Below are 922,746 nucleotides of genomic sequence, written 5' to 3' on the forward strand. Positions count from 1 at the left end.
ATGAGCAACCTACAAAATCCCCCCGCCTTGAATTCAGTCAGCCCCTTGGGTTTTTGGGATAGCGCCCTTGGTGCCCTGTCCCGCGAGCTGTCGCCTCAGCAATTCAAAACCTGGATACAGCCCTTAACGCTTATCTCTTTTGAAGAGAGTGAACATTCACTAACATTGGGTGCACCAAACCGATTTAAGTTAGACTGGATTAAGAAAACTTTTGCGGACCGCTTTCAAGAGCTTGCCTCCCAATACTTTGGCAACCCAATTAATGTCAGTTTTGTACTTGCCGTAGAGGGCTCAGCAAGCACCCCAGTAAAGATTGCCGCCAAAGAAGTAGAGGCCTCTGAGGTCAGGGTAGCCGTAGAGATTGCCCCCACCGTTTCTGTGGAAGAGCAGTCTTTCGAGATTGAGGATCACTCAAAACTAAATCCAAACCTCACCTTTGAAACCTTTGTAACCGGTAAGGCAAACCAACTAGCAAGGGCCGCATCGATTCAGGTTGCCCACAACCCGGGGACATCCTACAACCCCATGTTTTTATACGGTGGGGTTGGTTTAGGAAAAACCCATTTAATCCATGCGATTGGCAACCACCTTTTAAAAGAAAAGCCAAATGCCCGAATTCGCTATATTCATGCGGAGCAATATGTTTCAGATGTGGTTAGGGCTTATCAACAAAAAGCCTTCGACCGCTTTAAGCGCTACTACCACTCGCTAGACCTTCTTTTGATTGATGATATTCAGTTCTTTAGCGGAAAATCGAGGACCCAAGAAGAATTTTTCTATGCTTTTGAAGCCCTGTTGAGCAACAAATCCCAGGTCATCATTACGAGCGACACCTATCCCAAAGAGATGGCAGGAATTGACGATCGCCTGATTTCTCGTTTTGACTCTGGCCTAACGGTCGCAATCGAACCCCCTGAGCTAGAGATGCGGGTAGCTATTTTGATGAAGAAGGCTGTGAGCGAGGGCATCCCCATGAGTGAGGATGTTGCTTTCTTTGTAGCAAAACACCTACGCTCAAATGTTCGTGAGTTAGAGGGGGCTTTACGTAAGATTTTGGCTTTTGTTCGCTTCCACGGTCGCGAGGTAACCATAGAGGTTGCGAGAACCGCCCTTAAGGACCTTCTCTCAATCCAGAACCGTCAAATTTCTGTCGAAAATATTCAAAAGGCTGTTGCTGATTTTTACAGCATCAAGGTCGCTGATATGTATTCGAAAAAGCGTCCGGCCAACATTGCGCGCCCACGCCAAATCGCCATGTTTATGGCAAAAGAGTTGACCCAAAAAAGCCTCCCTGAGATCGGTGAGCTCTTTGGTGGAAGAGACCACACTACCGTTCTACACGCCGTTCGAAAGGTTGGTGACGAACGGGCGCATGATAGCCAACTGAACCACGAAATTCACGTTATCGAGCAAACCTTGAAAGCATAATTTTTTGCCTGTGGATAAGCTTGTGGGTAACCATGGGGATATGTTTGGGGATTGGTTGTGGATAAATTGTGAAGAGTCCACACTTCATGCAAAAATAGGGTGTTGGTAAAAAGTTATCCCATTTTTATGCAGTCTTTATACAGAAGTTTTCCACAGATTTTTAGACGTTTAATGTGTTGTTTTGTTTGAGGTTTTTGACTTATCCACGGAAAAACGAAGCCTTATTACTATTACTACTAAGATATATACAAGGATTTAAAAGCAATGCAACTTGTTAACACCTCTCGCGATAATTTATTGAAACCACTACAAGTGGTTAGTGGGATTGTTGAGCGTAGACATACACTTCCCATTTTGGCTAACCTCTTATTTAAAAAGAGTGGTGAGAAGGTATCTTTTGTTTCTACTGATATCGAAATTCAAATTACCACTAACGCAAATTTTGGCGTTGGCTCAGAGGATGTAACGACAACCGTGGCAGCAAGAAAGTTGTTGGATATTTTGCGCGCTTTACCAGAAGGGCCGGTATCGCTCAATCTTAAAGACAATCGCATGGTAGTACAGAGTGGCAAAAGCCGCTTTTCGCTGCAAACCCTATCTGCTACAGAGTTTCCTGTAATGCAAAGTGTTGGTGAGGTGACGGCAGCCTGGAAGATGTCACAAAAGAGTTTCCGCCAACTTATTAGTCAAGTTCATTTCTCAATGGCGCAGCAAGATATCCGTTATTACCTAAATGGTATGTTGTTGGTGATTGAGGGTAAAGAGGTTGTCGCTGTTGCAACTGACGGTCATCGCTTGGCGTTTTCCCAAGTGGAGCTTGCTGAAGCTCCGTCTGGTTCAGGTCAAAGACAAGAAATTATTATTCCTCGCAAAACCATTCTAGAGTGCCAACACCTTCTTGAAGATTCTGATGAGCCTTTAGAAATCAGCTTAACCGCAAACCAGGTGAAGTTCGCCTTTGGGGACATTGAGCTTATTTCTAAACTGGTTGAAGGTAAGTTTCCAGATTTCCAAAGGGTAATTCCCAAGGGACATAAAAACTCTTTAACAGTTAATCGCGATGTACTGCAAGCTGCACTTCAACGCGCTGCGATTTTGACCACAGACAAATTTAAAGGGGTTCGTTTTTCCTTATCACCAAATCGCATTACCGTTCAATCAACCAATGCTGAGCAAGAAGAGGCGCAGGAAGAAATTGAGACCGAATATGGCGGCGATGCAGTAGAGATTGGTTTTAATGTGAGTTATTTACTAGACGTCTTAGCAAATCTAAAGAATGAAAAAATTCAAATTAGTTTGGGAGATGCAAACAGCAGTGCTGTGATTACATTACCTGGATCAGAGAACTTTAAGTACGTTGTAATGCCAATGCGCATTTAATTTAGAAGAACATGACTGAAGAAAAAAAAGTAGTAGAGCAGTACGGCGCCGCATCGATTCAAATCTTAGAGGGTCTAGAAGCTGTTCGTAAACGTCCTGGTATGTACATTGGAGACACCTCTGATGGCACAGGATTGCACCACCTTGTTTTTGAGGTTTTAGATAATTCAATCGACGAAGCATTAGCGGGATACTGCTCCGAGATTACGGTTGTTATACAAACCGATAATTCCATCTCAATTGTGGATAACGGCCGGGGTGTGCCAACTGGCATCAAGTACGACGACAAGCATGAGCCAAAGAGAAGTGCGGCTGAAATTGTGATGACTGAGTTACATGCTGGTGGTAAGTTTGATCAAAACAGTTATAAGGTTTCTGGTGGTTTACACGGAGTGGGTGTAAGCTGCGTCAATGCACTCTCAAAGTGGTTAAAACTCACGATTCGTCGCGACGGCAAAGCACATTACATGGAGTTTGCTCGTGGCGTTATTCAGAATCGGAACATCCAACAGGAAAATGGCGTTGCTACCTCACCCATTACCGTTACAGGCGACACCGAACTTTCAGGTACTGAAGTTCATTTCTTAGCCGACGAAGAGATTTTTGGAAATGTTGAGTTTCATTACGAAATTCTAGTAAAGCGTATTCGTGAACTCTCGTTCTTGAATAACGGGGTACATATTAAGTTGATTGACCAGCGTACTGGCCAGGAAGAAGACTTTGCATTTTCTGGTGGCGTCAAAGGTTTTGTTGAATACATCAACCAAACCAAAAACGTTCTACACCCTAATATTTTTTATGCCGAAGGCGTTCGCCCTTCCGACCTCGGCGGTCAAATTACTGCTGAAGTTTCAATGCAATGGAATGACAGCTTTAGCGAACAAGTGCTTTGTTTTACCAACAACATTCCCCAGCGGGATGGCGGCACCCACTTAACTGGTTTGCGTGCTGCGATGACGCGAGTCATTAACAAATACATTGATGAAAACGAAGTAGCCAAAAAAGCAAAAGTAGAAATTTCTGGCGATGATATGCGCGAAGGCCTTGCCTGCGTCTTGTCGGTGAAAGTGCCAGAGCCAAAATTTTCCAGCCAAACAAAAGACAAGCTGGTTTCAAGCGAAGTTCGGGGGCCGGTAGAAGAAATTGTTGCTGAGGCCTTAAGCGCTTACCTGCAGGAGCGACCAGCCGACGCAAAAATTCTTTGTGGAAAAATTGTCGACGCTGCTCGTGCCCGTGAAGCTGCGCGTAAAGCGCGCGACATGACAAGACGCAAGGGCGCATTAGATGGTTTGGGTTTGCCTGGTAAGTTGGCAGACTGTCAAGAAAAAGACCCAGCAAAGTCCGAGTTATTTATTGTTGAGGGCGACTCCGCGGGTGGCTCTGCCAAACAGGGGCGAGATCGTCGCTTCCAGGCAATTCTTCCTTTAAAGGGAAAAATTCTGAACGTTGAAAAAGCCCGCTTTGACAAAATGTTGGCAAGCCAAGAGGTTGTAACACTCATTACGGTATTGGGCACTGGTATTGGTGTTGAAGAATATAAAGCCGACAAACTTCGTTATCACCGCATCATCATCATGACCGATGCGGACGTAGATGGAAGCCACATTCGTACGCTGCTCTTAACATTCTTCTACAGGCAGATGCCAGAGTTGATTGAGCGTGGCCACATTTATATTGCTCAGCCACCACTCTATAAGGTGAAGTTTGGTAAGAGCGAGCAATACATTAAAGATGATGCAGAGCTCAATCAATTGTTGCTAAAGATTGCCCTAGAAACCGCCTCTCTCCAGACCCCGACGGGAGAGTTGATCGAGGGCGAATCATTGAACGAGTTGGCCAAGCACTACCAAGTCATTCAGTCGATAGTCGATCGTTTGTCTCGCACCATTGATGAAGATGCGTTGCGAGCCATTGCTTCTGGTACCCAATTGAATTTGGACACCGAGAAATCAGCGAATGAATCTGCGGATCGATTAAGGTTGGCTCTTGCTGATTCGCTCAATCCACTGGCTCTGCCACCAGAAATTATTGTGCAAAAAGAAGATCGCACTGAGCGTTTTCGTTTGTTGTTATCACGCCGTATTCATGGCAACCTCAAGCTATCCACAATTAATTCTGACTTTGTTCATGGCGATGACTATCAGAGCCTTGCAAATGCAGCAGCTGTTTTGTCGGGCAGGGTTTTGCCTGGCACACGGGTGCGCCGCGGAGATCCAGATAAGAATCAAAAAGAGCAAACCATTAATGACTTTAGGGGCGCTTTTTCTTGGTTGTTGTCCGAGGCAGGGCGTGTCTTAAGCCGCCAGCGATATAAAGGTCTTGGTGAGATGAATCCATCCCAACTATGGGAGACCACCATGGATGCGAGCTCTCGCACTTTGTTACAAGTAAAAATCGAAGATGCAATTGCTGCGGATCAAGTCTTTACAACGCTGATGGGCGACGAAGTGGAGCCCCGTCGCGCATTTATTGAAAAGAACGCACTTATTGCTCGTAACCTAGACGTTTAAATATGGCATCTAAAAAATTAAAACCACCAAAGGTGGATCGGTCATTTATTGTTGTGAAGTCTTCACCGATCCATGGCAAAGGCGTTTTTGTAGTTAAGCCTATTAAAAAGGGCCAGGTAATCATTGAGTACAAAGGGGAGCGCATTAGCTGGAAGCTTGCCGAGAAGCGCCATCCACACGACCCCAAAGACCCAAACCATACCTTTTATTTTTCCCTAGATGATGGTCGCGTGATTGATGCTAAGTATGGCGGTAATGCTGCGCGTTGGATTAATCACTCTTGTAAACCTAGTTGCGAAACGCGCGAAGATATCTACGATGGTAAGCCACGCGTTTTCATTTATGCCAAGCGAGCCCTTAAGGTTGGTGAAGAACTTTTTTATGACTACTCCCTGGACATTGAGGGTCGCGTCACTAAGCAGATGAAAAAAGATTACGAATGTCGTTGTGGGGCTAAAAAGTGCCGCGGCACAATGCTTGCGCAAGATAAAAAATAAACCACGCACTTTTTATGTTGTACATCACCATTCAAGAGCTTGAGGCGGCCATTAATTATTGGCGCAATCAATCTCCAGCGGTGGGGGATGAGTTGCGTTTATGTCCCGAAGCGGCCGCCCTTGCCAAACCATATGCCCTCATGATTGTTCAGGGCTCGCAACGGATGCCGCTGGATGTTTTGGATGAGCTTGCAAGAACTGCCATCCAAACATTTAATAAGCTTACCCAAAGCTAAGCTATAAACCCCTAAAGTTTAGGGTTATCGCTATATAAAGCAAGCCCGTCTTGGGGTATCCTCAATACCTTGCCCCAGCAAAGGGTAGAGGACAATAGATTGCAAGAAACAATATTAGAGACAATTGGCCTGGGGAAATCCTTTAAGGGGTTTTCTGCTGTTACTGATGTTAACTTAAAGGTGTCAAGGGGGAGTATTCATGCCCTCATAGGACCCAATGGGGCGGGCAAAACCACATGCTTCAATTTGCTAACTAAATTCTTAGAACCCAGTAGCGGTCAAATCTTATTTAATGGTTTAGATATTACAAATGAGGCCCCGGCCTTAATTGCGCGACGGGGAATTATTCGCTCCTTTCAAATTTCAGCTGTTTTCCCCCATTTAAGCGTTTTAGAAAACGTTCGTGTTGCGCTGCAGCGAGGGTTGGGTACCGAGTTTCATTTTTGGAAATCAGGCCACTCTCTCAATATTCTGAACGATCGCGCCCTAGAGTTGCTCCATGAAGTTGGGTTGGAGGGGTTTGCCCACGAGCAAACTTTGAACCTGGCTTATGGACGTAAGCGAGCGCTAGAAATTGCAACCACTCTAGCCATGGAGCCAGAATTAATGCTCTTAGATGAGCCTACTCAAGGGATGGGGCACGAGGACGTAGAGCGCGTCACAGAGTTGATTGATCGCGTTGCTAAGGGACGCACCATCTTGATGGTTGAGCACAATATGAAAGTTGTTGCTTCGATTGCTGATCGGATTACTGTGCTCCAGCGCGGGGCTGTTTTGGCAGAAGGCCCTTATCAAGAGGTTTCGAAAAACCCGCTAGTGATTGAGGCCTATATGGGCAGCCACGGGGGCGATAATTTATGAGCGGTATGGCGCTAGAGGTTAAAAATTTAGAGTCCTGGTATGGGGAGTCTCATATTTTGCATGGTGTAAATTTTGCGGTGCGCGATGGTGAGGTTGTCACGCTTTTAGGAAGAAACGGTGCGGGCAGAAGCACCATTCTTAAAACGATTCTAGGCATGACCAGTAAGCGTAAGGGCGTTATCAATGTCTTTGGAGTCGAGACCGTTGATCTTCCAACCTATCAAATTGCTCGTCTAGGCATTGGCTATTGTCCAGAAGAGAGGGGTATTTTCGGTAGCCTAGACGCGCAAGAGAACCTACTCCTTCCCCCAAAGGTTTCTTCTGGTGGCATGGAGCTAGAAGAAATTTACGAGATGTTCCCAAATCTTTATGAAAGAAGAAATAGTCCGGGCACCAGACTTTCTGGTGGTGAGCAGCAAATGTTGGCAATGGCTCGAATTTTAAGAACTGGCGCCAAACTTTTGTTGTTAGATGAGATCACCGAAGGTCTCGCGCCTGTGATTGTCGAAAAACTTGGTGAGGTGGTATCTAAATTAAGAAATAAGGGCTTTACGATTGTCTTGGTAGAGCAAAACTTTAGATTTGCGGCGGAACTTGCAGACAGACATTATGTGGTTGAAAGTGGTTTGATAGTAGAGGTGGTTGAGCGTGCAGACTTAAAGGCCAAGGCCGAAGTCTTAAACGGTTATTTAGGCGTTTAGTCGGGTGTTTACTTTTAAAGGAAAAACAATGAAGCGGACTTTAATTTCTATGGCAGTGGCAGCCCTAGCTGCAGTTTCTAGTGGTGCGAATGCGGCGGATCCATCCGCTGTAAAAATTGGTTTTATTACTGATATCTCTGGTTTGTACTCAGATATTGATGGTCAGGGTGGCTTGGAGGCGATCAAGATGGCTATTGCCGACTTTGGCGGCAGTGTTTTGGGTAAAAAAATTGAAGTGGTTTCAGCGGACCACCAAAACAAAGCAGATATTGCTGCATCTAAAACTAGAGAATGGATTGACCAAGACGGCGTTACCGTTGTCTTTGGTGGAACTAACTCCGGAACTGCGTTAGCAACTTCAAAAGTGGCCGCAGAAAAAAAACGGATTTACATCAATAACGGCGCTGGCACTTCCGCATTAACCAATGAACAGTGCACCCCATACACCATTCACTACACCTATGACACGGTTGCTTTGGCAAACGGCTCAGCTAAAGGGATGATGGACAAAGGCTTAAAGACTTGGTATTTTTTGACTGCTGACTACGCTTTTGGTTATGCCCTTGAGAAAGATGCAACCAACGTGATTAATGCCAGCGGTGGAAAGGTTTTGGGAACATCAAAGCACCCACTCAATGCGAGCGATTTTTCATCTTATCTATTGCAGGCACAGGCTTCAAAAGCTCAGGTTTTGGGCTTAGCTAATGCGGGTGGTGACACCATTAATTCCGTTAAGGCCGCCAATGAGTTCGGCATTACCAAAACCATGAAGATTGCTGGTTTATTAGTATTTATTACTGATGTGCACGCAATTGGCATCCAAAATGCACAAGGCTTGCTAGCTACCGAGGCCTGGTATTGGGATCAGAACGACCAGACTCGTAAGTTTGCAAAACGTTTCTTTGAAAAAATGAAACGCATGCCAACGATGGTTCAGGCAGGCAACTATTCATCTACGATGACTTATTTGAATGCTGTTAAAGCGGCCGGTACCAGTGATTCGGACAAAGTGATGCAGCAAATGCGCAAGGTCAAAATTAACGATATGTTCACGAAAAACGGTTATATCCGCAAAGACGGAACCATGGTTCACGACATGTACCTTTATGAAGTAAAGACCCCAAGCGAAGTCAAAAGTCCATGGGATTACTACAAGTTAGTTGCTACCGTGCCTGGGGAAAAAGCTTTTGCTCCAGAGGCTTATTCTCAGTGCGCTAATAAGTAATCTTGGAAATCTTCGGCCTTTCTATTTCCGCTCTGTTAAGCCAGCTCCTTTTGGGGCTGGTTAACGGCAGCTTCTATGCAATCCTCAGTTTGGGATTGGCGGTAATCTTTGGCCTGTTAAATGTGATTAATTTTTCACATGGCGCCATGTTTATGTTGGGCGCCATTGTGACGTGGATGGCTGGGCAATATTTTGGAATTAACTATTGGGTGATGCTCATACTGGCCCCAATCATTGTTGGCTTGATTGGCATTGTGATTGAGCGTTTATTGCTAAGGCATTTGTATAAGCTAGATCATTTGTACGGATTGCTGTTGACCTTTGGTTTAACGCTTTTTATCGAGGGCGTGCTGCGCTCCATATATGGCGCTTCGGGTTTGTCTTATAGCGCTCCCGATGCCTTGCGCGGAGCCACCGATTTAGGTTTTATGGTTTTGCCAAACTATCGTGCATGGGTGGTGCTTGCTTCCCTTACCGTATGTTTTGCCACGTGGTATGTGATAGAAAAAACCAGTATTGGCGCTTATTTACGCGCTGGCACAGAAAACCCAAAACTAGTTCAGGCATTTGGAGTGAATTTTCCTCTGATGACAACATTGACTTATGGGTTTGGGGTGGCACTTGCGGCATTTTCAGGCGTGCTCGCTGCGCCGATTATTCAGGTTTCTCCGCTGATGGGGTCTAACCTCATCATTGTTGTGTTTGCTGTGGTGGTGATTGGCGGCATGGGTTCTATCATGGGGTCAATTGTTACTGGCCTAGGATTGGGTTTGGTTGAGGGCTTGACCAAGGTGTTTTATCCAGAAGCTTCAAGCACTGTGGTATTTGCGATCATGGTGATTGTTTTGCTCTTTAGGCCGGCAGGCCTGTTTGGGCGTGAAAAATGAAATCACTTAAGCTCTGGCTTTTTCTGGCAATACTTGCTGTCGCAATAGCGGCACCATTTTTTGCTTACCCTATTTTCCTAATGAAGATTTTATGTTTTGCTCTTTTTGCGGCAGCATTTAATTTATTGTTGGGCTATACAGGCCTTCTATCTTTTGGCCATGCCGCATTTTTCGGTGGCGCCGGATACTGTGCGGGATATTTGATGCGAGAAATGGGCGTTGGCCCGGCAGGCGGAATCTTGCTTGGGGTTTTGTTTGCTGCGGCCTTGGGTGCGCTGATTGGCGGCCTTGCAATTAGAAGACAGGGCATTTACTTTTCTATGATTACTTTGGCCTTGGCGCAAATGTTTTACTTTATTTGCCTGCAAGCCCCAGCTTCTGGGGGTGAGGATGGCTTTCAGGGCATCCCGAGAGGCGAGCTGTTTGGCCTAATCAACTTACAAAATGACTTAAATCTTTATTACTTTGTTTTGGCTACAACACTTGTTGGGTTCTTATTCATTTCAAGAATCATTTCCTCCCCGTTTGGACAGATCCTAAAAGCAATTAAAGAAAACGAGCCGCGTGCAATATCTCTAGGCTATAACGTTAATCGTTTTAAGTTTTTAGTATTTATTTTGTCTGCTGCACTAGCTGGTTTGGCTGGGGCCGTTCAAGCATTGGTATTAGGCTTCGAGACACTGACAGATGTGCACTGGTCAATGTCCGGCTTGGTTATTTTGATGACCTTGGTTGGTGGTGTTGGCACCTTGGTAGGCCCATTTGTTGGGGCGCTGGTAATTGTTCTGCTTGAACATAGAGTGGGTGAGATTGGAAACTTCTTAGCTCAAATTACGGGTGTCGCTTGGTTTAACTCTTTGGGCGAGTCCGTGACCATTGTTACGGGCCTGATATTTGTTTTCTGTGTAATGGCTTTTCGCCGCGGCTTGGTTGGTATCTTTACTGAAAAGTAATAGCTTTACTGTTGTGTACAAGCCCAACCGAGATCAGCAAGTGCTCCCGCTTTTGCCCCGTTTTCAATGGCATCACTTGCATTGGCATTGCCATCCATTGCGCGCTTGGTAATGCCGTGCAAAATTGCCGAAATTCGAAATAAGTTGTAGGCCATCAAAAAAGGCCAGTGTTCTGAAATCGATCTTCCCACTTGTTTTTCATACATAGCGATATATTCAGACTCACTAGGAATTCCTAGTCCAAGTAAGTCGAGACCTTGTATTCCGCGCCATAGGCTTGGCGGGATTCTCCAGGCCATGCATTGGTAAGCAAAGTCAGCCAACGGGTTGCCAAGCGTAGAAAGCTCCCAATCCAAAACGCCAATGATGCGTAAATCCGTTTTGTGAAAGATGAGATTGTCCATGCGAAAGTCGCCATGGATGAGCGAGGTTTCGTCTCCAGCAGGAATGTGCTCGGGCAACCAGTCCATCAATTTATTAAGAGAATCAGGTATGGCAATACTGGCTTCGCGCACTTGCCGAGACCAGCGCGCAATTTGTCTTGCAAAATAGTTGCCAGGCTTACCAAAAGTTTCTAATCCAAGCGACGCATAATCTAGGCGATGTATAGCAGAGATGGTGCGATTCATTTCTTCATAAATCTTACGACGATCATTTGCTGATATGTCTGGCAAAGACTGATCAACGAATACCCTTCCATCAAGATATTCCATGATGAAAAAGGCGGTTCCAATAATGCTCTCATCTTCACAATAAGCTAGCATTTGGGGAATCGGTACGTCTGTACCTGCCAGCGCTTTCATCACGCGATGCTCTCGATCAACCGCATGCGCTGATGGTAATAAAACCCCATTCGGTTTTTTTCTAAGCACGTAATGAGAACTGCCGTTAGTAATTTTGAATGTCGGGTTCGATTGGCCACCAGTTAGCTGGCTAAGCTCAATGCGGCCTCTAATAAACCCTAATGAATTTAAGTACTGCTCAAGCGACTCTTGAAAAGAGGGGGTTTGCATAAGCAATTTGTATTTATAAGCCGTTAATCAGGTGGCCGCTATCTACCGCAATAGTTGCACCGGTCATTGCAGTGCTAGCGTCAGAGGCTAAGAGCAATAATGGCCCATTCAAGTCTTCTAAATTATTAAAGCGCCGTGAAGGGATGCGTGCCAGAGTTTTTTGTCCAGCTTCACTTAGTAGAAATTCGCGATTGAGGTCAGTAATCACATAGCCTGGTAACAAGGCATTGACGCGGATTTGATGACGCGCTAACTCAAGAGCCATTACTTTTGTGAGCTGCACCACGCCCGCTTTTGAGATGACATAAGGGGCTACCCCGCCAATGACTCGCTCCCCCAAGATAGAGGCAATATTGACAATATTTCCAGGCTTATTGGCTTCCGCTAGTCGCCGCGCCGCTTCGGTAGCAACCAACCAACAGCCCTTCAGATTCGTATCGATTACCCGATCCCAGTCTTCCTCAGTTTGGTCAAGTAATTTGCGATGGATGCTCATGCCAGCGTTGTTGATAACGATCGTCGGCAATGACCACTGCGCAAGCTCATCAAAACACTGCGTCACACTTTTGTTGTTCGTGACATCAAGCTCAAATGCTTTTGCTTGGCCGCCCAATTGAGTAATTTCATCGACTACAGATTGAAGTTGGTCTATACGTCGAGATGCGATTGCTACCTTTGCGCCAGCCTTGGCAAGCAGTAGCGCGCAATGCTTGCCGATACCACTCGACGCGCCCGTTACAAGCGCTGTTTTATTATCCAATCGAAACAGCTGATTGATATCCATCACTTAGTTTCTTTATTTCCAATAATTTTGCGAGCCATGCTCCAACGATGAACTTCACTTGGGCCATCATAGATTCGGAAGCCACGCATATCTTTAAAAATTTTCATCAGCGCGGTTTCACCGGTGACACCTTGGCCACCCAACATTTGTACGCAACGATCTACCACTCGCCACTCGGCCTCAGAGCAAATGACTTTTGCGCGACTAGACTCAAAATTGCAGCGTTGCCCTTGATCCAAAAGCCAGGCAGTATGCCAAATATTTAGTCGAGAGGTTTGCAGATCCATATCGTTATCTGCCAACATAAATCCAACGCCCTCATGCTCGCCTAAAATTTTCCCAAAGGCTTCTCTTTTCTTTGCGTAGGCAATTGCAATGTCTTGCGCACGTTGCGCTTGACCAAGCCAACGCATGCAATGGGTTAGTCGCGCAGGTGCTAAACGTACTTGAGCATTTTTAAAGCCCTTACCAAGCTCACCCAATATTTGTTTGGAAGAGACGCGTAAATTTGTGAACCGAAGAACGCTATGTCCGCCAGCAAAGCAGCTATCCATCGCATCCATATTTCGAACAAGCTCAATACCTGGCACATTCATGTCTGATAAAAACATGGTGGCAGAGCCATCTTCCCCGCGGGCCATGATGATGACAAAGTCTGCTCCATCGGCTCCAGTAATAAACCACTTTAGACCGTTAATAAGATAATCTTCACCATCTTTAGTGGCTGTGGTCATGAGCATTGAAGGATCTGAGCCAGCCCCGGGAGCAGGTTCTGTCATGGCAAAACATGAGCGAATTTTTCCTGCAACTAAAGGGCGAAGCCAACGCTCTTTTTGTTCTGGACTAGCAATTTCTTCTAGTAAATGAATGTTGCCTTCATCGGGCGCGTGGATATTCATCGCAGTCGGCCCTAATGAAGAGTAGCCCGCCTCTTCAAAAACGATGGCTTTTTCTATATGACTTAATCCTAAGCCACCCATTTCAATCGAAGCGTGTGGCGTTAATAAACCCGCTTTTCGAGCAAGCTCGATTAATTCCTTACGTAACTCTTCGGAGGGACCATGTTCATTTTGGCGCGGATCTTTTTCGAACGGAACCACTTGATCGCGAATAAATGAGCGCGTCCGATCCCGCAACCCTTCTAGTTTGGGCGTTAAAGAGAAGTCCATTGTTAGATTGTAATAGCAGGCAAAACTGAAATTACACTTAAAACTTCCTATGACTAAAATACATTTTGAATAAGGCTGCCACGTAAGACCTTATGATTATTTTTTTTAATTGAGCCCTTTATCGAATTTTCAATTTTCATTTGGCCCTTGCTATTGGCGATGGCTTTTTTTGCTGGCTTAGTTGATGCAGTGGCTGGCGGCGGAGGCTTAATTCAGGTCCCCGCTTTATTTGCTGCTTACCCTAACGAACATCCTGCAACATTACTTTCTACTAATAAAGTTTCTGCTGTTGGCGGCACTTTAAATGCTGCACGAAAATATTTACATCATGTATCTCTGCCCTGGGCGGTTGTATTGCCTGCAATCGTGGCGGGTTTTTTGGGCTCGCTTTTGGGTGCCAGCGCAGTTAGCAGCTTTCCAGCAGAGCCTTTGCGTAAAGCGCTGCCCTTTGTTTTGCTGTTTCTTTTGCTCTACACCTGGTTTCAGCCATCGCTTGGTGAGGCCCATGCTCCCAAAGGCGAAAGTCGTTTTCAGCAATTTAAAGCAGCTGCGCTTGGACTAACGATTGGGTTTTACGATGGCTTCTTTGGCCCTGGCACCGGCAGCTTTTTGCTTTTTGGTTTTGTGCGGTTCTTTGCTTTTGACTTTTTGCATGCCTCAGCTGCAACAAAACTGGTGAATGTCGCCACTAATTTAGCCGCGATCTTAATGCTAGCCAGTCTTGGGCAAATTAACTGGCCTCTTGGTTTGGCCATGATGATTGCCAACATTGCGGGCAGTCAATTTGGAAGTCGCCTGGCAATTCAGCACGGCAGCTCATTTGTTAGAAAAGCTTTTTTGGTCATTGTGACGGCTTTGATTCTGAAGTCAGCCTGGAATGCATATTTTATCAATTAAATCAACGACTTATAAATTGCCCCATTGATTTTCCAAGATTTTATGATCTTTTGTTTCACGTGAAACAAACAAAATGCTATGATCATCGCCCTATCTGAGGCAAATCATGCGTTATTCCAAAAGTTTCGATGTCATTGTTGTAGGCGGTGGGCACGCTGGGACTGAGGCAGCCCTTGCATCGGCGCGCATGGGCTGCGACACCCTATTAATTACCCACAGTATTGAAAATCTGGGGGCAATGAGCTGCAATCCTTCGATTGGAGGAATTGGTAAGGGCCACTTAGTTAAGGAAATTGATGCCATGGGTGGTGCCATGGCTGCCGCAACTGACGATGCAGGAATCCAGTTCCGGATTCTCAATTCAAGCAAGGGCCCCGCGGTTCGTGCGACTCGTGCTCAAGGCGATCGAATCCTCTATAAAGCTGCTATCCGACGAAGGCTCGAAAACCAACCCAACTTAAGCCTATTTCAGGCTGCGGTAGATGATCTTATAGTTCAGGGCGACGAGGTTCAAGGTGTGTTGACCCAAATGGGTCTCGAGTTTATGGCCAAAAAAGTAGTTCTTACCGCAGGAACCTTTTTGGATGGCAAGATCCATGTTGGCTTGAATAACTATGCCGGTGGTCGTGCAGGTGATCCTGCGGCCGTTTCCCTCTCTGCCCGCCTGAAAGAGCTAAAGCTTCCCCAGGGTAGACTAAAGACTGGCACTCCACCACGCATTGATGGCAGAACTATTGACTTCTCAGTCATGCTTGAGCAGCCTGGCGACTTGGATCCGCTCCCCGTTTTTTCCTATTTAGGGCGCCCAGAACAGCATCCTAGGCAGGTTCCCTGTTGGATTTCTCATACAAATGAGAAAACGCATGACATTATTCGGGGTGGTTTGGATCGCTCGCCAATGTATACGGGCGTGATTGAGGGCGTTGGTCCACGCTACTGCCCTTCGATTGAGGACAAAATTCATCGTTTTGCCTCTAAAAATAGCCATCAGATCTTTTTGGAGCCTGAGGGACTAACAACCAATGAGTTTTATCCCAATGGGATTTCGACTAGTCTCCCCTTTGATATTCAATGGGAATTGGTCCGCAGCATTCGCGGCTTAGAGTCTGCAGTCATTGTGCGCCCGGGGTATGCCATTGAGTATGACTTCTTTGATCCACGCCAATTGCGCCATAGCCTAGAGACTAGGGTTATTGGGGGTTTGTATTTTGCTGGGCAGATCAATGGCACAACGGGTTATGAAGAGGCTGCCGCCCAAGGCATGTTGGCAGGTATTAATGCTGGATTGGCCTCCCAAGGCAAAGAACCTTGGCTTCCAAAGCGGAGCGAATCCTATATTGGTGTCCTCCTAGATGACTTAATCACCCGCGGGGTCCAAGAGCCCTACCGTATGTTTACTAGTCGTGCCGAGTACCGCTTGAGCTTGCGCGAAGACAATGCAGATATGCGTTTAACTGGGATTGGTCGTGAACTTGGCTTGGTTGATGACTATCGTTGGGAAGTATTTTGCAGAAAACAAGAGGCTGTTTCACGTGAAACATCTCGTTTGCAAGATATTTGGGTGGGGCCAAAACATGAAGCCGCCCCCCTGGTTTCTCAGTTGCTGGGTCAAGACTTATCCCATGAATGTAATTTAACCGAGCTTTTAAGGCGCCCCGGCATTACTTATCAAGCCATTACTAGCTTGGGAGACGGCATGTGGTCGCCAGGTGTTTTGGATGAAGATCTCGGTTTAGCTGCTCAAATTAGTGACCAGGTCGAGATTTCCATTAAATACCAGGGCTACATTGATCGTCAGGCACTTGAAATTACCCGTCAGGAGCTCAACGAGACCTTCCCCCTCCCAGAGTCGCTTGATTATTCGCAAGTTCTGGGCCTGTCTAAAGAGGTTCAGCAAAAGCTGAATTTGCATAAGCCAGCAACACTGGGTCAAGCAGGAAGAATCTCAGGAGTAACTCCAGCAGCACTTTCTTTGCTTTTGGTACACCTTAAAAAAGGTTTGGGCCGAACCCAAGAGGCTGCATGACCGAAGATTTGCTTGCGCTGGGCATTGAAGAATTGGGCCTCAATTTAAGTGATGCCAACATTGCAGACTTAGAGGTTTTTTTGCAAGAAATGAGCCGCTGGAATCAGGTGCATAACCTCACGGCAATTGAAGATCAAAAAGATTCAGTGCGCCTCCATCTGATTGATTCTATTTCTGTTTTACCTCTATTGAGGCAATTTCTAAAGACATCCACGCCTAAAATTGCCGACCTCGGCTCGGGCGGCGGCTTGCCAGCCATTCCCATTGCCATTGTCCAGCCTGAGTGGCGCTTGAGTCTGATTGAGGCAATCCGTAAAAAGACGGCTTTTTTGCAACATATACGAGGAAAGCTAAAGCTCAAAAACATCGAAGTATTAAGCGAAAGAGTTGAAAATGTTGCGATGCAACAACCTGGTCAATTTGATGCCGTTATTTCACGTGCGTTTACCAATCTAGCGCGCTTTTTGGAGCTCTCCTTGCCACTTCTCAAGCCGGATGGCCTCGTATTTGCCATGAAAGCCAAGCGGGCGGACGAGGAAATAGCTGAAGTAAGCAAAGACGATTGGCGTTTATTGGCCGATCAAGCCCTGTTTATTCCTAATCTGCCGGTAGAGCGCCGCTTGTTGGTGTTCACCCCCGTGAGAAAATCGAATTCTTCCCTATAAGCAAACTCTAAAGCACCCATGGCAAAAATATTCTGTATTGCAAATCAAAAAGGTGGCGTTGGTAAGACCACTACTGCGGTTAATTTAGCTGCGGGATTAGTTGGGCTTGGACAGCGAGTATTGCTGGTGGACTTAGATCCACAAGGGAATGCCACGATGGGCTCTGGGGTTGAAAAAGCAGATTTGAACAACAGTGTTTATCAAGTTTTAATTGGCTTGGCTGCAGTAAAAGATTGTGCGCAACCTTGCGAAAGTTCTGGCTACGATGTGTTACCTGCAAATCGTGATTTAGCAGGAGCGGAAATTGAATTGGTAGATATGGATGCGCGCGAATCACGTTTAAAAGATGCGCTTGCGCAAGTAGCTACTGACTATGACTTCATCTTGATTGATTGCCCGCCTGCTTTGTCATTGTTAACGCTCAATGGGTTGTGTGCTGCGAATGGCGTCATCGTACCAATGCAGTGTGAGTACTTTGCGCTAGAAGGCTTGTCGGATTTGGTAAACACCATTAAACAAGTGCATGCCAATTTAAATCCTGACCTGGTAATTATTGGTTTATTGCGAGTGATGTTTGATGCACGCATGACCTTGCAACAGCAAGTATCTGATCAGTTGATAGAACACTTTGGAGATAAGGTCTTTAAGGCGATTATTCCTCGTAATGTCAGGCTTGCCGAGGCACCATCTTATGGCCTTCCGGGCGTTGCGTTTGACAAGACATCGCGCGGTGCAAAAGCATATTTAGAGTTTGGCGCCGAGATGGTTGAGCGCATCAAACAAATGTAATTTTTTAATAAGATAGAACATCATGGTTGCCATTAAGAAAAAAGGTTTGGGCAGGGGTCTAGAGGCCTTGCTCGGTGAGAAAGCTGCGCAAGCGAACTCTTCCGCAGAAATAAACCGTTTGCCCTTAACTGCATTGCAAGCGGGTAAATACCAGCCACGTCAAAAAATGGAAACGGGCGCACTTCAAGAATTGGCGGAGAGCATTCGAGAACAAGGCGTGATGCAACCGCTCTTGGTGAGAATGGTAAGCGCTGGTAAGTACGAAATTATTGCTGGTGAAAGACGCTTTCGTGCCGCCACCCTTGCCGGCTTAAAAGAAGTTCCTGTTTTGGTTTCTGATGCTGATGATCAAGCCGCAGCCGCAATGGCTTTGGTAGAGAATATGCAACGTGAGGACTTAAACCCTCTAGAGGAGTCACAGGGTTTGGCGCGTTTGATCGAAGAATTTGGTTTTACGCATGAACAGGCTGCAAAAGCAGTGGGCAAGTCCCGTAGCGCCATTAGTAATTTATTGCGCTTAGCGCAGCTGGCCAAGCCTGTACAAGCAATGCTGTTGGCGGGTGATATTGATATGGGCCATGCCCGTGCGCTGTTGCCGCTTCCTGGTGCTAGCCAGGTTGCACTGGCACAGAAGATTGCCGCTCAAGGCCTTTCTGTGCGCGAAGCGGAAAGAATGGCTGCGGCGCTGGTAATTGCAGGCGGACAAATTGGGGACAAAAAAACAAAGACTAAGGCTGGTGAAGTTGTGCCGACTCGTGATCCTGACATGCGCCGCTTAACCCAAGAAATCGCTGATTTAATTGGGTTAAATGCTGAATTTAAGTTCAAAGGCAAAGGCGGAGAGCTCAGAATTCGCTTTAGCCAGTTTGATGAGCTTGATTCCCTATTAAAAAAGCTGGGTATTGCGGCTGACTAGCTGCTCATTGGCAAAAGACTTTTGTGAATAACAAATCGCTCAATACCAAACGTGAATGGGATGAAATTGAGGAAGATTCCTTTAAAACCCTTAGCAAAGAAGAAATGGATGCCTTGCGAGCATCAAAGCCACGTAATTTTTCTTCAATCAATTCATGGTGGGTTGTTTTAAGTCAGGTAGCGGTTACTCTGGTGATTGCTGGAGCGTGCTTTGTTTTTTCCAGTCAAGCTGATAAAAGCGTTTATACTTACTCGGCTTTAGTAGGCGGTTTGATTGGATTTTTGCCTTCCGCGATGTTTTTGATGCGAATAGAGGCGGCAAAGAAGAGTGTCAAACGCAGCCCCGGCGGCTTTTTGGCGGCAGTGGTTTCTGGCGAATTTATCAAAATCCTAGCAACTATCGTTTTGTTCATAGGCTTTGCCCTAAAGCAGCCTGATTTGAAATGGATCCCGTTGCTTGTTACTTATTTGGCTACCCTCAAGTGTTACTTGTTGGCGTGGTTTTGGAAGTAACAAGAAGCAAATAAACAAGGACAAGTAAGAGATGTCTAGTGAAGTTAACGCAGCAGCAGAAGTAGGCCACCACGCGGCTACAGAAGCGCTTACACCAACTGCCTACATTGCGGAACATCTGCAAAATCTCAACAATATTGGGGGGCCACAGGCATCCATTATTGACTTCAGCGTTATTCATTTCGATACCATGTTTTGGACCACCCTCATGGGCTTGGTCGCAGTCCTACTGCTGGTGATCGCTGCTCGCAAAGCTTCGCCAGGTGTCCCGGGCCGCTTTCAATGTTTGGTTGAAATGCTGGTTGAAATGGTCGAGACTCAATCCAAAGGGATTGTTCACGGTGACAGATCTTATATTGCCCCATTGGCCCTGTTTGTTTTTTGCTGGATCATTCTCTTAAATACTTTGGATTTAGTTCCGGTAGATTGGGTTGTTGGCGTCAATCACTTTATTGAAGGTTTTGGTGTGCACGTGCCGCACCATAAGATTGTTCCAACCACGGATCTAAATGCCACCCTCGGAATGTCTTTCTCAGTGTTGCTGTTGGTTTTCTTTTACAGCTTCAAGGTAAAAGGCGTTGGCGGATTTCTGCATGAGCTCATTTCTGCCCCTTTTGGCGCTAAGTGGTATTTGGCCCCATTTAATCTCATCCTCAACATCATTGAATATATTGCTAAAGGTGTTTCTTTAGGAATGCGACTTTTTGGCAATATGTATGCTGGCGAGTTGATATTTTTGTTGATCGCCCTTTTGGGAAGTATGTGGACCTTCAATTTAGATCTCTACATGCTCGGCTTTGTTGGCAACGTACTTGCTGGCTCTGCTTGGGCAATTTTCCATATTTTGGTGATTTTGTTGCAAGCCTTTATTTTCATGATGTTGACCTTGGTTTACATCGGCCAAGCACATAGTCACCATTAACCTTTTTATTTTTAACCTCACCTTCAATACTTAGGAGTAAACATGCAAGCATTCTTAGCCAACATTCAAGGACTAACCGCTATCGGTATTGGCCTCATCATCGGCCTCGGCGCTTTAGGAGCCTGTTTGGGCATTGGCCTAATGGGTGGTAAGTTCATTGAGGGCGCTGCCCGTCAACCAGAACTCATCAACGAATTGCAAACCAAAATGTTCCTTTTGGCTGGTTTGATCGACGCTGCGTTCTTGATCGGCGTTGGTGTTGCAATGTTGTTTGCTTTCGCAAACCCACTGCTCGCAGTTATTAAGTAATTGTTTTGGCGTGGATGACCAACGGGTCATCCAACCGTTCTCAACAATACTGAAAGGAATATCGTGAATCTGAACGCGACCCTATTCGCGCAAATGATCGTCTTTTTTGTCTTATGGTGGGTGGTTGCACGTTTTGTGTGGCCTCCATTGGTTAAGGCATTAGACGAGCGTTCGACCAAAATTGCAGATGGCTTGGCTGCGGCCGAGCGCGGCAAAGAAGAATTAGCACTCGCAAATAATGCGGCCGAGCAAGAGCTTTCTAAAGCACGTCAAGAAGGTATTCAGCGTGTGGCTGAAGCAGAAAAACGTGCTCAAATGTCAGCCGAAGAAATTCGTGCGAACGCACAAGCTGAAGCTGCGCGCATCATTTCGCAAGCAAAAGAAGATGCTGATCAACAAGTAACTCGTGCTCGTGAAGTATTGCGTGCGGAGGTGGCTTTGTTAGCCGTTAAAGGCGCTGAGCAGATTTTGCGTCGCGAAGTGGATGCAAAAGCCCACGGCGCATTGCTTGATCAACTTAAGGCAGAGCTTTGATATGGCTGAGTTAGCCACCATTGCACGTCCTTATGCTGAGGCACTTTTTCAAAGTGCTCAGTCTGCTGAACTTGCTTCGATGCTCGAGCAGTTGAATGAATTGGCTCAGCTCGCTGTGCTGCCGGAAGTCGCTGGTTTGTCTAATAATCCAAAAGTTTCTGCTGATGATTTGACTAAGCTTCTTTCCGGTATGGTCAAGACAAAGTTAGATGGCAAAGTTTCTAGCTTTTTAAGCCTTGTGAATCAAAGCCATCGTCTCGCAGCCATCCCTGAAATTGCAAGCCAATTTGAGTCGATGAAAAATAAAAGCGAAGGTGCAGCAGAAGTAATGATTACCAGCGCATTCCCTCTAGAGGGAAGTGCACTAAATGATTTGTTGTCAAGTTTGAAGAAGCGCTTTGGGGGTAAAGATTTGCGCCCAACTATTCAGGTTGATCCAGCATTGATTGGCGGTGTTCGCATTCAAGTTGGCGATGAAGTAATGGATAGTTCTGTAAAGGCACGGTTAGCTCAAATGCAAGCAAGTCTTGGCGCATAAGTTATCCCGATTAAGAACATACGAAATAAGACCCAGGAGTAAGTAATGCAACTCAACCCTTCCGAGATCAGCGAGCTGATCAAAAGCCGAATTAGCGAAATGGGCGTTGACACCCAGTCTCGCAATGAAGGTACTGTCATTTCAGTGACCGACGGTATTTGCCGCGTTCATGGCTTGTCAGGTGTTATGCAAGGCGAAATGTTGGAGTTCCCTAACAACACTATCGGCCTCGCCTTGAACCTTGAGCGTGATTCTGTTGGTGCTGTAGTGTTGGGTGAATACACCCACATTAAAGAAGGCGACCCCGTTAAATGTACGGGCCGCATTTTAGAAGTTCCCGTTGGCCCAGAGTTGCTCGGGCGCGTTGTTAACGCACTTGGTCAACCCATTGATGGTAAAGGCCCAATTAATACCAAGTTAACTGACTTTATTGAAAAAGTTGCTCCTGGCGTGATCGCACGTCAATCTGTTAGCCAGCCAGTACAAACGGGTTTGAAAGCGATTGACGCGATGGTTCCTATTGGCCGTGGTCAACGTGAGTTGATCATTGGCGACCGTCAAACTGGTAAGACAGCGGTTGCAGTTGACGCGATCATTAATCAAAAGGGCAAAGGCGTTTATTGCGTTTACGTTGCGATTGGTCAAAAGGCTTCTACTATTGCTAACGTGGTTCGCAAGCTCACAGAATTGGGCGCGATGGATTACACCGTAGTGGTTGCAGCGAGTGCTTCTGAGTCTGCAGCGATGCAATACCTCTCTGCATACGCAGGTTGCACCATGGGTGAATATTTCCGCGATCGTGGCGAAGATGCTTTGATTGTTTACGATGACTTGACCAAGCAAGCGGTTGCTTATCGTCAAATCTCCTTGTTGCTACGTCGCCCACCAGGTCGCGAAGCCTATCCTGGTGACGTGTTCTACCTCCACTCACGCTTGCTCGAGCGCGCTGCTCGTGTAAACGCTGAGTATGTTGAGAAGTTCACCAACGGCGCAGTAAAAGGTAAAACCGGTTCTTTGACTGCATTGCCAATTATTGAAACTCAAGCTGGTGACGTTTCTGCATTCGTTCCAACCAACGTGATTTCCATTACTGACGGTCAGATCTTCTTGGAAACTGACTTGTTCAACGCTGGTGTGCGTCCTGCGATTAACGCCGGTATTTCGGTTTCCCGCGTTGGTGGTGCAGCACAAACTAAAGTCATTAAGAAATTGTCTGGCGGTATTCGTACCGACTTAGCGCAATACCGTGAATTGGCAGCGTTTGCTCAGTTCGCCTCAGATCTTGACGAAGCAACCCGCAAGCAGCTCGAGCGCGGTCGTCGTGTTACTGAATTGTGTAAGCAGGCTCAATATAAGCCGCTTCAAGTTTGGGAAATGGCTGCTTCACTCTATGCCGTGAACAATGGTTTCTTTGACGATATCGAAGTGAAGAATGTATTGCCGTTTGAAAAGGGCTTACAAGACCATTTGAAATCTAAATATGCAGATTTAGTTGGCCGCATCGAAGAAACTAAAGATTTGAGCAAAGAAGACGAAGCCGCTTTGCGTGCTGCGATTGAGGATTACAAGCGTTCAGCAGCCTTCTAAGGACGCATAGAGATCATGGCCGGCACAAAAGAGATACGATCAAAGATCAAGAGCGTGCAAAACACGCGCAAGATCACGAAGGCAATGGAAATGGTCGCCGCATCCAAGATGCGTCGCGCCCAGGAGCGCATGCGTAATGCGCGCCCATATGCTGAAAAAATTCGTGAAATTGTGGCCAATCTTTCTAAAGCAAATCCTGAGTACCGCCCTGCTTACATGGCGACTCGTGAAGTAAAGAAGGTTGGCACGATCTTGGTTACAACAGACAAAGGTTTATGCGGTGGTTTGAATACCAACGTACTGCGTTTGATTGCTAACCAAGTTCGCGAGTTGCAAGATAAAAATGTTGGTATTGAGTACACCGCGATTGGTTCAAAAGGCCTGCAATTTTTGAATCGTTCAAAAGCGAAACTCATTTCTCAAACAATCCAAATTGGTGACACACCGCATTTAGATGTTTTGATTGGCGCAATTACTGCCCAGTTAGAGGCGTTTGAGAGAGGTGAGATTGATGCGGTCTATTTGGCATATACCCGCTTTGTAAATGCAATGAAACAAGAGCCTGTTTTAGAGAAGCTTTTGCCTTTAGAGCCAGCTGCTTTGACTCCTGAAGATAAAGCAGGCCCCTCTTGGGATTACATCTATGAGCCTGACGCTGAGTCCATCTTAAATGGCCTGTTGAAGCGTTACGTTGAAGCAATGATTTACCAAGCCGTTGCTGAAAACATGGCTTCTGAGCAATCTGCACGCATGGTCTCAATGAAGGCCGCTTCAGATAATGCGAAGAACGTGATTGGCGAATTGCAATTGGATTACAACAAAACACGACAAGCTGCCATTACCAAAGAGTTGTCAGAAATTGTTGGTGGAGCGGCTGCTGTTTAAGCGGTCAGCGTTTAGGAATACGAAAGAATTTAGGAATTAAGAGCGGAGAAAGCGATGAGTAACGGAAATATCGTGCAATGTATCGGTCCAGTGGTGGACATTCAGTTCCCACGCGACAAAATGCCAAACATTTATGATGCGTTGACATTAGTTGAAAGCGGTGAAAAATCATTTGCTGAAAAAGGTTTGACCTTTGAAGTTCAGCAACAAATCGGTGACGGCGTAGTTCGCGCGATTGCCATGGGTGCAAGCGATGGCTTGCGTCGTGGCATGGAAGTGAAATCTACTGGTAAGCCAATTTCTGTTCCAGTTGGCCCAGCAACACTTGGCCGCATTATGGATGTATTGGGTCGCCCAATTGATGATGCAGGCCCAATTGCTACTGAAGAGCGTCGTGCTATTCACCAGCCAGCACCAAAGTTTGATGAACTCTCCCCTTCCGTTGACCTGCTCGAAACCGGCATCAAGGTGATCGACTTGGTTTGCCCATTCGCTAAAGGCGGTAAGGTTGGCTTGTTCGGCGGTGCGGGTGTTGGTAAGACCGTCAACATGATGGAATTGATTAACAACATTGCTAAACAACACTCAGGTTTGTCAGTATTTGCTGGTGTTGGTGAGCGTACTCGTGAAGGTAATGACTTCTATCACGAGATGAAAGAATCTAACGTTATCGATAAAGTAGCGATGGTGTTTGGTCAGATGAATGAGCCTCCAGGTAACCGTTTGCGCGTTGCGTTGACAGGTTTGACCATGGCTGAAGCATTCCGTGACGAAGGCCGTGATATTTTGTTCTTCGTTGACAACATCTACCGTTACACATTGGCTGGTACTGAAGTTTCTGCTTTGCTTGGTCGTATGCCTTCTGCTGTGGGTTACCAGCCTACATTGGCTGAAGAGATGGGTAAATTGCAAGAGCGTATTACCTCTACGAAGACAGGTTCTGTTACTTCCATTCAGGCTGTTTACGTTCCTGCGGATGACTTGACTGATCCGTCACCAGCGACAACCTTCTTGCACTTAGACTCTACTGTTGTGTTGTCACGTGATATTGCGGCTTTGGGTATTTATCCAGCGGTTGACCCACTTGACTCTACCAGCCGTCAGCTCGACCCACAAGTGGTTGGTCAAGAGCACTATGAAGTAGCTCGCTCGGTTCAGATGACATTACAACGCTACAAAGAGTTGCGTGACATTATTGCGATTTTGGGTATGGACGAATTGTCTCCCGAAGACAAGTTGGCCGTGGCTCGTGCTCGTAAGATTCAACGTTTCTTGTCCCAGCCTTTCCACGTTGCTGAGGTGTTCACTGGTTCACCAGGTAAATACGTTCCATTGAAAGAAACCATCCGTGGCTTCAAGATGATCGTCAGTGGTGAGTTGGATCACTTGCCAGAGCAAGCGTTCTACATGGTGGGTTCAATTGATGAAGCCATCGAGAAAGCCAAGAAGCTTTAATCGATTTCATCCAGGGAAATTATGTCAACCATACGCGTCGATGTAGTAAGTGCTGAGCACTCTATTTTTAGCGGGGAAGCCAAATTTGTTGCGCTTCCTGGCGAAACTGGTGAGCTCGGCATTTTGCACGGCCACACTCCTTTGATCACACGTATTCGTCCAGGTTCAGTTCGTATTGAAAAAGCCGATGGTGACGAAGAGTTCATTTTCGTGGCGGGTGGCTATTTAGAGGTTCAGCCAGACCACGTGACCGTATTAGCAGATACTGCTATTCGAGGTCATGATCTTGATGAAGCCAAAGCGCTCGAAGCTAAGAAGCGTGCTGAAGAAGCCATGCAAAACCGTGGCACCGATTTTGATTTGGCTTTGGCTCAGTCCGAGTTCGCTATGGCCGCTGCACAGTTGGCTGCTATCGCCCGCTTCCGTCGTAAAAAGTAAGCGCTGGTTATCCCCTTGCTGTTAAACGACCGTTTTTTAAAAGCCTGCTTGGGTGAAGCGGTTGATCAAACACCGCTTTGGCTCATGCGCCAAGCTGGGCGATACCTTCCTGAATACAACGCTACACGGGCTAAGGCGGGAAGTTTTTTAGGGCTTGCAAAAAATCCTGCATACGCGACTGAGGTAACACTTCAGCCCTTAGATCGCTATCCATTAGATGCAGCCATTTTATTCTCTGATATTTTGACTGTCCCAGATGCTATGGGATTGGGATTGAAATTTACTGCTGGTGAGGGCCCGAGCTTTGATCACCCGCTTCGCACTGAAGAAGCGGTTAAGAAATTACGCGTAGCAGATATGGGTGAGCTCAAGTACGTATTTGATGCCGTCTCTGAGATCCGTAAAGCTTTGATCCAGAATGGCAAACAACGTGTTCCTTTGATTGGCTTCTCAGGAAGCCCATGGACATTAGCTTGCTACATGATTGATGGTTCAAGTTCAGATGATTTCCGTCATGCCAAGACGATGATGTTTAGTCGCCCTGATTTGTTGCAGCATGTTCTAGATATCAATGCACAATCGGTTGCCGCTTATCTCACTGAGCAATTAAAAGCGGGTGCACAGGCGTTGATGATTTTTGATACTTGGGGTGGAATGCTGCCAGATGGTTGGTATCAAAAAATGTCTTTGGCCTCGATGCAAAAAGTGATTGCATTGTTGCCGCGTGAGCATGAAGGTAGAAAAATTCCAGTGATCATGTTTACAAAAGGCGGCGGTATCTGGTTAAACGATATGGCACAAGTTGGCGCCGATGTTATTGCCATTGACTGGACCATGTCTCTCAGTCGCGCACGTAAACAGTTGCTGTCTTTAAATAAGCCTTTGGCATTACAAGGTAATCTGGATCCTCTGATTTTGTTCTCAGAGCCTGAGCAGATCGCTCAGCAGGCAAGTGCATTACTAGATGATTTGGCGAGTGCTCCAACTCTCAAGCCAGGCCTCCATCCATTGGATGGACATGTATTTAATCTGGGTCACGGGATCTCTCAATTTACCCCGCCAGAAAGCGTAACTGCTTTAACAGAAACCGTTATTCAGCACTCCAGGGCTCTTAGATCAAAGCAATAATCCATAGTATTTGCTAACTTTCAGTATTTTTAGGCAAAAGTTATGCACAATTTTGGTCATAATTCAAAATTCAGTGAGATTCCGATTAAAGATGAACTTTAACTTTCGGAAGTTATTATAAGTTATTGATTTATATGATTATCTGGCTATTGGGCTGAAAATGAGTGCTAGCACAGATTGCTGGTAAATTAGCTTATAAATCATCATTCTTGGATGATATCCACAGACTTATCCACAAGCAAAATAGAAAAAAGAAGTAAATGCCCTTACCCATTGTGGTTCAAGTAGTTGTCGATAAGCCCTTGGCCCAGGGTTTTGATTATTTGTGGAATAAAGAGGTGCTGGGGGCCGACCCAGAGATTGGCCATATTGTTGAGGTTCCTTTTGGGCGCTCAACTTTGGTTGGCGTGGTGATAAAAGTTAGTACTCACTCTGATTTTGATAAATTAAAGGGTGTAACTAAGCTATCCCCATTGCCGCTGCTAGATCCAGCCGCACTCAGACTAATGAATTTTGCTAGCCACTATTACATTCATGGACTCGGGGAAACCATCATTCCAGCAGTTCCACAGATGTGGAAAAAGCCAGCAGATTGGGAAAAAATACCTGCAAAGTTAATGCTAGGCGAAACAAAGAAAAAGAAAAAAGAAGAGCCCAAACCAAGCGAGGGTTACATCAGTGAAGCGCAGTTAAATGAAGCTCAAGAGTTAGCCTTAAAAGATTTGCGAGCCAGTGCCATTGTGCAAGAATTTAAAGTGGCCCTACTTCAAGGTCAAACTGGTAGCGGAAAGACCGCTGTGTTTTTAAATTGGCTAAAAACCATTCTTCAGAATGACAATTCTCAAGCATTAATTTTGGTTCCAGAGATTAACTTAACGCCACAGTTAGAGCGCAGGGTGCGCGCTTATTTTCCGGATAAGAAAATGGTAGTGCTCCATAGTGGCGTGAGCGAAAAAAAACGTGGCATTGCTTGGTATGAAGCGCTTACTGGAAAAGCGCAAATCATTTTGGGTACAAGATTGGCGGTATTAACTCCATTACCGAATCTACGTGCAATTGTGGTTGATGAAGAGCATGACCCATCTTTTAAGCAACAAGATGGAATTCGTTACTCGGCTAGAGATTTGGCCGTTTGGCGTGCACACGATTTAAAGATTCCGATATTGCTTTCTTCAGCTACGCCCTCACTTGAAACTTGGATGGCAGCTAAATCAGGACGCTATCAGTATCTGCGCTTAGACCAACGAGCACAGGGCGCGAGCCTACCAAAAGTGCATTTAATTAATACGCGAGATCCACAGAATCAGTTTAGCCCTGGAGATATTGATAGGCCCACAGCAAAAATTTCATTGAGTAAGCCCTTGGTAAATGCAATGAATAAAAATTTGCAAGATAAAAAGCAAAGCCTAGTATTGATTAATCGAAGAGGCTATGCACCGGTGTTGAGCTGTAGCGCGTGCTCATGGTTATCGAAGTGTCAGCAGTGCAGTTCATATATGGTGATGCATAAGGCAGGTGCTTTAGGTCGTAAGCCAGTGTTAAGTTGCCACCACTGTGGCTTGGTTAAGCCCATTCCTAGTCATTGTCCTGATTGTGGTAATGCCGATTTAAAAACGCTGGGCCAAGGTACCCAAAAGTTAGAGGATGCTATTGAAGAGGTCTGGCCTAAGGCAAGAGTTCTTCGGGTGGATACAGACTCTAGTCGCAAGAGCAAAGGTGCGGAGGAGCTGTTTCAAGAAATTCATGATGGGAATGTAGACATCGTAGTTGGCACTCAAATGATTGCTAAAGGACATGACTACCAAAACATTGGCATGGTTGCAGTGCTAGATGCGGATAGCCGTTTGTTCTCCCAAGATTTTCGAGCAGCAGAAAGACTATTTGCACAGCTCGTTCAGGTGGCGGGCAGAGCTGGAAGGGCTAACAAAGATGGAGAGCAGAGTGGTGATATTTATATCGAAACCCAATTTCCGGAAGCGGCAGTATTTCAGTATTTGTTATGGCATGATATTGATGGATTTCTATCTCACATTGCTAGCGAGCGAGATGAGGCTAAATTACCGCCCTTCTCTTATCAGGGCTTGGTCCACGCTGAAGCCAGGAGTTTGGATAAGGCAATTGGGTTTTTGAGTTCTATAAAAGCACGCTTAAGAGATCAGGGCCTGATTACACAGGGTCTCCGGGTCTACGACCCCGTTCCCAAAAGCATTATGCGGGTCGCTGGAAATGAGCGTGCTCAGCTGGTCATCGAGTCCGATGATCGTAGGCAACTGCAGGATGTTCTAGAGGCAATCGATCGCGATTTGCGAGATAGCTCTCAAGGACGCATTAGCAAACTTGAGCGCATTCGTTGGTTGATTGAGCGTGACCCAATCTCAATCTAATATTTACGCTCCAGGGCCTGAGCTGTATTTTTCTAAACTCATGAGTTGATTGAATTCTGAAATAAGACTGTCGTCTGAGCTCGCTTTGATTTTGAATAACCAAACTGCATACGGTTTTTCATTGACAAGCTCGGGAAAGGCTTCGACTTCCGCATTGAGCTCAACAATTTCACCGCTCACTGGCGCATGAATATCGCTCGCTGCTTTGACAGACTCGATTACCGCAATGGCTTCGCCCTGCTTGACTAGTTGACCAATCTTAGGCGCTTGAAAGAACATTACATCTCCCAAGGCTTCTTGAGCATGATTGCTAATCCCAACCCACACTAGGCCATCACTTTCCATATCGGCCCACTCATGAGTTTCTGCAAATTTAAATCTATCTTGGCTGTTCATGTTTTATCCTTTGAGAATATTTTATGCGTAGTCCCATAAACTAGCTTTGATTGAAAAATTCACATATGCCAATTAAATTAGGAATTGTCCCAGTTACTCCGTTTGAGCAAAACTGCTCGATTCTGATCTGTCAGGAGACTGGGGATGCTGCCGTGGTTGATCCAGGTGGTGATATTGAAAAGATTCTTGATGGTGTTCAACAAATGGGCGGCAATGTAAAAAAGATTTTGTTGACCCATGGACATTTAGATCACTGCGCCTGTGCTAAAGATTTGGCTGATCAGTTGGGCGTTCCCATTGAAGGCCCCCAGGAGGATGAACGTTTTTGGATTGAGCAGTTGCCTGAGCAGACTGTGCGTTTTGGTTTTGGTCATGCAAAAGTATTTGAGCCAAATCGTTGGCTCAATGATGGCGATCATGTTCAAGTTGGCAATGTTAATTTAGAAGTATTGCATTGCCCTGGACATACGCCGGGCCACGTTGTCTTTTTTGACAAAGAAGATCGTCTAGCCATCGTGGGTGATGTTCTGTTTGCAGGTTCAATTGGCAGAACAGATTTTCCGCGCGGCAATCATGCCGACTTGATCAGCGCAATTAAAACAAAACTTTTGCCGCTTGGGGATGATGTGCAGTTTGTACCCGGACATGGGCCCATGTCTACATTTGGACAAGAACGCAAAACTAACCCCTATGTTGGGGATGGCACTTAAAACAGTAAAACGAAAAAATTAGGCTTTTGCTGAACCGGTACGGTGGGTACGGTTATAGAGGCAGCTAGCGCAAATCCAGCGTTGCTTACGATTGCTAGTCGGAATCCATGTGCCACCCTCAAGTCGTTTTTCGCGACTGCAAGAAGAGCAAAACTTGAGGCTCTGGGAAGAATCTTGGGTAACTGCTGGAGTCGAGGTAGTCATGGGCAATCCGGGTAAGGCAAATCTTTGTACAGAGATCTATTTTACCCGTTTTGTCCTGCTGGTATTGGGGTTAAGACAACCCGGACAGAATCGGCTGTCTTGTTACCGTCAAAATCCAGCCAAGCCTTGTTTTCAAAGTCGTAGAGCTTGCACTTGCGAGCGGTATCAAAATACCAGCCCCAAGAGAACTTTTGAACAAAAATACGCTCTGGAAGGATGGTTTCAAGGGTTTTTTGGGCCTCTGTGAGGCGATAGAGGGGCACGCTCATGTCTACGTGATGGGCAGTGTGCTCCATGATATGGTGCATTAAAGCACCCCAAATCCAGTTAAAAGTCAGGTGAACTGTAGTTGACACAAAAGGCTGGGCGCGGAGCCATTCAGATTTTTTGTCATACCAAGAGACTGAAGGGTGGGTGTGGTGAACATAGACCACAAATCCAATCATGCCATTCCAGAATAAGAATGGCACTGCAAAACCAGTCACTAAACCCACCAAAATGGATTGATCGGTAGCGATTGCGCCGGCAATGAGACAGCCAATCCAGACTATTCCGAAGGCGCTTACGAGCAAATTATCTTTAAGGAAAATGGGGCGATCGCCAGGTTTGTTCTGTGCATTGGGGAAGTATTCACGTCTCCACCAAATTTCAATAAGGCAGTAGAAAACAGGACCCCAACCACTGCGATACAGGCGCTCTAGAGCTTTCCGTCCAGGGGACAGTGCGTCATATTCTGCTTTTGATAACGGTGCCCAAACAAAGTCAAAACCCTTCAAATTGGTTTGGCCGTGGTGCACTACGTTATGGCCAACATCCCAAAGGCTATATGGAGTCAGGGATGGCAAGAATGCAATGCGACCCAACACCTTATTGAGCTCACGACTCGGTGTGAAGCTTTGATGGCATGCATCGTGACCCAAAATAAAAATGCGACCGGTTACAAAACCAGCAACCACCCCAAAAATGATTTTGAGCAGAACGTTCTCAACGAAAATCGTCCCAGCGATACAGCTGAGCCATAAAAAAGCATCGATCATGAGCAACATGATCGCGCGCCCAGTTTCACCTTGTGCCATTGGAATTAACCAACTCCGAATAATCTTTCGGTGTGGCAAGGGCGCCTCAGGATGCAAAGGATTTGTCAGAGAGGGCTCTGAAAGGGCTGAATTTAGATGTTTAGACACGATAAGAATCAATAATTTAGACCCAAATGATAGCGGTTTTCATAGTTTTGCGCATGATATAGGTCAAATACCCCTTCTGTTTTGGCGCGCCCGGCAGGAATCGAACCTGCGACCCTTGGCTTCGGAGGCCAATACTCTATCCACTGAGCTACGGGCGCCAGGAAAACTGGCTACCCCGCTATTGTAAGTGCCTCTATCCTTGCTCTCTAGTTATAATCACCGCAAATCAACCCTACAACGCATTAAAAGATAAATTCTTATGAGCAACGAGCACGGAAACCTTATTAAGTCCCCAAAACAACTCATCATCGTGGTGTTTGCAAGCTTTTTTGTGCCCTTGATTATTATTTTGTTGTTGATGGTATTTGTGAACAACGGTAAGCGCGGCGATTCTTCTAGCACCTCCGAAGCGCTTATTAAGCCGGTGGCCCAGTTGAATGTGCAAGAGGCCAGCAGCACACCGGCCCCTAATGCCAAATAAAATTTTTTAGTATTCGAGAAAGCTGGCTATATGCCAGCTTTTTTATTGCCCTGAATTGCTATCTTTCGCGTCAAGTGCAATTTGATAGGCATCTTTTTTTGTTAAGCCCAACACTTGTGAAAGTACTGCTGCGATCTCTTTGCTGCCAAGATATGGGTTTAATGCGTTTGCCCAACGCATTAGAGAGGCATGCTCTGGAGCCTCGTCAGCATTGGCGTGGCGCCCTGCAATCAGAATGATGAATTCTCCTTTAAGGCTCTCAGCATTTTCAATCCAAGATTCAATTTCTTGGGCCTGAATGGAAACAAGTTGCTCAAATTTTTTAGTGAGCTCACGGCAAATAAAAACTTGGCGCTCTTTTTCTAATGACCCGGCAAGAAACAGAAGGGTTTCACGAATATTGTGCGGTGACTCAAAGAAGATGCTCGTTTTTTTACTGCTGCAAATATCGTGCAAAAGCGCATCGCGCTCTTTAGTTTTATGTGGCCAAAAACCCAAGAATTGAAATTGACCATCGGAGTTGAGCATGACAGACCCCGATGCAGATATGGCGCAGGATACCGAACTGGCACCAGGAATCGGAATGACACGAAAGCCCGCTTTTTGCACTTCGTCTACAAGTCGAGCGCCAGGATCTGAAACCCCGGGAGTCCCAGCATCCGAAATATAAGCCCAGCGCTCATCGTTGGCTAGGTGTTGAATCACTGTTTGGGCGCCGCCAAGCTCATTGTGCGCATGTAAGGCCAAACATTTTTTATGAATGCCAAATTGCTGCAGTAGTGCGGCACTATGTCTAGTGTCTTCACAAGCGATGCCATCTACTGAATTTAGGACGTGAAGTGCGCGTAAGGTAATGTCACCTAAATTGCCAATCGGCGTAGCAATCATATACAAGGCCCCAGCAGGTAAATCCTGTTGCTTTAAAAAATCCAATGAGCCTAGTTCCATAGGGATATTGTCTGCTGAAGGTTAATCAATAAGCAAGAGAATACGTTGCTTTTGAGTTAAGCTGATTGCATCAGAATTTAGGCTTGCTTTGGCGCATAATATTGCTATGGATAAAGACACTATTGAACGTTTGCGCAAGCGCGCCTCTCAACATTTTTTAGACAGCATTGCGGTAAAGCAAGAGGCTGAAAAAATTCTTCCAGAGTCTGTGGCACATGGTGTGCAGGCGATGGTCGATTGTTTGAAGGCTGGCGGTAAAGTGATGGCTTGTGGCAATGGTGGCTCGGCAGCAGATGCACAACACTTTGCCGCTGAGTTGATGGGTCGATTTGAAAGAGAGCGCCAAGAGTTGGCTGCAGTTGCACTGACAACGGATACCTCGATCCTGACTGCGATTGGCAATGATTACAGCTATGACGAAGTCTTCAGCAAGCAAGTGCGTGGCCTTGGAAAAAAAGGCGACATTCTCTTGGGAATTTCGACGTCTGGTAACTCTAAGAACGTAATTAAAGCAATCGAAGCTGCAAAAAAAATTGGGATCAAAATTATTGCGCTTACTGGCAATGGCGGTGGAAAGATTGCGGCACTACTGGATAAGGATGATATTCATTTATGTGCGCCCTCAACTCGTACTGCGAGAATTCAAGAAACTCACTTAGTTTTACTGCATAGCCTGTGTGATGGCGTTGATCATATTTTGCTCGATTAATTTTTTTAAACACGCTAAAGAAATGCATATGCAAATTCAATCTTTCAGAAAATTAGTCATTGCTGTAGTAATGACATCTCAATTATCTGCATGCGGAGTTTTGGCTGTAGGTGGCGTTGCTGCGGGTGCAAGCGTCATGGCTGATCGTCGTACTCCAGGAGTGCAAGCAATTGATAATGGTATTGAGTTGGAGGCGAATGCTGCGCTTGGCAAAAAGTTTGGTGATAACGCACACATTAACGTGGCCTCATTCAATCAAAAAGTATTGCTGACAGGCGAAGTAAAAGATGCTGGTATCAAAAGCGAAGCAGGCGCATATGTAAAGGCGATGAAGAACGCGCGCACCGTTTTTAATGAATTGATCATTGGCTCTAACAGCACATATACAGCACGTGCTAACGATTCTTATCTTGAGTCGAAAATAAAAACCCAGATGATCTTTACAGATCAATTGCCATCAAACTCTATGTCGATTATTGCCGAGGGATCAAGCGTCTATCTGATGGGCATCTTGACACAGAACGAAGCTGACTTAGCAAAAAAAGTAGCTAGCAATACAAATGGTGTGAAAGATGTTTATGTTTACTTTGACTTAATTTCTGTAGAAGAAAAAAATCGTCTAGAAAAGCAAGGCAAGGCCGATCAAACAACGCCAAACAGCCCACCAAAATTCCAGTAATTTTTTTGGGTTAGTGATGTCCGCAATGCGAGCAATTGTAAAAATAGTTTTTATATTTACAGCGCTTGCTTATTTCATTCCCCATGTGCATGCAGACAGCGAGGATCAAAAAGCATTTACGCTTGCAAAGCAAAATGCTTGCTTAGGTTGTCATGCTCTTGACAGAAAAATAGTGGGACCAAGCTTCCAATCCGTTGCGCAAAAATATAAAAGCAATCCCAATGCGCAAGCATTTTTGAAAAATAAAATCGCTAAAGGTGGTTCAGGCTCTTGGGGGGTTGTGCCTATGCCCGCGAATTCAAAGTTAAATGAAGCGGATTTATCTTTACTGGTTAGCTGGATATTGCGGGGTACACCGAGTCAAAATTGATGTGAGAATTCAGCGCGCATCAATCTGTTTAGCTTAGCGTGCGTGACGAGGTCTTCCTAAGAACCACCACCAAGCTTGATTCGCCAACTTCAAGTTTTCTTTTAGGGCGTAATCAAAGTCCGCCCACTGTTCATTAGCGGCCTCCTCAACAATCGTCCCAGAGTTTGCCGGTGGCAGTTTGAGATACGCATCAGCATCACCGTAGGCATATTCAACTGTCATGCCAGCTTTTTGAGCTAGATGCATCATTGCTTTGTTGTTAGCTAGGCAGTGAACATAAAGCGTTTGAATATTGCTATTGCGTGAGTGCACTGCAGAGCGTTGCAGCAGAGCGGTTCCAAGCCCCTGCGCCCTTCCCTCTGGCAATACGGATACGCCAAATTCAGCGGCGTGAGCTTGCCCTTTGATTTCAGGCAAATACGCTAGATGCGCCATGCCAATGAGCCTTAAATCATGGTCAAAGACGCCAAAAACAGCATCTCGCTTGAAATTAAGGCTCTCAACATAGTGATGAATAACTTCATCAGGGGTCTGGGTGCCAAAACGTAAGCGACGATCTTCAGCGCCCAACTGCAATAGATGGTTCAGAATTTCTGACCTGTGGCCTGCATGAAGCTCTCGAACTGGCACGGCCTTCCCTGCCATATAAGGCTGGGTAGATAAGTGATCGTTTGCTAAGTTATTATTGTGCATAGCAACATTTTAGCAGAAAAGCAGGAAAAATTAAGGGTTTTCCCTAGGGTGTGGACTATCTGCAAATAAGTATCAAAAATCTAGGTTTAGCGCCCTTCCTTTTTACGCAAAAGCTCTAAAAAGAGGAAATATCTAAAAAAAGTTGAAAAATTTTTCAAAATTTATCCCATTGATTTCATTGGTTTTATTTGAAAAGTCAGAAAAATCTTCGTCTTTTATAGGTAAAAGAGTGGGAAAGGTGTTGACAACCCTATTCGGGTATGTCATAGTCTCGCTTCTTCGCTGAATGTTTTTGAAAAACGATTCAGCCCTCTTTAAAAATTAGTCAACCGATAATTGTGGGTACTAGGCGAAAGCATCCAGTCCTTCGGGACAGATGTAAACAAATAGTACTCATAGACAGTAAAAAGATTTGGTTTTATTACCAAGTCAATTTCTTGAATGAGTGCGACGATCCGCAAGGATCACAGGAATTGAACTGAAGAGTTTGATCCTGGCTCAGATTGAACGCTGGCGGCATGCCTTACACATGCAAGTCGAACGGCAGCACGGGTGCTTGCACCTGGTGGCGAGTGGCGAACGGGTGAGTAATACATCGGAACGTACCTTATCGTGGGGGATAACGCAGCGAAAGCTGTGCTAATACCGCATACGCCCTGAGGGGGAAAGCGGGGGATCGAAAGACCTCGCGCGATTAGAGCGGCCGATGCCTGATTAGCTTGTTGGTGGGGTAAAAGCCCACCAAGGCGACGATCAGTAGCTGGTCTGAGAGGACGATCAGCCACACTGGGACTGAGACACGGCCCAGACTCCTACGGGAGGCAGCAGTGGGGAATTTTGGACAATGGGGGCAACCCTGATCCAGCAATGCCGCGTGAGTGAAGAAGGCCTTCGGGTTGTAAAGCTCTTTTGTCAGGGAAGAAACACCGGCTCTAACACAGTCCGGGAATGACGGTACCTGAAGAATAAGCACCGGCTAACTACGTGCCAGCAGCCGCGGTAATACGTAGGGTGCGAGCGTTAATCGGAATTACTGGGCGTAAAGCGTGCGCAGGCGGTTATACAAGACAGGCGTGAAATCCCCGGGCTTAACCTGGGAATGGCGCCTGTGACTGTATAGCTAGAGTGTGTCAGAGGGGGGTAGAATTCCACGTGTAGCAGTGAAATGCGTAGATATGTGGAGGAATACCAATGGCGAAGGCAGCCCCCTGGGATAACACTGACGCTCATGCACGAAAGCGTGGGGAGCAAACAGGATTAGATACCCTGGTAGTCCACGCCCTAAACGATGCTGACTAGTTGTTCGGGATTTACATCCTGAGTAACGTAGCTAACGCGTGAAGTCAGCCGCCTGGGGAGTACGGTCGCAAGATTAAAACTCAAAGGAATTGACGGGGACCCGCACAAGCGGTGGATGATGTGGATTAATTCGATGCAACGCGAAAAACCTTACCTACCCTTGACATGTCACTAACGAAGTAGAGATACATTAGGTGCTCGTAAGAGAAAGTGAACACAGGTGCTGCATGGCTGTCGTCAGCTCGTGTCGTGAGATGTTGGGTTAAGTCCCGCAACGAGCGCAACCCTTGTCTTTAGTTGCTACGCAAGAGCACTCTAAAGAGACTGCCGGTGACAAACCGGAGGAAGGTGGGGATGACGTCAAGTCCTCATGGCCCTTATGGGTAGGGCTTCACACGTCATACAATGGTGCATACAGAGGGTTGCCAACCCGCGAGGGGGAGCTAATCTCAGAAAATGCATCGTAGTCCGGATCGTAGTCTGCAACTCGACTACGTGAAGCTGGAATCGCTAGTAATCGCGGATCAGAATGTCGCGGTGAATACGTTCCCGGGTCTTGTACACACCGCCCGTCATACCATGGGAGTGGGTTTTGCCAGAAGCCGTTAGCCTAACCGCAAGGGGGGCGACTGCCACGGCAGGGTTCATGACTGGGGTAAAGTCGTAACAAGGTAGCCGTATCGGAAGGTGCGGCTGGATCACCTCCTTTCTAGAGAAAAGATGCTGGAGCTATAGTGCCCACACTTATCGGTTGACAATAAAAGCCACGGGTCTGTAGCTCAGCTGGTTAGAGCACTGTGTTGATAACGCAGGGGTCGTAGGTTCAAGTCCTACCAGACCCACCAATCAGCGTTGATATGGACTTAGTGGACGTTGGGGGATTAGCTCAGCTGGGAGAGCACCTGCTTTGCAAGCAGGGGGTCGTCGGTTCGATCCCGTCATCCTCCACCAACATCTAAATGTCAAAACTAAGCGAATACTGAATCGTTTAGTTTTGCCATTTATGGCTGTTCTTTAAAAATTTGAGTAAGCAAAGTGTCAAATGTTTCTTTGAGAGGACATTTGACAATGTAATAAGGGTAAAGATTGAATCATCAATCAGTAATATCAAACGAGTTTTACAAAGTTCTTAACAAGTACTTACAGTTTGGATTACGGCAAACATGTCAGAAGTAGAAGTAAAACCTGTAACAGGTACTAGCAATGGTGCTCGTTATAGGATCAAGTGAATAAGTGCACATGATGGATGCCTTGGCGATTACAGGCGACGAAAGACGTTATAACCTGCGATAAGCCCCGGGGAGCTGGTAAATAAGCTTTGATCCGGGGATTTCTGAATGGGGAAACCCACCACTTTTGTGGTATCCATACCTGAATACATAGGGTATGAGAAGCGAACCTTGTGAACTGAAACATCTAAGTAGCAAGAGGAAAAGACATCAACCGAGATTCCCAAAGTAGTGGCGAGCGAAATGGGAAGAGCCTTCTAGTGATAGCTCAGTAATTAACAGAATGGAATGGAAAGTCCAACAATAAAGGGTGATAGTCCCGTATGTGAAAATTATTGAGTGGTACTAGGCTAGAGACAAGTAGGGCGGGACACGAGAAATCCTGTCTGAATATGGGGGGACCATCCTCCAAGGCTAAATACTCGTAATCGACCGATAGTGAACAAGTACCGTGAGGGAAAGGCGAAAAGAACCCCGGGAGGGGAGTGAAATAGATCCTGAAATTGTGTGCATACAAACAGTAGGAGCCTCGTAAGGGGTGACTGCGTACCTTTTGTATAATGGGTCAGCGACTTACATTCAGTAGCAAGCTTAACCGAATAGGGAAGGCGTAGCGAAAGCGAGTCCGAATAGGGCGCTAGTTGCTGGGTGTAGACCCGAAACCAGTTGATCTATCCATGGCCAGGTTGAAGGTGCGGTAACACGTACTGGAGGACCGAACCCACTAACGTTGAAAAGTTAGGGGATGAGCTGTGGATAGGGGTGAAAGGCTAAACAAAACTGGAAATAGCTGGTTCTCTCCGAAAACTATTTAGGTAGTGCCTCGTGTATCACTGTAGGGGGTAGAGCACTGTCATGGTAGTGGGGTCCATTGCGGATTACTGCGCCATAGCAAACTCCGAATACCTACAAGTGCAAGCACGGGAGACAGACATCGGGTGCTAACGTCCGGTGTCAAGAGGGAAACAACCCAGACCGCCAGCTAAGGTCCCTAATATATGCTAAGTGGGAAACGAAGTGGGAAGGCTAAAACAGTCAGGAGGTTGGCTTAGAAGCAGCCATCCTTTAAAGAAAGCGTAATAGCTCACTGATCGAGTCGTCCTGCGCGGAAGATGTAACGGGGCTAAGCATATAACCGAAGCTGCGGATCACAGCAATGTGATGGTAGGAGAGCGTTCTGTAAGCCTGTGAAGGTGTCTTGTAAAGGATGCTGGAGGTATCAGAAGTGCGAATGCTGACATGAGTAGCGATAAAGGGGGTGAAAAGCCCCCTCGCCGTAAGCCCAAGGTTTCCTGTTCAACGTTCATCGGAACAGGGTGAGTCGGCCCCTAAGGCGAGGCAGAGATGCGTAGCTGATGGGAACAAGGTTAATATTCCTTGACCATTGTTAGATGCGATGGGGGGACGGATCGCGGAAAGTTGTCCGGGTGTTGGATGTCCCGGTTCTTGCGTTGGAGATGGCTATTAGGTAAATCCGGTAGCGTAATTCAAGGGCGTGAGACGAGCGAATTTATTCGCGAAGCAATTGGAAGTGGTTCCAAGAAAAGCCTCTAAGCTTCAGTCTAACAAGACCGTACCGCAAACCGACACAGGTGGGCGAGATGAGTATTCTAAGGCGCTTGAGAGAACTCAGGAGAAGGAACTCGGCAAATTTGCACCGTAACTTCGGGATAAGGTGCGCCCTTGTAGTTTGACCGTGAACAACGGAAGGACGAAAGGGTTGCAATAAAAAGGTGGCTGCGACTGTTTAATAAAAACACAGCACTCTGCAAACACGAAAGTGGACGTATAGGGTGTGACGCCTGCCCGGTGCTGGAAGATTAAATGATGGGGTGCAAGCTCTTGATTGAAGTCCCAGTAAACGGCGGCCGTAACTATAACGGTCCTAAGGTAGCGAAATTCCTTGTCGGGTAAGTTCCGACCTGCACGAATGGCGTAACGATGGCCACACTGTCTCCTCCTGAGACTCAGCGAAGTTGAAATGTTTGTGATGATGCAATCTACCCGTGGCTAGACGGAAAGACCCCATGAACCTTTACTGTAGCTTTGCATTGGACTTTGAATCGGTCTGTGTAGGATAGGTGGGAGGCGTTGATAACAGGATGCTAGTTCTGTTGGAGCCAACCTTGAAATACCACCCTGATTTATTTGAGGTTCTAACCTTGGCCCGTTATCCGGGTCGGGAACAGTGCATGGTAGGCAGTTTGACTGGGGCGGTCTCCTCCCAAAGTGTAACGGAGGAGTACGAAGGTACGCTTGGTACGGTCGGACATCGTACCTAAAGTGCAATGGCAAAAGCGTGCTTAACTGCGAGACCGACAAGTCGAGCAGGTGCGAAAGCAGGTCATAGTGATCCGGTGGTTCTGTATGGAAGGGCCATCGCTCAACGGATAAAAGGTACTCTGGGGATAACAGGCTGATACCGCCCAAGAGTTCATATCGACGGCGGTGTTTGGCACCTCGATGTCGGCTCATCTCATCCTGGGGCTGTAGCCGGTCCCAAGGGTATGGCTGTTCGCCATTTAAAGAGGTACGTGAGCTGGGTTTAAAACGTCGTGAGACAGTTTGGTCCCTATCTGCCATGGGCGTTGGAGATTTGACGGGGGCTGCTCCTAGTACGAGAGGACCGGAGTGGACATTCCGCTGGTGTACCTGTTGTTTCGCCAGAAGCATCGCAGGGTAGCTATGAATGGAAGAGATAACCGCTGAAAGCATCTAAGCGGGAAACTTGCCTGAAGATGAGATCTCCCGTAGGTTTAACCTACATAAAGGGTCGTTGAAGACCACAACGTTGATAGGTCGGGTGTGGAAGTGCAGTAATGCATTAAGCTAACCGATACTAATTGCCCGTTAGGCTTGATCCTATAACCAGCACTATTGTGTTGGATGTTTGCCAGATTTAATCTGCATCCTTATTACATGCTTACTCAAATAGAGTTGTTGATTTATCAGCAGCTCAACCCTCTACGCCCGGTGACCATAGCGAATTGGAACCACTCCTTCCCATCCCGAACAGGACAGTGAAACGATTCTACGCCGATGATAGTGCGGATTACCCGTGTGAAAGTAGGTAACTGCCGGGCACCAATGCGACGCCCAGACCCCTTTAGGTCTGGGCGTTTTTACTTGTGCAAAGCGTTAGAGAGATTGACAGATACTCCGTTTGGAGTCAGAATATTGGGTTCGCGGAGGGGTGTCCGAGCGGCTAAAGGAGGCAGACTGTAAATCTGTTGGCTATGCCTACGTAGGTTCGAATCCTACCCCCTCCACCAGATGTGCGGGATTAGTTTAATGGTAAAACAGCAGATTTCCAATCTTCGGTCAAGAGTTCGATTCTCTTATCCCGCTCCAGATTTGTTGTATTAGATTTCGCCCATGTGGCTCAGTGGTAGAGCACTCCCTTGGTAAGGGAGAGGTCGGCAGTTCGATCCTGCCCATGGGCACCATGTTTGATTTATTAATTGTGTATTTGGTGTTTGGTTTAAGAGTTAACTAAAGGCAGAACAAAAATGGCAAAAGAAAAATTCGAGCGGACAAAACCGCACGTAAACGTAGGCACTATCGGTCACGTTGACCACGGTAAAACGACCTTGACAGCAGCAATTGCAACCGTGCTCTCAAAAGCATTTGGTGGCGAAGCAAAAGCTTACGATCAGATCGATGCTGCTCCTGAAGAAAAAGCCCGTGGTATTACGATTAATACTGCGCACGTTGAGTATGAGACAGCTAATCGTCACTACGCTCACGTTGACTGCCCAGGACATGCTGACTACGTTAAGAACATGATTACAGGCGCTGCTCAGATGGACGGCGCTATTTTAGTTTGCTCTGCAGCTGATGGCCCAATGCCACAAACGCGTGAGCACATCCTCTTGGCACGCCAAGTGGGCGTTCCTTACATCGTGGTGTTCTTAAACAAGTGCGACATGGTTGATGATGCTGAATTGTTAGAACTCGTAGAAATGGAAGTGCGTGAACTTCTGTCTAAATATGACTTCCCAGGCGATGACACACCGATCATCCAAGGTTCAGCTAAGTTAGCCTTAGAAGGCGACGAAGGCCCATTGGGTAAAGAAGCCATCATGAAATTGGCTGAAGCCCTTGATACTTACATCCCAACTCCAGAGCGTGCCATTGACGGCGCCTTCTTGATGCCAGTAGAAGACGTGTTCTCTATCTCCGGTCGCGGTACTGTAGTGACTGGTCGTATTGAGCGCGGTATCGTTAAAGTTGGCGAAGAGATTGAAATCGTTGGTATCAAACCAACTCTCAAAACTACTTGTACTGGTGTTGAAATGTTCCGCAAATTGCTCGACCAAGGTCAAGCAGGCGATAACGTGGGTATCTTGTTACGCGGTACAAAACGTGAAGAAGTTGAGCGCGGCCAAGTATTGGCTAAGCCAGGTTCAATCACCCCACATACTCACTTTACAGCCGAGGTTTACATCTTGGGTAAAGATGAAGGTGGCCGTCATACACCATTCTTTAATAACTATCGTCCTCAGTTTTACTTCCGCACAACGGACGTAACTGGTTCTATTGAGTTGCCAAAAGACAAAGAAATGGTCATGCCTGGTGATAACGTCACGATTACCGTCAAACTCATCGCCCCTATCGCGATGGAAGAAGGTTTACGTTTTGCGATCCGTGAAGGTGGCCGTACTGTTGGCGCTGGTGTAGTTGCAAAGATTTTGGCTTAAGTAGTTTTGGTAATGAGTTTTTATAAAGGGGTGTAGCTCAATTGGCAGAGCGTTGGTCTCCAAAACCAAAGGTTGGGGGTTCGATGCCCTCCGCCCCTGCCACGATTTGAACTGAAAGTAATATGTCTCAACAAACTGCAAGTCATTCTGAAGAAAAGAGCAGCTGGGTCTCTGGACTCGCTGCTTTAATCGTCGTTGCTGCGTTAGTGCTTTACTACACGCTCATCGACCAATCTTTATTGGTGCGCTTGGGTGTATTGTTCGGTGGCATTGCAGCTGCGGTTTTGATTGTGGCGATTTCACCCGATGGGCGTCGTTTTATCGCCTATGCAAAAGATTCTTGGTACGAAGTAAAAAAGGTTGTTTGGCCGACTCGTAAAGAGACTACCCAAATGACTCTAGTCGTATTTGGCTTTGTTCTGATCATGTCCTTGTTTTTATGGATTGCAGACAAATTGATTGAATGGCTAGTTTTTTCAGTCCTTTTAGGCTGGAAGTGAGTAAAACATGATTGATTCTGAAGTAGCTGCAAATCCACAAGCTACCGGCAATATGCGCTGGTACGTAATCCACGCTTATTCTGGAATGGAAAAGAGCGTTAAAAAAGGCCTTGAGGAGCGTATTGCACGTTCTGGCATGCCTGAGAAATTTGGCCGTATTTTGGTCCCATCCGAAGAGGTGGTAGAGATCAAATCTGGCACAAAATCAGTCACTGAGCGCCGTTTCTTCCCAGGTTATGTCCTGATTGAGATGGAAATGACCGATGAAAGCTGGCATTTGGTGAAAAATACCCCAAAAGTGACCGGTTTCGTGGGAGGTGTTCGTAACCGTCCAAGCCCGATTTCTACTGCTGAAGTCACCAAAATCATGGATCAGATGCAGGCTGGCGTGGATAAACCGAAGCCCAAGACCCTGTTTGAGGTCGGTGAGATGGTTCGCGTGAAAGAAGGCCCATTTACAGACTTCAACGGAAACGTTGAGGAAGTGAACTATGAGAAGTCAAGATTACGCGTTTCTGTTACAATCTTCGGTCGCGGTACCCCAGTTGAGCTGGAGTTTGGCCAAGTAGAAAAGATGTAAAAACAAGGACTTAGTCCGGTTTTGTAAGTGAAGTAGTTGTTTTAAGTGGTTATTTGGTTTTAGAAATTAACCGAGGAGCGGAGCTAGAAAGCCAAAAACTAGCAAAGCGTTTACTCAACGGCGGTCTTTCCTAATGAGGTTAGGCGCGCTTTAAGGAGCACACATGGCAAAGAAGATTATTGGCTTTATCAAACTGCAGATCCCTGCAGGTAAAGCAAATCCATCACCACCCGTAGGTCCAGCATTGGGTCAACGCGGCCTGAATATTATGGAATTTTGTAAGGCGTTTAATGCTCAAACTCAGAGCATGGAACCTGGCCTGCCAATTCCAGTCGTGATTACAGCATTCGCTGATAAGAGCTTCACATTCATCATGAAGACTCCTCCAGCAACCATCATGATCAAGAAGGCTGCGAAGATCGAAAAAGGATCACCACGTCCTCATACCGACAAGGTAGGAAAAATTACCCGTGCTCAAGCGGAAGAAATCGCTAAAGCAAAAATGCCAGATTTGACAGCAGCCGATATGGACGCAGCTGTTAGAACAATCGCTGGTAGCGCCCGTTCCATGGGCATCACTGTGGAAGGTCTCTAATCATGACTAAATTATCTAAACGCGTAAAAGCAATTCAATCCAAGGTTGATCGCAACAAGTTCTATTCATTGGAAGATGCATTGAGCCTCGTTAAAGAGTGCGCAACTGCTAAGTTCGATGAGTCTATCGACGTTGCTGTTCAGTTGGGTATTGATGCTAAGAAATCTGACCAAGTTGTGCGTGGCGCAGTAGTGCTCCCAGCTGGTACAGGCAAGCACGTTCGTGTTGCTGTTTTTGCACAAGGCGAGAAGGCCGAACAGGCTAAAGCCGCTGGCGCAGAAATCGTTGGCATGGAAGAACTTGCTGAACAAATTAAAGGCGGCAAAATTGATTTTGACGTTTTGATCGCATCACCAGACACAATGAAAATTGTTGGTACCTTGGGTCAAGTATTGGGCCCACGTGGTTTGATGCCAAATCCAAAAGTGGGAACTGTGACTCCTGACGTAGCTACTGCAGTGAAGAATGCAAAAGCGGGTCAAGTGCAATTCCGTGTGGACAAAGCCGGTATCGTGCACGCAAGCATTGGTCGTCGTTCATTCGAGCCAACTGCACTAAAGTCCAATTTGCTTGCATTGCTTGAGGCTTTGAATAAAGCAAAGCCGCCTGCATCTAAGGGAATTTATTTAAAGAAGGTTGCCGTAAGCAGCACCATGGGTGCAGGCGTACGTGTTGACCAAGCATCGTTACAAGCAGCTCAATAAGTAGCTTGTAACAAAAAAGAACTTTGGGTCGGCTCCTGCTCTTTGAGTGAGAGTCGAACATCAAAGACCGTTGGTGAATTAGTTGCTAATACAGAGTTAATTCTTAATCGTTACGAGAGTAATAGCCAACGCAGATGGCGACCCTGAAAAGATTTTCACAAGAGTCTTTGTGAACAAATGATCAGACGCTGGTGTGTAACCCCAACTGGAAACAGTTGGTTTTTATGGAGTTAAACCGTGCCTTTGAATGTACAAGACAAAAAAGCGATTGTTGCTGATGTCGGCGCTCAATTGGCTGGAGCCCAAACTGTCGTGCTCGCTGAATACCGTGGTATTCCAGTAGAGCAGTTGACAAAGCTACGTGCTAGCGCACGTGACCAAGGTGTCTATCTTCGCGTTTTGAAGAACACATTGGCACGCCGTGCTGCACAAGGCACACAGTTTGAGCCTCTTGCTGATTCGATGGTTGGCCCCTTGATTTACGGCATCTCTGCTGATCCGATTGCTTCGGCAAAAGTATTGCAGGGCTTTGCTAAGACTCAAGATTTGCTAGTCATTAAAGCTGGCTTATACAACGGCAAGTTGTTAGATGTTGCGGGTGTAAAAGCTCTCGCAACAATTCCAAGCCGCGACGAGTTGTTATCTCAGTTGTTAGGTGTGATGTTGGCACCTGTTTCTGCGATGGCTCGCGTATTGGGCGCAGTAGCAGCACAAAAGGCAGCTGGAGCACCTGCTCCTGTAGCCGAAGCTCCAGCACCTGTAGCAGAAGCAGCAGCCCCAGCAGCAGTCGTTGCTGAAGCCGCAGCTCCTGAAGCAGCCGCTGAGCCTGTAGCCGCAGCCCCAGAAGCTGGAACAGAAGCAAAAGAAACCCCTGCCGCTGAATAAGCGACAGATTAACTATTTAAGTATTAGGAGCTAAAAATGGCGATTACTAAAGAAGAAATCATTGATGCAGTAGGTAGCATGTCCGTTATGGATTTGAACGATTTGGTTAAAGCGTTCGAAGAGAAGTTTGGTGTTTCAGCTGCAGCGATGGCTGTTGCTGGTCCTGCTGGTGCAGGCGGTGGCGGTGCTGCTGCTGAAGAGCAAACAGAATTCACTGTGAACTTGCTCGAAGCTGGCGCAAACAAGGTTTCAGTAATTAAGGCAGTTCGCGAAATTACTGGTCTTGGCTTAAAAGAAGCTAAGGACTTGGTTGACGGTGCACCGAAGCCAATCAAAGAAGGCGTTGACAAGAAAACTGCTGAAGAAGCTAAGAAGAAGCTTGAAGAAGCTGGCGCTAAAGCAGAACTCAAGTAATACAAACTTCGCTAGCGCTTCTCAAAAAGGAGCGTTAGCTATGTTGGGTTTGACCATTAGTGGTCAAACCCGATTTCATTTCTGATTGAAATCGGGTTTGCCTTCTGATACGACTGCAGAATGCAAGTTTGGTCGGACACTAAATCGAACGGTTTAGTGTTGTCCGCCAGTGATTGGTAGTGGCCAATCGCCAAATCTTTGTACAGTCGCTGAATTCGGAGATGAAATGAACTATAGCTTCACCGAACGCAAGCGAGTCCGTAAAAGCTTTGCTAAGCGAGTAAATAACCACCAGGTTCCGTACCTGATCGCAACGCAGCTGGAATCCTACGCTAAATTTTTACAGGCTGAAAAGCCAGCCATGTCTCGCCTTACAGAGGGACTTCAAGCTGCCTTTACTTCAGCATTCCCAATTGTGTCTAACAACGGCTACGCACGGATGGAATACGTGTCTTACCAGTTATCACAGCCTCCATTTGACGTTAAAGAATGTCAACAGCGTGGTTACACATACCACTCTGCCTTACGCGCAAAAGTTCGCTTGATTATTTATGATCGCGAAGCGCCTACTAAGGTGAAAGAGGTAAAAGAGAGCGAAGTCTACATGGGTGAAATTCCACTCATGACAGAAAACGGCTCTTTTGTAATCAACGGTACTGAGCGTGTGATCGTTTCTCAGTTACACCGTTCTCCAGGCGTGTTCTTTGAGCACGATAAGGGCAAAACCCATAGTTCCGGTAAGTTGCTGTTCTCAGCACGCATCATTCCTTACCGTGGTTCATGGCTCGATTTCGAGTTTGATCCAAAAGATATTCTCTATTTCCGCGTTGACCGTCGTCGTAAGATGCCTGTCACCATTTTGCTCAAAGCAATTGGTTTAAACAACGAACAGATTCTTGCAAACTTCTTCAACTTTGATCATTTTGCATTGACCGCTAATGGCGCTTCAATGGAATTTGTTCCAGAGCGTTTGCGTGGCCAGTTGGCTAACTTTGATGTGCTCGATAAGAATGGCGTTGTTGTCATTCAAAAAGACAAGCGCATCAATGCAAAGCATATTCGCGAACTTGAAGCTGCTAAGACAAAAACAATTGCTGTACCAGATGACTATTTAGTTGGTCGTGTAGTTGCACGTAATATCGTTGATCCAGATTCTGGTGAAATCTTGGCGTACGCTAATGATGAAATCACTGAAGAGTTATTGGCTACATTGCGCGATGCTGGCATCAAGCAATTGGAAACCATTTACACCAATGATTTAGATTCTGGTGCGTATATTTCTCAGACACTGCGTACCGATGAAATTGCTGATCAAACAGCAGCACGTATTGCCATCTACCGCATGATGCGTCCTGGTGAGCCTCCAACAGAAGATGCTGTTGAAGCTTTGTTCCAGCGCTTGTTCTATAGCGAAGATACTTACGACTTATCTCGTGTTGGCCGTATGAAGGTCAATAGCCGTTTGAACCGCCCAGAAATGGAAGGTCCAATGGTTCTGTCGAATGAAGATATTCTCGACACGATTAAGTCCCTCGTAGATTTGCGTAACGGCAAAGGCGAAGTAGACGATATCGATCACTTAGGTAATCGTCGTGTACGTTGCGTTGGCGAATTGGCAGAAAACCAATTCCGTGCTGGTTTGTCACGTGTTGAGCGTGCGGTTAAAGAACGTCTCGGCCAAGCCGAAACAGAAAATCTCATGCCGCATGACTTGATTAATAGCAAGCCAATTTCTTCTGCGATTCGTGAGTTCTTCGGTTCTTCACAGTTATCCCAGTTTATGGATCAAACCAACCCACTTTCAGAGATCACGCACAAGCGTCGTATTTCTGCATTGGGACCTGGTGGTTTGACACGCGAGCGCGCAGGTTTCGAAGTGCGCGACGTGCATCCAACTCACTACGGACGTGTTTGCCCAATTGAAACTCCAGAAGGACCAAACATTGGTCTGATCAACTCACTCGCGCTATTTGCACGTTTGAATGAGCATGGTTTTTTAGAGACTCCGTACCGTAAGGTTTCCAATAGCAAGGTAAGCGATGAAGTGGTGTACCTCTCTGCGATTGAAGAAGCGAAGTATGTGATTGCTCAGGCCAATGCCACGATCGACAAAAACGGCAAGTTAGCTGACGAATTGGTTTCTGCTCGTCAAGCTGGTGAGACCATGATGGTTAGCCCAGAGCGTATCGATTTCATCGACGTTGCTCCTAGCCAGATCGTTTCTGCTGCAGCCTCACTCGTTCCATTCTTAGAGCACGATGATGCGAACCGTGCGTTGATGGGTGCGAACATGCAGCGTCAAGCAGTTCCTTGCTTGCGTCCAGATAAGCCATTGGTTGGTACAGGTTTAGAGCGTATTGTTGCAGTTGACTCCGGCACTGTTGTACTGGCTAACCGCGGCGGTATCGTAGATTACGTTGATGCAAACCGTGTGGTGATTCGTGTAAACGATGATGAAACTGCAGCTGGTGAAGTAGGTGTGGATATTTATAACCTCATCAAGTACACCCGTTCAAACCAAAATACCAACATCAATCAACGTCCAATCGTAAAAGTTGGCGATCGTGTAGCCCGTGGCGACGTCGTTGCTGACGGTGCATCTACCGATTTAGGTGAATTGGCTTTGGGTCAAAACATGACTGTGGCATTTATGCCATGGAATGGTTACAACTTCGAAGATTCAATCTTGATCTCTGAGAAGGTTGTTGCTGATGACCGCTACACCTCTATTCATATTGAAGAGTTGTCAGTGGTTGCGCGTGATACTAAGTTGGGTTCAGAAGAAATTACTCGCGATATTTCCAACTTGGCTGAGTCACAACTCTCTCGTTTGGATGAGAGCGGTATTGTGTACATCGGTGCTGAAGTTGAAGCTGGTGACGTATTAGTTGGTAAGGTAACTCCAAAGGGCGAGACAACTCTCACTCCTGAAGAAAAGTTACTGCGTGCGATCTTCGGTGAAAAAGCATCTGACGTGAAAGATACTTCTTTGCGCGTTCCATCAGGAATGATTGGTACCGTCATTGACGTTCAAGTCTTCACCCGTGAAGGTATTGAGCGCGATGCCCGTGCCCAGTCCATCATTCAAGAAGAACTACAGCGCTATCGTTTGGACTTAAACGACCAGTTGCGTATTGTTGAAGGCGATGCCTTCATGCGTTTAGAAAAGCTGTTGGTTGGCAAAGTTGCTAATGGCGGCCCTAAGAAATTAGCTAAAGGTACCAAGATCGACAAGGATTACCTTGCTGATTTGGACAAATACCATTGGTTTGATGTTCGTCCAGCAGATGATGAAGTTGCCTCACAAGTCGAAGCAATCAAATCTTCTATCGAAGCGAAGCGTAAACAGTTTGATGAAGCTTTTGAAGAGAAGCGCACCAAGCTTACCCAGGGTGATGATTTACAGCCTGGCGTAACCAAGATGGTTAAGGTGTACTTAGCTGTTAAGCGTCGCTTGCAGCCTGGTGACAAGATGGCCGGTCGTCACGGTAACAAGGGCGTGGTTTCTAAAATTGCTCCAGCAGAAGATATGCCATTTATGGCTGACGGACGCCCCGTAGACATCGTCTTGAACCCATTGGGTGTTCCTTCCCGTATGAACGTTGGTCAGATCTTGGAAACCCACTTAGGTTGGGCAGCTCAAGGTATTGGTAAGCGTATCGACGAGATGGTTCGTGAGCACGCTAAGCAAACTGAATTACGCAAGTTCTTCAAGCAGCTTTATAACGAAACCGGTCGTATTGAAGACATCGACAATTTCACTGATGAGCAGATCACTGTTTTGGCAGAGAATCTCCGCCAAGGCTTGCCATTTGCAACACCAGTGTTTGACGGCGCCACTGAAACAGAAATCGGACGTATGCTCGAGTTGGCTTATCCAGAAGAGGTTGCTAAATCTTTGAAGATGACGCCTTCACGTCAGCAAATGATTTTGTGCGACGGCCGCACTGGCGATCAGTTTGAGCGTCCAGTGACTGTTGGTGTCATGCATGTCTTGAAACTACACCATTTGGTCGACGACAAGATGCACGCACGTTCAACCGGACCTTACTCATTAGTAACGCAACAGCCATTGGGCGGTAAAGCCCAGTTTGGTGGTCAGCGCTTTGGTGAGATGGAAGTTTGGGCCCTCGAAGCATACGGTGCTTCATATGTCTTGCAGGAAATGCTGACAGTGAAGTCCGATGACGTCGCAGGCCGTACCAAGGTTTACGAAAACATCGTCAAGGGCGAGCACACGATTGATGCTGGCATGCCCGAATCCTTCAACGTACTGGTAAAAGAAATCCGTTCGTTGGGTATTGACATTGACATGGAGCGCAACTGATATGAAAGCATTGCTCGATTTATTTAAGCAAACGCAGGGCGAAGAGCAGTTTGATGTCATCAAAATTGGTCTTGCATCTCCTGAGAAAATTCGCTCATGGTCTTTTGGTGAAGTACGCAAACCAGAAACCATCAACTACCGGACTTTTAAGCCCGAGCGTGATGGTTTGTTCTGCGCCAAGATTTTTGGACCGACCAAAGACTACGAGTGCTTATGCGGTAAGTACAAGCGCTTAAAGTTCCGTGGCGTTATCTGCGAGAAGTGCGGTGTTGAAGTAACCCTCGCTAAGGTACGTCGTGAGCGCATGGGCCACATTGAGTTGGCAGCCCCTGTAGCGCACATTTGGTTCTTGAAGTCCTTGCCATCCCGTTTGGGTATGGTTCTCGATATGACCTTGCGTGATATCGAGCGCGTTCTCTACTTTGAAGCATATGTAGTGGTTGATCCTGGCATGACTCCTGAAGGCGCAATGAAGCGTGGTCAGATAATGTCTGAAGATGAATACATTGCGAAAACTGAAGAGTATGGTGACGGTGCATTTACCGCCATTATGGGCGCTGAAGGTATTCGCGATCTCTTGCGTTCGATTGATATCGATCGTGAAGTAGAGACCATTCGCGCTGATTTGAAAGCTACTGGTAGCGATGCCAAGATCAAGAAATACGCTAAGCGCTTAAAAGTGCTTGAGGCGTTCCAGACTTCAGGTATCAAGCCTGACTGGATGATCATGGAAGTATTGCCAGTATTGCCGCCTGAATTGCGCCCATTGGTGCCATTGGATGGCGGTCGCTTTGCTACTTCCGATTTGAACGACCTCTATCGTCGTGTGATCAACCGTAACAACCGTTTGAAGCGTTTGTTAGAGTTGCGCGCACCAGAGATCATCGTTCGTAACGAAAAACGCATGTTGCAAGAAGCGGTTGACTCATTGCTTGACAACGGTCGTCGCGGTAAGGCTATGACAGGCGCTAACAAGCGTCCTCTCAAGTCCTTGGCTGAGATGATTAAAGGTAAGAGCGGTCGTTTCCGTCAAAACTTGTTGGGTAAACGCGTTGACTACTCTGGTCGTTCAGTCATCGTAGTTGGCCCTACATTGAAATTGCATCAGTGCGGCTTACCAAAATTGATGGCCTTGGAATTGTTCAAGCCATTCATTTTCAACAAGCTTGAGACTTTAGGAATTGCAACCACCATTAAGGCTGCGAAGAAAGAAGTTGAGAGCCAGACACCAATCGTTTGGGACATTCTCGAAGAAGTCATTCGTGAACATCCAATCATGTTGAACCGTGCGCCTACATTGCACCGTCTCGGTATTCAGGCTTTCGAGCCAATGCTGATTGAAGGTAAAGCGATCCAATTGCACCCATTGGTCTGCGCGGCATTTAACGCGGACTTTGACGGTGACCAAATGGCGGTTCACGTTCCTTTGTCGCTCGAAGCGCAAATGGAAGCGCGTACATTGATGTTGGCTTCGAACAACGTATTATTCCCAGCAAACGGCGAACCATCCATCGTTCCTTCACAGGACGTGGTGTTGGGTCTGTACTACGCTACCCGTGACAAGATCAACGGTAAGGGCGAAGGCATGGTTTTCGCCAACATTACTGAAGTAGTGCGCGCATACGAAGCCGGCCAGGTTGAATTGGCATCTCGTGTTGCTGTGCGTATTACTGAGTTTGAGATTGTGGATAAAAAGGCAGAGGGCGATGCCCGTTTTGCTGAAAAAACCAAGATCTATCAAACTTCAGTTGGCCGTGCAATCTTGTCTGAGATTTTGCCTAAAGGGATGTCCTTCGAGGAAATCAACAAGCCTTTGAAGAAAAAAGAAATCTCACGTTTGATCAACACTTCATTCCGTAAGTGCGGCTTGCGTGAAACTGTGATTTTTGCTGACCGTCTCTTGCAGTCTGGTTTTCGCTTGGCGACCAATGCTGGTATCTCGGTTGCGATCGACGATATGCTGATCCCAACCTCCAAAGAGCGCATCATCACTGAAGCTTCTGCCAAGGTTAAGGAATATGACAAGCAGTTCATGTCAGGTCTCGTAACCAATCAAGAGCGTTATAACAACGTGGTTGACATTTGGGGCGCTGCAGGCGACCAAGTTGGCAAAGCGATGATGGATGAGTTGTCACACGTTGACGTAATCGACCGTAACGGCAAAACTGTGCGTCAAGAATCCTTTAACTCTATCTATATGATGGCGGATTCTGGTGCGCGTGGATCTGCAGCGCAAATTCGTCAGTTAGCTGGTATGCGTGGTTTGATGGCGAAGCCCGATGGCTCCATTATTGAAACCCCAATTACTGCAAACTTCCGCGAAGGTTTGAACGTATTGCAGTACTTCATCTCAACCCACGGTGCTCGTAAAGGCCTGGCTGATACTGCATTGAAGACAGCGAACTCTGGTTACTTGACCCGTCGTTTGTGCGACGTTACTCAAGACCTCGTAGTGATCGAGGATGATTGCGGCGCAACTTCTGGCGTTACTATGAAGGCCCTTGTTGAAGGTGGCGAAATTATCGAAGCATTGCGTGACCGTATTTTGGGTCGTGTCTGCATCGGTGACATTGTTCATCCTGATACACAAGAAGTCATCGTTCCTAACGACACCTTGCTCGATGAAGATCATGTCGATCAGATCGTGGCATTGGGCATCGACGAAGTTAAAGTTCGCACAGTATTGTCTTGCTTAACTCGCTTTGGCTTGTGCGCTAAGTGCTACGGACGTGATCTCGGTCGCGGTGGTTTGGTGAACGTTGGTGAAGCAGTTGGTGTGATCGCTGCTCAGTCTATCGGTGAGCCTGGCACACAGTTGACTATGCGTACCTTCCACATTGGTGGTGCAGCGTCACGCGCCTTGGTTGCAAGTAATATTGAAGCCAAATCAAATGGTGCTTTGAAGTTCTCAGGCACGATGCGTGTTGTGAAGAACGCGAAGGGTGAGCAGATTGTGATTTCACGTTCTGGCGAAGCCTTGATCGTTGATGAAAATGGTCGTGAGCGCGAGCGTCATAAAGTGCCTTACGGTGCAACTCTCTTGTTAAAAGAAGATGCAGCAGTGAAGGCTGGCGCAAGCTTAGCAACCTGGGATCCGTTAACACGCCCGATTATTTCTGAGTACGCTGGTATCGCTCGCTTCGATAATGTCGAAGAGGGTGTCACTGTTGCTAAGCAGGTTGACGAAGTGACTGGTCTTTCCACTTTGGTGGTGATTGACGGTAAGCGTCGTTCAGCTGCAAGCAAAGGCGTTCGCCCAATGATCAACTTAGTTGATGAGAAGGGTAACGAAGTCATGATCGCCGGTACTGATCACCCAGTAAACATTGGTCTCCAAGTGGGCGCTTTGATTACTGTTAAGGATGGTCAAAAAGTCGAAGTTGGTGAAGTATTGGCGCGTATTCCAATCGAATCACAGAAGACTCGCGATATTACCGGTGGTTTGCCACGCGTTGCAGAATTGTTCGAAGCACGTTCACCGAAAGATGCAGCGGTATTGGCGAAAGTTACTGGAACAGTTTCCTTCGGTAAAGAAACCAAAGGTAAACAGCGTTTGGTCATTACCGATATGGATGGTGAAGCTAATGAATTCTTGATTCCTAAAGAGAAACAAGTTCTCGTTCACGACGGTCAAGTTGTGAACAAGGGTGAGATGATTGTGGAAGGTCCTGCTGATCCCCATGACATCTTGACTCTCAAAGGTATCGAAGAGTTGGCAATCTACATCGTTGACGAAGTTCAAGACGTTTATCGTCTCCAGGGCGTGAAGATCAATGACAAGCACATTGAAGTGATCGTGCGTCAGATGTTGCGTCGCGTTCAGGTAACTGATCCAGGCGATACATCCTTCATTACTGGTGAGCAAGTTGAGCGTTCTAAGTTATATGACGCAAACGATGCTGTGATTGCTCAAGGTAAGCACCCAGCTCAGTTCGACAACGTATTGCTTGGTATTACTAAGGCATCCTTGTCGACCGATAGCTTCATTTCAGCGGCTTCTTTCCAAGAAACCACCCGTGTATTGACCGAAGCCGCCATTATGGGCAAGACCGATACACTCCGTGGCCTCAAGGAAAACGTCATTATTGGTCGTCTGATCCCTGCTGGTACCGGCTTGTCTTATCGTCGTGCACGCAAGGTCAGAGAGCAATTCGAGCGCGATCGCGCTCAAATGATTGCCGCCGAAGAGGAAGCATTGGCTAACGCCCCTGTTGAAATCGAGGCTGAAGTCATTGCTCCTGCTGGGGAGGCTGATCCGAGCTAATTTGGTAATTCTGGCCAGAAATGGCCAGTTTTTTCCCTTTAGGTTGACGGAAAAGGCTGGCCAAGCTAGAATGCTGAGTTCTACTGATTCAGAAGAAGGTCTTTTTGACCTAGAAATTCTCTAAGTCATTGATTTTCTTGAAGAAAGCAACAAAGAAGTACTAACCGAGCTATTTTATGCCAACAATTAATCAATTATTACGCAAGCCAAGAACAAGGCTTACCGTTAAAAGCAAGAGCCCTGCGCTGCAAAACAGCCCGCAGCGCCGTGGTGTTTGTACACGTGTGTACACCACTACTCCTAAAAAGCCTAACTCTGCGCTCCGTAAAGTAGCTAAAGTTCGCTTAACCAATGGTTTTGAAGTGATTTCATACATTGGCGGTGAAGGCCATAACCTCCAGGAACACTCAGTAGTGTTGATTCGTGGCGGTCGTGTAAAGGACTTACCAGGTGTGCGTTACCACATCGTTCGCGGTTCTTTGGACTTACAAGGCGTTAAAGATCGTAAACAAGCCCGCTCTAAATACGGTGCTAAGCGCGCTAAGAAAGCTGCTTAATTTTTAAGAATTAAGCAGTAGCAGTTTTTGTAGTAAGTCGTTGTTTGTCAGACTCAAAAGACAAGTAAGTGGTTGTTCCGTCTAGGAATTTTTCTTAGATAGTAGGACAACCGGAGCGGGTGATCCAGGTGGGCCACCCCTAACTGAACTGAAGGAGTAGTTATGCCACGTCGTCGTGAAGTTCCCAAAAGGGAAATTTTGCCGGATCCAAAATTCGGCAATGTAGAAGTAGCTAAATTCATGAACGTCCTGATGTTGGACGGCAAGAAATCGGTTGCAGAGCGTATCGTTTACGGTGCCTTTGATCACATCGAGAAAAAAGCAAATAAAGAACCACTCGAAATTTTTTCAACAGCCATGGGTAACGTTAAGCCAATGGTTGAGGTAAAGAGCCGTCGTGTTGGCGGTGCTAACTATCAAGTTCCTGTTGAAGTTCGTCCATCACGCCGTTCCGCTTTGGCAATGCGTTGGTTGCGCGAAGCCGCTAAAAAGCGCGGTGAAAAATCCATGGCTCAACGTTTGGCCAACGAATTATTAGAAGCTGCTGAAGGTCGTGGCGGCGCAATGAAGAAGCGTGAAGAAGTTCACCGTATGGCAGAAGCTAATAAAGCTTTCTCACATTTCCGCTTCTAATCCAATAGTTAAGAAAAGGCACCAACAGTGGCACGTAAAACCCCCATCGACAAATACCGCAATATTGGTATTTCTGCGCACATTGACGCAGGTAAGACAACAACTACAGAACGCGTTTTGTTCTACACCGGTGTTAACCACAAAATCGGTGAAGTGCATGATGGCGCAGCTACCATGGACTGGATGGAGCAAGAGCAAGAGCGTGGTATCACGATTACTTCTGCTGCTACCACCACTTTCTGGAAGGGTATGGCAGGAACAATGCCTGAGCACCGTATCAACATTATTGATACTCCAGGGCACGTAGACTTCACGATTGAAGTTGAGCGCTCAATGCGCGTTTTGGATGGTGCCTGCATGGTTTACTGTGCGGTAGGTGGAGTACAGCCACAATCTGAAACTGTTTGGCGTCAAGCAAACAAGTATCAAGTTCCACGTTTGGCATTCGTTAACAAGATGGACCGCACTGGTGCGAACTTCTTCAAGGTCTATGACCAAATGAAGACTCGTCTCAAGGCAAACCCAATCTTGATCCAGATTCCAATCGGCGCAGAAGAAAACTTTAAAGGCGTTGTGGACTTAGTAAAGATGAAGGCCATCTATTGGGATGAGGCTTCACAAGGTACCAAATTCACCTACGAAGAAATCCCTGCTGAATTACAAGCTTCTGCTGAAGAGTGGCGCGAGAAGATGCTCGAAGCTGCTGCTGAAAGCTCAGAAGAGTTGATGGAAAAGTATCTCGGTGGCGAAGGCTTGACCGAAGAAGAAATTAAAGGCGCATTACGTCAACGCACTATCGCCAATGAAATCGTTCCAATGTTGTGCGGAACTGCTTTCAAAAACAAAGGTGTTCAGGCGATGTTGGACGCAGTAGTTGAGTTGTTGCCATCCCCATTAGATGTGCCACCAGTTCCTTGCGAATTGGAAGACGGTACACCTGCAACTCGTGAAGCCTCTGATAGCGCCAAGTTTTCTGCATTGGCATTTAAGATCATGACTGACCCATTTGTTGGCCAGCTCATTTTCTTCCGCGTTTACTCAGGCGTCATGAAGTCTGGTGACACGATCTACAACCCAATCAAGGGCAAGAAAGAGCGTGTTGGCCGTTTGTTGCAGATGCATGCAAACCAACGTGAAGAAATTAAAGAAGTGTACGCAGGCGATATTGCTGCAGCAGTTGGTCTAAAAGACGCGACAACTGGTGAAACATTATGTGATCCAGATAGCATTGTGATTTTGGAGCGTATGGTATTCCCAGAGCCAGTGATCTCACAAGCGGTTGAGCCAAAGACAAAAGCTGACCAAGAAAAAATGGGTCTTGCTTTGAATCGCTTGGCACAAGAAGATCCTTCTTTCCGCGTGAAGACTGATGAAGAGTCAGGCCAAACCATTATTTCCGGTATGGGCGAGCTCCACTTGGAAATTTTGGTTGATCGTATGAAGCGTGAATTCAGCGTTGAAGCAACTGTTGGTAAGCCACAAGTTGCATACCGCGAAACCATTCGTAAGGTTTGCGAAGAGATCGAAGGTAAATTTGTTAAGCAGTCTGGTGGTCGTGGTCAATACGGTCACGTGGTTTTGAAGTTAGAGCCACAAGCCCCAGGCAAAGGTTTTGAATTCGTTGACGCTATTAAGGGTGGTGTAGTTCCACGTGAATACATTCCTGCAGTTGAAAAAGGCATTATCGAGACATTGAACTCCGGCATTTTGGCTGGCTATCCAGTAGTAGATATCAAAGCGACATTGTTCTTTGGTTCATACCACGACGTTGACTCCAACGAAAACGCATTTAAGATGGCAGGCTCAATGGCGTTCAAAGATGGAATGCGTAAAGCATCTCCAGTATTGCTTGAACCAATGATGGCTGTTGAAGTTGAAACACCAGAAGATTTCATGGGTAACGTAATGGGTGACCTCTCATCCCGTCGCGGTATTTTGCAAGGTATGGATGACATTCCAGGCGGCGGCAAGATCGTTCGTGCTGAAGTGCCTTTGGCAGAGATGTTTGGTTACTCAACTGGCTTGCGCTCGTTGACCCAAGGTCGCGCTACCTACACCATGGAATTTAAGCATTATTCCGAAGCACCGAAGAACGTTGCTGAAGCAGTTATGGCTGCTAAAGCGAAGTAATTTATCCACATTCATTTTGAATATTGACTAGCTAAAGAAGGCAGAACAAAAATGGCAAAAGAAAAATTCGAGCGGACAAAACCGCACGTAAACGTAGGCACTATCGGTCACGTTGACCACGGTAAAACGACCTTGACAGCAGCAATTGCAACCGTGCTCTCAAAAGCATTTGGTGGCGAAGCAAAAGCTTACGATCAGATCGATGCTGCTCCTGAAGAAAAAGCCCGTGGTATTACGATTAATACTGCGCACGTTGAGTATGAGACAGCTAATCGTCACTACGCTCACGTTGACTGCCCAGGACATGCTGACTACGTTAAGAACATGATTACAGGCGCTGCTCAGATGGACGGCGCTATTTTAGTTTGCTCTGCAGCTGATGGCCCAATGCCACAAACGCGTGAGCACATCCTCTTGGCACGCCAAGTGGGCGTTCCTTACATCGTGGTGTTCTTAAACAAGTGCGACATGGTTGATGATGCTGAATTGTTAGAACTCGTAGAAATGGAAGTGCGTGAACTTCTGTCTAAATATGACTTCCCAGGCGATGACACACCGATCATCCAAGGTTCAGCTAAGTTAGCCTTAGAAGGCGACGAAGGCCCATTGGGTAAAGAAGCCATCATGAAATTGGCTGAAGCCCTTGATACTTACATCCCAACTCCAGAGCGTGCCATTGACGGCGCCTTCTTGATGCCAGTAGAAGACGTGTTCTCTATCTCCGGTCGCGGTACTGTAGTGACTGGTCGTATTGAGCGCGGTATCGTTAAAGTTGGCGAAGAGATTGAAATCGTTGGTATCAAACCAACTCTCAAAACTACTTGTACTGGTGTTGAAATGTTCCGCAAATTGCTCGACCAAGGTCAAGCAGGCGATAACGTGGGTATCTTGTTACGCGGTACAAAACGTGAAGAAGTTGAGCGCGGCCAAGTATTGGCTAAGCCAGGTTCAATCACCCCACATACTCACTTTACAGCCGAGGTTTACATCTTGGGTAAAGATGAAGGTGGCCGTCATACACCATTCTTTAATAACTATCGTCCTCAGTTTTACTTCCGCACAACGGACGTAACTGGTTCTATTGAGTTGCCAAAAGACAAAGAAATGGTCATGCCTGGTGATAACGTCACGATTACCGTCAAACTCATCGCCCCTATCGCGATGGAAGAAGGTTTACGTTTTGCGATCCGTGAAGGTGGCCGTACTGTTGGCGCTGGTGTGGTTGCAAAGATTTTGGCTTAAGGAAGTAGCAGTAAATAATATTTAGCGGTTTGCTAACCGGTGACATCAGTGCTGCTGATGTCACCGTGCTCTTTAGATGTATAACGTGGCAGCACCACACCGCTCTTTGGAATTAATATGCAAAACCAAAAAATTCGTATTCGCCTTAAAGCATTTGATTACCGTTTGATCGACCAGTCTGCAGCTGAAATAGTTGACACAGCTAAGCGTACTGGTGCAGTTGTTAAGGGTCCAGTTCCTTTGCCAACTCGTATTGAGCGTTTTGATATCTTGCGTTCACCACACGTTAACAAGACATCTCGTGATCAATTAGAGATCCGTACCCATCTCCGTTTAATGGATATCGTTGATCCTACAGAGAAAACGGTAGATGCTTTGATGAAATTAGACCTTCCAGCAGGTGTGGACGTCGAAATTAAGTTGCAGTAATTTGTAGTTTCCGGTCTTTTTGCTTGTCAAGATCGGCATTTCAGGATAGAATCTAAGGCTTCGCTCAATTATTTGGGTGAATTTTAGGTTGTATCAGCATTAAAAATGTTGTAAGTTATTGATTTAGAAGTACTTTTACTTGTAAATCACTTAAATTAATTTTGCCGACCAATCGTAGTCGGCGTGGAGCATGAATATGAGCTTAGGCTTAATCGGCCGCAAGGTCGGCATGACCCGTCTATTTACGGACGAAGGGGATTCAATTCCTGTGACCGTAATCGACGTGAGCGACAACAGAATCGCTCAAATCAAGACCCAGGCAACTGATGGCTATGATGCTATCCAGTTGGCACATGGCACACGTAGAGCTACTCGCGTTACCAAAGCAATGGCTGGTCACTTCGCTAAAGCAGGGGTGATGGCTGGTAATGGTCTCAATGAATTCCAATTAGACGCAGCAAAAATTGCAGAAATGACACCAGGACAAGTAATTCCTGCTGACGCTGCATTTACGGCTGGTCAAAAAGTGGACGTGCAAGGCGTATCGATCGGTAAAGGTTATGCCGGTACCATCAAGCGTTATCACTTTGCTTCTGGTCGCGCATCCCACGGTAACTCACGTTCACATAACGTACCAGGTTCAATCGGTATGGCGCAAGATCCAGGTCGTGTTTTCCCAGGTAAGCGCATGACTGGCCACCTTGGTGATGTTACCCGTACCGTACAAAATTTAGTTATCGCACGCATTGATGCAGAACGTAATCTCATCATGGTTAAAGGCGCTATTCCAGGTGCCCCAGGCGGTAAAGTGATTGTTACTCCAGCGGTGAAGACACCGTTGAAGAAGAAATAAGGAGGGCGAATATGGAACTTAAGCTTCTCCAAGACAACGGTACTTTAGGTGCAGGCGTACAAGCTTCACCAGAAGTATTCGAACGCGAATATAACGAAGCATTGGTACACCAAGTTGTAGTGGCTTATCAAGCAAATGCACGTAGTGGTAACCGTGCACAAAAAGACCGTGAGCAAGTTAAGCACACCACCAAGAAACCTTGGCGTCAAAAAGGTACTGGTCGTGCACGTGCTGGTATGAGCTCTTCCCCGCTGTGGCGTGGAGGTGGTCGTATATTCCCGAATTCTCCAGAAGAGAATTTCAGCCAAAAAGTAAATAAGAAAATGTACCGCGCTGGTATGAGATCTATCTTGTCTCAGTTAGCTCGCGAAGGTCGTTTGAATGTCGTTGATCAATTTAATCTTGATGCTCCAAAGACTAAAGTTTTGGCTGACAAAGTTAAGGCAATGGGCTTGGATTCAGTCTTGATCATTGTTGATCAGGTTAGCGAGAATTTGTACTTGGCATCACGTAACTTGCATAAAGTTGCCGTGGTTGAGCCACAGCACGCTGATCCATTAGCTTTGGTTCAATACAAAAAAGTATTGGTCAGCAAAGCAGCGATCGCAAAAATTGAGGAGTTGCTGAAATGAGCCAAGTCCGTAAAAACGATCACAACCTGATGAAGGTTCTGCTTGGTCCTGTCATCTCTGAGAAAGCCACTATGGTTGCAGAGAAAAACGAACAAGTAGTTTTCCAAGTAGCTCGCGATGCAAACAAGAGCGATGTAAAACAAGCAGTTGAATTGCTTTTCAAAGTGCAAGTTGACTCAGTTCAAATCGTAAATCAAAAAGGTAAGCCTAAGCGCTATGGCCGTTTTGAAGGTCGTCGTGACCACACTAAGAAGGCCTATGTGAATTTGAAGCCAGGTCAAGAAATTAACTTTGAAGCGGAGGCGAATTAATCATGCCTTTGATGAAGACAAAACCGACCTCACCAGGTCGTCGTTCAATGGTCAAGGTGGTCAATCCTGACCTGCACAAAGGTAAGCCTTTTGCAGCGTTGGTAGAGCCACAATTCCAAAAAGCGGGTCGTAACAATAATGGTCATATCACTACCCGTCATAAAGGTGGTGGTCATAAGCATCACTATCGTGTTGTTGATTTCAAACGCAATGACAAAGACGGTATTCCAGCAAAAGTAGAACGCTTGGAATACGATCCAAACCGCAGTGCAAATATTGCATTGATCGTGTTTGCTGATGGCGAGCGTCGCTATATTCCTGCCGTTAAAGGCATGACTGTTGGTCAAGCAATCATGAATGGCTCTGAGGCACCAATCAAATCTGGTAATAATTTGCCAATTCGCAACATTCCAGTTGGTAGCACTATTCACTGTGTTGAAATCCTCCCAGGCAAAGGTGCTCAAGTAGCGCGCTCTGCTGGTGGTTCAGCAGTATTGCTGGCTCGTGAAGGCGTATACGCTCAAGTGCGTTTGCGCTCCGGTGAAGTTCGCCGTGTTCTGATTGAGTGCCGTGCCACTATTGGTGAAGTTGGTAACGAAGAGCACAGCTTGCGTCAAATTGGTAAAGCAGGTGCAAATCGCTGGCGTGGTATTCGCCCAACCGTTCGCGGTGTGGCAATGAACCCAGTAGATCACCCACACGGTGGTGGTGAAGGTAGAACTGGCGAAGGCCGTGTACCTGTATCTCCATGGGGCACTCCAACCAAAGGTTATCGCACACGTCGCAATAAGCGCACAACTTCGATGATCGTTCAACGTCGTCAAAAACGTTAAGCGATAAGGATAAATAGATATGACACGTTCAGCTAAAAAAGGCCCATTCTGCGACGCCAGCTTAGTAAAAAAAGTTGAAGTTGCACAAGCCAACAAAGACAAAAAGCCGATCAAAACTTGGTCTCGCCGTTCAACAATTCTTCCAGACTTTATCGGTCTGACAATTGCTGTTCATAACGGTCGTCAACACGTTCCGGTTTATGTATCAGAAAACATGGTGGGTCATAAGTTAGGCGAATTTGCCTTGACCCGTACTTTCAAAGGTCACGCTGCTGACAAGAAAGTTGTGAAGAAGTAAGGGGATGATGATGGAAGTTAAAGCTATTCACAAGGGCGCCCGCATTTCTGCGCAAAAGACACGTTTGGTCGCAGACCAAATTCGTGGTTTGCCAATTGCACGCGCATTGAACATTTTGAATTTCAGCCCCAAAAAAGCTGCCTTCATTGTGAAGAAAGTAGTTGAATCAGCGATTGCAAATGCTGAACACAATAAAGGTGCCGACATTGATGAGCTCAAGGTATCGGCGGTAATCGTTGATAAAGGAACTTCCTTGAAGCGCTTCACTGCACGTGCTAAGGGTCGTGGCAATCAAATCGAAAAACAAACTTGTCACATTAGCGTGACCTTGAGTAACTAAGGAAAGATATGGGCCAAAAGATTAATCCCACCGGATTCCGACTCGCGGTAACGAAGAATTGGACATCACGTTGGTATGCAAATAACACTGACTTCGCAAAGATGCTGAAAGAGGACGTAGATGTCCGCAGCTATTTGAAGAAGAAGTTGAAGAATGCATCCGTTAGTAAAGTGGTAATCGAGCGTCCTGCTAAGAACGCCCGCATCACTATCTATAGCTCACGTCCAGGTGTTGTGATTGGTAAAAAAGGCGAAGATATTGAAGTTCTCCGTCGTGAATTACAAAAACGTATGGGTGTTCCAGTTCACGTGAACATTGAAGAAATTCGTAAGCCTGAAGTAGATGCACAATTGATTGCTGACTCTATTACTCAGCAGTTAGAAAAGCGCATAATGTTCCGTCGCGCTATGAAGCGTGCAATGCAAAGCGCAATGCGTCTTGGCGCACAAGGCATCAAGATCATGTCGTCTGGTCGTTTGAACGGTGCAGAAATTGCTCGTCGCGAATGGTACCGTGAAGGTCGTGTTCCACTTCATACATTGAAGGCTGATATTGATTACGCAACATCAGAAGCTGAAACAACCTACGGCATCATCGGTGTAAAAGTTTGGGTATACAAAGGCGATACATTGGGTCGCGGTGCAGAAGCTCAAGTGGCTGCTCCATCTGCTGAACCAGCTGCCGAAGAAAAGAAAACTCGTCGTGCTCCAAGCAAAACAGCTGCTCGTAAACCAGCTGCAGGTGCTGACAAGCCATTAGTTGCTGCTAAACCAGCAGTAAAGCGTGTGCGTAAGGTTGAAGCACCTGCCGCAGATACGCAGAAGTCAGGAGAGTAAGCATGCTACAACCAAAGCGTCGTAAGTATCGTAAGGAACAAAAAGGCCGTAACACTGGCGTGGCAACACGCGGTAGTTCTGTAGCCTTTGGTGACTTTGGCTTGAAGGCCGTTGGCCGTGGCCGTCTGACTGCTCGTCAAATCGAGTCAGCACGTCGCGCAATGACCCGCCACATTAAACGTGGTGGTCGTATCTGGATTCGTATTTTCCCAGATAAGCCAATTTCACAAAAACCTGCTGAAGTACGTATGGGTAACGGTAAAGGTAATCCAGAGTACTACGTAGCTGAAATTCAACCAGGCAAAGTGCTTTACGAAATGGATGGTGTGGATGAGACTTTGGCGCGCGAAGCTTTCAAGCTTGCTGCCGCTAAGTTGCCTTTGCAGACGACTTTCGTGATTCGCCACTTAGGTTGATCGGGATAGAGATTATGAAAAATAAAGAATTAGCAACCAAAGATCTGACTGGCTTGAACGCAGAATTGACAGAGCTCTTAAAGACTAACTTTAAGCTCCGTATGCAAAAAGGCACTCAGCAACTCACCAATACCAGCCAATTGGGTAAAACGAAGCGCGACATTGCTCGTGTGAAGACTTTTATTGCCCAAAAGACTGCGCAGAAATAAGGAAAAAGGGATATGACTGAATTATCTAAACCCTTACGCCGCACCCTCGTGGGCCGCGTTGTTAGCGACAAAATGCAAAAAACTGTGACCGTGTTGGTTGAGCGTCAAGTAAAGCATCCCGTGATTGGTAAGTATGTTGGCCAGTCCAAAAAGTACCACGCTCATGACGAAACTAGCACCTACAAGATGGGTGATACGGTTGAAATTGCTGAATCTAAGCCAATTTCACGCACCAAATCTTGGGTTGTAACCCGTTTGGTTGAGGCTTCAAAGGGTATTTAAGGTATTTTTAAGGGATTTTGGCGAAGTTTCTTACCAAATCCCTGTTTTACGTAGTAGAATAGAAGGCTTCTCTGGTTTTATTGGAGAAGCAGTGTTTTTCATTAATTCCGGGTTTTAATTTTCGTTAAAGCCCATAGACGGAACCAAGACTGTTTGCCTTTGGCCAATAAGTTGGGGATTAGAAATGATACAAACCGAAAGTAGATTGCAGGTCGCCGATAACACTGGCGCCAGTGAAGTTTTGTGCATCAAGGTATTGGGCGGCTCTAAGCGTCGTTACGCCAGTATTGGTGATGTCATTAAGGTGACTGTTAAGTCAGCCGCTCCACGTGGCCGTGTAAAAAAAGGTGATATTTATAACGCTGTTGTAGTGAGAACAGCTAAGGGTGTTCGCCGTCCAGACGGTTCATTGATTAAGTTCGATGCAAACGCTGCGGTATTGCTCAACGCTAAGTTAGAGCCAATTGGCACACGTATCTTTGGACCAGTTACACGCGAATTGCGTACTGAAAAGTTCATGAAGATCGTTTCTCTCGCCCCCGAAGTGATTTAAGAGGCTGATATGAAAAAGATTCGTAAAGGTGATTCCGTAGTTCTGTTGACTGGCCGTGATAAAGGCAAGCAAGGAACTGTTACAGCCATTCTCGATGAGAAGTTAGTCATCGAAGGCGTGAATATTTATAAAAAGAGCGTTAAGCCAAACCCAGCTGCTGGTGTAACCGGCGGCATGATTGACAAGACTATGCCTGTTCACATTTCTAATGTGGCTTTGGTTGACGGTAACGGCAAACCATCACGTGTTGGTATCAAACTCGTTGACGGTAAAAAACAGCGTTTCCTCAAAACCACTGGCGCGACATTAAGCGCATAAGGGGCACGGAGAAATTATGAGCACACGTTTTCAAGAACACTATCAACAAAAAGTTGTTGCTGATTTGATTACCAAGTTTGGTTACAAGTCTGTAATGGAAGTTCCACGTATCACCAAAGTGACCCTGAATATGGGCTTGGGCGATGCAGTGAACGACAAGAAAATTATCGAAAATGCAGTTGGCGATTTAACTAAAGTTGCAGGCCAAAAGCCAGTGGTGACTAAAGCTAAAAAAGCGATTGCTGGTTTCAAAATTCGTCAAGGCTACCCAATTGGTGCCATGGTGACATTGCGTGGTCAACGCATGTACGAATTCTTGGATCGTTTCGTGACTGTTGCATTACCACGCGTACGTGACTTCCGCGGCATTTCCGGCAAAGCATTTGACGGTCGTGGTAACTACAACATCGGCGTTAAAGAACAAATCATCTTCCCTGAAATCGAATACGACAAGATTGATGCCCTGCGTGGTCTCAATATCAGTATTACGACGACTGCTAAAACCGACGAAGAAGCAAAAGCTTTGTTGGCAGCATTCAAATTCCCTTTCCGCAATTAAGAGGCTAATGTGGCAAAACTATCCCTGATTGAGCGCGAGAATAAGCGCGCAAAAACTGTAGAGAAGTACGCTGTTAAGCGTGCTGAACTCAAAGCGATCATTGCTGATCAATCGCGCAGCGATGAAGAGCGCTATGAAGCTCGCTTGAAGCTACAGGCACTTCCACGTAATGCAAGCCCGATTCGTCAAAGAAATCGTTGTTCATTAACCGGTCGCCCACGTGGCACATTCCGTAAGTTCGGTTTGGCTCGTAGCAAGATTCGTGAAATCGCCTTCCGTGGCGAAATCCCCGGTTTAACCAAGGCCAGCTGGTAAGCGGCGAAAGAATTAGGAGAACTCATGAGTATCAGCGATCCAATCGCCGACATGTTGACCCGGATCCGCAATGCGCAAGCAGTGCAGAAGCCTTTGGTCGCAATGCCGTCGTCAAAAGTTAAAGTAGCTATTGCAAAAGTTTTGCAAGATGAAGGCTATATCGAAAGTTTCGAAATCAAAGGTGAAGCAGCTAAGCCTGTGCTCCACATTGATCTCAAATACTATGCAGGCCGTCCTGTCATCGAGCGTATTGACCGTGTATCTACACCAAGTCTACGTATCTATAAGGGACGTCATGACATTCCAGAAGTAATGAATGGCTTGGGCATTGCAATTATTTCAACCCCTCAAGGCGTAATGACAGACCGTAAAGCACGTGCAACAGGCGTGGGCGGCGAAGTTATTTGCTACGTAGCTTAAGGAGCGAAATATGTCCCGCGTAGGTAAATCACCAATTACAGTTCCTAAGGGCGCTGAAATCAGCATCAACGGTGCAAACATTACTGTTAATGGTCCTTTGGGCACATTGACACACAACTTGCATCCTGCTGTTGGTTTGAAACAAGCAGATGGCGTATTGACAGTAGTTGTCAACAACGACTCACCAGAAGCTGGTGCACAGTCAGGTACGGCACGTGCTTTGGTCAATAACATGGTTGTTGGCGTTACTGCTGGCTTTGAGCGCAAGCTCAGCTTGGTAGGTGTTGGTTATCGTGCCCAAGCCCAAGGCGAAACATTGAAGTTGCAACTTGGTTTCTCACACGACATTATTTACAACCTGCCAAAGGGCGTAAAAGCTGAGACTCCATCGCAAACTGAAATCATTATTAAAGGCTCCAACAAGCAGCAAGTTGGCCAGGTCGCAGCGGAAGTTCGCGCATACCGTTCACCAGAGCCATACAAAGGCAAAGGTGTTCGCTACGTGGATGAGGTTGTGCATCTGAAAGAAACTAAGAAGAAGTAAGCGAGATTAGAAAATGAATAAAGACGAATCCAGACAAAGACGTGCTCGGCAGACTCGTATTCGCATTGCCGAAGCAATGGCAAATCGCTTAACAGTCATCCGTAGCAATACTCATATTTCTGCTCAGGTATATAGCCCATGCGGAACCAAAGTTGTGGCAGCTGCTTCAACAATGGAAAAAGAATTGCGCCAAGCGATCAAAAACGGCGGCAACGCTGATGCAGCGAAACAAATCGGCAAGTTAGTTGCTGAGCGTGCTGTTAAGGCAGGCATTGTTGATGTTGCTTTTGATCGTTCTGGTCATCGTTACCACGGCCGTATTAAGGCCTTAGCTGAAGCTGCGCGTGAAGCCGGCCTGAAGTTCTAATAGGGTTTAGGAAAAAAACATGGCAAAAATGCAAACTAAGATGCAAAACGAAGAGCGTGATGATGGTCTTCGCGAGAAGATGATCGCTGTTAATCGTGTAACTAAAGTGGTTAAGGGTGGTCGTATTCTTGGCTTCGCCGCACTCACTGTAGTTGGCGATGGCGATGGCCGCATCGGCATGGGTAAAGGCAAATCAAAAGAAGTTCCAGTGGCTGTTCAAAAAGCAATGGATGAAGCTCGTCGCAAGATGATCAAAGTTTCCTTACGTAAAGGTACTTTGCAGCATACCGTTACTGGTCAACATGGCGCCTCACGCGTTTTGATTTCTCCTGCTAAAGACGGTACTGGAATTATTGCTGGCGGCCCAATGCGCGCAATTTTCGACGTAATGGGTGTAACCAACGTGGTTGCTAAGTCCCTGGGCTCTACAAACCCGTATAACTTGGTTCGCGCAACGATTGATGGTTTGAGCAAGATGAGTACTCCTGCTGAGATTGCTGCTAAGCGCGGTAAGTCAGTTGAAGAGATTCTCGGCTAAGACCAAAAGATTAGGACTCTACAAATGACAAAATCAAACTCCAAAGTCAAACTGCAATTAGTGCGCAGCTTGATCGGTACTCGTGAAAGCCACCGTGCAACTGTGCGTGGCTTAGGTCTTGGTCGTATTAATTCAGTTTCTGAATTGGAAGATACGCCAGCTGTTCGCGGCATGATTAATAAAGTTTCTTATCTAGTTAAAGTCGTTGGCTGATAACTAGCAAGTAAATAGGCGAAGAATATGGAACTCAATACACTCAAGCCCGCAGAGGGCTCCAAGAAAAACCGTCGTCGCGTAGGTCGCGGCATTGGTTCTGGTCTTGGTAAAACTGCTGGCCGTGGTCACAAAGGTCAAAAATCTCGTTCCGGCGGATTCCACAAGGTTGGATTCGAAGGTGGCCAGATGCCTATGTATCGTCGTTTGCCAAAACGCGGTTTCGTGTCTTTGACACGTCGTCATGTTGGCCAAATTACTTTGAGCGACTTAGCAAAAATCAACTTGCCAGAAGTGGACTTGTTGACACTGAAGGCTCATGGCTTTGCTGGCGAACAAATTAATGCAGTGAAGGTAATTAAGACTGGTGAAATCAAGATTGCTGTAACCCTTAAGGGCATTACAGCAACTGCTGGCGCAAAAGCAGCTATTGAAGCGGCTGGCGGCAAATTGGTTGAAGCAGCGTAATAGGTCTTTTTACTCAAAATGGCATTAGCACCTACCAATAACCCAGGCACTGCAACAGCAGGAGGCAAGTTTGGCGAATTACGTCAACGCTTGATTTTCTTGGTGTTGGCTTTGCTCGTGTTCCGTTTGGGTGCTCATATTCCAGTTCCAGGTATTGATCCAGACCAACTCGCACAGTTATTTGCTGGCCAAAAAGACGGTATCTTGGGAATGTTTAACTTGTTCTCAGGCGGTGCGTTATCTCGCTTTACTGTATTTGCCCTGGGAATCATGCCTTATATTTCTGCATCGATCATCATGCAGTTAATGACTATTGTTGTGCCATCATTAGAGTCTTTGAAAAAAGAAGGCCAAGCTGGTCAGCGCAAGATTACTCAGTACACCCGTTATGGCACTGTGCTTTTAGCAACCTTCCAGGCATTAGGAATCTCTGTTGCTTTGCAAGCTCAGCCAGGACTGGTAGTTAATCCAGGTTTGATGTTTGAAATCAATACTGTAGTGACTCTAGTAACTGGCACGATGTTCTTGATGTGGCTTGGCGAACAAATTACTGAGCGTGGTTTGGGTAACGGTATTTCCATCATTATTTTTGGCGGCATCGTCTCTGGTTTGCCAAACGCTTTAGCTAGCTTATTAGAGCTAGTTCGTACTGGCTCGATGAATATTATTTCTGCATTACTCATCGTTGTCATTTGCGTAGCAGTGACTTATTTTGTGGTATTCGTAGAGCGCGGTCAGCGTCGTATCTTAGTGAACTACGCTAAGCGCCAGGTTGGCAATAAGGTTTACGGTGGCCAATCTTCTTACTTCCCATTGAAGTTAAACATGGCAGGCGTTATTCCTCCAATTTTTGCGTCTTCAATTATTTTGTTCCCTGCAACGATTGCTGGCTGGTTTACTTCAGGTGAGCCAACCAATATGTTTAGCAGAATCATTAAAGACTTGGCAGCAACATTAGCTCCTGGCCAGCCTGTGTACACAATTTTGTATGCTGCTGCGATCATCTTCTTCTGTTTCTTCTACACCGCATTAGTATTTAACAGTCGTGAGACAGCAGATAACTTGAAGAAGAGCGGTGCATTTGTTCCGGGTATTCGTCCAGGCGATCAAACAGCACGATATATCGATAAGATCCTGGTGCGCTTAACTTTGGCTGGTGCAATTTACATGGTTTTGGTTTGTTTATTACCAGAATTTTTAGTGTTGAAGTACAACGTGCCGTTCTATTTTGGCGGTACTTCATTGTTGATTATTGTGGTTGTTGCAATGGATTTCATGGCTCAAGTTCAGTCATACGTGATGCAACAGCAGTACGGCTCTTTGATGAAAAAAGCCAACTTTAAGATGGGCGCTTAACTGAATGTCTAAAGACGATGTTATTCAGATGGCGGGAGAGATTATTGAGAATTTGCCGAACGCGATGTTTCGCGTGAAGCTAGAAAACGGACATGTGGTTCTAGGGCACATTTCTGGAAAGATGCGGATGCACTACATTCGTATTTTGCCGGGAGATAAGGTAACGGTGGAGATGACTCCTTACGACCTGACGCGCGCCAGAATCATTTTCCGAGCGAAGTAAAGATTAAGTAGTACCTATTTTTAAGAGGTGAGTTATGAAAGTTTTAGCATCCGTTAAGTGTATTTGCAGAAATTGCAAGATCATTAAGCGCAAACGCGTTGTGCGCGTGATCTGTTCTTCAGACGCACGTCATAAGCAGCGTCAAGGCTGATCTGGTTAATTAAGAGGAAATCTCATGGCACGTATCGCTGGGGTAAACATCCCAAATCATCAACATACTGTTATCGGTTTAACAGCAATTTTTGGCATTGGCACAACTCGTGCTCACAAAATTTGCCAAACCACAGGTGTTGCAATCGATAAAAAAGTTAAAGATCTTACTGACGCTGACTTGGAAAAGTTGCGTGATGAAGTAGGTAAGTTCATCACCGAAGGTGACCTTCGTCGTGAAGTAACTATGAGCATCAAGCGTTTGATGGACTTAGGTTGCTACCGTGGCGTGCGTCATCGTAAGGGCTTGCCTGTTCGTGGACAACGTACTAAGACCAATGCGCGTACCCGTAAGGGCCCTCGTAAGTCCGGCATCGCACTGAAGAAATAATCAAGAAAGTTTATTGACATGGCAAAACAACAATCCGCTTCCGCCGCTTCACAGCGCACTCGTAAGAAGGTTAAAAAGAACGTTGCTGACGGTATTGCACACGTTCATGCTTCTTTTAATAACACCATTATTACGATCACTGATCGTCAAGGAAATGCGCTTTCATGGGCAACTTCTGGCGGCCAAGGCTTCAAAGGCTCACGTAAGTCAACACCTTTTGCTGCTCAAGTAGCGGCTGAAGTTGCTGGTAAAGCTGCCGTTGAATGCGGTATCAAGAACTTGGAAGTTCAGATCAAAGGCCCAGGCCCAGGTCGTGAATCAGCAGTTCGTGCATTGAACTCATTGGGGATCAAGATCACTGAGATTCAAGACGTCACTCCAGTTCCTCACAACGGTTGCCGTCCTCCTAAGCGTCGTCGTATCTAAGCTAGGAAGTTGGCAGTACAAGTTTAGTAGTTTTTTATTAAAGCCCACCGTTCATCTGATTTAAAGGGTGAACTCACCGCCGGTCGCAAGACTGCGGCAAAGAAAGGAAAGCATCGTGGCACGTTACTTAGGGCCTAAGGCCAAATTAGCACGTCGGGAAGGTACCGACTTATTTTTAAAGAGCGCACGTCGCGCCCTGTCAGACAAGTGCAAGTTAGATACTAAGCCTGGTCAACATGGTCGTACATCTGGCTCAAGAACATCAGACTACGGTAATCAGTTGCGTGAAAAGCAAAAGGTTAAGCGTATCTATGGCGTATTAGAGCGTCAATTTCGTCGTTACTTCGCAGAAGCTGAGCGTCGTAAGGGCAATACTGGCGAAACATTGCTCCAATTGCTAGAGTCACGTCTCGACAACGTGGTGTATCGCATGGGCTTTGGTTCAACACGTGCTGAAGCACGTCAGTTAGTTTCTCATGGCGCCATCATGCTCAATGGCAGCGCAGTGAATATTCCATCCATCCAAGTTAAGCCTGGTGACGTGGTTGCTATTCGTGAAAAAGCGAAGAAGCAAGCGCGTATTACAGAATCACTCAATTTGGTTCAGCAAATGTCTGCAGTTACCTGGGTTTCAGTTGATGCGGCTAAGCTGGAAGGAACATTTAAGCAAGTGCCCGACCGCGAAGATATTAGCGGTGAAATTAATGAAAGTTTGATCGTCGAATTGTATTCACGCTAATTAGGCACTATCAAGGAAAAAATATGCAAACAAATTTGCTCAAGCCAAAAATTATTTCTGTTGAAGCGCTTTCCGCCAACCAAGCTAAGGTTGTTATGGAGCCGTTCGAGCGTGGCTATGGCCACACACTCGGAAATGCATTACGTCGCGTACTCTTGTCCTCGATGGTTGGTTATGCACCAACTGAAGTAGCTATTGCAGGTGTAGTTCATGAATATTCCACATTGGATGGCGTGCAAGAAGACGTTGTAAACCTCTTGCTCAACCTCAAGGGAATCGTATTTAAGTTGCAATCCCGTGACGAAGTCACTATCAATTTGCGTAAAGAAGGTCCAGGCGTTGTTACTGCAAAAGATATCGATTTGCCACATGATGTAGAAATTATCAATCCTGATCACGTGATCGCTCACTTGTCTGCTGGTGGCAAGTTAGATATGCAGATTAAGGTTGAAAAAGGTCGTGGTTATGTTCCTGGTAACGTGCGTCAATACAACGACGAGACTACTAAGATCATTGGCCGTATCGTATTGGATGCCTCATTTAGTCCAGTAAGCCGCGTTAGCTATGCTGTTGAATCTGCTCGTGTTGAGCAACGTACCGACCTCGATCGTCTCGTAATGACTATCGAAACAAACGGTGTATTGTCTCCTGAAGAAGCAATTCGTCAAGCGGCTAGCATCTTGGTGGATCAGTTAGTTGTATTCGCAGCTCTTGAGAGCAGTGAAGTGTCTGGTGATCTTGCACCAAGTCGCTCTTCAATGGTTGATCCAATGTTGATGCGTCCAGTTGATGATCTCGAACTCACAGTTCGCTCTGCAAACTGCTTGAAGGCTGAGAACATTTACTACATCGGTGACTTGATTCAACGTACAGAGAATGAATTGTTGAAGACGCCTAATTTGGGTCGTAAGTCTTTGAATGAAATCAAAGATGTATTGGCTGCTCGTGGCTTAAGTCTTGGCATGAAACTCGAAAGCTGGCCTCCAGCTAACCTCGAGAAATAATTAGAAAGGAAGCATCATGCGTCACGGAAACGGCTTACGCAAACTAAATAGAACATCTTCACATCGTCTGGCGATGTTGCGCAATATGTCCAATTCTCTTTTGGAGCATGAAGTGATTAAAACCACTTTGCCAAAAGCAAAAGAATTGCGCATGGTTGTTGAGCCTTTGATTACCTTGGGTAAAAAAGACAACTTAGCAAACCGTCGCTTGGCATTTAATCGCACTCGTGATCGCGATATCGTGGCTAAACTCTTCACAGAGCTCGGCCCACGTTACGCAACACGTCCAGGTGGCTATCTTCGTATTTTGAAGTTTGGCTTCCGTCATGGCGACAATGCGCCTATGGCATTGGTTGAGTTGGTTGACCGTCCAGAAGTTGAAGAAACAGCAGTTGTAGCTGAAGAGGCTTAAGTCTCTTAGATGCGCAAAAAGCCAGGCTTCGGTCTGGCTTTTTTCATTGATAGGTTTATAAATAAGGTATGCCTCAAAACCCCTCAGTTACCGCCCCTGTTAATCCCAATCAGCTTCTGGTGGTGGTCACAAGCCTGCCTAATATGGAGATTGCCAAAATCTTAGCTCGCGCTTTAGTGGAGCAAAAGATTGCTGCGTGCGTGCAACTGATTGATGGCGTCCATTCTATTTACCGCTGGGAAGGGAAGGTTTGTGAAGAACAAGAAATTCTTCTATCAGCGAAAACTATCAGTAGTAAATGGTCAGAGATCTCAAGCTTTATTCGAGCTCAACATCCTTATGACCTTCCCGAAATTCTGGCTTTTTCACCAGCACAATATGCACAGCAATACGGTGAGTGGGTAGAAGCTGAGGTAAATTCGAAGATATGAGAATGCAATCCTTTCTGAGAATAGTTATCACAGCACTTTCGCTGTTAATGACACCAGTTTTTGCTGCAACTGATTTTTTGCCACCAGAAAAAGCATTTCGGGTCGAGGCTACTTGGTTGGAAAACTCCAAGCAAGTTGAGATTGAGTTTATGCCTGCTAAGGGCTATTACCTCTATCAAGAATCACTCCAATTTCAAGTGGGAACTGAGCTCGGAAAGCTATATACAACAAGGCCTGCATTGCCAAAGGGTATAGAAAAGTTTGATGAAACTTTTCAGAAAAAACTGCAAGTGTATAAGCAGCCTTTTATCGTTCTATTAGATGTCAATCCAGCCCTTGGTAGGCCTATTCATATTGCGCTAAGTCTGCAAGGTTGTGCAGAGGCTGGTATTTGCTATCCACCGATGACCCTAAAATTTCTATTAGCAGGCCCTGGTGTTAGAGCAGCGCCAATACCTGAAGTGCTTGATGGGGCCCAGGCTGCTGTTAACACCCAAGCTGATTTGAGCTTGACTGATTTATGGCGCGAACGAGACGACGTTAATGCGATTACCCGTTTTTTAGAGGGCACATCAACTGGCTATTTATTTCTTGCTTTCTTTGTTTTAGGGCTCGCTTTAGCTTTTACGCCCTGTGTTTTGCCAATGCTGCCAATTCTCTCTAGTGTCATCTTCGGAACGCAGGGCGGTAAGGCGATCTCTAAGGGCCGTGCGAGCCTACTTGCACTTGCATATGTCTTGGGTATGGCCTTGGTGTATTCCTTGGCTGGGGTCCTCATGGCAGCCCTTGGCGGTAGTGTACAAAGGGCATTACAAAGTCCACTTGCACTAGCTGCCTTCGCAATCTTGCTACTAGCTTTGTCGGGTAGTCTGTTCGGCCTCTATGATCTACGATTGCCTCAGTCATGGCATCACCATATTGATCGTTTAGCTGGGCGCCAAAAGGGAGGTAGCGTTTTAGGTGCCTTTATCTTAGGTGGCATTTCTACTTTGGTTGCCAGCCCATGTATTACAGCGCCATTAGCAGGTGTTTTAGCGTTTATCGCCCAGACAGGTTCTATGAGTCTAGGCGCAGGATTGCTATTTGTGATGGCCTTAGGCATGGGCTTGCCACTCCTCTTTATTGCAATTGAGGCGCGTATTTTGATTCCCTCGACTGGTATCTGGATGGTCTGGTTACAGCGTACCTTGGGTGTCTTGTTGGTAGCTACCGCAGCGTGGATTGCCTCTCCTTTAATTCAGAAAAATGAACCTATTGGAGCTGTAAAAACAATCAATGGCCAACGCATCCATCAGGTAGGAGAGCTATCTTTTGTGGTGGTTCATTCACCAGCAGAATTAGATGCACAGCTTGCGAAAGCGCAGCAAGAAAAAAAATGGGTCTTGTTAGATTTCTATGCAGACTGGTGTATTAGTTGCAAAGAAATGGAAGTGAACACCTTTACAAATCCAGAGGTCAGTAAAGAATTGAAGCAGTTGGTGTTATTGCAAGCCGATGTTACTGCTAACAGCCCAGAAAATCAGGCGCTACTAAAACGTTTTGGATTATTTGGTCCCCCGGGGATTTTGATCTTTAACCCAAACTCAGAAGAACTAAAAGAGCAACGTGTGATTGGCTATATGCCGCCTCAGCGTTTCATTGAGCGTTTGCAAAAGTTGCTGCGGAACTAATCACGATGATCAAAATACACTCGTTTTATATTGCCTCTCAGGCCGGTGAGCCCATGATTAAAAGGGATACCGCGAGACTTAGTCCTAGCGAGGGAATTGAGGGCGATAGATACGCACTTGGTATCGGCGCATTCTCTGGCTCTGTTCCAGCAAAAATCAGGGATGTTTCTCTGATTGCGCTTTCAGGAATTGAGGCTGCTAACGAAGAGTTGGCGGCGGGCGGATTAAAGACCTATCTTCCGAGTGAAACAAGAAGAAATATCGTGATTGAGAGTGTGAGCGCAGAAGATCTCAATCAGTTAGTCGGAAGAGAATTTTTTCTGGGCTCAATTCGACTAAAAGCTACAGAATTATGTATCCCCTGTGAGCGCCCGGCGAGCTTAAGCAAGAAGTCTGATTTTATTTCTGCATTTAAAAACAGGGGTGGTATTAGAGCCCAAATTTTAGACTCTGGCCAAATCAGAATTGGCGATCAATTCAAAGAAGCTTCACCTACCTGATTTCATGAGTCTTGCTGCTTCCAGCGCAAAGTAAGTCAGCACACCATCGGCACCAGCACGTTTAAATGCAAGTAAAGATTCCATCATGACAGCATCGTGATCTAGCCAACCATTTTGTGCAGCAGCTTTGAGCATCGCGTATTCACCGCTCACTTGATAGGCATAAGTGGGGTAATCAAACTCTTCTCTCACGCGACGCACGATATCTAAATAAGGCATCCCAGGCTTGACCATGACCATATCTGCACCTTCGCTAATATCTAGTGCAACCTCCCGCAAAGCCTCGTCACCATTGGCGCAATCCATTTGATAGGTTTTCTTATCAGCCTTACCAAGATTCTTGGCGGAACCTACTGCATCTCTAAATGGGCCATAAAAGGCGGATGCATATTTGGCTGAGTACGCCATGATGCGCGTATGAATTAAATTCTTTTGCTCAAGTGCTTCCCGAATTTTTCCAATACGACCATCCATCATGTCTGATGGTGCAACGATATCGACACCAGCTTCTACTTGTGCAACTGCCTGCTTTACTAAGATCGCTGCAGTCTCATCATTCAGAATACGGCCTTGCTCATCGAGAACGCCATCTTGACCATGGCTTGTATACGGATCAAGCGCAACGTCCGTCATGATGCCTAAATTCGGGAAACGTTTTTTGAGTTCACGAACTGCATTAGGGATGAGGCCATTTGGATTGAATGCTTCTTTACCATCAGGTGTTTTTAACGAAGCATCTATTACTGGAAAAAGTGCTAGCACTGGAATACCCAGATCAACACACTCTTGCGCAACAGGCAATAACAAATCTAATGAAACACGATTGATGCCGGGCATGGAAGCAACAGCCTCAGATTTGCCTTGGCCTTCTAGTAAGAAAGCTGGATAGATCAAGTCGTTCGCAGACACGCTATTTTCTTGCATGAGTCGACGTGACCAATCATCGCGACGCATACGACGAGGGCGATGTTCTGGAAAGTTAAGTAAAGAGCTAGCTTGTGATTTCATCTTCATGGGTTTCTGCTTCAAATAGCCATTTAATAATTAAATTATCTGCCTCTTCAAGACCAATACGCTTGGTGCTTGAGAACAATTGTGCCGTAAGTTGCTTGGAGTCACCAGTGCCCTCTGGAAGCGCAGGGTCGTATTGTTGGAGTTGTTTGCGGACGGCTTCCAGAGCATGTTTACATTCGCTTTTATTGAGTTTGTCGCACTTACTGAGCAAGATATGAATCGGTTTGCCTGTTGGAACAAACCATTGAATCATTTGCTCATCAAGATCGGTAATGCTGCGCCGTGCATCGACAATCAGGACCATACCAACTAATTGCTCGCGCTCTTGTAAATAGTCACTGAGAAGGGCGTTCCAGTGGTATTTGGTCTCATGATTCACGGCGGCATAGCCATAGCCTGGTAAGTCTACTAAGTAGGCTAAAAGGTCGTCTTTTGAGAAAAGACCAAAATAGTTGATGTGTTGGGTCCGACCAGGGGTCTTACTGGCAAAAGCAAGCCTTTTTTGATTACAAAGGACGTTAATTGCGCTCGATTTACCCGCATTTGAGCGACCAGCAAAGGCTACCTCACGCAGGGGTGTGGCAGGCAGGCAATGGGTGTCATTGACTGTGGTGGCGAATCGGGCTTGAAAGAGTTTAGACATGTCCTGAAGCTATTGTAAAATCACGCCAAATAATGAAATATCTCATGGTGTTGGGTAAAAAGGTTGTAAATGTAGGGCCCAAACACTTTTAGGAATTTTTGCCAAGGTAAACATAATGCGTCAAACCTCCCAAATCTCCAAATTCACTAGCTTGCGTGCTGGTTTTGTAGCCCTTTCCATTTTCGCCCTAGTTGGCGCTTCTGGCGTGGCAATTGCAGCTGATGCTGCACCTATGGCTCCAGCTACTGAAGCTAAGGCTGCGGTTCCAGGCAAGCCAAAAACTGATCCAGCTGTTGGTGAGGCTTTATATTCAAACGGCGATGCAACGCGTGGCGTTACTGCCTGTATCACTTGCCATGGCCCTAAAGGCCAAAGCGCAGTCGGTGCATGGCCAAAACTCTCTGCTCAGCATGCTGCCTATACAGCCAAGCAGTTGAAGAATTTTAAAGAAGGTAGTCGTGCTAACCCAATCATGATGGGTATGGCTGCCACTTTGACCGAACAAGATATGCAAAATATTGCTGCCTATTTAGCTAAGCAATCGATTTCACAAGGTGTTGCACAGAACAAAGACACGATTGAGTTAGGTCAAAGTATTTATCGTGGCGGTATTGCAGCAAAAGGTGTTCCTGCTTGTGCAGCATGCCACAGCCCAACGGGTGCTGGTATTCCTGCGCAGTATCCGCTCTTGGGTGGCCAGTGGGCTGAATACACCAATGCACAGTTGCTCGCTTTCCGCGAAGGTGTTCGTAAAAATAGCAGCCAGATGACAACGATTGCTACTAAGTTGTCTGATCAAGAAATGAAAGCGGTTGCTGACTACATGGCTGGTTTGCACTAAGTTATTTTCCAAGCTTTAAATAAAAACCCCGCTCATGTAGCGGGGTTTTTATTTGTCCAACACTTTTAAAGCAGTAGTAATTTTTCTCGTGAATTATTTTGGTAAAACACTTTCGCTTGCAAACAAGTCCATCGTTTTTTCACGAGCACGAATTACATAAGCATTCTTTCCATCAACCATAATCTCTGCTGGTTTGGGGCGCGTATTGTAGTTCGAGGCCATCACAAATCCATAAGCACCAGCAGAAAGAATAGCCAGAAGATCACCCTCTTCAACGGCAAGGTGGCGATCTCTTCCAAGCCAATCACCTGATTCGCATACGGGACCCACGATGTCATAAGTGAGTCCCTTGGCTTCTTTAGCTTGTACTGGAACGATGCCATGGTGAGCCTCATACAGGGCAGGGCGCATGAGTTCAGTCATGGCTGCGTCAACGATGCAAAAGTTTTTCTCAGCACCGGGCTTGAGGTATTCAACGGTAGTCAAAAGCACGCCAGCATTGCCTACTAGGGATCTGCCAGGCTCAAGGACAACATCTAAATGCCCAAACCCGCGTTCTGCTACTCGATTTAATAAGGTATTAGTGAAGTCGGTGATATCAGGAGGCGTTTCATCACTATAGGAAATTCCGAGGCCACCACCGAGATCAAGATGATGAATAACGATGCCTTCTTTTTTCAGTTGCGCTACCAGATCCAATACTTTATCAAGCGCATCTAGGTAAGGCGCAGTCGTGGTGATTTGAGAGCCAATATGACAATCAATTCCAACGACATCAATTTGAGAGAGCTGTGCCGCTTCACGATAAGTTTTTAATACTTCGTGATACGCGATGCCAAACTTATTTCCTTTTAAACCGGTAGAGATATAGGGATGTGTTTGCGCATCGACATCAGGATTGACGCGTAAGGAAATCGGGGCACGTAACTTAAGTTCGGTTGCAACGTGATTAATTTTGTGAAGTTCAGCAATCGATTCTACATTGATGCATTTGACACCAGCTTTGAGTGCAGTTGCAATTTCAGAAGCGGATTTACCAACGCCAGCAAATACCAAGCTCTTAGGGTCTGCGCCAATCGCTAATGCACGAGCTAATTCGCCTCCACTAACCAAATCAAAACCGGCACCAAGTTGTTTAAAGCAATCAATGACGGCTAAATTACTGTTGGCCTTCATGGCGTAGTGAACGCGTGCGCGACGATTACCTTTGTTATCCATGCAAGCTTTGTCGTACGCTTGGTATGCCTCAGTCAGTGCTTTTTTACTGTAAACGTAAAGTGGGGTACCAAATTCTTTTGCTAAATCTGCCAGCGCAATGTCTTCGGCATACCAATTACCACTACGTTCAGTAAATCCAGATAATTTAGGAAGAGGAATTACTTTGCTTGTCATTGCTGGACCGATGATGAAGTGGCGGGTGGCGGGTATAGTTTGCCCTTAGGCTCAGGCTCAGAAGGGGCTGTAGGAGCAGGCGGCACATTTGGTATGAACAGGGGACCTCTAACCCCACATCCCACAAGGGATATTAGGAGGCTAATACCAAGGGCTCTGTTAAGAATCGCTATCATGAATGTCTCTAAAACGAATGATTGAATATAGCATGCAGGACTCTGTTATGAATCCAAATAATTCAGGTGTGGAAACCATTGATGACAAGCAGTTTTACCAGTTGGGCAGCAATCTATTGCAGTCGATCGAAGTGGCGTTAGAGTCTGCCGATGATGAGTTGGATCTCGATCTGGATGTGGAGCGCCAAGGAGGCAATGTCATCAATATTCGGTTTCGGGATAAAAGCGTGATTGTGGTCAATACCCAAGCCCCGCTCCATGAAATTTGGGTAGCTGCGAAATCAGGCGGATATCACTATCGCTGGGCAGGAACCATGTCGCAGCCCCTATGGCTGGACACTAAGACTGGCAAAGAGCTTTTGAGCGATCTTTCAGAATTTGCTAGCACCCAAGCGGGGCAGCCAGTCAAGATTCAACTAATTAAGGTTTAAGCAGCCCCAGTTGCTATTAAGGTATCAATAACCTGTGCATCTGGCACGCTTTTAATTTGCGCCTTGCCAATTTTTTCTAGAACTACGTAGCGGATTTGCCCTCCCTCCGTTTTTTTATCAACTTGCATGAGTTCCATATAACGCTCAGCACCAAATTTTGGCGGAGCGATTGGAAGATTCATTGACTGAATAATGTTGGTTAGACGTTCAGCCTCTGCCTTGGTAATGAAATTGAGTCGGCAAGATAAGTCTGCACCAAGCACCATGCCACATCCAACCGCTTCACCATGTAACCATTCACCGTAACCCATGCCTGCCTCAATCGCATGACCAAAGGTATGCCCAAAGTTCAAGGTAGCACGAATGCCACATTCTCTCTCGTCAGCAGAAACCACTGCAGATTTAATTTCACAAGAACGCAGGACTGCATGACCCATTGCAGCGGTATCACAGTCTAGTAATGATTTTGCATTTGCTTCAATCCAATCTAAAAATTGAGAATCCGCAATCGCACCATGTTTCACTACTTCAGCAAGTCCTGCAGATAGTTCTCGTGGTGGCAGTGTCTTCAAAGTATTCAGGTCAGCAATGACGGCAACCGGCTGATGAAAGGCGCCAATCATGTTTTTACCTAAAGGATGATTGATGCCCGTTTTGCCGCCAACGGAAGAATCTACTTGAGCTAAAAGAGTGGTGGGTACTTGAATAAAGCGAATACCACGCATGAAGCTAGCAGCTGCGAAGCCAGTCATATCTCCAATCACGCCACCACCCAAAGCTACTAACATGGTTTGACGATCGGCGCCGAATTTTAGAAGGTCATCAAAAATCAATTGGAGATTTTTCCAATCTTTGTATGACTCACCATCTGGCAGGGTGATAGTTCTTACTGGCTTACCAAAAGTTTCTAAAGTTTTGGTAAGGCGCTGGGCATATAGGGGGGCCACTGTTGTATTAGTGACGATGTAAATCGAGCTTGATTTTTCGCAGGCGCTAAATAACTGGGGCTGATCAATTAAGTCAGTGCCAATGTAAATTGGATAGCTGCGATTACCAAGATCAACTTCAAGTGTTTTCATCATAAATTTCAAGTGGAAAGTTCAAGTTGCATGATTAAGGTGTTCACCAGCTGATTGACGCTGGGCTTACCAGTTTCAATGACATGATCAGCAATCTCGCGATATAAAGGATCACGAATGACGTATAAATTTTCTAGAATTTTTTTTGCATCCCCGTTGAGAAGCAGGGGGCGACCTTCCCCACTCTTAGTACGATGCCATAATTCAATCGGATTAGCATGTAGATAAATGACAGTGCCTTGTTCACTCAGGGCCTTGCGATTCTCTGGCAGCAATACAGCGCCACCACCAGTAGCAAGCACGATATTTTTTTCATTCGTGACCTCACGGATGGCTTGAGCTTCGCGCTTGCGAAAGCCTTCTTCACCTTCCATCTCAAAGATGACGGGAATTTTTACACCACAACGCTCTTCAATAACATGATCAGCATCTAAAAATCGACGCCCTAATTTTTTTGCTAGAACTTTACCAACGGTCGACTTTCCGGCGCCCATGAGGCCGATTAGAAAGATATTGTTCGTTATAGAGTTCACCCTATGATTTTATTAGGGTTTATCTAGAACGGTAGGGGTTAGGAAGACTAGGAGTTCAGTTTTATCTTTTAATTTGGATTTATGGCGAAATAAATGGCCAATCAGGGGAATATCTCCCAATAGAGGCACCTTGACCTCATCCTCTCTCTCAGTTGTCTGAAAGATCCCGCCAATAATCGCGGTGCCACCATTCTCAACGGTGACTTCGGAACTGAGGCTTTTGGTATCGATGGCATAACCCTGCTCTGTTTTCATACCAATAGTGTCTTTATTAATCCCTACCAACATAGAAATTTTTCCATCAGGGTGGATTTTGGGTAAAACCTCTAAACGCAAGTTGGCTTTTCTGAACTGCAGCTTGCTACCATTTTGTGAGGTGGTTTGGTATGGCAGTTCGGTTCCTTGCTCAATTGTGGCCTTCACCTGATCTCCGGTCATGATGCGCGGATTAGAGAGAATCTTGCCCTGACCTTCTGACTCGAGTGCTGAGAGCTCTATCTGTAAAAGGCGGCTAGCGTTCTTAGAAACTAAGGTTGCCGCCACTGCTGCGGGGTTAAAGCCATTTAAGCCGGTGCCAGCCAAATCAAAGCTACTACTAATTTTGTTATCTGGAATTCCGCCCAGAGAATTTACTTGGTAACCCAGTTTGGCGCCAAGCTCACGGGCAAAGCGCTCATCCGCTTCTACAATGCGAGCCTCAATCAAGATCTGTTGTGGACTATTGATGTGATCCCCGCCAAAAGGAAGTGCAGCATCTTCGCGGCGATATTTCTGAAATGCAGCAATTTCCGCATGTGGACCAATCCAGTAGATGTCACCATTTCTGACTAAGCGCAAACCTCGGCTAGCCAAAATGGAGTGGAGGGCAGTTTGCCAAGGCGTGTTGTGAAGATCGACCGTGATCTTGCCTTTAATGGATTCGCTTAATAAAAAATTGGTGCTGCCAAGTTTTGCAAGAATTTGTAAAAGCTCAACCACATCAATATCAGTAAATTGCAAACTGATAGGCACTTCCAGCTCCTTATTTTGCACAAGCGTTCCAGATGCGGGGGTGCTTAAAACAATCGTCAATAGGACTAGGCATAGGATGTGGTTTTTGAGTGGAAAGATCATTCAGTTTTGGCGGGTTTGAGAGTAAAAGATTTACCTTGAGAATGGGTAAGGATGGCAAGCTCTTTATCGAGCTGGCTAAGCCTCCAATCACCCAGTGCGAGTGATCCTTTTTCAAGCATGACCGTTCCTTTCCCATTATGGAAAAAGGCTCGCTGGGATGAGCCAATTTGGCTAAGTCCTAAGTAACGCCAACGGCGAAGTTCAGCCTCGAAAGGAATTGTTTGAGGTTTAGGTTTTGTGGTTATTGAAGGCTTATTGTGGTTTAATGAGTGAATACTTACTTCTAATAAATCAATTGCATCATATAGCTCATCCTCAATTACTAGAATTTCTTCACGTACATTAGCCAATTCTTTTTTGAGTTCTGAAATCTGGTTTTGTGCCATTGCTAGATTCGATTCCTCAGAGGCTTGCGAAGAACCGTAGGCAGTAAATAAGACAATCCCTAGACCAATTAGGCCGACAACCACTGCAATTAATATGCCAATTTTCTTGAGATCAGCTACAGCTGGAATCTGACTTGGGACCTGTGCTTTTGGCTGGGTTTTGGGGCTACCAGATTTACGGATTCCATGGGGGTCTGGGATTGCAGGATCATCCCCAAGTTCAGTCAAAATTTCATCAAAGGACTGCGGGGATATTTGGCGTGAAGGCATGCCCATATTCTGAGAATGTGGGAGACAAAAAACTATCAGCCTTTATTGAACTAGTGGTCGGAAAATGAGGGTTTTGGAGCTTTCGGTGGAATTGCCTAGGCACCCTATAATTTAAGCTTATGGCGCTTCCCCCAAAAGACAAGCCGACGTTTAATCAACGTCCTATTCGTCAGCCCGACAGACGTCCACGTCAGCCTCGAGTCGATCCAGGCGCGCCACGCAAATCTTCTGGTAGCCCCCTTGTTAAAGCACTGCTCATTATTGGTGTAGCTGCTGCATTCGTGGTGACGCTGATATTGGGATACGCCTTTCTGATAGCCAAACCCAATTTGCCAAAAATTTCTGCATTAACGGATTACAACCCCAAAACACCTTTGCGTATATATACGGCTGATAAGGTATTAATCGGTGAGTTTGGTGAAGAACGCCGCAAAGTCATTCCGCTGAGTGAAATTCCAGCGAGCATGAAAAACGCTGTATTGGCTATTGAGGATGATCGCTTCTACTCTCATGGTGGCGTAGATTATGTGGGAATCATTCGGGCAGCAGCAACCAATTTGCGAGGCAACCTTTCACAGGGTGCCTCGACTATTACGATGCAGGTTGCTCGCAATTTCTTCTTGAGTAATGAGAAAACCTTTAGCAGGAAAATTTATGAAGTCTTGTTAGCCTGGGAAATTGAATCTCAGTTAACTAAGGATAAGATCCTTGAAATCTATATGAACCAAATTTTCTTGGGCCAGCGGGCATATGGATTTTCTAGTGCAGCACAGATTTATTTCGGCAAGGACTTAAAAGATATCTCGATTGCAGAATCGGCGATGTTGGCCGGATTACCTAAAGCCCCTTCGGCATACAACCCAGTGACTAATTACAGGCGCGCAAAGATTCGTCAAGAATATATTTTGCAGCGCATGCGCGATCTTGGCTACATCAGTACTGAGCAATACCAAAAAGCAATGGCCGAGGAGTTGCGCATCCGTGGACTAGGTAATGAGTTTGCAGTGCGCGCAGATTTCCCTGCCGAGATGGTCCGCCAATTGCTGTTTAGTCAATACGGCGAAGCAATCTATTCTCAAGGGATCGATGTATACACCACCATCTTGAAGGCCGACCAAGACGCCGCTTATAAAGCAGTGCGTCGTGGAATATTCGAGTATGACCTGCGCCACGCATACCGTGGTCCAGAAGGCTTTATTGATTTACCTCAAGAGCAGGTGAAACGTCAGCGCGCTATCGACGAAGCCTTGTTAGCCTATCCTCAGTTGGATGACTTGCAGTCCGGTGTTGTGTTGGATGTAAAGCCAAAGGAAATGCAGGTGATGATTTCTACTGGCGACACTATCACGCTCAAGGGCGATAGCATGAAGTTAGCCACAGCTTCTTTGACTGACAGTACTCAGCCCAAAAAGCGTTTACGTCCAGGCGCAGTGGTGAGATTGCTATCGGACGGTAGTGTATGGAAACTGGCGCAATTGCCACAGGTTGAAGCTGCCTTTGTATCCATGAATGCAAATACGGGCGCGATTCTCTCCTTGGTAGGAGGGTTTGATTTCCGTCGCAATCAATTTAATCACGTGACCCAGGCCTTACGTCAGCCAGGCTCTTCATTCAAGCCCTTTATTTATGCTGCAGCAATTGAAAAAGGTTTTACGCCAAGCACGATGGTCAATGACGCACCTTTATCCATAGGCAGCTTAGAGACCGGCAGCCAAGCGTGGGAGCCAAAAAACTACGATGGTAAATATGACGGCATGATGCGTTTGCGGAATGCTTTAGCAAAATCGAAGAACTTGGTATCTGTCCGTATTATTCGTGCGATTGGTCCTTCATATGCTCAGGAATTTATTCAACGATTTGGTTTTGAGCCGGAGAAGCATCCACCTTATCTGACCATGGCTTTGGGTGCGGGATCAGTAACACCTTTGCAAATGGCTTCCGCATATAGTGTGTTTGCAAATGGCGGTTATCGGGTAGATCCATTCTTGATCGATAAGATGGTAGATGCGAAAGGCACTATTTTGTTTGAAGCTAAACCAACACGCGTAGGCGATGGTGCTCCTCGTGTTTTAGATGCTCGTACTGCCTTTGTGATGGATAGTATGCTGCAAGAAGTGACCAAGACAGGCACTGCTGCATCGGCCCGCGTCAAGCTTGGGCGTAACGATATTGCTGGTAAGACGGGCACGACTAATGAATCCCATGATGCCTGGTTTGCAGGTTACAACCCTCAAGTTGTTGCCATTGCTTGGATTGGTTTCGATAAGCCAGCTAGTTTGGGTGATCGTGAAACTGGTGGCGGCCTTGCTTTACCAATGTGGATTGCTTATATGACGACCGCTTTGAGAGATTCTCCACAAGAATCACGTCCTGTTCCAGAGGGTGTAACGCAAGCGGATGGCGATTGGTTTATTCCTGAGTTCTCTCGCAGTGGTGGAGTACGCGAACTACAGTAGTTCGTCATCACCATGGCTCGGCAAGCACGCACTGTCATACCTGGCCAAGCAATGCATGTGATGGTGCGTGGCAATAATCGCGAAACACTATTCTTTAGCGATGATGATCGACGGATTTATTTGGAATGGCTGCGTCAAGCAGCAAAACAGTTTGCTTGTGCTGTTCATGCGTTTGCATTAATGCCAAATCATGTGCATTTATTAATGACCCCCCAAAATGACGATTCATTGTCAAAGACAATGCAGTCTTTAGGTCGTCGCTATGCCCAGTACTTTAATCAACAGCATCATCGCTCTGGAACAATTTGGGAAGGGAGGTATCGTTCATCTCTCATTGACCCCAATTATTTTTTGCGTTGCCAGCGCTATATTGAGTTGAATCCAGTAAGGGCTGGATATGAATCTAATCCTCAGGATTCAGTCTGGACTAGCTTTACCACTCATATTGGGGGAAATGCAGAACCGTGGCTGGTCGACCATCAGCATTTTTGGAAGTTGGGCAATACCCCCTTTGAGAGACAAATGAAGTGGGCCGAGTTTGTCAAAGAGGGCGCCCCTCACTGGGAAGACCAACAAATCACCGAATCTTTGGTCCGTTCAAAGCCTTGGATAAGCGATATTTATGCCAAAAAGCTATTTAAAGATGCTCCTGAGTTAGTTCAGATCCGAACTCGAGGGCGCCCAAAGAAAATAAACCCTTTAAATACAAAAGGATAGGGTTTATTGAGTAGTATTTGAAGTGCTGCTTACCTCGAGTCTGTCCCTAATTAAAAAACAGATTATGGTTCCGCCTGAAAATAAATGGGACAGAGTCATTTTATTTCTATTGCATCGGTATGGGTATTCCCCTATATTTGATCCTCCAAAAGTTATTAGGCCTTTGTCGCCCTCGGAAATACTATGACCAAACAACTCAATTCAGTTCTTCGTCCTATTGCTCAAGGTTTATATGACCCACGCAATGAGCATGATGCTTGCGGCGTAGGTTTTGTTGCCCACATCAAGGGTAAGAAATCACACGAGATTGTTTCTCAGGGCCTGCAGATTTTGGAGAATTTAGATCACCGGGGCGCAGTTGGTGCTGACCCACTGATGGGTGACGGTGCAGGAATTTTGATTCAGATCCCAGATACTTTGTATCGCGAGGAGATGGCCAAGCAAGGAGTCGCATTACCTCCATACGGCGAGTATGGCGTTGGCATGATTTTCTTGCCAAAAGAAAATGCATCACGTTTAGCTTGCGAGCAAGAGTTAGAGCGCACTGTGCGTTTAGAAGGTCAGGTTATTTTAGGTTGGAGAGATGTGCCGGTAGATGTGAAGTTGCCGATGTCTCCAACGGTGCAAATGACAGAGCCATTCATTCGTCAAATTTTTATCGGTCGCGGGCGCGACATCATGACAACGGATGCACTGGAGCGCAAGTTATATGTGATTCGTAAAACAGCAAGTCATGCTATTCAAGATTTGCATTTGAAGCATGGCAAAGAATATTTCGTAGCATCGATGTCTGCACGGACGATTGTGTACAAAGGTTTGTTATTAGCAAATCAAGTAGGTGCGTACTATCAAGATTTACAGGATCAGCGGACTGTATCTGCTTTAGCACTAGTACATCAACGCTTCTCTACCAACACCTTCCCAGCTTGGGAGTTGGCTCACCCATACCGCATGATTGCGCACAATGGTGAGATCAACACAGTTAAGGGTAACGTGAATTGGGTTAATGCACGTGAAGGTGCAATCAGCTCCCCAGTGCTCGGTGATGACTTAAAAAAACTCTGGCCACTCATTTATCCAGGTCAGTCTGATACTGCCTGCTTTGATAACTGCTTAGAGTTATTGGTAATGTCTGGCTATCCATTGGCACAAGCCATGATGATGATGATTCCTGAGGCATGGGAACAACATACCTTGATGGATGACAACCGCCGCGCATTTTATGAATACCACGCAGCCATGATGGAGCCATGGGATGGCCCTGCTGCAATGGCATTTACTGATGGTCGTCAAATTGGTGCAACCTTGGATCGCAATGGTTTGCGCCCAGCACGTTATTACGTAACGGATGATGACTTGGTCATCATGGCTTCTGAGGCTGGCGTGTTAGCAATTCCTGAAAGCAAGATTGTTCAAAAATGGCGTCTGCAACCAGGCAAGATGTTCATGATCGATATGGAACAAGGTCGCATCATTGATGACATTGAACTTAAGAATGCTGTCTCTAAAGCCAAGCCCTACAAGAGCTGGATTGATGCAGTGCGCGTGAAGTTGGATGAAGTGGATGCCAGCAAAGCAGACTTAATCGATGAGAAGACAACCATTCGTCCGGCAGCAAAATTACTCGATCGCCAACAAGCGTTTGGTTACACCCAAGAAGATATCAAATACCTAATGGCTCCAATGGCCATGAATGGTGAAGAGGCGATTGGTTCAATGGGTAATGACAGTCCGTTGGCTGTTCTCTCAAACAAGAACAAGCCTCTCTATAACTACTTCAAACAATTGTTTGCGCAGGTAACCAATCCGCCGATTGATCCAATCCGCGAAAACATGGTGATGTCTTTGGTTTCTTTCATTGGGCCTAAGCCTAATTTGTTAGATACCAACAATATCAACCCTCCAATGCGTTTAGAGGTGAGTCAGCCGATTTTGGATTTTGATGACATCACTAAGATTCGTCACATTGGTCACTACACCAATGGTAAATTCCGTTCTTACGAGTTAGACATTTGCTATCCAGCAGTATGGGGTAAAGCCGGTATCGAAGCGCGCTTAGCATCTTTGTGTGCGGAAGCTGCTGACGCTGTTCGTTCTGGCTACAACATCTTGATCGTCAGCGATCGTCAAGTGGATGAGAAGCACGTTGCTATTCCTGCATTGTTGGCGACTTCAGCAATTCACCAGCACTTGGTTCAAAAAGGTTTACGTACCAGCGTTGGTCTCGTAGTAGAGACCGGCAGTGCGCGCGAGACACACCACTTTGCGCTCTTGGCAGGCTATGGTGCGGAAGCTATTCATCCATACCTCGCACTGGAAACTTTGGCTGAGATGGCTAAAGGCTTGTCAGGAGATTTATCTGCTGAAAAAGCCGTGAAAAACTTCGTGAAAGCAGTTGGTAAGGGCTTGCAAAAAGTCATGTCCAAAATGGGCATCTCTACCTACATGTCTTATACCGGCTCACAGATTTTCGAAGCAATCGGCCTAAACCACGACATCATCGATCAGTACTTTAAAGGCACTCCATCTAATGTTGGTGGTATCGGCGTATTTGAAGTGGCTGAAGAAGCCTTGCGCATGCACGGTGCTGCATTTGGTAATGATCCAGTATTGACCAATATGTTAGATGCTGGTGGTGAATATGCATTCCGTATTCGTGGTGAGGACCATATGTGGACGCCTGACACGATTGCGAAGTTGCAACACTCTACTCGCACTGGAGCGGAGAAGGGCTACCAGACTTATAAAGAGTACGCCAACATTATTAATGACCAAACTAAGCGTCAGATGACTTTGCGTGGTTTGTTTGAGTTCAAGCTTGATCCAAGTAAAGCTATTCCATTGGATGAAGTTGAGTCTGCAAAAGAAATTGTTAAACGTTTTGCAACAGGTGCGATGTCTTTGGGTTCGATCTCTACTGAAGCACACGCTACTCTAGCGATTGCGATGAATCGTATTGGCGGTAAATCCAATACGGGAGAAGGTGGCGAAGATCCCAATCGTTATGTAAATGAACTCAAAGGTATCCCAATCAAGAAGGGCGAAACCCTCTCTAGCATCTTAGGCAGTGACGTCGTTGAAGCTAATATTCCATTGCTTGATGGCGACTCATTACGCTCTAAGATTAAACAAGTAGCTTCTGGTCGTTTTGGCGTCACTACTGAGTATCTCCGTTCGGCTGATCAAATTCAGATCAAGATGGCGCAAGGTGCAAAGCCAGGTGAGGGCGGTCAATTACCAGGCGGAAAAGTATCTGACTACATTGGTAAGTTGCGTTTCTCTGTACCGGGCGTTGGTTTGATTTCTCCTCCTCCACACCATGACATTTATTCAATTGAAGATATCGCCCAGTTGATTCACGATTTGAAAAACGTCAATCCAAAAGCCGACGTTTCAGTCAAGCTGGTTTCTGAAGTAGGTGTTGGTACGGTTGCTGCTGGCGTTGCTAAGGCCAAAGCAGATCACGTTGTGATTGCTGGTCATGATGGCGGTACTGGCGCTTCACCGCTTTCCTCAATCAAGCATGCTGGTTCACCATGGGAACTTGGTTTGGCTGAAACTCAGCAAACCTTGGTTCTAAATGGTTTGCGTAGCCGTATTCGTGTTCAGGCTGACGGCCAAATGAAGACGGGTCGCGATGTGGTAATCGGCGCTTTATTGGGAGCAGATGAGTTCGGTTTTGCAACAGCTCCATTGGTGGTTGAGGGTTGCATCATGATGCGTAAGTGTCATTTGAATACCTGCCCAGTAGGCGTTGCTACTCAAGACCCAGAACTCCGTAAGAAGTTTTCTGGTAAACCTGAGCATGTTGTGAACTTCTTCTTCTTTATCGCAGAAGAAGCGCGCGAGATCATGGCGCAATTGGGTATTCGTAAGTTCGATGACTTGATTGGTCGCGTTGATTTGTTAGATACCCGTAAAGGCATTGAGAACTGGAAGGTACATGGTCTGGACTTCAGCAAGATTTTTGCTGAACCTCAAGTGGCTGCAGACGTTCCACGTTATCAAGTGCTCACTCAAGATCATGGTTTAGCAAGTGCACTTGACAATATTTTGATTGAGAAGAGCGAGCCTGCCTTAGAGCGTGGCGATAAAGTCTCTTTCATTGTTCCAGTCAAGAACGTGAACCGCACAGTAGGCGCAATGCTCTCTGGTGAAGTAGCGCAGCGCTATGGTCATGCAGGTTTGCCTGATGACACTATCCACATTCAATTAAATGGCACTGCTGGTCAAAGCTTCGCAGCCTTCTTGGCACGCGGCATCACTTTAGATTTAGTTGGCGATGGAAATGACTACGTGGGTAAAGGTTTGTCCGGCGGTCGCGTCATTGTTCGTGCTCCACATGAGTTCCGTGGCGATACGGCGAAGAACATCATTGTTGGCAACACTGTTCTGTACGGTGCAATCGCTGGTGAAGCATTCTTTAATGGCGTTGCTGGTGAACGTTTCGCAGTTCGTAACTCTGGTGCTACTACAGTTGTTGAAGGTACTGGCGATCATGGTTGTGAGTACATGACTGGTGGAACCGTAGTCGTGTTGGGTACAACAGGTCGTAATTTTGCTGCCGGCATGAGCGGCGGTATTGCTTATGTCTATGATGAAGATGGTTTATTCGATAAGCGTTGTAATACCAGCATGGCGACTCTAGAAAAAATCCTGCCTTCTGCCGAACAGAACGCCAAGATGCCGAAGTCTGAGTGGCATGCTCCTGTCGATGTTAAAGATGGTGGCGAGCGCTTAACAGACGAACAAATCTTGAAGAGCCTGATTGAGCGTCATTTCCGCTATACCGGTTCAGAGCGCGCTAAAGCAATCTTGGCTGATTGGGAAAATGCCCGCGGTCGTTTTATGAAGGTTCTCCCCACTGAGTACAAGCGTGCTTTAGGTGAGTTGTGGGAAAAGGCTCAGAAGAAAACGGTCGCTGCTTAAGTAGCTTAAGTAAACAGATAGACGGATATTAAGAAAAGATACTAAGGATTAGATATGGGTAAGGTCACTGGATTTATGGAGTTTGAGCGCGTCGATGAGACATACGAAGCGCCCACTAAACGCCTCCACCACTATAAAGAATTCGTTGTAGCGTTAACTGACGAAGAAGCCAAAGTTCAGGGCGCGCGTTGTATGGACTGTGGTATTCCGTTCTGTAATAACGGCTGCCCAGTGAATAACATCATTCCAGACTTCAATGACTTGGTGTTTCATAACGATTGGAAGAATGCCTTAGATGTTTTGCAGTCTACTAATAACTTCCCAGAATTTACGGGTCGTATTTGTCCGGCACCTTGCGAAGCTGCTTGTACATTAGGCATTAATCGTGCACCCGTTGGCATTAAGTCCATTGAGCACGCCATTATTGATAAGGGCTGGGAAAGCGGCTGGGTAAAGCCACAGCCCTCTAAAACGAAGACTGGCAAGAAGGTAGCGATTGTTGGTGGTGGTCCTGCAGGTATGGCAGCCGCCCAACAATTAGCGCGCGTTGGTCATGACGTGACCGTGTTTGAGAAGAACGATCGCGTTGGTGGTTTATTGCGCTATGGTATTCCAGATTTCAAAATGGAGAAGTGGCTTATTGATCGTCGTGTAGAGCAGATGCAGGCCGAAGGCGTGAAATTTGAAACAGGCGTTTTTGTTGGTAAAGAAGCTATGGGTGCAGAAGTAAAAAATTACTCTACCAAGACTGTTTCGCCTGAGCAGTTAATGAAAGATTTTGATGCAGTAGTCATTACTGGTGGTGCTGAGCAACCACGTGATCTGCCAGTACCGGGTCGTGAATTGGCTGGTGTGCACTATGCATTGGATTTCTTGATTCCCCAAAACAAAGAAAATGCAGGCGACTTTAAGAACGAAATTCGTGCAACCGATAAACACGTTGTCGTGATTGGTGGCGGTGATACGGGTTCTGATTGCGTGGGGACATCGAACCGTCATGGCGCGACCAAGATCACTCAGTTTGAGCTGCTTCCTCAGCCGCCAGAAGAAGAGAACAAGCCATTGGTATGGCCTTATTGGCCAACCAAGTTGCGCACATCTTCTTCACACGAAGAAGGTTGTGATCGTGATTGGTCAGTGGGAACCAAACGTTTTGAAGGTAAAAACGGTAAGGTAGAAAAATTGATCGGTGTTCGTTTGGAATGGAAAGACGGCAAGATGACCGAAGTTCCCAATACTGAATTTGAGATCAAGGCAGATTTGGTACTTTTAGCTATGGGTTTTGTATCACCAGTTCAGCAAGTACTCAATGCATTTGGCGTTGACAAAGATGCTCGTGGCAATGCTAAAGCTACGGTAGATGGTCAAAATGCCTATCAAACTAACGTTTCTAAGGTTTTTGCTGCGGGGGATATGCGCCGTGGTCAATCCTTAGTAGTTTGGGCAATTCGTGAAGGTCGCCAATGCGCCCAAGCAGTAGACCAGTACTTAATGGGGTCATCTGTTTTACCCCGATAATATTGGGGATATGAATAGTCCTCAGCCAAGCTCATTGGATGTCAAAAAATCTCTAGGTGAAGTTGTCGTCTCCATTAAAGACGTCAACTTTTCCTATGCCCCTGGCGAGCGACAAATTTTGTCAGGGCTCAATATGGAGTTCCGTCGTGGCCAGGTAGTTGCCGTAATGGGCGGATCTGGCTGTGGCAAGACGACGATTCTGCGTTTAATTGGTGGTCAATTCACCGCCCAATCTGGACAGGTCTTATTCGAAGGTCAGGATATTGGCAAGATGAGTAGCAAGGAATTAATGGCTGCCCGTCGTCGCATGGGAATGCTTTTTCAATTCGGCGCTTTGTTCACTGATCTGAGTGTTTTTGAAAACGTCGCGTTTCCATTACGTGAACATACCGATTTAAGTGAAGAGCTTTTGCGCTCACTCGTACTCATGAAATTAAATGCAGTGGGTTTGCGTGGCGCACGCGATTTAATGCCCTCGCAAATTTCGGGTGGTATGGCAAGACGAGTGGCTCTGGCTAGAGCAATTGCATTAGATCCTCCGCTCATCATGTACGACGAGCCCTTTGCAGGCTTGGATCCCATTTCTTTGGGCATTACAGCCAGACTCATTCGCGACCTGAATAATGCCCTAGGGGCCACGAGCCTATTGGTCACGCACGATGTTGAAGAAACCTTTGAGATTGCAGATTATGTGTATTTCATTGCGAATGGCAGCATTGGTGCACAAGGTACGCCTGAGGAATTAAGTCGCTCCACAGATCCTTTTGTCAGACAGTTTTTAGACGCCGCGCCTGATGGTCCGGTGCCATTTCATTACCCGGGCCAAAGCTTGGAAGAAGATTTTGGAGTGAGGGCTTGATGACTGCAATCCTCAATCTTTTTGGTGACCTCGGATTTTTTATTCGTCGTAACTTAATTAGTCTTGGACTAGCTACGCGCATGTTTGCTGCAGTCATTTGGCGCTCAGGTTTTTTATTGAAAAGACCACGCTTAGTTGTGGATCAAATTTTATTTGTTGGCAATCACTCATTTGTGATCATTGCAGTCTCCGGTTTGTTTGTTGGGTTTGTTTTGGGTCTCCAGGGTTACTACACCTTAAACCGCTATGGTTCAGAACAAGCTTTAGGTTTATTGGTTGCCTTGTCCCTTACGCGTGAGTTGGGCCCAGTCATTACAGCCTTATTGTTTGCGGGGCGTGCCGGCACTTCTTTAACTGCAGAAATTGGGTTAATGAAAGCCGGTGAACAGTTAAGTGCCATGGAGATGATGGCAGTAGACCCATTGGGTCGTGTGATTGCCCCGCGTCTGTGGGCTGGCATTATTTCTATGCCGATCTTGGCAACGATTTTTACGGCTGTGGGCGTGATGGGTGGTTATTTTGTTGGCGTCCCTTTAATTGGGGTCGATTCCGGGGCGTTTTGGTCACAAATGCAGGGTGGGGTGGATCTCTTTTCCGATATTGGAAATGGCTTGATTAAAAGCTTGGTATTTGGTGTGGCGGTGACTTTCATAGCCCTGTATCAAGGCTATGAGGCAAAACCAACGCCTGAAGGTGTTTCACAGGCAACCACACGTACCGTGGTGATTTCTTCTTTGTCGGTTTTAGCGTTGGATTTCTTGCTCACCGCAATGATGTTCTCAAATTAGAAAGAATAAACTAGGGTTCTTATGAGAAAAAGTGCAATTGATATCTGGGTAGGAATTTTTGTTGCCATTGGTTTGTTGGCAGCATTATTTCTTGCATTAAAAGTTGGCAATATGAATGCTGTTTCATTTGCGCCGACATACAAAATTTCTGCGCGCTTTGACAACATCGGTGGACTCAAACCACGTGCGCCTGTCAAGAGTGCTGGTGTCGTAGTGGGGCGCATCGCCAATATTTCATTTGATGACAAAACCTATCAAGCAACTGTTGTGATGACGATAGAAGACTCTTATAAGTTTCCCAAAGATTCATCGGCAAAGATTTTGACCTCAGGTCTATTGGGTGAGCAGTACATTGGGCTAGAAGCTGGCGGGTCAGACGATATGTTGACTAATGGTGAAAAGATTTCACAAACCCAATCAGCGATTGTTTTAGAAAATCTGATTAGTCAGTTCCTCTACAACAAGGCTGCTGATAGCGGTCAAGAGAAGAGCACAGCAAAATAATGTTGTCAGTAGTCAAGTTCATCAGCAAGCTTAGGCAATGCATTTTGCTTTGCATGGCTGCTGCATTGGTGGGCTGCGCCTCTATTCCTGCGGGTGTAGAGCCTTCTCCCCATGATCCATGGGAGCCTTTCAATCGCTCTGTCTTTGAATTTAATGAAGGCCTAGATGCTTATTTATTAAAGCCGGTAGTTGCTGGTTATCGTTTTGTATTGCCTGAGTTTGTTCGCGACGGTATCTATAACTTCTTTAGTAACTACGGCGATATCTATAACATTTTCTATAACTTATTACAGGGTAAGCCTGGTTATGCTTTCAATGATTTCATGCGTGTCGCTGTGAATACAACGATGGGTCTTGGGGGCTTTATAGATTTAGCTACTCCAGGTGGCCTTGAGAAGCATAAAGAAGACTGGGGTCAAACCTTTGGTGTATGGGGTGTGCCTGCTGGTCCTTATGTTGTTCTGCCTTTCTTTGGTCCAAGTAACGTACGCGATACCTTCGGTACAGTCGCTGATCTAGAGTCTGATTACCTATTTAAGTATGTAAAAGATGTGGGTCTACGTAATAGCATCACTGGTTTGCGTGTAGTAAATGCACGTAATACCTATTATGAAGCTGGCGATCTTTTGGATGGAGCTGCTATTGACAAGTACAGCTTCATGCGAGATGCCTATATTCAAAGGCGTCAATATCAGATTAATGAGGGGCGTGATGACGAAGAGCCTCAGATGCCGGTTTACGAAAACCCTTACCAGTAAGCACAGCGCTCAAGGGTTGGTGTAAAGGGCTAAAATGAGCCCTCAATGAGTTCAATGTTTTAGTTAAATCTAACGAGTTGGAATATATGAAAAGTTGCAATATGTTTTCCAGATGCTTAGCAATCGGCTTGCTGTTGATTTCTGGCCCTCTCTTTGCGCAAGTGCCTGATCAGGCAACCCCTCCAGATGCCTTAATCAAGATGGTGGTGACCGATGTCATGGCTTCAGTCAAGGCTGATGCAGAAATTCAAAAAGGCAATATTCCGAAGATTGTAGATTTGGTTGAAAAGAAAATTGTTCCCTACACAGATATGCGCCGCACTACCGAAATGGCGATGGGCTCTAACTGGAAAAAAGCGACTCCCGAGCAACAGGCGCAACTTACTTCTGAATTTAAGAATCTGCTGATCCGCACTTACTCTGGTGCACTCAGTCAATTGCGCGATCAGACTGTGCAATTTAAAGCGTTGCGTGCTGCACCAGATGACAAAGAGGTCGTTGTTAAAACTGTAGTGCTTGGTCGTGGCGATCCAGTACCTTTAGATTACCGTTTAGAAAAAACGGATAAGGGCTGGAAAGTTTACGACATGAACATTATGGGCGTTTGGTTGGTGGAAGCCTATCGTAATCAGTTTACAAACCAGATTAGCCAAAATGGCGTTGAAGGTCTTGTGAAATTCTTGCAAGATCGTAACAAGCAGCTCGCAACTGCAAAGCCAGCGAATTAATTTAAGCCCCCAAACTATGCCCTTTCTTTTGCCTCAGACGGTTACACAAGAAAATGCTCTGCAGTTGCAAAAAGAGGGCTTATTAAATAGTGCAACGTTGACAAACGTTGATTGCTCAGCCCTGACAGATTTTGATTCAACGGTTTTGACAGTCTTATTGGCATGGCAAAAAAAGTTACAAGCTGATGGACAGTCTTTAATAGTTGAGCGTCCTCCTGAAAAGCTCAAAGTATTAGCCAATGTCTATGGTGTCTCTGCATTGCTAGGTTTGTAGCAGCATGCATTCAGCGATCTCGATTCAACATATTTCAAAGCAATATGGCGCCCTTCAAGCGCTAGATGATGTTTCTTTGGAAATTGAGCCTGGAGAGTTTTTTGGACTGCTCGGACCCAATGGTGCGGGTAAGACCACGCTGATTTCGATTCTTGCTGGTCTGGTAAGGGCTGATGAAGGGCATGCTGCCATCTTGGGGGCAGATGTTCAGAGTTCATTTCGTGAAGCGCGTCGCATGCTCGGCGTTGTGCCACAAGAATTAGTCTTTGACCCATTCTTTACTGTTCGCGAGACTTTGCGTTTTCAGTCAGGCTATTTTGGTATCCGCAATAACGATGCCTGGATCGATGAAATCATGGCAAATTTAGATCTCACAGGAAAAGCCGATAGCAATATGCGTGCTTTGTCTGGTGGTATGAAACGTCGCGTATTGGTTGCCCAAGCCTTGGTCCATCGACCACCCGTCATTATTTTGGATGAGCCTACTGCTGGCGTTGATGTCGAGCTACGTCAATCCTTGTGGCAATTTATTAGCAGACTCAATCAGGATGGTCACACGATTGTATTAACCACCCATTACTTGGAAGAAGCCGAGGCTTTGTGTCAGCGTATTGCGATGCTCAAGCAGGGCAAGATTGTTGCCTTAGATACAACTGCAAATTTACTTACCCGCTATGGTTCAGTGAAAAAAGATGGTGAAGGTAAAACTGATCTTGAAGATGTATTTGTCAACATCATGTCAGGAGGTGCATTGTGAGTAAAGCCTCAAATCAGGCTCTCAATAAACCCGCCCTCCAATATGGTAGTGGCTTTCCGACTTTGTTGTTTAAAGAGGTGAAGCGTTTCTATAAGGTGGCTTTTCAGACGGTGGCCGCGCCAGTCTTAACCGCAGTTCTCTATCTCATGATTTTTGGTCATGTATTAGAAGGTAGGGAAGTCTATGGACGCTTGAATTACACCGCTTTCTTAATTCCAGGTTTGGTCATGATGAGCGTATTGCAAAATGCCTTCGCAAATACTTCTTCATCTCTGATTCAATCAAAGGTTACCGGCAACTTGGTATTTGTATTGCTTGCCCCTTTGAGTCACTTTGAATTTTATGCAGCGTATATTTTGGCCGCTGTATTTCGTGGAATTGTTGTTGGCTTAGGTGTATTTTTAATTACGCTCTGGTTTGGATTGCCCTCCTTAGAACATCCGCTATGGATTTTGGCGTTTGCCTTTCTAGGTGCTGCCATTCTTGGTAGCTTAGGCTTGATAGCAGGCATTTGGGCAGATAAATACGATCAACTGGCTGCTTTTCAAAACTTTATCATCATGCCTGCCACAATGTTATCGGGGGTTTTCTATTCGATTCATTCTCTGCCTCCCGCTTGGCAGGTTGTATCCCATTTCAATCCATTCTTTTATATGATTGATGGTTTTCGCTTTGGATTCTTTGGCGTCTCTGATGTTTCCCCATGGAGTAGCTTAGCCATCGTTCTGTGTTTCTTTGCGGTAGTTTCAGCCGTTGCTTTGCGCTTATTGCAAAAGGGTTATAAGCTGCGCCATTAATGATTTGCACTATATCGATTTTGAGGAGAGAAGCATGTTTCCAACCCCCGAGCAGATTGAGGGCTATATCAAACAAGGCATTAACTGTACCCACGTTCAGGTTGAGGGTGACGGCCAACATTTTTTTGCAACGATTGTTAGTCCTGAGTTTGAAGGTAAGCGTCTCGTACAGCGTCATCAATTGGTTTATGGTGCGATGGGCGATCGCATGAAAGCTGAAGTACATGCTTTATCAATGAAGGTATTTACACCAGAAGAGTTTGCTCAGAATTCAGCTGCCTAGTAGAAAACCCAGAACAGCAACAAGATTTAAATCACATATACAAGTTTTTACTGGAAGCGTTTCATGGATAAATTACGAATGGTAGGCGGGACCCCCCTCAAGGGTGAGGTCAAGATCGCTGGTGCTAAAAATGCCGCTTTACCCATTTTGTGTGCTTGTCTATTAACCGATGAACCGGTGGCCTTACGTAATGTGCCAGATCTTCAAGATGTTCGTACCATGCTTAAACTCTTGCAAGAGATTGGTGTGGTGGTGAGCTTTCCTGATGCAGAAAATCGTAACCATGTAGTATTGAATGCTGCAGCCATCAAGAGCTCAGAAGCTACCTATGAGATGGTAAAAACCATGCGCGCTTCTATCTTGGTGCTAGGCCCGCTTCTTACCAGAATGCATAGCGCCAAGGTTTCTTTGCCAGGCGGTTGTGCAATTGGTGCCCGCCCTGTGGATCAGCATATCAAAGGCTTAAAGGCCATGGGTGCAAGCATCAGAATTAAGAGTGGTTACATTCAGGCTAAAACAAATCCGCCAACTGATCGCCTAAAAGGCGCTTCAATTTTGACAGACATGATTACTGTCACTGGTACAGAAAATTTATTGATGGCGGCAACTTTAGCTTCAGGTACAACCATTTTAGAAAATGCTGCACGCGAACCAGAGGTTGGTGATTTAGCTGAACTATTAGTGAAGATGGGCGCGAAGATTTCAGGAATTGGTAGTGATCGTTTAGTGATTGAGGGTGTCGAGAAATTACACGGCGCTGAACACTCTGTGATTCCGGATAGGATTGAAGCTGGCACCTTCCTTTGTGCAGTCGCTGCCGCTGGTGGCGAGGTACTAGTCAAGCACTGTCGTCCCGATACGCTCGATGCAGTGATGGTGAAATTGAAAGAGGCTGGCTTACAAATGGAGGTGGGCCCTGATTGGGTTAAAGCTTCGATGCGGGCTCGTCCAAAAGCAGTGAGTTTCCGTACTTCTGAGTACCCCGCATTTCCAACTGATATGCAGGCCCAACTCATGGCGGTCAATGCAGTAGCCAGTGGCAGTTCAACTATTACCGAGACTATTTTTGAGAACCGCTTTATGCATGTTCAGGAACTCAATCGTCTAGGTGCTGATATTGCAATTGAAGGCAACACCGCGATTGCTCAGGGTGTAGAAAAGCTTTCTGGTGCCATTGTTATGGCGACTGACCTACGCGCCTCTGCCAGCCTAGTGATTGCGGGGCTTGCAGCCCAAGGCGAAACCCAGGTAGACCGAATTTACCATTTAGATCGTGGATATGACCGTATGGAGCAAAAGTTGACCCTCTTGGGTGCCAACATTGAACGCGTGAAGTAACTCAGCGGCATAACTGAGTGATAATTAAGTCATGAAATTGACTTTAGCCCTCTCTAAAGGGCGTATCTTCGAAGAGACTGCTGAGATCCTGTCTAAGGTTGGCATTGTGCCAAAAGAGGATCCTGAGAAGTCTCGCAAACTTATTATTGAGACATCTAACCCTGATGTGCGTTTGATTATTGTGCGTGCTTCAGATGTGCCGACTTACGTGCAATTTGGTGGCGCTGATTTTGGTGTCGCAGGTTTAGATGTCTTGATGGAAAAAGGTACAGATGGTTTATATGTGCCTTTTGATTTAAATATTGCCAAGTGCCGTATGTCAGTTGCAGTTCGTGAAGGCTTTGACTACGCAGCAGCAGTAAAGCAAGGCTCTCGTTTAAAAGTGGCAACGAAGTATGTCAATTGCGCGCGTGATCACTTTGCTAATAAAGGTGTTCATATTGATACGATTCATCTTTACGGCTCGATGGAGCTTGCTCCCTTAGTAGGCTTAGCTGATGCTATTGTGGACTTAGTCTCGACAGGCAATACGCTTAAAGCCAACGGCCTGGTTGAAGTTGAGTCAATTGCTGATATCAGTGCACGTTTAGTGGTGAATCAAGCTTCGTACAAACGAAAGCGCACTCAGCTACAACCTATTTTTGATTTGTTGAAATAAGCTTAAAACACATTCAATGTCTTCACAGATCAAGGTTAAGCGTCTCAATAGTAAAGATGCGGGTTTCAAAGAAACACTGCTCTCTAGTCTTTCCTTGCCCATGGCTGATGATGAGGCAATTGATGCTGCTGCTGTCAAAATCTTGTCAGCCGTTAAAGAGCAGGGTGATGAAGCAGTTCTTAGCTTTACTAAGCAATTTGATCACTTAAATGTTTCTCATGTTTCTGAATTAGAAATTCCTCGTAAAGATTTGGAGCAAGCCTACAACTCTTTATCTGTCGAGCAAAAGAATGCTCTGGACATTGCTGCTAAACGAGTGCGTGCGTATCACGAGAAACAAAAGATTGAAGCAGGCTGCCACTCTTGGGAATATGAAGAAGCTGATGGCACCCGTCTTGGTCAGAAAGTAACGGCCTTAGATCGTGTTGGTATTTATGTACCTGGTGGCAAAGCCGCGTATCCATCATCTGTTTTAATGAATGCGATTCCTGCAAAAGTAGCAGGTGTTACCGAAGTCATCATGGTGGTACCAACTCCTGATGGCGCGCGCAACCCTTTGGTGTTGGCTGCAGCTTATTTGGCTGGCGTAGATCGCGTCTTCACCATTGGTGGTGCTCAAGCAGTTGGTGCTTTAGCCTTTGGTACAAAGAGTATTCCATCCGTAGACAAGATTGTTGGTCCAGGCAATGCCTATGTTGCTGCTGCTAAGCGCAGAGTATTTGGTACGGTTGGCATCGATATGATTGCTGGGCCTTCAGAGATTTTGGTTATATGCGATGGCTCTAGTAATCCCGATTGGGTTGCAATGGATTTGTTTTCTCAAGCAGAGCATGATGAGCAAGCGCAATCCATTTTGCTATCCCCTGATGCAGCATTTATTGAGCAAGTGCAGGCAAGCATCAATAAATTACTTCCTGAGATGCCAAGAGCAAAAGTGATTGAGACTTCTTTAGCCAATCGCGCTCTTCTGATTCAGGTTAAAGATATGAATGAGGCTTGCGATATTGCCAATGAAATCGCTGCTGAGCACTTAGAGATTTGTGCTGTAGATCCGCGTAAGTGGGCTGAACAGATTCGTCATGCTGGCGCCATCTTCATGGGTAATTACACTAGCGAGTCACTTGGCGATTACTGTGCTGGTCCTAACCATGTCTTGCCTACTGCGCGCACTGCCCGCTTCTCGTCACCATTGGGTGTGTATGACTTCATTAAGCGCTCAAGCATGATTGAGGTTAGTGAGGCGGGCGCACAAACCTTGGGTGCTGTAGCTAGCACCCTGGCCCACGGCGAGGGCTTGCAAGCTCACGCACGTGCGGCTGAGATGCGTCTGAAGAAATAAACGAAGTTAAGAAAGTATTTCTTTTAAAGCGGCGATGAGTTCGCCGCTTTGTTCGTCTGTACCAATCGTAATGCGCAAGAATTCTTCAATACGCGCAGATTGGAAATGACGCACGATGATGCCGCGATCTCTCAAGGCTTGATACATTGTTGCGCCAGAATGTTTTGGGTGACGAGTAAAAATAAAGTTTGCGGTTGATGGCAAGGTATCAAAACCCAAAGCATTTAATTGCTCAACTAACTTAGTACGTGTCTGAATCACTTTGGCACTGGTAGTTTCTAAGTGCGCTTGATCCTCAATGGCTACAATAGCACCTGCTTGAGCAAGGCGCCCTAATGGATAAGAGTTAAAACTATTTTTTACTCGCTCTAAGCCTTCAATCAAGGTGGGGTGACCAAGAGCAAAGCCAACTCGTAGGCCAGCAAGCGCTCTGGATTTAGAAAGCGTATGCACTACTAAAAGATTTTCAGGACACTGATTACCGCGCAAGAGGGGAATGCAGGACTCTGTTCCGTAATCTACGTAGGCTTCATCAATTACTACTACAGAGTCTTTATTCTTCGCGAGTAGTTTTTCAATCTCTGACCTTGCAATAGATCTGCCAGTGGGGGCATTGGGATTGGGGAAAATAACGCCACCATTGGGTTTGCTGAAATCGCTAGTATTGATTTCAAAATCGTTTCCTAGTGGAATCGTTTGATATTCGATGCCAAAGAGCTTGCAGTAAACCGGATAGAAGCTATAAGTAATATCTGGAAAATGTACTGGTTTGTTTTGCTTCAATAAACCCGCAAAAACGTGGGCTAAAACCTCATCCGAACCATTGCCTAAAAACACTTGCTTTGGATTTAAGCCATGCAATTTGGCAATAGCTTGTTTTAGGGCCACACCTTCTGGGTCTGGGTAGAGGCGCAAGTCATCGTTCGTTTGACTATTGATCGCTGCCAACGCTTTTGGTGATGGGCCATAAGGACTCTCGTTCGTATTGAGCTTTACCAGCCGCTGCATTTGCGGTTGCTCCCCAGGAACATAGGGGGTCAAAGTTTGAACAACGGGGCTCCAAAAACGGCTCATGAGGGTACTCAGGTCAAAAATCAGAAAGAAAGTGAAGCAATTTCAGCATTTATATATCTTCTAGGAATGATATTATGAGGCTTCAATCAACACTTCGCCTCGCGGCGCAATGAAGCATGCGGCAAGCCGACGTTACCCGAAACACTTCGGAAACCAAAATTCAAATTTCCATCAATTTAGATGGTACTGGGAAGGCCGAACTAGCTTCAGGCGTCCCTTTCTTAGACCATATGCTCGATCAGATTGCTCGTCACGGCATGATTGACTTGAAAGTAGTCGCACAGGGCGATACCCATATTGATGATCATCACACCGTTGAGGATGTAGGGATTACATTGGGCCAAGCTTTTGCAAAGGCAGTGGGCGATAAAGCAGGTATTACCCGTTATGGCCACTCTTATGTTCCTTTAGATGAAACCCTTTCACGCGTAGTGGTCGATTTTTCTGGGCGCCCAGGCCTAGAATTCAATGTCCCATTTACCCGTGCGCGGGTTGGTGATTTTGACGTTGATCTGAGCATCGAGTTCTTCCGCGGTTTTGTAAACCATGCGGGAGTGACTTTGCACATTGATAATTTGCGCGGTATCAACGCGCACCACCAGATTGAGACGGTCTTCAAAGCCTTTGGGCGTGCGCTTCGGATGGCTTTAGCAATTGATCCACGCGCCTCTGGTTCGGTTCCCTCAACCAAAGGTAGTCTCTAATCTAGATACTTCTAGTTGCCCGTTAGATAACAGCAAAGATAGGCTAAATTTTGGCGCAAACTATTGCGATCGTTGATTACGGAATGGGTAACCTTCGTTCCGTATATCAGGCATGCCATCATGTAGCGCCTGATGACAAAGTATTGATTGCTGGCAAGCCAGAAGAAATTCGTACTGCCGATCGCGTGGTGTTGCCTGGTCAAGGCGCCATGCCTGATTGTATGAAACATCTTGAGGAGTCTGGTCTCCTCGAAGCATTGCTAGAGGCCGCCAAAAACAAGCCATTGTTAGGGGTTTGTGTAGGTGAGCAAATGCTCTTTGATAAAAGTGCAGAAGTTCGGACTAATGAGCAATGGACGCCTTGTTTGGGGCTCATTTCCGGGGAAGTACGTCGCTTTGATTTAAAAGGTAAAAAGCAAGCCGACGGCTCAGCTTACAAAGTGCCCCACATGGGCTGGAATCAAGTCCGTCAAGACCGTCAGCATCCGATTTGGGAGGGAATCCCAGATTTAACAAGTTTTTATTTTGTGCATAGCTACTATGTTGTGCCGCAACGTAAAGAAGATTCTGCTGGATCTACTGAATACGGCGATTGGTTTACATCTGCGGTTGCAAGAGATAATATTTTTGCAACGCAATTTCATCCGGAAAAAAGTGCAGAATACGGATTAAAGCTTTATCAAAATTTTCTTTCTTGGCAACCTTGATTAATTTATTAACGTTTCACTATGCTGCTCATCCCTGCAATTGATCTTAAAGACGGCCACTGCGTTCGACTAGAACAAGGTGATATGGACAAAGCCACGGTATTTTCTGAAGATCCAGGGGCTATGGCTGCGCATTGGATTAGCAAAGGCGCGCGACGGTTGCACTTAGTTGATCTGAATGGCGCGTTTGCTGGCAAGCTTAAAAACGAGTCAGCGATTAAATCGATTCTCAAAGCTGTTGGAGATGAAATTCCGGTTCAACTTGGTGGTGGTATTCGGGATCTGGAAACAATTGAACGTTTATTGGACGATGGTATTAGCACGGTGATTATTGGTACCGCTGCAGTAAAAAATCCCGGTTTTGTGCAGGATGCCTGCACAGCATTTCCTGGACAGGTGATGGTAGGGCTTGACGCTCGCGATGGCAAAGTAGCCACTGATGGTTGGAGCAAGATTACCGGCCATGAAGTCATTGATCTTGCTAAGAAGTTTGAAGATTGGGGTGTAGAAGCCATTATCTATACCGACATTGGTCGCGATGGCATGCTCCAAGGCGTTAACATTGAGGCCACGATGAAGCTGGCTCAAGCAATCCGTATTCCAGTGATTGCCAGTGGTGGCCTCTCTAACAACAAAGATATTGAAGCGCTCTGTAAAGCCGAAGAAGAGGGTGTGATGGGCGTGATTGCTGGGCGCTCTATTTATGCTGGTGATCTTGATCTGGCAGCTGCTCAAAAATATGCTGATGAGTTAACACTCAAATACAAAAAGAACATTATCTAGTGTTAACCAAAAGAATTATTCCTTGTTTGGATGTCACAGCAGGGCGCGTTGTTAAAGGGGTGAACTTTGTTGGTTTGCGTGATGCAGGAGATCCTGTTGAAATCGCCAAACGTTACGACACACAAGGCGCTGATGAGTTAACTTTTTTAGACATTACTGCGACGTCCGATGGGCGTGATCTCATTTTGCACATCATTGAAGATGTCGCATCACAAGTATTTATTCCGCTTACTGTTGGTGGTGGTGTGCGTGCAGTTGCTGATGTGCGTCGCTTACTTAATGCTGGTGCTGATAAAGTGAGCATCAATTCTTCCGCCATCACTAATCCAGATTTAGTTTCAGATGCGGCAGCCTATTACGGCTCTCAATGCATCGTTGTTGCAATTGATGCCAAACAAACTGAGGCAGGAAATTGGGAAGTGTTTACCCATGGCGGTAGAACTGCGACTGGAATCGATGTGGTGGCATGGGCTATTGAAGTTGCCAAACGCGGCGCTGGAGAAATTCTCCTGACGAGTATGAACCGCGATGGTAGTAAAGATGGCTTTGACTTAGCCCTTACTGCTGCAGTAAGCGATGCGGTCTCCGTTCCAGTAATTGCTTCCGGCGGCGTGGGTAATTTGCAGCATTTGGTCGATGGTATTACCCAAGGTCATGCAGACGCTGTCTTGGCTGCAAGTATTTTTCACTATGGTGAGTACACCGTCGGTCAGGCAAAAGAATATATGGCCGCTCAAGGAATTCCGGTGCGTATTTAGTCGAATTTCAGAATTCACCACTTTCACGGTAAAGTTTAGGTATGAACAAGCCTAAGAGCACATTTACCCCAATTGAATCTATTCAAGCAGGGCCCTGGCTCGATGCCGTCGCTTGGAATGAGCAAGGCTTGGTTCCAGTGATTGCGCAAGAGTTTGGTAGTAAAGATATCCTGATGATGGCCTGGATGAATCGCGATGCCTTGTTGGCTACTTTGCGTTTAGGCGAGGCGGTCTACTGGACGCGCTCACGTCAAAAACTTTGGCACAAGGGCGAGGAATCTGGCCATACCCAGAGGGTGAAAGAAATTCGCTTGGATTGTGATGGAGACACGATTTTGCTCATTGTTGAGCAAAAAGACAGAATTGCTTGTCATACCGGTGAGCACAGCTGTTTTTTCCAGCAGTGGGACTCAGGTAATTTGACTTGGGTGGACGAGTCCAAGCCAAAATAAAAGTCTTTCATAAAAGACATAAAATGAAGCTATGAGTAGCTCGGTAAATAAACCTTCTAATTTAGATTCTGCATTAGCCCATTTGGCTGATGTGGTGGATCAACGTCGGGATGCGTTTAAGGCTGGCAATGCTGACCCAAAAACCTCTTATACCGCCCTGCTTTTTTCAAAGGGTGATGACGGCATCCTCAAAAAGATTGGCGAGGAAGCAACCGAGGCTGTCATGGCTGCTAAAGATGCGCGTAGTTCAAATATGGCAGCTGAGCAGCAAATGCTCTTGGTTGGGGAGATGGCGGATCTTTGGTTTCACTGTTTAATTGCGCTGTCCCAGTTCAATTTGCGCCCTGAAGACGTGATTGCTGAGCTTGATCGTCGCCTGGGTACCTCAGGAATTGAAGAAAAAGCCGCCAGAAAAGCAGCAAACAAAGAATGAGGAAGAATAGGAAAAGATGAGCCACGATCCTAATTGCCTGTTTTGTAAGATTTCTCAGGGCTTGATTCCGTCCCAAAAGGTGTATGAGGATGAAGAGATCTATGCTTTTAAGGATATTAATCCTGCTGCTCCAGTGCATTTTTTAATGATTCCGAAGAAACATATCCCTATGTTGGAGCTGGCAGAAGGCATCGATGCCCCTTTGCTAGGTAGAATGATGGAATTGGCGCCTCGTCTTGCCAAAGAGCAGGGTTGCCGACCTGGAAGGGACGGCGGCTTTAGATTGATGGTCAATAACGGGGCAGATGGTGGGCAGGAGGTTTATCACTTGCACTTGCATGTGATGGGCGGTCCGCGTCCCTGGAAAAAGTAAGATAAAGAAGAAGTTTAGGAATTCCAAGGAGATTAGAGATGGGTTCATTTAGCATTTGGCATTGGTTAATTGTTTTGGTCATCGTGATGTTGGTATTCGGTACCAAGAAATTGCGCAATATCGGTCAAGATTTGGGCGGTGCTGTTAAGGGATTTAAGGACGGCATGAAGCCATCTGATGAGCCTAAGGAGCAAATCCAGCAAGCCGCTGCATCAACAGAAAAAACTGTGGATGTGCAGGCTAAAGACCTCAATAAATAATTTAAATCATTTGTTCATAGCGCAAAGAGAAATTCGTGCGGTCCTCATTTAGCTCCCTAAGATGATTGATTTAGGGGTTTCAAAACTTGCGCTGATTGCAGTTGTAGCTCTGGTGGTGGTTGGTCCAGAGCGCTTGCCAAAAGTAGCTCGTATGGCTGGTAATTTATTTGGTCGTGCGCAACGTTATATGGCAGACCTTAAATCCGAAGTAAATCGGCAGATGGAAGTTGAGGAATTCAAAAAGTTCCGCGAAGAAAGTGCATCTGCCTTAAAAGAAGTTGAAAACAGTATTAGTTCGGTAGCAAGCGAAGCAAACGCAAATCTCACAGATCAGGCTGATATTTTTGAAACCAATTTTGAGAAGTTACCTCTTGATGAAAGAGCTGTTTTAGATAAGACCAAGCGGCAGGGGCGCAATAGCTGGGGGGTTAGGCGTGCAGCAAGACCTATTTGGTTTAAACGTTCAGCTGGCGTACGTACTCGTGTGCAATCTGGTGCCGCAAGAATGAAGCGCTTTCATCATAGTGCTGGCAAATAAAAATTAGATTGGCATGACAGAAAATCACTCTACCGAAGATTCAGGCTTGCAAGAATCTTTTCTATCGCATTTATTTGAACTGCGTGATCGCGTCATCAAGTCTGCATTAGCTATTATCGTGGTGTTTGTTTGCTTGGTTTATTGGGCGCCAGATATTTTTCACCTGTTTTCGCAACCGCTGCTAGATTCATTGCCTGCGGGCGGAAAGATGATTGTGACGGATGTAACGGGTTCTTTCTTTGTGCCCATGAAGGTCACGATGTTGGTAGCTTTCATCATTGCCTTACCGATAGTGATTTATCAACTATGGGCTTTTATTGCTCCTGGCCTATATCAACATGAGCGCAAGTTGGTTATTCCATTGGTCGTGAGTAGCTACAGTCTATTTATCTTTGGTATGGCATTTGCCTATTTCTTAGTATTTCCGACTGTGTTTAATTTTATGGCTAGCTATAACGCACCATTAGGCGCAGAGATGTCTACTGATATTGATAAGTACCTTGGTTTTGCTATGAACACTTTCTTAGCGTTTGGTATTACCTTCGAAGTTCCTGTAGTAGTGGTTGTTTTAGTTCGTATGGGCATAGTCTCTTTAGCAAAATTAAAAGAGATACGCCCCTACGTGATTGTTGGTGCTTTTGTTATCTCTGCAGTAGTGACTCCGCCTGATGTTCTTTCTCAGTTATTGCTGGCAGTGCCTATGACTCTGCTCTATGAATTAGGTTTATTAGTAGCACGTCTTTATGTGCCAAAGCCTTCTCAGGAAGGTGAGAACAACGCAGCTGGTTAAGCTAGTTCAGTGTCAGTCTGACTTTTCAGATTTTTAGAAAACGTTGAGATTAACCAGTCAGTCACCCGATCAAAACGATAACGTCTCTGGCGTAAATTGCCTTCAATATTTATATCAGTACTAGCAAAAACTTTTCCAGCGGCTAGTAGAGCACGTCGTTGCTGAATCGTTTCAATTTGAATCAATCTTGGCAATATTTTAGGAAGTTCCCAACGAATATCTACTACCACACAATGTTCATGTTGGAGCTGACCTACTTCACAGAGTAATAGCTCTGCTTTGCTAAAATTAAACTGATTTGCGATGATGATACGGTGACAAAGTAGTAGCCAGTCAATATCTAATTTATGTTCTGCATGATGATTGATAGCATGATCTGCGCATTGGGCTAGCTCGAACCAATCATTTTTTTGGGGGTGAGGGCGGCTGACTAATATTTTACTGAGCAATTCTTTTGCTTCAGGAACGTCTTGCTGACTTGCTTGCCAAACCCAATAGGATGCTTGTAGCCCAAGAACTTTTTCTTCGATTTTTTCACGCTTGCGCCAGAGGTTTGCACCTTTTCGTAATTGTGCTTGTGGATGCCCAAGATCAGCTGCACGATCAAAGCAGCGATCGCTTTCCGCGGCGCTATATCCAGAAAATTGGGGGCGACGATAAATTTCACCGAGCGTATACCAGGCATTACGATCACCATCTTTTGCTGCAAGTTGAAGCCAATACGCCGCTTTTTTAAGAGATGCATTTGACTTACTATTTTTGTCACCCTCGAACTTTGCAAGATGTAAGCCCAAAGTTAATTTGGCAACTGTATGTCCTAATTCAGCAGACCGCACTAATGAGTCTTGATTTTGATTCTCCACCCAATCACTCCAAAGTGATAAGAGCACCTCATTATTTGGCTGCAGTTTGATGAGCAATTCTTTGGCTTGTTTTTCAAACTCTGAGCTTCCATTTGCTAGTTCATGTAAATATTGCCGAGCAATTTTTTGAAGTCCATTGAATTCAAGACTCTCTAATTTTTCGCTCAAAGATGTCGAGTTATTTTTCTTTAGCCAATCCACAAGCTGTAATTGAACTTCTTGATTACTTGGATTAATAAATAAGTCTGCTAGTTGCCATTTGGCTGCAAAAGTTAAGCTTGACTCGCTGTTGGCTTCGGCCAGTTGCCAAAAGGATTTCCAGCCAAAATGAAAGGATGGGGAATTGAAGGTTTTCGCTAGCGGGATCTTCGCTATTTGATCCGATAAATCAAGAATTTCGTGTTTCCCGGTGCTCTTTGTTTCAAGACCTTGATTTTTAATGGTTAAATAAGCTTTCTCTAGCCAAACCAAGGCATTAGCTGGCTGAATTGGAGTTTTCAAGGCGCCAGTGAGATAGGCGTCAGCGAGTTTTTGTTGTGAAAACACATCACCTGATCGTGCCGAACTGAGCAATTTTAAGAATTCGTGGCTTGCCATATGACAATTTTGTCATCTCGGTCACTTAAAAGATATAGACGCAAGACTTTGTTGTTGAGATACAACGAAGAAAAACCAAAAACGCTCTTTTGACAAGCAAAAAGTGGTTTTAAATACCCTGAGATCAGGTTTAGCAAACCCAAAGTCGGAAAATTGAAAGGTCCCATCCTTATTTGGGCATAACTTTCAATTTATGGAGATTTAAAGAATGAAAAAATCGCTATTAGCAGTTGCAGCAATTGGCGCATTTGCGTCAGCAGCTCAAGCTCAGTCATCTGTGACTGTTTACGGTATCATCGACGCAGGCTTTGTATCAAGCAGCTCAACAGCTGCGGGTCCTGGTGCTGCAATTAACAACAGCGCCACAGCAGCTACTGCTGCTGGCTCCCAAGGCAATATTGTTTCTAAGACTCAAACTAGTGGTTTTGCTGGCGGCGGTGAAAGCACCGGTCGTCTCGGGTTCAAGGGTAATGAAGATTTAGGTGGCGGTAACTCTGCATTCTTTACAGTTGAAATGGCACTATCCCCAGACTCATCCACTAACATTTCCTCGATTAATGCAACCTCAAATCGTCAATCATTTGTTGGTTTAAGTAAAAAAGGACTTGGTCAAGCATCTATTGGTATGCAATACACCCCTGTTCATGAAGCTGTTGCAGCTACCGATGCTGGTGGTACCAATAACGTAAATGGTAACGTTATTTATGATCGTACAGGCGGTTATGGCTCACAACAAATCGTGGCGGGTGGCGGTGTTTCAGGTCAGGCCGGATCCGGTATGTCTACAAATACTTCCTATACCGTTCGTAGCTCAAACGCCTTAGTTTTAAAATCAGAAAATATTGCAGGCTTTAATTTAAAAGGCTTGTTGGTAGCTTCTGGAAAAGACTCAAGTCAGGCTACAGTTACTACATCAACCAAAGCTTACGGTGTAGGTGTTGACTATAATTGGAAAAATTTGTTAGTTACAGCAAACTATCAATCATTCCTATCTCAAGGCGTACCAAGTGGATACGATGTTCCAGCTACATTTACAGCTGGTTACAACGGCGGTGTTTCTACCCCAGGCACCAATGCGCGTGACACACAACAGTACTATGCAGCAACTTATGACTTTGGTATTTTAAAGGCATATGCTCAGTACGTTGCTCGTAAGGTTGTTTACACAAACAATAACGATATTTATACTAATAGAACTGCTCAGCAGATCGGTGTACGTTCTAGCTTGACGCCTACCATTACTGCTTGGGCTTCTGCTGGTACTGGTAGCATGAATAACACTGGTTCTAATGGACCTAAGGCAAGTTTCAATGGTTGGCAAATTGGTTCTGATTACTATCTAAGCAAGCGTACTAATTTGTATGCTATTTACGGACAAACTGCTACAAGCAATGCCGCATCTGGTCTCTACTCAGCTAGCTCTGCTGCAGCTGCGTCAAGCGCTCTTTACTCTGCACAGACTAGCTACAACGCTTCAAGCTATGCAATTGGTGTTCGCCACACTTTCTAATTTAACGCTACCTCAGTTAGTGCAATGAGCTAGTATTAAATTTGAAATCATTGGTAACAAAAAACCCACCGTAGAAATGCGGTGGGTTTTTTTTGCGCAAAAATTATTACCTTCTAAGTTTGCTACAAAATTGATTTAATTTAATCGGCCGTTATAAATCATAGACCCAGCACTACATATTTTCAATTTCTAATAATATCTGGCGACTCGGGATGTTTATCTTAAACAAAAAATTCTGTAGTGGAATTTACTGTTAGCAGAAATTATTAATGTAAGTAGCATTAACTTTTATATTGTTATGGGAACAATTACTTCCTTAGGCTATCTCTTATTTCTCTCAGAAGCTCGATATCCTCCGGTGTTGGAAGGGCAGGAGGTGCATCCATCGTGCGAATTTTGTTCACCACTTTTACCATTTGGAAAATAAAAAAAGCCAATAATAGGAAATTAATTGAAATGGTAATGAAATTCCCATAAGCAAAAATAGGCACTCCAGCCTTTTTAAGGGCATCAAAGGTTCTTGGCACGCCCTCTGGAGCATGTCCTAAAACGATGAAGAGGTTAGTGAAGTCAATATGGCCTCCTAAAAGGGTTGAAATGACTGGCATGACAATGTCATTTACCAGGGAGTCCACAATTTTCCCAAAAGCGCCACCAATAATGACCCCCACCGCCAAATCGATCACATTACCCTTGACCGCAAAGTCCCGAAATTCCTGAAAAACACTCATAAATGCTTCCTTTTTTGGCTGAATAGTAATTAAGCTGAAATTAACCCCATAACTTTCTTGCTTACCCCACTTTTTACTTTAAAATAGTTGGTTTAAGCAATTTCCACCGTTAAATACCCTTTCTAGGAATTTTGTAAATGAGTGACAAGCCCAGCATGGACAAGGATCGTCGCAATTGGCTGATCGCCACAACCGCAGTAGGTGGCGCCGGCGCAGTAGCAGCCCTTTACCCTTTTGTAGACAGTTTTGAGCCTTCCGAGCGTGCTAAGGCTGCTGGAGCCGCTGTTGAGATCGATATTGCCGGTATGAAGCCTGATGAAATGCGCATGGTTGAGTGGCGCGGCAAGCCAGTATGGGTTGTTCGTCGCACCCCTGAGCAGGTCGCTGAATTATCAAAAATTGATGGCGAGTTAGCTGATCCAGATTCATTGCGTGACCCAGCTCAATTTACGCCTGCTTACGCCCAAAACCAATGGCGCTCAATCAAGCCTGAGTATTTGGTAGTGGTAGGTATCTGTACTCACCTAGGCTGCTCTCCAACGCCTAAATTTGAAGCAGGTGCACAGCCTTCTTTACCGAATACTTGGCCAGGTGGTTTCCTTTGCCCTTGCCATGGCTCGACCTTTGACATGGCAGGCCGTGTCTATAAAAACAAACCAGCCCCAGACAACCTTGAGGTTCCGCCTCATATGTACTTGAGCGATACCAAGATTCTGGTCGGCGATGATAAGAAGGCCTAAGGAGAAATAAATGGCATTTCAAGAAAAACAAGTTCCGGCAGATGCATCTTCAGCTCAAAAGTTAATGGCATGGGTGGATTCGCGTTTGCCTGTTACTGACGCATTTAAACGTCACATGAGTGAGTATTACGCTCCGAAGAATCTGAATTTTTTCTACATCTTTGGAGCTCTAGCCATTGTTGTTTTGGCTATTCAGATTATTACCGGCATTTTTTTGGTAATGAATTACAAGCCAGATGCTGCAAAGGCATTTGAGTCTGTTGAGTACATCATGCGCGAAGTGCCATGGGGCTGGTTGATTCGCTATATGCATTCCACTGGTGCTTCAATGTTCTTCGTAGTGGTTTATTTGCATATGTTCCGCGGCTTGATCTACGGTTCATATCGCAAGCCACGTGAGCTTATTTGGATTTTCGGTTGTGCGATTTTCTTGTGCTTGATGGGCGAAGCTTTCTTTGGCTACTTGCTCCCGTGGGGACAAATGTCATATTGGGGTGCTCAAGTAATCGTTAACTTGTTCTCTGCGATTCCACTTATTGGCCCAGACCTCTCGTTATGGTTGCGGGGCGATTATGTTGTGGGTGACGCTACCCTTAATCGTTTCTTTGCATTCCATGTGATTGCGATTCCTTTGGTATTGATTGGCTTGGTTGCTGCTCATATTCTTGCGCTACATGAAGTAGGCTCCAATAATCCAGATGGCGTAGAAATTAAAAATACGCTGGATGTGAATGGACACCCTGTTGATGGTATTCCATTCCATCCTTTTTATAGCGTACATGATGTAATGTATTTGGGTGGCTTCTTGATGGTGTTTGCTTGCATCGTATTTTTTGCTCCGGAAATGGGTGGATATTTCTTAGAGGCGAATAACTTCATACCAGCAAATCCATTTGTGACCCCAACGCATATTGCACCAGTGTGGTATTTCACACCTTTTTACTCAATGTTGCGCGCAACAACCTCTAACTTCTTATTGCCTTTATGGATCTTCTTAGCCGTTATTCTTGGAATGTTTGCTATGAGCGCCAAAGATATCAAAATCAAAGGTATTTGCGCTGCTATTGCAGTGGTTTTGGCTGCTGGTTTCTACGCGCTTGACGCAAAATTTTGGGGTGTAGTGATCATGGGCGGCTCAGTCGTGATTATGTTTTTCTTGCCATGGTTAGATCATTCCCCTGTGAAGTCGATTCGGTATCGTCCACAGTTTCATAAATACATCTATGGCGTTTTTGTTGTGACCTTTGTGATCTTGGGTTATTTAGGTATTCAGCCACCATCACCTATCTTTGAAAAGATATCTCAGATCTGCACGATTTATTACCTAGGTTTTTTCTTGGCAATGCCCTTCTGGAGCAAGCTTGGCACATTTAAGCCAGTTCCAGACCGCGTTACTTTTGAGTCCCATTAATTCACGCTTGAGATATCAGCTAAGAGAAATTAGGAACTAGTATGAAACGAATTCTGCAAACTTTGATGGGCATCTGCCAAGTAACAGTATTGGTTACCGCCCTTGGCTTTAGTCTTAACGCCAATGCAAATGAAGGCGGCTTCCCATTGGATACCGCCCCTAACCGTGTCAGCAGCAATGCCTCTTTGCAAAATGGTGCGAAGATATTTGTGAACTATTGCTTGAACTGCCATGCAGCTGCGAGCATGCGTTACAACCGATTGCGCGATATTGGCTTGACCGATCAACAAATTAAAGACAACTTGATTTTGACTGATGCAAAGGTTGGCGATTTAATGACTATTGCAATGACGCCAAAAGAAGGTAAGGCTTATTTTGGCAAGACGCCGCCAGATCTCTCTGTTGAGGCTCGTGCGCGTGGTACTGATTGGCTTTATACCTACTTCCGCACTTTCTACAAAGATGACACTACTCAAACCGGTTGGAATAATATGGTATATCCAAACGTAGGTATGCCGCATGTGCTCTGGCAGTTGCAAGGTGAGCGTGCTGCTAAGTTTGAGGAACGTAAAGATCCTCATGACGAGAGCAGAATGGAAAAAGTATTCATTGGCTTTGAGCAGTTAACTCCAGGGACGATGAAGCCGCAAGAGTATGACGATAATATTGCTGATTTGGTTGCGTTTATGTCTTGGATGGCTGAACCAGTACAGTTAGAGCGTAAGCGTCTTGGCGTCGTGGTTCTATTGTTCTTGGCAATCTTTACACTCTTGGCTTGGCGTTTGAATAAAGCCTACTGGAAAGATATTCACTAATTTGAAAGTATGAAGTCCTCTATTGAACTTCATGAATAAAATGAATTTAAAGCCGCAGCTTGTTGTGCGTTTGTTGTATTGAAGTAGAAATTTGAGGAAATAAATTTATGATGGTGTTGTACTCGGGTACTAATTGCCCATTCTCGCAACGCTGCCGTTTGGTGCTTTTTGAAAAAGGCATGGATTTTGAAATCCGCGATGTCGACTTATTTAATAAACCAGAAGATATCTCGGTGATGAACCCTTATGGCCAAGTACCAATCTTGGTTGAGCGCGATTTAATTCTTTATGAATCTAACATCATCAATGAGTATATTGATGAGCGCTTCCCGCACCCACAATTGATGCCGCCTGATCCGGTGGCACGTGCACGTGCACGCCTCTTCCTCTTTAATTTTGAGAAGGAGTTATTTGTGCATGTGGCAGCCCTTGAAAATGAAAAAGGTAAGGCGGCAGAAAAGACCCATGAAAAAGCGCGTTTAGCTATTCGTGATCGTCTAACTCAGTTGGCACCTATTTTTGTCAAGAATAAGTATATGTTGGGCGATGAGTTTTCTATGTTAGATGTAGCTATTGCACCATTATTGTGGCGTCTTGAGCACTACGGCATTGATCTTTCTCGTAATGCTGCAGCCCTATTGAAATATGCTGAGCGTATTTTCAGCAGACCAGCTTATATCGAGGCGTTAACTCCCTCTGAGAAGGTAATGCGCCGCTAAGTCATTCTGGCGGTTCATTTTGGTCAGAATGCCTAACGTTCCAAGTAATAAGCCCTACCTAATCCGTGCTCTACATCAGTGGTGCACGGATTTTGGTTTTACGCCTTTCATAGCAGTATTCGTCGATGAAAGGGTTGGGGTGCCAATAGAGTTTGTGAAGAATGACGAGATCGTTTTAAACCTATCCTTGGAGGCTTGCCATCAACTCCAAATGGAAAATGATTGGATCAGTTTTCAGGCTCGATTTGGGGGTGTTCCCAGGAAAATCATGGTTCCAGTGACCCATGTGCTTGCAATTTATGCACGTGAAAATGGTCAAGGTATGTCATTTCCTTTTGATCCGTCGCAGATTCGAGATTTACATCTGGCGGATGCAAGTGAAAACGTCCCTGAAAAGCCAAAAATGGTGAGACCTTCTTTAAAGATTGTGAAATAGGCTAAAATATTACCGATGCCCCTTTAGCTCATCTGGTAGAGCAACTGATTTGTAATCAGTAGGTGGTCTGTTCGAGTCGGACAAGGGGCACCAAAATTTAAAACCCATTCAGTTAATTTTCTGAATGGGTTTTTCTTTATCCAATCCTAATGATTTAGGTTTATTTGTTTTGTTTCTGGAAGGTATAGAAATGAAATTATTCCTGCCCCTATTAGAAATGATATTGGATACCAAAGACCTGCGAGGCTATTTCCCCACACTTGATTTAACCAAGTAACAATGAGTGGAAGCAGACCTCCGATCCAGCCGGCAGCCAAGTTATGCGGAAGTGTTGCCGCACTATTGCGATTTTTTGCTGGGAATAACTCTGCAAGTATTGCCGTTTGCGGGCCAACTACCAGTCCAAGAGCTATTGAGAGGATTGTCAGTATGACCCCGATTCCAACGAGAGAGCCATTAGTAGGCATTTCACTGTAAAGACTGCCAAGATACTGAAGTAGTTGAAATGCAGGATGTACAAAAATAGCACCAAGAGCTATGCCGCTCAATACAACAGGCTTTCGACCAATTCGATCTGATAACCATCCCGCAAAAATCGTAAACGGAAAAAGTGTGAGCGTTGCAAAGATACTGAATTGATCAATTAATGCTGGATTCAGCTTTACAGATGTTTTCAAAAATATCGCTGTGTACACCTGTACGCAAAAGAATAGTATTGCTCCACTTGAGGAGATACAAAAAAATAATAAGAACATTCTATTGCGTATTTCTGGATTTCTGAAATTATTAATTAGTTGAGATTCATTTTTTGTAGCCTGCTTGGTAAGCTCCAAAAATATAGGCGTTTCTTCTAATGATTTACGAATATAGATGGCAATAATCAGCAGTGGTATCGAAATCCAAAACGGTACCCGCCAGCCCCATGACTGAAATTCTTCTGGTGAAAGCAATTGCTGAAGGAAGGCAATTTGCATCGTCGATACTAAGATCCCCAATGGCCCCATGAGTTGTAAAAAACTTGTTTTGAACCCTCGGTTTTCGTTGCCCGCATGTTCTGTGAGATAGACCGCACTACCGCCAATCTCTCCTCCAGCAGATAGGCCTTGCATGAGGCGTAAGCCAACCAAAAGAATCGGTGCCCAAATGCCAATTTGGCTATAGGTTGGCAAAAAGCCGACGCTAACAGTTGCTAAGCCCATTAAAGCGATAGTAATCATGAAGACCGGTTTACGGCCTATGCGATCTCCTAAAGAACCAAATAAGGCCGATCCAATAGGCCTCACTACCATCCCAACTCCAAAAGTTGCAAGGCTGGCTAAAAGGCCCGTATTGGGGTCATTGGAGGGAAAAAATAAAGGGCCGAGAACAACAGCTAGGGTTGCAAAGGTGAGAAAGTCGTACCACTCTAAAAAAGTCCCAAAACAAGCGGCAATGGCCACCTTTCTGTAATGCTGTGAAGCTCTTACTTCTTCTATCTTTTTTAGATTGTTCAATTTATTCAGAATCTGATGAAGATTCAATTAGGGGGGCAGATAGATTTTTGCTGGGTTTAACGCCCAGTTCACGCACTCTCTCTGCAGAGCGAATCAAATTACCTTTGCCAGTCTTTAGTTTATTAAAGGCATCGTGGTAGCTAGTTTGAGCCTGGTCCAATCGCTGACCGAGTTTCTCGAGATCTTCTACAAATCCTACAAACTTGTCGTAGAGACTACCGCATTGTTTTGCAATCTCTAAAGCGTTGCGGTTTTGGTGATCCTGTCTCCAGAGATGGGCAACTGTTCGCAGAGTAGCCATCAAAGTGCTTGGACATACCAATACAATATTTTTAGCAAGCGCTTCTTGATATAAATTTGGAGCAGTTTTTAGTGCCAATAAAAATGCAGGTTCAATCGGAACAAACATGAGCACAAAATCTACAGATCCTGCGCCATAGAGAGAGCTATAGTTCTTTCCAGACAACCCTTGGATATGCTGCCGTAACGATTGAATATGAGCAGCTAGCTCTTGCTCTGCAGTATCTGCATCCGTGGTTTCTGCATGGCGGGCATAAGCCGTAATGGACACTTTGCTATCGACTACCAAGCTCCTACCTTCTGGTAGCTTAATTACTACGTCGGGCTGCAGGCGAGAGCCATCGCTTTGCGTATGACTGTCCTGGACTACATACTCTTCGCCTTTACGAAGGCCAGATGACTCAAGAATGGATTCGAGTACGAGTTCACCCCAGTTGCCTTGAACTTTGGAGTCACCCTTTAGGGCTTGAGTCAAAGAGCGAGTCTCATCTGACATGCGTAAATTTAGATTTGCTAGGCGTTCAATTTCACTTTTGAGTGCAAAGCGTTCACGGGCTTCATTCCCATAGGAGGCATTAACTTGCTCTTTGAATTCCGTGAGCTTGGTTTGCAATGGTTTTAAAAGAGTATCAAGGCTAGCTGCGTTTTGTTCTGTGAAACGTTTGGATTTGTCTTCCAGAATTTCATTAGCCATATTTTTGAATTGGCTAGTTAGTGCTTCTTTAGCTTCATTGAGCGACTCAATCCGTCCAAGTCCTTGTTTGCGTTCTGAATCAAGTTCTGCTTCAAGCCGAATGGCATTTTGCAATGCTTGATCCCGTTCATTTCTGAGGCTGAGCGCTATAGCAATTTCTGTTTTGGCTTGAAGTTCAACTCTAGCAAGACTGGAGCGCAAATTCAGTGCATAAACCAAAAGGCCTGCGCACAATCCGAGTGGCAGGCCAAATAGTAGAAGGGAACTTAGATCAAAGGTCACCAGGAAAAGCGAAATTAAGCTTTAACTAATTTTTGCAGTTCACCAGACTCGAACATCTCTGACATGATGTCTGAGCCACCGATGAATTCACCATTGATATAGAGCTGAGGGATTGTTGGCCAATTGGCAAATTGCTTAATGCCTTCGCGAATTCCGGAATCTTCCAATACATTGACAGTATGGAGTGTTTCAACGCCACTAGCGCGAAGAATATTGATGGCGTTGCCAGAGAAGCCGCACTGCGGAAATTGAGCGGTACCCTTCATAAATAAAACAACGGGATGGCTAGTAACGATTTCTTTGATTTGAGCTTGAGTATCCATAAATTCTTTCTATAAAAACGATAACGATAGTTTGACGGCTGCTATGGGTTTGATTTTAAGACTTAATGCAAAAAAGGGTGATTTAAGGTCTCATTTTCGTGCTGATACTGCCCGGTTATGACCAGCCAAATCTTGATGGGTTTGAATATCGCGCAATCCTGCATCTTTCATCAGGTTGGCCACCGCCTCTGACTGATCAAAGCCGTGCTCCACGGCAATCAGACCCATGGGTTTTAAGTGGTTTGAAGCCCCATGAATGATTGCTTCAAGGCAGGTGAGCCCATTGGCATGGTCGGTTAATGCGGAAATGGGTTCAAAACGCAGATCACCTTGAGTGAGATGGGGATCCTCGTTAGCGATGTAGGGAGGATTGCTTAAGATGACGTCAAACAAGGTGTTATCTACCAGGGCTACATACCAGCTCCCTTGGGCAAATTGCACCCGAGATTCAAGATCTAAGTGCTTTGCATTGGCTTTAGCGATTACGAGGGCTTCAGGAGATTGATCTGTTGCGGTAACGATGGCGTCTGGGGCTGCATGAGCAATTGCTAATGCAATCGCGCCAGAACCCGTTCCCAGATCAAGCAACTTAGGGGTGGAAACCCCATTTTCAATTCGCCCAATCTCACGAAGTCCAATGTCTACTAGTAGCTCAGTTTCTGGTCGTGGTATCAATACCCCTGATGCAATCTGTAGTTCAATATTGTGGAAGCCTCGTTTACCGATGAGGTAGGCAATAGGTTCACCCTGTAGCCGCCTCAATTCAAGTGCTTTCCAGTCCTCAAGGGCATTGGCATTCAACTCCATATCATCACGTGATAGCAGGGCAGAGCGCGGAAGTTGGTAGTACCTATCCAGCACATTTGCCATCAGAATGCGCGCTTCATTTAGGGGAAGAGACGAAGCGCCCAACAAGGAGCGCAGACTGAAATCTTGACTCATGAAAGTTTTGCTAGCGCTTAATTGTCACCAAGAGCGGCAAGTAATTCTGCTTGATGCTCAGATGCAAGGGCATTGCAAAGATCATTAATATCGCCATCCATCATGGCATCAATTTTGTAGAGCGTGAGATTAATGCGGTGATCGGTAATACGACCTTGTGGAAAGTTGTAAGTCCGAATGCGGTCACTACGATCGCCTGAGCCAATCAAGGATTTCCTAGTTTGTGCTTCGAGCTGATGCTTCTCACGCTCGCGTGCATCCATAATGCGTGAAACTAATACTTTCATTGCCTGTTCACGGTTGCGGTGTTGGCTACGATCGTCCTGACATTCGACTACGGTGCCTGTTGGTAGGTGAGTAATACGAACAGCAGAATCCGTCTTATTAATGTGCTGACCACCAGCACCAGAAGCACGGAAGGTATCGATGCGTAATTCCGCAGGATTAATTTTGACGGCCTCTAGTTCATCAGCTTCTGGCATGACTGCAACCGTGCAAGCTGATGTATGAATACGTCCTTGGGTCTCTGTTTGGGGTACGCGTTGTACGCGATGACCGCCCGACTCAAATTTCAGACGCGAGTATACAGATTGACCTACCAAGCGCAGGACAACCTCTTTATATCCCCCTAAATCGGATTCAGCCGCATTGACTACTTCCACTTTCCAGCCTTGGCGTTCTGCAAAGCGGGTATACATCCGCAAAAGATCGCCAGCAAACAGAGCACTTTCATCGCCGCCAGTCCCCGCACGAATCTCTAAGAACACATTGCGCTCATCATTTTCGTCTTTGGGTAACAAGAGCTTTTGCAGTGCTGCCTCAAGCTCTTCCATCGTTGCTTGAGCTTGTTTCTGCTCTTCGTCCGCAAAGTCCTTCATATCGGGATCTTTGCGCATCTCTTCTGCAGCTTGCGCGTCCGCCTCAGCCTGTTTGTAAAGGCCAAATTGCTCAACGACAGTTGCAATATCCGAATGCTCACGCGTGAGCTTCCGATAAGCATCCATATCTTTGGTTGCTTCTTCAGAAGTTAAAAGGGAGTTGAGTTCGGCTAAGCGCGTGTCTAGATGATCTAGCTTAGCCCGCATGCTGGGCTTCATCTAATGGTCTTCTGGTTTGGAATGTGAGGCGAATAGTTTTGGTAACAATTTAATCAAAGCATCACGCTCAGCGCCGTTTGAGTGCTGCAAAGCATAGAGTGAGCCATGCAAGAATTTATTGGTAAGACCTTGTGCCATTGCATTAAGGACTTCTTGTGGATCATCACCACGTATTAAGCGTTTCATGGCACGCTCTAACTCAAGTTGTCTTAAACGCTCGCCTTGCTGCTGAATATCTTGAATTATAGGAACGGCATTACGGCCTTGCATCCAATGCATAAAGTTACCAACACGATCTTCAATGATCGCCTCTGCTTGGCTCACAGCCGCTTGGCGCAAACTTGCTCCTGTTTGAATCATGACACCTAAGTCATCAACTGTATAAAGATACACATCACCCAGCCTAGAAATTTCTGGCTCAAAGTCACGCGGCACTGCTAAATCAATCATCACCATAGGCTTTTGGCGGCGCTGCTTGAGAGCGCTTTCTACCATCCCCAAGCCAATGATAGGCAAAGATGAAGCAGTGCTTGAAACAATAATGTCGAACTCATGTAAGCGGCTAGGGAGTTCAGAAAGCTTGAAGGATTCAGCTTGGATATTTTGTTCAGCAATAGAGTCTGCTAATTCTTGTCCACGTTCGATAGTGCGATTGGCAATGGCTACATTTTTTGGTTTACGAGCAACAAAGTGAGTTGCGCATAATGTGATCATTTCACCAGCGCCAATGAATAAAACTTTTTGATTAGATATTTTTTCAAAGATCCGCTCTGAAAGTCGCACTGATGCAGCAGCCATAGAAATCGAGTGCGCGCCAATTTCAGTAGAGCCGCGAACTTCCTTGGCAACAGCAAACGTTTTTTGAAATAACTGATTGAGGTAAGTGCCCAAAACACCAGCATCATTTGCAGTACGGACAGCATCTTTCATCTGACCCAAAATTTGGGTTTCACCAATCACCATCGAATCTAAACCACAGGCTACTCTAAAAGCATGACGCACGGCATCGGATTGGGGAAGAGAGTAGATGTGCGGTTCAAGACTGCTTGGGGCAAGCTGCTGAGTTTTGGCTAGCCAATCAAACGTCGCTTCGTGAAGAATATCGGCGGCATGAGGATCATTGGCGGCGCAATAGACCTCGGTGCGGTTGCAAGTTGATAGGATGGTGGCTTCGGGCAGGCCGGATTGATTCGCCCCAAGCAAATGTTGGCGAAGATCGTGCAACGCTTCTTGAAGAAATTCAGGATCAAAGGCGACCTTTTCCCGAATGGCGACCGGCGCTGTGTGATGATTGATGCCGAGTGTCAACAACTTCATAATGGTGATTATAGATTTGATGACGTCATTATTGGGGGTAAGGATGGGGTTTTTGGCTTTTCTGCTAATTGGGGGTTTAACTGGGGCTTCTTCCTGGATTTTTTACCCTGGTCGATCCAGAGGCCCAAACACTTTAGGCTTCCTCATGGCTGCATTGATGGGCTTTATTGCAGCGGCAGCAAGCTCTTACTTGGGTCAATACACCGGCTTTTTTCAATCCGGCCAAATGCTAGAGTGGCTTGTGGCTATCTTGTCCTCTTGCGCCATCGGGTGCATCTATACCGCTTTCGCTAAATAGATCGACTTGCTCCCCTTTTCTTGGGGCTTTCGCAGAGCTATGAATCCATTCAATAGGAGCAAGCTTATTTGCTAGTAGCCATTCATTGGTTTTGATGAAGTGATTGCAACTACCAGCACCACCCGGATCTAAAAACGGCTTATCGGTTTTATAGACACCTAGCCCTGAAGGATGTGAGGATTGCAAAATCAACTGATCTTTTCCTGCTTCAATGAGGGGTAACTTAGATTGAGCATGCCCTCCCCAAAGCATCCAGACTAAGCATGGCTTTTCTAGAGCAAGCGATGAAATTAAGCGATCAATTAGATCTTGCCATCCGAGCTTAGTATGACTACCGGCTTTACCTAATTTAACGCTGAGTGCCGTGTTGAGCAGCAGCACTCCTTGCTTGCTCCAAGCGTGTAAGTCACCATTAGGGAGGCAACCAAAGCCCTCAAGTGTTAGTGCCTTGCTAATATTGCGCAGCGAACTCGGAAACGCACGAGAATTTGTTGGAATGCTCTCGGGAATTGAAAATGCAAGCCCTTGAGCAAGCCCGGGTGAGTGATAGGGATCTTGTCCAATAATCACCACTTTTACTGAATTTAATGGGGTTAACTTGAGCGCATTAAAAAAATTCTGTGGCTCAGGGCAGACACTTGCAAAATCAGCATCTAAGACTGCTTGAATATTTTTTTCTAAATTACTCCAAGCCGGTGAATCGAAATAGTCACCCAATAATTTACGCCAGTCCTGCGGGATATGATCTTTAGAAAAAGAGGACATTAGTTTTGTTTGGAGCTAGTGTTCGCCGAAATCAGATCATATTGTGCCGGGAGCTGAGTAGGTTCTAGAACCAAGATACGTTCATGCTCGAGATCGTCGCGATAAAACGATATGCTGATGGTCTCGTTTTCTGAAAGACCCTGGAGTACCTTATCCCAGCGTATATTCGTGATGCGTTGACCATTGATGCTTGCTACTAAGTCACCTGCTGCTAAGCCTGCTGCTTGTGCTGCACCACCATCAAACACATGAGTGACTTTAAGCCAGCCATTGACATCAGTGTGGCGCATACCTAGCTGCAACTTTATTTTCTCCAGCTTAGTTTGTATTTTCGGTTTCACTGACACTAGCTTTGAAGTAATCCATGTTTGAATTGGAATATCTTCGACACCAAAAATATAGCGAGACTTGATGTCGCTCCATATTTTTCTAAAGTTACTTCCTAGTAGCTCGCTTATCAATTCATCTAAACCATCTTCAGAGATACCATCCAGCGTGACGCCATGTCTTTGCCAAATCAGGCGCATGAGATCATCCAAAGATTTTTTATTCTTGGAGAATGCACGAATTTGTAAATCCAAGCCTAGGGCTAGCAAAGCCCCTTTACCGTAATAGCTCACAACTGCGTTAGGAGTGTTCTCATCTGCTTGGTAGTACTTGGTCCAAGCATCAAATGAGCTATCAGCCAAGCTTTGCTTCAATCTGCCTGGCCCACGTAAGACGCTGTTCCAATTATCAGAAACCAGCTTCAAATACGTGCTTAGATCAATACGTTTACTACGGAATAGTTGCAGATCATCATAGTAGCTAGTAAAGCCTTCAAATAACCAAAGAAGGCAAGTGTGATTTCTATCTCCTAGTGCGTAGGGTTGGAAAGCCTTCGGCTGAATACGCTTTACTAACCATGCATGGAAATACTCATGACTACATAAGCCTAAGAATTCACGATAACTTACTTCGTCTAAGGGAATATTCTTCTGCGGGATTTGATCTCGACGACACAATAGTGCAGTGCTATTACGATGCTCAAGACCACCATAAGCATTTAAAACAGCATTGACTATAAATAAGTAGTTAGTGAATGGCGCCTTTTTTGTTTTTGGCTCAAAAAGATTGATAGTGCAAGAGCAAATTGCTTGCAAGTCACTTGCTAGTCGTACTACATCAATTGGATGTATACATCCTTGAATCGCCATGCTATGAGACGTATTGTTTGATTTCCAGTGCACCATCTGAAACTCGCCCATAGCCACTGGGTGATCAATCAGATCATCATAGTTTTGGGCAAGATAAAACCCAAAACCACGCTCATCAGTTTTTGCAGATCGCAAAGTGGTTTGCACAGTCCAGTGATCAGCAAATCCACCTTCAGGCGACACGATTGCTAAAGAGCAGGGAATATTTTCTTGCCCTTTGACTGTCAGGCAGAGACTGGTTGCGTTGAAGAATGCACGTTCTGTATCAAGGTAAGCTGCTCGAACAGAGTTATCGAAAGCATAAACTGTTGTCAGGATATCTACGGCACCAACCGCTGTTGGTAAAAGCCATTGATTGTTATCAATACGCTCCAGAGCAATTTTTTTCTTAGTGGATTCTGCGCTAAACGCCTCGATGGTTTCAATATGTTTTGAAAAGTCCCGAATCAAATAGCTACCCGGTATCCATGCAGGCATTTGCAGAATTTGACCTTTGGGATCAGGGTGAGCAATATGAAGCTTTACTTGAAAACGATGGCCATGAGGGTCTGCAGGCCAGACAGTGTATTGAATTGCGGGCAGATCGGTTTTATTCATTATTCTTTAATTCGTTATTTCAGAGACGCAAATTTCTTTTCAATATCGGCAATCTGAACTGCGCCAGGGAAGCGGCTGCCATCGGTAAAGAAGAGCGTAGGGGTGCCGGTGATGCCATAGGTTTTGGCAAAGGTCAGATTTTTATCTAGTGGATTACTGCAGTCCGTTTTCCCGCTAGGTGCAATACCATTGACCATCCAATCAATATAAGCTTTATTAGGATCGGCTGAGCACCATATCTGCTTGGATTTTTGTGCGGAGTCTGCCGAGAGAATCGGAATGAGATAAGTATAAATAGTGACATTATCTAATTGCTGCAACGATTTCTCGAGGCGCTTGCAATAGCCACAATTTGGATCTGAAAAAATAGCTAATTGGCGAGTGCCATTGCCCCGTACTACCTTGAAGGCATTGGCTTGATTCAGATCAGTCCATTTAATTCGGTTTAAGTCAGTCTGTCTTTGCTCCGTAATGTTTTTACCAGTAGCGAGCTCAATGATTTCACCTTGGATCAGGTATTTTCCTGAGCTGTCAGTGTAGAAAATATCATTGCCCACTAGCACCTCATATAGCCCGGGTACTGGGGCAGGCGTAACGCTGCGTACCTTAGCATTTGCACCTAGTTTTTTCTGGATATCTGCTTTGATTTGCTGATCAACTTGGGCTTGAACTGATCCAGAAAAAATCATGCTGGTGCACATGAATGCAAGCATGGATAAAGCTACAGATAAAAATTTATTCAAAATCAATTTCTCCTAATGCGCGCTCAATGAGGCGCTGTTTAATGAAGTGACTTTTATTCACCAAGCCTAGCCCCCAATTACGTAACTGCTTTTCAGTGCTGCTGCTACCAGAGAACAATTTTTTCAACTTATCGGTAACCCATAAAAGTGCGCTAGTGTCGCCTTGTCGCTGACGTTCATAGCGACGTAATAAGTTCAGATCGCTTAGTGAGCGAAAAGATTCCCGTTTGCTAAAGATATTGAGTAGAACGGCTACATCTCTCAATCCCAAATTGAGGCCTTGGCCTGCTAGCGGGTGCATAACATGAGCCGCATCGCCAATCAATACCACTTTTGGATTTGTCTCTGGGCCAATAAAGCGCGTAGCCCGAATCTTTCTTAGTGGATACGCGGCAGGAGCGGAGTTAAGGGTGAGCTCGCCCAATTGTTTGGTAATCGCACCATTTGCAATGGATGAGAATCGCTCAAGCCACTCAGGGGGACTCAGTTGCAAGAGTTCTGCAGCGAGCTCAGGTGAAGTAGACCACACCATAGATACTTGTTTATTGGGCAAGGGGAGCATGGCGACAATATCACCACCTGGTAGGAACCACTGAAAAGCAGTTTCTAGGTGGGGATAAGTACAAGTCCAATTGGCTACAACAGCACTTTGTGAATAACTTTCTTCGCTAGCACTGATACCAATCTCAGATCGAATCGGTGAGTTCGCGCCATCAGCAGCGATCACGAGCGATGCGCGAATAATGCCGCCATTTTTTAAATGTAGTGAACTTCCCTCTGCATCAACTTCAATTTTTTCTACAGTATCTGAAATCCGCTCTAATTTATTTTGAAAACGCGATGCTTGATCTAGTGTGTGCTCGATCAAATTCGATTCACCGATCCATGCGAGTTGTGGTGTACCAGCTTCAAATGCAGAAAGATGAAGCTGATCATTTTTTTCGCCGCGATCACCGTATATCCGCATATCGCGGACCACTTGAAGGCGACTATGGTCTAGCGCATCCCAAATCTGTAAATGGGCCAGGAGCTTTTGGGTGCTCGGTGAAAAGGCATAAATTCGTTGACCCCATTGACCTCCTTGAGGGTTAGGGACGGTTTGCCCTAAATCAGGGGCAATTTCTAGGGTCTGAAGCCCAAGTTGAGCCATGCCAAGGGCACAAGCCTTGCCAGTAATGCCTCCACCGACCACAACAACATCAACAGAGCGAATTTGTGGGGAATGGGAAGGCATCTTAGATAAATGATTTGAGTGAGCTTCTGACATAACTCGATGATATCGAAACCAGCCCCTTTACAATAAAGCCATGTCTTTAAAATGTGGCATCGTCGGCCTGCCTAATGTCGGCAAATCTACCCTCTTTAATGCGCTTACCAAGGCTGGGATCGCAGCGGAAAACTATCCTTTCTGCACGATTGAGCCTAATGTAGGCGTAGTTGAGGTTCCTGACCCCCGTCTGGCTGCTTTGGCTGAGATCGTGAAGCCTGAGCGCATTCTGCCTGCCGCAGTGGAGTTTGTTGATATTGCAGGATTAGTGGCGGGTGCCTCAAAAGGCGAAGGTCTTGGCAATCAATTTTTGGCTAATATTCGGGAAACTGACGCTATTACCCATGTGGTGCGCTGTTTTGAAGATCCTAACGTGATCCACGTCGCAGGCAAGATTGATCCGATTGCTGATATTGGTGTCATTGACACCGAGCTAGCACTCTCTGATTTGGCGACAGTGGAAAAGACACTCAATCGTTCTACTAAAGCTGCAAAGTCAGGTAACGACAAAGAGGCTGCTGCTTTGGTGTCGGTCCTAACAAAAGTTCAAGCGCATCTAGACTCTGCTTTACCGGTACGCAGTATGAATTTATCTGATGACGAAAAACTTTTAATTAAGCCCCTGTGCTTGATTACCGCCAAGCCTGCGATGTATGTAGCCAACGTAAAAGAAGATGGCTTTGAAAATAATCCACATCTTGAGGCTGTCAAGCAACATGCTTCTAAAGAAAAAGCCCCGGTTGTGGCTGTATGTGCAGCGATTGAGGCTGAAATTGCCGATTTAGATGATGCAGATAAAACGGAGTTCTTGGCTGATTTAGGGATGGAAGAGCCAGGCTTAGATCGCGTCATCCGTGCGGGTTATTCATTGTTGGGTCTACATACTTATTTCACGGCAGGTGTTAAAGAAGTACGCGCTTGGACTATTCACCAAGGCGATACTGCTCCACAAGCCGCTGGTGTGATCCATACCGATTTTGAGCGCGGGTTTATTCGGGCGCAAACCATCGCTTATGATGACTTTATACAATTTAAGGGTGAGTCAGGCGCTAAAGAAGCCGGCAAGATGCGCGCTGAAGGGAAAGAGTATGTTGTAAAAGATGGCGATGTCTTGAACTTCTTGTTCAATGTATAAATCTTGACGCATTACTCGTTTGAGCTCTAAATAAAAAAGCCCTTCTTGAAGGGCTTTTTAACAATGAAATTCAAAAGCAGCCTAGGAAAATAGTTCGCTGAGGGCGGCGCCAGGATCGGGTGAGCGCATAAATGCTTCGCCAACCAAGAATGCATTTATATGATTGGCACGCATGAGTTGAACATCTGCGCGACTCAATATTCCCGATTCAGTGACTAATACTTTATTGCTTGGAATAGAGGATAGGAGCGAGAGAGTAGTTTGAAGCGTTACTTCAAATGTTTTAAGGTTGCGATTATTGATTCCCAGCAATGGTGTTTTGAGTTCCAGCGCTTGATCAAGTTCAGCAGCGTTATGCACCTCTACTAAGACATCAAGACCCAATTCATGAGCGCAAGCTTCAAGCTCTTTCATTTGGTTTAACTCAAGACAGGCCACAATCAGCAAAATAGCATCCGCACCAATCGCCCGCGCTTCATAAATTTGGTAGGGATCAATCGTGAAATCTTTCCGCAATACTGGAATACTACAAGCATCACGCGCTTGCTGAAGATAGTCATTACAGCCTTGAAAGTAATCGACATCCGTTAAGACGGATAAGCAGGCTGCACCATTTTTTTCATAGGACTGAGCAATGTCGGCTGGAATAAAGTTCTCACGCAAAATACCCTTGCTTGGGCTCGCTTTCTTGATTTCGGTGATCACACCAGCTTTACCTATTGCGATTTTCTGCTCAATGGAACGTATAAAGCCTCTAGGCTTTAACGCTGGATCTTGATTGTTTGCCTGCGCTTGATCGCGTTGATTTGCGAGCGAGAGTTGTTTTAAGTTTTGTGCAATCTCTATCTTTTTAGTTGCAACAATTTTTTCGAGAATATCGCTCATGAACCGTGATTTATTTAGATTGAGTTGCTGCAATGAAGGCATCTAATTTTTGCCGGGCAGCGCCTGATGTAATGGCAGCTTTAGCTTTTGCAATACCGCTGGCAATATCAGGGGCAACGCCAGCTACATACAGTGTGGCGCCTGCATTAAGGCAGACAATATCACTTGCTGCACCAGGCTTATTGTGGATGACATCAAGCACAATGTTCTTGGATTCTTCAGCATTAGCAACCTTGAAACTACTAGTGAGAGCGGTATTTAATCCAAAGTCTTTTGGATGAATTTCATATTCACGCACAAGCCCGTCTTTAAGCTCGCCTACAAGAGTAGGGCCTTCAAGTGAAATTTCATCAAGGCCATCACGACCATACACTACTAAAGCATGTTCCATGCCGAGTGCCTCTAATACGCGCGCCTGAATGCCAACGAGATCTGCATGGAATACACCCATCAAAATACGTTTAGCATCTGCTGGATTAGTTAATGGTCCCAGGATATTAAAAATAGTGCGCACACCCAATTGCTTACGAATCGGTACAACATTTTTCATGGCAGGGTGATGATTCGGTGCAAACATGAAACCAGCGCCAACTTGAGAGATACACGCTGCCACTTGCTCTGCGGAAAGCGCCAGATTGACGCCAAGCGCCTCTAATACGTCGGCGCTACCAGACTTACTGCTTACGCTGCGATTGCCATGTTTAGCAATTTTTGCACCTGCTGCCGCTGCAACAAACATCGCTGCAGTAGAAATATTGAATGTATGGGCTCCATCGCCACCAGTACCCACAACATCAACTAAATGAGAGCGGTCATCCACATGAACCGCAGTAGCAAACTCACGCATCACTTGTGCGGCGGCTGCGATTTCACCAACGGTTTCTTTTTTAGTACGTAGAGCAACTAAGAGACCAGCTACAAGCTCAGGCGACATTTCGCCACTCATGATGAGGCGCATCATTGCCGTCATTTCATCATGGAAGAGTTCGCGATGTTCGATGCAACGTTGGAGGGCTTCTTGTGGAGTAATTGGCATGACGCTTTTATATGTTTGCTGAGTTACTTGTTTTCTAGAAAATTCTTGAGCAGGGCATGACCATGCTCAGAAAGAATTGATTCTGGATGAAACTGGACGCCTTCAACTGCCAATTTTTTGTGACGCACACCCATGATCTCTCCATCAGAGGAGGTGGCAGTAACTTCCAAGCATGCTGGCAAAGAGCTTTTTTCAATTGCCAAAGAGTGATAGCGAGTGACCTTGAATGGGTTTGGTAGGTTTTTAAATACACCAACGCCAGTGTGATGAATGCTATCCGTCTTGCCGTGCATTACTTTCTGAGCGCGAATTACCTTGCCCCCAAAAGCTTCACCAATCGCTTGATGACCTAAGCACACACCCAAGATAGGAATCTTTCCAGCATATTGTTTGATAGTCTCTACAGAGATACCAGCTTCTGCTGGGCTGCATGGTCCTGGAGAAATGCAAATGCGTGCAGGATTGAGTTTTGCAATCGCTTCAACGGTAATTTCATCATTTCGAAATACTTTGACCTCTTCACCTAGCTCAGCAAAGTACTGCACGAGGTTGTAGGTAAATGAATCATAGTTATCAATCATTAGGAGCATCGAGTCCTCCTTGTACTAAATCGGCTGCTGTCAATACTGCGCGTGCCTTAGCTTCAGTTTCTTTCCATTCAGCTGTGGGGTCTGAGTCAGCTACGACACCAGCGCCAGCTTGCGAGTGCAGCATCCCATCACGAATGACTCCAGTGCGAATCGCAATTGCTACATCCATATCACCGGAGAAAGAGAGGTAGCCTACTGCGCCACCATAAACACCCCGCTTCACAATTTCCATTTCATCAATGATTTCCATTGCCCGAATTTTTGGGGCGCCTGATAAGGTGCCTGCAGGGAAAGTGGCACGCAAAACATCCATATTGCTCATATTGTCTAAAAGATCACCCTCAACCGAGCTCACAATATGTTGCACGTGAGAGTACTTTTCAATAGACATAGAGTCAGTCACCTTGACCGAGCCTGTTTTAGCAATACGACCGACGTCATTGCGAGCAAGATCAATCAGCATGACGTGCTCAGCAATTTCTTTTGGATCTGCCAATAGCTCTTTGGCTAGGCGCTCATCTTCTTCTGGGTTGGCGCCACGGGGACGTGTTCCAGCTAGCGGCCGAATCGTCACAATTTTTTCTGCTGCACGTTTTTCTTGGCGTACTAAGATTTCTGGGGAAGAGCCGACGATCTGCATATCGCCAAAATCATAGAAATACATATAGGGCGATGGGTTCAATGAGCGCAATGCTCTGTAGAGGGCAAGCGGTGAATCGGTAAAGGGTTTGCTAATGCGCTGACCAATGACAACCTGCATGCAATCGCCAGCCAAAATATATTCCTTGGTTCTGCGAACGGCATCTTCGAAATCTACCGCTTTGAATTTACGAATCAGATCAGTTTTACTGCTTGCCAAAGAAGGAGGCATGTTGACTTGCTTGCTCAGACAGGCCAGTAATTCTCTCAAGCGAGCCTGTGCTTTTTCAAAGCCATCAGTCAAGCTTGGATCAGCATAGACGATGAGATAAATTTTTCCCGCGACGTTATCAATGACAGCCAACTCTTCAGTGAGCATGAGTTGAATATCAGGAACACCCAGCTCATCTGGTAGCGAATGTTTGGCAAGACGTGATTCGATATAACGAACTGTGTCATATCCAAAGTAGCCAGCTAGACCTCCGCAAAAGCGCGGTAGCCCCGCCTCTACTGAAACCTTAAATCTTTTGAAATAAGCATCTACAAAATCTAGTGGATTATCTGTATTAGTCTCAACTACTTTGCCATCGGTAAGCACTTCGTTAACGGGCTTAGATGGGGTGCCTACTGTACGAATAACAGTCCTGGCAGGCAGGCCAATAAAGGAGAAGCGACCAAAACGCTCGCCACCTAAAACTGATTCCAAAAGGTAGGTATTTTTTTTGCCAAAAGCTTGGCTCAACTTGACGTAGAGCGATAGCGGCGTTTCTAAATCCGCCAAAACCTCTTTCACCAGAGGAATGCGATTGAAACCCTGCTTTGCTAGGGCATTGAATTCCTCGCGCAGCATTAGGCTTTTCCTGACTTTCCTAACTCTGCACGCATTGCGTCAATGACTTGGGCGTAATTCTCTTGACCAAAAATGGCTGAGCCTGCAACAAAAGTATCTGCACCTGCTTGTGCAACTTGTGCAATGTTATCGACCTTAATCCCACCATCTACTTCAAGACGAATGTGACGACCTGTCTCCGCTTCGTAGCGATCTAAACGGGAACGCACTTGAGCAATCTTTTGAAGAGTGCCTGGAATAAATGATTGACCACCAAAGCCAGGATTGACTGACATGAGTAGTACGAGATCTAGCAGGTCTAAGGTGTGATCCATATGATCAAGTGGTGTTGCGGGATTGAAAACTAGCCCTGCTTGACAGCCTTGATCACGAATTAAATTCAATGTGCGATTCACATGAGGGCTTGCCTCTGGATGAAAGCTAATCAAATTGGCGCCAGCTTTTGCAAAATCAGGAACGATGCGATCAACCGGTTCAATCATTAAGTGAACATCGATAAGCGCAGACTTGCCATTTTTATTTGCATAGGGTCGAATGGCCTCACATACTAAGGGGCCAATAGTCAGATTGGGTACGTAGTGGTTATCCATCACATCAAAGTGAATCCAGTCAGCTCCGGCCCCTAAAACATCTTGTACTTCCTTACCAAGGCAGGCAAAGTCGGCCGATAAAATGGAGGGGGCAATCAGAAATTGACGATCAGATGGTGTTTTTTGGCTTTCCATCCCTAGATTCTAGCTTGCAGTTGGCCTTGGGATGGAGCAGAATTCGAGCATGAATCCCCATGAAATAAGCATTACTGTTAAGACCCAGTACCTTCCAGACCAATCTGACCCAGATAATCGCCAATTTGCCTTTGCCTATACGGTCATCATCCGCAATACGGGATCAGCCAGTATTCAGTTGATTGCCCGCCATTGGTTCATTACAGACGGGGACAACGACGTCCAAGAGGTGCGCGGTCTGGGGGTTGTTGGTCAGCAACCTTTATTGCGCTCCGGTGAGCATTTTGAGTACACCAGTTGGGCTACCCTGCCAACGCCCGCCGGAACGATGCGGGGCGAGTATTTTTGCGTAACCGAGGATGCGCAGTTTTTTCAGGCGCCCATCCCAGAATTTGCACTGGTAATGCCCCGCACCCTCCACTAAGCAAGGGACCTTATTTTCTGGAGGCTTACTTTTTGCCTTTGCCAGTCCAAAGGACGATGAATAATAAAAGTCCTAAGGCAATAGCACCCTCAAGGACAAACAGTAGCATTGGGTATTCATCGAGTAAATTGGCAATCATGATTTCTAAAGTTAAATTGTTCCAGACAAGTGTATTCGCTATTGTTCTTGCCAGCTTGCTGGTTGCTTGTTCAACGCCTCCTACTCGAAGTACCGGATATCGATCCAGTGGGTCGGGTGTTGCACCATCCACCTATAGCTCATCCATTGCTAGTTTTAGCGCCGTCTCTTGGCAAGCCTTACCGGGTTGGCAGGAAGATGATATGGCGCTTGCATGGCCAGCTTGGCTCAAGAGCTGCGAGGCCTTGCGCAGACGCAGTGGCGAAATCAACTGGCGCCAAGTCTGTAATCAAACTAACGGTGTCTCGAGCAGCGATGGCCAAGCGATTCGTCGCTATTTTGAAAATTATTTTCAGGCTTATGAAATTCGCAATAGCTTTGGAAGCGAGACAGGCTTGATCACAGGTTATTACGAGCCAGTCATGAATGGTTCGCAAACGAGAACCGGTATGTACAGCGTGCCGCTCTATGCCTACCCCAATGCTTGGAAAAAATCTAAGCCAGGACCATCGCGAGCAGAGTTAATGAGCTCAGGAATGCTGAAGGGATCTGAAATTGCATGGGTGCAAGATCTTGTTGCGGCTGCGTTTATGCAAATACAAGGCTCTGGAAAAATTCGCCTTGAGGATGGTCGCGTTCTGCGTTTAGGTTACGCGGGTACTAATGACCAACCCTTTAAATCTTTTGCACAATGGTTGCTTGATCGCAAAGAAATTACACGCAGCGAGGCAACGATGCAGGGAATTTCGCAATGGGCCAAGCGTAATCCAGAGCGTGTGAATGAAATGCTCAACGCTAATCCTCGGTTTGTCTTTTTCAAAGAGCTGCCAGGCAATGTAGAGGCTGATTTGGGCCCCAATGGTGCGCTAGGAGTACCTTTAACGAGTGAGCGGAGTGTTGCGATCGATCTTCAGGCAATGCCTTTAGGCGCGCCTGTATTCTTGGCCACCACCAAACCCTTAAGTAGCCAGCCCCTGCAAAAGCTGGTAATGGCGCAGGATACTGGCAAGGCAATTGTGGGCGGCGTCAGAGCTGATTACTATTGGGGATCGGGTGAGGCTGCCGGAGAAATGGCGGGGCGCATGAAACAAAATGGCAAGATGTGGTTATTGTTGCCGCGTTAATGAATGTCACATTAGAAAGAAAACTATGAGCTACAAAACTATTTTGACTGAGGTAGATGGCAAGGTTGCCACCATTACTTTGAATCGTCCTGAGGTACTCAATGCACTCAACGATCAACTAATGGATGAGCTTGGCGCTGCATTATTGAGTTTTGACGCGGATGACAATATTGCTTGCATCATCGTTACAGGCAGTGAAAAAGCTTTTGCTGCTGGCGCTGATATTGCATCAATGGCAAAGCGTAACTTGCAAGATGTCTATCGTCACAATTTTATTTCGCGTAACTGGGAGCATATGCAAAAAGTACGCAAGCCTGTAATTGCTGCGGTATCAGGCTATGCACTAGGTGGTGGTTGTGAACTGGCCATGATGTGCGACACCATCATGGCGGCCGATAACGCTAAGTTTGCTCAGCCAGAAATTAAATTAGGCATCATCCCAGGCGCTGGTGGTACACAACGTTTGCCACGTGCGATATCTAAAGCGAAGGCGATGGATCTTGCGTTGACAGGTCGCATGATGGATGCAGCAGAAGCTGAACGTTCAGGCTTGGTATCCCGCGTCTTTCCCAAAGCGGATTTATTAAAAGAGGTGAAAGCAATTGCTAAAGACATTGCTGATATGCCCTTATTGACCACAATGATGGTGAAAGAGGCGGTGAATACCGCTTACGAAACTACACTGTCACAAGGCATTCATTTTGAACGCCGTTTGTTCCATACCTGCTTTGGAACAAATGATCAAAAAGAAGGCATGGCAGCATTTATTGAAAAACGCCCTGCCAAATTTACGAATTCTTAACGATTCAATTGCTTAATTTTTTTCTAGGAAGCGTTGAGCTAGTTTGACCCAATAGCTCACACCTACTGGTATCAAAGCGTCATTGAAGTCATATGAAGGATTATGAAGATGGCACGGTCCCATGCCATGTCCTACTGAGCGATGATCACCATCGCCATTGCCTAAAAAAACGTAGCAACCAGGCTTATCTAGCAACATAAAAGCAAAATCCTCTGCACCCATGGTTGGGTCAATCGAGGTATTTACATTTTGCTTACCAACTAACTCGCTCATCACCTCGCTGGCAAATACGACTTCCTTTTCATGATTGATTAATGGCGGATAGTTTCTTGAGAACTGAGTTTCCGCCTGACAATCAAATGCAGCTGCGACCTGATGGGTGATATCTCGCAAGCGTTGCTCAATTAAATCTAAGACCTCAAGCGTAAAGGTGCGGACAGTACCACCAATGAACGCACTATCTGGAATGACATTGCTGGTCTCGCCTGCATGAAATTGTGTGACTGAAAGCACGGCTGCGTCTACAGGTCGTTTATTACGGGTAATGATGCTCTGTAGGGCCAGCACTACTTGTGCACCCGTAAGCACGGGATCGGCGCTGTTGTGCGGCAAGGCGGCATGACCACCTTTGCCAGTAATAGTAATTTCAAAAGCATTACTCGATGCCATCATTGGGCCAGCAGTCACGCCAAAATGACCTTCAGCCAAACCGGGCCAATTGTGCAATCCAAATACAGCATCACACGGAAACTGCTCAAACAAGCCATCTTTAATCATTTCGCGAGCACCAGCACCACCCTCTTCGGCCGGCTGAAAAATAAAAATCACCGCACCTTTAAAGTCGCGATGATTCGATAAATATTGTGCTGCGCCCAAGAGCATGGCAGTGTGACCATCATGACCGCAGGCATGCATCTTTCCAGGATTACGAGAGGTGTGCGCGAAGTTGTTGTGTTCCTGGAGTGGGAGTGCATCCATGTCTGCACGCAAACCAATCATCTTGCCTGCGCCTAAATCTCCATCCAGTCGTCCAACCACCCCGGTTTTGCCCATGCCACGAAAGACAGTAATGCCCCAGCTTGATAAAGCTTCTGCAACAAGATCAGCTGTGCGGTTTTCTTCGAAACGCAATTCAGGATGAGCATGAATATTGCGACGAATATCTTGGATTGCTTCTGTGGATGCTACGATTTCAGGAAGTAAATGCATGCCTTTATCTTATCTGAAAGTGGCTCTAGGCGCACCCTAGCTGGGCTTAATGGGGCGATTACAGATAGCTATGAATGTATTTATGCATTGGGTAGTTGAATGTGCTGTGCAGCAAATTCGAGCGCTTCTACAGAGTAGGGGCTGTTATCAGGCTTTTGAATTGCAGCGGGCAATTGAGGGATCAGCCCTAAAAAAGGAGCATCTATCTTAGATTGCAGCGATTCGATGTTTTCAGTGAGTAAATGCATTTTTTGAGAAAGGGTATTCGCAACCCAGCCAGCAATTTTTAAGTGGCGCACCTTGATTGCTTCTATGGTGAGTAAAGCATGATTCATGCAGCCTAATTGCATGCCTACAACCAGAATAACCGGTAAATTGATTCGCTCTGCGAAGTTTCCCAAATCTTCATGATCATTTAGTGGGGTTAAAAAACCACCAGCCCCCTCCACCACTACAAAGTCGCTTTGCTTCTGAATCTCACTGTAAGCTTTCATCATTGTGTCAAGCTCAAGCTGAATATTTTTAGATTTGGCAACTAAGTGGGGTGCTGCTGGAGTATCTAAAACATAAGGACATAGAGTTAGTTGACCTGGGGCTAAATTCGAAGCGATACGTAAAGTCTCTACATCTTCATTGAGCCATTGACCTTCATTGCTTTGATAGGTACCAGCAACCACAGGCTTAAAGCCAAGAACATGTTTACCTTGCTTACGCAATTTGAGAATTATGGCGCCGCTGACTAGCGTTTTGCCAACTTCAGTATCCGTGCCGGTAATAAAGAGCCCAGGATGTTGATTCATCAGAGATTCTTTTCAATCACTTGTTGTTCGATTGACTGTAGTGTGTTGATCAGAGCGCGCAGATCATCTTCGCTATGGTTTGCAGAAAACGTAATACGCAAGCGTGCACTGCCTACGGGAACGGTGGGCGGCCTAATTGCCGGAATCCAATAGCCTGCATCATCCAATAACTGAGCCGCTAATAAAGCATTGGCATTGCTACCAAGAATCAGTGGCTGAATGGGTGTGCTTGAAGAAATCTTTTTCCATGCTGAGAAATGCATTTCTTTTTGCCAGATATCAATCAGTTTATCTAAGTGAGCGCGGCGTTGTTTGCCTTCATCTGTTTCAATGATCTCTAGGCTTTTGAGAAGTGCATGGGCAATCGCATGGGGCGTAGCTGTGCTGTAGATATATGGACGACCCTTTTGAATCAGCCATTCGATAAAAGAGTCTTGTGCGCAGATAAAAGCACCACTGACGCCAGCAGCCTTGCCTAGTGTGCCGATATAGATGATGCGATCCGAGCAAATATTCTTTTGCTCCAAAATACCATGACCCTGTTTGCCTAGCACTCCAAATCCATGAGCATCATCTACCATCAAGAGGGCATCGTATTGCTCAGCAATAGCTAGCAGTTCTTTGATAGGCGAGAGATCACCATCCATGCTGAACACGCCATCAGTCACAATCAATTTAAAAGGCCTGGCATCCTTTTTGATTGCTTCAATTAAAGAGTCTAGTTGTGTGTGATCAAACAGCGTCACTACAGCGTTGGTTTGTGCGCTCGCTAAGCGAACACCATCAATCAAAGAAGCATGATTGAGTTTTGCTGAATAAATACTGGCATTACCCGGAGAAGCAAGCCTTACCAAGCCAGTAATAGCCGTGAGGTTTGCAAGATAGCCGGTACTAAAAAATAATGTACGCGGCTTAGGAATGTGGTGGCTCTGAAATGCAGCCAGTCTTTTTTCTAGTAGCTCATGGGCAATGCTATGGCCACTGATGAGGTGGGAGGCACCACTTCCTACGCCGTATTTTTGAGCGCCCTCAGACCATGCATTGGCAATCTCAGGGTGGTTTGCAAGACCAAGATAGTCATTACTACAAAAGGCTTTCAGTTCTCGTTCTTCTATCAATACTTTGGAATCACAAGGGGATGAAGTAATACGCAGCTTGCGCTTAAGTAATTGCAGATCTAAATCTGCAATTTGCTCTTCTGCTAATTTGAGCGCATTAAAAGATTTAGACATTTACAGCCTGATTGAGTGCACGTTGTACTGACTGACCCATTTGCTCAGTTTCTTGTGCAGACAAAATATAGGGAGGCATTACATAAACGGTATTACCAATTGGTCTTATCAAAATACCTTCATTCAAACTCTTTGCAAACATCTCGCGAGGAAAAGCATTGGCATTTATGAGTTTAGATGCTTTGACATCAAACGCCAAGATCATCCCTTGTTGGCGCCAATGCTCAATGCGGGTATCTGATTTAGCCCAAGCAAATGCATTGGCTAAATCTTGTGAGCGAATGATATTTTTTTCAAGAACTTGTTCTGTTTCAAAGAGCTCGAGACTGGCTAGCGCTGCTGCGCAAGCCAGTGGGTTACCAGTGTAAGAATGCGAATGTAAGAATCCATGCTTGGTTTGATCGTTGTAAAAGGCGCGATAAATTTTATCGGTAGTCATACAAAGCGACAGGGGTAAATACCCTCCGCTAATTCCTTTGGAGAGCGTTAAAAAGTCCGGCCAAATTCCAGCATGTTCGCAGGCAAAGAACTTTCCGCTGCGACCGCATCCTACCGCGATCTCGTCCGCAATTAGGTGGACTTGATAGCGTTCACATAAATCTTTAATTAGCCGTAGATATTCGGGGGAATACATCGCCATTTGGCCAGCACATTGCACGAGCGGTTCAATAATGATTGCGGCAATCTGTTCATGCTCTTTTGCAAATAATTGCTCGAGCTCATTCGCTGCCTGTCTTGCAACATCCTCTGCGCTTTCACCATTTTTTGCTTTACGCACATCAGGTGAGCTTACTGTGTAGACATCCTGCAAAAGCGATCCGTAAGCCTCTCGGAAAATCGCAACATCGGTAACCGCAAGTGCACCAAGCGTTTCTCCGTGATAGCCATTTTCAAGACAAACAAACTTTTTCTTTTGTGGTTTGCCATTGAGTTGCCAAAAGTGGTGACTCATCTTTAATGCAATCTCCACTGCGGAAGCGCCATCAGATGCGTAGAAGACGTGACCTAAATTCCCTTTGGTCAGTACTGCTAGTTTTTCAGATAACTCTATTACTGGAGGATGCGTGAAGCCGGCAAGCATGACATGCTCAATCTTTTCTAGTTGTCTAGTGATGGCTTGATTGATGTGAGGGTTCGAGTGTCCAAAGAGATTGGTCCACCATGAGCTGATGCAATCGAGTAGCGCATTTCCATGTTCGTCATAAAGCCATGCTCCCTTGCCTTTAGTGATCGCCACCAGCGGAAAAGATTCATGGTGTTTCATCTGGGTGCAGGGATGCCAAACAGCAGCTAGGCTGCGATCTACTAAGCTGGTTTGATTTAAATCAGAAATAACCTTCATGTTTGATATTTGACCACTAGTTTTCCTAATTCAGGCTTGTATCTGTTATGTTTATGCCTTGGATTGACCTATTTTTTGGAATTTACCGATGCAGTACGCTCAAACCGTAGAAAAACCCCTGACCCAAGTCAAATCGAAAGCTGATTTGCGAAAAGAGCTTGATGTATCTGGTAAGTGGTCGGTTGCTCAGGTTGAGGCCCTATTTGCCTTGTCTTTCAATGAGTTGATGCTTAAGGCCCAAGAGACCCATAAAGCTTATTTCCCTGAGGGTGATGTGGAGTTAGCCACTTTGCTGTCGATTAAGACTGGTGGCTGCCCAGAGGATTGTGCATATTGCCCCCAAGCTGCTCGCTATGACACTGATGTGAAGGCTGAAAAGCTTATGGGTCTAGAGGAGGTTTTAGAGGCGGCTAAGGCGGCTAAGGCGGCTGGTTCGAACCGTTTCTGTATGGGCGCTGCTTGGCGCGAACCCAAAGATCGTGACATTGAAAAAGTGACCGCCATGATTAAGGGGGTTAAGGCTTTGGGTCTTGAGACTTGCGCCACCTTAGGCATGTTGGAGGCTGAGCAAGCCCAGGCCCTGTCAGATGCGGGCTTAGATTTTTATAACCACAATCTTGATACGAGTGAAGATTTTTATCGCTCCGTGATTTCTACCCGCGACTATCAAGATCGCTTAGATACGATTTCTCATGTTCGTTCAGCAGGCATGTCTGTTTGTTGTGGCGGCATTGTGGGGATGGGCGAATCCCGTGAACAGCGTGCCGCATTTTTGACCCGTTTAGCTAACTTGAGCCCCTATCCCGAGTCGGTGCCAATCAATCATTTGGTGCCAGTTGCAGGTACACCATTAGCGGATCAAAAGCCTTTAGATCCCCTTGAATTTGTCAGAACAATTGCAGTTGCCCGCATCACGATGCCTCAGGCACGCGTGCGTTTATCTGCTGGTCGACAAGAGCTTAGCAGGGCTGTTCAGGCTATGTGTTTCTTGGCCGGCGCCAATTCCATTTTCTATGGTGAGCAACTACTCACTACCGCTAATCCTGAGGCTGAGCAAGACCGCGCGCTTTTGGCTGAGCTGGGCCTCAAGACCAAGCAAAGCTGTAAAGCCGAGGTTTTAGTTTAAGTTTATGGCCATGACCTCGCCCATTGATAAGCTGATTATTGAATTTGATACCGCCTTGCGATCTGTCTTTGGTGGGGCAAATGCTGGGCGACCAACACCAGGGTCAGCAGTGACTCCAAGCCATTCTTTGGATGCAGCGGAACGTAAACATGCTGCCGGTCTCATGCGCGTCAATCACGTTGGCGAGGTGTGCGCGCAGGCGCTATATCAATCACAAAAATTAGTTGCCAGAAATCCGCAAATTCAAGAGATGTTCAATCATTCCGCTCAAGAAGAAATGGACCACTTGGCATGGTGCGAGACTCGCCTGCAAGAGCTTGGCTCGCATACCAGTTATCTCAATCCATTATGGTACGCAGGATCCTTTGCAATCGGCTTGGCAGCTGGCTTAGCGGGCGATCAATGGAGTCTAGGTTTTGTGGTTGAAACAGAAAAGCAAGTTGAAAATCATCTTCAGAGTCATCTTGAAAAATTACCACCAGAAGATCACCGCTCACGCGCGATTGTTGATCAAATGCGGATCGATGAAATTGAGCATGGACAAGCTGCCTTGCATGCTGGGGGAGTAAGCTTGCCTGAGCCAGTTCAGAAAATAATGCAGGCCGTATCTAAAGTGATGACTACAACCGCTTACAAAATTTAAGTTGCCTGATAGCGGCACTGAAGTGCTTGAAAATATTTTTTTTGATTTATTTTTTACAGATACTGTTTATAAAAACAGTATATTTATCCATTATCTAGCTCTATAGCTAAGATGTATTCTTAAGTATATTTTCCAAGCCATTGTTTCAAGTAGCTATTTTATTATCACCATTTTATGAACATACGACGCTAAGTGTTTGTAAACACTAGAGAAATTCCCAAAAAATAGCCAAAAACACTTGACCCCCCTATTGCAATCCTCTAAAGTGGGAGGAAGTGTGAAAAAGTGGGGTAAATGGTGTTTCAAGGTGCGTCAGCTCTCAATTTGGATGCAAAAGGTCGGATGTCGATTCCGGCAAAGCATCGTGATGCCCTAATGGTGCAGGGTGACGGCCGTGTCACGCTCACAAAACACCCCGATGGCTGCCTTCTTTTGTTTCCAAGACCAGAGTGGGAGAGCTTCAGGGCTAGGGTAGCGCAACTGCCCATGGATGCGCATTGGTGGCGCAGAATTTTTCTTGGCAATGCTGCTGAGATTGATCTTGATAGCGCAGGTCGTGTTTTGGTCAGTCCAGAATTGCGTGCTGCTGCAGGAATCGAAAAAGAAGTGATCTTGCTCGGTATGGGCAGTCACTTGGAATTGTGGGACGCAGCTACATACGCCGCAAAAGAACAGGCTGCGATTGCGCAAGGTATGCCTGAAGCGCTCAAGCAATTTAATTTTTGATGACAGGGTGCTATGAACATAACTCATCGCCCAGTGTTACTGGCCGAGGCGGTGACGGCGCTAGTCAATGGTCCGCTCATTCAGAATCAAAGTTCAACACAAAATATGCTAGTCATCGATGGAACGTTTGGGCGCGGCGGTCATACGCAGGCACTGCTCAATCAATTACCAGCCTCAGCTCGCATGATCTCGTTCGACAAGGATTTGGATGCGATTGCTGTAGCACAACAAATCAACGATCCACGCTTAAGGATCGTGCACGACAGTTTTGCGCAGATGGATCAGTACGCAGCACCAGAATCGGTCGATGGAATTTTGTTAGATCTGGGGATCAGTTCGCCGCAAGTGGACGAAGCGCACCGGGGATTTTCTTTTCGGCGCGAAGGTCCGCTCGATATGCGGATGAACACCAATCAAGGCTTGACGGCTGCAGAGTGGTTAGAGCAAGCACCGCAGGAGGAAATCACGCACGTGATTAAGACTTACGGGGAAGAGCGTTTTGCATTTCAAATCGCAAAGGCGATTGTGGCTAAGCGAGAAGAGGGCCTGTCGCCGCAAACGACTACGCAATTAGCAAGTCTCGTTGCAGGTGTTGTGCGTACCCGCGAGGCTGGACAAGATCCTGCCACTAGAACTTTTCAGGCCTTACGTATCTTTATCAATCGTGAGCTGGAAGATTTGGAGTTAGGCCTAAAGGCGGCTCTGAAATTATTGAAGCCAGGCGCAAGGCTTGCAGTGATTAGTTTTCACTCATTAGAAGATCGCATTGTTAAACAATTTTTACAGGCCCATGCAAAAGTAGAAATACCTCGTGGGTTACCGGTGCGTGAAAAAGATTTACCCCAAAGTGTGATTGAGATTATTGGACGCATAAAGCCCAGTGATGAAGAGGTCGCAGAAAATTCGCGCGCTCGCTCAGCCATTATGCGAGTAGCAGAAAAGCGATTGGGGGTAGTCACATGAATCGCGCAACCTTGACCTTATTAGCTTTGTTATTGCTTTGCGCATTATCTTTGGTCGCCGCGCAGCAACGGGCTCGTCAATTATTTATCGCCCAAGAACGTGCTCAAATTGAAGAGCGTAAGTTGAATCAAGAGTGGTTGCGTTTGGAATACGAGCAGCGCAATCTTTCAAAATCCGCGCGTATACGAAGCGTAGCGCGTAATCAATTGCATATGGCACCGATTTCTCCTGAACGTACTTTGTACATCAAGGAGGCCCCATGAGAACGGTTGGATTTTCAACGACGCCAAACTTAGTATTGCGTCTGCCTATGTGGCGGTCGCGCTTGATGCTATTTCTTTTGTTTTTTGTCTTCATGTTGTTGTTGCTTCGCGCGTTCTGGATTCAAGGTCCAGGTAATGCCTTTTATGAGGCAAAGGGCGTGAGAGGTACACAGCGTGAGTTAGAGTTGCCAGCTAGTCGCGGAAAAATCTTGGATCGCAATGGGCAGGTGATTGCAACTAGCCTTGAAGCAAAATCGGTGATTGCATACAACGATACTGTGCCAGATGACTTAGCTGCGGATAAGGTAAAAAAACTGGCTGGCTTATTGCAAATTAGCGAAGCTGAATTGCGTAAAAAGCTAAAAGACGATCGCAAGCAAGTCTTCTTAAAGCGTCAAGTCGATCCAGAAATTGCGCTACAGATTAAGCAACTAGAAATTCCAGGCATTGGTCTGAATAATGAATATCGACGCTTTTATCCTGAAGGCGAGGCGATGGCTCACGTTGTGGGATTTACTAACGTTGAGGATAAGGGTCAAGAAGGAATGGAGCTCTCTAGAGAAAGAGAGCTTGCGGCTCATCCCGGTCAAAGACGTGTAGTAATAGATCGCCTAGGACGTGTAGTAGAGGACATCGCTATTGAGCAGTTGCCACAGAATGGTAAAGATTTGCAATTATCGATCGATAGCAAAATTCAATATCTTGCTTATAACGCGGTAAAGAGTGCAGTAGAGCAACATCATGCAAAAGCGGGTGGTGCCGTTGTTCTAGATACGCAGACCGGTGAAATCCTGGCTTTGGCAAATTACCCAAGCTACAACCCAAATGATCGTCGTAATTTAAGTGGCGAGCAACTGCGTAATCGGGTGCTGACAGATACTTTTGAGCCTGGCTCAACAATGAAACCTTTGACGATTTCTATTGCTTTAGAAAAGGGGGTAGTTAAACCAAATACCAATATGGTGATTGGTGCAAAGTATCTGGTTGGACCTAAGCCAATTACAGATTCACACCCTTTTGCTAACTTAACTGTTTCCCAAGTAATTCAGAAGTCGAGCAATATTGGCACTGCAAAGATCGCATTGAATAATCTCTCCGCAGAAGAGATGTGGGATTTTTATACATCAGTAGGTTTAGGGCAAGCGCCAAAAATTGGTTTCCCAGGCGCTGTTGCTGGCACAGTGCATCCCTTTAAAAAATGGGTGCCCACTGACCAGGCACGTATCGCCTTTGGATACGGCATTTCTGCTTCGCTCTTTCAAGTTGCGCGTGCTTATACGATATTTGCGCGCGATGGTGAGTTGATTCCACTAACCATCGAGCGTAGTCCGGGCGTGAAAAATGGTACGCAAGTGCTTTCAGCAAAAACTGCCATTGAAATGCGGGAAATGATGGAAACGGTAACTGAGACTGGCGGCACAGCTGTCAAGGCGCAGACTGAAGGTTATCGGGTTGGCGGCAAAACAGGCACAGCGCATAAGCTTGTTGGCAAGGGGTACGGAAATTCTTATCGTGCTTACTTTGCTGGACTTGCCCCTATTAGCGCACCGAGGATTGTTGTGGCGGTCATGATTGATGAGCCTACTGGTGGTAGCCACTACGGTGGAGATGTGGCAGCCCCGGTTTTTTCTACGATTGTTGGTGAAACATTGAGGGCTTTAAATGTTGCGCCTGATACGAGACCAAATTTAATGGCATTAGATGATAAGAGCTCTACAGAGGTTCGTACTGCTAATGTACAGACACAGCATGTGGTTCTGAAAAGATGACGGTGGCATTGAATATGAAACCCAATCATTTGATTGACCACTTGCACACCCTAGCAAATTCTTCAGCAAAGGTGAGCGCGGATAGTCGTCAGATTGAATCTGGCGATATCTTTTTTGCATACCCTGTTGGCCACGGAAACGCCTTGCGTGATGGGTGCCAATTTATTGATACTGCTTTACAAAAAGGCGCAGCAGCAGTCGTATTTGATTCTGTTGGCGCTGATGCTGATTATTTAGATCATCCCCAATGTATTGCGATTGAAAATCTTGCAGAGAAAGTAGGTAAGTTTTGCGCCCAATGGTATGGCGAGCCAAGCAAGCAATTACAAGTGATCGGTGTTACGGGTACTAACGGTAAGACCAGTATTACTCAGTGGTTAGCTAACGCATTGGATCAACCGAATCACCGTACAGCAGTATTGGGCACCTTGGGAACAGGTTTTCCAGGTTTGCTGGAGAAGACTGGATACACAACCCCAGACGCGCCAAAGCTACAGACTCAGTTAAAGCAGTTATTAGATGCTGGTGCTAAACAAGTGGCAATGGAAGTGTCATCTCATGCATTGCAACAGGAGCGCGTCGCAGGAACTACATTTCATTGCGCAGTATTTACCAACTTAAGCCAAGATCATCTCGACTACCACGGAAGTATGGCTAACTATGCTGAAGCAAAAGCAAAGTTATTTAGTCAGCCTGGTTTAGAGCATGCCGTCGTAAATTTAGATGATCCTTTTGGTCGTGAGCTGGCGATGAATCTGTTGGCTAGGGATGAACCGAGAGTTTGGGCTTACGCTTTAAATTCATCAGCTTTCAAAGGCTTTGAAAAATTTGGCGATCGTCTACAACGTATTTATGCAGTAGATAGTGTCTTAAATGGCTTTGGATATGATTCTGTTTTCACATACGAAGGTGTGGGTAAAAATTCTCTCCATATTCCTCTGCTTGGCGAGTTTAATTTAAGCAATGCGCTGGCAGTGTGGACAACGCTATTGACGCAAGGCCTCACTCGGGATGAAGCAAGTAAATGTGTCGGTCAATTGCAGCCAGTCATCGGCCGCATGGAGCTCATCTCATTAGGTAAGAGTCAAAAGTCTGAAGGTCCTTTGGCAGTTGTGGATTACGCACATACGCCGGATGCTTTGCAGAAGACTTTGCAGGCATTGCTCCCGATTGCTCAGCAACGCGGTGGCAAGTTATGGTGTGTATTTGGTTGCGGTGGTGATCGCGATAGTGGCAAACGTTCTCAAATGGGTACCGTTGTTGCTAACATTGCCGATCAAATCATCATTACCAGTGATAATCCGCGCTCTGAAGATCCTGAGGCGATCATGGAGATGATTCGTCAAGGAATTCACTCGTCTAGTGCAAATGTGCAGGTGATTGCAGATCGTGCAGTAGCAATCATGGCCGCTATTCGACACGCAGATATAAAGGATGTGGTGCTGGTTGCCGGCAAAGGTCATGAGACTTCGCAAGAGATTAAAGGCAAGCGTTTTGATTTTTCTGATCAAGAGCATATTCGTCTGGCTGCCGGAGGTCTAGTCTGATGATGACGACATTAGCCCAAGTACACACTATGTTGCCAGGAAGTAGATTGCTGAATGTTTCTGACGAGGCTGCAAGAGTTATTGCGCTATCGAGGGTTGGCACAGATAGCCGTCAAATTGATGCTGGTGAGCTATTTATTGCTTTGTCAGGCGAGCGGTTTGATGCCCATGATTTTTTAGTCGATGTTGCAAAGTCTGGTGCTGGAGCTGCACTAGTGAGTAGCGCAGAGAAGTGCCCAGGAAATTTACCGGCAGTTTGTGTTGCGGATACACGCATTAGTTTGGGTGATTTAGCGAAAGCTTGGCGCGCAAATCATGAGATTCCATTGGCTTTGGTTACCGGTAGCAATGGTAAGACTACGGTTAAAGAGATGATTGCCTCTATATTTAAAGTGGCAGCCGGCGAGACTCATACTTTAGTCACGAAAGGTAATCTCAATAATGAGATTGGCTTGCCCTTGACCTTGTTGAAGCTGCGTTCGACAGATCGCCTTGCAGTAGTGGAGTTGGGTATGAATCATCCCGGCGAAACGGCACAACTAGCGGCGATTGCTCAAGCGAATATTGCCCTCATTAATAATGCCCAACGCGAGCATCAAGAATTTATGACAACGGTTGCTGCGGTTGCTGAGGAGCATGCCGATGTGATCCGCGCTTTACCTAAAGATGGTATTGCTGTGTTTCCTGCAGACTCCGAGTTCACTTCGGTATGGCGTGTAGCTGCGGGCGCAAGAAAGGTGATTGATTTCGCTTTGTTGTCTGCTCAAGCAGGCACGAATGCTTCAGTAAGAGGTCGTTTATTAAACAATGGTCTCGTAGAAGTGATTACCGATATGGGATCAGTTGAAATTCAGCTGAATACTCTTGGTAGCCACAATGTACGTAATGCTTTGGCTGCAAGTGCTGTAGCTTTGGCTGCTGGACTTGGCCTTGAAAAAATCAAGCAAGGCCTGGAAGCTTTTGCGCCCGTGAATGGACGCATGCAGCCTAAAAAGATTCATCCAAATTACACATTGATTGATGATAGCTACAACGCTAATCCAGATTCAGTGCGGGCTGCCATTGATGCGTTGAAGCAGTCTGGAAATATTGCTTGGTTGATTCTGGGTGATATGGGAGAGGTTGGTCATCAGGGCCCTGAGTTTCATCTTGAAGTAGGTGCTTATGCGGCTGAGCAGGGAGTTACTCAGTTATTTGCTCTTGGTGAGCAATGCCAGTTTGCGATTCAAGGTTTTGATGGCGTCGTAAAAACCAATCCAGCATCAAAAGCCATACATTTTTCCAATATAGATAGTTTGATTGCTCAATTAAGAGATGCATTGCATGCACAGAACGCAGGTAGTAATCAGCATCTCAATATTTTGGTTAAGGGTTCCCGTTTTATGCGCATGGAACGTGTAGTGCAAGCCTTGTTAGAGGAGGCTAAGACATGTTCATAATTTTGGCGCAATGGTTACAAGAGGATTTCGGCTTCTTCCGAGTAATTAATTACATCACCTTTAGAGCGGTAATGGCGACCGTTACTGCATTGTTAATTGGCTTGGCTGCGGGTCCCTGGGTGATTCGAAAGTTAACTGCATTGAAGATGGGGCAGGCCGTCCGTACGGATGGTCCAGAAACCCATTTAGTGAAATCGGGAACGCCAACGATGGGTGGCGTATTAATTCTCATTGGTATTTTTGTCTCTTGCATGCTCTGGGCTGATCTCAGTAATCGCTTTATATGGATTGTGATGATCGTGACTTTTGGTTTTGGGGCTGTGGGCTGGGTGGATGACTATCGCAAGGTCGCACGCAAAGATCCTAAGGGCATGGCATCAAGAGAAAAGTTTTTCTGGCAAACCTTGATTGGTTTGTTTGCAGCGATTTACCTAGCGTTCTCAGTGTCTGAAGTGAATAACCTCAAGGTATTGCAATTGTTTTATGAGTGGCTCAAAAGTGGCTTTGCTTTAGATCTCCCAGCCAAAACGAATTTGCTAATACCTTTTATGAAAGAAGTGAGCTATCCCTTGGGCATGATGGGCTTCATCATCTTAAGTTATCTCGTCATTGTCGGCAGTAGTAATGCCGTCAATTTGACTGATGGCCTTGATGGCTTAGTAATCATGCCAGTGATCTTGGTAGGCGCTGCATTGGGTGCTTTTGCCTATGTGATGGGTAATGCTATCTACGCTAAATATTTATTGTTTCCGTATATCCCAGGTGCTGGTGAGTTATTGATCTTTTGTGGCGCCATGGGTGGAGCAGGTCTAGCTTTCCTTTGGTACAACGCACATCCAGCGCAAGTATTTATGGGTGATGTGGGTGCCTTAGCTCTCGGTGGCGCGCTTGGAACAATTGCAGTGATTGTGCGTCAAGAAATTGTTCTCTTTGTGATGGGCGGCATTTTTGTGGCTGAAACGCTTTCAGTGATGCTGCAAGTCTTTTGGTTCAAGCTGACTAAAAAACATTTTGGTGAGGGTCGTCGTATCTTCCGGATGGCGCCTTTACATCACCATTTTGAATTAGGCGGTTGGAAAGAAACACAAGTGGTGGTTCGTTTTTGGATTATCACGATCCTCTTGGTATTAATTGGTTTATCAAGTTTGAAATTACGGTGAACCACAGAGTAAATATGCTGACTATAGAAAATACTTTCGCTAATCCCACGGCCGTAGCTGATGCTAGCTACGTAGCCCCACATCGCTTTTTGATTTTGGGTCTCGGTGAGTCTGGCGTTGCCATGGCAATGTGGTGCTTGCGTAATGGTGCAGTAGTGCACTTAGTTGATACACGCGATCGTTCCCAGTTATCTGAGCGTCAGCTAGCATGGCTTGCCGAGCTTGAGTTGGCCGGATTACAAGCCTCTCAGTTTGGTCCTCTTAGCGATGAACTGCTGACGGATATTGATGTGATTGGTATTAGCCCCGGACTTTCGCCCTTACAAGAGCCAACAGAATCATTCTTGGTCAAAGCACGTAAAGCAAGAGTAGATGTTTGGAGTGAAATTGAATTTTTTGCTCGCGCAATCGCTGCCATATCACGCATAGCAGTGGATAAGCAATCTAGCTATATAGCTTCAGTGTTGGCTATTACGGGCACCAATGGCAAAACAACTACAACTGCGTTAACCGGCCGGCTCTGTGAGCGCGCTGGTATGAGAGTAGCGGTTGCTGGCAATATCAGTCCTGCAGCACTCGATAAGCTCATGACATGTTTGAATGGTGCTGATCAGATTGAGGATTTGCCAGACGTTTGGGTATTGGAGCTTTCAAGCTTTCAATTGGTTTACACCTATTCTTTAAATGCTACTGCGGCAACCGTTCTGAATATCACCCAAGATCATTTAGATTGGCACGGGGATATGGGCGCCTATGCAGAGGCTAAAGCCAGAATATTTGGCTCTGACACGATATGTATCTTGAATCGCGATGATCCAGCAGTGATGGGTTTGTTGACTGATGAGCAAAAAGTAGAAAAAGCGCTTGTCACTTTTGGTTCGAACCGCCCTGACGAACAGAGTGCATTTGGGATTGAGCACGATTTGCGCGCTGGTGGCATTGATTGGTTGGTATGGGCTGAGGTCGATGAAGATCTTGATCCCAAACCGAAGCGTCGTCGCAAGTCCGCGGCGATTCAAGAGGATGAGCCATTGCGTTTGAGGCGTTTGATTCCTGCAGATGCATTGCGCATTCGGGGTCGTCATAATGCTTTGAATGCGCTTGCTGCTCTAGCATTAGCACGCGCAGCTAATTTGCCGATGAATGTATTGCTCCATGGTTTGCGCGATTACCATGGCGAGCCGCACCGTGTACAAAGTATCGCAATTGTGAATGATGTTGAGTATGTGGATGATAGTAAGGGCACTAACGTTGGCGCTACAGTCGCCGCTTTAAATGGCTTGGGTAGTAACGAAGCCGGCAAAAGAATTTGGCTCATTGCAGGGGGTGATGGCAAGGGTCAAGACTTTAGTCCATTGCGCGAACCTGCATTACGTTTTGTTAAGGGCGTTTTCTTAATTGGTAAAGATGGCGAAAAGATTGCCCAAGCAATCGGTGGCGATGTTTCTTTTACCAATACTGGTAATTTAGCAGCGGCCGTGCAAGCGGCTGCAGCAAAGGCGGTCTCAGGTGATTTGATTTTGCTATCGCCAGCATGTGCGAGCCTCGATCAGTTCCGAGACTATAAGGAGCGCGCACAGGTATTTGCATCAGAGGTTGAAGAATTGGGAATGCGTTTTGAAGGGGTTCAGGTATGAACTTTAGAGAAAAACTATCCCCTGAAAACCGTCTTGGCTTAGATCGCTTTTGGAATTTTTCTAGGGGCGGTATTGATAATTTCCGAACTGGCTTAAGAGACGCAGTCTCTGGCGTAGAGCAAACTCGTTCACGCATGATGGAATATGACCAATTATTGGTGTGGGCAGTGTTATCGCTCATGCTGATTGGTTTAGTCATGGTTTATTCGGCATCAATTACTTTGGCTGATGGTCCTAAATATGCCAACTACAGTAGTAACTATTTTTTGATTCGCCATTTGATCTCATTAGCTATTGCTGTTGTTGTTGGTATTACAGTTTTTAAGATACCGACCAAGGTTTGGGATCGCTATTCACCGGTCATTTTTGGTTTTACCGTTCTATTGCTGATTTTGGTTTTGATTCCTGGCATCGGTAAGGGGGTGAATGGTGCAAGGCGCTGGATATCCTTGGGCGTGATGAATTTCCAACCATCCGAATTAATGAAATTTGCTGCGGTGATCTTTGCTGCAAGTTATACGGTTCAGCGACAAGAGTATCTACATTCTTTTTCTAAAGGAATGCTGCCAATGGGTATTGCAGTTGCGCTGGTTGGCGGACTCTTAATGAAGGAGCCAGATATGGGCGCCTTTGTAGTGGTTGCCATCATTGCATTCGGTATTTTGTTTTTAGGTGGTATCAACGCAAAATTATTTGGTGGTTTGATTCTGGTCGGCTTAATGAGTGGTGCAGCCATGATTGCACTCTCACCATTCCGGCGTGGTCGTATGTTGGCATTTATGGATCCATGGCAAGTGGATAACGCTGCTAATAAGGGCTATCAATTGACGCATTCGCTGATGGCTTTTGGTCGAGGTGAATGGTTTGGTACTGGTCTAGGCGGAAGCGTGGAAAAACTTCACTATCTTCCGGAAGCGCATACCGACTTCATCATGGCGGTGATTGGTGAAGAACTCGGCTTTGTTGGTGTTGTCGTAATGATTTTCTTGTTCTACTGGATTGTGCGTAGAGCCTTCATCATTGGCCGTACTGCTTTGCAATTAGATCGAAGCTTTGCAGGCTTAGCAGCAAAAGGAGTAGCCATCTGGATTGGTTGGCAGGCATTTATCAATATGGGTGTGAACTTGGGTTTGCTCCCTACAAAAGGCTTAACTCTGCCATTAGTGAGTTATGGCGGATCTGGAATTTTGATGAATGCAGTCGCGATTGCGATGCTATTGCGAATTGATTATGAGAATCGCATTCTGATGCGCGGAGGGAAGCTGTGACCAAACCCTCAATATTAGTCATGGCTGGCGGTACTGGTGGGCATATCTTCCCAGGCCTTGCTGTGGCTGAATATTTGCGGATATGTGGTTGGAATGTGTCGTGGTTGGGCAATCAAAGTGGCATGGAGTATCGGCTTGTGAAGTCTTGTGACTTTCCGTTTGAAGCAGTTGAGTTTGGCGGTTTGCGTGGTAAGGGCTTGAGGGCCAAGCTCATGTTGCCGATCAATTTGATACGAGCATGCTTTCAGAGTTGGAAGATCATGCGCCGTTTAAAGCCAAGCGTTGTTTTGGGGATGGGTGGATACATTACTTTCCCAGGTGGCTTGGTGACAAAATTCTTGAAGCGCCCATTAGTGCTACATGAATCAAACTCTGTAGCGGGAAGCGCTAATCGTGCGCTGACAAAAATTGCCATGCGTACCTTAACAGGCTTTCCTAACACTATGGAAAAAGCAGAGTGGGTTGGTAATCCTATTCGTGAAGAATTTGACCATATACAAAAACCAGATCTACGTTATCAGCAACGCCAAGGCCCTTTATCTATTTTAGTTGTTGGGGGTAGTTTGGGGGCAGCAGCGCTAAATGAAAATATTCCAGCTGCTTTAGCGTTGATTCCAAAAGATGCTCGACCAACAGTGATCCACCAGGCGGGAGATAAGCATTTAGTCGATTTACAAAAACGTTATGCGGAGTGTGGCGTTGAGGCTGATATTCGTCCGTTCATTGACGATATGCCAACTGCGTACGCGCAGGCGGATTTAGTGATTTGTCGATCTGGTGCAATGACAGTTTCAGAGTTGGCAGCATGCGGTGTAGCTTCTTGCTTGATTCCCTTCCCCTATGCGATTGATGATCATCAAACCGCTAATGCCAAATTTTTATCAGATGCTAATGCAGCAGTCCTGTTACCTCAGCAATATCTCAATCCTCAGGATTTGGCTTTGATGATTCAAAACTTCAATCGTGATGATCTTCAAGAAATGGCCATGCGTGCTCATGCATTGGCTAAGCCACATGCAACTCAGCGCGTAGCTGAAGTGTGTGCTGATTGTGCGGGGGTGGGCGTATGAAACATATCGTTCAACAAATTCATTTCATTGGTATTGGCGGCGCCGGTATGAGCGGTATCGCCGAAGTACTTTTGAATTTAGGCTATCAAGTCTCGGGCTCTGATTTAGCCGAGAGCGTTACAACGAAGCGCTTAAAAGACTTGGGCGCGGTGATTCATATTGGACATGATCCAAAAAATGTAGGTACTGCAGAAGCGGTGGTTATTTCTACGGCAGTGGCTGGGAATAATCCTGAGGTATTGGCTGCACGCGCAGCAAAAATTCCTGTGATCCAGCGTGCTGTGATGTTGGGTGAGTTAATGCGTTTGAAGCAAGGCATTGCGATTGCTGGCACGCATGGCAAGACAACAACAACAAGTTTAGTAGCCTCCGTACTGGCTGAGGGCGGCCTGGATCCAACCTTTGTGATTGGTGGCAAGCTGAATTCTGCTGGTGCCAATGCCCGTTTAGGCCAGGGTGATTTCATTGTCGTTGAAGCGGATGAATCCGATGCTTCGTTCTTGCAACTATTCCCCGCAATGGAAGTGGTGACCAATATTGATGCTGATCATATGGACACCTATCAGCACGATATGGCGAGATTGAAACAAGCTTTCGTGCAATTTATCCAGCGGATGCCTTTTTATGGTGTAGCTGTTTTATGTATTGATGATGCAAATGTACGCGACATCATTCCTTTTGTTTCGCAGCCTGTATTACGCTATGGCCTCTCAGAAGATGCAGACATTCGTGCAAGCAATATTCGTGCTGATGGCACCAGCATGCACTTTACGGTTGAGCGTCGTACTGTTCGGCGTCATGGCAACAAACCTGGACCACTCAATGTGACGCTGAATTTGCCTGGCTTGCATAACGTGCGAAATGCGCTTGCGGCAATTGGTATTGCTACTGAATTGGGTGTTGGCGATGAAGCGATCACAAAAGCACTGTCTGAATTTGGCGGTGTTGGTCGACGTTTCCAGCGTTATGGCGAGCTTCCACTTGCCTCTGGAGGTAGTTTTACTTTGATCGATGACTATGGTCATCACCCGGTAGAGATGGCTGCTACTTTAGCCGCAGCACGTGGCGCATTTCCAGGTCGTCGCTTAGTTCTCGCATTCCAGCCACATCGCTTTACAAGAACACGGGATTGTTTTGGTGAATTTGTACAAGTACTCCGAAATTTTGATGCTTTGGTATTAACTGAGGTTTATCCCGCTGGAGAGGCGAAGATTCCAGGCGCAGATGGTAAGAGTTTGATGAAAGCTACTTTAGCTGAAGAGAAAAATTCGAAAGCACCACTCAATTCTTCCGCAGTAGTATTTGCATCCAATGTTGCTGAGATGCCAGAAAAATTAAGTCACGTTTTAAAAGATGGGGATGTATTAATTACGATGGGCGCGGGTTCAATTTCTGCTTTGTCTCACACCTTGTCGGAGGCAAAAAATGTCTGAGCATATTCTCAGCGCATGGGGTGGCCGAGTTAAATCAAGGCTAGCAAGCTTAGATGTGAAGTCTCTCGGTCGAGTAGGGGTTTTGCTTGGCGGGCGCTCTGGTGAGCGTGAAATTTCTTTGTTGTCTGGCAATGGTGTGCTGCAAGCCCTTCTATCTAAGGGAGTTGACGCCCATGGCTTTGATCCAGGATTGCGTAATCCGACAGAATTAGTTTCTGAGAAATTTGATCGTATTTTTATTTCCTTGCATGGTCGATATGGTGAGGATGGAACTATTCAAGGCTTGCTAGATCTACTTGATTTACCTTATACCGGTAGTGGTGTCTTGGCATCAGCCTTAGCAATTGACAAGATTGTCACTAAGCAAGTGTGGATTGGTAATGGGCTCGCTACTCCTGAATTTGAAGAGTTAACCGCCAATAGTGACTGGAATGCAGTAGTGAAGCATCTTGGTTTACCTTTGATTGTGAAGCCTGCTCATGAAGGTTCTTCGCTCGGTTTAACTAAGGTGAAATCCGTCGATGAATTACCGGCTGCTTATCAATTGGCTGCAGGACTGGACAAGAAGGTCATTGCAGAAACATGCATCATTGGTGATGAGTTGACTTGCCCCTTAGTTGGTCAGGGTAGCAATACCGAAGCCTTGCCAGTAATCAAAATTATTCCGCCGCAAGCCAATTACGATTTCCATAACAAATATTTTTCAGATGAAACGCAGTATCTATGCCCCACTGGACTTGCCTCAGAAGTAAACGAGCGAGTTCAAGCGCTGGCTTTAGCTGCCTATAAAGCACTCGGTTGCCGTACCTGGGGTCGCGCCGATGTGATGTTAGATCAAAAAACCGGCAAACCTTATTTGCTTGAAATGAATACCTCTCCGGGCATGACTTCCCATTCTTTGGTGCCAATGGCTGCAAAAGCTGCCGGCATTGAGTATGCAGATTTAGTTCTTTGGTTACTCAGTCAAACCTTAGAACAAAAAGAAGGTGCCCTTGCATGAGTAATTTCATGGACCGGTTCGGTGAAATTTTCGGCATGTTGATGTCACCACTCTGGAATCATCCAGATCGGATGCAAAAGCTCAGTCGTTTCTTAATGAGTTGCTTCGTATTAATGATGGTGCTAGGGGCCTTGGTGTGGCTTAGTCAGCGCCCCGTATTTGCGCTAAAGCAAATTCAGATTGAACCAGTTGCTGGTCAAACACTAAAACACATTAATAAAGCCATTGTGAAGCGGCAGGTTTATGAAACTGTGCAGGGAAACTTCTTTAGTGTGCGTCTTGAGGAAGTAAAGCGCGGCTTTGAAAGTATGCCGTGGGTACGCCATGCCAATGTGCGCCGAGTTTGGCCTAACGGTTTGATTGTGAGTATTGAAGAACAGAAACCATTTGGTACATGGGGCGGTTCCGATAGTCATGTGCTAATTAACAATCATGGAGAAATTTTTGCTGGTCGCGTTTCTGAGATTAGTGATGACATTCGATTGGTCGATTTCTATGGTCCGGATGATGCGAGTAAGGAAGTGATGAGTCTCTATGAGCGATCCAATAACTGGTTTAAACCTTGGGGTGCTGAGGTTGTCAGTCTTGCCTTGACTGAGCGCTATGCCTGGCATATCAAGCTATCCAACGGCATGAGAGTCGAATTTGGGCGCGACGAAGAGAATTCAGACAAAACATTAACGGAAGAGCGTATTGCGCGTCTTTTTAAGTATTGGCCACAAGTGCAAGAAAAGTGGGCCAATCGAATTGATGCCGTGGATTTACGTTATCCCAATGGTTTTGCAGTTCATCTAGCATCTGCAAGTGTGAAAAAGAATGATGTTGATGGCAAGAAAAGCGAGTTGAAGCAATGAAGGAATGGGAATGAGTAAAGACAATCGCGACCTATTGGTTGGTTTAGATATTGGAACCTCCAAGGTGGTTGCCTTAGTTGCTGAATTGGCACCCGATGGCAAATTTAATGTGGTGGGTGTTGGTCAAACTTCTTCAAAAGGGTTGAAGAAGGGCGTTGTCGTCAACATTGAAGCTACTGTTCAATCGATTCAGAAGGCTTTAGAAGAAGCCGAGATCATGGCTGATCGTCAAATCGTTCAGGCCTTTACGGGTATCGCAGGTAACCATATTGTGAGTTTCAACTCGAGCGGTATGGTGGCTATCCGCGATAAAGAAGTTACCGCAGGTGATGTGGAGCGCGTTCTAGAGACAGCCAAAGCAATCAACATTCCAACGGATCAACAAATTTTGCACATTCTTGTTCAAGAATTCATTATCGATGGACAGGAAGATGTTCGTGAGCCGATTGGGATGAGCGGCCTTCGCTTAGAAGTCAAAGTACATATTGTCACGGGTGCGGTAAGCGCCGCGCAAAATATTGTGAAGTGTGTGCGTCGCTGCGGTCTTGAAGTCAATGATCTCATTTTGCAGCCTTTGGCCTCGAGCCTTGCAGTCTTAACTGAAGATGAAAAAGAGCTTGGTGTTGTCTTGGTAGATATTGGTGGCGGCACAACTGATATTGCAATCTATTGCCAAGGATCGATTCGTCATACAGCGGTAATTCCTATTGCTGGTGATCAAATTACCAATGACATCGCGATGGCATTACGTACGCCAACAATTGATGCCGAAGATTTAAAGATTGCTCACGGTATTGCACGTCAAGAAATGGCCGATCCAACCGCCATGATCGATGTCCCTGGTATGGGTGATCGTGACCCACGGCCAATGTCCAAGCAAGCTTTAGCTGCGGTGATCGAGCCACGGGTTGAAGAATTATTTACTTTGGTTAGAGGAGTTGTGCGTGATTCTGGCTATGAAGACATGGTTTCTTCTGGAATTGTTTTGACTGGCGGTACTTCATTGATGCCAGGAATGGTTGAGCTAGCCGAGCAAGTGTTCTTAAGACCGGCTCGTATTGGCACTCCAGAATATCGCGGTCATTTGCATGAGGTCTTACGTAGTCCGAGATTTGCTACCAGCATCGGTTTATTAATGGAAGGTCAGGTGCAGTTATTGCGTGGCCGCCGTTTTTCTCAATCAGGGGCGTTGCAAGGTGTGATGTCGCGCATGAAGGAATGGTTTGCAGGAAATTTTTAAGTTTTTCGTCGTCGTCAATGTAGTCCGTTTTTTACCTAGGAGGGTATATGGAATTTGAAATGTTAGATCAAGAAACAGCCGGTAAAACCATTATTAAAGTGGTTGGAGTCGGTGGGGCTGGTGGTAATGCAGTCCAGCACATGATCCGTCGCGGTGTCAATGGCGTAGAGTTCATTTGCATGAACACCGATGCTGGCGCATTACAGCGCTCTGAGGCATCTGTGAATTTGCAACTGGGCTCTAGCGGATTGGGTGCGGGCGCTAAACCAGAAATTGGTGCAGCTTCTGCAGAAGAAGCTCGTGCACGCATTGCTGATGTATTGCAAGGTGCACATATGGTATTTATCACTGCTGGTATGGGTGGCGGCACTGGAACAGGTGCGGCACCTATCGTTGCTCAAGTGGCAAAAGAAATGGGCATTCTGACCGTTGGTGTGATTAGTAAGCCATTTGATTTTGAGGGCGTCAAGCGCTTGAAAGTAGCAGAGAATGGGGCAACCGAACTTGAGTCCTATGTGGATTCATTAATTGTGGTGCTCAATGAAAAGCTCTTTGAAGTGATGGGTGAAGACGCTGAGTTTGATAAGGCCTTTGCTTGTGCCGATGATGTATTGCACAACGCTGTTTCTGGTATTGCAGAAATCATCAATGTTCAAGGCTTAATTAACGTTGACTTTGAAGACGTGAAGACTGTTATGGGCGAGCAAGGTAAAGCAATGATGGGAACCGCAACGGTTTCAGGTATGGATCGTGCCCGCTTGGCTGCTGAAGCTGCTGTTGCTTCTCCACTGCTTGAGGGGGTTGATTTATCTGGTGCTCGCGGCGTTTTGGTCAACATTACTGCCAATCGTTCATTGAAGCTGTCTGAAACACGTGAAGTCATGGCTGCTATTCGTGGTTATGCTGCTGATGATGCAACTGTGATCTTCGGAACGGTATATGACGAGAGCTTAGGCGATGCATTGCGTGTCACGGTAGTTGCTACTGGCTTGAATAATCCACAAGCCCGCCAAAATCACCAACCAGAAGTGGTATGGAGACAAGCGACTGGTACGCATGATGCAATGCCAACGATGGCAGATCTCAATAGCTTTGCTCCTGCTAGTGCATCAGCAGCGATGAGCAAGGTTAGCCTAGATTCTGCTTTGAGTACTAGCGCGGGTATGGCTTTGACAGGTTCTGGTAGTGCGCCTGCAACAGCTGCGCAACCAGCAAGCAGCGGTGTTGATTACAGTCAGTATGATTTGCCACGAGTATTTCGTAGCTCTCGTGAGGCAAGCGCTGCACCGACTTTAGGTGCCGATAGCTCCCCTCAAGCAAAGACCTTGCTTGATAAAGGGGCTGATTACTATGAAATCCCTGCTTTTTTACGTAAGCAAGCAGATTAATTGACTGCTTAATACAATAGGTCATTGCGAAATGCCAGCGCGGCGCCCCTCCGGACGACGAATCCCGCGCTTGCGTTGGCATGCTTACTAACAATTACCTATTGGAGACATCATGATTGCTGTTGGACAAAAATTACCAAATGCTTCTCTTTATGAATTTTTTAACGAAGAGACTGAAGGCTGTGCGTTAGGGCCTAATGCTTTTGAAGTTGAAAAGCTGATGGCTGGCAAAAAGATTGTGATCTTTGCATTGCCTGGCGCCTTTACGCCGACCTGCTCTGCAAAGCATGTCCCTGGATATGTTGAGCACTACGATGCGATTAAAGCAAAGGGTGTGGATGAGATTTGGTGTATTTCTGTGAATGACCCATTTGTGATGGGCGCATGGGGCCGTGACCAAAAGGTAGGTAAAAAAATTCGCATGTTGGGTGACGGCAGTGCTGAGTTCACCAAAAAGGTAGGCTTGGAGCTGGATTTGACTGCCCGTGGTTTTGGTGTGCGTTCTGATCGCTATGCCATGATTGTGGAAGATGGCGTAGTAAAAACTTTGGAGCGCGAAGCGCCAGGTAAATTTGAAGTCAGTGATGCCGCTTCTATTCTGAAAAAACTGTAATTCAATTTATTAACTAACCTCCCCTGAATTTAGAGACGTCATCATGATGAAGCAAAGAACGATTGCCACTCCGGTTAAAACCGTGGGAATTGGTTTGCATTCTGGCAGCAAGGTGACGATCTCTATTAAACCTGCGCCAGTTGATTCAGGGATTCAGTTTGTCCGTGTTGATACTCCAGAGCAGTCGGTAGTACCCGCAACTGCTTTGGCTGTATGCGATACACGGCTTGCGTCTGTGATCCAAAAAGATGGTGTGAGAGTTTCTACAGTAGAGCACTTGCTCTCGGCTTGTGCTGGCTTAGGTTTGGATAATCTCTTGATTGAGCTTGATGGTGAAGAAGTCCCCATCATGGATGGAAGTGCTGCTTCATTTCTATTTTTGATTGAATCTGCTGGTATTGTTGAGCAAGCGGCTGCTCGTCAATTTGTAGTCATTAAAAAACCAGTTGAAGTACGTGATGGCGACAAACTTGCTCGCCTTGAACCTTTTTTCGGGTTTAAGTTGGATTTCACAATCGACTTTAAACATCCCGCTGTTGATAAAACGGGTCAGCGATTTATTGTCGATTTTGCAGAGCATGCATATCGTAGTGAAATTGGACGGGCACGCACGTTTGGTTTTGCTCACGAAGTAGAGGCTTTAAGAGAAATGGGCCTAGCACGAGGCGGTAGCTTAGATAATGCGATTGTTTTGGATGAGCACCGTATTTTGAATAACGAAGAACTTCGTTATGAGGATGAGTTTGTGCGCCACAAAATTTTGGATGCGATTGGCGACCTCTACTTAGTAGGTCATCCCATTGTGGGAGCTTATGTGGCTGAAAAATCAGGTCATGCACTCAATAACGCTTTATTACGTAAGCTCTTAGAAGATCCCAGTTCTTATGAAATTAGTAGCTTTGCTGAAAATAAGGCCCCTGAGGCTTTCTCTCAAGAAAGCCAACCTTTATTCTTTTGAGTGTTGAATTACTTCGGCTTATGCTGCAGTAATCGCTCTACCGTCTTCCGCAGTTCAGAGTCTGGAGCAAGCTTTTCTAGTAACTCTTCCCATGATTTTTTAGCAATGGCATTAAAACCTTGGGGTTTGCGATGCTGCTGATCGTTAGCGCGAGGTTTTACTTCCCACCCTGCGGGCGCTGGCTTCATTTTGACTTTAATAGCGCTGCATTTCAGCCCTAATTTTGATAACTCATTGATTAAGCTAGGTAAATTTTGTTGCAAACGACTGGCGATGCTGGCACTACTGACCAGTAAAAAGAGTTCATCTTGGCTTCCAGAGTGCCACCCAGCATCAATTTTGGGGCTGAGATGGCCCAAACCCAGTTTATCCAGCGCTATTCCTAAGGCGGACTTGATTCTGGCTAGATCTTCGGTCTTAGCCAGTATTCCCCCAAGACCATTGGATTTGCGTAGGTAATCAAGCCAGTCATAGGCCTTGTGCTTGCGGGATGGTTTAGGGGCAGAGTTCATAAAAAATGGGGTTACGGGTGATAAACTCAAGGTCTTCATTTTCTTCAATATCCCATGGTAATCGGTCTTCTTAAAACCCTGGTCGGCAGTCGTAACGACCGCCTCTTAAAACAGTATCGCAAAGTCGTTGCCAAGGTTGGCGCTTTCGAGCCAAGCCTGCAATCTTTGGATGATGTTGCGCTTGCCGCTAAAACTGCTGAATTTAAGTCTCGACTGGCTGCTGGCGAGTCTTTAGATGACATTGCGCCTGAAGCATTCGCAGTAGTGCGTGAAGCTAGCGTACGCGTTATGAAAATGCGTCACTTTGATGCTCAGCTCATGGGTGGACTGGCACTTCACCAAGGCAAGATTGCTGAGATGGGTACGGGTGAGGGTAAAACTTTAACTGCCACACTCCCAGTGTATTTGAATGCTTTGACCGGTAAAGGTGTTCATGTTGTTACGGTGAACGATTATTTGGCGCAACGTGACGCTGAATGGATGGCGAAGTTGTATAACTTCTTGGGTATGAAGGTGGGTGTCAATTTATCGCAGATGGATCACAACACCAAGCAAGAAGCATACGCAGCCGACATTACTTATGGTACCAACAATGAATTCGGTTTCGATTACTTGCGCGACAACATGGTCCAAGATTTGGATCAGCGTGTGCAACGTGGCTTAGCTTATGCGATCGTTGACGAAGTTGACTCGATTTTGATTGATGAGGCTCGCACGCCATTAATCATCTCTGGTCAAGCGGATGATCACACTGATCTCTATATCAAAATGAATGTGCTGCCTTCTCATTTAGAGCGTCAGATTGGTGAAGAGAAAGCGGATGGTACTGGTGTTGAAAAGCCAGGTGACTATTGGGTAGATGAAAAATCTCAGCAGGTCTATTTAACTGAGCAGGGCCACGATAAAGCTGAGCAAGTATTGGTTCAGATTGGCGCTTTAAATGATGGCGACTCTCTCTATGCGCCACAGAACATCACCTTGATGCACCATGTATATGCAGCCTTACGTGCACATACTTTGTACAACCGAGACCAACACTATGTTGTGCAAAACAAAGAAGTCATCATTGTTGATGAATTTACTGGTCGATTAATGCAAGGCCGTCGTTGGTCTGATGGTTTGCATCAGGCAGTCGAGGCTAAAGAAGGTGTGCCGATTCAGAATGAGAATCAAACCTTAGCAACGATTACTTTCCAGAACTATTTCCGGATGTATGGCAAGTTGGCTGGTATGACTGGTACTGCTGATACTGAAGCATATGAGTTCAAGGAAATTTACAACCTTGAAACCGTAGTCATTCCACCCAATCGTATTAGCCAAAGAAAAGACAAACAAGATCAAATCTATAAGTCTTCTCGCGAACGTTATGACGCTGTTATCAAAGATATTGAAGATTGCTATGAGCGTGGTCAACCAGTATTGGTTGGCACAACCTCGATTGAAAACTCAGAATTAATCTCTGGCTTATTAGACAAGCGTAAGTTGCCGCATCAAGTCTTGAATGCAAAACAACATGCCCGTGAAGCAGAAATCATTGCGCAGGCAGGTCGTCCGAAGATGATTACGATTGCCACTAATATGGCTGGTCGTGGTACCGATATCGTGCTTGGTGGTAATGTGGGCAAGCAGTCCACCTTGATTGAAGCTGATGAGGCTTTATCAGATCCAGAAAAAGCGAGCAAGATTAAGCAGCTTCAAGATGAATGGCAAAGCATTCATGATCAAGTGTTAGCTGCAGGTGGTTTGCATATTATCGGTACTGAGCGCCATGAGAGTCGTCGTATCGACAATCAATTAAGAGGTCGCTCTGGTCGACAAGGTGATCCAGGCTCTTCACGTTTTTTTCTGTCTTTAGATGATCCATTGCTGCGTATCTTTGCTGGTGACCGCTTAAGGTCTGTCATGGAGCGCTTGAAAATGCCTGACGGCGAGCCGATTGAAGCGGGTATGGTGACGCGTTCTATTGAGTCTGCGCAACGTAAGGTCGAGGGCCGTAACTTTGATATTCGTAAGCAGTTGCTCGAGTATGACGATGTTGCTAATGATCAGCGCAAAGAAACCTATCGCCTCAGAAATGAAGTACTTGAGAGCCAGGATATTGGAGAGCTGATTGCTAATTTGCGCGAGGATGTATTGCGTTCCGTTTGCTCTTTCTATGTTCCCCTAGAGTCTATGGAAGAGCAGTGGGATTTGCTTGGACTGGAGAATGCCCTAGCTAATGAGTGGGGTCTGACGGTTGATTTGCAGAAATGGGTTGAGGGCGCGGAAAGTGTCGATGACGCAGAGATCGTGGAACGTGTATTAGCTGCTGCTAAAGAGTCTTATGATGCGAAGGTTGATCTCTCTGGACGTGAATCTTTTGCTGGCTTTGAGCGCTCTGTACTGCTCTATAGCGTAGATACCCATTGGCGTGAGCACTTGGCTGCTTTAGATCATTTGCGCCAAGGAATTCACTTGCGGGGCTATGCCCAAAAAGATCCAAAACAAGAGTATCGCCGCGAAGCCTTTGAGCTATATGGCGAACTCTTGAGTACTATTAAGAATGATGTTGTTAAGAGCATCACGACGGTACAAATTCGTAGTGCGAGTGAATTAGATCGCGCAGCAGAATCGATGAATGAAGATTTAGCTAAGTTAAAAGATCTTCAGTACCAGCATGCAGATGCCGATATGGAAGTTGCTGGCTCTACTGGTGATCGCGGCGCTGCAATTGATATTCAACCAGCGCCAGTCCGTACTGGTCCGAAGATTGGTCGAAACGATCCTTGTTCTTGTGGTAGTGGCAAGAAGTACAAGAACTGCTGTGGTGCATTAACTTAACCATCGCCCTGAATGCGTTAATCATCAAATGGCTCGGCTAATGCAGAGCCTTTTTTTTGGCTATTTTTATTTCAATGCCGAAATTGGAGATAAATTGATATCTCCCCCTGTTTTTGATACGCCTCATCTACAATTATCAGACTATGACAGTTAATTTACCTCTCCCCCAAAAAGCCGATCTGAAGCCTGTTAAAGGTTTTGAGATGGGTATCGCTGAAGCTGGAATTAAGAAGGCCAATCGTAAAGATTTATTGGTGATGACTCTTGCTCCTGGCTCACAAGTCGCTGGTGTTTTTACCTTGAATCGTTTTTGCGCCGCCCCTGTTCAAGTTTGCCGCGAGCATCTGGCGCAAGAGGGTCGAAATGGCGAAATTCGGGCCTTAGTTGTCAACACTGGTAATGCAAACGCCGGCACAGGTGAGCAGGGTATGAAACATGCTTTAGAAACATGCGCTGCTTTAGCCAAGGATCTCAAGATCAATCCAGAGCAGATCTTGCCATTTTCAACAGGGGTGATTCTGGAGTCTTTACCGATTCAGAAAATCATTACTGCGCTTCCCAAGGCAGTAGCTAATTTGGGTGAGGACAACTGGTTTGATGCGGCCCAAGCAATCATGACTACAGATACTCAGCCAAAGGCAAGTTCAGTCACGGTTCAAACGCCAGCTGGTCAAGTTGTGTTGACGGGTATTTGTAAGGGCGCAGGAATGATTCATCCCAATATGGCAACCATGTTGGGATTTATCGCCACTGACGCTGGTTTTGCCCCTGGCTTATTGAGCGAACTCACTCGCGAGGTTGCTGATCTTTCGTTTAACGCTATCACGATTGATGGTGATACCTCGACTAATGATTCCTTCATCATCATGGCGACTGATCAATCGTCAGTACACATCAAGTCGACCAGCGACCCCAGTTACACCATCGTGCGCGAGGCTTTAATTACCCTAGCTAGAAAATTAGCGCAGATGATTGTGCGTGATGGCGAAGGTGCCACTAAGTTCATGACAATTGAAGTGGTTGGTGGCAAGACTGCTGAAGAATGCCGTCTAGTAGCAAAAGCAGTAGCTCATTCACCATTGGTTAAAACCGCATTCTTCGCGAGTGATCCTAATTTGGGTCGTATTCTTGCGGCTATTGGTTACGCAGGCATAAAAGACTTAGACGTTAATCATGTCCAAATGTGGCTGGGTGATGTTTGGGTTACTAAAGATGGCGGGCGCAATCCAAGTTATCAAGAGGCAGATGGTCAAAGAGTAATGCAGGCTCCAGAAATTACAGTCAAGATTGACCTAGGGCGCGGAACTGCTACTCAAACGATGTGGACCTGTGACTTGTCGCATGACTATGTTTCGATTAATGCGGACTATCGCTCTTAAAGATATCAATCATATGAATGAAAAATTAGACCGTCTTTTAGATCATCTCGAAACCTTTTTACCAAAACCATTAACTGATGAACAGTGGAAATCTTCCACTGCATTTAGATGGCGTCGTAGAGACAGTATCTTTGGCAGTATTGGATTTTTACAGCCAGTCAAGCATGTGTCTGATATTACCTTTGAAGACCTTCAAAACATTGATCGTCAAAGAGATGCGATTCGGGATAACACTAAAAATTTCATCCAGAAAAAACCGGCTAATAATATTCTGCTTACTGGCGCCCGAGGAACGGGTAAGTCTTCCTTGATTAAAGCCAGCTTGCACGAGTTTGCAAGCCAAGGCCTGCGTCTGGTAGAGGTGGAAAAAGAGCATCTTGCTGACTTGGCCGATATCACGGAGCTTCTGGCTGATCGTCCCGAGCGCTTCATTATTTTCTGCGACGATCTCTCCTTTGAAGACGGTGAGTCAGGCTATAAGGCTATGAAATCTGCTCTTGATGGCTCCGTATCGGCTCAAGTCGATAATATTTTGATCTATGCCACCTCTAATCGTCGTCATTTATTGCCGGAGTATATGAAGGATAACGAAGGTTATGTACACGGCGATGATGGCGAAATTCATCCAGGTGAGGTAGTGGAAGAAAAGATTTCTTTATCAGAGCGCTTTGGTTTGTGGCTCTCGTTTTATCCGCCTAAGCAAGATGAGTATTTAGCAATTGTGGCTCACTGGTTGGCACATTTTGGTCTGAGTGCTGAGCAAATTGCGGCTGCTCGTGCAGAGGCGCTCGTTTGGGCTTTAGAGCGCGGTTCTCGTTCTGGCCGCGTGGCTTGGCAGTTTGCAAAACATTGGGCTGGATCACACGCCTAAGATGGATTGATTCTGGTGAGTGAAATTAATCGACCCGTTACTGAAGTAGCCGCTGGAATATTGCTGGATCAATCCGGTCGCTATCTATTGGGACAAAGACCAGAAGGCAAGCCCTATGCAGGTTATTGGGAAGTACCTGGCGGCAAGATTGAAAAAGGCGAATCTGTTTTCGAGGCGCTGAAACGTGAGCTACAAGAAGAGCTTGGTATAGACATTCATGCGAGTGAAGAATTAACTATCCTCGAGTATGACTATCCGCATGCTTATGTACGCTTACATGTGAGTATTATTCGAGAATGGATAGGTACTCCAAAAGGCTGCGAAGGCCAGTCCCTGTCCTGGCAATTATTAAGCTCAGAAAAGCCTAGTGTGGAACCGCTATTACCAGCCGCTTGGCCAATGCTGGACAGGCTGAAAGCCCTTTTGACCTAGAAGTGGCAGAGCGTCAGCTTGAATGACACATCCTTATTTGCAGGCTGTGATTTTTTATCACGATCTGTTTGCATAAAGCGCACGGATAGTAAATATTTATTGGCGCTAATCTCGGAGAAGAGCGTGTCATCTTCTACCGCAACTCGCATCAGCTGATAAATTTTCCCAGAAGGTGCCTGCTGGAATGAGCCGTTATGAGCCAAGACATCTTTTACTTCACCTGACTGACGTAGTAAGCGTAAAAATAATTGACAGGCATCTTGCCATGGTAACAAGGGGTGTGCAAAATTTTCTAGTAGCTTGCGACGCTCATTCGATGGACTATTTTTCCAAGCATGATAGCTAGGCAAATCAATCGGACTTGTACCGCCGGGAATATTTAAGCGTGTACGAATACTATTGAGCCACTCGCTCTCAGAAATTGCTAAGTTTGGTCTGCCGGTTGATTGATTAATCTTGCTAGCAACAGAATCTATTTCTGCTAGTGTTTGAGAAAGAGTTTCTTGATCTACTTTTTGTGAGGTCTTTAGTCCATTGAGGGCATATTTTTGACGCTCAAATTCTTTTAGTAGTAGTGATTTGATATCGCCACGTGCACCAATATCTCCCAGGTCAAACAACATGGCGATTGCATTGTGATGAAGTTCGGGGTCATCGGAGCGTACGAAATGATTGAAGCGGGCGAACAAGTACTCCAGTCGAAGCATGCTTCGAACTAATTCATTGAAGGGGTATTCGTAGACAATCACAAGCCCATATTCTATGACGAACTGAGCTGTTCTTACTTAATCTGTAGGATTTTTTCGTGCAAATGGTTTACTTCAGCTTTCAACTTCTCAAAGCTAGCTTGATTCTCAATAACGATATCCGCACTAGCAAGACGATCTTTTCTGACTGCTTGAGCCTGCAAAATTTTTTCCACCTCTGCCCGGGGTAAATTGCTGCGCTGCATCACTCTGGTAATTTGGACTTCTTCAGGGCAGTCCACCACTACTAAGCGGTCAATGAGCCCTTGCCAAGAGCCTGATTCAAGCAGGAGAGGAACGACAAAGACTAAGTAGGGCACACCTTCAGCAGCCAATCGCTTGGCTTGCTTGATAGTCTCTAGGCGGATGAGGGGGTGGGTAATCGCCTCTAAGTTCTTTCTCGCCTCAGGCTTAGCAAATACTAGGGCGCGCATCTTGTCCCTCTTTAATGCCCCGTCTGCATCGAGATAGTCGGCACCGAATTGTTCCTTTATAGCTTCTATTGCCACTCCCTTTGGCGAGGTGATCTGATGGGCTATGAGATCCGTATCTACAATCCCCGCTCCTAAGCTGCCCAGTAAATCGCTGACTGCAGTTTTGCCTGAGCCAATGCCTCCGGTTAGACCGATCAGGGGAATGCGCCCCTTGAGTCCGCTTAAATCGGATTGTTCAGAAACCATGTTTGGAGGATCTGTGGCCATAACAACTCAATGATGCCAGCAACAGCCAGGAATGGTCCAAAAGGAAATGCTGAGCGAATAGATTGCTTTTGGTATCGAAGCCAGATGAGCCCCCCAAGCAGGCCGCTGATGGATGCCACTAATAAAATTCCTGGTAAAGCACTGAGGCCAAACCATGCTCCAAGTGCAGCTAGTAGTTTTGCATCGCCCATGCCGACCCCATTTTGCTTTTTAGCCCATCTATAAATGAAGTTGAGCCCCCATAAAAATGCATATCCAAGGAATGCACCTGCAATCGCATTTGGAAAGCTGGTCAATCCTAAATTTGGTAAGTAATTAAAGACTAAGCCAGCGGCAATGATGGGAATAGTCATGGCATCAGGTAGGCGAAAAGTTCGCATATCAATATAGGCTAGATATACCAAAGCCAAGATCAGCAAGGTGCGAACTAAATCCATCATCGTTAAAGCATGCATTAAACGATTTGCCCTAAATTAAATATTGGTAGATACAGAATAATGACTAGTCCACCAATGATGATGCCAACTAGCATGATGAGCAAGGGCTCTAGAGTCTGGCTAAGACTATTGAGGCTGCCGCTGAGTTGAGAGCCTAAAGTGTTGGCGCGCTTCCTTAGCATCTGTGCAAGAAAGCCACTTTCTGCTGCAATATGAAGCAATTGCAAAGTCTCAGTATCGAAAAAAGAATGTTTTGGATCAGCCTTTTTCAAGGACGCACCTAAGGGCCAGCCTCGGGTCAGGTGTTTAAAAACTTCTGCACTGAGGTCATGACTTAGCCAGTGATTAGAGGATTGCGCGGTGACGCGTAGCGCATCAGGAAGTGGTAAACCTGACTCTAGAAGATGGCCCAGGGTTCGACACCAGTAAGTCAGGGCGGCCAAACGAAGCAATTTACCCAGTAGCGGTATCCGAAAACTCCATTGATCACACATTTTTTGTAAGTAAATAGATTTTATCCAAGCAAGTAAGCAGATGAGAGTGCTAGTAAGAAGGCAGGCACAGATTTCTATAAAGAAATGATTCATGATGGACGATATTTGAATGAGTGCTTTGGTCGGCGGTGGTAATTCTGCTTGAAAGTGACCAAAGACATCTTTAAATACTGGCACCACCCAAATCATCATGACGATGACCAACAGAAGCGAGCTGCTTAAGGTAATGATGGGGTAGCTTAGTGCTTGTTGTACTTTGCGCCTTAATTCAATTTGAGCTTCTAGTTGTTGGCAAATAGTCTTGAGTGCAAGCTCAATATCTCCTGTACGTTCACTCACACGGATCAGATTAATGAACTCCATCGAAAACAGATTGTGTTGTGCCATGAGACTTTGGGAAAAACTGTTACCTTTCTTTAAATGAGCCTGTATATCCTTTAGCCAATGCTGCCATTCCTTAGGCGCTGAAGACTGAATGAGTTCAATGGCATTCAAGAGGGCTAGCCCAGCATTAAACAAGGTCAGTAATTGCTGAGCGAAATCTAATTGCGATTGCTTGTTTAGTGCCATGTACATACCTCAGTATCTAAGGTAGCTTGATCAATGTTGCCCTTTTTGACATGATGTAATCCAGCTTCAGCCATATTGAGGTAGGGCAAGGATGGGTCAAATAATTGCTGACGATCTAGAACCTCATGTACTCCGATGCGACCAAAGTAACCAATGCCCTTACAAACTCTACAAACTTCGGAGACATTGCCAGCAGTGCAGTTTTTACATTCACGGCAGAGTGTTCGAACTAAACGCTGAGAGCTGACACTTTGCAAACAAGATTCAAGCGATTCTTGATCTATCCCGAGACTTTTGAGTCTAGTGAGTGCAGCTCTGGCATCGCGCGTGTGTAAGGTGCTTAAAACAAGATGTCCTGTTTGTGCAGCCTGAATTGCAAGTGCCGCAGTAGCCCCATCCCGAATCTCTCCAATCATGATGACATCAGGATCTTGTCTGAGGAGTGCTTTGATAATGACTGGAAAATCAAGGCCTGCGCGTGGGTGATACGCCACTTGATTAACGCCAGGAAGACGAATTTCGATGGGATCTTCAATCGAACAAAGGTTGCGATGGCTTTGATTGAGTGCGTGTAGGCAGCTATAAAGCGTACGCGTTTTGCCGCTGCCTGTCGGGCCCGTTACTAGTATTAAGCCGTTAGGTCTTGCAATCGCTTTTTGAAAAATATGCAGTTGCTCAGGTAGTAAACCCGTTTGCTCTAGGGAAAGCTCTTCAAGCCGATTGGGAAGGATGCGAATAACCGCTTTTTCACCATGAAGGGTTGGAAGTATTGAGACGCGACAATCAATGATAGGTTTTGAAAAATCTAAGCCAATGCAGAGACGACCATCTTGAGGAATGCGTTTTTCTGCAATATCTAAACGCGCCAATATCTTGATACGCGTAATGAGACGCTCATGCAGTTCGGCAGGGTATTGTGACTGAGCTTGGAGTAAGCCATCCACTCGAATGCGAACTTGAGTTCCTAGGGCGCACGCTTCAATGTGAATGTCACTAGCCCTAGCGTGAAGTGCATTTGCTGCGATTTCATACCAGGTGCGAATAATGAGTGAGTCATCTTGAGAAAGGTTCAATCTTGATCTTGATTGAGGGTAGGGCGATAGAGTTTGACAGTTTTCACTCCTTGATCATCAAACTGTACGATTTCCATGACAATGCCAGCAATTTTGATGCTGACATCATGGTCAGGAATCGCTTCAAGATTTTCTAAAATCAGCCCATTTAAAGTTCGTGGCCCATCGAGCGGTAGATTCAAATTCAAAAGACGATTGAGGTCTCGCAAGGACGCTCCGCCACTAGCTAGATAGGTACCGTCTGAAAGCCAGTGCGGATCGGTCGAGAGGCTGGAGAATGAGGTTGTAAATTCGCCAATAAGCTCCTCCACAATATCCTCAAAGGTAACTAGACCAAGAACCTCGCCATACTCATTCACTACTAGACTTAAGCGTTGCTGGTTGTCTTGGAAAAATTGCATCTGCTGTAATACCGGTGTACCGCTCGGTATGAAGTAAGGCTCATTAACCAAGGATCTAAAGTCCTCATGCTTTAGGTCTGAATCACCCAACAAAGACAAGGCTTTCTTAACCGATAGGATGCCTACAATTCTTTCGGAGTCGCCATCGCAAACAGGTAATTTGTTGTGATAACAAGTTTCTAATTGCTGAACTACTTCATCAATGGGTCTAGCAAGATCCAAAATTTCTATTTTTGACCTTGGTATCATGACATCATCTACTGTGATGTTCTCTAGGTTAAATAGGTTGAGCAAAATATTGCGATGGTGATTAGAAACAAAGCGATTGGACTCCAAAACCAAGCTACGCAACTCTTCTTTGCTCATCGTTCTACTATCTGAGGATGATTGCAGGCCAGAAACCTTCATCAAACCAGAAACAAAACTGTTAATCAGCCAAAGCAAGGGCTTTAATAAGAAAGTCAGCGGCAGAATGAGCCAGCCGACATTGGAGGCAATCTTTTCGGGGAAGGCGGCGCCAATGACCTTGGGAGTAATTTCGCTAAAGATGATGATCAGTAATGCAACTACCAGAGTGGCAATTGATAGAACCAGTCCACTATCACCAAATAGATGGAGAGCAATACCAGTTACCAGAATAGGGAGGATGGTATTGATGAGATTGTTGGATATCAGTAGGACTGATAAAAGGGAATCAATTCGCTTGAGAAGTCTTTCTGCTAGAGCGGCGCCTGTATTACCGCTATTAGCCATGGCGCGTAAGCGATGGCGGTTCGATGACAACATACTAGTTTCGGCCATCGAAAAGAAGCCAGAAAGCGCGAGCAAAAATAGGACTAAGGCAGCCTGGCTATAAAGGGGCCAATCGTCAAAAAAATTGTCCATGGTGTTTGCCTGCAAAAATTAAGGATGATTCAATATAGCAAAGTAGGCTTTCACAAGCCATATTCACAAGCTATGGCTAGGGTAGAAAGGCTTGTAATCTGCCTTACCGAATTATGTGAGAATTATCCCCATGCCCTCCTCTAAAAAATCACCTCTATCAGAAAGTGCGCGTTACTGCGTCATCGACGCCCCTTTTGGAAAATTGGGGATTTTGACTGAATTAGTCGATGGTAGTCTCATGCTATCGAAGATCGACTACCTGCCAGCTAAAGCCGCTTTATCAAAACCTCAGAATGAGCTGGCTAAGGAGGTGGCTCAGCAATGCACGGCCTACTTTAAGGACCCACAGTTCCAATTTGATTTACCTATGAAGCCTATGGGCACAGTTCACCAGCAAAGGGTATGGCAACAGATTCGGGAGATACCAGCTGGAGAGGCAAAAACTTATGGTGAGGTAGCTAGCGTTATCAAGAGTGGTCCCCGTGCGGTGGGCACTGCATGTGGCGCTAACCCTTTTCCTTTGATCACACCCTGTCATCGCGTCGTTTCCGCGCAAGGCATTGGCGGATTTATGAAAGAAAATTCACCAGGTCTTTATCGCCAAATAAAAATATGGCTTTTAAAGCACGAGGGAGTGCTTTAAGTTTTAAAGGGCTTTTCTAAGTGGGCTTGATGCATTATGAAAAAAGAGCTTCATGAGGGCATCGCTACCAACAGCTACTTTGGTAAAAGCATAAAAAGCCATTACTGTTTTTCTAGAAAGCTTTACTTCATCTTTGTGATCAAATTGTTTACGAGCAGCTATTTTGGAGAGTGTCATCACTGCTAAGCCAAAAGCTAAAAAACAAAAGCGCCTTACCCCAGCCTCTTCTTTCGGAATCAGAAGAATGTAACTCATCGAATCTTGAAGTTTTTGATACGCAATCTTGAGCAGCTCAACTTGAGTCATATTGCCTGGCTTCCATGAGACGCCTCGTGCATTGTCCTCGGGCGAGTCTTTGAGAATGTTAGTCATTTGCAGAGCTTGACCAAAAGCAACCGAGAGGGCCTCATGTCCCTGAATATTTATTGCAAACTTAGCAGAGTGATTACTAAAGATGCTTGTCAGGAGTTCGCCAACAACTCCAGCGACCACATAGCAATATTTCTCAAACTCTTGCAGATCCCTTAAACCTGATTCAGTTTGCTTCCCATGAAAATGCGACATGCCTTCAGACATGATGGAAATGCAGTGACTCACTGCCACTTGATCTGCACTAGAGCAAGTATGCAAAATTCTGAGGACGGTTGGGGTATGCGTAATTAAATCAAGCTCATCTTGATTGTCATAGCCCTTTAACTCTTGGAGACAGGGATCGACAAATAACTGTACCGGTAATTTATCCAGAACAGCATCGAGAAATAATTTAGATAATGTTTGCTTAGTCTCTGGGCTGAGGTCTGCGGCATCTTCAATCGTATCGACAATGCGGCAAAGCAGGTAGGTATTGCCAACGACCTTTTCCATCTCTGGTGGTAGCAAGGGGATAGTGAGCGCAAAGGTTCGCGATACCGAGCCCAAAATGGCTTTTTGGTAGGCTAGATCAATATCTAGATTCTCGATAGGGTTAGATTTAGGTGATTGCACCCGTCAATTATGTCAGACGAACTTGCCCTGAATTGGGACTTATTTCCTTAGTAACAAAAGTGACATAGCCATATAATTTCACCAAATTCTGCAAGGAGAAATCAGGCGTGCTGATTTGGTTCGTCATCATTTACTGGGTTATATCGGTTGGCATCGGCCTATGGGCTGCATTGCGCGTAAAAAATACTGCGGACTTTGCAGCAGCAGGTCATAGCCTTCCAATGCCAATTGTGACGGCCACTGTTTTTGCTACCTGGTTTGGGTCCGAGACAGTTTTAGGCATTCCTGCCACCTTTTTGAAAGAAGGTTTGGGAGGCGTTGTCTCTGATCCATTTGGCTCCTCTCTTTGTTTGATTTTAGTTGGCCTCTTTTTTGCGCGACATCTCTACAACCGTCGCATGCTCACCATTGGTGATTTCTTTCGGGAAAAATATGGTCGCACTGTAGAGGTCTTGGTAACCCTTTGTATCGTTGTTTCGTATTTGGGTTGGGTTGCTGCTCAGATTAAAGCCTTGGGTTTAGTTTTTAACGTGGTGTCTGAGGGCAGCATTTCTCAAACAGGTGGCATGATGATTGGCGCTGCCAGCGTTTTGATCTACACCCTCTTCGGCGGCATGTGGTCAGTAGCCATTACCGACTTTATTCAGATGATCATTATTGTGATTGGTATGCTGTACATCGGCGGCGAGATGACAGCGCAAACAGGTGGTTTTAGGGTAGTCATTGAACATGCTGCTGCAGCGGGGCAATTTAGTAATTTCTGGCCGGAGATGAATTTGGCATCCATTCTCGGGTTTGTTGCAGCGCTTTGCACCATGATGCTAGGCTCCATTCCACAGCAAGATGTTTTCCAGCGTATTACCTCGAGTAAGAACGTCAACATTGCCGTCAATGCTGCCATTCTCGGTGGCGTGCTTTACTTTATTTTTGCTTTTGTACCGATGTACTTGGCCTATTCGGCGACCTTGATTAATCCTGATTTGGTAAAAGAATACTTAGATACCGATCCACAAATGATTTTGCCAAAACTGATTCTGAATCATGTCCCCATCGTTGCACAGGTGATGTTCTTTGGCGCTTTACTCTCGGCAATTAAGAGTTGCGCCAGTGCAACTCTATTGGCACCTTCAGTGACCTTTGCAGAAAATATTGTGAGAGGCTTTTTCAAGCATCTATCCGATCAAGACTTACTAAAAATCATGCGAATCACAGTGTTGTGTTTTGCCGTAATAGTCACTTTCTTTGCAGTGAATTCTGAGTTGTCTATTTTTAAGATGGTGGAGAGCGCTTACAAGGTGACTCTAGTGGCAGCTTTTGTGCCCCTTGCCTTCGGGGTCTATTGGTCTAAGGCTAATTCTTTGGGTGGTCTATTGGCCGTGGTTGGCGGCCTGACTATTTGGATTAGCTGTGAAATCTTGGCCCCTAACGCCATCATGCCGCCTCAGTTGGCGGGCTTACTGGCCAGTATTGCTGGCATGATTTTGGGTAGTCTAGTACCCAAAGACCTTTTAAAGGCAGTTTAGCTTCAGTAGTGCCTAAAAATTAGGCACTCAAATGTGTTGTAGCCCAAAATGTTCTCCTCTAATATGACAGTAATACTAAATTTTCTATTCTTCTTGGGTTCCTATGAAAATCTGTGTGATCGGGGGAGGTGGCGCCATTGGCGGTTACCTAGCTGTCATGTTGGCGCGATCGGGTAATGATGTAACGGTTGTTGCGCGCGGTGCAACTTTAGCGGCAATTAAAGAGCGCGGCTTGGCATTAATTATGGATGACCAACCCGAGCCTTTAGTGGCAGAAGTAAAAGCAGTAGAAAAAATTAGAGATGCTGAAACACCAGATGTTGTGATCTTGGCAGTGAAGGCCCATCAAGTTGAGCCGATTATTGATGACTTAGCTGCGATCATGGGACCAGAAACGATTTTGATCCCGATGCAAAACGGAATCCCTTGGTGGTATTTCCAAAAACTGGGTGGCGAATTTCAAGACCATTCTGTTGAAACAGTCGATGCTGGCGGTCAAGCAAAGAAGGCCATTAATCCAAACAACATCATTGGTTGTGTTGTGTATCCAGCAACTTTTACTCAAGCTCCGGGTGTGATTCGTCACGTAGAAGGCAATCGTTTCCCATTGGGCGAGCTGGATGGTAAGGTAACTGAACGTATTCAGAAGATGTCTGAGATGATGGGTGCAGCTAGCTTTAAGTCGCCCATTTTGGAGGATATCCGTTCCGAAATTTGGCTCAAGCTGTGGGGCAATATGACATTCAATCCAATCAGCTCATTGACTCACGGCACTTTGGAAGGCATTTGCCAATATCCATTAACCAAAGAATTAGCGCGCAGCATGATGGCTGAAGCACAAACGATTGCTGAAAAACTCGGTGTTACTTTCCGCGTGGATATCGAGCGTCGCATTGCGGGTGCTGAGAAGGTGGGCAAGCATAAGACTTCTATGCTGCAGGACTTAGAGGCTGGTCGTAGTTTAGAAATCGATGCACTCTTGGGCTCAGTAATTGAGTTAGGCAAGATTACTCAGATACCTACACCTTGTTTGAACACGGTATTTGCTTTAACGAAATATTTGGATGAAAACGTGCAGGCCTCTAAAGGTAGCTTGGCATTGCCATCGGTATCAGGTTACTAAAAACTTTTAGTTCTTTCAGTCAAGACAAAAACCCTTGCTACTTAACATAGCAAGGGTTTTTGTCTTGAAGAGGGTCAACTATTCGAAGCGATTATCGAGTCGACCCACACCATCAATGATGATGCTGACATTGCTACCAGGTTTCATGGAGCCAACGCCTACTGAAGTGCCGCATGCAATGATGTCACCTGCCTCTAAAGGCACATCTTGGGAAATTAGGCTTACTAATTTGGCTGGTGGGAAGATCATGTCTGATATTGGGTAATTCTGACGCTCTTGATCATTGAGAATAGTTTTGATGGTTAATTTGCTTGGGTCAACATCGGTAGTGATGTAAGGGCCAAAGACACCAAAAGTGTTGAAGCTCTTGGAGCGGGTCCACTGTGCATAACCAGGATCACGATTCAGAATCTCAATGGCAGTGACATCGTTAATACAGGTGTAACCAAAAATCGCTTTTGCTGCCTCAGCCTCATCTGCTTCATGGATGCGCTTACCAATCACGATACCAAGTTCTCCCTCATAAACTACTTTTCCTGAATAGGACTTGGGACTGCGAATCACTTGATTGGTAGCCAGAAAGGAATTATTGCCTTTGAGGAAATACAGCGGCTCGGCGGGTACGGCGTGCTCCAGCTTAGTTACGAGCGCATGAAAGTTATCCACCATGGCAACCATCTTGGATGGGGTGCATGGGATGTCAATGGTGACATCGGCCAATTTCACGGTTTCGCCAGTCGGTTTTGGGTTTTGAAACAAGTCGCCTGAGTACACCGCGATTTGGTCACCCTGTACTTGTCCTAAACCACTTTTTCCTTGATGTTGAAATTTGAGCCATTGAGCCATAATGAGTTCCTATGAATTAAATATTTGATAGTCAATATCTTACAGGGGTGAGTTGATGTCTAAGACTTCTGAGCTCGTTTTTGCACCGGAATTAGATCAGCCCGTTCGTTACATGGAACGCACCCGTAGCTATTATTTGGGTTTGGGATACGAGAATCCCTATGTGTGGGCTCACTATATTGATGCGCCATTTACGCCGCTCAAGAAACCCCTCAATCAATCTATTTTGGGTTTAATTACTACCGCAGTACCCTTTGATGCTAGCAAAGGGAATCAAGGTCCTGGTGCCCCTTATAACGCGGCAGCAAAGTTTTATCAGCCCTATCAACATTCAATAGATGGCGATATCGATTTAAGAATTGCGCATGTCGGTATTGATCGTAAAAATGCCAATATGGAAGATATGCCTTGTTGGTTTCCATTGTCAGCAGCTCAGCAGGCTGTAAAGGCGGGCAGGATCCAAGAACTTTCTCCCCATTTTTATGGTTTACCTACTAATCGCAGTCAACGTCATACTTTCGAGATAGACGCCCCAATCATTTTGGACATGTTGCGTGCAGATCATGTTGAGGTCGCTGTTTTGATTCCGAATTGTCCTGTCTGCCATCAGAGCCAAAGTTTATTGGCGAGATACCTTGAGGCAGCAGGTATTTCAACAGTAGTGATGGGCGCAGCAAAAGATATTGTTGAGTATTGTGGCGTTCCCAGATTTTTGTTTAGCGATTTCCCATTAGGAAATGCCGCTGCAAAACCCAAGGATCCCGAGTCTCAGATTCTCAATTTTGAATTAGCACTGCGCCTATTGGAGTCTGCTCCTGCAGCTCGAACCACGATGCAATCACCCCTCGTTTGGTCGGTGGATCCTAGTTGGAAATTGGACTATTCCAATCTGGAAAAGTTATCTAAGCAAGAAGTTGAAAGATTGCGTGATGAAGCTGAACAGGCGCGCATTACAGCGCGTGAACTCAGAATGCAAAGCGTTGGAAATTAAGCGTTTTTAGGTCTGGCGCGAGAGCGAATATTCGCAGAGGGCTTGCAGTGCAGATGTCGCCTCGTTCGCTGGAAAATCCTGAATGCATTCCAAAGCCAAATCCGCTTCACGCTTTGCTGCGGCTTGGGTGTAATCAAGCGCACCAGAACTTTGCACTGCGTTCAGAATTTGTGCAAATACATCATCAGGTAAATCTTGGTTTTGCTCCACCGCTGCGCGGACCAATAAACGTTCTTCATTGCTGCCATTTTCTAGCAGATAGATGAGCGGTAAAGTGGGCTTACCTTCGCGCAAATCATCGCCAGCGTTTTTCCCCATCTGTGAGGAATTGGCTGTGTAATCTAAAAGATCATCCATCAACTGGAATGCAGTGCCAATGTGACGACCAAATGCTGCTGCTTGTTCACGTTGAACGTCTGTGGCATTTGCCAAAATGGCGCCAAGCTCAGTAGAAGCCTCAAACAATTTGGCAGTTTTGTAGCGAATGACTTGTAGGTAGCTCGCTTCGTCAACTTCAGGGTCATTCATATTCAGGAGTTGCAGCACCTCTCCTTCAGCAATCGTATTGGTTGCGTCTGACAGAATTTGCATCACCCGCAGATCGTTTGGCTTGACCATCATCTGAAAGGCTCTGGAATATAAAAAATCGCCCACTAATACGCTAGCGGCGTTGCCAAAAGCGGTATTTGCTGTCTCACGACCCCTTCTCAGCGTGGATTCATCGACTACATCGTCATGTAAGAGGGTGGCAGTATGGATGAATTCAACTACAGCAGCCATTTCTTGGGTATGAGGAAATACTTTGCCATTGCTCAGAGCCTTGGCAACCAACATCAAGAGCGCAGGCCGCACGCGTTTGCCGCCAGCCTGAATGATATAAGCCGAAATTTGGTCAATTAAGGCTACTTTTGAGGCTAAACGCTCACGAATCACCCCATCTAAGCCCTTGAATTCTAAGGAAATAGGGGCCAGGATTTGGCTTAACTCATTGATTTTGACAGTGCTGGTCATGCAAGATATAATAATCGGCTTAGCTTATCCAGGGTGGATTAGCTTAAATGTTAGATATTAATTGAGGTTTCAAACCATGTACGCGGTCATAAAAACCGGTGGCAAACAGTATAAAGTTGCCGCAGGCGAAAAATTGAAAATAGAACAGATACCAGCGGAAATCGGCAGCGAAATCACTCTTGACCAAGTCCTCGCCGTTGGCGAAGGCGCTTCACTGAAGTTAGGTGATCCAATGGTTAATGGTGCAGCTGTGATGGCCACTGTCGTCTCCCAAGGACGTCACGATAAAGTGACAATCTTTAAGATGCGCCGTCGCAAGCATTATCAAAAGCACCAAGGCCATCGTCAGAATTTCACTGAAATTTTGATCAATACGATTAAAGCCTAATTCAGGGTAGGAGAAAGATATGGCACAGAAAAAAGGCGGCGGCTCAACACGAAATGGTCGCGACTCGGAATCGAAACGCTTAGGCGTTAAGGTATTTGGCGGCGAGCATATTAATGCTGGCAGCATCATTATTCGTCAACGTGGCACACGTGTTCATCCAGGTGCTAACGTTGGTATTGGTAAAGATCACACTTTGTTCGCCTTAATTGACGGTCAAGTGGAATTCGGCGTTAAGGGTGCTTTGAAGAAGGCCCAAGTTTCAGTTTTGCCTCGTTCATAAGGCGCCTGACTGAGACTCGTTTGATTCAGATTCATTCCGAATTTAACTCTTAGGAACAGGCCTCGCTAAGCGAGGCCTTTTTTATTCATGAAATTTATAGACGAAGCACGTATTGAAGTCATAGCTGGCCAGGGTGGCGCCGGGAGTGCTTCCATGCGCCGCGAAAAGTTTATTGAATTTGGCGGACCCGATGGCGGTGATGGTGGTAAGGGCGGGAGCGTTTGGGCAACGGCTGATCGAAATATCAATACCTTGATTGATTACCGCTACGCTAAAACACATACTGCAAAAAATGGTGAGCCAGGCCGAGGCGCTGATTGCTATGGTCGTGCAGGTGATGATGTTGAATTGCGCATGCCAGTAGGCACCATCATTTCTGACTATGAAACCGGTGAGCCGATTGCAGACTTAACAACTCACGGTGAGCGTTTGTGTTTGGCACAAGGTGGTGTTGGTGGTTGGGGCAATATTCACTTTAAGAGCAGTACGAATAGAGCGCCACGTCAAAAGACCAATGGCAAGCCTGGTGAACGTCGCAAACTCAAACTCGAATTAAAAGTATTGGCTGATGTGGGTTTGTTGGGCATGCCAAATGCTGGTAAGTCTACTTTGATTACCGCCGTATCCAATGCGCGCCCAAAAATTGCGGACTATCCATTCACAACGCTTCATCCTAATTTGGGTGTAGTGCGTGTCGGTAATGAGCGGAGCTTTGTGATCGCAGATATTCCTGGGTTAATTGAGGGTGCGGCAGAGGGTGCAGGCCTAGGCCATCGTTTCTTACGTCACTTGCAACGTACTGGAGTTCTCTTGCACCTAGTTGATCTAGCCCCATTTGATGAGAATGAAGATCCAGTAGCGGATGCCAAGGCGATCGTAAATGAATTACGTAAATACGATGAGGCTTTGGTTGAAAAGCCACGCTGGTTGGTCTTAAACAAGGTCGACATGATTCCTGAAGAGGATCGTCAAAAAGTTGTTGCTGACTTTGTCAAAAAATTTAAGTGGAAAGGTCCTATATTTGAGATTTCTGCTTTAACTGGGCTAGGTTGCGACAAGCTTTGTTATTCCTTGCAAGATTATTTGGATTCTGTACGTCGTGATCGTGATGATGCTGAGGGGCGCGCAGCAGACCCACGCTATCAAGATCAAGCGCAAGACAAAGATAAAACACCAGATTAAAAGTTAATTGAGCATCTTCATTTGCTATGAACCTTAAACAAACTAAACGTATCGTTGTCAAAGTTGGCTCTAGCCTAGTCACAAATAATGGTGAGGGCTTAGATCATGCTGCTATTGGCATGTGGGCAGAACAAATTGCGGGTTTGCTAGAGGCTGGTCATGAGGTTTTAATGGTGAGCTCGGGCGCGATTGCTGAAGGTATGCAGCGTTTGGGTTGGCCTAAGCGTCCACAAGAAATTCATCAATTACAGGCTGCTGCTGCCGTTGGTCAAATGGGTTTAGTGCAGGTATACGAGAGCTGTTTTGCACGCTTTAATTTGCGTAGTGCCCAGGTTTTACTAACCAACGCAGACTTAGCCCATACTGAACGTAATGCCAATGCAAAAGGTACCCTAGACACCTTGTTGAAATTAGGTGTAGTGCCTATCATCAATGAGAATGACACCGTCGTTACTGACGAAATTAAATTTGGTGATAACGATAGTCTCGCTGCCTTGGTGACAAACCTAGTACATGCAGACCTCTTAGTGATTCTCACTGATCAGGGTGGTTTATTTACCGCTGATCCTCGTCAAAATCCGGATGCAACCCTCTTGATCGATGCGATTGCTGGCGATCCTGCCTTAGAAAAAATGGCTGGCGGGGCGGCAAGTGAGCTGAGTAAAGGTGGCATGCTGACTAAAGTATTAGCGGCAAAAATTGCAGTCCAAACTGGCGCATCTACGGTGATTGCTTCAGGTCGTGAGCCAGAGGTGTTAACACGCCTTCTAGCTGGCGAGAAAATTGGTACTTGCCTAAGCCCTAAATAAACTGCATTGCCACTTTATTGAATACCAAATGAGTTGGTTGGCTTGGTGCCCCCTGTGAATCCATTGGGATTTAGAGATTGAAGAATAGTCTTGATATTCTTTTCTTGCGAGTTGAAATTGCAAAATGCACCTTGCGCTAAAGCCGCTTGGTAGCGATTGGGAACATTGTTTTGGATCCCCCTCCAACTAGAAAGCGGATTTTCTCTCCAAGCATTATTTTCCAAGTTGCCATATAGGCGCCATTGGAATGAATCACAACGGATGCCCTCATATTGTGCTTGTTGACCACCGCTGGGATTTGTCATCACAACAATGTAGCGAGTTACGCCATCGGCACCAATCAAAATCGAGTCGGTGTCGACCGCAAATTTAAAAATAGTGTGTTGTGACACGTAAAAAGGGAGCAGAGTTGATGGATTGGGCGGGTTCAGGGGCATTTTGGTCGCACCTTCTTTAAACACCATCGGCGCGAAAGGATCAAGACCGCTTTGCATGGGATCACCAGCACAGGCCAGTAAAGTTAAGGCAGCACAAATACAAGAGACATATTGGCTAAGGGTGCGAAAGAAAGAACTCATTATTTTTGCTTATCCGATTTAGTAGACTCTTGATGAATCTCGTCGCCCTTGGAGTAAAAAGATTGCAGAATATCTAAAGGCGTTCCCCAGGCTAATTGTTGCATGCGGACCCCTTTAGCAAGATAGCGGGCAAGCTCAGATAAAGCCAGTTGATAAACTTCGCGTTTAAAACCAATAACAGCATCCAGCTGAATCCAAAATGGAACCCAGCGCCAAGCATCAAATTCAGGATGTTCCGTAGCTCTTAATTGAATATCGCTATCTAAGCCGACTAGACGAAGTAGAAACCAGATTTGTTTTTGACCACGGTAGGCGGCACGGTGAACGCGGGTGGCATGTTGACGACGTAAATATTCCTCAGGGACGTCGTAACGAAGCCAGTCCCTGGTTCGTCCAATAATCTGGACATGTTCCGGTAGTAAGCCAACCTCTTCATGCAATTCGCGGTACATTGCCTGTTCAGGACTCTCGCCATGCGCTATTCCGCCCTGCGGGAACTGCCACGAATGCTGCCCAACGCGTTTTCCCCAGAAAACCTCGTTACGGCTGTTAAGGAGGACAATGCCGACATTGGGTCTATACCCTTCACGGTCAAGCATGATCGTGCCCCAAATCCTTTAAAATCAATGATTTGATTATATCCATACATGAAAGCATCACAATCATTTCTCGCCACGCTAAAAGAAGCCCCCTCTGACGCTGAGGTGGTTTCGCATAAGCTCATGGTGCGAGCAGGTTTAATTCGTAAGCTGAGTGCCGGTATTTATAACTACTTGCCGCTGGGATTAAAAGTGATCCGCAAGGTTGAAAATATCATTCGCGAAGAAATGAATCGTGCTGGCGCAATTGAATTGCTATTGCCAATAATTCAGCCTGCTGAATTATGGCAAGAGACTGGTCGATGGGAAAAGATGGGGCCTGAGTTACTCCGTATTAAAGATCGTCACGATCGTGATTTTTTAATTCAGCCAACCTCGGAAGAAGTTATTACCGATTTAGCTCGCAACGAGATCAAGAGTTACAAGCAGTTACCAGTTAACTTCTATCAAATACAAACGAAGTTCCGTGATGAGCGTCGCCCACGTTTTGGAATCATGCGTGGTCGTGAGTTCAGTATGAAAGACGCTTACTCATTTGATCGAGATGCTGAAGGTTTAAAGAAGTCCTATCAAATCATGTTTGATGCTTATACCCGTATCTTCAAGCGGATGGGACTCAAGTTCCGTGCGGTGACAGCAGATAACGGCGCGATTGGTGGCTCCGGTAGTCAAGAGTTTCATGTGATTGCTGATACCGGTGAAGATGCGATTGTCTATTGTCTGAGTTCAGATTACGCAGCCAACCTAGAGGCGGCAGAATCCCTTGCATTGATTGCTCAACGTGCTGCTGCAAGTACTGCATTGAATAAGGTTCCAACACCGAATAAGAGTACTTGTGCTGATGTTGCCCAGTTTCTTAAGCTTCCATTAGAAAAGACGGTCAAGACTTTATTGTTTGCTGCTGATCAAGAAAAAGGTCCAGCCAAACTCTTTATGTTGTTAGTACGTGGGGACCATGAGCTTAATGAAGTGAAGGCAAGCAAGATTCCAGGGATGGCCGAATCTCGCTTTGCTACTGAAGCAGAAATTAAACAAGCTTGTAATGCACCTGCCGGCTACTTGGGTCCGGTTGGCGTGAGTGCTGATGTCATAGTGGTGGCGGATCGTACGGTTGCCAATATGGCTGACTTTGTGTGTGGTGCAAACGACGCTGGCCACCATTTAACTGGCGTGAACTGGGGCCGTGATTTACCAGAGCCACTCGTCTTAGATCTTCGTAATGCGGTCATTGGCGATCCTTCGCCTGACGGTAAAGGTGTTGTTGATATCTGCCGCGGCATTGAAGTCGGTCACGTTTTCCAGTTGGGCACTCGTTATTCCGAAGCTATGGGTTGTACATACTTGGATCAACAAGGTAAAGCACAGCCGATGGTGATGGGTTGTTACGGTATCGGCGTTACTCGATTACTTGGCGCCGCAATTGAACAAGGTCACGATGAGCGCGGCATTATTTGGCCGATCTCGATGGCGCCATTTGAAGTCGTGATTTGCCCAATGGGTTACGAGAAATCTGAACAAGTAAAAGTAGCATGCGATCAGTTGCATGATGAATTACTTGGGGCTGGGATAGATGTGATTTTGGATGATCGTAATGAGCGTCCGGGTGCAATGTTTGCTGACTGGGAATTGATTGGCGCGCCATTCCGCGTTGTTATTGGTGATCGTGGCTTGGCAGATTCTCAAGTGGAATTCAAAGGGCGTACTGATGCGGAATCACAAAATATCCCGCTAGCGCAAATCAAAGAGAAAGTAATTACTGCGGTTCAAGCGTCAAAGAGTTCAGTTAATTCACTTTAGTTAGCGATTTATTTTTTGAAGAGATCGCCAATACCCTTGGCGGCGCCTTTAGCGGCCATCGTTGCCATGGTGCGCGCCATCTTCCCGCCTTTGAATTGCTTCATCATGGTTTGCATTTGCTCAAACTGAGTAAGTAGACGGTTTACTTCTTGCACCTCTACGCCAGCACCTGCAGCAATACGCCGTTTGCGACTCGCTTTGAGTAACTCAGGTTTACTGCGCTCACGCGGAGTCATACTGTCGATGATTCCGCGCATCCGCTTGGTTTGTTTATCGGCATTACTCAGATTGGTTTTGGTTGCCGCTTGAGCTACTTGGCTTGGGAGTTTATCCATCAAGCTAGCCATACCACCCATCTTTTGCATTTGCAGAAGTTGATCGCGAAAATCCTCGAGATCAAAACCGCCCTTAGAAATCTTGCTAGCTAATTTTTCTGCTTTAGCAACATCCACGTGTTGCTGGGCTTGTTCAACCAAGGCTAGGATGTCGCCCATACCAAGGATGCGGTTAGCCATCCGCTCAGCATCAAAGGCTTCAAGGCCATCCATCTTTTCTGCCACCCCAATAAATTTGAGTGGCACACCAGTCACCTGGCGAACAGAGAGAGCTGCACCGCCGCGTGAGTCACCATCTAACTTAGTGAGGATAACGCCGGTAAGTGGGAGCGCTTCATGGAATGCTTTAGCAGTATTGACGGCATCTTGACCAAGCATGGCATCCACCACAAATAAGGTCTCGATCGGATGTAAGCTCGCATGCAAAGTTTTGATTTCTTGCATGAGTGCCTCATCAATGCCCAGGCGACCTGCCGTATCAACAATGAGTACGTCAAAATAATGACGGCGTGCCCAATCGAGTGCAGCAGTTGCAATGTCATTTGGTTTTTGATTGATATTGCTGGAGAAAAATTCTGCACCAACTTGTTTGGTAACCGTTTCTAACTGTTCGATAGCAGCAGGGCGGTATACGTCGCAAGAAACGGTGAGAACTTTCTTTTTCTTTTTTTCTTGGAGCCATTTGGCTAGCTTACCGACGGAGGTAGTCTTACCAGCACCCTGCAAGCCTGCCATCAGAATCACGGCGGGCGGTTGAGTGGCTAAATTGAGTTCACCACTTTGCTGAACATCGCCCCTCATGACTTGGGCCAGCTCGCGCTGAACTACGCCAACGAGCGCCTGACCAGGGCTGAGGCTTCCAACCACTTCCTCACCAAGGGCTTTAAATTTAATTTGTTCCAGGAGAGATTTGACAACGGGGAGGGCTACGTCGGCTTCTAATAAGGCCAAACGGATCTCCCGCAGCATTTCTGCAGTGTTTTCTTCCGTTAGGCGGGCTTGACCCCGCATGGTTTTAACAACGCGAGATAGGCGGTCGGTAAGGTTTTGTAGCATTTATCGATTAGACTTTGATGATGAACATTTTAGATTACTTAAGTCTCGACGCCCTTATCCCCCTGTGCTATTTGATTCTGTTGATCTTTTTGGGCTTAAGGTCCAAGAAAAGAGAGAGCCAATCCTCTCAGTCATCTTTACTGGTTAGAGCGCTGATATTTGCATTACTGGTAGTGCATGGTATTCAGATTCATGAATCCGTTTTCACGCCAGAAGGCTTTATATTTGGCTTTGCCCAAGATTTATCCCTGACTGCCTGGGTAGGCTTGGCATTTTATTGGTTCCAATCTTGGTTTTTACCAATCGCCAGTTTGCTCTGGATGTCGGTTTTATTTGCTTTATTTTGTTCCTTGCTGCCACTCTTTTTCCCAGGTACCTTGATTTCTCCAGAGGCTGTTTCAGATCCTTGGTTTAAGGCGCACTTTATTGTGGCAACTGTTTCTGTGGGCTTATTAAGTTTGGCGGCAATGCAAGCAATGTTAATGAGTGCCTATGACCGCGCCTTACATCAACAGCTTGGGATTCTGCCCAATAGCCGCGTTGCTTTTTGGCTGGATGATCTACCACCTTTGATGACTATTGAAAGTCTCTTATTTAACCTGTTATATGTTGGTTTTGGTCTGCTGACGCTCACCGTATTTTCGGGCCTATTATTTTCTCAAGCATTGTTTGGTAAACCCTTTGTTTGGGACCACAAAACAATTTTTGCCGTAGTGTCTTGGCTTCTATTTGCTGGATTAATTATTGCCCGTTGGAGAGTTGGGCTCAGAGGTAGACTCGCCATTCGTTTGGTCTTGAGTGCCTATGTTGCCCTATTACTCGCTTATGTTGGTAGCCGTTTTGTATTGGAAGTGATTCTTCAGCGAGCATGATCCTTGTTTAAGTGGCTTCTTTTATTTGCTGGCGCATATCTTTTTTATCTCTGGATAAAGGGTAAAAAGCAAATCAAGGCAAATCAGGCAGCTGCAGCGAACCCTAAGCCAGATAAAGCTCACAAGACCTTTGAGCCCGAGATCATGGTGCCTTGTCAGCATTGCAAAGTACACCTTCCAAAATCTGAAGCAATCGCTCATGAGCAACGTTTTTATTGCTCTCATGAGCATCTTAATTCACTGGATATAGAAGGGTGGATTGGTTCTGCTCAATGGCGTACTTCACCGCATCAAGATGTGAGACCAGATAGCACCCAACCAGATCTTGTGGTCATGCATCACATTAGTTTGCCGCCGGGACAATTTAAATCCCAAGACTGTAGCTCTTACATCGTGGATTTTTTCCAAAATAAGCTTGATCCAAATGCGCATCCTTATTTTGCGGAAATTGCCGAGCAAAAAGTGTCTAGTCACTTTCTGATTACCCGCTCTGGTGAGTTGATTCAGTTTGTTTCAACCCAAAACAAGGCTTGGCATGCTGGGGTCTCCTCATTTTTGGGTAGGGAAAAGTGCAATAGCTTTTCTATTGGCATTGAGTTGGAGGGCGATGGGGATACGCCCTTTGAAGAAGTTCAGTACAAAACTTTGGCAAGCCTAATAAAAAAATTAGAAGTAAGTTATCCCCATCTTCAATTTGCAGGACACAGCGATATCGCGCCCGATAGAAAAACCGATCCTGGAATCTTTTTTGATTGGAAAAAGTTCCAAAATGAGACAGGTGTCTCTACCAAAAACCTTCCTTATGGGATTGCTTCTCGCTAGTCTGTTTTAAGTATGTAAGCGTACGCTTACTTTTTTAGCCTTTGCCTAAAAGGGCTAAAAATCATGCACCAAATTGCCCCCAAGATCATTAGATTCCTTAGTAAAAATACTTATGAATTTTTGTTAGAAAAAGCTTACCAAAGGGTAAATATTTCCCTATACTTAGTACCCAATGCCCTTCGAGACACTAGATGTAGTGTTTGAATCCAGCAATACGCCATTGTTTTTTAACGATATTTTGTCCAAATAACTATATAGAGACGTAGGAATAACATGACATACGCAAATCCACCGACGGCAGGTCAAACACCTGGAGCAAATAACCCAGGAATGAGTCCTGTGGGGGCGATTAATCAGACCCCTTCTGCTAGCTTTGTAGCTGGCGGTGTTGGTGGAGCCCAAGCTACCCAGTTGTCTGACTACAAAATTATTCGCCGTAATGGCTCAGTGGTAGCTTTTGAGCCATCTAAGATTGCGATTGCGGTAACTAAGGCATTTTTGGCGGTTAATGGTGGTCAGGGTGCGGCATCAGCACGCGTGCGCGAGCAAGTTGAGCAATTAACTCATGCCGTAGTGCGCGCTCTATTGCGTAGCCGTCCTAATGGCGGTACTTTCCACATTGAAGATATTCAAGACCAAGTTGAATTGGCTTTGATGCGTAGTGGTGAGCACAACGTTGCCCGTGCCTATGTTCTTTATCGCGAGAAGCGCAATCAAGAGCGTGCTGCTCAACAAGAAATCAATCAAGAAACGCAAGCGGCTCATCAAGCTGGTGAGTCCGGTATCAAGGTGACTGATAACGGCGTTGAGAAGTATCTCGACATGGCAGCTTTGCGCACGGTGATTGAAGCTGCATGTGAAGGCCTGGGTAATCACATTGATGCAAGCCCAATCATTACTGAAACTATTAAGAACTTGTACGATGGCGTGCCGATGGCGCAAGTTTATGACTCCGCTATTTTGGCTTCACGTACCTTGATCGAAAAAGATCCTGCATATAGTCAAGTAACTGCACGCATCCTGATGCACGTGATCCGTAAGGAAATTTTTGGTAAGGAAGTATTGCAAGGCGATACCCAAGCTGAATACAGCACTTACTTTGCCAAGTACATCAATGAAGGTATCTCTGCAGAATTGTTAGACCCACGCATGCGTGATTTTGATTTGCCAAAATTGGCTACTGCATTGAACGCGAGCCGTGATTTGCAGTTCAACTACCTTGGTCTCCAGACTTTGTATGACCGCTATTTCTTGCACATTGAAGATCGTCGTATTGAAATGCCACAGGCTTTCTTTATGCGTGTTGCAATGGGCTTGGCAATGAATGAGTTGGATCGCGAGCGTCGTGCAATTGAGTTCTATGAAATCCTCTCTACTTTTGATTTCATGTCCAGCACACCAACTTTGTTTAATTCAGCAACAACTCGTCCACAGCTCTCTAGCTGCTATTTGACAACTGTTGAAGATGATCTTGATGGCATCTACGAAGCGTTGAAAGAAAATGCCTTGTTATCTAAGTTTGCTGGTGGCTTGGGTAATGATTGGACTAACGTCCGCGCCTTAGGAAGCCATATCAAAGGTACTAACGGTAAATCGCAAGGCGTTGTGCCATTCCTCAAAGTGGTGAATGACACTGCAGTTGCTGTGAACCAAGGCGGTAAGCGTAAAGGTGCAGTTTGCGCCTACTTAGAAACATGGCACTTGGATATTGAAGAGTTCTTAGAATTGCGTAAGAACACTGGTGATGACCGTCGTCGTACCCACGACATGAATACTTCTAACTGGATTCCTGACTTGTTCATGAAGCGTGTCATGGAAAACGGTGACTGGACTTTGTTCTCGCCTTCTAATACTCCAGATTTGCATGATAAGTTTGGCAAGGCGTTTGAAGAGGCTTATGTTGCCTATGAGCAAAAAGCAGATCGTGGTGAGTTAAAGCCATTCCGCAGAATTCCGGCGCAACAATTGTGGCGCAAGATGCTTGGTATGTTGTTTGAAACTGGTCACCCATGGATCACTTTCAAAGATCCTTGCAACATCCGTAGCCCACAGCAACATATTGGCGTGGTTCACTCATCTAACCTGTGTACTGAAATTACTCTCAATACCAATGAGGATGAGATTGCAGTTTGTAACTTGGGTTCTGTGAACTTAACTGCGCACATGACTACCGATGCAAGCGGTAAATTGGTCTTAGATCACGAGAAGCTCCAGAAAACTGTGCGCACTGCAATGCGCATGCTCGATAACGTGATCGATATTAACTACTACGCGGTTGCTAAGGCGCGTAATTCCAATCTGAAGCACCGTCCGGTTGGCATGGGCATTATGGGTTTCCAGGATTGCTTGCATATGCAACGTATTCCTTACGCTAGCGATGCAGCAGTGAAGTTTGCTGATTCCTCTATGGAAGCAGTGTGCTACTACGCTTATCAAGCTTCTTGTGAGTTGGCTGAAGAGCGCGGTGTTTATAGCACCTATAAAGGCTCTTTATGGGATCGTGGCATCCTCCCACAAGATTCAGTGGCCTTATTGGCAGCTGAGCGCGGTGGTTATGTAGAAGTGGATAACTCATCCACTATGGATTGGAGCGGTTTGCGTGCCCGTATCAAACAACACGGTATGCGTAACTCCAATTGCGTGGCTATTGCGCCTACGGCAACGATCTCCAACATCATTGGTGTTTCTGCTTGTATCGAGCCAACCTTCCAGAACTTGTTTGTGAAGTCCAACTTATCTGGTGAGTTTACGGTGGTAAACGAGTACTTGGTGCGGGATTTGAAGGATCGCGGTCTTTGGGATGAAGTGATGATTGCCGACTTGAAGTACTTTGATGGCACTTTATCGAAGATCGATCGTATTCCACAAGATTTGCGTGATCTGTATGCGACCGCCTTTGAAGTCGAGCCAAGTTGGTTGGTTGAGGCGGCTTCCCGTCGTCAAAAATGGATTGACCAGGCTCAGTCATTGAATATCTACATGGGCGGTGCATCTGGTAAGAAATTGGACGATACCTATAAGCTGGCTTGGTTGCGTGGTCTAAAGACCACTTATTACCTCCGCACGATGGCCGCAACCCACGTCGAGAAATCAACCGTGGCTAGTGGTCAATTGAACTCAGTATCGAGTGGTGGTGGCGTAAATGGAACTGATGCGACAGCTGCTGCAAATGCAACTGGTGCAGTAGAGGCTGATGGCCCAGTTTGCACAATGCGCCCAGGCGATGCTGGCTTTGAAGAATGTGAAGCATGCCAATAAGCCATTTGCTGATTGGTCAGGAATAGAAGAATTTAGGAGAAAGTTATGTTGAATTGGGAAGAGGAAGTTGCTCCAGCACTAGCAAAAGCTGGTCTTGCACCGCAGCCGGTTGCAGTGGAGCCACAACGCCCACAGCCAGATCAAGTAGCAATGGCAGCGCCTCAAGTAAGTACGCCTGCACCAGCCGTCTCATTGGCTGGAGGTGCAGCCTTGCGTGTTAATGCTGCTGATAAGCGTGTGATTAATGCTAAGACTGACGTTAATCAGCTGGTGCCATTTAAGTACAAATGGGCTTGGGAGAAATACTTAGCTGGTTGTGCAAATCACTGGATGCCACAAGAGATCAACATGAACCGCGATATCGCGCTTTGGAAAGATCCGAATGGCCTGACAGAAGATGAGCGTCGCATTATTAAGCGCAATCTGGGTTTCTTTACAACTGCCGATTCTTTAGCGGCCAATAATATTGTTTTGGGTACCTATCGCCACATTACTGCTCCAGAATGTCGCCAATACTTATTGCGTCAGGCTTTTGAAGAAGCAATTCATACCCATGCATACCAATATATTGTGGAATCTTTAGGTTTAGATCAGTCCGAAATCTTCAACGCGTATCACGAGATTGACTCGATTCGCGCTAAAGATGAGTTCTTAATTCCGTTTATTGATGTCTTAACTGATCCAAATTTTAAGACTGGCACATTAGAAAACGATCAAAAGTTACTCCGATCACTCATTGTTTTTGCTTGCGTAATGGAAGGTTTGTTCTTTTATGTTGGTTTTACGCAAATACTTGCAATGGGTCGTCAAAACAAAATGACGGGTGCTGCTGAGCAGTATCAATACATCCTTCGTGATGAGTCTATGCACTGCAATTTTGGTATTGATTTGATTAACCAAATCAAGCTGGAGAACCCGCAGTTATGGACTTCTGCGTTCAAAGACGAGATCAAATCCATCTTCGAAAAAGCAGTCGAATTAGAGTACCGTTATGCCGAAGATACGATGCCTCGTGGAGTGCTCGGATTGAACGCTCCGATGTTCAAAGGGTACCTAAGATACATTTGTAATCGCAGATGTTTGCAAATAGGACTTGACGCGATGTTCCCAAATGAAGAGAATCCATTTCCATGGATGTCAGAAATGATTGATCTGAAAAAAGAACGAAACTTTTTTGAGACACGCGTTATTGAGTATCAAACCGGTGGTGCGCTGAGTTGGGAGTAGTTGGCAGTAAGTAAGCGCACAACTGGCTAAATAGGAGATTAGACGGTTGGATAGTTTAAGAAGTCAGCAGAAACAGACTCAAATCCGCAAACCCTTACTCAAGGGTGCCAGAGCTATTCTCTCCATTTTTTCCAGCACATTTAAGAAGCCGTTGTCCCTTGGGGCCACGGCTTTTTTTCCAGGATTCATTAGCGTGCAGCACTTAGCATCAAGCCGCGCGCCGATGAATGGCTCGCTCGCCAATTCCAAAAGGTTGCAAAACCAGGCGGAAATGAGTGGTCGGGTCTTCTTAATCGGTAGTTTGAACTAATCCTCACGTGAAGGAGTATGACTATGGCAATCGCCAAGAAAAAACCTGCTGCAAAGAAACCAGCTGCTAAGAAAAAAGTAGCTGCTAAGAAACCAGCTGCTAAAAAAGTAGCTAAAAAGAAGCCAGCCGCTAAAAAGCGTCCAGCCGCTAAAAAGAAGCCAGCCGCTAAAAAGCGTCCAGCTGCTAAAAAAGCTGCCGCAAAGAAGAAGCCAGCTGCTAAGAAGCGTCCAGCTGCAAAAAAGCGCGTAGCAAAAAAAAAGTAAGTAAGCCTGCTGCGAAGAAAGCGGGCTCTGCTGTAAAAAAGCCCGTGGCTAAGAAAGCTGCACCAGCGACTAGTGCGTTGAATCCTGCTGCTGCTTGGCCCTTCCCAACTGGCACACGTCCTTAATCAGACGGGTGTTATTAGAAGGGGTCTCTCACGAGACCCCTTTTTTATTGGCTTATAGGCTTTGATTATTTTGAATCAAGGTTAAAAGCTAAAGCCAAACGCTGTTTTAAATTGGTCTGCGATCTCTGCTTTGCTGAGTTGATGATTTTGTGGTCCTTGATGGGTAATCTTGATCGAACCCATTAGGCTGGCCAGGCGACCAGTGGTTTCCCAATCCATTTCATTCTCAAGACCAAACAAGAGTCCGCCACGAAATGCGTCGCCGCATCCAGTGGGGTCGACTACTTTTCCTGCCGGTACTGGAGGAATCGAGATACATTTGCCTTCGGTATAAATATCAGCACCTTCTGCACCCTTGGTCACGATCAGTGCTTTGACACGCTCAGCAACCTTTGACAAGCTCAAGCCAGTTCGCTGCGAAAGCATTTCGCCTTCATAGTCGTTAACCGCTAAATAGCTGGTGATATCAACTAGCTCTAAGAGCTCTGGCCCGTTAAACATTGGCAATCCTTGACCGGGATCGAAGACAAACGGAATATTGGCTTCTGCTAATTGATGGCAGTGTTCCCACATTCCTTGGCGACCATCAGGCGCAACGATGCCGAATTTAGCTGCCCCTTTGGAGTTTTTGCTTCTTTCGGTGATTACTGCAGAAACTAGATTAAGGTGCGACTCGTCCATCGCGCCTGGATGGAATGCCGTGATTTGGTTATTGGCTTGATCAGTGGTGATCATTGCTTGTGCCGTAAATGCATTTTCAATTTGGCGAATATGGCTCGCATCAATATTAAGTTGCTTTAAGCGGCTCATGTAGGGCGCTGCATCGCCACCAACAGTTGCCATGATGATGGGATCTCCTCCCAAAAGGCTGAGGTTGTAGGCAATATTGCCTGCACAACCACCAAATTCTCGGCGCATGGTTGGTACTAAGAAGGCCACATTCAAGATGTGGATCTGCTCAGGGAGAATTTGATCGGCAAATTTGCCTTCAAAATTCATGATGGTGTCGTAAGCGATAGAGCCACAGATCAAGCTAGCCATAAATTACTTTCTGTAATGGGTAAGGTAATAAAAAATGAATAAAAGGAGATTATTCAGGATAAAGAATACGTACTCGATACCCAGCAGTATTCGGCGGCAGAACAATCGGCAGTTCTGCTTGAATCATTTCTCCAGCAGGTGCACCAATTTTCAAATAATCAGGATGAGATTCTTGCCAAGATAGTGGTAACCATTCATTTGGGCTGAACCGAATTGATTTCAACTCAGATTCTTCTGCATCAGTGAGAGAAATTTCTAAATTTGGCAACAAAATTGGAATTGCCAGTCGATTTTGTATTTCAATTTGTAATATTGATTGATTTAGGGCGTTTTTAAGGCCCTCTCCCGCGTTTTCTGGGGTTAGTGCGGCAGAAGTTATTTTCCATGCAGCAAAATCGCTTACAGGGCGATTAAAGCACTTCAGTGCGCTACACAATTTCTCATCAATCTGCTGCAATATCGAAAATGCGCCAACTGAAAATGAATTTGATGAGCCATCTACTCTTGGTGCTAGTACAGGTAGCAGAGAATTCCTAGATAAATGCTCGCCAAAAATGAGGAGCAAAGTCAAAAGGCAAACTAAAAGGATTCGCTGAAGACTTTTTTTTTGACTAGGCACTGCAAAAGGAGCTACAGCATCGGGAATGGATTTAGTACTTTGTTTGTCTTGCTCGAGGATTCCATGCAAGCATACCCAGCCTTCACTTTCCTTCCAAATGGCAAGTTTGAGCCATTGACTATAGGTCGCAATTACCTCATCCGCTTGTCGCGCCAGTACGCCAGACAAAATGATGTGTCCGCCGGCACGCATTTTATTGACTAGAGCAGGGGCAAGCACTTGCAAGGGATTGGCCAAGATGTTGGCCATCACGATATCGTATTTCGTTTCTGCCGCTAGCTCTGGTGCGTCTTCGGTTGGTAAAACAAAGCGAATAACCGTATTGTTAATTTCTGCATTACTGCGCGCTGCAATCATGGATTGGGGATCTATGTCCGTACCAACGACTGGATTGCAACCCAGTTTTGCGGCTGCAATCGCCAAAATCCCAGATCCACAACCATAATCAAGCAAACTCTGGTTCTTTAAATTGGAGTGCTCCTCAAGCCAAAGTAAGCACAGGTGTGTTGTAGGGTGGCTACCAGTTCCGAAGGCAAGTCCAGGATCTACTGCTAAACAAATTGCGTTAGGATCAGTTGGAGCTTCATGCCATGAGGGTACAACCCAGATACGTTTTCCAATTTGGATCGGTGTAAATTGGCTTTGTGTCAGTCGGACCCAATCTTGCTCTTCAACGGTTTTTTCTTGGGGCGGTGCTAATTCAAAGCCTGCTTCATTTAGAGTGGCGAGCAGTTCGGGAATGAATTCTGCTCTGTCTGAGTGATCAATCTCAGGGTTAAAAAGAGCGGTAACGGCAGATCTATCCCATGCTTGGACTTTGGGCGATAGGCCGGGCTCTCCGTAAAGAGGGTTCTCATCGTTCCCCCCTGCGGCATCATCTTCTACGGTGACAGAGAGTGCTCCTAGTTCGAGTAAGGCATCGCCTAAGGGCTCGGCAGTTTCAGCGGCTACCGTGAATACCAGTTCACGATAAGACATGGAGTGCTCGCATGAATTTGGAGTGAATTAGGATTTACCGCGACTTGCAGCTTGCTCTTCTAAGCGATGCTCTAAGTAGTGAATGCTGGTGCCACCTTCCATGAAGTTGGGATCAAGCATCAGTTCGCGGTGAAGCGGAACATTAGTAGTAATCCCATCAATCACCATCTCAGACAAGGCAATTTGCATGCGGCGAATCGCTTGCTCGCGAGTATTGCCGTAAGAAATTAACTTACCAATCATGGAATCGTAATTTGAGGGGACTACATAGCCACTATAGGCATGAGAATCTACGCGAATACCAGGACCGCCAGGCATATGGAATGAACCAATTTTTCCTGGGCTCGGCGTGAACTTAAATGGGTCTTCTGCATTCAGACGGCATTCAATTGCATGGCCGCGGAACACAATATCTTTTTGGCGATAAGCCAATTTGAGACCAGCGGCAATTCGAATTTGTTCTTGAACGATATCTACACCAGTGATCATTTCTGTGACTGGATGTTCAACCTGAACGCGAGTATTCATCTCAATAAAGAAAAATTCACCGTTTTCATAGAGGAACTCAAATGTTCCAGCACCGCGATAGCCAATTTTTCTACAAGCTTCAGCACAACGCTCACCAATTTTGGCAATCAAGCGACGATCAATACCAGGAGCTGGTGCTTCTTCAATCACTTTTTGATGGCGACGTTGCATTGAGCAATCACGTTCACCCAACCAAATAGCATTGCCATGGGTATCGGCCAGAATTTGAATTTCAACATGGCGAGGTTTTTCTAAAAACTTCTCCATATAGACTTCTGGATTACCGAATGCGCGCCCAGCTTCCTCGCGAGTCATATTGACAGCATTGATTAGCGCAGCTTCAGTATGGACAACACGCATACCGCGTCCACCACCTCCACCAGCAGCCTTAATGATGACTGGGTAACCCACTTTTTTAGCGGTAGCAATAATTTCTTTTGGATCATCTGGTAACGCACCTTCAGAACCAGGTACGCAGGGTACACCGGCTTTAATCATGGCACGCTTAGCCGAAACTTTGTCGCCCATCAAGCGAATTGAGGCAGCAGTGGGACCAATAAAGGCAAAGCCAGATTTTTCAACACGCTCTGCAAAATCGGCATTTTCAGAGAGGAAGCCATATCCAGGGTGAATCGCTTCGGCATCAGTCACCTCTGCTGCAGAAATGATCGCAGGCATATTGAGATAACTTAGTGGCGAAGGCGCAGGCCCAATGCAGACCGCCTCATCAGCAAGCTTCACATACTTGGCTTCTTTATCTGCAGTGGAATACACCACCACCGTTTTAATTCCCAACTCGCGGCATGCGCGTTGGATACGGAGAGCAATTTCTCCCCGATTGGCAATCAGAATCTTATCGAACATGTAGGCTCTGAGTTAGGTAATAAAGATTGGAAAGAAAGGCAGAGAAATTAAGCAATGACAAATAAGGGCTGATCAAACTCGACGCCCTGACCATTCTCACAAAGAATTTCTTTAATGACCCCCGCTTGTTCTGATTCGATTTCGTTAAGCAATTTCATCGCTTCAATGATGCACAGTGTTTGACCAACTTTAACAGTGTCACCAACGTTGACGAAGTTAGGCGATTCTGGATTTGGGGCGCGATAGAAAGTGCCCACCATGGGTGAGCGTGCAATAAACCCAGCTTCAGCTGCAGGCGCATCTAGAACGGGTGATGCAGCAGCTGCAGCAGCAGGCGCTGCTTGCATCGTGTGTGTCGGAGCGGGATTGGTATAAACCACGTGTCCAGTAGGAACTGCAGAGCCGGCATTCACAATGCGAACACGGTCTTCACCTTCGTTGACCTCTAATTCGGAAATGCCTGATTCAGAAACTAAGTCGATCAAGGTTTTGAGTTTTCTTAGATCCATATGAGTGAGTCCTCTCTTGAAATTCTTTAATTAGCTTATTTTTGTATGCGGGCGATCGCAGCTTGCAGGGCTAATTCGTAGCCAATAGCTCCAAGACCACAAATCACACCGGTAGCGATATCTGATAGATAAGAGTGTTTGCGGAACTCTTCTCTTTGGTGAATGTTTGATAGATGCACTTCGGTAAACGGAATGGCTACACCAGCTAAAACGTCACGTAAGGCAACGCTGGTATGGGTAAATGCACCAGGATTAATGATGATGAAATCCACACCATCTTGTTTAGCCTTCTGAATGCGGTCAATTAACTCGCCTTCATGATTACTTTGGTAGGTACTTAAATCGACAGACTCGGCTTTTGCGAGATCTCCGAGCTTTTGGTGGATATCTTCTAGGGTAGTTTTCCCATAAACCTCAGGCTCACGGGTTCCCAATAGATTGAGGTTGGGGCCTTGAATAACCAGAATTGATGCTTTTTTAGACATAGATCCCTATTTTTAGAGGCAGTTAGGTGTCAATGGTTTAATTTGGCTTTAGGCCACTAATCTGTAAGTAGAGCAACTTGATGCATTACCTGCTAAGGATGCGAGTATACCCTCTAGGGTCTTGAAAATGCCCAAAAATGCCTTTAGGAAGCAAATTTTTTACTGCTTTTCAGAGTAAATATAAAAATGATGGGTGTAATTGCTTAATATTTAAGCAATTTTCAATAGAATTCTTAGGGTTAAAAGTCTTTAAAAATCTTTATAACTCTGAATTAATGACTTTTCTGAGCTCTTCTTCGCTTATCTTCCCTAATTTACTATAAATAGACTTACCTTTTGAATTGATGATGACTGTAAAGGGTAGGGCGCCTTGGGTATTGCCCATTTGTTTGGAGAGATTGCTGCCCTCTAACCCACCAATCACAATGGAATAAGAAACTGGGGTTTTTTCAAGAAATTCGCGTATGTTAGAGGGTGAATCAATACCGATACCGACAATTAATACATTTTTAGTGGCATATTCTTGGGCAATTTTGTCTAAAGCAGGCATTTCTTCTACGCAAGGGGGGCACCAGGAGGCCCAAAAGTTCACAACGAGTACTTTTCCTCGCCAATTTTCAGAATTTGCCGATTTACCATCGGGTGTTTGCCAAGGGTTGCCAAAGAAAGCTTTGATAGATGGGTCGCTCGCCAAGCCTGTTTGCGAAATCCACTGAGATGAAAAGATTCCAGCAAGGAGCGCCAGAAGACTAATTCCGCCAATCATGATCCACTGTCTTCGATTCATTACAACTCCTTCGCTAAAATTCGCTAATGCATATTCATATCTTGGGCATTTGCGGTACCTTTATGGGCGGCATTGCCGCAATCGCTCGGCAAGCCGGACATCGTGTAACGGGTTGTGATGCCAACGTGTATCCACCAATGAGCACACAGCTTGAAGCTCAAGGTATTGAGCTCATTGAGGGATTCTCGCCAGATCAATTATTGCAGTTTGAGACCATGCCCGATTTATTTGTGATTGGTAATGTCGTTTCTCGTGGCAATCCCTTAATGGAAGCCATTCTGAATCAAGGGCTGCCCTATATCTCTGGGCCTCAATGGCTAGGGGAACAAGTTTTATATGGCCGACATGTTTTAGCGGTAGCCGGTACGCATGGCAAGACGACTACATCAGCCATGCTTACTTGGATTTTGGAATTTAATGGCTACAAGCCTGGTTATTTAATTGGTGGAGTGCCACTGAATTTCACAGTATCTGCACGCTTGGGTGAAAGTCAATATTTTGTAATAGAGGCCGATGAATATGACACTGCCTTTTTCGATAAGCGCAGTAAGTTTGTCCATTACAGACCACGCACTGCTTTATTAAATAACTTAGAGTTTGATCATGCAGATATTTTTGCGGATCTTGTTGCTATCGAAACTCAGTTTCATCACTTAGTGCGCACAGTGCCTAGTGATGGCTTATTGGTAGTCAATGGCGAGGAACCTGCGCTAGAGCGGGTTGTCACCCGCGGTGCTTGGTCGCCTGTAGAGCGTTTTGGACAGGATGCCGCTAACCAGTGGTCATTGATTTCACAAGAGGGTGATGGCTTTATTGTGCGTCAGTTAGACAAAGAGGTGGCCACCGTGCAATGGGCTCCTGATTCGGGCGTGATGGGCAGACACAACCAACTCAACGCGCTTGCTGCAATTGCATCTGCCAATCACATTGGTATTTCACCAGCAGATTCTGCACGTGCCTTGGTGGCATTTAAAAACGTGAAGCGTCGTCTTGAAACGATTGGTGTTGCAAACGACATTACGGTGTATGACGACTTTGCGCATCATCCAACGGCGATCACCACCACGGTTGATGGTTTACGTCGTCGAGTGGGTAAGGCCCGCATCTTGGCGGTATTGGAGCCACGCTCGAATACGATGAAACTGGGTGTAATGAAGGCGCAACTACCTGATAGCTTGCAGCAGGCTGATAAGGTCTTTGCTTATGGAGCCACTAGTGGCAAGGAATCTTTGGGCTGGGATTTGGCAGAAGTCCTAGCCTCACTGAATACAAAAGAGGCTGGTAAAGCCCATGCCTTCGATGACCTTAGTGCATTAGTGAATGCAGTTGCCAAAGAAGCTAAACCAGGCGATCACATTCTAGTGATGAGTAATGGCGGCTTTGGTGGGGTGCATCAAAAAATATTAGAAGCCATATCTGTTTAATGTAACTTACCGCAACCTAATAAATAAATACTGAAAGCAAAATATGGGCAATCGATTAGAAGATAAGGTCGCCATTGTTACAGGCGCAGCAAAAGGGATTGGATTTGCAACGGCTCAGCGCTTTGCAGAAGTGGGTGCAAGAGTGATCGTTGCTGATATTAATCTTGCGGCAGTAAAGAGTGCTGCAGCCCAAATTCCTCATGCTGAGGCCTATGTAATGGATGTGACTGATCGTGCCAGCATTCAGGCGGTAGTTGATCAAGTCATCCAAAAACATGGCCGCATTGATATTTTGATTAATAACGCTGGTATTACACAAGATGCACGTTTGATTAAGATGACTGAGGCGCAATTTGATGCCGTGATTGATGTCAACCTCAAGGGCGTATTCAACTGCACCCAATTGGTAGTGCCACACATGCTGGAAGCTGGTACTGGCGCGATTGTGAATGCTTCTAGCGTGGTCGGTTTGTATGGGAACTTTGGTCAAACTAATTATTCAGCGACAAAGTTTGGTGTGATTGGCTTTACCAAGACTTGGGCTCGTGAGCTTGGTCCTAAAGGCATTCGAGTCAATGCAGTTTGTCCTGGATTTATTGCGACAGAAATGGTTAAAGCCATGCCAGAAAATATTCTGCAAGATATTGAGCGTCGCAGTTGGCTGGGTCGCTTGGGCACTCCTGAAGAAATGGCCAACGTATATCTATTCCTTGCCAGCGATGAAGCGAGTTACGTTAATGGAGTTGCATTAGAAGCTAGCGGCGGGATTTCCCTCTAAGCATGAATCTCTTATATGAAGAGGGTGGCGATATCAAAATTGCTACCGTACAGCCTGCAACAGGAACAGGCGATTCTGAATCCTGGCAGGCGACCAGTCTTTCTGGCAAGAAGATCAAACTCAAAGCGAAAGAGGTTTGGTTGCGCTTTGAAAAGCCTGAGGCACAAGCTGCGATGGATGAAGCGCTCGTTTTATCTAAAGATATTGACTTGCAATTACTCTGGGATTGCGCGCCTGAAGAAGAGTTTGGTCTGGTAGATGTTTCTCTTGAATATTTTGGCTCGCAAGCAACGATCCCTCAGCAAGTAGCATTAGCGATTGCCTTACAAGATGCCCCAGTATTTTTCCGTCGCAAAGGGCGAGGGCGCTTTCAAAGAGCGCCCCTTGAGCAATTGCAAGCAGGCTTGGCTGCACTGGAGCGCAAGCAAAAAGAGTTAGAGCAACAATCTGTTTGGCAACAAGATTTAGTCGCAGGCATATTCCCTGACACCTTGAAGTCTTCAGCTAAGCAACTACTGTTCTCCCCAGATAAGAATTCTTCAGCTTATAAGGCCCTCATAGCCGCATGCACAGAAACAGGTGAATCCCCGGCGCAGTTGATGATTCGTTGTGCTGCAATTGAATCTCCATTGGCCTATCACCAGGGAATGTTTTTAAAGGCGCATTTTCCAAATGGTGCCGCTCATCATGTCAATATCGGAGTTGATCAAGCAGCCTATGATGCGGCGATTGCAGAACTGCCTTTGGCCGAAGTAAATGCTTTCTCGATTGATGACTCAGGAACTACTGAGATTGATGATGCGCTTTCGGTAACAGAACTTGTAGAGGGTGGTCATCGCATTGGCATTCATATTGCAGCACCAGGTTTGGCGATTAGTAAAGATGATCCATTGGACCAAGTGGCTCGCAATCGTATGTCTACCGTTTATTTTCCGGGCAACAAAATTACGATGTTGCCTGATTCGGTCATTGAGCAATTCTCCCTGGATGCGGGTGCTCCTAGACCCGCGCTATCCATCTATGTAGATCTTGATGCGGATGGAATAGTAAACCGAGATACCCTGCAAATGCGGGCAGAGATGGTGCCGATGACTGCTAATCTTCGTCTAGAAGATGTGGAGCATTTGGTGAGCGAAGAGAGTTTGGTAGATGAAGGCTTTAGTTATCCCTATCGAAAAGAGTTAGCTATCTTGTGGCGTGCCGCAAAACTCTTGCATGCTGGTCGACAAGAAAAAAGAATTGCCAATGGTCTACGTGCTGAACAGTTGGGTGTGATTGATCCCAATGCTTTGGCAAGAGATTTTCATTTTCAAATTCAAGATGTGGATGGAGTTCAACGTGTAGAAATTATTCCGCGTCAGCGTGGTTCGATTCTCGATACGATCGTTGCAGAGTGGATGATCTTTTGTAATAGCGCATCTGGTCAATTGCTAGCGGATCATGGTTTGCCGGGTTTGTTCCGAACCCAAAAGGGTTGGGGACCATTGCGTACTCGTATGCAAACTACCCCGGGGCCTCATGAAGGCTTGGGGCTTGACTACTACGCATGGTGCACCTCACCGCTACGTCGCTACTCCGATCTAGTCAATCAGTGGCAGTTAATCGCCTTAGCAAAACATGGGGTGACTGCGAAGATGATGGCACCATTTCCACCACGAGATGCGACTCTGATGGGAATCGCTGCAGACTTTGAATCTTGTTATCAAGCTTATGGCGAATTTCAAGATCGCCTAGAAAAGTATTGGTGCTTGCGTTGGATTGCGCAGGATGGAGATTCCAAAAACGTTTATGTACGTCACTTAAAAGAGGGGATGTCTAGGGTAGAACTAGTACCTCTACACTTACCTATCCCAGAGTTGGCAAGTCACCCCCGCATGACTCGTGCAGAAGTCGCGGTAGCTGATGTCGACTTGTTGCAATTGAGTGCCGCCGTGAGAGTACTAGAGATTGAAGCCAAAGCAGAGCCAGAAGTAAAGACTGTAGAAGAATTGACCGATGCATTGCCCGAGGATGCAGAAGAAGATGCCAGCCCAGATTAATCCTATTCAGATTCCTCGCTCAGAAAAATTTAATCGAGCCGTGATCTTTTTTCAGAATACCTGGCGACGCTATCCTTTTCGACTCGCACTATGCGTATCACTTATTATTCATGCACTGTTTCTATCGTTTCGTTGGGGTATTGGTGAAATTCAAAATCGCCGACTGAATACGCCTTTGAGTGTTGTCCTCGTGAATGCCAGTAACAAGACGCCCCCAAAGCAGGCGAACAAATTGGCCCAGGCAGATCTACAGGGCGGAGGTAATTCTGAAAATCAAGATGCCACAGCACTACATCGAGCCAGACTGGGAGCAGAGGCGCGTCTTGAAGTTTTAGAGAAACAGCAAAAACAGATGCTGGCCAAGTTAGATGAGCAGCGAGCTAAATCTGGTGGACGCAAAAGTGGGGACGATCAAAAGATTGCTCCCCAACTGAATTCTCTAGAGGCAGAGTTGGCGAAGCAGTTGCAAGCGGATGGACGTGAGCCTCGCCGCAAGGTGCTCACCGGCGCCAATACTAGGGCAGTGACTTTTGCCCATTACTTTGATGCTATGCGCCAAAAGATTGAGGCTTACGGTAGTACATTTTTTCCGCGTGCCAATGGTCGACCGCTATACGGCAGCTTGATTATCGTTGTGAGTATCGATTCTCAAGGCCGAATTACTACCAATGCGCAAGGTAAAGATGGGGTGTCAATAGGGCGAAGCTCAGGTAATCCTGAATTGGATCGACAGGCCCTAGCCATTGTTCGTGCATCAGCCCCATTTGGCCCATTCCCTTCAGAAATGCGTAATCAAATTGATGTGCTCGATTGGATCTCCACCTTTGACTTTACTCGCGATGGGAATGATCTTCTGGAACTCAAACGTTAGTGCAGCACCCCTTGTTATTAAAATCGCAAATTCGCTTATTCTGTAGCCATCATGAGTTCAAACGCTTCCGTTGATTTGCATACCGACCCAAGTCTTCACCCGGGTCTAGATGTCTATGCGGTAGCGGGCAATCCAATAGGCCATAGTCAGTCGCCCGCCATTCACCAGCGCTTTGCAGAGCAAGCTAAACAAGTCATGCACTATGGCCGTTTACAGCCGGAGCGAGATGGTTTTGCTCAAGCCGCTAAAACATTCTTTTCTGCAGGTGGAAAAGGTATGAATGTCACCGTACCATTTAAGTTAGATGCCCAAGCCTTTGCTGATCAATTAACTGGTCGAGCCCAGTTGGCTGGTGCAGTCAATACGCTGTGGACTCAGGATGGCAAGATTTATGGTGACAATACTGATGGCGCTGGCTTGGTGCGCGACCTATTGGCGCAGGGTATCGCCGTCCAGGAGTCGCGTATTTTGCTTTTAGGTGCTGGTGGAGCAGCACGTGGAGTGATTGGACCTTTATTGGAGCATTCACCTAAATGCTTAGTGATTGCTAATCGCTCAAGCATAAAGGCTGATGAATTGATCAAGTTATTTGCCAATGTAGCTGCTGCGAAAGAGGTTGCCTTAGAGGCTCGCACATTAGCTCAATTAGAGAGTTCTGAAAAAACACCCTATCCATTTGACTTGGTGATTAATGCAACTGCTGCAGGACTAGCAGATGAGTCTCCTTTGAGCATTGCTGCTGTAGCAAACATCTTTACGCCAAGCTCATTTGCTTACGACATGGTCTACGGCAAAACAACGGCCTTTATGAGGCAAGCTTTACAGCGTGGGGCACGCATTAGCGATGGCCTTGGTATGTTGGTGGAGCAAGCTGCAGATGCATTCTTGTTATGGCGGGGGACCGATCTAGCAACACAAATTGATCCGCGAGCAGTGCTCGCTCAATTGCGTAGTTGATCAAATTTACTTGCAGTTAATTTCTCACTCATGCGCTGGATTGCTTACCTAGTCAAATGTCTCTTGGCAGGTTTTGTAGCCATGCAGGTATATTATGCCGTTCAGATCGGCCTATGGATTAGTGTAGATCCCAGCAGCACAGCCTTTCAGAGAGCGGAGCGCTGGCGCTTGTGTTCCTGGCATTGGACTTGTTCCGTGCAATCAAAGTGGACGCCTTACGATAAGATTTCAAACAATCTCAAACGTGCGGTTTTGGTTAGCGAAGACGACATCTTTTTTCAACACAAAGGGGTTCGTGTTGAAGACATGCAAAAAGCATGGCAAAAAAATCAACAGCAAAATCAGCAAAAACCTCAGGCGGGGGCTAAATCTAAAGCTGTGCTGCGTGGTGGGTCAACCATTACTCAGCAGCTTGCAAAAAATTTATTCCTATCTTCCGAGCAAAATTATTTTCGTAAAGGGCAAGAGCTCATCATTACCGGACTCTTAGAGCTTACGCTGTCTAAGCAGAGATTGTTTGAGATCTACCTTAATTCAGTAGAGTGGGGTGAAGGCATTTTTGGCATTGGGGCTGCTTCTGAGCACTATTACGCAACTACGCCAGCAGGACTAGATCTAGATCAGGCTGCGGCTCTGGCTTCCGCTTTGCCAGCACCCAAGTGTTTTGATAAAGAGCAATATTGCCGCAAGGCCAGGATCCACTTTCCAACCAGACAAGAATTTATTTTGGAGAATATGGGGCGTGTCGCTTTAGCGCCGATAGCTCAGCCCAAGAGTTCGTCTAAGACTGCTAAGTAGCCGCTCTTAACGCATCACGCGTGGACTGTGCCACGTTTCGTGCAGCCTGCGCAAAATCATTTCCGGAGCTTGCATACAGAATAGCTCTTGAAGAATTAATGATCATACCGGTTCCAGGTTTGCCTGGAATACTGCCCGCTTTAACGGTGGCTTCAATATCTCCACCTTGGGCTCCGATGCCGGGGATGAGTAAAGGTATCTCCCCAACAATTGCTCGTACCTTTGCGATCTCTTCTGGGAAGGTTGCGCCCACAACAAGACCAATTTGACCCGAGCGATTCCAATGAGTGGCTGCAAGTTTGGCTACATGGAGATACAAAGGCTCCCCATTTGGGGAAACATTTAAGAACTGTAAATCTGAGCCACCTGGATTAGAAGTGCGACACAGGACAATGACACCTTTACCAGCATGTTTTAGATAGGACTCAATCGTGTCAAAGCCCATATAGGGATTGACGGTGACGGCATCCGCACCATAGCGCTCAAAGGCCTCCAGAGCGTAGTGGTCTGCGGTACTGCCAATATCACCACGCTTGGAATCGAGGATGACAGGGATGTGGGGGTATTTGTCTTTGAGGTGACGTACCAGTTTTTCTAGTTGGGCTTCAGCGCGTTGTGAGGCAAAGTAGGCAAACTGAGGCTTGAAGGCACAGACCAAATCTGCAGTGGCATCAGCGATATCGCGACAGAACTCAAAGATCCCCGCAGGTTTCCCTTGCAGGGATGGGGGTAAGCGCTTGGGGTCTGGGTCAAAACCAACACACAGCATGCTGCCTTGGGAAGCCCATGCAGACTGGAGTTGCTGGTGAAAGGTATTTGAGCGAGGGTTCATTGGATTTAGCTTATTTTAGTGAAACAGTCATGATCTATAGGATAAACTAGCGCACATTCCTTAGGAGTTCACCATGATCAACTTGTTCGTCCTGCAAAATGGCCGCCTCTCTCAAGAGCAAGTGGAAGATCGCAATGAATTATTGCAATACGCTAATCCTATCTGGATTGACGTAGTTGATCCAGAGGAAGAAGAGCTCGTTTGGATTAAAGAGGCTTTTGGTGTGCTTTTGCCTGAGTTAGATGACTTGGGCGACTTAGAAGCCTCTGCTCGTTATTTTGAAGCGGATGACGGTCATCTCCATATCCGCACCGATTTTTTATTGGATGAAGAAGAGACTTCTCGCAACGTGCGTGTGGCGTTTGTGCTGACTAAGCAAGTGCTTTTCTCGATTCATGATGAAGATTTACCAGTATTTCGCTTAGTCCGTTTGCGTGCGCGTTTGCGCCCCGGCTCAGTCAGCAATGCAAAAGATGTCTTGCTTGACCTCTACTCCACGGATGCCGAGTATTCAGCCGACGCTTTGGAAGAGGTTTATGAAAACCTTGAGCAAGCAGGTAAGCGAGTGCTGTCTGATAGCATTAACGATGCCGATGCTGCAGAGGTTTTAGAGACGATTGCAAAGGAAGAGGATACCAACGGACGCATTCGTCGTAACGTGATGGATACCCGTAGAGCCCTGTCTTTCTTAATGCGCAGCAAGTTACTATCGGATGAGCAACAAGAGGAAGCGCGCCAAATTTTGCGTGATATTGACTCACTTGAAAACCATACAGCATTCCTATTCGACAAGATCAACTTCTTGATGGATGCGACAGTCGGTTTTATTAATTTGAATCAATCCAAAATTATCAAGATCTTCTCGGTGGTCTCCGTCGCTTTAATGCCACCTACTTTGCTGGCGAGTATTTGGGGTATGAACTACAAGCACATGCCTGAATTGGATGCAACTTGGGGTTATCCAATGGCAATCGGTTTGATGATTATTTCAGCGATTATTCCGCTGGGCTACTTCCATAGCAAAGGCTGGATGAAGTAATTTAATTCTCGAGTAGCTTAGCCAATTCGCTCAGTACGTAATTGCAAGATTGCTCCCGAATCGCTTGGCGGTCTCCAGCAAAGTGCATCGTTTTTGTAAGCACTCTATTTTCACCAGCTTCATTTTGAATTGACCAGCCAAAGCATACTGTTCCCACAGGTTTGCCTGCTGAGCCACCGCTGGGACCTGCAATACCGGTAATTGAGATGGCGGCATTGACATCTGCATTCAGCTGAGCGCCTTTAGCCATCGCTTTAGCAACTTCCTCGCTCACTGCTCCAAAGCTTTGAATAAGCTCTACTGGCACTCCCAAGGATTCTTCTTTGGCTTGGTTGCTGTATGTGATGTAGCCCCGCTCAAACCATTCGCTTGAGCCCGCTAATTCAGTGAGAGTGGCGCAGACCAAGCCCCCAGTACAGGACTCTGCAACCGTCATTTTCCAATTTCTCGAGCGCAAAATTTCTGCCAAGGTTTGGACGGTATCGAGTGAATGCATATTTAAATCCAACCCATTTGAGTGCTGACTACTTGCAAGAGAGTAATCACCAAGAGTGTGAAGAAAGCTGCCGCAAGATCATCCACCATGATGCCAAACCCACGCCACAGTAGTTGCAGGAAGTTTGAAGAGGTATCGGTATTCTCGAGCGTTTTAAAGTGGCGATCAATCATGCCGATAGGACCCGGTTTAGCAGCATCGAAATATCTAAAGAGAGCGAACGCAAGGATCTGTATCCAAATACTGGTCGGTGTAATGAATAACAGCACTAACCAAAAAGCCATCATTTCATCCCAAACAATACCGCCAAAATCTTTCTTACCTAACTCCTCGCTGACGTAGCCACAGATCCAACAGCCCAACAAAATACCACCACCAGTGATCCACAGGAAATGTTCTGTGGTGAGGAAATGCTCGGCAATCAAAAAGCTTGCCCAGGCCCAGAGAGTGCCTGCAGTGCCAGGCGCTATCCGGCTTAGACCGCTACCAAAGCCAAAGGCTAGAGTGCGACTTGGGCTCTGAAGCATCCACTTGAAACCAGGCTTCACAACTGATGGATTCTGATCAGTCATTTTGCAAAGTGGTCAAAAGAGCGGAGTAGTGCAGCGGTATCCGCATCACTAAGTAACTTACCATCAGTGCCCTGGATGCGAATCTGTGTACTACTATTTTTCATGCACGTAATGCGGCCAATACATGTGAGGGGAAGTTTGAGTTCTTTGCTGATATTGAGAATCACGTCACGTTTGCTACTAGGTGCAGTAAAGCAAAGTTCATAATCATCACCACCGCTGGCAGCAAATTGGTTTTGTATTGCTTTACTTTGTTTTTGCAATGTTGCTGATGTGGGAAGTTGCTCCAAAATAATTTCTGCATCAAGCTGTGATTGTTTCAGGATGTGCTTTAGATCACCGAGCAAGCCATCCGATACATCTAAGGCGGCACTTGCCACTTCTCTTAGTGCCATACCAAGCCCAACTCTGGGTGTGGGTTGATGCATGCGATGGTCAATTGCTTTTAAGTCGCTTTCCGAGAGCGTGATTTCATGACGCAGTGCAGCAAGAGTGAGTCTTGCATCGCCAACAGTTCCTGAAACCCAAATCTCATCCTCAATCTTTGCCCCTGATCTACGAATGGCTTTTCCAGTGGGAATGCTGCCAAATGCAGTAATCGAAATGGTGAGGGGGCCAGCAGTAGTGTCGCCACCGATGAGGGGGCAAGAAAATTGATTTGCGAACGCAAATAAGCCCTTAGAGAATGCTTCCAGCCATTTTGTATCAACCTCAGGCAAGGCAATGGCCAATGTAAACCCCAGTGGCTTAGCACCCATTGCGGCAAGGTCAGAAAGATTGACTGCTAAGGCTTTGCCGCCTAATTTCTCAGGGTCAGCATCGGCAAAAAAATGTCTACCCGCAACCAACATATCGCTGGTAATAGCAATTTCTTCGCCTGGCAGGGGTTTGATGAGTGCGCAATCATCCCCAATGCCCAAGCTGAGGGTCGTATTTGAAGCGTTTGAGGCACTACCCGTTTTAAAAAAACGTTCAATGAGATCGAATTCGCCCATTGGGCCGGATTGAGAATGCATACCTCATTTTATGACCCTTGGCAGTGCAACGCGAGAGAGGAATAGAATTAAAGCCTTAATAAGCATTAGACAAAATGAGTTAGCGAGTTAGTTGATGAGCATAGAAAATAGTAAAGAGCAACAAATTGCAGCTTTAAGAGAAGCTGCCCTTCAATACCATGAGTTTCCAGTTCCTGGAAAGATTGAGATTGCTCCAACTAAGCAGCTGACTAATCAACGCGATTTAGCGCTTGCCTATACTCCTGGCGTTGCAGCCCCTTGCGAAGAAATTGTGAAGGACCCAGCCAATGCTTTTAAGTACACCGCCCGTGGAAATTTGGTTGGCGTGATTACAAACGGTACTGCTGTTTTAGGTTTGGGAAATATCGGACCATTGGCAAGTAAGCCAGTGATGGAAGGTAAAGCCATTCTCTTTAAGAAATTTGCTGGCATTGATGTTTTCGATATAGAAGTCAATGAAAATGATCCAGAAAAATTAGTCGAAATTATTGCGGCACTTGAGCCTACTTTTGGTGGCATCAATTTAGAAGATATCAAAGCTCCAGATTGCTTTATTGTCGAGCGCAAGCTGCAAGCTCGTATGAAAATTCCAGTGTTTCATGATGATCAGCACGGTACTGCGATCGTAGTTGCAGCCGCGATTATCAATGGTTTGAAGGTGGTTGGAAAAGACGTTAGTAATGTGAAGTTAGTTACCTCTGGTGCTGGCGCAGCTGCATTGGCTTGCTTAGACCTGTTGGTGGACCTTGGCATTCCTCGTAAAAATATTTGGGTAACTGACCTTGCTGGTGTTGCTTACAAAGGCCGTAAAGAATTGATGGATCCTGAAAAGGAGCCTTTCTGCCAAGAGACTGATTTGCGTACTCTCGATCAAGTGATTGCTGGCGCAGATATTTTCTTAGGTCTATCTGCTGGTGGTGTATTAAAGCAAGACATGGTGAAGAAGATGGCCGACAAGCCATTGATTTACGCCTTAGCAAATCCAACCCCAGAAATCTTGCCTGAAGAAGTAAAAGCAGTTCGTCCCGATGCGGTGATGGCAACGGGCCGTACTGACTATCCAAATCAAGTCAATAACGTTTTGTGCTTCCCATTTATTTTCCGTGGCGCACTCGATGTTGGCGCTACTACCATTACTCGCGGTATGGAAGTAGCGGCCGTAAAAGCCGTTGCAGAGCTTGCCCAAGCTGAGCAAAGCGAAGTGGTGGCATCGGTTTACGGAATCGAGAATCTTTCTTTTGGTCCTGAGTATTTGATTCCAAAACCATTTGATCCGCGCTTAATTACCGTCATCGCTCCCGCTGTGGCTAAGGCTGCGATGGATGACGGTGTTGCTTTGCGTCCGATTAAAGATTTTGATGCGTATCGCAATCAGCTACAACAGTTTGTGTATCACTCCGGTACTTTGATGAAACCGCTCTTTAGTATTGCGAAGAGAGTTCCAGCAAATCAAAAACGCATTGTCTTTGCCGAAGGTGAGGATGAGCGCGTATTGCGTGCCGTACAAATTATCATCGACGAGCACTTAGCTACCCCAATTCTGATTGGTCGCCCCGAGGTGATTGAGCATCGTATTGAGAAGTTCGGCCTGCGGATGAAGACGGGCGATGATTTTGAGATTGTGAATCCAGAGCGTGATTCACGCTTTCGTGACTTCTGGCAAACCTATCTTGGTTTGACTGAGCGTAAGGGAGTGACAGAGTCATTTGCTAAATTAGAAATGCGCCGCCGTCATACTTTAATTGGCTCCATGATGATTACTAAGGGAATGGCTGACGGCATGATTTGTGGAACGATTGGTAATGCAGCTACTCATCTGAAGTATGTTGATGAAGTAGTTGGTCGTGAGCCAGGTGCAAACGTCTATGGCGCAATGTCTGGATTAATTCTTCCAGGTCGCCAAGTATTCTTAGTAGATACCCATATCAATTTAGATCCAACTGCCGAAGAATTGGCAGAATTGACTTTGATGGCCGCTAGCGAAATGCGTAAGTTGGGCTTAATTCCTAAAGTGGCATTACTCTCACACTCAAACTTTGGATCTAGTAATGCGCCATCTGCAATCAAAATGCGCGAAGTCTTGGCTTTAATTCAAAAGGCAGAGCCCACCTTAGAGGTTGATGGTGAGATGCATGGAGATAGCGCTTTAGATGAAACCATTCGCGCTGGTACAGTGACTTCATCGCCATTAAAGGGCGATGCCAACTTGTTAGTTCTGCCAAATATTGACGCCGCCAACATTTCTTACAACTTGTTAAAAACAGCTGCAGGTAATGGCATTGCTATCGGCCCTCTGTTGCTTGGGGTTGCTAAACCAATTCATATTTTGACGCCAGCAGCGACGGTTCGTAGGATTGTGAATGTGACTACTTTGGCTGTGGTTGAGGCTGCCAGTAACGCAAGAGGCATCTCCTAAGCGCTCATCATTTATTTAAGTTAGCAATTACTTACATAAATTAATCCTATATTAATCAATAACTTATATAAAAAGCACTGTATTTGGGCTTGATTTGATGACGTGTTAAGGGTAACCTACTACCCATCATGAATAATCGCTCTGAAAATACCAATCTAGCAAGCTTCGAAGAACATGGCCGTGCTGAAAGTTGGGATAGCAATGATCGACTCGAGACCGAATCGTCTGCTGCCAATATTTATGCCCAAGGCGGTTTATCTCGTTTACAAACCTATGCAGCAAATCAAGTTTCGGGGAAAAAAGTGACAGCTTCTTGGCGTGCCGCTTTGGCCGTTCGTGATGCCGGACCACCGGCCATGTTGCGCAGTGTGCGCACTAATATCGTGCAATCTATTCGTGCTTTCCGTACACCAGATTTACAGGAAGCCGCTACAGAGCTCGGTCAACATTTCATTTATGCCAATTGCGTCAATGCAATGACAAAGGGTGAGGTTCTTGAAGCAATTGCCATTGCTTACACCTTTACTAAGCAACAAGCAAAAAACTTTGACCCTCTATTGGATGCGTTGACCACAACTACAGATAAGGCAGGTCAACAGCCCGGATTTGTAGTGGTGCTCGAAGGTTTACCTTGCACTCAAAAGTTTGATAAAGAAGCACGCGAGACTCTGTTAGATGTCTTCCGCGATGCCGTAGATTATTGGGCTGAGCGTCGCACACCATATCGGGTTTTCTACTCTTTTGCTTAATCGCTAAAAGATCGCAAACCAATGAATCGCCTCTATTTGAGGCGATTTTGCATTTCAGGATTCCAAATACTGTGTACCGCTGTAATGGCTACAAGGCCTGCGGTTTCAGTGCGCAATACGCGCTCTCCTAAAGAAACAATTTGGTATCCCGCGGCTTGAGCTTGCGCTTCCTCTTCTGGTGAGTGACCACCCTCTGGTCCGATCATGAGAACAATATCTTGGGGCTCCTTTTCTATTAAAACGGAGTAGAGGCTTTTGCTAGCATCGGGACTCAGGAGAAGTTTGAGTGCAGGCTTTGAACTTGCTTTGAGGTAAGTTGCAAAATTTTGGATAGGCTCAATGTGCGCTAATACTGTTCTGTCGCATTGCTCGCAAGCAGCTTGAATAATCCCATTCCAATGAGTTAAACGCTTTTGGGCGCGATCCTGGTCACTTGAGCGGGTCAGTTTGAGAATGGAGCGTTCACACTGTAATGGCGCGATGATTTGGGCACCTGTTTCTATGGCTTTTTCAACAATCCAATCCATTTTGTCACCGCCTGCCAAGCCTTGGGCTAAAGTAATTGCATATGGGGCCTCACGGTGGGTATCAGTGCGGATATCGCTCAGTTGGGCTAAACCGCTTTTTCCACTGAAGGAAAGGAGCTCTGCCTTAGCGATTTGCCCTTTTCCATCAAATATGGGAAATGATTCCCCAACCTGAACGCGCCGAACTCGTAAATGGTGGCAAACCTCAGAGGTGAGGAGGGTGGGCTTTTGGGATTCCCATGGTCCGGGAAGATAAAATTGAGGCATTACTGAAATATAGCCAATTTATTTTCCTCGAGACCACTTTTACGATGTCAAACCTTCAAATTCGTATGGCCAATGCCATTCGCGCCCTATCCATGGATGCAGTTCAACAGGCAAACTCAGGGCACCCTGGTATGCCGATGGGAATGGCAGATATTGCTGTTGGATTATGGAATGAACATTTAAAACACAATCCGACTGATCCCCACTGGATCGATCGCGATCGTTTTGTTTTATCTAATGGTCATGGATCGATGTTGTTGTATTCACTGTTGCATCTCTCTGGATATGACTTACCCATTGAAGAGTTAAAAAATTTCCGTCAATTGCATAGTAAAACCCCAGGACATCCTGAGTATGGAATTACAGCCGGGGTAGAAACTACTACAGGTCCATTGGGCCAAGGTATTTCAAATGCGGTTGGCATGGCGCTTGCTGAAAAGTTACTGGCTGAAGAATTTAATCGTCCCGGTCACAACATCATCGATCACTACACTTATGTATTTTTAGGTGACGGTTGCTTGATGGAGGGTATCAGCCATGAAGTTTGTTCATTGGCTGGCACATTAAAGCTAAACAAGTTGATAGCACTTTGGGATGACAACGGTATCTCGATTGACGGCAAGGTGGTTTCTTGGTTTAACGAAGATACGCCAAAACGTTTCGAAGCTTATGGCTGGAATGTCATTCGTGATGTCGATGGTCATGATGCGGAAGCAGTTTCGAAGGCGATTGCTCAGGCTAAAAAGAGTGCTAAGCCAACCCTGATCTGCTGCAAGACAGCGATCGGCAAGGGTTCTCCTAATATGGCTGGTAGCGATAAAGTGCATGGTTCGCCACTAGGCGCTGCTGAAATCGCTGAGACTCGCGTGGCCTTGAATTGGCCCTATCCACCATTTGAAATTCCAAAAGATATTTATGCTGCTTGGGATTTTAAAAAGCGTGGCCAAACTGCTGAACACGAATGGAATAAAGAATTCCAAAAATACAAAATCCAATTTCCAGAACTTGCCTCTGAATTACAGCGCCGTATGCAAGGTGATTTATCAAAAGACTTTTCAGCCACACTCAATGCGTATTTAAAAACTTGCCAATCTAAAGCAGAAACGATTGCTACTCGTAAAGCGAGTCAAAATGCGATTGAAGCTTTAGCACCCGCTTTGCCAGAATTTATGGGTGGCTCTGCAGACTTAACCGGTTCAAACTTAACTAATTGGTCTGCATGCAAACCTGTACGTGGCGATCAATGGGGTAATCACATTAACTATGGTGTGCGTGAGTTTGGTATGAGCGCCATCATGAACGGGATTGCCTTGCATGGCGGTTACATTCCATTCGGGGGTACCTTTTTAACCTTCTCCGATTACAGTCGTAATGCTATTCGCATGGCTGCTTTGATGAAGTTACGTAGCATCTTTGTCTTCACTCATGACTCAATTGGTCTAGGAGAAGATGGCCCAACCCATCAATCTGTGGAGCACGTTGCTAGCCTACGTCTGATTCCAAACTTGATGGTTTGGCGTCCCTGTGACACTACCGAGAGCGCTGTTGCCTGGGGCGCGGCGGTTGAGCGTCAGAATGGTCCGAGCGCTTTGATCTTTAGTCGTCAAAACTGCCCATTTGTTGCTCGTAACAGCCAGCAGATTAAAGACATTGCACGTGGTGGCTATGTATTGCGTGATCCTCAATCTGGAAAGATCGATGCAGTCATTATTGCTACTGGTTCTGAAATTGCACTTGCATTGCAAACAGCCGAACATTTAGAAAAAGAGAGTGCTGGAAAAATCGGTATTCGAGTGGTTTCGATGCCTTCGACCACGGTATTTGATCAGCAAGATGCCACCTATAAATCTAAAGTATTGCCGGCCTATATCCCACGCATCGCTGTTGAGGCAGGCGTAACGGATTTCTGGTGGAAGTATGGTTGCGCAGCCGTGCATGGTGTCGATACCTTTGGTGAGTCAGCACCCGCCGCTCAGCTGTATGAATATTTTGGTTTAACGGTCGATCAAATTGCAAAGACTGTTAAGCAATGCATCTCGAAGAAATCAAATAAATCAAATAAATAAAAGTTAGCGCAATAAATTTAATATTAGTAAGGGGAAATAAATGACAATTCGTGTCGCAATTAATGGTTACGGGCGTATTGGCCGCATGGTACTCCGCGCCTTGTATGAAGATCAGGTAAACGGCAAGCCACGTCGTGATATCAAGATCGTTGCGATTAATGCGATGGGCGATATTGCAATCAACGCCCACCTCACTCAACACGACTCTGCCCATGGTCGTTTCCCTGCCGAGGTATCTGTAGATGGCGATTGCATGGTAGTGAATGGTGATCGTATCAAGATGTTCTGTACACGCAATCCTGCTGAAACCCCATGGGGCGAGTTGGGCGTAGATTTAGTTTTAGAGTGCACTGGTAAGTTCACCTCTAAAGAAAAGGCGATGATTCATATTCAGCAGGGCGCTAAGAAAGTATTGATTTCTGCGCCTGGCGAAAAAGATGTCGATGCCACCATTGTGTTCGGTGTGAACCAAAATGTATTAAAGCCAAATGACGTGGTTGTTTCTAATGCAAGTTGTACTACCAACTGTTTGGCGCCATTAGTTAAGCCATTGTTAGAAAAAATTGGTATTGAGTCTGGCTTGATGACAACGATTCATGCATTTACGAATGATCAGGTGTTGACCGATGTGTATCACAAGGATATGCGTCGTGCGCGCTCTGCTGTGAGTAGCATGATTCCAACGAAGACTGGCGCAGCAAAAGCAGTCGGCTTAGTTTTGCCCGCTTTAGCCGGTCGCTTTGATGGTTTTGCGATGCGTGTGCCAGTGATCAATGTCTCAGTGGTTGACCTCACGTTTGCCGCTAGCCGTGCAACGAGCGTAGATGAAGTAAATTCTATTTTGAAGGCTGCTAGCGAGGGCGAGCTCAAAGGCATCTTGGGCTTTAATACCTTGCCTTTGGTTTCCATCGACTTTAACCATGATCCACGCCCAAGTATTTATGACGCCTCTCAAACCCGTGTTTCTGCTGATGGCAAGCTAGTCAAAGTTTTGGCTTGGTACGACAACGAATGGGGTTATTCAGTACAAATGCTCAACGCAGCTGAGGCATTAATGGCGGTAAAGTGATTAAAAGTCATTAAATGTAGTTAAAAGAGCTTAAAAAACAAAAAAAGACCTCAAATTGAGGTCTTTTTTCATATCCGCAGCCCTGAGAATCAACTCAAAACCTCAGAAAAGTGCTTATTTTTGCTTATTTCGGCAGTTTTTCTTCTGGCAATGTCCGTACATTGCTAAAGAGTGTTCTTGAAGCTTAAAACCGAGGTTCTTGGCAATATCCCGTTGCCGCTTTTCAATGGCCTCATCCACAAACTCTTCTACATGCCCGCAGTCTAGGCAAACCAAGTGGTCATGGTGGTTACCTTCATTAAGTTCGTAGATGGCCCTGCTATCACCCTTGCTAGACTCAAAATGGCTGCGGAGCAAAAGCCCTGCCTGCTCAAACTGGGTAAGCACTCGATATACCGTGGCTAAACCGATTTCCTGATCTTCTTTAGTGAGGGCCATAAAGATGTCCTCAGCACTAAAGTGGGTGCCGCCATTTTGATGAAAAAAATCGAGAATTTTCATGCGTGGGCCAGTGGCTTTGAGGCCAATATCACGCAAATTTTCAGGAGTAGGGTTTTGGTTCGTATTCATGGCTTTGGGAGCTAAAATCAATGTCTTAATGATACGGCCAGCCATGCAAAATTGCCTTGAACTTTTTAGTCGTTTTTTTAACCCGTTTCTGAAGAGGTATTTTGCCTCTTCAAGAGGGGGTGTATTGGCTCTTGCCTTGTTTGGCTTGCTGGGTATTGCGGGGTGTACTACCGCGGTAGATGAAACCCAGCGCGCCTGGATGAACAAAATCTTCAGACCTTATGTTCCCGACATTGTTCAGGGTAACTTTATTTCCAGCGAGCAATATGCCAAATTGCAGTTGGGTATGACGCGTGAGCAGGTGCGTCAAATTTTAGGCACTCCATTATTGGCAAGTTACTTCCATGCCAATCGCTGGGACTATGTTTTTGAATTTAAACGCTCAGGTCAGCGTGTTGGCAAAGAGCGGCATGTCACCGTATTTTTTGATGGCGATAAAGTGGTGAAGTTTGAAGGTGATGCTTTGCCAACAGATGTGGAGTTGGTGGCTGAGATTGATAACTACGCTAAGACGAAACGTTCGTTTTGGGATGTAATGACGGGTTCAAATAAGCCCCCAGTAACACCGCCTTTGCAACAACCAGAATTATTGGTGCCAAGTCCAACCGATAACTTGCCTAAGGGGGCTGCTATACCACCAGTCCCCGCTGCAAGCACAGGCTCTTTCTGGGACTATTTTACTTTTTCAAAGTCGTCAGATGGCAAAGCATCCCAGCCGGAAACTTTAGGCCCTGGCGCAATGAATACTCCGCCAGCGGCTGAGAAAAAGCAGTAGAAATGATTGATACATTGATGCCAGGTAAATAATCCTGGACGTCTCTAGAAACTTTTAATAAGAAGCGAAGAAATACATGATGAAGATTGCAATTGCTGGAGCAACCGGTCGTATGGGCAAGATGCTGATTGAGACTGTTCTTAATGCATCTGATGCGCAACTTGTAGGTGCTCTTGAGCATTCAGCTTGCTCTCAATTGGGAGAAGATGCGGGCGCTTTCCTGGGTAAAAAGACGGGTGTGCTCATTTCTGCTGATGTGCCTAAGGTATTAGCGAATGCTGATTTTCTGATTGATTTCACAAGGCCAGACGGCACTATGGCGCACTTGGCTGTGGCAGAAAAAACGGGCACCAAGATGATTATTGGTACAACGGGATTGAGTGCGGATCAAATTGCAAATCTTAAAAAAGCTTCTGCAAAGTTAGCTATTGTGTTTGCGCCCAATATGAGTGTTGGTGTGAATGCCACATTCAAGTTACTGGAGATCGCAGCCAAGATGCTCAATCAAGGTTACGACATTGAAATCATCGAAGCCCATCATCGTCACAAAGTAGATGCGCCCTCCGGCACTGCTTTGAAGATGGGTGAGGTTATTGCAGATGCACTTGGTGAAAAGCTAGATGATCTGGCTGTGTATGCACGCGAAGGCCATACTGGCGAGCGCAAAGAGGGGTCAATTGGCTTTGCAACGATTCGTGGTGGCGATATTGTGGGAGACCATACTGTGCTGTTCGCTGGCGATGGCGAACGTATTGAGATTAGCCACAAGTCTTCAAGCCGTCAGTCTTATGCCCAAGGATCTTTGCGGGCCGCGCGTTTCTTGCAGAACCAAACTTCAGGTCTTTATGACATGCAAGACGTGCTTGGCTTACGCAAATAACTACATTAATAAAAAACCAAAAAATAAGATAGAAAAGAGTTGTTTTGAATGAGTAAGGATTACGACTACCGCAGCATTGAAGCAGCAGCACAAGCTGATTGGGAAAGTGCGCAAGTCTACCAAGTAACAGAAAATACTCTCGGTATAGACGGCAAGAAGAAGCCGAAGTATTACGCTTGCTCCATGTTGCCTTATCCATCCGGCAAGTTACATATGGGTCATGTGCGCAACTACACCATTAATGATGTGATGGCGCGTCAACTCCGCATGCAAGGCTATAACGTCTTGATGCCGATGGGCTGGGATGCTTTTGGTATGCCTGCAGAAAATGCAGCCATCCAGAATAAAGTGCCGCCAGCGAAGTGGACCTACGACAACATTGCCTATATGAAAAAGCAAATGGCGGCGATGGGCTTAGCAATTGATTGGTCTCGTGAGCTTGCCACTTGTAGTCCTGATTATTACCGCTGGAATCAATGGCTCTTTTTGAAGATGCTGGAAAAAGGGATTGCGTATCGCAAGACTCAAGTAGTCAACTGGGATCCGATCGATCAAACTGTTCTAGCAAACGAGCAAGTGATTGATGGTCGTGGTTGGCGTTCAGGCGCCTTAGTTGAAAAGCGTGAGATTCCAGGCTACTACTTCAATATCACTGCTTACGCAGAGCAATTGCTGACTGGCTTAGATGGTTTGGGTTGGCCTGAGCGTGTCAAAACCATGCAGCAGAATTGGATTGGCAAAAGTCGCGGCGTGCGCTTTGCTTTTAAGCATGAGGTCGCTGATGTCCATGGCAACTTTATTCAGGATGGCTTGCTATACGTGTTTACTACTCGGGCTGACACCATCATGGGCGTTACTTTCTGCGCCGTGGCAGCTGAACATCCGTTAGCCACTAAAGCTGCCGCTAATAATCCTGCCTTAGCCGCATTTATAGAGAAGTGCAAGACTGGTAGCGTGATTGAAGCCGACCTAGCTACTCAAGAAAAAGAGGGTATGTTTACCGGTTTATATGTCACGCATCCATTGACGAATGAGCCAGTGCCCGTTTGGGTAGGTAACTATGTCTTGATGTCTTATGGTGATGGCGCCGTGATGGGTGTTCCGGCACATGATGAGCGTGATTTTGCTTTTGCCCTCAAATACGACCTGCCAATCAAACAAGTGATCGCCCTCAAAGGCGAATCACCCATGTTTAATGCAACGCGTTGGGAAGATTGGTATGCCCAAAAAGAAGATGTGATTTGCTTTAATAGCGACAAATATGATGGACTCTCGCATGAAGAAGCAGTCAGTGCCGTTGCCAAAGATTTAGAGAAGATGGGTATCGGAGAGATCAAGACTACTTATCGATTGCGTGATTGGGGTATTTCACGTCAGCGTTATTGGGGCACTCCCATTCCGATTATTCATTGTGGTGATGAGAGTCACCCTGGTTGTGGAGCAGTACCTGTTCCAGAGGCTGATTTGCCAGTGGTGTTGCCAGAAGATTGTGTGCCCGATGGCAGTGGTAATCCTTTAAATAAGCGTGCAGACTTTTTGAATGTGAAATGTCCCAAGTGTGGCAAGCCTGCAAGACGTGAGACTGACACGATGGATACCTTTGTGGATTCGTCTTGGTATTTCATGCGCTATACCGGTCCTGACGCGAAGATGATGGTAGATGGGCGTAATGAATACTGGATGCCAATGGATCAATATATTGGCGGCATCGAGCATGCGATCCTGCATTTACTGTATGCGCGCTTTTGGACCAAGGTCATGCGTGATCTGAACTTGATCACTTTTGATGAGCCTTTCCAAAATCTGTTGACGCAAGGCATGGTACTCAATGAGACCTATTACTCAGAAGAGGCTTCTGGTAAAAAGACTTGGCTTAATCCCTTGGACGTAGAGTTAGAGCTCGATGAAAAAGGTCGTCCTCAAGGCGCGAAGCTAAAGGGCGATACCTCAGGCACACCGGTCATGATTGGTGGCGTTGAGAAGATGTCTAAGAGCAAGAACAATGGCGTTGATCCGCAGGCTTTGATTGATCAATACGGTGCAGATACTGCACGCTTATTTGTGATGTTTGCAGCGCCACCAGAGCAACAGTTGGAGTGGTCGGGTGCTGGGGTTGAAGGCGCTTCCCGATTCTTACGACGTGTTTGGATCTATTCAAGTAGTCAAGCTAACTGGATTCGTGATGCGCAGGACGCTATACCGAGCAATCTTAATGATGCTGAGAAAGAATTGCGTCGTGAAGTCCATTCGATTTTGAAGCAGGCGAATTTTGACTACCAGCGTCGCCAGTACAACACAGTGGTATCTGCAGCCATGAAGATGCTCAATGTACTTGAACCCATTAAATTGGATCAAGCTGCCACTATTAGTGCACCGGTTTTACGGGAGTGCCTTAGCATCTTATTGCGAGTGCTTTACCCAGTGGTGCCACATTTAACGCATGTACTTTGGAAAGATATGGCTTATGCCAAGACCTTTGGCCCTCTTTTGGATGCCCCATGGCCTGCTGTAGATGAATCTGCCCTGGTTCAAACCGAGATGACTTTGATGCTTCAAATTAATGGTAAGTTGCGAGGAGATATTAGGGTGCCAGCAGAGGCCACCAAAGAGCAAATTGAATCTTTGGCTTTACAAACTGATTCAGCGGTTAAAGCGCTAAACGGCGGAGCCCCTAAAAAGGTGATCGTCGTGCCTGGCCGTTTAGTAAATATCGTTGCATAGCTGTATAGAGGCTAATGAGAGAAACTAAGGATATGAGCACAAATCGACTGCGACGTGCAATGCTTGGATTAATCGTCAGTGCGCCAATCGGGGGCTTGCTGGCTTGTGGCTATCGCTTACGCGGCATGGTGGACTTACCATTTCAGGCAATTGCCATTACTGGCAATCCATCACCACCCTTACGTACCGATATTCAAACCTCTATTTTGACGGGTACAGACGTCAAGGTTGCGATTAATCCAAAAGATGCAGACTTAATTTTAGAGATTACGAACGACATTAGTGGTCGCGAGATATTGGCTTATAACTCTGCTGGTCAAGTTTCTGCATATCGCTTAAATATTCGAGTGGGCTTTAGAGCTTACGATCTTGCTGGCGCAGAGATTATTCCTGATAGCGAAATCTATATGACGCGTGATATGGACTTCTCAAATACGACTGTGTTGGCGACCGATGTTCAACAGCAACAATTCTTATCCTTAATGCGTAAAGACTTGGCAGTGCAGATCTTGCGCCGTGTTTCTGCGGCTGCAAAAGCCCCACGCAGTAGAACTTTCTAAGGGTATGTAAAGCTCGCATGGTCAAAGTTGACGCCTTGCAAGTGCACCTTAAATCCTTAGGTTCAGGGGGTGCGATGCTCCCTCTCTATATTTTTAGTGGCGACGAACCACTCCTGATGATGGAAGCAATGGATCAATTACGTCTAGCTGCTAAGAAACTGAGCTTTACCGAGCGTGAAGTGATGCTGCAGGAGCGAGGGTTTGATTGGAGTGCGCTCATGAGCGCCGGTCAAACGATGTCTTTGTTTGGAGATAAGCGTTGGGTGGAGCTACGCATTCCTACTGGTAAGCCGGGGCGTGATGGTGCTGATGCTTTAAAACAATTTGCCGCGCAAATAGAGTCACAGCCAAATTCTCCAGATGGCCCGGACACAGTGGTATGCATTGTCCTGCCTAGATTAGATGGCAAGACGAAGACTTCGGCTTGGTTTAGCGCTTTAGATGATGCTGGGATGGCTATTCAGATTGACTCTTTAGATCGCAGTCACTTGCCAAGATGGATTGCAGGTCGACTGAAGATGCAAAATCAAGAAGTGGAGAGTGGTACTGAAGGTCAACGTGCTCTGGAGTTTATTGCCGACCAGGTTGAGGGTAACCTCATTGCCGCTCACCAAGAGATTCTGAAGCTAGGACTCCTTTATCCCATAGGCGTCTTAACTGAAGAGCAAATTCGGTCTGCCATTCTAAAAGTAGCTCGCTATAACGTTTTTGAGTTAACTGAGGCAATGCTTGCGGGTGATTTACCGAGACTAAACCGCATGTTAGATGGTCTAAAAGGCGAGGGCGAGCCCTTAGTATTGATTCTGTGGAGCGTGACCGAAGAGCTTAGGCTACTATCTAAATTGAAGGTAGCTAGTGATGTTGGAGGGTCTGTGCAACAGTTGATGCGGGCAAATCGGATCTGGGGTAACAAAGAGCGTTTATACCCAGCTGCGCTCAGAAGAGTTCAGCCGCTGAAATTGCGCAGGGCAATGCAGGTTGCTGCAGGCCTAGATCGTCAGGTTAAAGGCCTTTCTGCAGCTGAATTGCCTGCAGACCCTTGGGATGGCCTACGTTTGGTTGGAAACTTATTACGGTAATTTAAAGAACATAGTCAATGAGTAAAGAGATTCAAGAAATGATGCAGGACATTGGAAAGCGAGCACGCAGTGCGTCGCGTGCCATGGCTCGTGCATCGAGTGAGCAGAAGAACCAAGCTTTATTGCATATCGCAAAGTTAGTGCGTCAAAAGACAAGTGAGATTCAAAAAGTAAATCAGATTGATGTTGAGCGTTCTCAGAAAAATGGTCAAGATACTGCTTTTATCGATCGCTTAACAATGACTCCTAGGACCATCGAGACAATGGCTTTAGGTTTGGAGCAAATTATTTCCCTAGAGGACCCAATAGGAAAAATGACTGCCTTGAAAAAGCAGGCCTCTGGTATCGAGCTTGCTCAGATGCGCGTACCACTTGGTGTCATTGGTATCATTTATGAGTCACGTCCCAATGTGACGATTGACGCGGCAGCACTGTGCTTAAAGTCTGGTAATGCAGTGATATTGCGTGGAGGATCTGAGGCAATTGATTCCAACACCGTGTTGGCCCAAATCATTCAAGAAGGTCTTGCTGCTGCGGGCCTGCCTAAAGATGCTGTCCAAGTGGTTACGACCACGGATCGTAGTGCTGTCGGTGAAATGATCACGATGACCCAATATATTGATGTCATTGTTCCTCGTGGTGGCAAGAGTCTGATTGCTCGGCTGATGGCAGAAGCACGTGTCCCAATGATTAAGCACTTGGATGGTATTTGTCATACCTATATTGATGCTGAGGCTGATCTCGCGATGGCAGTCAGAGTTTGCGATAACGCCAAGACACAGCGCTATGCACCTTGCAATGCGATGGAGACGCTTTTAGTAAATAAGGCTATTGCCCCCAAGGTCTTGCCTGAGCTTTGCAAAATTTATCAAGATAAAGGTGTTGAGTTGCGCGTGGATACTTTGACGCGCTCAACTCTAGAGGCTAGTGGCTTTAAAAACTTAGTGGATGCTACAGAAGAAGATTGGCACACAGAGTATCTCGCTCCTATTTTATCGATTAAGACCGTGGCCGATATCGATGAGGCCATGAATCATATCGAGCGCTATGGTAGTAAACATACCGACGCGATCATCACGAATAATAAGATGCAAGCCGATCGTTTTTTGCGTGAAGTCGATAGTGCTAGCGTGATGGTGAATGCTAGCACCCGTTTTGCCGATGGCTTTGAGTATGGCTTAGGTGCTGAAATTGGTATTTCGAATGACAAGCTCCATGCCCGCGGCCCTGTTGGTCTAGATGGCTTAACCTCCCTTAAATATGTCGTCATGGGTCATGGCGAAATTCGTACTTAACTTCATCGCATCTAATACACCATGACGAACGCTTACCTCTGGATAAAAACCTTACACATTGTGTTGACCACTTCATGGTTTGCAGGCTTGTTTTATCTCCCGAGAATTTATGTGAACTTGGCTGATGAAAAAAATCCCGAGACTTATGCGCGTCTCTTGGGAATGGCTAATCGCCTCTTTCGCTTTATGACCATATTGGCAGTGCCAGCGGTATTACTAGGCTTAACACTTTGGCTTGTTTTTGAAGTTGGTGCTGGCGATATATGGATGCACGCTAAATTATTTTTTGTAATCCTGGTGATTGGTTATCACCATGTCTGCCTCAGCTTATTAAAGAAGTTTCGTGCTGGTCTAAATACCAAGTCTGGAGTGTGGTATCGCTGGTTTAATGAAGTCCCAGTCATCTTGCTATTGGTAATTGTGGCTTTAGTCATTTTTAAACCATAAGTTCAAAAACTATTCCAAATTTCTTTTTCCACCCTTTTTCTATTTAAGACTGTTAGCCCCATGAGATTTTTTGTTGTTTGCCCAGGCGGTTTAGAAGTACCGCTTGCACAGGAGCTTTCAGAAATTTCCCAGCGCCCAGATTCCAAAGCATTGGGTGCATGGGTGATTGATCCAACCCCGACCAGTCCTACCGGCGGAATTGGTCTTGCGGGTCCACTTTCTGCAGCAATGGCATTGAATCTTCATTCCAGAATTGCTAGCCGAGTTTTACTGCAGATGGCGCAAGCGCCCTATCGACAGGAAGATGACTTGTATAAGTTAGCCAGTGGTTTGGCTTGGGAAGATTGGTTTACCAGTAAGCAAACTTTACGGGTAGATGTAACAGCGCATCGTTCGCCATTAAAGAGTTTAAATTTTGCGACTCTGAAAATTAAAGATGCGATTGTGGACCGCTTGCGCGATGTCACAGGTGACCGACCAAGTATTGATACGGCCTTTCCAGATATTCGGGTGCAGGCGCATTTAACGGCAACTCAAGTCACCATTTATTTAGATACCTCAGGGGAGGCACTCTTTAAACGAGGTTGGCGAGATGAAAAGGGCGATGCTCCTTTAAAAGAAAATTTGGCCGCAGGGATCCTGTCTATTACAGGCTGGAAGCCTGGGCAGACTTTATTTGATCCGATGTGCGGTAGTGGCACCTTCTTGATTGAGGCAGCACAAATAGCCTTGGCCATTCCTCCAGGCGGGATTCGTGCGGGGATGTATGGTGACGATGTCAAGGCTAGCAGGCTGACGTATCGTCCATTGGTCAACTCAGCACATGGTTTTGGTTTTCAGAGGTTAAAGCCCTTTAATGAGTCGGCAGAACAAAAGCGCTGGATTACTTTAAAAGACTCATCTCTAAACGAGATATTGGAGAGGCGTAAGCAACACCCTCATGCTGAATCTCTTGGCATTAGTGGTAGCGATATTAATGAGAAGTTAGTTTCTATGTTTCGGGGAAATTGGCAAAGAGCTCAGTTACCAGATCAACCCGTTGTCCGTCAAATCGATGCGATGGCAAGTAAGCCGCCAACCAATACCAAAGGAGGCGTCATGCTACTGAACCCTCCTTATGGAGAACGTTTGGTAATCAAAGGGGGCAGAGGTCAGGAAAGAGCTGTGCCCGATGCTAGTTATGAAACTGCAGAACCTGAAAATCGTTTTGAACTCAATCTAGAAACGGGGCGTCAAAGTGCTAAACGCTCAAGCCGTGAGTCTCTCAAGAAACTTCAGGCTCAGGAGGAACAAGACCCCAAGTTTGTAGAGTTCTTGCGTCAGTTTGGGCAACACCTCAAAGATGCATTTAGTGGCTGGAATGTCTTTGTATTGACGGCGGATATGGCTTTGCCTGGGCAGTTACGCATTAAAGAGTCAAAACGAACACCTTTATTTAATGGTCCTCTAGAATGTCGGTTATTCAAGTTTGAGATACATGCAAAGCGTCCGGCGACCAAAAATATAGACGATGATTTAGAGGATTGATGCGCTTTAAAATAGAAGCTATTCCACTAAATGCGTGATTACTGCGGAGACTAGGTAAATGGAATTCAAAACGTATATGTGCCTAATTTGTGGATGGGTCTATGACGAGGCTGCTGGTTTGCCTGATGAGGGTATTGCGCCGGGAACACTCTGGAAAGATGTGCCAATGAATTGGACTTGTCCAGAGTGTGGAGCGCGCAAAGACGATTTTGAAATGATGGCAATTTAATTGGCTGATAACAGCTAAAAATAGATAAAAGCGATTGAGATAAACATGAGTCAAAACGACGTTTTATTTGAACGGGCACAGAAGACAATTCCAGGTGGAGTGAACTCGCCAGTGCGGGCATTTCGTCAAGTTGGGGGTACTCCACGTTTTGTAACCAAAGCCAAAGGCCCCTATTTTTGGGATGCTGACAATAAGCGTTATATCGATTTAATTATGTCCTGGGGTCCCATGATTGTCGGTCATTCGAATCCAGAAGTGGTTGAGGCTGTTCAAAAAGCTGCTGAAACGAGTTTTAGTTACGGCGCCCCTACCGAAGGTGAGATTGAGCTAGCAGAGCGTATTTGTGCTGTGATGCCTAGCATTGAGCAAGTGCGTATGGTCTCTAGCGGTACAGAAGCAACGATGAGCGCTTTACGTCTAGCTCGTGGCTACACAGGTCGTGATCTCATCATTAAGTTTGAAGGTTGCTATCACGGACATGCGGATAGCTTATTAGTGAAGGCTGGCTCAGGCCTGTTGACCTTCGCAGACTCAACCCAGAATGCGCCATCTTCTGGTGGTGTACCTCAAGATTTAGTCAAGCACACATTGGTTTTGCCATACAACGATGTTGAAGCGATCGAAGCGGTATTTAAAAAGCAGGGCGATCAAATTGCTGCAGTCATCATCGAGCCGATTGCTGGCAATATGAATTTGATTCAGCCTTCAAAAGCATTTTTGACTGCGATTCGGAATCTCACGAGCAAGCATGGTAGTGTTTTAATTTATGACGAAGTGATGACCGGCTTTAGAGTGGCTCTTGGAGGTGCTCAGTCACTACAAGGTATTGTTCCCGACTTAACTTGTCTTGGAAAAGTCATGGGTGGTGGTATGCCAATGGCAGCCTTTGGCGGCAAAAAAGAAATCATGTCTAAGTTAGCCCCTTTAGGAAGTGTGTACCAGGCTGGCACTTTGTCTGGTAATCCAGTTGCTGTGGCAGCTGGCTTAAAGACTCTGGAGATTATTTCGAGAGAAGGTTTCTATGAGTGTCTGACTGGTCAAACTCAAAAACTCATGGCTGGTTTAAAGCATGCTGCAGATAAAGCGAATATTCCATTTGCGGTCGATAGCGTTGGTGGTATGTTCGGCTTCTATTTTACCAACGCCGTTCCAACCTCTTATGAGGCTGTCACGAAAACTGATATTGAAGCTTTTAAGAAGTTTTTTCACTTGATGTTAGATGAAGGTGTTTATCTAGCGCCATCAGCATATGAGGCAGGCTTCACATCGATCGCACATGACAATGAAGTGCTGAATGCAATTATTACTGCGGCGAAGAAATCATTTCAGAATTTAGGTAGTTAACTTTATTAATCGCTAGCCCTTCATGACACTGCATAAATACATTCCATCAATTGATGGTTTGCGGGCGCTGGCGGTTTTGGCAGTCATTCTTTTCCACGGTTTTCCTCAGGTATTTCCAGGAGGGTTTATAGGAGTTGACGTTTTTTTTGTTATCTCTGGGTATCTCATTACTCAAATCATTGTTACTCAGGCAGCATCTAAGCAATTTTCTTTTGTTGAATTTTATTCACGACGTATCAGAAGAATATTCCCCACTTTAATTTTGGTTTTTATTGTTGTTTATGGGCTGGGATGGTTCGTCATGTTGCCTAGTGAATTCATGCAACTGGGCAAGCATATTCTAGCGGGCGCTAGTTTTGTTTCTAATTGGGTTTATTGGCTTGAGGCAGGATATTTTGATGAATTAGCTGAACTGAAGCCTTTATTAAACCTTTGGTCTTTGGGGGTAGAGGAGCAATTTTATATTTTTTGGCCCTGCATTATTTTGCTTCTGATGAGAATGAAATTTAGTTTGCGAAATATGCTAATTGGACTCATCGTCTTATCATTTTTAGTAAATATTTTATTTGTGCGGGCCTATCCATCGGCCACATTTTATTTGCCATTTGCCCGTACTTGGGAGTTGGGTTTGGGCGGCCTGATTGCTATCTATTACTCAAGCACACGAGTTAAAAGATTCAATAATCTCATCGCCATGCTAGGTCTAGCGGGAATACTAGCGCCAATCTTTTATTTATCCCCGCAATCTGTTTTTCCGGGGTGGTTAGTTCTTCCAGCTGTTTTGGGTACTGCTTTACTCTTGGCAGTCGCCCAAAGCGATATATTGCCTATGAAGTTTTTTTCAACAAGTTGGGTGGTTGCATTAGGCCTCATTAGTTACCCTTTGTATTTGTGGCATTGGCCTGTTTTGAGTTTTGGCCGCTTAATGAAGGGAGCATCTTTATCTGCTATCGAGACTATTTTTTTATTATTCATCAGTTTGATTTTGGCACACATCAGTTATATGCTAATCGAAAAGAGAATTCGATATCTAGGTAAAAAAATAGTCATCGCCCTTTGTTTGCTGATGGTGGGTATTGGGTTTCAGGGCTGGAACACCTATCACAGAGAAGGTTTGGAACATCGCCTTGCAAAAAATATTCAAATCCCAATTGATCAAAAGCAAGATTTTGTGAAGTGGGAAAGAAAGGGGATGCTGCCTACTGGCCATTGTGAGCCTGGTTTTATATATCCAGAGGCGCATGTATGTGCTCAAAGTAATGGATCCCAAGATGCCGATATTATCGTTATCGGAGATAGTCATGCATTTAGCGCCTATTGGGGCATAGCCAAAGCCTATGGTGATCAGCATGTGGTTAGGTTAGTCGGACAGGGGGCCTGCCTTCCATTCTTGGATGCTGGTCAGTTTGGTCAATATCCAAATTGTAAAGAAAATATCAATAAACAGATTAGCTGGATTACTAGCAATCCTTCAGTTAAGACGGTCTTTATTTTTCATAGGAATCGCGAGATCTCGAGTGATGCAGAACGGGAAAGCTTCGAGCTGGCTGCCAATAAAACATTCGATACCCTATTGCGAGCCAAGAAGCGGGTGGTTTATGCATATGCGTTACCGGAGTTAAACTTTGAGCCCCGTCTTTGTGTTGGGGAGCTACCCCTCGGCAGAAAAAATCCTCTGAATAGCTGCGCCTACCCTATTGATAGAGAGTTGGATAAGCAATCAGGATATCGCTCCAGCATTATCGAGAGTTTGAAGAAATATCCGGGAGTAAATACTTATGATCCCGCCAATTTTTTATGCCCCAATGGGATATGTAATGCCGTGATGAATGGCAAGGTCTTATTTACTGACTCTAATCACTTATCGGAGTCCGGATCAAATATGCAGGGTGCTGCAATTCAAAAGCAATATCCGCTGAATTAATTTTCTTCTTTCCTTACATCCTTAGTGGGTGGTCATAGCCATTCACTTGAATAATTTTCGACTTCTTCATATCTTTATTGCCATCAGAAATTTCCATGGCGGTGAGTTTTCCACCCCATACACACCCTGTATCTAAGCCAACAACATTCTGTTCGCGCAACAACCCTAGGGTTGACCAGTGGCCAAAGTAAATCACAGTATCTTGAGTTTTTCGTTTGGATACTTTGAACCAGGGAATATAGCCTTTTGGCCCATCCTCTAAACCATCTTTGCTGTCAAACTCCATCTGACCGCTAGGAGTGCAAAAGCGCATTCTGGTTAGTGCATTGGTAATCACTCGTAATCGTTCATCACCTTTGAGAGAGCTGCTCCATTTGTTTGGAGTATTTCCATACATACTCCCCAGGAACTCCTTGTAGGATTTACTCCGCAAGGCCCTTTCAACTTCCTGCGCACGTTCAATGGTCTGTTGTAGATCCCACTGCGGAAGAACCCCAGCATGTACGGTAAGTACTTGCCCATTACTCAGTGCCATAGGGCGTTTGCGTAACCAGTTAATAAGCTCTCTTCGGTCTGGAGCCTGGAGGATTAGTTCGACTGTATCAAGGCCTTTGGTTTTTCGAATCCCCGCATCAATCGCGAGGAGATGAAGATCATGGTTCCCGAGAATACATTCGGCACGACCGGATTCTTGTAATGATTTGAGTTGACGTAACGCACCTAATGAGTCTGGGCCGCGATTGACTAGATCTCCCAAAAAAATCATTTTTGATTCTTTAGGAAGTTTTTTGACCAGGGCTTTTAGTGAGGGCGCGCATCCTTGGACGTCACCAACAGCATAGATTTTGCTCATGACCTATCTTAAAGCGGATTAATCAGTTATTAACTGCCTTAGCTGACTTTTTTAACAACGCTATAGCGAACTAAGGTTTTCTTGCGAGCCTCATCATGATCCACTGCAGGTAAAGGGTAATTTCGCCCTAGGGCGATACCAGCAACTTCAAGCTCGATATGACCTGCTTTCCATGGCGCATGAATTGATTTCTTGGAGAGTTTTTCTAACTGGGGTAAGTAACGGCGAATGAACTTGCCCTCTGGATCAAACTTTTCTGATTGAGTAATCGGGTTAAAGATTCGGAAATAGGGCTGTGCATCACAGCCTGAGGAGGATGCCCACTGCCAACCACCGTTATTAGATGAGAGCTCAAAGTCGTTCAGATGCTCTGCAAAATAAGCTTCACCCCAACGCCAATCTATCCCTAAATCTTTAGTTAGAAAGCTTGCCACCACCATGCGTAAACGATTGTGCATATAACCACTTTGATTAAGCTGATGCATTGCCGCATCCACTAAGGGATATCCAGTTTTACCTTCGCACCATGCCTTAAATAATTTCTTGGCATGAGCGCCGCTTTCCCAAGCGATATTGTCATAGTCTGGTTTGAATGAAGCGCCGCTGGCTAAGCGTGGATGATTGGCAAGAATCATGAAATAAAAATCCCGCCAGATCAGTTCACTTAACCAAATAGTGGCACCCATACTTCCCGTTAGCATGCGACGATGAGCCTCTCGAACCAAGCCTCGAATAGAAAGCATGCCAAAGCGAAGATGGGTAGATAGATAGCTCACGCCCTTGATAGCTGGGAAGTCTCTACCAATTTGGTATTGATCAATTCGGGATAGAAAGTCTTCTAAAAAGGCTTGGCCACCCTCTGATCCAGGGGGTAGATAGCTTTCAATGCCGGTTGGACAAAAGCCCATGGACTCTAGCGAAGGAAAGGGCAAGTCTATTTTTTTAGGAATAGGGACAATTTGCCCTGACTTGGGATTGCATTCATAGGCAGCCAGGCCCTTTTCTTGAAGTGTTTTTAGCCAATTGTTTTTATAGGGTGTAAAGATGGAAAAAACAGTATTGGAATTAGTGAGAATTTCTTTTTTCTCAAAAATCACTTGATCTTTATAGCTTTCAAACTGAATACATAATTTTTCCAATGAAGTTTTAACTTGTTCATCTCTGGCGATCGCAGAGGGCTCATAGTCATGATTGGTAAAAACAGCTTCAACACCAAGTTCTTTGGCGATTTGGGGGATGTATTCAGTTGGCTTGCCAAAGCGAACAATAAGACCACCACCTTGTTTTTTAAGCTCATCGTCTATCTGTTTTAAACCTTGCCAAATGAAATCGACCCTACGATCGTGTTTTAAACCCTTGGCATCGAGTTCGCCCTGTATTAAAGGCTTCAGGATCTCGGTATCAAATATGAAAGTTAGCCAGACTTGCTTGCTTTCTTCAAGGGCGTGATGAAGTGCTGCATTGTCATACAGGCGGAGATCGCGGCGGAGCCAAACAAGAGCTTTTTGCATAGCCCCTATATTAGGGCCAATTGCGGGATTTTGTTTGGGGAGGGCCTAGTTAAAAGGATTAAGATCATGATTAATGATGGATACGATCTTTTTTATTCTTTCGAAGGTGTTGCAGTTCTGTATAGAGCCGCTCAATTGGCTTATTGTTTTTGTTCTTCTGGGTTTGCTATTTCTTTCGCTCAGAAAGCTCAATTTGTGCAAGCGCTTTCTGCTGCTGGCTCTATTGGATCTTCTGATAGTGGGGTGGGCACCTACTTCAGAGTTAGGATTAAGCGCTCTCGAAGATGTGATTCCAAAAACGTCACTAGTAAATATTTCTGAAAATGATATTGGCGGAATTATTATTCTGGGCGGTGCTATAGAAGGCGGGGAAATCGCACTATATCGTGGTGAGATATCTATTGGTTCTGCTGCCGAGCGCGTAACAAAGGCTTTTGAGTTGATCCGAAAATATCCTGATCTTCCTTTTATTTTTAGTGGCTACTCGGGGCGCATTAATCCAAAAGGGGTGTCAGAATCCGATGCATTTAAGCGGTTAGTTGCTGAGCAAGGTCTAAGCGAGAAGATGGCTCATTATGAAAATCAGTCACGCAATACCTATGAGAACGTCCTCTACATGAAGCCCATGATTGAAGAGTTTGGCTTAAAGAATGAGGCCGGAGTTCCAAAACCTTGGTTGCTGATTACTTCAGCTAGTCACATGTATCGATCAGTCAAGATATTTGAAAAACAAGGCATCGTTGTCTACCCGTTGCCGGTAGATTATCAAACTGGAAATAGTATTCACTGGGCCTCTTTTGATCTGAGTGAGGGCGCTGACAATTGGGGTAACTTACTACATGAGGTAGTTGGCGTAATTGCTTACTGGATTACCGGAAAAATCTAGATATTCGGTAAAATAGCCATATGACTTCGGCCAACAAAGCCTCCCATGATTCAGACCCAGGATCTTTGATCTCCTATTCAGCCGATCATTTAGCAAATCAGTTCCTTATCTCTATGCCAGGCATGGTAGACCCTAATTTTGCAAACTCTGTTATCTATTTGTTTGAGCATAATGAAAGAGGAGCGATGGGGTTGGTTGTTAATAAGCCCACTGAAGTTGATTTAGCAACCTTGTTTGACAAGATTGAGCTCAAACTGGAAATCGCGCCTTTGCTGGAGCAGTCTGTATATTTCGGGGGGCCAGTTCAGGTAGAGCGCGGTTTTGTTCTACATGAGTCCAATCCTCATCTTTCTTATAGCTCCTCATTGATTATTCCGGGTGGTCTCACGATGACCACCTCTAAGGATGTGCTTGAGGCAGTAGCAATCGGCAACGGACCTAGAAAGTTTTTAATGACCCTAGGCTATGCTGGTTGGGGTGCTGGGCAGCTCGAAGAAGAAATTACCTTAAATGGTTGGATGAATGTTCCCTTATCACGCGAGCAAATGATGGAAATTATCTTCAATACACCATCAAGCCAGCGATATGAAAAAACAATGAATCATCTTGGGTTTGATTTGTCTTCACTTTCTGGTGAAGCGGGGCATGCCTAATATGAGTGCAATTACTGTAATGGCGTTTGATTACGGTACACGTCGTGTTGGTGTGGCAGTAGGAAATTCAGTAACTCAAGTAGGTCAAGCATTAAAAACAATTACTGCGCCTAATATTGATGCGCTCTTTGAGGAGATTCAGGGCCTGATAAGAGAATGGCAGCCACAGCAGTTGGTGGTAGGTCGCCCAGTCTATCCCGACGGAGTAGAGCATGAAATGACTGCGAAAGCGACCCGTTTTGGGAATCAGTTGCATGGAAGGCTGAATTTACCAGTGTCCTGGGTCGATGAGCGCTATACATCCGCTATTTTGGAGGGTGACTCACAGATGCGGGACAATCTAGATGCGCACTCTGCATCTTTGATTTTGGAGCAGTATTTCGCAGAACGGCCACTGGCTTAAATTGATTGAAATTGAGAAGTTTTGAAAAACGAATGAACGCTGAACTGTTATACAAAAAACTACTTGAAGCTCTGCGTACAAGGTCACAGCAAGGGCCTTATGAGCTCGCTGGCTTAGCTATGGGGGGCGCTTGGATTGCAGAGCGCTTAGCTAAAGATTTAGGATTGCCTCATTTTGGCGTGATTAATGTCGCCTTTCATCGCGATGATTATGCTGAGAAAGGGATGACTGCTTTACGGACTGCGAGCACAATGACAACGCATTTGCCCTTTGATGTAAGCGGCGCCAATATTATTTTGATAGATGATGTATTGCTGACCGGTAGGACAGTGCGCGCAGCATTGAACGAGCTGTTCGATTTTGGTCGTCCTGCACAAGTTGAGCTAATGGTTCTTGCAGATCGTGGTAATCGTGAGCTTCCAGTTTGCGCGAACTTTGTGGGCGAGCAAGTACAAGTTCCTGAAAATCAAATTTTGGTTTTAGAAAAAGACGCTGCTGGTAAATTTAGCTTTGAGCTTGAGGAGCGGGAATAATGGGTTCTGGAGGTAACTTAGTGAATCAATTTAATGCCGCTGGAGAGCTAACGCATCTGTTGACTTTAGAGGGTTTACCAAAAGAGCAAATCCTTCATATTTTAGATACTGCGAAGCAATTTGTTAGCGTGACTGACCCTGCTAGGGAGGTTAAGAAAGTTCCGTTATTGCGTGGCAAAAGTGTTTTTAACCTCTTCTTTGAAAATTCTACGCGTACCAGAACGACGTTTGAAATTGCTGCAAAGCGGTTGTCAGCTGATGTTATTAATTTAGACATCTCTACATCATCCACTGCGAAGGGTGAGAGCCTTCTCGATACGATTGATAATTTAGTTGCAATGCAGGCCGATATTTTTGTAGTACGTCATAGCGTATCAAGGGCACCAATCGAGATTGCTAATCATGTGCCCACGCATGTGCACGTTGTTAATGCAGGTGATGGCAGTCATCAACATCCGACCCAAGGCTTGTTGGACATGTATACGATGCGTCACTTTAAGCAGAACTTCAAAGGATTAAAGGTGGCGATTGTTGGTGACATCGTCCATAGCCGCGTTGCTAAATCGAATATTCATGCGCTGACGACTTTGGGTTGCGAAGATATACGTGTGATTGGCCCCGAGAGCTTGTTACCGAGAGATTTAGATATGCTTGGTGTTAAGGTCTTTCACAGCATGGAAGAAGGCCTGAAGGATGTTGATGTGGTGATGACTTTGCGTATTCAAAAAGAGCGCATGGAGGCTGGACAGGTTCCAGAGGGTGAAGCCTTCTTTAAGCAGTATGGTTTAACGTCTTCACGCTTAGCGCTTGCTAAGGCTGATGCGATCGTCATGCACCCTGGCCCCATGAATCGTGGAGTCGAGATTGATTCTATTGTGGCCGATGGGCCTCAATCCGTCATTTTGAATCAAGTGACATTTGGTATCGCAGTGCGGATGGCTGTTATGTCTATCGTTGCTGGTAATTAAAAAGGTCAAGTGGGATCACTAGTGAGCGTTGATATTCCTGCGGTGATTAAAAAAAAGCGTTGGTTGATTTTGTCGCATGGTTTTAATATGGATGGCCGTGCTTCAAGCTTAACTATTACAGACAAAATTCCTTATTTTTTGCATGCAGGTATTGAGCCAGTTGTATTCAGTGCTATCACTGGAATAAAAGATCAGCGATTTCCTCATTATCAATATTTAGCTTGGGGCCCTGCAGCATTTCGATTCGATTTTCGACATTGGATTGCTAACAAATATAGACGTGGATTCTTTTATAAACTCACAACGAGAACAGTTTCGATTTTATTAGCCCCTTTAATTGGGTTAGAAAAATTTATCCTGGGTTATTCAAGTCAATGGTCTTGGGCTTTTCCTGCTTTTATTCACGGTTTAAGTTTGGCCCGACAAGGCAAGATTGACCTAATTTATTCCACTGGAGGGGCATGGTCGGCGCATTTAGCAGGTCTATGGTTAAAAAAGGTAACAGGATTGCCATTAATTGTAGAGGTTCATGATCCGCTAGTGATTAGAAAAAATCCAAACGATCAAGGATTTGAGCAGCCTAAAAATCGCGATGCCCGATTTCGACATTATTTGGAAAAACAACTTATACGTTTTTCCGATAAGGTGTGGTGGTTTACTGATGGTGCTTTACATTATGCAAAGGTAAGAAATCCCAACCTTAACACCCCAAATAATGCTCATGGTTTTGTGGTGACCCCAGGGGCGCATTCACCTATTGGTCTTAACTCAAAAAATCAGCATCAGTACAGTGATAAATTAAATTTATGTCACTTTGGATCTTTAGCAAAAGATCGCTCTTTATCAACCATTCTTAGGGCTCTTATTCCCTTGTTTAAAAAATATCCTCACGCACGTGATTCAATGAGAGTCCATGCATATGGAGCACCTTTGGACCCCCTTACGATTGAAGCCATTGAGAAATTCGGTTTTAATGATGTGCTTTTATCTCATGGGCGTCTAGAGATTGATCCTATTACTGGAAAGTCAGGTCGTCAGCGTGTAGCTGAGAGGATGCGGGAAGCGGAGGTATTAATTTTACTTCACGGCAACGATGAATGGTGTGCCGAATATATCCCTTCAAAGCTCTATGACTACTTGTGGGCCGGAAGGCCAATATGGGGGATCACTCATCGCAATCCACAGCTTGATCAAATGCTTTTAGATCGTGGCGCATATTTAAGCTCTGAAGGTGATTCGGAGGGGATTTCTATAGCGCTAGAGAGAATTTGGTTAGACTGGCAGTTAAAGAAATTAATTGAGCCAATCTGGAAACCTATTGGCGTAGAGCAGGCAGCATATAAAATAATTACTGAAGCGCAAAAAATAAATTAGGAATTTTTTGAAAGATATAGTCCTTTACTGCAAGTCTTACCGCCGAGATTTTCTTCGGCTAAAGCGCCTATTGGAGTCTATCGAACAATTTAATCATGATCATATTTCTTTCTTTATATCTACGCCTCAAGACCAGCATCAAGATTTAATTACTATCCTTGGTGAAAATGGGAATTATCATTGGGTATCTGACGAGTCGATTGTGGCCGCTAACCCAAGAGCGCCAAAAGGTATTGAAAAAACACGCTCGGGTAGCTTGTCTCAACAGGCGATTAAATCAGAGTTTTGGAGGCTGGAGGTCTCCGAGAACTATGTTTGTATAGACTCTGATTGTGTTTTTATAAAACCATTTTATCGCTCAGATTTTTTAGCGCCAGATGGCAATCCCTATACAGTTATTTATCAAAATAAAGAATTCTTCCAGCTTGCAGGTAATCGCAACTACTCTAAGGTGCCCCAAAATCTGCGTCGCGAAGGTGATGCAGTAAAAGCTTTATTTAATAGAAACGGACCGAATTACTATTGCCCTTGCCCACCTTTTATCTGGTCCTCAAAGGTTTGGAGGTCGCTTGATGAAAGTTATTTGATACCCCATAATTTAACTTTTTGGGATGTTTCAAATGATGAGCATCCAGAAACTCTTCTATATCTAGAGGCCTTATTAAACTTCAACGCCATACCTCTTTATCCATTGGAGCAGTTGTTTAGAATTTATTATTATGATTGGCACTTCTTTTTGTTGCGAAGGCTTGGAGAATCGATAGAAAAAGTGCGTCATAATTATTTGGGCGTAATCTATCAATCAAATTGGGAGTCTAATTTAGATTATGGTGTTCCAAATAAATCATTTGCGTCGCGATTGGTTAGAGGTATTAAACGGTTTTCGAAGTACCTCAGTAGCTTTTTATAGATAATGATGAAAGAGAGCATTCCTATTCAGGTATTTGTGATCTCTTTGGAGCGCTCCTTAGATAGGAGGCAAAGAGTCCAAGAGCAGCTTGCAAAAACTGGCATTCATTGGACCTTTTTAAATGCTGTTGACGGATATGCATTGTCAAAGATGCCTCCTTCATACAATAAGGATAAGGTAAAGAGACTTCAAGGTTATGAACTTACTCCGGGCGAGGTTGGATGCTATCTTTCGCATATCAAGGCTTGGCAAGCTTGCGTAGATAATCAAAAGACGACCCTAGTATTTGAAGATGACTTCCTTTTGGAGGCTGGGTTTGATTCTGTGCTGAGTGATTTATTAGCAATTCACAAAGCATGGGACTTAGTGAGGTTATCTGGAATTTATGAGACTGAAAACTGCTTGCTGGAAAGTCGCAAAATATATGACTTAGTTCAGAATTTTGGGGATCCATGTGGAACTGCATCTTATATTTTGAACCCTCAGGCTGCATGCATTCTCCTAAAAAACTCTCCTGATATTTATGAACCCGTTGACCATTATTTAGAACATTTTAAAAAACATGGGCTGAGGTGTTTGGCCGTTAAGCCCTATCCTATCTTACTTGCGCATACGAGATCGACTATTACCGATAGGCCGGGTAGGCAGCCAGTGCAGGGCTGGAAAAAAAAGATGAGATCATTCCATCGGTATATCGATAGAATGATTAATCAATCCCCCTGGTTTCCTAAGACTTAGGTCAGCTGAGTGCATCCCCGATAATATTGCTTACAAATTGTTTTAGGGGGTCTATATTTAATCTATTGGTTATTAATGGCTGCTCTGCATAGCTATCAAGAATTTTTTTCGTGTTCAGAATTTCTTCTAGTTCATTAAAATACTGATAAGACATTGGCGCGAGATTAATAAAGGCTCTGGGATTAAAGTCCACCTTTATATTTTCATCGGCCCAAGTAATGGGTAAGCAGCCTGCCATAAAAGCCTCCGGAATTTTTTCTGTGTAATATCCAGGATGCATACCATTTTCAGGGCATAGGTTGAAGGCAACTTTTTGTAGCTCATCGTATTTGATGATGCCACTCTCCAAATGATTTTTAACATTTGGATTAAAAGAGCGCCCATATTCAACAACCTCAATTTGTTTTTTGACTATCTCTAGCAAGGTGCGTCTAGGTTCTTTAAGATGGGATGCAAAAATTGCCGCTTTTTTAGGTCTAGAGAGATAGCCGCTCCCGAGTGGTTGGAGGAGTCTATCTAGGCTAAGGAGGCGTCCATAGCGGGGATTTAGATTTCCCACTACCCCCTCTTTAGACCAATCAACCATTTCCATCCAATAGGGCATTCGGAAATGGTTTGAGCTTGCTACAGCAAGATCAAATGAAATTGCATAATCATACTTGCAAGAATCATGCCTTACATTTTCCCCTGTGATAAATAGCCTGAGAGGGCTATGCCGGGATGACTGCGCATTGCCGCCATCATTTTTTGCATTCGTCAGAATAGCTCTTAGGGGTTTTGGAATCCAGTTAAAAGATTTCTTTTCACTTAAAAAAGGACCAACTATCACTAGGTCGCTGTGATTGGTTTTTGACTGGATTGGTTTATATCCCAGGCTTTTGATGATGGCTGGTAATAGCGATGTTTGAAAGTCTGAAGCTACTCCAAGAGTGGCTATTTTGATGGGTTTGAGCTTAGACATGATTTACATGATAATCCCACTAGAGGATAAATAAATATGATTTTGGTAACAGGCGGAGCGGGATTTATTGGTGCAAATTTTGTATTAGATTGGTTAGCCAATCCTGATGCTGATCGTATTTTAAATATTGACAAACTGACTTATGCGGGGAATTTGGCAACTTTGGCCCCTCTTGAGAGCGATTCCCGACATATCTTTGTTCACGGTGATATTGGTGACCAAGACTTGGTAAGGAGGTTGCTGCAGGAATATAAGCCTCGGGCAATCATCAATTTTGCTGCAGAGAGTCATGTAGATCGCTCCATTTATGGCCCTGCAGAATTTATCCAAACCAATATAGTAGGTACCTTTAATTTGCTGGAGTGCGCCCGTCAGTATTGGAGCACTCTTCAGGACTTAGAAAAAGAGCAGTTTCGTTTTCACCATGTCTCTACTGATGAAGTTTATGGATCATTATCTGCTTCTGATCGGGCATTTAGAGAGACTAATCCCTATGAACCTAATAGCCCATATTCTGCCTCTAAGGCAGCATCCGATCATTTAGTGCGCGCTTGGTTCCATACGTACGGACTCCCTGTTGTTATAACCAATTGCTCGAATAACTATGGGCCGTACCATTTTCCAGAGAAGTTAATCCCCTTAGTCATATTGAATGCATTAGATGGAAAACCGCTACCAGTATATGGTGATGGCCAACAAATTCGAGACTGGCTCTATGTTGGCGATCACTGCTTTGCGATTCGTGAAGTGTTGGCTAATGGTCGCCCAGGTGAAACCTATAACATTGGCGGCTGGAATGAGAAAGCCAATCTTGAAGTAGTAAATACCATCTGCAAAATTTTGGATGAGCTAAAACCTCGTGCCGATCAAAAATCATATGCAGAGCAGATTACTTTTGTTAAAGATCGACCTGGGCATGATCGTCGATATGCTATCGATGCAAGTAAGATTGAAAAAGAATTAGGTTGGCGTCCCGCCGAAACCTTTGATACCGGTATTCGTAAGACAGTTCAGTGGTACCTAGATAACCCAGCTTGGGTGCAAGGAGTTGTCACCGGCTCTTATCGCGATTGGCTCGAGAAGCAATACTTTAATTAATGATAATTCGCTGATGAATATTCTTGTTTTTGGAAAAGATGGTCAGTTAGGAAGGGCTTTCAAAGAGCAACTCAAGCATTCATCATTTCAATTGGCAAACAATATTCGCTTTGTCGGTCGAGATGAGTGCGACCTGAGTAACCCAAGTCAGGTTACCGATCTATTAAATACCTTTCAGCCTGAGCTGATTCTCAGCGCTGCTGCCTATACTGCTGTAGATAAGGCAGAATCCGAATCAGAAAAGGCATTTTCGATTAATGCAACCGCTCCTGGATTGATGGCTAGGTATGCCGCACAACATGGCGCAGCATTACTGCATTTTTCTACTGATTATGTATTTGATGGCTCAAAGCAGGACGCATATACAGAGAATGACAAAGTCAATCCTTTAGGTGTGTATGGAAAATCCAAGGAAGCAGGCGAGCATGCAATCTCTACTGCTTTTGCCAATAGTCGAGCTGGACAATACGCGATTCTAAGAACTAGTTGGGTTTATGGTGATGGCAGTAATTTCATTAAAACCATTTTGCGCTTAGCAAAAGAGCGCCCAGCCCTTCGGGTGATCAATGATCAGTATGGCGTACCTACTAGTGCAGCTTGGCTGGCAGAAGTTGGGATTCATTTGGTGCTCGATGATGGTCAGCTAAGGCCATTTGCCTCGGGTATTTATCATGCGGTTCCTGGGGGAGAAACCAATTGGTATGGCTTAGCCTGTTTAGCTGTGCAAACTGCCTTAGATGCAGGCCAACATCTGCAAGCTTCCCCCGCTGCCATTTCGCCCATTCCAGCATCGGAGTACCTCTTGCCAGCCCCAAGGCCAATGAATTCTCGCTTATCTACGAATAAGCTGAAAATTGAAGTGGAGCGCTTAGGTCTTGTGTCAAAATTACCCCATTGGAATACGCTATGGGATGAGCAAGTTTGTGCTTACGTCAAGCAGTTGGGTGAAAATTGACGTTTTGCTTCATCCTGTTAAATAGGGATCAGGATGGCAAATAGCCTTACAAAAAATCGCAAGGGAATTATCTTGGCTGGTGAGTCAGGCACTCGCTTATATCCTGTCGCCCAAGCAGTTTCAAAGCAGCTCATGCCAGTGTATGACAAGCCGATGGTGTATTGCCCATTGACCACTTTAATGTTGGCGGGTATTCGAGATATTCTGCTGATTTCTACCCCACATGACACGCCACGCTTTACAGAATTGCTGGGCGATGGATCTCAGTGGGGCTTAAATATTGAGTATTGTGTACAGCCTTCACCAGATGGATTAGCTCAAGCATTCACGCTGGGTAAAAACTTTATCAATCATCATCCAAGTGCATTAGTGCTTGGCGATAATATTTTTTATGGCCATGAATTGGTAGCTAATCTGGAGAGTGCAGATGAATACGAAAGCGGCGCAACTGTATTTGCTTATCATGTGACTGATCCCGAGCGCTATGGCGTCGTGGAATTTGATAAAAACCATAAGGCGATTTCGATTGAAGAAAAGCCACTGCAACCAAGAAGTAATTATGCTGTCACGGGCCTCTACTTTTACGACAATCAAGTCTGCGATATTGCAAGCTCTATTAAACCAAGTGCACGTGGTGAGCTAGAAATTACCAATGTCAATCGTATTTACTTAGAAAAAGACCAATTGAGTGTGGAAATCATGGGCCGTGGCTTTGCCTGGCTTGATACTGGAACGCATGACTCCTTGCCCGATGCTGCGGGTTTTATTGCCACCCTACAAAAACGCCAAGGATTGATGGTAGCTTGTCCAGAGGAAATTGCCTTCCGCCAAGGTTGGATTGGGGTAGAGGTTGTGCAAAAGGTCGCAACTCAACTGAGCAAGAATAGCTATGGGCAGTACTTAACAAAAATTTTGCATGAGATGAAGAGTGGCGCGCAACCGATTTCTTTGTCATCCAAAAAGGTTGGCTAATGGTAGGCACAAGTCAGCAGGTCAAGATTTTGGTGACACCAACTGTAATCGCGGATGTTTTGATTATTGAGCCAAAAGTTTTTGGTGATGAACGTGGCTGGTTTACGGAATCATTTAATGCCCAAGAGTTTTCACAGGCAACGGGTTTAAATGTCAACTTTGTACAAGACAATCATTCTTTTTCTCGTCAATCTACTTTGCGTGGCATGCATTACCAGCTAGAGAAAGCCCAAGGAAAGCTGGTACGAGTTGTATCGGGCGCTGTTTATGATGTTGCCGTAGATCTTAGAAAAAGTTCACCGACTTACTGCAAATGGACTGGCTTAGAATTGAGCGCAGAAAATCACAAGCAACTCTGGATTCCCCCTGGTTTTGCCCATGGATTTCTGGTGCTCACTCCAATAGCCGAGTTCATGTACAAAACAACAGACTACTATCACCCTCAAAGTGAAGTGTGCTTAGCGTGGGATGACTCTTCAGTTGCAATTCAGTGGCCTTTGGCGTCAGGCGTAATGCCTAATCTCAATACTAAAGATTTAGCTGGCTTATCTTGGGAACAAGCTCCGAAGTTTTAATGGTTAATCCAAGCGTATCCCCCAAAATATTATTGGTAAAGCTCTCCTCTTTAGGGGATGTGCTTCATAACTTACCAATTGTTTGGGATATTCGGGCGCGCTTACCCAATGCTCAAATTGATTGGGTGGTTGAGGAGGGGTATGTTCACCTCTTAACGCCCTTACTTAACCGAGATGGCTTTAGGGGCATTGATCGCATCATTTCATTTGGCTTGCGTCGTTGGAAAAAAGCATTATTTAGTTGGCAATCTTGGAGGGAATTTTTTGCCTTCAAGGGGGAGCTCCAAAAAGTGAGCTATGACATCATCATTGAAACACAGGGGCTTCTAAAGTCCGCACTTGTCTGTTATCTCGCCAAGAAGAATCCAAATGCTGTGGTTGCAGGACTTGCAAATGCTACTGAATTTTCTGGATATGAATCAATTTCTGGTATGTTTTACAGCCAGTCAGTTCAGGTTCCCTTGAGGTGTCATGCCGTAGATCGTTCGCGTTTTGTAGCGTGCTCAGCTCTCGATTGGCCATTGATCGATAGATCTGAAAAGGCGCAGTTTTATCCTGCAAGTTTTATAGAGGCATTTTCTGACATGGCTGCAATTGGTTTGCATAAGCCTTATGTTTTATTTTTCCATTCCACTGCCCGAGAGGCTAAGCGTTGGGGTAACACGCATTGGATTGAATTAGGCAAAACGCTTGCAGCGCTCGGCTATCAAATTGTACTTCCCTGGGGCAGTGCCGCTGAGAGAGTAATTAGCCAAGAATTAGCACTACAAATTCCAGGATCAATAGTGCCGAATTCTTTCTCTATTGAGGATGCATTTTCGTTGATTGCTAATTCAGCATTGGTAGTTGGTGTTGATACTGGCCTGACCCATTTATCTGCAGTATTGAATAAACCTACAGTTGAGATTTATTGCGATTCACCAAGATGGAAGACAGAGGGTTACTGGTCAGACAAGATTCAGAATGTTGGTGACATGCAAGCTCCACCAACCGTTTACGAGGTCTCAAAAGCTTGTTTGGAACTTCTCAGCGGAGCAAAGAATTAATTGCAATTAAGTCTTCATCGCTTAATGCAGCAGCTTGGGCTTTCAGTTTGATTGCATTGAGAATAGTACTGTAACGAGCCTGCTGTAATTGAGACCTAGTAGTAATTAAAGTATCTAGCGCAATTAAGACATCAATATTAATTAAAGTGCCCACTTGGAATCCTAACTTACTAGATTCGAGTGCGGAGTTGGAAGATCGTTCGGCCGCCTCATAAGCTTTAACGCTGGCAAGACCACCATAGAAACCTACGAAAGCTGCACGCGTATTTTGCGCCGCAGTACGACGAGCGTTATCGTAGTTAGCTTTTGCTGTATCCACTAATGCAGCATTTTGACGAATAACAGAGCTATTAAAGCCGCCAGACACCAAAGGTATTGTCATTTGCAGAGCAACGGTATTGTTGTAAACATTGGTATTGGCGGGTGTATAGCTATTTGGTGTACCGTTTGAAGTGTTGTAACCACTGGTACCAACAAAGTTAAGCGAAGGATAGTTCAATGCCTGAGAGGCGCGATAGGTACTCTCAGCAAGACTAACTGTTAGCTGGCCCGCAAGGACATTAAAGTTTGCTGCTTCCGCTTGATTAATCCAGTCATCTAAGGTTTGTCCTGGTGGTAACTGTGGATTCACGCTTTCAGCAATCGGAATCCCTTTGACATCTTTATTTTTTGAGCGTGGATCTTTCAGCACGCCATCGATTTTTGCTTCCTTAATTAATGGGCGAAGAGGGCCAACCGGCCTTCCTACGAGCTGCTCTAGAACCCCGCGCTTTACCACCAAATCTGCTTGAGCGGCAATTTCTTGAGAATTGGCTAAATCTAGTGCAGCTTGCGCAGTATTAACATCGACAATGGTTGCTAACCCGGCATCAAATTTTGCCTGTGCAATTTCTAGTTGCTGCTTAATGAGACCTTTTTTGTTGCGATATAGCTCAACATTATCTTGACTAGTCAGAGCATCAAAATAGGCTTGGGAGACACGAATAATCAAGTCTTGTTGCGCTAAATAAAAGCGCATATCTGCAATCTTGGTATTTAAATCACCCTGTTTAAAAGCTTCCAGTGCACCCATGTTAAAAACGGGTTGCGTTAAGGTAACTGTGTAGCTCTTTTGGTCAAAGACGCGTGAATTACCAGGGCCAGTAGCCACCACGGTGGTTCCTTGACCATGTTGGTAATAGCGCGTTCCGCTAGGGGTTGCATTTGCTTGTGGAAGCAATAAAGAGAGGCCCTGCCAGTAAAGCTCTTTGCTTGCTTGGTAATTGAAGCGAGCCGCATTTAATACTGGATCGCTAAATGCCGCCTCTTGGTATAGCTGAATCAAATCAGTTAATTGCCCTTTTTGATTGTTGCTATTAGTGCTATTAACGCTTGATGGTGCAGAAGTGCTAGGTAGGGCAGTTTTACTTGGAAATGGTGCAATTTGAGGCGGCTGCTCTAAGCCTAATAACGTTGATGCGTTGATTGGAGTCGGCAAAGCGGGACTTGCCGCACCATTGGGGCTTTGTGCAAAGGTCAAAGAGTTCCAAGAACTTAGGCCGAGCGCCTGGCTCAGGACTAGGCCAAAGATGGTCAGTCGAGAAAGGCGAAAGCGTGCTGGGTTCATCAAATTCATCTACTTTTAAGGTGCATGAAGTTTAAGGCTAAATGGCTTCAGGCGGGTATTTAGATCCCATTTTGCCAAATAAGCTTGAATTATTCATATCCCTATAAAATTTGTCCCATGGATCTTATATTGTTACTGAAAGCAGTCATTCTGGGGGCGGTGGAAGGATTGACCGAGTTTTTGCCTATCTCTAGTACCGGCCACCTTATCTTGGTCGGAGATTTGCTTGATTTCAATGACGAACAGGGTAAAGCCTTTGAGGTCATTATTCAATTTGGCGCTATTTTGGCGGTCTGCTGGGAATTTCGAGAAAAGCTTCTTAAGGTTGCATTTTCTTTAAGTGGTAGCGCTAACTCCCGTCGTTTTGTTTTAAACCTTTTGATTGCTTCAGCTCCAGCGATGGGTTTAGCTTTTGTATTTGGCAAACACATTAAAGCAGTTTTTTTTTCGCCAATCCCAGTTGCCAGTGCTTTTATTGTTGGCGCATTGATTATTTTCTGGGTAGAGCGTCGTCAGGAAAAAACCAGCAATACCAATAGTCAAATATATACAGTCGATGATCTCTCCTACTTCAATGCTTTGAAAGTTGGCATAGCTCAATGTGCTGCATTGATTCCAGGTACATCTCGTTCTGGCGCTACGATTATTGGAGGAATGTTATTTGGCTTGCCACGAGCTGTAGCTACAGAGTTTTCTTTTTTCTTAGCTATTCCTGTTATTGGGGGTGCAACCGCGTATGAGCTGTTAAAACTTTGGAAAAATCCTGTCGCCATCTCTGGAGAATTTAGTCTTGCTATTGCCATTGGTTTTGTGGCTGCATTTATTTCTGCTTTTATTTGTGTGCGCTGGTTAATTCATTATGTCGCGCATCATAATTTCATTCCATTCGCTTGGTATCGGATCATATTCGGATTATTGGTCTTGGTGACTTCCTATAGTGGTTTAATTGCCTGGTCACAGTAATCACTGAAAGAATTTAGAAAGCTCAATATGGATGTATCAATAGACGCAATCACGAATAATATTCAACTGGCTTTAGCCCCAGTATTTTTGTTGACTGCCGTAGCTACTCTGATTAATGCCATCTCTGGTCGTTTAGCGAGAACGGTTGATCGTATGCGCACAATTCAGAATGCGTTATATGAGGGTAAATTCAAGGATCAAGAGTCTTTAAAGCATATGGAAGTTGAGGCTAATGAGGCTAAGATTCGTGGACGCCTCTGTGCCGCCGCTATCTTTTTTGATGTATTAAGTGGTGTTTTTATCTCTCTTACCGTTCTTGAGTTATTTTTCTTTCAGGCAGGCGCTGCCCGTTCCCTGCAGACAAGCTATGTGATTTGGACCTTCGTGCTGGGTCTGATATCCTTCATGACATCATTATTGATTGTTCTAGCCGAAGTGGTTTATGCCTATAGATCCGCCGGCTGGAGAGCCCCTAGAAATTATTAAAATATCTTATTCAATATAAAAATATGAACAAAATTCTGATTACTGGTGGCGCGGGTTTCTTGGGCTCGCATCTCACCGAGAAATTACTCAAAGAGGGTAATGATGTATTGGTGGTGGATAACTACTTCACTGGCACAAAAGAGAACTTAGCGCACTTATTACCTAATTCGAAGTTAGAGCTCATGCGTCATGATGTGACATTCCCGCTTTATGTAGAAACCAATCAAATTTATAACCTCGCCTGTCCAGCATCTCCAGTACATTATCAATACGATCCAGTGCAGACCACTAAGACAAGCGTACATGGCGCCATTAATATGCTCGGCCTTGCTAAAAGAACTCGGGCACGTATTTTGCAGGCCTCCACTAGCGAGGTCTATGGCGATCCAGAGGTACATCCTCAGCCAGAGGGGTATTGGGGAAAAGTAAATCCAATTGGCATTCGCTCTTGCTATGATGAAGGCAAGCGTTGCGCTGAAACCCTCTTCTTTGATTACAACCGTCAACACAATCTAGATATCAAAGTTGTACGTATCTTTAATACCTATGGTCCGCGGATGCATCCTAACGATGGTCGTGTTGTGAGTAACTTCATAGTGCAAGCCTTGCAAGGCAAAGACATCACTATTTATGGAGATGGTCAACAAACTCGCAGTTTTTGTTACGTTGATGATCTCATCGATGCCATGGTCAAAATGATGAACTCTGAACAAGGGTTTACTGGTCCAGTGAATATTGGCAACCCTGGCGAGTTCACTATGCTCCAGTTGGCTGAAACCATCCTTAGACTCTCCGGCAGTAAATCAAAGATTGTTTATCAACCCTTGCCTCAAGATGATCCTAAGCAACGTCAACCGAATATTGAATTAGCTAAAGCGAAGTTAGGATGGCAGCCAAAAGTAAATCTAGAAGATGGTCTTAAAGAGACGATTGCCTACTTTAAGAAGGTTGTCGCTTAAGTTGATCGAGCAAGTAGCAAAAAAACAAGAAAAACGATTTGAGCGCATTCGCTCATTTGTTTTAAGGGCAGGAAGAACTACTGCAGGACAACAGCGTGCAATCGATGATCTAGGTCCACGCTTTTTGATCCCATATCAAGAAAAGAAGCTTGATATGGGTAGTGCGTTTGAGGGATCTGTAAAACCCAAGATTCTAGAAATTGGTTTTGGTATGGGCGAGACCACTGCTAAGATCGCTGCCTTAAGAAGTGAGGATGACTTTTTGGCAATTGAGGTACACCCTCCGGGAGTTGGCGCCTTATTGAAGCTGATTGGAGAAAATAATCTCACCAATCTGCGCCTGATTCACCACGATGCTGTTGAAGTTCTAGAGAATATGATTGCCCTAAATTCTTTGGATGGTATTCATATTTACTTTGCTGATCCATGGCATAAGAAGCGTCATCATAAGCGTCGCCTGATTCAAGCTGAATTCGTTAGATTGCTGGTATCTCGTTTAAAGGTTGGTGGATATTTGCATTTGGCAACAGATTGGCATAACTATGCAGAGCAAATGATCTTGGTACTCAATGCCCAACCAAGTCTTCAAAATACCTCTAGTCAGCAGATCAAGATCGAAACCTTTGGCGCAGAAGATCTCCCTAAGCCAGAAGAGGTTGGAAAAGAGTTAAATGAATTTAAACCCACTGCTAAGCAATTAAGTGCGCCGCATCAGGGTTATGTTGAGCGTCCAAGCTATCGCCCAGTAACGAAATTTGAAAACCGTGGCATCAAGCTGGGCCACGGGGTGTGGGACTTGGTTTATAAAAAGAAATAAAGCCCTAGGTGTTATAGACCAACGCAGACGTATTTCATTTCCAGGTATTCATCCATTCCATAGACGCTGCCTTCGCGACCAAGTCCGGATTGCTTCACACCACCAAATGGGGCAACTTCATTAGAAATGATTCCGGTGTTGACCCCAACCATTCCATATTCCAGGGCTTCTGCAACTTTCCAGATGCGCCCAATGTCGCGGCTATAAAAATAGGAAGCCAGGCCAAATTGACTATTGTTGGCTAATGCAATCACTTCTTCGTCTGTTCCAAAAGGAATAATCGGGGCAACAGGGCCAAAGGTTTCTTCATAGGTAATCAACATCTGATTATTGACATTGGATAGGATGGTGGGCTCATAGAAGTTCTTTGAAGCAATACTTCTCTTGCCTCCTGTAACAAGTTTGGCACCTTTACTAATAGCATCAGCTACATGCTTTTCGACTTTCTCTAAGGCCGCTGCTTCAATCAGTGGTCCTTGAGTAATGCCTGGCTCCATACCGTTACCCACTTTGATCGCTGTAATCGCTTTGGCAAATTTTTCAACGAATTGATCTTGAACTTTTTTGTGGACATAAAAGCGATTAGCGCAAACACAGGTTTGACCAGAATTTCTAAACTTAGAGGAAATGGCGCCAATGACTGCAGCATCAATATCGGCATCTTCAAACACAATGAAGGGAGCATGACCACCTAGTTCTAAGGCTATTTTTTTAACCGTTGGAGCGCATTGCTCCATCAGAATACGTCCAACTTCTGTAGAACCTGTAAAGGAGAGGTGGCGCACTGTTGGAGAAGCGCACAGTGTTTTACCAATCGCAATGGATTGATTGGCATCGGCGGTAATGATGTTGATGACACCGTCCGGGATTCCGGCGCGCACTGCTAGTTCTGCCAAAGCTAAAGCTGATAAGGGCGTAAGCTCTGCTGGTTTGATCACAATCGTACATCCCGCTGCTAAAGCAGGCGCAATCTTGCGTGTAATCATCGCAATCGGAAAATTCCAAGGGGTGATAGCTACACATACGCCGATAGGCTGCTTAAGCACCATCATACGTTTATCGCCCCAAGTGGTTGTAGGAATAGAGCCTTCAACACGTTTTGCTTCTTCAGCAAACCACTCAACAAAAGAAGCGCCATAGACTACTTCGCCAGAAGCCTCTGCTAAAGGTTTGCCTTGCTCCAATGTCATGAGGATGGCGAGATCTTTTGTATTTTCAATAATGAGATCGAACCACTTGCGCATGATTTGGGCGCGCTCTTTGCCAATCTTATTGCGCCAAGCAGGAAGTACTTGCTCGGCTGCCTTGATAGCCAGTTCTGCATCCTTGCTACCCAGGTTGCTTACCGATGCGATTAATTCGTCGGTAGCTGGATTGGTGACTGCAAATGTTTCTTTAGAGTCAATCCATTTGCCATTAATAAAGGCCTGCTCTTTAAATAGGCTAGGATCTTTGAGAAGGCTGCGAATATCAATTTTTTGCATGATGAACTTTTCCGATCAAAAGGGGTACGCACTATTCAGAATGATTTTATCCCTAGAAGTAAAAAAGCCCCATAAGCCTTAGCTTGTGGGGCTGATATCGCCAACTAACTCAATGAACTGATTTATTCCCCTTGGGTTTCAGCTACCCGTAGTTTTTGAGCTAAGAGGTCTAGGACGCCATTGACATATTTGTGGCCATCAGTACCGCCAAATGTTTTAGCAAGTTCTACGGCCTCATTAATGGCGACTTTGTAAGGCACAGATAGGTCGACAGATAATTCGTAGGTGCCAATTAAAAGAGCGGCATGCTCTACTGGCGATAGCTCATTGATGGGTCTATCAAGCGCAGGCGTAATGATGGCCTCAAGTTCGTCAGTGCGCTCTAATACGCCTTGAAAAATACCATTAAATAAATCAAGTTGACAACGCTTAAAAGCAGGATCTTCAGACAATTGCTTTGAGATTGCTGCACCATTAGGGAGGCTACCTGCACGACGCACAACTAAGCTTTGATACACGCCTTGGAGGGCATATTCACGAGCGCGACGACGTGGCGTCAGGGAGCGTTTTGGGGCTGCAGACTTGGTATCGCCATCTTTAGCAAAACTTGCTTGAGAAGGGTTAAGAGTCGATTTGTTCATATGAATCATTACTCTTCACCAGCATTCATTTCGATATCAATATCAGGAGTCAACGCTAAAGCAAGGTTAGCCATTTCTACAACTGCCTTAGCGCAATCTGTGCCTTTCACATGCACGCGCACCTTTGCTTGTTCATCGGTATCGCAGGTGAGTACTCCGTTAGCAATTGGTAAACCAGAGTCAATGGAGATGCGCGTAATTCCAGAAGCAGATTCATTGGAGACCAGTTCAAAGTGATAGGTTTCACCACGAATCACCGCGCCTAATGCTACCAGCCCATCAAACTCACCTGTTTCAGCAAGCTTTTGAAGGGCAAATGGAATTTCGAGGGCACCTGGTACGGTAACTAACTTAATATCTGATTGGGAAACGCCCAAGGAAATTAATTCACTAATGCAAGCATTTGTGAGGGCAACACAATGATCTTCATTGAAGCGTGCTTGCACAATACCAATGCGTAAATCTTGGCCATTGAGATCTGCTTCTAAAACGCCTACAAAGTCATTATTTGAATCGGTCATGATCATATTCCAATAGGATAAATACAGATTACTTGGGCTGATACGGGGTATAGCCAGTAACCTCTAGCTTATAGCCCGAAAGACTGGGTACAGGATTTGGGTTTGCTAATAAGCGCATTTTACCGACACCAATATCTTTCAAAATCTGAGCACCGATTCCGTAACTTCTGAAATCTGTTTTACGAGACAAAGGTTTTTTCACTTCATCTGTTGATTGATTCAATTTTTGAAACTGCGCCAACCAATCTTCGTTGTTGGGTGCGGCAATACCAGCAGCATTCAAAAGAACAGCAACTCCGCTAGGAGCGGCGGCTATGTGCTGCAGGGCTTGCGCTAGCGGCCAAGAGTGATTGCTGACCTTAGCATCTAGAAAATCGAGAACGGTGACGGGTTCATGGACACGTACAAGAGTTTCTAGTCCTTCGGATGGCTTACCGTGAACAAGTGCAATATGAATGCAAGAGCTTGGTGTGTCGCGATAAATGATGCCTTCAAACTTGCCCCATGGGGTAATAAATCCGCGAACGCCTTCGCGCACCACAATGCTTTCATGTTGGCTGCGATACTGAATGAGATCAGCGATGCTGCCAATCTTCAGTTGATGTTCTTTTGCGAATTCTAGTAAGTCTGGCAAACGTGCCATGCTGCCATCATCTTTCATGATTTCGCAAATCACAGATGTTGGTGAGCAACCGGCCATTGCAGCAAGATCGCAGCCAGCTTCAGTATGGCCAGAGCGAATCAGTACGCCACCTGGTTGGGCCATTAAGGGAAAAATATGACCAGGCTGAACCAAGTCACTAGGTTTAGCATGAGGTGCAACCGCAGTCTTAATTGTGAGGGCGCGATCTGCAGCAGAAATACCAGTTGTAACGCCACTTGCAGCTTCAATCGAGACTGTGAAATTGGTGCCCATTGAAGTACCGTTATCACGCACCATCAGAGGTAAATTTAGTTGCTGGCAGCGTTCGCGGGTCAAGGTCAGGCAAATGAGTCCACGACCATGTTTGGCCATGAAATTCACCGCTTCAGCACTGACGTGATCCGCTGCTAAGACCAAATCACCTTCATTCTCACGATCTTCTTCATCAACGAGAATGACCATCCGGCCAGCACGTATCTCAGCGATGATGTCTTCTGTAGAGGCAAGGGTGTTTGGCATAGCTCTCTATTTTAAGCTGAGCAGGCGCCTGTCCTTATCCTCTAGCAGTAATCTTCCACTTTTCTGACAGGAAGAGCCTCTGAACGCCATTTCGGTGCTATTCGAAGCCCTAGAAAATGGTGTATGCGCTCAGAATCACCGAATGGATTCATCCTGCTAGAAGTTTTGGTAGCAATGAGCCTCATTTTGGGGGTTTGGATGACTTCCATTGGCGCTTATCAGGGTTTGGCTCTTCGGCTCAATCAGCAAGAAAGCAAGCGTTCACAACTGAGGCAGGATTTAGACGTGTATGAGCTCGCTGAGCAAGTGAGAGCCAATAGCAGTCAAACTAAATCTCCCAGTATCCCTAACACTTCTTCTAAGGGCTTGAAGAATGAATCTTCTCGAGTGTCTAGTCGGAATCGCTCTTTGCGTCCTGTTGCTAAATCCTCTTTTGAAAACGAGCGCTGATCTGTTCGTCAAACAAATCGAGTATGAAAAAACGCACGCCTTGACTTCAGAAGCGGAGCGCGCCTTAGAATTAATTGGCCGCGCAATTCGAATGGCTGGTTACCAAAATATTCAATCCATCCATCAAAAAATTGATCAGAAAAATTCAAATTTAGCAATTGAAATTCAGAAAAGAAGTGGTTACCAGGGATCAGATTCTTTAGTCATCAGGCATCAGTTATCTGATGGTGTTGATTTTGATTGCATTGGGAATGTTTTAACGAGTGATCGAACAAAAAATAACTTAGCTCTTCAAGGTTTTCTAGTGGATAGACAGGCTAGCTTGCCTAAGGGCGCAAAGACTAATGGCGGCTCGCTCCTGTGCCAGTCATTGGATCGTCAAGGACGTATTCAAAATACAACTTTGATGAATGGCATCAATTCCTTTAGGGTTGAGGAGTTAGGAAGCCATTCAAGTCTGGGGCAGCGGGCTTTTAAGATCAAGCTTCAAATGACTGATGGCGCTTCAATTCAGAAGGATTTTGAGCGCATCTTCACCACCAGAAATCTTCCATGATTTTGGCTTGGGTTATTTCATTATTACTTTTATGTTCGTCTTTGATTGTGTATCTAGAGCGATTGACAGTCTTACGTATGATTCAGGTGCAGACTATCGAGCATGCGCATGAAAGATTTATAACAGCAGAAAAATTAGTTTTAGAGTGTGAAAACAATATCACTAACTTATCTGCATTAACTGAAAATAATTGCTTTATTCAACCTGCAGGAAAAAACCAATGGTTAATTTCTAGTAAAGAGAAGCCAACTATCCAAGTGCACGTTTTGGCGAATGAAAAATCAGGTGTGGTGACACGACTAAATTGGCGTCAAGTATTTGAATAAAGATCATCACCTTGAATCAGGAGCAAGCTTGCTGGAGTTAATGGCGGTAGTTTTAATCCTTGCCATCTCCGCAACAATCACGATGCCACTGTTACAGGAGCAAATTGCTATTCGTGAAATTGAATCAGTGGCCAGAAGATTTATTGCGCATGCCCAATTTGCTCGTCAGCAAGCCTTACATCTCGGTGAGCCTGTAAAAATAGAGCCTATTTCGAATAGATCTTGGGAGGACGGGTGGAGTATTAATAGTGGCTGCTTTGGTAGGAGTCCCAAATCCAGTTGCGTCGATAAAACATGGATCTTGCATGGCAAGACTGATCCTATTTTTTTTAAGGGTGGGGCTAGGCACTTTATTGATCCACATACAGGCAAGATGGGGATTCTTTTTAATGCTGCCGGAGCCGCCAAGACGGCTCAAGGTGGATTTGTTGCTAATCGTATGATCTTGGGTCATCAGAGGGTTTCTGGCTTGGAGCGCCAGCTGATACTGGGTAGTGGTGGTCGATGGCGTATCTGTGACCCAACTAGGGATGCAAAGCGCTGCCATTGAATGGTTTAATAGACCCATGTATACCGCTGTTGATTACCAATGGATGGGCGAGGCTTTAGCCGAGGCTCAAAAAGCACTTTATTTGGCTAACCCCAATCCGCGGGTGGGCTGTGTCATTGTTAAGGATGGGCAAGTCATTGGTCGTGGATTTACCCAACGCGTTGGTGGTCCGCATGCAGAGGTTCAAGCAATCTCGGATGCCAGAGCAAATGGGAGGGATCCTATGGGATCCACGGTCTATGTCACTTTAGAGCCATGTAGCCACACTGGACGCACGCCACCATGTGTTAATACTTTGATTGCCGCAAAGCCAGCCAAAGTAATTGCTGCAATGGGCGATCCAAACCCATTGGTCGCAGGAAATGGTTTGAAAAGGCTGACAGCGGCTGGTATTGAAGTGCAATGTGGATTGATGGAATCGGAAGCCAAAGTCTTAAATCGTGGATTCATATCCAGGATGACTCGTCGTCTGCCATGGGTACGTTTAAAGATTGCCGCAAGTCTGGATGGAAAAACGGCCCTACCTGGTGGTGAGAGTCAATGGATTACTGGGCCGCTCGCAAGGGCTGATGGCCACCACTGGCGTGCGCAAGCTTGTGCCATTGTTACAGGCGTTGGCACAGTTAAAGAGGATGATCCCGCTCTGAATGTGCGTGATGTTGAAACCCAACGTCAGCCATGGCGAATTATTGTTGACTCTAAATTGGAAACACCGCCTCAAGCTAAGATTCTGAATAAGGCAGATCAGTCTGGTGTCATCATTGTTTGTGCAAATCTAGATACACCAGAGGCACAAGAGAAGGCAAAAGCATTTAATGCAAGAAGGATTGAGGTAATTGCTATACCTAATGCTCATGGAAAAGTGGATTTACCAAAGCTATTTGCTTTTCTTGCGCAAGAGCGTGAGATGAATGAAATACATGTGGAGTCAGGTTTTAAGCTCAATGGCTCCATGCTCAGAGAAAACTGTGTAGATGAGCTCTTGCTCTACTACTCACCGTTCTTGATGGGTGAAGGTATTGGTATGGCAAATATCCCTGCTTTATCCTCATTGAAATCACGGCAAGATTGGCACATCATTGATCAGAGTTTAATTGGCTCTGATCTCAGGCTCAGGTTAATCAAGTCTTAATCAAGATTTCAATCAGAAGAACTAAAATCACCCATATGTTTACAGGAATCATTACTGCCGTTGGTCAAATCAAAAGTGCTCAATCTAAGGGCGATGGTCTTCATCTAATCGTTGAAGTTCCATCTGGCTATTTGGATGATGTAGCGCTAGGCGATAGTATTGCTATTCAGGGTGCATGTATGACTGCAACCCAGTTTAATGGCAATTCTTTTGCTTTGGATATCTCTCGAGAGTCCTTAAATAAAACGGTTGGCTTAGATAAAGTAGGCCCAGTTAATTTGGAAAAGGCACTCCGACTTAATGATCGTCTTGGCGGTCACCTGGTTAGTGGTCACGTTGATGGTGTTGGCAAAGTCGCATACTTTAAGCAAGTCGCTCAAGATGCATACGGGTCTTGGTTATTGCGAATTGAGACTCCAAAAGAATTAGCCCCATTCTTAGCTTACAAGGGCTCTATCGTTGTTAATGGCGTATCACTTACTGTAAATAAAACGGAAGATAGTGCCAATGCTTGTGTTGTTGATATCAACTTGATTCCACATACCTTACAAAGTACAACGCTTGGAAACTTAAAGCAAGGCGATGCAGTGAATTTGGAGATTGATCTGATTGCGCGTTATGTTGCGCGTATGCTTGAGGCCCAATTTAAATAGGCTTAAACAAGCCTATTTAGTTTTGCGATAGCGCGTTGGGTCGACAACATTAGCCTGCTTAAAGCCCTCTTGTCTTAGGCGACAAGACTCACATTCACCACAGGCTTCGCCCAAATCATTAGCTTGATAACAGGATACGGTTTGTGAGTAATCTACACCAAGAGTGCTTCCTAGTTGAATAATTTCTGCTTTAGTGAGTTTGATGATGGGCGCATGAACTCGAAAGCGATTTTCATTATTGATTGCCTCTACACCAGCCTTAGTCGCTAGGTTGGCCATCATTTCGAAAGAGGCAACGTATTCAGGGCGGCAATCGGGGTAACCTGAGTAGTCGACTGAATTTGCCCCATAGAAGACATCCAAGCCACCAAGTGATTCTGCCCAGCCTAATGCCAGAGATAGCAAAATCGTATTGCGTGCTGGTACATAGGTAATGGGGATTTCTAAATCTTTGCCTGGAGTTGTTGGTATGGCAATGGATGAGTCAGTTAGGGCTGAACCACCAAAACGGGTTAAATCTAGATTTACTACTTCATGACGAGCAACGCCAATTTGCTTGGCAATATATTTTGCTGCAGCTAATTCAGAAGAGTGACGCTGACCATATCCTACTGATAGAGCATAGGGTGAGTATCCTAAGTCCTTGGCTAATGCGAGCACTGTAGTGGAGTCTAGGCCACCAGAAAATAAGATCACTGCAGGGGCGCCAGACTTGCGTGGCGCGAGACTCTCAAATGCCGCAGACAAATTAGACATGAAGCTTAGGCATTGGGTTATTTAGTAGCAGCGAGCAGTTGCTGCGCATCCTTGGCTGCATCGGTATCAGGATACTTTGCAATAATCTCGCTAAAGGTTTTCTTGGCTGCTGCTTTGTTGCCACTCTCTAATTGAGAGTTGCCCAATGTCACCATTGCAGCGGGAACACGCGGATGGTTGGGATATCGTTTAATCAGACTTTGAAGTTGGCTAATAGCACCCGCGTAGTTTTTATTTGCGTATTTGCTATTGCCACTCCAGTACAGCACAAGAGGAAGGAAAGGGCTTTGAGGATATTTAGCGCTAAATGCAGAAAATCCTTCATCTGCTTTTTTAAGATTGCCTGCCTGGAATGCTTTTAGAGCATCGTCATACGCTTTTTTCTCACCAGGTTGCACTGTGCCACTCACACCTTCAATTGTGACTGTACGTGGCTCAAAATTACCTAAGCGGGTATCTAAATCTTGGTAGTAAGTTTTTTGGCTAGATGAAATGTCATCACCTTGCTTTTCAAGCACTTCCACTTTGCCGCGTAGTTCTGCATTCTCAGCCTTGAGCTTATCAATTTGACTTTGAAGTTCAAGTTGCGTCGTAGCTAGAGATTTACGTAGGTCCAGAATTGCTTTACGAGCCTCATCATCTGAGAATAGGGCCCAAACGTTATTAGAAGCACCTAAACAAACTAGCGCGGCACTTAAACAAAACGCTCGTAAGAGCGTTTTTTTAAAAGCATGCAAAGAGTGAATCATTTAGTTCGTAATGTAAATAATGTCAGCACGACGGTTTTCTGCCCAGGCTGCTTCTGTATCGCCTTCAGCTTTCGGCTTCTCTTTACCAAAACTAACGGCTTCCATTTGATTATCAGATACGCCCATTAAATTGAGTGATTTACGAACAGCATCAGAACGACGTTGACCTAATGCTAGGTTGTATTCAGCGGTGCCGCGATCATCTGTATTGCCTTGAATAATGATCTTTTGATTTGGATTAGCTTTTAAGTATCCAGCGTGTGCAGACAACATCTTCTGATATTTAGTCTGAACGGTGAACTCGTCAAAGCCAAAGTAAACACTTTTATCAAAAAGCGGACTCTTAGGATCATTCCAAGGTTGCGAGCCAAAGTTACCACTGCCGCTACCGTTGGCACTATCAACATCATCTAATTTCACGCTCGAGCAAGCTGCCATCAAAAATGCAGTTGCACCAATCAGGGCAAATGTGGCTGCACGGCGTGCGATAGAAACTTTCATGATTTTCCTTTTCCTACAAACTTGGTAATGAATTTGATGCGTAATTCAGTTGGCACATAGCCTTTAGTTAATATTATGCTCCCAAGAGCATCAAAAGTGCCTATTTCACCCTGAAAAAGGGTGTTTTAGTCCATAAAAGGACCCCAGGAAGGCTGACGTACATCAGACCCCGGGATACTTAAAACTTGCTTAGAATTGCCGTCTACTGAGACGGCTGCAAGGACACGTTTGCCATTGACCTTGGTTGAGTAAAGGACATGGCGACCGTTGGCTGCAAATGATGGAGATTCATCGCTCGTGCCATCAGTTAATGCTTGGGCATCCCCTGTAGCAAGGTTCAGAATATAGAGTCGATAGGCTCCACCAATATTAGCGATGTAAGCTAAATATTTTCCGTCAGGAGATATTCTGGGTGAAGTCACAAAGCCTTGCTTAAAGGTAACGCGTTTGGCGCCTTCTACTTGTTCGCCATCTGCGCTTATTCGATAGATCTGGGGATTGCCACCTCGGTCGCTAGTGAAATAAATATAACGACCATCCGTTGAGTACTGCGGCTCAGTATCAATCGTGCTGCCACGAGTTAAGCGATGAAGTCCAGTGCCGTCGGCATTGATGCCATAGATTTGGGTATTACCATCCTTAGAAAGTGAGATAGCCAATTTTCTGCCGTCAGGCGACCAAGCTGGGGCGCTGTTATTTCCTTTTTGATTTGAAAGTGAAATACGTCGACCAGTAGCAAGTTCATGAACATATATCACTGGCTTGCGATCTTCAAAAGAAACATAGGCGACTTTCTTGCCATCGGGTGACCATGATGGAGAAATAATCGGTTCGCTACTATTCATGGCATTGCGAATATTTTGGCCATCTGCATCAGAGATGACTAAGCGATAGCGCTTACCATCTTTGATGACATAAGACAGGCGAGTAGAAAAGACGCCACGTTCGCCCAAGAGTTTGAAAATAATATCGTCTGCAATTTTGTGCGCTACGGCGCGTAAATTATCTGCGCTAGAGTTCAGATTCAAGCCGCCAAGACTTTGTGACTTGCGAATATCAAATAGCCTATAGCGAATCTCAAATTGTTCGTTACCAGTCTGTGTGACTGAACCAACTACTAGGGCATCAGCACCACGCGCTGCCCAAGATTTATAGTTTGGTGTATCGTCAGCACTTTCTGCAGCATTGCCGTTCTCGGTATTTTTAAAGTAACCACTCCGTGCCAAGTCTTGGCGAATAATTTCAGTAACGCTAGTAGGTAATTTGTTTTCATCTTTAAAGCGCATCACGGCAATAGGGTAAAGCGATTGTCCAACGCCAGTGATTTCAATATTCATTTGCGCAAATGCTGGGCTCGTCAAAGTCATCAGTAAGGCAGTTACTGCAATACACAAAGATTGCAATTTCAAAATCATTTTTTTCATCAACTGCAACATGCTTTAGTCCTTGGGTTTAAAGGTCAACTTGACTTCGCGTTGTGGAATTTTGCCATTGTCATCTTTCGGCAGACTTTCTGCGCGAGAAAGTGCCAAGAGCACGGCGCGATCCCAGCTAGGATTGCCGCTGGAAGTTAAAACACTCGTACTGAGAATGGCCCCATCTGGAGCAAGGTTCACCTGAATGACGGCTGCAGGATTACCGCTGACTGATTCGGGGTTAAAGACGATGAGCGGCTTTACTTTCTTAATGACCTTATCTGTCCAGCCTGGGGGAGCGCTGCCACCGCCACCAACACCGCTTCCGACCTTGCCACCACTACCCCCTTCAGCGCCAGCGGCAGCTCGTAGCCTTGCTAATTGATCAGCGCGAACTTTTTCTGCAGCAGCATTGGCTTTAGTTTCGGCAGGCGAGGGAGCTTTAGGTGCTTCTGCTTTTTTAGGCGGCTCTTCTTTCTTCGGTGGAGGAGGCTTCACCACTTTTGGTATTTCTTTAACTGCCTCTTTTTTAGGAGGCTCTTTTTCTACTTCCTTTTTCTTGACTGCAATATCAGCAGCCTCTTCTTTCATGACTGTTTTGAGCTCAGTTTCAGGCTTAGTTACTACTTGAGGTGCGGAGTCCCATAACTCGACTTCAACCCCAGAAGGGGTGGAGTTGTTCCAACTAATGCCGATGACTAAAAAAGCAAGCAAGCCTAGATGCGCAATTAAAGAAAACGTAAATGCACGCTTAGTGCTTTCCTCTTTAGTAAAGCGTCCCCGCTTAAATGAAGAATGGGGTGATTGAAAAGTAGATGCGCTATTCATGAAGAAATAGAAGTTAGATCTGCGTCTTACTGACTCTTGACTGCTAGACCAACACGCTTGACACCATTTTCTTTGAGCTTAGACATAACATTCATCACGGTCTCATATTTGATGGACTTATCTGCAGCCAGAACTACTGGTTGCTCAGCAGATTTCTCAGCTTGCGCTCTTGCAAATGCACCAAGCTCAAATGGGTTCAGTGTCTGAACAGGCTCACCATCTTTGCGAACGATGACATTTTCGCTGGCATCAATCGTCAGAAAGACAGGTGGTAATGATTGCACTTTAGCGCCACCCACGGTTGGTAGGTTGACTACACCTGGATTTACCATGGGTGCGGTGACCATAAAGATCACCAGCAAGACCAACATCACATCAATGTAAGGAACGACATTAATATCGGACATTGCCCGACGTTTTGATTTACGCAAAGAAGATCCGGCCATAGTTAATTAGCGACCTGCAGTTTGTCGTTGCAAGATATTCGTGAACTCTTCGATGAAAGTTTCAAAGCGAATTGCAAGGCGATCTACATCAGTCGCTGCGCGGTTGTATGCAACTACCGCAGGAATCGCTGCGAATAAGCCAATAGCAGTTGCGACGAGCGCTTCAGCAATGCCAGGAGCTACTGCAGCTAAGGTCGCGTTCTGTACATTCGCTAAACCACGGAATGCATGCATGATTCCCCACACAGTTCCAAAAAGACCAATGTAAGGAGAGACGGAGCCAACAGATGCTAAAAATGGCAAGTTGGCCTCTAAGGTATCCATTTCGCGCTGGTAAGTAGCCTTCATCGCGCGACGGGCGGCATCGATTTCACGAACTTTCATGAACTCTTGCATCCCAGCCTCAAAGATATGTTCTAGGACCGCGTCACTGCGAGTATTGCGCTGTGATGCCTCTAAAAGAGTTTTGAGATCACCGCCGGACCAAAAATCACGTTCAAAGCGTTCGGTATCTCGTCTTACCCCTCGCAAAACAGCCGTTTTCTTGAAAATAATGGTCCAAGAGGCAATAGACATCCCCAGCAATAACAACATTACCAACTGTACTAATAGGCTGGCATTGAGGACGAGGGATAGGAATGAGAGGTCTTGTGTGGTGGTCATGATGGATTTTGTATGATGTAGGTTGATTTTACTAAGTTAATTCACTCAACAATCCAACTTCTCCAGGATTATTACCATGTTTGACCGCCAGAACACTTTAGCCAAAACCGACCCCCAGTTGTGGGAAGCCATCCAGAACGAAAATAAGCGTCAAGAAGACCATATCGAGCTCATTGCCTCTGAAAACTACGCCTCACCCGCAGTCATGGCAGCTCAGGGTTCCCAACTGACGAATAAATATGCTGAGGGATATCCAGGCAAGCGTTATTACGGTGGCTGTGAATTTGTCGACGTTGCTGAGCAGTTAGCAATCGATCGTGTCAAAGTTCTGTATGGTGCTGAAGCTGCTAACGTTCAACCCCATTGCGGTGCATCTGCTAATCAAGCGGTTTTTTTGGCTTTCTTAAAGCCAGGCGACACTTTTATGGGGATGAGTCTGGCTGAGGGTGGTCACTTAACTCATGGTATGGCCCTGAATATGAGCGGCAAGTGGTTCAACCCTATTTCCTATGGTCTCGATAAAAACGAAGCGATTGACTATGAGCAAATGGAGCGTTTGGCACGCGAGCACAAACCTAAATTGATTATTGCTGGTGCATCTGCCTACTCACTTGTAATCGATTGGGAACGCATTGGTAAATTAGCAAAAGAGGTTGGCGCGATTTTTATGGTGGACATGGCACATTACTCTGGTCTGATTGCTGCTGGTGTTTATCCAAACCCAGTACCCCATGCTGACATCGTGACTTCCACAACGCACAAGAGTTTACGTGGCCCGCGTGGCGGTATCATCTTAATGAAGGCTGAGCACGAGAAAGCCATTAACTCTGCTGTCTTCCCAGGCCTTCAAGGAGGCCCTTTGATGCACGTGATCGCTGCTAAGGCGGTTGCATTCAAAGAGGCACAAGAGCCAATCTTTATAGATTATCAAAAGCAAGTGATAGCCAATGCCAGAGCATTGGCTGAAACATTAATCTCTCGTGGGCTTCGCATTGTTTCTGGTGGTACGGATTCTCATGTGATGTTGGTTGATTTACGTGCGAAGAAAATGACTGGTAAGGAAGCGGAGCGTGTTTTGGGTGAAGCCCATATCACCTGCAATAAGAATGGCATTCCGAATGATCCAGAAAAACCCATGGTGACCAGTGGCATCCGTTTAGGTTCGCCAGCGATGACAACACGTGGCTTTAAAGAAGCTGAAGCCAGACAGGTAGGTAATTTCATTGCAGATGTTTTAGATAACCCAACCGACCCAGAAAATATCGCCAAGGTTCGCGCACAAGTTTCTGAGTTAACGAAGCGCTTTCCAGTATACGGTTAAGCAAGCTAACACTAAAGAAAAGAGTTCACATTGCGCTGCCCCTTTTGTCATAACGACGATACCCAAGTTCTAGATACTCGGGTATCTGATGAGGGCGATACGATTCGCCGCCGCCGCCGTTGTGCCAAATGCGATAAGCGCTTTACAACTTACGAACGGGTAGAGCTAGCCTTACCCGCAATTGTGAAAAAGAATGGTAGCCGAGTTGAGTACAGTCATGACAAGCTAGTAAGCTCAATTAAGCTGGCCTTACGTAAGCGCCCAGTATCCTCAGATTCAGTTGACGAATCGATTGCGCGTATTGAAGAAAAGCTACTCAGCCTGGGTGAAAAAGAAATCCCTAGCGAGCGCGTCGGTGAGCTTGTAATGCGTGAGCTGAAGCGTCTTGATAAAGTGGCCTATATTCGCTTTGCCTCTGTCTATCGAAGCTTTGCCGATATCGAGTCTTTTGAAAGCGCCCTGAAAGAATTGAAGTAAAGATCTATAAGTCTTCTAGACTTCTTTTATTTCAAATAAATAGGGCTGAACTGCAGTCCTATTTATTAAGCAGAATCACTTACTTCAATGCTAAAAAGATTGAAGCAGTAATATCGTCTACATTGCCAGTACCACTTACTTTTCTATAAGCCGGCGCTTTGACTTTGTCTGTTGAGCTAGCTTGCGCAGCCCATGAAGAGTAGTAATCAACCAATGGACGGGTTTGGTCGTCATAAACCTGCAAGCGTTTGCGAACCGTTTCTTCTTTATCGTCATCGCGCTGTATCAGTGCATCACCAGTCACATCATCCTTACCTGCAACTTTTGGCGGGTTGAATTTGATGTGATACGTGCGACCAGAAGCAGGATGGACACGACGACCGCTCATGCGATCAATGATGGCATTAAATGGAACATCGATTTCTAAAACGTAATCGATTGGAACACCAGCATCTTTCATGGCTTGCGCTTGAGGAATAGTTCTTGGGAAGCCATCAAATAAATAGCCTTTACTGCAATCTGGCTGGGTCAGGCGATCTTTCACCAAGCCAATGATGATGTCGTCAGAAACTAAGCCGCCGGCATCCATAATTTTTTTAGCAGCAACCCCAAGCTCTGTGCCGGCTTTTACGGCAGCGCGCAACATATCGCCAGTAGAGATTTGTGGAATTGCAAATTTTTCACATATAAACTGAGCTTGGGTGCCTTTTCCGGCACCAGGTGCACCGAGCAGAATTAAGCGCATTGTTTTCCCCTTAGAGTATCTTTAATTGTCCCGTATTTTGTCGGGATCTTTTGTATCTAATGCTTAGGATTATCCCCGAGAAGCAGCAATCTACTTGCGAATTCTCATACCTTAGCTAGGAGGACTCTTACTCGCTCTAGATCTTCAGGGGTATCCACGCCTGCTGGTGGGGCCTCAGTGGCAGTATGAACCGCAATTCGATAGCCATTCCAGAGGGCGCGAAGCTGCTCTAATGCCTCTGCTTGCTCTGGGGGCGCTGGCTCAAGGCGCGTATAGGCTTGTAAAAAATCAGCTCGGTAGGCGTAGATGCCCAAATGACGCAAATGTTTAGTTGTTCCCGCTAACTGCGAATCTCGAACAAAGGGAATGGCTGCTCTTGAAAAGTAGAGTGCTTCCCCAGTGCGATTGAGAACCACTTTAACGACATTTGGATTTTGAATTTCAGCAACATCATGAATTGGAACAGCAACAGTGCAGATCGCACATTCCGTATGATCAGCCAATTTTTGCGCAACTTGATTAATGAGCTCTGGCGGTATGAGAGGTTCATCACCTTGAACATTGACTACCAATGCATCACTAGGAAGTTTGAGTAATTGCACTACCTCTGCAAGACGATCAGTCCCGGTTGGGTGGTCTGAGCTAGTCAATAAACATTCGATATGATGCTCATTGCATGCCGCCTGAATTTCAGTTGAATCAGTCGCTACTACTACGCTATGCGCCAAAGATTTTTTGGCCTGCTCCGCAACTCGTACCACCATAGGTTTTCCGCCAATATCGGCAAGTGGTTTACGCGGTAAGCGAGTAGAGCCTAACCTTGCAGGTATGACGACTAAAAAATCTGGAGTTTTAGAGTCACTCATGCTGATTTAATTAGAGAACTTCGTCAGCGTTTAAGCTGCGTGCTTCTTCAACCAACATCACTGGCACATCATCACGAATCGGATAGGCTAGGCAATCCGCTTTGCATATCAGCTCATGTTTATCGATATCCAAATGCAGTTGGCTTTTGCACAAAGGGCAAACCAAGATATTGAGTAAGCGTTTATCCATAATAATTTAAATGAGGGGTATAAAAAAAGAGTGTAGCGCTTAATGCACTTACTGCGCTTATAAAGTATATCGACGAGGATCTGGTCTTTGCAAAATGGATTGCAACCAGTCCACAAGATTGTCGGGCAGGTGGAGCGACAGCGGTACAACCCAAATACGCTCATCCTGGATAGCCGCACATTTAACCGCATCCTTCTCTGTAATCAGAATGCATTCTGTTTTGATGGCACTGAAAAAGTCTGGACTGAAGGTGGCATGGTCTGGCAGTGGAATGCATTTCCCGGTGAAGCCATGCTTTACTAAGTCATCAAAAAATCGCTGTGGGTTACCAAGGCCTGCAAGTGCCGTAATATTCTTTGATAAGAATTGTTCAGCAATTTGCTCAAGCGACTGGGTATTCGAGACATTAATGAGTTGATAGGCTGTGCCCAGGCGACTGGCCAAATTGAAACATCGACGACCCAAAAAGTATTCATCAAGGATGCCACTTTTTTGATTCTTGGGAGTGCCAGTAAATAAAGTAGCATCACGCTCACGGGTAGCTGGTTCACGTAGTGGACCAGCGGGAAGTAGAAAGCGATTGCCTTCACCTCGATCATCACGTACTACGAGCTCTATATCGCGACCACCTTCACGTGCAGGCCAACGAATCAAGCCGCGATGCTGTAAACCATCATCACTAATAATGATATTTACATCAGGGGAGTGCTTTAGCATTGCTTTGATGCTTTGCTGGCGCTTGGGAAAAACCCAGATCGGAAATTGGTCGCCAGTACGGTTTGCAATCAAGACTGGTTCATCACCAACTACAGCAGGATCAGAGTCACTCTTCACTTGCAGTGGCATTGTCTGTACAGATGAGCCATAACCTCGACTAATGATTCCAGGCTTCCAGCCGAGTTGAGATAGTTGCTGCGCTAATGCAATCACGATGGGGGTTTTGCCAGTGCCCCCAATCCGAATATTGCCAACAATGATGATGGGGACTGGAGCAGGTTCAGCCCTGCCAATATCTAAGTCATGAATTAACTTACGAATGCGTAAGATTCCGCCATATAGCCAAGAGAGTGGCCACAGCATAAGACTAGTTGGACCGCGCCTCTCCCAAAACTTGGGGGCATTACGAAAAATAGATAACGCCATCGCTAATTTCTTCTACTTACTTCTTTGTCTGACTACTAAAAACAATATTGCTCAGATTGGCGTCACGCGCTGCTTCTAGGGCCGTCATGACAGATTGATGAGGCGCTTTAGCATCTGCATCGATATTAATTTGCAGATTATTGTTAGCTTGCTTATTGGATTCAGTGCTTAACTGCGTCAAGACATTGCTTAATTGAGATGGGTCTGTCAATTTGCCATTGATTGCAAAGCGGCCATCACGGCTGACTGCCATATGAATTTGTTTGCTCTCCACTTGAGTTTCATTGCCGCTTGCAGTTGGTAAAGTAATCGCCAACTCTTGATAACGCGTGAAGGTGGTAGAGATCATGAGAAAGATCAGGACCACCAGTAGCACATCGATAAAGGGAATCAGATTAATTTCTGGCTCAGTAGAAACTGATATCGTTCCTAGGGAAAATTGCTTTCCTGATTTTGAATAGGTGTCTAACCAACTCATTACGCAGATTCTGTTGGATACAGTTTTTTAAATAATTGGCGTGTGAACTCTTCGCATTCACGCTGACGTTGATTTGCGATTGCACGCAATGTTCGCCAGGCTGCCAGTGCAGGTATCGCAATCAATAAACCAAATGCAGTGTTATAGAGCGCCACGGAGATTCCATGTGCAAGCTGTTGGGGGCTGCCAGCACCATTGATAGCGCCTTGACTACCAAAGATTTCAATCATGCCCACTACGGTGCCAAATAAGCCTAATAAAGGGGCTATGGTGGCGATTGTTGCCAATGCTCCTAAATAGCGGTCAAACTTTAACCAAGTGGCCTGTGCAACCGCTTGCAGTTCTTCTAAGGCTGATTGAGTGTTACTACCGGCAGATTTCTCGCGCAAAACGCAGGCAAGCAATGGGCTTGCTGGGGATAGCTGGGCTAACTGAGTGATTTGCTCACTCGCCAGTGTTTTTTGGCTAACTACCTGATTGGCAAGGGTAAAAGCAGTTTCTAAGCACCCTTTTGGGAAAATATGAACCTGGCGCAGATACCAGCTCCGTTCTATAAGAATGGCTAGGCCAATAATAGAAATGATTAAAAGAGGCCAAATAGGCCAGCCAGCGGATAGTAAGATGGAGTACATATTACCAGTACTTTAGCTGAATTAATAAGCCCCTTTCAGAAAGCTTGCCTGTGGATAACTCTGTGCAAAACTTTTTTGTAGGGCTGCTCTAAGTCCTTGATTGATCGTCGGCTGGGTGTAGTTCTCCTAAAAGTACTATGAGAAGTCGGGATAAATTCAGCATATAAATCATATGCTTATCATTAAAATGTTGTATTTATGAGACGTTTTGGGTCAGTAATTACTTACTTATGCGCATTAAACAAGAGCCAGTGGGCTTCTGTGGATATTTATTACCGTCTAGGCTAGATAGCTTGGGGAGCGAAGAGAAAAAATGTCGGAAATAGCAAGGGAAATTCTGTCTGTCGGCGATCTAAACCGCGCCATTGCTCAATCTTTAGAGGATCGTTTCGATACCGTTTGGGTTAGCGGGGAGATTTCGAACTTTAAGGCCTATGACAGTGGGCACTGGTATTTTTCATTAAAGGATGAAGAAGGTCAAATTCGCTGCGTGATGTTCCATGGCCGCAATGGCCAAGTTGGATTTATGCCGCAATCGGGAGATTTGGTGGAAGTCACCGCCAGTTTAGGCATGTATGTTCCTAGAGGCGATATTCAGCTGACGATCCAAACTTTACGGCGCGCTGGGATGGGCGGTTTGTATGAGGCATTTTTAAAGCTCAAAGCCAAACTCGCAAAAGAAGGTTTATTTGATGAGGATCGCAAACGAGAGATCCCAACACACCCAAGAGCCATTGGCATTATTACTTCGCCACAAGCAGCCGCATTAAAGGATGTTCTAAGCACCTTGGCAAGACGCGCGCCGCATATTCCGATTGTCATTTACCCAACCCTGGTGCAAGGCTCGGATGCGCCTGCAGGAATCATTGCTGCACTCAAGGCTGCAGAGAAAGAACAGGCAGTAGATGTAATCTTATTAGTGCGCGGCGGAGGTAGCATTGAAGACCTCTGGGCGTTTAATGATGAACAGTTAGCGTATGCAATAGCGGGCTCCTCCATTCCAGTAGTGAGTGGTGTTGGGCATGAAACGGATTTCACGATCGCAGACTTTGTAGCTGCCCTACGTGCACCAACCCCGACCGGAGCTGCAGAGCTAGCAGCTCCACGCAAAGATCAAATGCTGCAAGAGCTCGATGCCATTAGGCAAGCCTTGTTACAGCGCATCAATCAACGGGTAGAGCGTGAGGCACAAACACTGGATCAATTAGCATTAAGATTAAGTCACGCCTTACCAAATCCAGATAGGATGCGAGAGCAAATGACAGGTTGGCAACAGCGCCTGCATCAAGCCTGGGCTGTGCGCATGGAAAACTGGAAACGTAATCAAATGCACTATCAATCCCAGTTAGAAATGCTGAATCCGCAAAGAACTTTAGAGCGTGGTTATGCCGTTATCCTGAATGTCAATGAAGATCTTCACGTAGCCCGCAAGCCAGGAGATCTCCACACTGCAACCGAATATGAAATACGTTTAGCCGAGGGCACAGCAGCAGTACAGTTTGAAAAAGTATCTTCTCTGAAAGATTAAATAGAACTCATACAAGAATTAAAGGATATTGGGCTCAATATCGAGACTCACACCAAACTCTTTTTGAACTTTATCTTGAATGCATTTTGCAAGCCTCAAAATATCTTGCGCTATGCCATTGCCATGATTCACTAGTACCAAGGCTTGCTTTTCATACACGCCCGCATTGCCCATGCGCTGCCCTTTAAAGCCACATTGATCAATGAGCCAGCCAGCAGCTAATTTGCGCTTACCCGTAGCATCAGGATAGGAAACTAAGCCTGGATGTTTCTGACGCAAAGTCTCGTATTGCTCGCTAGGAACAATCGGGTTTTGAAAGAAGCTACCAGCGTTGCCGATGACTTTTGGGTCTGGGAGCTTTAGGGTACGGATCTTGCAAACAGCTAAGAAGATTTCTTCTGGGCTTGGTGAAGATTGTCCAGAAAATTGCTTTGCCAAATCGGCATAATGAATACGTGCTTGCCATTGCCTAGGGATTCTAAAAACGACCTTTGTCACAATAAAGCGTTGCGGATTTTGTTTGAAGTAGCTATCGCGATAAGCAAAGTGACATGCTTCTTTCGTAAGAGTGACAAAGTCTTTGGTTTTGACATCAAAGACTTCCACAGAATTAATGTACTCGCCAATCTCAACACCATAAGCACCAATATTCTGAATGGGAGCGGCGCCAACTGTGCCGGGAATAAGGGCTAAGTTTTCTAGCCCTGGCAAACCTTCTTCTAAGGTCCAGGCAACGAATTCATGCCAGTTCACTCCGCCGCCAACGGCTATTAAAGTTGAGCTGGCATCAGCAGTAGTTATCTGCTGACCGGTGATATTCATGAGTAAGGTTGCGCCAGGTAGAACCTTGGGTAGGATGACGTTACTACCCCCGCCGAGCACTCGCCAAGTCAATTGCTTCTCGGCAATTTCATTCATTACCCCTGGAATTTGATCTGCAGCGGTAATTTCGTAGGCCAGTTCTGCGCAGGCATCAAACCCAAAGGTATTCCGATCCTTAAGACTGAGGTTTAGAGTCAATTTTGGACTGGCGGACGTATTTTGGTCAGAGTTCATGACACAATCTTATTCGAATGTTTGCTAAGTGCGCAGATAATTAAATATCTTACGTAATTGAATAAATAGGGAGTAAAAAATGCCTTCATTTGACGTGGTTTGCGAACCAGACATGGTTGAGCTGAAAAATGCGATTGAGCAATCCAATAAAGAGATTAGCAATCGCTTTGACTTTAAGGGTTCTGATAGTCGCGTAGAGCAAAAAGATGAAACTCTCATCTTATTTGGTGATGATGACTTTAAATTGGGTCAAGTACGGGATGTGCTCTTTGGCAAGATGGCTAAGCGCAATGTAGATGTGCGTTATCTGAAAGATGATAAAAAAGAGACTATTGGTAGCGATAAGCGTAAGCAAACCATGAAGATTCAAAAAGGCATCATTTCAGAGCTTGCTAAAAAAGTAGTCCGCATTATTAAAGATAGCAAAATCAAAGTGCAAGCGAGTATTCAGGGTGATGCGGTTCGTGTTACTGGTGCAAAGCGAGATGATCTGCAAGCAACAATGGCTCTACTTAAAAAAGACGTGACCGAAGCGCCATTGGGCTTTAATAATTTCCGTGACTAACGCTAGGCTGGCGAGCCTCTAAAGACCATTTGCTAGTTAAGTTAATGTATATTATGATAATATACATTCAATGATAGATCTTCATCAAATAGCGGGGTTTCAGTGGGATGCAGGAAATGCCTATAAGAGCCAAGATAAGCATGGAGTTACTCAGGTTGAAGCTGAAGAAATATTTTTTAATCAGCCTTTATTAATTTTGGGTGATGAAAAGCATAGCGAGGAAGAGCGGCGATATCTTGCACTTGGAGTCACTGGCGCAAAAGTGTCGTTATCTGTAGTGTTTACTTTGCGTAAAAAGGGAACCTTAATTAGAGTGGTTTCTGCAAGACCAATGAGCAAAAAAGAAAGGGCGTTTTATGAAAAAGCCTAATAAGATTATTCCTAAATTCAAGAACGAAAAAGAAGAGCGTGCTTTTTGGGAAAAAAATGATGCCTCAGATTATTTTGATCTGTCCAAGGCAACAAAAGTGACGATGCCAAATCTTAAGCCTTCAACGGCCTCAATTTCTTTGCGCCTATCCCAGAGCGTTCTAGAGAATATTAAATTACAGGCAAATAAGTTGGATGTGCCTTATCAGTCCCTGATGAAAGTTTGGCTAGCTGAAAAGTTGGAAGAGGCTACTAAGTAATCGGGAGATGCCCCTTTCTTTTTGCCAAAAAATCTCATCTACTATGACCCCTAAAGGTCAAATACACCCAGCAAGCGAAGAGGCGATCGAGCGCTTTTGTGATGCTTGCTGGCTAGAGGATGGTCTGGCAAAGAACAGTCTGTCTGCTTATAGAAGGGATTTGTTGCTATTAGCGCAATGGCTGTATCAGCAATCTGGCGCTGATTTATACTCGGTTCAAGAAAAAGATCTCACTGCCTACATAGCGCATCGTAGAGCAGACAAGGCAACTACCGCCAATCGACGACTTACGGTTTTCAAACGTTTTTATCGTCACGCCTTACGCATCAACTTAGTCAAGAGCGATCCATGTATTGGATTGCGCGCAGCTAAGCAGGCCTTACGCTTTCCAAAGACCTTAAGTGAAGCTCAGGTCACCGCTCTACTTGGTGCTCCGGATGTTGAAACTCCCTTAGGTTTACGTGATCGTACGATGCTTGAGTTAATGTATGCCAGTGGCCTGCGTGTTTCAGAGATTGTTTCTCTGAAAACGGTAGCCCTAGGCTTAAATGAGGGCGTAGTGCGAGTCGTTAACGGCAAAGGGGGCAAAGAGCGCTTGGTGCCATTTGGCGGTGAAGCAGGACAGTGGTTGAGGCGATATCTTGCTGATGCCCGCACGCTGCTTCTAGAAGGGAAAACAACGGATGCAGTATTTGTGGGGCGCCATACTGGCTCAGGTCTCACAAGACAGGCTTTCTGGGCACTCATTAAACGTTACGCCACATTAGCTAATATTCCCGTAGCGCTATCTCCCCATACTCTTCGGCATGCTTTTGCAACCCATTTACTAAATCATGGTGCTGATTTAAGGGTAGTTCAGTTGCTCTTGGGCCATGCAGACATATCTACCACGCAGATCTACACTCACGTCGCCAGAGAGCGGCTTAAATCAATTCATCAACAGCATCATCCACGTGGCACATGAATGGAATGCTAAAAGTGTTTAAGATGACGATATGATTTTCACTCTAGATATTTTGCTGATTCCACTTGCCTATCTGATTGGCTCGATTTCATTTGCAGTAGTGGTGAGTCAGTGCATGAACTTGCCTGATCCTCACTCCTATGGCTCAGGTAATCCTGGGGCAACAAATGTGCTGCGTACAGGGAATAAATTGGCCGCAGCGCTCACTTTTTTGGGTGATGCTCTCAAGGGTTATTTTGCAGTCATGCTTGCTCGAGTTTTATTAGGGGATCAGTCTCTCACTGCATCACTTAGTTCTTGGGTTTTATGTGGTGTAGTGCTCGCCGTATTTTTAGGCCACTTGTTCCCGGTATTTCATGGTTTTAAGGGAGGCAAGGGCGTTGCCACTGCATGCGGTATTTTGTTTGGTGTGAATGATATTCTTGGTCTTGCCACCCTAAGCACTTGGATTATTGTGGCAGTGTTTTTGCGTTATTCCTCTTTGGCTGCTCTGGCTGCCGCAGTATTTGGCCCCATCTATTTTGTTTTTCTGTTTGGCTTTCAGCCCATGGGGATTGCACTCTTAGCTGTTTGTTCGTTATTGATTTGGCGTCATCGTAGCAATATTCAGAATTTACTCAATGGCACTGAAAGTCGTCTTGGTTCTAAAAAGACTAAAAGCTAAAACCGCCCATTAGATAAGAAAAATCACTATGACAATCGCTTACGCCTGTGTTCTATTTATGGGCTTGCTTCCTTATATTGCTGCGGGCATTGCCAAGAAAGGCTTTGAGGAGTACGACAACAGCATGCCAAGACAATGGTTGGCTAAACAAACTGGTTTTAGAGCAAGGGCAAATGCCGCCCAAGTAAATCTTTTTGAGTCTTTACCATTCTTTTTTGCGGCAGTTATCATCGCCCATATTGAAAATGTAGCTCAGTCAAAAATTGATTTTCTTGCTATTGGTTTTCTCATTACTCGTATTGCTTACCTCATTTGTTATATCGCTAATTGGCCTACCGCTAGATCAATTGTTTGGTTGCTTGGTCTGATTTGCGTTATTGCTATCTTTTGCCAAATCTAAATAGAACGCTACCACTATGACAGCTAAAAAAATATTCAACGCAGCACCGACTAAGACGACTACAAAGAAATCTCTACCCCCTAAAGTTTCAGTAAAGAAAGTCATAAACAAAAAAGAGGATGCTGGGCTACCTCTCTCTGTAGTCATTCGACGCCGTATCGAGGCGCAGAAGGCGCGCTTTCATGCTAATGACAATATTGCTGCTTTTATTAAACCTGGTGAATTAGATGCGCTGGTTGATGAGGTGTCTGAAAAGATGCAAGCCGTTCTAGAAAGCTTGGTTATTGATACTCGGAATGACCACAACACCAGAAACACTAGCCGTCGAGTGGCGAAGATGTATGTGCAAGAAGTTTTTAATGGCCGCTATGTTGATCAACCGACTTTGACCAAGTTTCCTAATGTGAGTCGCCTTAATGAACTCATGATTATTGGGCCGATAACAGTTCGCAGTGCATGCTCACACCACCTTTGCCCAATCATGGGTCGCATTTGGATTGGAGTTTTACCAAGTAAAGAATCGGCATTAATTGGCTTGTCTAAGTACTCAAGGTTAACTGAGTGGGTTATGTGTAGGCCACAAATTCAGGAAGAGGCGGTTGTCGAGTTGGCAGATATTCTTGAGAGAAAGATTAAGCCAATTGGCGTTGCGGTTGTCATGGAAGCAGATCACTTTTGCATGCAATGGCGTGGTGTCAAAGATCGCGACTCCAAGATGATTAACAGCGTGATGCGCGGCTCTTTTTTAAAAGACTCCAATCTACGTCGTGAGTTTTTGGCACTGATTGATCGGAAATAATGTATTAAAAATGTGGAAAACTTTTCTGCCCTCGCTCGCAGTTTTGCTTTGTTTGCTCTCTTGCGCAGTAATACCTGAAACAAATCAAGATCCTGCAAAGAATAATCGGACAACTTTTCAAAAGGATTGGAGAGAGTGCAAGGAAGATTATCCTGAGCTTGGATCTGGGGTTCACGTCAAACAATGGCAAGGCTGTATGAACTTAAAAGGCTGGCTGTAATCTCAGTCCCAGCCCCTTTATTTGGTGAGAACAATTCTCATCTATATTTGTTTATAAATCAGTAACTTACACCTTATCTAGCAAGCTCAATTTATCTCCATTATGATCCCAACAGTTTTATAGATTCTTATCGCTGATCGTTTTACTTTTGGAGAACCCATGAAAAATAGTCGTCGCCAATTTATGATTTTGTCTGCTGCTGGTGCTTGTACATTGGCATTGAACGGTACTGTTCAAGCTCAAGCAATGGTAGCAGAAACCGATCCACAAGCCGCTGCTTTGGGTTACAAAGCCGATGCCTCTAAAGTAGATAAAGCAAAGTTTGCGAAATATGCTGCGGGTCAACAGTGCAGTAGCTGTGCTTTATTTCAAGGTAAGGCTGATGCAGCTGCTGGTGCTTGCTCGTTGTTTGCAGGTAAGCAAGTTGCTGGTAAGGGTTGGTGCTCTGCTTATGCTAAAAAGGCTTAAATTAAGTTCTTTACCTCAGGTTTGATGGTTACCTATAGAAAGCTACTTTGAAAAAGCCGCTTTGTTCAATGAACTTAGCGGCTTTTTTATTGGCTTAAAGCCCCTTTTCATTTATTCTGCAATGCATTTAAGATTATTCAAAAAGTTTGTTTGAGCGCTTCCACTAATCACCTTCTGCATCCTAAATATCGTCCCGATATTGATGGCTTGCGAGCTATTGCAGTATTAAGTGTTCTTATTTTTCATGCGTTTCCTGAATGGCTCTCAGGCGGGTTTGTGGGCGTAGATATCTTTTTTGTAATTTCTGGTTATTTAATTTCTACCATCATTTTTGAGAATCTTGCTCAGCAGCGTTTTAGTTACAAAGAGTTTTACGTCAGACGGATTAATCGAATTTTCCCAGCACTTTTTTTCGTGCTCATTGCTTCTTATGCATTTGGTTGGCTCAATTTATTAGCCGATGATTTTGCTCAGCTAGGAAAGCATATTGCTGGTGGGGCTGGGTTTGTATCTAATTTAGTGCTGTGGAATGAGAGCGGTTATTTTGATAAGGCTGCCGAAGTAAAGCCTTTACTGCATTTGTGGTCACTTGGAATTGAAGAGCAGTTCTATATTTTTTGGCCCTTGTTCATTTGCTGGATCAGTCGTTGGCCCAAAAAAGTATTGCCAGCAATATTGCTGATAACAGTTGTGTCCTTCGTACTCAACGTCACATTTATCAGCTCAAATCCTGTCGCTACTTTTTACTCCCCAATCACACGTTTTTGGGAGCTTCTCTTCGGTTCCTTGCTAGCGTATTGGACTTTGCATTCCCAGGCGGTCAATCGTGTCACTAGTGCGCAAAAAAATATTGCCTCAGTACTGGGGCTTGGCCTAATCATTCTTGGAATCTTCGCTTTAAATCAAAAAAGTCTCTTTCCAGGTTGGTGGGCTCTTTTGCCAACCATTGGCGCAATCCTACTCATTGCCGCTGGACCAGGGGCATGGTGCAATCGCCATATTTTGAGTTTGCGGGTAATGGTGTGGATTGGCCTAATTAGTTTTCCACTTTATCTCTGGCATTGGCCTTTATTAGCTTTAGCGCGTGTTCAGGAAGGCGGAACCTTGCCATTGTTCAATCGTGCTATTTTGGTGTTGGTAGCGATTGCGCTCTCATGGCTCACTTATCAGTTTGTTGAAAAGCCCATCCGCTTTAATACAAGATTTCGTACGCAGAAAAATGTCGCTTTAGTCATTTTGATGATTCTGGTAGGTTACTTGGGCTATAACTGTTTTGATCGCAAGGGTATTGAGTTTCGCCACAAGTTTTTTATCAAACAGATTTCAAGCTATACTTTCGATAAGGTGGCAGAGCAAAGACAGCGCACATGCTTCTTAATGGACAAGGGTGACGATGTCACCAATTTTTCTAAAGTATGCATTCATGACGATAGACCCTTTAAATTGGTTTTATGGGGTGATTCACATGGGGGCTCTATTTATCCAGGGTTTAGTGAATTAGAGCGACAAAATGTTAAAGTGGGTGTGACCCAATTTACTGCCGCTGGTTGTGGGGGTTTACTGCCGACTGATGAGCAAGGCTCCTTCTGCCAGAATGCAAATGAATTAGCACTTAAAGAGATATTTCGGATAAAACCAAATTTAGTGGTAATTTACAAAGCATGGCATCCCCATTACCTCCCTTTATTAAAGGCCACCCTTGAGAAACTACATGCTGCTAATATTGCTGTTTTAGTGATTGGACCGACCCCAAGATGGACTGATGATTTGCCCAGAATGGTCTACAGGTACTGGAAGAATCATAAAGAGTTACCACCCAAATATAGTTTTGAGGGCGTAGCACAAAATTTATTGGTCATGAAAATCAATGATCTTAATGGGTTGCGTAAGGCATTTAAAGAGCAAGGCTTGCTGTTTCCAAAAGCTCTAGAACAATTTAATCTGAAAAATGGCATTAAGGAGTCGGAAAAAGCTTTTCAAAGTCTCAATCAAGCCAAGTTTGGATATTATTATTCAGCTAGCGCCCAAATGTGTAATGAAGATGGCTGCTTTATTCCAATGAAGGTCTTAGACGCAGATTTAAAGAAGCTGGTTATAGCGCATGGCGGTGATTATTATTCTGCATACGACCGTCTTTGTAATGAACGCGGTTGTCTAAATAGAATGCCTGGAGCGGAAAATGCACTGACTACGCTTGATGAGGATCACATCACTCCAGCGGCTGCTAGATATATCGTTAAGGGCTTAAATCATGATTTCCTTAACGCCCTTGTGAAGTAGCGCTAACTCGCAAGTAGAAACCTAGTCAATATGAAAAAAATAATGGGACATTACTTAAGACGGCCAACTTTTATTTTGCAGGAGATCAGCCATTAGCATTTTGGCATGATGGATTTCGGACAATTTTTGGAGCTTTTATTGCTTTATGGTTTGTGCTTATGATTGCCAATATCTAGGTAGGCTTGGGGGTGCGGACGAGTGTCTGATGACTCCTTATTGGTAATGCCTGAGGGGGCGATGTTGTCAATTTTGGGAATGTTTATCTTGGGTTGCATGCGTCTCCCTGCGGCTGCAGTTGCCCTTATGGTTGTTTTGGATCAGGTTTTTATTTTTAATTTATGACATTTTCCCAGTATTGGTAGATTCGTTTTTGCTGATTTTAGTTGGGGCTGCCTATAGTAATTTAACCGGAAAAAGCTATCCAAACCGCCCAAAATAGCATCAAAAGCTGATATATGATTATTTAATTTTTGAGGCTGCTACAGAGATAATTCAGTGCTTAATCTCGTAGTTATGGTGTTTGCCAACATTTTCTTTGCGAATAGACTTGGAGGACTCAGTTACTGAGTTGCTAAGTTTGGGGGTATACACGCCATTCATGTTTTCTACTGCACTTTTTAGTAGTTTAAGACCTCAATATAGGCGCTAAATCAGGCCATGACCAATTTTAATAAATACTCAGATGGGGCGTAAGGTTATAAAATTACTATTTACGGGACTTCATGAAACGGACCCCGCAACATATTTCATCAAATACGAAAACTAGCACTTGAATATTCTTTTAACTGGTGGAACGGGGTATATCGGTAGCCATACTGCAGTGGTGCTGGCTAATGCAGGCCATTCTGTCGTCCTGCTGGATAATTTTTGCAATAGTAATCAAAGTGTATCTGCACGCATTAATCAGATTACCAACCAAACCCTTGTTTGTATCGAAGGGGATGTTCGTGATACAGATCTTTTAATCAATACCCTGAAAAAATTTAAGACTGAGGCAGTAGTTCATTTTGCAGGTCTAAAGGCGGTTGGTGAATCAGCCCAAGAGCCACTGAGTTACTTTGACAATAATGTGGCTGGATCTATTAGTTTGCTCGAAGCGATGAAAAAGACAAATGTCAGGACTATTGTGTTTAGCAGTAGTGCTACGGTATATGGAAAGCCCCAATACTTGCCTTACGATGAGGTGCACCCCTTAAACCCAATCAATCCCTACGGTAGAACCAAACTACAAGTCGAGGAGATTTTGCAAGATGTGGCTAAAAGTGACTACTCCTGGAGAATCGCCTTGCTAAGATACTTTAATCCAGTGGGGGCCCATGTTTCAGGAATGATTGGCGAGGATCCTCGAGGAACACCTAATAACCTCATGCCTTACATCATGCGCGTTGCCGCTGGAGCGTTACCTCATTTAAACATTTTTGGCGATGACTATGACACACGTGATGGCACAGGTGAGCGTGATTATATTCATGTAATGGATTTAGCGGAGGGTCATCTTGCAGCACTCAATTACCTGACTCAACATTCTGGTTGTGAGATTTTTAATTTGGGCACCGGAATCCCTGTGAGCGTTCTGGAGTTAATTCACGAATTTGAGGTAGCATCTCAAGGTACGATTCCCACTGAGGTTGTTGCAAGAAGGGCGGGGGATTTACCCATTTACTTTGCCAGCGCAAATAAGGCGAAATCTTTAATGGATTGGTCTGCTAAACGAGATTTAACTGACATCTGTAAAAGTAGCTGGAATTGGCAGAAATTTAGAGGATCTCTTGATGACTAGAATAGTCCCTGTGATTTTATGTGGCGGCTCTGGAACGCGGCTTTGGCCCTTATCAAGAGCGGGATTTCCGAAGCAGTTTTTATCATTGTCAGGATGTGATTCTCAGGCAAGCCTATTTCAAGAGTCCTTGCTGCGAGCAAATAAGATTGCGCAGGCTAAGTTTGATGGTGTTTCAAGCCCAGCAATAGTGGTGATTAACGAAGAGCATCGTTTTTTGGCGCTTGATCAGCTTCAAGGGTTGACTGATGTAAAAGTAAACTTATTGCTAGAGCCTTCTGGTAGAAATACTGCTCCGGCACTCACTGCTGCGGCACTCTTTGCTTTGGTGGACGAGGAAGATCCTATATTGGTAGTCAATCCTGCTGATCAGTTTGTTGAAAACGACCCTGCTTTTATAGACGCAATTCAAGCTTGTATTGAAGCAGTAAAGGTAGATCAAGAGAGCAAGACAATTGCAATTCTAGGAATCAAACCTATCCGCCCAGAAACGGGTTTTGGTTACATTAAATGCGGTAAAAGTCTTCGTGATGGCCAGGCATTTATTGTCAACGAGTTTGTTGAAAAACCAGACTTTACAACAGCACAAACGTATCTAGCTAGCGGCAATTACTATTGGAATGCTGGCATTTTCGTTTTAAGAGCTAGCACTTGGTTAAAAGCTTTGAATGAATTTAGACCAGACATCTTAACTGCAGCCAAGAAAGCTATGAGCGAGATCACACAAGAGAAATCTGGTGACAGTACTTTTATTAGGCCTCATAAAGAGGGGTTTAATGCAATACCAAGCGAATCCATTGACTATGCAGTCATTGAAAAGTGCCCAGACTCCAAGTTTCAAGTTGACATGATTGAGCTTGAGGCAGGATGGAGTGATTTAGGTGCTTGGGATGCTGTATGGCAGGCCGGTAAAAAAGACCAACACAATAACGTTAGCGTGGGCGATACGCTATTAAGCGATGTTAGTGATTCTTTAGTTTATGCCAGTAATCGTTTAGTGAGCGCAGTTGGAGTACAAAATCTGGTGATTGTAGAAACTGCAGATGCGGTATTGGTTGCGGACAGATCGAAGAGTCAAGATGTTAAAAATATCGTCGCCCAATTAGATCAACAAAAGCGGGAAGAAAAAAATCTTCATCGAAAAGTGGCGAGGCCCTGGGGTTGGTATGACAGTATTGACCAAGGAGAGCGCTTTAAGGTCAAGCGGATTCAGGTAAAGCCGGGTGCTAGCTTATCTCTTCAAATGCACCACCATCGCGCTGAGCATTGGATTATCGTTAAAGGTGTCGCGCAGATTACTAATGGCAAGGAAGTTATTACTCTTAAAGAAAATGAGAGCACCTATATCCCCAAAGGGCGGGTTCATCGCTTGGAAAACTTAGGGTCTGAGCCCTTGGAGATTATTGAGGTCCAGTCTGGCGATTACCTTGGCGAGGACGATATTGTCCGCTTTGAGGATGTATACGGCCGCTCCGGCACTTAATTCGGGCGTTGTCCAATATACTGTTATTAATTCATTACTAGAAAATACCTCTTTATGGACGCTGGAAAAAAAGTAGCGCTGATTACTGGAATTACCGGTCAAGACGGTTCGTATTTGGCAGAGTTTTTGCTTGAAAAGGGCTATGTAGTCCATGGTATTAAGCGGCGCGCCTCATCATTTAATACTGAGCGCGTTGATCATTTATATCAAGACCCTCATATTGATCATCGTAATTTTGTATTGCATTACGGAGATTTAACTGATTCGAGCAATTTGACAAGAATCATTCAGCAAACACAACCAGATGAAATCTATAATCTCGGCGCTCAAAGCCATGTGGCGGTTTCTTTTGAGGCTCCCGAATATACGGCCGATGTGGATGCAATCGGTACCTTGCGCATCTTAGAGGCTATCCGCATCTTAGGGTTTGAGAAAAAGACCCGTTTTTACCAAGCATCTACTTCAGAGCTGTATGGTCTTGTGCAAGAGATTCCACAAAAGGAAACCACCCCTTTTTATCCGCGCAGCCCTTATGCTGTTGCTAAGCTATACGCCTACTGGATTACAATTAACTATCGTGAGGCTTATGGAATCTACGCCTGCAATGGGATATTGTTTAATCATGAGTCCAAGCGCCGTGGCGAGACATTTGTCACGCGCAAGGTCACTCGTGGACTTGCGAATATTGCTCAAGGGTTAGAGGCGTGCTTATATATGGGCAATATCGATGCATTGAGAGATTGGGGTCATGCAAAGGACTATGTGCGGATGCAGTGGCTTATGTTGCAGCAAGATAAGCCTGATGATTTTGTAATTGCCACTGGAGTGCAATATACCGTTCGAGAATTTATTGCTAAAAGTGCGCAGCAGTTAGGCATCACGCTTCGTTTTGAGGGTAAGGCAGAGCAAGAGATTGCCATTGTTGAGGCTATTGGTGGCGATAAGGCGCCGGGTATTAAGATCGGAGACGTGATCGTTCGTATTGATCCACTTTACTACCGCCCAACAGAGGTAGAAACCTTGCTTGGAGATCCTACAAAAGCCAAGGAAAAATTAGGTTGGACGCCGCAAATTACTCTAGATGAGATGATTGCGGAGATGGTTCAAAATGATTTTACGCAAGCTTGCCAACATGCCTTATTAAGAAAGCATGGTTACGAAACATCTATTGGCAAGGAGAATTAATTTAATCGCCATGGACAAGAATCTAAAGCAAAAAATTTATGTAGCTGGTCACAGAGGCATGGCGGGTTCTGCAATTGTTCGCGGCCTGAAAGAACGCGGCTATCAGAACATCATTACCCGATCTAGATCTGAGTTAGATCTCACCAATCAGGCAGCAGTCGCTAATTTTTTTGCCACCGAGAAGCCTGATCAAGTTTATGTTGCCGCTGCTAAAGTGGGTGGAATTTATGCCAATAGCACTTTTCCAGCGGAATTCATTTACCAGAACCTCATTATTGAAGCCAATGTGATCCATCAGGCATTTGTTTCAGGCGTCAAAAAACTCCTTTTTTTAGGGTCTAGTTGTATCTATCCAAAATTAGCTGAGCAGCCCATGAGCGAAGAGGCATTATTGTCTAGCAGACTTGAAGAGACAAATGAACCTTATGCGGTTTCTAAAATAGCTGGATTAAAGTTGTGTGAGAGTTATAGCAGGCAGTATGGCAAAGAGTACGGTGTGGATTACCGCTCAATCATGCCAACAAACTTATATGGCCCAGGGGATAACTACCATCCTTTAAATAGTCATGTGATCCCCGCATTAATTCGTAGAGTCCACGAGGCAAAAGTAAATGGAGACCTTAATGTAACAATTTGGGGAACTGGAACTCCTAGACGTGAGTTTATGTACGTTAACGATATGGCTGGCGCTAGTATTTTTGTGATGGAGTTAGAAAAAGATATTTATGAAAAATACACTACTACTACCCGTAATTTTTTAAACGTTGGCTATGGTAGCGATGTAACAATTAAAGAATTGGTTGATATTATTGTTAAGGTTATTGGGTATCAAGGGGGGATTGTCTTTGATGGCTCTAAGCCTGATGGTGCGCCTCGCAAGTTTATGAATTCGCAAAGGTTGTTTGGCTTAGGTTGGAAGCCAAATACTGACTTGGAAGAGGGCATCAAAAATGCTTATTCAGATTTTGTTGTAAATATAGACCAAAAAGAATCTAAGTGAAGGCGCTTTGCGTCTTTGTATTTACTAAATTAAATTGAATAAGTGAGGTGTGCTGTGTTTTGGAAACTACAAGAAAATGTCTTAACTGACCATGATTTGAATGACTTAACGGATTTTATAAAAACCACCAAGCGCTTTACGCAATTTACTAATGTTGCCAAGTTTGAAGCAGCTTATGCGCAATGGCAGGGTTGTCAGTACTGTGTTTACGTGAATTCTGGTAGCTCCGCTAACCTCATCATGATTGCTGCAGCAAGTGAGATGTATCACTGGGCTGCTGATGCAGAAGTCATTGTGCCAGCGGTAACTTGGCCAACTACCATCACTCCAGTAATGCAGTCAAAGTACAAACCAGTGTTTGTGGATGCGAATTTAAGTGATCTTTCGTTTGATTATGACAAGCTAGCCGCTGCGATCACAGATAAGACTCGGGCTATTTTTGTAGCTCATCTATTAGGATTTCCAGCTGATATCAAAAAAATGCAACAAATTATTGGTGATCGCAATATCGTGCTTCTCGAGGACTGTTGCGAATCTCAGGGCGCCACTATTGATGGTAAAAAAGTGGGTAACTTTGGGTTGGCAGGGTCATTTAGTTTTTATTGGGGTCATCATATGACTACAGTAGAAGGTGGCATGATCTGTACCAACGATGAAGAGTTTTATAAACTGCTTTTACTCAAACGTTCTCATGGCTTAGCGCGTGAATTGCCAGAACGTTTTCATGCTGATATTAAGAAAAAGTACCCAGAAATTGACTTTAATTTCCTCTTTTTGTCCGACGGGTTTAATGTCCGCAATACAGAATTGCATGCTGTACTAGGCTTGTCGCAGTTACCAAAAATGAATGGTTACATTGACATTCGTAATAAGAACTATCGTAGCTATTTAGATATTTGCAAGAACTACGAGGATCAGTTGCATGTAATAAAACCAATGCCGGGCTACTCCTCTTTTGTTTTGCCATTCTTCTTTAAAGATGTCAAGAAAAAGCCGTTATTTCAAGAGTGCATGATGAAGGAGGGTATTGAGTCTCGACCGCTCATTAGTGGTAATTTGCTCAGACAACCGTTTCTAAATCAATACTACGATCCTACCAATTTTAAGAATGCTGATTTCATTCATGAAAATGCTTTCTATATTGGTAATAACCAATTTGTTGATGATTCAAGGATGGAGCGCTTAGCGCAGTTAATGAAAGCTTTTTTGGTAAAGGCTAAGCGCCCATTAGATTAGTCTTAAGGCAACCGGTACACTTTTAAGCTATCTTTTTTTGCATTAGCACTTAGAGGCTAGGTTGCCTCTGGCCGAAATATTCCTTAATTATCTTAATGATTTGTATGAGTCCAATAAAAAATTTAAAGCAAATTCGAGAAAAAATTGTGCTTATTTCCACTCAGGCAAAGGAGGGGCATATTCCCAGTGCTTTGTCGATCTTAGACCTGCTGTGGTGTTTGTATGATTCGGTGCTTAAGCTGCGACCTTTTGATCACAATCGCGATGTTTTTATCATGAGTAAAGGGCACGCTTCAATTGGACTTTATTCTGTTTTGGCGCATAAGGGTCTTATTGAAGATGGCGCACTTTCGGATTTTGCAAGTTTTGGCTCGATTTTAGGTGGTCACCCAGACCGCAATAAAGTTCCCTTTGTGGAAGCCTCGACCGGATCCCTTGGGCACGGTATGCCTATCGCTGTAGGAGTTGCACTCTCGAAGAAGATTAGCCATCTAAGCGGTTCTGCCTATGTGCTCGTTGGTGACGGTGAATGCAATGAAGGCAGCATTTGGGAATCAAGTCTCTTGGCAGCAGAGCATGAGCTTAACAACCTATGCTGCATAGTGGATCACAATCACACTACTGATCGTGCCTTATCGATTGATTCAGTAGCTGATAAATTTAGTGCGTTTGGCTGGGAGACGATAGAGGTAGATGGTCACGACCATCAACAAATCCTTGCCGCCTTTACTCATTTCTCTAGTCGCAGTAGTTCAAAGCCGTTTTGTATAGTCGCTAATACAATTAAAGGATACGGCATTAAAACTATGGAAAATAATCCAGAGTGGCATCATAAAACCCCCAATGAGCAAGAGCTTGCTTTGTTATTGGGAGAGATTCATGCCTAAGATGAATATGCGCGCTCAATTTGTCAAAACGATGACGGATCTGATTACCGAAGATCCTCAAGCGGTATTGTTACTAGGCGATATTGGGGTTCATGGCTTTAGACATCTCCTTCAAAACCATGCAGATAGGGCTTATAACATTGGCATCTTAGAGCAGGCAACCATTGGCCTAGCTGCAGGAATGGCGATGAATGATTTGATCCCAGTTTTTCATACGATTGCACCATTTATTGTGGAAAGAGCCTATGAGCAGCTAAAAGTCGATTTTGGCTATCAAAATCTCAATGGTAGTTTTGTCAGTGTTGGGGCTTCTTATGACTACGCAGGCTTGGGGTGCACACATCATTGCCCCGCAGATATTGGCGTCTTGAAGTTGATTCCTAATATGTCAATTATTTGTCCGGGTACTGCCACTGAGTTTGATGTCTTATTTAAAGAAGGCTTTAGAAAAGGCGGACCCAAGTATTTCCGCTTAAGTGAGGTGCAAAACGAGCAAAGCCATGATGTCAGGCTCGGTCAAGCGAATGTAGTTCAGGAGGGTAATGCTGGTCTTGTCATTGCTGTAGGCCCAATGCTATCCAAAGTGATGCAAGCTTGCGCTGGTTTAGATGTCAGCATTGTTTACTACACCAGCATTGCCCCTTTTGATGGCGAAGTTTTGAAGCATCTTCCAAACCCTACAGGGCGAATAGTGGTTTGTGAGCCTTATTACTCTGAAGGCGGCCTTGCTGTGAATATTCTGCAAGTGCTTGAGGGTGAAAAAATTGCAATCAAGACGATCGGAGTACCTACCGTATTTTCTACCAACTATGGAACCGCAAAAGAGCACGATACACATCATGGTCTAGATGCTGAGTCTATGAGAAAAACCATTCACCAATTTTTAGGTTAGATTTATTATGAGCGACCAATCCGTTTTTGTTCAGAGTGATGCTAAAAAAATCAATGAGGCCATAGACCTAGCACCGTTTGATAAAGCTTCGATTGTGATTACTGGGGCTTCGGGTTTAGTGGGTCAATACATGTTGGCCGGGCTTTCAAATGCGCAAGCTAAAGGTATAGAGCCTAAGCAAATCTATCTTTTTGTTAGAAATGAGCCATCAGATTGTTTGCGTGAGATTGCAAAAAATCTCAATGTGACATGGTGTAAAGGTGATATTTGTGATCCTAGCCTAATAGCAGAGTTGCCAAATGACCTAGACTATATTATTCATGCTGCAGGTTATGGGCAACCCCAAAAGTTTCTCGAAAATGAAATTTCGACGATCACAATGAATACTGCAGTAACCAATTCTTTATTGAAGAAATTAGCCAAAGACGGTAGTTTTATCTTCATTAGTACTAGTGAGATCTATAGCGGGTCTAAAGAAACGCCCTATAAAGAGTCGATAGTTGGTCAAACGAATACAGATCATCCGCGCGCTTGTTATATTGAAGGTAAGCGCTGCGGCGAAGCAATAGTCAATGCCTATCACAAGCAAGGATTTGATGCTAAATCTATACGTTTAGCCCTTGCTTACGGACCAGGGGTCCGGCTTGACGATCGTAGGGTAATGAATGAAGTGATCAAAAAAGGCTTAATTGATCAAAAAATTGCATTGATGGATAGCGGCGTTTCCTTGCGTACCTATATTTATATTACTGATGCTGTTGAATTTATGTTCAAAATTTTACTCAAAGGTAAAAGCAATATCTATAACCTTTCAGGAAAATCTAGAACGAGTATTGCACAGATGGCTCAGCTTATTAGTGAATGTATTTCTGTACCCTTATCAATTCCACAGTCTAGTGCTGGATTGGCTGGCGCTCCTGAGGATGTTTCCTTGTCGCTTGACCGTTTGCTCGGGGATTTTCCTAAAGACAACTTTGTATCTTTTGATGTGGGTTTAAAGGCGGTGATTGAATGGTATCGCCTGCTTTTGAGAGATTGATACCTTGCCATGCTTGCAATTAATTTTGGTAATTGAATATGTTCTTAGCCGATAAAAATTTCAATTTAAAATATTTTATTACCAGAGAGGGCTCCCGGTGGAAAGGGAAGTTTAGTGACTGGCAGTTGGATCGATATAAGAAAGCGCTAAACAAGCGTTATGAGTTAGAGCAAATCCCGCTTGCTAACAGTCCAAAAGTCTATATCCATAAATATGATTATCACTGGCTTTATTTAGCATCCATTCGTAAATCTTTTGAATACAAATTAGTGAGCAGTCCAGAAGAGGCAGATGCAATCATCTTTCAGACAAATGTCGACGAAAGCTTAAATCTTGAAAATAAGGATATTTATATCTTTTATGGAGAGCCAGAGATATATACCAAGGTTCACTTTAGTAAGCTAAGTAAGGATTTTTTTGAAAAGAATCGGGTAACCATCATAAGTCACCACCCTGACCCTGCTTATTTTTTAACGCCTACAGGTCCATTTAAATTTATTCGAACAATACTTTTTGATCCTTTTTTGCATTCAGCAACGATTGAGGATCTAGAAAAAATTGATGGATCAGATAGAAAAAAATCAATTTTTACGATTACATCAGCTTTATCCGGAATAGCTGGGAATGATAATAAAAAAAGAGGTATCGAGAAGATTATAGAAAAAGGAATAAAGCTTGATCTGTATGGTCGTATTTCTAGAGCAGCTGTGTCTATTAAAAACTATAAAGGGACTTGTACTTATAAATATAAGCTGATGAAAAAATATAAGTACAACTTGATTTTAGAAAATTCCCCAGAAGAAGAGTGGTGGGTTAGTGAAAAGATTTATGACGCCTTAATTTGTGGCTGTATGCCGATTTATTATGGAAGCGATAAGGTGTTTAAGATCTTGCCTTCAGACTGGTTTTATTTCTTGCCAAGCTTTGAGGATGATGAGTTAGATAAATTGCAAAAGTTTATTAATTCTGATGCCTACGTAACTATATCTAATAACAGAAGGGAGATTGCTGAGTATGTTGATCGTAATTTCTCTTTCTTTTCCGCAATTGAAACAGCTGTTAACCACAAGCCTTTTCAATTCCTTATTGAGAATTAAGAGTGATCAATTAAATGATGACAATAGTATTTTAGGATTCTAACCAAAAGTATTTCTGATTCGATTTATAGGAAGGATTGGCCTTCCCATAAACAAACTCTTTAGGCTGTAAAAATTGATATACCCCATTTGAATGCCCCCGAAAGAGCATCATCCAAAGCTCACCATTGCCTGAAGTGGTAATAATGTACTTGCATTGAGACAGCATGAAAATGCAACTATAAAAATCAATATAGTCTTTATTGCCAGACCAGCCCTCCCAGGCAGCAGTTTCAACTACAAAACAGCAATCGCCAAGAGAGCGATAGATGAAATTACGAAATTCTTGGTCATCGGTTTGAATCGCAAATCGTATCGATGGATGCTTTGCTTGAATGAATAGAGCTTTTTCTAAAATTTGATCAAAACTTGGCTGAACTGTCTCAGCCTCTTTATCGGTGCCTCGGTAACGAATGACGCAAGTATTTTCATAATCAATCTTAGAGGACGCTTCAAGTTGCTCTACAGTATTGGTGATCAGTTTACTGGGACTAAAGTATTTTTTAATGAACGGGGCTATGGTCGCAAAGCAAATATTATGATAATTAGAGAATTGCTGCTCATCAGAAGACTGAGTTATTTTAATGGGTTGTCCATCCCACTGAATTGTTACATCTTCTCGTTGCGCAAATAAATCCTTGCTAATATTTTCATTTATATTTTCTTTGTAGTAGGAAAATTGAGTTGAGCTATCAACTATCTTAGGCGTAGTATGGTGTTGATTAAAGAAAGCCAAAATACTTTCAAGTCGCACGGTACAGCAAGAAAATATCCCCACGCCAGCATCTATTTTAAGCGTCCCCATACTTTGCAAAAACTTTATATATATAGTGCGGATATTCCTAATATTCAGAAGTTTGGCGAGAATAGGCTTGATAACCTGATCGTTAAAAATTGGTATCGTCACTTTAAAAAAAACGGGTTTAGCCCTATCCCATTTTTCAAAGCTAACATATTTATATGGCGCAAGCTTTTGCACTGCGGTTGATGAGTTTAATAGACTGACATCTCCTATTAGCGAATTACCTAGACGCTGCCAAGGATCTTGTAAAAAGTTAATTTCATCACGGTGATTCTTTGCAATAAAGCTTCCTAAGGATTCATACTCACTAAACGCATTGTTTTGCGAGAAATTAATCGAGTTTATGATTGCCTCTATCCAGGATTTGTCAAAACGTAGTTCAATGGTAGTTTTAAATTCTTGAAACCATTGTGACTTAATTGGAAAATTTTGGGAAATAAAGGAATGTGGCAATTGTTTTTGGATCCCTAACAACCTATCTATTGTTTCAAAATAAGGGGGGTGATTTTCAGTTCCAATAAAATATTGCAACATTCCAGAGTGATCTATGAAATTGATTGGTTCCAGTGGGATTGTGTCACCATCCCATAAAACTGCTATTTTATTATCTTCAAGTTGATTGAGTATCTCCAGTTTAATGAATTGCTGCAAATACCAACGAGAATTCGAGTGCTCATTTTTTGGGAGATATCTAAAAAGCGATTCTTCAAAATATTTTGAATACTGGGATTCAGGCAGGATTTGAAATCTCTGGCTAGTAATTTTTTTAAACAACTCTAATTCAGTATCAGGAACGATCAGGGTATAACGTTTTGCAGGAATGAATTTAATAATAGCTTTGTTCGCAGAAGACCATGTTTTAGCATCTTGCTTGCAGCATAAAGATATGATTTCATCAATCTTCATTGGTTAAATGCTCCTTAGTTTAAGTCTCACAATTATAAAGTGTGCGAATACTAAGAATAGGGTAATTGTTATATTTGATATCATCAGTCTAAATAAATGGCTACTTATTAAAGCGGATTAAAGAGATTTATAAAAAGACTGCATTAGAGCTTTAATGCCACTTTCTTTATTAGTAGAGTGGGTAGTATGGCCTTTGCGCGGCACAATTGCTGCTCGAAATATTGCTTTAGTAATGGGGGGCGATCAGCAATGGCTAGGAGTTTAATGAATTGCTGAAGGTACCAGCGATATTGGTTAGGATTTGCTCATGCAACTGACGCGAGAATCCTCTTGTCATATTAGCTGGAGTAGCTTAATTCAGATTAAATAATAAATTTTTATCAGAAATTTTTAGAAAAACCCAATATCAGAATCGGGAACAATCGCAGTGCATTTATGAGCTAAATCTTTTTCAACAAACTTTTTTTCTTGTAATTTGCCAAGTATGAATATCTTGCAAGCAGCATAGCGATATAATCTCACCTAACATCATAAGTTACCTTATCGATATTCACAATTGTAAAGGTTTAAATGCATCAACCAATTGAAATTCCCGAAAATAGGAACAAAGATTTTTGGTTGAAGGGGCTTTGCCTCAGACTTGTAAGGTCAATATACTCTCTGAAGACATTGGAATTGCTGATGATCTTGGGATTTTTGGTGGCATGGATTGTTTGGCCGCTTCGAGGAACTATTGCCGCACGCAACTTTGCATTGGTTGTTGGTGCAATTTCATCTATTTCATGGATTTTAATTTTTCAAGCAAAATTTAAAATTCAAGATTTGATCCCAATTATTTTATTAATGTTTGTGCCAATATGGCTGCTTGTACTGTATATCGATTTTCCTCGCGCACCAGCGTTGCAGTGGGATGATTTGTCTGGCACTTGGCTAAGGGTAGTGATAGGGTCTTTTTTTGCTATCGGACTAGGCAAGCTATATATTCATCGACCTCAATATCGCCGATATTTTTGGTGGGTTTTATTTATTTGGCCAATAATTGTATTTATGATTTTTCTGATGCAAGGTATTTTTACTGACTCATGGTCTGGCGAAACTTTTTATATTCACATTTTTAAAAGTAAAGTGGCGGGACTTTATTTTTTAGCCTGGTCCTTAATTTTTTGTTTTTCCACTTTTCATTACCATTCGTTAACTTTAAACAAATTTAGTATCAAAAAATCGATATATGTATTGGTTTTATTTTTACTATGCATTGTAGATTTTGTTTTATTGCAATCATTAAATGGCTTCATAGCAATAATAGCGTGCTTTAGTATGACAATAATTTTTTTGATAAGGGATAAACCGAAATTAAAGTTTATGGGTTTTTTTATAAAGACAATCTTATTTATAGTCGCCATTATTTATTTTATAACAGCTACTGTTCTTTATAATACAAAAGGTGGATCAGGAAAATTAATTAATTTGAAGGCTGATATCCGATTTATTCTGAGTGAGGATGCGACTGGGGCTTGGAAATGGGACAAGTCTTATGACGGTGCATATCCCCCGATAAACCCAGTTACAGGCAATAATGTTAATGGAAGTACTTATGAGAGGGTGACCTGGTTTCAAGAGGGGATTAAAATTTTAATAGATAATCCCCTTGGATTGGGTTATACAGGCCAAGCGTTTGCAGGCTACATGTCAGAAAGGTATCCAGGCTCTAGAGCAACTAAAACTCATAGTGGTTGGCTTGATTTTGGATTAGGTGTGGGTTTCCCGGGTTTATTTGCAATATGGTTGGCTTTGGGAGTGATATTTTTTCAAAGCCGACATTCTTTTTATGTTGATCCGCACTTACAGTTGACACAAGCTTTCATTTTTTGGGCGATTTTAATAATGAATCTTCTTTGGTTGATTGCTGAGTTCAGCGACCGAGAGTACATAGAACATTTCTTTTTTGTAGTAACTTTTTTTAGCATTGTTAGCGCATCTTATAAGGTAGATCGTTAGATTAAGGGCACAACCTATACGGAGCGAGGGATGTTGATAAATACAGTTTCAATCATTTTTGTGCATAGTGGTGAACGCCCCCCCCCACATTGTATGGCGACATCAGTAGCAGTTGCTTGTGAGATTGCTCCGAAATGCAATGTGCTGGTACTAGTTAATGAAAGCAACCTTTTTCCTCTTAGGAGTCAGCTTCAATCCCAATATAAATATGGGCTAGAGAATTTGCAAATAATTACTATTGAGTCATTGAGTGAGAAAAATTTATCCACCAATTTTACAAAGGATGCTAAAGCAGATAGGGACTTTAGGGGTGGTTTTTGGCTTCATACTGCCAATCGGTTCATGTTGATTGCAGATCTGATGGATTCGTTATGCCTTGAAAATTGCCTGCATCTTGAAAACGATAATATTCTCTATTTTGATCCAAGTCATAAATTGGAGGTTTTCAGGTCGCATGCATCATTCGCGATTCCTTTTGATCGATCTAGAGCTATTCCGGGAATAGTTTGGTATAAAAACTCTCAAATTGCACAGGATTTGGCTAAATATATACGGCAGAGATCTGAAATGCATGATTTTGATGTACTACGCCAGTTTTGTGATTCTGGCTTATATGACGCTAAGCCGTTACCAACAATGCCGCCAGCTTATGCGAAGGCTAGAGGATTTTCTGTTGCAGATTATTGCGCTGGGTATGAGCATTTTGGCGGTATTTTTGATGCCGCTGCTATTGGGCAATATATTGGTGGTGTTGACCCCAGAAACATACCGGGCGACTCTCGTTTTTTTATCAACGAAACATCTGACCTTGATATTAGTCAATGCGACTTAATATGGAGTTATCAGAATGGGCATCGAAATTTGTATTTTCAGATGGATTTTGAGAGAGTTAAAGTTCTATCCGTTCATGCCCACAGCAAGGATACTTTGGGTGCTTCGCCATTTAACTTCTTTAGCATTGAAAATGAGGGTGAAGTAATAACGGGTGAGCGTATTCAAGAGTGCGCTGAGATAACTATTGCATCTAAAGAAGCGATAAATTTTCATGGCTTAGATAATATTCGAAGTAATGAAATTCTTCAAATTCCAAAAAAAGAGTCTGGAAATTTTTTCAGGAAAAAACTAGTTGATACTCCGCCGGATGAAAAATGGTTTGATAATTTAAAAAATGTAAAAACTATTTTTGTCTACACTCACTTGTTAGATTATTTTAGAAAGTATGTTTTGCCTAGGCTTGAGTCACCCTTTAACCTTATTACTCATAATTCAGATGACGGGATTACATTCAGCCATATAGATATCCTGAACCATCATTTATTGGTTAAATGGTTTGGGCAGAATTGTGAAATTTCGCACAAAAAACTTATACCTCTTCCCATCGGAGTTACAAATCGTCAGTGGGGGGCGCAAAAAATTGTGCAATTATTGAAAGTTTCACGCGAATATGAAAAATCAAAATTAGCATATGCAAATTTTCGTAGCGATACCCACCCTAATCGTGGCGTATTATTAGATATAATCTCAGACATAAGCTGGGTAACAAAAAGCCAAGATCTTGGATATACCGACTATCTTGCAGAATTAGCCCAGCATCAGTTTTGCCTATGTCCTCGCGGTAATGGTATTGATACCCATCGGTTTTGGGAGGCTCAGTATTTAAATACGATCCCAATCATCGTGAAATCAGATTGGACTGCTGCATATTCTGGTTTACCTGTACTGGTGTTAGATGACTGGACTCAACTGATTGGAATTGATTTGAGGAAAGAGTTTATTAAAATTTCAACTACATTTTTAAATCTTGATTCCTTAAGCTTATATTATTATAATATTTAATAGTAAAATTTCTAACATAGAATATGTAAAAAATAAGAAAGAATTTCTTAATCAAGAAGATGAAAAATATATCAGGGGATGATGGGGTTGGTTTGATGCATTTGAAAGTTCTATTTATTAAAATAAGATTAACCTTTAAAACCCTCTTCATTTCTAGCTCTGCCGGAATTTTAATTGCACTAGTATTTATTTATTTTTCTCCTAAAAAATATGAGGCAACAGCTAACATTGAGATGGCTCAATTTGCTGAATACAAATATGGCTCTAATGGCACATCCTCAAGTATTGATGTTGAAAGCCCAGGCTTGCTTATTTCTCGTCTCTCATTGCCTACGGCTTATGATGAGCCAACTCTTCTATCATGCGGTCTCCCTAAGATAGGAGGAGTAGAGTTCGGCGGTATGCCTGACATTAAAGTAACTCCATTGAGAGGGACATCTAATGTTGTTCAGTTAAGGGCCTATGGTGTCACGCCAGGTTCTGCTAAGGATTGTGCGGGTGCTATTGTCGAATCTATTAGCGCTTATCAAAATAGAAAAATATTTTCCTATATAGAATCATTAAAAGTGAATCTTAGAGAAATTGAGGCTCAGTTAGTTGAGACCAAAAAATTCATTCAGAAGGTCGATGCAGTGGGCGGGGGAGTTAGTGCCGCATATCTCTCTACTCGAGATGAGGCCTTATTGTTGCATGGTGAGGCGGGCAAGTTAAAAAACATCATAAATCAAGCCAGCCAAAGCAATGCAAGGCTCATTTCACCTATTTATATCAACCATAAGCCAGTATCGATGCGGCCTATCACCATATTTTTTTGGGGTTTATTCGGGGGCATGTTGTTTGGGATTATTTTTCTATATCTCAGAGATGGAATTGCGAAATTAATTAAGGAAATTTAGATGCAAAGTATTACTCTAATTTATGGAACCCTTCAGGATCTTGCGTGAATATTCTTCTTACCGGAGGTGCCGGGTATATAGGTAGTCATGTTGCAATTACTCTATTGGAATATGGTCATCGACCAGTCATTTTTGATAATTTTGTAAATAGTACTAGCAATGTAATTGCTCGCATCGAGCTTATCGTTAATAAAACCATAGATTGCATTGAGGGCGATATTCGCGATATGCCTGCATTGATTAAGGTAATCAAAGAAAATAAAATTGATGCTGTTATACACCTTGCTGGATTAAAGTCGGTGTCTGAGTCAAATGAAAAGCCTCTGGACTATTTTTCTGTAAATGTGGGCGGTACAATTAGTCTGCTTCAGGCAATGAAGAAAACGGGGGTTCGACATTTGGTTTTTAGTTCAAGTGCAACTGTATATGGTGAGCCGCGTTATTTACCAATTGATGAGAGCCACCCAACAAACCCTACCAATGTCTATGGTGAGACAAAACTTCAGACTGAATTAATCTTGAGGAACTTGAGTGAATCTGATGCTTCGTGGAAGTTTGGATGCTTGCGGTATTTCAATCCTGTTGGAGCCCATCATTCAGGCCTGATTGGGGAGGCTCCATTGGGGCGACCAAACAATCTTATGCCAATAATCGCAAGTGTAGCTGCAGGCGAGAGAGGAGAATTAAAGATATTTGGTGGGGACTATGGAACTAAAGATGGAACAGGCATACGTGACTATGTGCACGTTATGGATTTAGCAAGAGGTCATTTAGCATCAATAAATTACTTGGCCAAAGTAGGGTCTCATCTTGTAAATTTAGGTACAGGAATGGGATATAGTGTTCTGGAGGTTGTGGGCGCCTATCAACAGATAAGCTGCAAAACAATTCCATACAGCGTTGAAAAAAGAAGGTCTGGCGATGTTGCAGCAGTTTATGCAAACACTAAGTTAGCAGAAAGCCTTTTAGGGTGGAGGGCGACTCAGAATTTATATGAAATGTGCGCTACAAGTTGGGCCTGGAAAAGCCAGCAGAGCAAAATATAGAACCATTCTCGTGTCATAATTTTTTGGCAAGTTTTAATCTTGAAAAATTACTGAAATGAAAAATCAAATTAAGCCAAAAAGAAGTTTCATTCAATATTTCTCGCTTTTCCAAAAATATCTTGGCACTAGGATGTATCTAGTTTTATTCTTATCCATGCTTTCAGCTGCGACAGAGTCAGTGGGAATTGCAATGTTTATACCGCTGCTGCAGATGATTGATGGAACAGTGCCAAATGGAGAAGGGTGGACTACTTCTTTAATAATGCGCCTAGTCGCAAATATTCAAAATTATTTTGGCGCCTTTTTAGGGCTTAATTTAGCCACAACTTTAGTTTTAATCATTGTGGGTGCCTTTATTTTTAAGGGAATTTTTTCATTCTTATCCGAATATTTATGCGCAATATTAAAGGGTCGCCTCTTGGGGTATTTCAAGAGCGAGTTGTATTCTGGTTTCGAGAAAATGAAATATGAGTACTACGCAAATACTGGGACTGGACACTTCATAAATGTAATTAACGAGCAAGCAAGTAAAGCAATCATTCCCTTTGGGATCTTCATGGATTTGGGTGGCAAAATCGTAACAGCATTGATATATATGACGCTTGCCTTTGTGCTGTCCTGGAAAATGGGTTTAATGGCGGTTGCAATAGGTGTATTTTTATTGGTGATCTTCAAATCCTTGAACGCATATGTGAGAAATATTTCATCGCTTACTGTAAATGAATCAGGTGTTATCTCAAAACTTTTAATACAATCTTTGCAGAGCTTTAAATACCTTACATCGACCGGTCAGGGGCATAAAGTTAAGGAGGCTGTATTTATTTCTATAAATAGATTGGCTGACTTCGAAATTAAAAGAGGTGTCAGCGCTGCCTTTACTCAAACAGTTCGCGAGCCTTTGGCTGTGGTTGCAATTATGTCGGTGGTATTAGTACAAGTATCAATTTATAATGAACCGATTGCTCCCATTCTTATTTCGTTATTGCTTTTTTATCGGAGTTTAAATACGATTCTAAATCTTCAGTCAAGTTATCAAAAGGGATTGGAGTCGACAGGATCTCTAATGGCTGTATCTCAAGAGTTAAGAGGCTTAAGCAAGAATGAGCAGATTCAAGGCTCCAAATTATTGGGATCAGCATTTAGTGGTATCGAATTTAGACATGTGTATTACACCTATCCCGATAGTGCGGAATCTGCATTAGATGACGTTAACATTCATATTAAGTTGAATGAATCAATCGCGATAGTAGGGTCTTCAGGTTCTGGAAAAACTACATTAGTAGATTTAATTACGTTATTACTATCCCCGACAAAAGGTGAGATTCTGATAAACGGAATTTTAAGTTCGGAAATGAATTTCGATCTCTGGAGGGGGCAGATTGGATATGTCTCTCAGGATGCAATCCTCTTTGATGACACCATTGCAAATAATATTTGCATGTGGTCAGGAAATTCTCAGATTAATGATGTGCTTTTGGGGGAGATTAAAAAAGCTGCAATCCAGGCTCACATACACAGCTTGATAGAATCTCTGCCTCTTGGATATCAAACTCAAATTGGAGAGAGAGGGATTAAACTATCCGGAGGACAGAGACAACGTTTATTTATCGCGAGAGAGTTATTTAGAAAGCCTAGGCTTTTGCTATTGGATGAAGCAACTAGCGCGCTTGATAGCGAGACGGAAAAATATATTCAAGAGAGTATTGAAGCGCTAAAGGGATTGATTACGGTTATTGTTATTGCGCATCGCCTTTCTACTATTAAGAATGTAGATAATATTTATGTATTAGAAAGCGGAAAAATTACTGAAAGTGGTAGTTATGATTTACTTGTAAATTCAAAAAATTCAAAATTTAGCAGGATGATCTCAGCGCAATCCTTGTAGTTTGATAAAACTGACTGCAATATTATTTATCGCATTAGAAAAGATAGAAGTATTTTATGAGTAGACTAAGATTTCCGATTGAAATGCTCGGGCAAAGTGGTTTTAGAATTGAATTAAATGATCTCACTTTATATGTAGATCCTTATCTATCTAATTCCGTGTACGAGCAAGACTCAAATGAGTTTGTCCGCATGAAGGGAATTGCTCGGACGCCGGACGAGGTGGTTGATGCCGATTATGTTCTTATTACACATGAACATTTAGACCATTGCGATCCCAATACTGTACTTGGAATAGCGAAGGCATCTCCGGAGGCAATTTTTTGGGGGCCTAGAAAAGTGCTGATGCAACTAACTTCGTGGGGAATTGATGCTGATAGACTGATGTGTCCAGAAGAACATTGGAAAGTTTTAGATGGAGATTTGAAAATATGTGCAATCCCTTCTGCGCATCCCGAGATAGAAAGAGATGATGACAATAAGTTAACCGGCCTTGGATACATCATAGATTGTTGCTCTAAATTAATTTATATAGCTGGAGATACATTAGTTCATGAGGAAATTATTGATGTATTGAGATTGCAGCCAAAAATTGATGTAGCCTTTTTACCAGTAAATGAGGACAACTACTATCGTCGCAAGAAGGGTATTGTTGGCAATATGTCTGTTCGCGAAGCATTTCAATTTGCTTCCGATCTTGGTATTAGAGCAGTCGTGCCAGTGCATTGGGATATGTTTGAAATTAATTCAACATATCTGGAGGAAATTAAATTAATTTATGAATATGGGAATTATAAATTTGAATTGTTGGTGGATCCTAAAGAGCTAAATCTCAGTGGAATAAATACTTCAATCATCATTCGTACGTTAAATGAAGAGCGATATTTGTCGGACTTATTGGCCACAATAAAAAAACAGAGTTGCTTTGATGAAACCGTAGAAATTATTGTTGTTGACTCAGGATCAACCGATAAAACTCTATCAATTGCAGAACACCATAATTGCAAAATTTTAAGAATCCCTAAAAAAACATTCACTTTTGGAAATTCATTAAATAAAGGATGTGAACAAGCGGCCGGAAAAAATTTGGTATTTATTAGCGGACATTGCGTTCCTGCTGATAAGCATTGGTTAAAAAAATTATGTGCACCATTAGGAAAAAACGAATTTAAATATGTATATGGTCGCCAAATCGGCGGTAATGAGAGTTATTTTAGTGAAAAAAGAATTTTCGAAAAGATGTTCCCCCCTATTGATGGGGCGATAGTCGATGGGCTTTTTTGCAATAATGCAAACGCAGCAATGTTAAAGTCGGAATGGTTAAAGCATGGCTTTGATGCAGAAATTACTGGCCTCGAAGATTTAGATATGGCAAACAAAATTAAGGCAAGTATTGGTAGAGTTGGTTATATATCTCAAGCTATTGTGTACCATTATCATAAGGAGTCTTGGAAACAGGTAGCAAGGCGATTTGAGAGAGAGGCTTACGCACTACAGAAAATTAAAATTAATATTCATTTAAGGCTTGTGGATGCAATATATTATTTTCTTGTAAGTGTATTTAGTGATTATGTTGCATATTTGGAAGCAAAAGACATGAATAAAAATTTTTTATCCGATGCAGTAAGTATTGTTAAATATAGATTGCATCAGTATGTAGGCAGTTGGAAAGGAAGCAATAGGAATCGCAGGCCAACTCAGGAAGAGAAGGAGTTATTTTTTTATCCCCTGTCTAATGAGAAACAATGTTAATAGTGAATAAACCAAATATTGTTGCGCTACTTCCTATGAAGCTGAATAGCACTAGAGTACCTTCAAAAAACTTTAAAAATTTATGCGGCAAACCTCTGTGTGAGTGGATAGTAAACTCATTGATCACTAGCAATAGATTTAAAAATATTGTAATAAATACCGATGCACGTGAGGCTCTTAAGAATACGGTAATATACCCCGATAAAAGAATTCTAATTAGAGATCGCCCCAAGGAAATTTGTGGAGATGAGGTGTCAATGAATTTAGTAATTGAAGATGATTTGAAGAGCATTGATGCTGATATTTATTTTATGACGCACACAACAAATCCACTCTTGAAGCCTGAAACAATTGTCGCTGCTATCGATACGTATATTGAAGCTAATAGAACATCAAATATTGATTCACTCTTTTCAGTGAATAAATATCAGGCAAGATTTTATGACTGTAATGCTAAGCCCCTAAATCATAATTTGATGAATTTGATACCGACTCAAAATCTTGAGCCTTGGTATGAGGAGAATTCAAATTTTTATATATTTACAAAACAAAGTTTTGAGGAATCAGGTGGTAGGATCGGTTTAAGACCAATGATGTTTGAGATGGATAAATCCGAATCTATCGATATAGATACGCAAGAGGATTGGAATCTTGCTGCTCGCTTGATGGAGCATCATCTTGACACATAGATTAAAAGTGCTTGTAACGTGCCCCCCGATGCTTAAAGAGATGGATGCGCTTCGAAAATATTTCCATGAAAAAAATATCACCATAACGGAACCTGATGTTACTCAAACGCTCACCGAAAGTGAACTCATTAAAATTCTACCATCTCATGATGGATGGATAATTGGCGATGATCCTGCAACAAAAAATGTTTTGACTGCAGGAAAATCCGGAAGGCTTCAAGCTGCAGTGAAATGGGGGGTTGGCGTTGATAACGTTGATTTTAAAGCGTGCGCTGATTTAAATATCCCAATAACCAATATTCCAAATGTTTTTGGATCTGAGGTTTCTGATATTGCAATCGGATATGTTATCGCATTGGCTAGGCAGACCTTTCAGATTGATAGGGGGGTACGAAATGGAGAGTGGCCAAAAATTCAAGGGATTTCACTGGCAGGGAAAACAGCCGCGGTTGTTGGTTATGGGGATATTGGCAGGGCTGTAGTGAGGAAATTAAGAGCGCTGGATTTAAATGTAATTGTTTATGATCCTGGTATTGAGCGCTCTTCAGTAGTGAGTGGCGTTAGTATTTCATCTTGGCCATCTAGGCTTGAAGAGGTTGATTTTTTACTCTTAACATGCTCATTAAATAGTTCTAGCTTCCATATGGTCAACGAGGAAGTGTTCTCGCTCATTAAAAAAGGGGTGAGAATTGTGAATGTTAGTCGTGGGGCATTAATTAATGAAGTTCATCTTGTTAAGGCATTAAAATCAGAAATAGTGCATTCTGTTGCTTTGGATGTATTTGAGGTTGAACCTTTACCGATTAAATCCATGTTAAGAGAGCATCCTGCATGTATTTTTGGCTCTCATAATGCATCAAATACTAAGGATGCAGTGCTACGCGTTAGTCATATCGCCATTGAAAAACTATTCCATTTTCTAAAAGTTAAGTAATGACAAAAACAGCCATTGTCACTGGGGCTAACGGGGGAATCGGGTCATATATTTCTAATGCCCTCACTGTAAGCGGGTGGAGGGTTATCGGCATTGATAAAGTGTTTGATAAGGGCTTCTTCAGCGAAGATAATTTTCTCATGGATTTGGAGAAGTTTGGCGAAGACGATTGCTTCCATGACATTCAACTCAAGCGGTTAAAAGAGTGTCTAAAAGATGATAAATTAGACTTGCTCATAAATAATGCGGCGGTTCAGTTGGTCAAGCCTTTAGAGCAAATTAGCAGATTGGATTTCCAGAAAGTGCTCAATATAAATTTGGTGAGTGCTTTTCTTCTATCAAGAGACCTAGTCCCTTGCCTTGAAAAAGCAAGGGGGAGCATCATCAATATCACGAGCATTCATGCAAATTTAACAAAACCATATTTTTCAACATATGCCATCAGTAAAGCCGCATTAACTGGCTTAACAAAAGCTCTTGCAGTTGAGCTGGGTAGTCGTGTTCGCGTAAATGCAATTTGTCCTGCAGCGATTGATACCGAAATGCTTCGATCAGGTTTTGTTGGTAACGAGCAGAATCTTCTGAGGCTCGGAAAATTTCACCCAAGCGGAGAAATTGGATCAGTTGATAATGTTTTTGAAGCAATACAATACCTTGCCGGATCTAAAAATAATTTCTTAAACGGGGTAATACTTAATATTGATGGCGGTATTTCCTCGAGGCTCCATGATCCTCAATAAAAAAAATCACTGACAATTGCAATATAGAAAAGATATAGATGGCTTGAGGGCAGTCGCCATTATGGCGGTACTCCTTTTCCATTATTTTCCGCATCGAATACCTGGGGGGTTTTTAGGGGTCGATATTTTTTTTGTGATTTCTGGTTATTTGATATCAAAAATAACATTGACAGAGGTTGCTTGTGGAAATTTTCAACTAACTATTTTTTATTATAAAAGAATACGAAGGATTTTTCCCGCCCTAATACTAGTGCTTATATTTTGTTTGGTATTGGGTTATTTGGCATTATTTCCAAGTGAATATCTTAGTCTTGGTAAGTATATTGCTGCAGGAGCAAGTTTTACTACAAATATAATTTTATGGGAAGAATTAGGATATTTCGATATAAACGCCCAATATAAACCGTTATTAAACTTATGGAGCTTAAGTGTTGAAGAGCAGTTTTATATTATCTGGCCACTGATACTCCTTTTTTATAAGACAAAAAAATTAGAAACAATAACGGTAATAATTTTAATTTTCTCTTTTATTGCCTATATTTTAGTTTTAAATTCTGATCCTGCAGCAGCTTTTTATATTCCCATAACAAGATTTTGGGAAATATTATGCGGTGTTGTGCTGGCTAATCTCGAGCTATTAAATAGTAATAAATTAAATAGGCCAATGCTTAGAGATTTCGTTTCTACTGCTGGATTGCTCCTGATCTCATTAAGTCTTTTTGGTATAAAAAATGAAGGTTTAACTGGTGGATGGGTAGGGAATGTATTGGTGATAGTTGGCACAGCAATTTTAATATTATCTGGACCTTTAGCCCTTATAAATAAATGGTTTTTACAGATCAAGCCACTTTGTTTTATTGGCCTAATTAGTTATCCACTATATTTATGGCATTGGCCTCTACTTGTGTATTTAAAAATAATTGAAGGAGTTGAGTTATCAAGATATATTAAGATTGGCTGTATTTTATTATCTTTAGGACTGGCAGTTTTAACCTATATTTTTATAGAAAAGCCATTGAGGAATATTAAGTATAGTAAAAAGGCGCTATATCTATATTTATTATTAATGATTTTAATAGGATTTTCTGGGTTATATGTATTTTATAATAAGGGGTTACCTTTACGCTCTTATACTTTCGGATTAGCTCAAAATCTGCATTTAGAAAAGCCTATTACCAGCAGAATATCTGACGGGTCATGCAAAACATTGACCGATCTAAAATTTAATAAAGACAATGTTTGCCTAGTTAAAACTACACAACCAAATTTAGCAATTATTGGGGATAGTCATGCAATGGCCTTGAATAGTGCCATTTTTATGAGAGATAAAAATTATCAAAATTCCATATTAATGGCGGGCCATGGTTGCGGCCTATTTTTGGGTTATAAAAATGTTACTGTTGATGGTAGTTTTCAAAGAAAAGGTTGCGATAGTCTGGCCGAAGAAATTATAGATTCAATTGATAAATTGAAATCTATAAAAGAGGTTGTTATTTTGTTTCGAGGGTATGGTCTGGAGGATGAATCGAGTGAATCATATGGATATAAGCTTATTCCATCTGCTGGATATCAAGCGCTCAATGCGCAAGAAATGTATATTAATGGATTTAAAAATTTTCTTATGCGGATTTCAAAGCTAGATAGGTCAATTACAGTAGTAATTGATTATCCTTGGATGCAAAGCGATCCTGAGCAATGCCTAACAAGACCTTTTACGATATTAGGGATTAAAAATGAATTTTGTAGACGACCAAAAAGCAATGTCGATTCATTTCAAAGGTTGCACAGAGAATCAATTAACTTAATTAAGGAATCTATGCAAAACATTAAAGTGTATGACCCAATTAATTTATTTTGCGATCAAATTTATTGCTACGGAATAGGCAATGAAAAGCTCTTATATTGGGATAGGGATCATCTTACTTTATATTCTAGCGGGCTTGTAGTGGATGATCTTTTTAGTCGAGTATTGAGTAAATAGATTGATGTTATAAATTAAAAATTGAGTTATGAGAAAAATGACTATAAATCTTATAAAATTTGCATTTGATAATTCGTTTCAAACTACTGATAGAAGAATTGGAAAGTTAAAGTCTTTTTCCAATAAGATCATTTTTGTTAATGGTTTTAATGGGTCTGGTAAAACATTATTTTCTCCGATCGTCTCCTCAATAGACGGTGTGGAGCAGTTTACTTTTCCCTATGAAATTGAATGGATGTCGGCTTTATTGTATGGCGGGGAAATTACTGAAAATGCATATTCTGAGTTTATCAAAATATATCTTGATCAGCTTGTTTATAACCAAATGATGTCTCGCTCATCAAATTTTAGACCTAGTGATCTATCCTCCATTTTTAAGTACAAAAATCCATTTATTTATATAAAACGTTTGTTTTTAACTGGCGATAACTCAGTAGTTCCAAGAATTTATAAATCAAAGCCAATTACCTCTTTAACAACATGTCATTTAATGCCATTTTATCCACAGTTAGATAGCATTCTTGGCGACAGATTGCTTTTTATTGAAACTATTCGTGATCCTCTTTTTATGTTCCAGCAGCTTTTGATTCTTAAAAAATCAGTTATAAATGAATTGCCCGAAAAAGATTTTACTTTTTCAGTTTTTCAAGGTGAAACACGGTCTACGTATTTAGATTTTTATAGCTCATATGACTTATTTGAAAAAATAAATAAATCGTCTCCAGAAGAGGCCGTTATAGATTATTTGGAAAGGATGCAGAATTTTTATTTAGAATTAGAGGGTAATTTAAATCATGAATTTAAATCTACTCTAATAATCATTCCGTTTGAAAAGTTTGTAACTAGTCCTGATATTTGGATCGATAAGATATTGGATTTTACTGGCTCCAAAAGATCAAAAGCATTAATTATAGAAATGAAAAGGCAGTCTGTGCCTAGAAAACTATTGACATCAGGAAGAAATCTAAAAATATATAAGAGATTTGGTTGGATTGATTCCGCCGCACAATGCGGCACCTTAGAGGTCGAAAGGGATATGTATAAAAATAAGATAAAAGAGCTTATTGATGATGATAATTTGTATCGTCGCCTTATGCTTTTATCCTCAACGTATAATTCTTGGGTCGAAAATAAATTTTGATTCTTAGTCAACTTAATTTATCCATTTGCAAATAATGCAATCATAGCCACGATAACCTTTATTGGAATCTAACGTGAAATTTAATACAGAAATTAAAATTGGCGATAAGCTTGTAACCAATAAATCACCCACATTTATTATTGCTGAAGCTGGCGTAAATCATGGGGGTGACCTCGATCTCGCAAAGAAATTAATTCTTTTGGCAGCAAAAGCTGGAGCTGATGCCGTTAAGTTTCAAACATTTCGTGCTGATTCTTTGATATTAAAAGATGTTGAGAAAGCGCCTTATCAAAAAATCAGTACTGGGGGTATTTATAGAACTCAGCATGACATGCTAAAAATTTTGGAGGTGACGCCAAGCCAAAATATTGTTTTAAAGAATTTTTGCAAAGATAATGGAATATTATTCTTAACCACTCCTTTTGAGGAGGAGAGTTTAGATTCTTTGGATGAATTAAATTTACCGGCCTATAAAATAGCATCAACAGATTTAACCAATCTTCCTTTTCTGGAACTAGTTGCAAAAAAGGGGAAACCTATTTTGCTATCAACCGGAATGTCATATATGAGTGAGATTGAGTCGGCGCTGGAGTGTATTTACCCTTATAACAGGGATGTTATTGTGCTCCATTGCACAGCAAATTACCCTATATCGAATGATGAGGTAAATTTGAATGTAATCAATTCCCTCAAAAAGAATTTTGAGATTTTGGTTGGATTTTCTGATCATACTGTTGGTGTTGGTGCTGCTCCATATGCGATACCGATGGGTGCTAAAGTGTTGGAAAAACACTTTACCCTCGGTAAGGATATGCTCGGCCCTGATCACAAAGCTTCGTTATCTCCCGATGAATTGATAGAGCTTGTTCAGGTTGTTAAAAAAGTAGATAAATACATTGGCAAAAGTATAAAAAACCCAACATTATCTGAAACATTGACGCGAAAATCATTGCAGAAATGTTTGGTTGCAAAGGTGGTCATAAGCGCAGGAGAGCCATTTACTGCTACAAATATTACTGCTAAAAGAACGGGTGGCGTCGGTATATCCCCGCTATATTTCCATGATATTTGCGGGAAATTATCGCCACGATCATTCAAGGTTGATGAGATTCTTGAGTTGTGAAAATAATTTACTGCGCTTATGGTAGAGCTGGATTAGAGTGCTTATATGCACTCCTAAATAATTTCAATATTAATTCGTCCAATATAATTGTTTTCACTCATGATAGGGCGGAAAATAATGAGTTTTTAAGGCATCTGAAATCTCTTCGTATAGATTTTTATTTAGATTCAGTAAATAATTATTATGAACAACTTTCTATATTTAATGCAGATATTCTAATATCTGCTTATTACAGAAATCTGATTGGCAATAATATTATTGAATTGGTGAAGGGGAGCGCTATAAATCTTCACCCTTCAATCTTGCCAAAATATAGAGGGGCATTGTCTAGTGTTTGGGCAATTTTAAATGGTGAGAAATTCACTGGAATTACAATTCACTATATGACTGATAAATTCGATGAGGGAAAAATAATATATCAGGAAAAAATTCCAATAAATAAATTTGACACTGCCTTTTCTCTTTATAACAAATTGGTTACATTATTCGCACATCGTATTCCAAGGGTAGTGAATATTCTGTTAAGTGGCGCTCCAGGCGATACCCAACTTGGGGATGCTAGCTATTACTCAAGAGAACTTCCATTTAATGGGATATTACATTTTTCTGAAGTAACATATAGTGAATCTGAGAGATTTGTTAGAGCGTTAGATTTCCCTCCATTTGAAGGCGCTAAGTTTATTAGTGGTAATGGCGATATAATTAAAGTCTCAAATATTGATGATCTAGATCAATATCGACCACAAATGAAAAAATAATATGATTTATGTCTCAAGTTCATGTGTGCAGGCCTCGAAAATAGGGGATTCAGTTAAGGTATTAGCTGATTTAGGCTTTAAAAATATTGAACTATCAGGCGGGACTAGGTTCTACCCTGAATATGAGAGTGACTTAGATCTGCTAAAAAATGAGTATGACCTTAATTTTCGATGTCATAACTATTTTCCGCCGCCTAGATTACCATTTGTTCTAAATTTGGCTTCGCTTGACGAAGAGGTGAGAGCCGCATCAGTTTCAAACATTATTGAAGCGATTAGGCTGTCAAGGAAATATGCCGATAACAAAATTGGTCTTCATTCAGGCTTCTATATAGATATAAAAAATAATGAGATCGGAAAAAAAATAGGCATAAGAAGTACTTATGACAAGAAAGATGCCGACAATATTTTTTATCAGGAATTCTCCGCAATAGCTGAATCTGCAATGGATATTGAATTCTATTTAGAAAATAATGTTGTATCTTCGGCTAATTATAAAACCTATAACCAACAAAATGTTTTCATGTTGACTTCAAAGGATGATCACATGGAAATGAGTAAGCATATTAATTTTAAATGTTTGTTCGATGTTGCTCATTTGAAAGTAAGTTGTAAAACACTTTCTCTAAATTATAAAGAGCAATTTAATTATTTTATAAATATAAGTGACTACGTTCATATTAGCGATAATAATTCTTTAGCCGATCAAAACAGTGCATTGGCTCCCAATGGTGAAATTGTTAGTTTATTGCGGAGCGTAGATTTAACTGCCAAAGACTTTACCTTAGAAATTTATAGTGGCATTGCAGATGTTAAGCAAGCATTTTTAATTCTTGAGGGCCTTATCCATGCTTGAAAGCATGATTTGTCGGCCAAGCAATACTTTGCTCGAGGTGATGCACGAAATTAACAATAATTGTCGATCAGTTGCGTTTATCGAGTGCCCCGTTAATGGGTTGGTTGGTGTGGTTACTGACGGTGATATTCGCCGAGCGATATTATCTGGCACACCGTTGACTCAACAAATATCAACAGTTATGAATCTAAATTATGTGTTTGCTAAATCAGGCGCAACTCTTACTGAATTAGTTGGATATATAACTAATGATGTGAAAATAGTTCCGATAGTTAATCCTGAGAATTTCGTAGTAAATTTTTATAGCTCTGATCAAAGTGTCAGCTACCCAGTTTCAACACCAAATTTGAGCGGTAAAGAACTCACATACCTTACGGATGCATTTTTAAGTACATGGATATCTAGTCAGGGTGAGTATTTAGATCAATTTGAGGAGAGATTTGCGAATTATTGCGAATGTGCTCATGGTGTAGCTGTATCAAATGGAACTGCAGCACTTCATCTTGCTTTAATGGCACTTGACATCAAGGAGGGTGATGAAGTGCTAATTCCAAACTTGACATTCGCAGCCACAGCGAATGCTGTTATACACGCAAATGCAACACCTGTGATTGTTGATATTGAAAAGGAAAGTTGGTGTATAAGTCCCGAAGCTTTGGAGGCGGCGATAACAAAAAGGACCAAAGCAATAATACCGGTGCATCTTTATGGTCAACCATGTGATATGGCAAAAATTATGCACATAGCAAAAAAATATAACTTGCGAGTTATAGAGGATTGTGCAGAGGCTCATGGTGCAATTTATGAAGGGCAGAAAGTTGGAAGCTTCGGAGATATTGGTTGCTTTTCATTCTATGGAAACAAAGTAATTACCACTGGAGAGGGTGGTATGTGTGTTACGAATAGCAAAGAATTAAGCGCAAGAATGATCTTACTAAAAAATCATGGCATGTCTACCAAGAAAAAATACTGGCATGATGTAGTTGGCTATAACTATAGAATGACCAACCTTCAGGCCGCGCTTGGAGTTGCACAACTTGAGCGTATAGATAAAATATTGCAATCAAGACGTCGATACGAGAATGACTATCGCAAGGTTTTAGCTGATGAGGATATTCAGTTTCAAAAGGATTATCCTGAAAGGAAGAGAATCACATGGCTTGCAAGTTTATTACTTGGCAGCGGCCATAACAGAGAAAAACTTATTGATAAATTGAGATTATTAGGGGTAGATGCAAGACCATTTTTTATTCCGCTCAGTGAAATGCCTTTGTATAAAAAATATGCACAGTCACAATCTTACTCAAACTCTATTGAAATCGGTCGCTTGGGAATTAATCTGCCCACAAATGAAAGTCTTAAAAGTTCTTCTGAAATTCAAAAAATATTAAAACAAGCATTTAATGAGAGAAATGATTAAAAAAAATACAATTGAAAAGTACGGCCTTCCTGCAAAAGTTAGATTTTGCAAAAAATGTGTAGTATCCAATCAAAGGCCACGAATTTTATTTGATGATTTTGGGGTTTGTTCTGCATGTAGGTTTGCAGAGTACAAGCAGAGTTCTATAAATTGGAAAAAAAGAGAAGAAGAGTTACAGAGATTGTGTGATTTTCATAGAAGTAAAAATGGATCATATGATGTAGTTGTGCCTGGAAGTGGCGGCAAAGACAGTAATTATGTTGCCCATATGCTTAAAAATAAATATGGTATGAATCCGATAAGCGTAACCTGGGCGCCACATATTTATACTGATATCGGCAGAAAAAATCTTTCTGCATTTATTGATTCTGGTTTTGATAATATTTTAATTACGCCCAGTGGAGTTACTCACAAACTTTTAACGAAGGCAGCATTTATCGAAATGGGAGACCCTTTTCAACCTTTTATTTTTGGGCAATATTCCGCCCCTTTTAGAGTCGCCATTCAAAACCAGATCAAGCTTGTATTTTATGGTGAAGATGGCGAGGTTGAATATGGCGGGGCAATGAAACATGCTGATAGAGCAAGCCTTAGCTATGAGGATTTTGTTGCTAATAGATTTTCTAGTGTATTTCCAGAATCATTTAAAAAATATGGAATTTCAGATATTGAATTGCAAAAATATGGGCTGTTTGAAGCTGATTTGAAGAAAATTAAGGATTTAGGGATTCAGCAGCATTTTTTTAGCTACTATCACAAGTGGGTCCCTCAAGATAATTTTTATTATTCCGTAGAGCATACTGGGTTTGAACCAAACCCAATCAGGAATGAAGGAACATTCTCTAAATATGCCAGTCTTGACGATAAGCTCGATGGATTTCATTTCTATCTAGCTTATATAAAGTTTGGACATGGGCGTTGTTTGTCTGATGCGGCACATGAGATACGGGATGGTCACATAACCAGGGAAGAGGCAGTAATGCTGGTTAAAAAGTTTGATGGAGAGTTCCCTCAAAAATATTTTAGTGAATTTTTGGAGTACTGCGATATTACTGAAGAACAGTTCCATGAGGTTATTGAGAGTTGGCGTTCAGAACATCTATGGATTAAGAAGGACGGCGATTGGAGGCTACGGAATCCTGTTTGGGAGGATGTAAATAGGGATGACTAAAAAAAAAGTCCGGATAATTTCTAGATTGGATATAAAAGGCTCAAATCTCATTAAAGGAGTTCAACTCGAGGGATTAAGAGTTGTGGGTAACCCTCAAGATTATGCAGTTAAGTACTATAAGGAGGGTGTAGATGAGCTAATCCTAATGGATTCCGTTGCGAGCTTGTATGGTAGAAATCAGCTGGCTGAGATAACAAAGGCAATTGCTAAGTCAATTTTTGTTCCTATAACAATCGGCGGCGGCATTAGATCGGTTGAGGATGCCCTTGATGTAATGAATTCTGGTGGAGACAAGGTTGCAGTCAATACTGCAGCAACTAAAAATCCAGGTTTAATTACAGATATTTCTAGAAAGCTTGGATCGCAAGCAATGGTTTTATCAATAGAGGCGAAACGTCGAGTAAGTGGTGGATGGGAGGTCTATATTGATAATGGTCGTGAATCAACTGGATTGGATGTGATTGATTGGGCGATCTTAGGTGAAAAATTAGGCGCAGGAGAAATTTTAATTACTTCTGTTGATAATGAAGGTACTCGCAAAGGATTCGATATTCAGTTGGCTAAATCTGTAACTGAAAAAGTCGGAATTCCTGTAATTATTAGTGGTGGCATGGGAGAGGCGAAGCATATTCTTGATGTGGTTGAGTATGCCGGTGTGGATGGTATTGCCATCGCTGATGCATTGCACTTTAATCGTACGAGCTTGTCTAAGGTTAGGGAGTCTATGGTTAAAGGTGGTATCAATGTGAGGATTTATGGCTAAGAAACAAATATCAATTATTAATCTTGGCATTGGTAATCTTTTTAGCTTGGTTAACGCATTCCAAGAGGTTGGAGCTTCAGCTTCTTTAGCTTCGAATCTGACTGAAATTTCATCATCAAATAAAATCGTCCTTCCTGGCGTTGGCGCCTATGGAGCTGCAATGGAGAAGCTGGTTGAAAGCGGTATAGCTGACCTTATCAAGAAAAAGATTGGAGATGGGGTTCCTGTTCTTGGAATTTGCCTTGGAATGCAGTTATTGTTTGATGCCAGTGAGGAGTTTGGTATACACCAGGGGCTTGGAATTATTCGCGGAAAAGTCACTCCGTTGAAAATAAACAATGAAGATCTGAAATTTTTGAAAATTCCCCACATGGGTTGGTCTGACTTACATCTGAAAAATACTCTCAGTCAGAAAAATATTTTATTAAATGAGATATCAAAAAAAGATACTTTTTATTTTGCACATTCGTACCATGTAATTTTAGAAGATCCTTCTCATTGCCTGGCAACTGTTGATTATGGAAAAAATCAATTGGTTGCAGCTGTAAATGAGAAAAATATTTACGGGTGTCAGTTTCATCCGGAAAAAAGTGGGGTATCTGGCCTAAAAATTCTCAAAAATTTTAGTAACTTATGAAAGTGTTAGCAATTATTCCGGCAAGAGGTGGATCAAAGAGATTGCCTTTAAAGAATATTAAATTACTATTGGGTAAGCCGCTTATCTGTTGGACTTTGGATGCTGTTAAAAATATTACTGAGATTTGTGATGTTTTGGTGTCGACGGATGATGATGAAATTTCAGCTATATCTAGAAGGTCTGGTGCACTGGTTCCATGGGTTCGTCCAGAATATCTATCTACCGATGAAGCAAGCTCAGTAGATGTGGTAATTCATGCTTTAGACTGGTATGAGGAAAATGTTCAAAGCGTTGATTGCGTTCTATTATTGCAGCCAACCTCTCCATTTAGAACATCAACATGTATCAGAAATGGGTTAAAACTATTTGAGAGGGAAAGAAATCCTGTTATTGCAGTTTCAAGATCGGATTGCCACCCAAGTTGGAATTTTAAAATTAAGTCTAGATATTTGGATCCATACTGCGATGTGAATGGTATTAATATTCGATCACAAGATTTGGAGCCTGCATATGTTGTTAATGGGTGTCTTTATCTAATTTCACCAAATTTATTGCGTTCGCAAAAGTCCTTTTTTAATCAAAATACATTGCCTCTAATTATAGAAAGTAGTGTTGAAGCTGTAGATATAGATACTATCGAGGATTGGCAATATGCTGAATATGTGGCAAAAAATTTATTGTAGAAAATTAATGGAATTTTATTCATGCCTAAATTGACAATTGCAGGTCGCCACATTGGCAGAAATTATCCACCACTAGTTATCGCTGAAATTGGAATAAATCATAATGGCAGTTTGAGCGAAGCTTACAAGTTGGTTGATGCTGCCTATGAGGCCGGTGTTGAGGTTCTTAAGCATCAAACCCATGTCGTTGAAGATGAAATGAGTTCAGCGGCAAAAAAAATAATTCCTGGAAATTCTGATAAGTCGATCTATGAAATTATGAGCAGCTGCGCTCTTAATGAGGAGGACGAAAATCTTCTAAAAAAATATGTCGAAAGTAAAGGGATGATTTTTATTAGCACCCCATTTTCACGCGCCGCGGCAGAGAGATTGGGGCGTATGGATGTGGCTGCGATAAAAATTGGCTCTGGTGAGTGCAATAATTATCCCTTGGTTAAAGTTATCGCAGATATGGGCAAGCCAGTAATTATGAGTACTGGAATGAATAACATTGAAGATATTGCAAAATCCGTAAAAATTTTAGAGGATGCCAATATTCAATATGCCTTATTACACACTACTAATTTATATCCTACGCCCCCTGAATTTGTTCGTTTAGGTGCGATGACTGAGTTGCAAGAGGCTTTTCCTTCATCTGTTGTGGGACTTTCTGATCACACGACAAATAATTTAGCATGTTTTGGAGCTGTTGCCCTAGGGGCATCCATTTTAGAAAGGCATTTTACAGATAGTATGGATAGAGTGGGGCCTGATATTGTTTGCTCTATGGATATAAATGCCTGCAAAGAGTTAATAAGTGGTGTCAATATATTAGCCTTAGAACGCGGTGGGAGTAAGCGAGCATTGAAGGAGGAGCAGGTAACTATTGATTTTGCATTTGCCACAGTTGTTGCAATAAAGAAAATTGAAATTGGTGAATTGTTCACGGATAAAAATCTATGGGTCAAAAGACCTGGTACTGGGCCGATAAAAGCTGAACATTATGAAAAAATTATAGGCGCTAGGGCAAAGAGATTAATTGAATCTGATGAGCATATAGATTGGAATGATATCGAATGGTGAAAAATGAAAATCAATATAACTGGAGCGAGTGGGTTCATTGGAAAACATTTGGTAAGCGAGTTGTCTATCGAGCATAAGGGTATTGTTCCTATATCGAGAAGCTACCATGCTGGGTATGCAGTAGTTGAGAACTACTTCGACACCCCACCTGGTGATCTGCTAGTACATCTAGCAGAGGATCCAGACAGAAATCGTGTAAATCAATTGGGTCAAGGGTATATTCAATTCTCAAGCGCGGTAATCAAAAATCTTGTTGAGAAGTTTGGTAAAAATCTTATTTATATTTCATCCGGTATTGTGTACGGAGATGCGGGGCATATACCATATGAGGTGGAATCAAATTTGTACTCTAAAGATATCTATACTCAGTCTAAGATTTTAAACGAATCAATTTGCCTGGAAGCAGGCGGCACTGTTTTGAGATTATCAAATATTTATGGTGAAGGAATGTCAAAAAATAACGTGTTCTCTCATATTATTGACCAAGTTAAATCCAAGGATAGAATCTCATTGCAAGACCCTGTACCAATAAGAGATTTTTTATACGTTAAAGATGTATGTCAAATTCTAGATATGGTTATTAAAAATAGAAAAAGTGGTGTATTTAACGTTGGTTCTGGCATTGGCGTATCAATCTTGGAACTTGCAAGAAAAATTTCAAGAATTTCAGGTGAAAATAAATATGATATCAACTTTAATTTTCGTGATCAGGACAGGTGGTCCTTTAATGTTTTAGATATCAAAGAAACTAGCAAGTCGTTCGGCTGGATCCCAAAATACACTTTGGATGATGGTATCCAAAATTTACTATTGCTATATAAATGAACAGAAAAAAAATTGCAGTTTTTACTGGAAATAGGGCTGAATATGGGCTACAAACACCCATCTTAAGCGCATTAAAAATGCGTATCGATATGGATTATTGTTTAATAGTATCTGGAGCTCACTTAGATCCCAACTATGGTTCCACTTTAGATGAAATTCAGAATGATGGATTTATAGTTGGAGCGGAGGTTCACATCGCCTCAGAGCCTGATTCAAGAGTGTCGACGGCTAAAGCAATTGCGTCAGGAATAGTTGCGATAGCTGATGCACTTGAAAGGCTTTCTCCAAGTATGCTGATTGTCTACGCGGATAGGTTTGAAAGCTTTGCTGCTGTAATTGCCGCAACACAAATGGGAATTCCTACAGTTCATGTGGAGGGCGGTGATTTAACAGAGGGCGGTGCGCTTGATGATACGGTGCGTCATGCAATGAGTAAGTTGGCCCACATTCACTTTACAACCAATTCTCAAGCAACTAATCGCTTGTTGGCCATGGGTGAGGAGTCCTGGAGAGTTATGCAGGTTGGATTGCCAACCCTCGATCTTGTTGCAAATAAAGATTATTCTAGTGTTGAGGAGATTAAGGAAAAGCTAAAATTAAACTTTGAAAAACCCATCATACTATTTACACAGCATTCTGTTACGACTCAGTTTCAGGAGGTATTGAGTCAGTTAACACCTTCATTGGATGCCCTTAAGATATTAGCCAAAAAAGGGTTTCAAGTAATAATTACATACCCAAATAATGATGCTGGAGGACAGGCAATTGCCGATCAATTAGTTAAGCTCCAGCACGAAAACTTTGAAAATATTCAAGTTCATAAATCTTTAGGAAGGCGGCTATATCACGGCGTTTTGTCGTTAGCATTGGATGATTTTTGTAAAATTGTTTGTGTTGGAAACTCATCATCCGGGATTAAAGAGGCTCAAGCGTTTCACTGCCCTGCCGTAAATATTGGATCTAGGCAGGATGGGCGTTTGAGAGGGGTAAATGTTATAGATGTGGATTACTGTACCGAAGGTATTGTTAGGGCAATTGAGAATTGCATTGATAATAAAGTTTTTCGCGAAAAATGCCGAAAGTCTGATAATCCTTACTATTTTGGAGATGCTGGAAGCAAGATAGCAGAATTTTTAGCTAATCTATCCTTGGATGACAGGCTTTTAAGAAAAAAAATGACTATTGTTTAGAGTGGAATTGAGAGGGTTTTGATATGGTTTTAACTCGCGACTGGAAAAGCACTTTAGTGAAGAGCGATAGGACAATTGAGGATGCAGTACGATCTTTGGATTCCTCAAAGCTTAAGATTGTTCTTGTTGTTGACGAGCAAAATATATTGCTTGGCACCATTACTGATGGCGATATACGTCGTGGACTTCTAAAGGGTTGCCGTCTTGATAATTTAGTGCACAGTATTATGAAGAGTAGCCCATCAGTTGTGCAGCGCTCGATGCCTATACACCTTATTCTAGAGAAGATGGCGATCGAAAAGATATTGCAAATTCCGTTGGTGAATGAGGAAGGAAAAGTTCAGGGACTCTTCGTGCGGAATCAAGATGCTATAGATGTTGTTAAGCGCCCCAATTCAATGGTGATTATGGCAGGTGGCTTTGGAAGGCGTTTGATGCCTCATACAGAAAATTGCCCAAAGCCAATGCTAACTGTAAATGGAAAGCCAATACTTGAACATATTTTGATAAAAGCAAAGCAGGAGGGATTTTTACATTTCTATATTTCGGTGCATTATTTAAGTCATATCATAGAGCGGTACTTTGGCGATGGTGAGAGCTTTGGAGTAAAAATACAATATTTGAGAGAGTCATCCCCTCTTGGAACTGCAGGAGCTTTGGGTTTGATTGAGGGGGGAATACAAGCTGATCTGGTTATAACTAATGGGGATATTTTGGCCGATATTTCATATGGACGCATCGTTGATTTTCACTCAGAGCATAAATCAGATGCAACAATGGCTATCCGCACTTATGAGCTAACGAGCCCATATGGGGTTGTTAAAAGTAATGATATGAGAATTATTGATATTGAGGAAAAGCCAACATTTAGGTTGGATATTAATGCTGGTGTCTATGTCCTTAGCCCCGGAGTGTTTAAGTCCATTAAGAAAAATCATGCCATGGATATGCCAACATTTTTTCAAGAGATGATTCAAGAGTCCATGAAGGTATTGGCTTACCCACTGCATGAGGAATGGATGGATATCGGCAGAAGCGATGATTTAATTATTGCAAATAAAAAATATGAACTCAATGATAGCTAATTCGTGCGTTGCGTGAATCCCGCTATATGGCGAATGCCATTGTCTTTAAATAAAAATACCAGCGCCTTATTGAAGATTATTTTTAATAGGCTGTAAAACCAACTCATTAAGTCAGAATCCGGTTTAAGTTTGTACATCGCAGGGCAATAGTTAAAATCAATAGCTGAAAAACCACTTTTGAGCAGTGCAATATTTAAAGACATTGGTGTAAAAAAATGTAGATGCGATGGTGTTTCATAAGCATTTGTCAGTAATTCAAAAGACCTACCGACGGGGGTCGAAATAAATAAATATCCTTTTGGCTCCATTGCTTTGCTTAACTCTGAGAGTGCATTTATAGGGTCTGGGATGTGTTCGATAACCTCAATCATGAATGCAAGATCAAGTTTATTTTGAATGGTTGATAGATTTGCTACTTGAATTAAATTATTTTTACTGTATAAGTCTTGAAAAATTGGATTTGGCTCAAAACAGTATATTTTGATTATTTCACTAAAGGTATTTTTAATATACCTAGACATATGAGCATATCCTGACCCATAATCCAAGAGAGAAGGTTTATTTTTTGTGAAAGAGATTTTTTCTTGAAATAGTTTTACAAGTTGAGAATTTCTATAAGAGAAAGTTTCAAATGTTTTATCGGCGACTTCAATAATATTCTCAGGTCGGATGCAAATGCCCTGGTCATGATTAAATGGCTTTGTATGAAAATGACCGCATAATTTATTTGAGCACTTATATATGTTGCGCTTATGCTTTGAAGTAAATATGAAGCTAGCCGTTGAATTACAAATAGGGCATGGATAGAATTTTTGCATTTTGTTATAAAAGCGCCTTAGTTAATAAAAAATGGATTGACTATATAATATATAAAATTTATAAATAAAGTTAATCTTGGGAGTTACATGTCAACGTTAATTTCAGACTTTATGGGTGATGAGCTGTTGGTAAATCTAGCTGAATCTTTGGTAAAAAAAGATTCAGCTAGATTTTCACATTTAATTTCACATAAGGTGCCGAGGGATTCATCAATATTGGTTAGCTTGGAATTCATAGATGCAACAAGTTTGTATGAAATACATGCTTTAAAGAGGTTAATAGGTGATAAATCATCACCATTTGTACCATTAGAGTATTTAGATAATTACGGTTCTAAATTGCCGTTAATAATGCTTGCTTTGGACAGAACCTTACCATTGGCAAAATCTAGCCATGAACTCCAAGGGTTTATTTGGGTATTGCTTGGATATTTCCATTCTCTATTTAATGAAAATAAAGAAATCGACTCTATTATATTTGACAACACCCCACATTTACCCTGGGAGCTTTGCCTATTTTTTGTTGCAAAGAGTTTAGGAAAAAAAGTCTTGTTTTTGCGCAGGACTGGATTGGGCGGTTATATTTATATAGACGAAGATTTTAGACCTGGAATGGGGAATTGGTCTTTCAGTTATAAAAATGTCAATAATTCATTGGATCAATCGCTGAATTGTATTGAAACTCTGAGAGGCCTCTCTTTTACTAAATCTCAAAAAAATGGCGCTTGGCCGATAGATGTAAGGCAGAAAGAGACCGTATTTATAAGCATACTTTCCCTCCTAAGGCGGTTTGGATTTCAATCCCTAATTACAAATTTACGAGTGCTAATAAAGCCTGTTCCTAATAATGCAAGTTATGCAACATTAAGAACTAGTCAAAATACTGTACTTGCAGGACTAGGGCAGATTAGTAGGTGGCAGTATTTAAAAATTCACTTCAAATATCAGGGGATTATAAAAAAACTTAGAAAGTTTTATTTTAATATTGCGGATAGGGTGGACGACATTAAAAAACATCCCTACATTTATGTGGCGCTTCATTACCAGCCTGAAAGAACAACTATGCCGGAGGGGGGGTGGTTCGAAAATCAACTGCTGATGATTGATGCGCTATCAAGAGCGTTGCCGAACAACCTAAGGATAGTTGTCAAGGAGCATCCAAGACAGTTTAACTATGATTTACGATCTATGAATGCGCGGTCCATAGATGATTATATGAAGTTAAGTAAATATCATAATGTTCTTGTAGCCCCCATTACAATGAGTCAGCAAGAGTTGGTGGATGGATGTCTTGTGACTGTAACGGTAGCTGGTTCGGTAGGATGGGAAGGCTTGCTTCTTGGAAAACCTTCAATTGTATTTTCAGATATTTGGCATGCTAGCTGTGAGTCATGCCGTTATATACAATCAGATTCCCAAATTGAAGCTGCAATTATCGATTTAATGGGGAAATCATGTGAAGAAGTTTTGGATGATGTATGTAGTTTTGTAAATAAAATTTCTAATTATTTAGTAAATGGAGCATTGAATTCCAATCACCTCAGGATATTTTTTGGTGTAGAGGATCGAAAACTATCCGAAGAAAATATAGTATCAGCAATTCTTCAAAGACTTAATTAAATATTTTTTTTTGGACGTAGCATAATGAATGTATTAGTTTACTCACATGTTCCACTGTGGATATCGCATCATGCAGAGGCTGTTGAAATTGCGCTTCGAGAGTCTTCAAATGGCAACAATGTAATTTTTCTGAGCTGCACTGGTCAGTTGAGTTTTTGTCCGGCAAATTTAGATAAAAAGAAACTGTTGTGTCAAGCTTGCAGATTGCAAACAAATAAAACTATCAAGCTATTAAAGGGCAAGGGAATAAATGAATTTATTAATTTAGGTGATTTTATAAAAAAAGGTGATTGGAATTTTTCCACACACGAGGCCCTAAAAGCAGAAGAGTACAAGGGAGCTCTAATAGGAAATCTAGTTTACTCGTCTATAGCAACTTACTATGAAGATAGTTATTTTTCAGTGGTAGGCAATAACAATTTTATTAATCAATTGATGAGCGATGCTGTTAATTTATATGATCAGACGGAGCAGATAATTGAGAAAAAAAATATAGAGAGCTTATATTATTGGAATGGAAGAAGGCATTGTGAAGGGGTAATGGGATATGCCGCTAGAAATAAAAAAATTAACTTCAGCTCTTTTATTTCTGGCGGAGCTTTGGATGGAATTTTAATACGTAATAACTGCTATACAGTTCACGACCTAGAGGATTCAAAAAAGAATATTGAAGAAATCAAAATACATCTGATAAAAGACTCGCCTAAGTACATTGAGAGCATTAATAAAGCTAGCGCTTATTATGGAAGGGCGTGCGGCCTACCAGGAGTTAAGGGAGCGCATAATTATTTGGGTTTCTATGACTTTAGCTCAAAATTTAAAATATCAGAATCTCTATATCGAGATTTAAAAAACCGAAAAATAGTATCAATATTTGTCGGGACTTATTCTGAATTTTCTGGGCTGAAGGGCTATGATTGCAGCGGATATTTTTTTGAAGATTTTTACATAGGCGTCTCCCAGGTTCTAAAAATATTATCAAAGTTTGATGACGTGGTTGCTGTTGTACGTTGGCACCCTAATTCAAGACGATTAACCGGTATCGAAAAGACCAAGCTTGAAAACTTAGTGGCTCAGGCAGATGGAGATAAGGTCAGGCATGTTTTACCATTGGATAGAGCTGATTCATATGATTTAATAAGAAAAAGTGAGAAAGTGATTGCTATTGGTAGCACAATTGCAATGGAGGCTGTAGCTATGGGTAAGCCTGTTATATTCCTGGCCCACAATGTGTTTGAAGATTTGGATTGTATATATGTACCAAAGGATATAAGTGAATTAACTAATTTAATATCCCAACAATTAACTGTTAGGAATCAATGGTTGTGCTTGGTATTTTCAATGTACTACATAACCTTTGGAAATGACATCTTTAGAGAGGTAAGGCAACCAAGAAGGGGATCTTTTAGGGTTAACGGTAAAAATATAAGAAGTAAGCTGACTTTAATTTTGCAGTATTTTCAGAAATTATTTTAAATAAATGTTTAATAAAATTGATGCAATAAAAGGAGTTATTAATAATTTTAATAGCAACCCTTATGTAAAAAAAAATAAAACCAAAGTATTGTTAAGGATTTTTTTATGGCAGATTAAATCAAGACTTAAAAATAATATTACCGTGACATGGATTAATAACTTGAAAATTAACATATCCCAAGGCGACACGGGATTCACCGGCAATATATATTACGGCCTTCAAGATTATGATGACATGCTATTTGCAATACGTTTCCTTGGGAATAATGACTTATTCATAGATGTTGGTGCTAATTGTGGGAGTTACTCTATTTTAGCCTCTATGGTTAGCGAAGCAGAAGTAATAGCATTTGAGCCAAACACTGCAACTTTCCTTAAGCTCAAAAAAAATATCGAATTAAATTATTCTGGAGAAAAAATTCAACTCCGGAAAATAGGTATAAGCAATAAAATTGGCCGGGAGAGCATAACCATAAATGGCGGACCAAAAAACTTTATAGTTGACCGTTTAAGTAAAGAAAATACAGAATTGATAGCGGTTAGCACCCTTAACGCCGAGTTGCAAAATTTACAACCTACGTTCCTAAAAATTGATGTAGAAGGGCATGAAATTCAAGTATTAGAGGGTGCTACAGAAATACTGAAGAATAAAGGGGTCTCAGTGGTCATTGTAGAGGCCAATGGTATGACGGAAAGATATGGATACTCTGACAACTACATCTCCAATTTTGTAAAGAATTTTGGTTTCACACAATGCGTATATGACAAGGATAATAATAAGGTAAGGGAATCCTCTAAAATTATTCCAGGAAATACAATCTTTATAAGGAGTATTGAATTCGTAAATACAAAATTGCAAAATGGTCAAAATAAAAAAATCGACTTCTTTACTATAAAAATATAGTAAATGTTAAAAAAAATAAATCACACCAAAGCCGCTAAAAATATAACCTTTATTGATATATTTGCTTGTAATTTTCCTATTATTAAATTTCAGGATAAGCGGAATTGGATGGGGAAATTAAAATTAAATATACACTTGTTTGAGCTAATTTCTTTGATTGACTATCTTTTCTTTAAAATAAAGGAAAGAGCATCAAAATCTAGATCTTTTTTTACTAAAAAAAATACTGATTATGGAATAAATAAATTTATAATTGAAGATATTCTACTTTCAGAATTAACAGATGGGGTTAATGTTGGAATCGAAATGATTCTATACGCAATAACTAATAATATAAGTGAATTATTTGTTGAAGTAATAATTTCTGAATCAGCAATAAAAAGAAAAATATTTTTAAGATTAAGTATATATTCAACAATATATGAGACAAAAATTAATCTGTATAAAAGTGTTTATAAAAAAATAGATCATGAATATATATTGGATTATGACGAATCAAACTCCAGAGATGATGTTCTAGGAAATAAAAGTATTTTTATAGCACCACGAATTAAAGCCCAAATAAGATACTTGCTCCTACAGGCTAAGTTTTTTTCTATAAAATTACTAAAGCGTATGATGGGAAATGGTAAATATATTTGGGAAATAGGATACTTTGATATACGAAATTTAAATAAAATAAACTATATTAAAAATCCTCCCAATTCTTTTCTAGCCGATCCATTTCCCGTGGTATTTAATGAAAAACTATATATTTTCTGTGAAAAATATGATGGAATTAAAAAAAGGGGTGAGATAGTAGTTATCTTATGTAATGGAACAAATTATATTCATACCATAATATCGGAATCATTTCATTTATCCTTCCCGTTTGTATTTAAATACGATGGCGTATTTTATATGTGCCCGGAATCATCTCAAATAACTGAGATTAGAATATATAAGTGTGCGGAATTCCCAAATATATGGAATTATCATAAAACAATTATAAAAAATATTAACGCAGTAGATCCTATAATATTTGAGCATGATAATCTATGGTGGTTATTTGCATCTGAGGCTGATACTGTACAACACGATCAGTACATTAATTTGGTAATTTACTATAGCGAATCACCTTTTTCTACTGATTGGGTTAGACATCCCATGTCTCCAGTTATATCCTCAACAATAGGTGGGAGAAATGCTGGTTTCTATAAATTAAATAAAAAAATGATTAGAGTCGGACAAGTTCAAGGATCAAAAACATATGGTCAAAAAGTTAAATATTATGAAATTTTAGAATTAACAAAGTATTTAGTGGATATAAAGGAGGTGGATGGTTATGATTTAATTGATAAGCTTAACTTCTCAGCGATGCATACTATTAATATAGAATCAAACATATTAACTTTCGATTTTTGTAAGTAATGCTTAAAATAATTCAACTTGAAAACCCGAAATATAGAGAGGAATTTTATTCCCATTGCCAGTCCATAATCGAATTACCCATTCAGATTTATTATTCGGAAGCTAGAAATAAGTCAATTATATTTAATGCTAATAATAGTGCATTTGAATATCAAAGATGTATTGGAAACACGATAGAATTTTTTGGAATGTATTGGCAGGTAAATGTAGGTAGAATTCCTATAAAAAGGGGTGATGTAATCATAGTTGATGGAAACCCCAGAATACTATCAAATTTTTATATTTTAGCTAAGAGTTTTTTTCTTGGTGCTAAAACTGTATGGTGGGGCCACTATTGGAGCTCGACATCAAAGCATTATCGTGCTACCTTTAGATTTTTAATTATGCTTTTTTATGATTATATTTTATTTTATACAAAAAATGAAAAAATAAAATACTCAAATATTTTTTTTAAAAAAAATAATAAAAATGTATATTATTTAAATAATGGCATGAATTATAGTGCTATTAATAGTAAAGCATGTAAATATAACCCTGTTAATAGAAAATATGACATTTTATTTTTAGGAAGATGCACAGAAAAATCAGATTTAGATTTATTACTTCAATCTTTGAAGATAAATAAGATGTATAGATTTAAATTAGCTGTTTTGGGCTACTCAGATGATGCTGAGGAGAAATTAATTCTCAATAAAATAAATAAAATGAATCTTGGTAGTTGTGTTGATTTATATCCACTTTCAATAAATGAGGATGATATTTCAAAAGTAGCTAATCAATGTAAAATATTTTGCTACCCGGGCAGCGTGGGGTTAAGTTTAATACACTCATACTGTTATGGGCTCCCGTCTGTAATTCATTCAAATAGAGAATTTCAGATGCCAGAGTCTGATGCATTTATCAATGGGATTACAGGTTTATATTTTGAATATGGAAATGTAGATTCGTTAGCTAAAATACTATCAAATATTTTATTGGAGGATAATGATAGATTAAATATTATGTCTAATAATTGTTTAAGTATAGTCAAAAATGATTATAATTTTAAAAATATGGGGATAAGGCTAAAGGAATTATATGAAAATATAATAACCATAAAATGAAAAGAATCGGAATTATTGCAATTAATATTGGTGGTGGAGGTACACTCGTAAATCTTCAATCATTATTAAATGAGTTTATAAGGCATGATATTCCAAATCAGTATTTTATATGGGCAGAATCAAAAATATTATCAAAAATACCTGACGGAAAGTGCATCGTCAAAATACCAGTTGATAGTTATAAATACTTATGGCTTTTTTGGGGGATAAACAAAAGTATTGATGCGAATAAAATTGATTTGATTTTAGTGCCTGGAGGATTCTTCCTAAGAAAGAAAGTAGCAACTATTGTATATAGTCAAAACTTACTCCCTTTTACTAATTCTGTAATAATAAAATATTTCCCGTCATTAAATTTTTTTAGACTCTTATTATTAAAATTTTTATATATATATTCTTTTTCAAGGGCAAATAGCATTGTATACCTTAGTGAAAATTCTAAATCTATTATTTCTAAGCAATATTTCATAAAGAATGTAAATAATACTGTCATCCCAAATGGGGTTAATGAGATATTTATTCGACGTAATAAGTCAGGAAAAATATTAAAAAATGGGCCAAACTTAGTTGTTAATATCCTATACCTGTCAAGGATTGATGAATATAAAAATCATATCCCACTATTTAACGCAGTAATGATATTAAGAGCGCGGGGATATATAGATTTACGGTTTAGTTGTGTTGGGCCTGCATATAAAAAATCAAAAACTAAACTCCTACGTTATATGGATAATAAATCTAGCGATTGGCCTAGTTGGTTTTTCATTAAAGACGAGATTCCTTATGAAGATGTTGCGCAGATTACTTCCATTTCTGATTTAGGCATTTTTCTTTCCGAGTGTGAAAGTATGCCAATCTCGATGATAGAAATGATGGCTAGAGGATTACCGATGGTTTGTTCAAATGTAGAGCCCATGAGATCAATTGCTGGCGAAAGTGCTCTTTTTGTAAATCCTAGAGATGAACTATCAATTGCTAATGCAATTGAGCGATTAATACTGGACGACAACTTTAGACTAAAATTAAGCTTTAATGCGAAGATTTTGGGTGGCAGGTACAAGTGGTCAGATCATGCTGACAGGATCCTTGATTTATCTAATCAAGTGCTTCGTTTAGATAATTAGGTTATGGATTATCTAAATTTTAAAAATATAAAGCTATTATTGACAATTATAGTTTCTAGTTTCTTAATCTATTTACAGGAATATTTTATTGACTTTTCTTTTTATTTATATTACATAGAGTTGATTATTTTAACATTATATATATATAAATTTGGAATAATAGATTATAGAGTTGGGTTATTCATATTTATAGTTCTGTATTCAGTACCGATAATTTATGATTTAAGATTTAATTCCTGTCAAATTATCGACGAATTGGGTAATGGAGAAAAAATTTGCAATAAGATAAGTGAAAATTTTTTTTATATTATTAATTATTTAAATGCAATACAGCTAGCACTTATTTCCTGCTTGATAAATATATCGAGCTATATTAAATTTGATAGCAATAAAAAATATCATTTAAAAATCATAGATATATCTCTTTTAATAGTATTTTCATTTTTATTCAACAACCTTAATTGGGAATTAATCAATGAATCATACAATCTTGAGGGGATATCAAATTTAGTCATTGTGTTTTATATCTTATCAATACGGATGAATGACTGCATAAAAAAGTATAATAAGATATTAATCATTGCAATATATATTTTTTTATGTATATGTTTTATGAAAATTGGTTCACGACAGTTTATATTATGGGCATTAATTTATTTTTTTATATGTTATAAATTAAGAGATGGTCAACACTTTCCTGGTATAAAAATGAATGAAGTTATTCTTGGGTTGCCAATATTATTTATCTTGTCAATTTTATCTACCCTTGTGGTTATATATAGGGATAAAGGTAATTTATATCATATTTCAATTGAAGGTAAATATGGTATTTTTGAATACTATGATTTATTTGTGAGATTATTTTATGCCGAAACTACATATACTTTTTATAATTTAACTTTAGTTATTGATTATTTAAAATATAACAACAGCATAGGTGCTTATGGATTATTATCAGATATATTTATGATGTTAATCCCAAATTCATTTATTAGTGATAAGTATAGCTACATTAATTCATATAATATCGCTAATATTAATGAATTAACTCCATATGGAACTTGGTTTGTTCCTGGAGAATTTGCACTATATTTTGGATCCCCTTTTTTTGTATATCTCACTTTCTATCTATATTTATATTTAATAAATTATTTTGTTAGAATATCAATTTATAAGAAATCTATATCATCTGTCACGTCGTATGCATTAATGTATGTATTCGCATCGATTTATATTGTTAGAGGTTCATTTATTGGGGGTTTTAAAATTTATATAAGCTTAATTATTCTTGTAATAATTTTAAATTTTATAGAGAAAAAATTTAATCACCATTATTTTGGAATTCCTAACAATTGAAAATTTCTATAATTACAGCTGTTTATAATCGAGATTCTACTATTTTAAATTGCATTGAAAGTGTAAAATCTCAGACTTATAAAGATATTGAGCATATATTTATAGATGGAAATTCTTTAGATAATACTTTGAGTATTGTTAAGAAAAATGCACATCAAGATAGCAAGATTTTATCTGAATATGATGATGGTATTTATGATGCCATTAATAAAGGAATTCTATTATCTGATGGAGAAATAATAGGTTTATTACACTCAGATGATTTATTTTTTAATAATAATATTTTATCTGATGTGGCAAAAATATTTGAAGATCATGAGATTGATGCGGTTTTCGGAGATGCTCAATACTTTAAGGGTAAGCCTAGTAATGTTGTAAGGTACTTTAGTTCCCGTCGATTCAATGGGAAAAATATTGATTTCGGTTGGATGCCAGCACATTCAACTATTTTTTTTAGAAGGTGTGTATTTGAAAAATATGGCCTTTATAAAACTAATTATAAAATTGCGGCTGATGTTGAATTCATTGCTAGAACTTTTGTAAAGAAAAAAATTAAATATATATATTTAGAGCGTGTCTTAGTTCTCATGCGTGTGGGAGGAATAAGTACTTCAGGCTTAGTTAGTACAATAATATTAAACTATGAATTTTTGAAGGCATTAAGGGAAAATTCTATTCCAACAAATCTTTTAAAAATTTTATCTAGGTACCCAAAGAAGTTACTTGAATTTTTGTAAATGAAAACAAACAAACAAATAATTGCTGTAACGGGAGCGTCTGGCTTTGTGGGCTCCTATTTGTGCAAGCAATTAAGATCCAAAAGTTATTTGACAATAGGTTTAGTGCGCTCACAAAAAATCAATTTAGATGATATTGTGGTCGGAGATATCTCGTTTAAGAGCAATTGGGAAGATGAACTTTCTGGTGTGGACACTCTCGTGCATTGTGCTTCACGAGTTCATGTGCAGGCTAAATGTTCAGCTGATACTTTTGAGAAATATTTTCTTCAAAATGTTGTTGCTACATACTATCTTGCTAAAAACTCACTCCAATTAGGTGTCAAGCGATTCATTTATATTAGTTCAATTAAAGCAAGGAATATTGAGTGGAATATTTCAGATGAAGAGATTAAAAGAATTATCTTGTCAATCGATTCTGGAGATTTTAATAATCTTTTTGAATTAAATTCAGAAGCACTAAATCTTAGTAAATTAAAAAATAATGAGTATTATGATTATACAAAAAGACTATCTGAAAAATTTATTATTTATATTGCAAAATATTCAAAGAATTTTGATGTTGTAATTGTAAGACCCCCGTTAATATATGGCGAAGGTGTGGGTGGTAACTTTCTTAGATTGATTAAATTAATTAAAACAATAAAAATTCTCCCATTCGGGTTAGTAAAAAATAGAAGATCAATGATTTCTTTGGATAATTTCGTTGATTTTTTAATTCATTGTATTAATTTTCAGAATTTATCAAATCAAATTTTTGAAATTTCAGACATTGAGGCACTTTCAACGCCTGATTTAATAAGAAGATTATCAATTTCCTTAGGGGTAAAAGTAATTTTAATTCCAGTACCAATTTGGATATTAATTTTTCTATCGAAGCTTGCTGGGAGTAGTTATGCAATTTCGCGGTTAATAGATTCATTGGAGGTGGATAATTCAAAAGCGTTAAATTTAACAGGCTGGACTCCAAAATATTCCGTGGACGATGGGCTAAGAGCCGCAGCGTTATCAAGTAAATCACTGTAATTTTCCCCTAAAATTTATTATGTCTAAATGAATACTATGAATCATTTATCTATTGTAGGCCGAGATTTAGAATTATTTTCCCGTGATATTCTGAATAGCGATCAATTCTTACGTGAAACAATTGGTGGTTCTAGAGTTTTAGTAATAGGGGGTGCGGGCTCTATAGGCAGGTCAGTTGTTCATGAAGTATTTAGTCGCAACCCAAAGGCATTGCATGTAGTTGACCTTAGTGAAAATAATTTAGTTGAGGTCGTGCGGAGCCTAAGAAGTGAAATTGGTTATATCGCAGGAGACTTTCGTACTTTTGCCTTGGATTGCTCTAGTCCCGAGTTCTCTGCATTTGTAAGGCACCATGGAACCTATGATTATGTTTTTAATTTATCGGCATTAAAGCATGTACGCAGTGAAAGAGATCCATTTACATTAATGAGAATGATCAATGTAAATATTTTCAGTACTATAAATGCCCTTAGATTAGTCAAGAGTCGCAGTCTTAAAAATTATTTTTGCGTTTCGACTGATAAGGCTGCGAATCCAGTAAATATGATGGGGGCGAGTAAACGGATTATGGAATTATTTTTGATGCAAGAAAGCCTTAAATCTAATGTCACAACTGCTCGATTTGCAAATGTTGCTTTTTCGGATGGGTCATTGTTGCATGGATTCGTTCAAAGATTTACGAATCAACAGCCAATAGCAGCCCCAGTCGATATTAGTAGGTACTTTGTAACGCCAAAGGAGTCTGGTCAACTCTGTCTTATGGCGGGACTTATGGGTGAGAATCGCAATATTTTCTTCCCTAAAATGAGTATTGATTTACATTTACACACTTTATCTAGCGTAGCTACACGCTTTATTAATGATTTGGGCTTTGAAGTTTATGAGTGCAATTCCGAGCAGGAGGCCCGTAACAGATCGTCCGAGTTAATTGCAGCTGGTAAGTGGCCTTGCTATTTTTTTAAATCAGATACTACCGGGGAAAAGGCTGCTGAAGAATTTTTTATGGGGCATGAAAAACTTGATTTTGATAGATTTAGTGATATAGGGATCATTAGTAATCAGCCGGAATTTGATGCTGATAAATTAGAGGCCTTTGAAAATGGAATTAAGCGAATATATAAGGAAGGCATTTGGAAAAAATCTCAAATCGTTGATATTTTTAAGGAGTTACTTGAAGAATTTGACTATCAAGACCTAGAAAAAAATTTAGATCAAAAAATGTAAAAATAAACCAATAAAAAAATGTACAAAAAAATAATTATAAATAAAAGGTTATTTTATATAGCATGGATGGTAATTTATGGATTTAAATATTACGCCAAGAAAATAAAGCTAATTTTTATAAAATCACTTACTTCGAAAGAAGTGCATTCTTTTACATATAGCCTGACACCTCTAAATAAATTATATTTATTGAATTCAGTCAGCATTATTACAGGACTTTCTTATGTTGAAGTAAAAAAATATTTCGTTGAGCTAGAATCAAACGCTGAGATTAAGGATTATCTAAAAATAATCTCACCAAATTCCCATTCAGCCTTTAGTGTACGAATTATTAACTATCTTCTGATTCGCGCAAAAAAACCTAAAATTTCTATTGAAAATGGTATTGGGGAAGGCATAAATACATTAATAATGTGTGAGGCTATAAAAAAAAATTTAAGCGAAGGTTTTTCTGGGAGATATATTGGTATTGATTTAAATATAGATGCCAGTTAAAAATTAAAAGGGTTTTATACCTCTGATAATTTTGAATTTATATGTTCCGATGCTCTTAACTATCTGATTTCTACGGTAGAGGAGGTGGATTTTTATTTTTCAGATGGCTGCAGATCCTATGCGTATGAGGTTATGGAGTTTGATTGTTTAAAGCCTAAGCTGAGTAAAACCCCATTAGTTGTAACAAATAAAGGCAGATTTTCAGCTGCGTTGCAGGAGCTGGCAGTAGGTTGGGATAAAAAATATTTGTATTTTGCAGAGGAGGTTGAAGATCACTGGTATCCAGGGGTGCATTTCGGTATTATGTTTTAGTACATTAAGGTAAAAAATAATTAAATCAGACTATCCAACAAATTAATATTTTAAATGAAGCGTTTTTTTGATTTCTTGCTCAGTCTGACTGCTATTGTTCTGTTGGCGCCAATATTTGTTGCAATATCTTTTTTAATCAAAATAACTTCTAGTGGACCAATTCTGTTTTGGTCAAATCGTGTTGGAAAAAATAATGATATTTTTCTAATGCCTAAGTTTCGAAGTATGAAAACAAATTCACCTGTTATGCCAACGCATCTGATCTATGACGCCCAAAGTTACTTAACCCCAGTAGGATCTTTTTTGCGAAAATTTAGTCTTGATGAATTGCCACAACTTTGGAGCATTTTGATGGGAGATATGAGTTTTGTTGGACCCCGTCCTGCACTTTACAATCAAGATGATTTGATAGCATTGAGAAATAAATATGGTGTTCAAAAATTATTACCAGGGTTAACTGGCTGGGCGCAGATAAACGGCCGTGATATGCTGACAGTTGCGGACAAGGTTGAATATGAGGTTGAATATCTTCGCAGGCGATCATTTTGGTTTGATCTAAAGATAATCTATCTGACAATTGCATTAGTTTTTCTTCGGTCGGACATATCCCATTAATCATCTATGTAGATTATTGGGTGCTTATTAAGTGATCAATATTTTCTGCATTTCATAACTTCAAAGAGATTAAATTGAAACGGCTTAATATTAAACTACTGGTGAAATTGCCTCGCCCTATAAAGCAGTCTATTGTCATTTTTATTGATCTGTTTATTTGTCTGTTAAGCATTTGGTTTGCAATTGGGCTCCGGCTCGAGGAGTGGCAAACTCCTGTTGGCAATCAGTGGTGGGCATTTATTTTAGCCCCCGCATTTTTTATCCCCATTTTTTTTGCCTTCGGTTTCTATCGCACTATTTTTAGATATTTTGGCTTCGCTATTTTTAATTCAATCTTTAAGCCTTTTGTACTTTATTGCATATTATTTATAGTGGTTTTTTCGATAGTTGGAGTAAACGGAGTGCCCCGTTTTGTAGGCCTTATCCATCCCATTTTATTTTTTATCGGCATACTCTCTGTTAGGTATTTAATTCGAGCGTGCTTGAATAATTTTTTTGTGGGTGGCATAAAATTTGCAGATGCCCATCCGTCCGCATTAATTTATGGCGCGGGTTCAGTCGGTCGTCAACTGGCTGAAGGATTGAGAGTGGCTGGTGAGATGAATGTTAATGGTTTTGTTGATGACGACGTTTATTTGCAGGGAAATATGATTAATGGGGTACATGTTTATGCGCCTTCTGAGTTGCGAAATCTAATTATTACATTAGGCATAACAGACGTACTTTTGGCGATGCCAGAAATGCCTAATGATAGGAAGAAAGAAATCATTGAAACTCTTTGCGATTGCGGAGTACGTGTCCGCAAGGTATCTGGATTGGTCGACATGATATCTGGCAAGCTTAATAATTCACAGTTGAATGACCTAGATATGAATGAATTGTTGGGCCGGGAGGTGCTTCACCCAAATAATGAAGTATTGGAAAAAAATATTTTTAATAAAGTTGTAATGGTTACAGGGGCCGGTGGATCTATAGGCTCCGAACTATGTCGCCAAATTATTCGGCTATCGCCAAGTGCATTAATCTTGGTTGATATTAATGAATATGGGCTGTACTCAATTTTTGAAGAATTAAAAGAGTTGGTTGCAAATTCCCATCAAAAAAATGTTGATAGTAGTCGCGAAGATGATTTGATTCCATCAAATATGAATAATTCCATAAGGATTGAGCCATATTTAGCTTCTGTTCGTGATAGAAGGGCCATGTTAAAAATTTTCTCAGTACATCGTCCTGACACTATATTTCATGCGGCTGCATATAAACATGTTCCTTTAGTTGAACAAAATTATGCCGAAGGAATTAGAAATAATGTATTGGGCACCCTCATTTGCGCTCAATTGAGTTTGGATTTTGGGGTCTCTAATTTTATTTTAATTAGTACTGATAAGGCTGTTAGACCCACCAATATCATGGGTGCAAGCAAGCGCTTGGCTGAGTTAGTTGTTCAGTCCATTTCAAAAAACCCCACCCATTCTGGTGTTGCTCCAATATTTTCAATGGTTAGATTTGGTAATGTACTTGGATCATCTGGCTCCGTAGTGCCGCTTTTTAGATCTCAGATTAAGGCTGGCGGACCAATTACTTTGACACATCTTGATGTAACTCGTTACTTTATGACCATAGCTGAGGCTGCCCAGTTGGTAATTCAGTCAAGCACTATGGCGTCAGGTGGTGATGTTTTTCTACTTGATATGGGCATGCCAGTTAGAATTTATGATTTGGCCTTAAGGATGATTTACCTTTCAGGTCTGATGGTTAAGGATGAATTAAATCCTAATGGTGATATTGAAATTAAGGTTACAGGGTTGAGGCCTGGCGAGAAACTTTATGAAGAGCTTCTGATTGGTTATAACCCTGAGAAAACTAGTCATCCAAAAATCATGAAGGCTCATGAAGAATTTATTTCATGGGATATTCTTAAGGGTGAACTTGATGGCCTAATGGATCTTTTGGAGAGGGATGAGGTCTCATTAATTCACCCTGTATTAATGAGGCTTGTGGCGGGCTACATACCAGGCAATAAACCAGTTAGTTAAATGTTTTGCTTGCTACAGTTTTTTCAGTGCATTGCCTAAATTAATGCTTGCTATGTTTAAGGATTTATAACTATCTGAAAACGTCAGATATTAATTCACATGCCCATAAAACATTGGCGGTTGATCACTTCTCTTTGTCATGTTAACTTTCTCAGTGAGTAATATTTTTAATATAAAGATTGACTTAATACTCTAAGCTATTTCTAGGTTGTTGTATTGTTTGGTGAGGTGTAAATCGATTTTACAATTTATATTTTACGAACAAAGAAACTGCTGCTGCAAACTACGAATTGATATCTCTGGCATTAGCACTCATATTCTTCATAATTTATAAGACCTAATACTGTAGTTGATTACGGCACCAAGCTCAAAAACAAAAACTCAAAGAAGATAATGAGATGCACCACCCCTTGCAATAAGGTGGTCCTGCCAATTGCCAATGTTAGCGCCCCAATAAAGAATGAGAGATACATTAAGGTCATATTGAGACTGCTGATCCCGAGGCTTAATGGTAGGTTAAAGAATATGGCAATTGCAGCCACTGTTGGGATAGTGAGCCCAATACTGGCTAGCGCTGATCCTAATGCGAGGTTTAAGCTGCTCTGCAATCGATTTGCCCTAGCTGCTCTGACTGCAGCATAGCCCTCTGGCATTAATACCAGCATTGCAATCGCGATACCCACCACTGTTTTAGGGGCGCCTGCTGCTTTGACTCCGGCTTCAATTGCTGGATTTAGCGCTTCTGCCAAACCTACAACTATTGCAAGTGAGATCAGAAGTAGTGCTGCGCTAATACTAGTTTTTAGATTACTGGGTTTGTCTGCATGAGTGGCGCTATTCACCTTTTGGTCTTCTGTCTTGGGAAGGTAGTAGTCGCGATGACTGACTGTTTGAAAAAATAAGAATGCACCGTAAAGGGCAAAAGAGGCTATCCCTGCAAAAGCAAGTTGACTCTTAGTGAAACTGGGTCCTGGCGTGCTTATCGTGACTATAGGCATAACCAAAATGAATGTAGCCAAAGCAGTGAGCACTGCTAATGCAGAATTGGTGCCCTCATTGCGGAAAGTCATCTCGTAATGCTTAAAGCCCCCCATAAAGATGCAAAGTCCGATAACTCCATTAATTACGATCATCACGGCTGCAAAGACGGCGTCACGAGCAATAAATTCAGAGCCTTCGTGACCAGCAAGCATCATGGCAATGATCAGGGAAACTTCAATAATGGTGACGCTAATCGATAGTACTAAGGTTCCATATGGCTCACCTGTTTTATGGGCAATTACCTCTGCATGGTGAACTGCCGATAAGACTGCTCCAATGAGGGTGATGCCCATCAATACGATGAACCAAGTTTGACTAAGAAGATGTGCCATTTAAGAAAATTAGTGTGTAGGTAAGAGGCTTAAATTCAGGGTAAGCTTTGATAATTAATACTCGTAGTTTAAAAGGTTTGTATGAATACGAAAGCAATCGTCTTATTTGGTCACGGAGCCCGTGATGCGCGTTGGCGCGAGCCCTTTGATCGTCTGGCATCGCTCTGGAAGGCGCAGAGGCCTCAAGTTCCTATGGAGTTAGCCTTTTTAGAGCTCATGCATCCAAATCTCGAGGAGGCGATTACTACTCAGGTATCTGCTGGTGCCACAGAGGTAGTTGTGGTGCCAGTCTTTTTTGGTCAAGGTGGCCATTTGCGCAACGACTTCCCAGTACTGCTGAATGCTTGCCGGGAAAAATTTCCACAGATTGCCCTAACCGCAACGCCTGCTGTCGGGGAAGATGACGCTGTCTTGCAAGCCATCATCGAATTTAGCGCTAGAGCTCTGTAAATCTGCAGTTTGATTGATGGAGTGTTTTTCTCTTAAGGCCTCCCCAACCATAATGAGCGCAGGTGATGCGCTATCAAACCAGTCATTTGCTTTACCATCCGCTAATTGACCAAGACTGCTTGACCAGTGGCGTTCATTTTGGGTGCTCACGGCTTCTAGAATGTGAACGGGTGTTTCACTTGTGTGTGGGGAGTTGTTTTCGATTAACTGTTTAGCAATATTGCTAGCATCCTTGCGACCCATGTAATACACCAAGGTATCAGCTTGTGGATTTTGAATTGGCTGCTGTTGACCCCCGTTACAACCGAGATTTTCAGTGCCTTGCGCCAGGGTAACAAAAGCAACGCTTCGAGATAGCCCGCGTAAGGTAAGTGATTTCTGAATAGTTGCTGCGCCAGCCAGAGCAGCGGTAATGCCTGGCACAACCTCAACTTCAATCTGATGCTTTTTGAGTGCTTGGATTTCTTCATCAGCGCGACCAAACATCATTGGGTCACCGCCCTTTAAGCGAACAATGACTTGATATTTTTGTGCTGCATCAATAAGGCGCTTGTTAATAAAATGTTGTACTGAAGAGAGTTTTCCACAGCGCTTACCAACAGGCTCTTTAATGGCTTGAGGGCAGAGTTCTAGCATTGCTGTATCAACCAAGGCATCATGAAAAACAATATCTGCCTTTGCCAATAGATTAGCTCCGCGTACAGTAATGAGATCAGCTGCTCCTGGGCCGGCACCAACCAAAAAGACTTTCCCGGGTTTGTTCGTATTACTCATGATATTTTCTCTGATCGTGACCTAGATAGTTGCTTGACTGCTGCGGGTATCGCGCCAGCTGTTTTGTGTGGTCACACTAAAGAGATCAAACTGCTTGAGTCCGATATCGAGATTCTGATCAGGGCGTAATTCAAAAGCATCAAAACCGACTCGAGCGCCTTGTAATAGCTGATCAATTAAGACGTCCCCAATCGCCCGAATCTCACCTTGCCATTGAAAGCGATCTCTGAGAAGGGCTGCAGTGCTAAAACTTCTACCATCTCTAAAAAGAGGGAAGTGTGCCCCAACTACTGCCCAGAGTTTTTTGCCTTCCTCGATGATGTCCGCATGCTTGAGGATGTCGTCATCAGCCGCAAACCAGACACCAATCTCACCCTTTTTAGAGCGTGTGAGGATGTCGACATTCTGATGGTGAGTAATCCACCAATGAAAAGGCACTAGAACCTTATGAAGTCCATGATCTAAATTCGGTATACCACCTTCATCACGCTCGCCTTCCCATACCTGCCATTCATTGGTAATGAGAGTGGGCTTACCGTCTTTAGGAAAATAAATAATCTGTTGGTTCATGGCTCTTCCCTGACTAGACGATTACGCTTTTATTAGATTCTTTGGAGTGCTTGTCATTTTTATTGAATGCGTTCTTGTATGCAGCCTCTTTAAAGGGCGCTACACCAAGGCGACGATAAGTCTCGATAAATGATTCATCACTGGTGCGTTGCTCGACATAGGTATTAATTAGGTTTGTTATGACCCTAGGGATTTGATTGGCGTAGAAAGCAGGGCCAATCACTTTGCCAATAGAGGCATGATTACCTTGCTCTCCGCCTAAAGTGACTTGATACCACTCTTCACCATCTTTATCCACGCCCAACACACCAATATTGCCTACGTGGTGATGACCACAGGAGTTAATACATCCTGAAATATTTAAGCTGATATCACCTAAATCAAATAAGTAATCCAAATCATCAAAGCGCTCCTGAATTGCTTTGGCGATTGGGAGTGACTTCGCATTAGCTAATGAGCAGAAATCGCCACCAGGACAAGCGATGATGTCAGTGAGCAATCCAATATTGGGGAGTGCTACATGCTGTTGCTTAGCAGCCTGCCAAAGCTCTAGTAGTTTGGACTGCTCTACATCGGCCAATACTAAGTTTTGTTCATGGGTAACCCGTAGCTCACCAAAGCTGTATTGGTCCGCTAGATCTGCAATGGCATTCATCTGCGCGCTTGTGGCATCGCCAGGAGCAGCGGTTCCATGAGGTTTGAGCGAAAGAATGACTGAAGCATAGCCGGGCACTTGATGTGGCTTGACGTTGCGCTCTAGCCAGCGAGCAAAGGCAGTTCTCTCAGTCTCGGGCACGGTGGCTAGAATAGCTTCATTACTTACCACTGTTAATTTCTGATACGCAGGTTTAGTGAAGTGCTTAGCAACGCGCTCCCACTCAGACTGTGTGAAATTATCTTTACTTTCTTTTGATTCATTGTGAAGATGTGCCCACTCAGCTTCAACTTGTCGAGCAAACTCTTCAGGACTTAAAGCCTTAACCAAGATCTTGATGCGAGCCTTGTAAAGATTGTCTCTACGCCCAAAGCGGTTATAGACCCGCAAGAGGGCGGTGAGGTAGCTCGGCAATAGCTGCCAAGGCAAATCTGTTTTGATCAGTGAACCTAAAATTGGTGTGCGGCCCATACCGCCACCTGCATAGATGTCCGCTATGAGTTCATCTCGTGTATTTTTCTTGAGTTCAATACCAACATCATGGCAAAGCAAAATGGTGCGATCTTCTTTTGCGCCATTAATGGCAAACTTAAATTTGCGGGGAAGATGAGCAAACTCAGGATGTAGTGTTGACCACTGGCGCAGTAATTCACATACAGGTCGTGGATCAACATATTCATCACCTGCTACACCGGCAAACGCATCACTTGTAATGTTGCGAATACAGTTACCGGAAGTCTGAATGGCATGCATCTCCACCTTGGCCAGCTCGGCCAAAATATCGGGAGTGTCTTCTAGTTTGACCCAGTTGTACTGAATGTTTTGACGAGTCGTGAAGTGACCGTAACCGCGGTCGTACTTTTGCGCAATGAGTGCCATGGTGCGCAATTGTTTTGAATTAAATAGACCGTAAGGAATTGCCACACGCAACATATACGCATGGCGTTGGTGATAGAGACCATTCTGCAGTCTTAGAGGGCGAAACTCTTCTTCAGCAAGACTGCCATCAAGACGCCTAGCTACCTGGTCTCTAAATTGTGCAACCCGTTGATCTACAAGGGTTTGGTCAATATGGTCGTATTTATACATAGCCCACGATTGTCAGGGTTATTCTGTATTCCGCCAAATACTTAAAAATTGATCTTATATAACTTAGAGATATATAAGATGGCAATAGACCCTGAACCCTAAAAGTCTGCTTCAATATGGCTAAACCTAAAAAAAGAGCGCACAAGCTAGGCCCCAAATTATCAAATACGGAGACAGCATGAAAAAATTCCTGCAAATCGGCTTGGCCGCCGCCTTCGGCTTTAGCTTATTCACTAGTAGCGCATTATTTGCCGCAGATACCTCAAAAGCACCTTTGCCCCTCAGTAGCACTCCTGGCCAAGGATTTACCCAGGAAGGTCTCAAAAGAATTGATGCGTTCTTTGCCGATCAAATTGCTGCAAATAATATGCCTGGTGCCGTATTGGCGGTTGCCAAGAATGGCAAGTTAGTCATTTTTAAACCTTATGGATATTTGGATAAAGCCAACAACAAACCCATGACAACGGATGCCATCTTTAATTTGGCATCGATGACCAAGGTGATGGCTGCTGTAGGCGGACTCACTTTTTATGAAGAAGGGAAGTTGCCACTCAATGCACCGATCACCAATTGGCTCCCGCAATTTAAAGATATGAAAGTAGGCAAGATTGATGCTGATGGAAATCTCACTACCGTGCCAGCAAAAAATCCCATCACGATTCAAGACTTAATGCGCCATACCAATGGCCTTACCTATGGTGGTCGAGGTGCAACACCGGTACATCAGTTTTATCCAGCAGGTTCAGCGCCCGCAGCTGTTCAATACAATGCTCAAGAATTTATTGATAAGTTAGCCAGTGCACCATTGCTCTATGAGCCAGGCACTGCATGGGATTATGGTTTTGGCTTGGATGTACTCGGCATCATTGAAGAAAAGATTGCCGGCAAACCTTTGGGCACAGTCATGCAAGAACGTATTTGGAATAAAGTCGGAATGCCGAATACCACTTTTAACTTGGCTGAAAAAGAACGTGCTCGTTTAGCGCAACCCTTGCCGATTGACCCGCTTACTGGTAAGCCACAAAAGGTGGATATTCATACGCAGAAGGTCAAGTTTGATTGTGGTGGCTCTTGTGCCTATTCTACTGCGGGTGACTACATTCGTTTTGGTCAAATGCTGCTCAATGGCGGCAGTCTTGAAGGTAAGAAAGTATTAGGTCCGCAGACAGTGGCATTTATGACATCAAACCACTTAAATAAAGATATTAAAAATAATGTCGGTGGTACTGAGCCAGGTCGCGTAGGTTATGGCTTCGGTTTGGGTGTAGCAGTTCGCACCGATAGAGGCTTGTCAGCAATCAATGGCAACGTTGGTGACTTTACCTGGAATGGCGCATACGGAACCATCTTTTGGGTAGACCCTAAAGAACAAATGGTAGTGGTCATGATGGGTGTAGCACCAGGCGAAATACGTAAGGTACATCGTGAGCAATTGAATGCAGTGATTTATGGCGCGTTGGAGAAGTAATGAAAAGTTATAAGAACAGCTAAACCTGGCCACTCCAATTGAGTGGATATTCCCTTCTTTAAAATTAGCGCAAGCACTAAAAATGCTTGCGCTAATTTTTTTATCCAACACATTTATTTCTGGAGATCGATATGACATAACTTTTTAACAAGAATTTGAGGAATTTGTTATGTCACGAACAGTTAGACGTAAAAATCAGCGGTATGAATATGTATGGGTTTTAAAAGATTGGGACTTATTTCTTAAAGGAGGCACAAGTATTCGTCATGATCAACACTCGCCTGCTGGAAGAAAAGCAATTGCTATCTTTCACTCCGACAAAGAAATCACTATGGGAAGTGGGGCGCCGCGATGGTATCGCAAGATATTTGATCGGCGTCGGCGCACCAGAAACGACAGAGTGATGCGGCAATGGCTCGGAAACCATGATTTTGATCCCGTCTTTGAAGCTAGCCACAAACATGAGGCCAATTGGTCTTGGTGGTGATTTGATCGTTTTTTAATTATAAAAAGGGGTCGCTTGAGAGAAGATTTTGATTGTTTTGGGCTATGAGGGCTTGCTTACGCTGCGTAACCATTTATCAATAACTTGATGGTTTAATTCATGTTTTTCAAACATGCTAATAATTTTGATGTGGGATTCCTTCGGAGTTGCATATATTCGAAAGCCATTTAAGCGCAAAAAAGTATCCATTGCGGCAAACGCAAGCCTTTTGTTTCCATCTACAAATGGATGGTTGATGGCGAGGCTTTCGAATAGGGCTGCTGCTTGGCTAATGACATCGTTATAGTAGCCAGATTGAGCTCGATAAAGCGCTGCTTCTAGAGCGTTTCTATCTCTAACTCCAGTCGATCCGCCAAATCTATTAATTAAGACCTCATGCATCAACATGAGGTCTTCGAGCGAGGGGTAAATCACTACTTGGCCAGCTCTTTATAAAGCTCTTCAAACTCCTGCAAGCTTTGTGCAAAGTGAGACATTACCTTTCGGCTATTGATTGCAATCCCTTTTTTGCTGAGATAGTCGCGGAATGCTTCATCCAAAACTGCATGAAATTTCCGACCCTCTGCGTCAGCAATCTGATGAAGAACATTTAAAATCTCAGGGTTGGCCTGAGAGGAAAATTTGCTTAAATTTAAAGTGCCCATGGGCTTTCTCCACTTTTTCAGTATTATTCTTGAAAATTCTTGAAAAATCAAGAAATAATAAGGCCACTAGAAATAGCGTGGTTTACAACCCATGTTCCCGGTAGTGCCTGTATAGATTAGCGATAGATGCAAATCCTAAGGTCACAATCAGTACTGCAAATAAATATTCAGTGGTGAGGTAGTTAAAGACCTTGAGTTGGATGAGGATCGCAACTGCCATAAAAACACCAATCGATCCAAAGGCTACCAGTTTGAAATTGGGTATAAATGCACCCAATGTAATCGCAATAAATACCAAGTAGAGCTCTGAAACCAATTGGTCTGCAGTAACAAAAATAGAATTGGTTAATTCTGGGTTAGTAAATTTTCCCAAAACGGCAATGGTCAAAATGCTAGCTAAGATCGCAAAGTTCAACTTTGCTTTGGATAGAATGGCTTTCAGTTGATCGTTCATATTGCTCAGGCTAATGGAGCGCCATTGCCATTAAAGACCAGGCTAATGCCAAGCCATAAGAGGATGAAGGCAACAAGTACGGTGAAGCCAATTTTCTTGAGGAAATATTCCAGGCTATCCATGTAGGCTTCATCATTGCGACCAAACCATTGATCAAAGCGCTTCCACACTAGGCGACCTACCGCTAGGGGTAACAACATCGCAACAATGCCTAAGATGACGGTAAGAGTGGTATCCATTTAATACTTCTTTCTACTGTATTTGCTCTGTTTTGCTGGCTTATTTACAAATTGATTGCCGGAAAGTCATACAGGATACAGGGGTTATCGACCAGGATCGATTTTCTTAAGTTTGGGTCTGTAACCAAATCGCCAAATAGGTCACACAGATCAGCATTGTGAGGCATTTGCCTCTTCACCATTACATGGGGCCAATCGCTACCCCAGACCAGTCGCTTAGGATTTGCGTCCATCACTGCATCATTAAAAGGGCGCATATCGGCATAAGGAAGATTGCCATCACAAATGCGATAAGGGCCTGTCATTTTGACCCAAGCCTGTTGGTTTTTAAGTAACTCTAATAAGCCCTGAAATCCTGGATCCTGAATTCCATGTTTTGTGTGGCTATATCCAAAGTGACCAAATACTAAATCTACCGGAAAGTTTTCAAAAACCTGAGCTAAGTCTGGATATTCATTCACATGCATGAGCAACTCAAGATGCCAGCCAAAGGGCTTGATGCGTTCTGCTAAAGCTTTTAGGTTTTGTATTGGTAAACCAGTGGACTTATCAGCCACATCAACAATATTGCAACGAACTCCCCGAACACCAGCTGCATGCAGTTGTTCTAACTCTTGATCGCCAATTTCATTTACGTTGTTTGAAACAACGGCCACACCACGAAACTTTTCGGGCTGCGCCTTGAGCGCTGCTAACATCGCGCGATTATCAGAGCCATACACGCTCGGTTGCACTAGCACTGCTCGATCTATACCAAGCATCTGAAGTAAAGATTGGTAGCTCTCTAGAGTGGCATCTGGCGGCGTATAGATGCGCTCTTGCGCATAGGGAAATTGAGTTGCGGGGCCACAGATGTGGGCATGACAATCAACCGCTCCAGCCGGAAACGTAATCTTCGGCGATCGTATTTCTGGGTCGGGGGCTTGGCACAGAGGCGCTGAAGGATGATTGGTCAATTGCTTTACCGCTTTTTTACTGCGTTACTTTATTGCGGTTCGATATTCGCATCTTTGGCAATCTTTTGATACTTCGCCATTTCTTCACGAACAAATTTGCCAAATTCAGTTGGGCTCATCGGTGTTGCTTTAATGCCTTTGGTTTCATAAGCAGTTTTCACTTCAGGATCTTGCATCGATTGATTGATGTCGGTATTAATCTTTTTAACTACTACAGCTGGAGTGCCCGCAGGTGCCCAAACACCAAACCAAAGACCAATTTCAAAATTCGGATAACCCTGTTCTGTAATGCTGGCAATTTCAGGAACTGCCGCATTACGAGTTTTGCTAGTGACTCCTAATGCGCGTAACTTGCCGCCTTTGAGTTGCCCAATCGCCGTATCAAGCGGTGCCATATAAAAAGCAGTGCGGCCTGACATCGTGTCAGAGATCGCTTCTGGCGATCCTTTGTAGGGAACATGGATTAATTTAATGCCCATCATTTGATTGAAATACTCAGCGGCCAAGTGAGTGGAGCTGCCAACACCTGCAGAGGCAAAGGTAATCTCACCAGGTTTGGATTTTGCAGCGATCACTAAATCTCGAATCGTTTGATAAGGACCATCTGCAGCAGTGATCATGACGTAAGGGGTTTGCCCAAGAATGGCCACATCAATCAAACTCTTGAGTGGGTCATAAGGTAATTTTTTATAGATAGCTGGGTTGGCTGCATAGGATGCTGATTGAACGAGTAGGGAGTAACCATCTGGATCGGCATTGACAACAACTCCTGTCCCGATCAATCCGCCGGCGCCAGGGCGGTTTTCAATAATGACGGGTTGCTTCCAACTTTCCGTCAGGCTTTTAGCAACCAGTCGTCCAGCAATGTCAGCCCCAGAGCCGGTAGTCAAAGGCACGATCATCTTGACAGTGCGATTGGGGTAGCTTTGGGCATTGGCTATGGCTGCTGATACGGAAAGGCTCAGCATCAGAGTGAGCTTGCCGAGCATGTGGGTGCGCTTGCCCTGAATTAGTGATGTCAACATCGTGTCTCCTATGACTTTTATTGCGTCGTTTTTATAGTGGCGTCTAAATACCTTCTAGGGTATTTCATTGGATAATCTAACACGGTCTCATAAATAGATAAATAGAGGCCGGTAGATCCAAAAAAGGCGGAGACAGATGACCCAATTGCAAGATACCAAAACCGTTAACGTTAATGGCGTTGATATTGCCTATCGATTTGATGGTCCCCAAGATGGCCGAGTACTGTTAGTGGCTAATAGTTTGATGGCCAACGGCAGTATGTGGAATTGGAACGTACCTGCTTTTGCTGGCCGTTACCGTGTGCTGCGTTACGACAAAAGAGGGCATGGCAAGTCTGGAGTTACGCCTGGCCCATACAGCATTGCGCAATTAGCTGATGATGCTATTGGTTTATTGGATGCACTGAAAATTGAGAAGGTGCATTTCATGGGCCTATCGATTGGCGGGATGATTGGGCAGCAATTAGGCGCGCGTTATCCAGAGCGCATTCTTTCACTTTCACTTTGTAATACCGCCAGTGAAATGCCACCCCGCAGTTTGTGGGAAGACCGTTTTCAAACCGCCCGCTCACAAGGTCTTGCTAGCTTGGTAGATGGCACGATTGGTCGCTGGTTCACAGCGCCATTTGTAGAGCGCGCTCCACACGATATTGAAAAAGTACGCCAGATGATTTTGGCTACTAATGTGGAAGGTTATATCGGCTGCGGTAGTGCTGTGCGCGATATGGCACAAAGCACGATGTTGCTCAAGATCAAGGCGCCAACCCTGGTTCTATCTGGTCGCCATGACCCTGCTTGTACCGTAGATCAAGGTATTGTGCTTAATCGCCTGATTGATGGATCGCAGATAGTTATTATTGAAGACGCAGCCCATTTATCGAACATTGAGCAGCCTGCTCGATTTAATCAAGCGGTGCGAGAGTTCATTGATTCGGTAGACAACCATCTTTAAGTTTTGAAGATGCTAAAGATATATTTCTTATTTTGCAGTGATCACTAAAAGGTTCCTCATGACCGACTTATCAGTAGAACAAATGAAAGTACTCCGTGCCAATGCATTAGGTGCAGCAGCAAAAGTTCCGGGGGTACTCATTGGTCTAGGCATTTTGTTCCTCATTCTCGGCATGATTGGCATTGCCGGTCAAACCCTCTTCTCTCTGGTTTCAGTCAATGTGCTGGGTATCTTCTTATTTGCAGGCGGCATTCTTCAGGGTGCTCATGCATTTAAATCTGCTGGCTGGAAAAGTGTTGGCGTGCAGCTGATTTTTACTATTTTGTATATTGGCGCAGCAATTTATGTATGGGCATTCCCAATTCCTGCCCTTGAAGCGATTACCTTGTGGTTAGCCGCAATCTTTTTTATTACTGGTTTATTGCGTTTAGTTTCTGCGTTCCAGCATCGTCATTTTGCTGAGTGGTTCTGGCTTGCCTTATCTGCAGCCATTTCTATCTTGATGGGCGTACTCATCATGAATAGCTTCCCATCATCAAGCTTATGGTTACCTGGCCTATTAATCGCTATTGAATTGCTACTACAAGGCTGGACATTATTGTTCTTAGGTTTTGCGGCCAAATCATTAACGAAGCAATAAACACTGAATCATTCCATATAAAGAGCAAAGTCATGGCAATGAAAAAAACAGACCTGTACAAGAGCTTAGCCTTGACTACTGCTCAGCGTATGAAGAATGCTGCCAAAACTCCCAAGCCTGGAGCTGCCGATGCAGTAGCAAAAACCAAAAAAGAGCTAGCAGAGGCAAACCCGATGCTGGCTTCTTTGATGGGCAAGAGTAAGCCAAAGAAAAAATAAATCAAAAGAAAAATGCCAGTAGTAAGCCCTTAATAATGGTTATGTGTAAGCAACTGCAATCTAGCGCGAATGTTCTAGCTCTCTTATTAGTTTTGCAATCTGCTCAATCTTGGGCGCAAATTGCACCACCCCCAAATTACGATCAAAAGCTCAACGACATGGTGGTGAATGCCACTCGTTCAGGAACACCCCTAGATGAAATGTCACTCAATACGACGATTCTAACGAAAGAAGTATTGGAATCTTCTCCTGATCAAACTATTGATCAAGTACTCAAGAATGTGCCAGGCGTATTTTTAAATGATGTGCCTTACTACCAAAAAGATCCCACTGGTCAAAGCATTAACGTCCGTGGTTTGGGTTATGGCCGCACCCTAGTATTAATCGATGGCTTACCAGCAAATGACGCCTTCTACGGAACAGTACAGTGGAACTTGGTGCCGATGTCTTCGATTGAGTCGGTGGAGTTTGTGCGCGGTGGTGTTTCTAGTTTGTATGGCAACTACGGCATGGGTGGTGTGATCAATATCAACACCAAAACACCTAAAAATAGTTCTCAAGAAGTTTCTGCCAGCATAGGATCATTTGCAACAGGTAACGTGGCCGCCTCAAAAGATCTGGTCATGTCAGATGTAATGCAGATGCGCTTTTCTGCAGATTACTTTTCTAGCGAAGGCTTTCAGAACTACGCTACGATTTCTCCAGGATCGCCGAGTAATATTAAAAATGGCATGGGAACGGATGCCGTTAAGAATTCGAATGTCCGCCTACAAAATTACTTCAAACCCACTGCTGATACCAATGCATTCTTAAGAATGGGTTACAGCACGATGGCGGACTTAAGTAACAACTACGCCATCGCACCCAATTTAATTCAGACGGCTGATGTGGCGGGCGGTTCCACTACAAATCTAGATGTAGATAAAAAAGTGCAGGTTAATGTTTATTATCAAAATACAAATTTCTATAAACAAACTGCCAATAATTTGACCGCTTCACCATATAAGCCTTATATCAATGCCAATTACACCGATCCCTATTCCACTCTTGGCGCATCAGCGCAATATACACATGACTTAAAAGCCGCCGGCATTGATCAATATATTGTTGGTATCGATGCCAGAAATATTTCTGCATCGAACTTAACAAATAATCTTGGTACGACTGGCGCAGTAAGCTCAGTAAGTTACGCGCAGGGACAGCAAAACTTTTATGGACTTCTTGGTCAAGTTAAATCTCGGGCTAGCGCAATTCCACTAGAAACCTCCCTGGGTGTGCGGGTTGATGCATGGAATAGTCAAACACCCACTTCATATAACGCTGGCGCCAATGGTTCAAGTCCTATCTATCAAGGCATTCCAAATCAGAGCAAAACACAGTTGAGTCCAACTCTAGGTCTGCTATATAAAGCAACCCAAAATTGGGACTTGCGTAGTGCTGCCTATCAAGCTTTTCATGCGCCGAGTATGAACAATACTTTGCGTAGTTATGGAAACTCTGTCAGTGGATATTCTCTGGCTAATCCGAATTTAACGCCCGAGACAATGACGGGTTATGAAGTGGGGACAGATTACCGCTGGAAAAATGGTTTTGCGCAGCTTACTGCTTTTAATAATTACATTCAGAATGCGATCGCCAGCTACAAAATTACTACTGCAAATTGGGCTTATGCAAACAGTCTGTGTAGTGCCGCTGGACTTTCGGGATGCTCTGCTACCAGTACAAGCTCAGGCTATACCAATGTCAGCTACTACACCAATCAACAAAATCTATTGAGTCGCGGTCTTGAGTTGCAATACCATCACGATCTCAATCCGAATTGGGCTGTAGATGGTGGCTACTCCTACACCCGAACTGTATTAACGTGGACTGCCACGACTGACGCGATTAATTCACAGGTGGGCGGTGTACCGATGAATATTGCAAATGCAGCCATTACTTATTACCCTGTGCCGCAGGCAAGCCTGACAACCACCGTGCGTTATGTTGGCAACTCCTGGATGGCAACAGGATCCCTGCCAGTGCCTGCCTATGCCGTGGTTGGCTTAAAGGCGAATTATCAAGTCACCCCCCAGGCCTCAGTATTTGCCTCAGCAGTGAACTTACTGAATCGACAGTATGTCACCTTCAATATTGCATCGCAGGCCTCTTCGTATCAGGCTGGCATGCCGCAAGCTATCACCGTTGGGGCTAGGATGATCTTCTAGAAAATTGATGCAGTGCAGTAGTATTGAATTTAGTGTGAACATATTGAAAATGCTTTAGGATTTAACGAAACTGAGTTCGAAGTAAATGAGAGTAAGTGCAATAAAAAACAAAAATTAGGAGATGTATCTGTGAAATTAAAAACTATTAATTCTTTAATGTTTGCTGCCGGCATTGTAGTTGCTACTTTGGCAAGTGCACAAGCTCCTGCTCCGGCACCAGCTGCAGCGCCTGCAATTCCGCCAACATGGGCGCAAGGTAGAACACCAGATGGTATGAATCCATCCTTGGCGCCAAATCCTCCTGGTATTTCTGCAATGTCTGCAGATGAAATTCCCGTCAGCAAGCTAAAAGTGCCAGCTGGCTTCAAGATTGAGTTGTGGGCATCCGGTATGCCAAACGGTCGCTCTATGACCGAGTCTCCAAATGGCACCGTTTTTGTAGGCACCCGCTTTACAGGAAATGTCTATGCTGTAGTAACTAAAGATGGCAAGCGCGAAGTGAAAACCATCGCCAAGGGTTTGCATCGTCCAAACGGTGTAGCGTTCACCAATGGTTCACTTTACGTTGCTGAACTCTCGCGCATCATTCGTTACGACAATATTGAGCAGAACTTAGATAATCCACCTGTACCAGTAGTAGTGTTTGATGCGCTTCCGAAAGATGAGCCGCATGGTTGGAAGTTCATGAAGCTCAGTCCTGATGGACAGTATTTGTATTTTCAAATCGGTACACCAGCAAATATTGTTGTGCCACCATCAACTCATGCAACGATCGTTCGCTTGAACCTAAAAACCAATATTTTAGAAACAGTTGCAACCGGTGTTCGTAACAGTGTTGGTATGGATTTCCAACCAGGCTCTAAAGAACTTTGGTTTACCAACAATGCTCGTGATTGGGTTGCTGAAGACAAGCCAAATGACACCTTAAATCGCTTAGTTCGCCCTAAGGGAATGAACTTCGGCTACCCTCATTGTCATCAGGGTGACTTCTTAGATCCTGAGTTTGGTAAAGGACGTTCATGCGATGAGTTTGATAAGCCTGTCTATAACTTAGGCGCACACGTAGCTGCTTTGGGTATGCGTTTTTATAACGGCAAGCAATTTCCAGCAGAATACAAAGGCAATATCTTTATTGCTGAACACGGCTCTTGGAATAAAACTCAGCGTGTTGGTTATCAAGTGGTGCGAGTAGTGCTTGATTCTAAAAATAAGGTTGTCAAAGCTGAGCCATTCGTAACCGGCTGGTTGGATGGTGATAAATATTGGGGGCGTCCAGTTGACGTTCAGATGCTCAAAGACGGTTCCATGTTGGTATCCGATGATGAAACTGGTGCAATCTTCCGCGTATCATACGGTAAATGAAATTGATCTCTAGCACTAGGGCCATCCTCGGGGTGGCCTTTTTTACTTCTTTAGTCTGCTCATTTAATATATATGCTGCGCCACCAGATGCAGCAGCAGGTAAAGCAAAAGCACAAACATGCTTTGCTTGTCATGGAGAAAATGGCATTAGTATTTCACCAGAGATACCAAATCTTGCGGCACAACCAGCGCTATCCATTACCTATCAGTTGATTCAGTTCAGAGGCCAACAGCGCAAAGGTGGAGCAATGGAGGCTCTAGCGATGCCCTTAAGCGATCAAGATATGCGTGATATTGCGGTCTACTATGCCGCTTTACCGCCGCCGCTGGCTAAATCAGGTAATGCAGAAAAAATTGCTAAAGGTCAGCAGATCTCCAGTGCCCAGTATTGCAATTCGTGTCATGGTCCACAGTTACAAGGACAAAAGCATATTGCGCGTTTGGCTGGGCAATCATCTGAGTATGTGATGACTCAACTTAAAAATATTCGTACTGGTAGTCGGGTGGACATGGATGGCACAATGGGGAGCGCAGCGCGAGGTTTGAGCGATGATGATATCGACGCTTTGGCTGCTTACGCTGCTTCGCTGAACTAGCATCTAATGATCCTTCGAACTCTTTAGCAATTTGCTTCTTTGCAGTCAAAAAACCATTTTCTCCTCGTTGATTTTTTAAAGACTTTTGCAGCTTTAATCATCATCATTCACCATCTGTCGAGTTACGGACAGATCGCAGAGGATGCACGCACAGTGTTGCCAGAACTAATGACTTGGTTGTTTGAATACGGACGCTATGCAGTACAGATCTTTTTGGTCATGGGCGGATACTTGGCCGCCCAATCCCTGACGCGCACCAGTAACTTAAAAAATCTCCAAACTGTTTTAAGGATTATTTTTAATCGCTATCTGCGCTTGTTTGCACCGTACGTTGTTGCGCTGATCATCACCATAGCTTGTGCGTGGGTGGCGCGTTTTTGGGTACAAGATGAATTCGTGGGTGAATCAGAAACGCTGAGTCAGTTTTTAGCGCATCTATTTTTTCTGCAGGGCATCTTAGGGCTTGATTCTATTTCTGCTGGCGTTTGGTATGTGGCGATTGATTGGCAGTTATACGCAATTCTGGCAATCGTATTGGGAATGTTTCCTACCTTTCGTTCGGTAGTGTGGTTTTTAGCCGTACTGTGTGCTCTATCGCTGCTGTATTTCAATAGAAATGCTGACTACGAAAATTATTTCATCTACTTTATTGGCTCTTATGGTTTAGGTGTTTTGGCTCAGCTTTGTAAAAATTATCCCGATCGATTAATCAATCGCTTTGCTAGAGTAGTGATGTGGGCTATTGGTGTGGCAATCATAGTTGCCAGTTTTCAAGAGTTTTGGCTACGAAATATTCTGGCTTATGTAGTCGCTTTAGTTTTGATCCTCTGGGGGGATTGGGCCTATATTGACCAATGGCGAGATCAAAAACATTTGCGTCCGCATAAATTAGTGAATGCCATTTTATGGAGTAGCAGAAGATCGTATTGCGCCTTCTTAATACACTTCGCTTTTATCTTGTTGGCTAATACGCTCTATATCGGTTGGGGTATGAGCCGGCAACATGATGGAGTCATGGCAATAGTTCTGATGTTCTTCTCCTTAGTAGCAAGTTGGCAAGCTGCGAATTATCTCTACCGATGGGTAGAGATGCCTGCGCGAAGAATTAAATTTTAAAGTCCCATTTCTTTTAAGACACGAAAGATTTCTCGATAAGCCTTAGGAGGCTTATTTTGCTCTTTCTCTCTTCGCGCATTGCGAATAAGGGTGCGCATATTCTGAATATCCATATCGGGATATTGCTCAATCATTTTGGTAAAATTTTCATCATGGGCGATAAGCCGATCACGATAGCCCTCTAAGAAGTGAAGCTTTGCAGTCTCTGCTTTACTGACGCCCTGAATGGCATCTAAACGTTTTTGAATCGCTTCGAGTTCTTCTTCATCTAAAAAGCGCATGAGCTTGCCAAGATACTGCTTATGGCGACGAATCGCTTCAAAACTCTTAATCTTGTTAGTTTCTGCAATCGCTGTTTTGATGGCGTCATCTAAGGGAATGGTTTTGAGGGCATCGCTACTCAAAGCTGCCAATACCTCTGCCAATTTCTGGCGTTCAGTCATTTGGCGCTTTAACTCGGACTTGCTTGGGCCTTCATCTTCCTCAGCAAGCTTGGGAGTGCGATTTTTCTCATTAATGTGCATCTAAGTATTTTAGACGGGTATTTGATCCGAATTATTCTTTACTGATCTTTTGTTTGAAAAGTCGCAGACTATCACTAGAAAACAACTGACTGCGACCAATGACGGTTGATGGCTGTAATCTACCAGCCTGGACATATCTACGCAAAGTGGGAAGCGAAATTTCTAAAAATTCTGCAGCCTCTTCTGCCGAAAAGGTAGCATTTCTCAGATGTCCAAATACTTGTTCGTGCGTGTAATCGGTCTCCTTAAAGGCATTTATTGCAATTAAAGAGAAAAATTTAATACGTTCTTTTGCTGACATTTTTTGCACTTGAGCAAATAGATCCTCAGCAGTCATCGTTGGAGTCATTCATTGACCTCGCTTTCTTTATTCAAGTGCCTTTGAGTTGTCATTTGAGACGAATTGATCGTTTTAGTTGATTGTAGAAATTTTCATGAGGTCCAATTTGACAGAACTCAATCCAGGTTATGAAATTTCCATTTGCAAAATGGTTAAATTGATATGCCATTAAATATTCCTGTTTATTAAAGCGAAACTTATAAACAAATATTCCCTGTAGGTCACCAAGTTTTTGCTGACCTATCCTGGGGTTGTTACAAACTTCAATAACCTTATCTTCTATCGCTAACTGCAAAGGCTTTGAAGCCCTTTTGACAAATTGAGCAAAGGCTCTTTTATAGCAAGTTCTCATGATCTAATAATAGATCGTAATTGATTCTATAACAAATCAACAAAAATGCCAAGAAATACCTGATTTTTTTATTGGTCAATAATAGAAGCAACTATGTTTTATGCAGCGGATACATGACTCAAGCAAACGCTTACGACTACATCATTATTGGGGCAGGCAGTGCCGGTTGTATGTTGGCTAAGCGTTTAACTGAGAACCCGCAAAAGAGGGTTTTATTAATTGAGGCCGGTAAGAGTGATAACTACATTTGGATTCATATTCCGGTGGGCTATCTTTACTGCATTGATAATCCAAAAACAGATTGGCGTTTTAAGACGGTTGCCGAAAAAGGTCTCAATGGCCGCTCCTTGTTATATCCCCGCGGTCGTGTACTTGGTGGATGTTCATCGATTAACGGCATGATCTACATGCGCGGTCAAGCAAGTGACTATGAGTCTTGGGTACAAGCCACAGGCGATGAAGCTTGGTCTTGGGAGAATGTACTCAAGCGCTATAAAGTATTTGAGGATTACCACAGTGATGCCAATCAATGGCACGGCAAAGGTGGCGAGTGGACCGTATCGAAGCAACGCTTGCGTTGGCCCATCATGGACCGATTTAAAGATGCGGCAATAGAGGCTGGCATTCCAGCATCAGATGACTTTAATCGTGGCGATAACTTTGGTGTAGGCTACTTTGATGTGAGCCAGCGTAAGGGTTGGAGGCTCAATACATCAAAAGCTTTTTTAAAAGATGCTGTCAAGCGTAGTAATCTGACGGTACTCACCGAAGCCATGGTAACCAAACTCAAGATCGATCCATTGACTAAACAATGTTACGGGGTTGAGTACCGCTGGAACGGTGTGGTCACTGAATCATTGATCAATCCAGACGGCGAAGTGATTTTGAGTGCTGGCTCTATTGGTAGCGTGCAAATTTTAGAACGTTCTGGTATTGGCGCTGCAGCGCATTTAAATCAGTTGGGTATCCCGGTGATTGCAGACTTACCGGGGGTTGGTGAAAACCTGCAAGATCATTTGCAATTGCGGATGATTTATAAAGTGAACGGCATCAAAACTCTCAACACCCAAGCGAATTCATTATTTGGCAAGATGATGATTGGATTGGAGTATCTCTTAAAGCGCTCGGGACCGATGTCGATGGCGCCTTCACAGCTGGGGGCATTTGCTTATAGCTCTTCAGCTCAAAAGAGTGCTAACGTGGAATATCATGTGCAACCTTTGTCGCTTGAACGTTTTGGTGAAGACTTGCATTCCTTCAATGCGTTCACTGCCAGTGTATGTAACTTGCGTCCCACTTCACGGGGTAGCGTACACATCACCTCTGTTGATCCTGAAGCGCCTCCAGCAATTCAACCGAACTACTTATCTACTGAAGAAGATCGTAAGGTGGCAGTAGAGTCATTGCGTTTAACTCGGAAGATTGTGGAAAGTCCTGCACTCAAACCTTTTACGCCAGAAGAATATAAGCCGGGTATTCAATATCAAAGTGACGAAGAGTTGGTAAAAGCAGCAGGAGATATTGGTACGACGATTTTTCATCCAGTGGGCACTTGCAAGATGGGGCGGCCCGATGATCCGATGGCCGTTCTAGACTCACAATTGCGAGTAAGGGAGATTCATCATTTGAGGGTAGTAGATGCTTCTGCCATGCCCACCATTACTTCGGGTAATACGGCTGCACCAACCATGATGATTGCAGAGCGCGTAGCGGAATTGCTGACGCGTGAGTAATTCATTGAAGCCATCTCTTAATTACCAATTGCCTGTTAGCCATTTGTTACTGGCATTAGCCATTGTGGCCGTATGGGGAACCAACTTTGTAGTGATCAAAATTTCTTTAGAGAGTTTTCCGCCTTTTTTGTTTGCCGCCTTGCGTTTTGTATTTGCCTTTTTGCCAGCAGTGTTCTTCTTGCCTAGACCAAAGGTCTCATGGGTCAATCTCTGTATTTACGGTCTTGCAGTAGGGGTAGGGCAGTTCGGGATTTTATATTTTGCGATTGATGGCAATATTTCACCTGGCCTGGCTTCTTTGGTCGTTCAGACGCAGGTATTTTTCACGATTGGTTTTGCGATGCTGTTTGCTAAAGAACAGTTAAAACTCTATCAGGCGGTTGCAGTAGCCATTGCTATGACCGGTTTAGGAATTATTGCGGTCCATACAGATGCCACTACCACCTTTCTGGGTTTAGCCTTAGTGGTATTTGCAGGTTTTTCTTGGGGTGTAGCCAATACTGCTAGTCGCCGTGCCGGTGCTATCAACATGCTTTCTTATGTAGTGTGGGCTAGTGCTTTTGCAATTCCACCATTGCTGCTGATCTCTTGGATTTTTGAAGGAGGTTGGGGTTCGATGTATGTCTCACTCACTTCAGCGCCAACAGGTGCCTGGCTTGGTGTTCTGTGGCAGTCTTGGGGAAATACGCTCTTTGGCTATGGCGCTTGGGCCTGGCTACTCTCCAAACATCCTGCAGCAGCAGTGGCACCTGCACCCTTATTGGTACCCATTTTTGGTATGGGCTCCGCAGCATTTTTCTTGAGTGAGTCTTTGCCCCTATGGAAAATTTTGGCAGCGGGTATTGTCATCTTGGGCTTGATGGTCAATTTGTTTTGGCCCTACTGGAAAACTCAAAGATGATTAGAAGTCTGAGATGAGCAAGAAGGCTTCACGCTTTATTGCTGCACAACCTCATACATCAATACAAATCATAGTAAATGCAGACCTTTCAGCGTGAGGCTGACTGCTACACCAAAAACCATGACTGCAAAGACTTGCTGCAACTTCGGCCCACTGAGCTTTTTGCTGATTGCTAGACCAATAAGTAGGCCGCCGAGGGCGCCGATAGAAAAGGGTGCAGCCACAATGAAATTAAAGCTACCCGTTGCCGCAGAGAAGATGACGCTTCCACCAGAAATTAAAGCTTGTACGCCCAATGAAGTAACGATGATCGATTGAGCTGATAAATTGGTATAGCGTTTTAAGGCTGGAATGATGATGAAGCCACCGCCCACTCCAAGCAGTCCCGATAAGAGACCTGCCAAGCCGCCGGTAAGAGCAAGTGCCTTAGCGCAGGGAACATTCCAAGACAACTTTCCAACTGATGGATTCATCAAACAAGGGGGTGGCTGCCTTGGAGGTTCTGGGATACCTAAAGCAGTATTGCGAGCTTGTCTATATTGGTTAAACGCGGAGTAAAAGAGTGCGCTGCTAAAAATAAGTAGTAGCGGACCATTTGGGATGTGGCTTGCCAACCAAAATCCAGCAGGAGCCAATATCACTCCAAAGATAGCCATGAAGATGGCGGCTTTATAGCGTAGAAGATTATTTTTTAGCCCCAGTAAAGCGCCCACGCTGGCAGCAAGGGCAATTGCCGAGAGGGATATGGGGCTGGCATCTACCATATTCAGATGAAGGGCAAATACTAATAGTGGGACAGAGAGAATGCCGCCACCCGCGCCAGTCAGCCCCATGAGAACTCCCACAATAATTCCGAGGGCTGGGCCGATGAGCAATGAGTTATCCATTGCTATGGATTTTATAGGGCGAATCAATCTAGAAGTAAGGTGTTAATGTTGCTAACTCCTCGCTTGCTTGTTCAAGCCCATGGGAATGTGTATTAAGAAAACGGCAAAAAACAGAAGACCAAGCCCCCAATGAGTACTGACTACCGTTTCCCGAATGGCTTCTGGGCCGTAATACAGAAGTAAGCCAGTAATCATTAATGCGCTTAAGAAGCTCAGTTGACCTAAGCCGCTCCACCATTTTCTTTTAGACTTCAGGCCGGCCTTGAGGTGAAAGGGTAGAACAGACCCTAGCGCAAGGATTGTCAGCATAGCCGCTACCCCATGAATCACTAAAATATTGTGTGATCCCAAAATGGATCGTTGAATCTGAAATTCGTGACCTATTAAGTAAATACCGCCGCTTAAAGAGCAACTGAAGATCCCAAGTATTACAAACCATTTCTGCCATTCTGGCATTTTTCCTAAACGACTCATATGACAATCCGAATGGCTTGTGCCGAGAATTTAGCAAAGCAAGGATGATTGGTTTGTTTTGATAAAGCGAGCACTTTAGTGAGGGCATCGGCATAAACGCATTCCTTTGCGAGGATGGAATAGGAGTCTGAAGAATGAATATAAATATCAGATTCTTCTGTTGCCAGGGGATTGATGAGATGACTTTCATGCCCATCTCTTTTTGCAAAATACAGACTACTAGTAGCTAGCGCAGCGTTTTGCAGAGAGCCGATTTGAAGCAGCTCTGAAAGATTTTTTGGATTGCGAATCTGAACGGGTTTAGGGGTATCACCAAATACTCTCAAGTCACCTCCTGCATTGACGATGCCAGAGCGAATCCCTTCGGAGATCAGAATCTTGACTGCCATATCAACTGCAAAGCCTTTGGCAATGCCACCAAGATCTAAACATACGGGACGAGAGGAGGTGATGAGCTCAGGCGTCAAAAAACAGATGTCTTCAATGCCACCAAGATTGTGATTGGTGATGTCAATATGACGGGGTAAAAGACCAGCCGCAACCAAGCGATGCCCAATACCGCAGTTAAATAGACCACGTGACTGACGATGTACCTGTTTTGCAATGCTTAGTACTTGTGAGGTCCAGGGATGAATATCTACCGCCCGGAGATGGGCATAACGATTGAGGTAATTGAGTTCGCTATCGGGCTGATGAAAGCCCATTAAGCCCTGAATCTTTTCGATGGCGGCAAAGGCATGATCTACAGCAGCCTGATCGGTATCTTGATCAATAGTAATTTCGACAAAGGTTCCTAAAAGCGGTTTGCAGCGAGTCTTCATGACATCATTGAGTGCTTATTGAGATTTGACTGGCATGTTCTTGAGGGTCAAGTCATAGAGCACAGTGATCCGTTTCACACCATCGGTGAGGTGCTTGCAAGAAAGGGTTGCGCCCCCAATATTTTGAATATCTTGATTCAGTTTGATGGGGTCCTTGATAGTTTTACCAACAAATTGTTTGCGCCACTGTGCCTCAGCTACTTCGTAGCCATAAGATTCCACATACTCTAGGACTTCAATGCCCAAAACACTCCCCTTTGTATTTAAGGCGACGGCGTAGGTAATCATTTCATGCTTACCTACGACCTCATCAATCACAAACCATCCGCCATCGGATGACCTCCATATACGATCACCTTGAAAGGGATGGCGGATGCTAGAAGCCGCTCGCATCTTTTCTTGTAAATCATCAGTAATGATGATGGGTGATTTACTGAGTACCTTATTCGGGAAAAGTATTTGCTGGGCTTGTTCGCTAGAGACGTAAATCTTTGCTTGCGCAAAGATTGGTGCAACTAATATGGATAGCCCTACTACAGCATATGGATTTGGTTTCCAATTCATGATCTTATTTTTTATTAGTTCAGCGGAAAGCCAACTTTGAGAATGTATTCATTGACTGAGTGGCTATCCCACACGCGGGCATTGGAGCATTCCGCCTCGCCGCCACCCATGCAGGTTCCGCCTGCCAATTGAGAGCGCCATGCACCTGTAACCCACCAGTCTTTTGCGGCGTAGTGCAAATTCGGGCCAACAAAGGTTGCGCGCTGCACTTGATTACGTAAATTGAGTTCTGAGTAGTCATTGTGAAAGCGTGCTTCAACGCCAGCTGACCACTTTGGGGCAAATCGATAGCTAGCGCCAACCAAGATATCTAACATTGACTCAGGAACGTTGCCATTTTCAATAAACTTCAAACGCTCGTTGGCAACAACGACGTTACTAGCCAAAATTAAGCGGTCGTCAATGAAGTTCGATTGCAGTAATAACCTAGCTTCGATCTCATCTTTATTTCTTCCCCAGGTGGGTTCTAAATAAAGACCAACACCAACGGGCGAAGTCACTGGATTTGTAATACGGTAAATAGCTTCTAAAGAGCCACCTTCGATACCACTCTTTCTATATGCAGTCGATGGGTCATGTGAAGAAGGGACTCCATAACCTCCGGTACAAGTAGGCGCATCGCCGCACGCTTCTGGATTGGTGTAGTTTTGATTGGCATTCGTGTAGTACGAATTGATATAGCCAGCAACTTGTAAGTCGTTGGTCAGGCCGTACTCAAGTTCTGTTCTAGCAGTCCATGCATCGTAAGTGCCTGCGGCTTGCGTTTGGTTGAGTTGTAGGCGCTGCTCAAATTCCCACTTACCTTTGGGCTGAAGGTCTAGGGTATAGATCCAGCCAAAGGCTCCTTCACCAGCATGGGCTAATGAGAGGTGCAAAGTAGCGGCGAGGACGAGGCTAAAGGCAATCAGTTTTTGAATGGTCAGTTTCATGGTTTTCTGAGAGAGGGTTGATAAAAGTAAATGAGAATGGTTCTCAATATAACATCAAATGAGAATGATTCTCAAATAAGAAAAAGCCCATCTTTAAATAAATGTTGAGATTTGTGGGGGAATTTACTTTCCCTTGTAAGATTTCTTTTCAATGGATGCACAAGCACTAGAAAAACTCGTACTCATGAAGATGCCCTTTGGTAAGCATGCAGGGCGTGCACTAGCAGACTTGCCAGGAAACTATTTGGCTTGGTTTGCGCGCGAGGGATTTCCTAAAGGGGAATTAGGTGAGTTACTAGAGCTAATGCATACATTGGATCACAACGGATTACGTGGACTGCTAGCTCCTATTCAGCGCGCACATGGCTTGCAAGCCAAATCAAAACTACTTTGAGTGAACGATCGCAGTTACCCGATGACGTTCGTAGCTCACGTTGGGTGAGTCTGGCGGACTGCTTTGCGTGAGCTGAGTTCTTAATGATGTTTTTAAGTCGATTTGTCTGGCAATGCTATTCGCTAACTCAGCATTGCGATCATATTGAATCTGAACGCTGGCTACTTTTCCATCTTGAATACGGGCAATCAGGGCGTTGACCTTATCAGCTGAATACTCATCGAAAAAGATTGGATACCATCCTCCCATCAAATCGTGATGAGGCTTGGCAGTTGGGGGTTTGACGGTTGGCGCGATTGCTTGCTTGGTCTGGGAAGCACCTACTTTGATGGGCAATTGAAAATCAATTCCTATTTTGGTCACCAATTCAGCATAAGAAATAGGCGGGGACATTTGGGCTTCATTACTGTTCTCGATCCAGTAAGCCCAAGCCTCATTTTTATCAGGGTCATAAACTAACTTAAATAAATGACTCGGAATGGTGACATGGCTTCTGCCTATGCTGCCTTGATTTCCAGTGGAGCCGGTAAAGACATAAATATCTCCAGTAGCTCTTTTGGCATAAAGTCTAGTTGGTTCCTCAACATTTTTGGCCCAAATGCCTTGATTGTTCTGTCTGGCCTGCGGCATCATATTTGCCAATGAGAATGACTGAGCCATCGCTCTTTCATTGCTCATATCTCCAGCGGGGGCGTTGTGACCGCGATCGTAACCACTGCCGCGGTAGTCTGAGAGCAAAGCCCGCTCTGCAAAAGGAAGCCTGGCCTCTTCATAAAACTGGTTGCTTCTGCGGGGGTGTGGGGCTAGCAGTTGGTCGCGATGAAGTTTTTCTATCGTATAAATCGGCTTTTTATCCTGAGGAGAGTAAAAAACTGCAAAGCTATCAAAGCAAAGGTCTCGTCCCATTTGGTTAGTAATTGGAACCTGTTGAGCTGGAAAGAGGTTCTTGCATTCATCGAAAAGGGCAAAAGCCCTCAAAGGACTCAGCAATAAAAACAGCAAAACTAGGGGCGCGAGGAGCTTGCGGGAGAATTTCATCATCTGTAAGTGTAGGGGCTGGGCGATCCTATTTAAATACATTCTGACTTGAGTTAGCTTTTGAGCTAGTCAGAAATTGATCCTTACTGGACTCAGGTTGGGAGCTCAAGAACTCAAAGTCTTGAAAAATAGTGTCTTGCAGCATTAGTCAGCCTGATACTACCGGTAGAAATTTTGAGCGACTGAAATACTAGATGTATGGTTTTTGCAGGCAATTTTTCATTCCGAATAGTAAAAAAGTCTAGATTTAGGTAATTTTTTATAAAATGAAATTAGTGCTTCTTAACTTCCATAAGTCATTGATTTAAATAGACTTAATATGATTTATTTGGTGCATATACGGGAACTCCCGTAATTCAAGACCTAAAAGTTATTGAAATAGCTTTCTTTATTCTTGACTTGATATAAGAACCTTTTTAGGATGACCCATGTTTTTTAAATATTGCGTTGCAGCAAAATTCTTTATAAAGTTTTGAACTGCTCGCGACAAGGTGAATGATTAAATATTTATCCAAAAATTTGATTGAGATGCTCGATAGGCAACCAGCCTTTTTGAGTGCTAAGGCGCTGCTAGCCCAGGCGATGGCTCCAGTCTATCGAGTCGTTAACGGCCTATTGGCTCTGAGCGTCTTCATGGTAGTAGGTCTTTGGCTATCAGGTAATGGGACGAATGCGGGTGCCTTCGATCTCGCCCGTATCTTGGTGCCAGATGAGGCGCGCCATATCGTGTGGAGCAATGGCTTTAGCATGCTCGATCAATATAAGAGTGCTAATGAGAGCTCTGCTTCCGTTGCCTCTGAAACAAATATTGCGAGTGTCATTTACCCAAAATCAATCCCTGGCGGCTCTGGCTTTCCAAGCGCCAAACAACAAACCATTGCTTTGTTAGCGCCCTCTGTCGCGAAGATTCAAGTGAAGTCGATCTCTCATTTGGCTGATCGCATTCCAACATCCAAGATCGACCCTCAAGCCTTGGATAGCAATTTGATGGGTTCGATTCAGAATCAGCGTGCAGTTGCAGATTTCTTTGAAAAGAAATACAGCCTCGATCGCGCGAAGATTGAAGAATATGTTTCTAATACGATCTTGATTGCCAAGGAAGTGAACATTGATCCCGTATTGTTATTGGCGGTGATCTCTGTAGAGTCCAACTTCAATCCCAATATCAAGAGTCATGCAGGCGCAGAAGGATTGATGCAGGTAATGACTTCAGTGCACCGTGAGAAATATGCCTTATTTGGTGGCACGCAAGAAGCGGTCAAGCCAGAGGTCAATATTCGTGTTGGCGCTTATATCTTGAAGTACCTCATTGCCACCGCAGGTTCTTTGCGTAATGGTCTGAAGTTCTATGTTGGCGCGGCCAATATTGAAGATGATGGTGGCTATACAGATAAAGTGATGGCAGAACGTAATCGCTTGATTAGCTTATGCCAAACCCGCTCGATAAATCGCTTAAGCTTGAATGGTAAAGACGTACGCTCTTAATTTAAAGAGTTCACGAAGCTGAATAATTAAAAAAGCCACCCTCGGGTGGCTTTTATTTTGGCTAAGTAGCTAAGAGCAGTGCTTAGTTCACACCGTGTAATTCCACATCAAAGACCAGAGTCGCATTAGGAGGGATGACGCCGCCAGCACCCCTGGCCCCATAACCCATTTCAGAAGGGATAATTAAAGTGCGCTTGCCGCCAATCTTCATACCCGCAACGCCTTGGTCCCAACCCTTAATGACATGGCCTGCACCCAAGGGAAAACTAAAGAGCTGACCGCGATCCAGAGAGCTGTCAAATTTCTGGCCTTTATGGTCAGGGGCATTTTCGTCATAGAGCCAGCCGGTGTAATGCACATCAACGTCATTGCCAGTAGCAGCCTCTTTGCCGTCACCAACAACGGTATCGATTTTTTTGAGTTCGGTCATGATTTTTCCTATTGGGTACAAAATGACTGGCTAGTATATTCTGAGCTCTAGATTCTTACTGTAAGCGCAATGAAAACGGAATGACATGAGCAACTACTGGCCCAATTCTGCATATCAAACCCTGCTAACCAGCCCTGATGGGCAGTTATTGGTAACAGACGATTTTTTACGCACCTATTTACAAAGACCTGAACTCAGCCTAGTTCCAGAATCTTGTGCTGCCGAGCAAGCGCTACATCAGCGCCTTACTGAAAATCCTCGCATAGAAATTACCGAGCAAGAGATTGCGGCGATGGCTGATGAGGATATTCAGGAAAACTATCGAGTTTGGCTCCGCTACCGAACACGTCTATTAGCAGCAAGCTCCTTAGAAGGTTTCTATATGAGTTTATTTAAGGGAGATGGAGTTGATGTGCCTCCCTTATTTGTCATGCAACTAGCCCAAATTTTTGTGCGCCATATCTTGGGAGATGATGCGCATCCGCTGGAAGTACGCATGGGCGAGATCTTCTTTAGGACTCAAAAAATCACTGTTTTGGAGGACAGCATTGTCATGGCCGCCGACGAAGAGGTGGTTACTCGTAATGCGCAAGCGGGCGAGTCCGGCAACATCATGGACTTACTGAAAGGTAAATCCATGCTCACGAAGTCTGCTGATCTTGATGTTTTGTATGAAGACAATGCTGCCGAATATTGGACGCGTAATGAGGACTTTGATTTTGCCGTTCAACTCAATTTTGGGCATGAGCCAATTAATCATTTTTGTCGCGTACTAGAAAAGTGGATTAAACATTTTCTGGGGGTGTCAGTACGCATTACCCCAATGCAGCAAATTAGTGATCCTAAGTGGTCCTGGCATGTGGGTTTAGATGCGGCAGCAACTGACATCTTGAATAAACTTTATAACAAAGAATTGTTAGAGGCAGATGAACTTGAGAAAGTAATTTGTCTATTTCGTCTTGACTTTATTGACGAGACTGCGGTGACTAAGGTGCAGCAAGGGAAGCCCGTCTATCTTGCTATTGCCATGAATGATCAGCAGCAATTAAAGCTAAAGCCACAAAACTTATTATTTAATTTGCCTCTAGCGAGAGCGTCTTAAGCGATTTGCTGCTTCTTATTCTGGGCTGATAGCCAAAGCAGTGCCAGCGCAGTAAAGATCACAGGAATCAGAGAGCCGAGGTTCAAAATACTCCACCCTTGTGAGGTAATTAAGGCACCAGAACCAAAGGAAGTGAAGGCCATCGTGCCAAATACAAAGAAGTTAATCGCTGCTTGCGCTTTATCACGCTCATCGGGTTTGTAGGCAGTCATCGCCAAAGAGGTTGAGCCTGTGAATAAAAAGTTCCAGCCAACGCCTAATAAAAAGAGGGCAATCAAAAATTGACGAAGGTCTGTACCGGTGAGTGCAATCAGAATGCAGATGAAGTTGAGTACGACTCCGATACTCATAATCTTGAGGGCACCAAAACGTTGTATTAAGGTGCCAGTAAAAAATCCTGGAGCAAACATACCAATGACATGCCACTCCAATACTAGGGCTGTATCGGAAAAAGGCAGGCCACAAATTTGCATCGCTAAGGGTGTGGCCGCCATCAGCAGATTCATTACCCCGTAACCAAGTGCTGCCCCAATTACAGCAACCATAAACACGGGTTGCTTGAGGATGGCCTTTAGGGGGCGTCCATCCGCCAGAGAGTGCTCGGTTTTGAATTCGGTAGGGAAGTGGATGAATTGCATTACGACGATCCCCATTAGGCCGGCAATCGAAAGCGTGAGGTAGGCGCCCAAGAATGCAGTGTCAAAAAGATTGCGGGTCCAGGAGGCTAGGTTCGGCCCAATGACGGCTCCTAAGATTCCGCCTGCCAATACCCAAGACACGGCTTTGTCACGTTGACTCGCTACGGTGAGTTCTGCTGCAGCAAAACGGTAGAGTTGGCCATTGGCGCTGTAATAGCCGGCAATAAACGTGCCTGTTACCAAAAGCCAAAAGTTTCGGCTCAGAGCTGCATAGGCGCATAACAGGGCGGATAGCACTGCTACGAGCAGCCCCAACTGAAAAGAGATCTTTCTGCCAAAGTGGTTTTGAGATTTGGCCACGATTGAAGTGGAAAAGGCGGCCCCAACAACATAGCCCATGACTGGCAGCGTAGCCATCCAACTCACTGGGGCCAGACTGAGACCAACTAAGCCATTGATGGCGATGAAGGTAACGTTATTGGTCAGAAATAGACCCTGGCAAACAATCAGTAGCACCAAGTTTTTATTCAGTAAAGGGTGCTTGCTCATCATGGCTTGCAGTTTACGAGGAATTTTCCGCTTTAGTTATTTTGGTGGATTTCCTTAAATTAGCGCTGATTTGCGACTTTGGGGTGCAAAACCCCCATTTTTACCAATCTCAATGATTTAAAATAGAAGGCTCGGCATATCAGTAAGCCTGCTAAAAGCGGGCGGACAGAATGCGGACTCTAGGAGTGGTGGGGTCAAAATCTGACCCTGTCTATTGATCAATAGTAAGGAAACATCCATGGCTTCAGGCAAATCAAAGATTATTTACACGCTGACAGATGAGGCACCATTTTTGGCGACCTGCGCATTTCTGCCGATCATCCGTACCTTTACAGCGCCAGCTGGAGTGGAGGTAGTAGAAAGCGATATTTCAGTGGCTGGACGTATCTTGGCTGAATTTTCTGATTGTTTAGCTCCTGAGCAACGGGTTCCTGATAATTTGGCTGAGCTGGGCAAGATGACCTTAATGCCTGACGCCAACATTATTAAGCTACCCAATATCAGTGCTTCTGTTCCTCAGCTGCTCGCTGCCATTAAAGAATTACAAGATAAGGGATACAAGATCCCTCATTTTCCTGAAGATCCTAAGACCGATGAAGAGAAGGCTATCCGCGCTCGTTACTCAAAGTGTTTAGGGAGCTCTGTCAATCCAGTCTTGCGCGAAGGAAACTCAGATCGTCGCGCACCGAATGCAGTCAAACGGTATGCCCGTAAAAATCCTCACTCGATGGGTGATTGGAGCCAAGCTTCCCGCACGCACGTATCACACATGCATGGTGGTGATTTCTATGCTGGTGAAAAGTCGATGACGATGACTAAGGCCTGCGATGTAAAAATGGACTTGGTGACGAAGAGCGGCAAAACGATTGTGCTCAAACCAAAAGTCTCCTTATTGGCTGGCGAAATTATCGACAGCATGTATATGAGCAAAAAAGCCTTGTGCGATTTCTATGAAAAAGAAATCGAAGATGCGTATAAGACAGGCATGATGCTGTCCCTGCACGTCAAGGCTACCATGATGAAAGTTTCTCATCCGATCGTCTTTGGTCACGCCGTCAAAATTTTCTATAAAGATGCGTTTGCTAAACATGGCAAGCTATTTGATGAGCTAGGCGTCAACGTTAATAACGGCATGAGCAGCTTGTACGAGAAGATCAAGACCTTGCCAGAATCTAAGCGTGAAGAAATTATTCAAGATATTCATGCGTGTCATGAGCATCGCCCAGCATTGGCGATGGTAGATTCTGCCAAAGGTATTACCAACTTACACTCTCCAAGCGACGTGATCGTGGATGCTTCTATGCCTGCCATGATTCGGGTGGGCGGCAAGATGTGGGGCGCGGATGGTCGCTTGCATGACACTAAAGCAGTAATTCCAGAAAGTACTTTTGCCCGCATCTATCAAGAGATCATCAATTTCTGTAAGACACATGGTAACTTTGATCCAACCACTATGGGCACTGTACCTAACGTTGGCTTGATGGCTCAGCAGGCTGAGGAATATGGTTCGCATGACAAGACTTTTGAGATCTTAGAAGCAGGCGTAGCTCGTATCGTTGCGGACGACGGTACTGTATTGCTTGAGCAACATGTGGAAGCTGGTGATATCTGGCGTATGTGCCAATGTAAAGATGCTCCGATTCGTGACTGGGTCAAATTGGCAGTCAATCGTGCACGCCTCTCTAATACTCCAGCAGTATTTTGGTTAGACGAGTACCGCCCCCACGAAGCAGAGTTGATTAAGAAGGTAAAGACTTATCTCAAGGATTACGATCTCGAGGGTATCGATATCCAGATCATGTCTCAGACTCGCGCAATGCGTTACACCTTAGAGCGTGTGATACGTGGTAAAGACACTATTTCTGTTACCGGTAACATCTTGCGTGACTACCTCACCGACTTGTTCCCCATTATGGAATTGGGCACTAGCGCAAAAATGCTATCCATTGTGCCTTTGATGGCTGGTGGCGGCTTATTTGAAACTGGTGCTGGTGGTTCTGCTCCTAAGCATGTGCAACAACTCGTAGAAGAAAACCACTTACGTTGGGATTCGTTAGGTGAATTTTTAGCCTTGGGTGTGTCACTCGAAGATATTGGTGATAAGACTGGTAACGCTAAAGTGAAAATCTTAGCGCGCACTCTGGATGATGCGACTGGCAAATTATTGGATAACAATAAGTCACCTTCACCACGCACTGGTGAGTTAGATAACCGCGGTAGCCAGTTCTACTTGGCGTTGTATTGGGCTGAGGCTTTGGCTGCACAAACGGAAGATAAAGAGCTACAAGCTTACTTCGCGCCCTTAGCCAAATCTTTGGCTGAAAACGAGAAGAAAATTACTGACGAATTAAAGGCAGTTCAAGGTAAGCCTGCTGATATCGGTGGTTACTATGTAGTTGATCCTGAAAAATGCACGGCCGTGATGCGCCCCAGCGCAACATTCAACGCAGCCTTGCAGGCTATGAAAGCCTAATTCAATTGAGGTTTCAGCAGAAAAGGCAAACCTTCGGGTTTGCTTTTTTGTTTTGAGCAAGCATCGCTGCATCAAGCAATAAATTATTTTCAGGAGCAAAATAGACTCAATACTTTGATGGGGTTCGCCATGCGTTTTCTTGATAAAACCATTCTTTCTAGTGACATCACGCCTCAAGCGGTTTTTGAAAACCGTCGTGCCCTGATTAAAGCGGCAGCTGCAGGTAGTTTTGGCGCTGCTCTAGCCCCCTGGTTTTCAAGACAAGCCCTGGCCGCCACTCCCGATAAATTAACTGCTACCCTCAATTCAGCCTACAGCGTTAAAGAGGAATCGACGCCTTATAAATACGTGACGAGCTACAACAACTTTTATGAGTTTGGTACCGATAAGGCTGATCCTGTTGCTTATGCCAGTAGCTTACAAACGCGGCCCTGGACGATCTCGATTGAAGGCTTAGTAAAAAAACCGCTAACGCTCGATATTGATGCCTTATTAAAGCTCGCTCCAATGGAAGAGCGGATCTATCGCATGCGTTGCGTTGAAGGTTGGTCTATGGTGATTCCTTGGGATGGGTATTCGCTAGCCAAACTCATTAATAAAGTAGAGCCTCTGGGCTCTGCTAAGTATGTTGAATTTATTTCCTTAGCTGATCGCAAGCAAATGCCAGGACTGAGTAGCAATATTATTAGCTGGCCTTATCGTGAAGGCTTGCGGATGGATGAAGCTATGAATCCACTTACTCTCCTCACTTTCGGCCTGTATGGTGAGGTATTGCCAAAGCAAAACGGTGCGCCTGTGCGTATTGTGGTGCCTTGGAAATATGGTTTCAAGAGCGCCAAATCGATTGTTAAAATGCGGTTTACTGAAGAGATGCCAAAAACCAGTTGGAATCAATTTGATGCTCGTGAGTATGGCTTTTATTCCAACGTCAATCCACAAGTTGATCACCCACGCTGGAGTCAAGCCACAGAGCGTCGTATTGGCGATGCTAAGGGGATGTTTGCTCCTAAGATCAAGACCCAGATGTTTAATGGGTATGCTGATGAGGTCGCCAGCATGTACGCTGGCATGGATTTAAAGAAGTACTATTAACTGATAAATCAGCTTTACTCAGAAAAAATTAAGTTCTTCTGCCAGGCTCTGGCAATGGCACCATCACTGCTTGACCTGGAGCACTACAACCTTGATCACAACAGCGTCCAGGCTGTTTGTTTTTAGTAATCGCCCGCTCATCATTACTCGTCAGTACTCCGCGGTCTAATAAACGTTCGACTAATTCCACTTTATTGCCAATGGGATATTGGCGATAGATTTCTTTCTTCATTGCAGCAGGTGATCCACCACCATGCAAGCTGATAACGGAGTACCAGCCACCTTGATAGGATGCCGTTAAATCTTCAATAAAGCGTGCCACTTCAATGCGCTTATCGTAAGGAACTGCTGGGTTAGCACGCAAGACTTCTGCCAAGGTAGCAGCAGTCGCTGGATTGTGATCTTCATCGGGTCCGGGTAGTGCTACGATTAATCCACCCGACACCTCATGAGCTAAGCGATGCATATCGTAAATTTGCGTAGCCAATAGCAGTTTGCCGATGTTGGAGAACACGGGCTCAGGCATAAAGGATTTGCTATGTGGATCTTGAGTACCGTACACACTGGCAGCAACTCCACAAGCATAAAACCCTTCGGTAATTTTGATGAGCTCAACCATTGGGTCACGCAAATTGGATTTTGTTTCTGGATCAAAACCATTGGCTTCGCACATCAAGGCACCAGCACCAATTAAAAGATCTCCAAAGCCTGCTCTCGCAGCAATACAGCTGTGACGATGATGGGTGGCATAGCTATAAGTTAAGACGCTAGAGTGCTCCCATTCACCTGCATAAAATACCCGCTCCCACGGGACAAATACTTTATCGAAAATCACGACACCAGTAGATTGCCCATATTTACTTGAGAACAATGGTTTGCCATGCTCCACTTTATCGCCTGGGCGACCTGCAGGGCGGGCAACGATGGTAATACCTTTCGCGTCTACCGGCACTGCGCAGCAGATGGCAAAGGCTGCATCCTCTTTGCTCATATTGCGACCTGGCATGACTAAAAACTCATGCATATAAGGCGCACCAGTCACAATGGCTTTTGTTCCAGAAATCACTACACCTTTGGCATCTTGAGAAACGACGTGAACATAAGTATCTGGGTTTGCTTGTTCGTGAGGTCTGCGAGATCTGTCGCCTTTGGCATCAGTCATCGCAATGCCAAGAGATAAATCGTTTTGCTGAACATGTGAAAGGTATTCTGCAAATTTTGCGCGATGCTCATTACTTCCGCGAGCATCATCGATATGCGCTGACACTTGGCCAATTGCATTTAATGCATCATGCGCTAAATAGCGTTGAGCACAACCAGTTTCTTGGCACAGTACGCGTATCGCTTCTAATTTGTTCAGCAGATCACCAGAGGATTGATTGATATGCAACATTCGTGGTACTTGCACGCCATTTTGATCTGCCAGCATTAAGGGTGCTAAAGCAGGATCATGCACCATATCGTAGGTCACCCCCAAAGCTTGTACGCCTGGCCTTAAAGAGGGCTCATCAGCAACCGACTCAATCAGGCGACCGTCTACATATACTGTGGGCTTTAAGCTGCGCAAAGACTCCTGATAGTCGTTGCTGGTCATGAATTTGGTATTGCTTTGGCTCATAGGGGTCCTGGTGCTAGATATTGGCAACAGCTCAAATCATACACAATAATTGAACACTGTTCAATTATTAATACAGTCGTATAATTAATTTATGAACCAAACGATTTCTTCCCCGCGAGATCTTCGTCAGCAGGCGCTGGCGGATGCCAAGCGTAAGCATATTCTGAGTGCTGCTACAGCAGTGTTTATTGAGTTTGGTTTAGAAGCAGTCAGTATGCGCGAGATTGCTAAACGTGCTGGTTATACAGCGGGAGCTATTTACAGCTACTTTGCCAACAAAGAAGAGATTTATGGCGCTTTACTTGCTGAATCACTCGAGCGCCTAAATGCGTTTGTCGGTGAAGCGGCGCAGAGAGTATTAAGTCAACCGGGTACTGCCTTTGATGAGCTGCGTCATAGCGCTTTAGCGTTCTACCAGTTTTATCGAGATAACCCGCGTGACTTGGATTTAGGTTTTTATCTCTTCCAAGGCCTAAAGCCCCGTGGATTAGGTAATGAGTGGGATCAAGCACTCAATATGCGCCTCAGAGATGCCATGCGCCCCCAAGAGATTGCTCTGAATAAATTGGGTTGTAATGCCAAAGAGACCGACACTGAATTGACTGCGATGTTTGCACACATTGTTGGCGTGCTATTACTCAATCATACAGGTCGCATTCGGATGTTTGGAAAGGGTGCTGATCAATTAATGGCACACTATTTAGATCATTTAGCACTGCGCTTGCCCAAGAAAAAATTACTCTAAATTCATTCAAATCATGATTCATCAAGCCATGAGTATTCTCATTTTAGTTGACTATCAAACACGCTTAATGCCCAGTATTCATGATGGAGAAAAGGCTATTGCTTCAGCAATATTTTTAGCAAACGTAGCACAAGCTTTAGATATCCCAATTTTAGGAACCGAGCAAAATCCAGAGGGATTAGGACCAAATGATGAGCGTATTCAACAGTTCTGCAGCCAGACTCTAGTCAAATATTCTTTCAATGCTGCAGCAGATGGTTTGGTGGATTACATGAAGTCGGTAAGTCCACAAATTACTCAGGTTGTATTGGCTGGATGTGAGGCCCACGTTTGCTTGATGCAAACTGCTTTAGGTCTGCTCGAGGCGGGGTATGAGGTGGCGGTAGTGGTTGAGGCCTGTGGCAGCAGATTGGCGCAAGATAAATTGCTCGCACTCGATCGTTTAGTTCAGCAGGGAGTGATCTTGCTGGGGGCTGAAATGCTGGCATTCGAATGGCTGAAGACTTCTGACCATCCTCAATTTAAAAATATTTTGCAGTTGATAAAAAAGAGATCCTAATTAGGTGAATAATTCATCTATTCATCATTTAAGAGAAATATGATTTAAATAAAAGAGGAAATATGGAACATACCGTTTTAGTAACCGGCGCAACCGCTGGATTTGGAGAAGCAACTGCTCGACGTTTTTTGGCTCACGGCCATAAAGTCATTGCAGTCGGTAGAAGAGCGGAGCGTCTAGAGGCGCTCAAAGCATCTTTGCCAGCAGAGCAGCAGAAAAAATTATTGACTCTTGTAGTTGATGTCTGTGATAGCGCTAAAGTAGACGCATTGCCAAAAACTTTGCCTGCTGACTTTACGAATGTCACTGTACTCGTTAATAATGCCGGTCTTGCTTTAGGCTTAGAGCCTGCTTATAAAACCAGCATTTCTGATTGGGATCAAATGATTGATACCAATGTCAAAGGTTTAGTTCATATGACCCATGCGTTTTTGACAGGTATGGTTGAGCGTAAATGTGGCCACATCATTAATGTTGGCTCGGTTGCAGGTCTTTATCCTTATCCTGGAAGCAATGTGTATGGAGCTACCAAAGCATTTGTAAAGCAATTTAGTTTGAACTTACGTGCAGACTTACTTGGTACGCGCTTACGAGTCACTTGTGTTGAGCCAGGCCTTAGCTCTGGAACTGAATATTCCAATGTTCGTTTTAAAGGCGATGATGCTAAGGCAGCAAAAGTCTATGAGAATGTGCAAGCTTTGAGCTCAGACGATATTGCTGAAGCGATTTATTGGGCTGCTTTATTGCCTCCCCATATGAACATCAATGCAGTAGAAATTATGCCAATTCAGCAGTCTTTTGGAGGGACCACGATTCACCGCGGAGAGCTCTAAGCTCTAAGACTTTTTGTCTTGGTCTTGCCAGCGGTAAAACTGGGGATAAATGCGCATTACAACGGGGCCATTGAAATCCCAGGACTTGCAGGTGCCTAGATAGAGGGGCGGCTTATTTTCATCGGGATCAAATAGAGCCCTTGGGATCGATTGAAAAGCAGCAGTCGCCAAACTATTGAGTAGTTCGCGTAAATGGGTACAACCTGCAATGCCACCCAAGTGTGTTTGGATCGTTTTGCGCCAACCCTTGCCCAAGCGCTCACCAATCAGTCCTGTCATTGGGGGTATAGCTTGAGGACATTCAGGATGTGGATGACCATCCATCGCCACCTCAATATCTTGGATAACTAGTTCATCATTGAGCGTAAGACGGACCCACATGTCATGAAAAGCTTCGCCAGGTTGCCAAGTAGTTTCGCCAGTGACAAAAGGTGTTGGTTTGTAATCTTTGAGGTGACCTTCAATATCCCATAGCCCATCTTCCCTTGCAAAACCATGAAAAGTAATTTCTCGAGTATGGAGTGGTGTGCGAGGTTTTGGGTTGGAGAGCATGTCGTCAATTCAATTCATATGGATAAGTCTAATGATAATGAATTCCCCGCTGTGGCAGCGGCTAGGCGGCAGTGCTCTGTAGTATGCTCTGCAGCATATGGCAAAACCGATTTCCCTTGAAAAAATTCTCTTTAGCCAAGGCTTTGGTACACGACGCTATTGCAGCGATTTGGTCTATGCGGACCTCGTGAAGGTCAACGGTGTATTAGCAGAGGATCCAGAGGAGCGCATTGCGACTGAAGGACTTGTTCTCAACGTCGAGGGTGCAGATTGGGAGTATCACGAAAAAGCGTATATCGCTTTTAACAAGCCCCCCAACTACGAGTGCTCTCATAAGACTGCGCATCACCCTAGTGTGTACAGTCTATTGCCAGCTCCTTTCGTTGAGCGGGGCTTGCAATGTGTTGGGCGTTTAGACTATGACACTACAGGGCTACTCTTGATTTCTGATGATGGTCAGTTCATTCATAAAATGACAACGCCAAAAAAGAATATCGGCAAAGTCTATGAAATCACAACACCAGAACCAATTACACAATCTCAAATCGATCACCTGATGAATGGCGTCGTTCTGGATGATGATCCAAAGCCATGTTATGCCACCGCTTGTAAGCAGCTTTCCGAGCATGTCTTAGCAATGACAATTGTGGAGGGTCGCTATCATCAGGTAAAGCGTATGATGGCTGCAGTGGGTAATCATGTGGCCAAGTTACATCGCGCTGAAATCGGCGCTTATGTCATGCCAGCAGATCTCGCTGAGGGTCAATGGCGTTGGCTTGATGCAGAGGATTTGAAATGCTTATCGCAAAGTGTGGAGCTTAAATGAGTCAGCAGGCTTTAACAATCGACTTTGACTTTAAAGGAGTGATTCCTCATTGGGTGCTCGAACCCTCCGGTATTCAATTGACCCGGGAATTTATTTTTCAGGACTTTAAGCAGGCATTCGCCTTTATGGCTTTATGTGCCCAATATGCTGAGGAGATTGATCATCATCCAGATTGGACCAATTCTTGGAATAAGGTGGTGGTGCACCTCAGCACTCACTCAGCAAAAGCGTTGACTGCATTGGATATTCAGATGGCAAAAGCCATGGACGCTTTTGCCTTACAGGTCCAGACTTAGATGTTAATGTTCTTCGCCTTCGTGATCTTCTTCATTTAGGCTCATCAAAATCGTCGCCAGTAAGCCGTAGACCACTTCGGTAGCGATCATGCCGTCTTCGTCTAACTCGTCAATTAAGTAATTGAGGCAATCTTCGGTTGGCTCATTGAGTAGGGTCATGGCACATTCGCACCCATAGTCAAAATCTTCGTCGTTTTGGGTTTGATTTTCGTTTGTCATAAATATCCTTAATTGATGGCTCAGAATAGCAAATTACGCCTGGCGGCGGGAGAAATTGATATGCGCCCACAAAAAACCAATAATGATTTATAGTCATTTGAAAATAATAAATAGGAGGCAGTATGCAGCTCAATATTAATGGTCAGACACATAATATCGACGTAGAACCCAATATGCCCTTATTGTGGGCTATCCGCGAAGTGGTCGGATTGACAGGTACAAAGTACGGCTGCGGAGTGGCTCAATGCGGCGCCTGCACCGTCTATATGAATGGTGAGCCGGTGCGCTCATGCTCTGTTCCAGTATCTGTGGTTGGTGCCGCTAAGATCACCACGATCGAATCACTTTCTAAAGACAATAGTCATCCTGTGCAAAAAGCCTGGATCGCACTCGATGTTCCGCAATGTGGCTATTGCCAGTCTGGTCAGGTCATGGCAGCAGCAGCCTTATTAAAAAGAATTCCAAAGCCTACTGATGCCGATATTGATAATGCGATGTCGAATATTTGTCGTTGTGGCACCTATCAAAAAATTCGGGATGGCATTCATGTCGCCTCTGGTCAGAAAAAATTAGCGGAAGTATTGGCGCAATACCAAGCTTCTCCAGCGACTCGTGGTTAAGGGGAAGAAGATGATATTAGAAAATTATTCACGTCGCGACTTTATTATCAAAGGTACCCTAGTTGGTGGTGGCCTCATGTTGGGTGTAGGTGTTTTGCCAGAGTTTGCTTTTGCGCAAGCTGGTCAATATGACCCAAATACACCGACCAAGGCTGGTGAGGCTGAGGTCAATGCTTGGGTTAGCATCAAGCCCGATGACACGGTATACATCAGAATTGCGCGTTCAGAGATGGGCCAAGGTACCCGTACGGGCTTAGCGCAACTCGTTACAGAAGAGTTAGAGTGCAACTGGAAAAATGTTAAAACCCAATCTGCAACTCCTGGACAAAGCTTAGCTCGTAAGCGGGTATGGGGTGAGCACGGAACTGGTGGCAGCCGTGGTATTCGCATCTCTGAGGATTATGTGCGTCGTGGCGCTGCTGCTGCTCGCATCATGTTAGTTCAAGCCGCTGCAAACCAGTGGAATGTTCCAGTCAGTGAACTCAAGGTGGATAAGGGTGTAATTACCCATGTACCAACAGGTCGTAAAACTACCTATGGAAAAGTGGCTGAACTGGCATCTACCTTGACTCCGCCTGATCCAAAATCAATCACCTTAAGAGATCCTCGCAACTGGAAAGTGGCCGGTCAACCTTATGCGCGTTTAGATACGGCAAACAAAGTGAACGGTACTAAAGTGTATGGCGCAGATTTACAGATGCCTGGGATGTTGAGTGCATCGGTGAAGTCGTGCCCAGTATTTGGTGGCAAGCTGGTGAGTTATGACGAATCAAAGATCAAAAATATGCGCGGTGTTAAAGGCGTGGTACAGATTAATGACAGCACACTCGCGGTAGTTGCAGACACTTGGTGGCGTGCCAATACTGCTTTGAATACTTTGCCAATTGTTTGGGATGAGGGTAAGAGCGCTAATGTTTCTCAGAGTGACATTAACAAAATGCTCCGCGCTGGCTTGGATGAGCAGGGGGACTTCTGGCAACGCAAGGTGGGTGATGCGCCCGAAGTAATCAATAGTTCTGCCAAAAAAGTAGAAGCCATTTATTTCACGCCCTTTCAAGCTCACGTGACTATGGAGCCGATGAATGCGACTGTCAAAATTAGTGGCGATCGTGCTGAGGCTTGGGTACCCACCCAAAATGGTGAGGGATCTTTAGCGGCATTATCAGAGGCAACGGGAATACCGCTGGCTAATTGTGAAATATATAAATTGGATTCTGGTTGTGGCCTAGGTCGTCGTGGTTCCACACAAGATTTCACCACTTTCGCTGCCAAGGTCGCGATGAAATATCCCGGCGTGCCAGTGAAAGTGCTCTGGAGCCGCGAAGAAGATATGACGCATGACTTCTACCATCCCATTGCGATGGCAAAAATGACTGCGGGTATCGATGCTGGTGGCAATATCACTGGTATGCATATCAAAGTCGCAGGCCAATCGATTAATGCCACGCTTGCTCCTCAGAATATTAAAAATGGCAAGGATGAGCGCCAACTTCAAGGCCTTTATGAGAATGGCCCTGATGCGCAGCTAGGTTACACATTCCCAACCTTGTTGACTGAATATGTCATGAAGAATACGCATGTGCCCGTGGGTCCATGGCGTGGTGTGAATACCAATCAGAACGGTATTTTCATGGAATGCTTTATGGATGAGTGCGCCAAAGCAGCCGGCAAGGATCCTGTCAAATTTAGGCAGGCTGTGATGCAAAGTCATCCGAAACATTTAGGCGTACTCAATGCAGCGGCCCAAAAAGCAAATTGGGATAAGCCACTGCCAGCAGGAACTTTCCGGGGAGTAGCACAGTTCATGGGATATGCCAGTTACTCGGCTTGCGTTGCTGAGGTCTCAGTCGATGGCAATATGGTGCACGTTAAGCGCCTGGTATTTGCTTTGAACTCTGGTCATGTGGTGAATCCCTATTTAACGCGTGAGCAAATTGAAGGTTCTGTGGCTATGGCTTTGGGTGCCATCTTTAATCCAGAGATCTCAGTTGAAAATGGACGCATCAAGCAACAGAATTTAGATTCTTACCCAATGCTCAAACTAGCCTCTACACCTCGAATTGAAACGGTTCTTGTACCAACTTATGATTTCTGGGGTGGAGTAGGTGAGCCAACGATTTGTGTGGTTGGGCCAGCAGTTGCTAATGCCGTCTCTGCAGCCATTGGTAGACCAGTACGCAACTTCCCGTTGTACAAAGAAGGATTGAGCTTGGCATAGATTCATTTGTTTTATTCGGTTCAAGCTTAGGAAAAATTGCGACCCCATCAGAGAATATTGATGGGGTCGTTTAACATCTACTCATGAAGTATCTCAAAAGCATCTTGTTTCTGATCTCCCTTACTCCCTTGGGGCGTTTGGTATGGCTGGGATATATGGATGACTTAGGCGCTAATCCCATCGAGTTTATGACGCGCTCTACTGGAACTTGGGCTTTAATATTTTTATGTATCACCCTCGCAATGACACCCTTACGTGTCTTGACAGGATCTAGTTTGGGAATCAAATATCGTCGTATGTTTGGACTGTTCTGTTTTTTCTATGCCTGCATTCATTTCGCCATTTGGTTTTTCTTGGATCAGAGTCTCGATGTTCAGGCGATGATCCATGATGTTCTCAAAAGACCATTTATCACCATGGGATTTTTGAGTTTCGTTTTATTAATACCTTTGGCCATCACATCAAACCACTGGGCAGTCCGCCAGTTGGGACATCGTTGGAGCTTATTACATCGATTAATCTATGTCATTGCTTGTACGGTGATTGCGCACTACTGGTGGCATAAGGCTGGTAAAAATGACTTGCAGACTGTATCGATTTATGCCGGAGTGATACTGTTACTGCTATCGATTAGACTTCCCGTGGTGCGAGACAGAATTACCTTATTGGTCGGGAAGTAGGATGAATGTTATTCGTATTCAGTTAGCAGTATGCCTACTGTTATTGGGATGTTCAGCCAGCGCGCAAACCCCATCAAACCAAGGAATGCAGACCTTTTCTCCCTATACCCCTGAACAGTTAAAAGCTTTTAATGAGCAAAAAATTTCTCCAGCAGAAGGGCCTTTTGGGCCGGTTGGATCAAATCAACAGCAAATGAATTTGCAGCAACCACCACAGTTAAATTCCAAGTTTTTCAATGTTCCTGCTGGCGAACAAGAGGCTGAAGCTTTGGAAACAGAGTCGGCAGCACCCTACCAGCCCATGACCCCGGTGATTTCTTTTTAGTGCTTTTGGATTTGAAATCAATCAGAGAAAATTAATTCGGGGATTGCATCAAGACTGAGGAGTGATTTTGCTGTATCAGGGGTAGCGTTAAGCCAATCATTAAATAGTTCAGGTCGCAATGGGACGACTGTGCGCTTTTCATCCTCAGGCTGATGGCATCGATTCATTAATGGATGATGATTTGCATTGATCGTCAGCATTGAGAATGACACAATCAGTTCGCCAGTCTCTGGTTCAGTCCAGGTATCCCAAATAGAGGCAATTGCCATGGGCTCACGATTGGCCTGTTGAATTTTAGTGCGCACTGCCTTGCCAGATTCATAGCAGGGTTCATAAAAAGCATCTGCCAGAGCGAGTGCGAAGTGCCGCTGAGATCATGCCTGTTTATATGAGGGTTTTTGGCTGACAGTTTCAGTTCTGGCGTTATAGGTTTTCCTGCCAAAGTCTTCATCTTTTGCCCAAGACGGTATCAAGCCAAAACGCGCAGGACCAATGGCAGTGCGTTGAGTATTATGACTTTTTAGAATGATTGTTCCAGGATAGGTTGAAAACACATCATGCGTGTTGGATGTTGGTAGATCGAGATCAAAGTGGGCTTTGACCCAATCGATATTGACGGTGGTGAGGTATTGAACGCACATCAGTTTATTTTACTGTTGAGGCTGCTGTTACTATTAGGACTACTTTTAAGAAAGCCTAGAAAGATCAAACCTGATGAAACCATTTATGTCTCCATTAAAACCAAGGTCAGTACACCTGATTTGTGCCGGTCTTTTGAGTTTTGCATTGTGTAGTGCTGCATATGCACAGCAAAGCGGTTTACCTATTAATGCCGCAGCCTCGGTGAATGGCGCCATCATTACAAACGATATGGTTGAGCAAGGTATCAAAGTTGCAATCTCACAAGGTCAAAAGGATTCTCCCGAGCTACGTAAAATGGTGATAGAGAAGTTCATCGAGGTATTGTTGTTATCACAGCAAGCTGAAAAAGATGGTTTAGCCAATTCTGAAAAAGCCAATGCTCAGCTGACGATGATTCGCCAAAATTATTTGGCAGACCTAGAGCTGTCTACTTTCATGGCGCAAAACCCGATTTCCGATGCCGATATTCAGGCAGAGTACAACAAGCAGGTAGCATCTCTTGGCCCTCAAGGCATGATCATGGAATACAAGATTAGTGATATTGCGCTAGCCACAGAGGCAGATGCTCAGGCTGCTTTAAATCGCATTAAGAAGGGCGAAGCCTTTGATAGGGTGGCTAAAAGCGTTTCATTGGCGCCGAATAAAGCACAAGGCGGCGCAGCAGGTTGGGTTCAACCTGGCCAAGTTCCACCGCAAATATCTGCTGTTTTAGTCAATCTTGGAAAAGGGCAAACATCGGCTCCGATTCAATTGCAACAGGGTTGGTATTTAGTAAAGCTGGAAGATAAAAAGTCCAGTAAGCCACCTACTTTTGAGCAGGCTAAACCAGCGATTCGTGCTGGCCTAGCGCAGAGGAAGCAATTTGAATTTGTTTCTGGGATTGCAAAGAATTCAAAAATCGTTGTTCAGTAATCGCGATGTATTGAGTTTGATACTCAGAATAAAAAGGACTCCGAGGAGTCCTTTTTATTTGCGCTCAAGCGTCACAAAATTAAAATGAATATTGTTTTCTGAGCCTAGGGTGCGTTCTACTTCTTTCCAGGCGGATTCGTTAGGGATTTCAAAGAAAGTGTCGCCACCTTGAACATCCATCTCAATCTCGGTAATGTATAAGCGATCTGCTTTATCAAAGGCTTGCGTAAATAATTGTTCGCCACCAATTACAAATACTCTTGGGGCTTCATTTAATTGATTGAGGGCCGCATCTAGAGAGCTAGCAAGTTCTCCACCAGCGGCCTCATAGTTGGCATTACGGCTGACAACGATATTCCGTCGGCCTGGCAGTGGGCGACCAATCGATTCCCAAGTCTTGCGACCCATAATGACCGGGTAGCCCATAGTGACGCGCTTAAAGAATTGCAAGTCTGCCGAGATTTTCCAGGGCATTTGATTGTCGCGACCGATCACGTGGTTTCGTGAGCGCGCAACAATCATCGAGATAGCAGGTTGTGTCATGTCTGAGGGATTTCTTAAACAGCTACTGGAGCTTTGATATGGGGATGCGATTCGTAACCAACAATTTCAAAATCTTCGAATTCATAATCAAAGATCGAGGCAGGTTTACGCAAGATATTGAGCTTTGGCAGAGGGAAGAAATCTCGAGAGAGCTGAAGATCTACTTGTTCTAGGTGATTGCTATACAAGTGGCAATCACCACCTGTCCAAATAAAGTCACCTACTTCTAAATTACATTGTTGGGCCATCATGTGGGTCAACAAAGCATAGCTAGCGATATTAAAGGGCACGCCGAGGAAGATATCAGCACTGCGTTGGTAGAGTTGGCAAGATAATTTGCCATCAGCCACATAGAACTGAAAGAAGGCGTGGCATGGCGCTAAAGCCATCCTTGGAATATCCGCTACGTTCCATGCTGAAACAATGATGCGACGGGAGTCTGGATTCTTTTTAATCGTCTCAAGGACTTCAGTGATTTGATCAATGTGCTGACCATTTGGTGCGGGCCATGACCGCCATTGATAGCCATAAATCGGACCTAGATCACCATCAGGTGCAGCCCATTCATTCCAGATAGAGACGCCACGTTCTTTAAGCCAATTGTTGTCAGTGCTACCTTTGAGAAACCACAGCAACTCGTAAATAATGGATTTGAGGTGGAGCTTCTTGGTGGTAACCATGGGGAAGCCTTCAGCTAGATTAAAGCGCATCTGGTGCCCAAAAACTGAGATCGTGCCAGTACCCGTTCTATCTGACTTATTGACGCCCTTGGAAAGGACTTCTTTCATGAGATCGTGATATTGGCGCATAAAAATTGGCTAAAAGGGGTTTAGTAAATAAATGAAAGGATAGCTTACTCGAATGTGGGCGACTTCACCCCAAGTGCCTTATGGAGCTTAGGGGAGGTGGTGGTGTACTGCAACTGGATTTGTTTTTCAGGGTTCAGGTATGCGGCTGCCGCAAAAGCAGCTAAGGCCGCCTCATGAAAGCCTGACAAAATGAGTTTCTTTTTCCCGGGGTAAACATTGATGTCACCGACTGCATAAATTCCTGGAATACTGGTCTGAAACTTTTCAGTATCGACAGTAATTTGCTTGCGATCAATATCAAGACCCCACTCTGCAATGGGGCCTAATTTGGGAGAGAGGCCAAAGAAGATCAAGAGATCATCCAAAGGAAGCAATGTGGTATTGCTATCAATGTCGGTGATCGCAATATCAGTTAATTGACCCTCTTTAGTCTCGTATCCAGTAATTTGACCAATGAGTAATTGCATTTTTCCAGCGGCACACAGTGCGCGCATTTTGGCAATAGATTGTGGAGCCGCTTTAAAGTCATCGCGACGATGAATCAAGGTGACGCTCGCTGCTTTGTCTGCAAAGTACAAGACCCAATCGAGTGCGGAATCTCCACCGCCGCAAATAACAATACGCTTGCCGATAAATCGTTCTGGATCTTTGATGTTATAGAAAACTTGCTTACCCACTAAACTATCAATGCCCTCTAGGTTGAGTAGTCTGGGTTGAAAGGCACCAACACCGGCAGCAATAAAGACGGTCTTAGCCAGGAAGTAGTGATTCTGTGATGTGCCAATCAAAAAACGGCCATCGGCTTGTTTCTCGAGTTGAGTGACTTCTTGCCCTAAATGAAACTGTGGACTAAAAGGTTCAATTTGTTTGAGAAGGTTATGCGTGAGTTCGCGCCCAGTACACACCGGTATCGCAGGAATATCGTAAATGGGTTTATCAGGATAGAGCTCTATACATTGACCACCAGCTTCTGGTAGTGAATCAATGACGTGGGTTTTGATATCGAGCAGTCCAAGTTCAAAGACTTGGAAGAGGCCCACAGGACCGGCGCCAATGATGACTGCGTCAGCTTCTGTGGGTGAGTACAAATCAATGCTCGTGTAGTTGTGGATTACTTTGCTAACTGATCGAGTTTGTTTTTGACATCTTTCCACTCATCAGCGTCTGGAAGGGCGGACTTTGATTTAGTGATGGATGTCCATGATGAAGAAAGCTCAGCATTAAGTTTGATGAAGTCTTGTTGATCTCCAGGGACGTCGTCTTCCGCATAAATCGCATTGACAGGGCACTCAGGAACGCACACTGCGCAATCAATGCACTCGTCTGGATCAATGACTAAGAAGTTGGGGCCTTCGCGAAAGCAGTCAACTGGACAAACATCGACGCAGTCGGTGTATTTGCAACGGATGCAGGATTCGGTAACAACGTATGTCATAGCGTTTAATCTAAAGAGCCCAAAATAAGAATTGGGAAATTATAAAAGGTCAATTTTAGCCGAAATGAGCCATTTTTAGCGCTTATGACCCTTTTGGTAGCTTTGCAAAATGAGGACTATCCTAGGGGCTGAAAATTGAGTAAAAAGAGCATCTATTATGAAAATACTGATTGTTGGGGCAGGTGGAATCGGGGGCTTTTTTGGGGCCAAATTGCAGCAGTCAGGCGCAGACATCACTTATTTATTACGTGAGCAGCGCCAGCAACTGATTCAAGCCCAGGGGCTGACTATCGAGACTCCGAAGGGCAGCTTTACGGTCCACCCTAAAACGGTCTTAGCCGCCCAGTTGGAGCCTATTTACGACTTCATCATTTTGGCCTGCAAAGCCTTTGATTTGGATGATTCGTTAAAGTCGATTGCCAAAGCAAGCTCTCAAGGAGTGATCCTACCTTTTTTAAACGGGTTCACGCACCTTGAGGTTTTGGACCGTCAGTTCGGCAAAGAGCGGGTGATGGGTGGGGTAGCCCATATCGCTGCAACCATTTCTGAATCAGGCTCAGTAAAACAGCTAACCGAATTGGGTTCATTCACAATAGGCCCGAGAACACCACAACAAGTCGCACTGAGTCAGGAACTCTTTTCACTGTGCAAAAAAACCGATTTCGATGCTTTCTATCATGAGAATATTGAGCAAACTTTGTGGGATAAATGGGTGTTCTTGGCAACCTTAGCAGGCATGACAACCATCTGTCGCGGCTCTATTGGCGAAATTGCCGCAACCCCTTATGGCAAAGATCTCAGCAAGCGAATGTTTGCAGAATGCTGTGCTATCGCCAGAAGTGAAAGTCACCCCATTGCCGAGAAGACTCAATTGAGCTCTCAAGAAATTCTGACAAAAGAAGGCTCACCTTTTACTGCTTCGATGCTGAGAGACTTGCTGGCAGGCAAGAAAAATGAACACCAACATATCTTGGGTGATTTGATTGGCTTTGCTAATCAGGGATCTATAGACTGCCCGCTATTAAAAATTGCCTTTACCCATATGGCGGTCGAGAGTAAGAGTGAAGTCTAAGCAAGGGCTTTCCCTAGGGCTTTGGTTTTCAGAAGATAAACCTCAATTGATTACACTTTAGGCATTCACACGAATAAAACCTGTCAAGAAAGAATGGACTATGGAAGAGTATCGGCTACAGATCGATAAAACAGCAAAACCGTTATTGATTATCGATTACACCTTCGGGAGTGATCGCAGTTTGGAGTTAATGAAATCTACTAACTTACCAACTGCTCTGCAAAATGCTAAGGTAAAAACGGAGTTTGATTTGGCGCATGCCTGGAGCGACTTTGCCCGTAAGTATTTACAGAAAACAAAAGAGATCGCGGCAACCCCTATTTGCTGGCAAGGTCATTACGATCAGTTGGGCCGCGTGATGCTTGAAATGATGCGCTTAAGCAGAGATAAGCAAGAGATGGACGATAAAGAGGGTGTTTACGAAATGATCCCCAATCTTGAAGAGATTCCCTTTGTCAGTAAACCCTCTCGTCTTGAGGACAAGATGTTTTGCCGTATTTGGCTTTCCTTAATTCGCCATCCAGCCTTTATTGAGATGGAGTTAGATGAGGATGAGCTGGCAGCATTCAATTACTGGCAAGGTTTATTTACTCTGGCTTTGGGTAAGACGAATAGTGAGTTGCTAAAACAGGCTGCCTAGTTCATCTCGATAGTCGACATAAAAAAGCGCTCCGTGAAGAGCGCTTTTTCTTTTAGTAAAACAACCTAGCCTATCAACCTCCGTAGAGGAACTTCGGCAACCATAATGTCATGCCTGGCCAGATGTACATGAAGACCATACAGGCAATCACGATGAACATATAAGGCATCATGCCTGCAAAAATCTGGTTAAGCGTAACGCTTGGCGGTGATACACCTTTGAGATAGAAGGCAGACATCGCCACCGGTGGTGACAAGAACGCTGCTTGCAGGTTCACGAATACCAAGGTGCCCCACAGAAGTGGATCGATGTTGAAGTGAGTCAACAAAGGCAGGAAGATTGGCACGAAAATCACAATAATTTCAGTCCACTCTAAAGGCCATCCCAAGAAGAAGATGATCGCTTGCGAGAGCAGCATGAACTGAATTGGTGTGAGGTCTAACTTCAGGACCCATTGCTCAATGATCGATTGACCACCCAAAATGGTAAACACAGCTGAGAAGAGTGCTGAGCCTACGAACAACCAGCACACCATCGAGGTTGTTTTCGCTGTCAAAAATACTGCCTGCTTGGTGCGCTCAAAATCTAAGGTGCCAGCATGAAGTGCCAGAATGAAAGCGCCTAATGCACCCACCGCCGCAGACTCAGTAGCAGTAGTAATACCGAGCAAGATCACGGCTAACACCAAGAGCGTAAGAACACCCAATGGCATCACCGACTCAATCAGTAGCTTCAGAATTTCAAACTGTTCTTCATCTAACTTGATGTAGTAGTAAACCAACAAGAGCCCAAAGAGTACGCATGTCAAACCAAAGTACAGTCCAAAGTTTTCTGGCGGACCATTATCAGCTTCCGCTACTACTCCAGCTTCAATTGGGTCATCTCCAGAGGCTGCATCTAAGGCAACTAAAGGCGCATCTTCCTCAACTTCTTTAGATTTAGTTTTGTTAGAGGTAGCATCGATAGCCACTAAAGCTTCCTCGACTGGCTCGGCAGCAGCAGTGGGAGCGGCTTTAGCAACCTGCGTTGCTACTGGAACATTTTGTGCATCTTTTTCAGCTTGCTGATGAATAATGACATACCACCATACGCCCCACATAGTGACTGCTATCAAAAAGAATGGAGTTAATGCTGCCAAGACATTCTTAATAATCTGCTTGATAGTGAGTCTTGCCTCAGCTGGTGCGTTGAGTAACTTAGCAGGAGAAAATAAAGCTTTAAATGAGGCAAGCAACATATTTTTTGAGTAGTGCTCACCTAAAAAGCGAATAGGTGCAGGCACTGGCACGATCAATTGCTCAGGGGGAAGCTTAGGCGCAACCTTCGGATTAATTAAAGCCCAGCCAATGATGTAGACCAAGTATAAGAATGCGAGGAAGAAGCCTGGCACCATTGCAGCAGCATAGAGCTTAACCACAGATTGGCCTGCAACAGCGGCATAAACAATGATCATGACCGAAGGCGGGATCAAAATACCCAAGGTTCCGCCGGCAGTAATAACGCCAGCAGCCAGGCGCGTATCGTAGCCAGCATTCATCATCGGCTTCATGGCGATCACGCCCATGAGAACCACTACCGCACCAACGAGACCGCTTGCGATACCCCAGAAGGTACAAACAATCAGAGTAGCTACGGCTAATGAGGCAGGTACACGACGGAATGCGAGCTGGATACTGTAGAACATCTTATCTACTAGCGCTCCTCGTTCCATCACATATCCCATTAATACAAAGAGCGGAATGGAGAGGAGGACATCGTTCGTCATACCCCCAAAAGTTCTTTGCACCATGAGAGTAAACACTTTGTTTGCAGCCCAGCTTTGTGAGGGATCATAAAACGCTGCAAAACCAAACATCATTCCTAAGCCCATCAGGGTAAAGGCGGTTGGGAAGCCCAGCATGATTACAACAATAATCAAGCCGAGCATGGCTAAGCCAAGAATTGGATCACTCATGATTTATCTCTTTAGTTTGACCAATGCGATGGTGTGCTGCTTCATCGATGGATTTGGCATTTTTAATTGCGAGTTGACGGGCATCGTCATCAACGTGAGTTGATGAAGCTAATTGCTGCTCAATCACATCAATCTCTTCAGCATCTTTGAGACGTTCAGGCCACACCCCAGTTTTGAGACAAACAATGCAACGTAGAATCTCAACAAAACCTTGCAGCATCACAAAGGCACCCGCAATTGGAATGATGGTTTTAAATGGATAGAGGGGCGGACCATTGGCAATTTGGGTAGTGTGCTCACCGATACGCCATGATTCTGCAGCATAGGTATAACCGGCATAAATCAAAGCGGCGATTCCTGGCAGGAAGAAGGTGATATATAGGATTAAATCTAATGTAGCTTGGGTGCGTGGTTTCATTGACCCGTAAAGGAAGTCACCGCGAACGTGACCATTTTGTGCCAAAGTATAGGCGCCACAAATCATAAATAAGGTGCCATAAGCCATGACAGATAACTCACCAATCCATGCGGAAGGGGAGTTAAGTGCATAGCGTCTGACGACGTCTGTAAAAACCATCAGCATTAGTAGAACAACAAGCCAAGCAGCAGCTTTACCTACAAAGGTGCTGATTTCGTCTACTGTTAGCATGAATTTATCCATAACTACTCTCCTAAGACAACGAACTATTTCTCTAGGGAAATATAAAAAAACCGGACGGGGATGCCGTCCGGTCAAGATGCGCATTAGGGCACATTATTACATAAGCCCAGAGGGCTTTGAAGGGGTTTAGGCCTTGAAATAATGGTCGTAAGCAATCTTCATATCCACATTCACCAGCAAATCCCAGCGAACTGCACGTTGAGCAAAGGCTTTTTGTGAATCAAGCACTTTCTTGAACATTGGGATTTCAGCAGCTTTTTTCGCAATAATCTTGTCCCAAGCATTCAACTGGGCTACCAAAATAGACTTCGGTGTAGCGTAGAACTTGACCTTGTCTTTTGTTTGGAGTTCAGCAAAGTCTTTGGAGTAGCGATCGATCGCTTTCCATGACATATCCTGAGAGGCTGCTTGAGTACCATAAGTCAGAATGGCCTGAAGATCTGCAGGCAAGGAGTTAAATTTCTTCTTATTGAAGATAATTTCAAACTGCTCTGAAGACTGGTGGAAGCTTTGCAGCATACAGATTTTAGATACGTCTGGGAAGCCAAGTAAGCGGTCTGAAGAAGCATTATTAAACTCAGCTGCATCTAATACACCACGATCCATTGCTGGAATAATATCGCCGCCAGGTAAAGCTTGAACGGATGCGCCCATGTCTGTGAAGATCTCAATAGAGAGGCCAACGGTACGGTACTTCAAGCCCTTCAAGTCCTCTACTTTTGCAATTGGCTTTTTAAACCAACCTAGTGGCTGTGTTGGCATCGGGCCATAAGGGAATGAAACTACATCGAGCTTAAGGTCGTTATAAATCTCATTGAGTAATTGCTGACCACCACCATATTGGTTCCAGGCTAGAACGGTATTAGCATCCATACCAAAAGCAGGGCCTGATCCCCATAGTGCTAGTGCTGGGCTTTTGCCATACCAGTATGCCAAAACGCCATGACCGCCATCTAATGTTCCGCTAGAGACAGCATCCAACATATCAAATGCTTTAACTACTGAACCCGCAGGTAGCACTTCAATTTTGAGGCGGCCACCTGACATTGCATTCACTTTAGTAGCGTAGTCATTGGCGTACTCATGGAAAATATCTTTTGCTGGCCAGGTAGATTGAAAGCGCAAGTTCACAGTTTGCGCAGAAGAAATCATTGGGAAAGCCATTGCAGCTGCGCCGGCACTGCCAACGGCTGCGTTCTTTAAGAACTTACGACGTGGGCTGTTGTTGGTTGTTTCAGACATCTGTATCTCCTATGGTTGTTGCTTTTAATAAATTACGGCTGAGTAAAACAAAATCTTACTAAGATTAATCGAATTCGCTAGCTAGGGGGTTGAGGGTTTCCCCTTGTTGCTCAGGGTTTTTATTGTGCATTGCAATAATAAAACCCTGAGCTGAGATTGCGAGGGTCATGGCACTACCCTAGGTAAACTACCGCTGATGCAAAAAGCAATTGATCGATTAATAAAAGGGTATTCATGAGCAATAAACCAAAAGTTTTAGTAGCGAGAGCAATATTTCCGGATTTACTGGCAAAGTTAGAGGAATCCTTTGAGGTTCGCTCCAACCAGGCAGATCAAGTACTCACGCCAGAAGAGCTCCAGAAAGAACTCGAGAGTGTTGCTGGTGCATTAGTGACTGGAAGTGAGCGTATTGATGCTGCGGCTTTGGCTCACGCCAAAAATTTGAAGATCGTTGCCAATATCTCCGTTGGCTATAACAATTTTGATGTGCCGGCAATTACTGCGGCGGGCGTAATGGCTACTAATACGCCTGATGTGTTGACCGATACCACTGCTGATTTTGGTTTTGCCTTATTGATGGCAACCGCCAGACGGATTACTGAATCTGAACATTGGGTGCGCGGAGGCCATTGGGATAAATGGTCGATTGTGCATAACCCTTTGGGTATGGATTTGCATCACAGCACGATCGGCATTATTGGAATGGGTCGAATTGGCCAGGGGATTGCCAAGCGCGCACTCGGTTTTGGGATGAAGGTCATCTATCACAATCGCAATCGTTTATCTGAGGTTGACGAAAAAGCCTGCGACGCGAGCTATGTGTCTAAAGAGGAATTACTGCGTACTGCCGATCACGTTGTTTTGGTTTTACCTTACACGCCAGAGAATCACCACACTATCGGTACGAAAGAAATTGCACTCATGAAACCCACTGCGACCCTTGTCAATATTGCCCGGGGTGGAATTGTGGATGATATGGCTTTAGCTCAAGCACTCAAAGACAAAAAGATTTTTGCTGCAGGCTTAGATGTTTTCGAAGGTGAGCCGAAGGTCAATCCTGAGTTATTGAAATTAAGTAACGTAGTGTTAGCTCCACACATTGCGAGTGCAACTGAAAAAACCCGTAGAGCAATGATCGATTTGGCGGTTGAGAATTTGCGTGTAGCACTCGCTGGTAAGAAACCACCTAGCCTAATTAATACCGAGGTATTTAAGGGGTAGTTAGGAAAGATGTTCTTAAAGAGCAATAAGTAGAAAGTAAAAAAGCCGAGAAATTCTCGGCTTTTTATTTGAGTATGCTGATCTCAATTACTCTGCGTCAACCTCTTCTGGAAGATCGCGCAAAGCTAATTCAATACCACCAAATTTTCCAGCCACCCAATTGTAGACTTTGCAGGCAATCCAAAGCAAACCAAATCCAAGAAGTGCATTGAGAATCAAGGCAGATAGCACGGTAAATCCAGGAATCGCGCCATCACGAATGAAGGCTACAAATAAAGCTAATAAGACGATGGGCACAGAGAAGCATAAGTAAACTAAGACCAAAGTTTTAGCGGTATGAGTTGGATCTAGGAAGACAAGTTCTTTTTTGGTTAGTTTCATGATGACGCAATCTTAAAGCAGTCCATCGAAAAGCGCTATATCAACCCAGTCACCCGCAGCAATATTTCCTTGGTCGTGATCAAGGATGACAAAGCAGTTTGCCTCACTCATGGAGCGCAAAATTCCTGCCCCTTGGCTACCCGTCAGCCTCACGCTGGGTTTGCCTTCAGCATTGCGCCCCAAGATGGCGCGTTGAAATTCTGTGCGACCGGGTTTTTTACGAATGGCTGTTTCAGTCACGGCTTGCACTAGTGGCGGTTCAGTTTGACTGGCGCCATTGAGTTGCAAGAGGGCGCTTCGAACAAATTGATAGAAGGTCACCATCACCGCCACTGGGTTGCCTGGAAGGCCAAAGAAGAGGGTCTTGCGGGCGCTAGATGTTCCAGGGACGGGCTTGAGGATTCCGAAAGCCATGGGGCGACCAGGGCGCATCGCAATTTTCCAGAAACCAACGTCTCCCAACTCTTGCATGATTTGTTTAGTGAAGTCAGCCTCACCAACGGATACGCCACCAGAAGAAATCAATACATCCGCCTTAGCAGCTGCCTCAATGAAGGCTTGCTTGAGCGATGCTGGGTCATCACGCACAATGCCACAGTCGATGATGTCTAGATCTAGGCGATTAAGTAAACCGGTAAGACTATAGCGATTACTGTCATAAATACTGCCGGCAGTGAGAGACTCTCCTAAGGAGCGTAGCTCGTCACCTGAAGACAAAATAGCCACCTTTAATTTGCGTCGTACTTTAAGGGTGGCAATACCCAGCGATGCTGCTAAACCTAAATCGGAGGGGCGCAATAATCGACCAGCAGCAATAGCTGCTTTACCTTTTTGTAAATCTTCTCCACGTAAGCGACGGTTCTCGCCTGCCTTGAGTTGATCTGATTTGAAACTGATAGATTCATGATTGCTGGTGGTGAACTCTTGGGGTATCACGGTGTCACAAGCAGCGGGCATCACCGCACCAGTCATGATCTTGAGACATTCGCCAGATTTGATTTGACCCTCATAGGGCTTGCCTGCTAAGGCTGTTCCTGCAACACGCAAGCTAATTTCATCAGCGTTTGTTTTCAGACATTGGCCATTAAATGCATAACCATCCATTGCAGAGTTATCTGCGGCGGGTACATCGATTGGCGATAGTAAATCTTCTGCAAGAATCCGATTAATCGCGTGGTCTAGTGAAACCGTTTCGATGTCAGTAGGATGATGCATGGTTTGAGATTCTTGAAGCAACTCACTGACTAAATCAGCGATAGCCTTGCGTGCCTCATCAACGTGCAGTGATGAAGTTAGCAAAATAGGGCTATTGGGCGAGTGCTTCATGCAGACGCTGCTTCTAAGGATTGCAATTCTTCCGGTGTGTTGATATTGGCAAATGCTCGGGCATCGTCAAAAATCACAGTGCTACTTTTTAATTCTTTAAACCAGCGATCAATTTTGAGATCACCTTTCTGTAGAAAAGCATCTAATAAATCTTGTAAGTCAGTACGCATCAGGCAGAAAACAGGCTGCGCCCAGACTTTGCCATCTGCCTCTTGACTAGAGGCGTAGACCAATTGATAGTCACCCCGCTCTAATTCAGCAGCAAGTTTTGTAGCGAGATCAGTTGGTAGTAGCGGTGAATCACATGGGCTAGTCATGAGATAAGGTGTTGTGCAAGCCTTCAATCCAACCGAGAAACCCGCTAACGGTCCTGAGAAATCAGGCGTTTCATCCATGATGACGGGGTAGCCATAGCCAGCGTATTTGGTGATATTTCGATTGGCATTAATCAGCATTGAGCCCACTTGTGGCTTGAGTCTGGTGAGTGTCGCTTCGATCAAGGGCTTTTGATGAAAAGGAATCAGGCCTTTATCGATACCCCCCATGCGCTGAGCACGGCCACCCGCCAGAATCAGTCCAGTAATGTGTTCTGTCAGAATCATTAGCCACCGATATAAGACATTTCAACCTTGCGATTGCCAGTCGATGGGTTGGCGGTATGCGAGCCTCGAATTTCGGAGTAATGATCATCACGCGCAGACCAGGTATTCATAATGGCATTGGCGATTTCTAAATCACTTTTTCCAGAACGTAATAAGGTTTTGAAATCAAATCCTTCATTGGCAAAAAGACAAAGATACATTTGGCCATCGGTAGAGATACGGGCACGAGTGCAGTCATGACAGAAGGTTTGCGTCACACTAGAGATCACACCGATCTCACCAGAGCCATCGGCATAACGCCAGCGCTGCGCAACTTCTCCGGTGTAATTCGCCTCAATAGCTTCCAGAGGAAATACTTCATGAATACGAGCGATCACTTCTTTAGAGGGAAGCACTTCGGCCATATTCCATCCATTCGAGCTGCCCACATCCATAAATTCAATAAAGCGCAGAATGATGCCGCTACCTTTGAAGTGTTTGGCCATGGCAACGATCTCATGATCATTCGTTCCCTTTTTCACAACCATATTGACTTTAATGTTCTCAAAGCCAGCTTCTTGGGCGGCGTTAATGCCATCCAACACATCAGCCACTGGAAAATCAACATCGTTCATCTTTTTAAAGATCGCGTCATCCAAGCCATCAAGACTTACCGTAAGTCTTTGTAGTCCAGCGACTTTGAGAACCGCAGCCTTCTTATGTAGGATGCTGCCGTTTGTTGTGAGGGTGAGATCTAAAGGCTTGCCCGCAGGAGTGCGCACGGCTGCCAACATCTCAATGAGTACTTCTAAATTCTTGCGCAACAATGGCTCACCGCCAGTCAAGCGAATTTTCTCAACTCCAAGAGTTGAGAAAATGGTGGTGAGGCGCGTAATTTCTTCAAAGCTTAATAACTCTTGATGCGCTAAGTAAGGATAGTGTTGATCGAATACTTCCTTTGGCATGCAATACGTGCAGCGGAAGTTACAGCGATCAGTGACAGAGATGCGTAGATCACGCAAAGTACGGCCACGAGTATCTTGAGTGCGATCATGGGGCGCCAGTAATTCCCCGCCAATAGAGGGCGTCAGGCCTTTGCCTTCATCAATGCGAATAGGAATGACTTTGGACGTTGCGGGGATTACTTTTTCAACCATATGCTGAATTATGGCTGTGAAACGGGGTTTCTGCCAAACCGCCCAATATCCTTTTGGGATACGAGGCAGTCTGGAGAAAAAGTTTTAGTAAGTCTTAAACCGTTTTTTTTTGGCCACCGGTTTCAACTAAGACCATGGGGCCATCGGGCAGGGTTGCAGCTGGTTTAGGTGTTCTGCCTAAGTTATCCGCAACGGGTTCTGCCTGAATCTGGTTTTGTGCTTCAGCATGCTTAGAGGAATCAGTACCCACCCAAATCATGCCGGCAGATTCCACCACGCTGTGCAAAGGAGTTTCTTCAAGTGCCTGGAAAGCAACTTTAGGAAGCTCTGGTACAGGTTTAGCAATCACCTCAACAGTAGAAACTGCCGCCACCATTGCAACCGGTGCTGCAGCTGGAGTAGTAGCTGTGTTTTGAGCTGGACGATTTGATTGACGTGGAGGGCGTGGCGCTCTCTCAGCTCTTTCTTGTTTTTCCGCAGCGGGCTTTGCATTACCGAAACTATTGGCAAGATTCTGAATCGGCATAGATGCGGATGCACCAGCCATACCTACAGGAGGCCCACTAAATGGACTTGCTGAAGGCGCTACAGAAACTGCATCACCATTCTCAGTGCGCTCATCGCGTTCACCACGTTCATTTCTACCACGACCACGACCACGACGATTGCGACCACGACCACGACGCTCTTCACCTTCAGCACTTGGTGCAGCTTCGCTACCAGGACTAGCTTCAGTTGCAGGGGTTATTGCAGCCGGGTTTGCTTGACGCTCAGGTTTTGGGCCGTTTTGATTACGGTTGCCATTACGATTATTACGATTGCTGTTACGGTTGTTATTACCTTCAGTAGCTGCACCATCAGCAGCATTGGCTACTGGACGCTCAGCACGTTCACCGTTGCGATCATTGCGTTCGCCACGACGATTGCGGCCACGATTACGATCGCCACCATTACCGCCATTACCATTGCGACCTTGATTACGACCTCGGTTGTTACTTGGCGCTGATTTCTCTTCAGTTACTGGAGAAGAAGAGAAGAGTTTCTTGATAAAGCCAAAGAAGCCGCCAGAACTCTCAGCCGATGCTGTTTCAGTTCGCGCTGGACGCGGCTGACTCATAGGCGCAGGTTGTGTTGGTGTAATGCCTTTGACTGCTGCTTCTGGGCGAACCTTGACTTCAGCATCTTTGCGACTCACTGTCGTGTCAGTCTCTAATTCGCGAGCAGCCTCTTCAGCCATCACGTAGCTTGCTTTTTGATCGTCTAAACGAGGATCGTCATGACGCAAACGCTCTAACTTGTAATGCGGTGTTTCTAAATGCTTGTTCGGAACCATCAAGACATTAACTTTGAAGCGAGTTTCAATCTTGATGACTTCAGCCCGTTTTTCATTCAAGAGGAAAGCAGCCACTTCGACTGGAACCTGTGTATGAATCGCTGCTGTGTTCTCTTTCATTGCCTCTTCTTGAATGATGCGCAGAACTTGCAATGCAGATGATTCGGTATCGCGGATGTGACCAGTGCCATTACAACGTGGGCAGGTGACATGGCTACCTTCAGAGAGAGCAGGGCGCAAACGTTGGCGTGACATTTCCATCAAACCAAACTTAGAGATCTTGCCCATTTGAACGCGTGCACGGTCATGACGCAAAGCATCGCGCAGGCGATTTTCAACATCTTTTTGAGCCTTGCTCGATTCCATATCAATGAAGTCGATCACGATCAAACCACCCAAGTCACGTAAACGGGCTTGACGAGCGATTTCATCGGCCGCTTCTAAGTTGGTACGGGTTGCAGTCTCTTCAATATCTGAGCCACGGGTAGCGCGTGCAGAGTTCACGTCTACAGAAACTAAAGCTTCCGTGTGATCGATTACGATCGCACCACCAGATGGCAATGGCACGGTACGTGAGTATGCAGTTTCAATTTGGTGCTCAATTTGGAAGCGAGAGAACAGCGGCACATCATCTTGATAGCGCTTTACTCGCGGCAAATTGTCTGGCATCACGACAGACATAAATGCTGCAGCTTGTTCATAGATATCATCGGTATCGATGAGAATTTCGCCGATATCTGGCTGGAAGTAATCGCGGATTGCGCGAATCACTAAGCTAGATTCGAGGTAAATCAATAATGGAGCTGAGTTGCCTTTGGCAGCTTCATCAATCGCTTTCCACAACTGCATGAGGTAACTTAGGTCCCATTGCAATTCGGTAGCGTCGCGACCAATGCCTGCAGTACGAGCAATGATGCTCATGCCATCAGGTACCTCTAATTGAGACATCGCTTCACGAAGTTCTTGACGGTCTTCACCCTCAATACGACGGGAGACACCACCTCCACGAGGATTATTTGGCATTAATACCAAATAACGACCTGCTAGGGAGATAAAGGAAGTGAGGGCGGCGCCTTTTTGGCCGCGCTCTTCTTTTTCTACCTGAACAATGATTTCTTGACCTTCGCGCAGGGCATCCTTAATGGAAGCATTGCGAACATCAATACCTTCTTTGAAATAGGCTCTGGCAACTTCTTTAAAAGGCAAGAAGCCATGACGCTCTTCACCGTAGTTCACAAAGCAAGCTTCTAGGGAAGGCTCAATACGGGTAATAACACCTTTGTAGATATTGCCTTTGCGTTGTTCGCGACCGGCAGCTTCGATATCAATATCAATGAGTTTTTGACCATCGACGATGGCAACTCGCAACTCTTCTTGTTGAGTTGCATTAAATAACATGCGTTTCATAACACTCTCCTATGGGGGAGGGTGAAGTAAGCGCGCTGCGTTAGGGGACAAGTTAGATGCCGCAAAGGACTGAGCCTAAGGCGGTATATAAGTGTGGTTCATGCAACTCTAGGCACTTTTTGCCTAGTTCACCCAGTTAACTGTTGGTTAATTTGGTGCCACACTTGACGATCGCCGCAGAGACCTCCTTTAGGTCATCAATGCAGGCGCGCGCCTGAAAACTGTCTTCTAATCGCGGGTCGCGGCATACGGCACACCAACCCTGCGCCTCATTACAACGGGGGAGGGGCAACCCCGGGAGTCTTTTAAAGGGCGACTCCAAGCTCCACGATTTAAACCTGACTTCAGGTTCTTATCGGGCCAATAAATTGGCTAGAGCGTTGATTATACGGCACAAGTTGAATGACAATGGGGTATTGTTGAGTCCCTTGTCGTCCTTGAGCGAGGCCGCAAGAGAGATAAATCATGAAATCCGACCCAGTATCCAAGCCTAAACCCGCCCCAACCCGCCCCGCGGCTGCAGTCCATTTGCAGACGATTGGTCCGGAAGAAGCAGGCCAGCGTTTGGACAACTATTTGCTACGCTGGGCCAAAGGGGTGCCCAAAAGCCACGTTTATCGCATTATTCGTTCGGGCGAAGTTCGGGTGAATAAAAAGCGGGCTGAGCCAACCACTCGCCTGATTGAAGGTGATGTCATTCGAGTTCCGCCCGTCAGAATTGCTGAGCCTTCCCAAATGGCAGCGGTCAATACCACCCAGACCAAATCCCGTGCTCAGGGCTATTCTGACAAAATGCCGATTCTGTTTGAGGATGAAGCTCTATTAATAGTAGATAAGCCAGCTGGCTTAGCAGTTCATGGTGGATCTGGCATCGCCTTAGGTGTGATTGAGACCTTGCGCATTACCCGCCCTGAGTTGAAATTTCTAGAATTAGTGCATCGTCTCGATCGTGATACTTCCGGAGTGTTGCTCTTGGCAAAGAAACGCAGTGCTCTTGTAGAGTTGCATCGCCAAATTCGCGAAGGTCAAACGGATAAACGTTATTACTTGCTCGCTCATGGTGAAATCCAGCAGGGTGCTCAAGTGATGCAGCTCAAATATTCGCTTCATAAATATTTATTAGCAAATGGCGAGCGGCGGGTGCGAGTTGATCCCGATGGTTTACCAAGTCATACTGCTTTACGTGTCAGCAAAACGATGAAGCGTGAGGATGCTGCGATTACTTTGGCTGAGGCTCAGTTAAAAACAGGGCGTACTCATCAGATCCGCGTGCATCTGCAGAAGTTGGGTCACGCTATTTTGGGTGACGATAAGTATGGCTTTGAAGATCAAGATAAGCTCATCAAATCCAAAAGACTCTATTTGCATGCCCACCTAGCTGGTTTTACCCATCCTCGCACGGGCGAGAAGATGCGTATCGAGTCGCCTCTACCGGCAGAGTTTGCAGCGATGATGAAGAATTTTGAACAGTAATGCGAACAGAAGTAATGAGTAAAAAAGATGCTTGAAGAAAATAAGTCGGAGCGCCGATATGACCTGATTGTGTGGGATTGGGATGGAACCATCATGGATTCCACACCAACCATCGTGCACTGCATTCAGCAGGCTTGTCGTGATTTGGGTTTTAAGGAACCCGATGACACATTGGCAAGTTCAGTGATTGGTTTAGGTATTCATGACTCACTACGTCGCGCAGTTCCTTGGATCGAGCCAGTGCACTTTCCAAAATTGACCGATCGTTTTCGCTATCACTATTTAGCAAAAGATCATGAACTCGATTTATTCGCAGGGATTCGTGAGCTCTTGGAAGAATTACGAGCAGATAACTATCTACTGGGAGTTGCCACTGGTAAATCTCGTGTTGGATTAGATCGATCCCTTCAGCATCATCAGATTGGGCACCTCTTTCATGAAACACGCACAGCTGACGAGTCCTTCTCTAAGCCGCACCCAGGAATGTTGCTCGAGCTCTCTGATGTCACTCAAGTGCCCACGCGTCGGATGTTGATGGTTGGTGATACCACGCATGATTTAGATATGGCTGCTAGCGCTGGAGTAGATGCTGTAGCAGTCACCTATGGTGCTCATCCTTTGGATACTTTAAAGACCTCACAGTCGTTAGCGCAGGTAGATGATGTTGCACAACTGTCACAATGGCTCAAGCAAAATCTGTAATTTAATAGGCAACACTGAGGAATCAAGATGGAAAATAATCCAAATCCAAACTGGGAACGTCAAGCGCTTGAGCACTTGCTCTTGGAGAATCTAAAAGAGACTCGTAAAGCGCGTCGCTGGAAGGCGGTACTTCGTATTCTGACTTTGGTGGCCATCATTGGCGTCGTCCTTTCAGTATTTGATTTTCATCTGCCTGGGCGCGGCATGGGTACTGAAAAACATACTGCGATGGTGACGCTAGAAGGTGAGATCTCATCTAGTTCGCTGGCTAATGCGATGGATATCAATTCATCTCTGGTATCTGCGTTTGAGAATGAGCACAGTGCAGGCGTGGTACTGCGTATTAATAGTCCTGGCGGTTCACCTGTACAAGCAGGCATGATTAATGATGAGATTCATCGCCTACGTAAGCTATATCCAAACAAGCCCTTCTATGTAGTGGTTGAGGATATTTGTGCTTCAGGTGGCTACTATGTTGCGGTGGCTGCAGATCAAATCTTGGTAGATAAAGCCAGTTTGGTTGGCTCCATCGGCGTGATTATGGAAGGCTTTGGTTTCACAGGCTTGATGGATAAATTGGGTGTGACCCGTCGCATGATTACTTCGGGCTCTAATAAAGGCATGCTTGATCCTTTTAGTAAGGAAGATCCAAAGCAAGTGCAAATGGTCAGAACGATGATTGATGAGATTCATCAACAATTTATTGCGGTAGTGAAAGAAGGTCGTGGCGCACGTTTAAAAGACGCACCAGATCTATTCTCGGGCCGTATCTGGAATGGTGAGCAGGCAGTAAAGCTTGGTTTGGTAGATGGTTACGGTACTGTCGATTCAGTAGCGCGCGATATCTTTAAGGCGCCTGATGTGCTCGACTACACCATGAAAGAAAACTTCGCCGAGCGTGTGGCTAAACGCTTTGGTGCTGAAGCGGGTGCCGCTGCTGGTAAAGCTTTAGTAAAGGCGCCAGATCTTAAATAAAAATAGAAAACTTCAGAACTTATAAAAGCTGAATCAATCTAGGCCAATAGTAGAAATACCGTTGGCCTATTTTGTAATCCGGCGCAGGCTGCTTCATTAGGATAGCGTTTGCGCCAGTCTGCAATTGACAGTGTTGTAATCATTTCAGATTTGAGGCTGAGATCAACACCAAGGCAAAGTAATGTTTGTGGTGCTAGTGAATTGATACAAGCCATCAGCATCGCAGTATTGCGATAAGGCGTCTCAATCCAAATTTGCGTTTCTTGTAATTTTCGAGATTCAACTTCTAGCTGTTTGAGCTTGGCGCTACGCTCATGAACGTCATGAGGCAAGTAACCCTGAAAAGTAAAGCGCTGACCATTGAGACCGCTAGCCATAAGGCCCAGCAAGATAGAACTAGGTCCCACCAAGGGCTTTACTTGAGCACCCAATTTGTGGACCGCAAGCACCAGTTCAGAGCCAGGATCAGCAACGCCCGGCACTCCAGCTTCGGACATCAGGCCCATATCATTGCCCGCAATCAAGGGTTTTAATAAGTCAGCAGGTTTTACTGACTCTCCATATTTTGCATTGCGTGCAGCGCCACGCCACTCACTCATTTGCATCTCTTGAATACTGCAGGCTAGCGGTGAGATGCTATCAACCGCTTTCAAAAATGCGCGCGCAGTTTTTGCATCTTCCACAATCCAATGCTTCAGCTTGGCTGTGCAAGCAATCGTTTCACTTGGCAATACCCAAGGTAATTGCTCCGTGCGAGCATCATCACCCAAGGTATTGGGAACTAAATAGAGTGTGCCGAGCTTTGCCATGAACCGATTAACTCTTGCCTGGAATCACAAAACCTGCATCACGCAACAAGCCTGTCAAAGCGATGAGTGGCAGACCGATTAGGGCGGTAGGGTCATCGCTCTGAATCGCCTCTAGAAGGCTGATGCCTAAGCCTTCAGACTTAGCACTACCGGCGCAGTCATAAGGTTCCTCTGCCAGCAAATAACTTTCTAATATTTCATCGGAAAGTTTACGAAACCTCACCTCAGTTGGAATACTTAAGGTGGTTTGTGAATCACCTTTCATTAAGCACAGCGCTGTATGAAAGGTCACTGTTTGACCGCGCATGAGTTGGAGTTGTGCCATCGCCCGTTCAAAATTACCTGGTTTACCAATCGCTGCGCCGCAGAGATCTGCCACTTGATCAGAGCCAATGACCCAAGCATGAGGATTTTGTTTGGCAACAGCTACCGCTTTTGCCTGTGCAAGGCGCAGTGCTAAGTCGAGCGTGTTTTCACCAGTAAGGGGTGTTTCATCTACTTTGGGAGAGATCACCTCAAAGGGAATCCGCAGGCGCTCTAAAAGCTCGCGGCGATACACCGAGGTGGATGCCAAGATGAGGGGGGGGTTTTCGGGTGAATTTTTTTGGTTACTCATTGCTGCTGACTTTCGAAGATGCCTTGATTTAGACTGATGTCATGAATCGTAATCAAGTTTTACCTCAAGTCCAGTTATCTGCAGAACCTAATACTTTGAAGCGGGTGGATTTTTGTGCTCCCCAATCCTATAAAGGGGCTGGTTTTTTAAGCATCTCTGAGCTTCCCAGAGTGGCTGAGGAGGCGTCTACCGTAGTTTTGGGGGATGGCTTCCATTGGGACTTGGAGACGCATTTTGAGGATTCGCCAGGCAGCGAGCCTCGCCAAGTAATGGCTTTGGGTTTAAAAGGGCGGCTTCACCTAGTTTGCCAACGTTGTTTACAGGATTGCGCGGTGGATCTGGCGGAAAAGCGGCGTTTTCTGCTGGTTGCTACTGAAGCTGAGGCTGACGATTACCCCCTCGAAGACGAGGAGCAGGAGCCCTTGGTGATTAGTCAGCAATTTAACGTCTTGGAAACTATCGAGGATGAGGTTTTACTCTCTATCCCCTTAATTCCAAAGCACCCTGAGGGCTTCTGTGAGCCTCATGTATCGGTTTTTGGAGATGAGGATGGCGATGAGGTCGCAGATAAACCAGAAAATCCCTTTAACATATTGAAAAATATGAAGAAAAACTGAAAATAGGGTTTTCAGTTAGCCTGTTGTTTTCGGTATGCTTCATTGATAAATCAAGCATTTAGGCGCTTTTCCATGCTAGAATGTCGCCTTGCTTAGGAGTCCAATATGGCCGTTCAACAAAACAAAAAATCACCTTCCAAACGTGGCATGCACCGTGCGCACGACTTTTTGACCGCACCTGCTACGGCTGTTGAAGCCACAACTGGTGAGGCTCATTTGCGCCACCACATTTCACCTAACGGCTACTATCGTGGTCGTAAAGTTGTTAAAACTAAAAACGACTAATTTTTTAGTCTAAACAGATAGAAGCGGCTCATTTAAAGCCGCTTTTTTCTTAGAAACATTACCGCAGCAATCCATCAGTTTATGAGCGTTACTCTTGCTATCGATGCCATGGGCGGAGATCATGGAGTTGTCGTGACGGTTCCTGCCGCCTGCGATTTTCTAGAAAAACATGCTGATGCCAAGATTACCTTAGTGGGTGATCCAGAGTTGATCAAGCAAGTCTTGAGCAAATCTCCCAAAGCGCCAATGGAGCGCATTCAAATTGTTCCCGCGAGTGAAGTGGTGTTGATGGACGATCCCATCGAGGTTGCTTTGCGTCGCAAAAAAGACTCATCGATGCGAGTTGCGATTGAGCAAGTAAAAGAAGGTCTTGCTGACGCAGTCATCTCCTCTGGCAACACTGGTGCATTGATGGCAATCTCTCGCTACATTTTAAAAACCCTTGAGGGTGTTGATCGTCCAGCGATTGCCACTGCCATCCCTAATGAATTAGGGCGTGGTACGACGATGCTCGATTTAGGCGCCAACGCTGACTGTGAGCCGATGCACTTGGTGCAATTTGCACAGATGGCCAATGTCATGGTTCAGGTAGTTGATGGCAAACAAAATCCCTCCATTGGTCTCCTGAATATCGGTGAAGAGGTGATTAAGGGCAATGATGTTGTTAAGCAAACGAGTGAATTGCTGCGTCAGACGAATTTAAACTTTTACGGTAACGTAGAAGGGAATGATATTTTTAAAGGCACCACCGATATTGTGGTGTGCGATGGATTTGTAGGCAACGTAGTTCTGAAGGCTAGTGAAGGCTTGGCAAAAATGATGAGCGGCATGATTCGTGATGAATTTAACCGCTCTTTATTGACTAAGTTGATGGCCATTTGTGCCATGGTGCCACTGCTACGGGTGCGTAAGCGGGTTGATCATCGCCGCTATAACGGTGCTGTATTGTTGGGTCTTCGGGGTTGTGTGATTAAGAGCCATGGCTCTGCAGACCGTTTTGGATTTGGTTTTGCCTTAGATCGAGCATACGAAGCAGCTAAAAATCGCATGGTTGAACGTATTGCCGCAGCCTTTGTAGCGGAGACAAAAGCATGAGTATTTTTGCAAGAGTCGCTGGTACTGGAAGCTATCTTCCGGAGCAGCGTTTAACCAATCAAGATTTAGTGGAACGTTTGGCTAAATCTGGTTTAGAGACTAGCGATGAGTGGATTACCACTCGTAGCGGTATTTCTGCGCGTCACTTTGCTGCAGAAAATGAACTCACGAGCGATCTCGCAGTAAAAGCAGCGCAAGCGGCATTAAGCAGTGCTGGCATTACTTCAGCAGATTTAGACCTCATCATTTTGTCAACCTCAACCCCTGATCACTTGGGCGGCTTCCCCAGTACAGCTTGTGTAGTACAGGACAAATTGGGTGTCCACAGTAACTGCGCTGCATTTGATGTACAGGCAGTTTGCGCCGGTTTTACTTATGCCATCGCTACGGCAGATGCGTTTATTCGTTGTGGCTCCTATAAAAAAGTGTTGGTCATCGGTGCGGAAACTTTTTCACGCATTTTGGATTTTCAAGATCGCGGCACATGTGTGTTGTTTGGTGATGGTGCTGGCGCAGTAGTGCTCGAAGCTTCAAGTGAGCCTGGCATTTTGTCGACTGCTCTACATGCCGATGGCAGTCAGCGTGATATTTTGTGTGTGCCTGGGCGTGCTGGTAACGGTGCAGTGCATGGCTCACCATTTATGACTATGGATGGTCAAGCGGTATTTAAATTGGCAGTCAAAGTTCTAGAGCAAGTGGCTCATGAAGTTTTAGAAAAGGCGCATCTTAAGCCTGAGCAAATTGATTGGTTAGTTCCTCACCAAGCCAATATCCGCATCATGGAAGGTACTGCCAAAAAGATGGGCATGTCGATGGATAAAGTGATTGTGACTGTGCATGAGCACGGTAACACTTCGGCAGCCTCTATCCCATTGGCCTTGGATACTGGTGTGCGTTCCGGTCAAATTCAGCGTGGTCAACATCTCTTATTAGAAGGGGTTGGCGGTGGTTTTGCTTGGGGCGCGGTGGCCTTGAAGTATTGATGCCGTACTCATGCGCGTTAATCCGTATTCAATCTCTTTTCATTGTTTTGTAAATTAATCTCATGACATTTGCATTCGTATTCCCTGGGCAGGGTTCTCAATCGGTAGGTATGCTCAATTCCATCGCCGAGCGTCCTGAAGTGCGTGCAACCTTGCAAGAGGCTTCTGAAGCTCTGGGTGAAGATGTTGCGAAGTTGATTGCCGAAGGTCCTGCAGAGACGCTGTCATTAACTACCAATACCCAGCCTGTTATGTTGACTGCAGCGGTAGCCTTTTACCGTGCTTGGTTAGCGGCGGGAGGCTCTGCACCGAAGGTGATGGCAGGTCACAGCCTGGGCGAATACTCTGCATTAGTTGCTTCCGGCGTGATCTCATTTAAAGACGCAGTTCCCTTGGTACGTTTTCGTGCAGAAGCGATGCAATCTGCGGTCCCGGTTGGTACCGGCGGTATGGCAGCGATCCTTGGATTGGATGACGCAACAGTCATCCGTGTTTGCGCTGAAGCAAGCACTGCATCAGGTGGTGTAGTGGAGGCAGTCAATTTCAATGCACCCGGTCAAGTCGTGATTGCGGGTGCCAGCGCTGCCGTTACTAAAGCATGTGAATTACTTAAGGCTGCTGGCGCCAAGCGCGCCTTGCCACTCCCAGTGTCGGCACCATTTCATTCTTCTTTATTGCAACCAGCCTCTGAAAAGCTCAAAGGCTACTTGGCGAAAATCGAATTTAAAGTGCCAACGATTGCTGTCATTAACAACGTCGATGTCGAAATCTTGAATGACCCAGCGGCGATTAAAGACGCCTTGGTGCGTCAAGCAGCGAAACCAGTCCGTTGGCAAGAAACTATTCAAGCAATGGCCGCACAAGGAATTACTCAGGTAGTGGAATGTGGTCCAGGCAAAGTATTGGCAGGGCTTACTAAGCGAATTCATGATCAGGTGACTGGCGTGCCAGTATTTGATGAAGCTAGCTTGAACGAAGTTCTAGTAAGTTTCAAATAAAACCATCGACTCAGTAATAATCAAGCGAAAGACAAATATGAATCTCGACTTAAGCGGACAAATTGCCCTGGTGACTGGCGCCTCGCGCGGTATTGGTCAGGCGATTGCTGATGAGTTGATGAAGTGTGGTGCCAAGGTCATTGGAACTGCGACATCCAGTGACGGCGCTAAAGCAATTGATGAACGTTTAAAGCCTTCCGGTGGTGCTGGTTTGGCATTGAATGTAACTGCACCAAATGCTTGCGAAGAAATCATCGATCACATTGTGAAAGAGTATGGTGGCATCAATATTTTGGTGAACAACGCTGGCATTACTCGCGATAACTTAGCAATGCGGATGAAGTCTGAAGAGTGGGTTGATGTGATTGATACCAACTTAAGCTCAGTGTTCCGTTTATCTCAAGCTGTTTTACGTCCCATGATGAAGGCTCGTGGTGGCCGCATTATCAACATTACCTCGATCGTTGGTCACATGGGTAATGCTGGACAGGCGAACTACGCCGCAGCAAAATCCGGTGTTTCTGGCATGACTCGTGCCCTCGCTCGTGAAATCGGCAGTCGTAATATCACTGTGAACTGTGTGGCACCGGGATTTATTGATACCGATATGACGCGCGCTTTGAGCGAAGATCAGCAAAATGCCCTAAAAGTGAACATTCCTTTGGCTCGTTTGGGTAGCCCAGAAGATGTTGCCCAGGCAGTGGCATTTTTGGCCTCCCCAGCAGCTGGATACATTACTGGGAATACCCTACACGTCAATGGCGGACTCTATTTGGCCTAACGGCAAAGCAAGGATTTGGTCATTTTTGGGTGGTTTTGCTAATTAAGCCCGCCATGCTGATAAAATCCTTCCATCGTTTTTTTACAACCCTTGGGGGACTTAATGGATAACATCGAACAACGCGTTAAGAAAATCGTCGCTGAGCAATTGGGCGTCGCTGAAGGAGATATCAAGAATGAATCTTCTTTTGTGAATGACCTGGGCGCTGACTCTCTTGACACTGTTGAGCTGGTTATGGCTTTGGAAGATGAATTCGGTATCGAAATTCCTGATGAGGAAGCTGAAAAAATCACCACAGTGCAGCTCGCGATCGACTTCGCTAAATCAAAAGCTCAGGGTTAAATCCCTAGCTTAGGTATTACTGTGTCAGCATCAAATGGCCGACGCCGGGTTGTAGTTACCGGCCTTGGTCTTATTTCACCTGTTGGTAATTCAGTTGATGTAGCTTGGTCTAACTTGCTTGCCGGCAAATCAGGCATCGCCACGATCACTAAGTTTGACCACACTCCATTAAGCGTTCATTTCGCTGGAGAGGTGAAAGATTTCAATGTCGAAGAATACGTCTCTGCCAAAGAGGCGCGCCATATGGATACCTTTATCCATTACGGTATCGCCGCTGGTACGCAGGCGATTCGCGACAGCGGTCTAGAGATCAACGAGCAAAATGCCGAGCGCGTAGGCGTGATGGTGGGCTCTGGTATTGGCGGCTTGCCAATGATTGAAGAGACCGGCGCTGAGCTTTTAGCTCGTGGCCCCCGTCGTATCTCACCATTCTTTGTGCCAGGCTCAATCATTAATATGATTTCTGGACACCTCAGCATTTTGTTTGGTCTGAAAGGTCCAAACGTGGCTGCTGTTACTGCCTGTACAACTGGCTTGCACAGCATTGGCTTAGCTGCGCGTTTGATTCAGTATGGCGATGCGGATGTCATGGTTGCCGGTGGCGCTGAATCCACTATCTCTGCTTTAGGTGTTGGTGGTTTTGCATCTGCAAGAGCCCTCTCCACTCGTAATGATGATCCTGCAACTGCATCACGACCTTGGGATAAAGACCGCGATGGTTTTGTCCTTGGCGAAGGTGCTGGCGTAGTTGTGCTGGAAGAGTATGAGCATGCCAAGGCTCGTGGCGCAAAAATTTATTGTGAACTGCTTGGTTTTGGTATGAGCGGTGATGCGTATCACATGACCGCTCCCAATATGGATGGTCCACGTCGTTGCATGGTTAATGCCTTACGTGATGCCGGTTTAAATCCAGACCAAATTCAGTACTTAAATGCTCATGGTACTTCTACGCCTTTAGGTGACAAGAATGAAACCGAAGCCATCAAAGCGGCTTTGGGCGATCACGCTAAGAAGGCGCTGATCAATTCCACCAAGTCAATGACTGGTCACCTTTTGGGCGGTGCCGGTGGCTTAGAGTCAGTTTTCACCATCCTGGCCCTCCATAACCAGAAATCCCCACCCACTATCAATATCTTTAATCAAGATCCTGAGTGCGATTTGGACTACTGCGCCAATACCGCTAGGGATGTCAAGATTGATCATGCTGTTAAAAACAATTTTGGCTTTGGGGGTACTAACGGCACCTTGATTTTCGGCAAGTTGACCTAATATTCTCTTTATCTCCACTGTTGGTTTTCACCAAGTAGGTCTATAGCATTATGAAAAAGCACTTTATTGCGCTCCTGGCTATTTTGAGTCTGGGGCAGATGTCTTTTATGACACCGTCAATGGCCCAGAATCCTCGAGTTGCGATCCCTGATTTCGCCGACTTAGTTGAGCGCGCCAGCCCAGCGGTTGTCAATATTCGTACGACTGAGAAAGTCATGGTTCAGCAAGCTCAAGGTGGGATCCCCGGAATGCCAGAAGAACAAGCGGAATTCTTCCGCCGCTTTTTTGGTGTGCCGATGCCAGGAGTTCCTAACGGTCCTAAGCAGTCGCAGCCAAACTTCGGAAAGCCGCAAGAAGCAGATCGTGGCGTTGGTTCCGGTTTCATTATTGAATCCAATGGTTTGATTCTGACAAATGCGCACGTGGTTGAAGGTGCCACCACGATTTATGTCACTTTAACGGATAAGCGTGAGTTCAAGGCGAAATTATTGGGTATGGATAAACGTACCGATGTAGCGGTTGTCAAAATTGAAGCGCGTGATTTGCCAAGACTGCCTTTGGGTGATTCATCAAAGGTGCGAGTAGGCGAGTGGGTTCTTGCGATTGGCTCACCTTTCGGTTTGGAAAATACAGTAACTGCAGGCATTGTGTCTGCCAAGAGTCGTGATACGGGGGATTACTTACCCTTTATTCAAACTGACGTTGCCGTCAATCCCGGCAACTCTGGCGGCCCATTACTCAACACAGCCGGTCAAGTGATTGGTATTAACTCCCAGATCTTTAGTCGCTCTGGTGGTTATATGGGCATCTCTTTCGCCATTCCTATTGATGAAGCAATGCGAGTTGCAGATCAGTTACGAACTAACGGAAAAATGACTCGCGGTCGTATTGGTGTCGCCTTAAGTGAGATGACAAAAGACATTGCAGAGAGTTTGGGTTTAGGCAAACCTCGAGGTGCATACGTTCGCAACGTCGAGCCAAGTGGCCCAGCAGCGGCTGGCGGCATTGAAGCTGGCGACGTGATTTTAAGTTTCAATGGACGTGAGATTGCTAAATCAACCGATTTGCCTCGAGTCGTGGGTGATACAAAACCTGGTAGCTCTGTTCCAGTACAAGTTTGGCGCAAGGGTGCAGCGCGCGAATTAACAGTGACAGTGGCTGACACTGAGTCTGCAAAAGCTGTTAATAAGAAATCTGATGCGCCAACTGCAGATAGCAACAGTACAAATGTCTTTGGGGTGGCTGTAATCGATTTATCGGATACCAAAAAGAAGGATCTGAATCTGAAGGGTGGGGTAGAGGTCACTAGTCTAGGTGATGGCCCTCTAGCTAAGGCAGGGGTTCGACCAGGCGACGTCATTATTCGGGTGGCTGATATTGATATTACTGGGGTTAAGCAGTTTGAAGCCCTGGTTAAAGCCCTGGATGCCAATAAGGCTGTTCCAGTCTTTATTCGCCGTGCAGATAGCACTTTGGTGCTTCCGGTAAAGCCAAAATAAGCCGTTTTTAGGCTAAAAAATAGGGTTCGGCGTCTTACGGGCGCCACCCATTACAATCCCCCTAAGACGACTTTTTGCAGCGCATCATTGTGGTGCGTTCTGACAAGGCGTTTTCTTGAATGACTTTTTAAGACGCTATGGATTTAATCCGCAATTTTTCTATCATCGCCCATATCGATCACGGCAAATCTACGCTTGCTGATCGTATTATCCAAATTTGTGGCGGTCTCTCTGATCGAGAAATGGAAGCCCAGGTTCTCGATTCAATGGACATTGAGCGTGAGCGAGGTATCACGATCAAGGCCCAAACGGCTGCTCTAAATTACAAAGCCAAAGACGGCAAGATTTATAACCTCAACCTCATTGATACCCCAGGTCACGTTGACTTCTCATACGAGGTGAGTCGCTCTTTATCGGCTTGTGAAGGTGCTTTGCTGGTGGTAGATGCAAGTCAGGGTGTTGAGGCGCAAACAGTAGCAAACTGTTACACCGCAATTGAGTTAGGTGTTGAAGTGGTACCCGTGCTCAATAAGATTGATTTGCCACAGGCAGACCCTGAACGCGCTATTCAAGAAATTGAAGATGTGATTGGTATTGATGCAACTGATGCGGTAACTTGTTCTGCCAAGACCGGGATGGGTGTGCCTGAAGTCATTGAAGAAATGATTCGTCGCGTTCCGCCACCCAAGGGTGATGCGAGCGCACCATTGCAATGCTTGATCATTGACTCTTGGTTTGATAATTATGTTGGTGTGGTGATGTTGGTGCGTGTAGTTAATGGCACCTTAAAACCCAAAGACAAAATTACTTTAATGGCCAATGGCTCAACCCATTTAGTTGAACACGTGGGCGTCTTTAGTCCAAAGTCAGTAGATCGCCCTGAGCTGAGTGCTGGTCAAGTCGGCTTTATCATCGCTGGCATCAAAGAGCTTAAAGCTGCAAAAGTAGGTGATACGGTGACCCATGCTGTAGGCCAACAAGGTCGCACACCTGCTACCGAGCCATTACCTGGTTTCAAGGAAGTGAAGTCACAAGTATTTGCTGGCCTCTATCCAGTAGAGGCGAGTGAGTACGATCAATTGCGTGAGTCACTGGAGAAACTGAAATTAAACGATGCATCACTTCTGTATGAGCCAGAGGTTTCACAAGCTTTAGGTTTTGGATTCCGCTGCGGATTCTTGGGTTTGCTCCATATGGAAATCGTCCAAGAGCGCTTGGAGCGCCAGTACGGTATGAACTTGATTACGACTGCGCCAACCGTGGTGTATCAGGTGCAGCAATCTGACGGCACGATCTTGATGGTAGATAACCCATCTAAGATGCCCGAGACCAGCAAGGTCGATACGATCATGGAACCGATTGTGACTGTCAATCTGTATATGCCACAGGAGTATGTAGGCTCAGTGATCACTCTATGCGTTGGCAAGCGCGGGATTCAGACGGGGATGAACTACTTAGGTCGTCAAGTGCAGCTCACTTATGAGTTGCCGATGGCTGAGATTGTGCTCGACTTCTTTGATCGTCTCAAATCAATCTCACGTGGCTATGCCTCGATGGATTATGAGTTCAAAGAATATCGCCCAGCCGATGTGGTCAAAGTGGATATCTTGATTAACGGTGATCGCGTAGATGCTTTGTCAGTTATTGTGCATAGAAGTAATAGTCAGCACCGCGGTCGTGAAGTGGTCTCCAAGATGCGCGGCATTATTCCGCGGCAGATGTTTGATGTAGCCATTCAGGCGGCGATTGGTAGCAATATCGTTGCGCGTGAAAACGTCAAGGCCTTACGGAAGAATGTGTTGGCGAAGTGCTACGGTGGTGACATTTCTCGTAAGCGCAAGTTATTAGAGAAGCAAAAAGAAGGTAAGAAACGCATGAAACAAGTGGGTAACGTTGAGATTCCGCAAGAAGCTTTCTTGGCGATTTTGCAGGTGGAGGATTAATGAACTTCGCTCTGATTCTTTTCATTTTGGTAATTGTTTCTGGCATTGCTTGGATTGCTGACAGGGTCTACTTTGCACCACAAAGAAAAGCAGCCGGTATTGATCGCATGCCATTATGGCTCGAGTACACCGCAGGCTTTTTCCCAGTCATTTGTGCAGTATTTGTATTGCGCTCTTTTATTGTTGAGCCATTCAAGATCCCTTCTGGCTCCATGATTCCGACATTGCAGATCGGCGATTTCATATTGGTGAATAAATTTACGTATGGCATTCGTTTGCCGGTGATCAATCAAAAAGTTGTGGAGCTGGGCTCCCCTAAACGTGGGGATGTGGTGGTGTTCCGTTACCCTCGCGATGAGTCAGTGGACTATATCAAGCGAGTCGTTGCCTTACCGGGTGATGTGATTGCTTATGAAGATAAGCGCTTAACAATTAATGGCCAGCCTTTGCAATACAGCGGCGGCGAAGCCTATCTAGATCCCGAAAATATGCGTTACGCCAAACGTTATACAGAAGCTTTCCCAGCAGATTTAGGTGGCAATCGTCATGAGATTTTGAATGACCCTGATCGTCCTGTAGGGTCATTCCCCGCAGAACGTTTTCCGGGTGCAGAGTTTTGCCAATACCAACCATCTGGTCTGACCTGCAAGGTGCCTGCAGGGCATTACTTTGCGATGGGTGATAACCGCGATAACAGTGCTGACTCTCGTTATTGGGGTTTTGTGCCTGATAAGAACATTGTTGGCAGGGCATTTTTTGTCTGGCTTAACCTAGGTAATCTAGGTCGTATTGGTGGTTTTGAGTAGTCGATCATGAACGCGCGCGCCGTTATCGAAACCGCACCACTTCAAGAGCGTCTGGGGTATACCTTTAAAAAGCCCGAACTCTTAAATCAAGCCTTGACTCATCGTAGTCATAGCAAGAAAAATAATGAGCGCTTAGAGTTTTTGGGTGACTCCATTCTGAATTGCGTGGTTGCTGATTTACTGTATGAGCGTTATTCCGATTTAGATGAGGGTGACCTCTCACGTGTGCGTGCAAATTTAGTCAAACAGCAAGCTTTGTATGAGATTGCCCAAACACTATCTCTATCAGATTACCTTCGCTTGGGCGAGGGTGAGCTCAAGAGTGGTGGCTTTCGCCGCCCATCCATTCTGGCAGATACCTTAGAGGCAGTGACGGGCGCGATCTTTTTGGATGGCGGTTTTGAAGCGGCAAAAGCGTGTTTGCGCAAACTCTATTCAATTATTCTGACGCAGGTTGATCCCAAAACTTTAGGTAAAGATGACAAAACACTGTTGCAAGAGTGTTTGCAAAGTTACCAGTTACCTTTGCCAACTTATAACGTGACAGGCACTAGTGGCGCTGCACACAATCAGCAATTTGAGGTGGAGTGTGTCATACCAAGCCTCAAGGTCTCAGTAAAAGGTGAGGGCGCATCCCGCCGCGCTGCTGAGCAGTCAGCTGCTAAGACTGCTTTGCTGGGGGTCTTAAAAGCCTTGCCACAAGAATCTCGCAAGCCCAAGAAAACTCGGTCGGCTAAGAAAAAAGCAGCCAAGAAAGAAGCGACTGAAGAGCAGTTAAATCTTAAGCTGAAGGGCTAATCGTGTTTAGATGCGGCACTATCGCCATTGTTGGGCGTCCCAATATGGGTAAGTCAACCTTGCTCAACGCATTAGTTGGACAAAAGATCAGTATTACTTCACGTAAGGCGCAGACAACCCGTCATCGGATATTGGGTATTCAGAATCGCGAGGAAGCACAGTTCATTTTTATTGATACGCCTGGTTTCCAGACGCGTTTAATGAACACCCTTAATAAAGCATTGAATCGTACTGTTACTACCGCCTTACAAGATGTCAATGTCGCTTGCTTTGTAGTAGAGGCTGGTTACTTTGGCGAGGATGATAAAAAAGTATTAAAGCTGCTGCCAGATGATCTTCCAGTGCTGCTGGTCTTAAATAAATTGGACTTGTTCAATAGTCGCTTTCAGACTCCATCTGAGCGGGATCAAGCCTTGCTCAACTTTATGAAAGAGATGTCTAAACCTTGGTGTGAATTAGGTGGGCACGAAGATCAAAAGTGTGAGTTTGCAGAAATCGTACCCATGAGCGCAAAGAGTCCGGGAGATATTGAAAGACTGTTGGATGTGCTTGAGGGTTATTTGCCTGAGGCTGAGGCTGTATACGATGGCGACACTATTACTGATCGCAGTGAGCGCTTCTTAGCGGCAGAAATTTTGCGTGAAAAGGTTTTCCGTTTTACTGGCGAAGAGTTACCTTACACCTCTACCGTAGTAATTGATCAATTCAAGATGGATGGCAAGATGCGCCGGATTGCTGCCACCATTTTGGTAGATCGCGATAGCCATAAAGCCATGATCATTGGGCAAAAGGGTGAGCGGCTGAAGAAGATTTCTACCGATGCTCGCATTGATATGGAAAAGCTCTTTGATGGCAAAGTCTTTTTGGAGACTTGGGTCAAAGTGAAGCGTGGTTGGGCAGATGATCGCGCTGAATTGCGGGCACAGGGTCTGGAATAAGCTCCTATGGCCTCGATTCGTGTTGCTGACGAGCCTGCTTTTGTATTGCACAGCATTCCCTATAAAGAGACTAGCTTAATTCTGGATGTATTCACGCGGCAACATGGCCGCATGGCACTGATTGCTAAAGGTGCTAAACGTCCTCATTCAACATTACGTCCTGTGTTGCAACGCTTTCAGCCATTACTGGTTTCTTGGAGTGGTAAGTCTGAATTGCGCACGCTTACCAAGTCTGAGTGGGTGGGGGGCATGCCTTCTTTAGTTGGCGATGCACTCCTCTGCGGTTTTTACCTCAATGAACTACTCGTGAAGTTTTTAGCTCGTGAAGATGAATACGAAAAGCTTTACGATCGCTATGCTGAAACCATCAATGCTCTATCGAATCTTGAGTTTGAGTCGAAGGGCTTAGAAGAAATTCTGCGTCCTTTTGAGTTATCGCTGCTTCAAGAGACGGGCTACGCGGCTGCCTTAGATCGTTGCGTTGAAACCAATCAAATACCTGATGCCCAAACCCACTATGTTTACCAGCCAGAGCGAGGTGTGCGTCCTACCCAAGGTGACGATCCAGGCCACTGGCCAGTATTGAAGGGTCAATCTTTATTGGCAATTGCTGCTGGGGACTTTTCTGCTCCAGAGACGCTCTCTGAAAGTAAGCAGCTCATGCGTTTCCTTTTGGGCTTGCACTTGCAAGATCAAGTCTTGACGACCCGTCAAATTTTGATTGATTTGAAGAAAATCTAGTAATCTATTGACATGACTTCTCCGCACGCCTTAGAACTGGGCATCAATATTGACCACGTTGCCACCTTACGCAATGCGCGTGGCACGGTATATCCAGATCCCCTCAAGGCGGCGCAATTAGCCGAGGAGGCTGGCGCGGATTTAATCACTTTGCATTTGCGAGAGGATCGCCGCCATATTAAAGATGCTGATTTATTAGCAATACGCCCGCTTATTAAAACTCGGATGAACCTAGAGTGTGCAGTGACCCCTGAAATGCTCGATATTGCTTGTAAGGTAAAGCCACACGATGTTTGTTTGGTGCCCGAGAAGCGTGAGGAGGTCACTACTGAAGGTGGCTTAGATGTATTAGGGAAATTTGATGCAGTGAAGGCTGCTACCAAGCAGTTACAAGACGCTGGTATTCGGGTTTCTCTATTTATCGATCCTGAAGAAAAGCAAATACAGGCAGCAAAAGACGTTGGTGCTACTGTAGTGGAGTTGCACACAGGGCGTTATGCAGATTTATCTGGTTCTGAACAAGCAGTAGAATTAGAGCGCATTCGAAAGGCGGCGCAGTTCGGCAAGAGCATTGGACTCAGAGTCAATGCTGGCCATGGCTTGCATGAAGGTAATGTGATGCCCATAGCCGCTATTGCAGAATTATCCGAACTCAATATTGGCCATGCCATTGTGGCTGAGGCTTTATTTAAAGGTTGGCAAAATGCTATTGAGGATATGAAAGCCTTGATGGTGAGAGGTCGACATCAAGACCGTATCAAACCTCTCTGACTAGTAAGCATTTGATGATCATCGGCATTGGTACCGACATTCTGCAGATTGGGCGCTTACAAGCTGCTTACGATCGTACTAATGGCCGCTTGGCAGAAAAGATTTTGGGTCCAGATGAGATGGCGGTCTTCAAACATCGCCTTGCCAGAAATCACAAACGCGGCATTGCATTTTTGGCCACCCGCTTTGCTGCTAAAGAGGCGTTCTCAAAAGCAATTGGTTTGGGAATGAGAATGCCAATGACTTGGCGCTCTCTCCAAACTTTAAATGAAGCTAGTGGGAAGCCAGTAACTAGTTATCTCGGGGCTTTGGCTCAATTTATGCAAGAGAAAAATTGGGAAGCTCACGTGACTGTGAGTGATGAGCAAGACATGGCAATTGCCCATGTCATCGTTACTCAGAAATAACTGAAGAATTGAATTAAAGATAAAACTGAGAAATTCTTAAGAGGAATACATGAGTAAAGCCACCATGAACCCCGGCCCAATTACCTTAGATGTGGTGGGCCAGGTCTTAAATGCGGAAGATCGCCGCAGGATCTTGCATCCTCTGACGGGTGGTGTGATTTTGTTTGGTAGGAACTTTGCTAATCGTCAGCAACTGACTAAATTGACTGCTGATATTAAGAAATTACGCCCTGATGTCTTGATCTCGATTGACCATGAGGGTGGACGAGTACAGCGTTGCAAGACGGATGGTTTTACGCATCTTCCCGCAATGCGTAAGTTAGGCGAGCTTTGGGGTGCGAAAAGTAAATCAAACCATGCCGCTGATTCTGCTGCGCTCGCCATGGCTGCCGCAACTGCCTGTGGATATGTATTGGCTGCAGAGCTTCGTGCGTGTGGTGTGGACTTTAGTTTTACCCCTGTCCTCGATTTGGATTTTGAACGCAGTGGTGTGATCGGTGATCGTTCATTCAGTCGTGATCCGCAAATCGTGTTTGCATTAGCTAAGAGTTTGAATGAAGGTTTACGGCTTGGCGGCATGGCCAACTGTGGCAAACACTTCCCAGGTCATGGTTGGGCAGAGGCAGACTCTCATGTGGCTATTCCAGTGGACGAGCGCTCACTTCAAGAAATTCTCAACGATGATGCTAAGCCTTATGAGTGGCTGGACTTGAGTTTGGCAGCGGTGATGCCAGCCCATGTGATTTATTCGCAGGTAGATCAAAATCCTGCGGGCTTCTCAAAGATTTGGCTACATTCTATTCTTCGGCAAGAACTAGGATTTCAGGGGGTAATCTTTAGTGATGACCTTTCGATGGAGGGGGCGAGCGTTGCTGGATCAGTGGTGAAGGGAGCCGAAATGGCGTTAGACGCCGGTTGTGATGCCGTCTTAATTTGTAAACGCCCGGACTTAGCTGATCAGTTACTGAGCAAGCTAAAGGTTTCAAAGCAAAAACAAGCGGAGTCCGCTACCCGTTTGAATCGCTTGATGCCAGACTCGCTAGCCCTATCGTGGGATGTGTTACAAAAAGAAGCAGAGTATCAACATGCTAAGGGCTTGCTTAAGCAGTTCAAATTGATTGATTAAGCCAAGTAATAGTTAAGTAAAAAGCCCGGCATGCCGGGCTTTTGTTTGAGCGTTTGCTACGCAGTTTTTGCTTAGTTAGCGCGGCTACGGTATTCACCAGTACGAGTATCGATCTCGATCTTATCCCCAGTGTTGCAGAACAATGGAACTTGCAATTCATAGCCAGTAGCCAGTTTTGCGTTCTTCAATACTTTGCCGGAGCTGGTATCACCTTTCACTGCAGGTTCTGTGTAAATGATTTCACGAACGAGCGAGTTAGGCATTGCTACTGAGAGTGCTTTACCTTCGTAGAAAACTACTTCACAGGGCATGCTTTCTTCAAGATAGTTCAATGCATCACCCATGAATTCAGCTTCAACTTCATACTGGTTATAGTCGCCATCCATGAAGACATACATTGGATCTGCAAAATAAGAATATGTGCAATCTTTTTTCTCGAGGATAACAACATCGAATTTGTCATCGGCTTTATAAACGCCTTCATTTGGCGCACCGGTTAACAAGTTCTTAAATTTCATTTTTACAACTGAAGAGTTGCGGCCAGAGCGGCTGTATTCGGCCTTTAAAACGACCATGGCATCGGCGCCAATCATAACGACGTTACCAACGCGGAGTTCTTGTGCTGTTTTCATCTTGCTATTCCTGGGTGCAGAGTAATTATTCTGCGGTTTTTATCAAAAACAAGATTGTAACCGCCCGCAAGCCTTTATTGCTTGGTCTTAGGCTACGAACCTTAATAGACGGGCTGCTAAGCCTCCATCCCCTTGGTTTTTGAGTAATTGGGTGCGCCATGCTTGAGAATGGGTATTCCAAGTATCGAGCATATGGAACCATTCGCTCGGCATTGCCCAAGTCATGGCTGCAATGGTTGCAAGACGTAATTCTTGATTAGCCATTTCAAGGTAGAGATCTAAAAAGGCGGCTAATTTGACTTCATGGGCGCGATCCTCTTGCGGGTATATGTGCCAGATAAATGGTTTGCCTGCTAATTGCGCGCGCACGAAAGAATCCTCACCACGAACGATATTGAAATCACATTGCGATAGTACCCAGTCAAATTCATCTTGCGATACAAAAGGCATGGAGATTAATTGTAGATTGGCAGGCAGTTGAATGGGCTGCTCTCCATAAAGATTTAGGAACTCAGCATGACCATGCGTTAGTAAGACATCGATATTCTCACCTAGCGAGCCAAGATCTTCTAGCCACTTGCGCAAAGGCGCTCCTGGGTAGCAAAAGATGCTAATGCGTTTTGTATCACTTCGCAGCTTAGACCACGCCCCCTTTAAGTCATACGGAATTTTGTTGGCAACAGACGTGCCTTCTGGTGGCACAGGGTCAACCAATATTCCGCCGACTTCATCCTGAAATCCCGGGAAGAAAAAATACTTAGGTATGCCATGGGATTGTGGCGATGCTTTTGCATGAAAGTCCGTAATCCAGGGTTCAGCGCTGAGATATTCGAGATTGATGATGATGGGCTTGATGGGGGCAATAAACACACCAGTAAGGTAACGCTCAGGTAATTCACAGCCAAAGGCTTCGATGATGACATCGGGAGTTTGTACAGGATGCCTTGCATTACTAAAGCTTGCTTCCCAAGGTTGAAGATCTATTTTTTGCTTAATTACAGGATCTACGCCAGAAGCGAGTAAATTGAGGGTTGGTAGGTCATCGCAAAAAATGCGTATCTCTTGGCCATGAAGGCTTGATAAGCTTCGGGCTAGACGCCAGCAAACACCGGCATCACCATAGTTGTCTACGATTTGGCAGAAAATATCCCAACGCATGAGTAATTCGCTTTTTGAAACCCTTCAGCAGGATGTTAAACGGCTACCCGGATTGCCGGGGGTATATCGCTTCTTTGATGAGGCGGGGAACATCTTATATGTCGGCAAAGCTCGCAATCTTAAGAAGCGTGTATCTAGTTATTTTCAAAGCAAACAGCTGTCACCGCGAATAGCGCTGATGGTGGGGAAAATCGCGCGCTATGAAACAACAGTAACACGGACAGAAACTGAAGCCCTCATTTTAGAGAACAATCTCATCAAAGAGTTGGCTCCGCCATTCAATATCTTGTTTCGGGATGATAAGTCCTACCCATATGTGATGTTAACGGGGCATCAATTCCCACGCTTGGCTTCTTATCGTGGCAAGGTGGATAAACGCAATCATTACTTTGGCCCTTTTCCCAATAGCTGGGCAGTGCGTAATAGCGTGCAAATTTTGCAGAAAGTCTTTCGCTTGAGGACTTGTGAAGATTCCGTTTTTAAGAATCGTAGCCGCCCCTGCCTCTTGCATCAGATTCATCGCTGTAGTGCTCCCTGTGTGGGTCGCCTTAGTGTCGAGCAATATGGTCAAGACGTGGCGCAAGCAACACGATTTTTAGAGGGCGATCATAGTCGGGTACTTGCGGAGCTTGAAAAAGAAATGCATACGCATAGCGACGCCATGGAATTCGAAATGGCTGCAGTACTACGTGATCGGATTGCAGATCTTTCTAGCGTGCTGCAACAACAGGCAATGGATACCGTTGCCGAAGGTGAGGGCGATGTTGACATCATTGCTGTCACACAAATGGAAGGTATGATTTGTGTGAATCTCGCCATGGTGCGTGGTGGGCGTCATCTGGGCGATAGACCTTATTTCCCTAAAGGTTTGCGCACTGCTTTTGGAGAACTTCCGCCCCCTGCAGAAATATTAGAAGCCTTTATTGCTCAGCATTATTTAGAGGATGTCGCTAGCGAGAGTGCGGCCAGCGCAACAGTCAATTTAATTCCACCTGTTTTGGTCTTGAATCACCCTCTGCAATCCTTAAGCGACGATGTCAGCCAATCTAATGAAGCACCTCCCGAAGATCTGCACGATTTATTCAATGCACAAGCCGGTAAAAAAATTACCTTCTTACATCAACCCCAAGGTCAACGTCGTCATTGGTTAGCGATGGCCGAAGGTAACGCCAAGATCGCTTTAACGAAGCGCTTAGTTGAAACCGGTGGACAGTTAGCTAGAGCAAGGGCTTTGGTTGATATTTTAGGTTTGGATCTCGAGGGTCTAGAGCATTTGCGAATTGAATGTTTTGACATCAGCCATACCTCAGGTGAAGCAACTCAAGCTTCGTGCGTGGTGTATGCGAAGAATGCCATGCAATCAGGCGAGTATCGACGTTTCAATATTAATGACATTACACCGGGTGATGACTATGCAGCGATGCGTCAAGTTTTGCAAAGGCGTTATGCCAACTTCCAAGAACTTCCTCCAGAAAAAATGCCTCAGGTCATTTTGATTGATGGTGGTAAAGGGCAAGTAGAGATGGCAAGGCAGGTGCTTTCAGAATTCGGTATGGATGTGGGCTTGATTGTGGGTGTTGCCAAAGGAGAGGGTCGCAAAGTTGGCTTAGAAACACTGATTTTTGCAGATGACCGCGAATCCTTAGAGCTCGGTATTGATAGTGCGGCACTTTTGCTAGTTGCACAGATTCGAGATGAGGCGCATCGTTTTGCCATTACCGGCATGCGCGCTAAGCGAGCTAAGGCAAGAACAGTTTCTCGTTTGGAGGAGATTGAAGGTATTGGTGCTAAGCGACGCCAAAAGCTGTTGGCTCGTTTTGGCGGTCTCAAGGGCGTGGCCAATGCCAGCATAGAAGAAATTGCTAGCGTAGAAGGGGTGTCACTCACCTTGGCAGAGCAAATTTACCGCCAATTACACTAGCGGTTGCCCGCCATATTTAGTTTATGCTTATCTAATGCCGTTCAATCTCCCTATTGCCCTTACCTGGTTGCGTGTTGCAGCAATTCCATTGCTGGTGGCAATTTTCTATCTTCCGAGTGATTGGTTTACGCCATTTGAGAAGAACTTGATTGCAGCCATTATCTTTATCTCAGCTGCAATTACCGATTGGTTGGATGGATTTCTTGCGCGCCGTTTAAAACAAGAATCTGCCTTTGGTCAGTTCTTGGATCCAGTTGCCGATAAATTAATTGTTGCGGCGGCATTACTTGTTCTTTTGAATATGGATCGTGTTCAGGTATGGGTTGCCTTAGTGATCATTGGTCGAGAAATCACGATCTCTGCTTTGCGAGAATGGATGGCTTTGCTGGGTGCTGGCAAGAGCGTTGCGGTGCATATGGTTGGTAAATTAAAAACAACAGCTCAATTGGTGGCAATTCCTTTTTTGCTGCTCAATGACACTTTGTTTGGGTGGTTAGATTGCGCCAGAGTCGGAACCTGGCTCATTTGGGTTGCGGCATTCTTGACGCTTTGGTCGATGTTTTATTACTTGAAAAAAGCCCTGCCGCAACTTGCAGGAAAAATCGACTAATTCCATCGAGACACCACCTGGTATAGCTTTGCGGGTAGGATCAATTCTGAGACTCTGCTGGATCACTTGGAATAATGCTTTCTTTTTGATTGTTTGTTAAACTATCGCCCTGTTATGCGGGAATAGCTCAGCTGGTAGAGCGATACCTTGCCAAGGTATAGGTCGGGAGTTCGAACCTCCTTTCCCGCTCCAAGTTCGATGGGAAGCCCTCAAAAGCTTCCCATTTTTGATTCAGGCATATGGCGCGTTGGCCGAGTGGTTAGGCAGGAGCCTGCAAAGCTTCGTACGGGGGTTCGATTCCCTCACGCGCCTCCAGTAATTTCGCTTGACGAAATAGGTGGAGCACCTAAAATACTTTCAGTCTGTTCCAGAAAGTCACATCACTTTTTTAAAGCGAAAAATGATCAAAATTCACACTCTTAAATTGAGCGCTCTCACATTGTTCATGACAGCATTGCTGGCTGCTTGCGCTAGCTCTGGCGACTCACCAACTGGAACGCAACAGGAAGTGCAAGAAGTTCAGACTCAGCTCTTGGGCGATATGCCTTTGCCTGCCGCATCAAAAATTATTGGCGGAGAGTCGTTGATTATTGGGCGTGGTGATAACTGGGTAGGTCGTGTTATTCTGTCCGGCGTGCAAACCCCAACTGATATTTATGCCTTCTTCCAGTCAGAATACCCTCGAGCCGGTTGGACAACAGTCAGTGCAGTAAAGTCTAAAACCAGCATTTTGGTCTTTACTAAAGGTGATCGCACTGCTACCGTCGAATTAAATGAAGGCCCTTTGACTGGACCAAAAACCTTGATTACGATTACTTCATCTCCAAAGAACGCCAATGTCGTGGCGCCAAGTAAGCGGTAGACAAGCAGTAAGCAGTTAGTAAGAAATCTGCAGGAAATAAAAAGGCCTCCAGTGGAGGCCTTTTCTTATGGAGGAATTGGCTTACAAGCCTTCAGCCCTGATGAGGCCTACCGCTTGACCTTCAATTGCAAAGTTCGGTTGACGACTATCGACCACAATATTTTTGAAGTCTGGATTTTCTGCTTGCAACTCAATCACCATGCCGTTAGCTGTTTTCTTTTGTTGCCAGCGCTTGACGGTGACTTCATCATCAAGACGTGCAATAACGATATCGCCGTTACGTACTTCGGTAGTTTTTCTGACAGCTAAATAGTCGCCATCCAAAATGCCCGCATCGCGCATGCTCATCCCTTTTACTTTTAATAAGTAATCAGCGCCTTTGCTAAATAAACTTGGATCAATTGGGACTTGTTTCTCAATGTGCTCAACTGCCATGATCGGTGAACCTGCAGCAACGCGACCAATGAGTGGAAGCGTGAGTTGCTGTAATGCGCCAGATGGTAATGACAATTGACGATATTTGTTTGAGTGTTGTGCTTGATGAAAGCGTTGGGGGATACGAATACCGCGCGATGTTCCTGGCGTTAGTTCAATATAGCCTTTTTTTGCGAGTGCGCGAAGATGCTCTTCAGCAGCATTTGCAGATGCAAATCCTAATTGCGTGGCAATCTCTGCTCGAGTCGGCGGCAAACCACTCTCATCAATTGCTTTGGTGATCAGTTCCAATATCTCACTCTGGCGTGCAGTGAGCTTGGGGAGGGCAGTCAGCTCCTCTAGATAATCGACTGTATTTATGTCCATACTGGGATTGTATACAGCACTTTTTGATAATTCAAGTAATTTAGGGAGATAATGGGATATGAACTCGATCCATGGCAATCCTGAAAATATCCCCCATATTTTGGTTTTGGGGGTGGGTGGAACCATTGCTGGTTTAGCCTCTGATCCTGCCAATCCGACTGCATATCAATCGGGCCAAGTTGGTATTGAGACCCTCTTGGCAAAGATTCAGGAAAGTATTCCAGATGCTGTAAAAATAGTCTCTCAACAGCTTGCTAATATCGATAGTCGTGATCTTAGTGAGGATTTACTCACCCTGATAGGCAATACAGTTAAAGAATCTCTTCAAAATCCTGCTGTAAAAGGTGTAGTGATTACTCATGGTACCGACACCATTGAAGAAACTGGGTTTTTCTTACATGCTACCTGTGGCAGGCTTGCTGAAAAATTAGGCAAAAGGCTGGTCTTAGTCGGCGCCATGTTGCCTGCAAATGCACCTCAAGCAGATGGTCCAGCAAACCTCTTGGATGCCTTGAAATGGACATCAACCGCACCTGAAAACTGTCCTGGCGGGGTATTTGCAGTATTTGCTGGCAAAGTTTGCTTGGCGCGGGATTTGGCTAAACGTCATAGTTCGGCGTTAAATGCGCCACTGATGGACTCGCCTAACAGCCCTGTAGGCTTGATAAACCCCTCTTGGCTTTCTAGGGTAAAGGCAATTCAGGCTGCCTCAGTTGAGGATTTGCCCATTCCTGAGGTTTGGCCATGGGTAGATATTCTGACTAGTCACGCTGGAGCGCGGGGGCAGACAGTTGAGGCGCTTGTTGGCGCAGGTGTCCAGGGCTTGGTTTTGGCTGGCACTGGTTTAGGTGGTTTTCATAAAACTTGGCTTGAGCCTTTGAAAAAGGCTCAAATGCAGGGCATCGCTTTGGTCAGAACGTCCCGAACTGGTGCTGGAGCAACTGTAGCCTCAAAAGATGAGCTTTCTTGTGAACTGGCAGGGGTTCTTTCTGCTCCCAGAGCGAGGATTGCCCTGCAGCTGGCTTTAAATGCTGAAAAAGATCACAAAGCAAACCCTAAATCCCTGACTTGGCAGGATTTTTTTGCTAGAATGGCGGTCTTGCCTGGATTTAGGTGAGGACTTAAAAAGTGTTGTGAGCAGTACTTACAATTTGTTACTACCTTGTCACACTGGCGCTAATTTCAAAACCATCAGAAATTGGCAGACGCCCAGGTGACTTAATCCTAAAGGAGTGTTTGATGCGTCATTATGAAATCGTCTTTATCGTCCATCCGGACCAAAGCGAGCAAGTGCCAGGGATGATCGATCGTTACAAAGCTACATTAGCAGCTGCGGGCGGCAAAATTCATCGTATGGAAGACTGGGGTCGTCGTCAGATGGCTTACATGATCGACAAGCTTGCTAAAGCCCACTACGTTTGCATGAACATTGAGTGCGACCAGAAAACTCTGGAAGAACTTGAGCATGCGTTCAAATTTAACGATGCTGTTTTGCGTCACCTCATTATCAAGACTAAGAAAGCTGAAACAGAGCCTTCCATCATGATGAAAGAAGTGCAACGTGAAGAAGCTCGCAAATCAGCTCAAGCCGACGCTCCTACAGCGGTAGCCTAAGTTAGAAATTTGAAGAGGAATACACAGACTAGAAAACGTATTAGAGAAGCGGGGCGGCGTTGAATCATTTCACCCTCACTGCAATCTTAGTTTCTAAAGACGCGATTCGATTTACACCTGCAGGAATACCAGTGATGCATTGCCAGCTAGAACATCGTGGCGAAGCGAACGAGGTAGGAGTGGCAAGGAAAATTCAGATGAGCGTTGAAGCCATAGCAATTGGTCCCATACAAAAGGATCTAGAGCGAATGGATTTAGGAGTTGAGGCAGTGTTTGAAGGATTCTTAGCACCGAAGACTCTACGTAATCAAAGACTTGTTTTCCATATTACCCATATTCAATTGAAAAATTAAAGAGGAAATCATCATGGCGTTTGGAAAGAAACCCGATTTCAAAAAGAAACCAGCTCAGAACCCATTGTTCAAGCGTAAGCGTTATTGCCGTTTCACTGTTGGTGGCGTTGAGCAAATCGACTACAAAGATGTAGATACATTGAAGGACTTCATTGGTGAAAACGCCAAGATCACTCCTGCTCGTTTGACAGGCACAAAAGCAAAGTATCAGCGTCAGTTAGACACTGCTATCAAGCGTGCTCGTTTCTTGGCTTTGCTGCCATTCTCCGATCAACATAGAAAATAATTGGGAGCCCTCAATGCAAATTATTCTTTTAGAAAAAGTAACCAACTTGGGCAACCTCGGTGACGTCGTTCGCGTTAAAGACGGTTTCGCTCGTAACTTCCTAATCCCGCAACGTAAAGCTCGTCGTGCAACTGAAGCAGCAATCGCTGATTTTGCAATACGTCGTGCCGAGTTAGAAAAATTGGCTGCTGAGAAATTGGCTGCTGCCCAAGCAGTTGGCGTGAAGCTCAAAGACTTGGTTCTCGAAATCGGTCAAAAAGCAGGCGTTGACGGTCGTTTGTTTGGTTCTGTAACTAACCATGACATCGCTGATGCATTGAAAGCGAAAGGCTTCACGATTGAGAAGGCTTCAATTCGTATGCCAACTGGCCCATTGAAAATGGTTGGTGATCATCCTGTTGCGGTTGCTGTACATACCGACGTAGTGGCTGACATCACGATTCGTGTAGTTGGCGAACAAGCTTAAGTTTTAAAACTCAGGCTTTAGGAACTTCGCTAGCCTCATGGCTGAATCCCGTTCACGTTCCGTGACGCTGAATCCCGGCATGATGGGTTCTGGGGATGCAGTCGTGCAGGCCTTAAAAGTTCCACCCCATTCTGTAGAAGCCGAGCAATCATTGCTCGGCGGTCTACTGATCGATAACTCCTCTTGGGACAACCTGGGTGGAGTCTTAAACGATAAAGATTTCTATCGCCCTGAGCATGCATTGATTTATAAAGTCATTGCACGTTTAGTTAGCGACAACCATCCCGCCGACGTCATTACTGTTCATGATGCAATTAAGTCTGAGCAGGGTGGCGATTTGGTTAGCGTTGATTACCTCAATTCATTAGCGCAGAACACACCGAGTGCGGCGAACATTAAAGGCTACGCCGACATCGTTCGTGACCGCAGCATTCTGCGTCGCTTAATTGAGGTTTCAGACAGTATTGTGAACTCTGCTTTTGTTACAGAGGGCCGTCCAGTGAGAACGCTGTTGGATGAGGCAGAGGCTCGTATTTTGCAAATCGGTGAAGAAGGTAGTCGCAAAGCAGACTACCTCGAGATCGAACCACTCTTACGCTCGGTTGTGGCACGTATTGACGAGCTATACAACCGCCAAGGTGGTAGCGACATCACTGGTATTGCCACAGGCTTTATTGATTTGGATAAGCAAACCAGTGGTCTACAAAAAGGTGACTTAGTCATTGTTGCCGGAAGGCCTTCGATGGGTAAGACGGCTTTTGCATTGAATATTGCCGAGAATGTTGCTCTCGCAGAAGGTTTGCCTGTGGTCGTGTTCTCGATGGAGATGTCAGGTGAACAATTAGCATCACGCCTCCTCGGTTCAGTAGGGCGCGTTGATCAAGGTCGTATGCGTACCGGTAAGCTGCAAGATGATGAGTGGCCACGCGTGACTGATGCAATTGCCCGGTTAAGTAATACACAAATTTTGATTGATGAGACTGGCTCCTTATCAAGTCTAGAGTTGCGCACGCGCGCGCGCCGAATTGCCAGAAACTTTGGCGGCACTCTTGGTTTAGTAGTGATTGACTACTTGCAGTTGATGAGTGGCTCCGGTTCAGAGAACCGCGCAACTGAGATCTCAGAAATCTCCCGCTCCCTTAAATCGCTTGCAAAAGAATTGCAGTGCCCAGTAGTGGCGCTCTCACAGTTAAATCGTGGTTTGGAGCAACGTCCTAATAAGCGCCCAATCATGTCTGACCTGCGCGAGTCAGGCGCGATCGAGCAAGATGCTGACTTGATTATGTTTATTTATCGCGATGAGGTGTATCACCCTGATACTACGACCGATAAAGGTATGGCTGAGATTATTATCGGCAAGCAGCGTAACGGGCCCATTGGTACAGTTAGATTGAGCTGGCAAGGCCCATATACCAAGTTCGATAACTTAGCGATGGGATCTATCGGCTACTCTTCTGGCGGTTATGAGCCGTTCTAAAATATCGATGAAGAATGAACACATCAAAAAGCCTCGCATTGCGAGGCTTTTTTACTGAGGTAGTGCGCTCAACCGAATCACTTACTTTCCGCCTTCACATTTCTTAATGGAAGCAGCCTTAGCAGCGCCATATAGTGGCTTACCATCCTTGCTGACCGCTTTTGCTTCACAATCATTGGGTTTTGCATCGCCCATACATTTTTTAATGGAGGCATCTTTAGCGGCGCCATATAAAGGCTTACCATCCTTGCTCACAGCTTTTGCTTCACAGGCTGCCTGATCGGCAAAAGCATAGGTGGGAAGTGTAAAACTCAATGCGATGCTTAAAGCGATGACGATCTTCTTCATAGTGACCCCTTTTGTGAATACTTCAATGAATGACTTTCTTAAATCAATACTCTAATCAAAATTAAGCTATTGGGAAATATAGGGTAAATGCTATTTACCCTATAGGGATAGAGAGCTTAGGGTGCTATCCGACGAGCCTCAGTAAACTTAGCAGCCCAATAGGGTGCGGTAATGTAGTCAAGCCTTACAGTGCCACCTGCGCTTGGCGCATGCACAAACCTTCCTTGCCCCACATAGATGCCAGCGTGCGAGTATTTTTCACCGGTAGTATTGAAAAACACTAAGTCACCTGGTGCTGGTGGTTGGTTCTCAACACTCCTGCCTTGAGTACTCATTTGTTGGATGGTGCGGGGTAATTTAATATCCGCCGCTTTGTTATAAACATAAACAATTAGGCCGCTGCAATCAAAGCCACCCTTGGGCGTATTGCCCCCATAACGATAGGGAACATCTACTAAGCCTACGGCTGCAATAGAGATATCCTCGGTGCCGACACTAGTGTCTTGTTTGAATTGCGCCACTTTTGATGGGCCTGCTTTACTGCCGAATGTACTGCATCCCGATAATGCCAGGATCGAACAAATAAAAATGCCGCACCCAATGAGAGTGCGGCATGACCGGGTTTGCTTAGAGCGCGTCGGCAGCATGATCCGCAAGACGTGAGCGCTCGCCGCGCGCCAGTGTCACGTGGCCGCCATGGCGCCAACCTTTAAAACGGTCAACGACATAAGTAAGACCAGATGAACCTTCCGTCAAGTAAGGTGTATCAATCTGCGCAATATTACCTAAGCAAACAATCTTCGTTCCAGGGCCCGCACGGGTTACGAGGGTTTTCATTTGCTTTGGTGTTAAGTTTTGCGCTTCATCGATGATTACAAATTTACTTACAAAGGTTCTACCGCGCATGAAGTTCATGCTCTTGACTTTAATTCGTGAGCGAATGAGCTCTTGAGTAGCAGCACGACCCCACTCACCAGCATCATCGTTACGTTGCAACACTTCTAGATTGTCATCAAAGGCACCCATCCAAGGTTGCATTTTCTCTTCCTCGGTACCAGGTAAGAAGCCGATATCTTCGCCAACGGGAACGGTGGCGCGGGTAATGATGATCTCGTTATAACGTTTGCTATCTAGGACTTGCTCAAGGCCTGCTGCTAAAGCTAACAAGGTTTTACCAGTACCAGCTTGCCCTAGGAGGGTTACAAAATCTACGTCAGGGTTCATTAGCAAGTTCATCGCAAAGTTTTGCTCACGATTACGTGCAGTAACACTCCATACATTGTTCTTCTGGTGAGAAAAGTCTCTGAGGGTTTGCAAGAGAGCAGTTCTGCCATTGATTTCTCGTACGTGGGCATAGAACGGTGTAGAGCCGTCTGGATTTTCTTGATAAACAAATTGATTGACTAGCATGCTTGGCACAGATGGTCCAGTAACTCTATAGAACATCGTGCCTGATTTTGAATCAGACCAGCTTTCCATATCTTTGCCATGCTTTGGCCAGAAGTCTGCAGGCAATGACATGACGCCTGAGTACATTAAGTCACGATCTTCAAGTACCTGGTCGTTGAAATAATCTTCAGCGGGCAAGCCTAAAGCACGCGCCTTAATGCGCATGTTGATGTCTTTGGATACCAAGACTACTTCTTGACCATTGCGCGTTTTTTGAAGTTCGCTAACCACAGCCAAAATCATGTTGTCACCCTTACCTTCGGGCAGTCCCTCTGGCAAAGCTTGAGTAGCAAGTTTGGTTTGGAAATACAGGCGTCCGGAAACATCTTGGTTGCCAAGTTTGTTGAGCGGGATACCGTCATCTAAGGTGCCGCTAGTACCGGCAACCAACTGATCGAGAGAGCGGCTGACAGTACGTGCATTGCGGGCTACTTCGGTCATTCCTTTTTTATGATTGTCCAATTCCTCCAGAGTGGTCATAGGTAAGAAAAGGTCATGCTCCGAGAAGCGGAATAAAGAACTTGGATCATGCATCAAGACGTTGGTATCGAGTACAAATAAACTTGGGGGACCTGTACGAATGACACGTTTTGGTTTTGCAGGAGTTGCTACATGATTTTCATTTCGGGTGGGGCTGCGGTCTGCTTTAATTTTTTCCAGAGCTACTTCTGCTGCAGATAAATCTTCCTCGACATCGTTTACCCAATCAGAGGCTTCTACCACCACTGGTTTTGCTGGAGCTGGGCGCTTCTTTAAGTCGGGAGTATCTTTCCGACTGAGCTTCACTTGATCAGCAATTTGAGTTGGGATGGGTGGCAATGGCATGCAGGCTCTCCTAAAAGAAAAAACCGCCAAGCGGAGTGCGTTGACGGTTTATTACGAAACTAGTTGCAAGGACTTCAAAAAAACGGAGGGGGTTGCTCCCCGAACCTGACTTCAGATGCTCAGGTTTCTGATTCAAACGGATTGTCAGACTTTCCCGTCGTTTACGGTGCATATGACTTTACTTTACCCCAAATTTTGGGCTTTGCAAGCACCCGAGAACAAATTGTTGCAAAAATTATTTGGTAGCTTGAGCCGCTTGTAATACCTCTGTCACATGACCAGGAACCTTTAGGCCGCGCCACTCTTTTACTAACGTCCCAGTAGAGTCAAACAGGAAGGTGCTGCGCTCAATTCCGCGGACCTGTTTGCCATACATATTCTTCATCTTGATGACTCCAAAGAGTTGACAGAGCTTTTCTTCGGTATCGGCAACTAGTTCAAATGGCAGTTGTAACTTGCTACGGAAATTGTCATGCGACTTGAGGCTATCGCGAGAGACGCCAACCACCAAGGTATTTGCTTTAGTAAAGGCTTCGATATTGTCGCGAAACTCACCCGACTCGGCAGTGCAGCCTGGCGTCATATCTTTTGGATAAAAGTAGAGAACCAATTTTTTTCCATTAGCGGATGCCGGAGAAAAAGTGAGGTTTGATGTCGCCGGAATAGCGCATGTTGGGATTGCTTGGCCGATAGCTACTGTCATGATGATCCTTTGTAATTTGTCTCTTAGTTTTACTTGCTTAATGATGCTGAATAATCAGTTCGCCACTTCGATTGGGTATCTCACCCCAGGTGAGTGGCAATACCGCTATTTTATCCAGTTGATTGGTGGCTTTCCAGGATTGGTGTAACTCGCCCATGGTGACTAGGTCATGACCTTGATTGAGCCATCCAGCCAATAGTTGTTCAAACGCTGGTAGTAGCTTCTGACCCTCTAATTCTGCATGCAGGGTGAAGACTTGGTCATTGGGATTGCTTTGGGTAATTTCAAGGAGTTTTTTGACAGCCCCAAACTCATCGGCATCATCGATCCCGATGAGTTCATCAAAAGTCGGTAGCGTGGTTGGGAACTGCACATGTTTTGCCTTACCTGAAGTAAGTCCTAGGCGATACGGTATCAAGTTCGGCTCTGCTCTTCCGTCAGAGGAATATGTAATCCCCCATTGATCGAGCTGCTCAAAAGCGGCTTCGTTCATTTGCCAGCCTGCTGCACCATAGGTTACTGGAGCGTGACCAAAGATCTCGACAAAACGATCCCAGCTTTTTTGCATCATCGCCTTAGTCCATCCGGAGTCTTGATTTCGCACAGCATCTTGCCATGCAACGTGGTCCCAAGTGTGTATACCAGTTTCATGTCCAGCTTGATCAATTGCGCGCATTTCTGCAGCTGCTTTTTTACCAATGTCTGGGCCAGGAAGAAGAACGCCATAGAGCAGAGTTTTAATGCCGTAGTGCTCTACGACAGAGGTACGGCTCACTTTTTTTAGAAAGCCGGGGCGAAAAACTCTTTTTAAGGCCCAGCCAGTGTGATCTGGTCCAAGGCTAAATAGGAAGGTGGCCTTTAAGCCAAAACGCTCAAGGGTTCTAGCTAGATTAGGGACACCTTCTTTGGTGCCACGTAAGGTGTCAACATCAACCTTGAGAGCAATCTTAGCCATGAATCCTTGAATCTATTTCTGCTTATTCTTTGTCGACTAAAGAGCGGGCTTTTTCCACGTCTTGACGATAAGCTTCAAAAATATTCTTGAGGGCATCTGTCATTGGCGTAGTCGGTTTCCAACCCAATTCACCCATAGTGTTGTCAATCGCTGGTACGCGGTTCTGAACATCTTGATAGCCTTCGCCGTAATATGCTCCAGAGGTTGTTTCCACTATCTTGACGACATTCGCTGTTTTGGCGTACTCAGGGATGCTACGGGCAATCTCGAGCATTTGATTTGCTAATTCACGAACAGAGTGATTGTTTTTTGGGTTGCCAATGTTGTAGATCTTGCCATTAGCAACATCATCTTTATTGGCGATGATGCGCATGAGTGCGTCGATACCATCATCAATATAAGTAAAAGCACGTTTCTGTGCGCCACCATCTACTAGATTAATAGGTTCGCCACGCACGATGTGACCCAAGAACTGAGTCACTACGCGGGAGGAGCCTTCTTTTGGTGTGTAGATACTATCGAGTCCAGGACCAATCCAGTTAAATGGGCGGAAGAGGGTAAAGCGCAAGCCTTCCATACCGTAACCCCAAATCACGCGATCCATCAATTGCTTGGAGCAAGCATAGATCCAGCGGGGTTTATTGATTGGACCGTAAACCATATTTGATTGAGACGGATCAAATTCGCTGTCTTCACACATGCCATAAACCTCAGAGGTCGATGGGAAGACCAGGTGCTTTTTATATTTAACAGCAGAGCGCACGATCGGCAGGTTGGCTTCGAAGTCGAGCTCAAATACTTTAAGTGGTTGTTGTACGTAAGTTGCCGGTGTAGCAATCGCAACCAAAGGGAGGATAACGTCGCATTTGCGAATGTGATATTCAACCCACTCTTTATTAATGGTAATATCACCTTCAAAGAAGTGCATGCGAGGGTGATTGATCAAATCACCCAGGCGATCATTCTGCATATCCATGCCATAGACATCCCAATCGGTTGTCTCCAGAATGCGTTTGGAAAGGTGGTGACCGATAAAACCGTTAACACCAAGAATGAGTACTTTTTTCATCTCTACTGCCTCGTTTTAATCTAATTTGTATTTAATGCCTATTTGCTTGCTGGAAACCATTCCAAGACTTCAACTGCTTGGTGGTCGCCACAAATGCCGAATACCCGATTATCAACCACTTGGATACCAGTAGCCCTAAGATCGAGCTTGGCTGGAAAGGGGCCTTTCAGGCTAGTGCGGGCTAGGATCATGGTTGCGCCATTGTGCTCAGTAAAAGCGCCTGGATAGGGGGGTGCAACGGCTCTGACAAGGTTATGGACTTGCTGTGCACTCTGATTCCAGTGAATTTGCCCATCAGCAGGCTTTCTGCCGCCAAAATAACTGCCTTTTTGGAGTTCATTGGGCTTGCGGGGAACTTTGCCTTGGAGGAGCTCTGGCAGAACTTGGTTGATCACTGCTACAGCAGCTTCACTGACTTTACCAAAGACATCTGTCGCGGTTTCGTCTGGACCAATGCTGACCTTTGCTTGTCCAACAATGTCACCAGCATCTGGTTTGACTTCCATGACATGGAGGGTGGCACCAGTTTCTGTCTCGCCATGCAAGATTGCCCAATTGACTGGAGCTCGACCTCGGTACTTCGGCAGTAATGAGCCATGCATATTGAGTGCGGCAATCTTGGCGCAAGCCAAAATTTGCGCCGGAATCATATGGCGGTAGTAGAAGGAAAAAATATAGTCAGGCGATAGTGCTTGAAGCTTAGGAGTTAAATCATTTAACTCGCTAGCACTTGGCGTGATGTAAGGAATGTTTTTTTCGGTACAGAGTTTGGCGACGCTAGCAAACCAGACATTCTCATTGGGGTCGTCTTCGTGAGTAACTACCAGATCAACCTGGATGCCCGCATTAAGAAGTGCTTTGAGGCAATTAACGCCAACATCGTGATATGCGAATACGACAGCGTGCAATTATTTTTTCTCTAAAACGGTTTGCACCACATAACGTGGGCGATTACGGATCTGCTGATAGATGCGGCCAATATATTCACCCAAAAGACCAAGGCCAAAGAGCATCACACCAATTAAGAAGAAAGTGAGCGCAAAGAGGGTGAAGACACCCTCAACCTCTGCACCTAAAACAAAGCGGCGCACCAATAGGTATGCAAACAAGCTGCCGGCAGCGAGCGACAGTAACATGCCCAGAATCGAGAAGATCTGCAAAGGTATGATAGAAAAGCCAGTAACCAAATCAAAGTTCAACCGAATCAGTTGATAGAGGCTGTATTTGGATTCACCAGCGAAGCGCTCTTCATGCTTGACGCTTATTTCAATGGGGTTGGCAGCAAAGGTATAAGCCAGCGCAGGAATAAAGGTATTGTTCTCGTCACATTGACGAACGAGATCAACGATGCGACGGCTATAGCCGCGCAGCATGCAGCCCTGATCGGTCATTGTGATACGGGTAATATTTTCACGTAAACGATTCATCGCGCGTGAGGCAAATTTTCTGAAGAAGCTATCGCGACGATCTGCACGAATAGTGCCGACGTAATCATGACCCTTTAGCAATTGCTCAGTGAGCGCATCAATTTCTTCGGGAGGATTTTGTAAATCTGCATCCAAGGTGATGATGTGTTCACCTTTCGCGTATTCAAAACCAGCCATGATGGCCATGTGCTGGCCAAAGTTACTATGAAATAACACTGCACGTGTAACGTCAGGACGCAACTCCACTTGTTTAGCCAGAATGCCTGCTGAGCGATCCTTACTGCCATCGTTTACAAAAACAATCTCATATGCAACATTGCGTTTGACAGCAAGCGCATCTAATGCAGGATAAAGGCGATCAAATAAAGCCTGAAGACCGTCTTCTTCGTTGTAAACGGGAATAACGATGCTGAGTTTTGGATTGGCAACTAAATTTGCAGTCATGCTGCAATTTTGCCTGATTCTGGGGATTTAACCCAATAAGACTAGTTTTTACGGTGTTTCTTGAGGATTCCGACTAATCCACTGGCTATACGACGAATATCCTCATCGGCCATTCCAGGAAATAGTGGGAGAGTGAGAATAGAGCGACCAATACGTTCTGCAATAGGAGTATCACTCGTTTTATAGCCTTGATCTTTGTACAGAGTAAAGCCGGTGATGGCAGGGTAGTGCACACCAGTGCCAATGCCGAGGGCTTTTAATTCCATCATGACTTGGGCGCGATCACAATTGAGTTGATCTAGTGGCAGCACTACTTGATACATGTGCCAATTACTCTCTGTGAAATTTTCAACTGGAAGCTCTAACTTAAGATGATCCAGGTCTGCAGATTTGAGTTCGGTACGGATCACATCAAAGTATTGATGTGCAAGTGTAGCGCGACGTGTTTGATAAGCTGGTAATTGTTTGAGTTGTTGTAAGCCAATGACCGCATTAACGTCGGTCAAATTATCTTTGCCGCCCAACACATCCACATCCATGCCATCCATGCCTTGACGAGTTAAACCCTGTAGACGAAACTTTTCAGCAAGCTTGGCTTCATCTGCATTATTGAGTACGAGACAACCACCTTCAACCGTACTGAGATTCTTATTGGCTTGGAAACTAAAGCTCACTAGATCGCCAAAGCTACCAATCTTCTTGCCTTTCCATTGCGATCCAAACGCTTGTGCAGCATCTTCAATCACGCGCAGCTTGTATTGCTTGGCTAATGCGTAGAGCTGATCCATATCAACTGGTAAGCCAGCCAAATACACTGGCATGATGGCGCGAGTCTTGGGAGTGATTGCAGTAGCTACTTTATTGAGATCAATATTGCGGGTAACAGGATCAACATCTACAAAGATTGGTTTGGCACCAACACTTAAAATCACATTCGAAGTGGCTACCCAAGATATCGGTGTGGTAATTACTTCATCGCCCTCGCCAATACCAGCCACTTGCAATGCAATCTTCATGGTTGCCGTGCCATTAGCAAAACAACGCACCGGGCGACCACCAAAGTAGTCACTAAGGGCTGCCTCGAACTCCGCTAGCTTTGGCCCCGAGGTTACCCAGCCCGAGCGCAATACCTCAGCAACGGCATCAATCGTTTCTTGATTAAAGCTGGGGCGCGTAAACGGAATAAATGCGGGAGTAGAAGTAGGTGCAGGGTTTGCCATAACGCTTATATTACTTTGATTGCTGAGAGCTACTTGTAGTTTCTGGATGTTTGACAATCACTCGACGAGAATCACGATCTACTTCTTGCATCGGTATCTTTAAGTCCTGCAGAGCAATATATTGCTCGGGAACCATCAGCGCATAGGCGGTTTGATCTTCTTTCCAACGAGTAATGAAAGCATCGAGGGTCGGCATCCACAGATCAGGTTCTTGATTGACACCAAATTCCAGCTCATCAGCTGATTCGACCATGATCATAGTTCTACCAAGATAAAACGGGACAGTGTGATCTAGTAGGCGCACAGAGTAGAAATTGATTTTTTCTGGAATAGATATTTTGACGCGGTTAACGAGATCAATGCCTGATACTGCACGCCCCAAAGTTTCATGACCAGTTCCAGCGATGATGGCGCACAAGAAAAAGCCACAGGCAAAACTCACAATGCTTTGGATGCCATGGTGTTTAGATTGCAGAGCTGCATACGAGCTAAAGATAATGAGCGCAACTAATGCAGCAATGACCCATTGGGTATATTGCGCATAGGATTCAATTTCATCAGGCCTTGCTTGCTTGCTAATTTCTGATAAGAAGAAAAAGCCTATACAACCCAGCAGAGCAAATCCAAGGGTTTGTAATTTCCAAGGGATTGCCATGGAGTTCGTTTGACCTAATAAACGATCTAAGCGATTACCAATCAATAGGGCTAGTGCAGGAAAGATCGGGATGATGTAACCAGGAAGCTTTGAGCGGGACACGCTAAAGAACGCAAAGATCACTACAAACCAGCACACCAATAACCATCCGCCGGAGAACTCTCGTCTGCGTTCTTGCCAAGCCTGTGTCAGTGCTCCGGGGATTTGTAATACCCAAGGAAGTATGCCGATTAATAGCAGTGGTACGAAGTAATAGATGGGACCAGTTCTACTATGGGCATCCTGTGTAAATCGTTGCAGGTGTTCGTGAATAAAGAAAAATTCTAGGAACTCGGGATTACGTTGTGCCACCAAAATAAACCAAGGTGCTGTAATAGCTAAGAACAAAATCAACCCACTAAACAAACGTAAGCGAGTCCAAATTTTCCAATCCCAAGTGCTAACAGAGTAGGCGATAAAAACCATGGCTGGGATGGCTGCGCCAATCACGCCTTTTGATAAGGTAGCCAGTGCCATAAACACCCAGCAAGCCCACATCCAATAGCGACAACTGGATTTATTGCTTGCAGTTTGTGCCAACAATAAGCTGCAAAGCGCCGCCACTAAAAAAGAAGAGAGCCCCATGTCGAGAGAATTAAAGTGGCCGCTAATGATCCACATTGGACTTGATGCTAAAACGACTGCAGCCAACCAACCTGCTCTCGCATTAAAGATGCGAGCGCCAGTAAAGCCAATAGCGAGAATGGTCAGAAATCCAGTGAGTGCTGTCCAGAGCCTTGCTTGCCAATCACCAATACCAAATACTTTAAATGCTGCTGCAGTTGCCCAAGCTTGAAGTGGCGGTTTCTCAAAATACTTGTAGCCGTTGTAGCGCGGTGTTACCCAATCACCAGTGACCAACATCTCTCTGGCGATTTCTGCATAACGTCCTTCATCGGATGGAATGAGGTGGCGATAGTTCAGAGTGCCAAACCAGAGCAGGGCATAAATGAGTATTAACAGCAACATTTTGCTGGGGTGCAGGGCAGAAGATTGCCGAATTTGCCCAAACTGCATTAAGTCGGCTCCACGATCAAGGCTAAGAGGACTTGACGCCCTTCGCCTACCAAGATGTTGTAAGTACGACAGGCAGCTTGAGAATCCATGATTTCAAAGCCAATTTTGGCTTGAATCAGGGCTTTTAGGAGTTCTGGCTTAGGAAAGTGTTGGCGACTGCCGGTTCCAATGAGAATCAATTCTGGCTTGAGATCGACCATTTGGGTGAAATGGCTGGCTTCTAGGTCATCAAAGGACTTTGCGGGCCACTCTGAAATAGCCCCGTCTGAGCTCAATAAGACCGCATGGGCATATGGGACCTTGTTGATCTCTACGTAGCCATCGCCATAGCCGGTAATCGAATTGCCTCCAGAATGGGGGTCAGATTGAAGCTTCAAGTGGACTCTCTGTCATAATTATGTGGATTATAGCTAGCTGTTTTTTCTAAGATTTCAAGAACTTACCCTTTAATTTATTGTGAAACCCATCCTAAAGTCCCAAAAACTCGATAACGTCTGTTACGACATTCGTGGTCCAGTGCTCGAGCTTGCTCAGCGCATGGAGGAAGAAGGTCACAAAATCATCAAATTAAACATCGGAAACGTCGGGGTTTTCGGTTTCGATCCTCCCGAAGAGATTCAGTTGGACATGATCCGCAATTTGAGTAATGCCTCTGCTTATTCTGATTCCAAAGGTATTTTTGCGGCACGTAAGGCCATCATGCAGTACTGCCAAGAAAAGGGTATTCAGGGCGTGGCATTAGATGATGTTTATACCGGTAACGGTGTGTCTGAGCTCATCGTACTTTCCATGAACGCCCTTCTGAATGATGGCGACGAAGTGTTGGTGCCTACGCCAGACTACCCACTATGGACTGCTGCTGTGAGTTTATCCAGCGGCACACCCGTTCACTATCTGTGTGATGAGTCAAAAGATTGGGCGCCAGACTTAAATGATCTGCGCAAAAAAATTACCCCTCGTACTAAAGCGATTGTGGTCATTAACCCAAATAATCCAACTGGTGCGATTTATTCTAAAGAAGTGTTGCTTGAGTTGACGCAAATTGCTCGTGAGCACGGTTTAATTTTGTTTGCTGATGAGATTTACGACAAGATGTTGTACGACGGTGAGAAACATATCTCGCTTGCATCCCTGTCTCATGATGTTGTCATCATTACTTTTAACGGGCTATCTAAGAACTACCGCTCATGCGGCTACCGCGCAGGCTGGATGGTGGTTTCTGGTGATAAAGAAATGGTGCGGGACTATATCGAAGGTCTCAATATGTTGGCCTCGATGCGCTTGTGTGCAAACGTACCAGGCCAATACGCCATTCAAACTGCATTAGGCGGATATCAAAGTATTAATGACTTAGTGAGCGAAGGCGGTCGGCTTGCAAAGCAGCGCGATCTTGCTTGGAAACTCATCACAGAAATTCCTGGCGTCACTTGCGTAAAACCCAAGTCAGCTCTGTATTTATTTCCGAAGTTAGATTCTGAGGTTTATCCCATTAAAGATGATCAACAGTTTGTTGCCGATCTTCTTAAAGAGGAAAAGGTATTGTTAGTACAGGGTTCCGGTTTTAACTGGGGTAAACCTGATCACTTCCGTGTTGTGTTCTTACCTCATGAAGATGTGCTCACGGAGGCGATTGGTCGCCTGGCGCGTTTTCTGGAGCGTTATCGTAATAAGCATGGTCGTAAGGCTTCTCCAACCGCTGCAAAGGCATCATGAAACCGATTCAAGTAGGTCTCTTAGGTATTGGCACCGTAGGCGGTGGTGTATTCACTGTTCTAGAGCGCAACCAAGACGAAATCACTCGTCGTGCCGGTCGTGGCATTCGCATTCATACCGTTGCTGATCTAAATGTAGAGCGCGCCAAAGAGATCGTTAAAGATCGTGCGCAGATCGTCAACGATGCTCGTGCCGTGATCAATAACCCAGAGATTGATATCGTGGTTGAGCTGATTGGCGGCTATGGCATCGCTAAGGACTTGGTTTTAGAGGCAATTGCAGCTGGCAAACACGTGGTAACGGCTAACAAGGCGTTAATTGCGGTTCATGGCAATGAGATTTTTAAAGCAGCGCACGCCAAGGGTGTGATGGTTGCATTTGAGGCAGCAGTTGCTGGCGGCATTCCGATTATTAAAGCTTTGCGTGAAGGCTTAACGGCCAATCGTATTGAATGGATTGCAGGCATCATCAACGGTACAACCAATTTCATTCTTTCTGAAATGCGGGACAAAGGCTTGGACTTTGAAACCGTTCTCAAAGAAGCGCAACGCTTAGGTTACGCAGAAGCGGATCCGACCTTCGATATTGAAGGTATTGATGCTGCTCATAAAGCAACCATCATGAGTGCGATTGCATTTGGTATTCCAATGCAATTTGATAAGGCACATGTTGAAGGTATTACTAAGCTAGCGGCGATTGATATTCGCTATGCTGAGCAATTGGGTTATCGCATCAAGCTACTCGGTATTGCTAAGAAAACACCAACGGGCGTCGAGTTACGTGTGCATCCCACTTTAATTCCTGCTAAGCGTTTAATTGCAAACGTAGAGGGAGCCATGAATGCAGTCCAAGTATTTGGCGATGCTGTTGGCACTACCCTCTACTACGGTAAAGGTGCTGGTTCGGAGCCAACCGCTTCCGCAGTAATTGCCGATCTGGTTGATATCACTCGTTTATTAAGTGCGGATCCTGAACATCGTGTCCCATACTTGGCATTCCAACCAGATGCAGTCCAAAACACCCCTATATTGCCGATTGGCGAGATCACGACCAGCTACTACTTACGTATGCGTGTAGCTGATCAGGCGGGTGTGCTCGCTGATATTACGAAGATCTTGGCTTCCCATGACGTTTCTATTGATGCGCTCTTGCAAAAAGAAGCTGATGAAGGTGAAAGTCAGACTGACTTAGTGGCCTTAACTCACGAAACCAAAGAGAAGAACATGCTTGCCGCAATCAAAGAGATTCAGAATCTCAAGACGGTTGCTGGTGAAGTGGTGAAGATTCGTTTAGAAAATCTGTCTTAATTTAATCTATGCGTTACCAATCTACTCGTGGCAATAGCCCAGAACAATCCTTCTTAGAAATTTTGTTAGGTGGGTTGGCGCCAGATGGTGGCCTGTATTTGCCGACGCAATACCCAAAGGTGACTGCGGAGCAGTTAGATTCATGGCGTGGCTTATCTTACGCAGACCTAGCCTATGAGGTGTTGAGTTTGTATTGCGACGATATTCCTGAGGCTGATTTGCGCGCACTGCTGCGTAAAACCTATACCGAGCAAGTCTATTGCAATGGTCGTCCGCAAGATAATGCGAAAGATATTACGCCTTTGCATTGGTTGGGTGAAGAGCATGACACACGTATTGGCTTATTGAGTCTCTCTAATGGCCCAACTCTCGCCTTTAAAGATATGGCGATGCAGTTACTCGGCAATCTTTTTGAATACGCGCTAAAGCGCGCTGGCCAGAAGCTGAATATCTTGGGCGCCACTTCTGGCGATACTGGTAGTGCTGCCGAATATGCAATGCGCGGCAAAGAGGGTGTGAAGGTATTCATGCTTTCACCACGAGGCAAGATGAGCGCATTTCAATCTGCCCAAATGTATTCTTTGCAGGACCCCAATATTTTTAACTTAGCAGTGGCCGGGGTCTTCGATGACTGCCAAGATATTGTTAAGGCGGTGAGTAACGACCTTGTTTTTAAAGCTCATCAGCAAATTGGCACTGTGAACTCTATCAATTGGGGGCGCGTTGTTGCGCAGGTGGTGTATTACTTCCAAGGCTATCTGCTAGCAACCAACTCTAGCTCTGAAAAAGTCTCCTTTACTGTGCCCTCTGGTAACTTCGGTAATGTTTGCGCCGGTCATATCGCCCGCATGATGGGATTACCAATTGAGCATTTGATCGTCGCTACAAATGAGAACGATGTGCTCAATGAGTTCTTCCGCACGGGTGTTTATCGTGCGCGCAAGTCTGCCGAGACCTTGCATACCTCTAGTCCCTCAATGGATATCTCGAAGGCCAGTAACTTTGAGCGCTTTGTATTCGACTTTATGGGTCAAGACGGCAAGGCGACTGCGGCGATGTTCAAGCAAGTCGATACCACTGGTGGCTTTGACATCTCACAAGATGCCGTCTTTAAAGAGCTTGGCAAGTATGGGTTCCAATCTGGACGCAGTACTCATGCCAATCGTTTAGAAACGATTCGTGATGTCGACAAACGTTATGGCGTGATGATTGATACTCATACTGCTGATGGTGTCAAAGTAGCGCGTGAGCACTTACAAGCTGGTATTCCGATGCTGGTGCTGGAGACGGCCTTGCCCATTAAGTTTGAAGAAACGATTCAAGAAGCCTTGGGTCGTCCTGCCGAGTGTCCGCCTGCGTTTAAAGATATCAAATTAAAGCCACAGCGCGTAGAAAATATCAATGCGGATGTAAATCAGGTTAAAGATTTTATTACAGCGCATCTCAACTAGATTTTTTAATCAACACAAAGTAACAATCCATATTGCTATGACTAAGCCACCGATGTTGACTGCGCAGCAGGCTTTAGATCATTTACTCTCCCATGCCAAGCCAGTAGAGGAGAGTGAAAGTATTTCGATGCAAGCAACACTTGGTCGCGTGCTTGCAGAAAACGTCAGTAGCTTAGTGGATGTGCCACCGCTGGATAACACTTCGATGGATGGTTATGCGGTTCGCACTGCGGATACCCAAAATTCTGGAAGTATCCTCAGAATCGCGCAACGCATCCCAGCAGGTTCAGTTGGTATTCAACTAGAGCCTGGTACGGCAGCACGGATTTTTACGGGAGCTCCCATACCTCCTGGCGCTGACGCAGTCGTTATGCAAGAAGATTGTGCCGTTCCTGAAGGGGTTACGGATCAAGTGCAGGTCAATATTGCTCCAGTATCAGGCCAGTGGATTCGCCGCAGAGGTGAGGATTTAAGCGCTGGCAAAATGGCATTAACTGCTGGAACATATTTGCGCCCTCAAGAGTTGGGTGTAGCAGCATCTGCAGGATTAACTCACTTAAACGTGAAGCGTCGCGTGAAAGTGGCCGCCTTTTTCACTGGCGATGAATTAGCCTTACCAGGTGAACCTTTAAAGCCAGGTGGCATCTACAACTCCAATCGCGATACCTTATTAGCCTGTCTCCGATCCTTGGGTTGCGACGCTACCGATTTGGGGATTGTTCCGGATCGTTTGGATGCTACTCGCGCCGCATTGCGTAAAGCAAGTAAAGATCATGATTTGATTATTACTTCAGGTGGCGTGTCTGTTGGCGAAGAAGATCATATTAAGCCTGCAGTGAATGCTGAGGGTAGATTAGATCTTTGGCAGATTGCTATCAAGCCGGGTAAGCCATTAGCATTTGGTGCGGTTCGCAAATCGGATGAGTCAAAAGAGGGTGAGGCTTGGTTTATTGGATTGCCTGGCAACCCAGTATCTAGCTTTGTCACCTTTCTGCTGTTTGTGCGCCCTTTTATTTTGAAGTTGCAGGGGCGTGAGGCTAAGCTGCCACAGTCTTATTTAATGCGTGCTGATTTTGATTGGCTGAAAGCAGATCGTCGTAATGAGTTCTTGCGGGTAAAGATCAATGCAGTGGGCGGTTTAGATTTATTCCCGAACCAAAGTTCTGGAGTGCTCACTAGTGCTTCATGGGGCGATGGCTTGGTCGATTGCCCGCCAGGACAGCCCATCAAAAAGGGTGATATGGTCAAGTACATTCCTTTTGATGCGCTTCTTAAGTAATCGGTTTACGATGCTCTAATGAAACTTGAATTACGATTCTTTGCCTCATTGCGTGAAGCCCTCGAGACTTCGCAAGAAAGCATTGATGCTCCAGCAACCGTTAAGACCATCGCTGATCTCAGAATCTTTTTGGCGCAACGCGGTGGAGCTTGGGCTCAGGCATTGGCCGAAGGAAAAGCGTTGCGTTGCGCACTCAATCAACATATGGTGGATGCAAATACAAGCTTGCAAGAAGGTGCTGAAGTAGCTTTTTTCCCACCGGTGACTGGTGGTTAATATGCCAATCAGAATTCAAGAAAACGATTTTGATCTGAGCGCAGAGATTGCAGCGCTTCGTCAGGGTGATCCAAGAGTGGGCGCAGTAGTCACTTTCTTGGGCACTGTCCGCGACATGAATGATGGCAGTCAAGTCAAAGAGATGACCTTAGAGCATTACCCTGGCATGACCGAAAAGGCCTTAGAAGAAATTATTACTCAAGCTAAAGCACGTTGGGATATTTATCAAGCCTTAGTCATTCATCGAGTTGGTCCGCTATTACCAGAAGATCAAATCGTTTTGGTTGCTGTAACTAGCGCCCACAGAGGGGAAGCTTTTGCTGCTTGTGAATTTATGATGGATTACCTAAAAACTGCCGCCCCATTTTGGAAAAAAGAAGATACTCCTGGGGGTGCTCGCTGGGTAGATGCTCGTGTCACAGATGATGCTGCAATGGCGCGCTGGAAGAAGAATTAAAACCTCTTAAGTCCTATTTAAAAAATCCTAACTTTTCTGATCTTGGCAGTTGTTTTAATTTCACTTCGGCCTTAGAGGCCTCTGAGCGATCTGGGTGCTCTTGGGTGGCCAAGAGGACAACTGGTCTTCGTGACCGGGTGTAGCGAGCGCCTTGCCCTGAATTATGGGCTTCCAGGCGATGCTCCAAGCGATTGGTAATGCCAGCGTAGTAGCTACCGTCAGAGCACTCTAGTAAATAAACAAGCCAGGTCAAAATAGCTCACATTTAGGGTTAAAAAGGGCGTAAATAGCCTTGAAATTGTCATTATTGCCCTTATATTCTATAGATAGAAATACATGGAATACATGAGGCATAAAAATGAGAATAGATAAATTAACAACCAAATTTCAAGAGGCTTTAAGTGAAGCGCAAAGCATCGCTTTAGCTAAAGATAATCAATACATCGAGCCAGCCCATGTCTTGTTAGCAATGTTGCGTGACTCTGATGGATCTGCAAAGAGCTTATTAACCCGTGCAGGCGTCAATGTTCCAGGCCTTGAAAAAGGCGTGGAGAAAGTCATTAGCAATTTGCCTGAAGTGCAGGGTACTAGTGGTGAAGTGCAAGTGGGTCGTGATTTGAGTAATTGGCTCAACCTATGCGAAAAAGAGGCGAATAAGCGTAATGATCAATTTATCGCTGGCGAGTTGTTCTTGCTAGTGGTGGCTGATGATAAGGGCGAGCTTGGCAAGGTAGCCCGCGAGAATGGTTTAAATCGTAAATCGTTAGAGGCGGCTATTGATTTAGTGCGCGGAGGGGAATCAGTGAATAGTGCAGATGCTGAAGGTCAACGTGAAGCCTTAAAAAAATACACAATCGATTTAACTGAGCGCGCTCGTATGGGTAAGCTCGACCCCGTCATTGGTCGTGACGATGAGATTCGTCGCACCATTCAGATCTTGCAACGTCGCGGTAAAAACAACCCAGTGTTGATTGGTGAGCCTGGTGTAGGTAAAACCGCCATTGTGGAAGGCTTGGCACAGCGAATTGTGAATGGCGAAGTACCTGAGACTTTAAAAAATAAACGTGTCTTAGTTTTGGATATGGCTTTGCTATTAGCAGGCGCTAAGTATCGAGGTGAATTTGAAGAGCGTCTGAAAGCGGTCTTGAGTGATGTAGCTAAGGACGAAGGTCAAACTATCATCTTTATCGATGAAATTCATACGATGGTAGGTGCTGGTAAGGGGGATGGCGCAATGGATGCCGGCAATATGCTCAAGCCTGCATTAGCGCGTGGTGAATTGCATTGTATCGGTGCGACCACTTTAGATGAATACCGCAAGTACATTGAGAAGGACGCTGCACTCGAGCGCCGCTTCCAAAAAGTGATGGTCGAAGAGCCCAGTGTTGAAGCGACGATTGCGATCTTGCGTGGATTACAAGAACGCTATGAGCTCCATCATGGAATTGAGATTACCGATCCTGCGATCGTTGCTGCTGCAGAGTTATCCCACCGCTACATTACCGATCGTTTCTTGCCAGATAAGGCAATTGATCTGATTGATGAGGCGGGTTCACGTATTCGGATGGAAATTGATTCCAAGCCAGAGGTGATGGATAAGCTAGAGCGCCGATTAATTCAGCTCAAGATTGAGCGTGAGGCCGTTAAGAAGGAAAAAGATGAGGCTTCACAAAAGCGTCTTGCTTTGATTGAAGATGAGATCAAGCGTCTAGGTTCTGAATATGCAGACCTAGAAGAGATCTGGAAAGCAGAGAAGGGTGCTGTATTAGGCGCTGCCAATCTGAAAGAAGAGATTGAGAAAGTGCGCGGAGAAATTGCTAAGTTGCAACGTGAAGGCAAGCTAGAGAAGGTCGCTGAATTGCAATATGGCAAATTGCCAGAGCTTGAAGCGAAGCTTAAATCTGCAACTGCTGCTGAAGCAAAGGGCGGTAAAGACGGCGTTGTCAAGAACAAGTTGTTACGTACTCAAGTAGGCGCAGAAGAAATCGCCGAAGTCGTTTCTCGTGCGACGGGTATTCCGGTATCGAAGATGATGCAAGGTGAACGTGACAAACTTCTCAAGATGGAAGAGTTGCTGCATAAGCGCGTAGTTGGCCAAGAAGAGGCTATCCGTGCAGTATCCGATGCTATCCGTCGCTCGCGCGCTGGCTTGGCTGAAGAGAATCGTCCTTATGGATCATTCTTATTCTTAGGGCCAACAGGTGTTGGTAAGACAGAGCTTTGCAAAGCCTTAGCTGGCTTTTTATTCGATAGTGAAGACCACTTGATTCGGATCGACATGAGTGAGTTCATGGAGAAGCATAGCGTTGCCCGTTTGATTGGCGCGCCTCCAGGCTACGTTGGTTACGAAGAGGGTGGCTACTTAACAGAGCAAGTCCGCCGTCATCCATACAGCGTCATCTTGTTTGACGAAATCGAAAAGGCACATCCAGATGTCTTCAACGTCCTTTTGCAAGTACTTGATGATGGCCGTTTAACGGATGGTCAAGGCCGCACTGTGGATTTCAAGAACACTGTGATCGTGATGACGAGTAACATTGGCTCTCATTTAATTCAGTCAATGACGGATAAGAAGCAAGCTGAAATTAAAGAAGCCGTATTTGAAGAGTTAAAGAATCATTTCCGTCCAGAGTTCTTGAATCGAATTGATGAGATTGTGGTGTTCCATGGCTTGGACAAAGCTAATATTGCTAATATCGCGAAGATCTTGCTCAAAAACTTATCGGATCGTTTGGCTAAGGTCGATATGCAGCTTGAGGTTAGTGATGCAGCCTTAAGTAAGATTGCGGAAGTCGGTTTTGATCCAGTATTTGGTGCAAGACCACTGAAGCGTGCCATTCAGCAGCATATTGAGAACCCCGTTTCCAAGATGATTTTGGAGGGTAAGTTCGGTCCTAAGGATGTTGTGCCAGTGGATGTCGATAAAAAAGGCGACTTTAGCTTTACTCGTCAGGTTCACTAGTACTCCAATAGTATTTCTGCAGGAATATTCCTGCGCCAGTAAACTCGACACATGACTGTTGCGCTTAGTAGGCGTGCCAGTGATGTCCGGGTGGTTGGTCTTATTAGCCTGGCGCACGGCAGCTCACACTTCTTTCATTTAGTTCTTCCTCCCATGTTTCCATGGTTGAAGGACGCATTTGCTCTGAGCTATGCTGAGCTTGGCTTACTGATGTCCATCTTCTTTGTGGTCTCCTGTGTTGTGCAGGCATCCTCAGGATTTTTAGTCGATCGTATTGGGGCGAGACCGGTTTTATTTGTAGGGGTCGGTTTACTTGCGCTCGCAGCCTTAACGTATTCTCAAAGTAACGGCTATCTCATGTTGATCATGGGCGCTGTCATTGCTGGATGTGGTAACGGCATCTTTCACCCAGTTGATTACACTCTGATCAATCATAAAATTTCTCCACCAAACTTACCTTATGCCTATTCTATGCATGGGGTAACAGGTTATTTGGGATGGGCTGCCGCACCTGCATTTATGGTGGGTATTGCGCAGTTTTCTGACTGGCGTATTGCTTTCCTATCGGCCGCTTTGCTTGAGGCCATCATTCTCATGATTCTTTGGGTTAATAAAAACCAGTTACTAGATAACGTTAAAGAGCGTCATGAGAGTAGCCATGCCAGTGCTCAAGCCGCCAATCCTGGCGGTGCACCAGAGAGTGCATTTGCTTTCTTAAAATTGCCAGCTGTTTGGTTTTGCTGGATGTTCTTTTTTTTCAGCATGGCCTCCACTTCAAGCTTGCAGTCTTTTGCCCCAAGCGCACTCTTTAGTATCTATGAGCTGCCATTAACGACGGGCAGTTATTACATTACGCTTCTGGCATTGGGTAGCGCTGGAGGTGTTTTGTTCGGAGGGTATTTAGCTGCTAAGTTGCAAGCCCCAGAGCGCATCGTGTCAACTTGTTTATCTGTGACGGTGGTCATGTGCTTGCTGCTAGCTACGGGCTTTATTTCGCTTGAACTGATTCCAATTATTTTCTTTGCGCTAGGCTTTGGATACGGCGTAGTGGCACCATCACGAGATCTATTGGTTAAGAAAGCAACGCCGCAAGGAGTAGCGGGACGTGTGTATGGGATTGTTTATTCAGGCATTGATTTGGGTGCAGCAGTGGGACCTTTTATCTTCGGTCTCTTTATGGATGCTGGATTGCCGAAAGCCTTATTCATTGGCATTGTGATGTTTCAGCTGATGATTATTCCCACGGTCTTTAAAGTCTCTTCAGACATTGCCCCTAAAGCAAAATAGCGACTGTTTAATATTTCATGATGTGAAATGTTATTACACTGAGTAAAATGCAGTGCAATATAAACAAGGCAAATCAATTTCGTGCCATGGTTAATCATTTCGTATTGCAAAATATCATTTATAAGTAATTGAATTTAAAGAGTTAAATAATTGATATAAAGTTGTTAATTCCCCTTTCCACATTTTTTAAACTCTCTAAACTCTTATATAAGACATAAGACTTGAATGGGTCTTAACCGGTCTCAAATTTTGAAGTACTTGTTTAACTTAGGGAGAAAACCATGGCAGATCGCAAAGCAGAAATCGCAGCCTTACAGAAGGATTGGGATACCAACCCACGTTGGAAAGGTATTACTCGTGGTTATACGGCTGAAGATGTTGTCCGTCTTCGTGGCTCATTGAAGATTGAGCACACTTTAGCCAAGCACGGCGCAGAACGTCTTTGGGAGTTGGTGAATAACGAAGCTTATGTCAACTGTTTGGGAGCCTTGACTGGCGGTCAAGCGATGCAACAAGTGAAAGCTGGCATTCAGGCAATTTACTTATCTGGTTGGCAAGTTGCTGCTGACGGGAATTCATATGCAGCGATGTATCCTGATCAATCCTTATATCCAGTCGATTCAGTTCCAAAAATGGTTGAGCGTATTAATAACTCATTCCAGCGTGCTGATGAAATTCAGACTGCAAAAGGGATCAATAAAGGCGATGTTGGTTATATCGAGTACTTTGCGCCGATCGTTGCTGATGCTGAAGCAGGTTTTGGTGGTGTATTAAATGCGTTTGAACTAAGTAAAGCATTAATTAAACAAGGTGCGGCTGGCGTTCACTTCGAAGACCAATTATCTTCGGTGAAAAAGTGCGGTCACTTAGGTGGCAAAGTATTGTTGCCAACGACAGAGTCTGTACAAAAGTTGATCTCTGCACGTTTAGCTGCTGACGTGATGGGTGTGCCAACGATTATTCTGGCTCGCACCGATGCTGAAGCTGCTGACTTATTGACCTCTGACTATGATGAAAACGATAAGCCATTCTTGACTGGCGAACGTACCCCAGAAGGTTTTTATAAAACACGTAAGGGCTTAGATCAGGCAATCTCACGTGGTCTGGCATATGCTGCATACGCTGATATGGTTTGGTGTGAAACAGGTACGCCTGATCTTGATTTTGCTCGTAAATTTGCTGAAGCCATTCGTGCGAAGTTCCCAGGCAAGATGTTGGCTTATAACTGTTCACCCTCTTTCAACTGGAAGAAAAACTTGGATGATGCAACGATTGCGAAGTTCCAACGTGAGTTGGGTGCGATGGGTTACAAATATCAATTTATTACTCTCGCTGGCATTCACTCGATGTGGTACAACATGTTCGACTTGGCGCAAGACTACTCTAAGCGTGGCATGACTGCTTATGTTGAGAAAGTGCAAGAGCCCGAATTTGCTGCCCGTGAACGTGGTTACACATTCGTTTCACATCAGCAAGAAGTGGGTACCGGCTACTTCGACGATGTCACTACCGTCATTCAAGGTGGTAAGTCTTCTGTGACTGCGTTGAATGGTTCTACTGAAGAAGAGCAATTCCATTAAGAATCCCTAAGCAGTTTTGAAGTTGTAGCACCCTTGCTACTGCGGCATCTAAATTACCCCACAAGGGTGACTTAGGTGCCGTTTTCGTATACATTCTTCCCATGGCAAATTGCGTACTCTGTAAAGACGATCTCAAACCCGAAGAGGGTGAACTCATTTGGCGCGGTGATGACTGTCGAGTCATTCTGGTGAATGACCCTGATTTACCAGGATTCTGTCGTGTGATTTGGAATCGGCATATCGCAGAGATGTCAGATCTCACTTATGGTGAGCGCGAGCATGTCATGAGCCTGGTATTTGTAGTTGAAGAGGCAGTGCGTCATGTCATGCATCCAGACAAGGTCAATTTAGCAGCCTTAGGTAATATGGTCCCGCATATTCATTGGCACATCATTCCAAGATACCAGGATGATGCTTTTTTTCCAGGTTCGGCCTGGTCAGTGCGCACACAAGTGCTACCCCAATCCTCCTTGGAGGCAAGAAGAGGCCTTGCTAAACAGTTGCCCGCGGCCATTCGGTCCGCCATCTCTCAAATGCATTAAATTAGTAGAAATTTGGCAAAAAGCTGAAAAGCGGTACCCATAAAAAATAGATGGAGACAGGAAGTGATAGACAAAATCATTCCTAGCGTGGCGCAGGCTGTGCAGGATATTAGTGATGGCTCAACCATTTTGGTTTCGGGTTTTGGTGGTGCAGGCCTCCCCATTTACTTATTGGATGCTTTAGCAGAGCAGGGCGCGAAGAATCTGACGATCGTCAGCAATAATGCCGGCAACTCTGGCATTGGCATATCCAAATTGATTGGAGCTGGACAGGTTAAGAAGATGGTTTGTTCTTTTCCCCGTCAACCAGAATCTGGCGCATTTGATGATCTCTATCGTGCGGGTAAGATTGAATTAGAACTTGTTCCCCAAGGCACTCTAGCAGAACGTATTCGTGCTGGTGGTGCAGGTATCGGTGGTTTTTACACGCCAACGGGCTTTGGCACCGAGCTTGCAAAGGGTAAAGATACGCGCGTAATTGACGGCGTGAATCATATTTTTGAAACTGCCATTAAAGCGGACTATGCATTGATAAAAGCTGACAAAGGTGATCGTTGGGGAAATCTAACCTATCACCGTACTGGTCGCAACTTTGGTCCGATTATGGCCACGGCCGCTCGTTGCACCATTGCGCAAGTCAATGAAGTTGTCGAGCTCGGCACATTAGATCCAGAGAATGTAGTGACTCCCGGAATTTTTGTGAAACGCGTGGTACCTGTTGGAGGTAAATCATGATTGATCTCTCTAAAGTACAAAAGCGTTCAACTGCCGACATTGCCAAGCGCATTGTTCAGGACATACCAGACGGCGCTCATGTCAACTTGGGTATTGGTCAGCCCATGACGATTTGTAATTATTTACCTGCAGATAAAGAAATCTTGATGCATTCTGAGAATGGACTGCTTGGTATGGGCCCATTAGCGAAAGACCATGAAATCGATGAAGAGTTGGTGAATGCAGGTAAGCAGCCTGTCACCATGTTACCTGGCGCCTCGCTATGTCATCATGCCGATTCCTTCGTGATGATTCGTGGTGGGCATATTGATATCTGTGTATTGGGTGCCTTTCAAGTTTCTGTCAAAGGCGACATTGCAAACTGGCGAACTGGTGACCCTAAGGCAATTCCAGCCGTGGGCGGTGCAATGGATTTAGCTCTTGGTGCCAAGAAGTTATTTGTGATGATGGAGCACCTGACTAAGTCAGGGGAATCTAAGTTCGTTCAAGAATGTACTTATCCTCTCACTGCTTTGGCAGCGGTAGATTGCATCTACACCGACTTAGCAACGGTTGCTGTAACATCAGAAGGTTTAGTAGCGGTCGATTGGGTCGATGGCCTTAGCTTTGAAGAGTTGCAAGAGCTAAGTGGTGTACCAATGCGTCAGCCTGAGAAATAATTTGGCTCCTAGCTTGCAATCTAAAAAGCTTTTCTCAGCCCTGTTATTTTGGGTGGGATTGAGTTCGGCCTTTGCTGCTGATAGCGTATCCACGTATCCCAATAAACCTATTCATTTAATTGTTGGCTTTTCTCCTGGCGGTTCGGCTGACACGGTAGGGCGCGCCCTAGCAGAGGGCTTATCGAATCGACTGGGGCAAGCTGTTGTGGTTGAGAATAAGGCAGGCGCTAACGGCAATATTGCTGCAGAGTTAGTAGCTCGCTCTGCTCCAGATGGCTATACCTTGTATTTCCCATCCATTGGTCATGCAGTGAATGCGTCTCTGTATAAAAACTTGCCCTATGACCCGGTGAAGGATTTCACAGCCATCGGTGGAGTATTTTCAGCTCCCAATATCCTAATCGTTCCAGCGAACTCACCCTATAAATCAGTTGGTGAATTGATTGCAGCAGCTAGAGCAAACCCTGGCAGACTGACCTTTGCCTCTAGTGGCAGCGGAACATCTGTCCATCTCTCAGCCGTACTATTTGAAAAAATGGCTAAGATTGACATGATTCATGTGCCATACAAAGGCACTGGCAGTGCCATGCCTGATGTGATCTCTGGTCAAGTAGACATGAGTTTTCCGAACTTACCAAGTGGTCTGCCCCATGTGAAGTCGGGTAGTTTAAGAGCGCTAGGGATTACTACTGCAAAACGATCTAGCGCTGCACCCAATATTCCAACCATCGCAGAATCTGGCTTGCCTGGTTATGACATGGCAACCTGGTATGGCTTGGTTACTCCTGCAAACTTACCAGTAGAGATTCGCAATCGCTTGAACAAAGAATTGCAAAGTATTTTGGCGGATCCTAAATTTAAGGATAAGCTGATTGCACAGGGTGCTGATCCTATGCCAGGAACATCCGAACAGTTTTCTGCATTTATTAAAAGTGAAATTGAAAAGTGGCGTAAGCTAATTGCGCAATCACAAATTACGATTGATTAATGATCGATTTAAGAGTTTACTAAAGGAAGATTCATGTCATTTACATCGAATGCCTGTATTGCTGGAATATATGAGCATCCCCTCAGGGTAGCGCCCGATCATACGGTTGCTCAGCTGCATGCGGAAGTAGCGCGCGGGGCTTTGCAAGACGCCGGCCTAACACTAGATGATGTCGATGGTTATTTTTGTGCAGGTGACGCGCCTGGTATGGGTCCTGTATCCATGGCAGATTATTTAGGTTTGAAAAAACTCACGTATTTAGATTCAACGGATACTGGTGGATCTTCCTATTTAACCCATGTGAACCATGCCGCTCGTGCGATTGCAGCAGGCCAGTGCAAGGTAGCTTTAATTACCTTGGCCGGACGGCCGAAGTCTGAAGGCTCTAGCGGTACACAAGTTCGTAGTCAATGGGCTAGCGCTCCGGATTTTGCTTTTGAAAAACCGTATTCACCAGCGCCATTAAATACTTATGCCATGTGTGCTATGCGCCATATGTATGAGTTTGGCACTACCAGTGAGCAGCTTGCATGGATCAAGGTAGCAGCCTCACATCACGCACAACATAATCCTCATGCAGCATTGAAAGATGTTCTGACTGTTGAAGATGTCTTGAACTCCCCAATGATTGCTGATCCTTTACATCGTGCTGACTGCTGTGTAGTAACAGATAGCGGCGGTGCTTTGGTCGTAGTTCATCCCGATATTGCGAAGACCTTGAAAAAACCGGTAGTGACCATGATGGGCGCCGGTGAAACGACGAAAGGTCAGATGGGTGGCAAGGTCGACCTTACTTATTCTGGGTTAGCTTGGGCTGCACCCTTAGCATTTAAGGAGGCTAAGTTAACACCTGAGCAAATTCGGTATGCATCTATTTATGACAGCTTCACCATTACCGTCCTGATTCAGTTGGAAGATCTAGGGTTCTGTAAGAAGGGTGAGGGTGGCAAGTTTGTTGAAGGTGGTCAATTAATTTCAGGCAAAGGTCGGTTAGCTTTTAATACCGATGGAGGCGGCTTATGCAATAACCATCCAGCTAATCGCGGCGGTATGACAAAAGTCATTGAAGCAGTCAGACAGTTGCGTGGTGAAGCGCATCCAGCAGTACAAGTCCCCAATTTAGAGTTTGCACTTGCCTCAGGTATTGGTGGCGCACTGGGTACTCGTCATGGTGCAGCAGTATTAATTTTAGGGAGACTGTCATGAGTCAAGTAAATGAAAAAAATTCGGCTAATACAGAATATCGTTTGCCAAGCCCAATTGCTAATCCTGAAAATAAAGCTTTCCTAGAAGCTGCGCAGAACAACCAATTGGTCTTAAAGCATTGCAATGCTTGCAAAGAAGTGCATTACTATCCACGCACGATCTGTCCGCATTGCGGCAGTAACGATACGACTTGGGTGAGATCTGCCGGCCTGGGTGAAATCTACTCCTATACCGTGATGAGACGTGGTGTCGAAGTGCCGTTTGCGATGGCCTATGTGCGTTTAAATGAGGGCATCTCCATGCTGACTCATTTGACTCATTGCGATTTTGATTCGATTCGCGTTGGGCAAAAGGTGAAGGTGGTATTTCAGGAAACACAAGATGGGCAAAAAACCCACCTCTTTGAACCTGTCTAAAAAGGTCAATACCTAAATTAGCTTGTTCAGGGCCTCGAGATAGTTCTCGGGGCTCAGTGCTTTACCTTCTCGCTGTGCTTCCCACATAACTTGACCCAAGCATTCCATCATCAAGTGTTGAGCTTCGTGTTCAGAGCCTAATTTCTTACTGAGTTTTTCAGCGATCTCTTTAATGCCAGGTGGTTGATTAATGGAGATCTGTTCGCTAATAGATAAATGCATGGATAGATGCAAGAAGGGATTGGTTTCACCCCGCTCTGGTGTGTAATCTTGCTCTAAGGCAGCTTCAGGATCGGTTAATAATGCGTGGTATTCAGGATGTTGCTCCATCCAGTTACTTGCAAGTGTCTCCATTGGATCCAGGATGCGATTCTCAGTTTTCTTTTTCCAGGTATCACAGAAAAAGCGGCGCACTTCTTCGCGAGTTGGATTAAATATCGCCACGAACTTTTCCTTTGCCAGTTTTTTGTTTAAAGCCACAGAGTGGCTCAACGATGCATTGTGCACACTCAGGATTGCGTGCTTTACATGTGTATCTGCCATGCAGAATAAGCCAATGATGTGCGTCTAGTAGATACTCCTTGGGCACTCTTTTGAGTAATTGCTCTTCGACTTTGACGACATCTTTACCAGGCGCAAGACCGGTGCGATTGGATACGCGAAAGATATGGGTATCAACCGCAATGGTTGGTTGACCAAAAGCAGTATTCAGAATGACATTCGCTGTTTTTCTGCCAACCCCTGGAAGTGCCTCAAGATCTTCCCGAGTTTGTGGGACTTGACCACCATGGTTTTCAATCAACAGTTGGCAAGTCTCTTGAATATGTCTACCTTTGGCATTGAATAGGCCAATGTGTTGTATGTAAGGACGAACGCCTTCTTCACCAAGATCTAAAAGGGCTTGGGGCGTATTGGCAACTTTAAACAACTGCTTGGTTCCCTTATTTACCGATACGTCGGTTGCTTGAGCTGATAAGAGCACTGCAATCAACAGTTCAAAAGGAGAGCTGTACTCTAATTCGGTAGTAGGTCTGGGGTTGTTGGCTTTGAGCTGTTCAAAGAAAGCACGCCGCTTATCAGGATTCATCATTTCTGATGCTGTGCCCTGGCAATCGCTGCCGCAATGATGGCGCGTTTGCGCTCTTGCTCTTTTTCCTCTTCCGCGGTGATAGGCTGTTCTGCATTAACCGCTACTAATTTAGCTGCCGCTTTTTTGGCTAAACGTTCATCATTCTCTATTTGCTCACGATCAAGTCTATGTTCACGGTCGTGATAGCGCTTGCGTGAGAGCTCAGCTAATTCTGGAGTCCAAGCATTCCAACCTGTTGTCTCAGTGATATCAACCATACTGATGCAATCAACGGGGCACGGTGGAATGCAGAGATCACAACCAGTACACCACTCAGTGAGCACCACGTGCATTTGCTTAGATGCGCCCACAATGGCATCAACTGGACAGGCCTGAATACAGAGTGTGCAACCAATACATTTTTGCGGATCAATCAATGCAACCGGTCTAGGACGTTCTTTGCCGCACTCTGGATCAATTGTGTCATTAAGATCAAAAGCATCTTGAGGGTAAATAGGTGTCAGAACTTGGCTGAGTCTTTTAATGCCTTCAACACCACCTGGTGGGCAGCGATTGGGTAGCGCTTCTCCGCTAGCTAAAGCTTCTGCATACCCTCTGCAATCTGGATAGCCACATTTTGTACATTGGGTTTGAGGAAGGAGATCCTCTAGGCGATCCGTGAGCTCGTTCGCCGGTTTTGTTTTCATTGCCTAGAAAGTTTAAAAAGTGAGGGTGTAGACCCCCACTGATGTTGACTTAGTCAGAACCCTCTAGTGCAGGGGGTCTTGCCTTAGTTTTTTTATTCACCACTTGGTGCTCACGAATAAAGTTTTTGATTTTTGGATAAACCTTATTGCGCCAACGACGACCGGCAAAAATACCGTAGTGACCAGCACCAGCGACTTCATAGTGATCTTTATGTTCTTTCGGGATGCCAGCACACAAACCATGCGCAGAACGAGTCTGCCCACTTCCAGAAATATCATCTAACTCACCCTCAACTGTGAGCAGCGCCGTTTTCTGAATATCCTGCGGCTTAACCAGTTCTCCCGCAACCTTCCAAGTACCGTTTGGCAATGCGTAGTCTTGGAATACAGTTTTGATTGTGTCTAAGTAGAACTTCGCATCTAAATCCAATACCGCGTTGTATTCGTCATAAAAGCGAATATGGGATGCAGCATCCTGCTCATCACCCTTCACCAGATTCTGGAAGTAGTCCCAGTGCGATTGGAGGTGATTTTGTGGGTTCATGGCCATAAAGCCAGTGTGCTGTAAGAAGCCTGGGTAAACGCGGCGACCAGCACCCGGATAGGTTGGCGGTACTTTGTAAATCACATGACTTTCAAACCAGTCAAAAGATTTTTGTTCTGCTAAGTTATTTACGGCAGTAGGTGATTTACGAGCATCAATAGGGCCACCCATCATGATCATCGAAGCAGGAGTTACTTCACCAGCAGATGCCATCAATGAAATAGCACCTAAGGTTGGCACGGTGGGTTGACATACTGAGATCACATGTAAATCTTCGGCGCCAATAGAGCGAATAAATTCTTGAATGTAATGAACATAGTCATCGAGACTAAATTCACCTTCACTCACTGGGACATTGCGAGCATCAATCCAGTCGGTAATGTAAACCTTATGGTCTTGCAAGAGAGTTCGTACAGTGTCACGCAATAGTGTGGCGTGATGTCCAGACATTGGAGCCACCACCAGTACTGAAGGATCTTCTTTTAGTTTGATGATGGTATCGACATCATCAGAGAAGCGCTTAAAGCGAATCAAATTACAGAATGGCTTAGAAATCTTGGTGATTTCATGAACGGCTACTTCATGACCATGCGCTATGACTGAACGAATATCAAATTCTGGTTTCTTGTAGTCTTTGCCGAGGCGATAGAGAAGTTCGTAGCTGGCAGCTAAACGCTCTGATCCTGGAACCTTTGAAGCTGGATTGGAGGCATTAATCAAAGCCTCAGAAGCAGCGCGTGCCCATGAACTCATGGGTTGAAGTAAGGCTTTTTGGAACTCGTGTAACTGATAAAGCATGGTACCCCCTGTAATTCTATATAGCCGCTTATTATGCTTTTTGAGCTAATACGCGGGCGATTGCTTTGGCTACTTTATCAATATTTTTTGTATTGAGTGCCGCCACACAAATGCGTCCAGTAGAGAGGGCATAAATGCCATCTTCTTTCTGTAAGCGATCAACTTGCTCAGCAGTTAAGCCTGAGTAAGAAAACATACCACGCTGCTTTTCAATAAAAGCAAAATCTTGCTTCACACCAGCAGCAGCCAATTTTTCAACCAAACCATGACGCATGGCTTTAATGCGATCACGCATTTCTGCTAATTCATCTTCCCAGAGCTTGCGTAACTCAGGAGAGTTCAGAACCGCTGCTGCGATTGCAGCACCGTGTGTTGGTGGATTGGAATAGTTAGTACGAATCACGCGCTTTAATTGTGAAAGCACACGAGTAGATTCATCTTTGCTTTGGGTCACGATCGACAGGGCGCCGACACGCTCGCCGTAAAGTGAGAATGATTTAGAGAAAGAACTGGACACAAAGAAGGACATGCCAGATTCAGCGAAAAGGCGAACCGCAATACCGTCTTGTTCAATCCCAGATGCAAAGCCTTGGTAAGCCATATCCAAGAATGGAATCAAACCTTTATGCTTGCAAATCTCGATCACTTGACGCCATTGCGCCTCAGTAATATCTGCTCCAGTTGGGTTATGACAGCATGCATGTAAGAGCACAGTCGTGTGTTTTGGGAATGATTCTAAGGATTTGACCATGCCGTCAAAATCAACACCACGGGTTGTGCCATCAAAGTAGGTGTACTCCAGCACTTCAAAGCCAGCGGATTCAAAAATACCGCGATGGTTTTCCCAGGTTGGATTGCTGATTGCGCAAGGTGCGTTTAAATTGAGACGCTTAATAAAGTCAGCGCCAACACGTAATGCACCAGTGCCCCCTAAACATTCAGCAGTGACTACGCGACCGTCTTTAATCAGAGCAGAGTCCGCGCCAAACAATAAATTTTGTACTGCGCTGTTATAGGGGTTTGGACCCTCGATTGGAATATAGCTTCGTGGTGAATGTTTTGCCACAATCGCCTCTTCCGCCTTGATCACTGCTTTTAAGAGAGGCACTTTGCCTTCATCTGTGTAGTACACACCAACACCGAGGTTCACTTTGTCGGGACGTTGATCCGCAACGTAGGCTTCTGTGAGGCCAAAAATAGGATCTTTAGGGGCTAATTGAACTGAGGCAAACAGGGTCATTTGGGGTCGGGTATGGTGGTTTAAGGATAGTTTTGCTATTAATTGTCTGTTTTTAAAGTCAGAACCAACTATTTCTAAATAAAAACGGCAAAATCATTGTTTGTACAAAATTCGCTGTGAAGATATCTCACAGATGAAATGATAGCCGAGATGCCCCCTAAGTCGTCCAAAATTGGATCAAAACCCGAAGTAAAAGAAGCGCCCAAAACCCCTATGGCTGATCCCTTGGGTGAGGTAGGCCACGACCTTGATCCTGCGAAGTTTGTCACCTTCCCAGACTCCCCTTACCAGCTTTATCAGCCTTTTGCGCCTGCTGGCGACCAGCCAGCAGCGATTGATGGCTTAGTGGAGGGGATAGAGGATGGCTTAACCTTTCAGACGCTTTTGGGGGTAACGGGCTCAGGAAAGACTTTTACGATGGCCAATGTCATCGCTAGAACAGGGCGTCCAGCCATCATTTTTGCCCCCAATAAGACGCTGGCTGCCCAGCTTTACAGTGAATTTAGGGAGTTTTTTCCTAAAAATGCGGTTGAGTACTTCGTCAGTTACTACGACTACTACCAGCCTGAGGCTTATGTGCCTCAGCGCGACCTCTTTATTGAGAAAGACTCTTCTATCAACGAACACATCGAACAGATGCGTTTGTCAGCAACCAAGAGTTTGCTAGAGAGACGCGATGTCATCATCGTCGCAACGGTATCTGCTATTTACGGTATCGGTAACCCTGGTGACTATCACAGCATGGTGATGACACTGCGCCCTGGTGACAAGATGAGTCAGCGTGATATTTTGATGCGACTGATTGCCATGCAGTATGACCGTAATGAAACTGATTTCAAACGCGGTGTGTTTCGTGTGCGCGGTGACACGATTGATATTTTCCCAGCCGAACATAATGAATTAGCAGTCCGCGTAGAGTTGTTTGATGACGTAGTCGAGAGTTTGCAATTCTTTGATCCACTGACTGGAAAAATTCGCCAAAAGATTCCTCGCTTTACCGTCTACCCAAGTTCGCATTATGTGACACCTCGCGAAACCGTTCTCAAAGCAATTGAAACCATTAAGACAGAGTTGCGAACTCGTCTCGATGAGTTTGTAAAAGATGGTAAGTTGGTAGAGGCGCAGCGTCTAGAACAGCGCACTCGTTTTGATTTGGAGATGCTCAATGAATTGGGCTTCTGCAAGGGTATTGAGAACTACTCTCGCCACCTCTCAGGAGCGGCTCCTGGCGAGGCCCCGCCTACGCTGGTGGACTATCTGCCCAATGACGCACTGATGTTTTTAGACGAGAGTCATGTCTTGATTGGTCAGTTGAATGCTATGTATAACGGGGATAAATCTCGTAAACATACTTTGGTAGAGTTTGGCTTCCGTTTGCCTTCTGCAATGGATAACCGGCCACTCAAATTTACCGAGTTTGAAACCAAAATGCGTCAAACCATTTTCGTTTCTGCAACGCCGGCTGATTATGAAAAAGAACATCAAGGTCAAGTAGTTGAACAAGTGGCAAGACCAACAGGTTTAGTTGATCCTGAAATTGAGGTATTGCCAGCTAGTACTCAAGTCGATGATTTGCTCAGTCAGATTCATGAGCGCGTGAAAGTGGGTGAACGTGTTTTAGTCACCGTGCTTACCAAACGTATGGCAGAGCAGCTCACTGACTATCTTTCAGATAATGGTGTGAAGGTGCGCTATGTTCATTCTGATATTGACACTGTTGAACGCGTCGAAATTTTGCGCGATCTACGTTTAGGTGTATTCGATGTTTTAGTGGGCATTAATTTATTGCGCGAAGGTTTGGACATTCCAGAGGTTTCCTTAGTAGCAATTCTGGATGCTGATAAAGAAGGTTTCTTGCGTTCTGAGCGCTCCTTAATTCAGACGATTGGTCGTGCCGCCCGCAATGTGCGAGGCAAAGCTATTTTGTATGCCGATCGGATCACCGATTCAATGAAACGGGCCATGGGCGAGACAGAAAGACGTCGCACCAAGCAAATTGCCTTTAATAAGCTTCATGGAATCGAGCCCAAAGGGGTTCAGAAACGCATTAAGGACATCATTGACGGGGTCTATGATGTCAAAGAGAAACGCCAGGAGATGCAGGTGGAGCAAGAGCGGGCTCGCTATGAGGATATGAGCGAGAAAGATTTATCTAATGAAATCAAGCGTTTAGAGAAGCAGATGAACGCTGAAGCCAAGAATCTCGAGTTTGAAAAGGCCGCCAGCACTCGAGATCGACTCACCAAGGTCAAAGAAATGGCTTTTGGGGCTAGGTCTAGAGACTCAATAAGCTAATTCCAGGCTTGCAATGGGGATTTTTGGGATAATTCCCGAGCAGTTTGCTGGGTCATATGGTAAAGTTGAGTGGAATGGTCGGGTATTACCCGCCTGCCCATGAGCTGTCCATAACAATCCATTACCAAGGTGACATATGAGACTTACAACTAAAGGTCGTTTTGCAGTAACCGCAATGATTGATTTAGCCCTGCGTGAAACGCATGGTCCTGTAACTTTGGCCGGAATTAGCCAAAGACAAAAGATTTCCCTTTCTTACCTCGAGCAGTTGTTTGGTAAATTGCGCCGTTTCAATATCGTGGAAAGCACACGCGGCCCTGGAGGTGGATACACCTTAGCGCGCCCATCCCATGAAGTCAGTGTTGCTGACATCATTGTGGCAGTTGATGAGCCATTGGATGCCACTCAATGTGGTGGCAAAGGCAACTGTCATACCGAAGAAGAAGGCCATGGTCGTTGTATGACTCATGATCTATGGAGCAATCTCAATTCCAAAATGGTGGAGTACTTAAGCTCAGTGAGCTTAAAAGATTTAGTTCAGCAGCAAGAAGGGCGCGGCATTGTGATTCAAGACATGCGCCAAAAGAAAATGAAAGTTGAAAGTGTCAAGTCTGAAAAACCAGCTCCAGCACTTGCAGCGAAAAAAGAAGTTGTTCCCAAAGCGCCATTAGTGAATTCTGTTTTTAATTTAGCGCGGCAAAGCTAAGCGAATTAAGCGAATTTAATCAGCAGTCCTACATACCAAGAAATACCATATGAACGCACCACAAGACCTTCCTTTGCAACCGGTTCCGATGTTTAGTCCTAAGCACTTTCCGGTGTACATGGACTATTCAGCCACAACACCGATTGATCCTCGTGTGGTTGACAAGATGTTGCCGTATTTGCGTGAGCAATTCGGTAATGCGGCTTCCCGCAGTCATGCCTATGGCTGGGCTGCAGAAGAAGCAGTGGAGTGGGCGCGTTCAGAAGTAGCTCAATTAGTTCATGCTGATCCAAGAGAGATCGTTTTTACTAGCGGCGCTACTGAAAGTATTAACTTAGCTCTCAAGGGTGCTGCCCATTTTTATAAAGAGCGAGGTAATCACATCATCACTGTGAAGACCGAGCACAAGGCAACTCTAGACACCTGTCGCGAACTCGAGCGCGAAGGTTTTGAAGTGACCTACTTAGATGTTTTGCCCAACGGCTTGATTGATTTTGCGCAGTTAGAGACTGCCATGAAGCCGGGTACGATTTTGACATCAGTGATGTATGTCAATAATGAAATCGGTGTAGTGCAAGACATTCCTCGCCTTGGCGATTTGTGCCGTGCACGCGGTGTGATTTTTCATGTGGATGCTGCGCAAGCGACTGGCAAAGTGGCAATTGATTTAGAGAAAATCAAAGTTGATTTGATGAGTTTTTCTGCTCATAAGACTTATGGACCTAAGGGTATCGGCGCTTTGTTTGTGCGTCGCAAGCCCCGTATTCGTATTGAAGCTCAGATTCATGGCGGTGGTCATGAGCGCGGTATGCGTTCTGGCACATTAGCCGTTCATCAAATCGTCGGTATGGGTGAGGCGTTCCGCATTGCTCGTATTGAGATGTCCGAAGAAAATAAGCGTATTCGTGGGTTGCGTGATCGCTTATTAGCTGGCTTGAAAGATATTGAAGAAGTCTATGTCAACGGTGATATGGACGATCGTGTTCCTCATAACCTCAACATTAGCTTTAACTATGTTGAAGGTGAGTCGATGTTGATGGCGCTTAAAGATTTGGCTATCTCATCTGGCTCTGCGTGTACTTCTGCATCCTTAGAGCCCTCGTATGTATTGCGTGCATTGGGTCGTAACGATGAGTTGGCGCATAGCTCGATTCGTTTTACCTTAGGCCGTTTTACAACTCAAGAAGAAGTAGATTTCACCATTAAGTTAGTGAAAGAAAAGATTGCGAAGTTGCGTGAGCTCTCCCCATTATGGGAAATGTATAAAGACGGAATCGACTTGAGCACGATTCAATGGGCTGCACACTAAAAGCAATATCTAGATAAAGAAATTAAAGAGGAAATACCATGGCATATAGTGAAAAGGTCATCGACCATTATGAAAACCCCCGTAACGTTGGCTCCTTTGAGAAGGGCGACGATAGCGTAGGTACTGGTATGGTTGGCGCGCCTGCTTGCGGCGACGTGATGAAGCTGCAGATTCGCGTGAACGATCAAGGCGTGATCGAAGATGCCAAGTTCAAGACTTATGGCTGCGGCTCTGCGATTGCTTCATCTTCATTAGTAACCGAGTGGGTTAAGGGCAAGACCTTGGATCAAGCTTTAGAGATTAAGAACTCATTAATTGCTGAAGAGTTGGCATTACCACCGGTGAAAATTCACTGCTCTATCTTGGCTGAAGATGCTATTAAGGCTGCAGTTACTGACTACAAAGAAAAGCATCCAGCTAAATAAACGGAATTAGAAAAAGATATGGCAATCACCCTGACTGAAAAAGCTGCAAAGCACGTTAACCGCAATCTTGAGAAGCGCGGCAAAGGTTGCGGCCTACGTTTGGGCGTTCGCACTACGGGTTGCTCCGGCTTAGCTTATCAGCTGGAATATGTCGATGAGCCTGCCACTGAAGATCAGGTGTTTGAATCCAATGGCGTGAAAGTATTTGTTGATCCAAAGAGCTTGGCTTATTTGGATGGTACTGAATTGGATTTCGTACGTGAGGGTTTGAACGAGGGATTTAAGTTTCAAAATCCAAACGTAAAAGATGAGTGTGGTTGTGGCGAATCCTTCCGCGTCTGACGATTACTTCCACTTCTTTGGTTTACATCAGCAGTTCAAGATCGATTTGCCTGCTCTAGATCAGGCGTATTTAGCAATCCAGAAGGAAGTTCATCCTGATCGTCATGCTCGCGGGAGTGAGACCGAGCAGCGACTGGCAATGCAAATGGCTACATTTGCTAATACCGCCCTTCAGACACTAAAACACCCTATTCAACGTGGCTTGTATTTGTGCCAGCTTCATGGTGTTGATGCCAAACTAGAAACTAATACTGCGATGCCAGCCGCTTTCTTGATGAAGCAAATGGAATGGCGCGAGCTTCTAGATGAACAAGCGGAAGATTTGCCCGCTCTTGAAGCCTTGATGGCTGAAGTAGAGCAATCCAAGGCAGATATTCTTGCTGAAATCACTCAAGCCATCGATGGCGCAAAAAATTATCAGCGTGCCGCAGAACTTTTACGTGGCTTGTTATTCATTGATAAGTTTGCGCTTGAGCTTGATGACACTATTGCAGCTTTGATCTAGACCATACGTAAACGACTCTCTATTTCTTATGGCCTTATTACAAATCTCTGAACCTGGTAAATCGCTTGCGCCTCATCAGCGCCGCATTGCTGTCGGCATTGATTTAGGCACTACGAATTCTTTAGTCGCTATTGTGAAAGATGCCTTGCCTAAAGTACTTCCGGATGAACAAGGGCGCGAGTTGCTTCCTTCGGTAGTTCGTTATCTGCCAAATGGCCGTACCCAAGCAGGATTTGAGGCGCTTGAGAGTGTGGTGATCGATCCAAAGAACACGATTGTTTCGGTAAAGCGTTTCATGGGTCGTGGCTTACATGATGTAGAGCATATTGAAAGCACTCCCTATGATTTTGTGGATCAGCCAGGCATGCTCAAGCTCAGAACCGTTGCTGGTGATAAAAGCCCTATTGAAGTCTCTGCAGAAATCCTCGCGCGTTTACGTCAATTGGCTGAAGACTCCGTAAACGATGACATTGTGGGAGCTGTGATCACCGTACCCGCCTATTTTGATGATGCCCAGCGTCAAGCTACGAAAGATGCAGCGAAGTTAGCGGGCATTGAAGTGTTGCGTTTACTTAATGAACCAACTGCCGCTGCGATTGCTTACGGATTAGACAATGCCTCTGAAGGCACCTATGCAGTCTATGACTTGGGTGGCGGTACTTTTGATATTTCTATTTTGCGCATGAGTAGGGGTGTATTTGAAGTACTCTCTACCGGTGGTGACTCTGCATTGGGTGGTGATGACTTTGATCATCGTTTGTATTGCTGGGTGATTGAGCAATCTAAATTACCCCCTTTATCGATTCATGATCACCGTACCTTGCTTCAAGCCTGTAAGCATGCCAAAGAGTCGCTGAGCCATAACCCTCTGGCGCGTGTGCATGAGACTCTCTCAGACGGAACGGTCGTCAATGTGGGTGTTAGTCAGGCACAGCTCTTTGAGATTACTCAAAACTTGGTGGCTAAGACTTTGACATCATGTAAAAAAGCGCTGCGTGATGCCGGCTTAAAGGCTGAGGATGTTAAAGGTGTAGTGATGGTAGGTGGTTCAACCCGCATGCCCAATGTGCAGCGCGCGGTTGGTGAGTTGTTTGGCACAAAGCCATTAAACAATTTAAATCCTGACCAAGTCGTAGCGCTGGGTGCAGCGATGCAAGCGGATTTATTAGCAGGCAATCAGAGTAAAGATGATGAGTGGCTTTTATTAGATGTCATACCGCTCTCTCTCGGTATTGAAACGATGGGTGGCCTGGTGGAGAAAATTATTCCTCGCAATACACCCATTCCAGTAGCAAGAGCACAGGATTTTACGACCTTCAAAGATGGTCAAACTGCCTTAGCTATCCAAGTCGTACAGGGCGAACGTGAATTAGTACAAGACTGCCGCTCCCTTGGTCGTTTTGAGTTACGCGGTATTCCACCCATGGCTGCAGGTGCAGCCCGCATTCGGGTGACATTTCAGGTGGATGCTGATGGCCTATTGTCTGTGAGCGCCACTGAGCAAGGCTCTGGCGTTCAAGCGTCGATAGATATTAAACCTTCTTATGGCTTAACCGATGCAGAAATTACCCGCATGCTGCAAGATGGATTTGCCTCAGCCCAAGAAGATTTGCTTTCTAGATCTTTGCGTGAAGAACAGGTGAATGCGCAGCGTTTATTAGATGCCGTACAAACTGCGCTAGCTAGTGATCGAGATCTTCTTAATGCAGTAGAGCAAAAGGCGATTGATCAAGAGATGGCGGCGCTACAAAAGATTTTGAATGAAGAGACTGATAGTGCCATTGTGCGCAAAGCAGTGGATCATGCGGCCAAAGCGACTGATGAATTTGCCCAGATGCGTATGAACGCGAGTATTCAGAAAGCCTTATCCGGCAAAAATGTTGCCGAGATCTAAATTAAAAAAGTAGAAATCATCATGACCCAAATCGTTGTTCTTCCCCATAGTGAGTATTGCCCAGATGGCGCAGTGGTTGAAGTTTCCCCTGGCACCTCGATTTGTGAGGCCCTGCTTGAAAATGACATTCCGATTGAGCATGCCTGTGACATGGTCTGTGCTTGCACGACTTGTCACGTGATTGTGAAAGAGGGATTGAATAGCCTCAACCCTCCAGATGAGAATGAGGAAGATATGCTAGATCGCGCTTGGGGTCTTAACTCCCAGTCCCGTTTATCTTGCCAAGCCATTGTTGCCAGAGAAGACTTGGTGATTGAAATACCTAAATATTCAATCAACCACGCCAAAGAGAACCATTAACGGCACTAAATTGGTGCAGTAAGCTCATAAGCATGCATCACGGTTGAAAGGCTAAAAGTGAGAAGACTAATATGAACCTGTAGTTCATTTTTGTAGTACCTCCATAGATTTCTTTTAAGCCATCCTTCGGGGTGGCTTTTTTCTTATAGAGTTGTCTAGCGTTTTGGTGGTGAGGAGCTTGACTCGCGAATAACCAAATTGACACTTGCTTTTATTTTTCTAGGAAGATTATCAACCCCATTAATTTGAGAGATAAGATGATTGGCTGCCTGCGCCCACATTCCAACCGCATCGATATGAATCGTGCTTAGACTTGGAAGAAGATGGCGAGAAATTTCTAGATCATCAAATCCAATGATAGATAAATCTTGTGGAATGCGAAGCCCTTGTTTTTGAGCTTCAAGAAGTGCACCCAGCGCTAAGACGTCTTGGCCACAAATGATTGCCGTAATTTTGGGATTATTGAGAAGTAATTTTTTAAATCCAAGACGTGCCTCATGAAGACCATAGGGACATTCGATGATGACATCATCTTTGATATGAATTTTTTTCTCTGCCAATAACTCAAGAACCCCATCCACTCGATCTTTGGCTCGATCATTATGGGTTGTAATCCCTGCCAGTATTCCAAAATGCTGATGACCTAGGGAGAGTAGATGTTGCACACCAAGTTTGATTGCCTCCCGATTATCAAAGCCTGAGGTATATCCATTAAGGGGTGCAGAAAGCGAGCCCACATGTATGTAGGGAATGTTCCGGGTCTTTAATAGCCTTAATGCTTCTCGTTGTTGGCTAACCCCAAAGAGTGCAATACCTTCAACCCCTCTAGTGAGTAAGTTGGTAATTTGATTGGCTTCAATTGCTGGGTCATAGTTACTGCTCGCTACTAAAAGCTGGTGCCCAGATTGATTCAACTGCCGTTGAAATTCTGCAAGTCCTTGTGAAAAGATTGCATTATCAAGAGTGGGAACGATGGCACCAATGGTTCCCGAGCGCTTTAGCATTAGGGAGCGAGCTCCAGCATTGGGTATGTACCCTAATTTTTTTATCACACTATTAATTTTGTTTTTTAATTCGATACTTACTGTGTCTGGCCTATTTAGCGCCCTTGAAACAGTTGCAGTAGAGACTTTTGCTGCAGATGCAACATGGTCAATCGTGATTGATCCGGTAGTTTTTTTCATCCTGGTCTTAGGGAAAATCCTAGTCAATTTTGGTTTCTAGCCATCATTTTGGCTGTTATTTGTGAGTAGAATGAAAGCGCTTACATTTTCTGTCATTCTATAAGGAATTAGAAATTTTTAGCAAGCTTTTATCCCTTCTATTGTTTTTTGCGATTCTTCTTATGGCTTGGTTTGGCGTAACTGAGTGGATGGGTTTAATTTCGGGCGCGAGATTTCCATCGCCAACGGAAACATGGAATTCATTCAAGATCATTGCGATGCAAGGCTATGGCAATGGCAAGCTGTACCAACATATTCTGCAAAGTGTGATCTTGGTTACCACAGGATTTTTAGTTTCTTCATCCCTTGGCATCTTGCTTGGTATTTTGATGGGCGCCAATAAAAAAATCGAAGCCTTTGTTAATCCTATATTTCTGACCTTAAGACCTATTCCGCCATTGGCATGGATCCCATTAGCAATTGTTTGGTTGGGTCTGGGTAATTCTGCCAAGGTCATGGTCATTTATGTGGCAGCCTTTGTGCCAGCTGTAATTAATACTTTTACAGGGGTACGCTCCATTGAGATTCCTCAAAAAGAGGCGGCCGCTATGCTGGGGGTTAGCCGCCTTAATTATTACAGGGAAGTCTTGATACCTGGCGCTCTACCTCTGATTTTTACGGGGCTAAGGCTCTCGCTTCAGGCCTCTTGGACTACATTGGTTGCTGCTGAGTTGGTAGGTGCGACTTTAGGGTTGGGTTCAATCTTGAATCAAGCTGCTCAAGATATTAATCCTGCAATGATTTTGGTCGGCATGATCAGTGTGGCGATTTCTGGGTGGTTGATGACGCAGTTATTAGCAAAGGCTGAGCGCTATGCGATGCCTTGGAGAGCATGATGATTAAGCAAGATCGCTTGAGCCAGAGTGAATTTATATTGTGGACCGGTTTGGGTCTTGCTAGTTTCCTAGGGTTTTGGTACTTATCGGTGGCGCTTGGTTTTGTTCCTAAGCAGTTTCTTCCCGCGCCCCATCAAGTACTTTTGAAATTTATTCAATTACTAAACGAACCATTTTCCGGTTATACCTTGCTCGCGCATATTACCTCAAGCTTTCAACGTTTTTTATATGGTTTTATTTTGGCGGTAGTAATTGGCATTCCTTTGGGTTTGCTAATGGCGTTATCAAAATTCGCCAATCAACTGATTACCCCATTCTTTGAGAGTATTCGTTTTGTCGCGCCTATTGCTTGGGTTCCATTTGCAGCGCTTTGGTTTGGCACCGGAATTGGTGGACCAGTTTTGGTGATCTTTATGGGTGCTTTCCCACCTGTATTAATTAATACCTACCGTGGTGCTATTCACGTAGATAAAAAATATCTTGAAGCAGCTAAGATGTTGGGTGCTGGTAAGTTTTGCTTGATGACTGAAGTTTTATTTCCTGCTGCAATTCCTTCAATTATTGCCGGCCTCAGAATTTCTGCTGGGTTGGGATGGCAGTCATTAGTGGGAGCTGAATTAATTGTGGCATCAAGCGGGGTTGGATACATGATGGTGAAGGGGCAAGCCAGTATTCAAACGGATATTGTCATGAGCGGAATGATCGCAATTGGATTAATTGGTTTATTCATCGACATACTTTTAAGGCAAGCTGAAAAGTTAGCCGTTCACTATAAAGAAATTTGATTTATGGCAGATATTGCTTTTGAATCGGTAGAGCGTAGTTTTAAGCAGGGCGGAAAAGAATTTCTGGCCGTTGGTGGGATTGACTTGTGCGTAAGGGATCAGGAGTTTGTTGCTATTGTTGGACCATCTGGCTGCGGTAAAACAACCTGCATGCGTATGGTGGCAGGTTTGGAGATGCCCAGCAAGGGGCGAGTATTGGTTGGCGGTAGAGAAGTCAAAGGTCCTGGGCCTGATCGTGCAGTTGTTTTTCAACAATTTGCATTATTTCCTTGGAAAACGGTGCAAAAAAATATCGAGTTTGGCTTGAAGTCAATGAGCATGAGCGCGTTAGAAAAGAAAGAAAAGACTGCTCGTTTAATTACTTTGATGGGCTTAGAGGGATATGAACAAGCCTATCCGCATCAGCTTTCGGGCGGTATGCAGCAGCGTGTGGCGATTGCCCGTGCTTACGTATTAGAGCCAGAGGTATTGTTAATGGATGAGCCGTTTGGTGCCTTAGATGCGCAAACGCGGGTGGTGATGCAGGAAGAGCTTGTGAGATTAGCCCGCAAAAATCCAAAGACAGTTTTATTCATAACTCATGCAGTTGAGGAGGCGGTATACCTTGCCGATCGTGTAGTGGTTATGTCAAGGCGGCCTGGCTTGATTAGAGATGTTATCGAAATTAAGCCTATAAGAGAAAAAGAGGGTTGGGATCAATACTCTCGTATAGAAGATGTTATGGATTTAAGTTCATTTGTGCAGTTACGTAGTCAGATTTGGAAGTTACTCAGGGAGCAAAACCTGGGTGTTGATCATTGATTTACTTTTGAAATAGATGAAGGAGATAAGCATGAAATTGAAAAAGTCATTAGTTGGTATTTTAGGAGCCACTATGCTTGTAGCTACAAGCATTAGTAATGTGAATGCACAAGCAAAGCCTGCTTTAACTGAGATTAAAGTGAGTTATCAGCCTGCCCTATATTGGGCTCTACCTTTCTTTGTGGCAACTGAAAAAAATTGGTGGGGTGAGTTGGGTCTTAAACCAGAATTCAGTACATTCCCTGCAGGTGTTCCCCAGATTGCAGCATCTGCCTCAAAGTCATGGGATGTTGGTGGCACAGGTTCCGTGCCGGCAGTCTTAGGTTATGTTCGCTTTGGAATAAAAACGATTGGACTTAGTAATGATGAGTCTGCTGGGAATGCTTTGTTAGCAACTCCTAAGGCAGCCGAAGCATTTGCAGCTAATCCTCAGTCCTTAAAAGGACAAACCATTGTGCTAACTGGTAACTCTACTGGTGACTATGCGGTTCAGTCTTGCCTTAAAAAGTATGGCTTAACAAAATCTGATGTCGTCATTAAAAATATGGGACAAGGTGAGATTATTTCAGCAATGTCTTCTGGAAATGCAGACTTTGGAGGCTTATGGGCACCAAATATTTACACTCTAGAAGAGAAAGCGGGAGCAAAGGTCATTTGTACTGGTAAAGATGGCGGAGCTTTTGTTCCCGGCGCCTTAATCGTGCGTGGTGATTATGCAAAAGAAAATCCTCAGAATGTTGCCAAATTCTTAGCAATATATATGCGCGCGTGGAAGTGGATGAATGCAAACAAGCCACAAGCCATTGCAATGATGAAGAAGTTTTATGAACAGGGTGGTGTGACTATTTCAGAAGCTTCCATGAAAAAAGAATTTGATACTCGACCAACATTTGATCTAGCTTCAGAGTTAAAAATAATGGATAACTCTAAAGGCCCATCTCAAGTTGACGGATGGTTTAATGCGATTGCTACCTTTATGCAATCCACTGGAGCAATTCAAACTATTCCACCAGCAAATGAATACATTACAGATGAGTTCGTCAAAATGGTAAATACAGACAAAAAGCTCCGTGAGTTTTCAAATAATACTAAGTAGTCACGATGCAGTTTAAAAAATGGGGGCAACCTCATTTTTTAGACAAGAGCTGTAAGAGCTTACAAAGATAGGGTTAGTAATATGTCACTGAATTATTTAAAAAAAGCGGCTAAAACGCCAGAGACTGAGACGTCAACAGCTCAGCAAGTTGTTACAGAAATGCTGGCCAATATTGAGCGTAATGGTGAATCAGCTGTTAAAGAATACGCTTTAAACCTTGATAAATGGGCCGGAGATATTGTGCTGTCAGAATCGGCAATCAATCAAATATTAGCGGATGTTCCTAGCTCGGTAAAGAGAGACATTGATTTTGCTGTCAAGCAGGTATTTGATTTTGCGCTAGCTCAGAAAAAAAGTATTAGCGATTTTTCTACAACATTACATCCAGGCGTCACTGCAGGACAAAAAGTGTTACCAGTGAATGTCGTTGGATGCTATGCGCCATCAGGCAGGTATGCGCACATTGCTTCCGCCTATATGACTGTAGCTACTGCAAAAGCAGCTGGCGTTAAAAATATTATTGCTTGCTCTAGTCCATTTCGTGGCGGGGGTATTCATCCATATGTTCTTTATGCTTTTAAAGCGGCTGGTGCAGATGTCATCATGACTCTTGGGGGTGTACAAGCGATTGCATCCATGGCTTACGGCCTCTTTACTGGAAAACCGGCAGATGTCGTGGTTGGGCCTGGAAATAAGTTTGTTGCAGAAGCAAAGCGTTCATTGTTTGGTAAGGTTGGGATAGATGTTTTTGCTGGTCCATCGGAGATTGCTGTCATTGCAGATGAAACTGCTGATCCTAAAATAGTCGCTAGTGACCTTGTTGGTCAAGCCGAGCATGGGCATGAGTCCCCGGCTTGGTTATTTACCACTTCAGAGAAGCTGGCTAATGAAGTTATGAAACTAGTGCCTCAGATGATTGATTTATTGCCGCCAACCGCAAAAGATGCCGCTGCTTGTGCCTGGCGTGACTATGGTGAAGTTATTGTTTGCACTACTCGAGAAGAAGTTGCAAAGGTTTCTGATCGGTATGCAAGTGAGCATCTTGAGGTGCATGCGAAAGATTTGGATTGGTGGTTAAGTAATCTCACATGCTATGGTTCCTTATTTTTAGGCGAGGAAACCACAGTTGCCTTTGGTGATAAGACTAGTGGACCAAACCATGTATTGCCAACAAAAGGGGCTGCTAGATATTCGGGTGGATTATCAGTCCATAAGTTTATGAAAACTCTTACATGGCAAAAAATGACACGTGATGGCAGCAAGGAGATGGCATTAGTTACTGCCAGAATTAGTCGTCTTGAGGGTATGGAGGCCCATGCCCGAACTGCCGATGACCGTTTAGAAAAATACTTTCCTAATGAAACATTCGATCTTGGAAGCCCTGTTGAAGTATGAGTTCATTGGTGAATCAACTTTTTAATCTGCAGGGCAAAACTGCGCTGATTACTGGTGGTAGTAGCGGCCTAGGTGAAAGTATTGCGCTTGCCTTGGGTTTGGCGGGAGCAGAAGTCGTGATTGCCGCCCGTAGAGAGAGTCCTTTGAAAGAAGCCGCAGATCGAATGAGTTCACATGGCGTCAAAACCTCTTTCTTTACAGCCAATTTAAGTGATCTAGAAGCAGCTAAAGATCTTTCAAGTCGGGTCTTAGATAAATCTGGCAAGGTAGATATATTGGTTAACGCCGCGGGTATGAATTTACGAGAGCCATATGGCGATGTTTCTCCTCAGAGTTGGCAAGAACAATTAAATGTTCAGTTGGCGGCCCCATTTTTTATGACACAAGCACTTGCTCCCCAGATGAAATACCGAAACTGGGGGAGGGTGATCAATATTGCTTCTTTACAGAGCTACCGTGCATTTGCAAACAGTGCACCTTACGGCGCTGCTAAAGGGGGCGTTTTGCAGTTAACCAGAGCGATCGCACAAGAGTGGTCAAGGTTTGGGATTACCTGTAATGCGATTGGTCCTGGGTTCTTCCCAACAGCACTCACTGCACCCGTATTTAATAATCCCGAATTAGTGAAGATGCATGCGGAAAAAACTGCCATTGGTCGTAATGGAGAGTTAGGTGATATTCATGGCTTAGCAATTTTTTTGGCTAGCGATGCATCTGCTTATGTTACTGGACAAACCATCATGTTAGATGGTGGCTACACAGCAATTTAAGGAATCATGATTATGAAAGCTTTGGTCTATACACAGCCAAATGAGATGCAGATTTTGGATCGCCCTTATCCTACGCTCGATACTAATGAGGCTGTGCTGAAGATTGAGTCGGTTGGTATTTGCGGCAGCGATATGCATGCATTTCATGGTCATGACCCCAGAAGAAAGCCGGGGTTGGTCCTTGGCCACGAGTTTGCTGGAACGATTGCAGATACCAGTTCCCCACTCTTTACTAAGGGTCAGCGGGTAACAGGCAATCCCTTAATTACTTGTGGGCATTGTGAGTTCTGCTTGCAAGGCCGAAATAATTTGTGTGCTAATCGCACGATGGTTGGTATGACAAGGCCGGGCGCTTTTGCAGAGTTTATGAGTATTCCAGCTAGTTCGCTGATTCCTATTCCAGACAACTTAAGTTTAGATGCAGCAGCCTTAACCGAGCCTGCAGCCACAGCTGTCCATGCCATTAACTTATCAATGCGTGCTCTTCAAAGACCGATTCAAGAGTGCCATGTTTTGATATTGGGTGGAGGCGCAATAGGAATGTTATCTGCGCTGCTTCTGAAGCATTACGGTGTTAACGATTTGACGGTTGCCGAAGTGAATCCCTTGCGAAGAAAGGCGATAGAAAAACATGTAGGCTGCAAGACAGTCAACCCAATTGATGAAAAGATTCCTGAGAATTCTTTTGAGTTTGTGATGGATTGTGTTGGGGCTGCAGTGACTCGTAATTCAGCATTAAGTGCAGTTAAGCCAGGCGGTGTCATGATGCATGTTGGCTTGCAGGATTGGGCTAGCGAAATTGATATGAGGAAGCTCACCCTTGCTGAAATTACATTGCTAGGAACATATACCTATTCGACAGTAGATCTTCAAGCCACAGTGAATTTACTCGCACGCAATGCGTTTGGTAATTTGACTTGGGTAGAAAAGAAATCTCTTGATGAGGGTCCGCAAGCATTTAGTGATTTGCATGCAGGAAAAACAGCTGCCGCAAAAGTCCTGCTGAAACCATTTTAAATAAACTTAGGTTATAGGGTATGCAATTTGTCTTTCATTCCACTCCCGCGATTTTTGTAGAAAGGGGCGGTTCAGCTAATCTTGCAAAAAAAATTGATGAGCGGGGTGGTAAATCAGTGCTCATCATTACGGATCCTGGCGTTTTATCAGCCGGTTTACTTGATAGAGTAATGCCTCAATTTCAAGAGTTTAAGTTATCAGTTCAAATTTTTTCGGATGTCGAGGCTGACCCTCCCATTTCAGTTATTCATGATGCAGTAAAGGTTGCGCAAGAATATGGCGCTGACTACATTGTTGGATTTGGTGGGGGCAGCTCAATGGATGTTGCCAAGCTGGTTGCACTGCTGACGCCAGGAACAGAAAAGCTTGCAGATATCTATGGCATTGGTATGGCCAAAGGGCCAAGATTACCTTTGATCCTAGTGCCAACTACAGCGGGGACTGGCTCTGAGGTGACCCAGAGTTCCGTTGTGACCGTGAGTGAGAGTGAGAAAAAAGGCGTTCTTTCACCTCATTTATTGCCTGATTTAGCAATACTTGATGCGCAATTAACATTGGGACTTCCATCGCATGTAACTGCTGCAACTGGAATTGATGCGATGGTGCATGCTATTGAGGCATTTACTACCAAACGATTGAAGAACCCAATGTCAGATTGCGTTGCTAAAGAAGCATTGAGATTATTGGCCGGCAATCTTCATAAAGCAGTTCATGATGGGAATGATATTGTTGCCCGTGAAAATATGTTACTTGGCGCTTGTTTAGCTGGCATGGCTTTTACTAATGCACCCGTTGCAGGTGTTCATGCTCTAGCCTATCCAATCGGAGCAAGATTTCATGTGCCTCATGGGTTATCTAATTCATTAATGTTAGCGCCTGTCATCCGATTTAATATCGAGACTGCTCATTCTATGTATGCAGAGCTTGGTCAAATTATTAAGCCTGGCCTCAAGGGTTCAAGTATTGAGCAGGCTACACAGCTAGCGGATTATCTTGGGGGACTTGCTGGCGAACTTGGTTTGCCACAGAAATTGATTGAAGTTGGTATTACAGGTAATGATCTTGATCAGCTTGCTCAAGATGCAATGCTGCAAACCCGCTTGCTGATGAATAGTCCACGAGAAATTACATTGAAAGATGCTGCAGCACTTTATCGTGAAGCTCTATAGACTGGATAAGAAGTGCTGCTTGATAGCAAGCGTGATATTTTGTCTCCCATGCTTCTTGCGCTCTAGTAGTCCAACCTTACGATAGATTGTCTTGCCTGGTAGATCCTGAATGTTGAGCTGTCGATCATTCCCCCAGGAGATATTCGCCAGCTTTGGGACGATCGAGTAGCCAAGTCCTTGGCGTACTAATTCAATGATAGCCTCAACAGAGTTGAGCTCCATACCTTCTTGTATAGAAAGTTTATTAGCCTTAATCGTTTGATCAACTAGGTGTCCCGTCCAAGTATTACGCTCAAAGCGAATGAAGGGTAGCTTGGAATTTGCATGCGAGGCGTTTGATTTTCGTTTTGATGAAGATGCTGGGCTGATCAAGATCATGTGCTCTTTATATAACTCAGTCCACTGAACGTTCTGCGGTAATGCGTATGGCGACTCAGTCACAATTGCGGCATCAAGAGTGCCATCTAACACTTGATCTAGAAAGTCGCTCGATAGACCAGCAATTAATTTCACCTCAAGGCTGGGAAAACTTTGCTTTAATTCATTTAAAGTTTTTCCAAATGCACCCATGAGAGTGGATACCAGCGCCCCCAAAACAATAGTACCGCTGAGATCGGATTTGAGGTTCGAGCCAAGAGCCTCATAGCGAGCCACAATTTCTTGAATCGGCTCGATTAGCGATCTTCCATGCGCATTTAAGCTAAGAGAACGTTTGGTGCGATCGAAGAGCTCGAGGCCAATTTCTTTTTCCAGTTGCTGTAGCTGTTGGCCTGCTGCGGCTGCGGTCAAGCCGATTTCTCGGGCGGCGGCTGCAACACTCTTATGGCGAGTGATTGCTAAGAAGTTTTTCAGGGTTTTAATACTGGACATAATTTTATTATAAATAATTTCTTTATCTCAAAGAAAAATTAATTCGATTTATTTTTTACTATTCATCAATATAATGGGAGCATGTCAAATACTGATCTCAAAGTAAAGGTATGGCGCGGCTCCCACGAAGGGGAGTTTGTTGAGTACTTGGTGCCTCGTAACCCCAATCAAACTGTTTTGGACGTGGTTACCTATATCCAGAGAAAACTAGATCCCACTTTGAGCTATCGCTTTGCTTGCCGAGTTGGCATGTGTGGTTCGTGTGCTATGACTGTGAATGGTATAGCTCGCTGGACTTGCCGCACCCACGTATCTCAGATTCTTCAGGGTGATTCACTAGAAATTGCTCCCTTAAATAACTTACCGGTTATTAAAGATCTCGCCACAGACATGCGCGAGTTTTTTAACAAGTGGAAGGGTGCGGTTGGTTTTTTTAAGGGCAATCAAACCCGCCATGATGACTTTGCAAAAATTGAGCCAAATTCTGAAGAGCGCCAGTTAGCCAATGCCGGGATCGAATGTATCGGCTGTGGTGTTTGTTATGCCTCTTGTGAGGTGGTTGAGTCTAGACCTAACTACCTCGGGCCTGCCGCACTAAACCGTGCATGGACCTTAACAAACGACGTAAGAGATGTTCAGCAGCTAGAGCGTATGCGTGCTGTCGCAGGGGATGCAGGTTGCCACGCATGTCACTCGCAAGGATCTTGTACGGAGCGTTGTCCTAAGGCGATAGAGCCAACCGCAAGCATTGCTGGACTCAAAAAGTTAGTCGCTAGAGCTGCCGTTTGCGGTAGTAAGTGGGGCAAGCTATGAGTGCCGGTGTATTGCAAGCCAAGCTTTGGTATGCGCAGAGAATCAGCGCCATGGTGCTTGGTATTTGTGTTGCGATACATTTACTGATCATTTTTTACGCCATCAGGGGTGGTTTGAGTGCGCAAGAGATATTAGGCCGCACTCAGGGCAATATATTGTTTGCCATTTTTTATGAAGTATTTGTCCTTGCCTGTTTTGTGCATGCGCCAATTGGTTTAGCGAATATTTTGCAAGAGACTTTTCCAAAGACTGGAATAGCTCGGTCTTTATCTTGGATTTTGGCTCTAATGATTTTGATTCTTGGTACTACTGCTGTTGTGGGTGTTTACACAGGGGGTCAGATATGAGTTCTAGACCAAGATTGGATTACCGCGCTAAAAGTCACCTATCTTATTTCGCCTATGCTTGCCATCGTTTCTCTGGCTTGTTATTGGCATGCTTTATTCCGCTGCACTTTCTGATGCTGTCCCAATCTTTGCGGGGTGCTCAAGGCTTTGAGCAATCTCTTGCCCTGACGGATATCTGGATATTTAAATTTGGAGAGTGGGCCCTCGTTATTTTGCTAGCTATTCATTTGGCTGGTGGGGTACGCCTGTTAATGATTGAGTTTGGACCGTGGAATGGATTGCGTAAGGGCTGGATTCAGCTATCCATCTTGTTCGCTATCGCTTGCGGACTCTTATTTTTATATTTTGCTAATTGATTAGGTTGATATGCAATTACAAATGAATTTAGTAGAAGAGGCTTGCAAAGAGCTTTATATTCGAGCACTCAAAGTGTTGCCCGATGACATTAAGGCTGGTATTGATCGATTGGATAAGGCGGAGACGGATGCCCGTGCTCAGGTGGTGTTAAAGACCATGATTACCAATATCTCGGTAGCAGAGCGCGAAGACAATCTGCTTTGCCAGGACACAGGCCTGCCGATCTATAACGTCAAGATTGGTAGTAATGTGCAATTTGATGGCATGGCTTTAAAGGCGGCCATTCGGAAGGGGTGTGAACGTGCCACCAAAGAGTACCCTCTGCGATCTTCAGTAGTACATCCTATTACCAGAAAAAATAATCACACCTCTTGTGGCATTGATATGCCAGCTATTCATATTGATTTTTTTGATCAAGCAGAGTCAGTTGAAATTGAAATGGTACCTAAGGGAAGCGGTTCAGAGAATAATTCTTTTTTAAAGATGGCAATACCTGCAGATGGTATCAATGGTGTTAAAGCGTTTGTGATTGATAGTGTTGTCTCTGCTGGCGGTAAGACTTGCCCACCAACGATTGTGGGTGTTGGTGTTGGCGGCACATCTGATCAATGCGTAGCTATGGCAAAGCGGGCAGCAACTCGTGAGTTGGGTAGTGTTTGTAGTGACGAAGAGGGTGCCAAGTTAGAAAAAGAGCTCAGTGCTGCTGTGAATCAACTTGGGATTGGCCCACAGGGGCTCGGTGGCGATGGCACCGCTTTTGCGGTCCAGGTCGAGTTGGCTCATACCCACATTACTTTGAATCCCGTAGCAGTCAATATGCAATGTCACTCAGCTCGTAGAGCACGTGCGACCTTTACGCCTACTGGCGTGACCTACGGATTCTAGGAAAAGACTGATGGCACATTACAACCTTGCAACGCCTGTTAGCGAAGCAGATATCCGCAAGCTTCGCATTAACGATACTGTGACTTTGCAAAATACATTGTTTGGCATTCGCGATGCAACCCAAATTCATATGTTTGATCATGATCGTAAGACGCGTTTTGATTTAAATGGACATGCTGTCATTCATACAGCGCCGAATGTTCGTAAAGTACCAGTGAGTGCAGAGTTCCCTGCAGGATATGAGCCTATTTGTATTGGCACAACCACTTCAGATCGTATGGAGCGCTTCACACGACCTTTGATGACGCAAAATGGTGTGCGCATGATTGTAGGTAAAGGAGGTATGCGCGAAGGATCTGCTCAGGCCTTTAGCGATCTAGGTGGCGTATATCTTGCCATTATTGGTGGCACTGCAGCACTTGAAACAACCTGGATCGAGCAGATTGAAGATGTGGATATGGATGATCTCAATCCAGAGTCTTTATGGCGCTTCAAGATTAAAGATTTTGGTCCATTACTCGTTGCAATGGATAGTCATGGTGGCAGTATTTATCAAGAAGTGAAGAGCGATGTTGCCAGTAAAAAAGCAGCGGTACTGAAAAGTCTTGGAATCACTTCATGAGCGCAATTCCAACCATTGATACCGATATTCTGATTTTAGGATCCGGCGGTGCCGGCCTCTTTGCTGCCTTACATGCTCATCAAGCTAATCCCAATTTAAATATCACGATCGCAGTAAAAGGATTGTTGGGCAAATCTGGTTGTACGCGGATGGTGCAAGGTGGTTATAACGTGGCATTGGCTGAGGGGGACTCGGTTGAGCGCCACTTCATGGATACGATTGAGGGTGGTAAATGGCTCTCTGATCAAGATCTAGCTTGGACATTAGTGAGTAAAGCAGTTGAACGCATCCATGAATTAGAAAATGAGCTGGGCTGCTTTTTTGATCGCAATCCTGATGGTACGGTTCATCAAAAAGCATTCGCAGGCCAAACCTTTGACCGAACCGTTCATAAGGGTGACTTAACTGGTATTGAGATTATCAATCGCTTAGCTGAGCAGGTCTGGGCAAGAGGAATTAATCGTCTTGAAGAGCATCGCGCAATTGAGTTAATTCACAGCAAGGACGGTAAATCCCTTGCAGGTGTCTTGATGCTCAACATGCAGACGGGTCAATTTGTACTGGTGCGCGCCAAGGCTGTCTTGCTAGCTACTGGTGGTGGTCCAACTATGTACAAATACCATACTCCATCTGGGGATAAGAGTTGTGATGGTTTAGCGATGGCATTGCGTGCGGGTCTCACTTTACGAGATATGGAGATGGTGCAATTTCATCCAACTGGATTATTGGCTGGCCCTGGAACCCGGATGACCGGAACTGTTCTAGAAGAGGGTCTCCGAGGGGCTGGTGGTTATCTGCTCAATGGTAATAACGAGCGCTTTATGGGTAACTATGATGCTCGTAATGAAAGAGCTACGCGAGATATTGTTTCTCGATCGATCAATTCAGAAATTCGTGCTGGGCGTGCAACTCCTCATGGCGGGGTTTATATTCAGATGAGCCATTTAGGCCCAGAGAATGTCCGCAAACTATTTAAAGGTATGGTTGAGCGTTGTGCTGATAGCGGTTTTGACCTTGCAAATGATTTAGTTGAGGTTGTGCCAACCGCGCACTACATGATGGGTGGTTTAGTTTTTAAGAAAGATTGCAGTACAGATCTTCCTGGACTTTTTGCGGCAGGTGAAGATACGGGTGGTGTACATGGCGCCAATCGCTTAGGCGGCAATGGGGTAGCTAATTCAACTGTGTTCGGGGGTATCGCAGGAGAATCAATGGCGCAATGGGTTGCTTCTCAGCAATTAAGTGAATGCAATATGGATGAAGTGATGGCGAGTATCAAGGAGCATGAAGCACCCTTGAAAAAGACACCTGGCGATATTGAGCTCATTCGAGATGCTCTAGCAGAGTGTATGTGGGATGACGTAGGCATCTCAAGAACTCGAGAAAGTTTAATGCGTGCAAGTCAAACCTTAAAAGAGTTGGCTTCACAATTGAAGCAAATGGGTGTCGGCGATATTCAGCGGGAATATAGCAATACTTGGCAAGACTGGATGAATTTACAAAACCTCATTCTAGTAAGCCAGTCAGTAACTGAAGCAGCGATTGCTAGAGAAAATTCACGGGGCGCTCACTATCGTGAGGATTTTCCTGAGCCAGGATCGCTTGAAGACTCGTATTACACGGCCACCTTCTTTAAGAACCAAGAGTTGAAGATTGAAAATCGTCCAGTGCAATTTACGATGATTCAGCCTGGGAAAACCATCTTGGTTGAGGCTTAATCATTTTTGATTTAGTAGATCCTATCCATTTTGGATTGGCAACCTTAATTATTTTTGGTGCCTACTTTATATTTGGTATTTCAGGATTTGGTTCATCAATCATTTCAGTGCCATTGCTGGTCCAGATGTATCCGTTGAAATCAGTAGTCCCCATGATGGTCATTATTGATATTTGCGGATCTTTATACGTCGGCAGAAAGTCTTCTCAAGACGCTAATCTCAAAGAGCTTAAATGGCTCTTTCCATTCACTCTACTCGGAATGATTTTGGGAATTGTGTTGCTGATCAAAGCGCCAAGTGAGCCACTATTAATTATTTTGGGTTGTTTTGCTGCTCTCAATGGTGCTCGTGTACTGTGGCAAAGAAATTCAGAAATGCGCGAGCCTATTAATAAGTGGTGGGCTGCACCATTTGGTTTTTTTGGCGGCACCTTCACTGCCTTGTTTGCCACTGGAGGGCCGATCTATGTCTCCTATCTAGGCTTGCGAATCAATGACCCCAGGGCATTACGTGCCACGATGGCATTTGCAATATTGATGTTGACCCTTTTGCGCTTGACTTTGATGTTGGTTACTGGATTGATTCTGAGTTGGCCGGTCATTGGATTAGCAGTCTGCCTGATGCCAGCAACCTTTCTAGGGATTTGGCTAGGAACCCATGTTCATGCAAAGTTAAGTAATGCAGCGATGAGAGTAGCCTATGGATCGATTCTGTTTTTTGCTGGAACGATGCTGCTCATTCGTCAACTCTAATAATAAAAAAAGCGAAGACTTTATCTTCGCTTTTAGGTTGATACAGCGCTTTACTGAGCGCTAATATTCCTACCTTTAATCACTTTTTCCCAAACAACTGATTCTGCTTTGACCTGAGATTCAAATTCTTTTTGATTATTGACTACCGCAGTGAGTCCATTTAAATCTAAGCTGGCTCGTAATGCCTCAGAGTTCACAGCCTTAACCGTTGCTGCATAAATTTTATCGGTGATGACCTTGGGTGTATTTTCTGGAGCAACGAGTCCAAACCAGCCAGTCGATTCAAAACCAGGAATGCCTGACTCAGCAACAGTAGGAACATCAGGCAATTGTTTGGAGCGTTTTAAGCTGGTCACTGCTAACGGTTTTATTTGACCGGCTTTAGCAAAACCTGTCGCTGCGGTGAGGTTGCCCACCATAAAGTCAATTTGACCTGCTACTAAATCATTGATTGCTGCAGACTCACCTTTATAGGGAACATGGGTTGCCGGAATATTTGCCGAATAAGTGAAGTTCTCAGCCGCCATATGCACCTGACTTCCAATGCCAGCTGAGCCAAAGTTTAGATCTTTTGTTTTTGCATAAGCAATAAACTCGGCGATATTTTTTACGGGAATCTTATTGCTTACAGATAGAAGCATCGGTCCAGTTGCTACATTGGTAATGTATACAAAGTCCTTGGCGTAATTGACGGGTAATTTTTTATAGAGATTGGGATTGACGGTGAGCATACTTCCAGAGGCGAGCATGATGGTGTAACCATCGGCAGAGGATTGCGCTACAAACTCAGCAGCGATATTACCGCCAGCACCAGGCTTGTTTTCAACAACAACGTTTTGTCCTAAATCTTTAGACAGTTGTTGCGCTAAAAGGCGTCCCAAAATATCAGTAGTACCGCCCGCGGCAAATGGAATGATGAGTTTGATTGGCTTAGTTGGCCAGTTTTGGGCAATTGTAATTGGCGATGCAATAAATAGCAAAGCTCCCGCAATCAATGCAATTTTCTTTCCTAGCTTGCTGATATGTTGCTTAATCATGCTTACTTTCTCCGATGGTCATTTGATCCAAATATCTTATCTGCATTTGTATCTAAAAATTCGTACTACCTCTATTTATTAGTTATAAGCTTATGTATTACTAGTGTCGCCCTCAGCGATTGTTTAGTCCAATCATTAGGGTATTGCAGGATATCTAAATCATCTATATGATCTAGATATGTCATCTATTCTGATCTCCGAGTTCATCACAAGTCAAGCCCTAGAAACCCTGCGTTCTCAGCATGAAGTAGCCTATGAGCCAGAGTTATATAAGAACCGTCCAGCTTTGATTGCTGCTTTGCAAAATATTGAGGGTCTTATTGTTCGGAACCTTACCCAAGTTAATGAAGAGATCTTGGCCGGGGCCTCCAAATTAAAGGTGGTAGGTCGACTTGGGGTTGGGCTTGAAAATATTGAATTGCCTGCTTGCGCTAAACGCAATATCAAAGTCATTCCTGCTACAGGTGCAAATGCTGAGTCTGTTGCTGAGTATGTCGTTGGTGCTGCAGTTGCTTTGACTAGGGGATTTATTCCTGCAACGATTTCCAGCTTAAAGGGTGAATGGCCTCGCCCACGTTTCTCTGCTTACCATGAATTTTTGGGCAAGACCATTGGCATTGTTGGTTTTGGCAGTATCGGTAGAGTAGTAGCAAAAAAAGCGCATGCTTTTGGTTTGCAGTGCCTGGCTTATGACCCAATGCTGTCGGGAAACTCTGTGGAGCTTGATGGATTTTCGGTGCCATTACTTTCGTTAAGTGATTTACTTGGAAAAAGCGATGCGCTGACTTTGCACCTCCCATTTCTTCCAGAAACAAAGAATCTATTTAATGCTGCCACGCTTGATCAAATGAAGCCTGGTGCTTGTCTGATTAATACAGCTCGTGGTGGCATCGTCGATGAGAGGGCGCTGGCAGAGCGCTTGCGCTCTGGACGTTTAGGCGGTGCAGCTATTGATGTGTTTGAGAGTGAGCCAGCCAAAGATTTGAGTCACTTTGCGGGCATTGAGAATCTCATTCTGACTCCGCACGTTGCAGGAGTGACGCATGAAAGCAATGAGCGCGTTAGTCAAATGATCGCCGATGAAGTGAATCGGTTTCTAGGAGCTTAAGATGAATTTATCCTATCAAAAGATGGTTGATTTAGCATCATCTGGTTTGCAAGCAGCAGGCATTGGTCAGAAAGCGGCTCATGAAACCGCTCAATTTTTAGCACTTGCTGAGCTCGATGGATTGGCTTCTCATGGATTGGCGCGGGTATCTCAATATGCAGGCCATGCTAAAAATGGTCGGATTGAATTGTCGCCAAAAATTAAAGTGCGTCCATTTAAAACATCTGCTGCATTAGTTGATGCTTGTGATGGGCTGGCATTTCCAGCATTGCGATTTGCTACGGATTTATCTGTGAATCTCGCATCCAAGACAGGCGTTGGCCTGGTCGCAGTTACCAATAGCCATCACTTTGGAGTTGCTGGACACTTTGCTGAAGCGGCAGCGCGTGCCGGTTACATCTCTTTATTGTTTGGCAATACGCCAGCAGCCATGCCGATGGTTGGTGGTAGTAAGGCCTTATTTGGTACCAACCCTCTAGCCGCAGGATTTCCGGTTGCTAATCGCGATCCGATGGTGATTGATATGTCACTCTCTGCTGTCGCTAGAGGTAAGTTGCTGGTTGCAGCAAAAAAGGGCGAGTCTATTCCAGAGGGATGGGCATTAACTGCTGAAGGCAAACCAACTACTGATCCTAACGAGGGCCTCAAAGGATTGATGGTGCCGTTAGGTGGAGATAAAGGCGCTTTGCTTGCCTTGATCGTTGAATTGTTGGTTGTTGGCTTATCGGGAAGTCGTTTTTCCTATGCAGCAGATTCTTTTTTTGATGCCAAGGGAAATCGTCCGCGTATTGGACAACTTTTACTCACTATTGACCCTGGATTGGCGGGCAGCCAAATGTTTGCAAGCAAGATGCAAGAGTTCTTAAAAACCTTAGCATCTGATTCCGGAACCCGCGTTCCTGGACAAAGACGTTTTAAACAGCGTGCCTCAGGCTTTCAAGAAGGCGTCAACGTTTCTGATGTGGTTATAGAAGAAATTCAGACTGGTATCAGTCAGTCATGGAGTTAGTAGTCAATTAACAGGATTAAAGAGGAGAAGATCATGATCCATTTTGTCGTGCATGAGCCAGGAGATGGCGTAGGTGTGGTGGTAGTTGAAGGCGTAAAAGCTGGAGATGATTTGATTGGCTGGGTGATGGATGGAGATTTAACGCTCAATATGAAGTCTGAGAGCGACATTCCCATTGGCCACAAAATTTCATTAAATGAATTTAAACCCGGCGATACGGTGATGAAGTATGGCGTAGACATCGGCAAGGTTGTTGCTCCCATTAAAAAAGGTGAACACCTCCATGTCCAAAACGTAAAAACGAAGCGCTGGTAATCCAGGCTATTATTCACCCATTCATTGAGAAAGAAAACAAGATGATTAATTTGAAAGACGCGAGCTTCATGGGTTACCGCCGTGAAAATGGCCGCATGGGAGTTCGTAATCACGTATTAATTCTGCCTTTAGATGATTTGTCCAATGCAGCTTGCGAAGCTGTGGCAAATAACATTAAAGGAACTCAGGCAATTCCTCACTCATACGGTCGTTTGCAATTTGGCGCTGACTTAGATCTACACTTCCGTACCTTGATTGGAACTGGCTGTAATCCAAACGTAGCTGCTGTAGTGGTTATTGGTATTGAGCCGCAGTGGACTAAAGTTGTGGTTGATGGCATCAAGGCTTCTGGTAAGCCAGTAGAGGGTTTCTGGATTGAAGGTAATGGCGATATCGCCACGATCGCTTCAGCTAGTAAAGCCGCTTACAAGATGATGAAACATGCCTCAAAGCAGCAACGGGTTAAGGCACCTTTATCTGAACTGTGGGTATCTACTAAATGTGGTGAGTCTGATACCACCTCAGGTTGCGGCGCGAATCCAACAGTAGGCGATGCTTTTGACAAACTCTATGGCATTGGCTCTACTCTCGTATTTGGTGAAACGACTGAGTTAACAGGTGGCGAGCATTTAGTAGAAGCGCGTTGCCGCACACCAGAAGTGAAGAAAAAGTTCCGTGAAATGTTTGATCGCTATCAGGATGTGATTGAGCGCCATAAGACAAGCGACTTGTCTGACTCACAGCCAACGAAAGGCAATATTGCCGGTGGTTTAACTACGATTGAAGAAAAAGCCTTAGGCAATATTCAGAAAATCGGTAAGAAATGTATCGTCGATAGCGTTTTAGATAAAGGTGAAGAGCCTAAGATCCCAGGCTTACACTTCATGGATTCCTCTTCAGCTGCTGCTGAGATGGTGACCTTATGTGCTGCTGCTGGATTTGCTGCTCACTTCTTCCCAACAGGACAGGGTAATGTGATCGGTAATGCAATTCTTCCAGTCATCAAGATTTGCGCTAATCCAAAAACAGTACGCACCATGGGTGAGCACATTGACGTTGATGTGTCTGGACTTTTGCGTCGCGAAGAGAACATGGATCAAGCTGGTGATAAGTTATTAGAGTGCCTCTTGCGCACTGCTGATGGCGAATTGACTGCTTCTGAAATTCTTGGTCACCGTGAGTTCGTATTAACTCGTTTATACGAATCAGCGTAAGTTTTAAAGTATGAAATCCCTGACCGCTTATCAAGAGGTAAAGCAAAAGATCACCGATGATCTGGTCAGGGGTCGTTATCCGATGGGGCAGGCTTTGCCTGCCGAAAAGGATTTATCAAAAGAATTAGACGTATCTATAGGAACCCTGCGCAAAGCGGTAGACGAGTTAGTTGCTGAAGGTATTGTGGTTCGTCGCCAAGGCAGGGGCACCTATGTTGCTGAGCATGATCTCAAGCGTTTGCTCTATTACTTTTTCCACGTTGTCAAACATGATGCCGACAAAAAGGTTAACCCAAGGGTTGATTTGATTTCTTTGGTCAGCGCTGTTGCAAATAAGGAAGAGGCTAGTAAGCTCCAGATTAAAGAAGGTGCAGATGTATGGCGTCTCGTGAATTGCCTTTATCTAGACGATAAATGTGTGATGATTGATCAGATTACACTAGATAAAAAGCGCTTTCAAAAGCTCACACGAACCGATTACATAAATCGCGAAGGTAGCATCTATCAGTTATATCAAATGAAATACGGGCAAACCGTGGTCCGCAGTAGTGAGCGTTTAAGGGCAGGCCTTGCCAGTAAGCAGCATGCAGAATGGCTCGGCTTAAAGCCGGATGCACCAGTCCTGATGATTAGAAGGGTTGCACTTGGGATTCAGGACGAACCCTTGGAATGGCGAGTCTCCACACTGAACACCAGTCAACATGAATACTTTAGTGAGTTAGTGGTATAGCCCTGCATGTACAACACTAGTAAGCGTAATTTACCGGGGATATTAATCTGTTTGGTAATAGCTATGTCCACTAGCTTTCTTTCTGAAAATTATGGTGGGCCTCAACTTTTATATGCTTTGTTGTTGGGTCTTTCGCTCCATTTTCTGTATCTAAATGAGGCGGTAAAACCAGGCATAGACTTTTGCGCAAAGACTGTACTACGCTTAGGTGTAGCATTTTTGGGAATCCGAATTACCTTTGCAGATATTAGTGCGATTGGCATGAATACTGGCTTCATGGTAATTCTGGCCGTTGCATCAACGGTTTGTCTCGGCTTTTTGCTTGCCAAGTTTTTAAAGCTATCTCCAGATTTTGGATTGATAGCCGGTGGATCAGTTGGAATTTGTGGTGCCTCTGCTGCCCTTGCAGTTGCTTCAGTGCTACCCAAATCAAAAGAAAACGAGCAATTTACTTTACTGGTTGTTGTTGGTGTGACGGTGTTATCAACGATTGCAATGGTGACATATCCTTTTGCATTACAGATGCTCGATATTGGCGCTCTTTCAGCAGGAATTTTTATTGGCGCCACCATTCATGATGTGGCTCAAGTAGTTGCTGCAGGGATGCTGTTTGGTCCTGAGGCGGGGGACGTGGCTACTGTGGTTAAGTTATTTAGAGTGGCTCTACTGCTCCCTGTGGTTTTGGTGATCTCAATTTTCTTTGGTGCGCAGAAAGCCACCAATAATTTAGGGTGGGGTAGCTTACGATTAATTCCCACATTCTTATTGGGTTTTGTTGCACTATCTATTGTGGCCTCAATGCAAATTTTACCAACTTCGATTACTCATCAAATTGGTGCTTTATCACGTTGGATGTTGGTGATTGCCATTGCAGCAGCGGGATTAAAAACCAATTTCCAAGAACTGGCTCAGCTCGGTTGGCAACCAGTGCTGATGTTGGTAGTTGAAACTCTCTTTATTGCTGCCTTTGGGCTCATCTTTATTTTGTATGCAACCTAGGGTTAAAAGTTATAGCAACTCTGAGTATTTTGGCGGTATGCTTTAAAAAATATAAGCTCATCAGCACCTATCAGGGAGGCAAAGTATTCATGTCTAAGAAGGATGAATTTTCTAAGCGTCGACACTTTTTAAAATCATCAGTCATTGCGGGAGCTAGTGTGGGTAGCGCAATGAGCACTCATTCTGCTCTTGCTCAAACCACAGAAGGCAGTTTCTTGGAGATTGATCCTTGGACCAAAACCCAGGGGTCAACTTTTGTAAATCCACCTTATGGTTTGCCTTCAAAATATGAGAAGAATGTTGTGCGACTTCTTCCTTCGCCAGCGCCAACATTTCTCACGGGCTCAAGAACTCCTTTGCAAAGCTTACACGGGATCATTACTCCAAATGGCCTTGTCTTTGAGCGTCATCATGCAGGAGTTCCTGATATCAATCCGGATCTACATAAATTGGTGATTCATGGAATGGTAGATCGTCCGATGGTCTTTACGATGGACGATATCGTTCGTTTTCCTTCTGAATCGAGGATTTATTTTTTAGAATGTTCTGGCAATAGTGCTGCTGAGCTCAAAAAAGCCAGTAATCAAACGGTACAACAAATTCATGGCTTAGTTTCTTGTTGCGAGTGGACTGGCGTTCGCTTATCAACCATTTTGCAAGAATGCGGCATTCAGCCTGGAGCTAAGTGGGCTTTAGCGGAGGGTGCTGATGGTGCTGCGATGACTCGTAGTATTCCAATGAATAAGATGATGGATGATGCTTTATTAGTCTATGCCCAAAATGGTGAGATGTTACGGGCTGAGCAAGGCTATCCCTTGCGATTATTTTTGCCTGGGTATGAGGGCAATATGAGTATTAAGTGGCTAAGAAGAATTAAGTTGGGTACTGAGCCTTGGCAAACACGCGAAGAAACCTCTGCTTATACCGACCTGCGATCTGATGGTAAGGCGCTGCAATTTACTTTCGCCATGGAGGTCAAATCTGTTATTACGCAGCCTTCAGGGATGATGAAGCTTAAATCTAAAGGCTTTTATGAAATCTCTGGTTTTGCTTGGTCTGGTAATGGCAAGATTCGACGGGTTGAGGTGTCAACGGATGGCGGTAAATTATGGGGTGAGGCAGTGCTGCAGGAACCGGTGATGGATAAATCTTTGGTGCGCTTTCGTTTTCCTTGGATGTGGGATGGAGCACCAGCAACATTGATGAGTCGGGCGGTCGATTCAAGTGGTGAAATGCAACCCACAATGGATGGTGTGATTAAAGCCAAGAGTGTGAACACTTTCTATCACAATAACGCTATACAACCATGGAGTGTTGCTGCTAACGGGGAGATTACCAATGGTCGCTAATAGATGCATCTACTTAAGTCTTCTCGTAGCCTGGATTGGTATTTTATTAGGCTGTACTAGCAGTTACCAAGTGAGCGGACCGGTAGGTCTTGGTAAGCCAATTTCAGAAAATCAAATTCGGGCGTGGAATATAGATGTTGGCCCAAGTGGGCTAGGCCTGCCGCCTGGCTCAGGCACTGCCATTGCTGGAGAAAAGTTATATCAGCAACAGTGCGCATCTTGTCACGGTGATCAAGGGCAAGGCGGACCAGCCAATCGCCTTGTGGGCGGAGGTTCTTTAAATACCAATAATCCCATAAAGACTGTAGGAAGTTTTTGGCCTTACTCAACGACTATTTTTGATTATGTCAAAAGAGCCATGCCACATCAAGCACCCCAGTCTTTAACTGATGATCAAGTGTATGCAGCCACAGCTTATATTTTGTTTCTCAACAAGATCATTACAAAAGATCAAGTGATGGATGCCAAGACGCTGCCTTTGGTAAAAATGCCTAATAGAGATGGATTTATTTCAGTAGAACGTTGATTACTTCTCTACGAATGCACGTTCGAAGACGTAGTCACCCATTTGGCCAAGACTTGGTGAGACTTTGAAGCCTTTGGCATCAAGCATCTCTGAGGTTTCTTTAAGCATGGATGGACTGCCACAAATCATTGCGCGATCTACTGCAGGATCAAGTGGTGGCAGACCAATATCTTTGAATAGTTCGCCAGATTCAATTGCAGTCGTGAGGCGACCGGTATGTTTGAATGCTTCACGCGTTACAGTTGGGTAGTAGATGAGTTTCTCACGAATGAGTTCGCCAAGGTATTCGTCTTGAGTGAGTTCATTTTTAATATAGTCGCCGTAAGCAAGCTCGCTCACTAGACGCACACCATGAATCAAAACAACTTTTTCAAATTTCTCATAAGTCTCTGGATCACGAATGATGCTCATAAATGGAGCGAGACCAGTACCAGTGCTAAATAAGTAGAGATGTTTTCCTGGATTTAAGTCATCCAATACCAGGGTGCCAACAGACTTTTCACTTACCAAGATAGGGTCACCAACTTTTATCTTTTGTAAACGTGATGTCAATGGACCATCTTGAACCTTAATGCTTAAGAACTCCAAATGCTCTTCGTAATTAGGGCTTGCAACGCTGTATGCGCGAACAAGTGGCTTGCCTTCAATCTCAAGACCAATCATTAAGAAGTGGCCGCTACGAAAGCGCAGACCTTTATTACGAGTAGTAGTAAAGCTAAATAGGGTGTCATTCCAGTGGTGAACGGTGAGAACGGTTTCTGTGTTGTATGCGGCCATAAATGCTTGTAAATAAAAGACTGAGTTTCAAAGAATGGGTAATTATCACATTCCTGATGGTGTGATTTACGGTAATTGGCGCATAAATAGGACTAAGTCGTGATATCGGTCCAATTTTTAGTAATAAGGCTGGCCTTTCGCGACCCGTCCGCTAACAAGCTATGATCCTTTTATGAGTTCAGTACGCTATTTATACATTTCCCTGTTCAGTCTTGGGTTGGTTATTTTTGCAGTCATTTTGCAGCAGTCCGGCTATCAAGGCGTCAGCTTTTTACCTTGCCCCTTATGTATTTTGCAAAGAGTCGGTTATTTGGCTATCGCCATCTTTTGTTTTTTGGCTGTGGGTATTGCCCCATTCCGAAAGCTCTTCCATGCGCTAGCTCTTCTATCGGCGGCATATGGTGTTTCAGTGGCTGGGCGACAAGTATGGCTTTTATCTCATCCAGAAACATCCTGTGGGATTGACCCATTGGAAATTTGGATTAATCAGTTTCAGCTTTCCAAAGACATTCCTTGGTTATTTAAGGCCGACGGACTATGCAGTGCAAAACTTCCAGCCATTTTTGGTCTTCAGGTGCCGGAATGGTCTTTATTTTGGTTTTCAGTGCTTTTCTTGGTCTTATTAGTCACTTTGTTCAAAAAAAGAACTTAATTTCTGTGTACTAGGTTCTCTATATACCTAAAAGTAGTTAAGGTATGAAAAGTCCATCTTTTACAAATATAAGCCCTGATCATAAGATCTAGATTATTAGAGATTAAGGGGCTTTCATGGCACACACTCAGAACAACTCACAGATCATTGGCAAGACTCCATTGACTCACTTAAATCGTACAGCAGATATTCGCAAACAACTAACGCAATCATTATTTGCTGTCGCCCAAGTGGTCACTGGGGTTGCCTTGCTTGTTCTGGCGACTCATCTTGCTTTGCAAAGTGAGGCTTATCTTGAGCTGTTAAATCAAAGCGGTCTCAACCAATATCATGCCTTTGCCCTCTTGGTATGTTTTAGTTTCTTTGCAGGAATTTTATTAATTGCTCAACAAGTACTAAAGCATGATGCGCATGAATTTAATGAGATGTCATCTTATTAAAAATACTGCTTCAATAAAAAGGCACCCTAGGGTGCCTTTTTTAATGTCTTCAAATTACTGAAGATGATTGTGTGACTTACTCTTCTTCGCGACGCAGGTGTGGAAAGAGAATGACATCACGAATGTTTGGTGCGTCTGTGAGGAGCATGACTAGACGGTCAATACCAATACCGCAACCACCTGTTGGAGGCATGCCGTATTCAAGGGCTCGGATAAAGTCATAATCAAAGTACATCGCTTCTTCGTCACCTGCTTCTTTTTGCTCTACTTGTTTGCGAAAGCGATTCGCTTGATCTTCTGCGTCATTGAGCTCAGAGAAACCATTGGCAATTTCACGACCAGTAATAAATAACTCAAAGCGCTCAGTAATACCTGGGCGAGTATCGGATTCTCTGGCTAGTGGGCTGACTTCAATTGGGTAATCAATGATGTAGGTAGGCTCCCAAAGATGCTCTTCAGCAACCAATTCAAACAAGGCCAATTGCAAAGCGCCGATACCAGCATTTTTCAATGTTGGAGAATCAGGATTTTCACCACCTTTTTTCAACTCAGCACGAATGAATGCTGCATCATCTAGTTGAGCAGCCTCGTAGTTCTTGCCAGACTGACCGCAATACTTGAGGATTGCCTCACTAATTATTAAGCGTTGGAATGGCTTACTTAAATCAAGCTCACGACCTTGGTGGGTCAAGACGGCAGTACCTTGTGCATCCATGGCTGCAGCACGGATCAAGCCTTCTGTAAAATCCATCAACCAGCGGTAATCGGTATAGGCTGCGTAGAACTCCATCATCGTAAATTCTGGATTGTGGCGCGGACTGACGCCTTCATTACGGAAGTTGCGGTTGATTTCAAAGACGCGCTCAAAACCACCAACGACTAAACGCTTGAGGTAAAGCTCAGGCGCAATGCGCAAGAACATCTGCATATCGAGTGCATTGTGGTGGGTAATAAAAGGCTTTGCCGTTGCACCACCAGGAATTGGGTGGAGCATAGGTGTTTCTACTTCCATGAAGTCGGCATCCAACATATGGCGACGGAGTGATGCAATCGCATTGCTACGCGCCTTGAAAGTATTGCGGCTTTCTGGATTAACAATTAAATCCACATAGCGCTGACGATATTTCGTCTCTAGATCTGAGAGGCCGTGAAACTTATCTGGTAGGGGGCGCAGGGATTTGCTGAGTAAGCGCAGGTTGCAGCATTCGACAGAGAGTTCACCCTTATTGGTCTTAAAGAGATTGCCTTCTGCAGAGATAAAGTCACCCATATCCCAGTGTTTAAAGGCGCCATGAGTATCTGCACCTGTGAGCTCATCATTGATGTAGAACTGAATCTGTCCACTACGGTCTTGAATAGTGGCAAAGCTGGCTTTACCCATCACGCGCTTGAGAATCATGCGCCCAGCCACTTTCACATGAATCTTCTTGGCAGCGAGCTCTTCCTTAGTCAGGCTGTCATAGTGAGCATGAAGATCAACTGCTAAATGCGTTGGAACAAAGTCATTCGGAAAGGCAACACCGTTCTCACGCAACTTTGCGAGCTTTTCACGGCGCTCTGCAATGATGTGATTTTCATCAACAGCTTCGGTGACTAGTAGATTGGTTTTATCGTTCATATTCGTGGGTAATTAAACGCCTTGTTTCAGGCTAGCTTCAATAAAGGCATCAAGATCGCCGTCCAATACTTTTTGAGTATTAGAGATCTCAACGTTAGTTCGTAAATCTTTAATGCGGCTTTGATCCAAAACATAAGAGCGGATTTGATGACCCCAGCCTACATCAGTTTTGCTCGCTTCTAGCTTATCTTGCTCAGCGCGGCGCTTTTGCATCTCGTGTTCGTAAAGGCGAGACTTGAGCATGCTCATGGCCTCGGCGCGGTTACGATGCTGACTACGATCGTTCTGACACTGCACCACAATTCCTGTTGGAATGTGGGTTAAGCGTACAGCCGAGTCGGTTTTATTAATGTGCTGACCACCTGCACCAGAGGCACGGTAGGTATCCGTCCGAATATCCGCAGGATTGACATCAATCTCAATCGAATCATCAATTTCAGGGTAGACGTAAATCGAAGCAAATGAAGTGTGACGTCCATTTGAAGAGTCAAACGGAGACTTACGTACTAAACGATGCACGCCAGTCTCGGAGCGAAGGTGTCCGTAGGCATATTCCCCATCCACCTTGATCGTCGCACTCTTGATACCGGCAACGTCACCATCAGATTCTTCGAGAATTTCGGTTTTATAACCTTTGCGTTCGCAGTACTTGAGATATTGGCGATAGAGCATGCTTGCCCAATCACAAGCTTCGGTACCACCAGCGCCTGCCTGGATATCAATAAAGCAATTGCACGAGTCCATCTCGTTGTGGAACATGCGGCGGAATTCAAGATCATGAATGATCTTGCTGTAACTTTCAACGTCTTGCTCGATTGCTGCAATCGTCTCAAAATCACTTTCTTCTTTAGCCATATCAAATAATTCAATAGCACCAGTGATATTGGTATTTAAATCAGTGAGGGTAGCAACTACGCCGTCGAGTAATTTTTTCTCTTTACCCAGCGCTTGCGCTTTCTTTTGATCATCCCAAATGGTGGGATCTTCCAGAATTGAATTGACTTCAGTAAGGCGACGTGACTTTACTTCGAAGTCAAAGATACCCCCGAAGAGCTTGCTCACGGGTGAGCAGATCGGACAAGGTATTTGAAATAGTGTTTAGTTGTTCAGCTTCCATCCCCTAATTATAAGGGGGTTATTACATCTGTCCCTTGGGTGCTGGCTTAACTACCAGGACTTTGGTCGTGGGCCTCAATCATCAGTTGGATACGGGCTTGACCCTGATAGCGATCGGTCACTAGGCGGTAAGCGAGCTTGGCTTTGGCGGGCAAGCTTTGAGTACGGTTAAACCAAACCGCTGTCAATGGTTTTGCCGTCAACTTGCCTTCTGTTGGGTCAGATCCTAATGGCCGCACCATCAGACGCAGATGCTTCTCTTTCATCAGACTTTGCTGTGTAATTTCAAACTCTCCGTAAAAGACAGGCTGTGGAAATCCTTGGCCCCAGATTTCTTCTACTAAGAGATCACTAATCTCGGGGGTGAATTCTGAGGGCTGCAGGGCGCCATCATGGGGGTGGCGACGCTCTAGGATTTCATCGTTCAATAAGCTGTTTGCGACTTCCTGAAAGCAGGCATCAAACTTTTCAAAATCATTTTTATGAATCGTCAGACCTGCCGCCATGGCATGTCCACCAAATTTGAGAATTAGTCCAGGCTCACGCTTTGAAACAATATCTAGCGCATCTCTTAAATGAAAGCCACTCAATGACCTTCCAGAGCCACGTAACTCCTCACCAGTATTGCCATCAGGAGCAAATACAATCGCGGGGCGATTAAAACGTTCCTTTAAACGAGAAGCTACAATGCCGACGACACCTTGGTGCCATTCTGAATTCCATAAACAGATACTCGTGCGTTGTGCCATGGTTCCTGCGAGTTGCTCCTCTGAGAGGTGGGCAAGTGCTGTTTCTTGCATACCGGTTTCAATCACACGGCGTTCGCGATTGATGCGATCGAGTTCTTGCGCAAGCTTTATAGCCTCATCCATATTATCAGTCAGCAGTAGGCGAATACCCAGAGTCATGTCCGCTAGACGTCCAGCCGCATTGAGTCTGGGCCCAATCGCAAAACCTAGATCAAAAGTATTGGCCTTGCGAGGATCACGCCCTGCTGCTTGAAACAATGCTTGTATACCTGGCTGGGAGATGCCTGCACGAATACGCTTTAAACCATTTGAAACTAAGACGCGATTATTGCGATCAAGTTGAGCAACATCTGCAACAGTTCCGAGTGCAACGAGATCTAAGAGATTTTCAACTTTAGGTTGAGTCTCATTTGTAAATTTACCGCGCTTACGCAGCTCTGCACGCAGTGCTACCAATACATAAAACATAACGCCTACGCCAGCAAGTGCTTTGCTCGGAAAGTTGCAGCCTGGTTGATTGGGGTTCACAATCGCCAAGGCTTTTGGTAATCGATCGCCGGGCAAATGGTGATCAGTCACAATGACTTCCATACCGAGTTCACGGGCGCGATCTACACCCGCTTCGCTCGCAATACCGTTATCAACCGTAATGAGATATTTAGGCTTTGGAGTTTGTTGTGCTGCAAGCTCAACCACTTCAGGCGTTAAGCCGTAACCCATCGTAAAGCGATTGGGTACTAGAAACTGAATTGGTGTATCTACGCCACCTAGCATGCGCAAGCCGCGCAGTCCGACTGCACAAGCCGTGGCGCCATCGCAGTCATAGTCTGCAACGATGAGCATGGACTCTTTTTTCTCTAGAATATCAGCTAGCAAAGATGCGGTGCTGATGCAATTCTTAAGCACAGTTGGAGAAAGTAGATTTTTCAATTCTAGCGATAGTTCATCTGGAGACTCCAGACCGCGTGCGGCATATAAACGCGCTAACAGGGGATGCAAACCACTTTGTTGTAACCAAGTAGCGGTGCGCTCAGAAAAAGGACGTTGGGAGAAAAGACTCATGAAGAAATGATTTCTTTCCAGGAGAGAGGTTCTGCTTTTTTCCAAAAGGCCCAAGATTTTTTGTAAAGATCTCTTGCGGTAAAGATGCGTTCCCGCGTTTTGCCATTTGGAAAATCAATGATGAGCAATTCATCCAGATCTTTATCAGTCAATGCCTTGTCTAACTGGGGCCATATAGTCTCTGGCTGTTTTAACCATGCAAACGCTCCAGCCAAGACTTCGTTTCTAACCGAGGTATGGTGGGGAATGCTTAAATACTTCGCTAGACCAGTAAGCAAGGGGTGTTCACCATATATCTGTTTTGACTGCATGATTGCCACAGGTGCTTGAATATCGTTGAGTTTGCCAATACCGCTGATCCATAACGAGTTAATACTGAGTAGACCACGTTGTTCGCGCTCTTCATTGACAGTATCGATATGCCAGAGCATTTGAATCTCATTTTGTAACTTGCGCCAACGTTTTGCGATACCTGCTTCATGCGTATCGCGTGGCATCCACCAGTCAATATTGCGACCATGCGCTTGATCAACGCTATAGCTTGCCAAACTGGCAAATGGACCTGCAGGAATAAACCAGTAATGCTTGTCTTGAAACAAAATGGGGCTCTGAAAATCTTCCTCAATAAAGGGCAGTGCAGTTTTGAGAAGTTGAGAGGATTCAGTTTCAGTCAGATCAATCTGATTTTGGTTCATCAAAATGAGATGGTCCCGTGTAGCGTGCAAATGAATGGGCTGTAGGCAGGCAATTTCTTGATTGGGATTGACTTCCTGACATGACTGACCCATCAATAAAACGGGTGCAATAGGGACCAAGTCTCCAAGTAAGAAGCGTTCGTGAGGCAAGCCTTTGATTGGCCGATCCTCCTTGCCTTGCTCATCTAAGGCATCCTCCCCCGACAACAACAGGGTAAAGCGCCTTAGATTGCTTTGGGCATTTTGAGGGAAGGTGGTGTCTGAGCTCATTTCCCTGATTTTAGGTGGCATTTAAGTATTCCATCAGTTTGCCTGTGTAATTGTCTAAACTGTAGCTATGTTGAGACTCCCCATTGAGCTAGAAATTGGCTTGCGCTATACCCGCTCCAAGCGTCGTAAGACCGTTGGTAAGCGCGATGGCTTCCTATCCTTTATTTCTGGTATTTCTACTGCTGGTATCGCTTTAGGCGTTGCGTCTCTAATTGTGGTGCTGTCAGTGATGAATGGTTTTCAGAAAGAGGTACGTGATCGCATGCTCTCTGTTCTTTCTCATGTAGAAATCACTTCGCCTGAAGGATTGGCAAATTGGGAGCCGTTGGCTTTGAAAGTCGCGACACAGCCTCATGTGGTTGGCGTAGCACCCATGGTCAGTTCACAAGGATTGCTTGCACGAGATAATTCGATGCGGGGTGTTGCTATTCGGGGAATCTCGCCGAGTGAAGAAGGTAAGGTTTCTGATCTGCCAAAACAATTTATTGCTGGCAGTATTGATGACCTCAAGCCGGGTGGCTTTGGGGTTGCATTAGGTGCACAGCTCGCCTCTTTGGTTGGTGCTCGCGTAGGTGACCGAGTTAATTTGATTGTGCCTGAGAGTGATTTAACGCCTGCTGGAGCAATGCCGCGGATGAGGACGTTGCAAGTAGTTGGTATCGTAGATAGTGGCCATTATGAATACGATAGCTCTTTAGCCATCATGCACTGGAAAGATGCTGCAGCCTTGTTACGCTTACGTGATCCATCAGGTCTTCGCGTTAAGGTCGATGATATGCAGCGTGCTCCACAAGTTGCTACTGAATTGGCTGCTGTAGTTCCTCAAGCTTTATGGGTTACTGACTGGTCACGCTCAAATCGTAATTGGTTTGCAGCAGTTCAAACAGAAAAGAAGATGATGTTCATCATCTTGACTTTAATTATTGCGGTGGCTGCATTTAATTTAGTTTCTACTTTGGTGATGACTGTTAATGAGAAGCAGGCCGATATTGCTATTCTCAGAACGATGGGTGCGAGCCCAGGTTTAATCCAACGAATCTTCTTAGTACAGGGTTTGGCAATTGGTTTGATGGGGTCTTTGGCTGGCGTTGGTCTTGGTTTACTCATCGCGCTCAATATTGATGTGATTGTTCCTGCGATTGAAGCCATTTTCCGCGTACGCTTCTTGCCGCGTGAGGTTTACCTTATTAGCGAACTGCCCTCGGATGTTCGTTTAGGTGATGTAGTGACCGTTGGGTTGATGGCTTTTGGTTTATCGGTATTGGCTACCTTGTACCCTAGTCGTCGTGCTGCTAAGGTTCAACCTGCTGAGGCCTTGAGATATGAATAAGGCTATCAAGCATGTGTTGATTGCTAAAGGCTTGGCTAAGACCTATGGTCAGGGCGCTACAGCAGTAGAGGCTCTTAAATCTGTTGATTTGGATGTGGCACCTTCTGAGAAAGTCGCTATTGTGGGCTCATCAGGTTCTGGCAAAAGCACATTACTGCATTTATTAGGCGGCCTTGATACCCCAAGCGCTGGTTCAGTCTTCTTGAATGATGCCAACATCAATCAATTATCGGTAGCCAAATTAGACCAATTGCGTAATCAAAGCTTGGGCTTTATATACCAATTTCACCATCTCTTAGATGAGTTCAGCGCAGTAGAGAATGTTGCATTGTTATTGCGTATCCGTGGCTTGAGCAATGAAGAGTCGATGGAGCATGCTAGCAAGATGCTCAAAGCTGTAGGCTTAGCTAAGCGTGAATTGCATACCCCAGGTGAGTTATCTGGGGGAGAGCGTCAGCGCGTAGCGGTGGCTAGAGCCTTAGTCGGCAATCCTGCTTGCGTTCTAGCAGATGAGCCTACTGGAAACTTAGATACCGAAACAGCTGATGGAGTATTTGATTTGATGTTAGAGATTGCGCGCGAACAAGGCACTGCCTTTGTGATTGTGACGCATGATCCGGTGCGCGCTAAACGCTGTGATCGTATTTTGCACTTGGAGCGCGGAGTCCTTAAGACATTCTTGCAGTAATAATGGAAGCAATGCATCCCATGTGGATTGATACGCATTGTCACCTAGACGCGCCAGAGTTCTCAAACTCCTTGCCAAACATCATTTCTGCCGCAAAAGAAAAGAACGTTCAGGCTATTTTGCTGCCTGCAGTCAAAGCTGCTGATTGTCAGCATGTTAGAGAACTTGCCTCTCAATATGGGCATGCAATCCCTGGCTTGGTCTATACATTAGGTATTCATCCCCTCTATACCAATCAAGCTCACGAAGAAGATATTGCGCTACTTGAAGAGCAAATTACCCAGTCACTTTCTGATCCAAGGTTTGTAGGCATTGGTGAGATTGGTTTGGATTACTTTGTAGAGGGTCTTGATCCACATAAGCAAGAATATTTCTTTCATGCGCAATTAGACTTAGCTCAGCACTTTAACTTGCCAGTGATTTTGCATGTACGGCGCTCACAAGATGCTATTTTGAAAGCCCTTAGGCGTCGCAAAATCTTCGGAGGGATTGCGCATGCATTCAACGGTAGCTTCCAGCAAGCCGAGCAATTTATAGAGCTTGGTTTCAAATTAGGGTTTGGTGGCGCAGCTACTTACGAGCGCGCATTGCAGATTCGCAGACTCTTGGTTGAGCTGCCTATCGATTGTATCGTTACCGAAACCGATTCTCCTGATATTCCGCCGGCCTGGTTAAAGCAAGAGGGAATTGCATTTAATGAGCCCGCCTTTGTGGTTCGGATAGTGAAAGAGTTGGCTGCAATACGTGGCATTAGTGATTCTGAATTTGCTTCTGCTGTCTGGTGTAATGCTATGCAAGTATTGCCGCGTTGGTCAGCCCTCTGTGCTGGCAATCCAAACTTCACTCTAGCCTCTTAAAACCTTGCGCTTAGCTATTACGGCGTTTATCGCCGGGGGATCACTCCTTTTCTTTTTGCCGCAAGTGCCAACAGGATGGCCATTTTTTTGCGCTGCTGTGGGCGTGCTGTGTCTATTGTTCTTATATCTGCGACCTCAAGTCAGGTGGTATCAACAGATTTTGATTTGCATCTTGTTGTTTAGTATAGGTTTTGCGTGGAATGCCCACTATGCGGAGAGCCGCTTGGTAAATATTCTTGCTGAGGAGTTGGAGGGTAAAGAATGCAGCATTGAGGGGAGAGTTGCCGCTCTGCCACAGAGTAGTTCTACAGGCGCTAAGTTCGCTTTTGAGATAGATCGTCTATTTTCTGGCAATAGCGAAGTCAGTAACTTTCCTAGACGAATATATTTAAGTTGGCAACCAGCATGGAGAAGTACCCAAGAAATCCCCGAAATTATTCCAGGACAGCGCTGGAAATTGAAAGTCAAACTAAAGAGGCCTTATGGCTCTTTAAACCCTTACACCTTTGATTTTGAGCGCTGGTCCTTTCATCAGGATTTTGGTGCTAGTGGATCTATTAGATCGGGTGAATTGTTAAAAGCAAGTGATATTAGACTGACTGAGTTTGAACTTCGCATGGAGTTGGCACGTTGGAAATTACGTGAAAAGATCAAATCACTGTTACCAAAGGATGCTCGTTATGGTGGCGTGATGATTGCATTGGTGATGGGTGATCAAAATGCGATTGAGCAGGATGACTGGCGGGTATTTAATGCAACCGGTATAGGTCATCTGATTTCTATCTCAGGATTACATGTCACGATGTTGGCAGGTTTAGGTGCTTCTGCTGCAGGGTGGATATGGAGGCGCCGCGCTCTACCACTCATGATTCCAGTGAGTAAGGTTGCAGCCGCTTCTGGGTTTATCACGGCGTTTATCTATGCTTGGTTAGCTGGCTTTCAGATACCGGCACAAAGAACGATGTATATGGTTGGTGTTGTTGCGTTTGCTTTATGGACTGGTAGAAATCCAAGATCTTTTGATATTTGGTGGTGGGCGCTCGTATTGGTGCTTCTCGTTGATCCGATGGCGCCCTATACACCAGGCTTTTGGCTTTCGTTTGGAGCAGTCGCTGCCATTCTTTATGCCATGAAAGATTCTTCGGGGTTATTGGGTATACCCACTGGGAAAGAGCTAGAGATACATTGGTCAAATCGAGCTTTACAAGCAATGCGCGAAGCATGCCGTGTTCAAGCAGTGGTAACTATCGCTTTACTTCCGTTTACTTTGTATTGGTTTTATCAAGTCTCTGTCGTGTCACCATTCGCTAATGCTTTAGCAATTCCTTTGGTGAGTTACGTTGTTACTCCATTAGCAATCGCAGGCGCATTGTTGCCTGACTTTATTGGTCGCTGGCTCTTGCTCCCTGCACATGCATCAATGGAGTATCTGGCTCTAGTACTTGAGTGGATGGCCAATTGGAGTTGGTCTGTGGTTTGGTCTAGCCAGCCGGAGTGGTGGCTCTTGCTGATTTCAGGGATCGGGATTGTTTATGCAATTCATCCTGGAGAACTCAGGGGTACTTGGTTATACCGGTCATTAGTATTATTACCTTTATTACTACTGTTTATACCAACGGTAAATCTTGGCAATACATCTCTTAAAGCTGGGGAGTTTAGGGCTACCGTATTGGATATTGGACAAGGTACTGCTGTATTGATAGAAACAGCGCATAAGAGATTGCTGTATGACACCGGGCCGATTCAAGGTAAGAGGGATGATGCTGGTCAGCGCGTCATTTTGCCGTATTTACGCGGTAGAGGTATCGATCAAATCGATCGTATGGTTATTAGTCATAGCGATAGTGACCATGTGGGTGGCGCTGCCTCTTTATTGAAACAGATTTCTTTTCAATCAATGATGGGTTCACTGCCGAACAATAACCCACTGCTATTGAATCTTCAGTCTCGAAAAATTCCCAGCATTCCATGTCGTTATGGCCAATATTGGACTTGGGACGAAGTGGAGTTTTTAATTTGGCATCCTCATGAAGACACTCTTTTTCAAAATCAATACTCAATGAAACCCAATGAGATGAGTTGTGTATTAGAGGTGCGAAATAAAAATGGCTCTTTATGGTTAACGGGAGATGTTGAGAAACAGGGTGAGGCAGAAATTGTTGCTCGCTTGGATCAATTTGTGCTCAATGTAATGGGAGATCGAGAATTGATTTTTATGGCTCCACACCATGGGAGCAAAACATCTTCATCCATTGATCTATTAACGAAATTAAATCCTAATTTTGCTTTTGCGCAAAATGGTTATCGCAATCGTTATGGTCACCCTCACCCCACGGTGACCGCTCGCTATGCAGGTTTAGATATTCCCTTTTATCAAACGCCAAGGACTGGAGCCCAGATTTGGCTCTTTAGAGATCAAGGTAAGTCGAGCTCTAAGGTGATTTTTTGGAGGCAGGAGTTCAAAAGGTTGTGGCATAGGCCTTAGATGAGCTTTTCTTTAGTGTGTATGATGTGTATAATTAAAGGAGATGAATGCATAGTAAAAAAGTTATTGAAAAGTTAGTGCGTGACGGTTGGCATCTGCGGGGAATAAGAGGATCGCATCATGTTTATATTCATCCCTTGAAGCAAGGTCATATTGTTGTTACACATCCAAGAAAAGATATGCCAACCGGTTTATTAAAGGCAATATTTAAACAAGCAGGCTTAATGGGGGAGGGTGAATGAAATATCCAGTTGCAATTGAGCCGGGCAGTAAGTCAGAGGCATGGGGCGTCATCGTTCCAGATTTGCCGGGCTGTTTTTCTGCTGCTGATAGCGGAATTGACGAGGCTATTGAAAAAGTAAAAGAAGCGATAGAACTATGGATTGAGGTGGCCTTAGATGAAGGTCAAGAAATACCAAAGCCCAGCTCGTTGAGGGAGCTTCAAAAGCGAAAAGAATTTAAGGGTTATGTCTGGGCAATTGTGGAGATTGATCCCGCTCTACTGTCGGATGATATTGAGAGGATCAACATCACACTACCCAAAAGAGTGTTGGCTAGGTTGGATGCCAAAGCCAAGAGTGCTGGGGAGAATAGATCAGCTTTCATAGCCCACCTTGCATTGATGGCATGAGTTAAAACCAAAAAAGGCTTCCTAGTCGATCGACGAAGAAGCCTTTTTGCTTATTTGGTTGCGGGGGCAGGATTTGAACCTACGACCTTCGGGTTATGAGCCCGACGAGCTGCCAGACTGCTCCACCCCGCGTCTGAAGACATAGATTCTACCATTTTTTGGACCCCTCTGTCGAGGTAAACCTTCAAAAGACGCGTAAATATGCGGTTTTCTGCCAAAAATTCCAGATTTAATGATCTGACATAAGGAGTAATATATTGCCACGCAACAACACGCTAGGAACAATTCATGTCAGTGAGTAATCCGGAGTTTTCTGAATCATCTCTATTGAGGCCGGTAGAGATTTCACGAGAGGATCATCCTCACAAAAAAGGCGCTTCGATTGCTTTAATGTTTGCTGCGATTGGCGTGGTCTTTGGGGACATTGGTACCAGCCCTCTATATGCACTGAAAGAGTGTTTTAGTCCTGAGCATGGTATTCCTTTTTCAGCCGATGCTGTTTATGGTGTGATCTCCATGGTCTTTTGGGCTTTTGCAATTGTGGTGTCGTTGAAATATGTTTTGTTTGTGATGCGCGCCAATAATCATGGTGAGGGTGGTATTTTGGCGCTGATGGCATTGGCCTTAAGGACGGCACCAAGCGGTTCCAGGCGCTCATTGTTAATCATCATGGCCGGTGTTTTTGGGGCCTGTATGTTTTACGGTGATGCAATCATTACACCTGCAATATCAGTTCTGTCTGCAGTCGAGGGTCTGGAGGTGATATCTAGTGATCTCACTCGTTTTGTGTTGCCGATTACAGTAGTGATCTTAGTTATCCTATTTGTGATTCAAAAGACTGGTACCGATGTAGTTGGAAAATTATTTGGACCCATTATGGTGCTGTGGTTTGCAGTGATTGGCCTAATGGGTATATATCAGGTCGTACAGCATCCAGCTATCTTTGCTGCTATCAATCCAATGTATGCCATTCACTTTATGGATGAGCATGCTCTGCAAGGCTTTATTGTGCTGGGCGCGGTGTTCCTAGTGCTGACTGGTGCTGAAGCGCTTTATGCCGATATGGGCCACTTCGGAGTGAAGCCTATTCGGATGGGTTGGTTCTTTATCGTGATGCCTTGTTTGCTTTTAAATTACTTTGGACAGGGTGCAATGTTTTTGAATAACCCAGAAACTATTAGCAACCCATTTTTCTTGATGGTGCCCGAAGCGTTTGTTTTCCCATTGGTGATCTTAGCTACTGCCGCAACCGTGATTGCATCCCAAGCGGTAATATCCGGTGCTTTTTCAATGACTAGCCAAGCCATCTTGTTAGGTTTTTTACCTCGTATGAAAGTGCGTCACACGTCTGAACGGGAAATCGGTCAGATTTATATGCCATTAGTTAATTGGGCTTTATTGGTTTTGGTTATTGTGGTGGTGTTAGCGTTTAAGAAGTCTGAAAACTTAGCTGCAGCCTACGGCATTGCGGTGACTACCACTATGATCGTCACCACCTTCTTGGCAGCGATTGTGATGCGTGTAGTGTGGCGCTGGAATACTATCCTAGTAACCTTGGTAATCAGTGCATTCTTAGCTGTTGATCTCGCATTCTTAACGGCTAATTTATTGAAGATTATGGAAGGCGGTTGGTTTCCGCTGTTATTGGGCGCAGTCTGCTTCATTTTCTTGATGACTTGGTATCAAGGCCGCAAGATCTTACGTCAGAAGGCGATCAATAATGGCATTGAGTTAAAGAGTTTCATCGAAGCCTTGATGATGCATCCACCGCATCGAGTTGAAGGTACGGCCATTTTCTTAACGGCTCACGTCGATTATTTACCGGTATCTTTTTTACATAACCTCAAACACAACCACGTGCTTCATGAAAGAGTCTTTTTTTTAAAGGTCAGTATTTGGGATGTCCCTTATGTTAAGGATGACGAGCGCATTAACTTGCGAGATCTTGGTAATGGTGTTTATGTAGTTCGCACTGTGTATGGGTTTAATGAAACTCCGGACATGGGCCAGATTATCGAATTACTGCAGAGGTCTTCTGACTTGAAGTTTGATTTAATGAATACCTCATTCTTCCTGTCGCGCGACACCATTGTCTCTACGGAGATTCCGGGTATGGCATTGTGGCGTGAACGCTTGTTTTGCTGGATGTATCAAAATGCCGGTCGTCAATCAGACTTTTTCAAAATTCCTGCAAATCGCTTGGTTGAGTTGGGCGCAAAGGTGGAAATTTGAGAAAGAATTTTTCTCAGCGATCCAAAATATTCATTGGGATATTTTTATTACTGAGCTCCATTAGCGGCATTACTTTAGCAACGCCTGCTGAAGAGGCTGAGTTGGCTAAATTGGATAAGATCGAGTCAGAGCTAGAGTTGCAAAGAGACTGGGCTAAGTATCGCTGGGGCAAAGCTTCATCAGATTGCTATCAAAACTATTGGGTGAACTATTGCTTGCGTAGCGCTAGAGCAGAATATCGTAAAGAAATTGACCCCATTAGCGAACAAGAGCGTGCTTTGCATGAAGTGCAACGCAATTTACGTAAGAGTATTAAAGATCAGGAAGATCAAAAGCGTGCCGCTGAGCGGGCTTCGCCTGTCAAGGCTGCAGAACGGGTTGATAATCAACGCGAGTTTGAAGATAAGCAAAAAGCTGCGGCTGCAAGAGCGGCCGATCTGGAGCAGCGTCGCAAGGACGCCCCTAAGCGTGCCCAAGAAAATAAAGCTGGCACGCAACTCGATTAACACTGAATTTATTAGCTTCAATTACTAGGAATCTCTTGGCTAAAGTCAAAACGGTTTATATCTGCCAATCTTGTGGCGGTACTTCTGCAAAGTGGCAGGGCCAATGCCCATCTTGTCAGGCGTGGAACACTATGGAAGAGGGCTTGCCCGAGACCACTTCTAACTCACGGTTTCAGGGTTTAGCGCAATCATTACCAAGACAAAAACTCTCTGCAATTACTGCCGAAGATTTGCCACGTTTTAGTACTGGTGTTGAAGAGTTTGATCGCGTGTTGGGTGGTGGCTTGGTACCTGGTGGCGTAGTTTTATTGGGTGGCGATCCAGGAATTGGTAAATCAACACTCCTACTGCAAGCTTTGGCTGAGATGAGCTCTTCAGGTATGAATGTACTCTATAGCAGTGGTGAAGAATCGGCTGCACAAATAGCATTGCGTGCAAAACGCATCGCGCTCAATGCGCCACAACTAGAGGTCTTAGCAGAAATTCAGTTAGAAAAACTCATCTCCATCATGGATACTGTCAAGCCACAGGTATTGGTGGTGGACTCTATTCAGACTTTGTATTCTGAGGTGTTAAGTTCAGCGCCAGGTTCCGTCGCCCAAGTGCGTGAGTGCGCTGCCCAACTCACCAGAGCCGCAAAATCCAGTGGGATCTGTGTATTGATGGTGGGTCATGTGACTAAAGATGGCCACTTGGCTGGCCCACGGGTGCTGGAGCACATTGTGGATACGGTATTGTATTTTGAGGGCGATACCCATTCTTCATTTCGTTTAGTGCGCTCGATTAAGAATCGTTTTGGTGGCGTTAACGAGCTTGGTGTATTTGCAATGACTGAAAAAGGTCTACGAGGGGTCACTAACCCGTCAGCAATCTTCTTATCGCAGCACGAGCAAATGGTTCCCGGCGCTTGCGTATTAGTCACTCAAGAGGGCAGTAGACCACTCTTGGTAGAAATTCAGGCATTGGTTGATACAGCACATGTTCCTAACCCACGGCGTCTAGCAGTTGGCTTAGAGCAAGCCCGTTTAGCAATGCTCTTAGCGGTATTGCATCGCCATGCGGGCGTGGCGTGTTTTGATCAAGATGTATTTTTAAATGCTGTTGGCGGTGTCAAGATTTCAGAACCAGCGGCTGACTTGGCAGTGCTGCTAGCAATTCAGTCATCGATTCGTAATCGCGCCTTACCTAAGGAGCTCATCGTCTTTGGTGAGGTAGGATTGGCTGGAGAGATTCGTCCTTGTCCGCGCGGTCAAGAGCGTTTGAAAGAGGCTGCTAAGTTAGGCTTTACAGTGGCCATTATTCCAAAGGCGAATATGCCCAAGACCAAGATCCCGGGCTTAAAAGTAATTCCTGTAGAGCGAATTGATCAAGCGATCGCAGCTGCTGCAGAACTCAGTTAATTTTCAGTAAATCGTTTTATTTTTTAACGCAGATCTTCTGCTTGTATTAAGAGTACCTGCTCTTCGCCAGCAGACACTTCCATCCAGATCACAGGAATTTGTGGGAATGCCTTTTTGAAGTTCTGATACTCATTACCAATTTCAAGCAGAATAGCGCCACGTTCAGAGAGGTAGTCTGGCGCTTGGGCAATAATTCTGCGAATTAAATCCATACCGTCATCACCACCCGCAAGGGCCAAGGCTGGCTCAGCTTGATATTCAGTAGGGAGTGCGCTCATTGAGGTGGCATTGACATAAGGTGGGTTGCAAATAATCAGATCAAAGAGGTTGTCTTCATTGGGCTCGGGTAGTGCGTCCCAAAGGTCGCCATCTAATAATTCCACTTGAGAGCTTAAGCTATGGCGATCCACATTGCGTGCTGCAACAGATAAGGCTGGCATGCTGATATCACAAGCGCTCACATGAACATCAGGACAAGAAAGAGCAAGCAAGATAGCCAAAGAGCCATTGCCAGTGCAAAGATCTAATGCTTTGCCATCGGCCGGTAACCATGGCTCCAATGATCCATCCACAATCAGTTCCGCAATCCATGAACGGGGAACAATACTTTGTTCGCTACAGAAAAATGGCACACCCATTAACCAAGCTTCACCCAAAATGTAGGCCAGTGGTTTACGAGTTGCAATTCTTTGCTCAGCGATAGCGAATGCCATTTGGTATTGATCGCTCGTTAGTGTTCGCTCTAGATGATCTAGTGCTTCTGCAGGACTGAGTTCCAATTGTTTGCTGGTAATCCACAAGGCTTCACTCTGCGCATCGATAGCGCCATGCCCATAATGTAATTTTGCGGCCTCTAGTTTGAGTGCGACTTGATCAATGCACTGATTGACTGTAAAGGCTTGTGAAGGCTCAGGGTCCATGATGGATGAATTTTGTATTAAAAAAGAAAAGCAGTGGGGTGAGATTAAGCTATGAGCTGCTCAAGCGTTTTGCGATAGATATTTTTGAGTGGCTCAACATCATCAATGATGACGCACTCATCGATTTTGTGGCTAGTCGCATTGAGCGGCCCAAATTCCACAACCTCTTTGCAGATCTTGGCGATAAAGCGACCATCACTAGTGCCCCCAGTAGTGGAGAGTTCGGTATCCACTCGTGTCTCGGCTTTAATGGCTTTGCGTAAAGCACCTGCTAAATCGCCATCACCAGTAATGAATGGGCTGCCACCTAATACCCAGTCGATCTCAAAATCAAGACCAGCGTTTTTGAGAATGTTTTCAAGACGTTCGCGCAATTGTTCTGGTTTGCTCTCGGTAGAGAAGCGGAAATTAAAGTCGATTACTAGCTCACCAGGAATCACATTATTGGCACCAGTGCCCGCATGAACATTCGAAATCTGAAAACTGGTTGGCTGGAAATATTGATTGCCCTTATCCCACTCAGTCTCTACCAATGCTGTAATGGCTGGCGCAGACAAGTGAATTGGATTCGCGCCTAAATGAGGGTAGGCAATATGCGCCTGTATACCTTTGATTTTCACTTTGCCGGATAAAGAGCCGCGACGACCATTTTTAATCATGTCACCCAACTGATCAACAGAGGTCGGTTCGCCAATCACGCAGTAATCCAAGCGTTGACCATGTTGTTGCAAACGCTCACACATGATGACAGTGCCATCATTGGCGGGACCCTCTTCATCGCTAGTAATTAAGAAGGCAATGGAACCTTGATGATCAGGATGGGTAGTAACAAATTCTTCTGTGGCAACTACAAATCCAGCTAGAGAGGTTTTCATATCAGCTGCACCACGACCGTAGAGTAAGCCATCACGAATCGTTGGCGTAAATGGGTTGCTGGTCCATTTTTCAAGTGGGCCAGTAGGCACTACATCGGTATGACCAGCAAACATCAGCACTTTGCCTTGATCGCCCGCTTTCCCTTTTTTGATGGCCCAAAGATTGGTGACCTGAAAATTCTCAGGTCCACTAATAACGCTCTCAGTATGAAAGCCAATTGCTTGTAAGCGTTGAGCAATTAAATCCTGGCAACCACCATCAGCCGGTGTTACGGAATGGCAAGCGATCAGAGCTTCAGTAAGCTCAAGCGTGGCGCTCATAGATTTTTAGTCGCGCAGCAGTTCGTTGATGGCAGTCTTGGCTCTGGTTTGTGCATCCACTTTTTTCACAATGATTGCAGCATACAAACTGTACTTACCGCAAGCAGAAGGCAATGAGCCTGGAACTACTACTGAGCCAGCAGGAACACGACCGTAATGCACTTCACCAGTTTCACGATCATAAATTTTGGTGCTTTGACCAATGTAGACACCCATGGAGAGAACCGAATTCTCTTCAATGACGACCCCTTCAACTACCTCAGAGCGGGCGCCAATAAAGCAGTTATCTTCAATAATCACTGGGCCGGCTTGAATTGGCTCTAAAACACCACCAATGCCAACGCCACCAGAAAGGTGAACGTTTTTACCAATTTGAGCGCAAGAACCAACGGTTGCCCAAGTGTCGACCATAGTGCCTTCCCCAACATAAGCACCAATATTGACGTAAGAAGGCATCAAAACAGCATTTTTGCCAATAAAAGAGCCTCGCCGAGCCATAGCAGGGGGAACCACGCGGAATCCGCCCGCTGCAAAGTCAGCAGCCGTATAACCTTCAAATTTGCTAGGAACCTTATCGTAGAACTGGGTGTAACCACCAGCACTCATTGGAACGTTGTCCTCTAGGCGGAAAGAAAGCAGTACTGCTTTCTTAACCCACTGATTTACTTCCCACTTACCGACATCGCGACGCTCGGCGACTCGAATGGTGCCCGCATTGAGGCCTTCCAAGACCGCATTTACAGCGCTCCGGACGCTTCCAGGGGCGCTGTTGGGTGAGAGGTCTGCGCGGTTTTCCCAGGCTTGTTCAATGATGCTTTGTGGTGATTGGCTCATGCTTTTCAGTTAACTATCAGATTGTTAAGGGATTTTGTCCCTGAAGGTAGATCTATCATTATATCGATGGGGCAAAAACGTGTCGAAGTAGCCTTAAGCTTGCTATCATCTTCCCACTTTAGATGTAAATTTTTACCCCTTTTTTGAACCCCCTTTTTTCCCTGCAAAGTACGCCGTGCAACTGAAATCCATCAAACTTTCCGGCTTTAAGTCTTTCGTTGACCCAACCCATTTTGAAATGCCTGGCCAATTAATTGGTGTTGTAGGCCCTAACGGTTGCGGAAAGTCGAACATTATTGACGCTGTACGTTGGGTTTTGGGTGAATCCCGCGCCAGTGAGTTGCGTGGTGAGTCCATGCAAGACGTTATTTTTAATGGCTCAGGTTTACGCAAACCATCTGGTCGTGCCAGCGTAGAACTCATTTTTGATAATTCTGAAGGACGTGCTCAAGGTCAGTGGAGTGCTTTTACAGAATTGGGTATTAAACGTGTTTTGACTCGTGACGGTAATTCTAGTTATTACGTCAACAACCAAGTGGTCCGCCGCAAAGATATTCAAGATATTTTCTTGGGTACCGGTATGGGTCCAAGAGGTTACGCCATTATTGGTCAAGGAACAATTAATCGCATTTTAGAGGCAAAACCAGAAGAGTTGCGCGTGTTCTTGGAAGAGGCAGCTGGGGTTTCTAAATACAAAGAGCGTCGTAAAGAAACTGCTTCTCGTTTAGAGGACACTGTCGAAAATTTAACCCGTGTTGAAGACATTTTGCGTGAGCTTGATCAACAACTCACTCGCTTAGAAAAACAAGCAACTGTTGCCGAGCGTCATGCAGAGCTCTCTGCACAAATGAGATCCCAGCAACAGTTACTCTGGTTTGTGCGTCAGACTGAGGCTGGAAAAGAGCAAGAGCGTCATGCCAATGCAATCCGTGATACCCAAGTGAACTTGGAAGAGCAGACTGCTAAGCTGCGTCATGCTGAGTCTGAACTGGAAACCATGCGTACTCAACAATACGCATTGCAAGACAAAGTCTCTGAGGCGCAAGGGGAGTTATATCAAACCAACTCTGATGTGAGTCAGGTTGAATCACAGATTCATTATGTACAAGAAGCGCGCCAACGCTTACAACAACAAACTCAAGATTTGCAGGCACAATTGCAGCGCTGGACCGTGCAAGAAACTGATGCTGCTCAAGCGCAACGCACTGCTGAGCATGAACTCAATGAAGCTTTAGAAAAAGAACAAACTCTCTTGGCAGACCTCACTGGCTTACAAGGGCAGATGCCAAGTCGTGAGGAGGCTTATCAAACTGCTGCACGTGATCTCAATAACGCCCGCGAAAGCTTAGCCTCTATTGAACAACGTCTTGCGAGTTTGGGTGAGCGTATTCGTGCCATGTCAGCTCAATCCGATGAGCTCAAAGGGCGTGAAGCCCGCTTAAGAGGTGAGCTTGATGGTATGCGTAGGCCAGATGCAGAAGCTTTGCAAATGGCGATTGATCGTCAAGCTATGGCGCAGCGCAAAGTTGAAGAGTCAAAACAACGCGCAGGTGAAACGCAGCAACGCGTACCTGCTGCAGATGAAGCACGTAATGCCGCCCAACAAAAAATTCAGACAGCCAATCAAGATTTGGCTCAAACTGAGGCTAAGTTAACTGCTTTGACCGCCTTACAAGCCAGCGTGCAAGCACAAGGCAAGATTGGTCCATGGCTTGAAAGTAAAGGTCTTAAAGAAAGCAAACGTCTCTGGCAAGAGCTCAAAGTAGAGAGCGGTTGGGAAGCCGCTTTGGAGTCAGTATTGCGTGAGCGTTTGGCTGCAGTGACTGCAAAGAGTGTGCAAGAAACTCTCGCTTTAGCCAATGATGCGCCTCCAAGTCGTTTGGCGATTTTGCTGACAGAAGAAATTAGCCCAGCACATACATCAGCTCCAGCGGATTTCACACCTTTATTAAGTCGTGTGCAAAGTGCTGGTGCCCCAAGGCTTACCTCTGTGTTGCAAGAGTGGTTAGACAATATTTATATTGCCTCCAGTCTCGAAGATGCTTTGCATCGCCGTGAAAAATTACCAGCTGGTGGTGCATTTGTTACTCAGCAAGGCCATTTAGTGAGTCGTGTAAGCGTGCAGTTATATGCAGCAGATTCTGAGCAGGCTGGTATGTTGGCCCGTGCGCAAGAGATGGAAAGTCTTGAGAAACAGTTACGCGCTCAAAAATTGATGCAGAGCGAATTGCAAGGTGAATTAGATCAATGCGTTGCTAACTATCAAGCAGCTCATCAAGCAGCAGAGCAGGCCCGTATCAATGCTGAGCAGGCAGTGCAAGAAGCTCATGGCTTTGAAGTGGAGAGAATGCAGTTAACTCAGGCTGAGGAACAATATAGCCAGCGCGCTGCCCAAATTCAGGATGAGTTGAGTGAGTTGCGTCTGCAAGGTGAGCAATTGGGTAATACACAAGAGCAATCTGCGGCAGAGTTAACTCAAGCAGAAGAGTCTAAGCAGGGCCTCCAAGATGCTTTAGCATCTGCTCAAGAAAAATTAGAGGCTGCCACGCAAGAACGTGATCGTTTGCGTGAATCTTTACGCGCAGCAGAAATGTCTGCACAAGAGGCTGCCTTTGCAACTCGCTCACTGCAACAGCGCATTGCAGACTTACAACGTGATCAAAGTACTGCTCGCACTCAGATCATGGAGATTCAGGATAAGTTTGATCAGGCCACTCAAGAGTTAGTTTCCTTAAGTGATGAAGAAGCGCAAGAAAAATTACAGGGACTCTTGTTAGCTCGTAGTGCGCGTGAAGCAGCTTTGGCAAACGCTCGTACTGAGCAAGATGCTTTATTACATCAATTGCGTGAGGCGGATGAAGCCCGTATGCAGGTAGAGCGTAGCTTGCAGCCAATGCGCGACAAAGTGGTTGATTTGCAATTGCGTGAGCAGGCTGCCCGTTTGAACTATGAGCAATTTGCGACTTTGTTGACCGATGCAGAAGCTGACTTAAGTGCCTTGGAAGCAAACTTTAGCCCCGACTTGAAGGTTGGCGCCTTGCAGACTGAAGTCAATCGTTTAAATACTGAGATTCAATCACTGGGTCCAGTGAATATGGCTGCGCTTGATGAGTTATCCAGCTCACGTGAGCGTAAGCAGTTCTTGGATGCGCAATCTGCTGACTTGAATGAAGCAATGCAGACTCTGACTGATGCGATTGCCAAGATTGATGCAGAGACTCGTGATTTATTGCAAGGCACCTTTGATCAAGTCAATGGCCACTTTGGAAAATTATTCCCAGAACTGTTCGGCGGCGGTCATGCTGAATTGGTGATGACTGGTGAAGAGATTTTGGACGCAGGCGTTCAAGTAATGGCCCAACCTCCAGGCAAGAAAAATAGCAGCATCTACTTGCTCTCCGGTGGTGAAAAGGCTTTGACTGCGATCGCACTGGTTTTCTCACTTTTCTTGTTGAATCCAGCTCCATTCTGCTTACTCGATGAGGTTGATGCGCCATTGGATGATGCCAATACCCTGCGCTATTCTCAACTGGTCGCCAAAATGTCAGATAAAACACAGTTTTTGTTTATCTCCCACAACAAAATCACCATGGAAATTGCCCATCAGTTGATTGGTGTCACGATGCAAGAGCAAGGCGTATCACGCATTGTTGCCGTGGATATCTCTTCAGCGGTTTCAATGGTAGAGGCTGCTTAAGTGTACGTAGAACAAATCATGACAATGTTGGGCTTGTCTGATTTGCAGTTTGCCTTAGCAGTTATTGGACTACTGATTTTGATATTGGTAGCCATCCTCAACCTTAAATACTCCCGGGCACGTCGTAAAGCAAGAGAGCAGGATGAATATGCTCTTGATGATCGCTTTGCACGCGAGCCTAGTTTTGGTCAGGGCTTTGCAGATGCTGACTCAAGTGAGCGTAATGAACCTAGTTTTGCTAGCGCGCTTTTAGCAACGACTTCTACTCCTGAGAAGTTTGCCATCGATCCTCGTATTGACTGCGTCATTACACTACGCTTTGATGAAGGTATCAGCGGGGCAGAGATTCTTGAAGAAATTAATACATGGACAGACTTACAAGCGCAATCTGCTGCAAAGTGGATGTGCGAAGGTTTGAATGTTGATCAGGAGTGGGAAGAGTTAAACCCGCAATCTTCATACTCTGAACTCCAATTAGCTATTCAGCTAGCAAGTCGCCGTGGTGCCATTGGCGTCTTGGAATTATCTGATTTCTGTTCTCGCGCTCAAGCGCTCGCCGATACCCTGGGTTCCCAAATCGACATGCCTAGCGTTAACACCATGCTAGAGAGCGCTAAAGAGTTGGATGTGATGGCGGCAGATAGTGATATTCAACTTAGTATCAACGTGCTCTTTGATGAAGCTTGCCCTTGGGGTAATTTTGATGCGCTGATGCGTCAACGTGGTTTCAAGTTAGGGCGCAATGGCCGTGAATATGAGTTTTACAGTAATGGTGCATTGATCTTTACTAGCGCAGGCTTAGACCCAAACAAGCCGGTAATGCAATTGACCTTACTCTTAGAAGTTCCTCTGGTTGCGCAAGAAGAGCGCGCCTTTGAAAGAATGTTGGCTGAGGGCGTGGAGATTGCACAAGTTGCTCATGGTCGTTTAGTAGATGACAATGGTATTAATTTGAGCGAAGCAGCTGTGATCAGTATTCGTCAGCATCTTGATGGCCTTTATGCCAATCTTGAGAAATCTGGCATCCCTGCTGGATCTTCCACAGCTAGCAGACTCTTTAGCTAGGACATCACCTTGTCGTCGAATAGTCCGATAAATACAGCGGAGCGTTACGCATTCTTACAGGCTGAGCTTGCCCGCCTAGAGCATGCTTACTATGTTCTAGATAATCCACTATTACCTGATATTGAATATGACCGCCTCTATCGAGAGTTATTGGATATTGAAGCGGCTCATCCAGAGTGGATTACACCAGAGTCCTTATCTCAGCGGGTCGGTGGCACTGCCTTAAAAGAGTTTGACTCAGTGACTCATGAAGTACCCATGCTCTCGCTTAATAATGCATTTGAAGAAGCTGAGCTAAGCGCTTTTGATCGTCGTTGTCGTGAAGGCTTGCACGCGGATCATGTAGCTTATGCAGGCGAGTTGAAGTTTGATGGTCTGGCCATTTCTCTGCGTTATGAAAATGGCTCTTTAGTCAGAGCCGCTACTCGTGGTGATGGGGCCAGTGGTGAAGACGTTACTGCGAACATCAAAACAATTCGCGCCATCCCTCTGAAATTAACGGGTAAAAGTATTCCACGAGTTTTAGAGGTTCGCGGTGAGGTCTTTATGTATCTTCAAGACTTTCAAAAAATGAATCAACAGGCAGCTGCTAGTGGCGAAAAAGAATTTGCCAACCCTCGCAATGCTGCTGCGGGAAGCTTACGTCAATTAGATTCAAAGATCACTGCAAAAAGACCACTTTCTTTCTTTGCCTATGGGCTGGGTGCTTTAGAGCCGCAGTCTTGGCTACCAAAAACTCATGAAGAATTACTCAATGCTTATATACAACTTGGGTTGCCAGTGTGCTCAGAGCGCAGGGTTCTTCATTCAGTTGCGGAGATCTTGGCTTTCTACAATGAGATTGGTGCCAAACGTGATGCATTACCCTATGACATCGACGGTGTTGTCTATAAAGTCAATTCATTTACAGAGCAGGCAAAACTTGGATTTGTATCTAGAGCTCCACGATTTGCATTGGCTCATAAGTATCCAGCTCAAGAGGCGCTGACTACTGTATTGGGAATCGATGTGCAAGTAGGTCGTACTGGTGCGATTACTCCCGTTGCCCGACTTGCTCCAGTCGAGGTGGGTGGTGTTACTGTTACCAATGCTACCTTGCATAACGAAGATGAAGTTAAGCGCAAGGATGTGCGTATTGGGGATACCGTTTCGGTACGAAGAGCAGGTGATGTGATTCCCGAAGTAGTGTCGGTGATCAAAGATCGCCGACCCGCAGATACGAAAGAATTTGTGATGCCAGTCAATTGCCCAGTATGTGATTCCCATATTGAGCGTTTAGCCGATGAAGCAGTGGCACGCTGTAGTGGCGGCTTATTTTGTGGTGCGCAGCGTAAGCAAGCTTTAATTCACTTTGCCCACAGAAGGGCTCTCGATATTGAAGGTTTGGGTGAAAAGATTGTTGATCAATTGGTAGATCAGAATCTCGTGAGAACGCCGGCTGATCTTTATCGCCTCGGTTTCACTGCTTTAGCGAATCTAGAGCGAATGGGTGATAAGTCAGCTTATAATCTCATTCAGGCGATTAATCAATCTAGAAATACCACCTTAGCTAGATTTATCTTCGCCCTCGGTATTCGTCATGTTGGCGAGACCACCGCAAAGGACTTGGCCAATCATTACCAATCGATGCATGCACTCATGGATGCCAGTATCGAGGATTTGTTGACTGTTAAAGATGTGGGTCCTGTGGTTGCAGATTCAATCACCAGCTTTATGCAAGAAGCACATAACCGAGAGGCCATTGAGCAACTCCTGACTTCAGGAATGCAGCTTTCTGTCGAGGAAAAAATCATCAGCGCAGCTGTAGCGGGTAAAACATTTGTCCTTACTGGCACCTTCCCAACCATGACCCGCGATGAAGCTAAGGAACTCCTGGAAAAAGCGGGTGCTAAAGTCGCTGGCTCAGTTTCTAAAAAAACTGACTATGTCGTTGCTGGAGAGGATGCAGGTAGCAAGCTTACTAGGGCAGAAGAGTTGGGTGTACCAGTGATTGATGAGTCAGCAATGTTGCATTTATTAAAGTAGTTCTATTCTCAGATGAATTCCTTGCATTCTAAATTTCATATCAACTCCGAGGATTGGGCTAGCTTAGAGCCAATCTCTGACCAAGAAAAACAAGTTCGTATTGATTTGGCGACGGCTTATCAATTAGCCTATTTAAAAAATTGGGATGATGGAATCTATACCCATATTTCAGCTTCAGTGCCTGATGAAGATGGTGCTTATTTACTCAATCGATTTGGATTGCGCTTTAATGAAGTGACTCCTCAAAATTTAGTAAAGGTAAACCTACAGTGCCAGGTATTGACAGGAGAAGGCCCTGTCAATCAGACAGGGTTTGCGATTCATGGTGCAGTACATGCTGCGCGCCCTGATGCAAAGTGTGTATTACATCTTCACGTAGATTCAGTAATTGCCATATCGGCTCAAGCAAAAGGACTCTTGCCAATTTCGCAGCATGCTTTACGTTTTTATCGTGATGTGGCGTACCACGACTATCAGGGATTGGCATTGTCTGCCAGGGAGCAGACTACTCTAGTAAAAAATTTGGCTGATAAGAAAGCAATCCTTTTGCATAACCACGGCAGCATTGTTTGTGGAGCTTCCATACAGCAAGCATTTTATTTAATGGATGTTCTGGATAAGGCCTGCAAAATTCAGGCGCTATCTAGGTCTGATCAGGATTTTATTTGTCCACCTGCTGAAATCTGCGAATTAACTTATAGACAGCTATGTAGCGATGGGGATGATGAGGGTCGGCTAGAATGGCCTGCATATCAAAGAGCTTTGATGGATAGCTAAAAGGAGAAAACAATGCCATTAATTCAAGTGCAATTATTCGAAGGTCGTAGTGATGATGTAAAGCGGGAATATGCAAAAGCCATCACAGAGGCTGCTGTAAAAATTATGGGTTGCACTGCAGCATCAGTCGATGTGATTTATCAGGATGTAAAAAAATCTGATTGGGCAACAGCAGGAAAACTGTGGAGTGATTCCTAGCTATTAAATAGTCGATATTCCTTCCGGGAATATCTCATATAGCATCTCTTGTATTCACAAGCGAACATAGTTTGCGCAAGATACTTCAAATCATATTTTTAGATTCTGAGGAGGCTGTATGAAAATCTGCGTCATTGGAGGTGGTGGAGCAATTGGTGGTTACTTGGCTGCTAAATTAGCCAGGGCTGGTAATCAAGTAACCGTAGTTGCGCGGGGCGCTACCCTTGCAACAATCCAAAAAAATGGTCTAACACTCTATATGGAGAGCGAGCCTCGTCCTATTGTTGCTCAGGTTAGGGCAGCGGAAAAAATTAGTGATGTCGGCATACCTGATGTCATCATGTTGGCTGTAAAGGCACATCAAATTGAGCCAATCATTGATGATTTGGCAAGCATTGTTGGCCCTGAGACCACATTGATCCCAATGCAAAACGGCATTCCATGGTGGTACTTCCAAAATCTACCAGGCCCATTTGAAAACTTCCCGGTAGAGACGGTCGATGCTGGTGGGCAGATTATGAAAAAGATTAATCCACGAAATGTGATTGGTTGTGTTGTCTATCCAGCCACCTATGCAGAGTCTCCTGGCGTAATCCGTCATGTAGAGGGCAATCGTTTTCCGCTTGGTGAGCTTGATGGATCTCAATCCGAGCGCATCCAAAAAATTTCTCAGATGATGTCAGACGCTGGATTTAAGTCACCTATCTTAGAAGATATTCGCTCAGAGATTTGGTTAAAGCTCTGGGGTAATATGACTTTTAATCCTATCAGTGCGCTCACTCATGAGCATCTTGAGGGTATTTGCAGAAATCCTCTGACTAAGGATTTGGCGCGCAATATGATGCTCGAGGCACAAACCATTGCTGAGAAGTTAGGAGTTATATTCCGGGTGGATGTTGAAAGACGTATTTCTGGAGCAGAAAAAGTTGGCAAACACAAAACCTCAATGCTTCAGGATCTCGAAGCTGGCAATAACTTAGAGATCGATGCATTACTAGGTTCTGTGATTGAGCTTGGGCGCATTACCAATACTCTGACACCTTGTTTAAGCACTGTATTTGCTTTAACTAAACTTTTAAACACTAAGGTTCAAACCTCACAAGGCAGGTTGGCTCTGCCAGAGCTTGTACTTGAACATTAGCCTTACCAAAGTCCTGCAGTATGTTGTAGTTTGATCCCATCTTGATGATGGGATTTTTTTTATTCAGACTTTCCTGCCGGTAAGCCCTTCCACCATTCCCCTTTAAATTGTCCCTGCAGCCAATCAATACATTGGACTACTTTGGTGGGGACATGTTTTGGTGAGGAGAAGACTGCATGAATTTCTTGACTTGGTAGTGTCCAATCCTCCAAGATGGGTCTCAGAACTCCATCCTTCATCGATTGATGCGCTACATAGCAAGGGAGTGCAGCCAAGCCCATGCCTGCTCTAGCTGCTGATAAGACGGAAGAGAGATTGTTGGAGGTAAACGGCCCTTTCACCTCGATAGATTCTGAATGACCTGATTGGTCTGTGAAACTCCAGCGATGGTCGCCTTGCACCGTGGAGTAGATTAAGGCAAGGTGTTTACGGATTTCCTCTGGGGCTTTGGGGATCGAGTGTTTTTCGAGATACTGAGGGGTAGCAACCAATACCCAAGGGTTGGTACCAAGAAATCTTGACCCTAAAGAAGAGTCTGGTAAACGTCGCATCCGAATCGCTAAATCGACACCTTGTTCGACAAGATTGATATATCGATCATCCATACTGAGATTGACTTCAAGCTCTGGATGAAGTGCCATAAATTCGAGAATGGAGGGTGTGAGAACCCGCCGCCCAAAAGCAACCGATGAATTAATCGTTAGCCTGCCCCGAACTTTGGATTGCATCAAGGAGGCCAGGTCATCAGCCTCTTCAATTTCACGGGCTATCAACTTGCATTTCTCGTAATAAATTTTCCCAATCTCAGTGGGGGTGACTCCACGAGTGCTGCGGTGCAGCAGTAATGCCCCTAAGCGCTTCTCCATGGATGCAACAAATTTGGTGGCTGTGGGTTGGGTAATGCCTAAATCTTCAGCAGCCTTACTAAATGAGCCCGTTTCTACGACTCGAATAAAGAGGGATATTCCTTGTACGCGATCCATGACAGGGTTCTCTGGTGGCAATAGATAGGTGATTTTTACACTATTCCACAGTGGAATACTAGATATAGATTTGCTGAGGTTCTCTATTTACCTGAATTTGGGGATGATTCGTCCATACCCATATGAGGAGATGAATCATGGCAAAAATGAAAGCAGCAATGGCAGCAGTGTTGGTGATGGAAAAAGAGGGCGTTACCCAAGCCTTTGGAGTACCAGGTGCTGCAATTAATCCCCTATACGCCCAAATGCGCGAACGTCAGTCGATTGCCCATGTATTAGCGAGACACGTAGAGGGTGCTTCTCATATGGCAGAGGGCTACACAAGAGCCGCTCCAGGAAATATCGGTGTCTGTATTGGTACATCGGGCCCCGGCGGCACAGATATGATCACCGGCTTGTATTCAGCGCAAGCAGATAGCATTCCAATTTTATGTATTACAGGTCAAGCTCCACGCGCTAAATTACATAAAGAAGATTTCCAGGCGGTGGATATTGCTTCAATCGCTAAGCCTTTAACCAAGATGGCAGTTACCGTACTTGAGCCAGCATTGGTTCCAAGAGTATTCCAACAGGCATTTCACTTAATGCGCTCTGGCCGTCCTGGACCAGTGTTGATTGATTTACCAATTGATGTGCAGATGGCTGAGATCGAGTTTGATATCGATACTTATGAGCCATTGCCTGCCTACAAACCACAGGCAACTCGCAAGCAGATTGAGAGAGCGCTTGAAATGCTTAATGAATCTGAGCGTCCCTTGATTGTGTCTGGTGGTGGCGTGATTAATTCTGATGCTTCAGACCTTTTAGTACAGTTTGCAGAGATCACTGGCATTCCTGTCATTCCAACGCTTATGGGTTGGGGCTCGATCCCTGATAGTCATCCATTGATGGCTGGTATGGTTGGTTTACAAACATCACATCGTTATGGCAATGCCACGATGTTGGCAAGTGATTTTGTTTTAGGAATCGGTAACCGTTGGGCAAATCGCCACACGGGTTCAACCGAGGTGTATTGCAAGGGCCGTAAGTTTATTCACGTCGATATTGAGCCTACTCAGATCGGTCGTATCTTTACTCCTGATTTTGGTATTGTGTCCGATGCAAAAGCTGCGTTAGCCCTGTTTATAGAAGTTGCAACGGAGATGAAGAAAGCTGGCAAGCTGAAAGATCGCACTAAGTGGTCAGCTGAATGCTTGGGTAGAAAAAATTCCATCGACTATCAGCGCAAGACAAACTTTAATGAATCTCCAATGAAGCCGCAGCGCGTGTATCAAGAGATGGTTCAAACGTTTGGGGAAGATGTCACCTATGTCAGTACGATTGGTCTCTCGCAAATTGCTGGCGCTCAATTCTTGAAAGTATTCAAGCCTCGTCATTGGATTAACTGTGGTCAAGCTGGTCCATTGGGCTGGACAGTTCCAGCAGCTCTAGGTGTACGTGCTGCTGATCCAACCCGTAAGATTGTGGCCCTCTCAGGCGACTATGACTTCCAGTTCATGATTGAAGAGTTGGCTGTCGGCGCACAGTTTAAGTTGCCATTCATCCAAATTTTAGTTAACAACAGTTATCTTGGATTAATCCGACAAGCACAACGTGGCTTTGAGATGGATTACTGTGTGCAATTGGCTTTCGATAACGTCAATATTCCGGAAAGCGCTGGCATTGTGAAGGGTTATGGCGTAGATCACGTGAAGGTTGTTGAGGGACTTGGCTGTAAGGCCATCAGAGTAGAGCGTGAAGATCAACTGGCTCCTGCAATTGCTCAAGCCGAGGCATGGATTGCTGAATTTAGAGTACCAGTTGTAGTTGAAGTGATTCTAGAGCGAGTCACTAACATTGCGATGGGAACAGAAATCGATAGCGTTAACGAGTTTGAGCCTGTTGCTAAATCTATTGAAGATGCTCCAGTAGCAGTTCTTCAGTCCTAGTTTGTCATTTAGAAAAGAGAATATTCAATGCCTCGTTTTGCCGCCAATTTGTCCATGCTCTTTACAGAAGATGCATTCTTAAATCGCTTTGCGCTTGCACGAGTTGGTGGTTTTAAGGCTGTCGAATTTTTATTTCCTTATGCATTTTCTAAGGATGAAATTAAGTCTTGTTTGGATACTTATGCGTTGAAATTGGTTTTGCATAACCTGCCTGCAGGCGATTGGGAGGCTGGCGAGCGAGGTATTGCTTGCCACCCTGATCGCGTTGCAGAGTTTCGTGCTGGGGTAGATAAAGCGATTGAATATGCCACTTTTTTAAATGTTAAGCAGTTAAATTGTTTAGCAGGCAAGGCGCCTGCCGGGGTTGATCCTAAAGTGCTACGCGATACTTTTGTTGGTAACTTAGGCTACGCAGCAGAGCAGTTAAGCAAAGCAAAAATCAATCTCTTAATTGAGCCTATCAATACTTATGATATTCCAGGGTTCTACTTATCAAGAACTCAGCAGGCGATTGAAATCATGGATGAGGTAGGTGCCGATAACTTGTATTTGCAATATGACATCTATCATGCTCAGCGCATGGAAGGTGAGTTAGCAAATACGATTCAAAAATATCTCCCTAGAATTGGGCATATTCAGTTAGCAGACAATCCTGGACGTAATGAGCCTGGTACTGGCGAAATTAACTATGACTTCTTATTCGGCTTCCTGGATAAGATTGGATATAAGGGCTGGATTGGTTGTGAATACAAGCCTCTCAAGAACACTGCTGCAGGTCTTGCATGGATGGAGAAGTATGAGCATTCTCATCATGAGTCTGCTTTTGCATAATAGCTTACTAGAATTTAAGCTAAATCCTTAACTCCTCAAGTGGTTTCATCCTAAGCAATGGATTCTGCTTAGGGCTAATCTGCTTTATTGCAGTTGAGGTATGGCATATACCTATTTGTAGCACAGCCCTCACTCCAGCCTCATACTCCCACTTTTTAAAGTTAAGATATTCATCCAATTAAAAGCAATTTTTTAGATGTCAGTAATTTCTTACTAAAAAATCAGGTGGTGATTTTTAGAGGCTCTTGTTACGATTATCCGTTTGAGAGTCTTCTATGCAAAAATTTTCTGGATTTTTTGGCGCCATCATTGACCCCGCTAGATATAAAAACATAGATAGTGTTTTGGTTGTAATGCATGCAAATGTAGAGTTCGTTAATTTTCTAGCCGCATTGGGTAGCGTCATTAGAATAGCGGGAGTTATACCCAAAGCAAGCTCTAAAAAATTTGCAAATCTAAATGCCTTACAGCAGTGCTATCCAGTATTTGATATTGATCGAAGCTCGATATTAGCAAGCCCATCTGAATTTATTAAAACAATTGATTGCCTAACAAATCTTGGTGAAAAATTAGCCCCAAGAGATTTTTATTTCTTTTATTTGCATTTTTAATCAGTGGGGTAGCAGTTTTTGCTCTTAATTATGAAAAGCTTTAATGTAAACGCCATTCCAAATTTTGATATTAGCAAATCAATTGCCCTGTTTGGCCGTCGCGTGCATTCAGTCTTGAATTATGAAAATCCATTCAGTAGGTCAAATCAGATTGGACATGTCACTGCAAGTGGTTTGTTAGTACATGAAAACAAAGCATTACTGATCTTTCATCCATATATTAAAGCTTGGTTTCAGCCTGGTGGCCATATTGATGATGGTGAATCACCTATTGAGGCGGCTATTCGCGAGGTATACGAAGAAACTGGCTTCATATGCGCATTGGATTCGGGAGGTCTTGAGCCAGTTGATGTTGATGTTCATGAAATTCCTGCAAATCCTCAGAAGGGTGAAGGGGTTCATTTGCATATTGACTTACTTTATAGGCTGAAAGTTTTAAGACAGGATAAATCGTCAGAAGATATTTTGTATGACTGGTTTTCTTTTGACCAAATTAAAAGTACTCGCATTCGCCGAGTTCTGTCCAACCTAAGTGCCTAAAGCCTCAAGTAACTCGGTCTCTAATTGAATCTGTAGCTTTGGATTTTTGCCCAAGTTGGCGGCATCCAGCAGTAATACGTCTTCTACTCGTTCACCAAGAGTATTGATACGCGCGGTATGAATCGATACTTGATGTTTAGCTAGCACTCTAGAGATGGTGTAGAGCAGTCCAGTCCGATCGCTTGCAGAGAGTGCAAGTGTGTAATAGCGCCCGCGATCATCTGGAGCCATATAAACCCGGGGCTTAATGGGGAAGGTGCGAGATTGTCTAGAGAGGCGACCCATGCTTGGAGTGGGTAAGGGATCTGCATTGCTTAATGCAGCAGTAAGCTCAAACTCTACCAGTTGAATGATGTCGCGGTAGCTACTGCCCTCATCTACTAGGGTGCTACCAGAAATTTGGAAAGTATCTAAAGCGTAACCATGGCGAGTGGTATGAATGCGCGCATCCCAGATAGAGAAACCATGCTTTTCAAAGTACGCGCAGATTCTGGCAAATAGATCTTCTTGATCTTTGATATACACCGCGACCTGCAAACCTTCGCCAATGGGCGACAACCTTGCGCGCACAATAGGCTGGTCGTTATTCACCTTGTTATAGAGATGACGCGTTAACCAAGCTATATCAGATGAGTCCTGGCGAAGGAAGAAGGCAACATCTAATTGTTTCCATAGTTCTTCATAAGCCTCGTCATTGATGCCATACAGGCGTAATTTAGCCTTGGACTCTTCTTGGTGTTGCGCCAATTCTGAAGAGGCATCTGGCTTGGCTCCACCTAAGACTCTAAGAGTGGTGCGATAGAGATCTTCAAGCAGTTTGCCTTTCCAGGCATTCCAGACTTTAGGGCTGGTGCCACGGACATCAGCTACGGTTAAGAGGTACAAAGCAGTGAGATGACGTTCATCACCCATCTTCTTGGCAAAAGCCCGTACTACATCTGGATCTGTGATGTCTTGCTTTTGAGCTACCTGGCTCATATTGAGATGTTCTGCAACTAACCAGATCAAGAGCTCAGTATCTTTTTTATCAAGACCATGGTCTTTGGCAAACTTACGCATATCGGCTTTGCCAAGTTGCGAATGATCCCCGCCACGTCCTTTGGCAATGTCGTGGAAAAGTGCGGCAATCACTAGTAACCAAGGCTTTTCAAAATGGGCAATTAAGCTGCTACAAAATGGAAACTCATGGGTATGTTCAACAACCATGAAGCGGCGCACATTACGCAACACCATCAAGATGTGCTGATCAACGGTGTAGACATGAAACAAGTCATGCTGCATCTGCCCAACAATTTTTCTGAAGGCAGGCAGGTATCGACCGAGAACGCTACTACGGTTCATTAAGTGGAATGCTCGACTTACACCTTCGGGTTGCTTCAGAATCTCGATAAAGAGGGCTCGATTAATAGGGTTGGCTCGCCACTTAGCATCCATTTTTTGGCGGGCGTTATACAGTGCTCGAAAAATAGTTGCTGAAAGGCTTTTGACGTTAGCTGTTTGCGAAAATACCAGGAAGGTTCGCAAAATTTGTTCAGGATGATTCTGAAACAATTGTGGATCGGTGATATCGAGTACACCTTGCCGCTCAATGAAATACTCATTACCTTCGCCTGGAATAGGGCGAGTGGTTTTAGATTCTTGCGGAAAGAGGAGTGCTTCAATGTTTTGTAAAAGAACATCGTTTAATTGCGTGACTGCTTTAGCAGCCCAGTAGTAGCGACGCATAATCGCTTCACTGGCTTGGCGTGAAGAATCGGTTTCAATGCCCATCGATTTCGCCAGTGGTGCCTGTAAGTCAAAAGCAATCACATCTTGGCGACGTCCTGCGAGCAGATGCAAATTGGCCCTCAGGGTGTCCAGAAAGCGTTGATTGCGATTCAGTTCTGTTAGCTCGCGCTGGGTGACTAAGCCGGCTTCATTTAAGTCTTTAAAGGTGTTACCCAATAATGCCGCCTTACTGACCCAAGAGATGACCTGCAGATCACGTAAGCCACCGGGACTCTCTTTGCAGTTAGGCTCAAGCGAGTAAGGTGTATTTTGATATTTGTAGTGACGTTGTATTTGCTCTGCTTGTTTAGCTTGAAAGAAGCTCTTTGGATCCATTGCACCTTCATAAGCGGCGGCAAATTCTTTAAAGAGTTGTTTTTTCCCGCAGATCAAGCGCGCTTCAAGAAGTGAAGTGCGAACCGTGATGTCCTGCTCTGACTCTGAAATGCACTCTGCAACGGTTCTTACTGAGGAGGCAATTTCAAGGCCAGTATCCCAGCACCTTGCAACAAATTGCTCTACTTTTTTTGATACAGCATCAACCATAGTTGTGTTGGGTGGAAGCAATATCAGAATGTCAATATCAGAATAGGGGAAGAGGGCGCCTCTTCCGTATCCGCCAACAGCCACCAGGGTTGCTTCGCTGTTCAAGTCATAGTCATTCCACAAGTGAGCGAGTAGTTGATCAGTCAGTTTGCTTAGTTGTTTAGTGAGCTTGCCGGCAGCCTGTGTTTTTTTAAACTCTGTATAAGCAACTTCACGAGCGACACGCAGACCTGCCGCATCAGTAATCTTATTGACTGTCTGCGACTGAGTCATGTGATTACGCGCTAGCTGTTAAAGGCCTGAATGCAAGACCTTTAACGCAGTCCGGCGGAGGATTGCTGCCCTCTGACCAGGTTAATACCTCAACGCCAGTTTGCGTCACCAAAAGAGTATGTTCCCACTGCGCAGACAAGCTACGATCTTTGGTTTTAACAGTCCACTGATCTGGCATGGTTCTAATTTCACGACGACCTGCGTTGATCATCGGCTCAATGGTAAAAGTCATGCCAGCTTCTAATTTCTCACCAGTGCCTGGGCGACCATAGTGAAGGATTTGCGGGTCTTGATGAAACACTTTGCCGATACCGTGCCCGCAGTACTCACGCACAACGGAATAACCTGCTTTTTCAGCATGTGTTTGAATCACGTGACCAATGTCACCGAGTGATGCACCTGGTTTCACTTGAGCAATACCCAGCCACATGCATTCAAAAGTAATTTGCATCAGACGCTTGGCCAGCAGAGAAACTTCACCAACCATAAACATCCGACTGGTGTCGCCGTAATAACCATCGGGAGTAATAACGGTGATATCTAAGTTAACCACATCACCAATTTTGAGAACTTTGTCCCCAGGAATGCCGTGGCAAATCACATCATTGACCGAGGTGCAAATGGACGCCGGAAATGGTGGGTAACCTGGGGGTTGGTAGTTCAGTGGCGCAGGAATAGTTTTTTGCACGTCCCGCATGTACTCGTGGCAAATGCGATCAAGTTCGCCAGTGGTAACGCCAGCCTTAATATGGGGAGCTACATGATCCAAAACTTCACTCGCTAAGCGACCAGCCTCACGCATCCCAAGGATGTCTTTTTCTGCGGTAAATGCACTATTCATTCCTTGATTATCAACGACTTGGACAGTCTTAGCTTACCAATACTGCCTAAAAAATAGGCGGTAACCCAGTTTTTAGGGCATTCAGAGCCAGTTTTATCGCACTGGGTCTTGGGACAGACTTGGCTAAGACAAGCTAGAGCCTTGATATTTAAGCTATAATTTTGAACTCAGTTCTATTTTGGACTTGAAATCGCGAGTTGAGCCCTCCAGGGTGGCGTTTTTTAGCGCAGCTAGGACTCAACTTTAGAACTAACCCTTAGGAGATGTTATGTCAGTAACAATGCGTCAAATGCTGGAAGCCGGTTGCCATTTTGGTCACCAAACACGCTTCTGGTCCCCAAAGATGGCCCCATTTATTTTCGGTCATCGCAATAAGATCCACATCATCAACTTGGAAAAAACATTGCCAATGTTTCAGGACGCCCTGAAATTTGCAAAACAAGTTGCTGCTAATCGTGGCACGATTTTGTTTGTTGGTACTAAGCGTCAATCACGCGAGATCATTGCTGAAGAAGCTGCTCGTGCTGGTATGCCTTATATCGATAGCCGTTGGTTGGGTGGCACACTCACCAACTTCAAAACAGTTAAAGGTTCCCTCAAGCGTTTGAAGGACATGGAAGTTGCTAAAGAAGCTGGCGACTGGGAAAAGCTTTCCAAGAAAGAAGCTTTGACGAATGACCGTGATCTCGACAAACTACAAAAAGCCCTTGGCGGTATTAAAGATTTGAACGGTGTTCCTGATGCGATTTTCGTAGTGGACGTTGGTTATCACAAGATTGCTATTACTGAAGCGAACAAGCTCGGTATTCCAGTGATCGCTGTGGTGGATACTAACCACTCACCAGAAGGCGTTGATTACATCATCCCTGGTAACGATGACTCAAGCAAAGCTGTAACCCTCTATGCACGTGGTATTGCTGACGCAATCCTCGAAGGCAAAGCGAACTCTGTTCAAGAAATCTTGACAGCCGTTAAAGAAGGTGAAGAAGAGTTTGTTGAAGAAGGGAAAGCTGAATAATGGCCGCTATTACCGCTGCAATGGTTGGCGAATTGCGCGCCAAGACTGATGCTCCGATGATGGAGTGCAAAAAAGCTTTGACAGAGGCTGATGGTGATATGGCTCGTGCAGAAGAAATTCTGCGCGTAAAGCTGGGTAGCAAAGCTGGTAAAGCGGCTTCACGCGTTACTGCTGAAGGTATCGTAGCCGTTTTTATCAATGGTACTAACGGTGCTTTGTTAGAGGTGAATTGCGAAACTGACTTCGTTTCTAAGAATGATGACTTCTTGGCATTTGCAAATGACTGCGTCAAGTTGGTTGCTGAAAAGAACCCAGCTGATGTTGCTGCATTGCTCGCACTGACTTTAAACGGATCTACGGTGGATACAGTGCGCAGCGCATTGATTGGCAAAATTGGCGAGAACATCATGCCACGTCGCTTCAAGCGTTTTACTGGTAGCAATAAGTTAGTTTCTTACCTCCATGGCACCCGCATTGGTGTTGTGGTTGAGTTTGAAGGCGACGACACTGCTGCTAAAGATGTTGCGATGCACGTTGCTGCCATGAAGCCAGTTGCTTTGTCTACTGCTGACGTTCCTGCTGAGTCGATTGCGATTGAGCGTAGCGTCGCGGTTCAAAAGGCTGCTGAATCTGGTAAGCCACCTGAAATCGTTGAGAAGATGGTGGAAGGTTCCATTCAGAAGTACCTCAAAGAAGTTTCTTTACTGAATCAGACTTTTGTAAAGAACGATAAGCAAACCGTTGAGCAAATGCTCAAAGCTGCCAACACAAACGTCAAAGGTTTTACGATGTTTGTTGTGGGTGAAGGCATTGAGAAGCGTCAAGACGACTTTGCGGCTGAAGTGGCTGCTCAGGTAGCTGCCGCCTCTAAAGCTACTGCGTAATTAGCCAGCTCTGGGCTTGCCCCAGTAGGTCAGTAATACCCAAAAGGGCATAGAAACTCAGGTTTCTGTGCCCTTTTGTTTGATCTTTCCCAAGCCCTTTATAATTTGGCGGAGATATTAAAAAAGTACTTAAAGATCAATAAGCTAAGTATGCAAAGTACTTGGCAAATTACGGAAAATAAAATCATGCCAGGCTACAAACGCGTCCTCCTCAAATTATCTGGTGAAGCCCTGATGGGGGATGATGCTTTTGGCATCAATCCGATCACTATTGATTCCATGGTTTCTGAAATCGCCCAAGTGGTCAATAGTGGTGTTGAGCTCGCCATCGTCATTGGTGGGGGAAATATTTTCCGCGGCGTTGCTGGCGGCGCTGCTGGTATGGATCGTGCAACTGCTGACTATATGGGCATGTTGGCGACCATGATGAACTCTCTCGCATTACAAGATGCTTTGCGTCAAAAAGGGGTTGAAGCGCGCGTGCAATCCGCCCTGAGAATGGACCAAGTGGTTGAGCCTTACATACGCCCACGTGCCATTCGCGCGATGAGCGAAGGCAAAGTAGTGATCTTTGCAGCCGGTACAGGTAACCCGTTCTTTACAACCGATACTGCCGCCGCCTTGCGTGGCGCTGAAATGGGTGTGGAAGTGATGCTGAAAGCTACTAAGGTGGATGGCATCTATAGCGCCGATCCAGTCAAGGATCCTACTGCGACTCTTTATAAGACCATCACCTTTGATGAGGCATTAATTCAGAACTTACAAGTTATGGACGCTACTGCATTTGCATTGTGTCGTGACCGCAAATTACCAATCAAAGTATTTTCGATCCTCAAGCCAGGCGCATTGATGCGTGTAGTTCAGGGTGAATCTGAAGGTACTTTGGTGCACGTTTAATAGGGGGCCTGATGTCTGCAGCAGAAATTAAAACCAATACCAATCAAAAGATGGAAAAGTCTCTTGAGGCTTTGAAAACGAATTTGGCGAAGATTCGTTCTGGGCGTGCCAATCCAGGAATACTGGAACATATTCAAGTGGAGTATTACGGTAATCCAACACCACTAAGTCAAGTGGCGAGTTTGGGCCTAGCAGATGCTCGCACGATTAATGTTCAGCCATTTGAAAAGACCATGGTTGCTGCCGTGGAGAAGGCTATTCGAGATTCGGATTTGGGTTTGAATCCTGCCTCACAAGGTACTGTGATTCGCGTGCCAATGCCTGCATTGACTGAAGAGCGTCGTCGCGAGCTCACTAAAGTCGTCAAAAGCGAGGGTGAAGATACTAAAATTGCAGTGCGTAACTTACGTCGCGATGCCAATGAACATCTCAAGCGCTTAACCAAAGATAAAGAGATTTCTGAAGATGAAGAGCGTCGTGCCACTGACGAGATTCAGAAGATGACCGATAAAGCAGTTGTAGATATCGACAAGATCATTACTGAAAAAGAAAAAGAGATCATGACGGTTTAAGGCCGGATTGAGTTTGATTCTTTTATGACCCAACACCTCAGTTCTACTCAAGCCATTCCAGAGGTAAGCGCTATTCCTCGCCATGTTGCGATCATCATGGATGGTAATGGGCGTTGGGCGAGTAAACGTATGATGCCTCGAGTGACAGGCCATACTGAAGGCTTAGCTGCGGTTCGGAAAATCGTTCAAGAGTGCCGTCGTACCGGCGTTGAGTATTTGACGATATTTGCTTTTAGTTCTGAGAACTGGCGTCGCCCACCAGAAGAGGTGGGTTTCTTAATGAAGCTCTTTCTAAAATCGCTCAAGGCGGAAGTTTCTCGTCTTGCAGAAAATGATATTTGTTTGCGCGTGATTGGCGATCTCAGTCGCTTTGATAACGCAATTCAGGAAATGGTTCATTTCTCAGCAGAAAAGACTGCTGGATGTAATGCGCTGACGATTACTGTCGCTGCAAACTATGGCGGACGCTGGGATATCTTGCAGGCGATGAGTCGTTGCTTGGCTGCCAATCCAAATTTGAAGCCGGAAGACGTCAGTGAGGATTTATTACAGCCTCATCTTTCGATGGCTTATGCCCCAGAGCCAGATTTATTTATCCGCACTGGTGGCGAACAACGGATCAGCAATTTTTTATTATGGCAGTTAGCTTATACAGAGTTATATTTCACAGATGTTTTATGGCCAGACTTTGATGAGGTTCAGCTCCATAAGGCGTTTGATTGGTTTAGTCAGCGCGAACGTCGTTTCGGGCGAACCAGCGCTCAGCTTGCATCGCAAGTGATGAGTGATGCAGTTTAACTATCTAAACTACTCCACATGTTAAAAACCCGCGTGATTACTGCCCTTATTTTACTGGCAGTTCTATTACCAACCTTATTTTTACTGCCAGCCGTGTATGTTGGTGCATTCTTTTTGCTAACCCTATTAGCTGCTGCTTGGGAGTGGAGTCGTTTACTTGCACCCGAAGCAGGGCGGGCAGCCTGGCTTTACGCTCTTTTTTGCTTAATGATTATTTTATTTTTGCTAGGGATGAAAAACGTCGATTGGCAATTTGCTCTATTGCTCTTAGCAGTCTTCTTTTGGTTTTTTATCGCCCCATTGATGCTTGCTAAAGGCATGAATCTCTCTTTGCAAAAGTTGCGTCCTTTTTACGGAGTACTCGGACTCATTTTGCTGCCAGCAACTTGGTTCGCTTTGGTTTTCTTGCGAGAGTTAGGACTCGTATTTTTGTTAACCACTATTGCTTTAGTGTGGGTGGCAGATATCGGGGCATACTTTGTTGGTAAGGCGTTTGGAAAACGAAAATTAGCCATCCAAATTAGCCCGGGGAAATCAGTTGAGGGTGCAATAGGCGGTCTGGTTCTCTGTTATGTATACGCATTTTTGTGCGTGTTTTACTTGCCCTTCGAAGCTACTTTATTTGGGGCATGGGCGATACGCTTTGGTTGGGTCGCCATGTTTCTGATGGTGACAGTATTAACAGCCTTCAGTATTTTTGGTGACCTCTTTGAGTCCCAATTAAAGCGTTTGGCTGGCGTGAAAGATAGCAGTCATTTGTTGCCAGGGCATGGTGGGGTATTGGATCGTATTGATGCATTAATGCCTACTATGCCAATTGCAGCTTTACTTGCGGGGCTGGTGTAATGAAGAGACTTATTACCGTTCTGGGCTCTACTGGTTCGATTGGTGTGAATACGTTGGATGTGATTCGGGCGCATCCTGATCGCTTTCAGGTGGCAGCACTTACTGCGGGTAAGCAAGTTGATCTCTTGGCAGAGCAGTGTATTGAATTTAAGCCTGCTATTGCTGTTGTCTCAGAAGCCAGTGATGCTGTGCGCTTAGAAAAATTATTGCTTGAGAACAATATTAAGACTCAAGTATTGTATGGTCCTCAAGCCTTAGTAACAGCGGTAACAGATTCTGGATGTGACACAGTAATGGCTGCCATTGTTGGAGCAGCAGGCTTAGTACCAACCCTTGCAGCAGCCAAAGCTGGCAAACGTGTTCTGCTTGCAAATAAAGAAGCGCTGGTGATGTCTGGTAATTTGTTTATGCAAGCCATGAAAGATGGAGGCGGGGAATTACTTCCAATTGATAGCGAGCACAATGCCATTTTTCAATGCTTGCCAAATGAATTTACTAAGACTCCACATTCCAATCATGGCGTGGAAGAATTGTGGCTCACTGCCTCGGGTGGGCCTTTTAGAAATACGCCATTAGATCAATTAGCGAGTATTACTCCAGATCAGGCCTGTGCCCATCCGAATTGGGTCATGGGTAGAAAGATATCTGTGGATTCTGCAACCATGATGAATAAGGGGCTTGAAGTCATTGAAGCCTTCTGGTTATTTGGTTTGCCGCTTGAAAAAATTAAGGTCTTGATTCATCCTCAAAGCGTAGTGCATTCAATGGTGCGCTATCGTGATGGTTCGATATTGGCGCAATTAGGTCAACCGGATATGCGCACCCCCATTGCTTATGGTTTGGCCTGGCCAGAGCGTATTGAGGCTGGCGTAGCGCCCTTGAACTTAACTCAACTGGCTAGTTTCCATTTTTCAGAGCCAGAGCTTGCTCGCTTTCCGTGTCTTGCTTTGGCCTTTGCTGCAGCCAAAGCAGGTGGTACAGCGCCTACAGTACTGAATGCTGCCAATGAAGTTGCTGTTGCTGCATTTTTAGACGCTGGCTTGCATTATCTCCAAATCCCGGCAGTAGTTGAGAAGACCTTGAACGCCATTGCTCTGACTAATGCAGATTCATTGGAGGATATTTTGAGTACGGATGCACAAGCCAGAAAAGTGGCGTGTGAGTTTATTCAAGTTTTACATAAGTAATTAAGGTGATTAAGGATTTTCTTTGCAAGCATTAATTACCCTTGGTGCATTTTTGCTGACTCTTGGTGTGTTGGTGAGCTTTCATGAGTTTGGCCATTTTTTAGCGGCCCGTGCATGTGGCGTAAGAGTCCTCCGCTTTGCAGTGGGTTTCGGAAAACCACTCTTTACTTATCACGCAAAAAACAAAACTGAATGGGTACTTGCTTCAATACCTCTAGGTGGCTACGTCAAATTATTAGATGGTCGAGATCGTTCTCAAGATATTGCGGTGGAGGATGAGATGCAGGCTTTTGATCAAAAGCCTCTTTGGCAGCGCTCTATGATTGTGGCGGCAGGACCATTTGCAAATTTCTTCTTAGCGGTTTCGCTATTTTCCGTCATCTATATTTCTGGTGTGCCACAACTTCCAGCGGTCTTACAAAGCCCCCCAGAAAATTCAGTTGCTGCAAAATTCGGTGTAACTGCGGGAGACAGGGTAACTGGATGGCAGACTCTTGATTCAGGCGCTGCGCCCATTTCTGGGGAATTTGACCCCGTTCCAAGTTGGAACGCTTTGCACTGGAATCTCATGGATGCTCTAATCGGAGAGTCTGGGTTCGCATTGGAGCTGCAGGATTCAAGCGGTAGTCGCTTTATCAAAGCTTTTAAGGCTGATGATTTGCCAAATATCACCCCGGAAGGTGATCCCATGAAAAGTCTGGGCTTACTGCCTCAGGCCACTCCTTTGGCTCAATGGGATGAGCTCAAATTGAACCCCCTTCAGGCCTGGGGATTTGCAAGCCAGCGAGTTTGGTTAATCAGTAAGGTATCTCTCAGGCTTATGGCGGGAATGTTTACCGGTCAAACCTCCATAAAGCAGTTGGGAGGCCCCTTAAGTATTGCTGACATGGCTGGTAAGTCTGCCCAGATCGGCTGGCAACCCTTCCTAGCATTTTTAGCATTAATTAGCATCAGCATTGGTATTCTCAATTTACTCCCTTTTCCTATGCTTGACGGGGGTCAGCTCCTGTATGATGCATGGGAGTTGGTCGCTGGAAAACGGATTTCGATTTCGATGCAGGAGCAGCTCCAAAAAGTGGGCTTTCTGTTTTTGATTTCACTATCCCTGCTGGCTTTGTTTAACGATTTACAACGCTATTTGTCGCCTTGAATTTTCTAACAATATCCCATTCTCTTTATGGTCGTTTTTTAGCTAGATTGCTACTGATTGTGGCCATTTGTTGTGGCTTCAATGTTTCTGCGGCAGATTCTTTTGTTGTGAAAGATATTCGGGTTGAGGGTTTGCAGCGCGTAGAGCCAGGAACAGTATTTAGTTATTTATCTGTTCAAGTAGGTGATACATTTACCGAAGAAAAAGGCGCAGAAGCAATTAAAGTCCTATATAGCACTGGATTTTTTAGAGATGTACAAATTCAGGCTCAGGGCGATGTGCTTATTGTGATTGTTGAGGAGCGCCCAACGATTTCTCGGATTGAATTTACGGGAATGAAAGAGTTTGATAATGAAATTGTTCGTAAATCCTTAAAGACTGTCGGTGTTGCTGAAGCGCGTTTTTACGATAAAGCTTTAATTGATAAAGCTGAGCAAGAATTAAAGCGACAATATGTGGGCAAAGGGATGTTTGCGGCCGAGGTGGTTGCCACTGTTACTCCGGTTGAACGCAATCAAGTCGCTGTTTATTTCAATATCGATGAAGGCCCAGTTGCCAAAATTCAAGAGATTAATTTCATTGGCAATGAGGCTTTCAGCGAAGGTACACTAAAAGGTGAAATGCAACTCAAGACAGGTGGCTGGTTGTCTTGGTATAGCAAAGATAATCTCTATTCTAAGCAAAAGCTTACCGCTGATTTAGAAACCATTCGCTCCTACTATTTAAATCGCGGTTACCTTGAGTTTGTGATCGAGTCTACTCAGGTTTCAATTACGCCCGATAAAAAAGGGATTTACTTAACTGTCAGTATTCGTGAAGGTAAGAAGTTTAACGTTAAAGACGTGCGTTTGGCTGGTGAGTTGTTGGGTAAAGAGGCTGAGTTTAAGCAGTTGATTGTCCTAAAACCAGGCGATACTTTTTCATCTGCTCGTTTAACAGAGAGCACTAAGGCTATTGCAGAAGTATTGGGTACCTATGGCTATGCTTTTGCAACCATTAATCCTCAACCAGATATTCGCCGCGAATTGTCTGAGGTTGACCTTACCTTGGTGATTGATCCAGGCCGTCGTATTTATGTTCGCAAAGTAGATATTTCTGGAAATGCAAAAACCCGCGATATGGTTATTCGTCGAGAGATACGACAATTCGAAAGCTCCTGGTTTGATGGGGACAAAATTGATCTATCTAAAAAGCGCTTGGGCAGACTGGGCTACTTCACCGAGACTGACATTGTTACGGAGGATGTACCTGGATCACCTGATCAGGTCGATGTCAATGTGAAGGTTACAGAAAAACCAACGGGGGCAGTGACGATTGGTGCTGGCTTCTCTTCAACTGAAAAACTGATCTTATCTGCCGGTATTAATCAGGATAATGCTTTTGGTACTGGCACTGCGATTGGATTAAATGCTTCATTGGGCAAGATTAACCAAAGTTTTGCTCTATCGAATTACGATCCGTATTTTACAGAAGAGGGCATCAGTCGTTACACGGATCTTTTTTACCGCTCATCTAGACCCTTATATTACGTTGGTGATCCTGATTATCAAATTAAATCGGTAGGTTCAAATATCAAATTTGGTGTTCCCTATACAGAAGTAGATCGTGTATTTTTCGGAACTGGTGTTGAGGCTTATCAAATCCAAACCACAATAAATACTCCTGCGCCCTATTTGAATTATGCCCAGAGTTATGGCATTGCAGCGCCTGGTTACCCTGCAACTTTGACCACGTATAATGTGCCATTGACTGTGGGCTGGGCGCGTGATGGCCGTGATAGCGCCTTGATTCCTTCAGAGGGTTCTTTGCAGCAACTCTCTGCCGAGGCAGGGACGCCTGTAGGAAATATGACTTTCTATCGATTGTTTGGTCAATACCAAAAATACCATTCATTCTCAAAAGGAAATATCCTCTCGTTTAATGGCGAGGTGGGTTATGGTCAGGCATATGGTAGCAATCCATATCCGATTACTAAAAACTACTATGTCGGCGGCATTGGATCCGTACGTGGGTATGCTCCTGGATCTTTGGGCCCTCAGTACTTCAATTCCGTAATTAATGCTTATCAGCCTACTGGTGGACAGTCCAAAATTGTAAGCAATGTGGAATATACCGTTCCGGTCCCGGGTTCTGGAGTTGATAAGACCTTGCGAGTATTTACTTTTGTGGACGGCGGTAATGCTTTTGGGCAGAATATTAACTTGGTATTGAGGTACTCATATGGTTTGGGTATATCATGGATATCGCCTTTAGGGCCACTAAAGTTTAGCTATGGTATTCCGATCAAGTCTCAACCAACGGATAATATCCAGCGTTTACAGTTCCAGGTGGGAACGGCATTTTAATTGCTTAAGGAAAGTTTTATGAAGTGTTATCAATTTTCTAAATCGATTCAAGTTGTTTTAGCTGCTATTGCAATTTTATCTGCGACTCAACAGACTTTTGCACAAGATGCGGGAACACGGGTTGCTGTGGTGAACTCAGAAAAAGTATTTAACGAGTCTAATCTGGCTAAGGCAATGCAAACTCGCCTACAAAACGAATTTACTAAGCGTCAAAATGAATTACGTGACAGCGCACAAAAAATTAAGACGGCTGCTGAAAAGCTTGATCGAGATGCTGCAGTAATGAATGAAGCTGAGCGCGTTCGTCGTCAGCGTGAATTAGCTGACCAGGATCGTGAATTACAACGTAAGCAACGTGAATTTACAGAGGATCTCAATCAGCGCACCTTTGAAGAACGTGCAAAGATTGCTGAAAAGGCAAACGCAGTTCTGCGTCAAATCGCCGAGCAAAGAAAATTAGATGTCATCGTTCAGGAAGCGGCTTTCGTGAGTCCAAAAGCTGATATCACCGATGATGTCATCAAGGCTTTAAATAGCCAGAAGTAAGTTTTATGCCTACCGCCATTGAGCTAGCCGATCATTTTCAAGCAAGCTTGGTGGGGGAGGCCTCCATAGAATTCATTGGTCTTGCCCCATTAGAGCTCGCCCAAAAAAATCAAATATCGTTTCTGTCAAACCCACTGTATCGTCAACAGGCTTCTGATAGTAGAGCCGGTGCTCTCATTGTTAGTAAAGCAGATTTAGATTTTCTAAATGCAAATCCTGGTGAAAATACTCCACAGCGTGCGTACTTTGTTTCTAAGAATCCCTACGCCACCTTTGCTAGGATGGCTCAATTTTTTGCAAAACAAAGTTCGCCGACTTATATTCCAGGCATTCACCCAAGTGCGGCGATAGATCCAGAAGCCCATATTCCAAGCTCGTGCCATATTGGCCCTTTTGTGCAAATTGAGGCTGGCGTAAAACTGGGAGAACGTGTTTCTATCTTGGGCAATACAACGGTTGCTAGAAATAGTGTCATCGATAGCGATACTCTGATTTACCCGTCTGTATCGATTTATCAAGGTACTCAAATTGGGGAGCGTTGCATTATTCATAGCGGTGCAGTGATCGGCGCTGATGGTTTTGGATTTGCACCCTACTTCTCTGCGGCTGGTGGAGAGTGGGTCAAAATTCCCCAAACAGGTAAGGTAGTGATTGGTAATGATGTTGAAATTGGCGCCTCTACTACGATTGATCGCGGCGCGATGAGCGATACCGTGATTGGTTCGGGTACCAAGATTGATAACCAAGTGCAGATTGCGCATAACGTAGTTGTGGGCAGTTGTTGTGTTATTGCTGGTTGTGCTGCTATCTCCGGCAGTACAAAAATAGGTAATTTCTGTATCATCGGAGGGGCAGCGAATTTTGCTGGCCACCTCACTATTGCCGATAGGACAACAGTCTCTGGTAATACCTCGATTATTCGTTCAATTACCGAACCAGGGCAGCATTTCACAGGGGTTTACCCCTCGATGCTACATAGTGCTTGGGAGAAAAACGCTGCAATCTTGCGTGGTCTAGATAAAATACGTCAACGCTTGCGTTTATTAGACAAAAATAAGAATTCTGAGTCTTAGGACTTTTTAGTAGGTTAATTTCATTCACTTTTTAGTAGGTCATTTATGAGCACACCAATTGCGATCGATATCCATAAGATTCTCCAGTTGTTGCCACATCGCTATCCATTCCTATTAGTAGATCGTGTCTTAGAAATTACTCCACGTGAGACCATCACCGCATTGAAGAATGTGACCATGAATGAACCTTTCTTTCAAGGACACTTTCCAGATTTTCCGGTAATGCCTGGTGTACTAATCATTGAAGCTTTGGCGCAAACTGCTGCTTTACTGACCTTTTCTGAAGAGCGTGCTGAAGACGCAGTCTATTACTTTGCTGGTATTAATGGCGCTCGCTTTAAAAAGCCAGTATTACCAGGAGATCAACTCATCATGACTGCAAAGTTGGAACGCGGTCGTGCTGGTATTTATAAGTTTGCAGTTCAGGCAACCGTAGATAGTGAGATAGCTGCTGAAGCTAATATCACCTGTGCGGTTCGTTCGAAAGGCGCATGATGACTCAGATTCATGTATCTGCTGTAGTGGACAGCAAAGCAGAGGTTGCCAGTGATGTCGAGATTGGTCCCTATTCTGTAATTGGTCCTCACGTCAAAATTGGCTCTGGCACCAAGATTGGATCGCATACTGTGATCGAGGGTCACACCACGATTGGCAAAGACAATAACTTTGCTCACTTTACTGCTATTGGTGGACCTCCCCAAGATATGAAATATCGTGGGGAGCCGACTCAACTCATGATTGGTGATCGCAATACGATTCGTGAATTCACTACCATTCACACAGGCACCTCTCAGGATGAAGGTATTACCCGGATTGGTAATGACAATTGGATCATGGCTTATGTCCATATTGCGCATGATTGCCAAGTTGGTAATCACACTATTTTCTCAAGTAATGCGCAAATTGCAGGTCATGTGCATGTTCATGATTGGGCCATTATGGGTGGTATGTCTGGTGTCCATCAATTTGTGCGCATTGGGCAACATGCGATGTTGGGTGGTGCTTCAGCGCTAGTGCAGGATATTCCGCCATTTGTAATTGCAGCTGGCGATAAAGCCTCACCTCATGGCATTAACGTAGAGGGCTTAAAGCGTCGCGGTTTTTCCAGTGAAACGATTTCTGCATTGCGTCAGGCTTATAAGGTTCTCTACAAGGATGGACTCAGTTTTGAAGATGCTAAAGTAGAAATTCAGAAAATGATTTCTGCAAGCTCGGCCGATGTAGCCACTGTAGAAAAGCTGACGGAGTTCCATGACTTTATTGCCGCCTCTACTCGCGGCATTATTCGGTAACGATAGGAATACTTTGCCAAAGTTAGCTTGTGTAGCTGGCGAACCCTCTGGTGACTTACTCGCAGCGCCAGTTCTGAGTGCATTAAATCAAATTCCGGATATGGCTGGTCTAGAGGTATATGGCATTGGTGGACCACGCATGCAAGCTGAAGGTATGCGATCAGAATGGCCCATGGAAACCTTAAGTGTGCGTGGCTATGTTGAGGCTATCAAACAACTGCCGGCTATTCTGAAACTTCGTAAAGAGCTGATTAACCATCTATTAGGTGAGGGTCGTCCTGACGTCTACTTGGGGATTGATGCGCCTGACTTTAACTTAGGGGTTGAGCTGCAATTGCGTAAAGCCGGTATTCCGACTTTGCATCTAGTCTCTCCCTCTATTTGGGCATGGAGAGCTGGGCGTATTAAAAAGATTGCACAAGCAGTTGACCGTATGCTCTGCATTTTTCCTTTTGAAACTGAAATTTATGATCGTGCAGGTATAGCGTCTACCTATGTTGGACATCCATTAGCCAGTGAAATTCCTTTGACCCCAGATGTTCATCAGGCTCGCAAAAAAATCATTGAGACTTTAAAGCTGTCAACAACTGCACTGGATGGAATAGTCGTTGCAGTATTGCCTGGAAGTCGTGACTCTGAAATTGAGCTGATTGCTCCCGTCTTTTTTGAAACGATGCAATTATTGGCCGAGCGTTTCAAGGGTCAAAAAATCCATTTTTTAATTCCAGTGGCAACGCCGCGATTGCGTGATCCACTAGAGCAGCTATTGCTGAAAACGAAGAATATCAATCCTGACATTCAGATTCATTTACTTGATGGGATGGCAGACGAGGTTTTGGAAGCCTCTGACGTAGTCCTCATAGCTAGTGGTACCGCTACCCTGCAGACTGCCTTATGGAAAAAGCCGATGGTGATTTCTTATAAGGTACCTTGGCTCACAGCCCAGATTATGAAGCGTCAGGGTTATCTACCTTATGTAGGTTTACCTAATATTTTGTGCGGTGAATTTGTAGTGCCAGAGTTATTACAAGATGATGCCACTCCTCAAAAGTTAGCCAATGCATTGCAAGAATGGCTAGATCATCCTAATCAGGTCGCAGAGTTAAAAGCACGCTTTGCTCAGATGCATGAAACACTGCGCCGACCAACGGGCTTGCTTGTTGCTCAAGCAGTTGTACAAACCATTACTAATAGTCGCAAGAGCCAGGTGGCTCAATGAGTATTGTGTGGATCTGTGGCGTAGATGAAGCAGGGCGAGGCCCGCTTGTTGGTGCTGTTGTTGCGGGTGCAGTCGTGCTAGATCCCCATAATCCTATCAATGGTCTTAAGGACTCAAAAAAACTGACTGCGGCATGCCGTGAGTTTTTGTATCAACAAATTATGGAAAAGGCTAAGGCCTGGGGAATAGGCGAAGCTAGCCCTGCAGAAATTGATGAGATCAATATTTTGCAAGCAACCATGTTGGCGATGCGACGGGCTGTTGAGGATTTGAGCTCACGTTTAGGGCAATGGCCTGATAAGGCTTTAATCGATGGTAATCGTTGTCCAGAACTGCCTATTACTGCAGAAGCCATTATTAAAGGAGATGCTAAAGAGCCAGCAATATCAGCAGCCTCTATCTTGGCTAAAGTGACCCGTGACCGTCAGATGCAAATCTTGCATGAGCGTCACCCAGAATATGGTTTTGCTCAGCATATGGGTTATCCGACCGAGGCTCATTTTGCTGCGTTAAAGCAGTATGGCGCTTGTGAGCAGCACCGTAGAAGTTTTTCTCCAGTCAGAAAAGTACTTGAGATGAATGCAGGCTAACTCTATATGAATTTTGATCTCATCACCTCTAAAGAGAATCCGCTTTTCAAAGAGATTCGTCTTTTGCAAGCCGCTGGATCCAAAGGTCAGAAGGCCAGAATCGCCAGAGGTCAAGTCTTACTGGAAGGCATTCATTTAGTTCAGACTTGGGTAGGAGACCCATCCTTAAAGATATTACTTACCTCGAAAGTGGGTTTACAAAATCCCGAAATTTCTGAAGCCGTCTACTCTCATATTGAAATCTGTCCCGACAGTAAAGTTTTACAGTTAGATAGCGCTCTCTGGGATTTGCTGAGTGAGTTAGTCAATGCCCCTCATATTGCAGGCTTGCTCGATCTTCCTCAATCTTGCTTAACGCCCCCACAATCAATTAGCACATTAGCTGGCGATGTCCTGATATTAGATCGTATACAAGATGCTGGTAATGTTGGCTCGATCTTACGCACTGCAGCAGCAGCAGGCTTTACTCAGGTAATTGCTTTATCAGGGTGTGCCCATTTATGGTCAAGCAAAGTCTTGCGTGCTGGCATGGGGGCCCATCGCTTATTAGATCTTTATGAGAGTTGGTCCAATCAACAAGTATTGAGTGCTGTCACCGCCCCCATGTTTGCTGCTACAGCAGATGCAGAATACGAACTCTTTGCGCTACAAAAAGAATTACAGCATCCTGTTGCTTGGGTGATGGGTAACGAAGGTCAGGGTGTGTCTGAAGATCTTTTAGCGCAAGCAAAAGGCGTTGCTATACCAATCGACCCGCGAGTGGAGTCCTTGAATGTTTCTACTGCTGCTGCCGTTTGCCTGTTTGAAACAATACGCGTTAGGCGTAGTTAAGCTAAACCAAGCTACCCTAAAATCGTTTTATCAGACTTCATGGCTTGCAAGACAGTAGTAGCTATCTCTTCGATAGATTTGCTGGTAGTCATCACCCATGGAATGGATTGCTTCTTCATCATCGCAGTCGCCTCGTTAATTTCATAACGACAATTTTCTAGTTTTGCGTAGTTACTACCAGGACGACGCTCATTGCGTATTTCTGAGAGGCGTTCAGCATCAATCATCAAGCCAAAAATCTTCTGGCGATAAGGTACTAAATCCTTTGGTAGTTGCCCCCGTTCAAAATCTTCCGGAATTAGAGGGTAATTGGCTGCCTTCAATCCATACTGCATGGCTAGATAGAGACTGGTTGGGGTTTTACCGACTCGGGAGATGCCAATCAAAATGACGTCGGCCTCGACCAAGTTCTGGTTTGACTGCCCGTCATCATGTGCTAACGAATAGTTAATGGCCTCAATACGGTTCTTATAGGCTTCAGTATCCGCATTGTGGTGCAAGCGGTTCATGGCATGCGTAGACTTCATGCCTAAGGCCGCTTCAAGTGGTGCCACGAAGGTCTGGAACATATCCAAAATGAGTCCATTGGCTTTGCTGACAATGCTATTGAGTTCAGCATTCACCAAGGTGGTGAAAACAATCGGCTGGACACCATATTTACTAGCTGCTTGATTGATGCTGTTGACTGCATCATGGGCCTTATCTACGCTGTCTACAAAAGGCACCCGAACCTGCTTAAAAGTGGCCTCAAATTGGGCCAAAATCGATTGGCTGAAGTTCTCGGCGGTGATGCCGGTTCCATCGGAAACAATAAAAACAATACGGGTTTCGGTAGACATGGATTTGGCCTAAAAGTGGGGGGTCAGCACTACAATAGTGTCATATTAGAGTAAGTCGCATTTTAGGCGACAGCTAGACCGCTTTCCTTATCTTTAGAGAGTATTTTATGTCCAACCAACAGCAGCAAAATAGCAGTATGGCAGATGCCTATGTCTTGCCTTTTGAGCAACTTCGCATGACAGATGTTGAGTCAGTCGGCGGTAAGAATGCCTCCTTAGGCGAAATGATCTCACAACTGGCCTCAACTGGAGTGCGTGTTCCAACAGGTTTTGCCACTACCGCATTAGCATTCCGCGATTTTCTAAAACATAACAACCTCACCGAGCGTATTCAAAAGCGCTTAGAGAATCTCAATATTGATGATGTCCGCGCCTTAGTAGAAGCTGGCGCTGAAATCCGCAACTGGATTGAGACTGCGCCATTTCAGTCTAAGCTGGAAGAAGAGATTCGTAAAGCATTCGCAGTTCTCGATGACTCTGGCAAAGGTTCGTTTGCAGTGCGCTCTTCTGCTACTGCCGAAGACTTGCCTGATGCCTCTTTTGCAGGTCAGCAAGAAACTTTCTTGAACGTCGAGGGTATTGATGATGTTCTCAAAAAAATCCGGGAAGTATTTGCATCCCTATACAACGATCGTGCCATTTCTTACCGTGTACACAAAGGCTTTGCCCATGCGGAAGTAGCCTTGTCTGCTGGTATTCAGCGGATGGTGCGCTCTGACCTAGGCGCTGCTGGTGTGATGTTTACCTTAGATACTGAGTCTGGTTTTGAGGATGTCGTCTTTATTACCTCTAGCTATGGTTTAGGAGAGACTGTAGTACAGGGTGCAGTGAATCCAGATGAGTTCTATGTATTTAAGACAACCTTGGCGCAGAACAAAAAAGCGATCATTCGTCGCTCCCTAGGCTCCAAGCTGATACAGATGCAATTTGCCCCTAAAGGTTCTGCTGAGAAGGTACAAACAGTAGACGTCACCCCAGAAAAACGCAATCGCTTTTCTTTGGAAGATGCTGACATTACTGAGTTGGCAAAGTACGCCGTCATTATTGAAAAACACTACGGTCGTCCTATGGATATCGAGTGGGGCAAAGATGGACAAGATGGCCGTATCTATATTTTGCAAGCTCGCCCTGAGACCGTGAAGAGTCAAGCAGCTGGCCAGGTAGAGATGCGCTACAAGCTTAAAGGCAGATCAAAGGTATTAGCAAAAGGCCGCGCCATTGGTCAGAAGATTGGTGCCGGTCCAGTGCGTATTATTCGCGACCCTAGCGAGATGGATCGGGTTCAGCCCGGCGATGTATTGGTTGCTGATATGACAGACCCTAACTGGGAGCCAGTCATGAAGCGTGCTGCTGCGATTGTGACTAATCGTGGTGGTCGTACCTGTCACGCTGCGATTATTGCGCGTGAGTTGGGTGTCCCTGCAGTAGTCGGTTGTGGTGATGCGACTGAGCAATTACAAGACGGCATGATGGTTACCGTCTCTTGCGCTGAGGGTGATGAAGGTCATATCTATGATGGCTTGATCGAAACCGAAATCTCTGAAATATCTCGCGGTGTATTACCAGATATTCCAGTGAAGATCACCATGAACATTGGTAATCCTCAGTTGGCATTTGATTTCTGTCAAATCCCCAATGCGGGCGTTGGTCTTGCGCGTCTCGAGTTCATCATCAATAACTATATTGGCGTGCATCCCCGTGCAGTTCTTGAGTATCCTAATATCGATCCGGATCTCAAGCGTGCTGTAGAAAGTGTTGCTCGTGGTTATGCAAGTCCACGTCAGTTCTATGAGGATAAATTGGTTGAAGGTGTGGCAACCATTGCAGCCGCTTTCTATCCAAAGCCTGTCATCGTCCGTTTATCTGACTTCAAGTCCAATGAGTACAAGAAGTTGATTGGCGGTTCACGCTATGAGCCTGATGAAGAAAATCCCATGCTCGGCTTCCGCGGCGCATCACGTTATGTCTCTGAAGACTTTGGCGAAGCATTTGCTCTAGAGTGCGCAGCAATGAAGCGTGTGCGCGAAGAGATGGGTCTTGATAACGTCGAGATCATGGTGCCATTTGTGCGTACCATTAATCAGGCTAAACGTGTGATCGATATGATGGAGAAGTTTGGTCTCAAGAGGGGTGTCAATGGTTTGCGTCTAATCATGATGTGTGAGATTCCATCCAATGCGATTCTAGCAGATCAATTCCTTGAATATTTTGATGGCTTCTCTATCGGATCAAACGATATGACCCAGTTAACACTTGGGCTGGATCGTGACTCTGGTATGGAGCTGCTCGCGATTGATTTCGATGAGCGTGATCCAGCGGTGGAATTTATGATCGCCCGTTCAATCGATGCTTGCCGCAAGCAAAATAAATACGTTGGTATTTGCGGTCAAGGGCCTTCAGACCATCCAGACTTTGCCCGTTGGCTGGTAGAGAAAGGTATCACCTCCATCTCACTGAACCCAGATAGCGTAGTAGAGACCTGGGAAATGTTGGGTAAGAAATAGGGGTAAATTTAGGCCCAAAACTACAATAAGGCGCAATTGAGTTGCGCCTTATTGTTTTGGTGAGTCTGAGAAGTTGATTGCATAATTAGGGTGCCTTGAGCTTATTTTTGGAGTTATAGAGGGTTGTCTTATGGAGCCGTTATCGGGTTTAAAAGTGATTGAGATGGGTCAGCTGATTGCTGGGCCATTTGCTGCTAAAACATTGGCTGACTTCGGCGCTGATGTAGTCAAGATTGAGCCACCCAAACTTGGGGATGCTTTGCGTAAGTGGCGTTTATTAAAAAATGGCACCTCTATTTGGTGGCAAGTCCAATCTCGTAATAAGCGTTCTCTTTCCTTGGATTTAAAGCAGACAGAAGCGCAAGAGATTGTGAGAGCTCTGGTCAAAGAGTCTGATGTTCTCATCGAAAATTTTCGTCCTGGTACCTTAGAGGCCTGGGGCCTTGATCCGCAAGATTTGCTCAAAATTAATCCGCGCTTAATTGTTCTACGTATTAGTGGTTATGGCCAGACTGGTCCATATCGGGATAAGCCTGGCTTTGGTGTCGTTGCAGAAGCCATGGGTGGCTTACGTCATTTAACTGCTGAACCAGGTAGGGTCCCAGTGCGTGTTGGCATTAGCATTGGCGATACCTTGGCCTCTTTGCATGGTGTTATTGGAATTCTGTTGGCGCTGCAAGAGCGTCATCACAGTGGAGAAGGTCAAGTGATTGATATTGCTCTTTACGAAGCCGTCTTTAATTGCATGGAAAGCTTGCTACCTGAATACAGTGCGTTTGGAGAGGTTAGGCAGGCTGCTGGTAGCGCATTGCCTGGGATTGCACCCACTAACGCTTATCTTTGTGCGGACGGTGGTTATGTTTTGGTTGCAGGCAATGGCGATAGTATCTTTAAAAGACTCATGAAGTTGATTGGTCGGGATGATTTAGGTAATGATCCGCAATTAGAAAATAATGAAGGTCGAGTTAAGCGGGTTGTAGAGCTTGACCAGGCGATTGGTGAATGGGCCAAAACCTTAATGACTGATAAAGCATTAGAAGCCCTAGATGCTGTAGCAGTGCCTGCCGGCAGAATTTATACCGTCGCTGATATTGCACAAGATCCACACTATAAAGCCCGTGGAAATATTGAAACTATTCAGATGCATGATGGCACTAAGGTTGAGGTTCCAGGAGTCATTCCAAAGCTTTCTCGTACGCCAGGCTCTATCAGAACACTGGCACCAGACATCGGTCAAAATACCGATGAGATATTACGGGGTATTGGATTAAGTGATACACAAATTGCTTCACTGAAAGAGCGTGGCGTCGCCTTCAATAAATAAATGCAAAAAAAGCACAGAGAATAAATACAGATAACGATGACTAGAATTTACTTTAATGACGTAGTGACACGCGATGGCTTTCAGATAGAGCCCAACTTCATTCCGACTGATGACAAAGTTCGCTTAATCGATGAGCTTAGTCAATGTGGCTTTGCCAAAATCGAAGTGACTTCGTTTACTTCTCCTAAAGCGATTCCAATGCTCAGAGATGCCGAAGAGGTGATGGGTAGAATTAAGAGAGTTCCTAGTGTTGAGTACACAGTGCTCGTGCCCAATCTTCGAGGTGCTGAGCGCGCCTTTGAATCGCAGGCTGACGAATTTAACCTAGTGATGTCTACCTCTGAGACCCACAACCTAGCCAATTTGCGTATGACACGCGAAAAGAGTTTTGCTGGCTTAGCTGAGGTGATCAAATATGTCGATGGTAGAACGCCGATCAATGTTTCTTTATCCACATCCTTTGGTTGCCCTATGGAGGGTGATGTGCCGCAGAAGGTTGTTGAAGGGTTTGCGCAGCGCTTTGCTGATCTTGGCGTCCGTGGCCTCACGATTTGCGATACCACTGGTATGGCCAACCCTGCTCAAGTGATCAGTATGTCGGAGTCGATGCAAAAGTTATTCCCAGAGATGCAGGTCACGATGCATTTTCATAATACGAGAGGTATGGGCTTAGCCAATGTGCTGGCAGCAGTGCAATCAGGTATTACCAGATTTGATGGCTCGCTTGGTGGTCTTGGGGGTTGCCCATATGCACCTGGGGCTAGCGGCAATATATCAAGTGAAGATGCGATTCATATGCTCGATGCAATGGGTTATGACACCGGCATGAATATTCCAAACTTGTTAGCGATTGCTCGGGAGTTGCCTGCTATTGTTGGCCACACTGTTCCTGGACAGGTTGCTAAAGCAGGGCGTACTTGTGATTTGCATCAAGCGCCAGAGTATGTCAAAGAGCTGCGTCAGTAATAGATGTGGAGGGAAGATGATTGATCATTTAGACCATTTAGTTCTGACCACAGCAAATGAAACTGCTTGCATTGACTTCTATACGCGCGTGATGGGGATGACACTCCAATCTTTCATCGGCGGCACTCCGCCAGTTGAGCGTAAGGCTTTTAAATTCGGCAATCAAAAAATTAATTTGCACATCAAAGGCAAAGAGTTCGAGCCTAAAGCCAATATTCCAACTCCAGGAGCATTAGACCTTTGTTTTATTGCTGAGCGATCCTTAGGCGAGGTCATTGCAAAGCTTGAAAAAGAAGCTTGGCCCATTGTTGAAGGCCCTGTGATTCGGACGGGTGCCACTTCAAAAATCCATTCCATATATGTACGCGATCCTGATCTCAATCTCATTGAGATCAGTGAAATCTTCTCAGGCTAAGCTAAAGGATTACGACTTCTTCGCAGGCTTTCGCTTAGCGTTTGAAGTTTTCTTGGAGTTGCTCGTTGGTTTAGCTGAGGATTTCGCCAGTTTTGCTTTTGGTGGTTGATGATTGATAGGCACTGCACCCATTTTCTTGGCGGGCGCTGAGATGGCGCTCGATTTATGGGCACCGCTCCAACTGGGTTCTGATATCGAGTTGAAGGCTGCGCGTAATTTTTCACCCCAGAGCTGATGAATCATTTGGAAGTAGGGGTTTGATTCATCCATCGTTACCAGTTTGCTGGCTTTGAGAGAGTTCTTTTCGTATACCAATAGATCTAGAGGTAAACCAACAGAAATATTGCTATTCAGAGTTGAGTCCATTGAAATTAAGGCGCACTTTGTTGCTAAATTAAGCGGAGTAGAAAAATTCAGGACTCTATCGAGAATGGGTTTACCGTATTTGGATTCGCCAATCTGGAAGTAGCAAGTTTCTGGGGTAGCTTCAATAAAATTACCAGCAGAGTAAATATTAAAGAGACGCGGCCTCTCTCCTTTGACTTGACCGCCAAAAATGAGGTTGCAGTTGAAGTCAATGCCTGCTTTTTCAAGGGCTATATGATCACGTTCATACACCTGTTTGATGGCATCGCCAATCACTGCTGCTGCATCATGCGTATTTTCAGCAGTCCAAAGATTTTTGCCATTCAGCAGTTGACCTTGCAGGAGTATTTCTTTGACGGCTTGGGTAATTGCAAGATTGCCGGCACTCATTAAGGCAAAGAAACGATCATTGTCCTTTTGGAACAAGGTCATTTTCCTGAATGTACCGATTTGATCTACCCCAGCATTGGTGCGAGTGTCGGATAAAAAGACTAGACCATCTTTGAGGCAAAGCCCAACGCAATATGTCATATACCCATATCCTCTTAATAATTATCTAGGATTATCTCTTAAATATTGATCAGGATTTAGGGTAGCTGCTGAATCGAGATGTTTGCGCTGAGCTCCTCACCGCCCCCACCGGTACGAACACCTTTGACTGGTGCTGCGGAGTAATAGTCACGACCAATCGCTAGGCGAATATGGCGCGCATCAATCAGGCAGGCATGGGTAATATCTACGCTGATCCAAATCCCTTTTTCAATATCGCTGCAAAAATCGATCCAAGCATGGCTAGCTAAGTTGGGAGATTCTTCGGCAAAGAAGTAGCCACTGACGTATCTCGCAGGAATCTGCGCAGCCCTGCATAGGCTCAGCATGACATGAGCATGATCTTGGCAAACGCCGGATTTTAGGGCAAAGGATTGGGCAGCAGTAGTGGCAAAGGTCGTTTGACCTGGAACATACCCAATCGCTTGTTGAACCGCAGTAGCCAGTTTTAAAACCTCATCCACCGAATTTTTCTTAGGCAGACTTGGTGCAAAGTAGTCCAGCATTTCATCTGTGGGTTCGGTGAGATTGGTTTGCTGCAGCAGATAATAAGGGGAGACCGCTTTTGCATCATCCTTAAACTCAAAGGCATCTTGGGTATGAACTTCACCCTCCGCTTCAATCATCATGGACGTATAAGGCGATTCCTGCACAAATACACTATAGAAGTTGCCAAAGGTATCGATGGAGCTTGATGCCTTAATGGGCGTGCTGATTTTCCACTTATCGATTTGCTGGCCTGCAGTTGTCGGGGGTGTCAGACGCAGCTCTTGAATGGAATAGCGCACTGGTGTTTCATAGCGATACTCAGTGCGATGACGAATTTTGAGATGCATATATTCTTTACGAAGTCTTAGGCAACAGCCAATGGGATGAGATAAGCGTTGCTAAACTCATCGGCAATATGGTTGATGCGCTCAAGGAAGACTTCAATAAACTCTTCAAGACCTTGTTCAAAGACTTCATCAATGTCTGAGTAATCTAAGCTTGCTTTGAGTTTACCCAGTAAGCGTTCAATTTCTTTGGATTGTTGATTCTTCACTTCAGAAACTAAAGGAATTAATTCATTAACACAGCAAACTAATGAACGTGGCATTTGTTTATTAAAAATCAAGAGTTGTGCAACTTGCTTTGGAGTAACTTGATCAGAATAGATCTGACGGTAGATCTCAAATGCAGAAACTGAGCGCAGTAGAGCGGCCCAATGATAAAAATCAAAGAATGCGCCATCTGAACTATCATCGGGATTCTTTTGAGTGCTCAATACTTTGAGGGTGGCCTGATCCTCATATTTGGTTTCTAGAATACGACCAGTATTATCAGCGCGCTCTAGTAGAGTGCCAACGTTAATAAAGTAGAAAGCTTCATTCTTGAGCATCGTGCCGTGCATCACGCCTCTAAAAAGGTGGCAGCGATGTTTTACCCACTCTAATAATCTGCTGGGGTCGGCTTGATGTCTTGCCTCTAAGATGCGTTGGAGCTCAAGCCAGGTAGTATTTTGGGTTTCCCAAACTTCAGAAGTAATTTTGCCGCGAATCACACGAGCATTTTCACGAGCAGCGTATAAACAAGAAACAATGCTAGAAGGATTGCTGGTTTCATAAATCATGAAATCCAAAACATTTTCACGATTGACGACATCATATTTACTTAAGAAAGTATCTTCTAGCTTAGAGATGGTGAGCAACTTCTTCCAACTTTGCTCTAGAAATTCTGCTGGCTGTGGCAGTAGAGAAGTTTGGTGATTCACATCTAACATGCGAGCAGTATTTTCTGCACGCTCTGTATAACGCGCCATCCAATATAAGCAGTCTGCAGTACGACTTAACATTTTTTGCTATCCCTCTTATTCTTCTAAGACCCAGGTATCTTTAGTGCCACCACCTTGGGAGGAGTTCACTACCAAAGAACCTTCTTTGAGGGCGACCCTAGTGAGGCCGCCGGGAACCATCTTGATCGTTTTTCCAGAGAGTACAAAAGGGCGTAAATCAATATGTCTGGGAGCAACACCCGATTCCACAAAGGTCGGGCAAGTAGAAAGTGCCAGCGTAGGTTGAGCAATGTATTTATCTGGATTGGCAATGAGATGGGTTCTAAATGCTTCAATCTCTGCTTTGGTAGAAGCTGGGCCAACTAACATGCCATAGCCACCAGCACCATGAGTCAGTTTGACTACTAACTTTTCCAAGTTGGCTAAGGTGTAAGCCAAATCATCTGTCTTGCGGCACTGGAAGGTAGGCACGTTATTCAGAATGGGTTTTTCACCGAGATAAAACTCAATCATTTCTGGAACGTATGGATAAATTGATTTGTCATCAGCAATACCAGTACCAATAGCGTTAGCTAAAGTGACATTGCCAGCGCGGTACGCAGACAGTAATCCTGCAACCCCAAGGGTCGAATCTGAGCGGAAGGCTAATGGATCTAAGAAGTCATCATCAACGCGCCGATAGATCACATCTACCCGCTCAGGTCCTTGAGTGGTGCGCATGAAGACTTGCTCATTCTTCACAAACAGGTCCTTACCTTCGACGAGTTCTACCCCCATTTGTTGGGCGAGATAGCTATGCTCAAAGTAAGCAGAGTTATACATGCCAGGGGTTAGTAGCACGACATTTGGTTTCTTAACATCATCCGGCTTAACAGACTTGAGGCATTCCAATAAGAGGTCGGGGTAGTGCTCTACGGGAGCAATACGATATTTTTGGAATAGGTCCGGGAAAAGACGCATCATCATCTTGCGATCTTCAACCATATAAGAAACGCCAGAAGGCACGCGCAAGTTATCTTCTAAAACGTAGAACTCACCTTCGCCTGCGCGCACGATATCAATACCAGCAATTTGTGCATAGATATCCCGTGGCACACTGACGTTACGCATCTCTGGGCGATATTGCGCATTATTAAAAATTTGCTCAGCGGGAACGATGCCAGCTTTGATGATGTCTTCATCGTGATAGACGTCATAAATAAACCGATTGAGCGCTTTGACGCGTTGACGTAAACCTGCTTCAAGTTGCTGCCATTCTTTGGCAGTGAAAATTCGGGGGATTTGATCAAAGGGAATAGTTCTTTCAGAACCTAGATCATCTCCGTAGACGGCGAATGTAATGCCCACGCGCCTAAAGATCAGGTCAGCTTCAGCACGCTTAAGACCCATAAGCGTGTCGCTCTGTTGCTTTAACCAGTTATGAAAAACTTGGTAGTGAGGGCGTGCTTTGCCTGCGGCATCCAGCATTTCGTCAAAAGGCAATTTCATAGTTACCAAACTAATGCCTTTAAGAGTTATAAGCTTTGGGGTTTGAAGCAGCTTGGTGCTGTATTGCACTATATAAGTGCATAAAAGCGCGGATATTTGCCTTGAGGCCGTTGTAACCCAGTTTTTGGGCTTTTAAGCGTTTAAATCGCCTCTCGCGATTCGGCCTTTTTGAACTTCCCACTCTCGTTCCTTGGTAGCAGCACGCTTGTCATGTTGCTTTTTACCCCTAGCCAGACCGATTTCGCACTTCACATTGCCTTTGGAAAAGTGCAGATTGAGTGGTACGAGGGTATAACCCTTTTGCTCAACCTTACCGATCAATTTGCGGATCTCAATGGCATTTAGCAGAAGCTTTCGGGTACGGGTGCTGTCTGGAACGATATGGGTAGAGGCTGATAGCAGGGGGGTAATGTGGCAACCAATCAGAAATAGCTCCGCCTTGCGAATGACGACATAGGCTTCTTTGACGTGCACGCGACCAGCTCGGATGGCTTTTACTTCCCAGCCCTCTAGCACTAGCCCTGCCTCAAAGCGCTCCTCGATAAAATAATCAAAGAAGGCTTTTTTGTTATCGACGATACTCATATTTATTTAGCTTCCAAGATCGATTATGGCAGACGTCTACAAGACCGTTTTAATTGGCCAATCAGCCGACCGAATGTATGGTTTGGTGACCGATGTAGCGCGTTACCCAGAGTTTTTACCTTGGTGTGGTGGGGTAGAAATTTTTGAGCAAACCGAAACCGTTTTGGATGCCAAAATCAATATCAATTTCAAGGGCATTAATCAGTACTTTCATACTCGCAATGTGAACCATCGCCCCGAGACCATTGATATGGTTTTTGTGGATGGGCCATTCAAACATTTTTCAGGGCAGTGGAATTTCATTCCTTTGCGAGAAGATGCTTGTAAGGTGGAATTTAAGCTCCATTGGGAATTTAAGAGCGTGATTCTGGATAAGATCATTGGACCTGTGTTTGGACACATTGCAGGGACATTTGTGGATTGTTTTGTAAAGCGCGCAGAAGAGCTGTATGGCTAATCGCATGATGGAGATCTGGATTTGTGATGCTAGGCAAGGCAATCCGATACTCAGTCCTTTTCAACTGGTTCTCACCCCTGCTGAAACCCCGACAGTGGGCTTGGCACTCCTAAAAGCTGGCTTAGTGGTGGATCAAGCAGACCTGGCTTTTGCTAGAAAGGGCTGTTATGGCGTTTTTGGAAAACGTAAGGAGTGGGATAGCCCTATCTATGCCGGAGATCGCTTAGAGCTCTACTCCCCCTTATTAATTGACCCTAAGGCGGTCCGGCGCAAAAAGGCAAACCAGAACCAGGACGCCAAATTCCAGGCAGCGGCAGCCAAAAGGAAGGCTAGGAGGCTATAATCTGTTTTTGCGACTAGGGGTTTTGCATGCGACTCATTCAAAAAGCACTCACTTTTGACGATGTGCTCCTCGTACCGGCCTATTCTGCGGTGCTCCCTCGAGATGCCAGCTTGGCAAGTAAGTTAACTCGGGATATTTCACTTAATATACCATTGGTGTCCGCTGCGATGGATACCGTCACAGAAGGTCGTTTGGCGATTGCCATGGCCAGTGAAGGTGGTATCGGCATTATTCATAAAAACCTCAAGCCTGCAGAGCAGGCGCGTGAAGTAGCGAAAGTAAAGCGCTATGAATCTGGTGTTCTACGAGATCCCATCACGATTGGTCCTGAGGTCACTCTGCGTCAAGTGATTCAGCTTTCACGCGAACATGGTTTTTCTGGATTTCCAGTCTTGACCGGTAAAGAAGTGGTTGGAATCATTACCAACCGCGATTTACGGTTTGAAGAAGATTTAGATGCTCCTGTCAAAACCAAGATGACTCCGCGTGAGCGTTTGGTAACGGTCAAAGAAGGCTGCACACTCGAAGAAGCTAAGCGCTTGATGAGTCAGCATCGCCTAGAGCGTGTTTTAGTGGTCAATGATCAATTTGAATTACGCGGCTTGATCACAGTGAAAGATATTTTGAAAGCCACCGAGCATCCTAATGCGTGTAAGGATGGCGAGGGTAAGTTGCGGGTTGGTGCAGCCGTAGGGGTAGGTCCTGATAACGACGAACGTATTGAGCTCTTAGTGCGCGCTGGTGTCGATGTCATTGTGGTGGATACCGCTCATGGCCATAGCCAAGGTGTTTTGGATCGTGTCAAATGGGTTAAGAAAAATTACCCCCATGTGCAAGTGATCGGCGGCAATATTGCTACCGGTGAAGCTGCTAAAGCATTGGCCGATCATGGTGCTGATGGCGTGAAAGTTGGTATTGGTCCTGGCTCCATTTGTACGACACGGATTGTTGCTGGTGTAGGTGTTCCTCAAATTACAGCGATTGTGAATGTGGCTACTGCATTAAAAGGTACAGGCATTCCTTTGATTGCTGACGGCGGCGTCCGTTACTCTGGTGATGTGGCTAAAGCGTTAGCAGCTGGCGCCAGTTCTGTGATGATGGGCGGTATGTTTGCCGGTACTGAAGAAGCTCCTGGCGAGGTGTTTCTGTACCAAGGACGTTCCTACAAGAGTTATCGTGGCATGGGTTCTTTAGGGGCAATGGCCGATGGCTCTGCTGATAGATACTTCCAGAGTGATATTGTTGCCAATGCTGAGAAGCTGGTACCAGAAGGTATAGAAGGCCAAGTGCCATATAAAGGGAGTGTGCTTGCAATCTTGCATCAGCTCACTGGCGGCATTCGTTCTTCCATGGGTTACCTTGGGTGCAAGACGATTGCCGAGCTTCATGAAAAAGCCAATTTTGTGGAAATTACATCAGCTGGTGTGCGCGAGTCACACGTACATGATGTGAAGATCACCAAGGAAGCGCCGAATTACCACATTGATTAATAACTAAATAAAAGCTGAAATTAAGGCTGAATTAAAGACTGATTCTTTCGTGCACGACAAAATACTGATTCTCGACTTTGGTTCACAAGTAACTCAATTAATTGCTAGGCGTGTGCGTGATGCCCGCGTGTATTCAGAGATTCACCCCTACGATTGCGATCCAGAATTCATTCGCAAATTTATTCAAGAGCAGGGTGGCAAAGGCATCATTCTCTCTGGCGGTCCTAGCTCAGTGACCGAAGATGGTAGTCCGCGTGCTCCACAAATCGTATTTGAATTAGGCGTTCCCGTTTTAGGGATTTGCTATGGCATGCAGACTATGGCAACTCAATTGGGAGGTGCAGTGGCTTCAGCTGAGTCATTGGGTAAAGCGCGTGAGTTTGGTTACTCAGAAGTCCGCGCTCATGGCCACACTAACTTACTCAAGGGCATTCAGGATTTTTCTACTAGTGAAGGTCATGGCATTCTCAAGGTGTGGATGAGTCATGGTGATTCAGTAACCAACATGCCGCCATCTTTTCAATTGATGGCTTCCACTGAATCTTGTCCGATTGCGGGTATGGCTGATGAAGAGCGCCGCTTCTATGCATTTCAGTTTCACCCAGAAGTGACCCATACCATTCAAGGCACCGCAATCCTTGAGCGCTTCGTGCATGAGATCTGCCAGTGCAAGTCTGATTGGGTCATGGGCGACTATATTGCCGAGGCAGTTGAGAATATTCGCAGGCAAGTGGGTAATGAAGAAGTTATCCTTGGTTTGTCTGGTGGCGTTGACTCGAGTGTTGCCGCCGCCTTAATCCATCGTGCGATCGGCGATCAACTTACTTGCGTGTTTGTTGATCACGGCCTGCTTCGTTTGAACGAAGGTGACATGGTCATGGAAATGTTTGCGCGTAACCTGGGTGTTAAAGTCATTCGTGTCGATGCAAAAAATACTTTTATGGCTAAGTTAGCAGGCGTTTCTGATCCAGAAGCGAAGCGAAAAATCATCGGTAAAGAATTCGTTGAAATCTTCCAAACTGAGTCCGGCAAGATCAAGAATGCTCAGTGGTTAGCTCAGGGCACTATTTATCCAGACGTGATTGAGTCTGCCGGTAAAGGTAAGAAGGGCGCGCATACGATTAAGAGTCACCATAACGTTGGCGGCCTGCCTGAAGATATGCATCTCAAATTACTAGAGCCATTGCGTGAGTTATTTAAAGATGAGGTACGAGAGCTGGGCGTTGCTTTAGGTCTGCCACGTGAGATGGTCTATCGTCACCCTTTCCCAGGACCAGGTTTGGGTGTGCGCATTTTGAGTGAAGTCAAAGCAGAGTTTGCAGACTTGCTGCAACGCGCTGATGCGATCTTCATAGAAGAATTGCGCAGCACGATTGATGAAGCTAGCCAGAAGTCCTGGTATGACCTGACCAGTCAGGCTTTCGCCGTCTTCTTGCCGGTGAAATCGGTTGGTGTCATGGGTGATGGCAGAACTTATGAATATGTTGTGGCACTCAGAGCAGTGCAAACGCAAGACTTTATGACGGCCCATTGGGCTCACTTGCCACATGAGTTACTAGGCAAAGTTTCCAATCGCATCATCAATGAAGTACGTGGCATCAATCGCGTTGTCTACGATATCAGCGGCAAACCACCGGCAACGATTGAGTGGGAATAGAAACTCACGATTGAGTCACTATCCAATCCGCTAAATACAGTATTTAACTTCCTTGAAATTTTTCCAACGACCCCCTTTTGTTCAGGGTTTAAAAGTGATGCTCGAGTCATCTCCGGGGATTATTGCTTGGTCCTTAGTCACGAGTATTAGCTTGCTGGGCGCGGGACTGAGCCCGGTAAATACATTTTGGTTCAACATCCTCGTTTATGCAGGATCTTCGCAATTGGCGGTGATGCCATTGATCGCTGGAGATTATCCCTTTTGGACTGTTTGGCTGACTGCATTGATTGTGATGTCGCGTTTTGTTATTTTTAGCGCAGTCCTTCAACCTCACTTTAAACATTATTCTTTCTGGCAAAGACTGGGTATCGGGAGCTTAAACACCGATATGAGTTTCGCAAAATTTGTAGAAAAGTTTCCTTCGCTAGATAACCCTCAAGGGAGCCAAGTTGAGCTGCTCTATTTCATGGGAATGGTCCTAGCGCATTGGTTTTTTTGGCAGATAGGTGCATTAATTGCCATTTTTTTTGGTTCTTATATTCCGATCTCTTGGGGCCTTGGGTTTGCTGGACCGCTAGCATTGCTAGCCTTGATCATTCCTGCCATTAAACATAAAACTGCTGTTATCTCAGCATTAGCAGCTGCTGGCACTTGTATCTTAACTATCAATCTGCCGTATCGTTTAACGATTGTTTGCTCAGTGATTGCTGGTGTAATGGCTGCGGTATTGGTAGACAAACAATCTCAAAAGAGGAATGCATGAATACAGTGGACTTATGGATTGCTTTTTTTGGCTTGATGCTAGTGAGCATACTGAGTAGGGGCTCTATTCTTTTGGTGGGCTCAAAATTTCCCATTCCCAGAAGTATTCATGAGTTTTTGCGCTATGCACCTACTGCGGCTCTCATTGCCATTGTTTTGCCAGACGTACTATTTGCAAAAGATCCAGCAACCCAACTATTTGAACTAAACCTGTATTCACCCCAACTATTTGGTGCCATCGGCGGCGTGATTGGATTTTTAGTAACCAACAGTATCTTGGCAACCATATTATTGGGAATGACTTTTTTTACTCTTGCTAGATTTTTTATCTAAGCATTAACTAAATCTGCCTCAAGATACATTCTCACTAGGGCTTGTATAGAGTCCGCATGCATTTTCTCCATCACTCTTGCCTTGTGCACTTTGATCGTGGCATCAACCGTGCCTAGCTCAACAGCAATTTCTTTGTTTAATAAGCCTCTAACCAATAAAGAGCAAACCTCTTTTTCCCTTGGCGTTAGAGTGAGAAAACATTGTTTGATATCTAACTCTTTGGATAATTGAACCAGTTGTTGCTTATCTAGCTCAAGCGCCTTGCTCAAGGCAATTAATAGATCTTCGAGTTTGAATGGTTTAAATAAAAAATCTATGGCACCATTTTTAAGACTAGAAACAATTTGATGGGGATGACTTTGTCCGCTAATAAAAATAATAGGTGTTCTGCGACCCAGGGCTAACAATTGCTGCTGCAGTTCAACTCCAGACATATCAGGCATTTGCATATCCAAAAGAATCACTGCTGGAGAGATTGGGAGAGATTCTTTTAAAAAATTGATGCCAGATTGGTAATGATCTACGGTATAGCCTACCTCGCTCAACATTCTGGAGAGTGAAATGCGCATTAAGTCATCGTCATCGATTATGAAAATGTGGCCAGATTTAGTCATAAAGAGAGGGTTTATATTTAGCTAATTAGGTCAATTTAAATCAAAGTATAGGCTGAGGATATTAGCCCTATAGCTAATCAGATCTCATCTTCTATGCCTTTGTTACAACAGCCCTTCATTGCAAGGATCCTCAAGCGGGGCCCCTTTTTAAGCGACATTTCAGTCTGCTATCTGTAATATTCAGTGATGGAAGTCGCTAATCAAATCTTTTTTATTGTTTTTTCGCTCATTGGCCTGGGATTATTTTTAAGCGCCTTGTATCAATATCGTGCCAATGAAAAAGGTGATTTCAGCATCTATTGGCCAATGAGTGTCGGCCTTTTTTCACTCTCTTCCTTTTGTTTTGGAATTGCCTTGTGGTTTCATCAGTTTTTTCTCACAATTGCAAATAGCTCATTTATTGTTTCAGTTCTCCTCCTGATATTTTTATATCGTTCATGGAATAAACGGCCTTTTACTAAGTTTCAAGCTTTGCTTGTATCAATTATTTCGATCTTTATTTTCTTTTTCTATGATTACTTGCGGGTAATTCCAGATACCTTTAAGCATCGCGTTGCCTTAATTACTATTACTCAAGAGCTATTTTTAATCTGGCAAATATGGGAGTTGAGGAAGTATTACAAAAAAGACCGAACAGTGGTTGTAAAGTGGCTTATTTTTTTATCAGTATTAACCTTATTCGGAGAAATTGTCAGAACTCTTTGGGTGTTAATTGGTAGTACTCAAACCAATTTCTTTTTGTATGCCCAAGATGCAGTGGCTTTAACGCTTTTATGGATTGGCTATGGCAGTACGATATTGGTATATGTGGCTCTAGGCAGTTTTTATTTAGAAAAACAAATCACAAAAGAAAATCAAATTGCTAATACGCTTGAGAAAACAAGAGAAGAAAACGAGAAAATCACCGAGCTCTTAAAAGATAAAGAGCGTTTGATTTATGGGCTGATGAAAGCCAATAAAACGGCCGCTACTGGTGCTTTATCGGCATCAATTGCTCATGAACTCAATCAACCTCTTGGAGCATCTAATCTGAATATCCAGTTTCTCAAAATGAAATTGGAAAAAGGAGTCCTCAATCCGGAGTTGGGTAAAGAAATTTTAGATTCCTTGGAAGAGGATAACAAGCGAGCCGCTACGATTGTCAAATCTTTAAGGTCAATATTTACTGAGGGTGATTTGAATGCTCAGGATGTTCAATTAGGTGATTCCATTTCTAAGGTACTAGATATTGTGAGGCCAGAGCTAAAGTCAAAGAATATCCAAATTCAGTTAAAGGTAGATGATGACTTACCAGTGAAGGTTAACCCAGCTGAAATTGAGCAAGTGATATTGAATCTTGTGAACAATGCCACGCAGGCTTTGGCTAATTCAGGAACACTCCAGCGTCGTATTGCTATAGAGGCCATGAGATCTGGCCATTCCGTCAAATTAAGCATTTCTGATAATGGCGGGGGCGTACCTACTGAATTTAAACCTCAACTATTTGAGCTGTTAAGTACCACCAAGCAGACTGGAATGGGTCTAGGCCTATGGCTTTGCAAGCACATTGTCACTAGATATCGAGGTTCTATTCATTATGAGGATGCCTTTGGTAGCGGCGCACGATTCATTGTGGAGCTACCTCTCTCTCATTAGCCTCAGGGCTAATTGACTAGGGCTACAGCGAGGGCGAACATAAGAGCCTACATTTGTATGGGTTTTTATGAACTTAGCAGAAATTCAATCCTTTAAGCAGATTGGCAGGCATCTTCGTAGTGCACGGGAGATGCGGGGCTTGACATTGTCTGCAGCGGCCAGCACTTGCGGATTAAAAATTTTTGAGATCGTTCGCATAGAAAATGGAGAACTGTTGGGGTACCAGCAAGTGCCAGAGAATACCTTATCCAACGCCCAAATTTATGCTAAAGCCTTAGATATTGAATTGAGTGATTACAAGGAGCAACCTTGTGTTGAGCAAGCAAAAGTAAACGCCAATGTTTATGAAGGCGATATTCCTTTCTTTTTAAGAAAAAAATAATAATTCGGCATACCCGATCCTTACGGGTTTAACCACTTTGAGTGAAAACTTAAGGTGGTTTTTATTTGAGCCACATTATTAATAACGAAAATTGATATGGCTTATGTAAAAATGCTAGCCGCGTGCTAGCCCAGAGCTAAAAAGAAAAAAGGCTTCAAAAGCATTTCGCCTTTAAAGCCTTACACATCTTGGTGGGTCGGGCGATATTGACTGCGCCAAAACTTCGTTTTCAAACTCGCGCCTAACGGATTTAAAGACGTGAAATTTCTGTAAAACAGTAATTTAGACATTGGTCTAAAACTACCTGGAAAGTGGCGTGAGATAAGCAGTAGATTCTGTGATGTCGATTGGGGTGAGGTGGATTTTGGGTCGTATCAACACTGTTTTGTTGGGTAAACCGACAAAACTATCCTGAGCCCGATGTTGACTTGTAAAGATTGAAATTTTCGATTTATGGCTCATAATCTAGAGCAATCATTTAGATACTGGAGCCTACATGTTACGACTATTATTGTGTGTCTCAACCTCATTGTTATTGAGTTTTAACGTTTACGCTCAATCAGCAAGTAGTTACCCTAACAAACAAGTTACCTTCATTTTGACCCAGGCTCCAGGCGGAGCTAACGATATCACTGGGAGGGCAATTGCGCAGAAATTGACCGATATGCTTAAGGTTCCCTTCATTGTTGACAACCGACCTGGCGCCGGCGGAAATATTGCAGCCCAATATGTTGCTAAGGCACCTAAAGACGGCTACACACTTTTGCTTGCTTTAGGAAATACCATCGTTATTAATCCATATCTTTATAAAAATACTGGATTTGATGCACAAAAAGATTTTGAGCCGGTAGCGCCCATAGTAAGGGCCCCATATGTTCTGGTTACCAATCCATTGTTCCCACCCAAAACAGTTAAAGAGTTAATTACCTATGTTCAGGTCAGGCCTGGTGAGCTTTTTTATGGGTCAGCTGGAAATGGCACGCCTAACCATTTATTGTTTGACTTGTTTAAGTACCTCACCAAGACAAATATTGTTCATGTCCCTTACAAGGGGGCGGCTGCCTCAGCAATGGATACAGTATCGGGCCAAGTACCAATGAATTTTTCAAGTCTGCCGCTGGCATTACCCCTGATTAAGGATGGCAGATTACGCGCTCTTGGAATTACTTCTGTAACAAGATCTCCACTAGCTCCAGAAATTCCTCCTATTGCTGATACTGTGCCGGGGTTCAATCCTGATATGTGGGTTGGAATTTTGGCTCCGGCTGGAACGCCTAAAGATGTTATTACTAAGTTACATAGCGACATTCAAAAGGCGCTCAATAGTAAAGATTTTCGTGACAATATGACTGAGAAAGGTCTGGACATTGCACCGACCGCATCACCTGCAGAATTTACCAAAATGATAGCCGCAGAATCTGTGCGCTGGAAAAAAATTATCGCCGAATCTGGCGCTTCTATTGATGAATAATGCTTCTCTTTAATTAAAAATTTGATTATGAAAATTACACGTCTTGAAGTCTTCACTCTTAAAGCCCCTCAATCAGGTAGACCGCATTGGGTAAGTCACTTTATCGTTCCAACTGCCAATGAAATCCTAGTGCGTATTTATACGGATGAGGGTATTGATGGCTTTGGGTTGGCTACAAGCTATACCCCCATTGATTTTGCCGTCAAAGCATTTAAGTCTGGTATTGGAGATTTAATTATTGGCGAAGATCCTTTAGCGCCCGAGCGTGTTTACAAAAAATTATTTGCTTTAACTACAAGCAGAATGGCAAGTGAAAAGGGCTGGTCTAGGGAGGCGGTCATCAGAATCTCCTCAGCAATTGATATTGCACTTTGGGATATTGTTGGCAAGACTGCGGGTTTGCCTTTGTATAGAATTTTTGGCGGCTTTCGTAGTGAAGTACCCGCCTATGTCACCTGTGGTTATTATCGCGATGGAAAAGATGATGCTGAGCTACGCGATGAGGTACAAAAACTAGTTGAGCAGGGCCATACTGGGTTTAAGGCAAAGGTTGGTGGCTTGCCGCTAGAAAGAGACATTGAGCGTATGGCGCTCATTAGAGAGGTCATTGGAGATAAAAAAGACCTCATGATTGACGTAAATCGCGCCTGGGATTTAGAGACTGCAATTAAAGGCGCCCAATTACTAGAGCCTCTAAACCCTCGATGGCTAGAAGAGCCAGTGAGATGGGAAGATGATCGTAGGGCTCTGAAACTCCTATCCAATAAAACACGTATTCCCCTGTCTGGTGGGGAGAGTGAAGTCACTAGCTATGGTTGCCGTGCGATGATTGAAGAGCAAGCAATTCAGATACTACAATTTGATTGCACTATGTTTGGAGGCTTTACTGAAGGACGCAAAATGGCTGGTCTGTGCGAGTTAAATCATGTTCAAGTTGCACCACATCATGATTGCTTCATACATGCACATATTGTTGCGGGCAGTCCAGCAGGCTGCATCGTTGAGGCCTTTACTGATCCGGAGCGTGATCCATTACAGGCAGAGTTATTTGAAGAGCCGCCAGTGATTAAAAATGGCGTGATGCAATTAAAAGAGCAGCCTGGATTGGGTTTGACCCTATCTGAGGCTGCAATGAAAAAATTTAGTGAGCGAATTATCTGATTGATAGGCCACATGAACAACGAAGTCATTAACCAGCTTGCCCCCAATGGAGCCTTAAAAGCGGGTATTTATTTGGGTAATTTTTTACTTGTAACCAGTAAAGATGAACAGGGAAATCCAGAAGGCGTTTCACCTGACTTAGCGTATGCAATTGCTAAATCATTGAATGTGAAAATTCAATTGATACCTTTTGATACTCAAGGTGAGTTAGTCGAAGCAGTAGCAAAAGGAATTTGTGGGATTGGTTTAGTAGGATCTGATCCTGATCGCGCACAAAAGATTACTTTCGCACCAGCTTATGTTGAGATTGAGGCCACTTATTTGGTTCCACCCAACTCGCCACTTAATGCAATTGAGGACGTTGATATACCTGGGGTCCGCATCGCCTCATTTAAGAAGAGCGCCTATGACCTGTGGCTCGTTCGTAATATTAAAAATGCATCCTTAGTTCATGCCGATACCCTAGAGGCAAGTGTAGATTTATTTTTTAATGAAAAGCTTGATGCGCTGGCAGGGCTTAAGACGGGTTTAATTAAGGATTCCAAAAGATTGCCTGGATCTACAGTATTGGATGGGCAATTCATGGTCGTGCAACAAGGTGTAGCAACGGCCAAAGAAAATCTTCAGTCGATTGAGTTCTTATCTAGATTTGTGCAAGATGCTAAACAATCCGGCTTAATTGCCTCTTTCATTAAAAAGCATAAGGTCAACGGCTTATCAGTCGCTGCCTAAGTGGAAAATGAAAAAGCCCCGCAGAGCGAGGCATAGTAATGCTTGGTGGGTCGGGCGAGATTCGAACTCGCGACCAACGGATTAAAAGTCCGCTGCTCTACCGACTGAGCTACCGACCCAGTTAAGCCATAAATTATAGCAAGAAGTTTGTAGGCGATCCCTTGGTCTGCGGTGTCTGCCCGTAAGCCCTTGTAGTTACAAGTAGCTTATGAGTTCGCTCTTCTGGCGACTGGTGGATTTTTGGAAAAATAATCCTTAATCCCCTTCAGAATAGCCTCAGCAATGCGGTCCTGGTAGCCATCATCATTCAGTCTGACTTCTTCTTGAGGATTGCTAATAAAGGCAGTTTCTACCAAGATAGAAGGGATGTCTGGTGCCTTTAAAACAGCAAAGCTGGCTTGCTCTACCTTTCCTTTATGTAAGGGCGCAAAACCACTAATTTGCTTCAGAATAGAGTTTCCAACCTGCAGTGAGTCTTTAATCTGAGCAGTGGTTGACATATCTAGGAGTAGATTAGCTACCTGTCGATCTTGGGTCTTGATATTGATGCCACCAATCAAGTCTGAAGCATTTTCTTTATTGGCCATCCAGCGTGCCATTGAACTACTAGCACCCATTTGCGAAAGTGCAAATACGGAAGCACCTTTGGCGTGTGGCTGAATAAATGCATCCGCATGAATAGAAACAAAAAGATCCGCCTCAACTCGTCTGGCTTTTTGTACTCTCACATGCAGAGGTACAAAATAATCACCATCTCTAGTTAAAAAAGGGCGCATATAGGCTTCACCCTCTATCTTGTCTTTGAGTCGTTTTGCAATCGAGAGTACTACGTGCTTTTCTCTAGAACCTAATGAGCCGATTGCACCCGGATCTTCGCCACCATGACCAGGATCAATGGCAATGGTGATCAGGCGTTTGTACTTAGCAGCTGCCGGAGCTTCTTTAGCCTCAGGTATGGCTTGTGCCACTGGTGACTTTGGCGCCTCCTTTTTAGTAGCAAACTGCGCAATGAAATCTACTTCTTCATTTGATTTAGCTAGAGCACTTTCTTTACGAGCGCTGCTTTTTACTAACTCCATCAAGGGATCAGGTGGAGTGGTAGGGTACAAATCAAAGACCATGCGGTAGTTGTATTCACCAACGGGGTCTAATGTGAAGAGTTGAGGCTTGATCGGTTCTTTTAAGTCGAATACTAAGCGCACTACTCCTGGCTGAAACTGACCTACTCTTACTTGCGCAATATAAGGATCATTAGGCTTGACCTTGGCTACTAAATCTCTCAAAGTGGGATTGAGCTCCAAGCCTTGCACATCAACTACCAGGCGATCAGGATTGCTGAGGATTTGCTGGCTAACAGGTAATGGTGTATCAGATTCTAGAGTAATGCGGGTGTAGTCCTCTGATGGCCAGACACGCACACCCAATATCTTGGCGCCCCAAGCAATCTCCACTTCTGTAAAAAGCAGTGCAAAGCTCAAGAACTTCGCTGAAGTTTTGAGATGCTGCCTTCGCGCAAGATTCGTTTGTTGAATAGTTTTTTTAATACCCATTTACTTGCTTAAATTCTGTATTACATGATTCAGAACATGGTGGCCATCATTCAGGAGTGCTGTCATCGTCACTGATCTCTCATTCTCATTTACGCCTGGGAGTAATTCAATTTGGAGATCGAATGGTGGTAAAGTGCCTTCAGCTTTTTCTGGCCACTCAATTAAACAAAAGCCAGGGATATCAAAATATTCTCCAAAACCAGCTTCTTGCCACTCCAGAGGATCACGCATTCGGTAGAGGTCAAAATGATGCGCGGTAAATTCACCGCTATTGGTTTTGAGTGTGTAAGGCTCGCACAAGGTATAGGTTGGACTTTTGACCTTGCCCGCATAAGCCATTGCTTGAATCAAATATCGTGCGAAGGTGGTCTTGCCTGCCCCTAAATTGCCAACTAGGGAGATATTGAGGTGTCCCTGTGGATTTTGTTCCATAAAACCAGTAATGCTGACGGCAAGTTGTCTGGCTAGGCTAGCGGTATCTGCTTCCTGCCTACAATGTTGCTTGATTATTGCTAATGGTGTTTCTGGGGTTTGAGCCATTGTTCTAGTTTATTCAATTATTGCGCTACATTCTCTATTCATATGCCTTTATCTGCCCATTCCTCTGCTCTAGACGAGTCTAAGTTACGTGCTTGGCTTGGAGAAAAGGCTATAGAGTTGGGATTCGATGGTTTGCGCATTACGGATACCCACCTGGGCTTGGCAAGCAAGCGTTTGCAGGAGTGGTTGGCAGATGGGCGTCATGGCCAGATGGAATACATGCAACGCCATGCGGATCTGCGTGCTGATCCACAGCGATTAGTGCCAGGTACTGTACGCGTCATTTGCGTCATCATGAACTATCTGCCACCCGATATCAATCTTGATACAGAGTGGCAACGCTTAGAGGATCCCTCTCAAGCAGTGGTCTCAATGTATGCCAGAGGTCGCGACTATCACAAGGTTTTGCGTCATCGCTTGCAAGAATTTGCCAACGCCATCGAAGAAAAAATTGGCACTTTTGGATATCGTGTATTTACGGATTCAGCCCCTTTAATGGAAGTTGAGCTTGCTCGTAAAGCAGGTTTAGGTTGGCGTGGAAAACATACGCTCTTACTCAATCGTGAATCTGGCTCTACCTTTTTCTTGGGTGAGATCTTGGTCGATGTACCATTCCCAATCGATGAAGCGCAAGACGAACATTGTGGTACTTGTCAGTCGTGTATCGATGTTTGTCCAACACAAGCCATTACTGCGCCATATCAATTAGATGCACGTCGCTGTATCTCCTACCTCACCATTGAGAACCCTCAGGCCATTCCAATGGAGTTTCGCAGAGCAATGGGTAATCGCGTTTATGGTTGCGATGATTGTCAGTTGATTTGTCCATGGAATAAGTTTGCTAAGCGCACACAATTGCCAGACTTTGCACAGCGTCATGGTTTGGGACAGGCTAGTCTTTTGCATTTGTGGTCATGGACTGAAGCAGAGTTTGAAGCGCGCCATGAAGGCAGTGCGATTCGACGCATTGGTTATAGCCGCTGGCGCCGTAATCTCGCGGTCGCAATGGGTAATGCCCTAGCCAATCCAGTAGTAGCTAATGCAGACAAGAAAGCTATTCGAAAAGCCTTGAGTGAAGGTCTCTCATCAGCAGATGCACTCGTTGCGGAACATATTGAGTGGGCTCTCAATCCCATTCCTTAGGCAAGCTTAGACAATAATGGAGCCTAGCTCTTACAATTAGCCTATGTCATCAGCCGACCAACCTTATATTGATCCTAGCGAAATTGCATTAGAGGGTTCGGCAGCGGAGCGCTTTAAAAGCCCTCGCGATGCATTCTGGGTGGGGATGCGTGATGCAGCTGGAGCGCCTGCCATGGTGCTCTTTGCTGGCATGGTGGGTTTTGGAGCCATGGGCAAAACCAATGGCTTTGATGTTTGGATCACGACCTCTACTACATTTTTTATGTTTGCCTTGCCAGGGCAGGTGGTCTTATTAGAAATGGCAATCACTGGTTCATCCGTCATTGCAATTGCTTTGGCAGTAACCTTAACTTCGACCCGCTTCATCACGATGACGGTGACACTCTTTCCGCAGTTTCATCAGAAGGATCGCAATCGAAGCTTATATGCTTCCGTCCATTTATTGGCCATGACGGCATGGGCAATTTCGATGCGTGAGTTTCATGCGATAGAGACCAAGCACCGCTTAGCCTATTTTGTGGGCCTTGGTTTACTCTGTTGGTTAATTTCGATTCCTGGAACGATCTTGGGTTTCTATTTAGCTGGCATGGTGCCGCCTGCTGTAACGCTGGGTCTAGTCTTTATTAATCCACTCTTCTTCTTATTAACGTTTACCGAAGTCAAACCTTGGATTAATCGTATTGCTCTTTTCATGGGTTGTATTTTTGGCCCGATCTTCTTTTTAATTGATCGCGATACCAGCTTACTAACGGCAGGTCTTGTAGGTGGGACTTTGGCTTATTTTATTGATCGCAAGTTCTTGCGAAAGAAAGCTGGAGTAGTCGGTTAATGAGTTCAATGGATACGATGACGAACGCGCTCTCGGGATGGGGTTTGTGGATTGCTCTAGTAGGCGCCTGTATTGGCACTTATTTCTGCAGAGCGATTGGTGTCATGCTTTCTCAAAGTATTAATCAAGAAAGCGAAATCTTTCGTTGGTTAGCGGCGGTGACCTACACCATGGTTGCTGCCTTGACGATTCGCCTGATCGTCATGCCTTTGGGTTTAATGGCTACCGTGCCTTTGTGGATTCGGATTTTGATTTGCGCCTTAGCGATTGGCGTGATGGTTTCTAAACCTTCTAAGCGTTTGGTTCCAGCCTTATTGACTGGAACCTTGCTGATGGTGGGGTATGGCGTGATTCGCTAAGCTTTTCATTCAACTGAAAGATGTGCCGCTAATATTCTGGCGATATGTACCGCTTCACGTTGCGTGCCGTCTGCAATTTGATGACGGCAACTAGTGCCATCCGCTACTACCCAACTATCGGGTAATTTACGAATGCTCGGTAATAGGCTCGCTTCAGCCATTTGCTTAGATACCTCGATATGCTCGGCTTCATAGCCAAAGCTACCGGCCATGCCGCAGCAAGACGATTCAATTAATTGAGGCTCTGCGTTAGGAATGAGTTTGAGTAGTTCCATGGCAGGTGTCACAGCTGCAAAAGACTTCTGATGGCAATGCCCATGAAAAAGGACTGGCTTACTGGCGGCTTTGAGTTGCAGGTTGAGTTTGCCTGCTTTCGCTTTGCTGGCTAAAAACTCTTCTAAGAGTTGCGCTTGCTGCGATACGGTCACTGCTCGCTCCCCAAAACCCATCACCAAAGCCTCATCTTTTAAGGTAAAGAGACAAGAAGGCTCAAGACCAATAATTGGAATATTCATTTGCGCGTAGGGTGCGAGATGATCGATGAGTTCACCGAGTGTTTCTTTGGCTTTATCCACCATGCCAGCTGCAAGGTAAGTTCTGCCGCAGCAAAATTCTTTGGAGCAAGTGTTTTGTTCTTTATTTTTAGCCTTGTTCTGACTCTTGTGCGGAATATGAATACGATAGCCAGCAGCAGTAAGAACGGTTATTGCCGCCTGCAGATTTTCATCTTCGAAGTAAGCATTAAAGGTATCGGCTAATAGCACTACCCCTGGTTGATTTGATAAGGCCTCAGGACTAAATTGATAGGGTGCGATTGCTTTTGGCTTACTCCAGAAAGTATTACCTTTCCAAATTGGCAAACTTCTTTGGGCGGAGATACCCATGATCCATTCTTGTAGCTTGGCAATCGGTGCAATGTGATTGCGCAGATTGAGGATCACTGGCAAGAGTGGAATACTGCTAATCGTGCCGGCATACTTGGGAAGATACGCCACTGCTAGATCACGTAAAGAATGACCAACCCGTTTCTTATAGGCTGATAGAAACTCAATTTTCATCTTGGCCATATCAACGCCAGTAGGACATTCACGCCGACAGGCTTTGCAACTCACACACAATTCCATCACCTCTTTAATGGCATCGCTGCCAAGTGGTGAAGTCTCGTCTTTGATATCGAGTTGATTGGAGAGTGCTAAGCGTAAGGTATTTGCTCTGCCGCGGGTCAGGTGTTTCTCATCCCGAGTCACACGATAACTGGGACACATCACCTCCGCATCAAACTTACGGCAGTGGCCATTGTTATTGCACATCTCAACTGCTTTAGCTAAACCCATTGCGGGATCACCACCCGTGCCGGGCGCGGTAGTTTCTTCAGTAACAGGATTATTTTGTACGTTCCAAGCTGACCAATCTAATGCAGGCTGTAATGGAATCACTTGATAACTTGGCGAAAATCGAAAGTTACTCGCATCATCCATCTTTGGTGGATTAATAATCTTGCCTGGATTAAATAGTCCCTGAGGATCAAAGGCATGCTTGATTTCTGTAAGGGCTTCAGTAATCTTGGGGCCAAATTGCCAAGAGATCCATTCACCACGACACAAGCCATCACCATGTTCGCCACTGTAAGCACCTTTGTATTTACGTACTAAGGCAGATGCTTCTTCGGCAACAGCACGCATCTTTTGGGCGCCATCTCTGCGCATATCAAGAATGGGTCGGACATGCAAAGTACCAACTGAAGCATGGGCATACCAAGTGCCGCGTGAACCGTATTTAGAAAAGACATCCGTTAAGGCTTGGGTGTAATCTGCCAGACTCTCTAGCGGAACTGCGCAGTCCTCAATAAAGCTCACTGGCTTGCCATCCCCTTTTAAGCTCATCATGATATTTAGCCCCGCTTTACGCACCTCCCATAAATTCTTTTGCAAGGAAGCGTCTGGCATAGATACCACTGAACCGGGTAAGCCTAAGTCACCCATGAGCTCTTGTAATGCCATGATTTTTTCAAGCAAGGGAGCATGCGCTTCCCCTGAAAACTCTACCAACAGAATCGCTTCTGGAGTTTGCGCAGTATGGTCAATCAGTGCAGTCTCAATCGTCTTCTTAAAACTGGGATTGCTGCGTGCTAGATCAATCATGGTGCGATCGACTAACTCCACTGCAGTAGGTCCAAGTTTCACAATGTGTTGAGCGCTATCCATGGCTTTGTAAAAGCTCGCAAAGTTCACAATGCCAAGTACCTTATGTTTCGGTAGTGGTGCTAGTTTGAGTTTGAGAGATTTAAAGTAAGCCAGCGTACCTTCGCTGCCTACTAAAAGATGTGAGAGATTTACGCTGCCGTCTTGCGTATAAGGCAACTCACTTTGAGGGTGAAAGATGTCGAGGTTGTAACCAGCGACTCGTCTGAGTACTTTCGGAAAGTGAGCTTCGATCTCTGGTTGAAGTGTGTTTGCTAAACCTTTTACAAAGTCACCTAACTGCCTAGCAACACCAGCGCTATTGGCGTAATTACCAAACTCGGCAATTTGACCATTCGCCAGCCAAGCATTGATGCCCAAGACGTTATGCACCATATTGCCGTAAGCAATAGAGCGGCTTCCACAAGAGTTATTACCTGCCATGCCGCCAATCGTGGCCTGCCCAGCAGTGGATACATCCACTGGATACCAAAGACCATGTTGCTTGAGTGAGCCATTGAGATGATCCAGCACAATACCTGGCTCAACTTCCACGTAGCCTTGATTGAGATTGAGATCAAGAACATTTCTGAAGTATTTGCTGTTATCAATCACCAGTGCAGCACCAGTAGTCTGGCCACACTGACTGGTGCCACCACCCCTTGGTAATACTGGTACACCAAGCTCAGCCGCAATCTGAATGGCTGTAGCAATATCTTCTGCGGTCTTGGGGACAAACACTGCCACTGGCATGGCTTGATAAATAGAGGCATCGGTAGCGTAGCGACCACGACTTGCGCTATCGGTCATCACTTCGCCAAACGTTTCTTGGCGTAGGCGCTTTGCTAAGGTCGCTTGATCAATCATGACTTCTTTGAGGTCTAAGGGCTTATTCATTTAGCCATCTCCAGGCTGCCTGTTTCTGCTTTGAGGAGTTGTACGACAACATCACGCTTGTTCTGGACGTGCTGAATCATGATCTTGCGCATTCTCTGGCTATCACGTGCTTTTAAGGCATCGAGCATCTCTTGATGTTCTTCCACTGCCTTTTCCCATTTGACGCCGTCTTGGTTGGAGCGAAAGCGTAGCGCCTCGATACGAGTATTTACTTGAGTAAAGAGACGAGAGAGTACAGGGTTGTTCGCTGCTTGATTAATTAAATGATGGATACGTAGATTGAGTTTGTAATAACTCGATAAATCACGGCGAGCATACGAAGCCATCATTTCATACTGGAGTGCCTCTAATTCAGAGAGGCTGGCATCAGTAATATGATTTGCAGCCAGCTCTCCAGAGAAGCCCTCTAAGTCGGCAATCACATCAAAGGTGTGAATGACATCTTCCAAACTCAATTGCACAGCAATCGCTCCGCGATTGGCGATCAACTCTACTAGACCATCGGCAGCCAAGCAACGAATCGCTTCCCGAATCGGTGTGCGAGAAACGTTCAGACTTTCAGCTAATTCACGCTCATTCAGTTTGCTGCCTGGTGCAATCTTTCCCTCTACTAAGAGTGATCTGAGTTTTTGGAAGATTGCCTCATGCAGATTCTGGGAATTTGGCTGCTCTGTAACCGTCATATTGAGAACCTATAATTTGTATACAAAAATATCAATAAGTCATGATAAAGCATAAATTATGGCTTTAAATGCTTAAATTAAGGTTTATTTTTAGATTAAATGAAAATAAATTGTATACAAAATAGAAAATTGCCAAAATTTGTCATACACTAGAGGCTGAAACGAGTTCCTAGAATTCACCCCCTTTTAAATACCTAAACCCATCCATAGCGAGACAAAGCATGTTGAAACTTGATAACCACGCATCAGGACGCCATTTTTTACATATTCCCGGCCCAAGCCCAGTGCCTCCTCGCGTATTACGCGCTATTAGCTATCAAACTATTGATCATCGTGGTCCTGAGTTTGGTGCGTTTGGCTTAAAGGTTTTGGATGGTATCAAGAAGATTTTCAAAACAGAGCAGCCGGTGATCATTTATTCCGCTTCCGGAACGGGATCATGGGAAGGCGCTTTAGTGAATGTTCTCAATCCTGGCGATACAGTCTTGTTTTATGAAACTGGTCAGTTCGCCAATTTATGGCGCGCACTTGGACAGCGCCTCGGTCTGAAGGTCGAGGTCGTTGGTAAATCTGGACAAGACTCTTGGCGTTGGGGTGTAGATGCTGCAGTGATTGAAGAGCGTTTGCGTAAAGACACTCAGCATGAAATCAAAGCTGTATGCGTAGTGCATAACGAAACATCGACTGGCGTTACTTCAAACATCGCCGCAGTACGAAAAGCGATCGACTCCTTAAAGCACCCCGCTTTGTTGTTGGTTGATAGCGTCTCTGGCCTTGGATCTGCAGACTACGAGCATGACAAGTGGGGCGCGGACGTGACTATTTCTGGTTCGCAAAAAGGTTTGATGTTGCCTCCAGGTATTGGCTTTAATGCCTTGTCAGCAAGAGCCATTGAAGTGAGCAAGCAAAACAAAATGCATAAAGCGTATTGGGCATGGGATGAAATATTGGAGTCCAATAAAAATGGTTACTGGCCAACTACACCCAGTACGAATTTAATGTACGGTTTGCATGAAGCGATGGACATGATGATGGCTGAAGGTTTGGGCACAATCTTTGCGCGTCATCAGCGTTTGGCTGCCGCTTGTCGTGAAGCTGTTCATGCTTGGGGGCTCGAAATTCAATGTCAGGATAAGGATTGCTACTCTCCAGTGTTAACTTGTATCGCTACACCTGAAGGTATGGATGCCGACAAATTACGCAAACATGCTTTGGAGAAATTCAATCTCTCCTTAGGAACGGGCCTTGGAAAAATTAAGGGCAAAGCATTCCGCATTGGTCATTTGGGTGACTGTAATGAGCTCAATTTGATGGCTGCTTTAAGTGGGGTTGAAATGAGCTTGGGTGCTATGGGCTTTAAGCCTAAGGCTAGCGGTGTAGTGGCTGCTCAAGAATTCCTCAAATAACCACCATTTAGACCCTTTCGGTTGCGTATAGGGCAAAGGCAGGGTGCAGATCGTCCGGGGTCAGACTTAAAGGGCTGAGCCTGGCTGCAGCCTTTATAATTCAGGCACTTGTATTGATGGCACTTTCATCACATAAAACATATTCGAGACAATAGTATTTAAAAAGGATTCAACATGTTGGCAACTAAACCTTATTTAACTCAAGCGGATGCTCAAAAGATTTTGGATGCAGCCAACAAGCATGCCGCTGAAAATAATTGGGCAGTCACGATCGCTGTTTGTGATGATGGTGGACATGTACTAGGTTTGACCCGTCGTGATGGATGTGCACCGGTATCTGCTTACATTGCCCAAGAAAAAGCGCGCACCGCTGCAATGGGTAAACGCGAAAGCCGTGTGTACGAAGAAATTATTAATAATGGTCGCACCTCTTTTTTATCTGTCCCACATATTTCGGGCATGTTAGAGGGTGGGGTCAATATCGAGGTAAATGGGTTTACCATCGGCGCAGTCGGCGTTTCCGGCGTTAAATCGACCGAGGATGCCGAAACCGCTAAGGCCGGCATTGCGGCCATCCTGTAAGTTACCTTGATCAATACTGCTACTGAAATAAATTCATCTACAGGGCTTGGCGACTCAGTCCTTCCTAGCGCCGCCCCTAGTGTCACCCCTCCAGCAACAATTACTTTTGCTGATTTTGGTTTAGACCCGCTGATTCAAAAAGCGGTTGCTGAACAAGGCTATAACACTCCTACTCCGATTCAAGCGCAATCAATTCCGCATGTTTTAGCGGGGAGCGATTTAATGGGTGCTGCACAAACTGGTACTGGCAAAACAGCAGCCTTTGTATTGCCAATCATTCAAAAGATTTTGCGCCATGCTAGCAATAGTGCCTCACCCGCTCGTCATCCGATTCGCGCCTTAGTTTTAACTCCAACCAGAGAGTTGGCGGTGCAGGTAGCTGAGAACGCTGCTAACTACTCGAAGCATACTGATCTGCGTGCTGCTGTGGTCTATGGTGGCGTGGATATGAAAGAGCAAGTTGCTATCTTGCGTAATGGTATTGAGATCTTGATTGCCACACCAGGTCGCTTACTTGATCACATTGGGTCTAAAGTGGCTAATTTGTCCCAGGTCGAAATTCTGGTGCTAGATGAAGCCGATCGCATGCTCGATATGGGTTTCTTACCTGATCTACAACGCATCATTAATTTGATTCCTGCGCAAAGACAGACCCTGTTGTTCTCGGCAACCTTCTCACCAGAGATTAAGAAGCTCGCGCAGAGTTATTTGCGTACACCGGTAACGGTAGAAGTAGCTCGTCAAAATGCTGCAGCCGACACGGTTAAGCAAGTCATTCATATGGTGTCAGCAAGTGATAAGCAGCGTGCAATTGTCCAAGTCTTAGAAAACCGTACGCGTCAAGGTTTATCGCGTCAGTGCATCATCTTCACCAATAGTCGTTTAGGTTGTGCCAAGTTAGCACGGGCCTTAGAGCGTGATGGTATTAAAGCAGGTGCGATTCATGGTGATAAGAGTCAGGGTGAGCGTACCTTAACTTTGGATGCATTCAAGTCTGGCGCGATTGAAGTGTTGGTGGCGACAGATGTGGCAGCGCGTGGTTTGGATATTCCAGATATGCCTTGCGTGATTAATCATGAGTTGCCTTATAACGCTGAAGACTTTATTCACCGCATCGGTCGAACAGGTCGTGCTGGTAGTACAGGGGATGCGATTGCTTTAGTAGATGCCAGTGAAAAGCGTTTATTAGACGATATTGAAAAGCTAATGAAGCGTAAGTTAGATATCCAGCCTTTGCCTGAGGGTACTCCTGCTTATGCCAAGCCATCTACTAGTAGTAGTGCCCCAGCAAAAATGTCAGACCCATTTTTCTATAAACCTTATGAGCCTAGCGCCGTACCACAGTCATCCGATGTAGTAAAGCCAGAAGTGAAAAAAGTGGGTATTGTGGCCGCTAAGCCAGCAGTTGGCGCCTTATTGGGCGGTTTCAAAAAGAAGTAATTAGCTCCAGGCATGAGTGGCTGCCAAGAGCCACTCTGCAATAGTGATCCTCTCACCATCAGGTAACCCAACCAATCCTAAATGTGTTGCAGCCTTGCGAAGCTCTGCAAGAGAATGTGTTTGATCTTGTGTATTAATTTGGGTTGCTAAGGTTTGCTTACTCAATTTTTCGCCGTGTTCATCTAATACCAAGGGAAGATGTTTGTAGTGCGGCGTTGTATATCCCAAAAGAGTTTGTAAATATATTTGCCTAGCGGTGTTGCTTAGCAAATCTTCGCCACGCACGATATGGGTAATACCTTGCTCTGCATCGTCTACGACTACGGCGAGTTGGTAAGTAAAGAGACCATCACTTCTGCGCAGAATAAAATCCCCGACTTGTTGATTGAGATTCTGACTTTGAGTGCCGAGGGCTAAATCCTCAAAATCACTCTGGCAATTTGGGGGCAGCGCAACTCGCCAAGCCGCCTTCAGGTCTGAAATTTCAGAACTTGTATGGCTCTCTAGTTGACTTGGTCTGCACGTACCTGGATAAACCATCTCTTGATTGCGCGGTGTTTGAATTCCAAGCTCTGCTAGGGTGTTGGTAATTGTTTGCCGAGAACAGGTGCAGGAATAGAGGCATTTGAGCTCATTGAGGCGTTCTAAAGCCTTTTGGTAGCGATCCTGATGTTTTGACTGAAAGGTGGGGGCTTCATCCCAGAAAAGGCCGCATGCGAGCAATTGGGACTGAATGAGCTGATCAGCCCCAAGGATGCATCTAGGGGTATCCAGATCTTCTATTCTGAGCAGCCATTTACCACCATTTTTACGGGCATCTAACCAGCTTCCTAGGGCAGCAACTAGTGATCCCGCATGGAGTGGTCCGGTAGGCGAGGGGGCAAATCGCCCGCGATAGCCGTCGGCTGGGGATGAAGGGTTTTTTAGCTTGGACACAGCTAAAATCATCTCATGGCTTTACCCCGTTTTGTACATCTCCGCATTCATTCCGAGTTTTCGATTACGGATGGAGTCGTGCGCATTGATGATGCAGTAGCTGCAGCTGCCAAAGATGAAATGGGTGCCTTGGCTCTCACCGATTTAAGTAATTTGTTTGGCCTAGTGCGGTTTTATACAGCCGCTCGCTCTAGTGGTATTAAGCCGATTGCCGGCGCAGATGTTTGGGTGAGCAATTCCCAAGATCCCGATCAACCTCATCGACTGTTATTGCTAGTACAAAACCATTCTGGCTACCTCAATCTTTGTGAGTTACTCAGTAGAGCCTCTTTGGATAATCAGTCACGTGGTCGTGCTGAAGTCGATTCAGCTTGGTTTAGTGAACCTGCTGCAAAAGCAGAAGATAAGAAAGCCAATAGAACACTCTCTTATGGATTAATTGCGCTGTCAGGTGCGCGTATGGGTGAGCTTGGTGCCGCATTGTTAGCAGGCCAAGAAGATCAAGCTCAAAGCGTGGCAAGGCGTTATGAAAAACTCTTCCCCCAATCGTTTTACATTGAAGTGCAACGCGGTGGTCATCCGCAAGATGAAAAGCAACTTCAGCTGGCATGCCATTTAGCCAATGAGTTGGATCTACCGGTAGTAGCGACACACCCAGTGCAGTTTATGCAAAAGAGTGACTTTACGGCGCATGAGGCGCGCGTTTGTATTGCTGAGGGTGAGCTGCTGGGTAACCCGCGTCGTCAAAAGAAATTTAACGATCAGCAGTATTTTTTGACGCAAGCAGAGATGGAAAAGCGCTTTGCAGATTTACCAGCAGCTTTGGCGAACTCAGTTGAGATTGCGAAGCGTTGCAACTTATCTCTGGTTCTAGGTCAGCCACGCTTGCCAGATTTTCCGACGCCACCAGGCATCACCTTGGATGAGTATCTTTTAGCGCAATCTGAAGTTGGTCTCAAGCGTCATATGGAGCGCAACTTTCCAGACCCAGAAGAGCGGGCTAAGGAGATGTCTCGTTATCACGAGCGCTTAGTGTTTGAGGTTAAGACGATTTCTCAAATGGGCTTTCCTGGTTACTTCTTGATCGTTGCAGACTTTATTAACTGGGCTAAAAACAATGGCGTCCCTGTAGGTCCAGGTCGCGGCTCAGGTGCCGGTTCTTTAGTGGCTTACTCTCTTGGCATTACCGATCTCGATCCACTTCGTTACAACTTACTCTTTGAGCGTTTCTTAAACCCAGAGCGGGTATCGATGCCCGACTTTGATATCGACTTTTGTCAGCACGGTCGTGACCGTGTGATTCAGTACGTGAAAGATAAATACGGTAAGGATGCTGTCAGTCAAATTGCGACTTTTGGCACGATGGCTGCGAGAGCAGCGATTCGTGACGTGGGTCGGGTTTTAGAGCAGGGCTATAACTTTGTTGACGGGATTGCAAAGCTTGTCCCCAATAAGCCGGGTCAATACATGACCATTGAAATAGCGAAAAAGGAAGAGAAGCAATTAGCCGAGCGTGAAAAGAATGAAGACGAGGTCCGTCAATTACTCTCATTGGCGCAGCAACTCGAGGGCATGACGCGTAACGTTGGCATGCATGCTGGTGGTGTTTTGATTGCCCCAGGTCGACTGACAGATTTTTGTCCGCTGTATACCCAAGAGAGCAAAGATCAAGATAGTAGCTCTGTCATTAGCCAATTTGATAAGGATGATGTTGAAGCTATTGGCCTAGTGAAGTTTGACTTCTTAGGTCTTACGACGCTCACTATCTTGGCGGCAGCAGAGCGCTGGATTAAAGCGCTGCATGCTGATCGTAAGGATTGGAGTATTAGCGATATTCAACTCGACGATGAGCGAGCTTTCGACGTATTGAAGCGGGCAAATACGGTTGCCGTATTCCAGCTAGAAAGTCGCGGCATGCAAGGCATGCTGCGCGATGCTAAGCCTGACCGCTTTGAAGACATTATTGCGTTAGTGGCTCTATATCGTCCTGGTCCGATGGATTTGATTCCAGACTTTATTGAGCGTAAGCACGGTCGTCAAAAAGTAGAGTATCCAGATCCGCGTATTGAACCCGTTCTGCGTGAAACCTACGGCATCATGGTGTATCAAGAGCAGGTGATGCAGATGGCACAGATGATCGGTGGCTACTCACTTGGTGGTGCCGATATGCTCCGCCGTGCTATGGGCAAGAAAAAGCCAGAAGAGATGGCACAGCATCGCAAGATCTTTAGTGATGGTGCAAAAGCAGGTGGCATCTCCGAAGGAAAGGCCAACGAGATCTATGACTTGATGGAGCGTTTTGCAGGGTATGGATTTAATAAATCTCATGCTGCTGCCTATGCGCTCTTAGCTTATCAAACTGCTTGGCTCAAAGCCTATTACCCTGCTGAATTCATGGCAGCCAACTTATCGCTTGCGATGGATGACACCGATAAGGTGAAGATTTTGTATGACGATTGTTTGGTAAACCAAATTCGGGTGTTCTCGCCCGATATCAATACGGGTGTCTATGAGTTCACGCCCTTGCGAGCACCCGATGCTGCCCCTGATGCGCCGATCAGTCATATTCGCTATGGTTTAGGAGCAGTTAGGGGTACTGGTGAGGCAGCGATTGAAGCCATTGTCAAAGCACGCGAATCCGATGGACCATTCAAGGACCTGTTTGATTTCTGCGCTCGCGTAGATCGCAGACAAGTGAATCGGCGTGCCATAGAAGCACTCATGCGTGCTGGTGCGTTTGATAGCCTCTATAAAGATTCCTTAGCAGCTGGCGGCAATCTTTATGACATTCGCTCTACCTTGTTGGCTTCTTTGGCAAGAGCGATTGAAGCAGCTGAACAGGCAGAAGCTTCGATTCATCAGGTAAGCCTATTTGAGGTTGCTGGCGAGGATCATCAACATCAGCCTGAGCTGGTGCGTGAGCCTATTTGGTCTGAGAAAAAACGTCTCCAAGAAGAAAAAACGGCTTTAGGACTATGTTTGACTGGTCATATGTTTGATGCCTACCGCGAAGAGACCTCTCATTTCATTCGCCAACCATTAGCGAAAATTACCGAAGGCAAAGATCAGCTGATTGCCGGCATTGTGACATCAGCACGCATGTTGACAGGTCAACGCGGCCGCATGATGATTGCGACGATTGATGATGGTACTGCCGCGCTAGAGGTCACTTTGTATAGCGAGGTCTATGAGCCCAATCGTTCCTGGCTAAAAGAAGATGAGCTCCTGATTGCTAAAGTAAATGTGACGCCAGATAAGTTCTCTGGTGGCATGCGAATTGTGTCTGAGGCGGTCATGGATATTACTGGGGCGCGGATGCGCTTTGCGCGCAATGTGCATGTATACCTTGATTCAGCGGTAGACATTAGAATGCTGCGTAGCCAAATTGGACCTTACCTCATGGCCAATCGCACCCGAGACCCGAAGCTTGGTGCGCCTGTGCCAAGCCCCAATACAAATGATGGAGTAAAAGGTTTGATGTTGACGGCAGCTGTGACTACAAGTGGCGGTGCTTGCTTAATGCAGTTCCCAGAAGAGATGCGCATTTATCCGGATGACGCCTGCTTGCATAGTCTTAATCAATTGCTGACTTCAAAACAAAAAGATCCTGTGCAAGTTCAGTACCACTAGCCTTTATTTTCTTTCTAAGATCTTTTCTACTGCCTCAATGACTTGAGCGGGTTCTAGTAGGTCTAAGCATTCGCTATTGCTATCTGCACTATCTAAGCAACCAGCCTTGCGACAGGGTACGCATTCCCCGGGGCCTTGCAAGATGGTGATGTTACCAACTGTTTGTGTGCGAGCGCGTAATTGATAAGGTTGCGCACCAATAAAACCATTGGGCCATGGCCCAAAATTGGTGGGTGGTGTAGCGCCAAATAAAGTAATGGTTGGCGTATTACAGGCTGCTGCTAAATGGGTGATGGAAGTATCTACTCCAATATACAAACTAGCTGCACGCAATAAAGATCCTGCTTGAGGAATGGATAGTTTGCCCGCAGTATCAATCACCTTTTGGCGAACGTTGGGTTCTAACAAGGATAGGATGTCATGGTTTAGTTGTAAGTCTTGTTTTGCTGGTGAAGCGCTCAGCACCACCTGAAAGCCACGATTGACTATATGAGTAATGAGCTTCTGCCAATAGCCAAGAGGCCAGCGTTTGTAGGCTGTCAGAGGGCCTGGATGAATCACAACATAAGCATGAGTCAGTTCACTGGCAATGACTGGTATCAAAGCCTCGCCAATAGGTGGTGTGACATTAATCGGGTTTGAAAATAAATCGCTAGGGTTTCTGAAGAATACTTCCAGAAGGCGCAGTTTTTCAGTAATGACATGCTGTGTAAAGTAATCTATCTCAACGGTATGCATCGAAATGAATTTTTTCCAAGCATTTTGCTTGTTTGCATTACTTTGCTTGCCTTGAGGATGTCCACCCAAAACGCCTACTCTACGAAATGCAGCAACCAAGCCATATAAGTAAGCACGATCGCTTGGCTGAGTCACAAAGGCGAGGTCATAACGCTGAAAGAGTTGGTTAAACAATGAGAGGTATTCGCCAAACCCAGGTCGGTCAGAGGTTTCAATAATCTGGTCAATATCTGGATTACCCTTGAGCATATCAAGCTTGCCCTTGTATCCCAGAAAATGAAATTCAGCATCGGGCCACAGTTCACGTGCTTTGCTAATTAAAGGTGTTGTGACCAGTACATCGCCAATTTGCCGAGTCGCAATGAATAATACTTTTTTGGGTTTTAGGGTGGAGAAGTTGGTCATATGTGGATCGCTTACATTGCCTTTGCCAAAATCTTTTCACGCACACGCCGCGCATTTTCAGCAGCATTGCTCTGATCATGAATTTGATGAAAGAGATGCAATACTTCGGTAGACCATGATCCTGATTTGCGCTTGATATGATGCCGCTGTAAACGAAAGACAAAGTCAGCATCCTCGTGACCCCAGCCGGTCATGGTCTCGTCAAAGCCATCAATTGCTTGTGCATCGGTTTTCCAGCAAGCCATGTTACAACCCTTAATACGACGCCAAACAAATTTTTTATAGTCACGCCAAGAACCATTGCCGAGTTTGATTTTGAGCGGCCAGTATTTATTAATACCAGCATTTAGACGGTACTCCAAAAGCTTGGAGATAAATAGCTTAAAGTCCCAGCGGGAAGTGGCTAGTAACTCTTGTGTTAGTTTTTCATTGAGCAGGACTCGGCTACCAGTAACGAGAAAACCCTTTTGTGCAAGCTCGCGATGACGAGCAACAAAATCCGGCTGAACCAGGCAGTCTCCGTCTAAAAAGATGAGGTAATCACCTTTAGCTGCTTCAATCGCTTGGTTGAGAATTTTGGTTTTTCGAAAACCTTGATCTTCTTGCCAAAGGTGCGTTATTGAAAGTGAATGCGTTGATTGAAAGGCATCAATGATTTGTTTAGTGCTCTCAGTTGACCCATCATCGGCGATGATGATTTCAAAATGATGGTCTGTTTGAGTAGCTAGCGATTCTAGGCAGAGCTTCAGGGCTTGCGGCCAGTTATATGTAGCCAGCAAAATCGAAATCATTTACGCGCTTCCTGATGGAGATGCCAGAGCTTGATGTAGCGGTAATATGTTCCCTGACCATTGGAGATGGCTAAGGCAAATCCTTGACCCCCATCCAAAAATCCAGCGCGAATAATATAAGTACGTATAAATGCCCAGATGCCGTGTATGACTGCTTTTAAGGGGCTACTTGTTTTGCCTTGGGCAAACGCTTGCTCAGCAGAGGCTGTGGAATAACGATCCAGTTTTTGCAGCACCTGAGAGTAGTTCATGAAACTGTAGTGCAGCATGGGGTTTTCTAGCTTTGCGACAGCGCCATTGGGAATGAGTCGCTCATGGACTAAGTCATCTGAGAAGCGGGCAGTACCTCGCTTAAAGAGCCGGTCTACGTAATCTGGGCTCCACCCAGAGTGGCGAATGAAGCGGCCGCAGTACCAAGATAGTCTGGGAATGGCAAAACAATTGATCTGGGCGCTATGGTGAACTGCCGTCACAATTTCTGACCTGAGTGCAGGGGTGAGTCTTTCATCGGCATCTAGAGACAAAACCCAGTCACCCGTAGCCAAGTCCAAAGCGCGGTTCTTTTGGGGACCAAAACCGGGCCAATCCGAGGGCCGAGCAATCGTCGCGCCATACTTTTGGGCGATTTCTAGGGTGCGGTCAGCGCTGTTGGTGTCGACCACCACAATCTGCTGGGCAATGCCTTCTAGAGAGGCTAGACAGTCGTCTAAATTGGCCTCTTCATTGCGGGTGATGAGTATGACTGATAAGGTGGGCATAATTCATTATATGAATGCTCAAGACCGGACCGCTCTAAATCGCTTAATTACCTATCTTAAGCCCCATATTGGGCTGATTATTGGTTCCTTAGTCGCCATGGCTTTTGTGGCTGCAGCGGAGACCTCGATCCCTGCTTTGATGAAGCCTCTATTGGACCGCGGCTTTACTGGTGGGCTTAATGACAAGCTCTGGCAGATACCCGTCTTTTTGGTTGGATTGGCGCTAGTACGTAGCCTAGCTCAGTTTCTATCGAATTATTTGCTTACCCGAGTCATCAATGCGGTCCTTCTCAAACTGCGTGAGCAAATGTTCCAAACCTTGTTGCATGCAAGTACTGCTTTCTTTCAAAAAAACTCAGCCTCCAATTTAATTAATGCCGTTGTTTTTGAAGTGAATAATGTGCTGTCAATTATGGGCGGCATGCTCATTAGCCTGGTGCGCGACTCACTAACTGTGCTGGGATTGATGGGCTACTTGATTTATCTCAATTGGAAACTCACCTTAGTTGTACTCATCATTTTCCCGGTCATTGCTTTGATCATGAGCAAAATTAATCGACGCTTGAGGTCGCTTAATCGCGAGCAACAAAATTTGACGAGTGAGTTGGCCTACATAGTTGAGGAATCTGCTGCCGGCTACAAGATTGTGAAGGTGCACGGCGCCCAAGAATATGAAATGAATCGCTTTTTACAAAAAGCAGAGCGTTTACGCCAATTTGCTTTGAAGTCGGCCGTAGCAGGTGGCTTAAATCAACCCATTACACAGTTAATTGCCTCAATGGCGCTATCGATTGTGCTGGTGATTGCATTGATGCAGTCTTCAACTGAAGGCACTACGGTAGGCGGTTTTGCGGCGTTTATTACCGCAATGATGTTAGTGATTTCTCCTTTAAAGCATTTAGCTGATATCAATCAGCCTTTACAACGCGGTCTCACTGCGGCAGAAATGATTTTCGGCTTAATGGACCAGCCTTTTGAAGAGGCTGAAGATCGCAAGCAGAATATGAAGCCTTTGGATAAAGCCAAAGGTGCAATCCGATTTGAGAAGGTGGGTTTCTCATACCAGCAAGAGGCGGGGCGTAAAGATGCATTGACCAATATTGATCTCACGATCAAGCCTGGCGAAATTGTTGCGTTTGTTGGACCTTCTGGTGGTGGCAAGTCAACCTTAGTCAACTTACTGCCTCGATTCTTTAAGCCAACCAGTGGCCATATTTACTTAGACGACTTGCCCTTAGAAGATATTGTGCTGGCCGATGTTCGCAAGCAACTTGCCTTTGTAAGTCAGGATGTCATTTTATTTAATGACACGATTGCTGCCAACGTAGCGTATGGCGCGGCCAGTGAAGAGGGTGTGGATCGTGGTCGGGTGATCGAGGCTTTAGAGGCCGCCAACTTGAGCGCCATGATTCGTGAGCTTCCCGAGGGGATTGATTCGATGGTGGGTGATAACGGCAACCGCTTATCTGGCGGCCAACGTCAGCGTTTGGCAATTGCTCGAGCTATCTATAAAAATGCGCCGATTCTGATTTTGGACGAGGCTACTTCCGCCTTGGATTCTGAATCAGAGCGTCAAGTGCAAGATGCTTTAGAAAGATTAATGGCTGGCAGAACTACCTTGGTGATTGCGCATCGCCTCTCCACGATTGAGCATGCAGACCGAATTGTCGTTTTAGAGCACGGTAAGATTGTGGAAAACGGCTCACATGAAGAATTGATCAAGCAAGATGGCCTGTATGCTAACTTACATCGCATTCAATTCTCTAATGCGTAATCTTGCTTAAATAGTCTGGATCCTTAGCTCAGAACGATATCGTATTGTTCTTGGCGGAAGCTACCTTCTGCCTGGAGCGTAATCGGTTTGCCAATGAAATCGCCCAACTGCGCCAAGAATTGATTTTCTTCCTCAAGAAAGAGGTCAATCACGTCTGGTGCCGCTACGATCCGAAATTCTCGCGGATTAAATTGACGATGCTCACGCACAATCTCACGCAAGATCTCATAGCAAATCGTTTGTGCCGTTTTGATTTCACCTTTACCCATACAGATAGCACATGGCTCACAAGTAATATGAGCCAGCGATTCACGAGTGCGCTTGCGAGTCATTTCTACCAAGCCTAATGCTGAAAATTCACTTACAGATGTACGAGCGTGATCACGCTCCAAATTCCGCTTCAGTTCATGCAATACTGATTCTTGATGATCTTTGCCTATCATGTCGATAAAATCAATAATGATGATACCGCCTAGGTTGCGTAAGCGCAGTTGCCGAGCAATGGCCTGAGCTGCCTCAAGATTAGTTTTAAATACCGTGTCATCCAAATTACGGGCGCCTACATAGCTACCAGTGTTGACATCAATCGTTGTCATTGACTCTGTTTGATCGATCATCAGGTAGCCACCGGATTTCAGATCAACACGTCGACCTAAGGCTTTATTAATTTCGGCATCGACATCAAATAAATCAAATAGGGCACGTTCGCCACGATGCAAAGTGAGCTTGCCTAATAAGTTAGGCATATATAGATTGGCGAAGCCTTTGAGCTTCTCAAAATTCTCTGCCGAGTCGACCCGAATTTGAATTGTTTCTTCGCCAGCAACATCGCGCAATACCCGCTCAGCCAAGCTCAGGTCTTGGTAAAGTAGGCTAGGCGCAGCTTTGTGCTTCATTGCTTCACGAATACTTTCCCAAGTGGTTCTGAGATAGCGCATGTCATGTTGCAATTCGGTATCTGAAGCATCTTGGGCGCTGGTACGCACGATGATGCCGCCTTTCTCATCTTCAGCCATGAGTCCAGCCAGACGAGTTTTAATTGCTTCACGCTCTTCTGGTTGATCAATTCGTTGGGAGACACCGATATATTTTTCGGTAGCGGTATCGGTTCCTGCGGGAGGTAAGTAAACTAAATTACGCCCTGCAATACTGAGTTGGGTCGTCAGACGTGCGCCCTTAGTGCCTAAGGGGTCCTTCAAGACTTGGACTAATAAAGTTTGACCTTCAAATAGTAATTTTTCAATCTGGGGCTGCGGATTGCTTTGGGTGATGTCAGCAACGTGCATAAACGCAGTACGCTCCAAACCAATTTCAATAAAAGCAGACTGCATACCTGGTAATACGCGCACAACTTTTGCAAGGTAGATATTTCCAACAATACCACGTTGACGAGTTCTCTCAATTTGCAGTTCCTGAACCGCACCTTGCTGTATTAAAGCAACCCGCGTCTCTTGCGGAGTGATATTGATGAGTATCTCTTCATTCATATACAGTTAATTTGAGCGCGTTTGAGAAGTTGAGCAGTTTCATAAAGGGGAAGTCCCATGATACCGCTATAGCTACCCTTGATCGAGGGGATAAAGGCGCTTCCGCCACCTTGAATACCGTAGGCGCCAGCCTTACCAAAAGGTTCTCCGCTGGCAATATAGGTGTTGATTTGTGATTCCGACAGGACGGCAAACTGAACCTCAGATACTTGCAATAAAAATACCGGTGATTCTTCAGGCGTGATCGTCAGTGCCACCCCAGTGAATACCTCATGGGTTTTACCACTCAACATTCCCAGAATACGAGTAGCGTCGGCAACATCAGAGGGTTTTCCGAGAATTTCACCATCGGGATGATTGGGAAGACTGACCGTGGTGTCTGCACATAAAATTGGCGCCCAAGGTAAGCCACTCTTTTTCCAGCGCTCTAGTGCAGCGGCACTTTTTGCTAGGGTCACTCGCTCTACATAAGCAGGTGCTTTTTCATGGGGGAGGGATATTTCAATGCTTTCAACATCTTCACCCACTTGAGGAGGAAGCATTTCAAAGTGCACCCCTATTTGTTTTAAGAGCTCTTGACGACGTGGACTTTGAGAGGCGAGATAAACAAAAGAATACACAGCATTACTCACGGTGATAGGGATGACCTTGAAGAATAGTCCAGGCACGATAGAGTTGCTCAACCAGCAACACTCTAGCCATCGCATGTGGCAGTGTGAGGCTAGAGAGACGCCACATCGCTTGTGCATGCGTTTTAAGCTTGGCATCTAGGCCATCAGCTCCACCAATTAAAAAGGTAATGTCAAAACCTTCTTGACGCCAGCTTGCTAGCTGAGTAGCTAGATTCTGGGTGGTTTGATCTTTACCGCGCTCATCTAGGGCAATGACGTGTGAGCCCTTTGGAATGGCTGCCAGGATTTTGACTGCTTCTTTTGCTGGAGTGAGATCAGGCTTGATTTCTTTAATCTCAATACTGCAATCCGCTGGCATGCGTTTGATGTAGTCTTGAGTTGCTGTTGCAACCCAATCGGGCATCTTGTGACCAACTGAAACAATGGTTAAGCGCATTGGCTAAGTGGCGTGAATAAAAAAATTACTCGTCGTCTTCGGATTCGCTTGCTTTAGCTAGGCCTTTAGCGCCAGCCAATTTGACGCGCACCGGTTTGGCACCCCACATACCTTCCAGTTGATAGTAAGAGCGCAACATCGGCTGCAAAATATGAACCACAATATCACCGCAGTCTACGAGCACCCATTCACCAGTCTCTAAGCCTTCGATAGAGATCACTTCACCACCTTTGGCATTGACCTCTTCTTTGACAGACATAGCTAAAGACCGTGTTTGGCGATTGCTGGACCCTGTAGCAATGATGACGCGATCAAATAACTCGCTGAGTTTGGTGGTGTCATAAACGCGAATATCCTGCGCCTTAACATCTTCTAGGGCATCAATAATGACGCGTTGTAATTTACGTAAATCCATGGTGTCTATGCAATATCTTTTAGTGTTGAGCTTGATCTTAGCTTGATTACTGGTACAAGCCCAGATTTGTAATGATTTCTAGTGTTTGTGATGGAATTTGCTCAGACTCAATAGAGCTTCGAGCAGGTGACTGAAGGCGACTTCTGAGGTCGGTAGAGGAGAGGTCTACTGCAAGACCTTCATCAATGTAGATGAGGCCAGCCGCATGATTTTCAAGAGCTGCTGGATCAAAAGTTTGGCGGGTATCGAGTAATTCTTGAATTTCAGGGCTCATCTCAGCCAAGAGGTCGTAGTTTGGTCGGCTGGCTACTGCGAAATGCATGTACTGAAACAACTCGCGCCAAGCAACCCAAGTTGGTAGGTGAATCAACGAGTCCACTCCAGTCAACCAAATTAAGCTTGCCTGGGAACCAAAGCGTTCACGTAAGGATTTAGCGGTATCAATACTGTAACTCGGACCAGCACGCTCAATCTCTATGCGATCAATACCGACTTGTGTGGGTATCTTCAGATATGAAAGTGCCCTGGCTAAATCAATACCGGCAGCCTCAGTGAGTTGATAACGAATTTCAGCGGCTGTAATGTTCGAGCCCTTCTGCCATGGTTCACCACTGGGTATGAGAAGTAGCTCGTCTAAGTGCAACTTGTTTGCAAAATGACTCGCTAATCTGAGATGCCCTATATGGGGTGGATCAAAGGTGCCACCCAGGATGCCAATTTTTTTACAAGCGCTCAAGCTAACCAATCACGTGGTTTGAGGTAATAGTCATACAGCTTAGCTTCTGGTGTCCCAGGCTTTGGCTGATAGTTGTACCACCACTGCACTACTGGGGGCATGGACATCAAGATGGATTCGGTGCGACCACCCGAGTGCAAGCCAAAGATCGTGCCGCGATCAAAGATGAGGTTGTATTCCACATAGCGACCACGTCGGTACTCTTGGAATGCTTTTTCTTCAGCGGTAAAGGTATCTTGATAGCGGCGTTCAACGATTGGCAGGTAAGCATTAATAAAGGCATCACCTACTGCACGGGTCATTGCAAAACTTTTCTCAAAGCCCAGTTCGTTGAAATCATCAAAGAAAACGCCACCAATGCCACGGGGTTCTTCACGATGTTTCAAGTAAAAATACTCGTCACACCACTTTTTAAGGTGAGGGTAGAGCTCTGCTCCGAATGGATCAAGAGCATCTTTTGCAGTTTGATGAAAGTGCTTGCAATCCTCATCAACGCCGTAGTAGGGTGTGAGATCAAAGCCGCCACCAAACCACCAGACGGGTTCTTGATCTGGGGCTTGCGCAATAAAGCAGCGCACATTCATATGGGTAGTCGGAACTTTGGGATTATTAGGGTGGAAGACTACTGATACTCCCATCGCTTCAAAGCTGCGACCGGCTACTTCGGGACGGTGATGCGAAGCTGAGGGTGGCATTTGATCACCTCGAACATGAGAGAAGCCAACGCCACCCTTTTCGAGGATATTGCCACCATCTAGAGTGCAGGTGCGACCATAACCTTTGAGCTTGCTATCTTCAGGTTTATGCCATTCGTCTGCAGCGAAGGCTTTGCCATCTAATGCACTCATGGCATTGGTGATGCGATCTTGTAGCCCTAAGAAATAATCTTTTAAGACTGCGATATCAATTTGAGTATGTTGAGTTGACAAAGGTGCTCTTACTTTCATTTAAGTGCGCGATAGCCAATATCTTTGCGATATTGCATGCCATCAAATTCGATTTGATTAATTGCATCGTAAGCTTTTTGTTGGGCGCCGCGAACAGTATCTGCCAAGCCGACCACGCAGAGTACCCGTCCACCAGAAGTCACTACTTTGCCATCTTGTAGTTTGGTGCCAGCGTGGAACGTGATTTGATCTTCGGTGTCAACCGGAATACCGGTAATGACATCGCCGTTACGAGGCGTGTCTGGATAGTTATGGGCAGCAAGCACTACCCCTAAAGCAGTGCGACGATCCCACTCAAGTTCGATTTCATTCAACTTGCCATCTACTGCGTGATCAAGAGCATTTACGAGATTACTACGTAAGCGCGCCATGATGGGTTGAGTTTCTGGATCACCCATGCGGCAATTGAATTCCAGGGTTTTGATTTTGCCATCTGGAGTAATCATCAGGCCTGCATAAAGAAAGCCTGTGTAAGGCAAGCCATCCGCCTCCATACCTTTAACAGTAGGCATGATCACTTCACGCAATGCCCGTGCATGAATTTCTGGGGTCACAACAGGCGCAGGAGAGTAAGCACCCATGCCGCCAGTATTGGGGCCTTGGTCACCATCTAATAAGCGCTTGTGATCTTGACTGGTTGCCAGCGCAAGAACATGTTTACCATCTACGAGAACGATAAAGCTGGCTTCTTCACCGGTGAGGAATTCTTCAATGACAACGCGGGCACCAGCATTGCCGAGTTTGTTATCGGCGAGCATCATCTCCACTGCAGCATGAGCCTCTTCTAAGCTCATGGCTACTACAACACCTTTGCCAGCAGCCAAGCCATCAGCTTTAATCACAATCGGTGCACCCTTAGCATCAATATAAGCATGAGCTTCTAGAGCGCTAGAAAATGTTTGGTAATCAGCCGTGGGAATGCCGTGACGTTTCATGAATGCTTTAGAAAAGTCTTTAGAGGATTCCAATTGAGCGGCCAGTTGAGTTGGTCCAAAAATACGTAAGCCATGATTGCGGAAGACATCCACAATTCCTGCGGCTAATGGGGCTTCAGGGCCAACAACCGTCAGGTGAATCTTTTCACGTTTCGCAAAATCAGCCAGCTCTTCTAATCCGGTAATCGGTAAATTCTCAATGCCAACAGCGGTTTGCTTGGCGGTTGCAGTACCACCATTACCTGGCGCCACATACACTTTTTGCACTCGAGGAGATTGCGCCAGTTTCCAGGCTAAGGCGTGTTCGCGTCCACCAGATCCAACGAGAAGAATTTTCATAATAGAAGAGTTAGTAAGAGTTTAAAGATCAGCGTTGGTAAAGACTTCTTGTACGTCATCTAAGTTTTCAAGTGCATCCAGCAATTTTTGCATGCTCTCCGCTTGATCACCTTCAAGCGCAATCTCTGTTTCTGGTCTCATGGCAACAGTCGCTAATTCGGCTTTTAATCCTGCTTGAGAAAGTGCATCTTGCACTTTAGGAAAATCTGGCACGGGAGTTAATACCTCAAGTGATCCATCATCGTGAGTGATCACATCATCAGCACCCGCATCTAAGGCAACTTCCATCAGTTGATCTTCGCTAGTGCCGGGGGCGAATAACATTTGACCGCAGTGCTTAAATAGAAAGGCAACTGAACCTTCAGTTCCCATATTGCCGCCATTTTTATTGAAAGCATGGCGCACTTCAGCAACGGTGCGAGTACGGTTATCGGTGAGGCAATCAACAATCACTGCTGCGCCATTCATGCCGTAACCCTCATAACGAATCTCTTCGTAGCTCACTCCCTCTAAAGAGCCGGTGCCGCGCTGGATAGCTCGTTGCACATTGTCATTCGGCATGTTGGAATCTTTAGCCTTGTCGATCGCTAAACGTAAGCGAGGGTTAGCTGTCAGATCGCCGCCGCCTAATTTGGCAGCAACAGTAATTTCCTTAATGAGTTTGGTCCAAATCTTGCCGCGTTTTTCGTCTTGACGACCTTTGCGGTGTTGAATATTGGCCCACTTCGAGTGGCCGGCCATACGGGTAATTCCTTTTAATAATTTGGCTATAAGTCTCTATTTTAAGGGGTTCTATGCCCAAGGTAGGCGGCAACTAGGCAATTTTTGTTACACTCTCATGTCTTAGCAGTAACAAAGCATCAAATTGCGCAGAATTTCCACTGCAAACACCTGCCTCGGTGATGGAATTGGTAGACGTGCCGGACTCAAAATCCGGTGCCGCAAGGCGTGGCGGTTCGAGTCCGCCCCGAGGCACCATTTAACGGTCAATCAAGCCGTCAAATTTCTCCAAATACTATATTTCGTAAGTTTCGGCTTTCTCGCTCATTGCTTGCTCAACAATTTTCTTGGTGAGCGTGGGCGAGAAGAGTTCAATGAAGGTGTACACAAAAGATCTTAGGTATGCACCTTGTTTAACTCCAATGTGCGTGACGTTGTTGCCAAACAAATGACCTACGGGAATCACCTTGAGGTTGCGATCTCTTTCAGAGTCGTAGGCATGACCAGCAACAATGCCAATACCCATACCGGCTTCAACATAAGTTTTAATCACGTCAGCATCAATTGCTTCTAAGATGATGTCGGGTGTAATACTGCGTTGAGCAAAGGCCGCATCAATTTTGCTGCGGCCTGCAAATGCTTTGTCGTAAGTGATGATCGGATATTTCGCAATCTCTTCTAAAGTGACTGTTGCTTGATTTAGTAGCGGGTGACTCAATGGCACCATAACGACGTGCTGCCATTGGTAACCCGGTAGAGCGAGGACGCCAGGTGTATTGGCTATTCCTTCAGTAGCAATGGCGATATCAGCACGGTCATGACTTAGTAGCTCCGCAATCTGCCCAGGGCTACCTTGTTGAATACTGACGCGTACTTTTGGAAAGCGCTTAGTAAATTCAGTCAGCACTTTAGGGAGTGCATAACGAGCCTGGGTATGGGTGGTGGCAATCACAAAGTTGCCTTGGTCTTGACTGGCAAAATCCTCGCCAACTCGCTTTAGTGTTTCAACTTCATCGAGGATTCGTTCTACCGAGCTTAGAATACGCTTGCCAGGCTCAGTTAGTGAGCGAATACGCTTGCCGTGGCGACGAAAGATCTCCACACCCAATTCATCTTCTAGTTCGATGATGGCCTTCGATACGCCAGGCTGAGAAGTGAAGAGTGCTTTGGCAGCAGTGGTGAGATTGAAGTTTTGCCTAACCGCTTCGCGGACAAAACGAAATTGATGAAGGTTCATATAAGACTCCTATCTATATATCTACAAAGATATAGGAATCAAATTCTATATGAATTTTGGGTATTAGGCTTTAGAAACTGAGCGTAATGCCGCTAATGCTAATAGGAAGTAGAGCATTGGCGGAATGAGGGCTGTCAAAAAGGTTGGCCATGCGCTTAAGAGGCCGACATTTGAGAATAGGGAGTTAAATAGCTGAAAGCTCATGCCTAACATGATGCCGCCGAACACCTTGATGCCGACACTACCAGCCCTCACTTTTAAGTAAGCAAATGGAAGTGCTAAAGCAAGCATCACAAAAATCGTAAACGGATAAACCACTTTTTTCCAAAAGGCGATCGAATGCCTCTGCGTATCTTGTTTGTTTTCTTGTAAGTGGGTAATAAAGCGACCTAAGCTCACAATCGACATTTTTTCTGGACTGATTAACAGTACGCTCAAGATTTGTGGTGTGACCTCGGACTCTAAAGTCAAAATCGGATGGGTGAAAGTTTGTGCTGAAAAAACAGGATTTAGTGGATCGGTTTGTTTGGTTTCTTTGAAGCGTGTTTCGGTGACGTCATTTAAGACCCAAATACCTGACTCATCAAAGTGCCCAGAAGGGGCGCTACGAATTGATAGTAGGTTGTAGGTATCGTTGAATTCATACATCCGAATATCACGAATCTCATTATCTTTATCAACCTTGCCCACATTGACATAGCGAACGCCAGGGCGGACAGGGCCACTACCGTCTTCATCTCTCAGGCGATCTTTAACCCAGACTCCAGTCTTAAATTGTGAGGCATAGGTTGCACCCAAGGCCTTCATCCGAATTTGCTCTGACTTGTTTTCAGTGTAAGGGCCTGCCCACTCACTCATGATCAGCGTCAGAACGACCAGTGGTAAGGAGATTTTGGTGAGAGCGATTAGACCCCGTTTCACATCTAAGCCTGCAATACGTAAGATGGTGAATTCAGATTGACTGGCTAGCATCGCAAAAACATAAATACTGCCAATGAGGGCTGCAATTGGAATAATTTCCGAGATGCGACTTGGGGCTTTGAGTAATACGTGCAAAAGTGCGATTGGTAGTGTGTAGCCACCTTGTACCGAACCCAGTTCACTCAAAATATCAAAGAACAAAAATAAGGCAACCAAAGCAAACAAAATGAAGCCAAACGCCGCATAGATTTGCTTGGCTAAATAACGCTCATAGATAAGTGGAAAGAGCAGTTTCATTTCTTGGTAAGCGAGGTAGGCAATTGACGGCGCCACCATTTCACAGAAGGGTTGATGCGATTGCGAATTAACACTGTCGCAATTAAGAGCGCCAGCAGATGTATAGGCCAAATGCCAACGAACACACTGAACTTACCTTGAGATACAAAGTTTTGCGTGAGATTGAGTAGGTTGCTATAAATCAAATAAATGAGTACTGCATAGAACATAGCGGTGTAGTTACCCAAGCGTGGGTTGACATAAGCTAGTGGAATGGCAATTAGCACTAAGCCTAAGGCCATAAGGGGTAAACCAATGCGCCATAGTAATTCTGCTCGATTAGCATTCAATGCAGCTGGGTTCAGATCATTTAATAACTCTGTGACGGTTTTCTCACGATCCCGTGGTGCTGGCGCCAAGGTTTCCTTGCTTCTAATTTTGGTCGTGTAGTCATCAAACTCCAGGATCCTAAAGTCAGGCTGGGTAGGCTGTCCTTCGTAGCGGCGTCCGTTGTGCAGAACAATGGATTTCTCACCGCCTTCAGAGTTCTGAATGTATCCAGTAGAAGCTACAGCAATGCTCAGGCGACCATTTTTGTTGTCCGCCACAAAAATATTCTTCACTTCGCTTTTATCAACATCTAATTCTTCAATAAAGAAGACGCGTTCTGCTCTAGCGGATTCTTTAAATTGACCAGCGCTCACCATAGAGACATCATCACGCTGCTGAAAGCGTTGGCTGATTAGTGTGGTCTCGCGATTAGCCCAAGGCCATACAAAAAGTGCAAGTAGCGCAATGATGATGATCAGGGGTGTAGCAAATTGCAAAATAGGGCGAATGAGATTGCTAATGCTTAGGCCGCTTGCAAACCAAACAATCATTTCTGAATCTTTGTACCAACGCACTAGAACAATCAGGGTGGCTACAAAGAGCGAGACAGTGAGTAGCACTGCAAGATAACCTAGGGTAGCCAAAGCAATCAGAACAATGGCATCTTCGGGATTCACTGCGCCATTAGCCGCATACCCCAAGATTCGGATCACCAAGGTAGTAACCATGATGGTGACTAAGACTAAAAAGACTCCGCCTGTAGTAAAGCTTAGTTCGCGACGAAGGGCTTCTTTGAAAATCATGAATGGCTATAAATTGGCGGGAGTGGTTTTATGGGTATTAGGTGGTTTAAGGACTTATTTTGGTGCAGGAAAAATAGGTTAATCTCATGTCGGAGGATAATGGATAAACAACGTGAATTTGTATCTTTCACCCCAGAACCAACCTAAAACACTGTAATAGACGCCGCTATAGATTATGACAATTCAATTTAGTACCAAGATTTTCCCTCAGGCTGACCTACAGAGCGCAAAACAGCTCAAAACTAGTCTGAAAAGCCTGCTGACTCAAAATACCGATTGTCTCGTTTTGGGCTACTCCCAAGCAGACTTTGATGGAGTGGCTGCGAGCAAAACTGCAAAGTCTAAAGCTGGTCTTTTGGCAGAGCTGGATTTGCTCTTGGGGGGTGCTATCAGTCATGCCATGGTTCTGGGTGATTTGGATGGTAAGCAAGCGAGCATTTGTTTATTGCGCGCAGACAAGTCTTGGTCTGCTAATGCAGTAAAAGCCAAACGGGTTTTATTGCTCTGTATGGGCGATCTGCAATCAAGCACCGATCGCAGTTTGACTGCATACGCTAAGGTTGCACGCGCAGGATTGAAGGCGTTAAGCGGAGGCTCTATTGAAAACGCTTTGTGGTTTGCTCCAAGCTTCACCTTGTCTAAAGCAAGCGAAATGATCGCACAAGAGGTGCGACTAGCAGTTCAATATGCTGGTGATCAAGCTTATCGATTTGGCGTGCGTCAGCCGGCTATGAAATTCAAGGTCAAAGATAAGGCCGATGAATTTAAGCATTTAATCTTTGCCGGCAATGATGCTTGTGCAAAAGAGCTCAAGCTTGCAGTAGAGCAAGGCGGTGCCATCGTAGAAGGCATGCATCTCGCCAAAGACTTAGGTAATTTGCCGCCCAACATTTGTACGCCGACCTATTTAGGTAAGACTGCGCAAGGTTTGGCGAAGAAAACCAGCCTCAAGGTAGAGGTCCTGGGACTAAAGCAAATAGAGGCTTTGGGCATGGGTTCTTTTTTATCGGTAGCTAAAGGCTCTGATACTCCGCCACAATTTATTGTGATGCGTCATCAGGGTGGCAAAGTAGGAGAGGCTCCAGTCGTTTTGGTGGGCAAAGGAATTACCTTTGATACGGGCGGAATTTCTTTAAAGCCCGGCGAAGCTATGGATGAAATGAAGTACGACATGTGCGGCGCTGCTTCTGTGATTGGCACCATGTATTCAACAGCTCTAATGAAGCTCAAGAAAAATGTGATCGGCGTAATACCAACTTGTGAAAACATGCCATCAGGTCGCGCAACTCGCCCGGGCGATATTGTGAAGAGTATGTCTGGCCAGACAATTGAGATTCTTAATACCGATGCTGAAGGTCGCTTGATTTTGTGTGATGCACTGACGTATGTGGAGCGCTTTAAACCCAAAGCCGTTATTGACATTGCAACATTAACAGGTGCGTGTGTAATTGCTTTAGGCCATGTGCATAGCGGTTTGTTCTCGGATGATGAGAGTCTAGTAAATGCATTAACTAAAGCGGGCCAAGATTCATTGGATACCGTATGGCGCCTGCCTTTGGATGCTGCTTATCACGAGCAACTCAAATCAAACTTTGCTGATGTTGCCAATATCGGCGGACGCCCTGCGGGAAGTGTGACCGCCGCTTGTTTCCTCTCACGCTTTACTGAGAAATATAAGTGGGCCCACTTAGATATCGCTGGAACTGCTTGGAAGAGTGGTGCTGCCAAGGGTTCTACTGGCCGTCCAGTGCCCTTGTTGGTCAATTACTTGCTCGAGCAAAAGTAAGTCGGTAAACGTAGATGGCGCGCATCGATTTCCATAGCAATGTCAGCGACAAGCTAGAGTATGTTTGTCGTCTGACTCGAAAAATCTGGAGTGCTACTCAAGAAGGTCAGTCTGTTCGCAATATTGTGATCATTGGGGAAAAAGCCGATATCAAAAAGTTGGATGAGCTACTTTGGACTTTTAGTGGCACAGATTTTTTACCCCACTGCAATATCGAAGATGAAGCGGCCGCAGAGACGCCGATAGTGATGACGGATGACTTTGCATCGCCTGCATTACATTCAGTGCCCCATGCAGATGTCATGATTCACATTGGGATGCAGATGCCCCAAAATGTGCCTGCTTTGGTAGAGCGATTCCCTCGCATCGTTGAAGTGGTAACCGTAAATGAGGCAGAGCGTTTAGCAGGGCGAGAGCGCTTTAAGGCCTATCGTGATTTAGGTCATGAGTTACACAACTTTAATCAATCTAAAAGTTGATTTACATTTTTCATGTTGATCCATCCACAGTTTGATCCTGCTGCTATAAGAATTGGATCGTTCGCGATTCATTGGTATGGATTAATGTATTTAATGGCTTTTGCCCAATTTTTATTGCTAGGCCGCTTACGCATTCGCGCGCCTCGTTATCAGGCTTTGGGCTGGACCTATAAAGACCTAGAAGATTTATTATTTGCAGGGGTATTAGGCGTTGTACTTGGGGGTCGCCTGGGTTATACCCTGTTTTATATGCCCAGTTTTTATCTTTCACATCCTTTGAGCATTTTTAAGATCTGGGAAGGTGGCATGTCTTTTCATGGTGGTCTGCTTGGCGTACTAGTAGCTTTGTGGTGGTTTGCCAAAAAACGCAAGACTACTTTTTATGTAGTGAGTGATTTAGTGGCGCCATTGATTCCTTTTGGATTGGCGTTTGGGCGCCTAGGCAATTTTATTAATGGCGAACTTTGGGGGAGACCCACCGATCTACCGTGGGCCATGGTGTTCCCATTGGTAGACTCAATACCGCGTCACCCTTCTCAAATCTATCAATTATTGGGTGAGGGCGTGTTACTGGGTATCGTGCTTTGGATTTATGCTAGCAAGCCTCGTCGCATTGGACAAATTTCAGGACTGTTTTTATTGGGCTATGGAGTTTGTCGCTTCTTGGCTGAGTATGCTCGCGAGCCCGATGCATTTTTAGGACTTCTGGGTCTTGGTCTATCGATGGGTCAGTGGCTCTGCATTCCAATGATGATCTTCGGCTTTTATCTCATGCGCCGACATTCAGCATCTTCAATCTCTTAGAGAGTACCTCATATGCTCAATGATGAAGTGACGCTGAGAAAATTAGAAATACTCTGTTCTTTTGTGAGAACAGGCAGTTTAGTAAAGACTGCTGATGAGTTAAAGCTCAGCTCAGTCAGCATTCATAAGGCCTTGCATTCTCTTGAGGTCGGAATAGGTTGTCCGTTATTTATCAAGGAAGGTCGTCAACTCAAAGCCCTTCCTGCCGCAATCTATTTGGCAGAAGCTAGTGTCGATTTGCTAGATGACGTTGATCGTGTTCTCAAAAAAACCAGAGCCAAAGCAGGCGTTGAGAGTAGTCAAATTCGTTTGGGCTCAATGTATTCGCTTACCGCGAATATCATTCCTCGCATCATCATGGGCACCAAAATTCGTAGACCGGATTTGGATATCGATCTGTATTTAGGTTCAAACGAAGATTTGATGAAAAAGCTGACTGAGGGCAATATTGATGCGGTGGTAATCGCGGCGCCTACCAATCACTCTCTCGAGGGGATTGAAATGGTTCCCTTGTTCGAGGATCAATTATTTTTTGCTTCTTCTAAAAATAACAAGCCAAAAGAGAGCGATATTGATTTGTCCAAGTATGAGTCCGAGAAATTTCTCACTCTACAAGATGGTTTTGCAACTACCTCTGGCTTTTACGATGCCTTTCATTTGGCGGGGTTTATGCCTAATGTTGTGATGAAGGTTGGCGATATCTTCTCTTTGATGAATATGGTCTCTGGTGATATGGGCAGAACCTTGCTACCGGGTAGGGTAAGGGCGCTAATGGGGGATGCTATCGAATTCACCCCTTTATTGCCGAAATATCAGGTGACCCAGCGAATTGCCCTAATGTACCTCCAGGCTAATGAATCAAACCCCAATATTCTGGCTCTAGCGGCTGAAGCCCGCATGTTGCATCGCAAAAACTAAGCAATCATTTGCAAGCAATCCCTTAATCATTAACTAAAAGTTAATGAAAATGCAATTAACTTAATTGATTCTGGGGGCGGTCGGGAATACATTGAGCTATTGCCTTTATTTACCGATTGTTAAAAGAGACTTGAATGCTTGAAAAGTTAGCAAAAGCCCGATACTTCTCGCGCGTCACTGGCGCGGTAAACCGCCTGATTTCTGAGCGGGGCGAGTCTAATGCCGTCAGCATGGCTGACGATGTGATTAATAACTATCGCAAGCTAAGTAAAGACCAGCATTTAAAGTTTTTCACTTTCTTATTTGAAAAACTCAATCCAGATCCAGCGGCAGTCATGACTGCGGCGCAAAATTTTTCTGCAGAAGCAAGCGCACGTAATTACATTAAATTACAACGCGTTACCGAACCTCCAAGACAAGAATTATTCCGGCGCTTGAATCGCGCTACTAATGGTACAGCTGCTTTAGTTGGTATGCGTCGTGACCTATTGCAATTATTAGAAAAGCAGCCAGAACTCACTGCAGTTGATTTTGATTTACGCCATCTGCTTTCATCTTGGTTTAATCCGGGATTTTTGAAGATGCACCGAGTGGACTGGAAGTCTCCCGCTGAAGTATTAGAGAAACTCATCCAGCATGAAGCAGTACATGCGATCGATGGCTGGGACGATCTGCGTAGGCGCTTACAGCCTGATCGCCGTTGCTTTGCCTTCTTTCATCCGCAATTGCCAAATGAGCCTTTAATCTTTGTTGAAGTAGCTTTATTGCCTGAGATTCCATCGGTCATTACGCCTTTGGTAGACAAGAAAGCTGAGACCGTTCACCAAACTTCGCAATACAAAGTGGCAGCTTTTTACTCGATTAGTAACTGCGAGCCTGGCCTACGTGGTGTATCGATGGGCAACTTCTTAATTAAGCGTGTTGCTGAACAGTTGCATGCAGAGTTCCCTGGATTAAAAACCTTCGTAACCCTTTCCCCAATTCCTGGATTTATTGATTGGGTTGCTGCTGGCGCTGATATTGGCGGTGAAAAAACTGGCGTGCAATTAAAGCCAGCAATTCGTACGGCTCGTGAACAGGCCTTAGAGACGATTGGTTTGGCTAACCGCTCGTGGACTGAGCGGTTAGGCGCTGGCTGGCATCCTGATAACGCCACTGAAAAAGAAAAATCTGCATTACTTTGCTTAGCTAGTATTTATCTTGGCTTAGGCTCTGCAGGCAGAAACGGTAATCCAGTTGCAAAGTTCCATTTGGGTAATGGTGCCAAACTGCACCAAATTAACTGGGCCGGTGATTTATCACGTAAGGGTTTGCGTCAATCCGCATCCTTGATGGTTAACTATTTGTACGATCTCTCTGCTGTTGAGGAGAATCATGAGCGTTTTACACAGGGCGAAATCGATTATTCACGTGCAGTGGGTCGTTTAATGCAGCCTTAAGTAGATGTAAAAGCAGAATTTTGGAGCAGATGGTCTAAAGCAGGGTTCAAAGAGTATTCGCTTTAGAATGGTTAGCAAGGAAGTCGGGCGCCAAGACCCGATATACAAGCAGTAGTTGGAACAATAAATAGATAGAAATAATTAATCAGGAGAACAGCATGAGTAATGAATTCAATTCAGGATCGGGCGCATCCAAGCCAAACGTATTGCGTCGTCAATTGTTAGCGGGATCGGCAGCATTGCCATTAGCAGGTGTTATGGGCTACAGCCCCCTTGCCAGCGCACAAGGCGCTACTAAAACGCTCAATATTTCTCATCAGTTTCCTGGCGGCACTATTCAGGCGGGCGATTTCCGTGACCGTCTTTGTAGAAAGTTTGCTGAGTCAGTTGAAGCGCGTACAAAAGGTGCTTTGAAATTCCAGATTTATCCTGGTTCATCTCTCATGAAGACCAATGCGCAGTTCAGTGCAATGCGTAAGGGTGCCTTGGACATTTCCCTATTCCCAATGCCATATGCTGGCGGTGAAGTGCCTGAAGTGAATATTGGTTTGATGCCAGCTTTGGTAACAAGCTATGAGCAGGCTGCTAAATGGAAAACTGCTGAAGTTGGGCGTATGTTGACGAAAACCTTGGATGACAAGGGCATTGTGATTCTTAGTTGGGTATGGCAAGCCGGTGGAGTAGCGAGCAGAAGCAAGTCTATTGTGTTGCCTGACGATGTTAAGGGCATGAAGATTCGTGGCGGTAGCCGTGAATTTGACTTGATGCTTAAAGCAGCGGGTGCTTCAGTAATTTCATTGCCTTCTAATGAAATCTACGCAGCGATGCAAACGGGTGCTATGGATGCAGCTTACACATCATCCACAAGCTTTATGTCTTTTAAATTAGAAGAGTTGGCTAAAGCTTTTACAAGTGCTCGTCAAAAATCCTATTGGTTCATGCTTGAGCCTTTAATGATGTCTAAGCAAATCTTTGAAGCCCTACCAAAAGATCAGCGCGATGCCTTGATGGCGGCTGGAGCTGAGATGGAAAAATTTGGCCTAGAGCAGGCTAAAGATGATGATAAGACTGCAGCGCTTGCCTATGCACGAGCAGGTAGCAAGGTAACTGATATTGATGCAGCAATTGTGGATAAGTGGAGAGTAATCGCGCGCGATAGCGCATGGAAAGACTATGCTGAGAAGAGCGAGAGCTGTGCAGCCTTATTAAAAGCAGCTGAAAAAGTGACCTAAAGATGACTCAACTATTGCAAGCGACCGACCGCTTAATGTCGGGAATCAATAAGCTGATGGTGTTCTTGGGCTCCTTGGCTCTAGTCGCCGCTTCAGTAATTTTGAGCTATAGCGTTGCTTCACGTGCTTTCTTTGGCGCAACGACAGATTGGCAAGATGAGGCTGCAGTATTTTGCTTAGTAGGTGCAACATTTTTATGTGGCGCCTACGTTCAGCAAATTCGTGGTCACGTTGGCATCTCTGCTGTTTCTACAATGCTGCCTAAGTCGGTTAATCAACTCAGGATTTTGTTGATCGATATCGCCTCATGTGCTTTCTGCGCATTCTTTGCATGGAAGTCATGGACCTTGTTTCATGAAGCGTGGGTAGATGGTCAAGTGACCTCGTCTTCATGGGCGCCACCATTGTGGATTCCCTACAGCATGATGTCTATTGGTATGACGTTATTGGCATTTCAGATTTTGCTCCAAGCGTTTGGAGATGTTGTTAATCCAGGCAAAGGGGAATAAGCATGTCAATAATGACGCTAGGATTGTTATTTGCAGCAGTAACACTGCTGATTATGTTTTCAGGAATGCCAATTTCATTTGCGCTGGGCTCAGTTGCAGTGGTATTCATGGTGTTTTTCATGCCAACTTCTTCATTGGATACCGTTACACAAAACGTATACGAAGAGATGGCGAGTATTACCTTACTGTCGATCCCTCTTTTCATCTTAAAAGGGGCGGCGATTGGTCGTTCACGTGCTGGTCAGGATTTGTATGAAGCATTGCATGTATGGTTAGGCAAGGTTCCTGGTGGACTTGGTGTTGCTAACGTATTGGCTTGTGCTTTGTTTGCTGCGATGGCAGGCTCTAGCCCTGCAACCTGTTCTGCAATTGGTAGTGCGGGTATCCCAGAGATGCGTAAGCGTGGTTATTCGCCTGGTTTGGCGGCAGGCATTATTGCTGCTGGTGGAACGCTCGGTATTTTGTTGCCACCATCTATCACGATGATTTTGTATTCAGTAGCTGCTGAGCAGTCATTGGGTCGATTATTCCTCGCTGGCATTGGCCCAGGCCTCATGTTGGTTTTATTCTTTTCTATCTATACGGTGTATCGCTTCCGCAAGGAATACAACTTAGCATTGCATGCTGTAGAAAAGGGTGCGCCTAGCCAACCTATCCTTGAGCGACATACCTACACAATGCAGCAGAAGATGAGCTCATTGCCACGAGTATTGCCATTCTTAGTTTTGTTGATTGGTGTGATGGTGGCTCTTTATGGTGGTTATGCAACTCCATCTGAAACCGCTGGTCTTGGCGCAATCTTGGCATTTGTATTGATCGCCGGCATCTATAAGATGTGGCGTATCAAAGATTTATCACCATTGCTCAATGCGACGATCAAAGAATCAACCATGTTGATGTTCATCATTGGTATGTCTTTATTGTTTTCTAACGTGATGAGTCATCTGCACCTGAGTCAGTCAGCAGCACAAGCGATCGTGGATTTAGGTCTCGGTAGATGGGGGCTGTTAGCTGCAATCTTGGTTCTCGTGATCATCCTTGGTTTCTTCTTGCCGCCTGTCTCCATTATTTTGATGACTGCACCAATTTTCTTGCCACCATTACGTGCGGCAGGCTTTGACTTGGTATGGTTTGGCGTAGTGATGACGATTGTGATGGAAACTGGATTGATTCACCCTCCGGTGGGCTTGAATATCTTTGTGATTAAGAATATTGCTCCGGATATTTCCTTGAATGAAATTATCTATGGCGTACTCCCATTCGTTGTCATCATGATTCTCTCTGTAGTGTTGCTCTGCTTCGTACCGGAAATTGCTACAGGATTATCTGACCTAGTAATGGGTCCAGCGAAAGTACATTGAGCTAAACAAAAATCAGAATCGACTAGGACTACTTCATGAATTTGTATTCGGTATTGGAAAAAGGCTTTCCAAAAGACAAAAAAGCATGCGCTATCGAAACGCATGATGGCCTCTACTACTCTTGGAGCGATCTAGAGCGCGCAACGGCGAAGATGGCCAACTTACTCAAGAGCCTCAAATTACCTGCGGGCTCTCGTGTAGCCGTTCAGGTTGAGAAATCACCCGAGGCACTCTTTTTGTATTTGGCAACGATTCGTGCGGGTTATGTGTATTTGCCGCTCAATACTGCATACCAAGCTGCAGAGATGCAGTATTTCATTGAGAATGCTGAGCCTGCAGTAGTCGTTTGCAGTGGTAAGAACTTGCCATGGGTTTCCAAAGTTGCATCCAAGGCTGGCACTAAGCATGTGCTTACTCTTAATGAAGATCGTACTGGCACATTGTTAGAGCGTGCCGGCGGTTTGAGCGATACATTTAAGACAGTGGCTACCAAGGATGATGATTTGGCGGCGATCTTGTATACCTCTGGAACTACTGGACGTAGCAAGGGAGCTATGTTGACCCATAAGAACTTGTACAGCAATGCACAGGTCTTGCAGAAGTTTTGGGGATGGATCAAAGGTGATGTACTTTTACATGCGTTACCAATCTTCCACGTGCACGGCTTGTTTGTTGCTGCACACGGTGCTTTGATTAATGGTAGCAAGATGATTTGGTTGCCACGCTTAGATGTATCGCAATTAATTCATCATATGCCTAAGTCCACAGTGATGATGGGTGTTCCTACGTTCTATGTACGCCTGCTTGCCGATAAAGGTTTTACCAAGAAGGTAGCGCGTAATATGCGCCTCTTTATCTCTGGTTCTGCTCCATTGCTCACTGAGACTTTCAACAGTTTCAAACAAGTAATTGGCCAGCCAATTCTTGAGCGTTATGGCATGAGTGAAACAGTGATGCTGGTTTCCAACCCATACAAAGGGGCACGTGTAGGTGGATCTGTTGGTCTGCCTTTGCCTGGCGTCAAAGTACGTGTTGTTAATGAAGACAACAAGCCTTGTGGCGTGAATGAGATCGGTAGCATTCAAGTTAAGGGCCCTAACGTATTCAAGGGTTACTGGCGTATGCCTGAGAAAACCGCTGAAGAATTTACTAAAGACGGTTGGTTTAAGACGGGTGACGTTGGACGTTGGGGTGGCGATGCCAATGGCGGTAAAGCACCTAAAGAGTATTTATGTATCGTTGGTCGTAGCAAGGACTTGATTATTTCTGGTGGCTACAACGTTTATCCAAAAGAAATCGAGAGCTTTATTGATGATATGGATGGTGTTGATGAGAGTGCAGTGATTGGTATTCCACATCCTGACTTTGGCGAAGCGGTAATGGCCGTTGTTGTAGCTAAGGCTGGAGCAAAGTTAAATGCGGATGCAATGATTGCTACTCTGAAAACGCAAATTGCGAATTTCAAAATTCCAAAGCGTTTAGAGATTGTTTCTGACTTGCCACGTAATGCAATGGGTAAAGTGCAAAAGAATATTTTGCGTCAGCAATACGCGTAGTTAAAAGCCGAATGCCTTGCGGCTTTCATTAAACATGAAGGCTGCAAGGAAAAATAACATCACGCCAAAAACCCGCTTCAGCTGAGCAACATCAAGCTTTCTGGCTAGTTTAGCTCCGAAGGGTGCGGTAAAAATGCTGACCACCACAATGCATGCAACCGCAGGCAAGTAAACAAAGCCCATTGAGCCGGCGGGTAAATTAGGGTTGCCCCAACTACCGTACATGTAGCCAAGAGTAGCTGCGGCAGCAATTGGTAAGCCTAAGCCCGATGATGTCGCCATTGCTGTATGAGGCTTAACATTGCACCAAAGCATAAAAGGTACGGTAATAAATGCACCGCCTGCGCCAACTAGACTTGCTAGAGCTCCAGCAAATGTTCCAAAAGAAAAAAGACCTAGGGTTCCTGGTAATTCTCTACCAGATTTTGGTTTCTTATTGAGAAGCATCTGAATTGAGGTGTAAACAATAAAGACGGCAAAGAAGAGGGAGAGCCAAGAGGTCTTGAGCGCTTCGAATAGTTCACTACCACCAACTAAGCCACCAAAAACCATTCCAGGGCTCAGTGCTGCAACTAGCTTCCAATCAATTGAGCCGTGTTTATGATGCGCCCAAATTGCAGAAGAGGTAGTAAAGAGTATGGTGCACATGCCGGTGGCAATGGCCATATGCACAATCACTTCTTGACTAAAGCCTAAGTGATTAAAAACCAGAATCATAAATGGCACAAGAATCATGCCGCCACCAATACCAAGAAGTCCAGCAAGAAATCCAGAGATGCTCCCGCAGAGCATCAGCATTAAGATATCGCTTAGTAACATGAATTCCCCGCCTTAGCCGCTAGGCCGTCATCCTGAACCCTAAGGTTCAAGGTGGAACGGCTACTCTGCTTCGGGTGCATTAAGAGGCTCAGGGAGTGACCAAGTCTAAGTTGGCACTGTGAACTTTCGAAACGCTCACGCCCACAAGGTAAAGATCGTTCCGGATGCTTGCGCATCGGTTCAAGGAACTATTGGCCTTGGCGAACCAGGCAGGGAAAGGGATTGCATCAAAGTGTCTACCTGCTCTTCAAGCCCGCGAATTTCTGCTTGAAGACGCGCAACTTCATCAGAGCTCACATTAGAAGAAGAACTTTGTTGCACTTGATTCTTTTGTAAAGTAATTAAGTCGCCAGCAATTTTAAGTGCAGCCATCATGCTAGCTCGTTCAATACTGCGATTGCCACCACCAATGGCGAGTTGAATTTGTTCGTCAACCAATACACAGGCAGCACGAAGCAGCGGCTCGTGTTCAGCGCTGGTTGCTAATGTAATCTTTTGTCCAGCAAGAGTTACTTCAATGCGTTGTTGGCTCACTGTCGTCCTCTGAGTTGGTTGGTGGAATTGCTTCGCCAAGTAAGTTTAATTGACGACCATCGTTTTGTTCTGGCAAACGGCTCAAGATTCGTTGAACCCGTTTTTGTGCATCCTCAATCTTGCCCTCAAGTTGTACGCGACTCTGGTTGAGATTGCGCACGGCATCTTGAATTAAGGAGATCTTTTCGGACAGACGCTGAATGGATGCGCTAAGGGCACCAAGATTCGGGGGTGGGGAGGTTTGCTCACTCATAGGAGCATTGTAGCCTCGACTTAGAACGAAAGCTAAGCATTCTATTTTTGGGCTAATTGGTCTGGAGGGAGGGGGTGAAGCAACCCCTGCTTTGAAGTGTCTAGTACTTCTATCGATATGAGTAACTTACCCCAGCAAAGATATTTGATCCCATATTGTTGTAGCCATAGATGGTTTGATAATGGGAATTTGTCACATTATTCCAGCGAGCAAATACCTTCCAGTGGGGTTCAAATTCATAACTAGAGTAAAGACTTAGCAATGTATATGGATTGTTAGTTTGCACGTTTGTGCCTATGACTGTGTAATCGGGCGCATATTTAATTGAGTACTCATTAGTCTGGCCGCTATACGTAAGATTTGCTCCGAGGTTAATTTTGCCTTGCTTGTAGTCTGCAGCTAAATTGGCAGTATTTCTTGCGCGTCTTGGTAAAAATGAGCCAGAATTTTCATCAATTGCGTTTAGGTGATCAACTGAGCCTCTAAGTAAGAAGTTTCCTATGTAGGTTTGAGCTCCAGCACTAATGCCTTGAATTTTTGCTAGCCCAATATTAATTGGGTATCCATTTAGATTTGAGCCAGCTGTGTAGTACGGTTCAATGTAATTAGAAATATTATTTTGATAAATACTTAAACGTCCTGTAGTACTCCGCCCCTCATAGTTGACCCCCGCCTCAATACTGTGACTTGACTCAGGAGTTAGTGCAGGATTGGCGGTCCCTGGAGAGTACATGTCATTAAATGTCGGAACTCTATACCCTGTGCTGTAGTTAACGCTGGCGCGCCATTCTTTTGTGAAGAAATAACCATAGGCGGCCCCTCCAGTTACCTTGGAGTTAAATCCTGAAATTGAGTCATTTCTCAGGGATAGGGTTGCTAGATTATTCCCGCGTTTTAGCTCATATGATCCCGCTATAGAGTCTGTTGTTCTACTTTGATTTACAAGGCAGTTATCCACACATCCAGTTAACGCAGGGGTGTTTGTGACATAAACATACTGAGAACGGTGTTCTGCAAGAAGTTGCAACCTATCTTCACCAATCAAAATATTGTTTTGCCAAAGATAGTCGTATTCAGGCATATCAATTTTATCGTTAGCACTTGTAACTCCAATTGGGGGCCATATTGATTGTTGGCTATTAGAAACAGCGCTGATTTGTAAAACGCTTTGCCATATTTCGGTAATTTGATTTTTTGTGAAACCAGTGGCTGTGAAGAATTTATTAAATTGCTGGCCGACTAAGGGGTTGTATGGCCCTCCATAGGGGAGGTTTGGATCTAGCGAATCAATGGTGCTCCCAGGATATTGATTCTTATTGGAGCTTGCAAATATGCTAACGCCTAATTGTTGACCCTTTGACCACTCTTGTGAAATTTGTCCAGTTGCACCAAGTCGCGTGTATCCAGTTGCATTTGTAGCGTAGACGCATGAATTTTGCTTGCTTGGAGAGCAATTATTATTTGTGGCGAGCGTATTGAATCCAGATGAGTTCTCTTGGCTAAGGCCTATTGAATATTTAGTTTTATTCACATCATCAATTGATCCAGCGAGGCTAGCATTATTCATACTTGTGCCATATGTTCCATAGCCTGAAGATGCGGTAAATTGAGTTGGCCCACCACCGGTTTTGGTGAAAACCTGAATGACACCTCCAATTGCGTTTGAGCCGTACATCGTACCTTGTGCGCCGAATACGATTTCAATATGATCGATTAGCGATAAGGGAATGGAGTTAAGAATTCCGCCTCCCGAGGCAGAGTTATCGATTCGGACTCCATCAATTAACAACAGGCTTTGTGCGTTGCTTGTCCCCCTTAAGTTAACGCTGGATAGATTGCCATTGCCTCCATAGCTTGAAACTTGGATTCCTCTCTGTTGCTGTAGGAGGTCTGTTAGGCTTGTTTGAGCGGCTTGTGCAATCTCTTCCGGCCCAATGTAGACAAAGTCTGCCAGTACATCTTCGGCTTTAGTTGCAGATCTTGTGGCGGTAACAATAATTGGCTCAAGTGAGTTTGATGCTGTTGCTACTGAAACGCTTGAATTGTTTTGCGAAAATACTGTGCTGCTGAGTGTTATGAAACTTACACATAGAAGGGCGCTTAGATTTTTACTGCTGAACTGCTGCTTCATTGTTGACTTTCTGTTATCGATTGCCTAGCTCACTTCCCCGTAAGCTGGGTCGAACAGAATTTCTCGTGCAGGAGATTGGCGTCAATTTGGCGGCAGGGTTGGACCGAGCGCTGTCATCGGCGCGCGAAGGTCCCCGTCCGCGAAATTCCACCTGTCTTGGCCGGTATCCGGGCTAGTAAATCTCAGAATCTGGCCTTCCCATGCGATTGACGCGCACAGTGGCGTATTTCAGATTCCTGACCTCCAAAATGATTATTTCGGAGACATTTACTTACCGTTGCGGGGGCAGCACACGTTTAGTGTTTCCCGTTTAACTCTATTGCATTGCAACAAAGCACCACGACTGTTCAATTCTAGCCTACTTAGATGCTGGGTTAGGGTTTTTATCTAGTTATTGGGATAAAAAAGCCTACAATATGAGACCCAGGATGAAGGAATCATGACCGTATTAGATAAGCACCCCGAAAAAAACTTGATTCGGCTTCAGCTGAGGCAAAACTCAGTTCTCAAAAGCCTCAATGAAACTGTGATGGCCGAATTAGAGCGCCATTTACAGGTCTCTGATCTCAAAAAATCAGAAATACTCTTGCATCAAGGCGATCACCAGATGGAGCAGTATTTTGTTCTGGATGGCATTCTCAAGCGGATTGTTTCCAGTGCAGATGCTAAGGAAATGATTTTGCGTTTTGCGATTGAAAAAGATATTGAAACGAGCTATGCAGCATGGCGCCTAAAGACCGCAGCCCCCTACAGTATTGCCTGTGTAACCAAGGCTCGTGTGGCTCGGATGCCCCTTAAAAAGTGGGCTGAGTTTCTAGATGAACATAAGTCACTGAAGGAAAGTTTTGAATTTGAGGTCATGCGCTTGATGAGTGAGATCATGGCTCATACCATTACCTTGCATATGCTCGATGCCCCTGGCCGAGTAGAGCGCTTTTTACGCAAATATGAAGATCTCTTTGAGCTTCTCCCCAAAAAAGAGCTGGCCGCCTACCTGAATCTCTCCCCGGAGACTTTGAGTCGCCTCAAAACTAAGCATAAAGAGCTTTTTATATAAGCCTTCTGAAGCCTCACATCTCTTCGGATATTGAGGATTTAGGGGGAAATTGACCGAAGTCAATGATGAACCCCCGCCCCAAGCCTAATATTCACCTCAGCCTAAGCGGGGGCAATACCCGTGGTGCGATTAATAACTTTATTGGAGACAGTAGCGCAAGCTAGATTGCATTAGCTCTCATTCGGGGCTATCCGTAATTCACATAAAAATTCTATGACAACAGATAACCAAAACACCCAATTAACTGATGGCTTTCACCTCGTGATCGATGCACTGAAAGCAAACGACCTCGATACGATTTTTGGTCTTGTTGGTATTCCAATTACTGACTTATGTCGTTTGGCTCAAGCAGAAGGTTTGCGTTTTATTGGCTTCCGTCATGAGCAACATGCTGGTAATGCTGCAGCGATTGCAGGTTACATGACCCAAAAGCCGGGTATCTGTATGACTGTTTCTGCGCCAGGTTTCTTGAACGGTTTAACAGCATTGGCTAACGCTACTGTGAACTGCTTCCCGATGATTTTGATTTCTGGCTCAAGCGAACGTGAAATCGTCGACTTGCAACAAGGCGATTACGAAGAGATGGATCAGCTCAATGCTGCTAAGCCTTATTGCAAGGCTGCTTATCGTATTAATCACATTGAAGATATCGGCATCGGTTTTGCTCGCGCGATTCGTGCAGCAGTTTCTGGTCGTCCAGGTGGCGTGTATTTAGATTTGCCAGCTCAGTTGCTTGCTCAAACCATGCCGGTTGAAGAAGCTAAAAAATCGATCTTCAAAGTAATCGATCCGGTTCCACGTCAGATCCCAGCTGCTGATGCAGTTGCGCGCGCATTAGATGTTCTTAAAGGTGCCAAGCGTCCATTGATTCTCTTGGGCAAAGGCGCTGCATATGCACAAGCTGACAAAGAAATTCGTGACTTAATCGAAAAATCGGGCATCCCTTATTTGCCAATGTCCATGGCGAAAGGCTTGTTGCCAGATAACCATCCACAATCAGCATCTGCAGCACGTTCATTTGTATTGGCTGAAGCTGATGCAGTAATGTTGGTTGGTGCACGCTTGAACTGGTTGCTTGCCCACGGTAAAGGCAAGACATGGGGTAAAGATCCTAAGAAATTTATTCAAATCGATATTCAGGCAAACGAAGTGGATAGCAACGTACAAATCGCTGCGCCATTAATTGGTGATATTAGTTCGTGCGTCAGTGAACTCTTGAAGGGTATTGCTTCAGTACCTAAGCCAAGTGCTGAGTGGATCAATGCCATCAATGAGAAAAAAGATAAGAACATGGCAAAGATGGCTGAAACTTTGGCCAAAGAAGCTACGCCGATGAACTTCCACGGCGCTTTGCGAGTGATTCGTGATGTGATCAAGAAGAATCCAGATGTGAACTTGGTAAACGAAGGTGCCAACACGCTCGACTATTGCCGTGCGATTGTGGATATGTATAAACCTCGTAAACGTTTTGACTCTGGTACTTGGGGCATTATGGGTATTGGTATGGGCTATGCGATTGGCGCTGCAGTTACTAGTGGTTTGCCAACGGTTGCAATTGAAGGCGATAGCGCGTTTGGTTTCAGCGGTATGGAATTGGAAACGGTTTGCCGTTACAACCTGCCAATCACAACGGTTGTATTTAATAACAACGGTGTTTACCGTGGAACTGACGTAAACCCAACAGGCGGAGCTGATGTGGCGCCAACTGTGTTCGTGAAAGATGCCCGTTACGACAAGATGATTGAAGCATTTGGTGGCGTTGGTTACTACGTCACCACCCCAGCAGAATTAGAAGCAGCGTTAACGGAAGCGATTGCTGCCGGTAAACCAGCCCTCATCAATGCTGTTATTGATGAAACTGCAGGTACTGAGAGTGGACGTTTAACGAACTTGAACCCATCCACAGCAAGTGCTAAGAAATAAGCTTCGATTGGGAATTCAACACGGTAATAAAAAGTTAATATTTCGAGATTAAATTTAGAAGCAAACAAGAAACATTTAAGGAGAAACAAACATGACTAAACCATTAGACGGTATTCGCATCATTGACTTCACCCACGTTCAAGCGGGTCCTGCATGTACTCAGCTGTTGGCTTGGTATGGTGCAGACGTTATCAAAGTAGAGCGTCCAGGCTCTGGTGACGTAACGCGAAGCCAATTACGTGACATTCCAGGCGCAGATGCTTTGTACTTCACGATGCTCAACGGTAACAAGCGTTCTTTGACGCTCGACACGAAGACCCAAGAGGGTAAAGAAGTGTTGGAAAAAATGATAAAGACTTCTGATGTGATGGTTGAGAACTTTGGCCCCGGTGCTTTAGATCGTATGGGCTTTTCTTGGAAGCGTATTCAAGAATTGAACCCAAAGATGATCATGGCTTCTGTAAAAGGCTTTAGCGATGGCCATTCATACGAAGACTTAAAAGTGTATGAGAACGTTGCTCAGTGTGCTGGTGGCGCTGCTTCTACTACTGGTTTCTGGGATGGTCCTCCTACAGTTTCTGCAGCAGCATTAGGTGACTCTAATACTGGTATGCACTTGGCAATTGGTATTTTGACTGCTTTGATGCAACGTGAAAAAACAGGCCGTGGTCAAAAAGTTTCTTGCTCAATGCAAGACGCTGTATTGAACTTATGCCGCGTGAAGTTGCGCGATCAACAGCGTTTAGACAAAGTGGGTTACTTGGAAGAGTATCCACAGTACCCACACGGCTCATTCACTGACGTAGTGCCACGTGGCGGTAACGCTGGTGGTGGCGGTCAGCCAGGTTGGGTGTTGAAGTGTAAGGGCTGGGAGACTGATCCAAACGCATACATCTACTTCACCATTCAAGGTCATGCTTGGGAGCCAATTACTAAAGCTTTGGGCAAACCAGAGTGGGCAACTGATCCTGCATACATGACTGCCGAAGCTCGTCAAGACAAGATTTTTGATATCTTTGCAACCATTGAAGATTGGCTCAAAGACAAGACTAAGTACGAAGCTGTGGATATCCTCCGCAAGTTCGATATTCCATGTGCTCCAGTGCTTTCCATGAAAGAATTGGCTGCATCACCAGACTTGCGTAAGAGCGGTTCGATCGTTGAAGTTGACCACAAAGTACGTGGTAAGTATTTGACTATCGGCAGCCCAATCAAGTTCTCTGATTTGGAAATTGAAGTGAAGCCATCTCCTGTGTTGGGTGAGCACACTGATGAAGTGTTATCTGACCTTGGCTACAGTACGGATGACATCGCTAAATTGCACGCAGCTAAAGCGGTTTAATAACAATCACAATTGCTGTTCATTTGAAGGCGCTCCTCGTGAGCGCCTTTTTTATTCCCTAGGCATGATCTGTTAAAGCGCCTTTTGAGCTTGAAAACTCACTGCCATGGCTCCATATGCCCCTAATAAAGGCTTGGTCGTGCTATTTGCTTAAAAATTAGGCATCTATTATTCATCCTGATTTCTCGCTGGTAAAATTGAGTCAATTCAAAATTTTCATTCTTATTAGGACTTAAATCATGGCAAAAGCACTAGAAGGGGTCAAAATCCTCGACTTTACGCACGTTCAATCGGGCCCAACTTGCACTCAGCTGCTGGCTTGGTTTGGTGCAGATGTAATCAAGGTAGAAAAATCAGGCGAAGGGGATGCTACTCGCGGTCAGCTACGTGATATTCCGGATGCGGATAGCTTGTACTTCACAATGCTCAACCACAATAAGCGTTCGATCACTGTCAATACAAAAACCCAAAAGGGCAAAGAAATTCTTGAGCGCCTTATTAAAGAGTGTGACGTATTAGTTGAGAACTTTGCCCCAGGTGCACTCGATCGCATGGGCTTTTCTTGGGAGCGTATTCAAGAGCTCAATCCAATGATGATCATGGCTTCTGTAAAAGGCTTTGGCCCTGGTCCATATGAAGATTGCAAGGTCTATGAGAACGTGGCGCAATGTGCTGGCGGTTCTGCATCGACAACCGGTTTTGATGATGGCCCTCCTATGGTGACTGGCGCACAAATTGGTGACAGCGGAACGGGTTTGCATTTAGCTTTAGGTATTGTGACTGCCCTTTATCAGCGCACTCACTCTGGCCGTGGTCAAAAAGTATTGGCAGCGATGCAAGATGCGGTGTTGAATCTGTGCCGCGTGAAGTTGCGTGATCAACAGCGCCTCGAGCGAGTGGGTTTAATGCAAGAGTATCCACAATTCCCGAACGGTGAGTTTGGCGATGCTGTACCTCGCGCTGGTAATGCCTCTGGTGGTGGTCAGCCAGGCTGGATTGTGAAATGTAAAGGTTGGGAAACTGATCCCAATGCTTACATGTACGTTATAGTGCAAGCCCCAGTTTGGGAGGCGGTCTGTAAAGTCATTGGTCGCGAAGATTGGATTACCGATGTGAGATTTGCTTCGCCAATGGCACGCTTGCCCCATTTGATGGAGATCTTTGGTGAGATTGAAAAGTGGACCATGACTATGACCAAATTTGAAGTCATGGATGTATTGAATCAATACGACATCCCATGCGGTCCAATCTTGTCTATGAAAGAAATCGCTGAAGAGCCTGCACTACGTGCTACTGGTACTGTGGTTGAAGTTGATCATCCTATTCGTGGCAAATACCTCACGGTTGGTAACCCAATTAAGATGTCGGACAGTCCAACTGAAGTTACACGTTCACCTTTATTGGGCGAGCATACCGATGAGATTCTGAGTGAATTAGGTTATTCCACTGATGAATTAATTTCATTACGCCACGATAAGGTGATCTAAGATGCGGGTTGCGTTAATTGGGAGTGCCGATTTTGGTAAAGCTGCCTTAGAGGCTTTTTTAGATCGTGGCGATGAGGTTGTTGCCGTTTTTTGTCCGCCCGACAATCCCAAGTCAACTAAACCAGAGGTACTTAAAGAGGCTGTCTTAGCAAGAGGTTTGAGCCCCCTGCAATTCGCCTCTCTCAAAGGTCCCGAGGCTGCTCAAGCCATGATTGATAGTCAAGCTGATATCTGTGTCATGGCTTATGTATTACAGTTTGTGCCGCAAGAACTTTGCAAGATTCCGAAGCACGGCACGATTCAATACCACCCCTCACTTCTACCAAAATATCGTGGACCAAGCGCTATTAACTGGGCAATTGCTTTGGGCGAAGAAAAAACTGGTCTAACCATTTTCCGTCCATCCGATGGTTTAGATGAAGGTGAAGTCATTCTGCAAAAAGAGGTACCTATCGGCCCTGATGACACATTAGGTAAGATCTACTTTGACCATCTTTTCCCGATTGGTGTGAAGGCATTGCTAGAGACGGCTGATTTGGTAGTTGCAGGCAAACATCAAGAGTTGGTCCAAGATGAATCGCACGCTAACTACGAAGGTTGGTTTGATGCCAATGCTGCCCAAATTCATTGGGCGACACATATTAGTCAAATCTATAACTTGATTCGGGCATGCAATCCAGCCCCTGGCGCATGGACCAAGTTTGGTGAGCAAAAGGTACAGCTCTACGATTGCCACAAGCATGTCGCGGCTACTTTTAGTGCCGTCAAAGGAAAACCTGGCGAAGTAACGCAAATCACTTTAGATTCTTTCTTCGTCGCCTGTCATGGCGGACAAATTGAAGTGCTCAAAGCTAAGGGTGCGGCAGGGAAAGTCACTGGTGCCGAGTTGGCTAAAGAGTTAAATTTACAAGTAGGGCAGTTCTTTACGCTTTAAATCTTTTTCTTGAGCGCTTGCTTAATCAAGTTATGACCAAAGAATCAACAATAGAGTCTGCAGCAGAGGTAAGCCCTCAAATTTCTCCCTCTAAGTCAGGGGTGATTAAGCAAGAGCAAGGTGAGAATCTTGCTGACCATGAACATTCGACCTATCAGAGATCTGCTAATGCAAGAAGGGCAGGTCTTAGTAAGCGTGAAATCATGGAAGAGTTATCTCGCGAAAGATTCCCCTGGGATGAGTAAATCACGGACAAGTCTAGAGATTAAACCTCTAGATTATCAATCAAGCGGGTTTTACCAAGCTTAGCAGCCGTGAGAATCACGAGTGGCTCACCAGCTTGCAAACTTTCATTGGAGGCGGGTGCTAAATCACTTTGTTGGCGGATGGCGATGTAATCTGGTTTCCAGCCGCGCCCCGTAAGAGTGGCAACAGCTTTCATTTCAATCTCGGAGAGTGAATGGGTGTTCTGTTCTTTCAATTGAAGTACTTGCTCGCGAACTTCTTTGAGTACTCTTTGTAATTCAGGCGCTTCTGCACGTTCTTCTGTGGAGAGGTAGCCATTACGAGAGGAGAGAGCAAGACCATCATCAGCACGGATAGTCTCCCCTGCAACAATTTCAACCGGTAACGCAAATTGCTTCGCCATTTGCCGAATAATCATCAGCTGCTGATAATCTTTTTTTCCAAACACGGCTACTTTAGGTTGCACGCAGGAAAAGAGTTTGAGTACGACCGTACAAACACCCTTAAAAAATCCAGGACGAAACTCACCTTCGAGGATATCGCCGAGTTGTTGAGGTGGGTCAACACGGTACTCTTGGGGTTGCGGGTAGAGGTCACGCTCAGTCGGTGCAAATAGGATGTACACGCCTTCTTTTTCAAGCTTTTCGATATCCGCTTGCATCGTGCGTGGATAGCTATCGAAATCCTCATTCGGCCCAAACTGCAAGCGATTTACAAAGATACTGGCAACTACTGGATCCCCATGTTGCCTAGCTAAGCGCATAAGCGAGAGGTGGCCTTCATGCAGGTTACCCATGGTTGGTACGAAAGAAGCACGATTTTGTCCGCGCAGGTGATCGCGCAGCTCTTGAATGTCACTAATAATTTTCATGCAACAGGCGTATAGGCGAGGCGCACATAGATTGGCGCGTATGGCTCAGCTTGGGTAATTTCAATTAAGGCTTCACGAGAGAGTTCCAGCATGGCAATAAAGTTCACAATCACTATTGGAATGCCATTGCCAGATTTGATAGCGTCTTCAAATAATTCACCAAACTCAACAAATTTCGTATTTTGTAAGCGACGTAAAATGCGAGTCATGAAGTCGCGAACAGAGAGTTCTTCACGAGTAATCGTGTGATGCTGATTAAGTTTTGCGCGGTGTAGAACATCACGCCAAGCCATTTGTAAATCTTCTAAATTCACTTCTGGCCATGTGATGGCAACAGTAGTGTCAACAAAGCCATGGGCTACTTGGAAGTCACGACCTTGCTGGGGAATCTGATCTAGTTCTTGTGCAGCCAGTTTCATGCGCTCGTATTCTAAGAGGCGGCGTACTAGTTCTGCGCGGGGATCATCTACCTCTTCTTCGCTATCTGCTTTCTTCATTGGCAGCAACATGCGGGATTTAATTTCAATCAACATCGCCGCCATTAACAAATACTCAGCAGCAAGTTCAAGATTATGGTGACGAATTTGGTCTATATAACTCAGGTACTGTTGAGTAACCTGCGCCATCGGAATATCGAGAACGTTGAAGTTCTGTTTACGAATTAAATACAGCAAAAGGTCGAGTGGCCCTTCAAATGCCTCTAGAAATACTTCAAGTGCATCTGGCGGAATATAAAGATCAGTAGGGAGCTTAAACAGAGGCTCGCCATAAAGCTTGGCGAATGCTTCTGACATTCCATCGGTTACTGATGGAGTGCTATCTAGTAAATCGGATATTGGCTGAGTACTTGGCTCATTGCCTGCATTAGTCATTCGAGTAAACGTAGGCGCGTTGTTTTAATTTGGCGACTTTAGCGCGACGCTGATCTTCAACGGAAAGTGGCTCTTTGTCCCACAAGAGGGCGCGTCCAGCTTGCTGATCTGCCTCGAGGTGTGGTTTCTCAGTTTTGAGTTCACTTAAGAACTGGGTGAATTCAGATTGATATCTTGCCATCGTATTTCCTAAAATACTCAATAAATTCAATAACTTATGGTATTTAATTCCAAAAGTTATCTGGGGACTACGACCACCATTATAGGTGCTTTTTAGCCCCCGTTTTACAAGTTTGCTGCCAGCAAAGCCTCAATTTGAGGGGCTTCAACTCGAGTCATGAGGTGCTTATAGGTCTTGATTGGGTTCTTGCTGGAAAGCGGGGTATTGATATCGCTCCAGGATTGCGGAGGTAGAGAGAGAAATTCTTCTACTCCAATAGCTACCTGCGGAATGACAGGTTTGAGATAAAGACTAAGCATGCGGAAGGCTTCCAAGGTCACACTACAAACACGCTGTAAATCTGCTTCACGCTCTGGAGCTTTAGCGATTTCCCATGGTTTATTTTCATCCACGAAACCGTTGACCTTATCTGCGAGCTCCATGATTGTGCGTAAGGCTTTTGCATATTCGCGTGCTTCATAAAGCGCAGCAATTTTTTCACTGGCCGCAGCAATTTCTTTCAGTAATGGGTTGCTCATGGCTTCATCAGAAACGATGCCGCCAAATCGTTTTACTAAGAAGCCGGCACTGCGACTTGCAATATTGATGTACTTGCCTAACAAATCACTGTTCACACGTGCAACGAAATCTTGAAGATTTAAATCCAAATCTTCCATACTGTCATTTAATTTAGTAGCAAAGTAATAGCGGAACCACTCAGGATTGAAGCCACACTCGATCACACTGCTTGCAGAAATCAATGTGCCGCGTGACTTACTCATCTTCTCGCCATCAACGGTTAAGAAGCCGTGAGCAAATACGTTGGTTGGCGTGCGATAGCCTGCAAATTGCAAAGTAGCAGGCCAAAATAAAGTGTGGAAATACAGAATATCTTTGCCGATGAAATGGTATTGCTCTGTCGTTGTGTCTGGCTTCACCCATTCATCAAAATTGAGGCCTTTAGCTTGGCAGTAATTGAGGAAGCTGGCGTAGTAGCCAATGGGGGCATCCAACCAGACATAGAAGTATTTGCCAGGCGCATCAGGGATTTCAAAGCCGAAATACGGGGCGTCTCGGGAGATATCCCAGTCACCCAACTTGCTATCTCCAGGCTCACCCACCCATTCCTTCATCTTGTTGCGAGCTTCAGGTTGGAGTGGGGTTTTAACTTGGGTCCACTCGCGTAAGAATGCTTCGCAACGTGGATCAGACAACTTAAAGAAGTAGTGATCGGAAATCTTTTTGATTGGGGTTGCACCACTCACTACTGAGAACGGATTTTTTAAATCCGTTGGTGAATAGGTGGCACCACATTTTTCACAGTTGTCACCATACTGATCTTTGGCGCCGCACTTGGGGCACTCACCTTTAATAAAGCGATCTGGTAAAAACATCTCTTTCACAGGATCGTAAGCTTGCTCAATGGCGCGCTTTTCAATGAAGCCTGCATCGCGTAACTTGAGATAAATGCTTTGCGCTAACTTTTCATTCTCAGGGCTATCAGTGGTGTAGTAGTTGTCGAACGAAATTAAAAAGTCATCGAAATCACGTTTATGTTCTTTCCAAACATTGGCGATGAGTTCTTTTGGCGTGATACCTTCTTTTTCAGCGCGCAACATGATCGGGGTGCCGTGGGTATCATCGGCCCCTACGTAATGAACCTCGTGACCACGCATCCGTTGAAAGCGAACCCAGATATCAGTCTGTATATATTCCACCAAATGGCCGATATGGATCTGACCATTGGCATACGGTAAGGCAGAAGTGACAAGAAGGCGACGCTGGGGGCTGCTCATGTAAAGCGGTCTTAAATAAGAAGTAACAAGGTTAAATTAGGGCTTAATCCACAATTATGCGGGTTTGAGCAGTAATTTTAGTCTGCGGTTAAAGTAAAACCCCCGATTAGTCTCGATAAAATACGTTTGTACCCTATTTAGAAGGCGCCCAATGTCAGTAGTGGCAGCAAAACCGAACATTCAGATGTCCAATGCCTCCGTGCCTTTGGTGCACGAGGTAGAGATCATGGATGAGGCGGGGCGGGCTAAGCTTGCTCATATCCCTGGGGAGCGCCCACTGACTATCTACTTAGACAAACGCGAGGTGGTCACCTTGATGACCTTGGGTAGCGCCCCTGAGGCTCTAGTTTTAGGTTATCTAAGAAACCAGCGCCTAGTGGAGTCACCTGATGACATCGAAAGCATCCAAGTTGATTGGGAGACAGACTCTGCCGCAGTCAAGACACGCCGAAGCACGGTGGATATTGATGCTCTCACCAGCAAGCGCGTAGTGACCACGGGTTGTGGCCAGGGCACTATGTTTGGCGGTCTTATGGAGGAGATGTCAGAGATTCGCTTGCCCGATGGACCCAACTTGTCCCAAGAGGCAATTGTTGCATTGGTGGATCACATCCGAGTACATGATTCCATCTATAAAAAATCAGGCTCAGTCCACGCCTGTGCCGTGTTTGAGAGGGCGAAAGATGGAGGGGTCAAACTCCTCCACTTTATTGAGGATGTTGGTCGTCACAACGCGGTCGACTCCATTTCTGGCTTGATGTGGTTGGCAAATAAGCCTGGCAAAGATTTGATCTTCTTTACAACGGGACGCCTCACCTCAGAAATGGTGATTAAAGGCGCTCAAATGGGCGTTCCTTTCTTGCTCACAAGGTCGGGGGTCACCCTCATGGGCTTAGAGCTGGCCCGCAAAACCAATCTGACCATCCTATCCCGCTGTTCCGGTAAACACTTCGAGATCTACAACGCCCCAGAGCGGGTGGTTTTTACCCCAAAACCCCAATAAATTTCTGGGCGGGTGAGGTGAAGGTTTTACAATTCGCCCATGACTATTAAATCTGACCACTGGATCCGCCGTATGGGCGAGCAAGGTATGATCAGCCCATTTGAACCTGGGCAGATCCGCCAAGACGCTGCAGGCAACAAAATCGTTAGTTATGGCACATCAAGTTATGGCTATGACATTCGTTGCGCAGACGAATTTAAGATCTTTACTAACATCAACAGCACGATTGTTGATCCCAAAAATTTTGATGAGCAATCGTTCGTAGATTTTAAGGGCGAGGTTTGCATCATTCCTCCCAATTCATTTGCCTTGGCAAGAACGGTGGAATACTTCAAGATCCCGCGTAGCGTCTTAACAGTTTGCGTAGGTAAGAGCACCTATGCACGTTGCGGCATCATCGTGAACGTCACGCCATTTGAACCTGAGTGGGAAGGTTATGTCACTTTAGAGTTTTCAAATACCACACCATTACCTGCCAAAATTTATGCAGGCGAAGGTTGTGCACAAGTGCTCTTCTTTGAGAGTGATGAAGTGTGTGGCACATCTTATAAAGATCGCGGTGGTAAGTATCAAGGTCAGCGGGGCGTGACCCTGCCTAAGACTTAAATTTTTCTGTCATAAATTCGAGTTCGTAAACCTAAAGGGTTGCCATGAAATTTCGTTTCCCAATCATCATTATTGATGAGGATTTTCGTTCCGAAAATATTTCGGGTTCTGGTATTCGCGATCTTGCTGAGGCAATCGAAAGCGAAGGCATGGAGGTTATTGGCTTAACCAGTTATGGTGACCTGACTTCATTTGCTCAGCAAGCCTCCCGCGCTTCATCATTTATCGTCTCGATCGATGATGAAGAGTTTGTTTCTGATTCTGAAGACCATGATCTTCCAGCGCTCAATAATCTCCGCGCATTTATTACTGAGGTCCGTAAACGTAACGAAGATATTCCGATCTTCTTGTATGGCGAGACTCGTACCTCACGCCATATGCCTAATGATATTCTGCGTGAGCTTCATGGTTTCATTCATATGAATGAAGACACCCCAGAATTCGTGGCGCGTCACATTATTCGTGAAGCTAAGGTTTATCTTGATTCTCTAGCACCCCCTTTCTTTCGCGCCCTCACGAACTACGCTTCAGAAGGTTCTTACTCCTGGCATTGCCCAGGGCACTCAGGTGGCGTAGCTTTCCTTAAGAGCCCAGTAGGCCGGATGTTTCATCAATTCTTTGGTGAGAACATGCTGCGTGCTGACGTTTGCAATGCCGTAGAAGAATTAGGTCAGCTCTTAGACCATACCGGACCAGTCTTGCAGAGTGAGCGCAATGCAGCCCGCATTTTCAATGCTGACCATTTGTTCTTTGTCACTAATGGCACCTCTACATCTAACAAGATTGTTTGGCATTCGACAGTAGCTCCTGGCGATGTCGTCTTGGTAGACCGTAACTGCCATAAGTCTGTGATTCACTCCATCACGATGATGGGCGCAATCCCCATTTTCTTAATGCCAACGCGCAATCATTTAGGCATTATTGGACCGATTCCAAAAGAAGAATTTGAGTGGGCCAATATCAAGAAAAAAATTGATGCCAATCCATTCATTAAGAATAAGAATGCTGTCCCTCGCGTGATGACGCTCACTCAGAGCACCTATGATGGCATTGTCTATAACGTCGAGATGATCAAAGAGATGCTTGACGGTAAAGTCGATTCACTGCACTTTGATGAAGCTTGGTTGCCGCATGCTGCCTTCCATCCCTTCTATAAGGATATGCACGCGATTGGCTCTGATCGTAAGCGCACCAAGAAGAGTTTGATGTTTGCCACCCAATCAACCCATAAGTTATTAGCTGGTCTCTCACAGGCCTCGCAAGTCTTGGTCCAAGATGCGGAAGATACGAAGTTAGACCGTGATTGCTTCAACGAAGCCTACTTGATGCACACCTCCACTAGTCCACAGTACGCGATCATTGCGTCTTGTGACGTATCTGCTGCCATGATGGAATCTCCAGGTGGCACTACCTTGGTTGAGGAATCGATTGCAGAAGCCATGGACTTCCGTCGTGCGATGCGTGAGGTGGATGATAAATTTGGCGCTGATTGGTGGTTTAAGGTTTGGGGCCCAGATCATTTGGCGGAAGAGGGTATTGGCGAGCGCTCTGACTGGGTATTGGAGCCCAATGCAAGCTGGCATGACTTTGGCAAACTCGCCAAAGGCTTCAATATGCTTGATCCCATTAAGGCAACAGTTGTGACCCCTGGCTTAGATATCGAAGGTAACTTTGGTTCTATGGGCATTCCAGCGAGCATCGTGACTAAATATCTTGCAGAGCATGGTGTGATCGTGGAGAAGTGTGGCCTTTACTCCTTCTTCATTATGTTTACCATCGGTATCACTAAAGGGCGTTGGAATACGCTTGTAACCGAATTGCAGCAGTTCAAAGATCACTTTGATAAAAATGCACCTCTCTGGAAAGTCTTGCCTGAGTTTGTAGCAAAACACCCACGCTATGAGCGCGTTGGCCTAAAAGATATCTGCCAACAGATTCATGAGTTCTATAAGAGTCGCAATGTAGCGCGCATGACGACAGAGATGTATACCTCTGATATGGAGCCAGCGATGATGCCTTCAGAAGCTTGGGCCAAGATGGCGCATAAAGAAGTGGATCGTGTACCGCTGGATAAATTAGATGGTCGTGTCACAGCGATGTTAGTTACTCCATATCCACCAGGCATCCCCCTCTTGATTCCAGGTGAGCGCTTTAACAAACGAATCGTGGACTATCTCTACTTTGCGCGGGACTTTAATGAAAAGTTCCCAGGCTTTGAGACTGATATCCATGGCTTAGTGAAAGCTGATCTAGATGGACGTAGTGAATACTACGTGGATTGCGTCAGGCAAGAGCGCGATATCACGCTTTAAGTCTGCTTGAGGATAAGGGCCATGCCCTGCTTCTGCGAGGTCTTCTTATTTAACTGGCTTATCTAGCTGAAAGTTTACTGGTGCATCCTCATCTACTTTGCTCGTCGAGTTATCTGATTTATTTTCTTCACCAGTGAAATTGAATTCCTGACTTTGCACAATTGCGGCAGGTTTATCCAAGAGAGTAGTGACTAGCGCTGGAAAAGCCATCACTAAGACAACCATCATGAGTTGCAGTCCCACCCATGGCAATGCACCCCAATAAATGTCACCACTTTTCACCTCTTTTGGCGCTACACCTCTGAGATAGAAGAGCGCAAAGCCAAAAGGAGGGTGCATAAAAGAAGTTTGCATATTCACGCACAGCATCACACCAAACCAAACTAGAGCTGCACTTGCTGCGGCTTGTGGATTCCCATTCATTGAGTCGAGCAATACGGGTGAGAGTAACTTGACTGCTACTGGGGCAAGTAAGGGCACCACAATAAAGGCGATTTCGAAGAAGTCTAGGAAGAACGCTAAGAAAAACACAAAAAGGTTCACAACGATCAGAAAGCCAATCCAGCCACCAGGCAGGCTTGAAAAAAGTTCCTCAATCCAGCGACCCCCATCGACCCCTTGAAAGACTACTGAGAAACAAGTCGAGCCAATCAAAATGAAGACCACCATCGCTGTAATCCGCATGGTGTTTTGATAGGCCTCTTGAATGAGCCCTTTGAGATTGGGAATATTTGCGCGTCGTATCCAGGCGAGTAACAATGCACCCATCGCACCCATGGCGCCTGATTCTGTAGGAGTAGCAATCCCAGTCATGATGGTGCCAAGCACTAAGAAGATGAGTACTGCTGAGGGAATGATGCCCATGAGACATTTTTTCCAGAGAGACCAGCCCTTAAGCGTCAACTCACCCTCAGGGGCAGGTGGCAAATCATCTGGACGAATGCGTGCCAAGAAAAAAGTGTAAAGAGCAAATAAGGCAATTTGTAAAAGCGAAGGCCCCCATGCACCTAGATACATACTGCCCACATCTGCACTACCGCTTTGGGTTTTGAGTTGATCGGCTAAAACAATCAGAACTAGCGACGGGGGAACAAGTTGGGTAATCGTTCCAGAAGCCGCTAAAACGCCCGTAGCGTAGCGCATGTTGTATCCATAACGCATCATTATCGGCAAAGAGATCATCGCCATAGCGATCACCTGAGCCGCTACAGTGCCCGTAATTGCTCCCAAAATAAAGCCGACAATGATCACGGAATATCCTAGGCCTCCACGTACTCTGCCAAAGAGCTGCCCCATCGAGTCCAGCATTTCTTCGGCGAGGCCACAGCGTTCAAGGATCGCACCCATAAAGGTAAAGAAGGGGATTGCTAGAAGAAGATCATTGGCTAGAACACTACCGAAGATGCGCTGAGGTATGGCTTGTAAAAAAGCTATACCAAAAAAGCCTTCGCTCATGGCAATGAGAGAGAAGAATAAACCAGCCGCCATTAATGAGAATGCCACCGGAAAGCCAATCAACATAAAGATGACTAGACCGCCAAACATCAAGGGAGGCATCCATTCTAGGGAGATCATTGCATGGGCTTTTCGTAATGGAGATCTTCAACTGGCAAGATCATCTTCCCCCTGAGTGCGCCGATGCGTTTGATCATTTCAGATAAGCCTTGCAGGCTCAACATAAAAAAACCAAAGGGCACAATCAATTTAATGGGGTAACGCGCAAGACCACCGGAGTTCATCGAATGTTCCATCACTAACCAGGATGGATAGAAGAGGGTAGTCCACGAGAGCCAAGTAAATAGCAGGCAGGCAGGCATTAAAAAAAACGTCAAACCAAAAAGATCTACCCAGAGTCGACCCCGATCTGAGAGTTGGGAGTAAATCAGATCAACCCGGACATGCTCATTACGCTTCAGGGTGTATGAAGTACCCAACATGACTGCAGCAGCAAACAAGTACCACTGTAATTCGAGTGGCCAGTTATTGCTGATATCAAGACCATAGCGGAGTAATGCGTTTGCCGCGGAGACTACACAAGACAATAGAATCATGATGCTAGCGGCCTTGCCTAGCAATTGATTAACGCGATCAATACCCGAAGAGAGTTTGGACCAAAACCCCATGTGATCTAGAGATCTGCACGGCCTCGCTTAATGGCAGCGAGTACTTGTATGGGTGCTGTACCACCAGCATGCTGACGAGATTGCACAGAGCCATCAACAGTGAGCAATGCAAAGACATCATCGCCAATGAGCTCTGGGCGATTATCTAAGCCACAAGCAAAGCGCAGTTCAGACAAGCTCAGATCAGTCAGCATGCAGTTTCTGCCAACGCAAGCTTTCACGGCGTGTGCAACAGCTTCATGGGCGTCGCGGAATGCTAAACCTTTCTTCACCAAGTAGTCTGCTAAGTCGGTGGCGGTTGCAAACCCTTCTTCAGCAGCAGCTTTCATCACATCAGCCTTGACTTCAATATGGGGAACCATATCAGCAAAGATGCGTAAGGTATCTTGCACAGTGTCAACTGCATCAAATAAAGGCTCTTTGTCTTCCTGATTGTCTTTGTTATATGCCAAAGGCTGACTCTTCATTAACGTCAATAAAGAAATCAAGTCACCATAGACGCGACCCGTTTTACCCCGTGCTAATTCTGGAACATCAGGGTTTTTCTTTTGCGGCATGATTGAGCTTCCTGTGCAGAAGCGATCTGGTAAATCGATAAAGCCAAAGCGTGGGCTCAGCCAAAGCACAAGCTCTTCTGATAGGCGAGAAACATGCATCATTAAAATAGATGCAAAAGCACAGAACTCAATCGCAAAGTCACGATCTGACACCGCATCTAAAGAGTTATTGCAGATACCGTCAAAACCGAGAGTCTTGGCAACTTGCTCGCGATCAATCGGATAGGTAGTACCAGCTAATGCAGCGGCACCGAGAGGTAAGCGGTTAAAGCGAGCGCGTAAATCTGCCAGGCGACTTGCATCACGACTAAACATTTCGTAATAGGCCATCAAGTGATGACCAAAGGTAATGGGCTGGGCTACTTGAAGATGCGTATGACCCGGCATGATGGTGCCAGCATGCTTTTCTGCAAGATCCAATAGGGCGGTACGCAAGGTTTTTAAAGTGGCAGCAATCTCATCTACACTGCCACGCAACCACAAGCGCAAATCAGTAGCTACTTGATCGTTCCGCGAGCGACCGGTATGCAGGCGCTTACCTGCATCACCGACAAGCTCCGTTAGGCGGGCTTCAATATTGAGGTGGACATCTTCTAGCGCTAATTGCCAGTGAAATTCACCGGCCTCAATCTCACTTTTAATCTGAGCCATCCCTTTTTGAATGTCAGCTAAATCCTGGGCGCTGATGATCTTTTGGGCTGCTAGCATTTGGGCGTGAGCCAAGGAACCTGCGATATCGACCATCGCAAAGCGTTGATCAAAGCCAATAGAGGCTGTATAACGTTGAACAAGTTCGTCAACCGGTTCAGCGAAACGGGCCGACCAAGCTTGGGCTTTGTTGGCTAGGGAATTTTTGGATGAGCTCATAAACACAGTATATTGGTGTAGGTCTTTAATTATTTTAAATGTTATGTCCCAAAACTTAAATTCTGCATCCCCTTCAAGCGCTCTGGAAGCCCCAAAGCGTCTAGTTATCGCCTCCCGTGAAAGTCGTCTGGCTATGTGGCAAGCCGAACACGTGCGAGATTGCCTCAAAAAGCTCTATCCTGGCTGCGACGTGCAGATTCTGGGGATGACCACTCGGGGAGACCAAATTTTGGATCGAGCCCTCTCTAAAGTAGGTGGCAAGGGCCTTTTCGTCAAAGAATTAGAAACTGCCCTCGAAGATGGAAGAGCAGATTTAGCGGTACATTCCCTCAAAGATGTACCGATGGTGATGCCTGAGGGGTTCGATCTATCTTGTGTGATGGCTAGAGAAGATGCCCGTGATGCCTTCGTATCCAATGATTATGCAAGCCTGGAAGATCTTCCAAAAGGTGCTGTTGTAGGCACCTCGAGTTTACGTCGCGAATCCGTACTCCGCGCTAAATTTCCTGATTTAGAAATTCAACCTTTACGTGGCAACTTAGATACGCGTATGAGTAAGTTGGATCGTGGCGAGTATCAAGCCATTATTTTGGCTGCAGCGGGATTAAAGCGCTTAGGTTTAGAAAATCGTATTCGTGCTTGTCTTCCGTACGATCCCTACACACCAGCCGCTGGGCAAGGTGCTTTAGGGATTGAGACGCTTAGCAGTCATCCAAAAATTAAGCAATGGTTGTCGCCACTCAATGACCTGCCAACCCTATATGCTGTCTCAGCAGAACGCATGGTCTCGCGTCAGTTAGGCGGTTCTTGTGAAGTACCCTTGGCAGCGCATGCCGTATGGGATCAGAACCAAATGCAAATTCGGTCTTTTGTCGCCAGCACCGATGGCAAAGCAATTTGTTTGGCCAATGGCAATGCATCGGTTCAGTCAGTGGAAGATGCCGAAGCTTTGGGGCTTGCGGTTGCAAAAGATTTACTCGCTCAGGGCGCTGCTGATTTAATTCCAAACATCCCAAAATAAAATTTGATTAATAGTTGCGATGAGCACAAAAACGATTGTGATCACCAGGCCGAGCGGTCAAGCTCGCCAGTTGATCGAAGTGCTCACCCAAACTATCGAGAAGAGCGGGATTGCTAAGCGAAGTCTGCCAGAAATCGTTGCACTTCCTTTGTTAACGATTATTCCTAAGGATGATGAGCAGCTTGCTGACCACATCGCTAGCGCCTTAAAAGATGCTGACTTGGCAATCTTTGTTAGCCCTAATGCCGTTGAATCTGTCATGCGCTTGCTTGAGCGGGAGTGGCAAGACTTTTCTAAGAAGATTATTCCGATTGGCGTCATGGGTGGAAGTAGTGCTTTAGCCCTCAGGAACCATGGCATTGGGTCAGAAGAAAATCCGACCCCTGTGTTGATGCCGAAAAATAATGAGCAATGGGATTCAGAAGGATTGTGGCAAGAGCTGCAAGGGCTGCAGTGGGATTGGCTAAATAAGAAGGTTGTGATTTTTAAGGGTGAAGGCGGCCGCGATTGGCTGGCAGAGACCCTCAAAAAGTCTGGCGCAAGAGTAGAAGCCATCTCTACATACACTCGTGTGCCCTTGGATACTCATAACCCCGCATGGCACGCCATACAGCAAATGGATGTTTCTAAATCTCTTTGGCTGTTAACCTCATCAGAGGCAGTACGTTATCTTGGTCAAGTGATGAAGGATCAATTGGTGCAGGGCTTGCAAAGTGCTAGTGCCTTATGTCCGCATCACAATATCGCTGATGCAGCCAAATCCATTGGCTTTGGTGAAGTGTTTACTACCGAGTCAGGCGATGAAGCCTTAATTAAGGCCACATTGGCTTGGCTCACTATTTTATAGTTGAGTAGTTGAGTAGGGCTGGTAAGAAAATTTCGTTCACCAAAATTGGGTGACCCTTTAAACGATAAAGGGTACGCCGTGCCCACAACGGTGAGCTCAGACCAACATGACTCTTTGAGCATTTTTTCCATAGAGCACTGCTTTTATCTAAGCGAGCAATATCGCGAGCAGGCTTTACTTTCGAGTGCATGCGCGTTTTCGCAAAGAGCACTGCACCTAATGGCTTTGTGCCTAAGCGCAATACTGCATGATTGCTACCACTCGCACTGAAAGTAGGGATGACGCTATGCGCCATGACGAGAGGAATATTATTCACGCAGAGCAAAACCTCACGAACGCGACAGCGTCTGATCTTGAAATGAAAATAGCGACTCTCATCGCTATTTAAGGTTTGAGGACAATCACGCAAAACCTGAACTTGCAGTTTTTGACCTATCGCATTCTCAATTTTTTGGGTTAGAGACCCAGTGTCGCTTAGCCATAGTTGCCACTTTCGTGGCGCCCGATGAATTTGACCGGAACCGACTCGATTCCATGCAGAACGGAGACGATTGCGGTCAGTCATATTTAGCTACCGCTAAAGTTACGACGTTGGCCGCCAGACTTTGGTTTGGCAAAGCGTGGGCCGGCCGGACGTGCAGGACGGGAATCCGCAGAACGTGCAGGACGTGAATCCGCTGAGCGAGCTGGACGGGAGTCACCTGAGCGGCTTCCACTTGTATTACCGCCGCCACCGCCACCAAAGCGTGACTCAGAACGAGCGCCGGAGCCATAGCGACCACCACCGCCGCCTGAGCGATTACCGCCAAAGCCGCCGCCAGAGCGACCACCACCAGGGCGGCCACCGCCACCACCAAAGCTAGGCTTGGCTTGTGGCTCAAGACCTGCGATGACTGAAGCAACAATATCTTGTTGAGTAAAGCGTTCGATATTACGAATCTTGGCGCGATCGCGATGTTCAACCAAAGTGATTGCAACGCCATTACGACCAGCGCGACCTGTACGACCAATGCGGTGTGTATAGTCTTCAGGCTTCATTGGCAGACCAAAGTTAATGACGTGACTAATGCGTGGCACATCAATACCACGAGCCGCTACGTCGGTTGCTACCAAAATCTTGGTATGACCTTTACGAAGTGATTCGAGACGACGCATCCGCACAGCTTGAGGCATTGCACCGTGCAGGGCAGTAGCTTCGTAGCCATTAGCACGCAAGGTATCAGCGATCTTTTCGCTTTCTACTTGAGTGCTTGCAAACACAACCGCTTGATCCAAAGAGGCGTCAGCCAAAATATGCTCAAGGAGTTTGTGCTTGTGCGACATGCTGTCAGCCCAGTGCAACTTCTGCTCAATGTTGGCGTGCTTTTCACCGGCGTGAGCAAGTTCGATACGCTTGGCATCTGTAGTCAACTCGTTTGCTAAAGACATAATCTTGGGCGCAAAAGTTGCAGAGAACATCAAGGTTTGGTTGCGACCAGCACAACGTTTGTCAATCGCTTCTAGATCATCAGCAAATCCCATGTCGAGCATGCGATCAGCTTCGTCAATCACGAGCTGCTTAACATCATCTAAACGAATTGCTTTGCTATCGCACAAGTCGAGTAAACGACCTGGGGTTGCAACAACTAGTAATGCACCTTTTAATGCTTGGATTTGTTTGCCGTAAGGCATACCACCCATGACAGTAGCGATGCGGATGCCTTTCATGCCACGAACTAAGTTCACTGCATCGGCGGCAACCTGTTGCGCCAACTCACGAGTAGGGCAGAGCACTAATACTTTAGGTTGTGCACGACCGGGTACTGGTGAATTATTTGGGTTGCTTTCAATCAGTTGATTAATTAAAGGCAATAAAAAGGCTGCGGTTTTACCGCTACCGGTTTGGCTGCTGACCAATAAGTCGCCACCGGCCAAAGCAGCAGGGATAACCTGAGCTTGCACAGCAGTAGCTTGGGTGAAACCCAGTTCAGCAACGTTTTTAAGAAGTGGCGCCGCTAAGGCGAAATTCTGGAATTCAGTTCCAGTGCTCTTTGAGTCATTCGACTCAGGTTTAGTTTCTTTAGAAAAAGTCATGCTCTTACACATCCCCTTAAAGGGATGTCTCCGTATGTTGCACCCATGGTTTTTTATAGGGTGCGATGGTCAAAGGCATCGACCATCAGACAAGCGGCAGCGCGTTTTTTTAACTTCGGTGTTTATAACTTCTAAACGATACGCTGAAATAGAGCTGGGGGGCGATGAATCATATTGCTTAAAAAAGCCTCCCATTATGGCAGTTTGAGACTGTGATTACAAGGGTTTTCCCGAATTAATTATGATGTTGTGATGGAATGGTTCACATTAAGCCTCTTATCACCTTCAAATGCAGGAATCGTGGACTTCTCAAGTTATTTGCTTGGGACGCTGCTCATCATCTTGCTACCTGGCCCTAATTCGCTTTATGTATTAACAATTGCAACGCAAAGGGGTTGGCGTGCTGGCGCTTGGGGTGCGCTTGGAATATTCATCGGCGATTTAGTGTTGATGAGTGCTGTTGCTCTAGGAGCCGCCTCACTCTTGATGTCCTCACCTTTACTGTTTCATTGTGTACGCATCATCGGGGCAATCTATTTGGTTTGGTTGGGAATAGGTTTACTACGAAGCGGGCAACAGCGCTGGACGACGCAATCGCATTCAAAAGTATTTGAAATTCAAGCGCGCTTAATGCAATTACATCCGCTGCTCGCTGCACTCTCACTTTCCTTAACAAACCCTAAAGCAATCTTTTTCTTTATCGCTTTCTTCTCGCAATTTATTCGGCCAGATTTTGCACATCCAGCCCTGACTTTTATTTACCTTGCAACGGTTCTGCAGATGATGAGCATGACCCATCTAACAGGGCTGATCTTTATTGGGCAATTTTTCTCAAAGTATTTCAAGCATCACTACCGCTTTACTGCGGCATTATGGATGCTTGCAGGCATCCTATTTATTGGATTTGCAATTCGTTTAATAGTTGACTGACTACTTTAAGCGACGCAACAACTGCTCCACTTTTTTTCCATAAGGCGGACGCACAGCTTGAGTGCCCTTTAAGAGGCTTGTGCCAAACAGCCCACGCACTTGAAGAATTGGTTTTTGGTGACTAAAGGTATCAAAGCCTGTTTTACCGTGATAGCTGCCCATGCCGCTAGCCCCCACGCCGCCAAAAGGTAAGGAATCAACGGTGGCATGCAAGAAGACATCGTTAATGGTGATGCCGCCAGAGCGCGTATTCTCCATCACTTGCTGCAAATGCTTTTTGTTTTTACCAAACCAGTACAAGGCTAAAGGGTTCGGTGTGCTATTGACATAAGCGATAGCTGCCACAGTATCGGCTACGGGGATGATTGGCAAAATCGGGCCAAAGATTTCTTCGTGCAGTACCCGAGCATCATGAGGAACATCAATTAAAGCAAGGGGTTCAAAGCGTCTTCCACCTGCAGCAGGATTATTCAATAGCGGGATGACTTTTGCACCACGCTCCACGGCATCACTAACAAGGTGCTGCCAACGCTCTAGCTGGGCATCATCAATCGGGCCAGTCAGCTCTTCTGGGTTACTAAATTGAGTCTGTGCTGCTGCTTGCAGTTCTTGAATGAACTCAGCCTGACTGCTACTTTCAATGAGGACATAGTCGGGCGCAATACAAGTTTGACCGCTATTGAGCAACTTGCCATAAGCAATCGCTGCAGCAGTATCCTTAAGTTTTGCAGAGGTATCAACAATGGCAGGGGTCTTGCCGCCAAGTTCTAGTGTCACTGGTGTTAGGTTTTCTGCGGCTGCGCGCATCACCTTTTTGCCTATAGCCTCTGATCCAGTAAATAATAAATGGGCAAATGGTAGAGCGGCAAATGGTTCCGCTACATCAGGACCGCCAGTGCTGACGCAAAATTCACTAGGGTGAAAGTATTCTTGAATTAAGCCTGCCAAAAATCCAGAGGTACGTGAGCTCCGTTCGGAGGGCTTTAGCCAAACGCGATTGCCAGCAGCTAATGCAGCAATAGCAGGAAGGAGAGCTAACTGTATTGGATAGTTCCAAGGGCTCATGATGCCAACAACGCCAATCGATTGGTTTTCTAGCCATGCGTCTGAAGAGCCCATATACCAGGGGGTTTCCATGGGTACTGGTCTCATCCAGTGTTTTAGATGCTTGCGAGTGTATTTGCAGGCTTGATACACCATCTGAAATTCAGCGAGGCGAGTTTCGATCGGATGGCGAACGCCAAAATCAGCGATCAAGGCCTTGCATAGCTTTTCTTCATTGGCCGCAATCATTTTTTCAATTCGACCAATGCGCTCGAGCCTCACTTCTAGGGTGGGGTTAGGTTCAGCTGCGTAGGCTGCTTTGATTTCATCAAACTGGATAGTGAAGCGATTCATAGCGGATTAATAGTTGGCAAACATGTAAATAAGGTATTAGGATAAAGCCATGACTGAAATTACTGATAAAAACCCACCTTCCTTAGAGCGAGCAACCCTGGGCGGAGGATGTTTTTGGTGTCTTGAGGCTGTTTACCAGCAGATTCAAGGTGTGAAAAGTGTCGTCTCGGGCTATGCTGGGGGCGCTAGACCCAACCCCTCTTATGAATCCATTTGCACAGGTGTCACAGGCCATGCAGAAATTGTTGATATTCAATTTGATCCCCAGGTAATCTCTTTTAGAGATCTACTGGAAATCTTCTTTGTGATTCACGACCCTACCACCTTGAACTATCAAGGTAATGATCGTGGGACGCAATATCGTTCGGTGATCTTTACCCATAGTGATGAGCAGACCAAGATTTCTCATGAGGTCGTGCAAGAGTTGGAGAATTCTAAAGTTTATGCGGATCCGGTCGTGACGCAAATTGATGATGCGCCAACAATTTACCCAGCTGAAGATTATCACCAGAACTATTTCCAGCAACATCCCCATCAAGGGTATTGTGCTGCTGTAGTGGCACCAAAGTTGGCGAAATTTAGAGCGAAATTTAAATCGCTGATTGCGCCAAAGTATGCTTAATCGCTAAGGTGCTTAAGGCGCAAGGCGATTGATTTTCCAATTGCTGCCATCGCGCTTGTAATGAATGCGATCGTGCAGCCTAGAAGGACGCCCTTGCCAAAATTCAATCTCGGTTGGGTTTAGGCGATAACCACCCCAGTGCTCAGGGCGGGGAGGTTCATCACCAAATTCGGACTTGAAGCGTTTTTCAGCTTCTTCTAAAAACTCTCGGTTTGGAATGGCAGTACTTTGGGGAGAAGCCCAGGCACCAATGCGAGATGCTGGAGGACGAGAATGGAAATACTGATCACTTTCCTCTGGGCTAACGCGCTCGACAACTCCCTGAATACGGACTTGGCGTTCTAACTCATGCCAATGAAAGAGGAGTGCGGCTTGAGGGCGTACAGCAAGCTCTTTACCCTTTTGGCTCTCGTAATTAGTAAAAAAGGTAAAGCCATTTTCGTCGGCACCTTTTAGTAAGACAATACGGGCAGAGGGATTTCCGGCTTTATCGGCGGTAGCTAAGGTCATGGAATTGGGTTCAGGACACTCTGCTGTGATGGCCTGGTTAAACCAAAGCTGAAACAGCGGCAAAGGATTGCGTGGAACCTCAGATTCTGAAAGCTGACCAAAGGTGTAGTTTTTACGGAGTTGAGCAATAGAGTCCATTTATTCAGTATAAAGAGAAGCTATGGCAGAAGACAAGATTGAAAACGTGGGTGAAGGTGGTGTTGAAGAGCGCCGCTTCGGAGGGGTTTCTAGACTCTATGGATCTGAGTTGCGTGTCCGCTTTCAGAATGCCACTGTTGTAGTAGCGGGCCTTGGTGGCGTGGGATCTTGGGCCGCAGAAGCGCTGGCACGAACTGGCATTGGCCATTTAGTACTGGTCGATTTTGATCATATTGCAGAGAGTAATACCAATCGTCAGTTACATGCATTCGATGGTCAGTATGGCAAGGCTAAAGTCGAAGCAATGACCCAACGTATTTTGCAAATCAATCCTGAAATTCAATTAACTGCCTGTGATGAATTTTTAGAGCCAGAGAATCTCGACCGCATTATTCCTTTGAATGCTTATGTTTTGGATGCTACTGATTCAGTGCAAACCAAAATTGCACTCTCAGTTTGGGCTCGGAAAAATCAGCGCGCTTTAGTCATGTGTGGTGCAGCAGGCGGCAAAACTGATCCTACTTCGGTACGCTGTGATGATTTATCCCGCACTGAACAAGATGCTTTGCTAGCCAAAGTACGCCAAGGCTTACGGCAGGACCATGGTTTCTCTAGAAACCTAAAACACCAGATTGGTATTCGAGCCATCTACTCTCATGAGCCTCGTGCTGGTGCTAGTACCGGCGGTTTGGCTTGTTCTGGTTACGGCTCAACTGTCATGGTTACGGCCGCTTGCGGTTTAGCTGCTGCTGCAGAGATCCTCAATCTGATCGGTCAAGATCAAAAATAATGGCATTGACCAGTTAACTCAGAAAAATTCCTATAAATCCTTAAGGGGATTCCCTGTAGGAAATTACTGATTCTGTTGCAGTCATATCCAGCAAACGAATCTGATGCCTCATGATTTAAAAGCAATTTATATTTGCTGAGTATTTACTTTTGATCATTTAGTCACTTTAGTTATTTTTATCCCCTAGTGCAGATGACAAGTCCTCCCTAGACTTTGCTTCGTTGGTAAACCGCCAACGACAAATCGAAAGGAGGTCTCTTTTGCAGACTGAACAAACCGGCTTGAAACGCCACCTTAAAGTAAGGCACATTCGTTTAATGGCCTTGGGTTCAACGATTGGCGTTGGATTATTTCTGGGATCTGCGAGTGCAATACAAATCGCTGGACCCTCCATTCTCTTGGGATATCTACTTGCCGGAATCGTGGCATTCATCGTATTGCGCACTCTGGGTGAGATGGCGGTGCATGAACCTGTGGCAGGCTCTTTTGCTGCTTACGCCAATAACTATGTTGGACCACTAGCGGGGTATATGGTGGGTTGGGGTTATTGGACCTACTGGATTGTGGTCGGAATCGCCGAGGTCACTGCAGTTGGGATCTATATGGGGATCTGGTTTCCAGAGATACCTCAATGGGTTTGGGCGTTATCGTCGATCGTCATGATGGGTCTGATCAATCTCATTGCCGTAAAAGTATTTGGTGAGTTTGAGTTTTGGTTTGCGCTCATTAAGGTGGTAGCCATTGTGGCGATGATCACATTGGGTGGATCAGTCATTCTCTTTGGCTTTACGAATGATTGGCAGCCAATCGGCCTGAGTAATCTTTGGCAGCATGGTGGTTTCTTCCCTAATGGCATTAGCGGTATGCTGCTCTCTTTGCAAATGGTCTTATTTGCATACGTTGGCATCGAGATGATTGGTCTTTCTGCTGGAGAGGCGGAGAATCCGAAGAAAACGATACCCATGGCGATTGATTCTTTAGCTTGGCGCATCCTCATTTTCTATATGGGTGCGATCTTGGTTATCTTAGCGATCTTTCCATGGAATGAGGTAGGTCAGCAGGGTAGTCCATTTGTGGTGATGTTTGAGCGGATCGGCTTACGCGAGGCAGCCGGATTGATCAACTTCGTAGTGATCACTGCGGCTCTCTCATCATGCAATGCTGGCATCTTCAGCGGTGGTCGCCTTTTGTATGCTTTGTCTTCAAACGGCTATGCCCCAGCGTCTTTTGCCAAGCTCTCAAAGTATGGTGTGCCGCATCGTGCGGTGATAGTAACTGTGGCGGTTTGTATGTCAGGCGTAGTACTGAACTACTTTGTGCCTGATAAGGCCTTCCAATACATCATGGCAGCGGTCACCTTTGTGGGCTTGATGGTATGGATTGCCATCTTGTTTACCCAAATGAAGTTCCGTCGCTCTTTAAGCAAAGCGCAAGTAGCTGAATTGGGTTACCGCGCACCTTGGTGGCCTTATTCCTCATGGTTTGCTCTGGCATTTATTTTCTTAGTAGTAGTGCTGATGGGCTTTCATGAAGATGCGCGCATGGCCTTGATATTAGGCCCATGTCTATTAGGGGTGTATCTCGCGATGTTTTACATCGTTGGCTTGCACCGTAAAACAAAAAATAGTCGTCAATTTAAATAACAGGAGATAGCAATGATTATTGGCGTTCCACAAGAAGTAAAAAATAATGAATTTAGGGTGGGCCTCACACCAGGTAATGTCAGTGGCTTATGTAAGCAAGGGCATTCGGTATTGATTCAAAGAGGTGCTGGGATGCAAATTGGTTTGAGTGATGAGTCCTATCGTATTGCAGGTGCTACTTTGATCAACAGTGCAGCAGAAGTATTTCAGAAGGCAGAGATGATTGTGAAGGTGAAAGAGCCCCAGCCACAAGAATGTGCCATGCTGCGTGAGGATCAAATTTTATTTACCTATTTACATCTCGCGCCAGATCCAGCCCAAACCAAAGCCTTACTAGCATCCGGCGCGACATGTATTGCATATGAGACGGTTACCGCCATGAATGGCGCCTTGCCTTTACTTGCTCCCATGAGCGAAGTAGCAGGACGAATGTCGATTCAGGCTGCAGCTTCCCATTTAGAAAAAACCCATGGTGGTTTGGGAGTATTGATGGCAGGTGTACCTGGTGTCTCGCCGGCTAAGATTGTGATTTTGGGTGGTGGAGTAGTCGGTCGCAATGCTTTACAAATGGCAGTAGGTATGGGCGCAGATGTCTGCATCTTCGATCGCGATATTGATCGCCTGCGTCAGATTGATATGTTCTATGGCAATCGCGTACGCACTTTTTATTCTGATAGTTTGTTAATTGAACAAGAAGTGTGTGAGGCTGATGTGGTGATTGGCGCCGTTCTTTTGCCAGGTGCTGCTGCACCTAAACTGGTGACACGAGAGATGGTCAAGAAAATGAAAGCAGGTGCGGTGATTGTGGATGTTGCGATTGACCAGGGCGGTTGCTTTAAAACATCGAAACCGACCACTCATGCAGATCCGACCTTCCTGGTGGATGGAGTACTGCATTACTGCGTAGCCAATATGCCAGGTGCAGTCGCAAGGACATCTACCTTTGCATTAACCAATGCAACCTATCCTTTTGTAGAGGCATTAGCTAATCGTGGGGTGGTGAAGGCATTATCGATTGACCATCACCTACGCAATGGCTTGAGTGTTCATAAAGGTGTTTTGACTTCTCAGCCTGTCGCACAGGCTCAGGGTCTTGACTTTGCTCTTGCGGAGGAGCTCTTTGTAGTCTAGTCACCTGAAGGATTTACACTGGCTAGATACTTACTCATTAAAGCCACAAGATCCATGGATGTTTCAGCCTTAACCCTCTCCGCTGGTGTAGTTGCATTAGCGGAGATGGGTGACAAAACCCAATTACTTTCTTTAATGCTTGCTGCTCGCTACCCTAGGCAAGCACTAGCCATCATTGCAGGTATTTTTATTGCCACGATTGCAAACCATGCCTGCGCTGCCTTACTTGGACACTGGCTGATGACCCTAGTTTCTCCAGATGTGATGCGTTGGATTTTGGGCGCCAGTTTTCTGGGGATTGGTTTATGGCTTTTGGTTCCCGATCATATTGATGATGCGGCAGATTCTACAGTGGCCGATCGTGCGCTTCAGGTATTGATGCTGACGGTTGTCCTATTCTTCTTGGCTGAGATGGGAGACAAGACGCAAATTGCAACTATTGCTTTGGGTGCTCGATATGAGGATGTGGTTTCGGTAACGATCGGCACTACATTGGGGATGATGTTGGCTAATGCCCCAGCGGTATGGATTGGTCAGAAATTTACCCAACGTATGCCAATCAAATGGGTGCATGCTGTTGCAGCAATCACGTTTATTGCTATTGGTGTGGCCACTCTGGCATGGAGTTAAGCTAATCCTCTACATTGGGGGATCTCTCGACTTAAAATAGTCAGATGAAAACTGATCTGTCTCAGAGCTTTCGTCGGCTCGAATATCTTCCCCCCGTATATACCTTTGACCAAGTTGAGTTGGATATTGCTTTAGATCCCGCCCGCACGATCGTGAAAAGCAAAATCGAAGTATTACCAGGCAAAAGTTTTGAACCTGGCGCACCTTTAGTGTTGGTTGGTCAGGAGTTGGAGTTTGTGAGTTTACGGATTAATGGCACGGCGCATCGCCATTTTGAACTCACCCCAGAAACTTTGAGCATTCATTCTTTGCCAAATGAAGGTAAAGATAAATTCATTGTTGAAATTATTTCAGTGTGTGTTCCCAATAAGAACACCAGCCTCATGGGGCTATATGTTTCGAATGGGAACTTCTTTACGCAATGTGAAGCAGAAGGCTTTCGGAAGATTACTTATTTCTTAGATCGCCCTGATGTGATGGCGCGTTATCGCGTGACTCTGCGAGCGCGTGAAGCTGAATGCCCTGTACTCCTTTCAAATGGCAATTTATTAAAAGAAGAGAAGTTACCCAACGGTTGGCATAGCGCAAGCTGGGAAGATCCATTTCCAAAACCCTCTTATTTATTTGCCTTAGTTGCTGGCAAGTTGGAGTGCATCGAAGAAACCATCACTACTAGCAGTGGTGCCAGAAAGTTATTACAGATCTGGGTTGAACCGCATGATCTGAAGAAGACCCGTCATGCAATGGATTCATTGATTGCCTCGATTCATTGGGATGAAAAGCGCTTTGGTTTGGAGTTAGATCTTGAGCGTTTCATGATTGTTGCAGTAGGTGACTTCAATATGGGTGCGATGGAGAACAAGGGCTTGAATATCTTCAATACCAAGTTTGTTCTAGCTCAAGCTGAAACTGCAACAGACGCTGACTTTGCCAATATTGAAAGCGTTGTAGCCCATGAGTATTTTCATAACTGGACCGGTAATCGGGTGACCTGCCAAGATTGGTTTCAACTTTCCCTCAAAGAAGGCTTAACTGTCTTTAGAGATCAAGAGTTCTCGGCAGATCAAATGGGTACTGAGTCTGGTAGAGCGGTTAAACGTATCGAAGACGTGAGATTGCTACGTCAATTGCAATTTCCAGAGGATGCGGGTCCGATGGCCCATCCCATTCGCCCAGACGAGTATCAGGAGATTAATAACTTCTATACCGTTACCGTATATGAAAAGGGTTCAGAGGTTGTCCGAATGTATCAGACCTTGCTGGGCAGAGAAGGTTTTCGCAAGGGTATGGATTTGTATTTCAAGCGCCATGATGGACAGGCGGTCACTTGTGATGATTTCTTAGCGGCGATGGCTGATGCTAACGGCAAAGATCTCACTCAGTTCAGAAACTGGTATAGCCAAGCAGGTACGCCACGGGTGAAAGTGGCAGAGCACTATGATGCGGTCAATCATCAGTATCAACTCACTCTGACGCAAAGCTGTGCTCCAAGCCCTGGTCAGAATGAGAAAAAGCCATTTCATATTCCGTTAAAGATCCGCTTGATTAATGCTGCCAATGATCAAACAGAGCAATTACTAGAGCTTACTGAACCAACTCAGTCATGGACCTTTGACAATCTCACTGAGCGTCCCGTTCTATCTATTAATCGTAATTTCTCTGCGCCAATTAACATCGATTTTGAGCAAAGCGAGGTAGATCTCTTAACCTTATTCTCTGGCGATGATGATCCTTTTAATCGCTGGGAGGCGGGTCAAAAACTAGCCATGCAAATGATTTTGAACAAGCGCTTGCCTGATGCTGGTCTGATTGACGCTTACCGCAATCTATTGCTTGATCCCAATTTAGATCCTGCATTTAAAGAGCTTGCTTTGACCCTGCCTGCAGAGTCTTATTTATATGAGCAGTGCGCTAGTGTAGATCCCCAAAAAATCTTTACTGCACGTCGTGCATTTCGAAGAGAAATTGCTAAGCAGTTGCAACTAGAGTGGGCTGCGCTTTATCAGCAGAACCAAACGCCTGGACCATTTAAGTCTGATGCTCTTGATTCAGGAAAGCGTGCGCTCAAAAATCTCGCTCTCAGTATGTTGCTTGAGGCTGATCCAAAGATTTGGGCGCCAATGGCAGCAAATCAATATCAAATTGCTGACAATATGACTGATCGCTATGCCGCATTGGCGACATTAGTCATTCATGGTGCTACACATGCCAATGATTGTTTGCATGATTTCTTTAGTCGCTTTGTAAACGATGCTCTGGTAATTGATAAGTGGTTTGCATTGCAATCGAGCCGTCCACCGGTTGATGGACTTGAGCTAACTCTTACTGATGTCAAACGTTTGCGTGAGCACCCAGCATTCAAGCTGAACAATCCAAATCGTGCACGTAGTGTGATTCATGCTTTTTGTGCCAACAATCCAGCAAGCTTTCATCAAGCCGATGGCAGTGGCTACGCTTTTTGGGTTGAAAGTGTCTTAGCTCTAGATCCCATCAATCCACAAGTTGCTGCGCGCCTCGCTAGAGCATTGGATCGCTGGCGCCTGTTTGCAGAGCCTTATCAAGGCAAGATGAAGACTGCCTTAGAGCGGGTGGCTGCATGCCTAACCCTCTCGCCAGATGTGCGCGAGGTCATTGGTAAGGCTTTGGGGGGCTGATTTCTTATGACTTCCTTAGTGAAGTTGTTGGTTATAAGAAATACCAAGTTGGATCGCTAGTGACTCAAGGTGTTTATCAAGAGTCCAAATGAGTGCATTTTCTGATAGAAGAGTGGAGGCAATCAGAGAGATGTCAATTGCACCGCATCCGGATTTATGAAGTTTATGCGTTTCAATAAACTGCAATGTTTCTTCGGTAGTGGCTACAGTAGCTTGCTGTAGTTTTTTTAAATAATCTAGAGTTCTAGAGCGTGGCGACGGAGGAGATCCGCATGAAAGCTCAATCAAAATTAGAGGGTGGCATAGAATTCGATCATTTACTAACAAAGACGTAAATGATGGATTCAATTTTCTGAAGTGAGATACCCACACTGAGGTATCCGCTAAAACCATCGTCATGTTTATTGAGCACCATTGGATTTGCGCCGAGGAATGTTTTTCATTTGGGGCGCCTTACCCCCTAACGCAGCAAGTCGTTTAGCGATTTGTACCCGTACAAATACATTCATGGCTTCACGGAAAAGGTCTGCCTTATCCATGCCAGGATCAGCAAGATCTAGCCCGCTTTGATATAGGTCGTCATCAATGGTTACTGTAGTTCTCATGATTATTCTCATCAAATTTGATGTAAAACAACATCAATTTAGTCATCATATACGATGATTTTAGTCTTGAAAAGAGGAAAATTAGATCGAAAGCAAATAAGAACCTTCTTTTAGGTAAAACTTTCATTACAGGGCAAAATAGACCCTAATCTCAATAGCACCTTGGAGAAATCGCTTTGTCTTCCAGTACCCATACAAATTTCAAGCAATATCTAGCAACAACTAAATCTCAGGGCGTAGCAATTCCCGTTGGACTACAAGATTTGCTGGCTGCTGTTGTTAATACTTGTTCTACCTTAAGTCATGAAGTTGCTCAAGGAGCTTTAATTGGTTTATTAGGATCCGCAGGCACTGGTAATGTGCAAGGTGAAGTTCAGCAAAAGCTAGACATCATTGCTAACGATTTATTAATTGAGGGCGTTAAAGCTTGTAAGTCACTTGCTGGGCTGGCGTCCGAAGAAATGGAATTACCAGTACCAGTGCAAGGTACCGGCGACTATCTTTTATTGTTTGATCCATTAGATGGCTCTTCCAATATCGATGTGAATGTGTCTATCGGCACAATCTTTTCGGTACTCAAAAAGCAAAATCCACAAGCGCCATTACAAACTTCTGACTTTCTATTATCGGGTCGTCACCAAGTAGCGGCGGGTTATGTGGTGTATGGCCCTCAAACAACGATGGCTTTAACTTTGGGTGATGGCGTAGTGATGTTTACCTTAAATAAAGTGACCGGTGAGTTCTTGTTGATTAAAGATGCTGTCACGATTTCGCACTCTACTAAAGAATTTGCTATCAATATGTCTAATATGCGCCATTGGGCTGACCCAGTGCGCCGCTATGTAGAAGAGTGTTTAGCTGGTGTAGGTGGTGCGCGTGAAAAGGATTTTAATATGCGCTGGATTGCATCGATGGTGGCTGATGTGCATCGTGTTTTATCCCGTGGCGGTGTTTTTATGTACCCTTGGGATCAACGTGAGCCCCATAAACCTGGAAAATTGCGCTTAATGTATGAAGCCAATCCAATGAGCTTCTTGGTTGAACAAGCAGGTGGTGCGTCTACAAATGGTAAAGATCTGATTATGGATTTACAACCTACTGATTTGCATGAGCGTGTCTCCGTCATGCTGGGTTCTAAAGAAGAGATTGATCGTTTACAGCATTACCACGCATAAGGTGAATTAAAAAATCAAACCCAGTTTTCTAGCTTTAAGCCAGAAACTCTTGAAAACTCTTTGAGATTATTAGTGACTAGCGGTAAGTCTAATGCTAGCGCTTGTGCTGCAATCATCGTATCTAGCGAACCAATGGGCTGCCCTTGTTTCTCTAACTGAGCGCGCAATGTAGCATAGGCCCAAATGCAGTTGGTATCAAAAGGAACAATAGTCATTGGTGCTAGAAATAAATTGAGTGCCTGTTTATTTCTGATTGAATTTGTTTTTTCTACGCCATAAGCGAGCTCCGCAGCAACAATGGTAGATACGCCAATCTCGCCAGACTGAAATGATTTGAAACGCTCTAGAACGCTAGGTGGTTTTTGATTGATGATGTAGATGCAAATATTGGTGTCTAGCAAAATCAAGGGGCAATCTCCACCCGATCTTGTTGCTCTGGTTGATCACGATTTAATTGCAGTCCTGGCTCAAAACTGTCTAAAGATGCGCAAATTGCTGTAAATAAACCATTTTTTGGCAAGAGGAGGACGCCGCCAGCAAAGTGCTGCACAGTGACTTCGGAATCTGTAAAACGATATTCCTTGGGAAGTCGCACCGCTTGGCTACGACCGGTTTTGAAGATTTGGGCTATGTCCATGATTTCCCCTCTTTTGATATGTATCAGTGATATATACTTTAATGAGATTCAATCTTTTTAGCAAGCCTATTTTTCAGTAGGATTGAGAATGCAAAAGGCCCAATCATAAGACTGGGCCTTTTAAATAGGGTTTAGCATTTTTACTTCATTGATTATGGCTTTACCTTTTCCTTTAGGTAGGTCAAAGACTCTTCTACTTGGTCAATCAGAATCAAGCAAACATCGCCTTCAGAGACTTCATTCAAGGCAGTATCAATTGCTTTGAATTCTCCATGGATCTCTTTCACTTGTTTGGCTTTCGTGGTGCCAATTAAGCCCTCTTGCAAAAGCTTTAAGACTTCGCCATCTTCACGACCACGTTGGCAAGCATCTTGATAGAGGATGACGTTATCAAAAGCGTTGCCCAAGATGCGCGTGAGATCCCGAATGTCTTCATCGCGACGATCTCCGGCACCACTAATAACCACGTGACTTTTCTTGGGCTTCATAGATTCAACGGCACTTGCTAAAGCACGCATCGCATCAGGGTTATGACCATAGTCAGCAATTACCGTAGCCCCCTTGTGTTTGAATTGATTAAAGCGCCCTGGTACAGCGTTGGCAGTACTCTCAAAGCTATTTAAGCCACGCGCAATCTTCTCAGCATCAAGGCCTAAGGCCCAAGCAGCGCCTATGGCTGCCATAGCATTTTCAATCTGAAAACCAAGTACGCCATTTTGGGTGAGGGGGATTTCGCTTACAGGGAAGCGATACATTACGCGCGATCCTTTGGAGGCAACAATGTAAGTGCCATCAAAGAAGATAACTTTCTTATTCTTGGCGCGATGCGCAGTGATGACGGGGTGATGTTGATTTTGGGCAAAGAAGATGACCCGTCCAGAGCACTTATCACCCATCTTGGCAACCATAGGATCTGCTCCATTGAGAACAGCCGCACCAGTTGGTGCTACGTTTTGCACAATCACCCGTTTTAGGATCGCTAAATCTTCTACGCTAGAGATATAGTTCAATCCTAAGTGGTCGCCTTCACCAATATTGGTTACTACGGCGACTTCACAACGATCAAAGCCCAAGCCCTCACGCAATAAACCGCCGCGAGCAGTTTCTAGAACAGCAGCATCGACATCGGGATGCATTAATACGTTGCGCGCACTTTTAGGACCACTGCAATCACCGGTATCAATCAGGCGATGATTGATATATACGCCATCAGTGCCAGTCATGCCGACCCTCAGACCAGTTTCGGTGAGGAGGTGGGATATTAAACGGACTGTGGTTGTTTTGCCGTTAGTTCCCGTCACAGCAACTACTGGAATGCGACCATCTTCGCCTGGCGGGAACATCGTATTAATAATGTCTTCTCCTACAGGGCGGCCTTTGCCGTAGGAGGGCTTTAAATGCATGCGCAATCCTGGGGCAGCATTGACTTCAACAATGCCGCCACCTTGTTGTTCTAAAGGTTTATAAATGGATTCGCAAAGGATATCTACGCCGGCGATATCTAAACCAATCATCTGGGCGGCCGCTATAGCACTAGCAGCGACGTCAGGATGAACATCATCGGTAACATCGGTAGCAGTACCGCCGGTACTGAGGTTGGCATTATTGCGTAATAACACGCGCTCACCAGTTTTAGGAACGTATTGTGGTGTGAGTCCAGAGCTTGCTAGATGAGCTAATGCAATATCGTCAAAGCGAATCTTGGTTAATGCTGTTGCATGTCCATCGCCCCGCAATGGATTTTGATTTTCTTTTTCAACCAGTTCTGCAACAGTGTGTTTGCCATCGCCAACTACTTGAGCAGGCTCACGACGGGCTGCAGCAGATAAGCGATTGCCAACGACGAGTAAGCGATAGTCAGCACCAGGAAGATAACGCTCTACGATCGTCTCGCGTCCAAAGCCTTGGGTGACTTCAAAGCCTGCACGGACTTCTTCTTCGGTTTGGATATTGGCAACTACGCCTTTTCCTTGATTTCCATCTTTTGGTTTGAGCACAATCGGGCCACCAATCTTTTGGGCAGCACGCCATGCATCATCTACATTAGTCACAACTTCACCAATCGGCACAGATACTCCAGCCGCAGCCAAGAGATTTTTGGTAAGTTCCTTATCTTGTGCAATGGCTTCAGCAATAGCGCTGGTGTCACTGGTCTCTGCTGCCTGAATTCGTTTTTGTTTGCTGCCCCAGCCAAATTGCACCATGCTGCCTTCGGTCATACGACGGAAGGGAATGTTACGCTGAAGTGCTGCATCAACGATTGAGCCAGTGCTTGGTCCAAGGCGCACATCTTCGTACAAAGCTTCTAACTCTGAGAGTGCTGCAGCTAAATCAAAAGGAGCATCGTTTAGGGTTGCTTGAATCAATGCAAAACCAAAGTCAAAGGCCATACGGCCAACAACTTCTTCGATGTATTCAACGACTACTTGATATACGCCGTCATCTATTGTTTGAACTGTACGACTGAAAGTCACAGGACAACCTGCTTGAGCTTGTAATCCCAGGGCAGCATGTTCTAGTGCATGCGCTAATGAGAGGGGCTCAGTTAAACCACCACGACGCATGCTTCCCAGTTGTGGAAAGCGTTCGCGAATCTTCGTTTCAAATTGGGGAATAGCATCAATCGAGCGCTCAGAAGGATCGCAAGTAACGATGGCTTCTAGGGCAGTGTGGCGGCTCCATAAATTGGGGCCACGTAGCATACGAATACGGGTGATTTCCAATTAAGCCCCTATTGCAGTTGTAGCATCTGGTACATAAGTTTCTGCACCAGCTTCAATCACGTTAAACGGAATGTCTAATGCCCAAGCAGCAGCAATCGCAGCGCCGAGATTCATAGTCTTCCATGGCATGGCGCTATTAGATTCAGAGTGGCGCGGCACAGGGATTGATTTTTGATCCAGCTTTCCAGACTTCAAGGTAATTTGTTGTTTGCCAACTAGTACGACGCGACCACCATTGAGTAGATGGTTTTTAATCACTTCTGAATCTGAATGCTCGCTAAAGAAAATCACCTCACCATCACATAGCTCAGCCATCTGCAGACACATTGGATCATCGGCGTTTAGAACCCCCACACCGGTTGGTAGAACTACATCAATTTGAGTGCGCACAATACTAAAGACCTGATCTTCATCATAGATAGCGTACTGTGGGAAGTTGGCTTTAGGATCAACATTGAGTACGACGCCAACTTGGCAGCGATCATAGGCCAATCCTTCGATCAGCATAGATAGGTGGTTGTTTTCAATCACCGCCGCTTCTACGGCACGATTCAGGAGGGTGCGACGTGCGTTTTCCCAATTGGATGCATTGGTATTTGGAATCGAGCGACTGCCAAAAAATAAACCTTTACTGCAAGACAAGCCAACATAGACGTTTGTAAGGCGGAGGAAATGAGCAATCATTTCAGCAACGGGTGTTTTGCCACTCTCACCACAAATACCCACCAATGGAATGCGGAAATCTGTGCCCTGAGGAAATAGGTGGTTTGCAATCTCTTTACCTACGGGTTGAGGTTTGCCGCTAGCAGGCTTGAGATGCATTAGGAGACCTGGGCCAGCATTGACTTCTACGATGGCAGCGTTTTGCTCAGCAAGTGGGTGGCTAATGTCTTGGGCTACCAAATCAACGCCTGCAATTTCTAAACCAACCACACGTGCTGCTAGGGCTACTTGACTAGCAACATCAGGATGAACTAAATCGGTGACATCAAATGCTACATTGCCGTTACTCTGAATCAATACCTTTTGGCCTGTTGCTGGAATGCTAGTGCCAGTTAATTGTTGGCGAGCAAGTTCGAGTTCTACTGCAGAATCAATACGTACTGGATTGAGTGGATGTTCTTCTGCGGTGCCGCGACGGGGATCAGAATTAATCTGAATCTGAATCAGTTCTTGAACAGTATGTTTGCCATCGCCAGTGACCCATACAGTTTCCCCTTTTGCCGCAGCGACAACTTTGTTACCAACTACGAGTAAGCGATGTTCATCGCCAACAATATGACGCTCCACCAATACTTCGCTACCCTCATCAATGGCTACTGCGTAAGCAGCTTCAATTTCTTGTTGGGTATACAGATTAATAAACACACCTCGACCATGATTACCGTCGATGGGTTTGACAACCACTGGCAATCCAATATCCTGTGCGGCCTCCCAGGCATCATCAGGACTAGTAACAGTTCGGCCTTCTGGGGTTGGTACGCCAGCGCTGCGTAGCAAACTCTTCGTTAAATCTTTATCACGGGAAATTGTTTCAGCGATTGCGCTAGTTTGATCTGTTTCAGCAGTCCAGATGCGCCGCTGTTTTGCGCCGTAACCCAATTGAACTAAATTGCCTGCCGATAGACGGATAGAAGGAATGCCACGCTCTTCAGCTGCATTAACGATGCAAGCAGTGCTAGGCCCTAGTAATAAATCATCACCAATGTCACGCAGACTCTCAATAATATTTTGAACTTCAGCAACACAATCTTTATTGTCTTGCGCAAGAGCAAGAAAGAGGTCGCGTGCGTACTTGAGGGCAGTGAGGGTGACTTCCTCATTGATCGCGCTTACCATCACTTTGTAGACACCACGGCGATCACCGTCACGCGCTTTACCAAAGCCACCTGGAATACCTGCTAGGTTTTGCAACTCGAGCGTCAGGTGCTCCATGATGTGAGCAGGCCAAGTGCCTTCTTCGACGCGCTTGAGAAAGCCACCGGTTTCTCCGTAGCTGCAGCGATGTTCAACTAAGCTAGGCAGTGCTTTAACCAGGCGGTCATAAAAGCCGGGAATCAGATTAGAGGGATAGTCTTCAAGATCCCCGATATCAATCCAAACCTCAATCACGGGGTGGTAAGTCCACATATTGGGGCCACGGAGATGCTTAACACTCAGGATCTCGATGGATTTATCTAGTAATTGGGGCATGTATGCTGTTGCAAAGGGGTTGGCGCCTGGATTTAGCAGGTGGCGCTGTTCACTGTCTCTCTGTTTATAGTTTTATTGAAAATCTACAAAAATAGCAAAAATACATAAAAAGGACTACTTGTTTAATTTAACGGTTTTCTACCCCCGAAAGTTGACAGGACCGATAAATCTAAAAAATCTAGCTCCACTATACTTTTAGGGTTAATGAAGCCAGAAATCCTTCCTTTTGCCCCTGTGCTACCAAGTGATTGGCTGAGCGTTCTTAAGGGTGACAAATCCCCCATTCAAAGCCTAGAGGCATTACTGGCTTGGGTCGAGCTTGATTTGGGTGCTGACTTGCACTTTGAAAGAAGTCTACTTTTGCTCACTGAAGAAGGCTTATTTTGGACCGATGGTGCAAAGTTTGAATCTTGGCCCGCTAGCTCGAGAGAGCATCTCGTTCATGGCGATCATGCTGGTGTGGGTCATTTAAAGCTCGAAACAGCGGATGCGCTGCAAAGAATTTGGTATTTCACCTTGGCAGTCAATCCTCAGGTTTTGCGTTTGCAATCAAGCTTCAGAAAGCTGACCCATGGCGCTGAGCAGGGTCGGGACGAAGTGAGTGAGTATGACAAGCAGGTTTGTCCTGTTTGCTTGAGTCCTAAACCGGCCAACTCTGATGGTTGTCCAACTTGTGATCCTGAAGATGACAAACCGCCATCAACTTGGACCTTGTTCAAATTATGGCGTTTTGCTAAGCCGTATAAAAATCAACTGTTACTCGGTTTTGTGCTGACACTGCTATCGACTGGCGCAACTCTGATTCCACCGTATTTGACGATGCCCCTGATGGATCATGTCTTGATTCCTTATGAGCGTGGTAACCCCATTGATTTTCATTTAGCAAGTATGTATTTGTTTGCGCTATTTGGCGCGGCAATTGTTGCTTGGGGATTGGGTTGGTGGAAAACTTATCTACTGGCTTTAGTGAGTGAACGTATTGGTGCAGATTTACGCAATACGACTTTCGAGCACTTACTCAAACTTTCGCTTGAGTATTTCGGTGGTAAGCGTACTGGTGACTTGATTGCACGTATTGGCGCAGAGACTGATCGCATCTGCGTCTTTTTGTCGCTATACGCATTGGACTTTGCGACTGATGTCCTCATGATCACGATGACCGCTGCTATCTTGTTCTCGATTGATCCTTTGCTGGCGCTAGTGACCTTAGCGCCATTGCCATTCATTGTGTGGATGATTCATGTTGTGCGCGATCGTTTGCGTTTTGGCTTTGAGAAGATTGATCGTATCTGGTCTGAAGTCACAAACATTTTGGCAGATACGATCCCAGGCATTCGGGTAGTCAAAGCGTTTGCGCAAGAAGATCGCGAGTTAAAGCGTTTTATAGATTCCAATAAACACAACCTTCAAATTAACGATCGCGTAAATCGAGTCTGGGGTTTGTTTTCGCCAACCGTCACACTTTTAACCGAGACTGGTTTATTGGTAGTGTGGGGCTTTGGTATCTGGCAAGTGGCGCATCAGAAAGTCACCGTTGGTGTCTTGATTGCGTTTCTTGCATACATCGGCCGTTTTTATGTGCGACTCGATTCAATGAGTCGTATTGTGTCGCACACCCAAAAAGCAGCTGCGGGTGCCAAGCGTATCTTTGATATTTTGGATCACGTCTCGAGTGTTCCCGAACCGATTAATCCCACACCTCTAGGGCCTGTCAGTGGGCGTATCTCGATGCGCGGCGTGGGTTTTCGCTATGGTAATCGTGCGGTAACAAAAGGTATTGATTTAGATATTGCTCCAGGCGAGATGATTGGCTTAGTAGGTCACAGTGGTTCAGGCAAGAGTACCTTGGTCAATTTGATTTGCCGTTTCTATGACGTGAGCTCTGGCTCTATATCCTTAGATGGGCGCGATATTCGTAGCATTGGTATTGCCGATTATCGGAAGTGTATCGGTCTGGTATTGCAAGAGCCATTCTTGTTCTTTGGCACGATTGCAGAGAACATTGCTTACGGCAAGCCTGATGCTACTCGTGAAGAAATCATTGAAGCAGCACGTGCTGCCCATGCCCATGAATTTATTCTGCGCTTACCACTAGGCTATGACTCATTAGTGGGTGAGCGCGGTCAATCTTTATCTGGTGGTGAGCGTCAACGCATCTCGATTGCCCGTGCGCTCCTGATTAATCCAAGCATCTTGATTTTGGATGAGGCAACTTCATCCGTTGACACCACTACAGAAAAAGAAATTCAGCGCGCTTTAGATAACCTTGTTAAAGGTCGCACAACCATTGCGATTGCACATCGCTTATCAACACTCAGAAAGGCAGATCGCCTCGTGGTATTAGATAAGGGTGAGATTGTGGAGATCGGATCACACGAACATCTAATGGAAGCCCAAGGGGCTTACTACACCTTGTATCAAGCTCAGTTGCGTCATGCTGCTGAGTTGGTTGAAGGCGGCGCGATTGGTGAGAGTTTGGAAGAGAGTTCAGAAGAGAGTTCAGAAGAAAATATACAAGAACTGCAAAAAGAGAAGTTACAAGAGATTGCCAAGAATATTGGGGGAGGGGTATGACGCAGACTTCTCATCAATTGATGCGTGATTCACTTGGACGTTTGGTATTTGTCGATGCCAAAGGTCATTCACATGTTGGTGTGCATCCAGTACGAGCGTTTCCGGTTACAGCTCCTGGCGCTGGTATTGGCATCATGGATCAATCTGGTAAAGAAGTGTTTTGGTATCCCGATGTTGCGGTAATTCCAAAGCAAGAACTCCAACTCATTGAAGAAGAATTGGCTGCTCGTGAATTTATGCCAGTCATTGAGAAAATTACTAAGGTCTCAACGTTTGCTACTCCCAGCATTTGGGATATCGAAACTGACCGGGGTCCAACTCGCATTCGCTTAAAGGGCGAGGAAGACATCCGCAGAATCGCTGGCAATACCTTGTTGATTGCAGACTCGAATGGATTGCAATTTCTGATCAAAGACTCTACGGCTTTGGATAAAGTCAGTAAGAAGCTTTTAGACCGTTTCCGCTAGAATTTGTTGCGGTAAGCCGCTTTAGCTCAGTCGGTAGAGCAGTTCATTCGTAATGAAAAGGTCGCCAGTTCGATTCCGGCAAGCGGCACCACTCTTCTTGTTCTCTGAATCATAAATACTCAATAAAAACAAATACTTAAGGAAATATTCAAGTAGAGATCTCTTAAATTGCGTACACTCCAATGCTGTTGCACTGAAATAATATTAGGGTTATAATCTAGGTATTAACCCTTAAGGAGATTCAAATGACTGTTCTATTGAATATGATCAATCAGCTTTTTACTGAAAGCAAACCAAGCCAAAAGCAGGCTCGTCACTATGATTTCGACGGCGCTTACCGCGGCATGTAATTGAAAAAAATTACAGATTAAAAAAGCCACCTTCGGGTGGCTTTTTCTTTGTGTCAAAGTTTCCTAAAGTGATACGCATTAGCCCCAAAAGAGTGAAATAGACTCATATTTCATGGGGTTATGGCGAGGGTAATCACTAGTGTGGATTTGGACAAATCTTGATTAGTGTCAAGAAGTCCATTCTTTAAATGCTTAAAAATCAGGTATCCCAATTTTTGGGTGAATTAAGTATTTATAAAAAGTAAAAAATAGGAGATTTTCAATGAGCGGCGAGAAAACTGCAGGGCCTTTAGGAGGTCGTTGGTTTCAGCTACTAATCGGCATTATTTGTATGTCGATGATCGCAAACTTGCAATATGGTTGGACTTTATTCGTAAACCCAATTGATGCAAAGTTTGGATGGGGACGTGCAGCGATTCAAGTTGCTTTCACCATCTTCGTATTGACCGAAACTTGGTTAGTTCCAATCGAGGGATACCTCGTTGATAAATTTGGTCCACGCCCAGTTGTGTTCTTCGGCGGCATCTTGTGCGGCATTGGCTGGATGATGAATGCTCATGCCGATACCTTGACCATGCTCTACATAGCAGCTGCTGTGAGTGGTGTGGGTGCTGGTGCTGTTTATGGTACTTGTGTAGGCAATGCGCTCAAGTGGTTCCCAGATCGTCGTGGTTTAGCTGCTGGTATGACAGCTGCTGGCTTTGGTGCTGGCTCTGCATTGACTGTTATTCCAATTGCAAACATGATTGCTAATCAAGGCTATCAAGATGCGTTCTGGTACTTTGGTATTTGGCAAGGCGCTATCGTTGTGGTCTTGAGCTTGTTACTCTCTAAGCCTATCAAGAGTGCGATCACTACAGCTAAGGCTGCAGTGGTTCAGACTCGTAAAGACTTCCGCCCAATGGAAATGGTTAAGCAGCCAGTGTTCTGGATCATGTACGTCATGTTCGTGATGGTTGCGGCTGGTGGCTTGATGGCTACCGCACAGTTAGGCCCAATTGCTAAAGACTTCCAAATTGCCGGCGTAACGGTGAGTTTGATGGGATTGGCATTGCCTGCATTGACATTCGCATTGACAGTTGACCGTGTGTTGAACGGCTTAACCCGTCCATTCTTCGGTTGGGTATCTGACAAGATTGGTCGCGAACAGACAATGACCCTTTGCTTCACATTTGAGTGCTTGGGCATTCTTGGTTTGTACTACCTCGGTCGTGATCCAGTGATGTTTGTGTTATTGACTGGTTTAGTGTTCTTTGCATGGGGCGAGATTTACAGCTTGTTCCCATCAACTAACGCTGACACATTCGGCTCAACCTATGCTGCTGGTAATGCAGGTCTCCTCTACACAGCTAAGGGTACTGCTTCATTGTTAGTTCCTTTGTCTAGCGTATTGGTAACAATGACTGGTGGCTGGGAAGCGGTTTTCTGGGTTGCAAGTTTCTTGAATGGGACTGCTGCAATCTTGGCTTGGTTTGTACTGCGCCCAATGCGTCGCAAGCTCATCGAGCGTTCTGCTTCTATGTAATAGGACTTATAAGCCTGACAAAGGGGGTCTTCGGACCCCTTTTTATTTACCCGAACCAAGAGCGATGGGGGAATCAGATAAAATTCCCACCAACCATGAATTTCCATAAAAACCGCCTCATTCACTGGATTGCAGCCGCAGCTATTGCAATGAGTGCACTCGCCCCAGCAGTTTCACAAGCGGTCTCGCTTGTGAAGGGTGGTCACGGTTTTGCGATGGAGATTTGTTCGCTTGATGGTGCCAAAATGCAAATTGATGTCCAGACTGGCGATCAAGATCTCGCAGATCAAATACAGCCTTGTCCATATTGCGTAACGCATAGTTCAATTACCCCAGCATTTAATACCAACCTCACATTTGCAGCGCCAAATTCTTTTGCATTACTTCCAAAGCTTTTCTATCAATCTCCTAAACCACTCGCGGTTTGGGTAACTCCTCCTTCAGCAGCACCTCCAGCACACGCCTAAAAAAACTTAGGGCATAGCCTAGCTATGTAGTTGGCAACACAGTTGTAACTAAGTTGCTGTCATATTGTGTGGAGAAGTAAATGTTGTTAAAGCAAAAGAAAATTGGCATAAGTATTGGTTTGCTATTCGTATGTGTATGTGCGTATGCTCAAGTTGCGCCGCCACCCGATTACGGCCAGAAGATTGGTAATGTAGTTGTTAGTGCGAGTAAATCTGGCACTGAACTTAAGGATATGACACAAAACACCTCAATACTGACTAATGAGGATATCCAAAACTCTCCTGAGCAAACCATTGACCAGGTATTTAAAAATCAATCAAGCGTATTTTTGAATGATCAGCCGTACTATGAAAAAGACCCAACCGGCCAGAGTTTGAATGTGCGCGGCTTGGGTAATGCGCGTACTCTGGTTTTAATAGACGGTGTGCCAGCCAACAATGCAATGTATGGAACTATTGAGTGGAGTCGAGTGCCCTTATCGGCCATTGAAGATGTTGAGTTTATTAGGGGGGGCGTATCAAACCTTTATGGCAACTATGGCATGGGGGGCGTGGTGAATATCACCACTAAGCCAATTTCCGATAACAAGGGTGAACTTTCGGCAAGTTACGGCACATTTAATACAAGTAATGTTGCAGCATCTAAGGAATTTTCCGTAAATGACGTTCTAAAACTAAGAATCTCTGCGGATGCATTCCATACGGATGGCTATATGCAATATCCAAATATTTATCCAGCTAAGCCAGCCTCTTATATCAAAGGGCCTGTTGGCCCCGAGTATGCTGATTCACGAAATTTTCGACTTCAGGGTGATTTAAAAATTAGCGTAGATACTACCGGGTTCTTTAATATTGGCTCTAGCCAAATGTCCAACCCACCTTCCGGCGGCTATAACTTTGCCACCAAAACCACTAATGAAACTACTTTTTCTGCTGGCACCAATACAAAATTGTCTGCAGATGAAAATTTGCAAGTAAACGCCTTTTATCAAAATAGTACTTTGTGGCAGCAGAATGTGACGTTGGGTAGCGTACCAGCTTACATAACGGGTAATTACAACAATCCATCAAATCAGGGTGGTGGCTCAGTTCAATACACAAAAAATCTTAAGGATCATGCAATTGATCAACTTATTGTGAGTATTGATGCACGAGAGGTTGCGGCTACCAATTGGACTAACAATCTTTGTACTGGAACCGCTGTTAGCGGAACTCCCTGCACCACATCAAATCCCGGAACGGTCGGTAGTATTGCTTCAGCAAGTGGAAAACAACAGTTCTATGGTGCACTAGGGCAAATCAAATCAAAAATGGATGCCATTCCTTTAGAGGCAACATTGTCTGCACGAGTAGATCAGTGGTTAAGTCAAGTGCCGTATTACTACACCGCAGCTCCAACAGGATTAAATCCAAACTATACAAATGCACCGAATCAAAGCGTGACGAAATTTAGCCCAAACTTGGGCCTTTTGTATCAAGCTACCAAAGAGCTGGACTTTCGTGGGGCGGCATATCAAGGTTTTCATGCTCCAGGCTTAAACAATATGATTAGATCTTATGGAAGCGGGACAAACTGGTCGTTTTCCAATCCAAATCTGACTCCTGAAAATATGATTGGTTATGAGGTTGGAGCGGATTACCGATGGGGAGGTGGATTTATCCAGGTGACAGGTTTTAATGCCAACATTACAAACGCTATTTATGCAGCCCAATTACCTACGGGCGTTAATGCGTATTGTCAGCCCGTTTTGGGATGTACTTCATCCACGACATCAACGTTGTATGGAAATAATCAGTCCATACAAAGTAGGGGGCTTGAGTTTCAATCTCATTTTGAGTTAACTGAAAAGCTATCAACAGACGTCACTTATACGCACACTAATGCGGAGCTAACCTGGATTGGATCCACTGTTCCCGCAAGTACAAACCCCTTGGGCTCACAATTAGGAGGCACGCCACAAAATATGGGAAGTGCGTCAGCGACATACTATTTGCTTCCTAAAACTAATTTGACTGCAACAGTTAGATATATTGGCAACTCATGGATGGATACTGCCCATGCGTACCCAATTCCAGCCTACGCTGTAGTTGGCATGAGGTTAAATCATGAAGTTACGCAAAATGCTTCAGTCTATTTGAGTGCTCTGAATTTATTAAACAGGAACTACATTACCTATAGCAGTGGTACAAGTGCGTCTAGCTATATTGCTGGTCAACCGCAATCAATCACTGTTGGCGCGCGTATCATCTTCTAATGCTTAAATCCTCTTTCCATCTATCGTTTAAATCTCTCTTCATGGGTGTTTTGGGGTTGGTCGCATTTAATTCTGCGTTTGCCCAAATGGATCACTCGTCGCATATGATGAGCGCTTCTCCTGCAAAGCCTACCGCTTGCACTGGGACCGGGTTGGATTGCGCAAATGCAGCAACCCCATTCTTTATGGCAGATGGTAAGTTATTGTTGGCATGGACTGGGGGCGGTATGGTTTCTGTTGCCCAGTCGATGGACAAGGGAAAAACATTTTCTACTCCCGCAGTTGTTGCTGAGCATGGGAAGTCTTTGGATACAGGTGCTGATGCACGCGCTCAAATTGTTGCTGACAAGACTGGTAATGTGCTGTTGGCTTATGCTTTCTTCAAAGATTCCAACTGGAATGCCCAGATCAATATTGCAAGATCCTTTGATGGTGGGAAAACGTTTTCTCAGCCCCAATCTTTGGTAAAAGACAATTCTAGCCAGCGCTTTCCTTCGGTCGTTATTCGACCTGACAACTCTATCTTTATTGCATGGATTGATAAGCGCTTAGTGGCTGATGCCAAGAAGTTGGGGCAGCAACGTTTGGGTGGATCCATAGCCTATTCGTTTTCTAATGATGGTGGCAATAGTTTTACTCCAGAATTAATTGCCAATGAAGCTAGTTGTGAGTGCTGTCGCATTGGGGCTAGCTTAGATCCCCAGGGCGGGGTCAGTATTATTTATCGCGCAATATTCCCCGGTGGTATTCGGGATCATGCGACCCAGATCATTACGCCAATGGGTGCTAGCAAGACGCAACGCGTTGCTCGAGATGAGTGGAAAACGGATGCTTGCCCGCATCATGGGCCAACTATCGCTATATCGAACTCAGGAAAAATCCATGTAGCCTGGTTTACACAGGGTAGTGCTCGCTCCGGTGTTTTTTATGCCAGCTCTAGCAATCAAGGTGAAGCCTATTCCAAACCCCAAAGAATTGGCGCGGAAAATGCGAATGTATCAAGACCTTATTTGTTAGCAGTCGACCAATCCGTTTGGTTAGTTTGGAAAGAGTTTGATGGCGCGAAAACTTCTGTATACCTAAAACAATCACTTGATGATGGAAAGAGTTGGTTAGCCCCAAAGGTAATCAGCGCTACCGCTGGATATAGTGATCACCCTTTGCTGGTCAGCCATGGAAAAGAGGTTTATCTCTCATGGCTCACTCGTGAAGATGGGTATCAGTTGATTCCATTAAACTCAAAATAATGAAGAAACTACTTAGTATCTTATTTGTCCTCTTGGCATTTATGCAGTCTGCATATGCCCAGAGTAGTGCATTAAAGCCATATCAAAAGGGCGATTGGAAGACTGTTACTAAACCTTATGCTGGGCAACCTGTTGTCATTCATTTTTGGGGCGTTACTTGCTCGCCTTGCGCAAAAGAAATGCCGCTATGGGGAAAATTTCTAAGTCAAAATAAAAACGCCAAAATTATCTTTATTCAGGTTGATGATGTTCCTTCGGAGAGTGCATCCAAGATGCTCACAGCTGCTAATGTCAATCCTGTCGGTAAATACACTTTGGCATCGCCTTTTGACGATGCTTTACGTTATGAGATCGACCCCAAATGGCGTGGTGAAACGCCAATGACACTATTAATTGATAAGAATGGGAAAGTTATTCGCAAGACCGGCAGTATGGATTTTGAGAAATTAAAGCAGTGGTATGCGACTGGTGCATAAGGGATTTGGCAAGATTATTTAAGGAGAGGTAAATGAAAAGTTCATTATTAAAAACGTTATCTATCGGTATTCTCGGTTTGGGATTCTGCGGATCATTAATGGCTCAGGATGTCTCAAAGACTGTCTCTACTAATGCAATCAAAATTGAAAATGCCTACACACGTGCTACTGCACCAGGTCAGCAGGTAGCGGGTGGGTTTATGAAGATTGAAAACAAGGGTAGCTCTGGAGATCAGCTGGTATCTGCAAGCTCTCCTGCTGCGGGAGAAGTGCAATTGCATGAAATGGCTATGGACGGCAACGTCATGAAAATGCGCCAGGTAAAAGATATTGCTGTACCTCCCAATGGCGCTGTAGAACTCAAGCCAGGTGGCTACCACTTGATGTTTATGAACCTAAAAGGACCTTTTGCTGCTGGTCAAACCGTTCCAGTAAAGCTGAAGTTTGCTAAAGCAGGCGAGGTAGAGGTAAAGCTTCCCGTAAATGCAATGGGAGCGATGCACGATAAGCATTAATCCCCTTGAGATAGCTAATAAAAAAGCCCCTGATTTTATTCAGGGGCTTTTGTTTTATTGCTTGCTCTTGTATCAGGTCAGATCTAAGTTCAGATCTGTAACAGCACCTTTGCTAGCACTGCTAGCAAGGCTTGCATACTTTGCCAAGAGGCCACGGGTATAGCGTGGCTTAGGTTGTTTCCAAGCTGCGCGGCGTTTTGCAATCTCTTCATCACTCACATTGAGTTGAATGAGGAGCTTGTGAGCGTCGATGGTTACAGAGTCACCTTCATGGATGAGGGCAATAACGCCACCCACATAAGCTTCTGGAGCTACGTGACCAACGACCATGCCCCAAGTTCCACCAGAGAAGCGACCATCAGTAATAAGGCCTACAGACTCACCTAAGCCTTGACCTACCAAGGCAGAGGTCGGGGAAAGCATCTCGCGCATTCCGGGGCCACCTTTAGGGCCCTCATAGCGAATGATCACGATGTCACCATCTTTGATCTTTTGCGCCATGATGGCTGCCATAGCATCGTCTTCAGAATCAAATACACGCGCTGGGCCAGTAATCGATGGGTTCTTAAGACCCGTAATCTTGGCTACGCAACCCTCTGGAGAGATATTGCCCTTCAGAATGGCTAAGTGGCCTTGTTTGTATAAAGGATTGTCTAAAGCGCGAATCACTTTTTGATCAGCACGCGGCACCGAAGGGATATCTTTCAACACTTCTGCAATCGTTTTGCCAGTAATGGTCATGCAATCGCCATGTAGCAAGCCACCATCAAGCAAAATTTTCATTACTTGTGGAATGCCGCCAGCCTGGTGCAAGTCGGTTGCCAAATAAGTGCCGGATGGTTTCATATCCACAATGACAGGAACGCGCTTACGAATACGTTCAAAGTCATCAATCGTCCAATCGATTTCAGCCGCACTAGTAATGGCGAGAAAATGCAATACCGCATTGGTAGACCCGCCGACTGCCATGATGACGCTGACTGCGTTCTCAATCGATTTCTTGGTAATGATGTCGCGTGGACGTAGATTGTTCTTGATAGCTTCTACTAAAACGCGGGCAGATTCAGCGGCGCTTGCGACTTTTTCTGCATCTTCGTTGGCCATCGTAGAAGAGTAGGGCAGACTCATACCGAGGGCTTCAAAGGAGGAGCTCATCGTATTGGCTGTGTACATACCGCCACAAGAGCCGCTTCCTGGGCAGGCATGTTGTTCCACACCCTTCAGATCTTCTTCGTTCATGCGGCCGGAAGTAAATTCACCAACAGCTTCAAATGCAGAAACGATATTGAGGTCTTTGCCTTTGTAGTGACCTGGCTTAATCGTCCCACCGTAAACATAAATGGCAGGAACATTGGTACGGGCAATAGCCATCATGCCGCCGGGCATATTCTTATCGCAACCCCCGATCACCACTACACCGTCTTGCCATAAACCATTAACACAAGTTTCAATACTGTCAGCAATGACTTCGCGAGACACGAGCGAGTATTTCATGCCTTCAGTGCCCATGCCAATCCCATCAGAAACCGTGGGCGTACCAAATGTTTGTGCTTTTGCGCCCGCTTCTTCAAGTGCAGTTACAGCCGCATCGGTTAATTTTTGCAGACCACTATTACAAGGAGTAATCGTCGAGTGGCCGTTCGCAACGCCAACCATTGGCTTGGAGAAATCCTTTTCTTGATAACCCATGGCGTAATACATCGAGCGATTAGGTGCGCGAGCTACTCCCTCGGTGACCATACGTGAGCGTTCGTTGAGGCGTTTCATGCTTATTACTCCAGAAAAGGTTTGTTTTGAAAGGCTCTATTGTGCCGTGAGATGGGCTAAAGGGTGTGCTGCACGAAGGGGTAATGCATACCCATCTTAATGTTGCACTGCAATACTAAAAAACGAGCCTCGTTCTCTCGGTATGTTTGACTAGAAAAGCCGCTTCCTTCGGATTTTCAGGGGCTGAAAAATGTCGTGCTGATATTTCTGCGTAAGGCCAATGTTCAATAAAGTATTATATTTATCAATGCATTAGAATTACTACGATAAAAATAGTGAGACAGTTCCGCCATGGACAATCCTGCAAAACTTCCGGAGATACGAAAAGAGGCTTTTTCTAAGGCCAGGGAGAGTCTTGGTTTAAGCGCTAAGGATTTATCGGTTATGGCCTGTCTTTCTGTTCGCCAAATTGAGCAAATTGAAAATGGCGAATCTAGTTCTTTCTATGGTCTTCAAATTAAGGTCACTGCAGCAAAAAAAGTTGCTGCATTGTTAAAGCTCAATTTAGAAGATGCTTTTGACTTTGGTGAGGCGCCGATGGCGAAGAAAGCTGAAGTTGAAAAGGTAGTAGAAGAAAAGAAAGAAATTCCTGCTGTAATCACTCCACCGGTAGAAAAAAAAGTATCACCTGTAAAGCCTGAAACAGCTAAGCCGCTAGAGAAAATAAAAGAACTCGTCACTATTTTATCGAATTCATCAGGCCAAGAAAAAAATCCTCAGAAAAAATTATTGATTCTTCTAGGCATCGCGGTAACTTTAATCTTTGCAGTTGTAAATCTACGCCCACTATTTTTCCCAGAGCCAGTTAAGCAAGAGATTGTGATTTTGGAAGAAGTTGCTCCAGCAAATCCACCTGCAGAGCCGGTAGCTGAAGCCAAGCCAGAGGAAAAGCCTGTTGCGACTGTGCTTGCTGTTGCTCCTCCTGCACCAGCGGCCGCTCCAGCAATTTCCTTGGAGTGCCCGCCTGCAGATTCGTCAGTAGTGAGCTACAAAACGGATGCGCCCAAAAAGTCTGGGGATGTTGTATTTTTTCAATCTAAAACTGCGCAAACAGTCTGTGTTGTTGACGCTAGTGGCAAGACGCAAAACAAAACTCTAGAGCCTGGAGTGGGAGCTAGTATTTTGGGAAAACCACCTTTAAAGGTTTTAACTTCTGGCTTAGCTCAAGTAGATATGTATTACCAAGGAATGAAAGTTCGTCTTTCCAATCCCACTGCTAAGACTATTATTTTGGAGCAGGCTGAAATCATTCAGCCTTCCGCTCCCTTAGATTCTCAGTTACGTTAACGTTGTTGAGTGGTTAAGCTGAGGCTGTCAATCGACAGTCTTGATTAAACTGCTGATTCGTTTGTTTCACCTGTACGAATACGAATCACTTGCTCAACCGCGGTAACGAAAATTTTCCCGTCACCAATTTTCCCTGTGCGCGCAGCTTTGGTGATTGCCTCAAGTGCTACCTCAACGCGATCACTGGCAACCACAGCCTCAACCTTTACTTTAGGCAAAAAGTCGACCACATACTCAGCGCCACGGTAGAGTTCGGTATGACCCTTTTGACGGCCAAAGCCCTTGACTTCAGTCACAGTTAGGCCAGTAACTCCTACTTCGGCCAATGCTTCACGAACTTCATCGAGTTTGAACGGTTTGATGATTGATGTAATGAGTTTCATGTATTCCCCCTAATGCAGTAATCATACCTAGAACTGGAAAAAAGTGCCAAATTCGGACTTTCCTGACAGACTAGGCTCTAAATTGAGAAGTAATCGGATAGCGCCAATCGCGGCCAAAGGCACGCGTTGTCACGCGCACTCCTGGAGGAGCCTGGCGGCGCTTGTACTCGTTTAATTTGATCAGGCGCGTTACTTTTTCAACACTCTCTGGATCAAATCCGGCAGCAATGATTTGCTCAATGGATTGGTTTTGCTCCATATACCGCTCAACGATGCCATCTAAAACCTCATAGGATGGCAGGCTGTCTTGGTCTTTTTGATCTGGGCGCAATTCAGCAGAAGGAGCGCGCGTCAAAATACGCTCCGGAATGACGGGAGCGATGCTATTGCGATAAGCGCATAAACGATAGACCAAAGTTTTAGCAATATCTTTAATCACTGCAAAGCCACCAGCCATGTCGCCATACAAAGTGCAATAACCCACTGCCATTTCACTTTTGTTACCGGTAGTCAGAACGAGTCGACCCGTTTTATTCGAGAGTGCCATCAACATCGTGCCACGCACACGCGCTTGAATGTTTTCTTCTGTGGCATCAACCCGCATGCCTTTGAACTGCTCAGCTAAGGCTTGCTCGAGAGCGTCAACGGGACCACTAATTGGAATCTCATCGTATTGAACATTCAGATTCTGGGCTAATTCACGGGCATCAATCCAAGAGATATCAGCGGTATAGCGTGATGCCATCATCACAGCACGTACTTTGTCTGCACCAAGGGCATCGACTGCAATCGCCAACACAAGAGCGGAATCTACGCCGCCTGATAAGCCAATAATCACACCAGGAAAGCGGTTCTTGTTCACATAGTCGCGCACACCCAGTACTAAGGCTTGATAAGCCTGAGCCTCAACACTTTGGGGTGGGGAGATTGAGCCTTTTTCGAGCTCACCTCCGGAACTGACATTTACAACACCTAGTCCAGTTTCAAACTGGGGCATAGACATAACCACTTCGCCATGGCTATTTAATGCAAAAGACCCGCCGTCAAACACCAATTCATCTTGACCACCAACGGCGTTGACATAGACTAAAGGCATTTTGGTTTGTTCAATGTGAGCACGCAATACATCGATACGCAGCGCCTCTTTTTTCAGGTGATAGGGCGATGCATTTGGAACGAGTAAAACGTGTGCGCCAGCCGCATGGGCTTGTTTCGCTGGCCCTGGATGCCATGCATCTTCACAGAGAATCAGGCCATACTGAATGCCTGCGCAGTCAAATACACAAGCTTGCTTACCGGGCACAAAGTAACGCACCTCATCAAAGACTTCGTGATTAGGTAGCTCTTGTTTGGCATAGCCTGCAATGACCTTGCCATTCCGTAAAACGGAAGCATAGTTTTGTAGACCTGCTGACGTTAATTTTGGGTGACCTACTACGACCGTCAGATCTGGATATTGGGATAGATCTTGTACCAAAGAATCAAGCTGCTTTTGCGCAGCCTCAATGAAGGCAGGCCGGAGCAATAAATCTTCTGGGGGGTAGCCGGTCAGAGAAAGCTCAGGAGTAACAACAAGCTTGGCGCCTTGAGAAAAGGCCTCTTGAGCTGCTTTGTGAATCAGTTGCGCGTTACCAGCCAGATCACCCAGCAGCGGGTTCATTTGGGCTAAGGCAATTTTCTGTGCGCTCACTCCGAATCACAAAGCCTTTACTATCAATTGAATCAACACTAAGTTAAGCGTGCTCTTTGTTGTAACGATCGATGCCCTCAAGAATCTCTGTATGAGCATCGGCAACGCCACCCCAGCCTTTTACCTTCACCCACTTGCCTGGCTCGAGATCTTTATAGTGCTCGAAGAAGTGCTGAATTTGATTTAAGCGCAATGGGTTGATATCTTCTGGTTTTTGCCAGTGTGTGTAGATTGGCAAAATCTTATCTTCTGGGACAGCCAATAATTTAGCGTCTTGCCCACCTTCATCTTCCATTTGCAAAACACCAAGTGCGCGGCAAGCAACCACGACACCCGGAATGAGTGGAAATGGAGTAATCACGAGAACGTCAACAGGGTCACCATCGCCAGCAATGGTTTTATTGATGTAGCCATAATTGCAGGGATAGTGCATGGCAGTACCCATAAAACGGTCAACGAAAATGGCGCCACTTTCCTTGTCAACTTCATATTTGATTGGATCCGCATTCATGGGGATTTCAATAATGACGTTGAAGCTTTCAGGGATCTTTTTACCTGGCTTGACGTTGTCGAGACTCATAAATACTCCGAATAATGATTAGTAAATACCCTGATCCTGTGGAGGGGGCGCAGGGGTGATTCTGTTACATACTGTTACGGCTTAAAGACATAGTTTAAAGCTTTCAGAAACCGGGTCGACCTAAGCGCAAGTAGCAAAAAACAATAAAGATTAAATTTAGGGAGTTCAAGCATGAGTAATGTCACTTTAGGCTTGTATTTTGCCTTGGTATGCGGAGTCATAGCCGTGATTTACGGTTTTGTGATGCGTAGCTGGATTTTGAAGCAAAGTACGGGCAACGCCAAAATGCAAGAGATTGCGGAAGCGATCCAGCAGGGTGCGGCGGCCTACTTATCACGCCAATATAAAACGATTGCGATCGTTGGAGTGATTCTCACCATTCTGATGGCGCTCTTTTTGGATTTTGCGACAGCGATTGGCTTTGTCGTGGGCGCGGTTCTCTCAGGTGCATGTGGTTTCATTGGTATGAATGTGTCAGTCCGCGCAAACGTGCGCACCGCTGAGGCTGCAACCAAGGGTATGAATGAAGCTCTCAACGTTGCCTTTAAGGGTGGCGCGATTACCGGTATGTTGGTAGTGGGTCTTGGACTCTTGGGGGTTGGTCTCTTCTTCATGTTCCTCGTTTCCATTGGCGCAGGACAAGACCTCTCCGCAGTATTGCATCCCCTCATTGGCTTGGCATTTGGCTCTTCATTGATTTCGATCTTTGCACGTTTAGGTGGCGGTATCTTTACTAAAGGTGCAGACGTTGGTGCTGACTTAGTAGGTAAAGTGGAAGCAGGCATTCCGGAGGATGATCCACGTAATCCAGCAGTGATTGCCGATAACGTGGGCGATAACGTTGGCGACTGTGCTGGTATGGCTGCTGACTTGTTTGAAACGTATGCTGTGACATTGATTGCAACCATGGTGCTGGGTTCATTGATGGTCGCTGGTGCTCCCGTAGCAGCCATCATCTATCCATTGGTGCTAGGTGGCGTATCGATTATTGCTTCGATCGTTGGCTGTTCGTTTGTTAAAGCAACCCCTGGTATGAAGAATGTGATGCCTGCTTTGTATAAAGGTCTGATCATTGCGGGCGGCTTATCACTGGTTGCCTTCTACTTTGTCACCAACTTTATCATGCCAGATGATGCACTGGGTATTCCAGGTAGTCAGTGGCGTTTATTTGGTGCAACTATCGTTGGCCTCTTGCTTACTGCTGCTTTGGTATGGATTACCGAGTACTACACTGGTACTCAGTTCAAGCCAGTACAGCATATTGCTGAAGCATCGACTAAAGGTCATGGCACAAACATCATTGCTGGTCTAGGCATCTCAATGAAGTCAACTGCTTATCCAGTCTTGTTTGTTTGCGCAGCGATTTATGCAGCGTATTGGTTGGCTGGTTTATATGGCATTGCGATTGCCGCTACCTCGATGTTGTCGATGGCTGGTATCGTTGTGGCACTAGACGCATACGGACCAATTACCGATAACGCAGGTGGTATTGCGGAGATGGCAGGTTTGCCACAAGCAGTGCGTGATATTACTGATCCATTGGATGCAGTGGGCAATACAACTAAAGCAGTTACTAAGGGTTACGCCATCGGTTCTGCTGGTTTGGCTTCATTAGTCCTCTTTGCCGATTACACCCATGCTTTAGAAGGTATCGGCCAGCAAGTCTCTTTTGATCTATCAAACCACATGGTGATCATTGGTCTCTTTATTGGGGGCATGATTCCTTACTTGTTCGGGGCGATGGCGATGGAAGCAGTGGGCCGTTGCGCTGGTGCAGTTGTTGAGGAAGTGCGTCGTCAGTTCCGCGATATTCCAGGGATCATGGAAGGTACCGCTAAGCCTGAGTACGGTAAAGCGGTAGACATGCTCACTTCTGCGGCGATTAAAGAGATGATCGTTCCTTCATTGTTGCCGGTGGTTGCACCCATCGTAGTTGGCCTCTTGCTAGGACCTGCTGCATTGGGGGGGTTGCTCATGGGCACAATCGTGACAGGTTTGTTCGTGGCAATCTCGATGTGTACTGGTGGCGGCGCTTGGGACAATGCCAAGAAATATATCGAGGAAGGTAACTTCGGTGGCAAAGGTTCTGAGGCGCACAAAGCTGCTGTGACTGGTGACACTGTAGGTGACCCCTACAAAGACACTGCAGGTCCTGCAGTCAACCCACTAATCAAGATCATCAACATTGTGGCATTGCTCATCGTGCCCCTTTTGCCAGTGATCTCACGCTAAGTAATGCATAGTAAGTAATATGCATTAGTAGCCAAAGCATCAAAGAAAAAACGCCTAGCAATGCTAGGCGTTTTTATTTCGAGAAACTTTCGGAAGACTTAATCTAAAGCTTCTAAGTAACGTTGCGCATCTAATGCAGCCATACACCCGGTGCCGGCACTAGTAATCGCTTGACGGTAGATGTGGTCTTGAACATCACCAGCAGCAAACACACCAGGAATATTGGTAGCTGTTGCATTACCTTCCAATCCTGAGTGAGTTTTGATATAACCATTATTCATTTCTAGCTGACCAATAAAGAGCTCGGTATTGGGTTTGTGACCAATCGCGATAAATGCACCAGTAACGGCGATATCTTCCGTGCCGCCATCTTGTTTCTTGATGCGCACACCAGTCACGCCTTTTTCATCACCGAGAACTTCATCTAGTGTGGCATTCAATTTCAGCTCTACCTTGCCTTCGGCAACTTTGGCCATCAAGCGATCATTTAAAATAGGTTCGGCACGGAATTTATCGCGACGGTGAATCACAGTCACTTTTTTTGCAATACCTGTGAGATAGAGCGCTTCTTCCACCGCAGTATTGCCACCACCTACCACGCATACATCTTGATTGCGATAGAAAAACCCATCGCAAGTTGCACAACCAGATACGCCGCGCCCCATAAATGCTTCTTCACTTGGAAGGCCAATGTATTGAGCGGAAGCACCGGTGCTAATAATCAAAGCATCACAGGTATAAGTTCCAGAGTCACCCACTAAGCGAATGGGCTTCTCTTTGAGAGCCGCTGTATGAATGTGGTCAAAAATGATCTCGGTATTGAAATGCTCCGCATGCTTCAAAAAGCGGTCCATGAGCTCTGGGCCTTGCACGCCTTCTGGGTCGGCGGGCCAGTTTTCAACGTCAGTGGTGGTCATTAATTGACCCCCTTGAGCCAAGCCAGTAATGAGGGTGGGCTGTAAATTGGCTCGGGCGGCATAGACTGCAGCGGTATAGCCGGCAGGACCAGATCCGAGGATGAGAACTTTTGAGTGTTTTGGGGTATTTGTAGTCATACCCAAATTATAGGTTTGCTTGTTTACAATCGGTAGAACATGGCGAGAACCGTATACCCGAAATCCCAATTGCCCCAGTCCCCAGAAAAAGGCGGGCCGGATCGGATGCCCCGCCTGCTCCTAGAGGCCCGTTGGTTTATTTCCCTAGGCTTATGCCTTGGACTATTTGCCATTTTGATTACCTATTCCAAGGCTGACCCAGCCTGGTCACATGCCAGTTTTCAGGCTCCCAAGAACCTAGGTGGCCGTTTTGGGGCTTATTTAGCGGATTTGATGCTCTACATCTTTGGGATTTCTGCTTTTTGGTGGGTTGTGCTATTCGGGCGCCGGGTTCTAAATGGCTGGAGGGAGCTTTGGAGTATCCCTTTGCCCCCAGATCCAGAAGCTAAACCTGACTCTCTCTTAATGCGTTGGTTGGGCTTTGGTTTAACTCTGGCGTGCAGTATGGGGCTTGAGTCCATTCGTTTGCATACTCTGTCCTGGCAGCTTCCTAGACCTCCTGGTGGTATTTTGGGAGAGTTAATCGGCGACCCTTTGCAAATGTCCTTGGGTTTTACAGGTGCAACCTTAGTACTTCTATTTGGACTTTGTGCCGGCCTTTCTTTATTCCTGCATTTCTCTTGGTTAGATATTGCTGAAAAAGTAGGGCGAATCTTGGAAGTATCTTTTCATCGCATACGCGAGCGTCGCGATAGTGAAGAAGATCGTAAGCTAGGTGAAGCTGCTGCTGAAGAGCGGGAAGAGTTTGTGGAAGAGATTCGGGGGCGTGTTGAAGTGGCAGCTCCTGTGCAGATTGTGCGTGCACCCATAGAGATCGCAAAGAGCGCTCGCGTAGAGCGTGAGAAACAACAACCATTATTTGTAGATATCCCTGATTCTGAATTGCCACCACTGGCATTGCTAGATCCAGTTCCTGAAGTAAAAGAAACCATCTCCGCTGATGTCTTGGAATTTACGTCGCGTTTAATTGAGCGGAAGTTAGCTGAGTTCAATGTTCAGGTTACCGTGATTGCCGCTTACCCTGGTCCCGTAGTAACGCGTTACGAGATTGATCCGGCGATCGGTGTGAAGGGTAGTCAGATTGTTAATCTTTCCCGTGACTTAGCACGCTCACTGGGTGTTGTCAGTATGCGTGTAGTAGAAACCATTCCAGGTAAAACGTGTATGGCTTTGGAGTTGCCAAACCCAAGGCGCCAATCGGTTTACTTGTCTGAGATTCTGACTTCACAGGTATATAACGACAATCATTCTTTATTGACTCTCGCTTTAGGTAAGGATATTTCAGGCAGTCCTATGGTGGCTGACTTGGCGAAGATGCCGCACTGTTTGGTAGCGGGTACAACGGGTGCTGGTAAGTCGGTTGGTATCAATGCCATGATTCTTTCGCTGCTCTTTAAGGCAAAGCCGGATGAAGTGCGGTTGATCATGATTGATCCAAAGATGCTTGAGATGGCAATGTACGACAAGATCCCGCATCTGCTTTGCCCAGTAGTGACTGATATGAAACAAGCGTACAACGCATTGAACTGGGCGGTAAACGAGATGGAGCGTCGTTACAAGCTCATGAGTAAGTTTGGCGTACGTAACTTAGCTGGCTTTAATAAGAAGATTCTGGAAGCAGAAGAAAAGGGTGAGAAGCTCACTAATCCATTTAGCTTGACGCCAGAAGATCCAGAGCCAATCTACAAGGCACCAGTTATCGTGATCGTGATTGATGAGTTAGCTGACTTGATGATGGTCTCTGGCAAGAAGATTGAAGAACTCATTGCCCGTATTGCGCAAAAAGCGCGTGCTGCAGGAATTCACTTGGTATTGGCAACACAGCGCCCTAGCGTAGATGTGATTACGGGCTTAATTAAAGCGAACGTGCCAACCCGTATCTCTTTTCAAGTCAGCAGCAAGATCGATAGCCGCACGATTTTGGATCAGCAGGGTGCTGAGGCACTTCTCGGTATGGGTGACATGTTGTATATGGCCCCAGGTACTGGCCTGCCGGTTCGGGTACATGGCGCATTCGTATCGGATGATGAAGTACATCGTGTGGTGGAATGGCTTAAAGAGAAGGGCGAAGCAAACTATATTGATGGCGTACTTGAAGGTGCAGATGAATCCAATATCGATGCCTTAACAGGTGAGAGCGGTGGCGAGTCTGATCCACTGTACGACCAAGCAGTCGCGATTGTTCTAGAAAACAAACGCCCATCCATCTCATTAGTGCAACGTCATCTGCGTATTGGCTACAACCGTGCAGCTCGCCTCTTAGAGGATATGGAAAAAGCCGGTCTTGTATCCAAGATGGGCAATGGCGGCAATCGCGAGATTTTGCATCGTTCCTCCGAGTAAGGTTTGATTTTGCAAAGATTCTTATCAGCATTAGCGATGCAAATCTCCATCGGTATTGCGACGATTCTTTTTTCAGGTGTAGCGATCTCGCAAAGTGAGAGCGGCTCAGACCAATTACGCCAGTTTGTGCGTAATTCCAAAACGGCAGAAGGTGATTTTGTGCAACAGCAGCTCCGTGCGCCGAAAGCGAATGAGCCGCAAGACAAAGGCCTCAAAGTCGTGCGTCAGACGCAAGGCCATTTTGTCTTTCAGCGTCCGGGTCGTTTTGTGTGGGACACCCAAAAACCATATGAGCAAAAACTGATTGCAAATGGCAATCAACTCATCTTATGGGATAAGGATTTAAATCAAGCCACTTTTCGTCCAGCAGGACAAGCGTTGGCATCAACACCAGCAGCTATTTTGTTTGGTGAAAACTCATTAGATCAACATTTTGAATTGATCGAGGGAGAAGAGCGCTTAGGAATGAAATGGGTTGCCTTAGTTCCTAAAAGTGACCCCAATGCCAAAAAACAGGCTGACCTGCCATATACCAAGATCTCGATTGGTATGGTCAATGGACTGCCCAAAGCGCTGGAGTTAATGGATGGCCTGGGAAGTGTGGTCTTAGTCACCCTCGATAAAATCCAACTCAATGTCAATTTGCCTGCCAACCGCTTTAATTTCATGCCTCCTGCAGGAGCTGAAGTCTTACGCTTAAACTAGAGTCTAAATAAACAAGCACACCTAATCTATAGAGCATTAAATGATTGATCCGCAATTACTCCGCAAAGATATCGCCGCTGTTGCAGCGCGTTTAGCTACTCGCAAATTCCAGCTAGATGTTGAGAGGTTCAACATCCTTGAGTCTGAGCGTAAGTCTTTACAAACCAGCACTGAAGAATTACAAGCCAAACGCAATCAGTTATCTAAAGCGATCGGCATGAAGAAAGGCAAAGGCGAGGATGCCTCTGCTGAGATGGCTGAAGTTGCTCAAGTAAATACTGATATGGAAGCCGGCGCATCCAGATTAAGTACGCTACAAGTCGAGATTTCTGATTTCTTGATGGGTATTCCCAATCTGCCAGATGATTCTGTGCCAATAGGTAAAGACGAAACTGAAAATAAAGAAATCAAGCGGTGGGGTACAGAACCTATATTTGATTTTGAGATCAAAGATCACGTAGACCTTGGTGGTCCATTAGGATTGGATTTTGAAGCAGCTGCCAAGATTAGCGGTTCTCGCTTTGTGGTTCTCAAAGGGCCGATTGCAAGATTACATCGTGCCTTAGCGCAATTTATGATCGATACCCATGCAAGTAATCATGGTTACCAAGAAGTCTATGCGCCTTATATGGTGAACGCTGCCTCAATGCGTGGTACTGGCCAATTACCGAAGTTTGAAGAAGACCTCTTTAAGGTTCCTCGTCAAATGGGTGGGGAGGATGGTAACGGAGAGTCAAAAACGGAAAACTTCTACCTCATTCCAACGGCGGAAGTTCCGGTAACTAATTTAGTAAGAGATGAGATCGTCAATGCTGATAATCTCCCTCTAAAGTTTGTTGCTCATACCCCATGCTTTCGCTCTGAAGCCGGTAGTTATGGTCGTGATGTCCGCGGCATGATTCGTCAACATCAGTTTGACAAAGTCGAGTTAGTACAAATCACTAAACCAGAAAACTCCATGCAAGCCCTCGAAGATTTAACGGGTCATGCTGAGAAGATTTTAGAGTTGCTCGAATTACCATACAGAAAGGTATTGCTCTGTACTGGTGATATGGGATTCGGTAGCACTAAGACTTACGACTTAGAGGTATGGGTGCCTTCACAAAAGGCATACAGAGAAATTAGTTCTTGCTCCAGCATGGGCGACTTCCAAGCAAGACGGATGCAGGCTAGATTTAAGGAGGGGCAAGGCAAGCCAGAACTCCTACATACATTAAATGGTTCTGGACTTGCAGTGGGCAGGACATTGGTCGCGTTAATTGAAAACAAGCAACAAGTAGACGGCAGCATTGCGATTCCAAAAGCATTACAACCCTATTTGGGTGGCTTAGAAGTGCTCAAGCCAATCTAACTAAAGCGTCAAAGTTTTAATCTTCAGTCGAGTAGCATTCTCCTCAAGTATCTTGTCGAGTGTAACGAGTAGCTTTACTTTAAAATGTTTAGCAGCCGCAAGATGAAGTGCATCCCCGGAACGCAATTTAGAGGAACTATCTAGTACTAAAAGCCCTGCTGAATAAAAGACTTTATTATCAATTGGTAGTAATTCAATATCGTTATTGCATATAGCTTCAAAAATCTTCCAAGCGCTCTTGCTCTCCTTTGAAGTAATTTGCCCTGTTCTTTCTTTTATACCTAAGGCACTCGCAAACTCTGTAAAAGTCCAAGCCGAAGAAATTAATTTTGACTGTTTTACGCCGTCATACCATTTCTCAATAGCTTTACTTTTTGCTTCTTCTGTACACATAGCTACTAATACACATGAATCTACATATACCATTAATAGGGACCTTCAGAGCGTACTTCATCCATGACTGATTTGCCCATTTTCATTGAACTCCTTAACTCTTTAGCCATCTTCGCTAAGGTTTTACGATCTAGCTTTTTCGGTTTAATAATCAGGGATCCATCGAGAGACAGGGTTGCCTCAACTTTGTCACCCTCTTTAAGGTGAATTTGTTTGATGAGTGATGCCGGAATACGCATTGCAAGACTGTTGCCCCACTTTGAAATTTGAATATTCATGCTATTTCTCCTTACTATGGATATACATTAATGTATATCCATAGTAACGTAATTAATTTATCCATGCAAACAATTTTCAATAACCAACATTGAGCAAGTGACTTTATTACACGATGGCTATAATTGCCCTTCGGTTCGGAGAGGTGGCAGAGTGGTCGAATGTACCTGACTCGAAATCAGGCGTACTGTCAAAGGTACCGAGGGTTCGAATCCCTCCCTCTCCGCCAAATTGTCAAAAAAGTGCTTAAATCTATCAACGATATTATTTTTAGTGAGTAAGATCTCGAACGGTTAAAGGAAGCTCATATCATGATGACCCCCGATGAGATAGAAAAATTAATACCTGCAGAAACTGCTAAATTTCGCTCACCCATTCCTACGCAAGCGATATCAAGCGATGAGTTTATGCCGTCTATACAAACTCCTAAGCAAAAAGAGCTAGAGAAGCGTATTAAAGAACTTGGCTCAAGACTTGCCAAGCATCAAGGAGTCTCTCGCCGGAGATTCTTTCAAGGTGCCGCAGGAATGGCGGCAGCCTTTGTTGCCATGAATGAAACTTTTGGCCCGCTTTATGGGGTTAGTCACGCTGAAGCAGCAACACCTGAACTGGCAAACGAACGTGCTGTATCCCTCAAAAGTCAATTCATCATGGATATGCATACTCACTATCTGCGAGATGACACTCGTTTAGAGGGATTTGTCAGATCACGCGAGGCAGTGGGGAAGGCAGCTTGGAATCCCGCCCTTGCAGGCAAGCCACAAACTTTAGATGATTTGAAATTTGCAAACTATTTTAAAGAGGTCTTCTTAGATAGTGATACTAAAGTCGCCTTAATTTCTGGATCAGGCTCTGAAGATCCGCGGGATTGGTTTTTAACCAATGAAATGAAGGCGCAGGCCCGTAAAACAGTAAACCAAGAGGCTGGTACTAAGCGTATGTTCTCACATGCAATTTTCATGCCCGGAACACCTGGATGGCTAGAAAAAGCAGAAGCGGATTATGAAAACCTCAAGCCAGATTCATTTAAAGGCTACACCATTGGCGATAACACCAATAAACAACTTTCTACACATCCTTGGCGACTTGATGATGAGAAGTTGCTGTATCCCTTTTATGAAAAGCTAGCAAAGTGGAGTAAGACGCAGCCAAGTCTTGCGAACGTTTGTGTGCATAAAGGTTTATATCCACCGTCTGTAACACAGCAGTACCCACATCTATTGCCTTATGCAAAAGTCGATGACGTTGCCAAAGCGGCAAAAGATTGGCCACAATTAAATTTCGTAATTTATCACTCCGCGTTTCGCTACACAGGTGGCACTTGGGATGAGGGTTGGCAGCAGTTCAGGCGCACAGGCCGAATAGACTGGGTAACTGACTTGGCACAGATTCCTCAAAAAGCCGGTGTCAATAATGTCTATGGTGATTTAGGGCAAATCTTTGCTCAGAGTACTATTGCTGAACCAAGACTCTGTGCTGCGATGTTAGGTCAACTGATTCAGGGCCTTGGTTCTGATCACGTTGTCTGGGGAACCGATGCCATCTGGACAGGATCACCGCAATGGCAGATTGAAGCCTTACGCCGTCTTGAGATCCCAGAGGATATGCAAAAGAAGTATGGTTTTAGCCCTTTAGGTTCTGCTGATGGACCAGTCAAACGCGCTATCTTTGGCGATAACTCAGCGCGACTCTATCACTTTACTCAAGCACAACGCAGTGCGCTTGCAGGGGATAAGGTGGCTCTGGCTAAATTTAGTTATGACGAGTTTGGTGATGGTAGAACCAATCTGCGATATGGCTATATGCAAGCATAGATTGGGGTAATTTAATTGCAAGGTAAAAACATGGCTAGTTTTACAGCTGTATTGAGTCGGCTTTTCTTGGTATGTATGGGCGTCGTCTTGCTTGCCTGCTCAACGCCACCGAGCAGATTTGGTGTTTATCAGCAGTCTGATGGAACTATTGGCGTGCATTCTCCAAAGGATGCTAAGGAAGAAGAAGCTCAGGAAATGGCGGTAGCAGAGTGCAAGAAGCTCGGAAAACGAACTGCGACGATTATTGATAGTCGGAAAACGGTCAATGACCGCTTTCCGATGACGTACAACTATTTGTGTAGATGAATCTTAAATTAAGTGAGATGAAGCGCTTAGCTAAGCAACCATTTCTTAATAGATTTATTGACACACATAGCATCTAAGGCAAGACCAAAGAACTCAGAGCCATTCGTGACCATGCTTTCAATGGCTTCTACTTTGCCTGACTTAATGCCGCGTAGATAAGTCGCTGCACGATAACGCAGGAAGTGCTCAGTTTCACCTTCTTCATTCTCCGTTGAGCAAAGTTCTAGATTGCCATAGCGGGTTTCAGGATTGATATTAAGGATGGATAAGCTTAATGCACCAACTAATTTCTCTGGTACTGGGATTGGTACATAGGAGTAGAGCGAAATCAACATCTCTTCTTCATCTACTTCAATGATGTGATCAATATCCAAAACATCTTGTTCAGTTAACTCAGTCTCACCTGAATCGCCACCACCAAAAGTAGACTCAAACTGCAACATTGCCGTATTGCTGCCTTTAGAGATTTCGATCATGTCAGGGTAGCCAAGCAAACCTTTCCACCAATACATGAGAGAGAAAGTGCAGGGCTTTACCTCTACCAACCCTTTGTTAGTCGATTTAGCGAAGTAGAGACCATAAAACTCATCATCTTTTCCTAGACCATATTGATCAACCTTAGATGATTTGGCAACAGGTTTAGTGCTAGCCTTTTTGTTAACTTTCTTCGCTGCTGGTTTCTTAGTGGGCTTCTTAGCTACCGCTTTTTTAGCAGCAGGTTTCACTACCTTTTTTACCGTCTTTTTAGAGGCTACTTTTTTAGCAGCTACCTTCTTAACAGCTTTCTTTGTAGGGGCTTTTTTTACCACCTTGGTCGCTACTTTCTTTTTTGCTGGTGACTTCTTTGTAGCCATGGTCTATTACCCTTCATTTTTGGTAGTTAATGTGCATCAGCACTGGTAGATATTACTGCAAATTAATTGCAATAAATACTAAGCCTATATGGGGTTTTTCCTGCTAAATATATTACGTGGGGCAGAATAAAAATATTGCCTAGCTTATTGTTCTCTTGGGTAGGCATTGATACACTGAAACTACGCATTATGAATAAACCCAGTCACTTTTGAATGAGGGAATCTATGTTTCCAGAATATCGCGAATTAATCACCAAGCTAAAGACAACAGACCGTCACTTTTCCCATCTGTTTGATAAACACAATAACCTGGATGCCAAGATTCTGCGGATGGAAGACCATAAAGAGCCGAGTACGCTAGAGGAAATTGAAACTCTAAAGAAAGAAAAGTTGCTGCTAAAAGACCAGATTTACGCAGTGCTTAAGAAAGCCAGCGCCCAATAGAGGGGTTAATCTTTCTTGAGGAAGCAGGCTTTGAGCAACTGATTGCCTGCTTCTGTTGTGCGCCCACCTCATGGCTACATTGGCCGTAAACATCGTTATCCCCATCGGAGTAGCTAACCTCTTCTTGACAGGCGGGGCATTTAGGTAAGTTATTTGTGCCCATTTAAAATGAAGATGTAATGAACAAATCTCTCAAAATCTTCTTACTCTTTTTGGCATCTATTGTTGCTATCGCTACTTTAGGCATTTGGTATGCAGCATCGTCGATCAACCCAGCTCAGTTAACGCAATTGCTGAGTTCCTCCGTGAAAGACGCTACCGGCCGTGATTTGAAGATTGCTGGACCTGTTAGCCTGAAATTATTTCCCTCACTAGGGATTGTTGCGCAGAAAGTTTCATTGAGTAATGCATCGTGGGCCAATAAGACTGATATGTTAACGGTCAGGCATGTAGAGTTAGATATCGAATTACTCCCCTTGTTAAGAAAAGAGGTTGCATTCAATGCGATTAATCTGAATGGTGTAGCGGCACAATTACAGACCAATAAAGCCGGCGACGGTAACTGGGATTTCTCACCACCAGTTTCATCTGGAGTTAAGGTGAGCAATGCGACTCAGTCACCCTCGAATAGTTCTGTAGCTGCATCAACTTCGACCTCAGACCAAGTCGACCCTGTCAGGATTAAAAATCTCAGCATTACTGATGCACATTTGAGTTATGAAGATTTTGGTGCTGAACCTAAATCTATTTTGCTGCCTAAGTTATCACTAGTGGGTAGTAGCAATAAAACAGAGATAGTGGGTCAAGCGCAGTACGCCAACTATCAATTACTGATTAAAGGCAGGACTAGCAATTTGCATGATGCTTTAGACAACTGGGATCTGAGCCCCGTCAAACTGCCCTTAGATTTTGATCTCACAGTGAATGGCAAAACCTTAGCCATCAATGGCGAAATAGATAAAAAGCCTAAGAGCTTGCCAAACTTTAATATCAATCTGAGCTCTAAAGCTTTTGAGTTTGCTCCCTTAGCTGGCTCAGCAGTCCTCGCTGGTGCTAGTGGTGCTAAAAGTTCTCCCTCTCCCTCTTCAAAACCACGTGGAAAGTTTTTCTTTAGTGATGAAGCCTTGCCATTCGATATGCTGCCCTATGCTAGTGGAAAGCTTGCTATCAATATTCAAGAGCTGAGTATTCCGGGTCATGTGCCGCTGACAGATTTAAAAGGAATCTTTGTTTTTAATGGCTCTAAGATCGATGTCAATGATCTCTCTTTTGGTCTTGGTAAAGGTACTGCTCAAGTGCGCGCTAGCCTTGCTGAATTTCAAGGTCCTAATCCGCTCATTTCAATGAAAGGTATGGCAAAGGGATTTACTCTGGAGCAGCTGATGGATGCAGTTGATGCTAATACGAAGGTCAAGGGTGGAGATACAGAGCTTGCCTTTAATCTTCGCAGTACTGGAATTTCGATGCATCAATTAGCGAGTCGGGCAAATGGCGCAGTGCAAGTTTCAATTGGTAAAGGTAGCCTAGATTCTCGCTTTATCGATGGTGGTGGCGATCTCCTCATCACGATTGTGAATGCCGTGAACCCAATACGTAAGCAAACTGATCAAACCCTGTTAGAGTGCGCAGTTGTCTATCTACCAGTCGGTAATGGCCAGGTCGCCTTGAATGATTCTATTGGGGTGGTAACAGATCGTTTGGATATGGTGCTATCTGGCTCAGTAGATTTAAAAACAGAGGCTTTAAATATCAAGATTGATCCTAGAGAAAAATCTGGACTGACAACGGGTGTCAATTTAGCGGGCTTAGTGAAGCTTCAGGGAACCTTGCTCAATCCTCAGGCAGGCGTCAATAAAGAAGGCGTAGTGAATAGCGCTATATCGATTGGCTTAGGAATTCTGACGGGTGGGGCAACGATCTTGGCTGAGAACGCTAAATCTATCGCTACCAAGAATGCGGTCCAGCCTTGTAAAGCAGCGCTACATTCTTGGTCAGATATTTATCCAGGTGCTAACTAGTTAAAAAACTAAGCCGCTCACAAATAGGCTAAACAAAGAAATAAAGATACTGGCAAAGAATGCGGTCCAAAAGCTGGAGATCGTAAAGCCACTTACTACTGCTGATACCAGCATTAACACCAAGGCATTTACTATCAATAAGAAGAGGCCCAAGGTCAACACGGTCAATGGCAATGTTAGCAATATCAGCAGAGGCTTCACGATGGCATTAGCAAAGCCGAGAAGCAGGGCGGCGATTAATAGCGAGCCGCCATCAGCAAATCGCAGGCCGCTAAAGATGTAACTAGCCACCCATAGAGACAAGGAAGTTAAGCCCCATTGAATTAGAAATGGCATTAAGTTACCCATAATTTATCCCTTTAATTATTATTAATGATTGGTCTAGCGTTTATATAGTATCAGCCGATCTAATAATGTGGCGGAATATCATCTTTTAAGCTACCACTACTTGCACCACCACTGCTAGCTTGCTCTTTAATGGCTTTGAGTTCGCGATACAGAAACTCAATTTGCTTTTGTTGTTTATAGACAGTCTCATTGAGTTTCTCAATGAGGTCCTCAGTAAAACTGAGTTTGATTTCGAGATTGGTAATTCTGTCATCAGTCATTGGCGGCGCCTTATTTAGTAACAAGCTCAAATCGACCATCTTCCATTTCAGCTTTGGGTCTAATCCAAAAATCGTGCGATTGGAGTGATTCATAGACATAAGCTGGCTCTAGAGTGGCTTCAATATTTGCTAGAAAAGCGACCTTATAAAATCCACCGGTCTTTACATGTCTTAACTTTGCTCCAGGTTTAAAAAGTCCATCATCAGGATCAGCCATTTTGGGTTTACTCATAAAACGCACTTTCTAGGTATGATTTGGTGATGGCAAATTCCATCCCGTACTCCATTCTAGATATATCTCCCATTCCACAGGGGTTTACTGCCGCCGATGCGCTACGAAACTCCTTGGATGTGGCTCAGCATGCTGAGAAATGGGGCTACACCCGCTATTGGGTAGCAGAGCATCACAATATGACTGGTAATGCTAGCTCTGCAACGGCTGTATTGCTTGGATACTTGGCAGCGGGTACGTCTCATATCAAAGTAGGCTCTGGTGGCGTGATGCTCCCCAATCATGCTCCTCTAGTGATTGCAGAACAATTTGGCACTCTAGAATCTCTATATCCTGGCCGTATTGAGTTGGGCTTAGGCCGAGCACCTGGAACCGATCAAATGACAGCGCGCGCATTGCGTCGTGATTTACTAGGCAGTGATGAGCGCTTCCCCCAAGACGTGCGCGAACTACAGCATTACTTTGGACCTATTCAGGAGGGGCAGTCTGTAAAAGCGATTCCAGGAGCCGATACTAATGTGCCGATTTGGATCTTAGGCTCTAGTCTCTATGGCGCTCAATTGGCCGCTCATTTTGGTTTACCGTATGCCTTTGCATCTCATTTTGCGCCTGAGCAGCTATTAGAGGCGATGTCGATTTATCGTGAACTCTTTAAACCATCTGCGCAACAAGCGACACCTTACTCTGCATTTGTTATGAATGTGGTAGCTGCCGATACCGATGAAGAGGCGCAGTATCTATTTACAAGCTTGCAACAAAATGTAGTGCGCATGCGTCGCAATACTCGTGGTCAACTACCCCCGCCAATTGCTGATCTGGATGGGTTTTGTGAACCCCATGAAAAAGCAGCGGCAGCACACACTTTGCAATGTTCTTTGGTGGGTTCAATTGAGACGATTAAAAAAGGAATACGCACTTGGTTAGATCGCACCGGTGCAAATGAAATCTTATTTACTGGCCAGATCTTTGATCATCAAGCGCGTCTCAAATCATTTGAGATAGCAGCGAGGGCTGCTCAAAGTCTATAAAGCGTTCACTCCAAAATAGCGTTGTAGTCAGAGGTGATGTAAGCACTTTCCTTTGTGGCTTTATTCGCTAGCCTGAGGACTTCATTGTCTTTGCTGATCAACATGCAGGGCTTTGCCGTATAAGCAATGTTTAAAAAGACTTGATCATCTGGATCACGACATTGCCATGGTGCGTTGATCAAGGTTTTGTCGTCTATGGTTCTAGCTAAACTGCGCCACTCAGTAAGGATATTTTCTTGATGAATTTGTTCAAGACAGAATAGGGGGCGACTAATAACATCAGCAAGCTCTTCAAAAGTTTTTGGGCTTGCTAAAGCATGAATCTGCCCATTAATAAGTGCCTGCTTGAGATGAATTGCTCTGAAGTCATTAAATACAAAGATATCTAATAAGACATTGGTATCAAAGACAACGGACTTCATTTAGTCTAGCTTTGATTGGAGCGCCAGATTTCTGGGGTGATGGTCACCTGGCCTTGATCAGACGAAATATAGGCTTCACCATCTTGAATATTGACGTGGATGACCATGCTGCGCTCAACTAGCTTATTGAGCTCTTTAGCCTGTTCTGCGGAAATGGAAATGACTTGTAGATTACGAGCACGATTTAGTTTGTTGGCAATGCCATCCCACCAGATTTTGCTAGTATGCCCACCATAGCAATACACAACGACTTGGTCTGCCCTTCCACAGGCTTTGAGAATGCGCCGTTCATCGGGTTGACCAATTTCAATCCAGAGCTTAATAGCATCTGTCAGATCTTTAATCCATAAATCAGGTTCATCGGTATCGCTCAAGCCTTTTGTGAAGACGAGGTCTTCATGACCCTGCAATGCAAAAGCGATGATTCTGACCATCATTCGTTCCTCAGTTTCAGAGGGGTGCTTTGCGATGGTTAGAGAATGACTGCCATAGTAGTGGCGGTCTGAATCTGCGACATGAAGGTCGACTTTATGAATAGTTGCGCGGAGAGCCATACGGCATTATCGCCTTTAAATGGTGGCACCTCAGATTGCCGTATCATTTTAGTAATTTATTCTTCCCTTGGGTCTTCTATGAATACTGCTATTACTTGGAAAATTCGCATTGCAGCGATTTTTTTGATAGGTATTTGTGCTGCCAGTTTTCATCATGCAGCATTAGCGGCAGATGTATGGCCGAGTAAGCCCATGAAGATCATCGTACCTTTTTCTCCGGGAAGTGTTCAGGATGCTTTGGCAAGATCATTTTCCAATGAATTAGGTTCAGCACTAGGTGAACCAGTCGTAGTTGAAAACAAAGCAGGTGCAGGTGGTACGGTTGGCACTGGCATTGTAGGAAAGTCTGCGCCCGATGGATATGCCTTTTTAATGGCAGCCGCAAGTCATAACATTAATGGCAGTCTATTTAATAAACTCAGTTTTGATCCGATAAAAGATTTCACGGGCGCAGCATATATTGGTACTAGTAGTTACATCATGATGACCAATGCAGAGTTTCCAGCGAAGTCTGTTGCAGAGTTTATTGCCTTAGCAAAAGCAAACCCAGGACAATATAACTATGCTAGCGCTGGTAATGGCAGTGCTTCACATTTGGCCATGGCTTACTTTAATAGTATGGCCGGCATTCAGCTGGTGCATATTCCAACCAAGGGTACGGGGGACGCTATTACCGAGTTGTTAGCAGGACGTGCTCAAGCAGTCATTGCTGCCAATGTAGCGGCATTGCCTTTTGCTAATGATTCACGGATTCGTTTCTTGGGCGTTTCCTCAGAAAAGCCATCACCGTTTGTGCCTGGTGTTTCTCCAATTGGCGATACCTTGAAAGGCTATGTCTTTGATAGCTGGTTTGGGCTACTTGCTCCAGCTAGTACTCCGAATAAAATCATCACGAAGATGCAATCTGAAATGAGTAAGTTATTAAAGCAGCCAGAGATTATTGAACGTATGCGCCGCCAAGGTATTGAAATTGGCAACTTATCACCTAATGACTTCAATCAGCTATTGGTGAGGGATTATGTACGTATGGCTAATGTAGTAAAAGCTTCCGGCGCGAAAGCCGAATAAGAAAATGACTATGTACCGTAGAGCCCCATGATCCGTATCACCGAACTGCGTTTACCCATTGCTCATGCTCCAGATGATCTTGAGCTGGCGATTCTGAAGCGTCTGAATTTATCATCAAAAGATTTAATTTCTTTTGCAATCTTTAAGCGTAGCTATGATGCGCGTAAGAATGTTGCTCTAGCCTTCATTTATACAGTAGATCTTTCAGTCAAAAATGAAGCAACGGTGCTCAAACAGTTTGCGAACGACACTCATGTCAGACTCTCGCCAGATACTAGTTATCACTTCGTAGCTAAGGCACCTGAGTCTATAAGCTCCGGCAAAGTATTGCGACCTGTAGTGATTGGTTTTGGCCCTTGTGGCATCTTTGCTGCTTTGACCTTGGCACAAATGGGATTTAAGCCCATCGTGCTTGAGCGCGGCAAGCGAGTTCGAGAGCGTACTCAAGATACTTGGGGTTTGTGGCGCAAAAATATTTTGAATCCTGAGTCTAATGTCCAGTTTGGTGAGGGTGGTGCTGGAACGTTTTCCGATGGCAAGCTCTATAGCCAAATTAAAGATCCGAAATTCTATGGACGTAAGGTGATTAAGGAGTTTGTTAAAGCAGGTGCACCAGCAGAAATTCAATACGTGGCAAAACCCCATATTGGCACTTTCCGTCTTGTTGGCGTAGTTGAAAAAATGCGTCAAGAAATTATTGATCTGGGTGGTGAAATTCGTTTTTCTCAAAAAGTGATTGGCTTTGATATTGAGAACGAGCAAATTACTGGAGTCAAAATCGAAGGGCAGCCTGATTTGCAGGCTAAGCACGTAGTGTTGGCTTTGGGACATAGTGCACGTGATACTTTTAAGGCTCTGCATGATGCAGGCGTGTTCATGGAAGCCAAGCCCTTCTCGGTGGGATTTCGTATTGAGCATCCTCAATCCTTGATTGATAAGGCGCGTTTAGGACCCCATGCAGGTAATGAATTAATTGGCGCTGCAGATTACAAGTTAGTACACCACGCCAAGAACGGACGAGCTGTTTATAGTTTTTGTATGTGCCCCGGTGGAACCGTAGTCGCTGCAACCTCAGAACCTAATCGCGTTGTTACTAATGGGATGAGTCAATATTCTCGTAACGAGCGCAATGCAAATGCTGGCATCGTTGTTGGCATTACTCCAGAAGACTATCCAGGCGGACCGCTTGCTGGACTTGAGTTTCAGCGTCAACTGGAGTCAAAAGCATTTGAGCTTGGTGGCGGTACATATGAGGCTCCAGGGCAATTAGTGGGAGATTTTTTAGAGGGCAAGGCTTCAACTGAGTTTCGAAGCGTATTGCCATCCTATAAGCCAGGCGTTCATTTGACTGACTTAGCACAAGCCTTGCCTGCTTATGCGATTGAAGCTATTCGTGAGGCCTTGCCTGAATTTGAAAAGCAAATCAAAGGTTTTTCAATGAAGGATGCTGTTCTCACGGGCGTTGAGACTAGAACTTCATCACCTTTGCGCATTACTCGAGGATCAAACTTTCAGAGCTTGAATATTAAAGGCCTCTACCCAGCTGGCGAGGGGGCTGGATATGCCGGTGGCATCTTATCTGCTGGAGTGGATGGGATTAAAGTAGCAGAAGCAGTAGCGCTGGACTATTTTTCTTGAGCCACTTTATTGCTTGATTAATTTGCCAATCAGCTTTTCAAAGTTGGCTTCATCGAAGTGGAGATTATCAAAGCGCGTGATTGAAGGATGCTGAGGCGGATCAATTCTACGTTGGGCATATTGATCCCAGTGAGCTAACTTCCATTCATCTCTAGCGTCACCACGCTTTTGCATCCGAACCTTTGCTTCATTCTCATCGAGATCAATCCACGCAATGGATATGCTGGTCTGGAGTGGAATTCCCAATGCTTCTGGATCCAGCATCCTGCCGCTGTGTATTTCTTTCGAAAAGGGACCCACCAAAATCACGTTTACTCCAAGTAATAAGTTTTCTCTGGCGATATCTAGTAAGCCTTGATATTCCCAGTCACGCAGATTCTCAAGATAGTAGGGGCTATCGCGATCATTGGGGTTCTGGGTAGTAAGTTGCATCACATGGGCGCTATAAGCTCCATAGACCGTATCTTTATCCAAGAAGAAAAAGTCCTCCCCTGTTTTCTCAATAATGAGGGGAAGTGCCTTTTTGGCTAAAGTGGACTTGCCAGTCCCTGCGTGCCCTGCAAAGAGGATCAGGCGGGGTGCGTTAGGGGTGAGTTTGCAGATCATTTGATACTAGTCTCGCAGAAATGAGGGATAAGAGTGGAAATATCTCCTATTTTTCTGAAGTGACGATAATGTCGTCATGGCTTTAATCGTACTGACTGATGCAAAACTGGCTTTTGGCCATGTTGACCTCCTCGCAAATACCGCTTTTTCACTCGAATCTGGTGAACGTGTTGGCCTCATTGGCCGCAATGGCACAGGTAAATCGTCTTTATTGAAGATTTTGGCTGGTATTGAAAAAATGGATGATGGCTTGTTGCAATATCAACAAGGCTTGCGAATTTCTTATGTACCTCAAGAACCGATCTTTGATGCTGAAGAAACCGTATTTGAAGCAGTTTCAAAGGGTGTAGCCGAGGCTAAGGCTCTGCGTGAAGAGTATGAAGCTCTGAGCGTGGGCGAGTGGGATGACGCCGCTCACCATCGTTTAGACGAGGTGCAATCTAAGCTTGAGGCTTTGAGTGGCTGGAACTGGGAGCAGCGTGTTCATGAAACCTTAGACCGCTTGCATTTAGATGCCGAAGTCAAGATCAGCACTCTTTCTGGTGGCACAAAGAAGCGGGTGGCTCTAGCGCGTGCTTTAGTAGAGGTGCCTGATGTGCTGTTATTGGATGAGCCCACCAACCACTTGGATTTAGATTCGATTGCCTGGCTAGAAGAGCTCCTGAAAGAATATCAAGGCTCTGTCATTTTGATTACCCATGATCGTGCTTTCTTGGATAACGTTTGCACTCAAATTGTTGAGCTTGATCGCGGTATTTTGAGGAGCTACCCTGGTAATTTCACGCAATACGAAGTACTTAAGGATCAAGAGCTAAATGCAGAATCCCTCGCTAATGCTCGTGCAGATAAATTGCTAGCTCATGAAGAAGTCTGGATTCGGAAAGGGGTCGAGGCGCGCCGCACACGCAGTGTGGCTCGCATCGCTCGCTTGGAAAAGTTACGCTCTAGTCGTGCGGAGCGCAGAGATGCGATCGGTCAGGTCAAGCTTGCAGTATCTGCTGGAGATCGCAGTGGCAAAATCGTCGCAGAACTAGAAAACGTGAGTAAATCTTACGGCAGACCGATTGTGAAAGATTTCACGGCAACCATCTTGCGTGGTGATAAGGTTGGATTGCTTGGACCTAATGGCGCAGGCAAAACCACTTTGCTAAAACTCATTTTGGGCACGATTGCACCCGATTCTGGAACGGCAACGATGGGTACACGTATCGAAGTGGCTTATTTTGACCAGATGCGGGAAGGCCTTGATCTCAATGCTTCTCTAGAGGATTACATTAGTCCGGGGAGCGAGTGGATTGAAATTAACGGCAATAAAAAACATGTCAAGAGTTATTTGAGCGATTTCTTATTCGCACCTGAGAGAACCAATTCCCCTGTCAGCACCTTATCTGGTGGTGAGCGTAACCGTCTTTTACTCGCACGTTTGTTTGCTCGCCCAGCCAACGTCTTGGTCTTGGATGAACCAACCAATGACTTAGATATCGATACCCTTGATTTGCTGGAGCAATTGTTACAAGACTATAAGGGTACGGTTTTCTTGGTGAGTCATGATCGTTATTTCTTGGATAACGTAGTGACCAGCATTATTGCTAATGAAGGTGATGGCTTCTGGCGTGAGTATGAGGGTGGCTATGAAGACTGGAAAATTCAAAAGGCTCGCTCTGACAAAATTCGTGCTGCAAACTCTAATCAAAAGTCTACCCCGAAGGCAGAAGTCAAGTCTGAGCCTCTAGTAGAAGTAAAGTCAGTGGCTAAGCCAGCAGCTAAGAGTGGGGTACAAAAACTCAATGGCAAAGAGCGTCAAGAGCTAGAGACCTTGCCTTTGGAAATTGAGCAACTCGAAATAGAGCAAGCTGATATTGGCATTGCCATGAGCAATCCTGATTTATATAAGAATGAACCAGAGTTAGCCGCTAGTATGCAAGCGCGTTTAAGCGAAATTACTGAGCAGTTAGAACAAAAATTACAGCGTTGGGAGCAACTCTTAAGTCGCTCTGAGTCCTAATGCCTTATGGGGTCAATCGCCCCGTTTCAGGCGAGCCCGTAACTCAGCGATTTCATCAAGAAGATTCAAAGCCAGGGCAACGCCAGGAACATTGAGTTCTAAGTCATGACTCAGGTGCGCTGCGGTCTTAGCTCTTCTCAAAGAGTCACCACCAAAACGCCAATCCTCTGGGGAAGAGCCGGTAGGACTTAAAACTCCTTCTGTGACCCACGACATGATCATGTCCTCAGGTGTACGTGAAGCGTGTGAGAGCTCCACAATGCTCATATGTACTTCGTTTTCAACCACGCTACCTTCAATCCAAGTGATATTTGTAGTGTTTATTTGCGTCATCGCATCATCCCTTCAAATGGGTTCTGGGGTTGAAATCAAAAGCCTTTTCAAAAGCTTGATAAGCCTCTTTGTGGGCGTCACTATCTGCAGGTGGTAGTGCAATGGTTGGGACAACAAACAGATCACCCGGTTCAGCGCTTGGAATACCCTTACCTTTAAGGCGCATCTTGCGGCCAGCCACAGTGCCTGCAGGAATCTTCAGTTCTAAGGTAGAGCCTGCAGGAGTGGGGATATTCACTGTTGTGCCCAAGGCGGCTTCCCATGGTGCTAAAGGAATATCGATGAATACATCTTTTCCATCCACGCGATAGATCGGGCTTTGGTGGAATTCAATTTCGAGATAGAGATCACCCGCTGGCCCTTCGCCAATTCCAGGTCCACCTTGGCCGGAGAGCCTGAGGTTTTGCCCAGCTTTAATTCCCTTCGGAATGCTGACATCGAGTTTGCGTTCTTGCGTAGTGACATGCCCACTCGCATCTTGGGTCGGCATGTGTAAGGCAATCGTCCGCTTGGCGCCGTTATAGGCGTCAGCAAGATCAATCAAAATTTTGGCGTGATGATCTTGACCTTTGAAATTCATGCCTTGGCGTGGATTGCCGCTGTTACTGCCTCGTCCACCTTGGCGATGCTTGCCTCTACCAAAAAGAGATTCAAAGAATTCACTTTGATCGCCCTCGAAGCCGCCACCATAGCCAGGGTGACCGCCACCATAGTCGGTATCAGAATATTCAAAGCCTTCATTCCAATTTGGGGGAGGCGTGAAGTCTTGACCGTTTTTCCAGTTAGCACCAAAGCGATCATAGGCAGCACGCTTCTCGGTATCTTTTAAGACTGCGTAAGCTTCGCCAATTTCTTTGAACTGCTCTTCAGCACCAGCCTCTTTATTCACATCTGGGTGATATTTGCGAGCTAACTTTCGGTAAGCTGCTTTGATTTCTGCCTCGGTGGCCGTCCGTGCAACACCGAGGGTTTCGTAGTAATCCCTAAATTTCATAAGCCAGTATTAATCCTAAATACGTAGTGGATTAATTCTACAGGCGTATTAGCTCATGACACCAATTTGCCAGGGCACAAACTCATAATCCCCCAAGCCTAAAAGCTCGCTCTTGGAGGGTTCGCCTGAGGCAGTTCTGAGGAACAATTCAAAAATGCGTTGACCCATCTCCTGAACCGAGACCGTGCCATCCAATATTTCCCCGCAATTAATGTCCATGTCTTCGGTAAGTCGCTGATACATCGGGGTATTCGTAGCCAGTTTGATACAAGGAGCGGGCTTAGAACCGAACATCGATCCACGACCAGTCGTGAAAGCGATGAGATTAGCACCGCCGGCAATTTGCCCGGTAGCAGAAACTGGATCAAATCCAGGGGTATCCATAAAGACAAACCCCTTAGTCGTAACTGGTTCTGCGTATCGGTAGACTTCCATGAGTGGGCCAGTGCCACCCTTCATAGAAGAGCCTAGAGACTTCTCAAAAATATTGGCGAGACCACCAATTTGATTGCCTGGGCTCACTTGACCATTAATTTGCACATCGCGACCCACTGAGTACTCATCTTTCCACCAACGAATCCGTTTGATGAGTTTTTCGCCAACCGATTGATTTGCTGCGCGGCGGGTGAGGGTATGTTCAACACCATAGATCTCTGGCGTCTCAGACAAAATTCCAGTACCGCCATGACGAGACAAAATATCAATCGCTGCTCCTAATGCTGGATTGGCAGTAATCGAAGAAAAGCCATCGGAACCACCACATTGCAAACCAACAGTCAGGTGACTGGCGGAAACAGTTTCTCGTTTGGCTTTATTGGCTTCTGGTAAAAGAGTCTTCACTGCCTCAATACCCGCTTCAATTGTTTTGCGAGTGCCACCAGACTCTTGCATAATGAAGGTATGTAAGTTTGTTCCTGCCTTGAGATCTTCCTGTTCCATCAAGCCTTTGAGTTGATTGCGCTCACAACCTAAACCGACGATGAGTGCAGCAGCGAGGTTAGGGTGGCGCGCATAACCAGCCATCGTGCGGCGTAGCAATTGCATGGGCTCACCACTCATTTCCATACCGCAACCGATGTCATGGCTAAATGCCACCACACCATCTACATTCGGAAACTCTTTTAATCTTTCGGGTGTAAACCAATCCGCAATTTTGTTCACAACCGTTGCAGAGCAGTTTACGGTTGACAGGATGCCTATGAAATTGCGGGTGCCTACTTGACCATTCGATCTGACGTAGCCTTGGAAAGTGGCACGCTCTGACTCAGGCAACATTTGTGTAGGTTTGAATTCGCTTGCATAGGCATAGTCACGATCAAATTCCCGAAACTCTGTATTGTGGCTATGAACCATGGTGCCAGGTTCAATATCGACGTTAGCAAAACCTACAGTGACGTTGTATTTCAGAATGGGCTCGCCCTTGAGAATCTTTTTAGCAGCTATCTTGTAACCTGCAGGCACTTGGCTACGACTTGTAAAGCCCTCGCTCGGCACTTCAGCACCAATGCCGATGTCAATTCGTGCCACGACTATATTGTCGTTTGGGTGTAAGCGAATGATCGGGCCGATGAGGCGTTTTTCGGAAATTTCAATCATGGATTTCTTTCAATAAGATAGTTTGATTATTCAGCAGTCGCGCCAGATTTCTTCACAATCGGACCCCACTTAGCAACCTCTGACTTAATGTATTCACCTAATTGATTGGGTGTGCTGGTGATGATTTCAAATCCTTTGCCATTGATTTGACCTTTGATTTCTGGATTATTCAGAACGCTAATGAGTTGAGAATTGAGTTTATCAACTACTGATTTTGGCGTATTCGCTGGCGCTACGATTGCATACACGAGCTCTACTTCAAATTTTGGTAAGTATTCTGAAATCGCTGGAATTTCAGGAGCACCAGGGGAGCGTTTCAGGCTCGTAATGCCTAGAGGAATTAATTTTCCAGAGCGAACATAGGGGAGTGCGGCTGGAGTACCTACCAGCGCAGTCTCAATTTGACCACCAAGCACATCTGTTAATGCCGGTGCAGCACCTTTGTAAGGCACGTGCAGAATATCAGTGCCTGCCTGAGTATTGAAGAGCTCGCCACCAAGGTGAAGTGGTGTGCCAGCTCCCGATGAACCAAAGCTCACCTTATTTGGGTTGGCTTTAGCGTAAGTAATCAATTCAGGAATAGTCTTGAAAGGTGCGGAAGGGTTTGCTACAAATAGTAAAGATGAAGAAGCGACTAGGCTTACTGGTGCAAAGTCTTTAATCAGGTTGTAATTTAACTTTTTGTATAAAGTTTCGTTAATCGCTTGTGTACCTACCATCATGAGAAAGAGGGTGTATCCATCTGGTTTGGCGTTAGCAACATATTCGGCTGCTAGGTTAGCGCCAGCGCCTGGTTTGTTTTCAATAATGATGGGCTGACCAAGATTGTCACCCAGCTTAGGAGCAAAACCTCTCGCCAAAACATCTGAAGGACCGCCAGCAGCAAATGGAATGATCAATTTGATGGGTTGAGTAGGGTAGATCTGTGCCTGTGAGCTTGTGGCAAAGCTCATAGTGACCAACGACAATGCTAAAAAGATTTTTCTCATGTAATGTTCTCCGTGTTCTTAATGTGTATTCTTATTCAATCTTGATTTAAATGCATTGTAAAAAATGAAAATTACTCAGGCGACAATCTTTCCGCTGTCAATACCGCTGATTGAGCCCATCAAAATGGCCAAAGAGCTGATTGTGGATGCCAAAACCGTATTACTTCGTTTAACGGATGATGAGGGGCGCCAAGGCTGGGGTGAGGCTTCTGTTGCACCACTCATGACTGGGGAGACTCTCGATAGTCTATTGGCTAGCGTCAAGTATCTGGTAGAAAGCGTCCGCGCTATCGACTGGAGTGACCCAGCGCTGTTCTCCACATCTTGTGATGCGATCCTGTATGGCAATCCATCTGCCAAGTCTTGCCTAGAGATGGCATTACTTGATCTATATACGCAGAAAAAATCTATTCCTTTATGGAAATATTTGCGCACATTAACTAGTGATGCTGTTACATCGGCGCCGGCTGATCTTCCATTGCTTCGGATGCTAGGCGGTTCGCTAGAAAAAGAGATGGCTGATGCCAAATCATTTCGCGAAGCTGGATTTAAGCATTGGAAAATTAAGATAGGCTCACTATCACTTGAAGAAGACTTACATCGCGTAAAGCTACTTTCCGATCTGCTCGAAGGTGATGTTATCTCGGTAGATGCTAACGGCGCTATGTCTTTGGATAATGCAATTCGTTTTTGTGAATCCACGCAAGCAAGCAAATTATCTTTTGCAGAACAGCTCATCCATGCAGATTCTCCCTTGGCAGATTTTGTATTGCTCAAGCAGCGCTCACCAATTCCAATTGGCCTAGATGAGTCTATCCATGGCTCTAATGAAATTGAGGAATTCAGGAAAGCGAATGCGCTCGATGGCGCAAGCCTAAAGTTAATTAAGACGGGCGGAGTATTAGAGGCATGGAAGTGCGCGCAACTCTTGCGAAGCAACAATCTCAAGCTCAATCTTGCCTGCAAAGTAGCCGAAACATCCATATCAGGTGCTGCAACAGCAGCTGTTGGTTTTGCGATCGGTGAAGCGCCTTGGGGATTTAGCATGTCAAATCAATATCTACGTTTTGATATTTGCGATCAACCATTAATAGCAAAGCATGGTCATCTTGATGTTCATCAGCTCAGTAGTACCGGAGTTGGAATTACTCCCAACCTGGATCGCGTTAAAGATGCTATAGCTCAAGCCTATTCCATCATTCAATATTAAGAACATCAAAAGCAGCTTTTAATCTCTTGGAGTAGGAGTCTGAAACGGTTTTAATTTCTTCTGGGGTCCACTTCCTAAAGCCTTCGCCTGCTTTCATGCCTGTTTTTCCATCGGCCATGAGTTGAACAACTTTAGGTGGCAGGGTGGTGATATTAGAAAGTGATGGGTAAATCTCTTTAGCGGCATTAGCCATCCCATCCCATCCTGAAATTTCTTTTTGGGTCATAGGTCCAACGGCAGCATAGCGGAAACCAAAGCTATATCTCACTGCATCATCAATATCTTCCGGTGTCGCGATACCCTCTTGAACTAGCGAGAGGGCCTCTCTCATTAATGCATGTTGAATACGATTGGCTAAAAATCCGGGGATATCTTTTTTGACCAAGACAGGCTTCTTACCTATGGCCTTATAAAGCTCGCAAGCTTGCTCCGCAAATTGGATGGCAGTCTTTTGTCCCATGACGATTTCAACCAAGGGTACGACTTCTGCTGGCATGAAGTAGTGAGCACCCATCATGCGCTTGGCAGTCTTGAGTCCCTCTGCAATTTTGCTGATGGGGAAGCCAGAGCTATTGCTACCAATCGGAATATTTTCTGGCACCACTTGATCAAGATATTGGAATATCTGTTGCTTGAGTTCTAAGTTCTCAGCCACGGTCTCAATCACCCAAGAAAAGTTACCCCAATCTTGCCATTCCTCTAAGACTCCAACGAATTGCTGCTTCTTCATGTCAGCTTCATCTTTGGTGGCATTGTCTCCATCCACGCCAATTTTTTTTGCCAAAGTGATAGCTTTATCCAAGCAAGCATCAGCCTTGTCTTTTGATCTACCTAAAATAACCACGGGGATATTTTTGGCAATAAAGCCGGCTGCAATGCCAGCACCCATTATTCCGGTTCCGATAACAGCTACAGATTTCATAGTTTTAAACCTATACGGTTAAGTAATAAATGATTGCTGATCACTTCAGATCAATAAGTGCTTAAGGTTATCATTAATTATGGTTTAATAGTTCAATAATAAAACTTACTTGTCCGTATAACTTATCTAAGGAGCCTCCTTCATGACGATGCATAACCCCTTCCAGCCGGTTGAGAAGATCAAAACAGAAGTTTTTTCTACGATGCCTGAGAAATTCAGAAAGAAATCACGCACAGGTTGGTCCGATCCAAATCGTCAAGGCGCTGAAGTAGAGTGCTTTTTAGAGGGGCCCTCCTTTGATCGTGAAGGCAATTTATGGTTTGTCGATATTCCTTTCGGTCGCGTTTTCCGCATCGATACCAAGGGTGAATGGGAGCTTATTACCCAGTACGACGGATGGCCAAATGGCTTGAAGTTTCATAAAGACGGCCGTGCATTTATTTGCGACTACAAAGCAGGCTTGCTTGCACTTGATCCAAAGACTGGGAAAATCGAAACGATCTTGGGTTCGATGTATAGCGAAAACTTTAAAGGTTTAAACGATTTGCATTTTGCCTCCAATGGCGATTTATATTTCACTGATCAAGGGCAGACAGGTATTGCAGATCCAACTGGGCGCGTATTTAGATTGCGCGCCAATGGTCAATTAGATCGCTTAGCACTCAACGTACCAAGTCCTAACGGCATCACTTTGAATACCCAAGAAAAGCATGTATTCGTAGCGGCCACTAGGTCCCAGCAAATCTGGAGACTACCTTTGATGGCTGACGGCTCTGTGTCTAAAACAGGTGTGGCAGTTCAACTGACTGGCGGCGTGGCAGGTCCTGACGGGATTGAGATGGATTCAGAAAATGGCTTGTTGGTATGTCATCTTGGGATTGGTATCTGGAGATTTGATAACAATATGTTGCCAACTCACTTGATCTATTCTGAGAACCCACATCACCATCATTTGGCCAATATGTGTTTTGGTGGTGCGGATGGTAAAGATCTCTACATCACCGAGTCTTTATCTGGCGACATTCTGAAAGCACGCGTACCAGTTGCTGGTAAAAAAATGTTTGGGCTTTCTTAATTGGCTGAGCGATTACCGTTATATAAGTCTCTAGCAAATACGCTAGAGCAGCGTATTTATAACGGTGATTGGCCTGTGGGGTCTGTCTTGCCTGCCGAGGCGGACCTCTGTCGCGATTTTCAATCCAGTCGGCACACCTTGCGGCATGCCCTGCAAATTTTGGAAACGAATGGCTTGATTTATCGTCATCAGGGCGCCCCTACTAAAGTGGTATCACGGCAGCGCTTACGGCGCTTTACACAAAGCTTTAATTCTCCAATCGATATCTTGAGTTATTCACGAGATACTTATCGTGAGAATCTAGTTGAAGAATATATCGAGCTCAATGAGCGCCTCAGTCAAATTGTTGGGGCGCCGCTGGGATCATCTTGGTACCACATTGGCGGGATTCGTAAACGTCAACAAGCCGAAGAAGTTATTGCTTGGACTGATATTTATATCTTGCCTCGGTTTGCCTCGCTGACAAAAGATCCCGAACATACTCAGGTGATGGTTTATGAGCAGATCGAGAAAAAGTATGGTGCTCGAATTGAGCGGGCTGAAGTCGATGTATACGCCGCTCTGGCGCCACCTGAGGTTGCAGCAAAGCTCAACATCAAGCCTGACACCTCATGCTTGGTCATTATTCGTCGCTACTTCGACGATCAAGATAAGTTGTTTGAGGTAACAGTAACGCATCACCCAGAAAATAAGTATGTCTACAGCATGGAATTTAAAGCGAGCTCAGAGGTTTAGGTCACGATGAAATATTTAGCTATCGCTGACGCTGAAGCATTCATTTCAAAAGCACTGCAGTCGCAAAAAGTTCCTGCGGCTGATGCCGGTACGATTGCAAATCTCATGGTGCAATCTGATCTAGTTGGGGCTGATGGTCATGGCATTTTTCGTTTACCCGCTTATCTCAAAAGAATTCAGGCTGGGGGCGTGAATCTCAAGCCGAACATTCATATAGAGCGTGAGCAGGGTGCTACAGCACTGATTAATGGTGATAACGCTTTAGGTCATTTGGTGATGGACAAAGCCGTTCAACTTGCCATTGAAAAGGTAAAGCAACATAGTGTCTGCTGGATTGGTAGTCATTATGGCAATCATTCAGGCGCCGCCTCAGTCTATGTTCGTAAGATAGCAGAGCAAGGCTATATTGGAATTTATATGGCAGTTGGTAATGCAAACCATATGGCGCCCTGGGGAGGAATTGACTTATTACTCTCTACTAACCCTATCGCTATTGCAGTGCCAGCGGGTGATGGCCCTATGGTACTACTAGATATTGCGACGACTGTAGCGGCTTATGGCAAGGTGAAAGTCGCGGCACAAAAAGGCGAGACTATTCCGGATGATTGGATGATTGACCGTCAAGGTAAGCCCATTACAGATCCTAAAAAATCGGCTGAGGGTTCACTATTGCCTATTGGTGGCTATAAGGGCTATGGCTTAGCGGTGATGATTGGCTTGCTTGCAGGCGCCTTGAATAATGCGGCGGTTGGTAAAGGTACGATTGATTTCAATGCACATCACGACTTATTAACCAACACTGGGCAAACGATTATTGCAGTTGATCCAAGCGCTTTTGGAGATCAGGAAGCTTTTATTGGTAGAGTGATTGCATTGGTAGAGGACTTAAAAAACTCTGCCACACTACCCGGCGTTAAAGCAGTTCGTGTTCCAGGTGAAGGCTCAGCCAAGACTATGGCCGAGAGAAATCGAATGGGTATCCCGGTTTCCCCTGAGCTGCTCAATGCATTAAACACTTGCGCTCAGGAGTGCGGTATTACAGCTTTAGATTTATAACATGACTGGAGGAGACAATATGTTCAAAAAATTTATTAAAAACATAGCAATCAGTGCAGCAGTGATACCAGCAGTTGTTCCAGTCCTGATGGGTTCAGCATTTGCTGCTTACCCAGATAAACCGATCAAGATGATGATCGGCTATGCTCCCGGAAGCTCTACTGACATTGTTGGTAGGATGATTGCCAATGATCTCAGTCTTGCTTTAAAGCAGCCCATCATTGTAGAAAATCGTGGCGGCGCTGCTGGTAGCTTAGCTGCAGACGCAGTTGCAAAAAGTAGCTCAGATGGCTACACCATTTTATTTGCGCAAAATGGTTTAGCAATTAATGTGGCGGCCAATCCAAAGCTACCATTTAATGGACAAAAAGATTTGCTTCCAGTGGTCGGTGTTGCAGCGACCCCCCATATCTTGATCGTCAATAATAATTCTCCAGCTAAGACAGTAGCCGATTTAATTGGGATGCTCAAAGCCGATCCCGGTAAGTTAAGTTTTGGTTCTTCTGGAATCGGAAATTCAGATCATATGGCAGGCGAATTATTTTTAGCTACTACTGGATTGCAAGCGATTCATATTCCGTACAAAGGTGGGTCACCTGCCGCAACGGATTTAGTTGGTGGTCAAATTGATTTTTACTTTGCCGGCATGCCAGTTGGTCTACCTCTATATAAGGGCGATAAGGTCAAGGCCTTGGCAGTGACTAGTAAGAATCGCTTTAGTGGTGCTCCAGAATTGGTCACTATTCAAGAGGCGGGTGTGAAGGGTTATGAAATGGCTTTGTGGCAGGGTATGTTTGTGCCAGCTGGCACGTCACCAGCCATTATTAAAGAGCTGAACAATTCTGTTTTGAAGATTTTAGAAACACCTGAAATGAAAGATCGCTTTCAAAAGGCCGGTGTACAAATTGCCCCAATGAATACACAGCAATTTTCAGACCTTTATTTCTCCGATATTGCTCGGTGGAAAGTCGTCATAGAGAAAGCCAAGATCAAGCTAGATTAGCTCTTCATTTCTCTAAACATCATTAAGCGCTGAGGTCGAATACTAAGACGTCAGCGCTTTTTCCATGAGAGATAGCTAATTGATTTTCATCCTGAATCATGAGGGCGTCTCCACCATGCAACACTTGACCGTTCACCTGCAGTGAGCCACGAATCAGGTGAACGTAGGCTTTGCGGCTCGGGTCCAATGTAAGCGAAGTGGATTGATCGTCATTAAATAGGCCCGCGTACATCTTCGCATCCGCAGAAATCGATACCGAGCCATCTTGAGCATCTGGTGATGCGACCAAGCGGAGAGTGCCTTCTTTGCTTGCTGGTGGAATGGTCTTCTGCTCATAGCCAGGTGCAATTTCTAAAACATTAGGCTCAATCCAGATTTGTAGGAAATGAGTCGTTTGATCTTTTGCGTGATTAAACTCGCTATGGGTGACACCGCTACCTGCGCTCATGCGTTGGATATCTCCCGGAGGAATACCTTTGACGTTTCCCATACTGTCTTGATGTGCTAATTCACCGGATAGTACATAGCTGATGATTTCCATATTGCGATGACCGTGCTTACCAAAGCCCATTCCTGGCGCAACGCGGTCTTCATTAATGACTCTGAGATTCCCCCAACCCATAAACTTCGGGTCCTGGTATCCCGCAAAGGAAAATGAGTGGAAGCTTTTGAGCCAGCCATGATCTGCATAGCCTCTATCTTCAGATTTTCTGAGAAATAACATGTTGACCGCCGTTTATTTTGATGAAATTGGGATAAGGACATTATCATTAGCTTTTAGAATATTTGCTGATCGGTAGCGTATGGCAAGCTTTAAAGACAATACTAAGGAAACCTTTTTAGGTCTCATTGAGAGCGCTCAGGAATGGTGGGCAGACTTTACTCAATTCTTGCAAGAGACTTGGCCGCTTTTGATATTGCTCCTAGCTATTCTCATGGGTATCTGGTGGTACGCAGATCCACCTCCACCTCGCCATGTATTAATGGCAACCGGATCTCCCGGTAGTTCTAATGAGCTTTTAGGCAAACGTTACGCTGAATTTTTTGCTAAAAAAGGAATTACTCTAGAGCTAGTGGCTACCAATGGCGCACAGGAAAATATTGATCGCTTAGCAGACCGTAAAGATGATCTCCAAGCTGCTTTTGTTCAGGCAGGCGTTGTCCATACGTCGGGGGTGACTGGTGTCGAGTCCTTAGGCGTCATTGCTTATGACCCTGTTTGGTTTTTCTATCGGGGCTCAGAACTGAAGGAGAAAGATTTTCAAGGTTTTGATAGCAAGTTTAAGTATTTCTTAAGCAAAAAAATCTCCATTGGCATAGAGGGTAGCGGTACTTACGCACAGGCCACGAAAATTCTCAAGCTTTCAGGCTATGAGCCAGGACCCAGTTTTCTAAAACTTCCACCAGATCAGGCTATTCAGGCAATTCAAAAAGGAGAGATTGATGGAGTTTTTATTGTAGATACCTACTACTCTCCAAATGTACAAGCTTTATTGAATGACCCTAATTTACAAATTGGTACGTTTGGAAGGGCAGAGGCCTATGTCAAACTGATTCCATATCTGCGCATACTGAATGTACCTGAAGGTGCATTTGATTTAAAACGTAATTTCCCTAGTAGTGATATGAAGCTTCTTGCCACTACTACCAATCTGCTGATTGATGATCGCATGCATCCGGCAATACAATTTTTATTTCTAGAAGCCGTAAAAGAAATTAATGGCAAGGCATCTTTTTTTGCTGCTAGAGGTGAGTTCCCCTCATTTAAAAATACAATGCTTCCAGAAAGCTCGGTTGCGATTCATTACGAAAAGAATAGCTATCCATTTTTAGTGGCCTACTTACCATTCTGGCTTGCAGAATTAGTCAATCGACTGGTTTTTATTTTGCTGCCATTCCTGGTGATTTCTTATCCCTTGTTGCAAGCACTGCCTGGTTATAGAACAAGGCGGATGCAAAACAAAATTAACCGCTTGTATTCGGACTTAAAAGGTTTTGAGCAAGAGTTGCTGACCAATTTTGATTTAAGTCTTCGGGATGAGTACCTGAAAAGATTAGACGTCCTCGAATATCAAGCGCTCACCATTCAGGTTTCTAGGCGTCTTGCAAGCGATTGCTACGCTTTGCGCACTAGCATTGACTATGTGCGTAACTGTCTCAATCGAGGGGTTCAACCTTATCAGATTAACGAGACATCAGTCGCACTTGCAACACAAGTAATTAATAAGATGGAGCCACCTGTATAACTTATTCACTTTCCCCGGATCTGCTGGGGAATTTAAAGGAAGCGTAACGCACAATCGCATTTGCGATGGCCAAGATGAGAATAGTTAACCCCATGAGAAGGATTGCCATATCCGCTTCATGCTTGGTATTGACTAAATCAATAATGAGGCGAGTGACCGCAGTAATGGCGACATAGATCAAGAAGCGCACGGGCATGTGGTTGGTCTTGAAATAAATACCAACCATCGCGCCAATTTCTAAGTAGATAAATAGAAGTAGTAAGTCTTCAATCGATGCAACCCCTTTACCTACCATTCCCATGAAGGCGACTGCTGCAGACCAAACGGTAGCAGCACCAATGCCAAACAAGGCAATGCGATGAAAGAGCGAGACAAATAGGTTGCCAATAGGCACTGTCCATTTTTCTACGATAGCCTCAATCTTGTTCGCGTCTTTTGGGGAAGTCGGGGTCATATTTATAAGGCCTCTATCGTTTTATCAATGAGTTTCTGTGTACTTCTCAAATGGGCAAAATTAACCAAGGGTGTCAGCCCAGATATTGTGAGCCCAGCCCCAGGCATAAACACCTTCTAGGGTGGTTGGGCCAGGTGAGACTCCCCCAGAACCAGGGACTGGCTTAAAGGTCTTTTCAGCGGTGATGTATTGATGAACGCTCGCTACGTGTACCACTTCTTTGGCATTGACAAAGCTGTAGCAAGTATTGGTCAACACAGGGGCGGGATTCATTTCCCAGCCGCTGAGTTCGGCCACAATGGCTGCGGCTGCAACTTTAGCGTGCTGGTTAGCCATGTGTCCGGATTTAGGCATAGCAAAGGCCACTTGAATCGAATCGCCCAATACGTGGATATCTTTTTGAGCAGTCGATTCAAAATTGATGAAGTTCACATTCACCCAGCGTCCATTCGAATTCGCAAGACCAGTTTTGACAGCGATGTCACCAGCGCTCATGGCTGGCAATAAGTTCAAAACATCCGCTTTGAGGTCATCTTGTATTTCAAACTTAATCGTTTTGGTTTTAGCATCTACAGCAGTCACATTATGTTTTGGCAGATACTCGATCATGCCAGCGTATTGTTCAGCCCATACCTTCTTAAATAAGGCGCCCTTAGAAGTGACATCTTGATTGGCGTCGAGGATGAGCACCTTTGACTTCGGCTTGTTCTGCTTGAAGTAGCTCGCTACTTGGCAGGCGCGTTCATAAGGGCCAGGAGGGCAACGATAAGGAGCTTCTGGAATACTCAGGGCATAAGTCCCACCATCGCGCATGGAGGCGAGTTGTTTATGGAGAGCAACAGTCTCAGCTCCAGCCTTCCATGCTTGGAGGGTGACGCCCGCTTTGTTGGCTTGCGCAAGCCCTTCAATGCTATTCATCATTAAGGAAACACCGGGCGAAACAATGACTTTGTCATAAGGAAGTGTTTTTCCGGATGCAAGCTTCACGGTCTTCTTATCTGGGTCAATACTCGCCACGCTGTCCTGAATAATCTTGATGCCATGACGTTTGCTCAAATTGTCATATGGACTAGTAAGCTCTGCTAGCTTACGTGAGCCGCCAATCACTAAATTCGAGAGTGGGCAAGAAACAAACGAAGCATTGGGCTCAATTAAGGTTACCTTAGCGGTGTTGTTTGAAAAGAGGCGCAGATACTTAGCGGCGGTAGCACCACCATAGCCGCCACCAATAACGAGGATTTCTGCTTTTTGTAAGTTTGCGCGTGCTTGACCAGAGAAGCCAGCAAGTAATCCCAGTGTTGCTGCACTGTGGCCAATAAAGTGACGACGATCCATGATGTGCTCCTATTATTTCTTGCCGAGTTGAATGGCGATGATTTCGAGTTGCTCGTCAGAGTAGCCTTTGGCTAACTGCGGCATGATGGTGCCTTCACGCGCTCCAGATTTAAATGCCTTGAGTTGGGTCAGCATTTGCTCGCTGCTCAATTGGTTGATGAGTGGCATGCCACCATCAACCACACCCTTACCATCAGTTCCATGGCAGTTAGCGCAAGTCGCAGCTAATCCACGGTGATATAACTTGGTGGCATCGGCACTTTGTGCATGGCTGATACCAGTCAATGCATAAAAGTGAACAAGGGCGCCCATCAATAGGGCAGACTTTATTTGTTTAGCTTGCATAGGAAGCAATCTCCGTTCTGATGAATATGCGCCAAAAGTAAGCGGTCGCATAAAAGTTTCTAGCCCTATCTTAAACAAGAAATCCATGATTAGGGGTATATGACTCATAGGGATTTTTCATAAGCTCATTCAATAAAGTGTATATGTCAGCTTTTCATTGGCAGGGGGCTTAAGCCTATAAACTATAGGTATGCGTGGTTCCTTTACCCTTCGATATGCACTCCTTACCCTCGTTTTAGTGGTAATTACCTATCTTTATGGCTTGGATAGTCGCTTTGCCCCTAAAAATGGTGACGAATATCCTTATATGCATATTGTTCGGATGACAGCTGATACTGGTCATTGGTTGCCACTCCAATCTCAAATGGACGGGATTAAAAATACCAAGCCCCCATTGATTTTTTGGCAAGGCATTGTGAGTACCAGTTGGGCAAGCCAATGGAGTCTCGAAAACTTACGTTTGCCTAGCGTTCTCTATACAGGGCTCACTGCTTTTTTTCTCTTTTTAGCAGTACGTCGATTTACCGGTAATACCCAAACTGGATTCTTGGCAGCCTTCGTTTGGTTATCTTTTTTTGCAACTTATCGTTATGGGCGCCCATTTCTCACGGACCCTCCAGAAGTGCTGTGGCTAAGCTTGCCATTTTTGGCGCTTTTATATTGGGGGAAGAGCGCCTTTGAGTCCAAACTCTTATTTCCACTATTGGCAGGCCTGAGTTTTGGTTTAGCACTCTTTGCAAAATCGTTTGCGTATATTGTTCCTGCTTCCTTAGCGCTCGGCTTGTATTACTGGCACTGGCGAAAATGGAATATTTCTCAAACACTCATTCGAGATCTCTATAAATTAATCCTCATTGGCCTGTTGGCCTTGGGCGTTTTCGGTTTATGGTTTGCTCTTGATCCTCAGCCAGATGCAGTTTGGAAAGAATTTGTGTTGGGTGAGAATGCTGGTAAGTTTGCCGCACGTAGCTCTAACTACTTGCTAGATTTGGTTCGCGGTGGCGATAGCATCTGGATGTTGCTCATTACGACGATCGCTAATGCTGGCTTATTTACATTTGTACTTCTGTCCACATTAACCCAATGTTGGCGTGAACGTCGTCTTTTGTCGACAGAAGAAATTTTATTATTCTTGCTAATTACTACATTCTTGCTGGTGTTCAGCTTACCAAGTCAACGCTCTGGTCGTTATCTCTTGCCCGTGATGCCTGCTTTTGCAGTACTGATTGCTGTGCGCTGGGAACATTTGCCTTTATGGGGCTTTCGCATTAGCTTGGTATTGCAGGGTATGGTGCTAGCGATTTTGTTCTGGCTTGGGTTGCATTTACAAGGCTCTCATTTTGATGGTAGTTCAGAGTCGTGGATGTATCACCCGCTGCACTGGCTATTGATGGGCACCTCTTTCATCATTGTTTTACTGGGTCTGATCAAGAGAGGTCACTGTAAGACTTTGGCACTCATCGGATGCTTTTTAATTTACTGTGCACTTACGAGTAGTCTTAGTCCATTAGAGGGGCATTTGGGTCGCTTTTCTGCAGCGACGATTGCGCAAGTCAATGGTAAAGATGTTTGGATTCCCTGTGACTATCGGGCAAAAGATGAAGAATATCGCTTGCTATTACCAGGTGCTCAATTGCATGGCTATCTTGCTAAAGAGGCTGGTGATGTAGAGGGTCTTATCAAAACCTATCCCTTAGTTGCGGTGCAGTCTCCATTAGGCGTTGCGCCTAGCATTTGTAGCTCATGTCAGATCATTGGCCAAAGAATGGAAATGAGGGCGCGTCACTCTGATGAAGAGATTAAAGCCATGTTACTTGGTAAGGTTGGTGAACATCTTTTTGTTAATGAGTACTTAATAGCAACACCGGTTTCTAATACTGAGTTGTTGAATGTAAAGGATGTTTGTAGATGAGTCGTGTGATTGCCCTCTGTTTTTTGTTACTAGCTGCTGTCATTGGATTTCTCCATATTGATAGTCGCCCTGCTTGGGCGCCATTTTCAGGAAATGAAGTGATTGCACAAGAAGCAGATGAAACAAATCAAGCGCAGCCAGAAGGTAAAGTAACCGCCAAGACAAAAGTACCTTCACAACCTTCTATCGCTAGCCCGCGTACTGATTGGCTGCCCGATACCGGTGCACCGTCTGTGCATGCTGCTTCACTGATTGCATTAAAAGATGGTGCTATCAGAGCGTTTTGGTTTGCAGGTAGCCGCGAAGGCGCGCCTGATGTGGTGATTAATACAGCCGTATTTGATCCCAAAACAAACGCTTGGGCGGCACCTACAGTGGTGATCGATCGAGTGGGTGCTGAAAAAGGCTTATCACGCTATATCGCCAAATTAGGCAACCCCGTTCCTGCGCGTTTGCCAGATGGCCGCTTGCAATTATTTTTTGTGACGGTCTCGATTGGGGGCTGGGCTGGAAGTTCAATCTCTACCATGTTGTCAGATGATGATGGTTTGACTTGGGGTCGTCCTCAACGCTTAATTACTTCGCCATTTGTTAATCTAAGTACCTTAGTGAAGTCGCCTGCAGTGCAAATGACCGATGGACGCTTGGGACTTCCGGCTTATCATGAATGGATCGGCCGCTTTGGTGAGTTTTTGAGGTTAGATATAACTCAAGTCATTGATAAGCGGCGTATGAGTTCGGGTCGTAGCGCAATTCAGCCGGCTGTGTTTGTGAATGAAGCCCAAGATGCTACTGCATATTTCAGACAAACTAGAAGCGCTGGGCAAGCAAAGCGCATTCCGGTGAGTCTCACGCGAAATGCGGGCCAATCATGGCAATCTGCTACCGATCTGGAAATTGAGAATCCTAATTCTGCGGTAGCCGGATTAACTCTGAAGAACGGCGCCCATCTATTAGTGCTGAATAATATTGAGGCAGGGCGCTATCGCTTGGTATTGATGATGAGCAATCCCAAGTCGGGACAATGGCAAGTTGTTGAGGTGCTAGAAAATGATGAAGCGTTACCAGACCAAGAGCGCAAAGAGTTTTCTTATCCCTACCTAATTAGCGCCAGTGGTAGCGATGCGCACTTAGTCTATACCTGGGATCGTAAAAAGATTCGGCATCTGTATTTCTCCAGCGCATGGCTTGAGCGTGCTTATAGTCAGTTGCCGGTACAAAGCAATGCTGGATCGAGTATCGAAGTGAAGGAGGCGCAATAATGAATGATCTGATACAAACCTTTGCTTTGATAGAGATGTCTATCACTTGCTCTTTAGTCCTCATGTTAGGAATTCAAAAGTTCTCTCAACTGAAATTTCCATTAGCAGCAAAACTCCTCTTGTTATTCGTACTGACCAACCTCTTTTTTTGGCGACTAGGGATGTTTATGGAGCTTCCATTAGCGGCTTATGTGCGTGGGGTGGTCGGTGATTTAAGTATCGTGAGCACTTTGCTGTTATGGAGCACCTTGCTGCCTAGTCATAAGGGTGCGCCCCTAGCATTTAAGTGGAGTATTGCCATCATTGCACTCTGTTTTTATCCTTTTGCATTAGGTCTGAGCATGATTGATCCTTATGCATGGGGTTACGGCTCGAATATTTTCTTGCTTGCCGTACTTCTATCGGCTGTCATTTGTGCGCTTGCCAATTGGACTAAGGGAACTTGGATCATTGGCCTAGCTATCATTGCTTGGGTCATTCATTGGCATGAGTCTGCTAATCTTTGGGATTACCTATTGGATCCACTCTTGGTAATCTGGTCAATCTTTGCGCTAGTGAGTTTGTTTCTTCAAAAGCGCAAAGAGAAGTTCCGCTCTGGTTATTTATTTAGACCGGGTTGAGATCAAAAATAAAGCCAGCGTGTAGCTGGCTTTATTCATAGACAGAGTGAACTGCTTAGTCTGCGTAAGCTCCAGCCTTACGAATCACAGGACCCCATTTATTGATTTCAGCATCGAGATGATCTTGCAATCCTTTTGGAGTTCTCTTTGCTGGTGAAACGATTTCAATGTTGGACTCCGCTAAGCGGGCTTTGACTTCTGGATCGTTCAGAGCAACGTTCAGTGCCTTGTTAATCTTATTAACAACCGCAGGAGGCGTGCCCTTGGAGACATACATACCATGCCAAACTTTTACTTCGAACCCTTTAAGGCCCTGTTCATCCAAAGTAGGGATGTTCGACAGAGCTGGCAGACGCTTTGGTGTTGTCACACCATAAGCTTTAACCAAGCCATCTTTAATGTAAGGAACAGTCTGTGTAGTCTGATCACAAAGGAGGTCTACTTGCCCACCCAGTAAATCTGTTAGAGCAGGACCAGTTCCCTTGTAAGGTACGGTGGTTAATTCAACACCTTCACGTGACATGAATAAGAGGCCGCATAACTGAGACACTGCACCAGGACCGGCATTTGCCAAAGTGACTTTATCTTTATTAGCCTTAATGTAAGCCTCTAACTCTTTAAAGTTATTCGGTGGGAAATTCTTACGACCTAAGAGCACCATGGGTACATCTACTACTTGGCCGATGTATTCAAAATCCTTCATTGGATCAAAGTTTAATTTTTTGTACAAAGCTGGTGCGGTTGCCATACCCATGTGGTGAATAAACACGGTGTAACCATCTGGAGCAGAACGTGCCACCCGGGTTGCAGCAATCGTGCCGCCAGCACCAACGGTATTTTCAACAATGACCGTTTGTCCCAATTCTTTGCCCATTGGTACGGCAATCAGACGCGCAACAGCGTCAGTTGGACCACCAGCAGAAAAGGGTACAACAAGCGTAATCGGTTTATTTGGGTAAACATCTGCACTCAATGCATTGCCAGCGAGTAGTGCTGAAGCAGCCATTGCGCAGAAACCAGTGAAAAGTGATTTACGTAATTTCATAGTTAGTCTCTAGTATTAGTGATTAAAACGTTGGGGTACAGATTCGTTAAGAGCCATTTTGCCAGTTTTTTTGATAAAAATGAGCTTTGCTGGGGATTAGTGTTTACCAGCAAGCGCCAGCGTTCTTTGGGCCAATAGGACCACTGGGCGATCAATCATTCTGCCATCCAGCTTCACAGCACCCCCTTTTGAGGCATGATCTGCTTCGATCACTCTCTGGGACCATCGAATTTCTTCTTCAGTGGGCATAAATGCAGTCTGAACAATAGCCACTTGCTTAGGATGGATACACAGTTTTGCGCCAAAGCCCATCCGTTTCGCTCTTTCAGCATCGTCAGTGATGCGAGGCAGATCATCGGTTGAGGGTGTCACCCCATCAATTGGAGGGGCAATTTGAGCCAAGCGGGAAGCTAAAACGATTTGATAGCGAGCCGTTTGCAGTTCGGTTTCTTGAGGATCACAGATCATGCCCAAGTCAGCTTGTAAATCAAGATTGCCTAGGGCAAGACGGAGCACTTGATTGGCGGTGGATATTTCTCGGAGTCGGTCTAAGCCAATCGCTGTTTCAATCATGGGAATGATGGCGGTGTTCGGTAGCACTAGGGCTGCACCGTTGATTTGATCAACGGACTCGCTCTTGGGAATCAGTAAGCAGGCTACTTGTAATTCTTGGGCCAGAATCAAATCAGCGGAATAAAACTTGGTTCCCGGAGAGTTGGTGCGAATCACAAGACGCTTCTTTTGTTCAGCTGAAAACTGCGGCCAAGCAGTGCGGATTGCATTACGAGCTGTCTCTTTATCTTCTTCTGCTACAGCATCCTCTAGATCTAAGATAACCCCATGAGCACCGCTATCCAGGGCTTTGATAAAACGCTCGGGGCGAGTGCCTGGCACAAATAAAAAGTCACAACTAAAGCCTAGCGGGGTATCAAGTGGATTCATGAAAGTCTAAATTGGGAATTTAATTGTTAGGAAGTAAAGAGCCCATCTTGGCCTGTTTGCGGATATTCCACAAGAGATCAATTGCTTTACTCATCTCAGCTGGATGAGCTCCACCACTAAAGGCAGCTAAGCGCATTGCCTTATCGGTGATTTCAGCGCGTGAAAGGGTATTGCCAGGATCGCCTTTGGGTTCATCAACGCGACCATCGAGAACTTGACCGTTATTCAAATGAACTTTGACTTTGCCAATCCAACGTTGGGGATAAGCGCTATCCACTTCGGGATCGAGCGTCATCGTGACGCGATCTCTAAACAAGCAAATCGCTTCATCATGGAAGTGTTCATCGAATTCTTGTAAGCCAGCAAACTGATAGTGTGCAATGATTGCTAATACAGTGCCCATAGAAAACTTCGATTGATGCACTGTTGCAGGATCGGTCACTGGACCCAAGACATCAATTGCACCTTGGTGTACTAAAGTTTCCACTTTAGCGATATCACTAGGTTTGAGTTTGTTGGCAAGCATGACTTGCAGAAGAGCATCAGCAGCAGGATGGGTATGGCGACAAGAGGCATGATATTTAAAACTCGTTTCTGCTAAAGCCCAACGACTACCTAAGCGGTCCACTAATTTACTAGGGTCTGCATCGCTAGACATGCCAGCAGCTAAACCTTGCTTGCCTTCTAGGATATGCTGTGCGCCAGTAAAACCAGCTTGTGCAATATAGGCCGACATTAAGCCAGTGGCGGCAGCGTGTGCCGTGTGCAATTGCTTAGAGTCTGCGGCATCGCGTAAAAATTCCCAAAGACCTGCCGATTGAGTGCCTGCAGAACCAAAAGCATTAAGCATTTTTTCAGGGTTGAGTTTGAGTAAACGACCGACAGTAGCAGCTGCTGCAAGCGTACCTGCAGTACCCGTAGTGTGAAAAACTTTGTAGTGTGAGCGGCCTAAAAATTCTCCTACCCGAATGCCTACTTCATATCCTGCTACTGCGGCAACCAGCATATCTTCACCAGAGGCCCCAATCGCTTGCGCACAGGCTAAGGCTGGAGGAAAAACTACAGTAGCCGGATGAAAGACTGAGCCATTGTGAACATCATCTTGCTCTGCTACATGTGAGGCCGCAGCATTCGCCATCGCTGCTAAGAATGGGCTCGAGGTTTTACGATTGATCAGGATTTCAGAAGGGCCAGTATGAGTAGCATCAAAACCACCCATATTTTGGGCGAACTGGGTAAGCGTTTCTACAGGGCGCGAACCCTTACCCGCAATTGCAGATCCAAACCAGTCTACTAAAAGATCCTCTGCGCGACTAATCACATCGTTAGGAATATCAGCAATTTTTAGATTGCTAGCAAAGCTTGCTAATTCACGAGATAAATGTTCATTACTCATCGGGCTGCGGCCTCAAGTTTTCTTTTTTAAACGACTGTCTTATTACGCAAGAACAGCGGTAGCTTGCATCGTGAGCCAGCCTTCGTGGTCTTGCGCCCATATTGCAAGTGTTTTGCCAGAAGGATCTTTTTCTAGATCAGGCTTAGCACTAACTTTAAAGAGATTGATATCAAAGGTAGGGCGTATCGCGCGGAACTCAAAACTCTTTAACTTGCAACTGGGAATACTCTGACGCACAAGATCAACCAAGAGTGTCGCAATCAACGGACCATGAACGATCAAGCCTGGATAGCCTTCCACTTCAGTAACGTATTGACGGTCGTAATGAATGCGGTGTCCATTAAAAGTTAATGCTGAGTAACGAAATAAGAGAACATCATCGGGAGTAATCGTTTTACTCCACTTGGCATCGGTAGGCGCCGGTGTTGGTGCCACCGGTTTGTCATCAGGACCAGGCGCATCACGATAGACGATGTCATGTTCTTCAATGATGGCTAAGCCTTGTTGATTTGAGACTTCATGTTTCACCAAAACAAAAATTAAATCACCAGTGCGACCTGCTTTATGAGTAACGGATTCAATTTTCGAAACACGCTGAATCTCATCACCGACGCTAATTGGCTCTAGCCATTGAATACGACTACCAGCCCACATCCGACGTGGCAGAGGAACGGGTGGTAAGAAGCCGCCACGCTTGGGGTGGCCATCAGGACCAATTTCAGACTGTCGTGCATGAGGTAAAAAATAGAGCCAATGCCATAGTTCAGGTAGGAAGCTGCCCTTACTGGGTTCGGGATCAGGCCTATCTAGGGTTGCTGATAAAGCGCGCACTGGCGCGGCAGTGACGGTGTCAGATAGAGACTCCGTTTTACCGAGCCACTCTTGAAGATGGGTGATGGTTTGAGGTTCGATTCGCATAACTTCTATTATGCCAATCTTAGGAAAGAATCTTAGTGGATCAAAATAGCGGAAAAGTGGATCAACAGGCCCGCTAAGGCCGAGCCACCCAATACGGTCATCACCCCTTTTTGGAATTTAAAGAGGGCTATCGCTGCCAAGCCACAAATTAGCATAGAGATCCAAGAGATGGCGCCACCTAGACCATGGGGTAAAAATACGTGATAAGCAAAAAAGAGACCAAGATTGACAATCACGCCAACCACTGCTGCTGTAATCGCTGTGAGAGGTGCTGTAAAGCTCATCTTGCCATGGGTTGATTCCACCAAGGGTCCACCAACCAAGATGAAGAAGAAGGATGGCAAGAAGGTAAACCAAGTAGCCACAACTGCCCCTAGTGCACCAAACCAAAATGGACTGCTATTGCCAATGAGGTGCTGAATATGTCCAGCGAGGTAACCAACAAAAGCAACGACCATGATCAGTGGTCCCGGCGTCGTTTCACCAAGAGCCAAACCATCAATCATTTGGTTGGCACTTAACCAATGAAATTGATCTACTGCACCTTGGTAGACATATGGCAACACGGCATAGGCGCCACCAAAAGTCAGAAAGGCTGCCTTTGTAAAGAACCAAGCAAGATTGGGAAAGAGCGTTTTCCAATCAAAGATAGCTATCAAGATGCTCATCGGAAGTAGCCAGCAAGCAAAGGCAATGGCGCTATGAACTAAAGTTTTTTGATAATGAAATTGAGCATGCGCTGGGGTAGGGGTGTCATCATCAATGATGGCCTTGCCGGAGCTTTTCACTGCTTTGTTGTTATGACCGCTTTGCTGAAAGTATTCTGGGTAACGCTTGCCGCCCCAGTAACCAATAGCGGCAGCAAGCAAAACAATGATAGGGAACGATAAGTTTAAAATAAAGATTGCTAAGAATGAACCCAATGCAATCCATTGCAACGCTTGATTGTGAATCGTACGTTTGCCAATACGCACTGCTGCATGCAAAACAATAGCAGTGACCGCCGGTTTGATGCCAAAGAAAATCGCAGCGATCCAAGGCACTTGTCCATAGGTGAGATATACCCAAGACAGGCCAATCAAAATCAATAGCGAGGGCAATACAAATAGGGTGCCAGCCAGAATGCCGCCCCAACTACGATGCATTAACCACCCAATATAGGTAACTAGTTGCTGGGCTTCGGGGCCAGGCAAGACCATGCAATAGTTCAGCGCATGTAAAAAGCGCCGCTCAGAAATCCAGCGACGCTTCTCTACTAACTCTTGATGTAGGACAGCGATTTGTCCTGCGGGCCCTCCAAAACTAATAAAGCCTAACTTAGCCCAGAATTTGAGGGCTTCGCCTAATGAAACCGAACTACTCAAGCGTCTTCCATTCCACCAACGACTTGGCTAAAGCCGTTATCAACATAGATGATTTCAGCGGTAATACCGTTGGCTAAATCCGATAACAAGAAAGCAGCGGTATTGCCAACATCATCAATCGTGACGTTGCGACGCAGTGGTGCAGTTTGTTCAACCGCTTCTAAAATTTTGCTGAAACCTTTAATGCCAGAAGCAGCCAAGGTTTTGATCGGGCCAGCAGAAATACCATTCGCACGGATACCCTTAGGACCAACGGAGCCAGCGAGGTAACGCACGGAAGCTTCGAGGGATGCTTTGGCTAAACCCATGGTGTTGTAGTTGGGAACATTCTTCATTGACCCAAGGTAGGTCAATGTTAGTAATGAAGATTTATCGCGCAGCATTGGCAATGCTTCCTTAGCCATTGCTGGGAAACTGTAAGCAGAAATATCATGAGCAATCTTGAAGCCCTCGCGCGAGAGGCCCTCCAAAAAGTCACCAGCAATCGCTTCACGTGGGGCAAAGCCAATCGCATGGACAAAGCCATCAAATTGAGGCCAGGATTTGGCTAGATCTTTAAAGAGGGCAGAAATTTGCGCATCGCTACCAACATCACAGTCAAAAATGAGTTCGGTATTGAATTCTTTTGCAAAATCGACAATTCGGTCCTTAAAGCGCTCACCCACGTAAGTCAGGGCAAGTTCAGCGCCTTCGCGATGGCAGGCCTTGGCAATACCATAGGCAATAGAGCGGTTGGAGAGGAGGCCGGTAATGAGGATTTTTTTGCCGGAGAGAAAGCCCATGATGTGTCCTTTACTTCAAATATGATTTGCTATCTACAATTGTTGCATATATGTCAGCTCATACCCCTTTTCGCCAAATTGCTCATTTCTTGCTGTTAGCCCTGCTAGTTGGGGTTGGCAGCAATATTGCGCAAGCGGCGCAAGGTATAGCGCAGTACGGTAAGCCGAAGTACGCAGATGGATTTGCCCATTTTGACTATGTCAATCCCAATGCCCCCAGAGGCGGCACTCTGACTTTGCCAAATCCTGGGCAAAGAACCAGTTTTGATAAGTTCAATCCATTCACCTTGCGGGGTGTCACGGCCCCAGGAATAGATTTGATGTTTGAATCCCTAGCCGAGGGGAGTGCGGATGAAGTATCTAGTATTTATGGCCTACTTGCTGATGATATTGAGATAGCTAAGGATCGTCAGTCAGTCACGTTTCGTATTCGTCCAGAAGCCAAATTTTCAGATGGCAGTCCAGTATTAGCGGCAGATGTAAAACATAGTTTTGACACCTTGATGAGTGGCCTTGCACATCCTCGCTATAAAACGACGTTTGCTGATGTGAAACAAGCAGTCGTCATCTCAGATCGAGTAGTACGGTTTGACTTTAAGAACAACAATACTGAATTGCCGATCATGGTAGGAACGCTGCCCATTTTTTCTCGTAACTGGGGAAGGCGTCCTGATGGCAGCATGATTGCTTTTGATAAGCTAGCCTTTGACGCACCGATTGGCAGTGGCCCCTATCTGATTGAGTCCTTTAAGGCGGGGAAATCGATTGTCTTTAAAAGAAACCCGCAGTATTGGGCTGATCAACTTGCAAAGCCATTAAATGTGCGGGTGGGTTTCTATAACTTTGATCGCGTGCTCTACAAGCTTTATAGTGACGATGCTGTGCGACTCGAGGCATTCAAAGCAGGGGAGTTTGATGCTCTAGTGGAATATCGCGCCAAGATTTGGGCGAAGGGTTATGTCGGTTCTAAATTTGACAATGACACACTCTTAAAGAAGGCCTTCATTAACCATAATGGCGCAGGTATGCAGGGCTTTGCCATGAATGTACGTAAACCGATTTTTCAAGATCCGCGCGTGCGGCAAGCATTAGGCTTAGCTTTGGATTTCGAGTGGTTGAATCGCCAAATATTTTTTGATCAGTACGGTCGTATTAATAGCTTCTTCACTAATAGTGATTTAAGCGCAAACTTCGATGGGCCCCGTAAACCCACAGAAGCAGAACTCAAATTACTCAAACCGCTCAAGGCGAAATATCCACAATGGGTGCCAGATGCGGTGTTTGGTCCGATGCCATTACCACCATCAACCAAGTCACCGGGTAGTCTTCGTCAAAATCTGCGTCAAGCTCGTGAATTACTCATGCACGCTGGCTGGCAGTATCGTGACGGTGCTTTGCGCAATGAAAAGGGTGAACCGTTTCGTATGGAGATGGTGGAGAACGGCGGTTTTTTCTTGAGAATCCTCTCTGCTTATGGTCGCAACTTAGAAAAGTTGGGTATTCAGCTTGATATTCGTACGAGCGATTTTGCCTTGTACCAAAAGCGCATGAATGAATATGACTTCGATATGACAACCACTCGCTTCCCAGATTCTCAGAATCCTGGTAATGAATTGTGGGATCGTTTTGGTAGCCAGGCCGCCAAAGAAAAGGGTTCAGACAATATCATTGGTGTGCAGTCGCCAGTCGTAGACGCTTTAATCGAAGAAATCACTAAGGCGCAGAATCGCGAAGAGTTGCGTGCTGCTTGCAGAGCGCTCGATCGTGTACTGTGGAATAGCTATTACGTGATACCGCAGTGGTACAACCCCACTCACCGAGTTGCCTTCCGTAATGAGATGCGCTACCCAGAGCCTCCTTTGTATTACCAGGCAGAACCTTGGATCATCCAAAACTGGTGGAAAGAGGGGGCTAAATAATGCAAGGACAAATGCGCGCCTATATTTTTAAGCGTTTGTTACTTATGATTCCAACTTTGTTGGGTGTCTTGACCTTAACCTTTGCAGTGGTTCAGTTTGTGCCGGGTGGTCCAGTCGAGCAAATGGTATTGGAACTTAAGGGTAAAGGTGATGCAGCGGTTGGGGGTACAGAATCTTCTGGTGCTGGAGCGACCTATCGCGGACGTCAAGGCATTGATGCGCAACGCTTAGAAGAAGTCAAAGCCTTATATGGTTTTGATAAGCCACCACTGGAGCGTTACTTCATGATGTTGGGTCGCTTTGCTAGATTTGATTTAGGCGACAGCTATTACCAGCATGAGAGTGTTTGGCGTTTAGTAATTTCTAAGTTGCCGGTATCAATCAGCATTGGTTTGTGGACATTCTTTATTACCTATTTAGTTTCTATTCCATTGGGAATAGCCAAAGCAGTGCGTGATGGTTCTCGTTTTGATGCGGTGACTAGCACCATGATCTTAGTAGGCTATGCCATTCCAGGTTTTGTCTTAGGCGTTCTTTTATTGGTGATCTTTGGCGGCGGTAGTTTTCTACAAATCTTTCCCTTACGAGGGCTGACCTCCGATAACTGGAGTGATCTGAGCTTGATTGGTAAGGTGATGGATTATTTGTGGCACCTAGTGTTACCAATTACCGCTTCGGTATTGGGTAGCTTTGCAGTGGTGACGATGTTGACCAAGAACTCTTTCTTGGAAGAGATTCGTAAGCAGTATGTATTGACCGCAAGAGCCAAAGGCCTCACGGAAAAGCAAGTGCTTTGGAAGCATGTGTTTCGCAACGCGATGTTGCCCTTAGTCACCGGTTTTCCAGCAGCCTTCATTGGCGCCTTCTTTACAGGATCGCTCTTGATCGAAACCTTGTTCTCGCTAGATGGTCTTGGTTTGCTCTCTTATGAATCCGTAATGCGTCGTGATTATCCAGTGGTCTTTGGTACTTTATATCTCTTTACCTTGATTGGCTTATTTACGAAGTTGATCTCTGATCTTTGCTACGTCTATGTTGATCCTCGCATTCAATTTGGTGCTGGAGGCGGGTCATGAGTCGTTGGCAGCGTTTTAGAAGTAACCGCAGAGGTTATGCCAGCCTGTGGATCTTTCTAGTTCTCTTTGGTCTTTCTCTGGGCGCTGAGCTCATTGCGAATGACAAGCCTCTATTAGTGCGTTATGACGGCCACTTTTATTTTCCAATAGCAAAGAATCAGCCTGAGACTGTCTTTGGTGGAGACTTTGCGACGCCAACGGATTTCTTGGATCCTGATATTCGTCGCAATATAACGAGTGATGGCAATTGGGCAATCTATCCACCGATTACTTATAGCTACGAGACGCTGAATTATTTTTCTCAAGTTCCTAATCCAGCGCCACCGTCTTGGCAAAACTGGTTGGGTACCGATGATCGTGGACGCGATGTACTCTCGCGTCTCATTTATGGTTTTCGACTATCAATTCTGTTTGGTTTAGCACTCACGATTGTGGGCGTGAGCGTCGGCATCATTACTGGTTCTCTAATGGGATTTTTCGGCGGTAAGTTTGACTTAATTTCCCAGCGCTTGATTGAGATTTGGTCGGCAATGCCTGAGTTATATCTGCTGATCATCTTCGCCTCAATCTTTAATCCCAGCGTTTCGCTACTCATCATTTTGTTAGCGGCATTTGGTTGGATGGGTTTATCTGATTACGTCCGTGCAGAGTTCTTTCGTAATCGTGCTCTAGAGTATGTGCGGGCTGCGCGGGCATTGGGCCTCACAAATCTACAAATTATGTGGCGTCATATCCTGCCCAATAGTTTGACACCGGTGATCACCTTTTTGCCATTCCGAATGAGTGCTGCCATTTTGTCGCTGACGAGTTTAGATTTTCTTGGTCTGGGTGTTCCACCGGGAACGCCTAGCTTGGGTGAGTTACTGTCACAGGGCAAAGGTAATTTGGATGCATGGTGGATTTCGCTCTCCACTTTTATTGTCTTGGTGGCCACATTACTGTTGCTGACCTTTATGGGTGAAGCGCTGCGTGATGCATATGACTCTCGCAAAGCTGGCCTGATGAGTGGAGGTCGCTCATGAGCTTGCTGCGCTATGAAGACCTTTGTATTTCTTTCGGCGCTGGGCGCCGTGAGAAGTTTGCCGTTAATCATCTCAACTTAGAAATTGGCATTGGTGAGAGAGTAGCCTTAGTAGGCGAGTCTGGCTCAGGAAAAACCTTAACTGCGCTTGCCCCTTTGCGGCTAGAGCCTGAGGGCGCTAAAGTCTCTGGAAAAATTCTGTGGAATCAAAAAGATGAAGGGATAGTCGATTTGTTGTCCTTGCCCATAGAAGATATTCGTGAGATCCGTGGTCGTGAAATTGCCATGGTGTTTCAGGAGCCGATGACAGCACTCAACCCTTTATTTACCATCGGCAATCAAATTATTGAAGCAGTGCAGATTGATCAGCCCCTCATTACTAAGTCTGACTGCATAGATGCAGCGATTGATCTCCTCAAAAAGACGGGCATCCCGGAACCCGAGCGCCGCTTTCATTCCTACCCACATCAGCTATCTGGCGGTCAACGTCAGCGTGCCATGATTGCGATGGCATTAGCTTGCAAGCCACGCCTGTTGATTGCAGACGAACCAACTACTGCGTTAGATGTCAGTTTGCGTTTGCAAATTTTAGATTTGCTGAAAGAGTTACAAGAAGAATCTAAAGAAGATGGTGGCATGGGAATTTTATTGATTACCCATGACCTCAATCTTGTAAAGCACTTTGCTGGACGTGTAGCCGTCTTGAATCAAGGTAACTTGATGGAGTCTGGGCCAACTAAACAAGTGTTTAATCATCCGATCGATCCTTACACGCGCGCTTTAGTGAATAGCGAGCCTGTTCGCGAGCTCGCACCGGTGATGCCATTAGCGCCCGTACTATTAAAGACAGAAGAGTTATCTGTCGCATACCCAAGTTCAGAGTCGACTTCTTGGTTTAAAAAAGCACCTCCCCATAAGGTCTTGAAAAAAGTCAGCTTTCATTTGAAGCAAGGCCAGACCATTGGTGTCATTGGTGAGTCGGGTTCAGGTAAGACTACTTTAGGTATGGCCGTGCTTGGTCTCTTAGGAGATTCTGCAGCGCAAGTAACAGGTGATGTCGATGTGCTTGGTAAAGATTGGCAAACACTGAAGCCGGTAGATCGACGTGCGATGCGTTCTAGCCTGCAAGTGATATTTCAAGATCCCTTTGGTTCGCTTTCACCGCGGATGAATGTGATGCAAATTATTGCGGAGGGTTTGGATGTTCACCATCCGAACTTATCGCCAGCCGAGCGTGAATCTCGTGTGGTCGATATGCTCAAAGAAGTGGGCTTGGATCGCTCAGCGTTAACTCGCTATCCGCATGAGTTCTCTGGAGGTCAACGGCAGCGTATTGCGATTGCCCGCGCTTTGATTTTGCGGCCGCAGATATTGGTCTTGGATGAACCTACATCCGCATTAGATGTTTCGATTCAGAAACAAGTGCTCGCCTTACTTTCAGAATTGCAGAAGAAGTACAACTTGGCTTATTTGATGATTAGTCATGACTTAGCAGTCATCCGCGCCATGTCTCATGAGGTGATGGTGCTCAAAGAGGGTAAGGTGGTTGAGTTTGGCGACACTGAGACCTTGATCAAGCACCCCAAACAGGTTTACACCAGAGAATTATTTGCGGCTGCCGAACTGACTTAGTTAGAGCCTAAAACCCTATTCTATGGGCTATTTTGGTGCATATGACCCGCATTCATGCACCAAGTTCTGAAAAATCATCCATGTAAACAAAGACTTAAGACTATAGTCAAGGCTTGGTTAAATAAGGGTTCTTTGTTAAACTGGTTCGATGTCACTAAAAAAAGCGCTACTTTCACAAATCTTGGGTCTAGCCCTGGGTTTGACTATCTCTATATCTGCAAATGCCGCAGATACCGTGGTGGTAGCTGACGCACCAACTGAAGCAGTTGTTCCAAAAGAAAGTATGTTTCAAGCTGGTAGGGCTTATATCTCTCGAGTGTCTGACCGATTAGCGGATACCGTGACTGGAAAATCTGAAGAGATGATTAATCGCGCCATGGAAGTGATTGGTGTGCGTTATCGCTGGGATGCTGAATTACCTCAGTCTGGTTTGGACGGTAGTAGTTTTGTTGGTTATGTATTCAAAGACAAGTTGGGCTTCTTGTTGCCACGCAAGTCAACGCAAATGAGTCGGGTTGGTAAACCGATTAGTCGCGATGAGCTGCAACCAGGCGACCTTGTATTTTTCAACACGATGCGTTTAACTTTTTCTCATGTGGGTATTTATGTTGGTGACAATAAATTTATTCACTCACCATCCAAAGGCACCAGTGTTCGTGTCGACGATCTAGGTAGCCTGTATTGGGATAAACGTTTTGATGGCGCCCGTCGTCTAGATGGCAGTGATAACCTCAATGATGCCGAGCGTCAAGAGTTGTTAAACGAAGTCAAGAATCTCAAGCGTAAGTCACGCAGTCTCTAAAGTCCTCCCTTTCGGGGCTTTACCTACTTAGCCTTTCAGCTTTTCCTTGATCAAAGCCATTTGTTCTTGGCTTGCGACTTCGCCAGCCAAGATGGCTGCATTTCTGGACTTGAAATCGCCACTACTCATTTGCTTCAGTTGCGGAGTAATCACGATATCGGCACTCTTGAGTTCATATTGATTAATGCTTCTTTGCATAATCGAAATGGTTTGTTGTAACACTCCAAAGGTGCCACTGGCATCTTGATGGACTGGCTCTGAAGAGATGTTCACTGCAATCACTAGAGTAGCTCCCATTTGTCGGGCATAACTCACGGGCACGGGGGCTACCAGACCGCCATCCAGATATTCCTTGCCGCCAATCAGAGTGGGTTGGAAGACTCCAGGTACGCTACACGATGCGCGCACTGCTTGGCCAGTATTGCCTGTACGAAATAAAACACCTTTGCCTGATTGCAATTCAGTGGCGACAATTCCTAATGGAATACGCATCTGTTCAATGGCCTTGTTTTGTACTTCTCGATTTACCATGTTTTGCAGGGCATCACCTTTAATAAGTCCGCCAAAACGTCCCGCAAATGGCAGCCCCCAGTCTGCAATCGTGGCTTCATCGAGATTGAGGGCTAGGCGATTGAGATCATTACCAGTGGCGCCAGAGGCAAGCAGGGCAGCAATGACGCTACCGGCACTGCTGCCAACCACAATATCGGGGCGGATGCCTTGAGCCTCTAGGACCTTGATTACCCCAATGTGGGCAAATCCTCTTGCTGCACCAGCACCTAAAGCCAAGCCAACTACTGGCTTTTTTGTTCCCATGATGCCGCACGAGCTGAGGGCTCCAGCACTGAATAGGGCGCCCATACTGATGCCAAGGCCCAATAAGTGGCGTCGTTCAGGAGAAACTAGGCGTTTTGATGAAATATTGTGCATATGGCTATTGTATTGAGCCTACCTTATAATGGATTCACGGTGAACGAAAAGGACTTCGTTGTAGCGCGGGCATATTCCCTAACTAGAAATTATGAGATGGATTGTCCGTAGTCGCTAGAAAACACCAAAACCCATTACTGATATACATTTTTATAGCCTATTCAGGATGATTCCTGACAGCCCGACTTTTATGGACGATCACAACAAGCGCGTTATTGAAACAGCCCTCCTGTGCGCGCAGGAGCCACTTACGGTTGCTGACCTGTCTCGTCTATTTGTCGAGGACATCACCACTGCTGATATTGATGAGACATTGCTTGAGTTGCAGCGCGCTTGGGACAATAAAGGCATGGAGCTGGTGCATATTGCAACTGGCTGGCGCTTCCAGAGTCGTTTATCGATGCGTGAGTATCTTGATCGTTTAACGCCTGAGAAGCCACCGAAGTACTCCCGTGCAGTGATGGAGACCTTGGCAATTATTGCCTATCGTCAACCAGTCACTCGTGGTGAGATTGAAGAAATTCGTGGTGTTACTGTGAGTAGCAACGTGATGAAGCAATTAGAAGACCGTGGTTGGGTGGAAGTGATTGGTCATAAAGATACGATTGGCCGCCCTGGTTTGTATGCCACTACTAAACAATTTTTAGACGACTTGAGTCTGACTAATCTTCAAAGCCTACCTATGTTGGAAGATGCAGCGCCGATGGCTGCTGCTGAACAATTAGGTCAGGTTGTCATGGAATTTGATCCTACTGCCACAGTAGAAACCGTTGTGATTGAAGAGTCTGAAGAAGTGGTAGTTGAAGAAAGCTCCGAAATCATCGCTGAAGAAGTTACCCCCGACTCTGAAAATCCATCAGGCGAAATAAAATAATTATTAATGACAAGTTCTAACGAAAACGATTCAACTCCAGTAGTACCTGCAGCAACGCCATCACATACTGATACAGGTTCTTCTCATGCAGAAGGCTCTCAGGGTGAGGGAGGTGAGCGCCCCACACGTCATGATCGTGGCCCACGCCATCCTCGTCGCGCTGGAACAGGTAAGCACCCTTTTAATAAGAAGCGCCCCTTCAATAAGGACAAGCCTCGTCGTGAAGGTGAGACCTCCCAAGGTCCGCGTGAAGGTGGTGGCAATCATGCGGCTAAGTTAGCCCCAAATCCTGCAGACGTTGAAGCATTATTTGCTTCGGTGGTGTCCGGTGAGTTTGATGCAGCCCTTGATACGCCAGAAGCATTAGAGGTTAAAAATTCAGATGGTTTCAATGAGAATGAAATCTCTCATCAAACAGGTGCCGAGCGTCGCGCACAACGCGCACATGGTGCTCGCGAGGATGAAGATCCAGATGCGCCTACTGAAGAAGAGATGAGCAGTTTGCAGTTTACAAACATCGATGAATTGCCTCTCAGTTTGCGTGATGAAGTATGGTCTGACCTCGATGGTTTAGATGATGATGCTGATGACGAAGATACCGTCAAGCTCCATAAAGTGTTAGCAGATGCTGGCATGGGCTCACGCCGTGACATGGAAGATTTGATTGTGCAAGGGCGCGTATCAGTTAATAGTTTGCCTGCACATATCGGCCAACGTATTGGACCTACAGATCAGGTGCGCATTAATGGCAAGCAAGTGCATCGTAAGATTCAAACGAAGCCACCACGCGTCATTTTGTATCACAAGCCTGCTGGCGAAATCGTAAGCCAATCTGATCCAGAGGGTCGTCCAACCGTATTTGATCGCCTACCAAAGCCTCGTCAAGGTCGCTGGATCGCAGTTGGTCGCTTGGACTTTAATACTGAAGGCTTGTTATTGTTCACCACCTCTGGTGAATTGGCTAATCGTTTAATGCATCCGCGTTATGGTGTGGAGCGTGAATACGCAGTGCGTATTTTGGGTGAGCTAAGTCAAGACAACACTGCACAATTAAAAAGTGGTATCAAGCTCGATGATGGTCAAGCACGATTTTTACGGTTAGCAATGGGTGGTGGCGATGGTGCAAACCGTTGGTATCACGTTGCTTTAACAGAAGGTCGTAATCGTGAAGTGCGCCGCATGTTTGAAGCAGTAGGTCACACGGTTTCTCGTTTGATTCGGACACGTTATGGCATGTTCCTTTTACCTCCACGTTTAAGGCGGGGAAAATGGGAGGAAGTTGAGGCCGGTGGCATCTATAACTTGATGAAGTCTGCTGGCTTAAAAATGCCACAGCCGCAAGATAAGAGTCGCAATCCAAATGCTGGTGGACAAAGTCGTAATCCTGCTAGCGCAGATTTCCAACCCGATCCAATGCAAACCTCGGTTTCTTATTGGGGCTCACGCGATGCTTTAACCCTAGCGAGTGGTCATAACGGTCTGACTCACCAAGGTAGGGGCGGCAAGCCTGGCGGCGGTGGGTCTGGCGAAGGACGCGGTCCTTTCCGGGGCCGCACCCAAGGCGGTCGACCTGGACAGGGTGCTCAGGGCGGTCAAGGTGGCCAGGGTGGAAATGGCCAAGGCCGCAATAAAGGCAAAAAAGTACACCATGGTCAATCTGCATTTGTGACCGCCAACCCCCAAAGCCCTGGAAATGGGCCTAAGCGCGGCGCACCAAAAGGCCGAAAACCTTTTAATAAGGGCCCTAGAAAGCCCCGAAATCCTGGCGAAAGCTTCTGATTTCTAACAGTTTTCTCTAAAAATCAGCTATAATTTTGGTCTTGCAGCACAAACATGCTGCAAATGTTGTTACCGACTGATGTTGCGATCAACGTAAGTCGGCCTGTTCTGAATTTCGAGAATATGGGCTTTGAAGCCCATTTTTTTTTGCCGTTTTGGTTTGAAGGGAAGTTGTGAGGGATCAGAAGATCATCTCTGCAGAGTTGGAGAACTTGGGCTACACGCTAGTCGATATTGAGCGTGAAGCTGGAGGATTACTGCGCGTCACAATTGAAAACCCGGATTACGAGCGTTTGATTACTGTTTTGGATTGCGAGAAGGTAAGTCATCAATTGAGTTACACCTTGCCGGTAGAAAACATTCCCTACGAGCGTTTGGAAATTTCTTCCCCAGGCCTGGATCGTCCCGTAAAGACAGCAGTTGATTTTGAGCGCTTCACTGGAATGGAAGTAGATTTGAAGTTGCGTGTTGCTGTTGGTAGTCGTAAGAATTTTCGTGGTGTATTGCAAGGTTTGCTGAGTGGTGAATTGAATTCACCGGATGCGAAATTTGGTTTGGTATTTGAGGGTGCTGATGGTCAGCCCTCTCAATTGGAGTTTTCTTTGGCCGAGGTCGATAAGACTCGGTTGGTCCCTGTTATTGATTTCAAAGGAAGAAAGTCATGAGCCGAGAAGTTCTCATGTTGGCAGACGCCCTAGCGCGTGAAAAGAACGTTGATCAAGCCATTGTGTTTGAGGCGCTTGAAATGGCGTTGGCATCAGCTACTAAGAAGCGTTACGCAACTGAAGATGTGGATATTCGTGTATCTATCGACCGTGAGTCCGGTGAATACGAAACCTTCCGCCGTTGGTTGGTGGTTCCTGATGAAGCCGGTTTGCAAGAGCCAGATAAAGAGATATTGCAATTTGAAGCCAAAGAGCAAATTCCAGATATGGAAGTAGGCGACTATATTGAAGAGCAAATCGAATCTTTAGCTTTCGGTCGTATCGGTGCACAGGCTGCTAAGCAAGTCATCTTGCAACGTATTCGTGATGCTGAGCGTGAACAGATTTTGAATGATTACCTCGAGCGTGGCGAAAAAGTCATGACGGGTACCGTTAAGCGTGCTGATAAGAATGGTTTGATTATTGAATCTGGCCGTGTTGAGGCATTGCTCCGTCGCGATCAAATGATTCCTAAAGAGAATTTGCGTTCTGGTGATCGCGTACGTGCATACATCCTCAAAGTGGATCGTGAAGCCCGTGGCCCACAGATCGAACTGTCCCGTACTTGCCCAGATTTCTTGATCAAGTTGTTTGAGAATGAAGTTCCAGAGATGGAGCAGGGCTTGTTAGAGATTAAGGGCGCTGCCCGTGATCCTGGCATCCGCGCAAAGATTGCGGTGGTGACTTATGACAAGCGTATTGATCCAATCGGTACATGCGTTGGTGTGCGTGGCACACGCGTTACTGCAGTGCGTAATGAAGTGGCTGGCGAAGCGGTTGATATCGTATTGTGGTCTGAAGACCCAGCGCAGTTTGTGATTGGTGCTTTGGCACCAGCACAAGTATCTTCAATCGTGGTGGACGAAGAGCGTCACGCCATGGACGTGGTGGTGGATGAAGAGAACTTGGCAATCGCCATTGGCCGTAGCGGACAAAACGTTCGTTTGGCAAGTGATTTGACTGGTTGGCAAATCAACATCATGACTCCTGAAGAGTCTGCTGAGAAAACTGAAAAAGAAGCTTCTTCCGTGCGCCAATTGTTTATGGACAAATTGGACGTAGACCAAGAGGTGGCTGATATTTTGATTGAGGAAGGTTTCAATACATTGGAAGAAGTGGCTTATGTGCCATTGTCTGAAATGTTAGAAATTGATTCATTCGATGAAGATACTGTGAATGAGTTGCGTACCCGCGCACGTGATTCCTTGTTGACGATGGAGTTAGCAAAAGAGGAGCGTATTGGCGAGGTGTCACAAGACCTACGTTCCCTAGAAGGAATGACCACAGAATTGATTGCCAAGCTTGCTGACAATCAAGTACATACCCGTGACGACCTTGCTGAACTGGCTGTTGATGAGCTGGTTGAGGCGACACAAATTGACGAAGAAACTGCGAAAACGCTCATCATGAAAGCGCGCGAACATTGGTTTACTTCATGAGAGGAAGTAGTGCATGGCAACAACAACAGTAAAAGTACTCGCTAAGGAACTGAAAAGAACTGCGGCTGACCTCTTGGATCAATTGAAGGCAGCCGGGATCGATAAAGGTTCTGAGGATGACAGCATTACCGATAAGGACAAAACTGCCTTGCTCGAGTATTTGCAAAAAGCACATGGCAATACTGAAGCAGGGGCTCGTAAGAAGATCACTTTGATCAAGCGCGAGAACTCTGAGATTCGTCAAGCAGACTCTGCTGGACGTACTCGTACTGTGCAGGTTGAAGTTCGTAAAAAACGTGTGCTAGTAAAAGCAGGAGATAAAGCACCTGTAGCTGAGGAAGCTCCAGCAAAATCAGCTAAAGCAGCTTCGCCAACTAAACCAATTTTGTCAGAAGAGGAATTGGAAAAACGCGCCGCTGAAGCCACACGTCAAGCCGAGCTATTAGCTCGTCAAGAAGCAGAGATGAAGGCGGCTGAAGAAGCGCGTCAAAAAGAAGCTGCTGCTCCTGCCGAAGATGACAGCAAAGCTTCTGACGCTGCAGCTGTTGAGAAAAAAGCAAAGGCAGATAAAGCTGCAAAAGAATTAGCTGCTAGCAAAGAAAAAGAGTTGGCGGATATTCGTTCACGTCGTGCAACTGCTGAGGCAGAAGCCTTGGCCATTCGTGACATGATGAGTGCGCCTGCTCGTGTCCTGAAGGCTCCAAGCGAGATTGCTGCTGAAGATGCGAAAAAAGGGACTTTGCACAAGCCTGCAAAAGCAGAAGGTGCTGAAGATAAGAAAAAATCACCCGCTAAAGTTGGTGGCAAAACGATTAAGTCTTCCGAGACTTCATCTACTTGGCAAGAAGAGGGTGCTAAGAAACCAGGCGGCCTGAAGACTCGTGGCGATACCTCTGGTGGTGTGGGTGGTTGGCGTTCAGGTGGCGGTCGTAAGAAGCAGCGTCAAATCGCTGAAGCGAACGTCGATACCAACTTCCAAGTGCCAACTGAGCCAGTAGTGCGTGATGTGCATGTTCCAGAAACGATTACCGTGGCTGAGCTTGCTCACGCTATGGCAGTCAAGAGCGCAGAAGTCATTAAGTTATTGATGGGTATGGGCCAAATGGTCACCATCAATCAGGTGCTTGACCAAGATACCGCGATGATCATTGTTGAAGAGATGGGTCATAAAGCCCACGCTGCAAAATTAGATGATCCAGATTTAGATATTGGTACTGACGGTCATGATGCTGAATTGTTGCCGCGCCCTCCAGTGGTGACTGTGATGGGTCACGTTGACCACGGTAAAACTTCTTTGCTCGACAAGATTCGCTTAGCAAAAGTCGCCTCTGGTGAAGCTGGTGGTATTACTCAGCATATCGGCGCATACCACGTAGAAACTCCGCGCGGCATGATTACTTTCCTAGATACCCCGGGTCACGAAGCCTTTACCGCAATGCGTGCACGTGGTGCTAAGGCAACTGATATTGTGATCTTGGTAGTAGCTGCAGATGACGGTGTCATGCCGCAAACTAAGGAAGCGATTCACCATGCGATTGCTGCTGGCGTACCTTTGGTGGTTGCCATCAATAAGATCGATAAACCAGAGGCCAATTCAGAGCGTGTGAAGACTGAGTTAGTGGCTGAACAAGTGGTTCCTGAGGAATACGGTGGCGATGTGCCATTTATTCCCGTGTCTGCCAAAACGGGCGAAGGTATTGATGCTTTATTAGAAAACGTTCTTTTACAAGCCGAAATCTTGGAACTCAAGGCACCTAAAGATGCTCCTGCACAAGGTCTCGTCATTGAGGCGCGTTTGGATAAAGGTAAAGGTCCGGTTGCAACGGTATTGGTTCAATCGGGCACACTCAAGCGTGGCGATATGTTGCTAGCAGGTTCTACCTTTGGTCGTGTACGTGCTATGTTGGATGAAAACGGCAAACCCTGTAATGAAGCTGGCCCCTCTATTCCAGTGGAGATTCAAGGTTTATCCGAAGTTCCAGCTGCTGGCGAGTCAGTTCAAGTGGTTCCTGATGAACGTAAGGCGCGTGAAATTGCACTCTTCCGTCAAGGTAAGTTCCGTGATGTGAAGTTAGCTAAACAACAAGCATTCAAACTCGAAACCATGATGGAAAACATGGAAGAGGGCGCGATTGAAGCGAAGTTGTTGCCATTGATCATCAAAGCTGATGTGCAAGGCTCTCAAGAAGCTTTGTCACAGTCCTTGATGAAGCTTTCTACACCAGAAGTCAAGGTACAAATCGTTCATGCTGCTGTGGGCGGCATTACTGAAACTGATGTGAACTTGGCGGTTGCCTCTAAAGCGGTCATCATTGGCTTTAACTCCCGCGCCGATGCAGCAGCCCGTAAGCTGGCTGAGAATAATGGTGTCGATATTCGTTATCACAACATTATTTATGATGCAGTGGATGAGGTGAAACTCGCCTTGAGCGGTATGTTGACTCCAGATAAGAAAGAAGAGATCACTGGCTTGGTTGAAATTCGTCAGGTCTTCTTGGTATCTAAGGTTGGCGCTATTGCAGGTTGCTTAGTTGTTGACGGTATCGTTAAACGTACATCAAGTGTGCGCCTCTTGCGTGAGAATGTCGTGATCTGGTCTGGCGAATTAGATTCGCTCAAACGCTTTAAAGATGACGCAAAAGAAGTTCGTGCCGGTGTTGAGTGTGGCTTGTCATTAAAAGGCTATAACGACATTAAAGAAGGCGATCAACTAGAAGTATTTGAAGTGACTGAAGTCGCTCGTTCACTCTAATTGATTGACTATGCATAAGACGAGTCCGCATCGTAACCAGCGTCTTGCTGATCAGATTCAGCGAGACCTGGCCGAGTTAATTCCTCGCGAGTTGCGCAGTCCAAGTCTAGGTTTAATTACTTTGCAAAGTATTGAACTCTCGCCTGATTTGGCACATGCCAAAGTCTTCTTCACAGTGCTAGGTGCAGAACCAGAGCATGCTCTGAAGGCTTTGCAGGAAAAAGCGGGTTACTTACATTCTTTATTGTTTAAGCGTTTGCATATTCACACTGTGCCAACTTTGCACTTTCACTATGACAGCTCAGTAGAGCATGGCATAGAAATGTCTCGATTGATCGACCAAGCTCTAGAGAGCGATCATCAAGACGAGAATAAATAAACATGTCCACGCGTATCGACGGCGTTGTATTGCTAGATAAACCGGCAGGCATGAGCTCTCAGGGGGCGGTAACCGCCGTCAAACGCGCATTCAACGCAGAGAAAGCGGGCCATACTGGTACTTTAGATCCCATGGCTACCGGATTGCTGCCAATTTGCTTGGGTGAGGCCACCAAATATTCTCAAGACTTACTGGAAGCAGATAAAACGTATATCGCTCAAGTGAAGTTTGGTTCTCGCACCGACACTGGTGATGCTGAAGGCTTAGTCATAGAAGAATTGCCATTACCTACTTTTGAAAATGAAGCGGCGATTCAAAACGCATTAGATGGATTGCTAGCAAAATTTACTGGCCTCATTACACAAATACCGCCGATGTATTCTGCATTAAAACGCGATGGCAAGCCTTTATATGAATATGCTCGTGCTGGTGTTGAGCTTGAGCGCACTCCGCGTGAGATTACGATTCACAAGATTCGCTGGACGAATATTCAATGGCCAGAAGCTACTTTAGAAGTTTCTTGCAGCAAGGGTACCTATATTCGTGTGCTCGCTGAAGATCTTGGTAACACTTTAGGTTGTGGCGCTCATTTAGTAGGGCTACGCAGAACGGAAGTAGGTCACTTAAGTCTTGAGCAATCCTTTACGATTGAATCGATTCAACAGGCTTTGCGCGATAGCTCTAGCTATATCCTCCCGGTGGATGCGCTCTTGCAGACTTTGCCCCATCTGACGGTAGATGAGCAACAAGCTAAACGTTTAGAAATGGGCCAGCGGGTTCCATTAAACCTGGCTTCCATTGAAGCTTTAGTTCGTATTTATCGCACTACAGCTGCACCCCATAACTTTATTGGCACTGCTGATTGGCGCTCTGGAGTATTGCATCCTAAGCGTTTGATTTCGCAGGCAACTTAACCTTTTTACTGATCTTTAACCTTAGAAGCTTCACATGACTAAACGCGCACTTCGTAACATTGCTATCATCGCCCACGTTGACCACGGTAAAACTACTTTGGTTGACCAACTCTTGCGTCAATCTGGCACATTCCGCTCTAATGAAAAAATGACCGAACGCGTCATGGATTCAAATGATCTTGAAAAAGAACGCGGCATTACTATTTTGTCCAAGAACTGTGCAGTTGAATATGACGGCACACATATCAACATCGTCGATACCCCTGGACACGCAGACTTCGGTGGTGAAGTTGAGCGCGTACTCTCGATGGTGGATGGCGTGTTACTCTTGGTGGATGCGGTTGAAGGTCCAATGCCACAAACCCGTTTTGTCACCAAGAAAGCCTTGGCTTTGGGATTAAAGCCTATCGTGGTGATCAACAAGGTTGACCGCCCAGGCGCACGTTGTGATTATGTGATCAATGCAACCTTTGAGTTGTTTGACAAATTAGGCGCTACTGAAGAGCAGCTAGACTTCCCAGTCGTGTTTGCATCTGGTTTGAATGGTTATGCCGGTTTGACTGATGATGTCCGCGAAGGGGATATGCGCCCATTATTCGATACCGTACTCAAACATGTTCCAGTGCGCGATGACAATCCTGAAGGTCCTTTGCAATTACAAATCACCTCTATTGAATACAGTACTTACGTCGGTAAGATCGGTGTGGGTCGTGTAAACCGTGGAACAGTCAAGCCATTGATGGACGTAGTCTTTATGGATGGCCCTGATGGCACTCAGCGTAAGGGGCGTATCAATCAAGTATTGAAGTTCCGTGGCTTAGAGCGTGAATTAGTAGATGAAGCGCAAGCGGGCGATATCGTATTGGTTAATGGTATTGAAGACTTGGCTATTGGTACAACCATTTGCGCACCAGACGTGCCAGAAGCATTGCCAATGCTCAAGATTGACGAGCCTACCCTGACCATGAACTTCATGGTCAACACTAGCCCATTAGCTGGTCGTGAAGGCAAGTTTGTAACAAGCCGTCAGATCCGTGAGCGTTTAGACCGCGAATTAAAATCCAACATGGCATTGCGTGTTAAAGATACTGATGATGACACCGTATTTGAAGTGTCTGGTCGCGGTGAATTGCACCTCACCATCTTGGTAGAGACGATGCGCCGTGAAGGTTACGAGTTGGCTGTTTCCCGTCCTCGCGTGGTGTTCCATGAAGAAGACGGCGTCAAGATGGAACCATACGAAAACTTAACAGTCGACCTTGAAGACACCACACAAGGTGCCGTCATGGAAGATTTGGGTAAACGTAAAGGTGAATTACTCGATATGGTGAGTGATGGTAAAGGTCGTACTCGTCTTGAGTACCGCATTCCTGCACGGGGCTTGATTGGCTTCCAAGGCGACTTCATGACCATGACCCGTGGTAACGGTTTGATGAGCCACACTTTTGACTCTTATGCTCCGGCAAAAGAAGGTATCTTGGGTGAGCGCCATAACGGCGTATTGATTAGTCAAGATGACGGCGAAGCCGTTGCTTATGCTTTGTGGAAGTTGCAAGACCGCGGCCGTATGTTTGTGAGCCCTGGCGATCCTTTATATGAAGGTATGGTGATTGGTATTCATAGCCGTGATAATGATTTGGTTGTGAATCCCATCAAAGGCAAGCAATTAACTAACGTTCGCGCCTCTGGTACCGACGAAGCAGTGCGCTTAGTTACTCCAATTGCTATGAACTTAGAGTACGCAGTAGAGTTTATCGATGATGATGAATTGGTTGAAGTCACGCCTAAGAGTATTCGGATTCGTAAGCGCTACCTCAAGGAGCATGAGCGTAAAAAAGCTTCACGCGAATAAGCTCGCTCAAATGAAGTAACAAAAGCCACCTGAGGGTGGCTTTTTTCATTAACTTAGAACTTCTCTCAAAGGTAGATTATTGCCCCGCACAAGATTAGTGCGTCAGTACTAGCTATGCCCAAAATTGGGTTAAAGTCGTCAAAAAGAGGGCATTCTTAATATTTCACCTTAATCAAAAGGAATAATTTGGAGTTGCAGGCTATCTGAAAGTAGATTCACCTAGGCTAAATATCCTGAATCAATCAAGGAGTAAATATGGTCGTTTACATCACTCGCAATATTGTCGCCAGAAAGCGTCGCAACGATGGTACGGATCAAGGTTGCTTTCCACTACATCCCGGCAAGTATGAGGCTAATAAAACCAATGATGGCGCCCTCAAAATTCTTCAAGATGCAGGTGAGCCAGTTTATCTACTACCATTTATCTGGTGGGAGAAGATGGAGCTTGGGGATATCTTGATTGCGGCATAAGTAACCAAAGAAAGAAGAGAATTTAAATGAATTATCAGTACATCAAGACCGAGCAGGCGGATTTAATCGCTACCATTCGTTTCAATCATTACAGCAAGCGCAATGCTTTAAGTGAATGCTTGATTGAAGAAATGCACCATGCCCTTGATGTATTTGGTAAAGAAGATGTGCGTGTGTTGGTACTGAGATCTGACCAGAAGAATAAGGTATGGTCTGCAGGGCACGATGTGATGGAGCTGCCGAGATCTGAACGTGATCCCTTGCCAGCTGATGATCCTGTCATGGTCTTACTCAAGTCCATCCGCGCATTTAGAGCGCCAGTCATTGCAATGGTTGATGGCTCTGTTTGGGGTGCATCTACGGACCTAATTATGAGTTGCGATATTGCGATTGGGGATCATGACTCTACTTTTGCGATTACCCCTGCAAAGTTAGGTCTTCCGTATACTGCCAGCGGTATCTTGCATTTCATGTCCCGTATGCCACTAAATGTCGTAAAAGAAATGTTCCTAACTGCGGATCCGATTGGCGCTGATCGCGCCTTACAAATCGGTATTCTGAACCATCTTTATGTCTCGGGTGAGTTAGAGGCAAAGACTTATCAAATGGCTAGAACGATTGCCTCACGTTCACCACAAGCTAACTCCGTTCTTAAAGCCCAGGCACAAATGCTCTCTGATGCAGCTGTGTTGAATCCTGCCGTATTCGAGCATCTTCAATCCCTTCGTAGGAATGTCTATATGGGTAGCGACTACCGAGAAGGTATTACTGCATTTTTAGAAAGGCGTGATCCAATCTTTGGTCAGGCCAAGTAAAAGTTGTAGTGCACTAGACTGTTTAATGCTGTTTAGCGGCAAAGCTATCTGCTTGCGCAATATCCCAGTAAAGCTGAAATACTTTTGGCAAAGTACTACCTTCCTCATTAGATAACAAGCTGCCTGCAGCAACGTCTGGTAAGAGATCTTCAAGCAGCCGCACCTCATTTGCACTCACCCGTCGTACGATATGACGTGTGTTAATTTCAACTGGATGATGAAGGCCTGCTGCTTCCACAATTTCCTTGAGGGCCTTGAGTGTTTCTTTATGAAAGTGATACACACGTTCTGATTTATCAGTGACTACTAATGCTTTTTGTCGGCTTGGGTCTTGTGTGGTAACGCCAGTGGGACAGAAGCCGGTATCGCAAACTTGAGCTTGTATACAGCCGACTGAGAACATAAAGCCGCGAGCGCTGTTACACCAATCAGCCCCCAAGGCAAAGACAACCGCCATGTCAAAAGCGCTGATGATTTTTCCAGAGCAGCCAATTTTAATTTGGTCGCGTAAATTGGCTCCAACCAAAGTATTGTGTACTAGGCGCAAACCTTCTTGCAATGGAGTGCCAACGTGATTACTAAACTCAACAGGAGATGCTCCAGTCCCGCCCTCAGTGCCATCTATCACGATGAAGTCTGGATAAATTTGTGACTTCAGCATCGCCTTCACAATCGCAAACCATTCCCAAGGATGGCCAATGCATAATTTAAAGCCTACTGGTTTGCCGCCAGAAAGTTCACGTAAGCGCTGAATAAACGCCATCATTTCTAATGGGGTAGAGAAGGCGCTGTGCGAAGATGGCGAGACGCAAGCTTCACCCACCTTGACACCGCGTGCCTCGGCAATTTCTGGGGTGACCTTGGGTCCTGGCAAGATACCGCCATGACCTGGCTTTGCGCCTTGACTGAGTTTGATTTCAATCATTTTGACTTGGGGGTCTAGGGCATTCTCCGCATATTTTTTGGGATCAAATTGACCATCCTCTGTACGGCAACCAAAATATCCCGAGCCAATCTCCCAAATGAGATCGCCGCCATGCATGCGGTGATAACGAGAAATTGAGCCCTCGCCAGTATCGTGCGCAAAATTTCCTTTTTTTGCACCTAAATTAAGCGCCATGACTGCGTTAGCACTCAAAGCGCCAAAGCTCATGGCTGAGATATTAAAGATGCTAGCTGAATATTTTTGGGAGCAATCTTTGCCGCCAATCTCGATCCTAAAGTTATAGTCAGAAAGATGAGTGGGAGCGAGCGACTGATTAATCCATTGATAACCGGGTGCCATGACATCAAGCGTGGTGCCAAATGGACGTTTATCTGAAACTGCCTTAGAGCGTGAGTAAACCAGGGTGCGCTGGCTTCTGGAGAAGGGTGTTTTGTCGTTATCACCCTCAATAAAATATTGCCGAATCTCTGGTCGAATAAATTCTAATAAGAAACGCATATGACCCAAAATGGGGTAGTTGCGTAACACAGCATGCCTCGTTTGGAGGCGATCATGAATTCCGACGAGTGTCAGGAAGCCAAAAATAGCTAGTGGATACCATGCGGCAGTATTTACAAAAAGGCCAAAGATGCTGATCAGGGTTCCAGTAATACAAATTACAAAAGTGCTAAGGCGTATTGGTAGGATGGGGCTCATTTTGCGCACTCACTTATGTCTGTTTGATAGCTAAGTATAAGCATGCAATAGAATCAATAGGTGACAGTCTCTCTACAATTTCATCAATATTGCTACTGACAGCCTATCCAATTTATGAAAGTTAATGCTGAAGGAGTCTCTTCATCACGCATTTATTTGCCGGCTGACCAAGAATACCAAGATTTATTGGCTTTCTTTATTCACACCTTTCCCCATATTGAGTCTGGAGAATGGCGGACCCGTTTTGCTGAAGGTTTAGTCATGACCATGGATGGCGAGCCAGTGCATGGTGACGATCCTTATCAAGCGAATACCCATTTAATGTATTTCAGGCGATTGGCACGTGAACCTGAAATTCCTTTTGCAGAAGAAATCCTTTATCAGGATGAACATATCGTAGTTGCAGATAAGCCCCATTTTTTACCAGTGACACCCAGTGGCCTTTATTTGCATCAAACCTTATTGAATCGGCTTAAGAAGCGAACTGGTATTCAAACCTTGAGCCCGATTCATCGCATTGATCGTGATACTACAGGCTTGGTGATCTTTTCAGTTAGACCAGCAGAAAGAGCGCAGTACCAAAATCTATTTAGAGATCGAGCAGTTAAGAAGGTATATGAAGCGATTGCTCCCTACCATGATGAGCAAGCCCTCAGATTGCCTATGACTTATCAAAGCAGACTAGTAGAGTCCGAACACTTTTTGCAGATGAAAGAAGAGCGGGGCGAGCCGAACACAGATACTTATATAGAGTTGATCGAAGTCGATAAGCCCTGGGCTCGGTATCGCTTAACTCCTGGTAGCGGTAAGAAACATCAATTACGTAGTCATTTAAATGCTCTAGGTATACCCATTCGGAATGATCAAATTTATCCGCACCTGACGCCCTATCAAGAGTACGACCTAGATTTTTCTAAACCTTTGCAGCTCTTGGCGAAAGCAATTTACTTTGTAGATCCCATTAGCAAACAAGAGAAATCATTTCTCAGTAAACGAGAGTTAAGCCCGCTTTCTTCTGCTACAAAATAGAGTCCTCATTGATCAGGCAATCCAGTGCCCTAATCATGAACCTCTGTAAGGAAAATACTGACTTTTACATGTTCTTGCGCTTGAATGCGTGTTTTTAAGTTGAAGTTTGATCCGCAATTCCTTAATTTTTATGAGAAATTTGTTGCAAATTGTGATGCATAGCAATAGGATAAATGTCCTATTTCAGTAAAGCAGAGCGAGTGATTGTCATGGAAACGATAAAAGTGCTGGTAACAAATCGCAAAGGTGGGGTTGGCAAAAGTACGATTGCCGCCAATCTTGCTGCGTACCTAGCTCTTCAAAAAGGCTTAAAGATTTCATTGATTGACTACGATGAGCAGAGCTCATCTTCTGCTTGGATTAAAAAAGCTCCCAATATTGGTATTGAGACCTATCGCGCTGAAATGTCTTATCAAAGCGCAGGCATGACTCTTTTGAGTGCCAGATCTTCTTTGCGTAAATTTTCAACAGGTTTTGATGTCAGTATTTCTGACCTCACTTGGACGCCAAATATGGCTGAAAATTTTATGCATGATTTCGATATTGTTTTGGTGCCTACTTCAACCTCTAAGTTTGAATTAGCGAGTACTGAAATTTTTATCTTGGAATATGTATTACGTAATTCGCCTTTGATTTCTAAGAATAAACAAATCATCATGGCAGTGCCTAGTAGAGTCGAGACCAATTTTGCAGAAACTAGCATCTCCACCAATCTTGCCTCTTTAGGTATGTGCTACATAACCCCGCCAGTACTGCGTGCCAATGAAATTGATAATTTCGTCTATGAGGATTTTTTCTGCGTCTCCAGTAATGCCACTATCTCAACTTACTTCTGCCGCTTCGGTGAGTTTGTTGCGCAACAGATTTTGGATAAGAAGCGTGAGCGCGAAGCGCCTACTTCTAAATTAGGCGCTATTTATTCTGGTCTAGGCAAAGGTATTTTGATCTTAGATCGCTACCGTCAGAACAAAAAGATATCTGGCATGCAGGCTCGTTCTCAAATGCAAGCATTTAAAGCGAGCGAACAGAGTCCTGCCGATACTTCTATTCCGGCTTTTCTCAGCAAGCAAAACTAAAGAGGTGTGATGATGTTCGGTAAGAAAAATAATGAACATAAGTTCTCTGAACCTCAGATTGAATCTTTCGGCACGATTGTTGGCGCTGCTACTGAATTTCATGGCGCCTTGATGGTTTCCGAGAGCGTGCGAGTGGATGGCAAGATATTTGGCAATATTGAAGAGCGTGCTGGCCAAAGAATTACGATAGCGATTGGCAAGGGTGGTGAGGTACATGGCGATATTTATGCATTTCGCGTACTCATTGCGGGTATGGTGAATGGCAATACTTACGCGCATGAGAGAGTAGAGTTACACGCAACCGCCAATGTCCATGGAGATGTGACTTACGACACGATTGGAATTGAGCCTGGTGCTACCCTCAATGGCCAGATGATTTCTAAAAGAGCAGAGCCGAACACGACACCTGATTCAGCGACGCAGCTGCAAGATACGATCAATAAGATCAAGCAGGACGCCGGTATTTCTTCTTAGTTTTCCTTGTTGGCTGCTGGCTTAGTAAAAGCCAACACATCCATCGGATTGAGTAGGGCGCCATTCTTATAAACGCTGAAATGCAAGTGTGGTCCTGTCGAGCGGCCAGTATTGCCGACCTCTCCAATTAATTGACCGCGACTAACAGTGTCTCCTTGGCTTACTAAGAGTTTCTGACAATGCGCATAGAGGCTAGTGAAGCCTTCGCTATGCTTGATCTCAATGACGTTTCCTAATTCTGCATCGTACTTTGCCTTGGTGACAACGCCATTACCTGCAGCTAATACTTGCGTGCCGGGCTTGGCATTGAAATCAATGCCAGGATGAAAGGCAGGACTATTAGTAATGGGGTCTACGCGTGCACCAAAGTTGCTACTTAAACCATAACCAGCGGCCAGAGGTGGTTTTGTGGGCAATGGAATCAAGCGCTCGTATTTCTCAAGCCATATTTCTTTGAGGGACTGCATTTTTTTACTCAGACCTTCTGAAGACTCTAGCGTTTGGTTGATGCTTACTCGCAGGCTGGGATTTTCTTCAGAACGAATTTGATAAGGAAAGAGTGGTAAATAAGGACCGCCCTTACCAGTGCTGGCTTCGCTCTCTTTCTCTCTGTCTTTGCGCTTTTCTTTCATCGGCAGTGGTGTTGCCAGTGCAGCATATTGCTCGTTTATCTTGCTAAGCACATCTATTTTTTGGTCCATCGCCTTTAAAGAGCCTTGGAGCTTGCTGAGTTTTTCGCGATATTCTTCTTCAAGATGGAACAGCTCTTCTGAGGTAATCACGCCTCCCATATCACGTGCCATACCTGGATCGAATTTAATCGCAACCCTAAAGCCCATGAAATAGATAGCGCTACCAATCATGATGAACAACAGACCGAGTGCAGCAGCAAAACGCATTAGTTGAGTTTTGGTGATATTAAATTTTCTGCAGTGGGAGGTTGCCCCCGAAATCCAGATGATTTGCATAATGTGACTCGATTAGTTCTTAGAGCTTGCTTGTGAGGCTTCAATGATTGAGTTTGTAATGCCTTGGCTAGCCAATTTTTTGGATAGCGCTTCTGCACTTTGTTGTGTTGCTAAGGGTCCAATTCGAACGCGATAGATATTGCTGCCATTAATTTTCGCGGGATCAACAAAGCTGGTATAGCCTTTTTGATTAAATGCGGTTACCTGATCGTTGGCAATTTCTTTGGTAAAAAAAGCACCTGTTTGAATAAAGTATTTGGAGTCACTAGCACTACTTGTAGAAGCTTTATCAGGGGCAGCATTAGAAGAGGTTTGCGCTGGTACTGCAGCTACCGCAGGTGGGCTGGATATTGCTGGTGCTTTCTCAGCAGGCTTGATGTTGACTTTAGGTGCTGCTGCTTTTGGAGCTGGTTCAGTTTTATCAGTATTTTTGATCTCAGCCTGAGGGTTGCTCTTTGAAGAGTCTTTAGGGGTCTCGCTGGTCCCAAAATGCACTACCTTACGCACTACGCTAACGGAGTATTCACTCTTGGTTTGAGAATTTTCCAACTTGATTTCAGCAGTGCTACCAACTTTGCCACGTAGCACATTTTTAATATTGGCTGGATCCATCCCTTTAAGGGGTGATCCATCGATGCTAATCATGATGTCATTGACCTGAATGCCTGCCTGAGAAGCCGGGGACTTGTCCTCGACATGCTTAACCACAATCATCCCCTCCGCATTTTTGGTGTAGCGGATCCCAATAACGCCTTGCTTGTCGCCCTCTATATTTTGAGCAAAAACCAGTTGCGTGGATAAAAGGAGAAGCGCGAGGAGGTATTTCACGGGTTTGTGGGCCTTAGAAGCTGGGTCGTATTGCGAGATTGCCGATCAAGGCTATTTTAATGTAGTTGTCAGTTCATGATGCTTGACTTGAAGTCTTTTGAAAAGACAGATAAATGCTCACAAAAAATGGGTAAAAAATAGGTATAAAACCCTTTTTAGGAGTTATTTTGATCAAGCTTTTTAAAGGGGGCAATTGGGCTATAAATGCTCTAAAGGGCTATCAGCATTGATAATTTCTATGAAAATGCTAAAATCGACTGGATTTAATGCCCCTTTACCTAATGCCATCCATTTTTACTGCAGTCCATCCCTTGAGAGCTAGAAAGTTGTGCCTATCGCACAAACTATTGCAATGCCTCTACGGTGCTTTATTACTGTCATTGATCAGTATTAGCCCTGCGTCTGCTTATGTGTCATCCCAAGGAATAGAAGATCTCTTATTAAAAGGGGACTCCAAAGCGGCGCTTGCCCAGGCCGAGTCACTCAAAAAAGATCTATCGCCCATTGACTATGCCAATACCAAAGCTTCTGCTTTATTAATGTTGGGTCAGTGGCAAGAAGCCGCCAATCTCCTAGAGCCTTTCTATTCAAAAGATAGTTCTAATCTCCTCGTGGCTAATAACTATGCAGTTGCCTTATGGGGAATGGATAAAAAAGACCAGGCACGGAAGGTGTTAGAAAAAGCCTTAAATACTGCCTCTCCAGCTTTCAGAAGTTTGCGCAAAATTTATTCAGCACAGGCAGCAGAGGCCTATGCAAAAGCGCTCAATGAAAAGAATTCAGCTCCCCCACCCGTGCTCTTAGCTGCTGCTATTAATGGCTCTGATTTAGTCGATAAGCCTGTAATGGTGGCACAAGCCCCAAAGACAGCTGCCCCAGCACCAACTGCTGCCCCGAGCGTTCAGGCACCTAAGACTAGTCCTGTAGCCACTCCAGTGGTAGAGACTCCAGCCCAAGTTGCGGCAGCTGAGAAAGATGCGGCGCCAACTCCTCAAGAGCTTGAAGTGATCACTGCCAATATGGAAAATTGGGTCAAGGCGTGGTCGAGCAAAAACGTCAAGTCTTATTTGGCTTTTTACTCACCGAGTTTTTCGCCTGATAAGGGATTGTCGTATACAGATTGGTTGGAGCAGAGGAAGCAGAGGGTTGCTAAGCCGGGTGCGATTAATGTTGAAATCAGCATTATGAAAGTCGTTAAATCAAAGGGCAAAATTGTTGTAACCTTCAGGCAGAAGTACAACTCTGCAAACGTCAATACGAACTCTGTGAAGCTTTTGGAATGGGTTAATGACAAGGGCACTTGGTTAATTGCGCGTGAATTCAATAAATAACTTATCTCTCGATAGCGGAGCGCTGAAATTGCGTTGTAAGCTTTTATTGATTGCTTGCATCTGTATAACTCCCGTTGCTAGTTTGGCGAATGGGGACACTACAGTTCGGCAGGCCACTCAAGAATTGGTGCGCAATGGCAATTTAGATAAAGCCATGGACATCTTAAATAAGTCTGAAGTCGAACACCCCAATTTCCGTTTAGCAACATTTATGCGCGCTGAATTGTTAACTGCGCTGACCGGCGGAGCTATTGCAAATAAGTCCAAGAGTGAAGTGCGTGATGGGGAAGCGCCACAGAATCTATTGTCTGAGTTGCAGTTAAGAAACTCAGTGATTCCGAATTTAGTGGACCTGCGCCCAGCTCAGGTCTTAAAGATGCCTAAAAATGCAGATGTCATTTTGGTTGATGCATCTCTGTCTCGCGCCTATCTCTTGCGCAATAAAGACGGTGACCCAGTCTGGGAAAAAGATTATTACGTCACTATTGGAAAGTTAGGCGTGGGTAAGCAAAAAGAGGGAGATCTTAAATCACCTCTGGGTGTGTACTCCGTCACCATGCAAATTCCGAAGCAACAATTGAGATCTATTTTTGGTGCTGGAGCATTGGAGTTAAGTTTCCCGAATGCGCTTGATAAGAAGTTGGATATCAGTGGCTCTGGAATTTGGTTGCACGGCGTACCTAAAGATACTTACAGCAGGGCACCTAAAGCTTCTGATGGTTGCCTCGCTTTTGCTAACGATGATGTTCGAGAAATTATTGAGTTAGCGAGCAAGCGCCAATTTATTGTAACCGTAGTGCCCTCCGTTCAATGGCTCAAGAAAGCTGATTGGAGTGCACGCGCCACTAAGGTTAGTAATGAAATTGCCGCATATCGATCAGAGGGCCTTAAAAAGAAAATTGTTCGTCCACCAGAGGCTATCTACGCTACTGAGTCGACATCCACCTTGGTGATTGACCAGCCGATTGGTCAGGGCGAAGGCTCTGCAGTCTACCGAGAGTATTGGGATAAAAACGGTAATGGCTGGAACTTGAAGTTCAAGAGCCGTACCTAATTCCTGAGCTATGAGCCAGCCCCTCCGGCATTGGCATTTAAAGCGCCAGTTTTGAACTAAGCAAATACTTTGCTTGAGGCATTTGGGGCTGGTTTTGAGCTTCTTTGCCTTTCTTCCTAAGTTACAGAACCCGATTTAAGCTCCTTTTTTTAGGATTTTCCCTAAGATTGCACAAAAAACAGGCCAATCAGGATAGGATATACGCATAAGTTGGCATGACTTTTGTTTTTGTTTGGATCAGCCTATGGCTTGGATAGAATCGATGAATGACCAATGTATGTTGCTAGCTGGATTTTCCGGCGCTGATATTGCTCTGAAGATATAAAAGGATAAGCGTCGTATGCCAATGGTAAAAAACTGTTTAGCCAACAAATCGAATACACTGATTTCAGTGAGTTCCTCTGACTATGTTGTCAAAGTATTAGAGCTCATGCGCGATAATTTAGTGCGCTCTGTATTGGTGATTGATTCCGATCAATTAGTAGGAATCGTTTCTCAGGGTGATTGCGCTATTAAAGTGCTGCTTCCAGGTTTGAGTGCCAAAGAAGTATTAGTCAAGGCGGTCATGACCCCAAACCCCATCTCAGTAGCTTATGAAGATGATTTGCGAGACTGCATGCAAATCATGATTTCCAAAAGAATTCGTCACTTGCCTGTAGTGGATGAGGGCAAAGTCAGAGGTGTGATTTCTGTTGGAGATGTGGTGAAAGATACTTTGGAACACAGAACAGGTCAAATTCAATTTTTAGAGCGTTATATAAAAGAGTGGGATAGCTCAAAAAAAAATGATTCATAACTTTTTTAAAACCGTATTCATTCAAAAGGAAATCTTTTTAGTAAGAAAATAAATGGCACTATTTGGTAAAAAAACGCAGTCCGCTCCCGTACAGGCTCCTAAGGGACCTGAAAAAGTTGCGCCTGAAAATTCATATTTAGGACGTGAACCTATCATCGATCGCGATCAAGCGATCATTGGGTATGAACTTTTTTTTCGCCCGGGAACTACTCTGAAGGCAAAGCGGGTCAATGAACGTAATGAGGTGTTAGCGCAAATTGCCAAACGCTTAGAAGCAGATCCGAAGGCAGAAGTCACTTATCCCGATGAAATTACAGATGCTAATTTGCGGGATGATGAGGGCAATGAAGTCAAAGAAGTCACTCTTAGTGAAATGCTCTACGCACTCAAAACTAAAGGTGTGGCTCAGTCACTTGGCTTACATTTGGGTTTTATCAAAATTCATCCCCATCAATTAGGAGATGAGTTGCGCGGCATTCCTGCCATGAAGTTTCCTTTACAAATTGATTTGGCTGAGATCTTGGAGGCGATTAAAACTGAAGTCCCTCCGGATGAAACTGTGAAAGATAGTAAGAAGGATGCCAAAAATCCCGATGATCCAGATGCGCCTAAGGTGCCTGAGATTCTGGAAAAGCTCGAGAAGATGTCGAACATCGGTTACAAGTTTGTGCTGACGGGTTTGACAGAGGTATTTGATGGTCTCGAAGACATCTTGCCGAAGTTTCGCTATGTCAAGCTTGATATTCACCATGTAGAGAATGCAGCCAGCTTGATCGAATTATGTAAAGCCACGCCGTTACCAAGAGATACTAAGTCGCCTGCGAAAAAAGGTGCAAAAGCCGGTAGTGATGGTGCTGTGATGCAGATGATTGCAACACATGTAGAAACTCCTGAAGATTTTCATAAGGCCCGCGACTTAGGTTTTGATGCCTATGAGGGCTTCTATTTCATTAAGCCTGATCCAGATCTGTCCTTACATCGTGGCGATGACTATCGGAAGATATTAAAGCTACTGACTTTGCTGCTTTCGTCACCTGAACTCCACGAGTTGGTTGATGAGATCGAGTTGAACCCAGTTGTGGCAAAACATTTAATGGTGATCGCGGAAGTCGATGCTGGCAGGAAGCGTGCAAAGCCTGAGAATGTTCGAGACGCTGCAGTGATTTCTGGAGTTAAGCGGATTACCCGTTGGACCCAACTGCTGCTCTATGCAGATAGTAAGGCTAAAGTTTCTTTGGAATCTACCCCCTTACTACAATTAGTTTGCGTCAGAGCATTCTTTATGGAATTAGCATCGGTCAAATTGCCAGCTGGGGCTGGATTGGGCTCGAGTGATTTGGCTTTCTTGGTTGGCGGATTATCCTTAATTGATAACCTCTTTGATGAGTCTAGTCGAGAGATTTTGTCTAAATTCAATTTGCCTGGAGTCGTTGTCGATGCGATTTCAGATCGCAGTGGCGTTTTAGGTAAATTACTCACCCTGGCTGAGGCTGCTGAGATTGGCGACTTAGAAAAATGTCAGCAGCTATGCGCTGGTGAATTGGGGTTATTGACTTTGGATGATGTTGCCCAAGATTCTCTGTTGGCTATTAAAACCTTCGTTGCGCAAACCCAGCTGGCTCCAGATGAGGACGTTTGGGAGCAAGCCGAAGTGACAGAGGAAGAGTAATTCAGTTAATAACGGAGTTTTAACCGGCTTATTAGCTGAGTTGTTAAATGCGTGATGAGCTTATAGTGACTCAATTAGTGGCTCATTTAGCCGTTAAACTATCTAACTCAATCACCACGCTGGAGCAATCATGAGCGCACGTCGCCGCTTTATTAAGACCTTTTCCTTGTCTGGAATGGGTATTGTGGCCGCCTCAACTCTAGGTTTTTCTTCGGATGCTGCTGCGCGTAGATTTAAATTTGCCAAAGAGCAAGAGGCCTATAGTGGTCCCCACATCATGGTCAAAAATGCCAAGATCCTATCCATTAAGAATAGTGATGGTACAGAGACTATGGGAGTCATTAGTACAAAAGGAGTGATTGACGTTCGTGCTGTTGCGAAGAAACTCAATATCACGGCTCCATACACTCTGGATCAATTGCTACAAGAGGGTAACGCCACCGCATTTAATAAGGTGGTTGCTGGCGCAGAAAAGTCTGGCGTGCCTTATTTGTCGGAATCGAAAATTCGCTATGGCAGACTTTTCAAGAATCCAGGCAAAATTATTTGTGTTGGCATTAATTATCGTCAGCATGCAGAAGAGGTAGGTGTCGCTAAGCCAGCGGTTCCAGCCTTGTTTAATAAGTATGACAATAGTCTAGCTGCTCATAATTCTGTATTAGAGATTCCAGCACCCGATGTTTCTTATAAGCTCGACTATGAAACTGAGCTCCTTGTAGTGGTGGGGAAAAAAGGGCGCAATATTCCTGAATCAGAGACACTCAATTATGTTGCTGGCTACTGCACTGCAAATGATTTCACCTCACGCGATTTGCAACTCGATCTTCCTGGTGGTCAATGGATGATTGGTAAAACCTTAGATCAATATGCGCCTATCGGGCCAAACTTTGTGACCGCTGATTTAGTAGGCGATCCCAATCAGTTGCAAATTCAGACCTTTGTGAATGGTGAGATGCGACAGAACTCGAATACTTCTGACTTTATTCATAATGTTCAAAGATTGCTCGCCTATATCAGTACTTACTGGACGCTCGAACCTGGCGATATTATTTTCACCGGTACCCCACAGGGCGTGATCGCCAATATGCCCAAGGATCAGCAAGTTTGGTTGAAAAAGGGCGATGTGGTCACCAGCGTTGTAGAAAAGTTGGGAGAGCTCAAATTTACTTTGGGCTAGGGACTATAGCTAGATTCAAGAGTAGGATAGAGTCTTAGGGTATCAAAAGCTTAAAAGGGAAAAAAGCTAATGAAGCACAAGCCATTCATCATCCTCGCCGCTCTCATGATTTCTTCATCCGCCTATGCCCAAAGAGAGGGTGGGGGACGAGATATTGGGCATGGCAATAACGGTAACAACGGCTACGGTAACAATAACAACTATGTTGTGGTGCCCTATGACGCTGGTAATGTACCTGGAGCTCCCAATAGCAACCAGCCCGTGACCGTAATGAATGGTCCAAACGGCTCTACTCAAACCCAGGTCGGCACTACCACCTACTATTCCCCTGGCGGAAGTTCTGTGACGAACGGCAATCGCACCATTTATTCCAACGGCAGCAATTGCGTTGTGCAGGGCAATAAAAAGACCTGTAACTAGTTTTGCCGTCAAAAATAGATACGCAATGGATCAAAGAACCGAAATAGAGACTCTGTTGCATGATTTGGGTCAGCCATTGCTTGCTATTCGCTTAAATGCTGAGTTATTAATGCACTCTCTTGGTGAATCGGGCTCTGATCCCATTAAGAAGAAAATCCAGGCTATTTTGCAAGCTAGCCAAGAATCGATGGATATTGCAGCCCAAATTGCCGCTCTAGATAATAATAAATAATCAATTAAATCAATATCTTAAGAAACATTAGCCATAATAATTAGAAATTTCTAGTCATTGAGCTTAAGTTTTGAGTTTATGGGTCGTAAAAGATGGTGAGGGCTTGTAAGTTATGTAGGCTCGGGTTGAATTTTAAGGTTTCATTGCACGATTTGAAAGGATAGCAAGGTTAGAGGAGGTTATATGAATATGCAAATAACACCTTCGGCTGCTGTTTCTAGTTATTCATCAGCCAGCGAATCACAAGCACGCCAAGGGTACTTGGGCGCGTTGGCTGCTGCTTTGCGCAATGGTGATGTAGTTGCTGCTCAACAGGCATTAATTGAGTTGCGTGGTGTTGGCGGTGGCGTTAGCCCAGATGCTCTGTTTGAAAAGATCGATAACTCCATCAAGTCAAGCCGTACGGATGAAATTAAGTCAGCCTCTTTGGCTCTTGATGAGTACAGAAAATCGGGTCAAGTTGACCCGTATCACAATAGCGAAAAGATGCCTGGTGCTCAAAAAGCACCTTTGCCAGTTCAGTTAATGGCTGCCTCCGGTACAGGTACCCTGGTCAATATCAAGGTTTAATAGCCAATTATCAGGCTCAGTTTCAGGTTAAACCTGGAATCTTGAGAATAAGCCCGAAAAAGTGGCCTTATTCTTCGAATTGAAAATCCCGTCTTTCCTCTACATTGGTAGCTTATTTATCAGGATAGCCAAAGTCCGTCCATTAGCTGGCTGGGGCACCTTTCAACAAGGATCATATGATTGCGACTACTGAGTCTTCTGTGGATTTAAGCACCTCCGAAATCTTTCTTGCGCGCAATTCCGTGTTTGATAGCTCGGGCAGGGTGATGGCCTATGAAATGCTTTTCCGTTCCCGAGAAAGCGTAGATGAAGGGCGACCTGATGATTTAGCAACAAGTACCCAAGTGATTGTCAATTCGATGAGCCACTTTGGTTTAGAAGGCGTGCTCGGTTCAGCCGATGGTTTTATTCATGTCACTGAGAAGTTACTCAAGAGTAATACCCTGGAGATTCTGCCTGCGCAGCGCATCATTTTAGAAATCTTGCCAGACGTTTCTCTCAATGCAGAAATGCTCAAGCGCTTACAAGACCTAAAAACAGCTGGATTTCGGATTGCGCTTGTAGATACTAGCTTGAGCGATGCAACTCCAGCAAAGGGCGTAGTAGAGAATATCGACGCTATTTTGCCTTTGATTGACATTGTTAAGGTAAACCTACAAAACACTTCACCTGAAAATACTGCTGATTTGATGAGCCGGGTTCGTCAATTAGCAAACCCGATTTTTTGGGCAACACTAGTTAAGACTGGTGAAGATTTAGCGGCTTGTAAGGCACAGGGTTTTAGTTTATTTAGCGGACCTTATTTTTCCCAGCCTTTAGTAATGCGCAGTAAAAAACCGCAAGCACTGCAAGTCAGTCTAATGAAAATTGTCGGACTCCTATTTAAGGATGAGGGCATTGCGACTTTAGAGCCTCTGTTTAAGGCCAACCCCGATCTCACATTGGGACTGTTTCGCTTAGTCAATTCTGTTGGTGTAGCAGGGCATTTACAAATTAGTTCGGTACGTCAGGCTTTGGTTACCTTGGGCCAAAAGCAACTATTGCAGTGGATGTTGCTCCTCATCTACACAGAAGCAGGGAATGCCGCTACTTCAGAACTCCAGCGTCGTGTCGTGAACCGTGCCCGTTTAATTGAACTACTCTCACAGCATGAAGATATTACTCAGCCAGGATTAAGTGATCAGGCTTTTGTAGTGGGCCTCCTTTCTTTGGCGCACAAGGTCACCGGTCAAACTTTGGAAGAAGTGCTCAAGCATATTCACCTAGCTGAGCATTTGCAAAATGCGCTCTTGCATCATGAAGGTATTTTGGGTCAATTGCTCGTCTTGACGGATGCGATTGAGGCAGCTGACTTTGGTCGCATGGAAGCCTCTAGGAGTCACTTGGGAATTTCAGCACAATCTCTCACAGATTTGCAGCTTCAGGCAATCCATTGGACCAATGAGCTTGATCGGCAGATGAGTGCGGTGAAGGGCTGATGTACTGGTAATTTTGTCATTTTCGGCAATTCTGTAGATTTCGTTAGAATGTCATAAAACTAAATTGAGACGGCCTTTATGACATTAATGAAGCACCTACGTATTGCCCTTGCAGATGATCATGCAATCATTCGTGAGGGTCTAGTCCAGGTGCTCAATACACATCCTGGTATCGTGGTTGTGGCCGAGGCTAAGTCAGGCAAAGAGGCTATTAAATTAGCCGATAATCTAGAATTGGATTGTTTGGTGCTCGATATTGATTTGCAGGACCGCAATGGTATTGAGGTCATTAAATCGATTCGTCGCAATAATCAAAAGCTACCGATTCTGGTGCTCTCAATGCATCCACCTTCTCAGTATGCGGCTCGGGTTTTATCTGCGGGTGCCTTGGGCTATATCACGAAGAGTGAACCCACTCAGGAGTTGGTCTTAGCGATTCGTCGCGTCGCAACCGGTGCAAAATATATCAGCCCTGTCGTTGCAGAAATTTTAGCGGAACGCTTTGGGGATGCCCAAACTGCTGCAGACCCGCATCAATGTCTATCTGACCGCGAGCATCAATTTATGATGATGGTAGCTACTGGATTGACTGTTAATGCAATTGCTGAAAAGCTCAGCCTTTCGCCGAAAACGGTCAGCATGTACCGCACTCGTACGCTGAAAAAGATGGGCATGAAAACGAATGCAGAATTAGTACATTACGCGATTAAAAACAATTTATTGGCTTAATTCGGGTCTTTGCAGTATAAAAGTTGCTATTGGTGTCCCTAATTAATCTAGTTAAACCGCTTTTACAGGTCTTATATTGGAATTGTCTAGACTCAAAGTTTTGTAGTATCTATATTGGATAAACAAGGTTTTCTTACGATCATCGCAATCGCTTTTACAAGTCAAAAATTTAATGCCCAATAGCGATATGCTCTCCCTCTATGAAGCTGTGACTGAAATCAGTCAGCAGATGTTGCAAGCTGCTCGTCAAAAAGATTGGGATGGCTACGGTAAATTAGAGATTTTGTGTCAGGGTTATATTCATCAAATTCCGGTGCATGGTGAGCAAGCTCCGCTTACTCCTGAAGCTCTTGAGCGAAAAATTGCTTGCCTTAAAACTATCTTATCTAACGATAAAGAAATTATGGATTTAATGCAGCCGTGGATGTTGCGCTTGACTGACATCATGAATGGCCAGTCTTTCAAGAAATAAGTAGATCAGTCATGGCTATCAATCCGATTGGTGGTATCAATCCAGCAATCGCGCCAACGGCAATCGGGCAGCCTAGCCAGCCCGCCCTCAAGGTAGGTCTAGAGTACGTCGGAAAAATTGTTTCTTTTGATCCTGCTGGAACGGCTGAGGTACAAATTGGCGAACAAGTATTCGGCATGAAGCTGGGTAGTAATTTTGTAGTAGGGGATGTACTGCATTTTCGCTTTCTCGGCAGCGATCCAAACCCTACCTTTCTATTATTAAGTACTGGTGCTAATCAATCTGCTTTTGAGAATGTGATTTTGAGCGGTACGAGCTTGCTGATTACACAATTGCAAGACGAAGCTCAGTTACAAGGACAGCTTTCGAAGGTAGAGAGTTTGCTGCCCCCTCTGATGCAAAGCCCCCTGAACTCACAACTCACGGCAGCCCAATTGCAAAATGCCATCATCATGAGCGGGCTCTTTTATGAATCCCATCTGGCGAATTTTGCTAAAGGGAAGTGGCCTTTAAATACATTGATGAAAGAGCCTCAAAATCGTCCTAACTTTAATGCGTCACAAGTTGTGAATAAACAGTTAGATGCTTTGGAGAATCAGACGATTCGCTGGAGCGGCAATATTTGGCCAGGGCAGCCAATGGATTGGCAATTGACTTACGAGGAAGAGCAGTCACCCCAAACGGTCTCAGAGGAAGGTGTCGCTCAAACCATTGTGAGTGTGATTGAGTTAGATTTACCCAACTTAGGTAAAGTGCAGGCTCGTCTGACCTTGCGGGATAAGGCCTTAAGTGTGCAACTTAAAGCTGAGAAGTCGCAGACTGAAAATCTCTTCAAACAAGAATTATCAGATCTCAAGAATACCTTTAATGCTAATGGTCAGGAGCTTAAAGCGATGGAGGTCATCGCACATGGATAAGGCTAAGAATCTACAGCAGGCGGTAGCTTTGACTTATGAGCATGGTGAATTTGCCCCTAAGGTATTGGCAAGCGGAAAGGGCTTAGTGGCCGAGCAAATCATTGCCAAGGCGAAAGAACATCAGATTTATATTCATGAATCAAAGGATCTGGTGGGCTTGCTCATGCAGGTCGATCTTGATGAGAATATACCTCCGGCTTTATATCAGGCGGTAGCAGAAATTCTGGCGTGGCTATATCAGCTCGAAAAGCAGGCTTAGGGAATTACCTGATAGAGTAATGCAATGGATTGCTAAAATATCAGTAGTCAGCATAGTCATTGAGTTTCAAACCTATATTGCATGAATTGAGAATATGTCTGTATCCATTGAGAGCACCCTAATTTTGCAAATGAGCGCTGCTTATAACGCCCATTTTATGCAAAATGCAAATGCGGGCGAAGCCCTAGTGCATATGATGGAGATGTGCAATTCGCTACATCCCAAGCTGAGATCAGTAAACCCTAAAGAGGTATTGGCATTATTCTCGATGGGCAAAACCTTTACCAGCAGAGCACAGTTACGAAACTTTGCAGTAGATGTGATCGTCTATCTAGTCGGTGATGTTGTGGGTTCTCATTACTCGCGTGCTGAGTTGACTGAGGCTACCCAACAAAAGATAACGAGCTAATTGTCACTATTGCACTGGTGACAGGGTATTACACCTGCATATTCATGATGTCGTGATAGGCGGAAACGAGCTTATTACGAACCTGAACAGTTGCTTGAAATGACAGACTGGCCTTTTGTGTTGCTACCATGACATCGGAGAGGTTGACGCTATCGTCACCGAGAGCAAAGTTTTTACCTAGCTCAACTGCCTTAGTCTGGCTTTGGTTTACTTGATCAAGAGATGACTTCAGCGCGGTAGCAAAATCAATCGATGGGGTAGACTTTGGGCCATCCCCGTTGTTAATTCCCTTAATACTATCTAGGCCCTGAATTGGGGCAGCCAGGTTTGCAGGGGCGGCAGAAGACGCAGCCTTTAATTGGGCCAACATTGCTTGAATACGCCCTGAATCAATAGCGCCGACACTCATGATGGAACTCCTCACTGAAACTTTTCAATGGAAGTAATGTAGCAGTAAAGAATGGCGGCAGTTTTGGCAATAAGAAGGAAAAAAAGGCCTTATTCCTTCAATTGAAATGAAATTTCCCTATTCATAATGACGTCTAACATCATATTTATTTAGGGCGTATTGGACAAATCATGCAAAAAACCGATCTTATCAGTTTCCAGAATGATCTTCAATCTGCCTTTTCATATCACTAGTAGGTCGGGAAAATTGTTATGGAAAGCTTGTTAGCGCGCTTAAATTTGCAGGGCACTAGTAAAAAAGTGCTGCTGTCCGCGGGTATTGCTGCGGTGATTGCAATCATGGCCGTCTTTTGGATCTGGAGTCAGGGACCTAAATATAAGGTCGTGTTCTCTAATTTCAACGATAAAGATGGCGGTGCCATCGTGTCTGTTTTAGAACAGCAAAACATTCCTTATAAATTAGCGGATGGTGGTGCTTCCATTCTGGTGCCAGCCGAATTGGTGTACCAGACCCGTTTGAAACTAGCAGCTATGGGTTTGCCTAGAGGCGGCAATGTTGGCTTTGAGCTTCTGGAAAACCAAAAGTTTGGAGTTTCTCAATTTGTAGAACAGGTCAACTTTCAACGTGCCTTAGAGGGTGAATTAGAGCGTAGTATTCAATCCATCTCTGGGGTTGAGGGTGCTCGAGTCCATTTAGCCATCCCTAAAACGTCCGTGTTCGTGCGTGATGCGCAAAAACCAACGGCATCCGTTTTAGTGAAGTTAATGCAAGGTCGTACCCTAGACCAAAATCAGGTCAGTGCAATAGCCCATTTAATTTCTAGTAGCGTCCCAAATTTAAGTCTAGCCAGTGTTGATATCGTTGATCAGACTGGTAGCTTGCTTTCTGATGCCAAAAAGGGCGGTTCAAAAACTCTAGATGCAAACCAACTCAAATATGTTGAGGACTTGCAAAAAAATATTGTCTCGCGAGTACAAGCGATTATTACCCCAATTGTGGGCGAGAAAAATGTGCGGGCTGAGGCGAATGTCGAAATTGATTTTTCAAATACCGAAGAGGCTAATGAAATTTATAAGCCAAATCAAAAGCCTGAGGTTGCCGTTATACGTAGCTTGCAGACTAATGAATCGATTGTGCCTTCAGGATCAACCAATGGTGGCGTACCAGGTGCTTTAAGTAATCAGCCTCCCGCAAATGCAACGGCTCCTCTGAACACCACCAATAATGCTGCTCCTGGCGGCGCTGCTGCTGGTGCCGGCGCCGGAGCCAATAATGCTGCTGCTCAAAATCCGATGAGCACGCAAAGAAATTCAATTACGAATTATGAAATTGATAAAACGATCTCGTTTACCCAAAAATCCATGGGCGGGGTGAAGCGTTTATCAGTAGGTATCGTTGTTAATAACAAGGCTGATGTTGATGCTGAAGGCAAGCCTACTACACGCCCTTTAAATGATGCTGAAAAGCAGCAGATTATTGATTTAGCCAAACAAGCGATGGGCTTTAATGAAACGAGAGGCGATACTTTAAGCGTGGTGAATACCCCATTTACCCCTGCTAAAGAGGCTGATGTATCTGAATTGCCAGTCTGGAAAGATCCTGTATATATCGAAATGGCCAAAAATATTGGTCAAATTCTGGTCGGCTTAATCGTGCTATTCATTATGTATCGCAAAGCAATTAAACCGATGCTAGCCAATTTATTGGCGCCAGATGAGGCCCCGACTACGCTTGATGATAGTCTTGACGAAAATGGCAGACCCATACCAAAATTGACGCCATATCAAAAAGACCTCAAGACCATTCAAGCTTTGGCTAAGGAAAATCCAAAAGTAGTAGCTGATGTGGTTGCGGGTTGGGTAGGAAATAGCTAATGGCAACAAATCCAAACGAAAGTAGCGTTCTTAAAGCTGCTATTTTGATGTTAGCTCTCGGCGAAGAGGGCGCATCACAGGTGATGAAGCACGTCTCTCCACGAGATGTGCAAAAGTTGAGTGCCGTCATGACTACCCTACGCAGGGTTGAGCAGGCTACGGTAGCTGACACGCTACGGGATTTTTTTAGCTATGCTGGCGAAGGTGCCTCTCTTAATATTGACACCGATTCGTTTACCCGCAATGTCTTAACCCAGGCATTAGGGCAAGAAACTGCCTCAGGTCTATTTGAGCGCATTCTAGAAAATAAAGATTCAGAGGGTATTGATAACCTCAAGTGGATGGATGCAACAGCTGTCGCTGATCTTATCCGTTATGAGCATCCTCAAATTATTGCCACGATTTTGGTGCATCTTGAGCCTGAGCAGGCTTCTCAAATTCTGACTTTATTTAATGAGGATTTACGCAAAGATACGATGTTGCGTATTGCTACTTTGGAAGAAGTGAAACCACAAGCGCTCAAAGAGTTAAATGTGGTACTGGCCCGTTTATTGAGTGGAGCTCAGACTTCCACTAAAAAACAAATTGGTGGCATTCGTGCGGCTGCAGATATCATGAACTATATTGGCCAAGCTCCACAGCAAGTGCTGATGGATCGTATTAAAGAATACGATATTGAAATTGCAGAAAAGATTAATGATGAAATGTTTACCTTTGACGACATCATCAACATTGATGATCGTGGTATTCAGACCATCTTGCGTGACGTTCAATCTGATGCCTTGGTAACTGCTCTCAAAGGCGCTAGCGCTGAGTTGCGTGAAAAGATCTTCAAGAATATGTCATCTCGTGCAGCTGATATGATGCGCGACGACTTAGAAAACAAAGGCCCTGTCAAACTTTCTGAAGTGGAAGCACAGCAAAAAGAAATTCTGATTGTTGTCAGGGGCTTGATCGAAGATGGCTCAGTGATGTTGCCAGGTGCCGGAGGCGGTGAGGATTACCTCTAATATGGAAACTTCTCGCGCCTGGCCTAAAGCAATAGGCGAATCCTTTTTTACTGATCTGATCCCAACTAAGCCGGCTGTTAAGCCCGAACCTAGTCCTGCTCAATCGATGAGTTTTTCTCCTGAGAAAATCAAGGAGATTTTGGATAAAGCCTATTTGGATGGCTATGACCGTGGCATGAAAAGCGGTCACGAAGCCGGCATGAATATGGCGAATGAAAAATTGGCAGTTGAACAAGCCGATTTGAAAAATCTGATGAATGGATTTTCGAATACCGCCAAAGAGAAAAGTAAGGTCTTGTGTGAAGATGTATTAGCTTTATCTCTAGATATTGCTAAAGCAATGCTCAAAGAGCATCTCAAGATTAATCAAGAAGCCATCTTACCCATATTGCGACAAGCTACCAATAGCCTGATCGATAGCGAAGGGCCACTCCATCTCAAGTTAAACCCTGAAGATGTGCAGATTGTGCAGAAATATTTACAAGCTGAATTAAGTAATTGGCAGATAGAAGAAGATATTCGGATTGAGCGTGGCGCTTGCATCATTGAAACATCAGGCAACACCGTAGATGCTACGCATGAAAATCGCTGGCGCTTAATTTGTGATGCCTTAGGTCAGAACCATGATTGGCTGGTGGAGAAATCATGAGCATCGCGAACCCCTTAGATTCAATCGGCAGTGATCATGCTCACCTGAATCTAGATGGGCTTCTCAGTAATTATTTACGTCATTGCTCTAGCGCAGTATCGACTGTCGATAATGTTGAAGTGGCTGGACGTGTCACGAAGGTGACTGGTTTAGTGATTGAAGCGGGCGGCATATTTTTACCGATTGGTAGTGTTTGCGTGATTCCAATGGGTGATGGACAGCAGGTTGAAGCCGAAGTCGTTGGCTTTGATCATGGACGCTTATTTTTGATGCCTCAAAGCAATATCGAAGGTATTGCTCCAGCCGCTAAAGTGATCTTGAAGTCTATGCCAGTGCGTACTTCACAATTTCATAAGCCCTTTGATCTCAATGACGATTCTAATCAGAGTGAAACTCGTGTAACCCGCTTGCCAGTGGGTGATCATCTCTTAGGTCGTGTACTTGATGCCGCAGGCGTGCCTTTAGATGGCTTAGGCCCTCTACAGGCGGATCATTTTGCTCCTTTGCAGTCAGAGCCGATTAATCCTTTAAAGCGAGCTCCGATTGACACAATTTTAGATGTTGGTGTGAAGGCAATTAATAGTCTGCTGACAGTAGGACGTGGTCAGCGGATGGGCCTATTTGCAGGCTCCGGCGTTGGTAAAAGTGTGCTGCTTGGTATGATGGCCCGCTATACCGATGCTGATGTCATCGTCGTCGGCTTGATTGGTGAGCGTGGCCGCGAAGTAAAAGAATTCATTGAACATATTTTGGGTGAGGTTGGTTTGGCGCGCTCCGTGGTGATTGCAGCACCTGCGGATGCTTCACCCCTCATGCGTTTGCAAGGCGCTAATTATTCAGCCACGATTGCAGAACATTTCCGTAGTCAAGGTAAACATGTATTGCTGATCATGGATTCATTAACCCGCTTTGCTATGGCGCAACGTGAAATCGCTTTGGCTCTCGGTGAGCCGCCTGCAACTAAGGGTTATCCGCCTTCGGTATTTGCAAAACTCCCTAAGCTGGTTGAGCGTGCTGGCAATAGTGATGTTGGTGGTGGTTCGATTACTGCTTTTTATACTGTCTTGACAGAAGGTGATGACCAACAAGATCCGATTGCCGATTCAGCACGAGCGATTTTAGATGGCCATATTGTGCTGGATAGAACTTTAGCCGAAGCAGGGCACTACCCAGCCATTGATATTGAGCAGTCGATTAGTCGCGTCATGCATAGTATTGTGGATACGCAACATCAACAATCGGCTCGTAAGCTCAAACAGCTCAGCTCGAAATATAGTCGCAATCAAGATCTGATCAACGTGGGTGCTTATGTACCTGGAGCGGATGCCGTTTTGGATGAAGCGATTCAGAAACGCATAATGATTGAAAGCTTCTTGCAGCAAGATTTTGCGACACAGTGCAACACCCAGGAAAGTATTGAGCAGCTTAATCAGATTATTACGCAGCAAGGCTAAGCATGGCGAACACTCTGAATGGCATGAATACCCTCTTAGAGCTTTCTAAGCGAAATCTGGATAAGGCAGCCGAAAGATTGGCTAAAGCGAATCGTGATGTCGCGCAGGCGCGTGAACAAGAAACTCGCTTGCAAACCTATCGTGATGAATATATTGCTCAGCGTAATGCTTTATCACTTGAAGGGGTTACGGCTACTGATCTGCAAAATTACATGCTCTTCTTGAAGAATTTAGATCAGGCCATCGTTAGTCAGGGCGGTGCTATTCATCAATACGAAGAAATCGTCAAACACCATTTAGCGTACTGGCAAAAATGTCAGGCTAAAAAAAGATCATACGAAGTCATCATCGAAAGAAATCAATTGCAAATGCAAAAGTTAGCGAATAGGCGCGAGCAGAAGCAAATGGATGAGTTCAGTAGCAATCAACGCCGCTTTTTATCGGCCAATCACTCTGGTGCATAAAAAAGATCGCCATGAATATTGATCTCAAAGCGCAAACCCAATCCTTGCTCAACAATAGTGTTGGGCAGGAGGCTGGTGGATCGTCTAATGCCAAAGCGGGTGCAGCGACTTTGCCCATTTTTAGTCAATTGCTTTCTTCTCAAGTCAAAGTATTTCAAGAGCTAGATGCTAAAAATACGGTGAATACCGCGCAATTACTTTCACCTAATATCGTGCAGGCTAGCAAATTGCAAGCCAAAGACAATCCTCACCAGGAAGAGGTGAGGGCTGCTGTGAGTAGGCAAGCTGATGCCTTTATCAACATTGCTAAGGCAGGCGAGATCCATTCTGTGCAGACAAGCACAGCGCAAAATCCTCAGATTACGCAGCCTCGTACTGAGTTCGCTTATGCCAAGCTAGCTGAAATGCAAGCGCAAGCCAAAAATATGCGGGTGATTTCGAGAGAGCCGGGGTTAAATACCGATGCTGAGATTCTGCAAGCGCAGGCTAGACGCCAAGGTCCTACCCAAGCGCTATCCAAAAATGCGACGTTTGAGATGCCAGAGAAAGATCAGTTGGCAGCTAAAAAGAGTACAAATCTAGCAACCGAGGCGATTACTGCCATGGGAATCTCTGCATCAGAAAATCAGGGGCAAGGCAGTCAAGCGGATACTGGTGGTGAATCAGAGTTTGGTAATGCACCTATTCAAGCCAATACGATGCATGGTCAAGTGCATGCCCAGTTTGGTTCTTTACAGTGGAGCGAGGAGATCTCACAGAGAATGATTTTGATGGTTGGTGCTAATATGCATTTAGCTGTTTTAAATCTCAATCCTGACAATCTTGGACTTCTAAAAATTGTGATTACCGTTAAAGATCATCAGGTGAATGCGACTTTTGTATCGAACAATGCCGATGTACGCCAAGCCTTGCAAGACGGCTTAGAGCATTTGCGTAGCTCGATGAGTCAAGCAGATCTCGTTTTGGAGCAGGCGGATGTCCGCTCTGGGCTTAGTTATGAAGAGAGTCGGGCGAGCGCTCTAGCTTCTCAGGCCGAGTCTGGTGCCAATTTTGACCTTTCATCAGAACATCAAAATGCTTTGAGCCAAGTGCTCAATGATCAAGCACCCAAGGGCAGCAAAGCTCAGGGCCTGCCGATGCAGTACGATGGCACTGTTAGCGTATTCGTCTAATTTTTATGGCTATTTATCAACTCATCTACGTCAGCTCTGCAACAGAGACTTTTACTCGAGAAAAGTTTCTGGATATGGCTTTTGTGATGAGCAGTGAAAATACCAAGGTGGGTATCACTGGTATGTTGGTATTTAAGGATGGTAATTTCATGGAAGTCCTCGAAGGTGAGGAGTTGGCTGTGAAAGGACTTTTTGGCAAAATTGAGCAAGATTCTCGTCACACCCTAGTAAGCGTGATCCAGGAGGGTGAAATTAGCACCCGTGAGTATCCTAGTTGGGCAATGACTTTTTATAACCCTCAGACTGAGGAATACGAGCATGTTGGCTCGCCGATTCAGTGGCAGGACAAGCTTTGAAACTGGTCATGAATAGTCAAATCATCCGTCTAGAGCCTGCACAAAATTCAGAATTGAGAGCAAAAACCCCCTTTATTCTCCGATTTGAATCCTGCCCATCCCTCTAAAATCAGATGATGACTAATTTAGGCAACCTACCTAGCTCTTTTGGTAATTCACTGAACTCCGGCTTTCTAGCTAAAGGGGTTTCTGCTGAATTTCATGGTGCACCCACAAATAGCAAATCTTCTGTGGGCGAGCCTTTATCCAGTTTTATGGATGGATTGGGTAGCTTTTTAGGTAAAACGCTGTCTGGTGGTTTAGCAGTTGCCTCCGTTGCCATGCCTGGCGCCTCTTTGGGTATTTCTAAATTGGGTGATGCAGCAGCCAGTACTTTGTTACATGGTTTACTGAGCTCACAAACTTCGAGTGCTCCTAAAAATGAGATGTCTGCATTAGCTGGTATGACTGCTTCTGCCGGTCAAATGATGCCACGTCACCCTTATCAAGCTCAGCCTACTGCTTTCCCAGGGGCTAGTTTCATTACTTCGGCCTAAGTTTTACTGAATACTCCCTTTTAAGGGAATTTAGCCCCCAGTAAACCTCTAAAGTAGTTTTCAAAATAGCCTCTAAACGCCTTTATAAGGGGTGTTTCTCCCTCTTTTCTAAGTATCTAGTGTCATCAATTCCATTGATAATGAGGAATAATTTTCACAATGGAGCGGTAAATGGCAGAGAACGAACAACCGGTTAAGCCCAAATCTAAAAAGATGTTATTCATCATCCTAGGTGTGGTGCTCGCATTGGCCATCGGTGGCGGGGCGGCTTACTATTTTTTGGTCATGAAAGCTGATTCTCATGCGGCGGAGGCTAGCAAGCCAAAAACTCCAGAACTCCAGATTTTTGTACCTTTGGAAGTCTTCACAGTGAACTTGCGCCCTGAGAGTACAGAGCCGCAACAATACCTGCAAACTACCTTGAACTTACAAGTGCCTTCTGAAGAGATGAGCGCCAGTTTGAAAGCGCGTATGCCAGAGTTGAGAAGTCGTATTTTGTTAATTCTCACCAATAAAAAAGCTTCAGAAATCACTTCAGTTGAAGGTAAGAATGCCTTGATGACTGAAATTATTGAGCAACTTCAAAAACCATTTAGCGGCAGTGAGACAGAGCAAAAGATCACTGGCGTCTATTTCACTTCTTTCATTATTCAGTAAGTAAGAGCCCATCATGGCAGATGAGAATCTCACCGAAGGTGAACTTGACGAGCTGTTAAAAGACGTTGAGCTCACTGAAGAGCAAAAAAATGCTCAAATGCAGGAACAAAGCCTGCAGGGTGCACCAGCGAAGACTTTTAATTTAGGCACCCAAGAGCGCCTAGTTCGTGGCCGTATGCCCACGATTGAAACGGTTCATGAACGTTTTATTCGTTTGCTGAGAATTACCGCCTCTAACTTATTTGGCACGCTCATAGAAGTAAAGACCTCAGCAACAACAACCTGTAAGTATGGTGAGCTTCTATCCAAACATAGTCAACCAAGCAATATTAATTTGATCAAACTCAAACCACTACGTGGTACTGGTTTGTTGATCATCGATCCCAATTTGGTGTTGTACACCGTTGACAATCTTTTTGGTGGCGGAGCCCGTTTCCCAGTGTCCATCGAGGGTCGCGAGTTCACGGCTACTGAGATGCGGATTGTGGGTACATTGTTAAAGACTTTCTTTGCTTCATATCAAGAAGCATGGGCCCCGGCCTACGAGATCGAATGTGATCACGTGAGCTCAGAAATGAATTTGTCATTTGTGAATATCGCTATGGCAAGTGAATTGATGTCAACCACCACATTTACACTGGTGATTGGTGAAGCCAGCTACGAGATTGACTTATGCATCCCTTATATGATGCTCGAGCCAATCATGGATATTCTGACATCCCAGACTCAGGGTATGGTTGCTGAGCATGATCATGTTTGGGAAGAGACCTTGCTTCAACAGGTAGAAGCAGTTGAAGTAGAGGTGGTTGCTAATTTAGGCAATAAAACCATGCTGATGGAAGAAATCATTGCCTTAAAGAGCGGCGACGTCATTCCCTTCCCTTATTCAGCAGAAATACCGGTAACGGTAGATAACGTGCCTGTCTTATCTTGCCGCTATGGCATTTATAACAATCAATACGCATTGCGAGTTGAAAAACTCTTGAAACCTGACGCATCTGAATATATTAAAGGAGCCACTGATGGCAAATGAAATTGAATCCGGCAATCAAACGGGTGCCGAAGTGTTTAATGAGTTGGAAGGGGCCGACAAGTCCCTGCCACAAGAAAAGGATTTGGAATTCATTAAAGATATTCCGGTCCAATTCTCGGTAGAAATCGGCCGCACCAAAATTCCAATTAAGTCACTTTTGCAACTCACACAGGGCTCTATTGTTGAATTAGATGCTGCCTCTGGCGATTTGATGGATATCCTCGTCAATGGCACGATGATTGCTAAAGGCGAAGTGGTCGTAATTAATGAAAAGTTTGGTATTCGCCTGACTGAAATCATTACCCCAATCGAGCGTATTCGCAAGCTTAATAAATAAATCAATCGATCATCAAACCACACAAGCTCAATAAGCCAGAAAACAGCACGATGACCATCTTGAAAACTCGCAACTGGGCAATACTGGCAAGCTTCTTCTTTGCTGAAGTGGCGCTGGCTCAGGTCACTCGTGTTCCAGAGTCTGACGGTGGACCATTTCGAGTGATTCTGGGTTTGTTATTGGTATTAGCCCTAATCGCTGGTTTAGCGTGGGCGATGAAAAAACTTAATCATGCCAAGATTGGCAATCAATCGGTTGCCAAAATTGTCGGTGGCGTGAGTGTCGGTCCGCGTGAGCGTGTGGTAGTCGTTGAAATTGGTGGCAATTGGGTGGTTGTTGGCGTGGCTTCAGGTCAAGTCAATAGCTTGGCCAACTTTAAGATGGCAGATCTTGACTTTAGTGATGGCTACGATGAAGCGCCATTCTATGAAGATGAGTCAACACCAACTGCTAAGCAGGGGGGTCGTGAGCAACGCCAATCCGAACCCCGTTTTCAATTCAGATCTGAATTTGATGAAGAGCAGTCACCTCCTTCGTCTGAGTTTCAAGAAGAGCCGCGCAATATGCAAAGTAGTTTTAAACCTCAAACCAGTTCTGCCAAGTTTCATAAAGAAAATGTGAAGCGTTTTTTACGCAAGGTCCTCAAAGTGGGTGATGGCAATGAATGATCTTAATGAAATGAAGCCCATCCATCTTAATGCCAAGACTGTATTTTGGGCGCTGTGCTTGGGCTTTGCCTTGGCTTGTATTTTCTACACGATTCCTAGTTATGCAGCCAATAATTCATCATTGAATGTTTTATCCAGCTCCGCTGGACCTGGTGGGAGTCAAAACTACAGCTTGAGTCTGCAGACTCTGATTCTGCTGACCTCTTTATCCTTTTTGCCAACCGTTTTGTTAATGATGACCAGCTTTACCCGCATCATTATTGTGCTTTCACTCTTGCGTCAGGCGATTGGTGCGCAAGCAACCCCACCAAACCAAATCTTATTAGGCTTAGCGCTATTCTTAACCTTCTTTGTGATGGGCCCGGTGTTTGATCGAGTCTATAACGAGGCGTATCAGCCGCTCAATGAAAACAAGATCACGATGCAGCAGGCTTTAGAAAAAGGTTCAGTCCCGATTAGAGAGTTCATGCTCAAACAAACCCGTGAAACCGATCTGGCTTTGTTCTTAAATATGTCTGGCAAGAAAGTTGCCTCACCTGAAGATATTCCGATGAGTGTTTTGGTCCCTAGCTTTATGACCAGTGAGTTAAAAACTGGCTTTCAGATTGGCTTTAGTATTTTTATTCCTTTTTTGATCATTGATATGGTGGTCGCCAGTGTGCTGATGGCCATGGGCATGATGATGGTCTCGCCGGCGATTATTTCCTTGCCCTTTAAGCTGATGCTATTCGTATTGGTAGATGGCTGGCAGCTCTTATTGGGCTCCTTAGCAGCTAGCTTTGCATCCTAAGTGGTGGCAGCAAAAACTAAATAATCAAACAGATAAAAAATAGAAAAAATAAATAATAGGACCAGGACAAAAGTCATGACACCAGAATCAGTAATGAATATCGGACGCCTTGCAATGGAGACCACCTTACTGGTCGGCGCACCTTTGCTCTTGGTTTCTCTATTGGTTGGTTTGATTATTTCGGTATTTCAAGCAGCCACTCAAATTAACGAAGCGACTTTGTCTTTTATTCCAAAGCTGCTGGGTATCTTGCTGACACTCCTCATCGCAGGGCCTTGGATGATCTCAGTATTAGTGACCTATATGCGGGGTATGTTTAGTAATTTCTCGCTCTTGATGGGCTAACACCATTCATTCTTACCCATGCTGACGCTCAATAGCGAACTCATCCAAGCTTGGGTTGTCACGATCTTAATACCGCTCACGCGGATTCTGGGCTTTGTAGCCATCGCCCCGTTTTTTGGTAATCAAGCAGTCTCACCGCAAATTAAAGTGGCTATGGGTATTTTGCTCGCCATGGTGATTGCGCCTGCAGCACCAGTAATGCCAGACATTGACTTACTCTCCTTGAGTGGTGTTTTGATTGTTGCCGAGCAATTGATCATAGGCTTGGCAATCGGTTTTATGGCGCAGATTATCTTTAGTGCGATTGAGTTTGCCGGGCAGGTGAGTGGCATGACCATGGGCTTTGGTTTTGCAACCAATTACGATCCTCAGTCAGGCGGCACAACCGTGGTGATTAGTCAGCTCATGGGTATCTTGGCACTCTTAGTTTTCCTAAGTATGAATGGCCACTTGATCATGATTTCTGCATTGCTCCAGAGTTTTTATGACTTCCCCGTCACAGCACAAGCCCATATGGTGGATGGCATGATGATTGCTCTGTGGGGCGCTAAGCTATTCAGTATCGCTTTGCAACTCTCGCTACCCATTGTGGCGACTTTACTCATTACTAATCTAGCTTTAGGTATTTTGACCAGATCATCACCGCAGCTCAATATTTTTGGTATCGGCTTTCCACTAACCCTATTGGTTGGATTCTTAGTAATCATGCTGATGCTACCCACACTAGCTGCCCCTTATCAAATCGTGATCGAGCAGGGAATTGAGGCTAGTAAAAATATGCTGAAGTTGAGGTGATGTTTGGATGTGGAAAAATATCTAGTCTTATGCGGCATTGAACACTATCCCCCCAATTTATGGATCTTTAAACCGGCATATAGTAAGTCTTTAAGTTATTGATATTGCTTTATATTTACATCTAAATTACAATAACCACATGGACATTAAAGGCCGCATCTTGCAATCCCTTCGCCCGCGTCGAGATGGGCTTTTATTGCGCTTAGACACCAAGTCTTTTGGCAGCCCTAGTCAAGTTTCTGATGCCCTGCGTTCTTTGGTTGATAGTGGCCTTATTGAAAAGCTAGATCGAGGTGTTTACGCTAAGCCTTCTAAGGTGTTGGAATTGGGTAAGGAAGCGTTGCTAGCAAGCGCTTCTTTGAGAGTAAAAAACTTGCGCGATCAATTCATACGCCTCAGTAAGCGAACTCGTTTGACGCCAACCGCTCGATATGTCAAGAGTTTGGCAAAAAGTGAGGGCGTTGTATTTAATCCCATCTATGCAGATCGTTGGGCGAGTTCAGTTACTGAATTAGCCGGTGATGAAGTAAAGAGTGACTCAACCGATGATTTACTGGTCGCTCTTACACGCTCAGGAAAAATGACCCCCAAAGATATGGTGGCACTGGTAATCAAACACCATAAAGACCTCAAGCGTGTTTGATCCATTTGGCGATTATGCTTCACGTGGTTATCTGCGCAACACCGCTGGCGAAAAAGATATAGAAATCATTAAAATTGCGGAGCACGAACTATTTCGTGCTCAGTTACCAATTGCTTTGGATTTTTTAGCACAATGCAAAAGAATTGAGTACTCTGATTTTTTGGAAGTCCACCGCATTCTATTTTTAGGTCTTTATCCTTGGGCTGGTGAAGATCGAAATACGCTTTTGCCAGATAGGTCCATCAGCAAAGGTGAGGTGTACTTTTGCCACCCAAAAGATTGTCAGCGTGCGATTGAGGAGGGGCTTTCATCCGCTCAAGACAAACAACAAATGGCAGTAAGGCCAGGATTTATTATGGGCATGTTTGCATTTGGTCACCCATTTCTAGATGGCAATGGGCGTGCCATGCTCCTTGTTCATGCTGAGTTATGTTTTCGTGCGAATATGTCGATTGATTGGATTGCTACTGACAAGACTGCTTATCTAGAGGCATTAACTCGTGAAATTGAATATCCTCATGCTGGTGCTTTAGATCAATATCTGCGCCCATTCATTGTCGAGAAAATTCACCGAGATCAGTGGTTGGAATGTATATCAATCTTGCCAGGCCTTGATGGGGTCAATGCAGGGGTAGATTCTTCAGCGCAATATGCGGATCCGCAAGTGGCTGAGAGTTACCAAGCTTTCGAACGTCGGCGTGACTATAAGCTTGCAAGCTAGATAACCAGCCAGCTATTCAAAACAGCCTATGAATACAACCTTCCAACAAGCCTTCACCCTTCACCAGCAAAGCGAAGTAGAGCAAGCAAAATTGCTTTACGAAGATATTCTCCAAAATGATCCCAATCATTTTGACGCTCTGCATAAGCTCGGAGTGGCAGTTACCGATGAAGATCCTTCAAGAGCAGTGCAGTGTACCTGGGCTACTTGTGCAAATTGACGCGCAATGAATGCCGCTATTTGAACTCTCCATGTTAGGCATTGATTTTTACCCAACCAAGAGCCTTGCCAGCATAAATAATATTCTATACAATACTATTAATAGTGTTATTAAGGGGGTGATAATGGGTACCGTCGTAGCAAATAATTTAAAAACTAAGGGCATAAAAGCCATTGAGGAAGCTTTACTAGATCAACTAGAAGCGCCTGTATCCGTGCGTGGACAGGTGAAGTATGTGGTGATGAGCCAGGAGCAATATCAGTATTTACGTGAATGCGAACTGGAGGCTGCACTAGCTGAATCCAGGGCTGATTTGGCGGGTGGACGCTTTGTTAAAGAAACCGTGGCTGAGCATATTAAACGTCTCAAGCAGATCAATAAGTCAGCCTAATGAGTTGGCAGTTAATCTTTACTGAGCAATATAACCGGCGCGCTGCGAAGTTTCTAAAGCGTCTTCCTGATGTGGAAAAACAGTATGCCAAAGCACTAGAACTGTTAGAGCTCAATCCCCATCATCCTTCTCTGCGTCTTCATAGTTTATCTGGAAGGCTTGATGGCTTACAAAGCATTTCGATCAATTTGAAATACCGGGTCACTATTGAAATGATTATTACTGAACATGAGATTATTTTGATCAATGTTGGTGATCATGATGCGGTTTATTAAACTAGCTACTAAGTGATTCAATAAAGCAAATGAGTACATCCTTCGAAAAAGCCTTCATATTTCACCAGCAAGGTGAAATAGAGCAAGCAAAATTACTTTACGAAGATATTCTTCAAAATGATCCCAATCATTTTGATGCTCTGCATATGCTCGGAGTGGCAGTTACCGATGAAGATCCTTCAAGAGCAGTGCAATTACTCTCCAAAGCGCTTGAGATCAATTCAACGATGCCAGAGTGCTTTAATAATGCAGCCCATGCGCTGATGAAGCTGGGGCAGCATGCTTTAGCACTAGAGTGCTGCCGTCATTCCATCGCACTTGAAGCTGGAAATTGGACCACATACGCGAATGCTGCAGAGGCGTTACGTAATCTCCAGCGCCAAGAGGATGCCTTGGTGTCGATTAATGCCGCTATTAGTATTGCGCCAACCATGGCTAAGCTCTATTCCAACCGAGGCAATCTCTTTAAAGAGCTGGGGCAGTATGAACAAGCATTACTAGAGTATCAAACAGCGATTGAGCTAGACCCAGGAGACGCTACTTTCTACGTCAATCGAGGGTTGGCATATCAAGATTTAAACCTGATTTATCCTGCGATTGAGAGTCAAGAAAAGGCGATTGCTCTAGACCCTCAGTTAGGAGCGGCACACGATAACCTGGCAAAGCTGTACTTACTCAATGGTAATTTGCAATCGGGTTGGGGTATGTATCACTGGCGCTGGAAAGGCCTTGGTCTGACAACCCAGCCCTTAAAAACCAGCAAGCCAAGATGGCAAAACGGCAGCACAGCCAAAAGACTATTAGTTTGGGCAGAGCAGGGCGCAAGCGAGCATATCCTCTTTGGCAGCTTACTTTTAGAGATGCAGCGATTAGTGCCAAATCTATTGGTGCAGATTGATCCGCGTTTAATGCCGATTTTTGAACGCTCGATGCCAGAAATTACCTTTTATTCTGCAACAGAAAACGTAGATGAATCGCTCTACGATGCTCATATCGCCTTAGGGGATCTACCGGGACTTTTTAGAAATCAAATCGATGATTTTCTGAATGTCAAACTTCAGTATCTCAAGCCAAAATTTGAGCAAAGAAACCTCATTAAAGAAACGCTAGCCAAGCAAGATGAGTTGCTCATTGGCATTTCTTGGAAAGAAGAAGATCACTCAGCTAATAAATTAAGCAAATCCAACAAAACAAACAATATAGACCTGACTCAATTAGTCTCTTCTTTGAACATGCCTGGCATCAAATTTGTAAATTTACAACGGGGTATTAGTAATCAAGAGCTTGCAGACCTTCAGTCCAAACTGATGATCCAGGTTTATGGATATGAGCAGCCTAATCATTCATTGGAGTTTGATGACTTAGCGGCACTAGTCAGCGCATGTGACATCATCATCACAGTAGATAATGAAGTAGCTCACTTGGCAGGTGCTATGAATATCCCTTGTTGGGTCTTATTACTCAAGGCGCCTCATTGGCGCTGGCTATCTGGTGTGACTTTAAGTCCTTGGTATCCAAGCTTAAGGCTTTACCGACAAGAGCATCAGAGTGTCTGGGATGCACCTCTAGATAAAATCCGCCATGATCTGGTACCGCTATTAAAGCAGTCTACTCAATACAACTGAGCAAGATAATTAATGCATAGCACAAAGTAATACACCTAAGCTATTGCTTAGGTGTATTGAATATCAATCGAATGGGGAATTACAGAATTAAGCGCTGTGCTTCATCGGCTCTGCGGCCTCAGCTGGTGCTGCTATGGTTCCAGCTGTTCCCTTGTTGTAAGGGCCTAAGATAACTTCCATTGATGCAATGACCAGGGGAAGATACTCAAAATTCTGTGACTGAATGGCGCCATTGAGAATCTGAATATTGGTGCTATAGATTGTCTTGAGCATGGTGCGGTGTTGAGAATGTAATTTCTCATTGAGATTCTCTTGCACCCACTGTAAACCCTCAGCGATTTCTAATAATCTTTTGTGATTGGTAACAGGATCAAATTCACCAGCCATGATACGTTTGACCATGCTGATGACAGATTCAAACCAGCGTTTTTCAAAGCTAGCACCAGTCAGATTGTTGTCAACTGACACATAAGCATTAATGGCGTTTTTGCTATTAAACATGATGGTCTCTCGTTATCCGTTATTTCGTGTTCTTAGTTAAAAGTATTCTATCTGAAACCCCTTTGATTTGTATGAACTAATGGTGAAATGATCATTAGCGCAAATCAAAGGGTGTCAGGGTTCAAATTAACGGAATATTGACAAAATTGCAGCCGCTGCGGTGTTCATTTGACTTACCAAATAGTAGTCCACGCTTTGCTGAGTATTCAATTGTTGTAGATTAGCCTGCAAAGCAGTCGGATCAATATTGGCAATTGCATCAATTGTCTTTTGCATACCATTCTTGATATTGGTTGCATTTTTCAATTGAGCTTGAATACCAGCTGTTGCTGCAGCAAGAGATGCTTGTGCAGTAGAAACGGTATCAATTTGACCGGTAATCACCTGAGTAGCTTTATTAGCATTAGCAATTGCAGCATTTTGTGTATTCCACTTGATTTCAGGTGGAACTGTTGAGGTATTACCATCTTTATTATCAATTGCTAAAACGTTATTGCCTAAGTCAATCGCAGTGAAGTAATTGGTGAATTCAGAAACCTTACCAGTTAAAGAGCCACCACCAACATCTGTATTGGCGAAAGTTCCGTATAGATTGCCAGTATCACCACTATTAATTACGTTTTTGAAGGCATCTAGAACTTGTTGAGGCGTTGTAGTTTGTGATGCTGTAAACGTAAGGCCATTAATCGTGACGCTGTCACCAGGAAATAAATTGGCAGTACCAGCTAATAAATTAGTGTTGGTGAATGTTAAGGTATTTCTGGTGGTGGTATTACTGTTTTGAGACAGCAAGGCAATTCCGCCAGGAGCGCTGCCTGTTGTTAGTGGATCTATTGTTGTTAGGCTAAATGTGTTGCTTGAAGTAACAGTTGCGCTGACACCGTAGGCGGAGCCACCGGTAATCTTCGTACCAGTATTAGCGTTGATACCTACTTTTGTAATTGGAGATGAAACTGTTACTTGATTCTGGCCTGATAGTGTGTATGAAGCAAGACCTGAAGCAGTGTCTCCGGTTGTCAAAAGATTGGTTAGTTGTCCGCCTGGTGTGCTGTAGCTCCACGCAATAGTCGTTGTAGAGCCTCCAGCACTCACAGCTATACCAAGACCATCAATTTTTTCACCATCCCAGTCGCCATATTGACTAGTCGAAGCAGAATTACCAATTTTGGCTAAGAACGCCGTTGCAACTTGCGCCGCTGTAGCTGCTCTAGTCGCTGTAAAAGTCAAACCGCCTGCGGAGAAGCTATCGCCGCTTGATAAATTGCGGAAAGTGAGATTTTGAACTTGTGTTACTGGAGTTGTTGTGGAGGTAAAGGTTCCAATACTTGGATCTGGTTGAACACCATTATTAATATAGTTGACAAATGCTGCGCTCACTTGTGATGGTGAAATACCAGCAGCGCTAGTTCCTGGTCCTGGACCCGCAGTAAAAGTTAAATTACCAATAGTCAGAGAGTTACCCTGAGCCATACTAGTAGTTGGAAGAGTTATCGTTTGAGTTTGAGTAACTGCTGGGCTTGCATTTGAATTTGTATATATGATAGACGTATCTGAATTGCCACCAGTCGCTGTTACAGTAATAACATGAGTATTGGACCCTGTACCAACGGATGTAGTAAGCGCTGGGTAAGCGACAACAGTGCCACTTCCAGTGGTACTAACAAAAGTGCCGCTTGTTATCTGAGTACCTGACTGGATATAATTTTTGAAGGCAGTAGCGAGGTCAGGACCCGATATATCACTTGTAAGGGTTAGCGTTACAGTTACTGGAGTTGGCAAACCTATCGTAACGGCACATGAATCTCCAGCCTTCAGTCCAGTCAATGGCAAAGTAATGACTGGAGTAGTTTGACTGCTACTTACAATTGCAGCTACGTTTCCAATGGGTGATCCCACAAGGGTTACAACTGGAGTAGTTAAATTCGTTGCAGCAAAAGTTTGATCGGTAATTTGCATGCCAGTAATCAATAACTGCTTTAGAGCAGTAACCAATTCACCCACATTGGTTGCATTAACTTGAGTTTGAGAATCTGGGGTGCCATCAATACCAGTAGTCACTTGTAAGCCAAAATCTGTATTGAGTAGATTAGCGCCATTCACGCTGGCACTAGTGACCAACTGTTGTATTTGATTCGTTAAATTCTGGAAAGTGAGATTTAAGCTATCGCGATCGGTTGAGGCAAATCCCGCGCTTGAGGCTTGAGTGGCTAAGCCCTTGAGCTGACTCATAATCGTAGATATTGAAGATAAGGCAGACTGAGCTACATCAATCGCGCTACCCGCATCAGTTAAGTTTTTGGTAACCGAGCCATAGCCCGCTACTTGAGCCGTCATTCGACTGACAACCCCAGTTTCAGCGGCATTTAGCGTCGCCTTACCAGATGCAAGTTGGGTTTGGGTTTCAACAATGCCTTTCTGTACCTCATTGACAGACTGAGTCAGTGTTGAAGCTAGCGAAGTAATAGTATTGCTCATGATATTTTTTCCTTAAATATCCAATCTTTTTATGTAAAATCCAGGTGGAAATTCTTGAAATACCTGGCCCTATACACGACAAAAATCAATAATTAGGGAAACTATATAAGGGAATCATCCCTTTGAATCCATTAAAAAAGCCGGGAATTACCCGGCTTTTTTAAGCTTAGACAGCTAAAACACTAGTTAAATCAACGGAAAATCGACAAAATCGCCGCTGCTTCGGTATTCATTTGGCTAACCAAATAATAATCGATCGATTGTTGATTGTTCAATTGCTGTAACTTAGCTTGCATCGCAGTAGCATCAATGTTTTGGATTGAGTTTACTGTGTTAGTCAAGCCTGTTTTCAAGGCTGTGTTAGCAGTAGACTGAGATGTTAAACCAGTAGCTGCTGCACTTAATGTTGCTTGCCCTGTAGATACGGTAGTAAGTTGAGACTTGATGGTATCAATGGCTGCTTTTGCATTCGATACTCCATCGTCTTGGGTTACGGTTGCTGTGTGTACTCCTGCAGTTTTCCATGTTAACTCAAGTGTTGTACCGGTTGGTGCTGTAACAGTATCGTATTTAGCATGAGCGGCCGTGTATGACAATCCCGAAAAAGTGCCATATGAAGGAGCGGCATTGGAATTAATAAAACCATAAAAATCTGTTGCAATATCTTCTGCAGCAACAGTAGATTGAGCCGTATAGATAATTCCACCAACAGATATAGATTGCCCTTGAGTTAATCCTGAATTAAATGAAATCGTATCAATTTGATTGGCAGCCTCGTCTCCGTGCTCGATGGTCCCAGCAGCAGTAGCACCTCCAGAGCCTCCTACAACTAAACTATTGGCAGTTTGATCGCCTGAAGCTGCTCTTGTAAACGTTAGTACGCCACTAGTATTTGTTGAGTCTGTGTAAATAGCATGAATGGCTGCCCATGATGAGCCGCTAAATAAACCTTTGCCTAGTGTATAGGTTCCATCATTAATGAAGCTATTAAATGCTGCCGCGAGATCAGTTGCTTGTTCTGTTTTAGATCGAAGTGCAAACGCAGAATTTGTTGTAAATTTCAAGCCTGCCAAAGTATAGGTGCTACCAGCAGCATCCTTGGTACTAGCTGCTGTAAAAGTCAGTGTATCAACCTGGTGTACATCGCTTGTAACGTCAACAGATGGCGCATCAACTGAGGCATTAATTTTTAACAAATCAAGCGATGTTGAAAGTGCCGCAATATCTACTCCATTTACTGTCGTCTGCGCTGAATCTGATCCGTCGATCCCTGTTGTAACGCTTAATGAGGATCCGTTTAGTAAGTTACTTCCATTTACAGAAGCACTCGAACCTAAATTCTTAACTTGGGTTGCAAGACTGGAAAATGTTGCCTGTAAGCTATCGCGATCAGTTGAGTTTAGGCCAGCACTAGAGGCTTGATTGGCGAGGGCTTGCATTTGGGTCATGATAGTTGCAATAGAACTTAACGCACTTTGCCCAACGCTAATGACGCTTTGGGCAGTTGTAATATTTGATAAGGTTTGCTCGTAACCAGTTGCTTGAGCACTTAAGCGTGTTACAACACCTTGTTGACCAGGATTCAGTGTCTTTAAACCGGCAGCTAATTGGTTTTGTGTATCAACGATTTCAGCTTGAACGCGTGCAACAGAATTTGATAGGGTCTGTGCTAAACCTGATAATGGCATTGGCATGATTCTTTTCCTTTAGTATAAATTTATGCATCCACAATGGATTGCAATAAACGGTCTGGTTACGCGAAATGCATAACAACAAACCAACTTACGAAAAGCATCAGTGCGCAGTGCGTAGACCACATCAACAGAGCTTGGCGCTAACTATGACATTAGCTATTTGAAAACTTCCGAAGAAGCCTTCGTTCTATATATTCTTTAACGGAGTGGGTTGGTAAAACTTAAGTATTTTTTTGGATTTAATTCTGTGTTGCCACATCGATATTGGCAACTATCCATCTTTAGATGGAGGGCTTAAATGCTTGCGTTTGCCTTGGCATTAGCAACAATGAGAGCCTTATAGGCATTTGGGTCCAGCTGGCTAATCAATTGGTAGTCAATATTTTGACGACTTTGTAGTTCAGCTAATTGAGCCTTAAGTTTTACTGGGTCAATATTCTGTATTGCATTCACTGAATCTTGTGCAGTCTTTGCTTGACCTGTAAGTTTATCGGCCTGGGCTGTGAGTCTTGTCGATGTCATCTTGAGCAAGGTTTGACCATTATTAATCTGGGCAAGCGCGCTATTGAGAGCATTCATTGCTGCTTGGGCATTTTGGGGTGTATCGAGCTTGATATTACTCATGAGGCCGGTAGTCATCATGCCGTAGATATTGACGCTATTAATGAATGATCTTGAGGCAGGTGTTTTATCGGTGCCGATGATGACATTCATGCCAGCTGTACCGGAGAGTAGGTTAGTGCCATTTAAGCCTGCTTTAGTAGCTAGCTTACCAATCTCAGTGACGAGTTGTTGAAATCTAAAGTTGAGGTTAATACTGTCAGAAAAACCTAGGGTGGGATTGCTAGCTTGAGCTGCCAGCTGTTGCATCTGCGGCATCAATTTTAAGATGGAAGTAATTGCAGTTTGCGCAACCCCAATAGTCTTCTGCGCATTTGCAATACTGTCTTGCGGTGTTGCATAATTTTTTGCAGCTGTAGAAAGTTTGGTAACTTCGTCTTGTTGCGCAGAAGTTAGAGTGGCTTTGCCATTCTTTAACTGCGTATTAATTGAATTAATTTTTGTCTGAAAATCTTTTACATAGTTTGTAAAAGTATTCACTAAATTTGTTTTGGCAATACTCATGATGATCTCTGATATTGCCTAGGTGATTTATGTTGTTGCTTCAGCTAAATTGATTACGTAACTGCCGTAATGCAGATCATTATTTTTTGAGCAATGCAACGGCATCGTTAATCATGCCATCCGCAACTTTGCCAGAATCAACTGTGAACTGACCGCTTTCAATTTCACTGCGGATCATGTCAACTTTTTTAGAATCAAATACTGGGCTATTAGCAATAGTCGCTTGTAATGCTTGCAACTGACTAGAAAGTGTAGTGATATCAGCAGCAGGTGGCTTTACTGAATTAGCACTAGGCCCAATCGTTGAAGTAGGGTTGCTCTCACTCGCAGCAGGTTTTTCCACTACGGTATTGAGCGCGGTCTTCAAAGAATCATTAATTTTCATGGGAACACTTTAGCCTAATTTAGGTACTGCTCGTTTCTCAGTTTTTTGAGTCAAACTATCAAAACACTATACAACTTAATGCTATATCACCTGAACTACTTTTACATCTTCTCTAACGGCTTTATCTAGCCTAACTTTAGCTAAATCCGGCCTTCCTTGGCGCGTTAGAAGAATATAAATTATTGGTTAGCCTACTTGCTTTGGCCGCCTACCTCAACTACGCCATTTTCTTTGGCAATCCCGGTCACAACACTGCCATTACTGACCTTGACTTTGACTAGCTCCCCTTCGGAAGCCTCATTTAACGCCTGACCGTCCGTGCTAATCGAGAATCCCTTGCCGCCACTAGAAACCCTCACAGATTGCCCTTTTTGCACAATCAGGGGCATTTTGAGCATTTCTTTTTTGAGGACGGTGCCTGCTACTAGGGACATTCTGGCGGTTTGACCGATAACACGGTTAAATTCCGTAAAAATGCCGGTTGGCAGGATGGTTAGATCGCCTTTTTGGAGTTGTAATTCATTGGCGGAGATGGTTTGACCCTGGCCGATCGGGGCTCCAGCAACTACATAGTTGGCAATGATGCTGACGTTAGCCTGGACATAGACGGTCCAAGGTTTGGGTTGGCCGCAGCGCACACCCACGGTTGTTCTGCCCCAAGCAGCGCTATTGGGCGGAAAAAAGGCTTCTGGAGAAGGGCAATAGGTTAATTGAGTGCCTTCTTCCATCGGGGTGACGGTAATTTCTGGTTTGCCAGGTGAGCCGGCACTTTGGGTAGTCAAAAAGTCTTTCACTTTTTGATTAATGATGCGCAGATTCTGGAAGGCAGGTGGATTACCAGCGTTAGTGGCTGAGTTAGATCCTGGGTTCTGTCCTTGGGCTGGTGCTTGATTTTGTACCTGTGCCCAGCTGATTTTGGGGTAGAGCACCACGAAAGAAAGTAATAAGGAGATCAACACGCTGGCAATCATGCCAATGATCAAGGTCTCAAAACCACGCAAAAAAGACCCGAAAAGGGGCTTTTCAGTACTTTTCTTGAATTCTAAGGGCGTTTCGTATGAGGGATGCATGCTTAATTCCAGTCCAAAAGGATGGCGAAAACATGATTTTAGGATTTTGGGGGCCAGTCAATGCCTCAATTAGCCGAACTATTACCCCTTTTATTGGCAAATCAAGGAAGGGGTGGGCAAATTACATTAGTGAAAATGCCATAAATAGGTATTTGTAGTGCTACAGAACCTATTACGGCTGACTTGAGGATTTCTTTAGGGAAATTGGAGAAATAAATGGATAAATTAGACGCGCTCTTTGATTTTAATGCAACCGCCCTGCGGGTTAGGGCCCAACGCCAAGAAATTTTAGCGGCCAATATCGCCAACGCGGATACCCCGAACTATAAAGCACGGGATATCGACTTTGCCGCCTCACTCCAAAAAGCCCTAGAAGCCAATGTGGCTAGTGCCGCCAATAATGCGGCGGTGAGCTCTAACGGCAATATGTCGCTCGCAACTACTCATGGCAAACATATTCCCGGGGGTACTGGCGGCGTTAATGAAGCTGACTTACTCTATCGCCCCTTGATTCAGGGCAGCGTTGACGGCAACTCGGTTGATGGTGAGGTGGAAAGAACAGCCTTCGTGGATAACGCGATTCATTACGAAGCCAATATCACGATGCTCAATGCCCAGATTAAAGACATGAACGCAGCACTCAGTCCTACTTCCTAATTCTTTTCGATAGAACGGTAAATTCAAATGGCCTCCTTACAAAACGTTTTTAATATTTCTAGTTCAGCGATGAGCGCACAGTCGCAGCGCTTAAATACGGTTGCCAGTAACTTAGCAAACGTAGATAGTGCTACTAGCTCAAACGGTCAACCTTATAAAGCTAAGCAAGTTATTTTTGAAGCAACACCAGTAGGCACCTCTGGTCATCAAGGCGTCAAAGTCAACAAGGTAATTGAAGATCAGTTACCGCCACGTATGGTGCACGATCCAGCAAATCCATTAGCAGATAAAGATGGCTTTGTGGCGATGCCAAATGTCAATGCAACCCAAGAGATGGTGAACATGATTTCAACATCACGCTCTTATCAAAACAACGTTGAAACCATGAACGCTGCAAAAACAATGTTGCAAAGAACATTAACCATTGGTCAAAACTAATAGGGACTAAAGATGAGTGCGATTCAAAACAATACAGTCAGTAACAGTGCAAGCAATAGCGCAAGTAATGGCATCAATACCAAATCCATCGGCGGTAGTGCTACTGCAGCCTTGAACGCATCTGCTAGTTCTGCAGCGCAGATCCAAGATCAGTTTATGACCTTGTTGGTTGCGCAAATGAAATATCAAGATCCTACTGATCCAATGAAGAGTGCAGAGATGACCAGTCAGATGGCGCAGATCTCTACAGTAGAGGGCGTTAATAAGCTCAATAGCTCCATGAACTCTCTCTTGTCGCAAATGCAATCGAGTCAGGCATTTCAAGCTTCAGGCCTGGTTGGTAAAAGTGTGCTGGTTCCAGGTAATACATTAAACCTCACAAAAGGACAGGCGACTTTTGGGGTACAACTAGATTCTCCCGCATCTTCCTTGAAGGTCAATATTTTGAATGGCGCAGGTCAGTCAGTTGATGTGATGACATTGGGTCCACAACCTGCCGGTACTGTACCTTTAGCTTGGGATGGTAAAGATATCAATGGCAATCAGTTACCAGATGGCCCATATAGATTTCAACTAGCAGCTAACGTTGCTGGTAAGAATATCAATCCAACTGGCTTAGCAACGGCTAATGTCACTGGCATTCTCAATCCTACGGCGAACACCAGCGCACAGATCATGTTGGATAACAACACAACCACCAATATTTCAAATGTGGCGCAGATTCGCTAATTTGTCAGTTAAACACTAATTACCAAAACACTGTTAATCACTAAAGGATCTATATGTCATTTGTCGAAGGATTAAGCGGTTTAAATGCAGCCTCAGAACATTTGAGCGTGTTGGGTAATAACATTGCTAACAGTGCAACAGTCGGCTTTAAAGCTTCGAGTGTTGACTTCACCAATGTATTAGCACGTCACCTTAATGCCGCTAATTCTGGATCACCAGTACAAACTGGGGGTGGGGTACTGGCATCAAATGTGATGCAATCGTTTACCCAAGGTCCGATTAATACAACAACCGTACCACTCAATGCGGCCATTAATGGTCAAGGTATGTTTGCATTACAAGACCCGGTTTTAGGTCAAACAGTCTATACCCGCAATGGTCAATTTACTCAGAACGTCGAAGGTTTCTTGGTGAATGGTTCTGGCTTTCAGGTACTCGATATTGCTGGCGCCCCGATTCAGCTACCGGTAGCTCCAGCGGATATTCGCCCTGGTTCTGCTAACACTAATCAAGTAGATGCGGTTGGCTTTAATTCACCGCTATCACCTTATGGCACTGTTACTTTTGGTGGCTTAAGCTATACCAATACCGATGGCAAAGTGTTAACTGCGGCACAAGTAGCCTCTTTATTTAGTGGTCTGCAAGCAGGTGATACACCGGCAACGATTGCAGCCCGCTTTAGTAATTCAAGTACAAACAATTACCCATTATTTACTCCTGCAAACAATACAGTGAGTTTTAATAATCTGGCTGCTAACGAAAGCGTTACCGTTGCAGGCCTGACCTTTACCGCTGGTGCATCAGGTGCAACGTCAGCGAATGTGGCAGCAGCATTTACTGGTTTAGCTGATGGCACTATCAAAAATAGTGTGACTGTTACCAATGGTGTTCTCAATGGCACATTGGCTGGTGTACAAACATCGAGTGCGCAAGCAAGCAATGGCGCATTAGCGTTTACCAATAGCAACAACACGTTAAATACACAGCTGTCTATCAGCGCTTCGAATGGAAATACTCCAATCGTTGCCAATACAGCGCCAGTCATGACGGGTATGTTTGGTGGAGTGTTAAGTAACTACAACACTTTAGCTGCAATACCAGCCAATATTCCAACAACGTACTTAGGTCAAAACATCACACCAGCTCAGCAAGCAAATACCAGCTGGGTACAGGCTACTTTTACTGGATTTGGTGAGCAGCCTGCGATTAATGTGACTGCATCTGGTTTCTTAACGGGTTCTATTCCGATGGTGGCGACTAAAACTCCCGGTACCGCTATTGCGCATTTAAATACGATGGCGATTAACGAAACGGGCACCATCATTGGTACTTATAGCGATGGCCTTACTAGTGAACTCGCGCAAATTGGTGTGGCAAGCATTCCAAGCTATACCGGCTTAAAAGCAGTGGGTAACGATACCTGGGTAGAAACTTCTAAATCAGGTGCGCCTTTATTAGGTAGCGTACAACTGGTCGGCAGCAAGATTCAGGGTTCTGCATTAGAAGGCTCGAACGTGAATCAAACGCAAGATATGGTGGCTTTGTTGGCAGCCCAGCAGGCTTATCAAGCTAGTGCTCAGGTGGTCAAAATTGAAAACCAAATCTATCAAACCCTCATCGGAATGAATGGCTAAGGCGGCTATTAATACTTTGAATGCCAGAGAAAGCTAAGGAGAAACTATGGATCGTGTAATTTATACCGCAATGACTGGAGCCCAACATATCTTGGACCAGCAGGCGACGAACTCCAATAATTTGGCTAACGTATCGACTACTGGCTTTAAGGCGCAGATTGATTCTTTTCTATCCGTACCAATTCAAGGTGCAAGCCTGGATACCCGTGCGTTCGTAGTCAATGCCTCAGGCGGTACAGATTTTTCTCCTGGCGCTATTAAGCAAACAGGGCGTACTCTGGATGTGGCAATCGAAGGCAAGGGTTGGTTTAGTGTGCAACGCCCTGATGGTACAGAAGGTCTGACCCGTAATGGCTCATTCAAAATTAGTGAGAATGGTATTTTGCAAACTGCTGGTGGACGCAATGTGCTTGGTGGTGGTGGCCCAATTACCATCCCTCCAAACGTGAATATCTCCATTGGTGCTGATGGCACGATCTCTAGCGTGGATCCTGCAGTGAGTGGAAGTCCTTCTACTCCGATTGACGTCATAAAGCTTTCGAATCCTGATGAAAAAAGTTTAGTGCGTGGAGACGATGGCCTATTTAAATCTTCTACTGGCGCTGGCTTTACAGCAGACCCCGCTGTGAAGGTGGTCAATGGCGCCTTAGAAGATAGCAACGTGAGCGTGATTCATAGTATGGTCAATATGATTTCTTTGGCCCGCAGTTTTGATATTCAAATGCAGCTCATGAAGAATGCTGAGAATAGCGACCAACAAGCCGCTCAGCTCTTCAATTTAAGTTAAGACTTTATGTGTCAAGATGCACCTAAATTAAAGGAAATAAGATGATACGCTCGCTCTGGATTTCAAAAACTGGCCTAGAAGCACAACAAACCCAAATGGACGTAATCTCCAATAACTTGGCGAACGTGAGTACTTCTGGCTTTAAAAAATCACGTGCGGTGTTTGAAGATTTGCTCTATCAAACTCTACGCCAGCCTGGTGCGCAGTCATCACAACAAACCCAGCTTCCTTCTGGTATGCAAATTGGTACTGGTGTAAAGCCTGTCGCAACTGAGCGCATCTTTACCCAAGGTAACCTACAGCAAACCAGTAACAATACCGATATCGCGATTAATGGTAGCGGCTTTTACCAAGTCTTGATGCCAGATGGCACAACCCAATATACTCGCGATGGTAGTTTTCAGATTAATAGCACTGGTCAGTTAGTGACTTCTAGTGGCTACACCATTCAGCCGCCGATTACGATTCCAGCAAATGCTCAAACCGTTACGGTTGCAGCCGATGGTGTCGTTTCCGTAACCTTGCCAAATACTGTTGCGCAAACGCAAATTGGCCAAATCCAGTTGGCAACCTTTATTAATCCAGCAGGTTTGAGCGCTAAGGGTGAGAACCTCTATGCCGAAACTGCAGCGTCTGGTACGCCAAACCCATCGAATCCTGGAGCTAATGGTACGGGTGTTTTAGTACAGGGTTTTGTGGAAACTTCAAACGTGAATGTCGTTGAAGAAATGGTCAATATGATCCAAACTCAACGCGCATATGAAATCAATAGTAAGGCGATTACAACATCCGATCAGATGTTGCAGCGCTTGGCACAATTGGGTGGTTAATTCAAATGCGTTTAATGTTTAATTATTGCAACTCCGCTATCAAGCTTGTTAGTGCTGTCTCGGTACTATCCATCTTAGGTGCGTGTGCCGTGACGCCTTCGACCATTACTCAAAACCCTGGTCCCGGTACTGCACGACAATTTAATACCCAGAATGCTCCTGGAACAATTTTTAGTACCGCAAGCTACAGACCCATTTTTGAGGGTAATCGTGCGCGTGCTGTAGGCGATATTGTCACAATTGTCGTTGCCGAGAGTACTCAAAGTAAAACAACTTTAGATAACTTGTCATCTAAGACTGCCTCATCTACTGCCACTGCAAAAGACCAGTTTGGCAATACGATTAGCCCAACTTGGAGCTGGGCTAACGGCCTCTCCAATGAGAACAAGGGTGGTGGCCAGCAAGACAACACCTTTACCGGAAATATTGCTGCGACTGTACTTGAAGTGTCACCAACAGGTTACTTAACCGTAGCGGGCGAGAAACAAATTGGCTTTGATGAGGGCGCTCAGTTCATTCGTTTTTCTGGAACCGTAAATCCAAAAATGATTACTGTCAACAATACGGTTGATTCCAATACAGTCGCTGATGCTCGTATCGAATATCGTACTAATAACACCATGGATAGTTCTTACATGGCGAGTTCGATCACCCGTTTTTTCAAAACTATGATGCCTTTCTAATTACTTATGTTATTGCTAACCAGAACCCACCGTTTTTCATTATTTAGAGCAGATAAAACTCCACAATGGCAAAAAAGCCTAGCGGCGTTCTTAGTGGTCTGCGCTGGTGTTTTGGCAAGCATGGTGATTATTCCTGCAGCGCAAGCAGAGCGCATCAAAGATTTGGCTAATATTCAAGGCGTTCGTAGTAACCAATTAATTGGTTATGGTTTGGTGGTGGGCTTAGATGGTACAGGTGACCAAACTACCCAAACCCCATTCACGCTCCAAAGTACTTTGAATATGTTGCAGTCCTTAGGCGTCACACTGCCGCCAGGTACCTATTCACAAATTCAGTTAAAGAACGTTGCTGCAGTCATTGTGACTGCCAACTTGCCGCCATTTGCACAAATTGGTCAGAACTTAGACGTGACTGTTTCCGCTATGGGTAATGCCAAAACACTGCGTGGTGGCACACTCTTATTGACCCCTTTAAAAGGTGCTGACGGACAAGTTTATGCGATGTCTCAAGGCAACGTGGTGATTGGTGGCGCAAGCGCATCTGCTAACGGCAGCTCTGCAACGATTAACCAACTCAATGCCGGCCGTATTTCAGCAGGAGCAACCGTTGAAAGAACCATTCCGAGTAATTTGTTGGGCATGGAGATGGTCAGTCTTGAGTTAAGAAGCTCAGACTTTTCTACCGCCAGCATTGTGACTGCGGCCATTAATAAGCGTTTTGGCAAGCCCATTGCTTTTGCCCAAGACTCTAGAGTGATTCAGATTGATCCGAATACTGTCGAGAACGGTAATCGAGTGCAATTCTTAGCTGCCTTAGAAAGTATCGACGTCATTCCTGCCAAGGGTGAGGCGAAGGTTATTCTCAATGCGCGTACTGGTTCAATTGTGCTTAATCAAACGGTTGAGCTAGAGAACTGCGCAGTAGCGCACGGTAACTTGACTGTGGTGATCAGTACAACACCAGTAATCAGCCAACCAAGCGCATTCTCGAATACGGGCAATACGGTTGAGGCGAAGGTATCTCAAGTGAGCTTGAACCAAGACCCAGGTAATGTGATTCAGTTAGCTGGTGGTGCATCATTATCTGATGTGGTTCGTGGACTCAATGCTGTTGGTGCCACACCACAAGACTTGGTCGCCATCTTGCAGGCCATCAAAGCCGCTGGTTCGCTACGTGCTGAGCTTGAGATTATTTAAGCAACACCACAATGGCATTACCTAGTAACTCTATATCAGCGTCTGATGTCAGCAATCAACTGGCATTAGACACTAATAGCCTATCCAGTCTCAAAAAATCTGCTAAAGAAAATTCTCCTGAAGCTATAAAGGGAGTCGCAAAGCAATTTGAGGCGATCTTTATCAATATGATGCTGAAAAGTATGCGAGAGGCTAGTCCACAGGATGGTGTCTTTAATACTGAGCAAAATAAACTCTACACCTCAATGTTTGACCAGCAGTTGAGCCAAAAGCTCTCGTCAGGCAAAGGGATTGGCTTAGCCGACGTCTTGGTTAAGCAGCTCAGTAAAGCCGCAGGTATACAGACCGATGCGATCAAGCCAGGGGATGAGCCCATTAGCTCAAAAGCACTAGGTCTAAATCGATTTGATCCCAATATCAGTTCTAAGGTATCTGCCTACACCTCAGTAGCATCCATGTATGGCAGCACTAAGCCCACTCCCTCATTTATGGATAAGGTCTCCAAACTCTTTAGTTCGCTCGAAGATGCAGGTGACGCAATGGCTTCTTCAGTGGGCAATGCTGTTAAAGAAACCGTTAGCTCATTTACGAACAAAATGTCTAGTTATGCGCAGCAAGCCAGTAATGCTACCGGACTACCAGCGCAGTTTATGTTGGGTCAAGCTGCACTAGAAACGGGTTGGGGTAAAAAAGAAATAAAAGGCGCTGATGGTACTCCCAGTAATAATCTATTTGGTATTAAGGCCAGCGGGAATTGGACGGGCAAGACTGTTTCTGCAGTCACGACTGAATTTATCAATGGTGAAAAGCAGACCAGAGTCGAAAAATTCAGAGCCTACGATTCTTATGCGGATTCATTTAAAGATTTTGCAAACTTGATTTCGAGTAACCCGCGTTACCAAAATGTCTTAAACAATCTGAGTAACGTCAACAGTTATGCCGATGCAATGGCCAAAGCAGGGTATGCAACAGATCCTGATTACGCCAAGAAGTTGGCTAGCGTGATCAAGCGGGTAGGGAATTCATCTTAATGTACTGTTTTATCCAAATCAGTTCTGAGCATTTTTAAAGCATGCTGCCAGTCACCACTTACATTATTTCTGTATAGCTTGGCTGACGGATACCAAAGACAATCCATTCGATCAAGCAACCATCTCCAATTAGGTCTAAAAGGTAGCAATATTCTAGTATCTTGCCCCAAAGCCCCTGATAAATGAGCCGTAGAATTATCAATGGAAATGACACTATCACAAGCTTTTATTAGAGAGGCCAATCCATCAATATCGTTAAAGTTATCAATAGATTCTATTTGAATGACATGATGTCCGGTTGCGATACGAGCCTCTTCAATTTCTCTTTTTGAATCTCCGTATTGAAGGTTAACAAATTGATATTCATTTGGAGAAAACGAATCAATTAATTTTGCTAGTTGAATACTTCTCTCGCCACCTTTTTTTATATTTGTGGTTCTCCAGCTAATTCCGTAAATTTTTTTTGTAGAGCCGGATATTTTATAAATCTGATCTCTAATATCTTTAGTTTTTTGTTCTTCATCAAACAAATAGCGAGAAGGGGCATTTTTAAAAGAGCCCTCACTTAGTCTTAAAAATTTACCTAAACTTCCAATAGGAATATGCGCATCAAATTCTATATTTTCTATAGGGCATGAGGCATCTAAAAAAATTATCTTATTATGGGGCAAGCGATTCACAAGGGGCAGTAGTCGACCATCTATCAATACTACAGTTTTCCTGCAAAGTTCCTTAAATTCTTGGATTAAAGACAAGAACATAATAATGTCTCCAATTCCCTGTTCTGACCATACTAAAACGGTTTGATTTCTATCTCCCAGCCATGAAGGATAATTTTTGTAAAGCGTAGAGGCATTAAATTCTTCAGTTTTCCACCGCCACTCATATAAATCCCACCCCTCTTTGTAATGCCCTGTTAAGAGTAGTAAGAGACTTTTACTAAAGTACGTTTCAGAATCGGGATTGAGGGCTATTGATTTTTCATAACTTTCTAATGCTTCTTTGATAAGCATTCTTTCCTCTAGAGCAATTCCTCGGTTAAAGTAAAACTTGAATTGATTTGGTTCGATAAAAATTGCTTTTTCATAGTTTTCTATTGCTTCTTCTAGCTTATTTTGCTTACGTAAAATGTTGCCTTTGTTGCATAAAGCATCAGCATAGTTAGGCTGTATTGCAAGAGCTTGATCATAGCTAGAAAGCGCCTCATCTATTCGTCCAAGTCCCTCGAGAGCTGCACCCTTATTCATGTGGGCTTCTGCAATTTTAGGATTAATGGCGATTGCTTTGTCAGAGCTTTGCAGTGCCTCGTCTAAATATCCAAGGGCCTTCAATGCGTTACTTAAGTTGCTGTATGTATGCGCATTATTAGCGTTAATACGAATTGCCTTGGTCAATAATTCAACAGCTTTTGTGAATTGTCCAAGTTGAATCATTACTGCCCCCAAAATCTGCATGGCATCATAGTTATTCGGCTCGATCATTAACGCTTTTTCAAAGATAGATTTTGCTGCATCAAATTGATGTTGATTTATTAGCGCCAAACCGTTCGTTATCATATTACTGATGTCTGGATGGGACACTCTAGGTGTAACCTGAGGAATTAATTTATTTCGACTCATTATTAAAATTTAGAAAATATGATATTGGGTAATCTCTAGCCTTTTTCATTTATAAGCCCTATCTTTATTGCACCCACTCTTTGAGTGGCAGCAATTGCTTATCAATAAACGCTTCCAATATAAAACGGTCTGCGCCACCGAGATTGGGGTTGATATGCTTATACAAAAGAAAAGTAATCATTTGGATGGCATTTTTACGAAACTCATTCGGAAACATGACATTGACTTGCAGATTCGAGGCTGCCAAGACGCTTTTGGAGTCCAGGGACCTGAGCTCCGGAATCAGCGATTTTTGACCATCCATCATCTTTACCAAAGCAGCCTTGTATTCAGCCCCACTGCGCATCGCATCATTAAAAGCCTGGCATAAGAGGCGGGCAGCTCGTTTGTCGGCTACCCTGATTTTGGAGGCACTGGTTTTCATGGGATTTGGGCTATAAAGTCCTGAGATACCGCTTCATTTTAGAAGATGTCATAATGCCATGACTACTGAGATGTAATGCATCTAAAACTATTAAAACTGGACCCTGTATGGCTGCTTTAACCGAATCCGAGCTCATTGAAAGATTATGCAGAACCTTTAACACCCAGTTTTCCGGTAACCGTAATGCCATGCAATCTCTGGCAACGACCATTGAAGTCTCAGAAAATTTACACCCTGGATTACGGGGTCTGAATGGCAAGAATTTTTTGTCCTCATTCACAGATCGTATGAATGTTTGGCACCCAGATGAGGTGAGAGCACTCGTGATTGATATGTTGATTCATTTGGTCAAAGAAAAAATCACTACGGATTCATCAAAACAAGCTCTCAGCAGAGAGATTGACGGCTACTTATTGCCTATCAAATTTTGGTGATGTGAACAGGCTCATTGCAGTTATTCAGGATGAGACTGGAAATGACCTCTTCATGAGACGCAAGATTGAGGGCTAGACTCTCAACGAACTGCATCTTGATAGCCATTATTAAATTGGTGGGTTATTCACTATTAGTTAGTGGTGATATACAGTAATATTTCCCGATCGGGAATATATGCCTATAATTTGAGCAAATAATCTATAAATTTCCCGATCAGGAAATTATGTTGAAAAAATAGGCATATTTGATTAAAATTTCCCGAACAGGAAATATTTATGAGCACATCCATTCAAAATTCAACAGATTTAGGTAGTCTGATCCGTGAAACTCGTAGGCGTTTGAAATTGACTCAACCACAATTGGCGCTCGCCGCTAACGTGGGGGTAAGGTTCATCGTTGAACTGGAGGCGGGTAAACCCACGCTGAGATTGGAAAATATTCTCAGGGTGTTGCAAGCCTTGGGTGGTGTATTAAGCGTAGAGGGCATGGACCCATTTATTGTAAACAAGCAAGAGGGTGCGCGCTAAATGGTTCGAGAACTAAACGTCTGGTTTTTTGGTGAGTGCGTTGGTGTGCTAACTCAAGACGAGGGTTATCTGTCTTTTCGATATTTACCTCAATGGCTAGAATCAAAAAATGCTAAGCCTCTTTCGCACTCTTTGCCTTTAATTCCCGAATCATTTGGCGACAAGATTACAAAACCTTTTTTTGCTGGCTTATTGCCAGAGGGTGAGAAGCGTGCTGCAGTAGCCAGCATCTTAAAAGTATCCAGTAAAAATGATTTTGCATTATTGGATGGTATTGGGGGTGAGTGTGCAGGTGCATTGATTTTATTGGAGCCTGGTCAAATACCTCCTCTAGAAGCGCATGCAAGTGAATCGATAGAGTGGCTTAAGGAAGATCAATTACTTGGAGTCCTAGAGAAGCTGCCGAAGCGACCATTGCTTGCTGGAGAGTCCGGATTAAGACTTTCTCTTGCAGGAGCCCAAGAGAAGTTACCGGTAGTTGTTAGAGAGGTGCAGAGTGAGGTTGCTCGAGGTAATTATTTTGAAATTGGCCTACCAAAAAATAATATTCCCAGCTCGTACATACTTAAGCCAGAGATATCGGATGTGGATGGAAGTGTTTATAACGAAGCCTTTTGCCTTGCCTTGGCTAAGGAGCTAAAGCTAAGTGCAGCTACCGCTCAGATTGGCTGCACAAAAGGTAAAACGTATTTGTTGGTAGAACGATATGACCGTTTTTGTGACAGCAATGGACTATTAACAAGATTGCACCAAGAAGATTTTTGTCAGGCATTGAGTGTGGGTCCAGAGTTTAAATACCAAAATGAGGGTGGGCCAACTATTGTCGATGGATTTACATTGGTACGTAAGGTCACCACACCGAGTGCCCCTAATCTTTTGAGGCTACTGGACTACATCATCTTTAATTGCTTGGTTGGTAACAACGATGCCCACGCAAAGAACTTTTCATTACTATATGGTCGAAATGGAATTCAATTAGCGCCACTCTATGACGTGTTATCAACAGCGGTCTATCCAGGTCTTACCGATAGTATGGCCATGAAGATTGGCAGCAAATACCGCTTCGATGAATTGCATGTACGCCATTGGGTACAGATGGCCGAATCTGCCCAGTTAGGTGCACCTCAATTAAAGAGGAGAGTACTTGAGATCGCTGATGTATTGCCAGGACTTGCGCAGAGTCTTCACACTCAATTCAAAGCCAATGACTTGGATCACCCAATTCTTGGTCAAATTACTTCATTGATTGAGGGGCGCTGTAAAACAACAATCAAGCGCTTTGCTATCAGCGAGTAAATACATGATGACTGGCGGAGATCAATTTTTGAAGTGAGCAATTTTCTCTTGATTAAGCTAGTCGCCGATCAATTAGAAAGGCGAAGAACTTATAGCTCAGTTTTATTTTTTAATCGCCATTTCTTTCATTTTGTCCCGCATACCCTTTAATTCAAACTCGACACTTTCTACGCGGGTGCTGACACTGACCACTTTTTCACGGGTTGATTCAAAGGCATCAATGGCATTTCGAGCTTCAGCCTGATTTTCCTCAATAATTCTAAATATAGTTTTGATTACTTTTTCTTGCTTATCAATCGCATCACTCAGCTTGACCACAAAAGCAGCAATACCGATCACCATGATGATCAAAATGACAAAGAGGAGGGGGCCGAGTAGATCGAGGAATGACATAGGGTGAGATTATAGCGTCAGTGTGTTTCTGCAGTTACAGATGATTCTTATATCACTATTTTATTGACTCTTGGTTTCCATGGGCTGAGTCTGAGGCAGTATCGCTGGTTGGGCTAATGGTTGGGCTAACTTAGCAGGAGTAATATCTGAGCCTGGTTGTTGACCAGAATCACTTAATAACAAAATAGAGACCCTTCTATTTTTTGCTTTACCCGCCGCAGTGTCATTGGACTCTATCGGTCTGGATGAGCCAAATCCGGTTGCACTCAAGCGTGCCTCACTAATGCCTTTTTGATTCAAGATATTGAGAACGGTAGTTGCCCTGATAGCGGAGAGCTCCCAGTTGGAGTTGAAGGCTTTGGTATTGATGGGTTGGTTATCAGTGTGACCTTCAATATCAATCGCTTGATCACTTTTGGCTAGAATAGGGGCAATTTGCGCTAGCGTATTGAGCGCCGCAGGACTAGTGACACTGGCTGATCCAGGGCTAAATAAATAGCTATCAATGATGTCAATGCGCACGCCTTTAGAGGTTTGCATGACGCCAATCTTGCCATCTTCAATCAGCGGTTTTAAAGCCGTAGTCAGGTCTTTTTCAACCCGATTCATCTTCTCCCGCTTGATAAAAGCCATGTCACGTTTGAGTCTAATGAGACCCAGGGGGTCAATCAAGATAGGGCTTGATTCAGTTTGAGTCCCTGCGATCTCTCCACTAGGCTTTATTTTGGTATTGATTTTGCTATCACCCTCAGTCGTTTGTACTGGCGCAAAAGCCGATATCAGTGAATTGGACAAGGCATCGTACTTTTTCTCATTAATGCTTGAACTAGCGTACATCACCACAAAAAAGGCAAAGAGCAGGGTGATGAAATCGGCGTAGGATACCAACCAGCGATCATGGTGTTCGTGATCTTCTGGGCGTTTACGTCGCTTTAAGGGAGGATTTTTAAAGGAGGTATCCAGACAAACGGTCCTCTATCACCTTGGTATGTTCGCCATAAGCAATCGATGCTAAGGACTCAACTAACATCTCGTATTTTGAGACCTCAAGTTGCAATAGGGTTTTGAGTTTATTAGCAATCGGAATGAACACCAGGTTAGCTAAGCCCACACCGTAAATCGTTGATACGAAGGCGATTGCAATGCCGCTACCCAGCAATGTCGGATCAGATAGGTTTTCCATCACATGGATCAAGCCCATCACTGCCGCCAAAATACCAATCGTAGGAGCATAACCACCCGCAGAATCCCAAATCTTGATCGCATTACGCTCATGTAGCTCATATTGATAAATATCATTGGCGCCGATTTCTTTAATGGTTTGCGGTGGCGCGCCATCAATGGCTAAACGGAGAATCTTTTTCACAAAAGGATCAGGCGTCTCAACCATAAAGTTTTCTAACTTTAAGACACCTTCTTTTCTGACTACCATGCTCCAGTGAGAAATTTCCATTGCCAAAGCAGTGCGCTGATCAATGGGCTCTACAAAGACATATTTGAGTTTGGCAATGCCGCTACGAAAATTAACGGGGCGACTTTGCAGTAAGACCGCACCAAAAGTGCCAAAGGTCACAATAAAAAAGGCTGAAGGCTGGAGTAGTGATCCAATTCTGCCGCCATCAATCGATTGACCAATCAAAATACCAATGAGTGCAAGTGCAATACCGCCTAGGCTGGCCCAGTCCATAATTTCTCTTTTAAGGTTGCGCGTATCCGAGCGACTGCTTGGCTATGCATTTGGGAAACACGGGATTCAGTGACGCTCATGACAGCGCCAATTTCTTTTAAGTTGAGTTCTTGTTCGTAATACAAGCCCATCAACATTTTTTCTCGTTCTGGCAAGGCGTCAATCGACTGCTTCAGGGCTTCTTTAAAGTCTTTGGACAGTAAGCCATTAATGACATCGCTTTTATTATTCTGAATAAAGCGATCTAAGAAGTGATCTTCTTCTTCGCCCTTATGGACATCTTCAAAATAAATGAGTTGATGACCACTACAGTCAGTCAACATCTGAAAGTAATCGGCAATATCAAGCTTGAGCTTTTTGGCAACTTCGCTTTCTGAAGGAGCTCTGCCAAGGCTTTGTTGCAAGCTAGCAATCGCTTTTTCAACATCGCGCATTTGTTTACGAACATTGCGAGGCAACCAGTCCGCATTACGCAGTTCATCCATGATCGCCCCATGAATGCGCTGGGTCGCATAGGTCTTGAACTGGGCACCTTGATTATCTTGGTACTTACCGGCGGCATCTAATAGACCCATCATGCCCGCTTGGATCAAATCATCTGCTTCCACACTAGCCGGTAATTTGGCCTTGATCTGATAAGCCATCTTCTTGACCAGGTCGGCGTATTGATGGACCAGAGTTTCTTTCTGGTCTGTTTTTCCGTCGGCCTTGTACATGATCTTATTGAGTAGGGGCTATACCAAATTGGGTAGTAAAAATAGGGTCTCTAGTAATCATGCGTGTCACTACAGGGGATGAGTCCATGACGACTGGGCTTACCCAACTGTTGCTAAGTGTACTAAAACCCATGATTTCCAGTTGAATCTGTGAAAAAGCCCGGCTGGCATGCTTGAGGTTACGAAAGACGGTCTTCGCAGTCTCAGGATTTTGGGCGCTCACGATGATCCCAAAGACCCGGTTTTCAGGGCTTTTCGCCAATAATTTGATGATCCCAAAGGCACGCTTAATAGACTCTGAGCTTTGCGCCAACTTGAGTACGATTTCATGCTGGTTCAAGAGGGCTAGGGGCAGCTCTTGGGTGTGATCCAGACTCATATCGATAAAGTGGATATTGCTCCTATCGATTTCCTTGACCAAATCGGGCAATAGGTAACCTTTACCTTGAGCTAGCCTCGCACCCAAGCTTTTGATAGCACAAGCCTTGGTGGGCATCAAAATTCGTCTGAGGCCCTCTGCTTGATCGCGTGGATTAAGCATATTGTGCTTGCCCTAATGTCATTACGCTAGATTTGCTGAAAAAAGCGGGCAAGTCTTCTGGTCTGACAATCGAGAGGTGATCGCTAGAGTCTTCTTGTTTGAAGGCTTCTTCAATCAAAGCGATTTTATCTACCAGAGCAATGTCTTCTGGAACGCGCTGACCATTAGTGAGATAGAGTACTTTTAGCTTGTTTTGCAAGATGACATTGATCACGCTTCCCAAACCAATGGCCTCATCTGCCTTAGTGATGATGCAGCCATCTAAACCTCTGCCAGCAAAAGCCTTGCTGACATTATTGAGGGTATCTAAGGTACCGCTGGCATTTAAGCAAATGATTTTTTTGATATCGCGTGATGCCTCGCAGAGCATATCGAGTTGGCTGCTGACCATCTTATCTTTTTGGCTCAAACCGGCCATATCGATCAGAACAAGTTTTTTGTCTTGCAACTTCTCTAAAGTTTGTTGTAATTCTTGGGCATCTTTAGCAGCAAACACTTCAACACCTAAAATCTTGCCATAAATACGTAATTGCTCATGGCCGCCAATGCGGTAGGTGTCCGTGCTCACTAAGGCAATGTCTTGGTTGCCATGTTTGAGGACAAAGCGTGAAGCAATTTTGGCGATCGTCGTAGTCTTACCAACGCCAGTAGGCCCAAGCAAAGCATAGATACCATGTTGATTCATGATCTCTGCTTCATTTTCTAGAACTTGCATATTCTTGGCGAGTAAGTTCATTGCCCAAGGTTTAGCTTCTTTAGCTGAAAAATCGGACGGTAATTTGCTAATAACGCGCTTAGCTAAATCTAAATTAAAGCCAGCAGATAAAAATTGGCTCATCAAATCACGCTTATTCGGGCTGAACTCGAGGGTGCTATTAGAGAGGGTTTCTAACTGTGCCTGAAACTGGTTGCGCATCTCGCGCATCTCCTTGAGCATCCCTTGAATTTGTGGATGGTTGATGATCTCTACAGGCTGCTCTTTAGGCACCATGACTTCCATATGAGAAGGAGTCAACTCCACAGGAGTGGCGGTCACCTTAGAGCTAGATCTACCATTAAGTAAATCGACCGTCTCTTGTACCTTTTTAGCTTGCAAGGCTTTTTCTGCCTTTTCCTTAGCGCTACTGACGCTGTCGAGTAGCTTGGAGCCTGGAAGGGTGATCGATTCACTGCGTGCCAAAATTTCGGTCCAGCCGTTAATTGAACGATTAGAAATAATGGTAGCGTCTTCACCAAGCTCTTCTTTGACTTGCATCAAAGCCTGACGAGTCGTTTTGGCTAGAAATTTTTTCATGGTCATACTGAACCTCCAATTAAGTTGGCAACACGGATAGTTTTAGAATCAGGTAATTCTTCATGAGACAGCACACGTAAGTTAGGCGTGACTCTCTTCAAAAATTTGGCTAAGGTAGCGCGTAAGGGTGAAGCAACGAGTAATACCGGAGAATGTCCGTTTCTCTCTTGCTCTTTGGCAGCTTCATTCGCCTCATTGGCAAGGGTTTTGGCAATACCTGGCTCAATCGAGCTATTGTCACCAGAACCCGTGACTGCTTGCATCAATAAACGCTCAAGATTGTTCTCTAATGAAATCACTGACATCTCATTACTGTTAGGGAAGAGTTGCTGCGTAATCGCGCGACCCAATTTCACTCTGACTTTGGCAGTCAGATCAGCGGGATCTTGAGTGTGGGGTGCGTATTCAATCAGCGTTTCCATAATGGTGCGCATATCGCGGATCGTGACACCTTCAGCCAAGAGGTTTTGCAGTACTTTTTGCACTACTGAGATGGTGAGTAATTTTGGAATCAGGTCTTCAACCAATTTTGGCGACTCTTTGCCGAGTAAGGTCACTAATTGTTGAACCTCTTGATGACCTAATAGCTCTGAAGCATGCATGCCCACCACATGATTTAGGTGAGTAGCAATTACGGTGCTGGCGTCTACAACGGTATAGCCTTTACTTTGCGCCTCTTCACGCAGTGAGTGATCAATCCAAGTAGCTGGTAAGTCGAAAGCAGGGTCTGAAGTGACGGGACCAGGTAATTCACCGGTGACATTGCCAGGGTTGATCGCCAAGAACTGACCGTAGTGAGATTCGCCTTTAGCAATTTCAACGCCCTTGAGTTTGATGACATAGGCGGAAGGCTTGAGATCTAGGTTGTCACAAATATGCACAGGCGGGGTTAAGAAACCCACATCTTGAGCAAACTTTTTACGCAAGGCCTTGATCCGCTTAATTAAATCGCCACCATGGCGTGCATCGACTAGCGGCACTAAGCGAAAGCCGACTTCAAGACCCAAAGCATCAACTGGCATGACATCATCCCAAGTCGCATCGATAGACTCTTGCGCCACTTCTTCGCTGGCTTTTGTCTCTGACTCCAGCAGTTTTTTGGTTTGACTCTTCAATGAGTAAGCAATACCGCCAAGGGTGGCTGCAAGCAATAGGAATGCCAAATTGGGCATGCCAGGAATGAGACCCATGCCGCCAATAATGATGGCGGTGATATTGAGAACCTTGGGATTAGTAAAGAGTTGCTTGGTCAACTGTGTACCAATATCTTGATTATTGGCTACGCGCGATACCACGATACCAGCAGCAACAGAAATAATGAGTGATGGAATTTGCGCGACTAAGCCATCACCAATGGCTAGCAGAGTGTAATTTTTTACCGCATCACTAAAGCTCAAATCATGCTGGAGCATGCCGACAATCAGGCCGCCCAAAATATTAATGACGATGACGAGGATGCCCGCAATCGCATCACCACGCACATATTTAGAGGCACCATCCATAGCACCATAAAACTCTGCTTCTTGACCAATTTCAGCGCGGCGACTGCGGGCTTCATCTTGGCCAATTAAGCCTGCATTGAGATCAGCATCAATCGCCATTTGCTTACCTGGCATTGCATCTAAAGTAAAACGAGCACCCACTTCAGCAATACGACCAGCACCTTTGGTAACCACCGTAAAGTTAATGATGGTCAAAATAATGAAGACCACGATACCGACAGCGTAATTACCGCCAATCAGGAAGTGTCCGAAAGCTTCGATTACCTTACCAGCCGCTGCAGGACCGGTATGACCTTCCGTTAATACTAAGCGGGTAGAAGCCACGTTCAAGCTCAGGCGTAACATGGTGGTGACTAAGAGTACTGTTGGAAAGGCTAAAAAATCCAAAGGCTTGGAAGTTTGTAGGCCAATCATCAATACCAAAATAGACAAGGCAATGTTGAAGGTGAATAAAAGATCTAAGCCAATTGCCGGTATCGGCAAAATCATCATGGCTAGCAACAGCACAATGATGATAGGACCCGCAACCGTCTTGCTGTTGAGACTTTTAAGAGAGTCTAAAAATTGTGTGAAGTTCATGATGCAAGCTCAAGTTGCTTACTGCTAGATAAAGGATCTAATTCATCGGGCACAACAATGTTGTGCGGTTGAGTTGGGTAAGCACCGCTGCGACCATTGAAGTTCTTGACCTGGAATACAAAGGCCAAAATCTCAGCAACCGCGAGGTATAAAGATTCTGGAATTTCTGCATCAAGCTCCGTATTAGCGTAAATCGCACGCGCAAGCTTAGGTGATTCCAGGATCAAAATTTCATGTTCTTTGGCAATCTCCCGAATGCGTAGCGCTAAGGTGTCGGTACCCTTTGCTAACAGCATTGGTGCTCGCATATCACCTTCTTTGTATTGAATAGCAACCGAGTAGTGCGTAGGGTTGGTGATAATCACATCTGCTTTTTGCACATTTGACATCATGCGGCGGCGTGACATCTCTCTTTGTTGTTGACGAATCTTGGCTTTGATTTCGGGGTTGCCGTTACCTTCTTTAGATTCTTGTTTTAATTCTTGACGGCTCATCTTGTGTTTTTCAGCGTAGCTATACAACTGATACGGCACGTCAACCAAAGCAATGGCTACCAAGGCACCCACAATAAAAATAAATGACTGCACCAGAAATAAACCGGTCTTTGCTAAACCGACCTCTACTGGAATGAGTGAGAGGGTGATCAGCTCTGCAAAATCAGCAGCAATAACGTAATAGGCCACTATGCCAATGAGCGTTGCCTTGGCGATGGATTTAAACAGTTCTACTAAAGAATTTTTAGAAAAGAGATTGCCCATACCTTTGATGGGATCCAGTCTTTCAAAGTTAGGAACTAATAAGTTGGTACTGAAGTTCCAGCCGCCCACCAATACTGGCGCTGCTAAAGCGGCAATGGTTAAAGCAAAGCCTAATGGAGCAAAGGCAATCAATAAGTCGATGATTTGATCAGATAAGCGCCCAAGACCTGCTTCAGTGTTAAACGCTAGTCTGCTATCAAAGGTTAAGCCATTGCTTAAGAGATCTTTGAGGGAAGCATTTAGGTGAGATCCTAAGCCCCAGATAGATAGTCCGGCAGTAAACAGCAAGACGCAAGTCGCCAATTCCCTTGAGCGAGGAACGTCACCCTCTTCGTACGCTTTTTCTAGTCGCGTCGACGAGGCCTGTTCTGATTTTTCTAAATCGCTTTCTTCTGCCACCGCTACACCTTAAAAAGGATTAATTTGCTGATAAATGATTTTCAGCGAGCGGGGTGTAAATGAATTGCTGGAAAAGGAGGGTGAACCCCCCTTAATTCAAGCTTCTAAAACTGGGATTATTAGCAATAGATAGCTAAAAACACCGGTTTTAGTCAGATTTTTGGGTAAAAAACTTACCCAAATTTGAGCTTAAAACAGCTTCCAGTCAGGGTCTTTTTCAGCTGGGTTTGTTGGGGGATTCTCAGCTTCTGGACTCTTTGATGTATCAGGCAAAACGACATTCAAAGGGGCATTTTGAGGCTCTGAAACCGTTAATTGACCAAAAGTTTGGGCTAGGGTGTTGGCGTGTTGCAAGAGCGCCTCGCCACTATGGACCGTATCTTTCATGGTTTCTACATTTTTCTGGGCAATTTTTTCGACCTGAGATACGGCGCTGTTCACTTCATAGAGGTTCAAGCTCTGATCTAAAGAGGCGGTAGTGATGTTGGCGCTCATATCGGCGACATATTGTGTGGAGCTAGCAATACGCTCGACCACCTTATTAATACTATCCATTTTTTCAGCAGGAATTCCTGACTGAGCTACTTCAGCAGTGAGGGTATTCGCCATCTCAGAGGTAGAAACTGCCATGAGACGAGCCTGTTTGGCGTTTTCAGCGTTTTGTTTTGTGCTATCACCCAAGCTTTGCATCTTGAGATTAGAGCTTTGCAAGACCTGAGCTTGCTCTTCGGCGCCCTTGATGAGGCTTGTATGGTAAAGCGTTAACTCTTTAGCCAACTTTTGAATCTCAACCCCTTGACCTTTAGCAAAGCTACTGAGCTCTTCCATCTTATCTAGGAGTTGATTCATGGTTTTATTGAGTAAATTAACTTCTTCCAGTTCGCTATCAACCGCAAGACGTTTACTCAAATCATGATTTTGTAGCGCTACGGGAATAGCTTGAGCTTGTGTTAAGGCTTTTTGGAGAGCTTGTTGCACACTACGTTGCGCAGACTCAGAGACTTGACCCTTTTGCATTGCCAGGTCAATAGTCGTATTGAGTTCTTGCGCGAATTCATAAAAAGCACCACGATGCTGATCAGCATCTCGGCGGCCTAATAACTTTCCATCTTGCATGGCGGCATTCAAAATGCTGGTATCGAGCATGAACTGCTTCCACTCGCCTTGAATCGCTTTAATGGCTGCCATCGCACTGCTATGGTCACCTGCGCTCAATGTAATGCGGTAATCCAATTGACCACTAGCGATATAGCCTGCAGCCTTAGTTAATTCTTCAGGACTAGCGCCTAAGCTGTGTTTCAGAGTTCTTGAGATTAGGAGTGCCAAGCCAAGCATGATCAGCATGCCAACAGTAATGATCATCAGCTTATCAGTAGGCATGCCATTAACAGAGGATGGCACATTTGACTTAACTGAAGAGGCTTCACTTGACGTATTTGTTATTTCAACTACTGGAACTGAAGGTGCTGCAGGCGCAACTTCTGTCACACTTTTCTTTTGTAAGGCAATGAGTTTTGTACTCGCTTGGGCTTTGATGAGCGCATCTACATCAGCCATCACTTGTGTTTGCATGCCTTGGGTGCGGGCGAGCAGGGCGCTGGCTTGCGATAAGTAGTTCACTTGCAAAAGGTCCACAGTCGGCTTGATCGATTGGTTAACCAGTTTGTCAAAATCGCTTGTAAATTGTGTTGCTAATGTTTTTTCTTCAGCGCTTAAAGGACTCGCTAAATAAGATTGCCAAATAGCATTCATATCTGCGAGATCTTGAGTAACACGGTCCGCTAAATTGCGCACTTCTTCTGAGACAGGATCAGGTGCTTTTTTTTCTGCATAAGCAGTATTTAAAAAGATGCGATTTTGTGCAATTAACTCTTTGAGCTTATTTAAATCGACAGGTGCCGGAGCCTCATCTTTTGGTGAGTCAGGAGTTGTGTTTTTAGCGGAAGTAGAGCTTGCAGACTTACCAGAGATTTTGAACTCCGGTGCCCAGCTTTGGGTATTGAGCAAAAGCAGACCCGCCATCAAGAGCGCGGTCAATAACATGCCGATTAAGCCAACTTTGACTGGCAAGTAAGGAAGCTTAGGAAAGCCGGTCTTTAGTGTCATCATGATCTACATTATTACAAATAGGCGAAAGGGTAAATGCTTTTAATAGTGTATAGAGTAGAGGCGATAGGTATCACTGATTAGGGCTCAGCATTACGGCTTAGCGGCGGGCTTAACATCAGGCTTAGTGTCTGTTGCCTTAACTGCGGCTGCCTTTGCATCAGGAGCCCCTGCTTGAATGCCTTTTTGAACTGATTCGGCATTACCTGCCTCAATAGACATATTTTTCTCAATGCGTTCTTGAGCTTTTTTGTTCATCACAATAATCGAGATGCGGCGATTAATGGGGTTTAATGGGTCTGCCTTGTCGTATAAAACGGCAGAAGATAGACCGATAACCTGCAATAGTTTGGTTTCATCCATGCCGCCATTCACTAACTCTCGTCTCGCAGCATTGGCGCGGTCTGCAGATAATTCCCAGTTGCTATAAGACTTTTCTTTATTAGGGAAAGGGTGTGCATCGGTATGGCCAGATAGGGTGAGTTTATTTTCAACACCATTCAATGACTTGCCAATGGCCTTCATAATATCGCGTGCATAAGACTGAAGCTCATCATCAGATAAGGCAAACATCGGTCTTTTGAGGTTATCTACAATCTGAATTCGCAAACCATCTTCAGTAATGTCAATTAATACTTGTTGTTTATAGCTTTTAAGTTGAGGATTATCTTGAATGACAGATTCAACTTTGGTCTTCAGTTGCTTAAGGCCTTCTTCATCCAGCATTTTTTGCGGAGATTTATCGCTGTTGTCATCCGCTTTAGAAACTTCACCATCCTTACGCGTGAGATCTTTACCGCCGCCAACAAAAATGCCGCTTGCTCCTGTAGTGCTAGGGCCAGTGGAAACAATTTTTTCAATTGGCATCTTGAAGTATTCAGAGATACCCTTTAAATCTTCCTTAGAGACTGAGGCTAATAGCCACATCAGCAAGAAGAAGGCCATCATGGCCGTCACGAAGTCTGCATAAGCAATCTTCCATGCTCCTCCGTGATGTCCACCAGCAACTTTTTTAATACGTTTTACAACAATGAGAGGCTTATCTTCTTTCGTAGCCATGCATTAACGCGTTTTGGCGCCTTTAATGTACTCTTCGAGTTCAATAAATTCAGGTCGCTCAGTCGAATTTAATACCTTACGTCCAAACTCTACGGCAATTGTTGGTGCGTAACCATTTAAGCTCGCTAGCAAAATCGTCTTAGCAGTTTGGAGCATCTTGGTAGATTCATTGAGTTTCTGTTCCAGGATAGTGGCCAGTGGTCCAACAAAGCCATAGCAGAGCAAAATACCTAAGAAGGTTCCCACAAGAGCGTGTGCAATCATGACGCCTAGTTCATTGTTAGATACTTGACCTACGGATGACATGGTGTGAACCACACCCATCACCGCAGCAACAATACCAAACGCTGGCATACCGTCGGCCATCTTTGCGATCGCATGGCACACTGCATGACCTTCATTGTGGTGAGTCTCAATATCCACATCCATCAGGTTTTCAATTTGGAAGGGCTCCATATTGCCGGAGAGCATCATCCGTAAGTAATCGCATAAAAAGTCCATCAAATGATGGTCTTTCATAATCTTTGGGTACTTGGTGAAGATGGCGCTGTTTTCTGGATTTTCTACATCTTTTTCGATGGCCATCATGCCGTCTTTACGAATCTTGGTCAAAAACTCAAACATCATGGCTAGCAAATCTAAATAGAGCGCTTTACTGTAACCAGACGGAGCAAGCACAGTCGGTAGGGCTGCAACCGTTGCTTTAATGGTTTTCATGTCATTACCGACTAAAAAGGCACCAAATGCAGCACCTCCAATCATCAATAACTCGATCGGTTGAAGCAGGGCCGCAAGGTGACCGCCGGCCATCATGAATCCGCCGAAGACTGAGAAAATAACGACTACGTAACCAATGATGACAAACACAAGAAGCCCCTTTTTGTCTGAATAACAGAAGAATACATGTGATTACGACATTTAATTGCCTGAATAAAGCAAGATTATGGTGCCTGTCTTCCCGTTAAGCGGGGCGATATTGACCCATTTTGTAGACGTAGCACTCCCGTTGATCTGAGCTAAAGATCATTTTCTGGGATTCATGAATGTTGGGCACGGGGAATTCATGACTCAGTAAGAGGCTTTCACCACCCATCTCTAGAAGGGCTTTTTGCCATAAATCGGGCATAGCGGCTGGTGAAAGGTAGGCAAAAATCAGGTCATAGTTGGCAAAATCAACCTTTTCATAGTTACCAAGACGAAAACGAGTGGGTGATCTGAGGAATTTGGACTGAATAACGCTCATCATCCAGGGTAAAGGGGCTATTTCAATGCCTTCAACGCAAGATTCTGGTCGTAACTGGGCCATACGAATTGCAAAATTACCTAGGCCACTGCCAATTTCCAAAATTCTGAGCTTTTTGCCTGGCAAAAGTTCAGAAACGGCATTCCAAACCTCGGGCTTGGAGGGGTAAAAGGGCACTTGAGTGATAAAAACCGACCAAAAAAGGGCTGCGGTGAGTAGAAAGCCAATTAAAAAATAGCTGGTCGGAATATCCAGTGCCAGCGCAACCCAAATAGCCAAGGGAAAAAGCAGGTGAATATACCGCCACCAATGGGCCATTCGAAAGGTAATGCTTAAAAAATAGGCAATTATTCCTTGCGCTATTAAAAGAACTACCAGATTGGGAAAGGCGCTAGGTAAAAAGCTTGGGAAATGAAAGTCTAGTTGTATCGCAAACCAGCAAAGGGCAGTCGCTAGAACAAAAGCGCAGCATTGGATGAGTAGGGCAATCAGCGCAGGCGGAACCTTACTAAATAAAAAATGCTTTGCCATTAAATCGGTGACTTCTGAAAATTCATTTCACTAAATCCTCATCAATCGCAATTTTGAGCCGTAAAGGGAATATAGGAATCCATACAAGCGCGCCATATTAAGCAGTGCGGTGTCAAAACGTTTGTTGGTATTGAAGTATTCAAATGAAGCAGTGTCGAAGTTTTTGGGCTAAGGATATGTTGCGTTTAAATTATCTTTCATTATTGATTGCGAGTCTTCTGATTTGTTCAGGATGCACTTCTGCGAGCTCGCCCTATGCAGTCAATTGTGATAATTGCAACTCACAGCCTTACTATTCAGTCATGATTATTCAGCCAGGGATGTCCAGTGATTTTCCGGTGAGTTATCGCGTTCGACTGCCTGAAAGCGATACCAAGGTCAATAAGATGATGCCAACTGAGACCGTAAGTTCTAGATCGGTTGCGCAATGAAACTACTATTAAACACACTCTCCGCCATGGGGCGTGGTACCTTTGCCTGCACTCTATTGACTGCATTAACTTGCCTCACTTCTGCTCATGCACAGACCCAGCCAGGTCAAGAAAAGACAGTTTCACCTTATCCGTTTCGCTATGAGCCCATTTCTTTAGTACCAAGCACTTCATCAACTGGGGCACTCAATACTGCTTCGATGTTTATTGCTGAGCAGCTTGAGCGCAATCTTTCTCCAGAGATGAGAAGCCGCGCTTTGGTAGTAACTGATTTTGTTGCTCTGAATACCTTGAATGAGACTTCTCAGTTGGGCCGTCTCTTAGCGCAAAACTTAATGCATGAAATGCAATTAAGAAATTGGTCCGTCACAGATATCACCTTCAGAAAAAATATTCTGATTGAAGCTAGTGGTGAGTTTTCTTTGAGTAGGGATGTCAAACAACTCAAGCCACCAGTGCAAACTGGCAGCATCATCACTGGTACTTATGTGAATACTGCTGAAGGTTTGATTTTGAACGTCAGAATGATTCAGGTGATCAGTGGCGCGGTGGTCTCAACGGCGCAAGTGAAGTTGCCTGCTGATCGTCTGATCTCGCATTTGTTGGATGGTCCTCCAAGACCGCCAACCATGACAGTCTTAAATCTCACTAATTAATCCCACTAGCATCCACTAGTAGAATACGACTTTTATTGATATTCTGAATCGATATGTCTATTCGTCCTGCCTCTCGCTTTACTTTCTTACCTCTAGCCGTTGTTTTGCTGAGCGTGCTTTTAGGTCTGACAGCGTGTGGCACTACCAGTCGCAGTGATGCGCAATGCCTCACGTTTGAAGATAAGTTGCAAGCAACCGATTTGACTGCGCTGGTATCCGGCATGGCAACCGAACTGAATACGGCATTACCTAAGTTTGATCCTAATGGCCCAGATGAATACGGCGTATTGCTCGTTGCCGATTTTGTGAATGTCAATACTCTCAAAGCAGAACCGAATGTCTTGGTGATGAGCGAGATGATGCGTACTTATTTAGCGCGCATACCAGGCAAGAGGGTTGTGCAAGTTGAGTTTGGTAAAGATATTCGCATCAGTGATACGGGTATTGTGTCTTTGACTCGTAAGATTGGGCAGACTGGCAATACCAAGGTTGGCGCTAGCCAGGTGATTGTTGGCACTTATCTCAACATGCCTAATAAGCTGGTGATTAATGTCAAAGCCATTGACCCAAGCAATCAAATTATTAGTGCAGCGATTGTGCGCGAGTTGAACTACACGTGCAGCGCTGGCAAATTAAGACTAGATAAATAGCAGGCTATTTCATCCAAAGAGCGAGTTGCTTGACTAGCTCTTGAGGGTCCACTGTTTTAGCAATACAGCCATTCATTCCATGATCAAGGCATTGCTGAGAGGTATCAGCGCATACCCTGGCACTCAGCCCAATAATTGGTAAATGCTGAAGATGTTCTTGTTGTCGAATGAGTTTGCATGCTTGCAAGCCATCCAATACAGGCATGTGAATATCCATCAACACCGCGTCGTATTGCTTGGTCTTGAGTAGCTCCAAAGCATCTTGACCATTGCTGGCCACGTCAATACTCGCCCCAAAAATTTCTAAAAATTCTTTGAGAGCCTCTTGTGCTATCACATTATCTTCAGTGAGCAGAATGATGCGATCTTGCAGTAGCTTATCTTGGAGATCTTGCTTGACAGTACTGCGCTCTGAGCGCGCTTCAGGTTGATCAAGATATTGTTTTACTTTGATCCGTGTGGTCGTGAGCATCTCTAAAAAATGGTGGTAGTTCTCTGTTTGGAGTAGACCCAGCCTTAAATCTGCCTCCAGAAATTCAGCGGCAGCAAAAACTGCTTCAGCACCAATCGTGGCTGCAGATCCTTTAAATCCATGAATGCGACTTTGTGCAGCTTGGTAATCATTCATGGCAATTTCATTTTGAAGACCCACACTGCAATCGCGACAATCTAATGCAAAGAGATTTAGAAGTTTATGGGTCAAAGAGATATCAGCCATGAAGAGGGCTAGTTTTTTGAAGTTAAATCCAGACAGTTCCCCTAGGGGGCTGTCGGCAAGATCTTGATCGGGCGCCATGCTTGGATAGGAAGTATGCAAATCAGTATCGGAAACCTTCAATTGCGAAATCCAACTCACCAATGTTTGATATAGCTTGTCTGGGTCGATGGGTTTGCTAATAAAGTCATTCATCCCATGGTCAAAGCATTGCTGAACCTCATCTGCAAATACCCCTGCACTGAGTCCAATGATGGGTAAAGACTTCAGATGTTCTTGCTCTCGAATTTGTTTGCATGCTTGCAAGCCATCGAGCACGGGCATCTGAATATCCATTAAGACTGCGTCGTATTGCTTGATCTTTAATAGTGCTAAAGCATCTTGGCCATTGCTAGCAATATCAATACGAGCACCCGCGCGGATTAAAAATTGCTTTATGACGGTTTGATTGATGAGGTTGTCCTCAACAATCAGGACTTGAGACCTTGCTAACACCAAATGGTGGTGATTTTTTAAATCCTCAGCAGATGTGGTGTTGTTTATAGTCACAACTTCACGCTTTATTTGCTGTGAATTGAGTGCGGTAAATCTGCTGATCTTGATATACAGGCTGCAGAGCAGGGCAGTAGAGCAATGTACCCAAATCTTTGTTGGTAGCTAAGTTTTGAATGCTTTGCGGCGTATACAAAATCTAGTCTCCATGTCTGCTCTAGCTTGATGCCTCGGGCTTCTGCTGGCTATTTGAATAGCCATTCTTTTATCCATTTTCTAAGATCAACTGCGCGACATTGCCGCTCATTAATCCCTACTCAAAATGGATTTTATACATATTTGTAAGTATTTTCCTTACTAAATTTGTAGCATTTATCTCATTTAGAAAAAAAATGGGTCGGGCAAACTACATCCATCGCGAAAGTACTAAATCGCATAAATTAAGTGAGATAGAACATGCAACTGATTGATAAATCACAAGAAAGCATTATGACAGAAATTCGTGAAGCGAATCTGAATTATTTAATGCTGGCTCAACAGATGATTCAAGCAGACAAGGAGCAGGCTGTTTTCCGCCTTGGCGTGAGCATGGATATCGCTGATTTAATTGGGGATTTAAGCAATTCTCAACTGATTAAGTTGGCCAGCTCCAACATGATGCTGATGCGCTTCCGCTTTGACGATGCTGCTATGTTGGGTATGCTGACCAAAAATACTAAGGGTTTATCCCAATCTATCGTCCACAGTTCTATTTTGATGGCCGGCCAAAAAGCCGAAGCCATTGCCTAAGTTCTGCAATATTCATAACGAAAGCGGAATTTAGATCATGAAAGTCAAAAGCATTGTTGGTGAAACTGAGCAGCTGCAATTAGCGATTCAGTTAATTAATTTGGGTGCGCGTCTACAGTTGCTGGAGTCACACACCTCCTTATCACGCGAGCGTTTGACTAAGCTTTATAAAGAATTAAAAGGAATCTCGCCTCCCAAAGGCATGTTGCCATTTTCAACCGATTGGTTCTTGACCTGGCAACCGAATATTCATTCTTCTTTATTTCTCAATATTTACAACTTCTTAAAAGAAAATACTGGTGTGACTGGTATTCAGGCTCTGATTAAGTCATATCAGCTCTACCTTGAGCAATATCACATCATTGAGCAGGCTGATGACCATCCGATCAGCGATGAGCCAGTCATTAGTTTGATTCGCGCATGGACACTGATTCGTTTTGTAGAGCAAAAACTTCTGAAAACTGAAACTTGTTCATGTTGTAAAGGCAAGTTTGTGGTTGATGTGTATGACCTTCACGAAGAGTACGAGTGCAATCTATGCAATGTGCCCTCCAGAGCAGGCAAGTACCAGAAGAACAAGAAGTATCTGTTGGCTGCCTAACTGAATAAGACAAGCTAATTCAGTGGGCTTTAACCAGCTGTAGGCCCTCTCAAAGCAGCATTTCTCAAAGAGTTTAGGAATTAAGGCTATTAAGTGCCTTTTTTCTAACCATTAAAAAAACAGTTATTAATTAATATGGCTTAGTTACCTAAGCCATTAATTTTATTGTGTTTTTTAGTTCGTATGAATAATTCGATCACAACCTTAGCATCAAGCCTGCAAAGTGCAGTCAATGATGTTCAGGCACGTCTTGAAGCGACGCATACGCAGATTGCTGATGGCAAGCAGCCACTATCTAAGCAACAGGCTAGTGTGGTTGCTAGATTATCTAATCAGGCCACTAGCCAAGACGCTGTTCAAGGCAATATCACTAACGCCAACAACATCATCGATATTACGCAAACAGGCTTAAGTTCAATTTCATCGATTCTGGCGCAAATGCAGAGTTTGGCTACTCAAGTATCTAATGGCTTATTTAACTCAGTTGATCAGACTAATTTGTTTACTCAATTTGCTAGCCTCAATAGACAAATTGGGCAAATTGCTGCTACGACCAGTTTGAACGGCAATAATTTACTCACTGGTAATCAGACTTTATCGGTAGTCAGCGGCACCGATGGTGTGAATAACCAAACCACTTTAATTCAGGGCATTGATATCACCCGTTTGCAAACAGCTCTAAATGCGATTACTTTTGCAGTTGCTTCTCAAAATTTAACTCCCACTACGGTAGTAGATGGCGTACCTACTGTCAGTAATCCTACAAGTGCACAACAAACCATTAGCTTTAATGGCTTAGCTAATGGCGATAGTGCAACCATTGGTGGCTTAACATTTACTGCCAATAGGGACTTAACAGCAGCACAAGTGGCAACCGTTTTTGCTCAAAAAGTAAATACCCCTGGTGGTACCTCTGCATACGGTACTTTTACAAATAGCTTCACAGGCAGCTTTACTGCATCTGATAATGGCAGTGGCACGGTGATCTTCACTGGATCTATCACTGGACCACAGTCTATCTCTGTTAGCGGCAATATTGCGAGCATAACAACTAGAATCAGCAGTAGTAATATCACTGGTAATACTCCCGGAGTAACTGATGTAGCACCCACCTCTGCTCGGCAAACTATTAGCTTTAATGGCTTAGCTAATGGTGATAGTGCAAACATCAGTGGCTTAACCTTTACCGCTAATAAAGATCTAAGTGCGACGCAAGTTGCGGCGATCTTTGCCGATAAGGTCAATAATCCCAGCGGTACCCCCCCTATGGATGGAAGTTTTACCGGTAGTTTTTCAGGAAGTTTTACTGGTGTTCATGATGGTAGCGGCACGATAGTATTTAGTGGGTCAAGTACAGGACCACAATCAATTTTAGTCGGCGGCAGTATTGCTAGTGGGACGACCCGCATCAATGTTAGTAATATCACCAGCAACACCCCTGGGGTAACTGATGTGCCATCAAGTCTCGCACAGCAAACTATCCGTTTGAATAGTATGGCTAGTGGTGATACTGTGAATGTGGGTGGCTTGATATTTACTGCCAATTCTAATTTGACGGCAGCAGAGGTAGCAACAATTGTTGCAAGCAAGATTAACTCGAATTCCTATTCCCCATCTTTTGCTTTGGGTGCTTTTGATGTAAGTAGCTCTTTTTTGGGCGGTTTTGATGCTCCTGTTATTACCAATGGCACTATAACCTTGCGCGGTCTGGCTGCTGGACCAAGGGGTCAAGTGCCGGTTAGTTCAAGTGTATCTGCCAGATCACCATTGGGCACATCGAATGAGACGGTTATATCGTCCGGAGAGTTTTCAACAGCAAATATCACCGTTTCTTTTTTGCCTCTAGCGGCTGGTAATACGGCTACTGTTGGCGGTCTAAGCTTTACGGCAAACACAAACTTAACTCCAGCAGAGATTGCAACTGTTTTTGCAGAGCAATTTTCTTCACCAGGAAGCCTCCCCTCTATTGGTAGTTTTACGGGTAGTTTTCAGGGTGGATTTAACATTAGCAATAACGGTAGCGGTATTCTGACTTTTCAGGGTGATTCTGCTGGAATAAGAACTCTAGGAATTAGTGGACGAACTGCTAATGCGACTATTCAACTCTCAGATGTGTCTGTATCAGATTGGGGAAGTGGTTCAAGTTCGGGCTCAAATGCAATTCAGAGAATCACGCTGCATGATATATCCGCAGGACAGACTGCAACGATCGGGGGTCTTACATTTACTGCAAATACTAACGTTAGTGCAGCAGATCTTGCTAGTAGATTTTGGTTAAAGATGAACAATACGGATACAGGTACTGGTGGCAGTTTCAATGGTACAAATTTTACTGCACCATTTAACTCTCCTTACAACTCATCAGCCCTCAACTCAGGATTGCTCTACGTTACCGCTAACAGCACTGGACCGCAAAGTCTAATATCAGTTTCTGGCAGTACTTTAACTTCATCTGACGTAACAACTACATCGGATGGTATTGCAGGTGGACCAGGATCTCCATCTCGACAAAAAATTCAATTTCATGACATGTTCCCCGGGGAGAGTGTTAGGGTTGATAACCTAACATTTATTGCTAATACATTTCTCAATGCTACTACCGTAGCGACTAATTTCTCTGAAAGAATGAGCAGTAATTCTAGTTCGCCTACAGGAGGATATTTCAGTGGTACATATGGAGCCTCTTTTGTACCGGGATCCATATCTAATGGCGCCTTATCCATCACTGGTTCCTATAATGGTTATCAGGGCTCTATTTATGTTACGGGCAGTACAGGCTCAATTACGAGCACTAGCGCCTATTTATCTTCTTCAAATGTCACTACGCAAGCTGCTGGTTCTAACGGCACACCAGGAGTTCTTGCTCTGCAGACGATTAGTCTGAATGCACTCAATAAAGGTGACACAGCAATCATTAGTGGCCTAACACTAACTGCCAATGAAGATCTAACACCTGATCAAGTTGCTAGCTTTTTTGCAGACAAGATCACATCTAACGCCAATAATCCATCATCAAGCTTAGGTAGTTTTAATGGCACCACCTTTACTGGGGGAGCATTCAACGCCTCCAGCCTAGGACGAGTTCTAACTCTTACAGGTCAAAACTTCGGACCGATGGGCACGGTGAGCGTGGATGGTAGTGTGACTGCTAGAGTTGCCTTATCTTCTTCAAATGTCACTACGCAAGCTGCTGGTTCTAACGGCACACCAGGAGTTCTTGCTCTGCAGACGATTAGTCTGAATGCACTCAATAAAGGTGACACAGCAATCATTAGTGGCCTAACACTAGGACGAGTTCTAACTCTTACAGGTCAAAACTTCGGACCGATGGGCACGGTGAGCGTGGATGGTAGTGTGACTGCTAGAGTTGCCTTATCTTCTTCAAATGTCACTACGCAAGCTGCTGGTTCTAATGGTGTATTAGGTGTTCGTGCCGTTCAGACGGTCACCTTGTATGATCTCAATGCGGGTGATAGTGCAACAATTGGTGGTCTGACGCTGACTGCTAATACAAACTTAACGCCCTCTGAAGTCGCTTCATTATTTGCTAGCAAAATTACTGCGGGTAGAGAGCCAGGCTCAAATCTTGGAGCCTTCAGTGGCACATTCGTAGGTGGTTTTACTGGAGTGAGTACCGGAAGTACTTTGACCTTAACGGGAACCTCCTATGGACCAATGGCAACCGTGACTGCCAGTCAGATGGTTTCTGGGCAAGCTAATGCACCCAAAGCAATCGCTTTGATCAATCAATTTATTTCACAAATCTCTTCTACCCAAGCATCTTTGTCGGCTGCTAGTACAGATCTCAATAGCGCACTAGATAAGAGTACTAAATTGGTCACCAGTTCACAGAAAACAGTGGATGATATTCAGAATATTGATTTGACTGCCTTGCAAGCTAGTTTGCAGGCTTTAAGCACGCAACAAAGTCTAGATTTTCAGGTGATCTCGCAGATGAATAACGCGGCATCCTCCTTGCTAGCGATTTTTAGATAATTTGCATCCAAAATTTTTGATGCACAAGAACTATTGATTTAGTTACTCAGTCTTATCTTCAACATCTTCATCTTGATGGGCCTCAAATTGTTCGGGCAGGCCAGCAATCTTCAAAACCGCATTAGCAGTATGGTGCGAGAGTATTTTGCTATCTAAGGGGAAGTAGACACTGGTTACTGGTGAAAACCAAATATCGTGATTCCCTCTGTGAGCTGGCGCATGATAGTGGCAGCCAGCCTCTTTGAGTATTGCAACTAAATCTGTAGAAAAAGAGTTTCCCCGATAGGATCCGATGACTTTAGCCATGATTACGCCTCAGTTGGAATGTAAGCCGTAGCACATTTACGGGCCAGCACTTCATACACAATTTCAGCTTGATCCGTCAGTTTATTTAAGAGCATTAATTCTGGAAGCATGGAAGAGAGCTTATTAAAAAGGACTTCAATTGAATCAGCTTCGGTTGCTAATCCCACCACATCATCGGAGGTGGCCGACCAAATGCTGGCATCGCTGTCCCATTCTGCGCGGATGGTAAATACTTTTTGCATGTGATCTCCAGTAACTTGCATAGGGCAGCCTCAAAACGGCATCAAGGCAATGTAAAGATAATATAATAGATTGGCGCAGAAAATGAGCCCTCACACCATCTAAAATACCTATATAAATCAGTCACTAAGCTATGAAACCTACCAATATTCTAATTGTTGATGATACCGCTGAAAATATTGATTTACTAAAGGCTGTATTGGAGAGTCGTGACTATGCCGTCAAAACAGCCTCTAGTGGTGCAGAGGCTATCAAGTTAATAGAAGAATCCATTCCCGACCTCGTGGTACTCGATGTCATGATGCCAGAGATGTCCGGATATGAAGTGTGCCAAGCTATTCGTAACAAACCACAAACTGCATTGTTGCCAGTGGTGATGCTGACAGCGCTTGATCCCACAACAGAGAAAGTCAAAGGTTTGGAGGCAGGTGCCGATGACTTTTTAAGTAAGCCCATCAATCAAGCAGAATTATTAGCCCGTGTAGATTCATTGTTACGGATCGCTGGCTTACAAAGAGAGATCGCCGATAAAAATAGAGAACTGCTGCAACTGAATCAAGATTTAGAAGAAAAGGTTGCACAACAAGTTCAAGAAATTGAAAGCCTCAATAAGCTGAAGCGATCTTTACCTACTGATGTCGCTACCAAAATAGTGTCTGACAAGCAAGAGGGTCTGCTGCAGCCCCATCGCAAAGAAATTACTATTGCCTTTTTTGAGTTGCGTGGCTTTGGTAACTTAGTAATGGATAGAGAGCCAGAGGAAGTGATGATTATTTTGAGTGAGTTTCATCAGATCCTAGGTAAGCTCATTAGTCAATTTAATGGCACCGTACAGCGTTTTTCCTGCGATGAAATCGTCATCTTTTTCAACGATCCCATTCCAGTTGATAACGCTCCGATGCAGGCTATCAATCTCGCTAAACGCTTTCAAACCGCTTTTGCTAACCTCAAAGTACGATGGGGCCAAAAGGGCTATAACCCAGCCTTATCGCTAGGAGTTGGTGTTGCTACTGGTTTTGCAACTTTGGGTATGATGGGTTTTGAGGGTCGTGAAGACTATACCGCGATTGGGGCTGTCACTGAAATCGTTTCTCGCTTGTGTCGCGAAGCCAAGGCTGGTGAAATCCTCTTGGATATGCGCACTCAGTCCCGCTTAAATGCAGATTCTGGTGCTAAACCCCGTGGATCTATTATGTTTAAAGACATTGATAAGTCTATTGAAGCATTCAAAATTTCTCAGTAGCCATCTTTTGCAATTTATCTCATTAGGAGTAATTGGTGCAGACACCTGAAAATCCAAAAAATGAGTCAGAAAGACTGGCTGGATTGCGTCAGCTTGAAATTTTGGATACTGAACCTGAAGAGCGTTTTGACCGAGTTACTAAATTAGCGCGCTCAGTATTTAATGTGCCTATCGCACTGGTTTCATTGGTTGATAAAGATCGGCAGTGGTTTAAGTCTAGCTGTGGCTTGGATGCCTCAGAAACTCCGCGGGATATTTCCTTTTGTGGTCATGCAATTTTAGGTGAGGGTATTTTTCTCATTCCTAACGCACTAGAGGATAGTCGTTTTAAAGATAATCCATTGGTTGTTGGCAAGCCATTTATTCGTTTCTACGCTGGTATCCCGCTTTATCTTCCTGGTGGTCTTGCTGCTGGCACGCTTTGCATCATTGATACTGAGCCGAGAACCTTTTCCGAAAAAGAGCAAGAGCATCTCAAAGATCTTGCGCTGGTAGTAGAGCAAGAACTCATAGCCCATTTTGGCAACTAGTGCGCTAGAGCTTGAGAATATTTCCCCTGATTGCAGCCGCCCAATTGAAAAATAATCGTTCAGTCATTATTGCCTCTGGCGTTGCGTTAGGCCTATTGGTTATTGCAATAGCGATTGCTGCTAGTTTTTATCTGAAGTTCAATGCTGAATCTGATTGGAAGCAGCAGACCGATAATATCTCTCTCACCTTGTCTGAGCATGCTGCGCAAACGTTTATTTCTGCAGAAGTCGCTCTCAATAGTATTTACAGTGCCTTACCGCAAAGTAGCTTTTCCAATGAAGCAACATTTAAGCAATATGCTGCACAGAAATCGGTTCATTTACTGCTTTCTGAAAAGATTGGCTCCAATCCCCTAATTGATGTAGCGTCTATTGCGCTCGATGATGGTCGTTTAGTGAACTTCTCGAGATCTTATCCGCCCCCTCCGATTAATTTATCTGAGCGTGATTATTTTCAGGAGCAAAGAGATAACCCAGCAGGTAAAATTTACTTCAGTCTACCTGTCAAAAATAAAGGCACTGGTAAGTGGGTGTTTTATCTTGCTAAAAGATTGCAAACCCCTAGCGGTGATTTTTTAGGCACCTTGCAGGTTGGCGTGTCAGCCGAAAACTTTTCTGAATTTTACAAAAAGGTGATTAGCAATCTAGGCGATGGCGCTTCTGTTTCATTGTATCGGGATGATTTTTCCTTAATGACGGCATACCCTTTCAAGGATGATTTAATCGGTAAAAAGATTTTGACTGGTAGTACTTATAAACTGCTGTCGGATCCAAAAATTGATCATGTAGTTGCAGAAGTAAATTCCCCAAGAGCCATTCAGGACAATCTTTCAGATACACGCATCGTAGCTCCAAGACGAGTGGCTAATTTCCCCTTCATCGTTACTCCAGTAGTTGCTGACAATATTTTTCTGAAGACTTGGCTGAGAGCACTTTCTGCAATTTGGTTCATTGCTATTCTTAATTTAGTCTTGCTATTCATTTTCATCAAAATGATTCTGAATCGCAATGAGCAAATTCATAATGAGTTACTACAAATTAGTAAGGCTGAAAGTGCCTTGAGGGAGTCCAATGAAATTATTGAGAAGCAGAATCGCGATTTAGATCACAAAGTACGTGAGCGTACTCAAGAGCTCGAGGATAAACAAATTCGCTTACAAGAAAGCAATCTTTTATTAGATAGTGCCAATCGGCATAAGTCTGAATTCTTAGCCAATATGTCGCATGAACTCCGAACACCTCTGAATTCTATTATTGGTTTCTCAGAACTTCTGAAAGAAAAGATTTTTGGTGAACTCAATACTAAGCAGTCAGAATATGTAAAGAATATTTTTAATTCCGGCAAACATCTGCTCGATTTAATTAACGATATTCTCGACTTATCTAAAATTGAATCCGGTGAAGTAGAAGTGTTTCGAGAGATCTTCTCGCTCAATAAAACGATTCAATCTTGCGTGGCTATAGTCTCAGAGCGAGTAAAGAAGAACAAGTTAAAGCTAAATGTCTTCATTAGCGAGGGTGAAAATCTTGTTTATGCAGATGAGCGCAAGATGAAGCAAATCTTGCTCAACTTGCTGACCAATGCTGTCAAATTTACGCCTGAGGGTGGCGACATTACAGTACGAGCTGAATCTACTGATGCCGGCATCAAGATTGTTGTCAAAGACTCAGGTATTGGTATTGATCCTAAGGACCAGAAAAAGATCTTCGAAGAATTTAAGCAGGTTGAAAATGACTACACCAGAAAGATGGAAGGTACTGGTCTTGGCTTAGCGATCGTGAAGCGTCTCATTCATCTCCAAAATGGTTGGCTCAAGCTGGACTCTGTATTAGGAGAAGGTGCAAGCTTTACCTTCTTCATCCCCAAGGTAGAGTCGGGAGTTTCTGAATGAAGCATGTATTGATTGTGGATGATAGCCCTCTCAATTTAACCTTGGCCAAAGATATTTTGCAGTCCTCTGGATATGAGACTAGTGAAATTGAGTGTGGCGAGGACCTGCAAGCACAGCTTGAAAAGCAGCGCCCAGATTTGGTGTTGATGGATATCCAACTACCAGGTATGAGTGGTTTTGATTGTTTGAAATGGATGCGTGCTGATGCTCGTTATGCCGCTATCCCGATTGTTGCTTTTACAGCTTCAGTGATGCAAGATGACAAGCAGGCAATCATCGATTCTGGTTTTAATGGCCTGATTGAAAAACCTATCGGATTTAAAGAGTTTCTCAATACTATTTCATCTACGCTGCAAAATTCGCTTGCTTAAGTTATACATTTCATTCGTCAGAATTTCTGCTCTAGAATCAAGTATTGCCAAAGCGGTGGGTAAATCTATAATTCGACCTTATGACTAGCTCCAATCATTCCCCCGATATTAGCAATCAAGCGGCGAAGTTACTCGAGGATCCCTCTTTCTCCATTGTTGATCGCGAGGAATTTGTCAGGTTGGCTGGCGTCGTGATTGCGAATACGAATGATATTGTCGTAATTACGGATATTCCCACTGACGATCAAGAGCCGCGCATTGTGTATGTGAATGAAGCTTTTGTGCGCGAAACGGGTTACGCGCCACACGAAGTGTTAGGAAAAAATCCTCGCATGCTTCAAGGGCCAAGATCTGACCCTGAGACCAAGAACAAAATTTTTAAAGCTCTGGGTGAGTGGAAGCATATTCGTGAAGAAATCTTAAATTACAGAAAAAATGGTGAGGAATTTTGGCAAGAGCTCAATATCTTCCCCATTGCCAATGAATCTGGTTGGTTTACCCATTGGGTTTCTATTCAGCGTGATATCACCGAGCGTAAAGTTTCTGAAAAAATTATTTTTGAAACCAAGAATCGCTTAGAGCTAGCTGCTCGTGCGGGTGGTGTCGGTATTTGGGATTACGACTTCTTTAATAATCGCTTGGTTTGGGACGGGCAAATGCTCAAGCTCTACGGCATTACTCGGGATCAGTTTACGGGTACCTATGCTGACTGGGCTGAGAGGCTTCACCGGGACGATAGGGAGAGTGCAGAGTCGGCAATTACCAAAGCTCTCGAAGGGGCTAGTGAATTTAATACTCAATTTAGAACGATTTGGCCAGACGGTAGCATCCACTTTATTCGTGGTTTAGCACTTGTAGAAAGAGATGCTGACAATAAACCCCTGCGGATGGTCGGCACTAATTGGGAAATTACTGAGCTAGTGCAGGCAAAGACCGATGCTGAGTCTGCACTCAATATCAAAACCCAGTTTTTAATGAATATGTCTCATGAGATTCGCACTCCTATGACGGGGATTATTGGCTTATCTGCTTTGGCCTTGTATGAGCCCTTAAGCCCGGTAGTTCGAGAGTATTTGCAAGGCATTGAATCTTCAGCCAAGTTACTACTTGAGATTGTGAACGATATTCTGGATTTCTCTAAATTAGAAGCTGATAAGGCGCATATTAATACTGCGCCATTCACCATTGAAGACCTCTTTACTAGGGTGCGTGCTTTATTTTTAGAAAGTGCCAAGGCTAAGGGCTTACAATTGAATCTTATTTGCAACTTAGAACCTAAAACACAATTGATTGGTGATTTTTTTAATCTCAGTCTTGTAGTTAATAATCTTGTTGGTAACGCAATCAAGTTTACTGAGCAAGGTTCAGTAGATCTATCGATTCAGACGCTTAAGCTGGAGAATTCCACATTAACCTTGCGCTTTACCGTCAAAGATAGCGGGATTGGTATTTCACAAGAGGCTCAACAAAAAGTACTCGAGCCATTTGCTCAAGCCGATGGTTCAATCTCTCGGCGCTTTGGAGGTACGGGCTTGGGCTTGACGATTGGCAATCGTATTTTGGAGCTGATGGGTAGTAAGCTCAATATCCACAGTATTGAAGGGCAGGGATCAAGCTTTAGTTTTGACTTGGTATTGGTCCAAGAGCGTCGTAAATAAAGAATGTCTAAACAAACTTGCTAGCTTATTTAGGTCTGCACAAATAAGTAAACGCTTTGAAATTTAATACATTGGGTGGAATGCTGATCCAATTTTCTGGTTTGTTAGATGAAAAGATGCGATCACCTTCCCCATTCTTTTCGGTATAGGCATATTTTTCTAGAAAACGGGCTTTATTTTCTGTGCAGTCATATTCGTAAAGCGCTACCCCAGAATAAAAATCTCTATCGCCTTCAAAGATTTGTTGTGGTTTCTTAAGGTCGTATAAAACCCAAGCTTGAATGGAGTAGGGGTTGCGTTTAATCGTGCTGGTATCAATCTTGATCACGGCGGTATCGTTGCTACCCAGTTCTAACCAATTAGCCATAGCTACAGAACTAAAACAACACAGCATGATGATGACTAATTTTTTCATTGAGGCGCTTTCATTCAATTGAAGAAATTGGATACTTCAAAATATTCTATTCTGTATTTTATGATCAATGTAGTCCTCATCTTTGATTTGGGTCCAAGCTATTCCCTGGAAGAGGGCATCAAGCCAATCTGGATATGACCTCAAAGAGGAAAAGGGTTCGGATTTAGTGCAGATAAACGGCTAAATTATGAGCCAATTGTGGTAAAAATGAGGTTAATGCTTTACTCGTTTTTATTACTTTAGTTATGGCACTCTTCAAGAAAAAAGCGCAATCTGAACCGATTCAGGCTCCTAAAGGGCCGGAGAAAATTGCGCCTGAAAATCCTTATCTTGGACGCGAACCTATTATCAGCAGGGAACAAGCGATTATTGGGTATGAGCTTTTCTTTCGACCAGGTACCACACTCAAGGCTAAACGGCTGAATGATCGCAATGAGGTATTGGCACAAATTGCTAAACGCTTAGCTGAGGACCCTAAAACCGAAGTAAGTTACCCAGAAGATGTGACTGACGCCAACCTAAGGGATGACGATGGCAAAGAGGTGACCCAAGTCACTCTCCCTGAAATCTTCTATTCCCTCAAGACCAAGGGTGTCACCCAATCTTTAGGTCAGCACTTAGGTTTTATTGATATTCGCGTCGATCAACTAGGTGATGAACTCAGAGGTTTTCCGGCGATTAAGTTTCCGCTGCAAATTCATCTTGCAGAGATCTTAGAGGCAATCAAGACAGAAGCAAGTCAGGCTGCAGAAGCTGTAGAAGATCCTGAGGTCAAGAAAGATCTTGATGATTCTGGCGAGCCCCCCGTTCCTGAAGTTTTACAAAAGCTCGAGAGACTGAGAAGCGCTGGCTATAAATTTGTATTAACGGGACTGACCGAAGTCTTTGATGGCCTTGATGACATATTGCCCAAATTTCGTTATATCAAATTGGATCTACAAAAAGTCGCTAAGCCATCCAGTCTGATTGATTACTGCAAAGGCATTCCACTGCCGCGCGATGAAAAGTCCAAGGGCGCTACTAATGTATTACAAATTATTGCAGTGAACGTTCATGAGCCAGAAGAATTTCATCAGGCGCGTGATGTAGGCTGTGATGCATTTGAAGGTTTTTACTTTGTTAAGCCCGATCCTGAACTTTCTTTGCATCGAGGTGAGGAGTATCGCAAGTTATTACAGCTCTTGACCTTGTTACTTTCTTCTCCAGAGTTAAAAGACTTGGTGACTGCAATTGAGGCTAACCCAGTTGTTTCTAAGCATCTGATGGTAATTGCTGAGATTGACTCGCGTCGCAAGCGCGATAAGCCTGAGAATGTCCGAGATGCTGCTGTGATCTCTGGGGTCAAGCGGATTACTCGCTGGACGCAGCTTTTGCTTTATGCAGATGCTAAGGCCAAGGTAGCTTTGGATGCTACGCCTTTGTTGCAACTGGTTTGTGTGCGAGCTTTCTTCATGGAATCTCTGTCAACCAAGTTGGGTGCAGGTGGCGGTTTAGGCTCTAGCGACTTAGCCTTCTTGGTAGGCGGCTTATCCTTAATTGATAATCTGTTTGATGAGTCAGCACGTGAGTTGCTATCGCACTTCAATCTTCCCGGTGTGGTCGTAGACGCCATTGTTGATCGGTCAGGCATTTTGGGTCAGTTGCTCTCTCTAGCTGAAGCGGCAGAAGTCGGTGATCTGGAAAAGTGTCGCCACCTTTGCGCCGATGAGTTAAAGACGGTGACCTTGGATGATGTTGCCCAAGATTCATTATTGGCAATTAAGAACTTCGTCTCCCAAACCCAGTTTGCACCTGAAGAGGATGTTTGGGAAAACGCCAATTCGGTGCCTGAGGAATCAAGCCAAGAGCTATGAGGCCGTTGAACGCCCGATCACTCATGCTGAACCTAAAAATTGTCATCCAATTGAAATACTTGCATTGTGACAATTAGTGTATACACTATCCTAAGTTCATGATTGTTATGGGCAATGTGCAGCAGGATCCGGTTTTCCATATCCACTATTGATGGTCATGATTGCTAAAAATATGTTTCGACATCAGTTGATTTAGCGATGGCGTTGTTGGGCAAGCAATCGATGATTTGCTAACCCTTTAAGGAGATTTTGTTGTCCGACAAGCAGAAAAATCCATTGCCCAAAATCCTGGGAGAGCGTTTTAAGGATGCTAGAGAAACTCTAGGCTTGTCGGTCGAGGAGTTAGCAAAAAAAGCCATTCTGTCGAATAGTCAAATTCGGCAAATTGAAGGTAAAGAGCAGGGCGCATTTTATTCACCGCTCATCAAGTATTCGAGCGCTCAAAAGGTTGCCAAAATTCTGGGGCTACCTGAAGATCAAGCATTTGATGCAAGCCAAGCAGTGCTAGAAGATGAACAAACACTCCAAGAGCAAAAAGAGCTTAAAGAGATTGAAGCTATGTTGGCTCAAAAAATGATCAATGAGCTTAAATTTGAAAAACCTAGCTTGATTCAAAAGATCATTGGCAAGCAAACCTCTGCGCAATTGCCAATCCAAGGCATTGAGGTGCCCAAAACTACTCCATCTAAATCATTTATTAAGCTCGCCGTCTTTATAGTATTGTTGATTGCAGCGCTGGGATTTGGATATTGGTTTCTCAACCCCTACTTAAATATCTCTTAAGCAAAAACTCATGCTAGGTATCTTCAATACATTAGGGAGTCATTTCTGCGAAGGGTTGGCACGTGATTAAACGATTTTTGTTGCTTGTATTGATGATGTTTGCTGGCCTGGCCTACGCTGATTGGACTAAGGTGACCGCCAATCAAGATATTTCTGTTTATATAGATGCTCAGGCTATACAAAGGAATAAAGGCCTAGTCAAGGTCAAAGTATTAGTCAATGAAGCTAAGGAATTAGTTGTCGATAAAGACAAGTATTCCTACCAATCTTTTAGAACTTACATTGAGTACAACTGCAAAAAAGACCTCCAAAGAGCGCTTTCGACTAAATGGTTTTCTGAGCCAATGGGGGAGGGCAATATGATTTATCAAGATAAGCACCCTTATCCCTTTGCGCCTGTAGCTGAAGGCACCCTTGGCCTAGTTGTAATGAAGCGTGTTTGTAAGGGAAGTTGATGCGTAATCCCTTGCCAGTTGAACTCCAGACTGCTCTGATATTTAATCCATTAACATCTTCTGATTCTTTTTATTTCTGCTAAAACATGCAAACACCAGTCAATCTATACCTCCCCATTGGCATTGCAATTGGAATTCTTCTCATCGCTGCCTTTTTGTATTGGTCTTGGTCAAAGGTTATTTCTCAATCTAGCGCTGAAATTAAAGATCTTGCTGGTGGGCTTAATGGCAAGGATGCCACCGGCGGGGATATTTTCACAACAGCTATTGGGTCGACAAGCAATACGCGCATCATTGATTTACTCCAAGAGAGCCAAAGAAATCTCATTACGATTCGGGGGGATTTGGGGCCTAAGCAATACTGCCTGAAACCCTACTCAGATATTTGGACGGCCAGAAACATCCTAGCGGGAAAAATTAATCTCTCGCTCTATGAAACCATGCCTAATATTTTGATTGGTGTGGGCTTGATGTTTACCTTCATATTCCTGGCATTAGCATTAAATGATGCAGGTCAGGCAATGACAGGCAATCAAGAATCTCGTGACGCAGCGCTCAAGGGCTTGATTGCTACGGCAGGTGGTAAGTTTATTACCTCGATTGCCGGCTTGCTGTCTTCCTTAGTCTGGAACTGGGCTGCCAAGCTCACGCTGGAAAAGTTAGAAGCGTCCATTGATGATTTGCAAACTCAGCTTAGAACAATCGTTCCTGATAATGCCCCGCAAGCAGTCATTCAAGCACAGCTAGGCATGTTCCATGAAATGCTGCAGCAAAACCGTGAACAAGTAAATCAATTAAAACGTTTTGAAACAGATTTTGCACTCTCGATCTCTAAAGCAATCGGCAATGCACTCGAGCCTTTATTTAACGATCTCAGTGTCAAGCTGATTGACGCATTTGATAACTTAACGGAGCGGATTAGTCGCATTAATGAAGAAGCTCTGAAAAATATTATGGAGAAATTCTTAGAGGCGATTAAGGGTGACTCTGCAAAAGAGATGGAGCAGTTCAGAAAAACCCTGGTTGAAGTGACTGAAAAACTCAATACTGCTGGGGTAGGCGCTGGAGTCTCGCTTGCTCAGGCTGGTGATTCTTTTGGAAGCGCCATTAATGCCCTCGAAAAAACGGTTACCAAGACCAATGAAACCATGCTTGGCTTAGAGTCTGGTTTGCAAAGAGCAAAAGAGTTCACCAGTGAAGGGGCTACCAAATTAGAGTTTGTCTTGGGTGGATTAATCGGTTCGGTAAACGGTATTGATAAAGTCATTGTAAATGTTGACTCTTTTGTGAAAAAAATTCAGTCGAGCACAGAGTCTCTTGGTTTAATAGCCCGCAGTTTAGATGGCACAGTGGCCTCGCAAGAAGTCATTAGTAAAGAGTTTGGGGTGGGTATTCCTGCGATGTCGAGCGCCTTAAAAGATGCTGTTAATGAAATTAAACTAGGCACTGACGCTTCTCGTGCAGCGCTCAGTTCTTTGCGCACCGAGTTTGAGGCGACTAAGAGTTCGATTGATCAAACCGTCAATCATTTAACTAGCGGAGTATCAGATTATTCCAATAAGGTAGTGCAGCTGCACTTTAAGTTAGATGAAAAATTAGCCCAAGCTATTACATCGATCCACACCACCATTACGACCTTAGAGCAAACGATGGACGATTTTGTTGAATCTTTGCCCAAAACCTAATCAAATCCAAAATAAAGTCAAAGTAAAGTTAGAGTATCGCAATGATCTTTTTGCCATCTAGTCATAATAAGCAAGCTGAACGGGTTGAAGAGGCGGGTTATCTCGCCTCTGCGAGTGATTTGATGATCGGTCTATTGTTTGTGTTCATCATCATGGTAGTGATGCTCTCTCAAAGAGTAGATTCCATTCAAAGAGGTGAGAGTGTGAATGATCCGCTGGCTAGTGCTGTGCTGATCATTGGGCAAAAGTTTAAAGAAGCAGGTTTGAATGTGGTGATTGACCCGCAATCAGGCGTTATTGGTCTACCAGCAGATGCCTTGTTTGGATTTAATAGTGCTGTCCTGAATGACAATTCAACTCAAACCTTAAAAAAGGCTAGAGAGTCCCTCATTAAGATTCTGCCTTGCTATGTTCACTCTGAAAGAGCGGCTAGACCACTAGACTGCCCACCCAATGATGAGCAAGCCGAAATTGAAACTATATTCATTGAAGGGCACACTGACTCTAAGCCACTTCAACAAGGCAATTACACTAACTGGCACTTAGGCCTAGATCGTGCGCGGGCGGTATACGAAGTTCTTACTGAAGGTAAGCCTCAGTCCTATCAAAATGAACGCAAGTTAGATGTCTTTGGTATTAGTTCTTATGCCGATAAGCGGGTAGTCAAAAGCTTTGGTTTAGAAGATGCAGAAAAAAGCCGGCGCGTAGAGTTGCGCTTTATCTTGGCGTTCAAACCCGATTCTAAAAAAGGCAAAGCGGCGAGAGATGCTTTGGATGCTGCTAGCAGTCCATCGACTCCCCTAACTCAAACAGCGCCCATCATGCCTGCAGCTACTGTTGCTCCAAGCTCTAACAGTAAGCCCATTGCTTTGCCAAAATGAACTTAGCAGCATTACCAGAAGATTTTCCTCTGCTAGCTAGTGCTGCACAAAGTATTGCTTCACAAAAAATATCAATCGAAAGAATTGGTCTGCCACCGGATATTTTTGCAGTGGGTGAACGCACTTTTATTCGTTTTTCCTTGGCGCAGCTCTCAGGCCATCAAGTCGATCAACGCTATTGGCGTTATTTTCCCTATGCGATTTGGCTGGAGCCAGAGCGCAGCTTATCCACCCGAGCCGATTATTTAAACGAGTACTTTGAGATGCATCTTCCTCGTTCTCTGAAGATTGCCAAAAGAGCGATGAAATGGGCTGAGCCCCTGTTCTATGTTTATCTCTATCACTTTAAGCTAAATGATCCCGTGTTTGAAAAGCTGGCTCAAACAGCGCAGCGTTTTTTTACCAGCGGCGCCATTAAATCTGGCTCTCCACTGAAATCCTTAGCGCATGAGTTAAATTGTTTTAATACTGCTGATGGTCCTCGTTTGGTAGCTGAGTCGATCCTTAAAACAAAACGCGGATTAATGGGGTGGATCAATCAATTTGATCTCTGGCCCGGATTTACAACCACCCCCTTTGCTAAAAGTGCCATCATTGAATTGCTGAAATTTCCTAAAGAAAAAAGACGGCAAACGGACTATATCCATCTAGCATTTGATTGGGGCATTGATGTACAAAATCAATTTCGCTATCCTGAAGTGAAAGCACTCTTTACTGATGCCTTGCTATTAGCTTGGAAGGGAGTTAAGCCGCCAGAGGATTTGAAGATAGCGATGAGTGCAAAACTGACCAGTGTGATTAGTGACCCCAGGGTTGATCAAGAAGCCTGGCTTGGTACCAGTAACGAGGCAGTGCAGGTACTCGTGGGCTGGCTGAATACGAAAACAAACTAAAAATCTTCAGTAAGTAGTCAAAATTGAATCATGATAATGATTTAAATCAAACGCTGACATGATTTCTCCGCATACTAGAGGTATGCTGAGCTAGTTACTTTTTATCAATTGTGGAGAGCGTTATGACAAAAGCATCAAAATCGGAATCAAAATCAGAGTTAGGCCCTGATGGCCTGCCAGGTCACGATTATTTCCTAGATGCCGTCAATCATATTGATGAAGCAGTAGCCAACCAGTCGATTGCAATTGGTGCGGCAAAGGGCATTGTCTTTAGTCTAGTGGAAACATTGGGTGCCATGGTTGGAGACCCTGATTTACCAGCTCACCTCAAGTCTGGTTACATGGGAGCTCTTGATTTGGCCGTTGAGTTAGAGGCAAAACTTTCTAAATAAGTTGTAACTAATCTGCAAGGATTTTAGAGTTAGGGCAGCTTCGGCTGCCCTGATACATTTAAAATCGAGAATATAGCCATTTAATTAAAGTTAATGATCAACATTCCAAAACGCCTAGCAGTTGCTCCCATGATGGAGTGGACTGATCGTCACTGCCGATCTTTTCATCGGACGCTCACTCAAGAGGCAGTTTTATATACCGAAATGGTCACAACAGGAGCGCTGATGCATGGCGATGTGCCACGTCACTTGGATTATTCACAGGATCAACATCCAGTGGTACTTCAGTTAGGTGGCTCAGAGCCTAATGATTTAGCAAGGTCAGCTGAGTTGGCACAGCAGTGGGGCTATGATGAGATTGATCTCAATTGCGGTTGTCCCTCAGAGCGAGTGCAACGCGGAGCCTTTGGTGCTTGCTTGATGGCTGAGCCTAATTTAGTGGCTGAGTGCGTTAAAGCAATGAAGAACGCGGTGGATATTCCGATCTCAGTGAAGCATCGCTTGGGTTTGGATTCGATGGATGCAGCAAGTTCACAAAAAGATTACCAATTTGCCTCAGATTTTATATTGGCAGTAGCTGACGCAGGTGCGAGTCAAGTCACCATTCATGCACGTAATGCGGTACTCAAGGGACTTTCACCCAAAGAGAATCGCAGCAAACCACCACTACATTATGAAGTGGCTGCCAAACTCAGATTGGATGCTCAAAAACAATTTCCTGATCTTAAAGTCTTGCTGAATGGCGGTCTAGAAACCAATGAACAGATTGCCGGACATTGGGATGACTTTGATGGCTTCATGGTGGGTAGGGCGGCGTATCACTTCCCGGCAATGTTGTTGGGTTGGGATGATCTGATAAATACGAATGGAGATGCCGCTGGTTATCTCTTTAGTGAAACTGAATGGCATAGAATTCAGATTGCACTGGTAAGGCAAGTGCAGTCATGGTTTGAGGAATGCCAAGCAAAACAAAAACCGTTTTATATAGGCGCATTCACAAGACATATTTTAGGTTTAGCTCACGGCAGAGCATGGTCGCGCTACTGGCGTCAACGCCTCTCGGATCATCATGCTTTAGCTAAAGTGCAGAGCAAAGCAGCCATTGCAGATTTCTTTCTAGATGCCAGCTTATGCCTTGGCGATTGGGCTGCTTTTGACTTAGAAACCGCAGATTAAGGCTGTTTTAGTGGGATTTCCCCTAAAAAGGATATAATTTCTTCTTCTACAACGGCGGACGTAGCTCAGTTGGTAGAGTCCCAGATTGTGATTCTGGTTGTCGCGGGTTCGAGCCCCGTCGTTCGCCCCAAAAAATTCCCTGAGAGCCTCCATGAGGTGTTTTATTCAAAAGGGTGACCTAATCAGTATTGGCTAGTCTTTCATTTTCTGGCATCAAATAGTTGATTCGCTCATATGCAAGTCGTTGCTATCAACGGATCATTTGATTTTTAAATTTTGAATGCATCCACGATTTTTTGGCTACCGTCTAAAAAAACTGAGCGTTGACGAACAGGCGCTAAATCTATTTTTAATTTGGATGCGGTACGGGCATCGATCAGAAATGATTATTATGGGCGCCAAAGGCCGTTCCAGCGTTAGTGATATCGTCCTTGGTTCTGTTTCTCAAAGAGTCTCTGTTTTAGCCAAGCAAGCAGTGCTACTGGTCAAATAAATGCGTGCTAAAAAATACTGGTGTTGTCATTGAGCGTGTAATGGGTCTTCATCGGTATTAACCTTCATTAAATTACCCTAACTAGTGCGTTTTGGAAGGCTTAACTACTTCCTACAACTTAAATGGTTATTTCGCAAAGGTTTCGGCGAGCATTGGGGTCGCTATTTATCTGGTAGATAATGTCAGCTCTGCCTATGAATTAATTGCCCATGCAGATGAGGCGATGTGTAAGGCTAAAGAATTGGGTAAAAATCGCTCTTATTTTTATTGCTAAACATTGAGCTAACGCGTTGGAATACCGGCGCACAAGCTATTTTCTTTGATGATCACTTGATGTGCTAACGAGATTCTTTCATTAGAATAGTTTCTTTGCCCTAGCTCACATTCCTATATGAAAAAATTTGATATTTACCAAATCCTTTTTGGATTATTGCTCACAATCATTGCTCTGTATTTCATGCTGCGTCCCTCTAGTGGTCAAAGTACTCCTGCATCCTCTATTCCTACTGTGCAAATTGGCAATCTCATTTGGGATCAAACCGAGATGAATATCGCTGATGTCAAAGGCTTTGCTGCTACCGGATTTGTGAGTGCTGCCGAGAGTAAAGGTGGGGGTCTTACTTATGAAGGTGGCTTTGTGCAAAAGCCAGGATGGACTTGGAAGACGCCCTATGGTGTTCCTGCAGGGGATTCTGAGCCTGCAGTGCATCTCAATCAAAAAGAAGCAGAGTCAATTTGTCGTTACTACGGCAAACGTTTGCCAACAGAGGCTGAGTGGATTTCAGCGGCATTCCTAGAGCAAAGAGTGAATCCGCCAGCTGGATATACTAAAGGACAGCGTTACCCATTTCCAGGTGGCAGTACACCAGCAGTTTCTCATTGCTTAAGTGGCTGTGGTGACTACAAGGGTTTAGCTCCTGCTGGGGCTCTGAATCGCGGTACAGGGCATGTCAACACTAAAACGACTAAACCCGGTGTGAATGGCCTGTATGACATGGGTGGTAATGTTTGGGAATGGACTGCTACTGAGCGTAACGGTGGATACATCACCCGCGGTGCTTCATGGTGGTATGGCCCAGAAAGACAGCAAGAGTCTGATATCGAATCTAAACCAGGTGATATTGCCGTGGTGTATATCGGATTTCGGTGTGTAGCCGATGCCGTGAAACAATAGGGGATGACTAGTCCTGTAGTAGATTCATCCGAAATTGAAGTTACCCCCGATTACGAGGCGGTAATAGAGGCCATTGAGCGTCATGATCCTTATATCTTTGTCAGCGGTAAGGCCGGCACTGGTAAGACAACTCTGATTGGTTACCTCCGAGAAACGATTTCTGGCAACGTTGTCGTGGTGGCGCCAACAGGCGTTGCAGCACTCCAGGTAAAAGGAGTGACGATCCATTCCTTCTTTCGTTTACCACCCCGTTTAATTTTTCCGGAAGAAGATATCAAGCCATTGCGCGATAAGCGTCTTTATAAAGATATCCGCTTACTCATTATTGATGAGATTTCAATGGTACGCGCCGATGTGGTCGATGCGATGGACTTGTTCTTACGTGAGAACGGTCCGCAAAAAGGCAAACCTTTTGGGGGTATTCAGGTGATGTTTGTCGGGGACTTATTTCAACTACCACCAGTCGTATCGAGCGGTGATATGCAAGTCCTGGCTGATCGTGGCTACGAGGGGCCGTATTTCTTTTGCGCAATGGCTCTGCATCGTAAAGAAGTCACCATGGTGGAATTGTCGAAGATCTTTCGTCAAAAAGATGAGCACTTTGCCAGCCTTTTAAATCGCATCCGCATTAATCAAGATGTCGATGAAGCTATTGATACGCTCAATGCCCAGTGTTATCGAGCAAATCAAGCAGTAGATGAAGAAACGATCACACTGACCACCACCAATGCAAGAGCAGATCAAATCAATGGAGCAGGATTGCGTGCCATTGATTCAGATATTAAGGTGTATGCCGGTAAAACGACCGGCAAGTTTAATGTTGATGAGCGTAACTTACCTTCAGCAAATAACCTAGCGCTAAAGGTAGGCGCTAAGGTGATGTTCACTGCAACTGACCCAGGTTTTCCGAAGCGTTGGGTGAATGGCACGATTGGGGTTGTTAGAGAATTGCTTGCCGATAAAGTCAAGGTGATGGTTAAAAACGGTCCATATTCCAATACGGTTGAAGTTACTGGTCATCAATGGGAATCGTATCGCTACGATCATGACATGATGTCTGGCAAGATATCTCCCAGCATTATTGGTACCTATGTGCAGATTCCCTTAATGCTCGCTTGGGCAGTCACTATTCATAAAAGCCAGGGTAAGACGCTTGATAAGGTGAAGGTGGACTTATCTTCTGGCGCCTTTGCATCAGGGCAGGTCTACGTAGCACTCAGTCGCTGTAAAACGATTGAAGGGATTTCTCTGCAAAGACCGATTGAGCCCAGAGACGTCAGCTGCGATCAAGAGATCAAACGGTTTTATATGAACTGCTTGCCTTCTAAATAGGGGTATTCGCTCTTATTTGACCTCTTTCGGTTTATGTAATAACATTGTTATTACTATGAATAAAAGCTATAAATCTAATGTTGCAACCAGAGTATCACTACAGGTGGCTATTAGGGCTATTGGCAACTCTAAAGGCGTGGTCATTCCAAAGATTATTCTTGAGCAATCTGGAATACAGGATCTCGTTGAGATGTCGGTCGATGGAGAAAAAATCATTCTAAGCAAGCCAAAAAATACCGTGAGAGAAAATTGGTCTCAGGATGCGCAAAGTCTTGCAAAATCTGGTGAGGATAAATTAGTGCTTGGAAATTTTTCTAATGATGAAGATGGGGATTGGGTTTGGTAAGAAGTATTGTTTCTCGTGGAGAAATTTGGCTTATCAATTTAGACCCAACAATTGGGAGTGAAATTAAAAAAACACGCCCATGTATCGTGGTGTCACCCCAAGACTTAAATGACCATTTGCGAACAGTCATTATTGCTCCCATGACAAGCAAGGGCAGGGCGGCAGGATTTCGAGTGCCTATTACGCATGATGGCAAGAAGGGTCTTATTCTTTTGGATCAAATTAGAGCTGTGGATAAAGCACGCTTAGTCAAAAAGGTGGGGAAGGCTAATCCCAAAACCTTAACTACTAGTCTTGGCGTACTGCAAGAGGCTTTTGCGATTTAGCGAGAACTTAAAACCCAGCTGCCAATCCATCTCGGCGGTGGTCGCTACCAGCGATATAGACAGAGTCAGTCTCTTCACTTAACTTCGCAATTGCTTGAGCGCTGCCAAAGTCCAAGCTATTAGCGGGCTGTATAGCAACTTCATGACCCATTGCGATTAGTCCATCTACTATGCTTTGAGGCATGGATGCTTCAACAGTGAGTTTTCCTAAGTCATCTATACGCCATCGTGGAGCATCAGAACAAGCTTGGGGATTGAGGTATTCATCGACAAAGCGCATGACAAATTGAATATGACCTTGTGGTTGCATATTGCCACCCATCACCCCAAATGCCATGCTAGGTTTACCAGCCTTGGTGAGGAATGCAGGCAAGATCGTATGGAAAGGGCGCTTACCAGGTGCCACTTGATTGGGGTGACCAGCAACCAAGCTAAAGCTCATACCGCGATTATGAAAGGCAATACCACCAGGAGCAACAACACCAGAACCAAAGCCTTTAAAGTTCGACTGAATATAAGAAATCATCATGCCCGATTCATCAGCAGCGCAAAGATAGACTGTACCTCCACAGTGCGGGTCACCAGCACCATAACTACCAGCTTTAGTGTGATCAATCATGGCGGCACGGCTTGCGAGGTAATCTCTATCTAATAGGCTAGATACCGGCACCTCCATTGAGCGTGCATCTGATACATAGGCATAAGCATCGGCAAATGCCAGGCGCATAGCTTCAATCTGTAGATGAATGCGCTGTGCTGAATTGGCGGGATATTGTTTGACATTGGCAGCTTGCAAAATTCCTAAAGCCATTTGTGCGGCAATGCCAGAACCATTTGGGGGAATTTCTAAGAGCGCGTAGTCACCATAATCAAAGGCGAGGGGCTCAACCCATTCTGGCCGGTTATCAGCAAAGTCTTGCATGGAAAAGCATCCGCCGGTTGCCTTAGCAAAATCGACCATGCTTTGGGCGAGAGGACCTTTATAAAAAGATTCACCTTCGGTAGCGGCAATGTCTTTTAAGGTTTTTGCTTGAGCGGGGTATTTCCAAATTTGTCCTGCTGCAGGTGCTTTACCATCGATTAAAAATGATTCACTAAATCCCGGTTGATTTTTCAGAATCGGAATGGCTTCGCGCCATTGACGCGCGATTACTGGAGAAACCGGAAAACCATTTTCTGCGTAATTAATGGCGCGCTTAAATAATTGTGCAAAGGGGAGCTTGCCAAATTTTCTGGAGAGTTCAATCCAGCCGGCGACCATGCCTGGCACTGTGACGGTATTCCAACCAATGAGATCCATCGCATTCTTACCTGCAAAATATTCTGGAGTCCATGCTGCAGGAGCACGACCTGAAGCATTGAGGCCATGAATTTTCGTACCATCCCACAAAATTGCGAAGCTGTCACCACCAAGACCGTTCATAGTAGGCTCAACAACGGTTAGCGTAATGGCAGTTGCTAGAGCGGCATCAACGGCGTTGCCGCCATTTTGCAGCGCCTCAATACCTGCTTGAGTGGCTAAGGGCTGAGAACTCGCAACGGTATTTCTGGCGAGAACAGGGGCGCGGCCGCCACCAAAAGGAGGAGAAATAAGCATGGATTTAGTAGTCAGAATAAAAGGTCAATCAACTTTGATATTGGCTGACTTTACTACTTTCCCCCACTTGTTCGCTTCGTTGGCGGTAATTTCAGCGAGTTTTTCTGAGTTAGCAAACTCTGGATGAATACCTTGTGCCGCCATACGCGCCTTAAAGTCAGGGTTAGTCAGAATCTTGCGAATCTCTCTTTCTAACTTGGCAACAATGGCTGGGGACGTTCCTTTCGGAACATAAACAGCATAGAAATTTTCCACGTCAAATTTCTTCATACCGTCTTGCCCTAGTGTTGGGACATTGGGCATCAATGGTGAACGCTCTGCAGCAGCAATGGCAATGGGGCGCAGTTTGCCACTCTGAATATGGGGCAAAGAAGCCGTGACACTGTCAAACATCATGAGTGTGTTACCAGCAATCAAGTCGGGCAGAGCAAAGCTGCTGCCTTTATATGGAATATGGGTACCCGTAGCACCAATGCGTTGCATAAACAAAGTGGACTCTAAATGGGAAAGGCTTCCATTACCTTGCGAGGCGTAATTGAAGTCACCCTTCTTAGATTTAATGTAGGCAATTAACTCAGGCAGATTTTTTGCAGGAACACTTGGATTGATCACAATTAAGTGAGGCACCGTTCCAATCAAAGCTACTGGTACAAAATCCTTTTGTAAATCAGCGGGCGGGTTTTTAAATAGCGCCGAAGAAATCGATTGGTTGGTGAGAGCGCTAATATGAATCGTGTAGCCATCTGGCACTGCTTTCGAGGCGGCTTGTAAGCCAATCATGCCACCAGCACCAGGTTTGTTTTCTACTACGATAGATTGGCCAAGCGCTTCAGCTAAGGGGGCGGTTACGCTGCGTGCAAAGATGTCTGTAGAGCCGCCAGCTGGAAAAGCGAGGATAGCGACGATCGGTTTTTTAGGCCAATCGGTCTCTGGAGCCGCGAAAGCAGAGCTGAGAAAGCTAAGCAGGGTACAACTGATCAACAGAAGGGATTTAAAGATAGTCATTTCATGGTCCGCAAGGAGTCTATGGTGTTAATGGGTAATATAGTATGGGATATTCAAATAATGTTTCAACCAGACTCTAAGAGACGCTCATGACAGCAGCAAATCAAACTGTAAATGGTGTAGATATGTCAGCTTACTGGCTGCCATTTACACCAAATCGCTATTTTCATCAGCATCCCAAGATCATGCAGTCTGCCAAGGGAGCTTACTACTATGACGACCATGGGCGGAAGCTGTTTGATGGCCTTTCTGGGTTGTGGTGCTCCCCCTTGGGGCATGCTGATCCACGTATTGGTGCAGCGATCTCCAAACAATATGAAACCATGGACTATTGCCCAGCTTTTCAGATGGCAAGTGAGGCTACTTTTAGTCTGGCCACTCGCATTGCCAAAATGGCACCAGCCGGCTTAGATAAAGTTTTTTTTACGAACTCCGGTTCTGAGGCAGTAGACACTGCACTCAAAATTGCGGTTGGCTATCACCGGGTGATGGGAAATGCCTCACGCATTCGGATGATCGGTCGTGATCGTGCCTATCACGGTGTTGGTATCGGTGGCATCTCTGTTGGTGGGATGGTATCGAATCGCAAAATGTTTGCGAGCATGATGATGCCCGGTGTCGATCATTTGCCACACACCCTCAATCTCTCACAAATGGCTTTTTCAAAAGGTCAGCCCACTTGGGGCGCGCACCTCGCAGATGAATTAGAAAAGATCGTAGCTTTGCAGGATGCCAATACGATTGCTGCCGTCATTCTTGAGCCGGTGCAAGGATCTACTGGTGTGATCGTTCCCCCAGCAGGCTACCTACAAAAAATCCGAGAGATCTGTACTAAGCATGGCATCTTGTTGATCTTTGATGAGGTCATTACTGGCTTTGGCCGTCTAGGTGCTAATTTTGGCGCTGATCGATTTGGCGTAGTCCCTGACATGATTACCTTTGCCAAAGCCATTACGAATGGTGTGATTCCATTGGGTGGTGTGATTGTCCGCGGTGATATCTATGACAGCATTATTGCCGCTGGTGGACAAGATCAAGCGATTGAATTTTTCCATGGCTATACCTATTCAGGGCACCCCATTCCAACTGCTGTTGGTCATGCAGTGCTGGATATTTTTGAATCAGATGATTTAGTCAATCGCGCAAAAGCATTGGAACCCATTTTGGAAAATAGCCTACATGCTATGAAAGGCAAAACAGGGTTGCTCGATATTCGTAACTTTGGTTTATCTGGCGCAGTAGAGCTAGACCCCATCCCAGGCAAGCCCGGACTGCGCGCTCTTAAAGTCCTGGAAGCCTGTATTGAAAGAGGCGCCTTAGTGCGCGTTGCAGGAGACGTTATTGCAGTAGGCCCCCCATTCATATCAGAGCCTAAAGAAGTGGAGTTCTTGTGTAGTGTATTGGGTGATGCAGTTGATGCTGCCATGAAGATCAATGCTTAACAATCAATTGGCAATGAGACCAATATAGAAATCGGGAGATACATGACTACGCAAAGAGCTTTATTTAATGAGCGATTAAGCAAACCAGGCTTAATTGTTGCACCTGGAGTTTATGAGATGGTTTCATTGAGGCTTGCTGATCGTATGAACTTTGATGCTCTCTACATGACAGGTTATGGCACCGTTGCCTCATTATTGGGTTTGCCAGATGCTGGCTTGGCAACCTACACCGAGATGGTTGGTCGAGTCACTGCAATGGCTGGTATGGCAAAGACTCCCTTAATCGCGGATGGCGATACTGGTTACGGTGGATTACTTAATGTGCGTCACACCATTCATGGATATGAAGCTGCTGGCGCAGTTGCTATTCAACTTGAAGATCAAGAGTTCCCTAAGAAATGTGGACATACGCCTGGTCGTCGAGTAATTCCGTTAGAGGACATGGTAAAGAAGATCGAGGTTGCAGTCGCAACGCGCACTGACCCTCATTTCAAAATTATTGCCAGGACAGACGCAAGAACTACCCTCGGATTGGATGAGGCGCTAAGACGTGGCGAGGCTTATGCACGTGCTGGTGCTGATATCTTATTTATTGAGTCTCCTGAGACCCAAGAAGAAATGCAACAGATAGGGAAAACTTTCCCTAACCATCCTTTGATTGCGAATATGGTGGAAAAGGGTAGAACACCCGTCTTGTCTAAAGCGGAATTAGAGCAATTAGGCTACAAGATTGCTATCTTTCCAGTCACTGCTTTGCTCGCTTCTGTGCAAGCAATGACCCAGGTTTATGAGCACTTTAAAGACTCAGGATCATCTATCAATAATCCAGTAGATTTATATGACTTTGGAGATTTATCAAAGTTAATGGGCTTTGAGGACGTTTGGGAATTCGAAAAACGTTTTGTAGAAACGAAGTAAAACTCAATAAAGGGTCAGCATGAAATTGCATCGTTACCTATCATCAGCTATTTTTTTACTTACAGTACTCGTTTCGACTGCTAGCTTTGCTCAATCGAATTACCCCAATCGCCCGATACGCTTAATCATTCCCTTCACTCCAGGCGGTGTCACCGATACCTCGGGCCGTTTTATTGCTGAGCAACTTTCATTAAAGCTAGGGCAGCAAGTAATTGCGGATAACAAGCCAGGCGCCTCTGGAAATATCGGCTCACAAATGGTTGCATCCGCCGAGCCTGATGGTTACACCTTGTTATTGGGATATGCCGGTACGTTGTCGATTAATCCCTCGCTCTTTGATAAGGTCCCTTTTGATAGCGTCAAAGACTTTGCGCCAATTGGAAAAATTGGTGATGCTATTTTGATCGTGGTCGCTAACAATGATTTCCAAGGTAAAACTTTGGCCGATGTCATTGCCATCTCTAAAAAGGATCCCAACGGCCTTTCCTATGGGACCTCAGGATCAGGTGGTACACCCCATATTGCTGGCGAGCTATTTAAGCAAAAGACTGGTGCCAATTTAGTTCATGTCCCTTACAAAGGGGGAGGTCAAGCTTTATTAGATTTATTGGGTGGCAATATTCCTTTGGTCTACACTGCAGTTGCGGGAGCAAATCAATATGTTGCGACAGGGCGCATTAAAGCGATTGCAGTCTCTAGCGCAAAGAGAAGTCCCAGCATGCCCGACGTGCCTACTTTTATCGAGAGTGGCGTGAAAGACTTTGTGATTGATGATTGGGTGGGTTTACTGGCTCCAGCAAAAACGCCTAAACCAATCATTGCCAAATTGAACCAAGCATTAAATGAGGTATTGAATTCACCAGAAGGTAAAGCCAAGATTCTATCGATGGGCATCTTTCCATCTCCTGGTACTCCCGAGAAATTTGGTGAGCAAATTAAGGGTGATTTAATTCGCTTTGCACCAATTGTGAAAGCCGCTCAAATCAAGTCTGAATAATTAACCATTGTTGTTTTGTGTGCATATATTGCTATTTAATAGTGTAACGCTATGCTATACAATATGGTATGATCAAATCGTTCCGCCACAAAGGGTTGCAGCTATTTTTTGAAACGGGCAGTAGGGCTGGCATCCAAAGTTCGCATGCGTCACGTTTAGCTAGACAGCTTGCAAGATTGAATGAGTCAAGAACCTGGGAGGATATGAATTTACCTGGCTGGCGCCTTCATTCTCTTCAGGGAAAGTCTGTGGGCCATTACTCAATTGTTGTTAGTGGGAATTGGCGAATCACATTTAGATTTGAAGGAGAAGATGCAATACTGGTGAATTATCAGGATTACCATTGATGATAAAAATGAGAAAAATGTACAACCCACCTCATCCAGGGCTCACATTACGAGATGATGTCTTGCCTGCTCTTGAGTTGACTGTTACAGCTGCAGCTGAGCAGTTAGGGGTGACTCGTCCTGCCTTATCACGTGTATTGAATGGTAGAGCCGCAATATCCCCAGAGATGGCTTTGCGCATTGAGGCTTGGTTAGGTGTTGAGAATGGCGGTAGCGCCACCGTTTGGTTAGCTCAACAAACTGCTTATGACTTATGGAGAGCAAGAAAGACTATCAAGCCCAAAGTAAAACATGCCCGCATTCCTTTATTACATGTTAATTAGACTCACTGTTTAAATAAGTAATAAACCGTCGGGATTGCAACAGCGGTAATGACACCGTTCATTCCCATTGTCAGGTTTGCATAGGTTTCTGAATTTGGTTGAATACTATATGCACGTGAGATGCCGATCCCGATGTCAAAACCGCTTTGCCACTATGCTTTCATCCCCAATGCATTCAAAATAAACAAGGTCTTGAAATAGCTTGATCTGGACAAGGTCTTAAGTCATCTTCTCATCTTCAGTCTTGATTTTTATGTTGCATCGCAATATATCGATTCTTGTTTAATATAAGCACAACATAAGTAGGGTATAAAAAACAGAGGACTTATTCTGAAAAGAAAATTTCCTGCGATCTAACACTAATAGGAGACCGCTCATGGCTGAGTTAAATGTCAATGGTAAGAAGTACAAAGTAGATGTAGATCCAGATACCCCATTGCTGTGGGTCATCCGTGAGCAAGTTGGACTCACTGGTACTAAGTATGGATGCGGTATCGGTGTTTGCGGCGCTTGTACTGTCCTATTTGAAGGTCAAGCTTTACGTAGTTGCTCACTCCCTGTTTCTGCAGCCTTTGGCAAAAAAATTGAGACCATTGAGAGCCTAGAAAAGAGTGGTCAGCTTTCAAAAGTACAAAAAGCATGGGTTGATAACCAAGTGCCACAGTGTGGCTACTGCCAGTCCGGCATGGTCATGGCAACTACTGCTTTGTTACGTAACAACCCCAAGCCAACGGATGCGCAAATCGATGAGTCGATTACCAATATCTGCCGTTGTGGCACATTCCAACAAGTGCGTGCAGCGATTCATGCTGCTAGCAAGGCTTAAGGAGGCATCATGACTACTACTATTAATACCTCCCGCCGCCACTTTGTGGTTGGCTCCAGTGCAATTGCAACAGGTCTTGCAATTGGTTTTGATCTGACATTGATGTCTTCGGCTAATGCTGCTGTAGGAACAGGTACTACCGCTATGGCACCGCTGGCCAACCCTGAGATTGGTGTTTGGGTTGTGGTGAAGCCGAACGATGATGTGATCGTCCGTATTGTTCGCTCAGAAATGGGTCAGGGCACGATTACTGGTTTGGCACAAATGGTCGCTGAAGAACTCGAGTGCGATTGGAAAAAAGTGTCATATGACTACCCATCTCCAGCTGAGAATCTAAAACGAAACAAAGTATGGGGTAGTTACTCCACCGGTGGTAGCCGCGGTATTCGCACCTCCGAACAGTACGTTCGTAAAGGTGGTGCAGCGGCACGCATGATGCTGATTCAGGCGGCGGCCAATCAGTGGAATGTGCCAGTAACAGAGTGCGTAGCAGCCAATAGCGTGATTACGCATACTCCTTCTGGCCGTAAGACCACTTTCGGTAAAGTTTCTGTTGCGGCATCGCAATTACCTGTACCTACTGAAGTTCCATTGAAAGATCCTAAAGAGTGGAAGCTCATTGGCAAATCAGTTAATCGTATTGATGGAACAGCTGATAAGGTGACTGGCCGTCAGGTCTATGCCATTGACTTGAAGATGCCTGGCATGTTGGTTGCCAACATTAAAGAATCACCTGTGTTTGGTGGTAAGGTCAAAAGCTACGACGCCGCTAAAGCACAGAGTATGAAGGGTGTTAAAAAAGTGGTTCAGGTTGGTGACTCTGCTGTTGCGGTTGTAGCAGAAACTTTCTGGCAGGCTAAGACTGCCTTAGATCAAGTGAATATCGTTTGGGATAACGGCGCTAATGGTAATGTTTCAAGTGCCTCTATTAAGAAGATGCTTGAAGACGGTCTGAATGCGGATGACGCCTTTGTTCACAACAGCAATGGTGATGTCAACACAGCTTTTTCTAACGCATCTAAAAAAATCGAAGCCACTTATTTCTATCCGTTCTTGAATCATGCCACTCTAGAGCCACAAACGGCTACTGCTAAGTGGACTGCAGACTCTTGCGAAGCATGGGTACCCACTCAAGACGGTGAGGCATCATTAGCAGCAGTTATTGCAGCCTCTGGTTTACCTAGTGAGAAATGCAATGTGTACAAGGTGAACTTAGGTGGTGGCTTTGGTCGTCGCGGTGCATTCCAGGATTACACCACTCAGGCTGTCAATATTGCCAAGCAAATGCCTGGCACACCTATTAAATTGATTTGGACTCGCGACGAGGACATGACGCAAGGTCGTTACCATCCTGTGATGATGTGCAAGATGTCTGCAGCTATTGATGATAAGAAAAATGTCACCGGCTTGAATATGCGTTTATCTGGTCAGTCGATTTTGGCTGCAGTACGTCCTGCGGTTGTGGCTGCAAATAAAGGTAAAGATCCTTTGGCATTCCAAGGTGTTGAGCCCACTGGTGAGCATGGCATTACGTATAGCTTCCCTAATCTCAATATTGATCACGCTATGCGGAATACGCATGTGCCTCCAGGATTTTGGCGTGGTGTGAACGTTAACCAAAATGCTGTCTTTATTGAAACATTTATGGATGAGTTAGCTGAAGCTACTGGCATGGATGCTGTAGAGTTCCGCCGTAAGCATATGAAAGAGTTCCCGCGCGCGGTGGCTGTACTAAATGCGGTTGCAGATGGCATTGGCTGGACTAAACCTGCTGCACCAGGCGTATATCGTGGGGTTGCGCAGATGCGCTCCTTCGGTAGTTATGTTGCTGCTGCGTGTGAACTCTCTGTAAAAAATGGTAACGAGGTGAAGATTCATCGCATTGTTGCTGCTACTGATCCAGGCTATATTGTCAATCCTGCTCAGGTAAGTCGTCAGGTTTCTGGTTCATTTGTATATGGCCTTTCTGCCTTGTTCGAAGAAGAGATCACGATTGAAAAAGGTGCAGTAGTGCAGAAGAACTTTGATACCTTTGGTTCTATCCGTCTTGCGCAAATGCCCCCTGTTGAAACCATTGTTATTCAAGGTGGTGGTAAGGACTGGGGTGGAGTGGGCGAGCCTACGATTGCCGTTGCAGCACCAGCAGTACTCAATGCGTTCTATCGTGCTACCGGCAAACGTTTGCGCACTGTGCCATTGAAAAACAGCGGTATTAAGTTGGTCTAATTTGAGTTTAGTGACTCGACGTTTATGAGAAAGAGGTGCGCACTAGCAATGCTGTTGCTAGTCGCCCTCAATTCCCATTGGGTAGTAGCGCAAACGATTGTGAATGGCGTCATTGCTGAGCCACTCACTTCAACACCAGGGGATTCGATGCGGGGACGCGCTATTGTGGCGAGTCGTCAATCGGGTTTGTGCCTCTTATGTCATAGTGGGCCGTTTCCAGAGGAGCGCTTTCAGGGTAATTTAGCACCTGAGCTCAGTAGCAGCGTTGCTCGATATACAGCACCTCAACTGAGAGCCAGAATTGTGGATGCAAGTTACTTTAATTCCAAGACCATCATGCCAGCATATTACCGTACCGATCATTTAAATCGAGTAGCTCCGAAATTTGCAGGTCAGACTATCCTCAATGGACAAGAGATTGAGGATGTTGTGGCCTTTTTACTGACCTTAAATACCACTGTCCAATGATGCGTAAAGATTTCATCGTTCAAAAGAGTCGGCGTGCTTGGCTTAAGAAAATCCAAAAGCTTGCTTTTTTAACTCTCGGCGCTTGGTTTAGTCCCTTAACTGTATTTGCTAAACCTGAAGATGCAACGAAGGCGATTGCAGAGATTACAGGTGGCAAGCCAGTAATCAATGGAAAAGTGAACTTGGTTATTCCCCCGCTCGTTGAGAACGGTAATTTGGTGGTACTCAAGGTGAGTGTTGAGAGCCCCATGACGCCTAATGATTACGTAAAGGCAATTCATGTCATCGCTGAAGGTAATCCACTGCCCAATATCTTTACTGTCTACTTAACACCCCGTTCAGGTACGGCCAATATTACGACTCGTGTGCGTCTAGCAGATAGTCAAATTGTCAGAGCGATTGCGCAGATGAGTAATGGAAGTTTTTATCAAGGGCAAGCTGAGACCTTAGTTACTCTCTCTGCATGTACTGAAATGGTGTGAGGAAAGATTATGAGTAAAACTTCCCGTACCTCCATCTCTATGCCATCGAGCGCTAAGAAAGGCTCAATCATTGAGATCCGTGCGATTGCCCAGCACGACATGGAATCAGGCTTTCGTTATACAGAAGGTGGTAAATTAATTCCACGTGACATCATTCGTGTCTTTACCTGCACCTATAACAATGTCGAAGTCTTCAAAGCAGATTTTTATTCTGGCATCGGCGCTAATCCATTAATTATTTTCACTACGCTTGCTACGGAAACAGGCACTCTAGAATTTAAGTGGACTGGTGATGATGGATATGAGGCGGTAAATCAAGCGAATCTCACTGTTACATGAAGCAGTGGCAGCTTCTATTCACTGGCTGTTTAATCTTTAGTGCACCGATTGTTTTGGCAGCAAAGGATGCTGGAAAGCAAAAACTACAGTCAAGCTATGAGCTCATGTCTGCTGAAAATAAGGCTATGCAGGATGATCCTAGTTTAAATCCAGCGATGTTTTGGGTGGGTGATGGCGAAGCTCTATGGAATAAACCTTCTGCTCAAAACAACAAATCTTGTGCTAGTTGTCATGGGAATGTCCAGAAATCAATGCGTGGCGTTGCAACAGCATTCCCGAAAATGATCAAAGGACGATTGCAGACGCTCGAGGGTCAAATCAATCAATGTAGAGTTGGTGCGCAGGGTGCTCCAGCACTTCCCTATGACAGTAAGGAGCTTCTATCGTTAACAGCCTTGATTGCAAATCAATCCAAAGGAATGCCGATTGCTGTTAGAGAAACACCTGAAAATAAAGCAGCCATGCAAAAAGGGCGTCAATCTTTTTACGAGAGAATGGGTCAGTTAAATTTGTCCTGCGCCCAATGTCATGAAGAGAGAGCTGGCTTGAAATTGGGCGGTAGTTTTATTCCCCAAGGTCATCCGAACGCTTATCCCATCTATCGCCTGGAGTGGCAAACCTTGGGTTCACTTCAGCGTCGCTTACGAAACTGCATGAGCGGTGTGAGGGCGCAGCAATACGAATATGGCTCGCCAGAAATGGCTCAACTCGAATTATTCCTGATGTGGCGCGCGCGCGGGCTCCCTATGGAGTCCCCAGGGGTCAGACCTTAATTAGTCAGAGAAAACGACAGAAGTAGTGCCGTTAATTAAAACCCGATCGTGCAAGTAATAGCGCAGAGCGCGTGAGAGAACTGTGCGCTCTAAATCACGTCCTTTGCGTACTAAATCATCTGGCGTATCGCCATGAGTAACGCGAGTCACGTCTTGTTCAATAATTGGACCCTCATCTAAATCGCTCGTAACAAAATGCGAGGTCGCCCCAATCAACTTAATACCGCGGGCATGGGCTTGATGATAGGGCTTAGCTCCCTTAAAGCTAGGCAGGAATGAGTGGTGTACGTTAATGCAACGTCCTGATAATTTGGTAGACAAGTCATCCGACAAGATTTGCATATAGCGCGCCAAAATGACCATATCTACTTTAGAGTCAGCCATGATTTCTAAAAGCTTGGTTTCTTGCGCTGGCTTAGTTTCTGGCGTTACTGGCAAGTGATGAAAAGGAATGTCTGCAAAATCAATGCTGGCATAAACCTCTTGAGGATGATTAGAGACAATGCCGCAGATGATCATTGGTAATTCACCAATCCGCCAGCGATACAGCAGATCAACAAGGCAGTGATCCAATTTAGAAGCCATGATCAATACCCGCTTCAAGTCTTTCACCGCGCGCAGATTCCAGGTGAGCTCAAAACGTTTTGCAATCTCCGCAAAACCAGAGCGCAAGGTATTGCCATCAGTTGGGCAGCTAAAGCTCACGCGCATAAAAAATCGTTTGGAAGTCTTATCGTCAAATTGCTGGGCTTCCTCAATATCGCCGCCTGCTTGAAAGATATAAGTTGAAACTGCAGCTACGATGCCAGGTTTATTAGGGCAAGTAAGGGTGAGGTAATAGTTTTCTGTAGTCATTACTTAATTCATCCATATTGCTGGTAAACCACTATTTTAGTCTGTGATGGCCGGTATTTAGATAATGCGATTACTGTTTGGCAGTCTCTTTAATCTTTTCTTGGGGACCCGGTAACGGACTACTGTTATCAATAATCTTGGGCAGAACTACCTCTTCACAGATGGGCTTGGGTCCTACTATATTCATAAAGTTACATTCTTTTTTAGTGGCTGCAGAGGCAGCATGTTCTAAAGGGGATTTACCGGTAGTAGCGGTTGAGGCAATACTGGTTGCCGTTACTGGGTTTGCTACTGCAGCACTTGTTACTGCACCACCTGCTGAGCTGGCTGCGGCAGTTCCGGTGCTGCCAAGAGCAGCTAAGGGAGCTGCACATCCTTGCAGTAAAGCAAGATTAAGAGATAAACAAATCCAAATCCAGGACTGTAATGACATTCAAGAAAGAATTACTTTGCCTTACACACAGAATTAAATACGCCTGCCGTCCAAGTTTCACTTAATACGGCCTCAAACTTGCTATCGGGCGTATTGTTATCGGACACCACTTTACCCGTCCCTTTGCTACCAGAAAATTCTTTAAAAGCGATTGGGCGATAACTCACCGTAGGACAGTCATATTCATTCAGACCAATGATGGAACTGACGGGTTGCTTATTGTTTGGATTAACGCCAGGCTTTTTGAAATCTAACATCGACAGGATTTGTGTTTTTTCACCCTGAGTCTGAACAGTTTCCAGATCTACATACACCACCATTAATTCATTTGCACCCAATTCTTTCCAAGCAGCATTGGCATTGCTATGAGCACATAGGAGGGTTGAAGCGGTGATGCTAGCAAGTAGAATTTTTTTCATTGGATGTCTTTCAAAAAGAGCTTTCAGGTGCTTTGGAATATTTTATACGCCTCATGACTTATGCAATCACTTATTGTTGAGCTCCAGCGTACGTTTACTGGTTTCAGGTTTCATTTGCAAAGGGAGGTATTCATTCTTAGCCCACAGCGGGTTCATATTGCGATACAGCTTGCTCTGGACCCATCCAGATTGGCCTGCCTGATAGATAAATAGCGATTTTTCAAGATCAGAAAAGTCGTAAATGGCTCGCAGGCTTGGAGCTTGCAAGGTTTGATAGGGATTGTTTGAGCGTAATAATTCTAATCTGCCGACGTTAATTGAATTACTGTCCCCTGGAAATGGTGTTTCTATATTAAATAACTTACCAAGAACGGGAATTTTGCTCAAGGGTCGATGCTCTGAGATAGCAATATGCGCTTTGCCCCATGACCATTTTTTGAGATCATTGCCATATTGATTGCTGAGATAGTCAAGTGCTTTGTTAAAGGCGTCATTGGAAGACTCAAGGCAGGTTTCGATCACGTCTGTTTTTGGATTGTCACACCATGGGCTATTGGGGTTCTGAACTTGGGCAATTAAGGCACCTCGATAATTGCGCTCACCATAATTTTCAGAGAATAAATAGCTCAATCGAGAAAAGAGATTGCGTGTTAATTGATCAGCCCAGGCATTGAATATGAGTGCGGCAGCACTATCTACTCGCATGTCACCATGAAAGTCTTTTGAGATCTCCAACGCTTGTGCTGCCAATGGATGAGTTGGCGAGCTAGACTTAAATAGCTCTAAGAGTGGTGTGGCACCCAAAGAAACAGTATCCGCCTGCATTGTTTTCATGTAATCAGCATCATGCGAATTGCGAGCTTTAATTAAATCTACGATGCGGTCATAACGTGCTGATAAATCCCAGTCAGCTGTTAAGGGGTTTGGATCATTGGTGGCAATGATCCGTTGATTGGCTGTCGCTATCCAACCTTGTTCTGGATTATTGCTGGCGGGTAATTGTTCAAAAGGTACGTAGCCATTCCAGTCATACTGTTTTTCCCATCCCGGGGCTGGAGCAACGCCATATAGACCTTGATGTAATAGGCGCTTTGGAGCAATGCCAGCCGCTTGGTAGGCAATATTGCCATCGCTATCCGCCATCACTACGTTTTGCATGGGCGCATAATTTTTACGTAGTGCTTGCTTAAAAGCATCTATATCTTTAGCGCGATTTATTTCCAATAAACCAGCGACCGATTGATTTTCAATGTCGAGAGCAGTCCAACGTAATGCCAGGGCATAGCGACTGGTATCAATGGCGCGTTTAGCCCGTGCATATGAATCAGAAATCACTGGACCATGACGTGTCTCTTTCACAATGAAATGGAGGGGTGGCGCACCTTTGATATCAATAATCTCTTGACGAACTTTAAATGGTAGCAAGCCATCAGGTCCGCGATACATGCCAGGATTTTTTTCATCGATCTGCTCAATATACAAATCTTGTACGTCGGGATTAGTGTTTGTAAAACTCCAAGCAAATTTATCGGTCCTCCCTAAAACTACCGCCGGAATTCCGGGAAGGGTGGCGCCCAGGACATTCAAGCCGGGGGCGTCTAGATGGGCAAAGTACCAAATGGCAGGTGCTGATAAGCCTAAATGTGGGTCATTTGCTAATAATGGTTTGCCACTGGCAGTGAGTTTGCCGCTAAGAGCCCAGTTGTTTGAGCCAACACCATCTTTCCCTCCCATTAGGTCAACATGACTTAACTCTGTTGCTGGAAGATTTTTAGATCTACTGTTGATGGGTCCAGCCTTGGGGTTAAAGACCTTAAGGTCCTGATAGATCTTGGCAAAATCCATATTGGTCACAGGCTCACCAACTTCAAATGGTGGCATGACCTCCCAAATCTGTTTAGTCGTCAAAAATTGAGATAGCTCGAGCCTTTGTAATTCTTTATGCCAGTTGCCTCCAAGATCGTATGCCATCATCAGCATCCAGGCGACACTATCGGTCGGAGACCAGTGACCTGGCTTAGAACCAGTTAAGTAGTACTCCACTGGCAGTACCCAGCCAAGTTGTGTGTTGCCAGCATTGACACCATCAGCATAGGCTTGCAGTAAGCGCTTTGCGGTCACTGGGTATTTATCGAATTGCTGTTCAGCAGCGTGCTTGACTCCAAGTGTGCGAATGAATCGATCAATGCTGACAGTTTCGCTACCTAGGATTTCAGAGAGGCGACCACTAGCGATGCGACGATTCATTTCCATTTGCCACGACCGCTCGGTAGCATGTAAATATCCTAGAGCAAATAGCGCATCGGATTGACTATTGGCTTTGATATGAGGAATATCCGCCTCATCAAAAGTGATCACCACACCATCCCCAAGACTCTTAATGACACGTTTACCCGATGGATTCGATTGTGCGAGATAAAGGTAACTGAGCGTGATGGCTAAAACGATCAGTAGGACGGTTCCAAGCGTCCACAGAATAGGGCGTAAGAATCGACGTGGTCCGGTTGAATTACCAATGGGCTTCATTTGGATATTTTAGTATTTTTGGGGTGGGCTGCCCTTAGTCTTCAGCGATATGGGCTTCCCAAGGGCATTTAGGGTCTACATGCTAAAATTTCGTTTGTCTTGATTTAAATAGCGCGGCAGTGACTGCTAGTGCGAGCCCGAGTGGTGAAATCGGTAGACACAGCAGATTTAAAATCTGCCGACTCAAAAAAGTCGTGCCGGTTCGATTCCGGCCTCGGGCACCAATCGTCTTCAGTTCTTATTTCAAAGGGCAATCACTATTTTGCTTCGCACGCCTAAATTTGATCAAGATGTTAGCTTTGTACCCATAGATAGCATCAACATGAATTTACTCAAACTCCTACTGTGCTTTTGCCTGACTTTTTCATCTCTTACTGCATGGGGTATTGATGTTCTGGAATTTCATTGCAAACGTTCTGAAAAAGGATATACAGAAGAGTATGAGATGAAGATCACTCTTGCATCCGGAGCTCAAAAAGCGAGAGTATTTCTGGATGATCGTGACCTAGATCAGTCTGACGCGTATGGCAAGCAAGTCGTAAAGAGTGTGACTCTAGCTCGTCCCAATATTTTTATATTGATCGAAGCCAATTTTGAGCCAGAAAATCTGATGGGCGTAGCTTACTCTGCTGGAACGGTCTCTACACACATGACGCTTGACCCAGTCACTGGCAAGTTAAAAAAGGTGGAGAAAATTCAGGGTGGGATCTTGGGTGAGACGATGGGCGATGGCACCTACATTACCGAAGAAACGTGTTTGCCTTCTAAGATGCCCTATAAGTCAAAATAGAATCGCAATAATGTTTAATCAGGCTCAGTCACAAATCCTAGCTTAGTCAGGCCAGCGCGACGCGAAGCCGCCAGGACTTGAGCAACATATTCATATTTCACGGATTTATCAGCCCGTAAATTAATCTCTGGTTGGGGGTTTTTCTGTGCTGCCTTCTCGGCATAGCCATCAAATGTCTTTAAATCAATCGGTGTGCTATTCCAGAAGATTTGACCCTTTGCATCAATGCTGAGTTGAACAGACTCGGGTTTGATTTCATTACGAACACTATTGGCTTTGGGTAGTTCAACCTTGACTGCTTGCTGAATCACGGGCAGGGTGATGATAAAAATAATCAGTAACACCAACATAACGTCTACCATCGGCGTCATGTTGATTTCCGCCATGATGGCGTCTTCGTTCTGATCGTCTGACATATGGAAAGACATACTTATTCTCCAGACTTCACACGTGCACCAGTCACAAAATAGGCAAGCAAGTCATTACCAAAGCGATTGAGCTCTGCAACCAGTAATTTATTAGCGCGATTAATCGCGTTAAATCCGAGTACCGCAGGGATAGCCACTGCAAGGCCTAAGGCAGTCATGATCAAGGCTTCCCCGATTGGTCCTGCTACTTGATCGATTTGCGCGCTCCCTGAGCTGCTAATGGAGATCAGTGCATGATAGATGCCCCAGACGGTACCGAATAAACCAATAAAAGGGGCAACTGCTCCAGTTGATCCTAAAAAAGTGAGACCTTTCTGAAGACTGGCAGCTATATTATCAATGCCATTCTTAATGCTTCTAGCCATCCACTCTGAATAATTCAAGGTTTGCAAAAGCTCACGGCGATCACTCGATTGACTCTGGTGGTGAATGGAAGCGTCAGTAGCTGATTTAGCAATCTGATAGTAAGGGTTCATGCTCGGATTGCTAAAGGATTGCAGTCCTTGTTCATAGGAGCTTGCATGCCAGAACTGATCAAGCTCAGGTCTCAATTTACGCAGGTTGCGTAGTTCCCAAAAGCGGGTGAGCAAGATCACCCAAGTCACGATTGAGCAAGTGAGCAACACAATCGCCACAAAGCGAGTGATGGCATCGCCCTCAAGCCATAGATTTGCAATTCCAAATGGTGTATTCATAGTCCTTAATTCTTGAGATTAAATTTAATTAAAAGATTAGTGGAAATTCTTTGGGGTGAGCCATTGACTAAAAAAGGTTTAAACCGGTAACGTCTGCCAATATCGGTTGCCGCACGGTCCAGTCTGGGAAAAGCGCTTGATTGCAATATAGCAACATCTTCTACTTCTCCCGCCTCAGAAATAATTAATCGGACAACTACGGTACCTTGTTCACCAGATCGTTTGGAGAACGAAGGGTAATAAGCATCAGCATCAGGTTGATATACAACGACCAGTTTACCAATGTCCGTCTGTATGGGTGTGCCGCTAGCACCCCCTGTCGTAGAAGGGGCAACAGCCGCATTTTGCATCTGGGTTTCACTCTTGGTTTGCTGCTGAGTTTGTTGGCTAGTGTTCTGAGTTTGTGGAGGTGTTGGTTTTTGTGATGATTTATCCTCCACATTTTTTTTCTTAGGCTCTTCCTTGGGTTTGGGTGGCGGAGCAGCAGGAGCTTGCTGACTTTTATTGGCAGCGGTATCAGGGCTGACTAAATTAGCCATGACCCGTGCATCATCCATTTTGGGCGGACGTGATGAAAAATGTAAAAACTCTAAAGCCGGCAGGGCATGCAATAGCAGCACGATGCCAATAATGATGCGTTCCGTTTTTGTAAACGGAAGACGTGCATCGATCTTCTCCAAAAAAGTGCTCATTGAATGTTACCCAATAAACTTGAGCTGACATCGTGAGAGTCGAGATCACTCTGCATTAAATCTTGCGCCATCTTGAGTAAGGTAACAGCATCTTTGCTGCTCACAAAGTGCACTGCCCCATGATCTCCTAAGGATGTACCTTTTGTTAATTTACTAGCGGAGTCTAGTTGCTCTAATTGACGCTTTAATTGTCGAACGACGGCTTCGCTCGTATCGATTAGGGTGATCGTGTCACCTAATAATTTACGAATCGCGTTTCTCAAGAATGGGTAATGAGTGCAACCTAAAACCAAAGTATCTGAACCTGCATCTTGAATGGGCTCCAGATGCTTTGCAAGCAGCTCCAAGGTTTCTTCACTATCCGCTTTGCCAGCTTCAATCAATGGCACTAGTCCAGCGCCAGCTTGTTTGATGAAACGACAATGATTGGGGAGGGTGGCTAATAATGCATTGAATTTATCGCTCTTGAGAGTGGCTTCAGTTGCCAAGACACCCACAATGCCATTTCCAGATTGCATAGCAGCAGGCTTGATGCCTGGTTCAACACCGATGACGGGCACTAGCACTTCAGCTCGAATATGTTTGATGGCTTCAGCAGTAGCAGTATTACAAGCAACCACAATGGCATCACATCCGGCATCGGCTAAATATTTGCAAAGACTTAAGCTACGCGCAGAAATCCATTCACTGGATTTTTCACCATATGGTGCGTTTACAGAATCTGCTAAATAAATATAGTCATGTTGCGGAAGCTGACGTAGGGCTTCATCCAAAATGGATAAGCCACCCACGCCAGAATCAAAAACGCCTATAAGCGACAATTCGGTGCCAATTCAAAAGCCAACATGTATTACGCAATCGTGACTGGAATATTGCCAATCTTCGCTTGCCATTCTTTCGGGCCAGTCTCATGCATTGAGATACCTTCGGAGTTCACGGCAACGGTTACCGGCATATCTTTGACATCAAACTCATAAATTGCTTCCATGCCGAGATCAGCAAAGCCAACTACTTTTGAAGTTTGTATTGCCTTAGATACTAAGTAAGCAGCACCTCCTACAGCCATGAGATAAGCAGATTTGTGTTTCTTGATCGCTTCAATTGCTGTAGGACCACGCTCAGCTTTTCCAATCATGGAAATCAAGCCCGTTTTAGCTAACATCATTTCAGTGAACTTATCCATGCGGGTGGAAGTGGTGGGACCTGCTGGACCAACTACTTCATTGCCAACTGGATCAACTGGGCCAACATAGTAGATCACGCGATTCTTAAAGCTGACTGGCAATTCTTCGCCTTTAGCCAACATATCCTGAATGCGTTTATGAGCGGCATCGCGTCCCGTCAAGATTTTGCCGTTTAACAATAGTGTCTGTCCCGGTTTCCAGCTCGCTACTTCCTCGGCGGTCAAAGTATCTAAATTGATGCGTTTGGATTTTTGTACATCAGGTGTCCAGGTAACATCTGGCCAATCTGACAGAGAAGGGATCTCTAATTTTGCTGGACCATCGCCGTGTAAATGAAAATGCACGTGACGAGTTGCCGCACAGTTAGGAATCATGGCGACGGGCAAGGAAGCCGCGTGGGTTGGGTAGTCCAAGATCTTAATATCAAGCACAGTAGCTAAGCCACCTAAACCTTGCGCACCGATACCTAATTTATTGACCTTCTCGTAAATCTCGAGACGCAATTCTTCTACGCGATTTTTTGCTCCACGCACAATCAGCTCTTGAATGTCGACTGGACCCATCAGAGCTTCTTTAGCCATCAACATCGCTTTTTCAGGAGTACCCCCAATACCAATACCGAGGATGCCGGGAGGGCACCAACCGGCGCCCATCGTCGGAACAGTCTTCACTACCCAGTCAACGATAGAGTCGGAAGGATTAAGCATGACCATCTTGGCTTTGTTTTCTGAACCACCACCTTTAGCGGCGCATATCACTTCAACATCATCGCCCGGAACGATTTCATAATGAATCACTGCTGGGGTATTATCGCCAGTATTTTTGCGTTTGCCTGCAGGGTCAGCTAACACTGAAGCACGTAAAGTGTTTTCTGGATTGAGGTAGGCACGACGAACACCTTCGTTCACCATGTCAGTGACGCTCATCGTGGCATCTGACCACTGTACATTCATACCAATTTTGAGGAAGACCACAGCAATACCGGTATCTTGGCAAAGTGGGCGATGACCTTCAGCGCACATCCGACTATTGGTCAAAATTTGGGCAATCGCATCCTTGGCGGCTTCGCCTTTTTCAAGGGAGTAAGCCTTACCCATGGCATCAATGAAATCTTTGGGGTGGTAGTAAGAAATGAACTGGAATGCGTCTGCAACGCTTTGAATGAGATCGTTTTGTTTGATATTTGTCATGGCTTTCTAGCTTATTTCCACATTAATAGTAAGGTTTGACCTATTTTAAGGGTTTGCCATAGAGCAAATCCCGAGTGTTTTCACTTATCTTTGAAGGTTCTGAAGGTCTAAACCCGCCATTTTGCGACATTTTGCGCATTTTGAGATGTAAAGGCCATTGATTGTTAGATAGAGGGCTGCGAAGCATGGAACCATTAAAGCAAGAAAACCGCGTATTTCACCCACCTGCAGATTTTGTAAAGGGTGCGGCAATTCCAGGTATGGATGCCTATACCAAGCTTTGTGCTGAAGCGGAAAAAGATTATGACGGTTTCTGGGGGCGTCTTGCAAAAGAAAATATTTATTGGAAAAAGCCGTTTACCAAAGTTTTAGATGAATCTAAAGCGCCTTTCTACAAATGGTTTGAAGATGGCACAACAAACGCTTCTTATAACTGCTTAGATCGTCAAGTCGAAGCCGGCTTAGGCGATAAAACCGCCATCATTTTTGAGTCTGATGACGGTAGCGTTACTAAGGTCACTTACAAAGAGTTGCTTGAGCGCGTGTGCAAAATGGCAAACGCACTGCGCAAAATGGGCGTCAAGTCTGGTGACAGTGTCATTATTTATATGGCAATGACTATCGAGGGCATTGTAGCCATGCAAGCGTGTGCTCGTATCGGTGCAATTCACTCTGTAGTGTTTGGTGGATTCTCGGCGCAAGCCTTGCGCGATCGCATTATGGATGTTGGTGCAGTTGCAGTGATTACTGCTGACGGCCAGTTCCGAGGTGGCAAAGCATTGCCTTTAAAGGCAATTTGCGATGAAGCCCTTTCCACTGGCGAATGTCCTAAGGTAAAGCACGTGATTGTGAGCAAGCGTACTGGTGCTGATATTGCCATGACGGCAGGGCGTGATGTTTGGATGCAAGACATCATGGCTCAGGAAGCGACGACTTGTGAGCCGGAGTGGGTCAGTGCTGAGCACCCATTGTTTATTCTGTATACATCAGGCTCTACTGGTAAACCTAAGGGTGTGCAACACTCTACAGGGGGCTACCTCTTGTGGGCGATCCTCACAATGAAGTGGACCTTTGATATCAAACCTAGCGATGTGTTCTGGTGTACCGCTGACATTGGTTGGGTAACAGGACACTCTTATATTACTTATGGCCCACTCGCAGTGGGTGCCACTGAGATTGTGTTTGAAGGTGTGCCAACCTATCCTAATGCGGGTCGCTTCTGGGACATGATTCAAAAGCACAATGCCACTATTTTTTACACAGCACCAACTGCAATTCGGTCTTTGATCAAAGCGTCGAGCAATGATGAGGCCGTTCATCCAAAGAGCTACAACTTAACTTCCTTACGCCTCTTGGGTTCTGTTGGTGAACCAATCAATCCAGAAGCGTGGATCTGGTACTACGAGAATGTGGGTGGTTCACGTTGTCCAATCGCAGATACCTTCTGGCAAACCGAAACTGGTGGTCATATGATTTCTCCATTGCCAGGTGCAACGCCAATGGTTCCAGGTTCATGTACCTTGCCATTGCCAGGCATTCAAGCAGCTATTGTGGATGAAGCGGGTGTAGACGTGCCCAATGGTCAAGGCGGTATTTTGGTTGTGAAGCGTCCATGGCCTTCCATGATCCGCAACATTTGGGGTGATCCAGATCGCTTTGTGAAGTCTTACTTCCCTGAAGAATTGGGCGGCACTTTATATCTCGCTGGTGACGGTGCTATTCGTAATAAAGATACTGGTTACTTCACCATTACTGGCCGTATTGATGACGTCTTGAACGTTTCTGGTCACCGCATGGGAACTATGGAAATCGAATCTTGCTTGGTGGCTAATCCATTAGTTGCTGAAGCCGCAGTGGTTGGTCGTCCAGATGAGCTCACTGGTGAAGCGATTTGCGTATTCGTGGTTCTCAAAGGCGGTCGCCCAACAGGTGATGAGGCTAAAAAGCTTGCAACGGAATTACGTAACTGGGTTGGTAAAGAGATTGGTCCAATTGCTAAGCCAAAAGATGTACGTTTTGGTGATAACTTACCTAAGACCCGTTCGGGCAAGATCATGCGCCGTCTATTGCGTGTAATCGCGAAGGGCGAGGAAGTCACTCAAGATACCTCTACGCTAGAAAACCCAGCGATTTTGGATCAACTCAAAGAGTCTCTCTAAGCTGTCTTCATGGGGGTTTGAGACGAACCCCTTTCGGCAATCGTATAATCAACGGTTCCGGAAGGGTGGATGAGCGGTTTAAGTCACACGCCTGGAAAGCGTGCGTAGGTTAATAGCCTACCGCGGGTTCGAATCCCGCCCCTTCCGCCATTTATCACGAAAACCACCTGCGGGTGGTTTTTGCTTGATGGTTTACCGTAATATCCGAGTGACTAAGGTAAATAAAGTTAATAAGCTTAATAAAATATTTGGAGGCAATATGATTTTTGCAATTCTATTAATAGATCGTCCTGGTACATCAGAGCTGCGAGTACAAATACGTCCAGAGCATCGTGCTTACTTGGCACAACAAGCAGAGCGCATGGCTTTTGCTGGACCCCTCACTTCTGAAGATGGCAATACCGTAGTAGGTAGTTTGCTGGCAATGGATTTTCCAAGTAGGGCAGCTGTGGATGCATGGTTGAAAGATGAGCCTTTCACTAAAGCAGGCGTATATGAAAAACCGGTGATTCATGTGTTTAATAACATGTGGACACAGAAGGCTGGATTTCCACCTGCATAAAAAGATCCCTATATTGAGGATGGGTTGTTACTTTTGGTATATCATTAGTTGATATAGTTTGGAGATGAAGAATGTCGGCATCTCCACATTACTAGACCTGCATCAACAGGTGATAGATCAAGAGGATGGTTACTGGGTGAAGATTGAGGCTTGGCAGGTTGAGATTACAACTGCAATTCCACATGGTGTCCGGTATTCGTTGACACTCCATGATCCTAAGGGCTTGTGGATCATGGGCTATGACAATGCCCATGCCCTAAAGACTAGATCTGGTTATGCTGGAAGAAAATTACCATATGACCATAAGCATCGAAGTTCTCGTGATCAAGGGGTTCACTATGTATTTAAAGATGCATATCAGCTACTAGGCGATTTCTTCCTTGATGTTGATAGAGCATTAAAGGCGGCTAAAGGGAAATGAAAGTTATCAAAATTGGCATTGCATCACAAGAAGAAATTCGAAAACGCATACTTGCAATTGCAAGAGGCGATTTGAAGGCTAAGTCGAGTGATCCTAAAATATGGTTTACCTCTATGCGCTCTTTAGCGCAGGTTTTAAGTGATGAAAACCGGGCCCTGTTGGAAGTCATTCGATCATCTAAGCCCGTGTCGATCTCTGAGTTAGCAGACCTCACTGGTCGTAAGCAAGGTAATTTATCTAGAACACTAAAAACGATGTCGAATTACGGGCTTGTAAAAATGAAAAAGCAGGATAGGGCATTAAAACCCATAGCCTGCGGCGATCGTATTGAGATTTTTGTATAAATCTTAAATTGGCTTGATCTGAACTTTCCTGAACTTGATCGTTCCGCCTGCAGATTGCAGGGCAATGGGGCCTTCGGCAAAGCGACTGTCTTGCGCATCGGCGACAGTAACAACCCCATTCATCGTCACTTTGAAATGCGACCCATTGGCAACGATCTCCATTGTGTTCCAACGTCCACCAGCTTTATGAATCGGATCCACTTTAGCGACATCCACAATTGCGCCGGTAGCATAAGCTTGTTCTGGGCGAGTATCCCAGATATTGATTTCATAAGAGTTATTTGCAGAGACTTTATTGGGGTCTTGGCAGCGAATAAAGATGCCACTATTTGTATTGGATTCAGCCCAAAATTCTGCTTTGATAACAAAGTTCTTATAAGTTTTGGTGCTTACCAAAAAACCGCTGGGCTTATTACCTTCAACAATTCCATTGCCAATGACCCAACTCGCGTTACCCACAATATTCCAGCCGTTGAGGCTCACTCCATCAATCATGTCTACAAAACCATCTTGATTTTGTGCATGAGCAACGCTGCTAAAAAGAATGGTTTGAGCGCAAAGAAAGAGTGCGGCTAGGAATTTCAAGGTTGATTTCATAGGAGGTCTCCACTGAAGTTATATTATTTATTTGGAACCTGTTGATTGTTGCTGATAATGGTGGCGAAGTGCAAGTAGCGGCTTTCCCTGAAAGTTGTCAGACAAAAGTTGATCTACTACGTCTATATTGACCTCAGAATCAAGTAGACTTGCATTATGAATTTGACAAAATCGCGCCTTCTCCTCATTTTTGCTATTTTTGCTGCTTTAAACCTTACAGCCTGTGGCTCGATTGAGTCTGCCGCTCAGGATGACTGCACCTCCATTGGTTGGCAAATCGGTAGTAAAGGCTATCAGGATTGCTATAAGGCACGTCTTTATGAACGGAAGCTAGACTACTCTCTACCCCCAGGCGATAAGCCATCTCCATCCCTTCTCTAATATCAGGGTTTACCCTGATTTCAATCCCTTGAGCGCCGTCAAGGACTTAGGGGGTGAAATAACCCAAAATCAAGCGTTATTTTGCGTTTTAGCTAGTTTTGAGTAGCGCAAATGGATGCATTAAAACGATAAAGATTAGAGAATATGAATCACCCAAAGCCTTCCCAAGAAGTTAAAGCAGTTGCAGTAGCTACTGCAGATGATTTGAGGGAGACCATTCGCCGTAAAAGTAAATTAAAAGGTCGTCAAGCAGATGACGCATCTTTGGCAGAGGTTCGACAGCTGATTGGTGAGGCAGCCCATCGTCGCGACTTGCTGATTGAAAATCTTCATAAGCTGAATGATGAGTATCGTGCATTACATGATCGACATTTGGTTGCTCTGGCAAAAGAAATGAATTTGCCGATGGCTGAGGTTTATGAAGTCGCCACTTTTTATCATCACTTTGAGGTAGTGCGCGGCAACGATCCTGTGGCGGATATCACTGTGCGCGTATGTGATGGAATTGCTTGTGAATTAGCTGGTGCACAAAACCTAATGGCCAAACTTCCTGCGATTTTAGGAAATCCCAAGGTCAAAGTAATAGCAGCTCCTTGTGTGGGTCGTTGCGAGCAAGCGCCTGTAGCGGTAGTGCATCAATATCCAGTGCTATTTGCTACAGCAGAAAAAGTTAAGGCTGCGGTCAGCAATCAATTAACTACCCAGCCAATGGCAAAAGATGATGCCAGCTTTGATCCGGCTGCATTAGCAGAGCATGGTGTATCTCCGCAAGGTGATAACCAAGCAGTTTCACCTGACTATGTTGGCTATGAGGCTTACCGTGCTCAAGGTGGTTACACATTAGCTAGAGAAATTCATGAAGGTAAGAGAGACGCTGAGAGTGTAATCAAGGCGATGGAGAGTTCTGGCCTGCGTGGCTTGGGTGGCGCAGGTTTTCCAGCAGGTCGCAAGTGGCGCATCGTGAAAGATCAAACAGCACCTAAGCTCATGGCTGTCAATATTGACGAAGGTGAGCCTGGCACTTTTAAAGATCGAACCTATTTAGAGCGTGATCCCCATCGCTTCCTTGAGGGCTTACTCATTGCAGCAAATGTCGTTGGGATTAATGCTTGCTACATTTACTTGCGTGATGAGTATCACGGCTGCCGTGAATTGCTCGAAAAAGAATTAGCAAAGCTCAAAGCAAATCCACCATTTCCGATTCCTAATATTGAATTGCGTCGTGGTGCAGGGGCCTATATCTGCGGTGAAGAATCCGCCATGATTGAAAGTATTGAAGGCAAGCGTGGTGAACCGCGGATGCGTCCCCCATACATTGCACAGGTGGGTTTATTTGGTAGACCAACTCTTGAGCACAACTTTGAAACTTTGTATTGGGTGCGTGACATTATTCAACGCGGTCCGGAGTGGTTCAGTTCTTTCGGTCGTCATGATCGTAAAGGCTTGCGGAGTTTTAGTGTAAGTGGGCGCGTGAAAATGCCAGGTGTGAAGTTGGCACCAGCTGGTATCACGATTCAAGAATTGATTGATGAGTACTGTGGTGGCATGCAAGATGGTCATCAGTTCTATGGTTATTTACCGGGTGGCGCATCGGGTGGTATTTTGCCGGCGACCATGAATGATATTCCGCTGGACTTTGATACCCTGCAACCGTTCGGCTGTTTCATCGGTTCTGCTGCAGTGATGGTGTTTAGTGACAAAGATAAAGCACGTGATATGGCTTTGAATGTGATGTACTTCTTTGAGCACGAGAGTTGTGGTCAGTGCACTCCATGCCGAGTTGGTACCGGTAAAGCTGCGAAATTGATGCAAGCGAAATCATGGGATCAAGAAACCCTCGAAGATTTGGCTACTGTAATGGTAGATGCGTCGATTTGTGGCTTAGGTCAAGCCGCACCAAATCCGATTCGTTGTATTCATAAATATTTCCCACAAGAAATCGTATAAAAAGGGAAGAACGAGACACCTATGAACGCACCAACCAATCCAAAAGAAATCGAACTCCAAACCGTTGAGTTCAAGCTCGACGGCAAGACGATTGTTTCTTATGAAGGCGAAACTATTCTCAAGGCTGCAAAACGTCATGGGATTGATATTCCCCATCTCTGTTTCAAAGATGGTTACCGTCCTGATGGTAACTGCCGAGCTTGCGTTGTGGAAATCAATGGTGAGCGTACCTTAGCTCCAAGTTGCTGCAGAAGTGCAACATCAGGTATGGAAGTTAAAGCCAATAGCGAGCGCGCTATAAAAAGTCAAAAACTGGTACTGGAGATGTTGCTCTCCGATATGCCTGATGAAGGTTTTAAGTGGGTTGGTGATAGCAAAGCAGAAGAACAAAAGCATCAACATGGTGAGCTCAGTACTTGGGCTGCGCGGATGGATGTCACAGTGCGCCCAGAGCTGAAAGCCTTACGGCGTGAAAAAGTTGCTCACGATATTTCCCATCCAGCAATGGCAGTTAATCTTGATGCCTGTATTCAATGTAATCGTTGCGTGCGTGCTTGCCGTGAAGAGCAGGTCAATGATGTCATTGGCTACGCGATGCGTGGGGCCCACAGCGAGATTGTGTTTGATCTCAATGATCCAATGGGTGACAGCACTTGCGTTGCCTGTGGCGAGTGTGTACAAGCATGTCCTACTGGTGCATTGATGCCAAAAGGCTTAATTGGCTCACAAATAGTAGATCGCAAAGTGGATTCTGTATGTCCGTTTTGTGGCGTGGGTTGCCAGATAACTTACAACGTCAAAGATGAAAAGATTGTGAGTGTTGAGGGTCGCGATGGCCCAGCCAACCATAATCGTTTATGCGTCAAGGGCCGCTTCGGCATGGATTACATCCATAATCCACAGCGCTTAACAAAACCACTCATTCGTAAACCAGGGGTGCCTAAGGATGAATCTATTCTAGAAGGTAAGCAAGACTGGTCAGATATCTTCCGTGAAGCAACTTGGGAAGAGGCTTTGGATTTTGCTGGCGGCAAGCTTAAAGAGTTAAAAGACAAACACGGCCTTAAGGTCTTGGCTGGCTTCGGCTCTGCTAAAGGTAGTAATGAAGAGGCGTATTTATTCCAGAAATTAGTTCGTACTGGATTTGGTAGCAACAACGTTGATCACTGCACCCGTCTTTGTCATGCCTCATCTGTTGCAGCGTTATTAGAAGGTGTTGGTTCGGGCGCTGTTAGTAACCAAGTCAATGATGTTGAGCACTCCAGTTTGATTTTCTTGATTGGATCAAACCCAACAGCTAATCATCCTGTCGCTGCAACTTGGTTTAAGAATGCTGCTAAACGCGGTGCCAAGATTGTGTTGTGCGATCCTCGTATGACCGAGATCAGTAAACATGCTTGGCGTACCATGCAGTTCAAGCCAGATACTGATGTGGCAATGCTCAATGCCATGATCTATACGATTATTGAAGAAGGCTTGGCCGACAAAGACTTCATTACGAATCGTGCCAATAATTATGAAGCGCTTAAAGACAATATCAAGGGCTATAGCCCTGAAGCCATGGCGCCGATCTGCGGTATTCCACCCGAAACTCTGCGTGAAGTGGCTAGAGAGTTTGCTACTACAAAATCAGCCATGATTTTGTGGGGTATGGGTATTAGCCAGCACGTTCACGGTACAGATAATGCGCGCTGCTTAATCGCCTTGGTGACTATCACCGGCCAAATTGGTAAACCTGGCTCAGGACTGCATCCACTGCGCGGTCAAAATAACGTACAGGGTGCTAGTGATGCTGGTTTGATTCCGATGATGTTCCCTAACTATCAACGAGTTGATAATCCAGAAGCGCATGCTTGGTTTGAAAAATTCTGGGGAACGCCTCTTGATAAGAAACCTGGCTATACCGTGGTAGAGATCATGCATAAGATCACTGCGCCTGATAGTGATCCAGATAAAATTCGCGGTATGTATGTCGAGGGTGAAAACCCAGCAATGAGCGACCCCGATCTCAATCATGCTCGCCATGCACTAGCCTCTCTAGAGCATTTGGTAGTGCAGGATATCTTTATGACTGAAACCGCATTGCTCGCTGACGTTGTTTTACCTGCAAATGCTTGGCCTGAGAAGGTCGGTACTGCAAGCAATACGGACCGTATGGTGCAGATGGGTAAAAAAGCAATCAATCCTCCTGGCGAAGCTAAGCCTGATCTGTGGATCATCCAAGAGCTTGCTAAGCGTATGGGCCTCAATTGGAATTACCCAGGTCCTGATGCTGGAGTTGCAGCAGTCTATGAAGAAATGCGTCAAGCAATGCATGGCGCAATTAAAGGCATTACTTGGGAGCGCCTTGAAAAAGAATCGAGTGTCACTTACCCTTGTTTATCACTTGAAGATCCTGGTCGTCCAATTGTTTTTGATGACTCTTTTGATACTCCTGACGGCAAAGTCAAACTCGTTCCTGCGGATATCATTCCAGCAAATGAACGTCCCGATACTGAATATCCATTTGTACTGATTACTGGTCGTCAGCTGGAGCATTGGCATACCGGTAGTATGACGCGCCGTGCAACCATACTGGATGCAATCGAGCCCATGGCAACTGTCTCAATGCATGGGGAAGATATGACCCAGTTAGGCGTTTCTGCTGGTGATGTCATTACTGTGCAATCACGTCGTGGCGAAGTTGGTATCCATGTACGTAGAGATGATGGTACGCCAAGGGGTGTGATCTTCATACCATTTGCTTACTATGAAGCTGCGGCAAATTTGATTACCAATTCAGCATTAGATCCATTTGGCAAAATCCCAGAATTTAAATATTGTGCAGTCAAGCTCGCTAAGGGCGGTGATGTTGCCAAGATTATGGGCTACGGCACTAATGCACCAAATGGACCAGAGTTAACCGTCAATATCTAAGCGTCTATCCGTTCAGATTTATTGCAGTAAAAAGACTCCAAAAATGGAGCCTTTTTACCTAGAGCTCACGAATTTGATTTGCCCTTTAGAATGATCCCTCTATGGCAAGTTCATCACCATCACCCTCACCCTCCCAAAACCAAGCTGAGTTACCAGTTCTCATTATTGGGGCAGGATTAGCCGGTTTAACCGTTGCTCTACACATGGCTGAGAACCAGCCAGTCATCTTGATGGCCAAACGGGGCTTGAGTGAAGCTGCCACTGCTTGGGCCCAAGGTGGCATTGTTGGCGTGGTGGATAAAGAACATGACAGTATTGACTCTCATGTGGCCGACACTATAGATGCCGGTGCTGGACTGGTAGTGGAGTCAACTGCTCGCTACATCGCTGAAGAGAGTGCTGAAGCCATTAAATGGTTGGTGGAGCAAGGCGTTCCCTTTACCGAAGATAAGTCTGGTCCCATGGGTTTGCATCTCACTCGTGAAGGTGGCCATAGTCATCGTCGAATTGCGCATGCTGCTGATGCAACTGGTAAGGCGATTCATGAAGTGTTGCTGGATAAAGCAAGGGCCCATAAAAATATCCGAATTTTGGAACATTGGATTGCACTCGATCTCATTACCAATCGTCAACTAGATGCTAAGACACAGCGTAGCAAGCCAAATCGGTGTTATGGCGTATATGCCTTAGATATTGAACAGAATCGTGTTGAAACAATTGAAGCCAAGTCAGTAGTCTTAGCTACCGGTGGTGTTGGCAAAGTCTATCGCTACACTAGTAATCCTGATACCGCCACTGGCGATGGTATTGCCATGGCTTGGCGTGCAGGTTGCCGTGTAGGCAATATGGAATTTATTCAGTTTCATCCTACCTGTTTGTATCACCCCAGTGATCGTACCTTCCTCATTACTGAAGCAATGCGTGGTGAGGGTGGCTTATTGAAACTGCCCGATGGCACTCGTTTTATGCCAGCCCATGATGAGCGCAATGAATTAGCTCCCCGCGATATCGTGGCGCGTGCCATCGACTTTGAAATGAAGAAGCATGGTCTTGATTATGTTCATTTAGATGCGACTCATCTTGGCGAAGCATTTATTAAAGAGCATTTCCCAATGATTTACGCGCGTTGCTTAAGTCTTGGCTTGGATATCACCAAAAAGCCAATACCGGTTGTACCTGCAGCGCATTACACCTGTGGTGGCGTCGTAACCGATCTTAAGGGCCGCACTGATTTACCAGGCCTATATGCAGTTGGTGAAGCAACTTATACTGGTTTACATGGTGCTAATCGCTTAGCAAGTAACTCACTTCTCGAGTGCGTGGTGATTGGTAAAGCTGCAGCAGAAGATATCTCGAATCTAAAGACTCCAGTAATGCCACATCTTCCTCTTTGGGATGAGAGCCAGGTAGAAGATGCTGATGAGCAGGTGGTGATCGCCCATAACTGGGATGAATTACGTTCTTTGATGTGGAACTACGTTGGTATTGTGAGAACCAATCGCCGATTAGAGCGGGCGCTCCACCGAATTAAACTTCTCAGATATGAAGTGCAAGAGTATTACGCCAACTTTAAAGTGACGCGAGATCTGATTGAATTGCGGAACTTACTGGAGTGTGCTGAACTCATTGTCAGATCAGCACTCATGCGCAGAGAAAGCAGGGGATTGCATTACAGCCGGGATTACCCAGGTACTTGGGCGGTCTCATATCCAACGATTTTGACCCCTCAAGCTGAGGGTAGCTCAGAAAATTCTGAGACCTAAGCGATTTATAGAGTGCCCTTTAGAACGGCCTCTTTAATATGTTTACTCAAGCGGGTTTGCCAGCCTTTACCGCTCGCACGTAATTTTTCTAAGATATCTGAATCCAATCTAAGACTTAGCATTTCCTTTGCATTCTGAATTGGAGGGCGACCAACACCTCGCTTAATTAAAGTATCGCCAACATAAACATGTGCATCTCGAAACCACTGCTCATCCAGTTCGGGCGCGTCATCCGGATCAACCCAATCTTTCGATATATTTTTTAATTTCACGTTCATTTGCTCTCCTTAAGCTGATGATCCTTCTGGTGTTACCTCTATACGTCCAAACCAACACAACTGGAAGGTGATCTAAATAGCCAAAAGTGATCATCCTTGTTTCCCCATAATTCTTTCTATCGTCTAGCTGGTCCATATGGGACAAAGCAAAGACTTCGTTTGCTCTCGCCATGTCTAACCCCCTTACAAAAAGGGTAATTTCACGCTTCACATCATCAAACTCGATCACGTATCCACCCAATTAATGTATATACAAAAATAATCAATGTCAATACAAAAATTGAGAAAGAGACGGCGGGCCCAATTAATGCAAGGACATTAGTCTAGAAATGAAAACCCCCACTGCATATCAGTAGGGTTTGAAGAGTTTGTCAGTCAAAGACTGATGAAGAGAGGTGCTACAAAATTCTCATCGAGAAATCTACGGCATTCACATCCTTGGTTAGCTTGCCTAGTGAGATGCGATCCACACCAGTAGCAGCAATCGCGCGCATCTGATCTAAATTAATCCCACCAGAAGCCTCTAGTAAGGCGCGACCATCCGTTAAAGCGACAGCTTGTTTCATTTGATCGGTATTGAAGTTATCAATCAAGATACTCTTGGCACCAGCAGCCAAAGCTTCTTCCAATTCAGCAAAGTTTTCTACTTCAATCTGAATCTCGACTCCAGCATTGAGTGCTTGGGCATTCTTTAAGGCTGCAGTAACACTACCTGCAGCAGCGATGTGATTCTCTTTAATGAGGATGCCGTGCCATAGTGCGAGTCGTTGATTTTGGCCGCCGCCTAAACGAACCGCATACTTCTGCGCCTGACGTAAACCAGGAATTGTTTTACGGGTATCCAATACAGTACAGCCGTTTGGATTAGGGCTGGCCCCGGCAATCGCATCAACGTGTTGACGAGTAATACTGGCAGTCCAAGATAAGGTTTGCAAGAAGTTAATACAAGTACGCTCAGCAGACAGAAGGGCTTGAGAGTCAGCTTCTATATCGCATACCTTAGTATCAGGCTTCATCAAGTCCCCTTCGATGTAATGCCAAGTTACCTTTGCATTGGGATCGAGTTTCTTGAGCGTGCCTTCAAACCAATCTACACCGCAGAGCACTGCTTCTTGGCGAACAATTAGTTGTGCCTGCACTGTTTTATTGGGAACTAACTTGGCAGTCCAATCACCCTTGCCAATATCTTCCATAAGCGCATCCTGAATATTGCGTTGGCGAGCTTGCTCTAAGGTTTCGTTGGTATCAAACATGAAAGAATTATTAATATATAAAACTAAAAGTAAAAAAGCTAAGCAGCGCCAATATTCTTGACAAAGCCATGCTGTGCTTTGGCTAAAAGATCAGGGTGGTTTTTAGTAAAGTCCAGCATGCGCTCAATACAAACCAAAGCTTTTGTTCGAGTAGGTTCTTCAACAAAGATTTCACCGGAAGTATTTTCCAGGCAATCTAAAATACCTTGAAGACCATTCATCGCCATCCAAGGACAGTGAGCGCAGCTCTTACAGGTGGCGCTATTACCGGCAGTGGGAGCCTCAATCAATTTCTTGTTAGGGGCTAACTGGCGCATGCGATGCAAGATACCCTTATCCGTGGCCACAATATATTCGCTTGCAGTACCTTCAACCACTGCTTTGATCATGGCTGAGGTTGAGCCAACAACATCAGCCAAATCAACCACAGCTTGGGGTGACTCGGGATGCACCAAGATCATGGCATTGGGATGGGCGGCTTTGAGAATTTCTAATTCAGCCGCTTTAAATTCATCATGCACGATACAGGCACCATTCCATAACAACATATCAGCACCAGTCTGTTCTTGAATATACCTACCGAGATGTCGATCCGGTGCCCATAATATTTTTTTACCTTCAACTTTAAGTTGATGCACGATTGCTAAAGCGCAAGAGCTAGTGACCATCCAATCCGCTTGTGCTTTTACTGCAGCACTCGTATTGGCATACACCACCACAACTCGATCAGGATGGTCTGCGCGAAATTTGGCAAAGTCATTGGCATCACAACCAAGATCTAAGGAGCAGGTTGCATCTAAGTCTGGCATAAAGACACGTTTTTCAGGGCTGAGAATCTTTGCTGACTCACCCATAAAACGAACGCCGGCAACAATGAGATTCTTGGCAGGATGGTTCTTACCAAACCTTGCCATTTCTAGAGAGTCAGCTACAAAGCCACCAGTCTCCAAAGCCAAGTCTTGAATATCGCCATCAACATAGTAGTGAGCAATCAGAGCAGCATCTTTTTCAATCAAGAGCTGCTTGATGCGGGCAATGACAGTTACTTTTTCAGGGGCCGCCAAATAAGGCGGGACCTTTGCCCATGCTTGGGCAGTACAGGTAACCCCAGCAGCATCTTGCTGAGGGTAGTCAAAGGCAATCGGGGCGCTAACAGTTGAATTCATACGAAATCTTAATCCAGTCCCGATATTTTTGCGTCGTCACTAAAACGGCAACTTCGCATCTGGCTTGGCAGCCAACAGAACAGCTTTAAACTCTGCCTGAATACGCTTAATCGCTTCTTCACTATCTGCTTCAAAGCGCATCACGACCACTGGAGTGGTATTTGAAGGCCTTGCTAAGCCAAAGCCATCGGCATATTCCACGCGCACACCATCGATCGTATTAATCGATTGAGAGGTAGGGAACTTAGCATTGGCTTTAATACTGTCTAGCAAAGCAAATGGCTCACCCTCTTCACAAGCGAGCTGTAGTTCTGGAGTGCAGATGGCATTAGGCAGTTCATTGAGCGTCTTGCTAGGATCTTTTTCTTTAGAGAGGATTTCTAAAAGACGAGCAGCTGTATAGAGACCATCATCAAAACCAAACCAACGGTCCTTAAAGAAGATGTGGCCCGACATCTCACCAGCTAGGGGTGCACCAGTTTCTTTTAGTTTTGCTTTCACCAAAGAGTGACCCGTTTTCCACATCAAGGGCTCGCCACCATGCTGCTTAACCCAGGTGGCTAAGTTACGGGTACATTTCACGTCATAAATAATCTGACCACCAGGATTTCTAGAGAGAACATCCTTAGCAAAAAGCATCATTTGACGATCTGGGAAAATCACTTGACCATCTTTAGTCACAACACCTAAACGATCGGCATCACCATCAAAGGCAAGGCCTAATTCGTTATCCGTGTTTTGCAAATTTTTAATCAGATCCTGAAGATTCTCAAGATGTGCCGGGTCAGGGTGATGATTGGGGAAATGACCATCGACTTCACAAAACAGCTCTTGTACTTCGCAACCGAGAGCCCTAAAGAGTTTGCCAGCAAACGCACCGCCCACGCCATTACCGCAATCGACGGCAATTTTCATCGGGCGAGAAATTTTGACATCACCTACGATGTACTTGAGATACATCGGGAAAATATCAAAGCTACTGCGAGTGCCGAGTTTATTGGATTCGCCAGCAGCAAATTGTTTGGCTTCAATACGTTTACGCAAGGCCTGAATCTGATCCCCATAAATCGCAGCACCACCTAGAACCATTTTGAAGCCGTTGTAGTTTGGTGGATTATGGCTACCGGTAATCATGATGCCGGACTTGGGCTGTTTACCATCAAGGATTTGATTCGCACCGAAGTAGACCATTGGGGTAGCAACCATACCCAGATCAATCACGTTAATGCCAGTGGAGAGTAGACCTTCAGTTAAGGCTTCAATCAGGCTCGGTCCAGATAAGCGACCATCACGACCAATCACAATTTCCATCTCGCCAAGCTCGCGCATCTCAGTACCAAAGGCTTGACCAATGAGTTTGGCAAGCGATGGATCTAAGGTTTCATTGATGATGCCGCGAATGTCATAAGCCTTAAAGATAGATGGAGAGAGTTGCATGAAACACCCTTAAATGAAAGGAAGCGCTGGGCGCAAAATAAATAAAAAAATTAAGAATTTGAATTCAGGAAATTAATGCGCTCGGCAGTGATAGCATCCACACTCTCATTGGCAACAACTTGGTCTGAGCCACTCGCCAATGCTTTTTCAATTGGCTTTGCCAACACCTTCCCATACTCAACACCAGGTTGATCAAAGCTATTGATATTCCAGAGCGCACCCAAAGTAGCAGCACGGTTCTCGTACAAGGCTAGTAATGCACCTAAATAGAAAGCATTGAGTTCAGGCAGTAGTAGTAAGTTGCTTGGGCGCTTACCTGGATAAACATTATTTGGATTGTTATCAGTCTTGCCGTGCGCTAAAGCCTGAGCCTGCGCTAGGCAGTTCGATAACAAAATACGATGATGCGCTACGGACTCAGGCCGAGCGCTCATGGTTTTGCGCACAGCAATAAAATCAATCGGAATGATTTCAGGGCCTTGGTGGAATAGCTGGAAGTAGGAGTGTTGCGCATTGCTGCCCGCACTACCAAATACTACTGGTGAAGAATATTTCACTGGCTTACCGTCTTTACCAACACTCTTGCCATTGCTTTCCATGTCCAGTTGTTGCAACCATTTCGGAAACCAATCTAAAGCATCTGCATAGGGAATGGCGGCATACGCTTTAATACCATGCTTTTCTTGTTGATACAGTAAAGCTAGCGCCATGATGACGGGTAGATTATTTTCTAGGGGTACATTCTTAAAATGCAAATCCATTGCATGTGCACCAGCCAAAAATTCCTCAAAGGTCTTAAAGCCATATTGCAAGGCAATGGGTAAGCCTACTGCTGACCAAACAGAGTAACGGCCGCCAACCCAATCCCAGAAGGGAAAGATATGATCATCTGCTATACCAAACTCTTTGGCAGCAGGTACATTAGCAGTTACCGCAAATAAGGCTTTAGCAATCTGACCTTTTGTGCAGTTGTTATCTTTCAACCAAGCGACTACTGCCTTGGCATTCATGGTGGTCTCTAGGGTCGTAAAGGACTTTGAAACAATAATCACGCGAGTGCTATTGGGTTGTGCACGATCCAGAATCCGGGCTAATTCAGCGGTATCAATATTGGCTAGAAAATGCATCCGCATGCCACGACTCTCAATGTCGGGCACATGGGCTAGTGCTTCAATGGCTAAGCGTGGTCCAAAGTCTGAACCACCAATACCAATGTGAATAACATCGGTAACACCAACCCATTTATTGCAGAGCGCTTCAATCCTTCGCCAAACATCCGTCACGGCAGGCATGACATCTTGTCCGTCTAGGATAACTGGCGATTTTGAAAGGTTGCGCAGTGCTGAATGCAGAGCGGGGCGATCTTCGCTTTGGTTGATATGCTTGCCAGCGAACATATCAGCGATAAATTCTGGAAGCTCAGACTTACGCGCTAGCTTAAATAGATCAGACCAATTATTAGAATCAATCCCTTGATAGGCCGTATCTAAAACAACATCGACTGCAGTGTGCGCTCCATTCGGCATGCTGCCGTGGAGGTTTTGAGCACTGTGCACGTTGTTCGAATCTGGCTTTGAAGACATATCTTGATTTTATCAATAAGGGGGTCAAAAACCCCTAAAACACTGAAAATGTTAGGATTTCGGTATATTGAGTGTCATCAAATAGTCATAAATAGAGATAAATAGATCATCAAGTAAGTAAATAGACAAAACGAATATAGGCGGGGATGGATGGAGCAGGTTGATTGTGTTGTTGTGGGTGCTGGTGTTGTCGGACTCGCTGTCGCACGTGAAATGGCACTTCAAGGTCGCGAGACCATCTTGCTTGAGCGCGAAAGTGCGTTTGGCACCATCAGCAGCGCCCGAAATAGCGAAGTGATTCATGCCGGCATCTACTATCCCAAGGACTCACTCAAAGCCAAACTTTGTGTAGAAGGGAATCGCCTGCTCTATGACTATTGCCGCAGTCATCAAGTAGCCACTCAGCCCTACGGCAAGCTCATTGTCGCTGCTGATGAAGCACAGATTGATGACTTGCAAGCGATTCTCTACAAAGCCCAAAATAATGGCGTACCAGAGATCAAAATGATTTCAGGTAATGAGGCAATAGCGCTAGAGCCCAAGCTCAGATGTGTGGCAGCGATTTTGTCTGCCACTACCGGTATTGTCGATAGCCATGGTTATATGCTCTCGCTGTTGGGCGGCTTTGAAGATGCGGGTGGCATGGTCGCCTATCAATCCCCATTAATAAGCGTTAAACCTGTTGGTAAAAATGCGGAAGGTGGATATGAGTTACTTGTTGGTGCTGCCGATGGCGCTGATAGTATGAGAATTCAGACAAAGTTACTCATCAATTGTGCCGGCATGAGTGCGCCAGCAGTAGCTCACAAAATTGAAGGACTCAAGCAAGAGCAAATACCTAAAGCCTATTTTGCAAAAGGTAACTACTTTTCTTTATCTGGAAAATCGCCATTCACGCATTTGATTTATCCCATTCCTGAGCCTGGAGGTTTAGGAGTTCATCTGACTTTAGATATGGCTGGCCAAGCCAAGTTTGGGCCTGATGTGGAATGGTTGGATATTGATGCTGAAGAGCAAATTGATTACACCGTTAACCCAAAGCGAGGAGAGGGCTTCTATGAGGCTGTGAGACGCTATTGGCCAGACCTTAAAGATGGTTCCTTGCAACCTGATTACTCTGGGGTGAGAGCCAAAATTGTTCCTGCCAATACTCCAGCAGGAGACTTTTGCTTCAATAGTCCACAAGACCATGGCCTGCACGGGCTCTACAACCTTTATGGCTTTGAGTCCCCAGGGCTCACTTCTAGCCTTGCTATTGCGAAACATTTAGAAGAGCAAATCAAAAAGTCTTTATAATCTGGGACTTGAATCAGATCTGATTCCAGCGAATGGAAGAGTGGCAGAGCGGTTGAATGCACCAGTCTTGAAAACTGGCGAGGATGAAAGTCCTCCGTGAGTTCGAATCTCACCTCTTCCGCCAAAATATCAAATGAAAAGGGGCTCAGTAGCCCTTTTTTGATTTAGAAACTGGCTGCTAAGCCAATTGAAGTGCCTCTCACATTCAGGCCGAACTGGTAGCGGAATACAAGACGTATCCTGCTGAATATGGGATCAGATGCACTTCGATCCAGCTCAATACCAGTTCCGAGAGACGACAGCGAGCTAAATCCAAGCGTTCCACGTAAATCTCCTAAAAATTGAGTATTGGCTACTTCAAAAACTGCTCTGAGCGGTCTGTCTAGTGCCATAAAAGGCGTGGGAATTCTACTGCGTGCCCAAAACGATAGACTTTGTGAATCGGCGGATCCCTGAACTGCAGTGGAGCTATCAAAAGTTTGAATGCCAATATTGGTGTAACGCAATTCGATATCAATTTCTTGATCAGGTTTGTAGTTCTCATAATCTAGCATTACTGATCCTCCTAACCCATAGGAGTTCATCCGACCACTATTAATAAACTGTAAATTGATGTCACGATTATTGTTGATATAACGTGTGGCAATAGAAGCATCACTTTCTAAATGTCCAAGCATGACATTAGCTATGGGCCTAAAACGTAATTGATCTGTAATAGGGAAGTCCCAGCCGATACCGCCTGTTCCAGTGATGCTATTCCAATACATGGGTATGTTCACAGAGCTATTGCCAACCCCGTCAGTAAATGTTGGGTTATAGCGATTGAATGCTATTGTTCCTTCCATATAGAGTGGGAAATTGGCGCTAATACGATCTCCTCCGCCTAGTGAAGTCATTTGTAAGTCAGATCTACCACTGCTGCTTGAATTGATTTTTAGATTTCCTGTGGTGACATCTGGTGTGAGCGAGTACCCAGTGATCGTCATCAAAGCATCTGCACGCTTTTTTAAATAGTTGGTGCCCGCATCCTGAAGGGGTGTCTGCGCATTCACAGGATGCGTGATGCATAAAAGATATAGGGCTAATAAATATAAATGTTTCACTGATGGGTAAATATAAAACACCACAATCTATGGTTTAAATGCCCCGCCAGCTTCGAGCGCCTTGAGTTCATCACCAGTAATACCCAGCTCTGCTAATAATTCACTAGTATGTTCACCCAATAAAGGGGGATGCTTATGAACTTGTTGTGGCGTACCCATCAGCTTGACTGCAAAACCAATATTAGGAACCTTGCCTTCAATTGGGTGGTCTATTTCCATGCGCATATTACGATGGCGACCATGCTCGCTATTAAAGGCCTGCGGATAAGTATTGATCGGACCCGCTGGAATGCCTTCAGCTAATAAAGGGCCCACCCATTCATCACTCTTTTTACTGACAAACGTTTTTTCAAGTTCAGCAGCCAACTCAAGACGATTTGCTAAGCGTAAAGGATTGGTTTTAAAGCGCTCATCCTCAAAGAGTTCCGAGCGTCCAATCTTTTCACAAAGAAGCTTCCAAAGTTTTTGATTAGTGGCACCCATCACGAAGTAGCCATCAGAGGCTTTCATAGCTTGGTAAGGAGCGCTCATATGATTGGCTGTGCCCAATTTATAGGGCTCAACACCCGTTCCCCAGTATTGCGCCGTATCCCAAATAGAAAACGCTAATGCAGAATCGAATAGGGAGGCGTCAATAAATTGCCCCTCACCCGATTTGGTTTTGCCAATATAGGCAGACAAAATTCCATAAACCGCAAACAGAGCGCAACCGATATCAGCTACTGGCACGCCCGCCTTAACGGGCGGACCATCGGGGTAGCCGGTAACACTCATTACGCCAGACATGGCTTGCGCCATTAAATCAAAACCAGGACGATCTGCCCAGGGTCCTGTTTGTCCAAAGCCAGAGATGCTGGCATAGACCAAGCCGGGATTCATCTTTTGCAGCGTGGGGTAGTCAATCCCGAGTTTTTTCATCACGCCGGGGCGATAGTTCTCAACTAAGATATCGGCAGTTTTAACAAGCTCAAAAAATACTTTTTTCCCTGCTTCTGTTTTGAGATTGATGGTAAGACTGCGTTTATTGCGATTCATATTCAGAAAGCCCATGCTATCTGAACCTTTCATCTTAAATCCCATGGCACCACGAGTTTGATCACCAGTGCCCGGTGGTTCAATTTTGATGACATCAGCGCCCAAGTCAGCCAAGAGCATGCAGCAGTAGGGGCCAGCCATCACTTGGCTCACATCCAGCACTCTCACTCCAGATAGGGGGAGGGGTTTAGTGCCTGCTTTCGTAGGTGTTTTCGTCATTGTCTCGATGGTTTATATATGTTTAGAATGAAGTTCTAATAGTATCAAACACATTAAAACAATATTGGAGGCATTATGTTCCTGAAACCCTTGGCGCTTCGTAGCTTAGTGGCATTAGCGCTAGGAGCTTATTCATGGCTCGCTCTTGCACAAGCATCCTTTCCAACAAAACCGATTCGCTTGATTGTCGGTTTTGCTCCTGGTGGCGGCACTGATATTGTCGCTCGTGCCATTGCCCCAAAAATGAGTGAGATCCTTGGTCAGAGTGTGATTGTGGAAAACAAATCAGGTGCTGCGGGAACGATTGCTGCAGACCAGATCGCTAAATCTACTCCGGATGGCTATACCTTGTTAGTGGGGCATTCCAATTCCAATGCAATCGCACCATTTGTATTGACTAATGTGCCATACAACCCAGCGACAGATTTCACGCCAATTACCTATCTCGGTTATGTACCAAACGTTTTAGTCGTGAAGTCTTCATTGCCGGTGAACTCAGTAGCGCAGCTCATCTCATTAGCTAAAGCCAACCCAGGTCAAATGACTTACGGCTCCTCTGGTATTGGCAGTACTCAGCACTTAGCTGGTGCTTTGTTTGGAAAGATTGCAGGTATTCAGATCAATCATGTGCCATACAAAGGCAGTGGCCAAGCCATTATTGATTTACTCGGTGGTCAAATCACGATGAACTTTGACACTTTACCTCCGAACTTACAGCAAATTAAAGACGGTAGCCTAAAAGCCTTGGCAATCTCAACACCCAAGCGTTTATCGATTCTTCCCAATGTTCCAACCTTCAACGAGGTTGGCATCACTGGTTTTGATGTGACTAACTGGTATTCCATCATGGGGCCAAAAGGAATGGATCCAGTAGTTGTGAATAAGATTGACCAGGCTGTTAAAGCGGCGATGGCTGATCCTCAAATTAAGAAAACATTGGATTCGCAAGGCTTGCAACCTGAAGGCCCAGTAACACCGGCAGCATTTAGCCTATTTTTAACAGCTGAGCTTGCTAAGTACCAACGTTTGGTCAAGAGCCTGAACATCAAGGCTGAATAAGTTTCACGCATGACACAAAAAGAGCTGGACGCTAGGGTCGCACAAGTCACTATCGAGTTGCGCGACAAGATTGCGTACATTACCTTTGATCATGTCGCTGCGCGCAATGCGATGACGGTTGAGATGTACCAAAGTCTCAAAACAATCTGTGAGGATCTTGCCAAGAATCCAAGCATTCGTGTTGCTATCTTTCGGGGTGCAGGCGGTAAGTCTTTTGTCTCGGGTAGTGACATCGCTCAATTCACTAGCTTTAAAGACGGGGAAGATGGTATTCGATATGAAGAGGCAATACATGACTATCTCAACCCCTTAGCATTACTTCCGATCCCAACCATTGCTGTAATTGATGGCATGGCAGTCGGCGGTGGCCTAGCAATTGCGACTTGCTGTGATTTTAGGATCTCCACGCCAGATGCCAAGTTTGGTGTTCCCATTGCTAGAACTCTTGGTAATTGTCTTTATCCCGGCAATATCGCCTGGTTAGCCGCTCATATGGGTATGAATATTGTTAGGCGCATGCTTCTCTTGGCTGAGATGGTTTCGGCTAGGGAGTTGCATGCTCAGGGTTACTTGCTGGCTACGCATGATGCTGATCGGCTTGGCAATCAAGCAGACATTTTAGCTGAGCGCCTATCTAAACTCGCTCCGATTACGCAAAAAGCCAGCAAGCTCGCGATGGCCAGGATTATTGCCAATCAACTTCCAGACTGCCAAGACCTGATTCGTGAAACTTACGGCAGCGATGATTTCAAAAACGGCGTAGCTTCGTTTTTAAAGGGTGAGCCACCAATTTGGGTTGGCAAGTAGTTAGAATGTAAGTCAGATGAGCAAATCAGCTCAATCTAAAAATACCTCTTGCAGATTATTTAAGTAGCGCAAGCCTAATGCTGAGGCTTTGAGCTTGCTGGGGTTCTCATCCAACAAGCCTTTTTTGCTTGCTTCGGCTAAGCCTTTGCTAATGACGCTTAAAGGCAGACCAGTGCGCTCACTAAAGGTATTGGTGTCAACACCATCGGTCAAGCGCAGGGTGTTGAGCATAAATTCAAAAGGTAGATCTTTAGCCTCAATCTCCTTGGATTCAATCAAGGCATTGCCTTTGTCTTCCATGGCAGACATATAGGTATCTGGATGACGCTCTCTTACTTGACGGGTAATTTTGCCTGGGAAAGAAATTTTTCCATGGGCGCCAGCACCAATGCCAATGTAGTCACCAAAGCGCCAATAATTGAGATTGTGTTTGCACTCTTGATCCTTCTTGGCATAAGCAGAAACTTCGTAGCGCTTGTAGCCAGCCTTAGCTAGTAGATCGAGATTCTGTTCAAAGATGGCATCAATTTCATCATCATTGGGTAGCTTTGGCGGAAAGCTAGCGAAGTAAGTATTAGGCTCTAGTGTGAGATTGTAAAAAGATAAATGAGGTGTCTTGAAGGATAGGGCAGTCTCTACGTCAGCCTTTGCAGCCTCGAGACTTTGATTGGGTAAGCCATACATCAGGTCTAGGTTGACCGATTTGAAGTTATCTAAAGCAATCTGAATAGCCCGTTTAGCTTCTTCGCCATTGTGTATGCGCCCCAAAGCCTTGAGTTGTTCATCTTTAAAACTTTGTATACCTATAGATACTCGGTTGATGCCACACTTCGCAAAAGCGGCAAACTTATTAGCCTCAATTGATCCAGGATTGGCCTCCATCGTGATCTCAGCATCTGCATCTAAATTGATGCGAGCACGAATGGCAGAGAGTAATTCATCCATACCTTCGGGTGATAAGAGGCTGGGTGTACCTCCGCCAATAAAAATGCTGTGTACTTGTCGACCCCATATATTGGGAAGCTCAGTTTCTAGATCGGCAATCAATGCTTTGATGTAGCGCTGCTCATCAAAGCCAGACATATTGCCGGACCCTCCTTTAATCTGATGAGAGTTGAAATCGCAATAAGGACACTTCTTTTCACACCAAGGGAAGTGGATATAGAGGGATAAAGGAGGAAGTGCTGTTAGCGAAACAGCATTGGCTTGCAACTTAGGCACGGCTAGATCGAGTCTGCAATTGAATAATCAGCTCGCGCAAGGCTTGACCACGATGGCTAATGGCATTCTTCTTCTCGGGTTCCAACTCTGCGGCTGTAAGGCCTAATTCTGGCAGAAAGAAATACGGATCATAGCCAAAGCCATTAGTACCTTTTGGATCGTCAATTAATGTTCCATACCACCGCGTTTGTACGATCATGGGTTCTGGATCATCAGCGCTGATGACAAATACTAAAGCGCAAACATAATGTGCGCCGCGATTGATTTGCCCCTTTAATTCCTGAATTAACTTTTGATTATTAGCAGCATCATTCGCTGGCTCTCCAGCGAAACGCGCTGATAAAACGCCAGGTTGACCATTTAATGCATGTGCGCAAATGCCAGAGTCATCAGCCAATGCCGGCAGACCGCTAGCTGCGCTAGCATGACGTGCTTTAGCAAGCGCATTCTCTATAAAAGTGTGATGAGGTTCTTCTGCAGAAGGGATACCCAATTCGCCTTGGGGAATGACTTGGAAATTTAAGGGCGCAAGAAGTTCCTGAAACTCCCGAACCTTGCCAGCGTTATTGGACGCGAGAACCAGCTTTTGGACCATGCTTGTTTATTCTCTATTCATTTCAATGCATCAATCTGTAATTGAGTCAGCTCTTGAATGCCTTGCTCCGCTAAATCTAATAGGGCAGTCAGTTCACTTCTAGAGAATGCTGCGCCCTCTGCAGTACCTTGTACCTCAATCATGCCGCCTTTACCGGTCATGACCACATTCATATCGGTATCACAAGAAGAATCCTCTGGGTAATCTAAATCCAAGACGGGAACGCCTTGATAGATGCCAACGGAAATTGCGGCTACGCTATCGATGATGGGGTCTTGAGTGAGTGCACCACTTTTGAGTAATTGATTGATGGCATCACGCGCAGCTACATAAGCGCCAGTGATAGAAGCGGTACGGGTACCACCATCGGCTTGCAAAACATCGCAATCTAAATGGATGGTACGTTCACCCAAGATTTCTAAATTAAAGATGCTGCGCATGGCGCGACCGATGAGACGCTGGATTTCTTGAGTACGACCCGATTGTTTGCCGCGGGCTGCTTCACGATCGCTGCGAGTATGAGTGGATCGAGGCAGCATGCCGTACTCTGCTGTGACCCAGCCTTCACCTGAGCCACGTTTGTGGGGCGGCACTTTATCGAGAATGCTGGCAGTACACAAAACCTTGGTATCACCAAAGGCAATCAGCACAGAACCTTCAGCATGCTTGGTAAAGCTTCTAGAGATCGTGACAGGGCGCAAGTCTTTGGGCTTACGCCCGCTGGGACGAGAGATATTGGCTGAATATGGGCTGCTCATGGGTTTGTCCTAAAGTGGCTATAAAGAATCTACAATGTCCATATGATATCGAGCATGACTGGTTATGGCAGCGCTTCTCGCCAAGTCTCCCTAGGGGCTGGCGTTGTGGCTGATCTGCAGGTGGAATGTCGGGCTGTAAACAGCCGCTTTCTGGATTTAGGCTTTCGTCTTCCGGATGAGTGCCGAGGAGCTGAACCTGCCTTACGTGAAATGGCGACCCATAGTCTTTCTCGGGGCAAGGTAGAGTTTCGGGCAGCATGGCGAGTCAATAGCGGTGCTGCTGGTGCGGCTAAGAGTAATCCTCATGCGCTAGGGGCGCTTCAGCAAGATCGCCTGGATGCACTCTACACCCTCCAAGAGAAAGCCCAGGAAGCATTTCCGAAAGCCCAAGAGCTTAGTATTGCCGAAGTCCTGCGCTGGCCAGGCATTGTTTCAGAGCCACGAGGTGAAGAAGAAGGTTGGATTGCTGCAACGGTGGAGGCGGGTCGTGCTGCCTTAGAGGCGCTGATAGAAAGTCGCAACTCTGAAGGTAAAGCGCTGGTTGGTGTGCTAACCAATATCACTAGCAAGATGCGCGAGATCGTGAAGGTAATTGAACCCAAGGTTCCAGAATACGTTTCTCAGTATCAAGAAAAGCTAACCGAACGCCTATCTGAAGCATTAGCTGCCCAAGAACAAGCTAAGTCTGGTACTGAGCTCATGGAGCGTATTCGACAAGAGGTCGTTCTCTATGCGGTGCGAATTGATATTGCTGAAGAGTTTGCAAGACTCAAGACTCATCTGCAAGCAGTTGATACTGCTTTGGCTGGTAAGGGTCCGGTTGGTAAGCGTTTGGATTTTCTGATGCAAGAACTTAATCGTGAGGCGAATACCTTAAGTTCTAAGTCTGTTTCGGAGGAATGTACCCAAGCTGCTTTAGAGCTCAAACTGTTGATTGAGCAAATGCGCGAGCAAGTGCAAAATCTAGAATAATGAATAATTCGTAATCCATACCATTGATTGATGACTAATTCTATTTTGACCCCTTCTTATCAAGGCAGCATGCTCATGATTGTTGCGCCCTCTGGCGCAGGCAAGTCATCTTTAGTAAATGCTCTACTAAAAGAAGATACAGGTCTCAAGCTTTCTTTATCCACTACAACCCGCGCACCAAGGCCTGGTGAAGTCGACGGTAAAGATTATCGATTTGCTACTAACGAAGAGTTCATTGCTGAAAGAGATCAAGGTCACTTTTTAGAATGGGCAGAAGTGCATGGCCATTTTTATGGAACTTCAAAACCTTGGATTGAATCTCAAATGCAAGCTGGTAGCGATGTCATGCTGGAGATTGATTGGCAGGGGGCGCAACAGATTCGAAAACTGATTCCCTCTGTACAGTGGATCTTTATTTTTCCGCCCTCGATAGAAGCTTTAGAAGAGCGTTTACGCAAAAGAGGGCAAGATGATGAAGCGACGATTCAGAGGCGTTTAGCAGCAGCGCATATAGAGCTAATACATGCCCACGAGGCAGATTACATTGTGGTGAATGATTCTTTTGACCAGGCCCTGATTGACCTAAAACATATTTTGGCCTCCAGTCGCCTTCGTTCTGGACCCAGTATGGCTCGAAATCCAGCTCTTTTAAGGCGCCTTGGGGTCTAATCAGTTATCCTATAGGTATTGAAGCTAAATTAAGTGAGTTCAGCATGGCCCGTATTACTGTAGAAGATTGCCTTAAAACCATTCCTAATCGTTTTGAACTGGTATTGGCTGCGACCTATCGCGCACGTCAATTAGTTCAAGGTCACTCCCCACGTGTTGAGTCCAGAGATAAAGCTACGGTTGTTGCTTTGCGTGAAGTAGCCGCTGGTGTAACTGACCGTGACATGTTGACCAAAGTTCCTTTGTAATAAAGGAGTTCCGGTGTGGAGCTCCCTTTAGGAACGACCAAGACATCGGAATTAGTAGGAGGGGTCTCGCCCAATGAGGTCTCCTTAGGGGTAGTGCAAACTGATCTTCCTGTAGATCTTTTAAGTACCCCATCAGATACACCCATTATTGCCAGCAATCAAAACGGTAAGAAGTCCGTTATAGCGAGTTTATTGGCGCAATCTAGCCGCCATTTATTCGGGCCTACTTCTGCACCGAGTCTTCCTCTAAAGCATCAAGTTGTATCGATTGAGGGTCTGCTCTCTAAGTTGAGTTATCTCAAGCCTGAAGAAATCACGCAAGTTAAAAAAGCCTTTCAGTTTTCTGATGCGGCTCACTTAGGTCAATACCGTCATAGTGGTGAGCCATACATTACTCATCCAGTAGCGGTAGCAGAGCTTTGTGCTACATGGCGTTTAGATGCGCCCTCGATCATGGCTGCGCTCTTGCATGATGTGATTGAAGATACGGGTAGTACTAAAGCAGATCTGGTGGAAAAGTTTGGCACCAAAGTTGCAGAGCTGGTTGAAGGTCTTACCAAACTCGATAAGCTCGAGTTTCAGAGTCATGCAGAAGCGCAAGCGGAGAGTTTCCGTAAAATGTTCATGGCGATGGCGCGCGATGTCCGTGTGATTTTGGTGAAGTTGGCCGACCGCACCCACAATATGCGCACCCTAGACGCTGTACCGATGGAAAAGCGCCGTAGGGTAGCCGCTGAGACCATTGAGATTTATGCGCCGATTGCTCACCGTCTTGGTTTAAATATTATCTATCGAGATTTGCAAGATCTTAGCTTTCGTTATTCCATGCCGATGCGCTTTCGTGTCATTGAGGGTGCTGTTAAACGTGCCCGAGGTAACCGTAAAGAAATGGTTGAAAAGATTTTGCAGACCTCTCGTATGGCTTTTGCAAAAGCAAACTTAGACGTTGATCTTCGAGGCCGTGAGAAGACTTTATATAGTATCTATAACAAGATGCGTAGTAAGCATGTGAGCTTCTCCCAAGTTTTAGATGTCTATGCATTCCGTGTCACTGTGAGCAGTATTGATGAGTGTTATCGTGCGCTCGGAATCCTACATTCGCTATATAAGCCCATGCCTGGCAAATTCAAGGATTACATTGCGATTCCAAAATTGAATGGCTATCAATCTTTGCATACCACCTTGCTCGGCCCATCTGGTGTACCGGTAGAGTTTCAGATACGTACAACCGATATGCATGCTGTAGCAGAAGCAGGTGTCGCGGCTCACTGGGCTTATAAAGATGGCTCTCCCGATATGAGCGAGGTACAAAATCGCGCTCACCAATGGTTACAGTCCCTGATTGATATTCAGGATAGTAGCGGCGACTCTCAAGAATTCTTAGAACACGTCAAGATTGATTTATTCCCTGATGCAGTTTATGTATTCACACCAAAAGGGCAAATTCGTGCGCTCCCGCGGGGTGCAACTGCCTTAGACTTTGCTTACTCTATTCATAGCGATGTAGGCAATACTTGTGTAGCAGTCAAAATCAATGGCTTGCAATTACCACTACGAAGTGAACTTAAGAATGGCGACATCATTGAGGTGGTGACCTCAGCCAATTCTCAACCTAATCCAGGTTGGTTAGCATTTGTTCGTACCGGTAAAGCGCGTGCTTCGATTCGCCATTCACTCAAAACTAAGCACTACTCAGAATCTCTCCAGTTGGGCGAAAGATTGCTTGCAAATAGTTTGCGTCAACAAGGAGTAGATGCTGGATTGCTGAGTCCTGAGGTTTGGGAGAAGCTCATGCATTGGACAGGCGATAAAACACGTGAGGAAGCCTGCGTCAATATTGCTTTGGGTCGTCGCTCGCCCCAAGAGCTGGCGATTCGTCTCAAAATTTTGGTGGATGACGAGGGTGGCGGCGAGCAGATGCGTCTTGGTGCGGTAGATTGGGTGGCCCCCCATCAAGAAACACACCATCATCAGCTTCAAGCAATCCTAGTCGATGGTCGCGAAGGTAACTCGATTAGTTTTCAATCCTGCTGCCATCCTATTCCTGGCGACAATATTATTGGTTACCTTGGCAAAGGCGAAGGTTTGCAAGTGCATATTAATGACTGTCCTATTGCCTTACGGATGTTATCTAAAGACGGTGATAAGTGGGTGGAAGTCGAGTGGAGTAAAGAACTCAATCGGGAGTTTGAAGTTGACTTAGCAATTGATACGCGCCAAGGTAAGGGGGTATTGGCCCGGGTGGCTAGTAGCGTGACTTCTGCAGATTCCAACATCATGAATGTATCTATGGATGATCGCTTCAAGGAAGACTCGGTCACCATTCGCTTTACGATCCAAGTTTATGATCGACTGCACTTATCTAAAGTCATGCGCAGTTTACGGGCTAATCCTGATGTCATGCGCGTTACCCGTACTCGCGCACTTTAAAAAGTTCACCTAGAGATATTGCACGTCTAGGATTTCTATTTCAGCATGACCATTAGGTGTTTGAATCGAGACACAGTCACCAAGCCTGGCTTTAATCAGTGCCTGAGCAATCGGCGAAACCCAACTGACATGATTTTTCTCTAAATCAACTTCATCAACACCAACGATGGTGATCGTAGTTTCTTTGCCGACATCTTTACCTTCCAGCGGTGAGTACGTCACGCTTGCTCCAAAGAAAATCTGTTCGGCATCCGCATCACCGGATTTTCGAGCAGAATTGTCGACTACTACGGCAAATTCAAGCCGTTTGTTTAAGAAACGAATCCGCCGATCGATCTCCCGTAGTCGCTTTTTTCCATAGATATAGTCCCCGTTTTCTGAGCGGTCGCCGTTACTTGCTGCCCAGTGGACCACCTTAACAACCTCCGGCCTATCAAGGTTTAAGAGCTGCAATAGCTCGGCTTTGATCCGCTCGTGACCGGCTGGGGTAATGTAGTTCTTCTCTTCCATGGCATAATTATGGCTGTTGCGGCTGTAGCTCAGCTGGATAGAGTACTTGGCTACGAACCAAGGGGTCGTGGGTTCAATTCCTGCCAGCCGCACCACCTCATATAGGGGCCTAGTTGAAAAACTGGGCCCTTTTTCATTTTGGCGCAATTCACAAAGCTTTCCTCTAGATACCTTATAGTCTCTAAATGAGCGTTTCTGACACTATTTCCACTGTTTCTGTAGCATCCAGCACTCCAGTGGCAGTCTGGTCACAAATTGATTCTTCTTGTGCCAAGATTGTGCTTAGTGGCATAGTCAATGTCTATAGCTTAGGTGGTGTATGGACTCAGATGCGCTCGGCGCAAAACGCTTGGTTAGCGCAAATCTCTCCAGCCAATATCAAAACGGCAACATTGACCTTTGATGCATCACAAGTCATCTCATTAGATGGTGCGGGCATTGCTTTTTTGATTGGAATTGAAGAGGCGCAACAAAAAGCCGGTGCACAGTTTGATTTAGTCGGATTAGACTCTCGTTACCAACCCCTGCTCAATGAGTTTGATCCGATCTCTCATTTATTTCCAGTTCCAGTAGTTAAGCCAAAACGAAGTTTCATTGTTAGCACTGGTGTAGCTGCACATAATATTATTGATGATGCACGTGGGCTTATCACGTTTACCGGTCACCTTGCTGCTGATTTGGTTTGGTCCATACGTCATATCAAACAAGTGCGCTGGGGCGATTTTGTAAATGCTGCTGTTGAGGCGGGTGTTGCTGCGCTACCTATTGTGGGGCTGGTGGCCTTCCTGATTGGTGTCATCCTTTCTTTTCAGGCTGCGATTGGCATGGAGCAGTTTGGCGCCACCTCTTTTGTAGGTCCCTTGGCGGCATTAGGAATCGTCCGTGAAATGGGTCCTTTAATCACCGCAATCTTGTTAGCAGGTCGATCCTCTGCAGCATTTGCTGCTGAGATTGGCACGATGACAGTCAATAGCGAAGTCGATGCTTTGGTATCGGGTGGACTCAGTCCAATTCGTTTCTTGGTAGTTCCAAGAGTACTCGCTGGTATTTTAGTCGCGCCGATATTGACACTCTTTGCCGATATCGTGAGCATCTTTGCGTCGATGTTAACGATGTTGATATATGGCATCCCCTTTATTAATTTTTATAATGGCATGTTGAGCGCCATTGATGTAGAAGATATTCTTTCAGGACTGATTAAGGCTACTTTATTTGGTGTGGTGGTCTCTGCGATGGGATGTCTGAGGGGCATGCAAACAGGCACTGGTGCAGCAGCAGTTGGTATCTCAGCCACGCGCGCGGTAGTGAGTAGTATTGTGATGATCGTCTTGGTTGACGGTATTTTTGCTTTTATCTCGTATAAGACAGGTTTCTGATGAACGCACCAGCGACCACTTCAAAGAGCTCTTATGCTATTGATGTCCAAAACCTGACCGTCGGCTATGGCTCTAATGTATTAATGAAAGATCTCAACTTCACCGTGAATAACGGCGAGATTTTTGTGATTTTGGGTGGCTCAGGCTGCGGCAAATCTAGTCTTCTTAAGAATCTCTTTGGTTTATATCAGCCCTTGTCAGGTGACGTGTTGATTGAAGGGCAAAATATCACTGCAGCGCAGGGTGCTGATCGCCAAAAAATCATGACGAGCTTTGGGGTGATGTATCAACAAGGCGCTTTATTTGGTTCGATGAACCTGCTTGATAACGTCACATTATTCATGCAGGAATATACCCAATTAACGCAAGACCAAATGAATCTTTTGGCGCGGTGTAAATTAGATCTGGTTGGATTGCTGCCTTATGAGACTTACATGCCTAGCGAGATTAGTGGCGGTATGCAAAAGCGAGCAGCGATCGCGCGAGCCATGGCACTTGATCCTAAGATACTTTTTTTGGATGAGCCATCAGCCGGTCTCGATCCAATTACTTCGGCGGATTTAGATCAAACTATTATGGATCTATCTAAAAACCTTGGCATTACCTTTGTTATCGTATCGCATGAATTGGCTAGTATTTATGCCATTGCAGATAAGGTGATCATGCTGGATAAAGCCGCGAAAGGCATCATTGCCGAAGGTGACCCAAAAGTATTACGTGATACCAGCACCGATCCTCGCGTGCATCAATTCTTTAATCGCATTACGACTAAGGACGCAGCATGAGTAATAACTCCAATCCTAATTATTTCCGCTTAGGCGTTTTTGTGCTTGGCGCCATCGGCGTGCTCCTCACCGTGATTTTGATTTTTGGTTCAGGCCAAATTTTCAAAAAGTCTTTCACCATTGAGACTTATATTAAACAGTCGGTAACAGGTCTGGATACTGGTGCTCCAGTGAGATTTAGAGGGGTTAAGATCGGCCAGGTTACTTTTATTGGTTTATCTGGGGATCTTTACGAAAAGGAAGTGCCTTTTCATGATCGCCTGCAATATGTCGTCGTCCGCATGCAGATCTTTGGTGAAATGGTCAACGAGGATCTGATTAAGGAGTTTGTCAAAAACAGTTTACGTGCCCAGGTAAAGTCGCAAGGCATTACTGGTGTGAACTACATTGAATTTAATTTCACACCAAACGTAGACACATTCCCGCCTTTGCCTTACAAATGGAAGCCAGAGTATCCTGTGATTCCTTCCTTGCCTAATCAGGCAGATCAAATCATTGGCGGTATTCAAAGGCTGATTGATGCCATGAACCAGATCAATATTGATGGTACACAACAAAAATTTGACGCTCTGTTAGGTAATCTCAATACATTAATGGCGGGTGACGGTAAAGACAATCAAGGATTAGTCCGCTCTGTGAAAGACATGAACGTGATCCTTGAGCGGATTGCTAAGGTGACCGATAAGGATGAGCTTAATATCCTCATGCGTGAGTTAGTGGGAACCATGGTTGCCTTACGCCAAACAGTTACCAGCATGCAGGGTGATACGCAATTGACTATTGAGAATCTCAAGCAGACTAGCGAGCAGCTAAATGAGTTTTCTCGCATTGCCAGTCAATCACCGTCAAGCTTGATATGGGGCGAGCCTCCCGCAAAAATTTCCTTACCCATGAATGGGACTCAAGGCCAGTCTGGAGTTCAAAAATGATGAAGCGCATTTTTCTGATTGCTGTTGCCCTTAGCCTAACTGCTTGTTCTTTACCAAGTAGGGCTCCTGTCACTCCCACTAGCTGGATGGTTTCGCCCGAGAGAACTGGTGTACCACGTCAGGCTAGAACAGATTTTTGGCTTAAAGTAGGGGCAGTCTCTGTTGCTGCTCCATATGATGGCAAGTCTTTGGTTTATCGTTTGGGTGATCAGCGCTATGAGAAAGATTTTTACAATACTTACTCAACCATTCCATCGGAGATGATTGGTAATGCCGAACGTCAATGGCTTAACAATGCCAATATTTTTGCTGCAGCAGTAGGACAGGGCAATAGTTTTTTCCCGTACTACACATTACAAACGAGTGTGAACGAGTTTTATGGCGACTATCGTGTAAGACCTGAAGCAGTAGTTAGCGTGGAATTCTTTTTGACTGTAATCAATGGCAGTAAAACCAATCCCTTGATTGGTGCAAATCGCTACACCAAGCGCATTCCTCTCAAAGACAATACTCCTGAAGCGCTTGTATTGGGTCAGCAACAAGCCCTTGCTGAAATTTTCAAACAGTACGAAGAACAGCTCTATCAATATGCTGGCAAGCTACCGAAACCGATAGGACAGTAAGTTAATGAAATTCATCCCGTTGAGAGTCATACTGCAAAACGTCTTTGCAGCTTTATTTTTTAGCTTGTGCTTATTTTCAGGTGCTCAAGCACAAACTTTCCCTAATAAGCCAATACGCCTGATAGTTCCTTTCGCTCCAGGTGGCAGTACCGACATCATTGCGCGTGCAGTCGGTGATGCGCTGGGTCGTCAATTAGGTCAGCCGGTGATTGTCGAGAACAAAGCCGGTGGCGGAGGATCTGTAGGCGCGCTTGAAGTCATGCGCGCACCCAAGGATGGTTATACCATCGGCATGGCAACGGTATCTACTACTGCAGCTAATCCAGCGATTAATTCTAGGATTGGTTACGACCCCATTACCGATTTCACCGCTATAAGTAATATTGCAGCGACACCGAACATCATTGCCGTGAATCCAGCTTTTCCTGCTAAAGACTTCAAGACTTTTATGGAGGTCTTAAAAGCAAACCCTGGTAAGTATTCTTATTCGAGTTCTGGTACGGGCGGGATTGGTCATCTGCAAACAGAATTATTTAAAAGCTTAACGGGCGTGTTTATTGTTCACATCCCCTATCGTGGGGCAGGTCCCGCATTAGCAGACACCGTGGGTGGTCAAGTCTCCATGATTTTTGATAACTTACCATCCTCTTTGCCTTTCATTAAGGATAGCAAGCTAGTGCCAATTGTGATTGCTGCTCCAAAGCGCTTGGCGCAATTACCTCATGTGCCAACGTTCTCTGAAGTAGGTTTGGCGCCAGTAAACCGCATGGCATATTACGGATTGTTGGGTCCGGCAGGCATTTCGAAGGATGTGGTGGATAAGTATTACGCTGCCCTTAAAGTGGTCACTGCCGATCCAGCAGTTAAAAAGCGCATTGAGGATACTGGCTCTATCATTAACGTTAACGGGCCGGAAGCTTTTGCCAAAGAAATGAAGGCGGAATACACCGTATACAAAGAAGTAGTTGCAAAACAAAAACTGACTTTAGACTAAGATTTGAATTAACGCATTAAATAGAACTTTATAGAACAAAATAGGTGGGGACAGTATGGATTTAGGGATCAAAGGTAAGGTTGCTTTAGTCATGGCTTCAAGCCGCGGACTGGGTCAAGCGATGGCAGTTTCACTTGCGCGCGAAGGTGTGAAGGTTGCTGTGACAGGCCGCAGTCCGGAGGGATTGCAAAAGTCCGTTGAGCTGATTGAGGCAGCTGGCGGCATTGCTCTAGCACTCCATTGGGACTTGTCAGACTCTTCTGTGATTGATAGCTTGGTCACTAGGGTTGAGAAGGAACTTGGCCCGATTGATATCTTAATTAATAACACTGGCGGACCTCCACCTACGCCCGCTGCTGGACAAGACCCAGCACTGTGGCAAAAGAGTTTTAACGATATGGTGCTGTCATTAATTGCTATTACTGATCGTGTTTTGCCTGGCATGCGTGAGCGTAAATGGGGTCGCATTATCACGAGTACTACCTCTGGGGCAATTGCCCCCATTAAAAACCTCGCAATCTCAAACACCTTAAGAGCTGCCTTATTGGCATGGTCTAAAACCTTGGCCGCTGAAGTAGCCAATGAGGGCATCACCGTCAATGTCATCATGCCTGGACGAGTTGCAACAGATCGTTTGCGTCAATTAGATGAGGCTAGAGCAAAACGTGAAGGTATTGCTTATGAAGAAGTTGTCAAAGCGAGTTTGCGCCAAATTCCGATGGGTCGTTATGGTGATCCAAAAGAGTACGGTGACGCCGCAGCGTTTTTAGCTAGCGAAAATGCTTCCTTTATTACTGGCACTGTCATGCGGATTGATGGCGGCCAGATTCAGGCAGTTTGATTTATTTTTTGACTAGCTTCTTACGGGGCATTCGACAAGACCTTCGCTCAAAAGAGCTGAAGTGGTTATTAGTAGCGCTCATTATTTCTGTGAGTGCTTTAACCAGCGTTAGCTTTTTAGCAGATCGGATGCATCGCGCATTTGAATTTGATGCGCGCCAGCTCTTAGCCTCTGACTTGCTCATTGCTGCTGATCAACCTTTGCCGGCGCAATTGATAGAAGAGGCGCAAAGTCGGCAACTGCGCATTGCTCAGACAGTAGTATTCCCAAGCATGGCAACTGCCGGTGAGCATAGTAAGTTAGCCTCTCTCAAAGCAGTCAGTCCAGAATACCCATTGCGTGGTTCCTTGCAAGTGGAGCAAGTCAATTCTCAAGCTCCGACTTTAAGTCCAGTAAGTGGCACTGTTTTTGTAGAGCCAGCGTTATTAACGAATCTACATACCAAAGTGGGTGATTCACTGCGCTTAGGTGATCGTCAGTTTCTGATTTCCGGAGTGTTAACGCGAGAATTGGATCGCGGTGCAGCGTTTATGAATTTTGCACCACGCGTGATGATGAGTTTAGATGACCTTAAGTCAACCGGTTTAATTAGTTTAGGTAGTCGAGTGACTTATCGATTGTTGTTAGCCGGATCCGATAATCAAATCGCCGCTTACCAACAGTGGGCTAACCGATATATCGAAACACAAAATTTTCGCGGTCTGAGAATTGAAACTTTAGAAAACGCGCAACCTACCATGCGCAAAACTCTAGAGAAAGCCGAGCAATTTTTATCTTTAATTGCTTTACTAACCGCCATGATTGCAGCTGTCGCCATTGGATTATCAGCAAGGCGTTATATGGTCGGTCAGGCAGATGCTTGTGCAGCCTTAAAGTGCTTTGGTGCAACTAGGGCTGTCATCCTTAAAAAACAAATCAAGACTCTGCTAACGCTGGGTGTGGTTGCGGCAATTGTGGGTTCTACGCTCGGCTATCTTGTGCAAGAAATACTTACCGGTTTATTAGGTAATTTGCTTTTGGGTAATTTGCCGTCGATTTCAATCGGACCTATTTTATGGAGCATCCTATTTACTTGGGTTCTATTATTTGGGTTTGCGGGGCCGCCATTGCTGGGCCTAGCGAACGTCTCGCCCATGCGATTGATCCGAAAAGAGTTTGAGCTAGCCACGCTAGCTACTGCTTGGGTCGCTTTATTAGCAATTACCACCTGCGCTTTTTTAATTTGGGTTGCTGCACGAGATTGGAAGTTGGCACTTTGGGTTGGACTAAGTTTTGCGGGAGCAATTGTGATTTTCTCTGCTGCTGCTCGCGGAGTACTTTGGCTTTTATCCATAGTCAACCCGCAAAACTTCGCACTGCGATTCACAATCACAGCTATGGGACGTAGAGCGGGATTTGCAGTGATGCAGATTACCGCCTTGGGTATCGCTATGATGGCCATTCTCATGATTCTCTTGTTGCGGCAGGATTTATTAAATGCTTGGCAAGGCAATATCCCAGTTGATGCGCCAAACCGGTTCATGATCAATATTCAGGGTGATCAAAAGGTAGGTATTACTCAGACACTTGAAGCGGGCGGAGTATCTAAACCGGATTTTTCTCCGATGGTGAGAGGGCGCTTGGTTGAGCTTAATGGCCGAGATATTTCTTCGGCAGATTATTCGGAAGAAAATGCCAAGCGCTTGATTGATCGTGAATTTAATCTTTCGTATACGGAGCAATTGCCTCTAGGTAATCGAATCGTCTCTGGCAAATGGATTTCTGGAGATAGTCCACAAGTATCGATAGAGACCGGCATTGCAAAGACACTCAAGCTAAAGCTAGGTGACCAAATGACCTTCGAAGTAGCTGGTGAAAAGATCAGCGCTCCCATTACCTCGTTGCGTAAACTCGATTGGGGATCAATGCGAGTGAACTTCTTTGTGATCATGCCGCCTTCTCAACTCAGTGCTTTGCCACAATCTTGGATTACTTCATATTATCAAAATCCCAATAAAGAGACGCTTGATTTTCAATTGAGTCAGGCTTATCCGAATTTGACTCTGGTGGATGTATCAGCTTCATTGAAGCAGATACAAGATGTGCTCAATAAATTATCTGCTGCCTTAGGTTTATTATTTGCTTTCACCATCGTTGCCGCTATTTTGGTTTTGATTGCCGCGATTGCAGCAACGCAAGATGAACGCTATCGAAATGCCGCATTACTGAAGGCCATGGGCGCATCACGTGCAGTGCTGACACAGATCGCCAGAATTGAATTACTGGTGATTGGTTTTACTGCTGGTCTTTTAGCTGGCATTGCCGCGGGACTGGCTGCTTGGGCACTAGGACGCTTTGTTATGGAAATTGAATTTAATGCATTTGCTCAAGCGATACTGATGGGCGTGGCCTTTGGCGTAATAGCCTCTATGGCTGCGGGCTATCGCTTTCAGAATCGTATTCAAGGCGCTACTGCGATCGAGTGTCTGCGAGAAGCCTAGTAGTCTTTAGGTCAGAGTTACCAAGTTCTTTGGAAGCTCTACCAGTTTTGAGCCTGCAAGCCGATCCGGAAAGCTTTGGCGCAGACTAGGTTCACGGCGATCAACATAAATGCTGAGTGGCCATATAAAAAGAGCGACGGTAAACAGCATTTCAATAATTTGCCATTTCTCTAGATGAAGCATCCATTGCAATACGACACAAGGAATAATCCAGAGCGAGCCATAAATGTAGCGCCATAATGCTTGCCGCTTCGTCAAAGCAAAGCCGCCGTTACCGATCATCCGGATACGCCAGGTTTGCATCGCCAGAGTTTGGCCAGTCTTAGTCCAATACCAAACAAAATAGATTCCAAGAACGGCATACAGGTAGAGAAATGTTAGCCAACTTGGTAAGGAAACGCCAAACATGATTCCTAGACCTAAGTTAGGTAATAGAAAGGTCAGAGCAATCACACCCAGTAATACGAGTTGCTCATAGAGGCAACAAGAAACGCGCCGCCAAAAATGAGGCGAGGGTAAAACATTTAATTCTGCAGGTGTCATACAGCCGTAATCAGTTATTGGGGCTCTGTGCCAGCAGGCGCAGAACTCTCTTCAGTGGGAATAGCTGCTCTGGGCTTTGCTGCTGGGGGAGGAGGCGTGGTGTCTTGCTTGATGGTGTGTTGCTGAAGGGTAGGAGCATTAATAAGTTTCGGTTTTTTCTTGGTCTCCATTTCAGCCAATTTTTTCTTCTGTTCGTCACTCAGCTTTTGATAGGCACTCCATGCCTCTGCTTTTCTCTCAGCTGGAAACTTCAGGCTAGCCAAATAGTTTTCACGTGCTATACGCCGATCCTTTTGCGATAAGTTTGACCAGCTAGTCATCCGAGACTGGAGTCGCTCTTGGTCCTGCGCGCTCATTTTGGGATAAATGTTAGAAACATAAATCCATTTCTTACGGCTATCGGGAAGCATGTAATCCCAATCGCTTTCGAGTGGCGCTAGGATTTTTTGCTGGGTGGGATTTAATCCATCCCATGTGCCATCAGGCTTTTTAGCTTGTATAGCTGTCGTTTTGCCATGAGGCGCGCCGCTAGAGGTTTGGGCAAAGGTTGTAGATGTGCTGAGAAGCAGGCCGAAGGCTGCAAGAACCACCAAGGCGTTGCCAGTAATTGACTTCAATGGATGACGCATCGAGCGTAACTAATGAGCGACGAGTTATTTACTTGAAGATAATTGAGAGGCACTGTCTTCAGAATCGGACAATGGTCCATTCTTGAGGAAAGCTAAAAAGCCACTATCAGCGTAAGCGTCTGGTGGAACATCATCCGTCAGCAGTGCCGCATCTACTTCAGCAATATCAGTAATCCGGGAATCGTTTTGCCATTGGGCAATGCCGATCAGACCAAAGATGAGGACCAGCATAGGGGCAGCCCAACTCACGGTATCCCACATGCCATTGGAGCTGGATGAGAAGTTGCCAGCAATACCAGCGAATACCGGTTTTTGAACACGAACCTTTTCAGCCTTGCGCATAGACAAGGCTTTCATGCGAGCTGCATGAAGACGATCTTTAATGCCAGTAGGCAGGCTTTGAGCCCCTTGGGTTAAAAGGGCAGCACTGGCCCGGCCAAATTGGTCGGCTTGGGTCTGGTTTAGGGCTTCGTCAAGGTGTTTCACAGGGTAATTCCTTTTAATTTCAATGCTTTAGCTAAGGTTTGTGTTGCTCTAGAACAATGCGTTTTGACGCTGCCTTCGCTACAACTCATCGCTTTGGCAGTTTCAGTAATACTTAGCTCATCCCAATAACGCATCAGGAAGGCTTCTCGTTGACGTACAGGTAATTTAGCAATTTCTGACTCCAAAGCCTGTAAAAGCTGACTCTGTTCTAGTTTTTGAGCCCCATCTTGGTGAATTTCGCTGTCGTCAGGAGCAGAAAGGGACTCTAAAGGGTCAAAATCATCGTTTTCATCTGTTTTTTTGCCCATATTGGAAAACAGGGTGACCCAGGTATTGCGAACCTTTTGGCGTCGAAACCAGTCATGAATCCGATTTTGCAAGATTCTAGTAAAAACCAGCGGTAGTTCTGCAGCAGGTCTATCACCATATTTTTCAGCTAGCTTGATCATGGCATCCTGAACAATATCTAAAGCGGCATCGTCATCACGCACGGCATATACCGCTTGCTTGAAGGCGCGCTGTTCGATGCTACTTAGAAAGTCAGATAGTTCTTGGGCTGATGCCATGCAATCGATTACACCTGAATCGGTAAGAATTGAGCCATTTTAGGGGATTGCTATAGAATATAGGGCTTACTACCTAGATTCTCATTCAAGAAGTGGTTATTCCGGTAGCAGCGCCGTTCGAACTCAGGCCATAAGCAGGAGACAGAACAGACCAAACAATTTTTTGCCGAAAATTGCAAAGGACGAAAGAAAATGAATACAAGCAGCGCCGAATTTTTAGCTACGAAAGCTAATAAAGACTCAATCAATACAAATCCCGTAGTAGCGCCTCCAGAAATGATTGGTGCTGAAATGCTCGTGCAAGCACTGCACAAAGAGGGCGTTGAATATGTTTGGGGGTACCCAGGCGGTTCCGTTCTCTTCATCTACGATGAAATTTTTAAACAAGATAAGTTTGAGCACATCTTGGTTCGTCATGAACAAGCAGCTATTCATGCAGCCGATGGCTATGCTCGCGCAACCGGTAAGGTTGGTGTTGCCTTAGTCACTTCCGGTCCAGGTGTGACGAATGCGGTGACAGGTATCGCAACTGCGTACACTGATTCGATCCCGATGGTCATCATCAGCGGTAACGTGCCAACTTACGCCATTGGTGAAGACGCTTTCCAAGAGGCGGATACGGTTGGCATTACTCGTCCAATCGTTAAACATAACTTCCTCGTGAAGGATGTAAAAGATTTGCCGCTCGTATTAAAGAAGGCATTTCACATTGCACAAACGGGTCGCCCAGGTCCTGTCTTGATCGATATTCCTAAGGATGTATCTGCAGCCAAAGGCTCCTTTACCTATCCAGAAACTTTGGAGATGCGTTCTTACAACCCTGTGGTCAAAGGGCATAGCGGACAAATCCGCAAAGCAATTGCACTCTTGCAAGAAGCCGAGCGCCCTTACATCTATACCGGTGGCGGCATCATTTTGGCTGATGCAGCCCCTGAACTGAAAGAGTTTGCTGACTTATTAGGCTACCCCGTAACCAATACCTTGATGGGCCTTGGCGGCTTTCCTGGTACTAGCCCACAATTTGTTGGCATGCTCGGTATGCATGGAACTTACGAAGCCAATATGGCGATGCAACACAGCGATGTGTTGATTGCGATTGGTGCGCGATTTGACGACCGCGTGATTGGTAACACGCAACACTTTGCCAGTCACCCACGCAAAATTATTCATATCGATATCGATCCTTCCGTCATTTCTAAGCGCGTAAAAGTGGATGTGCCGATTGTTGGCAATCTCAAAGAAGTATTAGTAGAGATGACTGCGCAATTAAAAGTTTCTGGTCCACGCAAGAACGGCGACAAAGTTGCTGCTTGGTGGGATCAAATTAACGAATGGCGCAAAAAAGACTGCTTGAAGTACGACGAAGCCTCACAAATTGTGAAACCTCAGTATGTAGTTCAAAAACTTTGGGAGCTCACTGGTGGGGATGCGTTCATTACCTCTGACGTTGGTCAGCATCAAATGTGGGCCGCTCAGTTTTATAAGTTTGATCAGCCACGTCGTTGGATTAACTCAGGTGGATTAGGCACTATGGGTGTAGGCTTGCCTTATGCCATGGGCATCAAGAAGGCATTTCCTGAGAAGGATGTCTTTGCTATTACTGGCGAGGGTTCCATTCAGATGTGTATTCAGGAGCTTTCAACCTGCAAGCAATACAACACGCCAGTGAAGATAGTGTCCTTGAACAATCGTTATTTAGGTATGGTGCGTCAGTGGCAAGAGCTTACCTATAACAAGCGCTATTCGAGCTCATATATGGATTCTTTGCCTGACTTTGTGAAATTGGCTGAGGCTTATGGTCACATTGGTATGCGGATTGAGAAGAAATCTGATGTTGAGGGCGCGCTAAAAGAAGCCATTCGTTTAAAGGATCGCACTGTGTTTATGGATTTCCAGACTGACCCAGAAGAAAACGTTTGGCCAATGGTTCAGGCGGGCAAGGGTATTACTGAAATGCTCTTGGGTAGTGAGGAACTCTAATGCGCCACATTATTTCTATCTTGATTGAGAATGAGCCGGGTGCATTGTCACGGGTTGTAGGTTTGTTTTCTGCGCGTGGTTACAACATTGACTCCTTAAGTGTTGCGCCAACAGAAGATCCATCGCTTTCACGCATGACGATTGTGACCTTTGGTTCTGATGATGTCATTGAGCAAATCACCAAACACTTAAACCGTTTGGTTGAGGTAGTGAAGGTGTTTGATTTAAGCGAAGGCCCTCATATTGAGCGTGAACTTATGATGATTAAAGTTCGCGCAGTTGGTAAAGAGCGCGAAGAGCTTAAGCGCACTACTGACATCTTCCGGGGACGCATCATTGATGTCACCGATAAGAGCTACACCATTGAGCTCACTGGTGATAGTGCTAAGTTGGATGCATTTATTGACTCGATCGATCGTGTTTCAATTTTGGAAACAGTTCGCTCTGGCGGATCCGGAATTGGTCGCGGTGAGCGCATCTTGAAGGTTTAATTTTTTTAACTGATTTATTAATCTAATAACGATATTTTCAACACAAGGAAAGAGCATGAAAGTTTTTTACGATAAAGACGCAGATTTGTCCCTCATTAAGGGCAAAAAAGTCACCATCATTGGCTACGGTTCACAGGGCCACGCACATGCATTGAATCTCAAAGACTCTGGTGTGAACGTGACTGTTGGTTTGCGTAAGAACGGTGCCTCATGGAGCAAAGCTGCAAACGCAGGTTTGACTGTTAAAGAAGTTGCCGATGCTGTAAAAGATGCTGATGTAGTAATGATGTTGTTGCCTGATGAGCAAATTGCTGATGTTTACAGCAAAGAGGTGCACGGCAATATTAAGCAGGGCGCTGCTCTTGCTTTTGCACACGGCTTTAACGTGCACTACGGTCAAGTTCAGCCACGCGCTGACTTGGATGTGATCATGATTGCTCCTAAAGCCCCGGGTCATACAGTACGTGGCACCTATTCACAAGGCGGTGGTGTTCCCCATTTGATCGCTGTTTATCAAGATAAATCTGGTTCTGCTCGCGATGTTGCTTTGTCCTATGCAACTGCAAACGGTGGTGGTCGTGCCGGCATCATTGAAACTAATTTCCGTGAAGAAACAGAAACCGACTTGTTTGGTGAGCAAGCTGTTCTCTGTGGCGGCGCCGTGGAGTTGATCAAGGCAGGATATGAAACTTTAGTTGAAGCTGGCTATGCACCTGAGATGGCTTACTTTGAGTGCTTACATGAGCTCAAGTTGATTGTGGACTTAATCTACGAGGGTGGCATCGCCAATATGAACTACTCCATCTCTAACAATGCTGAGTATGGTGAGTACGTTACTGGTCCACGCGTTGTGACTGAAGATACGAAGAATGCCATGCGTCAGTGCTTGAAAGATATTCAGACTGGTGAATATGCAAAGAGCTTCATCCTTGAAAACAAGGCGGGTGCTCCAACATTAATCTCACGTCGTCGTTTGAATGCAGAGCATGAGATAGAAGTGGTTGGTGCAAAACTGCGTGCCATGATGCCTTGGATTGCAAAGAACAAATTAGTTGATCAAACTAAAAACTAATAAAGCGCTAAGCATTTCATTTATAGCGGTAACCTAAAAGGCTCAGAACAAAGATGATGTATCCACACCCCATTATTGCAAAAGAAGGTTGGCCCTATTTGGCGCTAGTGGGGATAGTGACTTTGTTAGTCCACCACTTTGGTGGCATTGCATGGTCCTGGCCTTTATGGATCATTTTTGTTTTTGTTCTGCAGTTTTTTCGTGACCCGCAGCGTATTCCTGCTTTAGGGCGCGATCTCGTTTTATCTCCAGCTGATGGGCGTATCGTTGTGGTTGAAACTGCAAACGATCCTTATGCTGGTCGCGAAGCCCTCAAAATCAGTGTCTTCATGAATGTGTTTAATGTTCACTCGAACCGCAGCGCTGTCAGTGGCACAGTAAAAGAAATTCAATATTTCCCAGGCAAATTTGTCAATGCAGATTTAGATAAGGCCTCTACGGAGAATGAGCGTAATGCAGTTGTGATTGATGCCAATGGTCAAACGATTACATTGGTTCAGGTTGCTGGCCTCATTGCGCGCCGTATTCTTTGCTACATCCATGTGGGCGATCGCTTAAAAGCAGGTGAGCGTTATGGCTTTATCCGTTTTGGATCTCGTGTAGACGTGTATTTACCCTTAACGGCAGAACCTTTGGTGTCTGTTGGTGATAAAGTCTTTGCAACCAACACTGCTTTGGCACGAGTGCCAGGCTTAGATTGATTCGCATCTTTTACCAGGATATTCTTTGAGTACATTTCGCCGTCGTGGTCGCATTGATCGTAGTCGCCTCTCCAATAAACGTACAGATTCCACTCCAGAAGAGTGGGTTGACACTTTAGGTGATGGGGTTGATTACGAAGTAGAGGAATTACACGAAAAGCCTCGCCCTCGCGGCAAGGGCATCTATTTATTGCCGAATGCCTTCACTACGGCGGCTTTATTCAGTGGTTTCTTCGCAATTGTGAATGCGATGAACGATCAGTTTCAGGTTGCTGCGATCGCCATTTTTGCTTCCCTAGTATTGGACGGTATGGATGGACGCGTAGCGCGAATGACCAATACCCAAAGTGCATTCGGTGAACAATATGATTCCCTCGCAGATATGGTGTCCTTCGGTGTTGCGCCTGCCTTGGTTGCATATGAGTGGGCTCTGAAAGATTTAGGTAAGTGGGGTTGGTTAGCAGCGTTTACCTATTGTGCAGGCGCTGCCTTGCGTTTGGCCCGTTTCAATGTCAACACTGCAGTAGTTGATAAGAAGTTTTTTCAAGGCTTACCAAGTCCTGCGGCCGGTTCTCTGATTGCTGGCTTTATTTGGCTCGCTGACGATAACAAGATTCCGGTACGCGACACTGCAATTCCTTGGATTACCTTTTTGATCGCGGTGTATGCAGGCTTAACCATGGTCTCTAATGCCCGCTTCTATAGCGGTAAGGCTTTAGATGTGCGCTATCGCGTGCCCTTTGGCGTCATGGTTCTGATGATCTTGACCTTCGTATTGATCTCTTCCAACCCACCTTTGACCCTATTTGGTTTATTTGTGGTGTATTCCATCTCGGGATATGTCATTTGGGCCTGGGAACGTCTTAGCGGCAAGCGTTTTAGCTAATTCCCTATTTTTGGGGTATATTAATTCCATGTTGATGAAATTCTCACCTTTAACCAGCCTTTTACTGCTAGCACTGAGCCTTAAGCTTGGGGCGGGTAAGGCCTGAGTTGATGAGATAGAAAAAATTCATTAACCACCAATACCAGCCCCAGCAAATTGCTGGGGTTTTTGTTTTTGAGACTGCAATACAGAATTTTTTAAAAATTAGTTAAATCCAAACCGGAGAGTAGTGATGAGCGACAAAGTAATCATTTTTGACACCACCTTACGTGATGGCGAACAATCCCCTGGCGCATCGATGACTAAAGACGAGAAGGTTCGTATTGCTCGTCAGCTTGAGCGTCTCAAGGTTGATGTGATTGAAGCAGGATTCGCCGCGAGCTCTGAGGGCGACTTCCAAGCCATCTCTGCTGTTGCCGCTGCCATTAAGGATTCGATTGTATGTTCCTTGGCGAGAGCAAACGATAAGGACATCACACGCGCCTCAGATGCTTTAAAGGCTGCGAATGCGAAACGTATTCATGCTTTCTTGGCTACTAGCCCATTGCACATGGCTGTGAAGTTGCGCATGTCTCCAGAAGAAGTATTGGAGCAAGCAAAACGCTCCATTCGCTTTGCGAGAAACTTGGCTGCTGATATTGAATTCTCAGCAGAAGATGGCTATCGCTCAGAGATGGACTTCTTATGCAGAGTAGTCGAAGCGGTGATTAATGAGGGTGCCTCTACGATCAATATTCCAGATACTGTCGGTTATGCAACCCCTGAGTTATATGGTGAGTTCATTAAGACCTTGCGTACCCGCGTGCCCAACTCTGATAAAGCTGTTTGGTCAGTGCATTGTCATAATGACTTAGGTATGGCTGTTGCGAATTCTTTGGCTGGCGTGAAGATCGGTGGAGCGCGTCAAATTGAGTGCACTATCAACGGCTTGGGTGAGCGAGCTGGCAATACTGCTTTAGAAGAAATCGTGATGTCTTTACGTACCCGTAAAGATTACTTTGATATGGTTTGCGGTATCGATGCGACGCAAATTGTGCCAGCCTCTAAATTGGTTTCTCAAATTACTGGCTTTGTAGTTCAGCCCAATAAAGCCGTTGTTGGAGCAAATGCCTTTGCCCATGCCTCTGGTATTCATCAGGATGGTATTTTGAAAAATCGCGAGACCTATGAAATCATGCGCGCAGAAGATGTGGGCTGGTCAACCAATAAAATTGTGTTGGGTAAATTATCTGGCCGCAATGCATTTAAACAACGCTTGTATGAATTAGGCATCACTGTCGAAGCAGAGGCTGATGTGAACGAAGCTTTTGCACGATTCAAAGCCTTGGCGGATCAAAAAGCAGAAATATTTGATGAGGACATCATTGCAATCATGTCAGATTCAGCAGCTGCTGAAGAGGGCGAGCATTACCACTTCCTCTCCTTGAGTCAACATTCTGAAACTGGAGAGCGCCCTAAATCCCGTGTGACCTTCCGCATGGGTGATAAGGAGGTGAGTGCTGAGGCCGAAGGTAATGGTCCAGTAGATGCCAGCTTAAATGCTATTGAAGAGATGGCCAAGAGTGGCGCTGAACAATTACTCTACTCAGTCAATGCTATTACTTCGGGCACTCAATCTCAGGGTGAAGTCACAGTGCGTTTGGCAAAAGGTGGTCGAATTGTGAATGGTGTGGGCACTGATCCCGACATCATCGCTGCTTCTGCTAAAGCCTATTTATCTGCATTAAATAAACTTCATGATCCTAGCCAAGTGAAGCTCAATGCGCAGATGACACCCTGAACTCGACATCATCTTTTAAGCTTATTTATTCAAGTCGGTATTTTTATAGTACTTAGTGCCTTTGCCCGTGATTTCTGCAGCAATACCTGAGTCTGTTAGTTGGTACATCAAGACGCCAGGAGCAACGACGGTGGCGTCTTGATAGGCTCCACCATCCTTGTCGTATTTGGCCGCGGCAGTAACTTGACCTCCAAAAGTCCAGCCTGAATTCACAAAGTCATTGAGTGCTGCTTCAGTCTGGAAGATAAAAATATTTTGAAATGACTTAATACCAAGACCAATTCCTGCTTGAACTTCAGCCATATCCATGTAAATCGTTTTCTTGGATGCCTTATTAATAACAACACCAGTTCCTGTTCCGCCGCCAGCAATCAATATCTTCATACCAAAGTTACTAAACGTAGCATAACCACTCGATTGCTCGATGAGATTTTTTGCTTTTGGCTGCGCCCGGTAAAGATCACTCAAGATCTCTTCATTCTTCTTTAGAATCTCTTGCTTTTGCTGAGCTACTGTTTTGCTGGGCCCAAAAATAGAAGAAAATTGAGCATAAGAATGTATCGGTAATAAAAGTATGACACCGCATACAAGAAAGGAAAGTAATTTATTCATAGTGATGTATTGGTTAATAAAGATGAGCATTAATCAGCCGAGCCACCTAGGGCTAGGTAGAGATTAATTCGTTGGGCTAGGGCATCTACTTGGCCTTGGCGCCAGCTAATATCTGTAGTATTGGTTTTAATGCGTTGTTGCTGAATTTGGCGTTGATCAACTCTGCCAATCTGAAATTCAGATTCAGTGTTTTTCATGACTTGTTTTTGTTGCATCAATTGAGTTTGTAATTGCGAACTACGCTCACGCCAGGTTGCCTCGCCATTGAGCGCATTCTCTACATCATTAAAGGCTGCAAGAACGACTTTGCCGTAATTGGCTAAAGCTGCTTGCGCTTCAGCATTTTGATAAGCAATTTGGGCTTCAATTGCGCCACCTTGGAACAGAGGGAGCGCTACATTGGCGCCAACGCCAAAACTGGAGCTGGCACCATTCACCAGAGTAAAGATTTGGCTATTGATGTACCCATAACCCGCAGTCAAACTAATTTTAGGAAGCCGTGCGAGTCGTTTTTCATCGGCCAGATAGAAGGCGCTATTAACACGTGCTTCAGCGGCAATCAGATCCGGTCTGCGCTCTAATAAATCTGCTGGTAGTCCTGGCTCAACCGGTTTTGGAAGCGCTGGTAATGCAGTCGATTTCAAGGGCTCAGCCTTTGGATAGCGTCCCACCAGAGTCTCTACAGCGCGCAGTGCTTGGTCGCGGGCTAAGGCGCTATTGAGTGCCAGCTCCTGTGCTTGAGCCGCATTAATTTTGGTACTTGCCACATCATTAAAAGAAGATGCACCAATTTTTTCTCGAAATTGTGTCAAGTCGGATATTTTTTGAGATGCGTCAGCATTCTCTTTGGCTAACTGTGCTTGTTCTTGTAGGCTGCGCGCAAGCCACACTGATTTAGCTAAGGTCGCAATCAAAGACAGGCGGGCAGCATCTTGATCGGCATTTATAGCCTTAGAATTTTGTTCTGCGCCTGCAACGGATGTGCGTACGCGACCCCATAGATCCAGTTCCCAGTTGGCGCCGATGTAAAAACCAGTTAGACCAGTTCCACTAGAGCCTACTTTGCTACCGCTATTGCCGATGGCATTAATACCGGGGTACTGTGATCCGCCAGCAGCACTCATGAGGGCCTCAGACTGAGTTCTGCGTGCTGCGATGATACGAATGCTGGGATTGTTCTGTAATGCCTCGGCCACTAAGGCATTTAATTCAGGATCATTAAATTGTTTGAGCCATGCGTCATCTACTGTTACAGCATCTTGCTTGCTAGCTTGATTAGCCTGAAATTGCCTGGGAACGCTAGCATTAGGAATGGATTGATCAACCAGTTCCTGGTTGCTCTTAAGTGGGCTAATGGTGCAAGCACTCAATGCTATTACCCCTAGCAAATAGAGTGAAACTTTATGAAACGAGTGCATATAAAATTTACACATCTCTATTTTTAATGTAGTTTTGGAATGATGTAATTGAGCTTAGTGCTAATCCGTAACATCACCTTACGAATGATGTGTAAGAACGCAAGATGATCGGTGTAGACCGCACCATCTCCAACGGCCCCAGCAGGAAGCAATAACTTTGCATGTCGATCATCCATTAGTAACTTCACGGCAAATCGATTGACCGGAATTTCTCTCAAGCCTGTAGTAGGTAGATTGCCGCTCACACCAATTTGACCTTGACCTTCAGCTAGGATGATGGACTCAACCTTTGCCTTGAGGATCTTGCCCGGAAAACTAGGAATGTAAAACTCAGCCTCATTACCAACTTCAATTTGATGTAACTCATTTTGATTAAACAAGGCATAGATTTGCGGTGTGTCTTCCATGAAAGTCATGACTGAAGCTATCGGAAAGGCTGCGACAAAAGCTCCAGGGCGCAACTGCACGTTGACGACAGTACCATCACTTGGTGCTCGAACAACGGTTTGCTCTAGATCATATTCAGAATGAATGGTTTGTTCGCTAAGTTCTGCTAAATCCGCTTGGGCTTTTTCTAAATCAAAGCGGTTACCCGAACCGCTCTTCACAAGCGCTTCATTTTCTTTTACGCGCAACTTCGCTAGTTTCAGTTTGGCTTTGAGCGCATTCACTGAAGCTTGATATTGAGTGGGGTCGATCTTGAACAGGACATCTCCTTTTTTGACGCGTTGATTAACTGTTACAGGCACTTCAGTGACACGACCTTTTACTTGACTCACAATGCCAACAGAATTTCTGACAACGACTACATTGCTAGAGGAGGGTGAAAAGATATTCAGTAGCAAGATCAACGTAATCATCCCCACAACGGGAATCGTAAAAACGATTACTTTTGCTACCGTATTCCAGGGGAGTAATTTGTATTTAAAAAAGATTAACCAAACAATGCCGGCATAGATGCCAAGAATCAGTGCTTCCATGTTTATTTCACCTCAGTATTCTGGTCTTCCTGATGCTCTTTATCTATGGGCATGTATTTATCTGTCCCATAGGCAAGCTTGTACATCGTGGGGCGGGTGTACGCCCAAAGGTAAGCAAATGGCCAGAGGAGACCTCCAAAAAAGAAGGACAGCAGACACAGGGCATGAATCGCATCTCGCTGGGGGTGCTCTCTGCGCTTAGCAATGGTATCGGGCAGGATATGGACATACCAAAAGCCAGCAATAAAGCCGACGGGCAGAATGATGAGCACTACCCAAGAGACGATATTGGCAAATCCATCAATCATTTCTGGTGGCAAAAAGGAGGCGTATGAGAGTGATGGCAGCAATAAAAAGGCTAAAAGAGGACTGATGATGAGGGTCTTTTTCATGATTTTTGGCATAAATGGCTAGATAAGGGGTTCAAAATGCTGCTTTAGGGTCTAAATTGCTGATTTCTAAGTAATTTATCACGCATTTTTAAAAATGCTTATTAACCCTGTAAGCAATAAATTTGCTTCCAAACGGTCCAGGGTCGCAATCCTTCCTCAAAAAAGAGGCTATCTGTTACAATTCGAGGGCTTTGATTTGTAAAGCTTTTTTGTTTTATTTTGTTAATAACGCACGACACAAATTGGGTGAAAGCTCAAGTGTTCGCAAGTAAGGAGTATTAAAAATGGCAGTTGCTGATATTAAAACGGCGGAAATCGTCAAAGAAAACGCGCGTAGCGCAAACGATACGGGTAGCCCTGAAGTGCAAGTTTCATTGCTTACAGCCCGCATCAATGAATTAACCCCCCATTTCAAGGCTAACGCTAAAGATCATCACAGCCGTCGCGGTTTGTTGAAGATGGTTTCACGTCGCCGTCGCCTCCTAGATTACCTCAAAGGCAAAGATTTGGATCGCTATCGCGCATTGATCGACAAATTAGGTCTCCGTAAGTAACTCTTATCAGTATTGCAATGCCATCTCACTTAGGGTTGTTTCTTTCCAGAATCAGTCTTAAGAAGGTGGCATGTTTTTTGAGCGCTTTTAGATTATTTGTGTAGGGGATCGTGTCATTCCAATGAGTTTCTGAATGTGATCAGAGTCTCCCTGGAATGGCATCCCTTGTGATCCGAAATCGCTCCAGTGTTGTCGTGACACTGCTTTATCCCACGACAAGCGTAATGCTCATGTGAGTGTTGCGTGAACAATTTGGAGAAGATCAGAATGACAATGTTTAAAAAAGCAGTAAAAAGTTTTCAATGGGGCAATCATCAAGTAACGATGGAAACTGGTGAGATTGCTCGCCAATCTGGTGGTGCCGTAATCGTCAACGTCGATGACACTGTAGTTATGGGTACGGTAGTTGCTTCAAAGTCTGCAAAGCCAGGCCAATCCTTTTTCCCATTGACAGTGGATTATCTAGAAAAAACTTACGCAGCAGGTAAGATCCCTGGGGGCTTCTTTCGTCGCGAAGGTCGTCCATCTGAAGGTGAGACATTGATTTCCCGCTTGATCGATCGTCCACTGCGTCCACTATTTCCTGAGGGTTTTTTGAATGAAGTTCAGGTTGTAGTGCATGTGTTGTCTATCAACCCAGACATTCCTGCTGATATTCCTGCTTTGATTGCTGCTTCTGCAGCCTTAGCCGTTTCAGGCATTCCATTTGCTGGCCCAGTTGGCGCAGCACGTGTTGGTTACGCTAACGGTCAATACCTTTTGAACCCAACTCGTACAGAGCAAGCTACCAGCGAACTTGATTTGATTGTTGCTGGTACTCAAGCAGCTGTATTGATGGTGGAATCTGAAGCAAACCAATTATCTGAAGATGTGATGTTAGGTGCAGTGGTTTATGGCCATGACCAAATGCAAACCGCGATTAACGCTATCAATGATTTGGTACGTGAAGCTGGCAAGCCAGAATGGGATTGGACTGCCGCCCCTAAAGATGAGCCATTTATTGCTAAGGTCACTGCCTTGGCTGAAGCCCCATTGCGCGAGGCCTATCAGATTCGTCAAAAGGGTGCTCGTTCAGACAAGCTCAAAGAGATTTCTAAAGAAGTTTTGACGAAGTTATCTGAAGAAGGTGATGTTGATGCCGTTGCTGTTAGCGACATCATGTTTGAAATCGAAGCCAAGATTGTCCGTAGCCAGATTTTGAACGGCGAGCCACGTATTGATGGTCGCGATACACGTACTGTGCGTCCGATTGAAATTCGTAACGGCGTATTGCCGCGTACCCACGGTTCTGCATTGTTTACGCGTGGTGAAACACAGGCTTTGGTTATCGCCACCTTAGGTACTGCACGTGATGAGCAAATCATTGATGCGCTCGAAGGTGAATACCGCGATCGTTTCATGTTCCACTACAACATGCCTCCGTTTGCTACTGGCGAAACTGGTCGTGTAGGTAGCCCAAAGCGTCGTGAAATTGGTCACGGTCGTTTGGCTAAGCGTGCATTGATACCAGTATTACCTAGCCCAGAGGATTTTGCATACAGCATCCGTGTTGTTTCAGAAATCACAGAGTCCAATGGTTCTTCATCTATGGCTTCCGTCTGCGGTGGCTGTTTGGCAATGATGGACGCTGGTGTTCCAGTAAAAGCTCATGTTGCTGGTGTAGCAATGGGCTTGATTTTGGATGGCAATCGTTTTGCCGTGTTGACCGATATCTTGGGTGACGAAGATCACTTAGGCGATATGGACTTCAAGGTAGCAGGTACTGCAAACGGTATTACTGCGCTCCAGATGGATATTAAGGTTCAGGGTATTACGAAAGAAATTATGCAAGTTGCTTTGGCACAAGCGAAAGAGGGTCGTTTGCACATCTTGAGCAAAATGCAAGAAGCCATGGGTTCAGTTCGCACAGAATTGTCTGCTCATGCTCCACGCATGGTGTCATTCAAGATTCATCCAGACAAGATTCGTGAAGTGATTGGAAAGGGTGGCGCAACGATTCAGGCTTTGACTAAAGAAACTGGTTGCAGCATCGATATCAAAGATGACGGAACAGTCACGATTGCTTCCACTAGTGCTGAAGGCATGGCTGAAGCGAAAGCCCGTATCGAAGGTATCACTGCTGAAGCTGAAGTTGGCAAGATCTATGAAGGTCCAGTAGTGAAGTTGCTTGAGTTCGGTGCTTTGGTCAACATTCTTCCTGGTAAAGACGGACTCTTACATATCTCTGAAATCTCCAATGAGCGTGTAAAAGAAGTTAAAGATTACTTAGCAGAAGGCCAAGTGGTTCGCGTGAAGTTATTAGCCGCTGATGAGCGCGGTCGTTTGCGCCTATCTCTCAAGGCTGCAATGGCTGATGAAGGTGGTTCGATTGCTCCTTTGGCTGGTGCTGCAACTGAAGCCGCTCCAACTGACGAAACTGCTTAAGTTAATTTCAGACGGAGTTTTCAATGCGCGTAATTGAGATCAAAGAATTTGGTGCGCCAGAAATGCTGGTGCCTAGTACTCGTCCAGACCCAGCGGTTCCGACTGCTGGAACTGGCGAGGTTTTGATTAAGGTCCTCGCAGCAGGAATTAATCGCCCTGACGTTTTACAGCGTAAGGGTCATTACCCAGTTCCTGCTGGTGCATCCGATATTCCTGGTCTTGAAGTTGCTGGTGAAATTATTGGTGGTGATTTAGTTCACGCAGATAATGCTTTCGGCCTCAAGGTAGGTGATAAGGTTTGCGCCTTAGTTCAAGGCGGTGGTTATGCAGACCTTTGTATTGCACCGATTGCCCAGTGTTTACCTTATCCAGCCGGATTTACAGATCAAGAAGCGGCAGCATTGCCTGAAACTTTTTACACCGTCTGGAGTAATGTCTTCATGCGCGGTGAATTGTCAGTAGGTGAAACTCTCTTAGTCCAAGGCGGTTCAAGCGGTATAGGCGTTACCGCTATTTTGCTTGCTAAAGCTATGGGACATAAAGTGTTTGTTACTGCTGGTACCGATGAAAAGTGTGCCGCATGCATAAAGTTGGGCGCCGACCTCGCTATTAACTACAAGACACAAGACTTTGTAGAAGAAGTGAAGAAGGCTACTGACGGTAAAGGTGTTAATGTCATCCTCGATATGGTGACTGGCGCTTATGTGCAGCGTGAAATCGATTGCTTGGCTGATGATGGTCGTATTGTGATCATTGCAATTCAGGGTGGATCGAAAGCGGAAGTGAGTACCAATCAAATTCTGCGACGTCGTTTGACGATTACTGGTTCAACCTTGCGTCCACGCCCAGTATCATTCAAAAAACACATTACCAAACAGTTGCATGATCATGTTTGGCCTTTACTTAATGCAGGTAAGTTAAAGCCGGCAATCTATAAAACCTTTACGCTGGATCAAGCGGCAGATGCGCATCGATTGATGGAGTCCTCTGAGCATGTTGGCAAAATAGTTCTCACGGTTTAATTCAATAAAACTTATGCGTCCACTCATCGTCATCGGTAACTGGAAAATGAATGGTAGTCTTGCAAGTAATCAAGATTGGGTTAAAACCGTTGCCCGGGGCATGGAAAGCGGCATGCCTGCTGGTCGCAAGTTTGCTGTATGCCCACCGTCTCCTTATTTAGCTCAGTGCGCTCACTTAATTAGAGAACATTCTTTGGCGTTTTTAAGCTTAGGCGCTCAAGATGTCTCGGCACAAACTTCTGGTGCTTACACAGGAGAGACAAGCGCCGCTATGCTCAAAGAGCTTGGCTGTCAGTATGTCATTGTTGGCCACTCTGAGCGTCGTCAAATGCATCATGAGGTGGATGAGATTGTTGCAGCAAAGGCACTTCAAGTATTAGATAGCGGTATGACTCCCGTGATCTGTGTTGGTGAGACTGCTGATGAGCGCAATTCTGGCAGAGCTGAAGAGATTGTTTGTGGTCAGATAGCCAAGCAAGTCTCAGTGCTTCAGGATCGCTTGGCTGATTGTCTCATCGCTTATGAACCAGTGTGGGCGATTGGTACTGGCAAGGTTGCCAGTGCGCAGCTTGCTCAAGATAGGCATCGTCATATTCGTTTGCAATTGGCTGAGTTTGATGAGGATGTCGCATCACATGTAGGAATTTTGTATGGTGGCAGCATCAAGCCTGACAATGCTGTTGAATTGTTTGCCATGCCCGATATTGATGGTGGATTGGTGGGGGGTGCTGCGCTAGACCCTCAAGATTTTCTAGCCATCTGTCAGGCATAGATTTTTTATTTGGAGAGAAGCTGTGGAATGGTTTAAGACTTTATTAATTGTGTTGCAGGTAATTTCAGCTTTGGCTGTGATTTTGCTAGTGCTATTACAGCAAGGCAAGGGCGCTGATATGGGCGCTGCTTTTGGCTCTGGTTCCTCAGGGAGCTTATTTGGCGCTAGCGGTTCGGCCAATTTTTTATCCCATACAACAGCCGTCTTTGCTGCAGTCTTTTTTATCAGTACTTTGGGGATTACTTGGCTTGGTAACAAGAAGGAAGTCAGTCCTGGGGTTCTCTCTGGAACCGTCGCTCCTGCAGTAACGCCAGCTGCTCCGACCGCTCCTGCTCAAGATCCAAGCAAACCAGCAGTTCCTAAGTAAAAAAGTAGGTTTTTACTGATTTTTCTGCCCGATATTTAGGGTGGTTTAGTTGTGCAATGCAGTAGAATTGACAGGTTTTGCAAGATGCCGACGTGGTGAAATTGGTAGACACGCTATCTTGAGGGGGTAGTGGCTTAGGCTGTGCGAGTTCGAGTCTCGCCGTCGGCACCAAGAATTGATGTTTAGCTAGAGTTTTGCTCTAAATCAATAGGTTTAGATGTGGATTATTTGATAATTTGTTTTTTTTGAAGAATCGCCAGAAGAACGACTCAGGACCATTTTGAATCTCGCTAATTACTTTCCTGTTCTGCTTTTTATCCTTGTAGGTATTGGGGTGGGATTAGTCCCCATGTTCCTCGGAAAAATTTTGGCTCCCTCGAAGCCTGATGCCGAAAAACTCTCTCCATATGAGTGCGGTTTTGAAGCCTTCGAAGATGCCCGTATGAAGTTTGACGTGCGTTATTACCTGATTGCTATTCTCTTTATTTTGTTTGATCTTGAAACCGCATTCCTCTTTCCTTGGGGTGTTGCGTTACGTGATCTCGGCTGGTTTGGCTACGCCTCCATGGTGATTTTCCTGTTGGAATTCATAGTGGGATTTGTGTATATCTGGAAAAAGGGCGCTCTCGACTGGGAGTGATCGATATGGCATTAGAAGGCGTTCTCAAAGAAGGATTTGTTACCACTACTGCAGACCAGTTAATTAACTGGACTCGCAACGGCTCTTTATGGCCCATGACCTTTGGTTTGGCCTGTTGCGCAGTGGAAATGATGCACGCTGGCGCATCCCGCTATGACTTAGATCGCTTTGGTGTCGTTTTCCGCCCCTCTCCACGTCAATCTGACTTGATGATTGTGGCAGGTACGCTCTGTAATAAGATGGCACCAGCTTTGCGCAAGGTGTATGACCAAATGCCAGAGCCACGTTGGGTAATCTCTATGGGATCCTGCGCAAATGGCGGTGGTTATTACCATAACTCCTATTCTGTAGTGCGCGGTTGCGACCGCATTGTGCCAGTCGATATTTATGTTCCCGGTTGTCCTCCAACAGCAGAAGCCTTGATTTACGGTGTTATTCAGTTGCAATCTAAGATTGCTCGCACCAGCACGATCGCGCGGAAAGCCTAAGCCATGTCGGATCGTTTAGTTCAGCTAGCCGCTAATCTCGAAAAGATTCTTGGTAAACGCATTCAATCCGTTGAGCTTGCCTTGGGTGAAGTGACTGTTGTTCTTAATGCGGAGACCTATTTTGAATCTGCGATGTTGCTGCGAGATGATGCATCATTAGCGTTCGAGCAATTGATCGATTTATGTGGCGTTGACTACCAAGACTTCCGTGACGGCGCCTGGAGTGGGCAGCGTTTTGGTGTAGTAAGCCATTTACTGTCTATCAAACATAACTGGCGCCTAAGAGTACGGGCTTTCGCTCCTGATGATAGTTATCCACTGCTAGCCTCTATCACCCCAGTTTGGAATTCAGCGAATTGGTTTGAGCGCGAAGCATTCGATCTCTACGGCATTATCTTTGAAGGTCATGAAGACTTGCGTCGCATCTTGACTGACTATGGTTTTATTGGTCATCCATTTAGAAAAGACTTCCCAATCAGTGGCAATGTAGAAATGCGCTATGACCCAGAGTTAAAGCGTGTTGTTTATCAACCAGTCACGATTGAAGCGCGTGAAATTACTCCCCGGATCGTTCGCGAAGAACAGTACGGAGGCCCGGTTTAAGCCATGGCGCAAATTAAGAATTACACCCTCAATTTTGGTCCTCAACATCCTGCGGCGCATGGCGTATTACGTTTAGTGCTTGAGTTAGATGGTGAAGTGATTCAGCGTGCTGATCCGCATATCGGTCTATTGCATCGTGCAACTGAGAAATTAGCAGAGACTCGTACTTGGATTCAGAATGTTCCTTATATGGATCGTTTGGACTATGTGTCCATGATGGCCAATGAGCATGCCTATGTATTAGCTATTGAGAAGTTATTGCAAGTAGACGTTCCATTACGTGCGCAATACATTCGTGTCATGTATGACGAGTTAACCCGTCTGCTAAATCACTTACTTTGGATCGGCTGTCATGGTTTAGACGTTGGTGCAATGGCGGTATTCTTGTATGCCTTCCGTGATCGCGAAGATATTTTCGATATGTACGAAGCGGTATCTGGTGCTCGTATGCATGCTGCTTACTATCGTCCGGGTGGCGTATATCGCGATTTGCCAGATCAAATGGCTCAATACGATAAGTCTAAGATTCGGAGCACATCTGCTGTAAAACGCTTGAATGAAAACCGTAGCGGCACCTTGCTTGACTTTATTGAGCAATTTGCTAGCGGCTTTGATGCCAATGTAGATGAGTATTGCAATCTATTAACTGACAACCGCATTTGGAAACAACGTTTAGTGAATATTGGTGTTGTCACTCCTGAACGTGCATTGCAGCTGGGCTTTACTGGCCCAATGTTGCGTGGTTCGGGTATTGAGTGGGACTTGCGTAAAAAGCAGCCATATGAAGTGTATGACCGCCTTTATTTTGATATCCCAGTGGGCGTTAATGGCGATTCATACGATCGTTATTTAGTGCGTATGGAAGAGATGCGTCAATCTAACCGCATCATTAAACAATGCGTGGCTTGGTTAAAAGCAAATCCAGGTCCTGTGATGAGCGATAACCATAAGGTTTCTCCTCCGAAACGCGTGGATATGAAAACCAATATGGAAGAATTGATTCACCATTTCAAACTCTTTACTGAAGGTATTCATGTGCCTTATGGGGAAGCTTACTCTGCGGTTGAGCATCCAAAAGGTGAGTTTGGAATTTACTTGATTTCTGATGGTGCTAATAAGCCATATCGTATGAAGATTCGTGCTCCAGGATTTGTACATCTTTCAGCGATGGATGAGATGTCACGTGGTCACATGTTGGCGGATGCTGTAACCATTATTGGTACGCAGGATATTGTGTTTGGGGAGATTGACCGCTAATCAAGCGTGCCAAGGATGAATTAATGACAACAACCCTTCAACTATCCGATAAAACGCTGGCAGATATTGCCCGTAACGTTGCTAAATATCCGCCAGAGCAAAAGCAGTCTGCCGTGATGGCTTCCTTGATCGCCGCACAAACTGAAGTCGGCTGGGTCTCCCCAGAGGTTATTGCTACCGTTGCTCAAATCCTAGAAATGCCGACGATTGCTGTAGAAGAAGTGGCCACTTTTTACAATATGTACAACACTAAGCCTATTGGTAAATATAAGTTGGTGATTTGTACGAATTTGCCTTGTCAATTAACCCATGGTGAAACTTCAGCCAATTACTTAAAAGAAACTTTGGGTATTGGCTTTAACGAAACGACAACTTGTGGCACCTTCACATTAAAAGAGGGTGAGTGCATGGGTGCCTGCGGCGATTCACCGGTCATGCTCGTCAATGACAAGCGCATGTGCAGTTTGATGAGTAAAGAGAAGATTGATGCTCTTTTAAGTGAACTCCGTGCAGAAGGGAAAGCAGCATGACTGGCTTGCACGATCGTCACATTAAGCCCTTGATCCTTGCAGGATTGAATGGTGATAACTGGCGCTTAAAGGATTACGAGAGTCGTGGTGGCTACCAGCAGTTACGTCGTTTAATTAATGATAAGGTTGCGCCTGATGCAATCATTGCTGAATTAAAAGCGTCCTCATTGCGTGGTCGTGGTGGTGCAGGCTTTCCAACCGGCTTGAAGTGGAGTTTTATGCCACGTCAATTCCCAGGACAAAAATATTTAGTTTGTAATAGTGACGAAGGTGAGCCGGGGACTTTTAAAGACCGTGACATCATGCGTTACAACCCACATGCCTTGATTGAGGGCATGATTATTGGTGCATACACCATGGGGATTTCAACAGGTTATAACTATATCCACGGCGAAATTTGGGAAGTGTATTCACGTTTCGAAGAGGCTTTAGAAGAGGCGCGTGCTGCTGGTTACTTGGGCGACAAAATTCTTGGAAGTGATTTCTCATTTCAATTGCATGCCACGCCAGGTTGGGGTGCTTATATTTGTGGTGAAGAAACCGCTTTGCTTGAATCCTTAGAGGGTAAAAAAGGCCAGCCGCGCTTTAAGCCACCATTCCCAGCTAGCTTTGGTTTGTATGGCAAGCCAACTACTATTAATAACACTGAAACATTTGCTGCTGTGCCATTCATTTTGGCTATCGGCGGCCAAGCTTATTTGGATCTTGGTAAACCTAATAACGGTGGAACGAAGATTTTTTCTGTATCGGGTGACGTAGTGCATCCTGGTAACTATGAAATTCCATTGGGCACACCATTTGCAGAGCTCTTAAAGCTTGCTGGCGGTATGCGTGAAGGTAAGGCTTTGAAATCTGTCATTCCTGGTGGATCATCTGCACCGGTAATACCTGGCATGCAGATGATGGATCTGACGATGGATTACGACAGCATTGCGAAAGCAGGATCTATGCTGGGTTCTGGTGCTGTCATTGTGATGAATGAAACCCGTTGTATGGTTCGTGCTTTAGAGCGTCTTTCTTATTTTTATCACGAGGAATCTTGTGGTCAGTGCACACCATGTCGTGAAGGTACCGGATGGCTATGGCGAATTGTGCACCGGATTGAACACGGCCAAGGTCGCCCCGAAGATTTAGATTTATTAAATGATGTTGCTGCCAACATCCAAGGCCGTACGATTTGCGCTTTGGGTGATGCAGCTGCAATGCCAGTGCGTGGCATGTTGAAGCATTACATGGATGAATTTACGTATCACGTAGAACATAAGCGCTGCTTAGATTCTGTAAAACCTTTATAAGTTATTGAGCACGGGACATCTTAAAGTGAGCATGGTAGAAATTGAATTAGATGGTAAGACAGTAGAAGTTCCGCAAGGTTCGATGGTGATGCACGCCGCGAATAAGCTGGGTAGCTACGTTCCGCATTTCTGCTATCACAAGAAGTTATCCATTGCTGCTAACTGCCGTATGTGCTTGGTGGAAGTTGAGAAAGCACCAAAACCATTACCTGCTTGCGCTACACCAGTAACCCAAGGTATGAAGGTGTTTACTCATTCTGCAAAGGCAGTAGAAGCACAGCGCTCAGTGATGGAGTTCTTGCTGATTAACCACCCACTCGATTGCCCCATTTGCGATCAAGGTGGTGAGTGCCAATTACAAGACTTGGCAGTGGGCTACGGTAAATCGAACTCACGTTATGACGAAGAGAAGCGGGTTGTATTTCATAAAAATGTTGGCCCCTTGATCTCGATGCAAGAGATGAGTCGTTGTATTCACTGCACCCGTTGCGTGCGCTTTGGGCAAGAAGTTGCTGGCGTCATGGAATTGGGCATGATTAACCGTGGTGAGCATTCTGAGATCTCGACATTCCTTGGGCAAACAGTAGATTCAGAGTTATCTGGAAACATGATTGATTTGTGCCCAGTAGGCGCACTCACTAGCAAACCATTCCGTTATGAAGCCCGAACTTGGGAACTGGGTCGTAAGCGTTCAGTGAGTCCACACGATAGTCTGGGTGCTAATACAACAGTGCAAACCAAAGCTAACAAAGTCATGCGAGTGGTTGCTTTGGAGAATGAGGCGATTAATGAATGCTGGATTAGCGACCGTGACCGCTTTTCCTATGAAGGCTTAAATAGCCAAGATCGTATCTCTACACCCATGGTCAAGCAGGGTGGTCAGTGGTTAGAAACTGATTGGCAATCTGCTTTGGATTACGTTGCCCATTCTTTGAAGACGATTTCTGCTGAAAGTGGTGCTCAGTCTATTGGCGCATTAGCCCATCCAATCTCCAGCGCAGAAGAATTGCATCTCTTGCAAAAGATTGTGCGCGGCCTCGGCTCCGATCAAATTGAAACCCGTTTACGTCAGACTGATATTCATGGTGCAGCATCTGCTCCTTGGTTGGGTATGCCGGTTGCTCACTTAAGCGAACTTGATCGCGCTTTGGTCATTGGCAGCTTCTTAAGAAAAGATCAACCAGTACTTACTGCGCGTTTGCGCACAGCATCTAAGCGTGGACTGCAGTTATCTCGGATTGACGCCGGTGGTGATGATTGGCTCATTTCAGCTACTGGCATTGCTGCTGCGCCAAGCGCATGGCTAAATATATTAAGTGAAGTAGCTTTCGCAGTTGCTAAAGCCAAGTCAGTCTCCGCTCCAGATGGCACTCCAAATGTTCCAGTTTCAGCTCAAGCACAAAAGATTGCTGACAGCTTACTCTCTGGCACTAAGGTAGCGGTATTGATTGGGTCAGCTGCTATTGTTCATCCTCAAGCTTCTGATTTGCATGTCTTGTCACAATTTATTGCTCAGCAAACTGGCGCAACCCTTGGTTTCTTGCCGGTTGGCGGAAATGCGGTTGGCGCATCTTTAGTTAACGCCAATGGTGCAGGTGTTGAGTCAGTATTGTCAGGCGATCGTCGTGCCGTGGTCTTGATGAATCTCGAGCCGGACTTTGATTTGCCTAATCCCGAACAGGCTAGAGTAGCTTTGGATAAAGCCAATACCGTGATTGCCATGACTGCCTATAAATCAGCAGATTTATTAGAAGTAGCCGATGTCATTCTGCCAATTACTCCATATACAGAGACCGTTTCTACATTTGTTAATGCAGAAGGTAGAGCTCAGACAGTTCAACCATCTGTTAAACCTTTAGGTGACTCCCGTCCAGCATGGAAGGTCTTGCGTGTACTTGGCGGTCTCTTGAGTTTAGATGGCTTCCTCTTTAATTTGCCAGAGGAAGTTTTAGGAGAGGCATTAGGTGATCACTATTGCACCCGTTTGAGCAATCAATCTACTATCAATACAGTAGTTAATGGCAGCTTAGCACCATCCAATGGTCTTGAGCGTGTAACAGATATCAATATCTATGCTGGCGATCAAATTGTGCGTCGTTCATCTGCACTGCAATTAACCCGTGATGCAAAACGTGCCAATCAAGTTGGTTTAGGGCAAGCACTCTTCTCAGAATTCAGCCTGAAAGAGGGGGATGTTGTTCGCGTCACTCAGGGTAGTCAATCCATTGATTTGCCAGCGACACTAGAATTGAATTTAGCCCCTGCTGCCGTCAGAATTTCTGCAGGCACCGTGGCGAGCACACGATTGGGATCCATGTTCGGCCCTTTAACAGTTAGTAAGGTGTAGAGGGTCGAGATGAATGATTTCTTGAACCTCATTACCACCCAAGGGGAAGCTATTTTTGGTTCCTTGTGGCCACTCATTTGGGCCTTAGTCCGAATTGTGATTATCGTTTTACCCATGTTTGCCTGCGTCGCTTACTTGACCCTTTGGGAACGCAAGTTGATTGGTTGGATGCATATTCGTATTGGACCTAATCGGGTTGGCCCTTTAGGTTTGTTACAGCCAATTGCTGATGCATTAAAACTCTTGATGAAGGAGATTATTGCTCCTGCACAAGCTAGTAAGGTGCTGTATTTCATTGCGCCAATTATGGTGATCATGCCGGCGTTTGCTGCCTGGGCAGTGATTCCATTTCAAGCCAAGATGGTCTTAGCCGACGTCAATGCTGGCTTGCTTTACATTATGGCAATCTCATCGATTGGTGTTTATGGGGTGATTCTGGCTGGTTGGTCTTCAAACTCCAAGTATCCATTCCTTGGTGCCATGCGCGCATCTGCGCAAATGATTTCATATGAAATCGCCATGGGCTTTGCCTTAGTGACAGTATTGCTAACTTCAGGCTCTTTGAACTTGAGCACTATCGTAGCTTCGCAAGAGCAGGGCTATTTTGCGAGCCTAGGCTTGAATTTTCTCTCTTGGAACTGGTTGCCATTGTTGCCCATGTTCTTGATCTACTTTATCTCTGGCGTAGCTGAAACGAATCGTCATCCGTTTGACGTGGTTGAAGGGGAGTCTGAGATCGTTGCTGGACATATGGTTGAGTATTCCGGTATGTCGTTTGCCATGTTCTTCTTGGCTGAATATGCAAATATGATTTTGATTGCAGCAGTAGCATCCATCATGTTCTTAGGTGGTTGGTTGCCAATCGTTGATTTGCCTATCTTGCGTGATATCCCAGGATTCTTCTGGTTGTTCGGCAAAACTTTCTTCTTGCTGTCTTGCGTTATTTGGTTGCGTGCGACATTACCTCGCTATCGTTATGACCAGATTATGCGTTTGGGCTGGAAGATCTTTATTCCCATCTCAGTATTTTGGGTGGTTGTTATCGGCGCGTGGGTTGTATCCCCATGGAATATTTGGAAATAAGTTGATCAATCATGTTTAAGAAAATTTCCCAATTCCTTGACAGCTTGATGCTCAAAGACATCTTGACTGGCATGTCAATTACTGGTCGTTATCTCTTTAAGCCCAAAATTACTATTCAATACCCTGAAGAAAAGACGCCTTTATCACCGCGTTTCCGTGGCTTACACGCATTGCGTCGTTATGAAAATGGAGAAGAGCGTTGTATCGGTTGCAAACTCTGTGAAGCAGTATGCCCGGCATACGCCATCACTATTGAGACAGCAGAGCGTGATGACGGTACTCGTCGTACTTCTCGTTATGACATCGATTTAACGAAATGTATTTTCTGCGGCTTCTGTGAAGAGGCTTGCCCAGTAGATGCCATTGTCGAAACCAATATCTTTGAATATTTTGGTGACAAACGGGGTGATCTGTATTTCACGAAAGAAATGCTCTTGGCTGTGGGCGATAAGTATGAAAAAGACATTGCCGCTAACCGCGCTATTGACGCACCCTATCGCTAATCGAATCGAGCACCTATCACTATGACATTCGATCCCTCCACTTTATTTGCTGTTTTCTTCTATGGCTTTGCAGGCCTATTGGTTATTTCTGCATTGCGCGTGATTACAGCGCGTAACCCAGTGCATGCCGCTCTGTTTTTAGTATTGGCCTTCTTCTGTGCTTCTGGTCTTTGGATGTTGCTCAAAGCTGAATTCTTAAGCTTGGCTTTGATCTTGGTTTATGTCGGGGCCGTGATGGTTTTGTTCCTGTTCGTAGTGATGATGCTTGACCTTGATCTGGAGCATTTACGCCGTGACTTTAAGAAATACCTGCCGGTCGCTTTCTTAATGGGTGCAGTGATTGTGCTTGAGTTATCTATCGTCATTATTCGCAGCTTCATTGGCACCAATGCACCTGTGCAGCCAATGCCTGAAGAAGTGATGGCCAATAATACCCAAGCATTGGGTATGCTGATCTTTGGTGACTATGTCTACGCCTTCGAAGTTGCCGGTGTGATCTTGTTGGTAGCCATTATTGCTGCAGTTGCCTTGACTCTCCGTAATCGTAAAGACTCCAAGTCGCAGAATATTCATGAGCAAGTGAATGTGGTTGCTGCAGATCGCATGCGCATTGTCAAAATGGGTTCAGACATGGCAGCAAAACAAGACGTTAGAGGAGGGAAGTAATGAATATCACTCTAGCGCACTACTTGGTACTGGGTGCGATCTTATTCGCAACTAGTGTTATTGGAATTTTCCTGAACCGCAAGAACGTGATCGTGCTGTTGATGGCTATTGAATTGATGTTGCTTGCGGTCAACATGAACTTTGTTGCCTTCTCGCATTATTTGGGTGATATGGCAGGTCAAGTATTCGTATTCTTTATTCTGACTGTAGCAGCTGCTGAAGCAGCTATCGGTTTGGCAATTCTGGTTGTGCTCTTCCGTAAGGTTGACACCATTAATGCCGAAGACCTTGACCACCTCAAAGGCTAGTCATGCAATTGACCCTAAATATTCCCGTTCTCTGCGCAATTCCATTGGCTCCTTTAGTGGGTTCAATCATTGCCGGCTTCTTTGGCACCAAGTTAGGCGGTAATCGCATTGGTCAAGGCGCAAGTCAGTTCGTCACTATCTTAGGCGTAACGATTGCTTTCATTCTGTCATGTAATGTTTTGTCGCAAGTCATGGATGGTTTCTACTTCAACGGCACCGTCTATCGTTGGATGCAATTAGGTGAACTCAATTTAGATATTGGCTTTCTAATCGATCCTTTGACAGCAACCATGATGTGCGTGGTGACCTTTGTGTCCTTAATGGTCCATATCTACACCATTGGCTATATGCAAGGCGAAGAGGGCTACAACCGCTTCTTCTCTTACATTTCCTTGTTTACTTTTGCCATGTTGATGTTGGTAATGAGTAATAACCTCTTGCAACTCTTCTTTGGTTGGGAGGCCGTAGGTGTTGTGTCTTATCTTTTAATTGGCTTCTATTTTGAGCGTCAATCAGCGGTATTTGCCAACATGAAGGCTTTCTTGGTGAATCGCGTAGGCGACTTTGGCTTCATTCTCGGCATTGGACTATTACTAGCGAGCACGGGCTCAATGCAATATGACGTGATCTTCGCGCAAAATACTGCCTTAGCTGCGCAAACATTGCCTGGTACCGGCTGGAATCTGCTAACGGTTGCTTGTATTTGCTTATTCATCGGCGCTATGGGTAAATCAGCCCAGTTCCCATTGCATGTTTGGTTGCCTGACTCCATGGAAGGTCCAACCCCAATTTCTGCTTTGATTCACGCTGCAACCATGGTAACTGCTGGCATCTTCATGGTCTCACGCATGTCACCATTATTTGAGCTCTCTGACGTTGCCTTGAGCTTCATTTTGGTTATCGGCTCTATTACCGCGCTTTTTATGGGTTTCTTGGGGATTGTGCAAAACGATATCAAGCGCGTTGTGGCGTATTCCACATTGTCGCAATTGGGTTACATGACGGTAGCTTTAGGTGTATCTGCATATCCAGTTGCTATCTTCCACTTAATGACGCATGCTTTTTTTAAGGCCCTGTTGTTCCTTGCTGCTGGTAGCGTTATCTTGGGCATGCACCATGAGCAAGATATGCGCAAGATGGGCGGTCTTTGGAAATATATGCCTGTTACTTGCCTGATGATGTTATTGGGTAATTTGGCTTTAATCGGCACACCATTCTTCTCTGGTTTCTACTCTAAAGATTCCATCATTGAAGCGGTTGCTGCAAGCCATATTCTTGGTTCAGGGTTTGCTTACTTTGCAGTTATGGCAAGTGTATTTGTCACGGCTTTATATTCCTTCCGTTTGTATTTCTGGGTTTTCCATGGCAAAGCACGTTGGGGTCATGCTGATTCACATGATCACCATCACGATCATGCAGAGCAGGGTGATGATCACGCTCACCACGGATTATCCCCAGGTGAGAAGCCGCATGAATCTCCATTGGTAGTGACCTTGCCTTTGGTTCTGTTGGCTATTCCATCCGTGATTATTGGTTTCTACACTATTAGCCCATTATTGTTTGGCACCTTTTTTGGCGATTCCATCTTCATTGATTTGGCTCGTCACCCAGTAATGAAAGAACTTGAAGATGAATTCCATGGCCCAATCGCCATGGCAATACATGCATTTACTTCTCCTGTATTAGGTCTAGTAGTGCTTGGCGTTTTAACGGCTGCCATTGGTTATCTCTGGGCTCCGAAGCTGCCTGCAGTTGTTGCGCAAATATTTGCTCCACTCAAAAAATTATTTGATAACAAATACTATTTAGATGATTTGAACCAAGCTGTATTTGCTAAAGGTCTGATTTGGATTGGTAGTGTCTTGTGGCATCGCGGCGATCAAAAGGTTATAGATGGCTTTTTTGTGAACGGCAGCGCCCATACAGTAGGGCGCTTTGCTGGCGTGATTCGTCATTTGCAATCCGGTTATGTTTACCACTATGCGTTTGCAATGATTGCAGGCCTTGCGGTATTGCTAGCTTGGGTTTTGTATGCTTACCTGCCTTTTGTTCGATAGGCCTTTGTTACTTAAGTAGCCACTATGATTCTTTCTTACGCCATTTGGACCCCAATTGTTTTTGGACTCATTATTTTGTTTTATGGGTCTGAGAAGCCGTCTGCTGGAGTACGGTGGTTAGCTCTAATCGGTTCTATTGTTGGATTTATTGCAACTCTTCCCTTGATTATTAATTTTGATATTGCCAATCCAGGGATGCAGTTTGTAGAGAAGATCAGCTGGATTCCGCGCTACGACATTAATTATTTCCTTGGTATCGATGGTATTTCCGTTTGGTTCATCGTACTGACTGCCTTCATCAATATTTTTGTCGTGATCGCTGCTTGGGAGGTTATTGATACTAAGGTTTCACAGTACATGGCTTCGTTCATGATCCTATCTGGATTGATGATTGGTGTTTTCTGTGCGCTTGATGCCTTATTGTTTTATGTCTTCTTTGAAGCAACCTTGATTCCGATGTACATCATCATTGGTGTGTGGGGTGGTCAGAACCGGATCTATGCGGCTTTCAAGTTTTTCTTATACACCTTGCTTGGCTCCTTATTGACCTTAGTAGCCATGCTTTATCTTTATAACGTCACCAATAGCTTTGATATTTTGGTTTGGCAAAATGCTCGGCTCGATATCGTTGAGCAAATCCTACTGTTCTTTGCATTCTTCATGGCCTTTGCAGTGAAAGTACCCATGTGGCCACTGCATACCTGGTTACCAGACGTTCACGTGGAGGCACCTACGGGTGGTTCTGTGGTGTTGGCTGCAATCATGCTGAAACTCGGGGCTTATGGCTTCCTTCGTTTCTCGCTGCCAATAGCGCCAGATGCAAGTCAATATCTTGGCCCCTTTGTGATATTCCTCTCCTTGGTAGCTGTGATTTATGTCGGCGTAGTGGCCTTAGTTCAAAAAGATATGAAAAAGCTAGTTGCTTATTCATCAGTTGCACATATGGGATTTGTTACTCTCGGCTTCTTCCTCTTTAGCCCATTAGGTATTGAGGGTGGCATCGTACAAATGATTTCACACGGCTTTGTGGCTGGTGCGATGTTCCTGTCTATTGGTGTTTTATATGACCGCATGCATACCCGTCAAATTGCAGATTACGGTGGCGTAGTACATCGTATGCCGGCTTTTACTGCCTTTGCAGTTTTGATGGCCATGGCTAACTGCGGATTACCGGCTACATCAGGCTTCGTTGGCGAATTCATGGTGATATTGGCTGCAGTTGATTACGACTTTGTGATCGGTGTCTTAGCAGCAACTGCATTGATCCTTGGGGCTGCCTATTCATTGTGGATGGTCAAACGCGTATTTTTTGGCGCTATCAACAATGCACATGTTGAGGAGCTCAAAGATCTCAATGCCCGTGAATATTTCATGATGACTGTATTGACGATTTGTGTGATTGGAATGGGTGTATATCCAAAACCATTTACCGACATCATTCATCCAGCCGTAATCAATCTGCTGCAGCATGTTGCTGTTAGCAAACTCTGAGTAAAAGCAAATGCAAGCATTCGACCTATACGCTATCCTGCCGGAACTCGTTTTACTGATTGCTACCTGCTTATTGCTGGTAGCCAGTGTTTATGTTCGCGAAACAGTCACTTCAACCCCTGGAGTTGAGCAAGATATTTTCCATACACCGCGTGGTGTAGGTTTTGTTTATTTCTTCTCTTTAATTCTGTTGATTTATTTGATTTTTGCTTTTGTGGGTCGTTTGGGTGACGTGTCTTTAGTGGCAATGAACGGCTTGTTTCAGTCTGACCCTTTGTCAAACCTACTGAAAGCATGTTCTTCTGCTGCGGTATTAGTGAGCTTGATTTATTCCAAGCAATATTTATCGGATCGCGCTTTATTCCGTCCAGACTTTATTGTGCTGGTGCTGTTGGCTCTATTGGGTCAACTGGTATTAATCTCAGGCGCGAATCTCTTAACCCTTTATCTTGGTCTCGAGCTCATGGCTCTGCCAATGTACGCCTTGGTTGCGATGCGCCATACTAGTGAGAAGAGTGTAGAGGCTGGTATTAAGTACTTTATCCTAGGAGCTCTTGCTTCAGGCTTTCTACTGTACGGTATGTCCATGCTGTATGGCGTGACGGGTTCTTTAGATTTAATTGAGATTTTCAAAACAGTTGCTGACCCTCGCGTAAACCATTTAGTCATGGCTTTTGGTCTGGTATTTATTGTTTCTGGATTGGCGTTCAAGTTAGGCGTTGTACCTTTCCACATGTGGGTTCCTGATGTTTATCAAGGTGCGCCAACTGCAGTTACCCTCATGATTGCTGCGGCACCTAAGTTAGCAGCATTTGCATTGTTATTCCGCTTATTGATTAATACCTTATTGCCGTTGATGGGCGACTGGCAGCCAATGTTAGTACTGTTGGCTGTTCTATCCTTAGTTGTTGGCAATGTGACTGCGATTGCTCAGACTAACGTGAAACGCATGCTGGCCTACTCAGCGATTGCGCAGATGGGTTTTGTACTGCTTGGCATGTTGTCGGTGTTTGATGATCATGCCTTTAGTGCATCGATGTTTTACGCCATTACGTATGTTTTGACTACCTTGGGTACCTTCGGTCTCTTGATGGCGCTCTCGCGCAAAGGCTATGACTGTGAGACCTTAGAAGGGCTCAAAGGTTTAAATAAGCAACATCCTTGGTTTGCCTTTATTGGCTTAGTCATGATGTTCTCATTGGCAGGTATTCCGCCTACAGTTGGTTTTGCAGCTAAATTGGGCATACTAGAAGCCTTGGTGGATGCGGAGCATACCTTCTTAGCTGTCATTGCCGTAATGGCCTCTTTGATCGGTGCTTTCTATTACTTGAGAGTGGTAAAAGTCATGTACTTTGATGAACCATCTCACGAAGTTACAGTCTCAGGCTCTGCATTTGCCATGGGATTATTGAGTCTGAACACGATCTTGGTTTTATTAATCGGTATTATTCCTGCCGGATTGATGAGTGTTTGCTTAGATGCAATGCGCCGAACTTTATTGGGCTCATAATTTCATTGGCTGGATGAATTAAAGGCTCCCATGGGGGCCTTTCTTGTTTTAGGTAGCTGGTATGACATTTGAATGACATAAGGCCTTTGTACCATTGCTTAATTATTGATTGAACCCATATTGAAAGATTCTCCATGACCGAAAAATCATTCAAAGACCTACCTGTAGGTGATGAGCATTTGCGCGAAGATCGAATTTCTGGCGAAGATATCTATGGCGGCATCTTTTTAAATATGAAACGAGACCAAGTGCGTTTACCAGATGGTGAGTTAGCAGCTCGAGAGTATTTAACGCATCCTGGTGCAGTGGCAGTCCTTGCATTATTAGAGGATGGTAGAGTTCTGCTTGAGCGCCAGTACCGGTATCCAATTGCAAAAGCTTGTATTGAAATCCCAGCTGGAAAATTAGAAATTGGTGAGGATCATCTCTTGTGCGCAAAACGAGAGTTAGAAGAAGAGACTGGCTATACCGCCAGAAAATGGAGTTACATTCGCCGCATTCATCCAGTCATTTCGTATTCAACGGAATTCATTGATATCTATTTAGCGGAAGACTTAGTTCCCGGTAAGAGCAAATTAGATGATGAAGAGTTTTTAGACGTCTTTGCGGCGCCTTTAGAGCAATTACTTGCTTGGGTGGAAGAGGGCGAGATTACAGACGTTAAAACCACGATTTCGACCTATTGGCTGGATCGTTATCGCCGTGGCTTGATTAGCCCTAGGCCTATTGAATAGGTCATTTTCAAATCCTATTAAAATAAGATCTATTGATTTTGGTAATTTTGCCCCTATATAGGTCTTATGAAAGTCTACAACCTCGCTTGCCCCTTGGATCATCGCTTTGAGGGATGGTTTGCCTCAGAGGACGATTGTCTTGCTCAGCAGGATAAAGGTATGCTCGCCTGTCCAGTGTGTGATAGCCCTGAAATCACGCGTATGCCTTCTGCACCTCACATTGCAAAGACCGCCTCCACAGCGCTAACTACTCCCAATGAGAATATTGGCTCTACCAGCGGTGACGTGGTTGCCTTGACTGGAAATGATCACTCCCATCTGGAAGCCCAGGTTCAGGCTGCCTTTTTGAAGGGGATGCGTGATTTGATGGGTAAATCTGAAGATGTTGGTACTTCGTTTGCTGAAGAAGCTAGGAAGATCCACTACAAAGAGTCACCGGAGCGGAGCATTCGTGGACAAACTACCCTAGATGAGGCTGAGTCTTTAAGGGAAGAGGGTATTGAGGTCTTAGCCGTTCCTTTAATGCCGGCTTTCAAAAACACCCTGCAGTAATTTCTTAGCTGCAAGATAAAAAATAGCGATCCGAAGATCGCTATTTTTATTTGGATTGATGAGTATTTATTTTGAGGTCGGCATGACAAACTCTGCACCCTTGGCAATACTTTCAGGCCAGCGCTGCATGACACTCTTTTGCTTGGTGTAAAAGCGAACACCTTCTTTCCCATAGGCATGCATATCGCCAAACAGAGATTTTTTCCAGCCACCAAAACCGTGCCAAGCCATTGGTACAGGAATAGGCACATTGATACCAACCATGCCAACTTGCACGCGTCGAGCAAATTCACGGGCGATATTGCCATCGCTAGTGAAACAAGCAACACCGTTACCAAATTCACAAGAATTGACGAGGTTTAGCGCCTCAGTGAAATTGGCCACACGCAAGCAAGAGAGAACTGGCCCAAAGATTTCCTCGAGATAGATCTTCATATCAGGGGTCACGTTATCAAATAGGGAGCCTCCCAAGAAGAAGCCATTTTCATTGCCGGGAACTTTGAGTCCACGACCGTCTACAAGCAGTTTGGCTCCAGATGCAACGCCACTAGCAATATAACCAGTGATGCGCTCTAAAGCGGCTTTGGTAACGATAGGGCCCATCTCGGCATCAAGCTCCATACCATTTTTTACTTTCAGTGTCTTGGTGCGCTCAATTAGCTTAGGCATAATCTTCTCAGCAGCATCACCAACTAAAACAGCAACAGAGATTGCCATGCAGCGTTCACCAGCAGATCCGTATGCTGCGCCTACCAAAGCATCAATGGCTTTATCAATATCAGCATCAGGCATGATCACCATATGGTTCTTGGCACCACCTAATGCTTGTGAACGTTTGCCAAAGTGGGCGCAACGCTCATAAATATAGTTCGCAATGGGTGTCGAGCCAACAAAACTGATGGCTTGTACGTCAGGATTTTCGATCAAGGCATCAACCGCTTCCTTGTCACCCTGAATCACGTTAAATACACCATCAGGAAGACCTGCTTCTTTTAGTAACTTCGCCATGAGCAAAGATGCGGAAGGGTCTGTTGGACTTGGCTTCAGGATGAAGGTATTACCGCAAGCAATCGCAACCGGGAACATCCACATCGGGACCATGACCGGGAAGTTAAATGGTGTAATACCAGCGACAACTCCTAAAGGTTGGCGCATGACCCAGTTATCGATATCTGTAGAAACCTGTTCGGTGTATTCACCTTTGAGGAGCTCTGGAATCCCAGTAGCAAATTCCACGATCTCAATCCCACGGGTGACTTCACCTTGAGCATCTGTGAATACTTTACCGTGTTCAGCGGTAATAATGGCTGCTAATTCATCGCGGTGAGTGTTGAGCAGATCAAGATACTTAAAAAGGATGCGAGCGCGACGCAGTGGGCTAGTTTGACTCCATGAAACAAAAGCCTTTTGGGCAACGGCAACTGCAGCGTCTACCTCCTTACGACTAGCTAATGCAACCTTGCGAGCAACTGAACCCTTTGCTGGGTTATAGACATCCGCAAAACGACCATCTTTAGGGTTAACAATAGAGCCGCCAACAAAGTGGCCGATATCTTCTTTAGATTCAAAGGCTTGGGGTGCATTCATAGTCTTTTTTGCTTAGTTTGGATAGTTTTTCAGGGTAGAAAAGCCGGATGCTAGGTTAGCCTGCGCGACTTTGCTGTCTCGTATATTCTGGTTTTTAGTATTCTATCGCTTTAAGGCATTTTTAGTATTTTGACCCATTTTTCGACCTTTAAGACACCTTTATGAGCCTGCTGTTTTCAAGCTATACCCTTCATTCTCCGCGTGGACCCCTAGAGTTTGCCAATCGCATTGTTGTCGCCCCTATGTGCCAATACTCAGCCTCTAATGGCGAGGCAACCGATTGGCACTTAATGCATTGGGGCAACCTGCTCAATAGCGGGGCAGCATTATTTATTATTGAAGCAACAGCGGTTACCCCAGAAGCTAGGATTACCCCGGCCTGTTTGGGATTGTGGGATGACCGCACTGAAGCAGCTCTAAAAGACAAGCTGAGCCGTGCACGTCAATTGGCCCCAGCAACCCCAGTGTTTATTCAGTTAGCTCATGCTGGCCGCAAAGCCTCGAGTGCAACACCTTGGCATGGTGGTCAGCTATTGCCAGTTGGTCAGGGTGGCTGGGAAACGGTAGCTCCTTCAGCGATCCCTCAACTAGAGGGCGAGCGTTTGCCGCACGAACTCTCAAAAACAGAGCTTAAAGAATTAATTGATGCATTTGTGGTTGCGGCTAAACGCGCAGATCGCATAGGCCTTGATGGGATTGAGCTCCATGGCGCCCATGGTTATTTGCTCCATCAATTTTTATCGCCGATTGCCAATCAACGAACCGATGAATACGGTGGCTCTTTTGAGAATCGCATCCGTTTTCCCTTGGAATTGTTTGCAGCAGTAAGAGCTGCCTATTCAGGTGTATTGGGTATTCGTATTTCAGCCAGTGACTGGGTGGAGGGCGGCTGGACTCCTGAAGAGACTGCGAACTTTGCAAAGCAACTCAAACCTTTGGGTTGTGACTTTGTTCATATTTCTTCAGGTGGAATTTCGCCTAAACAAAAAATTGCCTTAGGACCAAACTATCAAGTGCCTTTTGCAAAGATCGTCAAAGATCAATCTGGTTTACCAACCATGACGGTTGGTCTAATCACTGACCCTCATCAGGCCGAAGCTATTTTGCAAGCTGGTGATGCTGATTTTATTGCCTTGGCTCGGGCTTTTTTATACAAACCGCGATGGGGCTGGGAAGCTGCAGCAGCTCTAGAAGGTACAGTGAATGCGAATGAGCGTTATTGGCGTTGTTTACCACGAGAGGCTCAAGCAGTTTTTGGTAACGTTAAGGTAGGCCAGAGATAAGCTTATTCAAGAAATGATCAGGAGATAGACATGAACACATACACTCTTACAAAAAAAGTATTGGCAATCTTCAGTTTTATGACGGCCACTAGTATTGCTAGCGCGCAATCCTATCCCGATAGGGCAATCACCTTGGTCGTACCAAATCCTCCAGGTGGTTTGGTTGATACCTCTGCCCGCTTACTTAGTGAGCCGCTTACAAGAGTGATTGGTCAAACTGTTGTAGTAGACAATAAACCAGGTGCCAGTGGAAACATTGCCTATCAATACGTGGCCAATGCAAAACCAGATGGCTACACATTATTAATTTCATACTCTGGTTATCACGTTGGTAATCCAGCCTTGATGGATAAATTGCCCTGGGATCCTGTTAAGGATTTTTCACCAATTGCTTTACTGACTGTGTCGACTAATGTGATCGCAGTTCACCCTTCAGTACCAGTCAATAATTTGAAAGAATTCATTGCCTACGCAAAAGCCAATCCAGGTAAGCTCAATTACGCCTCACAAGGTAACGGTTCTGTTTCTCATATTGGCACCGAAATGTTTAAGCAAACTACTGGTATTGATATGGTTCACGTTCCCTATAAGGGCTCTGGTCCAGCGATTCAGGATGTATTAGCAGGGCAGGTGCAGGTATTTATCTCTACGCCACCGTCAGTCATGCAACACGTTCAGAGCGGCAAGTTGAAGGGCTTAGCGGTAACTGGTAAGAATCGTCACCCTGGTATGCCTAATGTTCCAACGACTGCCGAAGCTGGTTTACCATCATTTCAGTTGGAATCATGGGTTGCATTATTTGCCCCTGCTGGAACTCCTGCTCCAATCGTGACCAAGCTCACTGATTCTGTCAAAAAAAGCTTAGCACTGCCTGAAGTGAAAGAGCGTGCGGATGCAGCAGGCGTGGAATTACGTTATCTCACTCCAGCTCAAACTGAAGCTTTGGTAAAGAAAGAATTGCCTTATTGGAGCAAAGTCATTAAGTCAGCGAATATCACCTTAGACTAAATCTTTAATAAATGAAGCCTGATCTCGTGCTTAGGATCCGGGATCAGGTAATGAAGAGGATTGGGTAACTTGTGATGTGCTTACCCTTTTCAGACCTCCCGCCCATTCTATTTTTGGTGGCGCATAATCGTCGTTTATCGTTTTTATTATCTCTGAACTTTTATACAAATGAAGCAACATTCTGTTCGTGAAGCATGGTTGGAAGATGCTGTGAGACATCTTGAACCAGTATTTTCTAAAGCTGGCTATGCTATACCTCCTGTCAGAGTGTCTTGTGGTTTTCCTGCGTCTAGTAGTCCCAGAACGACTTTAGGGCAATGTTGGCCGCGTGAGCGATCTGGTGGAGGAGTCAATGAGATTTTTATTTCTCCTAAGATTGATGATCCGGTTCAACTGCTTGATACCTTGGTGCATGAGCTTTGTCATGCGGTAGACGATTGTTTCAGTGGACATGGAGAAGATTTCAAGGGCATTGCCCAAACCGTTGGCCTTGAGGGGCCAGCCAGAATGGCTCATGCTACTGAAGAACTCACAGTCAAACTAATGATGATTACCCAGGAGCTCGGTCCGTATCCTCATCAGGCTATCGTTTTTCCACCACCAAGGCCTAACAATGCCAGTCGTAGCAAAGCGAAATGTGGTCAATGCGGTTACGAGGTTACATTATTAAAAAAATGGGCCAGTTATGGTGCGCCTATCTGCCCAAAAGACAATATTCGGATGCTAGAGGATGCTCCTGAAACAATTGAAAATACCAGTGATTACGACAGTGACTCTGTCGGCAAGGGTGGCAAAGCCCCGCCTGATGAGATCCGCCGCGCTATTAGCTAGCGATAGATAAGTGGGTAAAATTAAGGTTTTATGCCAATAATTTGGCCAACAATCATTACTTGAGACTATTAACAAATGAACACCAAAAAAATATTTAAGAATCCTAAAATAGCAGTAATCCCAGGTGATGGAATTGGTAAAGAGGTTATTCCGGAGGGAGTGCGTGCGCTGGAGGCAGTCAATCGTAAATTTGGTATTGGTATGCAGTTCGATCACTTTGATTTTGCAAGTTGCGATTACTACCTCAAGCACGGCAAGATGATGCCGGATGATTGGTTCGATACCTTAATGAAGTATGACGCTATTTTCTTTGGCGCAGTGGGTATGCCTGATATTTTGCCGGACCATGTGTCATTGTGGGGTAGCTTGATTCAGTTCCGTCGTGGATTTGATCAATATGTCAATTTACGTCCAGTACGTCTATTGCCTGGAGTGCCTTGCCCGCTTGCAAATCGTAAACCTGGTGATATTGATTTCTTCGTAGTACGTGAGAATACAGAAGGAGAGTATTCCAGCGTTGGTGGAAAAATGTTTCCAGATACTGACCGCGAGTTTGTGATTCAAGAATCGGTCTTTACAAGACAGGGCGTCGATCGTATTTTGCAATATGCCTATGATTTAGCTCAGAGTCGTCCTAAGAAACACCTCACTTCAGCTACTAAATCAAATGGTATTGCGATTACGATGCCTTATTGGGATGAGCGCGTGGAGGCGATGTCTAAAAAGTTTTCTGATGTAAGAACGGATAAGTACCATATCGATATCTTGGCAGCGCACTTCGTAATGAATCCTGATCGTTTTGATGTGGTTGTTGCTAGTAATTTGTTCGGGGACATCTTGTCAGATTTAGGCCCTGCGTGTACTGGCACTATTGCGGTAGCTCCATCGGGAAGTATTAATCCAGAAGGAAAGTTTCCATCACTATTTGAGCCGGTACATGGGTCAGCCCCTGATATTTATGGGAAGATGATTGCCAATCCCATTGGACAAATTTGGAGCGGTGCAATGATGCTGGACCACTTGGGATATCCAGAGGCGGGTAAAGCCATTTTTAACGCTATTGAAAAAGTCTTATCAGCAGGCCCAGGCCATGCACCATTAACACCAGATCTTGGTGGTACTGCTAAAACGGATGATCTTGGTAAAGCGATTGCTGCAGCAATTTAATTGGCTTTTAAGTTACGGCATTTAAAGGGCTCCAGACGGAGTCCTTTTTGCTTGATTTAGCGATCTCAGCCAAAATCTTTTCATGCTGCTCTAAGTCTTCACTACTAGCTAGCATTAATTTTAAGCTTGTTGGCAGTGCTTTTGTATGGCCGGTTGAGTCAGCGCCTACTGTGTAATCGATTAAGTCAATGGAGAGGTCTTCCTGACCTCGAGTCATTGCGATATAGACTTCAGCTAGCAGCTGAGCATCTAATAACGCTCCGTGCAGAGTGCGATGTTCGTTACTGATTGAGAAGCGATCACACAAGGCATCTAGAGAGTTTCGTTTGCCCGGAAACATTTGCCGTGCATCTAGCAAAGTATCAATAATCTTAGACGCTAGGCCACGGAAAGGAGGCCGCTTGAGAAGTGCAAATTCATTATCCAGAAATCCCAAGTCAAAGGCTGCGTTATGAATCACAATCTCAGCACCATCTACAAATTCAATCAACTGTTCAACAATACTGCCAAATAATGGCTTGTCAGATAGAAATTCCCTAGAGAGGCCGTGAACGGCAAAAGCTCCCGCATCAATATCTCGCTCAGGGTTGACGTAATAATGGAAGGTGCGATCCGTCAAGCGACGGTCGATAACTTCAACGCAGCCAATTTCAATAATGCGATCACCAGTTGCTGGATTTAAACCGGTGGTTTCAGTGTCTAAAATAACTTGACGCATTAGGTTCCCTCAAGAACGGATGGTGGAATTTCCATGGGACCATTACCTGCATATTTATCTAGATAGAGATAAATCACGGGTGTAATGATCAGAGTTACAAACTGAGAGAAGATGAGTCCACCTGCCACGCTAATACCTAAAGGTTGTCGTAACTCTGCACCTGCACCAATACCAAAGGCAATGGGAAGAGCACCCATCAACGCAGCAAAGGTTGTCATC

Annotated in this window: 924 protein-coding genes, 21 tRNA genes, 3 rRNA genes, 1 other RNA gene, 9 pseudogenes and 1 riboswitch (1 of these 959 only partly in view); of the genes and pseudogenes, 654 read left to right on the forward strand and 304 right to left on the reverse strand. The window is 44.9% G+C overall.

From position 1 onward, the window contains the following. From dnaA to C2756_RS00050, 10 genes are all read left to right on the forward strand, one after another. Positions 1-1,428, forward strand: coding sequence for a chromosomal replication initiator protein DnaA (dnaA, locus tag C2756_RS00005; protein WP_251372070.1), 1,428 nt, complete (start codon positions 1-3; stop codon positions 1,426-1,428). A gap of 264 nt (positions 1,429-1,692) precedes the next feature. Next, on the forward strand, positions 1,693-2,808 hold the full coding sequence (dnaN, locus tag C2756_RS00010) for a DNA polymerase III subunit beta (RefSeq protein WP_215319420.1): 1,116 nt from the start codon (positions 1,693-1,695) through the stop codon (positions 2,806-2,808). Positions 2,809-2,819: 11 nt separating this feature from the next. Beyond that, positions 2,820-5,318: a DNA topoisomerase (ATP-hydrolyzing) subunit B gene (gene gyrB, locus C2756_RS00015; protein WP_215319421.1), complete on the forward strand. Its 2,499-nt coding sequence runs from the start codon at positions 2,820-2,822 to the stop codon at positions 5,316-5,318. A 2-nt stretch (positions 5,319-5,320) separates the two neighbouring features. Then, positions 5,321-5,815 carry an SET domain-containing protein gene (locus C2756_RS00020; protein WP_215319423.1) on the forward strand — a complete coding sequence of 165 codons (495 nt, stop codon included), beginning with the start codon at positions 5,321-5,323 and terminating at the stop codon, positions 5,813-5,815. A 14-nt stretch (positions 5,816-5,829) separates the two neighbouring features. Beyond that, complete coding sequence (locus tag C2756_RS00025) at positions 5,830-6,051, forward strand: DUF3717 domain-containing protein (protein ID WP_215296065.1); 222 nt, start codon at positions 5,830-5,832, stop codon at positions 6,049-6,051. Between the two features lie 99 nt (positions 6,052-6,150). Then, on the forward strand, positions 6,151-6,912 hold the full coding sequence (locus C2756_RS00030) for an ABC transporter ATP-binding protein (RefSeq protein ID WP_215319425.1): 762 nt from the start codon (positions 6,151-6,153) through the stop codon (positions 6,910-6,912). After that, positions 6,909-7,613, forward strand: coding sequence for an ABC transporter ATP-binding protein (locus C2756_RS00035; protein WP_215296067.1), 705 nt, complete (start codon positions 6,909-6,911; stop codon positions 7,611-7,613). The genes C2756_RS00030 and C2756_RS00035 overlap by 4 nt, the downstream gene beginning before the upstream one ends. A 28-nt stretch (positions 7,614-7,641) precedes the next feature. After that, complete coding sequence (locus tag C2756_RS00040) at positions 7,642-8,838, forward strand: ABC transporter substrate-binding protein (RefSeq protein ID WP_215319426.1); 1,197 nt, start codon at positions 7,642-7,644, stop codon at positions 8,836-8,838. 2 nt (positions 8,839-8,840) lie between these two features. Next, on the forward strand, positions 8,841-9,725 hold the full coding sequence (locus C2756_RS00045) for a branched-chain amino acid ABC transporter permease (protein WP_215319428.1): 885 nt from the start codon (positions 8,841-8,843) through the stop codon (positions 9,723-9,725). Further along, positions 9,722-10,678 (forward strand): branched-chain amino acid ABC transporter permease, encoded by a 957-nt coding sequence (locus C2756_RS00050; protein ID WP_215319430.1) that lies wholly within the window; start codon positions 9,722-9,724, stop codon positions 10,676-10,678. The genes C2756_RS00045 and C2756_RS00050 overlap by 4 nt, the downstream gene beginning before the upstream one ends. A gap of 5 nt (positions 10,679-10,683) precedes the next feature. Here the strand turns inward: C2756_RS00050 and C2756_RS00055 are convergent, their stop codons facing one another. The 3 genes from C2756_RS00055 to C2756_RS00065 are packed head-to-tail and all read right to left on the reverse strand — an operon-like array spanning position 10,684 to position 13,644. Next, positions 10,684-11,691 (reverse strand): phosphotransferase family protein, encoded by a 1,008-nt coding sequence (locus tag C2756_RS00055; protein WP_215319432.1) that lies wholly within the window; start codon positions 11,689-11,691, stop codon positions 10,684-10,686. Between the two features lie 13 nt (positions 11,692-11,704). Next, positions 11,705-12,475 (reverse strand): SDR family NAD(P)-dependent oxidoreductase, encoded by a 771-nt coding sequence (locus C2756_RS00060; RefSeq protein ID WP_215319434.1) that lies wholly within the window; start codon positions 12,473-12,475, stop codon positions 11,705-11,707. Next, on the reverse strand, positions 12,475-13,644 hold the full coding sequence (locus C2756_RS00065; protein WP_215319435.1) for an acyl-CoA dehydrogenase family protein: 1,170 nt from the start codon (positions 13,642-13,644) through the stop codon (positions 12,475-12,477). The genes C2756_RS00060 and C2756_RS00065 overlap by 1 nt, the downstream gene beginning before the upstream one ends. 159 nt (positions 13,645-13,803) lie before the next feature. On the opposite strand from C2756_RS00065, the gene C2756_RS00070 reads away from it, so the two are divergent. From C2756_RS00070 to priA, 16 genes are all read left to right on the forward strand, one after another. Then, complete coding sequence (locus C2756_RS00070; RefSeq protein ID WP_215319437.1) at positions 13,804-14,541, forward strand: TSUP family transporter; 738 nt, start codon at positions 13,804-13,806, stop codon at positions 14,539-14,541. A gap of 106 nt (positions 14,542-14,647) precedes the next feature. Beyond that, the gene (gene mnmG, locus C2756_RS00075; RefSeq protein WP_215319439.1) at positions 14,648-16,567 is read left to right on the forward strand and encodes a tRNA uridine-5-carboxymethylaminomethyl(34) synthesis enzyme MnmG; all 1,920 of its coding nucleotides are present in this window, start codon (positions 14,648-14,650) and stop codon (positions 16,565-16,567) included. Then, the gene (rsmG, locus tag C2756_RS00080) at positions 16,564-17,232 is read left to right on the forward strand and encodes a 16S rRNA (guanine(527)-N(7))-methyltransferase RsmG (protein ID WP_215319440.1); all 669 of its coding nucleotides are present in this window, start codon (positions 16,564-16,566) and stop codon (positions 17,230-17,232) included. Before mnmG ends, rsmG begins: the two co-directional genes overlap by 4 nt. 18 nt (positions 17,233-17,250) lie before the next feature. Continuing rightward, entirely contained in the window at positions 17,251-18,021 is a 771-nt protein-coding gene (locus C2756_RS00085) for a ParA family protein (protein WP_215319442.1), read from the forward strand. 22 nt (positions 18,022-18,043) lie between these two features. Continuing rightward, positions 18,044-18,937, forward strand: coding sequence for a ParB/RepB/Spo0J family partition protein (locus tag C2756_RS00090; RefSeq protein WP_215319444.1), 894 nt, complete (start codon positions 18,044-18,046; stop codon positions 18,935-18,937). Positions 18,938-18,960: 23 nt separating this feature from the next. Then, positions 18,961-19,449, forward strand: a complete 489-nt coding sequence (locus C2756_RS00095) for an ATP synthase subunit I (RefSeq protein ID WP_215319446.1) — start codon at positions 18,961-18,963, stop codon at positions 19,447-19,449. 31 nt (positions 19,450-19,480) lie between these two features. Further along, positions 19,481-20,371, forward strand: coding sequence for a F0F1 ATP synthase subunit A (gene atpB, locus C2756_RS00100; RefSeq protein WP_215296080.1), 891 nt, complete (start codon positions 19,481-19,483; stop codon positions 20,369-20,371). A gap of 42 nt (positions 20,372-20,413) precedes the next feature. Next, a complete protein-coding gene (gene atpE, locus C2756_RS00105; RefSeq protein ID WP_028818346.1) occupies positions 20,414-20,680 on the forward strand; it encodes a F0F1 ATP synthase subunit C in 267 nt (88 codons plus the stop codon). Positions 20,681-20,743: 63 nt separating this feature from the next. Beyond that, positions 20,744-21,214, forward strand: coding sequence for a F0F1 ATP synthase subunit B (locus tag C2756_RS00110; protein ID WP_215319447.1), 471 nt, complete (start codon positions 20,744-20,746; stop codon positions 21,212-21,214). Between the two features lies 1 nt (position 21,215). Then, positions 21,216-21,752, forward strand: coding sequence for a F0F1 ATP synthase subunit delta (locus C2756_RS00115; RefSeq protein ID WP_215297218.1), 537 nt, complete (start codon positions 21,216-21,218; stop codon positions 21,750-21,752). 45 nt (positions 21,753-21,797) lie between these two features. Then, complete coding sequence (gene atpA, locus C2756_RS00120; protein ID WP_215296082.1) at positions 21,798-23,339, forward strand: F0F1 ATP synthase subunit alpha; 1,542 nt, start codon at positions 21,798-21,800, stop codon at positions 23,337-23,339. A gap of 15 nt (positions 23,340-23,354) precedes the next feature. Next, on the forward strand, positions 23,355-24,224 hold the full coding sequence (gene atpG / locus C2756_RS00125; RefSeq protein WP_215296083.1) for a F0F1 ATP synthase subunit gamma: 870 nt from the start codon (positions 23,355-23,357) through the stop codon (positions 24,222-24,224). Positions 24,225-24,278: 54 nt separating this feature from the next. Beyond that, entirely contained in the window at positions 24,279-25,679 is a 1,401-nt protein-coding gene (gene atpD / locus C2756_RS00130; RefSeq protein WP_112202554.1) for a F0F1 ATP synthase subunit beta, read from the forward strand. A gap of 21 nt (positions 25,680-25,700) precedes the next feature. Next, a complete protein-coding gene (locus C2756_RS00135; protein WP_215319449.1) occupies positions 25,701-26,117 on the forward strand; it encodes a F0F1 ATP synthase subunit epsilon in 417 nt (138 codons plus the stop codon). 9 nt (positions 26,118-26,126) lie between these two features. After that, a complete protein-coding gene (hemE, locus tag C2756_RS00140) occupies positions 26,127-27,245 on the forward strand; it encodes a uroporphyrinogen decarboxylase (protein ID WP_371817104.1) in 1,119 nt (372 codons plus the stop codon). A 260-nt stretch (positions 27,246-27,505) separates the two neighbouring features. Further along, positions 27,506-29,629 (forward strand): primosomal protein N', encoded by a 2,124-nt coding sequence (gene priA, locus C2756_RS00145; protein ID WP_215319452.1) that lies wholly within the window; start codon positions 27,506-27,508, stop codon positions 29,627-29,629. Positions 29,630-29,632: 3 nt separating this feature from the next. Here the strand turns inward: priA and gcvH are convergent, their stop codons facing one another. Further along, positions 29,633-30,025, reverse strand: coding sequence for a glycine cleavage system protein GcvH (gcvH, locus tag C2756_RS00150; protein ID WP_215319453.1), 393 nt, complete (start codon positions 30,023-30,025; stop codon positions 29,633-29,635). Positions 30,026-30,090: 65 nt separating this feature from the next. On the opposite strand from gcvH, the gene C2756_RS00155 reads away from it, so the two are divergent. Further along, a complete protein-coding gene (locus C2756_RS00155) occupies positions 30,091-30,735 on the forward strand; it encodes an MBL fold metallo-hydrolase (RefSeq protein ID WP_371817086.1) in 645 nt (214 codons plus the stop codon). Between the two features lie 18 nt (positions 30,736-30,753). Here the strand turns inward: C2756_RS00155 and C2756_RS00160 are convergent, their stop codons facing one another. The 3 genes from C2756_RS00160 to C2756_RS00170 all read right to left on the reverse strand — a co-directional run bounded on the left by C2756_RS00160 (position 30,754) and on the right by C2756_RS00170 (position 32,281). Further along, positions 30,754-30,939, reverse strand: coding sequence for a hypothetical protein (locus C2756_RS00160; RefSeq protein ID WP_215296088.1), 186 nt, complete (start codon positions 30,937-30,939; stop codon positions 30,754-30,756). A gap of 41 nt (positions 30,940-30,980) precedes the next feature. Further along, the gene (locus tag C2756_RS00165) at positions 30,981-32,123 is read right to left on the reverse strand and encodes a fatty acid desaturase (protein WP_251372072.1); all 1,143 of its coding nucleotides are present in this window, start codon (positions 32,121-32,123) and stop codon (positions 30,981-30,983) included. An 82-nt stretch (positions 32,124-32,205) separates the two neighbouring features. Beyond that, positions 32,206-32,281 (reverse strand) — tRNA-Arg (locus C2756_RS00170). A 101-nt stretch (positions 32,282-32,382) separates the two neighbouring features. Between C2756_RS00170 and C2756_RS00175 the strand changes: the two genes are divergently transcribed. Further along, a complete protein-coding gene (locus C2756_RS00175; protein ID WP_251370013.1) occupies positions 32,383-32,604 on the forward strand; it encodes a hypothetical protein in 222 nt (73 codons plus the stop codon). A 42-nt stretch (positions 32,605-32,646) separates the two neighbouring features. Here C2756_RS00175 and rsmI read toward each other — a convergent pair whose 3' ends face one another. Then, positions 32,647-33,552, reverse strand: coding sequence for a 16S rRNA (cytidine(1402)-2'-O)-methyltransferase (gene rsmI, locus C2756_RS00180; RefSeq protein WP_215319456.1), 906 nt, complete (start codon positions 33,550-33,552; stop codon positions 32,647-32,649). Between the two features lie 106 nt (positions 33,553-33,658). On the opposite strand from rsmI, the gene C2756_RS00185 reads away from it, so the two are divergent. Genes C2756_RS00185 through C2756_RS00195 form a run of 3 tightly spaced genes read left to right on the forward strand, consistent with a single transcriptional unit; the run spans position 33,659 to position 35,310 of the window. Next, on the forward strand, positions 33,659-34,261 hold the full coding sequence (locus tag C2756_RS00185) for a phosphoheptose isomerase (protein ID WP_215296090.1): 603 nt from the start codon (positions 33,659-33,661) through the stop codon (positions 34,259-34,261). Positions 34,262-34,289: 28 nt separating this feature from the next. After that, a complete protein-coding gene (locus tag C2756_RS00190) occupies positions 34,290-34,940 on the forward strand; it encodes a BON domain-containing protein (RefSeq protein WP_215319458.1) in 651 nt (216 codons plus the stop codon). A 16-nt stretch (positions 34,941-34,956) separates the two neighbouring features. Beyond that, a complete protein-coding gene (locus C2756_RS00195) occupies positions 34,957-35,310 on the forward strand; it encodes a c-type cytochrome (protein ID WP_215319460.1) in 354 nt (117 codons plus the stop codon). A gap of 33 nt (positions 35,311-35,343) precedes the next feature. Here C2756_RS00195 and C2756_RS00200 read toward each other — a convergent pair whose 3' ends face one another. Continuing rightward, complete coding sequence (locus C2756_RS00200) at positions 35,344-36,003, reverse strand: GNAT family N-acetyltransferase (RefSeq protein WP_215296092.1); 660 nt, start codon at positions 36,001-36,003, stop codon at positions 35,344-35,346. A 475-nt stretch (positions 36,004-36,478) separates the two neighbouring features. Between C2756_RS00200 and C2756_RS00205 the strand changes: the two genes are divergently transcribed. From C2756_RS00205 to C2756_RS00470, 54 genes and pseudogenes are all read left to right on the forward strand, one after another. Continuing rightward, positions 36,479-38,011: ribosomal RNA gene (locus tag C2756_RS00205) — 16S ribosomal RNA — on the forward strand. A 59-nt stretch (positions 38,012-38,070) separates the two neighbouring features. Further along, a tRNA-Ile gene (locus C2756_RS00210) sits at positions 38,071-38,147 on the forward strand. Positions 38,148-38,177: 30 nt separating this feature from the next. Further along, positions 38,178-38,253 (forward strand) — tRNA-Ala (locus tag C2756_RS00215). A gap of 268 nt (positions 38,254-38,521) precedes the next feature. Then, positions 38,522-41,395, forward strand: a 23S ribosomal RNA gene (locus C2756_RS00220). A gap of 105 nt (positions 41,396-41,500) precedes the next feature. Next, positions 41,501-41,614, forward strand: a 5S ribosomal RNA gene (gene rrf / locus C2756_RS00225). The 16S, 23S and 5S rRNA genes sit together here with 5 tRNA genes alongside, the layout of an rRNA operon. A 104-nt stretch (positions 41,615-41,718) precedes the next feature. After that, positions 41,719-41,803, forward strand: a tRNA-Tyr gene (locus C2756_RS00230). A 5-nt stretch (positions 41,804-41,808) separates the two neighbouring features. Continuing rightward, positions 41,809-41,882: transfer RNA gene (locus C2756_RS00235), tRNA-Gly, on the forward strand. A gap of 20 nt (positions 41,883-41,902) precedes the next feature. Next, a tRNA-Thr gene (locus C2756_RS00240) sits at positions 41,903-41,977 on the forward strand. 63 nt (positions 41,978-42,040) lie between these two features. Further along, positions 42,041-43,231 carry an elongation factor Tu gene (gene tuf / locus C2756_RS00245; RefSeq protein ID WP_215296093.1) on the forward strand — a complete coding sequence of 397 codons (1,191 nt, stop codon included), beginning with the start codon at positions 42,041-42,043 and terminating at the stop codon, positions 43,229-43,231. 26 nt (positions 43,232-43,257) lie between these two features. Further along, positions 43,258-43,333: transfer RNA gene (locus tag C2756_RS00250), tRNA-Trp, on the forward strand. A gap of 20 nt (positions 43,334-43,353) precedes the next feature. After that, on the forward strand, positions 43,354-43,731 hold the full coding sequence (secE, locus tag C2756_RS00255; protein ID WP_215296094.1) for a preprotein translocase subunit SecE: 378 nt from the start codon (positions 43,354-43,356) through the stop codon (positions 43,729-43,731). Positions 43,732-43,738: 7 nt separating this feature from the next. Further along, positions 43,739-44,311, forward strand: coding sequence for a transcription termination/antitermination protein NusG (gene nusG, locus C2756_RS00260; RefSeq protein ID WP_087908791.1), 573 nt, complete (start codon positions 43,739-43,741; stop codon positions 44,309-44,311). Between the two features lie 163 nt (positions 44,312-44,474). Beyond that, a complete protein-coding gene (gene rplK, locus C2756_RS00265) occupies positions 44,475-44,906 on the forward strand; it encodes a 50S ribosomal protein L11 (RefSeq protein ID WP_011901890.1) in 432 nt (143 codons plus the stop codon). 2 nt (positions 44,907-44,908) lie between these two features. Next, positions 44,909-45,610 carry a 50S ribosomal protein L1 gene (gene rplA / locus C2756_RS00270; RefSeq protein ID WP_215296095.1) on the forward strand — a complete coding sequence of 234 codons (702 nt, stop codon included), beginning with the start codon at positions 44,909-44,911 and terminating at the stop codon, positions 45,608-45,610. A gap of 237 nt (positions 45,611-45,847) precedes the next feature. Next, positions 45,848-46,366, forward strand: a pseudogene (gene rplJ, locus C2756_RS00275) (50S ribosomal protein L10); the annotation flags it as partial. Between the two features lie 165 nt (positions 46,367-46,531). After that, positions 46,532-46,909 carry a 50S ribosomal protein L7/L12 gene (rplL, locus tag C2756_RS00280; RefSeq protein WP_112202584.1) on the forward strand — a complete coding sequence of 126 codons (378 nt, stop codon included), beginning with the start codon at positions 46,532-46,534 and terminating at the stop codon, positions 46,907-46,909. A 226-nt stretch (positions 46,910-47,135) separates the two neighbouring features. Next, positions 47,136-51,236, forward strand: coding sequence for a DNA-directed RNA polymerase subunit beta (gene rpoB, locus C2756_RS00285; RefSeq protein WP_215319464.1), 4,101 nt, complete (start codon positions 47,136-47,138; stop codon positions 51,234-51,236). Between the two features lies 1 nt (position 51,237). Then, positions 51,238-55,500 (forward strand): DNA-directed RNA polymerase subunit beta', encoded by a 4,263-nt coding sequence (rpoC, locus tag C2756_RS00290; RefSeq protein ID WP_215319466.1) that lies wholly within the window; start codon positions 51,238-51,240, stop codon positions 55,498-55,500. Positions 55,501-55,676: 176 nt separating this feature from the next. Beyond that, positions 55,677-56,057, forward strand: a complete 381-nt coding sequence (rpsL, locus tag C2756_RS00295) for a 30S ribosomal protein S12 (protein WP_068947691.1) — start codon at positions 55,677-55,679, stop codon at positions 56,055-56,057. Between the two features lie 162 nt (positions 56,058-56,219). Continuing rightward, the gene (rpsG, locus tag C2756_RS00300) at positions 56,220-56,690 is read left to right on the forward strand and encodes a 30S ribosomal protein S7 (protein WP_068320103.1); all 471 of its coding nucleotides are present in this window, start codon (positions 56,220-56,222) and stop codon (positions 56,688-56,690) included. A gap of 27 nt (positions 56,691-56,717) precedes the next feature. Next, a complete protein-coding gene (gene fusA, locus C2756_RS00305) occupies positions 56,718-58,820 on the forward strand; it encodes an elongation factor G (RefSeq protein WP_215296099.1) in 2,103 nt (700 codons plus the stop codon). Positions 58,821-58,871: 51 nt separating this feature from the next. Beyond that, positions 58,872-60,062, forward strand: coding sequence for an elongation factor Tu (gene tuf / locus C2756_RS00310; protein WP_215296093.1), 1,191 nt, complete (start codon positions 58,872-58,874; stop codon positions 60,060-60,062). Between the two features lie 117 nt (positions 60,063-60,179). Continuing rightward, positions 60,180-60,491: a 30S ribosomal protein S10 gene (gene rpsJ / locus C2756_RS00315; RefSeq protein ID WP_011901899.1), complete on the forward strand. Its 312-nt coding sequence runs from the start codon at positions 60,180-60,182 to the stop codon at positions 60,489-60,491. Between the two features lie 196 nt (positions 60,492-60,687). After that, positions 60,688-61,344, forward strand: a complete 657-nt coding sequence (gene rplC, locus C2756_RS00320; RefSeq protein ID WP_215320696.1) for a 50S ribosomal protein L3 — start codon at positions 60,688-60,690, stop codon at positions 61,342-61,344. Between the two features lie 11 nt (positions 61,345-61,355). Beyond that, positions 61,356-61,976 carry a 50S ribosomal protein L4 gene (gene rplD, locus C2756_RS00325; protein WP_087908798.1) on the forward strand — a complete coding sequence of 207 codons (621 nt, stop codon included), beginning with the start codon at positions 61,356-61,358 and terminating at the stop codon, positions 61,974-61,976. Continuing rightward, on the forward strand, positions 61,973-62,287 hold the full coding sequence (rplW, locus tag C2756_RS00330) for a 50S ribosomal protein L23 (RefSeq protein ID WP_068947693.1): 315 nt from the start codon (positions 61,973-61,975) through the stop codon (positions 62,285-62,287). Before rplD ends, rplW begins: the two co-directional genes overlap by 4 nt. A gap of 2 nt (positions 62,288-62,289) precedes the next feature. After that, the gene (rplB, locus tag C2756_RS00335; RefSeq protein ID WP_215319467.1) at positions 62,290-63,120 is read left to right on the forward strand and encodes a 50S ribosomal protein L2; all 831 of its coding nucleotides are present in this window, start codon (positions 62,290-62,292) and stop codon (positions 63,118-63,120) included. Positions 63,121-63,139: 19 nt separating this feature from the next. Beyond that, positions 63,140-63,418: a 30S ribosomal protein S19 gene (gene rpsS, locus C2756_RS00340; protein WP_087908800.1), complete on the forward strand. Its 279-nt coding sequence runs from the start codon at positions 63,140-63,142 to the stop codon at positions 63,416-63,418. A gap of 7 nt (positions 63,419-63,425) precedes the next feature. Beyond that, positions 63,426-63,758, forward strand: a complete 333-nt coding sequence (gene rplV, locus C2756_RS00345; protein ID WP_197712017.1) for a 50S ribosomal protein L22 — start codon at positions 63,426-63,428, stop codon at positions 63,756-63,758. Between the two features lie 8 nt (positions 63,759-63,766). Then, positions 63,767-64,594 (forward strand): 30S ribosomal protein S3, encoded by an 828-nt coding sequence (rpsC, locus tag C2756_RS00350; RefSeq protein WP_215296100.1) that lies wholly within the window; start codon positions 63,767-63,769, stop codon positions 64,592-64,594. Positions 64,595-64,596: 2 nt separating this feature from the next. Then, positions 64,597-65,010 (forward strand): 50S ribosomal protein L16, encoded by a 414-nt coding sequence (rplP, locus tag C2756_RS00355; RefSeq protein ID WP_071464443.1) that lies wholly within the window; start codon positions 64,597-64,599, stop codon positions 65,008-65,010. 14 nt (positions 65,011-65,024) lie between these two features. Beyond that, positions 65,025-65,219, forward strand: coding sequence for a 50S ribosomal protein L29 (rpmC, locus tag C2756_RS00360; protein ID WP_215296101.1), 195 nt, complete (start codon positions 65,025-65,027; stop codon positions 65,217-65,219). A 12-nt stretch (positions 65,220-65,231) separates the two neighbouring features. Beyond that, positions 65,232-65,501 carry a 30S ribosomal protein S17 gene (gene rpsQ / locus C2756_RS00365; protein ID WP_215296102.1) on the forward strand — a complete coding sequence of 90 codons (270 nt, stop codon included), beginning with the start codon at positions 65,232-65,234 and terminating at the stop codon, positions 65,499-65,501. Positions 65,502-65,685: 184 nt separating this feature from the next. After that, positions 65,686-66,054 carry a 50S ribosomal protein L14 gene (gene rplN / locus C2756_RS00370; RefSeq protein ID WP_087908804.1) on the forward strand — a complete coding sequence of 123 codons (369 nt, stop codon included), beginning with the start codon at positions 65,686-65,688 and terminating at the stop codon, positions 66,052-66,054. A gap of 9 nt (positions 66,055-66,063) precedes the next feature. Further along, positions 66,064-66,372, forward strand: coding sequence for a 50S ribosomal protein L24 (rplX, locus tag C2756_RS00375; protein WP_215296103.1), 309 nt, complete (start codon positions 66,064-66,066; stop codon positions 66,370-66,372). Positions 66,373-66,388: 16 nt separating this feature from the next. Further along, positions 66,389-66,931, forward strand: coding sequence for a 50S ribosomal protein L5 (rplE, locus tag C2756_RS00380; RefSeq protein ID WP_215296104.1), 543 nt, complete (start codon positions 66,389-66,391; stop codon positions 66,929-66,931). A gap of 9 nt (positions 66,932-66,940) precedes the next feature. Continuing rightward, positions 66,941-67,246, forward strand: coding sequence for a 30S ribosomal protein S14 (gene rpsN / locus C2756_RS00385; RefSeq protein WP_011901913.1), 306 nt, complete (start codon positions 66,941-66,943; stop codon positions 67,244-67,246). 24 nt (positions 67,247-67,270) lie between these two features. Further along, complete coding sequence (gene rpsH, locus C2756_RS00390) at positions 67,271-67,666, forward strand: 30S ribosomal protein S8 (RefSeq protein WP_215296105.1); 396 nt, start codon at positions 67,271-67,273, stop codon at positions 67,664-67,666. 10 nt (positions 67,667-67,676) lie between these two features. Further along, positions 67,677-68,210: a 50S ribosomal protein L6 gene (gene rplF, locus C2756_RS00395; protein WP_215319468.1), complete on the forward strand. Its 534-nt coding sequence runs from the start codon at positions 67,677-67,679 to the stop codon at positions 68,208-68,210. A 13-nt stretch (positions 68,211-68,223) separates the two neighbouring features. After that, positions 68,224-68,577: a 50S ribosomal protein L18 gene (gene rplR, locus C2756_RS00400; protein WP_215296107.1), complete on the forward strand. Its 354-nt coding sequence runs from the start codon at positions 68,224-68,226 to the stop codon at positions 68,575-68,577. Between the two features lie 19 nt (positions 68,578-68,596). Beyond that, the gene (gene rpsE, locus C2756_RS00405) at positions 68,597-69,115 is read left to right on the forward strand and encodes a 30S ribosomal protein S5 (protein ID WP_068947703.1); all 519 of its coding nucleotides are present in this window, start codon (positions 68,597-68,599) and stop codon (positions 69,113-69,115) included. 24 nt (positions 69,116-69,139) lie between these two features. After that, positions 69,140-69,328, forward strand: a complete 189-nt coding sequence (gene rpmD, locus C2756_RS00410) for a 50S ribosomal protein L30 (protein ID WP_215296108.1) — start codon at positions 69,140-69,142, stop codon at positions 69,326-69,328. A 27-nt stretch (positions 69,329-69,355) separates the two neighbouring features. Next, a complete protein-coding gene (rplO, locus tag C2756_RS00415; RefSeq protein WP_215319469.1) occupies positions 69,356-69,796 on the forward strand; it encodes a 50S ribosomal protein L15 in 441 nt (146 codons plus the stop codon). A gap of 18 nt (positions 69,797-69,814) precedes the next feature. After that, positions 69,815-71,152, forward strand: coding sequence for a preprotein translocase subunit SecY (gene secY, locus C2756_RS00420; RefSeq protein WP_215296110.1), 1,338 nt, complete (start codon positions 69,815-69,817; stop codon positions 71,150-71,152). Positions 71,153-71,156: 4 nt separating this feature from the next. Further along, positions 71,157-71,375 (forward strand): translation initiation factor IF-1, encoded by a 219-nt coding sequence (gene infA / locus C2756_RS00425; protein ID WP_015420252.1) that lies wholly within the window; start codon positions 71,157-71,159, stop codon positions 71,373-71,375. Between the two features lie 34 nt (positions 71,376-71,409). Then, complete coding sequence (gene rpmJ / locus C2756_RS00430) at positions 71,410-71,526, forward strand: 50S ribosomal protein L36 (protein ID WP_012357167.1); 117 nt, start codon at positions 71,410-71,412, stop codon at positions 71,524-71,526. A gap of 24 nt (positions 71,527-71,550) precedes the next feature. After that, positions 71,551-71,916: a 30S ribosomal protein S13 gene (rpsM, locus tag C2756_RS00435; RefSeq protein ID WP_215296111.1), complete on the forward strand. Its 366-nt coding sequence runs from the start codon at positions 71,551-71,553 to the stop codon at positions 71,914-71,916. Between the two features lie 18 nt (positions 71,917-71,934). After that, the gene (rpsK, locus tag C2756_RS00440) at positions 71,935-72,342 is read left to right on the forward strand and encodes a 30S ribosomal protein S11 (protein WP_088525623.1); all 408 of its coding nucleotides are present in this window, start codon (positions 71,935-71,937) and stop codon (positions 72,340-72,342) included. Positions 72,343-72,457: 115 nt separating this feature from the next. Further along, positions 72,458-73,081: a 30S ribosomal protein S4 gene (rpsD, locus tag C2756_RS00445; protein WP_173954863.1), complete on the forward strand. Its 624-nt coding sequence runs from the start codon at positions 72,458-72,460 to the stop codon at positions 73,079-73,081. A 23-nt stretch (positions 73,082-73,104) separates the two neighbouring features. After that, the gene (gene rpoA, locus C2756_RS00450) at positions 73,105-74,085 is read left to right on the forward strand and encodes a DNA-directed RNA polymerase subunit alpha (protein ID WP_215319470.1); all 981 of its coding nucleotides are present in this window, start codon (positions 73,105-73,107) and stop codon (positions 74,083-74,085) included. 16 nt (positions 74,086-74,101) lie between these two features. Beyond that, positions 74,102-74,497 carry a 50S ribosomal protein L17 gene (rplQ, locus tag C2756_RS00455; protein WP_087908811.1) on the forward strand — a complete coding sequence of 132 codons (396 nt, stop codon included), beginning with the start codon at positions 74,102-74,104 and terminating at the stop codon, positions 74,495-74,497. A gap of 68 nt (positions 74,498-74,565) precedes the next feature. After that, on the forward strand, positions 74,566-74,928 hold the full coding sequence (gene cutA / locus C2756_RS00460; RefSeq protein WP_215319471.1) for a divalent-cation tolerance protein CutA: 363 nt from the start codon (positions 74,566-74,568) through the stop codon (positions 74,926-74,928). A gap of 2 nt (positions 74,929-74,930) precedes the next feature. Further along, positions 74,931-76,598, forward strand: a complete 1,668-nt coding sequence (gene dsbD, locus C2756_RS00465) for a protein-disulfide reductase DsbD (protein WP_256437779.1) — start codon at positions 74,931-74,933, stop codon at positions 76,596-76,598. A gap of 5 nt (positions 76,599-76,603) precedes the next feature. After that, positions 76,604-77,098, forward strand: coding sequence for an MOSC domain-containing protein (locus C2756_RS00470; RefSeq protein WP_215319473.1), 495 nt, complete (start codon positions 76,604-76,606; stop codon positions 77,096-77,098). On the opposite strand, the gene hemB is transcribed toward C2756_RS00470, so the two are convergent. Continuing rightward, positions 77,087-78,106 carry a porphobilinogen synthase gene (gene hemB, locus C2756_RS00475; protein WP_215320698.1) on the reverse strand — a complete coding sequence of 340 codons (1,020 nt, stop codon included), beginning with the start codon at positions 78,104-78,106 and terminating at the stop codon, positions 77,087-77,089. The two genes, C2756_RS00470 and hemB, sit on opposite strands and share 12 nt — an antisense overlap. After that, positions 78,090-78,755: a ribosome biogenesis GTP-binding protein YihA/YsxC gene (yihA, locus tag C2756_RS00480; RefSeq protein ID WP_215319474.1), complete on the reverse strand. Its 666-nt coding sequence runs from the start codon at positions 78,753-78,755 to the stop codon at positions 78,090-78,092. The genes hemB and yihA overlap by 17 nt, the downstream gene beginning before the upstream one ends. Positions 78,756-78,870: 115 nt before the next feature. Here yihA and C2756_RS00485 point away from each other — a divergent pair, with 115 nt between their 5' ends. Then, positions 78,871-79,596 carry a cytochrome c gene (locus tag C2756_RS00485; RefSeq protein WP_215319475.1) on the forward strand — a complete coding sequence of 242 codons (726 nt, stop codon included), beginning with the start codon at positions 78,871-78,873 and terminating at the stop codon, positions 79,594-79,596. A gap of 93 nt (positions 79,597-79,689) precedes the next feature. On the opposite strand, the gene lysA is transcribed toward C2756_RS00485, so the two are convergent. Both lysA and C2756_RS11180 read right to left on the reverse strand, forming a co-directional pair. Then, positions 79,690-80,988 carry a diaminopimelate decarboxylase gene (gene lysA / locus C2756_RS00490; protein WP_251372074.1) on the reverse strand — a complete coding sequence of 433 codons (1,299 nt, stop codon included), beginning with the start codon at positions 80,986-80,988 and terminating at the stop codon, positions 79,690-79,692. After that, positions 80,985-81,164, reverse strand: coding sequence for a lipoprotein (locus tag C2756_RS11180; RefSeq protein ID WP_223146553.1), 180 nt, complete (start codon positions 81,162-81,164; stop codon positions 80,985-80,987). Before C2756_RS11180 ends, lysA begins: the two co-directional genes overlap by 4 nt. A gap of 47 nt (positions 81,165-81,211) precedes the next feature. Here C2756_RS11180 and cyaY point away from each other — a divergent pair, with 47 nt between their 5' ends. Next, positions 81,212-81,595, forward strand: coding sequence for an iron donor protein CyaY (gene cyaY / locus C2756_RS00495; protein WP_215319476.1), 384 nt, complete (start codon positions 81,212-81,214; stop codon positions 81,593-81,595). Here cyaY and aroB read toward each other — a convergent pair. Genes aroB through C2756_RS00515 form a run of 4 tightly spaced genes read right to left on the reverse strand, consistent with a single transcriptional unit; the run spans position 81,592 to position 84,976 of the window. Next, positions 81,592-82,674, reverse strand: a complete 1,083-nt coding sequence (aroB, locus tag C2756_RS00500; RefSeq protein ID WP_251372125.1) for a 3-dehydroquinate synthase — start codon at positions 82,672-82,674, stop codon at positions 81,592-81,594. The two genes, cyaY and aroB, sit on opposite strands and share 4 nt — an antisense overlap. 8 nt (positions 82,675-82,682) lie before the next feature. Next, positions 82,683-83,207 carry a shikimate kinase gene (locus C2756_RS00505; RefSeq protein WP_215296120.1) on the reverse strand — a complete coding sequence of 175 codons (525 nt, stop codon included), beginning with the start codon at positions 83,205-83,207 and terminating at the stop codon, positions 82,683-82,685. Positions 83,208-83,219: 12 nt separating this feature from the next. Further along, complete coding sequence (locus tag C2756_RS00510; protein ID WP_251372075.1) at positions 83,220-84,320, reverse strand: secretin and TonB N-terminal domain-containing protein; 1,101 nt, start codon at positions 84,318-84,320, stop codon at positions 83,220-83,222. After that, complete coding sequence (locus C2756_RS00515; RefSeq protein WP_215319478.1) at positions 84,317-84,976, reverse strand: hypothetical protein; 660 nt, start codon at positions 84,974-84,976, stop codon at positions 84,317-84,319. Before C2756_RS00515 ends, C2756_RS00510 begins: the two co-directional genes overlap by 4 nt. A 119-nt stretch (positions 84,977-85,095) precedes the next feature. On the opposite strand from C2756_RS00515, the gene C2756_RS00520 reads away from it, so the two are divergent. The 16 genes and pseudogenes from C2756_RS00520 (at position 85,096) to hisD (C2756_RS00595) (ending at position 103,679) form a co-directional block, all read left to right on the forward strand. Continuing rightward, on the forward strand, positions 85,096-87,432 hold the full coding sequence (locus C2756_RS00520) for a penicillin-binding protein 1A (protein WP_215319479.1): 2,337 nt from the start codon (positions 85,096-85,098) through the stop codon (positions 87,430-87,432). Positions 87,433-87,444: 12 nt separating this feature from the next. Next, positions 87,445-88,149, forward strand: coding sequence for a transposase (locus tag C2756_RS00525; RefSeq protein WP_215319480.1), 705 nt, complete (start codon positions 87,445-87,447; stop codon positions 88,147-88,149). Between the two features lie 183 nt (positions 88,150-88,332). Beyond that, complete coding sequence (locus C2756_RS00530; protein WP_215319481.1) at positions 88,333-93,078, forward strand: glutamate synthase-related protein; 4,746 nt, start codon at positions 88,333-88,335, stop codon at positions 93,076-93,078. A 54-nt stretch (positions 93,079-93,132) separates the two neighbouring features. Continuing rightward, a complete protein-coding gene (locus tag C2756_RS00535) occupies positions 93,133-94,596 on the forward strand; it encodes a glutamate synthase subunit beta (protein ID WP_215319482.1) in 1,464 nt (487 codons plus the stop codon). Positions 94,597-94,606: 10 nt separating this feature from the next. Next, the gene (locus C2756_RS00540; RefSeq protein WP_215319483.1) at positions 94,607-95,455 is read left to right on the forward strand and encodes an ABC transporter ATP-binding protein; all 849 of its coding nucleotides are present in this window, start codon (positions 94,607-94,609) and stop codon (positions 95,453-95,455) included. After that, on the forward strand, positions 95,455-96,243 hold the full coding sequence (gene mlaE / locus C2756_RS00545) for a lipid asymmetry maintenance ABC transporter permease subunit MlaE (protein ID WP_215319484.1): 789 nt from the start codon (positions 95,455-95,457) through the stop codon (positions 96,241-96,243). The genes C2756_RS00540 and mlaE overlap by 1 nt, the downstream gene beginning before the upstream one ends. A 21-nt stretch (positions 96,244-96,264) precedes the next feature. Continuing rightward, positions 96,265-96,747: an outer membrane lipid asymmetry maintenance protein MlaD gene (mlaD, locus tag C2756_RS00550; RefSeq protein WP_215296128.1), complete on the forward strand. Its 483-nt coding sequence runs from the start codon at positions 96,265-96,267 to the stop codon at positions 96,745-96,747. Further along, positions 96,747-97,505 (forward strand): VacJ family lipoprotein, encoded by a 759-nt coding sequence (locus C2756_RS00555; RefSeq protein ID WP_215319485.1) that lies wholly within the window; start codon positions 96,747-96,749, stop codon positions 97,503-97,505. The genes mlaD and C2756_RS00555 overlap by 1 nt, the downstream gene beginning before the upstream one ends. A gap of 101 nt (positions 97,506-97,606) precedes the next feature. Further along, positions 97,607-98,233 (forward strand): phospholipid-binding protein MlaC, encoded by a 627-nt coding sequence (locus tag C2756_RS00560; RefSeq protein ID WP_251372076.1) that lies wholly within the window; start codon positions 97,607-97,609, stop codon positions 98,231-98,233. Positions 98,234-98,249: 16 nt separating this feature from the next. After that, complete coding sequence (locus tag C2756_RS00565) at positions 98,250-98,507, forward strand: lipid asymmetry maintenance protein MlaB (protein WP_215296131.1); 258 nt, start codon at positions 98,250-98,252, stop codon at positions 98,505-98,507. Between the two features lie 4 nt (positions 98,508-98,511). Further along, positions 98,512-99,195: pseudogene (locus C2756_RS00570) on the forward strand (ABC transporter ATP-binding protein); the annotation flags it as partial. A 65-nt stretch (positions 99,196-99,260) separates the two neighbouring features. After that, positions 99,261-100,061 carry an ABC transporter permease gene (locus tag C2756_RS00575; protein ID WP_215319487.1) on the forward strand — a complete coding sequence of 267 codons (801 nt, stop codon included), beginning with the start codon at positions 99,261-99,263 and terminating at the stop codon, positions 100,059-100,061. Between the two features lie 34 nt (positions 100,062-100,095). Beyond that, positions 100,096-100,344, forward strand: a complete 249-nt coding sequence (locus tag C2756_RS00580; protein WP_215296134.1) for a BolA family protein — start codon at positions 100,096-100,098, stop codon at positions 100,342-100,344. A gap of 63 nt (positions 100,345-100,407) precedes the next feature. Further along, positions 100,408-101,682, forward strand: a complete 1,275-nt coding sequence (gene murA, locus C2756_RS00585) for a UDP-N-acetylglucosamine 1-carboxyvinyltransferase (RefSeq protein WP_215319488.1) — start codon at positions 100,408-100,410, stop codon at positions 101,680-101,682. A gap of 31 nt (positions 101,683-101,713) precedes the next feature. Then, positions 101,714-102,340: an ATP phosphoribosyltransferase gene (gene hisG, locus C2756_RS00590; RefSeq protein ID WP_215296136.1), complete on the forward strand. Its 627-nt coding sequence runs from the start codon at positions 101,714-101,716 to the stop codon at positions 102,338-102,340. Positions 102,341-102,356: 16 nt separating this feature from the next. Then, on the forward strand, positions 102,357-103,679 hold the full coding sequence (gene hisD, locus C2756_RS00595) for a histidinol dehydrogenase (RefSeq protein ID WP_215319489.1): 1,323 nt from the start codon (positions 102,357-102,359) through the stop codon (positions 103,677-103,679). A 6-nt stretch (positions 103,680-103,685) separates the two neighbouring features. Here the strand turns inward: hisD (C2756_RS00595) and hisC are convergent, their stop codons facing one another. Next, positions 103,686-104,753, reverse strand: a complete 1,068-nt coding sequence (hisC, locus tag C2756_RS00600; RefSeq protein WP_215319490.1) for a histidinol-phosphate transaminase — start codon at positions 104,751-104,753, stop codon at positions 103,686-103,688. Between the two features lie 116 nt (positions 104,754-104,869). On the opposite strand from hisC, the gene hisB reads away from it, so the two are divergent. The 10 genes from hisB (at position 104,870) to tatC (ending at position 110,551) form a co-directional block, all read left to right on the forward strand. Beyond that, a complete protein-coding gene (gene hisB, locus C2756_RS00605) occupies positions 104,870-105,457 on the forward strand; it encodes an imidazoleglycerol-phosphate dehydratase HisB (RefSeq protein ID WP_215296139.1) in 588 nt (195 codons plus the stop codon). 50 nt (positions 105,458-105,507) lie between these two features. Then, positions 105,508-106,164, forward strand: a complete 657-nt coding sequence (gene hisH, locus C2756_RS00610; protein ID WP_215319491.1) for an imidazole glycerol phosphate synthase subunit HisH — start codon at positions 105,508-105,510, stop codon at positions 106,162-106,164. Between the two features lie 21 nt (positions 106,165-106,185). Continuing rightward, complete coding sequence (gene hisA / locus C2756_RS00615; RefSeq protein ID WP_215319492.1) at positions 106,186-106,947, forward strand: 1-(5-phosphoribosyl)-5-[(5-phosphoribosylamino)methylideneamino]imidazole-4-carboxamide isomerase; 762 nt, start codon at positions 106,186-106,188, stop codon at positions 106,945-106,947. Beyond that, positions 106,947-107,705 (forward strand): imidazole glycerol phosphate synthase subunit HisF, encoded by a 759-nt coding sequence (hisF, locus tag C2756_RS00620; RefSeq protein ID WP_215319493.1) that lies wholly within the window; start codon positions 106,947-106,949, stop codon positions 107,703-107,705. The genes hisA and hisF (C2756_RS00620) overlap by 1 nt, the downstream gene beginning before the upstream one ends. 41 nt (positions 107,706-107,746) lie before the next feature. Beyond that, a complete protein-coding gene (gene hisI / locus C2756_RS00625; RefSeq protein ID WP_215319494.1) occupies positions 107,747-108,157 on the forward strand; it encodes a phosphoribosyl-AMP cyclohydrolase in 411 nt (136 codons plus the stop codon). 31 nt (positions 108,158-108,188) lie between these two features. Beyond that, a complete protein-coding gene (locus C2756_RS00630; protein ID WP_215319495.1) occupies positions 108,189-108,590 on the forward strand; it encodes a phosphoribosyl-ATP diphosphatase in 402 nt (133 codons plus the stop codon). Positions 108,591-108,606: 16 nt separating this feature from the next. Beyond that, positions 108,607-108,963 (forward strand): histidine triad nucleotide-binding protein, encoded by a 357-nt coding sequence (locus tag C2756_RS00635; RefSeq protein ID WP_215319496.1) that lies wholly within the window; start codon positions 108,607-108,609, stop codon positions 108,961-108,963. 38 nt (positions 108,964-109,001) lie between these two features. Next, positions 109,002-109,223: a Sec-independent protein translocase subunit TatA gene (gene tatA / locus C2756_RS00640; protein ID WP_215296145.1), complete on the forward strand. Its 222-nt coding sequence runs from the start codon at positions 109,002-109,004 to the stop codon at positions 109,221-109,223. 61 nt (positions 109,224-109,284) lie between these two features. After that, entirely contained in the window at positions 109,285-109,761 is a 477-nt protein-coding gene (gene tatB / locus C2756_RS00645) for a Sec-independent protein translocase protein TatB (RefSeq protein ID WP_215319497.1), read from the forward strand. A gap of 13 nt (positions 109,762-109,774) precedes the next feature. Further along, positions 109,775-110,551, forward strand: coding sequence for a twin-arginine translocase subunit TatC (gene tatC / locus C2756_RS00650; RefSeq protein ID WP_215319498.1), 777 nt, complete (start codon positions 109,775-109,777; stop codon positions 110,549-110,551). Here tatC and C2756_RS00655 read toward each other — a convergent pair. Beyond that, positions 110,548-112,011 carry a tetratricopeptide repeat protein gene (locus C2756_RS00655; RefSeq protein WP_215319499.1) on the reverse strand — a complete coding sequence of 488 codons (1,464 nt, stop codon included), beginning with the start codon at positions 112,009-112,011 and terminating at the stop codon, positions 110,548-110,550. The two genes, tatC and C2756_RS00655, sit on opposite strands and share 4 nt — an antisense overlap. Before the next feature lie 208 nt (positions 112,012-112,219). Here C2756_RS00655 and C2756_RS00660 point away from each other — a divergent pair, with 208 nt between their 5' ends. Beyond that, positions 112,220-113,521 (forward strand): porin, encoded by a 1,302-nt coding sequence (locus C2756_RS00660; protein WP_215319500.1) that lies wholly within the window; start codon positions 112,220-112,222, stop codon positions 113,519-113,521. A gap of 308 nt (positions 113,522-113,829) precedes the next feature. On the opposite strand, the gene mscL is transcribed toward C2756_RS00660, so the two are convergent. Continuing rightward, positions 113,830-114,252: a large conductance mechanosensitive channel protein MscL gene (gene mscL / locus C2756_RS00665; protein WP_215319501.1), complete on the reverse strand. Its 423-nt coding sequence runs from the start codon at positions 114,250-114,252 to the stop codon at positions 113,830-113,832. Positions 114,253-114,389: 137 nt separating this feature from the next. On the opposite strand from mscL, the gene petA reads away from it, so the two are divergent. The 6 genes from petA to C2756_RS00695 all read left to right on the forward strand — a co-directional run bounded on the left by petA (position 114,390) and on the right by C2756_RS00695 (position 118,466). Next, positions 114,390-114,992 (forward strand): ubiquinol-cytochrome c reductase iron-sulfur subunit, encoded by a 603-nt coding sequence (petA, locus tag C2756_RS00670; RefSeq protein ID WP_215319502.1) that lies wholly within the window; start codon positions 114,390-114,392, stop codon positions 114,990-114,992. Positions 114,993-115,002: 10 nt separating this feature from the next. Continuing rightward, the gene (locus C2756_RS00675; RefSeq protein WP_215319503.1) at positions 115,003-116,403 is read left to right on the forward strand and encodes a cytochrome bc complex cytochrome b subunit; all 1,401 of its coding nucleotides are present in this window, start codon (positions 115,003-115,005) and stop codon (positions 116,401-116,403) included. Positions 116,404-116,444: 41 nt separating this feature from the next. Continuing rightward, the gene (locus tag C2756_RS00680; RefSeq protein ID WP_215319504.1) at positions 116,445-117,218 is read left to right on the forward strand and encodes a cytochrome c1; all 774 of its coding nucleotides are present in this window, start codon (positions 116,445-116,447) and stop codon (positions 117,216-117,218) included. 107 nt (positions 117,219-117,325) lie between these two features. Further along, positions 117,326-117,937 (forward strand): glutathione S-transferase N-terminal domain-containing protein, encoded by a 612-nt coding sequence (locus C2756_RS00685; protein ID WP_028819209.1) that lies wholly within the window; start codon positions 117,326-117,328, stop codon positions 117,935-117,937. 28 nt (positions 117,938-117,965) lie between these two features. Continuing rightward, positions 117,966-118,373, forward strand: coding sequence for a ClpXP protease specificity-enhancing factor (locus tag C2756_RS00690; RefSeq protein ID WP_215319505.1), 408 nt, complete (start codon positions 117,966-117,968; stop codon positions 118,371-118,373). Between the two features lie 17 nt (positions 118,374-118,390). Continuing rightward, a tRNA-Thr gene (locus tag C2756_RS00695) sits at positions 118,391-118,466 on the forward strand. A gap of 53 nt (positions 118,467-118,519) precedes the next feature. On the opposite strand, the gene C2756_RS00700 is transcribed toward C2756_RS00695, so the two are convergent. The 10 genes from C2756_RS00700 to C2756_RS00745 all read right to left on the reverse strand — a co-directional run bounded on the left by C2756_RS00700 (position 118,520) and on the right by C2756_RS00745 (position 129,687). Further along, positions 118,520-119,893, reverse strand: a complete 1,374-nt coding sequence (locus C2756_RS00700) for an MFS transporter (protein ID WP_251372077.1) — start codon at positions 119,891-119,893, stop codon at positions 118,520-118,522. Then, positions 119,868-121,142: a DNA recombination protein RmuC gene (locus C2756_RS00705; protein ID WP_215319506.1), complete on the reverse strand. Its 1,275-nt coding sequence runs from the start codon at positions 121,140-121,142 to the stop codon at positions 119,868-119,870. Before C2756_RS00705 ends, C2756_RS00700 begins: the two co-directional genes overlap by 26 nt. A 14-nt stretch (positions 121,143-121,156) precedes the next feature. Further along, entirely contained in the window at positions 121,157-121,465 is a 309-nt protein-coding gene (gene grxD, locus C2756_RS00710; RefSeq protein ID WP_215319507.1) for a Grx4 family monothiol glutaredoxin, read from the reverse strand. Between the two features lie 90 nt (positions 121,466-121,555). Beyond that, complete coding sequence (gene prmC / locus C2756_RS00715; protein WP_215319508.1) at positions 121,556-122,407, reverse strand: peptide chain release factor N(5)-glutamine methyltransferase; 852 nt, start codon at positions 122,405-122,407, stop codon at positions 121,556-121,558. A 17-nt stretch (positions 122,408-122,424) separates the two neighbouring features. Next, positions 122,425-123,504, reverse strand: coding sequence for a peptide chain release factor 1 (gene prfA / locus C2756_RS00720; protein WP_215319509.1), 1,080 nt, complete (start codon positions 123,502-123,504; stop codon positions 122,425-122,427). Then, complete coding sequence (gene hemA / locus C2756_RS00725; RefSeq protein WP_215319510.1) at positions 123,505-124,821, reverse strand: glutamyl-tRNA reductase; 1,317 nt, start codon at positions 124,819-124,821, stop codon at positions 123,505-123,507. A gap of 229 nt (positions 124,822-125,050) precedes the next feature. Then, on the reverse strand, positions 125,051-125,884 hold the full coding sequence (locus C2756_RS00730; RefSeq protein ID WP_215319511.1) for a uracil-DNA glycosylase: 834 nt from the start codon (positions 125,882-125,884) through the stop codon (positions 125,051-125,053). Further along, complete coding sequence (locus tag C2756_RS00735; RefSeq protein WP_215319512.1) at positions 125,884-127,677, reverse strand: M61 family metallopeptidase; 1,794 nt, start codon at positions 127,675-127,677, stop codon at positions 125,884-125,886. The genes C2756_RS00730 and C2756_RS00735 overlap by 1 nt, the downstream gene beginning before the upstream one ends. Before the next feature lie 14 nt (positions 127,678-127,691). Further along, the gene (locus C2756_RS00740) at positions 127,692-128,420 is read right to left on the reverse strand and encodes a DsbC family protein (protein ID WP_251372078.1); all 729 of its coding nucleotides are present in this window, start codon (positions 128,418-128,420) and stop codon (positions 127,692-127,694) included. Next, positions 128,413-129,687, reverse strand: a complete 1,275-nt coding sequence (locus C2756_RS00745; protein ID WP_215319513.1) for an FAD-dependent monooxygenase — start codon at positions 129,685-129,687, stop codon at positions 128,413-128,415. The genes C2756_RS00740 and C2756_RS00745 overlap by 8 nt, the downstream gene beginning before the upstream one ends. Before the next feature lie 40 nt (positions 129,688-129,727). Here C2756_RS00745 and ychF point away from each other — a divergent pair, with 40 nt between their 5' ends. Further along, positions 129,728-130,822, forward strand: coding sequence for a redox-regulated ATPase YchF (gene ychF / locus C2756_RS00750; RefSeq protein ID WP_215319514.1), 1,095 nt, complete (start codon positions 129,728-129,730; stop codon positions 130,820-130,822). 81 nt (positions 130,823-130,903) lie between these two features. Here the strand turns inward: ychF and trpC are convergent, their stop codons facing one another. Genes trpC through rpe form a run of 5 tightly spaced genes read right to left on the reverse strand, consistent with a single transcriptional unit; the run spans position 130,904 to position 135,547 of the window. Beyond that, positions 130,904-131,707, reverse strand: a complete 804-nt coding sequence (gene trpC, locus C2756_RS00755; protein WP_215319515.1) for an indole-3-glycerol phosphate synthase TrpC — start codon at positions 131,705-131,707, stop codon at positions 130,904-130,906. Between the two features lie 10 nt (positions 131,708-131,717). Then, on the reverse strand, positions 131,718-132,743 hold the full coding sequence (trpD, locus tag C2756_RS00760) for an anthranilate phosphoribosyltransferase (RefSeq protein ID WP_215319516.1): 1,026 nt from the start codon (positions 132,741-132,743) through the stop codon (positions 131,718-131,720). A gap of 23 nt (positions 132,744-132,766) precedes the next feature. Beyond that, positions 132,767-133,333 (reverse strand): aminodeoxychorismate/anthranilate synthase component II, encoded by a 567-nt coding sequence (locus C2756_RS00765; protein WP_215319517.1) that lies wholly within the window; start codon positions 133,331-133,333, stop codon positions 132,767-132,769. Then, positions 133,317-134,822, reverse strand: coding sequence for an anthranilate synthase component I (trpE, locus tag C2756_RS00770; RefSeq protein WP_215319518.1), 1,506 nt, complete (start codon positions 134,820-134,822; stop codon positions 133,317-133,319). Before trpE ends, C2756_RS00765 begins: the two co-directional genes overlap by 17 nt. Further along, the gene (rpe, locus tag C2756_RS00775) at positions 134,822-135,547 is read right to left on the reverse strand and encodes a ribulose-phosphate 3-epimerase (protein ID WP_215319519.1); all 726 of its coding nucleotides are present in this window, start codon (positions 135,545-135,547) and stop codon (positions 134,822-134,824) included. Before rpe ends, trpE begins: the two co-directional genes overlap by 1 nt. Positions 135,548-135,596: 49 nt before the next feature. Here rpe and apaG point away from each other — a divergent pair, with 49 nt between their 5' ends. The 3 genes from apaG to C2756_RS00790 all read left to right on the forward strand — a co-directional run bounded on the left by apaG (position 135,597) and on the right by C2756_RS00790 (position 138,035). Then, complete coding sequence (apaG, locus tag C2756_RS00780) at positions 135,597-135,971, forward strand: Co2+/Mg2+ efflux protein ApaG (protein WP_215296174.1); 375 nt, start codon at positions 135,597-135,599, stop codon at positions 135,969-135,971. A gap of 137 nt (positions 135,972-136,108) precedes the next feature. Continuing rightward, positions 136,109-137,233 (forward strand): murein transglycosylase A, encoded by a 1,125-nt coding sequence (locus C2756_RS00785; RefSeq protein ID WP_215319520.1) that lies wholly within the window; start codon positions 136,109-136,111, stop codon positions 137,231-137,233. A 25-nt stretch (positions 137,234-137,258) separates the two neighbouring features. Beyond that, positions 137,259-138,035 carry an enoyl-CoA hydratase gene (locus C2756_RS00790; RefSeq protein ID WP_215296176.1) on the forward strand — a complete coding sequence of 259 codons (777 nt, stop codon included), beginning with the start codon at positions 137,259-137,261 and terminating at the stop codon, positions 138,033-138,035. Positions 138,036-138,047: 12 nt separating this feature from the next. Here C2756_RS00790 and C2756_RS00795 read toward each other — a convergent pair whose 3' ends face one another. The 4 genes from C2756_RS00795 to bioA all read right to left on the reverse strand — a co-directional run bounded on the left by C2756_RS00795 (position 138,048) and on the right by bioA (position 142,618). After that, entirely contained in the window at positions 138,048-139,244 is a 1,197-nt protein-coding gene (locus C2756_RS00795; protein WP_215319521.1) for a M20 aminoacylase family protein, read from the reverse strand. Positions 139,245-139,324: 80 nt separating this feature from the next. Further along, positions 139,325-140,044, reverse strand: a complete 720-nt coding sequence (gene bioD, locus C2756_RS00800; protein ID WP_215319522.1) for a dethiobiotin synthase — start codon at positions 140,042-140,044, stop codon at positions 139,325-139,327. Then, positions 140,044-141,276 (reverse strand): 8-amino-7-oxononanoate synthase, encoded by a 1,233-nt coding sequence (locus C2756_RS00805; protein ID WP_215319523.1) that lies wholly within the window; start codon positions 141,274-141,276, stop codon positions 140,044-140,046. The genes bioD and C2756_RS00805 overlap by 1 nt, the downstream gene beginning before the upstream one ends. Beyond that, a complete protein-coding gene (bioA, locus tag C2756_RS00810; protein WP_215319524.1) occupies positions 141,269-142,618 on the reverse strand; it encodes an adenosylmethionine--8-amino-7-oxononanoate transaminase in 1,350 nt (449 codons plus the stop codon). Before bioA ends, C2756_RS00805 begins: the two co-directional genes overlap by 8 nt. Before the next feature lie 88 nt (positions 142,619-142,706). On the opposite strand from bioA, the gene bioB reads away from it, so the two are divergent. The 19 genes from bioB (at position 142,707) to lpxC (ending at position 163,715) form a co-directional block, all read left to right on the forward strand. Then, entirely contained in the window at positions 142,707-143,744 is a 1,038-nt protein-coding gene (bioB, locus tag C2756_RS00815) for a biotin synthase BioB (RefSeq protein WP_215319525.1), read from the forward strand. A 10-nt stretch (positions 143,745-143,754) separates the two neighbouring features. Continuing rightward, positions 143,755-144,387: a 2-polyprenyl-3-methyl-6-methoxy-1,4-benzoquinone monooxygenase gene (coq7, locus tag C2756_RS00820; protein WP_215319526.1), complete on the forward strand. Its 633-nt coding sequence runs from the start codon at positions 143,755-143,757 to the stop codon at positions 144,385-144,387. A gap of 297 nt (positions 144,388-144,684) precedes the next feature. Continuing rightward, entirely contained in the window at positions 144,685-145,113 is a 429-nt protein-coding gene (mraZ, locus tag C2756_RS00825; protein WP_215320707.1) for a division/cell wall cluster transcriptional repressor MraZ, read from the forward strand. Positions 145,114-145,125: 12 nt separating this feature from the next. After that, the gene (gene rsmH / locus C2756_RS00830; RefSeq protein ID WP_215319527.1) at positions 145,126-146,076 is read left to right on the forward strand and encodes a 16S rRNA (cytosine(1402)-N(4))-methyltransferase RsmH; all 951 of its coding nucleotides are present in this window, start codon (positions 145,126-145,128) and stop codon (positions 146,074-146,076) included. Then, positions 146,073-146,339 (forward strand): cell division protein FtsL, encoded by a 267-nt coding sequence (ftsL, locus tag C2756_RS00835; RefSeq protein ID WP_215296187.1) that lies wholly within the window; start codon positions 146,073-146,075, stop codon positions 146,337-146,339. Before rsmH ends, ftsL begins: the two co-directional genes overlap by 4 nt. After that, positions 146,336-148,108, forward strand: coding sequence for a penicillin-binding protein 2 (locus tag C2756_RS00840; RefSeq protein ID WP_215319528.1), 1,773 nt, complete (start codon positions 146,336-146,338; stop codon positions 148,106-148,108). The genes ftsL and C2756_RS00840 overlap by 4 nt, the downstream gene beginning before the upstream one ends. Positions 148,109-148,122: 14 nt before the next feature. Next, on the forward strand, positions 148,123-149,655 hold the full coding sequence (locus tag C2756_RS00845; RefSeq protein ID WP_251372079.1) for a UDP-N-acetylmuramoyl-L-alanyl-D-glutamate--2,6-diaminopimelate ligase: 1,533 nt from the start codon (positions 148,123-148,125) through the stop codon (positions 149,653-149,655). After that, positions 149,652-151,094 carry a UDP-N-acetylmuramoyl-tripeptide--D-alanyl-D-alanine ligase gene (gene murF, locus C2756_RS00850; protein WP_371817093.1) on the forward strand — a complete coding sequence of 481 codons (1,443 nt, stop codon included), beginning with the start codon at positions 149,652-149,654 and terminating at the stop codon, positions 151,092-151,094. The genes C2756_RS00845 and murF overlap by 4 nt, the downstream gene beginning before the upstream one ends. Continuing rightward, positions 151,085-152,254: a phospho-N-acetylmuramoyl-pentapeptide-transferase gene (gene mraY, locus C2756_RS00855; RefSeq protein ID WP_215319530.1), complete on the forward strand. Its 1,170-nt coding sequence runs from the start codon at positions 151,085-151,087 to the stop codon at positions 152,252-152,254. Before murF ends, mraY begins: the two co-directional genes overlap by 10 nt. Positions 152,255-152,268: 14 nt before the next feature. Next, a complete protein-coding gene (gene murD, locus C2756_RS00860; RefSeq protein WP_215319531.1) occupies positions 152,269-153,891 on the forward strand; it encodes a UDP-N-acetylmuramoyl-L-alanine--D-glutamate ligase in 1,623 nt (540 codons plus the stop codon). Beyond that, positions 153,888-155,159: a putative lipid II flippase FtsW gene (gene ftsW, locus C2756_RS00865; protein ID WP_215296195.1), complete on the forward strand. Its 1,272-nt coding sequence runs from the start codon at positions 153,888-153,890 to the stop codon at positions 155,157-155,159. The genes murD and ftsW overlap by 4 nt, the downstream gene beginning before the upstream one ends. Beyond that, positions 155,156-156,229, forward strand: a complete 1,074-nt coding sequence (murG, locus tag C2756_RS00870; RefSeq protein WP_256437780.1) for an undecaprenyldiphospho-muramoylpentapeptide beta-N-acetylglucosaminyltransferase — start codon at positions 155,156-155,158, stop codon at positions 156,227-156,229. The genes ftsW and murG overlap by 4 nt, the downstream gene beginning before the upstream one ends. Next, positions 156,226-157,662 carry a UDP-N-acetylmuramate--L-alanine ligase gene (gene murC, locus C2756_RS00875; protein WP_215319532.1) on the forward strand — a complete coding sequence of 479 codons (1,437 nt, stop codon included), beginning with the start codon at positions 156,226-156,228 and terminating at the stop codon, positions 157,660-157,662. Before murG ends, murC begins: the two co-directional genes overlap by 4 nt. After that, the gene (locus tag C2756_RS00880; protein WP_215319533.1) at positions 157,655-158,662 is read left to right on the forward strand and encodes a D-alanine--D-alanine ligase; all 1,008 of its coding nucleotides are present in this window, start codon (positions 157,655-157,657) and stop codon (positions 158,660-158,662) included. The genes murC and C2756_RS00880 overlap by 8 nt, the downstream gene beginning before the upstream one ends. Beyond that, positions 158,659-159,516: a cell division protein FtsQ/DivIB gene (locus C2756_RS00885; RefSeq protein WP_215319534.1), complete on the forward strand. Its 858-nt coding sequence runs from the start codon at positions 158,659-158,661 to the stop codon at positions 159,514-159,516. The genes C2756_RS00880 and C2756_RS00885 overlap by 4 nt, the downstream gene beginning before the upstream one ends. A gap of 10 nt (positions 159,517-159,526) precedes the next feature. Beyond that, positions 159,527-160,756, forward strand: a complete 1,230-nt coding sequence (ftsA, locus tag C2756_RS00890) for a cell division protein FtsA (RefSeq protein ID WP_215296200.1) — start codon at positions 159,527-159,529, stop codon at positions 160,754-160,756. 47 nt (positions 160,757-160,803) lie between these two features. Beyond that, a complete protein-coding gene (ftsZ, locus tag C2756_RS00895; RefSeq protein ID WP_215296202.1) occupies positions 160,804-162,144 on the forward strand; it encodes a cell division protein FtsZ in 1,341 nt (446 codons plus the stop codon). A 112-nt stretch (positions 162,145-162,256) separates the two neighbouring features. Then, positions 162,257-162,757 (forward strand): peroxiredoxin, encoded by a 501-nt coding sequence (locus tag C2756_RS00900; RefSeq protein ID WP_215319535.1) that lies wholly within the window; start codon positions 162,257-162,259, stop codon positions 162,755-162,757. A gap of 43 nt (positions 162,758-162,800) precedes the next feature. Beyond that, positions 162,801-163,715 carry a UDP-3-O-acyl-N-acetylglucosamine deacetylase gene (gene lpxC, locus C2756_RS00905; RefSeq protein WP_215296204.1) on the forward strand — a complete coding sequence of 305 codons (915 nt, stop codon included), beginning with the start codon at positions 162,801-162,803 and terminating at the stop codon, positions 163,713-163,715. An 8-nt stretch (positions 163,716-163,723) separates the two neighbouring features. On the opposite strand, the gene C2756_RS00910 is transcribed toward lpxC, so the two are convergent. After that, positions 163,724-164,266, reverse strand: a complete 543-nt coding sequence (locus C2756_RS00910) for a hypothetical protein (RefSeq protein ID WP_251372080.1) — start codon at positions 164,264-164,266, stop codon at positions 163,724-163,726. A gap of 15 nt (positions 164,267-164,281) precedes the next feature. On the opposite strand from C2756_RS00910, the gene secA reads away from it, so the two are divergent. The 4 genes from secA (at position 164,282) to C2756_RS00930 (ending at position 169,729) form a co-directional block, all read left to right on the forward strand. Continuing rightward, the gene (gene secA, locus C2756_RS00915) at positions 164,282-167,047 is read left to right on the forward strand and encodes a preprotein translocase subunit SecA (RefSeq protein WP_215319536.1); all 2,766 of its coding nucleotides are present in this window, start codon (positions 164,282-164,284) and stop codon (positions 167,045-167,047) included. Positions 167,048-167,190: 143 nt separating this feature from the next. Next, positions 167,191-168,426 carry a bifunctional glutamate N-acetyltransferase/amino-acid acetyltransferase ArgJ gene (gene argJ, locus C2756_RS00920; RefSeq protein ID WP_215319537.1) on the forward strand — a complete coding sequence of 412 codons (1,236 nt, stop codon included), beginning with the start codon at positions 167,191-167,193 and terminating at the stop codon, positions 168,424-168,426. Between the two features lie 13 nt (positions 168,427-168,439). After that, entirely contained in the window at positions 168,440-169,297 is an 858-nt protein-coding gene (locus tag C2756_RS00925; RefSeq protein WP_215297246.1) for an ATP-binding protein, read from the forward strand. A 15-nt stretch (positions 169,298-169,312) separates the two neighbouring features. Then, positions 169,313-169,729, forward strand: coding sequence for an NUDIX domain-containing protein (locus tag C2756_RS00930; protein ID WP_215296207.1), 417 nt, complete (start codon positions 169,313-169,315; stop codon positions 169,727-169,729). On the opposite strand, the gene zapD is transcribed toward C2756_RS00930, so the two are convergent. From zapD to C2756_RS00960, 6 genes are read right to left on the reverse strand one after another with little or no spacing between them, the layout of a single operon-like run. Then, positions 169,726-170,478: a cell division protein ZapD gene (gene zapD, locus C2756_RS00935; RefSeq protein WP_215319538.1), complete on the reverse strand. Its 753-nt coding sequence runs from the start codon at positions 170,476-170,478 to the stop codon at positions 169,726-169,728. The genes C2756_RS00930 and zapD overlap by 4 nt on opposite strands. Positions 170,479-170,510: 32 nt before the next feature. Beyond that, on the reverse strand, positions 170,511-171,155 hold the full coding sequence (gene coaE, locus C2756_RS00940) for a dephospho-CoA kinase (protein WP_371817094.1): 645 nt from the start codon (positions 171,153-171,155) through the stop codon (positions 170,511-170,513). Continuing rightward, positions 171,131-171,631, reverse strand: coding sequence for an A24 family peptidase (locus C2756_RS00945; protein ID WP_215319539.1), 501 nt, complete (start codon positions 171,629-171,631; stop codon positions 171,131-171,133). The genes coaE and C2756_RS00945 overlap by 25 nt, the downstream gene beginning before the upstream one ends. After that, complete coding sequence (locus tag C2756_RS00950) at positions 171,631-172,677, reverse strand: type II secretion system F family protein (RefSeq protein WP_215319540.1); 1,047 nt, start codon at positions 172,675-172,677, stop codon at positions 171,631-171,633. The genes C2756_RS00945 and C2756_RS00950 overlap by 1 nt, the downstream gene beginning before the upstream one ends. Beyond that, positions 172,668-173,750 (reverse strand): GspE/PulE family protein, encoded by a 1,083-nt coding sequence (locus C2756_RS00955; RefSeq protein ID WP_215319541.1) that lies wholly within the window; start codon positions 173,748-173,750, stop codon positions 172,668-172,670. Before C2756_RS00955 ends, C2756_RS00950 begins: the two co-directional genes overlap by 10 nt. Next, positions 173,747-175,036 carry an HlyC/CorC family transporter gene (locus C2756_RS00960; protein WP_215319542.1) on the reverse strand — a complete coding sequence of 430 codons (1,290 nt, stop codon included), beginning with the start codon at positions 175,034-175,036 and terminating at the stop codon, positions 173,747-173,749. The genes C2756_RS00955 and C2756_RS00960 overlap by 4 nt, the downstream gene beginning before the upstream one ends. A gap of 130 nt (positions 175,037-175,166) precedes the next feature. Here C2756_RS00960 and C2756_RS00965 point away from each other — a divergent pair, with 130 nt between their 5' ends. Continuing rightward, entirely contained in the window at positions 175,167-175,679 is a 513-nt protein-coding gene (locus C2756_RS00965; protein WP_215319543.1) for a methylated-DNA--[protein]-cysteine S-methyltransferase, read from the forward strand. A gap of 3 nt (positions 175,680-175,682) precedes the next feature. Here the strand turns inward: C2756_RS00965 and C2756_RS00970 are convergent, their stop codons facing one another. Then, a complete protein-coding gene (locus tag C2756_RS00970) occupies positions 175,683-176,663 on the reverse strand; it encodes a squalene/phytoene synthase family protein (protein ID WP_215319544.1) in 981 nt (326 codons plus the stop codon). Between the two features lie 107 nt (positions 176,664-176,770). On the opposite strand from C2756_RS00970, the gene C2756_RS00975 reads away from it, so the two are divergent. Together C2756_RS00975 and C2756_RS00980 are read left to right on the forward strand one after the other, a co-directional pair. After that, on the forward strand, positions 176,771-178,186 hold the full coding sequence (locus C2756_RS00975; RefSeq protein ID WP_215319545.1) for a sodium:solute symporter family protein: 1,416 nt from the start codon (positions 176,771-176,773) through the stop codon (positions 178,184-178,186). A 103-nt stretch (positions 178,187-178,289) separates the two neighbouring features. Then, complete coding sequence (locus C2756_RS00980) at positions 178,290-179,309, forward strand: 2-dehydropantoate 2-reductase (RefSeq protein ID WP_215319546.1); 1,020 nt, start codon at positions 178,290-178,292, stop codon at positions 179,307-179,309. 78 nt (positions 179,310-179,387) lie between these two features. Here the strand turns inward: C2756_RS00980 and C2756_RS00985 are convergent, their stop codons facing one another. Beyond that, positions 179,388-180,155, reverse strand: a complete 768-nt coding sequence (locus C2756_RS00985) for a fumarylacetoacetate hydrolase family protein (protein ID WP_215319547.1) — start codon at positions 180,153-180,155, stop codon at positions 179,388-179,390. Between the two features lie 55 nt (positions 180,156-180,210). Here C2756_RS00985 and C2756_RS00990 point away from each other — a divergent pair, with 55 nt between their 5' ends. Continuing rightward, positions 180,211-181,146: a reductase gene (locus C2756_RS00990; protein WP_215319548.1), complete on the forward strand. Its 936-nt coding sequence runs from the start codon at positions 180,211-180,213 to the stop codon at positions 181,144-181,146. 6 nt (positions 181,147-181,152) lie between these two features. Here C2756_RS00990 and C2756_RS00995 read toward each other — a convergent pair whose 3' ends face one another. Next, positions 181,153-182,157 carry a polyprenyl synthetase family protein gene (locus C2756_RS00995; RefSeq protein ID WP_215319549.1) on the reverse strand — a complete coding sequence of 335 codons (1,005 nt, stop codon included), beginning with the start codon at positions 182,155-182,157 and terminating at the stop codon, positions 181,153-181,155. Between the two features lie 76 nt (positions 182,158-182,233). Here C2756_RS00995 and rplU point away from each other — a divergent pair, with 76 nt between their 5' ends. The 4 genes and pseudogenes from rplU to proB form a co-directional block, all read left to right on the forward strand. Next, positions 182,234-182,545 carry a 50S ribosomal protein L21 gene (gene rplU, locus C2756_RS01000; RefSeq protein WP_215296220.1) on the forward strand — a complete coding sequence of 104 codons (312 nt, stop codon included), beginning with the start codon at positions 182,234-182,236 and terminating at the stop codon, positions 182,543-182,545. Positions 182,546-182,564: 19 nt separating this feature from the next. Further along, positions 182,565-182,825, forward strand: coding sequence for a 50S ribosomal protein L27 (rpmA, locus tag C2756_RS01005; protein WP_011902041.1), 261 nt, complete (start codon positions 182,565-182,567; stop codon positions 182,823-182,825). Between the two features lie 87 nt (positions 182,826-182,912). Further along, positions 182,913-184,007 carry an Obg family GTPase CgtA gene (cgtA, locus tag C2756_RS01010; protein ID WP_215319550.1) on the forward strand — a complete coding sequence of 365 codons (1,095 nt, stop codon included), beginning with the start codon at positions 182,913-182,915 and terminating at the stop codon, positions 184,005-184,007. A 26-nt stretch (positions 184,008-184,033) separates the two neighbouring features. Next, a pseudogene (gene proB / locus C2756_RS01015) lies at positions 184,034-184,804 on the forward strand (glutamate 5-kinase); the annotation flags it as partial. A gap of 26 nt (positions 184,805-184,830) precedes the next feature. Here proB and C2756_RS01020 read toward each other — a convergent pair. Both C2756_RS01020 and C2756_RS01025 read right to left on the reverse strand, forming a co-directional pair. Further along, positions 184,831-185,394 carry a CNP1-like family protein gene (locus C2756_RS01020; RefSeq protein WP_215319552.1) on the reverse strand — a complete coding sequence of 188 codons (564 nt, stop codon included), beginning with the start codon at positions 185,392-185,394 and terminating at the stop codon, positions 184,831-184,833. After that, positions 185,394-185,993, reverse strand: coding sequence for an RNA pyrophosphohydrolase (locus C2756_RS01025; protein ID WP_215319553.1), 600 nt, complete (start codon positions 185,991-185,993; stop codon positions 185,394-185,396). Before C2756_RS01025 ends, C2756_RS01020 begins: the two co-directional genes overlap by 1 nt. A gap of 48 nt (positions 185,994-186,041) precedes the next feature. On the opposite strand from C2756_RS01025, the gene C2756_RS01030 reads away from it, so the two are divergent. Then, on the forward strand, positions 186,042-187,790 hold the full coding sequence (locus C2756_RS01030; RefSeq protein WP_215319554.1) for a proline--tRNA ligase: 1,749 nt from the start codon (positions 186,042-186,044) through the stop codon (positions 187,788-187,790). Positions 187,791-187,798: 8 nt separating this feature from the next. On the opposite strand, the gene ffh is transcribed toward C2756_RS01030, so the two are convergent. Continuing rightward, complete coding sequence (gene ffh, locus C2756_RS01035; protein WP_215319555.1) at positions 187,799-189,181, reverse strand: signal recognition particle protein; 1,383 nt, start codon at positions 189,179-189,181, stop codon at positions 187,799-187,801. 17 nt (positions 189,182-189,198) lie between these two features. Here ffh and C2756_RS01040 point away from each other — a divergent pair, with 17 nt between their 5' ends. The 5 genes from C2756_RS01040 (at position 189,199) to C2756_RS01060 (ending at position 195,933) form a co-directional block, all read left to right on the forward strand. Continuing rightward, the gene (locus C2756_RS01040; RefSeq protein WP_251372082.1) at positions 189,199-190,053 is read left to right on the forward strand and encodes an inner membrane protein YpjD; all 855 of its coding nucleotides are present in this window, start codon (positions 189,199-189,201) and stop codon (positions 190,051-190,053) included. Positions 190,054-190,056: 3 nt separating this feature from the next. Beyond that, positions 190,057-190,875 (forward strand): 1,6-anhydro-N-acetylmuramyl-L-alanine amidase AmpD, encoded by an 819-nt coding sequence (ampD, locus tag C2756_RS01045; RefSeq protein WP_256437781.1) that lies wholly within the window; start codon positions 190,057-190,059, stop codon positions 190,873-190,875. A 330-nt stretch (positions 190,876-191,205) separates the two neighbouring features. Beyond that, the gene (locus tag C2756_RS01050) at positions 191,206-194,133 is read left to right on the forward strand and encodes a ribonucleoside-diphosphate reductase subunit alpha (RefSeq protein ID WP_370625679.1); all 2,928 of its coding nucleotides are present in this window, start codon (positions 191,206-191,208) and stop codon (positions 194,131-194,133) included. Between the two features lie 45 nt (positions 194,134-194,178). After that, positions 194,179-195,360 (forward strand): ribonucleotide-diphosphate reductase subunit beta, encoded by a 1,182-nt coding sequence (locus tag C2756_RS01055; protein WP_215296230.1) that lies wholly within the window; start codon positions 194,179-194,181, stop codon positions 195,358-195,360. 333 nt (positions 195,361-195,693) lie between these two features. Beyond that, entirely contained in the window at positions 195,694-195,933 is a 240-nt protein-coding gene (locus tag C2756_RS01060) for a hypothetical protein (protein ID WP_251370122.1), read from the forward strand. Between the two features lie 206 nt (positions 195,934-196,139). On the opposite strand, the gene C2756_RS01065 is transcribed toward C2756_RS01060, so the two are convergent. From C2756_RS01065 to C2756_RS01090, 7 genes and pseudogenes are all read right to left on the reverse strand, one after another. Further along, positions 196,140-197,099 (reverse strand): carbohydrate kinase family protein, encoded by a 960-nt coding sequence (locus C2756_RS01065; protein ID WP_215319557.1) that lies wholly within the window; start codon positions 197,097-197,099, stop codon positions 196,140-196,142. 49 nt (positions 197,100-197,148) lie between these two features. After that, a complete protein-coding gene (locus C2756_RS11100; RefSeq protein WP_251372127.1) occupies positions 197,149-197,718 on the reverse strand; it encodes a DUF3426 domain-containing protein in 570 nt (189 codons plus the stop codon). Positions 197,719-197,778: 60 nt separating this feature from the next. Continuing rightward, positions 197,779-198,696: pseudogene (gene prmA, locus C2756_RS11105) on the reverse strand (50S ribosomal protein L11 methyltransferase); the annotation flags it as partial. A gap of 27 nt (positions 198,697-198,723) precedes the next feature. Continuing rightward, positions 198,724-200,088: an acetyl-CoA carboxylase biotin carboxylase subunit gene (accC, locus tag C2756_RS01075; RefSeq protein ID WP_215296233.1), complete on the reverse strand. Its 1,365-nt coding sequence runs from the start codon at positions 200,086-200,088 to the stop codon at positions 198,724-198,726. A gap of 47 nt (positions 200,089-200,135) precedes the next feature. Next, complete coding sequence (accB, locus tag C2756_RS01080) at positions 200,136-200,597, reverse strand: acetyl-CoA carboxylase biotin carboxyl carrier protein (RefSeq protein WP_215319559.1); 462 nt, start codon at positions 200,595-200,597, stop codon at positions 200,136-200,138. Between the two features lie 35 nt (positions 200,598-200,632). Continuing rightward, complete coding sequence (aroQ, locus tag C2756_RS01085; protein ID WP_215319560.1) at positions 200,633-201,082, reverse strand: type II 3-dehydroquinate dehydratase; 450 nt, start codon at positions 201,080-201,082, stop codon at positions 200,633-200,635. 259 nt (positions 201,083-201,341) lie between these two features. Further along, a complete protein-coding gene (locus C2756_RS01090) occupies positions 201,342-201,869 on the reverse strand; it encodes a TlpA disulfide reductase family protein (RefSeq protein ID WP_215319561.1) in 528 nt (175 codons plus the stop codon). A 26-nt stretch (positions 201,870-201,895) separates the two neighbouring features. On the opposite strand from C2756_RS01090, the gene mpl reads away from it, so the two are divergent. Genes mpl through mtgA form a run of 6 tightly spaced genes read left to right on the forward strand, consistent with a single transcriptional unit; the run spans position 201,896 to position 208,736 of the window. Continuing rightward, on the forward strand, positions 201,896-203,293 hold the full coding sequence (gene mpl, locus C2756_RS01095) for a UDP-N-acetylmuramate:L-alanyl-gamma-D-glutamyl-meso-diaminopimelate ligase (protein ID WP_215319562.1): 1,398 nt from the start codon (positions 201,896-201,898) through the stop codon (positions 203,291-203,293). A gap of 43 nt (positions 203,294-203,336) precedes the next feature. Then, positions 203,337-204,071, forward strand: coding sequence for a 3-oxoacyl-ACP reductase FabG (fabG, locus tag C2756_RS01100; protein WP_215319563.1), 735 nt, complete (start codon positions 203,337-203,339; stop codon positions 204,069-204,071). A 2-nt stretch (positions 204,072-204,073) separates the two neighbouring features. Further along, entirely contained in the window at positions 204,074-206,110 is a 2,037-nt protein-coding gene (locus C2756_RS01105) for a ribonuclease catalytic domain-containing protein (RefSeq protein ID WP_215319564.1), read from the forward strand. After that, entirely contained in the window at positions 206,094-206,981 is an 888-nt protein-coding gene (locus C2756_RS01110; protein WP_215319565.1) for an energy transducer TonB, read from the forward strand. The genes C2756_RS01105 and C2756_RS01110 overlap by 17 nt, the downstream gene beginning before the upstream one ends. A 51-nt stretch (positions 206,982-207,032) precedes the next feature. Further along, positions 207,033-207,938, forward strand: coding sequence for a shikimate dehydrogenase (gene aroE, locus C2756_RS01115; RefSeq protein ID WP_215319566.1), 906 nt, complete (start codon positions 207,033-207,035; stop codon positions 207,936-207,938). A gap of 30 nt (positions 207,939-207,968) precedes the next feature. Beyond that, positions 207,969-208,736 carry a monofunctional biosynthetic peptidoglycan transglycosylase gene (gene mtgA, locus C2756_RS01120; protein ID WP_215319567.1) on the forward strand — a complete coding sequence of 256 codons (768 nt, stop codon included), beginning with the start codon at positions 207,969-207,971 and terminating at the stop codon, positions 208,734-208,736. Here mtgA and pyrF read toward each other — a convergent pair. Beyond that, positions 208,729-209,568, reverse strand: coding sequence for an orotidine-5'-phosphate decarboxylase (pyrF, locus tag C2756_RS01125; protein ID WP_215319568.1), 840 nt, complete (start codon positions 209,566-209,568; stop codon positions 208,729-208,731). The genes mtgA and pyrF overlap by 8 nt on opposite strands. A 73-nt stretch (positions 209,569-209,641) precedes the next feature. Here pyrF and corA point away from each other — a divergent pair, with 73 nt between their 5' ends. After that, positions 209,642-210,607, forward strand: a complete 966-nt coding sequence (corA, locus tag C2756_RS01130) for a magnesium/cobalt transporter CorA (protein ID WP_215296244.1) — start codon at positions 209,642-209,644, stop codon at positions 210,605-210,607. Position 210,608: 1 nt separating this feature from the next. On the opposite strand, the gene C2756_RS01135 is transcribed toward corA, so the two are convergent. The 3 genes from C2756_RS01135 to thiL are packed head-to-tail and all read right to left on the reverse strand — an operon-like array spanning position 210,609 to position 212,691. Then, positions 210,609-211,103, reverse strand: a complete 495-nt coding sequence (locus C2756_RS01135; RefSeq protein ID WP_215319569.1) for a CinA family protein — start codon at positions 211,101-211,103, stop codon at positions 210,609-210,611. Positions 211,104-211,105: 2 nt separating this feature from the next. Further along, positions 211,106-211,675: a phosphatidylglycerophosphatase A gene (locus C2756_RS01140; protein ID WP_215319570.1), complete on the reverse strand. Its 570-nt coding sequence runs from the start codon at positions 211,673-211,675 to the stop codon at positions 211,106-211,108. After that, the gene (gene thiL / locus C2756_RS01145; protein ID WP_215319571.1) at positions 211,672-212,691 is read right to left on the reverse strand and encodes a thiamine-phosphate kinase; all 1,020 of its coding nucleotides are present in this window, start codon (positions 212,689-212,691) and stop codon (positions 211,672-211,674) included. Before thiL ends, C2756_RS01140 begins: the two co-directional genes overlap by 4 nt. A 94-nt stretch (positions 212,692-212,785) precedes the next feature. Between thiL and C2756_RS01150 the strand changes: the two genes are divergently transcribed. Together C2756_RS01150 and C2756_RS01155 are read left to right on the forward strand one after the other, a co-directional pair. Continuing rightward, positions 212,786-215,107 carry an NADP-dependent malic enzyme gene (locus C2756_RS01150; protein WP_215319572.1) on the forward strand — a complete coding sequence of 774 codons (2,322 nt, stop codon included), beginning with the start codon at positions 212,786-212,788 and terminating at the stop codon, positions 215,105-215,107. Between the two features lie 128 nt (positions 215,108-215,235). Next, the gene (locus tag C2756_RS01155) at positions 215,236-215,856 is read left to right on the forward strand and encodes a barstar family protein (RefSeq protein WP_215319573.1); all 621 of its coding nucleotides are present in this window, start codon (positions 215,236-215,238) and stop codon (positions 215,854-215,856) included. Positions 215,857-215,888: 32 nt separating this feature from the next. On the opposite strand, the gene C2756_RS01160 is transcribed toward C2756_RS01155, so the two are convergent. After that, on the reverse strand, positions 215,889-216,650 hold the full coding sequence (locus C2756_RS01160; RefSeq protein WP_215319574.1) for a 16S rRNA (uracil(1498)-N(3))-methyltransferase: 762 nt from the start codon (positions 216,648-216,650) through the stop codon (positions 215,889-215,891). Positions 216,651-216,694: 44 nt separating this feature from the next. Between C2756_RS01160 and tkt the strand changes: the two genes are divergently transcribed. Further along, complete coding sequence (gene tkt / locus C2756_RS01165; RefSeq protein WP_215319575.1) at positions 216,695-218,716, forward strand: transketolase; 2,022 nt, start codon at positions 216,695-216,697, stop codon at positions 218,714-218,716. A 40-nt stretch (positions 218,717-218,756) separates the two neighbouring features. Then, complete coding sequence (gap, locus tag C2756_RS01170; protein WP_215319576.1) at positions 218,757-219,785, forward strand: type I glyceraldehyde-3-phosphate dehydrogenase; 1,029 nt, start codon at positions 218,757-218,759, stop codon at positions 219,783-219,785. A 114-nt stretch (positions 219,786-219,899) separates the two neighbouring features. On the opposite strand, the gene fur is transcribed toward gap, so the two are convergent. Beyond that, positions 219,900-220,355, reverse strand: coding sequence for a ferric iron uptake transcriptional regulator (fur, locus tag C2756_RS01175; protein ID WP_215297255.1), 456 nt, complete (start codon positions 220,353-220,355; stop codon positions 219,900-219,902). 124 nt (positions 220,356-220,479) lie between these two features. Here fur and C2756_RS01180 point away from each other — a divergent pair, with 124 nt between their 5' ends. The 11 genes from C2756_RS01180 (at position 220,480) to C2756_RS01230 (ending at position 233,136) form a co-directional block, all read left to right on the forward strand. Further along, a complete protein-coding gene (locus C2756_RS01180; protein WP_371817087.1) occupies positions 220,480-221,130 on the forward strand; it encodes an outer membrane protein assembly factor BamE in 651 nt (216 codons plus the stop codon). 79 nt (positions 221,131-221,209) lie between these two features. Then, a complete protein-coding gene (dapB, locus tag C2756_RS01185; protein WP_215320720.1) occupies positions 221,210-222,010 on the forward strand; it encodes a 4-hydroxy-tetrahydrodipicolinate reductase in 801 nt (266 codons plus the stop codon). A gap of 48 nt (positions 222,011-222,058) precedes the next feature. After that, entirely contained in the window at positions 222,059-224,731 is a 2,673-nt protein-coding gene (gene leuS / locus C2756_RS01190) for a leucine--tRNA ligase (RefSeq protein ID WP_215319577.1), read from the forward strand. Positions 224,732-224,763: 32 nt separating this feature from the next. Then, a complete protein-coding gene (gene lptE / locus C2756_RS01195) occupies positions 224,764-225,291 on the forward strand; it encodes an LPS assembly lipoprotein LptE (protein ID WP_215319578.1) in 528 nt (175 codons plus the stop codon). A gap of 17 nt (positions 225,292-225,308) precedes the next feature. Then, positions 225,309-226,370, forward strand: coding sequence for a DNA polymerase III subunit delta (gene holA / locus C2756_RS01200; protein WP_215319579.1), 1,062 nt, complete (start codon positions 225,309-225,311; stop codon positions 226,368-226,370). A 17-nt stretch (positions 226,371-226,387) separates the two neighbouring features. Continuing rightward, positions 226,388-227,665: a glutamate-5-semialdehyde dehydrogenase gene (locus C2756_RS01205; RefSeq protein WP_215319580.1), complete on the forward strand. Its 1,278-nt coding sequence runs from the start codon at positions 226,388-226,390 to the stop codon at positions 227,663-227,665. A gap of 21 nt (positions 227,666-227,686) precedes the next feature. After that, positions 227,687-228,112, forward strand: coding sequence for a CopD family protein (locus tag C2756_RS01210; RefSeq protein ID WP_215319581.1), 426 nt, complete (start codon positions 227,687-227,689; stop codon positions 228,110-228,112). Positions 228,113-228,172: 60 nt separating this feature from the next. Then, on the forward strand, positions 228,173-229,639 hold the full coding sequence (locus C2756_RS01215; RefSeq protein ID WP_215319582.1) for a class I SAM-dependent RNA methyltransferase: 1,467 nt from the start codon (positions 228,173-228,175) through the stop codon (positions 229,637-229,639). Positions 229,640-229,697: 58 nt separating this feature from the next. Continuing rightward, positions 229,698-229,868, forward strand: coding sequence for a rubredoxin (locus C2756_RS01220; RefSeq protein WP_068947854.1), 171 nt, complete (start codon positions 229,698-229,700; stop codon positions 229,866-229,868). A 45-nt stretch (positions 229,869-229,913) separates the two neighbouring features. After that, positions 229,914-231,212, forward strand: a complete 1,299-nt coding sequence (gene hemL, locus C2756_RS01225; RefSeq protein ID WP_215319583.1) for a glutamate-1-semialdehyde 2,1-aminomutase — start codon at positions 229,914-229,916, stop codon at positions 231,210-231,212. 22 nt (positions 231,213-231,234) lie between these two features. After that, entirely contained in the window at positions 231,235-233,136 is a 1,902-nt protein-coding gene (locus tag C2756_RS01230) for an acyltransferase family protein (RefSeq protein WP_215319584.1), read from the forward strand. A 13-nt stretch (positions 233,137-233,149) separates the two neighbouring features. On the opposite strand, the gene C2756_RS01235 is transcribed toward C2756_RS01230, so the two are convergent. Both C2756_RS01235 and C2756_RS01240 read right to left on the reverse strand, forming a co-directional pair. Further along, positions 233,150-233,989: a symmetrical bis(5'-nucleosyl)-tetraphosphatase gene (locus C2756_RS01235; RefSeq protein ID WP_215319585.1), complete on the reverse strand. Its 840-nt coding sequence runs from the start codon at positions 233,987-233,989 to the stop codon at positions 233,150-233,152. A gap of 38 nt (positions 233,990-234,027) precedes the next feature. Beyond that, positions 234,028-235,500: a deoxyribodipyrimidine photo-lyase gene (locus C2756_RS01240; protein WP_215319586.1), complete on the reverse strand. Its 1,473-nt coding sequence runs from the start codon at positions 235,498-235,500 to the stop codon at positions 234,028-234,030. A 76-nt stretch (positions 235,501-235,576) separates the two neighbouring features. Between C2756_RS01240 and C2756_RS01245 the strand changes: the two genes are divergently transcribed. The 8 genes from C2756_RS01245 to C2756_RS01280 are packed head-to-tail and all read left to right on the forward strand — an operon-like array spanning position 235,577 to position 241,965. After that, positions 235,577-236,386: a YdcF family protein gene (locus C2756_RS01245; RefSeq protein WP_215319587.1), complete on the forward strand. Its 810-nt coding sequence runs from the start codon at positions 235,577-235,579 to the stop codon at positions 236,384-236,386. A 20-nt stretch (positions 236,387-236,406) separates the two neighbouring features. Continuing rightward, the gene (locus C2756_RS01250) at positions 236,407-237,039 is read left to right on the forward strand and encodes a YqgE/AlgH family protein (RefSeq protein ID WP_215319588.1); all 633 of its coding nucleotides are present in this window, start codon (positions 236,407-236,409) and stop codon (positions 237,037-237,039) included. 1 nt (position 237,040) lies between these two features. Then, positions 237,041-237,442 (forward strand): Holliday junction resolvase RuvX, encoded by a 402-nt coding sequence (gene ruvX, locus C2756_RS01255; RefSeq protein ID WP_371817088.1) that lies wholly within the window; start codon positions 237,041-237,043, stop codon positions 237,440-237,442. A gap of 32 nt (positions 237,443-237,474) precedes the next feature. After that, positions 237,475-237,975, forward strand: coding sequence for a bifunctional pyr operon transcriptional regulator/uracil phosphoribosyltransferase PyrR (gene pyrR, locus C2756_RS01260; protein ID WP_215319590.1), 501 nt, complete (start codon positions 237,475-237,477; stop codon positions 237,973-237,975). Then, on the forward strand, positions 237,975-238,943 hold the full coding sequence (locus C2756_RS01265) for an aspartate carbamoyltransferase catalytic subunit (RefSeq protein WP_215319591.1): 969 nt from the start codon (positions 237,975-237,977) through the stop codon (positions 238,941-238,943). The genes pyrR and C2756_RS01265 overlap by 1 nt, the downstream gene beginning before the upstream one ends. 21 nt (positions 238,944-238,964) lie before the next feature. Further along, the gene (locus tag C2756_RS01270) at positions 238,965-240,317 is read left to right on the forward strand and encodes a glycosyltransferase (RefSeq protein WP_251372083.1); all 1,353 of its coding nucleotides are present in this window, start codon (positions 238,965-238,967) and stop codon (positions 240,315-240,317) included. A gap of 7 nt (positions 240,318-240,324) precedes the next feature. After that, a complete protein-coding gene (locus C2756_RS01275; protein WP_256437782.1) occupies positions 240,325-241,227 on the forward strand; it encodes a DUF6492 family protein in 903 nt (300 codons plus the stop codon). A gap of 6 nt (positions 241,228-241,233) precedes the next feature. Further along, positions 241,234-241,965, forward strand: coding sequence for a glycosyltransferase family 25 protein (locus tag C2756_RS01280; RefSeq protein WP_215319592.1), 732 nt, complete (start codon positions 241,234-241,236; stop codon positions 241,963-241,965). 1 nt (position 241,966) lies between these two features. Here the strand turns inward: C2756_RS01280 and C2756_RS01285 are convergent, their stop codons facing one another. Continuing rightward, positions 241,967-242,926: a glycosyltransferase family 10 domain-containing protein gene (locus tag C2756_RS01285; RefSeq protein ID WP_215319593.1), complete on the reverse strand. Its 960-nt coding sequence runs from the start codon at positions 242,924-242,926 to the stop codon at positions 241,967-241,969. A gap of 36 nt (positions 242,927-242,962) precedes the next feature. Here C2756_RS01285 and rfbB point away from each other — a divergent pair, with 36 nt between their 5' ends. Genes rfbB through waaC form a run of 5 tightly spaced genes read left to right on the forward strand, consistent with a single transcriptional unit; the run spans position 242,963 to position 247,572 of the window. Beyond that, positions 242,963-244,024, forward strand: a complete 1,062-nt coding sequence (rfbB, locus tag C2756_RS01290; protein WP_215319594.1) for a dTDP-glucose 4,6-dehydratase — start codon at positions 242,963-242,965, stop codon at positions 244,022-244,024. 13 nt (positions 244,025-244,037) lie between these two features. Next, positions 244,038-244,979, forward strand: a complete 942-nt coding sequence (rfbD, locus tag C2756_RS01295) for a dTDP-4-dehydrorhamnose reductase (protein ID WP_215319595.1) — start codon at positions 244,038-244,040, stop codon at positions 244,977-244,979. Positions 244,980-245,012: 33 nt separating this feature from the next. Next, positions 245,013-245,951, forward strand: a complete 939-nt coding sequence (gene rfbA / locus C2756_RS01300; protein ID WP_215319596.1) for a glucose-1-phosphate thymidylyltransferase RfbA — start codon at positions 245,013-245,015, stop codon at positions 245,949-245,951. Next, complete coding sequence (gene rfbC, locus C2756_RS01305; RefSeq protein ID WP_215319597.1) at positions 245,951-246,526, forward strand: dTDP-4-dehydrorhamnose 3,5-epimerase; 576 nt, start codon at positions 245,951-245,953, stop codon at positions 246,524-246,526. The genes rfbA and rfbC overlap by 1 nt, the downstream gene beginning before the upstream one ends. After that, positions 246,526-247,572: a lipopolysaccharide heptosyltransferase I gene (gene waaC / locus C2756_RS01310; protein WP_215319598.1), complete on the forward strand. Its 1,047-nt coding sequence runs from the start codon at positions 246,526-246,528 to the stop codon at positions 247,570-247,572. Before rfbC ends, waaC begins: the two co-directional genes overlap by 1 nt. On the opposite strand, the gene C2756_RS01315 is transcribed toward waaC, so the two are convergent. Next, complete coding sequence (locus tag C2756_RS01315; RefSeq protein ID WP_251372085.1) at positions 247,553-249,187, reverse strand: TolC family protein; 1,635 nt, start codon at positions 249,185-249,187, stop codon at positions 247,553-247,555. The two genes, waaC and C2756_RS01315, sit on opposite strands and share 20 nt — an antisense overlap. A 108-nt stretch (positions 249,188-249,295) precedes the next feature. On the opposite strand from C2756_RS01315, the gene C2756_RS01320 reads away from it, so the two are divergent. Genes C2756_RS01320 through trmB form a run of 4 tightly spaced genes read left to right on the forward strand, consistent with a single transcriptional unit; the run spans position 249,296 to position 252,403 of the window. Further along, the gene (locus tag C2756_RS01320) at positions 249,296-250,141 is read left to right on the forward strand and encodes an undecaprenyl-diphosphate phosphatase (protein WP_215319599.1); all 846 of its coding nucleotides are present in this window, start codon (positions 249,296-249,298) and stop codon (positions 250,139-250,141) included. Between the two features lie 27 nt (positions 250,142-250,168). Then, positions 250,169-250,627: a DUF2721 domain-containing protein gene (locus C2756_RS01325; RefSeq protein ID WP_215319600.1), complete on the forward strand. Its 459-nt coding sequence runs from the start codon at positions 250,169-250,171 to the stop codon at positions 250,625-250,627. A gap of 23 nt (positions 250,628-250,650) precedes the next feature. After that, a complete protein-coding gene (locus tag C2756_RS01330; RefSeq protein WP_215319601.1) occupies positions 250,651-251,586 on the forward strand; it encodes a UDP-glucuronic acid decarboxylase family protein in 936 nt (311 codons plus the stop codon). A 1-nt stretch (position 251,587) separates the two neighbouring features. After that, a complete protein-coding gene (trmB, locus tag C2756_RS01335) occupies positions 251,588-252,403 on the forward strand; it encodes a tRNA (guanosine(46)-N7)-methyltransferase TrmB (protein WP_251372086.1) in 816 nt (271 codons plus the stop codon). Positions 252,404-252,414: 11 nt separating this feature from the next. On the opposite strand, the gene C2756_RS01340 is transcribed toward trmB, so the two are convergent. The 4 genes from C2756_RS01340 to ribBA all read right to left on the reverse strand — a co-directional run bounded on the left by C2756_RS01340 (position 252,415) and on the right by ribBA (position 256,211). Continuing rightward, a complete protein-coding gene (locus C2756_RS01340; protein WP_215319603.1) occupies positions 252,415-253,887 on the reverse strand; it encodes an NAD-dependent succinate-semialdehyde dehydrogenase in 1,473 nt (490 codons plus the stop codon). 122 nt (positions 253,888-254,009) lie between these two features. Further along, positions 254,010-254,528 (reverse strand): transcription antitermination factor NusB, encoded by a 519-nt coding sequence (gene nusB, locus C2756_RS01345; RefSeq protein WP_251372087.1) that lies wholly within the window; start codon positions 254,526-254,528, stop codon positions 254,010-254,012. A gap of 8 nt (positions 254,529-254,536) precedes the next feature. Further along, a complete protein-coding gene (gene ribH / locus C2756_RS01350; protein ID WP_215319604.1) occupies positions 254,537-255,049 on the reverse strand; it encodes a 6,7-dimethyl-8-ribityllumazine synthase in 513 nt (170 codons plus the stop codon). Positions 255,050-255,077: 28 nt separating this feature from the next. After that, complete coding sequence (gene ribBA / locus C2756_RS01355; protein ID WP_215319605.1) at positions 255,078-256,211, reverse strand: bifunctional 3,4-dihydroxy-2-butanone-4-phosphate synthase/GTP cyclohydrolase II; 1,134 nt, start codon at positions 256,209-256,211, stop codon at positions 255,078-255,080. Between the two features lie 123 nt (positions 256,212-256,334). Here ribBA and C2756_RS01360 point away from each other — a divergent pair, with 123 nt between their 5' ends. From C2756_RS01360 to C2756_RS01385, 6 genes are read left to right on the forward strand one after another with little or no spacing between them, the layout of a single operon-like run. Then, a complete protein-coding gene (locus tag C2756_RS01360; protein ID WP_215319606.1) occupies positions 256,335-256,661 on the forward strand; it encodes a hypothetical protein in 327 nt (108 codons plus the stop codon). A gap of 40 nt (positions 256,662-256,701) precedes the next feature. Beyond that, positions 256,702-257,217 (forward strand): hypothetical protein, encoded by a 516-nt coding sequence (locus C2756_RS01365; protein ID WP_215319607.1) that lies wholly within the window; start codon positions 256,702-256,704, stop codon positions 257,215-257,217. After that, positions 257,214-257,543 (forward strand): hypothetical protein, encoded by a 330-nt coding sequence (locus tag C2756_RS01370; RefSeq protein ID WP_215319608.1) that lies wholly within the window; start codon positions 257,214-257,216, stop codon positions 257,541-257,543. Before C2756_RS01365 ends, C2756_RS01370 begins: the two co-directional genes overlap by 4 nt. Continuing rightward, the gene (locus C2756_RS01375) at positions 257,536-258,093 is read left to right on the forward strand and encodes a Tfp pilus assembly protein FimT/FimU (protein ID WP_251372088.1); all 558 of its coding nucleotides are present in this window, start codon (positions 257,536-257,538) and stop codon (positions 258,091-258,093) included. The genes C2756_RS01370 and C2756_RS01375 overlap by 8 nt, the downstream gene beginning before the upstream one ends. Before the next feature lie 16 nt (positions 258,094-258,109). Then, positions 258,110-259,225 (forward strand): bifunctional diaminohydroxyphosphoribosylaminopyrimidine deaminase/5-amino-6-(5-phosphoribosylamino)uracil reductase RibD, encoded by a 1,116-nt coding sequence (ribD, locus tag C2756_RS01380; protein WP_215320732.1) that lies wholly within the window; start codon positions 258,110-258,112, stop codon positions 259,223-259,225. A gap of 35 nt (positions 259,226-259,260) precedes the next feature. After that, positions 259,261-259,878: a riboflavin synthase gene (locus C2756_RS01385; RefSeq protein ID WP_215319609.1), complete on the forward strand. Its 618-nt coding sequence runs from the start codon at positions 259,261-259,263 to the stop codon at positions 259,876-259,878. 12 nt (positions 259,879-259,890) lie between these two features. On the opposite strand, the gene queC is transcribed toward C2756_RS01385, so the two are convergent. From queC to tolQ, 7 genes are all read right to left on the reverse strand, one after another. Next, positions 259,891-260,634, reverse strand: coding sequence for a 7-cyano-7-deazaguanine synthase QueC (gene queC / locus C2756_RS01390; protein WP_215319610.1), 744 nt, complete (start codon positions 260,632-260,634; stop codon positions 259,891-259,893). A gap of 17 nt (positions 260,635-260,651) precedes the next feature. After that, positions 260,652-261,383 carry a tol-pal system protein YbgF gene (gene ybgF / locus C2756_RS01395; RefSeq protein WP_215319611.1) on the reverse strand — a complete coding sequence of 244 codons (732 nt, stop codon included), beginning with the start codon at positions 261,381-261,383 and terminating at the stop codon, positions 260,652-260,654. Then, the gene (gene pal / locus C2756_RS01400) at positions 261,384-261,884 is read right to left on the reverse strand and encodes a peptidoglycan-associated lipoprotein Pal (protein WP_215319612.1); all 501 of its coding nucleotides are present in this window, start codon (positions 261,882-261,884) and stop codon (positions 261,384-261,386) included. Between the two features lie 125 nt (positions 261,885-262,009). Next, positions 262,010-263,320, reverse strand: a complete 1,311-nt coding sequence (gene tolB / locus C2756_RS01405; protein WP_215319613.1) for a Tol-Pal system beta propeller repeat protein TolB — start codon at positions 263,318-263,320, stop codon at positions 262,010-262,012. Between the two features lie 3 nt (positions 263,321-263,323). Further along, positions 263,324-264,127 (reverse strand): cell envelope integrity protein TolA, encoded by an 804-nt coding sequence (gene tolA, locus C2756_RS01410; protein ID WP_215319614.1) that lies wholly within the window; start codon positions 264,125-264,127, stop codon positions 263,324-263,326. Between the two features lie 26 nt (positions 264,128-264,153). Further along, positions 264,154-264,573, reverse strand: a complete 420-nt coding sequence (gene tolR, locus C2756_RS01415) for a protein TolR (protein WP_215319615.1) — start codon at positions 264,571-264,573, stop codon at positions 264,154-264,156. 6 nt (positions 264,574-264,579) lie between these two features. Further along, positions 264,580-265,236: a protein TolQ gene (gene tolQ / locus C2756_RS01420; RefSeq protein WP_215319616.1), complete on the reverse strand. Its 657-nt coding sequence runs from the start codon at positions 265,234-265,236 to the stop codon at positions 264,580-264,582. A gap of 76 nt (positions 265,237-265,312) precedes the next feature. On the opposite strand from tolQ, the gene glyA reads away from it, so the two are divergent. Next, positions 265,313-266,557 (forward strand): serine hydroxymethyltransferase, encoded by a 1,245-nt coding sequence (gene glyA, locus C2756_RS01425; RefSeq protein ID WP_215319617.1) that lies wholly within the window; start codon positions 265,313-265,315, stop codon positions 266,555-266,557. 30 nt (positions 266,558-266,587) lie between these two features. Further along, positions 266,588-267,034, forward strand: a complete 447-nt coding sequence (nrdR, locus tag C2756_RS01430) for a transcriptional regulator NrdR (RefSeq protein ID WP_215293634.1) — start codon at positions 266,588-266,590, stop codon at positions 267,032-267,034. A gap of 79 nt (positions 267,035-267,113) precedes the next feature. Here the strand turns inward: nrdR and adk are convergent, their stop codons facing one another. The 6 genes from adk to C2756_RS01460 form a co-directional block, all read right to left on the reverse strand. Further along, the gene (gene adk / locus C2756_RS01435; RefSeq protein ID WP_215319618.1) at positions 267,114-267,779 is read right to left on the reverse strand and encodes an adenylate kinase; all 666 of its coding nucleotides are present in this window, start codon (positions 267,777-267,779) and stop codon (positions 267,114-267,116) included. Positions 267,780-267,883: 104 nt separating this feature from the next. Continuing rightward, positions 267,884-268,645 (reverse strand): 3-deoxy-manno-octulosonate cytidylyltransferase, encoded by a 762-nt coding sequence (kdsB, locus tag C2756_RS01440; RefSeq protein WP_215319619.1) that lies wholly within the window; start codon positions 268,643-268,645, stop codon positions 267,884-267,886. Between the two features lie 10 nt (positions 268,646-268,655). Next, positions 268,656-268,835, reverse strand: a complete 180-nt coding sequence (locus C2756_RS01445) for a Trm112 family protein (protein ID WP_215319620.1) — start codon at positions 268,833-268,835, stop codon at positions 268,656-268,658. A gap of 57 nt (positions 268,836-268,892) precedes the next feature. Further along, a complete protein-coding gene (lpxK, locus tag C2756_RS01450; protein WP_215319621.1) occupies positions 268,893-269,978 on the reverse strand; it encodes a tetraacyldisaccharide 4'-kinase in 1,086 nt (361 codons plus the stop codon). Between the two features lie 16 nt (positions 269,979-269,994). Next, the gene (locus C2756_RS01455) at positions 269,995-270,456 is read right to left on the reverse strand and encodes a biopolymer transporter ExbD (protein ID WP_215319622.1); all 462 of its coding nucleotides are present in this window, start codon (positions 270,454-270,456) and stop codon (positions 269,995-269,997) included. After that, complete coding sequence (locus C2756_RS01460) at positions 270,456-271,088, reverse strand: MotA/TolQ/ExbB proton channel family protein (RefSeq protein ID WP_215319623.1); 633 nt, start codon at positions 271,086-271,088, stop codon at positions 270,456-270,458. Before C2756_RS01460 ends, C2756_RS01455 begins: the two co-directional genes overlap by 1 nt. 313 nt (positions 271,089-271,401) lie before the next feature. Here C2756_RS01460 and xseA point away from each other — a divergent pair, with 313 nt between their 5' ends. Further along, on the forward strand, positions 271,402-272,616 hold the full coding sequence (xseA, locus tag C2756_RS01465) for an exodeoxyribonuclease VII large subunit (protein WP_215319624.1): 1,215 nt from the start codon (positions 271,402-271,404) through the stop codon (positions 272,614-272,616). Positions 272,617-272,634: 18 nt separating this feature from the next. Here the strand turns inward: xseA and murB are convergent, their stop codons facing one another. Continuing rightward, on the reverse strand, positions 272,635-273,672 hold the full coding sequence (gene murB / locus C2756_RS01470) for a UDP-N-acetylmuramate dehydrogenase (protein ID WP_215319625.1): 1,038 nt from the start codon (positions 273,670-273,672) through the stop codon (positions 272,635-272,637). Positions 273,673-273,751: 79 nt separating this feature from the next. Between murB and C2756_RS01475 the strand changes: the two genes are divergently transcribed. From C2756_RS01475 to C2756_RS01565, 19 genes are all read left to right on the forward strand, one after another. After that, positions 273,752-274,237 carry a YajQ family cyclic di-GMP-binding protein gene (locus C2756_RS01475; RefSeq protein WP_215319626.1) on the forward strand — a complete coding sequence of 162 codons (486 nt, stop codon included), beginning with the start codon at positions 273,752-273,754 and terminating at the stop codon, positions 274,235-274,237. Between the two features lie 70 nt (positions 274,238-274,307). Further along, positions 274,308-274,607, forward strand: coding sequence for a BrnT family toxin (locus C2756_RS01480; RefSeq protein WP_215319627.1), 300 nt, complete (start codon positions 274,308-274,310; stop codon positions 274,605-274,607). Further along, positions 274,594-274,866, forward strand: coding sequence for a type II toxin-antitoxin system BrnA family antitoxin (brnA, locus tag C2756_RS01485; RefSeq protein ID WP_215296302.1), 273 nt, complete (start codon positions 274,594-274,596; stop codon positions 274,864-274,866). Before C2756_RS01480 ends, brnA begins: the two co-directional genes overlap by 14 nt. 43 nt (positions 274,867-274,909) lie before the next feature. Next, positions 274,910-275,830: a site-specific tyrosine recombinase XerD gene (xerD, locus tag C2756_RS01490; RefSeq protein ID WP_215319628.1), complete on the forward strand. Its 921-nt coding sequence runs from the start codon at positions 274,910-274,912 to the stop codon at positions 275,828-275,830. A gap of 31 nt (positions 275,831-275,861) precedes the next feature. Next, positions 275,862-276,494: a glycerol-3-phosphate 1-O-acyltransferase PlsY gene (gene plsY / locus C2756_RS01495; protein ID WP_215319629.1), complete on the forward strand. Its 633-nt coding sequence runs from the start codon at positions 275,862-275,864 to the stop codon at positions 276,492-276,494. A 28-nt stretch (positions 276,495-276,522) separates the two neighbouring features. Continuing rightward, the gene (locus C2756_RS01500) at positions 276,523-276,894 is read left to right on the forward strand and encodes an MAPEG family protein (protein ID WP_215319630.1); all 372 of its coding nucleotides are present in this window, start codon (positions 276,523-276,525) and stop codon (positions 276,892-276,894) included. A 16-nt stretch (positions 276,895-276,910) separates the two neighbouring features. Then, positions 276,911-277,693, forward strand: coding sequence for a GTP cyclohydrolase I (folE, locus tag C2756_RS01505; RefSeq protein WP_215319631.1), 783 nt, complete (start codon positions 276,911-276,913; stop codon positions 277,691-277,693). Positions 277,694-278,072: 379 nt separating this feature from the next. Further along, positions 278,073-278,381 (forward strand): high-potential iron-sulfur protein, encoded by a 309-nt coding sequence (locus C2756_RS01510; protein ID WP_215319632.1) that lies wholly within the window; start codon positions 278,073-278,075, stop codon positions 278,379-278,381. Positions 278,382-278,531: 150 nt separating this feature from the next. Then, positions 278,532-280,661 (forward strand): acyltransferase family protein, encoded by a 2,130-nt coding sequence (locus C2756_RS01515; protein ID WP_251372089.1) that lies wholly within the window; start codon positions 278,532-278,534, stop codon positions 280,659-280,661. 198 nt (positions 280,662-280,859) lie between these two features. Then, a complete protein-coding gene (locus tag C2756_RS01520; RefSeq protein ID WP_215319633.1) occupies positions 280,860-281,003 on the forward strand; it encodes a hypothetical protein in 144 nt (47 codons plus the stop codon). Between the two features lie 427 nt (positions 281,004-281,430). Further along, complete coding sequence (gene galE, locus C2756_RS01525; RefSeq protein ID WP_215319634.1) at positions 281,431-282,441, forward strand: UDP-glucose 4-epimerase GalE; 1,011 nt, start codon at positions 281,431-281,433, stop codon at positions 282,439-282,441. Next, entirely contained in the window at positions 282,434-283,921 is a 1,488-nt protein-coding gene (locus C2756_RS01530) for a mannose-1-phosphate guanylyltransferase/mannose-6-phosphate isomerase (RefSeq protein ID WP_215319635.1), read from the forward strand. Before galE (C2756_RS01525) ends, C2756_RS01530 begins: the two co-directional genes overlap by 8 nt. A 54-nt stretch (positions 283,922-283,975) precedes the next feature. Beyond that, positions 283,976-285,106 (forward strand): GDP-mannose 4,6-dehydratase, encoded by a 1,131-nt coding sequence (gene gmd / locus C2756_RS01535; RefSeq protein WP_215319636.1) that lies wholly within the window; start codon positions 283,976-283,978, stop codon positions 285,104-285,106. Positions 285,107-285,116: 10 nt separating this feature from the next. After that, on the forward strand, positions 285,117-286,106 hold the full coding sequence (locus C2756_RS01540; RefSeq protein ID WP_215319637.1) for a GDP-L-fucose synthase: 990 nt from the start codon (positions 285,117-285,119) through the stop codon (positions 286,104-286,106). 54 nt (positions 286,107-286,160) lie between these two features. Continuing rightward, complete coding sequence (locus C2756_RS01545; RefSeq protein WP_215319638.1) at positions 286,161-287,342, forward strand: DegT/DnrJ/EryC1/StrS aminotransferase family protein; 1,182 nt, start codon at positions 286,161-286,163, stop codon at positions 287,340-287,342. Positions 287,343-287,446: 104 nt separating this feature from the next. After that, positions 287,447-288,229 (forward strand): transketolase, encoded by a 783-nt coding sequence (locus C2756_RS01550; protein WP_215319639.1) that lies wholly within the window; start codon positions 287,447-287,449, stop codon positions 288,227-288,229. Next, the gene (locus C2756_RS01555; RefSeq protein ID WP_215319640.1) at positions 288,222-289,121 is read left to right on the forward strand and encodes a transketolase family protein; all 900 of its coding nucleotides are present in this window, start codon (positions 288,222-288,224) and stop codon (positions 289,119-289,121) included. Before C2756_RS01550 ends, C2756_RS01555 begins: the two co-directional genes overlap by 8 nt. A 7-nt stretch (positions 289,122-289,128) precedes the next feature. After that, on the forward strand, positions 289,129-290,160 hold the full coding sequence (locus tag C2756_RS01560) for an NAD(P)-dependent oxidoreductase (protein ID WP_215319641.1): 1,032 nt from the start codon (positions 289,129-289,131) through the stop codon (positions 290,158-290,160). Positions 290,161-290,198: 38 nt separating this feature from the next. Beyond that, entirely contained in the window at positions 290,199-291,257 is a 1,059-nt protein-coding gene (locus C2756_RS01565; protein WP_215319642.1) for a glycosyltransferase family 10 domain-containing protein, read from the forward strand. 31 nt (positions 291,258-291,288) lie between these two features. Here the strand turns inward: C2756_RS01565 and C2756_RS01570 are convergent, their stop codons facing one another. Further along, positions 291,289-293,004 carry a DUF6492 family protein gene (locus tag C2756_RS01570; RefSeq protein WP_215319643.1) on the reverse strand — a complete coding sequence of 572 codons (1,716 nt, stop codon included), beginning with the start codon at positions 293,002-293,004 and terminating at the stop codon, positions 291,289-291,291. A gap of 570 nt (positions 293,005-293,574) precedes the next feature. On the opposite strand from C2756_RS01570, the gene C2756_RS01575 reads away from it, so the two are divergent. The 23 genes from C2756_RS01575 to C2756_RS01685 all read left to right on the forward strand — a co-directional run bounded on the left by C2756_RS01575 (position 293,575) and on the right by C2756_RS01685 (position 319,474). Beyond that, positions 293,575-295,002, forward strand: a complete 1,428-nt coding sequence (locus C2756_RS01575; RefSeq protein ID WP_215319644.1) for an O-antigen ligase family protein — start codon at positions 293,575-293,577, stop codon at positions 295,000-295,002. A gap of 30 nt (positions 295,003-295,032) precedes the next feature. Then, positions 295,033-296,838 (forward strand): glycosyltransferase family 47 protein, encoded by a 1,806-nt coding sequence (locus C2756_RS01580; protein ID WP_215319645.1) that lies wholly within the window; start codon positions 295,033-295,035, stop codon positions 296,836-296,838. A 59-nt stretch (positions 296,839-296,897) separates the two neighbouring features. Then, positions 296,898-297,734, forward strand: a complete 837-nt coding sequence (locus C2756_RS01585; protein ID WP_215319646.1) for a hypothetical protein — start codon at positions 296,898-296,900, stop codon at positions 297,732-297,734. A 44-nt stretch (positions 297,735-297,778) separates the two neighbouring features. Beyond that, a complete protein-coding gene (gene galE, locus C2756_RS01590) occupies positions 297,779-298,780 on the forward strand; it encodes a UDP-glucose 4-epimerase GalE (protein WP_215319647.1) in 1,002 nt (333 codons plus the stop codon). A gap of 55 nt (positions 298,781-298,835) precedes the next feature. Next, positions 298,836-300,665, forward strand: a complete 1,830-nt coding sequence (locus C2756_RS01595) for an ABC transporter ATP-binding protein (protein ID WP_215319648.1) — start codon at positions 298,836-298,838, stop codon at positions 300,663-300,665. 56 nt (positions 300,666-300,721) lie between these two features. Continuing rightward, positions 300,722-302,416: a glycosyltransferase gene (locus tag C2756_RS01600; protein WP_215319649.1), complete on the forward strand. Its 1,695-nt coding sequence runs from the start codon at positions 300,722-300,724 to the stop codon at positions 302,414-302,416. Positions 302,417-302,418: 2 nt separating this feature from the next. After that, positions 302,419-303,105 (forward strand): cytidylyltransferase domain-containing protein, encoded by a 687-nt coding sequence (locus tag C2756_RS01605; protein WP_215319650.1) that lies wholly within the window; start codon positions 302,419-302,421, stop codon positions 303,103-303,105. Next, positions 303,095-304,039 (forward strand): NAD(P)-dependent oxidoreductase, encoded by a 945-nt coding sequence (locus C2756_RS01610; protein WP_215319651.1) that lies wholly within the window; start codon positions 303,095-303,097, stop codon positions 304,037-304,039. The genes C2756_RS01605 and C2756_RS01610 overlap by 11 nt, the downstream gene beginning before the upstream one ends. Continuing rightward, positions 304,039-304,779 (forward strand): SDR family NAD(P)-dependent oxidoreductase, encoded by a 741-nt coding sequence (locus C2756_RS01615; protein WP_215319652.1) that lies wholly within the window; start codon positions 304,039-304,041, stop codon positions 304,777-304,779. Before C2756_RS01610 ends, C2756_RS01615 begins: the two co-directional genes overlap by 1 nt. A gap of 16 nt (positions 304,780-304,795) precedes the next feature. Then, positions 304,796-306,760: an acyltransferase family protein gene (locus C2756_RS01620; RefSeq protein ID WP_215319653.1), complete on the forward strand. Its 1,965-nt coding sequence runs from the start codon at positions 304,796-304,798 to the stop codon at positions 306,758-306,760. Between the two features lie 28 nt (positions 306,761-306,788). After that, positions 306,789-307,901, forward strand: a complete 1,113-nt coding sequence (locus C2756_RS01625; protein WP_215319654.1) for a hypothetical protein — start codon at positions 306,789-306,791, stop codon at positions 307,899-307,901. A 73-nt stretch (positions 307,902-307,974) separates the two neighbouring features. Continuing rightward, positions 307,975-309,024, forward strand: coding sequence for an N-acetylneuraminate synthase family protein (locus C2756_RS01630; protein ID WP_215319655.1), 1,050 nt, complete (start codon positions 307,975-307,977; stop codon positions 309,022-309,024). Next, the gene (locus C2756_RS01635) at positions 309,021-309,782 is read left to right on the forward strand and encodes a formyltransferase family protein (RefSeq protein WP_215319656.1); all 762 of its coding nucleotides are present in this window, start codon (positions 309,021-309,023) and stop codon (positions 309,780-309,782) included. Before C2756_RS01630 ends, C2756_RS01635 begins: the two co-directional genes overlap by 4 nt. A gap of 25 nt (positions 309,783-309,807) precedes the next feature. Continuing rightward, positions 309,808-310,638 carry a TIM barrel protein gene (locus tag C2756_RS01640; RefSeq protein WP_215319657.1) on the forward strand — a complete coding sequence of 277 codons (831 nt, stop codon included), beginning with the start codon at positions 309,808-309,810 and terminating at the stop codon, positions 310,636-310,638. Further along, positions 310,631-312,058, forward strand: a complete 1,428-nt coding sequence (locus C2756_RS01645; protein WP_215319658.1) for an aminotransferase class I/II-fold pyridoxal phosphate-dependent enzyme — start codon at positions 310,631-310,633, stop codon at positions 312,056-312,058. Before C2756_RS01640 ends, C2756_RS01645 begins: the two co-directional genes overlap by 8 nt. Next, complete coding sequence (locus C2756_RS01650) at positions 312,042-313,229, forward strand: N-acetyl sugar amidotransferase (protein ID WP_215319659.1); 1,188 nt, start codon at positions 312,042-312,044, stop codon at positions 313,227-313,229. Before C2756_RS01645 ends, C2756_RS01650 begins: the two co-directional genes overlap by 17 nt. Next, positions 313,222-313,992, forward strand: a complete 771-nt coding sequence (gene hisF / locus C2756_RS01655) for an imidazole glycerol phosphate synthase subunit HisF (RefSeq protein WP_215319660.1) — start codon at positions 313,222-313,224, stop codon at positions 313,990-313,992. Before C2756_RS01650 ends, hisF (C2756_RS01655) begins: the two co-directional genes overlap by 8 nt. Further along, positions 313,985-314,629, forward strand: a complete 645-nt coding sequence (gene hisH / locus C2756_RS01660) for an imidazole glycerol phosphate synthase subunit HisH (protein ID WP_215319661.1) — start codon at positions 313,985-313,987, stop codon at positions 314,627-314,629. The genes hisF (C2756_RS01655) and hisH (C2756_RS01660) overlap by 8 nt, the downstream gene beginning before the upstream one ends. Further along, positions 314,626-315,312: a cytidylyltransferase domain-containing protein gene (locus C2756_RS01665; protein WP_215319662.1), complete on the forward strand. Its 687-nt coding sequence runs from the start codon at positions 314,626-314,628 to the stop codon at positions 315,310-315,312. The genes hisH (C2756_RS01660) and C2756_RS01665 overlap by 4 nt, the downstream gene beginning before the upstream one ends. A gap of 21 nt (positions 315,313-315,333) precedes the next feature. Continuing rightward, complete coding sequence (locus tag C2756_RS01670; protein ID WP_215319663.1) at positions 315,334-316,374, forward strand: N-acetylneuraminate synthase family protein; 1,041 nt, start codon at positions 315,334-315,336, stop codon at positions 316,372-316,374. 3 nt (positions 316,375-316,377) lie between these two features. Then, a complete protein-coding gene (locus C2756_RS01675; RefSeq protein ID WP_215319664.1) occupies positions 316,378-317,199 on the forward strand; it encodes an NAD(P)-dependent oxidoreductase in 822 nt (273 codons plus the stop codon). Next, complete coding sequence (gene neuC, locus C2756_RS01680) at positions 317,196-318,389, forward strand: UDP-N-acetylglucosamine 2-epimerase (RefSeq protein WP_215319665.1); 1,194 nt, start codon at positions 317,196-317,198, stop codon at positions 318,387-318,389. Before C2756_RS01675 ends, neuC begins: the two co-directional genes overlap by 4 nt. Positions 318,390-318,412: 23 nt before the next feature. After that, positions 318,413-319,474 carry a nucleotidyltransferase family protein gene (locus C2756_RS01685; RefSeq protein ID WP_215319666.1) on the forward strand — a complete coding sequence of 354 codons (1,062 nt, stop codon included), beginning with the start codon at positions 318,413-318,415 and terminating at the stop codon, positions 319,472-319,474. Here C2756_RS01685 and C2756_RS01690 read toward each other — a convergent pair. Beyond that, positions 319,471-320,292, reverse strand: coding sequence for a class I SAM-dependent methyltransferase (locus C2756_RS01690; RefSeq protein ID WP_215319667.1), 822 nt, complete (start codon positions 320,290-320,292; stop codon positions 319,471-319,473). The two genes, C2756_RS01685 and C2756_RS01690, sit on opposite strands and share 4 nt — an antisense overlap. An 87-nt stretch (positions 320,293-320,379) precedes the next feature. On the opposite strand from C2756_RS01690, the gene C2756_RS01695 reads away from it, so the two are divergent. The 14 genes from C2756_RS01695 to C2756_RS01760 all read left to right on the forward strand — a co-directional run bounded on the left by C2756_RS01695 (position 320,380) and on the right by C2756_RS01760 (position 335,730). After that, positions 320,380-321,912 (forward strand): hypothetical protein, encoded by a 1,533-nt coding sequence (locus C2756_RS01695; protein ID WP_215319668.1) that lies wholly within the window; start codon positions 320,380-320,382, stop codon positions 321,910-321,912. Between the two features lie 24 nt (positions 321,913-321,936). Beyond that, positions 321,937-323,388 (forward strand): hypothetical protein, encoded by a 1,452-nt coding sequence (locus C2756_RS01700; RefSeq protein WP_215319669.1) that lies wholly within the window; start codon positions 321,937-321,939, stop codon positions 323,386-323,388. 4 nt (positions 323,389-323,392) lie between these two features. Next, complete coding sequence (locus C2756_RS01705; protein WP_215319670.1) at positions 323,393-324,292, forward strand: FkbM family methyltransferase; 900 nt, start codon at positions 323,393-323,395, stop codon at positions 324,290-324,292. A 3-nt stretch (positions 324,293-324,295) separates the two neighbouring features. Next, complete coding sequence (locus tag C2756_RS01710; protein ID WP_215319671.1) at positions 324,296-325,702, forward strand: hypothetical protein; 1,407 nt, start codon at positions 324,296-324,298, stop codon at positions 325,700-325,702. Further along, complete coding sequence (locus C2756_RS01715; RefSeq protein ID WP_215319672.1) at positions 325,702-326,805, forward strand: glycosyltransferase; 1,104 nt, start codon at positions 325,702-325,704, stop codon at positions 326,803-326,805. The genes C2756_RS01710 and C2756_RS01715 overlap by 1 nt, the downstream gene beginning before the upstream one ends. After that, entirely contained in the window at positions 326,802-327,929 is a 1,128-nt protein-coding gene (locus tag C2756_RS01720) for a glycosyltransferase (RefSeq protein ID WP_215319673.1), read from the forward strand. The genes C2756_RS01715 and C2756_RS01720 overlap by 4 nt, the downstream gene beginning before the upstream one ends. Before the next feature lie 3 nt (positions 327,930-327,932). Further along, positions 327,933-329,285, forward strand: a complete 1,353-nt coding sequence (locus tag C2756_RS01725; RefSeq protein WP_215319674.1) for a hypothetical protein — start codon at positions 327,933-327,935, stop codon at positions 329,283-329,285. Next, complete coding sequence (locus C2756_RS01730) at positions 329,282-330,022, forward strand: glycosyltransferase family 2 protein (protein WP_215319675.1); 741 nt, start codon at positions 329,282-329,284, stop codon at positions 330,020-330,022. The genes C2756_RS01725 and C2756_RS01730 overlap by 4 nt, the downstream gene beginning before the upstream one ends. Continuing rightward, positions 330,023-331,048 (forward strand): NAD-dependent epimerase/dehydratase family protein, encoded by a 1,026-nt coding sequence (locus tag C2756_RS01735; protein ID WP_215319676.1) that lies wholly within the window; start codon positions 330,023-330,025, stop codon positions 331,046-331,048. A gap of 36 nt (positions 331,049-331,084) precedes the next feature. Next, positions 331,085-332,272: an SDR family NAD(P)-dependent oxidoreductase gene (locus C2756_RS01740; protein ID WP_251372090.1), complete on the forward strand. Its 1,188-nt coding sequence runs from the start codon at positions 331,085-331,087 to the stop codon at positions 332,270-332,272. An 18-nt stretch (positions 332,273-332,290) separates the two neighbouring features. Further along, the gene (locus C2756_RS01745; RefSeq protein ID WP_215319678.1) at positions 332,291-332,767 is read left to right on the forward strand and encodes a hypothetical protein; all 477 of its coding nucleotides are present in this window, start codon (positions 332,291-332,293) and stop codon (positions 332,765-332,767) included. A gap of 84 nt (positions 332,768-332,851) precedes the next feature. Beyond that, entirely contained in the window at positions 332,852-333,079 is a 228-nt protein-coding gene (locus C2756_RS01750) for a hypothetical protein (RefSeq protein ID WP_215319679.1), read from the forward strand. 54 nt (positions 333,080-333,133) lie between these two features. Next, positions 333,134-333,694 (forward strand): sugar transferase, encoded by a 561-nt coding sequence (locus tag C2756_RS01755; RefSeq protein ID WP_215319680.1) that lies wholly within the window; start codon positions 333,134-333,136, stop codon positions 333,692-333,694. Positions 333,695-333,768: 74 nt separating this feature from the next. Further along, a complete protein-coding gene (locus C2756_RS01760) occupies positions 333,769-335,730 on the forward strand; it encodes a nucleoside-diphosphate sugar epimerase/dehydratase (protein ID WP_251372091.1) in 1,962 nt (653 codons plus the stop codon). Positions 335,731-336,083: 353 nt separating this feature from the next. Here C2756_RS01760 and C2756_RS01765 read toward each other — a convergent pair whose 3' ends face one another. After that, entirely contained in the window at positions 336,084-337,103 is a 1,020-nt protein-coding gene (locus tag C2756_RS01765) for a calcium:proton antiporter (protein ID WP_215319681.1), read from the reverse strand. Between the two features lie 81 nt (positions 337,104-337,184). Here C2756_RS01765 and C2756_RS01770 point away from each other — a divergent pair, with 81 nt between their 5' ends. Then, the gene (locus C2756_RS01770) at positions 337,185-337,553 is read left to right on the forward strand and encodes a sirohydrochlorin chelatase (protein WP_215319682.1); all 369 of its coding nucleotides are present in this window, start codon (positions 337,185-337,187) and stop codon (positions 337,551-337,553) included. Here the strand turns inward: C2756_RS01770 and cobA are convergent. The 3 genes from cobA to C2756_RS01785 are packed head-to-tail and all read right to left on the reverse strand — an operon-like array spanning position 337,476 to position 340,641. Further along, positions 337,476-338,327 (reverse strand): uroporphyrinogen-III C-methyltransferase, encoded by an 852-nt coding sequence (gene cobA, locus C2756_RS01775; protein WP_251372092.1) that lies wholly within the window; start codon positions 338,325-338,327, stop codon positions 337,476-337,478. The two genes, C2756_RS01770 and cobA, sit on opposite strands and share 78 nt — an antisense overlap. 21 nt (positions 338,328-338,348) lie before the next feature. Next, on the reverse strand, positions 338,349-338,897 hold the full coding sequence (locus C2756_RS01780; RefSeq protein ID WP_215319683.1) for a DUF934 domain-containing protein: 549 nt from the start codon (positions 338,895-338,897) through the stop codon (positions 338,349-338,351). Between the two features lie 13 nt (positions 338,898-338,910). Beyond that, a complete protein-coding gene (locus C2756_RS01785; protein WP_215319684.1) occupies positions 338,911-340,641 on the reverse strand; it encodes a nitrite/sulfite reductase in 1,731 nt (576 codons plus the stop codon). Between the two features lie 178 nt (positions 340,642-340,819). On the opposite strand from C2756_RS01785, the gene C2756_RS01790 reads away from it, so the two are divergent. Together C2756_RS01790 and C2756_RS01795 are read left to right on the forward strand one after the other, a co-directional pair. Continuing rightward, complete coding sequence (locus C2756_RS01790; protein WP_215319685.1) at positions 340,820-342,109, forward strand: serine hydrolase; 1,290 nt, start codon at positions 340,820-340,822, stop codon at positions 342,107-342,109. Between the two features lie 169 nt (positions 342,110-342,278). Further along, complete coding sequence (locus C2756_RS01795; protein WP_215319686.1) at positions 342,279-342,596, forward strand: hypothetical protein; 318 nt, start codon at positions 342,279-342,281, stop codon at positions 342,594-342,596. A gap of 60 nt (positions 342,597-342,656) precedes the next feature. Here C2756_RS01795 and C2756_RS01800 read toward each other — a convergent pair whose 3' ends face one another. Genes C2756_RS01800 through C2756_RS01825 form a run of 6 tightly spaced genes read right to left on the reverse strand, consistent with a single transcriptional unit; the run spans position 342,657 to position 345,932 of the window. Further along, positions 342,657-343,028, reverse strand: a complete 372-nt coding sequence (locus C2756_RS01800; RefSeq protein ID WP_251367601.1) for a type II toxin-antitoxin system death-on-curing family toxin — start codon at positions 343,026-343,028, stop codon at positions 342,657-342,659. Continuing rightward, on the reverse strand, positions 343,028-343,309 hold the full coding sequence (locus C2756_RS01805; RefSeq protein ID WP_251372093.1) for a hypothetical protein: 282 nt from the start codon (positions 343,307-343,309) through the stop codon (positions 343,028-343,030). The genes C2756_RS01800 and C2756_RS01805 overlap by 1 nt, the downstream gene beginning before the upstream one ends. A 31-nt stretch (positions 343,310-343,340) precedes the next feature. Beyond that, on the reverse strand, positions 343,341-343,712 hold the full coding sequence (locus C2756_RS01810; protein WP_215319687.1) for a hypothetical protein: 372 nt from the start codon (positions 343,710-343,712) through the stop codon (positions 343,341-343,343). Between the two features lie 5 nt (positions 343,713-343,717). Next, on the reverse strand, positions 343,718-343,951 hold the full coding sequence (locus C2756_RS01815; RefSeq protein WP_215319688.1) for a hypothetical protein: 234 nt from the start codon (positions 343,949-343,951) through the stop codon (positions 343,718-343,720). A 44-nt stretch (positions 343,952-343,995) separates the two neighbouring features. Continuing rightward, on the reverse strand, positions 343,996-344,907 hold the full coding sequence (locus tag C2756_RS01820) for an amidohydrolase (protein ID WP_215319689.1): 912 nt from the start codon (positions 344,905-344,907) through the stop codon (positions 343,996-343,998). A 29-nt stretch (positions 344,908-344,936) separates the two neighbouring features. Continuing rightward, entirely contained in the window at positions 344,937-345,932 is a 996-nt protein-coding gene (locus tag C2756_RS01825; RefSeq protein WP_215319690.1) for a tripartite tricarboxylate transporter substrate binding protein, read from the reverse strand. A gap of 136 nt (positions 345,933-346,068) precedes the next feature. Here C2756_RS01825 and pcaD point away from each other — a divergent pair, with 136 nt between their 5' ends. From pcaD to C2756_RS01860, 7 genes are all read left to right on the forward strand, one after another. After that, positions 346,069-346,884: a 3-oxoadipate enol-lactonase gene (gene pcaD, locus C2756_RS01830; RefSeq protein ID WP_215319691.1), complete on the forward strand. Its 816-nt coding sequence runs from the start codon at positions 346,069-346,071 to the stop codon at positions 346,882-346,884. 58 nt (positions 346,885-346,942) lie between these two features. Beyond that, positions 346,943-347,524 carry an HdeD family acid-resistance protein gene (locus C2756_RS01835; RefSeq protein WP_215319692.1) on the forward strand — a complete coding sequence of 194 codons (582 nt, stop codon included), beginning with the start codon at positions 346,943-346,945 and terminating at the stop codon, positions 347,522-347,524. A 32-nt stretch (positions 347,525-347,556) separates the two neighbouring features. Continuing rightward, entirely contained in the window at positions 347,557-347,742 is a 186-nt protein-coding gene (locus C2756_RS01840; RefSeq protein WP_215296363.1) for a hypothetical protein, read from the forward strand. 41 nt (positions 347,743-347,783) lie between these two features. After that, positions 347,784-349,949, forward strand: coding sequence for a TonB-dependent receptor (locus C2756_RS01845; protein ID WP_215319693.1), 2,166 nt, complete (start codon positions 347,784-347,786; stop codon positions 349,947-349,949). A 129-nt stretch (positions 349,950-350,078) separates the two neighbouring features. Continuing rightward, positions 350,079-351,311 (forward strand): sorbosone dehydrogenase family protein, encoded by a 1,233-nt coding sequence (locus C2756_RS01850; protein ID WP_251372094.1) that lies wholly within the window; start codon positions 350,079-350,081, stop codon positions 351,309-351,311. Further along, positions 351,308-351,907, forward strand: coding sequence for a cytochrome c (locus tag C2756_RS01855; RefSeq protein WP_215319694.1), 600 nt, complete (start codon positions 351,308-351,310; stop codon positions 351,905-351,907). The genes C2756_RS01850 and C2756_RS01855 overlap by 4 nt, the downstream gene beginning before the upstream one ends. 39 nt (positions 351,908-351,946) lie before the next feature. Then, positions 351,947-353,023 (forward strand): acyltransferase, encoded by a 1,077-nt coding sequence (locus C2756_RS01860; RefSeq protein WP_215319695.1) that lies wholly within the window; start codon positions 351,947-351,949, stop codon positions 353,021-353,023. On the opposite strand, the gene yjgA is transcribed toward C2756_RS01860, so the two are convergent. The 3 genes from yjgA to C2756_RS01875 are packed head-to-tail and all read right to left on the reverse strand — an operon-like array spanning position 353,020 to position 354,239. Next, positions 353,020-353,547 (reverse strand): ribosome biogenesis factor YjgA, encoded by a 528-nt coding sequence (yjgA, locus tag C2756_RS01865; RefSeq protein ID WP_215319696.1) that lies wholly within the window; start codon positions 353,545-353,547, stop codon positions 353,020-353,022. The two genes, C2756_RS01860 and yjgA, sit on opposite strands and share 4 nt — an antisense overlap. 31 nt (positions 353,548-353,578) lie before the next feature. After that, on the reverse strand, positions 353,579-353,884 hold the full coding sequence (locus tag C2756_RS01870) for a helix-turn-helix domain-containing protein (protein WP_251372095.1): 306 nt from the start codon (positions 353,882-353,884) through the stop codon (positions 353,579-353,581). A 52-nt stretch (positions 353,885-353,936) separates the two neighbouring features. After that, positions 353,937-354,239 carry a type II toxin-antitoxin system RelE/ParE family toxin gene (locus tag C2756_RS01875; RefSeq protein ID WP_215319698.1) on the reverse strand — a complete coding sequence of 101 codons (303 nt, stop codon included), beginning with the start codon at positions 354,237-354,239 and terminating at the stop codon, positions 353,937-353,939. A 113-nt stretch (positions 354,240-354,352) separates the two neighbouring features. Here C2756_RS01875 and C2756_RS01880 point away from each other — a divergent pair, with 113 nt between their 5' ends. Together C2756_RS01880 and C2756_RS01885 are read left to right on the forward strand one after the other, a co-directional pair. Next, on the forward strand, positions 354,353-355,972 hold the full coding sequence (locus C2756_RS01880; protein WP_215319699.1) for a GMC family oxidoreductase: 1,620 nt from the start codon (positions 354,353-354,355) through the stop codon (positions 355,970-355,972). Positions 355,973-356,000: 28 nt separating this feature from the next. Continuing rightward, positions 356,001-356,873, forward strand: coding sequence for an EamA family transporter (locus C2756_RS01885; RefSeq protein WP_215320751.1), 873 nt, complete (start codon positions 356,001-356,003; stop codon positions 356,871-356,873). Between the two features lie 68 nt (positions 356,874-356,941). Here C2756_RS01885 and C2756_RS01890 read toward each other — a convergent pair whose 3' ends face one another. Genes C2756_RS01890 through C2756_RS01910 form a run of 5 tightly spaced genes read right to left on the reverse strand, consistent with a single transcriptional unit; the run spans position 356,942 to position 360,548 of the window. Then, positions 356,942-357,760, reverse strand: a complete 819-nt coding sequence (locus tag C2756_RS01890; RefSeq protein ID WP_215319700.1) for a sulfite exporter TauE/SafE family protein — start codon at positions 357,758-357,760, stop codon at positions 356,942-356,944. 51 nt (positions 357,761-357,811) lie between these two features. Continuing rightward, positions 357,812-358,234, reverse strand: coding sequence for a hypothetical protein (locus tag C2756_RS01895; protein WP_215319701.1), 423 nt, complete (start codon positions 358,232-358,234; stop codon positions 357,812-357,814). Further along, entirely contained in the window at positions 358,231-359,055 is an 825-nt protein-coding gene (locus tag C2756_RS01900) for an FAD:protein FMN transferase (protein ID WP_215319702.1), read from the reverse strand. The genes C2756_RS01895 and C2756_RS01900 overlap by 4 nt, the downstream gene beginning before the upstream one ends. Before the next feature lie 15 nt (positions 359,056-359,070). Next, positions 359,071-359,619, reverse strand: coding sequence for an FMN-binding protein (locus tag C2756_RS01905; RefSeq protein WP_215319703.1), 549 nt, complete (start codon positions 359,617-359,619; stop codon positions 359,071-359,073). Positions 359,620-359,633: 14 nt separating this feature from the next. Then, positions 359,634-360,548 carry a DUF6662 family protein gene (locus tag C2756_RS01910; protein ID WP_215319704.1) on the reverse strand — a complete coding sequence of 305 codons (915 nt, stop codon included), beginning with the start codon at positions 360,546-360,548 and terminating at the stop codon, positions 359,634-359,636. 151 nt (positions 360,549-360,699) lie between these two features. Here C2756_RS01910 and C2756_RS01915 point away from each other — a divergent pair, with 151 nt between their 5' ends. Continuing rightward, positions 360,700-360,942, forward strand: coding sequence for a DUF3820 family protein (locus C2756_RS01915; RefSeq protein WP_215319705.1), 243 nt, complete (start codon positions 360,700-360,702; stop codon positions 360,940-360,942). Here C2756_RS01915 and C2756_RS01920 read toward each other — a convergent pair. Then, on the reverse strand, positions 360,934-361,983 hold the full coding sequence (locus C2756_RS01920) for a DNA/RNA non-specific endonuclease (protein ID WP_251372096.1): 1,050 nt from the start codon (positions 361,981-361,983) through the stop codon (positions 360,934-360,936). The two genes, C2756_RS01915 and C2756_RS01920, sit on opposite strands and share 9 nt — an antisense overlap. Positions 361,984-362,475: 492 nt before the next feature. Here C2756_RS01920 and C2756_RS01925 point away from each other — a divergent pair, with 492 nt between their 5' ends. Continuing rightward, positions 362,476-363,465 (forward strand): transglycosylase SLT domain-containing protein, encoded by a 990-nt coding sequence (locus tag C2756_RS01925; protein ID WP_215319706.1) that lies wholly within the window; start codon positions 362,476-362,478, stop codon positions 363,463-363,465. A gap of 82 nt (positions 363,466-363,547) precedes the next feature. On the opposite strand, the gene C2756_RS01930 is transcribed toward C2756_RS01925, so the two are convergent. Next, entirely contained in the window at positions 363,548-363,895 is a 348-nt protein-coding gene (locus tag C2756_RS01930; RefSeq protein WP_215296378.1) for an FKBP-type peptidyl-prolyl cis-trans isomerase, read from the reverse strand. Between the two features lie 85 nt (positions 363,896-363,980). On the opposite strand from C2756_RS01930, the gene C2756_RS01935 reads away from it, so the two are divergent. Continuing rightward, a complete protein-coding gene (locus C2756_RS01935; protein ID WP_215319707.1) occupies positions 363,981-364,997 on the forward strand; it encodes a DUF6352 family protein in 1,017 nt (338 codons plus the stop codon). Here C2756_RS01935 and C2756_RS01940 read toward each other — a convergent pair. Continuing rightward, positions 364,994-366,166 carry an MFS transporter gene (locus tag C2756_RS01940; protein ID WP_215320757.1) on the reverse strand — a complete coding sequence of 391 codons (1,173 nt, stop codon included), beginning with the start codon at positions 366,164-366,166 and terminating at the stop codon, positions 364,994-364,996. The genes C2756_RS01935 and C2756_RS01940 overlap by 4 nt on opposite strands. A gap of 256 nt (positions 366,167-366,422) precedes the next feature. On the opposite strand from C2756_RS01940, the gene C2756_RS01945 reads away from it, so the two are divergent. Together C2756_RS01945 and msrP are read left to right on the forward strand one after the other, a co-directional pair. Next, positions 366,423-368,657: an NADP-dependent isocitrate dehydrogenase gene (locus C2756_RS01945; RefSeq protein WP_215319708.1), complete on the forward strand. Its 2,235-nt coding sequence runs from the start codon at positions 366,423-366,425 to the stop codon at positions 368,655-368,657. A 129-nt stretch (positions 368,658-368,786) separates the two neighbouring features. Beyond that, positions 368,787-369,749 carry a protein-methionine-sulfoxide reductase catalytic subunit MsrP gene (gene msrP, locus C2756_RS01950; protein WP_215319709.1) on the forward strand — a complete coding sequence of 321 codons (963 nt, stop codon included), beginning with the start codon at positions 368,787-368,789 and terminating at the stop codon, positions 369,747-369,749. Positions 369,750-369,777: 28 nt separating this feature from the next. On the opposite strand, the gene C2756_RS01955 is transcribed toward msrP, so the two are convergent. Then, complete coding sequence (locus C2756_RS01955; protein ID WP_251372097.1) at positions 369,778-371,343, reverse strand: 4-hydroxyphenylacetate 3-hydroxylase family protein; 1,566 nt, start codon at positions 371,341-371,343, stop codon at positions 369,778-369,780. Between the two features lie 115 nt (positions 371,344-371,458). Between C2756_RS01955 and C2756_RS01960 the strand changes: the two genes are divergently transcribed. The 3 genes from C2756_RS01960 to C2756_RS01970 all read left to right on the forward strand — a co-directional run bounded on the left by C2756_RS01960 (position 371,459) and on the right by C2756_RS01970 (position 373,504). Next, on the forward strand, positions 371,459-372,112 hold the full coding sequence (locus C2756_RS01960) for a TetR/AcrR family transcriptional regulator (RefSeq protein WP_215319711.1): 654 nt from the start codon (positions 371,459-371,461) through the stop codon (positions 372,110-372,112). A gap of 28 nt (positions 372,113-372,140) precedes the next feature. Continuing rightward, positions 372,141-372,671, forward strand: a complete 531-nt coding sequence (locus C2756_RS01965) for an isochorismatase family protein (RefSeq protein ID WP_251372098.1) — start codon at positions 372,141-372,143, stop codon at positions 372,669-372,671. Positions 372,672-372,733: 62 nt separating this feature from the next. Continuing rightward, positions 372,734-373,504 carry an SDR family NAD(P)-dependent oxidoreductase gene (locus C2756_RS01970; protein WP_215319713.1) on the forward strand — a complete coding sequence of 257 codons (771 nt, stop codon included), beginning with the start codon at positions 372,734-372,736 and terminating at the stop codon, positions 373,502-373,504. A gap of 3 nt (positions 373,505-373,507) precedes the next feature. Here C2756_RS01970 and C2756_RS01975 read toward each other — a convergent pair whose 3' ends face one another. Further along, on the reverse strand, positions 373,508-374,056 hold the full coding sequence (locus tag C2756_RS01975; RefSeq protein WP_215319714.1) for a DUF2889 domain-containing protein: 549 nt from the start codon (positions 374,054-374,056) through the stop codon (positions 373,508-373,510). Positions 374,057-374,153: 97 nt separating this feature from the next. Between C2756_RS01975 and C2756_RS01980 the strand changes: the two genes are divergently transcribed. Both C2756_RS01980 and C2756_RS01985 read left to right on the forward strand, forming a co-directional pair. Then, positions 374,154-374,882 (forward strand): pseudouridine synthase, encoded by a 729-nt coding sequence (locus C2756_RS01980; protein WP_215319715.1) that lies wholly within the window; start codon positions 374,154-374,156, stop codon positions 374,880-374,882. Continuing rightward, positions 374,879-375,178: a 4a-hydroxytetrahydrobiopterin dehydratase gene (locus C2756_RS01985; protein ID WP_215319716.1), complete on the forward strand. Its 300-nt coding sequence runs from the start codon at positions 374,879-374,881 to the stop codon at positions 375,176-375,178. The genes C2756_RS01980 and C2756_RS01985 overlap by 4 nt, the downstream gene beginning before the upstream one ends. A 3-nt stretch (positions 375,179-375,181) precedes the next feature. Here the strand turns inward: C2756_RS01985 and C2756_RS01990 are convergent, their stop codons facing one another. Beyond that, positions 375,182-375,397 (reverse strand): hypothetical protein, encoded by a 216-nt coding sequence (locus C2756_RS01990; protein WP_215319717.1) that lies wholly within the window; start codon positions 375,395-375,397, stop codon positions 375,182-375,184. 122 nt (positions 375,398-375,519) lie between these two features. Here C2756_RS01990 and C2756_RS01995 point away from each other — a divergent pair, with 122 nt between their 5' ends. From C2756_RS01995 to C2756_RS02010, 4 genes are all read left to right on the forward strand, one after another. Next, the gene (locus tag C2756_RS01995; protein ID WP_215296390.1) at positions 375,520-376,017 is read left to right on the forward strand and encodes a (2Fe-2S)-binding protein; all 498 of its coding nucleotides are present in this window, start codon (positions 375,520-375,522) and stop codon (positions 376,015-376,017) included. A 10-nt stretch (positions 376,018-376,027) separates the two neighbouring features. Next, positions 376,028-378,235, forward strand: coding sequence for a xanthine dehydrogenase family protein molybdopterin-binding subunit (locus C2756_RS02000; RefSeq protein WP_215319718.1), 2,208 nt, complete (start codon positions 376,028-376,030; stop codon positions 378,233-378,235). Between the two features lie 83 nt (positions 378,236-378,318). Beyond that, positions 378,319-378,915 (forward strand): sulfite oxidase heme-binding subunit YedZ, encoded by a 597-nt coding sequence (locus C2756_RS02005; RefSeq protein ID WP_215319719.1) that lies wholly within the window; start codon positions 378,319-378,321, stop codon positions 378,913-378,915. A gap of 1 nt (position 378,916) precedes the next feature. Then, on the forward strand, positions 378,917-379,240 hold the full coding sequence (locus C2756_RS02010; protein ID WP_251372099.1) for a hypothetical protein: 324 nt from the start codon (positions 378,917-378,919) through the stop codon (positions 379,238-379,240). 17 nt (positions 379,241-379,257) lie between these two features. Here the strand turns inward: C2756_RS02010 and C2756_RS11110 are convergent. Then, positions 379,258-379,881: pseudogene (locus tag C2756_RS11110) on the reverse strand (SOS response-associated peptidase). Between the two features lie 73 nt (positions 379,882-379,954). On the opposite strand from C2756_RS11110, the gene C2756_RS02025 reads away from it, so the two are divergent. Continuing rightward, the gene (locus tag C2756_RS02025) at positions 379,955-380,794 is read left to right on the forward strand and encodes a peptidylprolyl isomerase (RefSeq protein WP_215319721.1); all 840 of its coding nucleotides are present in this window, start codon (positions 379,955-379,957) and stop codon (positions 380,792-380,794) included. Positions 380,795-380,848: 54 nt separating this feature from the next. Here the strand turns inward: C2756_RS02025 and C2756_RS02030 are convergent, their stop codons facing one another. The 4 genes from C2756_RS02030 to fdxA are packed head-to-tail and all read right to left on the reverse strand — an operon-like array spanning position 380,849 to position 383,581. Further along, positions 380,849-381,337, reverse strand: coding sequence for a dihydrofolate reductase (locus C2756_RS02030; RefSeq protein ID WP_215319722.1), 489 nt, complete (start codon positions 381,335-381,337; stop codon positions 380,849-380,851). Between the two features lie 14 nt (positions 381,338-381,351). Continuing rightward, a complete protein-coding gene (locus tag C2756_RS02035; protein ID WP_215296396.1) occupies positions 381,352-382,146 on the reverse strand; it encodes a thymidylate synthase in 795 nt (264 codons plus the stop codon). Between the two features lie 44 nt (positions 382,147-382,190). Next, positions 382,191-383,234, reverse strand: coding sequence for an NAD(P)/FAD-dependent oxidoreductase (locus C2756_RS02040; protein WP_251372100.1), 1,044 nt, complete (start codon positions 383,232-383,234; stop codon positions 382,191-382,193). Between the two features lie 23 nt (positions 383,235-383,257). Then, the gene (gene fdxA / locus C2756_RS02045) at positions 383,258-383,581 is read right to left on the reverse strand and encodes a ferredoxin FdxA (protein ID WP_215296397.1); all 324 of its coding nucleotides are present in this window, start codon (positions 383,579-383,581) and stop codon (positions 383,258-383,260) included. A 157-nt stretch (positions 383,582-383,738) separates the two neighbouring features. Here fdxA and C2756_RS02050 point away from each other — a divergent pair, with 157 nt between their 5' ends. Together C2756_RS02050 and C2756_RS02055 are read left to right on the forward strand one after the other, a co-directional pair. Further along, complete coding sequence (locus C2756_RS02050) at positions 383,739-384,653, forward strand: 2-dehydropantoate 2-reductase (RefSeq protein WP_215319723.1); 915 nt, start codon at positions 383,739-383,741, stop codon at positions 384,651-384,653. Positions 384,654-384,753: 100 nt separating this feature from the next. Further along, complete coding sequence (locus tag C2756_RS02055) at positions 384,754-385,293, forward strand: hypothetical protein (RefSeq protein WP_215296399.1); 540 nt, start codon at positions 384,754-384,756, stop codon at positions 385,291-385,293. 73 nt (positions 385,294-385,366) lie between these two features. Here C2756_RS02055 and C2756_RS02060 read toward each other — a convergent pair whose 3' ends face one another. The 3 genes from C2756_RS02060 to C2756_RS02070 form a co-directional block, all read right to left on the reverse strand. Then, on the reverse strand, positions 385,367-387,247 hold the full coding sequence (locus C2756_RS02060) for a TRAP transporter large permease subunit (protein WP_215319724.1): 1,881 nt from the start codon (positions 387,245-387,247) through the stop codon (positions 385,367-385,369). Beyond that, entirely contained in the window at positions 387,240-387,908 is a 669-nt protein-coding gene (locus C2756_RS02065; RefSeq protein WP_215319725.1) for a TRAP transporter small permease subunit, read from the reverse strand. Before C2756_RS02065 ends, C2756_RS02060 begins: the two co-directional genes overlap by 8 nt. Before the next feature lie 126 nt (positions 387,909-388,034). Continuing rightward, a complete protein-coding gene (locus C2756_RS02070) occupies positions 388,035-389,150 on the reverse strand; it encodes a TRAP transporter substrate-binding protein (RefSeq protein ID WP_215319726.1) in 1,116 nt (371 codons plus the stop codon). 234 nt (positions 389,151-389,384) lie between these two features. On the opposite strand from C2756_RS02070, the gene C2756_RS02075 reads away from it, so the two are divergent. Then, positions 389,385-390,371, forward strand: a complete 987-nt coding sequence (locus C2756_RS02075; RefSeq protein WP_215319727.1) for a D-glycerate dehydrogenase — start codon at positions 389,385-389,387, stop codon at positions 390,369-390,371. Between the two features lie 87 nt (positions 390,372-390,458). Here the strand turns inward: C2756_RS02075 and C2756_RS02080 are convergent, their stop codons facing one another. The 5 genes from C2756_RS02080 to C2756_RS02100 form a co-directional block, all read right to left on the reverse strand. Then, entirely contained in the window at positions 390,459-390,752 is a 294-nt protein-coding gene (locus C2756_RS02080) for a hypothetical protein (protein ID WP_215296404.1), read from the reverse strand. A gap of 12 nt (positions 390,753-390,764) precedes the next feature. Then, the gene (gene glp, locus C2756_RS02085; RefSeq protein WP_215319728.1) at positions 390,765-392,078 is read right to left on the reverse strand and encodes a gephyrin-like molybdotransferase Glp; all 1,314 of its coding nucleotides are present in this window, start codon (positions 392,076-392,078) and stop codon (positions 390,765-390,767) included. Next, entirely contained in the window at positions 392,075-392,680 is a 606-nt protein-coding gene (gene mobA / locus C2756_RS02090) for a molybdenum cofactor guanylyltransferase MobA (protein ID WP_215319729.1), read from the reverse strand. The genes glp (C2756_RS02085) and mobA overlap by 4 nt, the downstream gene beginning before the upstream one ends. After that, on the reverse strand, positions 392,680-393,816 hold the full coding sequence (gene moaA, locus C2756_RS02095; protein ID WP_215319730.1) for a GTP 3',8-cyclase MoaA: 1,137 nt from the start codon (positions 393,814-393,816) through the stop codon (positions 392,680-392,682). The genes mobA and moaA overlap by 1 nt, the downstream gene beginning before the upstream one ends. Before the next feature lie 94 nt (positions 393,817-393,910). Continuing rightward, complete coding sequence (locus C2756_RS02100) at positions 393,911-396,556, reverse strand: Rne/Rng family ribonuclease (RefSeq protein WP_215319731.1); 2,646 nt, start codon at positions 396,554-396,556, stop codon at positions 393,911-393,913. A 465-nt stretch (positions 396,557-397,021) separates the two neighbouring features. Here C2756_RS02100 and C2756_RS02105 point away from each other — a divergent pair, with 465 nt between their 5' ends. Genes C2756_RS02105 through sppA form a run of 3 tightly spaced genes read left to right on the forward strand, consistent with a single transcriptional unit; the run spans position 397,022 to position 399,706 of the window. Continuing rightward, the gene (locus tag C2756_RS02105; RefSeq protein ID WP_215319732.1) at positions 397,022-398,029 is read left to right on the forward strand and encodes an RluA family pseudouridine synthase; all 1,008 of its coding nucleotides are present in this window, start codon (positions 397,022-397,024) and stop codon (positions 398,027-398,029) included. Between the two features lie 27 nt (positions 398,030-398,056). Then, entirely contained in the window at positions 398,057-398,731 is a 675-nt protein-coding gene (locus C2756_RS02110) for an HAD-IA family hydrolase (RefSeq protein WP_215319733.1), read from the forward strand. A 27-nt stretch (positions 398,732-398,758) separates the two neighbouring features. Then, entirely contained in the window at positions 398,759-399,706 is a 948-nt protein-coding gene (gene sppA, locus C2756_RS02115; protein ID WP_215296411.1) for a signal peptide peptidase SppA, read from the forward strand. Positions 399,707-399,744: 38 nt separating this feature from the next. On the opposite strand, the gene C2756_RS02120 is transcribed toward sppA, so the two are convergent. Together C2756_RS02120 and C2756_RS02125 are read right to left on the reverse strand one after the other, a co-directional pair. Next, on the reverse strand, positions 399,745-400,515 hold the full coding sequence (locus C2756_RS02120; protein ID WP_215319734.1) for an SAM-dependent methyltransferase: 771 nt from the start codon (positions 400,513-400,515) through the stop codon (positions 399,745-399,747). Positions 400,516-400,522: 7 nt separating this feature from the next. Further along, entirely contained in the window at positions 400,523-401,131 is a 609-nt protein-coding gene (locus C2756_RS02125) for a Maf family nucleotide pyrophosphatase (protein WP_215319735.1), read from the reverse strand. A 41-nt stretch (positions 401,132-401,172) separates the two neighbouring features. Here C2756_RS02125 and C2756_RS02130 point away from each other — a divergent pair, with 41 nt between their 5' ends. The 17 genes from C2756_RS02130 (at position 401,173) to nagZ (ending at position 416,530) form a co-directional block, all read left to right on the forward strand. Then, entirely contained in the window at positions 401,173-401,748 is a 576-nt protein-coding gene (locus C2756_RS02130) for a DUF177 domain-containing protein (protein ID WP_215319736.1), read from the forward strand. Positions 401,749-401,853: 105 nt separating this feature from the next. Next, on the forward strand, positions 401,854-402,033 hold the full coding sequence (gene rpmF, locus C2756_RS02135) for a 50S ribosomal protein L32 (RefSeq protein ID WP_011902241.1): 180 nt from the start codon (positions 401,854-401,856) through the stop codon (positions 402,031-402,033). An 81-nt stretch (positions 402,034-402,114) separates the two neighbouring features. Then, entirely contained in the window at positions 402,115-403,128 is a 1,014-nt protein-coding gene (plsX, locus tag C2756_RS02140) for a phosphate acyltransferase PlsX (protein ID WP_215319737.1), read from the forward strand. Then, positions 403,125-404,111, forward strand: coding sequence for a beta-ketoacyl-ACP synthase III (locus tag C2756_RS02145; protein ID WP_215319738.1), 987 nt, complete (start codon positions 403,125-403,127; stop codon positions 404,109-404,111). The genes plsX and C2756_RS02145 overlap by 4 nt, the downstream gene beginning before the upstream one ends. A 62-nt stretch (positions 404,112-404,173) precedes the next feature. Beyond that, the gene (fabD, locus tag C2756_RS02150) at positions 404,174-405,109 is read left to right on the forward strand and encodes an ACP S-malonyltransferase (RefSeq protein ID WP_215319739.1); all 936 of its coding nucleotides are present in this window, start codon (positions 404,174-404,176) and stop codon (positions 405,107-405,109) included. A gap of 37 nt (positions 405,110-405,146) precedes the next feature. Further along, a complete protein-coding gene (fabG, locus tag C2756_RS02155; protein WP_215319740.1) occupies positions 405,147-405,890 on the forward strand; it encodes a 3-oxoacyl-ACP reductase FabG in 744 nt (247 codons plus the stop codon). A gap of 102 nt (positions 405,891-405,992) precedes the next feature. Next, positions 405,993-406,232: an acyl carrier protein gene (acpP, locus tag C2756_RS02160; RefSeq protein ID WP_028819177.1), complete on the forward strand. Its 240-nt coding sequence runs from the start codon at positions 405,993-405,995 to the stop codon at positions 406,230-406,232. Positions 406,233-406,253: 21 nt separating this feature from the next. Further along, entirely contained in the window at positions 406,254-407,501 is a 1,248-nt protein-coding gene (gene fabF, locus C2756_RS02165) for a beta-ketoacyl-ACP synthase II (protein WP_215319741.1), read from the forward strand. Positions 407,502-407,551: 50 nt separating this feature from the next. After that, positions 407,552-409,000 (forward strand): DegQ family serine endoprotease, encoded by a 1,449-nt coding sequence (locus C2756_RS02170; protein WP_215319742.1) that lies wholly within the window; start codon positions 407,552-407,554, stop codon positions 408,998-409,000. Between the two features lie 137 nt (positions 409,001-409,137). Continuing rightward, positions 409,138-410,943 carry a translation elongation factor 4 gene (gene lepA / locus C2756_RS02175; RefSeq protein WP_215319743.1) on the forward strand — a complete coding sequence of 602 codons (1,806 nt, stop codon included), beginning with the start codon at positions 409,138-409,140 and terminating at the stop codon, positions 410,941-410,943. Then, positions 410,943-411,749, forward strand: a complete 807-nt coding sequence (gene lepB / locus C2756_RS02180; protein WP_215319744.1) for a signal peptidase I — start codon at positions 410,943-410,945, stop codon at positions 411,747-411,749. Before lepA ends, lepB begins: the two co-directional genes overlap by 1 nt. A 6-nt stretch (positions 411,750-411,755) precedes the next feature. After that, a complete protein-coding gene (gene rnc, locus C2756_RS02185) occupies positions 411,756-412,547 on the forward strand; it encodes a ribonuclease III (protein WP_215296423.1) in 792 nt (263 codons plus the stop codon). Between the two features lie 44 nt (positions 412,548-412,591). Then, on the forward strand, positions 412,592-413,485 hold the full coding sequence (era, locus tag C2756_RS02190; RefSeq protein WP_251372131.1) for a GTPase Era: 894 nt from the start codon (positions 412,592-412,594) through the stop codon (positions 413,483-413,485). A gap of 6 nt (positions 413,486-413,491) precedes the next feature. After that, positions 413,492-414,226, forward strand: a complete 735-nt coding sequence (recO, locus tag C2756_RS02195; protein ID WP_215296425.1) for a DNA repair protein RecO — start codon at positions 413,492-413,494, stop codon at positions 414,224-414,226. 12 nt (positions 414,227-414,238) lie between these two features. Next, a complete protein-coding gene (gene pdxJ, locus C2756_RS02200; protein WP_215296426.1) occupies positions 414,239-414,997 on the forward strand; it encodes a pyridoxine 5'-phosphate synthase in 759 nt (252 codons plus the stop codon). Positions 414,998-415,011: 14 nt separating this feature from the next. Further along, entirely contained in the window at positions 415,012-415,404 is a 393-nt protein-coding gene (gene acpS, locus C2756_RS02205) for a holo-ACP synthase (protein ID WP_215296427.1), read from the forward strand. 49 nt (positions 415,405-415,453) lie between these two features. Next, entirely contained in the window at positions 415,454-416,530 is a 1,077-nt protein-coding gene (gene nagZ / locus C2756_RS02210) for a beta-N-acetylhexosaminidase (protein ID WP_215319746.1), read from the forward strand. Positions 416,531-416,601: 71 nt separating this feature from the next. Here the strand turns inward: nagZ and efp are convergent, their stop codons facing one another. Next, positions 416,602-417,162, reverse strand: a complete 561-nt coding sequence (gene efp, locus C2756_RS02215; RefSeq protein ID WP_215319747.1) for an elongation factor P — start codon at positions 417,160-417,162, stop codon at positions 416,602-416,604. 87 nt (positions 417,163-417,249) lie between these two features. Further along, positions 417,250-418,320: an elongation factor P maturation arginine rhamnosyltransferase EarP gene (earP, locus tag C2756_RS02220; RefSeq protein WP_215319748.1), complete on the reverse strand. Its 1,071-nt coding sequence runs from the start codon at positions 418,318-418,320 to the stop codon at positions 417,250-417,252. Between earP and uvrC the strand changes: the two genes are divergently transcribed. The 5 genes from uvrC (at position 418,319) to C2756_RS02245 (ending at position 421,713) form a co-directional block, all read left to right on the forward strand. Further along, entirely contained in the window at positions 418,319-420,241 is a 1,923-nt protein-coding gene (gene uvrC / locus C2756_RS02225) for an excinuclease ABC subunit UvrC (protein ID WP_215319749.1), read from the forward strand. The two genes, earP and uvrC, sit on opposite strands and share 2 nt — an antisense overlap. A gap of 34 nt (positions 420,242-420,275) precedes the next feature. Continuing rightward, entirely contained in the window at positions 420,276-420,851 is a 576-nt protein-coding gene (gene pgsA, locus C2756_RS02230) for a CDP-diacylglycerol--glycerol-3-phosphate 3-phosphatidyltransferase (protein ID WP_215296432.1), read from the forward strand. 116 nt (positions 420,852-420,967) lie between these two features. Then, positions 420,968-421,043, forward strand: a tRNA-Gly gene (locus tag C2756_RS02235). A 49-nt stretch (positions 421,044-421,092) separates the two neighbouring features. After that, positions 421,093-421,166, forward strand: a tRNA-Cys gene (locus C2756_RS02240). Positions 421,167-421,251: 85 nt separating this feature from the next. Beyond that, positions 421,252-421,713 carry a hypothetical protein gene (locus C2756_RS02245; protein WP_215296433.1) on the forward strand — a complete coding sequence of 154 codons (462 nt, stop codon included), beginning with the start codon at positions 421,252-421,254 and terminating at the stop codon, positions 421,711-421,713. Positions 421,714-421,794: 81 nt separating this feature from the next. Here the strand turns inward: C2756_RS02245 and lexA are convergent, their stop codons facing one another. Continuing rightward, a complete protein-coding gene (gene lexA / locus C2756_RS02250; RefSeq protein WP_215319750.1) occupies positions 421,795-422,514 on the reverse strand; it encodes a transcriptional repressor LexA in 720 nt (239 codons plus the stop codon). A gap of 58 nt (positions 422,515-422,572) precedes the next feature. Between lexA and C2756_RS02255 the strand changes: the two genes are divergently transcribed. The 6 genes from C2756_RS02255 (at position 422,573) to dnaB (ending at position 426,710) form a co-directional block, all read left to right on the forward strand. Further along, positions 422,573-423,631, forward strand: a complete 1,059-nt coding sequence (locus C2756_RS02255; RefSeq protein WP_215319751.1) for an asparaginase — start codon at positions 422,573-422,575, stop codon at positions 423,629-423,631. A gap of 122 nt (positions 423,632-423,753) precedes the next feature. Continuing rightward, the gene (gene rpsF / locus C2756_RS02260) at positions 423,754-424,128 is read left to right on the forward strand and encodes a 30S ribosomal protein S6 (RefSeq protein ID WP_215319752.1); all 375 of its coding nucleotides are present in this window, start codon (positions 423,754-423,756) and stop codon (positions 424,126-424,128) included. Between the two features lie 59 nt (positions 424,129-424,187). Beyond that, positions 424,188-424,481, forward strand: coding sequence for a primosomal replication protein N (gene priB, locus C2756_RS02265; protein ID WP_215319753.1), 294 nt, complete (start codon positions 424,188-424,190; stop codon positions 424,479-424,481). Between the two features lie 13 nt (positions 424,482-424,494). Then, entirely contained in the window at positions 424,495-424,767 is a 273-nt protein-coding gene (gene rpsR / locus C2756_RS02270) for a 30S ribosomal protein S18 (protein ID WP_215296438.1), read from the forward strand. 13 nt (positions 424,768-424,780) lie between these two features. Next, positions 424,781-425,233 (forward strand): 50S ribosomal protein L9, encoded by a 453-nt coding sequence (gene rplI / locus C2756_RS02275; protein ID WP_215296439.1) that lies wholly within the window; start codon positions 424,781-424,783, stop codon positions 425,231-425,233. A gap of 37 nt (positions 425,234-425,270) precedes the next feature. Beyond that, on the forward strand, positions 425,271-426,710 hold the full coding sequence (dnaB, locus tag C2756_RS02280; protein ID WP_370625657.1) for a replicative DNA helicase: 1,440 nt from the start codon (positions 425,271-425,273) through the stop codon (positions 426,708-426,710). A gap of 81 nt (positions 426,711-426,791) precedes the next feature. On the opposite strand, the gene C2756_RS02285 is transcribed toward dnaB, so the two are convergent. The 11 genes and pseudogenes from C2756_RS02285 to C2756_RS02335 form a co-directional block, all read right to left on the reverse strand. Then, positions 426,792-427,058: a hypothetical protein gene (locus C2756_RS02285; RefSeq protein ID WP_215296440.1), complete on the reverse strand. Its 267-nt coding sequence runs from the start codon at positions 427,056-427,058 to the stop codon at positions 426,792-426,794. 119 nt (positions 427,059-427,177) lie between these two features. Next, positions 427,178-427,579 (reverse strand): annotated as a pseudogene (locus C2756_RS02290) (C40 family peptidase); the annotation flags it as partial. Positions 427,580-427,685: 106 nt separating this feature from the next. Continuing rightward, positions 427,686-429,332, reverse strand: a complete 1,647-nt coding sequence (locus C2756_RS02295; protein ID WP_215319755.1) for a PhoH family protein — start codon at positions 429,330-429,332, stop codon at positions 427,686-427,688. Positions 429,333-429,567: 235 nt separating this feature from the next. Continuing rightward, positions 429,568-430,035 (reverse strand): peroxiredoxin, encoded by a 468-nt coding sequence (locus tag C2756_RS02300; protein ID WP_215319756.1) that lies wholly within the window; start codon positions 430,033-430,035, stop codon positions 429,568-429,570. A gap of 37 nt (positions 430,036-430,072) precedes the next feature. Then, positions 430,073-430,990, reverse strand: a complete 918-nt coding sequence (locus tag C2756_RS02305) for a polysaccharide deacetylase family protein (protein WP_215319757.1) — start codon at positions 430,988-430,990, stop codon at positions 430,073-430,075. Positions 430,991-431,012: 22 nt separating this feature from the next. After that, complete coding sequence (locus C2756_RS02310; RefSeq protein WP_215319758.1) at positions 431,013-432,059, reverse strand: bifunctional UDP-4-keto-pentose/UDP-xylose synthase; 1,047 nt, start codon at positions 432,057-432,059, stop codon at positions 431,013-431,015. Positions 432,060-432,097: 38 nt separating this feature from the next. After that, positions 432,098-432,967 (reverse strand): formyltransferase, encoded by an 870-nt coding sequence (locus C2756_RS02315; protein WP_215319759.1) that lies wholly within the window; start codon positions 432,965-432,967, stop codon positions 432,098-432,100. Further along, a complete protein-coding gene (locus C2756_RS02320; protein ID WP_215319760.1) occupies positions 432,968-433,930 on the reverse strand; it encodes a glycosyltransferase in 963 nt (320 codons plus the stop codon). A gap of 41 nt (positions 433,931-433,971) precedes the next feature. Further along, complete coding sequence (locus C2756_RS02325) at positions 433,972-435,150, reverse strand: DegT/DnrJ/EryC1/StrS aminotransferase family protein (protein ID WP_215319761.1); 1,179 nt, start codon at positions 435,148-435,150, stop codon at positions 433,972-433,974. 10 nt (positions 435,151-435,160) lie between these two features. Then, positions 435,161-436,861: a glycosyltransferase family 39 protein gene (locus tag C2756_RS02330; protein ID WP_215319762.1), complete on the reverse strand. Its 1,701-nt coding sequence runs from the start codon at positions 436,859-436,861 to the stop codon at positions 435,161-435,163. Next, a complete protein-coding gene (locus tag C2756_RS02335; RefSeq protein ID WP_215319763.1) occupies positions 436,861-437,238 on the reverse strand; it encodes an Mth938-like domain-containing protein in 378 nt (125 codons plus the stop codon). Before C2756_RS02335 ends, C2756_RS02330 begins: the two co-directional genes overlap by 1 nt. Positions 437,239-437,317: 79 nt before the next feature. On the opposite strand from C2756_RS02335, the gene C2756_RS02340 reads away from it, so the two are divergent. From C2756_RS02340 to moaE, 6 genes are read left to right on the forward strand one after another with little or no spacing between them, the layout of a single operon-like run. Continuing rightward, entirely contained in the window at positions 437,318-438,574 is a 1,257-nt protein-coding gene (locus tag C2756_RS02340) for a pyridoxal phosphate-dependent aminotransferase (RefSeq protein ID WP_215319764.1), read from the forward strand. Then, positions 438,571-439,881, forward strand: coding sequence for a homoserine dehydrogenase (locus tag C2756_RS02345; protein WP_215319765.1), 1,311 nt, complete (start codon positions 438,571-438,573; stop codon positions 439,879-439,881). The genes C2756_RS02340 and C2756_RS02345 overlap by 4 nt, the downstream gene beginning before the upstream one ends. A gap of 8 nt (positions 439,882-439,889) precedes the next feature. After that, entirely contained in the window at positions 439,890-441,332 is a 1,443-nt protein-coding gene (gene thrC, locus C2756_RS02350; RefSeq protein WP_215319766.1) for a threonine synthase, read from the forward strand. A 52-nt stretch (positions 441,333-441,384) separates the two neighbouring features. Next, positions 441,385-442,611, forward strand: coding sequence for a gephyrin-like molybdotransferase Glp (glp, locus tag C2756_RS02355; RefSeq protein ID WP_215320767.1), 1,227 nt, complete (start codon positions 441,385-441,387; stop codon positions 442,609-442,611). An 18-nt stretch (positions 442,612-442,629) separates the two neighbouring features. After that, a complete protein-coding gene (moaD, locus tag C2756_RS02360) occupies positions 442,630-442,887 on the forward strand; it encodes a molybdopterin converting factor subunit 1 (protein WP_215296454.1) in 258 nt (85 codons plus the stop codon). A 1-nt stretch (position 442,888) separates the two neighbouring features. Next, positions 442,889-443,344 (forward strand): molybdopterin synthase catalytic subunit MoaE, encoded by a 456-nt coding sequence (moaE, locus tag C2756_RS02365; protein WP_215296455.1) that lies wholly within the window; start codon positions 442,889-442,891, stop codon positions 443,342-443,344. A 13-nt stretch (positions 443,345-443,357) separates the two neighbouring features. On the opposite strand, the gene C2756_RS02370 is transcribed toward moaE, so the two are convergent. Continuing rightward, positions 443,358-443,597 (reverse strand): GIY-YIG nuclease family protein, encoded by a 240-nt coding sequence (locus C2756_RS02370; RefSeq protein ID WP_215296456.1) that lies wholly within the window; start codon positions 443,595-443,597, stop codon positions 443,358-443,360. Between the two features lie 105 nt (positions 443,598-443,702). Between C2756_RS02370 and clpB the strand changes: the two genes are divergently transcribed. From clpB to C2756_RS02415, 9 genes are all read left to right on the forward strand, one after another. After that, positions 443,703-446,306: an ATP-dependent chaperone ClpB gene (clpB, locus tag C2756_RS02375; protein WP_215319767.1), complete on the forward strand. Its 2,604-nt coding sequence runs from the start codon at positions 443,703-443,705 to the stop codon at positions 446,304-446,306. Between the two features lie 51 nt (positions 446,307-446,357). Next, positions 446,358-447,593 carry an MFS transporter gene (locus C2756_RS02380; protein ID WP_215319768.1) on the forward strand — a complete coding sequence of 412 codons (1,236 nt, stop codon included), beginning with the start codon at positions 446,358-446,360 and terminating at the stop codon, positions 447,591-447,593. Between the two features lie 281 nt (positions 447,594-447,874). Continuing rightward, entirely contained in the window at positions 447,875-449,173 is a 1,299-nt protein-coding gene (aceA, locus tag C2756_RS02385) for an isocitrate lyase (RefSeq protein ID WP_215319769.1), read from the forward strand. A 101-nt stretch (positions 449,174-449,274) separates the two neighbouring features. Continuing rightward, a complete protein-coding gene (locus C2756_RS02390; protein ID WP_215319770.1) occupies positions 449,275-449,715 on the forward strand; it encodes an HIT family protein in 441 nt (146 codons plus the stop codon). Positions 449,716-449,778: 63 nt separating this feature from the next. Further along, on the forward strand, positions 449,779-450,450 hold the full coding sequence (locus C2756_RS02395; RefSeq protein WP_215319771.1) for a 3-oxoacid CoA-transferase subunit A: 672 nt from the start codon (positions 449,779-449,781) through the stop codon (positions 450,448-450,450). Then, the gene (locus C2756_RS02400; RefSeq protein ID WP_215319772.1) at positions 450,447-451,109 is read left to right on the forward strand and encodes a 3-oxoacid CoA-transferase subunit B; all 663 of its coding nucleotides are present in this window, start codon (positions 450,447-450,449) and stop codon (positions 451,107-451,109) included. The genes C2756_RS02395 and C2756_RS02400 overlap by 4 nt, the downstream gene beginning before the upstream one ends. A 13-nt stretch (positions 451,110-451,122) precedes the next feature. After that, positions 451,123-452,097, forward strand: a complete 975-nt coding sequence (locus tag C2756_RS02405; RefSeq protein WP_251372102.1) for a tripartite tricarboxylate transporter substrate binding protein — start codon at positions 451,123-451,125, stop codon at positions 452,095-452,097. A gap of 33 nt (positions 452,098-452,130) precedes the next feature. Continuing rightward, positions 452,131-453,303 carry a thiolase domain-containing protein gene (locus tag C2756_RS02410; RefSeq protein WP_215319773.1) on the forward strand — a complete coding sequence of 391 codons (1,173 nt, stop codon included), beginning with the start codon at positions 452,131-452,133 and terminating at the stop codon, positions 453,301-453,303. Then, on the forward strand, positions 453,300-453,719 hold the full coding sequence (locus C2756_RS02415) for a Zn-ribbon domain-containing OB-fold protein (protein WP_215319774.1): 420 nt from the start codon (positions 453,300-453,302) through the stop codon (positions 453,717-453,719). Before C2756_RS02410 ends, C2756_RS02415 begins: the two co-directional genes overlap by 4 nt. A gap of 12 nt (positions 453,720-453,731) precedes the next feature. Here C2756_RS02415 and C2756_RS02420 read toward each other — a convergent pair whose 3' ends face one another. From C2756_RS02420 to C2756_RS02440, 5 genes are read right to left on the reverse strand one after another with little or no spacing between them, the layout of a single operon-like run. Beyond that, on the reverse strand, positions 453,732-454,157 hold the full coding sequence (locus tag C2756_RS02420; protein WP_215320771.1) for a DUF1841 family protein: 426 nt from the start codon (positions 454,155-454,157) through the stop codon (positions 453,732-453,734). After that, complete coding sequence (nth, locus tag C2756_RS02425; RefSeq protein ID WP_215297295.1) at positions 454,150-454,806, reverse strand: endonuclease III; 657 nt, start codon at positions 454,804-454,806, stop codon at positions 454,150-454,152. The genes C2756_RS02420 and nth overlap by 8 nt, the downstream gene beginning before the upstream one ends. Further along, positions 454,806-455,495, reverse strand: a complete 690-nt coding sequence (rsxB, locus tag C2756_RS02430) for an electron transport complex subunit RsxB (protein ID WP_215296471.1) — start codon at positions 455,493-455,495, stop codon at positions 454,806-454,808. The genes nth and rsxB overlap by 1 nt, the downstream gene beginning before the upstream one ends. Before the next feature lie 49 nt (positions 455,496-455,544). Then, positions 455,545-456,837 carry a polyhydroxyalkanoate depolymerase gene (locus tag C2756_RS02435; protein ID WP_215296472.1) on the reverse strand — a complete coding sequence of 431 codons (1,293 nt, stop codon included), beginning with the start codon at positions 456,835-456,837 and terminating at the stop codon, positions 455,545-455,547. Positions 456,838-456,868: 31 nt separating this feature from the next. Beyond that, positions 456,869-458,077, reverse strand: coding sequence for an amino acid aminotransferase (locus tag C2756_RS02440; RefSeq protein ID WP_215319775.1), 1,209 nt, complete (start codon positions 458,075-458,077; stop codon positions 456,869-456,871). Positions 458,078-458,290: 213 nt separating this feature from the next. Between C2756_RS02440 and uvrB the strand changes: the two genes are divergently transcribed. The 8 genes from uvrB to fdx all read left to right on the forward strand — a co-directional run bounded on the left by uvrB (position 458,291) and on the right by fdx (position 465,913). Next, the gene (uvrB, locus tag C2756_RS02445; protein ID WP_215320773.1) at positions 458,291-460,372 is read left to right on the forward strand and encodes an excinuclease ABC subunit UvrB; all 2,082 of its coding nucleotides are present in this window, start codon (positions 458,291-458,293) and stop codon (positions 460,370-460,372) included. A gap of 136 nt (positions 460,373-460,508) precedes the next feature. Then, entirely contained in the window at positions 460,509-461,078 is a 570-nt protein-coding gene (locus C2756_RS02450; RefSeq protein WP_215319776.1) for a Fe-S cluster assembly transcription factor, read from the forward strand. Positions 461,079-461,127: 49 nt separating this feature from the next. Continuing rightward, the gene (locus tag C2756_RS02455) at positions 461,128-462,387 is read left to right on the forward strand and encodes an IscS subfamily cysteine desulfurase (protein WP_371817089.1); all 1,260 of its coding nucleotides are present in this window, start codon (positions 461,128-461,130) and stop codon (positions 462,385-462,387) included. Between the two features lie 38 nt (positions 462,388-462,425). Further along, positions 462,426-462,812, forward strand: a complete 387-nt coding sequence (gene iscU / locus C2756_RS02460) for a Fe-S cluster assembly scaffold IscU (RefSeq protein ID WP_215319777.1) — start codon at positions 462,426-462,428, stop codon at positions 462,810-462,812. Between the two features lie 18 nt (positions 462,813-462,830). Continuing rightward, positions 462,831-463,154 (forward strand): iron-sulfur cluster assembly protein IscA, encoded by a 324-nt coding sequence (iscA, locus tag C2756_RS02465; protein WP_215296476.1) that lies wholly within the window; start codon positions 462,831-462,833, stop codon positions 463,152-463,154. Beyond that, complete coding sequence (gene hscB / locus C2756_RS02470) at positions 463,132-463,659, forward strand: Fe-S protein assembly co-chaperone HscB (protein WP_251372103.1); 528 nt, start codon at positions 463,132-463,134, stop codon at positions 463,657-463,659. Before iscA ends, hscB begins: the two co-directional genes overlap by 23 nt. Positions 463,660-463,687: 28 nt before the next feature. Beyond that, a complete protein-coding gene (hscA, locus tag C2756_RS02475) occupies positions 463,688-465,553 on the forward strand; it encodes a Fe-S protein assembly chaperone HscA (RefSeq protein ID WP_215319779.1) in 1,866 nt (621 codons plus the stop codon). 21 nt (positions 465,554-465,574) lie between these two features. Beyond that, positions 465,575-465,913 (forward strand): ISC system 2Fe-2S type ferredoxin, encoded by a 339-nt coding sequence (fdx, locus tag C2756_RS02480; RefSeq protein WP_215319780.1) that lies wholly within the window; start codon positions 465,575-465,577, stop codon positions 465,911-465,913. Positions 465,914-466,068: 155 nt separating this feature from the next. On the opposite strand, the gene C2756_RS02485 is transcribed toward fdx, so the two are convergent. Next, on the reverse strand, positions 466,069-467,097 hold the full coding sequence (locus C2756_RS02485; RefSeq protein ID WP_215319781.1) for a LacI family DNA-binding transcriptional regulator: 1,029 nt from the start codon (positions 467,095-467,097) through the stop codon (positions 466,069-466,071). Between the two features lie 161 nt (positions 467,098-467,258). Here C2756_RS02485 and C2756_RS02490 point away from each other — a divergent pair, with 161 nt between their 5' ends. From C2756_RS02490 to C2756_RS02525, 8 genes are all read left to right on the forward strand, one after another. After that, the gene (locus C2756_RS02490) at positions 467,259-467,972 is read left to right on the forward strand and encodes an ABC transporter permease (RefSeq protein ID WP_215319782.1); all 714 of its coding nucleotides are present in this window, start codon (positions 467,259-467,261) and stop codon (positions 467,970-467,972) included. After that, positions 467,972-468,757, forward strand: coding sequence for an ABC transporter permease (locus tag C2756_RS02495; protein WP_215319783.1), 786 nt, complete (start codon positions 467,972-467,974; stop codon positions 468,755-468,757). Before C2756_RS02490 ends, C2756_RS02495 begins: the two co-directional genes overlap by 1 nt. A gap of 3 nt (positions 468,758-468,760) precedes the next feature. Beyond that, positions 468,761-469,558, forward strand: coding sequence for an ABC transporter ATP-binding protein (locus C2756_RS02500; RefSeq protein ID WP_215319784.1), 798 nt, complete (start codon positions 468,761-468,763; stop codon positions 469,556-469,558). A 31-nt stretch (positions 469,559-469,589) separates the two neighbouring features. Then, positions 469,590-470,654, forward strand: a complete 1,065-nt coding sequence (locus C2756_RS02505; RefSeq protein ID WP_251372104.1) for an ABC transporter substrate-binding protein — start codon at positions 469,590-469,592, stop codon at positions 470,652-470,654. Between the two features lie 81 nt (positions 470,655-470,735). Further along, positions 470,736-472,049 (forward strand): histidinol dehydrogenase, encoded by a 1,314-nt coding sequence (gene hisD, locus C2756_RS02510; protein ID WP_215319785.1) that lies wholly within the window; start codon positions 470,736-470,738, stop codon positions 472,047-472,049. Positions 472,050-472,057: 8 nt separating this feature from the next. After that, positions 472,058-472,819, forward strand: a complete 762-nt coding sequence (locus C2756_RS02515; RefSeq protein WP_371817090.1) for an SDR family NAD(P)-dependent oxidoreductase — start codon at positions 472,058-472,060, stop codon at positions 472,817-472,819. 6 nt (positions 472,820-472,825) lie between these two features. Then, positions 472,826-473,836: a galactitol-1-phosphate 5-dehydrogenase gene (locus C2756_RS02520; RefSeq protein ID WP_371817091.1), complete on the forward strand. Its 1,011-nt coding sequence runs from the start codon at positions 472,826-472,828 to the stop codon at positions 473,834-473,836. 20 nt (positions 473,837-473,856) lie between these two features. Then, positions 473,857-475,005, forward strand: coding sequence for an iron-containing alcohol dehydrogenase (locus tag C2756_RS02525; protein WP_215319787.1), 1,149 nt, complete (start codon positions 473,857-473,859; stop codon positions 475,003-475,005). Here C2756_RS02525 and C2756_RS02530 read toward each other — a convergent pair. Then, positions 475,000-475,875: a LysR family transcriptional regulator gene (locus C2756_RS02530; RefSeq protein WP_215319788.1), complete on the reverse strand. Its 876-nt coding sequence runs from the start codon at positions 475,873-475,875 to the stop codon at positions 475,000-475,002. The genes C2756_RS02525 and C2756_RS02530 overlap by 6 nt on opposite strands. An 81-nt stretch (positions 475,876-475,956) precedes the next feature. Between C2756_RS02530 and C2756_RS02535 the strand changes: the two genes are divergently transcribed. From C2756_RS02535 to C2756_RS02565, 7 genes are read left to right on the forward strand one after another with little or no spacing between them, the layout of a single operon-like run. Beyond that, positions 475,957-476,688, forward strand: a complete 732-nt coding sequence (locus C2756_RS02535; protein ID WP_215319789.1) for a succinate dehydrogenase/fumarate reductase iron-sulfur subunit — start codon at positions 475,957-475,959, stop codon at positions 476,686-476,688. Further along, complete coding sequence (locus C2756_RS02540; protein ID WP_215319790.1) at positions 476,685-477,035, forward strand: succinate dehydrogenase; 351 nt, start codon at positions 476,685-476,687, stop codon at positions 477,033-477,035. Before C2756_RS02535 ends, C2756_RS02540 begins: the two co-directional genes overlap by 4 nt. Further along, positions 477,032-477,391, forward strand: a complete 360-nt coding sequence (gene sdhC / locus C2756_RS02545) for a succinate dehydrogenase, cytochrome b556 subunit (RefSeq protein ID WP_215319791.1) — start codon at positions 477,032-477,034, stop codon at positions 477,389-477,391. The genes C2756_RS02540 and sdhC overlap by 4 nt, the downstream gene beginning before the upstream one ends. Positions 477,392-477,401: 10 nt before the next feature. Next, positions 477,402-478,277, forward strand: a complete 876-nt coding sequence (locus tag C2756_RS02550) for a fumarate hydratase (RefSeq protein WP_215296484.1) — start codon at positions 477,402-477,404, stop codon at positions 478,275-478,277. 10 nt (positions 478,278-478,287) lie between these two features. After that, positions 478,288-478,899 (forward strand): fumarate hydratase C-terminal domain-containing protein, encoded by a 612-nt coding sequence (locus tag C2756_RS02555; RefSeq protein WP_215296485.1) that lies wholly within the window; start codon positions 478,288-478,290, stop codon positions 478,897-478,899. Continuing rightward, complete coding sequence (locus C2756_RS02560; RefSeq protein WP_215319792.1) at positions 478,896-480,617, forward strand: L-aspartate oxidase; 1,722 nt, start codon at positions 478,896-478,898, stop codon at positions 480,615-480,617. Before C2756_RS02555 ends, C2756_RS02560 begins: the two co-directional genes overlap by 4 nt. 35 nt (positions 480,618-480,652) lie before the next feature. After that, on the forward strand, positions 480,653-481,369 hold the full coding sequence (locus C2756_RS02565) for a sulfite exporter TauE/SafE family protein (protein ID WP_215319793.1): 717 nt from the start codon (positions 480,653-480,655) through the stop codon (positions 481,367-481,369). A gap of 50 nt (positions 481,370-481,419) precedes the next feature. Here C2756_RS02565 and C2756_RS02570 read toward each other — a convergent pair whose 3' ends face one another. Next, positions 481,420-482,406 carry a tripartite tricarboxylate transporter substrate binding protein gene (locus C2756_RS02570; protein ID WP_215319794.1) on the reverse strand — a complete coding sequence of 329 codons (987 nt, stop codon included), beginning with the start codon at positions 482,404-482,406 and terminating at the stop codon, positions 481,420-481,422. 178 nt (positions 482,407-482,584) lie between these two features. Here C2756_RS02570 and C2756_RS02575 point away from each other — a divergent pair, with 178 nt between their 5' ends. The 8 genes from C2756_RS02575 to C2756_RS02610 all read left to right on the forward strand — a co-directional run bounded on the left by C2756_RS02575 (position 482,585) and on the right by C2756_RS02610 (position 489,656). Continuing rightward, complete coding sequence (locus tag C2756_RS02575) at positions 482,585-483,514, forward strand: hydroxyacid dehydrogenase (RefSeq protein ID WP_215319795.1); 930 nt, start codon at positions 482,585-482,587, stop codon at positions 483,512-483,514. 1 nt (position 483,515) lies between these two features. Beyond that, positions 483,516-484,523, forward strand: coding sequence for an Ldh family oxidoreductase (locus tag C2756_RS02580; RefSeq protein ID WP_215319796.1), 1,008 nt, complete (start codon positions 483,516-483,518; stop codon positions 484,521-484,523). A gap of 33 nt (positions 484,524-484,556) precedes the next feature. Next, positions 484,557-484,838, forward strand: coding sequence for a flagellar biosynthesis protein FlgA (locus tag C2756_RS02585; RefSeq protein WP_215367250.1), 282 nt, complete (start codon positions 484,557-484,559; stop codon positions 484,836-484,838). Positions 484,839-484,879: 41 nt separating this feature from the next. Further along, positions 484,880-486,052: a UxaA family hydrolase gene (locus tag C2756_RS02590; protein ID WP_216860804.1), complete on the forward strand. Its 1,173-nt coding sequence runs from the start codon at positions 484,880-484,882 to the stop codon at positions 486,050-486,052. Between the two features lie 10 nt (positions 486,053-486,062). Further along, positions 486,063-486,782, forward strand: coding sequence for a GntR family transcriptional regulator (locus C2756_RS02595; RefSeq protein ID WP_215319797.1), 720 nt, complete (start codon positions 486,063-486,065; stop codon positions 486,780-486,782). A gap of 6 nt (positions 486,783-486,788) precedes the next feature. Continuing rightward, positions 486,789-487,781 (forward strand): YeiH family protein, encoded by a 993-nt coding sequence (locus C2756_RS02600; RefSeq protein ID WP_215319798.1) that lies wholly within the window; start codon positions 486,789-486,791, stop codon positions 487,779-487,781. A gap of 89 nt (positions 487,782-487,870) precedes the next feature. Beyond that, complete coding sequence (soxC, locus tag C2756_RS02605; protein ID WP_215319799.1) at positions 487,871-489,130, forward strand: sulfite dehydrogenase; 1,260 nt, start codon at positions 487,871-487,873, stop codon at positions 489,128-489,130. Continuing rightward, entirely contained in the window at positions 489,120-489,656 is a 537-nt protein-coding gene (locus C2756_RS02610) for a c-type cytochrome (RefSeq protein ID WP_215319800.1), read from the forward strand. Before soxC ends, C2756_RS02610 begins: the two co-directional genes overlap by 11 nt. Here the strand turns inward: C2756_RS02610 and C2756_RS02615 are convergent, their stop codons facing one another. Continuing rightward, complete coding sequence (locus C2756_RS02615; protein WP_215319801.1) at positions 489,657-490,433, reverse strand: ferredoxin--NADP reductase; 777 nt, start codon at positions 490,431-490,433, stop codon at positions 489,657-489,659. It abuts the gene before it with no gap. Between the two features lie 172 nt (positions 490,434-490,605). On the opposite strand from C2756_RS02615, the gene C2756_RS02620 reads away from it, so the two are divergent. Then, positions 490,606-491,085 carry a disulfide bond formation protein B gene (locus C2756_RS02620; protein WP_215319802.1) on the forward strand — a complete coding sequence of 160 codons (480 nt, stop codon included), beginning with the start codon at positions 490,606-490,608 and terminating at the stop codon, positions 491,083-491,085. Between the two features lie 116 nt (positions 491,086-491,201). After that, positions 491,202-491,525 (forward strand): hypothetical protein, encoded by a 324-nt coding sequence (locus tag C2756_RS02625; RefSeq protein ID WP_215319803.1) that lies wholly within the window; start codon positions 491,202-491,204, stop codon positions 491,523-491,525. Positions 491,526-491,601: 76 nt separating this feature from the next. Here C2756_RS02625 and lysS read toward each other — a convergent pair whose 3' ends face one another. The 4 genes from lysS to C2756_RS02645 all read right to left on the reverse strand — a co-directional run bounded on the left by lysS (position 491,602) and on the right by C2756_RS02645 (position 497,035). Next, positions 491,602-493,143, reverse strand: coding sequence for a lysine--tRNA ligase (lysS, locus tag C2756_RS02630; RefSeq protein WP_215319804.1), 1,542 nt, complete (start codon positions 493,141-493,143; stop codon positions 491,602-491,604). Between the two features lie 12 nt (positions 493,144-493,155). Then, a protein-coding gene (gene prfB, locus C2756_RS02635) for a peptide chain release factor 2 (RefSeq protein ID WP_215319805.1) occupies positions 493,156-494,260 on the reverse strand; the annotation gives its coding sequence in 2 pieces (ribosomal slippage) (positions 493,156-494,187 and positions 494,189-494,260; 1,104 coding nt in all). Between the two features lie 46 nt (positions 494,261-494,306). After that, entirely contained in the window at positions 494,307-496,070 is a 1,764-nt protein-coding gene (recJ, locus tag C2756_RS02640) for a single-stranded-DNA-specific exonuclease RecJ (RefSeq protein ID WP_215319807.1), read from the reverse strand. After that, on the reverse strand, positions 496,067-497,035 hold the full coding sequence (locus C2756_RS02645) for a hypothetical protein (RefSeq protein WP_251372106.1): 969 nt from the start codon (positions 497,033-497,035) through the stop codon (positions 496,067-496,069). The genes recJ and C2756_RS02645 overlap by 4 nt, the downstream gene beginning before the upstream one ends. A 67-nt stretch (positions 497,036-497,102) precedes the next feature. Between C2756_RS02645 and C2756_RS02650 the strand changes: the two genes are divergently transcribed. The 6 genes from C2756_RS02650 to C2756_RS02675 all read left to right on the forward strand — a co-directional run bounded on the left by C2756_RS02650 (position 497,103) and on the right by C2756_RS02675 (position 503,026). Then, a complete protein-coding gene (locus C2756_RS02650) occupies positions 497,103-498,365 on the forward strand; it encodes a lipoprotein-releasing ABC transporter permease subunit (protein WP_215319811.1) in 1,263 nt (420 codons plus the stop codon). Next, a complete protein-coding gene (locus C2756_RS02655; RefSeq protein WP_215319813.1) occupies positions 498,358-499,053 on the forward strand; it encodes an ABC transporter ATP-binding protein in 696 nt (231 codons plus the stop codon). Before C2756_RS02650 ends, C2756_RS02655 begins: the two co-directional genes overlap by 8 nt. 20 nt (positions 499,054-499,073) lie before the next feature. Continuing rightward, the gene (locus tag C2756_RS02660) at positions 499,074-499,910 is read left to right on the forward strand and encodes a TatD family hydrolase (protein WP_215320780.1); all 837 of its coding nucleotides are present in this window, start codon (positions 499,074-499,076) and stop codon (positions 499,908-499,910) included. 64 nt (positions 499,911-499,974) lie between these two features. After that, positions 499,975-502,395, forward strand: coding sequence for a DNA internalization-related competence protein ComEC/Rec2 (locus tag C2756_RS02665; RefSeq protein WP_215319815.1), 2,421 nt, complete (start codon positions 499,975-499,977; stop codon positions 502,393-502,395). Positions 502,396-502,442: 47 nt separating this feature from the next. Beyond that, entirely contained in the window at positions 502,443-502,637 is a 195-nt protein-coding gene (locus C2756_RS02670) for a type II toxin-antitoxin system HicA family toxin (protein ID WP_215296503.1), read from the forward strand. Then, the gene (locus C2756_RS02675) at positions 502,634-503,026 is read left to right on the forward strand and encodes a type II toxin-antitoxin system HicB family antitoxin (protein WP_215296504.1); all 393 of its coding nucleotides are present in this window, start codon (positions 502,634-502,636) and stop codon (positions 503,024-503,026) included. The genes C2756_RS02670 and C2756_RS02675 overlap by 4 nt, the downstream gene beginning before the upstream one ends. A 55-nt stretch (positions 503,027-503,081) precedes the next feature. Here the strand turns inward: C2756_RS02675 and C2756_RS02680 are convergent. Beyond that, positions 503,082-503,158, reverse strand: a tRNA-Met gene (locus C2756_RS02680). A gap of 258 nt (positions 503,159-503,416) precedes the next feature. Between C2756_RS02680 and C2756_RS02685 the strand changes: the two genes are divergently transcribed. Genes C2756_RS02685 through radA form a run of 3 tightly spaced genes read left to right on the forward strand, consistent with a single transcriptional unit; the run spans position 503,417 to position 507,164 of the window. Then, positions 503,417-505,258, forward strand: a complete 1,842-nt coding sequence (locus C2756_RS02685) for a potassium transporter Kup (RefSeq protein WP_215320782.1) — start codon at positions 503,417-503,419, stop codon at positions 505,256-505,258. Further along, entirely contained in the window at positions 505,255-505,764 is a 510-nt protein-coding gene (locus C2756_RS02690; RefSeq protein ID WP_215296508.1) for a hypothetical protein, read from the forward strand. Before C2756_RS02685 ends, C2756_RS02690 begins: the two co-directional genes overlap by 4 nt. 35 nt (positions 505,765-505,799) lie before the next feature. After that, entirely contained in the window at positions 505,800-507,164 is a 1,365-nt protein-coding gene (gene radA, locus C2756_RS02695; protein ID WP_215319817.1) for a DNA repair protein RadA, read from the forward strand. Positions 507,165-507,187: 23 nt separating this feature from the next. Here radA and prmB read toward each other — a convergent pair whose 3' ends face one another. From prmB to dapD, 3 genes are read right to left on the reverse strand one after another with little or no spacing between them, the layout of a single operon-like run. Next, positions 507,188-508,084, reverse strand: coding sequence for a 50S ribosomal protein L3 N(5)-glutamine methyltransferase (prmB, locus tag C2756_RS02700; protein WP_215319819.1), 897 nt, complete (start codon positions 508,082-508,084; stop codon positions 507,188-507,190). A 44-nt stretch (positions 508,085-508,128) separates the two neighbouring features. Then, the gene (gene dapE / locus C2756_RS02705; RefSeq protein WP_215296511.1) at positions 508,129-509,280 is read right to left on the reverse strand and encodes a succinyl-diaminopimelate desuccinylase; all 1,152 of its coding nucleotides are present in this window, start codon (positions 509,278-509,280) and stop codon (positions 508,129-508,131) included. Between the two features lie 6 nt (positions 509,281-509,286). Beyond that, a complete protein-coding gene (gene dapD, locus C2756_RS02710; RefSeq protein ID WP_215296512.1) occupies positions 509,287-510,114 on the reverse strand; it encodes a 2,3,4,5-tetrahydropyridine-2,6-dicarboxylate N-succinyltransferase in 828 nt (275 codons plus the stop codon). Positions 510,115-510,289: 175 nt separating this feature from the next. On the opposite strand from dapD, the gene smc reads away from it, so the two are divergent. The 6 genes from smc to C2756_RS02740 all read left to right on the forward strand — a co-directional run bounded on the left by smc (position 510,290) and on the right by C2756_RS02740 (position 519,017). Beyond that, complete coding sequence (gene smc / locus C2756_RS02715) at positions 510,290-513,811, forward strand: chromosome segregation protein SMC (protein ID WP_215319821.1); 3,522 nt, start codon at positions 510,290-510,292, stop codon at positions 513,809-513,811. Next, positions 513,812-514,876, forward strand: coding sequence for a cell division protein ZipA C-terminal FtsZ-binding domain-containing protein (locus C2756_RS02720; RefSeq protein WP_251372107.1), 1,065 nt, complete (start codon positions 513,812-513,814; stop codon positions 514,874-514,876). A gap of 9 nt (positions 514,877-514,885) precedes the next feature. Further along, positions 514,886-516,901 carry an NAD-dependent DNA ligase LigA gene (gene ligA / locus C2756_RS02725; RefSeq protein ID WP_215319823.1) on the forward strand — a complete coding sequence of 672 codons (2,016 nt, stop codon included), beginning with the start codon at positions 514,886-514,888 and terminating at the stop codon, positions 516,899-516,901. Between the two features lie 12 nt (positions 516,902-516,913). Continuing rightward, positions 516,914-517,678 carry a class II aldolase/adducin family protein gene (locus tag C2756_RS02730; RefSeq protein ID WP_215319825.1) on the forward strand — a complete coding sequence of 255 codons (765 nt, stop codon included), beginning with the start codon at positions 516,914-516,916 and terminating at the stop codon, positions 517,676-517,678. A gap of 12 nt (positions 517,679-517,690) precedes the next feature. Next, on the forward strand, positions 517,691-517,876 hold the full coding sequence (locus C2756_RS02735; protein WP_215296516.1) for a 4-oxalocrotonate tautomerase: 186 nt from the start codon (positions 517,691-517,693) through the stop codon (positions 517,874-517,876). 118 nt (positions 517,877-517,994) lie between these two features. Then, complete coding sequence (locus C2756_RS02740; RefSeq protein WP_215319827.1) at positions 517,995-519,017, forward strand: 2-dehydropantoate 2-reductase; 1,023 nt, start codon at positions 517,995-517,997, stop codon at positions 519,015-519,017. A gap of 59 nt (positions 519,018-519,076) precedes the next feature. Here the strand turns inward: C2756_RS02740 and C2756_RS02745 are convergent, their stop codons facing one another. Then, the gene (locus C2756_RS02745) at positions 519,077-520,000 is read right to left on the reverse strand and encodes a LysR family transcriptional regulator (RefSeq protein WP_215296518.1); all 924 of its coding nucleotides are present in this window, start codon (positions 519,998-520,000) and stop codon (positions 519,077-519,079) included. Between the two features lie 137 nt (positions 520,001-520,137). Between C2756_RS02745 and gcl the strand changes: the two genes are divergently transcribed. From gcl to C2756_RS02765, 4 genes are all read left to right on the forward strand, one after another. Continuing rightward, positions 520,138-521,928: a glyoxylate carboligase gene (gene gcl, locus C2756_RS02750; RefSeq protein ID WP_215296519.1), complete on the forward strand. Its 1,791-nt coding sequence runs from the start codon at positions 520,138-520,140 to the stop codon at positions 521,926-521,928. 27 nt (positions 521,929-521,955) lie between these two features. Further along, positions 521,956-522,759, forward strand: coding sequence for a hydroxypyruvate isomerase (gene hyi / locus C2756_RS02755; protein WP_215319829.1), 804 nt, complete (start codon positions 521,956-521,958; stop codon positions 522,757-522,759). 275 nt (positions 522,760-523,034) lie between these two features. Next, entirely contained in the window at positions 523,035-523,370 is a 336-nt protein-coding gene (locus C2756_RS02760; RefSeq protein ID WP_215319831.1) for a hypothetical protein, read from the forward strand. A 30-nt stretch (positions 523,371-523,400) separates the two neighbouring features. After that, positions 523,401-523,910 carry an NUDIX hydrolase gene (locus C2756_RS02765; RefSeq protein WP_215319833.1) on the forward strand — a complete coding sequence of 170 codons (510 nt, stop codon included), beginning with the start codon at positions 523,401-523,403 and terminating at the stop codon, positions 523,908-523,910. On the opposite strand, the gene C2756_RS02770 is transcribed toward C2756_RS02765, so the two are convergent. After that, entirely contained in the window at positions 523,899-526,496 is a 2,598-nt protein-coding gene (locus C2756_RS02770; protein ID WP_215319835.1) for a [protein-PII] uridylyltransferase, read from the reverse strand. The two genes, C2756_RS02765 and C2756_RS02770, sit on opposite strands and share 12 nt — an antisense overlap. A gap of 4 nt (positions 526,497-526,500) precedes the next feature. Next, a complete protein-coding gene (gene map, locus C2756_RS02775) occupies positions 526,501-527,337 on the reverse strand; it encodes a type I methionyl aminopeptidase (protein ID WP_215319838.1) in 837 nt (278 codons plus the stop codon). Between the two features lie 268 nt (positions 527,338-527,605). On the opposite strand from map, the gene rpsB reads away from it, so the two are divergent. The 16 genes from rpsB to C2756_RS02855 all read left to right on the forward strand — a co-directional run bounded on the left by rpsB (position 527,606) and on the right by C2756_RS02855 (position 542,585). Next, positions 527,606-528,355, forward strand: a complete 750-nt coding sequence (rpsB, locus tag C2756_RS02780; RefSeq protein WP_071467757.1) for a 30S ribosomal protein S2 — start codon at positions 527,606-527,608, stop codon at positions 528,353-528,355. Then, entirely contained in the window at positions 528,355-529,239 is an 885-nt protein-coding gene (tsf, locus tag C2756_RS02785) for a translation elongation factor Ts (RefSeq protein ID WP_215319840.1), read from the forward strand. The genes rpsB and tsf overlap by 1 nt, the downstream gene beginning before the upstream one ends. A 186-nt stretch (positions 529,240-529,425) precedes the next feature. Then, the gene (gene pyrH / locus C2756_RS02790) at positions 529,426-530,136 is read left to right on the forward strand and encodes a UMP kinase (protein ID WP_215319842.1); all 711 of its coding nucleotides are present in this window, start codon (positions 529,426-529,428) and stop codon (positions 530,134-530,136) included. A gap of 11 nt (positions 530,137-530,147) precedes the next feature. Beyond that, positions 530,148-530,708 (forward strand): ribosome recycling factor, encoded by a 561-nt coding sequence (gene frr, locus C2756_RS02795; protein WP_215296528.1) that lies wholly within the window; start codon positions 530,148-530,150, stop codon positions 530,706-530,708. A 24-nt stretch (positions 530,709-530,732) separates the two neighbouring features. Then, the gene (uppS, locus tag C2756_RS02800; RefSeq protein WP_215319844.1) at positions 530,733-531,506 is read left to right on the forward strand and encodes a polyprenyl diphosphate synthase; all 774 of its coding nucleotides are present in this window, start codon (positions 530,733-530,735) and stop codon (positions 531,504-531,506) included. An 18-nt stretch (positions 531,507-531,524) separates the two neighbouring features. Continuing rightward, entirely contained in the window at positions 531,525-532,352 is an 828-nt protein-coding gene (locus tag C2756_RS02805) for a phosphatidate cytidylyltransferase (RefSeq protein WP_215319846.1), read from the forward strand. Further along, the gene (ispC, locus tag C2756_RS02810) at positions 532,352-533,539 is read left to right on the forward strand and encodes a 1-deoxy-D-xylulose-5-phosphate reductoisomerase (protein WP_215319848.1); all 1,188 of its coding nucleotides are present in this window, start codon (positions 532,352-532,354) and stop codon (positions 533,537-533,539) included. The genes C2756_RS02805 and ispC overlap by 1 nt, the downstream gene beginning before the upstream one ends. Before the next feature lie 22 nt (positions 533,540-533,561). Further along, complete coding sequence (locus tag C2756_RS02815; protein ID WP_215319850.1) at positions 533,562-534,689, forward strand: RIP metalloprotease; 1,128 nt, start codon at positions 533,562-533,564, stop codon at positions 534,687-534,689. A gap of 47 nt (positions 534,690-534,736) precedes the next feature. Beyond that, positions 534,737-537,034 carry an outer membrane protein assembly factor BamA gene (bamA, locus tag C2756_RS02820; RefSeq protein ID WP_251372135.1) on the forward strand — a complete coding sequence of 766 codons (2,298 nt, stop codon included), beginning with the start codon at positions 534,737-534,739 and terminating at the stop codon, positions 537,032-537,034. Between the two features lie 18 nt (positions 537,035-537,052). Further along, the gene (locus C2756_RS02825; protein ID WP_215319855.1) at positions 537,053-537,580 is read left to right on the forward strand and encodes an OmpH family outer membrane protein; all 528 of its coding nucleotides are present in this window, start codon (positions 537,053-537,055) and stop codon (positions 537,578-537,580) included. Positions 537,581-537,585: 5 nt separating this feature from the next. Further along, on the forward strand, positions 537,586-538,653 hold the full coding sequence (lpxD, locus tag C2756_RS02830) for a UDP-3-O-(3-hydroxymyristoyl)glucosamine N-acyltransferase (protein ID WP_215319857.1): 1,068 nt from the start codon (positions 537,586-537,588) through the stop codon (positions 538,651-538,653). 45 nt (positions 538,654-538,698) lie between these two features. Continuing rightward, on the forward strand, positions 538,699-539,148 hold the full coding sequence (gene fabZ / locus C2756_RS02835) for a 3-hydroxyacyl-ACP dehydratase FabZ (protein WP_215319859.1): 450 nt from the start codon (positions 538,699-538,701) through the stop codon (positions 539,146-539,148). Then, positions 539,148-539,945: an acyl-ACP--UDP-N-acetylglucosamine O-acyltransferase gene (lpxA, locus tag C2756_RS02840; protein WP_215320785.1), complete on the forward strand. Its 798-nt coding sequence runs from the start codon at positions 539,148-539,150 to the stop codon at positions 539,943-539,945. The genes fabZ and lpxA overlap by 1 nt, the downstream gene beginning before the upstream one ends. Continuing rightward, positions 539,905-541,164, forward strand: coding sequence for a lipid-A-disaccharide synthase (gene lpxB, locus C2756_RS02845; protein WP_215319861.1), 1,260 nt, complete (start codon positions 539,905-539,907; stop codon positions 541,162-541,164). Before lpxA ends, lpxB begins: the two co-directional genes overlap by 41 nt. After that, on the forward strand, positions 541,161-541,754 hold the full coding sequence (rnhB, locus tag C2756_RS02850) for a ribonuclease HII (protein ID WP_215319863.1): 594 nt from the start codon (positions 541,161-541,163) through the stop codon (positions 541,752-541,754). The genes lpxB and rnhB overlap by 4 nt, the downstream gene beginning before the upstream one ends. A gap of 6 nt (positions 541,755-541,760) precedes the next feature. Then, positions 541,761-542,585, forward strand: coding sequence for an RNA methyltransferase (locus C2756_RS02855; RefSeq protein WP_215319865.1), 825 nt, complete (start codon positions 541,761-541,763; stop codon positions 542,583-542,585). Between the two features lie 11 nt (positions 542,586-542,596). Here C2756_RS02855 and C2756_RS02860 read toward each other — a convergent pair whose 3' ends face one another. Further along, positions 542,597-543,424, reverse strand: coding sequence for a pyruvate, water dikinase regulatory protein (locus C2756_RS02860; protein ID WP_215319867.1), 828 nt, complete (start codon positions 543,422-543,424; stop codon positions 542,597-542,599). Positions 543,425-543,531: 107 nt separating this feature from the next. Between C2756_RS02860 and ppsA the strand changes: the two genes are divergently transcribed. From ppsA to C2756_RS02880, 4 genes are all read left to right on the forward strand, one after another. Beyond that, positions 543,532-545,928, forward strand: coding sequence for a phosphoenolpyruvate synthase (ppsA, locus tag C2756_RS02865; protein ID WP_251372108.1), 2,397 nt, complete (start codon positions 543,532-543,534; stop codon positions 545,926-545,928). A 130-nt stretch (positions 545,929-546,058) separates the two neighbouring features. After that, positions 546,059-547,252 (forward strand): CaiB/BaiF CoA-transferase family protein, encoded by a 1,194-nt coding sequence (locus C2756_RS02870; protein WP_215319869.1) that lies wholly within the window; start codon positions 546,059-546,061, stop codon positions 547,250-547,252. Positions 547,253-547,288: 36 nt separating this feature from the next. Next, a complete protein-coding gene (locus C2756_RS02875; RefSeq protein ID WP_215319871.1) occupies positions 547,289-548,218 on the forward strand; it encodes a hydroxymethylglutaryl-CoA lyase in 930 nt (309 codons plus the stop codon). Positions 548,219-548,234: 16 nt separating this feature from the next. Next, positions 548,235-548,633 carry a VOC family protein gene (locus tag C2756_RS02880; RefSeq protein WP_215319873.1) on the forward strand — a complete coding sequence of 133 codons (399 nt, stop codon included), beginning with the start codon at positions 548,235-548,237 and terminating at the stop codon, positions 548,631-548,633. A 9-nt stretch (positions 548,634-548,642) separates the two neighbouring features. Here the strand turns inward: C2756_RS02880 and C2756_RS02885 are convergent, their stop codons facing one another. The 5 genes from C2756_RS02885 to smpB form a co-directional block, all read right to left on the reverse strand. Next, positions 548,643-549,530 carry a peptidase gene (locus tag C2756_RS02885; RefSeq protein WP_215319875.1) on the reverse strand — a complete coding sequence of 296 codons (888 nt, stop codon included), beginning with the start codon at positions 549,528-549,530 and terminating at the stop codon, positions 548,643-548,645. A gap of 56 nt (positions 549,531-549,586) precedes the next feature. Further along, a complete protein-coding gene (locus tag C2756_RS02890) occupies positions 549,587-550,384 on the reverse strand; it encodes a transglutaminase family protein (RefSeq protein WP_215319877.1) in 798 nt (265 codons plus the stop codon). Between the two features lie 17 nt (positions 550,385-550,401). Continuing rightward, complete coding sequence (locus tag C2756_RS02895) at positions 550,402-551,379, reverse strand: alpha-E domain-containing protein (RefSeq protein WP_215319879.1); 978 nt, start codon at positions 551,377-551,379, stop codon at positions 550,402-550,404. A 15-nt stretch (positions 551,380-551,394) separates the two neighbouring features. Then, positions 551,395-552,807: a circularly permuted type 2 ATP-grasp protein gene (locus tag C2756_RS02900; protein WP_215319881.1), complete on the reverse strand. Its 1,413-nt coding sequence runs from the start codon at positions 552,805-552,807 to the stop codon at positions 551,395-551,397. A 132-nt stretch (positions 552,808-552,939) separates the two neighbouring features. Further along, a complete protein-coding gene (smpB, locus tag C2756_RS02905; RefSeq protein ID WP_071465370.1) occupies positions 552,940-553,392 on the reverse strand; it encodes an SsrA-binding protein SmpB in 453 nt (150 codons plus the stop codon). Between the two features lie 25 nt (positions 553,393-553,417). Here smpB and C2756_RS02910 point away from each other — a divergent pair, with 25 nt between their 5' ends. From C2756_RS02910 to C2756_RS02935, 6 genes are read left to right on the forward strand one after another with little or no spacing between them, the layout of a single operon-like run. Continuing rightward, complete coding sequence (locus C2756_RS02910; protein WP_215296547.1) at positions 553,418-553,849, forward strand: type II toxin-antitoxin system RatA family toxin; 432 nt, start codon at positions 553,418-553,420, stop codon at positions 553,847-553,849. Beyond that, positions 553,842-554,192: an RnfH family protein gene (locus C2756_RS02915; RefSeq protein ID WP_215319883.1), complete on the forward strand. Its 351-nt coding sequence runs from the start codon at positions 553,842-553,844 to the stop codon at positions 554,190-554,192. Before C2756_RS02910 ends, C2756_RS02915 begins: the two co-directional genes overlap by 8 nt. Before the next feature lie 26 nt (positions 554,193-554,218). After that, the gene (gene guaB, locus C2756_RS02920; protein ID WP_215319885.1) at positions 554,219-555,682 is read left to right on the forward strand and encodes an IMP dehydrogenase; all 1,464 of its coding nucleotides are present in this window, start codon (positions 554,219-554,221) and stop codon (positions 555,680-555,682) included. A 49-nt stretch (positions 555,683-555,731) separates the two neighbouring features. Continuing rightward, on the forward strand, positions 555,732-557,339 hold the full coding sequence (guaA, locus tag C2756_RS02925) for a glutamine-hydrolyzing GMP synthase (protein ID WP_215319887.1): 1,608 nt from the start codon (positions 555,732-555,734) through the stop codon (positions 557,337-557,339). A gap of 52 nt (positions 557,340-557,391) precedes the next feature. Next, positions 557,392-558,102 carry an AzlC family ABC transporter permease gene (locus C2756_RS02930; protein WP_215319889.1) on the forward strand — a complete coding sequence of 237 codons (711 nt, stop codon included), beginning with the start codon at positions 557,392-557,394 and terminating at the stop codon, positions 558,100-558,102. Beyond that, positions 558,099-558,434 (forward strand): AzlD domain-containing protein, encoded by a 336-nt coding sequence (locus tag C2756_RS02935; RefSeq protein WP_215296552.1) that lies wholly within the window; start codon positions 558,099-558,101, stop codon positions 558,432-558,434. The genes C2756_RS02930 and C2756_RS02935 overlap by 4 nt, the downstream gene beginning before the upstream one ends. Here the strand turns inward: C2756_RS02935 and C2756_RS02940 are convergent. Then, positions 558,431-559,048, reverse strand: coding sequence for a response regulator transcription factor (locus C2756_RS02940; protein WP_215319891.1), 618 nt, complete (start codon positions 559,046-559,048; stop codon positions 558,431-558,433). The two genes, C2756_RS02935 and C2756_RS02940, sit on opposite strands and share 4 nt — an antisense overlap. 186 nt (positions 559,049-559,234) lie before the next feature. Between C2756_RS02940 and C2756_RS02945 the strand changes: the two genes are divergently transcribed. From C2756_RS02945 to C2756_RS02965, 5 genes are all read left to right on the forward strand, one after another. Next, positions 559,235-560,683 (forward strand): sensor histidine kinase, encoded by a 1,449-nt coding sequence (locus tag C2756_RS02945; protein ID WP_215319893.1) that lies wholly within the window; start codon positions 559,235-559,237, stop codon positions 560,681-560,683. Positions 560,684-560,750: 67 nt separating this feature from the next. After that, positions 560,751-561,065, forward strand: a complete 315-nt coding sequence (locus C2756_RS02950) for a RodZ family helix-turn-helix domain-containing protein (protein WP_215319895.1) — start codon at positions 560,751-560,753, stop codon at positions 561,063-561,065. A gap of 496 nt (positions 561,066-561,561) precedes the next feature. Continuing rightward, positions 561,562-562,536 (forward strand): tripartite tricarboxylate transporter substrate binding protein, encoded by a 975-nt coding sequence (locus tag C2756_RS02955; protein ID WP_215319897.1) that lies wholly within the window; start codon positions 561,562-561,564, stop codon positions 562,534-562,536. Between the two features lie 27 nt (positions 562,537-562,563). Next, the gene (locus tag C2756_RS02960) at positions 562,564-563,697 is read left to right on the forward strand and encodes a mandelate racemase/muconate lactonizing enzyme family protein (RefSeq protein WP_215319900.1); all 1,134 of its coding nucleotides are present in this window, start codon (positions 562,564-562,566) and stop codon (positions 563,695-563,697) included. 12 nt (positions 563,698-563,709) lie between these two features. Further along, complete coding sequence (locus C2756_RS02965; RefSeq protein WP_215319902.1) at positions 563,710-564,429, forward strand: transporter substrate-binding domain-containing protein; 720 nt, start codon at positions 563,710-563,712, stop codon at positions 564,427-564,429. A gap of 43 nt (positions 564,430-564,472) precedes the next feature. Here C2756_RS02965 and C2756_RS02970 read toward each other — a convergent pair. The 3 genes from C2756_RS02970 to tsaE all read right to left on the reverse strand — a co-directional run bounded on the left by C2756_RS02970 (position 564,473) and on the right by tsaE (position 566,519). Further along, positions 564,473-564,548: transfer RNA gene (locus C2756_RS02970), tRNA-Lys, on the reverse strand. A gap of 87 nt (positions 564,549-564,635) precedes the next feature. Then, positions 564,636-565,979: an N-acetylmuramoyl-L-alanine amidase gene (locus tag C2756_RS02975; protein ID WP_215319904.1), complete on the reverse strand. Its 1,344-nt coding sequence runs from the start codon at positions 565,977-565,979 to the stop codon at positions 564,636-564,638. Next, complete coding sequence (tsaE, locus tag C2756_RS02980; RefSeq protein ID WP_215319906.1) at positions 565,980-566,519, reverse strand: tRNA (adenosine(37)-N6)-threonylcarbamoyltransferase complex ATPase subunit type 1 TsaE; 540 nt, start codon at positions 566,517-566,519, stop codon at positions 565,980-565,982. It abuts the gene before it with no gap. A 42-nt stretch (positions 566,520-566,561) separates the two neighbouring features. Here tsaE and queG point away from each other — a divergent pair, with 42 nt between their 5' ends. The 3 genes from queG to C2756_RS02995 are packed head-to-tail and all read left to right on the forward strand — an operon-like array spanning position 566,562 to position 568,850. Beyond that, entirely contained in the window at positions 566,562-567,662 is a 1,101-nt protein-coding gene (gene queG, locus C2756_RS02985) for a tRNA epoxyqueuosine(34) reductase QueG (protein ID WP_215319908.1), read from the forward strand. Positions 567,663-567,705: 43 nt separating this feature from the next. Beyond that, positions 567,706-568,491, forward strand: a complete 786-nt coding sequence (locus C2756_RS02990) for an AzlC family ABC transporter permease (RefSeq protein WP_215319910.1) — start codon at positions 567,706-567,708, stop codon at positions 568,489-568,491. Further along, positions 568,491-568,850: an AzlD domain-containing protein gene (locus C2756_RS02995; protein ID WP_215319912.1), complete on the forward strand. Its 360-nt coding sequence runs from the start codon at positions 568,491-568,493 to the stop codon at positions 568,848-568,850. The genes C2756_RS02990 and C2756_RS02995 overlap by 1 nt, the downstream gene beginning before the upstream one ends. Positions 568,851-568,855: 5 nt before the next feature. Here the strand turns inward: C2756_RS02995 and C2756_RS03000 are convergent, their stop codons facing one another. Together C2756_RS03000 and C2756_RS03005 are read right to left on the reverse strand one after the other, a co-directional pair. Beyond that, entirely contained in the window at positions 568,856-571,927 is a 3,072-nt protein-coding gene (locus C2756_RS03000) for an FAD-binding and (Fe-S)-binding domain-containing protein (RefSeq protein WP_215319914.1), read from the reverse strand. Further along, positions 571,924-572,610, reverse strand: a complete 687-nt coding sequence (locus C2756_RS03005) for a GntR family transcriptional regulator (protein ID WP_215319916.1) — start codon at positions 572,608-572,610, stop codon at positions 571,924-571,926. Before C2756_RS03005 ends, C2756_RS03000 begins: the two co-directional genes overlap by 4 nt. Before the next feature lie 221 nt (positions 572,611-572,831). On the opposite strand from C2756_RS03005, the gene C2756_RS03010 reads away from it, so the two are divergent. The 3 genes from C2756_RS03010 to C2756_RS03020 all read left to right on the forward strand — a co-directional run bounded on the left by C2756_RS03010 (position 572,832) and on the right by C2756_RS03020 (position 576,038). Beyond that, positions 572,832-574,016: an alanine--glyoxylate aminotransferase family protein gene (locus tag C2756_RS03010; RefSeq protein WP_215319918.1), complete on the forward strand. Its 1,185-nt coding sequence runs from the start codon at positions 572,832-572,834 to the stop codon at positions 574,014-574,016. A gap of 177 nt (positions 574,017-574,193) precedes the next feature. Beyond that, positions 574,194-574,598 (forward strand): heme-binding protein, encoded by a 405-nt coding sequence (locus tag C2756_RS03015; RefSeq protein ID WP_215320789.1) that lies wholly within the window; start codon positions 574,194-574,196, stop codon positions 574,596-574,598. Positions 574,599-574,604: 6 nt separating this feature from the next. Further along, positions 574,605-576,038, forward strand: a complete 1,434-nt coding sequence (locus C2756_RS03020) for a DEAD/DEAH box helicase (RefSeq protein WP_215319920.1) — start codon at positions 574,605-574,607, stop codon at positions 576,036-576,038. Here the strand turns inward: C2756_RS03020 and gluQRS are convergent, their stop codons facing one another. Then, positions 576,039-576,974, reverse strand: a complete 936-nt coding sequence (gluQRS, locus tag C2756_RS03025; protein WP_251372110.1) for a tRNA glutamyl-Q(34) synthetase GluQRS — start codon at positions 576,972-576,974, stop codon at positions 576,039-576,041. Between the two features lie 15 nt (positions 576,975-576,989). On the opposite strand from gluQRS, the gene dnaE reads away from it, so the two are divergent. Further along, a complete protein-coding gene (gene dnaE / locus C2756_RS03030; RefSeq protein ID WP_215319924.1) occupies positions 576,990-580,604 on the forward strand; it encodes a DNA polymerase III subunit alpha in 3,615 nt (1,204 codons plus the stop codon). A 3-nt stretch (positions 580,605-580,607) separates the two neighbouring features. Here the strand turns inward: dnaE and C2756_RS03035 are convergent, their stop codons facing one another. Genes C2756_RS03035 through C2756_RS03045 form a run of 3 tightly spaced genes read right to left on the reverse strand, consistent with a single transcriptional unit; the run spans position 580,608 to position 583,296 of the window. After that, entirely contained in the window at positions 580,608-581,747 is a 1,140-nt protein-coding gene (locus tag C2756_RS03035; RefSeq protein WP_215319926.1) for a glycosyltransferase family 9 protein, read from the reverse strand. 11 nt (positions 581,748-581,758) lie between these two features. Next, positions 581,759-582,538, reverse strand: coding sequence for a glycosyltransferase family 2 protein (locus C2756_RS03040; RefSeq protein ID WP_215319928.1), 780 nt, complete (start codon positions 582,536-582,538; stop codon positions 581,759-581,761). After that, complete coding sequence (locus C2756_RS03045) at positions 582,535-583,296, reverse strand: glycosyltransferase family 2 protein (protein ID WP_215319930.1); 762 nt, start codon at positions 583,294-583,296, stop codon at positions 582,535-582,537. Before C2756_RS03045 ends, C2756_RS03040 begins: the two co-directional genes overlap by 4 nt. Positions 583,297-583,306: 10 nt before the next feature. On the opposite strand from C2756_RS03045, the gene msbA reads away from it, so the two are divergent. Then, on the forward strand, positions 583,307-585,070 hold the full coding sequence (gene msbA / locus C2756_RS03050; protein ID WP_215319932.1) for a lipid A export permease/ATP-binding protein MsbA: 1,764 nt from the start codon (positions 583,307-583,309) through the stop codon (positions 585,068-585,070). Positions 585,071-585,093: 23 nt separating this feature from the next. On the opposite strand, the gene rng is transcribed toward msbA, so the two are convergent. From rng to C2756_RS03090, 8 genes and pseudogenes are all read right to left on the reverse strand, one after another. Beyond that, the gene (rng, locus tag C2756_RS03055) at positions 585,094-586,557 is read right to left on the reverse strand and encodes a ribonuclease G (RefSeq protein ID WP_215319934.1); all 1,464 of its coding nucleotides are present in this window, start codon (positions 586,555-586,557) and stop codon (positions 585,094-585,096) included. After that, positions 586,554-587,177, reverse strand: a complete 624-nt coding sequence (locus tag C2756_RS03060; protein ID WP_251372137.1) for a nucleoside triphosphate pyrophosphatase — start codon at positions 587,175-587,177, stop codon at positions 586,554-586,556. Before C2756_RS03060 ends, rng begins: the two co-directional genes overlap by 4 nt. Positions 587,178-587,181: 4 nt before the next feature. Next, entirely contained in the window at positions 587,182-587,625 is a 444-nt protein-coding gene (rlmH, locus tag C2756_RS03065) for a 23S rRNA (pseudouridine(1915)-N(3))-methyltransferase RlmH (RefSeq protein ID WP_215319938.1), read from the reverse strand. Between the two features lie 28 nt (positions 587,626-587,653). Beyond that, positions 587,654-588,040, reverse strand: a pseudogene (rsfS, locus tag C2756_RS03070) (ribosome silencing factor); the annotation flags it as partial. A 46-nt stretch (positions 588,041-588,086) separates the two neighbouring features. Next, positions 588,087-588,776, reverse strand: a complete 690-nt coding sequence (locus C2756_RS03075; RefSeq protein WP_215319940.1) for a nicotinate-nucleotide adenylyltransferase — start codon at positions 588,774-588,776, stop codon at positions 588,087-588,089. Continuing rightward, on the reverse strand, positions 588,773-589,723 hold the full coding sequence (gene hemF / locus C2756_RS03080; RefSeq protein ID WP_215319942.1) for an oxygen-dependent coproporphyrinogen oxidase: 951 nt from the start codon (positions 589,721-589,723) through the stop codon (positions 588,773-588,775). The genes C2756_RS03075 and hemF overlap by 4 nt, the downstream gene beginning before the upstream one ends. Beyond that, positions 589,720-590,997, reverse strand: a complete 1,278-nt coding sequence (gene purD / locus C2756_RS03085; RefSeq protein ID WP_215319944.1) for a phosphoribosylamine--glycine ligase — start codon at positions 590,995-590,997, stop codon at positions 589,720-589,722. The genes hemF and purD overlap by 4 nt, the downstream gene beginning before the upstream one ends. Positions 590,998-591,018: 21 nt before the next feature. Beyond that, the gene (locus C2756_RS03090) at positions 591,019-591,738 is read right to left on the reverse strand and encodes a YebC/PmpR family DNA-binding transcriptional regulator (protein ID WP_215319946.1); all 720 of its coding nucleotides are present in this window, start codon (positions 591,736-591,738) and stop codon (positions 591,019-591,021) included. A gap of 152 nt (positions 591,739-591,890) precedes the next feature. On the opposite strand from C2756_RS03090, the gene C2756_RS03095 reads away from it, so the two are divergent. Beyond that, positions 591,891-591,975, forward strand: a tRNA-Leu gene (locus tag C2756_RS03095). 37 nt (positions 591,976-592,012) lie between these two features. Here C2756_RS03095 and C2756_RS03100 read toward each other — a convergent pair. The 3 genes from C2756_RS03100 to lptF form a co-directional block, all read right to left on the reverse strand. Next, entirely contained in the window at positions 592,013-592,954 is a 942-nt protein-coding gene (locus C2756_RS03100; protein WP_215296601.1) for a CysB family HTH-type transcriptional regulator, read from the reverse strand. A 63-nt stretch (positions 592,955-593,017) separates the two neighbouring features. Next, positions 593,018-594,172 carry an LPS export ABC transporter permease LptG gene (gene lptG, locus C2756_RS03105; RefSeq protein WP_215319948.1) on the reverse strand — a complete coding sequence of 385 codons (1,155 nt, stop codon included), beginning with the start codon at positions 594,170-594,172 and terminating at the stop codon, positions 593,018-593,020. Beyond that, on the reverse strand, positions 594,169-595,284 hold the full coding sequence (gene lptF / locus C2756_RS03110) for an LPS export ABC transporter permease LptF (RefSeq protein ID WP_215319950.1): 1,116 nt from the start codon (positions 595,282-595,284) through the stop codon (positions 594,169-594,171). Before lptF ends, lptG begins: the two co-directional genes overlap by 4 nt. Positions 595,285-595,465: 181 nt before the next feature. Here lptF and C2756_RS03115 point away from each other — a divergent pair, with 181 nt between their 5' ends. From C2756_RS03115 to C2756_RS03155, 9 genes are all read left to right on the forward strand, one after another. Beyond that, positions 595,466-597,070 (forward strand): leucyl aminopeptidase, encoded by a 1,605-nt coding sequence (locus C2756_RS03115; RefSeq protein ID WP_371817095.1) that lies wholly within the window; start codon positions 595,466-595,468, stop codon positions 597,068-597,070. Between the two features lie 14 nt (positions 597,071-597,084). Beyond that, on the forward strand, positions 597,085-597,549 hold the full coding sequence (locus tag C2756_RS03120) for a DNA polymerase III subunit chi (RefSeq protein WP_215319954.1): 465 nt from the start codon (positions 597,085-597,087) through the stop codon (positions 597,547-597,549). A 12-nt stretch (positions 597,550-597,561) separates the two neighbouring features. Next, positions 597,562-598,353: a prolipoprotein diacylglyceryl transferase gene (gene lgt / locus C2756_RS03125; protein WP_215319956.1), complete on the forward strand. Its 792-nt coding sequence runs from the start codon at positions 597,562-597,564 to the stop codon at positions 598,351-598,353. A gap of 12 nt (positions 598,354-598,365) precedes the next feature. Beyond that, entirely contained in the window at positions 598,366-599,271 is a 906-nt protein-coding gene (locus C2756_RS03130) for a LysR substrate-binding domain-containing protein (RefSeq protein WP_215319958.1), read from the forward strand. A 134-nt stretch (positions 599,272-599,405) separates the two neighbouring features. Beyond that, positions 599,406-600,710, forward strand: coding sequence for a malonyl-CoA decarboxylase domain-containing protein (locus tag C2756_RS03135; RefSeq protein WP_215319960.1), 1,305 nt, complete (start codon positions 599,406-599,408; stop codon positions 600,708-600,710). 158 nt (positions 600,711-600,868) lie between these two features. Beyond that, entirely contained in the window at positions 600,869-601,942 is a 1,074-nt protein-coding gene (gene dctP, locus C2756_RS03140; protein ID WP_215319962.1) for a TRAP transporter substrate-binding protein DctP, read from the forward strand. Between the two features lie 2 nt (positions 601,943-601,944). Next, the gene (locus tag C2756_RS03145) at positions 601,945-602,451 is read left to right on the forward strand and encodes a TRAP transporter small permease (protein WP_068948896.1); all 507 of its coding nucleotides are present in this window, start codon (positions 601,945-601,947) and stop codon (positions 602,449-602,451) included. Positions 602,452-602,453: 2 nt separating this feature from the next. Next, complete coding sequence (locus C2756_RS03150) at positions 602,454-603,812, forward strand: TRAP transporter large permease (protein ID WP_215319964.1); 1,359 nt, start codon at positions 602,454-602,456, stop codon at positions 603,810-603,812. Positions 603,813-603,847: 35 nt separating this feature from the next. Beyond that, positions 603,848-605,368, forward strand: a complete 1,521-nt coding sequence (locus C2756_RS03155) for a malonyl-CoA synthase (protein ID WP_215319966.1) — start codon at positions 603,848-603,850, stop codon at positions 605,366-605,368. Here the strand turns inward: C2756_RS03155 and C2756_RS03160 are convergent, their stop codons facing one another. The 5 genes and pseudogenes from C2756_RS03160 to C2756_RS03180 form a co-directional block, all read right to left on the reverse strand. Next, positions 605,369-606,187: a sulfite exporter TauE/SafE family protein gene (locus tag C2756_RS03160; RefSeq protein WP_215319968.1), complete on the reverse strand. Its 819-nt coding sequence runs from the start codon at positions 606,185-606,187 to the stop codon at positions 605,369-605,371. After that, positions 606,188-606,406: non-coding RNA, 6S RNA (gene ssrS / locus C2756_RS03165), on the reverse strand. Between the two features lie 99 nt (positions 606,407-606,505). Then, positions 606,506-606,721 (reverse strand): annotated as a pseudogene (locus C2756_RS11185) (cell division protein ZapA); the annotation flags it as partial. After that, positions 606,702-606,974 carry a hypothetical protein gene (locus C2756_RS03175; protein WP_215319970.1) on the reverse strand — a complete coding sequence of 91 codons (273 nt, stop codon included), beginning with the start codon at positions 606,972-606,974 and terminating at the stop codon, positions 606,702-606,704. The gene C2756_RS03175 and the pseudogene C2756_RS11185, both read right to left, overlap by 20 nt. 109 nt (positions 606,975-607,083) lie before the next feature. Continuing rightward, positions 607,084-609,105 carry a TonB-dependent siderophore receptor gene (locus tag C2756_RS03180; protein WP_215319972.1) on the reverse strand — a complete coding sequence of 674 codons (2,022 nt, stop codon included), beginning with the start codon at positions 609,103-609,105 and terminating at the stop codon, positions 607,084-607,086. A gap of 140 nt (positions 609,106-609,245) precedes the next feature. Next, positions 609,246-609,462, reverse strand: a riboswitch (cobalamin riboswitch). An 82-nt stretch (positions 609,463-609,544) separates the two neighbouring features. Between C2756_RS03180 and C2756_RS03185 the strand changes: the two genes are divergently transcribed. The 6 genes from C2756_RS03185 to C2756_RS03210 all read left to right on the forward strand — a co-directional run bounded on the left by C2756_RS03185 (position 609,545) and on the right by C2756_RS03210 (position 616,093). Beyond that, positions 609,545-610,162 carry a Crp/Fnr family transcriptional regulator gene (locus tag C2756_RS03185; RefSeq protein ID WP_215319974.1) on the forward strand — a complete coding sequence of 206 codons (618 nt, stop codon included), beginning with the start codon at positions 609,545-609,547 and terminating at the stop codon, positions 610,160-610,162. Between the two features lie 213 nt (positions 610,163-610,375). After that, complete coding sequence (gene oxc, locus C2756_RS03190) at positions 610,376-612,085, forward strand: oxalyl-CoA decarboxylase (protein WP_215319976.1); 1,710 nt, start codon at positions 610,376-610,378, stop codon at positions 612,083-612,085. A 91-nt stretch (positions 612,086-612,176) separates the two neighbouring features. Continuing rightward, positions 612,177-613,427, forward strand: coding sequence for a formyl-CoA transferase (frc, locus tag C2756_RS03195; RefSeq protein ID WP_215296613.1), 1,251 nt, complete (start codon positions 612,177-612,179; stop codon positions 613,425-613,427). A 239-nt stretch (positions 613,428-613,666) separates the two neighbouring features. Next, entirely contained in the window at positions 613,667-614,914 is a 1,248-nt protein-coding gene (gene frc / locus C2756_RS03200) for a formyl-CoA transferase (protein WP_215319978.1), read from the forward strand. Position 614,915: 1 nt separating this feature from the next. Further along, complete coding sequence (locus C2756_RS03205) at positions 614,916-615,848, forward strand: methionyl-tRNA formyltransferase (protein WP_215319980.1); 933 nt, start codon at positions 614,916-614,918, stop codon at positions 615,846-615,848. A 32-nt stretch (positions 615,849-615,880) separates the two neighbouring features. After that, the gene (locus C2756_RS03210) at positions 615,881-616,093 is read left to right on the forward strand and encodes a hypothetical protein (protein WP_215296616.1); all 213 of its coding nucleotides are present in this window, start codon (positions 615,881-615,883) and stop codon (positions 616,091-616,093) included. A 20-nt stretch (positions 616,094-616,113) separates the two neighbouring features. Here the strand turns inward: C2756_RS03210 and panC are convergent, their stop codons facing one another. From panC to metG, 4 genes and pseudogenes are all read right to left on the reverse strand, one after another. Continuing rightward, entirely contained in the window at positions 616,114-616,965 is an 852-nt protein-coding gene (gene panC / locus C2756_RS03215; RefSeq protein WP_215319982.1) for a pantoate--beta-alanine ligase, read from the reverse strand. After that, a complete protein-coding gene (locus tag C2756_RS03220; RefSeq protein ID WP_215296618.1) occupies positions 616,962-617,837 on the reverse strand; it encodes a ScpA family protein in 876 nt (291 codons plus the stop codon). Before C2756_RS03220 ends, panC begins: the two co-directional genes overlap by 4 nt. Continuing rightward, a complete protein-coding gene (locus tag C2756_RS03225; protein WP_215296619.1) occupies positions 617,830-618,018 on the reverse strand; it encodes a DUF3460 family protein in 189 nt (62 codons plus the stop codon). The genes C2756_RS03220 and C2756_RS03225 overlap by 8 nt, the downstream gene beginning before the upstream one ends. 110 nt (positions 618,019-618,128) lie before the next feature. Continuing rightward, positions 618,129-619,793: pseudogene (metG, locus tag C2756_RS03230) on the reverse strand (methionine--tRNA ligase); the annotation flags it as partial. A 151-nt stretch (positions 619,794-619,944) separates the two neighbouring features. Here metG and C2756_RS03235 point away from each other — a divergent pair. From C2756_RS03235 to C2756_RS03245, 3 genes are read left to right on the forward strand one after another with little or no spacing between them, the layout of a single operon-like run. Continuing rightward, positions 619,945-620,796: a formate dehydrogenase accessory sulfurtransferase FdhD gene (locus tag C2756_RS03235; protein ID WP_216123980.1), complete on the forward strand. Its 852-nt coding sequence runs from the start codon at positions 619,945-619,947 to the stop codon at positions 620,794-620,796. 39 nt (positions 620,797-620,835) lie between these two features. After that, positions 620,836-621,402 carry a dCTP deaminase gene (dcd, locus tag C2756_RS03240; RefSeq protein WP_215296622.1) on the forward strand — a complete coding sequence of 189 codons (567 nt, stop codon included), beginning with the start codon at positions 620,836-620,838 and terminating at the stop codon, positions 621,400-621,402. A gap of 44 nt (positions 621,403-621,446) precedes the next feature. After that, the gene (locus C2756_RS03245; protein WP_215319987.1) at positions 621,447-623,714 is read left to right on the forward strand and encodes an arginine/lysine/ornithine decarboxylase; all 2,268 of its coding nucleotides are present in this window, start codon (positions 621,447-621,449) and stop codon (positions 623,712-623,714) included. A 45-nt stretch (positions 623,715-623,759) separates the two neighbouring features. Here the strand turns inward: C2756_RS03245 and C2756_RS03250 are convergent, their stop codons facing one another. The 3 genes from C2756_RS03250 to argH are packed head-to-tail and all read right to left on the reverse strand — an operon-like array spanning position 623,760 to position 627,261. Then, positions 623,760-625,289, reverse strand: coding sequence for a TRAP transporter large permease subunit (locus C2756_RS03250; RefSeq protein ID WP_215319988.1), 1,530 nt, complete (start codon positions 625,287-625,289; stop codon positions 623,760-623,762). Further along, positions 625,286-625,837 (reverse strand): TRAP transporter small permease subunit, encoded by a 552-nt coding sequence (locus tag C2756_RS03255; protein WP_215319990.1) that lies wholly within the window; start codon positions 625,835-625,837, stop codon positions 625,286-625,288. The genes C2756_RS03250 and C2756_RS03255 overlap by 4 nt, the downstream gene beginning before the upstream one ends. A 5-nt stretch (positions 625,838-625,842) precedes the next feature. Next, the gene (argH, locus tag C2756_RS03260; protein WP_215319992.1) at positions 625,843-627,261 is read right to left on the reverse strand and encodes an argininosuccinate lyase; all 1,419 of its coding nucleotides are present in this window, start codon (positions 627,259-627,261) and stop codon (positions 625,843-625,845) included. 43 nt (positions 627,262-627,304) lie between these two features. Here argH and hemC point away from each other — a divergent pair, with 43 nt between their 5' ends. Further along, positions 627,305-628,282, forward strand: coding sequence for a hydroxymethylbilane synthase (gene hemC / locus C2756_RS03265; RefSeq protein ID WP_215319994.1), 978 nt, complete (start codon positions 627,305-627,307; stop codon positions 628,280-628,282). 19 nt (positions 628,283-628,301) lie between these two features. Further along, a complete protein-coding gene (locus C2756_RS03270; RefSeq protein ID WP_215319996.1) occupies positions 628,302-629,129 on the forward strand; it encodes a uroporphyrinogen-III synthase in 828 nt (275 codons plus the stop codon). On the opposite strand, the gene C2756_RS03275 is transcribed toward C2756_RS03270, so the two are convergent. Both C2756_RS03275 and C2756_RS03280 read right to left on the reverse strand, forming a co-directional pair. After that, positions 629,119-629,694, reverse strand: a complete 576-nt coding sequence (locus C2756_RS03275; RefSeq protein WP_215319998.1) for a chorismate lyase — start codon at positions 629,692-629,694, stop codon at positions 629,119-629,121. The genes C2756_RS03270 and C2756_RS03275 overlap by 11 nt on opposite strands. 2 nt (positions 629,695-629,696) lie before the next feature. Further along, on the reverse strand, positions 629,697-631,202 hold the full coding sequence (locus C2756_RS03280) for a DEAD/DEAH box helicase (RefSeq protein ID WP_215320000.1): 1,506 nt from the start codon (positions 631,200-631,202) through the stop codon (positions 629,697-629,699). A 252-nt stretch (positions 631,203-631,454) separates the two neighbouring features. Between C2756_RS03280 and leuE the strand changes: the two genes are divergently transcribed. Then, on the forward strand, positions 631,455-632,132 hold the full coding sequence (gene leuE, locus C2756_RS03285; RefSeq protein ID WP_215320002.1) for a leucine efflux protein LeuE: 678 nt from the start codon (positions 631,455-631,457) through the stop codon (positions 632,130-632,132). Here the strand turns inward: leuE and C2756_RS03290 are convergent, their stop codons facing one another. Continuing rightward, positions 632,133-633,530 (reverse strand): aldehyde dehydrogenase family protein, encoded by a 1,398-nt coding sequence (locus tag C2756_RS03290; protein ID WP_215320004.1) that lies wholly within the window; start codon positions 633,528-633,530, stop codon positions 632,133-632,135. Positions 633,531-633,579: 49 nt separating this feature from the next. Here C2756_RS03290 and msrA point away from each other — a divergent pair, with 49 nt between their 5' ends. Next, positions 633,580-634,152 (forward strand): peptide-methionine (S)-S-oxide reductase MsrA, encoded by a 573-nt coding sequence (gene msrA / locus C2756_RS03295; protein WP_215320006.1) that lies wholly within the window; start codon positions 633,580-633,582, stop codon positions 634,150-634,152. Positions 634,153-634,164: 12 nt separating this feature from the next. Here the strand turns inward: msrA and pdxH are convergent, their stop codons facing one another. After that, entirely contained in the window at positions 634,165-634,800 is a 636-nt protein-coding gene (gene pdxH / locus C2756_RS03300; protein ID WP_215320008.1) for a pyridoxamine 5'-phosphate oxidase, read from the reverse strand. A 22-nt stretch (positions 634,801-634,822) separates the two neighbouring features. Between pdxH and C2756_RS03305 the strand changes: the two genes are divergently transcribed. The 5 genes from C2756_RS03305 (at position 634,823) to pepN (ending at position 641,648) form a co-directional block, all read left to right on the forward strand. Further along, positions 634,823-635,590 (forward strand): ThiF family adenylyltransferase, encoded by a 768-nt coding sequence (locus C2756_RS03305; RefSeq protein WP_215320010.1) that lies wholly within the window; start codon positions 634,823-634,825, stop codon positions 635,588-635,590. A 317-nt stretch (positions 635,591-635,907) separates the two neighbouring features. Next, entirely contained in the window at positions 635,908-637,233 is a 1,326-nt protein-coding gene (locus C2756_RS03310) for an amino acid permease (RefSeq protein WP_304608872.1), read from the forward strand. 12 nt (positions 637,234-637,245) lie between these two features. Next, entirely contained in the window at positions 637,246-638,364 is a 1,119-nt protein-coding gene (gene ald, locus C2756_RS03315) for an alanine dehydrogenase (protein WP_215320015.1), read from the forward strand. Positions 638,365-638,418: 54 nt separating this feature from the next. Beyond that, positions 638,419-638,994, forward strand: coding sequence for a TMEM165/GDT1 family protein (locus tag C2756_RS03320; RefSeq protein ID WP_215320017.1), 576 nt, complete (start codon positions 638,419-638,421; stop codon positions 638,992-638,994). 44 nt (positions 638,995-639,038) lie between these two features. Beyond that, positions 639,039-641,648, forward strand: a complete 2,610-nt coding sequence (gene pepN, locus C2756_RS03325) for an aminopeptidase N (RefSeq protein WP_215320019.1) — start codon at positions 639,039-639,041, stop codon at positions 641,646-641,648. 401 nt (positions 641,649-642,049) lie between these two features. Here the strand turns inward: pepN and C2756_RS03330 are convergent, their stop codons facing one another. Beyond that, positions 642,050-642,253, reverse strand: coding sequence for a type II toxin-antitoxin system VapB family antitoxin (locus C2756_RS03330; RefSeq protein WP_215296639.1), 204 nt, complete (start codon positions 642,251-642,253; stop codon positions 642,050-642,052). Between the two features lie 176 nt (positions 642,254-642,429). Between C2756_RS03330 and C2756_RS03335 the strand changes: the two genes are divergently transcribed. Further along, positions 642,430-643,428: a class 1 fructose-bisphosphatase gene (locus C2756_RS03335; RefSeq protein WP_215320021.1), complete on the forward strand. Its 999-nt coding sequence runs from the start codon at positions 642,430-642,432 to the stop codon at positions 643,426-643,428. A gap of 14 nt (positions 643,429-643,442) precedes the next feature. Here the strand turns inward: C2756_RS03335 and C2756_RS03340 are convergent, their stop codons facing one another. From C2756_RS03340 to cphA (C2756_RS03355), 4 genes are all read right to left on the reverse strand, one after another. Continuing rightward, entirely contained in the window at positions 643,443-643,835 is a 393-nt protein-coding gene (locus C2756_RS03340; RefSeq protein WP_251372111.1) for a type II toxin-antitoxin system VapC family toxin, read from the reverse strand. Further along, a complete protein-coding gene (locus tag C2756_RS03345; protein ID WP_215320023.1) occupies positions 643,832-644,065 on the reverse strand; it encodes an antitoxin in 234 nt (77 codons plus the stop codon). Before C2756_RS03345 ends, C2756_RS03340 begins: the two co-directional genes overlap by 4 nt. Positions 644,066-644,217: 152 nt before the next feature. Then, complete coding sequence (gene cphA / locus C2756_RS03350; protein WP_215320025.1) at positions 644,218-646,788, reverse strand: cyanophycin synthetase; 2,571 nt, start codon at positions 646,786-646,788, stop codon at positions 644,218-644,220. Further along, positions 646,789-648,981, reverse strand: coding sequence for a cyanophycin synthetase (cphA, locus tag C2756_RS03355; protein WP_215320028.1), 2,193 nt, complete (start codon positions 648,979-648,981; stop codon positions 646,789-646,791). It lies immediately after the preceding gene. Between the two features lie 204 nt (positions 648,982-649,185). Here cphA (C2756_RS03355) and C2756_RS03360 point away from each other — a divergent pair, with 204 nt between their 5' ends. The 9 genes from C2756_RS03360 (at position 649,186) to C2756_RS03400 (ending at position 658,857) form a co-directional block, all read left to right on the forward strand. Then, positions 649,186-651,555: an ABC transporter ATP-binding protein gene (locus C2756_RS03360; RefSeq protein ID WP_215320031.1), complete on the forward strand. Its 2,370-nt coding sequence runs from the start codon at positions 649,186-649,188 to the stop codon at positions 651,553-651,555. Continuing rightward, entirely contained in the window at positions 651,552-652,022 is a 471-nt protein-coding gene (locus C2756_RS03365) for a DUF1854 domain-containing protein (RefSeq protein WP_215320033.1), read from the forward strand. Before C2756_RS03360 ends, C2756_RS03365 begins: the two co-directional genes overlap by 4 nt. Before the next feature lie 15 nt (positions 652,023-652,037). Further along, positions 652,038-652,113 (forward strand) — tRNA-Thr (locus C2756_RS03370). A gap of 521 nt (positions 652,114-652,634) precedes the next feature. Further along, a complete protein-coding gene (gene oxlT, locus C2756_RS03375) occupies positions 652,635-653,897 on the forward strand; it encodes an oxalate/formate MFS antiporter (RefSeq protein ID WP_215320035.1) in 1,263 nt (420 codons plus the stop codon). Between the two features lie 95 nt (positions 653,898-653,992). Further along, positions 653,993-654,364, forward strand: coding sequence for a DUF2946 family protein (locus C2756_RS03380; RefSeq protein ID WP_215320037.1), 372 nt, complete (start codon positions 653,993-653,995; stop codon positions 654,362-654,364). A gap of 80 nt (positions 654,365-654,444) precedes the next feature. Then, a complete protein-coding gene (locus tag C2756_RS03385; protein ID WP_215320039.1) occupies positions 654,445-656,619 on the forward strand; it encodes a TonB-dependent receptor in 2,175 nt (724 codons plus the stop codon). Further along, a complete protein-coding gene (locus C2756_RS03390) occupies positions 656,619-657,866 on the forward strand; it encodes a sialidase family protein (protein WP_215320041.1) in 1,248 nt (415 codons plus the stop codon). Before C2756_RS03385 ends, C2756_RS03390 begins: the two co-directional genes overlap by 1 nt. After that, the gene (locus tag C2756_RS03395; RefSeq protein WP_215320044.1) at positions 657,866-658,342 is read left to right on the forward strand and encodes a TlpA disulfide reductase family protein; all 477 of its coding nucleotides are present in this window, start codon (positions 657,866-657,868) and stop codon (positions 658,340-658,342) included. Before C2756_RS03390 ends, C2756_RS03395 begins: the two co-directional genes overlap by 1 nt. Positions 658,343-658,374: 32 nt before the next feature. Next, a complete protein-coding gene (locus C2756_RS03400; RefSeq protein WP_215320046.1) occupies positions 658,375-658,857 on the forward strand; it encodes a copper chaperone PCu(A)C in 483 nt (160 codons plus the stop codon). A 72-nt stretch (positions 658,858-658,929) separates the two neighbouring features. On the opposite strand, the gene ilvD is transcribed toward C2756_RS03400, so the two are convergent. Further along, the gene (gene ilvD / locus C2756_RS03405) at positions 658,930-660,624 is read right to left on the reverse strand and encodes a dihydroxy-acid dehydratase (RefSeq protein ID WP_215320048.1); all 1,695 of its coding nucleotides are present in this window, start codon (positions 660,622-660,624) and stop codon (positions 658,930-658,932) included. Between the two features lie 291 nt (positions 660,625-660,915). On the opposite strand from ilvD, the gene C2756_RS03410 reads away from it, so the two are divergent. Continuing rightward, the gene (locus C2756_RS03410; RefSeq protein WP_215320050.1) at positions 660,916-661,911 is read left to right on the forward strand and encodes a RodZ family helix-turn-helix domain-containing protein; all 996 of its coding nucleotides are present in this window, start codon (positions 660,916-660,918) and stop codon (positions 661,909-661,911) included. A 44-nt stretch (positions 661,912-661,955) separates the two neighbouring features. Here the strand turns inward: C2756_RS03410 and C2756_RS03415 are convergent, their stop codons facing one another. From C2756_RS03415 to ppa, 3 genes are all read right to left on the reverse strand, one after another. Further along, positions 661,956-662,294 carry a P-II family nitrogen regulator gene (locus C2756_RS03415; RefSeq protein ID WP_215296656.1) on the reverse strand — a complete coding sequence of 113 codons (339 nt, stop codon included), beginning with the start codon at positions 662,292-662,294 and terminating at the stop codon, positions 661,956-661,958. A gap of 70 nt (positions 662,295-662,364) precedes the next feature. After that, positions 662,365-663,984, reverse strand: a complete 1,620-nt coding sequence (locus C2756_RS03420) for an NAD+ synthase (protein WP_215320052.1) — start codon at positions 663,982-663,984, stop codon at positions 662,365-662,367. A gap of 43 nt (positions 663,985-664,027) precedes the next feature. Beyond that, the gene (ppa, locus tag C2756_RS03425; RefSeq protein WP_215296658.1) at positions 664,028-664,564 is read right to left on the reverse strand and encodes an inorganic diphosphatase; all 537 of its coding nucleotides are present in this window, start codon (positions 664,562-664,564) and stop codon (positions 664,028-664,030) included. A 171-nt stretch (positions 664,565-664,735) separates the two neighbouring features. Between ppa and C2756_RS03430 the strand changes: the two genes are divergently transcribed. Further along, complete coding sequence (locus tag C2756_RS03430; protein ID WP_215296659.1) at positions 664,736-666,796, forward strand: sodium-translocating pyrophosphatase; 2,061 nt, start codon at positions 664,736-664,738, stop codon at positions 666,794-666,796. Positions 666,797-666,894: 98 nt separating this feature from the next. On the opposite strand, the gene trxB is transcribed toward C2756_RS03430, so the two are convergent. Then, a complete protein-coding gene (trxB, locus tag C2756_RS03435; protein ID WP_215320054.1) occupies positions 666,895-667,851 on the reverse strand; it encodes a thioredoxin-disulfide reductase in 957 nt (318 codons plus the stop codon). 39 nt (positions 667,852-667,890) lie between these two features. Between trxB and C2756_RS03440 the strand changes: the two genes are divergently transcribed. From C2756_RS03440 to serS, 3 genes are read left to right on the forward strand one after another with little or no spacing between them, the layout of a single operon-like run. Further along, the gene (locus C2756_RS03440; RefSeq protein ID WP_215296661.1) at positions 667,891-670,194 is read left to right on the forward strand and encodes a DNA translocase FtsK; all 2,304 of its coding nucleotides are present in this window, start codon (positions 667,891-667,893) and stop codon (positions 670,192-670,194) included. Between the two features lie 9 nt (positions 670,195-670,203). Next, complete coding sequence (locus tag C2756_RS03445; protein WP_215320056.1) at positions 670,204-670,899, forward strand: outer membrane lipoprotein carrier protein LolA; 696 nt, start codon at positions 670,204-670,206, stop codon at positions 670,897-670,899. Positions 670,900-670,939: 40 nt separating this feature from the next. Then, positions 670,940-672,250 carry a serine--tRNA ligase gene (gene serS, locus C2756_RS03450; protein WP_215320058.1) on the forward strand — a complete coding sequence of 437 codons (1,311 nt, stop codon included), beginning with the start codon at positions 670,940-670,942 and terminating at the stop codon, positions 672,248-672,250. Here serS and C2756_RS03455 read toward each other — a convergent pair whose 3' ends face one another. Together C2756_RS03455 and C2756_RS03460 are read right to left on the reverse strand one after the other, a co-directional pair. Further along, positions 672,251-672,676, reverse strand: coding sequence for a type II toxin-antitoxin system VapC family toxin (locus C2756_RS03455; RefSeq protein ID WP_215296664.1), 426 nt, complete (start codon positions 672,674-672,676; stop codon positions 672,251-672,253). It lies immediately after the preceding gene. Continuing rightward, positions 672,676-672,921, reverse strand: a complete 246-nt coding sequence (locus C2756_RS03460; RefSeq protein ID WP_215296665.1) for an AbrB/MazE/SpoVT family DNA-binding domain-containing protein — start codon at positions 672,919-672,921, stop codon at positions 672,676-672,678. Before C2756_RS03460 ends, C2756_RS03455 begins: the two co-directional genes overlap by 1 nt. A gap of 137 nt (positions 672,922-673,058) precedes the next feature. Here C2756_RS03460 and C2756_RS03465 point away from each other — a divergent pair. The 3 genes from C2756_RS03465 to C2756_RS03475 all read left to right on the forward strand — a co-directional run bounded on the left by C2756_RS03465 (position 673,059) and on the right by C2756_RS03475 (position 675,039). Then, positions 673,059-673,148 (forward strand) — tRNA-Ser (locus C2756_RS03465). Positions 673,149-673,230: 82 nt separating this feature from the next. Continuing rightward, a complete protein-coding gene (locus C2756_RS03470) occupies positions 673,231-674,733 on the forward strand; it encodes an amidohydrolase family protein (protein ID WP_215320060.1) in 1,503 nt (500 codons plus the stop codon). A 30-nt stretch (positions 674,734-674,763) separates the two neighbouring features. After that, positions 674,764-675,039 carry a hypothetical protein gene (locus C2756_RS03475; protein WP_251372112.1) on the forward strand — a complete coding sequence of 92 codons (276 nt, stop codon included), beginning with the start codon at positions 674,764-674,766 and terminating at the stop codon, positions 675,037-675,039. A gap of 26 nt (positions 675,040-675,065) precedes the next feature. On the opposite strand, the gene C2756_RS03480 is transcribed toward C2756_RS03475, so the two are convergent. Then, positions 675,066-675,893, reverse strand: coding sequence for a hypothetical protein (locus tag C2756_RS03480; RefSeq protein ID WP_215320062.1), 828 nt, complete (start codon positions 675,891-675,893; stop codon positions 675,066-675,068). 225 nt (positions 675,894-676,118) lie between these two features. Between C2756_RS03480 and C2756_RS03485 the strand changes: the two genes are divergently transcribed. Then, complete coding sequence (locus C2756_RS03485) at positions 676,119-676,337, forward strand: YdcH family protein (protein WP_215320064.1); 219 nt, start codon at positions 676,119-676,121, stop codon at positions 676,335-676,337. A gap of 179 nt (positions 676,338-676,516) precedes the next feature. Continuing rightward, positions 676,517-678,355, forward strand: a complete 1,839-nt coding sequence (locus C2756_RS03490) for an AsmA family protein (protein ID WP_215320067.1) — start codon at positions 676,517-676,519, stop codon at positions 678,353-678,355. On the opposite strand, the gene C2756_RS03495 is transcribed toward C2756_RS03490, so the two are convergent. Genes C2756_RS03495 through C2756_RS03505 form a run of 3 tightly spaced genes read right to left on the reverse strand, consistent with a single transcriptional unit; the run spans position 678,356 to position 679,195 of the window. Then, positions 678,356-678,706, reverse strand: a complete 351-nt coding sequence (locus tag C2756_RS03495; RefSeq protein ID WP_215320797.1) for a phage holin family protein — start codon at positions 678,704-678,706, stop codon at positions 678,356-678,358. It abuts the gene before it with no gap. Positions 678,707-678,762: 56 nt separating this feature from the next. After that, positions 678,763-678,963, reverse strand: a complete 201-nt coding sequence (locus C2756_RS03500; protein WP_215320069.1) for a SlyX family protein — start codon at positions 678,961-678,963, stop codon at positions 678,763-678,765. Between the two features lie 10 nt (positions 678,964-678,973). Next, positions 678,974-679,195 carry a hypothetical protein gene (locus tag C2756_RS03505; RefSeq protein WP_215296671.1) on the reverse strand — a complete coding sequence of 74 codons (222 nt, stop codon included), beginning with the start codon at positions 679,193-679,195 and terminating at the stop codon, positions 678,974-678,976. A gap of 29 nt (positions 679,196-679,224) precedes the next feature. On the opposite strand from C2756_RS03505, the gene C2756_RS03510 reads away from it, so the two are divergent. Then, a complete protein-coding gene (locus tag C2756_RS03510) occupies positions 679,225-680,223 on the forward strand; it encodes an LLM class flavin-dependent oxidoreductase (RefSeq protein WP_215320071.1) in 999 nt (332 codons plus the stop codon). 5 nt (positions 680,224-680,228) lie between these two features. Here C2756_RS03510 and C2756_RS03515 read toward each other — a convergent pair whose 3' ends face one another. Together C2756_RS03515 and C2756_RS03520 are read right to left on the reverse strand one after the other, a co-directional pair. Then, positions 680,229-680,645, reverse strand: coding sequence for a putative toxin-antitoxin system toxin component, PIN family (locus C2756_RS03515; RefSeq protein WP_215320073.1), 417 nt, complete (start codon positions 680,643-680,645; stop codon positions 680,229-680,231). Positions 680,646-680,650: 5 nt separating this feature from the next. Beyond that, on the reverse strand, positions 680,651-681,199 hold the full coding sequence (locus tag C2756_RS03520; RefSeq protein ID WP_215320075.1) for a YaeQ family protein: 549 nt from the start codon (positions 681,197-681,199) through the stop codon (positions 680,651-680,653). Positions 681,200-681,277: 78 nt separating this feature from the next. Between C2756_RS03520 and C2756_RS03525 the strand changes: the two genes are divergently transcribed. Together C2756_RS03525 and C2756_RS03530 are read left to right on the forward strand one after the other, a co-directional pair. Next, positions 681,278-682,267: a tripartite tricarboxylate transporter substrate-binding protein gene (locus C2756_RS03525; RefSeq protein ID WP_215320077.1), complete on the forward strand. Its 990-nt coding sequence runs from the start codon at positions 681,278-681,280 to the stop codon at positions 682,265-682,267. 27 nt (positions 682,268-682,294) lie between these two features. Continuing rightward, complete coding sequence (locus tag C2756_RS03530) at positions 682,295-683,905, forward strand: NAD(P)/FAD-dependent oxidoreductase (RefSeq protein ID WP_215320079.1); 1,611 nt, start codon at positions 682,295-682,297, stop codon at positions 683,903-683,905. A gap of 6 nt (positions 683,906-683,911) precedes the next feature. On the opposite strand, the gene C2756_RS03535 is transcribed toward C2756_RS03530, so the two are convergent. After that, entirely contained in the window at positions 683,912-684,511 is a 600-nt protein-coding gene (locus C2756_RS03535; RefSeq protein WP_215320081.1) for an AAA family ATPase, read from the reverse strand. A gap of 76 nt (positions 684,512-684,587) precedes the next feature. Between C2756_RS03535 and C2756_RS03540 the strand changes: the two genes are divergently transcribed. Then, on the forward strand, positions 684,588-686,516 hold the full coding sequence (locus C2756_RS03540; RefSeq protein WP_215320083.1) for an ATP-binding cassette domain-containing protein: 1,929 nt from the start codon (positions 684,588-684,590) through the stop codon (positions 686,514-686,516). A gap of 12 nt (positions 686,517-686,528) precedes the next feature. Here the strand turns inward: C2756_RS03540 and C2756_RS03545 are convergent, their stop codons facing one another. The 4 genes from C2756_RS03545 to C2756_RS03560 are packed head-to-tail and all read right to left on the reverse strand — an operon-like array spanning position 686,529 to position 690,428. Then, complete coding sequence (locus tag C2756_RS03545) at positions 686,529-686,849, reverse strand: chaperone modulator CbpM (RefSeq protein WP_215296678.1); 321 nt, start codon at positions 686,847-686,849, stop codon at positions 686,529-686,531. A 4-nt stretch (positions 686,850-686,853) separates the two neighbouring features. Further along, positions 686,854-687,843: a DnaJ C-terminal domain-containing protein gene (locus C2756_RS03550; protein WP_215320085.1), complete on the reverse strand. Its 990-nt coding sequence runs from the start codon at positions 687,841-687,843 to the stop codon at positions 686,854-686,856. Positions 687,844-687,891: 48 nt separating this feature from the next. Beyond that, the gene (locus tag C2756_RS03555) at positions 687,892-689,439 is read right to left on the reverse strand and encodes a UxaA family hydrolase (RefSeq protein WP_215320087.1); all 1,548 of its coding nucleotides are present in this window, start codon (positions 689,437-689,439) and stop codon (positions 687,892-687,894) included. Positions 689,440-689,465: 26 nt separating this feature from the next. Next, positions 689,466-690,428 carry a tripartite tricarboxylate transporter substrate binding protein gene (locus C2756_RS03560; RefSeq protein ID WP_215320089.1) on the reverse strand — a complete coding sequence of 321 codons (963 nt, stop codon included), beginning with the start codon at positions 690,426-690,428 and terminating at the stop codon, positions 689,466-689,468. 64 nt (positions 690,429-690,492) lie between these two features. On the opposite strand from C2756_RS03560, the gene C2756_RS03565 reads away from it, so the two are divergent. Then, positions 690,493-691,638 carry a mandelate racemase/muconate lactonizing enzyme family protein gene (locus C2756_RS03565; protein ID WP_215320091.1) on the forward strand — a complete coding sequence of 382 codons (1,146 nt, stop codon included), beginning with the start codon at positions 690,493-690,495 and terminating at the stop codon, positions 691,636-691,638. Here the strand turns inward: C2756_RS03565 and C2756_RS03570 are convergent. Further along, entirely contained in the window at positions 691,625-692,560 is a 936-nt protein-coding gene (locus C2756_RS03570; RefSeq protein ID WP_215320093.1) for a 3-hydroxyacyl-CoA dehydrogenase family protein, read from the reverse strand. The two genes, C2756_RS03565 and C2756_RS03570, sit on opposite strands and share 14 nt — an antisense overlap. Positions 692,561-692,702: 142 nt before the next feature. Here C2756_RS03570 and C2756_RS03575 point away from each other — a divergent pair, with 142 nt between their 5' ends. From C2756_RS03575 to C2756_RS03590, 4 genes are read left to right on the forward strand one after another with little or no spacing between them, the layout of a single operon-like run. Continuing rightward, positions 692,703-693,635 (forward strand): SMP-30/gluconolactonase/LRE family protein, encoded by a 933-nt coding sequence (locus C2756_RS03575; protein WP_251370061.1) that lies wholly within the window; start codon positions 692,703-692,705, stop codon positions 693,633-693,635. After that, positions 693,636-694,370, forward strand: coding sequence for a GntR family transcriptional regulator (locus C2756_RS03580; protein ID WP_215320095.1), 735 nt, complete (start codon positions 693,636-693,638; stop codon positions 694,368-694,370). 6 nt (positions 694,371-694,376) lie between these two features. Beyond that, positions 694,377-695,426 carry an Ldh family oxidoreductase gene (locus tag C2756_RS03585; RefSeq protein ID WP_215320097.1) on the forward strand — a complete coding sequence of 350 codons (1,050 nt, stop codon included), beginning with the start codon at positions 694,377-694,379 and terminating at the stop codon, positions 695,424-695,426. A 19-nt stretch (positions 695,427-695,445) separates the two neighbouring features. Beyond that, positions 695,446-696,429 carry a tripartite tricarboxylate transporter substrate binding protein gene (locus tag C2756_RS03590; protein WP_215320099.1) on the forward strand — a complete coding sequence of 328 codons (984 nt, stop codon included), beginning with the start codon at positions 695,446-695,448 and terminating at the stop codon, positions 696,427-696,429. A gap of 22 nt (positions 696,430-696,451) precedes the next feature. On the opposite strand, the gene C2756_RS03595 is transcribed toward C2756_RS03590, so the two are convergent. After that, positions 696,452-697,153, reverse strand: coding sequence for a pirin family protein (locus C2756_RS03595; protein ID WP_215320101.1), 702 nt, complete (start codon positions 697,151-697,153; stop codon positions 696,452-696,454). A gap of 79 nt (positions 697,154-697,232) precedes the next feature. Here C2756_RS03595 and C2756_RS03600 point away from each other — a divergent pair, with 79 nt between their 5' ends. Further along, a complete protein-coding gene (locus tag C2756_RS03600; RefSeq protein ID WP_215320103.1) occupies positions 697,233-698,675 on the forward strand; it encodes a TAXI family TRAP transporter solute-binding subunit in 1,443 nt (480 codons plus the stop codon). A gap of 1 nt (position 698,676) precedes the next feature. Here the strand turns inward: C2756_RS03600 and C2756_RS03605 are convergent, their stop codons facing one another. From C2756_RS03605 to C2756_RS03615, 3 genes are read right to left on the reverse strand one after another with little or no spacing between them, the layout of a single operon-like run. Continuing rightward, positions 698,677-699,129, reverse strand: coding sequence for a phosphate-starvation-inducible protein PsiE (locus C2756_RS03605; protein WP_216860801.1), 453 nt, complete (start codon positions 699,127-699,129; stop codon positions 698,677-698,679). A gap of 60 nt (positions 699,130-699,189) precedes the next feature. Then, on the reverse strand, positions 699,190-700,464 hold the full coding sequence (locus C2756_RS03610; protein ID WP_215320105.1) for an NAD(P)/FAD-dependent oxidoreductase: 1,275 nt from the start codon (positions 700,462-700,464) through the stop codon (positions 699,190-699,192). A gap of 12 nt (positions 700,465-700,476) precedes the next feature. Further along, positions 700,477-700,809, reverse strand: coding sequence for a c-type cytochrome (locus C2756_RS03615; protein ID WP_215296690.1), 333 nt, complete (start codon positions 700,807-700,809; stop codon positions 700,477-700,479). A 190-nt stretch (positions 700,810-700,999) separates the two neighbouring features. Here C2756_RS03615 and C2756_RS03620 point away from each other — a divergent pair, with 190 nt between their 5' ends. From C2756_RS03620 to C2756_RS03630, 3 genes are read left to right on the forward strand one after another with little or no spacing between them, the layout of a single operon-like run. Beyond that, positions 701,000-702,721 (forward strand): glycosyltransferase family 39 protein, encoded by a 1,722-nt coding sequence (locus C2756_RS03620; RefSeq protein ID WP_215320107.1) that lies wholly within the window; start codon positions 701,000-701,002, stop codon positions 702,719-702,721. Then, on the forward strand, positions 702,718-703,983 hold the full coding sequence (locus C2756_RS03625; RefSeq protein ID WP_215320109.1) for an exo-alpha-sialidase: 1,266 nt from the start codon (positions 702,718-702,720) through the stop codon (positions 703,981-703,983). Before C2756_RS03620 ends, C2756_RS03625 begins: the two co-directional genes overlap by 4 nt. Then, complete coding sequence (locus C2756_RS03630; protein WP_215296693.1) at positions 703,983-704,603, forward strand: hypothetical protein; 621 nt, start codon at positions 703,983-703,985, stop codon at positions 704,601-704,603. The genes C2756_RS03625 and C2756_RS03630 overlap by 1 nt, the downstream gene beginning before the upstream one ends. A 55-nt stretch (positions 704,604-704,658) precedes the next feature. Here C2756_RS03630 and C2756_RS03635 read toward each other — a convergent pair whose 3' ends face one another. The 6 genes from C2756_RS03635 to fabI form a co-directional block, all read right to left on the reverse strand. Continuing rightward, complete coding sequence (locus C2756_RS03635; RefSeq protein ID WP_215296694.1) at positions 704,659-705,648, reverse strand: tripartite tricarboxylate transporter substrate binding protein BugD; 990 nt, start codon at positions 705,646-705,648, stop codon at positions 704,659-704,661. 96 nt (positions 705,649-705,744) lie between these two features. After that, entirely contained in the window at positions 705,745-706,590 is an 846-nt protein-coding gene (locus C2756_RS03640; RefSeq protein ID WP_215320111.1) for a CoA ester lyase, read from the reverse strand. 19 nt (positions 706,591-706,609) lie between these two features. Beyond that, entirely contained in the window at positions 706,610-707,986 is a 1,377-nt protein-coding gene (locus C2756_RS03645) for an MmgE/PrpD family protein (protein WP_215320113.1), read from the reverse strand. A 42-nt stretch (positions 707,987-708,028) separates the two neighbouring features. Next, positions 708,029-708,904, reverse strand: a complete 876-nt coding sequence (locus tag C2756_RS03650) for a MaoC family dehydratase N-terminal domain-containing protein (protein ID WP_215320115.1) — start codon at positions 708,902-708,904, stop codon at positions 708,029-708,031. A gap of 32 nt (positions 708,905-708,936) precedes the next feature. Next, complete coding sequence (chrA, locus tag C2756_RS03655; protein ID WP_215320117.1) at positions 708,937-710,268, reverse strand: chromate efflux transporter; 1,332 nt, start codon at positions 710,266-710,268, stop codon at positions 708,937-708,939. After that, complete coding sequence (gene fabI / locus C2756_RS03660) at positions 710,265-711,050, reverse strand: enoyl-ACP reductase FabI (protein ID WP_215296699.1); 786 nt, start codon at positions 711,048-711,050, stop codon at positions 710,265-710,267. The genes chrA and fabI overlap by 4 nt, the downstream gene beginning before the upstream one ends. A gap of 50 nt (positions 711,051-711,100) precedes the next feature. Between fabI and C2756_RS03665 the strand changes: the two genes are divergently transcribed. The 5 genes from C2756_RS03665 (at position 711,101) to C2756_RS03685 (ending at position 717,500) form a co-directional block, all read left to right on the forward strand. Then, on the forward strand, positions 711,101-712,969 hold the full coding sequence (locus tag C2756_RS03665; protein WP_215320119.1) for an extracellular solute-binding protein: 1,869 nt from the start codon (positions 711,101-711,103) through the stop codon (positions 712,967-712,969). An 11-nt stretch (positions 712,970-712,980) separates the two neighbouring features. Further along, complete coding sequence (locus C2756_RS03670) at positions 712,981-714,045, forward strand: microcin C ABC transporter permease YejB (protein ID WP_215297336.1); 1,065 nt, start codon at positions 712,981-712,983, stop codon at positions 714,043-714,045. Next, complete coding sequence (locus C2756_RS03675) at positions 714,042-715,067, forward strand: ABC transporter permease (protein ID WP_215320121.1); 1,026 nt, start codon at positions 714,042-714,044, stop codon at positions 715,065-715,067. Before C2756_RS03670 ends, C2756_RS03675 begins: the two co-directional genes overlap by 4 nt. Then, entirely contained in the window at positions 715,064-716,698 is a 1,635-nt protein-coding gene (locus C2756_RS03680; protein ID WP_215320123.1) for an ABC transporter ATP-binding protein, read from the forward strand. The genes C2756_RS03675 and C2756_RS03680 overlap by 4 nt, the downstream gene beginning before the upstream one ends. 148 nt (positions 716,699-716,846) lie before the next feature. Further along, entirely contained in the window at positions 716,847-717,500 is a 654-nt protein-coding gene (locus C2756_RS03685; RefSeq protein WP_215320125.1) for a C40 family peptidase, read from the forward strand. A 27-nt stretch (positions 717,501-717,527) separates the two neighbouring features. On the opposite strand, the gene C2756_RS03690 is transcribed toward C2756_RS03685, so the two are convergent. Then, positions 717,528-718,361, reverse strand: coding sequence for a patatin-like phospholipase family protein (locus C2756_RS03690; RefSeq protein WP_370624036.1), 834 nt, complete (start codon positions 718,359-718,361; stop codon positions 717,528-717,530). A gap of 259 nt (positions 718,362-718,620) precedes the next feature. On the opposite strand from C2756_RS03690, the gene scpB (C2756_RS03695) reads away from it, so the two are divergent. The 10 genes from scpB (C2756_RS03695) (at position 718,621) to scpB (C2756_RS03740) (ending at position 730,409) form a co-directional block, all read left to right on the forward strand. Further along, entirely contained in the window at positions 718,621-719,304 is a 684-nt protein-coding gene (gene scpB, locus C2756_RS03695; protein ID WP_215320129.1) for an SMC-Scp complex subunit ScpB, read from the forward strand. 6 nt (positions 719,305-719,310) lie between these two features. Then, complete coding sequence (locus C2756_RS03700) at positions 719,311-721,083, forward strand: pseudouridine synthase (protein ID WP_215320131.1); 1,773 nt, start codon at positions 719,311-719,313, stop codon at positions 721,081-721,083. Between the two features lie 173 nt (positions 721,084-721,256). Further along, positions 721,257-721,748: a ribosome maturation factor RimP gene (gene rimP, locus C2756_RS03705; protein ID WP_215320133.1), complete on the forward strand. Its 492-nt coding sequence runs from the start codon at positions 721,257-721,259 to the stop codon at positions 721,746-721,748. Beyond that, the gene (gene nusA / locus C2756_RS03710) at positions 721,745-723,226 is read left to right on the forward strand and encodes a transcription termination factor NusA (protein WP_071465019.1); all 1,482 of its coding nucleotides are present in this window, start codon (positions 721,745-721,747) and stop codon (positions 723,224-723,226) included. The genes rimP and nusA overlap by 4 nt, the downstream gene beginning before the upstream one ends. A 13-nt stretch (positions 723,227-723,239) precedes the next feature. Then, a complete protein-coding gene (gene infB / locus C2756_RS03715) occupies positions 723,240-725,978 on the forward strand; it encodes a translation initiation factor IF-2 (RefSeq protein WP_215296708.1) in 2,739 nt (912 codons plus the stop codon). 10 nt (positions 725,979-725,988) lie between these two features. Then, complete coding sequence (gene rbfA / locus C2756_RS03720) at positions 725,989-726,357, forward strand: 30S ribosome-binding factor RbfA (RefSeq protein ID WP_215296709.1); 369 nt, start codon at positions 725,989-725,991, stop codon at positions 726,355-726,357. Between the two features lie 2 nt (positions 726,358-726,359). Next, positions 726,360-727,271 carry a tRNA pseudouridine(55) synthase TruB gene (gene truB / locus C2756_RS03725; protein ID WP_215320135.1) on the forward strand — a complete coding sequence of 304 codons (912 nt, stop codon included), beginning with the start codon at positions 726,360-726,362 and terminating at the stop codon, positions 727,269-727,271. A gap of 34 nt (positions 727,272-727,305) precedes the next feature. Then, entirely contained in the window at positions 727,306-729,123 is a 1,818-nt protein-coding gene (typA, locus tag C2756_RS03730; RefSeq protein WP_215296711.1) for a translational GTPase TypA, read from the forward strand. Between the two features lie 255 nt (positions 729,124-729,378). After that, positions 729,379-729,594: a hypothetical protein gene (locus C2756_RS03735; RefSeq protein WP_215320137.1), complete on the forward strand. Its 216-nt coding sequence runs from the start codon at positions 729,379-729,381 to the stop codon at positions 729,592-729,594. Between the two features lie 26 nt (positions 729,595-729,620). After that, positions 729,621-730,409 (forward strand): methylmalonyl-CoA decarboxylase, encoded by a 789-nt coding sequence (gene scpB / locus C2756_RS03740; protein WP_215296713.1) that lies wholly within the window; start codon positions 729,621-729,623, stop codon positions 730,407-730,409. A 22-nt stretch (positions 730,410-730,431) separates the two neighbouring features. On the opposite strand, the gene C2756_RS03745 is transcribed toward scpB (C2756_RS03740), so the two are convergent. Further along, complete coding sequence (locus C2756_RS03745) at positions 730,432-732,051, reverse strand: FMN-binding glutamate synthase family protein (protein WP_215320138.1); 1,620 nt, start codon at positions 732,049-732,051, stop codon at positions 730,432-730,434. Between the two features lie 114 nt (positions 732,052-732,165). On the opposite strand from C2756_RS03745, the gene C2756_RS03750 reads away from it, so the two are divergent. The 3 genes from C2756_RS03750 (at position 732,166) to C2756_RS03760 (ending at position 734,630) form a co-directional block, all read left to right on the forward strand. After that, positions 732,166-733,080 carry a pseudouridine synthase gene (locus C2756_RS03750; protein WP_215320140.1) on the forward strand — a complete coding sequence of 305 codons (915 nt, stop codon included), beginning with the start codon at positions 732,166-732,168 and terminating at the stop codon, positions 733,078-733,080. 173 nt (positions 733,081-733,253) lie between these two features. After that, complete coding sequence (locus C2756_RS03755) at positions 733,254-734,156, forward strand: AAA family ATPase (RefSeq protein ID WP_215320142.1); 903 nt, start codon at positions 733,254-733,256, stop codon at positions 734,154-734,156. Positions 734,157-734,165: 9 nt separating this feature from the next. Continuing rightward, a complete protein-coding gene (locus C2756_RS03760; RefSeq protein ID WP_215320144.1) occupies positions 734,166-734,630 on the forward strand; it encodes a polymer-forming cytoskeletal protein in 465 nt (154 codons plus the stop codon). Here C2756_RS03760 and C2756_RS03765 read toward each other — a convergent pair. Then, on the reverse strand, positions 734,627-735,529 hold the full coding sequence (locus C2756_RS03765) for a M23 family metallopeptidase (protein ID WP_215320146.1): 903 nt from the start codon (positions 735,527-735,529) through the stop codon (positions 734,627-734,629). The genes C2756_RS03760 and C2756_RS03765 overlap by 4 nt on opposite strands. An 81-nt stretch (positions 735,530-735,610) precedes the next feature. Continuing rightward, the gene (locus tag C2756_RS03770) at positions 735,611-736,426 is read right to left on the reverse strand and encodes an SPOR domain-containing protein (protein ID WP_215320148.1); all 816 of its coding nucleotides are present in this window, start codon (positions 736,424-736,426) and stop codon (positions 735,611-735,613) included. A 326-nt stretch (positions 736,427-736,752) separates the two neighbouring features. Here C2756_RS03770 and C2756_RS03775 point away from each other — a divergent pair, with 326 nt between their 5' ends. The 14 genes from C2756_RS03775 to C2756_RS03840 all read left to right on the forward strand — a co-directional run bounded on the left by C2756_RS03775 (position 736,753) and on the right by C2756_RS03840 (position 747,939). Next, complete coding sequence (locus C2756_RS03775) at positions 736,753-737,757, forward strand: tetratricopeptide repeat protein (protein WP_215320150.1); 1,005 nt, start codon at positions 736,753-736,755, stop codon at positions 737,755-737,757. Further along, on the forward strand, positions 737,741-738,811 hold the full coding sequence (locus tag C2756_RS03780; protein ID WP_215320152.1) for a murein L,D-transpeptidase family protein: 1,071 nt from the start codon (positions 737,741-737,743) through the stop codon (positions 738,809-738,811). Before C2756_RS03775 ends, C2756_RS03780 begins: the two co-directional genes overlap by 17 nt. A gap of 340 nt (positions 738,812-739,151) precedes the next feature. Continuing rightward, positions 739,152-739,607: a CBS domain-containing protein gene (locus C2756_RS03785; protein WP_215296722.1), complete on the forward strand. Its 456-nt coding sequence runs from the start codon at positions 739,152-739,154 to the stop codon at positions 739,605-739,607. Between the two features lie 52 nt (positions 739,608-739,659). Continuing rightward, positions 739,660-741,276 carry an EAL and HDOD domain-containing protein gene (locus C2756_RS03790; protein ID WP_215320154.1) on the forward strand — a complete coding sequence of 539 codons (1,617 nt, stop codon included), beginning with the start codon at positions 739,660-739,662 and terminating at the stop codon, positions 741,274-741,276. A gap of 130 nt (positions 741,277-741,406) precedes the next feature. Then, positions 741,407-742,453: a fumarylacetoacetate hydrolase family protein gene (locus C2756_RS03795; protein WP_251372113.1), complete on the forward strand. Its 1,047-nt coding sequence runs from the start codon at positions 741,407-741,409 to the stop codon at positions 742,451-742,453. Positions 742,454-742,522: 69 nt separating this feature from the next. Then, on the forward strand, positions 742,523-742,873 hold the full coding sequence (locus C2756_RS03800; protein WP_088524989.1) for a hypothetical protein: 351 nt from the start codon (positions 742,523-742,525) through the stop codon (positions 742,871-742,873). 25 nt (positions 742,874-742,898) lie between these two features. After that, positions 742,899-743,105 carry a hypothetical protein gene (locus tag C2756_RS03805; protein WP_088524988.1) on the forward strand — a complete coding sequence of 69 codons (207 nt, stop codon included), beginning with the start codon at positions 742,899-742,901 and terminating at the stop codon, positions 743,103-743,105. Between the two features lie 183 nt (positions 743,106-743,288). Next, positions 743,289-743,675: a hypothetical protein gene (locus C2756_RS03810; protein ID WP_215296724.1), complete on the forward strand. Its 387-nt coding sequence runs from the start codon at positions 743,289-743,291 to the stop codon at positions 743,673-743,675. 176 nt (positions 743,676-743,851) lie between these two features. Further along, positions 743,852-745,153 carry an EAL and HDOD domain-containing protein gene (locus tag C2756_RS03815; RefSeq protein ID WP_215296725.1) on the forward strand — a complete coding sequence of 434 codons (1,302 nt, stop codon included), beginning with the start codon at positions 743,852-743,854 and terminating at the stop codon, positions 745,151-745,153. A gap of 78 nt (positions 745,154-745,231) precedes the next feature. Then, entirely contained in the window at positions 745,232-745,882 is a 651-nt protein-coding gene (locus tag C2756_RS03820; protein ID WP_215296726.1) for a response regulator transcription factor, read from the forward strand. A 172-nt stretch (positions 745,883-746,054) separates the two neighbouring features. Then, positions 746,055-746,354, forward strand: a complete 300-nt coding sequence (locus C2756_RS03825; RefSeq protein ID WP_215296727.1) for a flagellar protein FliT — start codon at positions 746,055-746,057, stop codon at positions 746,352-746,354. An 11-nt stretch (positions 746,355-746,365) separates the two neighbouring features. Further along, a complete protein-coding gene (locus C2756_RS03830; protein WP_215320156.1) occupies positions 746,366-747,271 on the forward strand; it encodes a flagellar hook-length control protein FliK in 906 nt (301 codons plus the stop codon). After that, a complete protein-coding gene (locus C2756_RS03835) occupies positions 747,264-747,530 on the forward strand; it encodes an EscU/YscU/HrcU family type III secretion system export apparatus switch protein (RefSeq protein ID WP_088524982.1) in 267 nt (88 codons plus the stop codon). Before C2756_RS03830 ends, C2756_RS03835 begins: the two co-directional genes overlap by 8 nt. Positions 747,531-747,624: 94 nt before the next feature. Next, positions 747,625-747,939 carry a hypothetical protein gene (locus C2756_RS03840; protein WP_088524981.1) on the forward strand — a complete coding sequence of 105 codons (315 nt, stop codon included), beginning with the start codon at positions 747,625-747,627 and terminating at the stop codon, positions 747,937-747,939. A gap of 28 nt (positions 747,940-747,967) precedes the next feature. On the opposite strand, the gene fliE is transcribed toward C2756_RS03840, so the two are convergent. After that, a complete protein-coding gene (gene fliE / locus C2756_RS03845) occupies positions 747,968-748,348 on the reverse strand; it encodes a flagellar hook-basal body complex protein FliE (protein WP_215320158.1) in 381 nt (126 codons plus the stop codon). A gap of 251 nt (positions 748,349-748,599) precedes the next feature. Between fliE and fliF the strand changes: the two genes are divergently transcribed. The 21 genes from fliF (at position 748,600) to C2756_RS03950 (ending at position 764,363) form a co-directional block, all read left to right on the forward strand. Continuing rightward, positions 748,600-750,222 carry a flagellar basal-body MS-ring/collar protein FliF gene (gene fliF, locus C2756_RS03850; RefSeq protein WP_215320160.1) on the forward strand — a complete coding sequence of 541 codons (1,623 nt, stop codon included), beginning with the start codon at positions 748,600-748,602 and terminating at the stop codon, positions 750,220-750,222. Continuing rightward, entirely contained in the window at positions 750,222-751,232 is a 1,011-nt protein-coding gene (gene fliG / locus C2756_RS03855) for a flagellar motor switch protein FliG (protein WP_088524978.1), read from the forward strand. Before fliF ends, fliG begins: the two co-directional genes overlap by 1 nt. Position 751,233: 1 nt before the next feature. After that, positions 751,234-751,881, forward strand: coding sequence for a FliH/SctL family protein (locus C2756_RS03860; protein ID WP_215296731.1), 648 nt, complete (start codon positions 751,234-751,236; stop codon positions 751,879-751,881). Further along, a complete protein-coding gene (gene fliI, locus C2756_RS03865) occupies positions 751,878-753,335 on the forward strand; it encodes a flagellar protein export ATPase FliI (protein WP_215320162.1) in 1,458 nt (485 codons plus the stop codon). The genes C2756_RS03860 and fliI overlap by 4 nt, the downstream gene beginning before the upstream one ends. Before the next feature lie 2 nt (positions 753,336-753,337). Beyond that, positions 753,338-753,799, forward strand: coding sequence for a flagellar export protein FliJ (gene fliJ, locus C2756_RS03870; RefSeq protein ID WP_215320164.1), 462 nt, complete (start codon positions 753,338-753,340; stop codon positions 753,797-753,799). 11 nt (positions 753,800-753,810) lie between these two features. Beyond that, a complete protein-coding gene (locus C2756_RS03875; protein ID WP_215320166.1) occupies positions 753,811-754,971 on the forward strand; it encodes a flagellar hook-length control protein FliK in 1,161 nt (386 codons plus the stop codon). Positions 754,972-754,976: 5 nt separating this feature from the next. Next, positions 754,977-755,327: a BLUF domain-containing protein gene (locus C2756_RS03880; protein WP_088524973.1), complete on the forward strand. Its 351-nt coding sequence runs from the start codon at positions 754,977-754,979 to the stop codon at positions 755,325-755,327. A gap of 116 nt (positions 755,328-755,443) precedes the next feature. After that, positions 755,444-755,863, forward strand: a complete 420-nt coding sequence (locus tag C2756_RS03885; RefSeq protein ID WP_215320168.1) for a hypothetical protein — start codon at positions 755,444-755,446, stop codon at positions 755,861-755,863. A gap of 171 nt (positions 755,864-756,034) precedes the next feature. Next, positions 756,035-756,520 (forward strand): flagellar basal body-associated protein FliL, encoded by a 486-nt coding sequence (gene fliL, locus C2756_RS03890; protein WP_215320170.1) that lies wholly within the window; start codon positions 756,035-756,037, stop codon positions 756,518-756,520. A 13-nt stretch (positions 756,521-756,533) separates the two neighbouring features. Beyond that, positions 756,534-757,553: a flagellar motor switch protein FliM gene (fliM, locus tag C2756_RS03895; protein WP_215320172.1), complete on the forward strand. Its 1,020-nt coding sequence runs from the start codon at positions 756,534-756,536 to the stop codon at positions 757,551-757,553. Further along, positions 757,543-757,890 (forward strand): flagellar motor switch protein FliN, encoded by a 348-nt coding sequence (gene fliN / locus C2756_RS03900; RefSeq protein ID WP_215320174.1) that lies wholly within the window; start codon positions 757,543-757,545, stop codon positions 757,888-757,890. Before fliM ends, fliN begins: the two co-directional genes overlap by 11 nt. Before the next feature lie 50 nt (positions 757,891-757,940). After that, positions 757,941-758,558: a flagellar biosynthetic protein FliO gene (fliO, locus tag C2756_RS03905; protein WP_215320176.1), complete on the forward strand. Its 618-nt coding sequence runs from the start codon at positions 757,941-757,943 to the stop codon at positions 758,556-758,558. Between the two features lie 10 nt (positions 758,559-758,568). Next, entirely contained in the window at positions 758,569-759,348 is a 780-nt protein-coding gene (fliP, locus tag C2756_RS03910) for a flagellar type III secretion system pore protein FliP (protein WP_215297340.1), read from the forward strand. Positions 759,349-759,423: 75 nt separating this feature from the next. Then, complete coding sequence (fliQ, locus tag C2756_RS03915; protein ID WP_088524967.1) at positions 759,424-759,693, forward strand: flagellar biosynthesis protein FliQ; 270 nt, start codon at positions 759,424-759,426, stop codon at positions 759,691-759,693. An 18-nt stretch (positions 759,694-759,711) separates the two neighbouring features. Next, positions 759,712-760,488 carry a flagellar biosynthetic protein FliR gene (gene fliR / locus C2756_RS03920; RefSeq protein WP_215296739.1) on the forward strand — a complete coding sequence of 259 codons (777 nt, stop codon included), beginning with the start codon at positions 759,712-759,714 and terminating at the stop codon, positions 760,486-760,488. A gap of 139 nt (positions 760,489-760,627) precedes the next feature. Further along, positions 760,628-761,131 carry a DUF4423 domain-containing protein gene (locus C2756_RS03925; protein ID WP_215320178.1) on the forward strand — a complete coding sequence of 168 codons (504 nt, stop codon included), beginning with the start codon at positions 760,628-760,630 and terminating at the stop codon, positions 761,129-761,131. Next, the gene (locus C2756_RS03930; RefSeq protein ID WP_215320180.1) at positions 761,124-761,852 is read left to right on the forward strand and encodes a Fic family protein; all 729 of its coding nucleotides are present in this window, start codon (positions 761,124-761,126) and stop codon (positions 761,850-761,852) included. Before C2756_RS03925 ends, C2756_RS03930 begins: the two co-directional genes overlap by 8 nt. Before the next feature lie 28 nt (positions 761,853-761,880). After that, positions 761,881-762,072, forward strand: coding sequence for a hypothetical protein (locus tag C2756_RS03935; RefSeq protein ID WP_088524963.1), 192 nt, complete (start codon positions 761,881-761,883; stop codon positions 762,070-762,072). A gap of 124 nt (positions 762,073-762,196) precedes the next feature. After that, the gene (locus C2756_RS03940) at positions 762,197-762,463 is read left to right on the forward strand and encodes a hypothetical protein (protein ID WP_215320182.1); all 267 of its coding nucleotides are present in this window, start codon (positions 762,197-762,199) and stop codon (positions 762,461-762,463) included. Beyond that, complete coding sequence (locus C2756_RS03945; protein WP_215320184.1) at positions 762,463-762,738, forward strand: hypothetical protein; 276 nt, start codon at positions 762,463-762,465, stop codon at positions 762,736-762,738. The genes C2756_RS03940 and C2756_RS03945 overlap by 1 nt, the downstream gene beginning before the upstream one ends. A 29-nt stretch (positions 762,739-762,767) precedes the next feature. Continuing rightward, positions 762,768-764,363 (forward strand): tetratricopeptide repeat protein, encoded by a 1,596-nt coding sequence (locus C2756_RS03950; protein WP_215320186.1) that lies wholly within the window; start codon positions 762,768-762,770, stop codon positions 764,361-764,363. Positions 764,364-764,450: 87 nt separating this feature from the next. On the opposite strand, the gene C2756_RS03955 is transcribed toward C2756_RS03950, so the two are convergent. From C2756_RS03955 to flgA, 6 genes are all read right to left on the reverse strand, one after another. Further along, positions 764,451-764,864 carry a hypothetical protein gene (locus tag C2756_RS03955; protein ID WP_215320188.1) on the reverse strand — a complete coding sequence of 138 codons (414 nt, stop codon included), beginning with the start codon at positions 764,862-764,864 and terminating at the stop codon, positions 764,451-764,453. A 126-nt stretch (positions 764,865-764,990) separates the two neighbouring features. Beyond that, on the reverse strand, positions 764,991-767,339 hold the full coding sequence (locus C2756_RS03960; RefSeq protein WP_215320190.1) for a flagellin: 2,349 nt from the start codon (positions 767,337-767,339) through the stop codon (positions 764,991-764,993). A gap of 191 nt (positions 767,340-767,530) precedes the next feature. Further along, on the reverse strand, positions 767,531-769,033 hold the full coding sequence (locus tag C2756_RS03965) for a flagellin (RefSeq protein ID WP_215320192.1): 1,503 nt from the start codon (positions 769,031-769,033) through the stop codon (positions 767,531-767,533). A 294-nt stretch (positions 769,034-769,327) separates the two neighbouring features. After that, positions 769,328-770,158: a hypothetical protein gene (locus tag C2756_RS03970; protein ID WP_215320194.1), complete on the reverse strand. Its 831-nt coding sequence runs from the start codon at positions 770,156-770,158 to the stop codon at positions 769,328-769,330. A 79-nt stretch (positions 770,159-770,237) separates the two neighbouring features. Continuing rightward, the gene (gene flgM, locus C2756_RS03975; RefSeq protein ID WP_215320196.1) at positions 770,238-770,543 is read right to left on the reverse strand and encodes a flagellar biosynthesis anti-sigma factor FlgM; all 306 of its coding nucleotides are present in this window, start codon (positions 770,541-770,543) and stop codon (positions 770,238-770,240) included. 191 nt (positions 770,544-770,734) lie between these two features. After that, the gene (flgA, locus tag C2756_RS03980; RefSeq protein ID WP_215320198.1) at positions 770,735-771,613 is read right to left on the reverse strand and encodes a flagellar basal body P-ring formation chaperone FlgA; all 879 of its coding nucleotides are present in this window, start codon (positions 771,611-771,613) and stop codon (positions 770,735-770,737) included. 216 nt (positions 771,614-771,829) lie between these two features. Here flgA and flgB point away from each other — a divergent pair, with 216 nt between their 5' ends. The 9 genes from flgB (at position 771,830) to flgJ (ending at position 779,599) form a co-directional block, all read left to right on the forward strand. After that, positions 771,830-772,270 carry a flagellar basal body rod protein FlgB gene (gene flgB / locus C2756_RS03985; RefSeq protein WP_215320200.1) on the forward strand — a complete coding sequence of 147 codons (441 nt, stop codon included), beginning with the start codon at positions 771,830-771,832 and terminating at the stop codon, positions 772,268-772,270. A gap of 27 nt (positions 772,271-772,297) precedes the next feature. Next, the gene (flgC, locus tag C2756_RS03990; protein WP_215320202.1) at positions 772,298-772,708 is read left to right on the forward strand and encodes a flagellar basal body rod protein FlgC; all 411 of its coding nucleotides are present in this window, start codon (positions 772,298-772,300) and stop codon (positions 772,706-772,708) included. Between the two features lie 12 nt (positions 772,709-772,720). After that, positions 772,721-773,437, forward strand: coding sequence for a flagellar hook assembly protein FlgD (locus tag C2756_RS03995; protein WP_215320204.1), 717 nt, complete (start codon positions 772,721-772,723; stop codon positions 773,435-773,437). A 53-nt stretch (positions 773,438-773,490) separates the two neighbouring features. Beyond that, complete coding sequence (locus C2756_RS04000; protein WP_215320206.1) at positions 773,491-775,071, forward strand: flagellar hook-basal body complex protein; 1,581 nt, start codon at positions 773,491-773,493, stop codon at positions 775,069-775,071. Positions 775,072-775,117: 46 nt separating this feature from the next. Further along, on the forward strand, positions 775,118-775,858 hold the full coding sequence (gene flgF, locus C2756_RS04005) for a flagellar basal-body rod protein FlgF (RefSeq protein ID WP_215320208.1): 741 nt from the start codon (positions 775,118-775,120) through the stop codon (positions 775,856-775,858). Positions 775,859-775,899: 41 nt separating this feature from the next. Further along, entirely contained in the window at positions 775,900-776,688 is a 789-nt protein-coding gene (gene flgG / locus C2756_RS04010) for a flagellar basal-body rod protein FlgG (RefSeq protein ID WP_112294522.1), read from the forward strand. A 5-nt stretch (positions 776,689-776,693) separates the two neighbouring features. Continuing rightward, positions 776,694-777,371, forward strand: coding sequence for a flagellar basal body L-ring protein FlgH (locus tag C2756_RS04015; RefSeq protein WP_215320210.1), 678 nt, complete (start codon positions 776,694-776,696; stop codon positions 777,369-777,371). Between the two features lie 120 nt (positions 777,372-777,491). Next, positions 777,492-778,568: a flagellar basal body P-ring protein FlgI gene (locus tag C2756_RS04020; RefSeq protein WP_251372144.1), complete on the forward strand. Its 1,077-nt coding sequence runs from the start codon at positions 777,492-777,494 to the stop codon at positions 778,566-778,568. 11 nt (positions 778,569-778,579) lie between these two features. Further along, the gene (gene flgJ, locus C2756_RS04025; RefSeq protein ID WP_215320214.1) at positions 778,580-779,599 is read left to right on the forward strand and encodes a flagellar assembly peptidoglycan hydrolase FlgJ; all 1,020 of its coding nucleotides are present in this window, start codon (positions 778,580-778,582) and stop codon (positions 779,597-779,599) included. On the opposite strand, the gene C2756_RS04030 is transcribed toward flgJ, so the two are convergent. After that, a complete protein-coding gene (locus C2756_RS04030; protein ID WP_215320216.1) occupies positions 779,596-781,218 on the reverse strand; it encodes a tetratricopeptide repeat protein in 1,623 nt (540 codons plus the stop codon). The two genes, flgJ and C2756_RS04030, sit on opposite strands and share 4 nt — an antisense overlap. A 64-nt stretch (positions 781,219-781,282) precedes the next feature. Next, the gene (locus tag C2756_RS04035) at positions 781,283-781,642 is read right to left on the reverse strand and encodes a hypothetical protein (RefSeq protein WP_215320219.1); all 360 of its coding nucleotides are present in this window, start codon (positions 781,640-781,642) and stop codon (positions 781,283-781,285) included. A 107-nt stretch (positions 781,643-781,749) separates the two neighbouring features. Between C2756_RS04035 and C2756_RS04040 the strand changes: the two genes are divergently transcribed. The 3 genes from C2756_RS04040 to C2756_RS04050 all read left to right on the forward strand — a co-directional run bounded on the left by C2756_RS04040 (position 781,750) and on the right by C2756_RS04050 (position 783,900). After that, positions 781,750-782,076 carry a hypothetical protein gene (locus tag C2756_RS04040; RefSeq protein WP_112294526.1) on the forward strand — a complete coding sequence of 109 codons (327 nt, stop codon included), beginning with the start codon at positions 781,750-781,752 and terminating at the stop codon, positions 782,074-782,076. Positions 782,077-782,352: 276 nt separating this feature from the next. Next, entirely contained in the window at positions 782,353-782,604 is a 252-nt protein-coding gene (locus tag C2756_RS04045; RefSeq protein WP_088526006.1) for a helix-turn-helix transcriptional regulator, read from the forward strand. Beyond that, positions 782,605-783,900: a type II toxin-antitoxin system HipA family toxin gene (locus C2756_RS04050; RefSeq protein ID WP_215320221.1), complete on the forward strand. Its 1,296-nt coding sequence runs from the start codon at positions 782,605-782,607 to the stop codon at positions 783,898-783,900. It abuts the gene before it with no gap. A gap of 102 nt (positions 783,901-784,002) precedes the next feature. Here the strand turns inward: C2756_RS04050 and C2756_RS04055 are convergent, their stop codons facing one another. From C2756_RS04055 to C2756_RS04110, 12 genes are all read right to left on the reverse strand, one after another. Then, positions 784,003-784,242, reverse strand: coding sequence for a hypothetical protein (locus C2756_RS04055; RefSeq protein ID WP_133062492.1), 240 nt, complete (start codon positions 784,240-784,242; stop codon positions 784,003-784,005). A gap of 111 nt (positions 784,243-784,353) precedes the next feature. After that, positions 784,354-785,256, reverse strand: coding sequence for a flagellar motor protein MotD (gene motD / locus C2756_RS04060; RefSeq protein ID WP_215320802.1), 903 nt, complete (start codon positions 785,254-785,256; stop codon positions 784,354-784,356). Further along, a complete protein-coding gene (locus tag C2756_RS04065; RefSeq protein WP_088526002.1) occupies positions 785,240-785,980 on the reverse strand; it encodes a flagellar motor protein in 741 nt (246 codons plus the stop codon). Before C2756_RS04065 ends, motD begins: the two co-directional genes overlap by 17 nt. Beyond that, the gene (locus C2756_RS04070; protein ID WP_088526001.1) at positions 785,962-786,696 is read right to left on the reverse strand and encodes an RNA polymerase sigma factor FliA; all 735 of its coding nucleotides are present in this window, start codon (positions 786,694-786,696) and stop codon (positions 785,962-785,964) included. Before C2756_RS04070 ends, C2756_RS04065 begins: the two co-directional genes overlap by 19 nt. A 4-nt stretch (positions 786,697-786,700) precedes the next feature. Beyond that, positions 786,701-787,237, reverse strand: a complete 537-nt coding sequence (locus C2756_RS04075) for a hypothetical protein (RefSeq protein WP_215320222.1) — start codon at positions 787,235-787,237, stop codon at positions 786,701-786,703. Then, complete coding sequence (gene flhF, locus C2756_RS04080; RefSeq protein WP_215320224.1) at positions 787,230-788,537, reverse strand: flagellar biosynthesis protein FlhF; 1,308 nt, start codon at positions 788,535-788,537, stop codon at positions 787,230-787,232. The genes C2756_RS04075 and flhF overlap by 8 nt, the downstream gene beginning before the upstream one ends. Further along, the gene (gene flhA, locus C2756_RS04085) at positions 788,534-790,612 is read right to left on the reverse strand and encodes a flagellar biosynthesis protein FlhA (RefSeq protein WP_088525998.1); all 2,079 of its coding nucleotides are present in this window, start codon (positions 790,610-790,612) and stop codon (positions 788,534-788,536) included. Before flhA ends, flhF begins: the two co-directional genes overlap by 4 nt. Next, on the reverse strand, positions 790,609-791,769 hold the full coding sequence (gene flhB / locus C2756_RS04090) for a flagellar biosynthesis protein FlhB (RefSeq protein WP_215296772.1): 1,161 nt from the start codon (positions 791,767-791,769) through the stop codon (positions 790,609-790,611). Before flhB ends, flhA begins: the two co-directional genes overlap by 4 nt. Before the next feature lie 189 nt (positions 791,770-791,958). After that, positions 791,959-793,878 carry a methyl-accepting chemotaxis protein gene (locus C2756_RS04095; protein WP_215320226.1) on the reverse strand — a complete coding sequence of 640 codons (1,920 nt, stop codon included), beginning with the start codon at positions 793,876-793,878 and terminating at the stop codon, positions 791,959-791,961. A gap of 90 nt (positions 793,879-793,968) precedes the next feature. Then, on the reverse strand, positions 793,969-794,934 hold the full coding sequence (motB, locus tag C2756_RS04100; RefSeq protein ID WP_215320228.1) for a flagellar motor protein MotB: 966 nt from the start codon (positions 794,932-794,934) through the stop codon (positions 793,969-793,971). A 3-nt stretch (positions 794,935-794,937) separates the two neighbouring features. Next, the gene (gene motA / locus C2756_RS04105) at positions 794,938-795,801 is read right to left on the reverse strand and encodes a flagellar motor stator protein MotA (RefSeq protein WP_215296778.1); all 864 of its coding nucleotides are present in this window, start codon (positions 795,799-795,801) and stop codon (positions 794,938-794,940) included. A 94-nt stretch (positions 795,802-795,895) separates the two neighbouring features. Next, positions 795,896-796,708 (reverse strand): bifunctional 2-polyprenyl-6-hydroxyphenol methylase/3-demethylubiquinol 3-O-methyltransferase UbiG, encoded by an 813-nt coding sequence (locus tag C2756_RS04110; RefSeq protein ID WP_215320230.1) that lies wholly within the window; start codon positions 796,706-796,708, stop codon positions 795,896-795,898. 176 nt (positions 796,709-796,884) lie between these two features. Here C2756_RS04110 and C2756_RS04115 point away from each other — a divergent pair, with 176 nt between their 5' ends. Genes C2756_RS04115 through C2756_RS04125 form a run of 3 tightly spaced genes read left to right on the forward strand, consistent with a single transcriptional unit; the run spans position 796,885 to position 798,445 of the window. Beyond that, complete coding sequence (locus C2756_RS04115; protein WP_215320232.1) at positions 796,885-797,139, forward strand: hypothetical protein; 255 nt, start codon at positions 796,885-796,887, stop codon at positions 797,137-797,139. After that, positions 797,136-797,795, forward strand: a complete 660-nt coding sequence (locus C2756_RS04120) for a FlgO family outer membrane protein (protein WP_215320234.1) — start codon at positions 797,136-797,138, stop codon at positions 797,793-797,795. The genes C2756_RS04115 and C2756_RS04120 overlap by 4 nt, the downstream gene beginning before the upstream one ends. A gap of 53 nt (positions 797,796-797,848) precedes the next feature. Beyond that, positions 797,849-798,445, forward strand: a complete 597-nt coding sequence (locus tag C2756_RS04125; RefSeq protein ID WP_215320236.1) for a FlgO family outer membrane protein — start codon at positions 797,849-797,851, stop codon at positions 798,443-798,445. Between the two features lie 4 nt (positions 798,446-798,449). On the opposite strand, the gene C2756_RS04130 is transcribed toward C2756_RS04125, so the two are convergent. Next, positions 798,450-799,709 carry a response regulator gene (locus C2756_RS04130; RefSeq protein WP_215320238.1) on the reverse strand — a complete coding sequence of 420 codons (1,260 nt, stop codon included), beginning with the start codon at positions 799,707-799,709 and terminating at the stop codon, positions 798,450-798,452. Positions 799,710-800,108: 399 nt separating this feature from the next. On the opposite strand from C2756_RS04130, the gene flhD reads away from it, so the two are divergent. The 3 genes from flhD (at position 800,109) to C2756_RS04145 (ending at position 805,038) form a co-directional block, all read left to right on the forward strand. Next, positions 800,109-800,441 (forward strand): flagellar transcriptional regulator FlhD, encoded by a 333-nt coding sequence (flhD, locus tag C2756_RS04135; protein WP_088525987.1) that lies wholly within the window; start codon positions 800,109-800,111, stop codon positions 800,439-800,441. A 37-nt stretch (positions 800,442-800,478) separates the two neighbouring features. Next, complete coding sequence (gene flhC / locus C2756_RS04140) at positions 800,479-801,042, forward strand: flagellar transcriptional regulator FlhC (RefSeq protein ID WP_088525986.1); 564 nt, start codon at positions 800,479-800,481, stop codon at positions 801,040-801,042. A 183-nt stretch (positions 801,043-801,225) separates the two neighbouring features. After that, complete coding sequence (locus C2756_RS04145) at positions 801,226-805,038, forward strand: hypothetical protein (protein ID WP_215320240.1); 3,813 nt, start codon at positions 801,226-801,228, stop codon at positions 805,036-805,038. Positions 805,039-805,080: 42 nt separating this feature from the next. Here the strand turns inward: C2756_RS04145 and C2756_RS04150 are convergent, their stop codons facing one another. Together C2756_RS04150 and C2756_RS04155 are read right to left on the reverse strand one after the other, a co-directional pair. Further along, on the reverse strand, positions 805,081-805,344 hold the full coding sequence (locus C2756_RS04150) for a hypothetical protein (protein WP_215296786.1): 264 nt from the start codon (positions 805,342-805,344) through the stop codon (positions 805,081-805,083). Between the two features lie 2 nt (positions 805,345-805,346). Then, on the reverse strand, positions 805,347-805,586 hold the full coding sequence (locus tag C2756_RS04155) for a DUF1902 domain-containing protein (protein WP_215296787.1): 240 nt from the start codon (positions 805,584-805,586) through the stop codon (positions 805,347-805,349). Between the two features lie 131 nt (positions 805,587-805,717). On the opposite strand from C2756_RS04155, the gene C2756_RS04160 reads away from it, so the two are divergent. From C2756_RS04160 to C2756_RS04180, 5 genes are all read left to right on the forward strand, one after another. Continuing rightward, positions 805,718-806,827, forward strand: a complete 1,110-nt coding sequence (locus tag C2756_RS04160; protein WP_215320242.1) for a response regulator — start codon at positions 805,718-805,720, stop codon at positions 806,825-806,827. A 35-nt stretch (positions 806,828-806,862) separates the two neighbouring features. Next, positions 806,863-807,357 carry a GAF domain-containing protein gene (locus C2756_RS04165; RefSeq protein ID WP_215320245.1) on the forward strand — a complete coding sequence of 165 codons (495 nt, stop codon included), beginning with the start codon at positions 806,863-806,865 and terminating at the stop codon, positions 807,355-807,357. 11 nt (positions 807,358-807,368) lie between these two features. Beyond that, entirely contained in the window at positions 807,369-809,249 is a 1,881-nt protein-coding gene (locus C2756_RS04170) for an ATP-binding protein (protein WP_215320247.1), read from the forward strand. Further along, positions 809,246-809,620: a response regulator gene (locus C2756_RS04175; protein ID WP_215320249.1), complete on the forward strand. Its 375-nt coding sequence runs from the start codon at positions 809,246-809,248 to the stop codon at positions 809,618-809,620. Before C2756_RS04170 ends, C2756_RS04175 begins: the two co-directional genes overlap by 4 nt. An 80-nt stretch (positions 809,621-809,700) precedes the next feature. After that, the gene (locus C2756_RS04180) at positions 809,701-811,278 is read left to right on the forward strand and encodes a PAS domain-containing protein (protein WP_215320252.1); all 1,578 of its coding nucleotides are present in this window, start codon (positions 809,701-809,703) and stop codon (positions 811,276-811,278) included. A gap of 25 nt (positions 811,279-811,303) precedes the next feature. Here the strand turns inward: C2756_RS04180 and C2756_RS04185 are convergent, their stop codons facing one another. Then, positions 811,304-811,693: a surface-adhesin E family protein gene (locus tag C2756_RS04185; RefSeq protein ID WP_215296795.1), complete on the reverse strand. Its 390-nt coding sequence runs from the start codon at positions 811,691-811,693 to the stop codon at positions 811,304-811,306. 245 nt (positions 811,694-811,938) lie between these two features. Between C2756_RS04185 and C2756_RS04190 the strand changes: the two genes are divergently transcribed. The 15 genes from C2756_RS04190 (at position 811,939) to C2756_RS04260 (ending at position 823,482) form a co-directional block, all read left to right on the forward strand. Next, positions 811,939-813,546: an EAL and HDOD domain-containing protein gene (locus tag C2756_RS04190; RefSeq protein WP_215320255.1), complete on the forward strand. Its 1,608-nt coding sequence runs from the start codon at positions 811,939-811,941 to the stop codon at positions 813,544-813,546. A 252-nt stretch (positions 813,547-813,798) separates the two neighbouring features. Then, entirely contained in the window at positions 813,799-814,329 is a 531-nt protein-coding gene (locus tag C2756_RS04195) for a helix-turn-helix domain-containing protein (RefSeq protein ID WP_215320257.1), read from the forward strand. Between the two features lie 62 nt (positions 814,330-814,391). Next, positions 814,392-814,784 (forward strand): surface-adhesin E family protein, encoded by a 393-nt coding sequence (locus tag C2756_RS04200; protein WP_215320259.1) that lies wholly within the window; start codon positions 814,392-814,394, stop codon positions 814,782-814,784. A gap of 86 nt (positions 814,785-814,870) precedes the next feature. After that, positions 814,871-816,469 (forward strand): hypothetical protein, encoded by a 1,599-nt coding sequence (locus tag C2756_RS04205; protein WP_215320262.1) that lies wholly within the window; start codon positions 814,871-814,873, stop codon positions 816,467-816,469. A 41-nt stretch (positions 816,470-816,510) separates the two neighbouring features. Then, complete coding sequence (locus C2756_RS04210) at positions 816,511-817,350, forward strand: OmpA family protein (protein ID WP_215320265.1); 840 nt, start codon at positions 816,511-816,513, stop codon at positions 817,348-817,350. Further along, positions 817,347-818,243, forward strand: a complete 897-nt coding sequence (locus tag C2756_RS04215; RefSeq protein ID WP_215320268.1) for an EH signature domain-containing protein — start codon at positions 817,347-817,349, stop codon at positions 818,241-818,243. Before C2756_RS04210 ends, C2756_RS04215 begins: the two co-directional genes overlap by 4 nt. A 122-nt stretch (positions 818,244-818,365) precedes the next feature. Next, positions 818,366-818,635, forward strand: a complete 270-nt coding sequence (locus tag C2756_RS04220; RefSeq protein ID WP_215296808.1) for a hypothetical protein — start codon at positions 818,366-818,368, stop codon at positions 818,633-818,635. Between the two features lie 93 nt (positions 818,636-818,728). Continuing rightward, positions 818,729-819,811: a tRNA dihydrouridine(20/20a) synthase DusA gene (gene dusA / locus C2756_RS04225; protein ID WP_215320270.1), complete on the forward strand. Its 1,083-nt coding sequence runs from the start codon at positions 818,729-818,731 to the stop codon at positions 819,809-819,811. A 54-nt stretch (positions 819,812-819,865) separates the two neighbouring features. Then, a tRNA-His gene (locus C2756_RS04230) sits at positions 819,866-819,941 on the forward strand. Positions 819,942-820,202: 261 nt separating this feature from the next. Further along, complete coding sequence (locus tag C2756_RS11190) at positions 820,203-820,304, forward strand: universal stress protein (protein WP_371817096.1); 102 nt, start codon at positions 820,203-820,205, stop codon at positions 820,302-820,304. A gap of 91 nt (positions 820,305-820,395) precedes the next feature. Then, the gene (locus tag C2756_RS04240; RefSeq protein ID WP_215320274.1) at positions 820,396-820,578 is read left to right on the forward strand and encodes a diguanylate cyclase domain-containing protein; all 183 of its coding nucleotides are present in this window, start codon (positions 820,396-820,398) and stop codon (positions 820,576-820,578) included. Positions 820,579-820,695: 117 nt separating this feature from the next. Beyond that, on the forward strand, positions 820,696-821,478 hold the full coding sequence (locus tag C2756_RS04245; RefSeq protein ID WP_215320277.1) for an SUMF1/EgtB/PvdO family nonheme iron enzyme: 783 nt from the start codon (positions 820,696-820,698) through the stop codon (positions 821,476-821,478). A 3-nt stretch (positions 821,479-821,481) separates the two neighbouring features. Next, on the forward strand, positions 821,482-822,810 hold the full coding sequence (locus C2756_RS11175; protein WP_215296836.1) for an ATP-dependent RecD-like DNA helicase: 1,329 nt from the start codon (positions 821,482-821,484) through the stop codon (positions 822,808-822,810). A 55-nt stretch (positions 822,811-822,865) separates the two neighbouring features. Then, the gene (locus tag C2756_RS04255; RefSeq protein ID WP_215320279.1) at positions 822,866-823,156 is read left to right on the forward strand and encodes an AbrB/MazE/SpoVT family DNA-binding domain-containing protein; all 291 of its coding nucleotides are present in this window, start codon (positions 822,866-822,868) and stop codon (positions 823,154-823,156) included. A 5-nt stretch (positions 823,157-823,161) separates the two neighbouring features. Beyond that, positions 823,162-823,482 carry a type II toxin-antitoxin system PemK/MazF family toxin gene (locus C2756_RS04260; protein ID WP_215320804.1) on the forward strand — a complete coding sequence of 107 codons (321 nt, stop codon included), beginning with the start codon at positions 823,162-823,164 and terminating at the stop codon, positions 823,480-823,482. 7 nt (positions 823,483-823,489) lie between these two features. Here C2756_RS04260 and C2756_RS04265 read toward each other — a convergent pair whose 3' ends face one another. Further along, positions 823,490-825,079, reverse strand: a complete 1,590-nt coding sequence (locus C2756_RS04265; protein WP_215320282.1) for a gamma-glutamyltransferase family protein — start codon at positions 825,077-825,079, stop codon at positions 823,490-823,492. Positions 825,080-825,103: 24 nt separating this feature from the next. Continuing rightward, on the reverse strand, positions 825,104-826,084 hold the full coding sequence (locus tag C2756_RS04270) for a tripartite tricarboxylate transporter substrate binding protein (RefSeq protein WP_215320284.1): 981 nt from the start codon (positions 826,082-826,084) through the stop codon (positions 825,104-825,106). Positions 826,085-826,173: 89 nt separating this feature from the next. Between C2756_RS04270 and C2756_RS04275 the strand changes: the two genes are divergently transcribed. From C2756_RS04275 to soxA, 11 genes are all read left to right on the forward strand, one after another. Then, a complete protein-coding gene (locus C2756_RS04275; RefSeq protein ID WP_215320285.1) occupies positions 826,174-827,526 on the forward strand; it encodes an aminotransferase class III-fold pyridoxal phosphate-dependent enzyme in 1,353 nt (450 codons plus the stop codon). A gap of 42 nt (positions 827,527-827,568) precedes the next feature. Beyond that, positions 827,569-828,444 (forward strand): oxaloacetate decarboxylase, encoded by an 876-nt coding sequence (locus tag C2756_RS04280; RefSeq protein ID WP_215320287.1) that lies wholly within the window; start codon positions 827,569-827,571, stop codon positions 828,442-828,444. A gap of 19 nt (positions 828,445-828,463) precedes the next feature. Next, entirely contained in the window at positions 828,464-829,441 is a 978-nt protein-coding gene (locus tag C2756_RS04285; RefSeq protein WP_215320289.1) for a tripartite tricarboxylate transporter substrate binding protein, read from the forward strand. Positions 829,442-829,509: 68 nt separating this feature from the next. Further along, positions 829,510-829,788 carry a type II toxin-antitoxin system RelE/ParE family toxin gene (locus tag C2756_RS04290; RefSeq protein ID WP_215320291.1) on the forward strand — a complete coding sequence of 93 codons (279 nt, stop codon included), beginning with the start codon at positions 829,510-829,512 and terminating at the stop codon, positions 829,786-829,788. Positions 829,789-829,796: 8 nt separating this feature from the next. After that, a complete protein-coding gene (locus tag C2756_RS04295; RefSeq protein ID WP_215320806.1) occupies positions 829,797-830,111 on the forward strand; it encodes a HigA family addiction module antitoxin in 315 nt (104 codons plus the stop codon). Positions 830,112-830,487: 376 nt separating this feature from the next. Beyond that, positions 830,488-830,937 carry a (2Fe-2S)-binding protein gene (locus C2756_RS04300; protein WP_215296849.1) on the forward strand — a complete coding sequence of 150 codons (450 nt, stop codon included), beginning with the start codon at positions 830,488-830,490 and terminating at the stop codon, positions 830,935-830,937. A 9-nt stretch (positions 830,938-830,946) separates the two neighbouring features. After that, positions 830,947-833,163, forward strand: coding sequence for a xanthine dehydrogenase family protein molybdopterin-binding subunit (locus C2756_RS04305; protein WP_215320293.1), 2,217 nt, complete (start codon positions 830,947-830,949; stop codon positions 833,161-833,163). Between the two features lie 48 nt (positions 833,164-833,211). Continuing rightward, positions 833,212-833,631: a sulfur oxidation c-type cytochrome SoxX gene (gene soxX / locus C2756_RS04310; RefSeq protein ID WP_251372115.1), complete on the forward strand. Its 420-nt coding sequence runs from the start codon at positions 833,212-833,214 to the stop codon at positions 833,629-833,631. Beyond that, positions 833,628-834,113 carry a SoxY-related AACIE arm protein gene (locus C2756_RS04315; protein ID WP_215320298.1) on the forward strand — a complete coding sequence of 162 codons (486 nt, stop codon included), beginning with the start codon at positions 833,628-833,630 and terminating at the stop codon, positions 834,111-834,113. The genes soxX and C2756_RS04315 overlap by 4 nt, the downstream gene beginning before the upstream one ends. Positions 834,114-834,122: 9 nt before the next feature. After that, positions 834,123-834,452, forward strand: coding sequence for a thiosulfate oxidation carrier complex protein SoxZ (locus C2756_RS04320; RefSeq protein WP_215296856.1), 330 nt, complete (start codon positions 834,123-834,125; stop codon positions 834,450-834,452). After that, positions 834,449-835,225, forward strand: coding sequence for a sulfur oxidation c-type cytochrome SoxA (soxA, locus tag C2756_RS04325; protein WP_215320301.1), 777 nt, complete (start codon positions 834,449-834,451; stop codon positions 835,223-835,225). The genes C2756_RS04320 and soxA overlap by 4 nt, the downstream gene beginning before the upstream one ends. Here the strand turns inward: soxA and purU are convergent, their stop codons facing one another. The 4 genes from purU to C2756_RS04345 form a co-directional block, all read right to left on the reverse strand. Next, complete coding sequence (gene purU / locus C2756_RS04330) at positions 835,226-836,080, reverse strand: formyltetrahydrofolate deformylase (RefSeq protein WP_215320303.1); 855 nt, start codon at positions 836,078-836,080, stop codon at positions 835,226-835,228. A gap of 70 nt (positions 836,081-836,150) precedes the next feature. Further along, on the reverse strand, positions 836,151-836,513 hold the full coding sequence (locus C2756_RS04335; RefSeq protein WP_215320306.1) for a hypothetical protein: 363 nt from the start codon (positions 836,511-836,513) through the stop codon (positions 836,151-836,153). Between the two features lie 11 nt (positions 836,514-836,524). After that, positions 836,525-836,932 (reverse strand): surface-adhesin E family protein, encoded by a 408-nt coding sequence (locus tag C2756_RS04340; RefSeq protein ID WP_215320309.1) that lies wholly within the window; start codon positions 836,930-836,932, stop codon positions 836,525-836,527. Between the two features lie 66 nt (positions 836,933-836,998). Continuing rightward, positions 836,999-839,458 (reverse strand): penicillin acylase family protein, encoded by a 2,460-nt coding sequence (locus C2756_RS04345; RefSeq protein WP_215320311.1) that lies wholly within the window; start codon positions 839,456-839,458, stop codon positions 836,999-837,001. 135 nt (positions 839,459-839,593) lie between these two features. Here C2756_RS04345 and C2756_RS04350 point away from each other — a divergent pair. Together C2756_RS04350 and C2756_RS04355 are read left to right on the forward strand one after the other, a co-directional pair. Continuing rightward, positions 839,594-839,682, forward strand: a tRNA-Leu gene (locus tag C2756_RS04350). Between the two features lie 98 nt (positions 839,683-839,780). After that, complete coding sequence (locus C2756_RS04355) at positions 839,781-840,248, forward strand: hypothetical protein (protein WP_251372116.1); 468 nt, start codon at positions 839,781-839,783, stop codon at positions 840,246-840,248. A 14-nt stretch (positions 840,249-840,262) separates the two neighbouring features. Here C2756_RS04355 and C2756_RS04360 read toward each other — a convergent pair whose 3' ends face one another. From C2756_RS04360 to C2756_RS04380, 5 genes are read right to left on the reverse strand one after another with little or no spacing between them, the layout of a single operon-like run. Continuing rightward, complete coding sequence (locus tag C2756_RS04360; RefSeq protein ID WP_215296868.1) at positions 840,263-840,676, reverse strand: biopolymer transporter ExbD; 414 nt, start codon at positions 840,674-840,676, stop codon at positions 840,263-840,265. Positions 840,677-840,678: 2 nt separating this feature from the next. After that, a complete protein-coding gene (locus C2756_RS04365) occupies positions 840,679-841,371 on the reverse strand; it encodes a MotA/TolQ/ExbB proton channel family protein (RefSeq protein WP_215296870.1) in 693 nt (230 codons plus the stop codon). A gap of 5 nt (positions 841,372-841,376) precedes the next feature. Further along, positions 841,377-842,063 carry an energy transducer TonB gene (locus C2756_RS04370; protein ID WP_215320313.1) on the reverse strand — a complete coding sequence of 229 codons (687 nt, stop codon included), beginning with the start codon at positions 842,061-842,063 and terminating at the stop codon, positions 841,377-841,379. Beyond that, positions 842,060-842,884, reverse strand: a complete 825-nt coding sequence (gene murI, locus C2756_RS04375; RefSeq protein WP_215320315.1) for a glutamate racemase — start codon at positions 842,882-842,884, stop codon at positions 842,060-842,062. Before murI ends, C2756_RS04370 begins: the two co-directional genes overlap by 4 nt. Before the next feature lie 29 nt (positions 842,885-842,913). Then, a complete protein-coding gene (locus C2756_RS04380) occupies positions 842,914-844,437 on the reverse strand; it encodes a fumarate hydratase (RefSeq protein ID WP_215320318.1) in 1,524 nt (507 codons plus the stop codon). 185 nt (positions 844,438-844,622) lie between these two features. Between C2756_RS04380 and acs the strand changes: the two genes are divergently transcribed. The 5 genes from acs (at position 844,623) to C2756_RS04405 (ending at position 847,923) form a co-directional block, all read left to right on the forward strand. Next, positions 844,623-846,596, forward strand: a complete 1,974-nt coding sequence (gene acs, locus C2756_RS04385) for an acetate--CoA ligase (RefSeq protein WP_215296877.1) — start codon at positions 844,623-844,625, stop codon at positions 846,594-846,596. A 59-nt stretch (positions 846,597-846,655) separates the two neighbouring features. Further along, positions 846,656-846,746: transfer RNA gene (locus C2756_RS04390), tRNA-Ser, on the forward strand. Positions 846,747-846,855: 109 nt separating this feature from the next. Further along, on the forward strand, positions 846,856-847,158 hold the full coding sequence (locus C2756_RS04395) for a YciI family protein (protein WP_215320320.1): 303 nt from the start codon (positions 846,856-846,858) through the stop codon (positions 847,156-847,158). Positions 847,159-847,222: 64 nt separating this feature from the next. Next, positions 847,223-847,579, forward strand: coding sequence for a DUF6516 family protein (locus tag C2756_RS04400; RefSeq protein WP_251372117.1), 357 nt, complete (start codon positions 847,223-847,225; stop codon positions 847,577-847,579). Continuing rightward, on the forward strand, positions 847,576-847,923 hold the full coding sequence (locus C2756_RS04405; RefSeq protein ID WP_215296882.1) for a winged helix DNA-binding protein: 348 nt from the start codon (positions 847,576-847,578) through the stop codon (positions 847,921-847,923). Before C2756_RS04400 ends, C2756_RS04405 begins: the two co-directional genes overlap by 4 nt. Positions 847,924-847,926: 3 nt before the next feature. Here the strand turns inward: C2756_RS04405 and C2756_RS04410 are convergent, their stop codons facing one another. Then, complete coding sequence (locus C2756_RS04410; protein ID WP_215296884.1) at positions 847,927-848,520, reverse strand: DUF1080 domain-containing protein; 594 nt, start codon at positions 848,518-848,520, stop codon at positions 847,927-847,929. Between the two features lie 156 nt (positions 848,521-848,676). Here C2756_RS04410 and C2756_RS04415 point away from each other — a divergent pair, with 156 nt between their 5' ends. The 4 genes from C2756_RS04415 (at position 848,677) to nadB (ending at position 855,527) form a co-directional block, all read left to right on the forward strand. Continuing rightward, positions 848,677-848,901: a hypothetical protein gene (locus C2756_RS04415; RefSeq protein WP_215320326.1), complete on the forward strand. Its 225-nt coding sequence runs from the start codon at positions 848,677-848,679 to the stop codon at positions 848,899-848,901. A 144-nt stretch (positions 848,902-849,045) separates the two neighbouring features. Next, a complete protein-coding gene (locus tag C2756_RS04420) occupies positions 849,046-850,848 on the forward strand; it encodes an NAD(P)H-dependent oxidoreductase subunit E (RefSeq protein ID WP_215320328.1) in 1,803 nt (600 codons plus the stop codon). Between the two features lie 21 nt (positions 850,849-850,869). Then, on the forward strand, positions 850,870-853,764 hold the full coding sequence (fdhF, locus tag C2756_RS04425) for a formate dehydrogenase subunit alpha (RefSeq protein ID WP_215320331.1): 2,895 nt from the start codon (positions 850,870-850,872) through the stop codon (positions 853,762-853,764). Positions 853,765-853,865: 101 nt separating this feature from the next. Then, the gene (gene nadB / locus C2756_RS04430) at positions 853,866-855,527 is read left to right on the forward strand and encodes an L-aspartate oxidase (RefSeq protein ID WP_215320333.1); all 1,662 of its coding nucleotides are present in this window, start codon (positions 853,866-853,868) and stop codon (positions 855,525-855,527) included. Between the two features lie 5 nt (positions 855,528-855,532). Here nadB and C2756_RS04435 read toward each other — a convergent pair whose 3' ends face one another. The 6 genes from C2756_RS04435 to pgi form a co-directional block, all read right to left on the reverse strand. Next, the gene (locus C2756_RS04435) at positions 855,533-855,805 is read right to left on the reverse strand and encodes a BrnA antitoxin family protein (protein ID WP_215320336.1); all 273 of its coding nucleotides are present in this window, start codon (positions 855,803-855,805) and stop codon (positions 855,533-855,535) included. Beyond that, positions 855,765-855,977: a BrnT family toxin gene (locus C2756_RS04440; RefSeq protein WP_251370098.1), complete on the reverse strand. Its 213-nt coding sequence runs from the start codon at positions 855,975-855,977 to the stop codon at positions 855,765-855,767. The genes C2756_RS04435 and C2756_RS04440 overlap by 41 nt, the downstream gene beginning before the upstream one ends. Before the next feature lie 226 nt (positions 855,978-856,203). Next, positions 856,204-857,058 (reverse strand): carboxylating nicotinate-nucleotide diphosphorylase, encoded by an 855-nt coding sequence (gene nadC / locus C2756_RS04445; RefSeq protein ID WP_215320338.1) that lies wholly within the window; start codon positions 857,056-857,058, stop codon positions 856,204-856,206. A 38-nt stretch (positions 857,059-857,096) separates the two neighbouring features. Beyond that, entirely contained in the window at positions 857,097-858,224 is a 1,128-nt protein-coding gene (gene nadA / locus C2756_RS04450; protein WP_215320340.1) for a quinolinate synthase NadA, read from the reverse strand. Between the two features lie 39 nt (positions 858,225-858,263). Continuing rightward, positions 858,264-859,661, reverse strand: a complete 1,398-nt coding sequence (locus C2756_RS04455) for a phosphomannomutase/phosphoglucomutase (protein ID WP_215320343.1) — start codon at positions 859,659-859,661, stop codon at positions 858,264-858,266. Positions 859,662-859,711: 50 nt separating this feature from the next. Then, on the reverse strand, positions 859,712-861,244 hold the full coding sequence (gene pgi / locus C2756_RS04460) for a glucose-6-phosphate isomerase (RefSeq protein ID WP_215320345.1): 1,533 nt from the start codon (positions 861,242-861,244) through the stop codon (positions 859,712-859,714). 150 nt (positions 861,245-861,394) lie between these two features. Here pgi and C2756_RS04465 point away from each other — a divergent pair, with 150 nt between their 5' ends. Both C2756_RS04465 and C2756_RS04470 read left to right on the forward strand, forming a co-directional pair. Beyond that, positions 861,395-862,540: an NAD(P)/FAD-dependent oxidoreductase gene (locus tag C2756_RS04465; RefSeq protein WP_215320348.1), complete on the forward strand. Its 1,146-nt coding sequence runs from the start codon at positions 861,395-861,397 to the stop codon at positions 862,538-862,540. Positions 862,541-862,574: 34 nt separating this feature from the next. Next, a tRNA-Ser gene (locus C2756_RS04470) sits at positions 862,575-862,664 on the forward strand. Positions 862,665-862,704: 40 nt separating this feature from the next. Here C2756_RS04470 and C2756_RS04475 read toward each other — a convergent pair. Then, positions 862,705-863,664 (reverse strand): hypothetical protein, encoded by a 960-nt coding sequence (locus tag C2756_RS04475; RefSeq protein WP_216860854.1) that lies wholly within the window; start codon positions 863,662-863,664, stop codon positions 862,705-862,707. Between the two features lie 6 nt (positions 863,665-863,670). Continuing rightward, complete coding sequence (locus C2756_RS04480) at positions 863,671-864,897, reverse strand: CaiB/BaiF CoA-transferase family protein (RefSeq protein WP_215320350.1); 1,227 nt, start codon at positions 864,895-864,897, stop codon at positions 863,671-863,673. Positions 864,898-864,972: 75 nt separating this feature from the next. Here C2756_RS04480 and C2756_RS04485 point away from each other — a divergent pair, with 75 nt between their 5' ends. Next, entirely contained in the window at positions 864,973-865,956 is a 984-nt protein-coding gene (locus tag C2756_RS04485; RefSeq protein ID WP_215320353.1) for a tripartite tricarboxylate transporter substrate binding protein, read from the forward strand. Positions 865,957-865,965: 9 nt separating this feature from the next. Then, positions 865,966-866,763, forward strand: coding sequence for an enoyl-CoA hydratase/isomerase family protein (locus C2756_RS04490; RefSeq protein WP_215320355.1), 798 nt, complete (start codon positions 865,966-865,968; stop codon positions 866,761-866,763). A 30-nt stretch (positions 866,764-866,793) separates the two neighbouring features. On the opposite strand, the gene hemW is transcribed toward C2756_RS04490, so the two are convergent. From hemW to rph, 3 genes are read right to left on the reverse strand one after another with little or no spacing between them, the layout of a single operon-like run. Then, positions 866,794-867,984: a radical SAM family heme chaperone HemW gene (gene hemW, locus C2756_RS04495; RefSeq protein WP_215320357.1), complete on the reverse strand. Its 1,191-nt coding sequence runs from the start codon at positions 867,982-867,984 to the stop codon at positions 866,794-866,796. Further along, on the reverse strand, positions 867,977-868,579 hold the full coding sequence (gene rdgB, locus C2756_RS04500; RefSeq protein ID WP_215320359.1) for an RdgB/HAM1 family non-canonical purine NTP pyrophosphatase: 603 nt from the start codon (positions 868,577-868,579) through the stop codon (positions 867,977-867,979). Before rdgB ends, hemW begins: the two co-directional genes overlap by 8 nt. 17 nt (positions 868,580-868,596) lie before the next feature. Then, a complete protein-coding gene (gene rph / locus C2756_RS04505; RefSeq protein ID WP_215320361.1) occupies positions 868,597-869,337 on the reverse strand; it encodes a ribonuclease PH in 741 nt (246 codons plus the stop codon). 42 nt (positions 869,338-869,379) lie between these two features. Here rph and C2756_RS04510 point away from each other — a divergent pair, with 42 nt between their 5' ends. Genes C2756_RS04510 through C2756_RS04525 form a run of 4 tightly spaced genes read left to right on the forward strand, consistent with a single transcriptional unit; the run spans position 869,380 to position 873,656 of the window. Continuing rightward, positions 869,380-870,309 (forward strand): YicC/YloC family endoribonuclease, encoded by a 930-nt coding sequence (locus tag C2756_RS04510; RefSeq protein ID WP_215320363.1) that lies wholly within the window; start codon positions 869,380-869,382, stop codon positions 870,307-870,309. 30 nt (positions 870,310-870,339) lie between these two features. Next, positions 870,340-870,978: a guanylate kinase gene (gene gmk, locus C2756_RS04515; protein ID WP_215320366.1), complete on the forward strand. Its 639-nt coding sequence runs from the start codon at positions 870,340-870,342 to the stop codon at positions 870,976-870,978. Positions 870,979-871,022: 44 nt separating this feature from the next. Further along, positions 871,023-871,226 carry a DNA-directed RNA polymerase subunit omega gene (rpoZ, locus tag C2756_RS04520; protein ID WP_011902918.1) on the forward strand — a complete coding sequence of 68 codons (204 nt, stop codon included), beginning with the start codon at positions 871,023-871,025 and terminating at the stop codon, positions 871,224-871,226. Between the two features lie 15 nt (positions 871,227-871,241). Beyond that, on the forward strand, positions 871,242-873,656 hold the full coding sequence (locus tag C2756_RS04525) for a bifunctional (p)ppGpp synthetase/guanosine-3',5'-bis(diphosphate) 3'-pyrophosphohydrolase (RefSeq protein ID WP_215320368.1): 2,415 nt from the start codon (positions 871,242-871,244) through the stop codon (positions 873,654-873,656). A gap of 9 nt (positions 873,657-873,665) precedes the next feature. On the opposite strand, the gene greB is transcribed toward C2756_RS04525, so the two are convergent. Next, complete coding sequence (gene greB / locus C2756_RS04530) at positions 873,666-874,166, reverse strand: transcription elongation factor GreB (protein ID WP_215320369.1); 501 nt, start codon at positions 874,164-874,166, stop codon at positions 873,666-873,668. Positions 874,167-874,184: 18 nt separating this feature from the next. On the opposite strand from greB, the gene C2756_RS04535 reads away from it, so the two are divergent. The 8 genes from C2756_RS04535 to C2756_RS04570 all read left to right on the forward strand — a co-directional run bounded on the left by C2756_RS04535 (position 874,185) and on the right by C2756_RS04570 (position 882,194). After that, positions 874,185-874,261: transfer RNA gene (locus C2756_RS04535), tRNA-Arg, on the forward strand. 90 nt (positions 874,262-874,351) lie between these two features. Beyond that, on the forward strand, positions 874,352-875,542 hold the full coding sequence (locus C2756_RS04540; protein ID WP_215320371.1) for an ABC transporter permease: 1,191 nt from the start codon (positions 874,352-874,354) through the stop codon (positions 875,540-875,542). Next, complete coding sequence (locus C2756_RS04545) at positions 875,542-876,327, forward strand: ABC transporter ATP-binding protein (RefSeq protein ID WP_215320374.1); 786 nt, start codon at positions 875,542-875,544, stop codon at positions 876,325-876,327. The genes C2756_RS04540 and C2756_RS04545 overlap by 1 nt, the downstream gene beginning before the upstream one ends. Then, a complete protein-coding gene (locus C2756_RS04550; RefSeq protein ID WP_215320377.1) occupies positions 876,324-877,256 on the forward strand; it encodes an MlaD family protein in 933 nt (310 codons plus the stop codon). The genes C2756_RS04545 and C2756_RS04550 overlap by 4 nt, the downstream gene beginning before the upstream one ends. Beyond that, positions 877,253-877,879 (forward strand): membrane integrity-associated transporter subunit PqiC, encoded by a 627-nt coding sequence (locus tag C2756_RS04555; protein WP_215320379.1) that lies wholly within the window; start codon positions 877,253-877,255, stop codon positions 877,877-877,879. Before C2756_RS04550 ends, C2756_RS04555 begins: the two co-directional genes overlap by 4 nt. 4 nt (positions 877,880-877,883) lie before the next feature. Further along, on the forward strand, positions 877,884-878,873 hold the full coding sequence (locus C2756_RS04560; RefSeq protein ID WP_251372118.1) for a tripartite tricarboxylate transporter substrate binding protein BugE: 990 nt from the start codon (positions 877,884-877,886) through the stop codon (positions 878,871-878,873). Between the two features lie 55 nt (positions 878,874-878,928). Beyond that, on the forward strand, positions 878,929-879,714 hold the full coding sequence (locus C2756_RS04565; protein ID WP_215320382.1) for an SDR family oxidoreductase: 786 nt from the start codon (positions 878,929-878,931) through the stop codon (positions 879,712-879,714). Between the two features lie 8 nt (positions 879,715-879,722). Then, positions 879,723-882,194 carry an ABC transporter permease gene (locus C2756_RS04570; RefSeq protein WP_251372119.1) on the forward strand — a complete coding sequence of 824 codons (2,472 nt, stop codon included), beginning with the start codon at positions 879,723-879,725 and terminating at the stop codon, positions 882,192-882,194. A gap of 6 nt (positions 882,195-882,200) precedes the next feature. Here the strand turns inward: C2756_RS04570 and C2756_RS04575 are convergent, their stop codons facing one another. The 4 genes from C2756_RS04575 to C2756_RS04590 are packed head-to-tail and all read right to left on the reverse strand — an operon-like array spanning position 882,201 to position 884,418. Further along, the gene (locus C2756_RS04575; RefSeq protein WP_215320386.1) at positions 882,201-882,737 is read right to left on the reverse strand and encodes an RDD family protein; all 537 of its coding nucleotides are present in this window, start codon (positions 882,735-882,737) and stop codon (positions 882,201-882,203) included. A 14-nt stretch (positions 882,738-882,751) separates the two neighbouring features. Continuing rightward, positions 882,752-883,366, reverse strand: coding sequence for a DUF3106 domain-containing protein (locus C2756_RS04580; RefSeq protein WP_215320388.1), 615 nt, complete (start codon positions 883,364-883,366; stop codon positions 882,752-882,754). Between the two features lie 24 nt (positions 883,367-883,390). Beyond that, positions 883,391-883,852, reverse strand: a complete 462-nt coding sequence (locus tag C2756_RS04585; protein WP_215320390.1) for a DUF3619 family protein — start codon at positions 883,850-883,852, stop codon at positions 883,391-883,393. Then, entirely contained in the window at positions 883,849-884,418 is a 570-nt protein-coding gene (locus C2756_RS04590) for an RNA polymerase sigma factor (protein ID WP_215296941.1), read from the reverse strand. The genes C2756_RS04585 and C2756_RS04590 overlap by 4 nt, the downstream gene beginning before the upstream one ends. 192 nt (positions 884,419-884,610) lie before the next feature. Between C2756_RS04590 and C2756_RS04595 the strand changes: the two genes are divergently transcribed. From C2756_RS04595 to C2756_RS04620, 6 genes are all read left to right on the forward strand, one after another. Then, positions 884,611-886,398, forward strand: a complete 1,788-nt coding sequence (locus tag C2756_RS04595; protein ID WP_215320392.1) for an acetolactate synthase 3 catalytic subunit — start codon at positions 884,611-884,613, stop codon at positions 886,396-886,398. Then, complete coding sequence (gene ilvN / locus C2756_RS04600) at positions 886,398-886,889, forward strand: acetolactate synthase small subunit (protein ID WP_215296945.1); 492 nt, start codon at positions 886,398-886,400, stop codon at positions 886,887-886,889. Before C2756_RS04595 ends, ilvN begins: the two co-directional genes overlap by 1 nt. Positions 886,890-886,944: 55 nt before the next feature. Then, positions 886,945-887,961 (forward strand): ketol-acid reductoisomerase, encoded by a 1,017-nt coding sequence (gene ilvC, locus C2756_RS04605; RefSeq protein WP_215296947.1) that lies wholly within the window; start codon positions 886,945-886,947, stop codon positions 887,959-887,961. Positions 887,962-888,014: 53 nt separating this feature from the next. Continuing rightward, entirely contained in the window at positions 888,015-888,662 is a 648-nt protein-coding gene (locus C2756_RS04610) for a phosphatidylserine decarboxylase (RefSeq protein WP_215296948.1), read from the forward strand. A gap of 25 nt (positions 888,663-888,687) precedes the next feature. Next, positions 888,688-889,548, forward strand: a complete 861-nt coding sequence (gene pssA, locus C2756_RS04615; RefSeq protein ID WP_215320394.1) for a CDP-diacylglycerol--serine O-phosphatidyltransferase — start codon at positions 888,688-888,690, stop codon at positions 889,546-889,548. Between the two features lie 232 nt (positions 889,549-889,780). Next, on the forward strand, positions 889,781-891,328 hold the full coding sequence (locus C2756_RS04620) for a 2-isopropylmalate synthase (RefSeq protein ID WP_215320396.1): 1,548 nt from the start codon (positions 889,781-889,783) through the stop codon (positions 891,326-891,328). 21 nt (positions 891,329-891,349) lie between these two features. Here the strand turns inward: C2756_RS04620 and C2756_RS04625 are convergent, their stop codons facing one another. The 4 genes from C2756_RS04625 to C2756_RS04640 all read right to left on the reverse strand — a co-directional run bounded on the left by C2756_RS04625 (position 891,350) and on the right by C2756_RS04640 (position 894,730). After that, the gene (locus C2756_RS04625; protein WP_215320398.1) at positions 891,350-891,940 is read right to left on the reverse strand and encodes a YSC84-related protein; all 591 of its coding nucleotides are present in this window, start codon (positions 891,938-891,940) and stop codon (positions 891,350-891,352) included. A 29-nt stretch (positions 891,941-891,969) separates the two neighbouring features. Further along, positions 891,970-893,310 carry an efflux transporter outer membrane subunit gene (locus C2756_RS04630; RefSeq protein WP_215320400.1) on the reverse strand — a complete coding sequence of 447 codons (1,341 nt, stop codon included), beginning with the start codon at positions 893,308-893,310 and terminating at the stop codon, positions 891,970-891,972. Positions 893,311-893,381: 71 nt separating this feature from the next. Then, positions 893,382-894,338 carry an HlyD family secretion protein gene (locus tag C2756_RS04635; RefSeq protein WP_215320402.1) on the reverse strand — a complete coding sequence of 319 codons (957 nt, stop codon included), beginning with the start codon at positions 894,336-894,338 and terminating at the stop codon, positions 893,382-893,384. A gap of 2 nt (positions 894,339-894,340) precedes the next feature. After that, positions 894,341-894,730, reverse strand: coding sequence for a DUF3302 domain-containing protein (locus C2756_RS04640; RefSeq protein WP_215320404.1), 390 nt, complete (start codon positions 894,728-894,730; stop codon positions 894,341-894,343). A 284-nt stretch (positions 894,731-895,014) separates the two neighbouring features. Between C2756_RS04640 and rpsO the strand changes: the two genes are divergently transcribed. From rpsO to C2756_RS04750, 22 genes are all read left to right on the forward strand, one after another. Beyond that, positions 895,015-895,284 (forward strand): 30S ribosomal protein S15, encoded by a 270-nt coding sequence (gene rpsO / locus C2756_RS04645; RefSeq protein ID WP_068948469.1) that lies wholly within the window; start codon positions 895,015-895,017, stop codon positions 895,282-895,284. A 267-nt stretch (positions 895,285-895,551) separates the two neighbouring features. Further along, positions 895,552-897,708 carry a polyribonucleotide nucleotidyltransferase gene (gene pnp, locus C2756_RS04650; protein ID WP_215320405.1) on the forward strand — a complete coding sequence of 719 codons (2,157 nt, stop codon included), beginning with the start codon at positions 895,552-895,554 and terminating at the stop codon, positions 897,706-897,708. Positions 897,709-897,731: 23 nt separating this feature from the next. Continuing rightward, complete coding sequence (locus C2756_RS04655; RefSeq protein ID WP_215320407.1) at positions 897,732-898,730, forward strand: NAD(P)H-quinone oxidoreductase; 999 nt, start codon at positions 897,732-897,734, stop codon at positions 898,728-898,730. A gap of 13 nt (positions 898,731-898,743) precedes the next feature. Continuing rightward, positions 898,744-899,502, forward strand: a complete 759-nt coding sequence (gene tpiA / locus C2756_RS04660) for a triose-phosphate isomerase (protein ID WP_215320409.1) — start codon at positions 898,744-898,746, stop codon at positions 899,500-899,502. A gap of 22 nt (positions 899,503-899,524) precedes the next feature. Next, positions 899,525-899,869, forward strand: a complete 345-nt coding sequence (gene secG, locus C2756_RS04665) for a preprotein translocase subunit SecG (RefSeq protein WP_215320411.1) — start codon at positions 899,525-899,527, stop codon at positions 899,867-899,869. A gap of 86 nt (positions 899,870-899,955) precedes the next feature. Further along, a tRNA-Leu gene (locus tag C2756_RS04670) sits at positions 899,956-900,040 on the forward strand. Positions 900,041-900,149: 109 nt separating this feature from the next. Then, positions 900,150-900,509 carry an NADH-quinone oxidoreductase subunit A gene (locus C2756_RS04675; protein ID WP_068948474.1) on the forward strand — a complete coding sequence of 120 codons (360 nt, stop codon included), beginning with the start codon at positions 900,150-900,152 and terminating at the stop codon, positions 900,507-900,509. Positions 900,510-900,514: 5 nt separating this feature from the next. After that, on the forward strand, positions 900,515-900,997 hold the full coding sequence (locus C2756_RS04680; RefSeq protein WP_215296970.1) for an NADH-quinone oxidoreductase subunit B family protein: 483 nt from the start codon (positions 900,515-900,517) through the stop codon (positions 900,995-900,997). A 3-nt stretch (positions 900,998-901,000) separates the two neighbouring features. Then, positions 901,001-901,600, forward strand: a complete 600-nt coding sequence (locus C2756_RS04685) for an NADH-quinone oxidoreductase subunit C (RefSeq protein WP_215320413.1) — start codon at positions 901,001-901,003, stop codon at positions 901,598-901,600. Positions 901,601-901,603: 3 nt separating this feature from the next. Then, positions 901,604-902,857: an NADH-quinone oxidoreductase subunit D gene (locus C2756_RS04690; protein ID WP_215320415.1), complete on the forward strand. Its 1,254-nt coding sequence runs from the start codon at positions 901,604-901,606 to the stop codon at positions 902,855-902,857. Positions 902,858-902,880: 23 nt separating this feature from the next. Beyond that, positions 902,881-903,387, forward strand: coding sequence for an NADH-quinone oxidoreductase subunit NuoE (gene nuoE, locus C2756_RS04695; protein ID WP_215320417.1), 507 nt, complete (start codon positions 902,881-902,883; stop codon positions 903,385-903,387). After that, complete coding sequence (gene nuoF / locus C2756_RS04700; protein WP_215320419.1) at positions 903,384-904,682, forward strand: NADH-quinone oxidoreductase subunit NuoF; 1,299 nt, start codon at positions 903,384-903,386, stop codon at positions 904,680-904,682. Before nuoE ends, nuoF begins: the two co-directional genes overlap by 4 nt. Positions 904,683-904,713: 31 nt before the next feature. Then, a complete protein-coding gene (gene nuoG / locus C2756_RS04705) occupies positions 904,714-907,029 on the forward strand; it encodes an NADH-quinone oxidoreductase subunit NuoG (protein ID WP_215320421.1) in 2,316 nt (771 codons plus the stop codon). Between the two features lie 9 nt (positions 907,030-907,038). Further along, positions 907,039-908,112, forward strand: coding sequence for an NADH-quinone oxidoreductase subunit NuoH (nuoH, locus tag C2756_RS04710; protein ID WP_215296982.1), 1,074 nt, complete (start codon positions 907,039-907,041; stop codon positions 908,110-908,112). A gap of 11 nt (positions 908,113-908,123) precedes the next feature. Then, positions 908,124-908,615: an NADH-quinone oxidoreductase subunit NuoI gene (nuoI, locus tag C2756_RS04715; RefSeq protein WP_215296983.1), complete on the forward strand. Its 492-nt coding sequence runs from the start codon at positions 908,124-908,126 to the stop codon at positions 908,613-908,615. A 21-nt stretch (positions 908,616-908,636) separates the two neighbouring features. Beyond that, complete coding sequence (locus C2756_RS04720) at positions 908,637-909,281, forward strand: NADH-quinone oxidoreductase subunit J (RefSeq protein ID WP_215296985.1); 645 nt, start codon at positions 908,637-908,639, stop codon at positions 909,279-909,281. After that, positions 909,281-909,589, forward strand: a complete 309-nt coding sequence (nuoK, locus tag C2756_RS04725; RefSeq protein ID WP_215291988.1) for an NADH-quinone oxidoreductase subunit NuoK — start codon at positions 909,281-909,283, stop codon at positions 909,587-909,589. The genes C2756_RS04720 and nuoK overlap by 1 nt, the downstream gene beginning before the upstream one ends. A 2-nt stretch (positions 909,590-909,591) precedes the next feature. Next, positions 909,592-911,646 (forward strand): NADH-quinone oxidoreductase subunit L, encoded by a 2,055-nt coding sequence (gene nuoL / locus C2756_RS04730; RefSeq protein ID WP_215320422.1) that lies wholly within the window; start codon positions 909,592-909,594, stop codon positions 911,644-911,646. Between the two features lie 24 nt (positions 911,647-911,670). Next, entirely contained in the window at positions 911,671-913,137 is a 1,467-nt protein-coding gene (locus tag C2756_RS04735; RefSeq protein ID WP_215320424.1) for an NADH-quinone oxidoreductase subunit M, read from the forward strand. Positions 913,138-913,147: 10 nt separating this feature from the next. Beyond that, positions 913,148-914,647: an NADH-quinone oxidoreductase subunit NuoN gene (nuoN, locus tag C2756_RS04740; RefSeq protein WP_215320426.1), complete on the forward strand. Its 1,500-nt coding sequence runs from the start codon at positions 913,148-913,150 to the stop codon at positions 914,645-914,647. Positions 914,648-914,781: 134 nt separating this feature from the next. Beyond that, on the forward strand, positions 914,782-915,381 hold the full coding sequence (locus tag C2756_RS04745; RefSeq protein WP_215296992.1) for an NUDIX domain-containing protein: 600 nt from the start codon (positions 914,782-914,784) through the stop codon (positions 915,379-915,381). Between the two features lie 66 nt (positions 915,382-915,447). Further along, positions 915,448-915,933 carry a DUF1178 family protein gene (locus C2756_RS04750; protein ID WP_215320428.1) on the forward strand — a complete coding sequence of 162 codons (486 nt, stop codon included), beginning with the start codon at positions 915,448-915,450 and terminating at the stop codon, positions 915,931-915,933. A gap of 66 nt (positions 915,934-915,999) precedes the next feature. On the opposite strand, the gene C2756_RS04755 is transcribed toward C2756_RS04750, so the two are convergent. After that, the gene (locus C2756_RS04755; RefSeq protein WP_215320430.1) at positions 916,000-917,520 is read right to left on the reverse strand and encodes a CoA-acylating methylmalonate-semialdehyde dehydrogenase; all 1,521 of its coding nucleotides are present in this window, start codon (positions 917,518-917,520) and stop codon (positions 916,000-916,002) included. 161 nt (positions 917,521-917,681) lie between these two features. On the opposite strand from C2756_RS04755, the gene C2756_RS04760 reads away from it, so the two are divergent. The 4 genes from C2756_RS04760 to C2756_RS04775 all read left to right on the forward strand — a co-directional run bounded on the left by C2756_RS04760 (position 917,682) and on the right by C2756_RS04775 (position 921,809). Next, positions 917,682-918,803: an NADH:flavin oxidoreductase/NADH oxidase gene (locus C2756_RS04760; RefSeq protein ID WP_215320432.1), complete on the forward strand. Its 1,122-nt coding sequence runs from the start codon at positions 917,682-917,684 to the stop codon at positions 918,801-918,803. Between the two features lie 78 nt (positions 918,804-918,881). Continuing rightward, positions 918,882-919,811, forward strand: coding sequence for a tripartite tricarboxylate transporter substrate binding protein (locus C2756_RS04765; protein WP_251370100.1), 930 nt, complete (start codon positions 918,882-918,884; stop codon positions 919,809-919,811). Between the two features lie 168 nt (positions 919,812-919,979). Beyond that, on the forward strand, positions 919,980-920,642 hold the full coding sequence (locus C2756_RS04770) for a SprT family zinc-dependent metalloprotease (RefSeq protein ID WP_215320434.1): 663 nt from the start codon (positions 919,980-919,982) through the stop codon (positions 920,640-920,642). Positions 920,643-920,717: 75 nt separating this feature from the next. Then, a complete protein-coding gene (locus C2756_RS04775) occupies positions 920,718-921,809 on the forward strand; it encodes a tartrate dehydrogenase (RefSeq protein ID WP_305848908.1) in 1,092 nt (363 codons plus the stop codon). Between the two features lie 7 nt (positions 921,810-921,816). On the opposite strand, the gene dnaQ is transcribed toward C2756_RS04775, so the two are convergent. Together dnaQ and C2756_RS04785 are read right to left on the reverse strand one after the other, a co-directional pair. Further along, the gene (gene dnaQ / locus C2756_RS04780) at positions 921,817-922,527 is read right to left on the reverse strand and encodes a DNA polymerase III subunit epsilon (RefSeq protein ID WP_215320436.1); all 711 of its coding nucleotides are present in this window, start codon (positions 922,525-922,527) and stop codon (positions 921,817-921,819) included. Beyond that, positions 922,527-922,746, reverse strand: the 3' portion of a protein-coding gene (locus C2756_RS04785; protein ID WP_215320438.1) for an efflux RND transporter permease subunit. The gene runs 2,879 nt beyond the window's last position; only the last 220 of its 3,099 coding nucleotides appear in the window; its start codon lies beyond the right edge, outside the window; it ends in the stop codon at positions 922,527-922,529. The genes dnaQ and C2756_RS04785 overlap by 1 nt, the downstream gene beginning before the upstream one ends.

Origin of the sequence: Polynucleobacter sp. UB-Siik-W21 (genome assembly GCF_018687415.1) — a bacterium.
In the GTDB taxonomy this organism is placed as follows: domain Bacteria; phylum Pseudomonadota; class Gammaproteobacteria; order Burkholderiales; family Burkholderiaceae; genus Polynucleobacter.

Excerpts from the sequence above, each read along its gene's own strand:
- dnaA (WP_251372070.1), top strand. The coding sequence starts at position 1 with ATGAGCAACCTACAAAATCCCCCCGCCTTGAATTCAGTCAGCCCCTTG.
- dnaN (WP_215319420.1), top strand. The coding sequence starts at position 1,693 with ATGCAACTTGTTAACACCTCTCGCGATAATTTATTGAAACCACTACAA.
- gyrB (WP_215319421.1), top strand. The coding sequence starts at position 2,820 with ATGACTGAAGAAAAAAAAGTAGTAGAGCAGTACGGCGCCGCATCGATT.
- C2756_RS00020 (WP_215319423.1), top strand. The coding sequence starts at position 5,321 with ATGGCATCTAAAAAATTAAAACCACCAAAGGTGGATCGGTCATTTATT.
- C2756_RS00025 (WP_215296065.1), top strand. The coding sequence starts at position 5,830 with ATGTTGTACATCACCATTCAAGAGCTTGAGGCGGCCATTAATTATTGG.
- C2756_RS00035 (WP_215296067.1), top strand. The coding sequence starts at position 6,909 with ATGAGCGGTATGGCGCTAGAGGTTAAAAATTTAGAGTCCTGGTATGGG.
- C2756_RS00040 (WP_215319426.1), top strand. The coding sequence starts at position 7,642 with ATGAAGCGGACTTTAATTTCTATGGCAGTGGCAGCCCTAGCTGCAGTT.
- C2756_RS00050 (WP_215319430.1), top strand. The coding sequence starts at position 9,722 with ATGAAATCACTTAAGCTCTGGCTTTTTCTGGCAATACTTGCTGTCGCA.
- C2756_RS00055 (WP_215319432.1), bottom strand. The coding sequence starts at position 11,691 with ATGCAAACCCCCTCTTTTCAAGAGTCGCTTGAGCAGTACTTAAATTCA.
- C2756_RS00060 (WP_215319434.1), bottom strand. The coding sequence starts at position 12,475 with ATGGATATCAATCAGCTGTTTCGATTGGATAATAAAACAGCGCTTGTA.
- C2756_RS00065 (WP_215319435.1), bottom strand. The coding sequence starts at position 13,644 with ATGGACTTCTCTTTAACGCCCAAACTAGAAGGGTTGCGGGATCGGACG.
- C2756_RS00070 (WP_215319437.1), top strand. The coding sequence starts at position 13,804 with ATGGCTTTTTTTGCTGGCTTAGTTGATGCAGTGGCTGGCGGCGGAGGC.
- mnmG (WP_215319439.1), top strand. The coding sequence starts at position 14,648 with ATGCGTTATTCCAAAAGTTTCGATGTCATTGTTGTAGGCGGTGGGCAC.
- rsmG (WP_215319440.1), top strand. The coding sequence starts at position 16,564 with ATGACCGAAGATTTGCTTGCGCTGGGCATTGAAGAATTGGGCCTCAAT.
- C2756_RS00085 (WP_215319442.1), top strand. The coding sequence starts at position 17,251 with ATGGCAAAAATATTCTGTATTGCAAATCAAAAAGGTGGCGTTGGTAAG.
- C2756_RS00090 (WP_215319444.1), top strand. The coding sequence starts at position 18,044 with ATGGTTGCCATTAAGAAAAAAGGTTTGGGCAGGGGTCTAGAGGCCTTG.
- atpB (WP_215296080.1), top strand. The coding sequence starts at position 19,481 with ATGTCTAGTGAAGTTAACGCAGCAGCAGAAGTAGGCCACCACGCGGCT.
- atpE (WP_028818346.1), top strand. The coding sequence starts at position 20,414 with ATGCAAGCATTCTTAGCCAACATTCAAGGACTAACCGCTATCGGTATT.
- C2756_RS00115 (WP_215297218.1), top strand. The coding sequence starts at position 21,216 with ATGGCTGAGTTAGCCACCATTGCACGTCCTTATGCTGAGGCACTTTTT.
- atpA (WP_215296082.1), top strand. The coding sequence starts at position 21,798 with ATGCAACTCAACCCTTCCGAGATCAGCGAGCTGATCAAAAGCCGAATT.
- atpG (WP_215296083.1), top strand. The coding sequence starts at position 23,355 with ATGGCCGGCACAAAAGAGATACGATCAAAGATCAAGAGCGTGCAAAAC.
- atpD (WP_112202554.1), top strand. The coding sequence starts at position 24,279 with ATGAGTAACGGAAATATCGTGCAATGTATCGGTCCAGTGGTGGACATT.
- C2756_RS00135 (WP_215319449.1), top strand. The coding sequence starts at position 25,701 with ATGTCAACCATACGCGTCGATGTAGTAAGTGCTGAGCACTCTATTTTT.
- priA (WP_215319452.1), top strand. The coding sequence starts at position 27,506 with ATGCCCTTACCCATTGTGGTTCAAGTAGTTGTCGATAAGCCCTTGGCC.
- gcvH (WP_215319453.1), bottom strand. The coding sequence starts at position 30,025 with ATGAACAGCCAAGATAGATTTAAATTTGCAGAAACTCATGAGTGGGCC.
- C2756_RS00155 (WP_371817086.1), top strand. The coding sequence starts at position 30,091 with ATGCCAATTAAATTAGGAATTGTCCCAGTTACTCCGTTTGAGCAAAAC.
- C2756_RS00160 (WP_215296088.1), bottom strand. The coding sequence starts at position 30,939 with ATGACTACCTCGACTCCAGCAGTTACCCAAGATTCTTCCCAGAGCCTC.
- C2756_RS00175 (WP_251370013.1), top strand. The coding sequence starts at position 32,383 with ATGAGCAACGAGCACGGAAACCTTATTAAGTCCCCAAAACAACTCATC.
- rsmI (WP_215319456.1), bottom strand. The coding sequence starts at position 33,552 with ATGGAACTAGGCTCATTGGATTTTTTAAAGCAACAGGATTTACCTGCT.
- C2756_RS00185 (WP_215296090.1), top strand. The coding sequence starts at position 33,659 with ATGGATAAAGACACTATTGAACGTTTGCGCAAGCGCGCCTCTCAACAT.
- C2756_RS00190 (WP_215319458.1), top strand. The coding sequence starts at position 34,290 with ATGCAAATTCAATCTTTCAGAAAATTAGTCATTGCTGTAGTAATGACA.
- C2756_RS00195 (WP_215319460.1), top strand. The coding sequence starts at position 34,957 with ATGTCCGCAATGCGAGCAATTGTAAAAATAGTTTTTATATTTACAGCG.
- C2756_RS00200 (WP_215296092.1), bottom strand. The coding sequence starts at position 36,003 with ATGCACAATAATAACTTAGCAAACGATCACTTATCTACCCAGCCTTAT.
- tuf (WP_215296093.1), top strand. The coding sequence starts at position 42,041 with ATGGCAAAAGAAAAATTCGAGCGGACAAAACCGCACGTAAACGTAGGC.
- secE (WP_215296094.1), top strand. The coding sequence starts at position 43,354 with ATGTCTCAACAAACTGCAAGTCATTCTGAAGAAAAGAGCAGCTGGGTC.
- nusG (WP_087908791.1), top strand. The coding sequence starts at position 43,739 with ATGATTGATTCTGAAGTAGCTGCAAATCCACAAGCTACCGGCAATATG.
- rplK (WP_011901890.1), top strand. The coding sequence starts at position 44,475 with ATGGCAAAGAAGATTATTGGCTTTATCAAACTGCAGATCCCTGCAGGT.
- rplA (WP_215296095.1), top strand. The coding sequence starts at position 44,909 with ATGACTAAATTATCTAAACGCGTAAAAGCAATTCAATCCAAGGTTGAT.
- rplL (WP_112202584.1), top strand. The coding sequence starts at position 46,532 with ATGGCGATTACTAAAGAAGAAATCATTGATGCAGTAGGTAGCATGTCC.
- rpoB (WP_215319464.1), top strand. The coding sequence starts at position 47,136 with ATGAACTATAGCTTCACCGAACGCAAGCGAGTCCGTAAAAGCTTTGCT.
- rpoC (WP_215319466.1), top strand. The coding sequence starts at position 51,238 with ATGAAAGCATTGCTCGATTTATTTAAGCAAACGCAGGGCGAAGAGCAG.
- rpsL (WP_068947691.1), top strand. The coding sequence starts at position 55,677 with ATGCCAACAATTAATCAATTATTACGCAAGCCAAGAACAAGGCTTACC.
- rpsG (WP_068320103.1), top strand. The coding sequence starts at position 56,220 with ATGCCACGTCGTCGTGAAGTTCCCAAAAGGGAAATTTTGCCGGATCCA.
- tuf (WP_215296093.1), top strand. The coding sequence starts at position 58,872 with ATGGCAAAAGAAAAATTCGAGCGGACAAAACCGCACGTAAACGTAGGC.
- rpsJ (WP_011901899.1), top strand. The coding sequence starts at position 60,180 with ATGCAAAACCAAAAAATTCGTATTCGCCTTAAAGCATTTGATTACCGT.
- rplC (WP_215320696.1), top strand. The coding sequence starts at position 60,688 with ATGAGCTTAGGCTTAATCGGCCGCAAGGTCGGCATGACCCGTCTATTT.
- rplD (WP_087908798.1), top strand. The coding sequence starts at position 61,356 with ATGGAACTTAAGCTTCTCCAAGACAACGGTACTTTAGGTGCAGGCGTA.
- rplW (WP_068947693.1), top strand. The coding sequence starts at position 61,973 with ATGAGCCAAGTCCGTAAAAACGATCACAACCTGATGAAGGTTCTGCTT.
- rplB (WP_215319467.1), top strand. The coding sequence starts at position 62,290 with ATGCCTTTGATGAAGACAAAACCGACCTCACCAGGTCGTCGTTCAATG.
- rpsS (WP_087908800.1), top strand. The coding sequence starts at position 63,140 with ATGACACGTTCAGCTAAAAAAGGCCCATTCTGCGACGCCAGCTTAGTA.
- rplV (WP_197712017.1), top strand. The coding sequence starts at position 63,426 with ATGATGGAAGTTAAAGCTATTCACAAGGGCGCCCGCATTTCTGCGCAA.
- rpsC (WP_215296100.1), top strand. The coding sequence starts at position 63,767 with ATGGGCCAAAAGATTAATCCCACCGGATTCCGACTCGCGGTAACGAAG.
- rplP (WP_071464443.1), top strand. The coding sequence starts at position 64,597 with ATGCTACAACCAAAGCGTCGTAAGTATCGTAAGGAACAAAAAGGCCGT.
- rpmC (WP_215296101.1), top strand. The coding sequence starts at position 65,025 with ATGAAAAATAAAGAATTAGCAACCAAAGATCTGACTGGCTTGAACGCA.
- rpsQ (WP_215296102.1), top strand. The coding sequence starts at position 65,232 with ATGACTGAATTATCTAAACCCTTACGCCGCACCCTCGTGGGCCGCGTT.
- rplN (WP_087908804.1), top strand. The coding sequence starts at position 65,686 with ATGATACAAACCGAAAGTAGATTGCAGGTCGCCGATAACACTGGCGCC.
- rplX (WP_215296103.1), top strand. The coding sequence starts at position 66,064 with ATGAAAAAGATTCGTAAAGGTGATTCCGTAGTTCTGTTGACTGGCCGT.
- rplE (WP_215296104.1), top strand. The coding sequence starts at position 66,389 with ATGAGCACACGTTTTCAAGAACACTATCAACAAAAAGTTGTTGCTGAT.
- rpsH (WP_215296105.1), top strand. The coding sequence starts at position 67,271 with ATGAGTATCAGCGATCCAATCGCCGACATGTTGACCCGGATCCGCAAT.
- rplF (WP_215319468.1), top strand. The coding sequence starts at position 67,677 with ATGTCCCGCGTAGGTAAATCACCAATTACAGTTCCTAAGGGCGCTGAA.
- rplR (WP_215296107.1), top strand. The coding sequence starts at position 68,224 with ATGAATAAAGACGAATCCAGACAAAGACGTGCTCGGCAGACTCGTATT.
- rpsE (WP_068947703.1), top strand. The coding sequence starts at position 68,597 with ATGGCAAAAATGCAAACTAAGATGCAAAACGAAGAGCGTGATGATGGT.
- rpmD (WP_215296108.1), top strand. The coding sequence starts at position 69,140 with ATGACAAAATCAAACTCCAAAGTCAAACTGCAATTAGTGCGCAGCTTG.
- rplO (WP_215319469.1), top strand. The coding sequence starts at position 69,356 with ATGGAACTCAATACACTCAAGCCCGCAGAGGGCTCCAAGAAAAACCGT.
- secY (WP_215296110.1), top strand. The coding sequence starts at position 69,815 with ATGGCATTAGCACCTACCAATAACCCAGGCACTGCAACAGCAGGAGGC.
- infA (WP_015420252.1), top strand. The coding sequence starts at position 71,157 with ATGTCTAAAGACGATGTTATTCAGATGGCGGGAGAGATTATTGAGAAT.
- rpmJ (WP_012357167.1), top strand. The coding sequence starts at position 71,410 with ATGAAAGTTTTAGCATCCGTTAAGTGTATTTGCAGAAATTGCAAGATC.
- rpsM (WP_215296111.1), top strand. The coding sequence starts at position 71,551 with ATGGCACGTATCGCTGGGGTAAACATCCCAAATCATCAACATACTGTT.
- rpsK (WP_088525623.1), top strand. The coding sequence starts at position 71,935 with ATGGCAAAACAACAATCCGCTTCCGCCGCTTCACAGCGCACTCGTAAG.
- rpoA (WP_215319470.1), top strand. The coding sequence starts at position 73,105 with ATGCAAACAAATTTGCTCAAGCCAAAAATTATTTCTGTTGAAGCGCTT.
- rplQ (WP_087908811.1), top strand. The coding sequence starts at position 74,102 with ATGCGTCACGGAAACGGCTTACGCAAACTAAATAGAACATCTTCACAT.
- cutA (WP_215319471.1), top strand. The coding sequence starts at position 74,566 with ATGCCTCAAAACCCCTCAGTTACCGCCCCTGTTAATCCCAATCAGCTT.
- dsbD (WP_256437779.1), top strand. The coding sequence starts at position 74,931 with ATGCAATCCTTTCTGAGAATAGTTATCACAGCACTTTCGCTGTTAATG.
- C2756_RS00470 (WP_215319473.1), top strand. The coding sequence starts at position 76,604 with ATGATCAAAATACACTCGTTTTATATTGCCTCTCAGGCCGGTGAGCCC.
- hemB (WP_215320698.1), bottom strand. The coding sequence starts at position 78,106 with ATGAAATCACAAGCTAGCTCTTTACTTAACTTTCCAGAACATCGCCCT.
- yihA (WP_215319474.1), bottom strand. The coding sequence starts at position 78,755 with ATGTCTAAACTCTTTCAAGCCCGATTCGCCACCACAGTCAATGACACC.
- C2756_RS00485 (WP_215319475.1), top strand. The coding sequence starts at position 78,871 with ATGCGTCAAACCTCCCAAATCTCCAAATTCACTAGCTTGCGTGCTGGT.
- lysA (WP_251372074.1), bottom strand. The coding sequence starts at position 80,988 with ATGACAAGCAAAGTAATTCCTCTTCCTAAATTATCTGGATTTACTGAA.
- C2756_RS11180 (WP_223146553.1), bottom strand. The coding sequence starts at position 81,164 with ATGATAGCGATTCTTAACAGAGCCCTTGGTATTAGCCTCCTAATATCC.
- cyaY (WP_215319476.1), top strand. The coding sequence starts at position 81,212 with ATGAATCCAAATAATTCAGGTGTGGAAACCATTGATGACAAGCAGTTT.
- aroB (WP_251372125.1), bottom strand. The coding sequence starts at position 82,674 with ATGAAAACACTTGAAGTTGATCTTGGTAATCGCAGCTATCCAATTTAC.
- C2756_RS00510 (WP_251372075.1), bottom strand. The coding sequence starts at position 84,320 with ATGATCTTTCCACTCAAAAACCACATCCTATGCCTAGTCCTATTGACG.
- C2756_RS00515 (WP_215319478.1), bottom strand. The coding sequence starts at position 84,976 with ATGCCTTCACGCCAAATATCCCCGCAGTCCTTTGATGAAATTTTGACT.
- C2756_RS00520 (WP_215319479.1), top strand. The coding sequence starts at position 85,096 with ATGGCGCTTCCCCCAAAAGACAAGCCGACGTTTAATCAACGTCCTATT.
- C2756_RS00525 (WP_215319480.1), top strand. The coding sequence starts at position 87,445 with ATGGCTCGGCAAGCACGCACTGTCATACCTGGCCAAGCAATGCATGTG.
- C2756_RS00530 (WP_215319481.1), top strand. The coding sequence starts at position 88,333 with ATGACCAAACAACTCAATTCAGTTCTTCGTCCTATTGCTCAAGGTTTA.
- C2756_RS00535 (WP_215319482.1), top strand. The coding sequence starts at position 93,133 with ATGGGTAAGGTCACTGGATTTATGGAGTTTGAGCGCGTCGATGAGACA.
- C2756_RS00540 (WP_215319483.1), top strand. The coding sequence starts at position 94,607 with ATGAATAGTCCTCAGCCAAGCTCATTGGATGTCAAAAAATCTCTAGGT.
- mlaE (WP_215319484.1), top strand. The coding sequence starts at position 95,455 with ATGACTGCAATCCTCAATCTTTTTGGTGACCTCGGATTTTTTATTCGT.
- mlaD (WP_215296128.1), top strand. The coding sequence starts at position 96,265 with ATGAGAAAAAGTGCAATTGATATCTGGGTAGGAATTTTTGTTGCCATT.
- C2756_RS00555 (WP_215319485.1), top strand. The coding sequence starts at position 96,747 with ATGTTGTCAGTAGTCAAGTTCATCAGCAAGCTTAGGCAATGCATTTTG.
- C2756_RS00560 (WP_251372076.1), top strand. The coding sequence starts at position 97,607 with ATGTTTTCCAGATGCTTAGCAATCGGCTTGCTGTTGATTTCTGGCCCT.
- C2756_RS00565 (WP_215296131.1), top strand. The coding sequence starts at position 98,250 with ATGCCCTTTCTTTTGCCTCAGACGGTTACACAAGAAAATGCTCTGCAG.
- C2756_RS00580 (WP_215296134.1), top strand. The coding sequence starts at position 100,096 with ATGTTTCCAACCCCCGAGCAGATTGAGGGCTATATCAAACAAGGCATT.
- murA (WP_215319488.1), top strand. The coding sequence starts at position 100,408 with ATGGATAAATTACGAATGGTAGGCGGGACCCCCCTCAAGGGTGAGGTC.
- hisG (WP_215296136.1), top strand. The coding sequence starts at position 101,714 with ATGAAATTGACTTTAGCCCTCTCTAAAGGGCGTATCTTCGAAGAGACT.
- hisD (WP_215319489.1), top strand. The coding sequence starts at position 102,357 with ATGTCTTCACAGATCAAGGTTAAGCGTCTCAATAGTAAAGATGCGGGT.
- hisC (WP_215319490.1), bottom strand. The coding sequence starts at position 104,753 with ATGAGCCGTTTTTGGAGCCCCGTTGTTCAAACTTTGACCCCCTATGTT.
- hisB (WP_215296139.1), top strand. The coding sequence starts at position 104,870 with ATGCGGCAAGCCGACGTTACCCGAAACACTTCGGAAACCAAAATTCAA.
- hisA (WP_215319492.1), top strand. The coding sequence starts at position 106,186 with ATGCTGCTCATCCCTGCAATTGATCTTAAAGACGGCCACTGCGTTCGA.
- hisI (WP_215319494.1), top strand. The coding sequence starts at position 107,747 with ATGAACAAGCCTAAGAGCACATTTACCCCAATTGAATCTATTCAAGCA.
- C2756_RS00630 (WP_215319495.1), top strand. The coding sequence starts at position 108,189 with ATGAGTAGCTCGGTAAATAAACCTTCTAATTTAGATTCTGCATTAGCC.
- C2756_RS00635 (WP_215319496.1), top strand. The coding sequence starts at position 108,607 with ATGAGCCACGATCCTAATTGCCTGTTTTGTAAGATTTCTCAGGGCTTG.
- tatA (WP_215296145.1), top strand. The coding sequence starts at position 109,002 with ATGGGTTCATTTAGCATTTGGCATTGGTTAATTGTTTTGGTCATCGTG.
- tatB (WP_215319497.1), top strand. The coding sequence starts at position 109,285 with ATGATTGATTTAGGGGTTTCAAAACTTGCGCTGATTGCAGTTGTAGCT.
- tatC (WP_215319498.1), top strand. The coding sequence starts at position 109,775 with ATGACAGAAAATCACTCTACCGAAGATTCAGGCTTGCAAGAATCTTTT.
- C2756_RS00655 (WP_215319499.1), bottom strand. The coding sequence starts at position 112,011 with ATGGCAAGCCACGAATTCTTAAAATTGCTCAGTTCGGCACGATCAGGT.
- C2756_RS00660 (WP_215319500.1), top strand. The coding sequence starts at position 112,220 with ATGAAAAAATCGCTATTAGCAGTTGCAGCAATTGGCGCATTTGCGTCA.
- mscL (WP_215319501.1), bottom strand. The coding sequence starts at position 114,252 with ATGAGTGTTTTTCAGGAATTTCGGGACTTTGCGGTCAAGGGTAATGTG.
- petA (WP_215319502.1), top strand. The coding sequence starts at position 114,390 with ATGAGTGACAAGCCCAGCATGGACAAGGATCGTCGCAATTGGCTGATC.
- C2756_RS00675 (WP_215319503.1), top strand. The coding sequence starts at position 115,003 with ATGGCATTTCAAGAAAAACAAGTTCCGGCAGATGCATCTTCAGCTCAA.
- C2756_RS00680 (WP_215319504.1), top strand. The coding sequence starts at position 116,445 with ATGAAACGAATTCTGCAAACTTTGATGGGCATCTGCCAAGTAACAGTA.
- C2756_RS00685 (WP_028819209.1), top strand. The coding sequence starts at position 117,326 with ATGATGGTGTTGTACTCGGGTACTAATTGCCCATTCTCGCAACGCTGC.
- C2756_RS00690 (WP_215319505.1), top strand. The coding sequence starts at position 117,966 with ATGCCTAACGTTCCAAGTAATAAGCCCTACCTAATCCGTGCTCTACAT.
- grxD (WP_215319507.1), bottom strand. The coding sequence starts at position 121,465 with ATGGATACTCAAGCTCAAATCAAAGAAATCGTTACTAGCCATCCCGTT.
- prmC (WP_215319508.1), bottom strand. The coding sequence starts at position 122,407 with ATGAGTCAAGATTTCAGTCTGCGCTCCTTGTTGGGCGCTTCGTCTCTT.
- prfA (WP_215319509.1), bottom strand. The coding sequence starts at position 123,504 with ATGAAGCCCAGCATGCGGGCTAAGCTAGATCATCTAGACACGCGCTTA.
- hemA (WP_215319510.1), bottom strand. The coding sequence starts at position 124,821 with ATGAAGTTGTTGACACTCGGCATCAATCATCACACAGCGCCGGTCGCC.
- C2756_RS00730 (WP_215319511.1), bottom strand. The coding sequence starts at position 125,884 with ATGTCCTCTTTTTCTAAAGATCATATCCCGCAGGACTGGCGTAAATTA.
- C2756_RS00735 (WP_215319512.1), bottom strand. The coding sequence starts at position 127,677 with ATGAATAAAACCGATCTGCCCGCAATTCAATACACTGTCTGGCCTGCA.
- C2756_RS00745 (WP_215319513.1), bottom strand. The coding sequence starts at position 129,687 with ATGTCAGAAGCTCACTCAAATCATTTATCTAAGATGCCTTCCCATTCC.
- ychF (WP_215319514.1), top strand. The coding sequence starts at position 129,728 with ATGTCTTTAAAATGTGGCATCGTCGGCCTGCCTAATGTCGGCAAATCT.
- trpC (WP_215319515.1), bottom strand. The coding sequence starts at position 131,707 with ATGAGCGATATTCTCGAAAAAATTGTTGCAACTAAAAAGATAGAGATT.
- trpD (WP_215319516.1), bottom strand. The coding sequence starts at position 132,743 with ATGCCAATTACTCCACAAGAAGCCCTCCAACGTTGCATCGAACATCGC.
- C2756_RS00765 (WP_215319517.1), bottom strand. The coding sequence starts at position 133,333 with ATGCTCCTAATGATTGATAACTATGATTCATTTACCTACAACCTCGTG.
- trpE (WP_215319518.1), bottom strand. The coding sequence starts at position 134,822 with ATGCTGCGCGAGGAATTCAATGCCCTAGCAAAGCAGGGTTTCAATCGC.
- rpe (WP_215319519.1), bottom strand. The coding sequence starts at position 135,547 with ATGGAAAGCCAAAAAACACCATCTGATCGTCAATTTCTGATTGCCCCC.
- apaG (WP_215296174.1), top strand. The coding sequence starts at position 135,597 with ATGAATCCCCATGAAATAAGCATTACTGTTAAGACCCAGTACCTTCCA.
- C2756_RS00785 (WP_215319520.1), top strand. The coding sequence starts at position 136,109 with ATGATTTCTAAAGTTAAATTGTTCCAGACAAGTGTATTCGCTATTGTT.
- C2756_RS00790 (WP_215296176.1), top strand. The coding sequence starts at position 137,259 with ATGAGCTACAAAACTATTTTGACTGAGGTAGATGGCAAGGTTGCCACC.
- C2756_RS00795 (WP_215319521.1), bottom strand. The coding sequence starts at position 139,244 with ATGCATTTACTTCCTGAAATCGTAGCATCCACAGAAGCAATCCAAGAT.
- bioD (WP_215319522.1), bottom strand. The coding sequence starts at position 140,044 with ATGAATCAACATCCTGGGCTCTTTATTACCGGCACGGATACTGAAGTT.
- C2756_RS00805 (WP_215319523.1), bottom strand. The coding sequence starts at position 141,276 with ATGTCTAAATCTTTTAATGCGCTCAAATTAGCAGAAGAGCAAATTGCA.
- bioA (WP_215319524.1), bottom strand. The coding sequence starts at position 142,618 with ATGAAGGTTATTTCTGATTTAAATCAAACCAGCTTAGTAGATCGCAGC.
- bioB (WP_215319525.1), top strand. The coding sequence starts at position 142,707 with ATGCAGTACGCTCAAACCGTAGAAAAACCCCTGACCCAAGTCAAATCG.
- coq7 (WP_215319526.1), top strand. The coding sequence starts at position 143,755 with ATGACCTCGCCCATTGATAAGCTGATTATTGAATTTGATACCGCCTTG.
- rsmH (WP_215319527.1), top strand. The coding sequence starts at position 145,126 with ATGAACATAACTCATCGCCCAGTGTTACTGGCCGAGGCGGTGACGGCG.
- ftsL (WP_215296187.1), top strand. The coding sequence starts at position 146,073 with ATGAATCGCGCAACCTTGACCTTATTAGCTTTGTTATTGCTTTGCGCA.
- C2756_RS00840 (WP_215319528.1), top strand. The coding sequence starts at position 146,336 with ATGAGAACGGTTGGATTTTCAACGACGCCAAACTTAGTATTGCGTCTG.
- C2756_RS00845 (WP_251372079.1), top strand. The coding sequence starts at position 148,123 with ATGAAACCCAATCATTTGATTGACCACTTGCACACCCTAGCAAATTCT.
- mraY (WP_215319530.1), top strand. The coding sequence starts at position 151,085 with ATGTTCATAATTTTGGCGCAATGGTTACAAGAGGATTTCGGCTTCTTC.
- murD (WP_215319531.1), top strand. The coding sequence starts at position 152,269 with ATGCTGACTATAGAAAATACTTTCGCTAATCCCACGGCCGTAGCTGAT.
- ftsW (WP_215296195.1), top strand. The coding sequence starts at position 153,888 with ATGAACTTTAGAGAAAAACTATCCCCTGAAAACCGTCTTGGCTTAGAT.
- murC (WP_215319532.1), top strand. The coding sequence starts at position 156,226 with ATGAAACATATCGTTCAACAAATTCATTTCATTGGTATTGGCGGCGCC.
- C2756_RS00880 (WP_215319533.1), top strand. The coding sequence starts at position 157,655 with ATGTCTGAGCATATTCTCAGCGCATGGGGTGGCCGAGTTAAATCAAGG.
- C2756_RS00885 (WP_215319534.1), top strand. The coding sequence starts at position 158,659 with ATGAGTAATTTCATGGACCGGTTCGGTGAAATTTTCGGCATGTTGATG.
- ftsA (WP_215296200.1), top strand. The coding sequence starts at position 159,527 with ATGAGTAAAGACAATCGCGACCTATTGGTTGGTTTAGATATTGGAACC.
- ftsZ (WP_215296202.1), top strand. The coding sequence starts at position 160,804 with ATGGAATTTGAAATGTTAGATCAAGAAACAGCCGGTAAAACCATTATT.
- C2756_RS00900 (WP_215319535.1), top strand. The coding sequence starts at position 162,257 with ATGATTGCTGTTGGACAAAAATTACCAAATGCTTCTCTTTATGAATTT.
- lpxC (WP_215296204.1), top strand. The coding sequence starts at position 162,801 with ATGATGAAGCAAAGAACGATTGCCACTCCGGTTAAAACCGTGGGAATT.
- C2756_RS00910 (WP_251372080.1), bottom strand. The coding sequence starts at position 164,266 with ATGAAGACCTTGAGTTTATCACCCGTAACCCCATTTTTTATGAACTCT.
- secA (WP_215319536.1), top strand. The coding sequence starts at position 164,282 with ATGGTAATCGGTCTTCTTAAAACCCTGGTCGGCAGTCGTAACGACCGC.
- argJ (WP_215319537.1), top strand. The coding sequence starts at position 167,191 with ATGACAGTTAATTTACCTCTCCCCCAAAAAGCCGATCTGAAGCCTGTT.
- C2756_RS00925 (WP_215297246.1), top strand. The coding sequence starts at position 168,440 with ATGAATGAAAAATTAGACCGTCTTTTAGATCATCTCGAAACCTTTTTA.
- coaE (WP_371817094.1), bottom strand. The coding sequence starts at position 171,155 with ATGGTTTCTGAACAATCCGATTTAAGCGGACTCAAGGGGCGCATTCCC.
- C2756_RS00945 (WP_215319539.1), bottom strand. The coding sequence starts at position 171,631 with ATGCATGCTTTAACGATGATGGATTTAGTTCGCACCTTGCTGATCTTG.
- C2756_RS00950 (WP_215319540.1), bottom strand. The coding sequence starts at position 172,677 with ATGGCACTAAACAAGCAATCGCAATTAGATTTCGCTCAGCAATTACTG.
- C2756_RS00960 (WP_215319542.1), bottom strand. The coding sequence starts at position 175,036 with ATGGACAATTTTTTTGACGATTGGCCCCTTTATAGCCAGGCTGCCTTA.
- C2756_RS00965 (WP_215319543.1), top strand. The coding sequence starts at position 175,167 with ATGCCCTCCTCTAAAAAATCACCTCTATCAGAAAGTGCGCGTTACTGC.
- C2756_RS00980 (WP_215319546.1), top strand. The coding sequence starts at position 178,290 with ATGAAAATCTGTGTGATCGGGGGAGGTGGCGCCATTGGCGGTTACCTA.
- C2756_RS00985 (WP_215319547.1), bottom strand. The coding sequence starts at position 180,155 with ATGGCTCAATGGCTCAAATTTCAACATCAAGGAAAAAGTGGTTTAGGA.
- C2756_RS00990 (WP_215319548.1), top strand. The coding sequence starts at position 180,211 with ATGTCTAAGACTTCTGAGCTCGTTTTTGCACCGGAATTAGATCAGCCC.
- C2756_RS00995 (WP_215319549.1), bottom strand. The coding sequence starts at position 182,157 with ATGACCAGCACTGTCAAAATCAATGAGTTAAGCCAAATCCTGGCCCCT.
- rplU (WP_215296220.1), top strand. The coding sequence starts at position 182,234 with ATGTACGCGGTCATAAAAACCGGTGGCAAACAGTATAAAGTTGCCGCA.
- rpmA (WP_011902041.1), top strand. The coding sequence starts at position 182,565 with ATGGCACAGAAAAAAGGCGGCGGCTCAACACGAAATGGTCGCGACTCG.
- cgtA (WP_215319550.1), top strand. The coding sequence starts at position 182,913 with ATGAAATTTATAGACGAAGCACGTATTGAAGTCATAGCTGGCCAGGGT.
- C2756_RS01020 (WP_215319552.1), bottom strand. The coding sequence starts at position 185,394 with ATGAGTTCTTTCTTTCGCACCCTTAGCCAATATGTCTCTTGTATTTGT.
- C2756_RS01025 (WP_215319553.1), bottom strand. The coding sequence starts at position 185,993 with ATGCTTGACCGTGAAGGGTATAGACCCAATGTCGGCATTGTCCTCCTT.
- C2756_RS01030 (WP_215319554.1), top strand. The coding sequence starts at position 186,042 with ATGAAAGCATCACAATCATTTCTCGCCACGCTAAAAGAAGCCCCCTCT.
- ffh (WP_215319555.1), bottom strand. The coding sequence starts at position 189,181 with ATGCTACAAAACCTTACCGACCGCCTATCTCGCGTTGTTAAAACCATG.
- C2756_RS01040 (WP_251372082.1), top strand. The coding sequence starts at position 189,199 with ATGATGAACATTTTAGATTACTTAAGTCTCGACGCCCTTATCCCCCTG.
- C2756_RS01050 (WP_370625679.1), top strand. The coding sequence starts at position 191,206 with ATGAGTCCTGTGGGGGCGATTAATCAGACCCCTTCTGCTAGCTTTGTA.
- C2756_RS01055 (WP_215296230.1), top strand. The coding sequence starts at position 194,179 with ATGTTGAATTGGGAAGAGGAAGTTGCTCCAGCACTAGCAAAAGCTGGT.
- C2756_RS01060 (WP_251370122.1), top strand. The coding sequence starts at position 195,694 with ATGGCAATCGCCAAGAAAAAACCTGCTGCAAAGAAACCAGCTGCTAAG.
- C2756_RS01065 (WP_215319557.1), bottom strand. The coding sequence starts at position 197,099 with ATGGCTAGCTTGATCTGTGGCTCTATCGCTTACGACACCATCATGAAT.
- accC (WP_215296233.1), bottom strand. The coding sequence starts at position 200,088 with ATGTTCGATAAGATTCTGATTGCCAATCGGGGAGAAATTGCTCTCCGT.
- accB (WP_215319559.1), bottom strand. The coding sequence starts at position 200,597 with ATGGATCTAAGAAAACTCAAAACCTTGATCGACTTAGTTTCTGAATCA.
- aroQ (WP_215319560.1), bottom strand. The coding sequence starts at position 201,082 with ATGTCTAAAAAAGCATCAATTCTGGTTATTCAAGGCCCCAACCTCAAT.
- C2756_RS01090 (WP_215319561.1), bottom strand. The coding sequence starts at position 201,869 with ATGAATCGAAGACAGTGGATCATGATTGGCGGAATTAGTCTTCTGGCG.
- mpl (WP_215319562.1), top strand. The coding sequence starts at position 201,896 with ATGCATATTCATATCTTGGGCATTTGCGGTACCTTTATGGGCGGCATT.
- fabG (WP_215319563.1), top strand. The coding sequence starts at position 203,337 with ATGGGCAATCGATTAGAAGATAAGGTCGCCATTGTTACAGGCGCAGCA.
- C2756_RS01105 (WP_215319564.1), top strand. The coding sequence starts at position 204,074 with ATGAATCTCTTATATGAAGAGGGTGGCGATATCAAAATTGCTACCGTA.
- C2756_RS01110 (WP_215319565.1), top strand. The coding sequence starts at position 206,094 with ATGCCAGCCCAGATTAATCCTATTCAGATTCCTCGCTCAGAAAAATTT.
- aroE (WP_215319566.1), top strand. The coding sequence starts at position 207,033 with ATGAGTTCAAACGCTTCCGTTGATTTGCATACCGACCCAAGTCTTCAC.
- mtgA (WP_215319567.1), top strand. The coding sequence starts at position 207,969 with ATGCGCTGGATTGCTTACCTAGTCAAATGTCTCTTGGCAGGTTTTGTA.
- pyrF (WP_215319568.1), bottom strand. The coding sequence starts at position 209,568 with ATGAACCCTCGCTCAAATACCTTTCACCAGCAACTCCAGTCTGCATGG.
- corA (WP_215296244.1), top strand. The coding sequence starts at position 209,642 with ATGATCAACTTGTTCGTCCTGCAAAATGGCCGCCTCTCTCAAGAGCAA.
- C2756_RS01135 (WP_215319569.1), bottom strand. The coding sequence starts at position 211,103 with ATGCATTCACTCGATACCGTCCAAACCTTGGCAGAAATTTTGCGCTCG.
- C2756_RS01140 (WP_215319570.1), bottom strand. The coding sequence starts at position 211,675 with ATGACTGATCAGAATCCATCAGTTGTGAAGCCTGGTTTCAAGTGGATG.
- thiL (WP_215319571.1), bottom strand. The coding sequence starts at position 212,691 with ATGCATTCTCAATCCGGCCCAATGGGCGAATTCGATCTCATTGAACGT.
- C2756_RS01150 (WP_215319572.1), top strand. The coding sequence starts at position 212,786 with ATGAGCATAGAAAATAGTAAAGAGCAACAAATTGCAGCTTTAAGAGAA.
- C2756_RS01155 (WP_215319573.1), top strand. The coding sequence starts at position 215,236 with ATGAATAATCGCTCTGAAAATACCAATCTAGCAAGCTTCGAAGAACAT.
- C2756_RS01160 (WP_215319574.1), bottom strand. The coding sequence starts at position 216,650 with ATGCCTCAATTTTATCTTCCCGGACCATGGGAATCCCAAAAGCCCACC.
- tkt (WP_215319575.1), top strand. The coding sequence starts at position 216,695 with ATGTCAAACCTTCAAATTCGTATGGCCAATGCCATTCGCGCCCTATCC.
- gap (WP_215319576.1), top strand. The coding sequence starts at position 218,757 with ATGACAATTCGTGTCGCAATTAATGGTTACGGGCGTATTGGCCGCATG.
- fur (WP_215297255.1), bottom strand. The coding sequence starts at position 220,355 with ATGAATACGAACCAAAACCCTACTCCTGAAAATTTGCGTGATATTGGC.
- dapB (WP_215320720.1), top strand. The coding sequence starts at position 221,210 with ATGAAGATTGCAATTGCTGGAGCAACCGGTCGTATGGGCAAGATGCTG.
- leuS (WP_215319577.1), top strand. The coding sequence starts at position 222,059 with ATGAGTAAGGATTACGACTACCGCAGCATTGAAGCAGCAGCACAAGCT.
- lptE (WP_215319578.1), top strand. The coding sequence starts at position 224,764 with ATGAGCACAAATCGACTGCGACGTGCAATGCTTGGATTAATCGTCAGT.
- holA (WP_215319579.1), top strand. The coding sequence starts at position 225,309 with ATGGTCAAAGTTGACGCCTTGCAAGTGCACCTTAAATCCTTAGGTTCA.
- C2756_RS01205 (WP_215319580.1), top strand. The coding sequence starts at position 226,388 with ATGAGTAAAGAGATTCAAGAAATGATGCAGGACATTGGAAAGCGAGCA.
- C2756_RS01210 (WP_215319581.1), top strand. The coding sequence starts at position 227,687 with ATGACGAACGCTTACCTCTGGATAAAAACCTTACACATTGTGTTGACC.
- C2756_RS01215 (WP_215319582.1), top strand. The coding sequence starts at position 228,173 with ATGAGATTTTTTGTTGTTTGCCCAGGCGGTTTAGAAGTACCGCTTGCA.
- C2756_RS01220 (WP_068947854.1), top strand. The coding sequence starts at position 229,698 with ATGGAATTCAAAACGTATATGTGCCTAATTTGTGGATGGGTCTATGAC.
- hemL (WP_215319583.1), top strand. The coding sequence starts at position 229,914 with ATGAGTCAAAACGACGTTTTATTTGAACGGGCACAGAAGACAATTCCA.
- C2756_RS01230 (WP_215319584.1), top strand. The coding sequence starts at position 231,235 with ATGACACTGCATAAATACATTCCATCAATTGATGGTTTGCGGGCGCTG.
- C2756_RS01235 (WP_215319585.1), bottom strand. The coding sequence starts at position 233,989 with ATGAGCAAAATCTATGCTGTTGGTGACGTCCAAGGATGCGCGCCCTCA.
- C2756_RS01240 (WP_215319586.1), bottom strand. The coding sequence starts at position 235,500 with ATGCAAAAAGCTCTTGTTTGGCTCCGCCGCGATCTCCGCCTGTATGAC.
- C2756_RS01245 (WP_215319587.1), top strand. The coding sequence starts at position 235,577 with ATGGATACGATCTTTTTTATTCTTTCGAAGGTGTTGCAGTTCTGTATA.
- C2756_RS01250 (WP_215319588.1), top strand. The coding sequence starts at position 236,407 with ATGACTTCGGCCAACAAAGCCTCCCATGATTCAGACCCAGGATCTTTG.
- ruvX (WP_371817088.1), top strand. The coding sequence starts at position 237,041 with ATGAGTGCAATTACTGTAATGGCGTTTGATTACGGTACACGTCGTGTT.
- pyrR (WP_215319590.1), top strand. The coding sequence starts at position 237,475 with ATGAACGCTGAACTGTTATACAAAAAACTACTTGAAGCTCTGCGTACA.
- C2756_RS01265 (WP_215319591.1), top strand. The coding sequence starts at position 237,975 with ATGGGTTCTGGAGGTAACTTAGTGAATCAATTTAATGCCGCTGGAGAG.
- C2756_RS01280 (WP_215319592.1), top strand. The coding sequence starts at position 241,234 with ATGAAAGAGAGCATTCCTATTCAGGTATTTGTGATCTCTTTGGAGCGC.
- C2756_RS01285 (WP_215319593.1), bottom strand. The coding sequence starts at position 242,926 with ATGTCTAAGCTCAAACCCATCAAAATAGCCACTCTTGGAGTAGCTTCA.
- rfbB (WP_215319594.1), top strand. The coding sequence starts at position 242,963 with ATGATTTTGGTAACAGGCGGAGCGGGATTTATTGGTGCAAATTTTGTA.
- rfbD (WP_215319595.1), top strand. The coding sequence starts at position 244,038 with ATGAATATTCTTGTTTTTGGAAAAGATGGTCAGTTAGGAAGGGCTTTC.
- rfbA (WP_215319596.1), top strand. The coding sequence starts at position 245,013 with ATGGCAAATAGCCTTACAAAAAATCGCAAGGGAATTATCTTGGCTGGT.
- rfbC (WP_215319597.1), top strand. The coding sequence starts at position 245,951 with ATGGTAGGCACAAGTCAGCAGGTCAAGATTTTGGTGACACCAACTGTA.
- waaC (WP_215319598.1), top strand. The coding sequence starts at position 246,526 with ATGGTTAATCCAAGCGTATCCCCCAAAATATTATTGGTAAAGCTCTCC.
- C2756_RS01315 (WP_251372085.1), bottom strand. The coding sequence starts at position 249,187 with ATGAATTTGATGAACCCAGCACGCTTTCGCCTTTCTCGACTGACCATC.
- C2756_RS01320 (WP_215319599.1), top strand. The coding sequence starts at position 249,296 with ATGGATCTTATATTGTTACTGAAAGCAGTCATTCTGGGGGCGGTGGAA.
- C2756_RS01325 (WP_215319600.1), top strand. The coding sequence starts at position 250,169 with ATGGATGTATCAATAGACGCAATCACGAATAATATTCAACTGGCTTTA.
- C2756_RS01330 (WP_215319601.1), top strand. The coding sequence starts at position 250,651 with ATGAACAAAATTCTGATTACTGGTGGCGCGGGTTTCTTGGGCTCGCAT.
- C2756_RS01340 (WP_215319603.1), bottom strand. The coding sequence starts at position 253,887 with ATGCAAAAAATTGATATTCGCAGCCTTCTCAAAGATCCTAGCCTATTT.
- nusB (WP_251372087.1), bottom strand. The coding sequence starts at position 254,528 with ATGAACAAATCGACTCTTAACCCTTCTCAAGCAAGTTTTGCTAAAGAT.
- ribH (WP_215319604.1), bottom strand. The coding sequence starts at position 255,049 with ATGACCGATTCAAATAATGACTTTGTAGGCGTTTTAGAAGCAGATCTC.
- ribBA (WP_215319605.1), bottom strand. The coding sequence starts at position 256,211 with ATGCCAAACACCCTTGCCTCTACAGAAGACATCATCGCTGAGATACGT.
- C2756_RS01360 (WP_215319606.1), top strand. The coding sequence starts at position 256,335 with ATGCGCTCAGAATCACCGAATGGATTCATCCTGCTAGAAGTTTTGGTA.
- C2756_RS01370 (WP_215319608.1), top strand. The coding sequence starts at position 257,214 with ATGATTTTGGCTTGGGTTATTTCATTATTACTTTTATGTTCGTCTTTG.
- ribD (WP_215320732.1), top strand. The coding sequence starts at position 258,110 with ATGTATACCGCTGTTGATTACCAATGGATGGGCGAGGCTTTAGCCGAG.
- C2756_RS01385 (WP_215319609.1), top strand. The coding sequence starts at position 259,261 with ATGTTTACAGGAATCATTACTGCCGTTGGTCAAATCAAAAGTGCTCAA.
- queC (WP_215319610.1), bottom strand. The coding sequence starts at position 260,634 with ATGTCTAATTTGTCTGCGGCATTTGAGAGTCTCGCGCCACGCAAGTCT.
- ybgF (WP_215319611.1), bottom strand. The coding sequence starts at position 261,383 with ATGATTCACTCTTTGCATGCTTTTAAAAAAACGCTCTTACGAGCGTTT.
- pal (WP_215319612.1), bottom strand. The coding sequence starts at position 261,884 with ATGAAAGTTTCTATCGCACGCCGTGCAGCCACATTTGCCCTGATTGGT.
- tolB (WP_215319613.1), bottom strand. The coding sequence starts at position 263,320 with ATGTTGCAGTTGATGAAAAAAATGATTTTGAAATTGCAATCTTTGTGT.
- tolA (WP_215319614.1), bottom strand. The coding sequence starts at position 264,127 with ATGAATAGCGCATCTACTTTTCAATCACCCCATTCTTCATTTAAGCGG.
- tolR (WP_215319615.1), bottom strand. The coding sequence starts at position 264,573 with ATGGCCGGATCTTCTTTGCGTAAATCAAAACGTCGGGCAATGTCCGAT.
- tolQ (WP_215319616.1), bottom strand. The coding sequence starts at position 265,236 with ATGACCACCACACAAGACCTCTCATTCCTATCCCTCGTCCTCAATGCC.
- glyA (WP_215319617.1), top strand. The coding sequence starts at position 265,313 with ATGTTTGACCGCCAGAACACTTTAGCCAAAACCGACCCCCAGTTGTGG.
- adk (WP_215319618.1), bottom strand. The coding sequence starts at position 267,779 with ATGCGCTTAATTCTGCTCGGTGCACCTGGTGCCGGAAAAGGCACCCAA.
- kdsB (WP_215319619.1), bottom strand. The coding sequence starts at position 268,645 with ATGAGTGACTCTAAAACTCCAGATTTTTTAGTCGTCATACCTGCAAGG.
- C2756_RS01445 (WP_215319620.1), bottom strand. The coding sequence starts at position 268,835 with ATGGATAAACGCTTACTCAATATCTTGGTTTGCCCTTTGTGCAAAAGC.
- lpxK (WP_215319621.1), bottom strand. The coding sequence starts at position 269,978 with ATGGCGTTATCTATTTTTCGTAATGCCCCCAAGTTTTGGGAGAGGCGC.
- C2756_RS01455 (WP_215319622.1), bottom strand. The coding sequence starts at position 270,456 with ATGAGTTGGTTAGACACCTATTCAAAATCAGGAAAGCAATTTTCCCTA.
- C2756_RS01460 (WP_215319623.1), bottom strand. The coding sequence starts at position 271,088 with ATGTACTCCATCTTACTATCCGCTGGCTGGCCTATTTGGCCTCTTTTA.
- xseA (WP_215319624.1), top strand. The coding sequence starts at position 271,402 with ATGTCGGAAATAGCAAGGGAAATTCTGTCTGTCGGCGATCTAAACCGC.
- murB (WP_215319625.1), bottom strand. The coding sequence starts at position 273,672 with ATGAACTCTGACCAAAATACGTCCGCCAGTCCAAAATTGACTCTAAAC.
- C2756_RS01475 (WP_215319626.1), top strand. The coding sequence starts at position 273,752 with ATGCCTTCATTTGACGTGGTTTGCGAACCAGACATGGTTGAGCTGAAA.
- C2756_RS01480 (WP_215319627.1), top strand. The coding sequence starts at position 274,308 with ATGATAGATCTTCATCAAATAGCGGGGTTTCAGTGGGATGCAGGAAAT.
- brnA (WP_215296302.1), top strand. The coding sequence starts at position 274,594 with ATGAAAAAGCCTAATAAGATTATTCCTAAATTCAAGAACGAAAAAGAA.
- xerD (WP_215319628.1), top strand. The coding sequence starts at position 274,910 with ATGACCCCTAAAGGTCAAATACACCCAGCAAGCGAAGAGGCGATCGAG.
- plsY (WP_215319629.1), top strand. The coding sequence starts at position 275,862 with ATGATTTTCACTCTAGATATTTTGCTGATTCCACTTGCCTATCTGATT.
- C2756_RS01500 (WP_215319630.1), top strand. The coding sequence starts at position 276,523 with ATGACAATCGCTTACGCCTGTGTTCTATTTATGGGCTTGCTTCCTTAT.
- folE (WP_215319631.1), top strand. The coding sequence starts at position 276,911 with ATGACAGCTAAAAAAATATTCAACGCAGCACCGACTAAGACGACTACA.
- C2756_RS01510 (WP_215319632.1), top strand. The coding sequence starts at position 278,073 with ATGAAAAATAGTCGTCGCCAATTTATGATTTTGTCTGCTGCTGGTGCT.
- C2756_RS01530 (WP_215319635.1), top strand. The coding sequence starts at position 282,434 with ATGACTAGAATAGTCCCTGTGATTTTATGTGGCGGCTCTGGAACGCGG.
- gmd (WP_215319636.1), top strand. The coding sequence starts at position 283,976 with ATGGACGCTGGAAAAAAAGTAGCGCTGATTACTGGAATTACCGGTCAA.
- C2756_RS01540 (WP_215319637.1), top strand. The coding sequence starts at position 285,117 with ATGGACAAGAATCTAAAGCAAAAAATTTATGTAGCTGGTCACAGAGGC.
- C2756_RS01550 (WP_215319639.1), top strand. The coding sequence starts at position 287,447 with ATGAGTCCAATAAAAAATTTAAAGCAAATTCGAGAAAAAATTGTGCTT.
- C2756_RS01555 (WP_215319640.1), top strand. The coding sequence starts at position 288,222 with ATGCCTAAGATGAATATGCGCGCTCAATTTGTCAAAACGATGACGGAT.
- C2756_RS01560 (WP_215319641.1), top strand. The coding sequence starts at position 289,129 with ATGAGCGACCAATCCGTTTTTGTTCAGAGTGATGCTAAAAAAATCAAT.
- C2756_RS01565 (WP_215319642.1), top strand. The coding sequence starts at position 290,199 with ATGTTCTTAGCCGATAAAAATTTCAATTTAAAATATTTTATTACCAGA.
- C2756_RS01570 (WP_215319643.1), bottom strand. The coding sequence starts at position 293,004 with ATGAAGATTGATGAAATCATATCTTTATGCTGCAAGCAAGATGCTAAA.
- C2756_RS01575 (WP_215319644.1), top strand. The coding sequence starts at position 293,575 with ATGCATCAACCAATTGAAATTCCCGAAAATAGGAACAAAGATTTTTGG.
- C2756_RS01580 (WP_215319645.1), top strand. The coding sequence starts at position 295,033 with ATGTTGATAAATACAGTTTCAATCATTTTTGTGCATAGTGGTGAACGC.
- C2756_RS01585 (WP_215319646.1), top strand. The coding sequence starts at position 296,898 with ATGAAAAATATATCAGGGGATGATGGGGTTGGTTTGATGCATTTGAAA.
- C2756_RS01595 (WP_215319648.1), top strand. The coding sequence starts at position 298,836 with ATGAAAAATCAAATTAAGCCAAAAAGAAGTTTCATTCAATATTTCTCG.
- C2756_RS01600 (WP_215319649.1), top strand. The coding sequence starts at position 300,722 with ATGAGTAGACTAAGATTTCCGATTGAAATGCTCGGGCAAAGTGGTTTT.
- C2756_RS01615 (WP_215319652.1), top strand. The coding sequence starts at position 304,039 with ATGACAAAAACAGCCATTGTCACTGGGGCTAACGGGGGAATCGGGTCA.
- C2756_RS01625 (WP_215319654.1), top strand. The coding sequence starts at position 306,789 with ATGAGAAAAATGACTATAAATCTTATAAAATTTGCATTTGATAATTCG.
- C2756_RS01645 (WP_215319658.1), top strand. The coding sequence starts at position 310,631 with ATGCTTGAAAGCATGATTTGTCGGCCAAGCAATACTTTGCTCGAGGTG.
- C2756_RS01650 (WP_215319659.1), top strand. The coding sequence starts at position 312,042 with ATGAGAGAAATGATTAAAAAAAATACAATTGAAAAGTACGGCCTTCCT.
- hisF (WP_215319660.1), top strand. The coding sequence starts at position 313,222 with ATGACTAAAAAAAAAGTCCGGATAATTTCTAGATTGGATATAAAAGGC.
- hisH (WP_215319661.1), top strand. The coding sequence starts at position 313,985 with ATGGCTAAGAAACAAATATCAATTATTAATCTTGGCATTGGTAATCTT.
- C2756_RS01665 (WP_215319662.1), top strand. The coding sequence starts at position 314,626 with ATGAAAGTGTTAGCAATTATTCCGGCAAGAGGTGGATCAAAGAGATTG.
- C2756_RS01670 (WP_215319663.1), top strand. The coding sequence starts at position 315,334 with ATGCCTAAATTGACAATTGCAGGTCGCCACATTGGCAGAAATTATCCA.
- C2756_RS01675 (WP_215319664.1), top strand. The coding sequence starts at position 316,378 with ATGAAAATCAATATAACTGGAGCGAGTGGGTTCATTGGAAAACATTTG.
- neuC (WP_215319665.1), top strand. The coding sequence starts at position 317,196 with ATGAACAGAAAAAAAATTGCAGTTTTTACTGGAAATAGGGCTGAATAT.
- C2756_RS01685 (WP_215319666.1), top strand. The coding sequence starts at position 318,413 with ATGGTTTTAACTCGCGACTGGAAAAGCACTTTAGTGAAGAGCGATAGG.
- C2756_RS01690 (WP_215319667.1), bottom strand. The coding sequence starts at position 320,292 with ATGCAAAAATTCTATCCATGCCCTATTTGTAATTCAACGGCTAGCTTC.
- C2756_RS01695 (WP_215319668.1), top strand. The coding sequence starts at position 320,380 with ATGTCAACGTTAATTTCAGACTTTATGGGTGATGAGCTGTTGGTAAAT.
- C2756_RS01700 (WP_215319669.1), top strand. The coding sequence starts at position 321,937 with ATGAATGTATTAGTTTACTCACATGTTCCACTGTGGATATCGCATCAT.
- C2756_RS01705 (WP_215319670.1), top strand. The coding sequence starts at position 323,393 with ATGTTTAATAAAATTGATGCAATAAAAGGAGTTATTAATAATTTTAAT.
- C2756_RS01710 (WP_215319671.1), top strand. The coding sequence starts at position 324,296 with ATGTTAAAAAAAATAAATCACACCAAAGCCGCTAAAAATATAACCTTT.
- C2756_RS01715 (WP_215319672.1), top strand. The coding sequence starts at position 325,702 with ATGCTTAAAATAATTCAACTTGAAAACCCGAAATATAGAGAGGAATTT.
- C2756_RS01720 (WP_215319673.1), top strand. The coding sequence starts at position 326,802 with ATGAAAAGAATCGGAATTATTGCAATTAATATTGGTGGTGGAGGTACA.
- C2756_RS01725 (WP_215319674.1), top strand. The coding sequence starts at position 327,933 with ATGGATTATCTAAATTTTAAAAATATAAAGCTATTATTGACAATTATA.
- C2756_RS01735 (WP_215319676.1), top strand. The coding sequence starts at position 330,023 with ATGAAAACAAACAAACAAATAATTGCTGTAACGGGAGCGTCTGGCTTT.
- C2756_RS01740 (WP_251372090.1), top strand. The coding sequence starts at position 331,085 with ATGAATCATTTATCTATTGTAGGCCGAGATTTAGAATTATTTTCCCGT.
- C2756_RS01745 (WP_215319678.1), top strand. The coding sequence starts at position 332,291 with ATGTACAAAAAAATAATTATAAATAAAAGGTTATTTTATATAGCATGG.
- C2756_RS01755 (WP_215319680.1), top strand. The coding sequence starts at position 333,134 with ATGAAGCGTTTTTTTGATTTCTTGCTCAGTCTGACTGCTATTGTTCTG.
- C2756_RS01765 (WP_215319681.1), bottom strand. The coding sequence starts at position 337,103 with ATGGCACATCTTCTTAGTCAAACTTGGTTCATCGTATTGATGGGCATC.
- C2756_RS01770 (WP_215319682.1), top strand. The coding sequence starts at position 337,185 with ATGAATACGAAAGCAATCGTCTTATTTGGTCACGGAGCCCGTGATGCG.
- cobA (WP_251372092.1), bottom strand. The coding sequence starts at position 338,327 with ATGAGTAATACGAACAAACCCGGGAAAGTCTTTTTGGTTGGTGCCGGC.
- C2756_RS01780 (WP_215319683.1), bottom strand. The coding sequence starts at position 338,897 with ATGAACCAACAGATTATTTATTTTCCTAAAGACGGTAAGCCCACTCTC.
- C2756_RS01785 (WP_215319684.1), bottom strand. The coding sequence starts at position 340,641 with ATGTATAAATACGACCATATTGACCAAACCCTTGTAGATCAACGGGTT.
- C2756_RS01790 (WP_215319685.1), top strand. The coding sequence starts at position 340,820 with ATGAAAAAATTCCTGCAAATCGGCTTGGCCGCCGCCTTCGGCTTTAGC.
- C2756_RS01795 (WP_215319686.1), top strand. The coding sequence starts at position 342,279 with ATGTCACGAACAGTTAGACGTAAAAATCAGCGGTATGAATATGTATGG.
- C2756_RS01810 (WP_215319687.1), bottom strand. The coding sequence starts at position 343,712 with ATGAACGATCAACTGAAAGCCATTCTATCCAAAGCAAAGTTGAACTTT.
- C2756_RS01815 (WP_215319688.1), bottom strand. The coding sequence starts at position 343,951 with ATGGATACCACTCTTACCGTCATCTTAGGCATTGTTGCGATGTTGTTA.
- C2756_RS01825 (WP_215319690.1), bottom strand. The coding sequence starts at position 345,932 with ATGTTGACATCACTAATTCAGGGCAAGCGCACCCACATGCTCGGCAAG.
- pcaD (WP_215319691.1), top strand. The coding sequence starts at position 346,069 with ATGACCCAATTGCAAGATACCAAAACCGTTAACGTTAATGGCGTTGAT.
- C2756_RS01835 (WP_215319692.1), top strand. The coding sequence starts at position 346,943 with ATGACCGACTTATCAGTAGAACAAATGAAAGTACTCCGTGCCAATGCA.
- C2756_RS01840 (WP_215296363.1), top strand. The coding sequence starts at position 347,557 with ATGGCAATGAAAAAAACAGACCTGTACAAGAGCTTAGCCTTGACTACT.
- C2756_RS01845 (WP_215319693.1), top strand. The coding sequence starts at position 347,784 with ATGTGTAAGCAACTGCAATCTAGCGCGAATGTTCTAGCTCTCTTATTA.
- C2756_RS01855 (WP_215319694.1), top strand. The coding sequence starts at position 351,308 with ATGAAATTGATCTCTAGCACTAGGGCCATCCTCGGGGTGGCCTTTTTT.
- yjgA (WP_215319696.1), bottom strand. The coding sequence starts at position 353,547 with ATGCACATTAATGAGAAAAATCGCACTCCCAAGCTTGCTGAGGAAGAT.
- C2756_RS01870 (WP_251372095.1), bottom strand. The coding sequence starts at position 353,884 with ATGACTGCTGAGGATCTATTTGCTCAAGTGCAAAAAATGTCAGCAAAA.
- C2756_RS01875 (WP_215319698.1), bottom strand. The coding sequence starts at position 354,239 with ATGAGAACTTGCTATAAAAGAGCCTTTGCTCAATTTGTCAAAAGGGCT.
- C2756_RS01880 (WP_215319699.1), top strand. The coding sequence starts at position 354,353 with ATGACTCAAGCAAACGCTTACGACTACATCATTATTGGGGCAGGCAGT.
- C2756_RS01890 (WP_215319700.1), bottom strand. The coding sequence starts at position 357,760 with ATGGATAACTCATTGCTCATCGGCCCAGCCCTCGGAATTATTGTGGGA.
- C2756_RS01895 (WP_215319701.1), bottom strand. The coding sequence starts at position 358,234 with ATGAGTCGTTTAGGAAAAATGCCAGAATGGCAGAAATGGTTTGTAATA.
- C2756_RS01900 (WP_215319702.1), bottom strand. The coding sequence starts at position 359,055 with ATGAAGACTCGCTGCAAACCGCTTTTAGGAACCTTTGTCGAAATTACT.
- C2756_RS01905 (WP_215319703.1), bottom strand. The coding sequence starts at position 359,619 with ATGAATTGGAAACCAAATCCATATGCTGTAGTAGGGCTATCCATATTA.
- C2756_RS01910 (WP_215319704.1), bottom strand. The coding sequence starts at position 360,548 with ATGAAACTGACCATTCAAAAACTGATTGCCTTTAGCCTCGTCCTCGCC.
- C2756_RS01915 (WP_215319705.1), top strand. The coding sequence starts at position 360,700 with ATGGATGCACAAGCACTAGAAAAACTCGTACTCATGAAGATGCCCTTT.
- C2756_RS01920 (WP_251372096.1), bottom strand. The coding sequence starts at position 361,983 with ATGATGAAATTCTCCCGCAAGCTCCTCGCGCCCCTAGTTTTGCTGTTT.
- C2756_RS01925 (WP_215319706.1), top strand. The coding sequence starts at position 362,476 with ATGATTAAATATTTATCCAAAAATTTGATTGAGATGCTCGATAGGCAA.
- C2756_RS01930 (WP_215296378.1), bottom strand. The coding sequence starts at position 363,895 with ATGACCGAACTCAAAAAAATCGATACCGTTGTTGGTGACGGCAAAGAG.
- C2756_RS01935 (WP_215319707.1), top strand. The coding sequence starts at position 363,981 with ATGAGCAACTACTGGCCCAATTCTGCATATCAAACCCTGCTAACCAGC.
- C2756_RS01945 (WP_215319708.1), top strand. The coding sequence starts at position 366,423 with ATGGCTTCAGGCAAATCAAAGATTATTTACACGCTGACAGATGAGGCA.
- msrP (WP_215319709.1), top strand. The coding sequence starts at position 368,787 with ATGCGTTTTCTTGATAAAACCATTCTTTCTAGTGACATCACGCCTCAA.
- C2756_RS01955 (WP_251372097.1), bottom strand. The coding sequence starts at position 371,343 with ATGACCAGCAACGACTATCAGGAGTCTTTGCGCAGCTTAAAGCCCACA.
- C2756_RS01960 (WP_215319711.1), top strand. The coding sequence starts at position 371,459 with ATGAACCAAACGATTTCTTCCCCGCGAGATCTTCGTCAGCAGGCGCTG.
- C2756_RS01965 (WP_251372098.1), top strand. The coding sequence starts at position 372,141 with ATGAGTATTCTCATTTTAGTTGACTATCAAACACGCTTAATGCCCAGT.
- C2756_RS01970 (WP_215319713.1), top strand. The coding sequence starts at position 372,734 with ATGGAACATACCGTTTTAGTAACCGGCGCAACCGCTGGATTTGGAGAA.
- C2756_RS01975 (WP_215319714.1), bottom strand. The coding sequence starts at position 374,056 with ATGCTCTCCAACCCAAAACCTCGCACACCACTCCATACTCGAGAAATT.
- C2756_RS01980 (WP_215319715.1), top strand. The coding sequence starts at position 374,154 with ATGGCAAAACCGATTTCCCTTGAAAAAATTCTCTTTAGCCAAGGCTTT.
- C2756_RS01985 (WP_215319716.1), top strand. The coding sequence starts at position 374,879 with ATGAGTCAGCAGGCTTTAACAATCGACTTTGACTTTAAAGGAGTGATT.
- C2756_RS01990 (WP_215319717.1), bottom strand. The coding sequence starts at position 375,397 with ATGACAAACGAAAATCAAACCCAAAACGACGAAGATTTTGACTATGGG.
- C2756_RS01995 (WP_215296390.1), top strand. The coding sequence starts at position 375,520 with ATGCAGCTCAATATTAATGGTCAGACACATAATATCGACGTAGAACCC.
- C2756_RS02000 (WP_215319718.1), top strand. The coding sequence starts at position 376,028 with ATGATATTAGAAAATTATTCACGTCGCGACTTTATTATCAAAGGTACC.
- C2756_RS02005 (WP_215319719.1), top strand. The coding sequence starts at position 378,319 with ATGAAGTATCTCAAAAGCATCTTGTTTCTGATCTCCCTTACTCCCTTG.
- C2756_RS02010 (WP_251372099.1), top strand. The coding sequence starts at position 378,917 with ATGAATGTTATTCGTATTCAGTTAGCAGTATGCCTACTGTTATTGGGA.
- C2756_RS02025 (WP_215319721.1), top strand. The coding sequence starts at position 379,955 with ATGAAACCATTTATGTCTCCATTAAAACCAAGGTCAGTACACCTGATT.
- C2756_RS02030 (WP_215319722.1), bottom strand. The coding sequence starts at position 381,337 with ATGACACAACCTGCTATCTCGATGATTGTTGCGCGCTCACGAAACCAC.
- C2756_RS02035 (WP_215296396.1), bottom strand. The coding sequence starts at position 382,146 with ATGCGCCAATATCACGATCTCATGAAAGAAGTCCTTTCCAAGGGCGTC.
- fdxA (WP_215296397.1), bottom strand. The coding sequence starts at position 383,581 with ATGACATACGTTGTTACCGAATCCTGCATCCGTTGCAAATACACCGAC.
- C2756_RS02050 (WP_215319723.1), top strand. The coding sequence starts at position 383,739 with ATGAAAATACTGATTGTTGGGGCAGGTGGAATCGGGGGCTTTTTTGGG.
- C2756_RS02055 (WP_215296399.1), top strand. The coding sequence starts at position 384,754 with ATGGAAGAGTATCGGCTACAGATCGATAAAACAGCAAAACCGTTATTG.
- C2756_RS02060 (WP_215319724.1), bottom strand. The coding sequence starts at position 387,247 with ATGAGTGATCCAATTCTTGGCTTAGCCATGCTCGGCTTGATTATTGTT.
- C2756_RS02065 (WP_215319725.1), bottom strand. The coding sequence starts at position 387,908 with ATGGATAAATTCATGCTAACAGTAGACGAAATCAGCACCTTTGTAGGT.
- C2756_RS02070 (WP_215319726.1), bottom strand. The coding sequence starts at position 389,150 with ATGTCTGAAACAACCAACAACAGCCCACGTCGTAAGTTCTTAAAGAAC.
- C2756_RS02075 (WP_215319727.1), top strand. The coding sequence starts at position 389,385 with ATGAGCAATAAACCAAAAGTTTTAGTAGCGAGAGCAATATTTCCGGAT.
- C2756_RS02080 (WP_215296404.1), bottom strand. The coding sequence starts at position 390,752 with ATGAAACTAACCAAAAAAGAACTTGTCTTCCTAGATCCAACTCATACC.
- glp (WP_215319728.1), bottom strand. The coding sequence starts at position 392,078 with ATGAAGCACTCGCCCAATAGCCCTATTTTGCTAACTTCATCACTGCAC.
- mobA (WP_215319729.1), bottom strand. The coding sequence starts at position 392,680 with ATGATTCTGACAGAACACATTACTGGACTGATTCTGGCGGGTGGCCGT.
- moaA (WP_215319730.1), bottom strand. The coding sequence starts at position 393,816 with ATGGTTGAAAAAGTAATCCCCGCAACGTCCAAAGTCATTCCTATTCGC.
- C2756_RS02100 (WP_215319731.1), bottom strand. The coding sequence starts at position 396,556 with ATGAAACGCATGTTATTTAATGCAACTCAACAAGAAGAGTTGCGAGTT.
- C2756_RS02105 (WP_215319732.1), top strand. The coding sequence starts at position 397,022 with ATGAAATCCGACCCAGTATCCAAGCCTAAACCCGCCCCAACCCGCCCC.
- C2756_RS02110 (WP_215319733.1), top strand. The coding sequence starts at position 398,057 with ATGCTTGAAGAAAATAAGTCGGAGCGCCGATATGACCTGATTGTGTGG.
- sppA (WP_215296411.1), top strand. The coding sequence starts at position 398,759 with ATGGAAAATAATCCAAATCCAAACTGGGAACGTCAAGCGCTTGAGCAC.
- C2756_RS02120 (WP_215319734.1), bottom strand. The coding sequence starts at position 400,515 with ATGGCAAAGCTCGGCACACTCTATTTAGTTCCCAATACCTTGGGTGAT.
- C2756_RS02125 (WP_215319735.1), bottom strand. The coding sequence starts at position 401,131 with ATGAGTAACCAAAAAAATTCACCCGAAAACCCCCCCCTCATCTTGGCA.
- C2756_RS02130 (WP_215319736.1), top strand. The coding sequence starts at position 401,173 with ATGAATCGTAATCAAGTTTTACCTCAAGTCCAGTTATCTGCAGAACCT.
- rpmF (WP_011902241.1), top strand. The coding sequence starts at position 401,854 with ATGGCCGTTCAACAAAACAAAAAATCACCTTCCAAACGTGGCATGCAC.
- plsX (WP_215319737.1), top strand. The coding sequence starts at position 402,115 with ATGAGCGTTACTCTTGCTATCGATGCCATGGGCGGAGATCATGGAGTT.
- C2756_RS02145 (WP_215319738.1), top strand. The coding sequence starts at position 403,125 with ATGAGTATTTTTGCAAGAGTCGCTGGTACTGGAAGCTATCTTCCGGAG.
- fabD (WP_215319739.1), top strand. The coding sequence starts at position 404,174 with ATGACATTTGCATTCGTATTCCCTGGGCAGGGTTCTCAATCGGTAGGT.
- fabG (WP_215319740.1), top strand. The coding sequence starts at position 405,147 with ATGAATCTCGACTTAAGCGGACAAATTGCCCTGGTGACTGGCGCCTCG.
- acpP (WP_028819177.1), top strand. The coding sequence starts at position 405,993 with ATGGATAACATCGAACAACGCGTTAAGAAAATCGTCGCTGAGCAATTG.
- C2756_RS02170 (WP_215319742.1), top strand. The coding sequence starts at position 407,552 with ATGAAAAAGCACTTTATTGCGCTCCTGGCTATTTTGAGTCTGGGGCAG.
- lepA (WP_215319743.1), top strand. The coding sequence starts at position 409,138 with ATGGATTTAATCCGCAATTTTTCTATCATCGCCCATATCGATCACGGC.
- lepB (WP_215319744.1), top strand. The coding sequence starts at position 410,943 with ATGAACTTCGCTCTGATTCTTTTCATTTTGGTAATTGTTTCTGGCATT.
- rnc (WP_215296423.1), top strand. The coding sequence starts at position 411,756 with ATGAACGCGCGCGCCGTTATCGAAACCGCACCACTTCAAGAGCGTCTG.
- era (WP_251372131.1), top strand. The coding sequence starts at position 412,592 with ATGGGTAAGTCAACCTTGCTCAACGCATTAGTTGGACAAAAGATCAGT.
- recO (WP_215296425.1), top strand. The coding sequence starts at position 413,492 with ATGGCCTCGATTCGTGTTGCTGACGAGCCTGCTTTTGTATTGCACAGC.
- pdxJ (WP_215296426.1), top strand. The coding sequence starts at position 414,239 with ATGACTTCTCCGCACGCCTTAGAACTGGGCATCAATATTGACCACGTT.
- acpS (WP_215296427.1), top strand. The coding sequence starts at position 415,012 with ATGATCATCGGCATTGGTACCGACATTCTGCAGATTGGGCGCTTACAA.
- nagZ (WP_215319746.1), top strand. The coding sequence starts at position 415,454 with ATGAGTAAAGCCACCATGAACCCCGGCCCAATTACCTTAGATGTGGTG.
- efp (WP_215319747.1), bottom strand. The coding sequence starts at position 417,162 with ATGAAAACAGCACAAGAACTCCGCGTTGGTAACGTCGTTATGATTGGC.
- uvrC (WP_215319749.1), top strand. The coding sequence starts at position 418,319 with ATGAGTAATTCGCTTTTTGAAACCCTTCAGCAGGATGTTAAACGGCTA.
- earP (WP_215319748.1), bottom strand. The coding sequence starts at position 418,320 with ATGCGTTGGGATATTTTCTGCCAAATCGTAGACAACTATGGTGATGCC.
- pgsA (WP_215296432.1), top strand. The coding sequence starts at position 420,276 with ATGCCGTTCAATCTCCCTATTGCCCTTACCTGGTTGCGTGTTGCAGCA.
- C2756_RS02245 (WP_215296433.1), top strand. The coding sequence starts at position 421,252 with ATGATCAAAATTCACACTCTTAAATTGAGCGCTCTCACATTGTTCATG.
- lexA (WP_215319750.1), bottom strand. The coding sequence starts at position 422,514 with ATGGACATAAATACAGTCGATTATCTAGAGGAGCTGACTGCCCTCCCC.
- C2756_RS02255 (WP_215319751.1), top strand. The coding sequence starts at position 422,573 with ATGAACTCGATCCATGGCAATCCTGAAAATATCCCCCATATTTTGGTT.
- rpsF (WP_215319752.1), top strand. The coding sequence starts at position 423,754 with ATGCGTCATTATGAAATCGTCTTTATCGTCCATCCGGACCAAAGCGAG.
- rpsR (WP_215296438.1), top strand. The coding sequence starts at position 424,495 with ATGGCGTTTGGAAAGAAACCCGATTTCAAAAAGAAACCAGCTCAGAAC.
- rplI (WP_215296439.1), top strand. The coding sequence starts at position 424,781 with ATGCAAATTATTCTTTTAGAAAAAGTAACCAACTTGGGCAACCTCGGT.
- dnaB (WP_370625657.1), top strand. The coding sequence starts at position 425,271 with ATGGCTGAATCCCGTTCACGTTCCGTGACGCTGAATCCCGGCATGATG.
- C2756_RS02285 (WP_215296440.1), bottom strand. The coding sequence starts at position 427,058 with ATGAAGAAGATCGTCATCGCTTTAAGCATCGCATTGAGTTTTACACTT.
- C2756_RS02295 (WP_215319755.1), bottom strand. The coding sequence starts at position 429,332 with ATGCCATTGCCACCCATCCCAACTCAAATTGCTGATCAAGTGAAGCTC.
- C2756_RS02300 (WP_215319756.1), bottom strand. The coding sequence starts at position 430,035 with ATGACAGTAGCTATCGGCCAAGCAATCCCAACATGCGCTATTCCGGCG.
- C2756_RS02305 (WP_215319757.1), bottom strand. The coding sequence starts at position 430,990 with ATGGCTAAGATTGCTCTCAAGGTTGATGTTGACACCTTACGTGGCACC.
- C2756_RS02310 (WP_215319758.1), bottom strand. The coding sequence starts at position 432,059 with ATGAAAAAAGTACTCATTCTTGGTGTTAACGGTTTTATCGGTCACCAC.
- C2756_RS02320 (WP_215319760.1), bottom strand. The coding sequence starts at position 433,930 with ATGACTGCAAATTTAGTTGCCAATCCAAAACTCAGCATCGTTATTCCC.
- C2756_RS02325 (WP_215319761.1), bottom strand. The coding sequence starts at position 435,150 with ATGGCAAACCCTGCACCTACTTCTACTCCCGCATTTATTCCGTTTACG.
- C2756_RS02330 (WP_215319762.1), bottom strand. The coding sequence starts at position 436,861 with ATGCAGTTTGGGCAAATTCGGCAATCTTCTGCCCTGCACCCCAGCAAA.
- C2756_RS02345 (WP_215319765.1), top strand. The coding sequence starts at position 438,571 with ATGAAACCGATTCAAGTAGGTCTCTTAGGTATTGGCACCGTAGGCGGT.
- thrC (WP_215319766.1), top strand. The coding sequence starts at position 439,890 with ATGCGTTACCAATCTACTCGTGGCAATAGCCCAGAACAATCCTTCTTA.
- glp (WP_215320767.1), top strand. The coding sequence starts at position 441,385 with ATGTTGACTGCGCAGCAGGCTTTAGATCATTTACTCTCCCATGCCAAG.
- moaD (WP_215296454.1), top strand. The coding sequence starts at position 442,630 with ATGAAACTTGAATTACGATTCTTTGCCTCATTGCGTGAAGCCCTCGAG.
- moaE (WP_215296455.1), top strand. The coding sequence starts at position 442,889 with ATGCCAATCAGAATTCAAGAAAACGATTTTGATCTGAGCGCAGAGATT.
- clpB (WP_215319767.1), top strand. The coding sequence starts at position 443,703 with ATGAGAATAGATAAATTAACAACCAAATTTCAAGAGGCTTTAAGTGAA.
- C2756_RS02380 (WP_215319768.1), top strand. The coding sequence starts at position 446,358 with ATGACTGTTGCGCTTAGTAGGCGTGCCAGTGATGTCCGGGTGGTTGGT.
- aceA (WP_215319769.1), top strand. The coding sequence starts at position 447,875 with ATGGCAGATCGCAAAGCAGAAATCGCAGCCTTACAGAAGGATTGGGAT.
- C2756_RS02390 (WP_215319770.1), top strand. The coding sequence starts at position 449,275 with ATGGCAAATTGCGTACTCTGTAAAGACGATCTCAAACCCGAAGAGGGT.
- C2756_RS02400 (WP_215319772.1), top strand. The coding sequence starts at position 450,447 with ATGATTGATCTCTCTAAAGTACAAAAGCGTTCAACTGCCGACATTGCC.
- C2756_RS02410 (WP_215319773.1), top strand. The coding sequence starts at position 452,131 with ATGTCATTTACATCGAATGCCTGTATTGCTGGAATATATGAGCATCCC.
- C2756_RS02415 (WP_215319774.1), top strand. The coding sequence starts at position 453,300 with ATGAGTCAAGTAAATGAAAAAAATTCGGCTAATACAGAATATCGTTTG.
- nth (WP_215297295.1), bottom strand. The coding sequence starts at position 454,806 with ATGAATCCTGATAAGCGGCGTGCTTTCTTTGAACAGCTCAAAGCCAAC.
- rsxB (WP_215296471.1), bottom strand. The coding sequence starts at position 455,495 with ATGAAAACAAAACCGGCGAACGAGCTCACGGATCGCCTAGAGGATCTC.
- C2756_RS02435 (WP_215296472.1), bottom strand. The coding sequence starts at position 456,837 with ATGCTTTATCAGTTACACGAGTTCCAAAAAGCCTTACTTCAACCCATG.
- C2756_RS02440 (WP_215319775.1), bottom strand. The coding sequence starts at position 458,077 with ATGACCCTGTTTGCCTCAGTTCAATTAGCCCCTAAAGATCCTATTTTT.
- uvrB (WP_215320773.1), top strand. The coding sequence starts at position 458,291 with ATGGCTGATCCCTTGGGTGAGGTAGGCCACGACCTTGATCCTGCGAAG.
- C2756_RS02450 (WP_215319776.1), top strand. The coding sequence starts at position 460,509 with ATGAGACTTACAACTAAAGGTCGTTTTGCAGTAACCGCAATGATTGAT.
- C2756_RS02455 (WP_371817089.1), top strand. The coding sequence starts at position 461,128 with ATGAACGCACCACAAGACCTTCCTTTGCAACCGGTTCCGATGTTTAGT.
- iscU (WP_215319777.1), top strand. The coding sequence starts at position 462,426 with ATGGCATATAGTGAAAAGGTCATCGACCATTATGAAAACCCCCGTAAC.
- iscA (WP_215296476.1), top strand. The coding sequence starts at position 462,831 with ATGGCAATCACCCTGACTGAAAAAGCTGCAAAGCACGTTAACCGCAAT.
- hscA (WP_215319779.1), top strand. The coding sequence starts at position 463,688 with ATGGCCTTATTACAAATCTCTGAACCTGGTAAATCGCTTGCGCCTCAT.
- fdx (WP_215319780.1), top strand. The coding sequence starts at position 465,575 with ATGACCCAAATCGTTGTTCTTCCCCATAGTGAGTATTGCCCAGATGGC.
- C2756_RS02485 (WP_215319781.1), bottom strand. The coding sequence starts at position 467,097 with ATGAAAAAAACTACCGGATCAATCACGATTGACCATGTTGCATCTGCA.
- C2756_RS02490 (WP_215319782.1), top strand. The coding sequence starts at position 467,259 with ATGGCTTGGTTTGGCGTAACTGAGTGGATGGGTTTAATTTCGGGCGCG.
- C2756_RS02495 (WP_215319783.1), top strand. The coding sequence starts at position 467,972 with ATGATTAAGCAAGATCGCTTGAGCCAGAGTGAATTTATATTGTGGACC.
- C2756_RS02500 (WP_215319784.1), top strand. The coding sequence starts at position 468,761 with ATGGCAGATATTGCTTTTGAATCGGTAGAGCGTAGTTTTAAGCAGGGC.
- C2756_RS02505 (WP_251372104.1), top strand. The coding sequence starts at position 469,590 with ATGAAATTGAAAAAGTCATTAGTTGGTATTTTAGGAGCCACTATGCTT.
- hisD (WP_215319785.1), top strand. The coding sequence starts at position 470,736 with ATGTCACTGAATTATTTAAAAAAAGCGGCTAAAACGCCAGAGACTGAG.
- C2756_RS02520 (WP_371817091.1), top strand. The coding sequence starts at position 472,826 with ATGATTATGAAAGCTTTGGTCTATACACAGCCAAATGAGATGCAGATT.
- C2756_RS02525 (WP_215319787.1), top strand. The coding sequence starts at position 473,857 with ATGCAATTTGTCTTTCATTCCACTCCCGCGATTTTTGTAGAAAGGGGC.
- C2756_RS02530 (WP_215319788.1), bottom strand. The coding sequence starts at position 475,875 with ATGTCCAGTATTAAAACCCTGAAAAACTTCTTAGCAATCACTCGCCAT.
- C2756_RS02535 (WP_215319789.1), top strand. The coding sequence starts at position 475,957 with ATGTCAAATACTGATCTCAAAGTAAAGGTATGGCGCGGCTCCCACGAA.
- C2756_RS02540 (WP_215319790.1), top strand. The coding sequence starts at position 476,685 with ATGAGTGCCGGTGTATTGCAAGCCAAGCTTTGGTATGCGCAGAGAATC.
- sdhC (WP_215319791.1), top strand. The coding sequence starts at position 477,032 with ATGAGTTCTAGACCAAGATTGGATTACCGCGCTAAAAGTCACCTATCT.
- C2756_RS02550 (WP_215296484.1), top strand. The coding sequence starts at position 477,402 with ATGCAATTACAAATGAATTTAGTAGAAGAGGCTTGCAAAGAGCTTTAT.
- C2756_RS02555 (WP_215296485.1), top strand. The coding sequence starts at position 478,288 with ATGGCACATTACAACCTTGCAACGCCTGTTAGCGAAGCAGATATCCGC.
- C2756_RS02560 (WP_215319792.1), top strand. The coding sequence starts at position 478,896 with ATGAGCGCAATTCCAACCATTGATACCGATATTCTGATTTTAGGATCC.
- C2756_RS02570 (WP_215319794.1), bottom strand. The coding sequence starts at position 482,406 with ATGATTAAGCAACATATCAGCAAGCTAGGAAAGAAAATTGCATTGATT.
- C2756_RS02575 (WP_215319795.1), top strand. The coding sequence starts at position 482,585 with ATGTCATCTATTCTGATCTCCGAGTTCATCACAAGTCAAGCCCTAGAA.
- C2756_RS02580 (WP_215319796.1), top strand. The coding sequence starts at position 483,516 with ATGAATTTATCCTATCAAAAGATGGTTGATTTAGCATCATCTGGTTTG.
- C2756_RS02585 (WP_215367250.1), top strand. The coding sequence starts at position 484,557 with ATGATCCATTTTGTCGTGCATGAGCCAGGAGATGGCGTAGGTGTGGTG.
- C2756_RS02590 (WP_216860804.1), top strand. The coding sequence starts at position 484,880 with ATGATTAATTTGAAAGACGCGAGCTTCATGGGTTACCGCCGTGAAAAT.
- C2756_RS02595 (WP_215319797.1), top strand. The coding sequence starts at position 486,063 with ATGAAATCCCTGACCGCTTATCAAGAGGTAAAGCAAAAGATCACCGAT.
- C2756_RS02600 (WP_215319798.1), top strand. The coding sequence starts at position 486,789 with ATGTACAACACTAGTAAGCGTAATTTACCGGGGATATTAATCTGTTTG.
- soxC (WP_215319799.1), top strand. The coding sequence starts at position 487,871 with ATGTCTAAGAAGGATGAATTTTCTAAGCGTCGACACTTTTTAAAATCA.
- C2756_RS02610 (WP_215319800.1), top strand. The coding sequence starts at position 489,120 with ATGGTCGCTAATAGATGCATCTACTTAAGTCTTCTCGTAGCCTGGATT.
- C2756_RS02615 (WP_215319801.1), bottom strand. The coding sequence starts at position 490,433 with ATGGCCGCATACAACACAGAAACCGTTCTCACCGTTCACCACTGGAAT.
- C2756_RS02620 (WP_215319802.1), top strand. The coding sequence starts at position 490,606 with ATGAGTTCAGTACGCTATTTATACATTTCCCTGTTCAGTCTTGGGTTG.
- C2756_RS02625 (WP_215319803.1), top strand. The coding sequence starts at position 491,202 with ATGGCACACACTCAGAACAACTCACAGATCATTGGCAAGACTCCATTG.
- lysS (WP_215319804.1), bottom strand. The coding sequence starts at position 493,143 with ATGAACGATAAAACCAATCTACTAGTCACCGAAGCTGTTGATGAAAAT.
- recJ (WP_215319807.1), bottom strand. The coding sequence starts at position 496,070 with ATGAGTCTTTTCTCCCAACGTCCTTTTTCTGAGCGCACCGCTACTTGG.
- C2756_RS02645 (WP_251372106.1), bottom strand. The coding sequence starts at position 497,035 with ATGAGCTCAGACACCACCTTCCCTCAAAATGCCCAAAGCAATCTAAGG.
- C2756_RS02650 (WP_215319811.1), top strand. The coding sequence starts at position 497,103 with ATGTTGAGACTCCCCATTGAGCTAGAAATTGGCTTGCGCTATACCCGC.
- C2756_RS02655 (WP_215319813.1), top strand. The coding sequence starts at position 498,358 with ATGAATAAGGCTATCAAGCATGTGTTGATTGCTAAAGGCTTGGCTAAG.
- C2756_RS02660 (WP_215320780.1), top strand. The coding sequence starts at position 499,074 with ATGTGGATTGATACGCATTGTCACCTAGACGCGCCAGAGTTCTCAAAC.
- C2756_RS02670 (WP_215296503.1), top strand. The coding sequence starts at position 502,443 with ATGCATAGTAAAAAAGTTATTGAAAAGTTAGTGCGTGACGGTTGGCAT.
- C2756_RS02675 (WP_215296504.1), top strand. The coding sequence starts at position 502,634 with ATGAAATATCCAGTTGCAATTGAGCCGGGCAGTAAGTCAGAGGCATGG.
- C2756_RS02685 (WP_215320782.1), top strand. The coding sequence starts at position 503,417 with ATGTTTGCTGCGATTGGCGTGGTCTTTGGGGACATTGGTACCAGCCCT.
- prmB (WP_215319819.1), bottom strand. The coding sequence starts at position 508,084 with ATGGACCCTGAGCCTTCACAAGCCTTTACAGTCAATCAGTGCATTGAT.
- dapE (WP_215296511.1), bottom strand. The coding sequence starts at position 509,280 with ATGAGCGCCACGCTTGAGCTTACTGAAGCTCTGATCGCTTGCCATTCC.
- dapD (WP_215296512.1), bottom strand. The coding sequence starts at position 510,114 with ATGAGCCAATCACCACAAAGCATCATTGAACAAGCCTGGGAAAACCGC.
- C2756_RS02730 (WP_215319825.1), top strand. The coding sequence starts at position 516,914 with ATGAATTCCTTGCATTCTAAATTTCATATCAACTCCGAGGATTGGGCT.
- C2756_RS02735 (WP_215296516.1), top strand. The coding sequence starts at position 517,691 with ATGCCATTAATTCAAGTGCAATTATTCGAAGGTCGTAGTGATGATGTA.
- C2756_RS02740 (WP_215319827.1), top strand. The coding sequence starts at position 517,995 with ATGAAAATCTGCGTCATTGGAGGTGGTGGAGCAATTGGTGGTTACTTG.
- C2756_RS02745 (WP_215296518.1), bottom strand. The coding sequence starts at position 520,000 with ATGGATCGCGTACAAGGAATATCCCTCTTTATTCGAGTCGTAGAAACG.
- gcl (WP_215296519.1), top strand. The coding sequence starts at position 520,138 with ATGGCAAAAATGAAAGCAGCAATGGCAGCAGTGTTGGTGATGGAAAAA.
- hyi (WP_215319829.1), top strand. The coding sequence starts at position 521,956 with ATGCCTCGTTTTGCCGCCAATTTGTCCATGCTCTTTACAGAAGATGCA.
- C2756_RS02760 (WP_215319831.1), top strand. The coding sequence starts at position 523,035 with ATGCAAAAATTTTCTGGATTTTTTGGCGCCATCATTGACCCCGCTAGA.
- C2756_RS02765 (WP_215319833.1), top strand. The coding sequence starts at position 523,401 with ATGAAAAGCTTTAATGTAAACGCCATTCCAAATTTTGATATTAGCAAA.
- C2756_RS02770 (WP_215319835.1), bottom strand. The coding sequence starts at position 526,496 with ATGACTCAGTCGCAGACAGTCAATAAGATTACTGATGCGGCAGGTCTG.
- map (WP_215319838.1), bottom strand. The coding sequence starts at position 527,337 with ATGAATAGTGCATTTACCGCAGAAAAAGACATCCTTGGGATGCGTGAG.
- rpsB (WP_071467757.1), top strand. The coding sequence starts at position 527,606 with ATGTCAGTAACAATGCGTCAAATGCTGGAAGCCGGTTGCCATTTTGGT.
- tsf (WP_215319840.1), top strand. The coding sequence starts at position 528,355 with ATGGCCGCTATTACCGCTGCAATGGTTGGCGAATTGCGCGCCAAGACT.
- pyrH (WP_215319842.1), top strand. The coding sequence starts at position 529,426 with ATGCCAGGCTACAAACGCGTCCTCCTCAAATTATCTGGTGAAGCCCTG.
- frr (WP_215296528.1), top strand. The coding sequence starts at position 530,148 with ATGTCTGCAGCAGAAATTAAAACCAATACCAATCAAAAGATGGAAAAG.
- uppS (WP_215319844.1), top strand. The coding sequence starts at position 530,733 with ATGACCCAACACCTCAGTTCTACTCAAGCCATTCCAGAGGTAAGCGCT.
- C2756_RS02805 (WP_215319846.1), top strand. The coding sequence starts at position 531,525 with ATGTTAAAAACCCGCGTGATTACTGCCCTTATTTTACTGGCAGTTCTA.
- ispC (WP_215319848.1), top strand. The coding sequence starts at position 532,352 with ATGAAGAGACTTATTACCGTTCTGGGCTCTACTGGTTCGATTGGTGTG.
- C2756_RS02825 (WP_215319855.1), top strand. The coding sequence starts at position 537,053 with ATGAAGTGTTATCAATTTTCTAAATCGATTCAAGTTGTTTTAGCTGCT.
- lpxD (WP_215319857.1), top strand. The coding sequence starts at position 537,586 with ATGCCTACCGCCATTGAGCTAGCCGATCATTTTCAAGCAAGCTTGGTG.
- fabZ (WP_215319859.1), top strand. The coding sequence starts at position 538,699 with ATGAGCACACCAATTGCGATCGATATCCATAAGATTCTCCAGTTGTTG.
- lpxA (WP_215320785.1), top strand. The coding sequence starts at position 539,148 with ATGACTCAGATTCATGTATCTGCTGTAGTGGACAGCAAAGCAGAGGTT.
- lpxB (WP_215319861.1), top strand. The coding sequence starts at position 539,905 with ATGACTTTATTGCCGCCTCTACTCGCGGCATTATTCGGTAACGATAGG.
- rnhB (WP_215319863.1), top strand. The coding sequence starts at position 541,161 with ATGAGTATTGTGTGGATCTGTGGCGTAGATGAAGCAGGGCGAGGCCCG.
- C2756_RS02855 (WP_215319865.1), top strand. The coding sequence starts at position 541,761 with ATGAATTTTGATCTCATCACCTCTAAAGAGAATCCGCTTTTCAAAGAG.
- C2756_RS02860 (WP_215319867.1), bottom strand. The coding sequence starts at position 543,424 with ATGTCTACCGAAACCCGTATTGTTTTTATTGTTTCCGATGGAACCGGC.
- ppsA (WP_251372108.1), top strand. The coding sequence starts at position 543,532 with ATGTCCAACCAACAGCAGCAAAATAGCAGTATGGCAGATGCCTATGTC.
- C2756_RS02870 (WP_215319869.1), top strand. The coding sequence starts at position 546,059 with ATGGAGCCGTTATCGGGTTTAAAAGTGATTGAGATGGGTCAGCTGATT.
- C2756_RS02875 (WP_215319871.1), top strand. The coding sequence starts at position 547,289 with ATGACTAGAATTTACTTTAATGACGTAGTGACACGCGATGGCTTTCAG.
- C2756_RS02880 (WP_215319873.1), top strand. The coding sequence starts at position 548,235 with ATGATTGATCATTTAGACCATTTAGTTCTGACCACAGCAAATGAAACT.
- C2756_RS02885 (WP_215319875.1), bottom strand. The coding sequence starts at position 549,530 with ATGACATATTGCGTTGGGCTTTGCCTCAAAGATGGTCTAGTCTTTTTA.
- C2756_RS02890 (WP_215319877.1), bottom strand. The coding sequence starts at position 550,384 with ATGCATCTCAAAATTCGTCATCGCACTGAGTATCGCTATGAAACACCA.
- C2756_RS02895 (WP_215319879.1), bottom strand. The coding sequence starts at position 551,379 with ATGTTAAGTCGTACTGCAGACTGCTTATATTGGATGGCGCGTTATACA.
- C2756_RS02900 (WP_215319881.1), bottom strand. The coding sequence starts at position 552,807 with ATGAAATTGCCTTTTGACGAAATGCTGGATGCCGCAGGCAAAGCACGC.
- smpB (WP_071465370.1), bottom strand. The coding sequence starts at position 553,392 with ATGAGTATCGTCGATAACAAAAAAGCCTTCTTTGATTATTTTATCGAG.
- C2756_RS02910 (WP_215296547.1), top strand. The coding sequence starts at position 553,418 with ATGGCAGACGTCTACAAGACCGTTTTAATTGGCCAATCAGCCGACCGA.
- C2756_RS02915 (WP_215319883.1), top strand. The coding sequence starts at position 553,842 with ATGGCTAATCGCATGATGGAGATCTGGATTTGTGATGCTAGGCAAGGC.
- guaB (WP_215319885.1), top strand. The coding sequence starts at position 554,219 with ATGCGACTCATTCAAAAAGCACTCACTTTTGACGATGTGCTCCTCGTA.
- C2756_RS02935 (WP_215296552.1), top strand. The coding sequence starts at position 558,099 with ATGAATACAGTGGACTTATGGATTGCTTTTTTTGGCTTGATGCTAGTG.
- C2756_RS02940 (WP_215319891.1), bottom strand. The coding sequence starts at position 559,048 with ATGACTAAATCTGGCCACATTTTCATAATCGATGACGATGACTTAATG.
- C2756_RS02945 (WP_215319893.1), top strand. The coding sequence starts at position 559,235 with ATGGAAGTCGCTAATCAAATCTTTTTTATTGTTTTTTCGCTCATTGGC.
- C2756_RS02950 (WP_215319895.1), top strand. The coding sequence starts at position 560,751 with ATGAACTTAGCAGAAATTCAATCCTTTAAGCAGATTGGCAGGCATCTT.
- C2756_RS02955 (WP_215319897.1), top strand. The coding sequence starts at position 561,562 with ATGTTACGACTATTATTGTGTGTCTCAACCTCATTGTTATTGAGTTTT.
- C2756_RS02960 (WP_215319900.1), top strand. The coding sequence starts at position 562,564 with ATGAAAATTACACGTCTTGAAGTCTTCACTCTTAAAGCCCCTCAATCA.
- C2756_RS02965 (WP_215319902.1), top strand. The coding sequence starts at position 563,710 with ATGAACAACGAAGTCATTAACCAGCTTGCCCCCAATGGAGCCTTAAAA.
- C2756_RS02975 (WP_215319904.1), bottom strand. The coding sequence starts at position 565,979 with ATGGGTATTAAAAAAACTATTCAACAAACGAATCTTGCGCGAAGGCAG.
- tsaE (WP_215319906.1), bottom strand. The coding sequence starts at position 566,519 with ATGGCTCAAACCCCAGAAACACCATTAGCAATAATCAAGCAACATTGT.
- queG (WP_215319908.1), top strand. The coding sequence starts at position 566,562 with ATGCCTTTATCTGCCCATTCCTCTGCTCTAGACGAGTCTAAGTTACGT.
- C2756_RS02990 (WP_215319910.1), top strand. The coding sequence starts at position 567,706 with ATGTCATCAGCCGACCAACCTTATATTGATCCTAGCGAAATTGCATTA.
- C2756_RS02995 (WP_215319912.1), top strand. The coding sequence starts at position 568,491 with ATGAGTTCAATGGATACGATGACGAACGCGCTCTCGGGATGGGGTTTG.
- C2756_RS03000 (WP_215319914.1), bottom strand. The coding sequence starts at position 571,927 with ATGAATAAGCCCTTAGACCTCAAAGAAGTCATGATTGATCAAGCGACC.
- C2756_RS03005 (WP_215319916.1), bottom strand. The coding sequence starts at position 572,610 with ATGACGGTTACAGAGCAGCCAAATTCCCAGAATCTGCATGAGGCAATC.
- C2756_RS03010 (WP_215319918.1), top strand. The coding sequence starts at position 572,832 with ATGTTGAAACTTGATAACCACGCATCAGGACGCCATTTTTTACATATT.
- dnaE (WP_215319924.1), top strand. The coding sequence starts at position 576,990 with ATGGCTTTACCCCGTTTTGTACATCTCCGCATTCATTCCGAGTTTTCG.
- C2756_RS03035 (WP_215319926.1), bottom strand. The coding sequence starts at position 581,747 with ATGACCAACTTCTCCACCCTAAAACCCAAAAAAGTATTATTCATTGCG.
- C2756_RS03040 (WP_215319928.1), bottom strand. The coding sequence starts at position 582,538 with ATGATTTCGATTTTGCTGGCTACATATAACTGGCCGCAAGCCCTGAAG.
- C2756_RS03045 (WP_215319930.1), bottom strand. The coding sequence starts at position 583,296 with ATGCCCACCTTATCAGTCATACTCATCACCCGCAATGAAGAGGCCAAT.
- msbA (WP_215319932.1), top strand. The coding sequence starts at position 583,307 with ATGAATGCTCAAGACCGGACCGCTCTAAATCGCTTAATTACCTATCTT.
- rng (WP_215319934.1), bottom strand. The coding sequence starts at position 586,557 with ATGAATGAAGAGATACTCATCAATATCACTCCGCAAGAGACGCGGGTT.
- rlmH (WP_215319938.1), bottom strand. The coding sequence starts at position 587,625 with ATGCGCTTAACCATTGTTTCAGTTGGTCACAAGATGCCCGATTGGGTT.
- hemF (WP_215319942.1), bottom strand. The coding sequence starts at position 589,723 with ATGAAAGTAAGAGCACCTTTGTCAACTCAACATACTCAAATTGATATC.
- purD (WP_215319944.1), bottom strand. The coding sequence starts at position 590,997 with ATGAAAATTCTTCTCGTTGGATCTGGTGGACGCGAACACGCCTTAGCC.
- C2756_RS03090 (WP_215319946.1), bottom strand. The coding sequence starts at position 591,738 with ATGGCCGGCCACTCGAAGTGGGCCAATATTCAACACCGCAAAGGTCGT.
- C2756_RS03100 (WP_215296601.1), bottom strand. The coding sequence starts at position 592,954 with ATGAACCTTCATCAATTTCGTTTTGTCCGCGAAGCGGTTAGGCAAAAC.
- lptG (WP_215319948.1), bottom strand. The coding sequence starts at position 594,172 with ATGAAACTGCTCTTTCCACTTATCTATGAGCGTTATTTAGCCAAGCAA.
- lptF (WP_215319950.1), bottom strand. The coding sequence starts at position 595,284 with ATGATTTTCAAAGAAGCCCTTCGTCGCGAACTAAGCTTTACTACAGGC.
- C2756_RS03120 (WP_215319954.1), top strand. The coding sequence starts at position 597,085 with ATGGCGCGCATCGATTTCCATAGCAATGTCAGCGACAAGCTAGAGTAT.
- lgt (WP_215319956.1), top strand. The coding sequence starts at position 597,562 with ATGTTGATCCATCCACAGTTTGATCCTGCTGCTATAAGAATTGGATCG.
- C2756_RS03130 (WP_215319958.1), top strand. The coding sequence starts at position 598,366 with ATGCTCAATGATGAAGTGACGCTGAGAAAATTAGAAATACTCTGTTCT.
- C2756_RS03135 (WP_215319960.1), top strand. The coding sequence starts at position 599,406 with ATGCTTGAAAAGTTAGCAAAAGCCCGATACTTCTCGCGCGTCACTGGC.
- dctP (WP_215319962.1), top strand. The coding sequence starts at position 600,869 with ATGAGTAATGAATTCAATTCAGGATCGGGCGCATCCAAGCCAAACGTA.
- C2756_RS03145 (WP_068948896.1), top strand. The coding sequence starts at position 601,945 with ATGACTCAACTATTGCAAGCGACCGACCGCTTAATGTCGGGAATCAAT.
- C2756_RS03150 (WP_215319964.1), top strand. The coding sequence starts at position 602,454 with ATGTCAATAATGACGCTAGGATTGTTATTTGCAGCAGTAACACTGCTG.
- C2756_RS03155 (WP_215319966.1), top strand. The coding sequence starts at position 603,848 with ATGAATTTGTATTCGGTATTGGAAAAAGGCTTTCCAAAAGACAAAAAA.
- C2756_RS03160 (WP_215319968.1), bottom strand. The coding sequence starts at position 606,187 with ATGTTACTAAGCGATATCTTAATGCTGATGCTCTGCGGGAGCATCTCT.
- C2756_RS03175 (WP_215319970.1), bottom strand. The coding sequence starts at position 606,974 with ATGAGTGAGCAAACCTCCCCACCCCCGAATCTTGGTGCCCTTAGCGCA.
- C2756_RS03180 (WP_215319972.1), bottom strand. The coding sequence starts at position 609,105 with ATGAAGCAGCAGTTCAGCAGTAAAAATCTAAGCGCCCTTCTATGTGTA.
- C2756_RS03185 (WP_215319974.1), top strand. The coding sequence starts at position 609,545 with ATGACCGTATTAGATAAGCACCCCGAAAAAAACTTGATTCGGCTTCAG.
- oxc (WP_215319976.1), top strand. The coding sequence starts at position 610,376 with ATGACAACAGATAACCAAAACACCCAATTAACTGATGGCTTTCACCTC.
- frc (WP_215296613.1), top strand. The coding sequence starts at position 612,177 with ATGACTAAACCATTAGACGGTATTCGCATCATTGACTTCACCCACGTT.
- frc (WP_215319978.1), top strand. The coding sequence starts at position 613,667 with ATGGCAAAAGCACTAGAAGGGGTCAAAATCCTCGACTTTACGCACGTT.
- C2756_RS03205 (WP_215319980.1), top strand. The coding sequence starts at position 614,916 with ATGCGGGTTGCGTTAATTGGGAGTGCCGATTTTGGTAAAGCTGCCTTA.
- C2756_RS03210 (WP_215296616.1), top strand. The coding sequence starts at position 615,881 with ATGACCAAAGAATCAACAATAGAGTCTGCAGCAGAGGTAAGCCCTCAA.
- panC (WP_215319982.1), bottom strand. The coding sequence starts at position 616,965 with ATGAAAATTATTAGTGACATTCAAGAGCTGCGCGATCACCTGCGCGGA.
- C2756_RS03220 (WP_215296618.1), bottom strand. The coding sequence starts at position 617,837 with ATGACTAATGCAGGCAATGAGCCAAGTACTCAGCCAATATCCGATTTA.
- C2756_RS03225 (WP_215296619.1), bottom strand. The coding sequence starts at position 618,018 with ATGGCAAGATATCAATCTGAATTCACCCAGTTCTTAAGTGAACTCAAA.
- C2756_RS03235 (WP_216123980.1), top strand. The coding sequence starts at position 619,945 with ATGTCAGTAGTGGCAGCAAAACCGAACATTCAGATGTCCAATGCCTCC.
- dcd (WP_215296622.1), top strand. The coding sequence starts at position 620,836 with ATGACTATTAAATCTGACCACTGGATCCGCCGTATGGGCGAGCAAGGT.
- C2756_RS03245 (WP_215319987.1), top strand. The coding sequence starts at position 621,447 with ATGAAATTTCGTTTCCCAATCATCATTATTGATGAGGATTTTCGTTCC.
- C2756_RS03250 (WP_215319988.1), bottom strand. The coding sequence starts at position 625,289 with ATGATCTCCCTAGAATGGATGCCTCCCTTGATGTTTGGCGGTCTAGTC.
- C2756_RS03255 (WP_215319990.1), bottom strand. The coding sequence starts at position 625,837 with ATGGGGTTTTGGTCCAAACTCTCTTCGGGTATTGATCGCGTTAATCAA.
- argH (WP_215319992.1), bottom strand. The coding sequence starts at position 627,261 with ATGAGCTCATCCAAAAATTCCCTAGCCAACAAAGCCCAAGCTTGGTCG.
- hemC (WP_215319994.1), top strand. The coding sequence starts at position 627,305 with ATGTCCCAAAACTTAAATTCTGCATCCCCTTCAAGCGCTCTGGAAGCC.
- C2756_RS03270 (WP_215319996.1), top strand. The coding sequence starts at position 628,302 with ATGAGCACAAAAACGATTGTGATCACCAGGCCGAGCGGTCAAGCTCGC.
- C2756_RS03275 (WP_215319998.1), bottom strand. The coding sequence starts at position 629,694 with ATGACTGACCGCAATCGTCTCCGTTCTGCATGGAATCGAGTCGGTTCC.
- C2756_RS03280 (WP_215320000.1), bottom strand. The coding sequence starts at position 631,202 with ATGACTTTTTCTAAAGAAACTAAACCTGAGTCGAATGACTCAAAGAGC.
- leuE (WP_215320002.1), top strand. The coding sequence starts at position 631,455 with ATGGAATGGTTCACATTAAGCCTCTTATCACCTTCAAATGCAGGAATC.
- C2756_RS03290 (WP_215320004.1), bottom strand. The coding sequence starts at position 633,530 with ATGAATCGCTTCACTATCCAGTTTGATGAAATCAAAGCAGCCTACGCA.
- msrA (WP_215320006.1), top strand. The coding sequence starts at position 633,580 with ATGACTGAAATTACTGATAAAAACCCACCTTCCTTAGAGCGAGCAACC.
- pdxH (WP_215320008.1), bottom strand. The coding sequence starts at position 634,800 with ATGGACTCTATTGCTCAACTCCGTAAAAACTACACCTTTGGTCAGCTT.
- C2756_RS03305 (WP_215320010.1), top strand. The coding sequence starts at position 634,823 with ATGGCAGAAGACAAGATTGAAAACGTGGGTGAAGGTGGTGTTGAAGAG.
- C2756_RS03310 (WP_304608872.1), top strand. The coding sequence starts at position 635,908 with ATGGCCTTGGGTTCAACGATTGGCGTTGGATTATTTCTGGGATCTGCG.
- ald (WP_215320015.1), top strand. The coding sequence starts at position 637,246 with ATGATTATTGGCGTTCCACAAGAAGTAAAAAATAATGAATTTAGGGTG.
- C2756_RS03320 (WP_215320017.1), top strand. The coding sequence starts at position 638,419 with ATGGATGTTTCAGCCTTAACCCTCTCCGCTGGTGTAGTTGCATTAGCG.
- pepN (WP_215320019.1), top strand. The coding sequence starts at position 639,039 with ATGAAAACTGATCTGTCTCAGAGCTTTCGTCGGCTCGAATATCTTCCC.
- C2756_RS03330 (WP_215296639.1), bottom strand. The coding sequence starts at position 642,253 with ATGAGAACTACAGTAACCATTGATGACGACCTATATCAAAGCGGGCTA.
- C2756_RS03345 (WP_215320023.1), bottom strand. The coding sequence starts at position 644,065 with ATGGACATAGCCCAAATCTTCAAAACCGGTCGTAGCCAAGCGGTGCGA.
- cphA (WP_215320028.1), bottom strand. The coding sequence starts at position 648,981 with ATGCCCCAATTACTAGATAAATCCATCGAGATCCTGAGTGTTAAGCAT.
- C2756_RS03360 (WP_215320031.1), top strand. The coding sequence starts at position 649,186 with ATGAAGCCAGAAATCCTTCCTTTTGCCCCTGTGCTACCAAGTGATTGG.
- C2756_RS03365 (WP_215320033.1), top strand. The coding sequence starts at position 651,552 with ATGACGCAGACTTCTCATCAATTGATGCGTGATTCACTTGGACGTTTG.
- oxlT (WP_215320035.1), top strand. The coding sequence starts at position 652,635 with ATGAGCGGCGAGAAAACTGCAGGGCCTTTAGGAGGTCGTTGGTTTCAG.
- C2756_RS03380 (WP_215320037.1), top strand. The coding sequence starts at position 653,993 with ATGAATTTCCATAAAAACCGCCTCATTCACTGGATTGCAGCCGCAGCT.
- C2756_RS03385 (WP_215320039.1), top strand. The coding sequence starts at position 654,445 with ATGTTGTTAAAGCAAAAGAAAATTGGCATAAGTATTGGTTTGCTATTC.
- C2756_RS03390 (WP_215320041.1), top strand. The coding sequence starts at position 656,619 with ATGCTTAAATCCTCTTTCCATCTATCGTTTAAATCTCTCTTCATGGGT.
- C2756_RS03395 (WP_215320044.1), top strand. The coding sequence starts at position 657,866 with ATGAAGAAACTACTTAGTATCTTATTTGTCCTCTTGGCATTTATGCAG.
- C2756_RS03400 (WP_215320046.1), top strand. The coding sequence starts at position 658,375 with ATGAAAAGTTCATTATTAAAAACGTTATCTATCGGTATTCTCGGTTTG.
- ilvD (WP_215320048.1), bottom strand. The coding sequence starts at position 660,624 with ATGAAACGCCTCAACGAACGCTCACGTATGGTCACCGAGGGAGTAGCT.
- C2756_RS03410 (WP_215320050.1), top strand. The coding sequence starts at position 660,916 with ATGGACAATCCTGCAAAACTTCCGGAGATACGAAAAGAGGCTTTTTCT.
- C2756_RS03415 (WP_215296656.1), bottom strand. The coding sequence starts at position 662,294 with ATGAAACTCATTACATCAATCATCAAACCGTTCAAACTCGATGAAGTT.
- ppa (WP_215296658.1), bottom strand. The coding sequence starts at position 664,564 with ATGAGTCTCGACAACGTCAAGCCAGGTAAAAAGATCCCTGAAAGCTTC.
- C2756_RS03430 (WP_215296659.1), top strand. The coding sequence starts at position 664,736 with ATGAGTAATGTCACTTTAGGCTTGTATTTTGCCTTGGTATGCGGAGTC.
- trxB (WP_215320054.1), bottom strand. The coding sequence starts at position 667,851 with ATGACTACAAATACCCCAAAACACTCAAAAGTTCTCATCCTCGGATCT.
- C2756_RS03440 (WP_215296661.1), top strand. The coding sequence starts at position 667,891 with ATGGCGAGAACCGTATACCCGAAATCCCAATTGCCCCAGTCCCCAGAA.
- serS (WP_215320058.1), top strand. The coding sequence starts at position 670,940 with ATGATTGATCCGCAATTACTCCGCAAAGATATCGCCGCTGTTGCAGCG.
- C2756_RS03455 (WP_215296664.1), bottom strand. The coding sequence starts at position 672,676 with ATGGTATATGTAGATTCATGTGTATTAGTAGCTATGTGTACAGAAGAA.
- C2756_RS03460 (WP_215296665.1), bottom strand. The coding sequence starts at position 672,921 with ATGAATATTCAAATTTCAAAGTGGGGCAACAGTCTTGCAATGCGTATT.
- C2756_RS03470 (WP_215320060.1), top strand. The coding sequence starts at position 673,231 with ATGATGACCCCCGATGAGATAGAAAAATTAATACCTGCAGAAACTGCT.
- C2756_RS03475 (WP_251372112.1), top strand. The coding sequence starts at position 674,764 with ATGGCTAGTTTTACAGCTGTATTGAGTCGGCTTTTCTTGGTATGTATG.
- C2756_RS03480 (WP_215320062.1), bottom strand. The coding sequence starts at position 675,893 with ATGGCTACAAAGAAGTCACCAGCAAAAAAGAAAGTAGCGACCAAGGTG.
- C2756_RS03485 (WP_215320064.1), top strand. The coding sequence starts at position 676,119 with ATGTTTCCAGAATATCGCGAATTAATCACCAAGCTAAAGACAACAGAC.
- C2756_RS03490 (WP_215320067.1), top strand. The coding sequence starts at position 676,517 with ATGAACAAATCTCTCAAAATCTTCTTACTCTTTTTGGCATCTATTGTT.
- C2756_RS03500 (WP_215320069.1), bottom strand. The coding sequence starts at position 678,963 with ATGACTGATGACAGAATTACCAATCTCGAAATCAAACTCAGTTTTACT.
- C2756_RS03505 (WP_215296671.1), bottom strand. The coding sequence starts at position 679,195 with ATGAGTAAACCCAAAATGGCTGATCCTGATGATGGACTTTTTAAACCT.
- C2756_RS03510 (WP_215320071.1), top strand. The coding sequence starts at position 679,225 with ATGGCAAATTCCATCCCGTACTCCATTCTAGATATATCTCCCATTCCA.
- C2756_RS03515 (WP_215320073.1), bottom strand. The coding sequence starts at position 680,645 with ATGAAGTCCGTTGTCTTTGATACCAATGTCTTATTAGATATCTTTGTA.
- C2756_RS03520 (WP_215320075.1), bottom strand. The coding sequence starts at position 681,199 with ATGGCTCTCCGCGCAACTATTCATAAAGTCGACCTTCATGTCGCAGAT.
- C2756_RS03525 (WP_215320077.1), top strand. The coding sequence starts at position 681,278 with ATGAATACTGCTATTACTTGGAAAATTCGCATTGCAGCGATTTTTTTG.
- C2756_RS03530 (WP_215320079.1), top strand. The coding sequence starts at position 682,295 with ATGATCCGTATCACCGAACTGCGTTTACCCATTGCTCATGCTCCAGAT.
- C2756_RS03535 (WP_215320081.1), bottom strand. The coding sequence starts at position 684,511 with ATGATCTGCAAACTCACCCCTAACGCACCCCGCCTGATCCTCTTTGCA.
- C2756_RS03540 (WP_215320083.1), top strand. The coding sequence starts at position 684,588 with ATGGCTTTAATCGTACTGACTGATGCAAAACTGGCTTTTGGCCATGTT.
- C2756_RS03545 (WP_215296678.1), bottom strand. The coding sequence starts at position 686,849 with ATGACGCAAATAAACACTACAAATATCACTTGGATTGAAGGTAGCGTG.
- C2756_RS03550 (WP_215320085.1), bottom strand. The coding sequence starts at position 687,843 with ATGAAATTTAGGGATTACTACGAAACCCTCGGTGTTGCACGGACGGCC.
- C2756_RS03555 (WP_215320087.1), bottom strand. The coding sequence starts at position 689,439 with ATGATTGAAATTTCCGAAAAACGCCTCATCGGCCCGATCATTCGCTTA.
- C2756_RS03560 (WP_215320089.1), bottom strand. The coding sequence starts at position 690,428 with ATGAGAAAAATCTTTTTAGCATTGTCGTTGGTCACTATGAGCTTTGCC.
- C2756_RS03565 (WP_215320091.1), top strand. The coding sequence starts at position 690,493 with ATGAAAATTACTCAGGCGACAATCTTTCCGCTGTCAATACCGCTGATT.
- C2756_RS03570 (WP_215320093.1), bottom strand. The coding sequence starts at position 692,560 with ATGAAATCTGTAGCTGTTATCGGAACCGGAATAATGGGTGCTGGCATT.
- C2756_RS03575 (WP_251370061.1), top strand. The coding sequence starts at position 692,703 with ATGACGATGCATAACCCCTTCCAGCCGGTTGAGAAGATCAAAACAGAA.
- C2756_RS03585 (WP_215320097.1), top strand. The coding sequence starts at position 694,377 with ATGAAATATTTAGCTATCGCTGACGCTGAAGCATTCATTTCAAAAGCA.
- C2756_RS03590 (WP_215320099.1), top strand. The coding sequence starts at position 695,446 with ATGTTCAAAAAATTTATTAAAAACATAGCAATCAGTGCAGCAGTGATA.
- C2756_RS03595 (WP_215320101.1), bottom strand. The coding sequence starts at position 697,153 with ATGTTATTTCTCAGAAAATCTGAAGATAGAGGCTATGCAGATCATGGC.
- C2756_RS03600 (WP_215320103.1), top strand. The coding sequence starts at position 697,233 with ATGGCAAGCTTTAAAGACAATACTAAGGAAACCTTTTTAGGTCTCATT.
- C2756_RS03605 (WP_216860801.1), bottom strand. The coding sequence starts at position 699,129 with ATGACCCCGACTTCCCCAAAAGACGCGAACAAGATTGAGGCTATCGTA.
- C2756_RS03610 (WP_215320105.1), bottom strand. The coding sequence starts at position 700,464 with ATGGATCGTCGTCACTTTATTGGCCACAGTGCAGCAACACTGGGATTA.
- C2756_RS03615 (WP_215296690.1), bottom strand. The coding sequence starts at position 700,809 with ATGCAAGCTAAACAAATAAAGTCTGCCCTATTGATGGGCGCCCTTGTT.
- C2756_RS03620 (WP_215320107.1), top strand. The coding sequence starts at position 701,000 with ATGCGTGGTTCCTTTACCCTTCGATATGCACTCCTTACCCTCGTTTTA.
- C2756_RS03625 (WP_215320109.1), top strand. The coding sequence starts at position 702,718 with ATGAGTCGTGTGATTGCCCTCTGTTTTTTGTTACTAGCTGCTGTCATT.
- C2756_RS03630 (WP_215296693.1), top strand. The coding sequence starts at position 703,983 with ATGAATGATCTGATACAAACCTTTGCTTTGATAGAGATGTCTATCACT.
- C2756_RS03635 (WP_215296694.1), bottom strand. The coding sequence starts at position 705,648 with ATGAAATTACGTAAATCACTTTTCACTGGTTTCTGCGCAATGGCTGCT.
- C2756_RS03640 (WP_215320111.1), bottom strand. The coding sequence starts at position 706,590 with ATGAATCCACTTGATACCCCGCTAGGCTTTAGTTGTGACTTTTTATTT.
- C2756_RS03645 (WP_215320113.1), bottom strand. The coding sequence starts at position 707,986 with ATGAGTAATGAACATTTATCTCGTGAATTAGCAAGCTTTGCTAGCAAT.
- C2756_RS03650 (WP_215320115.1), bottom strand. The coding sequence starts at position 708,904 with ATGCGAATCGAACCTCAAACCATCACCCATCTTCAAGAGTGGCTCGGT.
- fabI (WP_215296699.1), bottom strand. The coding sequence starts at position 711,050 with ATGGGCTTTCTCTCCGGCAAAAAAATCCTCATTACCGGCCTCCTCTCC.
- C2756_RS03665 (WP_215320119.1), top strand. The coding sequence starts at position 711,101 with ATGTCAGCTCATACCCCTTTTCGCCAAATTGCTCATTTCTTGCTGTTA.
- C2756_RS03670 (WP_215297336.1), top strand. The coding sequence starts at position 712,981 with ATGCGCGCCTATATTTTTAAGCGTTTGTTACTTATGATTCCAACTTTG.
- C2756_RS03675 (WP_215320121.1), top strand. The coding sequence starts at position 714,042 with ATGAGTCGTTGGCAGCGTTTTAGAAGTAACCGCAGAGGTTATGCCAGC.
- C2756_RS03680 (WP_215320123.1), top strand. The coding sequence starts at position 715,064 with ATGAGCTTGCTGCGCTATGAAGACCTTTGTATTTCTTTCGGCGCTGGG.
- C2756_RS03685 (WP_215320125.1), top strand. The coding sequence starts at position 716,847 with ATGTCACTAAAAAAAGCGCTACTTTCACAAATCTTGGGTCTAGCCCTG.
- C2756_RS03690 (WP_370624036.1), bottom strand. The coding sequence starts at position 718,361 with ATGGGCGCCCTATTCAGTGCTGGAGCCCTCAGCTCGTGCGGCATCATG.
- scpB (WP_215320129.1), top strand. The coding sequence starts at position 718,621 with ATGGACGATCACAACAAGCGCGTTATTGAAACAGCCCTCCTGTGCGCG.
- C2756_RS03700 (WP_215320131.1), top strand. The coding sequence starts at position 719,311 with ATGACAAGTTCTAACGAAAACGATTCAACTCCAGTAGTACCTGCAGCA.
- nusA (WP_071465019.1), top strand. The coding sequence starts at position 721,745 with ATGAGCCGAGAAGTTCTCATGTTGGCAGACGCCCTAGCGCGTGAAAAG.
- infB (WP_215296708.1), top strand. The coding sequence starts at position 723,240 with ATGGCAACAACAACAGTAAAAGTACTCGCTAAGGAACTGAAAAGAACT.
- rbfA (WP_215296709.1), top strand. The coding sequence starts at position 725,989 with ATGCATAAGACGAGTCCGCATCGTAACCAGCGTCTTGCTGATCAGATT.
- truB (WP_215320135.1), top strand. The coding sequence starts at position 726,360 with ATGTCCACGCGTATCGACGGCGTTGTATTGCTAGATAAACCGGCAGGC.
- typA (WP_215296711.1), top strand. The coding sequence starts at position 727,306 with ATGACTAAACGCGCACTTCGTAACATTGCTATCATCGCCCACGTTGAC.
- C2756_RS03735 (WP_215320137.1), top strand. The coding sequence starts at position 729,379 with ATGGTCGTTTACATCACTCGCAATATTGTCGCCAGAAAGCGTCGCAAC.
- scpB (WP_215296713.1), top strand. The coding sequence starts at position 729,621 with ATGAATTATCAGTACATCAAGACCGAGCAGGCGGATTTAATCGCTACC.
- C2756_RS03745 (WP_215320138.1), bottom strand. The coding sequence starts at position 732,051 with ATGAGCCCCATCCTACCAATACGCCTTAGCACTTTTGTAATTTGTATT.
- C2756_RS03750 (WP_215320140.1), top strand. The coding sequence starts at position 732,166 with ATGAAAGTTAATGCTGAAGGAGTCTCTTCATCACGCATTTATTTGCCG.
- C2756_RS03755 (WP_215320142.1), top strand. The coding sequence starts at position 733,254 with ATGTCCTATTTCAGTAAAGCAGAGCGAGTGATTGTCATGGAAACGATA.
- C2756_RS03760 (WP_215320144.1), top strand. The coding sequence starts at position 734,166 with ATGATGTTCGGTAAGAAAAATAATGAACATAAGTTCTCTGAACCTCAG.
- C2756_RS03765 (WP_215320146.1), bottom strand. The coding sequence starts at position 735,529 with ATGCGTTTTGCTGCTGCACTCGGTCTGTTGTTCATCATGATTGGTAGC.
- C2756_RS03785 (WP_215296722.1), top strand. The coding sequence starts at position 739,152 with ATGCCAATGGTAAAAAACTGTTTAGCCAACAAATCGAATACACTGATT.
- C2756_RS03790 (WP_215320154.1), top strand. The coding sequence starts at position 739,660 with ATGGCACTATTTGGTAAAAAAACGCAGTCCGCTCCCGTACAGGCTCCT.
- C2756_RS03795 (WP_251372113.1), top strand. The coding sequence starts at position 741,407 with ATGAGCGCACGTCGCCGCTTTATTAAGACCTTTTCCTTGTCTGGAATG.
- C2756_RS03800 (WP_088524989.1), top strand. The coding sequence starts at position 742,523 with ATGAAGCACAAGCCATTCATCATCCTCGCCGCTCTCATGATTTCTTCA.
- C2756_RS03805 (WP_088524988.1), top strand. The coding sequence starts at position 742,899 with ATGGATCAAAGAACCGAAATAGAGACTCTGTTGCATGATTTGGGTCAG.
- C2756_RS03810 (WP_215296724.1), top strand. The coding sequence starts at position 743,289 with ATGAATATGCAAATAACACCTTCGGCTGCTGTTTCTAGTTATTCATCA.
- C2756_RS03815 (WP_215296725.1), top strand. The coding sequence starts at position 743,852 with ATGATTGCGACTACTGAGTCTTCTGTGGATTTAAGCACCTCCGAAATC.
- C2756_RS03820 (WP_215296726.1), top strand. The coding sequence starts at position 745,232 with ATGACATTAATGAAGCACCTACGTATTGCCCTTGCAGATGATCATGCA.
- C2756_RS03825 (WP_215296727.1), top strand. The coding sequence starts at position 746,055 with ATGCCCAATAGCGATATGCTCTCCCTCTATGAAGCTGTGACTGAAATC.
- C2756_RS03830 (WP_215320156.1), top strand. The coding sequence starts at position 746,366 with ATGGCTATCAATCCGATTGGTGGTATCAATCCAGCAATCGCGCCAACG.
- C2756_RS03835 (WP_088524982.1), top strand. The coding sequence starts at position 747,264 with ATGGATAAGGCTAAGAATCTACAGCAGGCGGTAGCTTTGACTTATGAG.
- C2756_RS03840 (WP_088524981.1), top strand. The coding sequence starts at position 747,625 with ATGTCTGTATCCATTGAGAGCACCCTAATTTTGCAAATGAGCGCTGCT.
- fliE (WP_215320158.1), bottom strand. The coding sequence starts at position 748,348 with ATGAGTGTCGGCGCTATTGATTCAGGGCGTATTCAAGCAATGTTGGCC.
- fliF (WP_215320160.1), top strand. The coding sequence starts at position 748,600 with ATGGAAAGCTTGTTAGCGCGCTTAAATTTGCAGGGCACTAGTAAAAAA.
- fliG (WP_088524978.1), top strand. The coding sequence starts at position 750,222 with ATGGCAACAAATCCAAACGAAAGTAGCGTTCTTAAAGCTGCTATTTTG.
- C2756_RS03860 (WP_215296731.1), top strand. The coding sequence starts at position 751,234 with ATGGAAACTTCTCGCGCCTGGCCTAAAGCAATAGGCGAATCCTTTTTT.
- fliI (WP_215320162.1), top strand. The coding sequence starts at position 751,878 with ATGAGCATCGCGAACCCCTTAGATTCAATCGGCAGTGATCATGCTCAC.
- fliJ (WP_215320164.1), top strand. The coding sequence starts at position 753,338 with ATGGCGAACACTCTGAATGGCATGAATACCCTCTTAGAGCTTTCTAAG.
- C2756_RS03875 (WP_215320166.1), top strand. The coding sequence starts at position 753,811 with ATGAATATTGATCTCAAAGCGCAAACCCAATCCTTGCTCAACAATAGT.
- C2756_RS03880 (WP_088524973.1), top strand. The coding sequence starts at position 754,977 with ATGGCTATTTATCAACTCATCTACGTCAGCTCTGCAACAGAGACTTTT.
- C2756_RS03885 (WP_215320168.1), top strand. The coding sequence starts at position 755,444 with ATGACTAATTTAGGCAACCTACCTAGCTCTTTTGGTAATTCACTGAAC.
- fliL (WP_215320170.1), top strand. The coding sequence starts at position 756,035 with ATGGCAGAGAACGAACAACCGGTTAAGCCCAAATCTAAAAAGATGTTA.
- fliM (WP_215320172.1), top strand. The coding sequence starts at position 756,534 with ATGGCAGATGAGAATCTCACCGAAGGTGAACTTGACGAGCTGTTAAAA.
- fliN (WP_215320174.1), top strand. The coding sequence starts at position 757,543 with ATGGCAAATGAAATTGAATCCGGCAATCAAACGGGTGCCGAAGTGTTT.
- fliO (WP_215320176.1), top strand. The coding sequence starts at position 757,941 with ATGACCATCTTGAAAACTCGCAACTGGGCAATACTGGCAAGCTTCTTC.
- fliP (WP_215297340.1), top strand. The coding sequence starts at position 758,569 with ATGAAGCCCATCCATCTTAATGCCAAGACTGTATTTTGGGCGCTGTGC.
- fliQ (WP_088524967.1), top strand. The coding sequence starts at position 759,424 with ATGACACCAGAATCAGTAATGAATATCGGACGCCTTGCAATGGAGACC.
- fliR (WP_215296739.1), top strand. The coding sequence starts at position 759,712 with ATGCTGACGCTCAATAGCGAACTCATCCAAGCTTGGGTTGTCACGATC.
- C2756_RS03925 (WP_215320178.1), top strand. The coding sequence starts at position 760,628 with ATGGACATTAAAGGCCGCATCTTGCAATCCCTTCGCCCGCGTCGAGAT.
- C2756_RS03935 (WP_088524963.1), top strand. The coding sequence starts at position 761,881 with ATGAATACAACCTTCCAACAAGCCTTCACCCTTCACCAGCAAAGCGAA.
- C2756_RS03940 (WP_215320182.1), top strand. The coding sequence starts at position 762,197 with ATGGGTACCGTCGTAGCAAATAATTTAAAAACTAAGGGCATAAAAGCC.
- C2756_RS03945 (WP_215320184.1), top strand. The coding sequence starts at position 762,463 with ATGAGTTGGCAGTTAATCTTTACTGAGCAATATAACCGGCGCGCTGCG.
- C2756_RS03950 (WP_215320186.1), top strand. The coding sequence starts at position 762,768 with ATGAGTACATCCTTCGAAAAAGCCTTCATATTTCACCAGCAAGGTGAA.
- C2756_RS03955 (WP_215320188.1), bottom strand. The coding sequence starts at position 764,864 with ATGTTTAATAGCAAAAACGCCATTAATGCTTATGTGTCAGTTGACAAC.
- C2756_RS03960 (WP_215320190.1), bottom strand. The coding sequence starts at position 767,339 with ATGAGCAATACTATTACTTCGCTAGCTTCAACACTGACTCAGTCTGTC.
- C2756_RS03965 (WP_215320192.1), bottom strand. The coding sequence starts at position 769,033 with ATGCCAATGCCATTATCAGGTTTAGCACAGACCCTATCAAATTCTGTT.
- C2756_RS03970 (WP_215320194.1), bottom strand. The coding sequence starts at position 770,158 with ATGAGTATTGCCAAAACAAATTTAGTGAATACTTTTACAAACTATGTA.
- flgM (WP_215320196.1), bottom strand. The coding sequence starts at position 770,543 with ATGAAAATTAATGATTCTTTGAAGACCGCGCTCAATACCGTAGTGGAA.
- flgA (WP_215320198.1), bottom strand. The coding sequence starts at position 771,613 with ATGCATCCCTCATACGAAACGCCCTTAGAATTCAAGAAAAGTACTGAA.
- flgB (WP_215320200.1), top strand. The coding sequence starts at position 771,830 with ATGGATAAATTAGACGCGCTCTTTGATTTTAATGCAACCGCCCTGCGG.
- flgC (WP_215320202.1), top strand. The coding sequence starts at position 772,298 with ATGGCCTCCTTACAAAACGTTTTTAATATTTCTAGTTCAGCGATGAGC.
- C2756_RS03995 (WP_215320204.1), top strand. The coding sequence starts at position 772,721 with ATGAGTGCGATTCAAAACAATACAGTCAGTAACAGTGCAAGCAATAGC.
- C2756_RS04000 (WP_215320206.1), top strand. The coding sequence starts at position 773,491 with ATGTCATTTGTCGAAGGATTAAGCGGTTTAAATGCAGCCTCAGAACAT.
- flgF (WP_215320208.1), top strand. The coding sequence starts at position 775,118 with ATGGATCGTGTAATTTATACCGCAATGACTGGAGCCCAACATATCTTG.
- flgG (WP_112294522.1), top strand. The coding sequence starts at position 775,900 with ATGATACGCTCGCTCTGGATTTCAAAAACTGGCCTAGAAGCACAACAA.
- C2756_RS04015 (WP_215320210.1), top strand. The coding sequence starts at position 776,694 with ATGCGTTTAATGTTTAATTATTGCAACTCCGCTATCAAGCTTGTTAGT.
- C2756_RS04020 (WP_251372144.1), top strand. The coding sequence starts at position 777,492 with ATGGTGATTATTCCTGCAGCGCAAGCAGAGCGCATCAAAGATTTGGCT.
- flgJ (WP_215320214.1), top strand. The coding sequence starts at position 778,580 with ATGGCATTACCTAGTAACTCTATATCAGCGTCTGATGTCAGCAATCAA.
- C2756_RS04030 (WP_215320216.1), bottom strand. The coding sequence starts at position 781,218 with ATGAGTCGAAATAAATTAATTCCTCAGGTTACACCTAGAGTGTCCCAT.
- C2756_RS04035 (WP_215320219.1), bottom strand. The coding sequence starts at position 781,642 with ATGAAAACCAGTGCCTCCAAAATCAGGGTAGCCGACAAACGAGCTGCC.
- C2756_RS04040 (WP_112294526.1), top strand. The coding sequence starts at position 781,750 with ATGGCTGCTTTAACCGAATCCGAGCTCATTGAAAGATTATGCAGAACC.
- C2756_RS04045 (WP_088526006.1), top strand. The coding sequence starts at position 782,353 with ATGAGCACATCCATTCAAAATTCAACAGATTTAGGTAGTCTGATCCGT.
- C2756_RS04050 (WP_215320221.1), top strand. The coding sequence starts at position 782,605 with ATGGTTCGAGAACTAAACGTCTGGTTTTTTGGTGAGTGCGTTGGTGTG.
- C2756_RS04055 (WP_133062492.1), bottom strand. The coding sequence starts at position 784,242 with ATGGTGATCGGTATTGCTGCTTTTGTGGTCAAGCTGAGTGATGCGATT.
- C2756_RS04065 (WP_088526002.1), bottom strand. The coding sequence starts at position 785,980 with ATGGACTGGGCCAGCCTAGGCGGTATTGCACTTGCACTCATTGGTATT.
- C2756_RS04070 (WP_088526001.1), bottom strand. The coding sequence starts at position 786,696 with ATGTACAAGGCCGACGGAAAAACAGACCAGAAAGAAACTCTGGTCCAT.
- C2756_RS04075 (WP_215320222.1), bottom strand. The coding sequence starts at position 787,237 with ATGCTTAATCCACGCGATCAAGCAGAGGGCCTCAGACGAATTTTGATG.
- flhF (WP_215320224.1), bottom strand. The coding sequence starts at position 788,537 with ATGACCATGAAAAAATTTCTAGCCAAAACGACTCGTCAGGCTTTGATG.
- flhA (WP_088525998.1), bottom strand. The coding sequence starts at position 790,612 with ATGAACTTCACACAATTTTTAGACTCTCTTAAAAGTCTCAACAGCAAG.
- C2756_RS04095 (WP_215320226.1), bottom strand. The coding sequence starts at position 793,878 with ATGATGACACTAAAGACCGGCTTTCCTAAGCTTCCTTACTTGCCAGTC.
- motB (WP_215320228.1), bottom strand. The coding sequence starts at position 794,934 with ATGGCTACGAAAGAAGATAAGCCTCTCATTGTTGTAAAACGTATTAAA.
- C2756_RS04110 (WP_215320230.1), bottom strand. The coding sequence starts at position 796,708 with ATGGCAAAGCATTTTTTATTTAGTAAGGTTCCGCCTGCGCTGATTGCC.
- C2756_RS04115 (WP_215320232.1), top strand. The coding sequence starts at position 796,885 with ATGTTGCGTTTAAATTATCTTTCATTATTGATTGCGAGTCTTCTGATT.
- C2756_RS04120 (WP_215320234.1), top strand. The coding sequence starts at position 797,136 with ATGAAACTACTATTAAACACACTCTCCGCCATGGGGCGTGGTACCTTT.
- C2756_RS04125 (WP_215320236.1), top strand. The coding sequence starts at position 797,849 with ATGTCTATTCGTCCTGCCTCTCGCTTTACTTTCTTACCTCTAGCCGTT.
- flhD (WP_088525987.1), top strand. The coding sequence starts at position 800,109 with ATGCAACTGATTGATAAATCACAAGAAAGCATTATGACAGAAATTCGT.
- flhC (WP_088525986.1), top strand. The coding sequence starts at position 800,479 with ATGAAAGTCAAAAGCATTGTTGGTGAAACTGAGCAGCTGCAATTAGCG.
- C2756_RS04145 (WP_215320240.1), top strand. The coding sequence starts at position 801,226 with ATGAATAATTCGATCACAACCTTAGCATCAAGCCTGCAAAGTGCAGTC.
- C2756_RS04150 (WP_215296786.1), bottom strand. The coding sequence starts at position 805,344 with ATGGCTAAAGTCATCGGATCCTATCGGGGAAACTCTTTTTCTACAGAT.
- C2756_RS04155 (WP_215296787.1), bottom strand. The coding sequence starts at position 805,586 with ATGCAAAAAGTATTTACCATCCGCGCAGAATGGGACAGCGATGCCAGC.
- C2756_RS04160 (WP_215320242.1), top strand. The coding sequence starts at position 805,718 with ATGAAACCTACCAATATTCTAATTGTTGATGATACCGCTGAAAATATT.
- C2756_RS04175 (WP_215320249.1), top strand. The coding sequence starts at position 809,246 with ATGAAGCATGTATTGATTGTGGATGATAGCCCTCTCAATTTAACCTTG.
- C2756_RS04180 (WP_215320252.1), top strand. The coding sequence starts at position 809,701 with ATGACTAGCTCCAATCATTCCCCCGATATTAGCAATCAAGCGGCGAAG.
- C2756_RS04185 (WP_215296795.1), bottom strand. The coding sequence starts at position 811,693 with ATGAAAAAATTAGTCATCATCATGCTGTGTTGTTTTAGTTCTGTAGCT.
- C2756_RS04190 (WP_215320255.1), top strand. The coding sequence starts at position 811,939 with ATGGCACTCTTCAAGAAAAAAGCGCAATCTGAACCGATTCAGGCTCCT.
- C2756_RS04205 (WP_215320262.1), top strand. The coding sequence starts at position 814,871 with ATGCAAACACCAGTCAATCTATACCTCCCCATTGGCATTGCAATTGGA.
- C2756_RS04210 (WP_215320265.1), top strand. The coding sequence starts at position 816,511 with ATGATCTTTTTGCCATCTAGTCATAATAAGCAAGCTGAACGGGTTGAA.
- C2756_RS04215 (WP_215320268.1), top strand. The coding sequence starts at position 817,347 with ATGAACTTAGCAGCATTACCAGAAGATTTTCCTCTGCTAGCTAGTGCT.
- C2756_RS04220 (WP_215296808.1), top strand. The coding sequence starts at position 818,366 with ATGACAAAAGCATCAAAATCGGAATCAAAATCAGAGTTAGGCCCTGAT.
- dusA (WP_215320270.1), top strand. The coding sequence starts at position 818,729 with ATGATCAACATTCCAAAACGCCTAGCAGTTGCTCCCATGATGGAGTGG.
- C2756_RS11190 (WP_371817096.1), top strand. The coding sequence starts at position 820,203 with ATGGGCGCCAAAGGCCGTTCCAGCGTTAGTGATATCGTCCTTGGTTCT.
- C2756_RS04245 (WP_215320277.1), top strand. The coding sequence starts at position 820,696 with ATGAAAAAATTTGATATTTACCAAATCCTTTTTGGATTATTGCTCACA.
- C2756_RS11175 (WP_215296836.1), top strand. The coding sequence starts at position 821,482 with ATGACTAGTCCTGTAGTAGATTCATCCGAAATTGAAGTTACCCCCGAT.
- C2756_RS04255 (WP_215320279.1), top strand. The coding sequence starts at position 822,866 with ATGAATAAAAGCTATAAATCTAATGTTGCAACCAGAGTATCACTACAG.
- C2756_RS04265 (WP_215320282.1), bottom strand. The coding sequence starts at position 825,079 with ATGCTTATTTCTCCTCCTTTTGGTGGCGGCCGCGCCCCTGTTCTCGCC.
- C2756_RS04270 (WP_215320284.1), bottom strand. The coding sequence starts at position 826,084 with ATGACTATCTTTAAATCCCTTCTGTTGATCAGTTGTACCCTGCTTAGC.
- C2756_RS04275 (WP_215320285.1), top strand. The coding sequence starts at position 826,174 with ATGACAGCAGCAAATCAAACTGTAAATGGTGTAGATATGTCAGCTTAC.
- C2756_RS04280 (WP_215320287.1), top strand. The coding sequence starts at position 827,569 with ATGACTACGCAAAGAGCTTTATTTAATGAGCGATTAAGCAAACCAGGC.
- C2756_RS04285 (WP_215320289.1), top strand. The coding sequence starts at position 828,464 with ATGAAATTGCATCGTTACCTATCATCAGCTATTTTTTTACTTACAGTA.
- C2756_RS04290 (WP_215320291.1), top strand. The coding sequence starts at position 829,510 with ATGATCAAATCGTTCCGCCACAAAGGGTTGCAGCTATTTTTTGAAACG.
- C2756_RS04295 (WP_215320806.1), top strand. The coding sequence starts at position 829,797 with ATGAGAAAAATGTACAACCCACCTCATCCAGGGCTCACATTACGAGAT.
- C2756_RS04300 (WP_215296849.1), top strand. The coding sequence starts at position 830,488 with ATGGCTGAGTTAAATGTCAATGGTAAGAAGTACAAAGTAGATGTAGAT.
- C2756_RS04305 (WP_215320293.1), top strand. The coding sequence starts at position 830,947 with ATGACTACTACTATTAATACCTCCCGCCGCCACTTTGTGGTTGGCTCC.
- soxX (WP_251372115.1), top strand. The coding sequence starts at position 833,212 with ATGCTGTTGCTAGTCGCCCTCAATTCCCATTGGGTAGTAGCGCAAACG.
- C2756_RS04315 (WP_215320298.1), top strand. The coding sequence starts at position 833,628 with ATGATGCGTAAAGATTTCATCGTTCAAAAGAGTCGGCGTGCTTGGCTT.
- C2756_RS04320 (WP_215296856.1), top strand. The coding sequence starts at position 834,123 with ATGAGTAAAACTTCCCGTACCTCCATCTCTATGCCATCGAGCGCTAAG.
- soxA (WP_215320301.1), top strand. The coding sequence starts at position 834,449 with ATGAAGCAGTGGCAGCTTCTATTCACTGGCTGTTTAATCTTTAGTGCA.
- purU (WP_215320303.1), bottom strand. The coding sequence starts at position 836,080 with ATGACTACAGAAAACTATTACCTCACCCTTACTTGCCCTAATAAACCT.
- C2756_RS04335 (WP_215320306.1), bottom strand. The coding sequence starts at position 836,513 with ATGTCATTACAGTCCTGGATTTGGATTTGTTTATCTCTTAATCTTGCT.
- C2756_RS04340 (WP_215320309.1), bottom strand. The coding sequence starts at position 836,932 with ATGAAAAAAATTCTACTTGCTAGCATCACCGCTTCAACCCTCCTATGT.
- C2756_RS04345 (WP_215320311.1), bottom strand. The coding sequence starts at position 839,458 with ATGAAGCCCATTGGTAATTCAACCGGACCACGTCGATTCTTACGCCCT.
- C2756_RS04355 (WP_251372116.1), top strand. The coding sequence starts at position 839,781 with ATGAATTTACTCAAACTCCTACTGTGCTTTTGCCTGACTTTTTCATCT.
- C2756_RS04360 (WP_215296868.1), bottom strand. The coding sequence starts at position 840,676 with ATGTCTTTCCATATGTCAGACGATCAGAACGAAGACGCCATCATGGCG.
- C2756_RS04365 (WP_215296870.1), bottom strand. The coding sequence starts at position 841,371 with ATGAATACACCATTTGGAATTGCAAATCTATGGCTTGAGGGCGATGCC.
- C2756_RS04370 (WP_215320313.1), bottom strand. The coding sequence starts at position 842,063 with ATGAGCACTTTTTTGGAGAAGATCGATGCACGTCTTCCGTTTACAAAA.
- C2756_RS04380 (WP_215320318.1), bottom strand. The coding sequence starts at position 844,437 with ATGACAAATATCAAACAAAACGATCTCATTCAAAGCGTTGCAGACGCA.
- acs (WP_215296877.1), top strand. The coding sequence starts at position 844,623 with ATGGAACCATTAAAGCAAGAAAACCGCGTATTTCACCCACCTGCAGAT.
- C2756_RS04395 (WP_215320320.1), top strand. The coding sequence starts at position 846,856 with ATGATTTTTGCAATTCTATTAATAGATCGTCCTGGTACATCAGAGCTG.
- C2756_RS04400 (WP_251372117.1), top strand. The coding sequence starts at position 847,223 with ATGAAGAATGTCGGCATCTCCACATTACTAGACCTGCATCAACAGGTG.
- C2756_RS04405 (WP_215296882.1), top strand. The coding sequence starts at position 847,576 with ATGAAAGTTATCAAAATTGGCATTGCATCACAAGAAGAAATTCGAAAA.
- C2756_RS04410 (WP_215296884.1), bottom strand. The coding sequence starts at position 848,520 with ATGAAATCAACCTTGAAATTCCTAGCCGCACTCTTTCTTTGCGCTCAA.
- C2756_RS04415 (WP_215320326.1), top strand. The coding sequence starts at position 848,677 with ATGAATTTGACAAAATCGCGCCTTCTCCTCATTTTTGCTATTTTTGCT.
- C2756_RS04420 (WP_215320328.1), top strand. The coding sequence starts at position 849,046 with ATGAATCACCCAAAGCCTTCCCAAGAAGTTAAAGCAGTTGCAGTAGCT.
- fdhF (WP_215320331.1), top strand. The coding sequence starts at position 850,870 with ATGAACGCACCAACCAATCCAAAAGAAATCGAACTCCAAACCGTTGAG.
- nadB (WP_215320333.1), top strand. The coding sequence starts at position 853,866 with ATGGCAAGTTCATCACCATCACCCTCACCCTCCCAAAACCAAGCTGAG.
- C2756_RS04435 (WP_215320336.1), bottom strand. The coding sequence starts at position 855,805 with ATGAACGTGAAATTAAAAAATATATCGAAAGATTGGGTTGATCCGGAT.
- C2756_RS04440 (WP_251370098.1), bottom strand. The coding sequence starts at position 855,977 with ATGGCGAGAGCAAACGAAGTCTTTGCTTTGTCCCATATGGACCAGCTA.
- nadC (WP_215320338.1), bottom strand. The coding sequence starts at position 857,058 with ATGTTTGATACCAACGAAACCTTAGAGCAAGCTCGCCAACGCAATATT.
- nadA (WP_215320340.1), bottom strand. The coding sequence starts at position 858,224 with ATGAATTCAACTGTTAGCGCCCCGATTGCCTTTGACTACCCTCAGCAA.
- C2756_RS04455 (WP_215320343.1), bottom strand. The coding sequence starts at position 859,661 with ATGCAACTCTCTCCATCTATCTTTAAGGCTTATGACATTCGCGGCATC.
- pgi (WP_215320345.1), bottom strand. The coding sequence starts at position 861,244 with ATGTCTTCAAAGCCAGATTCGAACAACGTGCACAGTGCTCAAAACCTC.
- C2756_RS04465 (WP_215320348.1), top strand. The coding sequence starts at position 861,395 with ATGGAGCAGGTTGATTGTGTTGTTGTGGGTGCTGGTGTTGTCGGACTC.
- C2756_RS04480 (WP_215320350.1), bottom strand. The coding sequence starts at position 864,897 with ATGACGAAAACACCTACGAAAGCAGGCACTAAACCCCTCCCCCTATCT.
- C2756_RS04485 (WP_215320353.1), top strand. The coding sequence starts at position 864,973 with ATGTTCCTGAAACCCTTGGCGCTTCGTAGCTTAGTGGCATTAGCGCTA.
- C2756_RS04490 (WP_215320355.1), top strand. The coding sequence starts at position 865,966 with ATGACACAAAAAGAGCTGGACGCTAGGGTCGCACAAGTCACTATCGAG.
- rdgB (WP_215320359.1), bottom strand. The coding sequence starts at position 868,579 with ATGGTCCAAAAGCTGGTTCTCGCGTCCAATAACGCTGGCAAGGTTCGG.
- rph (WP_215320361.1), bottom strand. The coding sequence starts at position 869,337 with ATGAGCAGCCCATATTCAGCCAATATCTCTCGTCCCAGCGGGCGTAAG.
- C2756_RS04510 (WP_215320363.1), top strand. The coding sequence starts at position 869,380 with ATGATATCGAGCATGACTGGTTATGGCAGCGCTTCTCGCCAAGTCTCC.
- gmk (WP_215320366.1), top strand. The coding sequence starts at position 870,340 with ATGACTAATTCTATTTTGACCCCTTCTTATCAAGGCAGCATGCTCATG.
- rpoZ (WP_011902918.1), top strand. The coding sequence starts at position 871,023 with ATGGCCCGTATTACTGTAGAAGATTGCCTTAAAACCATTCCTAATCGT.
- greB (WP_215320369.1), bottom strand. The coding sequence starts at position 874,166 with ATGGAAGAGAAGAACTACATTACCCCAGCCGGTCACGAGCGGATCAAA.
- C2756_RS04540 (WP_215320371.1), top strand. The coding sequence starts at position 874,352 with ATGAGCGTTTCTGACACTATTTCCACTGTTTCTGTAGCATCCAGCACT.
- C2756_RS04545 (WP_215320374.1), top strand. The coding sequence starts at position 875,542 with ATGAACGCACCAGCGACCACTTCAAAGAGCTCTTATGCTATTGATGTC.
- C2756_RS04550 (WP_215320377.1), top strand. The coding sequence starts at position 876,324 with ATGAGTAATAACTCCAATCCTAATTATTTCCGCTTAGGCGTTTTTGTG.
- C2756_RS04555 (WP_215320379.1), top strand. The coding sequence starts at position 877,253 with ATGATGAAGCGCATTTTTCTGATTGCTGTTGCCCTTAGCCTAACTGCT.
- C2756_RS04560 (WP_251372118.1), top strand. The coding sequence starts at position 877,884 with ATGAAATTCATCCCGTTGAGAGTCATACTGCAAAACGTCTTTGCAGCT.
- C2756_RS04565 (WP_215320382.1), top strand. The coding sequence starts at position 878,929 with ATGGATTTAGGGATCAAAGGTAAGGTTGCTTTAGTCATGGCTTCAAGC.
- C2756_RS04575 (WP_215320386.1), bottom strand. The coding sequence starts at position 882,737 with ATGACACCTGCAGAATTAAATGTTTTACCCTCGCCTCATTTTTGGCGG.
- C2756_RS04580 (WP_215320388.1), bottom strand. The coding sequence starts at position 883,366 with ATGCGTCATCCATTGAAGTCAATTACTGGCAACGCCTTGGTGGTTCTT.
- C2756_RS04590 (WP_215296941.1), bottom strand. The coding sequence starts at position 884,418 with ATGGCATCAGCCCAAGAACTATCTGACTTTCTAAGTAGCATCGAACAG.
- C2756_RS04595 (WP_215320392.1), top strand. The coding sequence starts at position 884,611 with ATGAATACAAGCAGCGCCGAATTTTTAGCTACGAAAGCTAATAAAGAC.
- ilvN (WP_215296945.1), top strand. The coding sequence starts at position 886,398 with ATGCGCCACATTATTTCTATCTTGATTGAGAATGAGCCGGGTGCATTG.
- ilvC (WP_215296947.1), top strand. The coding sequence starts at position 886,945 with ATGAAAGTTTTTTACGATAAAGACGCAGATTTGTCCCTCATTAAGGGC.
- C2756_RS04610 (WP_215296948.1), top strand. The coding sequence starts at position 888,015 with ATGATGTATCCACACCCCATTATTGCAAAAGAAGGTTGGCCCTATTTG.
- C2756_RS04620 (WP_215320396.1), top strand. The coding sequence starts at position 889,781 with ATGAGCGACAAAGTAATCATTTTTGACACCACCTTACGTGATGGCGAA.
- C2756_RS04625 (WP_215320398.1), bottom strand. The coding sequence starts at position 891,940 with ATGAATAAATTACTTTCCTTTCTTGTATGCGGTGTCATACTTTTATTA.
- C2756_RS04635 (WP_215320402.1), bottom strand. The coding sequence starts at position 894,338 with ATGGAAGCACTGATTCTTGGCATCTATGCCGGCATTGTTTGGTTAATC.
- C2756_RS04640 (WP_215320404.1), bottom strand. The coding sequence starts at position 894,730 with ATGAAAAAGACCCTCATCATCAGTCCTCTTTTAGCCTTTTTATTGCTG.
- rpsO (WP_068948469.1), top strand. The coding sequence starts at position 895,015 with ATGGCAGTTGCTGATATTAAAACGGCGGAAATCGTCAAAGAAAACGCG.
- pnp (WP_215320405.1), top strand. The coding sequence starts at position 895,552 with ATGACAATGTTTAAAAAAGCAGTAAAAAGTTTTCAATGGGGCAATCAT.
- C2756_RS04655 (WP_215320407.1), top strand. The coding sequence starts at position 897,732 with ATGCGCGTAATTGAGATCAAAGAATTTGGTGCGCCAGAAATGCTGGTG.
- tpiA (WP_215320409.1), top strand. The coding sequence starts at position 898,744 with ATGCGTCCACTCATCGTCATCGGTAACTGGAAAATGAATGGTAGTCTT.
- C2756_RS04680 (WP_215296970.1), top strand. The coding sequence starts at position 900,515 with ATGGCATTAGAAGGCGTTCTCAAAGAAGGATTTGTTACCACTACTGCA.
- C2756_RS04685 (WP_215320413.1), top strand. The coding sequence starts at position 901,001 with ATGTCGGATCGTTTAGTTCAGCTAGCCGCTAATCTCGAAAAGATTCTT.
- C2756_RS04690 (WP_215320415.1), top strand. The coding sequence starts at position 901,604 with ATGGCGCAAATTAAGAATTACACCCTCAATTTTGGTCCTCAACATCCT.
- nuoE (WP_215320417.1), top strand. The coding sequence starts at position 902,881 with ATGACAACAACCCTTCAACTATCCGATAAAACGCTGGCAGATATTGCC.
- nuoF (WP_215320419.1), top strand. The coding sequence starts at position 903,384 with ATGACTGGCTTGCACGATCGTCACATTAAGCCCTTGATCCTTGCAGGA.
- nuoG (WP_215320421.1), top strand. The coding sequence starts at position 904,714 with ATGGTAGAAATTGAATTAGATGGTAAGACAGTAGAAGTTCCGCAAGGT.
- nuoH (WP_215296982.1), top strand. The coding sequence starts at position 907,039 with ATGAATGATTTCTTGAACCTCATTACCACCCAAGGGGAAGCTATTTTT.
- nuoI (WP_215296983.1), top strand. The coding sequence starts at position 908,124 with ATGTTTAAGAAAATTTCCCAATTCCTTGACAGCTTGATGCTCAAAGAC.
- C2756_RS04720 (WP_215296985.1), top strand. The coding sequence starts at position 908,637 with ATGACATTCGATCCCTCCACTTTATTTGCTGTTTTCTTCTATGGCTTT.
- nuoK (WP_215291988.1), top strand. The coding sequence starts at position 909,281 with ATGAATATCACTCTAGCGCACTACTTGGTACTGGGTGCGATCTTATTC.
- nuoL (WP_215320422.1), top strand. The coding sequence starts at position 909,592 with ATGCAATTGACCCTAAATATTCCCGTTCTCTGCGCAATTCCATTGGCT.
- C2756_RS04735 (WP_215320424.1), top strand. The coding sequence starts at position 911,671 with ATGATTCTTTCTTACGCCATTTGGACCCCAATTGTTTTTGGACTCATT.
- nuoN (WP_215320426.1), top strand. The coding sequence starts at position 913,148 with ATGCAAGCATTCGACCTATACGCTATCCTGCCGGAACTCGTTTTACTG.
- C2756_RS04745 (WP_215296992.1), top strand. The coding sequence starts at position 914,782 with ATGACCGAAAAATCATTCAAAGACCTACCTGTAGGTGATGAGCATTTG.
- C2756_RS04750 (WP_215320428.1), top strand. The coding sequence starts at position 915,448 with ATGAAAGTCTACAACCTCGCTTGCCCCTTGGATCATCGCTTTGAGGGA.
- C2756_RS04755 (WP_215320430.1), bottom strand. The coding sequence starts at position 917,520 with ATGAATGCACCCCAAGCCTTTGAATCTAAAGAAGATATCGGCCACTTT.
- C2756_RS04760 (WP_215320432.1), top strand. The coding sequence starts at position 917,682 with ATGAGCCTGCTGTTTTCAAGCTATACCCTTCATTCTCCGCGTGGACCC.
- C2756_RS04765 (WP_251370100.1), top strand. The coding sequence starts at position 918,882 with ATGACGGCCACTAGTATTGCTAGCGCGCAATCCTATCCCGATAGGGCA.
- C2756_RS04770 (WP_215320434.1), top strand. The coding sequence starts at position 919,980 with ATGAAGCAACATTCTGTTCGTGAAGCATGGTTGGAAGATGCTGTGAGA.
- C2756_RS04775 (WP_305848908.1), top strand. The coding sequence starts at position 920,718 with ATGAACACCAAAAAAATATTTAAGAATCCTAAAATAGCAGTAATCCCA.
- dnaQ (WP_215320436.1), bottom strand. The coding sequence starts at position 922,527 with ATGCGTCAAGTTATTTTAGACACTGAAACCACCGGTTTAAATCCAGCA.